The sequence below is a fragment of the Clostridium sp. FP2 genome (assembly GCF_011065955.2).
GTDB lineage: Bacteria > Bacillota > Clostridia > Clostridiales > Clostridiaceae > Clostridium_AD > Clostridium_AD tagluense.
On the sequence record NZ_JAAMNI020000001.1, the window covers coordinates 1,730,146 to 2,652,891 of the forward strand.

Annotated in this window: 908 protein-coding genes, 1 tRNA gene, 1 rRNA gene, 19 pseudogenes, 12 riboswitches and 4 other annotated features (1 of these 945 only partly in view); of the genes and pseudogenes, 679 read left to right on the plus strand and 250 right to left on the minus strand. The window is 31.1% G+C overall.

Going from position 1 to position 922,746, the window contains the following annotated elements; translation table 11 throughout:
• On the plus strand, positions 1–4,635 hold the 3' portion of the coding sequence (locus G9F71_RS08015) for a diguanylate cyclase (RefSeq protein ID WP_164948734.1). Its footprint begins 807 nt before the window's first position; only the last 4,635 of its 5,442 coding nucleotides appear in the window; the start codon falls outside the window, past its left edge; its stop codon occupies positions 4,633–4,635.
• A gap of 67 nt (positions 4,636–4,702) precedes the next feature.
• On the opposite strand, the gene G9F71_RS08020 is transcribed toward G9F71_RS08015, so the two are convergent.
• From G9F71_RS08020 to G9F71_RS08035, 4 genes are read right to left on the minus strand one after another with little or no spacing between them, the layout of a single operon-like run.
• Positions 4,703–5,866: a DHHW family protein gene (locus tag G9F71_RS08020; RefSeq protein WP_164948735.1), complete on the minus strand. Its 1,164-nt coding sequence runs from the start codon at positions 5,864–5,866 to the stop codon at positions 4,703–4,705.
• A gap of 22 nt (positions 5,867–5,888) precedes the next feature.
• A complete protein-coding gene (locus G9F71_RS08025; RefSeq protein ID WP_164948736.1) occupies positions 5,889–7,295 on the minus strand; it encodes an MBOAT family O-acyltransferase in 1,407 nt (468 codons plus the stop codon).
• Positions 7,296–7,324: 29 nt separating this feature from the next.
• The gene (locus tag G9F71_RS08030; RefSeq protein WP_164948737.1) at positions 7,325–7,810 is read right to left on the minus strand and encodes a DUF4358 domain-containing protein; all 486 of its coding nucleotides are present in this window, start codon (positions 7,808–7,810) and stop codon (positions 7,325–7,327) included.
• 25 nt (positions 7,811–7,835) lie between these two features.
• A complete protein-coding gene (locus G9F71_RS08035; protein WP_164948738.1) occupies positions 7,836–8,612 on the minus strand; it encodes a GDSL-type esterase/lipase family protein in 777 nt (258 codons plus the stop codon).
• Between the two features lie 202 nt (positions 8,613–8,814).
• Between G9F71_RS08035 and G9F71_RS08040 the strand changes: the two genes are divergently transcribed.
• Positions 8,815–12,066, plus strand: a complete 3,252-nt coding sequence (locus G9F71_RS08040; protein WP_164948739.1) for a DEAD/DEAH box helicase — start codon at positions 8,815–8,817, stop codon at positions 12,064–12,066.
• A gap of 53 nt (positions 12,067–12,119) precedes the next feature.
• Here G9F71_RS08040 and G9F71_RS08045 read toward each other — a convergent pair whose 3' ends face one another.
• Complete coding sequence (locus G9F71_RS08045; RefSeq protein ID WP_164948740.1) at positions 12,120–12,827, minus strand: tetratricopeptide repeat protein; 708 nt, start codon at positions 12,825–12,827, stop codon at positions 12,120–12,122.
• Positions 12,828–13,043: 216 nt separating this feature from the next.
• On the opposite strand from G9F71_RS08045, the gene G9F71_RS08050 reads away from it, so the two are divergent.
• Complete coding sequence (locus tag G9F71_RS08050) at positions 13,044–13,448, plus strand: hypothetical protein (RefSeq protein ID WP_164944871.1); 405 nt, start codon at positions 13,044–13,046, stop codon at positions 13,446–13,448.
• A gap of 118 nt (positions 13,449–13,566) precedes the next feature.
• Here the strand turns inward: G9F71_RS08050 and namA are convergent, their stop codons facing one another.
• A complete protein-coding gene (gene namA, locus G9F71_RS08055) occupies positions 13,567–14,610 on the minus strand; it encodes an NADPH dehydrogenase NamA (RefSeq protein WP_164948741.1) in 1,044 nt (347 codons plus the stop codon).
• Between the two features lie 346 nt (positions 14,611–14,956).
• Between namA and G9F71_RS08060 the strand changes: the two genes are divergently transcribed.
• The gene (locus G9F71_RS08060; protein WP_164948742.1) at positions 14,957–15,529 is read left to right on the plus strand and encodes a hypothetical protein; all 573 of its coding nucleotides are present in this window, start codon (positions 14,957–14,959) and stop codon (positions 15,527–15,529) included.
• Between the two features lie 134 nt (positions 15,530–15,663).
• Entirely contained in the window at positions 15,664–16,770 is a 1,107-nt protein-coding gene (locus G9F71_RS08065; RefSeq protein ID WP_164948743.1) for a DEAD/DEAH box helicase, read from the plus strand.
• Positions 16,771–16,879: 109 nt separating this feature from the next.
• On the opposite strand, the gene G9F71_RS08070 is transcribed toward G9F71_RS08065, so the two are convergent.
• From G9F71_RS08070 to G9F71_RS08080, 3 genes are all read right to left on the minus strand, one after another.
• Positions 16,880–17,071, minus strand: coding sequence for a hypothetical protein (locus G9F71_RS08070; protein ID WP_164948744.1), 192 nt, complete (start codon positions 17,069–17,071; stop codon positions 16,880–16,882).
• A gap of 231 nt (positions 17,072–17,302) precedes the next feature.
• On the minus strand, positions 17,303–18,559 hold the full coding sequence (locus tag G9F71_RS08075) for a hemolysin family protein (RefSeq protein ID WP_124999716.1): 1,257 nt from the start codon (positions 18,557–18,559) through the stop codon (positions 17,303–17,305).
• Positions 18,560–19,241: 682 nt separating this feature from the next.
• Positions 19,242–20,627, minus strand: coding sequence for a sulfurtransferase (locus tag G9F71_RS08080; RefSeq protein ID WP_164948745.1), 1,386 nt, complete (start codon positions 20,625–20,627; stop codon positions 19,242–19,244).
• A gap of 286 nt (positions 20,628–20,913) precedes the next feature.
• Between G9F71_RS08080 and G9F71_RS08085 the strand changes: the two genes are divergently transcribed.
• A complete protein-coding gene (locus G9F71_RS08085) occupies positions 20,914–24,309 on the plus strand; it encodes an ATP-binding protein (RefSeq protein WP_164948746.1) in 3,396 nt (1,131 codons plus the stop codon).
• Positions 24,310–24,403: 94 nt separating this feature from the next.
• Here the strand turns inward: G9F71_RS08085 and G9F71_RS08090 are convergent, their stop codons facing one another.
• Both G9F71_RS08090 and G9F71_RS08095 read right to left on the minus strand, forming a co-directional pair.
• Entirely contained in the window at positions 24,404–25,012 is a 609-nt protein-coding gene (locus tag G9F71_RS08090) for a TlpA family protein disulfide reductase (RefSeq protein ID WP_224626260.1), read from the minus strand.
• 30 nt (positions 25,013–25,042) lie between these two features.
• Positions 25,043–25,747, minus strand: a complete 705-nt coding sequence (locus tag G9F71_RS08095; protein ID WP_164948747.1) for a cytochrome c biogenesis CcdA family protein — start codon at positions 25,745–25,747, stop codon at positions 25,043–25,045.
• Between the two features lie 310 nt (positions 25,748–26,057).
• Here G9F71_RS08095 and G9F71_RS08100 point away from each other — a divergent pair, with 310 nt between their 5' ends.
• Positions 26,058–26,981 (plus strand): DUF2156 domain-containing protein, encoded by a 924-nt coding sequence (locus tag G9F71_RS08100; protein ID WP_164946352.1) that lies wholly within the window; start codon positions 26,058–26,060, stop codon positions 26,979–26,981.
• A gap of 112 nt (positions 26,982–27,093) precedes the next feature.
• Entirely contained in the window at positions 27,094–27,642 is a 549-nt protein-coding gene (locus G9F71_RS08105; RefSeq protein ID WP_164948748.1) for a GNAT family N-acetyltransferase, read from the plus strand.
• Positions 27,643–27,745: 103 nt separating this feature from the next.
• Here G9F71_RS08105 and G9F71_RS08110 read toward each other — a convergent pair whose 3' ends face one another.
• Together G9F71_RS08110 and G9F71_RS08115 are read right to left on the minus strand one after the other, a co-directional pair.
• Entirely contained in the window at positions 27,746–27,889 is a 144-nt protein-coding gene (locus tag G9F71_RS08110) for a hypothetical protein (RefSeq protein ID WP_164948749.1), read from the minus strand.
• A gap of 489 nt (positions 27,890–28,378) precedes the next feature.
• On the minus strand, positions 28,379–28,741 hold the full coding sequence (locus tag G9F71_RS08115) for a YmaF family protein (protein WP_164946347.1): 363 nt from the start codon (positions 28,739–28,741) through the stop codon (positions 28,379–28,381).
• A 296-nt stretch (positions 28,742–29,037) separates the two neighbouring features.
• Between G9F71_RS08115 and G9F71_RS27570 the strand changes: the two genes are divergently transcribed.
• Positions 29,038–29,439 carry an SH3 domain-containing protein gene (locus G9F71_RS27570; RefSeq protein WP_164948750.1) on the plus strand — a complete coding sequence of 134 codons (402 nt, stop codon included), beginning with the start codon at positions 29,038–29,040 and terminating at the stop codon, positions 29,437–29,439.
• Here the strand turns inward: G9F71_RS27570 and G9F71_RS08125 are convergent.
• Both G9F71_RS08125 and G9F71_RS08130 read right to left on the minus strand, forming a co-directional pair.
• Positions 29,432–29,839 (minus strand): DUF1287 domain-containing protein, encoded by a 408-nt coding sequence (locus G9F71_RS08125; RefSeq protein WP_164949018.1) that lies wholly within the window; start codon positions 29,837–29,839, stop codon positions 29,432–29,434. The two genes, G9F71_RS27570 and G9F71_RS08125, sit on opposite strands and share 8 nt — an antisense overlap.
• Positions 29,811–31,472, minus strand: a complete 1,662-nt coding sequence (locus G9F71_RS08130; protein ID WP_164948751.1) for a recombinase family protein — start codon at positions 31,470–31,472, stop codon at positions 29,811–29,813. Before G9F71_RS08130 ends, G9F71_RS08125 begins: the two co-directional genes overlap by 29 nt.
• Positions 31,473–31,615: 143 nt before the next feature.
• Between G9F71_RS08130 and G9F71_RS08135 the strand changes: the two genes are divergently transcribed.
• Complete coding sequence (locus tag G9F71_RS08135) at positions 31,616–31,936, plus strand: zinc ribbon domain-containing protein (RefSeq protein WP_164948752.1); 321 nt, start codon at positions 31,616–31,618, stop codon at positions 31,934–31,936.
• A 231-nt stretch (positions 31,937–32,167) separates the two neighbouring features.
• On the opposite strand, the gene G9F71_RS08140 is transcribed toward G9F71_RS08135, so the two are convergent.
• The 5 genes from G9F71_RS08140 to G9F71_RS08160 form a co-directional block, all read right to left on the minus strand.
• Complete coding sequence (locus G9F71_RS08140) at positions 32,168–33,493, minus strand: ComEC/Rec2 family competence protein (RefSeq protein ID WP_164948753.1); 1,326 nt, start codon at positions 33,491–33,493, stop codon at positions 32,168–32,170.
• 53 nt (positions 33,494–33,546) lie between these two features.
• Positions 33,547–33,990 carry a TM2 domain-containing protein gene (locus G9F71_RS08145; RefSeq protein ID WP_202017915.1) on the minus strand — a complete coding sequence of 148 codons (444 nt, stop codon included), beginning with the start codon at positions 33,988–33,990 and terminating at the stop codon, positions 33,547–33,549.
• Positions 33,991–34,562: 572 nt separating this feature from the next.
• Complete coding sequence (locus G9F71_RS08150; protein ID WP_164948754.1) at positions 34,563–34,724, minus strand: hypothetical protein; 162 nt, start codon at positions 34,722–34,724, stop codon at positions 34,563–34,565.
• Positions 34,725–34,767: 43 nt separating this feature from the next.
• Entirely contained in the window at positions 34,768–35,031 is a 264-nt protein-coding gene (locus G9F71_RS08155; protein WP_164948755.1) for a hypothetical protein, read from the minus strand.
• Positions 35,032–35,041: 10 nt separating this feature from the next.
• Positions 35,042–36,292, minus strand: coding sequence for a DNA polymerase IV (locus tag G9F71_RS08160; RefSeq protein ID WP_164948756.1), 1,251 nt, complete (start codon positions 36,290–36,292; stop codon positions 35,042–35,044).
• Between the two features lie 212 nt (positions 36,293–36,504).
• Here G9F71_RS08160 and G9F71_RS08165 point away from each other — a divergent pair, with 212 nt between their 5' ends.
• The 3 genes from G9F71_RS08165 to G9F71_RS08175 are packed head-to-tail and all read left to right on the plus strand — an operon-like array spanning position 36,505 to position 38,654.
• Complete coding sequence (locus tag G9F71_RS08165) at positions 36,505–37,317, plus strand: Ku protein (protein WP_164948757.1); 813 nt, start codon at positions 36,505–36,507, stop codon at positions 37,315–37,317.
• Positions 37,317–38,252, plus strand: a complete 936-nt coding sequence (locus G9F71_RS08170) for an RNA ligase family protein (protein ID WP_164948758.1) — start codon at positions 37,317–37,319, stop codon at positions 38,250–38,252. Before G9F71_RS08165 ends, G9F71_RS08170 begins: the two co-directional genes overlap by 1 nt.
• Positions 38,253–38,282: 30 nt before the next feature.
• Entirely contained in the window at positions 38,283–38,654 is a 372-nt protein-coding gene (locus G9F71_RS08175; protein ID WP_164948759.1) for a hypothetical protein, read from the plus strand.
• Positions 38,655–38,982: 328 nt separating this feature from the next.
• Here G9F71_RS08175 and G9F71_RS08180 read toward each other — a convergent pair whose 3' ends face one another.
• The 42 genes from G9F71_RS08180 to G9F71_RS08385 form a co-directional block, all read right to left on the minus strand.
• Positions 38,983–39,603: a hypothetical protein gene (locus tag G9F71_RS08180; protein WP_164948760.1), complete on the minus strand. Its 621-nt coding sequence runs from the start codon at positions 39,601–39,603 to the stop codon at positions 38,983–38,985.
• Positions 39,604–39,623: 20 nt separating this feature from the next.
• Positions 39,624–40,139 carry a phage holin family protein gene (locus G9F71_RS08185; RefSeq protein ID WP_164948761.1) on the minus strand — a complete coding sequence of 172 codons (516 nt, stop codon included), beginning with the start codon at positions 40,137–40,139 and terminating at the stop codon, positions 39,624–39,626.
• A gap of 53 nt (positions 40,140–40,192) precedes the next feature.
• The gene (locus tag G9F71_RS08190; protein WP_164948762.1) at positions 40,193–41,203 is read right to left on the minus strand and encodes a tyrosine-type recombinase/integrase; all 1,011 of its coding nucleotides are present in this window, start codon (positions 41,201–41,203) and stop codon (positions 40,193–40,195) included.
• Between the two features lie 73 nt (positions 41,204–41,276).
• On the minus strand, positions 41,277–42,029 hold the full coding sequence (locus G9F71_RS08195; protein ID WP_164948763.1) for a peptidoglycan recognition family protein: 753 nt from the start codon (positions 42,027–42,029) through the stop codon (positions 41,277–41,279).
• Between the two features lie 32 nt (positions 42,030–42,061).
• A complete protein-coding gene (locus tag G9F71_RS08200; protein WP_164948764.1) occupies positions 42,062–42,334 on the minus strand; it encodes a hypothetical protein in 273 nt (90 codons plus the stop codon).
• Positions 42,335–42,470: 136 nt separating this feature from the next.
• A complete protein-coding gene (locus tag G9F71_RS08205; RefSeq protein ID WP_164948765.1) occupies positions 42,471–42,635 on the minus strand; it encodes a hypothetical protein in 165 nt (54 codons plus the stop codon).
• Positions 42,635–42,937, minus strand: a complete 303-nt coding sequence (locus G9F71_RS08210; RefSeq protein WP_164948766.1) for a hypothetical protein — start codon at positions 42,935–42,937, stop codon at positions 42,635–42,637. The genes G9F71_RS08205 and G9F71_RS08210 overlap by 1 nt, the downstream gene beginning before the upstream one ends.
• 25 nt (positions 42,938–42,962) lie before the next feature.
• The gene (locus G9F71_RS08215; protein ID WP_164948767.1) at positions 42,963–43,718 is read right to left on the minus strand and encodes a hypothetical protein; all 756 of its coding nucleotides are present in this window, start codon (positions 43,716–43,718) and stop codon (positions 42,963–42,965) included.
• Between the two features lie 34 nt (positions 43,719–43,752).
• On the minus strand, positions 43,753–44,688 hold the full coding sequence (locus G9F71_RS08220; RefSeq protein ID WP_164948768.1) for a hypothetical protein: 936 nt from the start codon (positions 44,686–44,688) through the stop codon (positions 43,753–43,755).
• A 16-nt stretch (positions 44,689–44,704) separates the two neighbouring features.
• Positions 44,705–45,655, minus strand: a complete 951-nt coding sequence (locus tag G9F71_RS08225; protein WP_164948769.1) for a hypothetical protein — start codon at positions 45,653–45,655, stop codon at positions 44,705–44,707.
• Positions 45,656–45,689: 34 nt separating this feature from the next.
• On the minus strand, positions 45,690–46,808 hold the full coding sequence (locus G9F71_RS08230; protein ID WP_164948770.1) for a hypothetical protein: 1,119 nt from the start codon (positions 46,806–46,808) through the stop codon (positions 45,690–45,692).
• Between the two features lie 20 nt (positions 46,809–46,828).
• Positions 46,829–47,725 (minus strand): hypothetical protein, encoded by an 897-nt coding sequence (locus G9F71_RS08235; RefSeq protein WP_164948771.1) that lies wholly within the window; start codon positions 47,723–47,725, stop codon positions 46,829–46,831.
• Positions 47,726–47,749: 24 nt separating this feature from the next.
• The gene (locus G9F71_RS08240; protein WP_207712050.1) at positions 47,750–48,775 is read right to left on the minus strand and encodes a hypothetical protein; all 1,026 of its coding nucleotides are present in this window, start codon (positions 48,773–48,775) and stop codon (positions 47,750–47,752) included.
• A 32-nt stretch (positions 48,776–48,807) separates the two neighbouring features.
• Positions 48,808–49,020 carry a hypothetical protein gene (locus tag G9F71_RS08245; RefSeq protein WP_164948773.1) on the minus strand — a complete coding sequence of 71 codons (213 nt, stop codon included), beginning with the start codon at positions 49,018–49,020 and terminating at the stop codon, positions 48,808–48,810.
• A gap of 103 nt (positions 49,021–49,123) precedes the next feature.
• Complete coding sequence (locus tag G9F71_RS08250; protein ID WP_164948774.1) at positions 49,124–60,196, minus strand: phage tail tape measure protein; 11,073 nt, start codon at positions 60,194–60,196, stop codon at positions 49,124–49,126.
• 142 nt (positions 60,197–60,338) lie between these two features.
• On the minus strand, positions 60,339–60,749 hold the full coding sequence (locus G9F71_RS08255) for a hypothetical protein (protein ID WP_164948775.1): 411 nt from the start codon (positions 60,747–60,749) through the stop codon (positions 60,339–60,341).
• 140 nt (positions 60,750–60,889) lie between these two features.
• On the minus strand, positions 60,890–61,144 hold the full coding sequence (locus G9F71_RS08260) for a hypothetical protein (protein ID WP_164948776.1): 255 nt from the start codon (positions 61,142–61,144) through the stop codon (positions 60,890–60,892).
• A gap of 41 nt (positions 61,145–61,185) precedes the next feature.
• Positions 61,186–61,491, minus strand: a complete 306-nt coding sequence (locus G9F71_RS08265) for a hypothetical protein (RefSeq protein WP_164948777.1) — start codon at positions 61,489–61,491, stop codon at positions 61,186–61,188.
• Between the two features lie 69 nt (positions 61,492–61,560).
• Positions 61,561–62,331: a hypothetical protein gene (locus tag G9F71_RS08270; RefSeq protein WP_164948778.1), complete on the minus strand. Its 771-nt coding sequence runs from the start codon at positions 62,329–62,331 to the stop codon at positions 61,561–61,563.
• A gap of 75 nt (positions 62,332–62,406) precedes the next feature.
• Positions 62,407–62,877 carry a hypothetical protein gene (locus tag G9F71_RS08275; RefSeq protein ID WP_164948779.1) on the minus strand — a complete coding sequence of 157 codons (471 nt, stop codon included), beginning with the start codon at positions 62,875–62,877 and terminating at the stop codon, positions 62,407–62,409.
• 13 nt (positions 62,878–62,890) lie between these two features.
• Complete coding sequence (locus G9F71_RS08280; RefSeq protein ID WP_164948780.1) at positions 62,891–63,481, minus strand: hypothetical protein; 591 nt, start codon at positions 63,479–63,481, stop codon at positions 62,891–62,893.
• Complete coding sequence (locus tag G9F71_RS08285) at positions 63,481–64,119, minus strand: hypothetical protein (protein ID WP_164948781.1); 639 nt, start codon at positions 64,117–64,119, stop codon at positions 63,481–63,483. The genes G9F71_RS08280 and G9F71_RS08285 overlap by 1 nt, the downstream gene beginning before the upstream one ends.
• A gap of 2 nt (positions 64,120–64,121) precedes the next feature.
• Positions 64,122–64,361: a hypothetical protein gene (locus G9F71_RS08290; RefSeq protein WP_164948782.1), complete on the minus strand. Its 240-nt coding sequence runs from the start codon at positions 64,359–64,361 to the stop codon at positions 64,122–64,124.
• A gap of 2 nt (positions 64,362–64,363) precedes the next feature.
• The gene (locus tag G9F71_RS08295) at positions 64,364–64,771 is read right to left on the minus strand and encodes a hypothetical protein (protein ID WP_164948783.1); all 408 of its coding nucleotides are present in this window, start codon (positions 64,769–64,771) and stop codon (positions 64,364–64,366) included.
• A 14-nt stretch (positions 64,772–64,785) separates the two neighbouring features.
• Positions 64,786–65,295, minus strand: coding sequence for a hypothetical protein (locus G9F71_RS08300; protein WP_164948784.1), 510 nt, complete (start codon positions 65,293–65,295; stop codon positions 64,786–64,788).
• Positions 65,296–65,350: 55 nt separating this feature from the next.
• Positions 65,351–66,328: a hypothetical protein gene (locus G9F71_RS08305; protein ID WP_164948785.1), complete on the minus strand. Its 978-nt coding sequence runs from the start codon at positions 66,326–66,328 to the stop codon at positions 65,351–65,353.
• Between the two features lie 52 nt (positions 66,329–66,380).
• Positions 66,381–66,821: a hypothetical protein gene (locus G9F71_RS08310; protein ID WP_164948786.1), complete on the minus strand. Its 441-nt coding sequence runs from the start codon at positions 66,819–66,821 to the stop codon at positions 66,381–66,383.
• A 45-nt stretch (positions 66,822–66,866) separates the two neighbouring features.
• The gene (locus tag G9F71_RS08315; protein WP_164948787.1) at positions 66,867–68,339 is read right to left on the minus strand and encodes a hypothetical protein; all 1,473 of its coding nucleotides are present in this window, start codon (positions 68,337–68,339) and stop codon (positions 66,867–66,869) included.
• 14 nt (positions 68,340–68,353) lie between these two features.
• Positions 68,354–69,850, minus strand: coding sequence for a hypothetical protein (locus G9F71_RS08320; RefSeq protein WP_164948788.1), 1,497 nt, complete (start codon positions 69,848–69,850; stop codon positions 68,354–68,356).
• A gap of 33 nt (positions 69,851–69,883) precedes the next feature.
• Entirely contained in the window at positions 69,884–70,768 is an 885-nt protein-coding gene (locus G9F71_RS08325) for a zinc-ribbon domain-containing protein (RefSeq protein WP_164948789.1), read from the minus strand.
• Positions 70,769–70,815: 47 nt separating this feature from the next.
• Positions 70,816–70,995 (minus strand): hypothetical protein, encoded by a 180-nt coding sequence (locus G9F71_RS08330; RefSeq protein WP_164948790.1) that lies wholly within the window; start codon positions 70,993–70,995, stop codon positions 70,816–70,818.
• Between the two features lie 29 nt (positions 70,996–71,024).
• Positions 71,025–72,827, minus strand: coding sequence for a terminase large subunit domain-containing protein (locus G9F71_RS08335; RefSeq protein ID WP_164948791.1), 1,803 nt, complete (start codon positions 72,825–72,827; stop codon positions 71,025–71,027).
• Positions 72,827–73,693 carry a hypothetical protein gene (locus G9F71_RS08340; RefSeq protein WP_164948792.1) on the minus strand — a complete coding sequence of 289 codons (867 nt, stop codon included), beginning with the start codon at positions 73,691–73,693 and terminating at the stop codon, positions 72,827–72,829. Before G9F71_RS08340 ends, G9F71_RS08335 begins: the two co-directional genes overlap by 1 nt.
• Positions 73,694–73,763: 70 nt before the next feature.
• On the minus strand, positions 73,764–75,272 hold the full coding sequence (locus G9F71_RS08345; protein ID WP_164948793.1) for a hypothetical protein: 1,509 nt from the start codon (positions 75,270–75,272) through the stop codon (positions 73,764–73,766).
• Positions 75,273–75,351: 79 nt separating this feature from the next.
• Positions 75,352–75,546: a hypothetical protein gene (locus tag G9F71_RS08350; protein WP_164948794.1), complete on the minus strand. Its 195-nt coding sequence runs from the start codon at positions 75,544–75,546 to the stop codon at positions 75,352–75,354.
• A gap of 275 nt (positions 75,547–75,821) precedes the next feature.
• Complete coding sequence (locus G9F71_RS08355) at positions 75,822–78,509, minus strand: RNA dependent RNA polymerase (RefSeq protein WP_164948795.1); 2,688 nt, start codon at positions 78,507–78,509, stop codon at positions 75,822–75,824.
• A gap of 23 nt (positions 78,510–78,532) precedes the next feature.
• Entirely contained in the window at positions 78,533–78,769 is a 237-nt protein-coding gene (locus tag G9F71_RS08360) for a hypothetical protein (protein ID WP_164948796.1), read from the minus strand.
• 34 nt (positions 78,770–78,803) lie between these two features.
• Entirely contained in the window at positions 78,804–79,052 is a 249-nt protein-coding gene (locus tag G9F71_RS08365) for a hypothetical protein (RefSeq protein ID WP_164948797.1), read from the minus strand.
• Positions 79,039–79,353: a hypothetical protein gene (locus G9F71_RS08370; RefSeq protein WP_164948798.1), complete on the minus strand. Its 315-nt coding sequence runs from the start codon at positions 79,351–79,353 to the stop codon at positions 79,039–79,041. The genes G9F71_RS08365 and G9F71_RS08370 overlap by 14 nt, the downstream gene beginning before the upstream one ends.
• Before the next feature lie 178 nt (positions 79,354–79,531).
• Positions 79,532–81,298: an ATP-dependent helicase gene (locus tag G9F71_RS08375; RefSeq protein WP_164948799.1), complete on the minus strand. Its 1,767-nt coding sequence runs from the start codon at positions 81,296–81,298 to the stop codon at positions 79,532–79,534.
• An 80-nt stretch (positions 81,299–81,378) separates the two neighbouring features.
• Entirely contained in the window at positions 81,379–82,968 is a 1,590-nt protein-coding gene (locus G9F71_RS08380; RefSeq protein ID WP_164948800.1) for a DEAD/DEAH box helicase, read from the minus strand.
• 282 nt (positions 82,969–83,250) lie between these two features.
• Positions 83,251–83,934, minus strand: coding sequence for a hypothetical protein (locus G9F71_RS08385; RefSeq protein ID WP_164948801.1), 684 nt, complete (start codon positions 83,932–83,934; stop codon positions 83,251–83,253).
• A gap of 3,001 nt (positions 83,935–86,935) precedes the next feature.
• On the opposite strand from G9F71_RS08385, the gene G9F71_RS08390 reads away from it, so the two are divergent.
• The 36 genes from G9F71_RS08390 (at position 86,936) to G9F71_RS08565 (ending at position 104,231) form a co-directional block, all read left to right on the plus strand.
• Positions 86,936–87,115, plus strand: a complete 180-nt coding sequence (locus tag G9F71_RS08390) for a hypothetical protein (protein WP_164948802.1) — start codon at positions 86,936–86,938, stop codon at positions 87,113–87,115.
• 130 nt (positions 87,116–87,245) lie between these two features.
• Complete coding sequence (locus tag G9F71_RS08395; protein WP_164948803.1) at positions 87,246–87,662, plus strand: hypothetical protein; 417 nt, start codon at positions 87,246–87,248, stop codon at positions 87,660–87,662.
• A 108-nt stretch (positions 87,663–87,770) separates the two neighbouring features.
• Positions 87,771–88,001: a hypothetical protein gene (locus G9F71_RS08400; RefSeq protein WP_164948804.1), complete on the plus strand. Its 231-nt coding sequence runs from the start codon at positions 87,771–87,773 to the stop codon at positions 87,999–88,001.
• 108 nt (positions 88,002–88,109) lie between these two features.
• Positions 88,110–88,307, plus strand: coding sequence for a hypothetical protein (locus G9F71_RS08405; protein ID WP_164948805.1), 198 nt, complete (start codon positions 88,110–88,112; stop codon positions 88,305–88,307).
• A gap of 21 nt (positions 88,308–88,328) precedes the next feature.
• Complete coding sequence (locus tag G9F71_RS08410; protein ID WP_164948806.1) at positions 88,329–88,592, plus strand: hypothetical protein; 264 nt, start codon at positions 88,329–88,331, stop codon at positions 88,590–88,592.
• A 37-nt stretch (positions 88,593–88,629) separates the two neighbouring features.
• Positions 88,630–88,803, plus strand: a complete 174-nt coding sequence (locus G9F71_RS08415) for a hypothetical protein (protein ID WP_164948807.1) — start codon at positions 88,630–88,632, stop codon at positions 88,801–88,803.
• A 94-nt stretch (positions 88,804–88,897) separates the two neighbouring features.
• Positions 88,898–89,599: a hypothetical protein gene (locus tag G9F71_RS08420; RefSeq protein WP_164948808.1), complete on the plus strand. Its 702-nt coding sequence runs from the start codon at positions 88,898–88,900 to the stop codon at positions 89,597–89,599.
• 107 nt (positions 89,600–89,706) lie between these two features.
• Entirely contained in the window at positions 89,707–90,084 is a 378-nt protein-coding gene (locus G9F71_RS08425; protein ID WP_164948809.1) for a hypothetical protein, read from the plus strand.
• Entirely contained in the window at positions 90,084–90,311 is a 228-nt protein-coding gene (locus G9F71_RS08430) for a hypothetical protein (RefSeq protein WP_164948810.1), read from the plus strand. The genes G9F71_RS08425 and G9F71_RS08430 overlap by 1 nt, the downstream gene beginning before the upstream one ends.
• A gap of 139 nt (positions 90,312–90,450) precedes the next feature.
• Positions 90,451–91,020 carry a hypothetical protein gene (locus G9F71_RS08435; RefSeq protein WP_164948811.1) on the plus strand — a complete coding sequence of 190 codons (570 nt, stop codon included), beginning with the start codon at positions 90,451–90,453 and terminating at the stop codon, positions 91,018–91,020.
• 53 nt (positions 91,021–91,073) lie between these two features.
• Entirely contained in the window at positions 91,074–91,310 is a 237-nt protein-coding gene (locus G9F71_RS08440; RefSeq protein ID WP_164948812.1) for a hypothetical protein, read from the plus strand.
• A gap of 40 nt (positions 91,311–91,350) precedes the next feature.
• A complete protein-coding gene (locus G9F71_RS08445; protein ID WP_164948813.1) occupies positions 91,351–91,599 on the plus strand; it encodes a hypothetical protein in 249 nt (82 codons plus the stop codon).
• Positions 91,600–91,621: 22 nt separating this feature from the next.
• The gene (locus tag G9F71_RS08450) at positions 91,622–91,879 is read left to right on the plus strand and encodes a hypothetical protein (protein ID WP_164948814.1); all 258 of its coding nucleotides are present in this window, start codon (positions 91,622–91,624) and stop codon (positions 91,877–91,879) included.
• A 34-nt stretch (positions 91,880–91,913) separates the two neighbouring features.
• The gene (locus G9F71_RS08455; protein ID WP_164948815.1) at positions 91,914–92,078 is read left to right on the plus strand and encodes a hypothetical protein; all 165 of its coding nucleotides are present in this window, start codon (positions 91,914–91,916) and stop codon (positions 92,076–92,078) included.
• Between the two features lie 36 nt (positions 92,079–92,114).
• Complete coding sequence (locus G9F71_RS08460) at positions 92,115–92,372, plus strand: hypothetical protein (protein WP_164948816.1); 258 nt, start codon at positions 92,115–92,117, stop codon at positions 92,370–92,372.
• Positions 92,373–92,401: 29 nt separating this feature from the next.
• Positions 92,402–92,623, plus strand: a complete 222-nt coding sequence (locus G9F71_RS08465; RefSeq protein WP_164948817.1) for a hypothetical protein — start codon at positions 92,402–92,404, stop codon at positions 92,621–92,623.
• Positions 92,624–92,758: 135 nt separating this feature from the next.
• Positions 92,759–93,172 carry a hypothetical protein gene (locus G9F71_RS08470; RefSeq protein ID WP_164948818.1) on the plus strand — a complete coding sequence of 138 codons (414 nt, stop codon included), beginning with the start codon at positions 92,759–92,761 and terminating at the stop codon, positions 93,170–93,172.
• A gap of 437 nt (positions 93,173–93,609) precedes the next feature.
• On the plus strand, positions 93,610–93,801 hold the full coding sequence (locus G9F71_RS08475) for a hypothetical protein (RefSeq protein ID WP_164948819.1): 192 nt from the start codon (positions 93,610–93,612) through the stop codon (positions 93,799–93,801).
• Positions 93,802–93,845: 44 nt separating this feature from the next.
• A complete protein-coding gene (locus G9F71_RS08480) occupies positions 93,846–94,337 on the plus strand; it encodes a hypothetical protein (RefSeq protein WP_164948820.1) in 492 nt (163 codons plus the stop codon).
• Between the two features lie 119 nt (positions 94,338–94,456).
• Entirely contained in the window at positions 94,457–94,669 is a 213-nt protein-coding gene (locus G9F71_RS08485; RefSeq protein WP_164948821.1) for a hypothetical protein, read from the plus strand.
• A 242-nt stretch (positions 94,670–94,911) separates the two neighbouring features.
• Positions 94,912–95,091 (plus strand): hypothetical protein, encoded by a 180-nt coding sequence (locus tag G9F71_RS08490; protein WP_164948822.1) that lies wholly within the window; start codon positions 94,912–94,914, stop codon positions 95,089–95,091.
• A gap of 85 nt (positions 95,092–95,176) precedes the next feature.
• Entirely contained in the window at positions 95,177–96,115 is a 939-nt protein-coding gene (locus tag G9F71_RS08495; protein ID WP_164948823.1) for a type II toxin-antitoxin system PemK/MazF family toxin, read from the plus strand.
• Between the two features lie 8 nt (positions 96,116–96,123).
• The gene (locus G9F71_RS08500; protein WP_164948824.1) at positions 96,124–96,318 is read left to right on the plus strand and encodes a hypothetical protein; all 195 of its coding nucleotides are present in this window, start codon (positions 96,124–96,126) and stop codon (positions 96,316–96,318) included.
• Positions 96,319–96,450: 132 nt separating this feature from the next.
• Complete coding sequence (locus G9F71_RS08505) at positions 96,451–96,672, plus strand: hypothetical protein (RefSeq protein WP_164948825.1); 222 nt, start codon at positions 96,451–96,453, stop codon at positions 96,670–96,672.
• An 18-nt stretch (positions 96,673–96,690) separates the two neighbouring features.
• Complete coding sequence (locus G9F71_RS08510; protein ID WP_224626262.1) at positions 96,691–97,023, plus strand: hypothetical protein; 333 nt, start codon at positions 96,691–96,693, stop codon at positions 97,021–97,023.
• Positions 97,024–97,115: 92 nt separating this feature from the next.
• Entirely contained in the window at positions 97,116–97,280 is a 165-nt protein-coding gene (locus G9F71_RS08515) for a hypothetical protein (protein ID WP_164948826.1), read from the plus strand.
• Positions 97,264–98,160, plus strand: coding sequence for a tyrosine-type recombinase/integrase (locus G9F71_RS08520; protein ID WP_164948827.1), 897 nt, complete (start codon positions 97,264–97,266; stop codon positions 98,158–98,160). Before G9F71_RS08515 ends, G9F71_RS08520 begins: the two co-directional genes overlap by 17 nt.
• An 87-nt stretch (positions 98,161–98,247) precedes the next feature.
• A complete protein-coding gene (locus G9F71_RS08525) occupies positions 98,248–98,814 on the plus strand; it encodes a hypothetical protein (RefSeq protein WP_164948828.1) in 567 nt (188 codons plus the stop codon).
• Between the two features lie 18 nt (positions 98,815–98,832).
• Complete coding sequence (locus G9F71_RS08530; RefSeq protein WP_164948829.1) at positions 98,833–99,762, plus strand: hypothetical protein; 930 nt, start codon at positions 98,833–98,835, stop codon at positions 99,760–99,762.
• Positions 99,763–99,885: 123 nt separating this feature from the next.
• Positions 99,886–100,494, plus strand: coding sequence for a spore protease YyaC (gene yyaC / locus G9F71_RS08535; RefSeq protein WP_164948830.1), 609 nt, complete (start codon positions 99,886–99,888; stop codon positions 100,492–100,494).
• Between the two features lie 43 nt (positions 100,495–100,537).
• Positions 100,538–100,756, plus strand: a complete 219-nt coding sequence (locus tag G9F71_RS08540; RefSeq protein WP_164948831.1) for a hypothetical protein — start codon at positions 100,538–100,540, stop codon at positions 100,754–100,756.
• Positions 100,757–100,842: 86 nt separating this feature from the next.
• Positions 100,843–101,511 (plus strand): helix-turn-helix domain-containing protein, encoded by a 669-nt coding sequence (locus G9F71_RS08545; protein WP_164948832.1) that lies wholly within the window; start codon positions 100,843–100,845, stop codon positions 101,509–101,511.
• A gap of 106 nt (positions 101,512–101,617) precedes the next feature.
• A complete protein-coding gene (locus G9F71_RS08550; RefSeq protein WP_164948833.1) occupies positions 101,618–102,304 on the plus strand; it encodes a DNA-directed RNA polymerase subunit alpha C-terminal domain-containing protein in 687 nt (228 codons plus the stop codon).
• Between the two features lie 79 nt (positions 102,305–102,383).
• The gene (locus G9F71_RS08555; protein WP_164948834.1) at positions 102,384–102,614 is read left to right on the plus strand and encodes a hypothetical protein; all 231 of its coding nucleotides are present in this window, start codon (positions 102,384–102,386) and stop codon (positions 102,612–102,614) included.
• 70 nt (positions 102,615–102,684) lie between these two features.
• Positions 102,685–102,837, plus strand: coding sequence for a hypothetical protein (locus G9F71_RS08560; protein WP_164948835.1), 153 nt, complete (start codon positions 102,685–102,687; stop codon positions 102,835–102,837).
• A 632-nt stretch (positions 102,838–103,469) separates the two neighbouring features.
• Complete coding sequence (locus tag G9F71_RS08565; RefSeq protein WP_164948836.1) at positions 103,470–104,231, plus strand: MBL fold metallo-hydrolase; 762 nt, start codon at positions 103,470–103,472, stop codon at positions 104,229–104,231.
• A 337-nt stretch (positions 104,232–104,568) separates the two neighbouring features.
• Here the strand turns inward: G9F71_RS08565 and G9F71_RS08570 are convergent, their stop codons facing one another.
• Positions 104,569–104,754, minus strand: a complete 186-nt coding sequence (locus tag G9F71_RS08570) for a hypothetical protein (RefSeq protein ID WP_164948837.1) — start codon at positions 104,752–104,754, stop codon at positions 104,569–104,571.
• Between the two features lie 326 nt (positions 104,755–105,080).
• Complete coding sequence (locus G9F71_RS08575; protein ID WP_164948838.1) at positions 105,081–106,310, minus strand: hypothetical protein; 1,230 nt, start codon at positions 106,308–106,310, stop codon at positions 105,081–105,083.
• 342 nt (positions 106,311–106,652) lie between these two features.
• Between G9F71_RS08575 and G9F71_RS08580 the strand changes: the two genes are divergently transcribed.
• From G9F71_RS08580 to G9F71_RS08705, 26 genes are all read left to right on the plus strand, one after another.
• The gene (locus G9F71_RS08580; RefSeq protein ID WP_164948839.1) at positions 106,653–107,273 is read left to right on the plus strand and encodes a hypothetical protein; all 621 of its coding nucleotides are present in this window, start codon (positions 106,653–106,655) and stop codon (positions 107,271–107,273) included.
• 27 nt (positions 107,274–107,300) lie between these two features.
• Complete coding sequence (locus G9F71_RS08585; RefSeq protein WP_164948840.1) at positions 107,301–107,750, plus strand: hypothetical protein; 450 nt, start codon at positions 107,301–107,303, stop codon at positions 107,748–107,750.
• 2 nt (positions 107,751–107,752) lie between these two features.
• Positions 107,753–107,941 (plus strand): hypothetical protein, encoded by a 189-nt coding sequence (locus G9F71_RS08590; protein ID WP_164948841.1) that lies wholly within the window; start codon positions 107,753–107,755, stop codon positions 107,939–107,941.
• Positions 107,942–107,982: 41 nt separating this feature from the next.
• Complete coding sequence (locus G9F71_RS08595; RefSeq protein WP_164948842.1) at positions 107,983–108,264, plus strand: hypothetical protein; 282 nt, start codon at positions 107,983–107,985, stop codon at positions 108,262–108,264.
• A 37-nt stretch (positions 108,265–108,301) separates the two neighbouring features.
• Positions 108,302–108,619: a hypothetical protein gene (locus G9F71_RS08600; RefSeq protein WP_164948843.1), complete on the plus strand. Its 318-nt coding sequence runs from the start codon at positions 108,302–108,304 to the stop codon at positions 108,617–108,619.
• A 31-nt stretch (positions 108,620–108,650) separates the two neighbouring features.
• On the plus strand, positions 108,651–109,109 hold the full coding sequence (locus tag G9F71_RS08605; RefSeq protein WP_164948844.1) for a macro domain-containing protein: 459 nt from the start codon (positions 108,651–108,653) through the stop codon (positions 109,107–109,109).
• A 57-nt stretch (positions 109,110–109,166) separates the two neighbouring features.
• Entirely contained in the window at positions 109,167–109,442 is a 276-nt protein-coding gene (locus tag G9F71_RS08610; protein WP_164948845.1) for a hypothetical protein, read from the plus strand.
• A gap of 2 nt (positions 109,443–109,444) precedes the next feature.
• Positions 109,445–109,591: a hypothetical protein gene (locus G9F71_RS08615; RefSeq protein ID WP_164948846.1), complete on the plus strand. Its 147-nt coding sequence runs from the start codon at positions 109,445–109,447 to the stop codon at positions 109,589–109,591.
• Between the two features lie 280 nt (positions 109,592–109,871).
• Complete coding sequence (locus G9F71_RS08620) at positions 109,872–110,180, plus strand: hypothetical protein (RefSeq protein WP_164948847.1); 309 nt, start codon at positions 109,872–109,874, stop codon at positions 110,178–110,180.
• 3 nt (positions 110,181–110,183) lie between these two features.
• Positions 110,184–110,405 carry a hypothetical protein gene (locus G9F71_RS08625; protein ID WP_164948848.1) on the plus strand — a complete coding sequence of 74 codons (222 nt, stop codon included), beginning with the start codon at positions 110,184–110,186 and terminating at the stop codon, positions 110,403–110,405.
• 118 nt (positions 110,406–110,523) lie between these two features.
• Positions 110,524–111,147 (plus strand): hypothetical protein, encoded by a 624-nt coding sequence (locus G9F71_RS08630; protein WP_224626264.1) that lies wholly within the window; start codon positions 110,524–110,526, stop codon positions 111,145–111,147.
• A 51-nt stretch (positions 111,148–111,198) separates the two neighbouring features.
• Positions 111,199–111,447: a hypothetical protein gene (locus G9F71_RS08635; protein WP_164948850.1), complete on the plus strand. Its 249-nt coding sequence runs from the start codon at positions 111,199–111,201 to the stop codon at positions 111,445–111,447.
• Between the two features lie 147 nt (positions 111,448–111,594).
• On the plus strand, positions 111,595–112,938 hold the full coding sequence (locus G9F71_RS08640; protein ID WP_164948851.1) for a hypothetical protein: 1,344 nt from the start codon (positions 111,595–111,597) through the stop codon (positions 112,936–112,938).
• Positions 112,939–113,143: 205 nt separating this feature from the next.
• On the plus strand, positions 113,144–113,308 hold the full coding sequence (locus tag G9F71_RS08645) for a hypothetical protein (protein ID WP_164948852.1): 165 nt from the start codon (positions 113,144–113,146) through the stop codon (positions 113,306–113,308).
• A gap of 13 nt (positions 113,309–113,321) precedes the next feature.
• A complete protein-coding gene (gene def, locus G9F71_RS08650) occupies positions 113,322–113,789 on the plus strand; it encodes a peptide deformylase (protein ID WP_164948853.1) in 468 nt (155 codons plus the stop codon).
• Positions 113,776–114,090, plus strand: a complete 315-nt coding sequence (locus tag G9F71_RS08655; protein WP_164948854.1) for a hypothetical protein — start codon at positions 113,776–113,778, stop codon at positions 114,088–114,090. Before def ends, G9F71_RS08655 begins: the two co-directional genes overlap by 14 nt.
• Positions 114,091–114,122: 32 nt before the next feature.
• The gene (locus G9F71_RS08660; RefSeq protein ID WP_164948855.1) at positions 114,123–114,311 is read left to right on the plus strand and encodes a hypothetical protein; all 189 of its coding nucleotides are present in this window, start codon (positions 114,123–114,125) and stop codon (positions 114,309–114,311) included.
• Between the two features lie 4 nt (positions 114,312–114,315).
• The gene (locus G9F71_RS08665; protein WP_164948856.1) at positions 114,316–114,624 is read left to right on the plus strand and encodes a hypothetical protein; all 309 of its coding nucleotides are present in this window, start codon (positions 114,316–114,318) and stop codon (positions 114,622–114,624) included.
• A gap of 81 nt (positions 114,625–114,705) precedes the next feature.
• Positions 114,706–114,924 (plus strand): hypothetical protein, encoded by a 219-nt coding sequence (locus tag G9F71_RS08670; protein ID WP_164948857.1) that lies wholly within the window; start codon positions 114,706–114,708, stop codon positions 114,922–114,924.
• A 26-nt stretch (positions 114,925–114,950) separates the two neighbouring features.
• Positions 114,951–116,402 carry a hypothetical protein gene (locus tag G9F71_RS08675; RefSeq protein WP_164948858.1) on the plus strand — a complete coding sequence of 484 codons (1,452 nt, stop codon included), beginning with the start codon at positions 114,951–114,953 and terminating at the stop codon, positions 116,400–116,402.
• A gap of 71 nt (positions 116,403–116,473) precedes the next feature.
• Complete coding sequence (locus G9F71_RS08680) at positions 116,474–116,638, plus strand: hypothetical protein (protein ID WP_164948859.1); 165 nt, start codon at positions 116,474–116,476, stop codon at positions 116,636–116,638.
• 46 nt (positions 116,639–116,684) lie between these two features.
• Positions 116,685–116,903 carry a hypothetical protein gene (locus tag G9F71_RS08685; RefSeq protein WP_164948860.1) on the plus strand — a complete coding sequence of 73 codons (219 nt, stop codon included), beginning with the start codon at positions 116,685–116,687 and terminating at the stop codon, positions 116,901–116,903.
• A gap of 220 nt (positions 116,904–117,123) precedes the next feature.
• The gene (locus tag G9F71_RS08690; RefSeq protein ID WP_164948861.1) at positions 117,124–117,348 is read left to right on the plus strand and encodes a hypothetical protein; all 225 of its coding nucleotides are present in this window, start codon (positions 117,124–117,126) and stop codon (positions 117,346–117,348) included.
• A gap of 35 nt (positions 117,349–117,383) precedes the next feature.
• Positions 117,384–117,527, plus strand: a complete 144-nt coding sequence (locus tag G9F71_RS08695) for a hypothetical protein (RefSeq protein WP_164948862.1) — start codon at positions 117,384–117,386, stop codon at positions 117,525–117,527.
• Positions 117,528–117,554: 27 nt separating this feature from the next.
• The gene (locus tag G9F71_RS08700; RefSeq protein ID WP_164948863.1) at positions 117,555–117,701 is read left to right on the plus strand and encodes a hypothetical protein; all 147 of its coding nucleotides are present in this window, start codon (positions 117,555–117,557) and stop codon (positions 117,699–117,701) included.
• A 90-nt stretch (positions 117,702–117,791) separates the two neighbouring features.
• Positions 117,792–120,533, plus strand: a complete 2,742-nt coding sequence (locus tag G9F71_RS08705; protein WP_164948864.1) for a hypothetical protein — start codon at positions 117,792–117,794, stop codon at positions 120,531–120,533.
• Between the two features lie 176 nt (positions 120,534–120,709).
• Here the strand turns inward: G9F71_RS08705 and G9F71_RS08710 are convergent, their stop codons facing one another.
• Complete coding sequence (locus G9F71_RS08710) at positions 120,710–120,913, minus strand: helix-turn-helix transcriptional regulator (protein ID WP_164948865.1); 204 nt, start codon at positions 120,911–120,913, stop codon at positions 120,710–120,712.
• A 243-nt stretch (positions 120,914–121,156) separates the two neighbouring features.
• Between G9F71_RS08710 and G9F71_RS08715 the strand changes: the two genes are divergently transcribed.
• The 6 genes from G9F71_RS08715 to G9F71_RS08740 all read left to right on the plus strand — a co-directional run bounded on the left by G9F71_RS08715 (position 121,157) and on the right by G9F71_RS08740 (position 126,239).
• Positions 121,157–121,399, plus strand: coding sequence for a hypothetical protein (locus G9F71_RS08715; RefSeq protein WP_164948866.1), 243 nt, complete (start codon positions 121,157–121,159; stop codon positions 121,397–121,399).
• A 176-nt stretch (positions 121,400–121,575) separates the two neighbouring features.
• Positions 121,576–121,833 carry a hypothetical protein gene (locus G9F71_RS08720; RefSeq protein ID WP_164948867.1) on the plus strand — a complete coding sequence of 86 codons (258 nt, stop codon included), beginning with the start codon at positions 121,576–121,578 and terminating at the stop codon, positions 121,831–121,833.
• A 184-nt stretch (positions 121,834–122,017) separates the two neighbouring features.
• Positions 122,018–123,190, plus strand: coding sequence for a DUF2726 domain-containing protein (locus tag G9F71_RS08725; protein WP_164948868.1), 1,173 nt, complete (start codon positions 122,018–122,020; stop codon positions 123,188–123,190).
• A 67-nt stretch (positions 123,191–123,257) separates the two neighbouring features.
• Positions 123,258–124,238, plus strand: coding sequence for a hypothetical protein (locus G9F71_RS08730; protein WP_224626266.1), 981 nt, complete (start codon positions 123,258–123,260; stop codon positions 124,236–124,238).
• Positions 124,239–124,309: 71 nt separating this feature from the next.
• Positions 124,310–125,551, plus strand: a complete 1,242-nt coding sequence (locus G9F71_RS08735; RefSeq protein WP_164948870.1) for an AAA family ATPase — start codon at positions 124,310–124,312, stop codon at positions 125,549–125,551.
• Between the two features lie 58 nt (positions 125,552–125,609).
• Complete coding sequence (locus G9F71_RS08740; protein WP_164948871.1) at positions 125,610–126,239, plus strand: hypothetical protein; 630 nt, start codon at positions 125,610–125,612, stop codon at positions 126,237–126,239.
• A gap of 25 nt (positions 126,240–126,264) precedes the next feature.
• On the opposite strand, the gene G9F71_RS08745 is transcribed toward G9F71_RS08740, so the two are convergent.
• Positions 126,265–126,546, minus strand: coding sequence for a hypothetical protein (locus G9F71_RS08745; RefSeq protein WP_164948872.1), 282 nt, complete (start codon positions 126,544–126,546; stop codon positions 126,265–126,267).
• On the minus strand, positions 126,536–127,507 hold the full coding sequence (locus G9F71_RS08750) for a ParM/StbA family protein (RefSeq protein WP_164948873.1): 972 nt from the start codon (positions 127,505–127,507) through the stop codon (positions 126,536–126,538). Before G9F71_RS08750 ends, G9F71_RS08745 begins: the two co-directional genes overlap by 11 nt.
• 296 nt (positions 127,508–127,803) lie before the next feature.
• Here G9F71_RS08750 and G9F71_RS08755 point away from each other — a divergent pair, with 296 nt between their 5' ends.
• The 22 genes from G9F71_RS08755 (at position 127,804) to G9F71_RS08860 (ending at position 146,216) form a co-directional block, all read left to right on the plus strand.
• Positions 127,804–128,571 (plus strand): HNH endonuclease, encoded by a 768-nt coding sequence (locus tag G9F71_RS08755; protein WP_164948874.1) that lies wholly within the window; start codon positions 127,804–127,806, stop codon positions 128,569–128,571.
• Between the two features lie 243 nt (positions 128,572–128,814).
• A complete protein-coding gene (locus G9F71_RS08760; RefSeq protein WP_164948875.1) occupies positions 128,815–129,753 on the plus strand; it encodes a hypothetical protein in 939 nt (312 codons plus the stop codon).
• 176 nt (positions 129,754–129,929) lie between these two features.
• Positions 129,930–130,139 (plus strand): hypothetical protein, encoded by a 210-nt coding sequence (locus G9F71_RS08765; RefSeq protein ID WP_164948876.1) that lies wholly within the window; start codon positions 129,930–129,932, stop codon positions 130,137–130,139.
• Positions 130,140–130,203: 64 nt separating this feature from the next.
• On the plus strand, positions 130,204–130,785 hold the full coding sequence (locus G9F71_RS08770; RefSeq protein ID WP_164948877.1) for a hypothetical protein: 582 nt from the start codon (positions 130,204–130,206) through the stop codon (positions 130,783–130,785).
• Between the two features lie 70 nt (positions 130,786–130,855).
• A complete protein-coding gene (locus tag G9F71_RS08775; protein ID WP_164948878.1) occupies positions 130,856–131,446 on the plus strand; it encodes a hypothetical protein in 591 nt (196 codons plus the stop codon).
• 51 nt (positions 131,447–131,497) lie between these two features.
• A complete protein-coding gene (locus G9F71_RS08780; protein ID WP_164948879.1) occupies positions 131,498–131,767 on the plus strand; it encodes a hypothetical protein in 270 nt (89 codons plus the stop codon).
• Between the two features lie 87 nt (positions 131,768–131,854).
• On the plus strand, positions 131,855–132,652 hold the full coding sequence (locus G9F71_RS08785) for an RNA ligase family protein (RefSeq protein WP_224626653.1): 798 nt from the start codon (positions 131,855–131,857) through the stop codon (positions 132,650–132,652).
• Positions 132,653–132,694: 42 nt separating this feature from the next.
• Positions 132,695–132,997 carry a hypothetical protein gene (locus tag G9F71_RS08790; RefSeq protein WP_164948880.1) on the plus strand — a complete coding sequence of 101 codons (303 nt, stop codon included), beginning with the start codon at positions 132,695–132,697 and terminating at the stop codon, positions 132,995–132,997.
• Positions 132,987–133,625, plus strand: coding sequence for a hypothetical protein (locus tag G9F71_RS08795; protein ID WP_164948881.1), 639 nt, complete (start codon positions 132,987–132,989; stop codon positions 133,623–133,625). Before G9F71_RS08790 ends, G9F71_RS08795 begins: the two co-directional genes overlap by 11 nt.
• Before the next feature lie 10 nt (positions 133,626–133,635).
• Complete coding sequence (locus tag G9F71_RS08800) at positions 133,636–135,096, plus strand: DnaB-like helicase C-terminal domain-containing protein (RefSeq protein ID WP_164948882.1); 1,461 nt, start codon at positions 133,636–133,638, stop codon at positions 135,094–135,096.
• Positions 135,097–135,102: 6 nt separating this feature from the next.
• Positions 135,103–135,903 (plus strand): hypothetical protein, encoded by an 801-nt coding sequence (locus G9F71_RS08805; RefSeq protein ID WP_164948883.1) that lies wholly within the window; start codon positions 135,103–135,105, stop codon positions 135,901–135,903.
• A gap of 124 nt (positions 135,904–136,027) precedes the next feature.
• The gene (gene dcm, locus G9F71_RS08810) at positions 136,028–136,993 is read left to right on the plus strand and encodes a DNA (cytosine-5-)-methyltransferase (RefSeq protein ID WP_164948884.1); all 966 of its coding nucleotides are present in this window, start codon (positions 136,028–136,030) and stop codon (positions 136,991–136,993) included.
• A complete protein-coding gene (gene dcm, locus G9F71_RS08815) occupies positions 136,993–137,886 on the plus strand; it encodes a DNA (cytosine-5-)-methyltransferase (RefSeq protein ID WP_164948885.1) in 894 nt (297 codons plus the stop codon). The genes dcm (G9F71_RS08810) and dcm (G9F71_RS08815) overlap by 1 nt, the downstream gene beginning before the upstream one ends.
• Before the next feature lie 354 nt (positions 137,887–138,240).
• The gene (locus G9F71_RS08820) at positions 138,241–138,987 is read left to right on the plus strand and encodes a hypothetical protein (RefSeq protein ID WP_164948886.1); all 747 of its coding nucleotides are present in this window, start codon (positions 138,241–138,243) and stop codon (positions 138,985–138,987) included.
• A complete protein-coding gene (locus G9F71_RS08825) occupies positions 138,988–139,890 on the plus strand; it encodes a hypothetical protein (protein ID WP_164948887.1) in 903 nt (300 codons plus the stop codon).
• A 21-nt stretch (positions 139,891–139,911) separates the two neighbouring features.
• Complete coding sequence (locus tag G9F71_RS08830; RefSeq protein WP_164948888.1) at positions 139,912–140,070, plus strand: hypothetical protein; 159 nt, start codon at positions 139,912–139,914, stop codon at positions 140,068–140,070.
• Complete coding sequence (locus G9F71_RS08835) at positions 140,063–141,709, plus strand: DHH family phosphoesterase (RefSeq protein ID WP_164948889.1); 1,647 nt, start codon at positions 140,063–140,065, stop codon at positions 141,707–141,709. The genes G9F71_RS08830 and G9F71_RS08835 overlap by 8 nt, the downstream gene beginning before the upstream one ends.
• A 139-nt stretch (positions 141,710–141,848) precedes the next feature.
• Positions 141,849–142,124, plus strand: a complete 276-nt coding sequence (locus G9F71_RS08840) for a hypothetical protein (RefSeq protein ID WP_164948890.1) — start codon at positions 141,849–141,851, stop codon at positions 142,122–142,124.
• Positions 142,125–142,177: 53 nt separating this feature from the next.
• Positions 142,178–142,555: a hypothetical protein gene (locus G9F71_RS08845; RefSeq protein ID WP_164948891.1), complete on the plus strand. Its 378-nt coding sequence runs from the start codon at positions 142,178–142,180 to the stop codon at positions 142,553–142,555.
• A gap of 22 nt (positions 142,556–142,577) precedes the next feature.
• Complete coding sequence (locus tag G9F71_RS08850; protein ID WP_164948892.1) at positions 142,578–144,857, plus strand: ribonucleoside-diphosphate reductase, adenosylcobalamin-dependent; 2,280 nt, start codon at positions 142,578–142,580, stop codon at positions 144,855–144,857.
• A 75-nt stretch (positions 144,858–144,932) separates the two neighbouring features.
• Positions 144,933–145,616, plus strand: a complete 684-nt coding sequence (locus tag G9F71_RS08855; RefSeq protein ID WP_224626268.1) for a deoxyuridine 5'-triphosphate nucleotidohydrolase — start codon at positions 144,933–144,935, stop codon at positions 145,614–145,616.
• A 252-nt stretch (positions 145,617–145,868) separates the two neighbouring features.
• Positions 145,869–146,216: a hypothetical protein gene (locus G9F71_RS08860; RefSeq protein WP_224626270.1), complete on the plus strand. Its 348-nt coding sequence runs from the start codon at positions 145,869–145,871 to the stop codon at positions 146,214–146,216.
• Positions 146,217–146,549: 333 nt separating this feature from the next.
• On the opposite strand, the gene G9F71_RS08865 is transcribed toward G9F71_RS08860, so the two are convergent.
• Entirely contained in the window at positions 146,550–146,795 is a 246-nt protein-coding gene (locus tag G9F71_RS08865; protein ID WP_164948893.1) for a hypothetical protein, read from the minus strand.
• Positions 146,796–147,100: 305 nt separating this feature from the next.
• Between G9F71_RS08865 and G9F71_RS08870 the strand changes: the two genes are divergently transcribed.
• From G9F71_RS08870 to G9F71_RS27245, 27 genes are all read left to right on the plus strand, one after another.
• On the plus strand, positions 147,101–147,334 hold the full coding sequence (locus G9F71_RS08870) for a hypothetical protein (RefSeq protein WP_164948894.1): 234 nt from the start codon (positions 147,101–147,103) through the stop codon (positions 147,332–147,334).
• A complete protein-coding gene (locus G9F71_RS08875; RefSeq protein WP_164948895.1) occupies positions 147,334–147,897 on the plus strand; it encodes a hypothetical protein in 564 nt (187 codons plus the stop codon). The genes G9F71_RS08870 and G9F71_RS08875 overlap by 1 nt, the downstream gene beginning before the upstream one ends.
• 47 nt (positions 147,898–147,944) lie before the next feature.
• Entirely contained in the window at positions 147,945–148,181 is a 237-nt protein-coding gene (locus tag G9F71_RS08880) for a hypothetical protein (RefSeq protein WP_164948896.1), read from the plus strand.
• Positions 148,182–148,215: 34 nt separating this feature from the next.
• Positions 148,216–148,740: a hypothetical protein gene (locus tag G9F71_RS08885; RefSeq protein ID WP_164948897.1), complete on the plus strand. Its 525-nt coding sequence runs from the start codon at positions 148,216–148,218 to the stop codon at positions 148,738–148,740.
• Entirely contained in the window at positions 148,737–148,916 is a 180-nt protein-coding gene (locus G9F71_RS08890; protein ID WP_164948898.1) for a hypothetical protein, read from the plus strand. The genes G9F71_RS08885 and G9F71_RS08890 overlap by 4 nt, the downstream gene beginning before the upstream one ends.
• 272 nt (positions 148,917–149,188) lie before the next feature.
• Positions 149,189–149,632: a TFIIB-type zinc ribbon-containing protein gene (locus tag G9F71_RS08895; protein WP_164948899.1), complete on the plus strand. Its 444-nt coding sequence runs from the start codon at positions 149,189–149,191 to the stop codon at positions 149,630–149,632.
• 1 nt (position 149,633) lies between these two features.
• Positions 149,634–150,431: a hypothetical protein gene (locus G9F71_RS08900; protein WP_164948900.1), complete on the plus strand. Its 798-nt coding sequence runs from the start codon at positions 149,634–149,636 to the stop codon at positions 150,429–150,431.
• Positions 150,432–150,584: 153 nt separating this feature from the next.
• Positions 150,585–150,842 carry a hypothetical protein gene (locus tag G9F71_RS08905; RefSeq protein WP_164948901.1) on the plus strand — a complete coding sequence of 86 codons (258 nt, stop codon included), beginning with the start codon at positions 150,585–150,587 and terminating at the stop codon, positions 150,840–150,842.
• 95 nt (positions 150,843–150,937) lie between these two features.
• The gene (locus tag G9F71_RS08910; RefSeq protein ID WP_164948902.1) at positions 150,938–151,273 is read left to right on the plus strand and encodes a hypothetical protein; all 336 of its coding nucleotides are present in this window, start codon (positions 150,938–150,940) and stop codon (positions 151,271–151,273) included.
• A gap of 118 nt (positions 151,274–151,391) precedes the next feature.
• The gene (locus G9F71_RS08915) at positions 151,392–151,544 is read left to right on the plus strand and encodes a hypothetical protein (RefSeq protein WP_164948903.1); all 153 of its coding nucleotides are present in this window, start codon (positions 151,392–151,394) and stop codon (positions 151,542–151,544) included.
• A gap of 187 nt (positions 151,545–151,731) precedes the next feature.
• On the plus strand, positions 151,732–151,899 hold the full coding sequence (locus G9F71_RS08920; protein ID WP_164948904.1) for a hypothetical protein: 168 nt from the start codon (positions 151,732–151,734) through the stop codon (positions 151,897–151,899).
• A 34-nt stretch (positions 151,900–151,933) separates the two neighbouring features.
• On the plus strand, positions 151,934–152,350 hold the full coding sequence (locus tag G9F71_RS08925; RefSeq protein WP_164948905.1) for a hypothetical protein: 417 nt from the start codon (positions 151,934–151,936) through the stop codon (positions 152,348–152,350).
• Positions 152,351–152,353: 3 nt separating this feature from the next.
• A complete protein-coding gene (dnaE, locus tag G9F71_RS08930; RefSeq protein WP_164948906.1) occupies positions 152,354–154,075 on the plus strand; it encodes a DNA polymerase III subunit alpha in 1,722 nt (573 codons plus the stop codon).
• Positions 154,072–155,628, plus strand: a complete 1,557-nt coding sequence (locus G9F71_RS08935) for an OB-fold nucleic acid binding domain-containing protein (protein WP_164948907.1) — start codon at positions 154,072–154,074, stop codon at positions 155,626–155,628. Before dnaE ends, G9F71_RS08935 begins: the two co-directional genes overlap by 4 nt.
• Positions 155,629–155,841: 213 nt before the next feature.
• Complete coding sequence (locus G9F71_RS08940) at positions 155,842–156,525, plus strand: hypothetical protein (protein WP_164948908.1); 684 nt, start codon at positions 155,842–155,844, stop codon at positions 156,523–156,525.
• Positions 156,526–156,561: 36 nt separating this feature from the next.
• On the plus strand, positions 156,562–156,756 hold the full coding sequence (locus tag G9F71_RS08945; protein ID WP_164948909.1) for a hypothetical protein: 195 nt from the start codon (positions 156,562–156,564) through the stop codon (positions 156,754–156,756).
• A gap of 68 nt (positions 156,757–156,824) precedes the next feature.
• Entirely contained in the window at positions 156,825–157,091 is a 267-nt protein-coding gene (locus G9F71_RS08950; protein ID WP_164948910.1) for a hypothetical protein, read from the plus strand.
• 46 nt (positions 157,092–157,137) lie between these two features.
• The gene (locus G9F71_RS08955) at positions 157,138–157,608 is read left to right on the plus strand and encodes a hypothetical protein (protein ID WP_164948911.1); all 471 of its coding nucleotides are present in this window, start codon (positions 157,138–157,140) and stop codon (positions 157,606–157,608) included.
• The gene (locus G9F71_RS08960) at positions 157,609–157,812 is read left to right on the plus strand and encodes a hypothetical protein (protein WP_164948912.1); all 204 of its coding nucleotides are present in this window, start codon (positions 157,609–157,611) and stop codon (positions 157,810–157,812) included.
• Positions 157,813–157,850: 38 nt separating this feature from the next.
• Complete coding sequence (locus G9F71_RS08965; protein WP_164948913.1) at positions 157,851–158,024, plus strand: hypothetical protein; 174 nt, start codon at positions 157,851–157,853, stop codon at positions 158,022–158,024.
• 3 nt (positions 158,025–158,027) lie between these two features.
• Complete coding sequence (locus G9F71_RS08970) at positions 158,028–158,198, plus strand: hypothetical protein (RefSeq protein WP_164948914.1); 171 nt, start codon at positions 158,028–158,030, stop codon at positions 158,196–158,198.
• A gap of 19 nt (positions 158,199–158,217) precedes the next feature.
• Positions 158,218–158,844 carry an FAD-dependent thymidylate synthase gene (gene thyX / locus G9F71_RS08975; protein WP_164948915.1) on the plus strand — a complete coding sequence of 209 codons (627 nt, stop codon included), beginning with the start codon at positions 158,218–158,220 and terminating at the stop codon, positions 158,842–158,844.
• Positions 158,845–158,930: 86 nt separating this feature from the next.
• Complete coding sequence (locus G9F71_RS08980; RefSeq protein ID WP_164948916.1) at positions 158,931–159,209, plus strand: hypothetical protein; 279 nt, start codon at positions 158,931–158,933, stop codon at positions 159,207–159,209.
• Between the two features lie 40 nt (positions 159,210–159,249).
• Complete coding sequence (locus G9F71_RS08985) at positions 159,250–159,510, plus strand: hypothetical protein (protein ID WP_164948917.1); 261 nt, start codon at positions 159,250–159,252, stop codon at positions 159,508–159,510.
• 2 nt (positions 159,511–159,512) lie between these two features.
• Positions 159,513–159,908, plus strand: a complete 396-nt coding sequence (locus G9F71_RS08990; protein WP_164948918.1) for a hypothetical protein — start codon at positions 159,513–159,515, stop codon at positions 159,906–159,908.
• Positions 159,909–159,980: 72 nt separating this feature from the next.
• Positions 159,981–160,439 carry a hypothetical protein gene (locus tag G9F71_RS08995; protein WP_164948919.1) on the plus strand — a complete coding sequence of 153 codons (459 nt, stop codon included), beginning with the start codon at positions 159,981–159,983 and terminating at the stop codon, positions 160,437–160,439.
• Between the two features lie 16 nt (positions 160,440–160,455).
• A complete protein-coding gene (locus G9F71_RS27245; protein ID WP_263488198.1) occupies positions 160,456–160,584 on the plus strand; it encodes a hypothetical protein in 129 nt (42 codons plus the stop codon).
• A 254-nt stretch (positions 160,585–160,838) separates the two neighbouring features.
• On the opposite strand, the gene G9F71_RS09000 is transcribed toward G9F71_RS27245, so the two are convergent.
• The gene (locus G9F71_RS09000) at positions 160,839–161,153 is read right to left on the minus strand and encodes a DUF1287 domain-containing protein (RefSeq protein ID WP_164948920.1); all 315 of its coding nucleotides are present in this window, start codon (positions 161,151–161,153) and stop codon (positions 160,839–160,841) included.
• Between the two features lie 313 nt (positions 161,154–161,466).
• Between G9F71_RS09000 and G9F71_RS09005 the strand changes: the two genes are divergently transcribed.
• The 3 genes from G9F71_RS09005 to G9F71_RS09015 all read left to right on the plus strand — a co-directional run bounded on the left by G9F71_RS09005 (position 161,467) and on the right by G9F71_RS09015 (position 165,017).
• Positions 161,467–162,165 (plus strand): LiaF transmembrane domain-containing protein, encoded by a 699-nt coding sequence (locus G9F71_RS09005; protein ID WP_164948921.1) that lies wholly within the window; start codon positions 161,467–161,469, stop codon positions 162,163–162,165.
• 963 nt (positions 162,166–163,128) lie between these two features.
• On the plus strand, positions 163,129–164,520 hold the full coding sequence (locus tag G9F71_RS09010; protein WP_164948922.1) for an amino acid permease: 1,392 nt from the start codon (positions 163,129–163,131) through the stop codon (positions 164,518–164,520).
• 209 nt (positions 164,521–164,729) lie between these two features.
• Positions 164,730–165,017 (plus strand): hypothetical protein, encoded by a 288-nt coding sequence (locus G9F71_RS09015; RefSeq protein WP_124999728.1) that lies wholly within the window; start codon positions 164,730–164,732, stop codon positions 165,015–165,017.
• A gap of 54 nt (positions 165,018–165,071) precedes the next feature.
• Here G9F71_RS09015 and G9F71_RS09020 read toward each other — a convergent pair whose 3' ends face one another.
• A complete protein-coding gene (locus tag G9F71_RS09020) occupies positions 165,072–166,175 on the minus strand; it encodes an AI-2E family transporter (RefSeq protein ID WP_164948923.1) in 1,104 nt (367 codons plus the stop codon).
• 328 nt (positions 166,176–166,503) lie between these two features.
• On the opposite strand from G9F71_RS09020, the gene G9F71_RS09025 reads away from it, so the two are divergent.
• From G9F71_RS09025 to G9F71_RS09035, 3 genes are all read left to right on the plus strand, one after another.
• Positions 166,504–167,109, plus strand: a complete 606-nt coding sequence (locus G9F71_RS09025) for a 50S ribosomal protein L25 (protein WP_164948924.1) — start codon at positions 166,504–166,506, stop codon at positions 167,107–167,109.
• Between the two features lie 278 nt (positions 167,110–167,387).
• Positions 167,388–169,457, plus strand: coding sequence for a methyl-accepting chemotaxis protein (locus G9F71_RS09030; protein ID WP_164948925.1), 2,070 nt, complete (start codon positions 167,388–167,390; stop codon positions 169,455–169,457).
• Positions 169,458–169,625: 168 nt separating this feature from the next.
• The gene (locus G9F71_RS09035; protein ID WP_164948926.1) at positions 169,626–171,065 is read left to right on the plus strand and encodes an MDR family MFS transporter; all 1,440 of its coding nucleotides are present in this window, start codon (positions 169,626–169,628) and stop codon (positions 171,063–171,065) included.
• Between the two features lie 82 nt (positions 171,066–171,147).
• Here G9F71_RS09035 and G9F71_RS09040 read toward each other — a convergent pair whose 3' ends face one another.
• Complete coding sequence (locus tag G9F71_RS09040) at positions 171,148–171,423, minus strand: hypothetical protein (protein ID WP_164948927.1); 276 nt, start codon at positions 171,421–171,423, stop codon at positions 171,148–171,150.
• Positions 171,424–172,396: 973 nt separating this feature from the next.
• Here G9F71_RS09040 and glpK (G9F71_RS09045) point away from each other — a divergent pair.
• Positions 172,397–173,887 (plus strand): glycerol kinase GlpK, encoded by a 1,491-nt coding sequence (gene glpK, locus G9F71_RS09045; RefSeq protein ID WP_164948928.1) that lies wholly within the window; start codon positions 172,397–172,399, stop codon positions 173,885–173,887.
• On the opposite strand, the gene G9F71_RS09050 is transcribed toward glpK (G9F71_RS09045), so the two are convergent.
• The gene (locus tag G9F71_RS09050; RefSeq protein WP_164948929.1) at positions 173,859–174,089 is read right to left on the minus strand and encodes a hypothetical protein; all 231 of its coding nucleotides are present in this window, start codon (positions 174,087–174,089) and stop codon (positions 173,859–173,861) included. The two genes, glpK (G9F71_RS09045) and G9F71_RS09050, sit on opposite strands and share 29 nt — an antisense overlap.
• Positions 174,090–174,265: 176 nt before the next feature.
• Positions 174,266–174,676, minus strand: a complete 411-nt coding sequence (locus tag G9F71_RS09055) for a hypothetical protein (RefSeq protein WP_164948930.1) — start codon at positions 174,674–174,676, stop codon at positions 174,266–174,268.
• Between the two features lie 248 nt (positions 174,677–174,924).
• Positions 174,925–175,036: riboswitch (TPP riboswitch) on the plus strand.
• Positions 175,037–175,170: 134 nt separating this feature from the next.
• On the opposite strand from G9F71_RS09055, the gene thiD reads away from it, so the two are divergent.
• The 5 genes from thiD (at position 175,171) to G9F71_RS09080 (ending at position 180,081) form a co-directional block, all read left to right on the plus strand.
• Positions 175,171–175,995: a bifunctional hydroxymethylpyrimidine kinase/phosphomethylpyrimidine kinase gene (gene thiD, locus G9F71_RS09060; RefSeq protein WP_164948931.1), complete on the plus strand. Its 825-nt coding sequence runs from the start codon at positions 175,171–175,173 to the stop codon at positions 175,993–175,995.
• Positions 175,988–177,205 carry a putative hydroxymethylpyrimidine transporter CytX gene (gene cytX, locus G9F71_RS09065; RefSeq protein WP_164948932.1) on the plus strand — a complete coding sequence of 406 codons (1,218 nt, stop codon included), beginning with the start codon at positions 175,988–175,990 and terminating at the stop codon, positions 177,203–177,205. Before thiD ends, cytX begins: the two co-directional genes overlap by 8 nt.
• Positions 177,181–178,017, plus strand: coding sequence for a hydroxyethylthiazole kinase (thiM, locus tag G9F71_RS09070; RefSeq protein WP_164948933.1), 837 nt, complete (start codon positions 177,181–177,183; stop codon positions 178,015–178,017). Before cytX ends, thiM begins: the two co-directional genes overlap by 25 nt.
• On the plus strand, positions 178,007–178,633 hold the full coding sequence (thiE, locus tag G9F71_RS09075; RefSeq protein ID WP_164948934.1) for a thiamine phosphate synthase: 627 nt from the start codon (positions 178,007–178,009) through the stop codon (positions 178,631–178,633). The genes thiM and thiE overlap by 11 nt, the downstream gene beginning before the upstream one ends.
• 230 nt (positions 178,634–178,863) lie before the next feature.
• The gene (locus G9F71_RS09080) at positions 178,864–180,081 is read left to right on the plus strand and encodes a 6-phosphofructokinase (RefSeq protein WP_164948935.1); all 1,218 of its coding nucleotides are present in this window, start codon (positions 178,864–178,866) and stop codon (positions 180,079–180,081) included.
• Between the two features lie 84 nt (positions 180,082–180,165).
• On the opposite strand, the gene G9F71_RS09085 is transcribed toward G9F71_RS09080, so the two are convergent.
• The gene (locus G9F71_RS09085; RefSeq protein ID WP_164948936.1) at positions 180,166–181,383 is read right to left on the minus strand and encodes an alanyl-tRNA editing protein; all 1,218 of its coding nucleotides are present in this window, start codon (positions 181,381–181,383) and stop codon (positions 180,166–180,168) included.
• Between the two features lie 399 nt (positions 181,384–181,782).
• Between G9F71_RS09085 and G9F71_RS09090 the strand changes: the two genes are divergently transcribed.
• The gene (locus G9F71_RS09090; RefSeq protein ID WP_164948937.1) at positions 181,783–182,217 is read left to right on the plus strand and encodes a bis(5'-nucleosyl)-tetraphosphatase; all 435 of its coding nucleotides are present in this window, start codon (positions 181,783–181,785) and stop codon (positions 182,215–182,217) included.
• A gap of 78 nt (positions 182,218–182,295) precedes the next feature.
• Here the strand turns inward: G9F71_RS09090 and G9F71_RS09095 are convergent, their stop codons facing one another.
• The gene (locus G9F71_RS09095) at positions 182,296–184,011 is read right to left on the minus strand and encodes a methyl-accepting chemotaxis protein (protein ID WP_164948938.1); all 1,716 of its coding nucleotides are present in this window, start codon (positions 184,009–184,011) and stop codon (positions 182,296–182,298) included.
• Between the two features lie 313 nt (positions 184,012–184,324).
• Between G9F71_RS09095 and G9F71_RS09100 the strand changes: the two genes are divergently transcribed.
• From G9F71_RS09100 to G9F71_RS09170, 15 genes are all read left to right on the plus strand, one after another.
• Complete coding sequence (locus tag G9F71_RS09100) at positions 184,325–186,091, plus strand: peptidoglycan D,D-transpeptidase FtsI family protein (protein ID WP_164948939.1); 1,767 nt, start codon at positions 184,325–184,327, stop codon at positions 186,089–186,091.
• Positions 186,092–186,314: 223 nt separating this feature from the next.
• Positions 186,315–187,991, plus strand: a complete 1,677-nt coding sequence (locus G9F71_RS09105; RefSeq protein ID WP_164948940.1) for a PAS domain-containing sensor histidine kinase — start codon at positions 186,315–186,317, stop codon at positions 187,989–187,991.
• Between the two features lie 261 nt (positions 187,992–188,252).
• Positions 188,253–189,278: a CPBP family intramembrane glutamic endopeptidase gene (locus tag G9F71_RS09110; RefSeq protein ID WP_164948941.1), complete on the plus strand. Its 1,026-nt coding sequence runs from the start codon at positions 188,253–188,255 to the stop codon at positions 189,276–189,278.
• A gap of 180 nt (positions 189,279–189,458) precedes the next feature.
• A riboswitch (purine riboswitch) is annotated at positions 189,459–189,558 on the plus strand.
• A 76-nt stretch (positions 189,559–189,634) separates the two neighbouring features.
• Complete coding sequence (gene add, locus G9F71_RS09115) at positions 189,635–190,627, plus strand: adenosine deaminase (RefSeq protein WP_164948942.1); 993 nt, start codon at positions 189,635–189,637, stop codon at positions 190,625–190,627.
• A 255-nt stretch (positions 190,628–190,882) separates the two neighbouring features.
• The gene (locus tag G9F71_RS09120; RefSeq protein WP_164948943.1) at positions 190,883–191,851 is read left to right on the plus strand and encodes a sulfurtransferase; all 969 of its coding nucleotides are present in this window, start codon (positions 190,883–190,885) and stop codon (positions 191,849–191,851) included.
• Between the two features lie 30 nt (positions 191,852–191,881).
• Positions 191,882–192,550, plus strand: a complete 669-nt coding sequence (locus G9F71_RS09125) for a TVP38/TMEM64 family protein (protein WP_374197423.1) — start codon at positions 191,882–191,884, stop codon at positions 192,548–192,550.
• Positions 192,551–192,571: 21 nt separating this feature from the next.
• Positions 192,572–193,708 carry a (Fe-S)-binding protein gene (locus G9F71_RS09130; RefSeq protein ID WP_164948944.1) on the plus strand — a complete coding sequence of 379 codons (1,137 nt, stop codon included), beginning with the start codon at positions 192,572–192,574 and terminating at the stop codon, positions 193,706–193,708.
• Between the two features lie 160 nt (positions 193,709–193,868).
• Entirely contained in the window at positions 193,869–194,453 is a 585-nt protein-coding gene (locus G9F71_RS09135) for a CDP-alcohol phosphatidyltransferase family protein (RefSeq protein ID WP_164949023.1), read from the plus strand.
• Positions 194,454–194,568: 115 nt separating this feature from the next.
• Positions 194,569–194,736 carry a hypothetical protein gene (locus G9F71_RS09140; protein WP_164948945.1) on the plus strand — a complete coding sequence of 56 codons (168 nt, stop codon included), beginning with the start codon at positions 194,569–194,571 and terminating at the stop codon, positions 194,734–194,736.
• 225 nt (positions 194,737–194,961) lie between these two features.
• Positions 194,962–195,525: a rhomboid family intramembrane serine protease gene (locus G9F71_RS09145; protein WP_164948946.1), complete on the plus strand. Its 564-nt coding sequence runs from the start codon at positions 194,962–194,964 to the stop codon at positions 195,523–195,525.
• A gap of 315 nt (positions 195,526–195,840) precedes the next feature.
• Positions 195,841–197,331 (plus strand): glycerol kinase GlpK, encoded by a 1,491-nt coding sequence (gene glpK, locus G9F71_RS09150; protein ID WP_164948947.1) that lies wholly within the window; start codon positions 195,841–195,843, stop codon positions 197,329–197,331.
• A 45-nt stretch (positions 197,332–197,376) separates the two neighbouring features.
• Positions 197,377–198,081, plus strand: coding sequence for an MIP/aquaporin family protein (locus G9F71_RS09155; protein WP_164948948.1), 705 nt, complete (start codon positions 197,377–197,379; stop codon positions 198,079–198,081).
• Positions 198,082–198,426: 345 nt separating this feature from the next.
• Positions 198,427–198,993: an HD domain-containing protein gene (locus tag G9F71_RS09160; protein ID WP_164948949.1), complete on the plus strand. Its 567-nt coding sequence runs from the start codon at positions 198,427–198,429 to the stop codon at positions 198,991–198,993.
• A gap of 275 nt (positions 198,994–199,268) precedes the next feature.
• The gene (locus tag G9F71_RS09165) at positions 199,269–200,669 is read left to right on the plus strand and encodes a diguanylate cyclase domain-containing protein (RefSeq protein WP_224626273.1); all 1,401 of its coding nucleotides are present in this window, start codon (positions 199,269–199,271) and stop codon (positions 200,667–200,669) included.
• 27 nt (positions 200,670–200,696) lie between these two features.
• Complete coding sequence (locus G9F71_RS09170; protein ID WP_164948951.1) at positions 200,697–201,719, plus strand: aldose 1-epimerase; 1,023 nt, start codon at positions 200,697–200,699, stop codon at positions 201,717–201,719.
• Positions 201,720–201,815: 96 nt separating this feature from the next.
• Here G9F71_RS09170 and G9F71_RS09175 read toward each other — a convergent pair whose 3' ends face one another.
• The gene (locus G9F71_RS09175) at positions 201,816–203,327 is read right to left on the minus strand and encodes a DUF1538 domain-containing protein (protein WP_411956130.1); all 1,512 of its coding nucleotides are present in this window, start codon (positions 203,325–203,327) and stop codon (positions 201,816–201,818) included.
• 31 nt (positions 203,328–203,358) lie between these two features.
• A complete protein-coding gene (locus G9F71_RS09180; RefSeq protein WP_309559715.1) occupies positions 203,359–203,691 on the minus strand; it encodes a helix-turn-helix transcriptional regulator in 333 nt (110 codons plus the stop codon).
• A 251-nt stretch (positions 203,692–203,942) separates the two neighbouring features.
• Here G9F71_RS09180 and G9F71_RS09185 point away from each other — a divergent pair, with 251 nt between their 5' ends.
• The 18 genes from G9F71_RS09185 to G9F71_RS09270 all read left to right on the plus strand — a co-directional run bounded on the left by G9F71_RS09185 (position 203,943) and on the right by G9F71_RS09270 (position 222,574).
• Positions 203,943–204,419, plus strand: a complete 477-nt coding sequence (locus G9F71_RS09185) for a YbaK/EbsC family protein (RefSeq protein WP_164948953.1) — start codon at positions 203,943–203,945, stop codon at positions 204,417–204,419.
• Positions 204,420–204,680: 261 nt separating this feature from the next.
• Complete coding sequence (locus tag G9F71_RS09190) at positions 204,681–204,983, plus strand: hypothetical protein (protein ID WP_164948954.1); 303 nt, start codon at positions 204,681–204,683, stop codon at positions 204,981–204,983.
• A 171-nt stretch (positions 204,984–205,154) separates the two neighbouring features.
• Positions 205,155–207,755 carry an ATP-dependent chaperone ClpB gene (clpB, locus tag G9F71_RS09195; RefSeq protein WP_164948955.1) on the plus strand — a complete coding sequence of 867 codons (2,601 nt, stop codon included), beginning with the start codon at positions 205,155–205,157 and terminating at the stop codon, positions 207,753–207,755.
• Positions 207,756–207,954: 199 nt separating this feature from the next.
• Positions 207,955–208,575 (plus strand): nitroreductase family protein, encoded by a 621-nt coding sequence (locus tag G9F71_RS09200; RefSeq protein WP_164948956.1) that lies wholly within the window; start codon positions 207,955–207,957, stop codon positions 208,573–208,575.
• A gap of 40 nt (positions 208,576–208,615) precedes the next feature.
• Positions 208,616–208,789: a hypothetical protein gene (locus tag G9F71_RS09205; RefSeq protein WP_164948957.1), complete on the plus strand. Its 174-nt coding sequence runs from the start codon at positions 208,616–208,618 to the stop codon at positions 208,787–208,789.
• Positions 208,790–208,805: 16 nt separating this feature from the next.
• Positions 208,806–209,294, plus strand: coding sequence for a methylated-DNA--[protein]-cysteine S-methyltransferase (locus G9F71_RS09210; protein ID WP_164948958.1), 489 nt, complete (start codon positions 208,806–208,808; stop codon positions 209,292–209,294).
• Positions 209,295–209,409: 115 nt separating this feature from the next.
• Positions 209,410–210,402, plus strand: coding sequence for an NADH:flavin oxidoreductase (locus G9F71_RS09215; RefSeq protein WP_164948959.1), 993 nt, complete (start codon positions 209,410–209,412; stop codon positions 210,400–210,402).
• 151 nt (positions 210,403–210,553) lie between these two features.
• Positions 210,554–211,354, plus strand: a complete 801-nt coding sequence (locus G9F71_RS09220) for a metalloprotease family protein (RefSeq protein WP_164948960.1) — start codon at positions 210,554–210,556, stop codon at positions 211,352–211,354.
• A gap of 164 nt (positions 211,355–211,518) precedes the next feature.
• A complete protein-coding gene (locus G9F71_RS09225) occupies positions 211,519–212,073 on the plus strand; it encodes a biotin transporter BioY (protein WP_164948961.1) in 555 nt (184 codons plus the stop codon).
• A 23-nt stretch (positions 212,074–212,096) separates the two neighbouring features.
• Positions 212,097–213,080 carry a biotin synthase BioB gene (gene bioB, locus G9F71_RS09230; RefSeq protein ID WP_164948962.1) on the plus strand — a complete coding sequence of 328 codons (984 nt, stop codon included), beginning with the start codon at positions 212,097–212,099 and terminating at the stop codon, positions 213,078–213,080.
• Positions 213,073–213,798, plus strand: a complete 726-nt coding sequence (bioD, locus tag G9F71_RS09235; RefSeq protein ID WP_164948963.1) for a dethiobiotin synthase — start codon at positions 213,073–213,075, stop codon at positions 213,796–213,798. The genes bioB and bioD overlap by 8 nt, the downstream gene beginning before the upstream one ends.
• 21 nt (positions 213,799–213,819) lie before the next feature.
• A complete protein-coding gene (gene bioA, locus G9F71_RS09240) occupies positions 213,820–215,190 on the plus strand; it encodes an adenosylmethionine--8-amino-7-oxononanoate transaminase (protein ID WP_164948964.1) in 1,371 nt (456 codons plus the stop codon).
• Positions 215,191–215,758: 568 nt separating this feature from the next.
• The gene (locus tag G9F71_RS09245; protein WP_164948965.1) at positions 215,759–216,967 is read left to right on the plus strand and encodes a DUF3798 domain-containing protein; all 1,209 of its coding nucleotides are present in this window, start codon (positions 215,759–215,761) and stop codon (positions 216,965–216,967) included.
• Positions 216,968–217,107: 140 nt separating this feature from the next.
• Positions 217,108–218,733: a sugar ABC transporter ATP-binding protein gene (locus G9F71_RS09250; protein WP_164948966.1), complete on the plus strand. Its 1,626-nt coding sequence runs from the start codon at positions 217,108–217,110 to the stop codon at positions 218,731–218,733.
• A complete protein-coding gene (locus G9F71_RS09255) occupies positions 218,721–219,755 on the plus strand; it encodes an ABC transporter permease subunit (RefSeq protein WP_164948967.1) in 1,035 nt (344 codons plus the stop codon). Before G9F71_RS09250 ends, G9F71_RS09255 begins: the two co-directional genes overlap by 13 nt.
• Positions 219,756–219,758: 3 nt before the next feature.
• The gene (locus G9F71_RS09260) at positions 219,759–220,856 is read left to right on the plus strand and encodes an ABC transporter permease subunit (RefSeq protein WP_164948968.1); all 1,098 of its coding nucleotides are present in this window, start codon (positions 219,759–219,761) and stop codon (positions 220,854–220,856) included.
• 278 nt (positions 220,857–221,134) lie between these two features.
• Entirely contained in the window at positions 221,135–221,770 is a 636-nt protein-coding gene (locus G9F71_RS09265) for a phosphoribosyltransferase (protein ID WP_224626276.1), read from the plus strand.
• A 3-nt stretch (positions 221,771–221,773) separates the two neighbouring features.
• On the plus strand, positions 221,774–222,574 hold the full coding sequence (locus G9F71_RS09270) for a Cof-type HAD-IIB family hydrolase (RefSeq protein WP_164948969.1): 801 nt from the start codon (positions 221,774–221,776) through the stop codon (positions 222,572–222,574).
• 430 nt (positions 222,575–223,004) lie between these two features.
• On the opposite strand, the gene G9F71_RS09275 is transcribed toward G9F71_RS09270, so the two are convergent.
• Both G9F71_RS09275 and G9F71_RS09280 read right to left on the minus strand, forming a co-directional pair.
• Entirely contained in the window at positions 223,005–223,655 is a 651-nt protein-coding gene (locus tag G9F71_RS09275; RefSeq protein ID WP_164948970.1) for a cupin domain-containing protein, read from the minus strand.
• A gap of 304 nt (positions 223,656–223,959) precedes the next feature.
• Positions 223,960–224,241, minus strand: a complete 282-nt coding sequence (locus tag G9F71_RS09280; RefSeq protein WP_164947886.1) for a hypothetical protein — start codon at positions 224,239–224,241, stop codon at positions 223,960–223,962.
• Between the two features lie 211 nt (positions 224,242–224,452).
• Between G9F71_RS09280 and hypF the strand changes: the two genes are divergently transcribed.
• From hypF to G9F71_RS09330, 10 genes are all read left to right on the plus strand, one after another.
• Positions 224,453–226,735: a carbamoyltransferase HypF gene (gene hypF, locus G9F71_RS09285; protein ID WP_164948971.1), complete on the plus strand. Its 2,283-nt coding sequence runs from the start codon at positions 224,453–224,455 to the stop codon at positions 226,733–226,735.
• Between the two features lie 93 nt (positions 226,736–226,828).
• Positions 226,829–227,170 (plus strand): hydrogenase maturation nickel metallochaperone HypA, encoded by a 342-nt coding sequence (gene hypA / locus G9F71_RS09290; RefSeq protein ID WP_164947888.1) that lies wholly within the window; start codon positions 226,829–226,831, stop codon positions 227,168–227,170.
• Between the two features lie 3 nt (positions 227,171–227,173).
• A complete protein-coding gene (gene hypB, locus G9F71_RS09295; protein WP_164948972.1) occupies positions 227,174–227,839 on the plus strand; it encodes a hydrogenase nickel incorporation protein HypB in 666 nt (221 codons plus the stop codon).
• Between the two features lie 42 nt (positions 227,840–227,881).
• A complete protein-coding gene (locus G9F71_RS09300; RefSeq protein ID WP_164947890.1) occupies positions 227,882–228,106 on the plus strand; it encodes a HypC/HybG/HupF family hydrogenase formation chaperone in 225 nt (74 codons plus the stop codon).
• Positions 228,093–229,184 carry a hydrogenase formation protein HypD gene (gene hypD / locus G9F71_RS09305; RefSeq protein ID WP_164948973.1) on the plus strand — a complete coding sequence of 364 codons (1,092 nt, stop codon included), beginning with the start codon at positions 228,093–228,095 and terminating at the stop codon, positions 229,182–229,184. Before G9F71_RS09300 ends, hypD begins: the two co-directional genes overlap by 14 nt.
• A 58-nt stretch (positions 229,185–229,242) precedes the next feature.
• Positions 229,243–230,250 (plus strand): hydrogenase expression/formation protein HypE, encoded by a 1,008-nt coding sequence (gene hypE / locus G9F71_RS09310; protein WP_164948974.1) that lies wholly within the window; start codon positions 229,243–229,245, stop codon positions 230,248–230,250.
• 136 nt (positions 230,251–230,386) lie between these two features.
• Positions 230,387–231,220 carry a hydrogenase small subunit gene (locus G9F71_RS09315; RefSeq protein ID WP_164948975.1) on the plus strand — a complete coding sequence of 278 codons (834 nt, stop codon included), beginning with the start codon at positions 230,387–230,389 and terminating at the stop codon, positions 231,218–231,220.
• A 68-nt stretch (positions 231,221–231,288) separates the two neighbouring features.
• The gene (locus G9F71_RS09320; RefSeq protein WP_164948976.1) at positions 231,289–232,689 is read left to right on the plus strand and encodes a nickel-dependent hydrogenase large subunit; all 1,401 of its coding nucleotides are present in this window, start codon (positions 231,289–231,291) and stop codon (positions 232,687–232,689) included.
• 100 nt (positions 232,690–232,789) lie between these two features.
• Positions 232,790–233,455 carry a hydrogenase nickel incorporation protein HypB gene (gene hypB / locus G9F71_RS09325; RefSeq protein ID WP_164948977.1) on the plus strand — a complete coding sequence of 222 codons (666 nt, stop codon included), beginning with the start codon at positions 232,790–232,792 and terminating at the stop codon, positions 233,453–233,455.
• A 49-nt stretch (positions 233,456–233,504) separates the two neighbouring features.
• Complete coding sequence (locus G9F71_RS09330) at positions 233,505–233,759, plus strand: hypothetical protein (protein ID WP_164948978.1); 255 nt, start codon at positions 233,505–233,507, stop codon at positions 233,757–233,759.
• A gap of 69 nt (positions 233,760–233,828) precedes the next feature.
• Here G9F71_RS09330 and G9F71_RS09335 read toward each other — a convergent pair.
• A pseudogene (locus G9F71_RS09335) lies at positions 233,829–234,130 on the minus strand (amidase domain-containing protein); the annotation flags it as partial.
• Positions 234,131–234,393: 263 nt separating this feature from the next.
• Here G9F71_RS09335 and G9F71_RS09340 point away from each other — a divergent pair.
• From G9F71_RS09340 to G9F71_RS09380, 10 genes are all read left to right on the plus strand, one after another.
• The gene (locus G9F71_RS09340; protein ID WP_164948979.1) at positions 234,394–235,242 is read left to right on the plus strand and encodes a MurR/RpiR family transcriptional regulator; all 849 of its coding nucleotides are present in this window, start codon (positions 234,394–234,396) and stop codon (positions 235,240–235,242) included.
• Between the two features lie 185 nt (positions 235,243–235,427).
• Entirely contained in the window at positions 235,428–236,618 is a 1,191-nt protein-coding gene (locus G9F71_RS09345; protein WP_263488200.1) for a gluconokinase, read from the plus strand.
• Positions 236,603–236,950: an FGGY-family carbohydrate kinase gene (locus G9F71_RS27250; RefSeq protein ID WP_318011060.1), complete on the plus strand. Its 348-nt coding sequence runs from the start codon at positions 236,603–236,605 to the stop codon at positions 236,948–236,950. Before G9F71_RS09345 ends, G9F71_RS27250 begins: the two co-directional genes overlap by 16 nt.
• 15 nt (positions 236,951–236,965) lie before the next feature.
• Entirely contained in the window at positions 236,966–238,285 is a 1,320-nt protein-coding gene (locus G9F71_RS09350) for a gluconate:H+ symporter (RefSeq protein ID WP_164945723.1), read from the plus strand.
• Between the two features lie 63 nt (positions 238,286–238,348).
• Positions 238,349–239,749: an NADP-dependent phosphogluconate dehydrogenase gene (gene gndA / locus G9F71_RS09355; protein WP_164948980.1), complete on the plus strand. Its 1,401-nt coding sequence runs from the start codon at positions 238,349–238,351 to the stop codon at positions 239,747–239,749.
• Between the two features lie 184 nt (positions 239,750–239,933).
• Positions 239,934–241,349, plus strand: a complete 1,416-nt coding sequence (gene gndA, locus G9F71_RS09360; RefSeq protein WP_164948981.1) for an NADP-dependent phosphogluconate dehydrogenase — start codon at positions 239,934–239,936, stop codon at positions 241,347–241,349.
• A 330-nt stretch (positions 241,350–241,679) separates the two neighbouring features.
• Positions 241,680–244,643, plus strand: coding sequence for an EAL domain-containing protein (locus G9F71_RS09365; protein ID WP_164948982.1), 2,964 nt, complete (start codon positions 241,680–241,682; stop codon positions 244,641–244,643).
• A gap of 357 nt (positions 244,644–245,000) precedes the next feature.
• Positions 245,001–246,107 carry an alanine racemase gene (locus tag G9F71_RS09370; protein WP_164948983.1) on the plus strand — a complete coding sequence of 369 codons (1,107 nt, stop codon included), beginning with the start codon at positions 245,001–245,003 and terminating at the stop codon, positions 246,105–246,107.
• Between the two features lie 109 nt (positions 246,108–246,216).
• A riboswitch (NiCo riboswitch) is annotated at positions 246,217–246,311 on the plus strand.
• 101 nt (positions 246,312–246,412) lie between these two features.
• On the plus strand, positions 246,413–246,823 hold the full coding sequence (locus G9F71_RS09375) for a hypothetical protein (protein ID WP_164948984.1): 411 nt from the start codon (positions 246,413–246,415) through the stop codon (positions 246,821–246,823).
• A 310-nt stretch (positions 246,824–247,133) separates the two neighbouring features.
• On the plus strand, positions 247,134–247,886 hold the full coding sequence (locus G9F71_RS09380) for an NYN domain-containing protein (protein WP_124999828.1): 753 nt from the start codon (positions 247,134–247,136) through the stop codon (positions 247,884–247,886).
• Between the two features lie 62 nt (positions 247,887–247,948).
• Here the strand turns inward: G9F71_RS09380 and G9F71_RS27755 are convergent, their stop codons facing one another.
• The 4 genes from G9F71_RS27755 to G9F71_RS09400 all read right to left on the minus strand — a co-directional run bounded on the left by G9F71_RS27755 (position 247,949) and on the right by G9F71_RS09400 (position 251,149).
• Complete coding sequence (locus G9F71_RS27755) at positions 247,949–248,089, minus strand: FeoB-associated Cys-rich membrane protein (RefSeq protein WP_124999830.1); 141 nt, start codon at positions 248,087–248,089, stop codon at positions 247,949–247,951.
• A complete protein-coding gene (gene feoB / locus G9F71_RS09390; protein WP_164948985.1) occupies positions 248,089–250,035 on the minus strand; it encodes a ferrous iron transport protein B in 1,947 nt (648 codons plus the stop codon). The genes G9F71_RS27755 and feoB (G9F71_RS09390) overlap by 1 nt, the downstream gene beginning before the upstream one ends.
• A gap of 129 nt (positions 250,036–250,164) precedes the next feature.
• Positions 250,165–250,380, minus strand: a complete 216-nt coding sequence (locus G9F71_RS09395; protein ID WP_124999834.1) for a ferrous iron transport protein A — start codon at positions 250,378–250,380, stop codon at positions 250,165–250,167.
• 127 nt (positions 250,381–250,507) lie between these two features.
• The gene (locus G9F71_RS09400; RefSeq protein ID WP_164948986.1) at positions 250,508–251,149 is read right to left on the minus strand and encodes a helix-turn-helix transcriptional regulator; all 642 of its coding nucleotides are present in this window, start codon (positions 251,147–251,149) and stop codon (positions 250,508–250,510) included.
• A 118-nt stretch (positions 251,150–251,267) separates the two neighbouring features.
• Between G9F71_RS09400 and G9F71_RS09405 the strand changes: the two genes are divergently transcribed.
• The 13 genes from G9F71_RS09405 (at position 251,268) to G9F71_RS09465 (ending at position 264,354) form a co-directional block, all read left to right on the plus strand.
• Positions 251,268–251,495, plus strand: coding sequence for a ferrous iron transport protein A (locus G9F71_RS09405; protein ID WP_124999838.1), 228 nt, complete (start codon positions 251,268–251,270; stop codon positions 251,493–251,495).
• 26 nt (positions 251,496–251,521) lie between these two features.
• Positions 251,522–251,746, plus strand: coding sequence for a ferrous iron transport protein A (locus tag G9F71_RS09410; RefSeq protein WP_125000053.1), 225 nt, complete (start codon positions 251,522–251,524; stop codon positions 251,744–251,746).
• 20 nt (positions 251,747–251,766) lie between these two features.
• Positions 251,767–253,830, plus strand: coding sequence for a ferrous iron transport protein B (feoB, locus tag G9F71_RS09415; protein WP_224626281.1), 2,064 nt, complete (start codon positions 251,767–251,769; stop codon positions 253,828–253,830).
• A 95-nt stretch (positions 253,831–253,925) separates the two neighbouring features.
• The gene (locus tag G9F71_RS09420; protein WP_124999840.1) at positions 253,926–254,552 is read left to right on the plus strand and encodes an HD-GYP domain-containing protein; all 627 of its coding nucleotides are present in this window, start codon (positions 253,926–253,928) and stop codon (positions 254,550–254,552) included.
• 114 nt (positions 254,553–254,666) lie between these two features.
• On the plus strand, positions 254,667–254,936 hold the full coding sequence (locus tag G9F71_RS09425) for a FeoC-like transcriptional regulator (protein WP_164948988.1): 270 nt from the start codon (positions 254,667–254,669) through the stop codon (positions 254,934–254,936).
• Positions 254,937–254,999: 63 nt separating this feature from the next.
• On the plus strand, positions 255,000–255,623 hold the full coding sequence (locus G9F71_RS09430) for a DUF3793 family protein (RefSeq protein WP_124999844.1): 624 nt from the start codon (positions 255,000–255,002) through the stop codon (positions 255,621–255,623).
• Positions 255,624–255,904: 281 nt separating this feature from the next.
• The gene (gene ygiD, locus G9F71_RS09435) at positions 255,905–256,681 is read left to right on the plus strand and encodes a 4,5-DOPA dioxygenase extradiol (protein WP_164948989.1); all 777 of its coding nucleotides are present in this window, start codon (positions 255,905–255,907) and stop codon (positions 256,679–256,681) included.
• 597 nt (positions 256,682–257,278) lie between these two features.
• Complete coding sequence (locus G9F71_RS09440) at positions 257,279–258,496, plus strand: cofactor-independent phosphoglycerate mutase (protein ID WP_164948990.1); 1,218 nt, start codon at positions 257,279–257,281, stop codon at positions 258,494–258,496.
• A 15-nt stretch (positions 258,497–258,511) separates the two neighbouring features.
• Entirely contained in the window at positions 258,512–260,002 is a 1,491-nt protein-coding gene (gene thrC, locus G9F71_RS09445; RefSeq protein WP_164948991.1) for a threonine synthase, read from the plus strand.
• 28 nt (positions 260,003–260,030) lie between these two features.
• Positions 260,031–261,344, plus strand: a complete 1,314-nt coding sequence (locus G9F71_RS09450; protein WP_253199356.1) for an aspartate kinase — start codon at positions 260,031–260,033, stop codon at positions 261,342–261,344.
• 49 nt (positions 261,345–261,393) lie between these two features.
• On the plus strand, positions 261,394–262,683 hold the full coding sequence (locus G9F71_RS09455; RefSeq protein ID WP_164948992.1) for a homoserine dehydrogenase: 1,290 nt from the start codon (positions 261,394–261,396) through the stop codon (positions 262,681–262,683).
• A gap of 144 nt (positions 262,684–262,827) precedes the next feature.
• Positions 262,828–264,120: a helix-turn-helix transcriptional regulator gene (locus G9F71_RS09460; protein WP_164948993.1), complete on the plus strand. Its 1,293-nt coding sequence runs from the start codon at positions 262,828–262,830 to the stop codon at positions 264,118–264,120.
• Between the two features lie 93 nt (positions 264,121–264,213).
• On the plus strand, positions 264,214–264,354 hold the full coding sequence (locus tag G9F71_RS09465) for a hypothetical protein (RefSeq protein ID WP_164948994.1): 141 nt from the start codon (positions 264,214–264,216) through the stop codon (positions 264,352–264,354).
• 87 nt (positions 264,355–264,441) lie between these two features.
• Here the strand turns inward: G9F71_RS09465 and G9F71_RS09470 are convergent, their stop codons facing one another.
• Together G9F71_RS09470 and G9F71_RS09475 are read right to left on the minus strand one after the other, a co-directional pair.
• Complete coding sequence (locus tag G9F71_RS09470) at positions 264,442–266,004, minus strand: M4 family metallopeptidase (RefSeq protein ID WP_164948995.1); 1,563 nt, start codon at positions 266,002–266,004, stop codon at positions 264,442–264,444.
• A 457-nt stretch (positions 266,005–266,461) separates the two neighbouring features.
• The gene (locus G9F71_RS09475) at positions 266,462–268,102 is read right to left on the minus strand and encodes a sigma-54 interaction domain-containing protein (protein WP_164948996.1); all 1,641 of its coding nucleotides are present in this window, start codon (positions 268,100–268,102) and stop codon (positions 266,462–266,464) included.
• A gap of 326 nt (positions 268,103–268,428) precedes the next feature.
• Here G9F71_RS09475 and G9F71_RS09480 point away from each other — a divergent pair, with 326 nt between their 5' ends.
• The 9 genes from G9F71_RS09480 to G9F71_RS09520 all read left to right on the plus strand — a co-directional run bounded on the left by G9F71_RS09480 (position 268,429) and on the right by G9F71_RS09520 (position 278,332).
• Entirely contained in the window at positions 268,429–269,640 is a 1,212-nt protein-coding gene (locus tag G9F71_RS09480; protein WP_164948997.1) for a CaiB/BaiF CoA transferase family protein, read from the plus strand.
• Positions 269,641–269,728: 88 nt separating this feature from the next.
• Entirely contained in the window at positions 269,729–270,535 is an 807-nt protein-coding gene (locus tag G9F71_RS09485) for an acyl-CoA dehydratase activase (protein ID WP_164948998.1), read from the plus strand.
• Between the two features lie 23 nt (positions 270,536–270,558).
• On the plus strand, positions 270,559–271,779 hold the full coding sequence (locus G9F71_RS09490; protein ID WP_164948999.1) for a 2-hydroxyacyl-CoA dehydratase subunit D: 1,221 nt from the start codon (positions 270,559–270,561) through the stop codon (positions 271,777–271,779).
• A complete protein-coding gene (locus G9F71_RS09495) occupies positions 271,779–272,909 on the plus strand; it encodes a 2-hydroxyacyl-CoA dehydratase subunit D (RefSeq protein WP_164949000.1) in 1,131 nt (376 codons plus the stop codon). The genes G9F71_RS09490 and G9F71_RS09495 overlap by 1 nt, the downstream gene beginning before the upstream one ends.
• A gap of 58 nt (positions 272,910–272,967) precedes the next feature.
• Positions 272,968–274,101: a putative isocaproyl-CoA dehydrogenase AcdB gene (acdB, locus tag G9F71_RS09500; protein WP_164945693.1), complete on the plus strand. Its 1,134-nt coding sequence runs from the start codon at positions 272,968–272,970 to the stop codon at positions 274,099–274,101.
• 38 nt (positions 274,102–274,139) lie between these two features.
• Positions 274,140–274,925: an electron transfer flavoprotein subunit beta gene (gene etfB, locus G9F71_RS09505; RefSeq protein WP_164949001.1), complete on the plus strand. Its 786-nt coding sequence runs from the start codon at positions 274,140–274,142 to the stop codon at positions 274,923–274,925.
• Positions 274,926–275,001: 76 nt separating this feature from the next.
• Positions 275,002–276,033 (plus strand): electron transfer flavoprotein subunit alpha/FixB family protein, encoded by a 1,032-nt coding sequence (locus G9F71_RS09510; RefSeq protein ID WP_164949002.1) that lies wholly within the window; start codon positions 275,002–275,004, stop codon positions 276,031–276,033.
• 54 nt (positions 276,034–276,087) lie between these two features.
• Positions 276,088–277,248, plus strand: a complete 1,161-nt coding sequence (locus G9F71_RS09515; RefSeq protein ID WP_164949003.1) for a hypothetical protein — start codon at positions 276,088–276,090, stop codon at positions 277,246–277,248.
• A gap of 91 nt (positions 277,249–277,339) precedes the next feature.
• Complete coding sequence (locus G9F71_RS09520; RefSeq protein WP_124999876.1) at positions 277,340–278,332, plus strand: D-2-hydroxyacid dehydrogenase; 993 nt, start codon at positions 277,340–277,342, stop codon at positions 278,330–278,332.
• A gap of 98 nt (positions 278,333–278,430) precedes the next feature.
• Here the strand turns inward: G9F71_RS09520 and G9F71_RS09525 are convergent, their stop codons facing one another.
• Genes G9F71_RS09525 through G9F71_RS09535 form a run of 3 tightly spaced genes read right to left on the minus strand, consistent with a single transcriptional unit; the run spans position 278,431 to position 280,756 of the window.
• Positions 278,431–279,468, minus strand: a complete 1,038-nt coding sequence (locus G9F71_RS09525) for an ABC transporter permease subunit (RefSeq protein ID WP_164949004.1) — start codon at positions 279,466–279,468, stop codon at positions 278,431–278,433.
• Positions 279,461–280,351 (minus strand): ABC transporter ATP-binding protein, encoded by an 891-nt coding sequence (locus G9F71_RS09530; RefSeq protein WP_164949005.1) that lies wholly within the window; start codon positions 280,349–280,351, stop codon positions 279,461–279,463. The genes G9F71_RS09525 and G9F71_RS09530 overlap by 8 nt, the downstream gene beginning before the upstream one ends.
• 33 nt (positions 280,352–280,384) lie before the next feature.
• Positions 280,385–280,756 carry a GntR family transcriptional regulator gene (locus tag G9F71_RS09535; protein WP_164949006.1) on the minus strand — a complete coding sequence of 124 codons (372 nt, stop codon included), beginning with the start codon at positions 280,754–280,756 and terminating at the stop codon, positions 280,385–280,387.
• A 240-nt stretch (positions 280,757–280,996) separates the two neighbouring features.
• On the opposite strand from G9F71_RS09535, the gene G9F71_RS09540 reads away from it, so the two are divergent.
• The 3 genes from G9F71_RS09540 to G9F71_RS09550 all read left to right on the plus strand — a co-directional run bounded on the left by G9F71_RS09540 (position 280,997) and on the right by G9F71_RS09550 (position 283,725).
• Entirely contained in the window at positions 280,997–281,380 is a 384-nt protein-coding gene (locus G9F71_RS09540; RefSeq protein ID WP_164945732.1) for a BlaI/MecI/CopY family transcriptional regulator, read from the plus strand.
• A 5-nt stretch (positions 281,381–281,385) separates the two neighbouring features.
• The gene (locus G9F71_RS09545; protein ID WP_164949007.1) at positions 281,386–283,149 is read left to right on the plus strand and encodes a M56 family metallopeptidase; all 1,764 of its coding nucleotides are present in this window, start codon (positions 281,386–281,388) and stop codon (positions 283,147–283,149) included.
• A gap of 120 nt (positions 283,150–283,269) precedes the next feature.
• Positions 283,270–283,725 (plus strand): DUF441 domain-containing protein, encoded by a 456-nt coding sequence (locus tag G9F71_RS09550; protein ID WP_164949008.1) that lies wholly within the window; start codon positions 283,270–283,272, stop codon positions 283,723–283,725.
• Positions 283,726–283,788: 63 nt separating this feature from the next.
• On the opposite strand, the gene G9F71_RS09555 is transcribed toward G9F71_RS09550, so the two are convergent.
• The 3 genes from G9F71_RS09555 to G9F71_RS09565 form a co-directional block, all read right to left on the minus strand.
• The gene (locus G9F71_RS09555) at positions 283,789–284,112 is read right to left on the minus strand and encodes a FlxA-like family protein (protein WP_164949009.1); all 324 of its coding nucleotides are present in this window, start codon (positions 284,110–284,112) and stop codon (positions 283,789–283,791) included.
• Between the two features lie 246 nt (positions 284,113–284,358).
• Complete coding sequence (locus tag G9F71_RS09560; protein WP_164949010.1) at positions 284,359–285,312, minus strand: hypothetical protein; 954 nt, start codon at positions 285,310–285,312, stop codon at positions 284,359–284,361.
• Positions 285,313–285,322: 10 nt separating this feature from the next.
• A complete protein-coding gene (locus G9F71_RS09565; protein WP_164949011.1) occupies positions 285,323–285,841 on the minus strand; it encodes a hypothetical protein in 519 nt (172 codons plus the stop codon).
• A gap of 184 nt (positions 285,842–286,025) precedes the next feature.
• Here G9F71_RS09565 and G9F71_RS09570 point away from each other — a divergent pair, with 184 nt between their 5' ends.
• A complete protein-coding gene (locus G9F71_RS09570; RefSeq protein WP_164952553.1) occupies positions 286,026–287,519 on the plus strand; it encodes a hypothetical protein in 1,494 nt (497 codons plus the stop codon).
• A 465-nt stretch (positions 287,520–287,984) separates the two neighbouring features.
• Here G9F71_RS09570 and G9F71_RS09575 read toward each other — a convergent pair whose 3' ends face one another.
• The 6 genes from G9F71_RS09575 to G9F71_RS09600 form a co-directional block, all read right to left on the minus strand.
• Positions 287,985–288,689: a hypothetical protein gene (locus tag G9F71_RS09575; RefSeq protein WP_164952243.1), complete on the minus strand. Its 705-nt coding sequence runs from the start codon at positions 288,687–288,689 to the stop codon at positions 287,985–287,987.
• Positions 288,690–288,898: 209 nt separating this feature from the next.
• The gene (locus tag G9F71_RS09580; protein WP_164952244.1) at positions 288,899–289,054 is read right to left on the minus strand and encodes a hypothetical protein; all 156 of its coding nucleotides are present in this window, start codon (positions 289,052–289,054) and stop codon (positions 288,899–288,901) included.
• Between the two features lie 456 nt (positions 289,055–289,510).
• Positions 289,511–290,893 carry a sensor histidine kinase gene (locus tag G9F71_RS09585; RefSeq protein ID WP_164952245.1) on the minus strand — a complete coding sequence of 461 codons (1,383 nt, stop codon included), beginning with the start codon at positions 290,891–290,893 and terminating at the stop codon, positions 289,511–289,513.
• Complete coding sequence (locus tag G9F71_RS09590; protein WP_164952246.1) at positions 290,890–291,576, minus strand: response regulator transcription factor; 687 nt, start codon at positions 291,574–291,576, stop codon at positions 290,890–290,892. Before G9F71_RS09590 ends, G9F71_RS09585 begins: the two co-directional genes overlap by 4 nt.
• 238 nt (positions 291,577–291,814) lie before the next feature.
• Positions 291,815–293,146 carry a TldD/PmbA family protein gene (locus G9F71_RS09595; protein WP_164952247.1) on the minus strand — a complete coding sequence of 444 codons (1,332 nt, stop codon included), beginning with the start codon at positions 293,144–293,146 and terminating at the stop codon, positions 291,815–291,817.
• The gene (locus tag G9F71_RS09600; protein ID WP_202018013.1) at positions 293,136–294,584 is read right to left on the minus strand and encodes a TldD/PmbA family protein; all 1,449 of its coding nucleotides are present in this window, start codon (positions 294,582–294,584) and stop codon (positions 293,136–293,138) included. Before G9F71_RS09600 ends, G9F71_RS09595 begins: the two co-directional genes overlap by 11 nt.
• A 269-nt stretch (positions 294,585–294,853) precedes the next feature.
• Here G9F71_RS09600 and G9F71_RS09605 point away from each other — a divergent pair, with 269 nt between their 5' ends.
• Together G9F71_RS09605 and G9F71_RS09610 are read left to right on the plus strand one after the other, a co-directional pair.
• Positions 294,854–296,569: a methyl-accepting chemotaxis protein gene (locus G9F71_RS09605; protein WP_164952248.1), complete on the plus strand. Its 1,716-nt coding sequence runs from the start codon at positions 294,854–294,856 to the stop codon at positions 296,567–296,569.
• 31 nt (positions 296,570–296,600) lie between these two features.
• A complete protein-coding gene (locus G9F71_RS09610; protein ID WP_164952249.1) occupies positions 296,601–297,866 on the plus strand; it encodes a multidrug effflux MFS transporter in 1,266 nt (421 codons plus the stop codon).
• Positions 297,867–298,173: 307 nt separating this feature from the next.
• Here G9F71_RS09610 and G9F71_RS09615 read toward each other — a convergent pair whose 3' ends face one another.
• On the minus strand, positions 298,174–298,689 hold the full coding sequence (locus tag G9F71_RS09615) for a hypothetical protein (RefSeq protein ID WP_164952250.1): 516 nt from the start codon (positions 298,687–298,689) through the stop codon (positions 298,174–298,176).
• A 184-nt stretch (positions 298,690–298,873) separates the two neighbouring features.
• Here G9F71_RS09615 and G9F71_RS09620 point away from each other — a divergent pair, with 184 nt between their 5' ends.
• From G9F71_RS09620 to G9F71_RS09635, 4 genes are all read left to right on the plus strand, one after another.
• Positions 298,874–299,716, plus strand: coding sequence for a 4Fe-4S binding protein (locus tag G9F71_RS09620; RefSeq protein WP_164952251.1), 843 nt, complete (start codon positions 298,874–298,876; stop codon positions 299,714–299,716).
• A gap of 232 nt (positions 299,717–299,948) precedes the next feature.
• A complete protein-coding gene (locus G9F71_RS09625) occupies positions 299,949–300,146 on the plus strand; it encodes a hypothetical protein (protein ID WP_164952252.1) in 198 nt (65 codons plus the stop codon).
• A 63-nt stretch (positions 300,147–300,209) separates the two neighbouring features.
• Complete coding sequence (locus G9F71_RS09630) at positions 300,210–301,253, plus strand: alpha/beta hydrolase (protein WP_164952253.1); 1,044 nt, start codon at positions 300,210–300,212, stop codon at positions 301,251–301,253.
• A 226-nt stretch (positions 301,254–301,479) separates the two neighbouring features.
• Complete coding sequence (locus tag G9F71_RS09635) at positions 301,480–302,787, plus strand: UDP-glucose dehydrogenase family protein (RefSeq protein WP_164952254.1); 1,308 nt, start codon at positions 301,480–301,482, stop codon at positions 302,785–302,787.
• 66 nt (positions 302,788–302,853) lie between these two features.
• On the opposite strand, the gene G9F71_RS09640 is transcribed toward G9F71_RS09635, so the two are convergent.
• The 8 genes from G9F71_RS09640 to G9F71_RS09675 form a co-directional block, all read right to left on the minus strand.
• Positions 302,854–303,852, minus strand: coding sequence for a GDP-mannose 4,6-dehydratase (locus G9F71_RS09640; protein WP_164952255.1), 999 nt, complete (start codon positions 303,850–303,852; stop codon positions 302,854–302,856).
• Positions 303,853–303,878: 26 nt separating this feature from the next.
• Complete coding sequence (locus G9F71_RS09645; protein WP_164952256.1) at positions 303,879–305,015, minus strand: glycosyltransferase family 4 protein; 1,137 nt, start codon at positions 305,013–305,015, stop codon at positions 303,879–303,881.
• A gap of 13 nt (positions 305,016–305,028) precedes the next feature.
• Positions 305,029–306,033, minus strand: a complete 1,005-nt coding sequence (locus tag G9F71_RS09650) for a CotS family spore coat protein (RefSeq protein ID WP_164952257.1) — start codon at positions 306,031–306,033, stop codon at positions 305,029–305,031.
• Between the two features lie 22 nt (positions 306,034–306,055).
• Entirely contained in the window at positions 306,056–307,078 is a 1,023-nt protein-coding gene (locus tag G9F71_RS09655; protein ID WP_164952258.1) for a CotS family spore coat protein, read from the minus strand.
• Between the two features lie 307 nt (positions 307,079–307,385).
• Positions 307,386–307,658, minus strand: a complete 273-nt coding sequence (locus tag G9F71_RS09660) for a hypothetical protein (RefSeq protein ID WP_124999923.1) — start codon at positions 307,656–307,658, stop codon at positions 307,386–307,388.
• A gap of 185 nt (positions 307,659–307,843) precedes the next feature.
• The gene (locus G9F71_RS09665; protein ID WP_164952259.1) at positions 307,844–308,308 is read right to left on the minus strand and encodes a hypothetical protein; all 465 of its coding nucleotides are present in this window, start codon (positions 308,306–308,308) and stop codon (positions 307,844–307,846) included.
• A gap of 164 nt (positions 308,309–308,472) precedes the next feature.
• Positions 308,473–308,772: a spore coat protein gene (locus tag G9F71_RS09670; RefSeq protein WP_164952260.1), complete on the minus strand. Its 300-nt coding sequence runs from the start codon at positions 308,770–308,772 to the stop codon at positions 308,473–308,475.
• Position 308,773: 1 nt separating this feature from the next.
• Positions 308,774–308,989, minus strand: a complete 216-nt coding sequence (locus tag G9F71_RS09675; RefSeq protein WP_164952261.1) for a hypothetical protein — start codon at positions 308,987–308,989, stop codon at positions 308,774–308,776.
• 281 nt (positions 308,990–309,270) lie between these two features.
• Between G9F71_RS09675 and G9F71_RS09680 the strand changes: the two genes are divergently transcribed.
• From G9F71_RS09680 to G9F71_RS09700, 5 genes are all read left to right on the plus strand, one after another.
• Positions 309,271–310,356 carry a glycosyltransferase gene (locus G9F71_RS09680; RefSeq protein ID WP_164952262.1) on the plus strand — a complete coding sequence of 362 codons (1,086 nt, stop codon included), beginning with the start codon at positions 309,271–309,273 and terminating at the stop codon, positions 310,354–310,356.
• Positions 310,357–310,626: 270 nt separating this feature from the next.
• A complete protein-coding gene (locus G9F71_RS09685) occupies positions 310,627–312,021 on the plus strand; it encodes a hypothetical protein (RefSeq protein WP_224626284.1) in 1,395 nt (464 codons plus the stop codon).
• 225 nt (positions 312,022–312,246) lie between these two features.
• Positions 312,247–312,501, plus strand: coding sequence for a spore coat associated protein CotJA (locus G9F71_RS09690; RefSeq protein WP_224626286.1), 255 nt, complete (start codon positions 312,247–312,249; stop codon positions 312,499–312,501).
• Positions 312,501–312,788 carry a spore coat protein CotJB gene (locus G9F71_RS09695; protein WP_124999927.1) on the plus strand — a complete coding sequence of 96 codons (288 nt, stop codon included), beginning with the start codon at positions 312,501–312,503 and terminating at the stop codon, positions 312,786–312,788. The genes G9F71_RS09690 and G9F71_RS09695 overlap by 1 nt, the downstream gene beginning before the upstream one ends.
• 3 nt (positions 312,789–312,791) lie before the next feature.
• Positions 312,792–313,382, plus strand: coding sequence for a manganese catalase family protein (locus G9F71_RS09700; RefSeq protein ID WP_164952263.1), 591 nt, complete (start codon positions 312,792–312,794; stop codon positions 313,380–313,382).
• A gap of 61 nt (positions 313,383–313,443) precedes the next feature.
• Here the strand turns inward: G9F71_RS09700 and G9F71_RS09705 are convergent, their stop codons facing one another.
• Entirely contained in the window at positions 313,444–313,584 is a 141-nt protein-coding gene (locus G9F71_RS09705) for a hypothetical protein (protein ID WP_164952264.1), read from the minus strand.
• Between the two features lie 240 nt (positions 313,585–313,824).
• Here G9F71_RS09705 and G9F71_RS09710 point away from each other — a divergent pair, with 240 nt between their 5' ends.
• From G9F71_RS09710 to G9F71_RS09770, 13 genes are all read left to right on the plus strand, one after another.
• Entirely contained in the window at positions 313,825–314,025 is a 201-nt protein-coding gene (locus tag G9F71_RS09710; protein ID WP_124999932.1) for a hypothetical protein, read from the plus strand.
• Positions 314,026–314,309: 284 nt separating this feature from the next.
• Positions 314,310–314,516: a DUF1657 domain-containing protein gene (locus G9F71_RS09715; RefSeq protein ID WP_164952265.1), complete on the plus strand. Its 207-nt coding sequence runs from the start codon at positions 314,310–314,312 to the stop codon at positions 314,514–314,516.
• A gap of 13 nt (positions 314,517–314,529) precedes the next feature.
• On the plus strand, positions 314,530–315,390 hold the full coding sequence (locus G9F71_RS09720; protein WP_164952266.1) for a DUF421 domain-containing protein: 861 nt from the start codon (positions 314,530–314,532) through the stop codon (positions 315,388–315,390).
• An 11-nt stretch (positions 315,391–315,401) separates the two neighbouring features.
• Entirely contained in the window at positions 315,402–315,881 is a 480-nt protein-coding gene (spoVAC, locus tag G9F71_RS09725) for a stage V sporulation protein AC (RefSeq protein WP_164952267.1), read from the plus strand.
• Entirely contained in the window at positions 315,882–316,883 is a 1,002-nt protein-coding gene (gene spoVAD, locus G9F71_RS09730; RefSeq protein WP_164952268.1) for a stage V sporulation protein AD, read from the plus strand. It abuts the gene before it with no gap.
• A 21-nt stretch (positions 316,884–316,904) separates the two neighbouring features.
• On the plus strand, positions 316,905–317,258 hold the full coding sequence (spoVAE, locus tag G9F71_RS09735; protein ID WP_124999941.1) for a stage V sporulation protein AE: 354 nt from the start codon (positions 316,905–316,907) through the stop codon (positions 317,256–317,258).
• A 44-nt stretch (positions 317,259–317,302) separates the two neighbouring features.
• Positions 317,303–317,503, plus strand: coding sequence for a DUF1657 domain-containing protein (locus G9F71_RS09740; RefSeq protein ID WP_124999943.1), 201 nt, complete (start codon positions 317,303–317,305; stop codon positions 317,501–317,503).
• An 86-nt stretch (positions 317,504–317,589) separates the two neighbouring features.
• Complete coding sequence (locus tag G9F71_RS09745) at positions 317,590–317,778, plus strand: hypothetical protein (protein WP_164952269.1); 189 nt, start codon at positions 317,590–317,592, stop codon at positions 317,776–317,778.
• A 110-nt stretch (positions 317,779–317,888) separates the two neighbouring features.
• Complete coding sequence (locus tag G9F71_RS09750) at positions 317,889–318,500, plus strand: DNA-3-methyladenine glycosylase (protein ID WP_164952270.1); 612 nt, start codon at positions 317,889–317,891, stop codon at positions 318,498–318,500.
• Positions 318,501–318,601: 101 nt separating this feature from the next.
• Complete coding sequence (locus G9F71_RS09755) at positions 318,602–318,787, plus strand: cysteine-rich CWC family protein (RefSeq protein WP_164952271.1); 186 nt, start codon at positions 318,602–318,604, stop codon at positions 318,785–318,787.
• A gap of 233 nt (positions 318,788–319,020) precedes the next feature.
• Entirely contained in the window at positions 319,021–320,490 is a 1,470-nt protein-coding gene (locus G9F71_RS09760; protein WP_164952272.1) for an NAD(P)/FAD-dependent oxidoreductase, read from the plus strand.
• Entirely contained in the window at positions 320,481–321,722 is a 1,242-nt protein-coding gene (locus G9F71_RS09765) for an NAD(P)/FAD-dependent oxidoreductase (RefSeq protein WP_263488203.1), read from the plus strand. The genes G9F71_RS09760 and G9F71_RS09765 overlap by 10 nt, the downstream gene beginning before the upstream one ends.
• Complete coding sequence (locus G9F71_RS09770) at positions 321,719–322,081, plus strand: DUF1667 domain-containing protein (protein ID WP_164952273.1); 363 nt, start codon at positions 321,719–321,721, stop codon at positions 322,079–322,081. Before G9F71_RS09765 ends, G9F71_RS09770 begins: the two co-directional genes overlap by 4 nt.
• A gap of 24 nt (positions 322,082–322,105) precedes the next feature.
• On the opposite strand, the gene G9F71_RS09775 is transcribed toward G9F71_RS09770, so the two are convergent.
• From G9F71_RS09775 to G9F71_RS09785, 3 genes and pseudogenes are all read right to left on the minus strand, one after another.
• Complete coding sequence (locus G9F71_RS09775) at positions 322,106–322,768, minus strand: FadR/GntR family transcriptional regulator (protein ID WP_224626659.1); 663 nt, start codon at positions 322,766–322,768, stop codon at positions 322,106–322,108.
• A 188-nt stretch (positions 322,769–322,956) separates the two neighbouring features.
• A complete protein-coding gene (locus G9F71_RS09780) occupies positions 322,957–323,997 on the minus strand; it encodes a transposase (RefSeq protein WP_224626290.1) in 1,041 nt (346 codons plus the stop codon).
• Between the two features lie 66 nt (positions 323,998–324,063).
• Positions 324,064–324,153, minus strand: a pseudogene (locus G9F71_RS09785) (IS200/IS605 family transposase); the annotation flags it as partial.
• A gap of 362 nt (positions 324,154–324,515) precedes the next feature.
• On the opposite strand from G9F71_RS09785, the gene G9F71_RS09790 reads away from it, so the two are divergent.
• Positions 324,516–324,728: a DUF3955 domain-containing protein gene (locus tag G9F71_RS09790; RefSeq protein ID WP_164952512.1), complete on the plus strand. Its 213-nt coding sequence runs from the start codon at positions 324,516–324,518 to the stop codon at positions 324,726–324,728.
• A 270-nt stretch (positions 324,729–324,998) separates the two neighbouring features.
• Positions 324,999–325,757, plus strand: a complete 759-nt coding sequence (locus G9F71_RS09795; RefSeq protein WP_164952511.1) for an N-acetyltransferase — start codon at positions 324,999–325,001, stop codon at positions 325,755–325,757.
• A 21-nt stretch (positions 325,758–325,778) separates the two neighbouring features.
• Here the strand turns inward: G9F71_RS09795 and G9F71_RS09800 are convergent, their stop codons facing one another.
• A complete protein-coding gene (locus G9F71_RS09800; protein ID WP_164952510.1) occupies positions 325,779–326,357 on the minus strand; it encodes a C40 family peptidase in 579 nt (192 codons plus the stop codon).
• Positions 326,358–326,695: 338 nt separating this feature from the next.
• Here G9F71_RS09800 and G9F71_RS27575 point away from each other — a divergent pair, with 338 nt between their 5' ends.
• Complete coding sequence (locus tag G9F71_RS27575; protein ID WP_164952509.1) at positions 326,696–327,226, plus strand: DUF2500 family protein; 531 nt, start codon at positions 326,696–326,698, stop codon at positions 327,224–327,226.
• A 160-nt stretch (positions 327,227–327,386) separates the two neighbouring features.
• Positions 327,387–327,707, plus strand: a complete 321-nt coding sequence (locus G9F71_RS09810) for a hypothetical protein (protein WP_164952508.1) — start codon at positions 327,387–327,389, stop codon at positions 327,705–327,707.
• A 134-nt stretch (positions 327,708–327,841) separates the two neighbouring features.
• Here the strand turns inward: G9F71_RS09810 and G9F71_RS09815 are convergent, their stop codons facing one another.
• Genes G9F71_RS09815 through G9F71_RS09825 form a run of 3 tightly spaced genes read right to left on the minus strand, consistent with a single transcriptional unit; the run spans position 327,842 to position 330,113 of the window.
• Entirely contained in the window at positions 327,842–328,606 is a 765-nt protein-coding gene (locus G9F71_RS09815; RefSeq protein WP_164952507.1) for an ABC transporter permease, read from the minus strand.
• 14 nt (positions 328,607–328,620) lie between these two features.
• The gene (locus G9F71_RS09820; protein ID WP_164952506.1) at positions 328,621–329,355 is read right to left on the minus strand and encodes an ABC transporter permease; all 735 of its coding nucleotides are present in this window, start codon (positions 329,353–329,355) and stop codon (positions 328,621–328,623) included.
• Complete coding sequence (locus G9F71_RS09825; RefSeq protein WP_164952513.1) at positions 329,352–330,113, minus strand: ABC transporter ATP-binding protein; 762 nt, start codon at positions 330,111–330,113, stop codon at positions 329,352–329,354. Before G9F71_RS09825 ends, G9F71_RS09820 begins: the two co-directional genes overlap by 4 nt.
• A 167-nt stretch (positions 330,114–330,280) precedes the next feature.
• On the opposite strand from G9F71_RS09825, the gene G9F71_RS09830 reads away from it, so the two are divergent.
• The 6 genes from G9F71_RS09830 (at position 330,281) to G9F71_RS09855 (ending at position 336,045) form a co-directional block, all read left to right on the plus strand.
• Entirely contained in the window at positions 330,281–330,991 is a 711-nt protein-coding gene (locus tag G9F71_RS09830) for a response regulator transcription factor (protein WP_164952505.1), read from the plus strand.
• 1 nt (position 330,992) lies between these two features.
• Positions 330,993–332,372, plus strand: a complete 1,380-nt coding sequence (locus G9F71_RS09835) for a sensor histidine kinase (protein WP_164952504.1) — start codon at positions 330,993–330,995, stop codon at positions 332,370–332,372.
• A gap of 213 nt (positions 332,373–332,585) precedes the next feature.
• Positions 332,586–333,488: a Druantia anti-phage system protein DruA gene (locus tag G9F71_RS09840; RefSeq protein WP_164952548.1), complete on the plus strand. Its 903-nt coding sequence runs from the start codon at positions 332,586–332,588 to the stop codon at positions 333,486–333,488.
• Entirely contained in the window at positions 333,481–334,470 is a 990-nt protein-coding gene (locus tag G9F71_RS09845) for a transposase family protein (protein ID WP_224626293.1), read from the plus strand. The genes G9F71_RS09840 and G9F71_RS09845 overlap by 8 nt, the downstream gene beginning before the upstream one ends.
• A gap of 201 nt (positions 334,471–334,671) precedes the next feature.
• Entirely contained in the window at positions 334,672–335,001 is a 330-nt protein-coding gene (locus tag G9F71_RS09850; RefSeq protein WP_224626295.1) for a hypothetical protein, read from the plus strand.
• Between the two features lie 450 nt (positions 335,002–335,451).
• Positions 335,452–336,045 carry a manganese efflux pump MntP family protein gene (locus G9F71_RS09855; RefSeq protein ID WP_164948438.1) on the plus strand — a complete coding sequence of 198 codons (594 nt, stop codon included), beginning with the start codon at positions 335,452–335,454 and terminating at the stop codon, positions 336,043–336,045.
• Between the two features lie 19 nt (positions 336,046–336,064).
• Here the strand turns inward: G9F71_RS09855 and G9F71_RS09860 are convergent, their stop codons facing one another.
• Positions 336,065–336,610: a hypothetical protein gene (locus G9F71_RS09860; RefSeq protein WP_164948437.1), complete on the minus strand. Its 546-nt coding sequence runs from the start codon at positions 336,608–336,610 to the stop codon at positions 336,065–336,067.
• A gap of 286 nt (positions 336,611–336,896) precedes the next feature.
• Between G9F71_RS09860 and G9F71_RS09865 the strand changes: the two genes are divergently transcribed.
• The 3 genes from G9F71_RS09865 to cloSI all read left to right on the plus strand — a co-directional run bounded on the left by G9F71_RS09865 (position 336,897) and on the right by cloSI (position 341,536).
• Positions 336,897–337,436, plus strand: a complete 540-nt coding sequence (locus G9F71_RS09865; protein ID WP_224626297.1) for an acetylglutamate kinase — start codon at positions 336,897–336,899, stop codon at positions 337,434–337,436.
• Between the two features lie 360 nt (positions 337,437–337,796).
• Positions 337,797–339,785: a methyl-accepting chemotaxis protein gene (locus G9F71_RS09870; protein WP_164948436.1), complete on the plus strand. Its 1,989-nt coding sequence runs from the start codon at positions 337,797–337,799 to the stop codon at positions 339,783–339,785.
• 164 nt (positions 339,786–339,949) lie between these two features.
• Positions 339,950–341,536 carry a clostripain gene (cloSI, locus tag G9F71_RS09875; protein ID WP_164948435.1) on the plus strand — a complete coding sequence of 529 codons (1,587 nt, stop codon included), beginning with the start codon at positions 339,950–339,952 and terminating at the stop codon, positions 341,534–341,536.
• Between the two features lie 73 nt (positions 341,537–341,609).
• Here cloSI and G9F71_RS09880 read toward each other — a convergent pair whose 3' ends face one another.
• From G9F71_RS09880 to G9F71_RS09895, 4 genes and pseudogenes are all read right to left on the minus strand, one after another.
• Complete coding sequence (locus tag G9F71_RS09880; RefSeq protein ID WP_224626299.1) at positions 341,610–343,193, minus strand: leucine-rich repeat domain-containing protein; 1,584 nt, start codon at positions 343,191–343,193, stop codon at positions 341,610–341,612.
• 64 nt (positions 343,194–343,257) lie between these two features.
• Complete coding sequence (locus tag G9F71_RS09885; protein WP_224626301.1) at positions 343,258–344,715, minus strand: ATP-binding protein; 1,458 nt, start codon at positions 344,713–344,715, stop codon at positions 343,258–343,260.
• A gap of 547 nt (positions 344,716–345,262) precedes the next feature.
• A pseudogene (locus G9F71_RS09890) lies at positions 345,263–345,613 on the minus strand (alkaline phosphatase); the annotation flags it as partial.
• 40 nt (positions 345,614–345,653) lie between these two features.
• Entirely contained in the window at positions 345,654–345,806 is a 153-nt protein-coding gene (locus G9F71_RS09895; RefSeq protein ID WP_164948433.1) for a hypothetical protein, read from the minus strand.
• Between the two features lie 101 nt (positions 345,807–345,907).
• Between G9F71_RS09895 and G9F71_RS09900 the strand changes: the two genes are divergently transcribed.
• From G9F71_RS09900 to G9F71_RS09920, 5 genes are all read left to right on the plus strand, one after another.
• Positions 345,908–346,354, plus strand: coding sequence for a MarR family winged helix-turn-helix transcriptional regulator (locus tag G9F71_RS09900; protein ID WP_224626303.1), 447 nt, complete (start codon positions 345,908–345,910; stop codon positions 346,352–346,354).
• Between the two features lie 52 nt (positions 346,355–346,406).
• Entirely contained in the window at positions 346,407–347,252 is an 846-nt protein-coding gene (locus tag G9F71_RS09905; RefSeq protein WP_164948432.1) for an alpha/beta hydrolase, read from the plus strand.
• A gap of 177 nt (positions 347,253–347,429) precedes the next feature.
• Entirely contained in the window at positions 347,430–347,738 is a 309-nt protein-coding gene (locus G9F71_RS09910; protein WP_164948431.1) for a DUF6442 family protein, read from the plus strand.
• 14 nt (positions 347,739–347,752) lie between these two features.
• Complete coding sequence (locus G9F71_RS09915; protein WP_164945648.1) at positions 347,753–347,962, plus strand: helix-turn-helix transcriptional regulator; 210 nt, start codon at positions 347,753–347,755, stop codon at positions 347,960–347,962.
• A gap of 33 nt (positions 347,963–347,995) precedes the next feature.
• Positions 347,996–348,316: a DUF6442 family protein gene (locus tag G9F71_RS09920; RefSeq protein WP_164948430.1), complete on the plus strand. Its 321-nt coding sequence runs from the start codon at positions 347,996–347,998 to the stop codon at positions 348,314–348,316.
• 142 nt (positions 348,317–348,458) lie between these two features.
• Here the strand turns inward: G9F71_RS09920 and G9F71_RS09925 are convergent, their stop codons facing one another.
• Positions 348,459–348,623: a hypothetical protein gene (locus G9F71_RS09925; RefSeq protein ID WP_164945646.1), complete on the minus strand. Its 165-nt coding sequence runs from the start codon at positions 348,621–348,623 to the stop codon at positions 348,459–348,461.
• Positions 348,624–349,225: 602 nt separating this feature from the next.
• Here G9F71_RS09925 and G9F71_RS09930 point away from each other — a divergent pair.
• The 19 genes from G9F71_RS09930 to G9F71_RS10020 all read left to right on the plus strand — a co-directional run bounded on the left by G9F71_RS09930 (position 349,226) and on the right by G9F71_RS10020 (position 375,187).
• Positions 349,226–349,546: a hypothetical protein gene (locus G9F71_RS09930; RefSeq protein ID WP_164948429.1), complete on the plus strand. Its 321-nt coding sequence runs from the start codon at positions 349,226–349,228 to the stop codon at positions 349,544–349,546.
• A 382-nt stretch (positions 349,547–349,928) separates the two neighbouring features.
• Positions 349,929–351,047: an ATP-binding protein gene (locus G9F71_RS09935; protein ID WP_164948428.1), complete on the plus strand. Its 1,119-nt coding sequence runs from the start codon at positions 349,929–349,931 to the stop codon at positions 351,045–351,047.
• Positions 351,035–353,425, plus strand: coding sequence for a DUF5682 family protein (locus G9F71_RS09940; RefSeq protein WP_164948427.1), 2,391 nt, complete (start codon positions 351,035–351,037; stop codon positions 353,423–353,425). Before G9F71_RS09935 ends, G9F71_RS09940 begins: the two co-directional genes overlap by 13 nt.
• Positions 353,418–354,548 (plus strand): VWA domain-containing protein, encoded by a 1,131-nt coding sequence (locus tag G9F71_RS09945; RefSeq protein ID WP_164948426.1) that lies wholly within the window; start codon positions 353,418–353,420, stop codon positions 354,546–354,548. Before G9F71_RS09940 ends, G9F71_RS09945 begins: the two co-directional genes overlap by 8 nt.
• Positions 354,524–356,224, plus strand: coding sequence for a hypothetical protein (locus G9F71_RS09950; protein WP_164948425.1), 1,701 nt, complete (start codon positions 354,524–354,526; stop codon positions 356,222–356,224). The genes G9F71_RS09945 and G9F71_RS09950 overlap by 25 nt, the downstream gene beginning before the upstream one ends.
• Positions 356,225–356,246: 22 nt before the next feature.
• Positions 356,247–356,582, plus strand: coding sequence for a hypothetical protein (locus tag G9F71_RS09955; protein ID WP_164948424.1), 336 nt, complete (start codon positions 356,247–356,249; stop codon positions 356,580–356,582).
• A 27-nt stretch (positions 356,583–356,609) separates the two neighbouring features.
• Positions 356,610–357,794, plus strand: coding sequence for a hypothetical protein (locus G9F71_RS09960; protein WP_164948423.1), 1,185 nt, complete (start codon positions 356,610–356,612; stop codon positions 357,792–357,794).
• Positions 357,795–357,858: 64 nt separating this feature from the next.
• Positions 357,859–361,347 (plus strand): DUF4132 domain-containing protein, encoded by a 3,489-nt coding sequence (locus G9F71_RS09965; RefSeq protein ID WP_164948422.1) that lies wholly within the window; start codon positions 357,859–357,861, stop codon positions 361,345–361,347.
• Positions 361,348–361,376: 29 nt separating this feature from the next.
• Positions 361,377–361,964 (plus strand): hypothetical protein, encoded by a 588-nt coding sequence (locus G9F71_RS09970; protein WP_164948421.1) that lies wholly within the window; start codon positions 361,377–361,379, stop codon positions 361,962–361,964.
• A gap of 331 nt (positions 361,965–362,295) precedes the next feature.
• The gene (locus tag G9F71_RS09975) at positions 362,296–362,625 is read left to right on the plus strand and encodes a hypothetical protein (RefSeq protein ID WP_125000005.1); all 330 of its coding nucleotides are present in this window, start codon (positions 362,296–362,298) and stop codon (positions 362,623–362,625) included.
• A gap of 11 nt (positions 362,626–362,636) precedes the next feature.
• Positions 362,637–363,296: a DUF1963 domain-containing protein gene (locus tag G9F71_RS09980; RefSeq protein WP_164948420.1), complete on the plus strand. Its 660-nt coding sequence runs from the start codon at positions 362,637–362,639 to the stop codon at positions 363,294–363,296.
• A gap of 113 nt (positions 363,297–363,409) precedes the next feature.
• A complete protein-coding gene (locus tag G9F71_RS09985) occupies positions 363,410–364,516 on the plus strand; it encodes an ankyrin repeat domain-containing protein (protein ID WP_224626305.1) in 1,107 nt (368 codons plus the stop codon).
• A gap of 125 nt (positions 364,517–364,641) precedes the next feature.
• Positions 364,642–365,424 (plus strand): YwqG family protein, encoded by a 783-nt coding sequence (locus G9F71_RS09990; protein WP_164948419.1) that lies wholly within the window; start codon positions 364,642–364,644, stop codon positions 365,422–365,424.
• A gap of 42 nt (positions 365,425–365,466) precedes the next feature.
• Positions 365,467–366,171, plus strand: a complete 705-nt coding sequence (locus G9F71_RS09995; protein ID WP_164948418.1) for an endonuclease V — start codon at positions 365,467–365,469, stop codon at positions 366,169–366,171.
• Between the two features lie 37 nt (positions 366,172–366,208).
• Positions 366,209–369,724, plus strand: coding sequence for a DUF4132 domain-containing protein (locus G9F71_RS10000; protein WP_164948417.1), 3,516 nt, complete (start codon positions 366,209–366,211; stop codon positions 369,722–369,724).
• A 16-nt stretch (positions 369,725–369,740) separates the two neighbouring features.
• The gene (locus G9F71_RS10005) at positions 369,741–370,247 is read left to right on the plus strand and encodes a DUF2262 domain-containing protein (protein WP_164948416.1); all 507 of its coding nucleotides are present in this window, start codon (positions 369,741–369,743) and stop codon (positions 370,245–370,247) included.
• Between the two features lie 137 nt (positions 370,248–370,384).
• Positions 370,385–371,050, plus strand: coding sequence for a hypothetical protein (locus tag G9F71_RS10010; RefSeq protein WP_164948415.1), 666 nt, complete (start codon positions 370,385–370,387; stop codon positions 371,048–371,050).
• A 72-nt stretch (positions 371,051–371,122) separates the two neighbouring features.
• The gene (locus G9F71_RS10015) at positions 371,123–371,677 is read left to right on the plus strand and encodes an SMI1/KNR4 family protein (protein ID WP_164948414.1); all 555 of its coding nucleotides are present in this window, start codon (positions 371,123–371,125) and stop codon (positions 371,675–371,677) included.
• A gap of 102 nt (positions 371,678–371,779) precedes the next feature.
• Positions 371,780–375,187, plus strand: a complete 3,408-nt coding sequence (locus G9F71_RS10020) for a DUF4132 domain-containing protein (protein WP_164948413.1) — start codon at positions 371,780–371,782, stop codon at positions 375,185–375,187.
• A gap of 142 nt (positions 375,188–375,329) precedes the next feature.
• On the opposite strand, the gene G9F71_RS10025 is transcribed toward G9F71_RS10020, so the two are convergent.
• Positions 375,330–376,718 (minus strand): DUF4317 domain-containing protein, encoded by a 1,389-nt coding sequence (locus G9F71_RS10025; protein WP_164948412.1) that lies wholly within the window; start codon positions 376,716–376,718, stop codon positions 375,330–375,332.
• Positions 376,719–377,023: 305 nt separating this feature from the next.
• On the opposite strand from G9F71_RS10025, the gene hpdB reads away from it, so the two are divergent.
• The 4 genes from hpdB (at position 377,024) to G9F71_RS10045 (ending at position 382,086) form a co-directional block, all read left to right on the plus strand.
• On the plus strand, positions 377,024–379,741 hold the full coding sequence (gene hpdB, locus G9F71_RS10030; RefSeq protein ID WP_164948411.1) for a 4-hydroxyphenylacetate decarboxylase large subunit: 2,718 nt from the start codon (positions 377,024–377,026) through the stop codon (positions 379,739–379,741).
• A 5-nt stretch (positions 379,742–379,746) separates the two neighbouring features.
• Complete coding sequence (gene hpdC / locus G9F71_RS10035; protein ID WP_164948410.1) at positions 379,747–380,016, plus strand: 4-hydroxyphenylacetate decarboxylase small subunit; 270 nt, start codon at positions 379,747–379,749, stop codon at positions 380,014–380,016.
• Between the two features lie 36 nt (positions 380,017–380,052).
• Positions 380,053–380,994, plus strand: a complete 942-nt coding sequence (gene hpdA, locus G9F71_RS10040; protein WP_164948409.1) for a 4-hydroxyphenylacetate decarboxylase activase — start codon at positions 380,053–380,055, stop codon at positions 380,992–380,994.
• Positions 380,995–381,201: 207 nt separating this feature from the next.
• Positions 381,202–382,086: a DUF4351 domain-containing protein gene (locus G9F71_RS10045; protein WP_164948408.1), complete on the plus strand. Its 885-nt coding sequence runs from the start codon at positions 381,202–381,204 to the stop codon at positions 382,084–382,086.
• Between the two features lie 123 nt (positions 382,087–382,209).
• Here G9F71_RS10045 and G9F71_RS10050 read toward each other — a convergent pair whose 3' ends face one another.
• On the minus strand, positions 382,210–382,686 hold the full coding sequence (locus G9F71_RS10050; protein ID WP_164945623.1) for a DsrE/DsrF/DrsH-like family protein: 477 nt from the start codon (positions 382,684–382,686) through the stop codon (positions 382,210–382,212).
• Between the two features lie 222 nt (positions 382,687–382,908).
• Between G9F71_RS10050 and G9F71_RS10055 the strand changes: the two genes are divergently transcribed.
• The gene (locus G9F71_RS10055) at positions 382,909–383,490 is read left to right on the plus strand and encodes a DUF5105 domain-containing protein (protein WP_164948407.1); all 582 of its coding nucleotides are present in this window, start codon (positions 382,909–382,911) and stop codon (positions 383,488–383,490) included.
• Positions 383,491–383,599: 109 nt separating this feature from the next.
• Here G9F71_RS10055 and G9F71_RS10060 read toward each other — a convergent pair whose 3' ends face one another.
• Entirely contained in the window at positions 383,600–384,271 is a 672-nt protein-coding gene (locus G9F71_RS10060; RefSeq protein ID WP_164948406.1) for a hypothetical protein, read from the minus strand.
• Between the two features lie 256 nt (positions 384,272–384,527).
• On the opposite strand from G9F71_RS10060, the pseudogene G9F71_RS10065 reads away from it, so the two are divergent.
• Positions 384,528–384,857 (plus strand): annotated as a pseudogene (locus G9F71_RS10065) (YmaF family protein); the annotation flags it as partial.
• Positions 384,858–384,983: 126 nt separating this feature from the next.
• Here G9F71_RS10065 and G9F71_RS10070 read toward each other — a convergent pair.
• Positions 384,984–385,760: a protein-glutamine gamma-glutamyltransferase gene (locus tag G9F71_RS10070; RefSeq protein WP_164948404.1), complete on the minus strand. Its 777-nt coding sequence runs from the start codon at positions 385,758–385,760 to the stop codon at positions 384,984–384,986.
• Between the two features lie 34 nt (positions 385,761–385,794).
• On the minus strand, positions 385,795–386,553 hold the full coding sequence (locus G9F71_RS10075) for a hypothetical protein (RefSeq protein WP_164948403.1): 759 nt from the start codon (positions 386,551–386,553) through the stop codon (positions 385,795–385,797).
• 253 nt (positions 386,554–386,806) lie between these two features.
• Here G9F71_RS10075 and G9F71_RS10080 point away from each other — a divergent pair, with 253 nt between their 5' ends.
• Positions 386,807–387,253 (plus strand): MarR family winged helix-turn-helix transcriptional regulator, encoded by a 447-nt coding sequence (locus G9F71_RS10080; RefSeq protein WP_125005344.1) that lies wholly within the window; start codon positions 386,807–386,809, stop codon positions 387,251–387,253.
• Positions 387,254–387,374: 121 nt separating this feature from the next.
• Entirely contained in the window at positions 387,375–388,172 is a 798-nt protein-coding gene (locus G9F71_RS10085) for a nitroreductase family protein (protein ID WP_164948402.1), read from the plus strand.
• Positions 388,173–388,236: 64 nt separating this feature from the next.
• Here the strand turns inward: G9F71_RS10085 and G9F71_RS10090 are convergent, their stop codons facing one another.
• Positions 388,237–389,259: an Rpn family recombination-promoting nuclease/putative transposase gene (locus G9F71_RS10090; RefSeq protein WP_164948401.1), complete on the minus strand. Its 1,023-nt coding sequence runs from the start codon at positions 389,257–389,259 to the stop codon at positions 388,237–388,239.
• 551 nt (positions 389,260–389,810) lie between these two features.
• On the opposite strand from G9F71_RS10090, the gene G9F71_RS10095 reads away from it, so the two are divergent.
• The 3 genes from G9F71_RS10095 to G9F71_RS10105 are packed head-to-tail and all read left to right on the plus strand — an operon-like array spanning position 389,811 to position 391,831.
• A complete protein-coding gene (locus tag G9F71_RS10095) occupies positions 389,811–390,179 on the plus strand; it encodes an HIT family protein (RefSeq protein WP_164945616.1) in 369 nt (122 codons plus the stop codon).
• Positions 390,180–390,189: 10 nt separating this feature from the next.
• Positions 390,190–390,393 carry a hypothetical protein gene (locus G9F71_RS10100; protein WP_164948400.1) on the plus strand — a complete coding sequence of 68 codons (204 nt, stop codon included), beginning with the start codon at positions 390,190–390,192 and terminating at the stop codon, positions 390,391–390,393.
• Positions 390,394–390,442: 49 nt separating this feature from the next.
• Positions 390,443–391,831, plus strand: coding sequence for an MATE family efflux transporter (locus tag G9F71_RS10105; protein ID WP_164948399.1), 1,389 nt, complete (start codon positions 390,443–390,445; stop codon positions 391,829–391,831).
• A gap of 76 nt (positions 391,832–391,907) precedes the next feature.
• On the opposite strand, the gene G9F71_RS10110 is transcribed toward G9F71_RS10105, so the two are convergent.
• Both G9F71_RS10110 and G9F71_RS10115 read right to left on the minus strand, forming a co-directional pair.
• Positions 391,908–392,318, minus strand: a complete 411-nt coding sequence (locus G9F71_RS10110; RefSeq protein WP_164948398.1) for a hypothetical protein — start codon at positions 392,316–392,318, stop codon at positions 391,908–391,910.
• Between the two features lie 856 nt (positions 392,319–393,174).
• The gene (locus G9F71_RS10115; RefSeq protein ID WP_164948397.1) at positions 393,175–393,684 is read right to left on the minus strand and encodes a 2'-5' RNA ligase family protein; all 510 of its coding nucleotides are present in this window, start codon (positions 393,682–393,684) and stop codon (positions 393,175–393,177) included.
• Between the two features lie 776 nt (positions 393,685–394,460).
• On the opposite strand from G9F71_RS10115, the gene G9F71_RS10120 reads away from it, so the two are divergent.
• From G9F71_RS10120 to G9F71_RS10145, 6 genes are all read left to right on the plus strand, one after another.
• Complete coding sequence (locus G9F71_RS10120; protein ID WP_164948396.1) at positions 394,461–394,721, plus strand: CD3324 family protein; 261 nt, start codon at positions 394,461–394,463, stop codon at positions 394,719–394,721.
• 172 nt (positions 394,722–394,893) lie between these two features.
• Complete coding sequence (locus tag G9F71_RS10125) at positions 394,894–395,433, plus strand: GNAT family N-acetyltransferase (protein WP_164948395.1); 540 nt, start codon at positions 394,894–394,896, stop codon at positions 395,431–395,433.
• 328 nt (positions 395,434–395,761) lie between these two features.
• Complete coding sequence (locus G9F71_RS10130) at positions 395,762–396,646, plus strand: VOC family protein (protein ID WP_164948394.1); 885 nt, start codon at positions 395,762–395,764, stop codon at positions 396,644–396,646.
• A 216-nt stretch (positions 396,647–396,862) separates the two neighbouring features.
• Positions 396,863–397,165: an autorepressor SdpR family transcription factor gene (locus G9F71_RS10135; RefSeq protein ID WP_164948393.1), complete on the plus strand. Its 303-nt coding sequence runs from the start codon at positions 396,863–396,865 to the stop codon at positions 397,163–397,165.
• Complete coding sequence (locus tag G9F71_RS10140) at positions 397,149–397,802, plus strand: SdpI family protein (RefSeq protein WP_164948392.1); 654 nt, start codon at positions 397,149–397,151, stop codon at positions 397,800–397,802. The genes G9F71_RS10135 and G9F71_RS10140 overlap by 17 nt, the downstream gene beginning before the upstream one ends.
• 335 nt (positions 397,803–398,137) lie before the next feature.
• Positions 398,138–399,322, plus strand: coding sequence for a VCBS repeat-containing protein (locus tag G9F71_RS10145; RefSeq protein ID WP_164948391.1), 1,185 nt, complete (start codon positions 398,138–398,140; stop codon positions 399,320–399,322).
• Between the two features lie 156 nt (positions 399,323–399,478).
• On the opposite strand, the gene G9F71_RS27580 is transcribed toward G9F71_RS10145, so the two are convergent.
• From G9F71_RS27580 to G9F71_RS10160, 3 genes and pseudogenes are all read right to left on the minus strand, one after another.
• Positions 399,479–399,682, minus strand: a complete 204-nt coding sequence (locus tag G9F71_RS27580) for a DUF4351 domain-containing protein (protein WP_164948459.1) — start codon at positions 399,680–399,682, stop codon at positions 399,479–399,481.
• On the minus strand, positions 399,619–399,948 hold the full coding sequence (locus G9F71_RS10155; protein ID WP_164948390.1) for an Rpn family recombination-promoting nuclease/putative transposase: 330 nt from the start codon (positions 399,946–399,948) through the stop codon (positions 399,619–399,621). The genes G9F71_RS27580 and G9F71_RS10155 overlap by 64 nt, the downstream gene beginning before the upstream one ends.
• 19 nt (positions 399,949–399,967) lie before the next feature.
• Positions 399,968–400,349, minus strand: a pseudogene (locus tag G9F71_RS10160) (glutathione peroxidase); the annotation flags it as partial.
• Between the two features lie 324 nt (positions 400,350–400,673).
• On the opposite strand from G9F71_RS10160, the gene G9F71_RS10165 reads away from it, so the two are divergent.
• Together G9F71_RS10165 and G9F71_RS10170 are read left to right on the plus strand one after the other, a co-directional pair.
• Complete coding sequence (locus G9F71_RS10165) at positions 400,674–401,951, plus strand: FAD-dependent oxidoreductase (protein WP_164948388.1); 1,278 nt, start codon at positions 400,674–400,676, stop codon at positions 401,949–401,951.
• A 170-nt stretch (positions 401,952–402,121) separates the two neighbouring features.
• On the plus strand, positions 402,122–402,277 hold the full coding sequence (locus G9F71_RS10170; protein ID WP_202017899.1) for a hypothetical protein: 156 nt from the start codon (positions 402,122–402,124) through the stop codon (positions 402,275–402,277).
• Between the two features lie 71 nt (positions 402,278–402,348).
• Here G9F71_RS10170 and G9F71_RS10175 read toward each other — a convergent pair whose 3' ends face one another.
• Positions 402,349–402,612, minus strand: a complete 264-nt coding sequence (locus tag G9F71_RS10175) for a hypothetical protein (protein WP_164948387.1) — start codon at positions 402,610–402,612, stop codon at positions 402,349–402,351.
• Between the two features lie 382 nt (positions 402,613–402,994).
• A complete protein-coding gene (locus G9F71_RS27270; protein ID WP_258881144.1) occupies positions 402,995–403,117 on the minus strand; it encodes a hypothetical protein in 123 nt (40 codons plus the stop codon).
• On the opposite strand from G9F71_RS27270, the gene G9F71_RS10180 reads away from it, so the two are divergent.
• Positions 403,116–403,508: a hypothetical protein gene (locus G9F71_RS10180; protein WP_187353441.1), complete on the plus strand. Its 393-nt coding sequence runs from the start codon at positions 403,116–403,118 to the stop codon at positions 403,506–403,508. The two genes, G9F71_RS27270 and G9F71_RS10180, sit on opposite strands and share 2 nt — an antisense overlap.
• A gap of 518 nt (positions 403,509–404,026) precedes the next feature.
• Entirely contained in the window at positions 404,027–404,653 is a 627-nt protein-coding gene (locus G9F71_RS10185) for an MATE family efflux transporter (RefSeq protein WP_224626307.1), read from the plus strand.
• Between the two features lie 390 nt (positions 404,654–405,043).
• On the opposite strand, the gene G9F71_RS10190 is transcribed toward G9F71_RS10185, so the two are convergent.
• Positions 405,044–405,172, minus strand: coding sequence for an Hsp70 family protein (locus G9F71_RS10190; protein ID WP_164948385.1), 129 nt, complete (start codon positions 405,170–405,172; stop codon positions 405,044–405,046).
• 200 nt (positions 405,173–405,372) lie between these two features.
• Between G9F71_RS10190 and G9F71_RS10195 the strand changes: the two genes are divergently transcribed.
• The 6 genes from G9F71_RS10195 to G9F71_RS10220 all read left to right on the plus strand — a co-directional run bounded on the left by G9F71_RS10195 (position 405,373) and on the right by G9F71_RS10220 (position 407,707).
• Positions 405,373–405,477 (plus strand): SEC-C metal-binding domain-containing protein, encoded by a 105-nt coding sequence (locus tag G9F71_RS10195; protein ID WP_268036263.1) that lies wholly within the window; start codon positions 405,373–405,375, stop codon positions 405,475–405,477.
• A 30-nt stretch (positions 405,478–405,507) separates the two neighbouring features.
• Complete coding sequence (locus tag G9F71_RS10200) at positions 405,508–405,663, plus strand: hypothetical protein (RefSeq protein WP_164948384.1); 156 nt, start codon at positions 405,508–405,510, stop codon at positions 405,661–405,663.
• A 63-nt stretch (positions 405,664–405,726) separates the two neighbouring features.
• The gene (locus G9F71_RS10205; RefSeq protein ID WP_164948383.1) at positions 405,727–406,089 is read left to right on the plus strand and encodes a hypothetical protein; all 363 of its coding nucleotides are present in this window, start codon (positions 405,727–405,729) and stop codon (positions 406,087–406,089) included.
• A gap of 62 nt (positions 406,090–406,151) precedes the next feature.
• A complete protein-coding gene (locus tag G9F71_RS10210; protein ID WP_164948382.1) occupies positions 406,152–406,742 on the plus strand; it encodes an RQC-minor-1 family DNA-binding protein in 591 nt (196 codons plus the stop codon).
• 83 nt (positions 406,743–406,825) lie between these two features.
• Entirely contained in the window at positions 406,826–406,999 is a 174-nt protein-coding gene (locus tag G9F71_RS10215; RefSeq protein ID WP_164948381.1) for a hypothetical protein, read from the plus strand.
• A 129-nt stretch (positions 407,000–407,128) separates the two neighbouring features.
• Positions 407,129–407,707 (plus strand): Uma2 family endonuclease, encoded by a 579-nt coding sequence (locus tag G9F71_RS10220; RefSeq protein ID WP_164948380.1) that lies wholly within the window; start codon positions 407,129–407,131, stop codon positions 407,705–407,707.
• A gap of 555 nt (positions 407,708–408,262) precedes the next feature.
• Here the strand turns inward: G9F71_RS10220 and G9F71_RS10225 are convergent.
• The 3 genes from G9F71_RS10225 to G9F71_RS10235 form a co-directional block, all read right to left on the minus strand.
• Positions 408,263–408,457: a helix-turn-helix transcriptional regulator gene (locus tag G9F71_RS10225; protein ID WP_125005378.1), complete on the minus strand. Its 195-nt coding sequence runs from the start codon at positions 408,455–408,457 to the stop codon at positions 408,263–408,265.
• Entirely contained in the window at positions 408,447–408,662 is a 216-nt protein-coding gene (locus G9F71_RS10230) for a hypothetical protein (RefSeq protein ID WP_164948379.1), read from the minus strand. The genes G9F71_RS10225 and G9F71_RS10230 overlap by 11 nt, the downstream gene beginning before the upstream one ends.
• Before the next feature lie 179 nt (positions 408,663–408,841).
• Positions 408,842–409,393 carry a helix-turn-helix domain-containing protein gene (locus G9F71_RS10235; protein ID WP_164948378.1) on the minus strand — a complete coding sequence of 184 codons (552 nt, stop codon included), beginning with the start codon at positions 409,391–409,393 and terminating at the stop codon, positions 408,842–408,844.
• A 313-nt stretch (positions 409,394–409,706) separates the two neighbouring features.
• On the opposite strand from G9F71_RS10235, the gene G9F71_RS10240 reads away from it, so the two are divergent.
• From G9F71_RS10240 to G9F71_RS27585, 8 genes are all read left to right on the plus strand, one after another.
• Positions 409,707–410,588, plus strand: coding sequence for a hypothetical protein (locus tag G9F71_RS10240; RefSeq protein ID WP_164948377.1), 882 nt, complete (start codon positions 409,707–409,709; stop codon positions 410,586–410,588).
• A gap of 145 nt (positions 410,589–410,733) precedes the next feature.
• A complete protein-coding gene (locus G9F71_RS10245; protein WP_164948376.1) occupies positions 410,734–411,396 on the plus strand; it encodes a hypothetical protein in 663 nt (220 codons plus the stop codon).
• A gap of 78 nt (positions 411,397–411,474) precedes the next feature.
• On the plus strand, positions 411,475–411,954 hold the full coding sequence (locus G9F71_RS10250) for a flavodoxin family protein (protein ID WP_164948375.1): 480 nt from the start codon (positions 411,475–411,477) through the stop codon (positions 411,952–411,954).
• Between the two features lie 102 nt (positions 411,955–412,056).
• Entirely contained in the window at positions 412,057–412,329 is a 273-nt protein-coding gene (locus G9F71_RS10255; protein ID WP_164948374.1) for a hypothetical protein, read from the plus strand.
• Positions 412,330–412,375: 46 nt separating this feature from the next.
• Entirely contained in the window at positions 412,376–413,377 is a 1,002-nt protein-coding gene (locus G9F71_RS10260) for a hypothetical protein (RefSeq protein WP_164948373.1), read from the plus strand.
• Positions 413,378–413,390: 13 nt separating this feature from the next.
• Positions 413,391–413,768 (plus strand): HIT family protein, encoded by a 378-nt coding sequence (locus tag G9F71_RS10265; RefSeq protein ID WP_164948372.1) that lies wholly within the window; start codon positions 413,391–413,393, stop codon positions 413,766–413,768.
• On the plus strand, positions 413,758–415,554 hold the full coding sequence (locus G9F71_RS10270; RefSeq protein ID WP_318011062.1) for a DEAD/DEAH box helicase family protein: 1,797 nt from the start codon (positions 413,758–413,760) through the stop codon (positions 415,552–415,554). Before G9F71_RS10265 ends, G9F71_RS10270 begins: the two co-directional genes overlap by 11 nt.
• Positions 415,555–415,602: 48 nt before the next feature.
• Complete coding sequence (locus tag G9F71_RS27585; RefSeq protein ID WP_318011063.1) at positions 415,603–416,256, plus strand: hypothetical protein; 654 nt, start codon at positions 415,603–415,605, stop codon at positions 416,254–416,256.
• A gap of 48 nt (positions 416,257–416,304) precedes the next feature.
• Here G9F71_RS27585 and G9F71_RS10275 read toward each other — a convergent pair whose 3' ends face one another.
• The gene (locus G9F71_RS10275) at positions 416,305–416,616 is read right to left on the minus strand and encodes a nucleoside triphosphate pyrophosphohydrolase (protein ID WP_164948371.1); all 312 of its coding nucleotides are present in this window, start codon (positions 416,614–416,616) and stop codon (positions 416,305–416,307) included.
• Between the two features lie 340 nt (positions 416,617–416,956).
• On the opposite strand from G9F71_RS10275, the gene G9F71_RS10280 reads away from it, so the two are divergent.
• From G9F71_RS10280 to G9F71_RS10395, 25 genes are all read left to right on the plus strand, one after another.
• Positions 416,957–418,147, plus strand: a complete 1,191-nt coding sequence (locus G9F71_RS10280; protein WP_164948370.1) for a DUF932 domain-containing protein — start codon at positions 416,957–416,959, stop codon at positions 418,145–418,147.
• 244 nt (positions 418,148–418,391) lie between these two features.
• Positions 418,392–419,633 (plus strand): IS701 family transposase, encoded by a 1,242-nt coding sequence (locus tag G9F71_RS10285; protein WP_164948369.1) that lies wholly within the window; start codon positions 418,392–418,394, stop codon positions 419,631–419,633.
• 132 nt (positions 419,634–419,765) lie between these two features.
• Entirely contained in the window at positions 419,766–420,245 is a 480-nt protein-coding gene (locus G9F71_RS10290; protein ID WP_164948368.1) for a GreA/GreB family elongation factor, read from the plus strand.
• 191 nt (positions 420,246–420,436) lie between these two features.
• Positions 420,437–422,341 (plus strand): N-6 DNA methylase, encoded by a 1,905-nt coding sequence (locus tag G9F71_RS10295; protein ID WP_164948367.1) that lies wholly within the window; start codon positions 420,437–420,439, stop codon positions 422,339–422,341.
• Between the two features lies 1 nt (position 422,342).
• Positions 422,343–422,465 carry a hypothetical protein gene (locus tag G9F71_RS27275; RefSeq protein WP_263488211.1) on the plus strand — a complete coding sequence of 41 codons (123 nt, stop codon included), beginning with the start codon at positions 422,343–422,345 and terminating at the stop codon, positions 422,463–422,465.
• Between the two features lie 73 nt (positions 422,466–422,538).
• Positions 422,539–424,422: a hypothetical protein gene (locus G9F71_RS10300; RefSeq protein ID WP_164948366.1), complete on the plus strand. Its 1,884-nt coding sequence runs from the start codon at positions 422,539–422,541 to the stop codon at positions 424,420–424,422.
• Positions 424,406–425,272 carry a hypothetical protein gene (locus G9F71_RS10305; RefSeq protein WP_164948365.1) on the plus strand — a complete coding sequence of 289 codons (867 nt, stop codon included), beginning with the start codon at positions 424,406–424,408 and terminating at the stop codon, positions 425,270–425,272. The genes G9F71_RS10300 and G9F71_RS10305 overlap by 17 nt, the downstream gene beginning before the upstream one ends.
• A gap of 1 nt (position 425,273) precedes the next feature.
• Positions 425,274–426,029 carry a DUF6339 family protein gene (locus G9F71_RS10310; protein WP_164948364.1) on the plus strand — a complete coding sequence of 252 codons (756 nt, stop codon included), beginning with the start codon at positions 425,274–425,276 and terminating at the stop codon, positions 426,027–426,029.
• 218 nt (positions 426,030–426,247) lie between these two features.
• Complete coding sequence (locus G9F71_RS10315) at positions 426,248–426,439, plus strand: hypothetical protein (RefSeq protein WP_164948363.1); 192 nt, start codon at positions 426,248–426,250, stop codon at positions 426,437–426,439.
• Between the two features lie 228 nt (positions 426,440–426,667).
• Positions 426,668–426,988 (plus strand): hypothetical protein, encoded by a 321-nt coding sequence (locus G9F71_RS10320; RefSeq protein ID WP_164948362.1) that lies wholly within the window; start codon positions 426,668–426,670, stop codon positions 426,986–426,988.
• 42 nt (positions 426,989–427,030) lie between these two features.
• On the plus strand, positions 427,031–427,480 hold the full coding sequence (locus G9F71_RS10325) for a DUF6444 domain-containing protein (protein WP_164948361.1): 450 nt from the start codon (positions 427,031–427,033) through the stop codon (positions 427,478–427,480).
• Entirely contained in the window at positions 427,417–428,529 is a 1,113-nt protein-coding gene (gene tnpC / locus G9F71_RS10330; protein ID WP_164948360.1) for an IS66 family transposase, read from the plus strand. The genes G9F71_RS10325 and tnpC (G9F71_RS10330) overlap by 64 nt, the downstream gene beginning before the upstream one ends.
• A 1,008-nt stretch (positions 428,530–429,537) precedes the next feature.
• Positions 429,538–432,633: a DUF499 domain-containing protein gene (locus G9F71_RS10335; protein ID WP_164948359.1), complete on the plus strand. Its 3,096-nt coding sequence runs from the start codon at positions 429,538–429,540 to the stop codon at positions 432,631–432,633.
• Positions 432,633–433,202 (plus strand): DUF3780 domain-containing protein, encoded by a 570-nt coding sequence (locus tag G9F71_RS10340; protein WP_164948358.1) that lies wholly within the window; start codon positions 432,633–432,635, stop codon positions 433,200–433,202. The genes G9F71_RS10335 and G9F71_RS10340 overlap by 1 nt, the downstream gene beginning before the upstream one ends.
• 11 nt (positions 433,203–433,213) lie before the next feature.
• Positions 433,214–436,129 (plus strand): anti-phage-associated DUF1156 domain-containing protein, encoded by a 2,916-nt coding sequence (locus tag G9F71_RS10345; protein WP_164948357.1) that lies wholly within the window; start codon positions 433,214–433,216, stop codon positions 436,127–436,129.
• 26 nt (positions 436,130–436,155) lie between these two features.
• A complete protein-coding gene (locus G9F71_RS10350; RefSeq protein ID WP_224626308.1) occupies positions 436,156–437,172 on the plus strand; it encodes an AAA family ATPase in 1,017 nt (338 codons plus the stop codon).
• Positions 437,173–437,176: 4 nt separating this feature from the next.
• The gene (locus G9F71_RS10355) at positions 437,177–437,686 is read left to right on the plus strand and encodes a hypothetical protein (protein WP_224626312.1); all 510 of its coding nucleotides are present in this window, start codon (positions 437,177–437,179) and stop codon (positions 437,684–437,686) included.
• A gap of 57 nt (positions 437,687–437,743) precedes the next feature.
• The gene (locus G9F71_RS10360) at positions 437,744–440,461 is read left to right on the plus strand and encodes a phospholipase D-like domain-containing anti-phage protein (protein ID WP_164948355.1); all 2,718 of its coding nucleotides are present in this window, start codon (positions 437,744–437,746) and stop codon (positions 440,459–440,461) included.
• Positions 440,462–440,719: 258 nt separating this feature from the next.
• Positions 440,720–441,007, plus strand: a complete 288-nt coding sequence (locus G9F71_RS10365) for an AAA family ATPase (RefSeq protein ID WP_202017908.1) — start codon at positions 440,720–440,722, stop codon at positions 441,005–441,007.
• A gap of 3 nt (positions 441,008–441,010) precedes the next feature.
• A complete protein-coding gene (locus G9F71_RS10370; protein WP_202017897.1) occupies positions 441,011–441,322 on the plus strand; it encodes a hypothetical protein in 312 nt (103 codons plus the stop codon).
• Positions 441,323–441,328: 6 nt separating this feature from the next.
• A complete protein-coding gene (locus tag G9F71_RS10375; RefSeq protein ID WP_164948457.1) occupies positions 441,329–441,937 on the plus strand; it encodes a nuclease domain-containing protein in 609 nt (202 codons plus the stop codon).
• A 74-nt stretch (positions 441,938–442,011) separates the two neighbouring features.
• Positions 442,012–442,152 (plus strand): hypothetical protein, encoded by a 141-nt coding sequence (locus tag G9F71_RS10380; protein ID WP_164948354.1) that lies wholly within the window; start codon positions 442,012–442,014, stop codon positions 442,150–442,152.
• Positions 442,153–442,279: 127 nt separating this feature from the next.
• Complete coding sequence (locus G9F71_RS10385) at positions 442,280–442,687, plus strand: hypothetical protein (RefSeq protein ID WP_187353440.1); 408 nt, start codon at positions 442,280–442,282, stop codon at positions 442,685–442,687.
• Positions 442,688–443,096: 409 nt separating this feature from the next.
• Positions 443,097–443,255, plus strand: coding sequence for a hypothetical protein (locus G9F71_RS10390; protein WP_164948353.1), 159 nt, complete (start codon positions 443,097–443,099; stop codon positions 443,253–443,255).
• Between the two features lie 374 nt (positions 443,256–443,629).
• A complete protein-coding gene (locus tag G9F71_RS10395) occupies positions 443,630–444,871 on the plus strand; it encodes an AAA family ATPase (RefSeq protein ID WP_164948352.1) in 1,242 nt (413 codons plus the stop codon).
• Between the two features lie 154 nt (positions 444,872–445,025).
• Here G9F71_RS10395 and G9F71_RS10400 read toward each other — a convergent pair whose 3' ends face one another.
• Together G9F71_RS10400 and G9F71_RS10405 are read right to left on the minus strand one after the other, a co-directional pair.
• Entirely contained in the window at positions 445,026–445,538 is a 513-nt protein-coding gene (locus G9F71_RS10400) for an ImmA/IrrE family metallo-endopeptidase (protein ID WP_164948351.1), read from the minus strand.
• A gap of 34 nt (positions 445,539–445,572) precedes the next feature.
• Entirely contained in the window at positions 445,573–445,980 is a 408-nt protein-coding gene (locus G9F71_RS10405) for a helix-turn-helix domain-containing protein (RefSeq protein WP_164948350.1), read from the minus strand.
• A 176-nt stretch (positions 445,981–446,156) separates the two neighbouring features.
• Here G9F71_RS10405 and G9F71_RS10410 point away from each other — a divergent pair, with 176 nt between their 5' ends.
• The 17 genes and pseudogenes from G9F71_RS10410 (at position 446,157) to G9F71_RS10490 (ending at position 460,006) form a co-directional block, all read left to right on the plus strand.
• Positions 446,157–446,372, plus strand: a complete 216-nt coding sequence (locus G9F71_RS10410) for a helix-turn-helix transcriptional regulator (RefSeq protein WP_164947136.1) — start codon at positions 446,157–446,159, stop codon at positions 446,370–446,372.
• A gap of 12 nt (positions 446,373–446,384) precedes the next feature.
• On the plus strand, positions 446,385–446,753 hold the full coding sequence (locus tag G9F71_RS10415; RefSeq protein ID WP_164948349.1) for an rRNA biogenesis protein rrp5: 369 nt from the start codon (positions 446,385–446,387) through the stop codon (positions 446,751–446,753).
• 14 nt (positions 446,754–446,767) lie between these two features.
• Complete coding sequence (locus G9F71_RS10420; RefSeq protein ID WP_164948348.1) at positions 446,768–447,289, plus strand: DUF2815 family protein; 522 nt, start codon at positions 446,768–446,770, stop codon at positions 447,287–447,289.
• Positions 447,290–447,301: 12 nt separating this feature from the next.
• Positions 447,302–449,254 (plus strand): DNA polymerase, encoded by a 1,953-nt coding sequence (locus tag G9F71_RS10425; protein WP_164948347.1) that lies wholly within the window; start codon positions 447,302–447,304, stop codon positions 449,252–449,254.
• Positions 449,255–449,369: 115 nt separating this feature from the next.
• Positions 449,370–451,679, plus strand: coding sequence for a virulence-associated E family protein (locus G9F71_RS10430; protein ID WP_164948456.1), 2,310 nt, complete (start codon positions 449,370–449,372; stop codon positions 451,677–451,679).
• Positions 451,680–451,922: 243 nt separating this feature from the next.
• Positions 451,923–452,093: a hypothetical protein gene (locus tag G9F71_RS10435; RefSeq protein ID WP_164948346.1), complete on the plus strand. Its 171-nt coding sequence runs from the start codon at positions 451,923–451,925 to the stop codon at positions 452,091–452,093.
• A gap of 32 nt (positions 452,094–452,125) precedes the next feature.
• Complete coding sequence (locus tag G9F71_RS10440; protein ID WP_164948345.1) at positions 452,126–452,659, plus strand: sigma-70 family RNA polymerase sigma factor; 534 nt, start codon at positions 452,126–452,128, stop codon at positions 452,657–452,659.
• A 260-nt stretch (positions 452,660–452,919) separates the two neighbouring features.
• Complete coding sequence (locus G9F71_RS10445; protein ID WP_164948344.1) at positions 452,920–453,156, plus strand: DUF2922 domain-containing protein; 237 nt, start codon at positions 452,920–452,922, stop codon at positions 453,154–453,156.
• 83 nt (positions 453,157–453,239) lie between these two features.
• A complete protein-coding gene (locus G9F71_RS27280; RefSeq protein WP_164948343.1) occupies positions 453,240–453,386 on the plus strand; it encodes an N-acetylmuramoyl-L-alanine amidase in 147 nt (48 codons plus the stop codon).
• Positions 453,387–453,995: 609 nt separating this feature from the next.
• Positions 453,996–454,697, plus strand: coding sequence for a recombinase family protein (locus tag G9F71_RS27590; protein WP_304519621.1), 702 nt, complete (start codon positions 453,996–453,998; stop codon positions 454,695–454,697).
• A gap of 369 nt (positions 454,698–455,066) precedes the next feature.
• Positions 455,067–455,696, plus strand: coding sequence for a hypothetical protein (locus G9F71_RS10460; RefSeq protein WP_164948342.1), 630 nt, complete (start codon positions 455,067–455,069; stop codon positions 455,694–455,696).
• 177 nt (positions 455,697–455,873) lie between these two features.
• Entirely contained in the window at positions 455,874–456,653 is a 780-nt protein-coding gene (locus G9F71_RS10465) for a hypothetical protein (protein ID WP_164948341.1), read from the plus strand.
• Positions 456,654–456,925: 272 nt separating this feature from the next.
• On the plus strand, positions 456,926–457,234 hold the full coding sequence (locus G9F71_RS10470) for a sigma-70 family RNA polymerase sigma factor (RefSeq protein ID WP_164948340.1): 309 nt from the start codon (positions 456,926–456,928) through the stop codon (positions 457,232–457,234).
• Between the two features lie 24 nt (positions 457,235–457,258).
• Entirely contained in the window at positions 457,259–457,480 is a 222-nt protein-coding gene (locus G9F71_RS10475; RefSeq protein ID WP_224617396.1) for an RNA polymerase sigma factor, read from the plus strand.
• A gap of 22 nt (positions 457,481–457,502) precedes the next feature.
• The gene (locus G9F71_RS10480; protein WP_164948339.1) at positions 457,503–458,609 is read left to right on the plus strand and encodes a hypothetical protein; all 1,107 of its coding nucleotides are present in this window, start codon (positions 457,503–457,505) and stop codon (positions 458,607–458,609) included.
• Between the two features lie 192 nt (positions 458,610–458,801).
• A pseudogene (locus G9F71_RS10485) lies at positions 458,802–459,296 on the plus strand (KilA-N domain-containing protein); the annotation flags it as partial.
• 530 nt (positions 459,297–459,826) lie between these two features.
• Positions 459,827–460,006 (plus strand): DUF1659 domain-containing protein, encoded by a 180-nt coding sequence (locus tag G9F71_RS10490; protein ID WP_164948338.1) that lies wholly within the window; start codon positions 459,827–459,829, stop codon positions 460,004–460,006.
• A gap of 172 nt (positions 460,007–460,178) precedes the next feature.
• On the opposite strand, the gene gltS is transcribed toward G9F71_RS10490, so the two are convergent.
• The 3 genes from gltS to G9F71_RS10505 all read right to left on the minus strand — a co-directional run bounded on the left by gltS (position 460,179) and on the right by G9F71_RS10505 (position 464,948).
• Positions 460,179–461,411, minus strand: a complete 1,233-nt coding sequence (gene gltS, locus G9F71_RS10495) for a sodium/glutamate symporter (protein ID WP_164948337.1) — start codon at positions 461,409–461,411, stop codon at positions 460,179–460,181.
• A gap of 214 nt (positions 461,412–461,625) precedes the next feature.
• Complete coding sequence (locus tag G9F71_RS10500; protein WP_164948336.1) at positions 461,626–462,975, minus strand: sigma-54-dependent transcriptional regulator; 1,350 nt, start codon at positions 462,973–462,975, stop codon at positions 461,626–461,628.
• Positions 462,975–464,948: a transporter substrate-binding domain-containing protein gene (locus G9F71_RS10505; protein WP_164948335.1), complete on the minus strand. Its 1,974-nt coding sequence runs from the start codon at positions 464,946–464,948 to the stop codon at positions 462,975–462,977. The genes G9F71_RS10500 and G9F71_RS10505 overlap by 1 nt, the downstream gene beginning before the upstream one ends.
• Positions 464,949–465,290: 342 nt before the next feature.
• On the opposite strand from G9F71_RS10505, the gene G9F71_RS10510 reads away from it, so the two are divergent.
• From G9F71_RS10510 to G9F71_RS10520, 3 genes are all read left to right on the plus strand, one after another.
• Positions 465,291–467,273: an FAD-dependent oxidoreductase gene (locus tag G9F71_RS10510; RefSeq protein WP_318011064.1), complete on the plus strand. Its 1,983-nt coding sequence runs from the start codon at positions 465,291–465,293 to the stop codon at positions 467,271–467,273.
• Between the two features lie 113 nt (positions 467,274–467,386).
• Complete coding sequence (locus G9F71_RS10515; RefSeq protein ID WP_263488213.1) at positions 467,387–467,542, plus strand: hypothetical protein; 156 nt, start codon at positions 467,387–467,389, stop codon at positions 467,540–467,542.
• Between the two features lie 125 nt (positions 467,543–467,667).
• Complete coding sequence (locus tag G9F71_RS10520; protein ID WP_164948334.1) at positions 467,668–467,931, plus strand: hypothetical protein; 264 nt, start codon at positions 467,668–467,670, stop codon at positions 467,929–467,931.
• Between the two features lie 421 nt (positions 467,932–468,352).
• Here G9F71_RS10520 and G9F71_RS10525 read toward each other — a convergent pair whose 3' ends face one another.
• A complete protein-coding gene (locus tag G9F71_RS10525; protein WP_164948333.1) occupies positions 468,353–468,598 on the minus strand; it encodes a hypothetical protein in 246 nt (81 codons plus the stop codon).
• A gap of 210 nt (positions 468,599–468,808) precedes the next feature.
• Between G9F71_RS10525 and G9F71_RS10530 the strand changes: the two genes are divergently transcribed.
• Both G9F71_RS10530 and G9F71_RS10540 read left to right on the plus strand, forming a co-directional pair.
• The gene (locus tag G9F71_RS10530; RefSeq protein ID WP_164948332.1) at positions 468,809–468,991 is read left to right on the plus strand and encodes a hypothetical protein; all 183 of its coding nucleotides are present in this window, start codon (positions 468,809–468,811) and stop codon (positions 468,989–468,991) included.
• A 344-nt stretch (positions 468,992–469,335) separates the two neighbouring features.
• Positions 469,336–469,839, plus strand: a complete 504-nt coding sequence (locus tag G9F71_RS10540; protein ID WP_164948331.1) for a nitroreductase family protein — start codon at positions 469,336–469,338, stop codon at positions 469,837–469,839.
• A 232-nt stretch (positions 469,840–470,071) separates the two neighbouring features.
• Here G9F71_RS10540 and G9F71_RS10545 read toward each other — a convergent pair whose 3' ends face one another.
• Entirely contained in the window at positions 470,072–470,638 is a 567-nt protein-coding gene (locus G9F71_RS10545) for a DUF4256 domain-containing protein (RefSeq protein ID WP_125003572.1), read from the minus strand.
• 239 nt (positions 470,639–470,877) lie between these two features.
• Here G9F71_RS10545 and G9F71_RS10550 point away from each other — a divergent pair, with 239 nt between their 5' ends.
• Together G9F71_RS10550 and ppsA are read left to right on the plus strand one after the other, a co-directional pair.
• Complete coding sequence (locus tag G9F71_RS10550; RefSeq protein ID WP_164948330.1) at positions 470,878–471,492, plus strand: TetR/AcrR family transcriptional regulator; 615 nt, start codon at positions 470,878–470,880, stop codon at positions 471,490–471,492.
• Positions 471,493–471,554: 62 nt separating this feature from the next.
• The gene (ppsA, locus tag G9F71_RS10555) at positions 471,555–474,179 is read left to right on the plus strand and encodes a phosphoenolpyruvate synthase (protein WP_164948329.1); all 2,625 of its coding nucleotides are present in this window, start codon (positions 471,555–471,557) and stop codon (positions 474,177–474,179) included.
• A 192-nt stretch (positions 474,180–474,371) separates the two neighbouring features.
• Here the strand turns inward: ppsA and G9F71_RS10560 are convergent, their stop codons facing one another.
• The gene (locus G9F71_RS10560) at positions 474,372–474,557 is read right to left on the minus strand and encodes an FmdB family zinc ribbon protein (protein WP_125003568.1); all 186 of its coding nucleotides are present in this window, start codon (positions 474,555–474,557) and stop codon (positions 474,372–474,374) included.
• A 176-nt stretch (positions 474,558–474,733) separates the two neighbouring features.
• Between G9F71_RS10560 and G9F71_RS10565 the strand changes: the two genes are divergently transcribed.
• Complete coding sequence (locus tag G9F71_RS10565; protein WP_164948328.1) at positions 474,734–474,871, plus strand: hypothetical protein; 138 nt, start codon at positions 474,734–474,736, stop codon at positions 474,869–474,871.
• A 442-nt stretch (positions 474,872–475,313) separates the two neighbouring features.
• Here G9F71_RS10565 and G9F71_RS10570 read toward each other — a convergent pair whose 3' ends face one another.
• Positions 475,314–476,057 (minus strand): NADPH-dependent oxidoreductase, encoded by a 744-nt coding sequence (locus G9F71_RS10570; protein ID WP_164948327.1) that lies wholly within the window; start codon positions 476,055–476,057, stop codon positions 475,314–475,316.
• Positions 476,058–476,640: 583 nt separating this feature from the next.
• Between G9F71_RS10570 and G9F71_RS10575 the strand changes: the two genes are divergently transcribed.
• Both G9F71_RS10575 and G9F71_RS10580 read left to right on the plus strand, forming a co-directional pair.
• Complete coding sequence (locus G9F71_RS10575) at positions 476,641–476,874, plus strand: hypothetical protein (protein WP_164948326.1); 234 nt, start codon at positions 476,641–476,643, stop codon at positions 476,872–476,874.
• Positions 476,875–476,884: 10 nt separating this feature from the next.
• Positions 476,885–477,067: a hypothetical protein gene (locus G9F71_RS10580; RefSeq protein ID WP_224626318.1), complete on the plus strand. Its 183-nt coding sequence runs from the start codon at positions 476,885–476,887 to the stop codon at positions 477,065–477,067.
• A 391-nt stretch (positions 477,068–477,458) separates the two neighbouring features.
• Here the strand turns inward: G9F71_RS10580 and G9F71_RS10585 are convergent, their stop codons facing one another.
• The gene (locus G9F71_RS10585; protein WP_164948325.1) at positions 477,459–477,713 is read right to left on the minus strand and encodes a hypothetical protein; all 255 of its coding nucleotides are present in this window, start codon (positions 477,711–477,713) and stop codon (positions 477,459–477,461) included.
• Here G9F71_RS10585 and G9F71_RS10590 point away from each other — a divergent pair.
• Positions 477,634–477,896: pseudogene (locus tag G9F71_RS10590) on the plus strand (ABC transporter ATP-binding protein); the annotation flags it as partial. The gene G9F71_RS10585 and the pseudogene G9F71_RS10590 sit on opposite strands and share 80 nt — an antisense overlap.
• A gap of 174 nt (positions 477,897–478,070) precedes the next feature.
• Here G9F71_RS10590 and eis read toward each other — a convergent pair.
• On the minus strand, positions 478,071–479,282 hold the full coding sequence (eis, locus tag G9F71_RS10595; RefSeq protein ID WP_164948324.1) for an enhanced intracellular survival protein Eis: 1,212 nt from the start codon (positions 479,280–479,282) through the stop codon (positions 478,071–478,073).
• A 276-nt stretch (positions 479,283–479,558) separates the two neighbouring features.
• Here eis and G9F71_RS10600 point away from each other — a divergent pair, with 276 nt between their 5' ends.
• From G9F71_RS10600 to G9F71_RS10620, 5 genes are all read left to right on the plus strand, one after another.
• Entirely contained in the window at positions 479,559–479,780 is a 222-nt protein-coding gene (locus G9F71_RS10600; protein WP_224626321.1) for a nucleotidyltransferase substrate binding protein, read from the plus strand.
• A 228-nt stretch (positions 479,781–480,008) separates the two neighbouring features.
• A complete protein-coding gene (locus tag G9F71_RS10605) occupies positions 480,009–481,748 on the plus strand; it encodes an ABC-F family ATP-binding cassette domain-containing protein (protein WP_164948323.1) in 1,740 nt (579 codons plus the stop codon).
• A gap of 394 nt (positions 481,749–482,142) precedes the next feature.
• Positions 482,143–483,558 (plus strand): alanine/glycine:cation symporter family protein, encoded by a 1,416-nt coding sequence (locus G9F71_RS10610; RefSeq protein WP_374197434.1) that lies wholly within the window; start codon positions 482,143–482,145, stop codon positions 483,556–483,558.
• Between the two features lie 349 nt (positions 483,559–483,907).
• Positions 483,908–484,033, plus strand: coding sequence for a DUF3990 domain-containing protein (locus G9F71_RS27760; RefSeq protein WP_224626671.1), 126 nt, complete (start codon positions 483,908–483,910; stop codon positions 484,031–484,033).
• Between the two features lie 109 nt (positions 484,034–484,142).
• Positions 484,143–486,098 carry an SEC-C metal-binding domain-containing protein gene (locus tag G9F71_RS10620; RefSeq protein WP_164948321.1) on the plus strand — a complete coding sequence of 652 codons (1,956 nt, stop codon included), beginning with the start codon at positions 484,143–484,145 and terminating at the stop codon, positions 486,096–486,098.
• Positions 486,099–486,270: 172 nt separating this feature from the next.
• On the opposite strand, the gene G9F71_RS10625 is transcribed toward G9F71_RS10620, so the two are convergent.
• The gene (locus G9F71_RS10625; protein WP_164948320.1) at positions 486,271–486,447 is read right to left on the minus strand and encodes a hypothetical protein; all 177 of its coding nucleotides are present in this window, start codon (positions 486,445–486,447) and stop codon (positions 486,271–486,273) included.
• A 191-nt stretch (positions 486,448–486,638) separates the two neighbouring features.
• On the opposite strand from G9F71_RS10625, the gene G9F71_RS10630 reads away from it, so the two are divergent.
• The 6 genes from G9F71_RS10630 to G9F71_RS10655 all read left to right on the plus strand — a co-directional run bounded on the left by G9F71_RS10630 (position 486,639) and on the right by G9F71_RS10655 (position 490,978).
• The gene (locus G9F71_RS10630) at positions 486,639–487,220 is read left to right on the plus strand and encodes a hypothetical protein (protein WP_187353438.1); all 582 of its coding nucleotides are present in this window, start codon (positions 486,639–486,641) and stop codon (positions 487,218–487,220) included.
• Entirely contained in the window at positions 487,205–487,429 is a 225-nt protein-coding gene (locus G9F71_RS10635) for a DUF6718 family protein (protein ID WP_164948319.1), read from the plus strand. Before G9F71_RS10630 ends, G9F71_RS10635 begins: the two co-directional genes overlap by 16 nt.
• 425 nt (positions 487,430–487,854) lie before the next feature.
• On the plus strand, positions 487,855–488,448 hold the full coding sequence (gene rpsD / locus G9F71_RS10640; protein WP_164948318.1) for a 30S ribosomal protein S4: 594 nt from the start codon (positions 487,855–487,857) through the stop codon (positions 488,446–488,448).
• 91 nt (positions 488,449–488,539) lie between these two features.
• Positions 488,540–489,115, plus strand: coding sequence for a hypothetical protein (locus tag G9F71_RS10645; RefSeq protein ID WP_164948317.1), 576 nt, complete (start codon positions 488,540–488,542; stop codon positions 489,113–489,115).
• 229 nt (positions 489,116–489,344) lie between these two features.
• Positions 489,345–490,685 carry a hypothetical protein gene (locus G9F71_RS10650; protein ID WP_164948316.1) on the plus strand — a complete coding sequence of 447 codons (1,341 nt, stop codon included), beginning with the start codon at positions 489,345–489,347 and terminating at the stop codon, positions 490,683–490,685.
• Positions 490,686–490,717: 32 nt separating this feature from the next.
• On the plus strand, positions 490,718–490,978 hold the full coding sequence (locus G9F71_RS10655) for a hypothetical protein (RefSeq protein ID WP_164948315.1): 261 nt from the start codon (positions 490,718–490,720) through the stop codon (positions 490,976–490,978).
• A 421-nt stretch (positions 490,979–491,399) separates the two neighbouring features.
• Here G9F71_RS10655 and G9F71_RS10660 read toward each other — a convergent pair whose 3' ends face one another.
• From G9F71_RS10660 to G9F71_RS10670, 3 genes are read right to left on the minus strand one after another with little or no spacing between them, the layout of a single operon-like run.
• On the minus strand, positions 491,400–492,059 hold the full coding sequence (locus tag G9F71_RS10660) for an ABC-2 transporter permease (RefSeq protein WP_164948314.1): 660 nt from the start codon (positions 492,057–492,059) through the stop codon (positions 491,400–491,402).
• Positions 492,059–492,919 (minus strand): ABC transporter ATP-binding protein, encoded by an 861-nt coding sequence (locus G9F71_RS10665; protein ID WP_164948313.1) that lies wholly within the window; start codon positions 492,917–492,919, stop codon positions 492,059–492,061. Before G9F71_RS10665 ends, G9F71_RS10660 begins: the two co-directional genes overlap by 1 nt.
• Positions 492,916–493,296, minus strand: coding sequence for a GntR family transcriptional regulator (locus G9F71_RS10670; RefSeq protein ID WP_164948312.1), 381 nt, complete (start codon positions 493,294–493,296; stop codon positions 492,916–492,918). The genes G9F71_RS10665 and G9F71_RS10670 overlap by 4 nt, the downstream gene beginning before the upstream one ends.
• A 243-nt stretch (positions 493,297–493,539) precedes the next feature.
• Here G9F71_RS10670 and G9F71_RS10675 point away from each other — a divergent pair, with 243 nt between their 5' ends.
• The 4 genes from G9F71_RS10675 to G9F71_RS10690 all read left to right on the plus strand — a co-directional run bounded on the left by G9F71_RS10675 (position 493,540) and on the right by G9F71_RS10690 (position 494,800).
• Positions 493,540–493,773 carry a hypothetical protein gene (locus G9F71_RS10675; RefSeq protein WP_164948311.1) on the plus strand — a complete coding sequence of 78 codons (234 nt, stop codon included), beginning with the start codon at positions 493,540–493,542 and terminating at the stop codon, positions 493,771–493,773.
• An 82-nt stretch (positions 493,774–493,855) separates the two neighbouring features.
• Positions 493,856–494,362, plus strand: a complete 507-nt coding sequence (locus tag G9F71_RS10680; RefSeq protein ID WP_164948310.1) for a DUF3990 domain-containing protein — start codon at positions 493,856–493,858, stop codon at positions 494,360–494,362.
• The gene (locus G9F71_RS10685) at positions 494,349–494,585 is read left to right on the plus strand and encodes a hypothetical protein (protein WP_125003538.1); all 237 of its coding nucleotides are present in this window, start codon (positions 494,349–494,351) and stop codon (positions 494,583–494,585) included. The genes G9F71_RS10680 and G9F71_RS10685 overlap by 14 nt, the downstream gene beginning before the upstream one ends.
• 11 nt (positions 494,586–494,596) lie before the next feature.
• Positions 494,597–494,800 (plus strand): DUF3791 domain-containing protein, encoded by a 204-nt coding sequence (locus G9F71_RS10690; protein WP_125003536.1) that lies wholly within the window; start codon positions 494,597–494,599, stop codon positions 494,798–494,800.
• Between the two features lie 101 nt (positions 494,801–494,901).
• On the opposite strand, the gene G9F71_RS10695 is transcribed toward G9F71_RS10690, so the two are convergent.
• The 3 genes from G9F71_RS10695 to G9F71_RS10705 form a co-directional block, all read right to left on the minus strand.
• Complete coding sequence (locus tag G9F71_RS10695; protein ID WP_164948309.1) at positions 494,902–495,330, minus strand: Rrf2 family transcriptional regulator; 429 nt, start codon at positions 495,328–495,330, stop codon at positions 494,902–494,904.
• A 104-nt stretch (positions 495,331–495,434) separates the two neighbouring features.
• Entirely contained in the window at positions 495,435–496,061 is a 627-nt protein-coding gene (locus tag G9F71_RS10700; protein ID WP_164948308.1) for a DsbA family protein, read from the minus strand.
• A gap of 21 nt (positions 496,062–496,082) precedes the next feature.
• Entirely contained in the window at positions 496,083–496,718 is a 636-nt protein-coding gene (locus tag G9F71_RS10705) for an NAD(P)-dependent oxidoreductase (RefSeq protein ID WP_164948307.1), read from the minus strand.
• A gap of 445 nt (positions 496,719–497,163) precedes the next feature.
• Between G9F71_RS10705 and G9F71_RS10710 the strand changes: the two genes are divergently transcribed.
• From G9F71_RS10710 to pyk, 14 genes are all read left to right on the plus strand, one after another.
• The gene (locus tag G9F71_RS10710) at positions 497,164–497,736 is read left to right on the plus strand and encodes a TetR/AcrR family transcriptional regulator C-terminal domain-containing protein (RefSeq protein WP_164948306.1); all 573 of its coding nucleotides are present in this window, start codon (positions 497,164–497,166) and stop codon (positions 497,734–497,736) included.
• A 140-nt stretch (positions 497,737–497,876) separates the two neighbouring features.
• Positions 497,877–498,857 (plus strand): DUF5692 family protein, encoded by a 981-nt coding sequence (locus tag G9F71_RS10715; protein WP_164948305.1) that lies wholly within the window; start codon positions 497,877–497,879, stop codon positions 498,855–498,857.
• Between the two features lie 120 nt (positions 498,858–498,977).
• Positions 498,978–500,747, plus strand: coding sequence for an oleate hydratase (locus tag G9F71_RS10720; RefSeq protein WP_164948304.1), 1,770 nt, complete (start codon positions 498,978–498,980; stop codon positions 500,745–500,747).
• Positions 500,748–500,928: 181 nt separating this feature from the next.
• Positions 500,929–501,600 (plus strand): hydrogenase nickel incorporation protein HypB, encoded by a 672-nt coding sequence (gene hypB, locus G9F71_RS10725; protein ID WP_164946253.1) that lies wholly within the window; start codon positions 500,929–500,931, stop codon positions 501,598–501,600.
• Positions 501,601–501,646: 46 nt separating this feature from the next.
• Complete coding sequence (locus tag G9F71_RS10730) at positions 501,647–504,316, plus strand: FAD-dependent oxidoreductase (RefSeq protein WP_164948303.1); 2,670 nt, start codon at positions 501,647–501,649, stop codon at positions 504,314–504,316.
• Between the two features lie 95 nt (positions 504,317–504,411).
• A complete protein-coding gene (locus tag G9F71_RS10735) occupies positions 504,412–504,753 on the plus strand; it encodes a hydrogenase maturation nickel metallochaperone HypA (RefSeq protein ID WP_125002162.1) in 342 nt (113 codons plus the stop codon).
• Between the two features lie 108 nt (positions 504,754–504,861).
• Entirely contained in the window at positions 504,862–505,182 is a 321-nt protein-coding gene (locus G9F71_RS10740; RefSeq protein WP_164948302.1) for a hypothetical protein, read from the plus strand.
• A 189-nt stretch (positions 505,183–505,371) separates the two neighbouring features.
• Positions 505,372–505,557: an alpha/beta-type small acid-soluble spore protein gene (locus G9F71_RS10745; protein WP_258881098.1), complete on the plus strand. Its 186-nt coding sequence runs from the start codon at positions 505,372–505,374 to the stop codon at positions 505,555–505,557.
• A gap of 176 nt (positions 505,558–505,733) precedes the next feature.
• Positions 505,734–506,381, plus strand: coding sequence for a hypothetical protein (locus G9F71_RS10750; RefSeq protein ID WP_164948301.1), 648 nt, complete (start codon positions 505,734–505,736; stop codon positions 506,379–506,381).
• Between the two features lie 208 nt (positions 506,382–506,589).
• Complete coding sequence (locus tag G9F71_RS10755; protein ID WP_164948300.1) at positions 506,590–507,708, plus strand: hypothetical protein; 1,119 nt, start codon at positions 506,590–506,592, stop codon at positions 507,706–507,708.
• Between the two features lie 117 nt (positions 507,709–507,825).
• Positions 507,826–508,263, plus strand: coding sequence for an HI0074 family nucleotidyltransferase substrate-binding subunit (locus G9F71_RS10760; protein ID WP_164948449.1), 438 nt, complete (start codon positions 507,826–507,828; stop codon positions 508,261–508,263).
• Position 508,264: 1 nt separating this feature from the next.
• Complete coding sequence (locus G9F71_RS10765; protein ID WP_164948299.1) at positions 508,265–508,555, plus strand: nucleotidyltransferase family protein; 291 nt, start codon at positions 508,265–508,267, stop codon at positions 508,553–508,555.
• Positions 508,556–508,861: 306 nt separating this feature from the next.
• Positions 508,862–510,886 carry a urocanate hydratase gene (locus G9F71_RS10770; RefSeq protein WP_164948298.1) on the plus strand — a complete coding sequence of 675 codons (2,025 nt, stop codon included), beginning with the start codon at positions 508,862–508,864 and terminating at the stop codon, positions 510,884–510,886.
• Between the two features lie 242 nt (positions 510,887–511,128).
• Positions 511,129–512,562: a pyruvate kinase gene (gene pyk / locus G9F71_RS10775; RefSeq protein WP_164948297.1), complete on the plus strand. Its 1,434-nt coding sequence runs from the start codon at positions 511,129–511,131 to the stop codon at positions 512,560–512,562.
• 135 nt (positions 512,563–512,697) lie between these two features.
• Here the strand turns inward: pyk and G9F71_RS10780 are convergent, their stop codons facing one another.
• The 6 genes from G9F71_RS10780 to G9F71_RS10805 form a co-directional block, all read right to left on the minus strand.
• Complete coding sequence (locus G9F71_RS10780) at positions 512,698–514,764, minus strand: methyl-accepting chemotaxis protein (protein WP_164948296.1); 2,067 nt, start codon at positions 514,762–514,764, stop codon at positions 512,698–512,700.
• Positions 514,765–514,796: 32 nt separating this feature from the next.
• Positions 514,797–515,753: an SGNH/GDSL hydrolase family protein gene (locus G9F71_RS10785; protein ID WP_164948295.1), complete on the minus strand. Its 957-nt coding sequence runs from the start codon at positions 515,751–515,753 to the stop codon at positions 514,797–514,799.
• Positions 515,754–516,043: 290 nt separating this feature from the next.
• Positions 516,044–516,313 carry a [Fe-Fe] hydrogenase large subunit C-terminal domain-containing protein gene (locus G9F71_RS10790; RefSeq protein WP_224626328.1) on the minus strand — a complete coding sequence of 90 codons (270 nt, stop codon included), beginning with the start codon at positions 516,311–516,313 and terminating at the stop codon, positions 516,044–516,046.
• Positions 516,314–516,324: 11 nt separating this feature from the next.
• Positions 516,325–517,497, minus strand: coding sequence for a SpoIIE family protein phosphatase (locus G9F71_RS10795; protein ID WP_164948293.1), 1,173 nt, complete (start codon positions 517,495–517,497; stop codon positions 516,325–516,327).
• Entirely contained in the window at positions 517,497–519,185 is a 1,689-nt protein-coding gene (locus G9F71_RS10800; RefSeq protein WP_164948292.1) for a [Fe-Fe] hydrogenase large subunit C-terminal domain-containing protein, read from the minus strand. Before G9F71_RS10800 ends, G9F71_RS10795 begins: the two co-directional genes overlap by 1 nt.
• A 3-nt stretch (positions 519,186–519,188) precedes the next feature.
• A complete protein-coding gene (locus G9F71_RS10805; RefSeq protein ID WP_164946242.1) occupies positions 519,189–519,434 on the minus strand; it encodes a (2Fe-2S) ferredoxin domain-containing protein in 246 nt (81 codons plus the stop codon).
• Between the two features lie 134 nt (positions 519,435–519,568).
• Between G9F71_RS10805 and G9F71_RS10810 the strand changes: the two genes are divergently transcribed.
• The gene (locus G9F71_RS10810) at positions 519,569–520,513 is read left to right on the plus strand and encodes a LysR family transcriptional regulator (protein WP_224626330.1); all 945 of its coding nucleotides are present in this window, start codon (positions 519,569–519,571) and stop codon (positions 520,511–520,513) included.
• A 38-nt stretch (positions 520,514–520,551) separates the two neighbouring features.
• Here the strand turns inward: G9F71_RS10810 and G9F71_RS10815 are convergent, their stop codons facing one another.
• On the minus strand, positions 520,552–521,178 hold the full coding sequence (locus G9F71_RS10815) for an ankyrin repeat domain-containing protein (RefSeq protein WP_164948291.1): 627 nt from the start codon (positions 521,176–521,178) through the stop codon (positions 520,552–520,554).
• A 292-nt stretch (positions 521,179–521,470) separates the two neighbouring features.
• Here G9F71_RS10815 and G9F71_RS10820 point away from each other — a divergent pair, with 292 nt between their 5' ends.
• From G9F71_RS10820 to G9F71_RS10875, 12 genes are all read left to right on the plus strand, one after another.
• Complete coding sequence (locus G9F71_RS10820; protein ID WP_164948290.1) at positions 521,471–522,196, plus strand: MurR/RpiR family transcriptional regulator; 726 nt, start codon at positions 521,471–521,473, stop codon at positions 522,194–522,196.
• A gap of 193 nt (positions 522,197–522,389) precedes the next feature.
• Entirely contained in the window at positions 522,390–523,982 is a 1,593-nt protein-coding gene (locus tag G9F71_RS10825) for a PTS transporter subunit EIIC (RefSeq protein WP_164948289.1), read from the plus strand.
• A gap of 16 nt (positions 523,983–523,998) precedes the next feature.
• Positions 523,999–525,327, plus strand: a complete 1,329-nt coding sequence (locus tag G9F71_RS10830) for a 6-phospho-alpha-glucosidase (RefSeq protein WP_164948288.1) — start codon at positions 523,999–524,001, stop codon at positions 525,325–525,327.
• An 83-nt stretch (positions 525,328–525,410) separates the two neighbouring features.
• Positions 525,411–526,031 (plus strand): bifunctional 2-keto-4-hydroxyglutarate aldolase/2-keto-3-deoxy-6-phosphogluconate aldolase, encoded by a 621-nt coding sequence (locus G9F71_RS10835; protein WP_164948287.1) that lies wholly within the window; start codon positions 525,411–525,413, stop codon positions 526,029–526,031.
• A complete protein-coding gene (locus G9F71_RS10840) occupies positions 526,031–527,032 on the plus strand; it encodes a sugar kinase (protein ID WP_164948286.1) in 1,002 nt (333 codons plus the stop codon). The genes G9F71_RS10835 and G9F71_RS10840 overlap by 1 nt, the downstream gene beginning before the upstream one ends.
• Positions 527,033–527,042: 10 nt before the next feature.
• The gene (gene ilvD, locus G9F71_RS10845; protein WP_164948285.1) at positions 527,043–528,761 is read left to right on the plus strand and encodes a dihydroxy-acid dehydratase; all 1,719 of its coding nucleotides are present in this window, start codon (positions 527,043–527,045) and stop codon (positions 528,759–528,761) included.
• 425 nt (positions 528,762–529,186) lie between these two features.
• A complete protein-coding gene (locus G9F71_RS10850; RefSeq protein ID WP_164948284.1) occupies positions 529,187–529,588 on the plus strand; it encodes a DUF4418 family protein in 402 nt (133 codons plus the stop codon).
• 6 nt (positions 529,589–529,594) lie between these two features.
• A complete protein-coding gene (locus G9F71_RS10855; protein ID WP_164948283.1) occupies positions 529,595–530,809 on the plus strand; it encodes an ABC transporter permease in 1,215 nt (404 codons plus the stop codon).
• Positions 530,809–531,468 (plus strand): ABC transporter ATP-binding protein, encoded by a 660-nt coding sequence (locus G9F71_RS10860; protein WP_164948282.1) that lies wholly within the window; start codon positions 530,809–530,811, stop codon positions 531,466–531,468. Before G9F71_RS10855 ends, G9F71_RS10860 begins: the two co-directional genes overlap by 1 nt.
• 32 nt (positions 531,469–531,500) lie before the next feature.
• The gene (locus tag G9F71_RS10865) at positions 531,501–532,223 is read left to right on the plus strand and encodes a TVP38/TMEM64 family protein (RefSeq protein ID WP_164948281.1); all 723 of its coding nucleotides are present in this window, start codon (positions 531,501–531,503) and stop codon (positions 532,221–532,223) included.
• 56 nt (positions 532,224–532,279) lie between these two features.
• Entirely contained in the window at positions 532,280–532,948 is a 669-nt protein-coding gene (locus G9F71_RS10870; RefSeq protein ID WP_164948280.1) for a YdjY domain-containing protein, read from the plus strand.
• Between the two features lie 19 nt (positions 532,949–532,967).
• Positions 532,968–533,369, plus strand: coding sequence for a hypothetical protein (locus G9F71_RS10875; protein WP_164948279.1), 402 nt, complete (start codon positions 532,968–532,970; stop codon positions 533,367–533,369).
• A gap of 55 nt (positions 533,370–533,424) precedes the next feature.
• Here the strand turns inward: G9F71_RS10875 and G9F71_RS10880 are convergent, their stop codons facing one another.
• Positions 533,425–533,712, minus strand: coding sequence for an RNA polymerase sigma factor (locus G9F71_RS10880; RefSeq protein ID WP_164948278.1), 288 nt, complete (start codon positions 533,710–533,712; stop codon positions 533,425–533,427).
• 543 nt (positions 533,713–534,255) lie between these two features.
• Here G9F71_RS10880 and G9F71_RS10885 point away from each other — a divergent pair.
• Positions 534,256–535,587: an FAD-dependent oxidoreductase gene (locus tag G9F71_RS10885; RefSeq protein ID WP_164946217.1), complete on the plus strand. Its 1,332-nt coding sequence runs from the start codon at positions 534,256–534,258 to the stop codon at positions 535,585–535,587.
• A 405-nt stretch (positions 535,588–535,992) separates the two neighbouring features.
• Positions 535,993–537,297, plus strand: coding sequence for a 4Fe-4S binding protein (locus tag G9F71_RS10890; RefSeq protein WP_164948277.1), 1,305 nt, complete (start codon positions 535,993–535,995; stop codon positions 537,295–537,297).
• Positions 537,298–537,428: 131 nt separating this feature from the next.
• Here G9F71_RS10890 and G9F71_RS10895 read toward each other — a convergent pair whose 3' ends face one another.
• The gene (locus G9F71_RS10895) at positions 537,429–538,043 is read right to left on the minus strand and encodes a superoxide dismutase (RefSeq protein ID WP_164948276.1); all 615 of its coding nucleotides are present in this window, start codon (positions 538,041–538,043) and stop codon (positions 537,429–537,431) included.
• Positions 538,044–538,246: 203 nt separating this feature from the next.
• Positions 538,247–538,576, minus strand: a complete 330-nt coding sequence (locus G9F71_RS10900; protein WP_164948275.1) for a PHP domain-containing protein — start codon at positions 538,574–538,576, stop codon at positions 538,247–538,249.
• 788 nt (positions 538,577–539,364) lie between these two features.
• On the opposite strand from G9F71_RS10900, the gene G9F71_RS10905 reads away from it, so the two are divergent.
• Both G9F71_RS10905 and dapB read left to right on the plus strand, forming a co-directional pair.
• Positions 539,365–539,886 carry a GNAT family N-acetyltransferase gene (locus tag G9F71_RS10905; RefSeq protein WP_258881102.1) on the plus strand — a complete coding sequence of 174 codons (522 nt, stop codon included), beginning with the start codon at positions 539,365–539,367 and terminating at the stop codon, positions 539,884–539,886.
• A gap of 75 nt (positions 539,887–539,961) precedes the next feature.
• Positions 539,962–540,759: a 4-hydroxy-tetrahydrodipicolinate reductase gene (gene dapB / locus G9F71_RS10910; RefSeq protein ID WP_164948274.1), complete on the plus strand. Its 798-nt coding sequence runs from the start codon at positions 539,962–539,964 to the stop codon at positions 540,757–540,759.
• Positions 540,760–540,908: 149 nt separating this feature from the next.
• On the opposite strand, the gene G9F71_RS10915 is transcribed toward dapB, so the two are convergent.
• Both G9F71_RS10915 and G9F71_RS10920 read right to left on the minus strand, forming a co-directional pair.
• A complete protein-coding gene (locus G9F71_RS10915; protein ID WP_164948273.1) occupies positions 540,909–541,811 on the minus strand; it encodes an NAD(P)-dependent oxidoreductase in 903 nt (300 codons plus the stop codon).
• 25 nt (positions 541,812–541,836) lie between these two features.
• Positions 541,837–542,283, minus strand: a complete 447-nt coding sequence (locus tag G9F71_RS10920) for an Lrp/AsnC family transcriptional regulator (protein ID WP_164948272.1) — start codon at positions 542,281–542,283, stop codon at positions 541,837–541,839.
• Positions 542,284–542,583: 300 nt separating this feature from the next.
• Here G9F71_RS10920 and G9F71_RS10925 point away from each other — a divergent pair, with 300 nt between their 5' ends.
• The 6 genes from G9F71_RS10925 (at position 542,584) to G9F71_RS10950 (ending at position 548,004) form a co-directional block, all read left to right on the plus strand.
• The gene (locus G9F71_RS10925; protein ID WP_164948271.1) at positions 542,584–542,901 is read left to right on the plus strand and encodes a TetR/AcrR family transcriptional regulator; all 318 of its coding nucleotides are present in this window, start codon (positions 542,584–542,586) and stop codon (positions 542,899–542,901) included.
• A 42-nt stretch (positions 542,902–542,943) separates the two neighbouring features.
• Complete coding sequence (locus G9F71_RS10930; protein WP_187353437.1) at positions 542,944–543,498, plus strand: hypothetical protein; 555 nt, start codon at positions 542,944–542,946, stop codon at positions 543,496–543,498.
• Between the two features lie 487 nt (positions 543,499–543,985).
• Entirely contained in the window at positions 543,986–544,723 is a 738-nt protein-coding gene (locus G9F71_RS10935) for an alpha/beta fold hydrolase (RefSeq protein ID WP_164948270.1), read from the plus strand.
• A gap of 144 nt (positions 544,724–544,867) precedes the next feature.
• Positions 544,868–545,521 carry an HAD family hydrolase gene (locus G9F71_RS10940; protein ID WP_164948269.1) on the plus strand — a complete coding sequence of 218 codons (654 nt, stop codon included), beginning with the start codon at positions 544,868–544,870 and terminating at the stop codon, positions 545,519–545,521.
• 291 nt (positions 545,522–545,812) lie between these two features.
• On the plus strand, positions 545,813–546,055 hold the full coding sequence (locus tag G9F71_RS10945) for a hypothetical protein (RefSeq protein ID WP_164948268.1): 243 nt from the start codon (positions 545,813–545,815) through the stop codon (positions 546,053–546,055).
• Positions 546,056–546,087: 32 nt separating this feature from the next.
• The gene (locus tag G9F71_RS10950) at positions 546,088–548,004 is read left to right on the plus strand and encodes a DUF2339 domain-containing protein (protein ID WP_164948267.1); all 1,917 of its coding nucleotides are present in this window, start codon (positions 546,088–546,090) and stop codon (positions 548,002–548,004) included.
• A 62-nt stretch (positions 548,005–548,066) separates the two neighbouring features.
• On the opposite strand, the gene G9F71_RS10955 is transcribed toward G9F71_RS10950, so the two are convergent.
• Positions 548,067–549,296, minus strand: coding sequence for a VanW family protein (locus G9F71_RS10955; protein ID WP_164948266.1), 1,230 nt, complete (start codon positions 549,294–549,296; stop codon positions 548,067–548,069).
• 456 nt (positions 549,297–549,752) lie between these two features.
• On the opposite strand from G9F71_RS10955, the gene G9F71_RS10960 reads away from it, so the two are divergent.
• The 5 genes from G9F71_RS10960 to G9F71_RS10980 all read left to right on the plus strand — a co-directional run bounded on the left by G9F71_RS10960 (position 549,753) and on the right by G9F71_RS10980 (position 555,917).
• Positions 549,753–550,286 (plus strand): GNAT family N-acetyltransferase, encoded by a 534-nt coding sequence (locus G9F71_RS10960; RefSeq protein WP_164946212.1) that lies wholly within the window; start codon positions 549,753–549,755, stop codon positions 550,284–550,286.
• A gap of 394 nt (positions 550,287–550,680) precedes the next feature.
• Positions 550,681–551,574, plus strand: a complete 894-nt coding sequence (locus G9F71_RS10965; RefSeq protein ID WP_164948265.1) for an ABC transporter permease — start codon at positions 550,681–550,683, stop codon at positions 551,572–551,574.
• Positions 551,537–552,292 (plus strand): ABC transporter ATP-binding protein, encoded by a 756-nt coding sequence (locus G9F71_RS10970; protein WP_164948264.1) that lies wholly within the window; start codon positions 551,537–551,539, stop codon positions 552,290–552,292. The genes G9F71_RS10965 and G9F71_RS10970 overlap by 38 nt, the downstream gene beginning before the upstream one ends.
• 13 nt (positions 552,293–552,305) lie before the next feature.
• Complete coding sequence (locus tag G9F71_RS10975; protein ID WP_187353436.1) at positions 552,306–553,265, plus strand: ABC transporter substrate-binding protein; 960 nt, start codon at positions 552,306–552,308, stop codon at positions 553,263–553,265.
• Between the two features lie 363 nt (positions 553,266–553,628).
• Entirely contained in the window at positions 553,629–555,917 is a 2,289-nt protein-coding gene (locus G9F71_RS10980) for an HD domain-containing phosphohydrolase (protein WP_224626333.1), read from the plus strand.
• A 33-nt stretch (positions 555,918–555,950) separates the two neighbouring features.
• Here the strand turns inward: G9F71_RS10980 and G9F71_RS10985 are convergent, their stop codons facing one another.
• Positions 555,951–556,886 (minus strand): gamma-glutamylcyclotransferase, encoded by a 936-nt coding sequence (locus G9F71_RS10985; RefSeq protein WP_164948263.1) that lies wholly within the window; start codon positions 556,884–556,886, stop codon positions 555,951–555,953.
• A gap of 237 nt (positions 556,887–557,123) precedes the next feature.
• On the opposite strand from G9F71_RS10985, the gene G9F71_RS10990 reads away from it, so the two are divergent.
• Entirely contained in the window at positions 557,124–558,131 is a 1,008-nt protein-coding gene (locus G9F71_RS10990) for a hypothetical protein (protein WP_164948262.1), read from the plus strand.
• 693 nt (positions 558,132–558,824) lie between these two features.
• Here G9F71_RS10990 and G9F71_RS10995 read toward each other — a convergent pair.
• Positions 558,825–560,195 (minus strand): ISNCY family transposase, encoded by a 1,371-nt coding sequence (locus G9F71_RS10995; protein WP_164948261.1) that lies wholly within the window; start codon positions 560,193–560,195, stop codon positions 558,825–558,827.
• A gap of 198 nt (positions 560,196–560,393) precedes the next feature.
• Positions 560,394–560,699, plus strand: a binding site (T-box leader).
• A 136-nt stretch (positions 560,700–560,835) separates the two neighbouring features.
• Between G9F71_RS10995 and lysS the strand changes: the two genes are divergently transcribed.
• Positions 560,836–562,356 (plus strand): lysine--tRNA ligase, encoded by a 1,521-nt coding sequence (lysS, locus tag G9F71_RS11000; protein ID WP_164948260.1) that lies wholly within the window; start codon positions 560,836–560,838, stop codon positions 562,354–562,356.
• Positions 562,357–562,433: 77 nt separating this feature from the next.
• Here the strand turns inward: lysS and tlp are convergent, their stop codons facing one another.
• A complete protein-coding gene (gene tlp / locus G9F71_RS11005; protein WP_164948443.1) occupies positions 562,434–562,661 on the minus strand; it encodes a small acid-soluble spore protein Tlp in 228 nt (75 codons plus the stop codon).
• A 285-nt stretch (positions 562,662–562,946) separates the two neighbouring features.
• On the opposite strand from tlp, the gene G9F71_RS11010 reads away from it, so the two are divergent.
• On the plus strand, positions 562,947–563,885 hold the full coding sequence (locus tag G9F71_RS11010) for a sugar-binding transcriptional regulator (protein ID WP_164948259.1): 939 nt from the start codon (positions 562,947–562,949) through the stop codon (positions 563,883–563,885).
• A gap of 146 nt (positions 563,886–564,031) precedes the next feature.
• Entirely contained in the window at positions 564,032–564,670 is a 639-nt protein-coding gene (gene deoC / locus G9F71_RS11015) for a deoxyribose-phosphate aldolase (RefSeq protein WP_164948258.1), read from the plus strand.
• Positions 564,671–564,731: 61 nt separating this feature from the next.
• Here deoC and brnQ read toward each other — a convergent pair whose 3' ends face one another.
• The 5 genes from brnQ to G9F71_RS11040 form a co-directional block, all read right to left on the minus strand.
• Complete coding sequence (gene brnQ / locus G9F71_RS11020; RefSeq protein WP_164948257.1) at positions 564,732–566,033, minus strand: branched-chain amino acid transport system II carrier protein; 1,302 nt, start codon at positions 566,031–566,033, stop codon at positions 564,732–564,734.
• 283 nt (positions 566,034–566,316) lie between these two features.
• Positions 566,317–567,660, minus strand: a complete 1,344-nt coding sequence (locus tag G9F71_RS11025; protein ID WP_164948256.1) for a sigma-54-dependent transcriptional regulator — start codon at positions 567,658–567,660, stop codon at positions 566,317–566,319.
• 10 nt (positions 567,661–567,670) lie between these two features.
• On the minus strand, positions 567,671–569,698 hold the full coding sequence (locus G9F71_RS11030; protein ID WP_164948255.1) for a transporter substrate-binding domain-containing protein: 2,028 nt from the start codon (positions 569,696–569,698) through the stop codon (positions 567,671–567,673).
• Between the two features lie 129 nt (positions 569,699–569,827).
• Entirely contained in the window at positions 569,828–570,925 is a 1,098-nt protein-coding gene (locus G9F71_RS11035; RefSeq protein ID WP_164948254.1) for a WG repeat-containing protein, read from the minus strand.
• 196 nt (positions 570,926–571,121) lie between these two features.
• Positions 571,122–572,726 carry an N-acyl-D-amino-acid deacylase family protein gene (locus G9F71_RS11040; RefSeq protein ID WP_164948253.1) on the minus strand — a complete coding sequence of 535 codons (1,605 nt, stop codon included), beginning with the start codon at positions 572,724–572,726 and terminating at the stop codon, positions 571,122–571,124.
• Positions 572,727–573,122: 396 nt separating this feature from the next.
• Between G9F71_RS11040 and G9F71_RS11045 the strand changes: the two genes are divergently transcribed.
• From G9F71_RS11045 to G9F71_RS11065, 5 genes are all read left to right on the plus strand, one after another.
• Positions 573,123–573,503 carry a response regulator gene (locus G9F71_RS11045; protein WP_125002239.1) on the plus strand — a complete coding sequence of 127 codons (381 nt, stop codon included), beginning with the start codon at positions 573,123–573,125 and terminating at the stop codon, positions 573,501–573,503.
• 182 nt (positions 573,504–573,685) lie between these two features.
• On the plus strand, positions 573,686–574,990 hold the full coding sequence (locus G9F71_RS11050; protein WP_125002241.1) for an MATE family efflux transporter: 1,305 nt from the start codon (positions 573,686–573,688) through the stop codon (positions 574,988–574,990).
• A 203-nt stretch (positions 574,991–575,193) separates the two neighbouring features.
• On the plus strand, positions 575,194–576,015 hold the full coding sequence (locus G9F71_RS11055) for a MerR family transcriptional regulator (protein WP_164948252.1): 822 nt from the start codon (positions 575,194–575,196) through the stop codon (positions 576,013–576,015).
• 241 nt (positions 576,016–576,256) lie between these two features.
• Entirely contained in the window at positions 576,257–578,056 is a 1,800-nt protein-coding gene (locus G9F71_RS11060; RefSeq protein ID WP_164948251.1) for an N-acetylmuramoyl-L-alanine amidase, read from the plus strand.
• 33 nt (positions 578,057–578,089) lie between these two features.
• Complete coding sequence (locus G9F71_RS11065) at positions 578,090–579,718, plus strand: tetratricopeptide repeat protein (protein WP_164948250.1); 1,629 nt, start codon at positions 578,090–578,092, stop codon at positions 579,716–579,718.
• A 25-nt stretch (positions 579,719–579,743) separates the two neighbouring features.
• Here the strand turns inward: G9F71_RS11065 and G9F71_RS11070 are convergent, their stop codons facing one another.
• The 3 genes from G9F71_RS11070 to G9F71_RS11080 form a co-directional block, all read right to left on the minus strand.
• Positions 579,744–580,388 (minus strand): adenylate kinase, encoded by a 645-nt coding sequence (locus tag G9F71_RS11070; protein ID WP_164948249.1) that lies wholly within the window; start codon positions 580,386–580,388, stop codon positions 579,744–579,746.
• Positions 580,389–580,552: 164 nt separating this feature from the next.
• On the minus strand, positions 580,553–581,332 hold the full coding sequence (locus G9F71_RS11075; protein ID WP_164948248.1) for a TrmB family transcriptional regulator: 780 nt from the start codon (positions 581,330–581,332) through the stop codon (positions 580,553–580,555).
• Positions 581,333–581,352: 20 nt separating this feature from the next.
• A complete protein-coding gene (locus G9F71_RS11080) occupies positions 581,353–582,741 on the minus strand; it encodes an MATE family efflux transporter (RefSeq protein WP_164948247.1) in 1,389 nt (462 codons plus the stop codon).
• Positions 582,742–583,063: 322 nt separating this feature from the next.
• On the opposite strand from G9F71_RS11080, the gene G9F71_RS11085 reads away from it, so the two are divergent.
• Positions 583,064–583,924: a YitT family protein gene (locus G9F71_RS11085; RefSeq protein WP_164948246.1), complete on the plus strand. Its 861-nt coding sequence runs from the start codon at positions 583,064–583,066 to the stop codon at positions 583,922–583,924.
• Positions 583,925–584,096: 172 nt separating this feature from the next.
• On the opposite strand, the gene G9F71_RS11090 is transcribed toward G9F71_RS11085, so the two are convergent.
• Positions 584,097–584,630: a GNAT family N-acetyltransferase gene (locus tag G9F71_RS11090; protein ID WP_164948245.1), complete on the minus strand. Its 534-nt coding sequence runs from the start codon at positions 584,628–584,630 to the stop codon at positions 584,097–584,099.
• A 317-nt stretch (positions 584,631–584,947) separates the two neighbouring features.
• On the opposite strand from G9F71_RS11090, the gene G9F71_RS11095 reads away from it, so the two are divergent.
• From G9F71_RS11095 to G9F71_RS11145, 11 genes are all read left to right on the plus strand, one after another.
• Positions 584,948–585,331, plus strand: a complete 384-nt coding sequence (locus tag G9F71_RS11095; protein ID WP_164948244.1) for a BlaI/MecI/CopY family transcriptional regulator — start codon at positions 584,948–584,950, stop codon at positions 585,329–585,331.
• Positions 585,332–585,343: 12 nt separating this feature from the next.
• Positions 585,344–587,218, plus strand: a complete 1,875-nt coding sequence (locus G9F71_RS11100; protein WP_164948243.1) for a M56 and phosphodiester glycosidase domain-containing protein — start codon at positions 585,344–585,346, stop codon at positions 587,216–587,218.
• Between the two features lie 245 nt (positions 587,219–587,463).
• Positions 587,464–588,537, plus strand: coding sequence for a phosphodiester glycosidase family protein (locus G9F71_RS11105; protein WP_224626336.1), 1,074 nt, complete (start codon positions 587,464–587,466; stop codon positions 588,535–588,537).
• Between the two features lie 12 nt (positions 588,538–588,549).
• A complete protein-coding gene (locus tag G9F71_RS11110; RefSeq protein WP_164948242.1) occupies positions 588,550–589,602 on the plus strand; it encodes a hypothetical protein in 1,053 nt (350 codons plus the stop codon).
• Positions 589,603–589,802: 200 nt separating this feature from the next.
• A complete protein-coding gene (locus G9F71_RS11115) occupies positions 589,803–590,690 on the plus strand; it encodes a sulfite exporter TauE/SafE family protein (RefSeq protein ID WP_164948241.1) in 888 nt (295 codons plus the stop codon).
• Between the two features lie 249 nt (positions 590,691–590,939).
• Complete coding sequence (locus tag G9F71_RS11120) at positions 590,940–591,725, plus strand: ABC transporter ATP-binding protein (protein WP_164948240.1); 786 nt, start codon at positions 590,940–590,942, stop codon at positions 591,723–591,725.
• A gap of 2 nt (positions 591,726–591,727) precedes the next feature.
• A complete protein-coding gene (locus tag G9F71_RS11125; RefSeq protein WP_164948239.1) occupies positions 591,728–593,392 on the plus strand; it encodes a hypothetical protein in 1,665 nt (554 codons plus the stop codon).
• A gap of 261 nt (positions 593,393–593,653) precedes the next feature.
• Complete coding sequence (locus tag G9F71_RS11130; RefSeq protein ID WP_164948238.1) at positions 593,654–594,751, plus strand: endospore germination permease; 1,098 nt, start codon at positions 593,654–593,656, stop codon at positions 594,749–594,751.
• Positions 594,735–595,865 carry a Ger(x)C family spore germination protein gene (locus G9F71_RS11135; protein ID WP_164948237.1) on the plus strand — a complete coding sequence of 377 codons (1,131 nt, stop codon included), beginning with the start codon at positions 594,735–594,737 and terminating at the stop codon, positions 595,863–595,865. The genes G9F71_RS11130 and G9F71_RS11135 overlap by 17 nt, the downstream gene beginning before the upstream one ends.
• A 15-nt stretch (positions 595,866–595,880) precedes the next feature.
• A complete protein-coding gene (locus G9F71_RS11140; protein ID WP_164948236.1) occupies positions 595,881–597,311 on the plus strand; it encodes a spore germination protein in 1,431 nt (476 codons plus the stop codon).
• A 609-nt stretch (positions 597,312–597,920) separates the two neighbouring features.
• Positions 597,921–598,742: a metallophosphoesterase gene (locus tag G9F71_RS11145; protein WP_164948235.1), complete on the plus strand. Its 822-nt coding sequence runs from the start codon at positions 597,921–597,923 to the stop codon at positions 598,740–598,742.
• Between the two features lie 11 nt (positions 598,743–598,753).
• Here the strand turns inward: G9F71_RS11145 and corA are convergent, their stop codons facing one another.
• Both corA and G9F71_RS11155 read right to left on the minus strand, forming a co-directional pair.
• Positions 598,754–599,707 carry a magnesium/cobalt transporter CorA gene (gene corA / locus G9F71_RS11150; protein ID WP_164948234.1) on the minus strand — a complete coding sequence of 318 codons (954 nt, stop codon included), beginning with the start codon at positions 599,705–599,707 and terminating at the stop codon, positions 598,754–598,756.
• A gap of 36 nt (positions 599,708–599,743) precedes the next feature.
• Positions 599,744–601,087: an MATE family efflux transporter gene (locus G9F71_RS11155; protein WP_164948233.1), complete on the minus strand. Its 1,344-nt coding sequence runs from the start codon at positions 601,085–601,087 to the stop codon at positions 599,744–599,746.
• 193 nt (positions 601,088–601,280) lie between these two features.
• On the opposite strand from G9F71_RS11155, the gene G9F71_RS11160 reads away from it, so the two are divergent.
• The 5 genes from G9F71_RS11160 to G9F71_RS11180 all read left to right on the plus strand — a co-directional run bounded on the left by G9F71_RS11160 (position 601,281) and on the right by G9F71_RS11180 (position 605,161).
• Positions 601,281–601,721 carry a GatB/YqeY domain-containing protein gene (locus G9F71_RS11160; RefSeq protein WP_164948232.1) on the plus strand — a complete coding sequence of 147 codons (441 nt, stop codon included), beginning with the start codon at positions 601,281–601,283 and terminating at the stop codon, positions 601,719–601,721.
• Positions 601,722–601,871: 150 nt separating this feature from the next.
• Positions 601,872–602,744: a polyamine aminopropyltransferase gene (gene speE / locus G9F71_RS11165; protein ID WP_164948231.1), complete on the plus strand. Its 873-nt coding sequence runs from the start codon at positions 601,872–601,874 to the stop codon at positions 602,742–602,744.
• Positions 602,745–602,856: 112 nt separating this feature from the next.
• Positions 602,857–603,054, plus strand: a complete 198-nt coding sequence (locus tag G9F71_RS11170; RefSeq protein WP_125002280.1) for a cold-shock protein — start codon at positions 602,857–602,859, stop codon at positions 603,052–603,054.
• Positions 603,055–603,212: 158 nt separating this feature from the next.
• On the plus strand, positions 603,213–604,850 hold the full coding sequence (gene aspD / locus G9F71_RS11175) for an aspartate 4-decarboxylase (protein ID WP_164948230.1): 1,638 nt from the start codon (positions 603,213–603,215) through the stop codon (positions 604,848–604,850).
• An 83-nt stretch (positions 604,851–604,933) separates the two neighbouring features.
• Entirely contained in the window at positions 604,934–605,161 is a 228-nt protein-coding gene (locus G9F71_RS11180; RefSeq protein ID WP_164947467.1) for an alpha/beta-type small acid-soluble spore protein, read from the plus strand.
• A gap of 68 nt (positions 605,162–605,229) precedes the next feature.
• Here G9F71_RS11180 and greA read toward each other — a convergent pair whose 3' ends face one another.
• Positions 605,230–605,694, minus strand: coding sequence for a transcription elongation factor GreA (gene greA, locus G9F71_RS11185; protein ID WP_125002286.1), 465 nt, complete (start codon positions 605,692–605,694; stop codon positions 605,230–605,232).
• A 255-nt stretch (positions 605,695–605,949) separates the two neighbouring features.
• On the opposite strand from greA, the gene G9F71_RS11190 reads away from it, so the two are divergent.
• Positions 605,950–607,296, plus strand: a complete 1,347-nt coding sequence (locus G9F71_RS11190; RefSeq protein ID WP_164948229.1) for an MATE family efflux transporter — start codon at positions 605,950–605,952, stop codon at positions 607,294–607,296.
• Between the two features lie 57 nt (positions 607,297–607,353).
• On the opposite strand, the gene G9F71_RS11195 is transcribed toward G9F71_RS11190, so the two are convergent.
• The 3 genes from G9F71_RS11195 to G9F71_RS11205 form a co-directional block, all read right to left on the minus strand.
• A complete protein-coding gene (locus G9F71_RS11195; RefSeq protein WP_164948228.1) occupies positions 607,354–607,863 on the minus strand; it encodes a DUF2179 domain-containing protein in 510 nt (169 codons plus the stop codon).
• A gap of 178 nt (positions 607,864–608,041) precedes the next feature.
• Positions 608,042–608,407: a YopX family protein gene (locus G9F71_RS11200; protein WP_164948227.1), complete on the minus strand. Its 366-nt coding sequence runs from the start codon at positions 608,405–608,407 to the stop codon at positions 608,042–608,044.
• A gap of 100 nt (positions 608,408–608,507) precedes the next feature.
• Positions 608,508–608,654 (minus strand): aspartyl-phosphate phosphatase Spo0E family protein, encoded by a 147-nt coding sequence (locus G9F71_RS11205; RefSeq protein WP_164947472.1) that lies wholly within the window; start codon positions 608,652–608,654, stop codon positions 608,508–608,510.
• A 544-nt stretch (positions 608,655–609,198) separates the two neighbouring features.
• Here G9F71_RS11205 and G9F71_RS11210 point away from each other — a divergent pair.
• Complete coding sequence (locus G9F71_RS11210) at positions 609,199–609,747, plus strand: hypothetical protein (protein ID WP_125002296.1); 549 nt, start codon at positions 609,199–609,201, stop codon at positions 609,745–609,747.
• Between the two features lie 184 nt (positions 609,748–609,931).
• Here the strand turns inward: G9F71_RS11210 and G9F71_RS11215 are convergent, their stop codons facing one another.
• Entirely contained in the window at positions 609,932–611,050 is a 1,119-nt protein-coding gene (locus tag G9F71_RS11215) for an NADH-dependent flavin oxidoreductase (protein ID WP_164948226.1), read from the minus strand.
• Positions 611,051–611,174: 124 nt separating this feature from the next.
• Positions 611,175–612,155 carry a tocopherol cyclase family protein gene (locus tag G9F71_RS11220; RefSeq protein WP_164948225.1) on the minus strand — a complete coding sequence of 327 codons (981 nt, stop codon included), beginning with the start codon at positions 612,153–612,155 and terminating at the stop codon, positions 611,175–611,177.
• 189 nt (positions 612,156–612,344) lie between these two features.
• Between G9F71_RS11220 and G9F71_RS11225 the strand changes: the two genes are divergently transcribed.
• The 4 genes from G9F71_RS11225 to G9F71_RS11240 are packed head-to-tail and all read left to right on the plus strand — an operon-like array spanning position 612,345 to position 614,115.
• Positions 612,345–612,857: an RNA polymerase sigma factor gene (locus tag G9F71_RS11225; protein WP_187353020.1), complete on the plus strand. Its 513-nt coding sequence runs from the start codon at positions 612,345–612,347 to the stop codon at positions 612,855–612,857.
• Entirely contained in the window at positions 612,854–613,312 is a 459-nt protein-coding gene (locus G9F71_RS11230) for a hypothetical protein (protein ID WP_164948224.1), read from the plus strand. Before G9F71_RS11225 ends, G9F71_RS11230 begins: the two co-directional genes overlap by 4 nt.
• Positions 613,293–613,817 (plus strand): hypothetical protein, encoded by a 525-nt coding sequence (locus G9F71_RS11235; protein ID WP_164948223.1) that lies wholly within the window; start codon positions 613,293–613,295, stop codon positions 613,815–613,817. The genes G9F71_RS11230 and G9F71_RS11235 overlap by 20 nt, the downstream gene beginning before the upstream one ends.
• On the plus strand, positions 613,810–614,115 hold the full coding sequence (locus tag G9F71_RS11240; protein WP_164948222.1) for a LiaI-LiaF-like domain-containing protein: 306 nt from the start codon (positions 613,810–613,812) through the stop codon (positions 614,113–614,115). Before G9F71_RS11235 ends, G9F71_RS11240 begins: the two co-directional genes overlap by 8 nt.
• 127 nt (positions 614,116–614,242) lie before the next feature.
• On the opposite strand, the gene G9F71_RS11245 is transcribed toward G9F71_RS11240, so the two are convergent.
• Positions 614,243–615,064, minus strand: a complete 822-nt coding sequence (locus G9F71_RS11245) for an EFR1 family ferrodoxin (RefSeq protein ID WP_224626673.1) — start codon at positions 615,062–615,064, stop codon at positions 614,243–614,245.
• Positions 615,065–615,466: 402 nt separating this feature from the next.
• On the opposite strand from G9F71_RS11245, the gene G9F71_RS11250 reads away from it, so the two are divergent.
• A complete protein-coding gene (locus G9F71_RS11250; RefSeq protein WP_164948220.1) occupies positions 615,467–617,158 on the plus strand; it encodes a hypothetical protein in 1,692 nt (563 codons plus the stop codon).
• A 64-nt stretch (positions 617,159–617,222) separates the two neighbouring features.
• Here G9F71_RS11250 and G9F71_RS11255 read toward each other — a convergent pair whose 3' ends face one another.
• Entirely contained in the window at positions 617,223–617,627 is a 405-nt protein-coding gene (locus tag G9F71_RS11255; RefSeq protein ID WP_164948441.1) for a YbaN family protein, read from the minus strand.
• 516 nt (positions 617,628–618,143) lie between these two features.
• Here G9F71_RS11255 and G9F71_RS11260 point away from each other — a divergent pair.
• Both G9F71_RS11260 and G9F71_RS11265 read left to right on the plus strand, forming a co-directional pair.
• On the plus strand, positions 618,144–619,874 hold the full coding sequence (locus G9F71_RS11260) for a sensor histidine kinase (protein ID WP_164948219.1): 1,731 nt from the start codon (positions 618,144–618,146) through the stop codon (positions 619,872–619,874).
• Between the two features lie 173 nt (positions 619,875–620,047).
• Positions 620,048–621,436 (plus strand): glutamate decarboxylase, encoded by a 1,389-nt coding sequence (locus G9F71_RS11265; RefSeq protein ID WP_164948218.1) that lies wholly within the window; start codon positions 620,048–620,050, stop codon positions 621,434–621,436.
• 140 nt (positions 621,437–621,576) lie between these two features.
• Here G9F71_RS11265 and G9F71_RS11270 read toward each other — a convergent pair whose 3' ends face one another.
• Together G9F71_RS11270 and G9F71_RS11275 are read right to left on the minus strand one after the other, a co-directional pair.
• Positions 621,577–622,884, minus strand: a complete 1,308-nt coding sequence (locus tag G9F71_RS11270) for a GNAT family N-acetyltransferase (protein ID WP_164948217.1) — start codon at positions 622,882–622,884, stop codon at positions 621,577–621,579.
• Positions 622,881–624,242, minus strand: a complete 1,362-nt coding sequence (locus G9F71_RS11275) for an MATE family efflux transporter (RefSeq protein ID WP_164948216.1) — start codon at positions 624,240–624,242, stop codon at positions 622,881–622,883. The genes G9F71_RS11270 and G9F71_RS11275 overlap by 4 nt, the downstream gene beginning before the upstream one ends.
• Positions 624,243–624,537: 295 nt before the next feature.
• Positions 624,538–624,712, plus strand: a riboswitch (cobalamin riboswitch).
• A 167-nt stretch (positions 624,713–624,879) separates the two neighbouring features.
• Between G9F71_RS11275 and G9F71_RS11280 the strand changes: the two genes are divergently transcribed.
• The 18 genes from G9F71_RS11280 to G9F71_RS11365 all read left to right on the plus strand — a co-directional run bounded on the left by G9F71_RS11280 (position 624,880) and on the right by G9F71_RS11365 (position 640,854).
• Positions 624,880–625,419, plus strand: a complete 540-nt coding sequence (locus tag G9F71_RS11280) for a cob(I)yrinic acid a,c-diamide adenosyltransferase (protein ID WP_164948215.1) — start codon at positions 624,880–624,882, stop codon at positions 625,417–625,419.
• Between the two features lie 45 nt (positions 625,420–625,464).
• A riboswitch (cobalamin riboswitch) is annotated at positions 625,465–625,638 on the plus strand.
• Positions 625,639–625,886: 248 nt separating this feature from the next.
• Positions 625,887–626,066: riboswitch (cobalamin riboswitch) on the plus strand.
• Between the two features lie 222 nt (positions 626,067–626,288).
• A complete protein-coding gene (gene cbiQ, locus G9F71_RS11285; RefSeq protein WP_164948214.1) occupies positions 626,289–627,191 on the plus strand; it encodes a cobalt ECF transporter T component CbiQ in 903 nt (300 codons plus the stop codon).
• A 12-nt stretch (positions 627,192–627,203) separates the two neighbouring features.
• The gene (locus G9F71_RS11290) at positions 627,204–628,031 is read left to right on the plus strand and encodes an energy-coupling factor ABC transporter ATP-binding protein (protein ID WP_164948213.1); all 828 of its coding nucleotides are present in this window, start codon (positions 627,204–627,206) and stop codon (positions 628,029–628,031) included.
• A gap of 64 nt (positions 628,032–628,095) precedes the next feature.
• On the plus strand, positions 628,096–628,848 hold the full coding sequence (locus G9F71_RS11295) for an energy-coupling factor ABC transporter permease (RefSeq protein WP_164946983.1): 753 nt from the start codon (positions 628,096–628,098) through the stop codon (positions 628,846–628,848).
• Entirely contained in the window at positions 628,848–629,171 is a 324-nt protein-coding gene (locus tag G9F71_RS11300; RefSeq protein ID WP_164948212.1) for an energy-coupling factor ABC transporter substrate-binding protein, read from the plus strand. The genes G9F71_RS11295 and G9F71_RS11300 overlap by 1 nt, the downstream gene beginning before the upstream one ends.
• 64 nt (positions 629,172–629,235) lie before the next feature.
• Positions 629,236–629,416: riboswitch (cobalamin riboswitch) on the plus strand.
• A 213-nt stretch (positions 629,417–629,629) separates the two neighbouring features.
• Positions 629,630–629,812, plus strand: a complete 183-nt coding sequence (locus G9F71_RS11305; protein ID WP_164948211.1) for a helix-turn-helix domain-containing protein — start codon at positions 629,630–629,632, stop codon at positions 629,810–629,812.
• 97 nt (positions 629,813–629,909) lie between these two features.
• The gene (locus G9F71_RS11310) at positions 629,910–630,050 is read left to right on the plus strand and encodes a hypothetical protein (protein ID WP_164946980.1); all 141 of its coding nucleotides are present in this window, start codon (positions 629,910–629,912) and stop codon (positions 630,048–630,050) included.
• 20 nt (positions 630,051–630,070) lie between these two features.
• Positions 630,071–630,250 carry a hypothetical protein gene (locus tag G9F71_RS11315; RefSeq protein ID WP_164948210.1) on the plus strand — a complete coding sequence of 60 codons (180 nt, stop codon included), beginning with the start codon at positions 630,071–630,073 and terminating at the stop codon, positions 630,248–630,250.
• Positions 630,221–630,409: riboswitch (cobalamin riboswitch) on the plus strand. (Overlaps the previous gene by 30 nt.)
• Positions 630,410–630,570: 161 nt before the next feature.
• Entirely contained in the window at positions 630,571–631,422 is an 852-nt protein-coding gene (locus G9F71_RS11320; protein WP_164948209.1) for a YitT family protein, read from the plus strand.
• 54 nt (positions 631,423–631,476) lie between these two features.
• Positions 631,477–632,502 carry a sigma-54 interaction domain-containing protein gene (locus G9F71_RS11325; protein WP_164948208.1) on the plus strand — a complete coding sequence of 342 codons (1,026 nt, stop codon included), beginning with the start codon at positions 631,477–631,479 and terminating at the stop codon, positions 632,500–632,502.
• 302 nt (positions 632,503–632,804) lie between these two features.
• On the plus strand, positions 632,805–634,259 hold the full coding sequence (locus G9F71_RS11330) for a 4-hydroxyphenylacetate 3-hydroxylase family protein (RefSeq protein ID WP_164948207.1): 1,455 nt from the start codon (positions 632,805–632,807) through the stop codon (positions 634,257–634,259).
• Between the two features lie 7 nt (positions 634,260–634,266).
• On the plus strand, positions 634,267–635,598 hold the full coding sequence (locus G9F71_RS11335; RefSeq protein WP_164948206.1) for an acetyl-CoA hydrolase/transferase family protein: 1,332 nt from the start codon (positions 634,267–634,269) through the stop codon (positions 635,596–635,598).
• Positions 635,599–635,612: 14 nt separating this feature from the next.
• A complete protein-coding gene (locus tag G9F71_RS11340) occupies positions 635,613–635,801 on the plus strand; it encodes a ferredoxin family protein (RefSeq protein WP_125005648.1) in 189 nt (62 codons plus the stop codon).
• Positions 635,794–636,927, plus strand: a complete 1,134-nt coding sequence (locus G9F71_RS11345; RefSeq protein WP_164948205.1) for a 2-oxoacid:acceptor oxidoreductase subunit alpha — start codon at positions 635,794–635,796, stop codon at positions 636,925–636,927. Before G9F71_RS11340 ends, G9F71_RS11345 begins: the two co-directional genes overlap by 8 nt.
• Entirely contained in the window at positions 636,924–637,706 is a 783-nt protein-coding gene (locus G9F71_RS11350) for a 2-oxoacid:ferredoxin oxidoreductase subunit beta (RefSeq protein WP_164948204.1), read from the plus strand. Before G9F71_RS11345 ends, G9F71_RS11350 begins: the two co-directional genes overlap by 4 nt.
• A 15-nt stretch (positions 637,707–637,721) precedes the next feature.
• Complete coding sequence (locus G9F71_RS11355) at positions 637,722–638,252, plus strand: 2-oxoacid:acceptor oxidoreductase family protein (protein ID WP_164948203.1); 531 nt, start codon at positions 637,722–637,724, stop codon at positions 638,250–638,252.
• 41 nt (positions 638,253–638,293) lie between these two features.
• On the plus strand, positions 638,294–639,658 hold the full coding sequence (locus G9F71_RS11360; RefSeq protein ID WP_164948202.1) for an aldehyde dehydrogenase family protein: 1,365 nt from the start codon (positions 638,294–638,296) through the stop codon (positions 639,656–639,658).
• A gap of 77 nt (positions 639,659–639,735) precedes the next feature.
• The gene (locus G9F71_RS11365) at positions 639,736–640,854 is read left to right on the plus strand and encodes a 4-hydroxybutyrate dehydrogenase (RefSeq protein WP_164948201.1); all 1,119 of its coding nucleotides are present in this window, start codon (positions 639,736–639,738) and stop codon (positions 640,852–640,854) included.
• A gap of 357 nt (positions 640,855–641,211) precedes the next feature.
• Here G9F71_RS11365 and G9F71_RS11370 read toward each other — a convergent pair.
• A pseudogene (locus G9F71_RS11370) lies at positions 641,212–641,331 on the minus strand (recombinase XerC); the annotation flags it as partial.
• A 125-nt stretch (positions 641,332–641,456) separates the two neighbouring features.
• Here G9F71_RS11370 and G9F71_RS11375 point away from each other — a divergent pair.
• From G9F71_RS11375 to G9F71_RS11420, 10 genes are all read left to right on the plus strand, one after another.
• Complete coding sequence (locus tag G9F71_RS11375) at positions 641,457–642,305, plus strand: MBL fold metallo-hydrolase (RefSeq protein ID WP_164948200.1); 849 nt, start codon at positions 641,457–641,459, stop codon at positions 642,303–642,305.
• A 165-nt stretch (positions 642,306–642,470) separates the two neighbouring features.
• Positions 642,471–643,133 carry a Type 1 glutamine amidotransferase-like domain-containing protein gene (locus G9F71_RS11380; RefSeq protein ID WP_164948199.1) on the plus strand — a complete coding sequence of 221 codons (663 nt, stop codon included), beginning with the start codon at positions 642,471–642,473 and terminating at the stop codon, positions 643,131–643,133.
• Positions 643,134–643,344: 211 nt separating this feature from the next.
• On the plus strand, positions 643,345–643,491 hold the full coding sequence (locus G9F71_RS11385; RefSeq protein ID WP_164948198.1) for a hypothetical protein: 147 nt from the start codon (positions 643,345–643,347) through the stop codon (positions 643,489–643,491).
• A gap of 41 nt (positions 643,492–643,532) precedes the next feature.
• Complete coding sequence (locus G9F71_RS11390) at positions 643,533–644,375, plus strand: hypothetical protein (protein WP_164948197.1); 843 nt, start codon at positions 643,533–643,535, stop codon at positions 644,373–644,375.
• A 395-nt stretch (positions 644,376–644,770) separates the two neighbouring features.
• The gene (locus G9F71_RS11395; protein WP_164948196.1) at positions 644,771–646,975 is read left to right on the plus strand and encodes a P-loop NTPase fold protein; all 2,205 of its coding nucleotides are present in this window, start codon (positions 644,771–644,773) and stop codon (positions 646,973–646,975) included.
• 193 nt (positions 646,976–647,168) lie between these two features.
• Entirely contained in the window at positions 647,169–648,248 is a 1,080-nt protein-coding gene (locus tag G9F71_RS11400) for a hypothetical protein (RefSeq protein WP_164948195.1), read from the plus strand.
• 357 nt (positions 648,249–648,605) lie between these two features.
• Positions 648,606–649,559, plus strand: a complete 954-nt coding sequence (gene fmt / locus G9F71_RS11405) for a methionyl-tRNA formyltransferase (RefSeq protein WP_224626338.1) — start codon at positions 648,606–648,608, stop codon at positions 649,557–649,559.
• Positions 649,560–649,908: 349 nt separating this feature from the next.
• Complete coding sequence (locus G9F71_RS11410) at positions 649,909–650,304, plus strand: VanZ family protein (protein WP_164948193.1); 396 nt, start codon at positions 649,909–649,911, stop codon at positions 650,302–650,304.
• 258 nt (positions 650,305–650,562) lie between these two features.
• Complete coding sequence (locus tag G9F71_RS11415; protein ID WP_164948192.1) at positions 650,563–650,808, plus strand: hypothetical protein; 246 nt, start codon at positions 650,563–650,565, stop codon at positions 650,806–650,808.
• A 68-nt stretch (positions 650,809–650,876) separates the two neighbouring features.
• Positions 650,877–651,101, plus strand: coding sequence for a hypothetical protein (locus tag G9F71_RS11420; RefSeq protein ID WP_164948191.1), 225 nt, complete (start codon positions 650,877–650,879; stop codon positions 651,099–651,101).
• 387 nt (positions 651,102–651,488) lie between these two features.
• On the opposite strand, the gene G9F71_RS11425 is transcribed toward G9F71_RS11420, so the two are convergent.
• On the minus strand, positions 651,489–652,016 hold the full coding sequence (locus tag G9F71_RS11425) for a GNAT family N-acetyltransferase (protein WP_164948190.1): 528 nt from the start codon (positions 652,014–652,016) through the stop codon (positions 651,489–651,491).
• A gap of 172 nt (positions 652,017–652,188) precedes the next feature.
• Positions 652,189–652,548: a hypothetical protein gene (locus G9F71_RS11430; protein ID WP_164948189.1), complete on the minus strand. Its 360-nt coding sequence runs from the start codon at positions 652,546–652,548 to the stop codon at positions 652,189–652,191.
• A gap of 401 nt (positions 652,549–652,949) precedes the next feature.
• Here G9F71_RS11430 and G9F71_RS27765 point away from each other — a divergent pair.
• The 16 genes and pseudogenes from G9F71_RS27765 to G9F71_RS11505 all read left to right on the plus strand — a co-directional run.
• Positions 652,950–653,069: pseudogene (locus G9F71_RS27765) on the plus strand (4-hydroxybutyrate dehydrogenase); the annotation flags it as partial.
• 195 nt (positions 653,070–653,264) lie between these two features.
• Entirely contained in the window at positions 653,265–654,557 is a 1,293-nt protein-coding gene (locus G9F71_RS11435; RefSeq protein ID WP_164948188.1) for an NCS2 family permease, read from the plus strand.
• A 124-nt stretch (positions 654,558–654,681) separates the two neighbouring features.
• Positions 654,682–654,856: riboswitch (cobalamin riboswitch) on the plus strand.
• A gap of 179 nt (positions 654,857–655,035) precedes the next feature.
• Complete coding sequence (locus tag G9F71_RS11440) at positions 655,036–655,404, plus strand: sirohydrochlorin chelatase (RefSeq protein WP_164946900.1); 369 nt, start codon at positions 655,036–655,038, stop codon at positions 655,402–655,404.
• Positions 655,389–656,027: a precorrin-8X methylmutase gene (locus tag G9F71_RS11445; RefSeq protein ID WP_224626675.1), complete on the plus strand. Its 639-nt coding sequence runs from the start codon at positions 655,389–655,391 to the stop codon at positions 656,025–656,027. The genes G9F71_RS11440 and G9F71_RS11445 overlap by 16 nt, the downstream gene beginning before the upstream one ends.
• Entirely contained in the window at positions 656,020–657,096 is a 1,077-nt protein-coding gene (cbiD, locus tag G9F71_RS11450; RefSeq protein WP_164948186.1) for a cobalt-precorrin-5B (C(1))-methyltransferase CbiD, read from the plus strand. Before G9F71_RS11445 ends, cbiD begins: the two co-directional genes overlap by 8 nt.
• The gene (gene cbiE / locus G9F71_RS11455; RefSeq protein WP_224626340.1) at positions 657,093–657,689 is read left to right on the plus strand and encodes a precorrin-6y C5,15-methyltransferase (decarboxylating) subunit CbiE; all 597 of its coding nucleotides are present in this window, start codon (positions 657,093–657,095) and stop codon (positions 657,687–657,689) included. The genes cbiD and cbiE overlap by 4 nt, the downstream gene beginning before the upstream one ends.
• Positions 657,676–658,227 carry a precorrin-6Y C5,15-methyltransferase (decarboxylating) subunit CbiT gene (gene cbiT / locus G9F71_RS11460; RefSeq protein WP_164948185.1) on the plus strand — a complete coding sequence of 184 codons (552 nt, stop codon included), beginning with the start codon at positions 657,676–657,678 and terminating at the stop codon, positions 658,225–658,227. The genes cbiE and cbiT overlap by 14 nt, the downstream gene beginning before the upstream one ends.
• Positions 658,224–658,880 (plus strand): precorrin-2 C(20)-methyltransferase, encoded by a 657-nt coding sequence (cobI, locus tag G9F71_RS11465; RefSeq protein ID WP_164948184.1) that lies wholly within the window; start codon positions 658,224–658,226, stop codon positions 658,878–658,880. Before cbiT ends, cobI begins: the two co-directional genes overlap by 4 nt.
• Positions 658,881–658,882: 2 nt before the next feature.
• A complete protein-coding gene (cobM, locus tag G9F71_RS11470) occupies positions 658,883–659,638 on the plus strand; it encodes a precorrin-4 C(11)-methyltransferase (protein ID WP_164948183.1) in 756 nt (251 codons plus the stop codon).
• Positions 659,635–660,600 (plus strand): cobalt-precorrin 5A hydrolase, encoded by a 966-nt coding sequence (cbiG, locus tag G9F71_RS11475; RefSeq protein WP_164948182.1) that lies wholly within the window; start codon positions 659,635–659,637, stop codon positions 660,598–660,600. Before cobM ends, cbiG begins: the two co-directional genes overlap by 4 nt.
• Positions 660,600–661,319, plus strand: coding sequence for a precorrin-3B C(17)-methyltransferase (cobJ, locus tag G9F71_RS11480; protein WP_164948181.1), 720 nt, complete (start codon positions 660,600–660,602; stop codon positions 661,317–661,319). The genes cbiG and cobJ overlap by 1 nt, the downstream gene beginning before the upstream one ends.
• Positions 661,316–662,041, plus strand: a complete 726-nt coding sequence (cobK, locus tag G9F71_RS11485) for a precorrin-6A reductase (RefSeq protein WP_164948180.1) — start codon at positions 661,316–661,318, stop codon at positions 662,039–662,041. Before cobJ ends, cobK begins: the two co-directional genes overlap by 4 nt.
• Before the next feature lie 44 nt (positions 662,042–662,085).
• Complete coding sequence (gene hemC, locus G9F71_RS11490) at positions 662,086–662,958, plus strand: hydroxymethylbilane synthase (protein WP_164948179.1); 873 nt, start codon at positions 662,086–662,088, stop codon at positions 662,956–662,958.
• An 18-nt stretch (positions 662,959–662,976) separates the two neighbouring features.
• The gene (gene cobA, locus G9F71_RS11495) at positions 662,977–664,452 is read left to right on the plus strand and encodes a uroporphyrinogen-III C-methyltransferase (protein WP_164948178.1); all 1,476 of its coding nucleotides are present in this window, start codon (positions 662,977–662,979) and stop codon (positions 664,450–664,452) included.
• Entirely contained in the window at positions 664,445–665,413 is a 969-nt protein-coding gene (gene hemB / locus G9F71_RS11500) for a porphobilinogen synthase (RefSeq protein WP_164948177.1), read from the plus strand. The genes cobA and hemB overlap by 8 nt, the downstream gene beginning before the upstream one ends.
• 118 nt (positions 665,414–665,531) lie before the next feature.
• Positions 665,532–666,167: a bifunctional precorrin-2 dehydrogenase/sirohydrochlorin ferrochelatase gene (locus G9F71_RS11505; RefSeq protein WP_164948176.1), complete on the plus strand. Its 636-nt coding sequence runs from the start codon at positions 665,532–665,534 to the stop codon at positions 666,165–666,167.
• Positions 666,168–666,313: 146 nt separating this feature from the next.
• Here G9F71_RS11505 and msrB read toward each other — a convergent pair whose 3' ends face one another.
• Entirely contained in the window at positions 666,314–666,769 is a 456-nt protein-coding gene (gene msrB, locus G9F71_RS11510; protein WP_164948175.1) for a peptide-methionine (R)-S-oxide reductase MsrB, read from the minus strand.
• A 217-nt stretch (positions 666,770–666,986) separates the two neighbouring features.
• Between msrB and G9F71_RS11515 the strand changes: the two genes are divergently transcribed.
• From G9F71_RS11515 to G9F71_RS11530, 4 genes are all read left to right on the plus strand, one after another.
• The gene (locus G9F71_RS11515; RefSeq protein WP_164948174.1) at positions 666,987–667,361 is read left to right on the plus strand and encodes a hypothetical protein; all 375 of its coding nucleotides are present in this window, start codon (positions 666,987–666,989) and stop codon (positions 667,359–667,361) included.
• 175 nt (positions 667,362–667,536) lie between these two features.
• On the plus strand, positions 667,537–667,983 hold the full coding sequence (locus tag G9F71_RS11520; protein WP_125005699.1) for a MarR family winged helix-turn-helix transcriptional regulator: 447 nt from the start codon (positions 667,537–667,539) through the stop codon (positions 667,981–667,983).
• A 22-nt stretch (positions 667,984–668,005) separates the two neighbouring features.
• The gene (locus G9F71_RS11525) at positions 668,006–669,781 is read left to right on the plus strand and encodes an ABC transporter ATP-binding protein (RefSeq protein ID WP_164948173.1); all 1,776 of its coding nucleotides are present in this window, start codon (positions 668,006–668,008) and stop codon (positions 669,779–669,781) included.
• Positions 669,778–671,781, plus strand: a complete 2,004-nt coding sequence (locus G9F71_RS11530; protein ID WP_164948172.1) for an ABC transporter ATP-binding protein — start codon at positions 669,778–669,780, stop codon at positions 671,779–671,781. The genes G9F71_RS11525 and G9F71_RS11530 overlap by 4 nt, the downstream gene beginning before the upstream one ends.
• Before the next feature lie 65 nt (positions 671,782–671,846).
• Here the strand turns inward: G9F71_RS11530 and G9F71_RS11535 are convergent, their stop codons facing one another.
• From G9F71_RS11535 to G9F71_RS11545, 3 genes are all read right to left on the minus strand, one after another.
• Positions 671,847–672,563 (minus strand): SGNH/GDSL hydrolase family protein, encoded by a 717-nt coding sequence (locus G9F71_RS11535; protein ID WP_164948171.1) that lies wholly within the window; start codon positions 672,561–672,563, stop codon positions 671,847–671,849.
• 324 nt (positions 672,564–672,887) lie between these two features.
• On the minus strand, positions 672,888–673,028 hold the full coding sequence (locus G9F71_RS11540; protein ID WP_164948170.1) for an LDCC motif putative metal-binding protein: 141 nt from the start codon (positions 673,026–673,028) through the stop codon (positions 672,888–672,890).
• 219 nt (positions 673,029–673,247) lie between these two features.
• Positions 673,248–673,640, minus strand: a complete 393-nt coding sequence (locus G9F71_RS11545; RefSeq protein ID WP_125005707.1) for a DUF1413 domain-containing protein — start codon at positions 673,638–673,640, stop codon at positions 673,248–673,250.
• A gap of 276 nt (positions 673,641–673,916) precedes the next feature.
• On the opposite strand from G9F71_RS11545, the gene G9F71_RS11550 reads away from it, so the two are divergent.
• The 7 genes from G9F71_RS11550 (at position 673,917) to G9F71_RS11580 (ending at position 682,284) form a co-directional block, all read left to right on the plus strand.
• Positions 673,917–675,116, plus strand: a complete 1,200-nt coding sequence (locus G9F71_RS11550; RefSeq protein ID WP_164948169.1) for a dicarboxylate/amino acid:cation symporter — start codon at positions 673,917–673,919, stop codon at positions 675,114–675,116.
• Between the two features lie 243 nt (positions 675,117–675,359).
• Positions 675,360–675,863 (plus strand): flavodoxin domain-containing protein, encoded by a 504-nt coding sequence (locus tag G9F71_RS11555; protein WP_164948168.1) that lies wholly within the window; start codon positions 675,360–675,362, stop codon positions 675,861–675,863.
• Between the two features lie 45 nt (positions 675,864–675,908).
• Positions 675,909–676,952: a threonine aldolase family protein gene (locus G9F71_RS11560; protein ID WP_164948167.1), complete on the plus strand. Its 1,044-nt coding sequence runs from the start codon at positions 675,909–675,911 to the stop codon at positions 676,950–676,952.
• Positions 676,953–676,985: 33 nt separating this feature from the next.
• On the plus strand, positions 676,986–678,149 hold the full coding sequence (locus tag G9F71_RS11565) for a DUF4041 domain-containing protein (RefSeq protein WP_164948166.1): 1,164 nt from the start codon (positions 676,986–676,988) through the stop codon (positions 678,147–678,149).
• Between the two features lie 320 nt (positions 678,150–678,469).
• Positions 678,470–679,111: a pyroglutamyl-peptidase I gene (gene pcp, locus G9F71_RS11570; protein ID WP_164948165.1), complete on the plus strand. Its 642-nt coding sequence runs from the start codon at positions 678,470–678,472 to the stop codon at positions 679,109–679,111.
• Between the two features lie 256 nt (positions 679,112–679,367).
• Positions 679,368–680,051 (plus strand): Crp/Fnr family transcriptional regulator, encoded by a 684-nt coding sequence (locus G9F71_RS11575; RefSeq protein ID WP_164948164.1) that lies wholly within the window; start codon positions 679,368–679,370, stop codon positions 680,049–680,051.
• Positions 680,052–680,184: 133 nt separating this feature from the next.
• Positions 680,185–682,284 carry a sodium-translocating pyrophosphatase gene (locus G9F71_RS11580; protein ID WP_164948163.1) on the plus strand — a complete coding sequence of 700 codons (2,100 nt, stop codon included), beginning with the start codon at positions 680,185–680,187 and terminating at the stop codon, positions 682,282–682,284.
• Positions 682,285–682,341: 57 nt separating this feature from the next.
• On the opposite strand, the gene G9F71_RS11585 is transcribed toward G9F71_RS11580, so the two are convergent.
• A complete protein-coding gene (locus tag G9F71_RS11585) occupies positions 682,342–682,959 on the minus strand; it encodes a nitroreductase family protein (RefSeq protein ID WP_164946872.1) in 618 nt (205 codons plus the stop codon).
• 244 nt (positions 682,960–683,203) lie between these two features.
• Between G9F71_RS11585 and G9F71_RS11590 the strand changes: the two genes are divergently transcribed.
• Complete coding sequence (locus G9F71_RS11590; protein ID WP_164948162.1) at positions 683,204–685,225, plus strand: alpha-amylase family glycosyl hydrolase; 2,022 nt, start codon at positions 683,204–683,206, stop codon at positions 685,223–685,225.
• Between the two features lie 48 nt (positions 685,226–685,273).
• Positions 685,274–686,878 (plus strand): serine/threonine-protein kinase, encoded by a 1,605-nt coding sequence (locus G9F71_RS11595; RefSeq protein WP_164948161.1) that lies wholly within the window; start codon positions 685,274–685,276, stop codon positions 686,876–686,878.
• Positions 686,879–686,976: 98 nt separating this feature from the next.
• Here G9F71_RS11595 and G9F71_RS11600 read toward each other — a convergent pair whose 3' ends face one another.
• The 4 genes from G9F71_RS11600 to G9F71_RS11615 all read right to left on the minus strand — a co-directional run bounded on the left by G9F71_RS11600 (position 686,977) and on the right by G9F71_RS11615 (position 690,627).
• Positions 686,977–687,900, minus strand: coding sequence for a polysaccharide deacetylase family protein (locus G9F71_RS11600; protein ID WP_164948160.1), 924 nt, complete (start codon positions 687,898–687,900; stop codon positions 686,977–686,979).
• Positions 687,901–688,110: 210 nt separating this feature from the next.
• Positions 688,111–688,833, minus strand: a complete 723-nt coding sequence (locus G9F71_RS11605; protein ID WP_164948159.1) for a phosphatase — start codon at positions 688,831–688,833, stop codon at positions 688,111–688,113.
• A 76-nt stretch (positions 688,834–688,909) separates the two neighbouring features.
• Positions 688,910–689,932 (minus strand): metal-dependent hydrolase, encoded by a 1,023-nt coding sequence (locus G9F71_RS11610; RefSeq protein WP_164948158.1) that lies wholly within the window; start codon positions 689,930–689,932, stop codon positions 688,910–688,912.
• 53 nt (positions 689,933–689,985) lie between these two features.
• On the minus strand, positions 689,986–690,627 hold the full coding sequence (locus tag G9F71_RS11615) for a pentapeptide repeat-containing protein (RefSeq protein ID WP_164948157.1): 642 nt from the start codon (positions 690,625–690,627) through the stop codon (positions 689,986–689,988).
• Positions 690,628–690,974: 347 nt separating this feature from the next.
• Between G9F71_RS11615 and aroB the strand changes: the two genes are divergently transcribed.
• The 6 genes from aroB (at position 690,975) to G9F71_RS11650 (ending at position 696,619) form a co-directional block, all read left to right on the plus strand.
• Positions 690,975–692,051, plus strand: a complete 1,077-nt coding sequence (gene aroB / locus G9F71_RS11620; protein ID WP_164948156.1) for a 3-dehydroquinate synthase — start codon at positions 690,975–690,977, stop codon at positions 692,049–692,051.
• Between the two features lie 29 nt (positions 692,052–692,080).
• A complete protein-coding gene (aroA, locus tag G9F71_RS11625; protein ID WP_164948155.1) occupies positions 692,081–693,367 on the plus strand; it encodes a 3-phosphoshikimate 1-carboxyvinyltransferase in 1,287 nt (428 codons plus the stop codon).
• The gene (aroC, locus tag G9F71_RS11630; RefSeq protein ID WP_164948154.1) at positions 693,348–694,418 is read left to right on the plus strand and encodes a chorismate synthase; all 1,071 of its coding nucleotides are present in this window, start codon (positions 693,348–693,350) and stop codon (positions 694,416–694,418) included. The genes aroA and aroC overlap by 20 nt, the downstream gene beginning before the upstream one ends.
• A 58-nt stretch (positions 694,419–694,476) precedes the next feature.
• The gene (locus G9F71_RS11640) at positions 694,477–695,259 is read left to right on the plus strand and encodes a chorismate mutase (protein WP_164948153.1); all 783 of its coding nucleotides are present in this window, start codon (positions 694,477–694,479) and stop codon (positions 695,257–695,259) included.
• Positions 695,260–695,270: 11 nt separating this feature from the next.
• Positions 695,271–695,696 (plus strand): type II 3-dehydroquinate dehydratase, encoded by a 426-nt coding sequence (aroQ, locus tag G9F71_RS11645; protein WP_125004275.1) that lies wholly within the window; start codon positions 695,271–695,273, stop codon positions 695,694–695,696.
• 62 nt (positions 695,697–695,758) lie between these two features.
• On the plus strand, positions 695,759–696,619 hold the full coding sequence (locus G9F71_RS11650; protein WP_164948152.1) for a mechanosensitive ion channel domain-containing protein: 861 nt from the start codon (positions 695,759–695,761) through the stop codon (positions 696,617–696,619).
• A 90-nt stretch (positions 696,620–696,709) separates the two neighbouring features.
• Here the strand turns inward: G9F71_RS11650 and G9F71_RS11655 are convergent, their stop codons facing one another.
• From G9F71_RS11655 to G9F71_RS11665, 3 genes are read right to left on the minus strand one after another with little or no spacing between them, the layout of a single operon-like run.
• Complete coding sequence (locus G9F71_RS11655) at positions 696,710–697,834, minus strand: Ger(x)C family spore germination protein (RefSeq protein WP_164948151.1); 1,125 nt, start codon at positions 697,832–697,834, stop codon at positions 696,710–696,712.
• Positions 697,835–697,892: 58 nt separating this feature from the next.
• The gene (locus G9F71_RS11660; protein WP_164948150.1) at positions 697,893–698,993 is read right to left on the minus strand and encodes an endospore germination permease; all 1,101 of its coding nucleotides are present in this window, start codon (positions 698,991–698,993) and stop codon (positions 697,893–697,895) included.
• Positions 698,986–700,473 carry a spore germination protein gene (locus G9F71_RS11665; RefSeq protein WP_224626343.1) on the minus strand — a complete coding sequence of 496 codons (1,488 nt, stop codon included), beginning with the start codon at positions 700,471–700,473 and terminating at the stop codon, positions 698,986–698,988. The genes G9F71_RS11660 and G9F71_RS11665 overlap by 8 nt, the downstream gene beginning before the upstream one ends.
• Positions 700,474–701,054: 581 nt before the next feature.
• Here G9F71_RS11665 and arcA point away from each other — a divergent pair.
• The 11 genes and pseudogenes from arcA (at position 701,055) to G9F71_RS11720 (ending at position 712,510) form a co-directional block, all read left to right on the plus strand.
• A complete protein-coding gene (arcA, locus tag G9F71_RS11670; protein WP_164948149.1) occupies positions 701,055–702,278 on the plus strand; it encodes an arginine deiminase in 1,224 nt (407 codons plus the stop codon).
• 37 nt (positions 702,279–702,315) lie between these two features.
• Entirely contained in the window at positions 702,316–703,317 is a 1,002-nt protein-coding gene (argF, locus tag G9F71_RS11675) for an ornithine carbamoyltransferase (RefSeq protein ID WP_202017904.1), read from the plus strand.
• A 102-nt stretch (positions 703,318–703,419) separates the two neighbouring features.
• Positions 703,420–704,832, plus strand: a complete 1,413-nt coding sequence (locus tag G9F71_RS11680) for a basic amino acid/polyamine antiporter (protein ID WP_164948147.1) — start codon at positions 703,420–703,422, stop codon at positions 704,830–704,832.
• A 74-nt stretch (positions 704,833–704,906) separates the two neighbouring features.
• Positions 704,907–705,857: a carbamate kinase gene (arcC, locus tag G9F71_RS11685; protein ID WP_125004261.1), complete on the plus strand. Its 951-nt coding sequence runs from the start codon at positions 704,907–704,909 to the stop codon at positions 705,855–705,857.
• A gap of 154 nt (positions 705,858–706,011) precedes the next feature.
• A riboswitch (cobalamin riboswitch) is annotated at positions 706,012–706,192 on the plus strand.
• Positions 706,193–706,353: 161 nt separating this feature from the next.
• Positions 706,354–706,914, plus strand: a complete 561-nt coding sequence (gene cobU / locus G9F71_RS11690; protein WP_164952168.1) for a bifunctional adenosylcobinamide kinase/adenosylcobinamide-phosphate guanylyltransferase — start codon at positions 706,354–706,356, stop codon at positions 706,912–706,914.
• A gap of 34 nt (positions 706,915–706,948) precedes the next feature.
• Positions 706,949–707,896 (plus strand): ABC transporter substrate-binding protein, encoded by a 948-nt coding sequence (locus tag G9F71_RS11695; RefSeq protein ID WP_164952167.1) that lies wholly within the window; start codon positions 706,949–706,951, stop codon positions 707,894–707,896.
• Between the two features lie 16 nt (positions 707,897–707,912).
• Complete coding sequence (locus G9F71_RS11700; RefSeq protein WP_125004255.1) at positions 707,913–708,965, plus strand: FecCD family ABC transporter permease; 1,053 nt, start codon at positions 707,913–707,915, stop codon at positions 708,963–708,965.
• Position 708,966: 1 nt separating this feature from the next.
• Complete coding sequence (locus G9F71_RS11705) at positions 708,967–709,731, plus strand: heme ABC transporter ATP-binding protein (protein WP_164952166.1); 765 nt, start codon at positions 708,967–708,969, stop codon at positions 709,729–709,731.
• 211 nt (positions 709,732–709,942) lie between these two features.
• Positions 709,943–711,373: a DAK2 domain-containing protein gene (locus G9F71_RS11710; protein WP_164952165.1), complete on the plus strand. Its 1,431-nt coding sequence runs from the start codon at positions 709,943–709,945 to the stop codon at positions 711,371–711,373.
• Positions 711,374–711,481: 108 nt separating this feature from the next.
• A pseudogene (locus G9F71_RS11715) lies at positions 711,482–712,164 on the plus strand (DUF1295 domain-containing protein).
• A 19-nt stretch (positions 712,165–712,183) separates the two neighbouring features.
• A complete protein-coding gene (locus tag G9F71_RS11720) occupies positions 712,184–712,510 on the plus strand; it encodes a DUF1475 family protein (protein ID WP_164952164.1) in 327 nt (108 codons plus the stop codon).
• A gap of 10 nt (positions 712,511–712,520) precedes the next feature.
• Here G9F71_RS11720 and G9F71_RS11725 read toward each other — a convergent pair whose 3' ends face one another.
• Positions 712,521–712,823, minus strand: a complete 303-nt coding sequence (locus G9F71_RS11725) for a Rieske 2Fe-2S domain-containing protein (RefSeq protein WP_164952163.1) — start codon at positions 712,821–712,823, stop codon at positions 712,521–712,523.
• Between the two features lie 37 nt (positions 712,824–712,860).
• On the opposite strand from G9F71_RS11725, the gene G9F71_RS11730 reads away from it, so the two are divergent.
• The 14 genes and pseudogenes from G9F71_RS11730 to hisE all read left to right on the plus strand — a co-directional run bounded on the left by G9F71_RS11730 (position 712,861) and on the right by hisE (position 724,214).
• On the plus strand, positions 712,861–713,538 hold the full coding sequence (locus G9F71_RS11730) for a hypothetical protein (protein WP_187353509.1): 678 nt from the start codon (positions 712,861–712,863) through the stop codon (positions 713,536–713,538).
• 150 nt (positions 713,539–713,688) lie between these two features.
• Positions 713,689–714,081, plus strand: a complete 393-nt coding sequence (locus G9F71_RS11735) for a bacteriohemerythrin (RefSeq protein ID WP_164952162.1) — start codon at positions 713,689–713,691, stop codon at positions 714,079–714,081.
• Between the two features lie 652 nt (positions 714,082–714,733).
• Positions 714,734–715,603 carry a pyridoxal 5'-phosphate synthase lyase subunit PdxS gene (gene pdxS / locus G9F71_RS11740; RefSeq protein ID WP_164947773.1) on the plus strand — a complete coding sequence of 290 codons (870 nt, stop codon included), beginning with the start codon at positions 714,734–714,736 and terminating at the stop codon, positions 715,601–715,603.
• 2 nt (positions 715,604–715,605) lie between these two features.
• Positions 715,606–716,172 (plus strand): pyridoxal 5'-phosphate synthase glutaminase subunit PdxT, encoded by a 567-nt coding sequence (gene pdxT / locus G9F71_RS11745; RefSeq protein WP_164952161.1) that lies wholly within the window; start codon positions 715,606–715,608, stop codon positions 716,170–716,172.
• 234 nt (positions 716,173–716,406) lie between these two features.
• On the plus strand, positions 716,407–717,675 hold the full coding sequence (locus tag G9F71_RS11750; RefSeq protein WP_164952160.1) for an ATP phosphoribosyltransferase regulatory subunit: 1,269 nt from the start codon (positions 716,407–716,409) through the stop codon (positions 717,673–717,675).
• 2 nt (positions 717,676–717,677) lie between these two features.
• Positions 717,678–718,325: an ATP phosphoribosyltransferase gene (gene hisG, locus G9F71_RS11755; protein ID WP_164952159.1), complete on the plus strand. Its 648-nt coding sequence runs from the start codon at positions 717,678–717,680 to the stop codon at positions 718,323–718,325.
• A complete protein-coding gene (gene hisD, locus G9F71_RS11760) occupies positions 718,325–719,620 on the plus strand; it encodes a histidinol dehydrogenase (protein ID WP_164952158.1) in 1,296 nt (431 codons plus the stop codon). Before hisG ends, hisD begins: the two co-directional genes overlap by 1 nt.
• The gene (hisC, locus tag G9F71_RS11765; protein WP_164952157.1) at positions 719,617–720,678 is read left to right on the plus strand and encodes a histidinol-phosphate transaminase; all 1,062 of its coding nucleotides are present in this window, start codon (positions 719,617–719,619) and stop codon (positions 720,676–720,678) included. Before hisD ends, hisC begins: the two co-directional genes overlap by 4 nt.
• Positions 720,679–720,717: 39 nt before the next feature.
• A complete protein-coding gene (gene hisB / locus G9F71_RS11770) occupies positions 720,718–721,314 on the plus strand; it encodes an imidazoleglycerol-phosphate dehydratase HisB (protein ID WP_164952156.1) in 597 nt (198 codons plus the stop codon).
• Between the two features lie 11 nt (positions 721,315–721,325).
• Positions 721,326–721,928, plus strand: coding sequence for an imidazole glycerol phosphate synthase subunit HisH (gene hisH / locus G9F71_RS11775; protein WP_164952155.1), 603 nt, complete (start codon positions 721,326–721,328; stop codon positions 721,926–721,928).
• Positions 721,928–722,659: a 1-(5-phosphoribosyl)-5-[(5-phosphoribosylamino)methylideneamino]imidazole-4-carboxamide isomerase gene (gene hisA, locus G9F71_RS11780; protein ID WP_164952154.1), complete on the plus strand. Its 732-nt coding sequence runs from the start codon at positions 721,928–721,930 to the stop codon at positions 722,657–722,659. Before hisH ends, hisA begins: the two co-directional genes overlap by 1 nt.
• Positions 722,649–723,410, plus strand: a complete 762-nt coding sequence (gene hisF / locus G9F71_RS11785; protein ID WP_164952153.1) for an imidazole glycerol phosphate synthase subunit HisF — start codon at positions 722,649–722,651, stop codon at positions 723,408–723,410. The genes hisA and hisF overlap by 11 nt, the downstream gene beginning before the upstream one ends.
• A 43-nt stretch (positions 723,411–723,453) precedes the next feature.
• Positions 723,454–723,801, plus strand: a pseudogene (gene hisI / locus G9F71_RS11790) (phosphoribosyl-AMP cyclohydrolase); the annotation flags it as partial.
• A gap of 77 nt (positions 723,802–723,878) precedes the next feature.
• On the plus strand, positions 723,879–724,214 hold the full coding sequence (hisE, locus tag G9F71_RS11795; RefSeq protein WP_164952151.1) for a phosphoribosyl-ATP diphosphatase: 336 nt from the start codon (positions 723,879–723,881) through the stop codon (positions 724,212–724,214).
• Between the two features lie 145 nt (positions 724,215–724,359).
• Here hisE and G9F71_RS11800 read toward each other — a convergent pair whose 3' ends face one another.
• Complete coding sequence (locus tag G9F71_RS11800; RefSeq protein WP_164952150.1) at positions 724,360–726,387, minus strand: methyl-accepting chemotaxis protein; 2,028 nt, start codon at positions 726,385–726,387, stop codon at positions 724,360–724,362.
• Positions 726,388–726,595: 208 nt separating this feature from the next.
• Entirely contained in the window at positions 726,596–728,308 is a 1,713-nt protein-coding gene (locus G9F71_RS11805; RefSeq protein ID WP_164952149.1) for a methyl-accepting chemotaxis protein, read from the minus strand.
• Positions 728,309–728,710: 402 nt separating this feature from the next.
• Between G9F71_RS11805 and htpG the strand changes: the two genes are divergently transcribed.
• The 6 genes and pseudogenes from htpG to G9F71_RS27770 form a co-directional block, all read left to right on the plus strand.
• Complete coding sequence (gene htpG / locus G9F71_RS11810; protein WP_164952148.1) at positions 728,711–730,591, plus strand: molecular chaperone HtpG; 1,881 nt, start codon at positions 728,711–728,713, stop codon at positions 730,589–730,591.
• 156 nt (positions 730,592–730,747) lie between these two features.
• A complete protein-coding gene (locus G9F71_RS11815) occupies positions 730,748–731,497 on the plus strand; it encodes a GGDEF domain-containing protein (RefSeq protein WP_164952147.1) in 750 nt (249 codons plus the stop codon).
• A 2-nt stretch (positions 731,498–731,499) separates the two neighbouring features.
• The gene (locus G9F71_RS11820) at positions 731,500–732,300 is read left to right on the plus strand and encodes a Cof-type HAD-IIB family hydrolase (protein WP_164952146.1); all 801 of its coding nucleotides are present in this window, start codon (positions 731,500–731,502) and stop codon (positions 732,298–732,300) included.
• A gap of 719 nt (positions 732,301–733,019) precedes the next feature.
• A complete protein-coding gene (gene abc-f, locus G9F71_RS11825; protein ID WP_164952145.1) occupies positions 733,020–734,912 on the plus strand; it encodes a ribosomal protection-like ABC-F family protein in 1,893 nt (630 codons plus the stop codon).
• Positions 734,913–735,011: 99 nt separating this feature from the next.
• A complete protein-coding gene (locus tag G9F71_RS11830; protein WP_164952144.1) occupies positions 735,012–735,194 on the plus strand; it encodes a hypothetical protein in 183 nt (60 codons plus the stop codon).
• Between the two features lie 12 nt (positions 735,195–735,206).
• Positions 735,207–735,311, plus strand: a pseudogene (locus tag G9F71_RS27770) (hypothetical protein); the annotation flags it as partial.
• A gap of 59 nt (positions 735,312–735,370) precedes the next feature.
• On the opposite strand, the gene G9F71_RS11840 reads toward G9F71_RS27770, so the two are convergent.
• Positions 735,371–735,700: a winged helix-turn-helix transcriptional regulator gene (locus G9F71_RS11840; protein ID WP_164952143.1), complete on the minus strand. Its 330-nt coding sequence runs from the start codon at positions 735,698–735,700 to the stop codon at positions 735,371–735,373.
• Positions 735,701–735,950: 250 nt separating this feature from the next.
• Between G9F71_RS11840 and G9F71_RS11845 the strand changes: the two genes are divergently transcribed.
• Together G9F71_RS11845 and G9F71_RS11850 are read left to right on the plus strand one after the other, a co-directional pair.
• Positions 735,951–736,235: a putative quinol monooxygenase gene (locus tag G9F71_RS11845; protein WP_164947932.1), complete on the plus strand. Its 285-nt coding sequence runs from the start codon at positions 735,951–735,953 to the stop codon at positions 736,233–736,235.
• A 16-nt stretch (positions 736,236–736,251) separates the two neighbouring features.
• On the plus strand, positions 736,252–736,887 hold the full coding sequence (locus G9F71_RS11850; protein WP_164952142.1) for a flavodoxin family protein: 636 nt from the start codon (positions 736,252–736,254) through the stop codon (positions 736,885–736,887).
• A 111-nt stretch (positions 736,888–736,998) separates the two neighbouring features.
• On the opposite strand, the gene G9F71_RS11855 is transcribed toward G9F71_RS11850, so the two are convergent.
• Positions 736,999–738,147 (minus strand): double-cubane-cluster-containing anaerobic reductase, encoded by a 1,149-nt coding sequence (locus G9F71_RS11855; protein ID WP_164952141.1) that lies wholly within the window; start codon positions 738,145–738,147, stop codon positions 736,999–737,001.
• Between the two features lie 453 nt (positions 738,148–738,600).
• Here G9F71_RS11855 and G9F71_RS11860 point away from each other — a divergent pair, with 453 nt between their 5' ends.
• From G9F71_RS11860 to G9F71_RS27295, 4 genes are all read left to right on the plus strand, one after another.
• Positions 738,601–739,464, plus strand: coding sequence for a response regulator (locus G9F71_RS11860; protein WP_164952140.1), 864 nt, complete (start codon positions 738,601–738,603; stop codon positions 739,462–739,464).
• Positions 739,455–739,913: a chemotaxis protein CheX gene (locus G9F71_RS11865; RefSeq protein ID WP_164952139.1), complete on the plus strand. Its 459-nt coding sequence runs from the start codon at positions 739,455–739,457 to the stop codon at positions 739,911–739,913. The genes G9F71_RS11860 and G9F71_RS11865 overlap by 10 nt, the downstream gene beginning before the upstream one ends.
• Before the next feature lie 369 nt (positions 739,914–740,282).
• The gene (locus G9F71_RS11870; protein ID WP_164952138.1) at positions 740,283–742,058 is read left to right on the plus strand and encodes a methyl-accepting chemotaxis protein; all 1,776 of its coding nucleotides are present in this window, start codon (positions 740,283–740,285) and stop codon (positions 742,056–742,058) included.
• An 82-nt stretch (positions 742,059–742,140) separates the two neighbouring features.
• Positions 742,141–742,275 carry a hypothetical protein gene (locus G9F71_RS27295; protein WP_263488221.1) on the plus strand — a complete coding sequence of 45 codons (135 nt, stop codon included), beginning with the start codon at positions 742,141–742,143 and terminating at the stop codon, positions 742,273–742,275.
• A gap of 34 nt (positions 742,276–742,309) precedes the next feature.
• On the opposite strand, the gene hydE is transcribed toward G9F71_RS27295, so the two are convergent.
• Positions 742,310–743,365: a [FeFe] hydrogenase H-cluster radical SAM maturase HydE gene (gene hydE / locus G9F71_RS11875; RefSeq protein ID WP_164952137.1), complete on the minus strand. Its 1,056-nt coding sequence runs from the start codon at positions 743,363–743,365 to the stop codon at positions 742,310–742,312.
• 319 nt (positions 743,366–743,684) lie between these two features.
• Here hydE and G9F71_RS11880 point away from each other — a divergent pair, with 319 nt between their 5' ends.
• From G9F71_RS11880 to G9F71_RS11890, 3 genes are all read left to right on the plus strand, one after another.
• On the plus strand, positions 743,685–743,915 hold the full coding sequence (locus G9F71_RS11880; protein WP_125004189.1) for a glutaredoxin family protein: 231 nt from the start codon (positions 743,685–743,687) through the stop codon (positions 743,913–743,915).
• Between the two features lie 332 nt (positions 743,916–744,247).
• Positions 744,248–745,766, plus strand: a 16S ribosomal RNA gene (locus G9F71_RS11885).
• 291 nt (positions 745,767–746,057) lie between these two features.
• Entirely contained in the window at positions 746,058–746,549 is a 492-nt protein-coding gene (locus G9F71_RS11890) for a dihydrofolate reductase (protein ID WP_164951176.1), read from the plus strand.
• 76 nt (positions 746,550–746,625) lie between these two features.
• On the opposite strand, the gene G9F71_RS11895 is transcribed toward G9F71_RS11890, so the two are convergent.
• A complete protein-coding gene (locus G9F71_RS11895; RefSeq protein WP_224626346.1) occupies positions 746,626–747,378 on the minus strand; it encodes a cell wall hydrolase in 753 nt (250 codons plus the stop codon).
• Positions 747,379–747,396: 18 nt separating this feature from the next.
• A riboswitch (cyclic di-AMP (ydaO/yuaA leader) is annotated at positions 747,397–747,525 on the minus strand.
• 220 nt (positions 747,526–747,745) lie between these two features.
• Between G9F71_RS11895 and G9F71_RS11900 the strand changes: the two genes are divergently transcribed.
• The 5 genes from G9F71_RS11900 to G9F71_RS11920 all read left to right on the plus strand — a co-directional run bounded on the left by G9F71_RS11900 (position 747,746) and on the right by G9F71_RS11920 (position 752,692).
• On the plus strand, positions 747,746–749,134 hold the full coding sequence (locus tag G9F71_RS11900; protein ID WP_164951175.1) for a dihydrolipoyl dehydrogenase family protein: 1,389 nt from the start codon (positions 747,746–747,748) through the stop codon (positions 749,132–749,134).
• Positions 749,135–749,187: 53 nt separating this feature from the next.
• Positions 749,188–749,637: a MarR family winged helix-turn-helix transcriptional regulator gene (locus G9F71_RS11905; RefSeq protein WP_164951174.1), complete on the plus strand. Its 450-nt coding sequence runs from the start codon at positions 749,188–749,190 to the stop codon at positions 749,635–749,637.
• 60 nt (positions 749,638–749,697) lie between these two features.
• Positions 749,698–750,144, plus strand: coding sequence for a DUF1499 domain-containing protein (locus G9F71_RS11910; protein WP_164951173.1), 447 nt, complete (start codon positions 749,698–749,700; stop codon positions 750,142–750,144).
• Positions 750,145–750,302: 158 nt separating this feature from the next.
• A complete protein-coding gene (locus G9F71_RS11915; RefSeq protein WP_164951172.1) occupies positions 750,303–750,443 on the plus strand; it encodes a hypothetical protein in 141 nt (46 codons plus the stop codon).
• Positions 750,444–750,694: 251 nt separating this feature from the next.
• Complete coding sequence (locus G9F71_RS11920) at positions 750,695–752,692, plus strand: methyl-accepting chemotaxis protein (RefSeq protein WP_164951171.1); 1,998 nt, start codon at positions 750,695–750,697, stop codon at positions 752,690–752,692.
• Positions 752,693–752,760: 68 nt separating this feature from the next.
• On the opposite strand, the gene G9F71_RS11925 is transcribed toward G9F71_RS11920, so the two are convergent.
• The 3 genes from G9F71_RS11925 to G9F71_RS11935 all read right to left on the minus strand — a co-directional run bounded on the left by G9F71_RS11925 (position 752,761) and on the right by G9F71_RS11935 (position 756,670).
• The gene (locus G9F71_RS11925; RefSeq protein ID WP_164951170.1) at positions 752,761–754,782 is read right to left on the minus strand and encodes a peptide ABC transporter substrate-binding protein; all 2,022 of its coding nucleotides are present in this window, start codon (positions 754,780–754,782) and stop codon (positions 752,761–752,763) included.
• Between the two features lie 129 nt (positions 754,783–754,911).
• The gene (locus tag G9F71_RS11930; RefSeq protein WP_164951169.1) at positions 754,912–755,424 is read right to left on the minus strand and encodes a tryptophan transporter; all 513 of its coding nucleotides are present in this window, start codon (positions 755,422–755,424) and stop codon (positions 754,912–754,914) included.
• 134 nt (positions 755,425–755,558) lie between these two features.
• Positions 755,559–755,808: a binding site (T-box leader), on the minus strand.
• Between the two features lie 91 nt (positions 755,809–755,899).
• Positions 755,900–756,670 carry a hypothetical protein gene (locus G9F71_RS11935; protein ID WP_164951168.1) on the minus strand — a complete coding sequence of 257 codons (771 nt, stop codon included), beginning with the start codon at positions 756,668–756,670 and terminating at the stop codon, positions 755,900–755,902.
• 303 nt (positions 756,671–756,973) lie between these two features.
• On the opposite strand from G9F71_RS11935, the gene G9F71_RS11940 reads away from it, so the two are divergent.
• Entirely contained in the window at positions 756,974–758,125 is a 1,152-nt protein-coding gene (locus tag G9F71_RS11940; protein ID WP_164951167.1) for an alanine dehydrogenase, read from the plus strand.
• Positions 758,126–758,205: 80 nt separating this feature from the next.
• On the plus strand, positions 758,206–758,625 hold the full coding sequence (locus G9F71_RS11945) for a hypothetical protein (protein ID WP_164951166.1): 420 nt from the start codon (positions 758,206–758,208) through the stop codon (positions 758,623–758,625).
• Between the two features lie 117 nt (positions 758,626–758,742).
• On the opposite strand, the gene G9F71_RS11950 is transcribed toward G9F71_RS11945, so the two are convergent.
• Positions 758,743–759,999, minus strand: a complete 1,257-nt coding sequence (locus G9F71_RS11950; RefSeq protein WP_164951165.1) for an ammonium transporter — start codon at positions 759,997–759,999, stop codon at positions 758,743–758,745.
• A gap of 403 nt (positions 760,000–760,402) precedes the next feature.
• Positions 760,403–760,681: a binding site (T-box leader), on the plus strand.
• A gap of 61 nt (positions 760,682–760,742) precedes the next feature.
• On the opposite strand from G9F71_RS11950, the gene tyrS reads away from it, so the two are divergent.
• On the plus strand, positions 760,743–761,966 hold the full coding sequence (tyrS, locus tag G9F71_RS11955) for a tyrosine--tRNA ligase (RefSeq protein ID WP_164946376.1): 1,224 nt from the start codon (positions 760,743–760,745) through the stop codon (positions 761,964–761,966).
• A 164-nt stretch (positions 761,967–762,130) separates the two neighbouring features.
• Positions 762,131–764,149, plus strand: coding sequence for a methyl-accepting chemotaxis protein (locus G9F71_RS11960; RefSeq protein ID WP_164946377.1), 2,019 nt, complete (start codon positions 762,131–762,133; stop codon positions 764,147–764,149).
• 156 nt (positions 764,150–764,305) lie between these two features.
• Here the strand turns inward: G9F71_RS11960 and uvsE are convergent, their stop codons facing one another.
• Complete coding sequence (uvsE, locus tag G9F71_RS11965) at positions 764,306–765,268, minus strand: UV DNA damage repair endonuclease UvsE (protein ID WP_164946378.1); 963 nt, start codon at positions 765,266–765,268, stop codon at positions 764,306–764,308.
• A gap of 679 nt (positions 765,269–765,947) precedes the next feature.
• Here uvsE and G9F71_RS11970 point away from each other — a divergent pair.
• Positions 765,948–766,169, plus strand: a complete 222-nt coding sequence (locus G9F71_RS11970; protein ID WP_164946379.1) for a YdbC family protein — start codon at positions 765,948–765,950, stop codon at positions 766,167–766,169.
• Positions 766,170–766,614: 445 nt separating this feature from the next.
• Positions 766,615–769,197, plus strand: a complete 2,583-nt coding sequence (gene adhE, locus G9F71_RS11975; RefSeq protein WP_164946380.1) for a bifunctional acetaldehyde-CoA/alcohol dehydrogenase — start codon at positions 766,615–766,617, stop codon at positions 769,195–769,197.
• Positions 769,198–769,372: 175 nt separating this feature from the next.
• Here adhE and G9F71_RS11980 read toward each other — a convergent pair whose 3' ends face one another.
• From G9F71_RS11980 to G9F71_RS11990, 3 genes are all read right to left on the minus strand, one after another.
• Positions 769,373–770,701, minus strand: coding sequence for a sensor histidine kinase (locus tag G9F71_RS11980; RefSeq protein ID WP_202017972.1), 1,329 nt, complete (start codon positions 770,699–770,701; stop codon positions 769,373–769,375).
• A gap of 166 nt (positions 770,702–770,867) precedes the next feature.
• Positions 770,868–771,551 carry a response regulator transcription factor gene (locus G9F71_RS11985; RefSeq protein WP_164946381.1) on the minus strand — a complete coding sequence of 228 codons (684 nt, stop codon included), beginning with the start codon at positions 771,549–771,551 and terminating at the stop codon, positions 770,868–770,870.
• A gap of 200 nt (positions 771,552–771,751) precedes the next feature.
• Positions 771,752–772,213 (minus strand): DUF4342 domain-containing protein, encoded by a 462-nt coding sequence (locus G9F71_RS11990; protein ID WP_164946382.1) that lies wholly within the window; start codon positions 772,211–772,213, stop codon positions 771,752–771,754.
• A 175-nt stretch (positions 772,214–772,388) separates the two neighbouring features.
• Between G9F71_RS11990 and G9F71_RS11995 the strand changes: the two genes are divergently transcribed.
• The 3 genes and pseudogenes from G9F71_RS11995 to G9F71_RS12005 all read left to right on the plus strand — a co-directional run bounded on the left by G9F71_RS11995 (position 772,389) and on the right by G9F71_RS12005 (position 775,675).
• A complete protein-coding gene (locus G9F71_RS11995) occupies positions 772,389–773,450 on the plus strand; it encodes a CdaR family transcriptional regulator (RefSeq protein WP_164951164.1) in 1,062 nt (353 codons plus the stop codon).
• Positions 773,451–773,606: 156 nt separating this feature from the next.
• A pseudogene (locus G9F71_RS12000) lies at positions 773,607–774,462 on the plus strand (hypothetical protein).
• 79 nt (positions 774,463–774,541) lie between these two features.
• The gene (locus tag G9F71_RS12005) at positions 774,542–775,675 is read left to right on the plus strand and encodes a glycerate kinase (protein ID WP_164951163.1); all 1,134 of its coding nucleotides are present in this window, start codon (positions 774,542–774,544) and stop codon (positions 775,673–775,675) included.
• Between the two features lie 106 nt (positions 775,676–775,781).
• Here the strand turns inward: G9F71_RS12005 and G9F71_RS12010 are convergent, their stop codons facing one another.
• Positions 775,782–776,348: a DNA-3-methyladenine glycosylase I gene (locus G9F71_RS12010; RefSeq protein WP_164951162.1), complete on the minus strand. Its 567-nt coding sequence runs from the start codon at positions 776,346–776,348 to the stop codon at positions 775,782–775,784.
• A gap of 540 nt (positions 776,349–776,888) precedes the next feature.
• Between G9F71_RS12010 and G9F71_RS12015 the strand changes: the two genes are divergently transcribed.
• Both G9F71_RS12015 and G9F71_RS12020 read left to right on the plus strand, forming a co-directional pair.
• Entirely contained in the window at positions 776,889–778,334 is a 1,446-nt protein-coding gene (locus G9F71_RS12015; RefSeq protein ID WP_164951161.1) for a DEAD/DEAH box helicase, read from the plus strand.
• A gap of 468 nt (positions 778,335–778,802) precedes the next feature.
• On the plus strand, positions 778,803–779,129 hold the full coding sequence (locus G9F71_RS12020) for a hypothetical protein (protein ID WP_125000585.1): 327 nt from the start codon (positions 778,803–778,805) through the stop codon (positions 779,127–779,129).
• Between the two features lie 74 nt (positions 779,130–779,203).
• Here the strand turns inward: G9F71_RS12020 and G9F71_RS12025 are convergent, their stop codons facing one another.
• Positions 779,204–779,902 carry a cyclic nucleotide-binding domain-containing protein gene (locus tag G9F71_RS12025; protein WP_164951160.1) on the minus strand — a complete coding sequence of 233 codons (699 nt, stop codon included), beginning with the start codon at positions 779,900–779,902 and terminating at the stop codon, positions 779,204–779,206.
• A 191-nt stretch (positions 779,903–780,093) separates the two neighbouring features.
• On the opposite strand from G9F71_RS12025, the gene G9F71_RS12030 reads away from it, so the two are divergent.
• The 8 genes from G9F71_RS12030 (at position 780,094) to G9F71_RS12065 (ending at position 786,824) form a co-directional block, all read left to right on the plus strand.
• Positions 780,094–780,516: a DMT family transporter gene (locus G9F71_RS12030; protein WP_164951159.1), complete on the plus strand. Its 423-nt coding sequence runs from the start codon at positions 780,094–780,096 to the stop codon at positions 780,514–780,516.
• A 16-nt stretch (positions 780,517–780,532) separates the two neighbouring features.
• A complete protein-coding gene (locus G9F71_RS12035; protein ID WP_164951158.1) occupies positions 780,533–780,985 on the plus strand; it encodes a DMT family transporter in 453 nt (150 codons plus the stop codon).
• A gap of 148 nt (positions 780,986–781,133) precedes the next feature.
• Positions 781,134–782,336: a MerR family transcriptional regulator gene (locus G9F71_RS12040; protein WP_164946392.1), complete on the plus strand. Its 1,203-nt coding sequence runs from the start codon at positions 781,134–781,136 to the stop codon at positions 782,334–782,336.
• Between the two features lie 128 nt (positions 782,337–782,464).
• Positions 782,465–783,643 carry a DegT/DnrJ/EryC1/StrS family aminotransferase gene (locus G9F71_RS12045; protein ID WP_187353495.1) on the plus strand — a complete coding sequence of 393 codons (1,179 nt, stop codon included), beginning with the start codon at positions 782,465–782,467 and terminating at the stop codon, positions 783,641–783,643.
• 33 nt (positions 783,644–783,676) lie between these two features.
• Positions 783,677–784,798, plus strand: a complete 1,122-nt coding sequence (locus tag G9F71_RS12050) for a DegT/DnrJ/EryC1/StrS family aminotransferase (protein WP_164951156.1) — start codon at positions 783,677–783,679, stop codon at positions 784,796–784,798.
• Between the two features lie 379 nt (positions 784,799–785,177).
• Positions 785,178–785,882, plus strand: coding sequence for an epoxyqueuosine reductase (locus G9F71_RS12055; RefSeq protein WP_164951155.1), 705 nt, complete (start codon positions 785,178–785,180; stop codon positions 785,880–785,882).
• Between the two features lie 110 nt (positions 785,883–785,992).
• The gene (locus G9F71_RS12060; protein WP_164951154.1) at positions 785,993–786,199 is read left to right on the plus strand and encodes a hypothetical protein; all 207 of its coding nucleotides are present in this window, start codon (positions 785,993–785,995) and stop codon (positions 786,197–786,199) included.
• A gap of 346 nt (positions 786,200–786,545) precedes the next feature.
• A complete protein-coding gene (locus G9F71_RS12065) occupies positions 786,546–786,824 on the plus strand; it encodes a CD3324 family protein (protein WP_164951153.1) in 279 nt (92 codons plus the stop codon).
• Positions 786,825–787,018: 194 nt separating this feature from the next.
• Here G9F71_RS12065 and G9F71_RS12070 read toward each other — a convergent pair whose 3' ends face one another.
• Positions 787,019–787,201, minus strand: a complete 183-nt coding sequence (locus tag G9F71_RS12070; protein WP_164946398.1) for a hypothetical protein — start codon at positions 787,199–787,201, stop codon at positions 787,019–787,021.
• 343 nt (positions 787,202–787,544) lie between these two features.
• Here G9F71_RS12070 and G9F71_RS12075 point away from each other — a divergent pair, with 343 nt between their 5' ends.
• The 14 genes from G9F71_RS12075 to G9F71_RS12140 all read left to right on the plus strand — a co-directional run bounded on the left by G9F71_RS12075 (position 787,545) and on the right by G9F71_RS12140 (position 805,422).
• Positions 787,545–787,856 (plus strand): PadR family transcriptional regulator, encoded by a 312-nt coding sequence (locus G9F71_RS12075; protein WP_164951152.1) that lies wholly within the window; start codon positions 787,545–787,547, stop codon positions 787,854–787,856.
• A 16-nt stretch (positions 787,857–787,872) separates the two neighbouring features.
• The gene (locus G9F71_RS12080) at positions 787,873–788,466 is read left to right on the plus strand and encodes an HAAS signaling domain-containing protein (RefSeq protein ID WP_164946400.1); all 594 of its coding nucleotides are present in this window, start codon (positions 787,873–787,875) and stop codon (positions 788,464–788,466) included.
• Entirely contained in the window at positions 788,453–789,433 is a 981-nt protein-coding gene (locus tag G9F71_RS12085) for a DUF4097 family beta strand repeat-containing protein (RefSeq protein ID WP_164951151.1), read from the plus strand. The genes G9F71_RS12080 and G9F71_RS12085 overlap by 14 nt, the downstream gene beginning before the upstream one ends.
• Before the next feature lie 153 nt (positions 789,434–789,586).
• Complete coding sequence (locus tag G9F71_RS12090; protein WP_164951150.1) at positions 789,587–791,107, plus strand: hypothetical protein; 1,521 nt, start codon at positions 789,587–789,589, stop codon at positions 791,105–791,107.
• A 202-nt stretch (positions 791,108–791,309) separates the two neighbouring features.
• On the plus strand, positions 791,310–793,043 hold the full coding sequence (locus G9F71_RS12095) for a S8 family peptidase (protein ID WP_164951149.1): 1,734 nt from the start codon (positions 791,310–791,312) through the stop codon (positions 793,041–793,043).
• Positions 793,044–793,164: 121 nt separating this feature from the next.
• Positions 793,165–794,337 carry a MalY/PatB family protein gene (locus G9F71_RS12100; protein ID WP_164951148.1) on the plus strand — a complete coding sequence of 391 codons (1,173 nt, stop codon included), beginning with the start codon at positions 793,165–793,167 and terminating at the stop codon, positions 794,335–794,337.
• Positions 794,338–794,380: 43 nt separating this feature from the next.
• Complete coding sequence (locus tag G9F71_RS12105) at positions 794,381–795,388, plus strand: Wadjet anti-phage system protein JetD domain-containing protein (protein WP_164946405.1); 1,008 nt, start codon at positions 794,381–794,383, stop codon at positions 795,386–795,388.
• 26 nt (positions 795,389–795,414) lie between these two features.
• Positions 795,415–797,031: a hypothetical protein gene (locus tag G9F71_RS12110; protein ID WP_164951147.1), complete on the plus strand. Its 1,617-nt coding sequence runs from the start codon at positions 795,415–795,417 to the stop codon at positions 797,029–797,031.
• 12 nt (positions 797,032–797,043) lie between these two features.
• A complete protein-coding gene (locus G9F71_RS12115) occupies positions 797,044–797,760 on the plus strand; it encodes a DUF6063 family protein (RefSeq protein WP_164951146.1) in 717 nt (238 codons plus the stop codon).
• A complete protein-coding gene (locus tag G9F71_RS12120; protein WP_164951145.1) occupies positions 797,753–802,153 on the plus strand; it encodes a hypothetical protein in 4,401 nt (1,466 codons plus the stop codon). Before G9F71_RS12115 ends, G9F71_RS12120 begins: the two co-directional genes overlap by 8 nt.
• A 69-nt stretch (positions 802,154–802,222) precedes the next feature.
• Positions 802,223–802,482, plus strand: a binding site (T-box leader).
• A gap of 52 nt (positions 802,483–802,534) precedes the next feature.
• Positions 802,535–803,524: a S66 peptidase family protein gene (locus G9F71_RS12125; RefSeq protein WP_164951144.1), complete on the plus strand. Its 990-nt coding sequence runs from the start codon at positions 802,535–802,537 to the stop codon at positions 803,522–803,524.
• Positions 803,525–803,576: 52 nt separating this feature from the next.
• Positions 803,577–804,392: a class I SAM-dependent methyltransferase gene (locus G9F71_RS12130; RefSeq protein ID WP_164951143.1), complete on the plus strand. Its 816-nt coding sequence runs from the start codon at positions 803,577–803,579 to the stop codon at positions 804,390–804,392.
• Between the two features lie 91 nt (positions 804,393–804,483).
• The gene (gene sigY, locus G9F71_RS12135; RefSeq protein WP_164951142.1) at positions 804,484–805,014 is read left to right on the plus strand and encodes an RNA polymerase sigma factor SigY; all 531 of its coding nucleotides are present in this window, start codon (positions 804,484–804,486) and stop codon (positions 805,012–805,014) included.
• Positions 805,015–805,422, plus strand: coding sequence for a hypothetical protein (locus G9F71_RS12140; RefSeq protein WP_164951141.1), 408 nt, complete (start codon positions 805,015–805,017; stop codon positions 805,420–805,422).
• Positions 805,423–806,112: 690 nt separating this feature from the next.
• Here the strand turns inward: G9F71_RS12140 and G9F71_RS12145 are convergent.
• Positions 806,113–807,159: a BtrH N-terminal domain-containing protein gene (locus G9F71_RS12145; RefSeq protein ID WP_164951140.1), complete on the minus strand. Its 1,047-nt coding sequence runs from the start codon at positions 807,157–807,159 to the stop codon at positions 806,113–806,115.
• 79 nt (positions 807,160–807,238) lie between these two features.
• Positions 807,239–808,138: a MerR family transcriptional regulator gene (locus G9F71_RS12150; protein ID WP_164951139.1), complete on the minus strand. Its 900-nt coding sequence runs from the start codon at positions 808,136–808,138 to the stop codon at positions 807,239–807,241.
• Between the two features lie 244 nt (positions 808,139–808,382).
• On the opposite strand from G9F71_RS12150, the gene G9F71_RS12155 reads away from it, so the two are divergent.
• The 14 genes from G9F71_RS12155 (at position 808,383) to G9F71_RS12220 (ending at position 829,479) form a co-directional block, all read left to right on the plus strand.
• Positions 808,383–808,589: a PLDc N-terminal domain-containing protein gene (locus tag G9F71_RS12155; RefSeq protein WP_164951138.1), complete on the plus strand. Its 207-nt coding sequence runs from the start codon at positions 808,383–808,385 to the stop codon at positions 808,587–808,589.
• A 1-nt stretch (position 808,590) separates the two neighbouring features.
• On the plus strand, positions 808,591–809,517 hold the full coding sequence (locus G9F71_RS12160) for an ATP-binding cassette domain-containing protein (RefSeq protein WP_164951183.1): 927 nt from the start codon (positions 808,591–808,593) through the stop codon (positions 809,515–809,517).
• The gene (locus G9F71_RS12165) at positions 809,504–810,259 is read left to right on the plus strand and encodes an ABC transporter permease (protein ID WP_164951137.1); all 756 of its coding nucleotides are present in this window, start codon (positions 809,504–809,506) and stop codon (positions 810,257–810,259) included. Before G9F71_RS12160 ends, G9F71_RS12165 begins: the two co-directional genes overlap by 14 nt.
• A 495-nt stretch (positions 810,260–810,754) precedes the next feature.
• Complete coding sequence (locus G9F71_RS12170; protein WP_164951136.1) at positions 810,755–811,789, plus strand: hypothetical protein; 1,035 nt, start codon at positions 810,755–810,757, stop codon at positions 811,787–811,789.
• 39 nt (positions 811,790–811,828) lie between these two features.
• Positions 811,829–813,001 carry a hypothetical protein gene (locus G9F71_RS12175; RefSeq protein WP_164951135.1) on the plus strand — a complete coding sequence of 391 codons (1,173 nt, stop codon included), beginning with the start codon at positions 811,829–811,831 and terminating at the stop codon, positions 812,999–813,001.
• A 12-nt stretch (positions 813,002–813,013) separates the two neighbouring features.
• Positions 813,014–815,701: a hypothetical protein gene (locus G9F71_RS12180; protein ID WP_164951134.1), complete on the plus strand. Its 2,688-nt coding sequence runs from the start codon at positions 813,014–813,016 to the stop codon at positions 815,699–815,701.
• Positions 815,702–815,732: 31 nt separating this feature from the next.
• On the plus strand, positions 815,733–816,698 hold the full coding sequence (locus tag G9F71_RS12185; protein ID WP_164951133.1) for a hypothetical protein: 966 nt from the start codon (positions 815,733–815,735) through the stop codon (positions 816,696–816,698).
• 44 nt (positions 816,699–816,742) lie between these two features.
• Positions 816,743–818,512, plus strand: coding sequence for a vWA domain-containing protein (locus G9F71_RS12190; RefSeq protein WP_164951132.1), 1,770 nt, complete (start codon positions 816,743–816,745; stop codon positions 818,510–818,512).
• Positions 818,513–818,556: 44 nt separating this feature from the next.
• The gene (locus G9F71_RS12195) at positions 818,557–821,961 is read left to right on the plus strand and encodes a tubulin-like doman-containing protein (protein ID WP_164951131.1); all 3,405 of its coding nucleotides are present in this window, start codon (positions 818,557–818,559) and stop codon (positions 821,959–821,961) included.
• Positions 821,962–822,003: 42 nt separating this feature from the next.
• On the plus strand, positions 822,004–824,349 hold the full coding sequence (locus tag G9F71_RS12200) for a hypothetical protein (protein ID WP_164951130.1): 2,346 nt from the start codon (positions 822,004–822,006) through the stop codon (positions 824,347–824,349).
• A 21-nt stretch (positions 824,350–824,370) separates the two neighbouring features.
• Positions 824,371–825,645, plus strand: a complete 1,275-nt coding sequence (locus tag G9F71_RS12205; protein ID WP_164946421.1) for a vWA domain-containing protein — start codon at positions 824,371–824,373, stop codon at positions 825,643–825,645.
• Positions 825,646–825,727: 82 nt separating this feature from the next.
• Entirely contained in the window at positions 825,728–826,366 is a 639-nt protein-coding gene (locus G9F71_RS12210) for a hypothetical protein (protein WP_164951129.1), read from the plus strand.
• Between the two features lie 67 nt (positions 826,367–826,433).
• Complete coding sequence (locus G9F71_RS12215; protein ID WP_164951128.1) at positions 826,434–827,714, plus strand: TRAFAC clade GTPase domain-containing protein; 1,281 nt, start codon at positions 826,434–826,436, stop codon at positions 827,712–827,714.
• Between the two features lie 4 nt (positions 827,715–827,718).
• The gene (locus G9F71_RS12220) at positions 827,719–829,479 is read left to right on the plus strand and encodes a hypothetical protein (protein WP_164951127.1); all 1,761 of its coding nucleotides are present in this window, start codon (positions 827,719–827,721) and stop codon (positions 829,477–829,479) included.
• A 34-nt stretch (positions 829,480–829,513) separates the two neighbouring features.
• Here the strand turns inward: G9F71_RS12220 and G9F71_RS12225 are convergent, their stop codons facing one another.
• Entirely contained in the window at positions 829,514–833,074 is a 3,561-nt protein-coding gene (locus G9F71_RS12225; protein WP_164951126.1) for a S8 family serine peptidase, read from the minus strand.
• Positions 833,075–833,298: 224 nt separating this feature from the next.
• On the opposite strand from G9F71_RS12225, the gene G9F71_RS12230 reads away from it, so the two are divergent.
• Positions 833,299–833,745, plus strand: coding sequence for a GNAT family N-acetyltransferase (locus G9F71_RS12230; protein WP_164951125.1), 447 nt, complete (start codon positions 833,299–833,301; stop codon positions 833,743–833,745).
• A gap of 188 nt (positions 833,746–833,933) precedes the next feature.
• Here G9F71_RS12230 and pdaA read toward each other — a convergent pair whose 3' ends face one another.
• Positions 833,934–834,848, minus strand: a complete 915-nt coding sequence (pdaA, locus tag G9F71_RS12235; protein ID WP_411956131.1) for a delta-lactam-biosynthetic de-N-acetylase — start codon at positions 834,846–834,848, stop codon at positions 833,934–833,936.
• A gap of 208 nt (positions 834,849–835,056) precedes the next feature.
• Between pdaA and G9F71_RS12240 the strand changes: the two genes are divergently transcribed.
• Together G9F71_RS12240 and yfcE are read left to right on the plus strand one after the other, a co-directional pair.
• Complete coding sequence (locus G9F71_RS12240; RefSeq protein WP_164951124.1) at positions 835,057–836,559, plus strand: LexA family protein; 1,503 nt, start codon at positions 835,057–835,059, stop codon at positions 836,557–836,559.
• Positions 836,560–836,583: 24 nt separating this feature from the next.
• Positions 836,584–837,126 carry a phosphodiesterase gene (gene yfcE / locus G9F71_RS12245; RefSeq protein ID WP_164947085.1) on the plus strand — a complete coding sequence of 181 codons (543 nt, stop codon included), beginning with the start codon at positions 836,584–836,586 and terminating at the stop codon, positions 837,124–837,126.
• A 58-nt stretch (positions 837,127–837,184) separates the two neighbouring features.
• Here the strand turns inward: yfcE and G9F71_RS12250 are convergent, their stop codons facing one another.
• Both G9F71_RS12250 and G9F71_RS12255 read right to left on the minus strand, forming a co-directional pair.
• Positions 837,185–838,423, minus strand: coding sequence for an MDR family MFS transporter (locus tag G9F71_RS12250; protein WP_164951123.1), 1,239 nt, complete (start codon positions 838,421–838,423; stop codon positions 837,185–837,187).
• Between the two features lie 171 nt (positions 838,424–838,594).
• Positions 838,595–839,413 carry a hypothetical protein gene (locus G9F71_RS12255; protein ID WP_164951122.1) on the minus strand — a complete coding sequence of 273 codons (819 nt, stop codon included), beginning with the start codon at positions 839,411–839,413 and terminating at the stop codon, positions 838,595–838,597.
• Between the two features lie 333 nt (positions 839,414–839,746).
• On the opposite strand from G9F71_RS12255, the gene G9F71_RS12260 reads away from it, so the two are divergent.
• The gene (locus G9F71_RS12260; protein ID WP_164947082.1) at positions 839,747–840,604 is read left to right on the plus strand and encodes a DegV family protein; all 858 of its coding nucleotides are present in this window, start codon (positions 839,747–839,749) and stop codon (positions 840,602–840,604) included.
• Between the two features lie 56 nt (positions 840,605–840,660).
• On the opposite strand, the gene G9F71_RS12265 is transcribed toward G9F71_RS12260, so the two are convergent.
• The gene (locus G9F71_RS12265; RefSeq protein WP_164951121.1) at positions 840,661–841,554 is read right to left on the minus strand and encodes an FUSC family protein; all 894 of its coding nucleotides are present in this window, start codon (positions 841,552–841,554) and stop codon (positions 840,661–840,663) included.
• A 676-nt stretch (positions 841,555–842,230) separates the two neighbouring features.
• Between G9F71_RS12265 and G9F71_RS12270 the strand changes: the two genes are divergently transcribed.
• Together G9F71_RS12270 and carB are read left to right on the plus strand one after the other, a co-directional pair.
• Complete coding sequence (locus G9F71_RS12270) at positions 842,231–843,277, plus strand: carbamoyl phosphate synthase small subunit (RefSeq protein WP_164951120.1); 1,047 nt, start codon at positions 842,231–842,233, stop codon at positions 843,275–843,277.
• Positions 843,278–843,379: 102 nt separating this feature from the next.
• The gene (carB, locus tag G9F71_RS12275) at positions 843,380–846,586 is read left to right on the plus strand and encodes a carbamoyl-phosphate synthase large subunit (RefSeq protein WP_164951119.1); all 3,207 of its coding nucleotides are present in this window, start codon (positions 843,380–843,382) and stop codon (positions 846,584–846,586) included.
• A gap of 93 nt (positions 846,587–846,679) precedes the next feature.
• Here carB and G9F71_RS12280 read toward each other — a convergent pair whose 3' ends face one another.
• On the minus strand, positions 846,680–847,390 hold the full coding sequence (locus G9F71_RS12280; RefSeq protein ID WP_164947078.1) for a 4'-phosphopantetheinyl transferase family protein: 711 nt from the start codon (positions 847,388–847,390) through the stop codon (positions 846,680–846,682).
• A gap of 314 nt (positions 847,391–847,704) precedes the next feature.
• Here G9F71_RS12280 and G9F71_RS12285 point away from each other — a divergent pair, with 314 nt between their 5' ends.
• The 8 genes from G9F71_RS12285 to G9F71_RS12320 all read left to right on the plus strand — a co-directional run bounded on the left by G9F71_RS12285 (position 847,705) and on the right by G9F71_RS12320 (position 861,736).
• A complete protein-coding gene (locus G9F71_RS12285; protein ID WP_164951118.1) occupies positions 847,705–855,216 on the plus strand; it encodes a non-ribosomal peptide synthetase in 7,512 nt (2,503 codons plus the stop codon).
• A 558-nt stretch (positions 855,217–855,774) separates the two neighbouring features.
• Complete coding sequence (locus G9F71_RS12290; protein ID WP_164951117.1) at positions 855,775–856,566, plus strand: ABC transporter substrate-binding protein; 792 nt, start codon at positions 855,775–855,777, stop codon at positions 856,564–856,566.
• Positions 856,567–856,580: 14 nt separating this feature from the next.
• Positions 856,581–857,228, plus strand: a complete 648-nt coding sequence (locus G9F71_RS12295) for an amino acid ABC transporter permease (RefSeq protein WP_164951116.1) — start codon at positions 856,581–856,583, stop codon at positions 857,226–857,228.
• 15 nt (positions 857,229–857,243) lie between these two features.
• Positions 857,244–857,975: an amino acid ABC transporter ATP-binding protein gene (locus G9F71_RS12300; protein WP_318011068.1), complete on the plus strand. Its 732-nt coding sequence runs from the start codon at positions 857,244–857,246 to the stop codon at positions 857,973–857,975.
• Positions 857,976–858,039: 64 nt separating this feature from the next.
• Positions 858,040–859,242: an argininosuccinate synthase gene (locus G9F71_RS12305; RefSeq protein WP_164951181.1), complete on the plus strand. Its 1,203-nt coding sequence runs from the start codon at positions 858,040–858,042 to the stop codon at positions 859,240–859,242.
• 42 nt (positions 859,243–859,284) lie between these two features.
• A complete protein-coding gene (argH, locus tag G9F71_RS12310) occupies positions 859,285–860,601 on the plus strand; it encodes an argininosuccinate lyase (RefSeq protein WP_164951180.1) in 1,317 nt (438 codons plus the stop codon).
• A gap of 369 nt (positions 860,602–860,970) precedes the next feature.
• Positions 860,971–861,324 carry a response regulator gene (locus G9F71_RS12315; RefSeq protein WP_164947073.1) on the plus strand — a complete coding sequence of 118 codons (354 nt, stop codon included), beginning with the start codon at positions 860,971–860,973 and terminating at the stop codon, positions 861,322–861,324.
• A 16-nt stretch (positions 861,325–861,340) separates the two neighbouring features.
• The gene (locus tag G9F71_RS12320) at positions 861,341–861,736 is read left to right on the plus strand and encodes a response regulator (protein ID WP_164947072.1); all 396 of its coding nucleotides are present in this window, start codon (positions 861,341–861,343) and stop codon (positions 861,734–861,736) included.
• Positions 861,737–861,926: 190 nt separating this feature from the next.
• Here G9F71_RS12320 and G9F71_RS12325 read toward each other — a convergent pair whose 3' ends face one another.
• The 4 genes from G9F71_RS12325 to G9F71_RS12340 all read right to left on the minus strand — a co-directional run bounded on the left by G9F71_RS12325 (position 861,927) and on the right by G9F71_RS12340 (position 865,358).
• Positions 861,927–862,481, minus strand: a complete 555-nt coding sequence (locus G9F71_RS12325; protein WP_164951114.1) for a sensor histidine kinase — start codon at positions 862,479–862,481, stop codon at positions 861,927–861,929.
• Positions 862,482–862,576: 95 nt separating this feature from the next.
• On the minus strand, positions 862,577–863,050 hold the full coding sequence (locus G9F71_RS12330) for a PleD family two-component system response regulator (RefSeq protein ID WP_164951113.1): 474 nt from the start codon (positions 863,048–863,050) through the stop codon (positions 862,577–862,579).
• A gap of 243 nt (positions 863,051–863,293) precedes the next feature.
• Complete coding sequence (locus G9F71_RS12335; protein WP_164951112.1) at positions 863,294–864,154, minus strand: SDR family oxidoreductase; 861 nt, start codon at positions 864,152–864,154, stop codon at positions 863,294–863,296.
• A gap of 193 nt (positions 864,155–864,347) precedes the next feature.
• Positions 864,348–865,358, minus strand: a complete 1,011-nt coding sequence (locus G9F71_RS12340) for a patatin-like phospholipase family protein (protein WP_164951111.1) — start codon at positions 865,356–865,358, stop codon at positions 864,348–864,350.
• A 136-nt stretch (positions 865,359–865,494) separates the two neighbouring features.
• Between G9F71_RS12340 and G9F71_RS12345 the strand changes: the two genes are divergently transcribed.
• From G9F71_RS12345 to G9F71_RS12530, 39 genes and pseudogenes are all read left to right on the plus strand, one after another.
• A complete protein-coding gene (locus G9F71_RS12345) occupies positions 865,495–865,794 on the plus strand; it encodes a hypothetical protein (protein WP_164951110.1) in 300 nt (99 codons plus the stop codon).
• 105 nt (positions 865,795–865,899) lie between these two features.
• A riboswitch (TPP riboswitch) is annotated at positions 865,900–866,007 on the plus strand.
• Positions 866,008–866,135: 128 nt separating this feature from the next.
• On the plus strand, positions 866,136–866,426 hold the full coding sequence (locus tag G9F71_RS12350) for an MTH1187 family thiamine-binding protein (RefSeq protein WP_125000761.1): 291 nt from the start codon (positions 866,136–866,138) through the stop codon (positions 866,424–866,426).
• On the plus strand, positions 866,398–867,174 hold the full coding sequence (locus tag G9F71_RS12355) for an ABC transporter permease (RefSeq protein WP_164951109.1): 777 nt from the start codon (positions 866,398–866,400) through the stop codon (positions 867,172–867,174). Before G9F71_RS12350 ends, G9F71_RS12355 begins: the two co-directional genes overlap by 29 nt.
• A 37-nt stretch (positions 867,175–867,211) precedes the next feature.
• The gene (locus G9F71_RS12360; RefSeq protein ID WP_164951108.1) at positions 867,212–868,216 is read left to right on the plus strand and encodes an ABC transporter substrate-binding protein; all 1,005 of its coding nucleotides are present in this window, start codon (positions 867,212–867,214) and stop codon (positions 868,214–868,216) included.
• Positions 868,197–868,952 (plus strand): ABC transporter ATP-binding protein, encoded by a 756-nt coding sequence (locus G9F71_RS12365; protein ID WP_164951107.1) that lies wholly within the window; start codon positions 868,197–868,199, stop codon positions 868,950–868,952. Before G9F71_RS12360 ends, G9F71_RS12365 begins: the two co-directional genes overlap by 20 nt.
• A 213-nt stretch (positions 868,953–869,165) precedes the next feature.
• Positions 869,166–870,923, plus strand: coding sequence for a helicase-related protein (locus G9F71_RS12370; RefSeq protein WP_164951106.1), 1,758 nt, complete (start codon positions 869,166–869,168; stop codon positions 870,921–870,923).
• A 167-nt stretch (positions 870,924–871,090) separates the two neighbouring features.
• Positions 871,091–871,273: an alpha/beta-type small acid-soluble spore protein gene (locus G9F71_RS12375; RefSeq protein ID WP_164947062.1), complete on the plus strand. Its 183-nt coding sequence runs from the start codon at positions 871,091–871,093 to the stop codon at positions 871,271–871,273.
• 164 nt (positions 871,274–871,437) lie between these two features.
• Positions 871,438–871,512, plus strand: a tRNA-Glu gene (locus G9F71_RS12380).
• Positions 871,513–872,239: 727 nt separating this feature from the next.
• Positions 872,240–873,052, plus strand: coding sequence for a DUF4037 domain-containing protein (locus G9F71_RS12385; protein ID WP_164951105.1), 813 nt, complete (start codon positions 872,240–872,242; stop codon positions 873,050–873,052).
• An 89-nt stretch (positions 873,053–873,141) separates the two neighbouring features.
• Positions 873,142–873,456 carry a hypothetical protein gene (locus G9F71_RS12390; protein ID WP_164951104.1) on the plus strand — a complete coding sequence of 105 codons (315 nt, stop codon included), beginning with the start codon at positions 873,142–873,144 and terminating at the stop codon, positions 873,454–873,456.
• 56 nt (positions 873,457–873,512) lie between these two features.
• Complete coding sequence (locus G9F71_RS12395) at positions 873,513–874,124, plus strand: HNH endonuclease (protein ID WP_164951103.1); 612 nt, start codon at positions 873,513–873,515, stop codon at positions 874,122–874,124.
• Positions 874,125–874,570: 446 nt separating this feature from the next.
• Complete coding sequence (locus tag G9F71_RS12400; protein WP_224626351.1) at positions 874,571–876,493, plus strand: P-loop NTPase fold protein; 1,923 nt, start codon at positions 874,571–874,573, stop codon at positions 876,491–876,493.
• Between the two features lie 365 nt (positions 876,494–876,858).
• Positions 876,859–877,476 (plus strand): hypothetical protein, encoded by a 618-nt coding sequence (locus G9F71_RS12405; protein ID WP_164951101.1) that lies wholly within the window; start codon positions 876,859–876,861, stop codon positions 877,474–877,476.
• A 119-nt stretch (positions 877,477–877,595) separates the two neighbouring features.
• The gene (locus tag G9F71_RS12410) at positions 877,596–877,775 is read left to right on the plus strand and encodes a hypothetical protein (protein ID WP_164951100.1); all 180 of its coding nucleotides are present in this window, start codon (positions 877,596–877,598) and stop codon (positions 877,773–877,775) included.
• A 384-nt stretch (positions 877,776–878,159) separates the two neighbouring features.
• The gene (locus G9F71_RS12415) at positions 878,160–879,005 is read left to right on the plus strand and encodes a hypothetical protein (protein ID WP_164951099.1); all 846 of its coding nucleotides are present in this window, start codon (positions 878,160–878,162) and stop codon (positions 879,003–879,005) included.
• Between the two features lie 675 nt (positions 879,006–879,680).
• Positions 879,681–880,313 (plus strand): reverse transcriptase N-terminal domain-containing protein, encoded by a 633-nt coding sequence (locus G9F71_RS12420; RefSeq protein ID WP_224626352.1) that lies wholly within the window; start codon positions 879,681–879,683, stop codon positions 880,311–880,313.
• A gap of 550 nt (positions 880,314–880,863) precedes the next feature.
• Positions 880,864–882,639, plus strand: coding sequence for a group II intron reverse transcriptase/maturase (gene ltrA / locus G9F71_RS12425; RefSeq protein ID WP_164951098.1), 1,776 nt, complete (start codon positions 880,864–880,866; stop codon positions 882,637–882,639).
• Between the two features lie 113 nt (positions 882,640–882,752).
• Positions 882,753–883,454: pseudogene (locus G9F71_RS27300) on the plus strand (reverse transcriptase domain-containing protein); the annotation flags it as partial.
• A gap of 222 nt (positions 883,455–883,676) precedes the next feature.
• Complete coding sequence (locus tag G9F71_RS27305; RefSeq protein ID WP_263488265.1) at positions 883,677–883,934, plus strand: HNH endonuclease; 258 nt, start codon at positions 883,677–883,679, stop codon at positions 883,932–883,934.
• A gap of 265 nt (positions 883,935–884,199) precedes the next feature.
• Positions 884,200–884,709 (plus strand): GNAT family N-acetyltransferase, encoded by a 510-nt coding sequence (locus G9F71_RS12435; RefSeq protein ID WP_164951096.1) that lies wholly within the window; start codon positions 884,200–884,202, stop codon positions 884,707–884,709.
• Between the two features lie 119 nt (positions 884,710–884,828).
• Positions 884,829–885,329, plus strand: a complete 501-nt coding sequence (locus G9F71_RS12440; RefSeq protein ID WP_164951095.1) for a GNAT family N-acetyltransferase — start codon at positions 884,829–884,831, stop codon at positions 885,327–885,329.
• 85 nt (positions 885,330–885,414) lie between these two features.
• Positions 885,415–885,858: a stage III sporulation protein AH gene (locus G9F71_RS12445; RefSeq protein ID WP_164951094.1), complete on the plus strand. Its 444-nt coding sequence runs from the start codon at positions 885,415–885,417 to the stop codon at positions 885,856–885,858.
• 240 nt (positions 885,859–886,098) lie between these two features.
• On the plus strand, positions 886,099–886,887 hold the full coding sequence (locus tag G9F71_RS12450; RefSeq protein ID WP_164951093.1) for a sugar phosphate isomerase/epimerase family protein: 789 nt from the start codon (positions 886,099–886,101) through the stop codon (positions 886,885–886,887).
• A 215-nt stretch (positions 886,888–887,102) separates the two neighbouring features.
• Positions 887,103–887,657, plus strand: coding sequence for a DUF402 domain-containing protein (locus tag G9F71_RS12455; protein ID WP_164951092.1), 555 nt, complete (start codon positions 887,103–887,105; stop codon positions 887,655–887,657).
• Between the two features lie 120 nt (positions 887,658–887,777).
• Complete coding sequence (locus tag G9F71_RS12460) at positions 887,778–888,146, plus strand: GNAT family N-acetyltransferase (RefSeq protein WP_164951091.1); 369 nt, start codon at positions 887,778–887,780, stop codon at positions 888,144–888,146.
• A gap of 78 nt (positions 888,147–888,224) precedes the next feature.
• The gene (gene tnpA / locus G9F71_RS12465) at positions 888,225–888,533 is read left to right on the plus strand and encodes an IS66 family insertion sequence element accessory protein TnpA (RefSeq protein WP_164951090.1); all 309 of its coding nucleotides are present in this window, start codon (positions 888,225–888,227) and stop codon (positions 888,531–888,533) included.
• Positions 888,527–888,880: an IS66 family insertion sequence element accessory protein TnpB gene (gene tnpB, locus G9F71_RS12470; protein WP_164951089.1), complete on the plus strand. Its 354-nt coding sequence runs from the start codon at positions 888,527–888,529 to the stop codon at positions 888,878–888,880. Before tnpA ends, tnpB begins: the two co-directional genes overlap by 7 nt.
• Positions 888,881–888,974: 94 nt before the next feature.
• Positions 888,975–890,556 (plus strand): annotated as a pseudogene (tnpC, locus tag G9F71_RS12475) (IS66 family transposase).
• Positions 890,532–890,753, plus strand: a complete 222-nt coding sequence (locus G9F71_RS12480) for a GNAT family N-acetyltransferase (protein WP_164951088.1) — start codon at positions 890,532–890,534, stop codon at positions 890,751–890,753. The pseudogene tnpC (G9F71_RS12475) and the gene G9F71_RS12480 overlap by 25 nt, the downstream one beginning before the upstream one ends.
• A 91-nt stretch (positions 890,754–890,844) precedes the next feature.
• Positions 890,845–891,420 (plus strand): GNAT family N-acetyltransferase, encoded by a 576-nt coding sequence (locus G9F71_RS12485; RefSeq protein ID WP_164951087.1) that lies wholly within the window; start codon positions 890,845–890,847, stop codon positions 891,418–891,420.
• 128 nt (positions 891,421–891,548) lie between these two features.
• Positions 891,549–891,986 (plus strand): NUDIX hydrolase, encoded by a 438-nt coding sequence (locus tag G9F71_RS12490; RefSeq protein WP_164951086.1) that lies wholly within the window; start codon positions 891,549–891,551, stop codon positions 891,984–891,986.
• Between the two features lie 771 nt (positions 891,987–892,757).
• Positions 892,758–893,726, plus strand: a complete 969-nt coding sequence (locus tag G9F71_RS12495; protein ID WP_164951085.1) for a hypothetical protein — start codon at positions 892,758–892,760, stop codon at positions 893,724–893,726.
• A 1,296-nt stretch (positions 893,727–895,022) separates the two neighbouring features.
• The gene (locus tag G9F71_RS12500) at positions 895,023–895,520 is read left to right on the plus strand and encodes a site-2 protease family protein (RefSeq protein WP_164951084.1); all 498 of its coding nucleotides are present in this window, start codon (positions 895,023–895,025) and stop codon (positions 895,518–895,520) included.
• Positions 895,521–895,815: 295 nt separating this feature from the next.
• Positions 895,816–897,237 (plus strand): annotated as a pseudogene (gene istA / locus G9F71_RS12505) (IS21 family transposase).
• On the plus strand, positions 897,234–897,965 hold the full coding sequence (gene istB / locus G9F71_RS12510) for an IS21-like element helper ATPase IstB (protein WP_164951083.1): 732 nt from the start codon (positions 897,234–897,236) through the stop codon (positions 897,963–897,965). Before istA ends, istB begins: the two are co-directional and overlap by 4 nt.
• Before the next feature lie 130 nt (positions 897,966–898,095).
• Positions 898,096–898,941, plus strand: a complete 846-nt coding sequence (locus tag G9F71_RS12515) for a GNAT family N-acetyltransferase (protein WP_164951082.1) — start codon at positions 898,096–898,098, stop codon at positions 898,939–898,941.
• Between the two features lie 69 nt (positions 898,942–899,010).
• A complete protein-coding gene (locus G9F71_RS12520) occupies positions 899,011–900,945 on the plus strand; it encodes an SEC-C metal-binding domain-containing protein (RefSeq protein WP_224626354.1) in 1,935 nt (644 codons plus the stop codon).
• Between the two features lie 162 nt (positions 900,946–901,107).
• Positions 901,108–901,584 (plus strand): HIT family protein, encoded by a 477-nt coding sequence (locus tag G9F71_RS12525; RefSeq protein WP_224626356.1) that lies wholly within the window; start codon positions 901,108–901,110, stop codon positions 901,582–901,584.
• A gap of 207 nt (positions 901,585–901,791) precedes the next feature.
• Positions 901,792–902,709, plus strand: coding sequence for an alpha/beta hydrolase family protein (locus G9F71_RS12530; RefSeq protein WP_164951081.1), 918 nt, complete (start codon positions 901,792–901,794; stop codon positions 902,707–902,709).
• Between the two features lie 146 nt (positions 902,710–902,855).
• Here the strand turns inward: G9F71_RS12530 and G9F71_RS12535 are convergent, their stop codons facing one another.
• A complete protein-coding gene (locus G9F71_RS12535; protein WP_164951080.1) occupies positions 902,856–903,284 on the minus strand; it encodes a hypothetical protein in 429 nt (142 codons plus the stop codon).
• Positions 903,285–903,946: 662 nt separating this feature from the next.
• Positions 903,947–904,690, minus strand: a pseudogene (locus G9F71_RS12540) (transposase); the annotation flags it as partial.
• Positions 904,691–904,901: 211 nt separating this feature from the next.
• On the opposite strand from G9F71_RS12540, the gene G9F71_RS12545 reads away from it, so the two are divergent.
• Genes G9F71_RS12545 through G9F71_RS12555 form a run of 3 tightly spaced genes read left to right on the plus strand, consistent with a single transcriptional unit; the run spans position 904,902 to position 908,157 of the window.
• Entirely contained in the window at positions 904,902–906,143 is a 1,242-nt protein-coding gene (locus tag G9F71_RS12545; RefSeq protein WP_224626360.1) for a site-specific integrase, read from the plus strand.
• Entirely contained in the window at positions 906,140–907,105 is a 966-nt protein-coding gene (locus G9F71_RS12550) for a tyrosine-type recombinase/integrase (protein ID WP_224626362.1), read from the plus strand. Before G9F71_RS12545 ends, G9F71_RS12550 begins: the two co-directional genes overlap by 4 nt.
• Entirely contained in the window at positions 907,105–908,157 is a 1,053-nt protein-coding gene (locus G9F71_RS12555) for a tyrosine-type recombinase/integrase (RefSeq protein WP_224626679.1), read from the plus strand. Before G9F71_RS12550 ends, G9F71_RS12555 begins: the two co-directional genes overlap by 1 nt.
• Before the next feature lie 48 nt (positions 908,158–908,205).
• Here the strand turns inward: G9F71_RS12555 and G9F71_RS12560 are convergent, their stop codons facing one another.
• Together G9F71_RS12560 and G9F71_RS12565 are read right to left on the minus strand one after the other, a co-directional pair.
• The gene (locus G9F71_RS12560) at positions 908,206–908,697 is read right to left on the minus strand and encodes a transposase zinc-binding domain-containing protein (RefSeq protein ID WP_164952519.1); all 492 of its coding nucleotides are present in this window, start codon (positions 908,695–908,697) and stop codon (positions 908,206–908,208) included.
• A complete protein-coding gene (locus G9F71_RS12565) occupies positions 908,690–909,538 on the minus strand; it encodes a site-specific integrase (protein ID WP_164952518.1) in 849 nt (282 codons plus the stop codon). The genes G9F71_RS12560 and G9F71_RS12565 overlap by 8 nt, the downstream gene beginning before the upstream one ends.
• Positions 909,539–910,563: 1,025 nt before the next feature.
• On the opposite strand from G9F71_RS12565, the gene G9F71_RS12570 reads away from it, so the two are divergent.
• The 4 genes from G9F71_RS12570 to G9F71_RS12585 all read left to right on the plus strand — a co-directional run bounded on the left by G9F71_RS12570 (position 910,564) and on the right by G9F71_RS12585 (position 914,655).
• Entirely contained in the window at positions 910,564–912,090 is a 1,527-nt protein-coding gene (locus G9F71_RS12570) for a HEPN domain-containing protein (RefSeq protein WP_164952517.1), read from the plus strand.
• A gap of 439 nt (positions 912,091–912,529) precedes the next feature.
• Entirely contained in the window at positions 912,530–912,967 is a 438-nt protein-coding gene (locus tag G9F71_RS12575; RefSeq protein ID WP_164952516.1) for a LytTR family DNA-binding domain-containing protein, read from the plus strand.
• Between the two features lie 21 nt (positions 912,968–912,988).
• Entirely contained in the window at positions 912,989–913,390 is a 402-nt protein-coding gene (locus tag G9F71_RS12580) for a hypothetical protein (protein ID WP_164952515.1), read from the plus strand.
• Between the two features lie 89 nt (positions 913,391–913,479).
• Positions 913,480–914,655, plus strand: a complete 1,176-nt coding sequence (locus tag G9F71_RS12585; protein WP_164952514.1) for an MFS transporter — start codon at positions 913,480–913,482, stop codon at positions 914,653–914,655.
• Between the two features lie 443 nt (positions 914,656–915,098).
• On the opposite strand, the pseudogene G9F71_RS12590 reads toward G9F71_RS12585, so the two are convergent.
• The 6 genes and pseudogenes from G9F71_RS12590 to G9F71_RS12615 form a co-directional block, all read right to left on the minus strand.
• Positions 915,099–915,830, minus strand: a pseudogene (locus G9F71_RS12590) (transposase); the annotation flags it as partial.
• A gap of 127 nt (positions 915,831–915,957) precedes the next feature.
• A complete protein-coding gene (locus tag G9F71_RS12595) occupies positions 915,958–917,010 on the minus strand; it encodes a tyrosine-type recombinase/integrase (protein WP_224626679.1) in 1,053 nt (350 codons plus the stop codon).
• Complete coding sequence (locus G9F71_RS12600) at positions 917,010–917,975, minus strand: tyrosine-type recombinase/integrase (protein WP_224626362.1); 966 nt, start codon at positions 917,973–917,975, stop codon at positions 917,010–917,012. Before G9F71_RS12600 ends, G9F71_RS12595 begins: the two co-directional genes overlap by 1 nt.
• Positions 917,972–919,213 carry a site-specific integrase gene (locus G9F71_RS12605; protein WP_224626360.1) on the minus strand — a complete coding sequence of 414 codons (1,242 nt, stop codon included), beginning with the start codon at positions 919,211–919,213 and terminating at the stop codon, positions 917,972–917,974. The genes G9F71_RS12600 and G9F71_RS12605 overlap by 4 nt, the downstream gene beginning before the upstream one ends.
• Before the next feature lie 174 nt (positions 919,214–919,387).
• A pseudogene (locus G9F71_RS12610) lies at positions 919,388–919,822 on the minus strand (transposase zinc-binding domain-containing protein); the annotation flags it as partial.
• Positions 919,819–920,691 (minus strand): tyrosine-type recombinase/integrase, encoded by an 873-nt coding sequence (locus G9F71_RS12615; RefSeq protein ID WP_224626364.1) that lies wholly within the window; start codon positions 920,689–920,691, stop codon positions 919,819–919,821. The pseudogene G9F71_RS12610 and the gene G9F71_RS12615, both read right to left, overlap by 4 nt.
• A 297-nt stretch (positions 920,692–920,988) precedes the next feature.
• Between G9F71_RS12615 and G9F71_RS12620 the strand changes: the two genes are divergently transcribed.
• A complete protein-coding gene (locus tag G9F71_RS12620; RefSeq protein WP_164947543.1) occupies positions 920,989–921,801 on the plus strand; it encodes a creatininase family protein in 813 nt (270 codons plus the stop codon).
• Positions 921,802–921,882: 81 nt separating this feature from the next.
• Here G9F71_RS12620 and G9F71_RS12625 read toward each other — a convergent pair whose 3' ends face one another.
• On the minus strand, positions 921,883–922,461 hold the full coding sequence (locus G9F71_RS12625) for an L-2-amino-thiazoline-4-carboxylic acid hydrolase (RefSeq protein WP_164947542.1): 579 nt from the start codon (positions 922,459–922,461) through the stop codon (positions 921,883–921,885).
• Between the last annotated feature and the right edge of the window lie 285 nt (positions 922,462–922,746).

Here is a 922,746-nt window from a genome sequence, read left to right on the forward strand (position 1 = left end):
CAAGATGTTAATGAGATTTTTAATAAAAAATATGTGGCTTATATAATTGGTGAAATAGAAAAACTGAATTTTAAAACTAAAATAGTAGGTAGAAATGCTGAAATTAAAGAAATAATAAGTGCTTATTACAATTTAATTGTGCCTAATGCATTAAATAAAATTATTTTTGTTCATGGTGAACAAGGAATTGGTAAAACGAGACTATTAAAAGAAATCCAGCATTTGCTTTATTTGAAAAAAGCTAATGTATATGCTAGTTTTGCCATAGAAAATCCACATAGTAAAAGTAATAAAGCACTTGTAGATATATTAAAGAAAATAATATCATTGTGTGATGAGGAAATAGTAAAAAGGTATCAAAGTGAATTAATAAAATTCATTCCGGGACTTGGTGCGGAAAATAATATTGTGGCTTCAGAAAATTTAGTAGGGGAAAAAGAAAAATATAGGTTAATTAGTAGGGTATATAGCTTTATTAAAGATTCTACTAATAATAAACCTACCGTATTTATCATTGATAATGCTCATTGTTTAGATAAATTTTCATTAGAACTTTTAGAGTATATAAATTTACAAAATAACAATGAGCAAAATATAATGATTATTTTATCATATAACAATGCTGAATTTATTATAAATAATAAACTCCAGCAATTATCAAATAAAAAGTCTAGGAACTTGAATCTTGATTTAAAGAATCTAAACAATGAAGAAACGGCTATTATGATTCAACAAATACTTAGTATGCCTAAAGCGCCTATTGACTTTGGAGAAAAAGTTTATGATAAAACCTATGGAAATCCGCTATTTGTAGAAGAAACATTAAAAGATTTTATGGCTAAAAAAATCCTTTGTATAAATAAGAATAATGCTAAATGGCGTGTTCCTTTTGAAACTGTTGATGAATTACCCATTGCATCAACAATGGAGCAAGCATTGTTGAATCAAATTAAGCAAATTAACAAAGATAGCTATGAAATTTTAAATACTATAGCTATTTTTAATACCGCTATTTCAATCGGAGTAATTGAAAAGGTTTTCAACACTTCTAAAAAAAGAATAGAGGGTTATATTGATAGATTATGCTCTAAAGGTATTTTAATTAAAAAAATTGAGGATATGGGCTTTGTATTTGATTTTTATAATAAAGTGCTTAAAAATCTAATATATAATAGATTAAGTGAAGAGCAGAGAAAAGTGAGACATCAGTTTGCAGCTTCTGTATTAGAAAATTTATATCAAACTCAAGGGCGAGAATATAAAGAGGAACTTATATATCATTTAGAAAAGGCTAATGATAAGGAAAGGCTTGTGAAGTATTGCCTTGAATTTGCAGAAAAAATGAAATCACTTAGAATAATGGATGAAGCAATTTCTAAGTATGAAAAAGTATTATCCCTCTTATCTGATGAAGATAGTCAAAACAAAAAAGCGGAAATTATTCTTAAAATAGGGGATATTCATTTAGAAATGGGAAATTTATCAACTGCGCTAGAAACTTATAAAAAAACCTATAGATGTTCAATGAATTTAGTGGAAGTAAAAATCCAAGTTGATTGTGCAAATAAAATTGCATATACATGTATAAGAAGAAATGAAGTAGAAAAGGCAATGCAGTATATAAAAAAATGTGAATCACTATTGCTAAATGTTGAGTACATGGAAGGCTATCTTGAAAATAAAAAAAATCTTGTTAATGTATATACTGCAAAACAGGATTACCAAAAGGTCTATGAAATATGTACTGGTTGTATAGTAAAATGTGGAAATCATTATATAAAATACAAAGGGCTTATGTACAATAATCTTGGGATAATGTACTCAGAAACTTCTAGAGTAATTGAGGCCTTAGAGTGCTATAGAAAGGGGCTTTCGTACTTTGAAGAAATAAATTACCCGGAAGGCATGTGTCGTTGCTTAAATAATCTAGGCGTGATTTATGGAGACCATTATGGAGATAGTGAAACAGCCATTAGCTATTATAATAAGATCATAGTAATTTCGCAGGAAAATAGTATTATAGAATCAGAGTTAATTGCTTTAGTTAATTTAGCAACTAGTTACTGCGATAAATTTGATTATGATGCTGCATTAAAATACTTTAAAGATATACTGGTAAAATCGAAAAACATTGAATTAGAAGGTAACATATTTTATACCTACAACTATCTTTCCTACGTTTCTTTAAAAATGGGCAATAATAAGGAAGCATATGAATATCATTTACTAGCACAAAAGGAGCTAGAACAATATCCTATACAAGGTAAGGATATCTCGCTGTATTATCAGATGGGAGCAGAAATTTATTTTGGAATAGGGGATATTAAAGCAGCTTATGATTTAATAAAAAAGGCCTTGGAAATATATAATAATGATGGTACAACTCAAGATGGTAATAGTAAATTATTATTATTTGTTTTAGAAATATATAAAACTGAAGGAATAGAAGACTTAAAGAAAAGAATTGAATATGTAAAGGCAATAATCCAGGGATATAAGAATAATACGAATAAAATTAATGGACTATATGAGGTTTGTATAGTTTTGTTTGAAAAAGGATATGAGGAAGAAGCCACTAATTTATTTGAAATCCATTCTGCTAGTGAACTTGATAGTTTAGTTGATATAGTTAATATTAAAAAATTATATTTAGAAGGGTTAATATGTAAAGACAAAGATAAGATAGATAGTTTAATATTAGCCTTAGATTTATCTAAAAAAATTAAAAATAAATTTTTTCAATGGAAAATCTGTAGTGCTATTGGAGACTACTATTTTTCGCAGGTGGATTATTTTTATGCAGTAAACTATTACTTTGAAGCCTGCGAGATAATTAAAGATTGTACGCTACAACTACCAGAGCAGTTAAGAACTAATTATATTAATTCTTTTAATATGATGAAGCCTTTTAATATGATTAAAGGGGTAAGTAACACCTATGCATATAACAAGTTGTGCAATTGGGAAGAGAGTAGAATCAATATTTCAAACAATATGGATTTAACAGCTCTTTTCGATTACAGTGCTTTTAGCCAAATTTTAAGTAATAAAAGTTTTATTGAATCAGCTCAAAAAATATATAGTTCCATTCTACCAGAGGGGATTCATAATATAAATGACATAATTACCAATATGTGTGAGGAGCCATTGAAAATATTAGATGTGATTACAAAACTTATTTCAAGTATTGTACTATCTACTAGGAGTTTAATTATTTCTGAGGGGAATAACAATGAATACTCAGTTGTTGCTTCTAGTGATGGGAATCATGATATTACAGATATAAAACTAATTTTACAAAGAGTACGGGAAAGTAAAAATTTTATATTAATTAGTGATGGCTTTAATAGCACAAAAAATATAGAATTCAGAATTATTCCTAGTGGTATGAAAGCAATAATGTGTATACCAATTTTAAGAAAGAATCATTGTTATGCAGAAAACTCAAAGATTGCGACTGAAAGAGGTAATGAACCATTTAAATTGGAAAATATAAAGGGGTATTTATATATGGAGTCTGACAGAGTGCTGAATAATTTTAATAAGGAAAGCTTGAATAAATGTTCCGACTTAACCTCATTTATAAGTTTCATAATGGAAAATTATTTACTCCAAATCAGTTCTTCCATTGATAAGCTAACAGGAACACTTACAAGGCGATTTCTCGAGGAAGCACTATCTGAAAATGTTGAAAAGGGTAATGGATCTTTAGAAGTGTTCTCAATTATAATGTTTGATTTGGATGATTTTAAAGGTGTCAACGATAGGTTTGGTCATCAAACTGGAGATCAAGTACTGAGAGATGTTAGTAAAATCGTTATGGATTCAATTAGAAAGATAGACGTATGTGGACGATATGGTGGAGAAGAATTTATTGTTATTTTACCTGGTACAGATACCACTGATGCAAATGTCGTTGCTGAAAGAATAAGGCAAAACATTGATAATAAGAAAATACTAGGTTCTAAAAGAGAGTTAACTGTGAGTGTGGGTATTGCTACTTACCCAAAACATGGAAAGTGGAAAAAGGAATTGGTAGAAAAAGCTGATCAATCACTATATGTGGCTAAGGCGAAGGGTAAAAACAGATGCCAAATCTGGGAAGATAAGTTTCACGGCATCGTAAAGGGTAGTGATAAACTATCAGGAATAGTGTCAGGAAATGTAGTTCAAGATTCAAGAAATGTACTAGCCATGGTAGAGTTAATCCAAATGATTAAGGAGGATTGTGATTTTGAAACCAAAATATTCAATGCACTTGGAAGGATAATTGAAACTACTGAGGCACAAAATGGTATGTTGTTTATAGTGAATAAAAATGAAATTACTGAAAAATTTGGGAGAAAAATTTTTAAGGAAAATTGGATTGAAGTTAAAGGCTATAGTGGAGATATAATCGATTCTGTAATTAAAGATAAGCAAGGTAAATGCATAATAGATTGGGACTCTATAATAGATTACGATTTAGTAACTGGAATGCCAAATTGGAAGTCTGTCTTAGCTGTCCCTATAATTAAATCAGGAATTGTCCGTGGGATACTTTATCTAACTGTTCCTATTAAAGTTAAGGAGTTTAAATTTGAAGATTTAAATTTTGTAAATACTTTGGGTCAGTTGTTAGTGGGTATGTTGTAAGATGTTTAAAAGCAGTAGAAATCTACTGTTTTTAAACATCTTATCTATAATATTTAAGAAGATTCTATTATTCATAGTTACTAATATTAAGTATTGATTCATCTTCAAAAAATGTATTTGTATTATAAAGCATTAAAACATCTGTGATATTATAGTCTTTTATTAAAGTGTTTACATCATCTGAATAATATCTTAAATCAACAACTATTATTTCACTAAAATGAGAAGTTAAAAAGGGTATAAAACAGTTGGCATAAGAATCCTTTATGACTAAAAGATTCTTATTATTAAGGTTCATAGTACTTGTCTTTATAATAGGATGATTTCCCCCTAGAAATACAGAGTACTTATCTTTGGTATTTAAACTGCTTGAATTAAATAAACTGGTACTCTTTTTTTTCTCATCAATGTAATTTACTAATATATCTTCGTGAGTTTTTGGTAAATATACATTAATTATGTCACTATCTACATTTTTGACTCCAGCTCTTGAGTAAAGTGTTCCGTAAAATTTGTTATTAACCTCATTAATATCATAATCACTTATATCTTTTGGTGTTATTCCTGAACTTTTACAAAATTCTAAGTATGCATAATAGGCTCCGTCTGTTGTCCAATGGTGGTCAGTTTTATAATATATGTATTTGTCCTTATTTTTATTTAATGTATCAAAAACATTTATTGATTTTATATCTTTATCTAAGCCAGAATAAAATTTATTTATATACTGTAGTTGATTCTCTACTGGAGCAAAGGCAGGTAATTTATCTTTTAAAACCTCTACTTTGTTCGGAACTAACATAATATACTTAGATAATTCTTTGTTGTCATGACTGAAAGTATTTATAGCTTTTAGTTTTTCAGCAAAATCCTCTTGGGATGGCTTATTGAACTTATCTATTAAATAGCTATCATCGCCTAAATATACATCATTATTTTCTTTTTTTCCAGTAAGTATCTCTGTTCTTGATTTTACATTTATCCAAAAGTTTCTAAGTATAAATTGATCTGAGATGTACTTTTCATACTTTGAAGTAAACCTGTTATGTAACAAATTATTTATCGTAAATTTAGGCTTATTCTTAAGCTTTCTATTCTCCTCCTCGGAAAAATCTTTGCTGGGAACTATAATATTTAATATCATTACACTAAATATAAATGATAAAAATATTAAAGTAAGGGATTTTATATATATCCTATTATATTTTTTTCTATTAGAATTAAATTCCATATTTATTATCACCTTTTCTTATCTAAAATCTAAAGTATAAGAATGGATTAAAGCTTTGGTTTACAAGGTATGCCGTAGATAAAAATAGTATGAAAATACGATTGAAAGCCATTACTATGGCACCTCTTGCATTAAAGCGACTTTTAATCTTTCTATCAAAATTGTACATAACTGGGGTTGCGCAAAGTACTGCTACTGCAAATATAATGAAGTTTGTATAAAAATAATATATAGCTGTATTATCGCTAAAGGCATTTCCGCTAAGTCCAAACATTACTTTTATATAACTTAGTGCATCACTTAATTTATTCATATCGAAAAATACCCATCCTACTATAACAATTATCATGGTATATAAATTTGAAATGCACCTTGGAAGTTTTTCTAAAAGCTTTCCTAGAAGGATTTTTTCGGAAAATATAAAAAATCCGAAATATAGTCCCCAGAATATAAAATTCCAACTTGCTCCATGCCATAATCCTGTTGCAAACCATACTATAAATAAGTTTCGTAGCTGCTTTATTAATGGAACCCTGTTACCACCTAAAGGAATATAAAGGTATTCTCTAAACCAACTTCCCAGAGATATGTGCCATCTTCTCCAAAATTCAGTCACACTTCTTGATATGTAGGGATAGTTAAAGTTTTCAATAAATTCAAAACCAAACATTTTTCCAAGTCCTATTGCCATATCAGAATATCCACTAAAATCAAAATAGATTTGAAGTGTAAAGGCTATGATTCCAAGCCAAGAGGATATAACTGATACACTTGAAACTTCCATGGATTTTATAATTGTCCAAACCATTCCTATGTTGTTAGCAATCAATACCTTTTTTCCAAGACCTAGTATAAATCTCTCTATACCTTCTGAAAATTGATTGATATTTTCTTTCCTATTTTTTAATTGGCTGAATATATCGCTGTATTGCACTATTGGACCTGCAACTAGCTGTGGAAACATAGTTACATATGCCCCGAAATCTATAATGTTCTTTTGAACCTTTACTTTATTTAAGTACACATCTACTACATAGGATATAATCTGGAATGTATAAAATGATATCCCAACTGGTAAAGGAAGCTTTTGGACAATTATATCTAATCCAAATAATGCATTCATATTATCTACTAGGAAACTAAAATATTTAAAAAAAGCTAATATTCCTAAATTAACAGCCAGGGTATTTATAAATATTAGCTTTGAAAGCTTCTTACGTTTTCTATGTTTATTTATAAGCAAAGTACTTATATAATCAAATATTATACTAAAAACCATAAGGCTTATGTACAGGGGCTCTCCCCAGCCATAAAATATAAGGCTTACAACTAAAAGAGTAAAATTTCTTATTTTCTTTGGGGAAAAATAATATACTGTAAGGGTAAGTGGTAAAAATATAAAAATAAATATTAAACTACTAAAAACCAATTATAGCCACTCCGATTCATGTCGCCATTTTATTTGAAACTTTCATTAACGGCGGTTGTTATTTTATCTACATCCTTTGATACATTTAATATTATATATTTTCCTTTAACCTCTAGATTATGATTTTCCAAAAGTTCGTATTGATCTGGACTATAATCTTTAAAGCTGCTGGATTGTTTCTCAATTCTGCTTTCAATACTTTCTAGTAAATCATCTATATCATCTTGATTTTTAACCTTTAATATAAGTATTTCGTTTGCTTCCATATTGCTCTTTGGCGCATACAATGCAAAATCCTCTAATCCTGTAGTGCTTATGGAATAAAGCTTTCTAAGCTTAGTTTTATTACCTTTTTCCATTGGTGATAAATCTGAAACCTTTTGAATACAAGCTATTATCTCAGGTATTTCAGGATTTTTGGTTTGGATGAGAGCGCAGCCTTGAAAAATTGCGCCTATAAAAGGAACTAAACATAAAATGTATATTTTATTTGGTATTCTTATTTGTATCTTCATATTTATCATCCTTATATAATTAATATTAATTCTCTAATTGACTTCTTAAATAATCTAACCATAATCCATAAAATTTCATAGTGAAATGCATACCATCTGGTTCGTATATATCTTTTATATCACGAGCAACAGAGCGTATATCTATGTAGTGCACATTTTCTTGCTTAGAAACTTCAATTACTTTTTCCACAAATTTATCTATTCTATTTTGTGAAAAATTTTTATCTTTATTCTGAACTTTAGCTTGTACAGGCGTTAAAGATTGAAGGTATATTTCAGCACTAGGAAATGTTTGTTTTATATCTTGTATAAGTTTAATATAGTTATTTTTAAAATCATCGGGGTTTTCAAACAAACTTAAGTCGTTCATACCATAAAGTATAAATACTCTTTTGGGGTTAATGCTAGATAATTTACTTACTTCCTCCTTTGCGGTTACAACATTTAGTCCTTTTTTAGCTAAAACAGAAGATTTATTTACTATATTATAAAAGTCTAAGCCTTCAGTTATAGAATCTCCCATAAAAACAGATTTTTCAAAGTAAATTTTATTGCTTGTTTTTGTTAAATTAACATCACTTTTTTCATGGTTTAATTTATGATTTTGGGTTATTTTGTTCTCAACATCAGCGGTATTTACCTGCTCTAACTTTTGCAAAATAATACAATTTTTTTCTAGTAGTTCCTTTCCCTTCGTATACTTTAAAAAAGATTTTACTGAAAAATAACATAATATTAATACAGTTAAAAGAATTAATTTAGGCAGGATTTTTAATCTTTTTTTCTTTTTATTATTTGTCATATTATTACCTCGTATAACATAATTCTACAAAATATTTATAATGTTTTTTTAGCCTATTCATAGAATATACTATTTTCGAAACATAATGATTACAAAATAGTTAATTTTCTAAGAGTTAATAAATTTTATATGCAAGTTTTTAATATTTCTTATTTGTGATATAATAAAAGGATTAGAAATTCTAAAGAACTAGGGAGAAAATATGTTAAAAGAAGATATGGTATTGCAAATATTTAATGAAGGAACTAGTGGTAAAAATCATGCAGGCGGGCAAAGGGTTCTTAATAATGATTTGGTTTCTTCTGTTGATATTACAAATGAAGATAAATTAATATGCATAGAAGGAAATGTGATTTCGGAGAAGCTTTTTAATGAATATCACACGAAGATTGAGATGGATACAGAGAGAAAAAGTATTTTTACTACCTCCTGTAGTTGCTCTGATTTTGAAAATAATGAGTTTAAAAAAGAAAATTATTGTTGTAAGCATTTAGTGGCTACCTTTTATAGTGCAGTTGAGGATTTAGCCAGTCATCCGCTTTTAAAAGAAGAGGATGTGGTGGGCCTTCCTATATTTAAAAATAATAGTAATGTATTAGCTATGCTTTTAGGGGATGAAAAACATAAGGATGAAACTAAAATAGAGGTTTACATAAATAAAAATCAGTGGACTAGTAGCCTTAAAGCAGAGTTTAAAATAGGATTAAACTCTATGACATCTAATAATCTTTACATTTTAAAGGATATTAATCACTTTTTATTAGCCTATGATAATAATATTCCTATCTACTATAGTAAAAATTTCACTTTTAATAGGTCAGATCAAAGATTGAGCACAAAAGATAAAAGGCTTGTGGATTTTATTGAAATGTTAAAGAGTATGGAGGCCTCCCAAAGGTACATTAAAAGAAGTGAAGATCGTTATATAGATGGGAAAAACATAAATATTCCTAAATTTTTAACACGGGAATTTTTTGAAATTATAACTAAGCATAGGGTTTATTTAAATGAAGGCTTTTTTTCAAGGCCTGTAGACACCGAGATTTTATATGAAGTGCCAGCCCTAGATTTTGATTTGAAACTAATAAAAAACAATTATGTGCTTAAATCTTTGAACGGAATGCCTGTGGCTTTAGGTTCTAAAAACGATGTTTTTTTGTATGGAAGCAATATATATCTTCCGGATTATGAGTTTTGTTATAAGATAAACCCTTATCTCCAAGTTTTTAATGAGGCCAGGGTGGTAACTATGACAAGCCTTGAGGAGGAGAATATATTAAGACGGCTTGTTCCAGATCTTAATTTTTTATCACCTCATGTTACACTATCAAAGTCCATCAAAGACAAGATAGTGATGAGTAAGTGTGGGTTTAATTTCTACTTTAATCAAGAAGGAAAAGATGTTACCCTTACATTAAAGGTGAAATACGAAACTTTTGAGTTTAATATTTTTGAGGATTGCAGTGAGAAAATAATATATAGAGATTCAAAAAAAGAAGCTCAGACGACTTCAATTTTAAAAGCCTTTGGATTTCAAGAAATAAAGGATAAGTTTTATTTCACAAAAGGCGAGGACTATATATTCAAATTCTTTAAAAGTGATGTGGAAAAACTTCAAGAAATAGGAGACGTTTATTACTCTGAAAACTTTAAAGGGATAAAATCTTTAGGGAAGTCCGGGATTAGTGGGGATATTAAAAGTGGAAAATATAATTATTTTGAAATGGATTTCAAAATAGGAGATATTAAGCCAGAAGAAAGTACAAATATATTAAGGGCCTTTAGAAATAACCTTAAATACTACAAGCTAAAAAGTGGTGAGTACCTTGACCTGGAAGAACTGGAGCTTAATAAATTCTTAAAGCTTTTAGATGTTATGACCCCGGCTCATATTGAAAATAATCATATTGAAATATCAAAAAGTAAGGGTGTTTTTCTAGATAGTTATTTAGAGGAAAATAAAATTAGATATATAAAAGGAAAAAAAGAGTTAAAAGAAATAAAGGATAAGCTTAAAAATGTAGAAAAATTGAATTTTAAAGAGCCCATGGATTTAAAGGGTAAATTGCGAGAGTATCAAAAAGTAGGATACAATTGGTTTAAAACTTTAGATTATTTAGGGTTTGGTGGAATTTTAGGGGATGAAATGGGTCTTGGTAAAACCATTCAAGCTATTACTTTTATATTAGCCAGTGAGGGAAGTAAGACTTTAATTGTAGCACCTACTTCCTTAATATATAACTGGATAAGTGAGTTTGAAAAGTTTGCACCTAGGTTAAGGGTAACTGCTGCTAATGGTATAAAAGAAGAAAGAGATGAAATAATAAATAATATAGAAAAGTATGATGTTATTATAACTACTTATAATCTATTGAAGAGAGACTCCGAAAATTATAAGCTATTAGAGTTTGACTATTGTATATTAGATGAAGCACAAAACATAAAAAATCCAAACTCTCAAAACGCAATAGCCGTGAAAGAGATAGTGGCAAAGGCGAGATTTGCTCTGTCTGGTACACCAATAGAAAATTCTCTTATGGATTTATGGTCTATATTCGATTTTATAATGCCAGGATACCTATATGATGAAAAGAGATTTAGTGTAAGATATCATAAAAAACTTAAGGAAAGTCCTGAAATATTAGAGGATTTAAATAGGCTTATAAAACCTTTTATTCTAAGGCGGAGAAAAAAAGATGTTTTAAAGGAATTACCTGATAAAATAGAAAAAGCACTAATAGTGAGCTTTGAGGAGGAGCAAAAGAAAGTTTATAAAACCTATGCAAACCATGCTATGGAGATTATTGAAAATAAAGTAAAGAGTGACGAGTTTAAAAGCAGTAAAATAGAGATACTTTCTTATATAACAAAGCTAAGACAATTATGCCTAGATCCTACAGTGCTCATGAATGATTATAATGGTGGTAGCGCAAAGATAGAAGCACTAGTTGAACTTCTTCATAAGAGCATAGAGGAGGGGCACAGGGTCCTTGTTTTTTCTCAATTTACTTCTGTCCTTAAAAATATACAAAAGAGACTTACATCTGAAAAAATATCCTTTAGTTACTTGGATGGATCAGTTCCTTCAGAGAAAAGAATGAATTTGGTGAAATCTTTTAATGCTGGCGTAAACTCTGTATTTTTAATAAGCTTAAAGGCTGGTGGCACAGGTCTGAATTTAACTTCAGCAGATGTAGTAGTTCACTTTGACCCTTGGTGGAACCCAGCAGTGGAAGAGCAGGCAACAGATAGAGCTCATAGAATAGGTCAAAAGCATGTGGTGGAAGTTGTGAAGATTATAGCTAAGGGCACCATAGAGGAAAAGATTTTGTCACTTCAAGAGGAGAAGAAAAAGCTTATATCCTCTCTTATGGGAGATGAAATGGGAAGCGGTGAAGGCTTTTCAGCCTTAAGCGAGGAAGAGATATTTGGATTGTTTGAAATGAAGGAGTAATCATGCATAATGCATTTATAAAATGCTCCCATTTCACAAATGGGAGCATTTGGTTATTTAACATCTATAGTCATGTTTTTTAATACAGTATAATGACATTTATACCATTCATTATCAGGTTCTATTTCATAGGCTATTTCTGCAAATCGTAAGGCCATTATGTTATTTCCCATAGCCATATATACTTCAGACTTTCCAAAGTAGGCAGCACTTTTACTTATATCAATTTCAATTGCCTCATTATATATTTCAAGAGCTTCTTTTTTATTGCGAAGTGCTAGTAGCATACTAGCTTTACCACATAGTGCCTCATAAAAATCAGGACACAGGTTTAAGCAAGTTTCAAAGCATTCTAAAGCCTCTCTAAAATCATTAAGAAGAGCTAAGAACTCTGCTTTTTTAAAATATATGTTTATATTTGAAGCATCCATTTCAAGAAGCTTTTCGCAATAGTAAACGCATTTATCAAAGTCACCAGTTAAATCATGTATGTCAATTAACTTCCAATAGCCTTTTGCATCACCAGGAACTAGTTTTAGATACTTTTTTATGCATTTTTCCGCTTCGCAGGCTTCATACATATCAATATGAGCTTGACCTTTCACAAGATAGGCCTGTGCATATTCATTATTTAAAAAAATGGCTTTATCAAAGTCTTTAAAGGCTTTCTCAATTTCTCCATCATTAAAAAGCCCTTTGCCTCTTTCTATATATTCGCGAGCTAGAGTATCATTATTGTTTAAATTAATATTATTTTTCATTAACCTATTCCTTTCATGTATCTTCATATATTACAATTATTGACACAAAATAAAACAGTATACATGAAATCCATATGGAATAAAAGTTTTTTTGATTTTATATATATAAGGTTCAGACTTGTTATTTATATGAATGTGTTTTATAATATTTCTAACAATTACATAGCTTTGGACAAAATAAGAAAAGGAATAAGTTTATATTAAGGGGGAACTAACATGGGGAAAATTGTTAAATGTTCAATAATAATTTGTGATGATTTTAATGGTGTGCTCATTGCAGCTAGGGGTAAAAAGAAATTACAAAAGATATGGAGTATTTTTGGTAAAGATATAAAAGGCAAGGAAACTTCGGAACAATGTGTTACTAAAACAATAGATAAAGATTTAAATTGTACTATATTTGATCTTGCGCCATTTAAAGAATATGTTTTAGATAAAGACAGTGGAGATACTTTATTGGTTTATACTGGCAAGGTTAAACACTATATAAATAAGCACAAGGACATAAATCAAATTAAGTGGATTACTGAAAGAGAATTGGATATGTATGATTTTGCTAGTGGTGAAAAAGAAATACTAATAGATTTATTTAACGATATTTCAGAAGGAAAGACTTTTTAGTAATAGTATTTAATATTTTTTGAATTATGGAATCATAAAAACAATAGTCTTTAGGTTAACATAGAAAACTACCAAAGTGTATAATCACACTTTGGTAGTTTTTAAAATATATCTTAGTCTAAAATCCATTTTTACTTACTATATTACTTCTCTCATACTGAATAGGCCATTTTATACTTTCTCCTAATTGACTAGCGGCAATAAATGCCCAATAAGGATTTCTTAAAAGTTCTCTACCTAAATATACCAGATCAGCTCTTTTATTGTTTAAGATTTCTTCTGCCATTAAGGGGGAAGTTATAAGGCCACCAGCTATAGTTGGAATATTACATTGGTTTTTAATTATTTCGGAATAACAAATTTGATATCCTGGATAGGTAGATATTCTTGCAGGTACTGTTCCACCAGAACTAACATTCACTATATCTATGCCCATATCTTTTATTAGATTTATAAGTGTTGCTGTATCCTTTGCAGTGTTTCCACCCTCAGCGTAGTCTTCAGCAGAGACTCTTAATTGTAATGGTTTAGTTTGAGGCCAAACAGTTTTTACAGCATCTATAGTTTCTCTTAAGAATCGTACCCTATTCTCATTTGAACCTCCATATTCATCTTTTCTTTTATTGGTTAAAGGGGATAAAAATTGTCCTATCAAGTACCCGTGGGCACCATGTAATTCCAATAAATCAAAACCAGCAGCTAATGATCTTTTAGCAGCAGATTTAAATAAAATTATAGTATTTTTAATATCGTCTTTTGTCATTTCATTAGGTAGCCTATAATGTTCATTAAAGGCTATAGGGCTTGGAGCTACAATTGGATAGGAAAGAGTTTCAGATTTTCTTCCAGCATGATTAATTTGAATGCCTATTTTTGCACCATATTTATGACACTCATTTACTATATTTGATAAATTTTTAACATGTTCCTCAGACCATATACCTAAATCATTATCAGTTATACGTCCACCAGGCTCAATTCCTGTGGATTCCACGATGATAAGCCCCACACCACCAATAGCCCTAGTTGAATAATGTACAAAATGCCAGTTGTTTGCGAGTCCATCCTCATCATTACAAGAATCCATGCACATTGGTGCCATGACTATTCTATTTTTTAAATCCATATCTTTTATTTTAAAATTGCTAAATAACTTTGACATTGCTAATCGCCTCTTTCTTATATAGTCTAATAATAAATTATTTGAAAAATATGAAATTATAGTCTTATCTAACTATTGACTTATTATATATAAGTATATCATTGTTGAAAAGATAGTAAAGTATGCAATTTATAAATACAAGATATCATAAATAATATTGCATAAAAACGTATTTATATAAAATAGTTAGTATTAAAATAGAATTTAATATTTTTGTTCATTTTGTACTTACATATACTTACATAAAATTCATATTTTATCTTGTTATATTTTTATCACATATGATATACTGAATTCGTTGAATAATATGACATATTAAAAAAATAATATTAATGGAGGTATTCACATGAAAATTAAAGCAATAATATTATCATTAGCTGTAGGTGCTACTTTACTAGTAGGATGTGGTGCTAAAAAAGAAGCAACACCAGCACCAGCAAAAACAGAAACAGTAGCACCCGCAACAACCAAAACTGATGTAGTAACAACAGCATCATTAGTAAATACTGAAGCAGCTTTTGAAAATGGAATAAGCAGTAAGGGTACATGGATTATTGCAACTTTAAAGGATTTAGCTATTAATAAGGACCTTGTAGTTGAGGGGGAGTTTAAAAATGGCAAAAAAGATGCTAGTGGGAAAGAACTTATACAACGTAAGATAGCTCTATATACACAAGATGATAAGCATGTCGTAACTGCTAGATTTACTTTGACTGCGCCAAAATTAACTTTTAAAAGTCCTATGGGCAGCATAGAGCATGGAACTTTTAAGGGTGACCTTTATGTTTCAGCAAGCAACTTTCAGTTAAAAGATACTACGGTAGAAGGAAATATATATTTTACTACAGCTGAAGCTAAATCTACATTTAAAATGGATGATAAAAGTAAAGTCACTGGAGTTCAAGAATTAAAAAAATAAATTATACAGCTTACTTTTAAAAAAACAGTCAATCTAAATGGATTGGCTGTTTTTTTGTGCCACTTGCAACGTGGGTGGCACCAATGGTATAATAAAATAACAAAAATATGTTTAAAATAGAAAGGTAAATAAGAATGATAAAATTTAAAAAATTAGGGCTTAATGAAGATATTCTAAGCGTGCTCAAAATTCAAGGAATAACTGAGCCAACTCCAATTCAAGAGCAAAGTATCCAATTAATAAAGGATGGTAGTGATGTTATAGCGGAGGCTCAAACGGGTACAGGTAAGACGCTTGCGTTTCTACTTCCGATGTTTGACAATATGTCCGCTGATATAAATACAATTCAAGGATTAATAGTTACACCTACAAGAGAACTTGCAATACAGATAACTAGCGAAGCTAAGAAACTTGCAGAAGGTAAAAATTTAAATATCTTGGCTGCTTATGGTGGTAAGGATATAGGAGTGCAATTAAAAAAACTAAAGGGAAATATTCACTTAGTCATTGCAACACCAGGAAGATTAATAGACCATCTAAGGCGAGGTACAGTGCAACTTGATAAGCTGAGGACCTTAGTATTAGACGAGGCAGACCAAATGCTCCTTATGGGATTTAAAAATGATATTGAAGATATCATAGAAAAAACACCCAAAAACAGACAGACATTATGCTTTTCGGCAACTATGGGTTCAGATGTGAAAAAGATGGCATATAAGTATATGAATGACCCTAAAGAAGTAATTATTAAAAAGGAACAAACAACTCTTAAAAATATAAAACAATTTTTAATAGAAACCACAGATAGAAGAAAGCAAGAAGATTTATGCAAGGTTTTAGATGAAGATAATCCATTTATGGCTATTATTTTTTGTAGAACTAAAAGAAGAGTGGATGATCTTGAAATGGCTCTTTATAAAAAAGGTTATAATTGTAAAAAACTACATTCAGATATAACTCAATCAAAAAGAGAAAAAATAATGAAAGAATTTAAAAATTGTGATATACAATATTTAATTGCTACGGATGTTGCAGCTAGAGGTCTTGATATAAATGGAGTTAGTCATGTTTATAACTACGATATACCTGAAACTGCCGAGGGCTATATACATCGTATAGGAAGAACTGGAAGAGCTGGAGAAGAAGGATATACATATTTATTTGCAGCTCCAAAGGATAAATTTATTTTAGATTCTATAGAAAAGAAAATAAAAGGTGAAATTCCTAGAAAGATATTATAGTAGTTTTTTAAATTGAAATGATAAAGCACTTAAAATTGGTTTAATAGCCAACTTTAAGTGCTTTTAAAAAGTTAGTGATTTTTCTATGCTTTCATCAATAAAAATGTCGTTAAATAAATTTTTTAGCACTCTTCCAATGTTTAGAAGCTAAATCATATTTTTTAAAATCTGGTATGTCTCCCTTGGTTTCAACTAGTGCTTTTGCTACTTTTTTTAAATCATTTCGTGTTTTACATTTAAAAGAATTTGACTCATCTATTGATCGCATTGCATCTTCCACCATTCCTTGGAACTTATTCATTATAAACCCTCCTTCAATTATTGTTTTTTATAAATAGATAGTAATTAAGTAAACTTTAATTGCTCCATGGTACATATAGTTTTAACTAATTAAAATGCTAATATACTTATTAATCCTCTGAAAAAATAGACTGGAATACTGACTAGCCGTTATTAGAAAATATTTTATATTTTCTAAAAAAAAGTATGTAGCACATAATAACATTATGTGCTACATACTTTTTTCAATATATTAAGTTATGATTTTTAGTTTTACTATACGATTTTTACTGGTGTTTTGTATAATGAATTTTGTATCATTATAAAGTATTGTCTCACCTGTATTTGGAAGACGTCCGTGTATTCCAGTAACAAAACCACCTATGGTATCAAAATCTTCAGACTCTATATTTAGGCCTATCATTTCATTAACCATGTTTATCCTAGTATTACCAGCAACAATAAATTCGTCTTCTTTGACAACTTCAATTTGATCAGTATCATCGTCATATTCATCGTCGATATCTCCAACAATTTCTTCTACTAAATCTTCAATTGTTACAAGACCGGCAGTACCACCATATTCATCTAATAAAATAGCTATAGGCACTCTTTTTAACCGCATATCAGCAAATAAATCCACAGTGCTTTTAAACTCGTATGTAAAATAAGGTACACGCATATGTTTCTCTATAGTAAATTCTTCTATTTCATTTTCGAAGAAAATTAAATCTTTAAGATATAGAACTCCAATAATATTATCAATAGTTTCTTGGTATATAGGAACCCTAGAAAATTGTTCTTGTTTAAAGATTCTTATGAGTTCTTCATAAGTGGAGGTTACATTTGCCACAATCATATCAGTTCTTGGAGTCATAACATCTTTTGCTTGTGAATCTCCAAATTCAAATACATTATAAATCATTTGCTTCTCTTCGCCTTCTAAAACCCCTTCTTCATGGCTTACACTGACCATAGTTTTTAATTCTTCTTCAGTAATAAAGGGTCTCTGCTTACCAATTTCTCCACCTAGTATTTTTATAATTGCATTTGTAATATAAATTAATACTGTAATAAGTGGATTTAAAATGAAGGTAATTAGACTTATTGGACGAGCAACTTTTAAAGCAACTTTTTCGGAATTTTGTGCAGCTAATGACTTCGGTGTTATTTCACCAAAAATCAATACAAAAATTGTCATTATAGCGGTTGCAATACCTACTGCAGAATCCCCTAAAGAGGGTCCTAAATATTTAATGGCCAAGGAAGTTGCTAGTGCAGAAGCACCGATATTGGCCACTGTATTTCCTACCAAAATACCGCCTAAGAGTTTACTTGGATTTTTAAGTAGTTTATTTATTAGTGCAGCACCTTTAATTTCTGATTCTACCATGTGCCTTAATCTGATTTTGCTTAAAGTCATAAGTGCAGTTTCAGAGGAAGAGAAAAAGGCTGAAAATCCTAATAAAATCACTAAAGATAAAATTTGCCACGTACCATCGGGGTCCATAATATGTTCACACTCCTTAAGATATAACCTAAAAAAATTATATCATAAAATGAGGGATATTCAAATAAATTTATCATTAATATTTTTAAATATTGTATTATATTGTATACATGTACATTTATTTAAAGCCCAGTACAAATTAGAAAAGTGTTTTTTTTGCCGATTTATTATATGGTGACATGAAAATTAATTTTACACACTGCAAAGTTATAATTATAAAAAAAGCTATTAAAAAAAAGTGATAAGTTAGAAGTAGTTGAGATTTATAAAAAAATACATAAAATAGACAGATTAAATCCCATAGAAGAAGAGTACTTATAGGTCTTATAAGTGAATTTTTTGTTTTTTTAGTATAACAATATATTAAAAAAATAATACAAAAAATTATTCCTGAAAGTAATAAACTTCGATAAGCAAATGTGAAACTAGAAGTGAAAATTTCTTTTGAGAACACATCTTTTTTAAAAACTAAATATCTCATGACTCCCATTTTTCTATCCGACAAGTATTGTAGCATCAAAGGTGGAACTAATATAAGTAATTGTAATAGAGTAATTATTCGATTAAGTATTGTGTTTGTAGAAAATTTCATATATTGCACCTTTCTCATTACATTATGTTTGCTATTAAATCATAACACAAAAGGGCAATATTTTAAATATGCCCTTTTGTGTTATATTTATTATTTAGTTTTTGGCTCACCTTTTTCTACAGGGTTTTTAGGGCTCGAGCTCCATTCATACCATCCATTACTGTATAATGAAATGTTTTTTAGTCCAATTATATCAGCATAGGTTAGAACTTCAGCGGCTCTCCAACCAGAACCACAGAAGAAGGAAAGTCTTTGGTCTGGAGTAATTCCTTGCTCTTTCCACATAGCTAGTATTTCGTCTTTATTACGCATAGTGTTATCTATGTTTCTATAATCTTGCAGATGATTTGCATCGCTACCAGCATGACCCCAAGTAGATCCAGCTGGTCTTCCCATGAATTTCAAATCACTATAACCAGATATCTTGCCAGTATATTCATCCCAGCTTCTTATATCTACAAGCTTACTACCAGCTTTATCCGCTAATATTTCTTTTGCACTGTTTATATCTATTATATATCCCTTATTTACTGGTACACTAGCGCCAAAAGAACTTACCGGTTTTTTTGCATTTGAAATTGTTTCTGTTTCATAACCAGCATTTCTAAAGGCAGCGGTTCCACCATTTAAAACTCGAACATCTTTAACACCGATATACTTTGCTATTGCAGCAATTCTAAAAGATGCCATTGGGTCAGGTCCGTATAGAACAATTGTTGTGTCTGGAGTTAATCCGTTTTTTTCTGCAAATGTTTGAAGAGCAGCATCAGAGTTAATACTCCAAAGTGGAGCTGATTCTATTTCGTCTGTATTTATGTGCACTGCACCTTTTATATGTCCTTTTACGTAATCCTTATCTTTAGATGCTTCGCCCCAAGCAACTTCGAAAATTTTATATTTATCATTAGTATAAGTTTCTGGTTTTTTACCATTAACTAAGTCATTTACAAATGAAGGTGGAACTAACATTTGATAGTTTGCATAGCTTTCCATTGGAAGACTATTATCAGCAGCCCATTGTTTAACATCATATGTATAAATATTTATTATTCCTTTTTGTTTTAAGTATGCTGCAACGGCCTGTGTATCTTTTCCGTTTGCATCGCAAAGTACAACATTCTTATCTCCTAAAATATTCTTTGTTTTTAAAGCTTTTTCTAAAATTTTATCCTTTTCCTTATCTTCTACCTTTAACCAATTAGCAGAAAAATCCGTAGCACCTTTTATGTGTCCACCACGTACCACAGCATCTAGTTTCCAACCATTAAAGGCGTCATTTGATCTTGTATCCACTATTACCCAGTCCTTGTTTCCTAGTTTGTCTTTTAAATCTTTAGTGCTTATAGATTTAATCCCTGATGCACTATTAGTTGTCGTGTCTTTTTTTACCTCTTTATTATTTGAACACCCAATAAAAGACATTGCAGTAGTTACAGTAATAAGAGTAGCTAACGTAAGTTTTGTAAATTTTTTCATAATAATCCCTCCTAAGCAGAAAAATTCTATCATATTACGACAAAATATACTAATTCATTTTTCTGATAAGTAACATATTAACTATTTGAATTTCCTATAGTTATGATATGTTATTCTCTAAAAAACCAAAATTAATGCAATTAAGTATGTTTTTTTGTTGATATTTATCAAATGAAGGGAATATATAGTATATACAGTATATGAAATATCACTTTATATGTTATTATATATGTGAATATATAGTTGTAAACCTTACTATAAAGCACAATTAAAAAGGAGCTAATTCATGCCGAAGACTAAGTCGCATAAAATTAAGTTATTTATTTTACTAGCAATAACTTTAATTATTATTATTACAATGATTAAAGGGAGTAGTGAAATTAGTCATACAGAAAAGAATGTGCCCTTGGCAGTGAATGGGGTACTAGACCTGAGAAATTGGGATTTTAAAGAGGATGGTATGATAAAACTTAATGGAGGATGGGAGTTTTATGATAATCAATTACTTTTGCCTAAGGATTTTCAAAGAGGTGCTAAAAAAAATCCTAGTTACGAACATTTACCAGGCATTTTCGGTAATCAGGGATATTGTACATATAGATTAAAGCTACTTATGAATAATAAAGATGAGCTTTATTCAATAAAGATAGATTTTATACAAAATGCATATGAACTTTGGGCTGGCAATAAATTAATAACCTCTGTTGGACAGGTGGGGAAAGCTAAAAATGAAATGGTTCCACGATTAGCTCCAGCTATAGGCTCTTTTTATGTAGAAAAAGGAGAAACATATTTAGTACTTAGGGTTAGTAATTTTTATAATGTATATGGATATGTAGATACAATAGTATTGGGGAAATCAGAAGAAATTACAGTTATGAGAGAGAAAAAGATAGCCTTAAGTCTATTTCTTTTTGGCTGTTGCATAATGGCTGCTATATATAGTTTTGGAGTTTTTATTAATAGAAGAAAAGACAAGGCTCAATTATATTTTGCAATGATTTGCGTAATAATTGCCATTAGAACGTTATTTATTGGTGAAGGATTCTTAATTTCACTATTACCCAATTTTAATTATATCTTTTCTACAAAAATAAAGATATGGACCTTTTACTCATATATTCCTTTTATTATTTTGTGTATAGATAAATCATACGAAAAAATAATATCACCTAAATTAGTTAAAACATCTAATTATATAGCTTTAATTTATACATTAATTGTAATTTTCATTCCCGTTCAATATTACTTATACTATATAGCGCCTTTTGAAGCATTTGCACTGCTATCTATATTTTATATGATGTGCAAAATTTCTAAAATATACATAGAGCGGGGACAAACTGACTATATAGTTGTGGTAGGCTTGTTTGCACTTTTTATTACAAGAATTAACGATATATTGTATGAATACAGTATTATATTTACTGATTCATTTGCATCCCTTGGCATATTAATATTCATCATAGTAAATTACTATGTTTTAGCAAAGCACCAAGCTAATGAGCTTTCAAGTGTTGAGAATATTAGTGCTAAACTTAAATCTTTAAACGATCTAAAAGATGATTTTCTTGCGGTAACTTCTCATGAGCTAAAAACTCCATTGAATGGAATTATTGGTTTAACAGAAGGAATAGTTACTAATAAAGGCGGCAATTTAGATGGTGAGCTTAGAGAGGATTTATTTTTGGTAAACTCTAGTGCTAAAAGATTATCTAACTTGGTCAATGATATGATGACATTTTCTAACCTTAAAAATAATGAAATTGTATTACATAGGAAACCAGTTAACATAAGTAATGTGGTTGAGATGGTAATAAAATTTAGCCGAATGGCTCTAAATAATAAAAATGTTATTTTTTCCAATATGATTGACAAAGATGCACCTTATGTATTTGGGGATGAAGATAGAATACAGCAAATTCTATATAATTTACTGGGCAATGCTATAAAATTTACACATGCAGGAAAGATAACATTGTCTTATGCTAAAGTGAATTCTTTTATTGAGATTTGTATAACAGACACAGGAATAGGAATTCCAGAGCAGAAGCTTCATAAGATTTTTAATAGGTATGAGCAGGTGGATGGAATTTCAGAAAAATATGGTGGTACTGGAGTAGGACTTTATGTAACTAAACAACTTATTCAAATACAAGGTGGTACTATATCAGTTTCCTCAACTATAGGAAAAGGAAGTAAATTTATCTTTACTATTCCATTATGTACGGAAGAGGACCTAAGGGCTAATACAAAGGAAAGTCACCAAAATAAAAATAATTTAGAAATAGTAGCCGAATATTCAAAGCACTTAGAGTTAAAACCTAATTTAGTAAGTATATCCTTGGAGCATGAGAGAAAAATTATTAATGAAAATATAAAATTAACAAGCAGTGATAAATATAGAATTTTAGTAGTCGATGATGAGTATGTCAATCGTAAGGTATTAAAAAATTATTTATCAAAGGACACATTTGAAGTTTTAGAAGCGTCTTCCGGCATAGAAGCATTGAGGATAGTAGGGGAGGATGCAGATTTGGATTTGGTAATTCTTGATATGATGATGCCAGATATTTTAGGTTATAAAGTATGTGAGATTATTAGGGAAAAACATTCCATTTTTGAATTGCCAGTGTTAATTATGACTGCGGATAGTAGCCTAGAGCACTTGGTTATATCTTTTGAATGTGGTGCAAATGATTATTTAAGGAAACCTTTTAATATGAATGAGCTAATGTGTAGAATAAATACTTTGATAACTTTAAAGCATTCAGTAAGGCAAGAATTATCCTTAGTACATGAGCTTGGAATAGCTAATAACCAAGTTAAGCAGCTTAGTATTCAAAGTGCAAAAACTAGTAAACGGGTTGAAGAACTTATGGCATATGATAAGGTCAAAACAGAATTTTTTGCTAATTTGTCACATGAACTTAGAACGCCTCTAAATGTAATTTGTAGCACAATACAATTAATAAGATCACTTGATGGATCAAAAAAACTAGGGGATGAAAAGATAAAGTATTATATTAATATCATGAATCAAAACTCCTTAAGGTTACTTAGACTTATAAATAATATAATAGATACAACTAAAATAGAGGCAGATTACATAAGCCTTCAATTAAAAAATGGAGACATAGTCTATGTTGTAGAGGAAATATCGCAGTCTGTAGCTGAGTATATAAAAAACAATGGAATAACCCTTATATTTGATACTGATGTAGAAGAAAAGACCATTGCATTTGATGAAGAAAAAATAGAAAGAATTATGTTAAATTTACTATCTAATGCAGTTAAATTTACAGAGGAAAATGGAAGTATTCTAGTTAATATATATGATAAAGGTGATTTTATTGAAATATCTATAAAGGATACAGGAATTGGAATCCCAAAAGATAAGTTAGAATTTATTTTTGAACGTTTTGCTCAAATTGATAAGTCCACATCAAGACAGAATGAAGGTAGCGGAATAGGACTAGCCTTAGTAAAGTCTCTTGTAGAAATGCACCATGGGGAAATCCATGCAAAGAGTATTGAGGGATTAGGAAGCGAATTTATAATAATGCTACCAGTTAGAACAATTGATATGAATCAAGAAGAAGATAATCTTAAAAATAAAAAGGTATTTGAAACAAACCATAAAGAAAATTTAAACATAGAGTTCTCTGATATTTATAAATAGATTTATTGCATAGAAAATCATAATATAAGTTTATAACCCCGCTGAAAATTATTTTAAATTTTCAGCAGGGTTAATTATTTTTGTAAAAATAAGTTTATAATTTACTAATATTGTTTTTCATTTCTTCCAGGGTCAGGCCACCTTTTATAGTGGAGACAATATTGCCTTCCTTATCTATAAAGAAAGAAGTGGGAAGTGCGGAAATATTATATTGTGCGGCTACATTTTGATTTGAATCTACTAAAACAGTGAAATTATATTTATTGTTATCTATAAAAGATTTTGCTGTGGATTTGTCCTCACCAATATTTATAGTCAGAATAACTAAATCAGAATCCTTTGTTTGTTGATACAATTTTTCAATAGTAGGCATTTCGGCTTTGCAAGGACCACACCAACTTGCCCAAAAGTTCAGAAATACTTTTTTACCTTTAAAATCACTAAGGGACACATCTTTACCGTTTAAATCTTTAAGTTTAAAATTTAAAGCAGCGATATTACTCGCATCAGAGCTTTTCACCGTGGAAGAATCCTTACTAGAAGAAGAATCTTTGCCCAAAGAAGAATCCTTGCTAGAAACAGAATCCTTTTCTGTAGTAGTTATTCCTAAATCCTTAGATTTGTTTTTATTGTAATCTACTACAGTATAAATACTTATTCCAAATACTAAAACAACTACTAGTGGTAAAATTATTTTTTTCAATATTAATCCTCCAATCAGTTAAATTATAAGTTAAAAATTAAAGAAATCTAAATAGCGGCTTAAAATGTTAACTTTATTTGTGAAAATCAATATACCCATTAAAAGTAATAGTATTCCACTTATAGCCGATATTACAGGTAAATATTTAAAAATAGCATTTTTATGCTTTGTAAAGCTACCTATAGCAAGTGCTGTTAATATAAAAGGAACAGCAAGACCTAGGGAATAGACTGAAAGCAGAAGGATTCCTTTTCCTATGGTTTCAGAACTACTAGCATACATAAGAATGGAAGATAAAATAGGTCCTATGCAAGGAGTCCAACCAGCAGCAAAGGCCATACCCATGAGTATAGAACCAAACTTGCCACTAGCTTTGTTAAAGGAGAAAAATCTTTTTTCTCTATAAAGTAGTTTAATCTTTAATAGGCCAATGGTATGAAGACCGAATACTATCATTAGTAAACCACTGATTTTTCTAAAAATGGTTTGATTTGAAATGAAAATTTTGCCAAGGGTTGTTATAGAAGCTCCCATTAAAATAAAAATAATAGAAAAACCAATGACAAATCCAAAAGATTTATATAATATGTTTAATTTAGCTTTTTTATCATCTAATTCATTAACAGCTGTTCCCGTTAAATAACTGATATAGGCTGGCACTAGTGGTAAAACGCAGGGAGATAAAAAAGAAAGTAGTCCCGCTGAAAAAGCTAATATGAGAGAAATATTGTTCAACTATGCATCACCTCCTAAGATCTTAACAAGTTAAAACAATTTAAGTTAAAAACCACATGTTTTTCATATAACAGTATGATATCATATTTTTATACTATATCATATTATATTATTATGTAGCATTTTTATTTAAAAATGTGGTTAATATAACTATAGAAAAGAATTCTACTATGATATCATTATAAGTATACCTTTAGTAACTATGGTTCATATAAGTATCTACTTGCAAAAAATGAACAAACAGTATAAAATTATAAATAAGATTAAAATATAATGATATTTATGGTATATCCTAAGGGGAAAGGTTGATATGATGATTTTTAAAAGACTTACAATAGAAGATAAAGGTACTTTAGAGAAATTTATATATCCATATAAATTTCTAAGTTGTGAATATTCTTTTACAACTTTATATATATGGAGAGAGGCTTGTGATATTTGTTTTACTATTCATAAAGGGGCTCTAATAATAAAGAAAAAGGATTTTGAAGGAAGATACTATTTTATGCAGCCTTTGGGCTATAGCAAGGAAAATCTTAAAGAGATAATAGATGCACTAATGGATTATAAGACAGAAAATAATATGCACTACTTATTTAAAGATCTTGATGAAGGCTTTATGGAAGAGATAAGTAACATATATGATGATGTTAGGGATATTTGTATAAAAGAAGATAGAGATAACTTTGACTATTTATATGAAGCTGAAAAACTTATAAAGCTTTCAGGCAAGAAGCTCCATGGTAAAAAGAATCACTACAATTCTTTTATAAAGAGTTATAAATATGAAGTTAAAGACATTAAAGGGGAACAAGTTATAAGTGATGTAATAGTGGCTGCAGAAAAATGGTATGCTATTAATGAAGAAGATGATGATATGCTTTATTACGAATTACAGGGAATAAAAGATCTTCTCAAAAATATTGAAATTGTAAACATTAAAGGAATTGCTGTTTACGTAGATGAAAAAATAGTTGCTTTTAGTTTAGGAGAAAAACTAAATGATAATTTGGCAGTAATTCATATAGAAAAGGCAGATATGGATTATAGCGGCGTCTACAGCTTTATTAACAAAACTTTTGTTGATAGATGTTTTAGTGATGTTAAGATAATTAATAGGGAACAAGACTTAGGAATTGCAGGTCTACGAAAATCCAAACTATCTTATCACCCCTTCAAACTAGAGAAAAAATATATTTTTAGTTTTTCTAAATGTTTAGTAAGTGATGTTTAAAAAAATAGACTAGCATATAGCTAGTCTATTTTTTTAAGGATAAAGTTAACCATATTTCAGCACTCAAGGTTAGGAGATATGGAATTAAAGCTAGAGGGAGGGTAATAATAAAATGAAAAATCTTTTGATTGGTGAAAAAGTAAAACTTACGTCTATAAATGAGGAAGATGTTTTAAAATTTCAAAAGTGGTATAATGATGCGTCCTTTATGCGTCATTATGATATAGTAAGTGCAATTCCTAAAACCATAGAAGAGGTAAAAGAATTAGTTAGTGAAGCACAAAAATCTAATAGAGCTTATATTTTTGCTATTAAAAATCTTCATCAAGAAGAATTTATTGGAGTTACAGGATTTGAAGATATATCTTGGAATAATGGAACCGCTTTAATATATATAGGAATAGGTGGAGAAAAACATAGGGGTAAAGGTTATGGAATGGAAGCCCTTAAATTAACTATGGAGTTTGGATTTGAGGAACTAAACTTTCATAAAATACAGCTTACTGTGCTTGAGTACAATGAACCTGCTATAAAGCTATATGAAAAATTAGGCTTTAAAAGAGAAGGGGTCTATAGGGAATTTATTCATAGAGATGGCAGAAGGTATGATATGTATTTATATGGAATATTGAGGTCGGAGTGGGAAGCTTTAATAATCTAAAAAAATATTAAGTCAGGTGGATTTTTACAAACAAAAAACACAGTAGAGCAAGTATAAAATCTACTGTGTTTTTGTTTGTTGATTTTTAATAATTTAATATTCCCTAGTATTTGTTTTTAGTTCCTTGCTGTGCAGCTGTTTTGCTAGCATTTCCGTTGCTCATATATCCGTTTTTGGCATTTTTACTATCTTCGCTGTTAGCAATAGTGTTTTGGTTTTTCTCTTTAATATTTTTGTTTTGGCTCATAAAAGACATCTCCTTTAATAAATATTCTTTAGTATGGTGACCATAAAACAAATTATTTATACTTGAAATTAAGCTATACTTGTATTAATTCCTTTTTTGTTTTTAATAAAACCTATTTTTAAACCTAGGGATATATTTTTACTGCAATATCTCACACATTATTTATTAATGGTTAAGAGAAATTTTAGGAACTGCCTTTTATTCAACTATAAAATCACAATAATTTACATGTTATTGTAATGAAGGAATTATAGTATTTACATACTAATTAAATTTTCATCTATAATGAGCATTAAAAACTGGGAAACATAGAGTAGTACCAATCTCTTCAAGTTTAAAACCTTTACAAAATGTAAAATTCCAAATCAAATTAAAGGTTTATTATTCATTTAAAGCTTATTTTTATAGAGCTTTAATTTTAATTTATTTTAAAGGGAAAAAGAAGGCATTGCGTTTTAAAGCAATGCCTTAACCCAACTACATTTTATACTAGCATTCTTCTTCAAATATTGGAGCATTTATAAGTGTAGCAAATATTAACTCATGGAAATGATCATCAACGACATTAGTTTCAGCCTCTACAAAATGGACATGCTTGCCATCATTACCAACAGGTATCGGTAGACCCGTAACTGCTTCAATTATATGAAAGTGATCAAAAAAGTCTGTTCTTGTTTTAACTTTATGAACATGTCCACCTTCAACTGGTATTGCAGGACTGGATACTCCAGCAAATCTATGATTATGAGCATCAGCTGTACCTAATTCAGCTACTCTAACGCTTCCTTCAAATTCATGGTCGTGAAATTGTGGTTCTTTTTTACAACAATCTTTATCATCATGTTTTGACATTAACATCACTCCTTGTCCTTCGACAGTATATAATATGTAGCTTAATCGAAAATGACACTAAAAACAAAGAAATATACAAGTTGAAACGTATGCTATTAGCAAGCCGCCAAATTGCTCATTTGTATAAATACATTAATGCTTTTTTCATGGACAATATACTGCATCAACAGGTATAAAAGACGAGTATGTTCTAATAAGAGAATATGCACCATTAGTAATTATCTCAAGGATATGAAGTATTACATAGCAACGGAAATACACAAGATGGGGTTATAGCTACTAACATATGTAATAAGTTGGAAACATTAGGATTGAAGAATAGAGGCGCTAAAATAGATGAACGCGGATTGAATGAAATTAGAAAAACATCTATGACCTCATGTATCGTAGAACCCATACTTTGTGATTATAATATTGATATGAAACTATATTCTGCTGATAAAATAGCGAGAAGTATTGTAAAAGGTATAACAGGGAAATCAGTCAATCATAATGAGCCAGTTACAAATACAATAGAAGTGTGGAAAAATGTTACTGCTATGACTTTGAATGTACGTAGTGGACAAGGCACTGGATTTTCTCAAATAGGAGAACTTCACAAAGGAGATAACGTCAAAATTGATAAGAGTTATTCCAATGGTTGGACAAGTGTTTTCTTTGGAAATAATGGTGGGTATGTTTCGACTTCAACTAATTAAATTTCCATCTATAATGAGCATGTATAGGAGATGTAAAGTAAGAAAGGTTCTTTGTACTAGCATGGGGCTTGGTATTATGAATAACATAGGGAATCCCGTTTTTATCTCTTTTATCAGAAATAATACCAACGTGTTCGTACCCTTTTGTAAATACCACAATATCACCAGGTTGCCACTCTTTTAGATTTTCATCATTTCTAGATTTAATTTCAGTGGTTAAACTTATACAGTATCTACTAAAAAATACATCTTGATTAGGTACTCTTCTAAAATCAATATTAGGATCAGGTTTTTCCTGTACTCTAGGATAAAGTTTAGTATTAATTTTTATATCCTTATCAATAAGCTCTTTTAAATTAATGTTAGCGGCTTTAAATCCTCTCCAGGGGACTTGATATATTTAAATGCGTGCCAGTGTTACTACAAATATATGATATGTCATTGGTTATATAGACTTTAAAATTATTTTTATCCTTTATAGTAATATTTTCAACAATCTGCTCAATACAATCTTCAATTGAGTATGTAGTCATTTCATCATCAAGTTTTTTCTTTAAAATTCCTCTAAAGGTTTCTAAACCTTTTATTTTAGTGCCAAAATTATTTTGGGTTTCTTGTAATTCGCTTAATGCTGCATTAAGTTTAATAATTTGGTTTTTTATTTCTTCTCTGTCTTCTTCAAATTCGTCTTCGGTAATCTGCTTTTTCATCAACATTTTTCGTAATTCTTTTGATTCAGCATTTAAATTGTTTATTTGAGATTGGATAGAAGCTATCTCTGGTTCATGGCTTGTATTTTTTAACATTTTATTTAAAGCATTGATTACTCTATTTAAAGATTCTTCAAACGTTTGGTCATCTTGCATATCTTTAACAATCAATTTCATAGCTTCATAAATAATTTTTTGGGGAATTGCACCAGTACTACAATAGTCTTTTCCTTTTAAAGAATAACCAATACATTGCCAAACCACATTTTCATAAGTCTTTCCTTTATGCCAAATGGTTCTACGGAATCCCTCTCCGCAATTTTGGCATTTTAGTTTACCGCTTAAAGGATATTTGTTGCTGTGTTTTGTCCTTCTACCATTTTCAGATTGTTGCATTTTAGCTCTTTTTTCTAATTCTAACTGGACGTTACTAAAAACTTCTTTCGAAATTATAGCTTCGTGATTATCTTCAAAAAGATATTGTTTAACTTCTCCATTGTTTGATAATTTTCTATGGCTCAAATAATCAGTTGTAAAGTATTTCTGAGTTAATAAAGTTCCCGCATATTTCTCATTTTTTAAAATATTTAATATACTTGTTGGATGCCATTTTTCTTTATTTAAAGCTGTTTTATGTTCATTTGCTTCTAAATATTTTGCAATTCTAACAACTCCATATCCTTCAAGGTATAGCCCGAATATTTTTTTTACAGTCTTCGCTTGCTCTTCATCTATTATCAAGCTGCCTTTAATAATATTATACCCTAAAATATTTTGATTTCCGTATACTTTTGCTTTTTTAAAAGCTTTATCATTTCCCCATTGAACACTCTCACTTATTTGACGGCTTCCATCTTGTGCAAGACTTGCAAATATAGTAAGAAATATTTCTCCGGCAGACTCCAAAGTGTTGATATTTTCATTTTCGAAATAGACTGCAATATCTAAATCTTTTAGTTGCCTAACACTTGATAGGATGTCTGTTGTATTCCTTCCAAATCTGGAAATGCTCTTACATATAATCATATCAAATTTTTTGTTGCTAGCATCAAATAGCATTTGTCTAAATCCGACTCTTTTGGATGTGCTTGTACCTGAAATGCCTTCGTCTGAATATATACCTAAGAATTCCCATTCACTCTTACTTTGAATATATTCGTTATAATGTGTTACCTGGGCATCGAAACTATTCTCTTGTTCTTCTGACTGAGAGCTTACTCTACAATATGCACAAACTCTTTTTTTATTTTGATTTGAAGGTTCACCTGTAGTTTTTTCTCTTTTAGCCTCTATGACAATAGGGTTTTTAGTTGTTTTGCTCATTTGTATTCTCCTTATTAAAGTAGCATTTATTTATATAACTATATCATCATTATAAATAAATGCGAATGAAAAGTATATAGTTTTTAAAATTTATTTAAAAATATTACATAACATGTTATTATTTATAATAAGGAGGAGAGCGTATGAGTTTATTTAAAGGTTTAATAAAATGTAAAAAATGTGGAAAGAACTTTAATTTCAAGAATGATCATTCTCAATATATTTATCTCTGCTCAGGATATAAGAATTATGGCTCAAATTATTGCCAGAGAAATATTATATACGAAAGTGATCTTATAAATATAATTTCTTTACATCAAGAATTATCTTATAAAAGACGACTTTTAAATGAGGACGATATTAAAGAGGATATAAGTAAAATAGAAGTTGATATGGATAATATAATTATAAGCTATAAAGATGGGACTCAATCTGAATGGAATAAGTCAATATTATCAGTTTAATAATTTTAGGTCGAAAGAAAACAGTAAAACAATAAGAAGGGGAGAGTAAAATATAAAAAATAAGGCATATAAGTTACATTAATTTGTAATCTATATACCTTATTTTTTATATCGCTAAAACAACCTCAACGGTTACACGTAGATTTATTCTATTCCCCGAAAATTTCAGTTAATTTTTCAGTTTCTTCTGTATCAATAGTAATCATCCCATTATAAATATTAAGTGCATCATTATTGTGGTGGGGCACATTTACTGCATGGGCTGTAACTACTTTTAGCTTCGTCTAAAGTAACTTGCCTAGCTTTATCAGGGTTCATCCTACCACAGTTGTTTATCGAGTGATACTTATTCCCTGTCGCTGACAACCAAACCATTGTGCCACTATTTGTTTGTTTTGGAACCTCTTGAATTACTTTAGGTGCAGCTACTTTAGTTGAAGCTGATTTAACACTATTCATATTTGCGCTCTTGGTAGTAGTTTTAACCGCTACCTTTTCAGTAACACCAGTGTAACTTGCAGGTTTTACATTAAAATTAATATCTTTACCATTCGACGTAGCAATTATAGTACCATTTTCATCTGTTCTGTATACTACTATATTTTTATTTTTCAACTTGTCCATTGTTAATTGTGTAGGATGGCCGTAATCATTTCCCTTACCAACACTTATTACAGCATATTTAGGATTAACAGTATCTAAAAATTTTTGTCCTGTAGACGATTTACTACCATGATGACCTATTTTAATTACATCTGCACTTATATCCAATTGCTTTTGAAGTATTTGACCTTCTGAAATTGATTCAGCATCACCCATAAATATAAAGCTTGTATTACCAAATTTAAGCTTAGTGACTATTGAATAATTATTAGAGCCCTCATATGTTTCTGCATTTGGTGCTATAATGGTACATTCTGAATTTCCTATCTTAAATGTTTCTCCTACCTTCGGTACAGATACTTTCATATTCTTAGCTTTAATTGCGGTAACTACATCTTTAAATGTATCAGTTGTTTTAGTAACTTTAGGCATATATACCTTACCTATGTCAAAAGTCTTAATTACTGTGTCTAATCCTCCGATATGGTCTTCATCTGTGTGAGTACCTATTAGCACATCAATCTTCTCAACACCTTGTTTTTTTAAATAGTCTACTACTAATTTATCATCGCTATTATTCCCTGCATCAATAAGCATAGAATTGGATCCCTGTTGAATAAGGATAGAATCAGCTTGGCCAACATCAATGTAATGTACTTTTAACTCTCCTGCAACTAATTCATTATCCTTTTTAATAGTTTTAGTTTTAGAAACTACTGGAATTATGTCAGCTTTCTTTTCTTCGACTTTTGAAGCTAATTGTTTATTTGAAGCATTTACTTTCTCATCATTATTACTGTCTAAAACAGCAAAAGTACAAAACATTATAAATGTTAATGGTAAAGCAATATAGAATTTTTTATTTCTCAATTTTGGTTTAAATATAGACATAATGCTTATTCCCATAAATATTAAAAATGTCATTATAGATATAATTCCTAAAAACATATACATTTTAAAACACGTCCCTTCCATAACTGTATAAGATTATTTGTTTATTAATTTTACTATATGTAATATGTACTTGGTTTTGCTAGCAATGCTAAAAAATCTAAAACTATTCCTATACCACATAGTCCAAATGTAAATAGATAAATAATGCCCATTAATGATTTACCTTCATAGAATTTATGACCACCAACCCAACCCAAACATATGCATAAAACTAAAGCCATAATCTTGGATTTTGGATTACCCACAGGTGTTCCACTGACGTTATTTGTACTAACATTGCTATTTGCACTAGTGTTAGCGTTATTAATAATTATTTGTTGAGGTTGAACTGGTGCTTGTTGTGTTCCCATTTTAAATTCTTCAATCTGTCTACCACATTTAATGCATATCACTGCATCCATAGCTACTTTCTCTCCACAAAATTTACAAAACTTAGTTTCCATTCTATTTGATTCTAGCTTAGTCTCTGTTTTATTCAGGTCTAACTTAGTTTCCATTTTTATTCCGCCCCCCATTTAAAAATAAATTATAAGATTATCTTACTATATTATTAAAAATTTAACAATACAATCAATATATTACTTTGACACTGTGTATATTTATTTTATTGTTAACTTGAAATTCTCTTGCTATTAGCACCCTCTCAAGTGACATTCCTTAATCGATCATTTGGCTCTGTGGTGAATATATAGCGATCTGTGATAAGATATCAGTTATATGATTTCTTAACGTTTAAAATGTGTTTAATGAGTTCTCCCTAATTTTAAAGATAACCGCTATGCAATTGTTAAATAATTCCTTTAATTTGTTCGATACAGTGTATAATATTGTTTAAATAGTCTATAATTTAAATACCAATCCTTTTATTTGATAGCTAACGAAAACAATACTGCACTAGGTTACCCCCTAGGTGCAGTATTATTATTTATATCCGTAATTTAAGATCTATATTTTAAATGTTATAAAACGTTTTATTGATAGAAGGGTAAAGTTTCTCATAATATTGAAGATAATTCCACTTTTAACTGAATTCTAAATGAACAAAAATAAAAAAGCCCTAAGGATTCCCTCAGAACTTCGAACTATTTTTTAAATTGATAAATACAACCTCATTACATTTCTTACAAACTAATACCAATATACCATCTTCACAACTTCTAAACTCAAACTTTTCAATATTTACATCAGTTTTTATATCTTCTATGTTTCCACATTTACACATTAATTTCATTATATGTCCTCCATTTTGTCAAATATCATTAAACTATTATACATCAAATTTTAAATAATATCCATCTACAACTATTGAACTCGTATTTTATCTCATATAGCTTTTCGACTCCATCGATTGCGCTTTGGCACTTATATACTAGCATATTATTTCCTGCCAGTTTTTCTTTATCTACGCAAATAACTTTATCTATTTTTATAACAGAATAACTTTCATCTTCATTCGTAATCCGAAATCTTACAGGATTTATGTTGCCATTTACGTCAGTCCACGAGACCACTCCTATTGGTTTTGCTACAATTTTCATGTTATCACTCCTATAAAATAGATGACATTAATGGATAACCCTCTTCTCCTATACCTCCACACATAGCACTTAATCCAGAATTGAGAAAACAAGACTTACTAATAGCTTTACATCCATATTTTAATCTAATTCCATCGATTACTTTATTTAGTTTACTGTCTTTTTCATAGTCAAAAGTGTCTAATAGAGAACTTTGGTAAAAATCGTTATTACAAAAATCTGATATGTTCAGTCCTAAATGCCTTATTGGATTTCCTTTCCACACACTATCAAATAAAAAACAAACTATTTCATAAATCTTCATAGTTGAATCAGTTGCTACAACTAGTTTTTTTTGACGAGAATAAGATATCATGTCGCTTCCTCTAATGCTAACGGAGACTACAGTGCAGCAATTCTGAGAATCCCTTAAACGCATAGCTACAGTTTCACATAGAGATAATATAACTTTATGTGCCGTATCTGAATCTACTACATCAAACGGTATAGTCGTAGAATTTCCTATCCCTTTTGCTTCAATGTGATTGCTTTTTCTAACGTCTGACGTTTCAATTCCATTTGCATAGTTCCAAATTACTTGCCCATGACTTTTTAGTTTATTCTTTAATATTCGTATATCATATTGTGCCAAATCGCCAATAGTATTAATGTTTAGATTGTGCAATTTAGGGGATGTCGCTCGACCTATCATAAACATATCTTCAACAGGTAGTGGCCACATTTTCTTTTTAATTTCATGAGGAAACAATGTGTGTATTCTATCGGGTTTGGTGAAATCGGATGCAACTTTTGCAAGCAACTTATTATTAGATATCCCTATATTTACAGTAAACCCAAGTTCCTTCTTTATCCTCTCTTTTATAGTTTCAGCTAGTTCCATATAGTTTGGATATAAATGCTCCATGTTAGAAAAATCTAGGAAGCTTTCGTCTACACTAAATCTTTGAATTTGTGGCGTATATTCTTGAAATATTTGATGCATTGCTGAACTACACTGCATATATAATGAATATCTCGGAGGTACTATTACTAACTCTGGACACTTAGCTCTGGCATTATATAAGGTTTCTCCAGTCTGTATATTAAACTTTTTAGCTGGGATAGATTTTGTCAAAACTATTCCATGTCTGCTTTCTTCATCTCCACCTATCACCGATGGAATTGTTCTAAGATCTAATTGCTCTCCCTGTTGAAGCCTGTAGGTAGCTTCCCAGGATAAATAGGCACTATTTGCATCTATATGAAATATGAGTCTGCTCATAAATATTTTCCTTTCTGCTAAGTATTATATTTTAATATTAGAACATAAGTTCGTAATTATTATATCCTACTTTAATGATTTTTAGAAGTAATTTATTTTTCCAAATTAAGACATTATTTTTAACTTGCATAGAAATAACAAGATTGAAATGATTAATAGTAAATAAATTAAGTTTTGGTTATACTAATAAAAAAGTAAGAGAGGTGTTAATAATGGCGGTAGCTCATAAAACAGTTATTTCCTTTGGCCTTGTTGCCATTCCGATATCTATGTATACTGCTACTCAAGATAATGATATACACTTTAACCAGCTCCACAAAGAAGATAATTCAAGGATAAAATATAAGAAGACTTGCGCTCACTGTGGAAAAGAGATTATTACGAAAGATATTATCAAAGGATATGAATATGATAAAGAGCATTACGTGGTTGTAACAGATGACGATTTAGAAAAAATTAAAACTGAGAAAGAAAAATCAATACAAATAATGCATTTTGCACAGCTTAATCAAATATCACCAATTTATTATGATAAAACATATCAAGCTACTCCTCTAGCAGGTGGGGACAAAGCTTTTGAATTACTACGGGCTGCGCTTATGAGCGAGCAAAAGATTGCAATAGGTAAGACGGTAATGGGAACAAAAGAAACTTTACTTGCTATAATTCCTCGTGAGGATGGAATATTAATTTCTACAATGTATTATGAGGACGAAATTAAAGACCTTGCTAAATCCTACAATAAGCCAGAATTAGTAGAGGCTGAGGTTACGATGGCAAAGGCATTAATCAACTCAATGATAACTCCTTTCGAGCCTGCTGAATATAAGGATGAATACCAAATAAAGCTACGTGAGTTACTTGAAACAAAAATAGCTGGTAAAGATATCGTTGCCTCTAAGTCTGAAGCTCCAAATAATATTATTAATCTTATGGATGCATTAAAGGCTAGTATTGAGCAAAATAAAGTTAACGAAACTCCAAAGCCTAAAGAAAAACGTAAAAAAACTTCTAAAGGTGCATAATGGATTTGTTTGAGAGCAAAGGAATAAAACCTATGTTGATAGGTGAGGCTCAAGAGGCTTTTGACAGCTTGGATTATATTTACGAGTTAAAGCTCGATGGTCATCGGTGTATAGCTTATCTTGATAAGGATTCCTCAGATTTACGAAATAAGCGAGATATTAAAATGCTTTCAAAATTTCCAGAACTTTTAAATATAAACAAGCAAGTCAAGTATCGTTGTATTTTAGATGGCGAATTGATTGTTATCAAGGATGGCAAGCCAGACTTTCCGGAGATTCAGAGGCGCTCTCTATTGTCGAACACCTTTAAGATTCAACTTGCATCCGCTAAACTGTCGGCCAGCTTTACAGCATTTGATATCCTTTATTATAAGGATCATTCAGTTATAGACTTACCATTGATGGAGCGTAAAATGCTACTAGAAAAAAACATAAAGGAAAATGAGCGCATTGCTGTTTCTCGCTACATCGAGGAACGTGGGATTCAGTTTTATCAACTTGCCAAACAAAATGAACTTGAAGGAATAGTTGCTAAGATGAAAGATAGCAAATATTATTTTGATAAGAAGACTAAGGATTGGATTAAAATTAAATACCTACTTGATGATGACTTTGTAGTATGTGGATATATTCTTAAGGAGAACGGTGCAATCAGCATTGTTCTTGGTCAATATTCAGGCAAAGAACTGGTATGTAAGGGTCATGTTACGTTGGGAATATCAACAGAGGATTTTAAATCAATAGAATCAATGCCTAGAATAAATTCTCACCCTTTTTATGAATTGCCTTCTGGGAACGATAATGCTATATGGATAAAACCTGGCCTTGTATGTATTGTAAAATATATGACAAAAACAGCAAATGGTTCATTGCGACAACCTGTATTTAAAGGTCTTAGGGTAGACAAAGACCCCAAAGATTGTATCGTAGAATAACTCCATTCAATTTAGCAGGGAGAGATAATTATGTATAATGAAGGCCAAATTAAATACAAAAATAACAATATTACACTAATTGAGGACAATGAAGATATTGCAAAAATTGATATTACAACATCTAAAGGTCACATGTTTAGAGATAAAGCATTAATGATTGCAGACGATCAGCGTGGAGGAGATTTTACTGCATTAGTTTCAAATCTTACAGAGATAGAAAAAGAAAATCTATTTAATGCACTAGATGCAAGCTTACATAATTATACCGATACCAGTGCATATATGACAGATAAGATTGCGGATTTAGAAGGCCAGATAGATAATTTAACTGAGTCAACTTGTGATACTGAAGAAGAAAGTGCATTTGACGGTGAGTATGATTTTTATGAAAGCGAACTCTAAAATCGTACTAAAATTTAAATTGTCAACCTCATACACAAGAAAAAAATAACCCATATAAATTACAAATTAATGTAACTTATATGGGTTATTTATAGTAATACTGGGACTGCCAATGCAGCTAAAATAAATATAACTGCTACAAATGTTACTAAGTTTAATTTTATAAAACTTCTTTTTGATTTATACATGCAATTACCTCTTTTGTTTTTCTTTAAATTGTTGACATTAATTATAACTTTTAATCAAAAAAATAAGGTAATACATAAAATCTCAGTTAAGAGAAAAAATGTACTACCTTATTTTTGTAACTTGAAATTCATATTTTATATTATTGAACTGGTGCGATAGTTGCTAAAATATCTTGAATTTTAGAAATAGCACTAGCTACATCTACAACCGGTAATATTGGAGCCACTGGTGTCTCAGGAACCATTCCCGATTCTACAGTTGTTGCCGAAACTGGTTCTGAAACTGTCTCAACTGGAATAGCTATAGTTTCCTCTATGGGTGCTGTAACCTCATTAGTTTCTACAGGTGTAATTACTTCCGTTTCTGTTTTAATCTCTGCTGCTATTTCATTAGGAGCTTGTACGGTATCAGGTTTAACTTCCACAGGGGACACTATAACACTAGTACCTGGAACCATTTGAACAGAAGCGTATTCTTTAAATTTAGAAAGTGAGAAGGTAATAGCTCTCTTAACATTATCTTCTGATACAAATAATTTAATTACTCTTGGGAGTTCTCCATAAGCCGTATCTAATACATAAGTAAACTTTTCTGGATTAGTTGCATCCAATGATTGAGCCTCAGATACAAGAGAATAAATCCCTGTATATACTCTTTGTCTGTCCTTGGCAATTAAAGCAGAGATTATCCCCACTATAATTATTCCTAAAGTTGTTAATACACTTGAATTGTTTGATATAAAATTTGTGATTGTGTTCATTTTACATTCCTCCTAATTATTTATTTATTTTTGTTTGTTTCGATTACTTCATTCTTTTTATTCTTTATATACTTTAAAAATGGTTTAAAAAATGCAAAACCCGAGGCAATAAAATTCTCAAAAATACTTGAGGTCTCAACTAATATTAAAAGTGTATAAAAAGTATTTGAAATTATACTCCCACCAATCATTTGTGGTATAACTATAAATTGATGAGCCATATATAAAACTGGTGAGTATAATATTGTCTTTACACAAACCCCATTTTTTAATGCCCTTGAAGTTAATATAGCAGGCTTTTCAGTCCAACCTTTTAAGTAATTGTGAATACTAAATTCTCCATATTTCATTACTACCAATGAAGCTTGTTTTGTTATTAAATCTATTACGATGAGGACTAGTATAAAGACTAGAACCTGCTTTGGATAACCTATAGCTCCAAGAAAGATCGAGATTATGACAGATAGACATAATAGTGTCTTGTTAAGCATTGACTGTAAAATTATCAATGCTTGATTGAATATTTCTGCAAACATTTTGATGCTCTCCTTTCAAATTTGAATTTGTCACCTTCTTTCCTTTTGTAGATTTAGTCAGTGAATGCATCATCTGCATCGTCCGTGTCTTCTCTAATAACATAAATTTTTGTGGTTTCTACACTCTTATGTCCTAATAATTTCTGAGCGGTTTCTAAATCTTTACCTGAATGCAATACAAGATTTGTAGCCCGACTTTCTCTGAACAAATGTGGATGTACTCGTCTTCCTACAATTGAAGCAAATAATTTCTTGCACCAATAATTAAAATTCTCAGGAGGTCTGCCATGAGCCCCATTTTTGTCTTTAATAACAAACATATATGGGCAATCATCTTCTCCACGAAACTCTAGCCAGTTCTTTAAGGCTTCCATAGCTTCCTCTGAGAATTGTAATTTTCTAACCTTCCCTACAACTCCCTTACCCTTACAACGTATGTCGTGGGTTCTGTATGAGGTAACTTCTATCTCTGTTTCGTTTCCTTGATCATCTTTTACTTTTGATTTTCCTATTTTGGGTTTATAATTGACAACCTCTTTTAAGAGCAAGGAACTTTCAGTACGCCTACAACCTGTAGAGTATGTAAACTTTAGATATGCTAATTTCTCCCATTCTCCAAGTTTTTCTAACTCATCACATAAGTGAAGATATTCAGTAGGAGTTAATGGTTTCTTTTCATTTACTTCTCCAAGGCTTGGAACCTTAATTCCTTTATTGACAAAGTTTCTAAATGTAGGATACTGCTTCTGATAATAAAGCATGATGTAATTATTTAATGTACTTACAGAAGCTCTTTTAAATCTAATAGCACTTTCTCCTAACCCATTGTTGTACAACCAACTTTGAAATTTTTTATAATCTATACTTTCAACCTCATACAAAGGCTTATTTTTACAAAATTCTCTAATATAATTTATCCAAATTCTTAATGATGATCTGTACTGTGGTTTAGTTTGAGGAGAAAGCTCGTCACTATTATCTATAAACTCTTCGATTATCTGTTTATTGTAATCATTACATAGTTGATACATTTCTTCCGTTAAGTTCGCTAATTTTTTAGCCATATATTTCGTCACTCCTTATTTTTACGCATAATAAAAAGCAAGAAATTAATTCTTGCTTTACTTCTATTCTTATTTAACCTTTACACAATTTATTTATCTTCTGATAAGCTGCCTCTGTATTTGTACCCCAATATCCATCCTCGTCAATTGGTAATCTTGTGTCTGTGATTTTATTGAACCAGATTTGGAAAGACTTGCAATACTTGTATTTTTTACCTTTGTTAATATAACTTAAAAGAAAATCAAGAGAATTTTGTGTCAATATACCATAAAATCCATCCTCATCAAGTCTCGTCCCCGTTCCTGTTTCTTTGTTATAGAAAATTTGCCAAGCTTTGCAATATCTTTCACTTGATTTATTTGGAACAGAAGGGGATGTAGACGAGTTTACTAATCGCTTAATCTCAGTTAATGGATAATTAGTACCTGGACAGTCGGTTGAATAGGGCACTTCTTTATGTCCTTTAATGTCATTTACTCCATGTCTGCCACATATATCTTTGCACAAACCAACTATTGTTTGTTTCTGTATTTCATTCATTGTTTCTGTCATAAAATCACCTTCAGCACAAATTGAGATACTACATCTATTTACTCCAGTACAATGTGAACCTTGTGCTTTTTCTGGTCTACCTCGATATATATTACCTTTCTTATTTACAAAGTAGTGATAACCACACATTGTCCATCCATTATTTAAGTGCCAAGTATTTATATCTTGAATTGTACAGTTTTTAGCCTCTGCATGATGTAGTACTATCATTTTTGGTATATTATTATAATTTAAATCTCCATTTCTTCTAAGATTTGTTTCTATGACATTCATTTTTCTATATTCCTTCTTCCATATTTTATATATTATTTTCTTTGTATTCCTAATATTTTCATTGACTCTTTTATGGTCTTAGCAATTTCTTTTTTAGCTACGTCTATTTCATCCATTTTTAATATTTGCATACATAATGCTAATAAATTAGCTTGTACCTCTTTTGATGTATCTCTATCTTCTTCTGTTACTTTTAATTGTCTTTCTAAGTGTTTTATTTCATTTAATAATGCTTGAGTATATGCACTTTTTTCTTCCTCATATGTCATTTTTGTATTTACCTTTACGTTATTTTTACATTCCATTGTGTTTACTCCTTTTATTTCCTTATTTTAAAACAATCATTTTAATAGTGTATTTGACATATTTTTCTAATAATTAAAAGGCAAAATAAAAAAGATATATTCCTATATCTCAACTTCGCCTTTTAAAATCTTGAATTTATATTATTACTTTACTGTGTAAAATTATCCAATCTTCAATAGCTTTTTTATATTCTGCATTAATTATGTCAGACAAAAGAAAAATTTGATGTGTCTTTGGATTTTCACCTTTATCCATGATTCTATTTGCAATTATTTCAACTACTATCATACTAACTTCCATTAAAATATACCTCCTTCAATATTTTTATTTGTGTTTAATAACATTTCATTTTCTAATCTTTTAAGTTTTTCTTCTGTTGTTTCTGCATACTCAATTTTATTATCAATTATAATTTTTTTTGTAACAACGTCTATATGATATTTAATTACTTCCTTCAATGTTGTGTCTCCGAAAGGTAAATCTATATAATCAATTTCTAAAGGTCTTAGTCCTTCTTGTAAACTACCTTGCATTTCATCAAAACAATCATTTAAAACTTTACCTGTTAATTTATCATATATTATTCTTTTTCCTATTTGCATTTATAATCACGTCCTTTTCTTTTTATTATTCGAATGCTATCCAATCCCATGTTCCTACGAATTCATTAGCACTACTAAGGGCAAACTTAAATCCACCATCTGCTATATATGACCATGGAGGAGAATTTATTTCCTGATGTCCTAATGTCATTCCAGAACTCCATAAATCATGGTAATACGGGTAATACATTCCCATTTTGGAAGTATACATAACACCGCAACCATAACCTGTTTGTTTGCTACACATAATTGTACTAGGTTTAAAACTTAATCCATTAACTGTTATAGCATATCCATTAGTATACATAGCATTGTAAGTGCCACTTGCAAATTTTTTACCGCCTAAACTTGTTAATGTTGCTATTCCCGTTCGTAAAATTCCGTCAGCATTTGTAAAAGTTTTACCACTTATTACATCTAATTCAACTGCGTTTCCTCCTCCTGTTTTAATTGCATTTATTCCTGCTATAAGGTCGATAAAATCCTTACTTATAGGTATTACTTTTTTGCCGATAGTTGCGGAATAAATACCATCTTTCCAACTAACGACAGAGGTTTTTAAATCTGTAATTTGTTTCGTTGTATCCGTAAATTGTGACGTAACGCTTCCATTTAGAGTTACTATCTTATCTACTATTTCCTCCAATGCCCCTTCAACATTCGTTGCACCTATTTTATTGTTTTTATCGGTTATATCTACTATATCTGCATCAGTTTTGAAATGATAAGACTTTAAACCATTTCCATCTATGTCATAATTATATTCTGCTTTTATTGTCATAAAATTTAATCCCCTTTCTTTTATATTATTTCTATTATAATGTTTTTAAGAATACTAGATTCTTTGTATTCGTCGTAGGTAATATTACTCCTGTTTGAATAGTAACAAAATCACCAGCATGTTTTCCGTCAACAGTATCTGCATTCTTAGCACTATTAACATTAAAATTACTAGGATTATATACATACATATTTATAGAGTCACTTCCTCCCCATAACCAAGGAGGTTGTCCATCTTTCCCATTCCAATTAAATGTTTTTCCTCCTACTGTATCAGCATTAGCAACGCTTCCACCGATTGCCACCGAAGCTTTAACTTCATTTATAGCACCTTTCAAGGTTTTATTTGTAGTTGCTAAATCTTCTAAACCTACTAGATTGTTAACTTCTGTTTCAGTACAATAAATATCGTGCGTATGGTTTGTATTGCTTTTGCCTCCTAATAAAGTATTTGTTTCTGTTTTATTAAATACATCAGGTCTTCCCGAAATATTATTATAGTCTAAATAATAACTTCCTTCTTTTCCTTCTAACATATCAGCATCCAACCCACTATTTACACCATCTATAGCTTTTATCATGATTAGGATTTCTTGTGCAGTAGGGTTCGCTTGAGCACTTTCTTGTATATTATTTAATTTATTTTTTAGTATTGTAGTAAAATCTTCGGTGCTTAATTGTTTCCCGGATACTATGTCCACCTTTTTAGATAATTCTGCAATTACCGTTTGGGCATAATGTGGGTCATCGTTTAAGGATTTTGCCAATTCCATAATAGTATCTACCATTTCTGGAGGAGTACCACCTAGAATTTTTGTAAATTTATCTTCAATTTCTTGTTTGTTAAAGACTTGTGTCTTATCATATTTTTTAGATAGTTCTGTGACTACATAATCTTTATCTGTTTTCCTATCAATTTCATCTTTAAATTCTTGACTTAAAACGACTCGGTTGATTTTATCAATCCCCATTAAATTTCACCTGCCTTCATTCAATAACTCTCAGCCAAGTCATTCCTTTTTTTGGAACTGGTTTAGTAGCACTTTGTATTACATTATTTCCTATTTTATCTTTTAAATTGGTATCTAACATATTTTCTGTAATAATTATAGGGTCGTATCCGCCTTCTTGATGTGTAGATGCATGTTTAAAATATAGTTTTCCTACATTTTTATAATACTTTATAATTACCTCTGTTCCTGTTACTATTAAATTCTTAGCATTGCCTTTTATAATTATTTTCTTATATTGACCATCAGCTTTTATTTCATAATCCTCGTAGGGTATTTGTTGGCTACCATTTATACTCAAGTCTATATTTTCTGGGTCAATATTTAAAATTGCCTCTGGTGGTAGACTTAGATTAAATCCATTTGTAAAAATATCATATTCTACTTGTCCATCTATTGTAGAATTCCACTTTTGCCAATATCGTTTTGTTCTAGTATCCATTTCAGATAACTGAATTTCCTTTTGATTAACAAGATTTATAAAATAATCTTTCTTATCTTTTATCTCGGCTTGTTTTATATTTACAAAATCCGTTGTTTCTTGTTGTTTGTTATTGGTATATGTTAATATCCCATCCATTTTTGCAGTAGTAAAATTATTAACTTCTGTTTTTTTATCAGTAATAAAAGTAGTCATTTCTGTTTGCTTTAATTGGATAAAACCATTCACATTAGAGTTGAAAAATCTTTCTAATGATTTTACAGCATCACCGATATTATTAACGTTAAAAGCATTGAATAATACTACTTTTAATCCTGGATTATTTTCAATTAAATTTTGTGCCGAAGTTATATCTTTAGCCTTTATAAGTGCTTGATACTGCTCCATGAGCACGACTTCCGAAGCACTCAAGTCTCTCATCCTCGAGAAATCATCAACTTGGTCTGGAAATTTTGTATTTGGCAGATCCGAGTATGTGTTCGACATATCGTTTATCCTCCTTAATATTATTGTTTAATTGTTAAACTGTTTCATAATATAATTTTTCAACTTCGACATTGCTTAATGAGTTATCGAAGGGGATATTGAATCGACAAACTCTATGCCTTCCAATAACTCCGCTACTCTCATTCTTCAAAAGTACAATCATATTAGGCTCTAAATCGTATATTGGGACTATGGGTATTGAGACTTTCTCATTAAGACTGCTATGCAAAAGCATATTATATTCAGCCCTCATTTTAGCTTGCTCTGGTGTCTGTATTTTACTATCGCTGATTGGTAGTTTTCTACTTCCTATCTTGGCAATACTGAATGGACTGTTTTCATCATTATTCTGTAACGTATATTTGATTTGATTCCCATTGCTTAACAATAACCCCCATATAGCAATATCGTTTCTAATATTCTCCCAGTCGGGGCTGTTAGAATACTCCATTATTAATCTCCCATCAGAAAAATCATAATTGACTGCATCATTTTTTCTATCTTTTATTTTTCTATATACGAAGAATCCATTTTTATCATAGAAATATTCATATCCCATATATAGATTTTTAATTTCATCCAATATACTTGTTATTGTATCTGTTTCAGATTTTTTAATTTCAGACGACAAGGTCATCCCTTCTACATCAGAAATCATTATTTTAGTTTCTCCACTTAACATTACTAAATTTCTTATACATTCGCTTAAAGGCTCACCTTCTTTTAACAAAGTAGCGATATTAAAACTTCCACTTATTTGCCCATTTAGCCAGCACATTTTATCTAAACCTTTTAGACTCAATTCTAATTTTCCATTTGCAGAAGTTATCTGAGGATTACTCATAAAAAATATTCCCTGTTTGTACCACACTTTTTCTTTTGTTCTTGTATCTCTCACTCCATTGTAGGGAACAAATTTTTTATCTAGCCATATCTTAGAACCGGGAGCTGGTAACAAAGTCTTATCCCTAATAACTATGGTCAAATCGGAATTTCTTCTGATAGTGCTGCCGGCATCAACATTTACCCCTCCAGATATGCAAACTCCTTCTAAGGTGGATTCTATGTTTTCATTGAAATCCAGTATATCTATTTTTGTAAATATCTCTCTTTGACGCTGATTTAAAACATTATATTCTAACTGTGTAGCCAACTCACACATCTCCTTCCTGACTAAATCAATATATCTACTAACCCTAAATCATACAAATCTTCTTGGTTATTAGCGTCGCCCATCTCAGTCCAGTTGAATGAACATCTTGCTAACGCTTGCTTTGTTTCATTTAAATATGTTGTGCTAGGACTTTCTGCAATTCCTATAATCCACATGTTTCCATTTGAATCCTTGAGTATTTTAGAAGTACCACTAGACAAAAAATCTTCGAGTTGATTTCTTAACTTGATTTCGACTTTTCTGTCTGTTATAACACTCTCATCGATGGTTTGTTGAGAAACTACTAATGCAGTCACACTACCTGTGTCATAATACATATCTCCATTTTTAACTATGATAGGGAACCTCGAACCTAACGGCTTATAAACGCTAGAACTTATATTTCTTGTTTTTGTACCATATTCTAAATCACAAGATAGTTTATAAGAACTATTTATATCTAATATAAAAGCACTATCGAACTCAGAGAGTATTTTATTGTTGTTATAATCGCCCTCATTACCGTTATCCATAACTGGAACTATTGCGTATTCATATTCTTGACTCGATTCATTTAAACTATCATATATTTCAACCTGGTCTTCTGTATAAGGAATGTCTCTTATAGTCATCCAATTGCTTATTTCTTCTATTTTTCTTCTTTTTACTCTCAGCACAGATATTAACAATCCTGCAAAATCTATGTTTCCAGCAGAGGTGTTACCTTTGAACTTAGCTAAAAATAATGTTAGAAAAGTCCAATCTTCTCTGCTTTTATTAAATGGTTTTACTACATTGTTTATTAATAACTCGTCTAAAATAATTTTGCTTGCTTCTATTTTATTTATTTTACCAACTGTATTATAGCTTGGAGTCAAGCTATCTTGGTCGGATAAAAAATTATATCCTAAGAACATTCTGTATTATCACCTCTATTTTTCTTATTCTTCCACAGCATATAAATTTAACAAATCATCTATTTGTTGCAAGCCTATAACTATTTTTTTATTCGGATCACTCATATCAAAATCCGTATATATCGAATAATTGATTGCTCCAACTATTTTGTTACAATATATTTTGCTCCCGATTCTCTTTAAAATTATTCTGTGTTTTGCTGAATCTGTATCATTTTCTCCACACATAATATAAAATTCACTATTATCTACAAGGTTATATCCATACATTTTTGCATCAAAATCATTGCTTATAGAAATTCCTTTATTATAAGTAATTATATTATTTCTTAAATCAATTTTCTCATTTTCAATATAAATATATGGATTTGTCGGCGTTTTTGCTTCAATTCTTATTATATTTGTTGTTATTTTTATTTGACCTTTATCAAACAAATTCTCAAGTATAAGGCTACTGGCTATTTGAGGGGTAATGTAATTAACAGAAAAATTTAGCAACCCAGTTGTATTTGTCATTCCACTTTTCATTACAACTGCCATCTCGATTTTATACTGCTCATTATCAGATAACCCTACGAAAGAATGTTGTAATAATCCATCTGTTTTAGTCACAGAAGCACCTATAAGTAACCCATTCCTATCATATAATATAAACTTATAGCTGCTCAATATATCCCCTTCTGATTGGGTTAAGGAGCCTTGAAACGAATAATTAGATAAGTTCACACTAAACAAATTAACAATGCCTAATGCGGGCATAGATAACACTATAATCAATATCTCATCAGAGAAGTCTGACCAATTGTTATCCTTGTCTGCGACTCTAATTTTTATCTTATATATACTTCCGTTTGTCAATAAATTTGGCAGCAAAGTATGATTGAAGTTAAAAGTGGTTTGTTCTTGATTGTATTCAACTACTCCAGTAGAATTATTTACTGCGACTAAATTGTTTTTTACTGCTTGTTCTCCATTTGAATATAAGAATTTAAGTAGTTTCTGTGTATTACTTGGAAACGGAGAAGTGCTTAATAGTTGAGGTCTTCCCATTGTCATTTTTACTTAATCACCAACTTTCTTATTTAATTTGGTTTCTTAGCGAGGATATATTTATCTGTATTAAAACTATTATTTCCTATGATTATTATTACGACATCTCTGATTGCAAAAATTTTATTATCTAATGCATAAATTTCACTCTCAATATCGTTAATAGTTACTCCATATTTCCCGTTGCCAAATACACTTGTTACTAAGCCATAGTCCATTGTCTTTATTGGGGAGTCATTTATCATAGGTTTAGCTGTAGCTGCTACTGATTTTAATATATTGTCTTGAATTTTTCTTATATTGATACCAATTTTAAATCACCGCCTTATTAGAAAAGCGTTCAAAAGGCTATAAAGCCTCTCGAACGCTCATATTGTTGATATTTTGAACTGTAACCTCTGGTAATGTATCAAACATAGTAATTAAATCAGCTATGTCTGTTAATGCGTTTGGAACTGACAATTCTTTTATTGTGTAATGGTTTATAACTTGTGGAGGTTGATTGTTACTATTGTTATTCACCCCATTAGTATTTATCTTATCCACAACTTCTTTGATTGAGTTAGATAAATTGTTCGGTAGGTGGATAGGTGGTAGTACATAGTTTGGTAAGACATCTTTTGTACTAAGTCTAGGGGTATCAATAGTTTTTAAGGCACTTGGCATATAATTTTTTAAAGCTAATAAATTAGAGCTAGTATTCAGTAATTCTTTGGTTTGTAGTGGATTATTAATTATTTCATCGCTATGTAAAACAGCCATAGCTCCATCATCAATATTACTTGGTGTCATTCCTCCTGTGATTAGACTAGCTGTATTAGCATCTACGTAAGCTTGATCTATTAATGTATAACTTGGGTCAATGTTAGCATTATCTGACCTAAGATGATACATTATACTTCCATCTGTAGTCATAAATGCAGAGGACAGACTATTAACATTGTTATTGATAGCTAATGCACTTTCTAATTGTTCTTTGGTAGCTTTCTTCCTAAAGTTTATAGAATTTATATAATCTTGAGTTACTAATACATAGTTAGGATTTACATCTGTATCCGTTTTAAGATGATACATCAGGCCACCATCTGTACTGTCTACATATGCAGTAGAATTATTACTGCTATTGTTATTCCAAGCTAAAGCTCCTTCTAATTGAGACTGTGACAATGAGTGACTTCCAGTATTTTCTGCTGGATTATTATTGTTAGGTTTTTCTTCAACTTCACTTATCTTCTTAGCTGAATCTGTATTTAACTTGTCAACAGCACTTTGTAGAGTAGTAACGGCATCTTGAATTGCTTTTGCAGAATTAGTTATAGCTTCTGACAATTTACTACTTAAACTCACCATATTTGTAGTAAAGACGGTATAAGAGTTTACTATATCATTCATATTATTGTCAAAATCTGTTCCACTCATTTTGAATTTGGCATTCAAAGCATCCAGCGCTCTTTGAAAATCAGTTTGACTCTTATATTGTCCATTCTGTGCTTTGTCAAGAATCTTTTGTAATTCAGTTAAATAATCATTCTTGGTTGATAAATCATCTTGCTGTTTCTTTAACTCTTGGTCTCTTTCCCAAGTTATCATATCGACTTGTTTTTGTTTTAAATCTTCATTTAAACTATCAATCTTGTCTTGGTCAGCAACATACTCCCAGTCATAAGAACCATCTGATTTTTGAGTTAATTGTTGGATAATCTTTTGGCTCTTAGCATTTTCAATTTGCTGTTCAATTTTGATGATTTCTAGTTTTTTCTGAAATCTTTCATAATCAACACGAGTTAATTTATCTTGCTTCTCCAATAAGTTTAGCTGAATCAATTGTGCATTTAATTGAACTTTTGCTGTTTCAGATACAGAATTACGAATATCGGAATTTAATGAAGTTCTAAGTTTATCAATAGCTAATGCTTTTTCTTCACCTTCAATATACATCCCTTGATATTTTGCTTTAGCGTCTAATTTTTCTTTCTCAGTTTCAGAAGTAGAACCGTCGAATATTTTACTTTCAATATTTTTATAAGCTTTATAAAAATTAGTTTTTAATAATTCTTTCTGTTGGTTCTGCATTTGCATTATAGAATCTTCTGTAGTATTATTTACTTCTTTTAATTTATCATTGTAAACATTCCATTGCTCGGAACCAACTTTAACATTATCTCTTAATTTCATAATTTGTTGTGACTCTTTAATAGATAAGTCGTGTTTTTTAAGGGAATTATCATATAGCGATTGTTGTAAAGATGTAATACTACTATAATCAGTTTGATTCCAGTCTTTAATAAATGTCAGTTTCTTTTGTAAATCTTCTGATGTCTCATCAACAAGTTTTAAAGCTTTGTCCATCTCTGATATTCTTCTATTAATTTTATCTAAAGCTTGTTGATGCTGGTCATCTGCATTTTTTACAATATCAATTTCATTTTGCATTTGATTAGTCACAAGTAATTCTTTTGCTTTTCGTGCTGTATCTTTTTCGCTTAATGTTGAGGTGGAAGAATTTAAAATATCCTCTTGTGCTTTTACTTTCGCATATAAAATTAATCTTTGAAATTCCAATGCGTCTGAAATTTCTTTTGTATATTTCATTAATTTGTCTTTGTCGGCTTCTGTATCAATACTCCCTACTAAACTTATTTTATCTTGCACATTTTTATTCATTTCACTAAAATAATCATTGTAAGATTGGATTTGTGCTTCGATATTAGAATTGATTTCTACAGTTACATCAACTTTCTTACTCTTAATTTCATCCATTTCTGCATGTAATTCAATTAATCTAAGTTTTTGTTCATCTGTTAATGTTCCTGCTATTTTAATATTCTCTAGGTTTAGTAATTCAGGGTTTATTTTAGTTTCTTCATCTACCAATGTTTTAATTTGACTATTAAGATTAGTAAAAATATTTGATAATCCTTGGTAATTAGTTTCCATTTCGTTTTCCGTGTCAATTTTACCCATTACTTTAATGCTATCGGTAATATCTTTAATTTTTAAATCCGCATTTGTTAACATTGAATCAATTCTATTTTTACCTAAATCTTTGAGAGCTTTCTCAGTTCTTTCTATAATTTTATACTGTGCATCAATTTCTTTAGTAATTTTATCATAGATTTCCTTGTTATTGGAATTTTCATCTCTTTGAGTTTTTAAGGATTCAATGTTTTTTAGGGCAATTAATGCTTGTGTTGATTGTAAATCTATTGATTGCTTATATAATTCATTGGAATCTTTTGCTAGTGATACTTTTTCTTTTAGAACATCTCTTTGCTTAGTTAAGGTATTTAAAACTGTTGTTTCTTGAGATATTGAATTTGAATTTGATGAATTAGAGGCTACATCGTCATTAAATACATGACGAATTGGAGAATTAGACGATTCTTCTCTATCTCGTTGACTCTTTTGATAATCTGAATTTGTTCCTTTTCCTGAATTATAAGCATCACTCATTCCATTGCTTGAACTATGATCTAAATCGCCTAAAGATATTTTACCATTGGAATTTGCAACTGTTTCATTATAATTCTTACTGTCTTTGTCAAATACTGAATCTTTTAATATTGTTCCCTTTTGATTATTTTCTTTGACTTCAATTACATCATAACCTTCTTTAGTTCTATAACTGTTTCCATACTCCATGCCAGTTCCATTTGCATAGTGACGTATATCTCCAATTCCTTTTGCAAAATGATTAGTAATCCCACCTTGACGTAATATTTTTTCAGTTTCCTCATGCGGAATTACTTTAGTGCCTTTTGGTAAATGTTGTAATGTCCATCCTTTTTCACCTATAATCTTAGTTTCGCCACTCGGTAATACTGCTAATTCTCTACTACTACCATTACTGTCTTTTTTACCATCTCCTACTACAGCAGGTTCATCTTCCGTAGTACCATTAGTTCCATTTTCAAAGTGCTCAACAATTTTACCACCCTTGACTATTTCTCCAGTAATTTCAGTCAACATTTTTGGGTCTGATAGTTGAGATTGAGTATAATATTTATCTCCTATTTGAGCACCTTTAAATATTCCATTTACGGAAGTTGGGTCAGAGGATGAGCCTGCTAGTGCTGTTCCTGTATGTCCAGTTTGTGTCATACTACTACCTATAGTGCTTTTAAGTCCATCAATGCTACTATTTATAGAATTTAACAAATTACTTATAGCGTTTGTGCTTTCATTAATCTGAGAAGTAACATCTTGAACACTCATGTCAATTGTATCCATACTATTTATGCTAGTTTTTAAAGTGTCATCAATAATTCCCACAGTTTCGTTAGTTTGTGATATTGTTGAATCAATTGATTCTTCAACAGTTTGAGTATTGTCGAAAGCAGTATTAATTAAATTACCCATATTTTTATCACCCATAGATAATTTCATGTCTATTTGAGATACCACATTATCAATTTGTTGCTCAGGTTTATTCAGTTTTGTAATAAGGGTATCTACTTTCATATTGGCAATTTGCTTATTTAGATCAATTTGTGCTTGTGCAGTAGATATTAATTTGCCTTTTACAGATTCAAGGTTAGTCTTCCATTTATCATAAGCTTCTTGTTTTGGCATCTCCATTGTAGTTAATTTCTTAGCTTCTACCATTAATGAAGTCATCTGTTGTTTATTATTCATTAATGCCTGAGTAGATAAATTAACTCTAGTAGCCATATTAGAATTTTCAGTTGCTTTAATTAGGAAATTATATCTCTCTAAATCTAAATTAAGTTTATAAAGTTGATTCTCAAATGGTTTTAGAATTATGTCCATTTTCAAAGACTCTAAACTAGCAATACTTTCTTTTAAAGTCTGAATCATATCTACAATTTTTGATTTAGCAGTGTCTAATTTGTTTTGGTCTTCTTCAGAACCAGTATTATGAGATTTGATTTCGTCTGATAATTTTCTGTAAGAATCTGTTAATATGTCAAGCTGAGAACTAAGTGCAGTCATTTTCTGTACTTTTAAGCCTGTCTTAGCTGCCATATCGTTGTTATTTAACATCTTCTCAGCGTTGTCAATGTCTTTAATTTTTATCTCTATTGGCTTCAAAGATCTTTCTTCTTCTTTCCCAATAGAGTCTATTCTAATAGCTTTCATACTTTCTTCGTCTGCAATTAATTTAACTTCTACATCAATTTGCTTATTCCCTAATTCTTTTAATCTATCTGTTATTGATTTAACCCTGATTTGACCTTCTGTAGTTGTCTTATTTATAGTTTTTAACTCTTCGTTATATTTGTTAGTTTCAGCAGTTATGTCGCGTAGTTCACTAAGATTTATTACTTTTTTAGTTTGCATGAAATCTAATTGTTTTTGTCTTTCTTCTGGGTTATCAATTATTCCAAGGAGTGAGATAGAATCATCAACTTTTTTAGCATCGTCTTGAAATTTAACTAATAGCTTGTCATTTTCTTCAAATGCTGTAGTATAAGTTTCTTTAATTTTATCTCTTATTTCATTGTAGATTCCTAGGTATTGTACATTCAAATCAGCTAATTGACTTTTCATGCCTGTTGTGGTTCGTTCGTCGAAACCGCCTTTTTTTATAGAAGTATTTAACAATTCTTGTTTTTGGGTAATTACGATATACTTATTTCTCATTGCGTCTAACTCATCTTTTTTTGCAGTTATATACTCTTTACTTCCTATTTCAAACTGCTTAGATTTAGCTTCGTTGAGGGTAGTATATTGCTCGTAATTCTTAATTGCGTCGTCTTTTTCTCCAAGTTCATTATTAATTTTTTCTATTTTTAATTTGTCGATTTCTTGTTTTATATCTATTAGTCTATCTTTAAATCCTTCAACTTTAGATAGTAACGAATCTGCTCCTGAGTCTAAATTAGATTCGCCTGTGGCTGACATTATTTGAGACTTACCTCCAGTAAAACCTCCACCTCCAAATTCTTTCCAAAAATCTGTTACGCCACCTAACCAATCTTTATTAAAGCCTGCATCATTGTCTGCTCCTACTTCACAATATATATTTTGTATTGCAGACGGTGTAACAGCACCTCCTTTAATATATGTGCTTCCTGCTAGTAGTTTAGCCATAGCATTTATTCCTGCTTCTATAGAAGAGAATGACATTTGTACATTGGAAGTTTTCATCATTCCACCGACATTATTTTTTTCACGTGAACCGGCATTAGTCCCTCTACCGGTTTCATGCATGGTGATTGCAGATAGGAAAGCTGGATCTATTCCATATTGTTTACCTGCACTAATATAGTCAGCACCATGTCCGGCAAGTGTGCCTTGTAGCTTAGCGTTAAGTTGTGATGCGGTTACTCCTGAATTTACTCTAACATCTGAGTTTGAACCACTAATAGAGCCCGAGGAACCACTTGCTTTAGCATTATTTGCTTTTACATTTGCTCTATTTGCTACATTTGCAAGGTTTTCTAAGGATTTGGCATTTGCAGTATTAGTGACAATATACTTTCCAGTTACTGACTCTTCTTGTTTTAGTAATGCTATTTTTGCTTCTATCCCTTTTCGATATTTTGCAGAATGTTCTTCCATTTTGCCCATGCTAATATCTTGTTGTTTTAGTTGATTGTTAAGGGATTTGAGAACTATCTCCTGGTCTTTAATTGCGTTATTCGCTTCTTTTGTGGCTTGAGTTAATCGCTTCTGTTCGGCAATTGCTTGTTTTTCTGCTTCTGTTAACTCTTTTGTAGCAGATGTATCTTTCTTAACACCCAATGTGTTGTCATTCAATACACTTGTTAATCCCTTAATTTTATCTTGAATTAATCCATATGCATTTATGGCATCTATATCTGATTGCTTTTTCTTTGTACTTTCCGCATTATCAACCGGGCCTTGTACACCTTCAGGTAATGAATAAATCTCAATCTTACTAGCTTCTAATTTAGCACTTGCTACGTCTTTAATTGCTGTTATTAAGACACCATAAGATTTTAGTTGACTTGCTACCCCATTAAGGGTATTCAATGCGTTCGTTTTCTCTGATTCCATTGTGGTCTTCATTGCGTCAATACTAGCTTGACGTACATCTTTTAATGCGGATACCTGTATAGTATAAGCCCCTGCACTTCCTTCTACTTTATCTGTAAGCTGTGGATATTTTAGTATCAAATCTGACATTTCTTCTGTACTCAAGGTATTTCCTTTAGACATTTCTGATATTACTGAATTTAGATTCCCAACAGAGGTTTGAGTTTCTTTAAATGCATCATCTAAGTCTTTCATTTTTATTTTAAATGCTTCTGAACTGAAACTAGCTGTAGATGCTATTTCACCAGCTTTAGCCATATTATTTATTACTTCTGTCAATATTTTATTGAACAACTCATATTCTGCCGTTGGCATTGAGGACTTTTGCCCTTTAAATAAAGACTCTATAGCAGATTTTTGTTTGGCTATTTCTTCAGGAGTATGACTTGCTTTCTTATTGAATTCTTCTACTGATGCAGAGAATTTCTTAAACACATCTTCTTTCCCTAACTCTACTAGAGAGTTTGAATAGTTTATGATTTTATCTTTGTTAACGTCCTTCGATTCTCCCATTTTGTCAAAAGCGTTAATTACTTCTGTTGCAACTTTACCTGTGATTCCAGCAGCAAGAACTCCATCCTCAGCTAGTTTTTTAAACCATGCAGAATAGACAGAGACAATTTCTTTTGATTTAGTCATGCTATTATAAGCTTCATCCCTTGTTTTATTAGCTTCTTCTAGTACAAAAGTATTTATGTTTGTAAGATCTTGTTTTAAAAGTTCACCTTTAGCTCCCATTTGAGCAATATACTCTGCTTTCTTAATAGCATATGCTTTGTCGTAAGCTTCTCCTACTCCTTTAGCTACTTGTGAGGCATTATCGTAGATGCTCTTTTGACTTAAGGCATTGTTCTTTGACTTATCATAGTTTCCAACTGCGTCTTTAATAGATTTTTTTGTAGATGCTTTATCTAATTCTGCGTTATTTTTCTTCATAGCTTCTGTCTGAGCATCTATAGATAATGTTTGGTCTTTTATTATTGAAGAAGAGTCTGGCAATAACTTGTTTAACTCTTTTACGACTTCACCATATCGTTTTGTTTCTTCAGCAGTAAGACTAGTCTTTTTAGCTAACTCTGCGTGCTCATTTATTAAACCATCTATCGAACTAGTTTTATTATTTATAGAATCTAATGCCGATTGCATGTCTTGAACTGCATTTTTTTGAGCTTGAACATGTTTAACTATTGCAGTAATTGCAAATGTTATAACAAGAACTCCTGCTAACATTGCTGCTTTCATAGCCCAAGCGCCAATTGTTACAGCCTTCTGAGAAGCATTAAGAGCTTCGTTTGAAGCAGTTTGACCTGCTGTACTTGCAGTAGATACATTTAAACTCGAGCTCGTTTGAGCTATCACTAGATTGTATTGTTCTTGTGTAATAATTTTTTCTTTTAATAAAATATCTGCTTGTGCTTGTGTCATAGTTCCGGCATTAACTTGACTTTGCAATCCTGCTTCGTAAACTGAACGTCGTCTTAAGGCTAAATTATATTCTTCTGATGTTATTATGCCTGACGCTTGTTGCGCTTGTAATTCTTTTTCTGTAAACATGCGTTGTAATAGTTCAGCTTTTCTCCCTTGTTCAGATAAAGTTCCTGCTGTAACTTGTGAAGTAAGACTAGCTTCTAATGCTATTCCACTTGTAAGACTAGCTTGGAGCCCAGTTTGAGCAGCACTAAGGACATTTGTGCTCGTAGAAGCTAATCCTAGTTTTGTTCCGACCACTTGTAATATTCCAGCAGATTCTGTTGCTGTTATGCTTCCAGAAGCAACCTGAGCAGCTAAACTTGCAGACGCTGCTTGATAAGCTTTTGCCGCAGTTGTAGATTTACTATATCCTCCTACAAGAGCAGAAAAACTGTTAATCCCTGTTTTATCTAATATCTGAGTAAAATTTAACCCGGTAACTATTTTATTTAAAGAAGAAAGTGATTTAACTGCAACTCCAACTTCAAGTAATGTAAATAAGAATTTTTTCATTCCTGGATCTGCTTTAGCAAGAGCTTGAGTAATTGAGGTAGTTCCATCAACTATACCCTTTAATGATGTCATGAGACCTGCTTCGCCAATACTTAGGTAAAGTTCTTTAATAGAAGATTTGAAAACTTCTAATTGCTTTGCGTAAGTGTTCATAGCTTTTTCGTTTTCTTTTGCACTATATCCTACGGAGTCAGCACTTTCTTTAGCTATTGCGTCTATTTGATCCCAACCTTTTGCTAATACCGAGATGTCATTTTTTCTCCAGGCGCCGCCAATCGAGTCAAGTATATCATTTGAAGACTTTGTACCTTCTCCAAAATTATCTAATGCTGAATTTACACCTGTCATTATCTCTTTAAAGCTATTAAAATGCTCGGCATCTTTCATTATTGAAATACCATAACTCTCCAATACCTTTATTGTCTCAGGTCTTAAAAGTCTTGTTTCCATTGTCTTGATAGCATTACCTACCTCAGAACCACTTTTTTGCGTAGCTTCACCGATGACAACAGTTATAGCGTTCAAGTTATTGAGGTCGATTCCTAGTGCTTTTGAGCTACTTCCAGCCCTCTGCATTGCCTCAGCCATGTCATTTGACTTTACAGCATATTTATCACCTAGTTTATTCCAACCATCGATAATCTTTTCTGAATCTTGAAAGCTCATCCCTAATTGCTTGACAGCACTTACCAAGTACCCAGTCATTTCTGTCGCAGATGTTATCTCCGTAGTATTTAATCCTAGCATTACGCTCTTAGACATACCTGTTAAATCTGATTTATTGTTTACTCCGGCACGAGCCAGTTCAGTCATCGCATTTTGTACCTCTTTGAGAGGTTGACCAAACTCCTTAGAATACGCTACTGCTTGTTTCCCATATGCTTTTAGGTCGTTATTCGTAACATTATCTAGGGTTCTTGATAAGTCCATTAACGATTGTTCGTAATTCGTATTAGTAGTGATTAGCTCTTTTATGCTATTTCTGAGAATATAAATATTCGCAGCGGCAAAACTATATGCGGCAGAAATTTTTACACGATCCATAAGCCCGTTAGAATAGTCCCCTGACCCCATAGCTAATTGCTTCTCTCCGCTAATCTTTGAAAGTTGAGTACTCATTTTTGAATATTCTTGGCTATTTGCTTTCTCTTGAGTATATAGTTTTAATGCCGACAATGATTGTCTCTCATTTGCAGCTATAATTTTAGCAGTGGCGTCTTGTCTAGCTTTAACTTCTTGGTCAATAGCAGTTTGAACTCTTTTAGCTTCATCGGTGTATTTTTTAGCTTGAGTGGTTGCTTGGTTACGTGCATTTCCCTCTAATCCAAGTCCTGAAACTAAAGCAGTTGTTCTACTTGCAAGAGCATTCAAATCGGATATTCTAGCTTTCTCTGATGAGTTTAAAGTTAAGTATGACTGATTAATGCCATCCAATTGAGATTTATATCCTGCATTATATTGAGTAGTGTTTTTACCACTATTCTTATTTTGAGCTTCATTTTTTCTATTTTCTGCTGCAACCTGTGTATTTATCTCTGCTGTGTATCTTGCTTGCATCCCAGTTAATTTATTTACATCTGTAGTATTGAGTGCGTATTTTTTTCTAACATCTTCTAGCATGGTGCTTAATATTTTTAAGTTAGAAACAGAAGTGGCATTCTCTCTTTTCATTTCATTGTACATAGTCTGAACAGTAGCTATCTCATTTTTAGGAACAATATCTTGAGTAGTTGTCGATTTAGGATTACTCAAAGTATTTATTTTATTTGTAAATTTAGCTTGTTCAGTCCACAAAGCCTTAGCTTCGGCAGCAGTAAGTTTGTAGGATTGTTGTATTTTCGTTAATTCTGATTTTAATGTTTTTATTCCATTTATACTTAAAGTGTTAGTTGCTTCCATTTTTTTATATTCTGTGCTAACTTTTGCAATAGAATCAGCATAGGCAAGTGTTCTTTCTTTTGCTGAGTTATCAATCACGGTAGCAGAACTATGTTTTTCTGTCCCATCTGCTAATATCTTTTTAACCTTTTCTATTGCTTTTCCATTTTCATTTATTGCATTTGTTTTTTCTTTCCAAACCCTTAATTCACTAGTGCCGTCTTCATTCTTAAACTCTTTCTTGTATTCTGTGACCTTCTGAATAACAGTACCATAGGATACTCCTAAGTCCTTTAAGGCCTTCTCCATCTGTTTAAAAATAGCTGTGTCGAATGACTTACCAGAGGCATCTTTTAATTTTTTAAATTCACCCTCAAGTTGGCGCAGAATTGCAATAGACTCTTTCCCACTGTTTACATCTACAGCATTTACCTTTATTTCAGTTAGCCCCTTAAGTATTGTATTGGCTTGGGTTACATCTTTACGTAAAGTATCTAAGTTTAAGGACAATTGTCCTATTAATTTTTTGTTATCCATTATTATCTACTCCTTTCGATTTTAAAATAAAAAAGAGTAGATAAATTCTACTCTTAGACTGTAACATTATTGTTTAATTGTTAAATTTATTTTTGAACATAGAAAAAGAACGAATTATAAAAATCCGTTCTATCAAATAACTTTATTTATATAAATCTAAGAGCACCTGAATGTCTTCTTTTAACTTAGATTTAGTTTTTTCAGTAGGCTCATCATATTCAAGTATAAAATCCCCAAAAACCTTAGATGACTTACTTAATAGTAGCCTCTCTGTCTCATTTAAATTTGTTGAAGTTTTGTTATTTTCTAAACTTGACTTGAGAAATACATTCAAATCAGACTCTTCTAATTTATCTTTTTTATTAAACAACTCAACATATTTTATAATTGTTTCATTAAAATTTTCAGCATATTTTTCACTAACTTTACTCTTGTACTCATCCTTTAACTCTGCATTCTTAGATATTTTTAAAGTCTTACTATTGTTGCCACAACCAAACATCATAACTGATAACAACATAACCCCTATAATAATTATTATTTTCTTTCTCATGTATTGTAGCCTCCTAAATGTTAACATTACATTTATTATACAATACATGAGAAAAATAACAATAAACAATATATAAAATAAATATTTTATGAGATACGGTTAAAAAAAATAGGAAGAAACGAAGGTTTAAATCGTACTCCCTATTTTTGACCCATAAATTGCAATGCCATTTCCTTCGTCATTCTCTGTTTTTTATTTTGTTGCTTTTCAGAATGATTAAATGGATTCGCCGAATTCACTATTTCTCCAGCATCTTGGGCATAACTATTCCCCAACACATTAACAATTCCATCAAAATTTAATTTTATTGCTAATTCTTTTATACATTTTTTATATTCTGGATATTCAAATTCATTTAAATTCCAAGGAAGAATTCCGCAATGGACTGTAAGCATAGAACACCCTCTATCGAGAGTAATGCCTTCCTCTCCATTGCTTACTCGTTTTTTACTTCTACTTCATCCTCAATTTCATTTAATCTTTTTGTAATTTCTATGATTTTTTTCATCGTTGGAGCATCTAAATTATCATATATTTCTTCATCAATTTCTTCCTTGTCGAGCACTGCTTTAAGCAACCCTAAGATTAATTCCTCGGCATCCATAAATGTTAATAATTTTGCAAAACCATATTTTTTAACAGTCATATAATTTGCGTAAAAGCCCTGTTTCATGTATTTTATTTTTACTGGCTTTAGTAAAAAAGGTTTTTCATTAATCAATATTTCATTTTCATTTTCCAATTCCTTCACTCCTCGTATTTAAAATTTATTAGGAGAGATATGTTCTCTCCTAATATTATTGTTAAATTGTTACGCTACAACTATTGGGATTATATTAAAATCCCATGCCTTTTTATCCGATCTTTTTGGATCTAAAGTTGAGAAATTTATATCAAATGCAGATGCTGATTTATAAGAACCACCAATCTTTGAACTTTGATTAATCTTAGCTTTGAATAAGGTTAATTGCCCACTAGCCCAAATCGCTGATTCCACTTCCTCAGATTCATATATAGGCCACGTTAGTATAACTTCTCCACTTCCTGGAACGTCGGTTGTTTTTACTGACAATCCAGCAACAGTAGCTGCTGTCAATATTTTATAAGAAGGTTTCATTTCTGTACCTGTAGTAACATCTGTGAAGAATTGTACAGTTGATGTGTTAGAAGCAATTGTAACCTTAAATTGACCTGTAGCAACCACAGTGGTAACTTCTGTAAAACCGTTAATTCTTACACTACCTACGATAACTGCTTCTGGAATTGTTATTGAATTTGTAGCATCAACAGCAAATACATCTCCATATTTACTAAATTCCTTAGCACCAATAGTAACAGTTCCACCGCTGGTCATTTCCATTTGATTTAATGAAAATTCAGCATTTGTAATTTTTACATCAATCTTAGTCGACTTTGGTATTTCTGCAAGAGCAAGAAAGCCTTGGCCACCAGTAATTGATATGTTGTCTCCTGAAAATGATACTTCCCCTGATGTAGATTTGTCAATTATTAGGTCTTTTTTCTTTGTTTTGATTAATGCATTAGGTGTATCAATTATAAATCCTAGTTGATCTTTTGCCATAATATATAATTCCTTCTTTCATTTATATGTACAAAGTACAATGCCCTTTGTCATGGCAATATTATTGTTTAATTGTTAACTATAAACTCTTTTGTAAGAAAACTGAATTATATGCCGACAGAACCCAACGGTACTACATGTTAATTCATGCCTTGCTTCTAACATCATTTTTCTATCATTTATTTTTTTGTTATGGAAAAGCTTAATAATCCTATCTACAATTTGATTCGATCTACGTTCAAATCCCGATATATTTTTTCTATCTAAATTACTTGTACCAATTGCATTAGGAACAAAAACTTCAATTGCTAACATATCTTCTTTTACATATGGATTATTAGTGGGCGATTGAGGATTACTTGAGATTACTACACGACAAATTGGTGCTGTGGTAATAATTCCTTGTGTAACTCCTTCACAAAAATATTTATCAATCATCAATGTGTTTTTTTGTTCTGCAATTGGTATTAGCATTAAATCTCTTAGTTCTTTAGAATTCATTAAAACCTTCATAAAACTTCCATAATCGGTAGCAACTCCACCCATTTCAATCACCTCCTTAACTTACGATTAAATAGTTACTAAAATCTATCCTAGCAATTGCTCTTTCTATACCTTTATCGAAATATGTCTGTGCCATAATAGCAGAATTTCCAAATATGTTTGTCCAATATAAAGAACCTCGTTCTTCTAAGAATGGCAATGGCTCTCTATTTTCTGCATTACTTTGCTTCCAACTGTTTGAGTCAGGATCATAAATTTCTTCTCCTGGTAATGAATATATACTCATTCCATTTCTGCTGGAGTGATACCATTCAGATGATAGATACTCTTGTATCCAAGGGTTGTCAGTTGTATCAGCTTTTGATCCTGTCCCAAATTCCACAGCCATAGCTTTATATAAACTTGGGTCTGATTGGTCAAGTACGCCGATTTCTCTCATTAGTTGGCCACTTACGGCAACTGCTCTCCATCTCAAAGCATCTATGACATCCAACTTCCATTGTTCAAAAGATGGATTACTTGATGAAGACTGAGAGATTTCACCAATCATAAATTCAACTAGTACCTTGGCCACTAAGTCCATTTCAACATTAAGCTGTTTAATTACATCATTAATTAGTCTTTTTTCGTCAAATTGGATTTTCATTACGCGGAAATCACCTTCTCAGCATTAAAAGTCAACATTCCGTATAGCTCCGATATATCGATTTGAGAATTGTCTAAGCTAATAATTTGATAAGTTTGTTTTAACCAAGTAAATTTATCACCTATTGCAATATTCTTTGTCGAATCATTATATTGACAAGAAATTACCAACTGGTCGCTTGGCACAATTCCAACGTTCCCCGTACTACTCTTAAACTGAAAACTATTAAATAAAGTAGAGCAATATAAATCCTCAGCAATATTTACATCACCTTCAGGAGTTATAATATTTCCATTATCATCTTGAACCATCATTTGGTATCTAGTAACGGTTAACTTTGTATTACAAGTAGTTGTAGTAAACTCATAACATTTAGGAAATTCATTCTCTTTCAACTGAGTTATTAGCATTGTTTCGTTTTTGTATTGTAAATAATCTCCCATTTTTAAATTGGAAGTTAACTCTGCAAAGACCACTTCATCAGAAGATGTTGAATTATTTTTTGTTCTATAATTAACTTTGTCCAGTCTGACTTTGACTTTGTTAAGTGGATCAAAATTAATAATAGAATCAGTTCCTAAAGCTAAAAGTGAATCACTAAAATCCCTTTGCATATTAGGTGGAATATAAAATCTCACTTTTATATCACATCCTCTTCTGCGAAAGTCATATTCTGAGGTAATCTCTTCAAATGACCTGCTAAACTTAAAACATCTTTTCTTAAAACTTCATGGCCAATCAAATCTAATTTATAATCTTCCATTGAATATAGAAGGCTCATTGTTCTACTTGCTAAATAATCAAAGTAGTTTTGAAAATCATAAGATTCTTCTTTTACAATGTCCATATCTCTATCTCTCGTTGTAATATTTACTTTCATAGCTACACCGCCTTATGAGTGAATTTAAAGGCTAGTTTTGCAAGTCTTAGTTCAAGAGAAGCTATAGTTCCTTGTAAATTCTTAAAAGGAGTATTAGCACCAGTTATAGAAAGTGCATTCGTACTATATCCAATTATTGCGTTTACATCATCTTTTATTTGCTCTCTAAAAGCAATTTCTGCACAAGTGCATGCATATTCCTGTTCTGTTAAAGTTAATGTTCTCACCAGAGTATTATTAACTTTATCATAATCAATTAGAAAGTTATCTTCTATTCCTTCATCAATATAAAGTCGTTTAACTCCTTGTAATGTAAATGATGCATAATCAGAATCCACCATTGGAATAGGTGTTACTTGAAACTTAATGTTACCTGTTAATTCCTCTTGAATATCAATTAAGGAGGTCATAGGATCACTCTCCCTTATTCTGCTGATTTTTCGTCTGATTTTGCTTCTGCTGTTTTCTTAGGTTTAGTAACTTTCACTTTCACTTCTTCGATTTCTTCAACTGGAGTAATGTCCTCTAAATCAATTTTCTTTCCAACTATTTCTTCGATAACTTTTAATCTTAAAACACTTAAATCACTTCTTTTAGCTACAGCTATAATCTTAGCAATAGCGAATAGTTCTGTAACACCTGATAATTTTTCTTTTATTTGTGCAGCAGACAATTTAAATATTTCTTCAATCTCTAAATCTGTCAATATGTTAGGGTTCTTTTCAGCATAATTCAACGATATATTTATTTCTGAATCATCAATTACAAGTTCCCCGGAACTGAATAAATCATAGTTAGAATCTAATTCCTTAATTTCTTCCTCATTTAAATAAATAAAAGAGTTGGGTTTAACTTGTCTATGCTTATTCCATTTTTGACATAATAAACCTACATTGTACTGATTGTTATTTAATACTTTTATACTTTCTTTCATAAATATCCTTATCTCCTTCTTAATTAAAATAAAGAGGGATTTCTCCCTCTAGTTATTATTGTGCTCTGTAAACTCCCATGTAGTGTTCTGCTCCTACAACCTTGAAACCTGCTATCATTCCCATCATTAGGTCGTAATCTCCAGTATAAAAGTCTTCTTGCTCTCTCATATAAACTTGACCTTCAAATTGAGCTTTAAGACTTCTTTGAGAAGCGTCTCCACCAGAAAGAATATACATAAGATCTTTTCTTAATTGGGTATTGGTTAAACTGCCTCTTAGTAAAGGATTTACTAGTCTAACAACATTTGCAGTATTGAATGTCCCAATAAAACCATTAGCATTATGTTCAAGAGCTAGTGCTTCTGGTAATTTACCATTCCAACCAGCAATATTATCAAGTAAGGTTAATTTTGAAATATCTCCAAGTAAATAAGGCTGTCCAAAAGTTCCGAAAGTGTTGATCTGATTCTTTAAAAGAGTTTGGTCGATGCCTACAGCAGTTTCGTAATTAGGACTTGCCATTACTGAGAAAGCACTAAATAAAACTGTTTCCATTTCCTTTGTAAGTGCTTGATCTATTTTTTCTGCTGACAGTAAAGCAATTCTGTCGAAGTTTATTCTTCCTGAAGCCATGTCCATAAAGGAAATTGAAGGTCTAGTAGTTATGTGTTTAGTGTCCATACCAACATATTTCTTAGTTAGTGTTCCTCTGTCTCCAGCTACACCCTTAGCAGTCCACTCAGCTGAAGTTAAGTCAACTTCAATCTCAAACTGTTGTTTAACGTTTATCCCGGTTCTTGCAACATCAGCAAAAGTTTCAAGATAATTAGTTTTACCTCTTACTATTTGGTTTGTTACAGTAGTTGTTATCTCTGCAAGTTCTGTTCTGATTCCTTTATCTTTTGTTTCGATGAATTTTGCAGACAGGTCTTTCATCACACCACGAGCTTCTGCTAATTCTGGGGATTTAGAATCTACCTCTCCTTTAGCTTGTGCAATAAATACGTCTACTTCTTTATAGATATTTGCCATTTTTATATTCCTCCTGTTTTATAATATTATTGTTTAATTGTTATTTTTTTGATTAGACTGCTGTTACTATACAAAGTAATGCTTCTTCTCCATCATAACTTGTAATTTTCTCTGTGATAGTTGCTTGAAATAATCCAGCTGCATTTGCTTTTAACTTTCCTGCTGCTGAAACCATTACTACTCCGCCAACTACATATGTACTAAGAGCAGCTTCTAATGAAGTTGTTACAAACTTAGCACCTAACTGTAATTTACTCATTTTAACGGCAGTACCGATTGCAAGAGTAAAGTCTTTGTCAGCCTTACCAAATTCTATTGGAGTGTCTATGTCACATTGCACGAAATATACATCTCTTAATGCGTCTGTACCTGGAACTGATACTGTTTTGTCTGTGTAGTTTGGGGCTACGAATATACCTCTGCCTAATCCTGCTGCTTTTGCAGTAAAACCACCTTGCGTTGAATATAAACCATTTTTAACTAATCCGTTCATTTAATATGCCTCCTGTTTTATAATATTATTGTTTAATTGTTGTGACTATATTGAGTATTTTTCTCTTAGAGAGCCTGGTTCTGTTCCTGCCAATTTAAGGTTATCAACAATTCTTGATGCCATTTCTACTTTTGATTTAGCTCCTGGTGCTGTAGATGCCATTGCAATTTCTACGATTCTTGAATTAAGTTTTGCTTCATCCAATTTGTCGAGTGCTTCTGCAATTTCAACTTCTGCCATAACTTTATCATTTAGTAACTTAGAATATTTAGCCTTTAATATTAATTTCTTCTCAGCTAATTCTAACTCAGTTTTTGTTGCTATCATTGCCTCATGAGCTACCTTAATGGGCTCAAGTGAAGCAATCAAGGTGTCTTTTTCAATAATAGATGCTGACAGAACAGTAAGCTTTTCTGTTATTGTTACGATCTCTGCACATTTAGCTTTAGTTTCGTCTTTAGCTGCTACGACCTCTTTGTCTTTTTCATCCTCTTTTGCTTTCGCATCTTTCTTTGTTTTGTCAATTTCAACATCTTTCTCTTTAAGTTTTGCGTCCTTTGCTGCAATTTCAACCTCTAATTCTGCTATTGTTGCCATTTCTAATTCCTCCTTATTATTTTTCTTGATATACGTTCTATCAACATCATACGTATCTAAAATCGTAACCTCATTATTTGTTACACTGAATTCAACTTTTATTAAATCTGCTGTACTATAATTTTTAAGAATAACATAATCTACTCCAATATCTTGAGAATCGTACATCCAATAATCGTTATCCATTTTTTCTCTAAGCTGATTAAATAGCTTAGTTTTAACTTGGTTTATGTCTAACTCTGCTAGATTTATTTTAGAGTTTTCAAACATATTCTCAACTGTAAAATTTTCTTTACTTCTTTGCAAGTTTTCACCTCCTCCAATGTTTCCTTCCATAATTTGGGCAACTAATGTTAACGAATGAGCCGATAAGACAGCTGGATTAGTTACACAGGCCATTGCAAAGAGATAGTTAAATTCAGAAACATCTACAAAGGTAGTAGTTCCTTCTTTAGAACATTCTCCTGCTATAATTTCATATGACAATGTAAGATTCCCCGAGTCAAATAAATCTTGTAATACCTCGCAAATATCTGCGAATCTTTTAGGCACGCGTGCCTCCCCAACTAACTCTAGTATTGTTTCATCATCAGCATTCGCTTGAGTTTCAAATGAAATAAAAGATCCTATCATCTGACTTGAGAATACTCCAGTTTTCTGATTATAGGCATGAGTTAGATTGTTTACTTTGCCTTTGGCTAATTTATTAAATTCAGCCATTAGTGGTAAACTAATATACTTCTGTTGATTGTCAGCAACTTCCTGAAGAAATTCTGGTGAATATTGTATATTATTAAGATTCTTAAGAGTGTCTAATAAAATAAATCTTATACTCATAAATATTTCAGAGGAAATTTCTTCTTCGCCGATAGATATTATTCGTTTTGAGTTACATTTAAAAATTTGTGGTTTCTTTGCCATATATTCACCTCCTTTTACTGGGTGCTAGGCTTAGGCTGTTTTCCAGTGGCTGATTTTGATTTGTCTGCCCCTGGCTTATCTGGTGCTCCACCTTTGTCATCTTTGCCAGATTGATTGTTAAATGAAGGCGGAACCACAAATATCTCTTTATCTCCATCAGCCTTTTCTTTAGTCTTACGTTCTTTCTCTTGGTCGTAATCTTGTCCCATACTCTCAATAGCTGTTTTATATGAAACTAAACCTAAAGTAAATAAAGCACTTATTTCTTCTCTCATGGCCTTGTCATCCTGTATTGATACTTTATCAAAGACAAATGAAGGAACCTTTGCTTCTGCTATTCTCCATTCAATAGCTCTTTTCTTCATAATTTTCTTTAAAAACTCTGCAACATTCTTTTGATTAGCAGAAATTTTCTTCTCAGCAACGGATACATTTACTGTTGCACTAGCAAAGTTAGAACTGCTGGAATCCCCAGTTACGATAATTGCAGACAATCCACAACTAGATAGAATTGATGTATTTACTTCATCATATTTTGCTTTATCAAACATGTTTTTAGTATCTACTGTTATCCAATTCGCGTTAACCACATATGAAGTTATAGCTAAGGGGAATCCATTTATCGCATTTTTGAATATTCCTCCAATCTCCTTCATAATATCTGGAGAAGGGGATGGCATAAACTTTTCTGAACCAACTTTTACATGTAAAAATGATTTCATTCCTACAGATAATTGACTATTCTCAAACTCTCCAATAAGATTTTTCTTGGAAAAGGAACGAAGACATGAGGAAATAAATGGAATACAATATTTCTCCCAGCGTGATTTCACCCCTTGAAGAGTAAATGTATTTTCTGGATTTAACTGAATCCACAAGTTTCCATCTTTTATGCCTTGTATAATTTCTTCGGGATAACCCTCGTAAGATTTTAGCAAAGTATCTATAAACCCTTCTTTTGCAATAGTATAATTCCTATTTCCAAACTCTGAAATCTTGTACTCCAGTACGGGTTCACCGCCTAATCCTATGGAGCTAATTCTAATTCTATGTGGTGGAAATACATCAAAATAATTGCCCCTGTCATAAATGTAGCAATTCTCATATAAATTCAGATCATAAAAAATGTCTCTAAGTAAATCGAAAAGCCCGATTGATTCAAAATAATCTTTATATTTCTGTTTTATTTTTTCTGATGCTCCCATAAGCTTCCAACCGGATAATGAGAATGGAGTTAATATCTTTTTTATTGCATTACCATAAATTGGGTCTGCATCAACATAGTAATTACAAAGTTCAAATATTTTATAGATGTTATCTTGCTTATTTTTGAGAATCGCATCAATATTGTAACCTTTAACATCACCATTTGAAGTAAATCTATTTTCATATACAGAAACTGGTTTTCCTACATCTCCTCCTTGATAAGATTTCATATCAAATCCAAGGGAAATATCTTTTGGAGTTTTAGGGGCAGATTGAGAAGCTATTTGCTTTTTCTTTTTCGACATATATTCACCTCCTTATACAGTATTGTTTAGTTGTTAATCAAAGGTCATTGCCATTAAGCTTGTATTTAAAATTTCTTCAATATTCTCAAATTCAAAATATGGAATCCTAACTAATTTAATATCATTCTTCATACAGTAACTGTTTTTTATAGTGTCCCCACGTTTTGTTTTTTTGAATGACTCGACTCCTCCAAAATGCTTTACTGGCTTGTAGTGATGTTCTCCATCATATTCAATCAAACACATTAATTTTAATTTGTTAAATACTGCAAAATCAAAAGGAAGGGGTTTAATATTTCTACAGTCGTCAAGTCTATATTGCTCTAAAAAGATTAAACCATGTTTCTTTAAAATATCACTGATTTTACGCTCCCCTTTGGAACTATTACATATAGGACATCTGCTACCAGTCATAAAATGGTCTACTCTGATGCAATAATCCTCATGTCCGCTTTGACATTTGACCCAAACGTACTTATCAGAATTATTACAAAACAAGAAAGGGTCTAAAGTATTTTTATTAGACCAGTATTTCTTTAAAAAATCATCTCCAAGCAGTTTAATATTCGTATCCGCAAACGATTTTCCACTTTTTAGTTTTGTTAATATAGAATTGGCATGTCCATATAATTTACTTGCACATGGTTTGCAATAATATTTTCCATCTTCATTTATACATCTAGTGTACACTCCCCATTCTAAAGGTTTTGATGTATTGCACTCATCACATTGAACATCTACAACTCCTCTTGATCTCCCCTGTAAATCTTCTACTTTTACTTTGATTTTTGTAGAGCCTCTTTGTATCCTCATAATCCCTCGTCCATCTTTAACCTTTGGAATAATGTAACCCTTCTCCTCATAATATTTCATATTTTTCATACCAATTGAAACTTCCATTTCTTTTGTCAACAACATAATTCATTTCTCCTTTAGATATTAATTTTTGAAATATAAAAAAGCAGCTACTTTATTTGTAACTGCTTGTACTCATTTAAATCTTTAAGAAACTCGTCCGTTTCATTAAAAACATAAACATTGAAATCTTTATTATTTTTTAATTGCTTTGCTAATGCTTGAAGAATATGTCCTTTAGTCATTAAATGACCAGCACAATGATTTCCGAATATTACTTTTTTCTTCATTTAGAAACCTCCTTTAGATATTATGGAACTCAATTCCAAGTCATTGCTATCCCCATACACATACCTTCTGTATTATTATTATATCTCTCTCTATTTTCGTCTTCCAATTCAGATATATATTCCATCGCCATAATAAGAGAAGAATATCTATCTTTGTGTTGAGTAGTTAAAGCTGTGTCGTATATCGTATTTCCACTTGCACTTATCTTAGGAACTATCGTACTACATTCGCTCTGTAGAGCATCAGTCTCTCTATAAATAGAAACTTCCTCTATCAGAATATCTCGAGAAACTTTTGACTTGGATTTTTTACCACTATCCTCATCAAACTCAACAATTTCCTCCTGTTCTCTACTTACACTTGCAGATTGAATAGGCAAATGTAGCGACCTATTCTCGCAATATAGCCTAGTCTTCGTAACTGCCCTATTGTTTAATTTATTATTACCTATAAAACTTCTAACTATTGGGATAGCTGTATTACCAGTATATCCAATATCATCACGTACAAAAGGCTTGTATTCCTCTCCCTCGCTTACATAGGGGAAATTAAGCATACCAACAACGCCTTCTCCAATGGCATTTCCGTCAACAATTACTCTCTCTATATTTGGGAATCTTATACACATTTTTCTAATCTCAATAGCAAGAGCCTCTTGCCCATAGCCATGAAATGTTCTTATGTAGACCAAATACTTATTGAAAGTACCATCTAATTTACCAGAAGAATCGGTTCTTTCAGAAATTTTCGTTATAGTTAAAGCGGCATTATCAGCAGTTTTCGCAGCACTTGTAGCTACGTCTAGTGATAAAATATATCTTGATTTAGAACCTTTTGGTTGAAATAATTCAACTCCATCAAAATCCCTACAGGGTTCAGTTAAGTCATATGGTAAAAAACTTCCATTTTCTGAACCTATAAATTTTGACCCCCATTCCATTTCGAATGATGACAGAACCATGCCATTTTTATAAGTCTCAATCTCTTCTTCAGTTTTTACCCCATTCCTTACGGCTACTTTGTAACTTAGAGCACTAGCAAATTGAGTCGTGTCTCCTTTTTTCATAGCAGTTAACGTGTCCTTAAACCTTAGAAAAAAATCACAAGACTTTAGATAGGCTGAACTCGTTTCAAATAATTTAGATTCAAAATCCTCAAATCCTTCGTCTCTTTTAGCCCACCATATATCTCTTTTAAAACTAAGAATGGGTACTAGAACGTCTTTTATAACCTCTGATTTAACCCATGCTGATTCATCAATCAAAATTACTTTTTTTCTAAGTCCTCTTAGGTTACTGCCATCTGTATTCATAGCCAAAGCTTCTATTGTAGAACCATTTTTAAACTCTACAAATCCACCATCTTTAGTTATACGAACAGGAGATTTTAGTTCTCTTTGAAAATTAGGATACAGAGCTGCTAAAGTCTTTATGTACTTGAGAGTAAGACAGGCTTGCTTGACAGTTTTCGAAACAACAAGAATAGGTGTTTCTGAATAAAGTATTGCAATAGAAGGAAGTATCAGTCCCATCTTCCAAGTCTTTCCTAATGACCTTGCCTCGATGTCTTTTACATTTGTTGAATTGCCACAATTCCTCGCAATTATCTGTTGATAGTCAAAAAGTTCAAGTTTTCTTTCCTCATATGGGAAATAGTCATGGATAAAAATATCTAAATGACTTCTCCAAAATAAAATCTGTTTTTCCCATTCTTCTGCATTGTCTATTCCATTTTTTCTTACAACTTTATGACTGTCTGGATTACCAAGGTCTAATTGAGTACCTGATTGGCTTGCTTGTTTTTTATGAGAATAATTGGGATTGGTAGCCATTAAAATTCACCACCAACACTCGTTATAGTCCATCTAAAATCTTCACTAATTTTGTCAACATCGTCTTTTTCAAAATTGATTTTCTTCTGAAGAAATCCCGTTTGTTCGAGTTGCGCAACTATTTCGCTTAGTGATCCAAGACCAGCAACATCATTAGTCGAACGTGTCTTTTCGCTCAGCTTCGCACTCTGAGATAGTTTATCAAACGTTGCAGTAGCCTTATCGTACTTTTTCTCCGCTCCAGGTACATCGTTAAGCATTTCATTGCTTGCTTCATCAACAGACAGACTAGCCTTTGCTATTTTTCGACAATAGTCCTTATGGTTTCGAGTTTTTACAACAAAATCACCAATAGTATCTTCATAATAAGCATCTAACCAATCTATTTGGCTTTTTGTATATGAACCTCGCCAATCTTGTGAATATATTTTCTTTTCGTTAATTTCTTTGGAGTCGATATTTTCTTCATTTTCATTATCTTCTGCTTCTTCCTCTACAAAAGTTAAATATCCTTCCTCAGGAACATATTGATAATATTGCGAATTTCCCATCCTTGAGAAATACATATTAATTATCTTTCTATTTAAGAAAACTTCTCTTTTTTCTTCAGAAAGAGAGTTGTATTCAATATCATGTTCATATTTTGTTTGTATAGATTTAGAAACTTCTTCATAAAGATCTTGACTAAACAGACGATTATTTATACTACAAAACAGCTTCAATCCAGTAATATCAACCGCGGTCTTTTTATCACATTCTTTACATGCCATATTTAATCCGTATCCTGGTTTATTATCTCTATGAGTATAAAAATTACTTGCTTTTTTAGTTTTGTGGCAAATAATACATTCCTTCGATGTAATCAAATTTCCTCACTTCCTTTCTTAGAACAAAGAGAAGCCATATTTAAATAGCTTCTTCTTATAATATTATTGTTTAATTGAAGACCACATCATGAATAAATATTCTTTTACCATCTTCATATACAAATAACTTCTGACCTGCTTTCGATGTAGCATATAAATTCTTAGCGTAAGAATCTACACCTGAGAAACTGCGACCTACAAACACTTCTACAGAATGAATTTCATCTGCCGTAGAATGATGAATATGACCACTATGAATTTCCATAGGCTTATCTATCATCATCGTTAAATCTTGAGCTATCTTAGATAATTTTCCTTTGTCGCCATGTGTCTCAAATATTTTAACTCCTGCAATATTTTTAACAATAATTCCTTCATCATAAGTATTATCTTCAAAAATAACATTAGGTATATTTTTAAGCATAAGTTTTAAAGCAAAGTTAATTAGATATTCAAAATTCTCAGAGTCAATAGATTCAGAGCGTTGTGGTATCATACGTCCATGATTTCCAACTACATCAGTATAAATAACTTTATCAAATACCAATGAAAATTCAGTTAGCATCTTCCCCATTAATCTAGTGGCCAATTTAACCTGCTCTACTACGTCTATTTCGGATTCTAACCTTAAAGAAACGTGGATGAGACCATTAATCATATCCCCAAGAGAACTTACATGAAGTATGTTTACTCCAGTTTCAGCACAAAATTCAATAGTCTCTTTAGTTAATGCATCAAATCTTCTTTCAGCTTCTTGAACTGAATACTGATTGAAATAATTATCTGTTTTAATACCCAAATGAGCATCCATAACATCTAATAATCCTTCTCTAATTTTCGGTCTTCTAATTATATCTATAGAATATTTAACAGGCTCAATTCTAATATCATTTATTGATTTAGAGATCTTCTCAAATAAATAATCTTGTTTTCTATACTTACTTAGCTCAACTTCCATTTGTTTAATTTCTTCTTGCTGCAGTTTTAGGAAATACTTTTCTTTCCTGCGTTCCAAAGTTTCTGCTACTAAATCCCCTAATTTCTCCTCTTGAATATCTTCATCAAGATAGGGGACATCTGAGTGACAAATTGATAGACCTTGTTTAAGCAGCATAAAATCTCTTCTAGCAATATCCAATTTCCTACATAATTCATTAACTGTTAAAGGAGTTTTATCACAATATACCTCTTTTATTTTCTTAACCTTTTCCTTGTCAATTACGATACTTCGCTTTCTATTGTATATGTGAAATTTATCGCCCATATCTACTACTTGAGTTCTATCTTCTTCATCAGTAAGATAAACTATGTTCTCCTGTTGAGGATTTGAAATACAAGATATTGCTTCAACTATATCTTGAGCACTCTGGCCTTCTTCTTGACCTTTAGCTAGAATATCTCTCCAGTTGTAGAGTCTTTTACGAGCCTCTGAGGAACTTAACTTTTCTCCAAAGACCAATTCATAAATTTCAATTTTATCTATGTCAATCTGCTTACTTTCTTTTAATTCCAATAACCTATTTAAATAAATTAGGAAATGTTCACCTTCTAACCTATCTACTAAATTTATCTCTCCCATTATTTTCTCCTCCACTCCTTATAGTAAATAAGAAGATAGAGGAGGAGGTCTTCACGACAGGCTCAGTATCTTCTAATGATTAAACTAATTCTTTATCTGAAATTTTAAAACTAAACGTTACTTCTTTCCCAATTAGCTCTGTTATTTCTTGAAGAGTTATTTTTGAATCTCCAGCTTTAGGGTCTCTAAATAAAAAACCATCAGACGTAACCTCGATTAGCTTACCTACACCTTTGATGTCATAACCATTTGATTTTGTTCTTGAAACTGCCATTAATAATTCCTCCTTCAATCCTTTATTTATAATATTATTGTTCTATTGTTATTAAAAAAATATATGTGGTATGAGACAGGACTAAGCCTGTCCACATTAACCACCTCTGTATTATCTAAGCCCATTTAAAAGTCGGAGCTCTAAGACTTATAACATTATTGTTTAATTGTATTATAAAAAATAAATTTTATAATACTACCATATACAAGGTTTTAGCTCAACCGACGGGGCATTGGTATCACTGGCTTTAACCGGTGTTTGAAAATAAAAAGCCACTAATTCATGTCTTTTCTTATAATTTTTTGGTAATTACCTCCAAATATTTCATAGTCACACTCATCATTAATTTTTATTAAAACTTCATCCATGTCCATATTATCCTTTTTAAAACATTTTAGAAGTTGAAGCTTTTTAGAAGAATATAGTAGATTTAGTGTAAGCATTCCGTATTTTTTGAAGTCTAAACCGCTTTTGTCTCCAAAACATTGTTTTAATATATATAACATCGTATAGTCATTAGGCTTTAAATCTTTTAATAATTTAATAGCTTCATGTTTTGATTTTTTTTCAACAGTTTTTTTAGCCTTATCGTTTAGTTTACATGTCTTTATTCTGAGTCCATTGATCTTTTTACCACAACATTCTATTATTTTATAAATAGCATCAACACTTGAATAGCTACATTTACCTTCTACCTCTTTGAGTTTCACTAATAAATCAATAAACTCTAGGTGTTTTTCTCCTTTAACTCTCTTAGCTCCTTTAAATACTATAACATCCTGGAGTATATCTAAGGGCGTATTGAACTTCTCAAATATTCTATAATCATTGCATTCTGAAACCATACTAAAGAAATTTGGTACTATCATTTTGCTAGCAGTCTCATCATATTTATCTTTCTCTTCCTTATATCTTATATATGGTATCTGCCTTATCCTATTGAGTTCTTTGCTCATACTTATATTGTCAAATACTTTTTTACTCTTATCTATCTCTATTTGACTCATACTAGATAATCTACTACTTGCTTGGTATAACTCGTTTATTGTATCTTCGGATTCCCCTTTTGAAATAGCATCATTTAGATAAGAATTGATTATCTGGGACGTGTTTACTATTCTACCTATATAATTATTACTTAATATAACATCTAGTTTCTGTAGCTCTATCATATTATTTTTTCTTGGCTTGGAACTACCTTTAACTTTATTAATTGGCGTTGCAAAATTCTTTTCACAATACTTGGCCTTTTCAACTAAGATAGGGTGGGGGATAACTAAATTTGTATCACTATCAGTATCTTCTCCCTGGAGACGATCGGGCATATCGTTGTCAAAAAAATTCACGGCCATGATATTATCAGTAAAGTTAAACCACTTATATTCATCGTGATTTACATTTTTAGAACACATAACATTACCAGCATTTATATGGGGGTTACGTGACACGCAAAATTCTTGTCCTTCATTATAATACTGACACCAGACTTCTCTGCCGTTCATTATAGATTTATCTTTATACTGCCCTATACAAGCCAGTAGCATCTCATATGGATTAGATACTATAGTCACGTACTTTGTATCCTTGAGCCTTATCTTACCCTCTTTTAAATGACTAATATAGTTAGATATCAAGTCACTCTTAAGCTTTTTGAAGGTCTTAGTATACTGGATATCAGAGTTTACTAATAATAAGGCATTCATAAGCTCTGTATTTTCGTATAAACTAACATCATCTTTGTCCATATTTTTTTCGAGTTTTAAACTTAATTTTGCATCGCAGCCTAAGTAATTCCTGAACACGGCAAAATCATTTTTTAATAGCATAACGTAATCTCTTTCCAATTTTGTTATAACTACTAGTTCATCATAAGTTAAATTAGGAATACTATTTAAAAGCTGATAAGTAGTCCTATTATAGTTTCCATAGTTGCCTTCCTTGTCGCATTTTACTACTCCGAAGATATTGTCTATATTCTCTTTCCAATATTCAAAACACTCTTTGTCAGTGCTTTTGCCAATTTTATAAGCAAATTTTAGTATTTTCAGAGAGTTAGGAGTTGTTATTAGCTTAATCTTACTTGAATCATAATCATTCCCATACATATCTTTTATAGTCGTTATTCCATTTTCAATAAACCATTCCTGTAATTTAGTATTAAAACCGCAACATTTTAGAAAATCAGTCCTTAATAGCATAAATCCTTTATCGGCCTTATCATATTTTTTAAAGAGTGATTCATCGAGTAATCCTTGGCCATCTGTTAAACAGTTCTGAATATCTACTATCTCATTATTAGTAGTTATTACTTTCTCTTCTTCTTTTGTCACACTTGCCAAACTTTTAAATTTCTCTCCATATATATCTTCTATTATTAATATTTCAGTTTTAGGATCTAATTCAATTGTAAAATCTATTCCAGAAGATATTAGTGATTCATAGGCAAGCAGAGAAGTTAAGTCTAGCAGTTCATCAATCTCAAATTTTAAACCTAGTCTGCTCCTATTTATTAATGTCTCTTTCATATCTTCCTGTATATATAAGGCAAACCCATTTTTAGCTTTTCCGGCTCCTCTCTTATAAAATATATAGCGAAAGCCGTCCATTATAAATCCTTTCTCATAGATATATTTCCTTATTTTCTTTTTGCTTGCCGCTATCCTTCTTTTTCCTTTTCTCTTATTGCCATTTTTATCTTCCCATTCTTCATTTTCGTCCCATGTGGTATAGTTTTTATCAAAAGTTAAATTTATTATTTTCTTAGTATATTGCTTATTATTTACAGTATAAAAACTATCTGGGAATATATTACTTATCCTTATTGATTCTAAGCTGTAGGGAATAGTGGCTGAAAATAATTTAGCCAAATCCCTATTCTTAGAAGTTGTTTCTTTGTCTTCCATTATATCTTTATAGATATAACAAGATTCTAAGTTCATAATATAAGCATTTTCCTTTTTCATAGTTATTCCTCCTATCCCTTGATTTAATCAGCTAAGTCTGGGTCACATTCTATCATGGCTTCCAAGATACAATCATCTATTCCGCAAATTGTATCTTCTATGTGGATTAATAATTCGTCATGCTCCGTATATGTTAATTCTCCATTAATTTTCAATGATTCAAGCTCCAATAAAAAAGTTTGCTTATCTCCTTCAAAATATAGATGTAACTCTTCATTTTCAATTCGATTATATAATTCTTCAACTAATTTGCTGCTCAATAAAATCACTCCTTATAACATTATTGTTATATTGTTAACCAAATAACTTTTTCTCCAGCTCCATCAATCTTTCTTTACTTATATGAAAACTACCATTATCAATATAATTACCTTCTCTTTTCAGCCTATCAATCTCACTATGACAAGGGCACCCTAGCTCTACGTTCCCCAAATTAGTGGCTTCTCTACCTTCTGCTTTTGAAGGTCTGTTGCATGTCATAATATCGCTCTTAAAACTTCCTCTTCTGTAATTGCAATTTCCACAATTTTTAACGTTCTTCATTTTCGTTAACCTCGATTTCGCTTATCTCTAAGAGATTCGTCATTTTAGATATCTCAGTCTTGAGTTCTGCTAATTTTTCGATTATTACTTTTAAGTCATCATTATCTAAAACAATCTGATCACATATAGCATTTAAGGCATTTTTAAGCTTTGTATAATAGCCAATGTCTTCAAATGACTCTTTGCCTATATTCTCAGGCTTTGTCATCCTACCCGCCTGTACTATCTTTTTCTTCTGAACGATAAACTGTCTATCGTCTGTTTCTATTTGAAAGTTACCATTTCCTAGTTGAATTTTCATATTAATAATTCCTCCTCTTGATTTTTGGTATCCTGTACCTTTGATACAGTGATTTTAACTTGTCCAATACAATTACACCTAAAAACTCTTTACGTTGCTCTGAGGGGTTCATATGGCTCTCGAAACAACATCATATACATAACGGTATTGTTTAATTGACAAGGACTACAGAAAATATTTATTTATTGAAGTATTGATCTACAAAGACATTTCCAGTTGATATTTGTGAAATGTAAAGCTTTTGGATACTTCTTGTTACGGCTACATAAAATAATCTGGCCTCTTCTTCTACAGAACTTGCTCGTTCATGTGGGAAATCTCCCGTTTTTACACCCACAAGAAATACTGTATGAAATTCTAGTCCCTTCACTCGATGGATGCTCATTAACCTAACTCCCTCAGCTTTCTTTTTCTTTGGAGCATTATCAGCATTGGCATATTCTAAAAATCCTTTTAAAGTATTTCCTTTTACAAAAGACTTAAGAACCTCTATTGAAGCAATTCTTTCCTTTTGCTCGTCATAGTTAGGGTACTTTTCTTTAATAAATTTTTCCATGCCAAATATTTTAACAACATTATCTATTAATTTTTCAACTGCAATTCCTTTATCTTTCTGCATAACTAGTCTTGTGATATTGTTATGAAATTCAGTTATACCTCTTTGCTGCCAAACATTAGGTAGTTTTAAGTCAATAAATGTTTCATACATAGATTTATCATTTTTACCGGCCTGTTTCCTTACATCTTCTAATACAGAACCTGCCATGAATTTCAACGGTTCATTCCGAAGTGAGAATACATCTATAAAGGCTCCATCGGTGTGAACGTTATCTACAAGCTGTAAATACCCAAGCAGTCCTTTAATCTCTTTTCGTTTAAAAAACGACGAATCATTAGAAATATCATAAGGAATTTTTCGCTTACGTAATTCTGCTTCGAGAAACTCACTATTTTTGTTGAGCCTATAAATTATACTAATGTCGTTAGGGTCTCTACCGTCAGCAATCATCTTCTCAATTTTATCAGCCACTTTTAAAGATTCTTCCTGTGAGTTCTGATTAGATATTAACCCTATGATTCCATTCTCTTGATTGTTTGCTATACTGTCAGCATAATGAGAATAGTTTTTAAAGTAGGGCTTAATGAAATTGTTACTTTTCTCTACAATATTCTTGCAAGACCTATAATTTGTATCAAGATTTAGTACCTTTGCCCCTGAGAACTCTTTATCAAAATTCAGAAAAAAACTAGGATTAGATCCTCTGAACCCATAAATCGACTGTCTAGCATCTCCAATTACCATTAAGTTCTTATCAGATATTAACTTTAGCATCTGAATATTTAAGTCGTTAGAATCTTGTACCTCATCAGCAATAACAAATTTATACTTTATAGGATGCTTCCTTAATTCTTTTAAAGCTAGTAATATCCAGTCTTCAAAGTCATAAGCACATTCCTTGTTTTTTTCTTTTTCATATTCTTTAAAAAACACTCTTAGTTGTTGATCTTCATAGTCGGAGTCTTTATATACAAACTCATCCTCGAATGTTCTACCGTGGTTCTTTTGGAAACCTATCCATGACAAAATTGATTCTGTATCAGCATCTTTAGCTATTTTCTTAAAGCAATTGTCAACTTTCCATAAAGGTAAAGTTTTAGATACACTAATCCCTGAATTACTCAAAATCATTGCCGAAAGTGAGTGAAAAGTGTGGACTGGAATAAAAGATAAACCCAATCCACTTAGTTTTTTCTTTAAACTATCCACCGCTGCTCTAGTAAAACTAATAACTATAATGTCTCTTTCACTTTCACCTAGATTCCTTACTAGATAATTAATATGTTCTACTAGTGAACTAGTTTTGCCAGACCCGGCCGCTGCAGATGCACAAATATACCCTTCATTTGATTTTATAATTGATTTTTGTTGCTCATTAAATTCCATTAATAAATTCCTCCTTTATAATGTTATTATTCTATTGTTGTTAATATGTCTATATTACAATAGTATTGTTCTATTGTCAATTAAAAGTTTCTTAATTGTGATTTAATTGAATTAGCTGTAAAATATTTATGACAATCAAATTTGTTCTTTGCCCAAGGTACGTATTTTTTCTGATTCTCCGTAGCGTTGTCAAATTTCCATCCAGCATCCTTATAAGCAAAGCTCTTGGGATTTTTTATACTCTCTTCTGTGGCTTTTATGGCATCTATAATATTTTCAAAAGCATCTACAAACTCTACACTTTTATTACCTTTTTCTGTGACAACCTTATAGATTAAAAATTCACCGTCTCCAGATTCAATCGCTAGGTGATGATCTGATGATTCTGATACCGCGTAAATACTGGGTGTACACCTAAACCAATCATAAGAAACCTCAGCAAAGGCCAACTTCATTTCCTTGTTAAATAATTTAATTTGTTTTGCAATTATTTCTAAATTTTCTATTCTCTCTAATTCTACCTTTTCTCTTTCTACTCTAACTGCCTCAGCCTCATTCTTTTTATCCTCTAATGCTTCAGATAATTTCTGACCATTCTTGAAGTTAACATCAAACATATTATCCATGTCCATAATGTCATGCGATGAACTTGCATCTTTGAAATCTATAAGCAGACCATCTTCTTTTCCTTCTGATAATCTCAACATTCTTCCTAATATTTGACAAAATAGAATTTTACTCTTAGTTGGCCTCGCTAGAATAATTGCATCCAATGGAGGAAAGTCATATCCTGTAGTGAGAATAGCAACATTGCATAATACTTTTATAACTCCAGTCTCAAACTTATTTATAATATTTGTTCTTTCTTCCCTAGATAGTGTGGAATCTATACTACCACAACTTATTCCATTTCTTTGAAACTCTGCAGCTAAATTGACACTATGCTCAATACCTGCACAGTAAACAACTGTATATTTTCTATCAATTGCAATTTTCTTATAGGCCTTTACAATTAAATCATTTCTTTCTGAGTTATCTACACATAATTCTAGCTGACGCTGATTAAATTCACCAGCAACAGTTTTAACTCCAGCAAGACTTGTTTTAGTAGAAACTTGGATAACCTTTGGTTCACACAAATATTTTTCTTCAATCATTGTTAGAATATCTCTAGTATAAATTCTATTGCTAAAAACAGAGGACAAATCTTTACTCCAGGGTGTTGCTGTGAATGCAATTACTTTTGCCTTAGAACAATCCATCTGAGAGAGTATCTTATCAATTTGACCAGTTGCATTATGAACCTCATCTATAATAATCTTAGTGAAATTCCCATGTTCTAGCATTCTTTCTATCCTCGTAGACTTCTTATGTGAAAGGGATTGTCTAGTAGCAATGCAAATTTTATTGGATACTTCATTTACATTTGCTTGAATCAATCCTATATCTAACGTAGGATCTAAATTTAGCAGTTTATCTCGAGCCTGGCATTTTAATTCATCACTAGGAACTATTATTAATGAACGACCTTCATTATTTGCTACTACATTAGAAAAAATTTGAGTTTTGCCTGAAGCAGTAGGGAGTACAACTAATCCTCTTTCTCCTAATGGGAGTTTATTAATTGCATCTACACATTCTAATTGATATGGTCTGAGTGTAATTTTCATATTTTTATATACCTTCTTTCCTATAATATTATTGTTTAATTGTTACTGTAACATACCCCTCTTGGGTATGTCTGCAAACCGTTGATTCATGCCCCACACTATTTTTATGCAAAAACTGAATAAAAATCGTGAGTGGTCGATAAGAAATTTGTTCAAAAACTGAATAAAAATAGTGTACCTTTTAGATAGATATACTTATAATAATTAGATATACTTAATATTTAGGTTCCTCCGAACCTGCATATGGAATTAAATGGAAATAGTATAATCAATATAATATACTTAATTTTTAAATATGACACTATACTGATTAGGAACATAAGTCTTCTGAGGATTACCATAGTCATCATATCCAGTGATGATATTTTTGCTATTTATAACCTTGATAAGTTTGAGCTTCTTAATCTCTATAACATATAAACTAACAGTGTTCTTATGAATACCTAAAAACTGAGATATTCTATCTTCAGATATTGAAGTAAATCCCAGTGACCCAGTACCACCAAAATCTCTATTGTGCATTTTTGTAAGTAGACATAGAATAATCCATCCAGTAGGGGAGAGGTGTCTATAATAATCTAAGTATATTGATTGAGGTATTTTTTCAAATCCTCCCTTGAGATTATAGTACAGAGTTAAGTCAATTGTTAATCTATCTTTTTTAACAATAGTAGATAAATCTTTGCTGCATGTTAGTAAGTTGCTCTGTTGAAGTTTTGGTAGATATTTTTTTACTGTAAGTTTACTTATTGAAAGTGTAGATATAATATCTTGAAGATCTATTGTAGTTTTGTGTTCTCCTCTTGATTTATAAACTAAGTAGGTGAGAATTGAATATCCAATAGTTCCTATAGAATGTATTAGTGAAGTTGTTGGGTCTTTGTTATTTCCAAACAGACCATTTTTCATTTGGATAAAATTCTTACTAATTATTGGAATGGATGAAGCAGGTGAATCATTAAACATTACTTTCTCCTTTCTGAAAATAAAAATAATTTAAAGTTGATTTTTACAAAAACATCTCCTTGCGTAATGTTATTGTTTAATTGTTATATTTATAGTATATATAATTCTTACTCAAATGACAACCTTTTTATTCAATTTCTAAATAAATTTATTGATAATAGGAATTGCTTAATTTTTAGAGGTACTGTTATAGGCAGTAGATATTAATAATTTTCAATGTTTAATAACCCCTCCCATGTGGACATTGTTTTGATTGTCTGTAGTAACCAGAGAGGGCGTTTAGGGCTAAGGATTAATATTTGCTAGTGTGAAAATTACAGTTGCTTGTAGGAACTATTAGACAAGGAGAAATATAATATAGTGTTTTAGGTGTTTTTGAGATTGTATGAGTATTGCAGAGTATTAGGTTAGATTGGATGAAAAGTGATAATAAGTGTATGAGAATGATTGAATATAGATAAGATCAGTTGATAGTTATTTGTTAAGCTTATAGAAATAGTGTAGCTTAATTTTATAGCTGAGTAGGGGATAGTATAGAGGAAAAGTTTTCAGATAGATTAGTACCCCGGGGAGTATGTTTTTGATAGTGTAATAGAGTCATAGAGATGTTGTTTGGTGTTTTATGTGTAATTAGTGAGGAATAGAGTAAAGTGGTTCACGACCGTTACGGGACGATGTGAAAATATTACGGGAAGTGAAACCGGCTAAAGTGAGTTTTTAGGTAAAATATGAGGTAAAATAGAAATGTCCCGTGTGAAGTGTTGATTTGTGTAGGGTTGCCCGTGATTATTTTTAAGGAGGAAAGTCGATTTTTTGACTGAGTGCTGGAGTGAAACAGGGGGCCAAATTCCGAGGAGGCTATGAAAAGGTTGAAACGTAATATACGCCCCATGCTGCAATCCTTGTAATTTAATCAGCCAATAGTCTCATTTGTCAGGTTTTTGTGTGTTTTAGTGATATTTTGAAGGTACTGCAAGTCGTTGATACGTCTATATTTGAAGGTTATTGAATAAAAACATGCTATTAAATGTATATTTAGTTGTATGTTTACAGGAAATAGGGTATATTTGTATCATATAGTTATCATAACTAGGTGTAGATTTATTTTTGATGTTTTGAAGTGGATATATTCAGTTTACTAGTGTATTAGTTTAATAGTACACTAGCGAACTATAAAAGACTGTTTTTACAGATTTGAACTACCTAAATAAACACGAACAATAAACTAATTTAAATAAATAACGTTCGTGTTTTACATTTTCCATAAATTACACTCCTTTGTAAACAAAATAATACTACACAGGTTTACAATATAATAATCAGGAACACCATGTTACTAATAATAAAACACGAACAATGACAAGTAATACACTATTAATGTTCGTGTTATCAAATGCAGTAACAACTATATAATCATTCGACAAACAAATAATCTCAATATCTCACATAACCATTATAAACATACATAATCAAATCTATTACACTCTCAAAACTCATTTAAACGCTCTATAAACCACTTTACAATTAAACAGTACTGTTATACCTAATTTCTCCTAACGTTCCATTCTACTTTATTCGACAAAACATACTAACTATAATACACCCAACATGTATTTTATATCCTTAGTATCTTTTATATACTATGAAATTGATCCTACATACCTATAACAACTATAAATATAACAAACACCCAACAATAACTAATAACCCAATATAATATATTAACCTGTTATTTACCTTGATTCTATTCCTATTAATGGACTATATTTATAGCTATTACTTAGCTAACACTATTATATAATGTAACAAAATAGCATAACCATATCTATTAGCATACTGGAGTAAACAGGACTACACACAATGACTAATATATAACTACTATTATAATATCTACACTAATAAATCCTAATATCTAAAATATCACACCATCTCACGTTCATTCTAACGCATTGTAACCATGTAACCCTAATACTATTACCTAACAAACATAACATGGCTCTCTATTGCTTCATTTTAGCCATAATAACCCTTAACCCTGTTACGCTAACTAACTAATAAACAATAACATTAACAATGAAACAATAATGAAATACATAGGAAATAGTAGCAAATCAAAGTATTAACACTTTAATCTATTCTAACAACCTTATACAACCTTAAATAACATATTGACAATAAAACAATACTGTAGTATTATTAATTTATCGGCAAGGGACACACACTTGATACACTACATTAAATACTTGCTTAACCTAGTAGTTAGGGACTAACTACACAAATTGTACATTGACAATTGAATAAATCTTTTTAATGATAGGCGATATAGTAGGTTGGAGCACTGAAAACAAATACTATATGTCGCATACCTTGAAGCCATTATGTGCAAAATAGGGAACAAATTAAAAAGTATAATGAGCAACAAATAACATTATAAATGGACGATACCATTTAAAAAACAGTAATAGTTACTGTCCAATTTAATATAACAGGTAACTAAAAACAGTTTAAAAATCTGTAGTAATTCAATTATCATAATTGGATGTATTAAAATACTCTTGACTTACCTTTATTGATAGCTAGAGATATTTTAGTATTAGACTAAAATTTAAAACTAAACAAATAAATGCTTTAAAACATAAATGACAAACATAAAAAAATCACACTCCATACTATCATAAAGTGGAGATGTATTACAACGACTTAAACAATTAAACAGTACCATAACAATAAAAACTAATAGCATTAAAAAAATAATAACTGTATTCGTACACTTATTAAAAACAATGCAATAGCAATATAAAACCATTGCAAATAGATAAAGAAACACTAGAATCTTATATTTGTGAAATGCTCGCAGAATAGCAAATTAAGTATAAAATTTACTGTTATTTTTATAAAATATTTGTAACTGGTTTTATATAATTGTTTAATAACTTATGTAAATTAGTTAACATAATAGTTTGCATACGTTATTAAATAATTTAAAAAGGTGGTTATAAAAATGAAGAGTTTTGATGAATTAGTGAAAAAAGGGTTTAAAAATGGTTTTTTAACAAGTAAAGAAGTTAGCGAAATTGATTTTAATAACGATAAAAACGTAAATGATTATTTTGAGGCATTGGACGAATTAATAAATAAAGGCATACAAATTAATTTTTCTAATGGCGAAATAATGCGATAGGAGGTACTAAAAATGATTAGACATAATACAAGTTGAGCATATCTTGCAAATAGATGTGCTTATATAATCTTAAAATGAGGCTATATATAATGTAGCTTGATTTTAAAATTATAAAAAGGATGTGTTAATAATGAAAAAAAGAAGTATATTTATATGCCAGTTAACAACTTATGAGCAACAACAAATAAAAGAATCTATAGAGAATTTTTTAATAAATAATGGTTATGAAAACAGACTTGAAGAGATTACACAGAATGCAATGGATGGCAGACTATGCGACTTAGAGGACGATTTAAGCATTGAAAATATTATACCTAGTATATTAAAAGATATTTGTAATTCATGGGAATTAGACTTTAAAGGTGACTTATTAGAAAATATTGACGATATACTTGAGCAACATGGAACTATTAAAAACTATATAGAATATCTAATAAATGAATGCTTCCCAGTTTGGATTGAAGAGTCAAAAACAGAATGTAAAGAGAATACAGAATTATATATTAACTATCAATTAAGACTTAAAAATATAGTAAATGAACTATAAAAACAATGTTTTATTAAATGTTTTAACTTGCATATAACAAATACATAATAATATTATATGCAATGTAAAGCAATTAATTGCTAAAATTTAAAAGGTTGGTGCTTTACCATGATTAACATTTACTCAAAAACTATTACAATTGCAAGAATTAAAGACGTTGACTATATACACTATAATAATGAACTTGTTTCATTCAATGACAATGAAAAAAAATGCTTTTATATTGAAACTAAAGACATGAAAAAAAACTCAGTTATAGATTATATCAAAGACACTTACAACTATAAATATAATAACTACACTATTGAAGAATGTTATTGCATAACAAACTTGTTATAATTCACACGTCATAGCGTGTATAAATAGTGCTTTAGGCTATGAGCGTTAAGAGGTTAAAATATAACCTCTTAGGTAGTAATTTAATTACTAATAAAAGGATGTAAAGCAATGTTCAGAACTAAGAAAATAAGTATCAAGGGTATAAAATCAATAGAATTTAAAGATATTTCAATGGATAATGAATTGATAACAATGGAGGCATGGGAAATAAAAGAAATTATATACAGTAAAGACGGTCAAGAGTATTATATCGAAAATTGTGACGGATTATACTTTTCTGCTAAAGAAATTAAGTTCACAAAATAAAAGTGAAGAGGTGTATTAAATATGGTAGAGAATGGTTTTGTGTTTGCAGTAAATAAAAGCTATGCAAAGAAATTAAAACAAGATGTAAAAAACTCTATAAAACACGAAAAATTCTTAGAAGTTATTTTAAAACATAATGTAAATTGTAGTGAACGTTTTAGCATTAAAGAATGGAATAAAAGCGACATAATGAAACTTTATAAAAATTCAGTTTATACCATGAGACTATTAACCTTTAATGATAATGATAAAATACAATTTAGTTTTAATAATGAAATAATTTAAAAGTATTCTTTTAAAAGATTGAGAAAGAGGTGTATTTATGTATTATAAATCAGTAATAATCACTAACCAGTTAGGAATTTATTATAACAACACTGAAGAAATGTTAATACCTAAAGTTATAGGATGTATTAAAAGAGGTTTTAATCAAGCTTTGCTCCATATTAAATTACTACCTTTGGGTGGACGTTACCGTGGAGATGTTAGGGTTTAAATGTTTTAGTTTGCATACTACAAATACATAATAATAGTATGCAATGTAAAGTATTTAATATAAATACTAAAATTAAAAAGGTAGGTTTTTAATAATGAATAAAGAATTAAAAGTATTATATTTTGAAGGTGCAGGATGTGAAAATACATGGAGAGGTGAAATATCGAATTGTAGAATTAGAACGGCTTTCACAAATAATGAGGGTAAAAAGATTTACCTTGAAATTTGTGGAATGGGTAAAACACAGGATGACCTTAAAAAATATCATAGATATGGAGGTTATGAAGTAGGTGAAGCAATCGGATTTATTGATTCTTGTCATTATATAACAAATGATAATAAAATTGATGACTGCAACAAATCACGTTTAGAATGTGAAAGAAACAAAAATATTTCATATTCATACAATGGTATTTTAAAGTTTGTAAATGAAAATTGTAATTGTTCTTTTGATAATATAGAAGTTTTAGGATGGTTAGCTGGGTATAGAGTATTTGCAGACGAAACAAAAGAAACTTCTAACACTTATAAAGCTTATAATTACGGGGATGAATTTCAATATAATATTACATTAGAAAACACTAGAAAAGAAATTCAAAAACATTTTTATGACTTAGAAAAATCAGAAGGAAAACAATATCCAAACTTTTCTTTATGGGTAGACGATAATAACATTAACTTATTACATTTATTAAGACATTTTAATGGATATAATAAACATTGGTCAATAAAAACAGATATAGAAAATTGGAAAGACAGTATACAAGAAACTAAATTAAATGAATATGGATGTTAGTTTAATTTAAATGTTTTAACTAGCACATTAACAATTAAACAATAATATTAGTGTGCTATGTAAAGCAATATTAAATTGCTAATTATAAAAAGGGATGTGCTGTAATAATGACAAATTTAAAAGCAATGTTTACAAACTTAAAAGAGATAGAAAAACCAGAATTTAAAACAGAATGGAATGATACTGATTTTAAAAATGTTAACAAAGCATTAAAGAAGTTATTTATTAACAAGACTTTAATAGACCATAGAGGACTAGCACAAAAAATGTATTCATTAAATGATATAGAAATGTTTTTCGGACTTCCTTACACTTCATCAAGTAGCTATGCAATGATAGGAAATACAAACACACAGTATTATATTGATGTTGAGGAGCAATTCAACATTGAACTATTTGCAGTTACTACAGATAATAAGATAATTCTTGAAGCGTGGGACAACGAAGAGACCTCAAAATATTTTGTTATAGGAGGTTCAAACTAATGCAAAGAGATGTTGTATTTTTAAAAGATGATGGATTATTAAAAGCTTTATTAAACACTAAATTATGTCAAGACACTGGAAAATATATTATAAAGTGCAAAGATGATATAAAGGTTATGGAGAAGCTCCAGGAGGCATGTAATGAGCATATGAAAGCAATTGGATATGGTAGGTATAAGTTATTATTCGCAAATGAAAATAACTATATGGACAGTTTAGAGGTATAAAAACATTTCAAGAGTATTAAAACAACTAAATAATACTCTTGAAGCTTGTAAAATGTATTTTATATAAGAGGCTGCAATTGCCATAAAATGCATTTTAGAGGCTAAGAAGCTTCATAATTTTAAAGAGGATGTGTTAATAATGAAAAAAGAATATACCATTGAACAAATGGCGGAGTCAAGATGGTTTTATACATTTACAGATACAAACGAAAAAGGCGAAAAGATAATAATTGAACTAGACAAATGTGAAGATAGTTCTTTAAAAAATTCTTTACCTAAACTTTGGAAACAAAATGGTTATGTAGATAGAGTATTAGAAACTTACTGGAGTATTCAAACTTATGTTAAAGATACAGAAGGTAATAGTTTTGGCAGATACAACCCACAACATAAGCTACGTGAAGACGGAAAAGGCGAAGTAATAGATTTTGAATGGATGTTTGAAGCTACAGAGGAGAATAAAGAAAAATTAAATGATGAGGTTCATAGATTAGCTTCAGAAGCTAAGGGAGAAACAGCAACAGAATCAAAGAATAGGAGAATAAAAGAATATGCAATAAAAAATAATATTGATATATATAAAACAATACCTCAAGGATGGAATATATTAAATGGTGGTTTAACTGCTCCAATAGGCACTGTTTGGATAAGTAACATGGCATCATTCAAAAGTGGAAATTTAAAACAAGGCATATTATTTACAGATTAATTTTAGCTAGTAATTTAAAACAATTATTTTATTAAAAATTGGAGGGTATAAAAATGACAAATATTGAAAAGAAAAAATGTGAAAATTTGTGTATTGAAGCAATAAAAAATATTGAAGAATCAAATTCTTTATATGAGGAAGCTGAAAAGATAGATAGAGAATTTCATCAAGCAACTACACAATTAAGAAGGGCTGATAATAAAAGAGGTTACGCAGAAGGCATTAATCAAGCATTAGCAGTTATTGGATATACGTCTGAAAATATGAAAAAATTAAGTAAATTAATTTAATTATCGTAATTTCAAATAATGGTTTAAAAGGAGAATAAACATGGGTTATTATAATTTAAAAGTAACAAATTACAATAAGATAATTTTTGAAGTTCAAAAACAGTTATTAAAAGAGGATAAAGTTGTAATACATCAATCAATTATTAAGGCAATATTCAACTCTATGATAGATGCTAATAATCCTAGTTTAGATACTGATAATCTATATTTTAATTGTTACGTTGATGGAATTAAAAACCTTATTCAATTGGATAGGGATATACAAAATAAGATAAATGTTAAAATTTAAATATGAGGGAGATTGAAAGATTATGAAAAGAGAGAACTTTGAACTAATTATAAAAATTGCTAAAAGGGCAGAAGAAAATGGATTACTTATGTTTGATAGAATGTCACTTATTATGGATTTAGAATGTGCAAAAGAAGAATTTAATTTAAGACTTGACGATTTTCTAAATGCTGACAATTTTAATTTTTCTCATGATATTTATGGAATACAAAGTAATCTTAACAGACAAACAAAGAAAATGGAAAACTTCTTTTTACCACGTTTCACTAGTAGAGATTAAAATAATGATTTTAATATGAAAGGATGTTTTATAAATGATTAATATTACTATTGAAATTGAATTGGATGGAGTAATTACAGTAAAACAGTTAAAAATGCCTTTAGAATTAAAACATGATTTTGTAAAAGCAAATCAGTATGTTAGAAATTACTACCAAGAATTAAGTTATAATGTCGGCAAATATATTAGAATATGCTAATAAAAAACAGATTTTAAAAGGGAAGAGGTTTTATAAATGGATAGATATAAAAAAGGGTTTAGAAAAGATTTAAGAATTAGCTATGAAAATGAAAATGGTAATATTATCAAAAGAAATTACACATATATTACTGATTTCTTAAATGAAATGGAGTCGGATAATATTGACATACCAATGTTAGACTATACAAACGTTATAGCGATTTTAGGGGAAAACATTTTTAATCAGAAGCAATTTAATACAATAAGTGATTTATTAAAATATATAAAAAACAATATTATAATAAAAATCTAATTTTAATATAGTTCCAGGAGGCGGAAAGAATGAATAAAATAATTAATAATGAAGAGGAAAAGAATTTAAAATATGTTGAATTGACATTTTCACATGGTAAAGTTGTATATTTTAGACTAAATAAAGAGGAACTAGAAAAGGCTTTAATATCGTATGAAAATGGAAATATACATGAGTTTATAACTAGTAAAGGAAATATTTATAATATCAGAATGAGTTATATCGTAGACCTTAAAATAAACAATGATTAACGATTAAACAATAATATTACAAGCTTTACGGCTTGTATATAGCACTTAAAAGTTGAATAGGTGTAATTACTCAAGAAGATTTTAAGTGCTATATAGAGGGCGTAAACCTTCAATAAAAAGGATGGTGTAACAATAATGAATGAAATAAAATGTAATGAATATGGATGTATAGAAAATGAAAAATTTAAACTTGAAATATCAATAAATGGGGATGTTCTAGTGTATAAAAATATTGCTGCATTCCAGTCAAAACATGGTGTGTGTTACGCAGTAGCAGAACTAAACGAACCAAATGAAATAAGCAAATACACATATAATAATTTTTTAGAAGAAGCAGAAGGGAATGAAATACTAGCAAGGAATTGTTTTGAAATGACTGGTGAAATGAACACATACCCAGATTATTATTTTGAAATGGGACTTGAAGAAGGATGGTTTGTCCAATGTAAATGTATGCATGTATTTGACCACCATACGAATGATAAGTGTCCTAGGTGCGGAAGTCGTGAGTTAGTCGTTGGAGATTGGGACTATCTAGGGGAGGAATAAACTTTCTATTAAAACTATCCTTTGATAACAATTAAACAATGATAGTACACTCATATAAGGCTTGTTAACTGTTGGAGGATATAAAGCTAGGACAATGTTATAAACACGTGCTAGAGAGGTATATCCTGCTTAGAATTAATAACGTCAAGTCGATAATATTAGAAAGAGGGTGAATAATAATGGCCATAAAATTTAAGGGATCTATGATAGACTTTAAAAAGTATGTTGAAGCTATGAGTCTTGTTTTTGGTCAAAGTGCTAAGGTCAAAGATGTTTTAAGAAAGATATATAGTTGAGGGTATTATCAAATAGGTATTTTAAAAGAAAGGTGTATATTAAGATTATTTTATAAAACTGTTTTAATAATGTATAATAAAGGTATAGAATGTATATAAATCACTCACCGTAAGGGAGTTAAGAGTAAAGGAGAAAATAATATGTTGAACCTACATATTTTTAAAATGAAAGATGGAGTAGAAAAAAATTGGGATGATGTAGATTTTACTACAGAATGTGAAATAGTAAAAATAATTAAAGGTGAAACCAATGAAGAATGTGAAACAAAAGCAGTAGAAAATGGATTTGGTGACACAGATATATACGGATGGAGTTATAACGAAACTCTTTAATTTTAAAATTATTTAACAGAAGAAACGAGAGGACTTAGAAGAAAATGGGGAAAACACGTAAAGGCAAAGATATAACAGATAAAGTTTTTGAAAGACTTACAGCAATAGAGCCTACAGAAATTCGGAAGGATGCAAATATTGTATGGAAATGCAAGTGCAAATGTGGAAATGAGACTTTCGCCACTATGCGTGATTTGAAAGATGGAAGGGTTAGAAGTTGTGGCTGTATAGCCACGGAACTTGCAAAAGAGAATGCTATAAAAAACATGGCAAAATTTAAAAAGAATAATTGTATAGCAGGGACAAGGCTTGATATTGTTAAGGGGAGTATGCCGAGAAGGAAAAATGCTACTGGCTACAAAGGCGTTTATCGCAAATACGATAGATATGTTGCTAGCATTATGTTCCAGGGCATACGATACTCTTTAGGTCATTATGATAAAGTTGAGGATGCTGCTAAGGCACGAAAAATAGCTGAAGAAAAATTATATGGGGATTTTCTTGAATGGTATGAGTCAGAATATAAAAATAAATAGTTATTTAAATACCGCATTATTCAACTTGGATAGGCGGTATTTTCGTTATCACTATATCATATAAAAGATTAGTTTTAGTTTAACAACTCAATAGTAATGATGAAGGGAGGTGAGATTTTATGAATATTGAGCAGCAGAAAGAAAAAATAGAAAGCTTATGTGACACGTTAAAGACTTCAATGCTGAATAACTTGGAACAGTTTCCTGAGAGCTGGCAAGACTTAGAGTTTAGGCAGTATATGAATGACAAGGCGCAACAATTTAACCCTGTTAGGATGACTAGGACTAGAATGAGAGTCTATAAAGACTATGTAGAGATACATAAATTATAGTATCTCTTAGAAGAATAAAACATTGACAATAGAATAATAATGATATAGAATAAATTCGACAAGTAAACAATAATCATGCAGAAAATAATGGTAGCTGATATGAAGCTGCAGAGTAGTTTATAATCTTTACTACTAATTAAAGAAAGATGCTCAAATTTTCCCCACCTTGAGCTAAATACATTTTTGATGTGTTTAGCTGAGGGGTAATTGACCTCAAAATAAAAACTTAGGGGGATAAAGAAATGAGCACAAAAGGAGCTAGAACACCAGGGGTAAAGGATTGCACACTAAACATTATTATAAGTGGACTTATGTTTCATAAGGAGGCAATAAAGAGAGAACAGGATGCAGAGAAAAGAGAATTTCATAAAAAAAGACTTAACGAGTTAAAGCTTGAATTAGAAAATCATAAAGCAGCCTAGAAAATCAAAGTAATTTAGAAAAAATATAAACAGAGTGGCAATGCTTGCTACTCTAACAAAACAATTTTAAGGTGGGGTAAATAAAGTGGAAAAAGTTATAGTTAGAAGGTCTGATATTTTTGAGGTTCAATTAAAAGGTGAAGGGAATCTCCTTCATGGAAAACATCCGGTTCTAGTTTTAAGTTGCCAAGTGTCAAATAAATTTAGTGACTTGATAAATGTAGTTCCATTAACTTCCACCACTAATAAAGACAACCCATCAAACGTATTAATAGGAACAGAATGTGGATTAAAATGGGAATCCGCGATACTTACTAACCAAGTACAAACAATTTCAAAAAGTAATATTTTATTCAAAATAGGATTTGTAAACCTACAAAAAATGCAGGAGGTTGAAAGAGTGTTAATGAATCAACTAGGAATTAAGAATAATTGGGGAGACTTGAAACTATATCAGATTTACGAGAAGAATAGAATGGAAATCAGAATGGCCAAGTGTCAAGAAGATTACGAATTGTTGAGACAGTTATCAGAAAAATATTTAAAAAACTTATATGAAATGGGCCGCGTAATACAGGGTACAGAAATACATGCAGAACTAGAGTGGGCAAATTTTCATCTAGCACTAGCATTAAAGAAAAATGGTCAAATTTATGAAGCTTATGATGTAGCTAAAAAATCGTTAACTTTTAGTACAACAATAAATAGTGAGTATATTTATACCTGCTGGATGGTTGGAAGCTTGTGCATAGAGTTGGGTGATGATTTTGTGTTAGAAGGATGCGAGATGTTTGAAAAGTGCATTACATTTTATGATCAGATTAAAGAGGAAAGATATAAAATATTATCTCAGTTCAATAAAGCAAAAATACTAAAGAGGGTTCCTGAGATGCAAGCATGTATTAAAAGTTATAAAGATACTAGATTTAAACCGATGCTTTGTAGTTTTTCAGATATGGAAAAAAGTGAAGTCATCTTAGAACTTCAAAAAGAATTAGACGACATCAAAAAATTAGTAGCCTAATAAATAGCATGGGAGCGTTAAACTCTCCCATAGAATATTTATTAGGAGGTCTTCAAAAGATGAAGATTACAAAAAGAATTGCAGCAGTAGGGTTAGGCATAGTTATAATGGGAGGTTTATTTGCTAGTAGCACTAAACTAATAACACAAAAAATAAACGTGCCGACAATAAATGTCGCTACAATCGACCCACCAACTCATTAAAGAAGGGGATAATCCCCTTCTTTTCTAAAAAAGAATCATAACTATAAAATAAATTTGACAAATAAATACTTCCAGTAGTATAATAATTTTAGAACATATGTTCGTAAAATATATGGAAGAGGTGTTAAGTTTATGACAAAAGTTTACATGTTAAGCTACGAAACAATGTGCTTAGATTTATTAAATAATAATGTTAAAGAAGAAGATATTGAAGAATTTGTAGAAGAAATTTTAGGAGAACTAAGATTAATCAACATAATTGAGAATGATGATAGTTATGTTGTTGGAAATTTAACAGCATTTTTATTAAAAGAAAAATTCGGAATAGAATGTACTGAGATACAATTAATATAAAAGGAAGGAATGGTAATAATGATATTAATAGAAGAAATGAATAAAATAGAAATAGAGAATTTATGTTTCAAACATGGCTTCTCTTGGGATAAGATTGGAGAATATATTAGAATACAAAGTAAGAGAGACACATGGTATATAAAGGATATAAACCACGATGGAAGACTAATAGAGCTAGAGCATCAAAACAAATATAGAGATGCAAGGTTTCATTCACAAGGCAAGCATGAGAATTTAAAGAATATCTTTAAATCTATAGAAAGCCATGACCATAGAGAGGAATTAGGGCACAGAAATAATAAACTGACTAGAATAACTAATACATTCAAACTACTTGGCTTATACAATTAAAGGATAATATGTCGAAAGAATAATTAAACAATAATGTATAAGAAAATTAAAAGAAGTATATAATAATAATATAATCTTAGGAGGAAGTATCTATGGAGAACCATCCAATAATGTTTTTTTTCTTGATAGTAATTTGGGGTCTATATGCTGTATATTACGCAATAAAGACAGTAGTTGTATTGTTAATAGGACTTTACAAATGGTCAGTTAAAAAGATAAAAGAAAGGAAGGTAAATAGTAATGTTGTTGATAGATGAATATAAGGACTATTTACATGGAGTAGAAGGAAAGTCTGCTGGGACAGTCGAACAGTATTACAGTAGTGTGCATTTGTTTATGCAGTATATGAAAAAGAGTGAATTCTCTATAACTAGGCAAAGTATAATTAAAGTTAAATTATCTAACATATATGGCTTCATAAATAGTCTAACTGAAAGCAACTCAAATGGGACTCGAAGAAACAAAATATCAGCATTGAAATCATTCTTTGAATACTGCAAGGAGATTGAATTGTTAAAGCATAACATTATTGTTGACTTAAAAAAACAACCTAAGAAAAACAAAAGGATTGCAAAATACTTTACATTAGAAGAATGCAAGAGACTAGTTAACTCAGTAGGTGGAAGGAACAAAGAAAGAGATAAGATGATGATAATATTATTTCTTAATACTGGAATAAGATTAGCTGAATTAGTCAGCCTGAACATTTCATGTATCGATAATGAAAACTTGAATATTGTAGGGAAAGGAAATAAAGAACGTGTAATACATTTAGATTCATCAATTATAGACTTATTGAAAGAATATATTAAGACGACAAGAGCTGATTCAGGAATAGAAGTAGATGCATTGTTCTTATCTGAACGTTTGACTAGGGTATCAAGCGATTCAGTACAATCGGCGGTTAATAAAGCAATAGCCAATGCAGGATTGAATACAGAAGGCAAGAACGACGTGTCCGTTCATGTACTTAGACATACTTTTGCTACACTTCAATTTCAGAATGGTGTCAGTATAAGAACTCTTCAAAAAATACTTGGGCATGAAGATATTTCAACGACTCAAATCTATGTTCAAGTTGCAGATAATCAGATGATTGAAGCAGCAAAAACCAATCCGCTAAAATCTATATATTAAATAATAACGTCGAACGAATTATATTCGATTCAGTTGACAATAAGATAATAATAATATAAAATTAAATAAACGAGGGGTGGATATATAATGGAAACAAACATAGAATTATTAAAAGATTTAATCGAGATAAGCGATCTTGTTCCACAAGAAAAATTGAACACGATAGTCCAAACATTATTGAAGACAGACGATATTATAAAAGCTAGAATGTTAAGTGAGAAGATTATATCTGGAGACTTTAGTAGTTTGAAGGAAAGTGCAATCGAAAATCTTGTTGACGCATTCTCAAAATTGAACGCAAAAGGAACAGATAAGATAGAGATAACAGAAGATGAAGATGAAGATGAAGGAAAAGATAATAAGACTCAAAATTTAGAATATGAATTGAGATCGTTGAAACTAAAGATGGAATCTATAGAACATAATTCTGAAAAGCGATTGAAAGAATTAGAGAAAAAAAACAAAGAGTTAGAAGAAAAGAATAGTAAATTAATATCTATACTTGAACTAACGAAGAATTCGGAATTGATTGAAGTTTCTGATGAAGATATAAACGAATTATATATAAAGCATTTAGAAAGCGGAGAGACTACACACAACAATGCATTTATTTTGAATGATACAATTCCAAAAGCATATTATAAAGTAAAATAGTATTGGAGGATGTAAATAATGTTAACACAAGAATACTCAGAGAAATTTTTAGATGAACATGATAAAGAAGGCAATAAAGGTCAGATAATAAAAAATATAATTGAAACAGAAATAGAAACAAAAATAGAATTATTAGATTGGGAAGATGCTGAGATTGCTACATTCCTAAAAAAAGCAGGTTCTGTATCTCCACAAGGTTTAAATAAGAGCATGGTTATATTAAGAAAATTCGCTGACTTCATATGTAAAAAGAAAAAACTTGCGATACGTGAGTATATAATGGAAGATGGAGTTCTTCTTTCTTTAATAGACAAAGAGCAACTACTAACAACAACTATTAATTACGACCAATATCTGACGATAAGATCTCAACTAGATATGACAGAAGGTGGAATGAAAGTTAATCTTAGGGATAAAGTAATCTTTGAATTAGCCTGGGAAGGGCTACTGAACGACGAAATAAGAGCAATTAAGGAAGGAAATATAGAATTTGTTCAATCAGAAAATGGATGGGAGATTGCAATAATAAATTTAGAAAATAAAGTTTTTAGAATCGAAGATCCGTCAGTTGCAGAAGATATTAAATTGTGTTTAAAAGAACTATCTTGTATCAGAACAACAAAGGATGGAAGGACTAAAAAAACTCTTTATAAAGATTCAGAATATCTAATCAAACCAGTTAATGTTGGAAGAGTGTCCGACAAAACTTATTTAAATAATCCTCATTTAGCTTTGCAACGTGCTCTAAGAGCTAGCGATATTCTTTGTAAGGGGATAAATGTAAAAGACTTAACTTTAGCAGACATCAGAAGGAGTAGATTGATATACTTACTAGCTCCAGAGAATGAAGAGTTCTTTAATTTTGAAACTGTAGCAGCAATATACAATTTGAAGAGACCAGAGGCTCTGAGATGGTATAAGAAAATCGCAGAAGAGAAATACGAATAGATTATGGAGCCAAGTTACGTGCTTAAAACTTGGCTTGACAGTTAACAATTAAACAGTACTATTATAAATCATAAGTTTTAAGAGAAAAAAAATACTAAAATATAAAGAAAGAAGGAATGTAGAATGTCAACAATACAAGATGAACTTTATGGAGTAAAAAAAGGATATATTGATACAAAGGTAGACGGAGCTCAAGAAAAAATATCACAACAACTATATAAATTAATTACAGAATCAAAGAAAGATTATAATGAAATAGTTTTAATATGTATAGGAACTGACAGAAGTGCAGGAGATTGTTTTGCTCCAATGCTAGGTACATTTTTATCTGAGAGAGAGGAATTAAAAGGAAAATGTAAAATATATGGGAGTCTCCAAAACCCAGTTCATGCTAAAAATTTAGAAGATACTTTAAATACAATTGATGCTAAAAATTCATTGATAATAGCGATTGATGCATGTTTAGGTAGTACTGGTAATTTGCAAAAGATATGTATAGCAAACGGAACACTTACTCCAGGGGCAGCTTTTAATAAAGAATTACCTTCCATTGGGGATATTTCAATTGCAGGTATAGTTAATATATCTGGCGCATTTGAGTTTATGGTTCTACAAAACACAAGAATCGGAATAGTTTATGAAATGGTTAGAAATTTAGAAGTTGGAATAATATCTGCAATAAATAAGCTAAGCGTAAGAAAAATGATCATTAACGACAAGGTTGCAGTATAGCCCAATAAAAAGTGGATTTCAAGAGAAGGGAGATGTATTAATAATGATATTGTTTGACTGGTTAAAAAGAAATAAGAAAGTTGCAGCAGAATGTTACTCAGCTCCAGGGGAATCAAGGTTAGCAAAACTCTTTTGGAACGAGAAACTTGGGTTATACGAAGATGACTTTGGAAACCTATTTGAAAAAGAGAATAGTGGGAATGGATTGTGCACATTGAAAAAAATATCTATTTTTGATGAGAGGTTCCTAAAACACATTTAAAATCTAAATTTGATGAGGGTGTAGCAATTAAACAATAAGATATGTTAAAATATTCTTACATATTAAAATGTAAGGAGAAGGTAAAAATGAACGGACTTAAATATGTATTATTGATACACGTTATGGAGCATGAAGAGTTAGCTGAGAAGCTTGGTGTTAAAAAATCATATATTGATAACCGAGTGGCAGGGAGAAGCGACATTCCTCAAGAATATAGCAAAACCCTTATGGATATCTTCAACATACCTATTCGATACTTTAACGAAGAATTAACTGAAGAAAACATAAAATATATCTTGGAACATAGTAAAAGTTGTGGTGTTATAACGGGGCTTGAGTATGTGCTAAATATATATGAGATACAGAATAAGGATTTCGCAGAGATACTTGGTATTAATAAACAAATCATCAATCTATGGAAAAAGAAAAAGCAAGGTATACCTAGTAAATACATCCCTGGAATTCTAGAAATATTAGGTGGAACTCCTTCAAAGTACCTACAGAAAGAATTAACAATAGAAGACATGAAAGATCTTTCAACATATATAGATATGAAAAAAAATATTCTACAAAACAAAGAGTTTAGCGAAAGAATTATTAAACTAAATAGAGAAGTTATGAAAAAAATAATTAACAATGTTCCGTTAAAAATATCTAGTGACTTATTGGATAAGATAGAAGAATTGTCTCAACGTCAGCAGTTAACTGTAGATCAACAAATTATAAAAATACTGTCTGATTATTTCAAAGAATAATATAAAAAGAATATTTTAATAGGAAGAAGACAATTATAAAATATAAAAGTGAGGAAGTATAATTAAACTTTAAATCAATAAATAAATTACAAAAGAGGAATTTGAAATGACATCAAAAATTGAGATAAGAAATAGTGAAATTATTAGAAAAAGTGTTGCAGGGAAAACACATGAAGAATTAGCCATAGAATATAGTACATCTTTATCTAATATTAATAATATAGTTGGACAATATATTGAATTCAAAAATTATTGTAACGAAATGGAGAATTATATATCTAAGAATGAAATTAATAAAGACGTAAAAATGTATAATTTGCTTAAACTATTAAAATTTCATACACGTAGCATCAATGCATTGATAGATAAAAATATTATGAGCATTGAAGACCTTATCTCATTGGAAAGGGATGAAATTTGTTGTATAAGACGTATTGGAAAAACAACCGTACAACATATTAATGAATGTATCAATAACTATAATAATAATGGTAATAATTCGTTAAAACCATTCACAAATGATGAAATAATTTTGAATAATTTCAATAAAAATGTGAATCTTTTTATATTAAGAGGAAAATTAACTGAAAATAATAGAATCACTTGCCCTTGTGCTAATAATCAAATACTAATACAAGCTATAAAAGGTGATAGAGAGTATATTCGGAAATTAATTGATTTAGTGGATAATAACCAGTTCACATTTAGTTTTCTGAAAAAGGAAGTAAATAAAGAATTCGATAGATTGGAAAAAAGAAATGAACAGTTAGTAGAAATGTTAAATAAAATGTGAAGAGCTATAAAAGTAGTTTTTTATATTAAGGAAATGTATAATTAAATAAAATAATAAAAGTGAAAGAAGGAATAATATTATGAAAAACATTAACAATTTAAAACCAAAAACAGCAATTATACTTGAAGGGGAAAGCAATGAGGTTATGACCTTAATTCTAAATGAAACAGTTGTTGAAGTAACCACTGATGGCACTGAACATGTTAAAAAGCAAGAGGGACTAATTACATTTATAAATGAAGATGGACTTAAGCTCGAAGCTGGAGACCTAATATTTTGGGAATATGTAAAAGAGATAAATGTCTTATAAAAATAGTTTCTATTACAAAGATACTAAAAGAGATATAACTTAAAAGACAACTTATAAAGGAGAAATATTGATGAATGAGAAAAATTGTACTGATTGTGGATATTGTAAAGAGTTTCCAGAGCATAGTTTTTGTCAGTGTTCCGACAAAGGAAGTCATGAATTAACGACTTATAATGAAGCAAAGAATTGTGAATATTATGATGATGATAGCTGGATGAAATAATAAAATGAGTATTTGATAAGACGAAATTTGAAAAAAATACGTAGTGAAGAGATTAAGTAAAAAATGATTAGTTGGTTTAGAAATATAATAAAAGCCTACTAAATTACATTAGTAAGCTTTTTTCGTTTAAATATCTTAAAATTGTACAATTTATTGCCTTCATTATAAATTCCATTACTTATTATCACGGATTTTTTTACTGGAAAAGTGGGTGATTGTTACTGGGGGATCTACGCTTTCGTCTTTTACACATTTACACACGCCTGAACTACAATCTTGTACATAACCCTCTGCGCATGGCGGGTCAGTACGTAAAATTTTAGAGTCAACAGATTGATTAGTGTGTTTTTTTTCTTTTGGCGAATTATTCATCTTATTCACATCTCTTTCCTTTAATATTAGCTTTATTACTTCTAGTATGTCTAAACCTAAAATATTTTATACATTGATTACCTGGATGATAACAAAGTAACTTATAATAGTGAAAATGAAGAATGTCCGCCAATGTATTTTAGCGAAAGTCTTTAAAAATTGAATAGTGTGATATATGTATGTTATAATTTAACAATAAATAAATTTGAATTTTGTTGTGATTTATTTACAAATCCAATAAAATGGAAAGGACAAATTAAATGGACAATTGGTTTACAATAGATCATATAGATAAGGATACACATATCATCAGTGAATACCGACATTGGGAGGAAACACATGCCTATCTTTTAAATGGTACTGAAAGGAGCCTATTGATTGATACTGGTCTTGGTATTTGCAATATTTATGATGAAGTGATAAAACTGACTGACAAACCAATAACTGCTGTGGCAACTCATATTCATTGGGATCATATCGGTGGGCATAAGTTTTTTCCTGACTTTTATGCTCATGAGAATGAATTAAACTGGCTGAATGGAGAATTTCCACTGACTTTGGAACAAATCAAGGACATGGTAGTAGATCGTTGCGATTTGCCAGAAGGTTATAATGTGGACAATTACAAATTCTTTCAGGGTACACCTACAATGGTTCTAAAAGATAATGACATCATTGATATAGGAGGACGTTCTATTCAAGTGCTACATACGCCCGGCCATTCACCAGGACACATATGTTTTTTTGAAAAGGAACGTGGTTATCTTTTCACAGGTGATTTAGTTTATAAAGATACTTTATTTGCTTATTATCCTTCTACTGATCCGAAAGCTTATTTGAAATCAATTGAGAGAATTGTAACACTTCCAGTAAAAAAGGTTTTTCCAGCGCATCACAGTTTGGATATACATCCAGAAATACTCATTAGGATGCGTGATGCTTTTAGACAGTTGGAATCGAAAGGTAAATTGCATCACGGTAGTGGTACTTTTGAATACAAAGATTTTGCTATCTGGATATAATTACAAACTATAAAAGACAGAATGAGTATAGCAAAAAAAATTACAAATTACAATTTATAGTTTAATAATACAAGTTTATTAAAAAATGAATAACATTTTTAAATATCACATTATTCAAAAGTAAATGAATGTTGTGATATTTTTTTGTGCGTAATACAAATAAAATGGTAAATTTAAAATAGAAGAGACATATTAAGATGAATAATTTATTTTAAAATAGGTATTGTTTATATTTTAAAAAGTGTGATATACTATAGTTATAGAAAGTCGTTGGACTTTTGTTATATTATATGTTGGATACTAAAAGCACTTTGTCTGCGAAAACAATGGGTGCTTTTTAGTTTTTTGTGGATTTATCTGAATTTTCAGTTGTAATTGCAATTTCACTATTAACCACATCCTTAATTGAAGTCTTACTTTTAACAGTAAGTCTATCTTTTAAGTAAGTAGAAATAAACACTATTGTTGCCATTCCTAAACTTGTTGCACATATCATAGCTACAATTGTAATTTTATCGCTCACACTCATCACTCCTTTGATGATAGATTGTCCAACGACTTCCAATGGTTTGAGAAAAATACAAGGAGTGATGTAACCAACATATTATTTTCTCATAAAATTATTATATCATAACTAATGAGGTGTTGGAATATAATTGAAAAATTAATTACTTAATACAATGAATCGATTAGTCATAATAATTACTTATAAAAATATTAGTTTAAACTAAAGACTCAATCATAGTGATATTTATTCCACCCCATCATTTTATTATAGGGCTTTTTATAAAATTATGGTTAGTTGATCTCTTATAATTTATAAAATTTATTTGTAGAATGACCTTTTAATCAACTAAATGGAGGTACCGATATACTGCATCGAGGTTGCTCTGACCATATTTCAGTATTGAGATAAAATCGTAATGTAGATGCAAGTCTTGCAAAATACTCATCCGCGGTATGAGACTCTAGAGTGCAAAAGGTGACGTCCTGGTTAAATACCTCATATCTAGCGGGAAAAACTGAACCTCTTTGTCCCATAGCCTCATGTTTTGTTGCATAGACGTAAAAGAAAAGCAGTGCAAAATCGACATAAGAAAACCATACCTTAGTTCCATATAGGGGATCGCTATCGTATACGCCAGTCACTGCTGGAGCATTTTTATAATCTCCAGTATTTGCGAAGGCATTCAAAGGCAGTGCTGCAGCTAAAACGAGCCATGAATTTAGAGGCTTTTCCGAATCTGGAAATTGTTTTTTTAATTCTTCTGCTGCATGAGCCATCACCAGGCAACCTAGCGAATGTGAAATGACTTTCCCTCTCTTTGTTCTGTCGATATTTGAATCAGCCATCTTTTTAAGAAAAGGGAGCAAAACTTCTTCACCAGTATATATGGCTCTTTTTTGCCATTCTCTCCACATAACCGCCGCAAAGAATTCAGGTGCATCCCCGGTGACAGTTCCACCCAAGACAGTTTCAAAACCAGCTCGTATGATTACTTCTTCATCATTGCTTAAGGTACTATCGTAACTGACAATAAAAACATCTGTATCTTTGCTATAGTCAGTGATGTCATTATTATACATCCTGGCGGCATTCTCAAATTTTTCGTAGAATTCATAGGCAGCTTCCTTTGTGGGCTCATTTTCTATCCCATGAATAAACACAAAAGGAGTACGATCGGCAGGAAATGTGATAGTATTAATGTCGATTTCTTGCATATTCTCAGAACCTCTTCCTTCCCAGACGGCCTCCTTGGGATTAATCAATTGAAAGATCCTTGGATAAATTTTACGATGCAACTTACCGCCAACACGTTCCCATACCATGTCGAATACTTCAATATAGGAATCAATCACTTCATTTGTAATGACTGCTTGATATTCACTGGTTCTATTAGCAATCCGGTTCCTGATACTGTCGAAATCCGAAACACATCCTTCTGCTCTATCAAGGATAAACTTAATGTCTTCGCACGTATTATTAATAACATTGATTGCAGTATCGTTGACCGACTTTAAATTTGCCTTTACCTTCTTTTCTGCAGCACCTAAGTCAATAATCTTTGATTTATTCATTATAATATCGCCTTTCCTCTCTTATAACGTATTTGTAAAGTTTTTCCATGCGCCATCTGAATTATTACATCTAAAACACTATTAGCATTGATAATAATAACTATTCCCATGAATTATAATTATTATTCAAAGAAGAGTGTCTTATAGCTGCAGTAGTTTAGCTGAGGGGTTATATACTTTAAAGAATAGACTGATATTTGCACTTAAGGATAATCGGGACTTTGACTTTGATGATGAGGTTGTAGATAACTACGGGCATAAAAGTTTATATTAACGCTTGACAATTAAACAATAATATTATAATATGTAAATAACAAATAAATAAAAAGAGGAGCGGTCAATATGAAAAATCAAATTGCACAGTTAAACCAGGCAAAATTCAAAAGCTGGACCGAAGGAAAAACAGTAGAGGTTATTGATCAGAAGTACATTGAGCTAACAGAGCAGATTCATATTTGTTCAAAGCCTATCAATATTAAGAAGTTGTTATTCATGTTCCAAAACAAGGAGTTTGTAAACAGGACAATCATAGTCAAGAAGTATAAGGATAGATATAGCCTGGTTGTGGGTTTGAAGTGGTTAAAGGTAGCTAAAGCATTGAATATTCCTATCTCTTGTATTGTTATTAATGAGAAGTATAATCATCAAAGGTTTGTTAAAAAAGTTGGATTGATAGAAAATTCAGCAGAGGATATTAAGGTTCCAAAGGGAACAGAGTTCTTATATCCGGTTGGAAGAGTTAAAATAGCTGCATACCTAAAGAAGCATTCTCCCAATGGAGCAAAGTATAAAAAGAAAGAAGCTTTTTACTTGAAGAATCAAGTAATAGATAAGCCTATCACAGTAATTAAAAATAGTCAGGATAAGAATGGTGTAGTTGTAGTGGATGAATATATAAGATTCTTAGTTCTTGTTAAACATGGTGTTAAGAGTATTCCAGTTAAGTTTGCTGTAAACAACTAAACAATAATATTATGGGAGGAATGTAAAATGGATTGTATCGATATAGGAATAATAGGAGTTGTAGTGGTGGGAGTCACTTACCTAGTTCTTGAAAGTAGATACTCAAGGAATAAGAGAAAAACTTTAGATGAAAAATATAATGTAAATAAATTCCCGGTAACTTCGATAATGGGAAATCAGTATTATGCTGAGATAATTTATAACCATAGAGAATATTGTAATAAAAGATTTAGTTGTAAAATTTATAAGAGATTATTAAAGAAGAATGGAAAATTCAAAGATGAATTATTGTTGAATCGAGATGTGGGATTTGAAAGTTTTGATTATGATTATGTTGAAGTAGTAAAAATAACTATAGGAGAATATGAAGCTGAGCATAAAGCAGAGATACTAAAGAAGAAACACAAGGATGAATCAATTACAATGAACAAGAAGCTATTCAATGAATGGGATGGAGTAATTCGAGAGGAGAGTTAATCATGACAATAATGCAGAAAGCGAATTATCTAATAGACGAACTAGGAGTTCGGCAGCAATTTATATGCGACAAGATAGGCATGGGCAAAAGTTCTTTCAGTGAGTTTGTAAATGGTAAGAGAGGAATAAAGGCTGTTAATAAGGCTAAATTAGAGGTGCTGGTGAGTAATTATAATATAGTTGAAATATAACTTGAACAACGGAACAATAATATTACGTGAGGGGAATAACTATGAGAATATATGAAATAAATAGATACCAGTTTGAGGACAAAGAATATAGCAAGTGGTTAGGAGACTTAAATAAAGGCCTAAGAAAAGCAGGATTAAAGAACGAGTCATTATCAGCATACAAATCCATATGTAGTCAAATGAGAGAACAAATATGTACTGAAAATATATTATTACTTTGTACAGAAAACAATGGAGAAATTACGATTATAGAGTTTGACCATAAGGCTGATGGATTAATACACTCACATTATTTCGAGGAAGGAAAAGGTTATTATATATAAGAAATAACTTAAAAAGCTTATTTTAAGAGGAGGAATTATGGAAGAATCAGCATGTGCTATCAATTTAAAAAAACTCAAAGAAGAAGAGTTAAAACGCAAAGGATATAACGCTCAAGATATAGGACTATTGAACTCATTAAAAGAGATGGAAAAGTTTCCAGAAATATTAGAGCACTATCTTGAAATATATATTCACAATAAAGTAATGTATGAAAATCAGAATAAGAAATTAAAAGAATCTGTTTTAGTATGGTGGAAGGAACATAAAGACGATATAGATACTGGAAGGCATTCAGAATACAATGTTTACGATGAAGTGCCTGATTTTGTTAAGATAGCAATGGGAAGAAGATAATAAATTTATTTTAAAGAGGAGGGAATTATTAATGATTAAAATAGTTGAAGGTAATATATTAAATGCAACTGAAGATGTAATATGTCAACAAGTAAACTGTCAAGGAGTTATGGGAGCCGGACTAGCTAAACAAATTAGAAATAAATATCCAGAAGTCTACCCATTATATAAAAGGTTCTGTGAAGGCTGTGAAAATAACGATAGGAGAACTTTACTAGGAGAGATTCAAACTATTCCCGTATCTGATGGCAAAGTAATAGCAAACCTATTTGGTCAATATAATTATGGAAGAGATAAACAATATACTGATTATAAAGCCTTGAGAGAATGCTTAGAGGGTATGTTGAGAATGGTGAGCATGTTCGATGACTCAATAGCAATACCATATGAGATAGGCTGCGGACTAGCCGGTGGAGACTGGAATATAGTTTATAAAATAATTGAAGATGTTTTTAAAGATTATGAGGTTACACTTTATAAATTCAAATAATATTTAAAATGTCACCAGTAGAAAAGCTGGTGTAAGATAAAGAGGAGGGAATTATTAATGAAAGAATGTAAGTTTTATTTTGACGAGATAGTCTACGTAGATTTTGAAGACCACAAAATAATTGGTAAAGTTCAAAGCCATAGAATTACAGATACAGGAATGATATTATACAATGTTTCTTTAGCTGGTTTATATGTTCCACCCACAATGGTTCACAAATTGACAGAAGCCCAAGAAACTGCTTATTTTGAACTATTGAAGAAGTATGATGGTATAAATAAGACAGAGGTATTTACTGAAGAAATGCAAGAAATATTCAAGAGGGAAGAGTAGATATGGATTTATCAAAATATACATTCTGGCAATTGATTAAATTGTATAATCAAATAGGAATAGAATTCTTAAAGAGGACATGGTGGATTTGGATTATTATATTAGCTACTGCGATAATTGTAATAATATATAAAAATAGACAAAAGTAGCAGTTTATAAAAGATCTCTTTTAAAAGGGATATTGGTGACTAAAGTCACCAGCTAAAATAAAAATATTGAAAAAAGCAAAAATATAATTGAGCATTATATCTAAATTATATAATTGAAAATGTTGATTTCAGAGGGTCGAAGCATAGTCCAATATGTAGTATAAAAGTATTTTTAATTGTTAGAGATGCTGGATTTAAACGGTCACAGATTAAAAATAAAATAATTAAATCGTACCTCTAAAAAAATGGGCTTATAATTATAAGAGAAAGGAGAACTACTATGAAGGAAGTTAACGCAGACTTATATGAGTTTTTAAATAATCACGAAGTCCACATATATATAGTTGATAAGAAAATAGAATCTCAGGTATTCATACCATTTTATGATTTAGAAGATTTTGTAAAGATAGCTGGTTCTGGATGGCTAGATGAAGGTGGAGCAGATTGTAAACTTCAAGATGGAAACATTTGTATTGATATAGTAGACCTTATAGAGAGCGATGGACACCTAATATCTTCCTATAGTAATTGTTTTGAGAAAGATGAATGGAACCAGTATAGAGAACAAATTTTAAAGATGGAGGAATAGATAATGAGTAAACGAGATAACCCAAATTTAATATTGATGACATATTGTAATGTGAATTTACAGTGTGATGATGAGAAACTACAAATGAGATATAGAAGAACAGAGGAAAAGGCTTATGGAGTGTGGTTCTGTAATGGAAATAACACTGGGCTGCAAGTAATTGAATTAATTAAAATGCTACGAGAAAAATACAGCAGTATAAAAGTTATCTGGAAAAAGCAATAGTGATTCCATATCTTAAAATGCTGATTTTAGAATAATGGAAAATTAACGTAATTTTAAGTTGACTTCATGAAGTCATGAGGTTATAATAAAGTCATAAAATTAATAAATACGAAGTGAGGTGAGGAATATTAGCGATTATTCTTACAAATACATACTTGAACTTAGTCTTGCTTTCCCTAATACAATGGCTCCATTAGATTTTGAATCAGAAGATGTTGAAAGGGACATATACAAAGCACAAACTCTTTTTAATTCTAGGTTTGAAGGAAGAAAGGAAATAAATGTTGATAAGATTATTGGTCAAAATTTATACTTAGAACTGCTAATTTCATTTATTCCTAAGAATGCTACTCGAGAAATTAGTGTGTTCAGTCAGATATTAGTACAAGATTTTGATTTTGATAAGTATAGTTCAAAACCAGGTAGGTTGTTTAAATCAGAAGTAATAGAGTATCCGGAAGGCGTAGACAAAAAGAATGATTATTCTATCTCTGTGCCAGAAGGTATTGTTTCCCAGGTTGCTGAAAAAATAATGAGAGATTATGATCACGAGTACCCAATTAACAAAATACCACTAAGAAATTCACAGTTAAATACAAAATCGAGTGTGTTTATTGAGATGAGCAATGAGATACTTGCTACTGACAATATAGATGAATTGGACAACCATATTAAACAGCTTGAGAATTTACTTCTGCTAGCAAAAACAAAGAAAAATCTTATAATTATAAATAATTTATAGTTTAAAATAAACAACATTTAAATAAAAGAGTGAGGGGGGGCATTAATAATTATGGAAAAGGAAATTTATATGTTAGATATCGAAGGAACTAACGAGGATATAGTATTAAACAGCAATACAGAATCTGAAAAAGAAAAATCTGCTGAAACACTAAATAATGTATTATGGCATGTAGATGCTGGTGATGAGCCTACAATAGTAAATATAGGTGGATACTACATAACATCTAGGCGCAATGCGGCAGATTACACAGAAATGTATGGTTGGATTTTCTCAAAAATTTTAGTTGCTGAAATGTGATTATTAGATTCATGTACAGGCTATGTTTTAAAGAGTAGCTTATATATAGAACTAAGTTTATAGTGACAGTATTGTGTATGTAGATATATTTTTTTAATTACCATTGCCATATATCTTATAGGTTATAAATTAGAAGGAGGGGTACAAATGAAAGCTTTAGCAATAGGTTCATTCTATGAACATGATTCTGTAGAAACTGATTATTTTAGATCATCAAAGTCTTTTCTGGACTATGATATTATATTAATTAATTTTGATAGCATATTAAATGAATATAAAACAACGTCCAGTAAAACATACCGCGGTAAAAAATGCTTAAATGATGACGACTCGGTTAAAATTAAAGAGGATATTAAAAGACGAAAGGTTGAAATACTTGAATTGTTAAAAATGGGGAGAAATGTAATCGTATATTTACCCGAACCACAAATATGTTTTGCAGATACTGGGAACAGAGAATACTCTGGTACAGGTAGAAATAGGCAAACAACAAGGATAATAGATGCTGTAGACTTATTGTCAGTATTACCAATAAAAGTAAATGCGATTGAAGCTCAAGGTGAAAGCATAGACTTTAAAGGTGATGCCCAATTTGCTGAATTTTGGAAGCAAAATAAAAAACATTTATGTTATAACGCTTATTTTAATGAACCAATTGGCAAACCAATATTTTATATAAAAGGAACAAATAAAGTTGTAGGCTCTTATCTCAAAGTTGAGAACGGAAACTTAATCTTTATTCCGTCATATTACGATGACAAAGAAGATGAAAAGACTGAAAAGATATTCTTTCAATCATTATTTAAATTAGTTGAAGAACTAAAAAAAGAAACAGGTGATTTTGAACTGCCAAGTTGGAGTAAGGACTATATGCTACCCGAAGAATTGACAATAATAAATAATATTAATAAATTTAAAAATGATATTAATAAGATTGAAACTAAAATAAGTAAGCAAAAAGAAATTATTGCAGCATTAGAAGAGCACAAGGTATTGTTTACAGGTACAGGAAGAGCGCTTGAGGTAGCTACTGCAAATATTTTTCAAGAGTTAGGATTTGAAGTAACTGAAGGATTGCCAGGAAGAGATGACCTGATTCTAAAGTATAATTCAAAAGTAGCTGTTGTGGAAGTAAAAGGAGTCACTAAAAGCGCTGCAGAAAAGCATGCTGCTCAATTAGAAAAATGGGTAAGCGAGTATTATGCTAATTTTGAAATAAGACCTAAAGGGATTCTAATAGTTAATACTTTTAAGGACGTTCAATTAAAAGATCGCACAGAAGATGATTTCCCTTCTCAGATGATAGGTTATTGCAAAAACAGAGAGCATTGCCTAATAACTGGAATGCAATTGTTATGTATTTATTTTATGTTAAAAAGCTACCCAGAAAAAAAAGAAGAAGTTATAGAAGAGATGTTTAATACTTGTGGAGTTTACGAGAAATACCTTGATTGGTCTAATATTATAAGCAATACCCAAGAGAAATTATAGTAAATAAGATAAAATAAGTTTATGTAAAAATTCATTATGCTATTTTTAAAGTAAATATTCCCAAACCTTTTAAAAAACTAATATGGGGTTGGGAATATAAAATTTAGCTATTTACAATTAAACAATAATAATATATTATAGTAACCAAGAACAAATATTTTTTAAAGTTAACAACGGAACAATAATGTTATAAGGCGGTGATAAGTTGCAGCTTACTAAGATTAGATCATTAAAAGTTTGGCTATACGAATATGAGAGTATTCAAGAAAAAGAGGAACATAAAAATAATATGCTTCTTGCCAAGTTTTTAATTGAGAAGGAATCAGAGCTATCAGTTGAATATAGCCAGGTAGTAAAAGAAAGCGAATAGGAGTGATGTTAAAATGAAAATAGTTATAGATGAGTTAGAGTTAAGAAAGCCATGCGAGAAAGTTAAACTATTTGAGATGAAGGGTATTGTAGAATCATTTCCTAACTTAGTTAAAACTATGAAAATAAATAATGGTGTTGGATTATCAAGTTGTCAAGTAGGGATACATAAAACCTTCTTCATAGCACAGATAAGCAGCATTACGAAATTGTTTATTAATCCTAAAATTATAAAGTATAGCGAAGAAAAGTATGTTGAGGAAGAAGGATGTTTAAGTTTTCCAGGGGTCTATAAAAATATAAAAAGAAGCAATCATATTACAATTCAATACTTTGATTATAAAACTAAGAAAATAATCAAAGAGGATTACTCAAATTTTTCAGCAAGGGTAATACAACATGAGTACGACCATTTGCAAGGTATTTGCTGCATACTGGACAAAGCAATAGAAGAGGAGGGAACTATTAATGAAAAAATTTAATTGTACAGTAACCAGGATAGACGAATATGAGATCGAAATAGATGAAAATATTATGACAGAGGAGTGGATGGCTGATTACAGGAAAACGTTTAGTAATGTTAAAACTCTAAGGGAACATGCAAAGCTTATAGCTCAAGAAAAAGCTAGAGGAACGGTGTTTATTGAAGGTTACGGAGTTCCAATGGTGGACAACGAATTTCAATATTACATGAATAAAAAATCTACTGAGAATATAGGAATTAACATTGTATCTCTTTCAGAAGATGAGGATTGTGAAGTTGACTGTATAGAAATAGTCTAACGAATTTATAAATTAATGAGGAGGGTATATAGATGGATACAACAAATAAACATATAGGGAATGTTCTTTCAAAAATGTCAGATGAGGATATAAAAGAAGTTCTTGAGCAATATATTCAAAAATGTGGACTCAGCATAGAATTAATGAGCGCATACTTCCAAAAGGTATTAATATGTGACGGGTTTGACTATGAAGGAAATATGAAGAAAGTGGAGGACTAATAAGATGGAAACAAATTATAAAATAAGTGATAATGGTAAACCAAAAGTTAGTTTCAGTAAGGAGTTCAAAAGTTTAGCCCAATTTGATAGGGTAACTGGTGCCACATTTAAAATTGGAAAGGAAACATTATTTATTTCAGAGTCGAAAGTAAACAGTCATAGAGAATCAGTAGAGAGAAGTTTTCATATCTCGTTAAGGCAAGATGGAGTAGGCAGGAATATAGGAGAATACAGCCTATCACAAATGCAATTTAACAAAGAAGAACTGTTAATTGTAAGAGATAATATTAATAAGTTAATAGAACAGGACTAAAGAATAGTATATTAAAACACGGATTTTAAATGACAAATTAAATATTATGGGCAGTGACCTAACCACTAAAGGAGATTAATTATGGAAGAGTTATCAACAATATTAAACCAAGTAGTAGAACAAACAAAGACATCAGGAAATGCAATAGGTGAGGCTATGAAGATTCCTTGGAATGAAGCTAAGAAACACATGACTTGGTATCAAATTAAAAGAGTAGAAACAAAATGTTTCTTTAGCCGTATTTGGTTTAAAGTATTAAAGAAAACAAAGTATAGGAAATTATTCGCAGCAATTAATTAGTACTGATTGTAAATAAAGGAGGGAATATGAGTAAAATTGAATTTCAAAATGGAAGTATAATAGAGACGGTAGAATCTTCAGGTGAAAGTGTAAGAGGTAAAGTAAGAGGCTATGCTTGGACTGATGAGAAAGAAACAAGATTTGAGGGAGGAATTATTATGAATTCAGTAATACAAATAGTAAAAGAATTAGAGGAAACTTCATCAACAAATAGCAAACAAGATATATTAAAAAGAGAAGCTGGTAACGAATTGTTTACAAAGGTTTTATATTGTACATTTTCAGACCATTTGATGTATGGGTTTAGCGAAAAGAAATTGAGAGAATTGTTGTCACAAGGCAATATAGTCAAAGAGCTCAGAGGGCTAATAGGAGATGACATGAACGAAAGCAAAACTTGGAGTGATGTATTTGAGATGTTAGAGGAATTATCTGTATCAAATATAAATAGTGACCTTAGAGACAGGACTATATTGTTCTTGTTAAGTCAAACAGAAGAAATCAGAGAATTATATATTAAAATGCTTACTAAGGATCTAAGATGCAGTATATCTGCAAAGGGTATAAACAAGGCAATTAAAGGTTTGATTAAAGTATGGGATATACAGCAAGCCTATTCCATTGATAAGGTAAAACTAAAGAAAAGTGAATGGATTGCATTATCTTTAAAGTTAAATGGTATTCGCAGTACATTAATGAATGAAGAGTTTAAGTCAAGGCAGAATAAGCCCATGAATGGATTAGACCATGTTTTGGAAGATTTAAAGCAGTTAAATGTTATTGATAATTTTGTTATAGATGGTGAAATGGTAAGAAAAAATATTGATAATGTTCCCGACAATGAAAACTTTAGACTTACTGCAAGTATATTGAACTCAGATAGTGGTGACAAATCACAAATAGAATATGTAGTATTTGATATTGTACCTAAAGAGGAATTTGTAAAAGGAGAAAGCAAGTTAGGATTTAAGGATAGATTAGATCAGTTAAATCGTCTAAAAGAACTAATTGCTACACTAGGGTTGAAAAATATAAGAATAGCTCCAACATATTATACTGGCACAGACCATTCAATGATAGAAACTTTATTGACTAAGGTTGATTCAGAAGGGTATGAAGGTCTGATGTGCATTAGGGATATGCCTTATAAAGCAAAACGTAATAATGGGATTCTAAAATGCAAAGTTTTTAAAACCTGTGATATTAAAATAGTAGGTTTTGAAGAGGGAGATGGTAGGTTAAAAGGAACGTTGGGAGCTGTGGTAGTACAATATAAGGATAACGTTGTAAATGTAGGGTCAGGATATACAGATGCAGAGAGGAAGGACATTTGGGAGAACAAAGACACTCTGTTAGGAAGGATTGTAGAGGTAAAATTCAAAGAGGAATCTATGGATAAAGGTACAGGGTTAGTTAGTTTACAATTTCCCACATTCGTATGTTTGAGAGAGACAGGTAAGGAGGTTAGTTACAATTAAATAATAATATCTTAAATGTCATATTTTATATTACAGAATTGAATAAAAAGCGAAGGAGGTAAAGTATATATATGAAAAATAAAATAAACATTACTCAAATGGCTAATATAGTTGCAAATGAAGCTGGATTATTACATTGCACAATAGAAAATGCGTGGAATGGTATAAATAAAAATATAACTGAACATTTTGATTTTGAAGAAGTAAAATCTTTAATTGAAAATTTTAATTCGTAATTCAAAAGAAGATGATTTAAAATGAGAGATTTAAGAGGAGGTAATTATGTTAGAAATATGTGTTTATATTGGAGAAGATTATGTTGGCAGTATTGAAAGTCCTGTAGTACCCCGTAAGTCTGAATCTATGCTATATAAAGGTAAATGCTATACTATCAAAGATGTAATTTATTCAACTAAAAAAACAGGCAATCTAATGCCCAGAGTATCTACGATAGGGATTGAATTAGGTGGAGTAATAGAGAGTAGGAGGAATGACTTATAGAGTATTTATATAATTGTCCCGAGCACGGAGAGTTCATTGTAGAGAGAAGAATAACAGATTTAACTGTAACCGTCTGTAAGGTTCCAGGATGCCAGTGTAAAGTAGAACAGGTATTTATTAAGGCGAATGTAGATCTGAGCTTTAATGGTAGCTATAACTCAACAAGGAAGTAAAAACGTATCGAGATATGAGAATATTATGAAGAAAGGAAGCGATTAAATTGATAATAAGAAATATAAAAACTGATATAAATTTAATAGAAATTGCAAAAGTAGATGCTACTGTACAAACAGAAGATATTGCAGAATATTACTTGCTAAAGTCAGAAGAGTTTAAAAATATGTTGAAAAAAGTAGTATCAGCTTTAGATGATATTACAGAAGAAGAAAATTGTGGAATTTATGACGATTTAATTAAAAATGCACGAGAACTAATTTATAAATAAATTCGCTATTCAAATATATGATAAAGGAGGCCTCTATGTTAGAATCAGATATTCAATCTTATATGGATCAGTTTAATGTAGATAGGAAAGCAGCTATAGAAGGAATCGAAGAATATTACGCTGCCGAGGACAGAAAAATGTATGAGACCCAGCAAGATTTAATAAGAAGCACACATTAAAATCTAAGTTTTAAAGGAGGGAATAGTATGGTAGTATTCTATACAAATATAATAAACAAGATTGCGTCCGGAACAAAGCACGGCTATTCAAGAAAGAGCCTTGTAAAATTAGATGAATGGCTTAAAAACGATATCCGGACTAACGCGCAAATAGATAAAGAAAAGAAATTCTAAATTCTTTAAAATACTTATTGACAATAAAACAGTAACGTAGTAATATATAAATATCGAAGCAATAAAACAGTAACGAGGAGGAATATATTAATGAAAATCGAAATGGGTACAAGTTACAGAGTAGTTAAGAACAGAGAAAGCAAGTTTGGTTGGTGCAAGGACATAATAGGCATCGAAGGTAAAATTGTTACAGTGATAAGAAATGCTTATTCTCCAGAAAGTTATAAGATTAAGGATGAATTTGGTAAAACTTATGTGTGTCAGCCTTGTAATTTGGAAGCGATTAAAGGATTAAAAAAAGTATTAAGAGATAGAGACACTGAGTATGGTACAGTTGGGGAAGAGTCTCCTTTTAAAGATGTAGATGGAACCAAATTGTATGTTGGTGATGTGGTAGAAAAAAATAAAAATGGTATGAGCGGAGGAAAGGGATTCATTGTAAAAACAGATGATTATGGATTCTTTGTAATGGGGATACAGTGTCGTTGTAAACCAATTACTGGAGAAATTGAAGCTTGGGAAGTTAAACTTGTTAAAGAATATGAGTCATTAAAGACTGGAGATAAATACGGTAGCATAACTGTTATTGAAGTTGAAGAAGAAATTGCATCTACAGATTCTAAGCCGTCAGAACAACTAAAGGATAATATTAAGGAGGATGGTATTGTGGTAAAAGATTTAAAAATTGGAGATAAAGTAAAGGTTGCTAACAAATCAAAAATTCTCGATATTGTTGGAAACGTGGATGTAGGAGATACTGCAATTATAGAAAATATAGAGAAGGCTAATTCATATAAAATTAGAATGGATAAAGATAATAATTACTGGTATGCAAAAGCTGAAGAGTTAGAATTAATTGCAGACAATCCTAAATTTGAAATTATTACTACCGGCACAACTACTACAGTAAAGATTGAAGATGGTAGACAAGGCGTAGCCAAGTTGTATTACAAGGATACGTATAGCAAAGGGTTTGGAATTGTAGCTGCTCTAGGTAAAGCAATGGATATAGATTTAGTAGGAGAAGTTCAGAAAGTTGTTGGGAGTTATGGGTTGACTAGTAAAAAAATATCTTCTGCTAAGGACATAGTTAACAAAACAGAAGTAGTCAGAGCCGCTGAAAATTTTAAAGTTGGTGATATTATTAAAGGTATTGATGATAAATATTATGTAACCAATAAGAAAATGACAAAGGGTGAAGTAGTAAAGTATTTGCCAGGAGGAAGTATAAAAGTCAAAGTGTTAGAGCATAAAGAGATTGACTGGGTAGGAGAAGAATATATTGTAGAACCAGAATACTTTGAATTGGTCGAAGCTTCTTCAGTTAAATTTGAAGTAGGCTGCAAGGTAAAGATTCCTACAACTAAGCAAGGTGAAATTGGTAGAACTTCAGCCGTTATGAATATAGCCAAAAGAAGGGATCAAGACCATCTGTTTTTAGTAAGAATAGATAAAGAATATTGTAGTGGAAAAGACATTTACGTACTCAGCGAAGATATTGATGGAATAGGAGATTTCTTTCACTTAGAGGATTTAGAACTATATACAGAAGCTCCTTCTCTTAAAAAGCCAATTTTAAAAGAGGGAAAGGCTTGTATTCTTACAATAGCTGATTTTAAAATCGGAGACAAAGTTGTCCCTCATGCAAAAACAGCAAGGGGTTACGAAGGACATTTTGAAAAAGAAAGCAATTGGAAAGAGGCTAAAAAACTAGGACAACCATACTTATATGTTACAACTAAATACAGAACTCCTGTAGGTGAACAAGTTTTAAAACTTAATTCTAGTAAGAATGGATATAGCGGAAATTACTACTTACCAACGGATGTTACACTTTATAATAAAGAAAAAAAAGAAGTCGTTAAGGCAGAAGAACCATTGATTCTCAAAGTAGGAGACTCAATAAAAATTAGAACAGATTTAGTTCCAGGTAATTCGTATGATGGCGGGTGTTATTTTGATGAAGAAATGAATGGCTTTGCAGGGAAAGAGGCTAAAATCGTTGCATTAAGAAGAGGTAATCCTAATAGATTTGAAATAGACGTAGATAATGATGAATGGTCATGGAGCCCTAGTATGTTAGAAAAAGTTAAAGAAAAGGCTGAGGATGAAGTCACAGTGACCGTAGCAGAAGTAGAATTTAAAAAAGGGGATTATATCTACTATAAAGAAACAAGCTCTGGAAAGTTTGGTATATGTAAAATTAATAAAATAAAAGATCAAGAATTATGGGGATGTTGGACAACAAATTATGTTGAAGAATTACCAAAAACAATAAAAGAATTTGAGTCACTTAAAGTAAACTCAAGAGAAACATATGTTAATGCAAGAAAAGGAAACGCTTATAAAAAACTTGTTTTAGTAGATGATAGTGAGCCTGAGTTTAAAATTGGAGATGAAGTTACTAGAGATGAGGCAATTAAAATACTTGAAGATGGTGGAGAAATCAAAGATTATGAGGGCTGGATTTACTTTATAGAAGATAGTATTTTAAAATATAAAATATTAACAGGAGAGATTAAGAAAAGTTCAGGGTATGGTGGTGGATCTAATTTACATGGAACATTAAAAATAGAATCTTTTTCAAAACTTGAACCATCTATAATTAAAGAAGATGTTATTCCAGCTCAATTTGTAACTGTACAAGCTATAGATAATTTCCAGGCAAAGAAAATGGTTAAAGAAGGAAAGGAAATCATAGTAAATAATATTTTCAAATATTTCTTAGAAGATGATGTATTAATGTTCAGAAGTATTAAAACGGGTATGCTGCACGAAAGTCTTGGATTCAAGGAAGCTTTTAAAGAAGGATTTGTTTATTCAGCGTTATAACAACTAAACAATAATATTACGGAGGGTAAATTATGAAAAGTTTGTTATGGTTTATCTTCCACACATTCACAGATTGCAAAGAGTCCAATCTTCTTGAATTAAATCACGGTTCAAGATGCAAATGTAAAAAGTGTGGAAGAATACATTTCAGATACTCTTAGATAAAGGAATTGACTTTATTGTTGAAGGTGGTCACATCTACAGCCTAAAAGGGTGCAAGGACAGGTACTAAGGATAACAGCTAAATGAAGTAGTATTCTAACACTAGGATTTCTTTTACCATTTTCGATATCGCATATATGGGTCTTTGAGACTCCAATCTTATCTGCCAGCTCTTGCTGAGTTAAATTTGCTATTAACCTACACTCAAGATATTTCATACAAACCACCCTTTTATTTGCATTATAACTCATATTTCTACAAAAAAACAAATGTAAATATTGGTAACCAGTTTAATCGACAAAAGATACGCAAAGTTAGCTATAAGCGAACAGGATAACTTAAATTAAATTAAAAAATATACCAGTTATGACAAAATATTAACAAAGAATAATGTATAATCAAAAATGGAGTAAAACATTAAGTATTATAAACAAAATAAATAGACAATGGGGGAATTAATTATGGAATTACGTATTTTAGACATTGAAGGGACTCATGAGAAAATAGTTTTAAATGGAGGAATAGATACTAGTGTAAAGAAAGCTTTAGGCAAACTAGAAGAAGTACTTGGACAAGTAGACTTAGGCATTGAGACGACGATTCAAAAAATAGGTAACGCTTATACGACAACAGTGGACAATGCTAACTGGTATAAAGAAATCTATGGTTGGATCTTTAGTGAAATAACAATTGCTAATTTATAGTTGCTTGACAGCGAGCCATATCGCTAGGTGTATGGCAGTAGAAAAAAAAGAAATTAAAATATAAGGAGCTGGTTATTTGTTTAAAGGGAGAGATTCACCGTTTAATTGAATCTAGAACAATTAAACAATAATGTTATAAAAGTTAAATTTTAAAAGGATTGAAGGAGGAATTATTAATGGTTAAATCATTTTTGAAAACAACAGGTTACAATGCTCAGGTGGAATTAAAGAAGCTTCAAACAATCTCAGATAATGCAGTTAGTGTTTTCGGAGGAATGGTAAAAGATTTAATTAGTGCCAATGAAAAGCTAGAGAGTCTAGCAGCTAACTCAGATGCGATAATTGATGAACATGCAGCAATGGCAGTAAGTGCTAGAGGTAAGATCAAAAGTAATGCAGATATAATAGAGAAAATTTCTAAGATAATGTCTTAGTTAAATATTAAGGGCAGAAAGGAGAATATTTACTATCGGAGTCTACTCAGTAAGAAAAACACAAGAAGAATTTTGCAAGGAAGTCGAAGAGAAATTCAATGGGAAGTTTACTGTACTTGGCCAGTATGAAAAAACTAATGTAAAGCTGCTTATTAGAGCAAATGACTGTGGCCATGAATTCGAGATGAGACCAGGTCATCTACTATCCGGACAAGGCTGTCCACTATGTAGAAAGAACAAAAAGAAAACTCATGACGAATTTGTCCTTGAAGTAGAAGAAAAATTTGGAAGTAAGATAACTGTCTTAGGTAAATATAAAACAAGTTCAGATAAAATTAGAATACATTGTAATGCCTGTGATAGAGATTGGAGTCCAGAAGCTAATGAAGTTGTCAGCAAACGGGAATTTCATATTTGCGAAGACAGAGGAGGTAAAAACAGAAAAACGACTGATGAATTTAAACAAGAAGTATATGAGCTAGTAGGAGAGGAATATCTTGTGATGAGCGAGTATACCGGTGTAAATAAAAAGATTTTAATAAAACATAATACTATTAATTGTAAGCATGAATTCAAAACAACGCCAGGTAGCTTTTTAAATAAAGAATCAAGATGCCCAAAATGTTTTGGTTACACTTGTAGTAGAACAACGGATGATTTAAAAAAAGAGATATTTGATATTGTGGGAAATGAATATGAAGTTTTAGGAGAATATACGAAAGCAGATAATCCTATCTTAATGAAGCATAGTCTTTGTGGAAACGAATATTCAGTAAGAACGATATCATTCCTGAGAGGCGACAGATGTCCTAAATGCCAGCACAGGAGCTATGCAAAGACGACAGAAGAGTTCAAAGAGGAAGTTTTTAAATTAGCAGGAAATGAATATAAGGTATTAGGAGAATACGTAAGAAATTCTGAGAAAATTAAGTTAAGACATAATTCTCCTAAATGCAAAAGTCCCGATTTTCTTATGACACCATCAAGTTTTATAGCTGGGCAGCGATGTCCAAAGTGTAAAGCTTCAAAAGGAGAAAAGAGAGTTAGAGAATTTCTTAAGGAGAGGCACTTTATTTTCAAAGAACAATATAGGATTAAAGATTGTAAAAATATTAGACCTTTACCATTTGATTTCGCAGTATTTGATAAAGATGAAAGTATTAATTGTCTAATTGAATATCAGGGGAAGCAGCATTACAAAGGCTGGGATAGTGGAAGAGAGAGTTTAGAAAATATTCAGTTTAGAGACAATATTAAAGCGAAGTATTGTGAGGACAATCATATAAAATTATTATTAATACCTTATTGGGAATTTGAAAATGTAGACAAAATATTAAATGCTATACTTAACAACTAAACAATACTATTGCCATGACAAAGGGCTTTGTACTTTGTACATATAAATGAAAGAAGGAATATTAAAAATGGCAAATACAACTTATACAGGAAATCTTACACAAAGCAAAGGATCAGAAAAATTCAGGGGAATTGTATGCGGCAAGGACGTCGCTAAGAAGGGTTTTGGATATGTAGATTCACCTGCAAAGGCTGCAAAAGACGGTAATCCTGCAAAGAACCCCTACAGATCACTAAAGTTCTTCTTATCTACAAGTAATGATAACAAACCAGTTATTGAGATTATAGGAAGTCCAAAAGAGTTTGCTTATGCTTATAGCAAGAAAGAAAAAAAATCTATGAAGATAGAATGGGCAAAGAGGAATAATAAGCTTCCTGGGGATTATGAGTTAATGATTCCTGAATATGATTTAGCAGAGAAGTTAAACAAAGAGCTTAAGGATGGTTCAGAAGTTGTTATTGTAGGAGAACCTAAATTCTCTGTTTATGATAATCCAAAGTCTGGAGTTTCAGAAGAACAAATCTCAAATACTATTAAATATGTATATCCAGTAACTGAACCAATAAATTTTAATGCAGAGGACTTTAAAGAAGAAAGTACTTTTGCACAAGATATTGTGGTTAGAGACTTCTCTGAGGACACTAAAATAGGTAAAGGATATTTATTCTGTTACATCGTAGGATATGCAGGCAAATTCAACACAGCTACTTTTGAAATAAATATAACAACTATGGATCAAAGCTTCTACAGAAACCTTAAATCGTTGAAGTTCGGAGACTCTATAAGAGTTAATGGAATAGTCCATAATAGACAATTAAAGAAAGAAGTTAGTACAGGCTGGGGTACAAGTGAAGATGTAAATGATGGTTTTAAAAAGTGCTTTGAAATCACTGGTGCAGATGGTTCTTCTTTAATCAAGAAAAGATATAAAGAAATTGATTTCGTAGAATCTCAAGTGGATGCTACATTCGCAGGAAAAATAAACGTTCCAGCAGATAAGCCCGAAGATAAAGTTGAAGAAGGAGTATTACCTTTCCCATTAGGCTAAAATACGAGGGCTTTAATTAGTCCTTGACAATTAAACAATAATGTTATAAAAATCGAGGAGGAATATTAAAAATGGCTATAAAGAAAAATGTAATATTAAGAAACCTATCAGATTACGTTCATTACGTTAGAGGGGTAAAAAAAGTTGGTAAGACTACACTGTTCAGAGATTTGGTACTACAGGAGTATGGAGATGAATCTAAAGGTCTACTGTGTTCATTCGGAGACGAAGATGGATTTAAGTCACTAGATAGACTTCAATATGAAGAGTTCACTTACTGGGATATCACAGAAGCAGATTATGTACAAAAGATAATGGATCAATTTGTAGAAAAGTTAGAGGAAACTCAAATGGATAGCATGACTACTGATGAAATTTATGTGAAGGCAGAAAAACAAACAAATCAATTCATAGAAAAATTCGGAAAACAAAGAGGATTTGTACAATTGGTTGATGATCTAGTATTGAATAATGACGAAATTGGGATTGAATTTATAGCTTATGATACAATCGACAAAATGATAGAAGTAGCAACAGTAGAAGTAATTAGATTGAGCATGATGGAAACAGGAAAGCCATGTAAGTCAATTAATGCAGCGTGGGGTGGCTACGGCGAAGGGAAAAAGAGACTTGCTAAACTTATACAAGACCAAACAACAAGACTTAAACAAATAGGGTTATGCCCAATGGTATTAGGCCATACAAAATACAAAGATAAAACTGATGAAATGTCAGGAGCTGAATATTCTCAATTAACAACTTCTTTAAATTCAGATCTTGATGCCATATTTGGAGACACCGCTCAGGTTGTGTGTACCATTTCAATAGATAAAATAATAGTAGAAGGTAAAATCACTGGAACTCAAAGAATGTTACATTTTAGAGATGACGGAATCGTTGATTGTGGTTCAAGATTTACAGGTATGCCGGACAGTATGGAATTAAGTTCAGCGAATTATATTGAGGCCTTTGATATAGGCGTAAAAAATTCATACTTGACTGCTCCACCAGTGACTCAACCAAAAGTAGAAGCTAAGACAGAGACAAAAGCTTCAAAAGTCAAAGCTGAAGTAAAAGAAGACGCTCCAGTCGATAATTCATCATGGGGAAGTACAGAAGCAGCTGAGCCTACTGAACCGGAATACGATTTAAAGACATTGATAAAGATGATATTGTCTACAATTAAACAAAAACAAGCACAAAAAGTTGCAGTTGTAGATATTATGAAAGTATTAACTAATAATGGAGTTACAGATCCTAACAAAATAACAGATGTTGAAGTAGCAAAGAAAATATTGCAAGAATATAAATAATATAAAATAAGTCCTCTAGTTAAATCTGGAGGACTTTTCTCAAAAGGAGATGTAAATTATGAATAGGAATAAGGAGATGATGGTTAAATTATGCCTCCTCTGTGGGATATGGAGTGCTGTAATAGGTATAAATTCTAATCTAAATAATAAAGATTTTAATGCAGATAAGTTAAGATATGAGGTCAAGGAAGTAAAGATAATCAAAATTGCTAACTTTGAGAAATTCATGAAGATTGTGGATATTAGTAAGAAGAAAATTGAAGCAGATAAGATTGTTAAGGCTAAGAAGTTAATTGAGGATAATAAAATCAAAATGATAAAGGCCAAGAAGTTAAAAGAAAATAAGGTTACTGCCAGTAGAGGTGGAGAAGTAGAATACAATATGGTTTTTACATTAACATTCTACACAAATCTAACAAGTGAGAATAGTAGTGCTGGAGGAATTAATTGTCGTGGAATTAAGCTTTATGACGGAATGGTAGCAAATAATAAATTGCCTTATGGAACTAAGATTAAGCTTGAAGGATGGGGTACTGTAGAGGTCTTAGATGTGGGTGGCAGTAACTTTGACGTATCTCATAGGCTAGATGTTTATGTGCCTAGAGAGGGTGGAGAGAGCGACAATGAATACTTCAAAAGAGTTCAGAGAATGGGTAAGGTTAAGGTTCAAGGAAAGATTGTAAAGTGAAAAAAACAGGAGGGAATCTCTCCTGTTAAATATTATCCATATTGAGAACTTTTAGAGCAGAAGCTTTGAGTTTATTATCATCTATAATCTCATTTGGCTTATCTAAAATAAGAACACCCCTTGTTTGAAGATACTCTTCAATAATTGCAAACATAACTTCCTTATCTATTTTAGAAGAATCATCATTAATGTCTTCTCTAATAAGATCCACTAGATATTTAGTCTTATTGGGTTGCTTATTCAAATATTCCCAGACATCAGGATATTGTTTAAAATCAAATGTTTCTCTTGTGGTGTTATTTCCCATTTACATCGTCCCCATATATTAAATTACCAACAACGAGTAAGCCTTTAGAACCATCATTTATGCAGTCATCAGAAATAGCAATCTGAGGGAATGTGGATTTTAATTGAGAAGAATAATCCAAACTGCTTCCTCCGGTTGCAAACAAATCAAGTGACTCAACATTCCAATTGTTTGACCTCATAGCCTTTTTAATCTTGTTCATATGCTCGTTAATGGTTGATTTAATTATATCACAGGAAGTAGTCATGAGAACACCATTAACTTTTATACCATTTTTAATAATACTAGGGAGTTCATAATCTTTGATATTTAGATTAAACTTTGTATCCAATTTCTTTTTAATCTCATTCTCAAGGATTATACTTCCTAAGTTTTCAGTAAACCCAGTTCCAGGAACGATGTTCATGTCAGACAAAACACAGCAATTAATTGTAAGTCCTCCGAAGTCTAATATTCCCCTCATTTGATTTTGGAACAACTTAGGTTGATTGTAAGCATGAGAAACACCTTGAGGAAATGTTATAGATTTGACTATATTAAACTTCTTAGGCTCTTCATTAAGCTTCGTCTCGAATACTCCAGTACCCTTTAAGTATGAAGCAAAATGATCTTTATTCTGGTTATAAATAGAAAGAGGATAGGAGCCTACAAGATAAAAGTCTGTACCTACAAAGTCAGAGAGGATAGATAGCCCTGCGTAAGTGATTATCTTATACATTTCATCCGCGGTCTTATCATAATCTATACTGGAAAGTTCTGCACCGGCGCCTACAATATAATCAGTATTATTGTAGTGCAATAAATAAGTATTATCTTTGTTCAAAATATCATTAGATTTTTCATACTTGCTACGTAAATATATAGACTTATCTTTTGTAGATATTTTAGTTCCGTAGTACCCATTATCTACACCTACTATTACTTTTGGTTTGTTAGCTTTAAATATTTCTTTGATTTGCATTAATACAACCCCCCCTATATTTTTCATATTGATATGAATTTTTTTGAAATGAAATTATGTGCTCAGTATGAAAGGATATGAAAATTTTCATATTGTAATTTGATTTTAGCATAATATTTGGGAGAAGTAAATATATTTAATATGAAATAGTATGAAAAAATATGAAATTGAAAATCAATAGAATTAATTAAATAAAAAATCATTCTTTGAAAACTGAATAACAGTATATTAACAATGTTATTTCTGATATGGTATAATGTCCTAGATTAATAATAAGTTTTTTAAAGGAGAAAATTATGCCAAAGGCGGATCAGAAGGTAGCAATACGTGGTGATAAAATAGAAATAATTAGGTCTAGTTATAAAAAAATTGCATTCGCGACATATGATAAAGAGCTATTTGACAAGATATCATCTGTTACATGGACTTTAACTAAAGATAGTGGCGGAAAAGAGTATATTGTTTCAAAAAAGTATGGGTCACTACATCGATTGGTTGTTGCTCATTTTTATGGAGAAGATTATGTTACGGAAGCGTACAAGCAAGGTTATGTTATTGACCACATGGACAATAATGGTTATGAATGTACGTATGAAAATTTAGTAACAATACCAAGAAAAGAAAATGTAGCAAAGGGACAAACATATGATATAGAAAGAAAAGAATCAATTAGAAAATTTGCTATTAACATAACACGTGACTTTAATACAAAAGAATTTCAAATATCAGTTATATTTAATAAACATATTGATATTGTAGAAAATGATATAGTGACACCTTTAAGTGTAATATATTTCAAATATGGCACAGATTATAAAACAACATTCATTGACGCAAGAAGCATAATTAATGACTTAAATTCAGGGGGGAAACTTAACTTAGGTCACTTAAGATGTGATAAATATAGCTATAAAAAAGCCGAAATAGTGTTTGCAAGCAAGGAAGATATCGAATCAGGAATGTACATAAAGGATGGTAAAATGTATATCATTCAAGGTTCTCCTAGCACAATAATGCTAAAGACTAATCATAATAAGGGATTACATGAAATTGAAGATATATAAGTATAATTATTTTAGATACCGTAATATTCGTCGGAATTTTACGGTGTTTTTACTTTTCATTTAAAAAAAAGGGTATATTGGCTATATCCTAAAATGACTATTTTAAAAGTTTATAGATGGAGCAAACAGTAATTATATATTTAGAAGAAAATAGTTAATTTATGGTACAATAAAATTGGCAAACTATACTAAGTCAATTTAGAGTTACATATTAAATAATAAACTATAAAAGGAGGAAGTAAAATGGCAAATTTTGAAGAAGGTAGGATATATGAGTTTATAGAAAATTTATACGAGGAATTAAGCAGAAAAGATGATGGATATCACCCTTCAACTCATGACGTAGAAGTATTTAAGAAAGCGTCAGTTGAGTTTAATAAGTCCGAAGAAGAACTCAAAGTAGTATATGATAGCTTTCAATCTATAGTTACTGGAAAAGTGACAGATAAAATAAATAAACTGCCTAAAGACAAAAGGGAAGAGAGAACAATGGAGTTATTAAAAAACATTATGAAAAATAATAGAGACTTACCTTATCATGAGCTTGAAGGCGCAGCAAGTGAGCCAATCAAGTCTGGTCTCGATACCATTAATGAAGAATACAAAAGCATAGCGGGAGACATTGGTAAGAATGGTTGGACAATACCGATGAACATGGGATTAGGAGAGTTGGACAAACTAAGAGGTGTTGATAAAAATATCAAGGTATATGATGACTTATTCTTAGATTACTATAACACCCCAAAAATTAAATTAATTACAAAACATGTTAACGCTAGTTCTATTGGAAAAAATCAAAAAGAATTGTTTAATAATGCGATAGATGCTTATGTGGAAGGAAAATACTTACTGTGTGTTACTGTACTAATTCCTGTTCTTGAAGGGGTTTTGTCAAGTTTTGGTGATGACAAAACAGATATTAGAATGATGAAAGTATGTAGGACAAACATGGATTTAACTGAGAAAGAGAATAAAATAATCACTCATTTAGTATGGATATCATTTTTTAATTTTATAAGTTCACTGTACGAGAAATCTCATTTTGATAAAGATGAACCTACTATTTTAAATAGGCATTGGATCTTGCATGGAAGAACAAATACAGAGTGGAAAGCAGAAGATTGCTTGAGATTATTCAATGCAGTTCATTCTTTAGTTACGATGATGGCCTTTGATAAATAGGCTGCTTCTTTAATATTTTTAGTAAGTTTATTATAGTAATTTGGGAAGGCTTAGTGTAGATTTTAGATTACTATAATAAATTTTTTTATTTTAACATTTAAGTTGACAATAGAACAATACTGTTATAATATATAAATATGGTAATTAAATAATAATATTGAGGAGGAAATCAAATTATGAGTAGTGACATTCGAGATATGGTTGAAGGGTACGAGTCAATTGGGAATGAACTAAATAATTTTCTTTATGAAGGCAGAGTAAAAAAAGGTATTAGAAAAGAGCATACAAAAGAAGAGTTAGAAATTATTTTGGAAAGCATTAGAAAAGAATGCTGGGAGAAATATAGTACGGGTGCATACTCCTTGGGATGGACTGATAAACATTAGCTGTTTATAATATAAAAATCTATCATAGAAGAGGGCTTTTAAAAGGTAGAAAGGAGAAAGAAATATGAATAAAATAGTAAAAGTTATAAGGAGCTTAATATTAAGCTATGACAAGAAACATGGTTTAACAGAAGATACTAAAGCAATCTATATATGCACCCATTTAGAGACCAGAAATAGGTATAAAAATGACAAGTATAAGATTCCATTTGATAAGCCACAATGTCCAACATTCAAAGATAATAGATGTTGTGGCGGATGTAGACTAGCTCCTGAATGTGATGACGTAGTAGATTGTAATTGTTTTGGTTTTTGCTATGCTGTTATGGGTGGAACTGACAAGAAAAGTATGCTTAAGAAAAGCAGCGAATATTATGGAATCGGAAGGATAGGCAAAGATGGAAAGTTCGACTGGGATTACTATTACTTTAATAGATTTAAATTAGAGTCAAAGACAAAGAAATTCATAGTTTTAAATATTGAAGGCAAGAAATATGCCGCAGAGATAAAATCAAGAGTTAAGAATGATGGGTCTTTCAAATGTTTTATAAAAGAGACTGGTTACTACAAAAATAGTAAATTTGAGGATTTGGATAAACGTCCCTCTTTATATGAGACATATGAAAGCGCAAATAGATGGATTTAGCTCTATTAAAAGAAGAATTTTATATTAAACAATTAAACAATAATATTATAAATTAAAGGAGGAACGTATTATGAAGGGTAAATTATTAAGTGTTAAAGAGGTATGCAGTTTAGGAGGAGTAGCAAAAGAATACTATATAGAATCTACTAATTCAGTTGTTAAGGATGGAATTTTTGAGTACGGAGGTGGTAACTACTTTCATTGTTACAATAACCACGGTTTTAGTAAAAGTTGTGCAAGTATTAGAGATGGTAAGATTAAAGTCTATGAGTGGACTAATAAGGATGAAAGAAGGAATAATATTATGAAAAACGCAGTAGTTAAATTTCCAAATACATCAAAGCAATATCACTTCATGACAGATTTAGATTTAGAAACAGGAGATATGGTTGTTTGTGATACCGCAGTAGGAGTAACAGTTGCTATAGTTACAAGATTAGAAGAAGAAGTCTCTTCGTTAGCGACAAAATGGATTATAGGTAAAGTTGATATGGCTGCTCACACTAAAAGAATGGAGCTTGAAGCTAAGAAAAAAGATATCAAAGCAAAAATGGAGAAGAGAAGGAAGAAACTTGAGGACATTGCAGTATTCTCTATATTGGCTAAGGAGGATCCAGATATGGCTGAGTTATTAAAAGAGTATCAAGAAATCAATAATTAGAGATATAAAAAGAAGGTTCTATATGACTTTAAATAGAGGGAGGAATATTAAATGCCAAGATTAGAAAACTGGTCAGTAACAACAGATTATCAAAATGAATTCATGGCTCCAGAATTAATGATTAAAAGACTTCATGGAAATGTTTATGGCCATCCAAGTTTTAATGATGGAGACCCGGTAAGTACATCTACTCTTGAGAAATTTGATTATAAGAATAGAGCAGCTAAGACGAGAAGTGGAACAGAGTATGAGTTAGGAGAAATAGACAAAGATTATGAGAAATATGTGGAAGAAAATAATATAGTATTGGAGGATTATTAAAATGGGAGAAATAAAGAAATATACTGATATCGTTAGGCTTGGTCATAAAATGACAGTTGGGTATTATCTCCAGGAGATCACATTACAATAACAGAGAAAATTGACGGAGCTAATTCAAGTTTTGTACCGATAGAGCTTGGAGTAGATTGTTTTTCAAGGAATATACAGGTTACTCCAGACAATACTCTAAGAGGATACTATGGTTGGATTCAAGAAAATATCGTTTCAATAAAAGAAAAACTTAATCCCAAGTATAGATACTTTGGAGAATGGTTAATTCCACACAAAATTGTGTATAAACCTGAGTACTATAATAATTTTTATCTATTTAATGTTTACGATGAAGATTTGGGAGAATATCTTTCAGATAACATCATGAGAAGTGAAGCAGCTAGATTAGAAATTAAAACAGTACCATTAATATACGAAGGAGAATATATATCTTTTGAACATTTAATGTCTTTTGTTGGTCAATCTGATATGGCTGTAACCTTTGGAGAAGGAATCGTAGTTAAGAATGTATCCTATAAGGACAGATATGGGCATCAAGTATTCGTTAAATTAGTTCATGAAGATTTTGCTGAAATTCAAAAGCAAAAGAAACCTAAAGATCCTTCTGTAATCACTCAAGAACAAGTCTTCGTAAATACTTATTTGGTTGAAGCCAGAGTAGATAAAATGTTGCACAAGTTAGTAGACGAAGGTATTCTTGATGAAAATTTTGGGATAGAAGATATGGGAATGATTTTAAAAAATCTTAATACAAGAATATACGATGATTTAATCAAAGAGGAGTCTGATTATCTTCCAGCAGAATATGAGGATAAATTATTAAGAAAAGCTATTGGAGGGAAGTTACCAAAAATAGTTAAACAAATACTATAACAATTAAACAATAATATTACAAATCGAGAGGAGATTTTATAAATGGTAATAGAGAGTAAAGTTTTAGTAGGTTCGTCAAGAGTTGAAGGAGTCGTTAAAGATATCGAGGAGACAACAGGATCGGTATTGGTTGAACATTTGATAATTGTAGACGGAAAGAATAAAAACGTAAAGCAATGGTACCACGAAAATACTGTAACAGAAGTAGCTAATGAAGAAGAGCTTAATAAGATAGTAGCGGAGATAAGTACTACTACAAAAAAATCTGCTAGAAGAATAGATGATGCCTTGAAAAAAATCGAACTAGGTGTTCTTCCTGAGAAGAGTGATTCTGATGGGGAGTAAAGTTAAAGAGACTAAGCCAAAGGTTAATAAATGCAAGTATTGTACTGGGATAATTGAGGATGCAGATTTAATTGTTTGCCCTCAGCTAGACATGAAGAGGGATTTTAAATATAAGAAAAACTCAAAGAAAGAGTTCGTAAAAGATGCTAATGGGGATTTAATACTTGTTACGTTCAAGGCTCATAAGCAATGTCATGAGAAAAAGGAAGCAGAGAGAATCGCTTGGACTAATTTATATGAGTATGTGAGAGAGGAGTATTTTGAGAAGATTGTTCCTACTCCCATAACGATTAGGATGCAAGACTTATTTAATGGTACTAACCGTCTAGGTGGGATAATCAATTCAAAAGAGGGTTATAAGTATGACACGATTTATCATTGTTTTGTAGAGAGTGAAAATGATATAAAAAAAGCTATTTCTAATAAAGTATTTAATAGTGAAGGACAAAAAGGAAATTATATAATGGCTATTGTTGAGAGCCGGATAGGAAATTTTGAAGATTATAAAGCAGTAGCAGCTGAGAAGGACAAGCAGAACGAGATGTCTATAGATTTCAGCAAGATATTTATTCCTGTTGAAGCCAATCAAGAAGTTAAAGAAGATTACGATATACTAGACGATTTATAGGAGGGATTGGATGTCAGAAGATATTAATATACAGGACATTAGTACAGAGTCTCTTGCAATCGGAATGATATTAAACGATCCCAATATACTGCTTGGATATTTAGATTTAATAAATCCAGTACATGACTTTTCAGATGAAAATTTAAGGTTTCTATATAATCAAGTAATTGGGACTTATTTAAACCATGATGTTATTAGTGAGACGTCTGTAAATATTGAAATTTCAAAGTTAGAAGATGATCAACAGACACTATATAAGAAATTGGGTGGATACAAAAGCCTTCAAAGATTAGCACAAGTTGCAACGATAAATCAAGACTTTAAGAAAATCTATGGAAAGTTAAAAACTTTTAATGTTTTGAGAGAACTTCAACTAAAAGGATTTAAAATGACAGAGGAAATCTATGAAAAACTTAAAGATAAATCCGTTGAGTTTATTCTTAGAGCATATGAACTTCAATTAACAAAAGTAGGAACCCATATTGGAGGAGTAAACGATTCTGTTCGATTAGGGGATGGAATAGTAGATTTCTATGAAAAACTGAAACTTGAGCCAGATATAGGAATAGAAATACCTTTCAGTGGTCTTAATTATCTAACAAGGGGTATTAGAAAACGTACAGTTAATTCTTATCTTATGCTTTCAGGTCAAGGCAAGAGTAGGTTGATGGTTAGGATACTTGTTCATACATCAATTATTGGAAACACAAAGTTTCTAGTCTTAGTAAATGAAGAAAATTTGTCAGATTGGCAATTAAAAATCCTTACCTGTGTAGCAAATGTAGTCTTCTCAGATAAATATGGAGGATTAATAGTTGAAGAAAACGAGATAGCAAGAGGATTAACTGGTATGAAAGATGCTATGGTCAAAGAGGCTGCCGAATATATTCAATTGAACTCAAAGATTAGATTCTTTGAAACTCAAATATATGACTATGAGACTATAAGAATGACCTTTAGACAGCATAGATTAAGGTATGGAATTGAGCATTACATTATAGATACTATGAAAGCCTATAGAGGGAAAGGAACAGAAGGTATGGCAGAGTATGCAATGTATGCTTACACCATAGAACGATTTAAGGCCTTAGCTAAGGAGCTAGATATAAGTATCACTCTAACTCAGCAGTTGTTGGATACAGTCCAGGAGACTAAGAAAATGGACTCGACTCAAATTTCAGGCAGCAAAAGTACGAAGCATTCGATGGACACTATGGTTATGTACAGAAAATTAGATTATGCTGACAAGAAAAAAATTAAGGTGAAGATACAAATGGACGGTAATCCGTTTAATGGACAAGTACAGGATTTAGAAAAAGATGGAGTATATTATTTATGTTTCCTCGAGAAAAATCGGGCGGGATTAGACAAAGTGAATCTGATACTCAAAGTGAATGTTGGAGCGATTTTGTTCCAAGAGATAGGAACAGCCGTTTTTTCAAGTGGTAAAAAGAAAGTAGAAGAGGAGTGATAATTTTTGAGTAGAGGTGGACATAATTTTAAAGATTTAACAGGAAACGTATATGGGAGACTTACTGTAATTAAAAGAGCTGAAAATGACAAATGGGGAAAGGCTCGTTGGTGGTGTAGTTGTAGTTGTAAAAACGAAAACTTAGTTAGGGTTACAGGTACAGATTTAACAAGGAAAGATAGGCCTACTACAAGTTGTGGATGTTTTCAAAAGGAAAGAGCAGTAGAAGCTAATACAAAGCATAATCTTAGAGGAGCAAAAATATACACTGTCTGGGCGAGTATGAATCAAAGATGTTCTGATAGTTCTCAAGAAAATTACAAGTTTTACGGAGAAAAAGGAATTACTGTGTGTGAAGGATGGAAATCAGACTTTATAACTTTTTATAATGATATGTACGAATCTTATACAAGACATATAGAAAAGTTCGGAGAAAAGGAAACTACAATTGATAGAATTGATTGTGGAGGTAATTACGAATTAGAGAATTGTAGATGGGCAACTTGGGATGCACAACATTTAAATACAGCAATGTATGAAACAAATACGAGTGGTTGTAGCGGCGCATACTGGAGAGAACATTTACAGAAGTATGAATTGAGAATACACTTTTTAGGTAAAACATTACCTTTAGGCTGCCATACCAATCTCGAAGATTGTATAAGGATCAGAAAAGAAGCAGAGATAAAGTATTACAAACCAATTATAAAAAGTGGTACAACTTATCCTGTTTTGGAGAAAGAACCTTTGGTAATACTAAATCCGTCGTTTACTAGAAGGCCTAACAACAAAACAGTACCATTATAAAACTAGAAATTTATGAGAAGAAATATGAAGACATATCGGCAGTTACAATTATTTAAAAATAAAATATTGAAGTATCTATAGATAAGAAAAGTGTGCACACCTTCAGGCATGGAGGAAATTATTAATGAATAAAAAATATTTAGAATTATTCGCAGGTACAGGAATTGGTGGAATAGCATTAGAGGAAGCTGGTTATGAGAATGTAGGTTATTCAGAATTTGATAAATACGCTATACAGAATTACGACGCTAACTTCCCGGAAAGGACAAACTTCGGAGATATAACTAAGATAGATGAAAAAGCATTGCCGGATTTCGATATGATTATTGGTGGTAGTCCTTGCACTCAGATTTCAATGATGAGCAAAACATGGTCAGAAGATAAGAAGGTCAAAGGCTTAAAGGGAGAAGAAAGCTGTCTGTTCCATGACTATATAAGGATATTGAATGAGAAGTTACCAAGTCAGTTTATATTTGAAAATGTAAAGAATCTGATAAGCTCCAACAATGGAGAAGACTTCGCAATAGTGAAAGCAGCCTTTGAAGAAAACTATAATATAAAGGTTCAAACTTTAAACACATCTGATTATGGTTTGCCACACACAAGAAGAAGGTTGTACATTGTAGGTCAGAGAAGAGATTTAGGAGAATTTAATTTTGAGTTCCCAACTAAAATAATATCTAAATTAACTATGCAAGATTTATTAGACTATATAGTGGATGACAAATATTATCTAACGCAGAAAATGTATGACTGTATCATGAGTCCAGGGACTAAAGGCTGGATAAGTGGAAAGATGGAGATTAACTTACCAATAGCAAGAACTCTAACCTCTACAATGCACAAAATGCACAGAGCTGATACAGACAATTACATCTCCACAGACTATAAACCGGAAGGTAAAACAAATCTAAGAAGGCTTATTCCAAGAGAATGTGCAAGACTCCAAGGACTTTCAGACGATTACAAGATAGTAGTAAGCGATACACAGGCATATAGATTAATGGGCAATGCTATGAGCCTTAATGTTGTGCGTGCAATAGTTAAACAATTAAACAATAATATTATAAAAAGTAGAGAATTATTATAATGAATATCCTAAGTTTATTTGATGGGATGAGCGGAGGACAGTTAGCACTGGAAAGGGCAGCTGTGGCCGTAGATAAATATTATGCTAGTGAAATAAAACCTCACAGTATTCAGACAACACAAAAGAATTATCCTAACACAATTCAGTTAGGTGACGTTACTTTATTAACAGATGATAAATTAAAAGAATTGGGTGAAATTGACTTACTAATAGGCGGTTCTCCCTGCACGAATTTAACGATTACAGTATGTAATAATTATGATCACAACCAGGGGTTAAAGGGTGATGAGTCAAAACTTTTCTTTGAATATATAAGGATAAAGGATTTCTTAAACCCAAGATATTTCTTATTAGAGAATGTTGCAAGTATGACTGATGAGAACAAAAATATAATTACAAAATATCTAGGGGTAGAACCTGTATTTATAGATAGCAATATATTTTCTGCTCAAGATAGAGGTCGTTATTATTGGACTAATATTCCATTAGATCCGTTGCCGGAGGATAAGGAAGTTGTGTTAAAAGACATAATGGAATCTAATGTCGATGAGAAATATTATTATCAGAAAAACTTTAAATTTAATGGGTGGGATAAAAAAATCATAGCGACATTAGATGTAAACAGCCACGATATAGGCAAAAGAGTTTATAATCCTAATATGAAATGTGGTACTTTAACTGCAATCAACGGAGGATACCATGAAAAGAAAGTCTATGATAATGAACGATGCAGAAAACTAACCCCAATTGAGTACGAAAGGCTACAGACAGTCCCCGATGGGTATACAGAAGGTGTCAGTGATACAAAGAGACGTTCTATGCTTGGAGATGGCTGGACAATTGATGTAATAGCTTATATTTTTAAAAACCTAAACAATAGAATAATAATATAGAATAGTCCTTTTAATGTATTGACAATAGAACAATAATGTTATAATATATAGGAGTAGACAAAATATTTTGCAAAGGAGGTGGTGATAATCAAAGCTAAGGAACTAAAAGAAGTTTTGGATGAAGACAGAATTATTTTCATTCTGGACAGCATTGGTTGCCATCACATCAAACCAAGTACAAAATGTGTGACAGCGGCACTCCCGGATGGAGATAACGAAAGCAGCGTCTGCTGTTATACAGATAATGAAAATTTTCATGTTGATGTTCACACAAGGTCAGCATTTCAGCTCATTAAGCATAGAGACATACTCACTCTAGTCGGCTTTATTAAAGGGATTTCTTTCCCTCAATCAATGAAGTACGTGTGTAGCCTCTTTGAATTAGATTTTTACGTTGACAAAGAATCAGAAGTACCAAAATTTCTTACATGGTTAGATTTTGTAGAGACAGGTGAAATGAAAGATTCAGATACTAAAATAACACCGTTGCCGGAAATCATTTTAGATCAATTCTTCATGGGAGCCTGTATGAAGTGGTATAACGAAGGAATAACAATCGAGGCCATGATTCACTTTGAATGTGGAGTAGACATTCAATCAGAAAGGCTTATCTTTGCAATCAGAGATAATGTCGGAGCACTCATAGGTGTAAAGGGTAGGCTACTAGATGATAGCAAAGCCGATGGAAATAAGTATATGTACCTTTATAGTTGTGGAAAATCTTTGTTGCTCTTTGGGCTGTATCAAAATTATGAGGATATTATCAAAGCAGGAGAAATAATTGTACTGGAGTCAGAGAAAAGTGTAATAAAGCTGTGGGGAATGGGTTATAAGAATTGCGTTGGAATCTCAGGTAAGTGTCTGAGTGATACACAAGTTGAACTGGTATTAAGATGCAATGTAGATATAGTTATAGCATTTGATAAGGATGTTTCAGAAGAAGACGTGCAAAGTAACCTAGATAAATTAAATTTCCCCGTGAAGACTCAGAAAGTATCAGTCATCAGAGATCCATTAAACCTATTAGCTGAAAAGGAATCGCCATGTGATTGTGCTGAAACTTGGAAAATATTATATGAGAATTTTAAGGAGGAGATATGAATGACAAAACATTCAGATATGATAGGTCAAGTTTTTAATAGACTTACAGTTATATCTTATTATGGAGTGGATAAAGGAAGACGTATTTTATGGTTATGTAGATGCAGTTGTGATAATGATAAAGATATTATAGTAAACGGAACTAGTTTAAGAAATGGACATACACAATCTTGTGGCTGTCTGAAGAAGGAAGCTGGATCAGCTAGAAGTATTGATATAACTGGACAAAAATTTGGGCGATTAACAGTGATATCTCACAATGGAAGTAATGAAGATCGTAGAAGTTTATGGCTTTGTAAATGTGATTGTGGTGAAGAAGTTACTGTTACAGGAAAAGAATTAAGAAATGGAAGTGTTCAATCATGTGGTTGTCTTAGTCGTGAGATTAGCTCAAAAAATGGAAAATTAAACAAAAAATATAGTACTTATGATTTAAGTGGTAGTTACGGAATTGGTTATACTAAAAAGAATGAACCATTTTATTTTGATTTGGAAGATTTTGATAAGATTAAAGATATCTGTTGGAGATATAATACAGATGATTATATAGCAAGTGATAAGGTATTAATGCATCGTCTAATTATGGATTGTCCAAAAGATATGGAAGTTGATCATATTTATCGTGTTCATCACGATAATAGAAAAAGTGAACTAAGGATAGTTACCAGTAGCCAAAATAATATGAATGCTAAAACTAGAAGTGACAACATATCTGGTGTGAAAGGTGTATATTTTCACAATGATAGTATGAAGTGGGCTTCAAATATAAAGGCAGGAGGAAAATGCTGGTGTAAAGAGTTTATTAAGAAAGAGGATGCAGTAGCTTATAGAAAATTATTAGAAATAAAATATCATGGTGAGTATGCATTAAAGAAGAATCCGGAGACAACAATTAAACAATAATATTATAAAGGAGAAATAGTTATGGCAAAATTAACAAAGAAGAGATGTAAAATGTGTGGTACTAAAATAGATCCAGAAAAGGTAGTAGTCCATGAAGGTGATAATTACTGTTCTCAAAGTTGCGTAGATTGGCATATTGAAACCTTTGAACAGGATGAGGAGGTAAAACCTATTGATTAAAAAGGAATGGAATATTCTAAATAAAAGTCCAGGTACAGATATAATCAAGTCTACGTTAGCGGCCAGAGGGATAAAAGATATGGTTCATTTCTTGCAACCGAGGGAATCAGATTTATTGCCATTAACTGACTTAGATGAGATAGAAGAAGCAGCTGAGATTATTATAAAGGCCATTAATGAAAAGAAAAGGATCCATGTGTTCCCGGATGTCGACGTGGATGGAGTAACGTCAGGTTGCATTATATATCAATATTTATCTTTCTTCACAGATAATATTACCTGGTCGATAAACAAAGGTAAGGTTCATGGGTTATCAGCACAAGACCTTGAGAGTTATATAGATAACATCGATTTAGTTATTGCAGTTGATTCTTCATCAGAAGATATAGAACAACAACAATTCCTTAAAGAGAATGGAATTAAGGTAGTTATACTGGATCATCATCCTGCAAAACATTCAAAGTACGCTACAATCGTCAATTGCCAAATGGGTGATTATAAGAACAGACATCTTTCAGGAAGTGCGGTTGTATTTAAGTTTGTGAAGTATCTCGATGAACTATTAGGAACAAATTATAGTGATGCATTATGGGACTTAGCTACTGTAGGTCTAATTGGAGATACAATGGAAGTTGGAGAAAATAACCTTGAAAATAGATATATTTGTTCGAAAGGATTCAACTCATTAACAAATATTGCTTTGAAACAGATTATAGGAAATTACACTTTTAATGGTACGTCAGTGAGCTATAGTATTGCACCTTTAATTAATGCCGCCCAACGTATGAATCGTAATCATTTAGCATTTGAGCTGATAATCGAAAATGATAAAAAGAAATGTAATAAGATTATTGATGAGATAAAAGAGTTAAAGATAATTCAAAATATCCAAAAGGATAAGTTAGTAGACGATTTGACGTTCACTATAAAAGCAAATGAGTTAGACAAGCAAAAAGCTATTTGTTTACTTATAGATGAAGTTAAGAATGATGATCAAGGTGATATCGTTGGATTAACTGGAAATATTCTTAGTGCTGACTATATGATGCCTGTTATAATAGTCCATCCTATAGGAGATGGAGAGAAATTAGGAGGATCTATTAGAGGGTATGGAATTAAGAGCTTTCAAGATGTAGTGAACAGCACTAAATTAGTTGTATTCTGTAAAGGTCATCCAAATGCAGCAGGTATTGAACTCTATGCAAAGGACTGGGATAAATTAATAGTTGCCATAAATAAAAAATTAGCTAAAGTGAAATTCAAAGTTGAAGAGACCGCAGATGTAGTTTTGAAACCTGAACAAATTACAGTAGACTTAATTAAAAAGATGGAATACATCAACACAATTTCAGGTAAAAACTTCCCTCCAATTAAAATAGTGGTTGAAGATATTGAAATCGATGATATCGTCACTATGCAAAAGAAGCATATTAAATTCAGCCAAGGTGGAATCGAGTTTGTAAAATGGAATAGCTACGGGGAGCTAGAGAATTTTAAGTCTAACACAATAGGAATTTACAAAACTTGTGATGTACTTGGTACTATGGTAATGAATAACTTTAGAGGAAAAGTAAAGAAGCAAATGGTTATTCAGGACACAAGGAACTTTCAAGACAATTTAGAGTTTATGAGAGAATAACAATTAAAGGATAATATTATAAATTCACAGATCTATGAGAATAATATTTATTTTCAAAAGTCCTTGTCTAATAGTAGTTAATTATATATACTATAAATATAACAACTAAACAATAATGTTATAAAAGGAGGAATGTAAAATGTCATTAACAAAGAGAAATTTAGAAATGACTTTCGAGAACGCAGTAAATACCAACGCTTTATATGTAGGTGTAAAAATCTCAACAGCAGGTAGCTTGGCTCCAGAGGTAATTATTAATCCAAAAGATAATTTCAATGATAAGTTAGAATATTACAGAGAAAAATATGATGAGGATTTAGTATTGAAAAGCTACAGTGGAATCAAGATTATTGGGCTGACTTTTGCTAATTCATATGAAGATATAGAATGTGATTTTGAAGATTCAGTGGAGTAAGTTAAAAGAATGATTTTATAAGACAAAATTAAATTATATGGAGGTATTATGTTATGGAAGAATGTGGCGGTATTAATCTATTAGTAGGTAAAACAATAAATAAAATAAAGGTTAGTGAAGGTAAAGATGAAATTATTTTTTATTGCAAAGACGATGAAGTTTTTGAAATGTGTCATAATCAAGATTGTTGTGAACATGTAGAAATAGAAGATATAGATGGAGACTTGGCTGATTTAATAGGAACTCCTATATTACAAGCAGAAGAATCTGAAAGTGGTGAAAATCCTAAAGAATGTAGTGATGAAAGCTTTACTTGGACTTTTTATAAATTAGCGACAATAAATGGATATGTGACTATAAGATGGTATGGAGAGTCGAATGGTTATTACTCTGAATCGGTAGACTTTTATTTAGTAAGAAATAACAAATAATAATAACAATATGGAGGTATTTATGCAAGTAAAAGAATGGTTAGATACACAATTAGGTCAAGATATTTGGAACAACAAATACAGATATGATAATGAAAGTTTTGAAGGATGGTTAGATAGAGTTTCTAATGGGAATCAAGAATTAAGACAACTAATTGTAGATAAGAAATTCCTCTTCGGTGGAAGAACGCTAACTAATTATAATACAAATAAACCAGGTGCTTCTACAAGTAATTGCTACTCAAGTGGATATGCTCCAGATAGCCTAGAGGGTCTGCTAGAGCTCAATAAAAATATAGGATTGACATATAAAGTACAAGGTGGTCAGGGATTATCATTATCTAAGATAAGGCCAAAAGGATCTAAATTATCAACTTCTTATGAGACTGATGGAATTGTACCATTTATGACAATCTTTAATACTACTACAGCAAGTGTATCCCAAGGTGGTTCAAGGAAAGGTGCATTGATGATGTCATTAGATGCATGGCATAAAGAAGCTCCTACATTTATAAGAATTAAAAGCCAAACAGGAGCTATCGAAAAAGCAAACTTATCATTAGAATTTGATGATGAATTCATGGAATATGTTAAAAAAGATTATGAAAGCGGCAAAGAAACTATTGTCAATAGAACATTCAAATATGAGACTGGCAGTATAGATTATGTAGTCGTGCCAATTAAATTATATAAGGAGTTTTGTGGAATAGCTCATGAATGGGCAGAACCTGGGGCTATCTATACAAAGAGATTCAGAAATTATAACCTAATGGAATTTGATAATGAGTACATGGTAATTACTGGTAACCCATGTGGAGAACAACCGTTGCCCAAAGATGGGGCATGTAACCTTGGGTCAATTAATTTATCTGAATTTGTTCTTAACCCATATACGGTAGATGCAGGATTTGATTGGTTAAACTTTAGTAAAGCGGTAAAAGCATCTATTAAATCACTTGATGATGTTATAGATTATGGATATCAATATCATGCATTGCAGTCTCAGAAAGATATGGCTTTTAATTATAGGAATATAGGGTTAGGTGTAATGGGATTAGGTTCAATGTTCTTTAAGTTAAGATTGGTCTATGGGAGTTTAGATTCTATAACATTAATTGATAAAATTATACAAGTTATGTTCAGAACATCAGTATTTACTTCAAATAAATTAGCAAGAGAGAAAGGAACCTTCCCTAAATATAAAGATGTAGTTTTTGATTCTGAAATTATTAAAAATCATTTTACAAAAGAAGAGATTGAGTATTTGAGAGTTGACGGATTAAGAAATTGCAGCCTACTAAGTGTAGCCCCATCAGGAAGTATAGCAACAATGTTGAATGTAACTACGGGAGTAGAACCAGCATTTAGAATTTCTTATAAAAGAAAAACTGAATCTCTCCATAAGAATACAGATGTATATTACGATGTCTGTATCAAAGAAGCAGATGAATATAAAAAGCTATTTAATACCGATGATTTGCCTTCTTATTTCGTATCATCAGAGAGTGTAAATTATGTAGATAGAATAGAAATACAATCAGTAATTCAAAATCATATAGACACAGCGATATCCTCAACAGTAAATGTTCCTAATGAATTTACAGTAGACGATGTAGAAAAATTATATATATTAGCATGGGAGAAAGGACTAAAGGGAGTTACTATTTATAGAGATGGCTGTTTAAGAGGTGGAATCCTTACTACTGGCGATACTACAGAAACTACTATTGAATTGCCAAGAGGAGCTTGGAAGCCGAAAGCAGCAGATACATTCTATTATGAAAGAAAACTGACTATCGGTTGTGGAAAGCTAAAATTATTTATAGGTTGGTCTGATACAGAGAAAGAGATACAAGATTTATATGTTATAAGAAGTGGACAAGGTGGTTGTGAAAAGAATATACAGACTTCTGTGATAGCTATGTCTGGCATGTTAAGACTTGGTGGGAAGTTATGTAATATTGATAAGGCCTTTGAGGGACTAGGCGGATGTAATAGTTTCGTAGCTCAGAGAGCAAAAGGAGAAAAACTTAGTAGAGGAGCCAGTTGCGGGACAGCTATATTAAATGAAATAAAATTATTCCAATCTGAAATAGAAAAGGTTGAAGTTGAAGTTTCTCTTCCAAAAACTACAATAGAGAGTATATCTTCAAAATCAGCAGAAGAAATATTATATTTGCAAAAGAATGGAGAAATTGCTTATGCCAAACATTTTAATAAATGTCCAGTATGTGATTCAGAATTAGAAAATAGTGGTGGATGTGTGATTTGTAAAGATTGCGGTTTTTCAAAATGCGACTAACAATAGAACAATAACATTACAGGGTGGCAACCAATAGCCGATAATGTGATGGACTCACATAAGGAGATAAGGATTATGGATATTAAAATAGTGTCAGATGCAGAAATGAGAGAAATGGAAAAGGATATGTTCTGTGGAGTATTTAAAAAGTCTTCAGTGAATGAAATTCCAATAAATAAACTTTATATGGCCAAAACAAAACCAAATGCAATTATACCTACTAAAAGGGAAGAGGATGCAGGGAGAGATATTTATACTTGTGAAACTGAAACAATAGTAATTGAGCCATGTTCAACTAGGTTAGTGGATACAGGAATAGCAATAGCTTGCAATAAAGCTTGGTTCCCTAAATTCTTTGACAAGGGTGGAATGGGAAGTAAAGGAATTATCGTAGGTGCGGGCGTGGGTGACAGTGGATATCGTGATGGTTATTTTATTCCTCTGATTAATACTAATAAAGATAAGTGGTTAGTTATAACTTCACAATCGAAAGAAGCTGTCGCAGAGAGTTCTGTATTTGATATGTTAGAGAGTAAATTCAATATAAATATGATCTTAGCTGGTGGAGTAGTAATAGCCGGGGAAGGTAGTAGGTACATTAATAAAAAGAATTGTATCATTAAATATTTAAATAAAGCAATAACTCAATTTGTAATGCTCCCAGTTCCGCCTTTGGAAGATGAAGAAATAAGCTGGGATAAATTGAAAGCAATAACATCCGAAAGAGGTATCGGGAAATTAGGATCAAGTAATAAATAGTATCTTAAAATCAGATATTTATGAGAGGAGCTATGATTAAAGGGTGACGTAACTATTGAAATTGAAAGTGCGAACGATGGTCTTTGAAAATTGAATAATACGGTATTAAAGAATAAGAATAATTGCTATATTTTACAAAAATAGTGATTATTCATATAAAAACATGCTATAATTACCATTAGTTAAGACAACATAGTAGAATATTGCGTCTTAGATAATAAAATAATAATTAATCGTATTGGAGGAGGTACAATGGAAAAAATGAGAAGTAGCTGGAGTAAAAAACAAACAGATGAAAAAGCACTGTCTGTACTTAGCAATGGTAGCTGGCGTAAAAAACAATGGAGTAAAAAACAAACAGATGAAAAAGTACTGTCTATACTTAGCAATATTTGTTCTATAAGCATAATAATATTTGTATGTACGCAGATTTTAGGTATTTGGAAAACTGAAGCAGATGTAATTGTTCCATTGATAGGTGTGTCAGCGTTAATTCAAGCCATTCAGAATTGGAAGAAGAATAAAGAAGTTGATAAAGTTAGTGTATGCGCTATGATACTTGCTTTGGTGTTTTCAATTTTTGAATTTATAATAAAATAAACTCAAATTTGTAAAATGGATTGGATTAGTGAAAGTAACACAATTCTAATTGTGTTACTTTCACATTGTGGCTATTACCTATTCCTTTAAAATTTCATTTTCAATGTAACTTATTGTATTGATTTGTTACATTGAATGTATTATAAATTGATAATTATAATAGTAATCTACAGTAAGTTTCTTGCACAATATTCTAATTAAACGTCACATCTATAAAAACCGAATGATTCCTTAAAATGCCGTATTATTCAGAATTGAATTTTACGGTGTTTTTACGTCGCACTCCAATTAATATCTGAAGTTATATGTCAAATAGCTTCAGATATTAAAAAGTTATTTTTCTTTACCAATATTAAAAAGATTTGTACATTGAACTGCTATAGCACTAATGAATTTATTCGCAACGTCTTCTGAATCACCAAAATTAATAGTTACAGAACCACCTCCAAGAAATGCTTGGCTAAGAGTCGCATGATTGCACCCGCCTCTATAACATGGTGGAAGTAGAGAGATTATAGCATTCCATGTACCTGCAACATTTTTATTTTTCCAGTCTTTTAGTGATAATGTGACCTTCATATTACCAACTCCTTACACTTATAGAATGGCTATATTATATCATCAATCAGTAAAAAATTACAATAAATTTAACAAAAATAAGAAAATTTGTAGGAAGATAGCTAGAAAAATAATCTTAGATCTATTAAAAACAGGAGACAGCTAAAACTAGGACTCGATAAAAGACTTATTTTATGAGAGGAGGATTAGCTTATGACTCAATGGTGCCTTGAACATCCCTGGATGACGTTCTTTATAGTACTAGCTTTACTAGAAATAGTTGGCAATGTTTTGGTAGCAATAATAAAATAAGAGGAGGATTAACTATGAAAAAAGTAAAAATTATAGGTGGAGATTTAAACGGTGAAGTATTTAAAGAAGATATAATTTATGAGGCTCTAAAGGTAGGAGAATTAACCATTGAGCAAATAGAAGAAAGTGTAGAGAACGTTCACGATTTTAGTGACCCACAGGATTATTTTATAATAAATCCAAACTATCCTAATGTAGCTATTTACTATTCAGAATATGAATTAGAATTTATGGAGGAGGAAATATAATGGAAAACAATATGAATTTAGAGGAATTTTTCGCATCAGTAGGTTTATCGGAGGAAGAACAACAAGAGGTATCTCAATATCAATTCGACTCAGAGTCTCAAATTGATGATGCTATAGAAAGCGTAAAGGTTCTTGATGTAGACGAAACAAGATTAAAAACTTTATATAAAGAAAAAGTTGATGAATTAAAATTTAAACTTGATTCTATGATCTTAAAGATTGATAAGAAACGTGAGTGGATATTGTTTAATTTGAAAAACTCGGTTAAGGCCGCAGGAGATGCTAAAGAAACTAAAACTATGTTTAAGAAAGCTTATCTTTCCGGGGAAATAATTATTAAGAAATCTGCTACTAAATTATTGAAACCTGAGCTCACAGAGGAAGAAATATTAAAGGACTTCAAAGATTATAAGAAGGAAAAAACAGAAGTTACTTTAGATTGGGCAGAGTTAAAGAAAGGTTTAAAAATCATAGATGGTAAAGTAATAATGGCCAGTACAGGGAAAGATATGTCTACTTTAATTTCCACAGAAGTAACAGCAGAATCAGTAAGTGTAAAATAAAAAACTTTACAATTAAACAATAATATTATAATAGAGGAGGAAATTATATGAAGTATTTAATCGGTATATTGTTCATGATAGCAGGAGTTGTTGGAGGTGTCTATTTAGGAGTTTGTGTAATGTTTATTGGAGGTATTCTTGGAATAGCCAGAGCAATTGACATGCATACAATAACTACAACTTTAGTGGCTATTAATTTAATTAAAATATTTTTAGCTTCATTCGTTGGTTGTGCGATTGCACTTGCAGGAATAACTATCGGTGCAGTAATCGCAGAAGCTTAACAATATAACAATAATATTATGAGGAGTGAAGGGTATGGTTGTATTAGTAGGAGAGAGTGGTTCAGGTAAAGATACTTTAATGAATAAAATAGTAGGATTAACTAATTTAAATCCAGTTGTCAGTTATACTACAAGACCAATAAGAATTAATGAAGTCGAAGGAGTGGCTTATAATTTTATATTAGAAGAAACTTTTCAAGAAATGCTCTTGAATAATTCTTTTGCTGAGACATCTAATTATAGAGGTTGGCACTATGGAATGGCAAAAGAAGATTGTGGAGATGACAGAATTGTAGTAGTTGATCCTTGTGGGCTAAGGTCTCTATTAAGAAGTGGTATCAATATAACATCTTTCTATATATCTGTAGAGGAACGTGAGAGACTGTCAAGACTAGCTAATAGAGGAGATGACATTGCTGAACTATGTAGAAGAATTATCTCTGACAGGGACACATTTAGAGGAATAGAACATGAGGTGGATTGTATTGTTAAAAATGATGATGCTAATATGGCTAAATTTGAAATTGTAGAAGAATTGAAAAGGAGAATGGTATTATGAAGATAGATTTAAGCACAGGAATATATTGTTTTAAACTTACTGAAGATGACTTAACATATAATCTTGGAGCTGATAATGTTATACAAGCAAAAGAGCTATACTTAAAACATATATCAGATATAATTGATGAGTCAATCGACGATGACCTTTGGAGGCTAAGTCAATTAGAGAAATAGCATTAAAAAGTATATTTTATTATAAAAAAAATGATGTAAATGTTTAAATTGAAAGTTTAAATAATGTTCTTTGAAAGCTGAATAGTACGGTAAAGAAATAAAAACTTATACAATTAGATAATTTAGCGATTGATAATATGAAGAATATGGTATAATCTTATATTAGTTAAGTCCAAGCTGTAAAATACTATACATTTATTTTTTATAGAATTAAAAATGATTGAAGATTTTTTTATAGAGAACAACAAATTCAAATTAGTGGAGGAATAAAGATGAGCGATGTAGAAATGAAAATAGCTATTCCTACTGATAACGACGGATTTAGTTTATTACAATGCCCACTTTGTGGTGAGTTTTTTAAACTGATACCTAGTGAAGCTAAAGCCGAAGACGTGATTGAAATCTGGTGTCCTGGCTGTGGATTAAAAAGTGAGAATTATTTGACAGAAAACGTGTTAGAACTTGCTATGAAGATGGCTGGAAATGTAGCAACGGACATGATCTTTAAAGAAATGAAGAAATTGGAGCGTCAGTTTAAATCTGGAGGATTAACTTTTAAGGCGGGTAAGAAACCAAAGCCAAAATCGGAAGATCCTATTATTTCAGGGATTGAAGCATTGGAGATACAAAAGTATGAATGTTGTAAAAGACAGGCCAAAATTATGCCAATAGTAAAATTAAGCGGAAGTTACTGTCCGTTTTGTGGGGTGAATTAGAATGGAAATAAATAAAAAAGATCTAAGAAAGAATAGCAGATCATTTAGAACAATTGCTAATAGAACAATCAACGCACACTTTGAAGAGGCCAATTCAATCCTTAAAATGTTTATTGAGTATATTGATAATAACAATCTTATTTCAAGTTATATTAATAGCATCATTGTTGACGATTTTGATGTGGCTAAAGAAGTGAGTGAAGTTTTATCAAGTTATGGTAGAGCAATTTTCAATACAGGATCATGTGCTGAGGAAGAAATTGTATATACATATAGAATTCTCAAATATATGGTAGAACAAAAGGTTCGTGTTACTTCTGTTGGGATGTCGTATTCACATTCGAATAAATATCAGGATATGGTCAAGGGTTTTGGAGAAAGAGTAATACTTGCATTTGTGAATCATATTGAATCTTATTTAACAGAAATTTCAATAGATATGGGTTATGACGAGGAGGAGAAGTATATGATTACGATAAACGGAGGACAAGTTAATATTGCTAAAGATCAGTCTACGATTAATGCCACACAGAATAATGGTGTAAATCCTGACGAATTAGATAAATTGGTGCAAATTATCAAGACAATGTTGGTAGATGGAATTGAACCTGAAGAACGAGAAATAATCAATGATAATATTGAAGTTATTCAAGAAGAATTAAAAAAAGATATTCCTAAAAAAGGATTTATAAAAACAGCAATTAGTGGTTTGCAAGGTGTATATCCTAAGATATCTGGAGCGGTTCAATTGACGGCAGCAATTACAAATATTATTAGGTTTGCTACAGCTGTATTATAACACTATATTCCAGAGGTGTTTAAAGAATGTTTAAACAGCCTTTGGTTATTATTTATAACAATCATTAGCCGAATAATCCCTTAAAACACCGTATTATTCACAACTGAATTTTACGGTGTTTTTACGTCGCACTTCAAATAAGGAGGACTAACTATGTCATCAGCAGTTGTATCTGATAAGAAATATGAAGAAACAAAATACCGTTACAAGAAAGAGATAGTAGACACATCTGATATTAATATTGTAGTAGGATCTAAAATATTTATAGGAGAAGAATTCTACGGAACTATAGTAAAGGAATCTGAGATATTCTATTATATCCAAACAAGATTTACAGAGGAGCCTGTAGAATTTCAGAAGACTAGTATAATGGATAAGATAGTCAACAAAGTTCTTATCTTAAAGGACTAGTAAGTACACGAAATCTACTCTAAAGTGTCTCTATCGACCTCTCAGAATGGCAAAACATATCTTAAAACTCGTATTTTAAAGGAGGATTATTATTAATGAGTATCAAACCAAATTATATATTCTTTTACACAAGTGAGGGCGCAGTTGACAAGTTGATGGATCAATCTGCATTTCGCTATAACAAACCAACATCTGTTAGAAGGTCAAAAGAAAGTGCTCTTATAAAATATGAGCATTTTGATATAAGATGTATGAGAGCATATTCTAATATAGGAGATAGATTTAGAGGTTATAGAACATGGCAAATATTAGTGGAGGATATATTGTATGATAACTTAACACAAGAAAGCATCGACCATGTTTTGTTGCCTATGATGTGTGTTTACGATATTCTTGGAGGAAGAATTGTAAAAATTGATTTTTTCGATTAAACAAATAAATAATAATATTTAAAAATACCGTTGACAATAAAACAATAATGTTATAGAATAAATGTAGAGGTAAGAAATTGCTTCTACATTTTATTTTATTTAGAGGGGGGAATTATTAATGAGTGAGAAGATCGGGTATGTTGGTAAATACAAAGGACACAAAGTATGGTTTAGCGGCGAGTTTTACTATGCAGAAATCAAAGGTAAAAATTATGTTATTGATGAGGCCAAAGCAGATGCAGATATTATAAGGTGGACACCAGGATGTTAGCGATAAAAATTTTATTCTGTGGTGGAGTCGCTCTCTTAATTGTAAGTTTTATATTATTAATAAAGTCAGGTATTAATAAAAATATGGACAAAATGTTTAAGTGGCTCATTATTCTAAACATAGGGAACATAGTCGTTCAAACATGTAATCTAATACTACAATTAAATAAATAGAGAGGAACGAAATTATGAGAAAAGCGAAGAATGCTAAGAACTCTGATTGCATAAAGAATATAGAAGTTGAGGTTGAGAAGTACAGGAAGAAGAGAGAAGAAAGAATTAAGTTGAGTAGGATTCAAACGGAGAGTGAAGGAACTGGACAGTGTTGGAATACAGAATTTTATAGTAGCAAATAACAATAGAACAATAATATTATAGGAGGGATTCGTATTGAAAGAATTATGGTTAAGAGATTTAAAAAACGTTTATTCAAAAGTAAATAAAAATACCAAGAGGGCAATTTATTATGACAGTAAGAATTGTAATACGATTTTATTTCAGCCTTTAGATGGTACAACCATTGAAAATATTCATAATGGAATAGCAGAGGAACCTTATCAATGGCTAATAAAAGAACTAAACAATAATAAAAATGTAATAGTAGTTTGGTCAGCAATACCTGGAACAACTTCAGATTATACTATTTATTATGATACTAAAATATGCAAATTGAGTATACCTTCGTATAAAGTAATAATGAAAGAATTATCAAAGAGTTGTCCAATACCAATCTGTGGATACAAGTATACAGATGTCAAAGATGGAGTAGCATACAAAATTACCCCGGAAATGATGGGTAGGTGTTAAGGCATGGAAGATATAATTTACTCACCATTGCACGTACATTGTGCCCAAGGTTCTTTCCTAGACTCAACTAACATGCCAGAAACTATTGTTCAAAGATGTATTGACTTAGGTTTAAAGGCTTGTGCTCTCACAGATCACGGTTATACCTGTTCTCTTGTTGACTTCTATGTAGCTTGTAAAGATAAAGATATCAAGCCAATTTTAGGATTAGAAGCTTACTTAACACCAGATGTTGCTATTAAAGATAACACTTCAAGATATGAACATTTAATCCTCTTAGCAAAGGATAATGAAGGCTACAAGAACATCTTAAAGCTCTCTAGCAGAGGTTTCTTGGAAGGAAAATACTATAAACCTAGAATTGACTATGCAATGCTTAAAGAACACTCAAAGGGCATCATAGCTAGTAGTGCCTGTCTTGGTGGAACTATTGCAAAAATGATAATGAGAGAAGAAAGCGATGAAGATATTAAAGAACAAATTAATGTATTCTGTGATATTTTTGAATATTTCTATCTTGAGATACAAGCTGCAGTTAATCCGGAACAAGAATTAGTTAACAAGAAATTAATAGGATTATCACAAGAAATGAATGTATCTTTAATTGTAACAACAGATTCTCATTTCATAACTAAGGATGATTTTGCATCACATGGTACTTTTATAAAAATTAATACTAATAGGGATAATGAATTTTATCAAGATTGTTGGTTAAAAAGTCCTTCTGAAATTATAGAAGTTTTACAATCTCAAGGTATTAGCGAAGAAATTATTAAAGTATCAATGGAGAATACAAATAAAATAGCAGAAATGTGTAATGTTGAAATTGAACAAGGTCATTCATACTTGCCGGATTTCCCAATACCAAAGGAATTTAAGGATGGAGATACTTATTTGAAAGATTTAATAAATCAAGGGTTTATCTCCAGAGGACTAACTAAAAAAACTAATATTAAAGAGTATATTGATAGGGCTTTGTTTGAATTCAATATTATTTCTAAAAAAGGTTATACAGGCTATTTCCTCATAACAGCAGATTTCTTGAAAGAGTGTAGAGATGCTGATATTCCAACTGGCGATGGTCGTGGGAGTGCAGGTGGAAGTCTTGTATGTTTCTGCTTAGGAATTACAAATGTAGATCCTATTGAAGCAGATTTAGATTTCTCCAGGTTTTTAACTATGGAAAGAGTGTCACTACCTGATATAGATAACGATATTGGTAGTTTAGAGAAACCAGCTTCTATAAATATATTAAGAGAAAAATATGGTTATGATAAAGTTGCTCAGATATGTACCTACTTAACAATGCAAGGTAAAAGTACAATCGGTAAAGTAGCTAAAATATATGGTATTCCTTATGTTGAAATTGAAAAAATGAAAAGTAAGATTAATGACAAGGAAACTATAAAAGAGTCATTAGAAAATGAAAGTGGATTAGTTGAATATCAGAAAAAATATCCTGAGATGTTTGAAATGTGTATAAAGTTAGAAGGTCTACCTACAGGAATATCAACTCATGCTGGTGGAGTTGTAATTTGTCCTTCCAATATGGAAATGTCTGATTTCACAGGATTATGCTTAAGCAAGAAAGATGAGATTATAACTCAAAATGAGATGCATAAGATTGAAGATGTAGGCATGGTAAAAATTGATGTTCTTGCAACAGTTGTACTTGATACAATAGATAATGCTTTAGATTTAATCTATGAAGGGAGGAAAATATGAGAGAGAGTTTAAAATTATTAGATGTTACCACATTAAACTTTAATGATAAAAAGACTTGGGACTTAATTAGTAGTGGTCAAACAGATTCAGTATTTCAATTAGAATCAGTAGGTATGAAAGATGTTTGTATGAGGATAAAGCCTGATAATATGGAATCTCTTTGTGCAATACTCGCTCTTTACCGCCCAGATTCAATGCAGGAGCTCGAGCATTATATTAAGAGAAAAAATGGAGAAGAAGAAATAACTTATCTTCATCCTGACTTAGTTCCTATTCTTGAAAAAACTTATGGTTGTATCATCTACCAGGAACAGACAATGCGTATTGCAAAAGTATTTGGTGGATTCTCTGATGGAGAAGCTGATGATCTTAGAAAAGGGTTAGGCAAAAAGGATAAAGCGAAAGTAAAGGCACAAGCAGATAAATTCTACCTCAGAGCTTTGGAAAATGGCTATGAAGAGGATATTTGTAGGAAACTTGCTGACGATATGGCAGACAAGGGCGGTTACTCATTCAATAAATCGCATAGTTACTCTTATGCGGTAACTGCTTATAAGACAGCATATTTAAAGGCCAATTATGATATATTTTATACTTGTTCTCTACTTAATTCTAGCAAAGGTAGTTATGATGATTTATCAAAGTATATAAACATGGGAAGACAGATAGGGTTGTCAATACTTGAACCGGATATAAACCTGTCATCAAATGATTTTTCAATAAGAGCTTGCAATATCTTATTTGGGACAGAGATGATTAAAAATGTAGGTGGAGCCAGCGTACCTATTATTGTAGAGAATAGACCATATACTTCTTTTGAAGAGTTCAACACAAAATGCAACTTAGATACTAGATCAACAACATCACTCATTAAGGGTGGCTGTTTTAACTCTTTCAACAAAGATAAAAAAGAACTGTTGCTCCAGTATTGTAATTTGCTTTATACTCCTAATCAATATAAGGATGCAGTAAGTTTAGCAACTAAGAAAGAATTATTAAAACTAGGTTTGATTGCAGATGACATAGATTTCAAAAATAAAACATTATGTTTACTTAGATATAATAATTATAGAAGGACTAAATATGTTGCTGCTGAAAAGATTAGATATCAAAAACATTTAGATGAGTTTACTGACAAATATATGATAGGCGATGAAGCAGATTTTCAATTTGAAGTATTATCAATGTATCTAACTTTGAATCCATATAAGGATCTTGAGGATATATTAATTCCTTATGATGAAACTGATTTTGGTGAAGCTTTAGTGGCCGGGACAATATCTGCTATACAAGTTAAGACTGATAGAAATGGGAAGAAATTTGGAAGTGTCAGTATCCTTAATCATGAAGGTAAAATAATAGAAGCAGTAGCATGGTCAAGTATATATGTTCAATACACAGAGCAGTTAAAAAAGGGAACCAAGGTTATTTGCAAAGGAAAGAAAAAGGAAAGTGGTTATTCTATTGATGAAGTTAAATTAATTTCACAATGGACAGCAGAAGTGAAAAATAGACAATTAAACAATAACACTATATACAGAGATTTTAAATAAGAGGAGGAAGCTATTATGAAATTATCAATCGGACTCGTTATTTCTTTATTGTTGTCATATATTTGCAACACTTTATACGATGCTTATCCATGTTATTCGATTGCTTTTGCAGGAGGAGCTATCACAGTATTTATGTGCATAGCTTGGTACGAGCTATATGACCGACTATTTAGATAACAATTTAAAACATCAATTTTAAGAGGAGGAAAGTTTATGGATAAGAAAACTGAAAATATTCTGACAAGAGATAGTGTAGCTGAATCAGAAAAAGGATTTGGTGGAAAACATTGGTCGCAATTTAATAATGCTGAAAATTTGATTTCGTTGTTTAATTCAAGAAAAGACAATGAAATCAAAGAAGAACATTTAAAAGTTATTAGAGACACATTCTTTGGAATGTCATGGGACTATTTCAAAAGCTTAATTAAAGAAAAAGGATTCGTTAATGGATATAGCTATGAACTCAATTATAATTCCTACGGCAAAACAACAAAAGAAGAAATCATGATATATTATCATCCGTCAAAAGGTTTAGTTGTCTATGCAGAATCCTATAACAATAAAACTACCGTAAATAGTGGAACTTTGTATGGTGAAATACAATCAAATGATAAAGAAGGCGAAAAAACAATTTGGAAATGGCTATCAACGGGAGGATGCATTAATCAAAATAAACTAATTTATGAAACATCACATGATATTAGGGAAGGATTATTTAGTAAATTAGATACATTGGAATCAGCAGGGAAATTTTTAAATAAATGGACTAATAAGAATAGATTTTTGTGGTTTGTTGATTATGTTGAAAATAAAGTAGAAAGTTATGATTACAAGCAAATAACCAGAGATAAAATAAAAAAATGTCCTAAAGAACTGCAACAGATAATCGGAATATAAGTATATTATGAAATATCAGATTTAAAGGAGGAATCTATGAAACTATTTAAAAAGATATTTGGATACTGTTATCACTGTGAACGGTGGTTCGTATATCCCAAAAGAAGAAGAATGAGCACAGCATATGAGCATGATGAAAGCAATTTCTGTACAGAATGTGAGGAATGCTTTGAGAGGACAGAAGAATATTGGGAAGATATGTGGGACGAGTATAACTCAGAGAGATATTAAAACACATGTTTTATATTAGATAACGATTGACAATTAAACAATACTGTTATAAAAAAGGAGGAACTACTGTGAATCAAGTAATAAAAAATAAGAAAAAGGAAAGATTATTCTGTAAGAAGTATCCAAGGTTATTTGCATTATATTCTTCAAAATTAATAACCAAAAGAAAAGTGGAAATAGCTTGTAAAAAATTAAAAGGAATCTTAACTGAGGATGAGATATCTTACTCAATTCACATGATGGTAGTGTTCAAGGTGAAAAACCATATTCCAAGAGTAGGGAGCAAAGGAGACCAAACAGTGAGATTGTTCAATAAATTAAACATTAAAATTTAGAATCTGTTAAAGACAAATTTTAAAATAAAGAAAGGATGGTATTAAAATGGAAACATTCAAATTATATCAAGAAATACTTAAATTTTTAGAGGTAGGAGACAAACTCTATTTTAGAGGCGAGAAAAGAGGATTTGAAATTAAGGCTCGGAATGAAAGATATCTAATTTGTACTAGGTCATTTAATCCTAAGAAAACTGTCACATATACAATATTGGACTCCGAGGAGTTAATAAATTCAACTAATAACTGTGTATTTAATCCCTATGATTATTCATTACAGAAGGATATAGATGAAAGTTTGATAGATTTAGTTGAGGAAAAATATGAATTGTCTCAAAGACATCAAGTTCACACTCTTGCAGCAATAGACAGATTTAAAAAGAAAGGTGACAAGAGAATAATTGGATTTACAGAGACTGGAGCTCAGGTCTTATGTATTAGTGATACCATAGTCCAAAGAACTTTAGATGAGGCTTATGACGAGTTTAAAAGTAAAATTGATGGAGGAGAGGTTTAAATGAAAGTAAAATGTGTAAATGATTGTTGTGGGGACTTTTGGGACATTACAGTAGGCAAAGAATATGAAGTAATAGAACATATCCCAGAGCATTTAATGTATGTTTCTAGGAATGCAAAAGTAACAGAAGAAAGATATAAAGTTAGAGGAGATAACGGGTGTGAACATTCTTATCCAGTAACTTGTTTTGAAATAGTATCTTAAAAAACGTTCTTTTAAATGAAGAGGAGGAGGATCATTCTATGGCTAAAATAAGTTTTCAGATAGAAGTTGATAGTTCAAAAATAGTTTCTTCAATGGAGCTAGAAGGTCAAGATTTATATTATTTCAACCAAAGAAAAGAAGTAGGTAAGGCTAATTGGATTAGAAGTTATCTGGAGGGAAAAATGAAGATTTCAAATATAGAGGAGGAATAAGCTATGGTGATAGTAGGAGAACAAATATTTATTAGAGTCAAAGGTGACAAAGATTATTATGATAAAGATATTAGAGATTCAAGTTACGAAGAAAGACTAGGTTATTATAATACGTTGAGTAAAGGCCAGGTAGTTAGTATGTTAGAATTATGTATTAAAAATAATATTAAATAAATATTAGGAGGAATTATTAATGAATAAAATTAAAGGATCTTATGTAATCGAAAGCGAAATAAATGGTATGGACTTATTAAAACAAATAGAAAAGGTAGGTAGAACTTGTTATAAATCAGAAGGTAACATAACAGAGGATTCAGCAGTTAAATTTGTTGCAGGACTAATTTCCAGAGGGCATGAAGCAATGATAGAGCACAATTGTATATCTGTAAGGTTCATCTGTGACAGGGGAGTGTCTCATGAGTTAGTAAGACATAGACTAGCTTCATTTGGACAGGAGAGTACAAGATATTGTAATTATTCTAAAGATAAATTTAGTAATCAGATAACAGTAATTGAACCTATATTTTGGGATAAAGAAACTTATGGTTATGAACTTTGGAATACAGCTTGTTTGTTCTCAGAAAAAGCATATTTTAATTTATTAGAGGGTGGAGCATCACCACAAGAAGCAAGAAGTGTTTTACCTAACTCATTAAAAACTGAAATAGTTGTAACTATGAATCTTAGGGAATGGCGTCATTTCTTCAAACTAAGAACTCCTCAAACAGCACACCCTCAAATGAGAGAATTGACAATACCATTACTCGCAGAATTCAAAACATTAATTCCAGTAATTTTTGATGATATTAAAGTAGACTAAGCCTAAACTTTAAAACAATGGATTTAAAGGATATTGGTGGACAATTAGAATAATAGGTTGTGTCTTACCACAGAAGGAGAAAGATTATGAAAATACAAATAAAGAATGAACTCAAAGTAATAGATTATAACTCAATTGAAATTAAGATAGATACATGGGAAGAAGATGAAACGTGGTACTGTATTAAAGGCACGACAAATAGCAAAACGAAGGATATTATAAGATTTAAAGATATAAAAATGTGTAAAAAAGAATATCAAAACATCGTAGAATGCAATGGTGTCTATATTCTAGACCCAAACAAAGAAGGAACAATTCCAACTACAAGAATGCACAATGCTAAATTTTCTAGTTTTATTTTTTAATCTAACAATAGAACAATAATATAAGAGGAGGAATTTTAGTATGAATGATATTAACAAAGAACAGATAGAAGCTCTTGAGGACAGTCTTAGAGGTCATGAACCAGTAGCTGTATCGATGCACATGTCCCAAAAATCGTTCGAGTTCATCACAAGTTCTTTAAGGATTTTAGATAAAGAGAGATATCGCATCGAGCAAGGGATTGAGATAGTAAGTAAAAATAGTTCTCTATTCGATTATCAAGCCAGGGTTATATATCACAATGGAAGTTCTAAAGTAATACCACTAAGAGAGGAGAGATAGCTATGGTTTTTATAGATAAAAAGAAATTCAATATTTACTATGATGTAAATGACATTAGAATCAAATCTCCATTGTTTGAGGTAGATGAATTCCTTGCTCCTATAATATCTACCCTTAATAAAAAGGGTTACAAAACAGAATATTGTTGTAGCGGTCACTTAAACGATATTGATTTTGGAGGGTTTAACACTCCTAATGCTGATTGCTATATTATATTTAAAAAGAATTATTCTATTTTAGATAATCTGCCAAGTGGTTTTTTAGTTGAAACCAATATTAACAGAGATAATAAAGCAATCACAATTAGAAAATATTACACTAAAGAAAATAGGTTCTATGAGATTATGGATACTATGAAGGAATTATATGAATGGGTAAATTCTATCAAGAACAATTAAACAATACTGTTATAAAAGGAGTGGTTTACTATCAACGATGGCAAAGCGTTTGAGCAACAATTCAAAGAAAGTGTGCCTAATGATATTTACTATCTTAGGCTCAAAGACCCAGCATCAAGTTTCGGAGCACAAGAAAATAAGACGTTAAGATTCTCGGTTTCTAACCCATTTGATGTGCTTCTTTTTAGTAATCCTAATCTGTTTACATTGGAGCTTAAAAGCACAAAAGGAACTGCATTTAGTTTCAAAGGTAAAACACCCATGATAAAAAAGAACCAGGTGGATGGATTGACTCATGCTGCAGAGTTTAAGAATGTAGTAGCTGGGTTGATATTTAATATGAGGGAGCCTACGAATAGGACATATTTTCTTAGTATTGAAAAATTTAATAAATTCGTAGAAAGTACAACAAAATCAAGTATTAATGAGAAGGATATTATAGCGGCGGGAGCTATGGAGATTGATTGCAGATTGAAGAAAGTTAAGTATTTATACTATATAAAGGAATTTATTGAAAATGCAAAATTTTGAGGAAGGAATTGTGTTTATGAATAATGGGTTGAATTTAGAAAAAATGATGTTAGATATATTACTAAAAGAAGATTTGATAAATGAATATGAGTATAAAAAGACGTTGGAGGAACTGATGAAAACAAGTAGTAAAAAAAGAAAGTAGTTAAGTATGAATTGGTGCAGGTTTATTGTTAGTGTAATTTTATTGCTTGGTAGTATAGACCAAATAAATATAATAGAACAAAGAGCCTTGATATCCTATTTAAATAATTAAGGCTCTTTGTTCTATTTGTCTTTTAAATTTATTTTATATATATACTTCAAATTTTACATTTGTAAATAGATTCTTGTGATTAGAACACTTAGCAAAGAGTTTTTCAAAATTTACTGTGTATGTCTTAAATTTTACAAACGCATTTATATCGAATAGCCTCTCCAAATAACGTCGGTGCATACCCCTTCATTTTCAGGTGGGTATCCACCACTATAATAATTACTAATATATTTTGTTTTACTCTGAACTTCATTATTAGCACCATTAACAATATCTAATACATCTGCAACTCCATTTTTGTTGTTATCAACTTTTGAAAAATTTTCAGATACCTGAAATTTGGGTTTGAAAATGTTGAAAATATATTCATTAACAAGTTGCTTATATGGAATAAATAAATACACGGAAGTTAGCACTAGAAATATCATTATTAAAATAAAAAGAGATTTTTTTTTCATATTATCACCTTTCTTAAATTTAATAAAATTTTTATGATATGAATAAAATGATTATATACATTTACACTATGTAAATTATATAGGATAAGTATAGCATAATAAGGTTGAATCACCAGTAATTATAAGCTAATTATAACCATTTTTGACTTAACTTCAAGTAGCAAAAAATAAAATTCGTAGCAATTAATTTTATAATAGTCAAAAAACCATATAATGGTATAATAAAGCGCATATAATTAAAATATATAAAATTTAAAGTGCATAGCAGTTAACAAGGGTTATGTGATTATAAAGAATACTGGAGGGGATTATTTTGAATGGTAAATTTTATTTGGGAATTATTTTTATACTAATTGGTATTGGAGCATTATGTAATCAGTTAGGATTTTTTGATTTAGGAAACCTAATATCAACGTGGTGGCCAATTATACTAATAGGCGCTGGAGCAAATCAGTTAAGTAAGAAACCTGTTTCCAAAACTTCAGGAGTTACATTGGTAGTGATTGGTACACTATTTCAAATGCGAGAGCTGCATATTATTACTGTTAGTTTGGTAAGATTTTTTTTGCCTGCCATAATTATAGCTATTGGTGTATCAATGTTAATGCCTAGAACTTTAAAAAAGAAAAATCATGAATTTAGTAAAAGTGAAATTGACCAAGATGTAGTGGATAACTTAGCACTTTTTTCAAGTGTGAAAAGCAGAAATATAGCAAAAAACTTTAGGGGAGGTAGCCTTGTTTCTCTTTTTGGTGGTATTGATATGGATCTTAGGGATGCTTATATTTTAAATGAAGGGGCAAGAATAGATGTTACAGCTGCCTTTGGTGGAGTAAACATAATAGTTCCTCCAGAATGGAAGGTTGAAGTAACTGGTATTCCTATTTTTGGAGGATGGTCTAATAAGACTAGATGTAAAAATTATGTTAATCCAGGGGCACCAGTTTTAAAGGTGCATTGTTTTGTGGCTTTCGGAGGAGTGGATATAAAAAATTTAGATAAGAATAATTAAGTGAATCAAGTCACTCGGTCGAAAATTTCATACTAAAAGTAACTGTGACTTGGGAAAAACAGTATATACTATTCCTCATGGTTGTATATTTATAGGTGGTACGAAGTTGAAATTCATATCTTTATTCTCGTTTTCAAAAAGTTTTATAATTTTATTTATACCAATGTTATACTGATAAACTGTTCTGCTTTTAGCTAGTAATATTAAAGGAATATCTAACTCAATGTTATATTCCGCTTAGGCAATTTAGAAATGGAGTAACTACCTTCTGAATCCGTCATTGTAGGATATCACTTGTAACTACTGCTAAAAGCATTTAACTGGGTAAATCTACTGTTTCTCAAATAAATCTGAGTAAATGCTAGGGGGTTAGCATTTATCATAACTTTGCCATGAATACCACTTTTGTCTTTGTACATATTATTCATTCTATTAAGACTATATAATTGACTCTGGCTATCAAAACTTTTGCTCTCCAGATTATAAACAGTAAATTCTCTAGGAGCTCTTTGCCTTTATCATGTCCTCCTAATGTAATATGAGCTATAAGTCTTTTATAAGATTTGATATAAGCTCCATTCTCAGCCCCATTTTTACTAGCTTTACAATTATATAGACAGTTATTTAAAGTGAAAAATTGCAATGAATTTTCCTCAGTGTTTTAATTTTGCAGAATTCAATGATTGGAATTTTCAGATAAATGCATAATAAAAACAATAATAGAATATTTATAAAAATATTTAGAAAATTGAAATAATTAACTCGTTTTTATTATAAAAATATGCTATATTAATATATAAATATATATAAATGTATATAAATATATATAAATGTATATAAATATATATATTTGCTTAATTTTATAATGGTATCAATGTTTATGGTTTGCAAGTTTTATGGATAATAATTTATTTGCAGTGTTATAGTAAAATGTTTTATGCACAATAATAAGGAGGGCATATTATGAGTAAAGTCGATGACATTAACGATTCAGGAAGCGTGACGTTAAAAAGGGAACTTGGTCTTGCCGCCGCAACTGCTATTGTTGTAGGTAACTGTATAGGGTCAGGAATTTTTACCTCCGCTGCATCTTTGGCTGTTGCAACAAATCCTAAAACCGCTATGATTGCATGGATAATTACAGCTATTGGATCACTTCTAATTGCGTTAAGTTTTGCAAGTTTAGGAACAGCTATGCCAAGAACGGGGGGGCCAATTGTATATACTAGAGCTGCATTTGGTGATTTTGCGGGGTTCTTAATTGCATGGACCTATTGGATAGGTGCTTGGGTTGGAAATGCTGCAATTATAACTGCATTTATGCTTTATTTTACATACTTTGTTCCTGGTGCAACCACTCCAATAATGGCATTTTTAATTACTTCAGCTGTGTTGTGGTTTTTCACCATTGTAAATATTCTTGGTGTAAAAGGAGCAGGTAGGGTCAGTATTATAACAACAGTACTAAAACTGAGTGCTTTAGTAGTATTCGTAGTCATTGCAGGTATGAATTTTAACCCTGCAATGCTTAGTACAGTATCAAGTGCTGAGGTTTCAGGAATGGGTACCTTACCAGCGGCAATTGCAATTGCGCTGTGGGCTTTCGTAGGAATTGAAAGTGCAACAGTTCCTGCAGGTGAGATTAAAGATCCAGAAAAAAATATTAGAAAAAGTACAATATATGGTACTTTAATTGCAGCAGCGGTATATATAATTGTTTCAATAGTTGCTATGGGTGTTTTAGATCAGGCTACATTAGCTAAATCAAAAGCGCCACTTGCGGATATAATTAACGCAGCAACTGGGGGAACTTGGGGTGGAAACTTTATAGCAGTAGGTGCTATAATATCAACACTCGGAGCTACTTCAGGATGGATATTAACCACTGCTAGAAGTGCATATGGTGCTTCTCAGGATAAATTGTTTCCGAAAGTATTTGGAGAAATACATCCCAAATATAAGACTCCTGTTGCTTCACTTGTAATAAGTGGTGTTGCGGCTAATATACTTCTTATATTAAATTATGTGGGGTCATTAAATGCAGCATTTAATTTTATGATATTACTTGCTACCTTGGCATTCTTGCCTGCTTATTCTTTTTGTGCAGCAGCAGATATAGTGCTTTTAAAGAAACATTCACCAGATTTTAATGTTTTTAATTTCTTAAAGAATTCATTTGTAGCATTGCTGGCTTTTGCATATTCTATATATGCAATTTACGGAACAGGTGCACAGGTTGTAATGTATGGGTTTATACTTATGTTAGTAGGTATACCAGTCTATTTATATATGATGCTCCAAAATAATAAAAAAGACAAAAACGTTGATGAACTAAGAAAGAAAATGCTAGGCTAGGTGATCGATAAGTGCTCAGTTATAAATAGTGGTTAAATGGGACCGCCAATTGTAATTGATGAAATTGCAAGGTTGTTTTATAATATATATAATTATTAGTATTTTATGGTGAATACATTATAATCCCTCTTTACTAGTAACTATAAACTTTGATATGAGTTCAAATTTTGTGGTATACTTTAATAAGGCTAGAATTAGGAGGCAAAACAATGGGAAATATATTGATGTATTCAAAAAAGCAATTAGACAAAACACTAAAAAATTTCGCAAAAAATCAAAAATTAGGGTCTAATGACACAGCTGAGTGGATAAGACTCATAAATGATTTTATATATGAATTTGGTTTAAAGTCTGAGGTTAATGAAGAGGATAAGCTTTCAATAACCACCAATAAAGAAGAGCAAGTTGTTATTGAAAAAATGATGTATGTACTAGAAGGTACAAAAACTTCTTTGACATATATTTTTGATGGTAATATTACTTATATAGAAGAGTAAGCAAAAAAAAGTACGAAATATTTTTATTCGTACTTTTTTTTATGGAATACATAGTTATAAAATTTGCTTGTTCTCAGTTCTTTTATTCATAAAATCTCCCAATAATATATTTATTAAAGCTATAGTTGGGACGCCAAGTAGCATTCCTGTAATTCCGAAAAGCCCTCCTCCGAGAACAATCCCTAGTATTATAAGTAGTGGACTAAGACCTACCTTATCTCCAATAATTTTTGGAGATATAAACCATCCATCGATATTACTTAAAGTTACAACAAATAATATTAGCTCTAAAGATTTTATTGGACTAAAGAATAGTGTTATTGTAACAGCAGGTATCATTCCTATGATATTTCCAAAATAAGGTATCATATTTGTTACTGCTATTACTAAACTAAAAGGCAACGCATAAGGTATTTTTAATATCATAAATCCTATAAAAGTAATAGCACCAAAAATAATAGAGTCAATTATTTTTCCGACAAAATATTTTTTGAAAATAGTATTAGCTATTTTCCCGAAATCAACTACTTTAAGAGCATGGGATTCATTTAAAAAAGAATAAATGAATTTTTTAATATTAAAAATAATGGATTCTTTATCAATTAAATAATAAACTGAAATTACTATGCCAGACATTAACTTCATAAAAAAAGAACTTAAACCTTTTAAGTTATCAATTAGAAGCTGTAAACCTGGGGTGAAATATGCTGATATATCTTTATTAAAAGTAGTAAGGTAATTTTTCAAGTAAGATGTAAGATTAAGTTTGTTTAATAGTTTATTTTCAACTATAAAATCAGTAGACCCTTTAATTGACTTATCTGCTAATTGAGGAATATTATTAAATAAATCAACAACACTTTTAATAACATTAGGAGCAAGCAATAATATTGTTAATAACATTATACCTATAAATATTGTATAAATTATACTTATGCTATAAAATCTTTTTATTTTAGTTTCTTTTTCAATGTATACCATAAGTGGATTAAGTAAATAAGCTATAACAAAACCCCAAATAAAATAACTAAGTAGTGAATTTATTTTTTGAAACATTGAACCTATATTTTCAATGTTACTTATTATTCTAAAAAGAAGAAAAGTGATTATAATAATAGGGATAAGCTGTATGTAGGGTATCTTTTTATACCGAATCAATATAATTCCTCCAATCAATATCTATAAATATAAGTATAGCAGTTTGTAAAAAATAATTGAAGAGTTTTATTAGCAAAAATTAAAAGTTTTTACCAAAATGATAAAATAATGAATAACTTCTCTTTGCTATTATGTGCTATAATGTAAATATGTTTTAATTACTAATGTTACCTTTTGAGTAATGACGCTGGTTTTTTTTATTTGATTATAAAAATAAAATAATATAATATAAAAATTATTATCGGTAACATATGTATGCAAAAGAATAAGCAAAAGGCTATATAAGCCAAAGAATGGCTTTATAAGCCAAGAGGAGTGTATTATTATTATGGAAAAAGTTATTTTAGATGCATTTGAAAGAATTCCAGGAAATAAAAAATTTAAAGAAGACGGTTTTATTGCAGGTGTAATTTATGGTGATAACATCGAAGAAGCAATATCTGTAAAAATTGAATTAATGCCATTAAAAAAGATTCTTGGAAAACACGGTTCTAATGCGAAAGTATGGGTTAAATACGGAGAGGATAAGAAATTTGGATTTATAAAAGAAATCCAAAGACATCCTGTAACAGCAATAATTAACCATGTAGATATTCAAGTTGTTTCTCTAGATCATGAAATAAAATTACAATTACCTTTATCTTTCAAGGGAGAAGCTAATCTTATAGACAATTTACTTGAGTTAAACATTCATAAATCTGAAATAGATGTTTTTGGAAACATGGCTTTAATGCCTGATGGAGTAAGCGTTGATGTATCAGGTAAAAAACTTGGAGATACAATTACAATAAAAGACTTTGATTTAGATGCGAAAATAAAAGTTACTGATGAAGAAGATCAAATTTACGCAGCTATAGTAGCAAGAAAAGAACAAGTTGAAGAAGAAACTACTGATGAAACAGTAGTTGCTGCTGAACCTGTAGTTGAAGCTTAAGAAAATAAGAATTATATAGTATAGGGTATATAAGAATGTTGATGAGAACTGAGTTTTCATCAACATTCTTATTTTTTTGTTGATTTATGATAGATTAATCAGGGAAAAGCTTATTTTATATACAATATTATTCAAATATACAGTGAAAATCCATTTTACCTATAAACAATTCACAAAAGCAGTCGATAATATAATTTGGGATTGTATTTTATTAAAATGTTTTGTAACAATAATGAAACAATTTATAATAATTTACAAATATACAAGGGGGGATTATTTTGAAAAATAAGATTAGCACTAAAATAATTATTGCTATAGTAAGTTGTTCAATTTTAGTATCAGCAATGGTGGGAATTACAAGTATTTTGAAATCCACAAGTATAATTAAGCAGGAAGCCACAGATAAATTATTAAATATAGCTTCTAGTAGAGGAAATGAATATACAATACAGACTACGAAGGTTGAAAACACAGTAAAGGAGTTATCTGGACTAGTTTTGGGGACAATAGAAGCTTCTAAGTTTAAAGACCCTAAATATATAAGTGTATACGAAAAACAGCTGGGTTCACTAATGAAGACTTTAGGGGATAGTAATAATGGTCTTATAGGGTTATATATGATTTTTAATCCTAAATTTACTGGTAGTAGTGAATCTTACTGTGTGAATTACTTATATGACGAAGGAAAAAAACAAAGCGCAGTGACTAATGACATGTTAAAAGTAGGCCGATTTGAAGAAGGTAATGCAGCTATAATTAGTAGTAAGATAGGGATGTGGTTAAATCCTTACATAGACAAAGATAGTAAAATAAATATGGTATCCTATACTATGCCAGTTTATGCTAATAATGAGTTAGTTGGAGTTGCAGGTATGGATATTTCCTTTGAAAGTCTAAAAAAGATGATTTTAAGCACAAAGATATATGATACTGGTTCTGCATTTTTGCTAGATAAGGATTATAGCTTTATAGTTGGTAGTAGCAAAAAAAATACTGATAAATTAGATACATTAGAAAATGGGAAATATAAATTTATAACTGATGAATTAAAAAATAAAAAAACAATGGTACTAGAGACAAAGTTCGAAGGACGCACCCAGATGATGGGTTATTACACTTTGAATAATGGTCAAATTATGGGTGTAAAAGTTCCTAGCTCAGAAGTCTTGAAAAATTTAAATAATTTAAGATATATTATTGTTTTAATTATAGCGCTAGGAATTATTGGTTCAATAATTATTGCATTATTTATTGGCAGAAGAATATCAAGACCTATAGAAGTTGCAACAGGGTTTATAGGTAAATTAGCTAAGCTAGACTTAACTTATAATGATAAGAACATTAACCAAATGCTCTTAAGCAAAGATGAAATAGGTGTTATGGGAAAGGGTTTAATAGAACTAAGGGAAGAATTAATAAAGGTTGTTTACGAATTAAAGAAGGATTCTGCTGGTTTATTACAATATTCAAATACTATTTCAGCTAATGCGGAGGAAACATCAGTTTCTATTACTGTTGTGGCGCAAACTGTTGAAGAATTAGCTAAAGGATCAGTTGAACAAGCAAAAGAGGCACAAGATGGTTCATATAAACTGAGCATACTTGCAGGTGAGATAGAAGAAGTTGTGGTAAGTAGTAATAGTCTTAAAGAATATTCAATAGAAATGGAAAAAATGCAAGATAAGGGAAGTAAAGCGATTAAGGAACTTAATGTAAAACTCGAACTAAATGTACATGCTACTGAAAAAGTTGCTGATAATATAGATGAATTATCAAATAAATCAAGCTTAATAGGGGAAATTATAAGTACTATTCAATCGATTGCAAGTCAGACAAATCTATTAGCTTTAAATGCTGCAATTGAAGCAGCAAGAGCAGGTGAGAGTGGGAAAGGGTTTGCAGTGGTAGCAGAGGAAATTAGAAAGCTTGCAGAAAAAACAGCTACATCTACACAAGAAATAGATGAAATAGTAAAGCAAATTCAAGGCGAAATAAGTTTAGGAAAAAACAATATGGATGAAGCTAAAAATACTGTTAAACAAGCAAGTAGTGTAATGATAACATCCATAGAAGCTTTTGATGTTATTGGAGAAGGAATATATAATATTAAATCAAAAATACAGTGCATTGCGTCTAGTATGAATACAGTAGATAGTGGAAAAGATGATATAGTCGACGCTATTCAAGGTATATCCGCAATAACGGAGCAAGCTGCAGCATCTACGGAGGAAGTGGCAGCAACCATGGAAGAGCAAGAAGCTGCAATTAAAAATGTATCGGAAACCGTAGAAGAATTAAAAGAATTAGCAGTTGTATTAGATAAAATAGTTGGTAAATTTACAATATGAAATAAAACAATTATTAATTTCAATAGATTAACGCACTTAAATTTATTTAAGTGCGTTTTTAATTTACTGTGCAAATTTTATGGATTAATGATAGAATAGTATTTGTCGTTTATTTTTTGTTTACATTGAATATAGGCATTAATCATAATAAGGGAAGTGACATAAAGGATGGAATCGAAAAAAACGAGTATAGTCATTGCATTAATGGTGTCAATGTTTCTCGCCGCTGTAGAGGGGACAGTAATAACTACTGCCATACCAACTATAGTTAAAGAATTAAATGGGTTTGAGCTTATAAGTTGGGTTTTTGCTGCTTATCTATTGACATCAGCTATTTCAACACCTATATATGGAAAATTATCTGATTTATATGGGAGGAAAAACATTCTTTCAATTGGAATAATAATTTTTTTACTGGGGAGTTGTCTTTGTGGAATATCACAAAGCATGTATCAGCTTATAGCATTTCGTGCAGTTCAAGGATTGGGCGCGGGAGCAATATTTACAGTTACTCATACCATAGCGGGTGATGTTTTTACTTCTGAAGAAAAACCAAAGGTTCAAGGCTGGTTAAGTACAGCATGGGGAATAGCTAGTTTAACTGGGCCCTTTTTAGGTGGTTTTTTAATAGAAAATCTTTCATGGAATTGGATTTTCTTTATAAACCTACCTTTTGGAATAATATCAATAGTACTTTTACAAAAAAACCTAATTGAAACTTTTGAGAGGAAGAAACATAAAATAGATTATGCAGGTACTTTATTATTCTCCCTTGCAATTCTAACGTTTTTATTGGGAAGTTTATCCGGTAGAAAAAATAATATTATAATATCTTTAATAGTTACAATTGCATTACTCATTATATTTTATTATGTGGAAAAAAGGGCGGAGGAGCCTATTATACCTTTTGAAATTTTCACAAAAACTAGTAGTATTGTGAATATAATATGCTTTTTAACCGCAGGAATTTTAATAGGAGTAGAGGTTTACTTACCTATATATATGCAGAATGTTTTAGGTTTTGGGGCTACAGCTTCTGGAGTTTCTATGGCACCTATGTCTATTTCATGGCTATTATCTTCATTTATTTTGTCTAAAGCTATCCCTAAATATGGTGAAAGAATGGTCATTGGTATATCCACTTTAATTTTGATTATTAGTTGTGGATTTTTAACTACTTTAAATACTAAGTCTCCATTAATATCAGTTATAGTTTATGGGTTTATCATGGGCTTTGGTTTTGGAGGAGCTTTTACAACATTAACAATAATGGCGCAAGAGTCTGTAGGATATAGCAAAAGAGGCGCTGCCACAGCAGTAAATGCACTAGTATGTACATTAGGTCAAACTATAGGCGTAAGTATTTTTGGAATCATATTAAATAATAACATAGTTAGATATTTTAATAATTTAGGAATAAGCGGGATTCAACCAAACAATTTATATTCTGAGTCAGCTTTGAACAGTGGAGTAAGTTTGAAGCAAATAAAATTATCTTTAAATTCAGGGCTTCATGTAGTATTTATAGCATTTATCATAATTGCTGTAGTTTCATTGATACTTTCTTTTAAATTTAACGCAAATTCAAAAGATGGTATTTTAGAATAAAAAATTTACTCCTGAATATAAGGGGGAATTCCTTTTTTTTATATTACTTTAAAAAATAAGGCAGGATAATCCTGCCTTAAAATTATTTTTTAGTAGTATCTTTATTTACTGCTGAAACTTGTGGCATAGCATCACCATTAGTGTTATTGATATTAGACATGCTTGACATATCATCATTTGAAATACCGGTATAGAAATCATTACCAGTTGATTGAATGTTTAATCTACTTGTATCTTTTGGAATAGCATCACTAGTGCTGCTATTTAAACCTGCATTTGAGTAGGATTTTGAATCTTTATTGTCACTCAATTGTTTGTTTGCTTTTTTTATTTGTTCTAAATTATCGTTCTTGTTCATAAGTATTCTCCCTTCGAATATATTAATTATACTGAATTTATATTCAATATATTTTATAGTTTATCCATTCTATTATAGAATATAGGTGGAAATTTATTTTGGGCTAACTTATTATATAATAATGTTACAGCCTATGTTAACATTATTAATGAAAAATAAAACCTAATAATTGTCAGAATAATTCACCAATTATTCATAATGTTACTTAGTAATAACTATTGACAAAGTTCTGCAAGGGAAGTATACTAAAGTTACACAAAGAAGAAAGCTTTCAATTCAGAGTGTAAGGCAAAATATTAAAAAACAATAAAAAAAATCTTAAAAAAGAAAGGGTGTGGCCCAAAAATTAATAATATTAAAAAACTATTTATTATAATTGAAAGTGGGGTGGTTACACCAAAAAAAACAATTTAAACTGGTTTGCATATTTAGAAAAATATTTTAAAACTTTTGAATCAGCATGGACAAGCAACTTAATTCATAGGTAGTGGAAAAAATATCGATTAGGCCTATAAAAGATACTTTAATCCATTGCTAAATATCAATAAAAAATAATTTAAAGTTACCCGTAACAAATTAAACCTTAAGAGTTTAATAGCAACAATATTAGAATCATTATTATTTATGAGCGGGAAATTAGTTAGGAGAGAATTATTGAAAGAACAATTTATTAGGAAATAGAAGCTAAGCCCATCGGGATTAATATATGGGAAATTAGCTTCTATTTTTTTGCCCATTTATAATGAAATTAAAATAAAGACTATAGTACTGTTGATAACAACAATAGCAAAGGAAACCATTTACATTGCAAAAAATCTAATAATCAGTTATACTTATTATATTAATAAATAATAAATGGCAAAGAATATGAGCCGCGTTATTATAAAGTGTTATGCTTTATTTTGATGCGGTTTTTTTATGTATTAAATTGTAAACGGTTAATATGACTATTTAAAAAAAGGAGTTTTTCACAATGGCTAAATATATAATGGCGTTAGATCAAGGGACAACAAGTTCAAGGTGTATTCTATTCGATAAGAAGGGACTTATTGTAACTTCCGCACAAAAAGAGTTTACTCAGATTTTTCCAAAAGAAGCCTGGGTAGAACATGATCCAATGGAAATTTGGGGGAGTCAAATTAGTGTTGCAACAGAAGCAATGGCTAAGGTTAATGCTACGGCGTCTGATATAGCAGCAATAGGTATTACAAATCAAAGAGAAACCACTGTGGTTTGGGACAGGCGAACTGGAGTTCCAGTATATAATGCAATTGTATGGCAATGTAGAAGGACGGCTGAAACTTGTGATGAACTAACAGAAAAAGGCTTTGATAAAGTAATTAGAGCTAAAACTGGATTGATTTTGGATGCTTATTTTTCTGGAACAAAAATAAAATGGATATTAGACAATGTAGAAGGAGCTAGGGAAAAAGCAGAACAAGGCAATTTATTATTTGGTAACATAGATACATGGTTAATTTGGAATTTAACAAAAGGAAAAACCTATGTAACAGACTATTCAAATGCTTCAAGAACATTACTATTCAATATTCATAAACTTGCATGGGATGAAGAAATTTTGGAAACATTGAATATACCAAAATCAATGCTACCAGAGGTTAAACCTTCAAGTTGTGTTTATGGATATACAGATGCTTCCTTGTTTGGAGGAGAAATCCCTATTGCAGGCGCTGCTGGAGATCAACAAGCAGCCTTGTTTGGACAAACTTGTTACGCACCAGGAACAGCTAAAAACACATATGGTACAGGATGCTTCATGCTTATGAATACAGGAGAAAAGGCAATTGAATCCACACAAGGATTACTTACTACCATTGCTTGGGGAATAGATGGCAAAGTTGAGTATGCACTTGAGGGTAGTGTATTTATAGCTGGAGCTGCTATACAATGGTTAAGAGACGAGCTTCGTATGATTGACAATGCTGCTGATTGTGAGGAATATGCAAATGCAGTAGAAGACACAAATGGAGTATATGTGGTTCCTGCTTTTGTGGGGCTGGGAGCACCTTATTGGGATCCGTATGCAAGGGGGACAATAGTAGGGCTTACAAGAGGAGCTAAGAAAGAACATTTGATAAGAGCGACTCTGGAAGCACTTGCTTACCAAACACATGATGTTTTAAAAGCAATGCAAGAAGATTCTGGAATTACACTTACAGAACTTAAAGTAGATGGAGGAGCTTGCTCAAATAATTTCTTAATGCAGTTTCAATCTGATATTTTAAACGTTCAAGTAGACAGACCAGTAGTTACTGAAACTACTGCGCTAGGTGCGGCTTATCTTGCAGGACTTGCAGTAGGATATTGGAAGAGTAAAGAAGAAGTAGCAAAGCATTGGGCAATTTCAAGAAGTTTTAAACCATCTATGACAGAGGAAAAAAGAAAAGAATTACTTCATGGATGGCATATAGCTGTTAAGAGATCAGGTATAAAACTTGAATAGGTTGGAATAAAAAATACCCACAAGAACTGTCATCGACTTTGACATTCTTGCGGGTATAAGAACCTTTTCCTTTTTTGATCTTTTGAATTCCTGTGCCTCTTCCAATTTCACTGGAATTAAATTTTCTTCTATTTAAATTCAGTTTGTTCATGTCAATTGTGAAGGACATACCTTGAATTAATTGCTTTTTAGATTTTTTCATTTAAATCATCCTTTCATCTTTTATTTATTATATAGTATGATAATTTTACATGAAATGCAATAGATTTTTGAAATTCAGCTGGATTTTTTTGTAGTAATAAGCTACTAGGCATATCATTCAATATGGTTTAAGATTTAAAAAGAATTAAGGCAGGATAATCCCACCTTAATTTTTTTTTATTTACTAGTACCTTTATTTGCTTCTGATTGATTATTTAATTTTTTTGTCTCTTCTAATGTAGTACTATTAGTGCTACTACTCATATTATCCATGTTAGCCATGCTATTCATACTAGCACTATTACCTGAATTAGAAGCTGATTGGTTATTTAATTGTTTTGTTTCTTCTAGAGTAGTAGCATTAGTGCTACTACTCATATTATCCATGTTAGACATACTACTCATAGCATTTGAAGCACCTGTAGTACCTGAACTAGAAGCTGATTGATTATTTAATTGTTTTGTTTCTTCTAAACTAGCAGGATCAGAGCTCATATTCATACTATTCATAGCAGAAGCACCGCTATTACCTTTATTTGCTACTGATTGGCTATTTAATTTTTTTGTTTCTTCTAAATTATTATTCATAAACATTCTCCTTCCAATATAAAAATTACACTGTACATATTCAGTGCTTATATAGTTTAACCATTTTCTTATAGAATATAGATGGAAAAATTACTATGTTTATGTAATTTTTTAATTTTCATATGAAATTATCAAAAATAATAATTTGTTTATAATAATTTGTTATGTTATTATTAGGCGATGAAAGAAAATCACTAGACTTATGATTAGTTATTTTATTTCAGATGTAACAGTTTATAAAAGTGAATAACCAAGCACAGGGGAGTTGGATAAGCCAACTGAGATCAAGAACTGTAATTCTTTGACCCTAATAACCTGAACTGGATAATGCCAGCGTAGGAAGTTGTTTAATGGTGTATTATATATGTATATATTTTTATATAGCATGGTAATTTAAACACAAATCCTATGGGTTTGTGTTTTTTTGTTGTGAGTAAAAATAATTAATTTAAATAAAAATGTTTAAAATGTATAACAAATAGGAGGAAATTGAAATGAAAAAAGTTTTGACTATAGCAGGTTCTGACAGTTGTGGAGGAGCAGGAGTGCAAGCGGATTTAAAGAGTTTTAGTGCAAATGGGGTGTATGGAATGAGCGTTATTACAGCCATAACAGCGCAGAATACCATGGGGGTTTTTGCCGTGCAAGATTTAGAAAAAGAAATTATTGTGGCACAAATTGACGCGATTTTTACAGATATAGTTGTAGATGCAGTTAAAATTGGTATGGTGTCTGTGATTTCAACTATTGATGCCATAAGTGAAAAATTACAACAGTACAAACCTAAAAACATAGTACTGGATCCTGTAATGATTTCAAAAAGTGGTTATTCACTATTAAAGCCAGAGTCAAAAACCGCACTTATTAAGAATTTAATTCCATTAGCATCACTTATAACCCCTAATGTTCCAGAGGTCGTGGAAATTCTTGGCGAAGTACATTCAGAGATTACAAGTATTGAAACAGTGGAAGATATGGAAAGGGCAGCAAAAGAAATATACAAGTTAGGCTGTAAAAGTGTGCTTTTAAAGGGAGGGCATATAGAGGGAGATGCCATAGATGTATTTTATGATGGGAAGGAAATTACACATTTTAAATCCGAAAGAATCCCTACAAAAAACACTCATGGAACGGGATGTACGCTGTCTTCTGCTATAGCTGCAAATTTAGCGTTGGGTTTTAGTATGAAAGACGCAATAAAAAATTCAAAAGAATACATAACTACTGCTATAAAGCATTCCTTAGATATTGGACATGGAGTTGGACCTACTAATCACTTTTATGAATTATATAAGAAAGCAGGTATAGCAAATGATTAAAGATAGTGAAAAACTAGGATTTTGGACCTTTTTATTTTTATGGTTTGGAGCTGCAGTTTCTGTTGCTGAAATTCTTACGGGAGGATTCATTGCACCCTTAGGATTTAAAATAGGAGTGGTAGTAATTTTACTAGGACACTTGATTGGCACAGGAATATTGATGCTAGGTGGTATAATCGGTACTAGAGAAAAAGTGCCAGCCATAACTTCTACCGGTATTTCTTTTGGAGTATATGGTACATATTTATTTTCTATTTTAAATATACTTCAGTTAATTGGTTGGACGGCAGTTATGATAAAGGTAGCAGCCAGTTCTGTAAACTTAATAACACAAAGTTTATGGAGCTTCAATAATGTTTTAGTATGCATAGTGCTTATTGGAATACTTACAATATTGTGGCTTAGTTTTGGTAATGCAGGTATGAAAAAATTAAATATTACAGCCGTATTTTTGCTTTTTATACTTACCTTGGTTCTAGGATCAATTATTTTAAGGGATAAAACGTTACTTGCAAAGGCGAGTAGTTCAGGGATATCCTTTGGTGGAGCATTGGAACTCAGTATAATTATGCCACTTTCTTGGTTACCTTTAATTGCAGACTACACTAGATTTGCAAAAAGTGAAAAGGGAGGAGCCTGTGGAAGTTTTATAGGCTATTTTTTAGGAAGTTCATGGATGTTTATTATAGGCCTAGGAGCTGCTATAGTTTCAAATAATTCAGACCCTTCAGCTATTATGCTTGCTGCAAATTTAGGAATTACTGCTTTAGGAATAGTGGTACTTTCCACAGTAACCACTACATTTTTAGATGTGTATTCAGCAGGAGTTTCTTTTTTAAATATTATGCCAAAGCTCAGTGAAAAAAAAGTTGGTATTGTTATGGCTATTATTGGTACCTTAGTGGCTGTAATACTTCCTATAGAAAATTATCAAAGCTTTTTATATGCTATAGGGTCAGTATTCGCACCCTTATTTGCGATTTTAATTACTGACTATTTTATAATAAAGAAAAATACAAAGCTACAAGATAGTGTCCTTATCAATTGGGGAGCTATCATTGTATGGATTATAGGAATAGTACTTTATTATAGATTTATAAAACTTGATTTGCTACTGGGAGCTACAGTACCAGTTATGATTATTACAGGATTTATATATGCAATAACTTGGAGGTGGACGTATAAATGGAAATTAATAAAAAAATCATAGAATTATTAAATAGTATAAAAGAAAAAAATCCCTTGGTACATCATATAACAAATTATGTTACGGTTAATGATTGTGCTAATATTACCCTAGCTATTGGTGGGTCACCAGTTATGGCGGAGGATATTAATGAGGTCTCTGATATGGTATCCCTTTCCTCTTCACTTGTTATAAATATAGGAACCTTAAACTCTACAAGTGTACAGTCTATGATTAAGGCCGGAAAAAGAGCAAATGAGTTAAATATTCCCGTTATCCTAGATCCTGTTGGAGCAGGGGCAACAGTTTATAGAACAGATACTGCTAAGAGAATCATTAGCGAAGTGAAATTAGCAGTTATTAGAGGAAATTTATCTGAAATAAAAACAATCTATGGTGTTAATTCTAAAACAAAAGGCGTAGACTCTTCAGAAAGTGTTTCTGGAAATGGCAATGAGCTTATAGAAGAAAAAGAAATGGCAAGAGCACTTGCGAGTGAATTAAATACAGTGGTAGCTATAACTGGAGTGATAGACATAATAACAGATGGTAAAACTCTTTACACCGCATCAAATGGACATAAGATAATGGCTAAGGTTACGGGAACGGGATGTATGTGTACTTCACTTATTGGTTGTTATTTAGGCGCAGGAGATAACAATCTTCTAGCAGCTTTATCAGGAATCGTTTCTATGGGTATTGCAGGAGAAATAGCTTATGAAGGTTTAGATAAAAACAATGGCGGCACAGGAACTTTAAAAGTAAAAATACTAGATGCTATTTATAACTTATCTCAAATTGAAATAATAGAAAGGAGCAAAATAAATGAGAAGTAATATAGATTATAGCCTTTATCTTGTTACAGATAGGGATGTGCTCGTAAATACAGATATATATACTGATGTTGAGGAGGCCATAAAAGGCGGAGTCACATTAGTCCAGATTAGAGAAAAGAAGGTGGGCACTTTAGAATTTTACAACATTGCAGTAAAAATAAAGTCTATTACAGATAAATACAAAGTTCCACTAATAATTAATGATAGAATTGATATTGCACGAGCTGTAGATGCTGCAGGAGTTCACTTGGGCCAAAGTGATATGCCAGCAGACATTGCAAGGAATATATTAGGCAATAATAAAATAATAGGTGTTTCTACCTCAACTCTTAAGCAAGCTAAAAAGGCCGAAAGAGAAGGTGCAGATTATGTAGGGGTGGGGGCTATGTTCCCTACAACTACTAAAGATGATGCAAGTGCAGTTTCTGTGGCCTGCTTAAAAGAAATAAAGGAAGGTATTTCTATTCCTGTAGTTGCTATAGGTGGAATTAGTGAAAAAAATGTATCATTATTAAAGCCAGCAAATATTGATGGTATAGCAGTAGTTTCAGCTATACTTTCCAAAAAATCTGTAAAGATAGCAGCGGAAAAATTAGGGGATTTATTTAGAGCATAAAAGCGAAGATTTTGAAAATTCAAAATAGTTGTTGTAATATATGTAAAAACAAATTATAATCTATTTAGAAATTAATTTGATTATTACTGCTTTATTTATAAGAAGTCTAAAAACACTAAAGTAAGTTAGCCCAGTATGATGAATAATCACATTGGGCTTTTTATAATGTTTTTATGATTTAGTAATGCATATAGCGTAAAGAAATGACAAAATTATAAGGAGTGTTCAATATGATATTTCCAGGTAAGGTTTTAATTGCACAGGGTGGAGGTCCAACCGCTGTTATTAATCAATCCCTAGTTGGTGCAGTGCTAGAGGCAAGAAAATTTGCGCAGGTAACAAAAGTCTATGGTGCTATAAGTGGAGTAAATGGAATAGTTAATGAGAATTTTTACGATTTAACTCGTGAAACAACTCATAATCTAGAGCAGGTTGCGATGACTCCCTCCTCCGCACTTTTATCTACAAGAGACAAGCCGGATGAAAAATATTGTAAGGAGATATTCACTGTGCTTAAAGCCCATGACATAAGATATTTCTTTTATATTGGGGGAAATGATTCAGCAGACACTGTTAGAATAGTAAATCAACAGGCTAAAATTTCAAATTATGAACTAAGAGCAATTCATATTCCAAAAACTATAGACAATGACCTTATGATTAACGATCATACTCCTGGATACGGATCTGCAGCTAAATATATAACCAATGCTTTTATTGGATCCAACCTTGATAATAGAGCATTGCCAGGCATCTATATAGGGGTAGTAATGGGGCGTCATGCAGGATTTTTAGCAGCTGCATCAGCCCTAGCTAAAAAGTACGAAGATGATGGTCCACATTTAGTATATTTGCCAGAAAGGGTCTTTAGCATTGAGCAATTTTTGGTTGATGTAAAAAATGTTTATGATAAACATGGAAGATGTGTAATAGCTGTATCAGAAGGTATTCAAGATGAAAAGGGAGTGCCAATCATTACAAGCCTCATGGAGAAAGTAGAAAAAGATGCTCATGGAAATGTACAACTATCAGGAACAGGAGCCTTAGGGGATCTTTTATGTAAATATATCAGAGATAATTTAAATATTAAAAGAGTTAGATCCGATACCTTGGGATATCCACAAAGATGCTTTATGGGGTGCGTGTCAGATGTAGATAGAAATGAAGCTCGCGAAGTAGGAGAAAAAGCTGCACAGTTTGCATTGTGGGATAATGTGGATGGATCTATTACTATACATAGGACGGGCCATTATTCTGTGGATTATAGACTTACGCAATTAGATGCAGTAGCAGGAAAAACGAAGGTAATGCCTGATGCTTTTATTAATAGTGCATGCAATAATGTAACTGAGGCATTTTTAAATTATGCAAGGCCATTATTAGGTTCAGACATGCATTATGCACACAGACTTAGAGCACCTAAAATACCGAAAATTTTATATAAATAGGTCTGGAAATTACATGGGTTAATAATAATAAGTCAAAATACATTAGCATTTTGACTTATTACTGAAATCCACGGAGTAAATGTTTTAAACTTTAGAACTCAAGGTTATATGATCTTTAACCTTACTTAAGGCATAATCTAGCGCAGAATCTAAATTATTATTATTTTTTCCTCCACCTTGCGCAGAAAGGTCACTTCCACCGCCTTTACCATCTATAAGGGTTATGGCATCCTTAAGAAGGGCGTTCATGCTAATCATATTTAAATCCTTTGAACACATAAATAAAAGATTTGCTTTATCAACAGATTTTACTCCAAATAAAACTACAACCTTTGGTGAGGATACTAATTTTGTTGCTAAGGTATTAGTGTATTTTAAATCACCATTATCATAAATGCATTTAAGCACCTTAATATCTTCTATTTTTGTAGCGGATTCTAACATATTTTGAACTTCATATTGTGCAACTATTGCTTTTAATGTACTTTTTTCACTAAGGGCCTTATTAAGTTCATAAGAGAGCCTATCTACTTCGGATAAGAGAGTAGAACTATTGCAGGATAAAAGTTTAGACATTTTATCTATGGCCTCATGTTTTGAAATATAATCAGAAACTGCTCTTGAACCACATAAAAATTCAATTCTCATACCATTCTTGTATTTTTCGAATTTTATAACCTTAATTAATTGTACCTCAATAGTTGAACTAGGATGTATTCCACAGCAAGGATTTACATCAATATCGCCTATCTTAACTATTCTAATTTTTTCGCCAGCTTTTACTGGGATTTTCTTTATTGTTAATTTTTTTAATTCAGAATTGCTTGGATACAGTACTTCTATGGAAATATTGTCTAAAACTATTTTATTAGCCTTTGCTTCGGAGGCTTTAATTTCATCACCTATAATGATTTTATCAATATCGATTGTTGTAGAATCCCTTCCAAGGTGAAAACCAATGGTAGAGGCATTAAATAAATCAGCAAGACAAGCAGAAAGGATATGCTGACCTAGGTGTTGTTGCATATAGTCGTATCTTCTATGGAAGTCTATACTACATTTAACCTTGTGAATTTTCAGTGGTTTAATTGCAACTACATGATATATTTTTTCATCTTTTTCATAAACATAGGTTACTGCAGTACCATTTATATTTCCAGTATCACAGGGCTGGCCACCGCTTTCAGGGTAAAAACAGGTTTTGTCTAGTTCAATATGATACTCTTTTTCTTTTTCTATTACATTTATTACTTCAGCTGTAAATTCTGTTTGATATGTATTTTCATAATATAACTTTTCCAAAGTTAAGCATCTCCTTTTAATATCTATGTTGAATAGTAACTATGCTGGCATAAAATACATGATATGTTTTTAATCTATGGGGAATTTTAAGACTTTATAAGAAATCAAGTCTGTAATATGTGCAAATGTTTTAATCCCCTTAGTGGGGAATGCAGAAGAAGCTCTCACTTTTAAAATGTGAGTGTGTTAGTATATTCTATATTGTACCATAAAAATATTAATGAGAAGATACTAAGATTTTAAAAGATATAGATGTGGATTATATATAAAGTATACAAATGATTATAAAAGTATTAATATATGTATATATATATTAATATGTTTTTGAAGATTATCATTAATGTAAGCTGACTATTAATAAAGAGATAAAAATCAAGAAAAAATGTGTGGAGGGGTATTATGGATTTTGAGAAGTCTTGTGGCGCTGTAATTTATAGAATCATAGATGAAAATTTAGAGTTTTTAACAATTAGTCATAGAAATGATGGACACTGGGGTTTTCCTAAGGGACATATGGAAGAAAATGAATGTGAAGAAGAAACGGCAGTAAGAGAGGTTTCTGAAGAGACTGGACTTTTGGTTACTATAATTAATGGATTTAGAGAATCTGTAGACTATTTAATAAAACAAGAGACTAGGAAAGAAGTTGTATATTTTTTAGCTCAGGTCCAAAGTCAGATTGTCCATATCCAAGTAGAAGAAGTAGCGGATTATAAGTGGTCAAGCTTTCAGCAAACAAAACAACTATTATCTTATAAAAGTAGTAAGGAAATTTTGGAAAAAGCCCGCCAATTTATTGTTGAAACAGTTAAATCATCCAATGAAAAAAAATAATATTTCATTGGATTTTTTTTATTAATTTTGTTATCAATTAGATTTTAGAGATCAACCTACTGTTGAGGTGATTTTTCATTAAATTTTAAACTTAGAGACTTCCTCAGTTAATTGTTCTACACTTTCCTTGGATTTTGTTACTTCTCTAATGATTTTATTTGATTTATCAGTAATATCTCCTACTTTTTGGGCGATATTTGTGGTTCCTTCTGCTCCTTCATTAGAGGCCATGGATACCTGCTCTATTGTCTTTATTACCTCTTGAAGTGAAGCTAAAAGTTCCTCAGAAGTGGAGCTGAATTCTAGTACAAGATTATTTACAAAATCTGCATCCTTACTATATTCACCTGCCACATTTAGCATTGTATTATAATCATTATGCACATCTTTCGATACAAAATTTAACAATTCATTGGAGCTAGATGATAAGTCATTTACTGAATCGGTAACTTTTTCAGTTATACTTTGTATTTCAATCACAGTATTCTGAGATTGTTCTGCAAGTTTCCTTATTTCATCTGCAACCACAGCAAATCCTTTTCCTGCCTCGCCAGCTCTTGCGGCTTCAATGGCAGCATTTAATGCCAAGAGATTGGTTTGTGATGATATCTGCATAATTGCATCAGATAATACATTAATTTGTCCTACTACTTTTGAATTTTCCATTGCAATTTGCAATTTATCTTTGGTCTTAGAGAATATTTCTGATGCCTTTTTTTGTGATTTTGTCACATTATCTTTGGTATTTAGTGCTCTTTTGTTTATTTCTTGAGCTTCGGTAGCGCCTTCTTGAGCTTTTGCTGCTATAGACTGAACTGCTCTTTCTATCTCATCTGCTGTTGCATTCATTTCCTGTGCTGATGCTGCAGTTTCTTCCATTCCAGCAGATAATTCCTCTGTAGTTGCGGATACCTCCTCTATATTTATGTTTAAATTATTCATATTTTCAGAAATAGTGGTTACCACTGTTTTAATAACATCAGATTCTTCTAGCACATTGCCAATTAAAAGTTTTAATGAATTTTGCATCACACCCATTGCATTTGAAATATCTCCTATTTCATCTTTTCTCTTTTTGAATTTTTCAGTGGAGTCCATTGTAAAATCGCCATTAGCTATAAGTTTTAAATGATTTACAGCTAAAACTAATGGAGTTGAAATGGATTTTGAAATAATAAAGGTTAAAGCAAAGCCAACAGCTAAGGCAATTAAAAATATTACAAAAAACACTTTTTGCGAAACCTTGAAATCTTTATCATTTTGAATTTTTAAATCTTCTGCTAATTTAGTATTATACACTGCGATTTCTTTTAAGCTATTTTGAAATTGCTCTTTATTTTTTTCAATAGAGTTTAATTGATTAATGGCTTCCTTCTGTTTCCCTTCAATGGATAGTTTGATCGCTTCATATGTTCCTTCTATAAATTTATCATTATTGATATCAATAATATCAATTCTATCTTTTTCATATTTATCAGTATTGGCTTGTTTGAAATTTTTCCAGTTTTCTGAAAATATGTTTTGCCTACTTTGAATATCTTTTAATTTTTCATTTTGTTTATCTTTATCTTCTGTATGAATTAGTATGTAATATGAATTTGCTTCTATAGCCCTAGCTTGGTTTCTGTTCTCATTTAACCATTCAATGCTTAATAATTTGTCTGTATACATTGTTGTCATATCTTTATTTGCCTTTGAAAGATAATAATATCCTACGCCACTCATCATGATTATAAGTAATAATGATACCATTGAAAAAATTATAAGTTTTGATTTAACCTTTAAGTTATTCATATTTATTGTTGCCCCCTATTATATTTTATACATAATCATACAATATAACTAAAATTTCGTCAATATTTTTATTATTTGCTTCGTAATAATTGTAATTTACACTAAATTTTAAAGCGATTATAGTATACACTTAAAATTATTCCATAAAAATCAATTTGCATCATAGGTATTTTAAAGACATGAGTGGCAACATTTATATATAAAATTTTCACAAATAAATGCTATAATAAACTCTGACATATAGGTACCTTATAGATATGAGAAAACACAGGGAAAAATAGAAGAAGTTAAATAAAAAAGGTTGGTGACGGGATTGAAAAGAAAAAAGGTGAGAAGAAAAAGGATTTTGGTTGTAGGTACAATATTTTCTATAGTATTTATGGCTCTTGTGAGTAGATTGGTTTATTTAATGATTATTAATGGGACAAGTTATAAACAGCTGGCATTAAAACAGTGGACAAAAACTATAAAAACAGCCCCCAAAAGGGGAGTTATTCTGAGCAAAAACGGTTCGAAATTGGCATCAAGTGCCGATATTTATAGGATTGATGTTGATTTAAATGTACTTAAAAAGTATTTAGGGGGTAAAAAAATTCCTGAAAAGCAAGCCGCGTACCAACTGTCACAGAAACTGAATATTAAAAGTGGCGATGTTGAAAAAATATTAAACAGCAAAGATAGTAAGGGAAAGCTACTTCAATTTGTATTGTTGAAAAGAAAAGTTGAAGAGGAAATGGTAGATACCATTAAAGCATTGAAATATAAGGGGATAATAATTTCAAGAGATGTAGAGAGGGTGTATCCAAATGGTAGCTTTTTATCCCATGTTATTGGACATACCAATTCGGATGGAGATGGGGTAGGTGGAGTAGAACAGAGTTATAACAAGGAACTTGCAGGTGTGCCCGGGGTAAAAGTGACTGAAGTGGATAGGGATAATAATGAATTGCCCTACAGAGAAGCAACCTTGGTTGAGCCTATAGACGGAAAGGATTTAACGTTGACTATAGATGAACGAATTCAAGAGTTAGCGCAAAAAGTGGCTAATGAAACATTGACTATAAATAGTGCTAAGTTTGTTAGTATAACAATTATGAACCCACAAAATGGGGAAGTTTTGGCTATGGCGAGTGCACCGACTTATAATCTAAATAAGCCTTATACAGAGGGGAAAACAGATACCGAAATACAAGAAACCTGGAAGAATAGAGCTATCAGTAATGTGTTTGAGCCAGGATCAATTTTCAAGGTTATAACAGCTGCGGCTGCACTTGAAAACAATTCGGTTAAAGGCGAGGACCGTTTTGTAAGTAATGGGAGTATTAAGGTTGGAAATACAACATTGTATAATGATAATAAAGAGGCTTATGGAGTTGAGACTTTTTCAGATATAATTAAAAATTCTGATAATGTTGGATTTATTAAGCTAGGACAAAAAATTGGAAAGGAAAATTTTTATAAATTTGTAAAGGAGGCTGGCTTTGGAGAGAAAACTGGTATAGATTTGCCAGGTGAAAGTACTGGACTAATAAAGGATTTTAAAAGTATTGAACCTATTGATCTTGCAACCATGTCCTATGGGCAAGGTGTTGCAGTTAGCCAAGTGCAGTATATTGCTGCTTTCAATGCAGTCGCAAATGGGGGTACTTGGATAAGACCACATATTATGAAGGAAATATCCCACATGGTAAATGGTAAAAAAATTCTGGATAAAAAGTATGATAATCTTGGTGAAAAGACTATAACAAGTAGTGAAAAAGCAGCACAACTAAGAATGTATTTGGAAAATGTTGTAAAGGAAGGAACCGCAACGGATACCTATATGAAAGGTTACCACATAGCTGGAAAGACAGGAACTGCAAATGTGGTAAACAGTACCACGGGAGGCTACGAGTCTGGTAAGTATATAGCATCCTTTGCAGGTATGGCTCCTGCTGATAATCCAAAGGTAACATTGATAGTTACTATAGAAGAACCAAACTCCAGTAAATATTATGCCGCTCAGACAGCAGTACCTGCAGCACGCAAGCTATTTTCAGGTATATTTACAATACTTAATATATCTCCAGATAATAAATAATAAAAAATTTACTATTAAAACATAAACATTATATCATTCATAAGTGCCTCAGTTATTCTAATTATTCCATTAACCACAAATATTTAAAAAAATATAAAAAAATACAAAAAAAGAGGAATATGACATATATTCTAGAATATAATATTTTGGAAAAAATTTTAAGAAAATCTAATTTAGTTATAAACTCAAGTAGGTTCAATGGATTTTTAGAGGGGAGATTAAGATGAGTGAATATATTAATGTTAATGTATTACAACAAATAGATATTGATGAAATTATTGAGGCTCAGGAAGTTAAAAGTGAATCCAGGGAAAGTGAAGAGGGATATAAAAGATTATTTGAATTATCGCCTGATGCTATATGTGTGCATAGTAATGGAAAAATAGTCTTAGTTAATCTTGCAGCTGAAAAATTATTTGACAAAAAAAAATCTAAGGACATGATTGGAAGAAGTATTCTGGATTTTGTTCATCCTGATTATATTGATATTGCTCAAGATAGAATAAAAATAATATATGAAGGTGGAATGATTACACCATTTATCGAAGAAAAATTCATTGCTAATGATGGGTCTATCATTGATGTTGAAATAGGTACATCTGCTTTTAAGTATAATCATAAGCCGGCGGTTTTAGTAGTAGCTCGTAATATTAGCCAAAGGAAAAAAATGGAGAGAAAAATAAGAGAAAGTGAAAAACTATTAAGAGAGATAACTGAAAATATCTCGGATATTATTGCAAAGACAGATGTAGATGGAACAATTAAATATGTTACACCTACTAAAAATGATATACTTGGGTACGAAATAGGTAATGTAATTGGAAAGAACCTTTTTGATTTTATTTACCTAGGTGATAAAAAAAATGTATTAAGCAAAATTAGAAAATCAATTAATACGACTATAAATCAAAAACTTGAATTTAGATGCATACACATAGATAAACATATTATTTGGGTAGATGGTTGGTTTAACACACTGTTAGATGAAAATAATAAAGTTATAGGATTGATTTTATCAGCAAGAGATATTACTAAGCAAATTGAAGCTGAAGAATTAATAAAAGAAAACAAGGAAAAAACGAGACTTCTAAACCAGGCAATAGAATATGATAAATTTAGGACGGATTTTTTTGCTAATATATCTCATGAACTAAGAACGCCAATAAATGTTATTTTAGGAACGTTGCAGCTTATGGAGCTAAAATTCAAGGAAATATTTAATGAAAATGACGAAAAAAATAAGGGATATTTAAAAACTATGAAACAGAATTGTTATAGATTAGTAAGATTGATTGATAACTTAATAGATGTAACAAAAATAGATGCAGGATATTTTGAAATTCATTTAAGTAATTGTAATATTGTTAGTGTTATAGAGGAAATAACTTTGTCTGTAGCCGAGTATGTTGAGAATAATGGGATATCACTTTTATTCGATACAGAAATGGAAGAAAAAATAATAGCTTGTGACAAAGAAAAAATAGAAAGAATAATATTAAATCTTATCTCAAATGCTATAAAATTTACAAATCCAGGGGGGAATATTTCAGTAAATATCTTTGAAAGAAAAGATAATATTGTTATCTCTGTTAAAGATACAGGAATTGGAATACCAAAAGAAAAGCAAGAATGCGTTTTTGATAGATTTATTCAAGTTGACAAGTCCTTGACCAGAAGTAGAGAAGGTAGCGGTATAGGATTATCTTTAGTTAAGGCTTTAGTAGAGATGCACGGTGGTAAAATATTTTTAGAAAGTGAAATTAATGTAGGAAGTGAATTTAGCTTTGAACTTCCTATAAAACAGTTATTAGATAGTGAAGCAGTGTACGTTAATAATAGTTTGAATGCTGATAATAATATTCAAAAGATTCACATTGAGTTCTCTGATATATATTTTTAGAATACATTTGTGTAACAGAGAAGGATCGAGGTACATTAGAAGCATTGATGCTAAGAATTTAAAAGAGGCACAAGCCTTTTAGTAATATTAAACATAAAGCATTTGATTATTGTAGGTGCTTGGCTTATTATATATATTGTAGCAATTGCATTTATGGCAGTTAAATTTGTATTTGTAGAGAGTGTGTTACTTAGAAGATAAGATATCTTTGATCTATTATTGTTTTTGTGATGTTAAATTTATATTTAAAGGAGAAAATTCATGAAAAATAAAAAAATACTATTAGCTAATAGTTTATTGCTACTAGCATTATTGTTATTTATTGAAATACCTATTAAAGCGATTAAGTTATTTAAATTACATGAGCCTATAAGCGGGGATATTTCACTTTTGCTTTCTGGAGCCATTAGTGTTATAACACTTGGAGGCATTGCACTATTATATTGCAGAATTACTAAAAGAAAATTTACCAAAGTAATGGTAATAAAGAAAATCTCTATAAAACAAGTTATGTTAACAATGGTTGTTTCTATTGGTACCTACATTTTTGCAGGAGGGATTAATTCTTTAAGCATGAAGTTATTCCCGGTTGTAATAAAAGATAATATGGTAATATCTAGTTTGCTAAATAGTAGTTCACTATTAGTAGGGTTACTTGTGGTAGTTTTGGTTCCAGCATTTTTTGAGGAAGTATTCTTTAGAGGGATTTTTTTAGACGCTTATGAAGGAATAAACAAAAAGATGAAGTATTTTATAATAACTGCAATTTTTGCTACTTTTCATGGAAATGTAATGCAAATTATATATGTTTTATTTTTGGGATTTATACTATTAAAGGTTAGAGAGTACACAGGATCATTATTAGGAAGTATGACACTTCATGCAGCCAATAATGCAATATCCTTTATTATAAGTAAAGTGGCAATGAGTTATATGAAGCTTGTGGACACTGGAATAGAAAATGGCGTCATTGATCCAGCAAAGGCAGCCACCACAGCGGATGCAATGAATGTTAGCTTTACCGTAGCACTACTTAGAGCTTCAATATTTTTTCTGATTGGTGGTGCAATACTATTTATAAACCTAAGAAAATTGAAAGAATATAAAGAAGAAAAAGAAGGATTAGAATACAGTCAAGAAGAGGAGTATTCTCAAAACTTAGAATACAATGAAGGCGAAAAATATATGCTAAGAGAAGAAAAAACTATTACTACAGATAAAAAGCAATATACTCCCTTAGCTATATATTTTGTTTGTATGGTTATATTGATTGTTAGAAGGTATTAAAGTAGCTTGGAACAATTAATTAATCAGGGAGCTAGTCTATTTTGTGCCATACTCAATAAATAGAACAGGTTTATAGTACAAATTCATAGCTTGACTATTTTTCTGTTTATGATAAAATATAAAAAACACGTGTTTTAGTTTCAAGAGGAATATATTAACAAATCATTTAATTAAATATAATCTAAAAAGTTAATTTAGATTCGTATAACCCCAATAATATGGTTTGGGGGTTTCTACCAGGAGCCTATAATTCCTGATTACGAAGAAGATACAAGTATATGTATTTTCTTTGTAGTCAGGATTTTTTGTTTTTTTGAAATAGAGTAAAAGCTAAAAGAGTTTAAAAGGAGGACAATATGAAATTTGAAAATTTACCAAAAATTGAATTGCATTGCCATTTAGATGGTAGTGTAAGACCTGAAACAATAATTGATATAGCAAAGAAGGAGGGTATAAGTATTCCCTACTATGATATTGAAAATATTAAAAAAGAAGTTACCGCACCATCAGAATGTAAGTCTCTTGACGAGTATTTAAAAAGGTTTGAAATTCCCAATTTAGTAATGCAATCAAAGGAGAGTTTAAGAAGAATCACATTTGAACTTCTTTGCGATTCTGCAAAAGAAAATGTAAAGTATATTGAAGTTAGATTTGCACCGCTACTTCATATAACAAAGGGATTAAACCTATGCGAAGTAATAGAGAGTGTAATATCTGGGATTAAAGATGCAGAAGATGAATATGATATAAAAGGAAATGTAATACTTTCATGTATGAGATTTATGTCTATTGATAGAGCCTTTGAGGTTGTGGAAGCTGGCAGAAAGTATATTTCAAAAGGGGTAGTTGCAATAGACTTATGTGGATCTGAAGGCGAAGGCTTTTGTGAAAAATTCATAGAACCTATAAAACTGGCTAGAGAATATGGATATAGAGTAACTATTCATGCAGGAGAAACAGGAATAGGTAAAAATGTCATGGAAGCAGTGGAACTTTTAGGGGCAGAAAGAATTGGGCATGGGGTATTTATTAAAGACTGCATTGAAGCCTATAACATCGTAAAAGATAAAGGAATTACTCTTGAAATGTGTCCAACAAGTAATATTCAAACTAAAGCAGTTGATTCATTTAAAGATCATCCCTTTTATGATTTTTATAATGATGGGGTAAAAGTGACAGTTAATACTGATAATAGAACTGTATCAGACACAAATATGACTGTGGAATGTAATGTATTGTTAAGGGAATTTAACATTACTTTTGAGGAGTATAAAAAAATTTATCTTAATAGTGTTGATGCGGCCTTTACCGATTTAGAAACAAAGGAATGGTTAAGAAAATATATTTAAGGGATAGACTTTATAGAAAAGAAGAATAGATGCTATCTATAGATAACAACCTATCTATAGATAGCATCTATTTTTAAAAAATATACATTTGTTATATAATTATCGGGGGAATTCCATAGTATTTTATAAATTATCAGTAGTTAATATAAGTTATGCAATTGATATTTTGTGCAAAATTGGATCCTATAGTACATAGGAGCAAAACAATATATAATTGTTTTGAACTCCAGACAACAAAAGAGGGGGAAATAAATTATGAACAAAAGATCAAAAAAATTCTTATCATTATTAGTATCAACAATCCTGGTAGGTTCATTATTGGTGGGTTGCACTACAAATAAAACTGCTGAGAAAAAAACTACAACAGCGGTTACTCAAACTGAAAAGACAAAAGCGACTTATGCTGATGGTAGCTATATAACTGATGCAAAATGGTTATCACAGAATTTGAAAAATAAAGATATTTTGATTTTAGATGCTAGATCAGATAAAGATTATGCAAAAGGACATATTCCTGGTGCAATAAATGTTGCTTGGCAAGGATTTTCTAACATGGAAGGAAAGCCCGGAGACAAGGGATGGGGAGTTGTTCTTTCTGATGATAAACTTTCAGAAAAACTATCAGCTATAGGCGTAGATAAAACCAAAACCATAGTTATTTATGCTGATAATAAAAGTGGTTGGGGTGAAGACGGAAGATTTGTATGGATGCTTAAAATGGCTGGTATTGAAAATGCAAAAATGCTGAATGGTGGATTTAATTTCTGGGAAAGTAGCAAATATGAGGTTTCAAAAGAGGTAACAGCTCCGGTGGCAAGCAAATTTAAAGTTGAAAATTCAAATAAGGCGGGTACTATTAACACTGAAGAATTAGCTGCTAAACTTGGCAAGGTTAAAATTCTGGATAGTAGAGAAAAAGATGAGTATAATGGAGCAGTTAAATTTGGTGAAGCAAGAGGTGGACATATTCCAGGAGCTATAAATCTAACTTTTAATTCACTTTTTAAGGAAGATAAAACATTTAAAAGTGCAGGGGAAATAGAGGCGATATTTAAAGCTGCTGGCTTAAATAAAGAAGACGAAATAGTAACATATTGTACAGCAGGAATAAGATCAGCACATTTAGCTTTAGCACTCAGAATGATGGGATATAATAATGTCAAAAATTATGATGAATCTTTTTATACTTGGGCTAAGGATGCAAGTTTAAAGGTAGAAAAATAATATATAGCATTAAAAGGGGGTAAAGAACTAGTGAAACAATTTAAAAAATCAACTTACATAAAAATTGCTATAATTATAGCAATTACAATTTTACTTTTTACGAAGCCTGTAAAAGAAATGATTTTTATGCTAAGTATGATAAATGTTGACGCTATTAAAGGATATATTTTATCCTTTGGCGTATGGGCTCCAGTTATATCCTTTATTTTAATGATACTTCAATCCGTTATTGCACCATTACCCGCTTTTATAATAACCTTTGCTAACGCAGGGTTATTCGGCTGGGTGAATGGAGCGTTATTATCTTGGAGTAGTGCAATGGTGGGTGCAATATTATGCTTTTTCATTGCAAGGCTACTCGGTAGAGACATCGTAGAAAAATTAACAAGCAAATTTGCCCTGAAAAGTATTGATAATTTTTTTGAAAGACATGGTAAATATGCAATATTAATTGCTAGATTACTTCCTTTCATATCCTTTGATATTGTAAGTTATGCAGCAGGACTTACATCCATGAGTTTTTGGTCTTTTTTTATAGCTACTGGTATTGGACAACTTCCTGCAACAATTATTTACTCTTATGTTGGTGGAATGCTAGCTGGTGGAACAAAAATGATGGTTTTTGGACTTTTAACTTTATTTGCTGTAAGCATATTAATGTTGCTAATTAAAAAGATATATAAGGAAAAAAACAAATAACAAGGCAAAGGATGATTATCTATGAGGAAAATTAGTTTAAGTGAGGATATCTTAAAGCGAGTAGATACCATGTCAAAGGAATGTATTGCTTGCAAGAAGTGTATGAAAAACTGTATAATGTTAGATGAATATTGCTCGTCTCCTAAAGAACTTTTCAGTGAAATAATAAGAGACCGTGAAATAGATATAAAAATACCCTATTCTTGCAACCTATGCAATTTATGCAGTGAGGTATGTCCCAGGGATATCAATCAAAAGGAGCTTTATTTAGAATTACGAAGATATGCTTTTAAAAACTATAAAAAAGCTATAATGCCATTAGGGTATAAGGTGGTAAAATTTCATCAGAAAAATAGTTTTTCAAGACTTTTTTCAGCCAGTTCAAAAGGAGTAGAAGATGTTAGTTCAACTGCATTTATTCCAGGATGTAGTCTTATGTCTTATAGTCCTGAAATGGTTATGAAAACTTATAAGTATCTTCAAGATATTATACCAGGAATAAAAATTATTTTGAAATGTTGCGGGAATCCAACTCATACTATGGGAGATGAGAAGGGGTTAAAACAATATTATTCTCAACTTGACCATGAGATTCAAAAATTAAAGGTAGCTGAAATAATTACAACTTGTCCCAATTGTTTTATAAGTATAAAAAAGAATAGCCCTAATTTGAAAATTACTACGGTTTGGGAGAAAATCAATGAAAGTATTATCCCAGACGGTTTGCTAAATAAATATGACAATGTAGATATTAAATTTAGTCTTCATGATCCGTGCCCAACAAGATATGAAGGCAATACGCAGGGCGCAGTTCGAGAAATTATAAAAAAAATGGGGATTAAAATGGAAGAATTTAAATTTTCCAAAGGGCAAACAGTATGTTGTGGAGCAGGTGCTATGGTAGGAGTAACTAATAACAAGCTTGCAACAGAGCATATGAGTAAAAGAGCAGCAGATGCCCCCTCAGACCATATATTAACTTACTGCCAAACTTGCGCGGAATCTTTGTCAATAGGAGAAAAAAATGCTGTGCATTTATTGGATTTGATGTTTAATGAAGAGATGTTTTCAAATCTTATTTTTCAGCAAAAAAAAAGTAATACTGCTGAAAAGTGGATGAATAGGTATAAAGGTAAAAGAAGAATTCAAAAACTTTAATGACATTTTAGAAGGAAAGTCTCCCATTTCTATAAGTGGGAGTCTAAATCTCCTTCTGAAGTCTTTAATTGTAGCATCGCAGATGATGATTTAATGTATAAAATAGATAAGAGGTTAACAACCTCTAATAGTATTTATAGAGTAGAAAGGGTTGATAAAAATGTTAGACACTCACGGTAGGAAATATATAAGTCCACTTTTTAAGGGTGTAGCTAATATTTTTTTAAACTTAAATATGACAGCGAATAGCATAACAATTATAGCCTTTATAATTGGCTTATTACCCTTTGCATTTATTTATGCAGATAAGCCTTTAATTGCAGTTACACTTTTATGGGTATCAGGTTTTCTTGATGCTGTAGATGGTGAAATGGCAAGAATTAGTAACACTTCAACTCCTTGGGGAACACTTATGGATATAACTTTTGATCGGTTAGTTGAACTGGGGATTATTTTAGCAATGGCCTTGAAAGAGCCACAGTCTAGGATGCAGTTATTATTTTTAATAGCTGCAATAGTATTATCTATGACTGTTTTTTTAACAGTAGGTGCACTTTCTCAAAATAAGGGAAGTAAATCTTTCTATTATCAAGCGGGAGTGGCAGAGCGTACAGAAGGGTTCATATTTTTTACCCTAATGATTTTGATACCTACGCATCTTCAATTAGTAACGAGTATATTCTCAATAGTAATTGTAATAACTGCACTTCAGAGATTGATAGAGGCTAGAAGAATTTTAAAGTAAAATATTTGTCGAAAAATAAAGGGATTGAGCATTTATTATAGAATATATTATTTAAGGTAATTGAATATTATTAATAATAAAAGAAATAAAATTATAAAAAGAGTAAATTGGAAGGATGGTGAATAAAATAGATTATAAAAAATTAAAAAAAGATTTATTGGATAAAGTAGGTATATTAGGAAATAAGTCACCAGTTGTGACTGTAGAAAGTACAAGTGAGACGGACCTTCTTAAATTGGCAAAGGAATATAATTTAAATATTTCAGATTATATAAATGATTAGTGATTAATTTATATTTTATAGATATAACAAAATAAATTTGCTTTATAAAATACCCTAGGAGATTTTAAGCTTCTAGGGTATTAATTGTCTTAAGAATACATGCAAAATTGGAAATATTAAGGTCGAATGACTTAGCTTACTTATTGACTTATTTAAATAGTATATTCATAATAAAAGAGTAATTTAAATTACTCTTTTATTATGAATTCAAATGGGGGGAATGTAATGATTACAAAATTAAAGAAAATACAATACAATTCACCAGTGATATTAACTTTTACTTTTTTAGCTCTTGCTAGCTATTTACTAGGTTATTTAACAAATGGTACTTTGACTTCCTTTCTTTTTTCAAATTATAGAACCTCTTTTTGGGATCCACTTCAATATGTAAGACTTTTTTCTTATATATTAGGTCATGCTAATTGGGCTCATTTTTCAGGCAACTTCATAATAATTTTAATAACAGGACCTATGTTAGAAGAAAAATATGGTTCAAAAGTTTTAGTGAGGTTAATATTAGTAACAGCTTTTGTTACTGGCATAATACACATAATTTTCTCTGGTAATGCTCTTTTGGGTGCCAGTGGTATTGTTTATATGTTTATTATTCTAAGCTCCTTTACAAATGCTGAAAAAGGGAAAATTCCACTAACTTTAATAATTGTGTTTTTTGTATTCGTTGGTAGGGAAATTTATGGAGGTGCTTTTAGTCAAGATAATATCTCTCAATTTGCACATATTATTGGTGGAAGCTTTGGCGCACTATTTGCCTTTAAGATTAAACATTAAGAAAATATATAGAAAGATGATAGCAAAAACTTGTAATAAGGTTTTGCTATTTTTTTTTAGGGCAATTATACCTAAAATAAATTTTAGTAAATAAGAATAATGGAATCACTTCATACATATAAATATTGTAAAGTGAAATGTAAGAACATGTGGAAAAAGATTACAATAATAATACAACTAAATACAATGATATATAATAAATGGCAGAGAAAATGAGCCGCATTATTATAAAGTGTTATGCTTTATTAGATGCGGTTTTTTATATATACAATGTAAACGTTTCGATAGAATTAATTTAAAAAAGGGGTGTTGTTAATGGCTAAGTATGTAATGGCTCTAGATCAGGGTACAACTAGTTCAAGATGTATATTATTTGATAAAAAAGGACTTATCGTAACATCTGCTCAAAAGGAATTTACTCAGATTTACCCAAAAGCAGGTTGGGTAGAACACGATCCAATGGAAATTTGGTCAAGTCAAATTAGTGTTGCAACAGAAGCAATGGCCAAAATCAACGCTACGGCGTCTGACATAGCAGCAATAGGTATTACAAATCAAAGAGAAACAACTGTGGTTTGGGACAGGCGAACAGGGGTTCCAATATATAACGCAATTGTATGGCAATGCAGAAGAACCGCTGGTACTTGTGATGAATTAAGAGAAAAAGGATTTGATAAAGTTGTTAGAGCTAAAACAGGATTAATTTTAGATGCTTACTTCTCTGGGACAAAAATAAAATGGATATTAGACAATGTAGAGGGAGCTAGAGCAGAGGCTCAGGCCGGTAATTTATTATTTGGTAACATAGATACATGGTTAATCTGGAATTTAACAAAAGGAAAAACTTATGTAACAGACTATTCTAATGCTTCAAGAACATTACTTTTTAACATTCATGAATTAAAATGGGATGAAGAGATTTTAGAAACATTAAACATACCAAAATCAATGCTTCCAGAAGTTAAACCTTCAAGTTGTGTTTATGGACATACAGATGTGACCTTGTTTGGAGGAGAAATACCTATTGCAGGCGCTGCAGGAGATCAACAAGCAGCATTGTTTGGACAAACTTGCTATGAACCAGGAACAGCTAAAAACACTTATGGTACAGGATGCTTTATGCTTATGAATACAGGAGAAAAAGCAATTGAATCCACAAAGGGATTACTTACTACTATTGCTTGGGGAATAGACGACAAAGTAGAGTATGCACTTGAAGGCAGTGTATTTATAGCAGGAGCTGCAATACAATGGTTAAGGGATGAGCTTAGAATGATTAATAATGCTGCTGATTCTGAAGAATATGCTAAAGCAGTAGAAGATACAAATGGAGTATATGTAGTTCCTGCTTTTGTTGGACTTGGAGCACCCTATTGGGATCCTTATGCAAGAGGAACAATAGTAGGTCTTACAAGAGGAGCAAAGAAGGAACATTTAATAAGAGCGACTCTCGAAGCCCTTGCATACCAAACAAATGATGTTTTAAAAGCAATGCAAGAAGATTCTGGAATTACACTTAAAGCCTTAAAAGTAGATGGAGGAGCTTGTGCAAACAATTTCTTAATGCAGTTCCAATCTGATATTTTAGGAGTTCAAGTAGATAGACCAGAAGTTATTGAAACTACTGCGCTAGGTGCAGCCTATCTTGCAGGACTTGCAGTAGGATATTGGAAAAGCAAAGGTGAAGTAGCAGAAAACTGGGCCATATCAAGAACATTTACACCAAATATGACAGTAGAAAAGAGGGAGGATTTATTAAAGGGCTGGCATACAGCTGTTAAGAGATCAGCTGGAAATTTCGAATAGTAAGAGCTAGTAAATAATAAAAAATATGAATAGGGGGTATATATAATGTCACATTTTATGGCGGAACTTTTAGGTACTGCACTTTTGATTCTTTTAGGAGATGGAGTCGTAGCAGGTGTTTTATTAAGCAAAAGTAAAGCTCAAAATTCAGGACACATCGTTATTACATGGGGATGGGCTTTAGCTGTTGGTATATCTGCTTATATTTTTGGACCAATAAGTGGAGGACATTTCAATCCGGCTGTTACTTTAGGATTTGCTGCAATTGGAAAATTTGCATGGGCAGATGTTCCAATCTATATTATTGCACAAATGATTGGAGCGATACTCGGAGCAACGCTAGTGTGGTTGCATTATTTACCACACTGGGCAGAAACGAAAGACAAGGGTCTAAAACTTGGAGTATTTTGTACAGCACCAGCAATTCGTAACACACCAGCAAATTTCATATCAGAATTTATTGGGACATTTGTATTAGTATTTGGTATTTTAGGAGTAGGTAATACGAAAATGGCAGATGGTTTTGGACCATTTGTAGTAGCTCTTATTATTTTAGTTATAGGTCTTTCACTAGGTGGAACCACTGGTTATGCAATTAATCCTGCAAGAGATTTAGGACCACGTATAGCTCATGCTATTTTACCTATAGCAGGTAAGGGAGATTCAGATTGGAAATATGCTTGGATACCAGTAATAGCTCCAATTTGTGGAGGAATAGTAGCAGCATTGACATTTGTAGCTGTATTTTAAATAATACAATTGTAAGAATAAAATAAGCAATGGAGAATTAGATAGAGAATAAGAGGTAGAGTTAGGAAAGTCTTAATTTAAGGTGTAAATGACCTTGAATTAAGGCTCTTTTTTTTAAAAAAGAGGAGGGTTTATTAATCTTTGATGTAATAATTATTGGAGTGGGCGTTATAAGATGCTCCATAGCAAGAGAATTAAATTTAGAAAAATTTTAGATCACTAAGTTTGGAGGGAATTCAAAATTTCTTCTAGGAAAAAATAAGCAGAATATAGAATAAACAATGAAAAAAGGCAAATTTAGTGATATAATGTATTAAAAAAATCATAGAAGAAAGGATGATAAACATGAGCGACAGAGATAAGGCAGAAGAACTTTTACTTAAACATTTGAAGAATGATAAATTAATCATTCATTGTTATGCTGTTGAAGCTGTAATGGGTGCTTTAGCTGAAAAATTAGAACCTGAAAACAAAGACGAGTGGGGAATAACAGGTCTATTGCATGACTTAGATGAAACAACCATAGATTGGCTTAAAAATCCAGAACTACATGGCCCCACTGCAGTAGAGATATTAAAAACAGAAGGCTTTGGTAATGAACGCATATACCATGCAATATGTGCACATAACCAGTTAAATGGAACGAAGATAGTAAGTAAAATGGATGCAGCAGCTTATGCTGGCGACCCTATAACTGGATTTATTACGGCTATTGCGCTTGCCTATCCAGATAAAAAACTCTCAAATGTAAAAGTAAAATCTATAGTAAAAAGAATGAAAGACACAAGATTTGCTGCTAGTGCCAATAGAGAAGCCATGTATTCCATTGTGAATTTAGGAATTCCCTTCGAAGAATTTGCAGAACTTTCTTTAAATGCCATGTTGAAAATTTCTGATAAGCTTGGTTTGTAAGGTCATAAAGGCAATTGAATAGTATAAAAAATCCGGTTAGGGTGTGAAAAGTACCACAACTGGTTTTTTTCATTTGTACTGAAAATAATTCAAAATTATATATTAGAAAAGTATATTTTGTAATATATAATGGTGGTAAATATTAAAAATAAGAACAAGGAGAGATTTCTATGCCTAAAATTGGGAATATTCTTCGGAAAAGGTACATCGTGGCTCTTTCTATCATTGCATTTTTGGTTTTGCTTAGCCAGTTTGTCATACAGGTTACCATACAGTTGAAATCAGGAGATTCTACGGTGATTAATATAGCTGGAAGGCAACGGATGCTTAGCCAACGTATTAGTAAGTGTGCATTCGGATTTAACCAGGCTAAAGATGAAGCCGAAAGAACTCATTATCTAGACGAACTCAAGAATTCCGTCGCTTTATGGGAACGTTCTCAAAATGGTCTCTTATATGGAGATAAGGAATTAGGTCTTCCAGGTCGCAACAGTACTGACATTATGTCACGTTTCTATAAGGTAGATTTCTTTTATCAGAAAATTTTAAAAGCTGCAAAAGACATAATGGTCCAAGGTGATAAAAACGAACTAGATATTACTTATAATTTGGGGGTAATAAAAGACAATGAGCAATCTTTTTTGCAGCTCATGGACTCCATTGTTTTTCAGTATAATGATGAAGCTAAAAACAAAATATCAGTTATACGAACTACTGAAATTTTTCTTATGATTTTTACTTTTATGGTGCTGGTACTAGAAGTCAAATTCATTTTCTTGCCAGCAGAACGAAGCATTGACAATACCTTTAAGGAAATAAGTGAAAAACAAGACAATATTCAAAGAATTTTTGAGATTGCACCTACAGCATTGTTTTTAATGAGGTTGCCTGACCTTAAAGTATTGCAAATGAATTCTCTGGCCAAGCGGTTTACTAATAATTCTAGTGTGCAGGACGACTCTGATTATCTCTTGAAATATTTTGAAAACAATCTAGAAAATCATGGTGACCTGGTGAGGAAAATAGTAGAGGGTGAAGCCTTTGCTCATGAGGAAGCTATGATTACTTCTGGGGACTCCGTAAAAGCAGTGCTGGTTTCTGCCAACAACATTTATTATCATAACACGCAAGCTATGATTCTCAGTATGATGGATATTTCAAAGCAAAAACACTCAGAAGCAATCCTTAAAAAATATGCCACTATGGACGAATTAACAGGACTTTTAAATCGACGTTCCGGTAGAATCATCATGGATAATGCAGTTGAAAGATCCAAGATGGAAATGCAGAGTATTGCTGTTTCCTTTTGTGATATTGATTCACTTAAGTATGTTAATGATACTTATGGGCATGAAGAAGGTGACTGGTACATTATTGCCATTGGGGAAGCCATTAAGGCAAACCTGAGACAAGATGATTTTGCATTTAGATATGGTGGAGATGAAATAGTCATCATTTTCAATAATTGTGATGAAGACAAGTCGACAATGATTATTGAAAGAATTAATAATTCCATAGAACGAAAGCAAAATGAATTTCAGAAGCCCTATAACATGGGTGTAAGCATTGGTACGGTAAATTTTTTCTCAAAGGAAAATACAACATCGGATGACTTGATTGCAAAAGCGGACAATATCATGTATGAAGAGAAGAAAAGAAAAAAGACACAAACATAGTGTTAAATAAAATTGGAGATGGTAAATATGGAAAATGAACTTGCAAGAATAAAAGAAGAAATATGGAAAGGTTATAAATCTATACGATTTTCAGCAGGGGGCTATGAAGCATTAATGATAATCGATGTTGGAGCTAATATCATAGAATTAAAGGACTCTATAAGAGGCTTAAACTTGCTTAGAACTCCTGTGAACAATTTGGATTTTGAAGTCTTTAAGGCAGCGCCTCAAGTTTATGGGTTGCCAGTATTATTTCCGCCAAATAGAATAGAAGATGGGACCTTTAAAATGGAAGATAGAATATATGAATTTCCAATAAATGAGCCTAAACTTAATAATTATATTCATGGTTTTATTAAAAATGAAAAATGGAAAATATCTAGAAGTGAAATTATTCAGGGAAAAAAAGTTGAAATAGAGGCTGTTTTTGATTTTAACAAAGAACATGAATTTTATAAGTACTTCCCTCATGAATTTCAGTTTAAATTAGTTTATAATCTTTCAAGTAGTGGGTTAAGGCAAACAATAAGTATTATTAATTTAAGCAATGAGAAAATGCCAATGGGAATAGGATTTCACACAGCTTTTAACATACCTTTTCACCCAGAAAGTGTGGAGAAAGATTATAGACTAATAGCATCAATAGATAAGAGGTGGGAACAAGACGCACGAAACTTACCTACAGGAAAAATTTTAGAGCTAACTGAAGATGAGAAGCAATATGTAAATAAGGGTATAAACCCGCTAGAGAAGGAACTAGAATCTCATTATATAATGAAAAATATAAATATAAATGGGAAGGAATTTCATGGAGCGATAATTGAGGATACTTCTAAAGGAATAAGACTAATTTATGAAATGGGTAATGATTACAAGCATATGGTTATCTGGAATGATTTGGGGGGCAGTAATTATGTTTGTGTAGAGCCGCAAACTTGTGCAATAAATGCTCCAAACATTAATTTAGAAGATAGCGTAACTGGATTTAAAACCTTACGACCTAATGAGACTTGGGGAGAGGAATGCAGGATATATATAGAAGACTTATAAGTTAAATTTAAAAATGCACAGATAATAACTGTGCATTTTTAAATTTAAGCAAAATCATAGCAAAAGCTAATTTATATGCTAATTTGTCTCAATTTTTTATTGTTTTGCATTTGTACTTACTTTTTTGCCTTTGTTTTTAGAGATTAAACCTAAAACTTGCAAAGCAATTAATGGAGTTAAAGCCACCATGGCAATTATACCAAATCCATCAATTAATACGTTGGCTCCTTCAATGGAGTCAGCAGCGCCTTGTGCAAAGGCTAAAATGAAAGTGGCTGTCATTGGTCCAGAAGCAACACCCCCAGAGTCAAATGCTATTCCTACGAATAGCTTCGGTACAAAGTATGACATAATAACTGAAATTGTGTATCCTGGTAAAAGGAAATGCCACAACTGAATCTCAGGTATAATTATTCTTAACATTGATAATGCTACTGCAAAAGCAACTCCTATAGAAAGAGTTAAAATTACTACATTCTTTTTTATATGTCCATGGGTTACAGCTTCTATCTGATTAGTGAGTACATGAACAGCTGGCTCGGCTAATATTACTACTAATCCAAGTATAAAACCGACAAGGATAAGAATCCAATTATTATTTAAGGAAGCAACACTGTATCCTACTACCCTTCCAATTTCTATAAAACCAGCATTTACTCCTGTTAAAAATAAGACTAATCCAATATAAGAATATAAAAGACCTTTTAATATATTTGAAAAAGATTTTTTTGAAAGCTTAAATGATATTTTATTGAATATAAGAAACAATAATAATAATGGAATCAAAGTGAAAAAAACTTCAGTTATCATAGTTGGCAATTTTTCAATAAACGGATTTATAATTGAGGTTGAGCCGACAGTACTATTTGTTAGGGAACCAGTAACTTTATCAGATGTTGATATAATGCTCATAATAATAACGGATAAAATAGCGCCTGTAGATGCTATGGCCACTAGTCCAAAACTATCTTCTTCAGAAGCTATACCATCTTTTTTTAATGAAGACACTCCTAAGGCAAGAGCTAATATAAATGGAACGGTCATTGCGCCCGTAGTAGCACCTGAAGCATCAAATGATATTGCTAAAAATTCGGAAGATGTGAATAAAGATAGAACAAAAATAACCAAATATATTATAGTTAACATTTTATGTAATGATTTATTATAAACTATTCTTAATAAACCTATAGATAGCATAATTGCAATACCAATGGAGACAATAACTAAAATCGAAAGTTTAGTGATTAATCCTGATGTTACATTACTAACTTGGCTAGCAAGAATATGCAAATCGGGTTCAGCGATTGTAATAAAAAAACCAAGTATTAATCCGGAAATACTTAAGAACAGTACTTTACCGTTTTTAGCAAGAGAACTTCCCATTAAAGTACCAATAGGGGTAACTCCAGTATCAACACCAAGTAAGAACATAGATAACCCAAATACTATAAAAATAGTACCTAATAGAAATCTAAGTATTAGATGTGTTTCAAGAGGAATGATTGTAAAATTTAATAGTAATACTATTAAAGTAATAGGGAGTACAGAAAATAAAACTTCTTTAAATTTTTTAATAAGGATATTCAAATATACATCACGTCCATTCATAAAGTTTAAAAACTAGAATTTAGGTTGTTAATTATTTACGTTTAATATGCAAAAATTCAATAAAATTATTTACTTCTTCTATCTCTTGGTCTGTTAAATCATCAATGCCAGAAAGACGTGTAGAAGTAGCGGGAGCAGGAGAGGCAATATCCATATAACCTGCAGCTCTCATAATATCTTCATAGGGTAAATCTAGAGCATTAGCTATGTATTTTAATACCAGTGGTGAGGGATTCTTTCTTTCTCCATTTTCAAGTCTATGTATCTCAGTATGACTTATGTTTGCCATTAGAGCTAGCTTACGACTAGATAAGTTTCTTGTAGTTCTATGCTCAAGAATAAATTTCCCAATATCGCTCAACATAATACCTCCGTTTATATAATATATATATAGTATAACATTTTTGTAACCTTAAGGCAACAATACTATTACAATTTGGTGCCAATAGGTTACAAATTATTCGGAAAAATTAGTAAAGCATATATTTAATAAAAAATGTAAAGAAGGCTTATAGTGAATTATTCAGTAATATTAATGAATATAGACTATAATGGGATTAAAGAATAACATAGGTTGAATTTAAATCACACAATAAAGTGAAAGGATGATGAATTATGGCTATAGATAGTGTTCAAGAGTATTTTAAAAAATGGGGCAAGGATAAAGATATTTTAGAATTTGTAACATCCAGTGCTACTGTTGAACTTGCAGCCCAATCAATAGGTGTAGAACCTGCAAGAATTGCTAAGACTATTTGTTTTAAAAATGGAGAAGGAGCTATGCTAATAGTTACAGCAGGTGATACAAAAACAGATAATAGAAAATTCAAGGATGAATTTGGTTTTAAAGCAAAGATGTTAACCCCGGATGAAACCCTCCAATATACGGGACATGCAGTAGGTGGAGTTTGCCCTTTTGGTTTAGAAAATGATATACCTGTATTTTTAGACAAATCTCTTAAGCGATTTGTTACTGTTTATCCAGCTTGTGGAAGTAGCAATTCAGCCATTAAGCTTACCTGCGAGGAACTTCATAAATATTCACAAAACAAGAAGTGGATAGATGTTGGTAAAGGTTGGGAAGATAAATAACATAAATTCAGTCCTCTTATATTTAAGTGAAATATATGCTATAATGTAAGCTGTAGACATGTGTAAATAAACAATAACAGCAATAAGAGATAAAACTCTTTTGGATTTTCGATTGGAAAAATAAGGTTTCAGATTTATGTTCTGGGCCTTTTTACTTTTGGAGGGAATTATTAATAAACTTAGAAATTCTGTATAGATGGATAATAAACAGGAAACCTTATTTTTATGGTTCCTTGCGGGTAAGGAAGAAGGGAAAGAAAAATGATTAAGCTGGAAGAAATATATAAGCTTTGTGAATGCTGTGAAAAACAAGATAGAAAAACAGGAATTATGAAACTAATGCAGAAAGGTTATAGTGAGATTATCGCAACAAAATATTATAACATTTGGAAAAGACATTATATGGATTGTAGTAGTCAAGATTCAACGCTTTCTGGTATTTATATAAAGACTAGTAAAGAAAAAAGACTTTTAGAAGAGTGCACATTTACGGAACGCCAAAGGTATCTCGAAGCATTAAGTAAAGAGCAACTTATACAAATAGCACAGGCAATGCTTAAATAATATACGAAAAAGCATTTACTTAGGTAAGTGCTTTTTATTGTTGTTTTTACATAGAATTACTAAATATTGGGTGTCCAGGCTAAGGAGTAGCGGTGATAGCATCTAGCATTAATAGATTAGTTAGTGATATAATAATAGTATAAATATTCTTACTAAAGGGAGGGTTATTTTATGGATGTAGAAAAGCTAACGGTAAAGGTTCAACAATCATTAAATGAGGCTCAATTAATAGCAGTAAAAAATAATCATCAGCAAATAGATACAATACATTTATTTGCAGCACTTATTGCTCAAGAGGATGGTCTCATTCCTAATATATTCAGTAAAATGGGAGTGAATATAAAGCAGCTTAATGAGGATATTAACAAAGAAGTAAACCGAATGCCTAGGGTTACAGGAAGTGGTGCAGATACTGCATCTGTTTATGCCACTAGAAGGTTTGAGGAAGTTTTTGTTCGTGCAGAAGATGAAGCTAAAAAATTCAAAGATTCGTTTATAAGTGTGGAACATGTAATGCTTGGGCTTATGGATGTTAAAACTAAAGAAATCGGAGATATTTTAAAGAAATTTAATATAACTAAAGAAGAATTTTTGAATGCACTTTCAACCGTTCGCGGAAATCAAAGAGTGGAGAATCCTGATCCAGAAGGTACTTATGAGGCTCTAGTAAAATATGGTTCAAACCTTGTGGAGCAAGCTAAAAAGCATAAATTAGATCCTGTCATAGGACGTGATGAAGAAATTAGGCGGGTTATAAGGATACTTTCTAGAAGGACCAAAAATAATCCTGTACTTATAGGAGAGCCTGGAGTAGGCAAAACTGCTATAGTGGAGGGACTTGCTCAAAGGATTGTAAAGGGAGATGTACCAGAAGGACTTAAAAACAAAATAGTATTTTCTTTAGACATGGGAGCTCTTATTGCAGGGGCAAAATTTAAAGGTGAGTTTGAAGAAAGACTTAAAGCAGTGCTTAAAGAGGTAGAAAATAGTGAAGGTAAAATAATTTTATTTATAGATGAAATTCATAATATAGTGGGAGCAGGAAAATCAGAGGGTTCCATGGATGCAGGAAACATGATAAAACCACTGCTTGCCAGAGGAAGTCTTCATTGTATTGGTGCAACTACTTTTGATGAATATAGAAAATACCTAGAAAAAGATAAGGCATTAGAACGAAGGTTTCAACCAGTAATTGTTGAGGAGCCAACTGTTGAGGATGCTGTGTCAATACTTAGAGGTCTCAAAGAAAAATTTGAAATATATCATGGGATACGAATTCATGATTCAGCCATAGTAGCCGCAGCAAAACTTTCGGATAGATATATAACCGCAAGATTTCTACCAGATAAGGCAATAGATCTTATAGATGAAGCTTGTGCTATGATCAGGACTGAAATAGATAGTATGCCTACTGAGATGGATATGACTAAACGTAAAATATTTCAACTAGAAATTGAAAAGAATGCACTATCAAAAGAAAAAGATGAGGCTTCAAAGAAAAGGCTGGAAGTCTTGGAGAAAGAATTAAGTAATTTAAAAGATAAAGATAATGAAATGACAGCAAAATATGAAAAAGAAAAATCTAAGATAGTTGAAATTAGAAATTTAAAAGCAGAGCTAGATGCCTACAGAGGGGATATAGAAAAATCAGAAAGAGAATATGATTTAAGCAGAGTGGCAGAACTTAAATATGGAGTAATTCCAAAACTAGAAGCTCAGATAAAAGAAAAAGAAGCAGTTATACATGAAAATAATGAAACAGCTATGCTTAAAGAAGAGGTAACAGAAAGTGAAATTTCACAGATAGTATCAAAATGGACTGGAATACCTGTAGCAAATCTAGTAGAAGGAGAAAGAAAAAAACTCCTAAGGCTTGAAGAAGTGTTATCAGAAAGAGTAATTGGGCAAAAAGAAGCGGTAACTGCGGTTTCAAATGCGGTTATCCGCGCAAGAGCAGGCATGAAGGACCCAAGAAGACCTATTGGTTCCTTCATATTCCTTGGACCAACCGGTGTTGGAAAAACTGAACTTGCAAAAACATTAGCTAAAACTCTATTTGATAGTAAAGAAAGTATAATAAGAATAGACATGTCAGAGTACATGGAAAAATATTCTGTATCAAGGCTTATAGGAGCTCCACCAGGTTATGTAGGTTATGAAGAGGGTGGTCAACTTACGGAAGCTGTTAGGAGGAAACCTTACAGTGTTATATTATTTGATGAAATAGAAAAGGCTCATGAAGATGTGTTTAATATATTTCTTCAGATACTAGATGATGGAAGGCTTACAGATAATCAAGGTAAAATTGTTAATTTTAAAAACTGCATAATAATTATGACTTCAAACATTGGAAGTAGTTATCTTTTGGAAAACAAAGAAAGTGGAGGTATAGAGCAATATATTCGTGATAGAGTTATGAGCGAGCTGAAGTCAAAATTTAAACCGGAATTTTTAAATAGATTGGATGATATTATACTATTTAAACCACTAGATACAAAAGAAATAAAAGGTATAGTAGATATATTCCTTGAAGAAATAAAAAACAGGCTTAAAGACAAAAATATATCAATGAAAGTGACTGATGGTGCTAAAGAGCTTATGGCAGAGGAAGGCTATGATCCAATTTATGGTGCACGTCCACTAAAGAGATATATTGAAAATGTCTTAGAAACATCTATCGCTAAGAAAATTATCAGGGGAGATATTAGTGAGGGCTCTATCATTGGGGTAGATGCTAAAGATCAGCAAATCATAATAGAAAAGATTCAATAATTGTGTTTAGTTTTAGTAAAAATTGAGAACTAGGTTGCAGAGATGCGATTTAGTCCTCGATTTTTTATATTAGGTTATGTTTTGTTTTATTCCTTTGCAGATATTAATAATAATTGACAATGAAACAGTTATTTAACATAATAGGGTTGGACATGCGTCTAGATAAAACAAAAATTATTTTGAAAGAGGAGATTATATAATGAATGAGTTTTTAAAAATTGTAAGAGAAAGAAGATCGGCTAACAAATTTATTGAAAATGTTGTAATACCAAAAGAAGATTTTAATGAAATATTTACAGAACTCTCATTGGCGCCTTCTGCATTTAATTTACAACATGCTAATTATTATGTTGTAGAAGATAAATCATTAACGGATAAAATTTATGATGCGGCTTTTAAACAGTATAAAATAAAAACTGCTTCAGCAACAATAATAGTTACTGGAGATAAAAATGCTTATTTATCAGCTGAAACCATATATGAAGGGTCAATGATGCTGGGAATGATAGATAAAACTGAATACCAAATTCTAATTGATAGCATTAATCATGTATATGAAGATGGTGGAAAAGGTTTTCAGCATGATGAAGCTATTAGGAATGCATCTATATCAGCAATGTTATTTATGCTTTTAGCTAAGAATAAAGACTGGGATACATGTCCAATGATATATTTTGATAAAGATAAAATCAGTAAGTTATTAAATATTCCAGAAAATGAAGTGCCAGTTATTATGATTACCATGGGTAAAATGGACAAAAGTAGTAGTAAAATAAGAGGTTATAGAAAGCCTACTGCTGAATTTGTAAAATTTTATTAATTATATAGAAAAAGCATTATTAAAGTTTAATAAATATGTTATGAGTAAAAATAAAAGCTCGAAAAAGTGCAAGATCGCCTTAATTTTGGGGGTCTTTTTCTTTGATTATAGTGCATTAAAAGGTATTTTAGGATTAGATAAAAAGCTTGCAATAAAGGACATAGAGAAATTATCAATGAGTTGGAAAGGATGGGAAGCCTATGCTACATTCTAGTTATGGAGGTATCTAAATGACTAAAAAATATCATGGATATTATAATTCACCTATTGGAGTATTAGAAATAATAACTTCAGACGATGCAGTAATTTCAGCTATGTTTGTAGAAGAGATGAAGCAAAGTACAGAAGAATCGGAAATTTTGAGGGACGTTATTCAACAATTTGATGAATACTTTAAAGGAACAAGAAAAAAATTTGATATAAAATGCGAAGTACAAGGCACTGAATTTCAAAAAAAGGTTTGGGATGCACTAACGGAAATACCTTATGGGGTAACCTTATCTTATAAGGAATTAGCTATTGCCATTGGAAATGAAAAGGCTGCAAGAGCCGTAGGTAAGGCTAATAGTGTAAATATTATTAGTATAATTATACCTTGTCATAGAGTGATTGGATCTGATAAGAGCTTAACAGGATATGCTGGTGGGATTAATAGAAAGCAGTGGCTTTTAGAACATGAGAGGGAAAATTCAAAAAGCCAGTTGGGTTGCAGATTATAGATATATTATTTTAAGACCTTATGAAGTTATAGTATATGTGATAAAATAATTAAATAAGGATTTATTGAACTAATGAAAATTAAGAATAAATCAATATTTACAAGGAGGCCTAAAAATGTCATATTTACTTAAACCACTAGAGCAATGTAAGTTAACTTTTAACAATAGATTGGTTATGCCACCCATGGCTACCTCTAAATCTGAACAGGATGGAAGGGTAAGTAAAGAGATATTAGATTATTATGATGAAAAATCCCAGGGTGGGTATATTTCATTAATTATTATAGAACATAGTTTTATTGCGCAAAAGGGAAAGGCTAGTGAAAGAATGCTTTCTATAGCAGAGGATAATGTTGTGGAGGATCTTAAAGAACTGGCAAATATTATTCATAAAAATGGCTCTAAAACAGTAATGCAAATTAATCATGCTGGAAGTGCCGCAAAAATAGATATCACAGGATATGAGCCTGTGGGACCTTCAGCTATAGCAAACCCTCGAACAGGTAGTGTTCCAAAGGAACTTACTAAAAGTGAAATTAAAATTATAATCAAAGAATTTGCGAAGGCGGCACTACGTACAAAAGCAGCTGGGTTTGATGGGGTAGAGATTCATTCTGCTCATGGATATCTTCTAAATCAATTTTTTTCTCCGCTTTCTAATAAACGAAATGACGAATATGGTGGAGAAATACTCGGAAGAATTAAAATTCATTTAGATATTATTAAAGCAGTAAAAGATGCTGTTGGTAATGATTTTCCAATTCTTCTTAGATTAGGAGCTTCTGATTATATGGAAGGTGGAAGTACAATTGAAGATAGTAAAGCTGCAGCCCTAGAATTTGAAAGGGCAGGAGTAGATGTTCTTGATATATCTGGAGGATTTTGTGGATATACTGTCACCGGCAATAATAGCCAAGGATACTTCTCGCCGTTAACTGAAGCTATAAAGGAAGTTGTGTCAATTCCAGTAATACTAACTGGTGGAATTACGCAGGCTCATGCAGCTGAAAAACTTCTTTCAGAAGGAAAAGCTGATCTTATTGGTGTAGCTAGAGCTATATATAAAGACTCTAAGTGGGCCCAAAATGCTATTGAAACGCTTAAATAAGTATCAAAAAGATAGAATTATTTAAAGTAGTAAGCCATCGATTTATAAGAGTCGGTGGCGTTCTTATTATGAATCTAAAATGATTTTATAACTTCATGTGAGTTATTGGAATTAGAAATAAATACGCAGCAAAATTTGAAAGGATGATTAGATGGACTTCTTAGTAAACACAATAATAAAGACAATAGTTGATACCTTATATTTGACAGGAATGATAATTCTAGTAGGATTTATTCTTGGATTTTTGAGGGACCATTCGATGGAAAATTTTCAAAGGAGTTTTGGCTGGAAGGCAGTTGCTATTACAGGCATTATAGGGGTTCCCATACACGAAATGTCCCATGCTATCTTTTGTGTTCTCTTTGGACACAAAATTAAAAAAGTGGTGCTTTTGCAGAGGAGAGATGAAAATGGGGTACTTGGGTATGTAAGTCATGCGTATAATCCTAATAGTGTATATCAACAAGCAGGTAATTTTTTTATAGGAATTGCTCCTATATTCGGAGGGATTTCCGTTATAATTGCATTAATGCACATAATGATTCCGAAGACATACAATGAATTTATAAATATATCTTTAAATAATATAAACATAACTAGTATAAGTCCGGAAACAATAAAGGTCATATTGAATTCTTATATTGATTTAATAAAAACAATTTTTTCAATGAATAACTTAGCAAATCCGTACTTTATACTATTCTTATTTTTGGCTATATGTATCTCATCCCATATATCTTTAAGTTCTGCGGATATTAAAGGTGCTTCTAAAGGATTAATTATAATATTTCTTTTAATATTAGTTGTCAATGTTTTTGGCTTTTCAAGATTTTTTGTGGCTGAAAGTATATTGAAGTATAATATTGTACTAATAGGATTTCTCATAGTATCCTTGATTTTTTCTAGTATAACGTACATTGTAAGTTTACTTCTATCAATAATAAAGAACTAATTTAATATTTGCTGAAATAATTGTTATTCTTACCAAAGTCTAATAAATAAGCAAAAAAAATAGTGAATAGCCCTCAATTGTAAACCGAAAAAATAATTATGGTTTACAATTGGGGGCTATTCCATTATTATTAGTATGTACCATGGTGTAAAGGAGGAATATTTATGAAAAATACAAGAAATTTAATTTTAGTAGCTATGTTTGCAGCTTTAACAGCAATTGGAGCTTTTATTAAGGTTCCAATACCATACGTGCCATTTACCCTTCAATATTTGTTTTGTGCGTTAGCTGGCATAATTTTAGGTTCGAGATTAGGCGCATTATCGCAAATAATTTATGTGGTCATTGGACTTTGCGGGCTGCCTGTATTTACAGAAGGGGGAGGTATTAGCTACATATTTAAACCTACTTTTGGATATCTTATTGGCTTTATAGTAGCGGCCTATGTTATAGGTAAAATAAGAGAGAATGTTGTGGAATTAACTTTTTTAAAGACTATATTTACGCTACTTTTTGGTCTGTTTTTTATATATTTATTTGGAGTTGCATATTTATATATTAGTTATAATTTATACCTAGGAAAAAATATTTCTTTCTATTTTGCATTTTTTTATGGTTTTGTGGTTTGTATAGCTGGGGATTTGATACTAACAATATTTGCAGCATATATTTCAATAAAATTAATACCCGTATTAAAAAAAAGTGGATATATAGAATAAAAACAATAAAAGAGGAGGAGAACATGAAAGAATTTATTAAGAGCATAGAGAAAAATGTTTTATCAGGTCAAGCTATAAGTTTTGAAGAGGCAATAGAATTAACTAGCATTGCTGAAAAAGAAGATATAGTACTATTATGCAATACTGCGAATAAAGTGCGAGGATATTTTTGTGGAAGGGAAGTAGATCTTTGTAGCATAATGAATGCAAAATCAGGACGCTGCACTGAGGACTGCAAATTCTGCGCGCAATCTGCTCATTATAATACGAATGTAGAAGAGTATGGATTAGTCTCAAAAGAAGATGCTTTAAAACTAGCAAAGGAAAATGAAAATGAGGGAGTAAATAGATTTTCATTAGTGACAAGTGGTAGAGGACCTACTGAAAGTGATTTTGAAAAGATTTTACATATATATGAAGAGCTAAATAAGGAAATAAAAATGGATTTATGTGCTTCGCTGGGTATACTTGGATATGAGCAATTGCTTAAGTTAAAAGAGAGTGGGATAACAATGTATCATCATAACCTAGAAACTAGCAGAGAGTACTATGAAAACATATGTACAACTCATAGTTATGATGAAAGACTAGATACTATAAATGCAGCATCAAGGGCTGGAATGCTTGTTTGCTCTGGGGGAATTATTGGCCTTGGAGAAAGCTTTGAAGATAGAATTAAGCTAGCTTTTTTGTTAAGGGATTTAGGTGTTAAATCTATTCCTATAAATGTATTGAATCCAATTGAGGGAACACCTCTAGAAAAGGCAGAAAGCTTAAACCAGGAGGAAATACTAAAAACTATTGCCATATTCAGATTGGTGAATCCAAAAGCACTTATAAGACTTGCTGGGGGAAGAAATCGCATAGATGAGTTTGGTAAAAATTGTTTTGATTCAGGAGCCAATGCTACAATCACTGGAAACTACCTAACAACATCAGGTAATAAAATATGTGATGATAAGAAAATGGTAAGTGAGTTAAATCTGGAGGTTAGAAAAAATGGCTAAGGGGATATTTATAGTTGGAACAGATACGGATGTGGGTAAAACTGTTGTAACTGCAGGGATTATTCATGTGCTTAGGAGTAATGGATATAATGCTACATATTTTAAGGCAGCGCTTAGTGGGGCTATCAAAGTAGGCAATGAGCTTATTCCAGGTGATGCTTTGGTTGCTTGTGATGTGAGTAATTTAGAAGAAGATTACGTTAATATAACACCCTATGTTTATAAGAACGCGGTATCTCCTCATCTTGCCGCAAAACTCGAGAACAAGTCTATTGAAATAGATGTAATAAGAGAAAAATACGATTATTTAAAGAAAAAATATGATTATATAATTGCGGAGGGTAGCGGTGGAATAATATGTCCATTGATAGATGATGAAAGAGGATTATATACCCTTGAAAATCTTATTGTGGATTTAAATATGAGCGTTATTATTGTGGCAAGAGCGGGGGTAGGAACAATTAATCATACAGTACTAACTGTTAAATATATAGAATCTCTTGGGATTAAGATAAAAGGAATTATAATAAACAATTATATAGAAAATGTGATTTGCAATGACAATATTAATATGATAGAAAAACTCACTAAAGTAACCATTATAGGTAAGTTTAAGAGGATTGAAAACCTAAAAGAAAATATGGTACAAGCTATAAGGATAAATGCAGAGGCTGCTTTTAGTGCTAAGACTATAGAGGAATGTATGGATAAATTATAAAATGAAAGTTGAGGTATTTATATGAATTATGTAGAAAAGGATTTAAAATATATATGGCATCCTTGCTCACAAATGAAGGACTATGAGGAGCTTAATCCAATAGTTATTGAAAAAGGGGAAGGGGTTTGGCTTTATGATATACATGGAAATGCATATTTAGATTGTATATCATCTTGGTGGACTAATACTCTAGGGCATAGTAATAAGAGAATCAATGATGCCATAAAAAAACAAATAGACAGTATTGAACATGTTATATTTGCAAATTTCTCAAATAAACCTGCTATAGAGCTGGCAGAAAAGCTAGTAAATATAACACCAGATAAGCTTAAAAAAGTATTTTTCTCTGATAATGGGTCCTCAGCGGTAGAAATAGCCTTAAAGATGAGCTTTCATTACAATATGCAAAAGGGAAATACTAAAAAGAAAAGGTTCGTAGCCCTAAGCGATGCATACCATGGAGAAACTTTGGGTGCCTTGTCTGTTTGCGATATAGATGAGTTTAATATGGTATACAAGCCCCTCCTTTTAGACACTTTAAGAGTAGAAGGACCAGATTGCTATAGGTGTAAATATGGTTTAAATAGAGAAAATTGTAACGCGGAGTGTTTTGAAAATATGAAAAAATGTTTAATGGAAAATCACGATGAGATAAGTGCAGTAATAGTTGAACCTATGGTTCAAGGCGCTGCAGGAATGAAGATATATTCTCCAATTTATCTAAAAAAACTTCGACAGCTTTGTGATAAATATGACACTCATCTTATTGCAGATGAGATTGCAATGGGCTTTGGCAGAACTGGAGAGATGTTTGCTTGTAATCATGCTGGAATAAGTCCAGATTTTATGTGCCTTTCAAAAGGAATTTCTGCTGGATATATGCCTATGTCCGTAGTTATGACTACAGATGAAGTGTATGATTGTTTCTATGGAGATTATAAAGAGCGAAAATCATTTATACATAGTCATACTTATGCAGGTAATGCTATGGGATGCGCCATAGCACTCGAAAACCTAAAGATATTTGAAGAAGATAATATTATAGAAAACAATATAGAAAAAGGCAAACTTATAAGAAAACTTACACTAAAAAAGGCAGAAGGTTTGAAGCATGTAGGTGAAGTAAGAAGTATAGGTATGATAACAGCTATAGAAATAGTAAAAGATAAAAAGACAAAGGAAAGTTATCCCTTTGACATGAGAGCAGGATACGCGATTTACAAAATTGCGCTTAAAAAAGGTTTATTGCTCAGACCTATAGGAAATGTACTTTATTTTATTCCGCCATACATTATACAGCAAGAGGAGATAGAGTTTATGGTAAATACTTGCTTTCAAAGTATAGAAGAATATTTCCAGCAAAACGCAGGTGGGGACTATACTGATATGTAGCAATTGAGGCACCAAAAAGCATTCAATCTTTTATGATTGAATGCTTTTTCTTTATATAGAGAAGATGAAAATGCATAAATAATTAATTTAATAGTCATTCTTGAATTAATTTGTGAGAGTTTTAATTTGTATAAAAAGGAATAAATCGCATAATATAACAAGCATTTTGCATATACTTTATAAAGAAGAACAAAAAAACTCCTGTGGGAGTGTAGATCTACGAGCTTATAAGTTATTTATATCTTGACAAAGAATAAAATATTGTAACAATACTGTTAATGCAGAACATTGAATAAATTACAATAATTGTAATGAAAACATGGCAATATTCTAATTGATTGAAGAACATGAACATATCCTTTATCAAAAAACCGTTTTTATAATGAATGAACAAATATTCACTATAAAAGTGCAGGATTTCTCTGAAATTATTCAAATTGCTTACATTCTATAACTTGAATGCCAAATTCTTTGTAAAATTAATTCCTTCTGTAGAGGGAGCTATTACACTTAGAATTTTTGTATTATATATGAGCTTTGCTCTGAAAAATAAAAAGGGGGATTCTAGATGTTAAAAAGGTCATTAGCTATTGGTTTAAGTTTAATTCTAACATTTGGTATGGTAGGGTGTGCAAAAAAACCTGCTGTAACTGAGACTAAAAAGATGCACATTGGTATTGTTACTGGTACTGTATCGCAGGGTGAGGATGATCTGCGTGGTGCTGAAGCAATGATTAAAAAGTATGGCGATGCAGCTTCTGGCGGAATGATAAAGCATGTTACTTATCCAGATAATTTTACGCAAGAACTAGAAACTACTATTAGTACAATTACTGGTCTTGCAGATGATGCAGACATGAAAGTAATTGTGGTAAATCAAGCAGTTCCAGGTACTGTTGCAGCATTTAAACAGATTCGTGAAAAAAGGCCTGATATATTACTGTTAGCTAACTCTTCTCAAGAAGATACTGCTATGATTGAAGAAGCTGCGGATTTAGTTGTGGATCCTGATAATGTAAACCGTGGATACCTTATGATACTGGCTGCGAAAAAGATGGGCGCAAAAACTTTCGTGCACATTTCTTTCCCTAGACATATGAGTATAGAACTTCTTTCACTCAGAAAAAACATTATGCAACAAGCTTGTAAAGACTTAGGAATTAAATTTGTATTTGAAACAGCTCCAGACCCAACAAGTGACGTTGGAATTCCAGGAGCACAACAGTTTATTCTTGAAAAAATGCCAGCATGGGTTGCAAAATATGGAAAAGATACAGCGTTTTTCTGCACAAATGATGCTCAGACAGAGCCATTATTAAAACGTGTTGCAGAACTGGGAGCGATATTTGTTGAACCAGATCTTCCTTCACCAGTAATGGGATATCCAGGAGCATTTGGTATTGATTTAAAAGCAGAAGCTGGAAACTGGCCTGAGATATTGAAAAAAGTTGAAGCAACTGTAGTAGCTAAAGGTGGTTCAGGAAGAATGGGTACATGGGCATATTCTTATGGATACACAGCTAGCGAAGGTTTGGTAGAATATGGTAAAGGTGTAGCAGAAGGCACAATGAAAAAGGGCAATCTTGCTGATGTAATAAAGGCATTTGGTCAATATACACCAGGAGCTGAGTGGAATGGTTCCTTGTATACAGATAGAGTTAGTGGAAAAGAAATTTCAAATCACGTAATGGTTTATCAAGACACTTATGTATTTGGAAAAGGATACCTAGGTAACAGTAAAGAAGTGGTTCCTCCAGTATATAAGACCATAAAATAAACAAAAAACATTGAACATTAGGAAGCAGTCTTTAGAGACTATTCTCAATGTATTATTATAACCAAATAAGTGTGAATTGCTTTGCCTGCATATGTGTGCAAAGTAATTTTCCTTATATTGGATGATAAGAGGTGAATTTATTGTCTACAGATAATGTACTACTTAAAGTAGAAGGTGTTGGCAAAGAATATGACGGAAACAGGGTGCTTAAAGATATAAGTTTCACACTTGAAAAAGGAAAGATATTGGGACTTGTTGGAGAGAATGGAGCAGGCAAATCTACACTGATGAATATCTTATTTGGTATGAAGGTGATTTCTGAAACTGGTGGTTACGAAGGGTCTGTTTATTTAAATGGAGAAAAAATTAAATTTAAAAGCCCTGTGGATGCATTAAAAGCAGGAATAGGAATGGTACACCAAGAATTTTCATTAATTCCTGGGTTTACGGTAGGAGAAAATGTACTTCTTAACATGGAAAAGACCAAGAAAAGTTTGCTTTCAAAGGTCCTAGGTAAACGGTTAGAAACTATAGATTTACCAGAAATTCGAAAGAGTGCTCAAAAAGCAATAGATACATTAGGAGTTCAGATAGATACAGAAACTTTGGTATCCGAGATGCCAGTTGGACATAAGCAATTTATAGAAATAGCACGTGAAATTGACAGAAGTCAGGTTAAGCTTATTGTTTTAGATGAGCCAACTGCAGTACTTACAGAATCTGAGGCTGAGATTTTACTTAGATCAATGAGACTGCTGGCTGATATAGGTATTTCTATTGTATTTATATCCCACAGACTTCATGAAATAACATCTATTTGCGATACTATTGTTGTACTTCGTGATGGGTTAGTTGTGGTGGAAACACCATCAGAGGGTGTGGATGTAAGACAGATTGCTGAATGGATGGTGGGTAGGGATGTTGATGAAGAAGCCAAATATATAAGGCCCCTAGTAAAAATTGATGAAAAAGATATTATTTTTGAAGCTCGAAATCTCTGGGTGGATATGCCTGGTGAAACAATTAAAAATGTGTCATTAAAGGTACGCACGGGTGAAATCTTAGGTATTGGTGGTCTTGCAGGTCAAGGTAAGCTTGGAATTCCTAATGGAATTATGGGACTTTTTGCCAGCGGTGGGGAGATTTTCTTTGAGGGTAAACCACTCAAGTTAAACAATACACTAAATGCACTACAAAGTGGCATAGTGTTTGTATCTGAGGATCGTAGAGGTGTTGGACTACTTTTAGATGAACCTATTGACTGGAATATTGCTTTTAATGCCATGCAAGTTCAAAATAAATTTCTTAAAAGTTATTTAGGGGGGGCGATTAAGTGGCGTGACGAGAAAGCTATGAAAGCATGTGCCCTGGAATATATAAAGTCACTAGAAATAAGGTGCACTAGTCAGCGTCAAAAGGCAAGAAATTTATCAGGGGGAAATCAACAAAAGGTTTGCCTTGCAAAGGCATTCGCTATGAATCCGAAGCTATTATTTGTCTCTGAACCTACCCGTGGTATTGATGTTGGAGCAAAAAAATTGGTTTTAGATGCATTAAGAAAATATAATGAAGAAAACAATACAACTATAGTTATAATATCATCAGAACTGGAAGAACTTAGATCTATTAGTGATAGGATAGCTATTGTTTGTGAAGGAAAAATATTTGGTATTCTGCCACCAGATGCAGAAGTAGTTGATTTTGGGTTATTAATGGCCGGAGAATTTAAGATAAACGAAGAGGGTGAAAAAATATGGCTCAGATAAATAAATTCATCAAGAATTTTGGATGGGCTCGCATCATCATTGCCATTTTCCTTTTAGCATTATTTATTGTGGCTCCTATTTTCGGGGTAAGAGTTGACACATCTTTAAATGATGTTATTGTGCGTTTTGGTATGAGTGGTATTATGGTACTTTCTATGGTGCCTATGATTCAATCAGGATGCGGGCTGAACTTTGGTGTTCCAGTAGGCCTTATATCAGGAATGATGGGAGCTGTGGTGAGCCTAGAGTTTAATCTTACAGGTATGGCAGGGATTGGAGTAGCCTTTTTAGTTGGCCTTGCTATGGCCGCAGTTTTGGGTTTTCTTTATGGACTACTACTTAACCGTGTTAAAGGAGATGAAATGATTATAGCCACATATGTGGGTTTCTCATTCGTCTTTTTAATGAACATATTGTGGCTCAAACTTCCCTTTAAAAATCCAGCAAGTGTTATGGGTTTCAAAGGAGAGGGGCTCAGAACCACAATTAGTATTGAAGACTACTGGATACATGTACTTAGTGATTTCTTCAAAATTCCTGTTTCAAAATATCTAATTATACCTATAGGAATGCTTTTATTTTTTAGTCTTATGTGTTTGATAGTTTGGGGCTTTTTTAAAACAAAGCTTGGCACTGCTATAACAGCAGTGGGCTCTAATCCAAATTATGCAAGGGCTTCAGGAATTAATATTAATAAAATGAGACTAGTATCAGTAATGCTGTCAACAATGATAGCAGCAGTTGGTATGATTGTTTTTGAGCAAGGATTTGGTTTTGTTCAAATGTACAATGGACCCACAGCGTTTGTCTTTCCATCGGTGGCAGCTGTTCTCCTTGGAGGTGCCTGCGTTAACAAAGCAACCATCACCAATGTAGTTATTGGAACATTTTTGTTTCAAGGTATTTTGACAATGACGCCGTCAGTCATAAACAGTGCGATCAATATTGACGTATCTGAAATCATCCGAATAATAGTTTCTAACGGATTGATTGTATATGCACTGACTCGGAAAGGGAGGTAGGTCATGAAATTTGATAAGAAAAAAATAGGTCCATTACTTACGGGTAGTGTTGTGCCATTAATGTTTTTAATCATCAGCATAATAGCAATACCGCTTTCGGGGTATTCTGGAGGTTTTTTGGTGGATCAGATTATAACCAGGCTGGCAAGAAACTCTTTCCTAGTATTAGCACTGCTGCTTCCTATTATGGCGGGAATGGGTATCAACTTTGGGATGGTTTTAGGTGCTATGGCAGGTCAAATTGGATTGATATTTATTACTGACTGGGGTATTACAGGAGCTCCAGGGCTACTCCTTGCGGCACTTGTTGCAGCTCCTATAGCAATAGGCCTTGGATATTTTTGTGGTGTGGTACTAAATAGGGCTAAAGGCCGTGAAATGGTTACTGGCATGATTCTAGGTTTTTTTATTCTTGGTGTTTATCAATTCTTTCTTTTATACATGTGCGGAAATGTAATTCCATTTAAGACTAGTTCACTGCTGCTTTCTAAAGGGTATGGTGTACGTAATGCCTTGAACTTGGGTGTAGCTAAAGGATTTGATAAACTAATTTTAATAAATATAAATGGTATAAATATTCCGGTTGGAACCTTTTTGATTATAGGTTTGATTTGTTTCTTCACTGTTTGGTTTAGAAAAACAAAACTGGGTCAGGATATGAGAGCTGTAGGACTTGACATGAATGTATCTGATACTGCAGGAATTGCTGTTAATAAGACACGTATTCAGTCCATCATAATTTCAACAGTCCTTGCTTGCTTTGGACAAATAATTTATCTGCAAAATATAGGAACTATGAACACCTATAATGGAGCAGATCAAGCAGGCCTTTTTGCAGCTGCATCACTTTTAGTTGGTGGTGCAACGGTTACTAAAGCTTCTATCCCAAATGCCATTATTGGTACTGCACTGTTTCATTTGATGTTTATAGTTATGCCTATGGCAGGCAAAAACATTACTGGGTCGGCTATGATTGGTGAATACTTGCGTATGTTTATATCCTATGGGGTTATTACCATAGCGCTAGTTCTACATGCTTGGAAACGACAAAAGGATAAAGATATGGAGCGGCACAGTTTTCAGCTAGATATGGAAAAATAGGTTAGTAAATGATAAATGTGTTAGAAATATATTAGTGTAAATTATATGGAAAAACTAAGCCCTAGCGTTAGAAGTATACTTTAAACTCTAGGGTTTAGTTTTTTTGGTGAAATTTTACTTTAAATAGAATATCCTGCAAAAGAGAACAGAGGTTTTCTAATGCAAATATAAAAATTTAGGGATAATTTTTCTCAACCTTTGGAAGTATAGATATAGAGGTATGATTATAAAATACGGGAGCCTTAATAAAAAATTAACTTAAAAAGTGGTGAGGTAAAATGATGTTTTTAGATAGAATGGATGCAGGAGAAAAATTAGCTGATAGTCTTTACAAATTTAAAGATGAAGATGTAATTATACTTGCGGTGCCAAGAGGAGGTATTGCAGTAGCCTATGACACAATAAAAAGGTATGGGCTTAAATGGGATTTGATTATTCCAAGGAAAATAGGTGCACCACATAACAAGGAGTTTGCAATAGGTGCAGTATCTGTGGATGGTAGTTATTTTTTAAACAATGATTATGTGAAAATGCTTGGTATATCACAAGACTATATTGAGAAGGAAGTTTTGGAGCAAACAAGGGAAATTAAGAGAAGAATGCAAGAGTACCGTGGAGTTGATACATTTCCTGAGGTTAAAGGTAAAACGGTTATAATTATTGATGATGGCATTGCTACTGGATTTACAATCCTTGCTGTAATTAAGGCTGTTAAAAAACAAGGAGCTAAGAAAATTATTCTAGCTATTCCTGTAGGTCCTAGGGAAACTATTGAAGAATTTAAAGAGCATGTTGATGAGGTGATATGCCTATATATACCAGAAAAGTTTTATGCAGTGGGTTCATACTATGAAAATTTTAAGCAAGTTACAGATGAGGAAGTATTTATAATTATGAATGAATTGAGGGGATAACTTATGGAGTATAAGCTTGTTGCGGTAGATATGGATGGGACCCTTCTTACTCCAAAACTGGAGATATCAAGAGAGACTGTGGAAACTATAAATAGGGTTATAGAAAAAGGTGTGATATTCACGCTTTCAACAGGAAGAATGTATCTTGCAGCTATGGCATTTGCAAATATGCTTAACCTAGATGTTCCTATAATAACTTGTAATGGAGCCCTTATTAAATGTTCTAAAACAGGAAAAGTATATGATATAAAGAAAATTGATAAAGAACTTTCGTCAAAAATTATAAGATACTGTGAGCAAGCTGGGTTATCAGTAAGTGTTTATAGGGAAGATGATATATATATTCTGGAAAATAGTGAAAATATAGATATACATATGCAACTAGATCATGCAAAACCTCAAATTGTAAATGATTTTGAGTCGATTTTAGATGGTTCAATTATTAAAATAATGTTTAATAGTAGTGATAAGTATAATCTTGAGCATCATACACGAAAATTATATGAATTATATAAGGAAGAACTAAATTTTTATTTTTCATTACCCCATTTTGTTGAGATTGTTCATAAAGAGGCAAATAAGAGAAATGCTCTAGAAAATTTAGCGCTTAAATTTAATGTAAAAAGAGCAGAAATCATTGCTATTGGAGATAATTTTAATGATATGGATATGATAGAGTATGCGGGTCTTGGAGTTGCAATGGGAAATGCCCCAGATTATTTAAAAAATGTTGCTGAATTTGTAACCAAATCTAATGATGAAGATGGAGTTAGGCATGTTCTAGAAAAATTTATACTAAAATAAACAATTAGCTGTAAACGTATTGTGATTTAAAAGGCACAATACGTTTTTTGCTGTGCGCCCAGCATGGGCACAATCTAAAGGGTGAAAGTCCCTAGCACGGGTTAATAGTGCCAAGTGCATAGCGTAAGACAAGGGTAAATGTTTAATATTACATTTATATATATATATATATATGTAATAATTAGTTAATACACATATTAACTAATTATATAATATTTAACACAGAAACAAAAAACAAAGAGTGGATTAAGCCCCCAAATTTGGTCTAATCCACTCTATTTTCGTAAATTATTTTTTAAATAATGTTATAATTAATAGGGTAATATTAAGGTATTTCCTTAACTTGATGGCTATGACCTCGGGGGACGTAACAATAACTGGAAGTTGTTGTTTGCTAATTGGCTTTTAATTTATACAAAACCCTTTAGTACTAACGCTCGCTATTCATTGAGCCAGCATGTGCTATTTCTTTAGTAGCATGAATAGTACCATGTGGATGTTGAGGCGGAGCATAGATAGAATATAATTTGAGAGGTTTATTACCGGTATTAACTACATTATGCCATGTGCCTGCAGGTACAAATATTGCAAAGCCATCATATACATTTCTTTGGAAATTCAAGTTATTTTTACTTGGTCCCATTTGAGCAATTCCTTGTCCTTCCTCAATGCGTATAAATTGATCAATTACTGGATGAACTTCCACACCTATATCTCCCCCAACCTTGATACTCATCAAAGTAAGCTGTAAATGGTTGCCTGTCCATAATGTGGTACGATAATTATTATTTTGCTTAGTAGCCTTATCAATATCAACTACATAAGGTGGTGGTCCATAATCCTTCAATATAATTGGATCATTATAACTTACTGATTGTGAAATATCAAGTCTTGAATCATAATCTAATTCACCATTATAAGTGAAATTTTCATCAGCAAATTGTCTTGTAAAATATGGAATATACATTGGTTGGTTATAGTAGTAAGGGTATGTTCCATAGGCGCTAATCATATCCTTTGAGCTACACCTCGCTACATATTGGCAGTAGGAACATGGATAAGGGTTATAAGGATTATCCATTTTTTTATTCCTTTCTAAGTACTTCCATATTATCTTATGTACTATGTATAGGAAGTGTGCATTTGTTTTAATAATTCATAGAATTTATTGAGACAGGCAACTATTATATTTTTAATATTAAAGACATTACTTTTTTATTATCAACAAAGATTGAAAGCTCCACTCCTAATCTTTGTAAGGAGTCATCCTATATGAATATATCCACAATTCATACATTGCCATTTTACTTCAGTATTTCTTTTAAACATCATTCCTGCTTATAGATTTTTATATATTGTCTTAAATCATGACCCTCTTCTACTTCCTATAATTCTTTATAGTAGTCTGCAATTTCTATAAAACTTTCTAATCTGGCCTCTTTTTCAAATTGTTTATATAATTTGCTACTCTCAAAAGCTTCTCCTTCTGCAGAAACTTTCAAATTATCTGCTGTAGTTTTATTCATTTTCAGAAACCTATTAAAAACTTCTCGTGCATGAGCCTTTTCGTTATTTGCAGTAGCGTCGAAGTTCTTGTTTCTTGCTCTTGACTCTCCAACAAAAGTACTAAGAAGATTTTTCTCAGTGTTACTACCTTTTAATTGCACTTCAATTCCTCCAATAAATAATTATCTTCTCTATTACTTTATTCATTATATTTTCAAAGGTTACTTAAAAAAGGGTGAAATCTACTAATCTCGAGGTCATATAATCGAAACTCCTGGTAATTATAGGAATATAATAAGAATATAATAAGAAATAAGATATAGTACACATTAAAACTTTAGAATTCAAAAAATATATGAAAGGCGTTGTATTATGGATAAAAAGAGAAGATTTATTGTGGTGGAAGGAATAGTTCAAGGAGTCGGTTTTCGTCCATTTGTATATAATCAAGCAAAAACTTTTGGGTTAAAAGGCTGGGTGAATAATAATTCTGAAGGAGTTTATATAGATGTTGAGGGATTTGAGAAAGATATAGATAAATTTATACAGGCTCTTGAGAATAATCCTCCGCCTCTTTCTCGGATAGTAAAGATGACTATAAAAGCTGATAAAGTATTAAATTATTCCAACTTCGAAATCAAAGAAAGTGAACAGAGTGTTGATAAAATCACTTTAATATCACCAGATATAGCTACTTGTAGTGATTGCGCAGAAGATATATTAAATTTATACAATAGGAGAAGGGGGTATGCATTTACAAATTGTACGAATTGTGGTCCCAGGTTTTCTATAATCAAAGAATTACCTTACGATAGAAACATGACTACAATGAGTGAATTTAAAATGTGCAAGAAGTGTAATAGTGAATATTTAGATTCTAAAGATAGAAGATTTCATGCACAACCCAATGCCTGCAGGTCTTGCGGTCCAGAACTTTGGATAGAGGATTTCAAAGGTAAAAGATTAGAAATAGAAGATCCTATAATCTTTGCTCAAAACATGCTTATGGAAGGAAAAATATTTGCCATAAAGGGGCTCGGAGGTTTTCACCTTGCCTGTGATGGATTGAATGAAATTTCCGTGAGTATCTTAAGGGATAGAAAAAAAAGACTTTATAAACCACTTGCAGTTATGATAAAGAATATAGAAACAGTAAAGAAATATTGCAGGGTTAACCTGTTAGAAGAGAAGATACTAACTGGAATAAAAAAGCCAATTGTTATTTTAAACCAAAAAGAAAGCTACGATTTACCACAATATATTGCACCTAATCAAAAAACAATAGGAGTAATGCTTCCATATACACCTATTCATATTTTATTGTTTTCAGAAAAACTTAAGGTGCTTATTATGACTAGTGCAAATGTAAATGGTTTACCTATAGAGTATAAAGACAGTTCTGCAAGAAAGTCACTTTCAGGTATTGTGGATTATTTCCTCATGCATAACCGTGAAATACACGTCCCAGTTGATGATTCTGTATTAAAGGTAGTAAATAAACAACAAACAATTATAAGGCGCGCGAGGGGATTTGTTCCTGAACCTTTTAAATGGACTAATACGAGGAATATCTTAGCTTGTGGTTCCAATATGAAAAATACTTTCTGTATTAGTAAAGAAGGATTTTTGTTTTTAAGCCAATTTAATGGTGATCTCAAAAATTTAGAAACATATGAACATTATAAGAAAAATATTGAACATTTCAAAAATATATTTTCTTTTTCTCCAAAATTTATTGCGTTTGATATGCATCCGGGGTATATGTCAACTAAATATGCTTTGGGATATGATTTGCCTAAGATCGCTGTGCAGCATCATCATGCTCATATAGTTAGTTGCATGTTTGAAAATAAATTAAAAGAAAAAGTGATTGGAGTTTGTTTTGATGGAACTGGTTATGGCAGCGACGGTAAAATATGGGGTGGTGAATTTTTAATTTGTGATTGCCTTGAATTTACAAGAGTAGCTCATCTTGATTATATAAAAATGCCTGGAGGTGAAAAAGCCATTAAAGAGCCCTTTCGAATGGCGGTTTCCTATCTTTATAAGTCCTTAAGTATAAATGAAAATAAAAAAGAAGTTTATGATTTGATTTTTGAATTATATGGTAATCAAGGTATTAATGTAATTAATATTTTAAACTCAAACATTAATTGCACAGATACCTCAAGTATGGGTAGACTTTTTGATGCGATGGCAAATATAATTGGAATTACAGATGTAGTTACTTATGAAGGACAGGCATCTATTGAGCTTGAAGCTATATCAGAAATGAATATTGAAGAATCCTATACTTATAAAGTAATAAAACAAGATATGTATATTATAGAGCCATCTGAAATAATTATTGAGGCTTTAAAAGATAAAATAAAAGGAGTACCCGCTAAAATTATTGCTTCTAAATTTCAAAATACTATAGTAAATATAACTGTGAGTATATGCATACGCATCAGGCAAGATTCAAATATAAATGAAGTAACGCTTAGTGGAGGGGTTTTTCAAAATTCTTTTTTACTTAGGAAAATAAATTGTAATCTCAAACAAAATAATTTTAAAGTATATACTCATAAGAACTTGCCTTCTAATGATGGAGGAGTAGCAATTGGGCAGATAATTATAGCCAATGCAATAATAGAAAATGATTTAATAAAATAAAAAATCAAAAAAATATAATCAAAAAACATTTTAGTTAATAATTGTACATATATTCTAATAAAGGAATAAGTGTAAATTAATTAGGAGATAAATATGCATGAAGTATCTATAATTGAAAATGTTATTAAAATAGTTTCAGAGAAAGCAATTGAAAATAAATTAACTAAAGTTACCAAGGTATCATTAAAAATAGGAGAGTTATCTGGTGTTATGGCAGAATGTTTAAAGTTTGCATTCAAAATTTGTATAATTGATACAATGCTTGAAGGTTCAACTTTAGAAATAGAAAAAGTTAATGCAGTAGCTGTGTGTAAAGATTGCATGCAACAATTTCCAATTGACCATTTGAATAAACTTTGTCCATGCTGTAATAAGTTTTGTTCTAGTATTATTCATGGATATGAGTTTTATGTAAATACTATAGAAGGAGATTAAAATATGAGTGTAATAAAGATAGTTAAGAATATACTTCAAACAAATGAGGAGATAACTTCTAAAAATAAAAAATTATTAGACGAAAAAGGCATCTATGTAATAAACCTAATGAGTTCACCTGGTTCAGGTAAGACCTCGCTGCTTGAGAGAATAATAGCAAAGCTTAAAAATGATATAAATATTGCTGTAATCGAAGGAGATATTTATACCACTAAAGATGCGCAGAGGATAGAGGCTCAGGGTGTTCCAGTGGTTCAAATTAACACTGGGGGAGCGTGTCACCTTGATGGGGAAATGATAAAAAATGCATTAAATGCATTAACCCTTGATAAGACTGATTTGCTTGTAATAGAAAATGTAGGTAATCTAGTTTGTCCTGCAGAATTTGAAATCGGTGAAGATATAAAAATTTGTATTTTGAGTACCCCGGAAGGAAATGACAAACCACTGAAATATCCTCTCATGTTTGAAAAAAGTGGTGCAATTGTTTTAAACAAACTAGATTTAATAGAATTTACTGATTTTAACAAAGAAGAGTTCTATAAAGATATAAAATCTTTGAATGCTAATGCGGATACATTTGAAACATCTTGTGTTAAAAACCAGGGTATAGATGAAATATGTTCATGGTTACTGAGTAAAATACAAAATAAAAAACTAATGATGTAATAAATAATATTTCTCAATTAGAGAGGAAAAGGAGGAACGAGAATGTGCTTAGCAGTTCCAGGAAAAATTTTAAGTTTAGAAGGAAATAAAGGTATTGTAGAGATTGGGAATATGAAAATAGAAGTATTTATGCATCTCGTGCCAGAAGTAGCTGTGAATGAATATGTACTTGTACATGCAGGTTGTGCAATACAAAAGGTAGATGAAGAAGAAGCAAAAATAACCTTGGATATTTTTAAGGAGCTTCTTGAAAATGAAGTTTGTTGATGAATTTAGAAGAAATGATTATTCCAAAAAACTCGTAGAAAAGTTAAATAATATTTCTAGTGAAAAGATAAACATTATGGAGGTATGTGGTACCCATACTATGGCTATATTCAGATATGGTATTCGGGACATACTTCCTTCAAATATAAATCTGATATCAGGTCCAGGCTGTCCTGTGTGCGTTACGCCCCAAAGTTACATTGATACCGCATTAAGGCTCTCACAGAAAAATAATGTAATTATTGCAACCTTTGGAGATATGATGAAAGTTCCCGGAAAAAAAGGTACATTAAGTAAGAAAAAAGCAGAAGGTGCAGATGTAAGAATAGTATACTCACCAATGGATTGTCTTATGATGGCTTCGCAAAATCCTTTTAAAAAAATAGTGTTTTTGTCAGTAGGATTCGAAACTACTGCTCCTATGACTGCGGTTACGGCTATAACGGCTAAGAAAGATAATATAAGCAATTTATTTTTCTTTACGGCTCACAAAATCGTTCCACCTGTTATGGAAGTTTTAGTTCAGGACAAAGAATTGAAAATAAATGGATTTTTATTGCCAGGGCATGTTAGTGCAATTATCGGTACAAAACCATATGAATTTCTAAGTGCAGCTTATAATATTCCTGGAGTTGTTACAGGGTTTGAACCTTTAGATTTACTTCAAGGGTTAAATACATTAGTGAAATTAATAAGCAAAAGGGATTATATGATTAAAAACGAGTATAAAAGAATAGTAAAGACTGAGGGTAACCCATATGCCATGGAATATTTAAATAAAGCTTATAATATTGTAGATAGTAGTTGGAGAGGGATTGGTAGAATACCCAAAAGTGGTCTTGAATTTAATGGTGAGTATGAAAATTTTGACGCACTTAAGCATTTTAAAATTAATTATAAAGATTATGATGGCAGTCCTGGCTGCAAATGTGGAGAAATTCTTAAAGGAAAAATTAAACCAATAGATTGTCCACTTTTCAAAAAACACTGTACGCCAGAAAACCCAGTTGGCTCCTGCATGGTTTCATCAGAAGGCACCTGTGCAGCATATTATAGATATCATAAAGACATTAAATAACAGGAGGCATAACAATTGATAGTTGTTTTGTGCCTATAAGGAAACAGGAGGGTTTTAGATGATTGGCACTATAACTCTAAGTCACGGAAGTGGCGGTTTGGAATCGAATAAATTGATTAATGAAGTGTTTTTCAAATATTTTGGTAATGATATTTTAAATCAAATGAATGATGCAGCTCAAGTAGACATAGATTTTGCGAGACTTGCTTTTACTACTGATTCTTTTGTAGTAAATCCAATATTTTTTAATGGCGGTAATATTGGTAAATTGGCAGTTTGTGGCACTGTAAATGACCTTGCTGTAAGTGGAGCAAAACCACTTTACATAACAACCGCTTTTATCATTGAAGAGGGCTTTTCTATCGAAAAATTAGAAGAAATTGTGAAGTCTATGGCAGAAGAAGCTAATGAAGCGGGTGTAAAAATTGTAGCTGGAGACACAAAGGTTGTGGAAAAAGGAAGTGTGGATGGAATTTTTATTAACACTTCTGGTATTGGAAGGATTTATGACAATGTTAATATTAATTGTGCCAATGCACAAGTGGGAGATGTCATCATAATAAATGGTACATTAGGAGACCATGGAATGACAATAATGTGTGAAAGAAATAAATTCAATTTTGAAGGGAATTTAAAAAGTGATTGTGCATGCCTTAATTCCTTAGTAAACACAATGATTGAAGCTTATGACGGGATCCATGTTATTCGTGATGCCACAAGAGGTGGGGTAGCAGCCGTGCTTAATGAAATAAGTGAGTTTAGCAATGTAACTATAGCTCTTGAAGAAACTAATTTACCTTTAAAAGAAGAAGTAAAAGGTGTTACTGAGATGCTGGGACTTGATCCATTATATATTGCTAATGAAGGAAAACTTTGTGCTTTTGTCCCGGGAGCCTACGCTGAAAAGGTACTGAGTGTAATGAGAAAACATCCACTAGGTACTGATGCTGTAATTATCGGAAAAGTTACGCAAGAGTTAGGTCAAAAGGTTTATTTAAACACAGTAGTAGGTGGAAAAAGACTGGTTGATATGCCATCTGGAATTCAGCTTCCAAGAATATGTTAAATTTTATAAAAGGTGAGCCAGGGATTATGTATCTCTGGTCTTATTTATTTTGATTATGATTATTTAGAGTTAAATACTGCATAATGAAAAGAATTTTTCAATATACATTAATGAAGGATAGATAGGAGGGAGTATTTTGCCTGAAAGAAGACTTATAAAAAATGCCATAGATGAAATTCATAAGGGTGAGGCAAAAAAAAATAATTTTATATGGATGGAGGCTAATGGTTGTACGGGAAATATAATTTCTTTTCTTAATGCAGAGCAACCAGATGTTGCTTATTTCATGGAGGAAATGGTTGATTTAAAATTTAGCCCAAGCTTAATGCAAGCAGAGGGCGAAGTTGCCTATGAAAAATTCTTAGAAGTTTTAAATACAGACTTTATATTAGGAGTAGAAGGTGCACTAACTAACATAGATGAGGGCTTCTATAATATATTTGCAACATATAAGGGGAGGAGGATACCTACAGCGGAAGCAATCAATTTAGCAGCACAGAAAGCAAAAGCAATAATAGCTATTGGAACTTGTGCTTCATTTGGAGGAATATCTGCGGCTAGTCCTAATCCAACAGGATGCATAAGTCTTGGAGATTTTCTTGGAAAGGAAGTAATAAATATTCCAGGCTGCCCAGCAAATCCTCTTTGGGTTATGGGAACTTTAGCTAGCATTATTCTTTATAATAAGATTGAAGTAGATGAGAAGGGTCGTCCAGTAATGTTTTTTAAAGAAACCAACCACAATAATTGTCCAAGACGTTCATATTTTGATAATAAAATATTTGCTGGAAAGCTAGGAGGAAAAGAGTGCATGATAAAGCTTGGATGCAAAGGTCCTATTACAAAAGCGTACTGTCCACTTGGATTATGGAATTCGAGAATTAATTGGCCAGTAGAAGCTAATACACCTTGCATTGGTTGTGCTAGTGAATTTTTTCCGGATGGTACAGAACCATTTGTTAAGTATTAAAGGTGATTAAGAACCATAGTTAAATAACAATTGATAGTTCAAATATATTCTAGAGTGAGGTGATTGTGGTGACTACTAAAATAACTATAGATCCTATAACTAGAATTATGGGGCCTTTAAGCATAGAAGTAGAAATCAAGAAAAATAAAATAGTTGATGCTAAAAGCAGTGGGATTCAGTTTAGAGGCTTTGAAAAGATGTTAATAGGACGTTTTCCATTAGATGCAGTATATTTTACTGAAAGAATATGTGGTATATGTTCTACGTCACATGGATTAGTAGCAAGCTTGGCATTAGAGGATGCCCTAAAGATAAAACCGAATGAGAATGGGGTAAAAATAAGAAATTTTGCGCATGGGGCTGAGTATCTTCAGAACATCATTAGGCAAATTTGTATTTTTGTGTTTCCCGATTATGTAAACATAACAATAGTTCCAGGAAATTCAGACTATGATTTAAGGCTTTCCAACAAGTACACAGAAAAAATAAATAAAGATTATGTAAAGGCACTAGAATGTAGTCGCCTTGCTCATGAAATTATAGCTCTTATAGGGGGGAAAGTACCACACAATCATGGTGTATTTGTGGGTGGAACCACTGCAAACATGGATGCTTCTAAAATTATAAGGATGAGATCTATACTACAATCTATCAGTGAATTTATGTGCGAAAATATGGTTGAGGATATAAATATTATAGCCCATAATTATCCGGAGTATTTTAAAATTGGTGGTGGAACAAAAAATCTTTTAACCTATGGATTATTTCATGATTTGAATAATAAAGAAATGGAGTATGTACAACCTTCAAATTATATTGATGGTGAGATAGCTACTTTAGATGCAAAATCAATAACAGAGAGTTCGGCATTTTCTTGGTATAAGGATTCGAAAGCTAGTGAAGTGCCATCAAATGCTCCCTCTGAAATGGATATTAAAAAGCCCGGGGCCTACACCTTTATTAAAGCTCCTAGGTATAGCGGTAAAGTCGTACAGGTTGGGCCACTTGCTCGTATGATTTTATCAGGTTCCTACAGAAATAGTATATCTACCATGGATAGGCTTTTGGCAAGGGTATTAGAGGGAAAAAAGCTTTGCGAAAAAATGCTTATAATAATTGATGAAATAGATCCTATACCAGCAGTACAGGAAAAATATATTATTCCAGAGAGTGCACAGGGAGTAGGACTTTGTGATGCTGTTAGGGGAGCTCTCGGGCATTGGACTACTATAGAAAAAGGGGTTATAAAGAATTGTGATATAGTAACTCCTACTGCTTGGAATCTTTCACCAATAGACGATATGATGCAGCATGGAGCTCTTGAGCGCGCGCTCATTGGTACTGAAATCCAAAATCTTAAGAATCCTATAGAGATAGGTCGTATAGTGCGCTCCTTTGATCCTTGTATATCTTGCGCTACCCATGTTAATACAGAATATGGTGAGCCTTTCTATATAAATATTACTTAATACATTTGAAATAAAATAACAATAATTCTGATTATTTAATTTTAAAGATTCTTAAGAATATATGAGCTATATTTATATACAATATAAGGAGAATAATGAAATGAGTGAAATAAAGATTAATATTAATATGCTAAATACTAATGAAGAGATCCATGCGGAAAATAAAAACCTTTTCGATGAAGAGGGCATATTTGTTATAAATCTAATGAGTGCTCCAGGGTCTGGTAAAACCTCTATACTTGAAAAGTTAATTCCAAGGCTTAAAGATAGATTAAATATAGCGGTAATTGAAGGAGATTTATATACCACTAAAGATGCAGAGAGAATTGAAGCTACGGGGGTGATTGTAGTACAAATTAATACTGCAGGACCTTGTTATTTAGATGGAGGAATGGTAAGAGAAGCATCATTAAACTTTGATTTACGAGCGATAAATCTTATTATCATAGAGAATGTGGGGAGCATATCATCACCGGCGGAGTTTGAAATTGGTGAGGATATCAAGATTTGTGTCCTCAGCGTGACAGAAGGTAATGACAAGCCTTTAAAATATCCACTGATGTTTGAAAAAAGTACAGCGATCGTTTTAAATAAAATTGATTTAATGAAATACACTGATTTTAATGAGGTAGAGTTTTATAAAGATATTAAACTAATAAATGATAAGGCAAAGATTTTTGAAACATCCTGCATCAAAAATCGTGGAATAGATGAACTAAGTGACTGGATTTTGCAAGAAGTAAATAAAAAATTAAGTATAATCTAATAAAATCCTGTTTATAGCAGGATTTTTCATACTAAGGTGTTGAGTTAATATGGGGAAAAAGGTTATTGCTATAGGTAATAGGTTAATGATGGATGATGCAATAGCTGTGTTAATATTAGAAAAAATTAAAAATATCCTAGAGAATGAAGGAATTGAGGCTATAATAGGAGAAACAGATGTAGAATTTTGTTTTTCTAAGTTAAATGAACAAGATTTATTTTATATTATTGATTCAACATATTATGAAAATTTACCAGGCACAGTAACTTTTAAAAATTTAAAACATATACCAATTAACAAATGAGTGTGCAGAAATGGCATTATAAAAGAATATTGAAAGTAAGTCATTTTTTTATTACTGAGCAATTTCAAACTATTTTACATGTATTAAGTAGAAATTAATATTCTTATCTCCCCAGCCTAAGTCCCAAGGTACATGATATCTGTCAATGGTATTAGTATTAACAAGAGGATAACCATGAGAATCAAAACCAGTAACTATAGCAAAATGATCTATAGCACGACCTTTGGCATAGCATATAACATCACCTAAATCCAATTTTGTATTGCGCCACATGGATAGCCAGGAAGGGGAGAAATTAATTCCTTAAATGTACCTTTTCCTAGTACTTTCCCTCTACCACTATAAATCAAATAATTTTTGAAAGCGTCTGCTATTTTTTAACTTAATTAAAAACCATTACTAACAATACATTTAGATTTGATTAAATTATTTTTTAAGGAGGATATTTTATGTATATAAAACCACCGCCGTGTACCGAACGGTACGCACGTTGGTGTTAGAGGTCGCTAAATAAATTAATTATTTAGCTCCTACTCGATTGCAATTAAATAATATATAGTATAATAGAAACTATGGAAGAGCTTGTATGAAGAAATCGTAAGTAAAGCCAAAAATACTGTTAGGTGGTAATATAATGAATGACATAGGCGGTATAGAAAGATTAAGAAATATATATTCAGAACTTAAAGGTGCGGAAAAAAGAGTTGGGGAATACATACTTAAAAATCCAAAAGATATTATCCATTCATCTATTACAGAACTTGCTGATAATTGTAAATGTGGTGAAGCCACGGTGTTTAGACTTAGTAAAAAGCTAGGGTTTAAAGGCTATCAAGATTTAAAGATAAGCATAGCTAGTGAAATTGTAAAGCCTCTTGTAAATATTCATGAAGAAATAAAAGAGAATGATGATACCTTGGTTATAATGCAAAAGATATTTAATTCTACAATAAGTTCTCTTAATGAGACTTTAAGAATAAATGACAGTGCGGAATTAGATAAGGCTATAGGCTATATTCATAGTGCTAAAAGAATAGCTTTTTTTGGTATGGGTGGATCGGCCGCAATAGCCCTTGATGCATATCATAAGTTTATGAGAACAGGAAAGTACTGCATATTTCATGAAGACTCTCATTTTCAAGCTATGATAAGCTCAATGTATGATGAAAATGATTGCATTCTAGCTATTTCAAATACTGGAAGTAATAAGGAATTAGTGGAGAGCCTGCGAATTGCCAAGGAAAAAGGAGTGAAAATAATATCAGTAACTTCAAATTACAAATCTCCTATATCAAAGGTATCAGATGTGGTTCTACTATCTTATGGTAAAGAAAATCTATCAAAAAGTGAGGCAATGGATGCAAGAATCAGTGCATTATCACTTATAGACTGTTTGTTTGTGGGTACTTGTTTAAAGGATAAAGATAATTATTATAAGGCTTTAGGACAAATAAGGGAAGCTATAGCAAATAAGAGATATTAAAATAATTTTCATACACTCGGTAAGAGTGTATTTTTTTATGCGAAAATGAAAACTATTTTCGGAAATCTCTTGATTAAACCTTTACACTATAATATAATAATAAAAAAGATAATAATTTTCATAAAATAGCAATTATACTAATATTAAAGAACAAAAAGAAAATTTATTTCAAATAGGAGGATGTCATGGAATATTTAATTGGACTAGATATTGGAACAAGTAGTACTAAAGCAATTGCCTTTGATTTATTGGGAAATGTAATTTCAAAGTGTAATATAGGATATCCTATATTAAATCCTAAATCTTCTTGGAGTGAGCAGGATCCAGGCGAGATGTTTGAGGCAGTTATTAATTCTATAAAAAGTGTAGCAAGTGAAAATACTAAAAAAGGAAATAAGCTTCTTGGTGTGAGTTTCAGTTCTGCTATGCACGGAATAATGGCTGTAAATGAAAATGGAGACAAATTAACTGATTGTATTATTTGGGCAGATACTAGAAGTGTGGAATATTCAGAAAGAATAAAAAATAGCAAAATAGGTCATGAGATTTATATGAGAACTGGCACACCAATACATCCAATGTCCCCGCTATGCAAGCTTGCATGGATGAAGGATAATATGGAGTTAATATTTAAAAAAACATATAAATTTATTTCAATTAAAGAATATGTTTTCTTTAAACTGTTCCGTAAATATGTTGTGGATTATTCAATTGCATCTGCTACAGGATTATTTGATATTTATGATCTTCAATGGAATAAAAATTCATTACAAGTTGCAGGAATAAGTGAGGACAAACTATCTACACCAGTATCCCCAACCCAGGTTTTTAAGGGCATGGATAAAAAATATGCAGATTTAATGGGAATTGACCTAGAAATTCCCTTTATAATTGGAGGAAGCGATGGCTGCCTTGCAAACCTTGGGGCTAATGCTATAAAGCCTGGAGATGCTGCAGTTACAATTGGAACTAGTGGAGCTATAAGAATAATAGCAGATAAACCCAAAAATGATGAGAGTGAAAGAATTTTTAGTTATATTCTTACAGAAGATCGTTTTGTTCTTGGAGGACCTGTTAATAATGGAGGAATAATTTTTAGATGGTTCAGGGATAATTTTTCGCAGTTAGAAGTTACGCGAGCTGAGACTTTAGGTATTGATACTTATGAATTATTGACAAAAGAAGCCTCAAAGGTACCCGCAGGATCAAATGGTTTGATATTCTTGCCATATCTACTGGGTGAGCGAGCTCCACATTGGGATGCAAATTCCAAAGGCGTTTTCTTTGGAATAAATATTACTCATAAGAGGGAACATTTTCTAAGAGCGCTGTTAGAGGGAGTGATATTTGGTGTTTTAGTGTGGGAAAAGCTTTAGAGGAGACAACTGGTAATATTGATACAATCTATGCTACTGGAGGTTTTGTTAGATCTGAGCTTTGGGTTCAAATGCTAGCCGATGTATTTAATAAAAAGGTAGTAATAGCAGAAAGCTACGAAAGTTCATGTTTAGGAGCGGTAGTGCTGGGTATGAAAGCAATAGGGCTTATAGATAACATTGAACAAGTAGAAAAATTAGTTCCTATTTCTAAAACCTTTAAGCCAGATATAAAAAACCATGAAGTTTATATGAAAACTTTCGAAATTTACGAAAGATTGTACATAAAATTAAAGGATGAGTTTGTAAGCATTAGTTTATTACAAAAATAAAGGGGGGATTATATTATGCCATTATTAATTGTTGCTTTAGGAGTTGTGTTATTATTAGTTCTTATGATAGCTTTTAAATTAAATGGTTTCTTATCATTAATTCTCGTGGCACTAACAGTTGGTATTTTGGAAGGTATGCCACTTCCTACCGTTGTAACTTCTATTACAAAAGGCGTTGGTGGTACATTAGGTACACTTGCATTGGTACTTGGGTTTGGAGCTATGCTTGGTAAGCTCATGGCAGATAGTGGTGGGGCACAAAGAATAGCTCTTACGTTAATTGATAAGTTTGGAAAAAAGAGAATACAATTGGCAGTGGTAATAACAGGTTTTATAGTTGGGATGGCACTATTTTATGAAATAGGTTTTGTACTTTTAATACCACTAGTGTTTACAATAGCAGCAGCTGCTGATATTCCGCTTTTATATATAGGGGTTCCAATGGCAGCAGCACTTTCAGCCACTCATGGATTCTTACCACCACATCCAGGTCCTACAGCTATAGCTGCTATTTATAAAGCAGATTTAGGTAAGACATTACTTTATGGTATTGTAGTTGCAATACCTGCAGTAATTCTTGCGGGTCCTGTACTTACAAAGTTCCTAAAGCATATGGAGCATGATATACCAAAAGACTTATTTAATCCTAAGATATTTACAGATAAAGAAATGCCTGGTTTTGGAATAAGTGTGTTTACGGCTTTAGTGCCAGTAATACTTATGGCAGTAAGGGCTATTGCTACTATTGTATTACCAAAAACTTCTCCCATATTAAATTATACTACTTTCTTAGGGGATCCAGTAATAGCATTACTTTTAGCTGTACTTTTAGCTATATTCACTTTTGGACTAAACAGGGGTAAAAAGATGCCTGAAGTTATGAAAACTGTAACTGAATCTATAGCAGCAATAGCTATGATACTATTAATAATAGGTGGAGGTGGAGCCTTCAAACAGGTTTTAGTAGATAGTGGAGTTGCAGATTATGTTGCATTAATTATGAGTGGATCAAGCATATCACCATTACTACTTGCATGGCTAATTGCTGCAATACTTAGAATAGCATTAGGATCTGCAACAGTGGCGGGACTTACAGCAGCAGGTATTGTAGGACCATTAATTGTAGCAACTGGTGCTAGCCCAGAACTTATGGTACTCGCAACAGGTGCAGGAAGCTTAATATTTTCACATGTTAATGATCCTGGTTTTTGGATGTTTAAAGAATATTTCAATCTATCAATACCAGAAACATTAAAATCCTGGACGGTACTCGAAACTATAATTTCTGTGGTTGGATTAGTTATGGTTCTATTATTAAATATGATTGTACATTAAAATTTTATACAGGCGAAGATTTGCCTGTCCTGTCTAAATTAAAAAAAAGGGGGAGTTTATATTATGGATAAACAACAATTTGGAGTTATAGGCATTGGTGTAATGGGTAAAAATCTTGCTTTAAACGTTGAAAGCAGAGGCTTATCTGTTTCAGTATATGATCGAGATGCAGCTACAACAGATGAATTATTGATAGAGGCTAAAGAAAAAAATATTGTGGGAACATATTCTATAAAAGAATTCGTAAATTCTCTCCAAATTCCAAGAAAAATATTGATTATGATAAAAGCAGGGAAACCTATTGATGATGCTATAGAAGAACTAATACCATATATATCTAAGGGTGACATATTAATTGATGGCGGAAATTCCTTTTTTATGGATACAATACGTAGAAGCAAAAAACTTGAAGATTTAGGTTTTAAATTCATAGGAACAGGTGTTTCTGGGGGAGAAGAGGGAGCTTTAAAAGGACCAGCAATTATGCCTGGAGGTCAAATTGATGCTTGTAAAATAGTTGAACCAATTTTTACAACTATAGCTGCAAAAGTAGATGGGCAGTCATGCTGCAGCTATATTGGCGAAAATGGAGCAGGACATTATGTAAAAATGGTTCACAATGGTATTGAGTATGCAGATATGCAACTTATTTGTGAAGCCTATGCACTTTTAAAAGAGGTTGCAGGGCTTTCAAATGAACAGCTTCATGATGTTTTTAAAGAGTGGAATAAAGGTGAGCTTGATAGTTACCTAATAGAAATAACTAGTGAAATATTTGCGCAAAAGGATGATGAGACAGGGAAGCATATGGTTGATATTATTTTAGATAGCGCAGGCCAAAAGGGTACCGGTAAATGGACTAGCCAAAGCGCTCTAGATTTAGGGGTACCAATACCTACAATAACAGAGGCTGTTTTTGCACGTTGCATATCTGCGTTAAAGGATGAACGCGTGATGGCAAGTAGCATATTAAAAGGACCAGATACATTATTTGAAGGAGATATAAATAAGTTTATAGAAGCTGTAAGAAGGGCTCTTTATGCAAGTAAAATATGTTCCTATGCCCAGGGATTTGCACTTATGAAAGCTGCAGCAGTGGAGTATAATTGGGACCTTAAATATGGGGAAATTGCCAAAATATTCAGAGGTGGGTGTATTATTCGCGCTCAATTCCTTAACAGGATTAGCATTGCTTATGAAAATGATGCTAATATTAAAAATCTAATGCTAGATTCATATTTTAAGGACATTCTTAATAATTATCAAAAGGACTTACGATATGTAATATCTACAGCTGTAAATTTAGGTGTGCCAATTCCCGGAATATCTAGTGCACTAATGTATTATGACAGCTATAGAAGTGCAAATCTCCCAGCAAACTTACTACAGGCACAAAGAGATTATTTTGGAGCTCATACCTTTGAAAGAACGGATAAAGAAGGAATATTTCATCATGAATGGTAAAGTAATACTAAATTAAATGTAAAAACCTGCAGTTTATATTTTAGACTGCAGGTTTGCTTTATAATCTTTATCAAGAAATAATAAATATTTGCACTTATTTCAGTGATTTAAGTGTATAATTAAGAAAATAAAAATATTATGTATGTGAAAATCAAATGGTGTTACAGTAAGGAGGATTTAAATTATGGATAAACAGCAAATTGGCGTTATAGGCTTAGGTGTCATGGGTAAAAATCTAGCTTTAAATATTGAAAGTAGAGGATTTTCTGTTTCCGTCTATAATAGAAATAGAATTAAGACAGATGCATTATTGATAGCGGAAAAACAAAAAAATATTTTGGGAACATATTCTATAGAAGAGTTTGTAAATTCTCTAGAGACGCCAAGAAAAATATTGATTATGATAAAAGCAGGAAAACCCGTTGATGACGCTATAGAAAAGATAATACCATATATTTCTAAGGGTGACATATTAATTGATGGCGGAAATTCCTTTTTTATGGATACAATACGTAGAAACAAGCAGCTTGAAGCTTTAGGCTTTAATTTCATAGGTGCAGGAGTTTCAGGAGGAGAAGAGGGAGCTTTAAAAGGGCCATCAATTATGCCGGGAGGTCAAATTGATGCTTATAAAATGGTAGAACCAATTTTTACGGCTATAGCTGCAAAAGTAGATGGGCAGCCTTGTTGCACTTATATTGGAGCAAACGGAGCAGGACATTATGTGAAGATGGTACATAATGGAATTGAATATGCAGACATGCAGCTTATTTGCGAAGCTTATGCACTTTTAAAAGGAGTTATAGGCCTATCAAATGAGCAGCTTCATGATATTTTTATGGAGTGGAACAGTGGTGAGCTTGATAGTTATCTAATGGAAATAACTAGTGAAATATTTGCGCAGAAAGATAATGATACTGGAGAGTACATGGTTGATATTATTTTAGATAGCGCAGGCCAAAAGGGAACAGGAAAATGGACTAGTCAAAGTGCTTTGGATCTGGCAGTACCAATCCCTACTATAACAGAGGCTGTTTTTTCACGTTGCATATCTGCATTAAAAGATGAACGAACTTTGGCGAGTAACATATTAAAAGGGCCAGATACAGTATTTGAGGGGGATATAAATGAGTTTATAGAATCCGTAAGAAGGGCCCTTTATGCTAGTAAAATATGTTCTTATGCCCAGGGATTTGCACTTATGAAGGCTGCAGCAGTAGAGTATAATTGGGAACTTGAATATGGAAAAATTGCTAAAATATTTAGAGGTGGGTGTATTATTCGCGCTCAATTCCTTAACAAGATAAATGATGCTTATGAAAATGATGCTAATATTAAAAATTTAATGTTAGATTCATATTTTGTGGATATCCTTAATAGTTATGGAAAGGACTTACGATATGTAGTATCCACAGCTGTAAATTTAGGAATACCAGTTCCGGGAATTTCAAGTGCGCTAATGTATTATGATAATTATAGGAGTGCAAATCTCCCAGCGAACTTACTTCAGGCACAGAGAGATTATTTTGGTGCTCATACATTTGAAAGAACTGACAAAGAAGGAATATTCCATCATGAATGGGTAACTGATAATAAATAAAAAGGATAAATTAAAAAGCCCTGCACATTAAAATTGCAGGGCTTTTATACTATTTTAAATTTGTAGCAATGCCTGGACTTAATCCTTTATTTCAGTTAAAAATTGCTTTTTATCATTATATAAAGACTTATAACCTAAGTTTAGTGATAAGAAAACAGTAATACAAACTATATTAACAACATATTCTCTTATTAAAATATTTTTATTGACACATTATTACAATATGCTACAATTATACCTATATAGGACATAAGGATTAGAAAAATACTTTTATAAGTTAATCACTTTAGTCTAAGACACATTAAACCTAAACACATAAGGAGTGGAGTTATGAAGCTTACTTTTAGGACCAAATTATTTTTATATTTTGTAACAATTATATTAGTTACATCTATTCCAATAGCTTTAATAACCCGCAATTATATTTACAATTTCCTAAAAGAAGATTTATCCTCAGATTCCAGAAAACAAATGGTACAAGTGGACAATACATTTTCTAATATGTTTAAACAAATAAAAGACAATAACAGATTTCTAGCATCTTCTGTGGATGTAAGAAAAGTCGATGATTCAATACTTCCTTTAGATAACAGCCCAAAAGACAAATCACATAAAAAAGATTCCAAACAAATACCAGGGATAGAAAGTACTGTTTATAATGATTTTGAAAACTATGGAACAACTCATCCAGATGCCTCCTGTGTATACATGGGAACTAAATGGGGGGGCTATATTAAATGGCCAAAGGGACCAAATGTTAATAATTATGACCCTAGGGTAAGGCCTTGGTATATGTCGGCTTTATCTAAACCCGATGAGGTAGTAATTTCAGATCCATATACTACTGCGGACGGAACTAGCTCATTAGTAATAAGTGCATCTTCAGCTATTAAGGATACATATGGAAATATTATAGGAGTAATGGGCATTGATATAAATTTAGACAAATTATTTAAGACAATAGATAGTGTTAAGGTTGGTGATACAGGATATACGTTTCTTTTTTCAAAAGATGGAACAATACTTGCTCATCCTAATAGCAACTTTAACTTTAAAAATATCCAGTTGCTAAATCAAAAGGGCTATAAAGATGCTAAAACTGGTGAATATTTAAAATATACTATTAAAGATTATAATAAGCTAATTATTGAAAATAACGCTGATTTTGAAACCATTATAGATGGGAAATCAGTATTAGTTAGTGTATATTCTTCTCCCTATACAGGATGGAAGATGGCCTCAGTTGTACCAAAAAGCGAGCTTACTGTATGGATAACTAAAACTGAACATTTCATATTTTTAGTAACCGTAAGTGTGTTCATATTAACTATATTTTTTACTCTTATTTTTACAAAGTATATAACCAAACCAATTACAGAGTTAACTTCATTAATGCATGAAGTTGAAAAAGGAAATCTAGCAGTTAGAGCTATAAATATGCAAACTAAAGATGAATTTGGAGAATTAGGAATTGGGTTTAATGTTATGATTAAAAAAATTAGTTCTACTTATGAGGAGTTATTATCAGTATATGAAGAGTTATCAGCAACAGAAGAAGAAATTCGTGAACAGTATTCGGTGCTTCAATACAAGGAAGAGTCATTAAGAATTAGTGATGAAAGGTATCAACTTGCTATAGAAGGATGTAATGATTCAATTTGGGAATTCGATTTAAAATCCGGTGATTTTTTTGCTTCTGAAAAATTATTCGAAAGTACAGGGTATACTTCAACTAATAATTTCAATATAAGTTCCTTTATTGATAAACTTGTTCATACTGAAGATCTACCTAGTGCGTTGCAGGATTATGAAAATTATATTAATAATAAAACTTCAATTTATGAATCTGAATTTAGAATGAAAATTAATGATGGTACTTATATATGGGTATATAATAGAGGCAAGGCTCTAAGAGACTCAGATGGCAAAGTCATAAAGATTGCTGGGTCTATTACAGATATTACAGATAGAAAAAAATCGGAAGAAAAAATAAAATTTATGGCTTATTATGATGCTCTTACTAAACTTCCTAATAGAACGCTTTTCATGAAGAAGCTAAAGGATCAATTAAAAATGGCCAAACTTAAAAAATCAGAAGGAGCTGTGTTTTTTATAGATTTAGATGATTTTAAAAATATAAACGACACTATGGGTCATAATTATGGGGATAAATTATTAACATACTTAGCAACACAATTGAACTCTATAATAAATCAAAATGATACACTATGCAGATTAGGTGGAGATGAATTTATACTAATTCATCCTTATTATGAAGAGTCTGAAGTAGAAGTTTATGCCAAAAGATTATTAGACCTATTTAATGATTTTTTCGAAATTGAAAACAAACAAATCTATATTACTGCAAGTGTAGGAATAGCAATATATCCAAAGGATGGAACTGATATAGATACTATTTTAAAAAAGGCTGATTCAGCTATGTACAAAGCAAAAGAATTAGGTAAGAATAGATTTGCTCGATTTGACGAAGAAATGTACTTGAAATTAGAAAGAAAGACCTGTATTGATAGAATATTAAGGAGCGCTATTGAAAATAATGAGTTAAGCATAAGCTACCAACCACAGTATAATGCACAAAAAAATGAGATGTTTGGTTTTGAAGCACTACTCAGGCTAAACAGTGCAGAGCTGGGATTTATATCTCCTGCTGAATTCATTCCCATAGCTGAAGAAACAGGCTATATAAGTAAGCTAGACAGATGGATACTTAAGGGCGCCTGCAAGCAAAGCGTAAAATGGCTTGAGGCAGGCTATAAGTTTAAGAGTATTAGTGTCAATGTTTCCTCAGTAGATATACATCAAATAGATTTTTTAGAAGCAGTTAAAAGTATTCTTCAAACTACAGGAATTAATCCTAACATCTTAGAACTTGAAATCACGGAAACTGTCCTTATGGAGTCCCTTGATTCTAATATAAAGATATTGGAAGAATTGATGAATATGGGTATTAGAATTGCACTAGATGATTTTGGCACGGGGTATTCCTCTCTTAACTATCTAATGAAGATTCCAATATCTACTTTAAAAATTGATAAATCCTTTATTGATAATATAACTTCAAATGAACAAAATAAATCAATTATTAATATTATAATTCAATTGGCTCATAGCATGGATTTAAAAGTTGTAGCCGAAGGGGTGGAAATCGAGGAGCAGCTCTCAATACTTAAAGAAAAACAATGTGACTATATACAAGGATATTACTTTAGCAGACCACTGTCAGCGATAGATGCTGAAAAATTATTAGCTTCAAACTTAAAAAAATTAATGTAATAATTGCTTAATAAAATTCATTATTAACTTTGTAAAAACGTTTTCATTTTAATTATTTTGTGCTATATTATTTATATGACTAAATCCCCTTAAATTTGATATTTTTTGTATTTGTCATCATTTACATTATATTGTTTTTAAGGGGATTTTTCTAGATGATAATGCTGAAAAGTGTTGATTTATCAATGAGTTAAGTAGCATTTTCATGTGAGAGTTTTGTAAATATAGTTATATAGGTTTCATTTGTAGAAAGAAAATAAGTAAAATTTCGGATATTTTTTTAAAATAAAGTGATTTTAATTGCATTATTTTATTTTAAAAGCTATAAATTTGCTGAGGAGATTGGGAGGAATTTGTATGAATGAAAAAACTTATTCAGAGTTTAAATATCCAATGCTTGAAATAAACTTGAAGCATGTATATGAAAATGTAAAATCTATGGTTGATTTATGTAAGTCTCATGGGATAAGCATTGCGGGAGTGATTAAGGGGTTTAATGCAATACCAGAGGTTGTGAAGCAGTTTGAACGTGCAGGATGTACTTATTTAGCAACTTCAAGAATGAACCAAATAATTAAACTAAAACAATGTGGTATAGAAAAACCTTTTATGATGATTAGAATTCCAATGTTTAGTGAAATAAAAGAATTGGTTCAGTTTGTGGCTGTTAGTCTAAACTCTGAACTAGAAACATTGAATATGATTCAAAAGGAATGTGAATTGCAAGATAAAAAACATAAGGTGATTCTAATGCTTGATCTTGGAGATTTAAGAGAAGGTGTATTTGATGAGGAAGAATTCATTAAATTAGCAGAATATGTAGAAAATTATCTTGAAAATGTTGAGTTATATGGAGTAGGGACTAATTTAGGGTGTTATGGGTCAATAAGGCCTACAGAAGAAAACTTAGGGAAACTTTGTAGAATTGCTGAAATAATTGAGAGCAAAATAAACAGGAGACTAGAGATGATTTCTGGAGGTGCTACAACTTCATTACCTTTAATATTAGATGGGGAAATGCCTAAAAGAGTAAATAATTTAAGAATTGGTGAAGGAATGCTATTAGCAGAGGATTTAGAGAAGTTTTGGGGGTATGATATGAAACATATGCATAAGGATACTTTTACACTTAAAGCTCAGGTGGTTGAAATAAAACGTAAACCTACACATCCTATTGGAGAAATATTTATTGATGCTTTTGGAAATAAACCAACCTATGAGGATAATGGAATAAGAAAAAGAGCGTTACTTGCAGTTGGAAAGCAGGATTTTGTTTTGCATGATAAGCTAATTCCACTAAAACAAGGTGTTAAAATTATTGGAAGTAGTTCTGATCACTTAATTATAGATATTGAAGATTGCGATATTGAAACTAAATTAGGTGATATACTGGATTTTATAATGTACTACCCACCAATGATGTATTTAAGTGGATATGCAGACATACCAAAGGTTTTCATATAAGGCTAGTAAATAGAATAAATAGGGTATTAAGGTATAAATGAAAAAATATTGACAAATAATAGTACATATGATACATTTAATTAAATTTCTTTGAATTGCACTTAATTCTATAGTAAAAACTGAGCAGGCGATGAACCTTAAAAAGGTTCGTGGGGCTGGGCCGAAATGGCAACAGGATTAAAATTACACACCTGTGGGACAGTTTGTTGTTCTACGGGTTTTTTGTACCCATTTCTAGAACATCTCTGAAGATTGAAATACCATGAGTTATTTTAAATATAAAATCACAAGGGGGAATTTATATTATGCGCAATGGAAATTTAATTAGTTTTTTAGGATGGATAACAGCTATAAGTTTTGGTTTGGCAATTTTGAATTTTTTTATCAAATATATTAATAAAAAATATATTAGTAAATTGGGAAAAGAAAAAAAGAAACTAGTTGATATGTATAGAAAAGTAATGAGGATAATTGTTAAAAATCATAAATTAGTGGGGACAATAGCTATAGTATCTGTATTGACTCATTTTTTCATTGCTTTTTCATCTAATCGTATTAGTATAACCGGGGTAATTGCAGCCTTAATTATGGCTACCATATTTTGTTTGGGATTTTATGGGGCATATATAAATAAAAATTATAAAGGAATGTGGCTTAAAGTACATCGTGCATTAGCTTTTTCATTGATAATCGCAATTGTCATTCATATTGTATAAGAATAAAAAAATATAACAAGTGTACCCTGTAGATAGATTTTCTTCATTTTTCTAATCTATGGGGTATATTTGATTTTATTTTAGGACATCTCCTGATTTTTATTATTTTATAACCTTATGTGAAGTGTGTAATTGCTTTAATTAATGATATAATGATGGGAATTATACATGATTACAATAATTATAGAAATTAAGAAGGAATATTTACGATTTTGTAGAATTGTATAGAATAGTATGTTATTTTAAAGTAATGGTGTAATAAATTTTCTGTAAAATACTTTAAAGACATTAAGGTGTAAAGGAGACAAAAATGGAAAAGGATAAAAAGATAGCAGTTTTGATTGATGCTGACAATGTATCTGATAAATATATAAAGTATATAATTGACGAAATTTCAAATCATGGAACACCTACATATAAAAGAATTTATGGGGATTGGACCAAACCTCAACTAGCATCTTGGAAGAATGTATTGCTTAATTATTCTATTAGCCCAATACAACAATATAGTTATACCACAGGGAAAAATTCAACAGATGCAGCCCTTATAATTGATGCCATGGATATACTCTATTCAAAGAATGTTGATGGGTTTTGTATTGTGTCTAGTGATAGTGATTTTACTAAACTCGCAGCGCGCCTTCGGGAAGCGGGTATGTATGTTATTGGCATGGGAGAGAAGAAAACTCCTACACCTTTCATCTCGGCTTGTGAGAAGTTTAAATATCTTGAGGTATTAGCTTCAATGTCGCCAAAAAACACTGAAACCACGACTATTAAAGGGGTACAAATACAAGAAGATTCAAAACTTGGTATGACAAGTACAGAAAAATTAATAGAGGCTATTAAAACTATTATAACTGAGATTTCAGATGAAGATGGTTGGGCATTTTTAGGAGAACTAGGTAGCACTCTCAACAAGAGGTATCCAGATTTTGATACAAGAAACTATGGTTATACAAAGCTTACACCTTTTGTAGCTTCTTTAAATCAATTTGAGATTAGATCAACCAAAACTAGCAATCCAAGTATAAGTCTTAAATATATTAGAAATAAGGAGTAAAATATAAAGAGGCTATACATCAAAATTTCTTTTGATGTATAGCCTCTTTATATTTATGGTAATTAGCGTTTGTGGCACTTACTTTTATCAGAACAGCTGCTACCACAACTGCATTTATTATTTTTGGTATCAGTATAAACTTTTTTAAAAGCAAGTATTATAATACACGCAAAAACCAAACCAACTATTATATTCACAAGCATTATGCTTCAACTCCTAATTCAGCGCGTTTAGAATCCGATTTTCTAATGGTTATAACAAGGAAAATAGCAGTAATAGCGGCTATCCCTATAGCTGGTATAAAACCTGCTGCCGGTTTGCCATATACAATAAGTGACCCAACTTGGTTTACTAGCATGGCTAAAGTGTACCCAACACCAAACTGGAAAGCCAGAGCTCTAAATAACCATTTTTTTGAACCCATTTCTGAATTCATAGCTCCAATTGCTGCAAAGCAAGGTGGAGTGAATAGATTAAATATAAGATATGCAAAAGCTGTCACCGGTGTAAAAAATTGCGTCAATACTCCTCCAGGCAAATGTAATGCTTCCTCTGAGGTAACAGCCAGTAGTACTGCAAATGTAGCAACAATATTTTCTTTGGCAATAAAACCAGTTATTGCTGCAGCTGCCAGCTGCCATCCAATAAAGCCAAGGGGAATAAAAATTGGAGAAATTACTGACCCAATAGAAGCAAGGATACTTAAACTTTGATCTTCAGCGGGGCTAAGATTCCAGCTATATGCCTGTGCAAACCATACCAAGGTGTTACACACAAGCACAATTGTTCCAGCTTTATAAATAAAAGCTTTTGCTTTGTCCATCATTTGATTAAAGGCATATTTTAAACTAGGCAATTTATAATCTGGGAGTTCCATAATAAATTGAGATGTGTTGTCCCATACAAAAATTTTCTTGAGTAGAAGTCCGCCAAGTACAATCACCGTAATTGCAATAATATACATGCTAGGTCCAACCCAAGAATTTTTAGGGAAAAATACAGCTACAAACAGTGCTATAATTGGGAGCTTAGCACCACAAGGTATAAAAGGAGTAAGAATTGTAGTCATTCTTCTTTCATTAATATCTTCTATTGTTCTTGTGGCCATAACACCAGGAATTGCACAACCAGAACCTACAATCATTGGTATAATAGATTTTCCGGATAGTCCGATTTTTTTGAAAAAACGATCCATTACTACGGCTACTCTAGCCATATACCCACAATCTTCAAGCAGTGATAAGCAAAAGAATAATACCATAACTAAAGGTAAAAATCCTACAACAGCGCCAACTCCACCAATGGCGCCATCTACAATAAGAGCTTGCAATAGGGAATTAACTCCGAGGCCACCTAAAAAAGCATTTGCTGCATTTGGAACAATTTCTCCAAATAATACGTCATTAAAATAGCCTGATAGGTATCCACCCAGCCCTTCTATAGAAAATGCGAATACGGCCCACATGATAACAAAAAATATAGGTAAGCCTAACCATTTATGTGCTACAATTCTATCTACTTTATCAGATAAGGTGACCTTACTGGCGTCTCTTTTTTTAACCTGACATTTTAGGGCGAGTCCATCTACAAACTTTTGTCTTGCAATATCAGAATCTTTATTTGCAAAAACTGGTGCAATTTGAGTTTTTTTCTCCTGGCCAAGATTAATAGCTTCATTAATTAAGGTTAGTAAACCATTTTCTGATGTGGCAATGGTATCAATAACTTTACAATTTAAGGCCTTACTTAAAATACTTTGGTCTATAGTATCTCCTCTTTTTGATAAAATATCACTTTTATTAAGAGCAATGACTACTGGAATACCCAGTTCTAGAAGCTGAGTTGTAAAAAATAGACTTCTGCTAACGTTGGCGCCATCAACAATATTAATGATTACATCCGGAGCTTCCTCTAAGATGAAATCTCTAGTAATCGCTTCTTCACCAGTAAAGGGTGAAATGGAGTATGTACCTGGAAGGTCAACGATTCTTGCATCAAGACCTTTAGGATTATACTTTTTTTTAAGATTTGCTTCCTTCTTTGCTACAGTAACACCAGACCAATTTCCTACATGTTCTGTTTTTCCAGTAATACCATTGTATAGTGTAGTTTTCCCTGAATTAGGATTACCCGCTAATGCTATTTTCATTGTAAATTCCCCCTTATTATATAAATTCATTTAATATTAATAATCATTATCAATAGCTTGGCAAAAATAATATGCTATAGTCTATAGCATATTAATGACATAATATTAAATAAAAAATTAACAACTATCTTATGTACATAACATAATAGATTTTGCCATGTTTTCGTCAAGTGCGTATCTACTATCTTTAATATTAACCACATAATTCCCTGCAAGTTTAGAAATAAGAGTAATCTCTTCTCCTTCAAAGCAACCTAAAGTAAAAAGAAATTTTTTCATTTTTTCTTTACCCTCAACTGCTTTAATATTAAAAGTTTGACCAATCTTTGCTTTTGATAATACCATAATATAATCACCTCACTGTGTTGTCTGAGTACTTATCCAACACTTACTGATAAAGAATATCATTTTCAAATGAAAATGTCAATAGATTGGGAATTTAAAATTGTAATTAAATAAAAATGAGTGAGTCCTATCTTGTTCTTTTCTTATATTCATTAGGAGAAACACCCTCATATTTCTTAAAAGTGGTAGAAAAATGGCTTTGGCTATTAAAACCACATTTAAAAGAAATTATGTCTAATGCATTAGAGGAGTTGTCTAAGAAATCTTTTGCTGTATTTATTCTACATATGTTTATATATTCACAAAATTTAAAACCGGTGTTCTCTTTAAAAAGACAACATAGATAATTGCTACTTATATGAATATGAGCAGCAACTTTTTCTAAGGTTATTTTTTTTTCGATATTTGAGTGTATATAAGTAAGCGCATGTTTTACAATTTCATTTTCAGATATTGATTTATTATTTATGACATCCATGTAACTTTTAATAATTTCCTTTCCTAAAGTAATTAAATCATCCTTTGAATGACAGTTGTCTATTGATTTTAGGTTCTTACTGCATAAATCTTCTAAGGGTATTGAACTGTTGATACAGAAATAAGTGTATATAAAGATGCTCATTGAATAGAGTAGTTTTTTTAATTCATTTGGGTTATTGGAAAAAGATAAAAGTACATTTGTCTTTTTTAGGTATAGAGAATTGGCATTTTCTAAGTTGTTATTTCTAATATTTAAGGCTAGTTCAGTGTGATTTAGTAAATTTCTCATAGCATCTCCTTAATATTTCTAATAAATATAGTAATAATTTTAAAAAAAACATAACTTATATGTATTATAATGCAAATAAGAATAATAATCAATATCAATTGATGCAAGGAGAGATAAAATGCAAGGATTAAATGAAATAGAGATTAAAAAAAAGGTTAAAGTAATGCAAATAGTAACAGGTAGTAAAGTAAGAAGAAGGATAATGGACATGGGAATAACAAATGGTGTGGAAATTATAGTGGAAGGCAAAGCACCTATGGGAGATCCTATAGAAATACAAGTTAGGGGATATAAATTAACTCTTAGAAAAAATGAGGCTAAAGATATTTTAGTGGAATTAGTATAAAAAAAGGGGGTTTTGAAGTGAATAGCATGTGTATTCCTTTAAATGCTATAGGTACTGGGAAAATTGCAGAAGTCGTGAATATTCATGGTGGAGAAATGATGTGCAAGAGGCTTATGGAAATGGGAGTAAATAAAGGCGCATTAATTCAAGTTCTAAAAAATGATGCAGGCCAATTGATAATAGGCCTGGGACAAACCCGCTTTGTTTTAGGAAGAGGAATGGCTCAAAAGGTTTTAGTTATGGAAGTTTAAAAATAACAGATTTGAAGGGAATGATAAGCAACATGAATAGTGAATTAGTAATAGCTTTGGTTGGAAATCCTAACTGTGGTAAAACGAGTACATTTAATGAATTAACTGGTTCTAAGCAGCATGTGGGTAATTGGCCTGGAGTTACTGTTGAAAAAAAGGTAGGTAAACTTAAATTTGAAGGTAGAAATGTAACGGTAGTGGATTTACCAGGAATTTATAGTTTGGGTGCCTATTCAGAGGATGAAGTGGTGGCTTGCAACTATATATTAAAGGATAAGCCAGATGTGGTAGTTAATATTATTGACGCTACTAATATTGAAAGAAATTTATATCTCACAATGCAACTCCTAGAGACAGGAGCAAAGGTTATTTTAGTTTTAAATATGATGGATGAAGCAAATAGCAAAAATATTCGTATTGATACAATGAATTTATCTAAATTATTAGATATACCTGTTATTGAAGCCATTGCCACAAAAGGCCGGGGAGTTAAAGATATCATAAAGGAAGCCTTGAAAATTAATGAATCAGGAAAAGCTAGTAGTTATAAAATTCAATATGGTAAGGATATTGAAAAGGAAGTTCACATTTTAAAAGAAGCTACTTATAAAGCGTCCACGGCCCTTGGGTATCCAACTGAATGGACAGCTATAAAACTTTTAGAGAATGATGCCTATGTTAATAAGGGTTTACAACAAAGAGATGATTATAAGACAATAAGTAGTTCATTAGAAAAAAGTATTGAAAGGTTAACAGCTGTTATAGGATATGAACCAGACGCTTTTTTAATAGATAAAAGATATGAGGCTATTAGCCGATTTATAAATAAATGTGTAAAAAGAGAAGAAGTTAGAAATGAAAGTACATCTGATAAAATAGATAAAATTATTACAAACAAGTGGCTAGGAATTCCTATTTTTGCAGCTATTATGTTTTTTATGTATCAAGTTTCTATAACCTTTGGAAATGAATTCTTAGGAGGAATACTAGATCAAGGCTTTGGAGCAGTAGGAGCGTGGCTTGCAACTACCTTAAGTAATATAGGGGCACCAGAATTATTAACTTCCTTTTTAACAGATGGAATTATAGGTGGAGTAGGTGCGGTACTTGTTTTCTTTCCAATGATTTTAACCATGTATTTTCTTATAGCTTTACTTGAAGATAGTGGATACATGGCAAGAGCAGCTTACGTAATGGACAGACTTATGAATGCTGTGGGTCTTCATGGAAAGACTGCAGTATCTCTAATAATTGGTGGAGGATGCAATGTAGCTGGAATAATGTCCACAAGAACATTAGAAAGTAAAAAAGATAGAATGATAGCAATTCTTATAAATCCGTTTGTGTCTTGCCCAGCAAGGCTTGCAGTATATGGGGTATTTGTAGGTGCATTCTTTGCAGATAAAAAATTAGGAGTTTTCAATTTAGGCGGTATTATTATTTTTCTACTATATGTATTGGGAATTGTAGTTGCAATATTATTAGGTAAATTTTTAAGTGATAAAGTATTCAAAGGCGAAGAATCATACTTTGTCATGGAATTGCCGCCTTATCGTATACCAACAGCTAAAGGACTTTTAATTCACATGTGGGAAAAATCAGAATCATTTCTAAAAAAAGCGGGTACAGTTATATTAACCGTGGTTATATTAGTTTGGGTTCTTTCAAACTTACCACTAGGAGTCCAAGCGGGAAGTGTGGATAGTATTTTAGGGATAATAGGCTCATTTATAGCACCGGTATTTACTTTAGCTGGTTTTGGTAATTGGCAATCAGCAGTAGCTCTTATTACTGGGTTTGCTGCGAAAGAAGCAGTCGTTGGAACTTTAGGCACAATATATGGAGTTAGTGGTGAAGGTGCATCTCTTACAGCAGCAATACAGCAAGCTTTCACACCTCTTTCGGCGCTTTCTTTCATGATAATGACTTTGTTATATGTACCTTGTGTAGCTACAATAGTTGCAGTAAGAAAAGAGACAAATTCAAAAAAATGGGCATGGATAGTTGTAGCCTATACTACTATAATTGGTTGGGTATTAGCAGTTTTAGTATATCAATTAGGGAAATTGTTAGGATTTAACTAAGTCTATAAAAAAATACGGTGTAAAAATAATTTTTTCTAAGCGTTCATAGGTACACATAGAAAATAATATTCATAATTGAATTAAGGAGATATGGAATGTTTAGAAAATTGTTACCTAGATTTAGAGACAAAGAAATATATCACGATATAATTGAAAGTTTAGTAACAGCTCTTGAAGCAAAGGATAATTATACAAGTGGTCATTCAGAAAGAGTTGCATCCATGAGTTATGAACTTTCAAAAGGCTTTGGAATTAAAGGAAGTGAACTTCAAAACATACATATAGCAGCGCATCTGCATGATATAGGTAAAATAGGAGTTCCGGATAAAGTCTTAAACAAAAATGGGAAGTTATTGCCTCATGAGTGGGAATATATAAAAATGCATCCTAAAATAGGTTTTAATATTTTAAGCAAATCAAAAAGATTAAAGTATATAAGTAAAATTGTTCTTTATCATCATGAAAGATGGGACGGTAAAGGGTATCCAGAAGGACTATCTGGAATTACTATACCACTTGGATCAAGGATAATTGCAGTATGTGATTCAATTGATGCTATGACATCTGAAAGGCCTTATAGAAAAGCTATGGGTTTTGAAGAATGCATTAATGAAATAACTATTAATACAGGATTAATGTTTGATCCTGTGGTAGTTCAATATATAGTAGACAACATGAATACTGTAAGAAAGTTTTTAGATTCTAAAAACGCTCAAGTATAAGATACGCTTATATTTATAAAGGTAATAGGATATGGAGCTAATAAAATGTTTTGTTTATTAGACAAGATTTAACGACATCGCAGATGATGATTTAAAGGAAAGGGAAGTGGTAAAATGTTGATTAAAATATTAAAGTCATTAGCTAAAGGTGGCAGATACTCAAATAAATTAATGGCTATAGAATTAGGAGTAGATGAAAGTTTAATTGAGCAGATGATAGATAAGCTTTTACATATGGGATATATTGAAAAAGAAAAAATTAATAGTTGTGGAGATGGGTGTGGTTGCTGTTCTAGTAAAAAGAGTTGTGGCTCAGGTAGTAAAAGCATAGATATTAACATATGGAAAGTTACAGGAAAAGGTAAGAAAGCAATATCCAACTAAATGTGTGGGTTGTTATCAAAAGCTTAAAAATATTTTGAATGCGAAATTAATGGAGGTTGTTTTATGAAAATAGAAGAGTTAAGTAAATTTTTAAAGATTGTAGATGATTATGATGACCTGGAATACCTATTTTCAGTAATAATACGTAATGCGGCACCAACTATAAGAAAACATAAGACGTCCTCTTTAATTAATTTCAGTAATAGTAATAGAAATTTAAATAATATATGGGAAAAATATAAAAATGAAGTGAAAGATAAACTAGATGTTGATTACTTTGAATTGAAAAAGGATACAACAAATACCTTTGTATTATTTTATAATAAAGAAAAGATTAATCTAAGTATAAGAGATAAGAAAAACATGGAATTTTTAAAGAGATTTGGATACAAGGAAAATATGGATATTAAGCAATGCTTGTCACTTTTAGGGGAAAGATTCCAATATATGTGCCCTCATGAAATTGGGGTTTTCCTAGGATATCCTATAGAAGATGTGACATCCTTTGTTGATTATCCCAATACTAAATGTAAAATGGTAGGCTATTGGAAAGTATATCATGATATTGAAAGTGCAGAAGTTATTTTTAGTAAGTATGATGAAATAAAGCATTCTATTATACAATTAATGATGAGAGGTATGAAACCCACAGAACTATTAAATCATCATCTGCGATGCTGCAATTAACGACTTCAGAGGGAGATTTAGACTCCCAGTGAAGTTTTCTATTTGGTATAGCTTCTAACTCCCACTTATAGAAGTGGGAGACTTTCCTTCTGAAATGTCGTTAAAGAAAAATACATTGAATTTAGTAACCATCTAAGCTCTTGATTTATCAAGAGCTTTTTGATTTAAATAAATAAGTTATTGAGATTAGGTAACCAACATTTTATGTATGTTAATCCATGTGAAAAAAATATATTTGTGATACACTAAGTATATGAAATTTTATGAGGAGGTAATTATAAATGAATAAAAAAATGCCTGTATTATTTATTGGACATGGTAGCCCCATGAATGCAATTTTAAACAATTCCTATACGGAAGCTATTTGTAAATCAATAGAAAATATACCAAAGCCAGAAGCAATTTTAGTTATTTCTGCTCATTGGGAGACCGATGGTACGTGCATTACAGCAAGTGATTCGCCTAAACAGATTTATGACTTTTATGGGTTTCCTGAGGAACTGTATAATATCAAATATAACCCAACGGGTGCTAAAAAATATGCTGAGATGGTTGCGACGGAACTTGCAGATTCTAATATTATGCTCACTGAAAAATGGGGGCTGGACCATGGGGCTTGGTCTGTATTAGCACATATGTATCCCAAAGCTGATATCCCTGTATTTCAAATGAGCTTAAACAGGTTAGGTGATGCGAACTACCATTATAACCTTGGAAAAAAACTATCTGTGCTTCGTGAAAAAGGAATTTTAATAATAGGAAGTGGAGACATAGTCCATAACTTAAGAATTATGAATTATGAAATGGATGCAAAACCCTTTGACTGGGCATCTGAATTTGATAATTACATTTCAGAGGCTATTGTAAGTAGAATGCATGATAATATTATCCACTATGAAAAATTTGCTAAAAGTGCTGAATTATCTGTACCTACTAAAGAACATTATTTGCCCTTACTTTATATAGCGGGATTGCAAGAAGAATCAGATGAAGTTAATTTTATATATAAAGGTATACAACATAGTTCAATGTCTATGACTAGTATACAAATTGGTTAACAAAAGAAAAGGCTGTAAAGTTATTATAACTTTACAGCCTTTATTATTAAAGTAAAGGGGGACTTCGCTTTAATTTTTAATCTAATAGGTTAAAAACTTATTAAGTTATTAACTTATAACTAAATGATAACATAGAATTATGTCGATACAATGAAGAATGTGTAAAGTATCTTTAAATATTAAGAAAATATAATATATCCTAGAGGTAATTTATTTATCATGTTTAAGGGGCAATATAGTTAAACAAAAGAAAAGGCTGTGAAGTGTTACTTCACAGCCTTTATTATTAAAGTAAAGGGGGACTTCGCTTTAATTTACTAACCTATAAATATATATTAACATAAAATTGTTACGGCATTATTAAGAATATGTGTAGTATTTGTTAAATGTATGATATTCATAAGAATATCATATTTGAACCCAATAATTTGTATAAGGAAGAACCTTTATAAAATTTTTTTATTTTCTTATTTTTCATGAAAATGACGGTTTCTAAAAAAAAATTATTCATTTTTAGCTTAAAATTTTGATTTATAGATAAATTTATACTATAATAGATAAAACTACTTAAAAAATCAAAAGAAGGAGGGTTAACATATGAAATATATTGTAGTATTAGGAGACGGAATGGCAGATTACCCTATGAAAGAATTAAATAACAAAACACCGATTCAATATGCGAGTACTCCTGCTATTGATTATATGGCAAAGCACGGTATTATAGGTATGGTTAAAACTGTGCCAGAAGGTATGCCTCCAGGCAGTGATACAGCTAATATGGCTGTCTTTGGCTATGATCCCTTTGTATATTATAGTGGACGTTCACCTTTTGAAGCAGCAAGCATGGGAGTCCCTATGCTAGATACAGACATTACCTTTAGATGTAATTTGGTAACTTTATCTGAAGGTGAGCCTTATGCGGAAAAGATTATGCTGGACCATAGTGCCGGTGAAATAACAACTGAGGAATCAGCGGAATTAATAAGTGCACTAAGTGAGTATTTAAGCACTGAGGCAATAAAATTCTATCCAGGTATTAGCTATAGACATCTTATGATATGGGATAATGGGCCGTACGAATGGAAGCTTACACCACCACATGATATTCTGGGTAAGAAAGTAAAGGATTATATGCCTAAGGGTCTAAATAGTGAAGTAATTGAAGAAATGACAAAGAAAAGTAGTCAATTTCTATCTCAGCATGATATAAATAAAAAAAGAGTGGCAAAGGGATTAAATCCAGCTAACTCCATATGGATTTGGGGTGAAGGTAAAAGACCTCTTTTATCCAATTTTAATGAAAAATATAATTTAAAAGGTTCAGTGATTTCTGCAGTCGATTTAATAAAAGGCATAGGACTTTGTGCAGGCTTAGATATTATTGATGTTGAGGGAGCCACTGGGAATATTAATACTAATTATACAGGCAAAGCAAAAGCCGCAATGGCTGAGCTTGCAAAGGGAAATGACTTTGTTTATATTCATGTTGAAGCTCCAGATGAATGTGGTCATAGATATGAAATAGAAAATAAATACAAAGCAATAGAATACATAGATAACAAAATAGTAAAGGTTATTAAAGAAGAAATGGATAGATTAGGTGAAGATTATAAAATGATAATACTTCCGGATCATCCAACGCCTCTATCTCTCAGAACACATACAAGTGATCCTGTTCCATTTTTAATATATCAAAGTAATGACGAGAAGGACAATCCTAATGGATGTTATGATGAATTTGCGGCAAAAGATACAGGTCTATATTTTCCAGAAGGATATAAGCTAATGGATTATTTTTTAAAAGGTATTAGGTAGGAGGAAGTTAATAATATGAAACAAATATATTATAAGAGTACTAGAGGAAATGAAAAGGCCGTAACCTCTGCAGAAGCTATTGCAAGAGGACTTAGCGAAGATGGTGGGCTTTTTGTACCCACATCAATACCTAAGTTAAACACCAAGCTTAAAGATCTTATGCATATGAATTATAAACAGTTAGCATTAACTATAATGAGAGAATTTTTAACGGATTATAAGGAAGATGAGTTAAAAATGTGTATAGATAAGGCTTATGATGAAAAATTTGATACTTCTATTATTGCACCCCTAGTAAAATATGGTGGAACATATTTTTTAGAGCTATACCATGGACCTACATTAGCATTTAAAGATATGGCATTATCAATACTGCCATACTTATTAAAAACCGCAGTAAAAAAGCTGAATAATGATAAAGAGATGGTTATTCTTACTGCTACCTCTGGGGATACTGGAAAGGCTGCCTTGGAAGGATTTGCAAATGTTGCGGGTACAAAGATAATAGTATTTTTCCCGGAGCAGGGTGTAAGTGAGATTCAAAAAAGGCAGATGGTAACACAAACTGGAGATAACACCTTTGTTATAGGCATTAATGGAAATTTTGATGATGCACAAAATGGAGTTAAACAGATGCTTACGGATGTTAATCTTCTAAAAAAATTAGAAGAGAAAAATAGTATGTTTTCATCAGCTAATTCAATAAATATAGGAAGGCTAATACCTCAGGTTGTATATTATTTTTATGCGTATACACAGCTTTGTAATAGAGGGGACATTGAAATAGGGGAGGAGATAAATTTCTCTGTTCCTACTGGTAATTTTGGCAATATATTAGCGGGATATTACGCAAAGAAAATGGGATTACCAATTAAAAAATTAATTTGTGCTTCAAATGAAAATAAGGTTTTATTTGAGTTTATAAATACCGGCATCTATGATAAAGTAAGGGATTTTGTAATTACTATGTCTCCTTCAATGGATATATTGATTTCAAGTAATCTTGAAAGGTTGCTATATTCTATTAGTGGACAAGATGCAACAGTGATAAAAAACCTTATGGAAGACCTTTCAGTAGATGGTAAATATGAAATTGATAGCATTATGAAAAAAGGGCTAGTAGACTTCTATGGAGGTTACGCAGATGAAGAAGAGACGGCGTATGCAATAACCGAAGTTTATAAAGCTAATAATTATGTAATTGATACACATACAGCAGTTTCCTATGCGGTTTATCAAAAGTATTTAAAAGAGACAAAGGACACTACAAAGACAGTTATTGTCTCTACTGCAAGCCCTTATAAATTCACACCAGATGTTATGAAATCAATAGATGCAAAATATGTAGGATTAAATGACTTTGAATTAATAAAGCAGCTGAGTAGAATGACGAACATTGATATTCCAGCAGGCATAGTGGATTTAGAAAAGAGACCTGTGCTTCACAAAACTAAATGCGCAAAAGATGAAATGCAAATGCAAATAGAAAAGATACTTAACATATAAAATTATAAAACAGTAAGGGGCATAAATTATGGAAGTTATAGTTGCAAAATTCGGTGGAAGTTCATTATGTGATAGTGAGCAATTCAAAAAAGTAAAAGATATTGTTTTGTCCGATAATAGACGGGCCTACGTTGTACCATCAGCTCCGGGTAAGCGAAACAGTGGTGATTATAAAATCACAGATCTTTTATATTTATGTCATGAACATGTGGAAAAATCACTACCCTTTGATGAATTATTTAAATTAATTGAAGGAAGATATACTATTTTATGTAGTGAATTAAATCTTTCCATAGATATTTTAAAATATTTAAGAGAACTTAAGGAAAAAATAATTAATGGAGCTTCAGAAGAGTATGTAGCAAGTAGGGGGGAGTATTTTAATGGTTTAATACTCGCTGAATATTTGGGGTATGAATTTATTGATGCTGCTGAAATTATTGTTTTTAAGAAAAGTGGACGTTTGGACGAGAAAGCAACCTATGATGCTGTAAATAAGCGATTATCAGTGGTAAAAAAAGCAGTAATACCGGGATTTTATGGTGCTTCCAGAGATGGTGAAATAAGGACCTTCTCAAGAGGTGGCTCAGACATTACAGGAGCAATAATTGCTAAGGGTGTATGGGCGCTAGTTTATGAAAACTGGACAGATGTATCAGGGTTTTTAATGGCAGATCCCAATATTGTGAGTAACCCCAAACATATTGAAGAGGTAACCTATAAAGAACTTAGGGAACTTTCATATATGGGTGCAAATGTTTTTCATGAAGAGGCAATTTTTCCTGTTAAGAATAATGGAATTCCAATAAACATAAGAAATACTAATAATCCCTTAGAGAAGGGAACTACTATTTTAAATGATAAATTAGAGGTTAAGGTTGGAAAGATTACAGGTATAGCAGGAAAAAAAGATTTTACAGTTATAGCAATTGAAAAAACCCTTATGAACAGGCATATAGGATATTTACGAAGGATTCTCTCAATTCTTGAAAATAATAATGTAGCTTTCGAGCATATACCATCGGGGATAGATTCAGTTTCATTGGTAATTGACGATGCTGAGCTCGACAATAAGCTGGATATAATATTAGAAGAAATTGAAAATCAATGTAAACCAGATTCATTAATAGCCTATCCTAATATGGCCTTAATAGCAGTAGTTGGAGAAGGCATGATAAAGACTAAGGGGATATCTTCTAGATTATTTAGTGCCTTATCAAAAAATGATATAAATATTAGAATGATAAATCAAGGATCTAGTGAGCTCAGCATCTTTGTTGGTGTAGAAAATGAGGATTTTGAAAATGCAATTAGGGCTGTGTATAAAGCCTTTGAGAATTAATAATCACTTGATTTTCTGTAATAAAGTTAACTACTAGGGGGAAAGCGATATGGAAAAGGTAAAGATAGCAATTTTAGGCTTTGGCAATGTTGGCACAGGCGTTTGGAAAATACTTAAGGAAAATAAAAAAGAAATAATGAAACGTTCCAATTACGAAATAGAGGTAGCTAAAATACTAGTAAAAGATATAAATAAAAAAAGAGATATTGCTATATCTAAGGAAATATTAACAGACAATATTGATGATATTATTAATGATGAAAGTATTAAAATCGTGGTTGAACTCATTGGAGGACGCGGTGAAGCAAAGCAATATATGATACGCGCTATGAAAGCTAAAAAGCATATTGTAACTGCTAATAAGCTAGTTATTGCAAACTGGAGTGAGGAGTTATTCAAAATAGCTGAGGAGGAAAAGGTTTTATTTTATTATGAAGCAAGTGTGGCTGGTGGAATTCCAATAATACGGGAAATTAATGAGAGTCTTACAGCCAATAGAATTCAGCAAATAATTGGAATTATAAATGGAACAACTAATTATATATTAAGTAAAATGACTAATGATGGAATCGGCTTTGAGGAAGCATTAAAAGAGGCACAGGAAAAAGGTTATGCTGAAGCAGATCCAACATCTGATGTAGATGGCTATGATGCGGTGTATAAGCTTGCTATAATGGCATCATTATCCTTTGGAACTAAAATTAATCATGATGCCATTTATAGAGAAGGAATAAGAAGTATTAGTTCACTGGATATAGAATATGCTAAAAAATTTGGCTATACAATAAAATTACTGGCAATAGCAAAGGAAGAAAATAATAAATTAGAGCTAAGAGTACATCCAACTCTAATACCCTCAAATCATCCTATGGCAAATGTAAATGATGTCTTTAATGCCATTATGATAAAAGGCAATGCAGTTGGAGAACTAATGTTATATGGAAGAGGAGCAGGAGATTTGCCAACTGGAAGTGCAGTTGTAGGTGATATAATATCCATATTAAGAAACAATGTAAAGCCAGCGGACATAAGTGAGGTAAGCGAGGAATCTAATTTTAAAGAAATAAAAAAACCAGAAGAAAATGAAGCGGAATTCTATATTAGACTTAATGTTAAAGATAGAGCAGGAGTTTTAGGAGATACAGCAAAAATTTTTGGTGAAAACAATGTTAGCATTATATCCATGACTCAAGATGTAAGCCGTGAAGATGATGTACCACTAGCATTTATTACTCATAAAAGTACAGAAAAGAATATAAGAAATTCCCTTGAAAAAATAAAATCACTAGAAAATGTAAACAGAGTTGAAAGTATAATAAGGATAGAGTCATTTAATTAAAGAAATTAAAAACAAAAGTTGGTAACTATATTACCAACTTTTGTTTGCTAATTTTCCAAAAGTAATTTTTTGACAAATGACTCTAGTATGTTATACTATTTATATTAAAAAAGGATCAAATTAATATATAAAGTAGGTGAAAGTATGGAATTTCTAACCAGTGGTGAAAAAATTAAAAACTTGAGAAAAATTCTTGGAATAAGACAAGAAGAATTAACGTCAATAGGTGTATCTAGAAACTTTATTAGCATGGTTGAAAATAACAAAAGAAAACTAAGTTTAAAAACTGCAGAATTGCTTATAGAAATATTTAAATCAAAATCAAAAGAAATTGGGACAGATTTAGATATAGATGAAAAGTATCTACTAAAAAGTCCACAGGAGGAAGCTATAGAATATTGCAATGAAAAAATAAATGATACCTTATACATGGATGAAATTGATAATTTAATTGATGTATGCAATCGGTATAGTTTGTTAGATATCTTATCAACATTGTATGTAAAGAAAGGGAATATGTTATATAGCGGTGGTAAATGTAGTGAAGCGTTTACTTATTATTATGATGCTTTAATCTTTTATAATAGTATTAATGGAATAGAAGAGAAAGCTTTTATTTACAATAAATTAGGCAGATGTAGATTGCAAATGTTGGAGTACTTTGAAAGCTTAAGTTTTTTTACAAAGGCATACAATTTATCAATTATAGGAAATTACAAACTAGTTGAAAGGAATTCGCTATATAATATAGCACTAGTATATAAAAAATTAAACAAAATAGATGATGCGCTTGAGCATATAAACAAGTACATAGATATATGTGATTATGATATAGATTTTTTCGATATAATCGATGCTAGAGTTTTGGAGGCAAACTGTTATTTTTCTAAAAATAAGTACAATAAATCTATACAAATCTATAAAGAAATGTTAAATAAAAAAGATCAATTAAAATATCCAATGTTAGGAAATATATATAATAATTTAGCTTTAGCATATTTAGAAGTAAATGATTGTGAAAATTCATTGTTTTATTTTGATAAATCACAAGAACTAAGAGAAGTAAGTGATAAATCCAAATTGCATCGTACTTTAATAGATAAGTCTAATGTGTTTATAAAAAATAAAATAGTGAATGAAGCTACAAATCTTTTAACAAAAGGATTTGATATGTCAGTTGCGTATAAGGATTTAGAGTATACAATATCGAGTTTTAATATGCTTGAAAAAATATATATAGATTTATGTGATGATAAGAGGTTAATTTACTTATACGAAGAAATGTTAGACATATTGAGTTCTAGAGAGAATATCCAATCAGTACTAATGATTTATATTAAAATATCAAATAAGCTAGCACTTGTAAATATTGAAAATAATGACATGGAAAAATGTAAAAATAGATTAAAAACTTTGAATAAATTAATAAATATGTAACTGATTTTACAGGGGATATGGTTTCATATTACAATTTATGTTATAATGTACTTAAATGTAATGTTTACATTATATTAAAAAGGGGGGCGTAATATGAATAAAAAATTTTTAAGAAATATGATTTGTTGTATTATTTTAGTTGCGGCAGTCTCGGCGTTTGGAAAAATAAAAACTATGACTACAGATGATCCAGATTCTAAAGGATTTAATATTACATCAGTACGTAACGTATAAACATAGGTATTTAAGGTAGAATTTAAAAATTTTCATGTTTAACAAAAAAACAAGTGACCCTATATTAATATAGGGTCACTTGTTTTTTTAATTTACGCCTACAGCATTCCAAGCTGCATTTATAGCAGCAACTTCTGGGCCACTTGCACCGTAAAGATCTGTTGCAGATTGAACAAGTGCAACTCTCGCATCGTGGAAGTTAGAAGTAGAAATTAAATAGTTAGTTAAAGCTCTGTAATAAATTTGTTCTGCTTTATTAATACCTACATTAGGATTAGAAGCTGTAAGGTAACAGGCTTTATTTGGAATTCCACTATTTGTATGAACTCCACCCCAATCTCCTTCTCGAGTATTAGGAGAAACTACAAATTTACTCATATGATCTGGATCTCCATATTTAGATGGATTGGAAATGTCTCTTAATGCATCGCCAGCTACATTAGGTGTCCAAACATCTTCACCCATTAGCCAATCAAATTTGTTAGCTTGGCCATAGTACTCGATGAATGCACCAAAAGCATCTGACATAGATTCATTTAACGCTCCAGATTGAAATTCATAAGTAAGATGTGCTTCCTTTTCATCTACGGCATGGGTCATTTCATGACCAACAACATCTAAAGCACCAGATAATGCAATAGCCTCAACTCCATCTCCATCTCCATAAACCATTTGAGTTCCATTCCAAAAAGCATTTACATAATCTTTAGAAAAGTGAACTGTAGATTTAATACCCATACCTAATCCATCAAGACTATTTCTATTGAATTTAGTTTTATAATAATCATATACAACGCCTGCATAGGCATGTGCATCTACAGCTGCTTTATCATTAATTGTGCTTGTAGTTGAAAAAACCGTAGTACCAGGTATATTAGTGCCGTTAGAGGCAGTAAGAGTAGTTATAAGAGCACCTTTGGTAGTGTCTTTTAATTGATATTGAGTTTTGCCACTTACAGTAACCTTGTCAAGGTTTAATGCTTTGGTATCGCCAAGTACACCCAGGCCTGTTCCTGTAGCCGCAATAGGTTCTATTTTATTGACTTGTTTTACTATAGTTCCATCTTCGGCATTTATAAAGAAGTCCCAATATCCTGGTGTTGGAGATAGGAAACTTAATGAAACTAAATAAACAGGAATATATTCATCATTTACATTGTAATAGAAAAGTTTGATGGTTGGATCTGTTTCAAGTTCATCAAATTTAACTTGTGCTTTTGCAATCTCAAGAGCTTTCTTTTGACCTATAAAAGGTGCTTTATTTATTTTAACATTTTTTGCATTAACATCATATTTACCATTTATAGCGTATACTTCACCATTTTGATTAAAGTGAACGATATATTCATTACCATAAATTGGAATGCCTTTTACCATTTGTTGAGTTTTGATATGTTTAAAACCCAATTTGTCATCACTTGATTTTAGTTCTTTCAATTCATTTACAGGGTCTTCAATTCCATAATTATTTTCTTTGAAGAATTGCTGTACACCTTTCATGTCCTTTGACAATTGTTTTGATAATTTTCCCGTTTCAAAACTTGGTGGATTGACCTGCGATACATTCCCTTTAGCTTGTACAGGAAGTGCGAAACCTGAGAATAATAATGATGAAATAATAACTAAAGAAACCAATTTTTTTGATAACAAAGTAAAAACCCCCTTAGATTTTAATATTTTTATATTTTTATTATAAATCAAATATTGCAAAAATGTAACTAAAATATTTCGACATTTAGTTACATTAGTAGTTTCAAATAAAAAAAACTGTTGAACAATCGACATTTTTTTTATTATAAATTAAATATCATAAGATGCAACTAAAAAAACTCGACATTTAGTTGCATTTATAGCTTAAAATAAAAAAAGTTGCTGATTATTCAACGGTTTTTTTAATCTATATAAAATATATAAGAGGTGCTTCTTTATTTTTTTGTAAAATAAAAAACATCCCATCTTACTAAAAGATGAAATGCAAATATTATAGTTATTGTATTTTTTTTATTTTCATACTTAATGGGTTAACAATGAAGTAACTTCAGAATATAAAGAAAGTGTTCATTAAAGCAATTTGCAGTAATGAACACTTGTAATCCTTAATATGTTTTTATAATTTTATACAACCGCTTTTGATTTTTCGGTGTATTGTGCAAGGATTAACTCCTAGTTCTTTAGAAGCGGTTACGACGGAGCCATATTTTTCTATGGCTTTTGGTATCATTATTTGGTCCACTATACCATATACCGTGTTTAGATTACTATGACCATTTATTGTAACACTAGGCATATCATTTAAAGGATTTTCAGGTTCGCTTAGGTTCATGAATATGCTAAGGTCATCCTCGCTGATAACATCATTAGCTGCAAGGACAATTAACCTTTCTATCATATTTTTAAGTTCCCTTATGTTTCCTGGCCAATCATATTTATAAAGTATTTTTATTGCTATTGGTGAAAATCTTAAACATCTATTATATTTTTTATTATAATAATCAAGGAAATATTTAATTAAAGGAAAAATATCTTCTTTTCTATCTTTGATAGGCGGAATTTTAATTGGTATAACATTAAGGCGATAATATAAATCTTGTCTGAATCTTTTACTGTTATGAAGTTCCGCATCAGATATATTTGTAGCACTAATATATCTGATATTTAATCTTATAGGTGTTGTTCCACCTATTCTTGTGAATTCATTTTCCTGTAATACCCTGAGGATTTTTGTTTGCATTGGCAATGGCAATTCGCCAATTTCATCAAGGAAAATGGTACCTCCATGGGCTTCTTCTAAAAGGCCTTTTCTACCACCTCTTTTAGCACCGGTAAAGGTACCCTCTTCATATCCAAAAAATTCAGATTCTAAAAGTTCAGAGGGAATTGCACCACAGTTTATTGTAATAAAAGGTTTTTCGCGCCGGGAACTATAGTTATAAATCATCCTAGCAATAATTTCTTTACCAACACCAGATTCTCCAGTAATAAATATGGATGAGTCATAAGCAGCTGCTCTTATGACCATCTTTTTGATATTATCAATAACCTTACTTTGACTAATATATTCTATGGTTTCAGGCTGTTTAATATCCAGATTTATGCTTGTTTGCAATTTTATCAATCGGGTAATATCGCGACCAGTAAGTACGCCACCCTTTAGATCTCCATTATTATGGAAAAAAGGTATAGCTGTGTAGGCAAGGGTTTTTCCACTTGGATATTTAACATTTCTATAAATCTTCTCTTTAATTTTTAGCATATCAATAATAATAGGATCCTTTACCAAACCTCTTTGTGATATCTCATAAATGCTTTGACCAAGCGCTTCGCAGCGATTAAAGGGCAAAAGTACATCACAAAGTTCATTCATTTTTTCGATTATACCCAGTTCATTGAAAATAACAATTACCTCATCAATATCATTTATAACATTCTCGACGGTTTTATTATTAATAAGAGAACTATCAAACATATACATAATATTAAGTGAATTACTTTGGGCAGTTAGTCTATGTATGCTAACAGGACAAAGGAGGCCATTTATTAAGATACTGCGGTGACTAGTTCCCTTTTCTAAAATATCTTCATAATTGAAATCTATATCAAGGTCTTGTATATTTTTTAGAATTTTGATTTTTGCATACTCAAAAAAACTATTCATTATGCTATTAGTATATAATACTTGTCCAGTACTATTGCATACAATTATAGGATTATATATTTTGTTTAACATATCTTCTGAAATAGTATTCATATAACACCATGCCTTTCAAGATAAAATAAAGCCTTTGAATTATAAAAAAATGTTAATTTAATAACATTATAATAACATAAATTTCTGAACAAAGCTAGAAAATCTTGCAAAATGCAATGAATAATTGCATTTTGCAAGATGTTTGAATAAATTATCTTTTAAAAGCTTGTTAAAAAATAGACTTAGTGTAGTTTTTTAAACAAGTAATAGTTGGCACAACTATTGCTAATGTATATAGTGTGTAAAAGTTTACAACACCTAAAAGTTTATAATGCATAAACATATATAATACTTAAATGCAAAAAAATATTGAAAGGATGATTAAAATGGATGATAACAAATGGTTATTAAAAGGAATTAAAGTTGTTGAATTTGCAACCTTCATCGCTGCACCATGTGCTGCTAGAATGCTTGCTGATTGGGGCGCTGATGTTATTAAGGTAGAGCCTATTTCTGGAGAAAACATGAGAGGTATTGGTTCAGTATATTCATCACCTTGCCAGGAAGATGAAAATCCTTGGTTTGAAAATGAAAACTTCAATAAAAAAAGTATTTGCGTTAATGTAAAATCTACAGAAGGTATGGAAGTATTTCATAAATTACTTGAAAAGGCTGATATTTTTGTCACAAATGTTCGCGTGCAAGCTCTTGCAAAACTTGGATTATCTTATGAACAACTTAAAGAAAAATATCCTGGTTTAATATTCGTACAAGCTTTAGGCTATGGAGAAGAAGGTCCACTAAAAGATAAACCTGGATTTGACTACACATCATATTTTGCAAGAGGTGGTGTTATGTCTTCACTTATGGAAAAAGGTACTACGCCAACAAATGTTGCTGCAGGCTTTGGTGATCACTATGTAGGTATTGCTCTTGCAGCAGGTGCATGCGCAGCTCTTGTGAAAAAAGCTAAAACAGGCACAGGAGAAAAGATAACAGTAAGTCTTTATCATATGGGTATTTATGGACTAGGATCTATGATTATGTCTGATCAATATGGAAATAAAATGCCAATGTCTAGACTTAGTCCAAACTCTCCTGTTTGTAATTCATACCAATGTAAAGATGAAAAATGGATTCAATTAGCATTAATACAATATGATCAATGGATTGAAAGATTCTTTAATGCTATTAATAGAGAAGATTTAATGAATGATGATAGATATAATACCCGTAATGGAATGGTGGAAAATGTTGAGTCAATGGTTACTATTGTTGCAGAGGCAATGCTTAAAAAAACTCTTGCGCAGTGGGAAAAAGTTCTTATGGAATGTGATATTCCTTTTGAAAGAGTTCAGTCTTGTGCAGATATTGCTGTAGATGAACAGGCTTGGGCAAATGACTATTTAGTAAAGAAAACCTATGATTCAGGTAATGAAGGTATTTTAGTTAATTCACCTGTTAAATTTGGAGAAATGGGTATTAGGGAAATGACTCCTGCTCCAAGACTTGAAGAAAATACAGATGAAATATTAAGTTCAATTGGATATAATATGGAAGAAATTCAGACTTTGAAATCAGGCAAACTAGTTAGATAGGTTTAGTGGAATTGTTAGTAAGGTATATTAGGAGAAATAGACTAGCAAATAAATTTGAATGTGCCTAAATAGGAAAGGACAGGATAGTATGTATACAATGGGACTCGACATAGGCTCTACGGCAACCAAAGGTGTAATTATTGAAAATGGTGTAAAAATCGTGGCTACTGCAACTATACCCTCAGGTACAGGCACTACAGGACCTGCAAGGGCGTTGAAAGAATTATTTGGGAAGCTGGATATTTCACGTGGGGATATTGAAAAACTAGTAGTAACTGGATATGGAAGAATGAAATATTCGGATGCTGATAAGCAAATTAGCGAGCTGAGTTGTCATACAAAGGGAGTTAACTTCTTAGTTCCTAGTGCTAAAACCATTATAGACATTGGTGGACAAGATGCAAAAGCATTAAAGCTTAATGAAAGTGGTAAGTTAGTTAATTTTGTTATGAACGATAAGTGCGCTGCTGGCACAGGAAGATTTTTAGATGTTATGGCAAGAGCACTTGAAGTTAATGTTTCAGATTTAGGTGACTTGTCTGCTAAATCTACAAAGGAAGTTCCTATAAGTAGTACATGTACTGTTTTTGCAGAATCAGAGGTAATCTCTCATTTATCCAATGAAGCAGCAATTGAAGATATCATTGCTGGTATTCATGCTTCAGTAGCTAAAAGGGTTTCTAGTCTTGCAAAAAGAGTAGGTATCCAGGAAAGTGTGGTAATGGTAGGTGGGGTGGCAAGAAATAGTGGGGTTGTTAGAGCTATGGAAGCAGCTCTTGAACTTGAAATAATTGTACCAGATTTAGCACAACTTACTGGAGCGTTAGGGGCAGCTTTGTATGCATTCGATGAACTTAAAAATAATGAAATTGAAAGCAATGAAATTGAAAACTAATCAAGGGTTTGAGGAGGAGAAAAATGAGCGATAAATTATCATCAAAAGAAGTAATAAGCAATTTATTAGCAAAGCAGTACGAAAATGCATTTGAGGCTAAAGCAAAGGGTGAACCTGTAGGTTGGTCCACATCTGTATTTCCTCAAGAGCTTGCGGAGTGTTTTGGGCTTAGTGTATGCTATCCTGAAAATCAAGCAGCAGGAATAGCTGCAAAAAGAGAATCTTTAAAATTATGTGGTATTGCAGAGGACAAAGGATATTCTAATGACATATGTGCTTACGCAAGAACTAATTTTGGATTTCTTGAAAATGGCGGTTGTGAAAGCTTAGATATGCCTCGTCCTGACTTTCTATTATGTTGTAACAATATTTGTAATCAAGTTGTTAAATGGTATGAAAATATCTCTAAGGAATTAAATATACCACTTATTTTGATTGACACTACATTTAACAATGAATATGAAGTTAGTCAGGAAAGAATAGATTATTTAAAAGGTCAATTTGATGAAGCTATTAAACAGTTAGAAGTGATTTCTGGAAAGAAATTTGACCCTAAAAAATTTGAAGAAGTCATGAAGATTTCTACTAAAAACGGTAAGCTTTGGAAGTATTCAATGAGTTTACCTTCAGCAAAACCATCTCCTATGAATGGGTTTGATTTATTCAACTATATGGCAGTTATTGTTTGTGCAAGAGGTAAACAGGAAACAACTGATGCTTTTGAACTATTAATTGCAGAATTAGAAGAGAGAATTAAAAATAAGGAAACAACGTTTAGGGGAGAAGAAAAATTTAGAATCATGATGGAAGGCATACCTTGCTGGCCATATATTGGATTTAAAATGAAAACATTATCAAAATATGGTGTTAATATGACTGGGAGTGTTTACCCTGATGCTTGGGCTTTAGAGTACGAAGTTAACGACCTAGATGGTATGGCTAGAGCTTATAGTAGTATGTTTAATAATGTGAATTTAGAAAGAATGACTAAATTCAGAATTGATTCTCTAAAATCAGGTGATTGCGATGGTGCTTTCTACCATATGAACAGAAGCTGTAAACTGATGAGTTTGATGCAATATGAAATGCAAAGAAAGGTGTATGAAGCTACCGGTTTACCTTATGCAGGTTTTGATGGAGATCAAGCAGATCCAAGGAATTTTACAGAGGCTCAATTTGAAACAAGGATTCAAGGGTTAGTTGAAGTAATGGAAGAAAGAAAAATAACTGGAGGTAATGACTAATGAGTAGCTTTGAAACTATTTTATCTCAGATGAAAGATGTTGTTAATAATCCAGGAGCAGTGGTGAAATCATATAGAGAAAAAGGTATCAAGGTAGTTGGATGTTTCCCTGTTTACTGTCCTGAAGAGCTTATTCATGCTGCTGGAATGTTTCCAATGGGTATTTGGGGAGGATCTACAGACATTGAATTAAGTAAACAATATCTCCCAGCATTTGCTTGTTCAATTATGCAGTCTTGCCTTGAATATGGATTAAAGGGAGTCTACGATGATTTATCAGCGGTTATTATACCTGGTATGTGTGATACGTTAATATGTATGGGCCAGAATTGGAAGGTAGCTGTTCCACAGGTTGAATATATTTCACTTGTTCATCCTCAAAACAGAAAAATTGAAGCTGGCATTGTGTATTTAAAAAGTGAATACAATAATATCAAAAAAAGATTAGAAGAAATTAGTGGTTGCATCATTACAGAAGAAAAATTAAATGAAAGTATTGAGATTTATAACGACTATAGAAAGACCATGAGAGAATTTGTAGAAGTAGCTGCAAAGTATCCAAATATTATTACTCCAATAATTAGAAATACAGTCATTAAGAGTGCTTTCTTCATGGAAAAATCGGAGCATACAAAATTAGTGAAAGTTCTTATTTCAGAAGTAGGGAAAATACCTGCTGAAAAATGGTTAGGAAAAACAGTATTATTATCAGGTATATTAGCAGACTCAGAAGAGTTACTGAGCATTCTCGCTGAAAATAATATTGCAGTAGCTGCAGATGATTTAGCACAGGAAACAAGACAATTTAGGTTTGACGTTCCAAAAGGATCGGATGCAGTAGATAGATTAGCAAGATTTTGGTCCATTTTTGAGGGCTGCTCCTTGGCATATGATCCTGAGAAAAAACGTGGAGCTATTATAACACAGCAAATAAAAGAAAAAAATATAGATGGTGTTATTTTCTGTATGATGAAATTCTGTGATCCTGAGGAATATGATTATCCACTAATTAAGAAAGAAGTGGAAGCAGCAGGAGTTCCTACTTTATATCTTGAGATAGATCAACAAATGAAAAATAATGAACAAGCTAGAACTCGTGTTCAAACTTTTGCTGAAATGCTAAGCTTATAATTTGAACATGATTATATAAAAATAATGCTATATAAAAGTTGAAATGGAGGATATTATTATGTTATTTAAAAAAGAACATATACTTTTACAAAAGGCAGTTAGAGATTTTGTAAAAAAAGAATTAGACACACTGCCAGCGGAGATGGATAAGACTGGTGTGATGCCAAGGGAATTAATGGATAAGTTGGCAAAGTATAAATTTATAAGCACAATAGTTCCAAAAGAATATGGTGGAGCTGGTGCAGATTATGTTTCATATGCAATAGTTATGGAAGAAATCAGTAGAAAGTGCTGCTCTACAGGTACATTTGTTACTGCTGGATCATCTCTTGTTGCATTACCTATTATGAATTTTGGTACAGATGCTCAAAAAGAAAAATACTTAAAACCTTTAGCTTTAGGCGAGCAAATTGGCGCCTTTGCTTTAACTGAACCTGGTGCAGGTTCAGATGCAGGTGCACAGCAAGCAGAGGCTGTGTTAGATGGAGATAACTATATTTTAAATGGTAGAAAGTGCTTTATTACTAATGCTCCTATTTGTGATTTTGCCATAGTAATTGCTATGACTGATAAATCTAAAGGTGTACGTGGTACTTCAGCATTTATAGTAGAAAGTAGTTGGGAAGGATTCTCTCATGGTGCTCATGAGGACAAGATGGGTATTAGAGGTACAGAAACTTCTGATTTAGTTTTCCAAAATGTTGTGGTTCCAAAGGAAAATTTAATAGGCAAAGAGGGTATGGGATTTAAAATTGCTATGAATACTCTTGAAGCTGGTAGAATCGGTGTTGCAGCGCAAGCTCTTGGAGTTGCTCAAGGTGCTTTAGATGAAGCTATAAAATATACTAAGCAAAGAATTCAATTTGGTAAAACATTGTCTAAATTCCAAAATACTCAGTTTACCATAGCTGATATGGAAACTAAAGTATGTGCAGCTAGATTATTAGTTTATGATACTGCAGAAAAGAAAGATGCCCATATGAAAATTGAAAAAGAAGGATCTATGGCAAAATACTATGCAGCGGAGGTGGCTAATGAGGTCGCTTATAAAGCACTACAACTTCATGGTGGATATGGTTATATAAAGGATTATCCAATTGAAAGAATGTACAGAGATGCTAGGATTTTATCTATTTATGAAGGTACATCACAAGTACAGCAAATGGTAATCGCAGCCAGTGTTTTAAGATAGAAATAAGATAAAAATTTTTATACTTGGAGGTATATATTTTGAAAATATTAGTTTGTGTAAAACAAGTGCCAGATACTACAGAAGTTAAAATTGATAAAGAGAAAGGAACCCTTATTCGCGAGGGTGTTCCAAGTATTTTAAATCCAGATGATGCGAATGCATTAGAGGAAGCTCTTAAAATAAAAGATAAATATAAAGATGTTACAGTAACTGTGGTTTCCATGGGACCACCTCAAGCAGATTATATGCTAAGAGAATGTTTAGCTATGGGTGCAGATGATGCGTTTCTTTTAAGTGATAGAGCATTTGGTGGTTCTGACACATGGTCAACATCTAATGCAATAGTAGCAGGTATCAATAAAATAGGACAATTTGATATAATTTTTGCAGGAAGACAAGCAATAGATGGAGATACAGCGCAGGTAGGACCTCAGATTGCTGAAAAACTACATATGTCACAAGTTACATATGTTCAGAACCTTGAAATTAAAGGTAATGAATTAGAAGTACAAAGGCAACTAGAAGATGGATATGAGATTATTAAAGTAGATATGCCTGTATTACTAACAGCAGTTAAGGAGTTAAACGAACCTAGATATATGTCAGTAGACAAAATATTTGATGCATATAAAAAAGAAATTGTGGTTTTAGGCTTTAAAGATATTGATATTGATTCAAGTCAAGTAGGATTAAAAGCTTCACCTACTAAAGTATTTAAATCATTTACACCACAACCTAAGGGAAAGGGCATAATGCTTGAGGGAACATCTAAGAAAAAGGTTGAAGAATTGGTAATGGCTTTAAAACAAAAACACATTATATAAGTGATTTGCAATAAATACGTTGCATAATACTGAATTTATGGAAAAACAAAATACATTATATTAGTTGGAGGTAAACATGGATATGGATTTAAGTTTATATAAAAATATATGGGTATTTGCTGAGCAAAGACAAGGTAAAATTTCTCCGGTTGTAGTTGAGCTTTTGGGAGAAGGTAAAAAGCTTGCTAATGAAGTTGGAGTTGAATTATGTGCTGTGTTACTAGGAAAAGATGTAAATGGACTTGCTAAAGAATTAATTTCTTATGGTGCACAAAAGGTATATGTAGCAGATAGTTCTCTTTTAGAAAACTATACAACAGATGCTTACACAAAAGTTATTTGCGATGCTGTAAATCAATTTAAACCAGAAATAATGCTACTTGGAGCAACTCATATTGGTAGAGATTTAGCTCCTAGGATGTCATCTAGATTAGACACTGGACTAACAGCAGATTGTACGAAACTTGAAATTGACCCAGAGGATAAAAAAATCATGCAGACTCGTCCTGCTTTCGGAGGTAACATTATGGCCACTATTATTTGCCCAAATAACAGGCCACAAATGTCTACTGTAAGACCAGGTGTTATGGATAAAGCTCTAAAGGATGAATCAAAAGTTGGGGAAATCATTAATTTAGACTTTAAATTGTCAGAGAAGGATATAAGAACAAAGGTAATTAAAACTGTAAAAACTAATAAGGATATGGTATCTTTAGTAGATGCTAATGTCATTGTTTCTGGAGGCCTTGGTCTTGGGGATGAAAAAGGCTTTGAAATGCTTAAAAAGCTTGCAGATAAATTTGGTGGAGTAGTTGGTGCTTCTCGTGCAGCTGTTGATGCAGGATGGATTGATCATTCTCATCAAGTAGGTCAAACTGGTACAACTGTGAAACCTACTGTTTATATTGCTTGTGGTATTTCTGGTGCTATTCAACATGTTGTTGGTATGCAGGAAGCAGATGTAGTAATTGCTATCAATAAAAATCCATCAGCTCTGATTTTTGGAGTAGCTGACTATGGTATTGTTGGAGATGTATATGATATAGTTCCAATGCTTACTGAGGAATTAGATAACGTTGATGAATTAGTAAAAAGGTTAAATGTATAAATAAAATGTAATAAGTGTTGTGAATGAGAGTTAAATAAAGTAGGGGGCTATTTTATGAATACTAAAAAAATGATGCCTGCGTATTTTGCAGTAGCATTTGTATGGTTTACAACTCACTTTGGGGGTGGGTTTGCATCAGGAGCACAAGTGGTACAGTATTTTGTAGCATATGGATGGTATGCTGCATTTTTACCAATAGTTTCGCAAGCATTGCTTGCAGTTATTTTTTATTACGCTTGGAAATTTGCATTGGATAAGAAAAAGTATGATTATAAAAGCTGGACATTAGAATTTTATAAACCTGTGGAAAAAGTAATGTCCCCAATATTTGAAATTATATATCAATTACTCTTGATAACTGGTACAGCTATTGCATTTGCAACTGGTGGAGCTACTATCACAGCTGTATTCGGAACAAGTTATATCATTAACACCATTGTTATCGCAGTAGGAATGTTGATTTTGACTATATTTGGGGCGAAATTAGTAAGGGATGCGGCTTCGGTTATGGCTATTGCTATTATTGTTGGTATGCTTGTTGTATACGTACCTAATGTAATTGCATCATGGGGTGACATCACCGCGAATATTGCAGCTCTAAAGTCAGGAGCAATAGTTAATGATGCTTCCTTTGGATCAGCTTTATGGAAAACATTGATGTATGCAGGTTTTCAGGCTGCTGCTCTTGGGGCTTATTTAGCCCACTCAAATGCTTTAAAAGATGTAAATGAGGCTAAAAAAGCAGCAATATGGGGATTTGTATTAAATGCATCCATACTTGGAATATCAACATTAGGTATAATGGGATTTTATAAGGACGGTATATTAAAAGAGACAGTACCTGCATTATTTGTTGTTATGCATGGTGTGGGGTCTTCATGGATGACTCCTTTGATATCAATATTAGTAATTTTAGGATCAATATCTACCGGTGTAAACTTAATATTCGGAATAACAAGTAGAGTAGTTACTTTCTTAGCTAGAAATGATACTGATGCTATAAAAATTGAAAAAGAAACTAAGAGAAGTGCGTTAGTTTCTCTTGGATATGTAGTATTTACATGGTGTGTAGCTCAGTTCGGACTTATACCACTTATCGCAAAAGGGTATGGAACAATAGGATATATTTCAATATTTGTTATCATATTACCACTGCTTATAAAAGGTATTATAGGATGGAAACCAGTGAATAAAGATAAAGATATTGCATTATAATAGATGGATTAGAAGTTAACATAAAAGCAGACATAATCATCTCCTAAGATACCTGTGTGTTTATTTTTAATATAAAAGGAGGAAAATTAAAATGAAATTAATTATGTTTAGTGCAAGAGAAGATGAAGCCAGTGCTGCTAGCACTTGGGGCAAAAAACGTGAAGTGGAAGTTCAAAATATTTCAGAACCTTTATCATTAGAAAATATTCATTTAGTAAAAGGATTTGATGGAGTCTGTCTTTGTCAAACAAAGAAGATGGAAGATGGAATTTACAAAGGATTAAAAGATGAAGGAATAAAACAAATTGCATCACGAACAGCTGGGGTTGACATGTTCGATATGGTGGAGGCAACAAAACATGGATTATTTATTACAAACGTGCCTGTATATTCACCTAATGCAATTGCTGAATATGCTATAACTGCTGCACTTAATATTGTTCGCCATGTGAATCATATTAAAGTAGCTATGAAAGAACAAGATTATCGTTGGAGAAAAGAAATTATATCTAAAGAAATAAGATCCATGACTGTTGCAATTATTGGAACGGGCAAAATTGGACGTATAACAGCTCAAATTTTCAAGGGGTTTGGTGCAAAAGTTATAGGATACGATTTATACCCTTGTGAAGAAGCTAAAGAGTGTATTGAATATGTAGATACTCTTGAAGAGGCTATTGCACAAGCAGATTTAATTTCATTACATATACCAGCTACAAATGATAATTTCCATTTATTTAACAAAGAAATTTTTGATAAGATGAAAGATGGTGTGTTTTTCGTTAATACAGCTAGAGGCACAATTGTTGATACAAAAGCGTTAATAGATGCTTTAAACAGTGGTAAAATTGCGGCTGCAGCTTTAGATACATATGAAAATGAATTTAATTATTTTACAAAAGATTTTTCAGGTAAGGTAGTTGAGGATGAGATGCTAAAAGAACTTACTCACCGTGATGATGTATTATTAACACCACACATAGCATTTTATACTGAAACAGCAGTTAAAAACTTAGTTGAAGGCGGATTAGATGGAGCTTACGATATTATTAAAAATGGTACAAGTAATTATATTGTAAACTAACTATAACAAATTTGATTAGACTTTAGATTGTTAATATTTGCTAGAATAAAGGTACTATTCAAATGAATAGTACCTTTATTGTTCTAATTTTTTAAAAATTACTTTGTTGATGAGAAAAACTTAAGTAATACCTTTGATATAAAATAGCCTATAATAGTGAAAGTAGCAGCCCAAATCGTAAATGAGCTTAACCTTTCGCTTCCCAAAGTATAACCAGCTAAAAGTCCAGAGCATACAGAAACACAACAGATAAATATAGGGTTTAAATTTTTAAAGACTATTAGTCTTAAATTATATTCTAAGTTTCTCTTTTTATAGGATACATAGGATAAGTACAGAAATAAACAAGTTAATATAAAAAGTATTAATAACTTTAATTTATAATTTGTATAAGAAAACCAACTAGTATTAGTTTCAGTTATAGACCAATTCTGATAAGTTAAATTATAACTATAAATATTTAACCAGTCTTCGATTTTATTACAAATCATAACTATGTATTGAATAAACCCATAGTGTGTTGTAATTAAAATTCGTACTAACCTTATTATAAAGTAGGGTAATATAGGTATTATTGCACCGACTATACCGGCCACTATACTATTTCCCATAACTGACTGTGCAAGTAGCATAAAAGTGAAAATGCAGATGTACTGAAACGTATCCATGAAAAGCCATTTAACTATATCAGAATATGGATTTAAGGTCGTATCAAGACCTTTAATATTTGTAAGATAAAACAAACTTAGAAATATATATGTTACTACAAAACTTATAAGTAAACTCAGCACACCAACAATCCATTTATTGAGTATTATCTCTTTCCTTGTAAAGGGCATAGAAGCTATAAAACCTTGAGTTTCACTGTTTTTTTCACCTATAAATAAAATTACAGCTAATAGCATTACAACAAAGATCATTATAAAAAAATAACTATCCTTACGCATATAAAGCCCATTATTGAACCAGCTAGTACATTCATACCCACTTCGTTTCATGGTAAATTTATTTTCATTCAATGCTGATATAACACCATGAACCTTATAAAATAAAAGTATGACAATAGTTAAAAGGGTTACCCACTTTACATTTATCCATTCCTTATAGAAAAGGGCCTTATTTATAATTTTACTCATTTTTATCCTCCTCTTCTACGAAATATATAAACATATCCTCAAGACTCATATCTATAATTTCTATAAAGTCAGCTCCCATGTCATAAAGCCTCTTTTCAAAATCTTTTGAGTAATTTTTAGTGATTATATAATTTACTCTACCAATAGTTTCAACTTTAATTACTCCATCAAGGGAAGATAGATTCTCATTTCCATCCACAGTGGACTTAAGGACCACTTGAAGTTTTTTTATGCTGTTTTTAGCATCATCAATAGAACTCATGTGTTTTATTTCACCATTTTTAATTATTGCAACATTATCACATATTCTCTCTATATGATCCAGGTGATGTGAGGAAATAAATACAGTTACACCCCTTGAAGCCACTTCATCTACTATAATGGACATTATTTCTTTTTTAATCACAGGATCAAGGCCAGATGTGGGCTCATCAAGTATTAGAATATCTGGTTTTATGCTTAGGTTTAAAAGAATAGCTACTCTCATCTTCATACCTTTGGAAAGTTCTCTTATTCTTCGTTCTACAGGAATTTTAAATTTTTTATTAAGTTCATCAAATCTTTCCTCGGAAAAATCATTATAGGTTTTCTTATAAAATTTTAAGAGCTCCTTTACTTTGAAAGATGAGAAATATTGATTTTCATCGGATACATAACCTATTCTCTGTTTTACTATATTATTATCAAAAATCTCTTCACCATCTATTAATATACTTCCTTTATTAACATTGTAAATACCTGTTAGGCATTTTATAAGTGTAGTTTTGCCTGCACCGTTTTCACCGATAATTCCAAATATGCTACCCTTATTTACATGTAAATTCACATTACTCAGAATATATTTATCATCTATGCATTTGCTCACATTTTTTATATCTATCAAATTAATCCCCCCATTCTACGAATATATAATAGTTTAAAACTCGCTATAAATTTCACTTAGTATATCAATTAGCTTATCTTTATCAACTCCTATATAATGTGCTTCTATAATTATTTTCTTCATATGGTCTTTAATTTCTTTCATTTTTTCTTCATCCATTACAGGTTCAAAACTTTCCACTACAAAGGTTCCTTTTCCTCGTATAACTTCAACTGCCTTCATTCGCTCTAGCTCATTATATGCTTTGCTTATAGTATTAGGGTTAATAGCTATAATTGAGGCAAGTTCTCGTACAGAAGGCAGTTTATCTCCAGGTTTCAATATTCCTTTTATTATATTTTCCTTTATTTTCTCAATAATCTGTTCATAAATAGGTTTGCTGCTTCTGCTGTCGACATTTATCAAGGGTTCACCTTCTTTTAAATAATATTTTATTAGCTTGAGTGCACTATGTGTATTACCTCATATAGTGCACTTATAAATATAGTACACTACATTTACATTGTCAAGTAACATTTGTGAAATATTACAATTTTTATAAAAAAATATTGTATAAATATTACAAATTTATGTTGACTATTCCTAATTACAGTTGTAAACTAAATTTAGAAATTACAATTGTAATCGAAATGGAGGCGAGAAATGATGTATGAAATTCCCAAAATATCAAATTCTGAATGGGAGGTTATGAAAATAATATGGAATCATTCAGAAATTACATCAATTAATATTATTCAGCAGCTAAAGGATAAAGCACAGTGGAAACCAGCTACAGTTAAAAGTCTAATAAACAGATTATTAAATAAAAATGCAATTGGATTTAATAAATTAGGCTATGAGTATTTATATTTTGCTTTGGTATCAGAAGATGAATGTATAAAATCAGAAAGTAAGTCTTTTATTGATAGGGTATTCAATGGCTCTATTAAATCAATGCTCTTAACCTTTGCAGAGTCAAAAGAAATATCTGAAACGGATATAGAGGAGCTGAAAAACATACTAAGCCAATCAATTAAAACGAAAGGTTGATGCGTATGGATTTATTAAATATTTTTGAGGTGATTGTACTTTCATCTTTGATAGGTAGCATAATTGTACTAATGATATTAATTGTTAAAGGTATATTTAGAAATAAATTAAATTCTACATTTAACTATTATATATGGTTGATATTGATCATAAAATTAACAATTCCTTTTGGTCCACAAACAACTTTTAATATTGTTAACCTATATGAAAACTTTCATAAGCAGGCAATTACAAGTGAGAACAAAGAAAAACCACAAATAAATTCTTCTATACAACTTGAAAATATAGACTTAGGAGGTTCAATATTAAAAAAATCATTTGATTCTTCAAATAAAAGTGTATTTAGTAAAGTTATGAATACACCTTTAAAAAATAAAATTAATATTGAAAAAGTGTTCTGTTCTATATGGATTTTTGGGATTGCATTATTAATAGGTATATTAGTTGAAGGACATAAAAAACTTAGAGAAATTGTTGGAAAATCTATAAAAAATATAGACAGCACGCATAAAGAAATTCTATGTAAATGCAGGAAAGCTATGAATATAAGAACTGATGTAGAGTTATCATATTCACATAAAATAAGTAGTCCTTCGCTATGTGGGTTAATTAAACCAAAGATATTAATTCCAATGAGGGTAGCAGCCAATATTTGTGATGAAGAATTTAAGTATATTATAATGCACGAATTAACCCATTTGAAAAGCAAGGATATATTTATAAATTGGGTTATAACTTTATTGTCGGTGATTTATTGGTTTAATCCAATCTTGCTCTATGGCTTTTATAAAATGAGACAAGATTGTGAATTTTCCTGTGATAGTCAAGTGATTTCACAGTTAGGTGAAGGGGTAAATCTTCAATATGGAAATGCAATAATAAGAGTATTGGAGCTTGGAGGTAGAGGCAATAGAATTATGGGAACCACTTCAATGGTTATGAATAGTTCGGAAATAAAAAGGAGGGTTATTATGATTTCAAAGTATAAAAAGATAAACATTAAAGGTATACTACTCGGAACTGTAGTTGTGATTATTATAGGAGGACTCGGGATTGCACTAAACACTTCAAACTTAAACTTAGATAAAAACATCCCCAGTGCTACAACAGTAAAAGTAGAAACACCAGTGACAACGTCTAAAAGCGTAGTTAACAATATATCAAATGAAGCAAAATCAACCACTATAAAAAAATCACCAAGTGATAGCACAAATCCTATAGTAGCATTTTCATCAAATATAGTAATTTATAATAGTCATCCTGATGAGGATTATCCCTCGGGAATAAAAGTAACTGATGTAGGTGCATTAATCAATGATAAATTCCTTAAAGAAGGGCTAAAAAGTAGTTTCATCAAGTGTAATGCTCCTATAGAATATAAGGAATCATTTAAAACTACACGTGATTTAATAATAAAAAATGTAAAAGAATATTCAAATACTATTTTATTAGACATACATCGGGATATAACAGAAAGCACCAACTCTGATACGAGAAAAATACTATTTGTACTTGCTAAAAGCAGCCCACATTATGAATCGAATAAAAAGTTTGTTGACAGGTCATTAGAAAATATTAAAAATTCAAAGGTCGTTAAATCAGAAATATTATTATATAACTTTGGAATATCTTATTTTAATCAAGATTTATCTGGTAATGCAGCACTTATTGAGATTGGAAATAATAGGTCTAGTGACAGTGATATTGAGACTTGTGTAAATGCGCTGGTTTCAGCAATAAAGAATATTCAAAAGGGCTCATCTAAATAAAATTTTACTATTATTTCATTGAATATAATCGAATTAAGATTGTATATTTTGAATAGAATATTTTAAGTGAATATTTTCATTTTAATATATTGAGTAATATATAGCAGGAGATGATTTGTTTTGGGTTCTAATATTATTTTATTGCTAATTCTTGCAGCTGCCATATTTGGAAAGGCTAATTCAGTTGCGATTGCTACATGTATCTTACTTATGTTGAAACTCTTAGGTTTGGACAGATATGCATATCCTTTTATAGAAAAAAGCGGAATTACAGGTGGACTTATATTTCTTATAGCCGCTATAATGATACCTATTGCAAACGGACGAATTACAGCAGAGAATATAAAAAACGTATTTACATCCTGGGTAGGCATAACAGCTCTAGTCCTCTCATTTTTAACAACATATTTGAGTGGACAAGGACTTAACTATCTTACGGTTCAGGGACATAGCGATATTATGCCTGCCATGATAATAGGTGCAGTTGCAGCTGCAGCCTTCTTAGGAGGGGTGCCTGTAGGACCACTTATTACATCGGGGATGGTAGCTTTATTTGCAAAGTTGATTCACAAATAATAGATTTATGGATAGCAGGAGAAGTCCTGCTATTCATACTAATGTTAGAACCCTTTTACATGCTTAAATAAATATGTTAATTATATTATTATTAAAATTTCTTAAATTTTCTTTACTTATATTTGAACTTTCAGCAATATCTTTTGATGGCTCTGCCTTTTCACTAGATGGTGGGACCGTTTTGATTATTTGTTGTTGCTGAATTTGTGCTTGAATTTGTTGTATTTTAGCCTCTATTACTTGAATTTTGACTTGTTTTGTTTTTTTATCATCCCAACTTGAATTAATTTGGCTCAATTGTAATTTGAGAGTTATTTCTTGCAATTTAAGCTGACTTACATCGCTACTAGTATTTGTTACCAAATCGAACATTGATAAAATACTCATATTATCCTCTCCTTTTAAATTATCTATAATGGATTTTAATCTTTTTATCTTTATCTATAATTATAATTATCAATTGTGGCATCAATGTGTAATAAATATGTGAAATTTATGTGAGCTGTATAGTCTATTATTTTGTAAAAAAATATTGGATAAATATTAATAAAACTAAAATTCTTTAACATAGTAGTTTAAAGAATTTTAGTTTTATATTGGTTACAGATATTATTGAGTGTGATTTTATGTATATTAACTTACATTTATCATTACGTATTTAGCAATCTCCTCACCAAGTTGTCCATTTCTATCTAAATTTTGAGAATACACCTTAATCAAAACTTGACCTGGGTTTAATGCCTTAAATATTCCATTAGTTGCTATTTGGACCGAGCCCATAGCCCCGCTTTCTTTTTTAAATGAAACTATTTTGCTTGTAGCAGTAAGTGGATATGCTTGAGTATTTAAAGATACATATCCTCCAACATTAACATTTATTGTTTCATAATTATTTTTATCTACGTAGGTTAAATTTTTACCATTGTATGATAGATTTATATCCACTTGTGGAATATACCTTCCTATTTTCCGAGGTAAATATGTATCGTCTTGTGGGGTTATTGTATATCGTCCTTGTTTTTGATACCAATAGTAAGCACCACCCATCATTGCACCTAGGGAAGAATTGTCTTCTGTAGACATAATCCCCGCAGTATTAGGATTTAATTTATATAAAGACTGCCAAAAATATGTATATATTGGTAAACAATGTTTTTCTCTTTGCTCCATAAGAAGGAAATAATTAGGATATAAATCTGCGTGATAACACATTTTTTCTAAGGGTCTATTGCTATCTCCAGATAAATCATTATTTGTTAATGCAGAAGACTTGTACATTTCAAACACGATTTTTTGTTTGTCAATTAGTCTTCGCACTATTTTATCAGCTTCGTCAGCAGTCGTGTTACCATTTAGATAAGATTTTGACCTTTCCGAGTAATAAGGGTCTAATAAGGCTACCCTATCTGGCATTAATTCTTTAGGGATATCTCCATTTTCAATATGCTTATCAACCAAATCTACCAATCGTATAGCCATTTGATTTCCTAAGGAGTGTCCGACAATTCTAATATCGTCTCCCTTATAGCCTTCCATGGCCTTTGAATAAGACTCGTAAAATAAGTCAGCGGAGGTTTTATTAGGCATATTTTTAGTTTCATAGCCAGTTATTTTTTTTCCATCTCATACTAATAGGAATTAGTCCAACCCAATGTTGAGAAGTCCATATTTTATCCTCTGCACATTCTACGATAGGTTCGTCAGCTAATTGTTTCCAGTTGAAAATTCCTACATTATAACCTTTATTTATCCAATCTTTAAGAACGTTAATATCTATAGTCGGGTCTGCATATGGTTGATATTGAAAATTAGGAAAAGAATCACTTAATCCCGCATTTTTCAATATGCTCTCTGCCCATCCATGTACGAATATAACTGTAGGTTTTGTTTTATCAAAATAAGGGGTAGGGCTATTGCTATTATGTACCCTATTGTATTGGTCAAACCAATATAGTCCTACCTCTAAATTATTTGTAGCAGGGAAATATTCTGGTTCCTTTGTAATTATGCTAAAATCCTTCAACGAGGAAATAGTAAATGCATTAATGCACGGAGTTGATATTACAGATGTTAGTAATGCAGCTATTAGAACGGCTAATATTTTTGCTTTTTTCATAACTATTAATGCCCCCTTTTCTATCTAGAGCTTTCACGGAAACTCCTTAGCTCCTGTGATTACTCATTTTTAGTATCATTAATTTTTGTTGATTCCCCCACTTTTTTTGCATAAAACACTTGACAAGTCTGTAAAATTTTGCGGTCCTCCTCTTAAAGACATGTTTTAATAGGAGGATTATTTTATGCTTAAAAATTGGAGCTCTCATGCTGATTATCAGCAATTTATTATTTCAAATCTCTCATGTTTCTACAAAGTTTTTCCTAAAAAAATTATACAACTTGAACCTTCTATATCTAAGTTGTATTGCTTAGACTTAGATATTCTTAGAGAGATATTAAAACCTTATTATTCTAATATTGGTAGACCCGCTTCTCTTCAACCTGAAATATTTCGTTCATTTTCTTTAATGCTTTTTCAAAAGGAAACAAGCATTACCAACTGGGTTAAAAAGCTTCATGCAAGTGAGTTACTTGCAACCTGTATTGGCTGCACTGAAAATAATGTCCCATCAATTGGTGCTCATTATGATTTTATCTCTAGATTATGGCTCTCAAGTCTGTCTATCGACAGAATAAAACTAAAAAATACATATCCGTATAAGAAGAAACCCGCTAAAACCAAAGAACCCGGTAAAAATAAAAAGCTTCCTAATAAAAAACCAGGTGTTGTTAAAAGAATTTCAGATTTTTTTGAAGCTGGTCGCTCATTTTCACTAAGAGCCGAAAGGCTGCTTCAAAAAATATTCTCATTAGTTGCTGTAGAGCCATCTTTTAATCTTAACCTAATAGAAAAAGATAAACTCACAGTTGCTGGTGATGGTACTTGCGTTCACTGTAAATCTTCTTACTATGGTTCTAAAGTTTGTGACTGCCGTCAAAATGGAATTTACGATTGCAAATGCCCTCGTAGACTTTCTGACATAAATGCTACCTGGGGTTGGGACAGTCATGAAAATCGTTGGTTTTACGGCTACACGCTCTATGCTTTATCTGCTTATAACAAGAAATACAAGATTGATCTACCTATTTATCTACGATTTGTAGAAGCAAGCAGACACGACAGTGTCACTGGAATAGTCGCATTAGCTGAATTTAGAGAACTGTTACCGCAGTTCTCTATATCAAATTATGTTCTTGACTCAGCTAACGATAACTATGCTACATATGAATTATGCTCTAAATGGAACATTAATCCTTTTATTGACATGAACTCCAAAAACAAAGGAAATTCTAAATATCCAGTTGCTCTAGATATTAATGAAAAAGGATTTCCTATCTGCATTGGTGTCCATGAAATGGTCTATAACGGTTATGAAAAAAGTCGTTCACGCCTTAAATGGCGTTGCCCTTTAGTTTTAAAAAAGGTTGCTAGTTGCTCTTGCCGTGAACAATGCTCACCTTCACCTTATGGGCGAGTAATCTACACTAAACCATCATGGGATTTGCGGTTGTTTACTCCTGTGCCTCGCGGCTCAAAACAATGGACAACTATTTATAAAACTAGAACCTGCTCAGAACGTATAAATAATCGTATTCTAAATGATTATAGGATTCATTCTTTACGAATATATGGTAAAAAACGTTATTCATTTATGACTATGATTGCTGGAATTAATATTCATCTAGATGCAAGACTTAAAATTTCAGGTTTTAGTATTTTAAATTTATTAGTGTAGCTGTTTAACAATCAAATGCTTTTTTCTGAAAATTCCTGCATCGTGCAGGCTTGTTTGCTATGACTATTTTTATCACTAACTGCTCTCTTAGCATAAAACTTATAGTCCTATATGGCTCTATACAAATTCAAGTTTTACATATTAGTTTCCGTGACTACTCATCTATACTGTTTTTAGTATAAAATATTATAGATAGAAAAGCAATATTTAATAACTTAGTTTGCCATTGGTCCAATACTAAGGTATATTTAGGAGCATTTTCTAAAAGAGGATTTAAAAGTGAATTTTTTGTCATTGAAATTATTTCACATAAAGCATGTGAAAAAGATTTTAATGTGTTTATTTATTGCTTTGAATATACTTAAGCATAGACATCAATTATATTATTAATAGAATCTGAACCCACTTTATTTATATTTGCACCACTAGCATCTTCTTGAGTCTTGGTTATTGTAACCGTTGATACTAAAGGGATAGAGGGGTTGTTACTGAATTATTTGGTTTGTCTGAATTTGTTATATTAGATTTTATAGATTCTTCTAAGGCCTTAAGTATAGAATCTGATTGAGTCTGAGTTATTGTGCCTTCTGATACTAAACTATCTAAAGGGTTTGGTATTGAAGCATTTGATTCCTTTGAATTTACTCTATTAGCTTTCATAGAAGCTTGTAATGCCTTTATTACCGCATCCTCTTGAGGCTGAGTAATTGTTCCAGAAGTTACTAGGTCCTTTAAAGCTTTTGCGGCTGGGCCTTTTCCATGATGTTTAGTTGTTTTCATTGAAGCTTCAAAGGCACTTTTAATTGCTGTTTGTTGGTCCTCTGTAATTGTACCTGCCGATACTAAGCTATCTAAGGGGTTTGCAGGTCTATTATTATAGATTCCTGTAGATTGAATAGCCTTACCTACTGATTGAAAAGCACTTTGAATTGCATTTGCTTGATCTTGAGTGATTGTTCCAGCACCTACCAGATCATCTAGTGGGTTAGTTCTATTTGTTATACCTGCGTTGCCAACGGATTGAAGTGCTTGTTGACTAATTTCAATTGAATCAGCCTGTATTTCTTTTTTTTCTTGTTCAGATTTAGTGGTTTCTAAAGCTTTAGCAATTTTTTCGTTTTTTTGAGTATATAGATCAATTGTGTTTTGAGAACTGCTTATTGTATTCATAGTATTCTCTCCTTTTAATAAATCTAATTTTTGTAACTTTTATTTTCCAATCTTTTCTTATAATTAAAATTATAAATGCCAATTGTAGCATCAATATCTAATAAATATGTGAACTTTATGTGATAGTATAAAAATCAGTTAGATAATTATTATTTTGTAGTATCAGCAGCTTTGAAATCATATAATGCTTCGGAACTTCTGCCGCCAAATTATGGAGTTTTTATGGTATCACCTGTTTTAGTTGTTGTATTAGCGGTAGGTGTAGCTGATTCCTTATTAGTTGTAGAATCTTTCCACTCACTTTCTGTAACAAGTTTACCAGCTGATTTAGCCCAGGTCATGATTTCGTCGTAGTAGCAGACCAAACTATAGGGGTTATTAAAAGTCCTATTAAAGCAGTAGCTACTAATACTTTCGAAAGCCCTGCATTTTTATTTTTTAACAGCTTAAGAATAATGATTATAATTGAAGCAATCCATCTACAACAAGTGCTATTGTTAAAATCTAAGGTTTTAATCCATCCTCTTTATGAAGTTCCAACATAGGCAAATTCCAATTCCAGTTAGGGCTGCAATTGGTGGAGCAAGCATAGTCAAATAATAAGGGTGAAATAAACCTGTGGTAAAGCTGAAATAAATAAATTCCGGTATTAACCTCATTTTTCTAAAATATATTATCTTATTTATTAACAGGCATATTACTTTTATCTCTATAGATTAGATTATAAACATCAATTGTAGTAGTATCAAAAAAATATGTGAGCTTTATGTGATATTATTAGCATAAAAAAGCAATCAACATTTCTGCTGATTGCTTTTTATTTATAACCTATATTTAATTAAGAAACTAACACCGGTATCCCGATTAATAGCATCTATTTCTCCATTATAAAATTTTATAATTTTTTTGCAAATAGCCAGACCAAGACCAAAATTGCCAGTCTTATCTTTGTAGAAATTATCAAATATATGACTTAGATGTTCCTTTGGTATATTAGGGCCATCATTGTATATCTCTATTACTGCAAAATCTCCTTCTTTTTTTAGGGTTACGGAAATTTTCTCTTTAGCATACCTAAGGCTATTATCTAAGATGTTTTCAATAGAAACCTGTATTTTATCTACGTTTCCAATTATAAGAGCTTCTTCAATGTTTAATTCCCATTTAATATTATTATTAATCACTTTAAATCTATTTATGATATGGAAGAGCAGGCGATGCAAGTTAATTTCAATATCGCAAATATTATTTTCTAAAACATAATCAAGGGTATTCAAATATAGCATTTGCTTAACTTTTTTTTCTAAGTTTAAAGCCTCATCCTTTATTATTTCAGCGTTTTTCTCCACTGACTCTACGTAAACACCATCAATAATAGCTGCAGCATGACTCATAATTACCATAATAGGTGTTTTTAAATCGTGGGATATACTTTGTAAAAACATTTTCTCTTCTTCATCAGCACGCTTTAATTCTTTTTGCATTATATTCATTGAGGTCGCTAGTCGTCCAATCTCATCTGCATTTCTAATATTGATAGGCTGTTTCCAATCTTTATGGGCTATCCTAACGGTATAATTTTCAAGTTCTTTAAGTGGTTTTGAAATATAGTTTGCAACTAATTTTGAAGTTAGAAAACCAATAGCTATAAATACTAGGCCTATAATAAGCATCATATAAAGCAAACTATTTTCTTTCATTTCCGGCATATAAGTAATTAAATAGGACTTTCCAGTATCTCCATATTGGACTGAACTTATTATAAAAATAAATTTTATATTTTTGTAGGACTTTTTAAATTGTTTTTCTGCAAGAGTACCTGGTGTAATAAAACTTGACATCCATAGTTTAACGTCACTATCATTTAAACTAAAAGGGTCATTAGGAACATTAGGTGGTAATCCACGCCTTTTATTTATATTTATAATTTCAGTTTTATTATTTTCATCCACATGTACAATATAATAATCGCTACCTCTTAGATTTTTTAGCTCGTCAAATCTATTAGGCTCTGTAAATTTTTTAGTGGTTATTAAGAAATCATGAGATACTTTTAAGTCTTGAATTTTAGCTTTCTCATCTATGGCTTTAAAAGCAACCAGATAGAAAAATGAAATGCTGAAAATTATTATAAGTATTATGATTGTAAAGGTAGCCCATATTCTCATGGTTAGTGATTTAAATTTGAAGTTTAATTTCTTCATGATTTATATACCAATTTATAGCCATAGCCATATATTGTCTCTATGGTGAATTTATCTACTTTTTTTCTTATTCTTCTTATGGTGTCATCAACTACTCTATCTGAACCGAAGTAATCATCTCCCCATACGGTATCCAATATTTGTTCTCTGGACACTAAATTATTTTTATTCTCAATAAAATAATAGAGTAATTCAAATTCTTTGTTAGTTAGTATAACTTCATCTTTACCTAAGAAAACAGTTCTTTGCTTCTTACTAATGCAATATCCACCCAAATTCAGGTCATTTATCGGTTGAGTGGCAATCTCTTTAGCTATTCCAGAAATTCTCTCTAAAAGTTTATTTGTTCTAATAATAAGCTCTCTAGGTAAAAAGGGTTTTGACAAATAATCATCACTGCCAAGCTCCAGTCCTACCACCCGATCAAGTTCTTCATTTCGTGCAGACATAAAAATAACAGGTGTATTTTTATTGTTAGTTTTAATAGCTTTTATAATTTGATAACCATCAATATCTGGAAGCATAATGTCTAATATCCAAAGATCAGGCATATCATGAATTCTTGCTATTGCTGAATTACCATCTGAAAAAGTAGTTACTTCATAACCTTCACGTTGTAGGTATTTTTCTAGCAAAAGATTTAAACTTATTTCATCTTCAACAAGATATATTCTCTTTGACAACTGTATCACCCCTATGTGTTAAGCACTAATTCTTATTGTTTATAAAATTTAAATTAATAAAAACCTATATTTATGTATTTATTATATTCTATCATACAATTTTAAAAACATTTCAGAAAATTTATGTGAAGATTATGTGTTATTAAACCTTTATGCACTGATGAAAATTTACCTCTGTATAAAGGGGAGATAATATAGAAGACTCAACAATTATTTATTGTTGAGTCTTCTATATCTTCTATTCAGTTTTCCCTGTAAAATGAAAATCTTCTATTTTTAATGTAGGCACATAATTAAAACCAAATTCTCCAGGAACCTTAGTTCTCTCAGTAGTTATGCCAGTAACATTATTGAAAGCATGTAACATACTTTCTGTAAATCTCATATTTTTTACTGCACCTTTGATTTCACCATTTTCAATTAAAAACAATCCATCCCTAGTAAGGGCAGTTAGTATAGATTGTCTTGGGTCTACTATATTCATGTAGTGAAATCTTGATACAAGAAGACCTTTCTTTGTAGACTTTATAAGTTCTTTTAAATTATGGGTTCCACCTTCCATAACAAGATTTACAGCTATGCCACCATCACCTGCGTAACCAAAGGAATGCCCTGTAGGTTCTACATTATCGGCTATGGCAGATTTTACATCGTAGGAAAGCTCTTTAGCTACGCCATTTTCCACTAAATTCAAACTAGTTCGCGCGTAGCCCTCAAAATCGAAATAAAGAGGCATAGTATTTTCATTTCTAACATCATCTCTTATAGTTATGTTTTCACCAAAAACTCTCTTCCCAAGTTTTCCAGTAAGGAAGCTTGTTCCTGTTCGTACATTTTTTGCACTAAAGCCTATGAAGCTCATATATGTTAAAAGATCTCCAACAGCTAGTGGCTCTAAAATTACATCATAGCTACCTGGCTCTATAGAAGCTGGGTTAATGCCCATTTTGCATTTATTCTGTGCAGATGCAAACATATCTACTACATCTAGTTCCTTAGCTTTATTTGTTACATATTCGGAATAACCTGACGCACCGTCTTTATGCATAACTACGGTGTTAAAGCTTACGGTGTCTATTCTTGAATATCTTCTAATATTTTTCTTATTACCCATACAAATAACAAGAGATGACAGTGATAATGCTCCTGCTGCAGTATAATCTTTATCTAATAAATCAATTCCACTCTTTATAAGACTCGCTCTATTTAGAATATTAAATTTATCAGCTAGAGTCCTATCATAATCCTCTGAAGCAATTTCTAAGGGACTAGTAAGTTCTGGAAGTTCTACATCTCCTTGTGGTAAAAATTTTAAGTTTTCTTCTGCATCGTGAACTGCTGAGTTTAACCCTTCTTCGGATAAAAGGTTCGTTGTAACTTCTGAAATCTTTTTATCATGAATTACAGTAATAGTCACACTATCCTCTGCAGTATATACATTTTGATGGATACCAGAATTCGCAAAACGAGTAAGTCCTTCTTCCTTGCACAGTATAGATACCATAGTATAATAATTACATTTGCTTAAAACCTTATCTATTATTTTATATGCTGCAACCTTATTTAACATCCTTAACACCTACCTTTACATTTCTGAATCTTGCAGGAGCTGTTCCATGACCTACGTGAGCTGTTTGTGGTGGTTGTCCTTTACCGCAGTTTGGTGTGCCGTAAAGAGTCCAATATTTTTCATTGCAAACTCCATCACAACTGCCCCAAAACTCTGGTGTTATTCCTGTATATATTGGATTTTTATAAATCTTTCCTGTAAGTTTTCCTTTGGATATTTCATAAGCTATTTCTGTACCAAATTGGAAGTTAACTCTCTTATCATCTATGCTCCAGCTTTTATTAGTACATAAATATAAGCCTTTTTCTATACCGGCAAAAAGTTCATCTAATTCAAAAGTTCCAGGCATTAAACTTATATTAGTCATTCTCACTATAGGAATATTTTGCCATCCGTCAGCTCTATTTGTGCCATTTGATTTTTGATTGATTTTTACTGCAGTATCTCTGGAGGTAATGAAGTTCTTAAATATACCCTTATCTATGATAACAGTCCTTTGAGCTTTAACTCCATCATCATCATATCCAAAAGAACCTAGGCCCTTAGGTGCAGTACCATCTGCCACTATTGTAACAAATTCTGAACCATATTTAAAATCTTCATTTAATTTATCAGCAGTTACAAAACTCATACCTGCATAAGCAGCTTCCGAGCCAAAAACTCTATCTAGTTCTACAGGATGGCCTACACTTTCATGTACTTGCAACGCTAACTGAGAACCATCGATAACTATATCAAAACGACCACTTGGACACTCCTGTGCATTTACAATCATTTCTGCTTCCTTGCCAATACGCTCAGCATGCCCTAGCAAATTTAATGATTTAACATATTCATAACCAGCGGTAGCATGGTTACCCCTGAAAGAATTAGGATAAGTTCTTCCTTGAACATCATCGTTAATTGAAGCTAGGGCTTCAATTCCTGCACCTGACTCATAAAGAGTTTGAGTTATATAACTTCCCTCTGTATCTGCATAAATTTTTTCTTCCTTTTGAAAATCCATAGAAGCTGAAGTAGTGGATAAGTTTGCACTTTTTCTCATAGTCTCTTCAGCTTTTAAGAGAAGCTCAATTTTCTCTGTTTTTGAAACTGTAAAAGGATCAACCTCTATAGGTGTTACATAATTGTCTACCACTACATCTTTTTGCGCCATTCTTATTTTTTCTGTCTGAATGGTTCTACTAGCCTTTGCTAAATCAAGAGCATACAATGCAGTAGATTCTAATTTACCTAAATCTTGAGTGCTGGCAAAACCCAAAGAGCCATCTAATATAACTCGAATGCCTACACCAATACTCCTTGAATTGGAAATGTTTTGAAGTGCTAGGTCCTCAGTAGAAATATTTTCACACATCCTATCCACCATTCTTATATCTGCATAATCAACGCCTTTTTCTTTTAACATATTTAATGTTTTTAGTATTTCGGTTTTCAAATTATAGCCTCCTCACACTTATCTAAATTATACATAAATTACAACATATTCTATATTCTATATTCAATTTCATAATCCTTCAATTTTATGAAATTTTAAATAAATATAATATATTGTATTATTGAGTCTTGGTAGTCGTTTAATGAGAATAATTTCAATGAAAAATATATGCAAAAATTAAGTAGTTTTGAATAAATATGAAAAAAATATTGTTGAATTTTATATCTTATTGTATAATTATAACAAAAACATAAAAGAAGGAGTTTAAAATGAATAATTTAAAGGTAAGATCAAAACTTATAGTTTTTTCAATTGCAGCGGTATTACTTATTACCATGATGAGTGGGGTAGGATATTTTTATCTTGCAAAGGCAAACCAAAACATGACAACAATGTATAAGGAAAACTTATTGAGCATTCAATATTTAAATGATAACAGAAACCAATCTAGGGCAATAGAGGGAGATACCTATTATATATTACTAAATACAAAGGATAAAGATAAGCAAAGTAAAAGATTAGCAGATATAGAGGTTAGGAAAAAGGTGCTTGAAACAAACTGGGCAAATTACAAACAAACCAATAATGATCAGTATGAAAAAGATAAAATTTCAATTGTTGAAAGCAATCAGGAAAAATTCATAAAAGGAAGAGATGCAGCTATTAGACTAGCTATGTATGGAAAACCTGAAGAAGCCATGGCAGAATTAAGTTCTGTTGAAAATTATGGAGGAGAATTTCAAAAGGGTTTAAAAGAAATTGCAGAATATAACGTAAAATTAGCTTCTGATTTAGATGTACAAAACCATAAAGAGTTTGATGCTTCAAAAAAGGTAACTCTGGCAATATTTTTACTTTCATTATGTATTGGTGCGGGATTAACTTTTATACTTAGAAAAGCTATTGCAAATCCATTAATGTTAGCTGTAAATCATTTAAGGCTCATAGCTACTGGTGATTTTACAAGGGAGGTTCCAGAAGAGACTAAAAAAAGAAAGGATGAAATGGGAGATATAGCAAAGGCAATTGATAGTATGCAAAGTTCATTAAAACTTTTAATTAATAATGTAAGTCAAGAATCTAATAGGATTAATATAGTAGTACATAATGTTTCTGAAAATGTGAGAATTCTAAATATGAATATAGAGGAGGTATCTGCAACTACGGAAGAATTGTCTGCAGGAATGGAAGAAACAGCAGCCTCAACTCAAGAAATGAATGCAACAGCGGATGAAATAGAAAGAGCAGTTCAATCTATAGCAAAAAAAGCACAAGAAGGTGCTATAGAAGCTCAAGAAATAAACAAAAGAGCTATGAATACTAAAAATAATGTTACAGAATCAAAAGACAAGGCATTACAAGTATTTTCAAAAACCAAAGATAAATTAGAAATAGCAATTGAAAATTCTAAAGTAGTGGCACAAATTAATGTATTATCGGAATCCATTATGCAAATATCAGACCAGACCAATCTTTTAGCATTAAATGCAGCTATTGAGGCAGCAAGAGCTGGAGAAGCAGGACGTGGGTTTGCAGTAGTTGCAGATGAAATAAGAAAACTTGCAGAAGAGTCAAGAAGCACAGTGACTGAAATACAAAGTATAACAGAAAAGGTAACTGGTTCAGTAACGGATTTATCCGCAAGCTCTAATGAATTATTAAAATTCGTGTCGGAGGATGTTCTAAATGACTATAATACGTTGTTAAATGTGGCAGCTGAATATAGCAATGATGCAAACTTTGTAAACAATCTTGTATTGGAGTTTAGTTCAACTTCAGAGGAGTTATTAGCGTCGCTTCACGATGTTATAAAAACCATAGAACAGATATCTCAGGCTTCAAATGAAGGAGCAGAAGGAACCACAAATATCGCTCAAAAGGTATCAGATATAACTGAAAGATCCAATGGAATTATTGAAGATGTGAAAAAATCTACAGAAAGTGTAGAAGGATTAAATAAAGAAATATCTGTATTTAAAATTTAATATCTTTTTTTATATAATTAGGAGGTAAAGAATGAAAAGTAGACCAATTATACATGTCAATAAGGAAAAGACACAAAAATACTTAGGGGATACAGGACTTATAATATTTATAACTTTTTTAAGTGCATTTATCCCATTATCTACAGATATTTATCTCCCAGCACTTCCTAGAATGGTTGAAAGTTTTAACACCACGGCAAGTTTAGTAAATTTAACACTAATATTTTTCTTTGTATTCTATGCCTTAGGAACCTTATTTTGGGGTCCACTTAGTGATAAGTATGGTAGGAAAAGAGTACTAATTATAGGGTTATCCATATACTCTATTGAAAGTGTTTTATGTATATTTTCTGTTAATGTGTATCAACTTATATTTTTTCGTATTCTACAATCTATTGGCTGTGGTGCTGCAACAGCGGTATCAACAGCTATAGTAAAAGATGTATACAATGGCAGGAGGAGGTTAACTATAATAGCCTTGGTTCAATCTATGGGAATGTTATCACCTATAATTTCGCCGGTTATAGGGGCAATGATACTAAGTGTTCTTTCTTGGCGTGGAGTATTTGTGGTGCTTTCTATAATAGGAGTCCTAGCTTTAGCTGGAAGTATAGCAATGGAAGAGACTATTGAAGTAAGATACACAGGAAGTATATTTAGTTCCTTAGGAAGGCTAAGGGTAGTTGCAAAAAATAAGAGCTTTATATCACTTCTTATTATATTTTCCATGATATCAATAGCTACAATGTCCTTTATATCGGCATCCTCTTATATTTATGTAGATGGCTTTGGAGTAAGTGAAAAGGTATATAGTTATTATTTCGCCTTAAACGCAGTATTTTTCTTATTAGGACCCTTATTATATATTAAATTATCAAAAATATATAATAGTAATTCAATTATAACTGTTGGATATATTGTGACTAGTATAAGCGGGTTATTAATTTGTACTATAGGTAATATAAGTCCACTATTCTTTGCATTAGCATTAATACCTGCCTCTTTTTTCGGTAGTATTATGGGACCGGCAAGAACTAATCTTATGCTTGAACAGTTACAAGGAGATACTGGTGCAGCATCATCTTTAATGAGTTGTGCATTCACCTTTTATGGTAGCATTGGTATGCTTATGATTTCTTTAAACTTTACAAATAAAATAGTGGTAATGGGGTTGATGTATTTGATAATTGGACTAATAAGTCTTACATTATGGCTTATTATCTCTAAAAAACCATATATAAAGCAGGTGAGTTATCAGACTGAGGTAGCAAAAGAAAGTGTTGAGCAATTATTTTAGCTAATTGTATTTTGATAGTTTTCTTAAAGGAAAGCTAGAATGAAATGGGTAGAAAGTTTTTATATCATTAAAAAACGAGAAAGCTGTGAATATTATTCACAGCTTTCTATATTAAAGAAAAGGGGGACTTTACTTTAATGTACTTTTTATTTATATTCAAATAATAACATAGAAATGTGACAATATAATGAATAAAGTGTGTAGTATATGTTAAATTATAAAAAAAAGTAAGTTTTTATGACAAAATTAGATAGAAGTAAGGTGAAATTGTATTGTGATTTAAAAATGAGCACTCATTAATGAGTGCTCATTTTTGTTTGTCAAATAATCTTTGAAAAATACTCTTTTTTCGATGAAGCTCTTCTTCAGCGGCTGCTTTAATTTTTTGTCTTTCAAGAGTTTGAGTTAGCTTATTAACTAATTGAATATCGTGTTCTTTAATTGTCTCAGGTAATGATAATATGGCTTTATTTTTCTCTTGATCTTGTCTAAATAGAATCTGTGTGTTTTCTAATAATTTATTAATATCGTAGAGTTGCCCGTCTTTCACAGTTAACTGCTCTTTAAGAAACTCAATATTATTTTTAAGTATCTCAATCATATCTTCTTTTAAGCTCGTTACGTCTGTAGCGGCAATTTCTTCTTCTGAAGTTTGATTATATTTCAGAGATTGTTTAATTGCTTCTAGGCCTTCTTCATCTACACATGTTTTCCCGTTATGGAATATTAAAAAAGCTTTTATTTCAGGTAATTTCATTTTAGCATAAACAGTTACTTTACTTATGTTTAAACGTTTGGAAACTTTTAATGCATCATATATCATAGTACTCGCCTCCTATATTATCTATAGAAGTATTCTCCAAATATTCCCAAATTCCTTTTTTTACAAATTAAATTTATTTAAATATTGTAAAATTTAACTAGTAACTGAGCATCAAATTAAGTTAAAAACCATCAAAACAATTATGTGTTATGATGGTATTATAAAATGACATGGAGGTAAGGACATGAACAAAGAGATTTTAATTAAAATGGCATCAGACTTTATTGAAAACTCAAAAGAAAATTATATAACAAATGAAATTGCTATTTCCGAAAATGTTGTGGGAATGAAAATTTTTGAAGCGCCAATTTTTGGAGTTGCTTCTTCAGAGGATAGGTATTTTACATCATTTAAAGAACCCTCTATAATTGGTAAACACTTTATGCTCCCTAAAGAATGGCTACCAGAGGCAAAGTCTGTTATCTCATTTTTTTTACCATTTAGCCAAGCGGTTAAAAAAGGAAATGGAAGGGAGAAATCATGGCCTTCTGAAGAATGGTTACATGGACGTATTGAAGGTCAAGCTTTTATAAATAAGTTATGTATATATCTTAAGACAGAATTGATACAGGCAGACTATAACAGTCTAGTGCCTGCTTTGGATAAAAGGTTCTGGGCACAAGCTGCTTTAAATCCTGATTCAGCACACCCAGAAGTATCATTTACAAGCACCTGGTCTGAAAGACATGCGGCTTTTGTATGTGGGCTTGGAACATTTGGGCTATCTAAAGGTATCATAACGTCAAAAGGTGTAGCTGGAAGATTTGGCAGTATTATTACAGAATTATATTTATCCCCTGACAAAAGAGAATACGAAAGCATATATGAATATTGTTCAATGTGTGGTGCATGTATAAAAAAATGCCCAGTTAATGCAATATCCATAGAAAAAGGTAAAGATCACATAATATGTTCTAAATATTTGGATAAAACAGCTGAAAAGTATAAGCCTAGGTACGGTTGTGGAAAATGTCAGATAGGTGTACCTTGTGAAAGCAGAATACCTAAACAACATAACCTAAAATGAATATTATAGAGTGGAATTGGTTATTTAACAAATATTGTACAAAGTGGCTATAAATATTGTAGCCACTTTTAATATTTCATTAGTGTTTTTTTAAATTATATTGTTACAATATGTAATATAACGAATAAAATCATTATATAGTTAAATAATTTGTCGTTTTGTGCAATTTAGTGTATAATCGGTGAGCAGGGATAAATTTTCTGCACCAACTAAATTTTTGGAGATGACATTTATGAATAACAGCCAAGATAAATTAAGTACATTTTTACATAGATATCTGAATCAGAATAAGATAATTAATAAAAATCACCAATGTAAAAAAGAAAAAACAATTAACATGGATAATAATTTCAAGGAAGAATTGAAACAACATTTTAGAGAATTAACTTTGAGGTATAAAAGTAAAAGTAATAGCAATTGCGAAATATAATTAAAGAAACTTTATAATATATATGGGCATACTACTAACAATAAATTGTGGAGGTAGTATCCTATGAAAAAGAAAATATTTTTGATTTTTTTGGTTGTTTTCTTAATTACTATAGTATACGGTTCTTTTATAATAAAAAATATAACTACAACAAGTTATGGTAAGCTTGATAAAAAATTTGGTGTAATGTCAAAAATAGAAAAATATTTTAATCCTAATTCACTAAAAGAAAAATCAATATATGAAATACGCGTAGCCTTACATAAGACTACAACAATATGGGGCCCTAAGCCTATATCTTTTTCAAATATTAAAAATATGGATATAAAAACAGATATAAACCAGGTACCAGTACGAATATATACTCCTGATAATGGCGATAATTTTCCTTTGATAATCTATTCTCATGGTGGTAGCTTTATAAGTGGTAATATTGATGAGTATGACAATGTTTGCAGGAAGCTTTCAAAAAATTCAAAGGCTATAGTGGTATCTGTAAATTATCGGCTTGCACCAGAAAATCCATTTCCAGCTGGACTTAATGACGTATACAATGTGCTCCAATGGGTTTATAAAAATGCTAAGAGTATTAAGGGGGACTCTAGTCGAATATGTGTTGTAGGGGACAGTGCTGGAGGAAACCTTTCTGCTGTGGTTTCTCAAATGGCACGTGATAAAGATGGTCCCCATATAATTTCTCAGGTACTAATATATCCAGCTACAAACATTTATGAGTTAAATACTAAATCTTGGTCCTATTTTGGTATGGATTATAATCTTACAAAGGAAAACTCTGAGAAATTTATATCCCTATATACTCCAAGATTAAAAGATAGGAAAAGTGAATATACTTCCCCTCTATTATCTGAAGATTTTAAGGGATTACCTGATACACTTATAATTACAGCTGAATTTGATCCGCTAAGGGACGAGGGTGAAGCTTATGGAAATAAATTAAAGCAGGCAGGTGTGAATGTGGTTTCTACCAGATATAAAGGCGTTACACATGGTTTTATTTCTATGGGAAAAATTACAAAAAAAGCAGATGAGGCTTTAAATGAAATTTCCACATATCTAATAACACAATTTAATAAAAAGCAGATCTAATATTTAAAATAGTATTTCTTCTACACTAATTTTAAAAAATAAATAAAAGCTATGAAATTAAGGTATTAAGCCTATATTTCATAGCTTTTTTATGCCTTAATTTCACCAAACTACGAGTTAGTTCATAATATATATATATACAATTCTAAGCATAATATTGAATAGCAAAAAGGCTTTAAACTTAATAGATAAAAATGTGATACTAAAAAGAGGAGAATGTGATTTTATGAATATATGCGTTATTGGAGCTGGTTATGTAGGACTTATAACTGCATTATGCTTTGGTAAAAAAGATAATAAAGTGATTTGTGTAGAAAAGGATTTAGAGAAATTAAGTATGCTGAAAAATGGGACACCAACTATCTTTGAAAAGGGATTAGATGAATTATTAAAGGAGTCAATAAGGGTAAATAGTGTTGAGTTTACGCAGGATATGGAACTAGGAATTAAATCTTCGGATATAATTTTTATTGCAGTTGGCACTCCCACAAAGAAAAATTGGGATGTAGATATCGATCAAGTTGAACAAGTAATAAAATTAATTTGTAAATACATTGATAAATATAAAATAGTGGTAACTAAAAGTACAGTACCAGTAGGTACTCAGAAATATATAAAAAACAAGTTACTAGAAAATAATATACCACAGGAATATTTTGATGTGGTATCTAATCCAGAATTTTTAAGAGAAGGTAATGCTATAAATGATTTTTTTTATGGAGATAAAATAGTTATAGGCTGTGAATCACAAAAGGCTGAGGACTTAATGAGAGAATTATATGAGCCATTTAAAATAAAGATGGTGGTTACCAGTCCTGAAACAGCAGAGCTAATTAAATATACCTCAAATGCTTTTTTGTCTGTGAAAATCTCCTTTATGAATGAAATAGCAAATCTTTGTAATAAAGTTGGAGCAGATATTGATGTAATAGCCTATGCTTTAGGTCTAGATAAGAGAATTTCCCCCTTGTTTTTAAAACCAGGTATCGGTTATGGAGGAGCTTGTTTCCCAAAGGATACAAAAGCTTTAGTCAAAATATCTGAAAACTATCACTGTGATCTTAAAATTGTAAATACTGCTGTTGGTGTAAATGAAAAACAGAGGGTCTTGCCAGTGAAAATATTAAGAGAACATTATAAAGATCTCCAGGGAAAAACTGTATCTATATTAGGGCTAACATTTAAACCGGATACAGATGATATTCGCGAAGCACCATCTATATATATAATTGAAAAATTATTAAAGAATAAGGTTAAAATAAAAGCATATGATCCAATGGTTACAGTGGAGATAAAAAAAATATTTCCAAATATAATTTATTGTAGCGATATGTATGAATGCTTAATAGATTCAGATGCATTAATAATATGTACAGAATGGAGCGAGTTTTATAATCTTGATTTAAACAAGGTAGCTTCCTTGATGAAGGAATCTGTAATAATTGATGGAAGAAATATATTGGATACGAATAATATTAAAGGAGCCAATATTAAAGCGTATTACTCTATAGGCAAAGGGAACATTAAAAACTAAGTTATATAAAAAGCGCTAGTACTTTTAAAATAAAAGTACTAGTGCTTTTCATTTACATGATTAATATTACAGCACCTCAGGTGATGATCTAAACCACTTTACAAATTTCGAAATTCCATCATCAAATTTTGTTGAGGGATTATAACCTAAAATTTCCTTGGATTTAGAAATGTCAGCATAAGTTATTTCCACATCACCAGGCTGCAGGGGTAAATATTTTATATTAGCTTTAACGCCAATCTCAAATTCTAATCTTTGTAGCATATATTTAAGCATAATGGTATCAGATCTGCCTAAATTGAAAATTTCATACTTATGAGTACCTGTACTTGACCAGGTAATGGCTTTATCTATTCCCGCAATAATATCATCAATGTAGGTGTAATCTCTTTTAGTAGTACCATCTCCGAAAATAGTAACTTCACTTTCTTTTAACATGAGATTTGTAAATTTATAAATAGCTAAATCAGGCCTTTGTCTTTTTCCATATACAGTGAAAAATCTTAAACAAGCTATATTAATTCCATATAGATGACTATAAACATGACACAGAAGTTCACCGGACTTTTTAGTAGCGGCATAAGGTGATATTGGAAAATCTACTGGGTCAGTTTCGGCAAAGGGAAGCTTTTTATTGTTTCCATATACAGAAGAAGAGGAAGCAAAGATAAATTTATTTATACCAAATTCATTACATAAATCTAATAAATTTAGAGTGCCGCGAATATTTACTTCGTTATATAAAAGTGGGTTTATAATTGATGGGCGCACACCAGCCATAGCAGCAAGATGAACTACCACATCTATTTTGTATGAAGTAAATACTCCTTTTAAAAAATTAGTATCTCTTATATCACCTTCTTGTAGTATTAAATTATCATCAGTAATATTATTTAATTTCATGGTGTTTTTCATTTCCGTAATGTTAAATCTTTTTATTTCAGGATTATAAAAATCATTAAAGTTATCAATAATGATTATTTTATGATTGTTTTTTAGTAAATAATCACAAAGGTTTGAACCAATAAAACCTGCTCCTCCAGTTACTAAAAGTGTATAACTCAACGTGGCACCCCCTAATCTCTAAAAAATCATTTAACACTATCAAAAAGTTTTAATAAATCCTTAGCTAATCTATTAAAATTATACTTTTCCTGTGCTAGTTTTCTGCCATTCACCCCTAGTTTAAGTGCTAAATCACTATTATCTAATAGATTAACAATATTACTTTCTAGCACCCTTGGATTGGTATAATCATTCATCACAAAGCCATTTACACCTTCAATCATTACTTCGGCATTACCCCCTCGATTAGTTGTAATAATCGGTAATCCAGCGGCCATAGCTTCATAGTGAACTCTTGCTAAAGGTTCTTTCCATTGAGACATGTTTACAAAAATATCTCCTATGCTATAATATTTTGGAATTTCAGTAGGACTTAAGTAACCTGTAAAAATAACTGGTCCTTTTAGTTCTTTAGATGCTCTCTTTAATAATTCTATATAATCATTAGATTCATTTCCACCATACCACTTACTCCCTATAATCATAAGTGCAGTATTGGGGTGGGATGCCATAACTGAATTCATGGCATCTATTACGATATGGGTGCCTTTTTTTGGAGTTAATCTACCTACATATAATATTGTTTTATGATTTTGAAGGCCATATTTTGCACGCAATTTATTTCTATAAGAATCCTTGTCATTATTCCAAATTGGGTTATATATATTACAATCTACTGCAGAATACACAGGGTGAAGTTTAATAGCAGCAGAGGGATATAAATCTTTTACACCACTGGCAATAAAATGGCTTACCGTTGTAATAAAACTTACTCTATCAATGCAGGCATTGGCTAAGTTTGAATTGATTTTTTTTTGTAAAAACATTTCATTATGCAAACTTAAACTAAATGCGCAGGTTAAATTTTTACTTAAAAAGTTAACCCACCGAGGCCTGTTAAAAACATGAACTAAATCAAAGTCATTTGTAAGATAGTTTTTTACACCACGAACATACTCTTCCATAGTGCTTGCGGGCAATCGTATATATTTTACGCCACTTTTAGAATCTCTGTTAGGTAGTTTAGGATCTTGTATACAAAATACAGTTATTTCATGAAATTTTGATATTATAGGCAAAGCACCTTCAAGATATACTTGAACTGCACCTCCATTAATAGGAGGAAAGGTAAGTTTTTCAGTGCAAATAAATGCTATTTTCATAAGAACACTCCTTTTAAAGCCATCTTCGTAAAATTGAAAATTTATTTTGTTCAAATTTTGAAGTTGCAGAGATTTTGTCACTACCTATTGGTTTAGGATTCTTATGCAATGTCTTTACTAAGCCAAAAAACCAGTGAGGGAACATTAAATCGATTTTTAAAACTTTTTTTTGCTCAGGTGTTAGGGTAGTATTTGTTTCATAGTATTTTAAAATATCTTCAATATTTTTTATACTATAATCATTAAATTTCATCATTTTTTTCCCAATAATCTTTCTTAAATCCTTAACTTTCAAATCATAAGTTACGCCATCTAAATCAATAACAGTAGCGCCTTCTTTTGATAACATAACATTGCCAGTTCCAAAATCCTGATGACATAAACAGGAATCCTTTTGATCAATACTACATAAAGATCTATAAGGAGAATTATTAATTAAATTAATAGTTTTGTTGCAAATTTCTATGATGGGATCTAGTTGATTTACATAACTAAAATAAGATGGGTTATTAGGAGTTTGACTACAGAGTTCTTTTAACTTCAACATTCTATTCTTCATGGATTCATATTGATTTGGCCAGTTTCCAAGTTTAGATGATATTTTAGCATCAATTGGTGGTTCATATCCAATAGAGTCAATATGAAACTTTGACAATGCCTGCAGTGCTAAAGCTAAATCTTTAGGATTTTCTAAATTCATATCTCTTCCGTGGATCCAACTATATAATACAAATAATTGTCCATTGTACTGCGTAATAGAATTTCCTTTAGAATTAGGATAGATTTTTGGTACATTACCACCATTATTCAATATATATATTTGGGCATTAACAGAGAAAAGAGCTTCTTCAAATGAATGCTTCAAGCGTTTAAGACATAATGTAGTACCTTTATACGTGAATTTCCACAATGTTTTAAGTCCCTTACTTTGTATTGTTTGTAAATTTTGTGGTGATATATTATACTCTAGAAGAACTTTTCTACCAAGTTCTAAATAGTTAGTTAAGTCGTTTTCCATTATAAATGCCTCCTATATTAACCTATGAAGGAATGATTTTTTCAAAGTTTTGTAAAATTGGATCTATAGATTTTTCTACTTTTATCATGGCTTTTAGTCTTTCAACATATCTATCTTCAGTCCAAGTAGCTTCTCGCTCTTCATAATATTTACTCATTATACCTACAAAAAGATGAGGGAATGTTATAGCTTCCTTTAGTACTTGCCATTTCCAAAATTCAAGAGGATTTACAGTGTTGTACCAATGTAGGATTTGTTTTGTTTGCTTTAAATCCCAGGTGCCATGTCTTTTCATTACTTTATTTAAAAATTTTCTGATATCCCGTGTAGGCAAGTCAATAGCTATAGAATCTATATCTAAAACAAATATTTCCTTGGATTTTGTAAGAATGAGATTTCCAGCGGTAAAATCTTGATGACAGAGGGAATTTAAATTTTTATCAGCTTCAACCCATTTGTTATAACCTGAATTTTTATTTTCAGTTATGGCTAGCCCCATCCTTTTATAAAAATAAGGAAATACATTTAGGATAATTGCGCCAAATTCCGAATGGTTAGATTTAGACTGTTCAATATCATAAAAACCCTTTAATTTATTCATTTGACTTTGAAATTCTTCGCCTTGAAGGCCTAAGTGAATTCTTACCTTACAATCGTTAGGTGGTACAAAATTTTTAGATGCAGAATGAAAATTAGCTAATTGCTCCACAACAAGTCTTAATTCTTGAGGGTTGTCCTCATTTGGAGTGACACCAGATATAGCCTCGCTTAAAACATAGCAGCAATCAATCCCTTTTATAAACTTAGCGCCTTGTTTTGTTTTAATAATTCTAGGAAGCTTAACTTTGTTATTCAATAAATGTTCCACAGCTGCAAGTATGAATTGGAGGGTTTTAGCAGAGCAGGAATGTTTTTTTAAAATTTTATCACCATGAGGTGTTTTTATCCACCACACTGCCTTTTTACCTTTATTACATTCATTTCTTATATTAGTTACAGTAATATCATATTGGGCTAATATTAAATTTATATTTTCTTCTCCCATGATATGGCCTCCTTGTAAATCGCTTAAGCAGATAATAATATTAATTGTTATCTTACTATAAATATAAAAAGTTATTTATTTTAAAATTGCTCTTTGTAATATATACCATTTTATAATTAAATATTTAAAATGGTAATCTATTTAAGAGAATTGAGTTTGCAATAACATAAATTTAGAACTATATATGAAACCCTGAGGAGCCTTATTAAGGAAAAGAAAACTATTGTAAGATTGTATTAGTTAATAGATAAAACTATTAATCTATATTTTTATAGTGCATCCTCAGGGAATGTTAATTTAAAGTTTGTTAAAACTCAAAGGTATTATCCTCATTATCATTTGTATTTTCTTCAAAGTCTTCAAGTTGTTCAGGTTTTTCGCCCCATTTAACTTTAATTGTAAAATCACCATAATTTTCATCTGAATCAAATTTAATTTGATAATCTAATTCCTCATTATCTGGTATTACAACACGAGTTCCTTCTATTTTTAGTTTGTCCTTGAATAATTTTATAACTTCATCTTTTAAGAAAAAATAAAATTCTTCTTTGCTACCAAGATATTTTTCTCTAGAATTCATGTATAAAGCCCCCTTTCACTATAATAATATTCCAATGTGACCTTAAGGGTGATAGTATTTGTGTATATTTTTTAAGGAATTGATAAAATAAACAAACCCTCCATAGAGTTTATCTATGGAGGGTTATTTAATCATATTTATTTATATCTGTAAACAATAGCTTTTCAGTTTTGCATTTGACTTTCTTAACTTTGTTGAGTTCCTGGAGCTGGTTGAGTTCCTGGATTTGGTTGAGCTACTTGTTGGCCTTGGTTCATAGTATTTAATTGTTGTTGAGCCTGATCTATAATTTGATTCATCTGGCTAAGAACCTGATGAGATACTATTTGTTGGTTAGCTTGATTTAATGCACCCATTGCATTCTGAACAGAAGTTTGTAATTGTTGTTGAGCTTGTTGTTGCTGTTGTTGTGCTTGTTGTCTAAAGCTTTGAATTTGACTCATTAATTGTGCAGCAGTTTGTTGACTTTGTTGGCTTTGTTGCATGCCTTGGTTTTCAGGGGTGTTTGGTGTATTGCTTGTTTTAAGTTGATTTAATGTAGACTCCATTGTATTAATTTGGTTTTTAAGATCGAATAATTCTTCACCAAGTTCTACATCAGTTTTCTTTTCCATTAAACTTTCTAGTACCTTTTTATTTTTTTCATCCATTAAATATCACTCCTCGTATAGCTTTTTTATTTTTAAACACGATAATATAATATCCTATTATAACTTTCTTTATACTAGAGCGTTTGTAATTTATATGGTGTTCATTTAGGAAGTTTATAGTTTCTGACAGCATTATGCTTAACTTTCTGTTATAGTCTGATTTATTATTTAGCCTGAACTGTAGTTTCAGATTTGTTAAAGGTATTAGCAAGCTGTTGTGAAGGTGCATCATAAGGTGATACCCACTTGCGGTTTACAGCTAGCTCTGTTAATGCTGAATGACCACCTATTATTTGATTTAAACTAGAGGAATATATTGCTTTTAATTCAGGGGTAGCGCTGGTCATAGTAGCGTTTAGATATGCATCTGCTGCATTTTTTGCAGACCCAATCATATTTCCGACTATTACTTCATCATTAATATCTGTGTTATTTTTTACGATATTGTCCATTATTATTCCCATATTATTTTGCACCTCCTATTGTCACTTGATTTTCATTGATGAATTGTTGTACTCCTTTTATTCTTCCCTCTGCTGCTAAAACACCAGTCTCGGCTTGTCTTTTTAACTCTTCATCACTGATTAGATTTTTCATAACTTTTGCCACTGCTAATCCATCTTTTTCCATGGTTAACAAAGCTGTTAAGGATAATAATTCACCTTCTGAAAGTTTTCTCATATTAATACCTCCAAATTTATAATGTTTTTTACATTTTATTATGTGCATTTATGAAACAATTAAACCTTGGAATAACTTGTAAATTTATTAGAATTTTGCCTTGAAAATAAACTTTCTATGAAAGGAAAGTAAAAAAAGCATGCTAAAAGTAGTGGTTTCAAAGTGAAACAGTAAGGATAGATAATAATACTAAAGTTTTACATGTTTACTATGTCACCTATAATTATGTGTAAGCATAGAATGGAATGAAATGTATTATTCATTTTATTGGAGGTTTTTACATGAGTAATAAATATAAAGTTTGCGTATATGCAATCTGTAAAAATGAAGAAAAATTTGTTGACCGCTTTATGGATCACTTTAGTGATGCTGATGTTGTTATAGTTGTAGATACAGGCTCTACTGATAATACAATTAATAAACTAAAAGAAAGAGGAGCCATTGTTTATTCTATGGATGCGAGTCCCTTTCGATTTGATTATTCAAGAAATGAATGCTTAAAATTTATTCCAGATGATATAGATATTTGTGTATCCGCAGATCTTGATGATGTTATTGAGAGTGGTTGGAGAAAGCATTTAGAAAATGCATGGACAAAAGAAACGACAAGAGGATTATACCTATATAATTGGAAGGTCAATGATGACGGCTCGCCTGCGGTACAATATACTTGGGACAGAATTCATGCAAGACATGGATATAGATGGATATACCCAACACATGAGATTTTAGAATATTTGGGAGAGGGGGAGCAAAAACAGGTTTATATTAAGGGTATGGTAGTTAATCATTATCCTGATAAAACAAAAAATAGGAGTTTAAATCTTCCATTATTGAAATTGGCTATTGAAGAAAATCCTAATAGTAGTAGAAACACATATTATCTTGGTAGAGAGTATATGTTTGAGAGGAACTGGGATGATTGCATTTTAACCTTAAAGAATTACTTATCACTGCCTACATCAAATTATGAAGAAGAAAGAGCATCATCTATGAGGTTTATTGCAAGAGCATATTGTGAAAAGGGAGAAATATTAAACGCTAAAAAATGGTATCATAAAGCCATAAGTGAATCTATTTCATTAAGAGAACCCTATATAGAGTTGTCTTTATTAGCTTATAGGGAAAAGGATTGGCTTGGTGTTTATTATTATGCAACTGAAGCTTTAAAAATCAATAAAAAAACATTCAACTTTGCGAACGATGAAAATGCTTGGGACTATACTCCTTATGATTTAGCAGCTTTAGGTTGTTATAATTTAAATCTGATGGTTGAAGCAATAGAATTTTCTGAGCAAGCTATTAAGCTTTCGCCTAATGATGAAAGGTTATTAAATAATCATAAATTTTATTTAGATAGTTTATAAATATAAATTTTACTTTATATAATGTAAAAAATATAATATAGAAATTAGTCAGCTAAAATTCTTGGCTGATTAATTTTTGTGCTATATTTTTTTTCAATTTAACTGCAAGTTTTTATTAAATCTGTTTAACGTAAATTAAAGTGCTTGCATACTATGTAAGGACAGTATTATAAATTATGCAAATAAAATAATAGCATTTTATATAAAGATAATGTCAACGTTTTATGATTTCATATAAAGAAAGTATTATATATAAGGATGGTGTATATTATGGGTAAATCCAATGATGGTTCATCGAAGAAGTATCAATGTACCGAGATAGATGGAGCTACTGGAAATCTTATTATAAATAGTCAGAATTGTTATGACAAAGATGACGATTATAAGCATGACAGGGATGAATGTCGCAAGCATGACAGAGATGATTGTTGCAAACACGATAGAGATGAATGTTGCAAACACGATAGAGATGAATGTTGCAAACACGATAGAGATGAATGTTGCAAACACGATAGAGATGAATGTTGCAAACATGACAGAGATGATTGTTGCAAACATGACAGAGATGATTGTTGTAAGCATGATAAAGATGATTGTTGCTGCAAGCATTGCTTCCCAGCATGTATAATTGGACCAACTGGACCGACTGGTCCAACTGGACCAACTGGTCCTACCGGACCTACAGGTGCTACTGGAGCAACTGGGCCAACGGGAAGAACTGGGCCAACCGGACCTACAGGTCCTACAGGTCCTACTGGTAATACAGGTGCAGATGGTCCTACTGGCCCAACAGGTCCAACAGGTCCAACAGGTCCAACAGGTCCAACAGGTCCAACAGGTGCAACAGGTCCAACAGGTCCAACAGGCCCAACAGGCCCAACAGGTCTAACAGGTGCAACGGGTGCAACGGGCCCAACAGGCCCAACAGGCCCAACAGGCCCAACAGGTCCAACAGGTCCAACAGGTGCAACAGGTGCAACAGGTGCAACAGGTGCAACAGGTGCAACAGGTGCAACAGGTGCAACAGGTGCAACGGGCCCAACAGGCCCAACAGGCCCAACAGGCCCAACAGGCCCAACAGGCCCAACAGGTGCAACAGGCCCAACAGGTGCAACAGGTCCAACAGGCCCAACAGGTCCAACAGGTCCAACAGGTGCAACAGGTGCAACAGGAGCAACGGGTGCAACAGGCCCAACAGGCCCAACAGGTCCAACAGGTGCAACGGGCCCAACAGGTCCGACAGGACCAAGTTTCAATTCATTTGCAAATGGTGTTATAACAACAAATGAATTATCAATTCCAGTTGGAGGCACTATTATTTATAATGCTGTAGATATTGTAGGACCAGATCTCAGTTATAATCCAGCAACAGGTGTTTTTACAGTTAATACAACAGGAGTTTATGTAATAGACTGGAAGATAGCCGTTACTCCAAATCCTGGAACCGTTTCTATACAGATTGATTTGGTATCATCCCTTCGTGGTGTTATTGCTGGTATATCTATTACAGCAACAAATCCAATTATAAGTGGCTCTAATAGAGTATATGCCGCAACAGCAGGAGAAACTTTCAGATTTGTTAATAATTCTAGTGGTCCTATTAGTATAGTATTAGTAGGTTTATCCGGACCTATTGGAACTGTATCTATTTTCAGAATTGTCTAGTAGGATTAAGTTAAATTATAAAAGTAACAGATTATAAGATAATTTCAAACTTTAAAAGGCTACTTATCTTAGGTAGCCTTTTTTTTAGATAATATCTAGATTGTTTTATTACCGGATGATGAAGTGCTAATTATACAATTTAATTTCATAGAGATGAAAAATGTACTCACTTTTTTCAATGTTTGCATATAATATTATGTAGTAAATACTTTCTGGAGGTTTAAATTGAAGCAGACTGATACAGGAAAAAAAATGTCCAAAGTCGAAGAAATGAGCAATTGCATACCACAAGAAACTATAATTGAAAATGTTAGGCTAGCTGCTGCATATGTTCCATTCCAATTCCTTTGTGCTGTGTTTACGCCAGTTGAAGCACTTAGAAGAGGAACTGCTTTTCCCGAACTTTACAGTCCTTATAAAGGTGAGGATAAAAAAAGTAGACCATGTAAATTGGAAGCAATTCAAAAGGAGCGAATCTAATGAGAAATGAAATGAATAAAATGGAAATGTTAAAACAGATTAGTGCAACACGGTTTATGATGATAGACTTAGCTTTGTTCCTTAATACTCATCCATTGGATAGAGAAGCTGTTGTAGAGTATAATAATTACATTATGCAATGGAGAGGACTAAAAGAAAACTATGAGATGAATTACGGCATGTTAACTCAACTTAACTCCTTAAGCCCATACCCATGGCAATGGATAAGCGAACCCTGGCCTTGGGAAAATGAAGCTAATTTTATGTTTGAAAAGGAGGAAGTGTAATTTATGTGGACATACGATAAATTCTTAGAATATCCAGTAAAAATTAAAACTCCTAATCCAGAAATGGCAAAAATTATTATTACTCAATATGGTGGTCCAGACGGTGAGCTAGGTGCATCATTAAGATACTTAAGTCAGAGATTTTCTATGATAACTCCCGAAGCTATAGCAACATGTAATGATATAGGCACTGAAGAACTAGCTCATTTAGAAATGGTTGGAAGCATGGTTCGTCAATTAATGAAATGCGCAACGCTAGAAGAAATTCAAAAAGGCGGCATGAGTGGCTACTATGCTGACCATGGTAGAGGAATATACCCTGTAAGCGCATCAGGCGTTCCTTTTAACGCATCATATATTCAATCAAAAGGGGATCCCATTGTAGATCTTACTGAAAATTTAGCTGCAGAACAGAAGGCAAGGGCTACCTACGAATATCTAATTAGTATGGCTGATGATCCAGATGTAATAGAGCCTTTAAAATTTTTAAGAGAAAGAGAAGTTGTTCATTATCAAAGATTTGGTGAAGCCCTAAGAATTGTTCAGGATAAACTACAAGAACCACATTTGTTTATAATGCATAAACCAGTTTAAAATTTAAAATATATATAGTTGTTGAATCTTTTTTAACAACTATATATATTTTTTTATCTCATTATTTTGTTTCCTTTCTAACTGACTTATATTTAGATTTAGTCTTATCTTCAGGATTAATATATTCGTAATCGTTTTGTTCATTTTTCTTGATACCTAATGTAGCCATCTTATTTTTGGTTACAGTTAACTTATTACTCATATTATCTCACCTTTCATGTTGTTATTTACTTTTAGGATACATAAACTAATTTAAAATTTACGCAAACATATATTTATCTTAATAATCTTTAAATATTATAATGACCCAAAATTCATTTTATATGCCTATTGATTTAATAATAGTTCTAAACTAAAGGCTTATTGATTTTTCAGATAGTATAACTTAAAATACATAAAAAGATAACTTTTGTGGAAATATACTGCAGAAGGAGTGATTAAAATGGAAATGAACACTAGAGATACTATTATGAAAAAATTATTAGACGCACAAGAAAATACTAGAGACTATCAATCATTTGCAAGAGAAGTATCAGAAGAAGAAGTAAGTAATACATTCAGGGAATTTGCAGAACAATCTGCAATGCAAGCTAAGAAATTACAAGAATTATTAAATACACATGACGGAAAGCAATATAGCTAGGTATCCTAATTCAATTATTAGAAGGTATATCATTTTTCAAGATAAAAGCGACCCGTCACATAATCTGTAACCTTTGTGGACAATTTCAAAAAAATCTATTATCTATTAAAAAGATGATTTCTGTTCATTGAACAAGAGTCATCTTTTTTAAAATAAAAAAATCAGAAATTAAAATTGTAGTATATAGTTTATCAAGAATTTTTATTTTAATATAAATGAATTATATTTATGTATATTAGTTACACTATATTAGAAAATAATTTAATTTAAAAGGAGGTTTCAATGTGACTGTTATCTCTAAGGTAAAACAAACATTAGCCACTCTAAATGGGTCAGAAGCGACTTTAAGATTATATTCATTGCAAGAACGGGATCAAGAAGCTAAGGCTATTTACACTGAGGCATTCCAAGAAATAAATAAAATTAAAATAGATTTAGAAAAAAGAGTGGGTTCTATAGAGTTTCAAGAGCCCCAGTACAAAGGCGACTAAGTGAGGTGAAATAATGAATACTTGGTTAATAATATTATTAAACTCAATAATTATATTTTTTTTAACATTAGTTTTAACAAGATTTATGAAGAAAAAAAATTTATCTAGAAGTACCCCCTTTGACTTTATTTCTTATGTAGTCATTGCGCTTATAGTTACTTTAATCTCATTGGGCATAATTACAAATATATATTTTGGATTAACTGCGTTAGCTGTTTGGGGTCTAATGCCTATTATTTTAGATTATGCTTCCATGAAAAGTAAATGGATTTATAACATATTGAATGGTAAGGAAAGAGTTCTAATTAAAAATGGTAAAGTTATGGAAGAAAATTTAGCTAAAGAAAGAATGACCGGGCAAGAGTTTATACAAGAATTACGTTGCCAAAAGGCATTTAATTTAGCAGATGTTGAATTTGGTATTATGGAAACAACAGGGGATATAAATATTAGTTTAAAAGCTGATAAAAAACCTGTTACTTCATATGATTTAGGAAAAAAAATTGCATCGAAGACTGAATCACAGACAGTTATCTTAGATGGAAATATGTTGAATGAAGGGCTTACCAATATTGGATTAAATCAAGGGTGGCTTAAAACAGAGCTTAAAAACAAAGGGGTAGCACTTGAAAATGTTTTTATAGGTCAAGTAGATTCTTCAGGAGATTTGTATTTGGATCTTTTTGATGATTTGATTCAAGTCCCAAAAACACAGATTAAAGAAATGCTATATGCCAGTATTCAAAAATGTCAGGCAGACCTTATGTCATTTGCTTTAGAAACAAAAAATGAAGCAGCAAAATCAATGTACTCAAAAAATACTGAAAATTTAAAAAGGGTCTTGGAAAAATTAGAACCCTATTTATTACGTTAGAAGGTGAAATAATGTCCAATATGAAAAAGAAAAAACTAACGCCAACGGAGCTACGATACGATAAATTGGTAAAAAAGATAGAACCTAAAAGACCTATTTTAAAAAATTGTATTAAAGCATTCCTTGTAGGTGGAGCTATATGCACCATTGGTCAATGCTTACAATTATTTTTTATAACCTACCTTAATTTTAATGAAAAAACAGCAGTTAGTCCAACTTCAATAGTTTTAATCTTTATGTCAGCTTTGCTTACTGGACTTGGAGTTTATGATCACCTCGGCCAATGGGCCGGAGCTGGATCGGCTGTTCCGGTTACAGGGTTTGCTAATTCTATAGCTTCTGCCGCAATTGAGCATAGAAGCGAAGGGTATGTACTTGGAGTGGCTGGAAATATGTTCAGACTTGCTGGAGCAATCATTGTCTATGGCGTATTTTCTGCTTTTGTAGTTGCTACCATAAAAATCACAATAATATGGTTGGGGAGGATGTAAATGCTTAAAGGACATCAATCATGGATTTTCAATTCTAAACCTACAATATTAGCATCAGCCGCAGTTGGTGGTCCTTTTGAAGCGGATGGTGCTTTAGCTGATGACTTTGATATACTTCATGAAGATTTGTGGCTTGGACAGGATAGCTATGAAAAAGCAGAAAAGGTTCTTCTGGAACATGCTTGCGAAAGAGCAATAAAAAAATCAAGTGTAAAAAAAGAAGATATCAATTTTTTCATAAGTGGAGACTTAATGGACCAGATTATTTCTAGTAGTTTTACTGCAAGAACTTTGGGGATACCTTTTTTAGGGGTCTTTGGTGCTTGTTCTAGTTCCATGGAAAGTTTAGCACTAGCAGCTCAATTGATAGAAAGTAAGGCGGCTAAATATGTTATAGCATCTGCAAGTAGCCATAATGCAGCTGCAGAAAAGCAATTTAGATATCCTACAGAGTACGGTGGACAAAAACCTCCTACTGCTCAATGGACAGTAACAGGAGCTGGAGCTGCGGTCCTTGGGGAAGATGGAATTGGACCTAAGATTACTTCAGCTACCATAGGCAGAGTAATAGATATGGGTATTTCAGATCCATTTAACATGGGAGCGGCTATGGCCCCAGCGGCTGTAGATACCATTGAAGCACATTTTAGAGATTTAAATGTTGATGCCTCCTATTATGATCTTATTGCTACTGGTGATTTAGGCAAGGTAGGACATGAACTTGCTATTAGTTTATTAAAAACCCATGGCACCGAAATGCCATCTAATATATTTACAGACTGTGGACTTTTAATATATAAAAAGGATCAACCAGTTTTTTCTGGCGGTAGTGGATGTGGATGTTCTGCTACTGTAACTTATGGGCATTTTCTTAACCGTATGCGTCGAGGGGAATTAAAGAGAATATTAATTGTTGCAACAGGTGCTTTAATGTCCCCAATATCCTACCAACAAAAGGAAAGCATACCTTGTATTGCTCATGCAGTTTCTATAGAAATGTAAAAAAGAGGTGTGAGTTTAATTATGGAAAAGTTTATTTTTGCATTTGTAATAGGTGGTCTAATTTGTGTTATTGGGCAACTTATAATGGATATATTAAAGATTACTCCTGCACATACTACCTGCACATTAGTTGTAATTGGAGCAATTTTGGGAGGGCTAGGTTTATATGAGCCTTTGATAAAAATAGCAGGTGCAGGTGCGTTTATACCTATAAGTAGTTTTGGAAATACTCTTGTAACAGGTGCCTTAATTGATGCTGAAAAAACAGGATTTATAGGCATATTTACTGGTATGTTAAAAACAGCAAGTTCTGGTATTTCTGCTGCAATAACTTTTGGGTTTATTGCTGCTATAATATTTAAACCCAAAGGATAAATATATTTAACGACCCAGGAGATGATTTAAGGGAGGTGAAAATTATGACTGTAGGAACTCAAATGCAACAAGCAATTGCAGGACTGCAAAGCGCTTCTGCTACAATGAAGACTTTTTCTCTAGAAACAGAAGATAAGCAAGCAAAAAATGATTTTAAACAAATAGCAGAACAACTTGATTGTACACTAGAGATTTTAAAAGGACGACAACAATATATTCAGGGACAAGAACCTCAATATAAGTAGATTTAAAGGACTAATGGAATGGCAGACATTTCATTAGTTCTTTAATTTTCTTGTTTCATAACAGGGTAAATATAAGGAGGTGTGAAATGTCAATTAAAATAACCTTTGAAAACATGTTAATATTTATTTTACCAGTTATGGAGGTAGTATTTTTAGCATCTGTGATAATAGGAACAAGAAGGAATAAGAAGGCATTTAAGATTATTTCTTTTGTTGCTATTACAGCTATCTGTCTTAGTATATGCATCTTGCTATGGGTAAATAAAACTGTTTAGTAATCTCAAAACTACTCCACTGAAGGGATATAAGATTTGTCTTATATATAAATTTGATATAAACTAAAATTTATAATATGCTAAAACATATTTATGAGGGGTGATTTGTGATGAAACTTACTAGAAAATTTTATGCTAAAGAAACTCTGCAGGTTGCGAAGGAACTTTTAGGTAAAGTAGTTGTACACCAAGTTAATGGAGTAAAGTTAAAAGGAAAGATAGTTGAAACAGAAGCATACATTGGTTCAATAGATAAGGCTTCTCATGCTTACGGAGGAAAAAAAACACCTAGATTAGAAGCCTTATATGGTAAACCTGGAATCGCATATGTATATTTTATTTATGGTATGTATCATTGTTTCAATGTAATAACAAAAAAAGAAGGATATCCAGAAGGAGTTTTAATTAGAGCAATAGAGCCAATAGACGGAATAGACGAAATGTCAAAGTTAAGATTTAATAAAGTTCATAATGAATTAACAAAAGCTCAATTTAAAAACTTGTCTTCGGGTCCATCTAAACTGTGTATAGCGATGAATATAAATAAAGAAAATAATAAACAAGATTTATGTGCAGGTAACCTTTATATAGAAGAATCAATGGATAAAGAAAAAATTGAAATTATAGAAGCTAAAAGAATTGGAATTGATTACGCAGAAGAAGCAAAGGACTTTAAATGGAGATTTTATATAAAAGATAATGTTTGGGTATCTGTAAAATAATATTAATACAAGTAAAACAAATATAATTTTATATTGATATTAAATGTGGAATAAATATATAATTAATAAAGGGAGTTAAAATGTCTGAAGGAGGAATAATAATGAGTAAAAGTGAAGTAGCGAAAATATGTCCACTTTGTGGACAAGATAATAATTGTAAACATGGTGAAGGTGGATGTTGGTGCGATACAGTTGAATTTCCAAAGTACATATTAGATTTGATTCCAAGTGATAAAAGGGGTAAAGCTTGCATATGTAAGTCTTGTTTAGAAAAGTATCAGAAGTAAGAGAAAATGTTTATTTCCACTGTAAACATAATGTATGTATAAATTTAATAATTTCATAAAAAAAGAATGCAAAAATCAATTAATTTTTGCATTCTTTTTTTATGAAATGGAAAAATATTCAATGAGTTCCTTGACAAAATATTTATATGTAGCTAATATTGTATTAAGTTTAATGAGTATACTAAATAAACTTAAATATAAATATTTTTGAAGAAAAGTAAGGGGTGATGTAATTGAAAAAACAACAATATGATGTAGTCGTTATTGGCTCAGGTGTAGTGGGTAGTGCAATTGCAAGGGAACTTTCAAGATATGATTTGAATGTAGGTGTGTTAGAGAAAGAGTTAGATGTAGTATGTGAAACAAGTGGCAGAAACAGTGGAGTACTTCATGCAGGATTTAACAGTCAGCCTGGAACACTTATGGCCCAATTTTGTGTTAAGGGATGCAGGGGCTTTGACAAAGTTGCAAAGGAGTTAGATATACCTTTTAAAAGAACGGGAAAGCTAGTAGTAGGCTTTAGTAAGGAAGATATGGAAGGACTAAAAGCATTAAAATCACAAGGAGATGCAAATGGAGTTCCAGGTCTCGAAATTGTATACCGTGAAAAAATCAAGGAATTAGCACCTAATGTAGAAGGAGTAGCAGCTTTATATTCACCCATGACAGGAATACTAGATCCATTTATATATACGATTGCATTAGCAGAAAATGCTTGCCAAAATGGTGTGGATTTTTATTTTGATAGAGAAGTAACTGATATTGAAAGAAAAGAAAATGGCTATGAGATTATTACAAAAAATAAAGAAATCTATTTTAGTAGATGGGTAATTAATAGTGCAGGGTTGAATTCTGATAAAATAGCAAGAATGGTTGGTGTTACAGATTATACAATATATCCATGTAGAGGAGAATATTTTATTATTGACCAAAGCCTAGGCAAATTTCTTGAAATTCCAGTCTATCCAGTTCCTAATAAGAAAGAAGGGGGTCTTGGCGTACATCTTACACCTTCAATTCATGGCAATATATTTATTGGGCCAAGTGCTTATTACATAGATGAAAATGATAATTATTCTTCAACTGAGGATATTATGAACATGCTTATAAAAGAGGGGACAAAGATATTGCCTCAAATCAAAAGGGAACATTTCATCAGAAATTTCTCAGGCATAAGACCAAAACTTGTAAGTAAGGAAAAAGGTGGATATGCAGACTTTGTAATAGAAGAAAGAAAAGAAATACCTAATGTAATTAATTTAATTGGAATTGAATCTCCAGGACTCACTTGCGCTGTTCCAATTGCAGAGTATGTAGTCGAAAAAATTAAAAATAGGGAAACCTTAAAAGAAAATATAAATTTCAATCCTATTAGAAAGGGAATAGTAAAACTTATAGAACAATCTGAAGAAAAACAGGACACACTGATAAAAGAAAATTCTGATTATGGGGAAATTATTTGCAGATGTGAAAATATTACAAAAGCAGAAATCTTGCAAGCAATAAATAATCCATTAGGGGTAGATACATTAACAGGCATTAAATATAGAACAAGATCCATGATGGGAAGATGTCAGGGTGGATATTGCCAAACTAGAATTGCAGAAATCATTATAAAAGAAAAAAATGTAAAAGTTGATGAAGTAACTTATTTAAGAAAATATGGAAAGATGTTTTTAGGGGAGGTAAGACAATGCAAGTAATTCAAAAGGAAGCAATTATAATTGGTGGCGGACCAGCTGGACTTGCAGTAGCTCTAAAATTAAAAGAAAAAGGTATAGAAGACGTTTTAATATTAGAAAGGGAAGAAAAACTTGGTGGAATATTAAAACAATGTATTCATGATGGATTTGGTTTAACAAGATTTAAGCAGGCTCTTAGTGGTCCTGAATATGCTAATAGATTTATAAAGCAGGTGAAAAAAGAAAATATTCAGTTACAAACAGGAGCAACTGTAATAAATCTTACAAATAATAAGGAGGTTACAGCAGTTACAAGAGGTGGGCTAAAAAAATATAAAGCTAAAGTAGTAGTGCTGGCCATGGGTTGTAGAGAAAGAACAAGAGGCGCGATAGGTATACCTGGCACAAGACCGGCGGGGGTATTTACTGCTGGAGTAGTCCAAAGCTATATGAACATAAAAAATATTATGGTTGGGAAAAGAATTGTTATATTAGGGTCTGGAGATATAGGACTTATAATGGCAAGGAGACTCACCCTAGAAGGGGCAAAAGTATTGGCCGTAATAGAGAAACTACCTTATCCTAGTGGACTTTCAAGAAATATAGAACAATGTTTAAATGACTATAATATTCCCTTATATTTAAATCATACAGTAACAAATATTAAAGGAAAAGAAAGATTAAAAGTAGTAACTGTAAGTGAATTAGATGACAATGGACAAGCTATTACAGGAGCAGAAAAAGAGTATCAATGTGATACATTAATACTATCTGTTGGACTTATTCCTGAAAATGAGTTATCTCTTAAAGCTGGAATAAAACTTGATGCAAAAACTAAAGGGCCCATTGTGGACGAAAATTTACAAACTAGCATAGAAGGAATTTATGCAGGGGGTAATGTGCTTCATGTGCATGATTTAGTAGATTTTGTATCTGCTGAAGGGGAAAATCTTGCAGAGGCAGCAGCAAAATATATAAGAAATGAAAAGCAAAATCAAAGCCATATTTTAATAACAACAGATGAAACTGTTAATAATGTAGTTCCACAAAAGATAAGTGGAAAGCAAGATGTAGAAATAACTTTAAGGGTGAGTAGACCTTCAAGAGATGGGGCTATAGAAATTAAGCAGGGTGAAAAAGTGATCAAATTAACAAACTTTAAAAAATTAAATCCTGCAGAGATGATACACTTAATATTAAAAAAAGAGGATATTATTAGTAGTGAAAATATTAGGGTGGTGGTAGCAAAATGAATAGAGAAATGACATGTATAATTTGTCCAAATGGCTGCGAATTAACTTTAGAATTAGAAGGAAAAGTTATCAAAAAAATTATTGGAGCTTGTTGTAAAAAAGGAATAGCATATGCCTCCCAAGAAATACAAAATCCTAAAAGAACTATTTCATCATTAGTTAAAGTAAATAATGGAGAAATGCCCCTTGTTAGTGTAAGAACCACAATAGGTGTGCCTAAAGATAAGATATTTGATGTTATGAAAGAGATTAAAAACATACAAATTGATGCACCTATAAAAATTGAACAAGTGCTTATCCACAATGTGTTGGGGCTTGGCGTAGATATTATTGCTACAAAGTCTATAGATAAGAAATAAATCATTAAGACTAATATATAAAAATTAATTTGTTTTAAAAGTATCTAAAAAGACGCTTGGAAGTTGTTTAGTAACACCATAGGCATGCTCTAGATGGTCTTTCATTGCCTGTCTTGCTGATTCTTCATTTCTAGCTACTAATGATTGATATATAAGATAGTGTTTTTGTATGGTATTTTTCCTATCATCATTTGTTAAGGCTTTATGTATTTGTTCTAATTGATTATAAATTAATGCATTAAGGGTATTCATTAATTTAGAACATAATTCATTTTTAGCACAATTTAATACTTGGATATGAAATAATTGATCCAATTTAGTAAAGTTTGTTATTTCTCCATCAGGAAGATTGGTCATTTCATCGAAAATTTGCTTTAACTTAGCAAAGTCTTCATCTGTTCCCCTAGAAGTTGCAAGGCTTATCATTTCTAGTTCTATAGCCATCCTAAGTTCAAAAAGATCTGTATTACTTGTTTTTTCGAAAGCTAAAATATAGGTAAGTGGCAAATAATAATTATTGTCTTTGGGATCACTAATGATAATTCCTTTTCTTGGTGTGACAGTGATGATTCCTAAAAACTCCATAACACGCAAGGCTTCACGTAGCGTTGGTCGACTAACATTTAAAATTTCCATTAATTCTGCTTCATTATATAGTCGTTCTCCATATTCAACTTGGTTACTGATACTCCCATGCCTAAAGGCAAGGGGTTCTTAGATAGCTTAACTTCTCCTATACTCTCATTTATTTAAAAATCAAATAAATTACAACATATAAGAACTAATTAACTTCTCTAAAACTTTCACTATCAATCATTCCAATGAATGAATTAACGATAGCATATGGCTCATATCAAAACCTCTTTAGCCTTAATTTATAATCCCATACTACTTATTGCTTTATTGTTGCTATTTTGTATTGTTACTATTTCCTTATCGTGTAGCACTTTAAAATTATCAAACTCCTTAAAACATAAATCTCTATCTATTTCTTCTAAATTATCCTTAATATTCATTATAAGAAATGCACTATAACAATCCCTTTGTATTTTAAATCCTTCGAAATTGTTCCACCTTTCCGATAATTCTTTTTTATTATACTTATCATCAAAATGGTTGTATTGTGAAGCTTTTATTTTAGTAGTGTTTATTTTTAAAAGCTCTTTACCATACCATTCTAATTTATTATCTAATATAGTTAAAAACATGCTAGGTGCTTTACTTGCGAGACTTTTACCAAATCTCTTTTTCTTATTTATTTTACCTGTCTTATCATTTATTGTTGTATTCTTAGCTCTCTTTTGTAGCCCACTATAGCTCATAGTTTCTACTAATATTCTATCGCCTAAACTGATAATTTGATTAGCTAATTTCTCATGACTTTGCTTTCTTATACAAGCTTGTTTTCTTTGTATTTCTCTTAATTCATTTTGAGTTTTAATATATTTATTAGACTTAATCCATATTAATTTATTATCTACAAATCTAAGTCCAGTTTTATTTGATTTACCCTCAACACTATTCATTTCACCATATTTTTTGAAATAAACTTTATTACATTTATGAAGCATTAATTGACCAAAAGCATTAAAACATCTTGTCGCTATTTTTTGTGTAGTAAAGCTATCTATATTATTTTTAAAATGTTTCTGTATAAGCTTAACGTATTTATGAAGTGAATATTCTGTCAAACCATTATTTTTATTTAATTTGTTAAATTCTTTATTACGTTCTTTGCCTTTTTTCATTTTAACTACTTTTCTATACTCTTTAGATTCTTTCATATTATTATATCTTTTATATAATTCGCCTAGACAACTATTATAAATATTTCTACCTATTTCTAATCTTTTATCTAATATATCTTCTTGATATACTTCTGTTTCTAATTTTAATGCCAAAATATAACTTGACACAGTATTCACCTCTCTTCACATACACATCTCGCCTAATGTTTAAATCTCCCTTCAACATTAGGTGTTAAATTTTTTTCTTTTATATCTTGGACAAAATATAAAATTATAATTAATCAAAGATACAGTTGTTTTAGTTGTTCTATATTTATTTTTCATGAATTTATAATAGCATAGTTTATGTATTTTACAAATATATTATACACAAGCTATGCTATCCATCCCACACCTGAAGGAGTGGGCTTTCCGCACAAATATTGTAAATTAAAAGTAAATATCATTTATAGCTATATTTAGTTGTTGTTATTAATTACATTTATACTAACCTCTATTGGCATAATTTTTGTGTATGTTTTTTAAATTACAATCAAGGCTTATGTTGATTAATAATAAATATATACCAATAAACATTAAAAATATATTGATAAACAATAAATAATGTGATATGATATGGTTAATACTTAATTAAAATGTAATGTATAAAAAAAAATTATAGCTGAAAAGCGGGAAAGGAGTTTGCAATGAAGAAAAAATATTTAACTTTAATACCATTTATTATAGGAGCTGCTTGTATGGTTGCCTATAACATAATCGGATCTGAAGTCGCTCCAGATGGTACTCTTTTAGAACCCTTTTATTTAATACCAATGAGTTATTTATTCTTGGCTATTGGTATAATTCTTGTACCAGCAGTAAGCATAGTGTCATTCTCTCGGAACTCTAAAAAAAATTAAAAATAAATATTTGGACTTAAATTGAAATTTTTGATTTAAATGATGGATAGGCATTTAGTGCTTATCCATTTTTTATTGAGACTTGCCAGTAGGGCGGTATCATTTTTAATTTCTAATGTGACAATATTATCTTAATTTAGCAAAGTTAATATGATAAAATGGAGTTAATGAAAATTTTAAAAATAGAATGTAAAATTTTGCAGTAAGTTTAGTTAAGAATAAGAACTTACCACCAAATGGTAATACTTTTAGAGAGAGAGGTAAATGAAAATGAATATTATAAACGTTGATAATAGAAATATTGATACTGAGCACATTTGTTGTGCAATCACTGATAAAAAAGGTGAATGTTGTATTTCATCTAAAAAAGCTTGGCTAAAAGGGTGCTACAATGATGGACTTATCTTTAAAAAGCTTGATGTACGGGGAAAGGTATTTGTTGAATATATACCTGCTGAAAATGCATGGTGCCCAATAATAGCTGAGGAATATATGTTTATAAACTGTTTTTGGGTTTCAGGGAAATTTAAAGGGCAAGGTTATGCAAATAAGCTGCTAGAAGAATGTATAAGTGATGCAAAGCTCAAGGGTAAAAAAGGTCTAGCCGTTCTTTCATCAAAAAAGAAAATGCCCTTTTTATCGGATCCTAAATACTTGAAATATAAAGGGTTTGAAGTATGTGACACAGCGAAGCCATACTTTGAACTATTGTATCTTCCTTTTGAAAAAAACACAGAAAAACCAAAATTTAAGGAGTGCTGTAAAGACGGGATAACTGATAAGAAGGGTATAGTTTTATATTATTCAAACCAATGTCCACACACTGAAAAATACGCACCTTTGATTGCTGAAATTGCTAAGGCAAAAGGTATTAACTTCGCTTTATTAAAGTATCAAACAAAAGATGAGGCACAGAATGCACCTTCACCATTTACAACATATAGTCTTTTTTACGAGGGTGAATTTGTAACCAATGAAATATTATCGGACAGTAAGTTCATAAAATTCCTTGAGGGAAAGGGTTTATAATTTTGAAATACAGGGGAATGATTACGTATATTTAATCATTCTTTTACCTATTATAAATTTATCTTTGTAATACCCAGTTAATTCAGATATTTTTATAACATCGCAGGCGTTAGGAGAATGTATGAATTTATTATTCCCAATATATATTCCAACATGAGAAACTTCATGGGGTAGAGCTGGATTTGTCATAAAAAAAACTAAATCCCCCTTTTCAAGATTATTTATAGTAACGGATGTTCCCTGGTTTATCTGGTCCATAGATGTTCTAGGCAAATCTATCCCAAAGTTTTTGTAGATATACTGAACAAACCCTGAACAATCGAATCCTCCACTTGTATACTTCCCAGTAGTGTCAGATATTGCTGGTGTTGTACCGCCCCATAAATACTGCATCCCTAAAAATCCATTTGAATAGGACACTAAATCATTTCCAGTTGCTAATGCATGGTATTGCTTTCCATTTGCAATATATAGGGGCTTGTTTAGTGGAGTTTCAAAATTTGAGAAAACAATAAAAATCATATATATTAGTGCTGTTAAAAGAATAAAGGTTACATGCCAAAGCGCAATTGGATTTCTTTTTTTTAGAGTTGTTCTCATAATTTCTCCCCATCTGGTGATTTAAAATACCTTATATTAAATTACTGTACCAATTCAAATAATATTCTAAAATGTTTAATGCTTATCTATTATTTTTTTGTTGCCTCCAGTAGGGTAGAGCAATTTTAATTTTAATGTGACATTATTCACCTAATTTAGCAATGTGAATGTGGTAGTATGAAATCAATACAATTTTAAAGACAAATAAATTATTATGATTCATAAGGAGAAAGGAGATGTTTAAGAAGTTTTATTATAAATTATATTTAACCATAATTTTAGTAAGAACTTGCCACTTGCCACGTGGGTGGCACCAAATAGTAGGGGAGAGGATTTAAGTGTCAAGAAGTCAAAGTGGTTTTTTTACGGTAAAGCGAGGAATAATAATATTAATTTTATACAGTATAACAATAATTGTATATTTCACGTGTTTTTATAAGCCGTTGGAGCTTCTAACTTCTAATCTGGACATGCCTGAAATTGTATCTGTGAATGAAACTTTAAAGTCTATTAATCGTGACGATATAATGTTCTTTTTTATAGGTTCCTTTTTAGGTGTTGTATTTACGCTTATGATTGTAACACTTATATACGAAGAGATAGTATTATGCACTAAACCTATTATTGCTGTTAATGCTAGATTAAAGTCAAAAGAATCAGTTATGCAGATGTCTGGAAGCTATATGGGATTTTCATCTGTTGGGTATAAGTATAATCTAATATTTGAAACGGATAATGAGGTTGAAATGATTTTTGTTGTTATTCCTAAATACTATGCCACAATCATTGAAGGGAATAAGGGGATTTTAAAATATAAACAGGGAAGATTAAATAGATTTATAGGGTTTGATCTTACATCAATAGATTAGGAGGTAATCAGCACTATTCCAGATTCATTTGAGGCAATAAAATGATTTTAACGACATTTAAAGGTAAATTGTAAAATTCTGAAGTTATGCAGATATGGTTTAGAATAAGAACTTGCCATTTGCAACGTGTGCAGCACTTTTTAGAAAGGGAGTAATAAAAATGAGTTTTTTATTTAAAGACAAAAAAAACAATGATGGAGTAGAAAAAGTTGGATCTGAAGAAATTTTAAGTGAGGATAGAATGATTAGAAGGGGAAAAAGATTTAGAATATTAAATACAGTAATTATATATAATTCAGAAGAAGATTATTATGAATCCTTGGCTACCTGTGTTAATGAAAATAATGTAATAGAAACTATAAGTATAGAAGCATTTGATATACAGGAAAATGTTATAGAGCTTAAAGGTGCATATATTGATTATGAAGAGTATGAAGAAGACTCAGAAGTAAAATGCAGTGGGAAAATATATTATTTGTAAATTTATTCTGATTATCAATTAAAAGGTGTGAGAATTATTTCTAATTGTTAATTAGTAGATAAGTATCAAGGATAGGGGGTTAGCTCCTATCCTTCATTTTTTAATCACATGTTTTTATACAACTTCTATTTTATTTAGGTCATCTCATTTTTGCCAAACCGCCATAAAGTAATCAATACTGAAGAAATAAGGATGGGAATAGCACACAAAAGCAGTTTGTAAATGTCAAAATCTAAAATTGTTAAACCCTGCGCAATCCGTTGCATCTCAATTGATACCATAACACCGCTATAGCAAAATGGATAGGCAGTCCATAAGGTGGTAATTCCAACTAATACGGCAGGTATTACGAAGAGTAGGTTAAGGCCCATAGATAAAATCGGTTTTTCAATAATTGTAGTTATCATCCACATAATAGTGACTTCCGGAATAGCAGAAAGCATTAAAATTGCACTCCATTTAAGAATATAGAGCACAGGTATCCCTTCGGAAACTTTTGTTACATGGGTGGTATAAAGCCCTGCCACTATAAAGAAAAGGAAGAATATAAAAAGTTGCACACCTAAATAACTGATTAAAACTACAAGCTTTGCCGATGCTAATTTAGCGCGGCTTACAGGAAGAGCTAGCATTTTTAAAATACCATTGTTTTTCAGTTCAAGTTGTGATAGTAGAACACATAGCACTATCATAGAAAGTGGAATAAGGAAATAAGCCATACCTAGGGCGCTCTGTACAAACATGGCAGACCATGCTCCAACATAATTTTCCGACAAATACATTTTCAAACTTGATACACCAGACACGGCCATTAGCAGTGGTGCAATTATCAGTAATAATATTATTTTTGAACCTTTGGTTTTTTTAAATTCGTTTGAAACTAGATGTAAAAAACTCATAATAACTTGTCCTCCTATTCATATTTTTTCCTCTTGGCCAAGATAATACCTATGGTTATTAGTAAGATTGTCATTGTAATGGAAATAATCAATACAGTCATATCAGGGCTTACGGAAGCTAGTTCTGCCGTTGCCATGGCGGGCTTCATAATTAGGGTAAAAGGATTTAATAGAAATAAAGGACTATTGCACATAGCGGTGGTCATTCCGCTTAAAAAGCCTAGAACGCCAATACCTAGTGTAATCCACATATTTGAAATTTGTGAAGATATGAGTAACATAAAGGTATGTACTGGCAAGGCAATTACAAAACTATACAATGCAAAAACTATCATAGCATTCATGTCAAAGCTATTTTTTGGAAGATAATTTATGCCAATATAAGCAATAGCAACATTTTGAATCAGTATTGAAAGAAACAATAAGACTAAAATAATTGCAAGTTTACAGAGATACATTTTCACAATACTGATAGGCAGTGTAGCCATTTTTTTTAATGCATCACCTTGATACTCAATATTGTAAATAATGCAGTTTGCCACAATGATACTAAATAGATTAAGCACCGTAATTATGCCGTAAAGTTGAGTTAGCAAGAGGACCATAGGAGGAAGTGGCAGTGAAAACAGTGAATCCTTTCGTATTACAAGATTTGCAAGGGCATAAAGTGCACCTAAAACACCAACAAGTAGCATAACTGGTACTAGTCCAGATCGTTTCAGCTTTTTAAGTTCAAGTGGGAGCATCATTTTAAGGCACTCCTTTTTCTTAAAAAATTATCCTCATCTATCATTGCAAGAAAGGTATCCTCAAGATGTTCTATGGAAAAACCACGTTTCACTGCATGGGTTTTTAAATTCTGAAAACTACCCTCAAATAGCAGTTTACCATGATTTAGAATGCCTATATCAGTTGCCAGTAGTTCGATTTCTGACAACATATGAGAAGAAATCAGTATAGTGCAATCGTAAATAGCAGGCAATGATTTAATTAGGTTTCTGATTTCATGAATTCCAGCAGGATCAAGTCCATTTGTAGGTTCATCTAAAATCAAAATTGGAGGTCTGCCTATTAACGCTGATGCGAGCCCCAGCCTCTGCTTCATGCCAAGTGAATATTTTTTAGTTAGTCTATCCTTAAACTCCGTAAGATCTACTAGTTCCAATGCTTCGCCAACGCTGCTTTTTTCTAGGCCAAGAATAGACTGGATGATTTCCAAATTTTCTTCACCAGTAAGATTTCCGTAAAAAGCAGGAGCTTCGATTAAGGAACCAACTCCTTTTAATATTTCCTCTCTGCTTGCGGGAAAGGTTTTTCTGTTAATGTGAAAATTTCCCTTGGTTGGTGCTGTTAATCCGAGAAGCATTTTCATTGTGGTGGATTTTCCTGCACCATTTGGACCCAAAAACCCGTATATGCTTCCTTTGGGTATATGAAGGGAGATGCTTTCAACTGCCGTGAATTTTTTGTACTGCTTTGTTAAATCATTGGTTTCAATAATATTCATATAAGATAAACTCCTTTCGTTTGACATCAGTATATCAAGCGAAGCTTACAGTAGAATTCTCGTTACCTTACATTTACCTTACTTTTAAGGACCACATTTAAAAAATTGGTAGATAAATGCTATAATAAACATAGCACAATGATGTATTAGATTGGAGAATTATGTCTATGAATGATGATTATATAAAAACAAAAAGACTTCTTCTAGTTGATGATGAACTGGAATTGTTAAATATGGAAAAATCAATTTTGACAGATGATGGGTATAAGAATATCGAAACCGCGGTATCAGTAACGGAGGCCCTAAGCAAGTTCGCATCCTATGAACCAGAACTTCTAATTTTGGATGTTATGCTACCGGACGGGGATGGGTTCTCATTTATGAAGCAAATAAGAAAAAAGTCAGATATTCCTGTTCTTTTTTTGACAGCCAGAGGCGAATCGGAAGATCGCTTTCGTGGCCTTGGTATAGGTGCGGATGACTATATTGTCAAACCGTTTTTGCCAAAAGAATTGACGCTACGGCTAAGTGCTATTCTTCGTCGTTGCTATAAAGCAGAAAGCAATATAGCTTATTTGGTGGGTAGTATTATTGATTTTGAAAAAGCCGAAGTCCAAAAGAAGGGTGAGGAAATTCCTTTAACGGCAAAAGAATATGCACTACTGTTTGCTTTATATCAAAATGCCAATCGTATCCTTACCATTGATGCCTTATGTACAGCGGCTTGGGGAGACAATTACTTTGGATATGAAAATTCACTGATGGCACACATCAGGAGAATTAGAGAAAAAATTGAAAATGATCCATCACACCCTGTTTCATTGATTACCACAAGGGGGCTTGGATATAAGCTGATAATAGAGGACGGAGGAAAGTAACATGAGAAGCTTTGCAATATTGCTTAAAAAATACTTTATCGCCTTTTCTGGTTTTATTTTGTTGCTTATCATTGTGAATATGGTTCTCCTAGTCCTTTTATTTCAGCGTAGTTTAAAAACATATTCGGAAAGTTTATCCCCAGCTAAAATGGCTGAAAAGACAGCATATTCACTATCTTATAAAAACAATAAATACATTATTGATAAGACTATTTTAAATAAGTTGGAAAGTAGGGGAATATGGTCTATGCTTATGGATAATAATGGTGAGGTAGTATGGGATTTTGACTTGCCAAAAGAGATAAAACGCCACTACTCAATAGCGGATGTAGCACAGTTTTCAAGATACTATCTTGAAGATTATCCAGTATTTGTATGGAAACATAGTGATGGGTTGTTAGTAATTGGATACCCTAAGGATAGTGTTATGAAAATTTCTTCTAACTATTTTCCAATTGATGTGATAAAAACACTTCCTATAGGTATTGCTGTTCTTGCTTTTTGTGATGTGTTAATGTTGTTTGGGATATATTCTTATTCCAAATTGAGACTAAACAAGGCAATAAGTCCCCTTGTTATATCCTTGCAATCACTTGCCAAAGGCGAACCAGTGAACCTGAAACAGGACGGCGAATTATCCGAAGTTATCTTAAGTATTAATCAGGCATCCTTAATGTTGAAAAAGAAGGACTCCTCGAGGGCTAATTGGATTGCAGGGGTTTCTCATGATATTCGTACTCCACTTACCATGTCCATGGGTTATGCAGACAAATTATGGAGCAATAAAAGTATTTCGCCTGAGTGCAGAGATCAAGCAAAAATTATTCTTAGGCAGAGCACAAAAATCAAAGAACTGGTGGATAATCTGAATCTTTTTTCTAATTTGGAGTATCTAGTGTCATCTACTCAATTTATAAAATTATATCCCATAAAAATCATACGGACTGTGATTGCTGATTTTCTGAATAATGGTCTGGAAGATATCTATTCTATTGATTTGTGGGTAGCAGATGTCAAGGCGGACAACTGTATGCATGGCGACGAAAGGCTAATTATACGGGCTATATCTAACCTGATACAAAACAGCATTACTCATAATCCAGAGGGGTGTAATATATCAGTTAAAATATCTCTGCAATTAAACAATCAGCTGAGCATTGAAATTGCTGATGATGGCGTGGGTTTATCTGCCCAGGAGCTTATAAAAATACAAGCAAAAAAACATTATATAATGGGGGACAATCCTCTAACCCAGCAACACGGTATGGGTCTCCTGATTGTACGACAAATTGTGGAATTACACGGAGGCAAGGTGATGATTAGCTCAAAGCCTAACAAGGGGTTTTGCACTAAGGTTGTATTTGGAATAGAGGTTGCATAATGGCCTAATTAGTAAAAATTGCGAAGTAACTGTTGAAATGACCAATATGGAGAATGAATTTTGAAAACCAAACATCAGAGCTGAAGCATAAAAATATAGCCCTTGTGTAGCAAGGGCTACAAAGTTTTTTTGAAAAACTTTTTCTTAAATGCCCCTGGACAACATCACAGCTCAAATGTTATGATAATATTGGAAAGGTAGGTGGGGCACAATATGGACAATATTATTATGGCATCCTCCGGACGAAATTTCACATCTGAAGATATAGATCTTATCAAATGGACACGAAAAAAATATTCGCATTTATCAAGAAAAGAATTAGCAGGTACTGTATGCGAGTTTTTAGACTGGACTACGCCAGCTGGAAGAGCCAAAACACCTCAATGCGTAGCATTTCTAGTGGAGTTAGAAAAAGCTGGAATTATTGAATTGCCACCTGTAATTATTAAGTCAAAAAAAGTATCAGTATCAATAATACCGAACTTTTATATAGATACATCCTCTATTGTAGGGGATTTAAAAGAGTTTGAACCAATAAAATTAGAGATTGCAAGAGCCGGAGCCCAATTGAAACTATGGAGAAAATATGTTAATGATTATCATATGTTGGGAGATAGGCAGGTATTTGGTTCTAGATTGTACTATTTTGTTAAAAGTGGAGACAAGAAGCTTGGGTGTCTTCAATTTTCCGCGTCAGCGTGGGCACTTAAACCACGTGATGAATGGATAGGATGGAATATTGAAGATAAAAATGTAAGGCTTCATTTTATACTGAATAACAGTAGATTTTTAATATTTCCTTGGGTTAATATCAAAAATTTAGCAAGCAAAGCATTAGCTTTATCTATAAAGCAAATTCAAAAAGATTGGCTAAGAGAATATTGTTATGCGCCAGTGTTATTAGAGACATTTGTAGATACTTCTCAATTTGCGGGTACATGCTATAAGGCCTCAAATTGGACTTATTTAGGTGAAACCAAAGGTCGTGGCAGAATGGACAGAAAAAAAGAAATGCAGCTACCACCAAAAGCTATCTATATGTATCCACTGCAAAAGGATTTTAAGGATTGTCTTAAAGGACTTAAACCATGCAAGGTGGTGAACCCTGATGAATAGAACAGAAGAACGACACAAAAAAAGAAAACAGGAACAAGACCTTAAAATTAAAGAATTAGAATCAAAAGGATTTACTATTTCAAGACAGGAGTATAGAAAAAAAAGAAATATAGCTAATAAAAAATGTAGCTACAACAAAGCTCAGGAAGAAATGGTAGATAGGCAAGAAACCACAGAAGCAGCTCTAAAGGTTTATAGAAGGTTGTTACCAACACTTCTTAAAAATTTAAGCAAAATTAAAGACCCAAGACAAACTAAGAAAACAAAACATAGTTTAACAGTACTTATGATATACGGAATATTGATGTTTGTATATAATATGTCTTCATTAAGAAATGCTAATAAAGAAATCAGTTCACCAATATTTTTTGATAACATGAAAGCTATGTTTCCAGAGTTTGAAACTATGCCACATTCAGATACATTAAGCAGACTTTTAGAGAAAATAAAGGTGGAAGAAATAGAAGAAAGTATGTTGGTGCTATTTGAAGAACTTATTAAAAAAAAGAAATTTAAAAATCATTTGATAAATAAGAGATATGTCATAGCTATAGATGGCACTCAGAAATTCATGAGAACTGAAAAATGGTCACAAGAATGTTTGGAGCGACATGTTGGTAAAGAAAAACAAGAACAATATTATGTATACGTGCTAGAGGCAGTGGTTATTTTTGATAATGGGATAACTTTACCATTAATGAGCGAATTTTTAAACAACGATGAATATAAAGATGTTAGCTCTGATAAACAAGACTGTGAGCGCAAAGCTTTTTATCGGTTTTCTAAAAAGATAAAGGCAAGATTTCCAAAACTTAAGATTGCAGTAACAATGGATGGTCTTTACGCTTGTGGACCTGTAATAAAAATCTGCCGTGATTATGGCTGGGATTTTATGCTTGTATTCAAGGAAGGATCAATGAAAGATACTTGGAAAGAAGCGATGGGGCTTATAAGACTTACTCCAGAGAATACAATTAAGTAGAATTGTGGAGCTAGAAATCAGGTTTATAGGTGGATTAATGATGTTGAATATACATATGGTGATAGCGGTAGAAAAAAAACAATACTAAACGTAGTAACCTGTGAAGAAACTTGGGAAGAAACAAGTAGAACTACTGGTAAAATTGAATCAAAATCGACTAGATATATCTGGATATCTGGGAAAGAGCTTACGAAAAGCAATGTGGAAAATCGTTGTATTAAAATTGGTCGGTATCGTTGGAAAATTGAAAATAATTTTCTTGTAGTGAAACATCAAGGATACCAATATGAACACTGCTTTTCCTACAATTGGAATGCTATGGTTGGATTTCATAATCTTATGAAAATAGGTAGATTCATAAATGTGTTACTTGTAAACAGTGAATTTTTAGCAGAAAAGGTTGATGGGCTAGGTATACGTGGTCTAATAACTTTTATTTTCAAAGCATGTACAGGATATATGCTTGATATGGTACGCCTGTCGGCAATATCAAAAGACGATAGTTATCAGTGGAGATTAGTTAGACAATAAAACTCGCATTGGTTCTTAAGGGCTACGCCCGTAGGGAGGTGGAGTGAAATGAATGCAAATGATTATAGCCACTCTTTTGAGGGCATTTTTGTCGTTCATTTTTTTACTAATGGCTAAAAATAATAATATAATGAAGGTTACTTTAGCAAGAATAATTACGCAAAATTAAAAACAATACCAGTAATTCATAATTTAACATGAAATTAGTGCTTTTAAAAAAAATCATGCTTCAGCTCTGACCAAACATTATATATATTGACAGTATATGTATTATATTATATACTTATTAATAAGATAGGGGAGTAGTTAACACAAAAAAAATTGTGCAATAAAGTCAACATACTGATAAGATTTATCTGGCTTTATTTTAAATAACGAGACTTATCTGCAGAGAAAGACTGCAGATAAGTCTTTTTTTGTAACTAAAATTTAGATAAAGGGGAATAAATCATGAGTTTACTTGAATTGTTTGTTATCGCAATTGGTTTATCAATGGATGCATTTTCAGTAGCTATTTGTAAAGGATTATCCATGAAGAGAATTAGTATTAGGAAAGCAGGAATTGTAAGTTTGTATTTTGGAACATTTCAATCAGGTATGCCCTTGATTGGCTATTATTTAGGAATACAGTTTCAAGATAAAATTACATTTATTGACCATTGGATAGCATTTGTACTGCTTGGATTTATCGGTATAAAAATGATTATAGATTCGAGAAAAAGTAAATGTAAGATTGCAGTTGAATCTTTGACTGATGAGGATAGGGATGATTCCCTTGATTTTAAAAATATGTCTGTTTTAGCAATTGCAACAAGTATTGATGCTTTAGCGGTAGGTATAACCTTTGCCTTTCTTAAAGTAAATATTGCTTTAGCAGTTTCCTTTATTGGAATTGTTACTTTTACATTGTCAATGATCGGTGTAAAGATAGGAAATGTATTTGGTGCAGTATATAAATCAAAAGCAGAATTTGGAGGTGGGCTCATTTTAATAATTATGGGAACTAAACTTTTGCTTAATCATTTAGGATTGATCAATTTTTAGGGATAAGAATCGTAAGAAATTATTTCTTTATTTCTTGCTTTCCAGTTACAGAAGATTTATCATCCATTTTAAATGATTTTTTATCATCTTCATTAGCAAAGTAGATATTACCATCAATTTTAGCAGCTTCTAGACTAAAGCCTGTAGATTCGACATAAACATCACCTTTGAAGGTTCCACCTTCAATTTTACCATTTTTACTTTTAACAGTTAATCTTTTTGCAGTTAAAGTGTAATTTGCAGTTGTCACTTTCTTATCATCTCGAGCCATTAGAACTAATTGATGTTTGCCAGCGAGAACTTTTTTTGTTGGATCCTTTTTATCAGCCTTCTTGAAATTGTCACCTTCTAATACTAATTCATCTTTTGTAGTCATATTATCAGTTATACCAATAATCCAATTCCCATCTTTGCCCATTCCCTTAACTAAAATCTCTGGATCCTTTGTAAAAGATGCCGATGTAACAACATCTGTTTTGGTTGCAATTGTTGGTTCTGCTTTCTTAGCACACCCCGTAAATACGGCGGCTACGGCTACTGCTACTATTATTGCTTTGATTTTCATAACAAGTTCCCCCTTATGTTTCTCTGGTATTTATTAGACCAACTTAATATAACACAGATGAAAATAAATATCAATTGATATTTATTTTCAATGACAAATCTACGTTTAACCTCATTATGGAAATGTTGGATAATGTCATAAATTTTATGAAATTAGCAATTCCCCATTTGACAGGAACGATTTTGCTTATATAACCATAAAATAATCTATAATGATTTTAGGAGTGGTAGTAAGTATGTATTTATATCCCTATGAATGTTTCCGTGGAGGGTTTTACTCTAATCCAATGAAAATTACTAAGGTAGAATTAGATTTAATGAATACCATGCGTATGCTTTGGGAACAGCACGGAGTCTGGACAAGAATGGCCATAACTAGCATGGTTTTTGGGTTGCCGGATGAAGAAATGGTTGTTAATCGGCTACTACAAAATCCAGTAGATTTTGCTAATACATTGAAGTTTTTCTATGGAGACGAAATTGCTTCAAAATTCAGTGATTTATTAAAAAGCCATCTTGTTATAGCATCACAACTTGTAAAAGCAGCTAAAGCAGGAGATAATAAATCAGCCACAGAAGCAGAAAAAAAGTGGTATGAAAATGCGGATGAAATAGCTGTTTTCCTAAGTTATATCAATCCTTATTGGTCAAGGGAAAGTTGGAAAGCAATGCTACATGAGCATTTAGCACTTGTTAAGGCAGAAGCAGTTGCAATGCTTACCAAAGATTATGCAGCTGGCATCAAAGTTTACGACAAAATTGAAAGTCAAGCTCTAGAAATGGCTGATATGATGGCAGAGGGTATTATTAAACAGTTTTCTTATTAATTTATAAAATAGTTTTTAAATAGCTGCAATTAGCACTCAGCTGCTACCATTTTTAATGGTTTAGTTCTATTCATATACGAAAAAACAAGCATTATAATTACAATGCTTGTTTTAATGACGTTACTTCTTAAAAAACATAAATAGGAATTATAATCATACCATATACTTAATATTTCTAAAAAATATAGTAATAATTCTAAAAAAAACATAACCTAAACATATTATAATATAAATAAGAATGATAATCAATATCAATTGATGCGACGAGAGATGAAATTAAATGAAAGGGTTAAATGAGATAAAAAGATTAAAGTTAATGTAAATATTGGTAAATAATAAAGAAAGTTTTGGAGGATACATATGAAAAAGAGTTTAAAAACTAAATTAGGTTTAATGTTTTTTATATTTATATCAATTCCCCTTATTGCTTCAGGTGTCTTTTCTTGTATTAAAACTTCAAATTCAATGCAAGAATTAACAGAAGGATCCTTAAAGCAGATTGCTGAAAGAACAGTGGAAAGCATCAGTTTGACTGTAGAATCAGTAAATGATTATATTAGAGCTTTAAGTTTAGATGAAGACTTTGCTAATATAGCCCTTGGAGATAATAAACTTCATTCTAGTGGCGTGGAATATTTAGCTAAACTTCAAAAGGAAAATAATGATACAATAGAAAATTTATTTATTACAGATATTAATGCTAAAGGTGTTATTAGCAATGATAATGAAGATTATGATTTTTCAAATCGTGATTATGTTAAGCAGGCTTTAAAAGGATCTATAGCTCAAAGTGGAGTTTTCAAGTCTAAAAAATCAGGTGGAACTATTATTGCAATTGCCTATCCTTTAATGCTTGATAATAAAGTAGTTGGAGCTATAGTTGCAACTATTAAATTTGAGAAATTTTATAAGCATGTTGCCGAGATAAAAATAGGTCAAAGTGGATATGCATATATGATTGAGAAAAGCGGATTATTTGTATATCATCCTGAAAATGAAAAAGTGCTTAAAGAAAATTTAGTAGATACAAATAATGCTGAGTTAAAAGCGCTAGTAAATAAAATGAAGGCTGGTGAAGCTGGAGAGGGTTATTATAAATATGAAGGAAAACGTAAATTTATAAGGTTTACTCCAGTGGGAAATTGGGTAGTGGTAGTAACGGCTAATTATGATGATTACATGGCGCCAGTTGTAGCTATAAAGAAAAATATAATAGCAATAGCGCTAATATCATTATTTATTGCAATGCTTTTATCATATTTTTTCACAACAAAAAAAATAATAGAGCCTATTAAGATTTTACAAAAATTAATGGTAAAAGCTGGTGAGGGGGATTTAACGGTTAGAGCTGAAATAACTACTAAGGATGAAATTCAAACCTTAGGGGAATGTTTTAATCTAATGATTAAAGACCAATCAGATATAATAAGTAGAGTTAGAAGTGGTGCGAAGGAACTGGCAGCAGCTTCTGAGGAAATATCTGCATCGACTGAAGAAATAACTTCATCAACTGAACAAATTGCTGAGAATATACAAAACGTTGCCTTTAATGCAGAGAATCAAAATAATTCAATAATGGAAACATCAGAAGTTTTAGTTCAACTTTCAAGCTTAGTTCAAATAGCTGAGAACAAAGCTCTTATTGCTAAAAACAATTCTCAGGATACTGTGAGTGCTGCAAAGCAAGGAAGAACTAAAGTTAAGGAAACTGTTGAAGCTATTGAAAATATTAATAAAACATCAATGGAAACAGAAGTTATATTAAAGGTGTTAAATGAATTATCAAAACAAGTTAGTGGAATTATAAACACAATTAACAATATTTCCTCTCAAACTAATTTGTTAGCTTTAAATGCGGCTATTGAAGCCGCAAGGGCTGGAGAGCATGGAAAAGGATTTACAGTAGTAGCAGATGAAGTTCGAAAACTATCAGAACAAACAAATACTAGAGCAAATGAAATATCTTCATTGATAAATGAAATGGTGGTTCAAATAGATAGAGCTGTAGATTCAATGCATTTTGGTAAAGAGGCAGTAGAACATGGAGCTTTTGTAGCTAAGGAAACAGATGAAACTTTTGTTAGTATTATAAATGCAATTGAGCAAATATCAAAAGATATTAATAAAATAGCAGATATTAAAAAGGATGAAGTTGCAAGTTCTGAGCAAATAGTAAAACTTATAGATTCCGTTGCAACTATTACTGAAATAACAGCTACAAGTAGTGAAGAAGTTGCGGCATCGGCGCAGGAGCAAATTTCAGTAATTGAAAACCTAGCTTCAAGTTCTGAACAGACTAGTGCTATGGCTAATAATTTAAACAGTCTTGTAGCAAAATTTATGATTTAATAAGGACGAATTTTGAATGATCATTAATTGAGTACCTTTTGAGGGTGTTTGTAGTTAATATTGTTTATATATAAATTGTTTTAAAATTCACAACATTCTTGACAATGAATATATATCATGCTAAAATTTCCACAAACAGTAAATGGAAAAGGGGGATTAATTTAATGATTAGTAAAAAAATCACAGCGATTACAATTTGTGCGTTTCTAACCACCACATTATTTGGCTATATTCCAGTAAAGGCATTGGATAAGGTATCGAAAAATAACATAAAAGGAAGCAATATACAAGGGACGCAGGTAGCTAAAGCAGAGGCAAAGGCTCCAAACAAGAAACTGACGGTGATGGTTTATAGCGACGCAGATAATAATCTAGAGCAAGGCTTACTTGAGGATATAGAGGAAATGAAGGTTGGATATGTAGATAATTCAGACTTAAACGTGATTGCTTTAGTGGATAGAACACCGGATTATTCAGATGATGAAACTGTACTTGGAGAAAATTTTTCGGATGCGAGGATGTATAAAATTGAAAATAATAAAGTGGTAAGAATTGAAGGCGGAAAAAATTTTCCTGAGATAACAAAAACTAGTCAGTATGAAGCAAATATGGGAGATGCACAAACCCTTAAGAAATTTATAGATTCCTGCAAAGCAAATTATCCAGCAGATAAATATGCACTTATTATGTCTAATCATGGTGGTGGAGTAAGAAAGGATAAGTCATTACAAGAGCCTAAAAATCCAAAAGCAGTATGTTGGGATGATACAAATGATGAGGACTGTTTATATACTGGAGAAATATCAGATGTACTGACCAATGATGAATCAGTGAATGTACTAGCATATGATGCTTGTTTAATGGGTGCTGCTGAAATAGCATATCAATATAGACCTGGCAATGGCGGGTTCCAAGCAAATGTTATGGTAGCATCTGCACCAATAGTTTGGGGCGAAGGATTTAAGTATGATAATATATTTAAACGTCTAAAAGCTGGTGGTGGAAAAACTTCAGAGACAGATTTAACGTTAAAAGGAAAAGAACAAAATTTTGATCCTTCTACAGTTACCGATTTGCAATTGGGCGCTCTAATGGTAGAAGAGCAAAGAGATGCTGCTGAGTCTGCAAAAGAAAATAATCAAGTTTTAAGCTGTTTTGACCTTTCAAAAATAGAAATTTTAAAGAATTCTGTTGATAAAATGGCTATAAGTTTATGGGAAGAAAATAAAAAAGCAGATATAGAAAGACTTAGGGGAACTGAAAAAAAGACAACGCTTCTTCATTATTTTGATGAAAATGATAAAAGAGAGTGGCTATCCTATCCTTACTTCGACTTATATGACTTGTGTAGAACAATAAGTACAGACAGTGCTTTTAGTACTCCTATTAAAAAATTAGCCACAACTGTGATGAAAAATGTGGATGACGTAGTAGTTTATTCTTATGGTGGTAAAAAATTTAAAGGATTTACAGAAGGGAAAACGGGGTTAAGTGTTTTCTTGCCAGACGGAAATAAAATGTACAGAGATGTAACTGCAAATACAAGCTATTCAGAGTGGAAGGGACAAAGATGGTACAATTCCATAGATACAACCATACTTCAACCAGATTATTTATATGGTAAATTAAATTGGTGCAAAGATGGACAAACTCCTAAAATAAATGATATTGGAAATTGGTTTGAACTGCTTGATTGTTGGTTCGATAGTAGCAACGGTGCCAATGGCGGAGATAACGGATATCAATGGTAAAAATTTAAATTATTTATTTTATGTAAGCTTTTGTACTAGCTTAAAAAGGATAATACAGAAGCTTACATTTTGTTTATGGGGTCTCATCATGATGTTGTATAGTGTCTCTTACTAATTTTTTTGAATTTTCATCAGGGTGTGTAACAACTGTACTTTCTGCAATCTTATCACGTGCATTAGTTGGTTCATGCTTAGGAGTAACAACGGCACTCACTGGAACCTGATCACATACATTAGTTGGTTCATGTTTAGGAGTAACAACGGTACTTACTGCAGCCGGATTACTTGTATTAGTTGGTTCATGTTTAGGAGTAACAACTGTACTCACTGGAACCTGATTACATACATTAGTTGATTCATGTTTAGGAGTAACAACTGCACTCACTGGAACCCGATCACATACATTAGTTGGTTCATGTTTAGGAGTAACAACGGTACTTACTGCATCCGGATCACTTGCATTAGTTGGTTCATGTTTAGGGGTAACAAATGTACTGACTGCAACCTGGTCACGTGCATTGGTTGGTTCATGTTTAGGAGTAGCAACTGTACTCACTGAAGCCCGATCGCGTGAATTCCTTGTTTTATGTTTAGGAATAACAGCAGTATTCACTGCAACCTGGTCACTTGCATTAGTTGGTTCATGTTTAGGAGTAACAACTGTACTCACTGGAACCTGGTAACTTGCATTGCTTGGTTCATGTTTAGGAGTAACAACTGTACTCACTGGAACTTGGTAACTTGCATTAGTTGGTTCATGTTTAGGAGTAACAAATGTACTGACTGCAACCTGGTCACGTGCATTGGTTGGTTCATGTTTAGGAGTAACAACTGTAATCACTGGAACTTGGTAACTTGCATTAGTTGGTACATGTTTAGGAATAACAATGGTACTCACTGCAATCTGATTACGTGCATTAATTGGTTCATATTTAGGAGTAGCAACAGTACTTATTGCAACCTGATCACTTATATTTGTTGGATTATGTTCATGCGTAATAATTGTATTCACTGCAACTTGAACATTTACAGCTTCTTGTTTAGGAGTAATAACTGTATTCACTGCAGATTGAGCGATTACATTTGTTATTTCTTGTTTAGGAGTAATAAGCGCACTGGCAATATCTGTACTTTTTAGATTTTTATAATAAGCGTAGACTGGAGAGTAATCTTTGATTTTATTAGCATATAAATTCAAACTAGTCAATTTAGTCAATCCTTCTAAAGAATCGATGTTGCTAATTTTATTAAAAGATAAGTCTAAATTCGTTAATTTAGTCAATCCTTTTAAAGGTTCTATGTTACTGATTTGGTTATTGGTTAAACTTAAAGAAGACAAATTAATAAAATTTTCTAGCCCTGAAAGATTCGTAATATGTTTGTCTTTAGTATTTTTCAAGCTTGTTATTTTATTAACATATCCCAGTAATATATCGCCAGTAGGGTATTGTAGCTCCTCTCTTATTGTCTTTTCTAAATTCTTATCTGGGAATGTAATAATTGTACTTTCTGTAATCTGTTCACTTACAGATTTTTGATGGGTGGCGTTATTTAAAAACGCACTTCCAAAAGAACTACAACCAACAATATTAATACTAAATAAAATAATAATTAAAATAGTTAACTTTTTAAATTTTATATAAGAAACGTTTCTCATGTTCTTAATCCCCCATTTGTAATAGTGTCTGCCATGGTTTTAGTGGTTTAGTTCTATAAGAATATTACAAATAAATATCGGAAAGTTCAACTTGTATACTTTCATCTCCACTTTTCATTTTGCTACCATATAACATATTTTCATGAAGTACCGTTCCTGAAGGAAGCATAACTGTAAACTTACTTCCTTTCCCAAATTCACTTTTAGCATATACACGACCACCATGTAATTCTACAATCGACTTAACTAAATTAAGGCCAATACCTGTACCTTCAGCATTTCTTGATAGTGATTTGTCTACCTGTTTAAATCTATCAAATATCGTAAGTAAGTTCTTTTCTTCAATGCCAATGCCGGTATCTTTGACTGATATTTCAACAAATTCATTCTTATCCTTAACATCTACAAATATTTTACCACCTGTATCTGAAAACTTTATCGCATTTGATATAAGATTTAATACTATTCGCTCTATCTTTTCTGGGTCACATGCAATAATTTTTTCTTCTATATCTGTATCAAAAATAATATCTAAGCCTTTGCTGTCAGTAAAATTACTTGTAGACAAAACTATCTCTTCTACAACTTGGACTATATTGTTATTAGATAAGTTCAATTTAAAGAATCCTGCCTGGATTTTTGATGAATCAACTATATTATTTATAAGTTTAGATAACCTATAGGAATTTAGTTTCATTGAGTCAAGGTATTTACTAATTGTTTCTCGTCTTTCGTCTAGTGAACCATTATAGCAATACATTTGAACTAATTGTACTGCTGAGGAAATTACATTTAATGGTGTTTTAAGTTCATGTGAAATATTTGCAGTAAACTCTTCCTGTGAAATAAGTAATTTTTGTAGCTCATTATTCATTTCATTTTTTTTCTTAACTTCTTCATAGGTATAATTCCATATATATCTAATAAACATAAGATTAACCAAAGTAAGCACACTGCCTAAAAAAATCAACAGGTATTTCTGAAATTTCTGAGCATTTGCAACTTTGTTAAGTGAACTATTTACTTCTAAATCAATTTTATTTATTAATACATTATCTGAATCCCTAAACTTATCAACTAAATTTTTACCTTGCTCTAGATTCAATTTAGCCTCATTTGATCTACCATTATCGACTAAAGCTATTTGCTCTTTAAAAAACATTTGAATAGAGTTCACCTGTTCATTAAGTTGATTAGTAATTTTAACGCCTAATGCCGTATTTTTTAAAGTATACAGGGAATTATAATATCCCCATAATTGTTTATTTCCTAAATAATAGGGTTCTAAAAATTTTTTGTCTTCTGAAATAATATAAGCCCTAATACTTGTTTCTTCATTAATTACTGCTGTTAAAATTTCTGTTGAAAATGTTTTTGCTGGGAGTATTTTTTTTATAATAAAATCACATTCTTTACTTACTTTATTCATACTATAAATACTAAATAATATTATAATTAATGATAAACAAGCAATTGTAAAATATCCTAATACCATAGTTCGTCTACTTCTACTCTTAACCATAATACATATCTCCGTTTCCCAAGAAAAATTTTATCTCCAAAAATCACATTTCCCACAATATTTATAAGTTGCTATTCTAGTAATATATTACCATAATATGTTGCATTTTACTATATCCTTATTCTACCATAATGTGACACTATTACTTGAAAATCTTATAAAGCAAGTAAATTTCGCTTGAAATATGCCATAAGTGCTATGCTAAAATCTTCAAATTTCGCATCGCAAGGGTAAGAACTAGTGGACCATGTTACTAATTAATGCTAGTCTCAGCACTGTAAAATTAATTAGAATCTTGTTAAAGTTAATTAGAATTTAATTAACACTTAACTGAAGTATCTAATAATATGTTGAAACCAGAGCCTTTTAGGAGTTAAACCTTAGTTAATAACCTTGTCAAATTTAGCTAGAACTATAAATAGATTGGAGAAAAAGAGATAGTAGTTGCTACTTATTCGTACCACTGTACTCAATATTAACATAAGAAAAAGCTATGAATTATTTCTTCATAGCTTCTTCTTATGTTAATATTGAGTGTCTATAATTATTATAAATATTTAGCAACATCTGTATTATCTACAAGCCCAGTTAATTTTTCAATTCCTGCAGGAGCATAACGGTATAAGGTAACATCACCAGCAGTATGATTATTGGTTGTCCAACCTATGCCAAATCTCTTGCTTACAACAGACTTTAGTTTTCCATCTTTTGTGCTTAAAACTCCAACATGATTGTCCTCAGATTTAAAACCAGTAGAATAAGCAGTTCCACCTGGAGAAGAATCTGTAATAGGACCATCTTGCCAATAAGTTTTTACAAGACCAGTTAATATGGAATCCATGGTTAAAGAGTCATTTCCTATGATAACATCTTTTTTAAGGTCATTATATAATCTTGCAAGGGTAACAGATTCTTGCTAGTACCCTCAGGAATCATCATTATTGCATTTTTAGCTTTTTAACTTGTTTTACATCTTGGGCATAGGTAATGTTTGAAAAACCTTGTATTGGTTCCAATAGACCTACTGAAAGTTGTCCAGCAATTAATGCAGTACATGTTAGTGTAGCAATTTTCTTTTTAGATTTAAGCATAAAGAATCCCTCCTAATAATTTTTAATGCTTATGCTCTAATTGTAAACAATAGTAGTTATGTATATGCTAGCTTATTGTTAAAAATAAGTTGACAATTAGTTTGACATCAAACTATAATATAGCCATGAATATAAAAAATGTAATATCATTAATATCAAAAATTAGAGAAAAGGTCAATCGGTTTATTGTATCAGAGATGTCGAAATGTGGGATAGAGGGCATTGTAACTTCACATGGGGATATTATCTATGCTCTTTTTAAGAAGCCAAGACTGACTATGGCAGAGATTGCCGACAAGATTGGTAGGGACAAATCTACAGTCACAGCACTTGTTGACAAATTGGTCAGACTCGGATATGTGGCAAAGGAAAGAGACACAGCGGATACAAGAGTTGTTTATGTAACCTTAACTCATAAGGGGAATGAATTGAAACCCATATTTGAAGCAATATCAAGCGAAATTTTAGATGTTTTTTACTTAGACATCTCAGAAAAAGAAAAGGAGGAATTAATAAGAATTTTAAATAAGATTTATAACAATTTTTAATTTTTTTAACAATATGGTTTGACATCAAACTATATCATGAGGAGGCATAATAATGAAAGATTATACTAAAACATTACCTAAGCATATTGAAAAGTATATTGGAGAAAATGATTTATTCTTAGAGATATTCGAGGGTGAAGTCCATTCAGCAGCAACTGAAAAAAGCCCCCCTCTACTTTTCGTACATGGTGCCTACACTGGAAGTTGGATGTGGAGCAAATACATTCCTCATTTTATAAGTAAAGGTTGGAAATGCTATGTAATGAACATGAGAAGTCACTACAAAAGTAGGGTGTTAGATTTGACGAAGGTATCATTCGAGGATTATTTGGAGGATATTAAGGAGGTTATTGTTGAGTGTGGTGAACCTCCCATCATCATGGGATTCAGTATGGGTGGAATCCTTTGCCAGAAGCTGGCTGAAACCATTACACTGGCTGGTTTAGTTCTGATAGATACAAGCATAAGCAAGGAAGTAAATGAGATAGCCCCATATAAAGAAATAGATGAAATTACACCGGAAATCATAGCGCCTGCCCCTACTCGTGAAGAGTGTTCAAGCATAGATGAATCGGAAGATGACATTGCCTTTCAAAAAAAATATCTGACAATGGAATCATCAAATGCAATGAGCGCTTTTGCTTTTTCTTTCGGAGTAAAAGAAGGAATTTCTGTAGACAGCGGTTTGATTACTTACCCATGTCTAGTTATAAAATCAGTAAACAGTGATGATGATGACAGAAGAGGAAGGGCGACAGCGGAACATCTCAATGCTGAATATACAGGACTTTGGAACACAACTCACACAGGTTTACTTGTAGGGCAAAGGTATATGGAGGTAGTAGATAGAATAATGGAATGGTTCAAAAAACACATAGAAGATGAGCAACTGCTATAACAGTTGCTCATTTTTTTTGTTGCTTTACTTATACCGTATTGGTAAACCTTTTTTTATTAATATGGTAAGTATTATTATATTAATGACAAGTTATATTATAATTATGTCAATATAACTTGACATAAAAAATAGGTGATGATATATTATATTTAAGAATAAATGGGGGGAGTAAGTATTATGAACAAAGAAGAAATCTTATCAAAAAGCAGAGAAGAAAAAAATGATGAAGGAATAAAATATCTAGAGGATAAAGGAAGAAAATTTGGGGAAATAGGGTTTTCTGCCATTATTATTTTTCTTGTAATTTATAATCTTATAAAAGGACTGAATAGTTATTCTGTATTCTCAATTTTTTGGGCATATCTTGCCCTGAAATATTACGGTAAATATAAGATATTAAAAGAAAAGGAATATTTAATAGGCATGATAGCAGGCACTATTGCTTCTCTTGGATCTTTATTTAACTATATTTGGACAACAATTTAAGGAAGTGTGATTTTATGAAGGAAGAATTAGTATTAAAAAACAAACTTAAAGTAGCTAGAGCAGAAAATAATTTATCTCAAGGAGATTTAGCGGAAATGGTTGGCGTTTCTAGACAAACAATTAGTTCAATAGAAACAGGACAATTTAATCCAACTGCAAAGTTAGCATTAATATTTTGCATTGCATTAGATAAAAAGTTTGAAGAGCTATTTTACTTTGAGTAGGATAATGAGCCATATAAAAGGAGATTGTTAATCATGAAAAAAGAAGAAATTTTAGAAAAAAGCAAACGGGAAAATTTATGGGAAGATGAAAGAAGTAAACAAGTTAAAATAAAATCAGAAGAATATGCATCACAAATAGAAAATTTAATATTAGCATTAGTTATGCTTTGGAAAATCTTTCATAAAATGCCCTATGGTGATTTATTCGGCATTTTTTTTATTCAAATTGCAATTTCTAGTCTTTATAAGTATAAAAATAAAACAGAAAGCAAGTTATATTTAGTTATTGGAGTTATGATGCTATTTGCATCTAGTGTATTTTTATTAGATTTTTTTATTAATGGAACTTCATAAGCAGGGAAGATTTATTTTAAAAAAATGGACTAAGAGATTGCAAAGCAATAATAAGGCTATATTCCTTTAAATTATACTAAAAGGATTGTAGCCTTATTATTTGGGATGTGTTTATAGCACTTATCTCTAGCATATTAAAAACCTATCCCGTATATTTATTTAATTTTTCTAAAATAATTGTATCATAAGTAAGTATTTTGCCGAGCAAAAGTTTGATAGATTCTAAATCATTTGGCATATTTTTCAATTCTTCATTAATTATAGTATTTTTTTCGATAATAAGGTTTTTCAATTCTTGGTCTTTCATATTGTCACCCCCATTTATATATAATAAATAATTCTTACCTAGTATTTTTATATAATTGTGTCCTTATTGAATTATATAAAAAATTGATACTGTTTGCAAGTATATAGGTAAAATACGCATATATTGATTAGTTGGTTTTAAAATCCATAGACGTTATAAATTAGTAACGCCTATAGGTTGACCATCTTCATTAATTAATGTTATATAATCATTATGCTTAACGAAGTCACTATAATAAATATGTAGTACGGCAATTGTATCTGTAATGATAAGACAATGCACTTGCAACTATAAACGACACAATTTAAGGAAAGAAAAATAAGCTGCTTTACACTTATTAAAATTAATTAGAATTTTGTGAAATTTAACAAGAATTCAATTAACACTTAACTACAATAACTAATAATAGGTTGAAATCATTGCCTTTGAGGAGTTAAACTTCAGTTAAGAAGGTTGTCAAATTTAATTAGATTTAACGACATTTAAGAATGTTATTGAAATTTGTATACTATACTAAATTATATATTAAAAAAATAGATAGTAAGTCAGAGAAAATATTTTAGTTAGAATTACTATTTTAATAGTGAAGGGATGGTATAGGGATGAGTTTTATATTTAAAGACATAAAAAGCAGTGGTGGAGTAGAAAAAATTGAATTTGCGGAAATTATTAATGTGGATAGACTTATTAGAAGAGAAGCAACCTTTAAAATACTAAATACAGCAATTATATATAACGCAGAAGAAGAGTACTATTATACACTGGCTACATGCATTAATGAAAAGAATGTAATAGAAACAATAAGTGTAGAAGGATTTGAAATACATGCAAATGTTACAGAGCTTAAAGGTGCTTATATTGACTATAAGGAATATGAAGAAGATTCTGAAGTAAACTGTATTGGAATTATATATTATCCATAAACCCTCATTAAGACAATACTGAAAGTAAGCAGTACTAGAACATAGTTGTATTTGATAAGATGAATTCGTGCCGAAGGATATAAGGACCTATAAAAATAAACTCTGTATTTTTTATATGCGGAGTTTATTTTTATTTATCTTCAAAGAAAATAAGGCATGCGATATCCAAGAACACTTGCAAGACTAAATAAAACTTCCTTTTAAATAGGTTGGCACTTTCAGTAGGATAACTGTGAACTTTTAAGAACTGGTAACGAAATAGGCGAATATTTTCATTATTGAAAAAAATATAAATATACTTAAGAAGTTACTTAAATGGTCGAAAATAGTAAATATGTGATTAGAATTAAATTAACTGATATTGTATATGGAGGAATAAAAAATGAAAAAATTAAATATATTAAAGCCACCAGTAGAAGTTTTTTATGAAGAAGAATTAAAAGCACTAGAGCAAAATGATAAAGATTTAAAACCGAAAAATTGGAGGTTGTCTCCAAAGGCTGTGAAAACTTTTATATTAGGAAGCAGTAGAAACATTGAATATGATGATGGAAAGAAAATCAAGATAAATAAAAAGTTTTATGGAGATGATAGTCTTATTGAAAGGTGCATAATAACCTTAGCAGGAAACAGAGGCCTTATGCTTGTAGGAGAGCCAGGAACTGCAAAGACTATGCTTAGTGAACTTTTAAGTGCAGCTATAAGTGGTACAAGCACTAATACTGTACAGGGAACAGCAGGAACTACTGAAGATATGATTAAGTACAGCTGGAATTATGCTATGCTTTTAGGCACGGGACCTACTAAAGAAGCTTTAGTGCCTTCACCTCTTTATGTAGGGATGAACAGGGGGATAATAACTAGATTTGAAGAACTAACAAGGTGTCCTGCAGAGGTACAGGACAGTTTAATAAGTATAGTTAGTGATAAGGTATTGAATATACCAGAATTAGGTGACGAAGGGCTTTTATTTGCAGAGCCAGGCTTTAATATTATCGCCACAGCTAATACAAGAGACAAGGGTGTAAATGAAATGAGTAGTGCACTTAAAAGAAGATTTAACTTTGAAACTATATTCCCTATAAGTGATGTTTCCTTAGAGGCTAAGATTATAGAGCAGGAAGTGCAAAAGCTGGTGAAAGAGTCAGGAATTAAAGTAAAGATAGATAGAGATGTGGTTAATATACTAGCAACTACCTTCCATGAATTAAGAGAAGGAGTTACAGCCCAGGGTAGCAGAATAGACAAACCTGCTGCTGTTATGAGTACTGCTGAAGCTGTATCTGTTTGTTATCAAACGGCTATGACTTCTTATTATTTTGAAAAGTCAGAAATGAGGGTAGATTCTATGGTTCAGAATATATTAGGAACTGTAGTTAAGGAAAGTAGAGATGATATAGATAAGTTAAAAAATTATTTTAACATTATTATAAAATCTAAAAGTTTAAAAGAAGGTGGATTATGGAAGGAATTTTACGAGGCTAGGAAATGGATAAAATAGACGAAATATATAGAAAAGCCTATGAGCTTTCAAATAAAATTTTATACTTCCCAGTAAGACATCATAGTCCAGCTTGCTGCTTTCACTTAAAGAGTGTAATAGATGCTTATAAGCCAGAAATTATTTTGATAGAAGGCCCTTCTGATGCTAATTCTGTAATACCTTATATTGGAGATGATAAAACCCAGGCACCTGTATGTATTTATTATAGTTACACAGATGAAAAAAAATTGGTTACAGAAGAAGGAGAAAAATATAAGTGTTATTATCCTTTTTTAGATTATTCACCAGAACTTATAGCTATAAGGGAGAGTAAAAAAAGAAATATTTTAGCCGAGTTTATAGACCTTCCTTATGCAGAAATATTAATAAACAGTGAAGCAGGAAAAGGGCTTAGAAAGAGTGAAGAGAAGAATTCTTATAATGATGATTATTTGTTTGAAAAGAGTAAATTTATAAATTCCCTTTGTGAAAAACAAGGTTGTAGAAGTTTTAATGAACTTTGGGAAATGTTATTTGAAATAGATGGTTTAAAAATAGAAACAGGAAGCTTTATAAAAAATATGATAGCTTTTTGTTATCTTTCAAGATGCTTTGAAAGTGAGGAAATTCTTAAGGAAGAGGGATGTATCGCTAGGGAAAAATACATGGCTTCTAAAATAAAAGAGTTTTCGTTGAAATATAATAAAGTATTAGTGGTAACAGGTGGGTTTCATACTTCAGGACTTATACAACTTTCAGATGAAAATATAGAGATTAACTTACATAATATTAATGAAAAAAACATAGGGGCTTATGCTATGGTATATTCTTTTGAAGAAAGTGATCAGTTAAATGGATATGCTAGTGGTATGCCTTATCCAGCATTTTATCAGAGAATATGGAATAATATATGCCAAGATATTGAAAATCCCTATGAAAAAGCTGTGCTAGATTTTATAGTAATGTGTGGAAGAAATATAAGAAATTCAGTAGGTGGAGTATCTATTGCTGATGAAATTGAAGCACTTAATATGGCAAAAGGACTTCAAAAACTTAGAAATAAGGCAGAATGTGGGGTTTATGAGTTAAAGGATGCAGTAAAATCTTCTTTTATTAAAGGAGAATTTAATAGGGCATCGGATGCGCCTTTAACAGATTTACTAAAGCTTTTAAGAGGGAACGGAATGGGGTGCCTTTGTAGTAATGCAGAAGTACCTCCTATTATTTTAGATTTTAGACAGCTTTCCAGTAAATATAAATTGAAAATACAGGGTACGTTGCAGCAGGAAGTGGTACTGGATCTTTATAAAAATAATAGGTATAGGGAAATAAGCGAATTTTTTCACAGGCTGAAGTTTTTAAATACAGGGTTTTGTTTAAATACTAAAGGACCAGATTTTATAAATAAAAAGAATGTAAATCTTATACGGGAAACTTGGAATTACAAATGGAACGTTAATGTAGAAAGTAGTTTGATTGAAAATTCAGTACAGGGTGGAACACTGAAAGAAGCAGTAGAATCTTTACTTTTAAAGAAACTGTCCAGTAATGCACGTGATAGTGGTGTTATGTCAGAAGGGCTTATAGAAGCTTTTATGATGGGCTATAAGCATATTCTTTTAAATGCTATATCTATTATAAAAGGTATACTTATAAATGATAATAATTTTTATTCTGTTGCTGAGTGTACCTATAATATTTATTATTTATACAGTGGAAATATGCTGTTTTCAGCCACACAGGATGAAAATTTAAAGCAGCTTTTAATACAATGTTATAACAAAGCGGTAACCTTGGTTCCAGAGCTTTATGCAGTACCAGAAGAAGAGGTAAATAAGGTTATAGTTAGATTGAAAGATTTATACTATATATGCTTAGAACCTGAGTTTGAAGATCATATGGATATATTTAAAGAAGCTTTATTTTCACTTACAAATAAAACTTCAAGCAATGCAGCAGTAGAAGGAGCAGCCTTAGGACTACTACTTGGACTTAATGAAGTAGATACTTCTTATATATTAAAAAAGGCAGAAGGGTATCTTTACGGTACCGGAGATAAATTTTTAAAATCAGCTACTTTCTTAAAAGGATTATTTTCTACTGCAAGAGATGTGGTTTTAAGTGAAGAAAAAATGATTATAGGAATAGACAATGTATTAAAGAATCTTAGTGAAGAGGATTTTTTAAGGCTTTTACCTGAACTTAGGCTTTCTTTTAGCTTCTTTGTTCCAAGTGAAATAGACCAAATAGGTGAAGGTATAAGTCAGCACTATGGCATAAGCGAAAGAAAGTTGTTTAATGTAGAGGCAGTAGATCCAGAGGAATTAAATTTAGCTTTAGAGCTTGACAGGTTTGGGAAGGAAGTTTTAAAGGAGTTGGGAGTGTTAAATGAGTAAGGATATAAGCACACTTAATAGATGGAGATTGATTTTAGGGAAATATTCAAGCAATAACTTAAGTTTTTCGGAAGATTATATAAACTATGCTGATATGGATACCTTATTAGAATTTTTATATGAAAGAGAGTATGGAGAGGAAAGAGGAATAAGAAATGATAAAAGAGGAGGCTCTTTAAACCCTTCAAATCTTACAGTACCTCAGTGGATTACAAAGATAAAGGAATTATTTCCTAAAGAAACGGTAGAAATATTAGAAAAGCATGCTTTAGAGAAATATAACTTAAAGGAATTGCTTACAGATAAAACTGTTCTTGAAAAGTTGGAGCCAAATCCAGAGCTTTTAAAGAGTATTCTTCAAATGAAGCATCTTATGAAGGGTGAGGTTTTAGAAACTGCAAAGAAAATAGTAAAGGTTACAGCGGAAGAAATAGCTAAAAAATTGGAGCAAGATATAAAGACGGCGATTAATGGTAGATTAGATAGAAATAAATATGGCGGAATAAAGTCTTCACGAAATATAGATTTTAAAAAAACCATAAAACAAAATTTAAAGAATTTTAATAGGGAATTAAATACTCTTGTGGTGGATAGAGTTTATTTTAATAAAAGAGTAAAATCTTCTAATCCGTGGAATGTAATAATTGCAGTAGATGAAAGTGGAAGTATGCTGGATTCCGTTATTCATAGTGCTATTATGGCAGGAATATTTTCTAAATTACCTATGTTAAAAACAAACTTAGTTATATTTGACACAGAAATAGTTGACCTTACAGAATATTTAGATGATGTGGTGCAAACCTTGATGAGTATTCAATTAGGAGGAGGAACCAACATATCTAGAGCTCTTCAATATTGTAATGGGTTAATGGAAAATCCACATAAAACTATAGTAATATTGGTAACAGATCTTTATGAAGGTGGAAGTTATGGAAATATGTATGCTAGAGCAAAGGATATTATTGAGTCTGGAGCAAAGCTTATAATACTTCCTGCTCTTGGTATAGATGCAGAGCCTGTATATGATAGAGGTGTTGCAAAGAAAATGGTGGCTTTAGGTGCAAATGTGGCGGCTATAACTCCAGGGGGGCTTGCAAAATGGATAGCGCAGATAATTTCTTAAAGAAAATAGGAGAGTTTTTATTAACTGTAGATGATGAATTCTTAATAGGAATAAGTAATAAAGGCACAGTTAATAGAGCTAAAAAGGATTTAGAAAAAGCGGAAGAAATAAAAGTAGAGCAGGAAGATGCAGCTTTAAAATGTATTTTAGAAGATGGAACAGAATGTGTTATAAATGAGGATATTAAAGCTTATAAATGTTCATGTCCTTCAAGAAGTATATGTAAGCATGTAATAATATGTTATTTGTATGTAAAGAGTAATTTTAATTTTTTGTTTGGTATAGAAAATAAGAGTTTAAATGAAAATGAAAAATTTGATTTTGGCCAGGTTTTAAATATAGATATGGAAAGTTTATCAAAACTACTAGGAGAAAATTCTTTTAATGAAATAGTAAAAAGGATAAATTTTGGTGTAGGGGTAGAAATAGAAGAAGCTTCACTACTTACTATAAAATTTAAAGATGAAGATTATGTGGTTAAATTGATTCCAAATATTAAAGAAAAAACATTAGCTAAAGAAATTTTGGAGGAGGCCATATGTTCTTGCAAGAGTAAAGAAGTTTGCAGACATAAGGTAGAAGCTGTAATTCATTATGAAATTTTTAAAGGCTTTATAAAAAAAGAAGATCTCACTATTTTAAATAAAAAATCTAAAGCTGAAAAAACACTTTTGACTCAGGGGGCACTTTTAGTTAAAAAGCTTATGGAAGATATTTTATCTGTAGGGATATCTAGGCTTCCAGAAAATATTACAGATAAAGTAGAGAGCACAGCGGTATTATGCCACAGTTACAATCTACCTAATTTAGAAAAGATGCTTAGAAGTGTTAAAAGTGAAATAGAACTTTATATAAATAAAAATGCTTCTTTTTCCATAGCTTCTTTTAGAAAAAAAATAAGTTATATATATATTAATGCTTTAGCCATAGAAAACTGCAAGGATGAAAATAAGCTTTACAAATTATGTGGAGAACATAAGTCTGCTTATTATGATATACCACCAATTATCTTATATGGGATAGGAGCAGAATCTTGGAGTTCTAAATCAGGCTATGAGGGAATTACATATTACTATTTTGCAGAAAACAAAGGAGATTTATTTACTTATACCAGCTCAAGACCAACTTATTATGATAATAAAAAAAGAAACTATGGACTAGCTTATAGTGAAGTTCCAAGCTTTGGTATGGAAGGCAGTTTAGAGGAAATATCACAGCATTCAATAAGACTTGTTAATGGGAAAATTAATGATGAGAGAAGAATTTCCGCAAGTCAGCAAAGTAAAGGAGAGCTTTTAGAAAAAACAGATGTATATAAGTTGAATTTTAAAGAGTTATTCATAGATAACTGGCAACAACTTTTACAGGGATATTCTAAAGAAAATACAAATCTATATATTATTAGGGCTGCAAGCTATGAAAAAAGTTCCTTTGATAAAATAAACCAAAGGTTTATTTTACCTATTTATGACGCAGAGAAAAATATGATTTATATAGAGATAGATTATTCTAAAGAGAAAAAAAGAATGATACAAAAATTTGAAAGAATGGAAAGATTAAAGAAATATCCGGGCAGAATGCTTGTACATACTTATTTAAAGGAAGGACAACTTAGGGTAATACCTATTGTAGCTTATTATGAAAATGGGGATATAGTGAACTTAACATTAAACTAAAATGTTGTAAGGAGTTTGTTTTATGGGAAAGTGCGATAACTTATACCTGCTTATTGAGGATATTGAAGGACTAATGGAGAGTATACTTATAAGCGGTTTTAATGTAGTAAATACAGGTGTATTAGAAAATATAAAGCAAGTTTATGAAAACTGTGAAAGAGTTGGATTAAGTTTTGCAGCAGAAAAACTTAAAGACATACATAAGGCTCAAGAGAAAAAAAGACATGATATTAACTATAACTGTGAAGAAATTATGGTTAAATATTTTTTGCTTAATAATTATATAGAGGCTATTAAAGATAAATTAAATGTAGAAAAAGCAAAAGAATATATGGAGATAAGTAAAGATTTGAAATAAAAATTATTTTGAAGTGGAGTAGAAGATATGGATAATGAATTAAAAATTATATTGGATGATTTTTCTGGTTTTATGAAAACACATTTTAAAAATGTTAGTGACATAAAGGATAAAAACAATTTTTTTTATAAGGATGAGATTGTAAATTTAATTAAGTATTGCAATGGAAACAAGCATACAATAGATCAGGTGTTATCAAAAATATCAAAGGAATTTAATGCGTATGATGCTTTTAAGGCAACGCTTCTTTGTTGTGTATGTGGTACTTTAGTAGAATTTGGTGGTAATCAGGATATAATAATTTCACATATAATTGAGAAGCTTAAAGAAGCACTAATATGTATAGTATCTGCTCAAACTAACCAAGAAAATGATGATCAGAGAAAGGGATACATTTATGTAAGCTTTCAAACTATAGACTATTTAATAATAGCAGCAATGACAATGCTTGTAAGAAATTCTTTAGAAAGAGAAAAATTTAAAAATGATAAGGATATTCAGCTTTTAATAAATACAATTAGTCCAGAGAGTACAAAAAACATATATTATCTTGAGAAAATAATGGAACTTACAGATGATTTAGAGATGTTTGTAATACATCCTCATAAAAAAAAGGGATATAAAGTAAGGATAGATGGAGTACAAAACTATTTTCACTTTTTTACATTACTACAGGGTGAACTTATAGAAAAAGTTAGTGATGAATTAGAACTAGATAAAACCTTACTAAATAGAAATGCTGTAGATGTTGCAAGGACGGAAAAAATGCCTGATAACCTTGGAAATGTAGATGATAAAGCTATATTTAGTTATTATATTTGGAATGCTCTTAGCTTAGATAAAACTTTAAGCAAGAATATACCACTTGATAATTGGATTTATGGTGAGTTAATGCCAAAGAATACACCAACTATTTTTGGTGAAATAGTAATATTAATTGGAGATACTGTATTAGGAGGACGTACTTGGGAGGGAAGCTTCTTTTATCCATTTCATGATGCATTAAAATCTCAAGTTTCAATTATAGCAATCTTAAGTGAAACTGAAGTTGAACAGTGGCTTAATAAAATAGTTCAAGAAAAAAATGAAATTAGCGAAAGTAATAAAAATATAGAAAAAGATGAAGTAATACACTCTGAGATTAAAGTTGAAAATACTGAAAAAGGATTTAAAAAATTTTTTAAAAGTTTATTTGGAAAAAAAGATAATTAAAATTAAGTTATTTATAACAATATTAATAGTTTTATTTGAAATTAAATAACGGAGGCCAAGCATAATGGGATTACAAGAACATTTAATAGAAAAGATAATTAATGTGTTATTAGAACTGGGAGTATCTGATGAGGTGATTGAGAGCTTTGAAGTATATATGGAAGGCGTTTTAGAAGAGCAGGAATTTTTTAATTGCTTACCTACTATAGATATGAATGGCTTACAGGATGTGGTAGTAGAACAATTAGTTAAGACCTATAAATCATTAGAAAAACGTAAGGCGGAAGAATATAGTTCAAGCTATGTGAGAATATTATTTGAAATAGGTGGAAAATCAACTTTTATAATTATGGATAGGTGTTATTCTGGTTATTATAAAGGAGATTTTTGTAGGAAGTTATTAAAATACAAAGTAAAACCTGCCTTTGTAATAGCATATTATGCGAAGCATATTGTACAAAGTGAAAATAACTTAAGTATTACCTTTATTAATTTTTTTGATGGAATTCATGAAAAATATGAAAGTGAATTTGAAGAAGCTTTTGATATTAGTAATGTAATGGAACAAGTTATTATAGCCTCCTATGAAGTTTATAAAAAACAAGATAAGAAAAAAGAGCTTTGTAATTGGCTTAATCAATTCTTGATATATCCAGAAATTATTTTTACTTTATTTGATGAAAAATTGATTGATTATGATAAAGAGGGAATTTGTAAATATATAAGGGAGGATAAGTTAGATTTAGATGAATTAGTAGAAGATTTAAGAAGTAGAAAAGTACACTTAAATATAGATAGTTGGCTTTTAAAGATTTTAATGGCTGTAAGTTACAATATAGTTAATCAATCAGAAATAGCAGGGAGATTTCTTAAATTTAGTATAACTATTGAACCGGAAAAAGCCTTTAATACTTTAAATAGTTATCTTACAGTTCAAAGATATAATAAAATAAACAAACTTATAGATAAGATTAATGTTAATAGAGTGTTATATATTGCTTGGATGGCGGGTAAAACTTCTAGCCATAGTCAGGGATATAGTAAGGATTTAAAACAAGGGTTAGATTCCAATAAGGAAGAGTTTATAAAAGCAATGAAGCTGTGCAACGGCATTAATAAAGCTTACATGATTTCCTTACTTTTGAAACAGGGTGAAGGAGCGGAATATATAAATGAAGTAGAGGATGCGTTTATTAATGAGTTTTCATTATTTATGGATAGGCTACATATAGAAAAAAATGTTTATGAGAAGTTTATTTACTATTTGAGAGGAAAATGTGATTTTGAAAGTGTAAAAGATATCTTAGAAGGGTTACTCGGCAAAACAGAACACTACATATATTATCATGATTATGCTGAGATTTTATTTTGGCTAAAAGATGCATCACCAATGTTTGAAAGAGGAATGAAAACTTTTATTGCAATAGGAAATCCAGATATATTAGGAAAAATACATGATAATTTTAAAGGAAAAGACAAAAACAACTTAGCTTCTTTTATTAAATTTTTAAAGAGTTATGGAGCTTCAATAAATAACTATATTTCATTATTAGGTAGTTATGTTGCTCGGCAAACTAAGTTTAGAATGGAAGCTCAAAATTTTATAACAAAGCTTATATCTGAAGATGAAGATAACTTTATAAAAGCTATAAAATTATGTAATGTTGATATAAGAACATATTTTTTAGAAAAAATATTTAAGTTTAATAAAGAAAAAAATGGGAAAGTACTTATAGAATATTTGGGAGATTCTTCAAAGGTTGTAAGAGAAAAAGTGATAGAGATATTAACTCCTTGCAAAGAATGTCATGAATATGTAATCCCCAGTTTAAAGGCTAAAAAACAAGTAGTTAGAGAATCAGCAGTAAGAATACTTTTGAAAAGCAGTAATAAAAAAGTAATTCAAGCATTAAATGTGGCATTAGAAGTAGAAAAAACTGAAAAAATAAAAGCACTTTTAAGAAAAATTTTAAATGTGGAAAGTGATTTAGAAGAAACAAATGAGAAGCTAGATATTTTAGAGTACTGCAAAAAAGCTTTAAAGGGCAACAACGCAGCGGGATTAAAATGGTTAGAGTGTGATAGCTTGCCAAAGGTAAGGTTTAAGGATAGTGACAAATTTGCAGAGGATGAGATTATAAAATATATGTTTTTATGTTATTCCCCTTATATAGAAATAGCCTTAAATAGTGAAGCAAAAAAGGTAAGTGAGCTTTTAGATACAAAAGATTTAGCAAAACTTGCTTTAGAAGTTCTTGAAAGATGGCTTAGCTGTGGTGCGGAAAGTAAGAAAAAATGGGTGCTTTCTTTTACAGCTATTTATGGAGAGTATGATGTAATTAGTATATTCAAAAAGAATATAGAAGAATGGTCGAAAAACTCAAGAGGTGCTATAGCTAGTGATGCAGTAAAGGCTCTTGCACTTAATGGAAGTAGTGAAGCACTTATAATAATAGATAATATATCAAGAAAGTTTAAATTTAAGCAGGTGAAAAATGCCGCAAGTGCAGCACTTAAATTTGCTGCGCAGCAAATGGGTATAGACATGGAGGAACTTTCAGATAGAGTAGTTCCAGACTTAAGTTTTGATGTAAAATGTGAAAGAGTTTTTGATTATGGTGATAGAAAGTTTATTGTAACACTTACTCCAGAGCTTATATTAGAAGTACAAGATGAAAGTGGCAAAAAGTTTAAAAGCCTTCCAGCTCCAGGTAAAAGGGATGATGAAGATAAGGCAACAGCAGCTTCATTAGAATTTAAGAACCTAAAGAAGAAGCTCAAAACAGTAGCGAATATACAAGCTATCCGTTTAGAAATGGCACTATCTAGTAATAGAAAATGGACAAAAGAAGCATGGGTAAAGCTCTTTGCTCGAAACCCTATTATGAATCAATTTGCTATAGGTCTTGTATGGGGAGTTTATAAAGAAAATGTATTGGTGGATAGTTTCAGATATATGGAAGATGGAACTTTTAATACGAAGGATGAAGATGAATATAACATAGAAGATGGAGCGTTAATAGGACTTATCCATCCAGTAGAATTAAGTAAAGAAGATATGGAATTATGGAAAGAGCAGCTTGAAAATTATGAAGTAAAGCAACCTTTTGAGCAACTTAGTAGAGAAGTGTTTGAGCTTAGTGAAAAAGAAAAAACAATGAATACTGTAGAACGCTTTGGTGGAACCATGTTAAATGGTTTATCTTTACTAGGAAAATTAACTGGTTTTGAATGGAGTAGAGGATCAATTCAAGATGGTGCTGGTTATTATAATTTTTATAAGGAAGATGATAAACTTCAAATTGGAGTTGAACTAAGTTTTAGTGGTTTAAGCATAGGGTTTGAAAATGATGAAGTAACAGTATATGACTTGATTTTTTATAAAAAAGGAACTGTAAAAAGAGGTAGTTATATATACGACACCATAAAGGAGCAGCACATTATAAAGCCATCAGAAATACCAAATAGATTTTTCAGTGAAATTCTCTATCAAATAAATAAAGCAATAGCATCAAAAATAGGGATTAATGACAAGTGGAAGGAAGAGAAATAAATATGATTTGTAATGAGAAATTTTATATTATGAGTAATACATATAATAATCAAGCAAAGCTATTCTGGAACGCTAACGTAAAGTATGAAAAATTTGTTTGTGAGCTTTGTGGAGGAATTCATTGTACATATGAATCTCCACATCCTGTTATTTTTTATGGGAAGAGAATTGTAGATATTTATTTCGATATAAGTGGATTTATAATAAGCCCAGCAGTTGTTGAACTTTTAAAAGAGAATAATATTACTGGATATATATTAGAAGATGTGGAACCCCTGGAGTGGAAAGATGGAAAAGGACATGATACTGGACATGATGGAAGTAGCTATAAGTTATTGAGAATCAAGGGAAGATGCGGGTTTTTATGTGATAGTGCTGGGAATATTATTGATAAATGTGAAAAATGTGATAGACACAATAGTGATGTTCTAGATTCCTTAAAAGATGGCTTAGCTTTTAAGGCTGATGATTATGATGGTTCTGATATTTTTCAATTTAACAATTGGACATGGTTACCTATTGTAAATGAAAAAGTGAAAAAACTAATTAAAAAGCATAAATTAAAAGGATTTAAATTTGAAGAATTAAAAGATTATGTTGGGTGTGATGCCTTTTAGAAATTATGTTTTTATGCAAGGTATCCATATGAGGAGCGAAGAAATAATAAAGAGTATTTAGAATATTTATTTGAAAAAGATTTTGAAGAAGATTAACATAAGCTAATTCAAACTTTACCGGATGGGACTGGTAATTTTTATATTGATATAATTATAAACTTACAGGAGAATTTAGGGACATGTTTTCAACATGAATTCGGATGATGGTATGCAAGTGGTATATGAATCTACATTTGAGGAGTGGTTTAAAAAATATTATGAGATATGAAAAAAAAGTAAAAAAAGTATTCAATTTATTAAAATAATATATAAATCTAAAGGAGGAAATTCCATGGCAAGTATTGGGATAAAATTAGATCCATCAAAAATGAATAATCCAGACTTAGATTTAAGATATATAATACCAAATAAAATTGAAGAGTTAACAAAAGGAGCTGTAGAAGATGATGGATATGACTATTCATCAGATGGAACAAATTCTATTATTATTTTTCTAAGTTGTGAAAATCCTAAAAAATATGTAAATGAGGTTTTAAATATTTTAAGAAATGAAGATTTTTTGAACAATAATATTTATGAAGTTGGTGTAGTAGCTATCGATAATGGAGATGGATTTAAAGTAATTCATCCTAGTAATTATGAGGGTGAGTTTGATTTATAGGAGGAAAATATATGATTAACAAATACACAATAGATTTTATTGAAGAAAAGAAAAAAGTAGAGGTTCCAATAACAAAATTTGGAGGACAACCAGTATGGATAGATAAAGTTCAATGGCCTATTGATGAGGAAAATGGTAAACCAATGAGATTCATCTGTCAAATAGAGCTTTACCCTGAAATTTTTGGTGAGAATAAACTTAAAATGGCTTATTTATTTGTTTCAAAAGAATGGAATAATTATGTTGTTATATATCAGCCATCAAATACAAAAATAGTTACAAAAGAGATAGCTAAAGGTCCAACAATTTATAGAATGGTAGAGAAGAAGAACAGGTCATTTTTAGTTGCAGAAGGTTGTGAATTTACAGTTAACCTTACTAAAGAAGAAGATTATAATTTTGTTCATCAAGGTCCTTATTTTAAAGATGATGAACTTGTTTTTGAAGAGAGTCCAGAAGATTATGATGAAATATTAGACGGAAATAAAATAGGGGGAACGCCTCTTTTCTTAAGTTGTGATGATCTTCCAGAAGAGGATGCATGGAAGTTATTATTACAATTAGATGCTACTACTCTTCCATTTGAACTTAACTTTGGTGATGCTGGAATTGGATTTTTCTTTATAAATATGAGAGATAATAGCTTGAAGTTTATTATAGAAAGTTGCTAATACACTAGATATTAAGGAGAGGAAACAACTTATGAAAGACATTATTGAAGATTTAAAGCTTCCACAAGAAACAAAGAATTTTTTATGTAATACAAAAATTAAAAAGAATGAATTTGAAGTTTAGAGATTATTATGTTGTTGCACAAAATTGTGACACAGGTAATTTAATAGCTATACATAAATCAACAGGAGAAGTATATGAACTTGAACATGAGGTTACTGAAGTAGTTGTAAGATATTTTGTGAATTCTTCCTTTGCTCAAATGTATGAAAGTATGAAATGTTTTAAAAAAATAAAAAGTGAAATTATTAAGCTTAAAGAACAGGAAAAAATAGAAGAAATTGAAGTATTATTTGAAAAAGCTAAGAAAGATTTTAGTTTAATAGATAGTAAAGTGGTTATTAATGATGATGAGTATAATAGAAAAGGAGTTCTGAAAATGGAAAAATATAAGGAAGAAATAGAAAAATGTAATGATCCTAGTGAACTTGGAAATATGCTGAGCCAAGCAGCAAAAGAAGGGGATATAGATTTAGTTCAATTGATTATAGATAAAGGTGTAGCAGATATAAATTACAATGGTAAGGATAAGGTATTTGTAGGCAATCCTACTCCACTGCAGTGGGCTGTAATAGGGGGAGATATAAATATTGTTAAGCTTTTATTAGAGAATGGTGCAGATGTATCAATAACTGATGAATGGGGATATAGACCTTTTAATGAAGCAGCAGAAGCCAGAAATAATAGGTGGGGGCATAGGGCTCTTGATGAATCAATAGGAAAGAATGATAAGGAAATATTAGAGATTATTAAAAGTTATGAACCAAAAGAATGGCACCAGCATGAATGGTGTGAACAGAGGTTGAAAAACTATGAATTACCTAATGAAGTTATTGAATTTTTAAGCTCTGAAAATAGGAAAATAGATTTAGAAGAATCTGAGTGGACAGAGTATATTGAATTTTATAATCTTGATGAGGTAAGAGTATTTAAATGGAATAATATGACCTTTGTTGATCTATTACACAATGTAGATGGTTATGACAATATAGGAGCAATGTCCTGGATACCAGAACATAAAAGTTTTGCCTGCTTAGATATGGAACATGAAAAGTTTGGTTTTATTCCAGGGATTACATGGAGCGAATTTATGGCGAGTCCTGCTAGGTATATTGATGGATCATTGTCATGGGAATTTTGTGAAAATGATGATGAATAGTCTAAGAAAAAATTATTTAACAACATTTTGGAAGCTTCAAGTCTGCCATCTTCTATAAGTGGCAGTTGCTCAGCCTAGAAAGGTTGTTTTGGTGGCATTAATTTAATAAGAATGGAGAGATACTAATGAAAAAATCAATAATAGAATTACCTAAAAGCTTAGAAAAATTTAGAGGTGAAATAGAAAAAACTATAAAACCATATATAAAAATTAAATTACAAGAGCAAAAAACTATGCCTTGGGAAAGTAAATTAGGAGGAAATCCTTATTTAGAGATTGGCATAGAATATCCTAAAACATCAAAGGGAGAATATTTAAGATTGTTAGCTCAGATAAATTTTGAGGAAACTCCACATTTAGATCCTTTTCCATCAAGAGGTATATTACAATTTTTTATATTGGCTAATGATGTATATGGTCTTGATTTTGATGATCCGTGCATACAAGATACATTTAGAGTAATTTATATACCAGATGTTGTAAAAAACGAAGAAAATCTAATAAAAGACTTTTCATTTTTAGGAGAATTAGAAGATGATTGGTACATGCCTTTTAGTGAAGAAGGTAAAATGAATTTTTCATTAGAATATATGCCTGTATCTTGGAGTGATTATAGATTCGATAATATGTATAATAATATTAGTTTAACAGAAGAAGAAATTGATGATTACATTGAGAAACTAGATGCTGATGGATGCAAAATAGGAGCATATCCTACCTTTACTCAAGGTGATCCTAGAGAGGATGAAAATATAAGAACATTTGATACATTATTGCTTCAACTTGACTGTGAAAAGGAATGTGGTTTAATGTTTGGAGATAGTGGAGTTGGAAACTTTTTTATAAATGAAGAAGATCTGAAAAAATTAGATTTTACTAAAATTTTATATAATTGGGATTGTTGCTAATACAATAGATATTAAGGAGAATGAAAAAGGGTGGTGTTTAGATTGAAAGTAAATTATGTTCATGATTTTAATCAAAAGACAGAAGAAGAATTTTTAAATATACAAAACAATTTAAAAGAAAAAATTAATATTACAAATAAAATAGATTTAGAAAATATAAAAGTTTGTGCAGGGATAGATATTGCTTATTGGGAAAAAAACAATGAAACCATTGGTGCTTGTAGTATAGTAATTATTGATTTTCAAACTAAGAAGGTATTAGAAAAGGTTCAAAGCGTTGGAAAGATAGAAGTACCATATATTGCTGGATTTTTAGCTTTTAGAGAATTACCCTTAATACTAGAGGCAGTAGAAAAAATTACAGTTGAGCCAGATATTTTTATATTTGATGGTAATGGATATCTTCACCATAACAATATGGGAATAGCAGCACATGCAGGCTTATTTTTAAGCAGGCCTACTATTGGAGTAGGAAAAACTTACTTTAAAATAGATAAAGTAGATTTCATTATGCCGGAAAATGAAGTAGGGGCATATACGGATATAGTTGTAAAGAATAAGGTTTATGGAAGAGCTGTAAGAACTAGCAAAAGTGTAAAGCCTATATTTATTTCTTGTGGTAATAATATAGATTTAAATAGTTGTTATGAAATAATTATGAATTTATTATCTCAAGATAGTAGAATACCTATTCCAACAAGGCTTGCTGATTTGGAAACACACGTTTTGAGACAAGAATATAGATAGAAATATTATTAGAAAAACAAATGAAGGAGATAGCGAAATGGGATTACAAAATCACTTAATAGAGAGAATAAGCAATGTGTTAGTAGAACTTGGACTAGCTGCTGAAGTTATTGTTAGTTTTGAAGCATATATAGAAGGAAGCTTAGGAGAACAGGAGTTTTTTGAAAATCTCCCTAATATGGATATGGACAATTTAAAAGCTGATTTAGTAGAACAAATGGTGAGTACATATAGATCCTTAGATAAACATAAAGCCTATGATTATTGGTCTAAATATATTAAGATATTATTTCAAATGGGAAAAACATCTGTATTTTCAATAATAGATAAGACAACCTATTATTATGGAGATGAATATTTTAGAAAATTTTTAAAATATAATTTAAGTCCTTCCTTTGTCATAGCATATTATGCAAGCTGCAGTACCCGGCAAGAAAATGATTTAGACCGTGGATTTATTAAGTTTTATGATAGTATTTATGAGGAACATAAAGATGCATTTAAAGAAGCTTTTGATATTAGCAAAATAAATGAACAAACAATTATAGCAACTTATTTGGTTCAAAAGGGAAAAGATAAGGATCAAAAACTCTGTAGCTTTCTAGAAGAAGATATGATTGATTCAATAGAAGTTTTGTTTAGCAAGAAGATATCTTGCGAGGATGTAGAAGCTTTGGCCAAATATTTAAAAGGTGAAACTTCAAATTTAGAAGAAATAATAGAACTATTAAAAAATAATAACAGTTTAGTTTTAAATATTGATACATATGTTTTAAAATTCCTTATAGGGACTACCTCTACCATATCTAATGAATCAGATATGGCAAATAGATTTATTAAATTTGCTATATTATTGGATTATGAAAAATCCTTTAATGGCGTGCATTCCTATCTTAAATATAATAGATATAATAAGATTATAAAACTTATGGAAAAACTTGAAATAAAAAAAGAATTATATATTGCATGGATGGGTAATAGAAATGTTCGATACAATGCTTATAGGTTTGAAAAAGAGTTAAAAGAAGAGCTGAAGGAAAACAAAGAAGAGTTTAAAAAAGCAATTACAATGTGTAGTGGTATTGATAAAGCTTATATGGTTTCACTTCTCTTTCAAAAAGGAGAAGGTTTAGAATTTGCATGTGAAGTGGAAGATGTGTTTATTCATGAATTTTCTATAGCTATGGATGAATTAAATGTTAAAAGAGATATTTATGAAAATTTTATTGAATATTTAAGAGGTAATACTTCTCTTGATAATATAAGTCAAACTTTGCAAGGATTATTAGGAAAAAAAGAAATATATCTATATAACAGTAAGCGTAATTTTTGTAAAGTTATGTTCTGGCTAAAAGATATGTCTCCCATGTTTGAAAAAGCTATGAAAATATTCATTGCTATAGGAAATCCAGATATATTAACATACGTATATGATGATTATAAAAAATTCAAGGGCATAAAAATTGGAGATGAAGACTTAGATTCTTTTATAGAATTAATGGATAGTTATGGAGCTTCAATAATGAATTATACATCTTTCCTAGGCACATATGCTTTTGGCAATTATGTTAGACAAACAGTACGTGATCAATCAACAAATATTATTGAAAAACTAATTGAAAAGGATGAAGAGCAGCTGATAAAAAATATACCTTATTGCCTGGCTGAAACTAGAGCAGGTCTTTTAGAAATATTGTATAAGAATTGTGATGAGTCTAAAGTTGCAAAAGTTATTATTGAGTATTTGGCGGATTCTTCAAAGAGTGTACGAGAAAAGGCTATAGAACTTTTAACTTTAAGTGAAAAAAATCATGAAATGGTCATAGAAAGTTTGAAGGCTAAAAAACAAGTAGTTAGAGAATCAGCAGTAAAAATACTTTCCAAAAGCAGTAATGAAAAAGTCATTGAAGCCTTAAATAAAGCTTTAGAAGTAGAAAAAACTGAAAAAATAAAAGCACTTTTAAGAGAAGCTTTAAATGTGGAAAGTGATTTGGAAGAAAATAATGAGAAACTAGATATTCTAGAGTACTGCAGAAAAGCTTTAAAGGGTAATAAAGCAGCAGGGTTGAAGTGGTTAGATTGCGATACGCTATCAAAGGTAAGACGTAGGGATAGTGAAAAAATTGCAGAGAATGAAATTATAAAATATATGCTTATATGTTATTCTTCCTGTATTGAAATAGGATTAAGTAGCGAAGCAAAAATGGTAAGTGAACTTTTAGATAGAAGAGATTTATCAAAACTTGCTTTAGAAGTTCTTGAAAGATGGCTTGACTGTGGTGCGGAGAGCAAGAAAAAATGGGTACTTCCTTTTGCATCTGTTTATGGAGATTATGATGTAATTAGCACACTAAAAAAGAATATAGAAGAGTGGCCACAAAACTCAAGAGGGGCTATAGCTAGTGAGGCAGTAAAGGCTCTTGCTCTTAATGGAAGTAATGAAGCCTTAATAATAGTGGACAATATATCAAGAAAGTTTAAATTTAAGCAGGTGAAAAATGCTGCAAGTGCAGCACTTGAATTTGCTGCAAAGCAAATGGGTATAGATATGGAGGACCTTTCAGATAGAATAGTTCCAGACCTAGGTTTTGACATAAAAGGGGAACGGGTTTTTGATTATGGTGATAGAAAGTTTATTGTAACACTTACACTAGAACTTATATTAGAAGTACAAGATGAAAGCGGTAAAAAGTTTAAAAGCCTTCCAGCTCCAGGTAAAAAGGATGATGAAGATAAGGCTACAGAAGCTTTTTTAGAATTTAAGAATCTAAAGAAGAAGCTCAAAACAGTAGTAAATATACAAGCTATCCGTTTAGAAATGGCACTATCTAGTAATAGAAAATGGACAAAAGAAGCATGGGTGAAGTTGTTTGCTCAAAACCCTATTATGAATCAATTTGCTATAGGTCTTGTATGGGGTGGGTATGAAGATAATATTTTAACTGATAGCTTTAGATATATGGAGGATGGCAGTTTTAGTACTAAAGATGAAGATGAATATGAGTTAAAGGATGGAATGATAATAGGAATTGTTCATCCAATAGAGTTAGGTAGTGATGATATATGCCTATGGAAAGAACAGTTTGAAAGCTATGAAATTAAACAACCGCTTGAACAGTTAAATAGGGAAATATTTACTGTTACTGAGGAAGAAAAAACTAATAAAAAGGTAGAACGTTTTGGAGGAATCATGTTAAATGGTTTATCTTTATTAGGTAAGTTAACTGGTTTTGGATGGAGTCGAGGATCAATTGAAGATGGCGGTTGTTATTATACTTTTTGCAGGGAAGATAGTACTTTTAAAATAGATGTGGAGTTAAACTTTAGTGGTGTAGGTGTAGGCTATGAAAATGAAGAAGTAACAGTATATGATTTGATTTTTTATAAAGAAGGAACTGTCTCAAAATACGATTATACAAATAAAATATATGAGCAGAATGGTGTATCACCAGATGCACTTCCTAAAAGATTCTTTAGTGAAATTCTTTATCAAATAAATAAATTAGCATCATCAAAAATAGGAACTAATGAAAAGTGGAAGGAAGAAAAATAATATGGAGAGTATGGTAATGAATATTAGAGATTTTAAGAAAAGTGATGTATTTACTTTTGAAGCAAAATGTAATCTTTGGAATAAAGAGAATGTTAATTTTTCTGTGGATTTTTTTGATGAAGCAAAGGGAAAGGAACTAGAAATCCTATCTGAACATTTAGTAGACATTGAAAAGCAGTTACAATGGATTGGAGAAAATCGTACTAGTATTGAAAAGGCTTTGATTGATGATGACATGGTTTCTCTTGCTGATGACTGGGCATCTAGTGCCGCGCAAGCAGAAGACGAAGAACAGGAATGTTATATCATGGAGGACGGTCAAAAGGTTTTTATGCCAATTTCAGAAGAAGATTTTTGTAAGAGTCTTTATATAGATGGACTTAATATTAATTTTGAAAATAGCTGGGATAAACCAACTATTGATATGTATTTGTGTTGTTCACCTGATTATTTTGCATATCATTGTATTAGCATATTTATTGATGAGAATAAAAATATTGAGGCTGGCAGCCTTGCAGGGTAGATTAAGGAAATAAAAGTTAGATTTTATGAAAGAAAGTGAGAAGATTATGGACAAGAAGTTAGAAGTTACACATAATTGTTAGGTATCAGGAATGTCGTTAAAATTAATTTGTTAGATTAAAGAGGTTAGGAGTTAAAATGAATGAATTAGAAGTAATAGAATATTGGAAATCTCTTATTAAAGATGAAGAATTTATAAATATTTGGGAAGAAATTTTAGAAGAAAATGATTCATTAAGAAAAGTTCCAGAAGGTTTTTTCAGTATGTTTAGACCAAATGGAACTGGACTTAACAAGGTTTTTAAGGGGATAAATAAAGGTGATGAAATTTTAAAAAGAGTTTTAGAAATATATGAAGCAACTTCTGAGGATTATGATGGTAGTGATTGGTATTTTGTTGTTAGAAAACCTAAAATAACTTCAAAAGATAATATTGAAAGTATTGCTAAAGAGTTTCTTTATAACGTAATAGAGATGGCAAAATCTTTAGATGATGAATATTTTTATAAATTTATAAATAATCCACCTAAAATTCAAGTTATAGAAGGTACTTGTCCAAAGAAGGTAACAGATGAATATAGTGAATTTGATCTTGATATTGGAGTGTATGAGTTAATGCATAATTATATGGATGAGATTGTAGGGGCAGAAAGTAATGCTGTATTATTTAGAGAACCATTATATCAAATGGCATGCAGATATGAAATTGTATATTATGTTTTATGGCCCTTATACAAAAATGAAAGTGAAATTGAAGACCCCTTTAAGCCATTTATGGAGCTATGGAAGGACGAGATAGATTAGTAAATGTTTGAATTGGCAGAGGGATATTAATATATTTTTTACAATTAACTAAAAAAGAGGAGTTGAAGCAATATGGAGAAGATATTAGAGACATTAGATTCTAATTTAATAAAGGTAAGAGCTGGTTTTTACTCGAATCTTAATAATCCGTTGAAAGAAAGTGAAATTAGGAGTTTAGAAGAAAAGTTTAATTTTACTATACCTGATGACTTAAAGAAACTTTATCAATGGAAAAATGGACAAAGTGATGATTGCTATGATTCCTTTGTGAATAATTCCATGTTTATGTCATTAGAAGATGCATTGGATTCAGCCAAAGAGTTAACCTCAATGATTGGGTTGGATTTTGATGTTGATAATTGGTGGAATGAAAATTGGATACCAATATTCAACAATGGTGGTGGAGACCATATTTGTTATGATATAAGTGGAATTTTTACAGGGCAAAAGGGCCAATTAATTGAGTTTTGGCATGCAGATAATGATAGAAATGTTATTGCTCCAAATCTTAAAGCTTTTATTGAAGCTATAAATGAACTTTATAAAACAAAAGAAATAAAAGACTTTGATGAATATTTTGAAATTGAGAAAATAAAAGATTTCCATAAAAATTTTTATGTTGAATAAAATAAAATAATTATTCAATTGAGGGGAGTTTTAATTTGAACAACTTTAGGTATGTGAATATTGAAGCGGATAATGATCGGATAAAAATAAGGAGGGAAATATATGGATGAACTATTAAATATACTGCAAGTTAATCTTTGCAATTGTACATTAAAAGATGAAGAGGTAAGGGAAATTAAAGACTATATTGAAAATGGTGGTTTATTAGATTTCAGTAAAACTCATAAGTATAATATAGAAAAATCCCTTAGAAGTCATTACAATATCAGAGAAAAATTATGGGAATTATTAGATGAATTTATGGATAAAGAAGATGTTTTTAAAAGGATTTTGAATATATTTTTTGCTATAGGTCAGGAAGGTTTTTTCAAAATGTTATATAATAGATTTTATTCTGTTGGTAAAATTTTAGATTATTTAAAATACATGGATAACAAAGAAAGATTTTTAGTTTGGATTATAAAAGATTATTCAAGTCATTCATTTTGTTTAGATTATGTGAGTCAAATAATTACAGCTTCTGAAGAATTAATAAATGAAGATAAGTTAATACTCTCAAAAGCTTTTACAATATCAGAGGATACTTTTGTAAAATTAGTGGTAGCTATTATAGCGGTTAAAAATTCTTGTGATCTACCTGAAGATGGAGAAAAATTTATAAAAGTGTATCTTAACAATATTGAAAATGTAAATAAACAATTAAAAAATAAACAGATAGCCTTAGTTCAATTTTTATACTATGCTAACAGTAAAAATGAAGAATTTGCAGATGTTATTACAAATATAGTCAATAACAGTAGTAACAGGAGAATTATATTTGATGAATGGGTAAGATTTATTGGTACACATGATGCTGAGGTTAATATTTATGATATGGTAGAGGCCTTTAACATTGATAAGAGACTATATGTGATTAGATTGATAAACTTATATATTAGAGATGAAAATAAGAAAGTACTTAAAGAGATAAATGAAAGGATAAGAGAAATACCATTAGTTTTCAGAGAAAGTCTAGAGGTTATTAATAAAAGTAATATTGAAGACGTGGAAAGGCTTACACTTGCTTCTTTTATTTATAATTATTCAAAAGAAGATGTGGATTTAAAAAGAACCAAGCAATATATTGGAAAATTTTTAAGAGGTTATATAGATGTTTCTAGAGATTCTGATATGGTATCACAATTAGAAAAATCTAAGGTTTTACAATATGTGTTAGAAGGAAAAAATGAAGATTGTATAAATGAATATGCTGCCAAAGCTTTAGGCGTAGCAGATGGAGGACATTTAGGGGCTTATAATGGTTTTTGTTTTAAATTAATTTATTTTACATATGAAACTAGGGACATTATATATAGATTTTTAGAGTTTGTACTTAAAGCTGAAAAATATTCTTTATCAGCTTCTATTATAGATAAAATAATAGAAAGTCAGTCTATGAGTTATATAAGTTTTGCTAAAGAACTTACAACTAAAGATATAAGTGAAAAACATTTGATTTTAACAGCAGATAGGGCGCTAAATGCATATAATTTTAGAAGTCAATCAAAGGTTATAGAATACTTAAGTAAGTTGTGTTTAGAGGAAAATACAGAGCTTATAAATAATATAGACACATTAAATATCAATGTTAAAGAAATAGTGTTTGAAAAACTATTTAATGTAAATAATGAAAAGTATGCTTCTATTCTTATTAAATGTTTATCAGATAGTTCCAAAGTTATACGAGACAAGATGGTAATTCTTCTTAGTTCTTATCAGGGCTGTAAAAAAGAAGTATTAAGTGAGTTAAAGAGTAAAAAGTTAGCAGTTAGAGAAGCTGTTGCTAGGATACTTATAAACTTTGACATGAGAGATTCGGCTAAAGAACTTCAAAAGTTTGCAGACTTAGAAAAGAAAGAAAATGTTAAAGTGTTACTATTAAATATTATAAATGCAGATTATTTAGATAATGAAACACTTGAAACTGCGGAAAGTATAAGTAAGTATTGTACTGAAAGGTTGAAAAAAACCACCTATACTGCTCCAAACTGGATTCCAGTAAGTATGCTTCAAGATATAAGGTATGAGGATGGAAACTTAATATCAAAAGATGTAATAATTTATTTGATAAGTAAATACTCTTTAGAAAATATTGTGGAAAGAAATAAAGTAGCAGAAAAGGTCATTGAAAAATGTAATGTGCATGATTTAGATCAACTTGGAAATGAATTTTTAAACCTTTGGATCAATAACGATGCAGATACAAAGCAGAAGTGGATATTATCTTTAATTTCAGCAGTAGGGGGCTTTAATGTTGTTAATGCATTGAAGACTCAAATAGATATATGGTCTAAGAATTCAAGAGGAGCTATTGCATGCGATGCCATAAAAGCTTTGTCATTAAATGGAAGTGATGAGTGCTTAATAATAATAGATACAATAGCAAGGAAATTTAAGCATAAACAGATTAAAAAAGCGGCAGAGGAAGCGTTTATTTTTGGGGCTCAAATGCTTAATTTAACAGAGGAAGAACTGGAAGATAAAATAGTACCAGATTTAGATTTTAATAAAAGGGGAGAAAGGATATTTGACTTTGGAAGTAGAAGTTTTACAGCAATTTTAGATTTGGATTTCTCTTTAAAAATCATAGATAATAATGGAAAGATAATTAAAACTTTACCAAAACCAAATAAATCTGATGATGAGTTAAAAGCTAAAGAAGCATCAAAAGAATTTAAAAATCTTAAAAAGCAAATTAAAACTGTAGTTTCTACTCAAACTTTAAGATTGGAAATGGCACTTTCCGTAAGTAGAATCTGGAAGAAAAAAGATTGGGAAAACTTATTTGTAAAAAATCCTATTATGCATAAGTTTTCTCTTGGATTAGTGTGGGGAGTATATGGTAAAGGAGAATTAAAGGACACTTTTAGATACATGGAAGATGGCAGCTTTAATAGGAAGGATGAAGAAGAATATGAACTTCTGGAAGATTATCTTATAGGACTTGTACATCCTTTGGAAATGGACAAAGACACATTAAATACTTGGATTCAGCAATTTGAAGATTATGAAATAGTACAACCTTTCCTTCAGCTACGCAGAGAGGTTTATAAGGTAAATGAAAAAGAGAAAGAAATGAAGCATATAGAACGTTTTGCAGGTGTAAAAATTAATGGACTTTCATTGGTAGGTAAGCTTAGTAAAATGGGATGGTATAGAGGTTCCGTGCAAGATGGTGGGGGATACTATCAGTTCTATAAAGAAGATGAAAAAATAGGTATTGCTGCAGAACTTTCTTTTGAGTGGCTTTCTATTGGTTGTGAAAATGAAGAAACCACTATTTATGAGTTAACTTTCTATAGGGCGAGCACAGTTGAACGGGGAAGTTATGTTTATGATGAAATAAGTGAGGAAAATATTATTGTTCCATCAAAAGTGCCAGAAAGATTTTTTAGTGAAATACTTTATGATGTAGATAGAGCTTTAGAAGCTAAAACTGGGTTTAGTGCTAATTGGAAGCTGGGTCGATAGAAATTAAGATAGAATAAAGCATTATCAAAAATAAAACATGGAGGAATATTTGATGTTCTAATTCATAAAAAAAAGATTGGAAAGAGCCTGCCATTTATAGAAGATGGCAGGCTCTTTCCAAAATGTTGTTAAATTATATAAGTTAAATCAAATTATCTAAGCCATTAACCGTAGTTTGTTCATTGTCATTAATAGGAATAATTATGCACTTTTGGCCATCAATTATTTGAGATTTTATGTGAGGTATTTTTTCGGGTTTTACTTGAAGTATAATATCATAATGAGGGGTAACCTTATTATCTTCTGAAAATGCATCTGGAACTTTCTCCAAATTAATTTTTAAAATTTCTTCTAGATTAGTTTCTTCTAAATCAGTTGCTGAAGTTTCTTCCAAAAGCACATTATCATCATTAACTTCTGTAGACAGGTGAGTTTCAATATCTATAGCATTATCTTGGTTAACTTGATCAAGTCTAGCTTGAAGCATTTCTACTTGTTTGTAAAGTCGTTCTTCCTTTTTTCTTTGCGAATTTTCCTTAAGAGTTTTTGTGTCAATTAAATTTTTTGCTAAGGGAATATCATCACCAAAGCTTTCTACATAGGATTTTTCAATCTTAGCAGTAATTTCCTCGGGAACTTCACTTTCTATTAAAAGATTTTGTATATCCTTTTTTGTTAAGCTTATAGGATCACAATCTGTATCCTCATATAGAGTGTTGTATTCTTCTATCATATTGTTTAGGTTATCTTGTATGTCATTAAAAATTTTATCAGCCTTCTTTTCATCAGAGCTAAAAGAATCTTTAATAATTGATTGGAAGGTTTCTTTTTGCACCGTAGCAGTTTGTTTTGAGGGGCACCCTAAAGCATTTTCCATTAATTCAGTATGTGTATCCTTTGCATTTTTTGTGTAATACATAATAGAGTTAACGTCTGAGCTACGATCAATAAAAGCAGGAAACACAAATCCATTAGTTGGGGACTCAACTACCCAATCTCTAATACGTGCTTTTATTTCATTTTGTTTCTCAAAGTATCTAAGACCAGGATCAGAAAGTGAAACTGGACATATTGCACATAACACATATTCATATACTTCTTCAGATTCATCTATCTTTATATTATCTTTGGTTTTGGCAATAACATCATAAACATCATGAAAAAAGAGTATTAAAAAATTGCCAGTGTAATCATAATTATCTATAATCAATTCATAAAAAGTATCAAGAAGAGCATCATCTTTTAATTGACTGGTTTTAAGCTGCATAAGAGAAATTTGCCTTTCATTTATAAAATCTTCATTAGCTTCAAAGTTAAGTTCTAAAATATTATTCCCTATAGTTCCAGACAGTACTTTTTTAGCAATTTCTAAGTATTTAAAGTATTCTTCATCATCTAAATTTAGAAAGCTTTCTCTAAATTTTAAAATAGTATGCTTTTCTCCATTAACATAGCAGCCACAGATTTTAGTAAAGGTGCATTCTTCTTTTTTTAAACGTCTTTTTAACTCAAGTATATCTTTTTTTCTCATACATAAACTCCTCAAATTATAGACAAACCTTGCGTAAATTTATAGTTGAAATGGTTTGTCTTTAGTATTTTTTATTTGTAGTTATGATTAATATATTATCATTATTAATTATAGTATCTTTTTTACATTAAATAAATCTTTTATTTTGGCTACATAGAAGATTTTTTGAATATTACATTTATCGATAAATTGTGTTATAACATATATAGACATATATTTAACTTTGGAATATTAAAAGGAAATTTATAGTTTATTTTTATAATTACATTAGTTTACAACAAGCACGTTAAAAGGGGGAGAATTTAATGGCAATAAAAACAAAATTAGCTGATATTTTGGCTGAAAAAGGAATACCTATCAATAATCAATTTGGTGGAAAAGCACCAGAAGGTCTGATGGGTCGTGAAATAAAAATGGAACCAAGTCCTAGAGCTAAGAGACTTAGGGATATTTATTATGACACACTATCATCTGCTAATACAGAATTTCCTTATTGGTATAGTAGAAGATGGAATGGACTAGAGGGAGAGGTAGATGTTGTTAGAAGAGCAGAATCCCTTAAATGTGCATTTTCACATTTAACACCAAATATAATACCAGGTGAAAAGTTAGTTATGCAAAAAACTAATAATTATAGGGGCTCTTTTCCCATGCCTTGGCTTTCAGAAGGTTTCTTTGTTGCAAAAGAAGACGAGCTTTATAAGGCAGCATTAGAAAGCGGAAGTGGTAGTGCAGGAGAACTTAGTAAATTTGGCACAGGCGGTGGAAACGTTACCAATAACTTTGGTAAGGTAGTATCAATAGCTGGTAAGTTTGGAATGAGACAGGAAGAAATACCTGCATTAATTACACTTGCTAAAGAATGGGTTGGACGTTCTGTTGATGACTTAGGTCACAAATATGAACAAATGGTACCAGGTTATCATATAAAAGAAAACATTATGAAGTCATTAATCTGCATGTTTGATTCAGGATTTACATTACCACAAGGTAGAGAAGTTATAAATTATTATTATCCTCTTGAGTATGGGTTTGATAATTTAATTGATATGGCCAAGGAATTAAAGGCAAATGTAGCTGGAAATGCTGATGGTGATGGGATTATAGGTATGGATCGTCTATATTTTTATGAATCTGTTAAACTAATTATAGAAGGAATTCAAAACTGGATATTAAATTATGCAAAGCATGCAAGAGCTTTAGTGGAAAGTTGCGGTGATGAAAAACAAAAGCAAGAATATATTGAAATAGCTGAATGTTTGGAATGGATTGCACATAAACAGCCGCGTACATTCAGAGAAGCAATTCAATTAACGTATATAATTCATATAGCAGTAGTTAATGAGGATGCTATTTCAGGAATGTCACTTGGACGACTTGGTCAAATATTATATCCATGGTTCCAGCAAGACATTGAGCAAGGAAGAACAACTGAAAGTGAAGTGTTAGAGCTTCTTGAACTTCACAGAGTTAAGTTCACAACTATAGATTGTTTTGCGTCCACTGGAGTTGTAGGAGGGGTTCTTTCAGGCAATACCTTTAACAATTTAACCTTAGGTGGGCTTAAGAAAGATGGTAGCTCAGCCGTAAATAGATTGGAATATTTAATTGTTCAAGCTGGCATAACTTGTGCCACACCACAGCCAACCTTGTCTTGTTTATATGATGAAAAGTTGCCAGAAGAATTCTTATTAAAATGTATTGAATGTGATAAAACAGGTACAGGCTATCCTGCTTGGGTGAATAATCGTGGTGCAGTAGAATTCATGATGAATCAGTATGGAGAAGAAGGAATGACTATTAAGGAGGCAAGGTCTGTTGCAATAGGAGGATGTCTTGAAACATCACCTTGCAGTTGGAAAGATCTTACTTTAAACGGTAAAACTTATAGTGTTTCCGGGGGCGCAGGACAACCTACTTCAGTTGGTGTTCATTTTATTGCTAATCCAAAGATCTTAGAACTTGTGCTTACAAATGGAAGAGATAATAGAATAGGCTTGCAAGTATATCCTGCACATAATAAGAAACTTGAAACTTATGAAGAACTTTTACAACAATTTAAAGATTATTATGCATTAACTTGTGATGTACTTGCTAAAACTAATAATATTCAGCATGATATTTGGCGTAAGAAGAACATGGCTGTATTTAATTCTATGTTAAAACCTAACTGTTTGGATAAGGGACAGCATATTGGTAATTTAGGTTATAAATACAATGCAACATACAATATTGAAAGTTGTGGAACTATTAATTGTGTAAATAGTTTAGCAGCATTGAAAAAGCTTGTATATGAAGAGAAAAAATATACTATTGAAGAAATGACAGAAGCAATGATTGATAACTTTGGGTTTAAAACAGCTAGTGAGGTGGGTAGTTATTCACTTACAGATCAAGAGAAAAAAGATATAAATACTAAATATGATAATATGTATGGAGATTGTCTGCTTGCTCCTAAATATGGGAACGATGATGATTTTGTTGATAATATATTAAAAGATTATGAAGAATGGTTCTGTAATATGACCCATGATTATCAGTCCTTATATGCGAAAAAAATGTACGCTTGCCAAATTTCTGTTTCAACTCATGGTGCACAAGGAGCAGCGACCTTGGCCACTCCAGATGGTCGTTTAGCTGGTACAACCTATGCAGATGGTTCTATGTCCGCATACCCTGGAACAGATAAAAATGGTCCTTATGCATTATTTAAATCGGCTACAGTTTGGGATCATAGTATGTCCCAAAATTCCCAGATGAATCTTAAAGTTCATCCAAGTGCTATAAAAGGTATTGAAGGATCAAAGAAGCTTCTTGACCTAACTCGTTCTTATATGAGAGAAGGTGGATACCATATTCAGTATAACATTGTAGATTCTAAGGTCTTAAAAGATGCACAGGGAAACCCTGAAAATTATAGAGACTTAATGGTACGTGTTGCTGGATTTACACAATACTGGTGTGAAATAGGTAAGCCTATACAAGATGAAGTTATTGCAAGAACTGAATACGAGGGGGTTTAATTAAAATGGAAAATGAGAGTATGAAGCATAATGATTGTATAAATTTTTCGCCAATTGATGTAGCAAAGGGTATTTGTAGATTATCAAATCAAATGGTATTTATAGATGCGCAAGTTTGTGAAAATTTCAACGAGGTTAGTAAATGTAACAACTGCTTAAGCTTTAAAAATCCTAATAAAGATAATATTGGAACATGCACCGGATTAAAAAAACAATCTTGGACTTATGGAGAGTTAAATGCAGTAACTTGCGAAGGTTACAAAGTAAATAAATAGAATTCAAATTACGTATTGAAAGTCGGGGTAACTATTATGGAGGAGAATAAAGGAATTATTTTTGATATACAAAGTTACTGCGTACATGATGGTCCTGGGTGCAGAACAACTTGTTTTATGAGTGGGTGCACTTTAAAGTGTGAGTGGTGTGCTAATCCTGAAGGTTGGACTAATAAGGAAAAGATCATGTTTTCACAAACAAAATGCAAACATGAAAAGGGCTGCATTAGATGCGAAGAAGCTTGTAATAACAAGGCCATTAGTTTTGATGAGCAGCAGAAGTTAATATTAAACTGGGAAGTATGTAGAGAATGTACTACTTTTGAATGTGCTAAGGTATGCTATAACGAAGCATTAAGAGTTTGTGGCAAGCATTATACGGTAACAGATTTATTAAAAATTTTAAATAGAGATAGACAATTTTGGGGGAGTAATGGTGGGGTTACTTTTAGTGGAGGTGATCCCCTCTGCCAAAACGAATTTTTAATAGCAACTTTAAAAAAATGCAAAGAATCATATATTCACACGGCTATTGAAACATCAGCTTTCATAGATACTAATACATTTTTGGAAACTATGAAATATATAGATTTTGCTTTTATAGATGTAAAGCATATGAATAGAGATAAGCATAAAGAGAAAACAGGTGTTTATAATGATTTAATACTTAAGAATATAGAGGCCCTTGTTAATTCAGGTTGGGCAGGAAGATTAGTGCTTCGAATGCCTGTAATTCATGATTTTAATGATACGCAGGAGAATGCTATAGAGACAGTAAGTTTCATGAAAAAGCTAGGAATTTTCGAAATTAATCTTTTACCATTTCATAGAATGGGAGATTCAAAATGGAATCAGCTTGGTAAAAATTATGGTTACAGTAAAGAAGAAGCAACAGATGAGGAAAAAATGAGCAAGCTTCAAGATTTATATTTAGATAATGGAATAGCATGCTATGTTGGAAGTGATACAGCTTTTTAAAAAGATTTAAGTCATTATGAATGGATAGGCATTTAGTGCTTATCCATTATATTTTTGCCAGGCGGGTGGCACCTAAAAGATTATATAAAGAAGTAGTTGGCGTTTTTTTATTATTGTTAATTTCAAGAACAAATGTTCGCATAAAATCCAAAATTATATCAATACTATAAACAGGTAATATTATGATATAATTAAGGAGGAACAGATATGGATTATGAGAAGATTGAAGATTCAGTGCTTAAAAGTGCTATGGATTTTTTTCAACAAAATGCAGTTGATTTTTTTGGAATAAATACTAAGATAATAGCACCGGCACAAACGGAGCTAAAAGATATAAAAATAAATACAAACTTTATGGATTATACTTTCCATACAGAAGATGGTAATTATCTTCATTTCGAATTCCAAACAACAAGTAGGCAAGAGGATATAAGAAGATTTATGTTTTATGATGCATCTTTGCATTATAAAGGGAATAGAAAAATAAGAACAGTAGTAGTATATTCTTCAGATATTAAAAAGGCAGAAAACTATATAGATGCAGGAAGTATCAAATATAATATAGAAGCCTATTACATGAATAATATAGATGGTGATGAAAAATATAATTATTTAAAAAACAAAATTGATAATAATGAGGAACTTACAAATGAAGAGATATTAGGTTTAACTTTTATACCATTAATGAAGGGAAAACTAACCAGAAGAGAAAGAACTATAAGAAGTATAGAATTAGCAGATAAGATAAATATAAGTGATAGTAAATTAAAGTGCCTTACAATGTTGTATGCATTATTAGAAAAATTCGGAGATGCTGAAAGCAAGAAAAAATTTAAGGAGGTTTTTAATATGACAGAAATAGGAAAGATGATATTAGAAGATGGAATTGCTAAAGGAATGGAAAAAGGCATGGAAAAAGGTAGGAAAGAAGGAAAAACACAGCTTTTATTAAAACTGTTAACTAAGAGATTCAATAAAATACCTAATGAATATAAAAATAAGATAATGGAATTACCAGATGAAACTATAGAAATAATAGGGCTTGAACTATTTGAAATGAAAGATGTGGAGGAAATAGAGAAATATTTTTAGTATGTGGTCCGGATGGTGTACGTGATTTCAATATAAAAACTAGAATGTAGTTGTATTGGCTACTAAATTAAATAACAATAAATAAAAAACAAGCAGTATAATTATAATGCTTGTTTTTTCGTCTTATATAAATAATTGTATATCTGATTGAAGTGCATCCTTTAGATAATCAGTAGCTTCAATTACCTCTAGTTCAGGAATGAGTTCTTCTTTTTTAAAGCCCATAACTTCAATTGAAAGCTTGCAACCATAGAACTTAACACCTTTTTTTATAGCGCCTTCCAGGAATTTTGAAAGACTTGGTGTTCCATCTTCCTTCATCATAGCTTCAAGCATTTTTTTTCCCAAACCACTAAAATTCATATTGGAAAGGGGTAATTCATCTGGACCTTTTGGAGTCATTGTTCCCATAAGTTTCTCAAGTGAAGACTTGCCTTCGCTTATATTTATATTGGGGTCTCGCAATAGAAGTAAACCCCAAAAGGCAAAAAACATAGATACTTCCATTCCTAATTCTTTAGCTGAATTTGCCAGTATTAATCCGGCTAAAGCTTTGTCATACTCTCCACTAAACATTATAAGGCTTAGCTTTTTATCCATTATTTATAACACCTCATTTTAATTTAGTGTGTGTATATATTTATATTTTATTCTTATTCATTGTAATTTTAATAAATAGAAAGTTATAAGTGGAATTAAATGAATTAGAAAAAAATATCCCGTTAAAAATATTTTTTAATGTGACAGTATTCCCCTTATTTAGCTGAACTAATATGTTAGAATGGTTTTACTTATGGTCTAAAATATAAGGGGGAAATAATTTTGAAAAACAATAAAACTTTGAAAATCATGGCAGTTATACTATTTTCAGTCTCACTAGTAGCATGTGGCGCGAAACCTGATGCTACAGTGAAGAATTTCTTTACCAGTGCTCAAAAATCAGATATCGTTTCTATGGAAAGTTATATTAGCAAAGATAAAACTAAAGATAGTTTCAAGTATACAGATGCGAATCAGGAGAAAATAGTTAAATCGGTTCTTTCAAAAGTCAGCTATACTATTGTATCTTCCAGCGTTACTGGCAAGAATGCAGTGGTAAGAACTAAAGTAACATCCATTGATTTACCGAAAATATATAGTAAATTAATTGCTGACATGTTGCCTAAATTACTAACTCAAGCTATGTCAGGCCAGAAAAGTGATACACAGGCTCAAATAATGACATCTTTTAGCAACTCTATTAATGATCCTAATGCACCAAAAACTACTACTGATGTTGACATTAAGCTTGTAAAAGGAGATAAAGGATGGTTAATTGAAGGTAATGATGATTTGCAAAATGCACTTACTGGAAATATGAGTAAAGCTTTAGCTAGTAAGCCGATTACACCAGTAGCTCCCTAATATAAAAGCAGCCAATCTCCTCAGAAGATTGGCTGTTTTTATATTGCTTAATTCACTCGTACACCATAGGATGACTGGGGTTATTTCATCATATTATCAGCCGTTAATCCTAATATCCATGATGGAATCCATGATCGAATCCATGATCGAACATTCTTCTTCGTCTTCTTCTTCTTCCAAGTAAATCTCTAATAAACAGTACTCTAGTTAAATCCTCAATTGGACCTCTCCTGCCTAGTCCGAGTATTTGTCTCATATCATTATTATCATTTCGATCATCCTCATCTTTATGGTGTTCTTCGTACTTGTCACATATTTCTTTACACATATGATCCATTTCTTCCTTACTAGGGGAATACATTGTGCCATGTATGGACTCCAGCATATTACAATGATGCTTTACCATAGGATGTATCTTCATGTAAATCTTAGGATACATGCTTTTTAAATCTTTATCATCTTCATCATATTCATCATCTTCATCATACATAGGCATACACATCATAGGCATACACATCGCAGACATATTCATCATTGGCATACACATCATAGGCATATACATCATAGGCATATTCGTCATAGGCATATTCGTCATGGGCATATCCTTCATGGGCATATCTTTCATAGGCATATTCGTCATAGGCATATTCTTCATGGGCATATCTTTCATAGGCATATCCTTCATAGGCATATTCGTCATAGGCATATCCTTCATAGGCATATTCATCATGGGCATATTCTGTCCAAGATTTTCATAATCTTTACTACGGTAGTTGTACATAAGTACCTCCAAAATAATATTCACCATTCATACTATTCTGTTTTTATTGTTTTGTTACAAAAGTTCCGCATGCCCAGTTTTAAGAAAAGTTCAAAAAAAACGATCTGTGTCATTTTCAATTATGCTGCATATTATATATTGTCGAAGGACAAGGAGTGATATTATGTCAAAGTCTGAAAAAAGAGATTGTTGTGATGATTTTTGGGAAAATGATTGTCATCATAACAATTGTTGTAACAATGAGTGTGATCCTTGTTGTGACTGTGAAAAAAAACAACTTCACGACCACGAATTTGAGGGGAGCACTAGATTAGCTGAATTAGAGGATGATCCTCATAATCATAGATTTGCTGGAGTATCAAGTCCTGCAATACCAGTTAGAGGTGGACATGTTCATAAAGTTAAAGGAAGAACAGATTTTTTTGATCACTTTCATGAATTTGAAGCAACTTCTGGCCTACAGATACCTGTTGGCGATGGCAAGCATGTCCATTTTGTAGAAGCTAAAACTTCTGTTAATGATGACCATTTCCATGAATTAATATTTGCTACACTTATCGATGCTCCAATCTTTGAAGAAGCCTAGTATAAATGTAGAGTTGAGGCATTGCTGTAAAGGCAGTGCCTCTTATGCTTCCAAGTAAATCGCTGGTTTAAATATTTTCCTACTTAGAATATCTAGCTTTATTATCATTAATTTTAATAACGAAATTTAATTGGTGGATGATGAAAGAAATTTAAAATATATATCAGCTAAATTTTTAAAATCTAGGCGTGCAGCTGAATCTAGTAAATAAGCGGATAATTTTGCGTCCTTTATTCTAAATTTATTTAATTCAATAATTATTTCGTCAGCATTTCCTATGCCTATACCATGCCCAAAATAAAGTCCATTACCTAGGTCTATAACATTTTCTCCTTGCCATTCAGGCTTTAGTGGGTTTACATCAGGGTTAGCAAAGTATCTTCTATCTCCTGGGAAATAATCACTTCGTTTTTCTAAATAACCTGCATCCTCTAGCGCATCATCTATATAATGCCAATTCATTAATTGTATTTTAGGGAATAGCTCATTAAAATCTTTTTCTGCAAATGTATTAAGCAATGCTTGATAATAAATAATAATAATTGCCGTGGAACATTCAGTACCATATTTTGAACTATTTATAGAAATATCATTTATAGCTGAACTGGGAGTTATTCCTTTTTTTAATACAAATCCACCTTCATAAGTACGATCCCAATAATCAAGATTACAGATTGATTTACGAAAGGTTTTAAAGGACATATTGCCTTCATTGAGTTTTTTAGCAGCAATAACAATATTATTTCTTAATTTTAATTCAAACTGCAATTGATTTAATGAATCATACTCATATAAGTCTTTGCTTAAACTCATCCTAGTAATGATATCTATCTGAATATCATTTGGTTTATATTTATTTATAAAAGTATCGATGTTAAAAATATTGTTAGAAATTATGATCATTTAAAGCCTCCTTAATTAGTTATAATATCAATTGTTAGGTTTCTAGCCTAGCCTTAGCAATGCTTATTTGCTTAATTATGGAATGGTTAATCCATGATTTCCATAAATATATATTTTCATAATGGGTTGCACATGAGAAGCTTGATAGAAGTAGCTTGTCACTTTCATCTAAGTGGTTAAAATAATATAATAAGTTGTTTTCTTTTGCAGTGTATGGTATGAAGGTTTTTCCAGTATAAGGTGATACCTGTTTGCATAGATATTTGGCATCTAAAGTTACAATATAGGGTATAGGCTTACTGGTTCTCTGAAAACTTTCCCCCGTAAAATATAAAAATGGATAATTCTCTTCAAGCCAATAAAAAAAAGCTACATATTGTTTTTCACTATTTTTCCCCATGGTCATATCTATGGAAGGTACAAAATCTAGAAGTTTGCATGCTAGCTTAACATCATTTGCGTCTTCTGAAATTAAATAATTAGCAATTAACATTAAGCTATATGGATCTCTTGCTTGAAAAAAAGCCCAGATTAGATCATGAGTAAAAAGACCTTTTCTGTTTCTAAAAAAAATCATATCTACTATAATAGGTAAAATTGTTTTATCTTTGTGAATCTTTATTAAAAGCAGGGCAACAACATCTAAAAATTCATCATCTTCATTGCTTAACCCATGCTCAGCGATACCTCTTTCAAACATACCTTTTAAAACAGGATAGCCTAGTTCCATATGTTTAGAATATAAATATTGAATCTTTGAAAAACTTGAGGTGTCTATATTAGTTAAATACATATAATCCCTCCTTCATTTCTAGATTTTTAATATAAATAAAAAACCATATTATATAATATTATCAATGTAGACATAATGTTAAAGATATGAGGCAAAAAGTAAAAGTAATTTAGATGGAGGTTAGCTATACAAAGAATTCATGGATATAATGAAAATGGAAAATCTATAAATTTTTTGAATTAACACATACTTGACATAAATTTAACTTTATTATAGTATATGTATATACATATATTGTACTGGAGTTGAATTTATGTGCTGCTTAATTTCGTCTATTAATAAAAATACACAGAGTTGTGCTTGTGGTAACTTAAGAAAAACAACTCGTACAATTACTCAATTTTATGACAAAATGCTTAAACCAACTGGACTTAAGAGTACTCAATGCTTGTTATTGTTGGATATTTCTTTGAATGAAAATATTTCTGTTTCGAGTCTTGGTAACATCTTACTCATGGATCAAAGTACTGTAACAAGAAATGTTAAGTTACTTATAACGGGTGGGTATATTGATATTAAGAAAGAAGAACAGGACTCTAGAAAAAAGTGCATAACTATAACTAATAAAGGATTAAAGACTCTTGAAGTGGCTATACCTATATTAAAGAAAGCACAAAGTAAGATTGAGGATGGTATTGGAAAAGAAAGAATTGAGGAATTATTAAAAACATTAAAGGATATTGAAAAATTAGTGGAGTAAATTTTTTTAGCATAATGTATGTATATACATATAAAATATAAGGAACTGGATAACTAATAATTAGGAAAGTCTATTTTAGGGTATACAGCTAAAACTTAATTTTAACAAGGGGATGAATAGAATGGATCTTATAACTGTAAATGAAGAAAAATGTATTAAATGCCAACAATGTATTAAGGAATGTCCAGCATATGTTCTAAAGATGGGAGAAAAGGGACCAGAAGAAATAGCAAATACCAATTGTATTGCCTGTGGACATTGTGTTGCTATATGTCCTAGTAACGCTATAGATAATAAAAAAACACCATTAGATAAGCAAGTTGATGCAAAAGATTTTCCTAAACTAAATGCAGAGCAGGCGGAGCATTTTTTAAGGTCACGTCGTTCTATAAGAAATTATAAAGATAAATCTGTATCACGAGAAAAATTAACAAAATTAGTTGATATTGCAAGACTCGCGCCTACTGGAGGCAATGGTCAAGGTATATCATTTGTGGTAGTTGAGGACAAAGAATTAGTTGAAAAAGCTACTGAGCTTACTATTGCCATGATAGAAAATTCTCCACTGAAAAATTCATTAAAAGGATTAATCAATATCTACAGGGAAGGCGGAGTTGATTCAATTTTACGTGGTGCGCCAAACTTAATTATAACTACTGCGGACAAAGACTTTTCAAATGGGAGGGCTAACTCTATTTCTTGTTTGACTTATTTAGAATTATTTGCCCCATCACTAGGACTTGGAACTTGTTGGGCTGGATTTTTTGAGTATTGTGCATCCCTTAAGGATTCTCCACTGCTTAAATTATTTAATATTCCAGAAGGAAAAACCATAACAGCTGCTGTTATGGTTGGATATCCTAAATACAGCTACAAGAACTTAGTTGATAGAAATCCATTAGAGGTTACTTATATCTAATATAAAAATAAGAAGACAAAAGTCACTAATGAATGTGTTATTTCATTAGTGACTTTTTTTCTTTTTACAAGAATTTTTTTATATCCTCAATTTTTTCTAAATCAAAGATATTTGTTGCTATCAGCTCAATAGACTCCTCAGGTAATTTTTTAATATTTTCTATATAGAAATCAGAAAGTCCATTAAATCTTTTAATTAGCTGTTTTATAAGAAGTTCGGATTTGCCCTCTTTCATGCCTTCTTTCTTGCCTTCTTTCTTGCCCTCATCTAAACCTTCTTTTATTGCTTCTTTTTTAAATTTATCAAATATATTTGATGCATTAGAAACCATTGATTCAACCTCCATTTCATTATTAAATATATTTTCTACTAACTCATTCATGTTAACTATATCATTGTTATTAGTCGTGTTTTTAATCCATCCTTTTAATAATAGTTTTTCCTCATAAGTCAAACTATTAAAATTAATTACTATATTTTTTAATCTTTCCAAAAATTCTATAGCGTTTATATCTTGATCTAATAAAAATATGGCTGAGGCAATATTTTTAAACTCATACAAATACTCCTTAGAGTATCTGTTAATATCTACTAGAATATATTTAAAGTCCAAAATATTATCTCCAAACAATTGACTACCAGTTATAATATCCTTAAAATTTCTAGCAGATGTCCATTTGTTAGTACCATTATAAAGAACGATGGGAATGACTGCAGGAAGTCTAAAGCTCTTTCTTTTAATTTCTTTTTTTTCACTATTTCTTAATATATCTCTCCAGAGTTCTACCATATACATTAACAACCGTATGGGCATGCTATGATCTACACTGGATTGAAGTTCTAGAAGAACATAAAATATTATGTCATCTTTTCCAATAGTTGCGGTGTATACTATATCGGATTCTAATTCCTCATAATCAGACAAAATGTAAGACTTATCACTGAGTATTAATTTGTCCTTTTCTAATTGACCGGCCCACTCTCCTTGAACAAAGGTGTTAACAAAGGATAAAAAAGCATCCTTAGTAGAAAATAAATCTTTATAACTCTTATCATGAATATTGTTTAAATCTTTTTTAAAACTCATATTAACACTCCTAATTATATCAAATTTTATGCTTAAATAACATATGCTATAATAATATTATTACCAATATGCGAACATATATTCGCATTGCGGAGATTTTTTTAAAAAAACATCAGGGATATTATGGATAGAAAGATAGTTCCTATGCATTGTTTTTTTGCAACATCCCACCTGCTACGTGGGTGGCACCTAAAATTCGATTGATGAAGCTATACCTATTGCTCGTTTGTAGGTGAAAGTGGTAAAATAGTAAGAATACTTGTTAATTTATTTATGCAGAAAATTTTGAAATGCTTGGTGATAACATATACTGTAAATAGTGTAGAAGAGATTATTGTTGCAAAATTTATTCAATAACTTTTGAAGAAACTGAAATAGAGCCAATCCAAGACTATTTCAAGCAGGAGTTACTGCCTCGTAGCCAGATATATAGGTGATGTGACTGATAGACTAGAAGTATATACTGTGATACATTAGAGTCATAGCATAATATAAATAAAGAAATATAGTGTAAATTAATTTGCACGAAATATTAAAAGGAGACAAAAACAATGTCAGAATGTATATTTTGTAATTACAATAAATCAGAAATAATAGCAGAAAATAAATACACCTTTGCAATACTAGATCATTCTCCAGTAAATGAAGGTCATTCTTTAATTATACCTAAGAGACATTTTTCAAATTTTTTTGAAGCCACAGAAGAAGAAATTAAAGCAATATATAGCTTATTGCACGAGGTAAAAGAAATTTTTGATATTCAATACGAACCAGATGGCTATAACATAGGCGTAAATATAGGCGCTTATGCTGGGCAAACTATAGAGCATATGCATGTGCATTTGATTCCTAGATATGTGGGGGATGTGGGTAATCCTAGAGGTGGAGTTAGGGATTTGAAAGAGGCACTGGTGGAGTAGGTCTATAATATTGCTAATAAATCCTTTCATCCTAATAACTGTAGGAACTCATGCTAGGCAAACTATAGAGCATGTGTATTTTATTCCTGGGTATATAGGGTATGTGAGTAATCTAAGGGGTAAGGTGAGAAATTTAAAAGAAAATTTGATGGAGTACGATGAATCGGCATTAGGCAAATCTATAGGTTTTCAGTTATTGGAACAGGACCAATAGATTGTGAAGTTATAAATATTTTATGAGAATTAAGCGGGGGGATCACTTAATGAGAATTGATTTAACTAAGGGAAATATTTATAAGAAACTTATAATTCTAGCAATACCTATCATGGGAACATCGCTGATACAATCAGCCTATAGTATGACAGATATGATATGGGTTGGTAGATTAGGGTCTAGGGCTGTTACTGCAGTAGGCGCGGCGGGATTTTTTACTTGGTTTGCTTTCGCTTTTATTACAATCCCTCAAATAGGAGCAGCGGTTGGAGTATCCCAATCTGTAGGGAGAAAAGATATAAAAGAGACCAAAAGCTATATAAGGCATTCAGTGCAAATGAATATAGTTTTTGCTATTTTGTATGGGGCTACATTGATAATATTTAGAAAACAGCTTATAGGTTTTTTTAACATTAAGGGTGAGGATATTGTTAGTATGGCAATAAGTTATATTGTTATAGTTTCTGCTGGGATGATATTTTTCTTTTTACCACCTGTACTTACAGCAATATTCAATGGACATGGAGACAGTCGAACGCCTTTTAGAATAAACGTAGTAGGGCTTATTGTTAATATTATACTTGATCCTATTTTAATATTTGGACTAGGACCATTTCCGAGAATGGGAGTTCAAGGGGCAGCTATTGCAACAATATTTGCCCAGTTTGTTGTAACAGCAATATTTATTTATGTCATAACAAAGAAAACTGATTATTTTGACGGAGTGAATTTTCTACAAAAACCTGATTGGCTTCATATGAGAAAAATTGTTAAGTTTGGATTGCCTGTTGCGGTGCAAAGTGGAGTATTTACGGTTATAGGAATGATTATAGCTAGGATACTATCACGGTGGGGATCAACTCCTATTGCGGTGCAAAGCGTTGGGTCACAAATAGAATCAATAACATGGATGACAGCTGGAGGGTTTCAAACTGCATTAAGTGCCTTTGTAGGTCAAAATTTTGGAGCGAAAAAATGGGACAGAATTTATAAGGGGTATTTTACAGCTTTAGCTATTATTTCAATTATTGGAACAATTACATCCTGTCTTCTAATATTTTTTCCTAGTCCTATTTTTTCTATTTTTATTTCGGAAAAAGCGGTAATAAAGGATGGCATAGTGTATTTGAGAATACTTGGAATTTCACAGCTTTTCATGTGTATAGAAATGACAACAGCAGGAGCCTTTAACGGTCTTGGAAGGACAATGCCTCCTTCAATAGTAGGTATTGTGCTAAATATGCTTAGAATACCAGGAGCACTTCTATTGTCAATGTTTTTGGGACTTAGTGGGGTATGGTGGAGCATCAGCATTAGCAGTATTCTAAAAGGTTTAATATTAACAAGTTGGTTTATCATATTTCTAAAAAGACATCCGGAAATAAGAGGGATGAAGCTTATTGATTTTTCTAAATTAAAAGTGAAAATAGATAATTAGCAAGTGAAAAAGGGTAGGCAGTTAGTGCCTACCCTTTTTCAACATTTTCATTTAATACTAGGGTTTTTAAAGTTACTTACAGTAGAATTTGCAGTTCAAAGTCCTTATTGCAACAAGGACATTTAACTGTATGCTTTCCCCTCGTTCGTCGCAAACGAAGTACCTTCTTGCAATGTGGACATTTGCGAAAACGATGTGTTTTAATTTCTTTAATTCTGCGAATCATCAAAGAACCTGACACTTTAACAGGTTTCCAAATCTTCATAAACTTTTCATTTTCCATGCGTCTTTTGTAAACATTTCGAGATAAGGCCCTGAAAATAGTCCAAATCAGAACAGCGGACATCAAAATCCTAATAATAGCAGAACTGATAAAAGCATTAGCAACTATTAAAACAAAATATACCACAATCAAAGCATTATACAGTTGATCTGTACCATATCTGCCATACATAAACTGTGCTAATTTATTTTTTAAATTTCCCATTTTACTCACTCCTCATTAATACGGTAGTCATTAGCAACCACAGAATATTTTTGCAAAACAAAAGCCTAAACATAGTTTGATAAAACTGTTTATGGGCATGCCAAAGTTTTGGCTTTGCTACTGATACACACGACTGTTATTTTGTATTTGACTTAATATTCTTTGATATTCAAAACTATTTGGTTCCGTATGAACTGCTGTTTTGCGTGATTTAGGGATATGATTTTGTTACCCACACCGGAATTTGCAAGTGCACTGTAATAGTACCACTGTGCACTTCTGCTTGCAATACTTTCCAGCATATTGATTTAGATATTGTGCTGCAATGCGCTTATATTACCTTTCAAACAGTCTTGTAGAATTACAGAAGCTTATACTTATAAGAATGATGAAATCAGTAATGGTAAAATTTATAGTATAATGTAAGCAAGAGTATTTTTTTAGGTGATTATATTGATTATGGTGAATCTTCTAAATAGGTACTTGAGCTTTTTATGGAATTAAATGATGTATTTGAAGAGTTATCAATAAATATAAAAGAATTATTTAAATAAATGTAATTGATGATGAGACAATTTGAGTAGAAGGAATTATTAAGTGCTCAATGGGCCGTTGTTTAAAATATAAAGCTTGGTTATAATATAGATGTTCAAAAAGCTATCAAAATGTAATAAACATTTTGATAGCTTTTTTATTTTTTAGGTTATGTTTAATAACAGTGTTGATAATATGGCAATTTTTAAGGGAAGCCAAAAATGGCTTTCCTTAATTCACATTTTATAAACATTGTTCATCATTCGCTAAGTCCTAATAGAATAAATTCTATATTTTATCGAATTTATAAATATTATAAAATTTATTCTAAATCAAATGTAAACTCAATTATTGAATTTTCATCCGAATCAATATTTTCTACAAATACTTTATCAATTACTGTTTCATAAATTTCATTATGGCAATTTAATTCATCAACTGCACCATCAAATTCCTTCTGGTCAAACATCCTGCCAACAGTTAAATGAGGACAATATGTTACCTTTCTAAATATAAACTTTTCTAATAATCCACTATATAACTTATCATGTAATTCAATAATATTATCATTCCCTTTCTTTACATTAAGAAATAAATATCCATCTCTATAATCACCTGTAATGTTATTAAGCATGATGTTAAATTTTTTTATGCATTTCAATGACTTATTGAAATGCTCTTTTAATTCATTTATTGTCAAATCACTTTCAAATGGGAAAACGATTGAAATATGAGGTCCAATGTAATTTGCAAGTGGGTCGTACTTTCCTCTTATATTGTTAATAGTATCGATGTTATTAAACTTTGGAAATAAAATTACTGCCCTTTTCAATTAAATCACTCCTTTGTAATTCGTAGAATTCTGTAATCATTCATCTTTTATTTTTTCCTATGCAATAAAATAAATATTTCATTAATTTTACAAATTAAGTCAAAAATACTATTAAAGGTTCATAGGAATAAAAGGAATAATATATCCTAATGCATAATGAAATACTATTGTATCTGTATTTAATTATACAACATAGTAATGTGATTTTTCAAATATTTAACATAATTAAATATAAATTGCTTCCCTAATTTTAAAATCTTTTAACCTTGCATCAGAATTTTTAAATTTTAAAGGCAAATTTTTATCTTTGGCGAATGATACTATGCAAATGTGATTACAAAAAAAGCAAATAAGAAAATGAGGAGCATTCCTGTTATGAATTAAAATGAGGAGGTTGGATTTTAAAATGGATAAAGTGAGATTATAGTCAGTTGTGAATTTTGATAACTGATGTAGCTGAGACCTAATATTTGCAATCAATAGAAATATATTCTATAATAAAACAAATGGAGTATTATTGGATATTGAGAAGAAAAGAGTATTTATATAAGAGACAGATTAATATAAATTAGTAATGTGATATTCTCATACCCATAAAATCATATATTAAATCGAGGTGAGAATTGAATGACAAAGAAAATCATGCTGGAAGACAGTCTGGAATTATCCCATGCAGAGTAAGCAATAGTATAAATTACTTCTGTATGGGGGCAATAGAATAACTAGCTGCTTAACTCTGCACTTTATTTATAAAAGATAAATAAGGAGCGGATATTATGAAATATTTAAATGCGGCGGAAGTATTACCGGAATATTTGTTATTTGAAATTCAAAAGCATATAAAAGGTGAAATCTTATATATACCTAGTGGAGAAAAACAAATAGGATGGGGAGAAAAAAATGGTTCTAGAGGTTATTTTGAAAATAGAAATAAACAGATAAAACAACAATATAAAAATGGCTATGATCTAGAAAAAATATCACAAGAATATGGATTAGCATTTGAAACAATACGAAAAATTTTATATAAAAAGTGATATGACTGGGGTTTGGAAATATACCAACCCCAGTTTTTTTTAGGTGTAGAATGATTATAGATAAAGTCGGAATTTATTATTTATTGAGTTGCGTATATAATGATGACAAAGGAATAATCTGTAATTTAGTACACAGGTAAAATATTTAAAATCACTAGGAGGAAATAAAATAATGAAAATATGCTTTGAAGAATTTAAAGATGAAATTGATACTCTTGTAGAATTTTTAACATCAGATACTTGGGAATTTTATGGAACACCCAGCCCAAATCCAGAAAGGATTAGAGCGAGCTATGAAAACCAGTATTATACTGGGGATGACTGCAAAACATTTTGGGTTATTTTAGACCAGGATACAAAAGTGGGAATGATAAGGATTCATGATTTACAAGATGGTGACCCCATGTTTGATATAAAAATTTTGAGCAAGTACAAAGGTATGGGAATTGGGACAATTACTGTCAAGTGGCTTGTTGATTATATATTTAATAATTTTTCTGATAAAGAAAGGATAGAAGCTGATACAAGGCAAGATAATTATGCTATGAGATGTGTATTCCATAAGTGTGGTTTTGCTAAAGAAGCACACCATCGAAAAGCATGGGTAGGTAACGATGGAATACCATATGATGCAATTGGTTATGGCATTACAAAAGAAGATTGGCAAAATGGAGAAACCACCCCAGTAAATTGGAATGATTTTAAGTGTTAAGTATATAAATACACAATATTATTAAACAGTAGCAACCTCGGTCGCAAGCTCCTTCAGAAAATTTCCCGGGGGCACGTTAGTAGAAAGTTATCAAAATGTAAAACACATTTTGATAGCTTTTTTAATTGAAATATTTTACAAGGCAGATTTTTATCTTTGGAGAATGATGCCATGTAACCTCACAAAACATGAAAAAACTATAGCAATATAAGCAGAATGAATTATTTATGGTTATTAAATGAAATTAATTGGTACAATGTTATTATATAGTTTGTATTAAAAGACTATGAAAAATTTTGTAAAATTATGATTTAGGAAGGAGAAAAATATGCAAAAAATAGTTCCTCATTTATGGTATGACAAAGAAGCCAAAGAAGCGGCAACATTCTATACCAGTTTATTTGAAAACTCTAAGATTTTAAACGAGACAGTTATCGGAGATACCCCTTCAGGAAATGTGGAAAGTATAAGTTTTGAATTAGCAAGGCAAGAATTCGCTGCAATAAGTGCAGGTCCTTATTTCAAATTTAACCCATCGATTTCACTTATGGTAGCTTGTGACTCTATTGAGGAAGTGAATACTAAATGGAAAGCATTATCAGAAGGTGGGATCGAATTGATGCCACTCGCTGAATATCCATTTAGCAAGTGGTACGGCTGGATACAAGATCGTTATGGGCTGTCCTGGCAATTGATGCTTGTTGATAGTGGGCAAAGGGTTCAAAAGATTACACCAAATTTGCTTTTCTCAAATTCTTCATGTGGAAAAACCGAAGAAGCACTGAAGTATTATGCTGAGGTTTTCGAAAATTCAGAAATAGGCTTAATAAGTAGATATGGCAAGGATGAAGCGGAGTCATCAAAAGCTCAAGTAAATTATGCTGCTTTTAAGCTTTGCGGTCTTGATTTTTCGGCCATGGATAATGGATATGATGTAGATTTCAATTTCAATGAGGCATTTTCACTCATTATAAATTGCGAGGACCAAAAGGAAATTGATTATTATTGGGATAAACTTTCTGCTGTTCCTGAGGCAGAGCAATGTGGATGGGTAAAGGACCAATTTGGTGTATCATGGCAGATTGTGCCATCAAATATGGAGGAAATATTAATGCATGGTACAAATGATGAAATTAAAAGAGTAACAGAGGCTTTTCTAAAAATGAAAAAATTTGATTTAAATGCTTTGGAGAAAGCACGTTTAGGACGTTAACTTAAACAGTTATTATACATGAAATACGTAGATTACTACAGGTAATAGTGATACTACTAAACCGAAAAGTAAGTAAAACTATGTACAGTAAAAAACCATCTGAATTCCAGATGGTTTTTTTATATCCGTTGCTCTTTTTAAGTAAATATAATATACTGTTATTAGATAATTAGACAACTATCTAATTATCTAATAACTAAATAAAGGAGAGATTGTATGTCTGCTTTGAATTTGCCATTTAAAGCTTTAGCCGATCCAACTAGGCGGAAAATCATAATGCTTCTTAAGAAAGAATCCCTTACTCCTGGTGAAATAGCGGAGCATTTTGATATAACAAAACCGAGTATTTCTCATCATTTGAATATGTTAAAACAAGCTGACCTTGTAAGTGATGAAAGAAAAGGGCAGAACATTTATTATTCATTAAATACCACTGTATTCCAAGAAGTTATTGGCTGGTTTTTTGATGTAACTCATTATAACGAAGGAGATGATCTTAATAATGAAAAAGATTCTTAAGTTTATAAAAAAGGATTGGTTTATTATCGCTATAATTGCCTTAACTTTTATTGTTAGTTTATACTTTTATCCAAGCCTTCCAAACAAGATTCCAAGCCACTGGAATATTAAAGGACAAATTGATGGTTATTCGGGTAGATTTTTTGGAGCCTTTGGAATTCCTTTAATGAATTTAGCTTTTTATTTTCTATTTATATTTCTACCGTATGTAGACCCTAAAAAAGCAAATTATGCAAAATTTCCATCTGCATATAAATTAATAAGGTATTCTTTCCATATGCTCTTTGCAGGTATTCAGGCTACAGTGTTGCTAGTTGCACTTGGATATCATATAAATGTAGGTATGTTTGTAGGATTAGGTACATCTTTATTATTTGTTGCGATAGGAAATGTCATGGGAAAATTCAAGCATAATTATTTTGTTGGAATAAAAACTCCATGGACTCTTGCAAACGAAGAAGTGTGGGTTAAAACTCACCGAATGGCTGCACCATTATGGGTAGGTGGAGGTATTATATCTGCAACCTTTGCAATATTTGGAGGCGCAACTTCTTCTTTCATAGCTTTAATGGTAATAGTATCTGTAATTTCCATTGTTCCAATAATATATTCTTACGTTATATTTAAAAAGCTATAGGGAATATAAATAACCTCCAATATGTATTATAGTGGATAGAAATTTAGTGCCTATCCATTTTTTTTTGATTGCGAGCAATCCAACAGATGTAAAAGGCTTAAAATAATAACTCCACTTTTCACCTGTTGAACAGGTTATCAGTAAATAGGAGACTATAAATGATATAATGTTCCCAAATGCACCTACAGGAAAATCATGCGTTTTCTTACAAATAAAAATTAAAAAAATGTGAAATATACATATACCAAAACAAGAAATGACAATAAGAGATACTATGGTTAATAATTTTTAAAAAGGACAAAATACTATTAAAAATTATTATCGAGGTGATAAATTTGAAGAAATTCTTAGTCACTACACTTTTAGCGTTATTAATAATTTTTATCATACCATTAAATGTAATTGCTTTTTCGGCTACTAGTATTATGGATTCCGACATGAAAAATCATGATAAAGCTCATGGACATTCAAGAGAAGAATTGTACCATGCTGTCAAAAATCAATCTGAGAAATTTATTAAGGCAGTCTTTAGCCAGAACGGAGAAGTTAAAGCCATAGCATCATATATCGATCCATCTTCTATAAAATTTAATGAATACATCATTAAACGTTCAGTTATAGCCAATAATCCAAAACAAGCTTATGCAACATCATATCCTGAAAGCTACAAACTTATAGAAGTAATTGAAAAGGACACTACAGGAGACAAGATCAATGACAAAATTAAAATCCTTGCAGATGAAAAAAATCAAGGTTATGTGGTTGAAATAGTGCAACATAATGGAAATACATATAGACTCAAACCCAATGCAAAAAACTATGGGTTTATAGCTCCTTATACCCCATTCTGGAAGTTAAATATGATAGTTGCGGATGTGAACAATGATAATATACCAGAAATAATAACTTGGGGAAGTATGACACATGAAAATGATATATATTTTTATCAATGGAATGGCTCAGAATATAAAATAATATTTAGTGGGTTTTATACGGGATTTATGTTCGAGGATATAACAGGAGATAAGATAGCAGAAATAGTAATTAATAATAGTCTATATGGGTCGGGGTATGAACAAATATACTATCAATGGCAAAAAAATCAGTACAAAAAGATTTACTATGATTTAGATGCAGGTATGGGGTTTGATAAAATAAAAATTTTGTTGAGTATGCTAAATAGTGTACCTCCAGAGGACATTAGTTCAACTGAAATAAAATATTTAGATGATATTTTCACAAAAGAATGGATTGCTGATAAACGTAATATTGAATTCTTGAACCAGTTAAAATCAAATATATTATCAACTCAGCTAATAGAATACATTGATGATAAAGCAGAGTACAATAGTAAAATTACTGCTAATGATGCAATAGCGGTTAAGTGGAGAATTAAGGTGCTAATTTTTAAAATAAATGGTACGACAATATTTCCAGAAGAAAAAATAATTGAAGTAAAAACAAAACTTGTTAATATTGAGGGAAAAGATTATAAAATTGATGATATTAAAATTCAATAGCATTTACTAATTCTATGTAGAAACCTTATAATTGAAATATTTACTTTACCTCAAAGTAGAAATAATTATAGCAACCCAAAAGGTTGCTATAATTATTTTTCTCAAACTAAAAAATTAATTTGCAATATTTTTTATAACCATAGAGAGTATTAGTTCTTATAAGTATTTTTTTATATCCTCAATTTTTTCTAAATCAAAGATATTCGTTGCTATCAGATCAATAGACTCCTCAGGCAAATTTTCAATATTTTCTATATAATAATCAGAAAGTCCATTAAATTTTTCAATTAGCTGCTTTATAAGAAGTTCGGATTTGCCCTCTTTCTTGCCCTCTCTTTTATATCTTGGTCTAATAAAAATATGGCTGAGGCAATATTTTTAAACTCACACAAATACTCCTTAGAGTATCTGTTAATATCTACTAGTATATATTTAAAGTCCAAAATATTATCTCCAAACAATTGACTACCAGTTATAATATCCTTAAAATTTCTAGCAGAGGTCCATTTGTTAGTACCATTGTAAAGAACGATAGGAACGACTGCAGGAAGTCTAAAACTCTTTCTTTTAATTTCTTTTTTTTTATTATATAGGAAACAGCTTGCGGAAGTGGCTGTGGATAACATTTATACTCGACGGTAGGGAGATTTTGTTCTTAGGGTGACTCAGATCAAAACCTTTGAAAGTTGTTTTTTTTTGTGAGATATCTGAAAAGCGGATGAGCATTTTCTCCTCTTACATCACTCTTCTTGAACAATTGAAAACTCACTCCATAATTAAGTGTGCAGAAATTCTTTATTTCATGACTTTCACCCGGTTCCTGCTCGGAGAATTGATTACTAGGAAAGTCCAGTATTTCGAAGCCCTCATCTTTATACTGTTCATAAAGCTTCTCCAAGCCTTGGTACTGCGGTGTAAATCCACACTTGCTTGCCGTATTAACTATAACCAGTACCTTTCCCCTATACTGTTCCAAAGAAACTTCATCACCATCAATTGTTATTGCTTTTAAATCATAAATTGACATTTTTTCCTCCATTTTATATAAATTATCTATATTATAACGCGCGACTTAAACTTTCGTAAGAACTATAATCTTATTCTAGAAATTTGCATTCTAGACATCCCATAAAAAATAATATTATCATACCTTTTGAATTAAAAACTTTATAATTATTGTGTTAATAATCTCCAATTAGTTTCATATGATTATATAGTATTCATAAAATTTATTAATCTGAAATATAATTAGAATATATTAGAAAACTGTTGAAGTTAAATTGTCTGCCTTAAAAGCAGGCAGACAAGTATAAAAAAGCAAGAAATTTAAAATTGGAAGGAGGAGAATATTTTGAAGGTTATAGTAATCGGTGGTGGATGGTCTGGTTGTAGTGCAGCAATTACAGCAAAAAAAGCTGGTGCAGAAGTGGCATTATATGAAAAAACAGATATGCTTTTAGGGCTTGGTAATGTAGGTGGTATAATGAGAAATAATGGAAGATATACTGCTGCAGAAGAAATGATAGCATTAGGGGCTGGAGAGCTAATACATTTGACTGATGAAAATAGCAAACATAAAAATATCGATTTCCCGGGTCATAAAAATGCATGGCTTTGCGATGTAAACAAGATTGAACCAGCGGTGGGAAAATATTTAAAAGCTATGGATATAGAAGTAAACATGATAACAAGAGTAATAGATGTTAAAAAAGAAGGCAATAAAATAAAAGGGATATATTTATCAGATAAACAATATATTGAAGCAGATGTATTTATAGAAACTACCGGTTCAGCGGGCCCAATGAATAACTGCATAAAATATGGTAATGGCTGCGCAATGTGTATTTTAAGATGTCCAGCTTTTGGTGGAAGAGTAAGCATAAGCAATAAAGCGGGTATTGAAGACTTAAAAGGAGAAAGGGAAGAAGGCGTTTTTGGAGCTTTTAGCGGTTCTTGTAAACTAGCTAAGGGTTCATTAGCTGGTGATATTGTAGAGCAACTGGATAAAACAGGAGTGGCTATTGTAAAAGTTCCAGCAGAAGATATAAATTTAGATAAACTTAAACAAAAGGTATGTCAGCAGTATGCCCTAAAGGAGTTTGCAGAAAATTTGGTTCTAATAGATACAGGTGACGTTAAGCTCATGACTCCATTTTATCCATTAGCAAAATTAAGAAAAATTAAAGGATTTGAAAACGCAAAATATGTAGATCCATATGCAGGTGGAATTGGAAACTCAATAAGATATCTATCTATAGCTCCAAGAGAAGATAGTATGAAGGTTATAGACCTAGATAATTTATTCTGTGCAGGAGAGAAGGCAGGTTTATTTATAGGTCACACAGAAGCTATGATAACAGGGGCTTTAGCAGGACACAATGCAATAAAAGACTATCTAGGAATGCCTCTTTTGATATTACCACGATTACTAGCAGTTGGAGACATAATCGCTTATGTAAATGAAAAAATGAAATCTGAAGAAGGAAGAAGAAACAGATACACCTTTTCGGGAGCAGAGTATTTTAAGAGAATGCAGGAAATAGGACTTTATACTTTGGATATAGATACAATTAGTGAGAAAGTAGAAAATTTAAACTTAACTAATATATTTAATGAAAAACTTATATAGAGTAAGAAGTGGAAAGGTCAGCCTCAAAGGTTGACCTTTTCATATAAATTATGTTCTAATCATTTTGAAAAAAGTATACATATATTACAGTTATTTAAGAGGAGGAATTTACATTATGGATAAACAACAATTTGGAGTTATGGAAATTGGTATAATGTGATATTGTTATAATGACCGATGAACCATCAAAAATAGTTTCCGAGATTAAAATAGCAAAAGGAACAAGAAGAATTGCTTGGCAGAATATAATTTTTGCAATGGGAGTTAAACTTATATTCTTAGCACTTGCAGCCGTATATTATGTAGTCCTGTACCAATTGCCATGAAGAATGCTACTTTTAAATATCTCTGCTTTTTACTATTCAAGCCTTCAAAATTATGATGACTAATACCACTATCAAGTAATAGGGCTGTAATAAGCCCAATAAATATACCAAGGGTTTATATATACATTACTGTTTTCAAATGACTCTGGGATTAAATCAAAGCAAATTATAGCAAGCATAAGTCCACCAAGAAACCCTAATACAGTACCTTTAACTCTTCTGTCATTATCTGTAGTTATAAAACAAAGTAGCAGTCCTACCATTGTTCCAATCCATGCAGTAAAAAATCCTATACTACTTATGTGAATAAGCAAATTCAAATGAGTAAACATCAAAAAACTCTTCCAATATTTTAAATGATAATATAATTAAGTCTATGCAATGTAAAAGGTAGGATAGAATATATAACAATAGTTAACTGAAAAATATGGAATGAAAATTGACTTAATAAGTCTAAATCACTTATAGTTATAGGAATAATATTGTATGAAGAATAAAGAATATGTCCATAATAAAAGGTTTTACCTTGTCAGAGAAAATTATTATAAAAGCAAGCATATTCAAGTTTAATGTATATTTGAAAAATAATAAAGTATGAAAACTATGATATTAAAAAAAGCGCTAAATTAGAATAGAAATATTCAAAGAAATACATCAAAGCTAAGTATAGCTACAAGAACTTAGCTTTGATAGAAATCAATTAGAGGTTACTTATATTTAACATAGACTAAGACTATTGTATAAGTCATTGAAATCCGTAGCTTCCGTATAGTCTGTAGGTATCTCAAAGTACTTTATGTCAATAGCTTGCTCATTAAGCATAGTAAATATTTCTTCCATGAATATACCCATTTTACCACTAATGCTACAGGTGGGGCTCTCATTTATTCCTAAAATAAATGGAGGCTTAACAGGCACCGGTACAGACTTCTTATTTATATGGCTTCAAGAGGTTGGAAATAGCATATTTATATCTTCTTTTATAGCTAAAATCACAAGTAACTTTTTAGTGAAGGCTTATAATGATGGCAAAGCTGGCTATAACATAGGGATAACTGTAAAAATCCATGCTAGGCAAACTATAGAACATGTGCATTTTATTCCTCGGTATATAGGGTATGTGAGTAATCTAAGGGGTAAGGTGAGAAATTTAAAAGAAAATTTGATGGAAGACGATGAATCGGCATTAGTGCCATTCATTATTTTTTTGCCATTTATCAGTTATATGTAAGATACAATCACCACAACTGCTAATTGCTTAAGGTGGGTTTGCAGCAATTAAATTTAATTAAAATTTTGTGAAATTTAACAAGAATTTAATTAACACTTAACTGCAATATCTAACAATAGGCTGAATGCATGGTATTCCCTTTAGAATGTATCTAATATCATGTATTAAAGCAAAAATAACAAATTTAGAAATTATATGCTTATTATGGAGTTCAAAATAAACTAATTCATGGGAGATAACAAGTATGGAACCTAAAAATATTCTGGAATCACTAACTGAATCTACTATTAAAAAAATCAAAGAAAAAATAGTTAATCCTTTTAAAAAATAATTATTTATGGAACAATCTAATTTACCACTTAGACAAATCTATAGGTTTTCAATTATCGGAACAGGACCAATAGATTGTGAAGTTATAAATACTTTATGAGATTTAAGCGGGGGGGATTACTTAATGAGAATTGATTTAACTAAGGGAAATATTTATAAGAAACTTATAATTCTAGCAATACCTATCATTGCAAAGTGGAGTATTTACGGTTATAGGAATGATTATAGCCAGGATACTATCACAGTGGGGATCAACTCCTATTGCAGTGCAAAGCGTTGGGTCACAAATAGAATCAATAACATGGATGACAGATGGAGGGTTTCAAACTGCATTAAGTGCCTTTGTAGGGCAAAATTTTGGAGCGAAAAAGTGGAACAGAATTTATAAGGGGTATTTTATAGCTTTAGCTATTATTTCAATTATTGGAACAATTACCTACTGTCTTTTAATATTTTTTCCTAGTCCTATTTTTTCTATTTTTATTTCGGAAAAAGCGGTAATAAAGGATGGCATAGTGTATTTGAGAATACTTGGAATTTCACAGCTTTTCATGTGTGTAGAAATGACAACAGCAGGAGCCTTTAACGGTCTTGGAAGGACAATGCCTCCTTCAATAGTAGGTATTGTGCTAAATATGCTTAGAATACCAGGAGCACTTCTATTGTCAATGTTTTTGGGACTTAGTGGCGTATGGTGGAGCATCAGCATTAGCAGTATACTAAAAGGTTTAATATTAACAAGTTGGTTTATCATATTTCTAAAAAGACATCAAAAGCATTATACAGTTGATCTGTACCATATCTGCCATACATAAACTGTGCTAATTTATTTTTTAAATTTCCCATTTTACTCACTCCTCATTAATACGGTAGTCCTTAACAACCAGCAAAGGATGAATGATGCACCGCTCACTTTCCGCCAAATAGATTCTAACATTTTCGATAAACCATTGCAAGACTCAACCATTTGTGTGTTATCATTGATCTTCAATGATTTTTTGGTGCATTTAACAGCTTATTTCAGTACTGAAGTGTCATTTTTATCAAGCTTTTTCATAATTGCTGATGCCTGATAAATCAACTGTTCCCCATGATCCTTTATGGTAGATTCTTCTTTATTTTTTGCATCCTCGGCAGCGAACTGCTTTGCATTACGAATAGCTTAATCAATTTCTGGCTGACTGAGGTTTGAGGAAGCAGTAATATTAATGTTTTGTTCTTGGAAGCGTTGTGTTACGATCAATTTTTTTCAAAAAAACGCCGCCCAAAGTTTCGATGCTCAGGGAGCGCGGCGTTACATCTAAAAGCAACAAGCCTTTTACAATGGCGAACATACGGATTAAAATGATTTATATTTTGCAATATTAAAATGAATTGCTCATTTATCTAAGGATAAGTATTTATTGCTTATCCCTTATATTTTCTTGTAAGGCTTAAACAGGGTGTATCAGCTCTGACACATATCTTTTATTTCTTTGATGGTTGTAAGTAATTGAGGTATAATGATATTAAGTATATAAATTCATAAAAACAAGTGAGGATAAGTGACATTCAAACAATTTCACTTACAAAAGTAGGGAGAAATGATCCTTGTCCTTGCGAAAGTGGTAAGAAATATAAAAAATGTTGTGGAAAATAGTAATTAAATGAAATTGCTGAAATAACTAAAATGCCAATAGAATCACAGAAGCTTATACTTATAAGAATGATGAAATCAGTAGACAGCGTGACAGGTGGCATGTTCGGAAACAGAATGTATCTTGAATTATTAAGAAATAATTTTACTGGAACTGGTGTTGTTTCAGAAGTTATGGAGAAAATGTAATATTTTCAACATAGAACCGCTTAATTAAGTTATTTATATTATAATGTGTTTTTTCCTAAAAACATGAAAACTCAATTTAAAATAGGTGATGCAAAGAAAGCTGTTGTAGAGGACACTAATGGTATGGTATGGGGTTTTCATGATGAGCTTAGCAATATATATTGGCAGATAAAGGGGTTTAATTTAGATGAGATTGATATTGATGAGGAAGTTGATTTCATATCAAAAAGAACAGGATACTCTGAAAAACTTATAGAAATAATATTATGGCAAAAATGCTGTTATGAGATGGAAAATGACTATTGGGAATATGAAGGGAAATGCATTAAGTGCGGTAACAGTAAATTATATATAAAGGAAGTCCATAATGTGGATTTTAGTGATCAAGTTATCTGCAAAGAATGTGAAACTGAATTTATAAGATAATATTTTAGTAAACAAAAAGCTGATAAATGCTTTCTGGAGATAGGAGCGAATGATTAGTCGTTATGAGTAAAAAATCTAAAGTACCATATCAATTAAATAATATAAAAGGGCAAATGGAACCATCAGAAGAAGATATAACAAATATTCTTAGAGCGGCAGATGAGATTATATTTGTAGGTGGTAGAACAATGCTTGCAAAAATACTAAAAGGCTCAAAGGATAAGAAGCTATTAGAGAAGCAACTTGAACTATGTCCAAGTTATGGTTACTACCATCAGTTAACTGTTGAAGAAATAACAAAGATAATAGATTGGATGATTATTAATGATTATCTGGATATAGATTATAATGGTCGACTTCCTATGATAGTTTTTTCAGGTAAAGGGTGGGAAACATATAAGCCTGTGTATACGGATGAGTTATATAATAAGATTTTAAATGTGGGTGAAGATACAAGAGATACACTTATTGAAGAATTAACTAAAACAAATAGGGAAGTAATCATTATGTTATTGATCAAAATTGGAAGTAGCAAAAATATCGGATTTATAAGATTTTTAACAAAATGGGAGACAGTAGAAGTTAAAAAAGTATGTCAGAAAATAAATGGTGCCATTTTGAATTTGAAATTAATAGATAAGTCCGAGTTTTAAGACTAGACCCTAGGGAGATTTTGTTCAATTGATGAAAAAATATAAATTTGCATCGGAACATTTGTGGCACCTAAAGTTTATAGTTGTTTAAAACACAAGTGTTATTTGATGATAAATTTAAAGGAACTCAAAGTGTATTTAGCTGGGCATCTGACTTTGATATGGAATTGCATAATGCAGGCAGAGACGACAAAAGTTATTTGGAGAGAAGAATAAAATTTTGCAGTGAGTATGTAAAAAATATTTATAGATGTTAAATTAAAACTAAATTTACTGAAAAATAGTGGGAAATACGTAATGTTGTCATCTTAAAGATTCAGTTGATAATGTTCAAATTTTAAGGTAAAATCATAAGATACATTTGAAATAATAGGGAGGTGCGAAACATGGAAAATAATCTAGTAAAAGAAGAATGGATTGACGGAAATGTTATGATGTCCCCAAGGCCACAGTATAACCATATGGAAATTGAAAAAATGATAGGATTTAGACTAGAAAACTATTTTAATGGGAAGTGTAAAGTAGCATTAGAAAATGCTCTGTTTCTAACAAAAGAAGATCCTAGTGAACTTAAAAATGATATAGTTAAATTGAAAAAATTAGTAACTGGCAAAGGTGCGGAACTCGTTCCGGATGTAGCAGTATATTGCAATAAAGAACAGATATTTAAAAGAGGATTTTTAGGAGTACCACAATTAGTAGTAGAGGTTTTGAGTCCTGGCAATTCAGAGGATGATACAATAAAAAAGAAAGATATTTATGAGAAATTTCATGTTCCAGAATATTGGATAGCTTCACCTATGTCTAAGAAAGTATATGTATATAATTTAGAAAATGGTAGATATAAATTAGAAAGAGAATATAAGTTTTTAGAAGAAGACATAAAATCAAGTAGATTTGAAGACTTGAAGATAGATATAAAAAATATAGATTTGTTTGAGTATGGTGAAGACGAAGACATTTAAATTCCAAAGCAGTATTTTACTGCTTTTTTTTTGCAAAAAAATATAACAAAGTACAATAAAAATATGATAATTGGAAGAGAACCATGGCTGTAAGAAAAGGGCAGAACATTTATTATTGGTTGCGATAGGAAATGTCATGGGAAAATTCAATCTTATATTCCTTCAAATCTATTCCTCCTTATAGGGTAATAAATGCAAAACGCCACAATCTTTTATTGATTGTGACGTATAATAAGAAAGATGTATATTAACACAAGCTAAAGATTATGCCCATTTTCCATGTCGTTTAGCTTTCTACTTTTAATTATGCCTATAACCGCTAACTGTAGAATTATGATTGCTATACTAACGAATATCAGCAATCCAACAGATGTAAAAGGCTTAAAATAATAACTCCACTTTTCACCTGTTGAACAGGTTATCAGTAAATAGGAGGCTATAAATGATATAATGTTCCCCAATGCATTTTTTCACACCCGAATTCCTCCATTTAAAAGATATAAATAATCTTTGTTGCACATAATTCTTGTCTAGAGAATTACGTTTTTTTTCTTTTTAACTTTCAAGTATAAATAATTTTTCTACCGTAGTGTTTAATAGTTTAGCAAGGTTCATAGCTAAGTCCAGAGTAGGATTATACTTTTCATTTTCAATTGCATTTATGGTTTGCCTTGTAACGCCAAGCGTAGTCGCTATATCTTCCTGTCTATATCCAAGTTGTTTTCTTAATTCTTTTATATTATTTTTCATCTTTTCCAAGTTTCCATTTCAAAAAAGATTGAATTACCATAAGAACAAGATTTTGCGATATTAAAAGAATAAATCCTAATCCTAATATTCCTGTCTGAGTGTAATCGTAGATATCCCAAATCACTAAAAATATGGTTGTATAAACCAAAGTCCATTTCATTGCTTTTAAAGTAATACTTAGTTCCATTTCATCCATTTTTCTCATAATAATAGCCTCCATAATGTAAAAAGTATTTTACATTATCATTTTAACACTAACCCTAACAAAATGTAAAGATGTTTTTACTTTTTGTTAATTGTGCTATAAGAATAATTTATAGATTAAGTGACATGCTTCTTAAATTTCATCATAACTGAATTAGTATTGTGTTACTTTCACTTAAGTTACTCTTCATCTATTTTTACTCTTAACATTTTATTCTTAACTTTTACAGCATATTTTAATTCATATGTTGGTACACCATTATTAATTGCTTCTGCAATTTCATCCATTTCCTTTTTTATCTTTTCTTCATCAACATACCAACCAAGTACAATTGATTTTTCTCCCCAAAACGCTCCGCTATTAAGACCAATCAGCCAATATTTAGGCTCATCGTTTTTTGCTTTGTACATTACATGTGACGCTAAAACTTTATAGCAATTAACAATTGATTTTCCATCATATGATTTAATAGTAATTTTCCCTGTTGGTACAATTATAGTATTGGGTAAAATTTTGTTGTTTTCAGTGGACTTTATCTCCCCTAGCATCAAATAATCTAAAGATACATTAAGTTCTTTAGATAACACAAGCAATTTTTCCATTTCTGGATAGCCACTCCCCTGTTCCCATTTAGAAACTGCTTGACGACTTACTCCAATTATTTCTGCTAACCCTTCCTGTGAAATATGTCTTTCTTTCCTAATTGATTTTAAATTATCTGCAAAACCCATGACTTTCTACCTCTTTTCTTTGTTATTATGTGTAAATTACAATATGTTTTACACTAAAATAACACCAATCTACATTTGCAAATCCGCAACTTGTATTTGCAATTTTCATAAACTGTATGAAAAAAATCATTTATCACTTAATTTCTATCAAAATTATTACAAATGTTCATAAGAGCTACCAAAATGTAATAACCATTTTGATAGCTTTTTTATTTTAAAATTTTAAAGGCAAATTTTTATCTTTGGCGAATGATATTATGTAAATGTTATTACAAAAAAAGCAAATAAGAAAATAAGGAGGTCGAATTTTAAAATGGATAAAGAGTTATTACAATATTTAGGACCGAATGAAAAAGAGGTAGTAACAAATTATGGTGATATAGATTCAGAAAAGTTGCTGGATGATGAATATAAGATATTAAATGTAAAGGTGTTTTTAGTAGGATTACTTGATAATGAAACTATAAATAAATTAAATACTCAAAGCACAGAGTATAAAGAGTTTATTAATCTTAAGGAGGTAGAACTCGAAGCTTTAAAGAATAATGATGAATTATTAAGTGAAACAGATTTAGTATTATTAATTGGAGAATATGAGGATACGAAAGCCATGGCAAAGCTTGAATATATTATACAAAATGCTGGCTTAAGGGATATAAAAACTGTATTGCTACTAAGTGTTAATAACAATATAGATAATGATTTAATAAGGGAGATATCCACAAAAGTAGATGTGCTAGTTCCAATTATAGATAATAAGGTTCAGCATTACGCACAGAATGCATTTAGCTTTTTAGATAAAAATAATCTTAAGGCAGAGCTTGCACAGCAGTATATAAATACTATTTTAGAATTTGCCCCAGAACGTATAAGTGTCATTGCGCCAATTGATATTATAGATATATTTACACATAACAAGGGTATAGTTTATGTATCTTCAGCATCAGCTAATGGAGAAGGTAGAGCAGAGAGAGCAGCAGCTTTAGCCTTAAGTAATATATACAGCTTGAAAGATTATAAAGATTGTAAAATTCTTTTATTGACCTTTTCAGGTGGTGAGAGTTTAGGGCTCCTAGAAATAAATGATGCAGCACAAGTTATAGTAGATAAGTATAGTGATGAAGAAACAATACTATTTACTGTAGGGCTGGAAAGCATGGGGAGTGAGATGAGGGTGAGTGTTATGGGGATATAATTAGGCTTAGGGTAAGGGAAGTTTAGTATGATTTAAATGGAATGTGTTATGTGGTAAAATTAGTATGGAAAGCTTGATGGATTTTGGTAATGAGTATCTTAAGTATATGAAAGAAATATAATATATATAAATTGGGAGGATGTGCATGATACATATTACTAATGAACATTTTGAAATTATTAAAAATAAAGATTGTATGGTAAATCATGATACTTGTAAAAATGTGTATTATAAGCATGATTTGAATAAAGTATATGAAATAAGTGAAAATCAGTATTTAAAAATAAAGTATGGTGAAAATCATGATAAAGTTTTAAAATATTTTGAAAATGTTGAACTAGAATGCATTACTTTGTTAGATGGTTCGCAAATTTTAAGCTACTACCAAGAATCTATTATAAAAATATTTGATAATAATGGGGACTTGATAAAAATAGATAAGGGAAATACATTATCAAATTTTGATGTACTATATAGTATTGAATTAGATGGTAATTCAATATGGGGCGCTTTCCCGACAGCACATGTCATAAGGAAAAGCTGTATATTAACAGGAGAAGAAGAAATGTCTATAGGTTATTGTGATTATATGAATGATAAAAGCTATCCGTTATGTTATCCAGAACATATAATTAAATATGATAACTATTTGTATATCTCTGATATGGGTAGCAAAAGAATACTGAGATTGGATTTGAATAATTACGAGTTGGATGAATATAAAAAGTTAAATGAAAGTGTTTGGGCTTATGGGCGAATAGGTAAAAATGAAGTGGTGGAATTAGAATCAGGGATGTATATACTGTGATACATTAATATAGTTTGCTACACGAGGTAAAAGAAATGTATTTTTTCATAATAATCAAAATTATAAGGAGTGGAGAATATGAAAACATTGGTAGTGTTCTATTCATTAGAAGGTAATACAAAATTAGTAGCAAATATGATTGCTGAGGAATTAGGTGCTGAAATACTAGAATTGAAACCTAAAAAAGAAATACCTAAAGGCAAATTTTTAAAATTTGTATGGGGTGGAAAAAGTGTAATATTTGGTGAAAAACCAGAACTTCTAAACCAGATTCCAAACATGGAAGCCTATGATACAGTTTTTATAGGTACACCCATTTGGGCAGGAACTTTTGCACCACCTATAAATACATTCATTTCAAGTAATATAATAGCAGATAAAAAAGTAGCATTCTTTGCGTGCAATGCAGGCGGAGGAGCGAAGAAATGCTTTGGTAAGTTGAAAACATTATTTATAAATAACATTATTATTGGCAGTATTGATTTTGTAGACCCAGCAAAGCAGAATAAAGAAAGTGTGAAAGAAGAAGTTAAAGCGTGGATTAAGAAAATATCTTAAAAGAATATTTAAATAAATTGATCATTTATATAACTACGAGCTGGTTATAGTTCGGAAATTGCAAATAAAACTTCAGGATTATTTAGTCAAACAGAAAAAATATTGAAGAAATGCGATTGTGATTCATCTTGCTATGAGTGCCTAAATCACTTTTGGAATCAAAGGTTACAAAGCAAGTTGAATCGATATATAGCACTCCGACTTCTTGGGTGGGGTGAAAAAGGAGTTATAGAAAAAGAATTTAATAGTACTGAGCAATATGAGATATTTAAACCACTTAAAGAGCTTCTAGAGTTAGATGGAGAGTTTATTGTGTCTTTTGGAAAAGATGAGGGTATTAACATGCGTAGAATGTGGTCACCCAGTTTCATTTAAAGTGAAAAACCCTCATAAAAAGAGGCCCCATTTCTTTCATAAAGTAATGAAAGGTGTAATGCGGGAATGTAGCTACAATGAAGAATCAGAAGAACATATACGAGGAATAGGGATAATATTAGATTACATGAAAGAAGCATACAGGGATATTAAATATGAGTTTAGATATAAATTACCAAATAATAAATATGCAGATTTATATTTTAAATTTGAGGATGGAAATGACCTTGCCATAGAATTTGAAAGACAAGATTTAGATTTTGAATATTGGGAAGAAAAACATAATTCTTTTAAATCCTTGAATATAAAGGATTTATGGTTTATAAAGATGGATAATAGCTGGGATATAAACATATTATATGACTTATCTTTTTATAAAAGAGTAGTACTTAATAATACTAATGAACTTCTATTATTAAACATAGAAAATAGAGATTTAACTATAGCTAGAAAAATGGAGTATAGAAATGAACTTAACGTAGTGATAGATAATGATATATTTAAACATACATATAAGCTAGGCGATACTAAAATTCTGTCCAGTGGAGAAATTGTAACAACACCTGATTTTAATAATATGTTCAATGAGGCAAATGAAGTATTCAATGATAATTGTGACAAGGAATATAATATAAAAAAAGAGGTAGAAAAACAAAAAAAACTTAATAACATACAAAACTCATATGTGAATGCTGAACTCTTTGCAAATGAAAGCAATATAGAAATAAAAAAGCAAAATTACTACCATGGTGAAGATGAGAGAATGATATATGGAAAACCAATTTCAGAAGATGAATCAAAGGCTAAAGTACATGAAATCATATATAAAAAACAGGAAAAAAACAATATGGAGGAAAAGAGCGAAGAATATAGACAGATTTTGAATAAAGCGGTAAATAGTAATTATGACAAGTATTATATTGAAAAGTTATCTAGAGAAATGAATTATGAAGCTGATACATATGATGCAATTAAAAGAGGTTTATTAAAATTAATAGAAAAAGGAAATGAAAAAGCTAAGAATTTTTATGAGATACTTTATAAATAAAGGAGACAAAACCATGTCAGAATGTATATTTTGTAATTACAATAAATCAGAAATAGTAGCAGAAAATAAATACACCTTTGCTATACTAGATCATTTCCCCGTAAATGAAGGTCATTGTTTGATTATACCTAAGAGGCACTTTCCTAATTTCTTTGAGGCAACGGAGGAAGAAATTAAAGCAATATATAGTTTGCTGCACGAGGTAAAAGAAATCTTTGATATTCAATATGAACCAGCTGGCTATAATATAGGCATAAATATAGGAGCTGATGCTGGTCAAACCATAGAGCATTTGCATGTGCATTTAATTCCTAGGTATGTAGGGGATGTGAGTAATCCTAGGGGCGGGGTTAGGAATTTTAAAAAGGCGTTGGTGGAGTATGATGGTTGATGCAGATATAATTGATAAAGGGATAATCGTAACTGATTCTATTGTATTTAAAGAGGCAGTTATAGATTATGATTCGAATTGTTCTACGGGGGGCAAGGATTATTTACTTCCAAAATTAACAGCTTCATTGAAAAGGTCAAAGACTATAGATATTATAGTAGGATTTTTAATGGAATCGGGAGTGAAATTGCTTATTAAGGATTTAAAGGAGGTAGCAGATAAAGGGGTTAGGATTAGAGTTCTAACAGGAAACTATCTTAATATAACTCAGCCTCAAGCCTTATATTTATTAAAGGGTGCGCTAGGAGAAAAAGTAGATTTAAGGTTCTATAATGTCCCCAATAAATCCTTTCATCCTAAGTCGTATATATTTGAATATGAAGAGGATGGAGATATTTTTATAGGATCTTCTAATATATCGAATTCTGCATTAACTACTGGAATTGAGTGGAATTATAGATTAAATAAGGAAAAAAATTTAGAGGATTTCACACATTTTCAGAATATTTTCGAAGATCTATTTTTAAATCATTCTATAATTATTGATGATGATGAGATGCGGCGTTATTCATCAGTATGGAAAAGAGCCAAAATCTTTAATGATTTAGAGAAAGGTGAAGATAACAAAGAACAATTTGGCACAGTGATTCCACTATATGAACCTAGAGGTGCACAAATTGAGGCTTTATATGAACTTGAAAAATGTAGAGAAGAAGGCTTAGATAAAGGATTAGTTGTGGCAGCAACGGGCATAGGTAAAACTTATTTAGCAGCTTTTGATTCACTGGGTTTTCATAAAGTTTTATTCGTTGCCCATAGAGAAGAAATATTAAATCAAGCAGAAATATCCTTTAAAAATATTAGACCTAATATTAAAACTGGATTTTTCAGCGGTAAAAATAAAGAGAGTAATTGTGACGTGGTATTTGCTACAGTTCAAACAATAGGACAAAAACAGTATCTCTGCCAGGAATATTTTAAAAAGGATGAATTTGATTATATTATTATAGATGAATTTCATCATGCAGCTGCAGGTAATTATGCCAATATAATAGAATATTTTACTCCGAAATTTCTTTTAGGACTTACTGCAACCCCTGAGAGATTGGATAATAAAGATGTATTTGCCCTGTGTGATTACAACATTGTTTATGAAGTTAGACTAAAAGGCGCAATAGACAAAGGGTGGCTAGTTCCATTTAGATACTATGGAGTTTTTGATGATACAGATTATACAAAAATATCCTCTAGAAATGGTAAATATGATGGAGAAGAATTAGAAACTGCTTTAATGATTAATAAACGTGCAGATTTAATCCTAAAACATTATAAAAAATATAATAGTAAAAGAGCTTTAGGCTTCTGCAGTAGCAGAAAACATGCGGAATATATGAGTGAATATTTCAATGGAAATGGGATTAAAGCTTGCACTGTAGTGAGTGGTACACAAACTGAGTTTTCTATGCAGCGACGGGAAGCAGTGGATAAACTTAAAAAGGGAGAATTAAACATTATATTTTCTGTGGACATGTTTAATGAGGGACTAGATATTCCTGAAATTGATATGATATTATTCTTAAGACCCACAGAATCTCCTACTATTTTTCTTCAGCAGCTTGGACGCGGTTTAAGAAAATATAAGGACAAGAAATATGTAAACATTCTAGACTTTATAGGTAATTATAAAAAAGCTCACTTGATTCCATTCTTTTTAAGTGGAGATTTAAAGGATATTGAAAAGAAAGCTAAAGGTGGTAAATTACCTCAAGAAGAAGAATATCCATAGGATTGCATAGTAGATTTTGATGTTCAAATAATTGATATATTCAAGAAGATGGTAGAGCAGCAAAAGAACATATTTGATCTAGTAGTAGATGAGTTTAATAGAATAAAAGAAGACTTAAAAACTAGACCAAGCAGGCTTCAAATGTATACTTATATGGATGACGATTTTTACAATGTAATAAGATCCAGAGGAGAGTTAAATATTTTCAATGATTATTTAGGGTTTCTAAATAAAATAAATGAACTTTTAGAAGAAGAGAAGTCATTTTTAAACACGAAAGCTTATGGATTCTTAAATAATATTGAAAAAACTTCAATGACCAAGACTTATAAAATGCCATTACTTTTAGCTTTTTATAATAATGGTAAGATAAATTTAAAAATAGATGAAGAATGTATTTTCCAAAGCTTTAGGGACTTTTATAGTAAACCTTCTAATGCAGTGGATCTTTTGAGACATGATGCAACTAAAGACTATAAGAGCTTTGATAAAAAGGATTATCTAAAAATTGCAGAAAATCCAATAAAGGCATTTTTAAATTCTGCAGAAGCTTTCTTTTATAGAGATAAATCATATCTTTGTTTAAATGATGATTTAGGTGAACTTAGTGAAAGTGAAGTATTTGTAGCTCAGTTTAAAGATGTTATTGATTATAGGACTAGAAGATTCTATAAGGAAAGACTTGAGAAGTTAGAAAAATAAATATGATAAATTTAACCCTCCATAGAGAAATGATATGGAGGGTTTTGTCTATTCGTATACTTTTTCGAGGACTATGCCTTTTTCAAAGCCACCTCTTTCTTCTTTTTTTGTATTTCTCTTGTTAATTAAATCTTCCTCTGAATATCCAAGAGCATTTGCAAGGCCAAATAAAACTTCCATAACGTCAGCAAGTTCTTCTAGATTTTTATCTTCTAGGTATTCGGATACTTCTTCATTTAATTTGGTTTCTAGTAAGGGTAGTAGTTCTTCTCTTTTGGCATAGTGGGTATCAAAGGTTTTGCCGGTGGATTTGATTATTTCAGGGATTTTGTCGCGGACTAGTTTGTTGTAGATTTTCATAAGGGGGACCTCCTTGGGTTATAGTATGGGGTTATTATAGCATAGTGGAGGGGAGAATGTTAATTAACCGTACAAGAAACAATTTACTTGCGGAATTATAAAATACTGGGTACAAATGAATAAGACTGAGGTTATAAATTAAAAGAGTAAAGAATATAAAATATTGAAATGTAAAAATGTCTGTGTCTTAAGTATAAGGAATAAGAAGAAAAATCCATAAAAATGTTTTAAAGCCTGGATATGTTAGCGTATAAATTAATTATGGATATTGTTTAGAATCCAATAATATAGTATAAAGTGGATATAAGAGTTGTATATCAAGATGAAGAGGGGAGAAATTATGGGATTTAAAGCACATGAGGCAAATGAACAAGTTTTTAAATCACTTCAAGAATTAAAAGAGTACGTAATTATAGAAAAAGCAACCACTGAGTTTGTACCAATTATAAGTCTTATGAAGAAAAAGGCAAAATTTGTTGATGATGAGTACTTTGGGTACGATAAAAAATGGTTTACTTTTAATGAAGAAGGGTTCAAAGAATTATGCAATAAATTTAACATACCAATGAACCTTATTAAAGGGTTTTGTGAAGATAAATTAGCATCCAGTGTTCTTAATGATATTTTTTATAATAAAGATCAAAAAGAAGTTTTATATAATCATCAATTTGTAATAGATAATAAATCTAGAAGAGTTGTGGGGATTGTGAGCTGTAGTTATATTGACTACAGTAATAAGGATTTCTTAGAAGATTTAGAAAAAGCTAATAATAATTTATTCAAAGATTTTAAAATACAAGAATGTTTTATAGTTAACACAAAGTTATATTTAAGACTTTTATCACCTAAAATAATAAGTGGATATGCAAAAGGAAGTTATTATGAAGGCGATGATACGTCTCAAGTAGGATTGCAATTTAAAAATAGTATGATAGGTAATAGTGCAGTTAAGATTGATTATTATATATATAGAGCTATTTGTTCCAATGGTCTTATAGTTGAAACCTTTGAGAATAAAAATAAAATTTTCCACAGTGGTAAGAGAGAATCTTTTATTGAAAGATTAGCACAGAAGCTTACACCTATAATGAAAGATATTAAAAAATTACCTAAATGCCTAAGTGATTTAGTTGATATAGAATATAGCCCCAGTGCTTTAGCTAATTTAGGAGTAGCCGATTATATTTACAAAATTATACCTTTGGACGAGTATACTTATACTAAAAGGAATAAAGTTAAAAGTGACCAAAAAATAGAGTTTGATAAGGAGTTTATTTTAGATATACCAAGAATATATGCTGGCGTTCATTCGGGAAAAGTATTTAATTCATCTTACAGAAATAATCAAAGTATGTTTGATTTTATAAACATTTTTACTGAATATGCTCATTGTAATGAACTAACAAGAAAACAACAAATCAATATTGAAGAAAAAACTGGTGAATTTATGAAGTGGGTGCTTGATAACAAAGAGCAAATAAAAATTGAAAATAATAAACATATTGAGGTAAAACAGTTAAGTTATATTTAGAATATTAATATATCACAGAAACAGTCCCTAGGTATTATAAAAGGTAATGCCTAGGGACTGTTTTACAAAAAAAACATGTAATTTTATAAATGTTTTTATTGTATAAGAAAATTTTTTATAGCTATAAATGAGCAAATTCAATAACATATTTTGGGAATAAGAAAAAAGAGCACAAAAATAGACATTTTCGCCATCATAAGGTATTATATTACTGCTAAGGAATATAACTAAAGGATGGATAAAAATGCCTACAGAAAATAATATACCATATGATAAATCAATTAACAACTTTATTATAGAAATTAGAATGTTACTTTATTTAACACTGCCACAATTTAAACATATTTGTGCCTTCGTGTTTGGGACCGTAGGTCGTGGTTGCAATGGTAAAGTTAGCCGTATAACTGAAAACTGTTATAGCTCCAGGCATAGAACTTCCGTAGGAAATTTTTTATCCAACAGTCCATGGAATGAAGAGTATGTTTTACGGGCATTACAAAAATTTGCAATTAAAAAAATATGGCAGTTATCAAAAGATACAGGTAAACCTATTTATGTGATTATTGATGATACTATCTGTAAGAAAACAAAGCCTTCGTCACAGGCTAAAAATCCTATAGAGAAATGTCAATTTCATTTTTCTCACTTAGAAGGTAAACAAGTTTATGGACATCAAGTTGTAGGTATTTTACTACAGTGTGGTGATGTAACAATACCGTATCAGCTAACGCCTTATGATAAAACTAGAATGAATGACTCTAACAAAAAAGTTACTAAAATTGAAATTGCTATAACCGCAATTTCTTCATTGCCCATCCCACCTAATAAAGGATTTATTTTAGGTGATAGCTGGTACAGTGCTGAGAAGATTCTAAAAGCAGCTCAATTAAGAGGTTTTGATTATATAGGAGCATTAAAAACTAATAGAGTTATATATCCAAAATGCTGCCGCATGAACCAGAAAATAAGTGGTTTTTCTAAAATGATAAATAAAGAAGATTTTCACTTAGTTACAGTGAATAAAAACTCTTACTATGTTTACCGATATGAAGGCAAGATAAATGGATTTAAAAAAGTAGTTATATTAATAAGCTATCCGAAAAATGCTTTATATAATCAAAATGCATTAAGGTCTTTTATATCAACAGATACTAGCCTTACGGCAGAAGAACTACTTTTTCAGTATACTCAACGCTGGACAATTGAAGTATTTTTCCGCCAAAATAAAATGGAATTAGGATTAGATACTTATCAAGTACGCAGCGAAAAAGCAATAAAAAGATTTTGGATTTTGACCCAATTATCATATTTTTATTGTACTTTTGGTGTATCTGAAACTCACTGCAAATTTGGAGAAGGTTTAAAAATAGCTCGCAAAAATTCTGTGCAAAATTTAATTGATTGGGTATATATACAATCTCAAAATGGAGTAAGCAAAGAAGCCATTTTTGATCTTCTTAAACTATCACAGGGTAAGTGCGCCTAGTTACTGTTAAATATTGTAAGTGAATTTGCTCGTTTATAGTTTATAGATTAAATGTGGTAAAATAAAGGTAGACTAGTACTTAATATACAAAGATGTAAAAATAAAATTGAAATATTAATAGGGGTGATATGTATGGGAATAAAAAATATGCAGGGAACATCTGCTTTTATAGAATATTTAAGACTAAAAGAGGACCATAGAAGGAGCAAAAGGAATTGCAAATATTATAAAAATGGAATATGTGTAAGCAAAACAGCCCGTTTTATGACTAAGTGTACAAGTCCTACCTTTTGTAGCCAATACAAGGAGAAAAATGATATAGTTAGTGAAAAATTAAATACTAAAACTAATTTAAAAACAGTAAAGTTAAAAGAAAGTATGAAAATAAAACTTTATAGTAATGTAAAGATAATGGATTATTCAATGGATGAAATAATAAAAGTAATTCTAGTGCCTAGAAATGAAAGCGATGCTTTTAATAATAAAATATCTACTGACTCAGAATTAGGGGCAGCTTTGTTAGGCAAGTCAAAAGGGAATATAATAAAACTAAACTTTATAAGTAAAAAAGGCGTAGAGGGTTATAAATATAAAATATTAGAATTTGATTAGAATAAACATGTTAATAAGAGAAAAGATGAGATTATATGAAGGAGATTTGAGAAGTCGTATGTGTGCAATTATTAAAACTTAGTAATTAAATTACTAGAAATAATATTGACAAACTTTACTAAAAACTATATACTTACACCAAGACATTTAAATAGTAATAACATTACTAACTTATAGTAAGGAGGGAATGAATGAATAAAATACAGAACTTTAATACAAAAATATCAGAACTGTTGCGTGGGAACGCTCCAATAGATGAATGGTCTCAAATTATAACTAAATATTATTTGCTAGGATATATCAATCAATTAAGTGCTGCGGATAACTGCAAACTTGATTTTATACTAAAATGCAATGACATAAAAGACGCTTTAAACAGTGCTTTCGAAACAATAGAAGAAGATAATATACTTTTACAACAGACATTTAATCATTTGAATAGTGATGAAAAACTTTCACAGGAAATAATACATCAGCTTATATCAAATATGAATATTTCAAATCTAACCAAAACTGAATGGACTGTAGCTTATGAAAATATGATGAATAAAATAATAGAGGCTCAAGGTAAAGGTGGAGAAGGAGTAGATATTCCAGAATGTTTAAATGAACTGGCAATTAAATTATTGGATACTAAAGAAGGAAGTCTTTATGCTGGAATAGCAGGAATAAATGGAACATTGATAGAGGGTTATAAGTACTCAAGGGAATATGGAAAAGATTTAGAACTATACGCTCAGGAAAGTATGCCTAAATTCTATGCTATAGGTAAAATAAGATTATTTTTAAATGGAATAGAAAAAGCTGAATGTAAATGTGGAGATGTATTAAAGAATCCATTATTTAAAGAAAATGATAATGAATTAAAAAGATTTGATTATGTTATTATGAATTACCCCTTTAGCTTAAGACTAGATGATGCTGAGAAAATAGTAGAAGAAGATAAGTTTAATAGATTTGTTTATGGAAAACCACCAAGATCAAATGCAGATATGTTGTTTATATCACATGGCATTAAATCTTTAAAAGATAAGGGGAAAGCGGTTGCAATTACTACAGGAGGTACCTTGTTTAGAAGTGGCGCAGAAGCGCAAATCAGAGAGAATATACTTGCTTCAGATTTAATAGAAGCGGTAATATCGCTACCTTCTAATTTATATAGAACAACAGGTATACCAGTAAACATTATTATATTTAATAAAAACAAAGAACAAGGTTACAAAAACAAAATACTTTTTATAAATGCAGAAGCAATGTACGAAAGTATTAGAAGAGGCCAGCATACTTTAGCTAAGGAACATATAGAAAGAATCGTTGATGCATATAGAGGCAAAAAGGCGATTGAAGAATTTAGTGCTTTAGTAGACGTAAGTGAACTGAAAGAAACAAACCTAATGCCTAGTCGTTATGTTGTAAAAACAGAGTTAAATATTGAACCTTATGGAGAAGTAGTATTTAACAAGGAAAAGCTAAAAGAATTAGAAAAGTGTAAAACATTAGGTGATATAAGCGAATTCTACAGAGGTATCAATATTGTATCAGACGAGTCAGAGTATAAAGAAGGAAATTATAAGGTTATTAATTTGGCAAATGTTCAGGAGGGAAAAGTAAACATAGAAGCATTATCTAGATACAATATTAAGAATAATGCTAGAGTAGAGTCCTATCTAGTTCAAGAAGGCGATATTATAATTTCAAGTAGGGGTGTAAAAGGGGTAAGTACTAAGGTTTGTGTAATCCCAAAGCATGAGGGAAAGGTACTATTATCTCAAAATTTTATAGGAATTAGAGTAAAACAAGGTATTTCACCAGAATATATTAAAGAATTTTTAGCGTGCCCCTTGGGACAATTTCTAATAATGAACAGACAAATAGGAACCAGTATTATAACTATTAATCCTAAAGATTTAAAAGAAGTGCTAGTAGTACTTTTACCTTTAGAAGATCAAATTAAAATTATCAATGAACATAAAGTAGAGGAGTTTAGAATAAAAGAAGAAATTGAGACTTTACAGGAAAAACTTAAAAATAACAAGCAGGAAATGTATAATCAAATGGGCATAGGAGATAGTTTTATAATTAAAGGGTATATATAGCTTGAAAAATCATAAAGATTGTAAAATACTTTTACTGAATTTCACAGGTGGTGAGAGTTTAAGCCTCCTAGAAATAAATGATGCAGCACAACTTATTGCAGATAAATATGACAATGGAGGTTGAATAAAGATAAATTGGATGGCGGCCAATTTATGTTGAGTCATAATAATATACAATCCTTAAGGAGGTACTACATATGGAAATAGGATGGAAATTCCCACTTAATAATGATGGACCAATCACAGGTATCAGTGAAGCAGGCGTAGAAACATTTAATGGTACTCCATATAAATCCTTAGCAAGAGAAATTTGCCAAAATTCATTAGATGCAGTAAAAGATAAAACTAAGCCTATTAGAGTAGAATTTAGTTTGTTGGAACACAATAGCCAAAAATTAGATAAAAGAGAAGAGCTAAGTGATGCATTTAAAAAATGCAGTGAATTTTGGGAACAACAAAAAGATAAAAAGACAAAAAACTTTTTTGATAAAGCCTGTAGAGCAATTAAGAAAGATGCGATTAGGGTTTTAAGAATTAGTGATTTTAATACAACAGGGTTAGATGGAGCTGATGAACAAATAAATTCTAATTGGTGTAATCTTGTAAAAGGTAACGGGGTATCGGATAAAGGTGGAAGTGCAGGAGGAAGTTTTGGAATTGGAAAGTCAGCACCTTTTGCATGTTCAGACTTTAGAAGTGTAATTTATAGTACATTAGATTATAAAGGAGTAGAGGCAAGTCAAGGAGTAGCAAGGATAGTATCATTTGACACTATAGATGGAATTACTCAGGGTATAGGTTACTATGGAAATAAGGAAAAAAATCAACCAATTAAAAAGCAGTATGTATTAGATGAAGGATTTAGAAGACAAGAATCAGGAACTGATATATATATATTAGGTTTTAAAGAAGGAGAAACATGGAAGTCAGAAATTATAGCAGCTATATTAGAAGGATTTTTAGTTGCTATATGGAAGGATTTTTTAGAAGTTATAATTGATGATGTGATAATTTCAAAGGATACTATTGGTAATGTTATTAGTGAATATGGGGAAGAAATAGATAGTTTCACAAAAAACTATTACAAGGTTTTAACTAGTGAGGATACTCAAGTAATTGAATGGGATTTTGAAGAATTAGGAAACATGTTGTTGTATCTTAATATTCATGAAGATTTCCATAGGAAAATTTGTGTAACAAGAGCTAGTGGTATGAAGATTTTTGATAAAGATAGAATATCAGGATATATCCCTTTTGCAGGTATTCTCATACTAGAAGGGTATGAGGTAAATAAATTTTTCAGACCAATGGAAACACCTCAACATGATAAATGGGAACATGAGAGACATCAATATCCTAAACTAGCAAAAAAGAGAATATCAATGATTACAAAAGCTATAAAAGAACATGTATCAAATTTACAGGTGAACACACAACAAGATGAGATGGATGTAGAAGGTATTGGAGAGTATTTACCAGATGAGTATATGGATGAAAAACAAGACAAAGATAAAAAAGAAGAGTTGTCTAATAGAGTAAAAAGGATAGAGGTTAAACGAGTAGATTTAACAAAAAAAACTAAGATTATGGGTGAAGGTAATGATGCTGGAGAAGATGGGTTTATGGATGTATATGGCGAAGAACGGGAGGAGGGGACTAATGAAGGTGTAGTTAATAATTCGGGAAGTGGTAAATCATCTGGAGGAAAAGGTAATCAAGGGGGATTTAAAGAAGCACAAGATATAGGTATACCAATAGAAAAATGTGTGGAAATTAAGCCTATGGGAATTAGGATGTTTTGTTCTAACAAATCATTAGGAGAGTATACTTTGATGCTTAAAACATCTAAGAATTTTAAAAATGCTTATATAAAAGTTATGATTGCTGGCGAGCAAGGAGGCGTAGATGCTATTATAAAATCAGCGTATATGTTAGATAATGGTAAAAGCGATTTAGTAGCAAGAGAAGGTAAAATAATTGTTAATAAATTAATAAAAGACATTCCCAATAAGTTGAAGTTCATAATTGACTATGATAACTATTGTTCAATGGAGGTAAAAGTATATGGACTTGAGGCATAAATTATTTCCTTATCCAGTATTGGCAGAGTTTTTGGATGACTATATAGATAATAAATTTATAAGTGAAGCATCCATAGAAAAAATTAGAGACAATATTACATTTAAGCTAGAGAGTAAAATTGAAAATAAAACATTAAAGAACTTAATTGATAATGATAAGGCAAGGTATATGTTTCACATAGAATGCCCTCAAACATCTTATAGAACAGTAGTTAAAACAAAAGATGAATTAACTTACCATGAGGTAGAGGCAGGAAAAATGGTAGGCAAAGTTCAAATATGCGTATTTGTTGTTGCAATAGATGAAGTTTATAACTATGTTAATGAAACTTTTGTTAGCGACTATAAGGGTATAGATTTTAATCTGGAAAAGGGAAATATATTAGCTATAGGAGGCCAGTTTAATATTACTGTAGATAAAGAAAAAGAGGAACTTGGTAAAATACCTTCTATATTTAGTGTTTTAAGAAAAATTACTAAAGAAGAAAAAGATTTATCAGTAGATATTTATGATAATAAGGTTAAAATATGGTTGCCAGAAAAAGAATATTATAATTATCAAAAAATGGCCAGAGTTCCTACTCTACAACCTGCATTACACTCTATGATAGTTTTACCAGTATTAATATATATATTTGAAGAGATTAAAAAAGGTGGCATAGATGGATTTGAAGAATATAGGTGGTTTAAATCTATAAGAAAATCTTTAGCAATAGAAAAAATCAATCTAAATAGTGATACGTTAAATCAGCATACATCTATATCCTTAGCACAAAAAGTGCTGAATATGCCTTTAACAAGAGCGCTAGATAACTTAATTCGAGGTAACAATGAGGAAGGAGAAGAGTAAGATGAAAATTAATTTTTTACAAGAAGAATCCTTACTTACTCTAAAAGGAAATATTAAAGAGAATATATTGCAATATAGGCAAAAAGACATTGGATGGATAATAGACTTTTTTAATGGACAATCACCATTTGTAGAATTTAAATATGAGGTAAATGACTTCGAACTTCTAATGAACGAAGAAAGACCGGAAAAAACTGATTTAGAAAATATAAAAAGAATTTATTTGAACTTAAAGTTTTTAACAGAAACACAAGCAACCGATGAAAGATTATGGGCGGGTTTGGCTCATGATAAATTTTGGACATACATGCAATATCGTTGGCCATTGGAGAAAATGAAGGACCCACAAGTTAATCTTAACAGACAGTATTTTTTTGGAGAATCAAAAAGGCGTTCACTTACTTTTCATGGTCTTGCAAAGTTATGGTGGATTGGAAGGTATACATATGACGAGAGAAGGGACAATCCTTTTGAGTTAACAGAATATGTATGTAAAGACCTATCAACTACGGCGTTATATCTATTTTCAAGTAATTTTACTAGTAATGATAATATAAGGTTAGGTATGCTTAGAGCTATTGTAGATATGGAGAAACGAGAATACAGGGTTAAGAGACAAGAACAAAATGAATTGATTAAATATTTTAATATATTAGGTGGTACGTATATATTGGATTTATTTAGTGAAGATGAGATTTATGAAAAGGCTACTAAGAAGTTAAATAAAATGTTTTCCGTAAATGAGAAGTCAGCTTAAGAAATCAAGGCGTACTTAGGGTATGCTGTTTATACTAATTGATAACTCCTCCACTTTATAATTGAATTATTACACCACCAATTTGCAATTGAGAATTTTTAAGTGGTTTGGCGAAGCGTACCACTTACATTGAGAGTGCATGTGGTAGCCTATGTACATTGCTAAAACAGTATTTATAATGAGTTCTTTAATTTTTGTTGCTTAGTGATATATATAGCTTGAAAAATTATAAAGATTGTAAAATACTTTTACTCAATTTCACAGGTGGTGAGAGTTTAAGTCTCCTGGAAATAAATGGTGCAGCACAACTTATAGCAGATAATTATGGCACTGAAGAAACAATACTATTTACCACAGTGATTGATGAAAGCGTGGAAAATGAGATGAGAGTAAGTATTCTTGGAATATAATAATGAGTAAATTTTAATAGGGAGGAATATATATGAAGGATGAAAAGTATAGACATTTTTATTATTTGGAAAATACTGGACAGTCAAAAGTTCTTTTAAAAAAATAATAGCCCTAACACTAAAAATGTAGTATCCTTTTAGTTGCTTAGACAGAAAGGAGAATACCAATAGTGAGTACTATCACAAAATAAATTTTAGCATATTATTGCACTATTGGCTACAAAAATTATGTGGAAATTACTTAATGAAGTTTTTATAGATTTTAAAAAATGTTTTAAGAGGCAAGCAACCTTTCAATACATATTTATTACAACAGCTTTTGATGCTTATTTACTACCTGGGGAAGAGGAATTCAATATAATAAATGGAGGTGTTGATGATGTTCTAGATATGGCAGAGAGTAGAGAGAACAGCAGTAACAAAGAAGCAATTCCATTTGTGAAGCAGTTTGCTAAAGAAATAGATAATCTGTTACTACTCAGCCATTGTAAATATCAAAAACCCTTTTATTGGCAAAAAGGGTTTTTGATATACGACGTCGAATACTAATACCAGAGAGATTAATAATATAATTCTGGTGGTGAATATTAAATGGATGAGGTAATAGTGGATAATAATAACAGTGGAATATCTGAAATTATTTTTTTATTGAAAGAAATGAATAACGGACTAACAAATCAAATCGGCAATCTCAATGTAGAAATAATTAACTTAACCCATCTAGTAAGTTCACTTAGGGAAGAGAACGTCAGATTGATTGCACGAAATATTCAGTTAGAAACCATGCAAAACAAAAATAGTAATAACAGCAGCAAACCACCATCAACAGATAATAATAAAAAAACCTTAAACAGCCGGAAAAAGACCGGCAGGTCCTCGGGAGGGCAATCTGGTCATGGTGGTAGTACTCTTTTAAAAATCGAAAATCCTGATAATATTATAGATATAAAAAAGAAATTTGTAATTGCGGATGTAATTTGTCTGATATTGAGGGTAAAATTAAAACTAGGCAGGTATTTGATTTACCGCAGATATGTGTAAATGTTACTGAGTATAGAACCCACGAAGTGGTGTGCCCAGACTGTAAACAAGTTCATAAAACCGAATTCCCTGTAACAATAAATCAGCCTGTACAGTATGGTGACAATCTCCAGGCTTTAATGGTATATCTTTCAAACTATCAACTAGTGCCGCTTGCTAGAACAACTGAAATTATTAAAACCCTTACGGGTAAAAACATTAGCCAAGGTACTGTAGTAAATGCGAATAACCGTCTTTATGATAGTCTTGAAATATTTGAAGATGCTATTAAGGATAAACTTAAAAATGCCGAAGTCATTCATGTGGATGAATCAGGACTACGTCTAAAAGGTAAAATAAATTGGGTCCATGTCGCATCCACAAGTCGTGTTACGCATTATGCTATCCATAAAAAAAGAGGCGCAATTGCTACTAATGAGATAGGGATACTTCCAGATTTTGAAGGAACCATGGTTCATGATCATTGGAAACCGTATTATACATTCACAAACTGTACCCATGCTGAATGTAACGCTCATAATATGCGGATTTTAAAAGGCATAAGTGAAAACTTTGGACATATATGGGCAGTTGACATGGGAAGCCTTTTAATTGATATAAAAAGAGAAATTGATTCTCTTAAATCTAAAGGACTAACTTCTATGGCAGAAAGCAATATCAAAGCTTATGATGAAAAGTACAAAACTATCATAGCTCAAGGCAAAATAGAGGATGCAGAAAAAAGTTCTGTTATACTATCAACGAAAACAGGAAAGCCTGTAAAAAGCGATGCCTTGAAACTTTTACGAAAGCTAGAGGAGTATGATGTGGAAACACTTTCGTTTATGTATGACTTCAACATCCCCTTCGATAATAATCTTGCGGAGAGAGATATTAGAATGGTAAAGCTCAGACAAAAGATATCTGGCTGCTTTAGAAGTGATAATGGCGGTAGCCTGTTCTGTAGAATAAGAAGCTATATTTCTACCTGCAATAAGAATGGGCAAGATATAATGGAATCACTGAAGAGTGCTATAAAAGGTGTACCATTCATACCTGAAAAACTATAGCTCTATTAAATTTTATATTAGGGAACGCCTTTCGGCTTCCTTTAATTTATAATGCCCTTTTTTAGACATGAGGTGACTACGAATATGGTTTTATATTATCACAGGCATTCCATATTAGGAATGCCTGAGTAGTAACGATAATCTATGGTTATTTCCAGAGGAAAAATGCTTTGGTGAATTAAAAAACTATTCCTCAAAATTTAACAAGCAATGGGTAGCAAGAAGAAACTGTTTCCAGTTTCTTCTATGGGGCCTGGACAGTCACCTGAAAAAAGGTAATAAAGCAGGGGTATGGCTATAATGGACTATTTGATTAAGATTTAAATAAGAATAAGTTGAGTAGGAATGTTTATTGTGAAACTTATTTTTTACATTTATTAGGTTGAAGGTGCGACCGCGTTGTAAAATATGGAAGCGTATGCGGACAGATTTTACTTGCTAATAATAAATACAAATCTAAAAAGAATATAAATAAGCGTTTACAGTGTTGATACAATAAAGAAGGATTTTGCACAGTGCGTAAAGTGTGATGTCATACAATTTATGAATTATGTGATTTAACTAAAAAAGATTGGAATAGCCCAAATATATCAGCAAGAACTGAATTTATGCGAAGGGAAGTAAAACAAAGTGATAAGAAAAACTTTAGCAGTAAATACAATCCCTTTATTTAGAATTATATGGTAAAAGTAAATTATAGTCTTGAAATATTTACGTGCGAAATATGAGTTTTAATATGATATAATCAATATGGATTAAGCAATTTGCATTTATATATCCAAAGTCAATATAGAAATAGGAGGAAAGGAACTTCTTGTCAGCAAGCTCACAATTAATGTAGGGGGCATACACATTGCGAAAACTGGAACAGTTTGTTCTTACTAAATTAATAAGTAATATTTTACAATAGCACATATATAACCATAATTGAACGAATATATTACAAAATAAGATTATAAATTGTTGATAGTATATTTAAAACCAAAGATATTTAGGGGGATGGTACTTATGAAAACATTATTTGAATTATGCAAACCAAGGCCTAGTGTATTTAGTGAAACAAAAGGAGAGGATGTATTAAATCTTTCAGACTTAGTAGAAAGTAGGATAAACCCACATGATTTTTTTGATGAAAACTTTATAACACAAGGAATGAATATTCTTTTTGAAGCTGGATTTAAAAGATTTAAAAGACAGAGTTCAACGGCAGTAATTAAGTTAACGCAAGCTATGGGTGGGGGAAAAACTCATAACATGTTAGCACTTGGTTTGCTTGCAAAGCATCCTGATTTAAGAGAGAAGATAATAGGAAATGGTTATAAGAATGATTATTTAGGAAGTGTTAAGGTTGTTGTTTTTACTGGTAGAGAGAGTGATGCTCCTTACGGGATATGGGGATCTATTGCAGAGCAATTAGGTAAGAAAGATGTCTTTAGGGACTATTATTCGCCTTTAGCTGCACCAGGCGAAAATGCTTGGATTAGATTACTTCAAGGGGAACCATTATTGATACTTTTGGATGAGTTGCCTCCTTATTTGGAGAATGCTAAATCAAAGATGATCGGGAATTCCGATTTATCAGTTGTAACAACTACAGCATTATCTAATTTGTTTTCAGCCTTAGGCAAAGAGCAACTTTCTAATGTATGTCTTGTTATATCTGATCTTAAAGCAACTTATGAATCTGGAAGTGAGTTGTTACAATCAACGTTTAAAGAACTTGAAAATGAAGTTAATCGGTCAGCATTAAATATTGAACCTGTTGGTGGTTCTTCAGATGAAGTATATCACATATTAAAAAAGAGGTTGTTTGAAGTACTACCACCGGATAATGAAATAAACACTATAGCAATAGCATATAAAGATGCAGTTGATGAAGCAAAACAGATGGGACTTACTAATGTATCAGGTGATAAGTTATATACATTAACTAAGGATTCTTACCCATTTCATCCATCAATAAAGGACTTATATGCTAGATTTAAGGAAAATCAAGGGTTTCAACAAACACGCGGATTAATTAAATTAATGAGACAAATAGTTGCGCAACTATATTCAGGTGATAAGTGCAAAGCTAAGCAGAAATATATGATTAATGTATTTGACTTTGATTTAAATGATAGAAACATGTTAACTACTATAACTCAAATTAAACAGTCACTAACTAATGCTATAACTCATGATATAGCTTCTAATGGGAAGTCTGTAGCAGAGCAGATAGATAGTGTATATGGAAAGAATGTAGTTGAAGATGTTGCAAAATTAATTCTAGTTACATCATTAGCCGATGTACCGCATGCACTGCTCGGATTATCTATATCAGAGATAATTGAAGATTTATGTGAACCTAATAAAGATATTACAGGAATCAAGAAGGCATTAGAAGAATTTGAAATGAAATCTTGGTACTTAGATCATGATAAAGAGGGTAGGGTATTCTTCAAAAACACAAAGAATATGATTGCGGAAATGTATTCACTAGTTGATTCTTATAGTAATGAACAAGCAAAGAAAGAATTGAAAAAATTTTTAAGAGAAAGATTTGAACCTTCTATAAAGGATTGTTATCAAGAGTTACAAGTATTTCCTTCTATTGACGAAATAAATCTATCTGTGGATAAGGTAACTTTAATTGTTTTTGAACCTTATAGTGGTACAGGGCTTCACCCTGAGTTAAACAAGTTTTATGATTCAACTTCATATAAGAACAGGGTAATGTTTTTATCAGGTCAAAGAGATACTATGAATAGACTTTATACAGCGGCAAAAGAACTAAAGGCTATTGATAAGATAATAGCAGATATGAAGGATGAAAAAACATCAGAATCTAATCAACAATATCAAATAGCTCTGGATACTAAGACTAAAAAGACAATGTCTGCTTTAGAAAGTGCTAGACAAACATTTGTAACTTTATACTTCCCGAATAAGAAGGGAATTTCTAGCTCAGATTTTATAATGCAATTTAAAGAGAATAAATATAATGGCGAAGAACAAATAAGATTAGTCTTAAAGGAGAAACAAAAGTTTACTGATGATATTTCAGGAGATTCTCTTGTAGGAAAATGTGAAGATAGATTATTTACAAGAAAAGAAATGATGTGGAATGAGGTTAAAGAAAGAGCTGCCACCAACACCGTTTGGCAGTGGCATCATCCAAGAGCCTTGGAAGTAATAAAAGATGAATGTATTAAGAAAGATATATGGAGAGAGCATGGTGGATATATAGAAAAAGGGCCATTTGATAAAGAGTCTACAGCTGTTCGGGTACAAAAAATAAGAAGTAATGATGAAACAGGAGAAGCTACTCTTAAAATCATACCTGTTTTTGGTGATAAGGTATATTATGAAGTTGGTTGTAATGCCACAACTGCATCCTTAGAAGTAGAAGATTTCAATAATTTCAAGACAAGGGAAATAGAACTTTCATTCATTTGTGTAGATACTACTGATGATCATCCTACAGGAGAAGCTGTAAACTGGAAAGATGATGTGAAAGTAAGATATAAATTGAGAGATGTTGCTAATGGAAAGATGCTAAAACTTGAGTCTCACCCAAATGCTACCATTAAATATACAACTGATGGTTCAAATCCTAAAGAGGATGGTGGTATTTACTATGATGAAGTAGAAATTCCTGATGATGCTACATTTATACAAATAGTAGCAGAATACAATGGACAATACTTTGAGGTAGAAACAATAAAAGTTGATAAAAAGAAGAAAATTGGTATAAATATAGATAATACAAAGCCACTAAAGTTATATAGAGGCATTAACTGCAATGATACTAATGCTACTTATTCAGATATTAAGTTATTAAAGAAGTATAATGCAAACATTAAAGACATAGCTCTTCAAATTCTAAAAGATGGCGGAAATGGATGGATTGATTTATCTATAGATAGTAGTACTGTGGTTGATTTAGAAAAATTAGAACAAACTATAGATATATTAAAGCTATCATTTATGAGTGATAGTAGAACTAATATAACCTTAGAGTATAATACTATTGAGTTTAACAAAGGGGAAGAATTCTTAGATTGGGTTAATGAGAAAGGGTTAAGTTTATCAGAATTTAATGAAAGTGAGATAATACAATAATGGCAGAAAAAAAATCAGCAATTGGCTTTGGCTTTATTCCGGAAGAGACTAGCCACCATTTTTTGGTTTCTATACCAAAGACTAAGGAGGGAGATATCACTATATATGAAAGATTTAGTTGGCAAAATGATAGTGATTTGCAAAAGATAGATGAATCAAGAGATAGAGCTAAAGCGCAAATATCAAAATATAAATGGAAGCTTATTGAGGATACTTTAAGAACTGAATTTAATAATAGATTAAAAGAGTATAATACCGCAGTTGGTAGATGGAAGCAAGGTCAGGTTCCAATAGAGAGATTATTAGGAAAAGAGATGTTGCTTTTAGTATGGGCTATAGAAGATTCAGATCCTGCCGTAATTCCAACGGCAATTAGAAATTGGTTAGGATTAACACCAGAAGAACGTTGGTGGTTGTTTACAATGACCAATGCTAGTACAGGTGGATTATATGATAAAAGAGGGTGGAGAAAAGCCATTAGATATGCTTTATCAGAAAATCCTATAGACGAAAAGAGTAAACAAGCTTCATTATTTGAAACATTGTTTGAAAATAAACTAAAAGATTAAGGAGATAATATATGTCTTATGAGAAATCATTTATAGAGGTACAGTTTCCAGTATCTAAGATATCAAAGGAAAGTTATAAAGAAAGAAAAGCAGTGCAAAGTCAAACATTGACAGGGTTAGGTAAATGGTGGGGTAGAAAACCTTTAATTCTTGTAAGGGCTTCAATTATTGGATTACTTATGCCAGTAAGTACTAATGCTAAAAAAGATAGAGAAATTTTCTTGAAAATATTATCAATGGATGAAGAAGGACTGGAATTAAGAAAAACTAAATCAATATCAATTAAAGATTTATTAAGATATTCCAATAGTAGCGATAATCAAAAATACTTTCTTGGAGAAAATGACGGGAAATTACCTGAATATAGGAAAGGGATAACAAAAGAAGAAAAAGAAGATATACAATTGAAAATTTTCAGGTTAATGTCATATGATGAAAAACTAAAATATTGTGTAAGACCAGAAGAAATAGAAAAAAAATTGGAAACCACTTGGAGTAAAATTAATAATCATTTAGGAACAAATTCTAATAGTGTTAATGGGTTGATTAATGAGTTGGGAACTAGAAGGTTTGGTCATAAACCCATAGTGGGCGATGCATTTTCAGGTGGAGGTAGCATCCCTTTTGAAGCAGCAAGAATAGGCTGTAATATATATTCATCAGATTTGAACCCATTAGCTGGATTATTAACATGGGCTGATGTTAATATTTTAAGTAAAACTAAAGATGAAATTGATAAACTAAAAGAATTTCAAGAGAGGGTCTATTCGGAAGTTTCTAAAAAGGTTGATGAGCTAGGGATAGAAACTAATGATGAAGGTGATTTTGCTAATGCTTATTTATATTGTAGTGAAACAGTTTGCCCAGAATGTGGTTACAAGGTTCCTTTATCAACTTCCTGGTACGTTAGTAAAAGTGCAAATTGTGTAATTTTATTGGTAGATAATAAAAATGATGGATTTGATCTTCAAGTTATTGAAAACGCTACAAAGGAACAAGTAAAAAAGGCTGAAGACATGATAACCATTAGTCATGGGAATATTTATTGTCCACATTGTAATATACAAACACCTATAGCTGCAATAAGAAGAGATTTAAAAGAAAAAGGCAGTGAAGTAACATATGGTTTGCGAAAATGGAATAAAGAGGAATTTATACCTAGAAAAGATGATATTTTTCAAGATAGATTATACTGTATAAGATATTCTAGACAATATATAGATATCAATGGGAAAGTGAAGATAAAGAGGTACTACACAGCACCAACTAGTTCAGATTTAATAAGAGAGGAAACTGTTATACAATTATTAAAAGAAAGGATTGTTGAATGGCAAGAAAGGGGTTATATTCCTTCATCTTTAATAGAAAGTGGAGAAAAGACAGATGAACCAATAAGAACAAGAGGCTGGGCATATTGGCATCAGTTGTTTAACCCTAGACAATTGATTTTACATGGGTTATTTGTGGAGCAGGTAATGAAGTTAGCAAATAATACATCTGAAAAAGTAATTGGAATATTAGGTGTTAATAGGATTTGCGATTGGAACTCTAAGTTGTGTAGATGGGGTGTTGGAGAGGCGCGGGAATCTATGGCTCAAACTTTTTATAATCAAGCACTTAACACTATTTTTCAACATGGTACAAAGGCTCTAAGTTTGCTTAAGAGTAACTGGATTTTAGATATTCAGGATTATAACTTTGATGTAGAGGAAGTATGCATAGAGGTAAAAGATGCTAGAAGTACTAATTTTTTTGCGGATTTATGGATTACGGACCCACCCTATGCGGATGCTGTTAATTATCATGAATTAACAGAATTCTTCCTGGCTTGGGACAAAAAAATGATTAGTGACACCTTTGAAAATTGGCCCACTGATAGTAGAAGGGTTCTAGCTGTAAGAGGGGTAGGAAAAAGTTTTAATGATAGTATGATAGAAATTTACAAAAATTTAGCTAACAGAATGAATGATAATGGGATGCAGATAGTTATGTTTACCCATTCTGATGTTAAGGTTTGGGCAGAGTTAGCAATGATTTTATGGTCTTCTGGATTACAAGTTACAGCTGCATGGAATATTGCAACAGAAACAGATGCAAGTGGATTAAAGGATGGAAACTATATAAAAGGAACTGTGATTCTGATATTAAGGAAACAAAGTTCTGATGAAACTGCTTATTTAGATGAACTATATCCAGAGATAGAAGAAGAAGTCAAATATCAAATAAATTCTATGAGAGAATTAGATGATAAGGAAGATCCTAATTTTAGTGACACAGATTATTTATTAGCAGCTTATGCAGCCTCATTAAAGATATTAACATCCTATAAAAATATAGAAGATATTGATGTAAAATATGAAATTTCAAAGTCCAGAGGTACTAATGAAGTGTCACCAATAGAAAATATAATCAACCAAGCTGTTAAAATAGCACACGATTATTTAATACCAAGTGACTTTGATTCATTCATATGGAAATCTCTTATACCAGAAGAAAGATTATACCTAAAAGGTATAGAACTTGAGAAGCACAACTTATATCAATTATCATCTTATCAACAGTTAGCACGTGGTTTTAGTGTGGGAGAGTATACAACAATGTTAGCTAGTACAAAAGCAAATACTGCAAGACTAAAAACGCCTAAAGAATTTGCCGTGAAGAACTTAAACGATAATTCTAATTTTGGTAGCTCCTTGATTAGAAATATACTAGTAGCTATTTATTTAGGGTTAAAAGAGGAAGATACTTATAAGGGGAGGAATTGGCTAAAGACAGAAGTTACTGATTACCCTAATAAGAGAAACAGTATTATGGAAATATTAAATTATTTATCTAAAGCAGAGTATATAGATAACATGGGACATTGGAAAGAATGTGCACATGAAGCATTTATACTTAAAAATCTTGTAGAAAATGACACTATGTAGGTATAATAGTAAAAATTACTTTAAAAATGAGGGTGATAAATTTGGTGATTCAAAAAGTCAAATTAGAAAATTTTACAGTTTTCAAAGACCTAGAAATTAATTTTTGTAAAGGTATTAACGTTTTTATAGGTGAAAATAGCACGGGCAAGACCCATCTATTAAAAGTTTTGTATGGGTTGGCTTCTACAGCTAAAGCATATTCTGGAGATAATGTCTATCAAACTAATGATAAAAAGTTAGCTTTAGGACACATATTTATTGCCAATTACAATTATAACAATAATATTTATAGAACATATAACTCTAAAAAACCTGAAAATGCAACACTGTTTTTAAGTGGAGGTATTTCACACAGTTTATATGATTATGTAAAAATAGATAAAGAAATTACAACACAATTTGTTTTTATTCCTGCAAAAGATATGTTATCTCATTCAAAGGGATTACTCGCTATGTCTAAAAAGTATAGTAAAGACATGCCTTTTGATAAAACATTATTAGATATAATTGAAAAAGCACAGGCGTGGAAATTAGATGAAACGCCTAGTATTGCAAAAAATATAATACCTAGAATTGAAAGTATACTAGATGGAAAAGTTATAGTAGAAAATGATATTTTCTATATACTAAAAAGAAGTGGCTTAAAATTAGAATTTTCAATGGAAGCTGAAGGACTTAGAAAGTTTGCAATGTTATGGCAATTGTTAATGAATGAAAGTATTACTAAAGACACAGTATTAATATGGGATGAACCTGAAGCTAATTTAAATCCGGAACTTATTCCTGTACTTGTTGATATTTTGCTTCAATTACAAAAAAGTGGAGTTCAAATTTTCATTGCAACTCATAGTTATAATCTAGCAAAATATTTTGAAACTAGAAATACTACTGTTGATAATCTTCGATTTTATAGCCTTTATAGAACTGAAGATGGAGTTAAATGTGATTCTGAACAGTACTTTGGAAATTTAAAAAATAACCTTATTATAAATGCTGATGAAAATCTTCTAGATGAAGTTTTTTATAAAAACATAGGGGAGTAAGCTGATGAATATCAAAAAATACTATATTGATGAAAACGAAAAATATAGATTTGAGTTTGCAGATTTTAGTGTATATGAATACCATGAATTAGCACAGGAAACAACCATATTATCAGATGTTGATTTTGTTATTGATATGGAGGATAAGTTGCTTTTAGTTGAATACAAAAATGCAGATGTTGAGGGTGTTGTTAACACTAACAGATTCCTTGAAAAAATTAAAACCCAAGAATTTTATGCAATAATAGCTAAAAAATATTATAATACATTATTTTTACACTGGGCTTGTGAAAGAAATAAAAATGAAGTACCGATAGAATATGTATTGTTAATTGAACATCCAGCTATAGATGGCAAATTCAGAAAACAATTAAGGGGAAAAATTTATAAGCAATTGCCATTTAAACTAACAACAAAACCCGAAATAAAGAAGGCGATTTTTACAAAATTTGAAGTGCTGAATTTGGAAGAGTGGCGACAAAAATTTCCTATATTCAAAGCAATAAAGATCTAATGCAAGTTATAAAAATAATATTAAATGTAAAATAACATTTTAGGAGGAAAATTTGATTTGTTAACGAAATATTCTTCAAGAAGAAATAAATTAGACAAATCCTTCCTAAACAATAAATTAAGAGGAGCTAAAGCCTATGACAGAATAGCAGGGTACTTTAGCTCTTCTATTTTAGAAGTGGCAAGTGAAGAACTTGAAAATATGGAAGGCATAGTAAGGATTATTTGTAATTCTGATTTGAACAAGGAAGATGTAATGACAGCTACTCTAGCTAAAAATGCTATGAGAAAAGAATGGTGTGAATTCAAACCAGAGGAGATACAGTTTACCTCTTCAAAAAGGTTAGAGAAGTTATATAATTTATTGAAAAATGAAAAGTTACAAGTAAGGGTTTTACCTAATGACTATTTTGGATTAATCCATGGGAAAGCTGGAGTTATCACTTTAAAGGATGGTTCAAAAACTTCCTTTATGGGAAGTGTTAATGAGACATTTTCAGCTTGGAAATTAAACTATGAATTACTATGGGAAGATGATTCAGAAGATACAATTAAGTGGGTTCAAGAAGAATTTGATGGACTTTGGAATAGTCATTTTGCAGTGCCACTTTCGGATTTTGTTATAGAGGATATAGAAAGAATATCTAAGAGAACAAAAATATCAACTGTGGAAGAGTGGAAAGAAGAGTCAGATCCAGCTTCTGTAATAGTTGAATCACCTGTATATAGAAAAGAATGTGGGTTATGGGAGCATCAAAAATACTTTGTAAATCTTGTTTTTGATGCTCACAAGAAATCCTATGGAGCTAGATATATATTAGCTGACATGGTTGGATTAGGTAAGACAATACAGCTAGCAGCATCTGCACAATTAATGGCTTTGCATGGTGATAAACCAATATTAATAATTGTTCCTAAAACGCTTATGTGGCAATGGCAAGAAGAAATGAGTACCTTATTAGATATGCCATCGGCAGTTTGGAATGGTAAAGAATGGATTGATGAAAATGGATTAAAGTATCCATCAGATGGTTCTAAGTCCATAAAAAAGTGTCCTAGAAAAGTTGGTATTATGTCCCAGGGGTTAATAACAGCGAACTCAGAATGTATAGAACACCTATTAGGGATGGAATTTGAATGTATCATTGTAGATGAATGTCATAGGGCTAGAAGAAGGAATTTAGGAGAAGGAAAGGAAAATGAGAAACCTAAACCTAATAATGTATTAGATTTCCTACTTAAAATATCATACAATACTAAAAGTATGCTCTTAGCTACAGCCACACCAGTTCAAATGTACCCTATAGAGGGTTGGGATTTACTTAACATATTGTCACAGAAGACAGCAAATGTTTTAGGGGATAGGTTTAGTAAATGGAGAACTAATTCTAAAAAGGCATTAGACCTAGTTATGGGAAGATCTGAACTGGAAGGATTAAGCTTGGAAAATTGGGAGTGGCTCAGAAATCCATTTCCACCTAAGGAAGAGGATATGATGACTTTTGGAAGAATAAGAAGAAAATTAAATATGTGTGATGAAGATTTTGTTATTAATCCGGATTCATTGAAAATTTTAAGAGGAACTCCAGAAGAAAGAAAGATAGGTCGTATTATTGCAGGTGGATTTATAGAAAAACATAATCCTTTTATAAGACATATTGTTAGACGAACAAGAGAGTTCTTAGAGAATGAAATAGACCCAGAAACTAATGAGTCTTATTTAAAAAAAGTAGAAGTAAAATTATTTGGTGAAAAGGATAAAGAATCTATTTCATTACCTCTTTATCTTCAAGAAGCATATGGATATGCTGAAAAATTCTCTAAACTGCTATCTCAAAGAGTAAAAGGTGGTGGTTTTATAAAGACACTACTTCTAAAGCGAGTTGGAAGTACAATGATTGCGGGTGAATCTACCGCTAGGAAGATGTTGCAGTGGGGAGTCGTGGCGGATGATGAAGAGGATGATGATGATGATGACAGTGACAATTCAAATGATGCTATGGGAGATGGAATAAAAGATTTAACAGATGAAGAAAGAGAATGCCTTGAAAAGTTCATAATAACAATACAAATAAATAAAGAAAAAGATCCTAAATACCAGTTAGTGTACAACTTATTGGTTAACGAAAATTGGAAAGAAAAAGGTTGTATTGTATTTTCTCAATATTATGATTCGGCGTACTGGGTAGCAGAAAGTTTATCTAAAGATATTAAAGGTGAAACTATAGGAATATATGCTGGTGGAGAAAAATCAGGAATGCTTATTGATGGAGTATATACTAAGAAAACAAAAGAAGAAATTAAAGCAATGGTTAAAAGATATGAAATTAAAATATTATTAGGAACAGATGCAGCATCAGAAGGACTAAACCTACAAACACTGGGTACATTAATAAATCTCGATTTACCTTGGAATCCAACAAGATTAGAGCAAAGAAAAGGACGAATACAAAGAATAGGACAAATAAACGAGAAGGTGTTTATTTACAATATGAGGTATAAGGACTCCGTAGAGGATAAAGTTCATGCTATGTTATCTGAGAGATTAGAAAATATTCATGATATGTTTGGACAAATACCAGATGTACTAGAATCTGTATGGATTCAAGTAGCACTCGACGATATAGAAAAAGCAAATAGAATCATCGATGAGGTGCCAAAGAGTCATCCTTTTAAGCTCAGATATGAAAAGGGTGTAGGTAAAGTTGACTGGGAAAGCTGTACTAAGATATTGGATAATAAAGAAAAGAAAAAATATTTGATGCAGTCTTGGTAAATAAAGTAGTAGCAAGAAGAAACTGTTTCCAGTTTCTTCTATGGGGTCTGGATAGTCTCCTAAAAAAAGGGAATGTGCAGCTAGGCGAAGATGAGACATCTTATGAGGATTTAGTAGACGTGAAGTTGTGGACTAATAAAAAAACAAAAAAACGGCGACGCCAGTGAGGGATACTGCGGAAATATATAAATATATTTCGGTAGTTTTTCGCTGTAAAGATTTGTTAGAGAGCTTAAAAGAAAAACTAAACCCTTTGTTATTCTTTTAGGAATTTCAGGCACTGGAAAGAGTAAAATAGTAGAACTGTTTGCGCAGGCAGTTGCCACTAATAGGGATAATCAAAGATTTCAATTAGTACCTGTTAGACCAGATTGGTCAGATGCAAGGGAGCTATTAGGCTACAGAAATATTGAAAATAAGTTTGTGCCAGGTATTATTATTGATGCTGCCTATGAAGCCATGAAGAATATTGATAAGCCCTATTTTCTATGCCTTGATGAAATGAATTTAGCGAGCGTGGAGTATTATTTCAGTGATATTTTATAATCTATGGAAACAAGAAATATAAATGATGATGATGAAATTGTTACTCAAAAATTATTAAGTAAAGCTCAATTTGGAAAAGATGAAAGAGCCTATGGTGAGTCAAAATCACTTACTATTATTATAGAAGGTAAAGAATGTGTGGATGACATTTATCAATACCTTTGTTTTAAGGAATATACTAATTATGAAATAGCAATTGAAAGAAAAAATAAAAGCGCCATAGAGTTTTATCATGAAAATCCTAATATAAGAAATAAAGTAACACCCACAGGCAGAGGTGGCAATATCTTAAGTGGAATAATTAATTTCACTTAAAAAGGCATAACTTCAACATTAGTATATGAAAACCCAAGAAAAAGAGAAACCTTTAAGGTGTGCTATAACGCATTTAAATCAAGTAACTCAAATTCTAAAAATGAAGGTAGTAAAACAATAACGCAAAAGCCTGATAATATGTTATCTATAGATAAACTTGTTAGTGATAAGGCTTATGAGTTTGTATTTGATGCAAAGTATAAAATAGATACAACAACGCAGTATCAGAAAAGTTATGGCGGTATTGGAGCTAAGGAAGAGGGTATAAACACTATGCACAGGTATAGAGATGCCATAGTATATAAAAACAATAAAACAGGGGACTATGATAATTGTGTACAGTCAAAGAGACGGTTTGTAGGTGATGCTGGTATAACTTATTATGGTAAGGTAATAGATATCAAAATTGTGAAAAGAAATACTATAAAAGAAATACCTAGTGATTCGCAAGAGGACTATTATGTTTTTAAAATTGATGAATGGAGGAAGCTTCACAGGAAAATTGAAGTAAAAGGATATCAGGTGGTAAGGGTGATTTATACTACGGAATATTTACGGAATTTTGCATTAAAGCTAAAGAGGAATACAGATTATGGCAAGAGCTTAAGAGGATAAGTTCATTTACTGAAACAGAAATTGGGGGAACTATTGACAAGGATAGTAGAATTAAGGGGTTCTCTATAGGGGGAATGATGATATCTATAAAAGATGAGAAAATTAAAGTAGAGTATGATGGGAATTCCTATGATTTTAGGGTGGTGGAATTTAATAGAAGGCCTAGGGAGGTAATGGGGAGGATATTTAATATTGGGAGGGGTATACCCAATTAAGTAATATAAGGTTCGGAGTATCAACATAGAAATATAAGAACAAATACTAGTTTTTAAAATCAGTAGTTGATCCATATATACTTTTATGATAAGATCGGATTAATTATTTAAAGACAAGGAGAATAGTATGGATAACTATATATTTCTAACGGATGAAGGATACACATACCAACCTAATTCTGAAACAGATATGGCAGATGTAGAAAATTTACAGGTTATAGGGGTTTCTAATGGAGAAAATGAAAAAGAGGCGTTTTATAACTTAATGAGTCAAAACAGGGATTTAATGAAAACATCATTTGATAAGATTTTCTGTTATAAGCTATCTACAAATTATAAGGATTCCTATTCAAAATTTAGCATAAAAGATGATTATGATATTAAAATATATGAGCATAAAGAAACTAATAGATTAATAAATAAAATAAAAGAAGATATGGATTTAGATATAAATGAAATCCATAGGGTGTTAAATGCAATTTTCAATATGGTAAATAGTAAATTTTCTATAGCTGAAGACAGAGCTGAAGTATGAAAAATTCACTTAATTTTATAGAATTTTTTCGCAAAGCCTACTTTAACCAACACATGTAGCACTTGTTATGATATAATAAAGAATTGCACATAAATCCATAATACATATAGATACTATTTAAGTTAATAAATGCAATATATTTCATGATTATGGAATATTAATTTCCAACAACAAACCTTAAATGGAATTATATTAAAGGGAGTCAACGCGTAAAATTTGTATATTTTAGAGTGTTTGCGAAAAAGTTTTTATCTGAAAACCATATAGCCGTTGAATTTACTACATTTCAAAATTCATGCTTCAGCTCTGAGCTGAAGATATTATTATTAATGAGCGCCATTGTAATTATTATTTATATGTTAATAACTACTATGAGCTATCTTGTAGGTTAAGTGATGATGAAGGGTTATTGGAAAATAAAGGTTATTGCGACAATTTAAATAAGTTTTTATCAAAAGAACACAGTGAAATAGAACTAATGGAGAGGTTTAAAAAGGAAGGATGGTTTATTGAAAGTAGATTTGCTATATGTTTAGATGATGTAATCACTGTAGCAAGTGATATGTAGATATCAAATTAAGATTGGAACATAATAAAAAACAGAGTTGCTAGAAATAATGATATAGAGATATAGTGGGCTTCAAGTATACCGCTAGAGTAACTGTGACTTGGAGAATAACGGTAAATTATTTAGTGGGATTTTAGTTTTTATGTTAATAGAATGATTTAGAGGTATTAATGGATCTGGATTACTTATTGTTTTAATACTGTTTTAAATTCCATTAGATTTACTAATACGGAACTTACTGTGAGTTTTTTTATGGATTCCTTTGATGGGTGTAAGGAATTGAGGTATAATAATATTAGGTACATCAGTTTATGAAAATAGTATATAAGAAGGAAATTTTATACATTTTTGCAATTAATATTGGAGGTGAGGTCATGAAGATAAAATCACTATACGTGAATAAATATAAGGCATTGAAAGAATTTAGAATAAATTTCAATGAGGATGTAAGTGTCATTATTGGTGAAAATGGTACAGGTAAAACCTCAATACTTGAATTGATTTATAATACATTTATTGAAAATGAAACCTTTTTTAAGGATGAAGATGGGTTTTCTAAATCTATAATAAAAATGAGGCTTACAGATGATGAAATAAAAGAACTTAATGATTTGAAACAGGACAATAAACGGAATAAAATATTTAGTCTTGAGGTTAATAAAGGCTTGGATAACGAATTTAAGTTTATTGGTCTACCAAATTTTAAAACATTAAATAACAAAAGAATTCATTCTTCATTAGTATACTCAAAAGCAGAAGTAAATTACAAAAAACAAAAAATTGAGGCTCCAATAAAACCTAATGATCTTAAAGAGTTTGCTACAATAATTTCAGAAGATGAAAACAATAAATTGAATTTGAAGCAGTATATTATAAATGAGCATTATAAAGACTTAGAGGATTTGAGCATTGGAAATAAACCATTTAGAATTGATAGATTTAGAAAATTATATAACTCTTTCTTTAAAGAAAAAAAATTTATTGGAGTGAAAGATTTTGAACCTGTTTTTAGGGTTGAGGCTACTGGTGAAGTACATTCAGCGGATCAACTAAGTGCAGGTGAAAAACAAATATTTTTCAGGGGCGGAGCTTTATTACAATTAAATCTTCAGAACTCAATTATCTTAATTGATGAACCTGAGTTGAGCTTGCACCCAGAATGGCAACAAAATATACTAGACTTCTACAGAAATATTGGTAACAATAATCAAATAATAATTGCAACACATTCACCACATATTGTATCCTCTTGTAAAAAGGAAGAGATTAGAGTTTTAATTAAGGAAGAAGGAATAGTAAAGGTTGAAGAAAATATCGAAGAAACATATGGGTGGACAGTAGAGCAGCTATTATTATCGGTATTTCAACTAGATAGTGTTAGAAACCCTGAAGTACAGAATAGGTTAGATAGATTTAAAGAGTTATACATTAATAACTCTAACCTTAATGAAAAAGAGAAGACAGAAATGAATTCATTAAAAAGAGAATTAGAAAAGTATCTTGATCCTGAAGATCCATCTTTGTCTTTAGTAAATCTTGATAAAAATTCGAATAAATTAGAGGCCCTGATTAATCAACAAAAGTCTAATAAAAACAATAATGTTCTAGAAATGTAGAAGATTTTAGAATAATGATAAAAATAAAACAGTACTGCACTTGGGGGGAACCTAGTGTAGTACTGTTTTAATTTAATTTATTATTAAAGAGGATTGATATTTAAATTATTGACTATTTTAGAGAGTTTATTCAATGCAGTGTTTATATTTTTCTTTATATCTTCCCCAAAAAATTAGCCCCTGGTACATAAGGTACATTTAAATTATGACCTCTGCTATTTAGTAGTTGTGCTTTTATAATTGCAAGATCTGTATGCACACCTAGAGTACAAGCTATTTGAGAATAAGTAAAGTCCTGCGCAACTAGCTCTAAAAATTTATCATCGGGCATAAGAAACTCTGCAGCAAAGTAGTTTGCTTGTATTTCAATTGTAGATGGTTTTAAGGATATACAGGTTTCATCCTGATACATAGTAATGCCAAGGCCTCTATGAAAACGGTCATGACCAATCTCGTGAGCACAAATAATGCCAGCGCTTATTTCATCTATATTATTATTTATAACAATATATTTATTCCTTAGTACATAAGTATAAAACCCTTTTAAATGGTGGAGCTTTTCATATTTCAAATCAATTCCAAGATATTCGGCTATTTTAAAAGGGTTATTGGTTTCATAAGTTTTTACTAGATTATTAGCACATTTAGAAATCATTGAACAATTCATTCGCACACTCCCCACAGGTGTTTAGTAGAAAAAGTTATTTGTCTTTTTTCTTCCTACCGTATTTCTCCTTATTTTTCTTTTTTGCATCGAAATAAAGTTCTGAAATTATTCTGAAAACCTCATCTTTATCATCCTCTATGAGTTCTCCGCCAGCGAACAGCGTTTCTACACTCTTTAGTACTCCCTGTGCTTGCGTGTGGCCTATAGCACCATATTTTTCACCAGAATCTTGCAAAAACGAACCATCGCTGCCAAGAAGATAGTCAATAGAAACCTTGAATACTTCCGCAAATTTTGCAATGACTTCCTGTTTTCTAGGGAATCTTTCATTGGCTTCATAGTATCCTAAAACTCTATCGGAAACTCCAATTAACTTACCAAGTTCAGCTTGGGTCAAACCTGCACTGTATCTAAGTTGTTTAATTCTATCGCCAAATAACATAAGATTCGCCTCCATTTTCTAATTTTATCATAGCAAATTGTTCCATTTGTGTCAATATGTCGAAAATATTATTCAAAAAAACTTTTTGTTCGATTTACATTGAACAATTCATTCGATATAATTAACATATATAGTAAATATATACAATAAATCTATAGAGAGGGAGCGAGAAAATTATGAAAAATATGGTGTTTGTTAGGCAACGAGAACTTAAAGGTATGTCTCAAGTAAAGCTTGCAAGTCAGCTTGGTATTTGTAAGGACTATGTGAATATGATTGAAAATAACAGAAGAATGCCAGGATTTAGCCTTGCTAAAAGAATTGCAGATTTATTTGGAATTACAGTGGATCAGTTATTTTTTTGTTCTAATAGTGAACAAAATTTACAATAAAGGAGGAAGATCATGCATATTAACATTGATATTAATATAAAAGCTTCAGAGGACATAACAAACTCTCTGTTAACTCTTGCTGCAGTTCTTCATAATGCAGTTCCTATTTTTAATGTAAATCCAAAAGCAATAGAGCTTAAGGATGAGCGACCTATGAAAAATCAAGAAGTACTAGTACCAAATGAAAAGGTAGAAACATCACAACCAGAAGTTAAAGAAGTAACTCTACAGGAAGTTAGGGGAACCCTTGCAAGGCTTTCAAAAAATGGTAATCAGGAAGAAGTTAAAGCACTTATAAAAAGATTTGGTGCTACAAAGCTCACAGAGATTCCAAAAGAAAGGTATGGTGAACTTTTGAGTAAAGCAAATTCTATTAATTAGAGGAGGGTGTATTCATGAAAGTAATTACTGGAAAAGTGAGATTTAGTTATGCAAATGTGTGGGAACCAAAGAGTATTAATGGTAGTGAGCCTAAATATTCCGTTTGTATCATAATTTCCAAAACAGATGTGGAAACACTAAGAAAAGTAAATGCAGCAATTGCTCTTGCTAAAAAGGAGGGCCTATCAAAATTTGGGGCGGGCATACCTTATAACTTTAAAACTCCTCTTCATGATGGTGATGTGGATAGATTTGATGACAAGGCCTATGCAGGCAGCTATTTTATTAACGCAAATAGCAATATAAAGCCTGGAATAGTTAACAAAAGTCTGCGAGCTATAGTAGATCAAAGTGAATTTTATAGTGGGTGTTATGGAAGAGCCAGCATTGTATTTTATGTGTATAGTTCAGAGGAAAATAAAGGCATAGCCTGTGGACTACAAAACCTTCAAAAGCTAGAAGAAGGAGAAATGCTTAGTAGTCATAGTAGCGCAGAAGAAGATTTTGCTGGGCAGGACGAGGACTTTTTAAATTAAGGAGCTGATTATTTGCTTGCTATTGATATAGAGACCTATTCCAGTATTGATATTACAAAATGTGGAGTTTATGCATATACCCAGGCGAAGGATTTTGAAATATTATTATTTGCCTATGCTTATGATGATGAGGAAGTAAAGCTTATAGACCTAGCTTCTGGAGAAAAATTACCACAAAATATTATAGAGGATTTAACAAGTCCCCGAGTTATAAAAACAGCTTTTAATGCTTCCTTTGAGAGAACCTGCCTTGCTAAATACTTAAATAAACCTATGATTCCGACTCAGTGGAGATGTAGTGCTGCTTATTCCTTAAGTTTAGGGCTTCCGTTAACTCTAGAGGGAGTTTCAAAGTGCTTAAATTTGCAGCAGCAGAAAATGAGAGAGGGAAAGGCTCTTATTAGATATTTTTCTATGCCTTGCAAATCAAGTATTGATTATGGAAGAAGAAATTATAATTTAACAGAGTCAGATAAAGCTAAATGGGAGATATTTAAAACATATTGCAAGCAAGATGTGGAAGTTGAAAGAGCTATAAGGGGTCGACTTGAACAGTTTCCATTGACAGATAAAGAGTGGGAGCTTTGGGTACTAGACCAAAAAATAAATGATGGTGGAGTCCGGGTGGATAAAGTGTTAGTCCATAATGCTATAAATTGTGATGAAGCTTATGAAAAGAAGATTACAGTGGAGGCTGCAAATTTAACGGAGCTTCAAAATCCAAACAGTCCAGCTCAATTAAAAATTTGGCTTCAAGGTAAAGGGCTAAAGGTTGAAAGTTTATCTAAAGAAAAGGTGAAGGAATTACTAGAAGAAGTAGAAGATGCTACTGTCAAAAGAGTACTTGAGCTTAGGCAAGAATTATCTAAAACCTCTGTTAAGAAATATGAAGCTATGGAAAGAGCAATATGCGAGGATGATAGGTTGCGAGGACTTATGCAGTTTTACGGAGCAAACAGAACGGGGCGCTGGGCAGGAAGACTAGTTCAAATTCATAATCTTCCTAGAAATAGTTTGGATAACTTAAGTTTTGGAAGAGAACTTATTTTATCAGGAGATTATGAAATGCTAGAAATGCTTTTTGATAGCGTACCAGAGGTGTTATCACAGCTTATAAGGACAGCTTTTATTCCATCAGTGAATTCTAGATTTATTGTATCAGACTTTAGCGCTATTGAAGCTAGAGTTATAGCTTATCTTGCAGGTGAAAAATGGGTTATTGATACCTTTAAAAGTCATGGAAAGATATATGAAATGACTGCAAGTAAGATGTTTGGAGTGCCAATTCAAAAGATAGTAAAGGGCAATCCGCAGTATGAATTAAGGGAGAAAGGTAAAATAGCAACCCTAGCTTGTGGTTTCGGGGGCAGTGTTGGTGCCTTAACTAATATGGGAGCAATAAAGATGGGACTTAAGGAAGAAGAACTTCGAGGTATTGTTACAGCCTGGAGAAAAACTAATCCAAAGATTGTAGCGCTTTGGAGAGAAATTGAAAATGCAGCAATAATTGCAGTGGCTGAAAATAAGATAGTTAAAATGCGGTATGGACTTGAATTTAGTTGCACAAAACGTGTGCTATTTATTAAACTTCCCTCAGGTAGAAGTCTCGCTTATGTTAGCCCTAGAATTGAAACAGATGCTAGGTTTAACAAACCAAAGCTTACTTATGAGGGAATAGAGCAAGTAACAAAGCAGTGGGGAAGGATTAGTACCTTTGGTGGGAAACTTACTGAAAACATAGTACAAGCAATTGCAAGAGACTGCTTAGCAGAGGCAATGATTAGGATTGACAAGGCAGGCTATAAAATAGTATTCCATGTCCATGATGAGGTTATTTTAGATGTACCAAAGGGTTTCGGGTCTTTGCAGGAGGTGAATGAAATTATGGGACAAGCTATTGATTGGGCTCCTGACCTTCCACTAGAAGCAGCTGGTTTTGAAACTGATTATTATAAGAAAGATTAACTGCACCTAATAATTTTATGTGTAATGTCGGAGGGGAATATCTTTGAAAAACGATGGCCTTATTACTATTGCTATAGGAAGAAACCGTAAAGAGTTAAAGTGGAAAAATCAAATCATGAAGTGGTCTGAGTTTTTAAGTAGAGTGTGCAAAACTACAAGAACGCCTGAGACCTGCGAGGAATATAAAAAATTACCAAAGATTGAGCAAGATAACCTTAAGGATGTTGGTGGTTTTGTTGGTGGAGCTTTAAGAGAAGGAAAAAGAAAAAGTGATGCGGTACTGAGTAGATGCCTCATTACTTTAGATGCTGACTATGGACAGAAGGGTCTGTGGGATACTATAGAAATGTTATTTGATTTTGGCTGCGCAATGTATACAACCCATAAGCATAGTCCGGATTTACCAAGGCTTAGGCTAGTTATTCCCTTAAGTAGAGCAGTAAGTTCTGAAGAATATGGAGCGGTATCTAGAAAAATTGCAGGGGATATAGGAATAGATTATTTTGATGATACAACCTATGAACCTTCAAGGCTTATGTATTGGCCCTCAACGTCCCTGGATGGAGAATTTGTTTTTAAGTATCAAGATTCCCAGTGGTTAAATCCAGATGAAATCTTAAGTAGGTATGAAAATTGGCAGGATACAAGTTTTTGGCCGGAGTCCTCAAGAAATATAAAAAGGAGGGAAAAGCTAGCAGATAAGCAAGGAAATCCAAGTGAAAAGGGTGGAGTAGTAGGTGCATTTTGTAGAACTTATAACATCCTGGGTGTAATAGAAAAGTTTTTAAGTGAGGTATATGTGACCTGTGTTATGGAAAATAGATACACCTATACTAAGGGAACAACAGCAGGAGGACTTGTTATTTATGAAAAAGGTGACTTTGCATACTCGCACCACGGAACAGATCCCGCCTCAGGTAAACTTTGTAATGCCTTTGATTTAGTAAGACTTCATAAGTTTGGCGGTCTGGATGATGAAACTCGGGAAGGAACACCGATGAATAAAATGCCTTCCTTTAAGGCCATGCAAGAGCTTGCCATGAAAGATAGCTGCGTGAAAAGTCAAATAGCCCTTGAACATATTAATGAGGCTAGTGAAGATTTCAGCAGCGTGGATAATTGGGCAGAGCAGTTAGAGATTAATGCTAAAGGGGGCTTTAAGGAAACTTTGACTAATCTAGTATTAATAATCAAGCATGATCCTGCCTTAGTGGGAATTGCTTATAATGAGCATAGTGAGAGAATAGAAACACTAAGTGAGGTGCCTTGGAAAAGATTAAAGGCTGGTTGGTCCTTAGGGGATGATGCAGGCCTCTCTTGTTATCTTGAAAAAAAATATAAGCTTTGGTCCCCAAGTAAATGTCAGGAGGCTCTATTAAAGGTTGCTATAGAGAGATCCTTTCACCCAGTAAAAGAATTTTTAAAGTCTCTACCGACCTGGGATAACGTTCCGCGTGCTTCTACCTTACTAATTAAATATTTAGGGGCAGCTGATAGTGAATATGTTAGAGCGGTTACAAGGAAAACCTTATGTGGGGCAATAGCTAGAGTTATGAAGCCTGGGATTAAATTTGATACCACCCTTATTTTAAATGGTCCTCAGGGAATAGGTAAAAGTACTATATTCTCAAAGCTTGGTGGGAAATTTTTTAGTGATGCACTAAGTATAGCGGATATGCATGATAAGACAGCAGCAGAAAAATTGCAAGGGAGCTGGATTTTAGAAATTGGGGAACTGGCAGGTATTAAAAAGGTTGATGAGGATACCTTAAAATCCTTTTTAACAAGGCAGGATGATAAATTTAGAGCAAGCTATGGACGAGTAGTGGAGGAACATCCAAGGCAGTGCATTATTGTAGGCACTACTAATCAAGAAGCAGGTTTTTTAAGAGACACCACAGGAGGTAGAAGATTTTGGCCTGTAAAGGTTAAGGGCAGCTCTGAATTTAAACCTTGGGATATAAAAGACATAGATCAAATATGGGCGGAAGTCTTAATGATGTATAACAAGGGAGAATCTTTAATACTGGCAAGCTCTCTTACTGAAGCCGCAGAAACGGCACAAATTGAAGCTTTTGAAAGTGATGAAAGGGAAGGCATAGTTAGAGAGTATTTAGATAAACTTCTTCCAAGTAATTGGGAAGAGATGAGCTTGTATGAGCGGAGAGGGTTTTTAAGAGGTGAGGGAGAACTGGCAGTAAAAACTGTAGGAACAGTAATACGTGATCGTGTTTGTGTAATGGAGGTTTGGTGTGAACTCTTTGGGAAGGATGCAAGTATGTTAAAAAAAATAGATTCTTATGAGATAGGGGGGATAATGAGGAAAATGGAAGGGTGGGAGAAGATTAATGATAGAGTTCAATTACCTATTTACGGAAGGCAAAGAGTTTTTTTGAGGGAATCTGCGGGACAGTGTGGACAGTAGATTATAGGTTGTCCCAGAGCTTGTCCCACCACTTAAAGCCTTATGGAATAAAGGTTTAGAGCTACTTCGGGACAAGTGGGACAAGAATTGTCTATAGAAGTATGTAAATTAGGTAGAATAAAAGGGACAGGTGTGCCTAATAGGCATACCCGCGTAAGAGAATCTTGTCCACCTTGTCCCAAAGATGTATTGAAACCTAGTAAATAAGTCATTTATCGGCGGGACAAGTGGACAAGTGGACAAGTGGATGAAAAAAGCATTGCTCAGGTATCACAGTTAAATGCAGTGAATATAAGGATTAAAAAATCACTACGTCGGGAGAGGATTTTATGGGAACAAGAGAACTTAATTTTACTTAACTTAAGGCCTTTTGATGCTGGATTAACCATGGATAAATGCGAGGGATGCATATAGCTTTTATAAAATATAAAAAGGCGGTGTATATCATGGAAAAATTAGTTGAAAAGGCAAAAGCTAAAGAAGAAGGCGCTACAGAAGAAATAATGGGAAAATTCAAATATCTCATATTCAAGGAGGCTTCAAAATATCACATTCCAAGTTATGATTATGAAGACTTAGTTCAACATGGTTATCTTTCAGTTTTAAAAGCAATAGCCATGTACAAGCTAGGAAGTAACAGCTTTAATGGTTATTGTATAAATGCCATAAAAATGAACTTTAGAGCCCTTTTAAAAGGGAAAATAAAGCATTTTAGGGAGACGCCAAACAGTGAAATGTTAGATTTTGATACTAGTGGAGATTATGAATTCACCTTAGAAGATGAAGTAATAGCACATGATGAAGTTAAAAAACTATATGTAGCTCTTGATAAACTTGATCCCACTGAGCGGGATATTTTGAATAGATACTATTTTATGGAGCAACCACTAGGAGAAATAGCTTGTGATATGGATAAAGGCTACCATCAATTTGCACGAATGAAGAGAAAAGCCTTAGAGAAACTAAGAAGACTTATGTGAATTAGTATTTTTTAAAAGCTCCGCACAAAACTTTGCAGGGCATATATATTCAATGAAAACAAAATGAAAGGGGGAATTAGCATGGCAGTTAAATCAACAAAGGTAGCCAGCACTTTAAAGATTATCCATTATTCGGACTAGACAGAGAAGATCAGTACAGCTTAGTTAATGCTTAGTTGTTATCTGATAATTGAAAGCTGAGAATGAAAACCTAGAATTCAAAACCCTTGAGTCAAATAATTAAAAGGAGGTAATGTGATATGCATAAATTAGCTATGAGATTTTTAACATCTACAGAAGGTAAGTATTTTACTTTAACGGTAGATGATATTAAAACTGATGGAAATGGAGTTTCAACTGTGAAAGAAGCTGAGGTAAATGCTCTTATGGATTTAGTAATCGCAAAAAACATTTTTGCAGCAGCGAGTGGTAAGTTAATTGGCAAGAAAGATGCTAAGATAGTTACTACTGATACTAGTACAGTTGAAGTAGCTTAGGGAAATAGTGCCTGCGAGGGCACTGTTTTTTTGCTTAAACATTTAAATAAGGAGACAGAGGAGTAAAGGCGGCTAATTTTCATGTGCTAAGAGAAACCAAGGCCTCAGCTGTGCTAGTGGAGATTGGGTTTATTGATAGCACTAATGATAATAACGTTTTTGATAGTAAAAGAAGTGAGATTATTAAAGTATTCACTAAAGCTATTCTTACAGAAGTAGGTGTAAGCTAAAATGAACCTTCAGTACCGGAACAAGCAAGCGTACAAAATATTTATAGGGTTGTAGCAGGTTCATATGCTGTACGAGAAATGCTGAAAATCAAATTAGGAAGTTATGGGGGCGGCTTTTGGGGCAATAATTATGTAATGGGGTGTTCTAGGCACATGAAAAAAGGGAATGCATAGCTAGGTGAAGATGAGACAACTGATGGGGATTTAGGATAGAAGAAGTTGAGGGGCTGATAAATTAATAGAAACATAAGAATAGTAAAAGGGATTTCTGAATAGGGGACAGTATCTACACTAAGTAAAAATCAAAGTGTAACTGTATACACTACTAAGAATGGAAGTAAATAGCATGTAGAAGGATGTTCATATTTCAGTAAAAGTAAAAACTGTACTCGTGCATGACTAGGTGTTACGGCTTTCGGACAGGGCTTCGACACCCCTCGCATCCACCAAGATGAAAGTAGAAGCATTTCAGAAAATTCCACATGGGGAATAAGGAGGAAATTTGAGCAGGGAAAGGTAACAGTCAATTGCACAAAGTTTTTAGGCTACGATAAAGGGGAAGATGGCAACCTAGTTACTAATGCAAAACAAGCCAAGATAGTAAAAAGAATTTATACAGGTTACCTTGATGGCAAAGAGCCAAATAGAATAGCTAGAGAACTTGAAGAAGAAGGAGTTCCAAACTGGAATGGTAAGGCTAAATGGTATGAAAACAGTATTAGAAAAATGCTTAGCAATGAGAAATATAAAGGTGATGCTTTGCTTCAAAAGACGTACACGGTAGATTTCCTTACAAAGAAAAGAGTTGAAAACAATGGAGAAGTCCCTCAATATTATGTTGAAGAAAGCCATCCTGCAATTATTGATAAAGAAATGTGGGAGGCAGTGCAACTTGAAATGAAAAGAAGAAAAGCTTTTGCCCAACAATATAACATAAGCGAAGTTGATTATGCTACAGTAGGTAATCCTTTTGCAGGAAGAGTTATTTGTGGATGCTGCGGTAGTACATTTGGAAGGAAGGTATGGAACTCCATTGATGAAAGATTACGAAGGGTGATTTGGAGATGCAATAAAAAATACGCTATTAAAGGTGAAAAGGGCTGTAAAAATAAGCATATAGATGATAAGGGTTTATATCAAGCGTTTATAAATACCTTTAATGGCATGATTGAAAACAAGGATTACTTCATGGAGAAGTGGAAGAAAGGGTTGCAGAGTGAGAATGTTTTAGTAAGGTATAAGACTGGGGAGTTTATTGAGATTATTGTAAGTTTGATTGATGGTACAGAAGTAGAGGTTGTAATAGAATAATTTTTGCTAGAAATTCAATAAAATCATTGGTATTATAAATTTAAGGTGGTCTCCATGGAGATTGCCTGTTTTGACCTCATAAAACTTATTTAGAATACTTAATTGAATTACCTTAGTAGTATTATGTAGATTACTACGAAGATATATAAATTATGATATTCGTGCAGGAGTATTTAGGATGGAACGTTGTGGAAAATGCACATTTTTTTTCTTGAGTATATAAGTCGTGAAGTGACACTAGCATTAGTGAAAACTAATAAAATGTAGTACAATAATATACATATTATCAATAAAATTAAATTATTTACAAAATATATATAATGATGTATAATAATGTAAGTAAACTAAAATGATTCTAAGGAGGAAAAAATGAAAATTAAGAAAAAAGGAATAGTTATAGTTTTAACAAGTATCATGATGTGTGTGGCTTTATCAGTAAATGTTTTAGCAGCTGTTTCGGGAAAATCGGCATATGTAAATTATGACGGTCACTTTATACTCAATGGGAAATCTCAAGCTACTAAAGCAAAAGAATCTTTTGAAAAGTGGGGGTACGGATGTAATGATCCCAATATGGCATATACAAAGAGTAGTGTTTTATCAGCTGTTCCAACAATAACTTGTTTTTATGTAAGTGGTCATGGAAACGTGGGTTCTATCTCCACTGGAAAAAATGGGTCTGAGTCAATTTCAGCTTCGGAAATCGCTGCTAAGGCTGCTGGTTTTTATAAATTTGTGTATACTGATACTTGTCTTACAGGTAGTGATGAATCATTTGCTAGTGCTTTTAATATTAAAAGTTCAGACGGACTAAACCATGCATACTTAGGTTGGAAAGTAGAGACATATGATAACGCTAAATACGGTGTATTTACTGAGTTTGTGTTTGGCGAATTAACTCGAGGAGAGAGTTTAGATAATGCGATATGGCTTGCTTATTCTAGTACAGGTTTATCTGGGTATAAGGTTTATGGAAAGTCGAATATGACAGTAAAGTAGAATTTAATTATTGATAAAGGAAGGGATAATGTTATGAAAGTGAGAAGTAAAATAGTAGTTTTAGTACTTATGATTTGTGTTGTTACCGCTAGTGTTGGTTTAAGTAAAAATACAACACAGGCACAAGAGAAGAAATATACGTTTGATTAGAGTATAGCAGAGGAAAATGCTAAAGCTTTGGTTGAGGATATACAAGTAGTTCAAAGTTCTGGTAAAGTTAAGAATGGATTTAAGGCTGATGAACTTGGAAATGATAAGGTTAATACTAATTTCAAAAAAATAAAAAAGAACTTAATACCTATCTATGATATGAGCGTAGTAGATATGGAAAATGAAGAAATATTAGTAAAAGTGGATGAAAATAATGAACCTATTTCATATATAAATAAAAATATAACATCGAAAAAAACAATAGCGAATAAGGATAAATCACTTAATAAAGAAGAATTGAAAAAAATTGCTGAAAATGTAGCTGAGAGTCTTAAAAAAAGTAATAATACATCAGAAGAGAATAAGACTTTCATATCAGAATCAAATTTTAATAATGGTTTTATATCCTATGAGTGGAAACGCACTTATAAAGGTTATAAGTATGATTTTGATTTTGAAGTTGTTGCATTAGATCCATCAACAGGGGATGTAGCTGTAGCGAGCAAAATGTTTGTATCTAAGGTACCAGAAATAAATATAAAATTGAAGCAGGAAGAGGCTGAAAAAATTGCAGTTGAATCTGCAAAAGAATTTGATGGGTTTATAGTTGAAAAAATTAAAACAAAAGATATGGTTATTATAAATCCAAATTATAGATGGACAAGTAAAGTTACAGAAAAATTAATAAAAGACACTAGATTGGCATATACATTTACCTTTAAAATGGTTAAGCCATATGAAGGAGACCTGATTGTTTGGATAGATGCAAAAAATGGTTCATTGCTAGGTGGAACTATAACTAAATAATAAGCAGATGTAATGGATATAAAGGGAAAAGGCAAAGTAAATTCTGCATTTTGCCTTTTTTCTTTATTAGTATTTACAGGAATAAATTCATGTAAGTGTACTGTTAGTAATAACTATTTTTCAGTGAAATTACCAGAGCTAAAAAGCTTATATAAATAAATTTTACATCTTGAATAGGCAGTATTTTAACTAAAAAACTTATGCGATTTTTCAAAGATTTCTTAAGAACTAAAGCACTTCATAATGAAGTGCTTTATAGGAGGTGAATGTTGATGAGAAAGGAAGAGGGATTATCATCTGTCGATAAAGATAACATGTGTACCAATTTAGAGGAAATAATTTCGAAGTATGATAAGAAGATATACAGTTTCGTATATAATATAGTGAGAAATAGAGAAGAAGCTATGGATATTACTCAGGACTCTTTTGTTAAAGCAATTAAATATATTCATAGTTATAATTCAGGCAAGAACTTTGCTACATGGATGTGTACTATAGAAAAGAATACTAATTACGATTATCTAAAAAAAAAGAGTCATAACATTGCTGCTAGCAGTATTGAGAATGAGGAATCAATGTAATGATCACATATTAATAGTCCGGAAGTGCTCTATCAAAATAAAGAGACTCTATTAGAAATGGGTAATATTATTGATAATTTACCTATAAAATATAAAGAGTTGATTCATATGAAATACATGCTAGGATTAAGTTATGAAGAAATTAACAAAAAACTTATGATTTCAATCAGTAAAGTTGAATCACGGCTGTATATTGTTAGAAAAAGGTTTCAAAAAGAGAAAGGAAAACTGAAAGGAAAGGAGTAGTTAGATTATAAAGTGTTTGAGTGTGCAGAAAAGGTTACGTGAGATATTCGCAAAGAAAAAAAGATTGTTGATTGGATCAGGAGGACTTTTTATCTTAATATTCCTTGTATTGTTTAACAAGTATGATGCGTTTTTTAATATATCTAATGCATTGTCAAAAGGGCATCCAGCATACATTATAGAAGAAAAGCATTTCAAAAGCATAGAATCAGCCCAAATATATATAAAGGAGATTCCATTTGTTGTTCCCCAAAAGATTAAAACTAGCTATAAGGTTAAGGAAATAACTTATTCCAAGACTAAGGAAAATTCTTGTTCAGTAGTTTTTCGATATAAAGATGATAATAATAACGAGCTTAGGCTAGAATACCATTCAAAGGGAGATAATATTGAAAGTAATTCTGATTTCCGTATTGTAAATCCTGACATTGTTAGAATTGAGACTGAAAAGGGATATGGAATAGCACAAAAAGCAACAAATCCAGTAGGGAATACTATTTTGACTTCGAAATTCTTACATTTAGAACTACCTAAATATTCCATGACAGCTAATTTATTTTATAGTGAAGAAGTTAATACATTTGATAAGTCCGATGATGAAATGTTAGCCGGAATTATTGAAGGTTTTTTACACTCGGAAATATTTTACGCTAAAACTGAGAGTGATATTATATTTGATTCACTTACCCTTAGGTTCAATAGTTTTTCAGAGTTTAAGCAAAGTGTTCCACTTGATGTTTATATAAATGAACCTAAGTATATACCAAACGGTTTTAACTTTAAATACATCATATATAAAAGATATAAAGACAACCCGTCACATGTCTTTAATATTACAGCTATTTATGAAAATTCCGAGGGAATTCAATTATCAATTAACTATATGACGTTTGAAAAAAGTGGAATACATGTTAATAATAATAATACATTTGAACAAAGAAATATTTACAAGATTCAGTGTGATGGAAATGATAAGGGATACTTGATTCCCTATACAGAAAGACAGTTGCGTTATCAGTTCAGTAATTTTGATATGAATATATACTTGCAGTATAAATCAGGTGAAGTAGACTACGACAATACTTATGATAATGAATTGAGAAAGATAGTGGAAAGTATAGAAGGTTAGATATAAATAGCTTTAAATATAGTGGGAATAGGCTGGTAGTAAAGGGTTTAGAGGTTTTTGGGTAAAAATTGAAGTGTGTTTTATGTTCCCTCAGACGGGTGTTTGGGGGGGGATTTCAATTTAGGGGTGGGATAACAAATACGCAGAACTAAGAGAATTTGCGTATTTATATAGGGTGATTGAGTGAAGCGCCCTCCTGATGTTATACGTAATTGGCTTAGAAATAGAGATACTATAGAATTTTTAGGATTATAGGAAAAGATGAATAATTCAGATTTTAAACCCGTCGAATTCGACGGGTTTAGAAATGAAGCAAGTAAAAACACATTTGTATTATCTCCTCAAAAGTGGATAACAGCAACTAATGCAATTGGTATTATTTCAAAATCAGGTAGGTATTGTGGTACGTTTGCTCATAAAGATATTGCATTTGAATTTGCTTCCTGGGTTTCACCGGAATTTAAACTATATATTATAAAGGATTATCAACGGTTAAAAGGCGATGAAAACAGTAAATTATCTCTTGAATGGAATCTTAATCGGTTGCTTTCTAAATTAAACTATAAAATGCACACAGATGCAATAAGAGAAAATTTAATTTCTAATGATTTAACAAATAAGGGAATATCAATCATTTATGCTAATGAAGCAGATGTACTTAATATGGCACTGTTCGGTAAGACTGCAAATTGTGGGTGTATCATTGTTACTTTTAATTAAATTTGCTAATATATCATTATAACTATTAATACAAAATAGTTGGTACAGATTTAAATATTGTAATAGTAAATACATTCAAAAAATAAATTGAAGTATTAAAAAGTCCAACCTCCTTTAAAATAGCATTTTTAAAGGAGGTTGGACTTTTTATATCAAATGATTTTACCATTAAGGTTAGGATTTAATTAGAAAAATTATTTTTCTTCATATACAACTATGGATTTTTTAATATTAGTTCTATGACTTAAGGTTTTAAACATAAGTTCCATAGTTTCATCAGTCTCTTTAAACTTATAGGTCTTCTCTAAGCGTTTTACCCCATTATTGTCTATAAATTTTGAATATGCTTCAAGTTCTGGTATTTATACAAAAAAAGTGAAAGCTTCGTCTTGAAACGTGCGTTATACTACCTTTAATGTGGTTAATGAATTGCTTGGTAGTGAAATTCTTAGGTGGCATATATATTCAATGAAAACAAAATGAAAGGGGGAATTAGCATGGCAGTTAAATCAACAAAGGTAGCTAGTGCGTTAAAGCTTACTATGATAGTAGGGGTTGACACTAAAGGCAAAGACAAATTTGCAACAAAAAGGTTAAGCGATTTAAACGTTGCTGCAACAGCCTCACAATTATTACTTTTGATTTTGACAGCCTTAAAAGTTTTCATAATCTTGTGATGAGTCTTTGTATCATCTTAGCGCGGGGGACGTAACAATAACTGGAAGTTATTGTTTGCTATTAAAGAATGATAAGTAAAGTCATATTTGGTCCATAGAAAAATTTTCTATTTGTAAATAGTACTCAGCAGCTTGAACTAATCCTATAACTTTACTGCCTAATTATAGATTCTTATTTAAATAGATTCATAAAGAAAACAATAGTTGGTATACCTATAAGGTCAATTAGAAATGCTCCAACTAATGGAACTATTAGAAATGCCTTTGGCGATGGCCCATATTTTTCAGTAACAGCTCCCATATTAGCTATAGCATTTGGAGTAGCGCCAAGTCCATGTCCTGCCATACCAGCTGCCATAATAGCTGCATCAAAGTCTTTTCCAAGGAACTTGAATACAACAAATATTGTATATAATATCATAAATACTACCTGTGCTGAAACTATTATTAATAATGGTCCTGCAAGTCCTACCAGCTCCCACAACTTCAATGTCATTAATGCCATTGATAGGAAAATTCCAAGGGAAACGTTACCCATTAAATCTATTGTGTAATAATCGAGATTAGCAATATGTAGTTTATCATTTATATTTCTAAAAACTACTGCTACAAACATAGCACCTACATATCCTGGTAATGAAAGTCCTGTAAATGTTGAAAACCATCCGCTGGCAATAGATCCAATTGTCATACAAACTGTTATTATTGCCATGTGAATCATAACCATATTTGTTGTGATTTTTGTGTTTCCTGTATTGCTTACTATGTTTTCAAAGGATTTTACGTCATATTTATCTGATGTACTGGGTTTCAATTTGTACTTGTCTATTAAGTGCTTTGCAATAGGACCCCCGATAAGTCCACCAGATATAAGACCAAAAGTGGCAGCAGCTATAGCTACGGTGGTAGAACCAGCAATACCCATAGCTTCAGCAGTTTTTCCAAAAGCTGCAGCGGCACCATGTCCACCTTCCATTGAAACTGAACCTGCCATAATACCAAACATAGGGTGAATTCCAGTAATCTTTGCAAATACAACACCTATAACATTCTGTGAAATAGCAAGTACTCCACAAAGTAGCCAGTAGATGATTAACCATTTTCCACCCTTTTTAAGTAATTTTAAACTTGCGCCAAGTCCAATAGTTGTAAAGAAAGCTATCATGAAAGGCGATTGAAAAGTTGTATCCATACTAATTGTTATTATACCGCTCTGTTTTAGAATAAGGGCAAGTATTGAAAATAGTAAACCTCCAATTACAGGGGCAGGAATACAGAACTTCCTAAAAAAAGTTACCTTCTTTATAAGCCAATAACCTAATAGTAATAATAAGATTGCGGTTGCTAAGGTTGCTACCATATCAACCTTCAGAGTAAGTAAACCTTCTGCCAATTCCGTCTTCATAATTGATCCTCCTCTAATATTTAATGATATATCTAATTATTAGAGCAAGTTATATGCCACAAAAATTTATTTTCAGAATATCTACAATATTCTATATACTTAGCAGCGGTAAGGGCATAAAATTTATTTTAAAATTATGGTGCTACTGTGTAACAATGATATTTATAATAAAAAAACCTGCAAAAATTGCAGGGTGGCTAAATTTGCAGGTTTTTTAATTGTATTCTTTGATTTTATATCTTAAATTCCTTTCACTTATACCTAATGATTCTGATGTTTTTTTTCTGCTATTTTGGAATTTTTTGAGATTATATTCAATTACTCTTCTTTCTATGGACTTCATGTTTTCGCCAACATAAATAGGTATAATATCATCACAGATACTAACAATATTTTCTGGAAAAAACACATCCTCAGGTAAGTCCTCTAAGTTAATAAAATCATCTCTTGTTAAAGCAACTGCCCTCTCTATAATATTTTGCAATTCCCGTACATTTCCATCAAATTTATATTTTTCAATTGCTTGAAGAGCTTTAGCTGAAATACCTTTAATGTCTTTGCTTAATATTATATTATATTTCTTTAAGAAATGGTCAACTAGTCTTGGAATATCTTCTCTCCGCTCCCGAAGTGGAGGCATGCTTATATGTATTACATTTAATCTATAAAATAAATCTTTTCTAAAGTTATTTGTTTTTACCTCCTGTTTTAAATCCTTATTTGTAACTGCAATAAATCGTACATTTATTTTGGTACCTTTAATTGAGCCAATAGGAAATACAACTTTATCCTGAAGAACCCTGAGCAATTTAGTTTGAAGATTCATATCCATATCTCCTATTTCATCAAGAAAAAGTGTTCCTTCATTAGATAGTTCGATAATACCTTTTCTATCTTCAAATGCACCAGTAAAAGAACCCTTTTTAAATCCAAATAATTCACTTTCCAGTAAGTTTCCCGGTATTGCTGAACAATTTATAATATTAAAAGGATTTCCATTTCTACTACCTTCAAAATGTATTGCTTTAGCTACAAGTTCTTTTCCAGTCCCACTTTCACCTGTAATTAATACACTACTATCTATGTCCTTAACTCTATTAATTAAATCGAATATATCCACCATCTTTTTCGAATTGCCTATCATATTGTAATTAGAATTATTCATATTTATTTGATTGCTCAAGTATTTAATCTTACTATTTAATGAAATATATTCATGGGCTTTATTTACTAAAAGTATTAATTCATCAATTTTTATTGGCTTTGTAATGTAGTAAAAAGCTCCTGATTTAATAGCCTCAACTGTAGATTCAATTGTTCCATATGCTGTCATAATTAAGACTGCAATATCAGGTTTAATTATTTTAATTTGCTTTAAAACATCAATACCATTGCTTTTACCAAGATTAAGGTCCAGAAGAACTATTGATATATCAATATTAGTAATAATGTCTATAGTGGATAGTTCATCCAGGGCAGTATATATTTCATAATCATCTTCAAGAGCAAAACTTAGAGCTGTACAAATTGATGATTCGTCATCGACTATTAATAATTTATTCATTAATTATCAGCCTCCATGTGGCAAAATTCAATTATAAATGTAGTACCCTGGTCTATATCGCTTTGAACTTCAATTGTAGCATTGTTTTCTGATAACAATTGATAACTTATAAAAAGCCCAAGACCAGTTCCAGTGTCCTTGGTTGTAAAAAATGGATTGAATATTTTATTTATGGTTTCTTCTTGAATACCGCAACCATTATCCCTAATATATAATAACACTGAATTGCTTTTTACTTTTGACCAAATAATTATTCTTTTATCTTGTTTATCTAAACATTCAACAGCATTTAGAACTATATTTATAAGTACCTGTCTAAATTGGTTTTTATCAATAAACACAAAGATATTCTTATTTATATTATTCTCTATAATAATGTTTTCAGTTTGCAATTTGTTTTTTAATAAGAGAATAACTTTATTAACTATCTCACATAAATCTGTTTTTTCCTTGTATGGTTTTTGTGGCTTTGAATATTCCAGCAAATCATTAATCAAGGAATTTAGTCTATCTATTTCAGTAGGAATATCTTTGGACACCATTTCTCTGAATTTAGGATTATCAAACTTTTTGGGTATTAATTCAACGTATGCTCTTATTGAGGTTAATGGATTCCTAATTTCATGGGCAATACCTGAAATTAGGTTGCCCAAAGATTGCATTTTATCTTTTGTTCTAATATTTTCCTGCATTAATTTTTCTTCCGTTATATCTCTAAATATAACTATCATTTCATCCATATCTTCATCCACATTACTTAATATGTCTACTTTATAGTTTATATATAGTTTTTTGCTTGCTATTAAAAATTCTTTTTCACCAGAACTTTTAACAAATCCGGTGAAATTTATTATCTCGCTTATTGATGTATTTACATATTGTTTTCCTATAAGTTCACTCTTTAATATAATTTCAGCCAATTTGTTTGTAAAAGTTATTTCTCCTTGTTTATTGATTGTAACTATGCCACTAAAAATATTATTAAGTATTTGTTCTCTAAAGTCTCTTTCAAGTTTTATTTGTATATTCTTTTTTACAAGTATATCATTGGCATTGTTAATTTCACGTGTTTGTTTATTAACTTCTTTTTTTAAACGATTATTCCATTTATAAAACAGAAGCATTATAATGGCAAGAATAGGTATTACAATAGCTGAAAAAAATATAATCCGCTTAATATACCAGTTAGGTAAATTTACAGGCTGGCCAAACCATTTCCTATATATTTTATCGTATGTTCCATTTTTTTTAATTTCTTTAAGTCCACTATTAATTATGCGTAAAGTTTCTACATCTCCATATTTTACAGCCACAGAGTATTTAGTTGGATTGAGAACTTTACCAACAATTTTTATTTTATTTTTAATATCAAGTTTATTTATAAAAAATACTCCAGTTAAGGTATTACCTATATATGCATCTGCTTCTCCTGTAAGTAGCTTATTAATCGCTTGTTCTTGATCATTTGTATAAACGATATTTACATTATTCAAAGTATTAAGATTACCTACTGAAACATCACCTTGTTGTATAACTACTTTCTTGTTTTTCAAGTCTATGAATTGATTTATATCCTTATTACCTTCAACAACAAAAATAGATTGAGAATTTTCTAAATATTCTTTGGAAAATTCATAATATTTGTCTCTATCTGTTTCGATTTTCATCCCCTCAATCACATCAACTTCACCATTTTTAAGTTTTTCACAGGCTTCTTTCCAAGACATGGGATAAAACTTAATATCGATATCTGTAGATAGAGCTATGGCTCTCATTATATCAACGTTGAAACCAGTATATATACCATTTTCATCAGTATATTCATAGGGAGGAAAATTAATATCACCAGCTACCTTGAGAACAATGTGTTTATTTTCCATTGGGAGCAGATTGGCACTTTTAAAATGGTAGATTACAATTAATGAAATAATAGCTAATATTGAAATTGTAATAATAAGAAGTTTTTTTATCAAAATTATCACCTTACTTTTAAAGATTATTTCAAGTTGTATTTCTGAATAAGAAATTTTATATTAATTATATCATACCTGGGTAATCTCATATAACAAAGACCATTTGGTAATCCTCTTTCCATAGATAAAAAGAATTCATTACCATCTGTTATTTGTGCCTTATATAATTGTGTGGAACAATCATTTCCAATATAATGAGATATGGTGACCTCATTCAGTATTATGTGGTGGAAAAGGGATATATTGATATTATTAAGTTTGATTCTTATAAATTTAAGTGTTAAGATTTTAACATAATCAATTCACAGAACTGATTTTGTTAAATATGAAGGAGGAATTTTTGTGAACAAGTATCAAAAACTTTTTGAACCAATGATAATAGGTAAGCTGAAATTAAAAAATAGAATTTCCATGGCACCAATGGGATTAGTTTTTTATGCTGACCCAAATGGTGGGTTTAATGAAAATGCGCAAAACTATTATGTAGAACGTGCTAAAGGTGGCACTGGGTTAATTATTACTGGTATTTGTAACGTAGATTACAATGAAGTGGAAGATTTGATAATGCCATGTCCAACATATAGACCTGCATTATTTTGTAATTCTGTAGCATCTATGATTGAAAGAATTCATGCTTATGATTCTAAAATAATTTTACAGCTTACAGGTGGTTTAGGTCGTTCTGCAATTCCAGGACTTGTAAAAACACACATAGCCCCATCTATTAATGAAAATCGTTTTGAACCAAGTATAATTCATCGAGAAATGACAACTGAAGAAATTCAAGTTTTGATTAATAATTTTATAAAATCTGCTACAATTGCTAAAAAAGGCGGTTTTGATGGTGTTGAAATCCATGCAGTACATGAAGGCTACTTACTTGATCAATTTGCAATCAGTTTTTATAATAAACGTACTGATGAATACGGCGGAGATTTAAGGGCAAGATTAAAAATCGCAACTGATATTGTAAAAGGTGTGAAAAAAGTATGTGGTGAAGATTTTCCAGTATCTTTGCGCTATAGTGTTAAATCCTTTATAAAAGCTCTTCGCCTTGGTATATTACCAGGAGAAGAAGCCCATGAAAAAGGAAAAGATTTAGAAGAAGGTTTAGAAGCTGCAAAGATTTTAGTAGAAGCTGGGTATGATATGCTAAATGTTGATGCAGGGACTTATGATTCATGGTACTGGAATCACCCACCAATGTACTTTGAAAAGGGAATGTATCGCGAATTTGGAAGAGCTGTGAAAAAAGTGGTGGATGTTCCTGTTATACTTGCAGGCAGATTGGACAATCCTGATATTGCATTAGATGCACTTAATGGCTGTTGTGATATAGTATCATATGGACGACCACTTCTTGCAGATCCTTATCTTCCAGAGAAAATTCGTACAGGCAATTTTAAGGATATTCGTCCTTGTCTTTCTTGTCACGATGGATGTATGGGAAGAATTGCCACAGGTTCTCCATTGTCCTGCGCAGTTAATCCGGCTTGTGGAAGAGAAGAAAAATATGGTTTAAGCAATACTAATTCGCCAAAGAAAGTATTGGTAATTGGTGGTGGACTCGCAGGTATGGAATGTGCACGTGCAGCAACAATTCGTGGTCATAAAGTAACCATAGTTGAAAAATCAAGTAAATTAGGTGGAAATATTATTCCAGGTTCTGTTCCAGACTTCAAAACTGATGACAGAGAATTAATTAAATGGTACGAATACCAACTAGAAAAACTTAGTATAAATGTTATAAAGAATACACCAGTAGATAAAGCATATGTTGAAAAATTTGATGCAGATGTAATTGTAGTTGCAACAGGTTCATCTCCAATTAGCATTGATTTTGGAAGCGAAAATAACGTATATACTGCAAATGATGTGTTACTAGATGTATCCAAAGCAGGTAATGAAATAGTTGTTGTTGGTGGAGGCCTTGTAGGCTGTGAAGCTGCCTTATGGTTAGCACAGATGGGAAAAAAAGTAAGTGTTGTTGAAATGCAAAGTGATGTTTTAGGTGGACCTCATGGAATGCCTATGATGAATTATTCAATGTTAGTTGAGCTTTTAGCATTTAACAATGTAGATGTTTATAAAAATACAAAAGTTGAAAAAGTAAATAAACATTCAGTAGTTATAAATAACGCAGAAGGACTGGCCGAAATTTCAGCTGATACAGTTATTACCGCTGTGGGCTACCGTCAAAAGAATGATTTGTATAATAGTCTTAATGATGGTGAAAAGGTACTTTATAACATAGGAGATTCTAGAGAAGTTCGTAATATTATGAACGCAATTTGGAGTGGTTATGAATTGGGAAGAAGTATCTAGATATAAATTTAAAATTAATATATGAATACAAACACCACAGAATGTAATATGTCTGTGGTGTTTTAGCGCCTATCACTTGCTCCATCGGCGCTGCGACCATATTTGGTGTTTTAATGGACAAGGACAATCTTGTGCAAGTTGTTTTTGATAAGGATGTGCTTTTTGAAGAGTGGTATGGATGTAGCGATGGGACTATATTCATTGACGTCTATTATAATATTTTATTTAATATAATATTTAAAGTAATTATATTAAAAGGTAGGGAATAGATGAAGAGTATAAAGTTAAATAAGAATATAATTTTTCAAATTGTTATTGGATTATTTTACCCTTTCCATTTTTCATAAAGTGTTATACAATATACATATACACGAACATATGTTTGGAGGGTAATATGAAAATTATAGCAAAGCCTATAGAAGTAGTTTCTTGGACCGATGCATTGGGGAATATAAATCCTGTGAGATTTAAAATTACTAAAGAAGATGAAAGTAATTCTGTTGTTAAAATAGGTAAAGTTATTTGTGTTGATAAAGAAAAACTGGCGGGGAACAATATGCTAGTATTTAAATGTCAGAGTATAATAAACGGAACTGAGAAGCCCTATGAGATAAAATATGAATTAAGTACTTGTAGGTGGATATTATTTAAGATTTAGATTTTAGATTAATGATAAAAATAAAAAGTACTGCACTTGGGGGGAACCTAGTGTATAAAATTACATTCTATTAGCTATATTTGCAAGATTTATTAAACTAACCTAAGTATTAAATTTGCTTTTTAGATATATCTTTGCTTGAAGGTGCAGTGAATGAAAATTTCCGACGAGATTAAAAACAATATAATGGTGTTGAAACTATAAATTTAGAGAATTATGAAGTGGAGGCGCTGATTCAGTTATAGATTGTGCTGGTATGGATGTATGAATGGCAAGATGTTTAGTAATAGAGGAGCTTGCCTTATACCCCTCCATTTAAATTTTGTGATATAAACAAATAACAAATGTTTTTGCATTTGGAAGACTCTTTAGCTTTATTTATATCCATAATTTACATTTAAATCTTAATCTAATACTTAGCTTATTTTTTGCCTGCAGCTCTAATAGCTTCTGTACGTTCATTAAATTCTTTTACATCTTCTGGAGTGCTAGAATTAATTTTATTAGTTATAGTAGACATATCAGCGTGTGGATAGTCCTTGGATGCATAAGATTGTTCATTACTTAGCACTTCTACTGAACCAACCTTAAAACCAGTTGATTCTTTACTTGATTGTAAAGTAGCACCAGTAGTTCTACTGCTTACATTAGCGTTTTTATTATTCATAAGTATTCTCCCTCCAAATATATAATATACACTGTATTAATATTATAGCTTACCCATTTCTATAAAATATAGTTTTAAAATAGTTATTAATATATAATATAATTTGGAAAATTATATATCCAAATTTTAAGGGGTCGTAACATTAGTGATAGATTAAAGGTTATAGGGGTTTCTAATGGAGAAAATGAAAAAGAGGTGTTTTATAACTTAATGAGTCAAAATGGCGATTTAATGAAAACATCATTTGATAAGATTTTCTGTTATAAGCTATCTACAAATTATAAGGATTCCTATTCAGAATTTAGCATAAAAGATGAGTATGATATTAAAATATATGAGCATAATGAAATAGAATTAATGGAAAGGTTTAAAAAAAAAAGGATGGTTTATTGAAAATGGCTTTATAAAAACTTATACCCTAAAATACCAATCAATCCACCCAAACAATATAGAATTATATCATCAATGTCTAATGCTCACCAACCACATTACCAAAAGCAATGACGTTCAGTTATTAACTACCCAAGGGCAATTTAATTAAGAAATAAGAAGAATTAGACAAGTGAAATATATCGAACTTGTAAATAACATCACTATCAGCTGATATTATATTATTAGATATATAAGGCTGAATATAAATGAAATTTTTTGGTTACATTAAGTAACTTATTGAAGAAATAGTTGTGTATAAAACATTTTTGTGTTTTACTAAAAAATATCAAGGAGGATGGTTATAAATGGAATTTTTAGATTTAGTCCAAAAAAGATATAGCGTAAGAGCATACAAAGATGAGGTTGTAGAGGACGAAAAACTTAATAAAATACTTAAAGCGGCATTACTTGCGCCAACAGCACATAACAAACAAGCCTTTAAAATAGTTGTAATTAATACTAAAGAACACCAGGATGAATTAAAAAAGATATACCCTAGTCTCTTTTTTACTCAAGCTCCAATTGTACTTGGTATTTTCTCAATTCCTGGAGAAAGTTGGGTAAGAAAAGATGGTAAAAATTATGGTAATGTAGACGCAGCAATTGTAATGGATCATATTGTAATGGAAGCTACAGCTTTAGGACTTGGAACATGTTGGATTGCTAATTTTGATTCAATTGCAGCTAGTGAAATTATTGGTCTTGGAAAAGATTTTGAGCCTATTGCATTTACACCTATTGGTTATGCTGAGCCAAAAGATTTTAAAAAGGTTAGAAAGACTTTAGAAGAAATAGTCGTTTACTTATAAGACTAAAGCAAATATTCCCATTGGCCTGTGCTACTTTTTTCTTTAGTTATTAAACTATAAAATTAAAAGCCATAAGCTATATATGTCGTGAAACCATAATCTCACGACATTTGTTATTCCCTTATAACTACCTTATCCCATCATTGCAACTTTATTTTAAATTAAGGGTTTAGAAAAGATTTGTCTTTGTAACGTGCAACAGGAGCACTATACTTCGTTGTTTGTACAAAATTTAGACCCTGAGTGAGCCACGAACTCCCCTGGATCCATAGTAAGATTCCACACCATTATGATACACGAAGACATTGCCGTAGCGGAAATCAGCAAATATGGCACCACCGAGTTTTCTAATCTCAGAAGGTGTTTTTAACCAGCTCGATGTTTTCGTATCGAAATTTCCAAGTTTCTGCAGCTCTCGATATTGTTCTTCCGTTAAAAGCTCGATAGCCATAGCATCCGTCATATCAATAGCGCTATTTTTTGGTTTATTTTCTTTCCTTGACTCTAGCGCTTCGTGGTCGTAACAAACACTTCTGCGGCCTTTAGGACTTTCCGCTGAACAATCATAAAAAATGTATTCGCCCGTCTTATTATCATGACCAACAACATCTGGTTCGCCGTCAGTTCTTTCCATTTCATTGAGTGACCACAGCCTTTCGGTATTAGCTACCAACTTTGCTTCTACTTTAGCCCATTCAATACCCATATGGCGGTTCGTATTTTTTTCAAAACGGGATTTCAATGCTCTGAGTAGTTCTTCACGTTGTACTGGTGACAACTCCTTTTTTTCATTTTCCATAATGAACCTCCTCGGAATTAAGTCTTTATACTATATGTTGTCTCTCTACAATACTATTATACAACATAAAAAATGTTATAATGTATACCTTCATTTTATTTAAGGTTAATAAGTTTTCACAAGACAAAGAAAAAGTTGTTAACCTATCAAATTCATGACAAATACCTATTGACCGAATCGGTTTATGGAGCTATAATCATATTAACCGAATCGGTCGATAAATAAAAGAGGTGAGATTTTTGAAGAAGTTTTTAAGTTTACCTATAGAGAAACAAAACATGATTATAGATGCTGCTCTTAGAACTTTTGGCGCTAATGGCTATAAAAAGGCATCCATAAGCGATATTGCCGTTGCTGCGGGAATCTCAAAGGCTATGGTATTTCATTATTTTGGAACAAAAAAAGCATTATACCTCCATTTGATTAATTTATGTGGCGGTACCATGATGAAGGAAGTTAATGAAAATTTTGATAACAGTATTACTGACTTTTTTGACAGAATTAAAATGTCATCTAATATAGAAGTTTCCGTTATGAAAAAACATGCTGCAATACCAGCTTTCTTAACAAGTATGTACTTTGAAAATGATAAGGAAGTTAAAGCGGACATAAAGGAAATCATTGATAGTGGAGAAGAATTTAGAAATAAAATAGCTTTTGCTGGAATGGATACTTCCAAGTTTAAAGAGGGGGTAGACCTAAAGCTCCTTATGAAAATGCTTATGTGGATGGCGGAGGGGTATACAAAACAGATTTCAAATAAAGTAGAAGTTAATTTTGATAACATGCTTGAAGAATTTAATGAATGCTTGGATATGCTTAAAAGTAACTTTTACAGAGAAGAATGTTTGTAGGGCATGTAAGGTAATAAACTGTGGAGGATTATTTTGAATAAGTGATAATGGGGGGAATAAAGATGAGTTCATATTTATTAAGCTTTAAAGACATTGATAAGTCAAAGCTAGAAGAGGTAGGAGGCAAAGGCGCAAACCTGGGAGAACTTTCAAGGATTGAAGGGTTACAGGTTCCTGAGGGCTTTTGCGTTACTACGGTGGCCTATAAAAAAGTAATAGAGTATAATAAGGAGTTTAACAGACTTCTAGAGGAATTATCTCATCTTAAGGTGGATGATAGAAAAAAAATAGGTGTAATCTGTGGTAAAATACGTAGTTTAATCGAAGGAATCACTATTCCAAAGGATATAGATGAAGGGATAACAGCATTTATTAAAAAGTTTGGTGAAAAGAACGCCTATGCTGTTCGTTCAAGTGCTACTGCCGAAGATTTACCTCTGGCCTCCTTTGCAGGGCAGCAGGATACCTATTTAAATATTATAGGAAAAGATGATATTCTTCACCACGTGAGCAAGTGCTGGGCATCACTTTTTACAGATAGAGCAGTGATTTATCGTATTCAGAATAACTTTGACCATAGCAGGGTATATCTTTCAGTGGTTATCCAAAAGATGGTTTTCCCAGTGGCTTCAGGAATTATGTTTACTGCAGATCCTATAAGTGGCAACAGGAAGGTCACCTCTATAGATGCAAGTTTTGGCCTTGGGGAAGCACTAGTGTCCGGCCTTGTGAATGCGGATATCTATAAAGCGAAGGCAGGCAAGATTATAGATAAAAAGATATCTACTAAGAAGGTAGCCATTTATGGCCTTCCTAAGGGAGGGACTGAGCAGAGAGAGATTGATGCTGCTCATCAGAATGATCAAACACTGACAGACCAGCAGATTTTACAGCTTGAACAAATAGGCAGGAAAATAGAAGTGTATTTTGGCCGCCCACAGGATATAGAGTGGTGCTTGTATGAAAATAAGATCTACATTGTCCAAAGTCGTCCTATTACTACTTTATACCCTGCACCAATCGTAGCGGATGATAAAACTCATGTATTCTTTTCCTTTGGACACCGCCAGATGATGACAGAGGCAATGTCTCCATTAAGCATGACTTTCTTTGCGGTTTTATTTAAGATGATGGTAGATACACCAATGTACTATGCAGGTGGAAGAATATATGTGGATTCATCAAATGAATTACGATCACCTATTATGAGGAAGTCCTTTGTTAAAGGGCTGAAATCCGTAGATGTTCTTATGCAGAATGCATTTTACAATGTTTTAAAACGTGATGATATTATGAAAAATCTTTATAAATCAAAGAAGGCAATGGTTCCAGTAAAACTCATTTCCTACTGGCTTATTAAAACTATAGAATACTACAGGAAAAATGATCCATCTATTCCGGAATACTTTATGTCAAGAAGCAGAGCTATGATGTCGGATTTAGAGCAGCAGTCACAGAAGATTTCAGGTAATGAGCTTTTTGATTTTGTTGAGAAGAGCATGGCTCGAATAAAGGACAATATGATGGATACCTACGGAGTTGTTTTTTCGGGAGCTTATGCAACTAGCTGGATTAATAAGAAACTTGAAAAATGGCTAGGGGAAAAAAATCTAGCGGATACTCTTGCGCAGTCTGTATCTAATAATGTTACATCAGAAATGGGACTTGAGCTTTTGGATGTATCAGATGTAGTAAGAAAGTATCCAGAGGTAATTAAATATTTAGAGCATCCTAAGGAAGAAACCTTTTTTGAGGACCTTGTAAAACTTCCAGGAGGAATTGAAGCACGTGATGCAATAAGAGAATTCCTGAAGAAATACGGCATGCGCTGCTCTGCGGAAATAGATATAAGTAGGACTAGATGGAATGAAAGACCAACAATATTGGTTCCACTGATCCTTGGTAATATTAAGGTTTATCCTACTAATGCTCATGAAGCTAAATTTGAGCAGGGACTAAGGGAAGCTAAAGAGAAGGAGCAGGATATTTTAAGTAGGCTTCAAAAGCTTTCAGGTGGCAGAGTAAAAGCTAAAAAGGCGAAGAGAGCTATCAGTGTTCTTCGTAATTATGCAGGTTACCGTGAGTTCAACAAGTATACCTTAATCTGGTACGAGTGGGTTATTAAGCAGGTTATTATGAAAGAAGCTGAGAGGTTAGTATTGCAGGGGCTCATAAAGGAACCAGGTGATATATTTTATCTTGAATATGAAGAATTGAGAGAGGTTATTAAAACCAACAAATTGGATTATAGTATTATACAAAAAAGAAAAGAAGACTATGAGATTTACGAGAAGCTTACACCTCCTCGTGTAATTACATCCGATGGAGAAATTATATCCAGTCAATATGACATAAGCAAGATCCCAGAAGGTGCTTTGGCAGGGGTACCTGTATCAGCAGGCATAATTGAAGGCAAAGCAAGGATAATACTAAGAATCGAAGATGCAAATATCGAGGAAGGGGATATTCTGGTTACTACTTTTACTGACCCTAGCTGGACACCGGTATTTGTAAGTATCAAGGGACTTGTCACAGAAGTTGGGGGAATGATGACTCATGGGGCAGTTGTCGCAAGAGAATACGGACTTCCAGCGGTAGTAAGTGTGGAGAATGCTACAAAACTTATAAAGGACGGACAGAGAATTCGAGTAAATGGAACAGAAGGATATGTAGAAATACTCCATTGAAAACAATTAAGGTGCTGTTATGATGAATGGAAATAAAAAGGCTATGAGCAAGTAGGCTGCAAAGACTTGATTTCTGCTAACTATCCGACTGTACACTTTGTATAGTGGTACCAGCTAAGGCATCAAGTCCGTCCATTCTTTACTAATTTAGATATATCATTAGGCGTAGTATTTTGATAAACATGTCTTATACTATTTTCTTGTATTGTTATATGAACCTGGGAAATTTAAGCTAACTGCTACTGACTTAAAAACCCTACTAACCTTACTGCCGCATATTTTACACGTTTCTAATGGTTTATCATTTATAGATGCTTCAACATCGAATCCAACGATATTTTTGCAATCCTCATTTGTGCATTTATATGAATATGTCACATTATTCCTCCTCTACTATTCTTTTTATTGAAGATAGCATCCTCTTTTAATTTATTTAATTCAATCCTTATTCTTCATCAGCTTTTAGTGCTTTATAATTATATCACAATATTTTAGGTTATAAATATACAATTTGTGATAGTAGTGTAAATACTCAAACAGAGGAGGCATAAAACATGACACAATCCAGCCATAATAATGCTAATAATTTTAGTATGATAACTAAACTTGCTACTTTTTTGCCGATTATGAAAGGTTTTGATAGCATAGTCCATGTCGAAAAGGGAAGTTATTATACATTCTTTCAAGATTAAGCTTGGTTATATTTTTAAAATAATTATAGGGAACGTATAGAGATTAGAGAGATTAGGGATATGGATGACTTATTAAATACTGCTGTAAGTTGGACTATTCAACATAAAGATCGTTAAAAAAGAAGATACACTATTGCATCTTCTTTTTAACAAAAATTTTTCTTTATAGATACAGTGTTATTCATAATAATACACTAAAATAGAATCTTTAAATAATGTAGACCGTACAAAAATTTCGGGAAAATTCCCTGGGTAATGTTAAAATGCTTATAACAATCTAATTAGTCTTAACTATAAAAAACAGGCCTACTGCACCTATTAGTAAATAACTTAACTAAATTCTAGTTAAATTTAACAATATATTTATTAAATTTAACTAGAATTATAATTTTCTATTATTGATTCAATAGTATTATTAGGCACTGTTTTTGATCCTTACTTTTTATTTATCGTTTTTAAATCCTTGAGTCTTAATTGAACCATATACTTTTGGAAAGTAAACAGATTTATATATATTTGAAGTTAGTATGCTCCAATTTCCTTCTTGAGCTTCTCTACCAATTTCTTTTAAATAAGCTGCCATTTCTATGTCATATTTATCAATGGCAGGCTTTAATATTTCAGTATTATATTTTTCATTATGTTTGAAAGTTTCAAAAGGCATTCTTGGTTTTTGTTTTGAATTATCCGAAGGATAACCTAATGCAAGCCCTGCAACAGGGTAAGTGTATTTTGGTAATTCTAATAATTCAATTACTTCATCAGGACTCTGTCTAATTCCTCCAATGGGAACAATTCCTATGCCCAAAGATTCAGCAGCTATGATAGTACCTCCCATAGCGATTCCAGCATCAAAGCTACCAGCAAGAGTTCCTTCAATGCTTTCATGAATTACTTGTGGATTACCTGTTTTTTCACCAGCTAAATTTGTTTTGTAGAAATCCATAACGAAAATTAAAAATACTGAAGAGTCATCAATCCATTTTTGGTCTCCAGCTAAATGGGCCAATTTCTTTTTCTTCTCTTTATCTCTAACTACAATTATAGAAGTTTGTTGAGCATTTATAGAAGTTGGCATGGCTTGAGCAGATTTAAGAATTTGGTCTAAAACCTCTTCCGATATATCTTTATCTAAATAAGATCTTATAGATCTATGATCTTGAATTAATTTTATTGTTTCGTTCATTTTATACATCCCCTTACTTTAATTTGCTAACTATTAGTTATTAGTTTTCATTTTCAATTAATAAAAATTATCCATTGATAAGATTATATTCCTAATGTTTTTAAAAAGCAATCTTTTATTAATTTGATGAAATTTTAGTTTTATCTTTTACAAATGCATCAGCAAGTGAAAAGAAAAACTGGAAAATTATTAATTTTTTTTCTTTTTCATCAAGGGTTGCTAGTCATTGAATTTTTTAAGATGTAGCTATTACAGGAGCTTTGAAAAAATTTTCAATCTCCTCTGGCTTAACGGGTTTACTAAATATATATCCTTGAATTTCAATGTTACCATTGGCATACAATAATTTTTTTCGAATATTCTAGTTTGGTTTTCATAGTGTAGTCTCCTTTAATTTATGTCTATTCAAATACCTAGCTGTTACTGCAAATACTAACTTTATAAGGAGGTGTTGTCTCTATTAAAAACAAATCTGCAAGTTACATATATATTCGTAATTTTCAGTACTTTCTGAATACTTTTGTTAGATATTTAATTTTTTTTCGGAAATATAGATTTTTTTACATATTTCAGCAATTCTGAGGTGCTGAAAAAAGTTGGAAATGATGCTGAGCTGTTATTTGTAGGTCTGCATATTGAGGGGTTTTCTGTGGAGGGAATGAGGGTATTTATAAAAGATGATAAAATTAATGTAGAGTATAGTGGGAATTCATATGAGGTTACAAATTTTGTGCGGAAAGCACACTCCTTCAGGTTTGGGATGGATAGCAATTGCATATTATTAATACCTATTGTTATTAAAAGATATGTGAGATAGGTACAATGAAATGATTAAGAGTAGAAAATGTAGAAACAATCAATCTGAATTGTCAAATATTCGTAAAAGCAAATGCGATAAGAAAGAATTGAATAAGCTTTGCGCTCCATATTTTCATATTAAAAATGAAATGCTTAAAGAATTTAGGCTAACTAAATATTCACTCCATCATTTTAAATATCTTAGTTGGTGAATAAACTGTAAATAAATTGCTTTTATACTGTTGATTGTGTTCTAAGTTTTTGGGGAAATTCCCTGGGTAATGTTAAAATGTTTATAACAATCTAACTAGTCTTAACTATAAAAATCAGGCTTACTCAACCTATTAGTAGACAACTTAACTAAATTCTAGTTAAATTTAACAATATATTTATTAAATTTAACTAGAATTATAATTTTCTATTATTGATTCAATTTCTATTATCCCACCCATACTTTTGTAAAATTTTTAATCTGAGGAGTCTTAAGTAAAGGATAGATTGTGCCAACAGCCTTTAATTTTAATATGTATTTGACTTTTCTAATAGCCAGGGCAAATATGCCAAAATCTCCATTTGGATAGTTTTCGATATAATTTCCCAAGGTCACGCACCTTTAATAATCCTACCACATATATGATAAAATCCACCATAACATAAAATATCTTTATTTGAATAATTTACATACACCTCGGCTGGTTTTTTAATATCTACACCAAGTTGTTCGAACAGCTTACTAACTTCAAGAGAAACCTTTTCAACAGCCAGTTCATAGTTCTGTATTGATTCTTTACTAGAAAAGTACCAACAAAGTTTAGACGCATTTGATGCAATTAATGGAGATGATTTCGAAAACAACATTAATAAAAGCCTAAATTATTCAAGCTTATTCAAGTAATTAATTCGCGCATTGGAATAATGTTAATTATTACGCACAATAGATATCTATTGAATCATTGTTTTAACAAAAATCTGCACCTTGAAAACATGGAACTCCCAGAGTTTGATGGAAGATATATTGATTATAACTTCTCATTACTTGAAAATATCTGAAGGCAGTGATGAAAAAGAAGTGGCAAGTGTGGTTATAGATAAATTAATTGAACGCTGCTTTTTTTTGCCTTGTTGCCGTTTTCGTTACATAATAACAACCTGACAGATTTTTTTATTATACCTTGACGCTTCTCATATATTTTATATTGGAGATATCACAGACGGTTAAAAGTAATCTGAGAAATAAGGGGTTTGTTGTTCAATGGAGTCCTCAAGCATATCAACGATTTCCGGACTGCATGAAAGGCGTCCAATCTTATGAAGATAATCAGGGCGCTTATATCCAAGCAACATCGTTGTCATGGTTTGGATATCGATCCGTGAGCTACAGCGCTCTCCCGTGCGTATTACCTCGCCCTTTCCATTGGGATGGATACGTAGGGTGAAGGTGCCTTGGTTACATGAGAGAAGTGGATCGTCAAGCGTAAACATCCATACACGCTCTTGGTTGTCAGGCTTGAAGGGATAGAGTTTAATAAACTGCTCTAAATCCACAATGCGAGCCATGTAATAAGGGGAAATGGTTTCCTTAATGTCGGCATCCTCCAACAGAAAGGCCAACGGCTCATCCGTATGGATATTTCCTATAACCTTTGAAATCATGGAAAAATGTGCGCTGATAAAATTCCATAGTCCACTGCGAGCTTCTTCATTGATGAAAATCATATCTTTAATATGAAACACTTCATCTGCAATCCAGTAAAGGACATACCCATCCGGCTGTTTATTTTCATTATAATAAATTGCAGCAGTCAGGTCGTCATAATCCCAGCGCCAATATTCGTTCCAAGCTAAATCATTGCGCAGCATAGCACCATGGCTTTGATTGGCAAAACGCTCATAAGTCGCTTTCACATCATCGCTGTCTGTATCGATACGTTCAACCTCACCCGAAACCTGTTTGTTTTTGGGCAGCTGATAATCATTCACTTCAAATGTTATTTTATCTGAAATGATTTCCCATCCCTTCCTCCGATAATAAGGAATAGAATAAGGATAGAGATAGGAAATAGACTGTTTTCTTTCACGCATATTCGTAAGTGCCTGAAGCAACAGTTTATGCATCAATCCCTGACTAGAGTATTCGGGAAAAGTGCCTACCCCGGTAAGCCCACCCATATCATAAGTTCTATTGAATATTCTTACTTGAAAAGGATATACGGCCACTTGGGACACTAATTTTTCTCCATCAAACCACCCTAGAACATCGGCCTGTTCCAGCACCGGAGATTTGGCATGAACCATATCCTTTTCTTCCCAACCTATCTTGTATAATTCATCATTGGTCACTTGAAAAACATACCGAAGCAATTGATTGTATTGCTCCAGATGTTCTACAGTGACCTTTTTCATTTTTAGTCGTTTTTCCCGACTCATAAAAATCGCCTCCATAATATTTGGGTCTTCCATATCATATCTTTCAAATTAAACTGGCTATTCTTATTTTTTTGTTAAAGAATTATAAATATATTGTACCATTTAATACCATAAAATAACAATCAATATGTTATAAAATATGTTTGATTCAATTAGAATATTAAAGTTATCAAAATTACCAAAGGTTTCTATTTGTTGTAGTATGTAGCTCCCACTTATAGAAGTGGGAGACTTTCCTTCTGAAATGGCGTTAAAATTTTATTTTAAAATGAAATTGTGCATGGTAAAATAAATAATCCAAGAGAGTGTTATAAGCAAGCCTTCAAAGAAGGGTTAATCAATGATATAGAAATTTGGAATGATATTTTATTATCAAGAAACGCTACAGCACATATCTATGATGAGGAAGACTATGAAGAAATTAAAAATAAAATAATAAATGATTATACATGTGTCATAGAAGATTTATTAAGCAAGTTATCAAAAGTGTTATTGTGATTTCCTTTATATTTATTAGACCGTCGCTGCGACCCCGTTGTAAAATATGGAAGTACATGACATCAGAGCTTTAGTATGAAATGATTGAACTTAGTCGTAAAAAATGTTATGCTATCAAGGGTAAACTCAAAAACATAAAAATCAAGTGTAAAATTGCAATTGAGAAGAAAATATATTGAAGAGCTTATTTTTATAGGCTCTTTTTTAGTGATAAAGAGAGGTAATAATATGATAAAAGTTGATAATTTGTCCTACTCATTTCCGCAAAAGGATCTATATAATAATATTTCATTTACATTAGAAGATGGAGATCATTGTGCTTTTATAGGAACAAATGGCAGCGGAAAAAGTACACTGATAGATATAATTATGGATCCAGAAAAATATATGTTCGATGGTAAGCTCGAGATACAGCCAAATTGTAGAATTGGATATGTAAGTCAATTCTCACAACAGGGCGAAGCAAAAGAAACTACAGTTTTCGAATATATAGGGGAAGAATTTATTAAACTACAAAATGAAATAACAGCTATTTGCAGTGAAATGGAGACATCTTCTGATATTGATTCACTACTAGAAAAGTACCAAGAAACTTTAGACGCATTTGATGCAATTAATGGGGATGATTTCGAAAACAACATTAATAAAAGCCTAAATCTTGCAAACTTAATTAAGTATAAAGATTTAATGATATCTGAACTTAGTGGTGGGGAATTCAAGCTTATTCAAGTAATTAAGGAAATGCTAAATAGTCCAGACTTAATGATTATGGATGAGCCTGATGTATTTTTAGACTTTGAAAACCTTAATGCACTTAAAAATCTAATTATTTCACACAAAGCAGCAATGTTAATTATTACGCACAACAGATATATATTGAATCATTGTTTTAACAAAATTATACACCTTGAAAACATGGAGCTCCAAGAGTTTGCTGGAAGCTATATTGATTATAACTTCTCATTACTTCAAACTAAAATTGAAATGCAAGAACTAGCTATTGATGATAATGAAGAACTTGAGCGAAATGAAAAGTTAATAAAAAAACTAAGATTTGAAGCAACTGAGTATGATCAATCTTCTAAAGGGAAATCTCTAAATGCTAGAGTTAAAATTCAAGAAAGATTAGAAAAACGTAGAATTAAATCACCATTTGTAGATATTAAAGAGCCCAATATCAGTTTAGTTACAGATAATGAAATGGTCGAAACCATTGCTTTAAAAGTTAATGATTATAGTGTTAGCTTTGATGATATGCTTCTAGAAAATGTTAACTTTGAGATTAAATCTACTGATAAAGTAGCCATTGTGGGTCCAAATGGTACAGGAAAAACCACAATACTTCGAGAAATCTTTAAAAATAATCATGATTCTATTGAGATAAATCAGCAGGTTGAAGTAGCTTATTTATCTCAACTTCAAGGCAAAACAGTAAATGAGTCTAATACCATACTTGAAGAGTTCGAAGGTGCTGGTTTTAAAACTTGTGAAGAGATTAAATCATATATTTCAAACTATGGTTTTGAAGAAGAAGCCATTAATCAAAAGATAGGGTCTTTATCTGGTGGAGAAAAAAATATGCTTCAATTGGCTAAAGTTTCTGCTAGTCAAGCAAACATGTTGCTTCTTGATGAACCGACAAGTCATTTAGACACCTATTCACAAATAGCACTGGAAAAAGCCATAGAAAACTATAAAGGCGCGATTTTAATGATTTCTCATGATTTCTATTCTATAGTAAACTGTATGGATTTTGTTTTAATCATTGAAGATAAGACAATTAGAAAAATGAGTATGCGAAAATTCAGAAAGATGATTTATGCTAATCATTTTGGTGTAGACTATTTAGAAATTGAACAAAAGAAAAAATTAGTTGAAACAAAAATAGAATTAGCTTTAAAAGATACTGATTTTACGCTTGCAAAAGTTTTATCCCAGGAGTTGGAAGAGCTGATTAAGTTACTCTAAATCCTGTAAGGTGCCTGTCGCCTTGAAAAAATTGGAAATAAAAGTTGCTCAGAAACTGGGCGAAGATGAAACTACTGAAGCAATTCGGTAGTTTTTTTGCGAATACTATTAAGCTGTTATAAAGTTAAAGAGTTTTATTAATAAGCATTTTGAATTTTACATAAATAATATATTCATATTTTTGATAATAAGAAAAAAGTTTTAAAAACTTTTTTTAAAGATTATTCATTGTGTATAAATGATTTGAAGCTATATTGCTGAACACTATTTTAAAGGAAATACTTTTTGAATATTCTGATTGCTGGTTTTTTTATTTTTTTGTGATACAATAACTTTGAATTTAACTAATACATATGTATAAAATATTAAATGTACTAAAGAAGGTGAGGATAAAATGATGAACTATTTACAAGTAATTATCGGAAATATAAATTATATTCTATGGTCCTATGTACTTATTGCACTACTTATTTTCATGGGGTTATATTTTACATTTAAAACAAAATTTGTTCAATTTAGATATTTAAAAGAAATGATATCTCTTTTAACTGAAGGTGCGGGAAAGTCTATTTCTAAAACTGATAAAAAGAAAGGGGTTTCTTCATTTCAAGCATTTTGTATGAGTACTGCTTCTAGAGTTGGAACTGGAAATCTTGCTGGAGTTGCTATTGCTATAGCTATTGGCGGTCCGGGTGCAATATTTTGGATGTGGGTAATTGCTTTAATAGGTGGTGCTTCTAGTTTTGTTGAAAGCACTCTAGCTCAAATTTATAAAGTTAAAGATAAACATGGGTACAGAGGTGGACCGGCATATTATATGGAAAAAGCACTTAATAAAAGATGGATGGGGATTGTTTTTTCTATATTAATTACTGTATGTTTTGGTCTTGTATTTAACTCTGTTCAATCAAACACTATATCACTTGCTTTTCAAGAAGCTTTTGGAGTTAAAACTGTTATTACTGGTTTGATTTTATCAATATCTACAGCAATTATAATTTTTGGCGGAGTTAAAAGTATAGCTAAGTTTTCAGAAATTGTTGTTCCTATAATGGCGGTTGCATACCTTTTAGTAGCCATATTTGTTATTATTAAAAATGTATCTTCTTTACCAGCAGTGTTCTCACTTATATTTAGAAATGCTTTTGGTTTTGAACAAGCCTTAGGCGGCGGTCTAGGTGCTGCCATGATGATGGGAATTAAACGAGGACTTTTTTCAAACGAAGCTGGAATGGGAAGTGCTCCTAACGCTGCAGCAACAGCAGAAGTATCGCATCCTGTAAAACAAGGACTGATTCAAACTTTAGGAGTATTTACAGATACAATTTTAATATGTAGTGCAACTGCATTTATAATATTATTATCTGGAAATTATACAACTAAAGGATTAACTGGAATACAGCTTACACAAAGTGCTTTAAGCTCACAAGTTGGTGCTTGGGGAAATACTTTTATTGCTGTATGTATATTCTTATTCGCATTTAGTTCAATTGTAGGAAATTACTATTATGGCGAAACAAATATAGAATTTATTAACACAAACAAAATATATGTTTTTTTGTATAGAATTGCTGTTGTAAGTATGGTTTTCATTGGGTCTGTAGCAAAGATTCAAATAGTCTGGGATTTAGCAGATTTATTCATGGGATTAATGGCAATAATTAATTTGATTGCTATATTTAAGCTTGGTAAAATTGCTTTTGCAGCATTAAAAGATTACACTTTTCAAAAGAAACAAGGAAGGGATCCCGTATTCACAAAGAACTCTATTGAAGGATTAAAAAATGTAGAATGTTGGGATGAAGAATAATTTTCCGTTTTAAACATAAAAGGTAATAAAGTAAGGGCATGGCTAGAATGAACTGTTTGGTTTGTTCCAGATATTATTATTGATGCTACCTCTGAAGTCATGAAGAGGCGGTAATATAAAAATTATAGATAAAAAAAACACTACTGCACTTGGGGGGAGCCCAGTGCAGTAGTGTTTTTAATTCTTCGCCATTTAAAAAAAATGGTATTTAAATTATAGACTATTTTCGAGATTTCTATTCAATGTGGTATTTCATCATTAGTTCAAGTTAAAACAAAGGACAGTGTCCCATTTATGCAAGGAGTTTCTACAAAACTAAATGATTAAGGTGCCTGTCGCCTTTCAAAAAATGGAAATGAATAAATGTAGACCTTACAAAGATTTTGGGAAAGGATTCTACTGTACAACAATAAAGAGCCAATCTGAAATGTCATTAAAATTTTATTTTCAAATGAAATTGTGTATGGTAAAATAAATATATAATTTAGAAAGGGTGATTATAACAAGTTTATAAATTTAAAAAAGTTAGGGCATAATTCATAATAGCTATTAAATTTAAGAGAAAGAAATGGAGAAGATAAGATTTGAAAGGTAAATGTTATTATTGCAATGAGGAATTATCAGAAAGAACCGTTAAAAGGCATGTTAAAGGTTGTAAATGTAGAAAAGAAAAGATAGAAGAAGCTATGGCGAGTTCTAAAAAAACTAAGAGTCAATATATTCTATCTATAGTTCCACAGTATGGATCCAAAGAGTATTGTTTATATATAGCTATAGATATAGATTCAACTTTAAAGAATTTGGATAGTTTTTTAAGAGATATTTGGTTAGAATGTTGTGGACACTTAAGTAGTTTCATTATAGATGATGTAAATTATGATTCTTCAGCGGAGGTCGATTCTGAATTTTTTTTCAATGACGAAACAATGGATTTCAAATTGAGACAGGTAATTTCTGTAGGTGATAAATTTAGATATGACTATGATTTCGGTTCTACTACTAAATTAAAACTTGAAGTTATTGATGAGTATTTAACAGGGGAAAAACATAGTGAAATAGAAATATTAGCTAGAAATGAAGAAATACAAAATTTTTGTGCAAATTGCAATAAAAAGGCAGAGTATTTTGATTATGAAGAAGAAAAATTTTTTTGTGCAGATTGCATAGATGAAGATAATGATGTGGTAGATGTACCTGAATATACAAATTCACCTAGAGATGGAGTTTGTGGATATGAAGGATGCAGAGATACAGAAAAACAGTACTTGCCAGGAAATAATTTTAAGTTTAAAAAAGCTAAAACAAAAAGGCAGAAGAATATAGTTCCATTTATAGAGGATGACGACTTTGATGAATATAATGATGAAGAGGATTTTGATTCCATTTTACATAGCGTAATGAATAATATAGATTTAGAAATTGAAAATAAAGCAAATGCAATGTTTAGTAAAATAAAAAGAGGTAAGTTTACACAGGATTTAAGAGAATTATTAGAATGTAATACGAAAACTGAATTATTTAAAATAGCATCTATGCTAAATACTACGAAGGTATCTAAGCTTAATAAAGGGCAATTAGTAGAAAGACTTTTAGATGTATATGAAGAGAAAATAACGCAGGCGTTATATTTAATTGATAGTGAAAGGTTTGAATTTTTAAAAAATATAGCTGATAAACATGGATATATATCTTTTGAAGATCATAATTTCACATCAAACCCAGATTATTTTTTAGAATGCGGATTTGTATTTGTAGCTATGAGAGAAGATGGTGTATATTTAATCATGCCAAATGAAACAATAAATGCTATAAAATCCTTAGATAATGAGGAGTATAGAAAAAAACTCGCTAAAAATACAGAACTAGTAAAGCTATTCTGTGGAATGACATATAACTATGGCGTAATGCTTATAAATGATTTTAAAAGCATGCTTAATAATTATGTTGACTATTCTTTAGGTGAAACTGATTTTTACGGAATAATTGTAAGTGGTTCATATTATTATGGTGGGTATAAATTACAAGGTAATATAGCCTATAGTATAATGGTGCCACTAGAAGATGTTGTCAATATTATTAATACAAGAGAGAAGATCTCAAGTGATAGTGATTTTTGTATTATAAAAAAGGATGAACTACTTGAATCTGCAAATGAAGAATATTTAATTGAAAATAAAATAAGCATGAAATTCAAAAGGCATTTAAAGAATAATTGGAAAATAGAAGATTCACAGATTGAAATGATTATAGTTAATTTATATGCTGATATTCAAGAAAATGAAAAAGAAGAAGTAATAGAAAATATCCTATATGCATTAGGAGAAGCAAGTGAAAATGACCTTCAAAAATTATTAGTAGAAATAAACAGTTTTATAAATAATACTAGACTTTGGAGATTAAAAGGATATACTTTAAACGAATTAAATTCAGGACATAATAATACTTCTACTCCTAAGATAGGAAGAAATGACGCTTGTATATGTGGAAGTGGTAAAAAATATAAAAAGTGTTGTGGATCTAAGGTTATTCAGCTATTTTAGCAAATTGAAAATCTCCACTACGTTACTAACTTATAGCAAGAGGTATATTTCGTGCAACTTATAATATTGAAAGAGTTTTTTTGAATTTATAGACCAAGACAATTGTGATGAGATTTTCGTCACAATTGTCTTGGTCTTATTTCGCTTCTTGCAATCTAAATCTTATTTTTTTTTATATCTTCCCCAAAAAATCAGCCCCTGGTACATAAGGTATATTTAAATTATGACCTTTTCTATTTAGTAGCTGTGCTTTTATGAGTACAAGCTCTGTATGCACACCTAGAATACAAGCTATTTGAGAATAAGTATAGTCCTGGGCTACTAGCTCTAAAAATTTATCATCGGGCATAAGTAACTCTGCAGCAAATTAGTTCCCCTCTAACACCTCCCAGATGCCGGCTACATTGGAATACGACTATATAAATAATTTTAATTTGATGAAGGGATTTGTGCTATAATTATATAAAGATTAAAGAGAAAATCAAGTTTGTAAAGAAAAAAATTATTTGTACGTGTCTATGTAAAAAGAGGTGAGTAGGAGTGGAAAATAATAAGTTAATTAGAACATTGGATGCAATAAGCTATGAAACAAAACTTGGTAAAAACTTAAAGAATACACTTAGAAAAGTGGATAAAGAAGTTTTAATAGAGGAACTTATGAATTATAGATTATTTTTAAAGAAGAGAAGAAGATTATTAGATGAGTTCACTTATAGGATTAAAGCTATACACTCTATAAAACTTAAATATGATAGGTATTATCCAAGTAAAGAAATAGGCTCATGTTTTAATGACATATTAGGAATTAGAGTTATAGTTGAAAACTATAATATAGATTTAAGTGATGATAATATAAAGCATGTGGATATGACAAATGGCAAGAAAAATGATGATGGATATAGAGGGTACCATATTTATTACAAGAAAAGCAATTATCATTATCCAATAGAAGTGCAGTTTTTTACTGAAAAGGACTATGTATTTAATGTATGGCTTCATAAATATGTATATAAATATGAGAATAATAAAATAGGCATAAAATTAAAAGGATTATACGACAAAGCTATTATAAAGAATGAGGAAGAATTTAAGGAGGAATTACAAAAATGTATTATATACTAGTTAAAAACTTCAATTCAGTAGGATCGGTAGTTTATGGTTCAAATGATTCTAAAGAGGTAGATATGATAGATGATTTGTTGAATTATAAATTAGAAGGCAAGGATAAGCAGGTTGTATTATTATCTGATTTAGAGATGTGGAAGGAATATGAGCCATTTAATATAGTAAATAGTGTTGGAGCATTTATTGATAAAGCTATGTTGAATTAATTCAGAAGGTCCTATTAACGAAAGTGTAGGGAAGTTTTTCTCGATTTATTAAATTGGGCTTCCAGTTCATTTGTTTTTTAGCTGAACTATCCAAATCCTTTTGTATTTCCTGAATTGTTAAAGATATTTCTTTAGCAAGAGTGGATTTCTAACTGCTAAATATGCTTCACAATTGACTGAGAGAGCTGTTACTAGGTTTACGGTTCAGTAGAATGAAATATGATGAATTTAACCCTCCATAGATAAATGCTATGGAGGGTTTTGTCTAGTCATAAACTTTTTAAAGGATTATGTACTTTTTTGTAATGCAAAATATTTTTTTGGGAAGATAATGAAAATCATTTGCAATTGATAAAATATATGATATAATAAATTTAATATAAATGCATTATCGCGGCAAAATAATATATTTTATGGAGGAATTTATGGCAAAGATAAGAACACCAAGGTTTAAATTAAGCAGAAGATTAGGCGTAAATATTTACGGACATCCAAAAGCAATGAATAGAGCTACAAAAGAAAGCAGTAGAGGTGGTAAGCAGTTATCAAATTATGGTATTCAGCTTATAGAAAAACAAAAGTTGAAATCCTATTATGGTGTGCTTGAAAAGCAATTTTCAAGATATATAAATAGAGCAATGAAAAGCAAGGAAATAACAGGGGATGCTTTAGTTAAATATTTAGAGTGCAGACTAGATAATATAGTATATAGAATAGGATTTGCAAGCTCTATACGTCAGGCAAGGCAAATGGTTAATCATGGTCATATAACGGTAAATGGTAAAAAGGTAGATATTCCATCTTTTGAAGTTAAGATTTCCGACAATATTGTATTAAAAGAGAAATACAGAAAAAATGAAATATTTACAGAAAGTTTTTTAGAGCTTAAAACATTTACATTACCTTATATCGAAAAGGATTATGAAAATTTTGCTGGAAAACTTATAAGAATGCCTGAAAAAAATGAAATCCCAATAGATGTAAATGAAGTTTTAGTAATAGAGTTTTATTCAAGATAATATAATGTACAAATATAATAACTCATACTATTGGGAAGGTTTGATATTTGAAAAGCGTAACCTCTGGAAAAATTTATTCTTAGACTTGCCTATGAAAAAAAAATCTATATTTATAAATACCACACTTATTAATTATAGTAAAGATATATTAGATAGTAACTGGGCTTCTTACAATGACATAAAAGCCATTTTAGGTTTTTTGCAATATATTTATATTCCTACTGGGTTTTTCTTTGTATTAAATGATTTGCAAGAAATTTACGTGACCCTGGGAACTTCTGAGGTAATTCTTGAAGAATTTAATGAGCAATTTGATGAAAATATTCATATTAAGATTATGGATAAGTTTGTTACAGAACTAAATACATATTGGGAATTAAATGAAGAAGAGTGTAAAATCAAATTGAAAAATTTTTGCCGTGAATTCAATGCCTATTGGAAAATGTATGATGAAGAATTATGTATAAATTTGTTTTATAGTGTAAATGAAATAGAAAAATATATTTTTGAAGCAGATATTTCACAGTTTACAGAGGTTGTAGAAGAAGAAATTGGGATAAGTAGAAAAGAATTTCATGGAAAATTTAGTGATATTTATGAAAATCAGTTTATGGCCCATATTTTTCTAAACTTTTTAAATGATAGCGTTGGATATATTGAATATTAAAGATGCATAAACAAATAATCACTATAGTAACTTAGATTTTAAGCTGCTATAGTGATCATTTTATATCTCTAATCTTTATATTTATGATAAATTATGGTAGTATATAGTTATTACAATAGACACACGGTAAATTAACTGTGTGTCAATTCATATTTCCATAGATTTTATTGCGTTTTTATTTGAATGCATAAAATATATAAAAAATATAAAAAACAGGGGTGATCTGTTAATGAAAAATTTTAAAAGTATTATAATGATGGGGTTTATGTTATTGCTAGTTATGCTGTCAAAACCAGCGATGGCAAACGGATTAAGTAGTTTTACCGATATTCCAAATTTTTCTGTGGTAATAGGAGCTAATATGTATACTTTAGATTATGCAAATGATTTAAAAAATGAAAATCAAATTAGGGATGCAGTAGTTAAACATAAAGGTGATATTTTTATAAAAACAGAGGATAGCAAGTGGATAAAAAATGATGGTGGGATACAAGTGAATAAAGATTCTGTTGATATTTCAACTATTAAATATAGTAATGGTCAAGAGATTGGAGGTTCAATAGCTTCAAATGAAACAAATTCAACATCTGGGCCGATTAGTAGTAATATTTATTTACCAGCGGGTGAAGTTGATTTTCTTTCAACGAAATTAATAAAAACAGCAGCAAATAAAGCTACATTTAAGTATAAAATATTAGATAAAGCTGGTAAGGATATTACTAAGGCAATCCCAGCTTACGAGATGATGACGAATTTCTGGATAGATTCCAAAGGAGGTTCAATAAGTTTAGATCCACTAACAGGAACAGGTACAATACTATATGATTTCTCTGATACTGACCAATTTGTCATAGTACAATTAGTATGTTCTAATGGAGTATCAGGAAAATCAACCTTAGCTTTAGGTGATGCTAAAGCAGAAGATATTTTAGAAGTATCAGATATTAGCATTGTCTCAGCTAATTTAATGACAAGCCCTAACAAGATTCAAAATAATGCTAATTTAACAAAGACTGGGGCAAACACAACTACTTTCCAATATAAAGTTAAAAATAAATACGACATTAATATTACTAAAAAAATTCCAGCTAGCCAAATAGAAGCGGTTGCATCTGTAAGTTCAACAGTAACCTTAGATCCATCAACAGCAACTGGTACAATAACTTATAATTCTTCTACTGATGTTAATAAACCAATTAGTATTTCATTAAAAGACAAATTAACTGGCCAAAAGGTAGACTCAGCACTGTTTACATCCCAGGATGTAACTGAAAATCCCAGGGTCAGTAAGATTACTATAAATTCAGATAAAATAGGAATTGCTCCTTTAACAGGAATTGGTTATACAACATATATGGTATTTAATCAATATGGATTTGATATTACAAATTCAACCCTTAGTGATGGTGTAAAATTCAAAAGTGAAGCTGGTACAATTGTATCCAAGGGTGGTATAATTACAATGACAGCCAATACAGGTACTAATCTTAGTACGCTTAAATCAGTAGTAATAACCGGTAGTGATTCAATTACTGGAACTTCAACAAGTGCTACATTGGATGTAAGATAATGTAATATTATGAAATTAAATAATTATTCAAAATGCCGTATTATTCAGAAGTGAATTTTACGGCATTTTGCGTAGCTTATGGAAAATATGTTGAGTTAAAAATGGGTGGGATATATGGATATTCACTACCCATATTTATTGGTGTAACCATGCTTTTGTTTTGTATTGAATATGCGATAGTTTGTTTTTGTTGGGAAATAAGCAAAGTTATTAAGGAAGATGGACTAATAAAAGGACTAATACAAGCAATACTACTGCTTTTATTTTTAGCAAGTATTCCATATTTTAGTTAGAAATTATAATTCAAATTAATTGTTGAATTAATGGGTTGCGTAGTTTAAATTTACTTTAAAATTGATTTGAAATTATTATCACGGCGGTAATATTATTATATTAAATAGGTTGAATGTAACACAATATCAATTGAGTTACATTCATATTGAGGCTTGAGATATTCCAATGTTTTTTATATAGTAGATTGATAGCCATGGTGCCAGAGACTTTACAGGGATTAGAAGTTTACTGATAATCTCTGCTACTAATTTGGTAGGCTATATATAAATTTAAGTTGATTTTTACAGTAATGTTTTATTTTTTTTTGTTATCTTTAAAGTGCTTACAAGTCAAATACACAAAGGGAAACAGCACACATAATATTACTACTGGTGTTGGCAAAGCTTGCATAGATATCTCTCCTTTCTCAAAACAAATAAGTTATATCAATTCTTTTTTTGAGTAAATTTTTATAGATAGGTTCATAGAAATAAAGAAAATAGCAATTATAGCCACAATCGGTATCAGGTACTGGACAAACATAGGCATTGCAGAAAATCTCGTAAAATCGAGTTTGATATTGGCTTTTATTAATAAAGTCAATGAAAATGGCGATCCCATGATTAATATCATGAAGAAATACTTTGTTTTTTCAAAGCCCAATTTATATTGCAGCGGTGTATATACGCCAAATAAGATTACTGAAATCAGCAGAGCAATAAGGTAGCTGAATGGATTAAGATATTCAATTTTGGCAAATAGCAGTGCGAGTAAGTTGTATGCCACACAGCAATAAGCAAAAATCAATAGGAGAAAAACGTATCTTGCTTTTACAAGAGAACTGCGAGAATATGGCGTAGAACATAGCAGAGCTTCAGCTTTAGGGTATTTCATTTCTGCCATCAAAACATATTGATACAACATAAACACCGCAAAAATTACGGATAACACAAAAGCAATAAGCCCCAAAAATTGGGATACTTGTGTTAAGTGGGAGGCTTGTATCATTATAAGAATGGGTATAGCAAATGGTAAAATCACGAAAAGTGGTAAATATCTTTTTACAAGTAAGAAGTCTTTTTTAACAAGATGTAACAGCATTATTTTTCACCTCCTTCCACATAACCGAGCATAATATCTTCTATACTAGGTCTTTCAACCAAAATGTCTTTTATGCTTTCTTGAACTTGAGATAACTTATTTGTGATACCCATAAATCCAAATCCTGTTTCTTGAATATTTAAGAATAGTTTTCTGTTTTCAACAGTCAAGTCCTTGCTATCACCTTTTACTAATCGATGGGTATCCATCAATGTATCCTTTTCTTCCTCGAACAAGATTTTTCCATTGTTAATAAGAATTATCATATCTGCAATTTTATCAAGATCAGACGTGATGTGCGTTGAAAAGAAAACACTTTTGCCACCTTGTTTCATATAATCTGTCAAGATATTCATGAATTCACTTCGCATTAAGGGATCAAGTCCACTTGTAGGTTCGTCCATAATAAGCAAGTCTGCCTCATGGGACAGTGCCAAAGTTAATGCGAACTTCATACGCATACCTTTTGAAAGTGTTGAAATCTTCTGGCGTGGATTAAGTGAAAAACCTTCCATATAGGTTTTGTAATCTCGTTCATTCCACCTGGAATATGCCGGTGCAATAATGCTTTTCATTTCTTTCATGGTTAATTCATCATAAAAGCAGCCATCATCCAGCACAACTCCAATACGGTTTTTTAACTCAGACTCCTGCGTATCCATATCCTTTCCAAAGAATTTGATAGTACCAGCATTTCTCATTACAAGACCAAGAATGGTACGTATAGTGGTTGTTTTACCTGCCCCGTTAATACCTATAAAACCTGTAATACAATCTTCCTGTAAAGAAAAACTAAGATCAGAAAGAGCAAATTTCTCATAAGATTTATTTAATCCTGATACTTCTAATACATTGCTCATTGTTCATCCTCCTCATATAAAATATTCATCATTTCATTTAATTCCTCTTTTGAAATTTTTAACGTCTTTGCTGTTTGAATTAAGTCCTGCATTTTTTGTTCAACAATACGCCGTTTAGAGTCACGAAGTAGGTCTAAATTACTAGCAGAAATAAAAGTGCCAATGCCCACCTGACTTGTAATAAAGCCCTCTTGCTCTAATTCATTGTAGACACGGCGAATAGTAAGAACGCTTACTTTCAAATCAGTGGCAAAATTTCTGATAGATGGAAGTGGATCACCCTCAGACATCTCACCTTTAAAAATAATATCTTTTAGTTGGTCTTTTATTTGTTGGTATAGGGGTATATTAGATATATTTGAAATTAAAATCTTCATATTACATTATCACCTTCCTAAGTGCATGGTGTGCATTCTCTTAATACACACTATACACTTAGGCTCTATTTTTGTCAACAGGTTAAAGGACAAAGAAAAGTGTGTCATGTAACTAGCAGAGGAAATTTACTTTACTACAGGTTCTAGTCCAACAAAGGGAACTAATTAATTTCAGAGGAAATCGTTGCTTAAGGAAGAGTTTTTTTTACTGGATGTGTTATAATATTATAAGTCAGGCGACCCATGGTAAGGTATTATGAAATAATGGAGAGTGTTGTATACGAAGAACAAAAGAGAAATGCGGAAATGATTGAGACTTATACGAAAGAGTTAGAAGGTCTGACAAAAGGAAACTTAAGCATTAAAAAAATAGGCAATAATGAATATTATTATTTGAAATATCGAAATGATAAAAAGATTATAACCGATTATATAGGCAAAGACAAAGAAAAGATAACAAAAATGAAGAACAAGTAAAAAGGAGAAAGCATTATAAAAATATGCTATCTGCACTTATGAAAGAGAAGAAAATAATCTCAAAGATATTGGAGGGATTACAGTGAATATCTATCACGGCAGTGATGCTGTTGTGGAAAGACCAGAAATTTTACAAAGTAATCGTCTGCTTGATTTTGGCATAGGCTTTTATACTACAAGCAATAAAGAACAAGCGAATCGCTGGGCGGAAAAAGTCAGTTTAAGAAACAATACAGGTAAAAAATTTTTATCAGTATATAACCTTGATATAGAAAAAGCAAGAAAGCAACTTAATATAATAGAATTTATATCTGCTGATGAAAAATGGCTGGATTTTATCACTGTAAATCGCAGAGGAATAGAAATTCTAAAAGAATATGATGTTGTAATCGGCCCTGTTGCTGACGATAATGTATATTTGACTGTAAAACTTTTTGAAACTGGTGTATTGGATAAAGAAGAAGCCTTAAAACGATTGAAAGTAGAGAAACTTTTTAATCAGATACTATTTCATACGGAGAAATCATTGGGATTTTGCGTATTTGACCATTATGAAGATTTAGGAGGGAAAAGTAATGGAGAAAAGTAAATTTGACGTTGTGTTTCCCATCATATGTTCTGCTCTTGTAGAAAAAATTATGGCTGAATTAAATTTATCAGATAAGGATGGTGTTATAAATCTTTATTCTTCTCATCTGTATGAAACCTTGGAGCAAGAAGAAACAAAGGTTTGGCAGTACAGCACGGAAAAATTATTTGAACTTTTCTTAGAAGAAAGAAATAGCGGAAATATAACATTTCCGCAGGTGTGAGGTGATAAGTCATGGATAGAACTATTGATTTCACAGTATTTTGTCTTGAAAGCTATAAGCAGGCCCATTATATGACCGGTAAAGCTGCACTCAAAGTTTTTAATGACTACAATGTGTTCGGCTATATCAAATCATTTTATGATGTGCTTCACTCCACAGGACAGGACTATATTGTGGAAGATATTGATATATATATTAGCTCAAGAAGAAATTGATGCTATAATTACAGCGACCCAGGAGATGATTTAACACTATTATAAAGTTCTAAAAAATCTCAACTTTAAAAATTTATTTTAAAGTTGAGATTTTTATTTTTTTATTGAATTTTTTTGTTAATGTCGCCAACAACATCAAGCATAGTAACCTTTCTTAGAGCGTCTTCCATTGCTTCTTGTGCACTAAGCAAAGTGACCTCGATAACAGATTGAATGTTTGCACCTATTGGACAATCAGGATTTGGATTTGGATGAATTTGAAACAAACCACCATCTTCAACTACGTCTACCGCTTTGTATACTTCTAATAAACTTATATCTTCAATATGTTTAGTGAGATAGGAACCGCCAGTTCCGCGTTTCATATCAACAAGACCTGCATTCTTAAGCATTCCAAGTATTCTTCTAATTACCACTGCATTGGTATTCACACTTCCTGCAATCATATCTGAAGTGGGCAATGGATTTGCATAAATGGATAGAATAGATAGTATATGGACTGCTACCGGGAATCGACTACTTATTTTCATGACCAAAACCCCTTTTTATCTATTTATTGCTTATGAATCCTAATTTAAAATTATTTCAACTTTCTATTAGGAGTTATGCACAAACAATACTATCACATAGACGCTTATCCTTCCAATAGAATTTTATCAAGTCCCTTAAAATTGCTATAGCCTTGTGCTATTATTGTTTGTTTATTATCTTTTTCAAGAATAATCGTTGGAAAACTCTGTACTCCTAATTTTTCTCCTTTTTTAAAGTATTCAAAAGTTTCTTCCATCAATTCCTCTGAAAGAAATTTTTTCTCAAAGTCTTCTTTAGAAACACCAAAACTTTCGGCAATTTTGCTATAGATAGAAATATCATTCATGTCTTCTCCGTTTACAAAGAAAGCCTCCTGTATTTTTTTTACAAAATCAAAGGACATGTCTTTATTTAATTTTTGAAAGAGAACCACTGCTTTTGCACCTGGCAAGCTATCAAGAATTCTATCACTGCTATCTAATACATTTTTATTGAAGCCTTCACCAAAGTGTATACCAGTTAAGGCCTCTACTCTAACATTGCTAGTTTTTATAAATTCACCTAGACGAGTGTCCATGGTTTTAACTTCATCACCTATCCACATACCTCCAGGTATGATTTCAAAGTCATATTTATCTTTATGATTTTTATGGATTCTAGTAATAACATCGCTAAAACCATAGCACCATCCACACATTGTATCCATAACATAATATATTTTATTTTTCATATTTTTATACCTCCTAAAATATTAGTATCCAATAGTAAATCTTTGGCGAGAAAATTTTGGATTTGAAGCTTCGTCAAGAAGAGCTTGTGCATAGTCTTGAAAAGAAATTTTGCTTGCGCCTTTATCATCTACAATTAAATCATCTTTACCAAGCTTATATTTTCCAGTTCTGCTCCCAGATTCAAAGAGGGCTGCAGGACTTAAAACTGTCCAGTCCAGTTCATTTTCATTTTTATAAAGTTCTAAGGCACTAGTATGTGCTGAGCTAATTGGTTTCCAATCAGCAGGAAAGTTCTCTGAATCACCTAATTTAAGGCCAGGAGCCACATATAGACTTCCTGCTCCACCGATAGCGATAAGACGAGGTACCAAAGCTTTTTTTGTTGCATTTATTAAATTTTTTGTAACAGAAAGTAAACTATCTTCTGCTCCAAACTTTGGACCAAAAGCACTAATAACAAGATCATTTCCTTTTATTGCATTTACTAAGCTTGTTTCATCAAATGCATCTGCCTGAATTATTTTTAAATTATCCTGTTCATTTACATATTTAGCTTGATTATGAACAATGGCTGTAACCTCATAATTTCTTGTTAGGGCCTCTTCCAAAATCACCTTACCTACATTTCCATTTGCACCTATAATTGCTATTTTCATATTTATCATCCTCCAATTTTAATTTTAATCATTAAGTTATATTTATTAATGTAACTGACTTGATTACGACTGCCGTTGTACTTATTATAGTTACAACAAGAAATTTTGTCAACTGTTTTTTTTATTTTTTTAAAAACACCAGAGTAGGCTAGTGAGAGTGTTCCTTCGTCACCATTTAATGCCTCCGAGATCCAGAAAATTAACAGGTACAGTAAAATTGCTTTTGGATCAATTCAAAAATAGGTTTATGAAAAATACAAGGAAAAGTCATTTTGGTAGTATAGGAAAACGTGTTTGCAAAATATTAAACTGGAAAATGAGTAAAAAATAGTTAATTAATTATTTAATTAATATAGATTTGATGTTATAATCCTTTATAGGTAACCTTTTCCATTATTCAAATTGAAAAAAGATAAAACCTACTTTTGTATTAGAGGAGAAGACTATGAAAAAGAATGCTAAAACTGCAATAATTAACTCATTTAAACAATTATTAACCAGAAAATCTATAGATAAAATTACAGTAAAGGAAATTTGTGAACATTGCAATGTAAACAGGCAAACTTTTTATAATCACTTTACTGATATCATGGATGTTTTTAAATTTATATTTTTTGAGGAATTATCAACAGATATTGCTCAAAATAGAACCTTTGAAACCTGGGGAGGCGGTTTCCTGGCTACAATGAATTATCTGAAGAAAAACTCGAAAATGATTCTACATGTATATAACTCTTCTTATTGGTATGAGTTTAATACTTACTTTACAAATCTTTCTACCAGATTATTGGATGATGTGGTAGATGAGTGTGTTGAAAAAACCCCAGTAAAATTAAAGGATAAAGATCATGTTTTCATCGTTAATTTTTATAGACATGTGTTTAATGGACTGATTATAGACTGGGTAAGTGAAGGCATGGAAGAAGAACCCGAAATTCTCCTTAAAAAGCTATTGACCATGATAACCGGAAGTATTCCTCGTTCTGTTCTTGCATTTGAAGAAGAAATAAAAGAATAATTATTTTAGATAAATGAAAGTGTATAAAATAGACACTTTCATTTTTTTGTCTATTGAAATAGATTTGACAAAAATTATACAATAGATATATAAAATACTAGATATATAAAACACTAGATATTTATATTAGGGGGGATAATATGTTTAATTTCAACTATGCCAACGGGGCATCAGCATTAAGTGTATGGGGTGTTTGGATAATTGTTTTCGTAGCGCTCTTTGCCTTTAATGAAGTAGCTCGCAGATTTAAATATGTTGGCTTGTTCAGTTTTGTTGTTTTACCAATAGTACTTTCAATATTATGGTTTACGGTATTAAGTGACACAACTTATACAGACTGGTTCCATTTAGCAAAGGTGTATTCGTCTACAGCTGGATGTATAGGGTTTTGGTGCATCAGGCACTTTAAGGGGAAAAATAAATTAACAGGTAAAGAGTGGAGATTATCTGATAAAAAATGGATATTATGTTTTCCACCTCTTATTCTTGCAATTAACATTATGGAGGCAGTAATACGTGATTTCCAAGTTGGCATTCAGTATGCTGGTGGGGGGACTCTAGCAGATGAAGCCATGTATGTACTTGGTGGTAACTGGAATTTTATGAATGGTATAGCGGGTATTCTAAACATCATTGCTATAACCGGGTGGTTTGGAATTTGCATAAAGAAACAGACTTCAAAAGATGGTAGCAAGGATATGTTGTGGCCTGATATGCTATGGTTTTGGATTATAGCCTATGATTTATGGAATTTTGCTTATACTTATAATTGTCTTCCGGGACATGCTTGGTATTGCGGTCTTGCTTTGTTACTAGCGCCAACCCTCTGTGCATTTACAGTGGGAAAAGGAGCATGGTTACAGCATCGTGCACAAACACTGGCTATATGGTGTATGTTTGCACAGACATTCCCAGCCTTTATTGATAAGGGTGCTTTTGTCGTGTCGTCATCTTACAATAAAGGGGCACTATTTGCATTTAGCTTCATAGCACTAGCTGTAAATATAGCAGTATTTGTTTACATGATTTACAAAGTAGTTAAGACAAAGAGAAATCCTTATCTTGGTGAACTTTATACAGATTTGAAAGAATTTAAAGAAATCAAAACGCTTGCAGAGTAAATATAAGCACAAGCATTTTACTCATAATTAGACAAAATGCATTTATTGTCTATTGTGATGTCCCAAAATTTTTTTTATAATCAAGTTATTAAGAATATTAGTTTATAGGAGGTATTTGATATGTATTATAGCAATGGAAATTATGAAGCATTTGCACGTCCTTTAAAACCAGTTGATGTAGACAAAAAATCTGCTTACCTAGTTGGAGCTGGACTCGGGTCATTGGCAACTGCATGTTTTTTAGTACGTGATGGTCAAATGAAAGGTGATAATATTCATATTCTTGAAGAACTTAGTATCGCTGGCGGAGCTTGCGATGGTATTAATGATAGTCAAAAGGGATTTATTATTCGTGGTGGTCGTGAAATGGAAAACCACTTTGAATGCTTGTGGGATTTGTTCCGTTCTATTCCTTCTATTGAGACGGAAGATGTTTCTGTTTTAGATGAATTTTATTGGCTAAATAAAAAAGATCCAAATTATTCTTTGCAGAGAGTAACGATGAATAAAGGTGAGGATGCCCATACCGATGGAAAGTTTGGATTAAGTGAGAAAGCTTCTATGGAACTTGTTAAACTATTTATGAGTCGTGATGAAGATTTATATGATAAGAAGATTTCTGATGTGTTCTCAGAGGAACTTATTAATTCTAACTTCTGGCTTTATTGGAGAACCATGTTTGCTTTCAGAGATTGGCACAGTGCATTGGAAATGAAGCTTTACCTTCAGAGATTTATTCATCACATTGGTGGCCTTCCAGATTTATCTGCTTTGAAATTTACCAAGTACAATCAATATGAGTCATTAATTCTACCAATGGTAAAATATCTTGAAGCTCATGGCGTTAAGTTCCAATATGATACGGTGGTAACAAATGTTATTTTTGATATTAAAAATGGCAAAAAGCTTGCTAAGGAAATTGTTTATAAACATAAGGACAAGGAAGAAATTATAGAACTTACTAAAAATGATTTAGTATTTGTTACTAATGGAAGTTGCACAGAAAATTCTACCCTAGGTGATCAAAACCACGCACCAGAGTTTGATAAATCTATAGGTGGTTGTTGGCAGCTTTGGAGAAATATTGCGAAACAAGACCCAGCTTTCGGTCATCCCGATAAATTCTGTACTAGTACAGAAGAAACATTCTGGGAATCTTCTACAATTACCACACTTGATGACAGAATTCCTCCATATATTGAGAAAATTTGCAAACGTGACCCATTTAGCGGAAAGGTTGTTTCAGGTGGTATCATTACTGCAAAAGACTCAAATTGGCTTATGAGCTATACTGTAAATAGACAACCTCACTTTAAAGCTCAACCAAAAGATCAGTTAGTAGTTTGGGTATATGGTTTATTCTCCGAGATTCCAGGAAATTATATAAAGAAACCAATGAGAGAATGTACAGGCGTGGAAATTACCCAGGAATGGCTTTATCATATGGGTGTGCCTGAATCTGAGATTCATGATATGGCTACAAAATCTGCAATCTCTATCCCTTGCATGATGCCTTATGTTACTGCATTCTTTATGCCAAGAGCAAAAGGTGACAGACCTAAGGTTGTGCCTGAGGGCTGCGTAAACTTTGCTTTCATTGGTCAGTTTGCTGACACACCTCGTGACACAGTATTTACAACCGAGTATTCAGTTAGAACAGCTATGGAGGCAGTTTATACATTGCTAGACATAGATCGTGGTATTCCGGAGGTATTTGATTCATGCTATGATGTACGTCGACTCTTAGATTCTACAGTAAAAATGATGGATGGAAAAAAAATTACTGAAATGAACCTCCCATTTATGGAAAAATTTATGAACGAAAAAACAATGAAGATGGTTTCTGGAACAGTTATTGGAGATTTGTTGAAAAGGTATAAAATGATCTAAACCAATATAAATACAGAGGTAAGTTATCTCAGTCGGCTAATTTATTTTTAGTCGGCTGTTATGATTTACTTTTATATGTCTATTGAAAAATATTTAGAAGAAGTTGTACAATAAATACTTATCTTGACCAGAGTTATAAGCACTTGAGAAAAAAATTAATATAAAATGGAGGGGTACTGATTTGGATATATATAAAATTCTTGAAATCAAACAAAGTGTGTTTGAAGATAATGACAAGCAGGCGGATTTGCTTAGGGAACAATTGAAAAAAGACAAGACCTTTTTATTGAATTTAATGTCATCACCAGGCTCGGGTAAAACAACAACTATTTTAAGAACTATTGAAGCTTTAAAAGATGAAATGAGAATTGGCATTTTAGAAGCCGACATTGATTCAGATGTTGATGCTAATACTGTTTCTAAGACTGGTACAAAAGTAATCCAATTGCACACAGGTGGCATGTGTCATCTAGATGCAGATATGACTAAGCAAGGGTTAATAGGCCTTGGAACAGAAGACGTTGACTTCGCTATTTTAGAAAATGTAGGAAACTTGGTATGTCCAGCAGAATTTGACACTGGTGCATCAAAAAATGCCATGATTTTAAGTATACCAGAAGGCGATGATAAACCTCTAAAATATCCTTTAATGTTCTCCATTGTAGACGTTTTATTAATTAACAAGATGGATGCAATAGGTTATTTTGATTTTGATTTAGAAGCAGTGAAAGCACGTGTAAAAAAATTGAATCCGAATATTAAGGTTATCCCCATTTCTGCTAAAAAAGGTGAGGGAATGGATGAATGGACACAGTGGATACGTACAGAAGTAAAAAATTGGAATGAAAAGTAGCACCCATAATTATATGAAATAATGGATTAAATTGGGGGGGAATAATGTGGTAAAGAAAAAAGTACTTGAACTAGCCAATAAGATTGCTGCTGGGATTACTGGAGGGATAGTAAAAGTAAAACCAACAGACCCAGAATATAGAATTCTAGAGCCCGTTGTTACAGACGAAATGGCAGAGATAGCACTTAAGCTTGAGATTCGTAAACCAAAAAGTGTAAAGGAAATTGCGGGTCTTTGCGGTAAAGCTACTGATGAGGTAGAGAAAATACTATTTAAAATGGCAATTGATGGTGTTGTTAAAATAGATGAAGAAGAAGGAATTGATAAGTACTCCCTAGAGCTTTATGTTCCTGGTGTAATGGAATACATGGTTGCAAACAAAGGAAATGTTGCAAAATATCCAGTAATTGCTGAGTGTTTTGAAGAATATACAAGAAAATTAGGGGGATTAATGGCAGGAAATATTCCAGTAGGGCTTGGCGTAATGAGAGTTATCCCAATCGAAACTGCTATTGAGGGTGAGACAAGAAGAGCCTCTTATGAAGAAATCGCAAACCTTCTTAATAAGCATAAAGTTTTCTCTGTTGCGGATTGTTCATGTCGTACATCCATGAGAGTTATAGGTCAGGGTTGTGGGCATACTGTTGAAGAAATGTGTATTCAGCTTGGACCTGCTGCTGAGTACTATATTCGTACAGGAAGGGGCAGGAAAATTACGAGGGAAGAGGCTATTGTTATTTGCAAGCAAGCTGAAAAAGAGGGGTTGGTACATTCTATACCAAATTTATCAGGACCAGGAAATGCTCTTGCCATTTGTAATTGCTGTGGATGTTCTTGCTTCGGACTTCGAAATACAACCTTCTATAAAAATCCTGATTGGTCTAGGTCAAACTATGTAGCAGTAGTTGATAAAGATAAATGTGTTGCTTGTGGAGAGTGTGTAGAAAATTGCCAAGCAAGTGCAGCAACACTAGGACAAAATTTATGTACAAAGAAACCTGTTATAGAGCCTAAGGAAAAAGATACACCAAGGGATACAAAGTGGGGAAAAGATAAGTGGAATTTTAATTATCGTAATCGTAAATTTGTTGAGGATGGTGGAACAAGCCCCTGTAAATCTGAATGCCCAGCTCACATAGCAGTTCAAGGCTATATCAAGATGGCATCTCAAGGAAGGTATAGTGAAGCTCTAGAACTTATAAAGAAAGAAAATCCTTTCCCAGCAATCTGTGGACGTATTTGTCCAAGAAAATGTGAAGATGCTTGTACAAGAGCTGGTGTAGATGAAGCCCTTGCTGTTGATGAAATTAAAAAATTCATTGCAGACCAAGAACTAAAATCAGAGCATCGTTTTGTACCTGAAAAATGTGCACAAAGACCAGGGAAAATTGCTGTAATTGGTGCAGGCCCTGCAGGACTTTCTTGTGCTTATTTTCTAGCGGTTGAAGGATATAAGGTAACAGTGTTTGAAAAGCAAAACAAGCTTGGAGGTATGTTAACCCTAGGAATTCCTTCCTTCAGACTAGAAAAAGAAGTAGTAAATGCAGAAATAGACAGTTTGAAGGAATTAGGAGTAGAGTTTAAAGCAGGAGTTGAAGTTGGCAAGGATGTTACCCTATCTGAGCTTAGAGAAGATGGCTACAAAGCATTTTATGTAGCAATTGGTGCTCAAGCAGGTAGAAATCTAGGTCTTGAGGGTGAAAGTGCTTCCGGAGCAATAACAGGTGTAGATTTCTTACGCAAAGTAAGTCTTGGTGAAGATCTGAAAATGGAAGGTCCAGCAATTGTAATTGGTGGAGGAAATGTTGCTATTGACGTTGCCAGAACTGCAGAAAGAGTTGGTGCCACGCAAATAGATATGTATTGTTTAGAAAATAGACAAGAAATGCCTGCTCTTCCGGAAGAAATTGAAGAAGCGTTGTCAGAAGACATTGCTATCAACAACTCATGGGGTCCAACACGAATTCTTCATGAAGATGGCCATGTTGTGGGTGTAGAATTTAAAAAATGTATTTCTGTCTTCGATGAAAATAAAAGATTTAGTCCTAAATTCGATGAAAATACAACAAAGATTGTTAAAGCAAACAATGTATTGATTTCAGTTGGTCAAGGAATGGAGTGGGGCGGATTATTAGAGGATTCCAAAATAGAATTAAATCTAAATAAGACAATAAAAGCTGATCCAATCACTTTCCAAACAGGTGAGCCAGATGTATTTGCCGGCGGAGATGCATTAACAGGTCCTAAGTTTGCTATAGATGCTATTGCACTGGGAAAGCAAGGATCAATTTCAATCCATCGTTATGTTCATGGAGATAATTTAACTATATGTCGAGAGAGAGAATACCATGCTCTTGATAAAGAAAACTTAAACATGGATGGCTATGACCGCTTGCCAAGGCAAAGAGCACTTCACGTGGATGGAAGCAAGTCAAAAGAAACTTTTAAAGATTTGCGTGTTACATTTACACAGGAACAAATAAAGAAGGAAACGGAGCGTTGCCTTGGATGCGGGGCTACGGTTATAGATGAATACCAATGTGTAGGCTGTGGAGTTTGTACTACAAAATGTAAATTTGACGCAATTTCACTGGTAAGAAAATATGATAGTGCTGGTGTAGATTTTAAGGATATGAGACCTGCAGTTATAAAACATGTTATCAAGCGTCAAGGAAAAATTGCAATGAAAAATGTGAAAAAAATATTCTCAAAATAAAGACATAGCATAGAATAATTAATGTATTATAGGGTAAAAGACGGGAGAGCAAGCGTTCTTCCGTTCTTACTCTTTGACAAGGGAGGTGAGTTTATTTGCATGAAATTGGAGTTTTGATGGAAGTGGTTAAAACTGTTGAAAATTTCGCACAAAAAAATGGAGTAACAAAAATCCAGACATTGGTTCTTCAAATTGGTGAGCTATCATCAATGATCCCTAGATATATTGAAGCCTGTTATCCAGCTGCAATAGATGGTACCATGTTGCAAGAAACGGAATTGAAAATTGAGATATTACCGGGCAATGGTATTTGCAAAGAGTGCAATAAGGTTTTTAATCTCATTGAGAATAATAATGTATGTCCAAAGTGCACAAGTAAGCACTGGGAGATATTAAGTGGAAAAGAGTTTATGATTAAGGAAATCATTGCTTGTTAAAATGAAAACCCTTGAATTTAGGGGTTTTTATTGTTTTTTGGACAGTTTGGAGTGAGCATCGGTACTAAATCTCTGCTTTAATACATATAAGTAGTGAGGTGGTTATATATGAAGAGAACTATCGTGTGCAAGCAGTGCGATAACAATAAAGTAACCTTTGAAAAAATTCAGCAGCAATTATATATCAAGTGCTCAAAATGTGGGAATACAATAATGCAAACAGTACATCTGGAATCTTGGGATAAAAATGTAGCTAATACATATAAACTTAGAATCAGTATTGAAGATGACAGCTTAATGGAGGCAGATTTAATTGAAATACAAGGTAATAAGATAGCGTTTCAAACTTTAAGTAAAGAAGAAACAAAAATTAGATTAATGTATGTAAAGGAATACGAATACATAAGGCAACTTGGAGAAGACGAGTAAGGATGTAAATTGTTTGCTATTTAAAGAATAAGATATAGGCATATGAAACCTAAATATTTTTAACATAATTTATCATTTATATGTTATTTTAATAATATAGACTTAAATTACTATGGGTATTCTTTATAATAATGCACAAAATAATAACGCAAATGAAAATCATTATTAAATAAAGAGGAGGTAATTTATATGGCAAACAGAACATTAGTACCACAAGCTAGAGAAGGACTAAACAAGTTTAAAATGGAAGCTGCTAGTCAAGTTGGAGTTACTTTAAAAGATGGATACAATGGAGAATTAACTTCTAGGCAAGCAGGTTCAATTGGTGGACAAATGGTTAAGAAAATGGTAGAAACTTACGAAAATAATTTATAATTAAAAGGGAGCAATTAGCTCCCTTTTTCCATTTTATAAAAATAGCAACTATAAATCTCTAAAGTATTTTATAAAATTTAAAAAAATATATGTTATGTTAAACAAACAAAGAGGGCAAAATATGATAAACTAATAAGACTAACAAAACTGATAAGGAAAAAGAGAGGTGTATAAAAATGGAATTTATCAATGGTATATTTAATAAAAAAACTCAAAATGTAATAAATGATTATAAAAATAAACTTCCAGAAGATATACAATACATTGATTCATATATTGAGGTAATCAAACTAGCATTAGTGAAAAATAATATAACTAGTGTTGAATTATTTTATTCATTTGATGGCAGAGAATTATTCGATAAGATCAAGAATGAAAATTCATCCAAGAATATTTTAGTTTTATACAAAGGAAAAATTGACAATCTAATTGCAAAAAATGGATATATCAATATATATCACTCAAAACGGGGTAATTACTCTTTAGTTGTTTTTCAACATCAATTTATATATGAAGAATTATTTGGAGTTGAATTATGGAATGATGGAAGTTCAACACCTCAGAAAATACATACATTTAACTGTTACATAGCAGAAAAAATTAATTATTTTGCAGCTATGAATTGTAAAGTTATGGGCATAGGTATAGGAAATATCAACAAGAAACAGTATGAAAATTTGATGGAAGATTATCACAAGACAGTTAAACCTCCAAAAAATAAAACAACCAAAGGTAAAGTAGCCATATATACAGGCATTGCATCTACAATTGGGGCTGGATTGCTTATAGGTTTAAAAATATGGTCGAAAAAAGATAAAAGATAATACCGGGAATTATGTATTTAATAAAAAAATCACGCTTATCTTAGCGTGATTTTTTTACATGAAAATTAAGCTATTTTATTAAAATCTTCCTATTTTCATATAAGTGGGGTTGGATTAAGTGCTCGATTAGTCGTTGTTTAAAATGCAAAGCTTGGTTATAATATAATATAAGAGAATTATAATATCGATTAAATCATGGAGGAATTATATGAAAAAAGTAGATTTAATAAACATAGCAAATAAATATTCAAAAAATCAAGAATATAATTTTACTGGATATTTGATGTATAAGGACAAACAAATTGCTGAAATAAAAGACACAGAGTTCATAAAGTCTTTGGATGACAATTTATTACCAGTAATAATGATAAATAAGAATGCAGGGTCATTAGAAGCATGGCTACAAACTAGAGTTATAGACACTCATAGGACAAACTCAAGGCAAGTAAGGCGTAGATTAAGTGTTAGATCAGAGGTTCCTAAGGAAATAGTTATTAAAGCTAGAGCTATAAGTATTACGGATAGCTATTGGTTAAAATGGATGGATGAAGATATAACTTATAATGATGTGAGAAGTAGGTTATCTGATGGACTAAATACTATTGCTTTATACGGTAATGCTACAGAAATAAATTTTAAGGATGTAGATATAAGTCCTGAATTAACTAACATAGGAAGTTTTGAGAAGTGTTGGAAACTCATTGAGGGATGTTGGTATATGATAAAAAAGGGTACTTATAAGGAGAATTTTGCGGAAGTATTAATAGCAAATATTGCTATATATTTAGGATTCAATGCTGTTAAATATGAAGCTATAGAAGATGGAGCATTAGTTAAGAGTAAAGACTTTACTAATAATTGCGAAGTGGACTTCGAGCCAATGTTCAGCTTTGTTCGCGAGTATTGGGAAATAGATGATTCTATAAGTATTATAAAAGAACTTGGTTATATAGAAGATTTTTTGAATATTACTTTTATGGATGCATTATGCTATAACATAGATAGACATACATTTAATTTTGGAATATTAAGAAAAGATGGAGAACCAATAGGACTTGCACCAAATTTTGATAATAATTTAGGATTATCTGGAGTTCTTAATAATAGTGGCTTAGAAAATACATGGTATTCAACATCATTTACAAGAAATAATTATAAACCAATATTAGAGGAGCATAATTATGATATACCTAAGATTGATTTAGAAGTGATAAAGGAAATTATAAATGATACACTAAAAGGTTTTCCGTCGCTAAAGTTGGAATCTGGATTCAGTGAAACTGTATTTAAAATAATAAAAAATAATTATGAAGAACTTTTGAAGTAAGAAAAATACTTTGATTAATTAATGATAAAAAGGCTATCAAGATGTAATAATTTTTTAGCTTCAAATGGAATTATATATGGTAAAATAATATATATAATTTAGAAAGGGTGATTGAATATTATGGGAATATTAGATAAATACGATGAATCAATAAAATTAACATATAATTACACATATAGAATGCTAGTTCATCTAAAGAATATTATAGATAATTTTAATAGTATAAAAGATCCAGATGATATAACAACGGAAGTATATAGAGATTCTATTATTAAAAAATACGAAACATTAGAAGATTTAACTTGGAAGTTGCTATCAAAGATATTTAAGGCTTCAGGTTTGGAAATAAACAATCCAAGAGGGTGTTATAAGCAAGCATTCAAAGAAGGGTTAATCAATGATATAGAAATTTGGAATGACATTTTACTATCAAGAAACTCTACAGCGCATATCTATGATGAGCAAGATTATGAAGAAATTAAAAATAAGATAATAAGTGATTATACGGGTGTCATAGAAGATTTATTAAGTAATTTATCAAAAGTGGTAATGTGATATGTATGGAATAGATAAAAAAGTATATAAAAGCTTGATTTATTATTTCCAAAATAACATTAACATAGAAAAAGTCATAATATTTGGATCAAGAGCAAAAGCAGCAGAAAATATAAATTCAGATATAGATCTATGTATTGGCTTTATAGGGAAGAGTAAAGGAACTATTGTAGAAGAAATTAATGATGTAATAGGAGTATACTCTTGTGATATTGTTTTTTTAGACTCATTAAATGAGAATATTGAAAAACAGATAGCTAGAGATGGAATTGAAATTTATTGTAAAAAATAAAGTAGCTTAAAAGAAATCTCTATATACAACAATACTGCATTTGAGGGGAACCCAGTGCAGTATTGTTTTCAATTAATTCACTATTTAAAAGGAGTGGGATGAAGATTTTACAATTAATTTCAAATAAATAAAAAAAGTAATATTTGGATATATGCAGAATAATATGTATTGAGGTGATTAATATGAATAAGATACAGTCAATCATTACGTGTATTGTTTTGTAGCTAATTTTTTTTTGTTATTTTGTTTGGATGGTTCTGCAATAAACAGAGTAAATAAAACTATAAATTGAAGGGTGGATGTTTTATGTTAGATAATTTTGAAATTTCAGAAGCTATGACAGTAAAGTTAGATGACTACCTACCAGAGATGCCTACATTCGCAAAAGGAATAAGAAGGGCTCCGAGTAGAGGATTCCATTTAACAGAGGCTCAGACAGAAATTGCACTTAAGAATGCACTTCGTTATATTCCTGAAAAGTATCATGAACAACTTATACCTGAATTTTTAGAAGAATTGACAAAACTAGGGAGAATATATGGGTACAGATTTCGCCCAGAAGAAAGAATTTATGGTAAACCAATAGATGAGTATAAAGGGAAATGTATAGAGGGCAAGGCTTTTCAGGTAATGATAGAAAATAATCTGGATTTTGAAGTAGCATTATATCCATATGAACTTGTTACATACGGAGAGACAGGAAGTGTATTTCAAAATTGGATGCAGTATCAATTGATAAAAAAATACCTTGAAGTAATGACGCAGGATCAGACACTTGTATTGGAATCTGGACATCCACTTGGACTTTTTAAATCCAGGCCTGAATCACCAAGGTTAATAATAACTAATGCACTTATGGTAGGCATGTTTGATAATCAGAAGGATTGGGAAATAGCCGAAGAGATGGGTGTTGCAAATTATGGGCAAATGACAGCAGGGGGCCTAATGTATATTGGACCTCAAGGAATTGTACATGGAACATATAACACCCTTTTGAATGCAGGAAGATTAAAATTAGGTATTCCAAATGATGGAGATTTAAGAGGGCATTTATTTATAAGTTCAGGACTTGGGGGAATGAGTGGTGCTCAAGCAAAAGCAGTTGAGATAGCAAACGGTGTGGGAATAATAGCTGAAGTTGATAAATCAAGAATAGACACAAGAATTGAGCAAGGGTGGGTTAAGAAGTATTCAGAAGATTTGGATGAAGTGTTTAAAATTGCAAATGAGCACATAGCAAGGAAAGAGCCTATGTCCATAGGATATTGTGGTAATATAATAGATTTGCTTGAATATGCAGCTCAAAATAACATTAAAGTTGATTTATTAACTGATCAGACTTCATGCCATGCTCCATATGATGGAGGATACTGTCCACATGGTATAACTTTTGAGGAAAGAACAAGATTGCTTGCACGAGATAGAAAAACATTTAATCAATTAGTGGATAAAAGCTTAAGAAGACACTTTGAATTAATAAAAACACTTGTTGATAGAGGAACCTATTTTTTTGATTATGGGAACTCTTTCATGAAAGCTGTATATGATGCAGGAGTAAAAGAAATATCCAAGAATAAAAGAGATGATAAGGATGGATTTATCTTCCCATCTTATGTAGAAGATATAATGGGACCACAGTTATTTGACTATGGTTATGGACCTTTTAGGTGGGTTTGCTTAAGTGGAAAGAATGAAGATTTAATAAAAACTGATTATGCTGCAATGGAATGTATAGATCCAAACAGAAGGTATCAGGACAGGGATAACTATAATTGGATAAAGGATGCAGAGAAAAATAATCTTGTAGTAGGAACTCAGGCAAGGATATTATATCAGGATGCTACAGGAAGAATCACAATTGCATTAAGATTTAATGATATGGTTAGAAAAGGAGAAATAGGACCTGTTATGATGGGACGGGATCATCATGATGTGAGTGGTACAGATTCTCCATTGAGAGAGACATCTAATATTAAAGATGGAAGTAATGTTATGGCAGATATGTCTATTCAATGTTTTGCTGGTAATGCGGCAAGAGGAATGAGTTTTGTTGCACTTCATAATGGTGGTGGAGTGGGAATAGGAAAAGCAGTAAATGGCGGATTTGGATTAGTACTTGATGGAAGTTATAAAGCAGATGAGATAATTAAATCTGCACTATCCTGGGATGTTATGAGTGGAATTGCGAGACGTTCATGGGCAAGAAATGAACACTCAATTGAAACTGCTGCGGAATTTAACAAAACGCATAATGGAACTGACCATATAACCATTCCATACATTGTAAAAGAAGGATTGATTAAAGATTCAATAATAAAAATGTTTGAATAAGGCATATTAAAATATAATTTTTTTATTTGATTTACTCCATTCCTTATAATTGAAACTTATGATATATTTAGTTCATAAATAAATTATGATTTATAAACACTTCTAGAATAATACAAATTAATTTATTTTGGACTCCATATTAATTAGTAGCAGTTTTTATGTTTACCTTTAAATTTATCACTACAAACCCATGTAAACCAGCACTTTGCTGATTATACACCAATGAAAGGGGCTAATAAACAATGAGAATGACTAAAATAGTATGTACCTTAGGACCAGCGGTAGATGATGAGAATTTATTAGAACAATTAATACTGGGCGGGATGGATGTAGCAAGGTTAAATTTTTCTCATGGTACTCAGGAAGAACATAAGGCAAGAGTGGATAGGGTAAAAAAGGTTAGAGAAAAATTAAACATCCCACTTCCATTATTGCTTGATACAAAAGGGCCTGAAATTAGATTAGGTAAATTTGAAAATGGTGAAGTAATATTACAAGAGAACAATGAATTTGTACTTGTAAATGAAAATATTTTAGGGACAGAAGATAGGGCAACTATTTCACATAAGAAATTATATAAGGATGTTAAGGTTGGCACAAGAATATTAATAAATGATGGACTTGTAGCAATAGAAGTACAAGAGGTGGTGGGTAAGGACATCCATTGCAAAATATTAAATGGTGGAGTCATAAGTAATAACAAAGGAGTAAATATTCCTGAAATAGACACCCATTTACATTCAATAACGGAGAAAGACATCGAAGATATAAAATTTGCTATAGAAAATGAATTTGATTTTATAGCTTGCTCTTTTGTAAGAAAGGCTTCGAATGTAACCGAAGTGAGAGAAATATTAAAGAGATATGGTGGACAGGATATAATGATAATTTCAAAGATTCAAAATAGAGAAAGCGTAAGTAATTTTGATGAAATATTAGAGGTTTCAGATGGTATCATGGTAGCAAGAGGAGATTTAGGTGTAGAATTACCTACAGAGGAAGTTCCAATTGTTCAAAAAATGATAATCAAAAAATGCTATGAAAGTGGTAAATCAGTAATAACAGCAACTCAAATGTTAGATTCAATGATTAAAAATCCAAGACCTACTAGAGCCGAAGCTAGTGATGTAGCAAATGCTGTTTATGATGGAACTAGCGCAATTATGCTTTCAGGTGAAAGTGCTATTGGTAATTATCCTATTCAGAGTGTGAAAACTATGGTTAGAATCGCTGAAATGGCAGAAAAATCTATTGATTATGGCAGTAAATTAACTGCAATGCAATTTAACATGGTGGAAGATATTACAAATGCTATATGCTATGCAACTTGTGCAATTGCACTGCAGTTAAAGGCAACTGCAATACTTTCTCCAACTCAATCTGGACAAACTGCTAGAATGATTTCTAGATTTAGAGTAAATTGTCCCATAATAGCAACTACATCAAAGCCAAAGGTTCTACGACAATTATGTATTTCTTGGGGAGTAATTCCATTACTAGTTAGGGAAGCTTTAAACGTTGAAGAAATGTTTGAATTTGGAGTTCAACAAGCTTTGGCCATTAAATTAGTTGAAGAAGGAGATATTATTGTAATAACAGCTGGAGGGCCAGTTGGTATATCTGGAACAACTAATCTGTTAAAAGTCCAAACAGTAGGTAATCCTCTTGTAATATAATATTTTATTTCTTACGAAAGCTGTATTTCATTAATACAGCTTTCGTAAATTTTTAATTATTTTTGTGCTACTATTTAGTATTACACCTGATATGGGTGAAAGACTGCTTAAACTGCAATAAATTTAAAATATAGATTATATTTTAAATCTATTCACTTCTTGTTCTAATCTATCAGTACTTTCTTTTGATTTTAAAACTTCCGCCATAACATCTGTTGATTTATAATTTGCTGTAGTAACTCTATCTGCTATATTTGTAGTTCCACAAGCACCATCGTTAGCTGCTTGGGCCACGTTATTTATAGCGCCTAAAACTTCTTGAACTGAAGCTAAAAGTTCCTCAGAAGTAGCACTAAAATCTGTTACTAGTTCATCTACAAACTTAGCATCCTCGTTATATTTTTCTGAAACATCTAACATCACCTGATAATCATTAGCAACATCTGTAGATACAAAAGTTAATAAATTATTAGAATTAGTAGAAAGATTATTTACTGAAGATATAACGTTTGTTGTTACAGCTTGTATTTTTAGCACCGTATCTTTTGATTGTTCTGCAAGCTTTCTTATTTCATCAGCAACAACTGAGAATCCTCTTCCAGATTCACCAGCTCTTGCAGCTTCGATAGCAGCATTTAATGCAAGTAAATTAGTTTTTTCGCTTATCTGCATGATAGATTCAGATAAGATATTGATTTCACCAACTACCTTTGAATCTTCTATTGCTTGCTCAAGTTGCATTTGTGTATGAAGAAGAATGCTCGCAGCTCTCTTTTGAGCAATATTGGCATTTTCTTTAATGGAAGTTGCTCTTTTACTAATTTCATTAGCTGCAATAGCACCTTTTTCTGACCTTTGCGCTATAGAATGAATACTTATTTCCATTTCTTGTGAAGTTGCTGACATTTGTTCAGATGCTGCTGAGGTTTCTTCCATACTTGCAGCTAATTCTTCTGTGGTTGCAGATATTTCTTGTAAGTCACTATCTAATATCTGTACATTGTCTACAATACTATTCACTTTCTGTTCCATAGCGGAGGATTCTGTTTTAATGCTATTCACTAAATTTACTAATGAATTTTTCATATTATTAATACCATTGGTAATTGAGCCTATTTCATCTTTTCTTGACAATAATTCAGAGTCAAGCTCTTGGGAAAAATCACCCTTTGCGAGTATTCCTAAATATTGAGAAGATTTTATTATCGGATTGGTAATTCGCTTTGTGCTAATATTAATTAAAATAAATGTTAAAATTAGCATAAATATTGAAATAACCAAGACTATAATAGATATTCTTTTAGCGCTTGCTATTAATTCATTTTCTGACATAAAAGATGCTAAAATCCAGTCAGTATTATTTATTTTATATGTATTACCAATATATTTAATGTCACTAATAGTCACATTAAAAGAATTTAAATCTTTTGACAATACTTTTTCTACTCCTGGTATATTCACATCTTTTATATTTTTAAAATTATTAGTAGCATTATTTCCATCTGCCATAATCATTCCTGTATTATGTATAAGCATATAAAAACCTGTTTTCCCTATTTTCATTTTACTTAACATGTTACTAATTACCGATTGTTCAACATCAATTCCTATTGTACCTAATACCTTTCCGTTAGAATCAGTTAATGAACGTACATTACTTATAACCATTGAACCAGTATCAGCTTTATAAGGGGCTGTTCTTATTATATTTCCATTTCCTTTTAAACCCTTCTGATACCAATCCCTAGAAGTTGGATCGTATTTTTTTGATATAGTAGTTTCTGGCCAATTTACATAACCACCATCTTTAGTAGCCAAATAAACAAACATTGTACCAGGATGTGATTTTGCATATTGTTCAAATACATTATAAATTCCGCGTTCTATTGTTCCGTTTTTAGAGGGTGTCATTTTAGTAGGTTTTGTAGTATTAATATAATTTGTAATATTACTCTTGTTTGCCTTACCTATTAAGGGATGAGTGGCTATCATATTTATATTTTTATCTATTTGATCATAAAAAATTTGGATAGAATGCTCAGCCAATTTCATCTGTTCCTTAGAATTATTAAGATAATCTTTTCTAGCTTGAGTATTAACTTGATAGCTAATTATAATACCAACAGTTGCAAGTGCCAATATTATAATAAGTATGGTAATAACTAAAATTTGAGTTTGAATACTTTTAAATTTCTTAATCATAATAACTATCTCCTAACCTGAATTATATCCTTCTATTTAAACATTCTCACCTTATCATACATTTTTTCTCCAAATATCTTATGGACAACAGCTGTAAAATGCCATTCATCCCAAAAATAAAATTGCTCTGCATTATCATGTGCTGGTTTGATTTTTGGATAAGTACTTTGACACGCCTTATTTAGTTCAACTAACCCATATTGGCTTGGATTTTTCATTATAGTTTCACTGATTTTAGGTAAGTCAAACATCATGATTTTGATATTTGAGTTTTTTTGTAATTCTTTTATGGTTTCAGGAAGTTTTTTATTCATATGGTTTACAAAAACTTCAGCAGATTTTGTTCTATTATTAGTAATTTCATAAGGTACAAGTGATAAATCACTGCTATTTACTACAAGGAACTTTTTAGCTCCAAGCTTTTCTAATCTTTTAACTGCGGTATTTATATTAGCAACAGCTTTATCTGCCACGTTTTCAACTGTACCGGGTAAAGAATAATCCATGAATAAAAAATAATCATTGGCAGAAGCAAAAATAAAATACAATGCATCAGGATCAGCCTTACCTGATTTTAAATTTTTTTCGAATTTTTCAATTTGTCCGAGTACCCCTGTATTTCCCAAGTAATCCATCCACTTAGAATAGTTTTTTTCTCCAGTAGTTGCACCACCTGTAGCATAGTCAATTAATGGTACACCTAACTTTTCGGCTAACACTTCAACAGATGTAGGGCCATTTGAATATCTACCTTTCCAATATAATTTATCGGAAGGTTTTAAATATGCATCACTAGGTTTATTAGTGCTTGCCATGATTTGTGCAGAAACTTTTTTAGCTTGTCCATTGTCTGAATAACTATCTCCAAATGCAAATACCTGAGTAAATTTTTCACTAACTTTTTCTTTACTTAATAGATAAATAATTCCACTAAAAATAAAAATACATATTACTAAAACTGTAAATATAAATTTGGATTTTTTTTTCATTACTCTTCACTTCCTTTATTAAATAATTGTTAATCTCCCATAAGTCATATAACAAAATATTTTATCATTTATAAAATATATATACTTAAAGTGTCACCTCCTAAATTTTATAAATTTTGAGACTGAATTAGGTTATAACACACACACATTATGTCACTTTTAGGCGTATTTTGCAATACTTTTCTAAATTACCATATAAATATAAGCAAATAGGACTGCTTTAAAAGTATATTCTATTAGAAAATACTTTTAAAACAGTCCTATGTTTATGACTTTTAGCCATAAGGCACCTAAGTAAAGTTTAAAATGTCAATTGAATCCTTTATTGTTTTCTCCATAGCCTCTCTGCCATAGTCATCAACTAATTTCCTATCTTTAGCATCGTGGGTTAAGCAGGCAGCACCCCCTATGCAACCATCGTTGCAGGCCATGCCTTCAATAAAATTTTCTTTTAAAATACCTTTACTAGCTTTTAAAAGGGCAGTTCTACATTCTTCAATACCACTACAAGGAATAGGGGAGACTTTAAAATCTGTTACTCCTTGTTCTTTTAACCGCATGGTTTTACCTCCTAACATAAGCTTACTTTAACTTTCTTATCCATCTCAATTAAAATGACCTTAATTTCTTTTATAAAACTCATTTTAACTGATGCACTAATCTTCATACCATCTATTTCATTACCAGGGTTAATTGCTTTACCAATAAAGAAATTTACATCTGTAGCTTCCTCAAAGAGTAACTTTGCAAGTAGAGAAGCACCATCAGTTTTATTCTCTAAATCTAGGGATATTTTACTATTCTCTAAGTACTTTCTACCTAGTTCTACTACGCGGCCAAGGGTAATAACTCCTTCAGTAACTAAATCCACACCCTCTATACTAGCGATAGCAGGTATTTCTTCATCCTGAGAACTGGTAGCTGCCTTTATAGGTTTGTTTAAATAGTTACTAACCATTTTTGAAGTACTCCCACCGCAGACTATCTTTTTACCGGCCTTAGAAAAAAAGAGCTTTAGTATTATATTATCCTCCTCTTTTTTCTCGGGAGGGCCTATAATAAGGTTTACTACCTGTCTTTTTCTTATCTTAAATACTGCAACTGTTGAATCATCCTGAGGAGTACCAAGAGATAAATCCAGGCAGGCATCAGCGATGGCAGAGGCCATTCTCTGAGGTGACATATTAGGGGTATACCATAGCTCTATATATTTGATAATTTCATCTCGTGGCCAACCATTTGTAGTAACTCGCCCAAGTCCAGCACTGGTAATGCCATCTGTAAGTAAAATAATCATATCGTAAACTTGAAGTTGTATGTTGCTTTCATAGATTTCTTTTTCGCCAATAATCTTACAGGTGGAGCAGTAGGGAAAATTTTTACCTTCCCTTATTAAAATTACACTCGGATTATCAAATTGAGCTAAATAAGCATTATTATTATAGTGAACTAATTGAAATATTGTAAAAGTTGAGTAGGCAAGATTTCTAACCTTACATACAGGCAATGTCTTTGCTACGGTATACACACTATCTTCAATGGACATATTTCCAGCCATCATAGTGCTTAAAATTTTCGAAGTTAATGTAGCTAAAATGTTTGCTTTAATCCCACTGCCAAGACCATCAGAAAGCACAATAGTAGTGGTATCCTCTTTTTTTACCATGGTATAGTAATCTCCACAAATCTTCTCACCATGCTTACTGAGGCTTACAAATCCACACTCCATAAATATGTTCTTCACTAATATTCATCCTCCTCAAACATGGTGTTTTCCAGCTCTTTTAGGGCTACTTGTGTTTCGGCTGTAGTTTCGCCAAGTAGGGAAGCGATTTCGTGAACAATTCCTATTTGTTTTTCTAATATTTTGTCTGCAATATTTTTTGCGTTATTTCTTGAAGCTAACAGTTTTTCTCTCTTTAGGTGCTTGTTAGTTATATCTTTCATTATACAAATTACTACATGGCTATTCTTATCATATACTAGTAGCTCTTCGATGTATTTTTCATACTCTGCTAAATAAACCTTTTTATGTGTCCTACTTTCCTCTTTAGAAATTACATTGACAAAGTCAAACTCGTCCATAATTCTTGACACAGGTACACCTATAACATCTTCACACTTTAAAATCCCAAAAATATTACAGGCAGCTCTATTAATCTGTTGAATTCGGAGATCCATATCTACAGCTAAAATTGCATTGGGAGTTGCACTTATGATTTTATCTGAGAAGGACTCTGCTTTGCTCCTCATATAAGGAAGACACATGGTTATTTCAGCTTTACCAAAGTACACAGCAATAGCTTTTTCCTTACAGGTATTATAGCCGCAGGTACCACAATTAAGCTCATCACTGAGAGTATTTCTACCCATTTTTTTTAGTATAGCTGCAATATCACTTTTGCTAGGGGGGAGGCAAACAATCTCTTCACTTTTAATTTCTTTATAGAGATTTATATCTGTGTTTAAATCATAATCGCAGATAGTTTCCTTATTAAGGGCAAGTTTCTCCACCTTTATTTGTGCATTTATAAGCTTCAATTTATTTTTACCTCTTGCAGGACCATTAACGCAGCTGCCATTACAGGCACTCATTTCGATGAAGCAATTTTCAAAGTTACCTTCTTCTACTTCAATCAGTGCATCAATGCAGTTATCAATGCCATCTACAGAAATATATTTATAATCTGTATTTATGTTCATGGTTTTAATTATTCCACCAGCTACAGGAAACAATCTAGATAAGTATTTTAAGGATGGGGCATCCTCCATAGCAGTTATGTTAATCTGCGCATCTTCAAGCCACTGATTGAGTTCATCAAAGGTTAAAACCATATCTACTGCTCCTGGATAGTTTTCAATCTCATCTTTTTTAGAAATACAAGGGCCGATAAATACCACCTGTGCACTGGGATTTTTAGCTCTAATCAGATTCCCATGAGCTTGCATTGGAGATAAAATAGGAGCTAAATTTTCAAGAGTACTGGGATGATGCTTTTGAATTAATTTAACTACTGTGGGACAACAGGATGAGATTATTGTTTTTCCAGTGTTTTTAGCTATGAGTTTTTCATATTCACTCTTTACTAAAAATGCACCTTCTGCTGTCTCATAAGCGTCTGAAAAACCTAATTTTTTAAGTATATCTTTAAATGCTTCAAAGGTTGAAACATCATAATTTGCAATAAAGGAAGGGGCAACACTAGCAATGATATCTTTGTCTCCTCTAACTAAATTTTTAGCGATTTCTAAGTCGTTTCTAACTTCTTTAGCGTCCTGAGGACAGGTTAAAATACAATTGCCACAAAGTATACAGTCTCTTTCAAGAATTTGTGCCTGATGGTCCTTAACTTCAATAGATTTTACAGGACAATTCCTTATACACTTATAGCAATTTTTACAATTTGCTTTCTTTAATTTTAAAATGCTCATAGGTTAATCAACCTTCTTTAAAACATATTTATCAAAAACCTCTGTTAAATTCTCTTTTGTTACTCCAGTTACAAGCTGCTCATCCACTTTTATGGTTACCCCTAATTTACAATAACCAAGACAAAAGGCAGGCTTAACATAAACCTCACTATCTAAATGTTTTTCAGTTATCATTACCTTTAATCCATTCATTATTGAATAAGAACCTCTAACGTGGCAACTGCTTCCTATACATACTAAAATATCCATTTTACGCTCTCCTTTAAAAATGTTTATTTATGACTTAATTAAGAATTATTTGTGAGAATTGATAAAAAATTTACAATACTCTTATTGTAACATTGAACTTTAGGAGGGGGTAATGTATAATTTATATAGTACATATGTTTAATAATGAATGGGTGAGGGCTATGAACTTATTACACTTAAAATATATTGTTGAAGTTGAAAAAACTAATTCAATTACAAAGGCTGCACAAAATCTATTTATGGGACAACCTAATTTAAGTAGAGCTATTAAGGAGTTAGAAAAGAAGATTGGAATTACTATTTTCAAGCGTACGGCTAAAGGGGTTGAACCAACTAGAAAAGGTGCTGAATTTTTATCTTATACAAAGGCAATTCTATCTCAAGTTAATGAGTTGGAGTCTTTATACAAGCCTTGCGAATCGGATGTCATAAAATTTAATATATCTGTTCCTAGAGCAACTTATGTTTCTGTGGCATTTTCTGAGTTTGTTAACTCTCTAAATGAGGAAAGAGAAATAAATATATTTTTTAAAGAAACAAATTCCATGGAAGCAATAAATGATGTGCATAACGGAGATTCTAATTTAGGAATTATTCGTTATGAAAAACTATATGAAAACTACTTTTTATCCTTTTTAAAGGATTCGGATTTGGAATATGAACCACTTTGGGAATTTGACTTATGCCTGCTTATGTCAAAGGAGCATCCTCTTGCTAATATGGAGGATATTCCATATTATGACCTATGCAACTATACAGAGATTGTCCATGGGGATTTCCAGGTACCTTCTCTTTCACCTAGTGAAATTAAAAAGGATGCTGAAGCTAGGCTACATTTAAAGCGAATTTATGTATATGAGAGGGGAAGCCAATTTGACTTACTACAAAGGGTAAAGGGTTCCTTTATGTGGGTATCGCAAATTCCACAGGATGTTTTAGACCGTCAGAATATGATACTCAGAAAATCTTCTGCTAGTTCATTGGTTAATAAAGACATTATAATTTATAAGCAGAATCATGTCTTTACAACATATGAAAAGCTATTTGTTGATATGGTGAAGAATTTTACAAAGAAATAAAAGCATTTCATTAGAGTAAAATTTAATGAAATGCTTTTTTATTTATTCCCAATGTATTTTATTAAAATATCTTTAATTTTTTTATTTTCACAATAATCCAAGGGAGTCGATCCTGTAGAATTTGTTGAATTTATGTCAAAGCCTAGACTTATGAGAGATTTTAAAAATTCTTCAAAGTGTTCATCATAACAGTTAATATAATCATCGTGAAGAAGAGTATTTTTATATTTATCATGTACATTGATGTCTGCTCCATATTTTACAAGAAGATTAAGAAGCTCCACAGAATAATTAAAGCTGCAGTAAAACACTGGGGTCTTACCGGATATGTTGACTGCATTAACTTTAGCTCCTTTTTCCAATATCATAGTTATTACATCTATTTGAGGTTTTATTCTTGCACAAAGTTTATGAAGAGGAGTTTCCAAGAATTCACTGTGGTGACTGTTAATATCAGCACCGTTATTTATTAAAAGCTCAATTGTTTTAAAATAATTATTTTCGCTATTATTAATGGCATAATGAAGTATACTTTCCAGTGCAAAGTCGGAATTTAAATCCTTAGCCACCTTCAAATAATTCTTTATTTCATCTATGTTACCTTCTTCAATATATCTATAAATTGATTTAGGGTCTTTAGAGAATATATTACTGAATATTTTCATGTTGGGTACCTCCTGTTAATTAAATATTTTAGCATGCTTAAACATTAAAAAAACCAGCATCTGATGTGAGATTTTTAGCTTTAAAATCAGTTTATTGCTTTTATAATATTATTTTAACATATCAAGGTTAAAATGTAACCTTAGTGACAAGCTTTTTAGGAAAATTGTCCAAGGTATATTGACAAATTCGCAATACAATTTGTTTTGCCATTTCTTATAATTGAAACTTATGTTATATTTAGTGTGGGTAGAAAAGTAGCTATTGCTTTATATAGAGGAAGGAAGGCACAAGATGAAATTTGATATTTATAAAATTGCTGATAATTATAAATTGACGGAAATAGAGAGACAAGTGCTCCAATATATATTAAAAAATAGTGAGTATGTACTAAATAAAGGGGTAAGAGAAGTTGCTAATATTAATTATACTTCTGCAGCAACAGTAATTAAATTATCGAAAAAATTAGGATATACGGGTTATACTGACATGGTATATCGTTTGAATTTTATAATAAAAAATCATGAAAAAAATCAAGAGCATACTTCTGATATTACTAGTTTTATATCTTATATCGATAAAGAAAAAATAGAGGCTTTTGTTTCTATGCTTATCAAACATAGAAATAATATTATTTTTATAACAGCTACTGGCTTCTCTGATCCAGTTGCAGATTTTTTTTGGAGAAAGATGTTAGTATTAGGATTTAGATGTATTAAAACAAATTCCTATGCCGTATATGATAATAATCAGATAGGTGGTGGTTTAGTAATTGGAATATCTAAAAGTGGAGAGACTGAAAGTGTAACGAAAGTTATCGATTATGCAGTTGAAAATAAGTTAGATATTATTACTTTCACTGGAAAGCATATGGATCATATGTCTAAACAATCCAATATACATTTTTCTATATTGGATGATAAAGAATTAGATGACCGAAATATTACTGCTAATTATTTTTATGCTAGAGTGATGATTGTTATGGAATACCTATTAGATAAAGCAATGAATAATATATAAGTCGTTAAAAAGGCTTTCTCAAAACTAGTTTTTGGGATAGCCTTTTTTTTGTAAATGTAAACATATTCACTCTTTAGTAAACATGTTATTGAATTGGCCAAAACTATTAACAATATTTATTAATCATGCTATTCTATGTCTAAGTAATTACGAAAGAAAAATTTTATAAGATGGTGAAGGGAGATATAGTTAAATGAAAGACAAGATTTTAAATGGTATGCAAAAATTTGCTAAAGCTATGATTGGACCGGTCTTATTCTTGCCAATCATAGGTATGCTAATTGCTTTGACGGCTGTTCTTACTAATACAGCGTTTGTTACCCAGGGTGGATTAATCTGGTCAATAGGTAAATTCTTAAATGGTATGTTGTCACCAATCATGAACAATTTAAGTGTTGTGTTTTGTGTTGGAATTGCCATAGGTATGTCAAAAAATAAAAAATCAGATGCAGCGTTTGTATCTATAATGTCCTATATTTTGTTTTTAGGTGCTAACAGCAAGTGGTTAGAATTATCAGGTAAATTAATTAAGGGCAATACAGCAGGTGCTTTGTATGGTACAGGGCAGACAATTCAGCTAGGATTCCATGTAACAGACATGGGAGTTTTTCTAGGAATGATTTTAGGTGTTCTAGTAGCCATAACTCACAATAAGTTTATAAACAAAGAATTTAAAGGTGTTATGGCCCCTTATGGAAATAGCAAATACGTATTTATTAGAATGATTCCAATAATTGCAATATTCAGTAGCGGTGTGACTTATATTTGGCCAACTATAGCAAATGGAATAACGGCACTTACAGGGTTTATGAGTACAGCAGGAGCATTTGGAGTATTTGTTTATGGATTTTTAAATAGATTCCTAGTTCCAACTGGACTCCACCATTTAATTTGGTCACCATTTTTATATTCTGCAGTCGGTGATCAGATGATTATTAACGGTGAGAATGTAATCGGAGCAAAACCAATATTCTTAGCATTACTTAATGATCCAACAATTATTATGATGCCAGATTCAGCGAGATTTTTGACTTATGGTTTAGTTAAAACTTTTGGTGTGATAGGTGTATCCTTAGCATTTTATTTTACTGCTAAGAAAGTAAAACGCAATAATTTAAAAGCTCAGTTAATACCATCAACCTTGACTTCTGTAATTGCTGGTATTACAGAACCCTTAGAATTCACATTTATCTTTGCAGCTCCAATATTATGGGTTGTGTACTCAGCTATTGATGGATTCTTTCAAATGTTGGTGTATTTATTTAATGTAAGGGTTTGTGCAACAAATGGTATTTTAGATTTTCTTGTTATAAATATTCCAGCAGGGATTGGCAAAACTCATTGGCCTGTATATATATTAATAGGGTTAATTGAAATAGGTGTTATTTTCATAGTATTCAAATTTATGATTGAAAAAATGAATTTAAAAACCCCTGGAAGAGAAGACGATGACACAGATTTTGTAATTGATTTAAATGAAAATACAGCAAAAGTTAAACAAGATATGAAAATAGGTAAGGTATCTAAAAATGTCATTGAGGATAGAGATAAAGCCTTGATGATTATAAAAGCACTAGGTGGAAAGAGCAATATAGTAACCTTGGAAAATTGTTTTTCAAGACTTAGAGTAGAGGTTATTGATAATAGTGTAATTGATGAAATAGCTTTAAAGGCTACAGGAGCATCTGGAGTTGTAAAAAAAGGAAAAAATATACAGGTTGTGTATGGTCTTTCAATTAATAAAATTAGAACAATTGTAGACGAAGCATTAGAAATAACAGAATAAGGGAGGAATTATTAAAATGAAAACATTTAAACTAGTAATCGTAGGCGGTGGAAGCACTTATACACCAGGAATTGTTAAAAGTTTACTTTCAAGAAAAGAAGAATTCAAAATATCAGAGTTAAGACTATATGATACAAATGAAGAACGTCAAAACAAAGTAGGTGTAATAGTAAGAAAAGTTGTTGAGATGTTTGATCTAGACGTAAAGCTTATATTTACTACTAATCCTGAAGAAGCTTTTAAAGATGCTGATTTTGTTTTTGCTCAAATGCGTGTTGGATTATACAAAATGAGAGAATTGGATGAGAAAATTCCATTAAAATATAATGTGATTGGGCAAGAGACCTGTGGTCCAGGTGGATTAGCATACGGTCTAAGAACTATTTACCCTATGGCTCAAATGATTGATTATTGTGAAGAATATGCAAGTCCAAATTATTGGATTGTTAATTATTCTAATCCAGCAGCTATTGTAGCAAAAGCTATGTATAAGTTAAGACCAAATGCAAGGATTTTAAACATATGTGATATGCCAGTTGCAATTATGAGAAATATGGCAAATATTTTAGATTGTGATAGACATGAAATAGAAGCGGATTATTTTGGATTAAACCATTTTGGGTGGTATACAAAAATTCGAGTAAATGGTGAAGATAAAACAGAAGAATTAAAGGCTTATGTAGCAGAACATGGTTATATTCCTCCAGATTCAAGAAGTGAAGTAAGGCATAATGATGCATCATGGATTCATACATTTGAGAATGCTAAACATATAATGAATATGTTTCCCAAGTATCTTCCAAACACTTATATGCAGTATTATTTTTTAGGAGATAAAATTGTAGAAGAATCTGATAAAAACCATACAAGAGCTAATGAGGTAATGGAAGGAAGAGAAAAGAAGATATTTGCAGCAGTGGATAACTATAATATTACTGGTGAAATTGATCTGACACAATTCTTTACAGGAGTACATGGAGAATTTATTGTGGAAGTAGCCATGAGCTTAGCATATGACCTAAGAAAGAGACATTTGGTTATGGTTGAAAATAAGGGTGCAATTAAAAATCTACCAGATGATGCTATGGTAGAAATACCTGCTTATATTACTAAAGATGGCCCAGAGCCAGTACGTGTAGGAGAAATACCGACTTTCTATAAAGGATTAATTGAGCAACAGGAAGCTTCTGAAAAATTAGTTGTTGAAGCTGCAATCGAGGGATCTTATGAAAAAGCACTTATGGCATTTACTATGAACAAGACGATTCCATCTGCTTTTGTAGCAAAACAAATTTTAGATGATATGATTGAAGCTAATAAAGATTACTGGCCAAAGTTAAAGTAAGGGGATTATATATTTAAAAAAATAGTTAAGGAAGACAAGCTTCACCCCAAGGTGGGGCTTGTTCTATTAGGAGGAGTTTTAAGATGAATATAGTAGACAGTATAATGAAAAATAAAATAGTTGCAGTTATCAGAGGAAATAGTAAAGAGGAAGCAGAGAAAATAATAGAAGGAGCTATAGAAGGTGGAATAAAAGTTATAGAAGTAACTTATACAAATAAAGATGCTTCAGAAATCATTAGAAGTTTAGTAGGTAAATACAAGAATGTAATTATAGGAGCAGGAAGTGTCTTAACAGTAGATACAGCAAAAGAAGCAATTGTAGCAGGTTCACAGTTTATAGTAGGACCAAACTTTGATAGCACTATAAGTAAATACTGTTTAGAAAATAAAGTTGATTATATACCAGGATGTTTTACCCCCACCGAGATAGTTAATGCATTAAAAACAGGGGTTAAGCTTATAAAACTATTCCCAGGAGAGGCAGTGGATCCTAAGTATATAAAATCTATAAAAGCTCCTATTAAAGATCTTAAAATAATGGTAACGGGTGGAGTTAATCTAGAAAATATAGAGGAATGGTTATCAAATGGAGCTGATGCTTTAGGAATAGGAAGTATATTAACTTTAGGAACTAATAATAAACACGAGAAGATAGCAAGTAATGCTAAAAAATTTATGGAAAAAGTTAAAGGTGATAAATAGTGGGGAAATTTCTTTCAATAGGTGAAATACTCTTAAGATTTACTCCAAAGAATTTTGATGTTTATGAAAATAGTAATGAGTTAGAATATTTTTTTGGAGGGTCAGAAGCTAATATATCATCAATACTTTCAGCTTGGGATATAGAGAGCACTATATTATCTGCACTTCCAGATAATGATATAGCCAAAAATATAAAAAGATATTTTAGAGGAGTCGGTGTAGATGTAAGTAATATCATAACAAAGGGTGATAAGATAGGATGCTATTTCTTAGAAAGAAGCTTAGGGGTAAGAAGTAGTAGTGTTATATATGATAGAAAACACAGTAGTTTCTCTGAACTTAATATTAATGATATTGATATTTTTAAAGTTCTAGAAGGAGTAACTTGGCTACATTTTAGTGGAATTACCTTAGGTGTAGGTGAAAATTCTAGAGAGTTAGTTAGGGAAATACTTAAAGAAGCTAAGAAGAGAGATATTTTTATAAGCATGGATTTAAATTTTAGAAGTAAGATGTGCAATTTCATGGAAGCTAAAAAATATATGACAGAGCTGGCACCCTATGTAGATTTTTGCTTTGGAATTGAACCTATAATGGTTAATGAAAAAGATACAGAAATGTTTGATAGGGAAAATTCAACTAAAGAAGACATATTTAAAAGAATGAAGAAATTAAAGAGTAAATTTGCATTTAAATATATAGTTCATACAGAACGTATAAATGATAAAGAGGATAATAATACCTATTACGCTTATGGATTAGGTGAAGATATTCAAGAATCAGTAAGACTAACTACAAAAATGATTGAAAGAGTGGGGAGTGGAGATGCCTTTGCATCTGGGGTAATCTATTCTATTATTAAAGAAAAAACTCTTAAAGAAGCACTAGATTTTGGAGTAGCTTCAGCTACTTTAAAGTGTACAATTAAAGGAGATAGTATGATAGTAGCTCCAAAGGATATAGAAAAAATAATATCAGAAAAAAATATTATAGATAGGTAGGGTGAAAAATATGTTATTTTCTCAAAGGTTAAGAAAAATAGCTCCTGAAATGGATTCTTTAAAAATAGGAATGGGATGGGACAGAAAAGATTTAGAAAAGATGCAAATAATAGTAGAAAGTACCTATGGTAAAAGTCATCCAGGAAGTGCTCACCTAAATATAATAGTAAAGGAGTCTATGGATGAATTAACTAATTTAGGAGCAAAAGCTGCAGATTACTATGCTACAGATATTTGTGATGGTCAGGCCCAGGGACATGATGGAATGAATTATTCTCTCGTATCTAGAGAAATAATTGCAGATATTATAGAGATACATGTTAATGCAACAGGTTTTGATGGGGGTGTATTTATATCAAGCTGTGATAAAGGAATTCCAGGAAATCTAGTAGCTATGTGTAGAGTTAACATACCTTCTGTAATTGTTCCAGGTGGAGTTATGGATGCAGGACCAAATCTTTTAACCTTAAACCAGGTAGGAACCTATAGTGCTATGCATAAAAGAGAAGAAATAACTAATGAACAATATGAATTCTATAAAGAAAAAGCATGCCCTAGTTGTGGAGCTTGCTCTTTTATGGGAACAGCAGCTACTATGCAAGTACTTAGTGAAGCTTTAGGACTAGCTCTTCCAGGTTCAGCTCTTTTACCTTCTACTTCAGGAATACTAAAAGTTTATGCTAAGAAGTCATCAAAAGCACTTATAAACCTTGTAGATAAAGGAATAAAGGTATCAGATATAGTTAATAAAAAATCAATTGAAAATGCAATAATGATTCATGCAGCTATTGGAGGATCAACTAATGCGTTATTACACATACCTGCTATTGCAAAGGAACTAGGGATAGAAATTAATCCAGAAGATTTTGATAGAATCCACAGAGAAGTACCTTTTATACTAAATGTACGACCAAGTGGACACTGGCCAGCTAATTATGTGTTTTATGCAGGCGGAGTACCAGCTATTATGAATAAAATTAAAAGATATCTTCATCTAGATGTTCTTACAGTTACAGGAAGAACCCTAGGAGAAAATCTAGATAAATTTAATGCTGTAGAAGCTTATGGTGAATATTTGAAATCAGTTCCTTCAGTTAATGTTAGTGAAATTATATATGATGCTGAAAATCCAATAAATAAAAGTGGGTCAGTATCTGTTCTAAAAGGAAATATAGCACCAGAAGGATGTGTAGTTAAACACTCAAGTCTTCCAGCTGAAATGAAGGATATAAAATTAAGTGCAAAAGCCTTTGATTCAGAGGAAGAAGCCTTTGAAGCTGTAATTAATGGAAGCATTAAACCTGGAGATGCAATAATAATAAGGTATGAAGGGCCAAGAGGTTCTGGAATGCCTGAAATGTTCTACACTACAGAAGCTATAGCATCAGATGAAAAATTAAATTCTACAGTGGCATTAATAACTGATGGAAGATTTTCTGGTGCAACAAGAGGACCAGCTATCGGTCATGTTTCTCCAGAAGCTACTAATGGAGGACCAATAGCTCTTGTTAAAGATGGAGATATAATCCATATTAATATAGAGCATAGAAGTATAAACATTGTAGAAATCAATGGAGAAGAAAAATCATTAGAAGAAATTCAAGATATACTAAATGAAAGAAAAAAAGAATGGAAACCAAAACCGCCTAAATATACAAAAGGTGTACTTGGAATGTATACAAGCATGGCAAGTTCTGGTATGAAAGGTGGAGTTATTGAGATAAGATAATTGAAAAATATAGATAAATATTAAGAATATGATTGGAAATAGAAATTAAATTGTGAAATATTATTCATGTGGTTCATCTTAATAATATGTAAGGATTTAGAAATAAGGCTTAGTATATAAATATACTGAGTCTTATTTTTATTATTGAAAACAATAAATTAACCAATTTTTGTAAAGGATAAATTATCTGATTCCATCATTAATTTATCCTTTATATCGATATCTGTTCCATATTTCACAGGAAGATTAAGAAGCTCTACAGAATAAATAAAGCGACAGTAATGCCAGACTAGGAAAATGATTATTAGATTTATCTATAGATATAGCTATAAACATAGAAGATATCTATTGGACAACTATAAAGAACATTGATAGTATATTTATGCGTTAATCTTTAATAAATATGAAAGTATAAAGGAGTAAAAATGAAAAAGAGAGTAATATACGGTATTTATTTTATTATTATAGGGGTGCTACTTGCGATAGGACCCCATACATTATTTGCAGTTTGTCCTAAAGGGGAAACAGTTATGAAATGCTGGTGGTCAGCACAGGCAGAAATTTCAATTGGCATTATGCTTATAGTAGCAGGAATTGCTATACTAGTTTTTAAATCAGAGGAAATTCAGTTTGGTATTTGTATAATGACCAGTGCTTTAGGAGTTGTTGCTATTTTAATTCCAAGTGTTCTTATTGGTGGTTGTATGAAAAAAACAATGATGTGCCAAAGTATGAGTTTTCCATGTATTTATATTATTGGAGGACTTACCACAGTTGTTTCCATTTTTAATTGTATATCCTTATTTAAACGAATGAAGAGGAATTAAAATAAAATGAAAAAACACAAGGACTTAAATATTTTCTCCATCTCACTGCAGAATATAAAGCATAGAGCCTTTCGTAATGGATTTATGATATTCTTTGTTTTTTTGCAGACGTTTGCATTATTTTTTAGTACTATGTTAATGATGAATATGGAAAGAGGAATTATAAATACAACCGAAAGAATGGGCGCTGAGGTAATTGTTGTTCCGAATAGGAATTCGAAAGAGCTACAGGAGTCATTATTTATGGGAAAACCTTGCACAATTTATTTTGATCGTCAGTGGGTAAATAAATTACAAGGAGTAAAAGGGGTAAATAAGATTTCACCACAGCTGTATTTAGCTACTTTGGAAGCAGCTTGTTGTGAGGCAGCAGTACAATTAATTGCTATTGATCCAGAAACTGATTTTCTTATAGAGCCTTGGTTAAAAACCCAAGGAAACCTAGAATTAAAAAAAGGACAAGTTGTGGTTGGTCATGATGTTATTGCGAAAGTAGGGGAAAAAGTTACTTTTTATAATACAGAATTTCAGGTTGCTGCAAAGCTTTCAAAAACTTCAATGGGATATGATAATTCTGTATTTATGAGTTTCGATACTGTCTTTGAGCTTGCAAATTCTAAGAGTGCCAATAATAACTTAAAATTAGATAATAGCGAAAATTTAATATCCATGATAGCCATAGACGCAGAGGAAGGGTATTCTCCTGATAAATTAGCTGTTGAAATTCAACATGTATATAATGATGATGATATTGCAGTACATACAGCAAATAGTCTCTTTAGTGGAATAGCTGCAGAACTTAAAAAGTTTACATCTTATAGTAGCGTACTAATTGTAATATTATTTATAGCTACGGCTATGGCCTTAATCAGTATTTTTACTATTACTATTAATGAAAGAAAAAGAGAATTTGGAATTCTATATACCTTAGGTGCCAATGGCAGACAAATTTTTTCTATGATAATAATTGAAGCATTGATTATTAGTATCATTGGAGGAGTCCTTGGGGTTTTGGTATCAGAAGGATTACTATTGTTATTTAAAAATTTTATTGGTATGAGTTTTGGAATTCCATATTTCGAAATGACCTTTACAGAGGTATTATTGGTATCTAGTAAATGCATGCTGGTATCTGTGCTAACAGGTTTTATAGCTTCTTTTTATTCTGCCTATAAAATAAGTAAAGAAGAGCCTTATGCGCTCATAAGGGAGAATGAATAATGATTTTAGAAATAAAAAACCTAAGCAAAGAATATAAAAGAAAAGATGAAATATTCTTAGCAGTTAATGATGTGAATTTATCAATTTCAGAGGGGGAGTTTGCATGTATAGTGGGTCCCTCTGGTTGTGGAAAAAGCACTTTGCTTAATATGGTAGCAGGGTTACTTAAACCTACATCAGGGGAGGTTTTCATTGATGGAAGTGAAATTTTCGGAAAAAGTAAAAATGAATTAGCCCTTCTAAGAAATGAAAAAATAGGATATGTATTGCAGGGACAAAATTTATTATCGAACTTTACAATTCTAGATAATATATGTATGCCTGCATATTTATCAACTAGAAAAAAAACAGTGAAAGCTAGGGCAATGGAACTCTTAGAGGAGGTGGGACTGAAAGGAATGGAGGAGGAATATCCAGCCAGGCTTTCAGGCGGTGAATTAAGAAGAGTTTCTATTATACGAGGATTAATAAATAATCCCAAAATAATTATAGCAGACGAGCCTACAAGTAATTTAGATCCTGAAAACTCAAAAATGATTATGAAATTCTTTAAAGAAATTAGCTCTAAGGGAACAACAATTTTAATAAGTACACATAATATTGGTCTTTTAGATTACACACAAAAAACCTATGAAATGGAAAAAGGAATTTTAAAATAAAAGACTATAATATTAAATTAAGGAGCGAAAAAATGGAAAACACACCTAATAAGAAAAAGAGTAGTTTTAGTAAAATTATAATAATCCTACTACTTTTAATTTTAGTTTTAAGTTATTTACTTGTCCCAACTATAAAGGAATCATTTAATACCATCTTTAAAATGTTTGCAAGTGGAGATTTTACACTTGTTAGTGCATTTGTAGCATCCTATGGAGCTTATGCGGCAGTTATTTCTTTTTTATTAATGATATTCCAATCTATAGCTGCACCACTACCTGCCTTCTTAATTACTTTTGCTAATGCAAACCTATTTGGTTGGTGGCAAGGAGCACTTCTTTCATGGACTAGTGCCATGGCGGGAGCCGTAGTTTGTTTTTATATCGCTAGGGTTTTAGGACGAGATGTTGTAATCAAATTGACAAGTAAAACAGGACTAGAACAAATTGATAAATTTTTTATAAAGCATGGTAAAATAAGTATTTTGATAGCCAGATTATTACCCTTTATTTCTTTTGATATTGTAAGTTATGCAGCAGGTTTAACTTCTATGTCATTTGGTTCATTCTTTATTGCAACGGGTATAGGGCAATTACCTGCAACAATTATTTATTCCTATGTAGGAAGTATGTTAACTGGAGGAGCAAAATTGTTTGTAACAGGCTTGTTATGTTTATTTGCACTATCTGCATTAGTTATATTGTTTAGGCAAATTTATGTAGAAAAACAAAAGAAAAAATCAACTGTAAATAAATAATCTATTTTACAGATGTTTAATAAAAAAAATATAAATTAAGAGGAGATTGAATAATTATGACAATGAAAAAAATATTAACCGTTTTATTAGCAACAACACTTATATTCTCACTTGCAGCTTGTAGTAAAGCAGCGCCAAAAGTAGCACCAAAAGCATCAAAAACTGAGGCAAAAGTATTAGTAGTTAACAAAGAGGCAAAGGAAATTAAAATGCTTTGTGAAGTAAATGGTAAGTATTTTAAAGAAGCAACTCGTCATGGTATTGTTTTTGAAAAAGGGTCCAATGGCGAAAAATCAGTTCTTCGTGGTTTGGCGGATGAAAAAGAATTCCATCAAGCGTTACTTGATATCGGAGCTAAACCTGGAAATAACTTAAAAGCAGCAGATATGAAAGCAACCGCAGATAAAGGAGTAGCTGTTGATGGAGATAAGTTAAATGCCGTAGTAACTTGGGAAGGACAAGATAAAGAAATTCCCTTTGCGGATATTATCAAAGCAAGCGTAGAGAAACCAATGGATTTACGTTTTGGTGGAAACCTTGAAAGTGCTAAGAAAAACAATACTGGATGTGTACTTTGTTTAGATAGCTGTGCAACAGGTATTACAAGTGATGCAACATATCCAACTGGAACTACACAAAACAAAGTTGTTAAATTCTATGGAGATGAAGATGTGTTACCAGAAGATGGGAAAGTAGTAACAGTTACTTTTCGTCTTGCTAAATAATTGAAACTTACGGTGTTATATGAAATATTTAAATATTATTTATAATAGTTTTTTATGGGCACTGGTAATTGCAATTACCAGTTTTAAAAGTGAATGGCTTGAAATGCGGATAAATATAGGTTACATATTTTTTGTAACCTTCATCCTTTTATCTGTAATTTTAAGCTTAATTCCAAGAAGAAAACAACTCAAACTAAGTGGTGTATTTACCACTGCTAATTTGTTTATTTGTACAATTTATGCCATGGCACTTTATGGTTTCCAGAGACTAAAGACAGTACCTGCTTCAATTATTCGGGAAGGAATTCATATAAATAAAATTCAATTTTCAGTAATCAATTTGGTATTACTTATTATTATAATCTTAGGTCTTGTGCTAATAATTATTTTTGACAAATCAAAACAAAAAAAATATAAATAGAATTGACTGGCTTAAAATTAAGTGTATAAAACTAAATTTTGAGCCATTGTCATTGTTACACTATCTTGCTGAATGGTTGGAGGTAAACGTTATCTAAAAAGTTTTCACTGGGAAGTATTTTATTGTTTTTTCTATAAAAATCTATAATATTATTATGTGCTATACAAAAAATCCAATTTTTACTTGCTTTTACCTCAGTGATTTTATCCTTGTTTTCAAATATTTCAGTGAATACAGTAGCGGTTATATCTTCTGCATTCCATTTATTTTTTACAAAAACAAAAATATACGTGTACACACAATCATAGTACATATCATAAAGCTGTCCGAACTTGCTTTGCATTAAGCTGTACCTCCATTATAATTTATTGTTTTTAGTTAGCATTAGAAAATAAAAACCTCCAGTTCTAAACTACAATAACTGAGGTCGTGAAAAATTTGCAAATTAGTTCGCTATAAAGTTACTCATATTTAAGGGTGAATTAAAGTGGATAAAACTGTATCTTTATAATTAAAATTATAGATGAAAATTGTAGCACAAGTATCAAATTAATATGTGAACTTTATGTGAGATGACTATTTACAAGTGAATTTTTTGTTAAAAGCATTTTAATATTAGATATTTCCAAATAACACCGGATTGATAAGGGTGTTATTTTTTTATTATCATCGAATCTTTGCGAAATTTTGTTAGTATTAAAGCAAACATGGGTATAGTAAATCTTATTTGAGTATAGGGGCTAAAATCAATATTGAAAAAACAGGAAAATAGGGTTATATTATAAGTAATCAATATTAAGTGATAAATAATATCATTAAATAAAAATAATAATTTAATAAAAATTGTCTTTTGTGAAAAATTAAAAATTAAGGGAGGCCAATATATATGAAAATTGCAGTTGTAGGATGTACTCATGCAGGCACAGCAGTTGTAGTAAACGCAAGGGAGCTTTATCCAGATAGTGAAATCACTGTCTATGAAAGGAATGATAATGTATCCTTTCTTTCCTGTGGTATAGCTTTAAGCGTTTCAGGTATAGTTAATGAACCAGAAAAATTATTTTATAATTCTGTAGAAAACTTGAGAAAAAATGGAATAAATATGAGAATGAGTTATGATGTAACGGATATAGATATAGAAGGGAAAACTATTACAGCTAAGAACTTAAAAAATAATGAGATAGTAAAGGAAAAATATGATAAAATAGTTCTTACCTTAGGATCATGGCCAATAGTTCCTAATTTTGAAGGTAAGAACCTTGAAAATATATTACTTTGCAAGAACTATGATCATGCTAAGACAATTATAGAAAAATCTAATGAAGCTAAGAATGTAGTAATTATAGGCGCAGGATATATAGGAGTGGAACTAGCTGAAGCTTTTGAAATAAAGGGTAAGAATGTAACTTTAATTGATGCAGAAGATAGAATAATGAGTAAGTACCTTGATAAAGAGTTTACAGATATAGCAGAAGGAGAATTTAAGGGCCACGGAATAAACCTAATATTAGGGGAAAAGGTTCAAAAATTTGAAGGAGAAGATGGAAAAATAGCTAAAGTCGTTACTGATAAAAACACTATAGAAGCAGATTTAGTTGTACTTTGTATAGGATTTGTACCAAATACAATGATTGTTAAGGATAAATTAGACGCTCTTCCAAATGGAGCAATAATAATAGATGAGTATATGAGAACTAGTGCTGAGGGAGTATATGCAGCAGGGGATTGTTGTGTGGTAGAATATAACCCAGCAAGGGATAAGAGATATATACCACTAGCAACAAATGCAGTTAGAATGGGGACTCTTGTAGCTAAAAATTTAGTTGAGCCAACTCTTAAGTATATGGGTACCCAAGGAACCTCAGGAATAAAGATATATGACAAGTGCATTGCATCCACTGGTCTTACTGAGGAGGTAGCAAAACATACTACATCTATGGATATAGGCTGCGTAACTATAAATGAGAATAATAGACCAGAGTTTATGCCAACCTTTAGTGAAGCTATGTTAAAGCTCGTATATGAAAAAAATACAAGGAGAATACTTGGAGGACAAATAATATCTGAGGAGGACTTGACTCAGCATATGAATACTTTATCTGTGGTAATACAAAATAATATGACCATAGAAGAATTGGCAATGACAGATTTCTTCTTCCAGCCACACTTCAATAAACCATGGAGTTTATTAAACACAGTGGCACTTAAAGCATTATAGAACATGAAAATTTAACTAGCGAAAATCCTTCATTGAGGATATTAGAAAAGTTCAATTAATAAGATAAAACTTAGACCTAGGTTAATGTAAATTAATCTAGGTCTTTCTTGTGCGTCCAGCATGTCATTGCCATTTTCAATATAAGTAATGCCAGTTATAATTAAGCCAGCACCACTTTTGTTTTGATATTTTTTAGGCCCTAGTTGCTTTAGTGGTACTTTAAAAATTTATAAAAAACACACAAAATAAACATTAGGTTGACACTTCACTGACATTTACGGTAGATATAATTAAAACATAGAAACTAAATAAATTGATGTTTGTATATTACGGGAATAAGAGGAAAGTTTACACTTGCTAATGATGAATTTGCATGTAAAACAGGAGTTGGGAGGAGATGTAAAAATGAAAAAAAAGATAAAGAAAATACAAATATTCAGGCTAATAATACAATTGATTTTATTTGTTTTATCACCGGGATTATTTATATTAGCATTTTCAGGATTTAAAAGTATATATCAAATGATTATTAAAGGTAATTTTAATTTCCTTCAAGCTTTCCCTAGTTTAGTTGAGTTCACAACAGTTATAATTATAACCATTGTACTTGGTAGGTTTTTCTGTGGCTGGGTTTGTGCTTTTGGAACCTATAATGATTTGCTCCATTTATTGTCTAAAAATGTATTTAAGATTAATTTTAAAGTAAATGAGAAAGTGGATGCTGTATTAAAATACGCAAAATATTTGGTTCTAATATTACTTGTAGTTATTGTATGGAGTATGGGAAGTAAAGTTCTAGAAACGACTAGTCCTTGGGATGCTTTTGCGCAAATAACGAATTTCCCCCAGGTACTATCTGATTATACTATTGGATTTATACTATTAGTTCTAATAACAATAGGAGCTTTCTTTATAGAAAGATTTTTCTGTAGGTATTTATGCCCCTTAGGAGCTGTTTTTAATATATTTTCTAGCATAGGTATATTAAAAATTAAAAAGCCCACTGATAAATGCGGAAAGTGCAGATTATGTACAAATAATTGTTCAATGGGACTATCGCTTTATAAAGTTGAAAGTATACGTGGTGGAGATTGTATTAACTGTTTAAAGTGTATCGAGGCATGCCCTAGGAAAAATACTCAGTTAAATGTTTTTGGTGAAAATGTAAATCCTGAACTGGCTAGTTCTGTAGCAATAGCTGCTATGGTAGGACTTTATAACCTTAACAATTTAGGAGCAGCGGCATTAGCTCAAAGTAAATTAACAAAACAAACTAGTACTTCTGTAAGTTCTAGTATAAATAATACCTCTCAAAAATATGAGGATATAACAACTTCAGAGGTTAGTGATGCTTCAACAAGTACAACTGATAGTTCAAAGGAATCAAGTACTAATAATGCAAATGAAAGTGCTAGTTCAACTACAATAAATCAGAGCAATTATACCAATGGAACATATACAGGAGATGGTACTGGGTTTAAAGGCGGTACAACTGAAATTGCAGTTACAGTAAAAGATAATAAAATTACTAATGTTGAAACAGTATCAAATCAAGACACGCCAAAATTTTATAGCAGGGTTGAAGGTGAAATAGTAGCTGAAATAATTTCAGCTCAATCAGCTACTGTAGACACAATTTCTGGGGCGACATATAGCAGTGAAGGAATTATTAATGCAGTTAAGGATGCTTTAAGTCAAGCTAAAAAATAGACTAATTGGTAGAAATCTCAATTTAGACCATAAACGTATCTCCATTGGTTACAATGTTTAAAAGATTATAAAGACAAAATAAAAAGCAGGGTTGTGTGAGATTTAATCACTCACAACCTTGCTTTTTATTTTTATTTTATAGCATTTAGATATAGTTCTGATACATAGTCCCAATTAACTACGTTCCACCACTCAGAAATATAGTCAGGACGTCTGTTTTGGAATTTCAAATAATATGCATGTTCCCAAACATCTAATCCTAAGATAGGTATAAATCCTTCAGTAATTGGATTATCTTGGTTTGGTGTTGAAATAACTTCAAGTTCTTTGTTTTTATTTATTACAAGAAAGGCCCAACCACTTCCGAATCTAGTTGTTGCTGCTTTTGCAAAATCATCTTTAAATACTTGGAAACTTCCAAATTTTTCATCAATAGCTTTGCTTAGTTCTGATTTTGGTGTGCCCATTTTACCTGGTGACATAACATTCCAAAACATACTGTGATTAAGGTGCCCTCCTCCATTATTTCTAACAGCCATTCGTATATCAGATGGAATCTCCTCTAGATTTTTTAATAACCATTCTAAGCCTTTATCATAAAGCTCTGGATATTTATCTAAAGCTGCATTTAAGTTATTTACATAAGCCTGGTGATGTTTACTGTGATGTATTTCCATTGTTTGAGCATCTATATAAGGTTCAAGTGAACTGTATTCATAAGATAGTTTTGGTAATTCAAATTTCATAATTAATTCCTCCTAATAGTAAAGTTTATTATGGTATTATAATAACTCTAATGATATTAATTGTCAAGTGATAATAATTATTAATATTCTTTATATTATAAAAACAGAAAAAAATTATAATAAATTGTCTTACCTATTAAAAAATAATTAAGGATTATAGATACTCTTTAATTATTTTATGGTATATTGTTTACGCGAGTAATTTATCCTAAATATGATAATTTATGTATTTTAATATTATATTCTACGCCAAGAAGAAGCTTAAAGTCATTCTCCTTCAATAATGAACTCTTATTAAGATCATCAATTAATTTACGTAATTTTTCATATTGATTTAGTTTCATCCCGAAGGTAATATGGTTATAAGCATGGTCTGTTATGGCAATTTCTTTTAATCCTCTTTTTATTCCAACTTTAACATTTGATTCAATACTTCCTTTTGCATGTTCTCCGAAAATAATATTAAATAAGGGAATATGTCCCTTTGCGATATTAATATGAGTATGATAGTCTGCAATAATCTTAAAACTCATTTTATCCCCTCCATGGTTTAATATCTTTTAATTAGCTGCCTCCTTATCAAATTGAAAAGCTTCTTATATCCGCATATGTAAATTCCCTAGGGCATGTTTATCATCCAGTTTTATTTTGCCCATATTACTGGATAATACTTACAGCCTATTGTGGTGCTAAAAGACCACATCTGGTGGTTGCTCTCAAGCTTCAGGTGCAAACCCTATGAATAACTAATTTTAGAAAAAACAATTATAATTATTCCTTCAGTTGTGGTAATTTTAATCTATACTTATAATTTTATTGTGGGCTAAATTAGATTAGTAAGAAAATGTGAATTAAAAGGAGAGATGTAATGTTGTTTTTAGAAACAGATAGATTAGTTATAAGGAAATTTTGTTGTGATGATTGGAATATATAAAAACTACTGAAATATATGGCTACGTTAGCAATATTGAGGGTAAAAGAATATAAAATTGGCTTGTCGTAAATAGACAAGCCAATAAACTTTTCCCTAATTATTAAAGTATTACTGTAATTTCCACAAATGTATCTATAATCTTTTAAAACTCTGATTATTTACAATCCTATCATTAGGGGCTATAAGCGCTGGAGTTTTAAATTTCTTAGTACAAAAATAACAATTGGAATTTTAAAAAATCACTTACAACCTTTTAAGTATTTGCTTTATAGCAGTTATTCTAAAAAACTATTAGAAGTATTAAATAAGAATAATTAAAGTATAGATAGGTGAAGAAAGATGGTTTATAATATAATAAAAACAATAGACTAGAACATATAGAGCAAGTTGAAAAAATTAGGAGTGATTATTATAATAAGAAAAGCGATTTTAGAAGATTTAAAAGATATTATGGGAATTATAAAGCAAACTATTGTTGAGATGCGATCTTATAACAACAGCCAATGGGATGAAAATTACCCTCAAGAAAAAGATTTTATAAATGATATACAAAAAGAGCACTTATTTGTGATAGAAAGAGAAGGGAAAATAGCTGGTTTTACATGTATTAATAAGGTAGAGCCTGTTGAGTATAATGAATTAAATTGGACATTAAATGAAGTCGCTATGGTTGTCCATAGAATGTCAGTTTCTCCGGCGTACAGAAGAAATGGAATTGGTACGGAATTAATGAAGTTTACTGATGAATTAGCTTTAAAGAACAATTTAAGATATTTAAAAACAGATACTTATTCAAAAAATCCAAATATGAACGCGTTATTTATAAGATGTGGATATAAGCTTGTTGGAGAAATGAGTTACCTAGGGAAAGAAAAGCCGTTTTGCTGTTATGAAAAAGTATTAAAATAAATTTATTAAATATTAAAAACCAAGTTGGAATTTTAACTTTTAGTATTTATGTTAGAGAGAGGAGAGGTATGTACTATGAACCTTATCGTAGTTGGTCCTAAAGGTAAAATGGGTAAACTCATCGTAAAGGTAGCAAGTTCAAGAGCTGATATGAAACTTCTTTATGGAATTGGTCCAAAGGGAAGAGAATACATCAATAAAGATTTGGGGATTGTGTGTAACCTTGGAGAAACTACTTCTTCGAAAGTTGTGGAGGAACTTGAAAATGTAATTGATGAATGTGATGTAATTATTGACTATAGTAATCCAGCCACCTCTATGTCGGTATTTGAAAGTTCATTGATATCAAAAAAAGCTGTGGTCTGTGGAACTACTGGATTTTCTGTAGAACAGCTAGATAGAATAAAGGAAATTTCCAAAGAAATCCCAATAGTATATGCTGCTAATACGTCAAGGGTGGTAAATCTTATGTATTCCTTACTAGAAATTGCAGCAAATGCCATTGGTAATACAGCTGATATCGAAATTATAGAAATGCATGATAGAAATAAAAAAGATGCGCCTAGTGGAACCTCAAAAGAAATGGGTGAAGTTATTGCAAAAGCTCTTGATAAATCGCTAAAGGAAATTGCAGTTCATGGAAGACAGGGTGAAGGCGCCAGGGTCCCGGGGGCTATAGGCTATCATTCCATTCGTGCAGGAGATATCTCTAGCAGTCATACTGTGCTCTTTGGCCTTCAAGGTGAACGGTTGGAAATTACGCACCATGCTCACAATTGGGAATGCTTTGCTGAGGGGGCATGCGAAGCAGCTTCTTTTATTTATGGAAAAGAACCTGGTTTATATACAGTAAAGGATGTATTGAATTTATAATTTTCCAGATATATCAAAGTAAGAAGATCGAACAAAGCAGATATTATTGTATGCGGTAGAGTTTACGACCCAGCTCCTTTTGCTGCAGAGAAATTAGCTAATCCATTAGGAAAATTAATGGGTTAGCTGATTTCTCTGTATTTGAAAGACTACAGATACCCTAAAAACTCTTCAATGTTTTGTAGGACTTTACTAGATAATCTTTGCCTTGCTTCTTTTGTCCAACCTGCTACTTTTTTAGATAAAATTATATTAGGATATTTCTGAAACTCTTGTTGGTACCTTCCTACACCATCTTCATCGTATATAGCAAAATTCCCTTCGATTTGTATCCACTCCAAGAATGCTGGCACATCAAATGGAAGATCTAAGGAAGTGTTAACTAGTATTTTGCCTTTACCAAATAAAGAGAATTCATCTTTTCCTAGTATCATTGTATTTTTAGGCAAATGAATAGATATAATTTCTGTTGTACTCAATAACTCATTTAGTGAAAGATATTCTATTCCTTCCTTTTCAATATCTAATTTTCTATTTCTACTGAAGTAATAAACTTTCATTCCGAAGGCAGATGCTCTTTTGGCCAACATTCTCCCTGTTGTTCCCATCCCAATTATTCCAATTTTCTTTTGTGTTAACTCCATAGGCTCATCTTTCCACTGGCATTCTCCTAAACCCTTTATTAGCCTTATTAATTCACTAATAATGAATTCAACTAATCCCTCATCTCCATAGTCTCTAACTCCGCGAACATCAATATTGCTCTCTCTAGCAGTTTTAATATCAACATTAGCTGAAATTTCATCGTAAAGACTACAGCACATTCCAATATACTTGATATGATTACATTTTTCAATTACCTCTTTATCTATCTGTGTATTCCAAGATACAAGCACACAATCAGCATCTTTAATTCTTGATATAATTTCGTCATTATTTTGTGGATAATCATCAAATATCTCAACTGGATTTTTAGAATATTTCTTTAATTCTTCAATTGCCCAAGGGTCCAATCCGGCCTTATCAATACACACTATTTTATTAAATTTCATCCATTATCACCCCTTAATTTAATTATTATTTTATATTATCTTCTATTACTGTTGATAAAATAAATGTAGTAGCCGTATCTATAGTAGATTTTACTTTCCATAATTGGTCAATGAAATTTGTAATATCTGATGTAGACTTTGCTCGAACTTTAATTACAATACACCAATCCCCATGTATTCTTTGACATTCTTCTATAAATACATTAGGTATATTGATATTAATATATTCTTGTATATCCTCTTTGTAATTTGACATGTTTACTCTTACATATATATATGCTTTGGTATCTTCACCTAATTTAGCCCAATCAATAATACTTTTATAACCTTTTATTACTCCACTATCTTCTAGTTTTTTTATTCTTTGATGAATTGCTTGCCTTGAGATATGTAGAATTCTGCTTATTTCTTCATGTGATACTCTTGCATTATTACTAATAATATTTATTATCTTAATATCTAAATCATCCATCTATGATGCCTCCTTGCCATATGCATCTATTTTATCAATAAAAAAACATTATGTCATTATGCAATATAAACTAACTGCTAATAGTAATTTTAATTTCTGTACAAACAACTTTTTTCATGTTTTAGGTACATTTTTAAATGAAATTTATTAGAAGTAATTGCTATATGCAATTACTTTTATAATAATTTAAGCTCAATCAATTATATTAACATGAAGAATTTTTGAAAATGCGTCTTCTCCAAATCGGTCAATAGAGTTACAATTATATTAACCGATACGGTCAACGAGAGGAGGAGCCACTTGAATGATAAATTTTATAATTTGCCTAAGCAGAAACAGAATACAATTTTAAATGCTGGGTATAGGTTTTTTTCTGAAAATAGCTATAAAAAATCCCCTATGTCTGAAATAGCGAAAGAAGCAGGTATTTCTAAATCTCTATTATTTCATTATTTTAATAATAAAAAGGAGTTTTATTTATACCTATATAATTATGTATTTACTTTTATGAGGGAAATAGCAGAAATGGAAATTGCTGATATAGAAACAGATTTTTTTGAAATGTTTTTACACTCTTCAAAATTAAAATGCAAACTACTAGAGCGACATGAATATTGATACCGTTTTATTATTAAGACCTTTTATGAAGATGATGAAGAAGTGGCAGCAGAGCTAATTGGAAAAAATACCACTGAGTCCAATAATGGTATTAATAATTTACTTGGAAGAATAGAAAAGAATAAATTCAAGGATGGATTAGACATACTTCAACTAATTAATGTTATTACTTGGTGTTTGGAAGGGTTATATTTTCTTCACATAGCTATAAGCGGAATATGCTTTTTTGCTTCCTGTATCAGTAATGATACTAAGCGGTCCTTTACAATTGGCGCAGGGATTACAGATGAAACATTAAGAGTAAAATTTAACACCATAATAAACAAAAACTTAAGTACATCTATATTATTCTTTTGCGATATAACGGGTGGAACCCCTTTTAAAATGGCTGCTTTAATTGCTAATGATAAAGACAACATGGAAGTTATAGCAGGGTGTAATTTAGTTTCATTAATTGAAGCTAAATTCCAAGATGATACTACATCTATAAAAGAATTAGCTAAGGTGGTAGTAAATTCAAGTATAAATTCAACGTGTTTATTTAAAAAGATTAAAACAACTGGGGTAAAGTATATTAAAACTGAAGATGGAATTTAATTAATAAAAGCGGAGTTATTATATTAATAACGAGGTCCATTTTAAGGTTCTATTGAAAAAATATCATTCATTCTCACTCAAAATAACACTATGATTTTAACATAGCGTTATTTTTTTGGTACAACTATCTTCATATATATTTTTATTAATATGTATTTGAATTTAACAAGTGATTTTGTACGCGATTTCAAAGGATAATATTTATGCTAAAATAATATTAAAGAAGGTATACAATATGAGGAAAATATGTCTTAACTAATGAATTTCAAAATATGAATAATGTTCTTTAACAACTAAATAATACGGAATTTAAAACAAATATATACTATTTTATATAAAAATGGTAATATGGCAATGTGGCGATTTAATGAATAGTATATAAGTTTTAATTTTATATACTCTGATAAGAGGCATACCTATTATTAATAATACACATAAATTAATACTAACGCATCACATGGATAAAATATATCTAAAGGGGGATTCTATGTTTATAAAAATAAAAGAAACAAAATTGCCGAGGCTATATGTGAATTGTTATGGGAAAGGGGATCCAACTGTCGTATTTGAATCAGGGCTAGGGTGTACTCATTTTGACTGGGAGGTAGTTCAAAATCAAATATCAAAAAATACAAGAACATTTTCTTATGATAGAGCAGGTCTCGGAAATAGTGATACAGGTGATTTACCAAGAAGCAGCTTAGACCAAGTTCACGAGTTACATACTGTTTTAAATAAAGCAAAGGTTAAAGCCCCTTATATTATAGTTGCGCATTCAATTGGAGGCTATAATGCAAGATTATTCGCAGGTACATACCCTAAAGAAGTGTCTGGTATTGTATTTGTTGATTGTTCACATGAAAATCAATTTGAAGATAGGGTGAAACGTTCTTCTTCAAAAGAAATAGAAATTGTGAAAAGCCAATCGATTGGTACAGAACAAACTTTTGATGAATTACTAATTAGTGCTAAACAAGTAAGTGAAATAAGAGAAAAGGATGCATTAAGGAATATTCCAATAATTGTCCTTACCGCTGACCATAAAGGTGAAACCTCTGCTGCTCTTACAGAAGAGGCCTGGTTAAAATATCAAGGAGACTTAGTAACCTTATCAGATTATAGTAAACATATTATTGTTGAGGAGTGTGGTCATTTTATACAGAAGGATAAGCCCCAGGTAGTAATTGATGCAATAAAAGGGATAGTTAATGGAATGAGTAAATAGATTATTAACTGCTAATATAATGATATTTTAGTAAAAGTACTTCAAAACAGAACCCGTTAATTATATTAGCTTCTCACTTTTTATATTTGGAGTATTAGAAGCTATAGGATAAGGTATAATAGAAAATAACAGGATGGTGATTTTATGTTAAAAGCAGTTATCTTTGATATGGATGGAGTAATTATCGATAGTGAACCTATACATATGAAACTGGATGATGAGACTTTTAAAAAATTAGGTATAGAGGTTACAGGAGATGAGCATCACTCTTTTGTAGGAGCGACATCTCATTATATGTGGGAAGCTTTAAAAAATAAATATAAGCTTAATCAAACACTCGAGGAGTTAATTGAATATGATAGAAGTACATATTTTAAATACCTTAATTCAGATGAATGCGAGATAACCCTTATTGAGGGGGTGGAAGAGCTAATAGAAGACTTGCATGAGAATGGAATAAAGCTAGCAATTGCATCATCATCACCACTAAATGTAATTGAGGCTATAGCAAAGAAATTTCAAATAGAAGAATACTTTGAAGTTTTTGTTACCGGCGACTATGTAAAGAGAAGCAAGCCTGAACCAGATATATTTCTTTTTGCTTCAGAGAAACTGGGGGTAAGCCCTGAAAATTGTGTAGTTATTGAGGATTCCCATAATGGGGTTCTTGCAGCTAAAAAAGCAGGTATGAAGTGTGTAGGAATAGATAGCGATGCTACAGGAAGCCAAAATATTTCCATGGCGGATTTAGTGATAAATAGCTTTAAAGAAGTAAATTATAAAAAGTTAAATCAATAAGTTAAAAATATTGTAAAAGCAGAAGATAAAACGGAAATGCTAATTAAGCAATTAACCAAAAGGTTCGATAAAATTCCAAATGAGTATGTAGAGAAACTGCTGAAGTAATTCGGTAGTTTTTTGTTGTTGAAGTATATTGCAGGAATCTCCATAGTAACGGGCATATCGCACTTGGTAAATGTTGATAAATACCATGTGCTTTCACTAGTTCCGCAAAGGTGTTATAATTAAATAAGGATATAATGGTATTTTATTATATATTTTACAAATAACATGTCAGGGGGATTGTAAATGAAGAGTATTGATGAGTATCTAAGGTTACAGGATGAGATAAATAAAGAAATCCGTCTTATATTGTTAGACTTAGAAACAGTAGAAAGAAAAGAAAAAGAGGTAGTATACCTAGAAAATAAACAACTATTAGACAAACTTGCGGTTAGTAGTTGCAGTATAGTAGATAAAACTAGAAATGAATTTGCTCTGCTAAGAAATAGAATAAGCGAACTGGAAAGTACAAATGCGACTAAAAGTTAGGGTTAACTCCGAAAATATCTAATTTATTCCAATTGGCGAGTAATTTAGAAAGTAAACTAGTTCATCTGGAAACAAAAATTAGTAAGTCCACTGACGTGCAGGAATCTAGTAATAATCCTTTATCTGAGAGCCTGCCAATTGTAAACCATACTACAGTTAAGAAAATAGGATGGAATGGACTAAAACTAGGGGTAGGAGCTTTAAACTTAGTGGGTATAATTTTAATTTTGATATCTCTTTCTACATTTGGCAGATATGTTTATGTAAACTTTATGTCAAAAGAGATGAAGGGAGCAACCCTGTTTGTAATATCTACATTAATCCTATTAGTTGGGGAATTATATTTTAGTAAGAAAAATTACAAGTTCTCAAAAGGCATAACGGCACTGGGAATATCTGGTTTATATACAGCAGTAATAATAAACTACTTAGTATTAAACAATCTTACAGGTATATTTGCATTAGTTATCACCGCAATTATAACTGGTGGGGCAATATATTTAAGTTATAAAAAGGAATCAAATTTGCTTAGAATCGTAACTTTAATAGGAGCATATATATGCTTAGTTCCTGTAGGTAAGATATCGATGCAGCAGTCCTACATTATAGTTACAATACTCGTAATTATAAATATACTAAATATATATTTTCCACTGCAAGCAATAAAAAACAAAGATATAAACATATCATTTGAATTATACACATCAATGCTGGCTTTATTCTCTACTCTTATAATTGGTGTGAGTTTTGATGAGGATGTTCTAATATTGCTTTTAATAACAATCACGGTTATATATAGTGTGCAATTTATGCTGACTTGCAAAGAAAAAGAAAGCACACTTAACTCTGTAGGGCTACTACTGTATTTTATAATATATCCACTGGTAATATCAGGAAAATATTGGAACTCAGCCATCTGGTACACACCTCTAGTTGCCTACTGTATTATTGGAATTGTAATACTTTTAAGAGTAAAAAATACATCAAAATGGACAGGTTATGTAGGTTTTATGTTAACTTGTTTAGCCATACTTTTAAGAATAAACTTAATGTGGGGTGATAAATATACCACAGTTACAATAATTGCAATATCCATTCTAGTTTTAAGTACACTAATGGCATGGTTAAAAGATAAAAATATTTTTTTAAAATCTACTTTAATAGGATTAGTATTCATTAGTATATTAAGTTACTTGTTTAATATAGATAGGTCTATTAGTATAATATATATAGTATTATTTGCATCAATACTGTATTGTAGTAAAGAGTTTAAAAATAATCTAGTAATTATAGCATTTAAATATTTTTACCTGTTAACTATAGCAGGTTGGGTATTAAATCGGATAATAAATATAGACGTGCTGAATAATTTAGAGTCATTTATAGTCCTTAGCATATGTATTATATACACAGTTATAATGAACAAAGTTGCTATATTAAGGCATGATAACATAAAAATAATGAATTATATAAGCTTATGTATTGTAACTTTAGCCTGTATAATTTCAGGCTTATTTGGGAATACAGAGTTTTATTTAACCACTGCTCTTATAGTGTTCATTTTAGTATCTATGTTCACTGAAGATTATATAGATACTAAGAGATTAGGACACAATAAAGAACTAATCTATGCATTATTATCAACTTATATAGTAGTGAGATTAAGTTTTATGGTGGACGCAGTGTATGAATTTAAACAATTACTGATTAGTACATCACTGATGTTAGTTGCTTTAGGTAGTGTATTTTTAGGATTTAAGATAAATAATTCTAAACTTAGAAAATACGGTTTAATATTATCACTTATAACTTGTGCTAAATTGATGCTGGTAGATTTCTATTCATTCAACTTTATAATTAAGACACTAGTATTTATGATAGTAGGGGTAATTGCATTAATAATATCTTACACATTCTCTAAGTTAGAAAAGGAGCATAAAAACAAATAGCAAATATAACTTCTAAGAGACGTTCCTATATTCCCATGAGTTTTAAATAATATTAACCTTTCTTATGTAAGGCTATCTGTGTAAAGCAAATCTTTTGATAGTAACTTACTATTCTCATAGGTAGTCCTAAATACCTTTACATTCTTTCCTACAACTTCATTAACGATTTCATATTTTTTATTGTTAAGACTTGAATTTGAGTAAACATTAAATGTTACATTTTTGTTTTGTGTTATAGCTTCTATATATATAGGATAAGAATGCGTATTCTTAAATCTATAATCCAGAATGCCGTAAGCAATTGTAGCATCCATACCTACACCAATATAACTAGAATGTAAGGAATGCTTGTACCTTTCCACAGAAGAGATGTTAGCTCTTAATATAGCATTATAAAGAGTAGTTGAAACTTGGCATACTCCTCCACCAGAAGCTAATTCTAACTTTTTACCCACTATTACTGGAGCTAATTTATATCCTCTGTCAGTTGAACTATTTCCAACAGTTTTGTTAAAACTAAAGGTTTCTCCAGGCATTAGTAGTTTACTATTTATACTTTTGGCAGAAAGCTCAATATTGGTTGACCTAGCAGAATCGGAAGAGGTATAGCTTGTACTAAAAGAAGAAATCTTAGCATCAATATTTTCAAGTTTATCACTAGTAATATTAGCTAAAACTTTTTCCGTTGGTGCAGATTCAACTATATCCTTAGAATTAATATTTCCATTTACATTGCTCAGTATAATTTTTTCTAGTTTGTCGTCTAAAAGTTTTATTCCTTTTTTATCGGGAATAATTTGAAAATTATCATTTATTAGTGAAATACTTGCATCTTTTGATCCAATTTCTATCTCCTTCTTTATGGTAGAAATAAATTTCTTTATTGGCGCTGGATCATAAATAAATTTTAAATTATATTGATGGGCTGTAGGGTTCTTTATCACTTTATATTTATCAAATAAATTTAAATTTTTCCCATAATCGAAGGCTTGTTTTACTATATCTTCAATATTGTATCGTGCATTTAATTTTGAATAGTTCAATTTGTAGTCCTTATTAGATGTTTTTATAGTTATATTCTTTTTTAGTATTGCATCTCCATATTTTTGTGTAATTAACCTCTTTGATTCATCAAGGGTTCTTCCTGAAACATCTATATCCTCAATTTTAGTATTAGGGTATACTATGGCCTCCCATTCTTTAGTGTTGACATATATATATCCCCAAAAAACAGCCACTCCCAAAGCAATAATTGAAATTGACGAAATAATAGTAATCTTTATTTTTTTCATTTGTATAATCCTCACTTCCCATTATAAGTTTATTATAAAAAGCATATGTTACGCTATGTTACTAAATGCTTTTAATAGTTTATAACCTTAATATAAATACATTCTAACATTATATTTAAAATAGGAAGTTAAAATAAGATTAAGTTTTGGTTACAGAAGGGTTACGATAGACAGGATGTCCAATAAGTGCGTCTTCATATGAAGAAACAAAAGCTGTATTGAAAAATTATACCATTTTTCTAATGCGACTTTATCGTAACAATCATCTTTTAGTACAAATAAATTTGAAATATTGTCAACCCGTTATGGAGCTCTTACAAAAGACTTAACCACAGAAGAGGTTATAGATTTATAAAAAAAGTTTTAACATGTTCTTAACGAAAAATATGTTGTTTTTTGATTAAAAATTATATATAATTACTCACAGAAATAATGTGATATGGGGGAGGTAGATCCATGGAAAAAATGTCTTTTGAAGTTAGAAAAGCTTTTACTAGCGACATTGAAGAAATACGAATACTCGCAGGAGAATCTTTTAAGATGTATACTGCAAATGCATCAATTACAGAACTTATTGCACCTCTTAATGAAACTTATGAGGAAGTAAAAAAGGCTATAGAAACTACTGAAGTTTTTGTAGCTCTATATAACGAAGAGGTTATTGGCAGTGTGAGAATTGAAATCAAGCCTGATGGAACTGCTTATTTAAGTAGATTTGGCGTTTCAGCCTCACATCAAAATAACGGTATCGGGAAAATATTAATGAATGCAATTGACAACTCAATGAAAGAACTCGGGATTACATCTTTATATCTTCATACTGCATCCAGAATGTTTTCACTTATTAGATTTTATTATGGAAGAGGTTTTTATATAGAATCCACCACTAATGACAGGGGATACATTAGGGCCTTGCTATGCAAGGAATATATTACAGAAAAAAACGAAGACTTATTGGATAATGATTATGAAAATCGTTCAGTAGTATAATAAAAATATTTTAAAATCGTGTAGTATTTTTTCCTTAAGGAAAAATAAGCTTGATTATTTAGAAAAGTAGTGGTATTATAAATATAATATTTTTTTAAGGGGAGATTAATTATGAAAAACTTATTAAATCAAAAAACACAATTTGTCTTTACTAGCCAATTTAGATAGGATTTGTACCTGCAAATTAAGCATAGGTACAGGTCCATTGATGCTTGCATCAAATGATTTGTATCTATGTTGGCTATGATTGTAAGTTTTTCATTAGTAATATGAAAAAAGCCACATAGATTATCTATGTGGCTTTTTTGATTATTATCCTAAGTCACATGGATTTCCATGTGACTTTTTTGTATTTTAAATATCTTACCTAAATTTTAAAAAGGAGGTTTTTTTTATGGAAGTTGTAGCAGGAGTACTAGTACAAGGTTTAATTTTATCAATTATGGTATTGGGGGTGTATATAAGTTATAAAATTTTAGACTTCCCTGATTTATCAGTTGATGGAAGTTTTTCCTTGGGAGCAGCAATAATAGCTGTAACCTTAAAAAGTGGAATTTCTCCTATTTTAGGTTCAGTGCTTGCTCTAGTTGCAGGATGTATAGCGGGGTTACTCACAGGAATACTGCATGTTAAATTTAAAATATCAAATTTACTTTCAGGTATTTTAGTAATGGGAATTTTATATTCTGTAAATTTACGGATTATGGGGAAAGCAAATATTCCTATTTTTAGTGATACAAATATATTTTTCGATTTTAACCCTTTAATTGTAGCTTTAATTTTTGTTGTAATATTTAAAATTACCATTGATATGTTTTTAAAAACGGGATTGGGATATGCATTAAAAGGAGTGGGGGATAACCCACAAATGATTAAATCACTGGGAGTAGAAATAGGAAAAATAAAGATATTTGGGCTTATGATATCTAATGGCCTTGTAGCTTTTTCTGGAAGTATGATGGCTCAATATCAAGGATTTTCAGATATATCTATGGGTATAGGTACATTAGTTTTAGGTATTGCTTCTATAATCATTGGAGCATCTATTATTAAAAGTGGAAAGTTCATAAAACAGACAAGTAGTGTGATTATAGGAACTTTAATTTACCAAATCACCATATATTTAGCTATGAATATCGGACTTACGCCTATGGATTTAAAAATGGTCACATCTTTTGTAATAATTTTATTTATAACAATTGGTGCTAGAAAGAAAAGTGGAACAACTAAAACTGTAAGGAGGCTACTAAATGTTAAAAATACAAGATTTATCAAAAAGTTTTTATAATTCATATTTAGGTGAAAATGTGTTATTTAAGCACATTAATTTAGAGGTTAAACAAGGGGAATTTATAATAATAATTGGTAGCAATGGAACAGGTAAGTCCACATTATTAAATATAATTTCTGGATTAGTTAAAGAAACTTCAGGCAATATTTTTCTTGAAGGAAATGATTTAACTAAAATGCCTGAATATAAAAGAACAGAAAATATAAGTAGAGTTTTTCAAAATCCCTCCTTAGGAACATGTCCAACTATGACCGTTAGAGAAAATTTATCTCTGGCTTTGAATAAGGGGAAATTAATTAATTTGAAAAATTGCCTTAGATATAAAACTAAGGAATTGGAAGAGCTTTTAAATGGAGTATCACTAGATCTAAAAAAACTTTTGGATGTGGAGGTAAAGTATTTATCCGGGGGGCAACGGCAAGCATTATCACTAATAATGGCAGGTTTATCCACTCCTAAGTTATTGCTACTAGATGAACATACTGCAGCCTTAGATCCGAAGACATCTAAGGAGATAATGGGGTTAACTCAAAAGATTGTAAGAGAAAAAAATATTACTACAATAATGATAACTCATAATTTAAAGGATGCACTCCAGTATGGAACCCGACTAATAATGCTACACAAGGGTGAAGTTATTTTAGATTTAAACCAAGCTGAGAAGAAAAAATTAACAATAGAAAATATATTAAAAAAATTTGAATATGCAGTATAAAGGAGAGAGTATTATGAAAAAAATAGTAGCTATCGCAGTAATAATTACATGTATGTTAACAGGATGTGCAAAGGTGGATAAGAAGAAGAAAGTTATAAATATAGGTATAAGTCAAATAGTAGAATATACTGCACTAGATCAAAGCCGTGAGGGCTTTATAAAAGCATTAGAGGAGAAGGGTTATAAGGATGGGGACAATATAAAGATTGATTATCAAAATGCCCAAGGAGATATAACTACAGCTCAAATTATTGGCAAAAAGTTTGCAGCCCAAAAGAAGGATTTAATTTATGCTATCGCTACCCCTTCAGCACAGGGGGCATATAATGCTACAAAAAAAATTCCAATAATAATTACGGCTGTTACGGATCCGGTACAAGCTGGAATAGTAAAATCTTTAAATAAGCCAGGAACCAATGTTTCAGGTACTTCAGATTATTTGCCAGTGGAAAAACAATTGGCGTTAATAAAGCAATTGATGCCGAGTGTCAAAAGAATAGGAGTTTTATATAATACAAGTGAAGTGAATTCCGAAGTACAGGTAAACGAACTAAAAAAGGCAGCTAAAGGATATGAAGTTATTACCTCCGGAGTAACAAATACTAATGAGGTTAATAGTGCCATAAGTAGCTTGCTTACGAAAATAGATGTTTTATATGCACCAACTGATCAGTTAATAGTCTCATCCATGCCTATAATAGTAAAAAACACATTGGAGGCAAAAATACCTGTTATAGCGTCTGAAAAAGGCTCAGTGGAATCTGGAGCATTAGCTACTGTAGGAATTAATTATTATAAGCTAGGATATGAAGCAGGAAACATGGCAGTTGATGTACTAAAGGGTAAGGATATATCCAATATGCCACTTAAAATTTCAGCAGAAACAGAAGTGTACATAAATAAAAATACACTAAAAGTATTGAATATATCTATGCCAAAAAATCAAAATATTAAATATATAGATAATAAATAAAAACAAACTCTTCCTTAAGTCCTTGCAATGTATTTTTTATTAAGTTAAACAATATTAATATATAAAGTGATTAGTTGAAATTTAAAGGGAGCATCAGTGGCTGAAGTAGTGGCTATTGGTGCTTATTTTAGGGTGGATTCTAGCCCTGCAAAATATATCGGGAGCACTTTTTTTCAATATTTATTTTATTTTAATTAAATTAACCCCCCTATTGATTTTTAATAATAGTATAAAAAGTCGAAAATATTAAAAAAAATAGATTACTTGAAGGTAATTTGTATATTTTGTAGAATATAGTAATATTGAATTATTTCTGTAATAAAACAGGAAATGAGTGTAAATATGTATGTAGGGGGGCAAGGTATGATTAGGACAATATATAAAGGATTTGTTATAGTATTTACTGTAATGTTAATTTTTTTATTAGGTAATAATTACACAAAAACAGTATTTGCTAATAACAAAGAAAGTGTAAATTCAAAAAATGAAGTTAGCAATAAAGAGCCATACATTGATGAAAAAAAATTGAGTAGAACAATGATAATAGGTGATGATAAGAACTATGACACGTGGCTAGGTGTTTACGAAAAAAAAACACTCTATCAAACACTAACAGGTTATATTTGGTTAATAGTAGTTGTTATATCAGTTATAGTTATCTTAATGTTATGGAATTTAACTCTAAAAATAAAGGTTGCTGCCCGTACTAGAGAATTATCACAAGTAAATGATGCATTAAGTGAAAATAAAGAGGAGTTAATAGCATCAAATGAAGAAATAGAGGCTTCATTTGATGAACTATCTGCCATAGAAGAAGAACTTAGAAGTCAATATGAACAACTAATAGAAAGTGAAGAAAATCTTAAAAAAAGTGAAGAACGAAATAGCGCAATAGTAAGCGCTATTCCTGATATTATCTTTATTGTGGATGGAAATGGCGTTTTCAAAGATTGCCAAACAAAGGATGACTCCATGTTGAAAATTTCAAAGCATGAGTTCATAGGAAAAACTATTTGGGATGTGCTTCCTTCTAAAATAGCTGAAACTAGTTTTCAAAAAATCAAGAAAGTTCTTGAAAATAATTCTTTGGAAAATTTTGAATATGATATTGATACACCTGAGGGCAATAGATATTATGAACTTCGGGCAGTGAAATGCAGAGAAAATGAAGTTATTGCAATAATCAGGGATATAACTCTAAGGCATATTGCAGAAAAGACAATAGAGGAAGAGAAGGAATTGTTAAAAACAACACTATTATCTGTTGGAGAAGGAGTAATAGTTACAGATATTAATTGTAATATTATAATGTTCAATAAATCGGCGGAGAAAATAATAGGATGGAAAGAAGAAGAGACAAAAGTAGTGAAATTTGAAGAAGTATTTAATATTATAGATGAAGATACAAAACAAAAGTGTGATAATCCTGTCAAAAAAGTATTGGAAAGTATGATATCACTTGAGGAAGTTGAATACAAAATATTAATTACAAAGGAATGTAAGAGAAAAATGATTTCCTATAATGTCTCTTATATAAAAGACAATTATGGGTATGTTAAGGGGGCGGTTTTGGTATTCAGAGATGTTACAGCTGAAAGAAAAAACCAAAAGAAAATAGAATTTCTAAGCTACAAAGATCGGCTTACAGGACTATACAATAGAAGATTTTACGAGGAGGAGTTAAATAGACTTGATACAGCAAGAAACCTACCTCTGACCATTGTTATGGGTGATGTTAATGGTTTAAAGATTATTAATGATTCCTTTGGACATATTATGGGTGATGAGCTTCTTAAGAAAGTTGCAGAAGTAATAAAGCTTGGATGTCGAACTAATGATATTATTGCAAGACTTGGTGGTGATGAATTTGTTATTATATTACCTAAAACCGATGCTTTACAAGCAGAGCAAATAATTAATCGCATAAATGATCTGGCATTAAAAGAAAAAGTAGGATCTATTGATATTTCTATTTCATTTGGTCATGAAACTAAGAATACCGAGGAAGAAATAACCGAAGAAATATTAAAAAAAGCAGAAGATCATATGTATAAGAAAAAACTTTTTGAAAGTCCAAGCATGAGAGGGAAAGCAATAAGTGCTATTATTAAAACACTTCATGAAAAAAATAAAAGGGAAGAAGAACATTCTCATAGAGTTTCAGTATTATGTAAACGTATGGGAGAAGCTCTTAGAATGAATGAATCTGAGATTCAGGAACTTACAAGCATTGGATTACTTCATGATATAGGAAAAATAGCTATAGATGAAAATATACTTAATAAACCAGGAAAACTAACAGATACTGAATGGAATGAAATTAAGCGTCACCCTGAAATAGGTTATAGAATTCTTAATACAGTAAATGACATGTCTGATATGTCAAGGTGCGTATTGCATCACCATGAAAGATGGGATGGAAAAGGATATCCAAAAGGCTTGAAAGGGCAGGAGATACCTTTTGTAGCAAGAATAATAACCATAGTAGATACCTATGATGCAATGACTAGTGAGAGAAGTTATCGAAGTGCACTATCAGAAGAAATTGCAATTGCGGAATTACAAAAAAATGCAGGCATTCAATTTGATCCTAAACTGGTAAGGACATTTATTGAAAAAGTATTAGATAAGCCATTGGAATTGCCAGCCTGAAACCATATTCAAAGGAAAAGAGATAGCCAGAAGCTATCTCTTTTCGATTCCACATTCAACTAAATACTTCATTACCTCAAAGTCACTCATTTCAGGGTAGGTTTCCTTTATCCCCATTCTGACTACTTCAAGATAATTATCAGAAGGGTTGTGTGATGGTCTTGTATTTTTATTAGTAATAGTAACAATTTCAACACCATTGTAATCGCCTAAGGAAAGACTCTGATTATACCAATTTTCGTCACTTCCCTCTTGCTTTGAAATATCTTCAAACTGTTCTTCAGTAATAAGGTACATTCTACCTAAAGATTGACCCCTGCTCTGAGTATCTAAAAATGAAATTCCACCACTTCCCCAAGGAGAACTTTCATTACCATAATACATTTTATAAGGAATAGTTACTGGTCTAGTATCCTTTGGTAGTGATTTATTTCTACAACCCTCATAACTCACTCCATTAAATTTACACTTTCCACCTTTAATATAACTTATCAATCTTTCATAAATTAGGTTAGATCCATAGCTTGCATACCAAACAAAATCGTTTCTTTTTACCGCTTCCCTAGGTGGGTTGTCTGGACTAACTTTAACATTCTTTGAAACATCTTTATTATACACATAGACATAAGCTTCTTGAACCTCATCATTATCATTAATAACTCTAATTAACTTTCTTGAAAATAAATTACCTTTAACTTCAGATATATCTATTTTGTCTAATATATTACTATCGACAATATACATCTCTCCGCGGACTTTATCGATTTCATTTTGAATTATTAGCGGATAATTACCGAAATCATATAATTGAAAACCGTCAGCTATAAAATGCCCTGCAAATCTGGCGCCTGATAAGAATTCATCATGATGGCTATTTCCTTTCATAAGCGTACCATAAACAAAAAGCCTTATTATGTTATTACCTTCATATTGGATATTTTCTTCTGGGGTTTGTAATTTATCTACCATAATAGTATCCCTCCATAAATTAATATTTTCTAATGCTTTAATAGAATTATAACACGTTAAGCAACTAAATTGCGAGAAAAGTCTCAATATTATAATCATCAAAACATCTTATGCATATACATTCTTATGTTGTTTTTAAATGTTGGGTATTAAGTTTTATACATAAGTGTACGATTAATATAATATGAATAATTAATTTAAATATTAAAAGCTAAAGATTAGAGGCGGGGGTATAAATTGGAAAACATAGGTAAAAAAATTACTGATATAGACAGTTCAGTGGACTTACTTCATGCTTATAATAGGGTTAATATAAATAATTATGTAGAAGTAGAAGAGTATATTTATTATATAGATCCTTTGCGAAAATACAAATTATACAAAATATGCAAATACAGTGGTAAAGAAGATATGGTAATCAATTACAATGTGGAAAATATTTTTATAAAAGAAAATGAAATATTTTATACTATAAAGAAATATGGAAAAATTATGTTAAATAAATGTGACTTAGAAGGTAAAGGTACACATTTAATATGTAAAAATTTAACTTCATATACTGCTTATTGTGTTGAAAAGGGAATGATATATTATAGCGAGAAATCTAATTATAAAAATCATATAAAGTCTATGCCAATACAATGCGGAAAAATTTCGGTTGTATATGAATCTATGGGAAATATTTCAGATTTATATTATTTTAATGATTATATATATTATAAGAGAACGGGAAATGCTTGTTATGGAAACGATTTATTAAGAAAACTATATATTGGAGCTGGAAAAGTAGAGGATGTAGCAGAACTTTTTTATAAGGATGTATATTATTATTATAGTAAATATATTGTGTATATGGATAGTACTTCTGATTTGACAATAATTAAGGATTTGGAAACGGGAGAAAAACTTTATGAAATGAGTCAGTGTAATAAAATATTAGGAATCTTTAATAAGCATATGTTCTTTACTTACGAAGGTGTTACTGATATGGAACTTAAATACGTAGAAAACATGCTTTATGTCCTTGATGTAAATGAATTTTCTGTTACTAAGTTAACGAACTGTAATGTCTGTAAAGTTCAAATGATAGGTAAGTATATATATTATAAAATTAAAGAAAATGATTTAGTAGTATATAGGAAACATATTGATGGTGGGGACTTAGATAAAATTCAAAGTAGTTCTAATAAAAGAGGGAGACTTAGATTTTTTTTAAATGGGATGAGGAAAAGTAAAGGAATATAGTATCTGAAGCCATTAAATCATTTATCTCTTTAGGAGACTTTGGAGTACCATTTTTATTTAAAAGATCTGTCCATAATAGAGCAGGGGGTAGTCTAGATGATTTTTTTATAGGCATACTTACAATGTTGAAATTACTTTCTTTAGATAAATTTTTATACTCAGACTTAATGCATATAATCGGCTTAGTAATAATATTTGGTGGTACATATACAATTTCGCCAGTTTATTTATAAATTAAGGTTACAATAACTGGAAAATTAAGGTTACAATAACTGGAATAGTGTCAAGCATTTTTGAAAATGTCCTCAAATATTTAAAACATTAGCACCAGTTTTTCTGGTGCTTTTATTAATTTTGGTTACTTAATGAATGTTGCACAAAGTGGCTATAAGATTATTTAATTACTTTGAAATTTTCCTAAAATCTTTTCTAAATATCTTTTAGCCGTAGGCTTCTAAATTTTGATACATTAAAGCTTAAAGGTCATTTTTGAAAATGTGTATGAATCCTTCTATTTATATTAGCGTAGCTAATGGATGAGAATCCATTTCTTTTTATTAATTTGATTTTATTATTTATGACTTCCATTGGTCAGTTTCTTAATCTATTATCAAAGTATGTTTTGGGTTCACTTAATAAACCTTTGAAGATTGTCTTTTTCAAAGATCTAAAATGAACAGATTTTTAGTGTTTCTATGCTACATTATTGTTACGGTGAGCCTGTTTCTTTAAATACCGCTCAAATGAATCTTGTTTCCAAGGATGACTCATTGGTGGTATGTAGCGTTTGCTAGGTTGGGTATTTGGAACTGCTAAATCAAAGTTTTTGGAGGAGAGTTCATGTCCAGGTAATAAATCTAGCGCATAAACTTTCTCATCTACACACAAGAAAATCTCGCCATTAAATGATTGAATTACCGTTCCAACTGTTCCTTTGCGATAATGTACAGGATATCCATTGCAATCAACAGGCAAATAATAATTCTTTTTAAATTTGATACAACTTCCGTTATCTACCTTCCTACTGGTCAATACGGCAAGTGTTAAGTTGATTTTTTCAATATCAGGTTGCGTTTCAAAGACAGATTTGATATTATCAACAGGTAATGCAAACTGAGCATTGAATTCTTTTATGTAGGAGTTTAAGAATTCGTTTGCTTGCTCAATTGTGTTTATACCAGCTAGTCGCATTTCCAATGGGAGGCGTGATTGTAACGTCTGAAACATTCTTTCTACGCGTCCCTTGGCTTGCGGAACACTACTGGTTTTAATTTCTATACCCAATTGTTTACATGCGTAGCTAAACTGTGTAAATGTGTCCTCTTCAACTGAAGGGGAACTTTTTTGCTTATATCCAAAGACAGTACGTCTATCAGTGAATAGCATGTAGGGAATACCATAGTTAGTAAGTACTTGGTGTAGTACATGATAATATCCATTTAAAGTTTCTTGTGGATCAAAATAAGAACCCACAATAGCGCCAGTAGCATCATCTACTGCGATATGCAGCTGAGTTTTCTCGTTACCGAACCAAAGATGTACAGAAGCATCCATTTGAAGCATTTCGCCTGCATAAGCACACCTTGGACGTCTAGGATGTGCATCTTCGGCAGCAATTATGGAACTTTGGATTTTAGCAATTTCTTTTATAGAAGTAGTTGAATTTTGCAGTTCTTTTAATTCGGCCTTGATCCTTTTTCTTGTAGCACGATTCGCCTTAGGGGACAGGATGAAATCCTGCATAAGGATAGAATGAATGGTGCTAGCTGAAACCGTTATATTCTCGTGCTTTTTTAGCAATTCGGAAAAGTGGGTAATATTAGCTTCAAAGTATTTAGTACAGTATAAATCTAGGATTAACTGCTTTGTATTAGCATCAAGGGCATGCGCAGGCTTTCGCCCTCGATTACCATGAATAAAGAATCCTTTTCCACTTTCTTTATACCCCTTAATCATTCTGTTAATATGCCTAACTGAACAATTGAGAGCGATAGCTGCTCGCTTTTTATTGCCATCTGTTTCTATTAATTTTTTTATAGTAGAGTACTTATCCATTTCTTCCATAGTTAAATTCACCTTTCTTATTATCAGCACCTCATTTCTAGTCATGAGGTTTATTATACAATGTTTTCATATTTGGGACATAATCAAATGTGGTATAGTAAGACATTATCATAAACGGATCATAAAAATTAAGGTTACAATAACTGGAATAGTTGACATTGAAAAATATTTATGATAGAATACTGAAAATATACAAGTATAGAGACGATGATGAGAAGAGTAGATATAGTGATTTTTTTACAGAGAACTCCCGTTTGCTGAGAAGGAGGAAGAATTAATTATCGAAAAAGGCCTTTGAGTTTCACATTGAGCCTAATTTTTAGGGGTAGACTGTGCCGGGAGCTCCCGTTATAGAGCTATAGTATAAGCATTATTTAGCGATATTTTAAAGTCGTTGATGAAGCCACTTTAGTGGATTCTTTATGCCGTACTTTACAAGTTCAATATGGTGACATATTGATAAACTGGGGTGGTACCACGAAAATAGATACTCTCGTCCCCAAGACTATATTGTCTTGGGGGTGAGAGTTTTTTTATTTTAAAAAATTATAAAATCTGAAAGTACGTTAATTATTATGATTAATTTTATAATTTCAGGCTTGGAAAGCATTAAAATATTAATAAAAAAGGTGGTATTATTATGTTTAGAAATTATGTTAATATTGAAAATTTAAAAACTATTATGTCAGATGCAAATGAATTTGTTGTTGAGAGAGTTAAAAAATTAAATGAACTGATGCAGCAAGGTGTAAATCCATATCCATACAGTTTTAAAAATATGACACATTCTAAAATTATCATAGATAACTTTGAAAATATAAGTGAAGATCAATCCTTTGTTGTAGCTGGAAGAATAATGCTTATGAGAAAAATGGGAAAAGTAGTATTTTTAACATTAAGAGATCAAGAAGGGGACATTCAAGCGTATTTTAATAAAACAGTTTTGGGCGAGGAGAAATTCGAGTTTTTGAAACTTATTGATATCGGAGACATAATTGGAGTAGAGGGGACTGTTTTTAGAACAAAAACAGGAGAAATTACAATAAGATCAAATAATGTGACAATGTTATCAAAATCCATAAGACCACTTCCAGAAAAATTTCATGGTATTCAAGATGCTGACTTAAAACAAAGACACCGTTCACTGGATATGATTATGAATAATGAAGTAAAAGAAAGATTTATTAAACGCTCAAAGGCAATGGGTGCTATTCGTGAATTTTTAGATAAGCAAGAGTTTATTGAAGTAGAAACCCCAATTCTTGATACCAAATATGGCGGTGGAGAGGCAAAGCCTTTTGTTACATTTGTAAATGCAATAGATTCTGAAGTATATATGAATGTATCTCCAGAGCTTTATTTAAAAAGACTTATGGTTGGTGGAATTGAGAGAGTTTATACACTTGGAAGATCCTTTAGAAATGAAGGGATTGACAGAACACATTATCCAGAGTTTACTCTATTTGAATGTTATATGGCGTATGCAGATTATAAGGATATGATGCAACTTATGGAAAATCTTTATGAGTATGTTTTTAATAAAATAAATGGCTGCACAAAAGTTTCTTGTGATGGTGTAGAGATAGATTTTAAAGCACCCTGGAGAAGAGCTACTATGTGTGATTTAGTAAAAGAGGAAACCGGAATAGACGTAGAACACATGTCAAGAGAAAAAATTGCCAAAAGTATAAATGAAAAAGGTTTACTAGTGGAAAAACAGCAGGTAGGCCTAGTTATACAAGAAGCGTCAAAAGGGGAACTTATTATAGAGTTATTCGAAGGATACAGTGAGGGCAAGCTTATACAACCTACTTTTGTAATGGATTATCCGGCTGAATCTTCACCACTTTGCAAAGTGCATAGAATCAGTCCAGAACTTATAGAAAGATTTGAACCTTTTGCTTATGGAGTTGAGCTTGGGAATGCTTACTCGGAGCTTAATAATCCACTAAGGCAGAGAGTGCTTTTACATGAACAAGCAAATAAGCTAAGGGCTGGGCTTGAAACAGCGAGTCCAATGGATGAAGAATTTGCTGTGGCTATTGATACTGGTATGCCACCAGCAGGAGGACTAGGAATTGGTATTGATAGAATGATTATGTTCTTAACAGGAGCTTATTCAATTAAAGATGTTATAGCATTTCCTTTGGTAAAAAGATAATAAGATAGGGACAGTTAATAACTAATTGCCTTAAAGTGCAATTAGTTATTAACTATTCCATTTTCTTAAATTTGAATCTATCTATACCCGTTTCTTTTATCTATTGACTCGTCTCTCATTTCTGATTTCATACCATTAATAGCATCTTCTCTTCTATCATTTTTTTCTTCTAGTGTTTTTTTCATTTTTCCATCATCTGTTTTTTCAATAGCTTCCTGGGTAAGATGAAAATTTTCAATAGTATTACTAATATTATGTTGTATTTTATCTACATTATCGCGTCTATCATCTGGTTTGTTTTTTATCATAATTTCATATCTCCTTTGTGTGATTTAATAATTTATCCATTATTATTATATCTATAAAGATATTTATTATACGCAAAATAAAAATACTTAATTTCGCTTAATCGACTTCTACTTATAATAGTTATATCAACAATTGAGTATTATTTTAGGAAAGATATGGTATGATATTAATATAATGCTTAAGGAAGTGGGAGGGACGAGTGTATCATTTTGTTAAATGCATTTTTTGAAATCGGAGAAGAGATTACAAGTCCTATATTAATTATAACGGGAGATTAAAAAATGGAAAAAGATAAAGATAGACAAAGTATAAATGTTGCAAGATTGTATTATCAATCAGAATACAATCAAGATCAAATTGCAAAGCTACTCAATATTTCTAGGCCTACAGTATCAAAGTTATTGAATTATGCAAAGGAAAGAGGTTATGTTACTATTCAAATTAATGATCCATCAGATATATCGGATGATTTATCAATAGCCCTAAAAAATAAGTATAATTTGGATGATGCTATTGTTGCCTATTCTCCATTAAATAATGATGATGAAATAAAAAAACATATAGGGCGTGCTGCAGCTGAGTATTTACATAGTATTGTTAAAGATGACGATATTATTGGAATAAGCTGGGGAACAACTATGTATGCTATAGCCACGCATTTAGTTGAAAAAAAATTAAAGGGTGTTCAAGTTGTACAACTTAAAGGAGGATTAAGTCATACTGATATTAATACATATGCTCCAGAGGTGAATAAATTGTTTACAAATGCCTTTCATGCGAAGGGAAGATCGTTACCATTGCCGCTTATATTTGATACACCAGAATTAAAAACAATTACAGAAAAAGATAGTCATATAAATAAAATAATTGAAATGGGTAAGCAAGCAAATATTGCTGTTTTTTCCATAGGTACAGTTAAAGATGATGCATTATTATTTAAACTAGGTTATTTTAATAAAGAGGAGATAAAGCGCATTCAGGAGAATGCAGTTGGTGATGTATGCTCAAGGTTCTTCAACAAGAAGGGTGAAATATGTGATGAAAAAATAAATAGTAGAATAGTTGGAATAGAACTGGAAGAATTGAAAAACAAAGAACGAACTATTTTGGTGGCAGGTGGAGAAAGAAAAATTGAAGCTTTGCATGGTGCATTAAGTTCAAGAATAGCGAATACACTAGTAACAGACGAATTCACTGCTAAATTATTGCTTATAGAATAATAGAAAAGGGCTACTGAATATTCCTCAGTAGCCTTTTTCTGACAATAAAGCAAGGAACAATAGAACAAATGTAAAAATGTTATTTTACATTTGTTCTATTAAGTGCTATTATAAATGTATAGACAAAATACAAGGAGTTGTAAGAAATGAAAATATCTAAGTATATCGACCACACAATACTAAAACCAGAGGCAACGAAGAAGGATATTTTAAAAATTATTGAAGAGGCTAAAACTTATGATTTTGCTTCAGTTTGTATTAATACAAGTTGGGCTAAGCTTGCGCATGAACAATTGAAAGATTCAAATGTTAATGTTTGCGTTGTTGTAGGTTTCCCACTAGGAGCAGCTTCTGTAGCTTCTAAAGTATATGAAACAAAAGTTGCTATTGAAGATGGCGCTGATGAAGTGGATATGGTTATTGCTATTGGACAACTTAAATCAGGAAATGATGATTATGTAAGAGATGAAATTAAGAAAGTTGTGGAAGCTTCTGGAGATAAATTAGTTAAAGTAATTATAGAGACATGTTTATTAACAGATGAGGAAAAAGTTAGAGCATGCATTTTAGCTAAAGAAGCTGGTGCAGGTTATGTGAAAACTTCTACTGGATTTTCAAAGGGCGGAGCAACAGCACAGGATGTTAAGCTAATGAGAGAAACCGTTGGATTTGATATGGGAGTTAAAGCTTCTGGAGGCATTCATACTAAAGAGGAAATGCAAGATATGATAAAAAATGGAGCTTCAAGAATTGGTGCAAGCTGTGGAATAGAGCTTGTAAAATAATTGTTTATACAATAAAAAAACAACATTCTAGTAATAGAATGTTGTTTTTTTATTGATATATTTATGCTACTTCTGATTCTACTTTTACAGCATCGTCTTTTGATTTTATTGAAATGCTGGCAATTACAAAAACTATTAAAGTAGGTACAGCCCATGCGAATCCTGCACTGGCTAGAGGAATAGATTTAATGAATCCAATGCTATTTGGATATATACCATTTATAGTATCTAAAATACTTACAAATAGCGCTGTGTAGGTTGTTATAGCAACAACCTTATTGTTTTTAACTTTATCACCAAGCAATGTAATAAGTATAAGAACAATTACAATTGGGTATAAAATTTGTAGTACAGGACCTGCGAGTGAAATTATAGCATCAACATTCTTTGTAGCTATTCCACCACTTACAACAGCCATAACAACAGCAGCAGTTTTGTAAGATATTTTATTATTTGAAAGATTAGCAAAGAATTCTGCTCCACTTGCAAGTAATCCTATAGCAGTTGTTAAGCATGCAAGAGCAACACATAAACTAAGAACAACGGCACCAATACTTCCTAGGTCTAACTTAACAAGTTCTGTAACTAGTTTAGTTCTAGCTATATCTGCTGGAAACAAAGTACTTGTTTGTGTTCCAAGATACATAAGTCCACCATATACAAAGGCCAGTCCAGCTACAGCAACTAGTGCTGATTTTATAGTCATCTTCATTATATCAGTTGCATTTTCATAACCTTTTGATCTAACAGATGAAATGATTATTCCTGCAAATATAACAGAAGCCATAGCATCCATTGTTTGATAACCTTCTATTAAAGCTTTTGATAATCCACCTTTGTAAGATGTATTTACAATTGGTCCAATAGGATCTATTATTCCTTTAAATATAATTATAGCTAGCATTAATAAAAGTGCAGGTGTAAGTATTTTACCTATATTATCGATTATTGAAGAAGGTTTAAGCACAAATGCAAGTGTTATTGCAAAGTACAATACAACTATTATGTTTTGTGACACAGATGGAAATAGAGGATGTATTCCAAGTTCGAAAGTTGTTGCAGCAGTTCTTGGAATTGCAAATAACGGTCCTATAACAAGAATTAAGGCTACACCGGTTATTGCAGCAAATTTTTTACCTACTCTATTGGCCATTTTGTCATAAGTACCATTAATTTTGGCACAGGCAATTACTCCAGCTAGTGGAAGACCAACTCCTGTAATGAGAAAACCTATTATGGATGCAAGAAATGCGCTTCCAGCAGCTTTTCCGAGGAATGGTGGAAAAATCAGGTTCCCTGCACCGAAAAACATTGCAAATAGTGCAAAACCTATAACAACTGCATGTTTTGTTGAATTTTTCATATAAGAATACCTCCAGATGAATAAATTTTTGTAATACTTAGATCATTAATAAATGACTTGTGATTATTTCCTTTACTACTCTATGTAGCAATTACTATGCCGAAATCTTTTAATTTTCGAATTTTTCTGAAAAAAGTTTAAAACTCTAGTAAAAATTAGTACGTGTCTATATTTATTAGGATTATTTTTTAGAATGCAGTTGTAAATGTTTACTGTTAATTTCTATCTTCATAATAAAGCGGGAAATTTTTTTCCACCTAACCTGGAAAAAAATTTCCCGCTTTTACTTTTGTATCTCATATTCATTGACTTTATTTTGTAGCTGTCTTCGAGTGATACCTAATACTGTTGCTGTTTTTGTCATACTAAAGTTATTTTTGGCAAGGACTGTTTCTATGTATTTTTTTTCTATTGCAGACCTAAATGCTTTTAATGTTTGATCACCTTCACAGTCTGTAGCTGGAACTTCATGTATTAGCAAATCATCTTTTGATATTACACCATTTTCACTAAATACTACCAGCCTTTCGATTATGTTTTTAAATTCTCGTATATTGCCTGGATAGTCATACTGGTTTAAATATTCCCAAACTTCAGGCTCTATGGTGTGTATTTCCTTCTTCATTTGCATGGAGGCCTTAGTTATGAATTTACTAGCCAAATCATATATGTCTTCTTTATGTTCCCTTAAAGGTGGTATTTCAATGATGATGGTGTTGATTCTATAGTAAAAATCTTCTCTAAATAGTCCTTGGTCTATTAGTTTTACTATAGATTTATTGGTGGCTGTTATCAGTCTAAAGTCAACGGGTGTAGTTATGTTGCTACCTATTTTTTCTATTGCCCTCTCTTCAATAACTCTTAGTAATTTGATTTGTGTGGATAATGGCATGTCAGCTATTTCATCTAGAAATAAGGTTCCCATGTTAGCTGATTCAAATCTACCAATTCGATCTTCAGTGGCACCAGTGAAAGCTCCCTTGCTATGTCCAAATAGTTCGGATTCTAATACACTTTCAGATAGCGCATGACAGTTCACTGCTACAAAGGGTTTATTTTTGCGCTGGCTCTGAGTATGGATGTAGTTTGCAAATACCTCTTTTCCTACTCCAGATTCACCAAGCAAAATGACGTTAACGGTTGTTTCGGCTACTTTTCGAGCCATATCTATAATTTTTTTGAATTCTCTATTTTCTGACTCAAGAAGTGAGTTTTCTTTTTTATCATATGTTTTAGAGTGTAGTTCTGATTTTTTGTACTCTTCATATACTTTTTCTATTTCGTCTATTAGTTCAACAGGATCATTTCCTTTTACAAAATAAGATAATGCTCCTTTTTTCATGGCATCTACTGCGGTAGGTACAGTAGCATATGCAGTCATGACTATGACTTTGATATCTTTATTTAATTCTAATGTTTTTTCTAAAAGTTCTATGCCGTTCATTCCATCCATCATTAAATCCGTCACTACCATCTGATATTTTTTGTTCCTTATTTTTTCTAGAGCATCTTCTGCTGAGCGTACTGTTTCTATGAGATATCCCTCAATTTCAAGTATTTTAGCTAGTCCTTTTGAGTATGCGGCTTCATCATCTACTATTAATATTCCATAATTTTTATTCTTCATTTGTTATCTCCTATTTCAATATTAGTATGGGTCCCTGCATCTTTGTTGGAAGTGTGACTATAAACTTTGAGCCTTCCCCAATTTTACTTTCCACTCTAATAGTTCCCTCCATTTTTTGTACTTCGTTATAAACAATAAATAGCCCAAGTCCTGTGCCTTCGCTCACTTGCTTAGTGGTGTAGAATGGATCAAATAAGTACATTTGCGTATTTGAATTCATGCCTGTGCCTGTGTCAGATACTTCTATGATTATATTTCCAAGTTTTTTGAATGCTTGAACCTGAAGTATACCGCCTTGCTTCATGGCATCCCTGGCATTTGAAAAAAGATTTAGCAAGACATGTTTCAGTGATTCACTATATAGTTCTACTTCTAAATCTCTTTCCACCTCTAACTTGAATTCTATATGTTTTTCCTGCAAGGCTTTTTTATTAAGTTCATAAAGATTTGATATGAAATCTTTGACTTGTATGCTATGCACTTTGTTATCAGAAAGCCTTGAAAAATTTAAAAGATTATCTATGATTTTATTGGCTCTAGTCACTGAAGTTTCTATTATATCTATTGCCTCTTTTTTATCTTCTTCTTTTTCCATACGCTTAAGTAAATAGGTATAGTTCCTAATGATTCCAAGAGGCGTCCTGATTTCGTGTGCAATGCCTGCAGCAAGCTGCCCTACTGCAGCCATTTTACTTGATTGTAACATTCTTTGTTCTGAAAGTTTTAGATCAGTGATATCTTCCATCATGACAAGTACTCGCTCTCTAGTGTTTGGTACTTTATCTAACAGATAAGTTCTCACTTTGAATGTTCTATTTTGATATTCTACTGCTTTTTCTATTGAAGTTCTGGTTTCAAATATATCTTTAATGAGGCAGACCTCACAGTTACTTCCTAGTATTCCGTTAACATTTTTGCAGTGCATATGTTTCACTTCATCTACGGTGTACCCTATATACTTGCAAAATGCTGTATTAGATTCTGACACGCAGCAGTCCTCGTTTACAACTACCATTAAATGAGTGGTAAGTCCATTGAAAGTAGTTTCTAATTCATTTTTTGATATATTAAGTGCATTTGTTTGTTTTTTGACTTCCTTTTTTAATTCTCTGTTCCAGTAGTAAAAAAATAGTGCGACTAGCATTGCTAGGAGTACAGCATATTTAACTAAAAGCATATATTTTTCAGCATTTTTATTTTTCATGATTAGCGGTGATTTTCCAAACCACTTTTCATCTATTCTTTCCATAGTATTATCCTTTTGCAGCTGGTATATTGCTTTGTTAATTATTTTTACTAATATTTCATTGCCTATTTTTACTCCTATTACCGCGTCTCTTTCGTACAAGTATTCATTTAGTATTGAATATTCGCGGCTGAGACCTTCCCCAGTCAAATAATAGTTTATTACTGACTCATCTCCAAGGACCGCATCTACTTTACTCTTTTGAAGGAGGCTAATAGCATCTCTTAGATTGTCAGTTTTAACTCCACGTACATCAGTATAATTTTCAGCTAAATGATCAAATACATAGTCTCCTTTTATTGCCGCTATAGTTTTTCCTTTTAAATCTCGAGGTGTTTTTATACTAGTATTATCTTTTTTTGTTAATACAGCCCCTCTTTGATAGTATATGGGGCTCGTAAATATAAAGTTGTGTGCGCGCTCAGTGGAAGCGTGCATATCACAAAAATCTATATCTCCACTTTCAAGGGCCTTAAGGGCTTCATTCCAAATCATAGGTTTCATCTTTATTTTGACTCCTAGTTCTATAGAAAGAGCATTGATGTAATCTATTACAAGCCCTTCATATTGTCCGCTATCAGGATTTAAATATCTTAGCGGTGGAGTAGTTTGATCTGATCCATATATCAAGCCGCCATGTTCTTTCAAATATGCTATTTCGGAGGCATTTAGGCTATTGTCTGTTGTAAGATACTCGGCTATGCTCATGTTGTGCTCTATCTTGAAATAACTATTCGTAAATATAAGTACAGTCATTATAATTAAAAATCCTAATATATATTTTTTCTTCATTATTTTTTTCACCCTATATTATTATAACAGTGAATCTGTAAATTTGCTTAGCTTATTATTTAAAATATATAAAAAAATAGAAGTACCCATTTTGGATACCCCTATGCACAATTTGCTTTGAGTTTTAGATTATTTAGTAAGAGGATTCATAATAAATCCCCATTTACCGCCAAGGTAAACCATTGCTAAGCCTTCACTAAAACTACCTGCAACATTAAATTGAGGTTTAATAAGGATTTTGCCAGTTTTATCAACAAATCCGTATTTGCCATCAACGCTAACCGTTGCTACATCCTCACTGAAAACATCTGCAAAGTCAAATTGAGGTTTACAAATGATTTTACCAGTTTTATCAATAAACCCATATTTACCATTAAGTTTAACCTTTGCTATCCCTTCATTGAAAAGATTTACCTCATCAAATTGAGGTTCACAAACGATTTTACCGGTTTTATCAATAAAGCCCCATTTATCATTAACACAAAGCTTTGCCAAATCTTCTTTGAAGTAGTCGGATTTACCAGAAAAATCAATGTTCAAACCTTCATCGGAATTATACATATTACCAAATTCATTTTTAACAACTAGATCAGTAATTTTACCGGTTTTAGTAGTAAATTTATAATTACTACCAACTTTAACTATTGCGAGACCTTCACTGAAATTACCTGTCTTATTAAAATTAGTTTTAATATCTGTATTACTGGTTCTATCAACTAATATACCTTTATCACCAAATATTGATAAACCTTCACTTAAATCATATATCAAGTTAAATTCAGGTTCACAAACAATTTTACCGGTTTTGTCGATATATCCATATTTACCACTGATTTTAACTTTTGCTAAACCATCGCTGAAATCATATAACTTATCAAATTGAGGTTCACAAACAATTTTACCAGTTTTATCAATAAATCCATATTTACCATCCACAGAAACTATTGCGAGGCCTTCGCTAAACTTATCTATAGTATTAAATTTAGTCTCACAAACAATTTTACCAGTTTTATCAATAAGTCCATATTTACCATCGACTCTAACTTTTGCCAAACCTTCACTGAAATCATATACCTTATCAAATTGAGGTTTAATTGCATATTTAAACTCTGCTGGAGTTGTTATTTTAGTTGTTGTTTGAGCAAATACCTGAATTTTAAATGTATTTACTAATAATATACTTAGCAAAAGTATAAAAAAAGTACTTGTTAGCATTTTTTTTCTCATTTTATTTCCCCCTAAATACATTTTCTATTTGATAATAATACTAACATACCTATATTGTTAATTCAATCTTATTAATGCATCATTTTCCAAAAATTAAAATATAATTAGCATGATTTCGCCAGTTTTACCATTGCTCAATAAAACTTTAATACCTACATAACAAGTAGATATAGTAAATACTTATTTCTTTAAAATTCTACAAAAAATTATAAACTTTTCCATAGCCACATTTACATACTATACTGTTTTTTACTGCAATTTTACCATTTAATACAACAAATTTAATTCCCACAGGTGCTGTGGTTGGTTTAAAGTAATTCTCAAAACCTTTGATTTCATTTAAATCAAATAAAACTATATCAGCAGTTTTACCTACAGCTATTTCTCCTATATTTTTAAGTCCTAAGGTTTTTGCAGGCAGATATGATGTCTTATATATAGCGGTCTCAAGAGAAAGGGCCTTTTTATCTCGCACAAATTTACCTATAAAAAGTGGGTAGTTTCCATAAAGCCTCGGATGTGGATTTCCACCTGGTATACTGTCTGATCCTACCATTTGTAGTGGATGATTTATTAGTTTAATGGTATCCTCTTCTGAAAATACATTTAGAGTTACTACTGCTACCCCAAATTTTTCTTCCATAAGTAGCTGCAGCGCAAAATCTATGGGATCAATACCTAAATCTTTAGCAATGTTACCTACAGTCTTTCCAACGTATTTTAAATTTTCCTTTTCTTTTACTGAAGTTATAAGTATGCCATCCCAACCTGTAATTAAGCTATAATTGTCCCAGCCACTATAATGAGTTTTAGGGCTTTTAAGTTCTTCTTTAAGTTTTAGGACAACTTTTTTATCTTTAAGCCTTTTACCCATTTCTTCACTTCCACCAGTAGTAATCCAGGGTGGTAAAAGCTGAGTCATAAGAGTGCTTCCTGATAAATACAAATGCTCGTCAAAGGTTATTTTAATTCCATTAGCTACTGCACTATCTATATAACTTATAAGATTTTTAGCATCACAACCCAAATCCTTTGAGTTATAAGACCTCAAGTGTGAAATGTGAAGACGTGCCTTAGACTGCTTTGCTATATAAATTATTTCCTCTAGAGCATTTGTTATAGTATCATCATGATTTCTAAGATGAACCATAACAATTCCATCATACTTAGCTATAATACTACATATAGCTATTAATTCATCTTTTGTGCTGAAAATTCCAGGTAGGTATTGAAGTCCTATAGACATGCCAAAAGCACCAGCTTTCATAGCATCCTCTGCTATATTACACATGGTGTTAATCTCCTCTTTAGTTGCTATTCTACTATCAAAGTTCATAACACTTGATTTAATTGCTCCATGGGAAATTAGAATTGCAAAATTATTTTTTAGCTCTATTGAAGATATTTGACGTATATAGTCATAAAGATTAGAGAAGCTCCAATTAAGTGAGGGGTCTCCAACTACTCCTCTTATATAGTTTTTCCATATGTTATTTTCTTTTTCAATACAAGGAACAACCCCTAAGCCACATTGTCCTACAAGCTCGGTGGTTACACCTTGCATTAGTTTTAAATTTTGTATTTTTTCATCCATAAAAGGTACTAAATCATTATGACTGTGCACATCAATAAACCCTGGGCAAACTACAAGTCCATTAGCATCAATGATTTCTAAGGCTTGTTCATCAATATTACTTTTGATTTTTATTACTTTTCCATCTTTTATCCCTAAACTTCCTTTATAAGAAGCATTACCTGTACCGTCTACTATACAACCGTTTTTTATTATTATATCTAACATCTCGATTCATCCCCTTATTTAAAATATAATACTTTACATATTTTTATGCAATAAAAACCGTAGCTACCTTAGAAATTTCTATGAAGCTATATAATTTTTTTAGTAAAATGCATAATAGAATAGTTCAAGAATATAACCAGGTTTATGCTACTTAAATTACTGTAAATTTGTCATTTTTTATACTTTTATGTATTGGTATGATATAATAAGTATAACTTTTTTATTGTTTTTGAAATTTTATATTAATATTTTATTATAATATACGATAAATATATTATAAGTAAGGGTTTTCTACTTTAGCAAAGAAAAGCTTCAGCGCAAGTCTAAATCGCCTTCTGAAGCTTTTAATATTACATATCAAAGGTAATGATAATATAACAAGGGGGGAATTAAAAAATGAACAAAGAATCAAAGAATATTTTAATTATTGATGATTCTATAAGTATTAGAAACTTTATAAGGGGTATTTTAGAACAATCAGGTTATAGAATATATGAGGCATGTGATGGAGAAGAAGGTATAGAATTATTTAAAAGCATGGGAAATATTGATTTAGTAATTACTGATGTATATATGCCTAAAAAAACAGGAATAGAAGTGGTAATTGAGCTAGGCAAGGAGTATAAGAATACAAAAATGATTGTACTTTCAGATGGTGGAAAATATAATTTTATTGATGAGTTAGGTTTGTGTGAGGCATTTGGAGCTATTTGTTTTATGAAGAAGGAGTTCGTGAAGGATTCTTTGGTTGAATTGGTAAATAGAGTGCTAAGATAAGTCAAATAAAAACATCCAATTTTGCAAAGCGAACTGGATGTCTTTATTATGTTAATATACTTTTATCTGCTACTTCCATGTTTAGTAACACTTTTTCTTATTGAAAAAATAAGTTGACTCTATAGTAACAATATAGTTTATACTAGGAAAAGTGTGAAAATAATGAGAAAAGGTGGATATTTATGACGAAAAAATTTTTCAAATACGCTGTTCCATCAGCAATCGCTATGTTTATTTCTTCAATGTATACAGTTATCGATGGAATATTCGTAGGTCAAGGTGTTGGAGATTCAGCATTAGCAGCAGTTAACATAGTGTTACCATTTACAGTTTTGTTATTTGGACTCGCTTCTATGTTTGCAATAGGTGGAGGAGCTCTAGTCTCTAAAAATTTCGGAGCAAACAATACTGAAAAGGCAGTAAATATATTTAGACAAGTGTTTAAGTTCTTACTAATACTTAGTATTGGAATAAGTATAATAGGTGCCTTCTTTACAGAAGGAATAGTGAATTTGCTAGGAGCAACACAGAAATTGCAAACTATGTCCGTAGAGTATTTAAGGTTTTATGCACTATTTTGTATTCCTAATTTAGCAGGAATAGTTCTTAGTAGTTTTGTTAGAAATGATGGTAGACCGAAACTTGCAATGGTATCTACAATATGCGGTGCGGTAACCAATATAATATTAGATTATGTATTTATATTTCAACTTGGTTTTGGAATAAAGGGAGCAGCTATTGCTACTGGACTTGGTCAAATAGTTACAGTATGTATGTTATTACCTCATTTCTTAAAAGGAAAAGGTCAATTAACTTTTGGGAAGGTAAGACTTAATAAAGAAATTATTAAAGAGTTTTCACTAATAGGTTTCCCATCATTCTTTGCGCAAGCAAGTTATTCAATAATTGTGTTATTGCATAATATAGCTTTAGCAAAATATGTTGGGGACGTGGGGATTTCTGCATATAGTATAATAAATTATTTAACTACAAATATATATATGGTTCTTTACGGAATAACACTAGGAGTACAACCACTTTTAAGTTATAACTATGGAAGAAAAGATGCTGAGAAACTTATAGGATTCTTTAAAATAACCTGTATATCATCACTTTTGATAAGTGGAGCTTTTGTTATAACAAGTTTTGTTTTTGGACAGAACCTTATAGGAATATTTACATCAGATCCATATATAGCTAAACTCGCTTATAGGGCACTTAGAGTAGCAAGTTTTAGTTATTTTGTAGTAGGATTAAATCTAAATACTCTTGTATACTATCAAGCTATAGAAAAACCAATGTATTCAAATATAAGCTGCATATGTAGATCGGTTATTTTCTTGCCAATATGTTTATTTATATTTGGAAGTATGTTTGGAATAAATGGGATATGGATAAGCGCAACAGTATCTGAAAGTTTAACATTTATAACTATAAAATTAATTGCTAATGTAAAAACTTCCACACAAGCAGTTTTTGCTGAATAGACTTTCGGTGCTTAAATGAAAATAATAGTTTGAAAATTTCTTATAAAAAGGAAAAATAGTAGTATAATAATACTATGCCTAAAGTAATTTAGGCGTAGTTTTTTATTTGCAAAAATCAAGTGTGAATAAAGTATCTTAAAAAATAGATTAGCATATGTACTAGTTATTTTATGAAAATTATTAAACACAAGTGAGGTGAGAATATGGGGACAAATTTTTCAATAGGAGAAATGTCAAAGTTACAAAATCTATCAATTCAAACATTGCGATATTATGATAAAGTTGGACTACTAAAACCTTCATATATAAATGAAAAAAGCAGATACAGATATTATTCTGCTAAACACTTAGTAATACTTGATTTAATAAAACAGTGTAAGGCTATGGGTTTATCCTTAGAGGAGATAAAGCAGTTAATAGAAAATTATACTTCATTTGATTCTATACTTAATATAATAAGTAAGCAAAAGGAAATGATAGATGCTAAAATAAAAGAATTAACCATAGTGAAAAATAATATTAATTTTTTGGAGCAGCGTATAAAAAATTCTTTAGAAGAAGGCATTGACCATGTTTTTATTAAATATAATCAAGAAAGAAAATTTATTAAATATAATAATACAAAAAGGTATACAGAAGAGTTTGAAATAAATTTAAGTGAAATATTAGTATCTATGGAACAGAAGTATAGCAGTTCAAATAAAGAACTTGCTTTTGCTGTATCCTATGAAGACATAAAAAAATATGATGAACTAATATATAATAATATGTTAATTAGTGTTTCTGAATCTATTGCAAATGATGATAATAATTTAATAACTTTGCCAAAGGGCGAATATATAACATTAAATTTTGATGATGATTATAAGGATACAAGTAAGTATTATAAAACTCTTATTGAGTATATGGATAAAAATAATGTTGAAGTAAGTGGAGATTTTTATGAAGTATATATAATGACTAGAGTTGGGAATGATGGTAAGGAAAGATCTTTAGGACAAATTCAAATATTAAAGAAAAAATAAGGGCACTGACGGAAACTTGTAATTGGGACAAGTATATAGTTAGAAAAATATAATGGTAAGAATTGTTTATCCCAAATTGAAACGAATAGTTAAAACAAACGTATTATAAAGTGGAAGAATATTTTATAAGACTACTGATTATCAAGCAATTTCACATTTTAATTTACATTTATATTTAAGATTATTCAAATAATGATATAATAATTAAATATGAAAACTATAAAGATTTAGGAGGAGTTATATGAAAAACATTTTTAAAACATTTATAATTATGATCGTAACTTTTGCATTGTGTATACCTATGCAAATAATAGTAAAGGCTAGTACATTTACAGATATGGGTTCTAAAAAGGATGTGGTAGTTAGTAAACCTTGGACAGTGAGTTTTAATAAACCTCTGAGTGCTACTACTGTGAATACTACAAACATTAAGATGGTTGGAGAAAATAATGAATACATAGATATTAAAGTTAGTTTAGCTAATAGTAATAAAAATGTGGTAGTTGAACCAGTGAAAAATTATGAATATAATAAGACATATACTTTGATAGTGACAAACCAGGTTAATTCTGCTGACGGAAAATCTCTTCCAAGTGAAGTTAGAATGAATTTTACTACTAAAAGTGCCCCTACAAAACCAAGTGAGTTCACTGTATGTATAGACCCAGGTCAGTACTATAAAGCAATTACTGGCATAAATGGTGTTAAGGCTAAGGATATAAATTTAAGTACAGCGTTAAAACTAGGTAACATACTAAAAACAAGAGGGTTTAACGTAGTATACACAAGAAACAGTGATTCAGTATCTTGGAATCAGAGTGATGAGGATGAGGCAAAAGCTAAAATTGCTACCACTGCAAAAGCGGATCTATTTTTAAGTATAAACACTAATTCCTATACTTCAAATACTCCGAAAGGAATTGAAACATATTATAAAGCGGGTGCTAGTAGTAATAAGATGCTTGCGACTTCAATTCAAGATGAATTAATAAAAGCAACACAAGCTACTAATAGGGGGATAAAAGAAGCAAGTAACGAAGCAAACTTAGGAATATTAAATAAGATAAGTTGCCCCGCAGTAGTTTTGGAATTAGGGTTCCTGACCAATCCAGATGAAGAGATATTATTAAGTAGTGCAGAATATCAAAATAATGAGGCAAAAGCTATAGCTAATGGATCAATGAAATATGCTGGATTTGCGAATTCCGATACTAATTACGATTCTATTTTTAAAGTATCTTCAGTTGGAGATATAAAGACCAACATAGAACAAGGTGGTAAATATATCTTCCCTAAAACTGTACAAGCTACTATGAGTAATAACTCCAAAAAAGATGTAGATGTAGTTTGGAATAGTAATTCACTAGATACAAGCAAGGCTGGAGTATATACATTTCAAGGAACTATTAAAGACAGTACTATAAAAGTTAATTTGGTAGTAAATGTAATAGCAACTACCCAAAAGAAATACAAAGTAGTTTTAGATGCAGGACATGGAGGATATGATCCCGGAGCAACAGGACCAACGGGAATTAATGAGAAGGACATAACACTTGCAATTACTTTAAAGGTTGGAAGTATATTAGTTAAGAATGGTGTTGACACAGTATACACAAGAACTAGTGATAATATAGCTTGGTCCACAAATGAAGCTCAAAATCTTCAAGCAAGATGTGATATATCTAATGCAGCTAAACCAGATTATTTTGTAAGTATTCATGAGAATAGCTTTTCAGCTCTAACAGCTAGTGGCATTGAGACTTATTATTTCAGTGGTAGTGTAGCTGGACAAAAGCTGGCTCAAGCTGTACAAACCGAACTAATCAAAGAAACTGGAAGAGTAGATAGGGGTCTTAAAACTACTACTGGTTTATATGTTATAAAAAATGTAGATGCTACTTCTATACTGGTGGAGACATCATTCATTTCTAATCCAGAAGAAGAAAAACTATTAACTACAGATGCATATCAATATAAATTAGCTAAGGCGATTGCAACAGGTATTCTTAAGAGTTTAGGAATAAGTAATATAGTATTTTAAACCATTTTATTTTTCTATTTAGGGGGAATTGTTTTGTCAAACAAAATTAAACAGTACAATATTCATAGAGACCTTGAGACAACAAGTGAGGAGCATACCGATATTATAATCGAAGCTGAAAAACAATTATCACAATCCATGCTATGGAAGCTGCAGAAAGATTTTTTCTCAAATCAGGGTCCAGAAGCCTGGACCCTGGGAATTGTGCCTCAATATATAACGACTAATCCTTATATAGCGAACTTATATGCTAAAACTATATTTGGATATTGCAGAGATTATGTTACAAGAACTGATATAGATAAAAACTCTACTATATACATAATGGAGCTTGCGTCAGGAGTGGGTCGATTTACCTATACTTTCCTTAAAAGATTCTTGCATATAATAGAAAATTCTTCTCTAAAAGGGTTGAAATTTAAATATATAGTAACTGATTTTTCTGAAAAAAACATTGAATATTGGCAAAACCATAGCTTTTTAAAACCCTATTTTGATTGTGGAATACTTGACTGTGCAACCTTCGATATAGCTAAAGATGATCAGCTTAAATTAAGAAACAGTGGTGAAATTTTAGCCCGCGGAAAGCTTAAAAATCCTTTGATCTTAATCGCTAATTATACCTTTGACAGTCTTCCACAAGATACCTTTTATGTAAACAAGGGAGAAATTTTTGAAGGTTTGATTACAGTAACTTCTCCAAAAGTAAAGGCTGATGCTGAAGATAAATCCATACTGGCCGGCTTAGATTATTACTATACAGACAACCAAATCCAAGGTGGAAATTACTATGAAGATGATAATTTTAATGATATCCTTGTATATTATAAAAATCACTTGGAAGATACATCCTTTTCACTTCCAATAATGGCTATGAGATGTATTTCTAGATTAAAAAGATTATTTAATGATGACATAATTTTAATTTCTGCGGATAAAGGTTATAAAGATGAAAAGGCTATGTTGAAAAATTCTCATCCATTTTTATCAAAACACGGATGTATTTCTATGACTGTTAACTTTCATTCATTGGAACAGTATTTCAAAAATATTGGTGGGAAAGCCATTCATAGCATATATGAACATGAAAATATAAACATGTCTTTGTTTGTATTAACAAACAGTTCTCATAATTTCGTAGAAACCACAATGGCATATAATGAGATTATCGAAAGTATAGGACCAGATGATTTTTATATTTTAAAAAAAGCAGTAGTGCCTCTAAGTGAATCTCTAGAGACTAAAGAGATACTAACCTTTCTTCGATTTACTGTATGGGATGCAAGAACATTTCAAGAAGTTTATAACATACTACTTGAAAGAATAGATACGGAGGAAAACTTTCCTACTGAAGAATTGATTATGGTAATGAATAAAGTTTGGGAGCACTATTTTCCTATTGGTGAAGAGGGGGATTTAGCATACTATATAGGCTTATTGTTTAGTTATATTGGTAATGATAATGATGCTTTAAGATTTTTTCAATATTCATATGAATTATATGGTGCTACGTCTGAAATCTATTATAGGATTGGAGTTTGCTTTTATAATCTAAGAAAAATTGAAAAAGCGCTAGAGTACACAGAAAAATCATTGGCCTTAGACCCAATTTTCAAAGAGAGCATAACACTTAAAAGTTTAGTCCAAGACCAAATAAGCTAAAACATTGAAGCTTTATTAAAATATATTAATTATCTAGTATTAAAAAGATATTTTTTGAAACGGTAAGTATATCATCTCTACCATCAACTGTAGATAAAGAATGATTAGTTTTATAGTAATCTATTAGAGGATGGGTCTGAGTAGTATAAACATTAAGTCTTTCTTTAACCGTCTCTTCATTATCATCATTTCTTTGAATTAATTTTCCGCTACAAAAGTCACAGATACCTAATTCTTCCGGTGGATTAAATTTTATATGATAACTTGATCCACAGGAAGAACATATCCTTCGTCCAATGTTTCTTTCAAGTATAAACGCTGTAGGAACATCGATTAGAAGTACAACATCCAAGGTATTATTAATACTTTGTAGAAATTTAGCAAGTTCCTCTGCTTGAAAAACTGTCCTTGGAAATCCATCTAATAGAAAGCCATCTTTGCAATCCTCTCTTACTAGTCTATCTTCTACTACTTGAATAGTTAAATCATCAGGCACTAACTGTCCCTTATCAATATATTTTTTTGCTTGTACACCAAGTGGAGTACAGGTTGAAATGTTCATTCTAAAAATATCTCCAGTTGATAGATGGGGTATGTTGTATTTCTCACATATTAGATTTGCTTGAGTACCTTTTCCAGCTCCAGGGGCACCTAATAAAATCATTCTCAAAATAACACCTACCTTTATTTTTGTATTTTTTTTAAAATAGCATATACTAATTATATAATATATTTAATAAATTACCAAATGAAATTTTACTACATAACAGCTAATGGCTTGAAATTATCCCTAGCATATATATATGTCTGATGGTGGTGAAAAAATGTTAAATTTTATCTATTTTCAAGTATAGTATTTAACTTAATACCCTCGTTAATTAAATTATCTCCATATTTATTTTTTAATTTTAAAAGATATATATCATTATGAATATGTTCCGATACAACTGAAGCTAAAAGAACATTATCTGTAAAAGTACCTAAAAACTCTTCTCTATGTGGACCTTTATCTGCAATTAATGTTTTCTTGCAATCTATAACTAACATTATTCTTGTTTGTTTATCTAAACAACTGGCATCATTATGGGTATATATTTCTACTGGTAGCTTTTCACCATTAACCTTAGCAAAGGAAAATATAATTATTCTAACTTGCCTTTTTTCAAGTTCAATAAATTCTTCAGAGAATGTTTGTAAATTAAAGTCTGTATTTATATAAACTTCTTTTTCTGCGGTTAATAGCAATTCCTTTGTTTTTGAAATTATATTATCATAACCTGATATATTTAAATATCTTTCTTCTGAATGGGAGGTTTCTAATTGTTGTAATTTTACTTCTAATAAATCCGCACTCTTAACAAATTCATTTTTCATTTTATTTGTTAGGGTTGAGGGATTTTCCGCTTTATATAGCTTAGAATTACCTGGAAGGGAAAACACAATGCCCTTTTGATATAAATTATCTAAAGCAGAATAAACGGAGGAACGAGACATATTTAGGTTTTTAGCAATTTGATATCCATTTGAGCTTGAATTTTTCAACAAATCAACATAAACTGCCGCTTCTGTTTTTGAGAAATTTAGCTTTTCTAATAAAATTAATATTTCATCCATACTTGATCTTTCCTCTCTTTTTAAAGTATTTCTTCTATCTCAACTTCTGGATTTACTCCAGTTAAATTGGCCATCCATTTCCTTGAATGCATTATTTTAAGACCAATAATAAATCTTACAAATTCTTCACCTGAAACTATTAAATAAACCCAGTGGACTTCTAGTTTTAAAACAAAGGCTGAAACAAAACCCAGAGGAACCCCAATTCCCCATGTTCCAATCATATCTAAGTAAAGTGTATATTTAGTTTTTCCACCACTTCTTAAGATTCCGCCACCTATAATCATATTTGATACTTTAATCCATAAAACTATACTAAACATAACTAATAATTTAAATGTACAATCTTGTAGATCACTAGATACATTAAATACGGAAATATATAAGTTTGAACAAGTTACTAATAGGATACCAAAAATAGCTGAACCCATAATACCCATTTTTATGAATTTTTTTGAATATTTAAAAGCAAGCTCGTGCTCGCCTAGTCCTAATTTATTTCCTACCATAATCCCAGCGGCACTACTCACACCTGCAAATAAACCTATGCTTAAGCTTTGAATAGGATAAGTAAGGGTCATTGAGGCAATCTCAGAGGTACCCATTCTTCCATAGATAATTGAATACATAGTCTCTCCTAAAGCCCATAAAAATTCATTTATTAATAAAGGGCGAGCTATAATAAGGATTTTTTTCATAAATACAGATGAAATATGGCACAGATCCACTATTTTATATGCACCAGGATACTTATTAGCATAAGTAAAGACTATAAGTAACGCTGCTTCTAGAAATCTAGTAATAGTTGTAGCATAGGCTGTGCCTAAAAATCCTATTTGGGGAAATCCGAATTTTCCGAATATAAGTAAGTAATTTAATAGTGTATTTAAAACTACTGCAAATACCCCTGCATACATTGGAGATTTAACATGACCTGTACTTCTTAAAACTGATGCATAAATCGTAATTAAAAGCATTGGTATATAGGAAACAGCATTAATTATAAGATACTTACTTCCTAGTGTAACTATTTTAATATCATTAGTATATAGACTTAATACTTGTTTTGAAAATATTAAGGAAATCAAAGAAAATATTAGGGTTATAATCATTCCTAATAGTAAATTTCCGCAAACTACATTTGCTATGTTTTTATTATCTTTTTTACCCCAGTATTGAGATATCATAATAGATGTGGTACAGCCTACAGCAGATAAAGTTATTAGAAAAAGAAAGGGAAATCTTGATCCAAGTCCAACAGTTGCAATTGCTTCTTCACCCAATTGCCCTACCATTAATTGATCAATAACGCTTAAAGAAGCTTGAAATAAACTTTGAATAGAAACCGGTATGGCTATTGTAAGCATTGTATTGTAATATGATTTTTTATTAGTAGATTGCGTGTTCATGCTACACCTCTCACTTTAGATTAATTTTTACTGCGTTTTTACACTCAATATATAATTATTTTATTTGCTGTTTAGAATAGTAGTACATGATGTACTACTAATTAAAATTTATAATAATACAATTTTATCCTATTGTCAATAGACTATTTTATATATTTGTAAAAAGAGTCTAGATATTTCATAGCAGTAACCCCTTCACAATATGCTATTGTTATGGCACAATATAAGAACTGGTTAATATTCATTGTGTTTTCACAAATATCTATAAAAATAATATTATAAAAGTCTGAAAAGCAGATTTTATTCGAAGGGTGGAAACGAAATGATTAAATATTTAAACAAAAGTATAGTTAAGAATGTTTTTTTTATACTACTCGGAAGTTTGATATCTTCACTTGCAATTAATTTGTTTATATCCAAAGCAAAGCTTTTAAGTGGTGGTGCTTCCGGGATATCCTTAATTATTCAATATTTGTTCAAATTTCCTGCTGGATATTCGATTTTGCTATTAAATATTCCACTATTAATATTAAGCTATAAATTCCTTAACAAAAGATTTACTATTCTTACGTTTATAGGTACAATATCATTTTCAATGTTTTTAATCTTAACAGCTCCATTAAAAGGAGTTATTGATACAACGGATACATTGTTATTATGCTTATATGGGGGAGCACTAAATGGAATTGGCATAGGAATAGTATTCAGCAATCACGGTTCCGCAGGAGGACTTAATATTATTTCAGCTCTTATAAAGGTGAAACATGATAATTATAAAATAGGACAAATATCATTTTATATTAATATTATAATTGTTGTCATCGCTACATTCTTTTTTGGAGTAACCAGTGCATTATATACTATAGTGGCTATGTTTATAACGGCTGAAGTTACTGATAGAATAATAATTGGAATAGGTAAACAAAAATTAGTGCTTATTATTACTGTAAAAGAAAAAGAAATTTGTAGTGGAATCCTATATAAAATGCATAGAGGAGTTACTTTTTTATATGGGCAAGGTGGGTATACTGGTAAGAGGGAAAAAATATTATTTTGCACAGTACCACTTCATCAGATCCCAGAATTGAAATTAATTATTAAAGAAATAGACAATGATGCATTTATGATAACAGTTGATGCCTCTGAAGTAAGGGGAAAGGGTTTTAAAAGCGATTTAATATAAAATATTATTAATAGTGATTATAATTATGGTACCAGCCCTGCATGTACAAAAAAAGAGAGGTTATATCTTTATTAGATATAATCTCTCTAATCTATTTTTTAGGTGGAAATATTGTGTTAAAGAATGACAAGCAGGCTTTGTAGGATTTATCTTTAATATTGGGTAGAATAGCCTAAAGAATCATTCCCATTACAATTGTATTACCATAAACGCCATTTACATAAGTATCATTTTTTAGTGTACCTTCTACTTGAAATCCAACTTTCTTATATAATTCCATGGCTCTATAATTATTTTCACTAGTTACAAGGCTTATCTTTTTAGTGATGCCATTTGCATTTGCCCATATTATAAGATTATCCATAATTTTTCTGCCAAGCCCCAGTTCACAATATTGCGCTGCTATAACTATTCCAAATTCGCCAACATGCTTAAATCTAGACTTGGGACTAGAATTAATTGTGGCTATACCCATTATTTTATTATCGATTTCTGCAAGTAATATTATTGAATTATCTTCCTTTCTGGTAGTTTCTAAAAAATTCTCGTAATCAGTTAAATCCTTTATAAATTCATTTTTCCCAAAGGAAAGAAAGTCAGTTTCTCCACCTACTAGATTATAAAAAGCTATCATAAGCTTTGCATCTTCTTTTGAAGCCTCTCTAATAGTAACTTCTTTTCCATTCTTTAAATATATTTTTTTCATATAAATCAGCTCCTTTTAGTTTTAAACTGTTGTTGCAATATTTTTATGCCCTGTGCTGCTTTTTATATTCAAACAAATTAGACATCTCAAATTTATTTAAATATAGAGAAGCCAATTAAGAATTATTATATCATATTTTTGATGAACAGCAAAAAAGACCTTTAGTCATTGAAAAACTTTTGTTTACCATTAAGAATATATAGCCTTGTTATAAAAATTGTAAAATAATTATAAATTATATTGACAATTACATATTACACATGTAATATATGATGAGTCCAAGATAATATATATCTGAAATAAAAGGAGATGAGAAAATGGCAGATGTATCTAAAATATCAAATTCAGAATGGGAAATAATGAAGTATGCTTGGGGTAATGTTCCTTGTACTGCTAACGAGATTGTTGATGCTTTAAGTAAAATTACTGATTGGAAGTCAAATACTATTAGAACTTTAATAAATCGTTTAATTAAAAAGGAAGTTTTAGGTTATAAAATAGATGAAAAGGATAAAAAAACATATTATTATTTTCCAATATTATCAGAAAATGAGTGTATAAAAGCTGAAAGTGACTCTTTTATAAAGCGTGTGTTTAATGGTTCTTTAAATGGGATGATTGCTAATTTCTTAAATGAATCAGAATTATCTGATGAGGATATTGAGGAATTGAAAAATATTCTTGATAAAAAGAAAGGGTAAATTGGTGTGTTTATGTTGTGGCTTATATCTATTTTTAAGTGGGTATTATATTCAACAGCTTTGGCAAGTGTTTTAAGTTTAATAATTCTTCTTTTTAAGATATTGTTTAAAGAGAAGCTAGGGGTGAGGTGGCACTATGCTATTTGGCTTATTCTTATAATTAGATTATTAATACCTTATGGACCACAAAGCTCATTAAGTGTTTTTAATATTTTTAAATTTAGCGATAAAAATCCTACACAAATGCAGTATACATTAAAAAATGAAACAACTGGGAAGATGCAAAATTACAATGAGGAGAAACTAGCTGAAAATAATAAAAACCTAATAGGGAAGGAAAATGTAACAACAAGTAAAGACAAAACTACACTACGCAGTAGCCTAGCAATTTTATGGGAAAATATAATTAAAATTAAAGATAGTCCCGTGAATTTGCAGCTAATAAGTTGCATCTGGTTACTGGGAGTAATAATAATTGGTGCTTATACAATTATAATGACAGTAAAATTAAGGGATAAGCTTAAGAATCAACATATATGTATAAATCAAGAATTTATAAGCCTTTTATTACAATGTAAAAATAAGCTTAATTTGAAATCTAATATAAAAATTATTAATACTAATTTAGTTAAAACACCCTGTGTTTTTGGGTTTGTAAAACCAAAATTATTATTGCCTATTGACATAGAGAATTGTCTAAATCGAGATGAATTAGAGTTTGTAATTTTACATGAATTAGCTCATATAAAACGAAGAGACATACTAGTAAGTATTATATCTTGCGCACTTCAAATAATACATTGGTTTAATCCTATTATATGGTATTCGTTTTACAGAATGCGTAATGATAAGGAACTCGCTTGTGATGCATTAGCTTTATCTTATGTTAATTCAAATGATTATATAAATTATGGGAAAACCATTATAAAATTATTAGAAAGTTATAAAAAGACAACCCACACATATGGAATGGCTTGCATTATAAATAATAAATCTCAAATTAAAAGGAGAGTTACTATGATATCTAAGTTTAAGAAAAATTCATATAAATGGTCAATAATCCCTGTACTAGCATTAGCGCTAATGGGAGGAATAATGCTTACTAATGCAAAAAATAATCCGGTTTTGGCGGATAATAAAAAAAATCCAACCCTAGTAACCAACAAAATTTCAAGTGATGAAAGTAAAACAAAAGAAAACATTATTACTGAACATGAGATTACTGGTAAGCATTTTAAAGGTAAAATATTAATGGTACCTGGCGGTAAGAAGATTGTGGTTGGAGTTAATAATGATATTTCAAAAAATGTTAAAACTACAAGTCAAATAGCTAAAGAAAATAAAGCAATATGTGCTATTAATGCAGGGGCCTTTATAGATGATTTAGGTAATGGGATATCTCCAGCAGGACTTATAATGCATAATGGGAAGGTTATTTTTAACGATATAAAAGACAATACCAAGAAAACAGAAATTGTTGCTTTTACAGATAAAGGCATTCTTATGGTTGGTACTTATTCATTAAATGAATTAAAAAATCTTAATACAACAGAAGCTGTTAGCTTTGGACCTGCACTTATAGTTAATGGAAAACCTACAATTAAAGATGGCAGTGAAGGTGGATGGGGAATTGCTCCAAGAACAGCAATAGGACAAAAAGCAGATGGCACAGTTATTATGCTCACAATTGATGGTAGAAGTGCAAAATCACTAGGAGCGACATTACTAGATGTGCAAAATATACTTTTAGAGTATGGAGCTTACAATGCATCAAATCTTGATGGGGGAAGCTCTTCATCTATGTATTATAATGGGAAAGTAATTAATAATCCATGTGATAGTAAAGGTGAAAGAGTGGTAGTATCCACTTTTATGGTATTACCTTAATCAAGGACAAAACGATTTTACCTTATTTTATCCTAAACCTAATACTTATCTTTAGGGTTAATTTCTGGCATTCTCTTGTTTTTGTCTACAACTTGCCAAGGAATGAGTAGCCCCATGTGGAGAGATTACTGATGAAATATTTGGTGGATTCCAAAGGCAATATGATATTATTTATGATAAATACAATAAAAAAATTATATTAATATCTTATAGAAATATAAACTGTAACTGAGAGGAGAAAAGCTATGTTCAAGGGAAACAATAATAGCATAATGGATAAGAGGAAAAACAAAAAAAGTAGAAGGTTTAAGCTATTTGTATATTTTATAATGTTTGAACTTTTTTTCTCCGTAGCCACTTCGCCATTTATAGTGTATTATGGACCTTTTAATACACTTAAAAAGATGGTGGTTGGTGCAGCTATGTCTAGTTTTAAGCATCAATATTTAGCTACATTATTTTTGTCAAATTCACAAATAGAAAAAATAAGAAATGGTGATATTTCAACTGTACCTGCATATGTAAATTCGAGTGATAATTCCACACAACAACAAGATTTAAATAATATAAACACAAATTTAAATGATAATAGTATAGAATTAAAAAAAATTCAAGGAAAAAAATTTAGTGGATTAATGATGGTTGTACATAATCCAAGAATGTTGAAGGTAGGGTACTCTAAATTATTAGGAGAACAAGGAGAAAAAACTAGTACCATTGCCAAAGAATTTAATTCAATAGCGGCTATAAATGGCGGTGGATTCACAGACAAAGCACAAAACTCCACAGCTACATGGACTGGAACAGGGGCATTACCAATTGGTATAGTTATGGCAGCTGGTAATGTTATTTATCCTAAAGAGATAGCAGATCCAAATAAGAAAATAGCTGGAGATCTAGTAGGTATAACCAAAAATGGTGTATTAATTGTTGGAAAGTATAGCTTAAATGAGCTAAGGAAAAATCAAGTAACAGATGCAATGACATTTGGACCAATTTTAATATTAGATGGTATTACTAAAAATAGAGAAGATGGTGTAAATATAGATAATCAAGGCCCTGCACCAAGAACTGCCATTGGTCAAAGGAAAGAAGATGGGGCGATTTTGTTACTTGTAATAGACGGAAGACAAGGACTTCAAATTGGAGCTACAATAAAAGATGTACAAGATATAATGAAACAAGAAAATGCCTTTAATGCGATTAATTTGGATGGAGGTGCTTCAACAACTATGTATTATGATGGAAAAGTTTTAAACAATCCAAGTGGTAAGTTTGGTGAACGCCCTATTCCAACAATATTCTATGTTAAAAAATAGGAGGTTAAATGAATGAAAGCTTCAAAAGTATTTATCCGATGGATAGTAATATCACTGATTCTTCAATGTTCATTATACCTATTTTTGGATAAAATATATTTTTCAGATGAACATAACATTAAAATAACTAAAATTCAAGATATAATAAAGAAAAAAACATTAAAACCTAATGTTACCTTTCCACAGGGTTATTCAGATGTCTCTCTTTCATATGATGGTTCATATACTACATATTTTGATAACAGCGGAGATCTAAAAGTCTTAGATACAGGCACTGGCAATTTTAAAAGTATTAAATTTAGAGGGGCTAAGTGTATATCCTATAAATGGTTACCAGATGCTAATAAGATAATGTTAGCAGAGAAGCTTACCGTTGGTAATTCAAGATATATAAAATTTTTCACCTATGATGCTGGAAAGGAAACAAAAGAAGAAATAAGAGATTATAGCTTAGATATTGCAAATGCTATAAAACTAGTGGATGAAAAAACAAAAGTTGATATTCAAGTATCTACTTTAACTGGATTAATGTATTTAAAAACATACAGTAATAAAATAACAAGTTCTGTATATAGAATTGATATAAATGAAGAAATGACTAAAATACAAACACATGGTAGAAGTATTAGTAGAATGGCTGTTGCATCCCACGATGATCATTTGGCTTATGAAGATTTAACTAACAATTTTATAAGAACAAATACAAAAGAAAGAATAATAAAAATAAATGGTTCTACTAACTTACTTTTATTAGGTGCGGATGGAAAAGATAATATTTATGTTGGGAAAAATGAAAATGGAAACGTTAGTAACTTACATTACGGAAAACTTTCGGATAACAAATCTAGTTGGAAACAGTTAAACTTAAAAGAAAATGTTTCACCTAACAAATTAATAATTCTTAAAAGTGGAGATGTATATACTATTTCTGATAATAGTATAATTAGGGTAAGTGATAATAAAAAAATAGATTTCAAGGGTGAATTTATTGGCATATACACGAATTATTTGGCATCAATTTCAAACGGGAAATTAGTTTTTGTGGAAATTAAACCATCACCATAAAATAAATTGGCGCATATGGAAATAGAACATTATTGATTCAATTGGTAATAAAAAAGTTAAACCACTTCATAAAGGAGTGGTTTAACTTTTTTTATTTAGTTATAGTCACAAACATTTTCGTATAGAAGACATTTGCATAGAATATACTATTCTTAATGGTATATAATGTATTGTTATAAATTCAAGAATGGGGATGTTGTATGGTTAAAATACTATTAGGGTTACTAATTTTGTTAACATTATACTTTGCCTTTATATATACTTATGACCTATTCAAAGCAGCAGAGGCAGAAAAAATCCGCAATGTAAATTTTATTACTTTTGGTATAATAGGGTTTATAGCTAATTTTTTTGATACTTTAGGAGTAGGAAGTTTTGCTATTATAACATCCATAGTAAGGTTCTTAGAATTGACTGAGGATAGAACTCTTCCCGGTACTTTAAATGTATCTTGTACAATTCCTACAGTTTTGGAGGCAATTATTTTTTTTACTGTAATAAAAGTTGATAAAATAACATTGATTTCAATGATTATTGCTGCGGTTTTAGGTGCAATAATGGGAGCAGATATTGTTGCAAGATTTAACGTAAGAAAAGTAAGAATTGGAATGGGACTCGCACTAATTACGGTTGCTATTATTATGCTTTCAGATTTGTTGCATTTTATGCCAATAGCTGGGACAGCTAATGGGCTTACAGGAACGAGGCTTATGATAGCCATTGGTTGTAATTTTATACTTGGAGCTCTAATGCAACTAGGTGTTGGTCTTTATGCTCCTTGTATGGGATTAATTTATGCACTTGGAATGAATCCTCTTGCTGCTTTTCCAATAATGATGGGCTCCTGTGCTTTCCTTATGCCGGCGGGATCTATTGAATTTGTGAAAAAGGGGGCATATGATAGAAAAGCATCCATAGCTATTACGTTGTTTGGAAGTGCTGGAGTATTAATTGCTGCATATATTGTTAAATGCCTACCACTAGGTATTGTTAAATGGTTAGTGGTAATAGTTGCAATCTACACATCAATTATGCTATTAAAATCTGCGCATAAAGCGCGCATACAAATTATAAAAAGGGGAAAGTGATACACTATTTACTATTAAATCATCACTTCCCTTATGAAATGTCGTTAAAGAAATTATCTTTTTACAGAGAAAACTTTATTAATTATTACCTATTAGTTATAATAATGATATAATTTATATATAAATGTAAATTTTACCGAATAGCTAAAGTCGTAAATATGCAATTGATAAACTTAAGGGCTTACATCTATTGGTATTTTTTATATAACAGTTTCAATGAATAGGAAGAACTAAGGAGTGGGAGGTATCATGGAAAATTCAGAAATTATAATATCAATTAAAGATTTACAAATGAGCTATGGCAGTAAAAAGGTGCTTAATGGGATAAATTTAGAAATTCCTAGAGGGAAGATAATAGGTTATATAGGGACTAATGGCGCCGGTAAAAGTACAACTATAAAAATAATGCTGGGTATATTAGAAGGATACACAGGAACAGTTGAAATATTAGGACAAGATATAAGTGATGGAAGCATAGAATATAAAAAGAGAATAGGGTATGTACCAGAGATTGCAGACATATATGAAAACTTAACTGCTTATGAGTATCTAAGCTTTATAGGTGAAATATATGGATTAGAGGAGAAAAACCTTATTGAGAGAGCAAAAAAAATGATGGGCTTATTTGGAATGGAAGACGTTATAAGTTCAAGAATATCTTCATATTCAAAAGGTATGAAGCAAAAGCTACTTATAATATGTAGTTTGATTCATAATCCAGATATATTATTTTTTGATGAGCCTTTAAGTGGACTAGATGCTAATAGTGTAATGGTCTTTAAAGAAGTTATGAACACTCTTGCAAAGGGAGGGAAAACCATATTTTATTCTTCACATATAATGGATGTGGTAGAGAAGGTAAGCGATAGAATAATACTATTAAACCAAGGTCGAATAGTTGCAGATGGAAGTTTTGAGCAGCTTAAGAATAATCAAAAGGAAGGTTCACTTGAAGAAATATTCAATCAATTAACAGGCTTTAATGAGCATGCAGAGATTGCAAAAGAATTTGTTTCTTTGGTTTGTGAGGTGTAAATATGAAAGATTTTATCGTGCTTAAAATATTAGATAAATTTCAATTATTATATAAAAAATCAGGCATTAACTATAAGACTATGAGAATGATTCTGCAGATAAAACTAACCATGGATGGTCGTAGAGTAAGTACTGCTATGGGAAATAGTAAAAAGACAGATGAGGATAAGGATAAGAATAATTATTTATCCTTATTGATGGTCAATGTATTTATGAGTATTTTTATTGGATTAGTAATGATGGGTGATATGCCAGCTATGAAAGCTACAAATATTGTAATAGGTATAAATCTATTTATGATGATATCACTTATGATATCTGACTTTTCAGCAGTTTTACTAGATGTAAAAGAAAAAAATATATTGTTACCGAGACCTATAGATAGTAGGACCTTTAATGCAGCTAAGACTACTCATATATGTATATATTTAATGGGTTTATCACTGTCATTAAATTTGATTCCACTAGTTCTTGGTACAGTAAAATATGGAGCTTTATTTTTTGTTATATTTAGTGTAGAAAATATACTGGCAGTACTAATAGTTATAGCTTTAACAGCGCTATTATATACTTTAGTCTTAAAGTTTTTTGATGGAGAAAAACTAAAGGATATAATAAACTATTTTCAAATATTATTAGCATTTGTATTTGCCTTCGGATATCAGTTAGTTTCAAGAGTTTTTGATATGAAAAGTATGAATAGTGAATATGTGCCTAAAATTTGGCATGCACTACTTCCATCTATGTGGTTTGCATCTCCCTTTGGAATATTGATAGATGGGAATAAACAATCTTTCTTAAAAATTTTACTTTCACTTGCAATAGTAGGTCCCATTATCTTAATTACGCTTTATATTAAAAGAGTAGTACCTTATTTTGAAAAGAACCTTCAAAAATTAAATGAAAATGGAGGGGCTGTAAGTAAGCGAAGCGCAACTAGACAAGAATTTATAGCAGGGCTTGTTTGCAAGGATAAGATTGAAAAAAGTATGTTTAAATTTACTCAAAACATGATATCTACAGAAAGAAACTTGAAGCTTAAGGTGTATCCATCACTTGCAATGGCGTTTTTTATACCAATCCTATTTATGTTTATGGATAGGGGAAGTGGTAAATCCCTCATGGCTAATATTCAAACAGGCTATGGCGGGAAAATTCATTTATTAATGTATATGAGTATATTCTTACTATGCTTTTGTACAGCGTTTATAAATAATAGTGATAATTATAAGGGGGCTTTTATATACAAGGTATTGCCTATAGAAAAACCAGGAGTGCTATTAAAAGGAGCAATAAAAGGAACTATATTCAAGCTAATAATACCAGTCTATATATTAGAGTCTATAGTGTTTATAATATTTAAAGGACCATCAATAATTATAGACTTAATAGTAATGTTTTTAGTTCTTATAATATCATCATTAGTGTATTTTAAAGTATCCAATAAGGCAATGCCCTTTAGCGTAAAATTTGGTACAGCAGATAGTGGGAAGCTTATAATGCCATCCGTAATCACAATTTTTTTGCTTGGAGGCTTTGCTGGAATACATATAATTATTAGAAATAATATGATATTTGTTGCTGTTTATGCGGTGCTGCTTTTAATAGTTAATGTAATTTTTTGGAGAATTAGCTTTAAGGAGTGCTGGAAGGATATAGAAATGTAAAGAGTTTTCTAATTGCAAACAGACAGCAAATATAGAAGGAAAAGGAGATGCTTTTTAAGTATTTCCTTTTTTATAAACTAAAATTAATAGAATCTAAGACATTCATCATGCTTTCCTAAAATGCATCCAAAAATGCATCCAAAAATGCATCCAAAAATGCAAGGTATAATACCAAGCCCAATACAATTAATTAAGCATTTCTCCATATAGTATAGTATTTTTTTTTATGATTATACTAATAATAACTAAGGGAGTGAGAATATGAATGAACATCTTACTAATAGACAAATTGCTCTTTTAGTATTTGGAGGGATAGTAGGATACGGTATTATTGGTCTTCCTAAGGGGGTTGCGGAAGCTGCTGGTACTGGTGGATGGATTCCTTTACTTATTACAACGGTTATAGTAATTATCGCTGGATATATGTTTACATTTCTTGGATACGTTCACAAGGAAAAAACAATATATGATTATAGTATCCTTCTAACTGGAAAATATATAGGAAATATATTGATATTTCTATACATAGTATACTTTTTTTCTATATTTGCAATGACAAGCAGAATTTCAAGTGAATTAATTAAAATAACTCTACTTTCAAAAACCCCAATCAATGCTTTGACGTTATTATTAATATTAGTTTGTTATTATAGCATTTCTAAAAAACTAAAGGGTATTGGAAGAATTTGTGAATTGTATGGAATGATAACTATTATTTTTTATTTAATTATAAACACTTTTATTTCTACTCAGGGTAAACTTATTAATATAATGCCCATTATACCAACCTTAGGAGTAATAGAATATTTAAAAGCAATACCTTCAACACTATATGCTTTTGTGGTAGGTGTAGAAGTAATTTGTCTTGTTCCATTCCATAAGCAAATTAACGATAAAAGTATATTTAAGTATATTACTTTTACAATAATTTTTATAGGTCTTCTTTATATATTTACTGTAGAATCTTGCATATCAGTTTTAGGACCAGATAATATTATATATTATGATGATGCACTAAGGGCCACAATACGAAGAATTGACGTAGAATATTTAGATTTTCTCGGTAGACTTGATGGTGTTTTTTCAGTTACATGGATACTATCTATTTTCACTACAGTATTACTCCACGGCTATGCTACTATTTTTCTCCTTAGTAAATGGTTTGATAAAGTGTCCTTTAATAAAATAGGATTAATAGTTATAGTCATAGGATTTTGTACATCAATGCTTCCAAAAACTCTAGAAGATGTTAAGAAAATGATAAGCTATATTGGATATTATAGTATATTTACTGTATTAGTTGTGCCATTAATACTTGTAATAATAACGAAGGTGAAAAAGTATGATAAAAAAAATTAATTTATTATTAATGATAATAATAGTTACTGCTACATTTACAGGTTGTTGGGATGCTGAGGATGTTAATAAAAAAAGTTTTATACTTTCAGCTGGAGTGGATAAAGTAGACAACAATGTTGAAATTACAGGTGAATCTACAGATTTTGTAGCTATTACTGGAGAAAAAGGAACACAATCCCAACAACAAAGTCTATTTCAATATTCAGGTATAGGTAAAGACGCAGAAAGTGCTAGATCAAATATAGAGCAAGAAGTTACTCGCAGTTTCTTTTTAGGGGAAGTAAGAGTGACAGTCTTCGGAACAGCGTTTGCTAAGGAGGGGATACTTAGTTATTTAAACAGAATTGATAATACATATGATTATAGAAAAACTCTTATAATTGTTGTAAGTAGGGAACCAGCAAAAGAAATACTAAACTATCCAGCAAAGAGAAATCTTAGTACAGGTTTTTTTATTGAGGATAGTATAAAAATTTTAACTAAAAATAGTACTGCCATATATACAAATACTAGGGATATGCTTTTTTTTAGAAATAATGAAGGCGTAGGATTTTTTATACCATATGTAGGAATAGAGAAAGGAAGTATAAGGTACTTAGGTCTTGGAGTTATAAAGGACTTTAAATTAATTGATATTGTAAAATTTGAAGATACAAATGGAATATTATATTTATTAAATGAGAAACCTGTATTAACACAGGCCATTTATTTAAAGGATGATAAAAAGAAGTATATTTTTAAAGTAGCTGTTAAAAAAAGAAATATAATCACAGATTATAGAGATGAAAAGGTTATTATTAATATTAATTTGGATATAAACGCATCACTTCAATATCAATACAAAATAGACCCTATTAGTAAGCAAATTAACAAAGAACTAGAGAATAAAATATCTGAAAAGGTAAAAAAGGATATTGTGGATATTATAAATAAGTCTCAATATGATTATGGCTGTGACACATTTGGATTTATAAAACTTTTTAGGGCTCAAAATCCTAAGATTTATAAAAAAATAAACTGGAAAGATAAATATAATAGTGCAGAAGTAAATATTAATGTTAAAACAAAAATTATTGATACCAATTTGAAAGATACCAATGCTAATAGTAAATGATAAAGGTTGGATAGTATGAAAAGTACCAAGGGATTTTTCGATAAATTAAATGAAATAAAGAAAAATGACATAGGTATATCAGTTAGAAAACTAAGTATTTTAGAAACAGAAGTATACGCATTGTATTTAAAGAATATTACAGATAGAGAAGGTATCGCAAATAGCATTATTAAACCGATTTTACAGAATAAAATTGACGGAAAGCTAACAATAGATTTAATATTTGATTCAATTATCTTTATAGATGAAATTAGTCTGGATTATGATGAAAACAAGATAGTTGATTATATTTTAAAGGGTAATACAGTTATACTAATGCCTTATGATGAAAAATATATAGTAGCTAATACAAAGAAAATTGAAAAAAGAAGTATACCATCACCGGAATTGGAAAGTGGACTTAGGACACCCAAGGATTCCTTTAATGAAAATTTTGATTCTAATTTATCTTTAATACGTTATAGAATAAAAGATGAGTCCCTTAAGGTGGATTATTTTTACCTGGGAAGAAGAACTAAAACTGCAGTAGCAGTTGTCTATATCAATGATATTGCAAACCCTAAATATGTTAATGAGGTAGAAAATAAATTAAGGAATATTGATATAGATGGAGTGATTGAATCAGGGTATGTTCAAAAATTCCTAAGAAATGAGACTTATAATTTATTTCCCCAAATTGGAATTGCTGAAAGGTCCGATAAGGCATGTGCCTCTATTCTAGATGGAAAAATATGTATTATTGTTGAAGGGAGTAATTTAGCATTAATTATTCCTATGGGTTTTTTGGAATTTTTAGATTCAGGAGATGATCATTATGACAATATGTATTTAGGAATATTGTCAAAAATCATAAGAATAACAGCATTGTTTTTGTTTTTAACTTTATCTTCATTATATGTTATCTTAGTTAGTTTTCATTCAGATATTCTTCCAGCAGCATATGTTTTAATTTTAGCTCAATCAAGGACTTTAGTTCCTTTTAACTCCCTGGTAGAAGTCATGTTAATGGAATTCGTATCTGAAATACTTAGAGAATCAAGCATAAGACTTCCTAAACAAATAGGTCCTGCCATTGGTATTGTTGGAACAATTGTTATCGGGCAAGCAGCTGTTTCAGCAGGACTTGTTAGTTCTCTACTGGTTATTATAGTATCTTTAACTACAATGTGCTCTTTTATTGCTCCGGACTATACTATAATAACTCCTCTAAGAATATTAAAATTCATGCTTATAATATTATCAGGAGTTTTCGGCTTATATGGATTTGTAATGGGGTTTTCTATTATCTTTACTAACATGCTTTCAGTTAATAGCTATGGCCAACCATATTTTACACCTATTTCTCCATTTAACTTTAGTGATCTTAAAAATTATATTCTAAGCGATGCAAAGCTTGCAAAAAAAAGATCTAAATATTCAGATGATAAAGATAAAAATAGACAGTAGAGAGGGGCAACTAATAAATAACTCCTATAGAAAATTTATAGAAATAAGTTGTTAATATTCAAAATATTCATATAATTATACTTAGAGTAAGAGGTTCGGACGTCCTAATGATAAGGAGTAATTATTTTGAGTAATAGTTTGCATCGACTTGAAAATGAGATAAGACAAAAAATATGTCAAAATCAAAAACTCAGACACAGGCTGGAAATAGTCGACAAAATACTCAACGGAATACTCAACAAAGTGGACAACAAGGGAGCTCACAGAATAATGTTAGAAAGAATCCATTAAGTGAATTAGTAACTAGCAAAGTAATAACTCAAGCTCAATCTGACGCAATTATGCAAAAAAACAAGAGGGAATTTTAAGCGTCCACAAAGTTAACATCCAAAAACTCTGAAAAAACTGTCTTAAGAAAATTGAGATAGTGATTTAAACACTTGATAAGTAGACATATCAGGTGTTTTTTCGGCTTATTTTTGTGGCTAGAAGTAGAGCAGTGTGCTGGAATAATATTTTTTTGTAGAAAAGTACAAACTAAAAGAATATTGTTTTATAATAGTAATATCAAATAAGAAAATTAAAGTAGGATCGAAAAGAGGCAAAATTATGACCAATATATTTCATGTTTTAATATACCTATTTCTTTTTTTTACATTCTGGATTCTAATTGAAGCTCAGGTTTATAGAGTTCGAAGAATTAAAGTTGTGAATAGCAAGATACCAAAAGGTTTTAATAAATTTAAAATTATTTTTATATCAGATATTCACTATGGAAAATTCTTTAGGGCTAAAAGGTTGATAAGTGTAGTCAATAGAATTAATAAACTAGAGGCAGATATTATAATAATAGGTGGAGATTATTTAGATATTTCAGTGAAAAGCAAAAGAGACGTAAGTGTGTATTTAGATAAAGAGTTTGAAATTTTAAGAAACTTAAAAGCTAAGTTAGGAATTTATACTGTTTTAGGAAATCATGATTATTATAATAGGAAGGATGCCCTATTAAATGAAATTAGCTCAAGTTCTTTTAAGTTACTTAAAAATTCAACAGAATTCATTAATTTTGGGGAAGATAGTATAAAGTTAGTGGGAGTAGATGATTTATTTGAAGGAAATCCCCAAATTAGCATGCTTAAAGAAAATAGTAATAAGTTCACTATTGCTATATGCCACAATCCAGATTTTTTCAGTGATTATAAAAATCTGATTAATTATGACTTAGCACTATCAGGGCATACTCATGGAGGCCAAATAAATTTTTTTGGATTATATGCACCTTACACATCTTCTAAATATGGTCAAAAGTATATAAAGAAGATAGTTCATGAGGAAAATAGAGACATAGTATTAACCCGTGGAATAGGTAATGGAATGCTACCTATAAGATTTTTTGCCATGCCAGAAATTTTAGAAATTAATTTAGAATAATGATGAGATTATTACAACCATTTTTTCTTTTTAAAATATATGATTTCGCATAAAGAACTAAAAATCATTATAAATATAACAATAAAATAACTGTATTTAGCATGTAGTTCGGGCATATTTTCAAAATTCATACCATAAATTCCTGTTATAATTGTAAGTGGCATCATAATTGTAGTGATTATAGTTAAAACCTTCATAACTTTATTCATGGAATTAGATAATTGCGAAGAATAAAGCTCTAAACAAGATGTAACCATTTCATGGTCAGATTCAATTAAATCATATATACGAAGTATATGATCATATATATCAGAGAAATATAATCTGTATTTTTCAGTTATAATATCATCATGCCTCAAAAGAGTATTTAATACTTCTCGTAGCGGAGAAACAACTCGTCGTAGCTTAATAACGCTTTTTTTTACTCTCATAATATTGTTAAGTGTACTTTGAACAGGGTTGTTCATGGATTCTTCTTCTAAGATATTGATTTTTTCTTCAAGTTTATCAGTTATAACAAATAATTGGTCTATTGCTTCATCAAGAATATGATATAAAACAAAATCACTTCCATTAGAAACAACGGCTAAACCTTTGTCTATGCCATTTATAATCTTTTTTATTGATTTACTTTCGCCATAATGTATTGTTATAATATAATTCGAGCTAATATATACATATATGTTATTATAAGAAAATGTATTATTTGGATGACTATCTGATGTGGCAATAATTAAAAAATGATAATCATTGTAGTCGTTTATTTTACTCCTCCTACTCTTATGAATGCAGTCATCAATAGTGAGAGGATGAAAATTAAATTTACCTTTCAAAAATTCAAAATCACTATCAGTTGGATTATTAATATTAAGCCAAAACACTTCTTTTGTATTTGATGTGTTATTAGCAAAGGCTTTATCTAGGGTTTCAAATTCATGCACTTTATTATTAATATAACTAATCAAGATAACACTTCCTTTACGTCTTTGTAGAAAATAGGGTTAAGAGTTTGCCGTCATTTTTATTACAGTATTACGTTTCCATTTTCCTTTTTTAAACCTTATACAATATAAGCTGCCACGAATAACCCAATCAATAACCATACCTAACCATATTCCCACAAGTCCCAAATTTAATACAACTCCTAATAAATAACCTAAAGTAATTCTAAAAAGCCACATCCCTATAATTGTAGTTATCAGAGTATATTTAACATCTCCTGCACCTTTTAGTCCTGAGGGTAGCACAAAGGATATTGACCATAAGGGAATGCATATTGAATTTACTATAAGTACAGTGGATGCTAAGTGGATTATTTCCTTATTATTAGTAAAGAGTGATACCACATTTCCTGCAAAGGGTATAAACAATAAGGCAATCACTGTTAGAAAAACGGTTGAAAGCACTGTAATATAGGATAGTGAATTCTCAGCCTCTTTAGTTTCGCCTCTTCCCATATATTTTCCAACAAGAGCAGTGGCTGCAATAGATAGTGAATTTCCTGGCACATTAAGCATAGTTGCAACGGAGCCAGCAATAGCGTTTGAAGCAATGGCTATGGTTCCCATATTTACTATAAAAATTTGTGTAATTAACTTTCCACCATTAAAAATCAAAGACTCTACACTTGCAGGTACTCCAATCCCAAATATAAGCTTTAATAATGATTTATCAAATTTAAATTCCCTTATATTGGTAAGTTTTAATATTTTTGAACCGCGTAGAAGCACTATTAATATAATTATACCTCCACTAACCCTGGCAATAGCTATTCCAAGTGCTGCACCTACTATTCCCATGCTGAAAATATTTATAAACGTATAGGTTAAGCAGACATTTATAATATTCATAAATATACTAACTTTCATAGGAGTTTTTGTATCTCCAGCGCCACGGAGTAGTCCATTAGCTACTAAATCAATAGTTATTAATGGATAAGTAAGTAAAGTTATACCTAGATATGTATGTGCGTTACTTATTACTTCAGGTTCCGCTGTTCCAAAAAGTGACGCAATTATAGGACCTTGGAACAAAAACATTAGCATAGTTACGAGCAAAGTAATTATAAGTCCAGAAAAAAGTGCCTGTTTCATAGTAGCATTAGCTTTTTTTATGTTCCCCTGCCCAACGAATTGAGCCACAACAACCATACCCCCAATTGCAAGAGCAGAAAAAAATGCTATAAATATATTATTTATGGAATCTACCATTCCAATTGCAGAAACTGCTTCTTTTCCTATATGGCCAGCCATCATAGTATTTATCATACCTAAAGATATTACAAATAACTGTTCTGTTAATATTGGTATTGCTAAATTAAATACATCTTTCCGTATCCATTTCATGTATGTCGCCTCTTAACTAATTTTAATATATATATTATAACATTATAATGCTTTGAATTCAGATGTTTATGGGTTTTTTAGAAATATAATGTCAGTTTGTCTTTTATAGCAAATTAAGGGTATAATGTATATAGAACAATATAATATAAGATAATTTATTGAAAAACACTAAATCAATTGGAGGTACGTACATATGTTAAAACAAACATTAAAAGATGATATTATTAAGTATATGAAGAGTAAGGATAAGATAAGACTAACTGCTTTAAGGACTTTAATGGCTGAGGTTAAATATAAGGAAATGGACTTAAAGAAAGAACTTGAAGACAATGAGTTAATAGGTATTATTGAGAAAACAATTAAACAATTAAATGAAACTCTTAGCTATGCAAAGCAAGCTAGTAAAGAAGAAATTATAGCTGAGACAGAGATTGCCATTGAAATGTTCACAGTTTATATGCCAAAGCAATTTACAGACGAGGAAGCAAAGGCAATTGTCATTGAAGTTATTGCAGAAAATGGCTTTAAGGGAAATGGTGACATGGGTAAGGTTATGAAGGCTGTTATGCCACACTTAAAAGGAAAGTATGATAGCAAGAAGATAAATCCTCTTGTAAAGGAATTACTGGCGTAAGAGAAAAATTTTGGAATAGAATGTAATAGAAAAGTAAGCTAACAATCATAAATTTATGATTGTTAGCTTATTTAAATTTATGGTATACTAGGTGTGCTAACTTTTTGAGATACAAAAGGTAGATATATTTATTACAATGGAGGAATTATTATGAAAATGAATGAGTTACCAACGTATTTTAAAGAAATTGATAATGAACTATGGTTTGAAGAAGTTGAAGTTGAGAAGAAAAATTTGAAAATTACTTACAAAATCAATAAATGTTTTTCCTATTCTAAGTCTCCATATCAAGAGGTAGCACTTATTGATTCTGCGGCATTTGGTCCGTGTCTTGTTCTTGATGGCGTAATGCAGACCACTTCGGCAGATGGCTTTATATATAATGAAATGATTACTCATATTCCAGTACTTACTCATAAAAATCCACGAAAAGTATTGGTAATTGGTGGAGGAGACTGTGGAGCGGTAAGAGAGCTATCAAAGTATGAGGACCTTGAGATAATTGATATGGTGGAGCTTGACGAATTAGTAACAAAAGAATGTATAAAATTTCTTCCGGAAATAAGTGGAGGTTCTGATTTTGATAAAAGAATCAATTTTAAATTCGGCGATGGAGTTGAATATGTAAAGAGCACTGATATTAAGTATGATATAATCATGGTGGATTCACCAGATCCTGAGGGACCTGCTAAGGATTTATTTGGAGAAGAATTTTATAAAAATGTAAAGAAAACATTGAATTCTGACGGAGTAATGGTATGTCAAAGTGAATCGCCAATGATACATCGTAACATAATTGAGAATACAAGAAGCATATTAAAGAAGAACTTTAAAATTGTAAAAACTTATATAGCGTTTGTTCCAACTTATCCAGGTGGATTATGGAGTTTTACAATGGCGTCAGATGTTTATGACCCTAGCAATATGGACGTAAGTAAACTGCCTTTTGAAACTCGCTATTTAACAAAGAACATTGCAAAATCTTGCTTTGATCTTCCAAATTTCATAAGTGATCTAAAATAGGAACATAGAAAATTGATATTTTTTGAATGTTGTGTTATATTGTTAAGGAAGCACTGTTGATGCAAAATTAATGTATCTCACAAAATAGTGTTTTGTATTTGGAGGATAATTAATGAAAATCGGGACAGTAAAATGGTTTAACTCAGAAAAAGGATTTGGATTTATTGAAGTTGAAGGTGAAAAAGATATTTTCGTTCATACATCTGCAATTCAAAATTCAAGAAAAAGTCTTGAAGATGGCGAAAAAGTTCAATTTGAAACAGAAGAAGGACCTAAGGGACTTCAAGCAATTGAGGTTTCAGCAATATAAATAGTATTTATAGTAAGAAAGACCACCTTTTATAAGGTGGTCTTTCTATGATATGGTAGCTTATTTTTTGATAGAATCAGGCTATTAGGTTAAAATGAAATTATTTAGGCATAATAATAATAAATAGTAAATTAATTATAAATAGGGGGTATCAGATATTGGATAAGTTAAGTCTTCAGCGTAAAGAAATAGAAGAGGTTTATGGTAAAATAAGCCCTTTTGAACTTAAAGATAAATTAATCAATCTTGCGGAAGAATCAAAGAAAAGTGGTACACATACACTTTTGGATGCAGGTAGAGGAAATCCTAATTGGATTGCAGCATCTCCAAGAGAAGCATTTTTCACTTTTGGTCAATTTGCTATTGAAGAAAGTCGCAAGGTGTGGAGTGAGCATGACTTAGCTGGAATGCCGAGGAAAGAAGGGATTACAGAACATTTTATAGATTTTGCAAAAAAACATCAAGATGCTCCAGGAATTGAACTTCTTTGTAAAATGATTGATTACGGTATAATAGTCAAAAAATTTAATTCAGATGATTGGATTTACGAATTAGTAGATGGAATTATTGGCGATAATTATCCGAAACCAGATAGAATGTTAGTACATGTTGAAAGTGTAGTAAACGACTATCTTGTTCAGGAGTTATGTTACAATGAGTTACTTCCAGGGAAGTTTAAAACATTTGCAGTTGAAGGTGCTACGGCCGCGATGTGCTACATTTTTGATACATTGATTGCAAACAATATATTGTCAAAGGGAGATAAGATCGCACTTATGGCACCAATTTTCACACCTTATCTTGAGATACCTCATTTACCACGCTACAATTTTGAAGTTGTTGAAGTTTTGGCTGATGAAATAACTGAAGATGGTAGACATACATGGCAATATTCTTCTAAAGAAATTGATAAAATAAATGATTCAAGCATAAAGGCATTATTTATAGTTAATCCAAGTAATCCAGGTTCTGTTGCAATGAAACCCCAAACTGTTAATCAGTTAAAAAACATTGTAGAGAATGTTAATCCAGATTTAATGATTATTTCAGATGATGTATATGGTACTTTTGTAGACGAATTCCGTTCATTAATGGCAGATTTGCCATACAATACAATTGGAGTGTATTCTTATTCAAAATATTTTGGAGTAACGGGATGGCGTCTTGGAACCATTTCACTTTATGAAGACAATGTATTTGATAAACTATTAAGGCAGCAAGATGAAGACAAGAAGGGGAGAGCAAGAATACGCTACGGCGGAATTTCTACTGAGCCTGATAATATTGCTTTTATAGATAGAATAGTAGCAGATAGCCGTCAGGTAGCACTTAATCATACTGCAGGATTATCAACACCACAACAAGTGCAAATGGCGTTTTTTTCGGTATTTGCTATAATTGATAAAGAAAATAAATATAAGCAATTAACAAAAGATATTTGTCGTAACCGTAAAAAACTTTTGTCCGATGGATTGGGACTGGATTTACAGGAAGATCCTTTCGATGCGTCTTATTATACTCAATTTGATTTACTAGAGTGGGCAGGGCAAAAATATAATGCAGAATTTATGAAATATTTACAAGCAAATTATAAACCAGTAGACATTCTTATACGTCTAGCAGAGCAATCTTCTATAGTTTTGTTAGGCAGTAGTGGATTCCATGGCCCAGAGTGGGCTATCAGAATATCACTTGCAAATCTTAATGATGAATCTTATTCTGAAATCGGAAAAGTTTTACATAAAGTATTGGAAGATTATGCAAAAGAATGGAATGAATCTAAACAAGCTAAGTAAAGCTAATGAATAAAAAATCCCTTTTTTAAAATACTAATTGTATATATGCAAAGTAGAGATAAAAATTATAGGGAGGGATTAAGATGACTAAAAGAACATTAGTACCAGAAGCAATGGGAAAACTTGAAAAATTCAAAATGGAAGTAGCGGAAGACATGGGACTAGGCGACATTGAAAGCAAAAGTGTATATATGGGAGATGTTCCTAGTGGGATTGTAAATAAGATAAAGAATTCAGGTAATGTTGGTGGAGAGATGGTAAGGAGAATGGTAGAGGCAGCAGAAAAAAATATGGTGGATAATAACAAGTAGAAAACATAATGAAACTAAAAAATATAAGCAGAGAATTATCTCTGCTTATATTTTTTAGTTTTATTTTATTAGTAAATTTTTTCTATAGTTACTTCGTAATTACCCTCTGGAGCTAAAACAATGCACTTATCTCCAAGGGATTTTTTGTATATTGCCATGCCCAGTGGAGATTCAATACTTATATTCATTAACTCGGGGTCAGTCTCTACTGTAGATACAAGGCATACTTTCTCAATATCATCCGTATCAAGGAATTTAATATCAGCCTCACCACCAAGACCTAAATGCTCATCATTACTGTAGTCTTCTACTACAGTACAACTTCTAAGCAATTCTTGAATCTTAATTACTCTATCATTATTGGTGGCTTCATCATCTTTAGCTGCATCATATTCTGCATTCTCACTTAAATCACCGTGACCCTTTGCTTCTTTAATTGCTGCTGTTATTTCTTTTCTTTTTTCCCCAGTACGAAGTTCTAATTCTTCTTCTAATTTCGCTACTCCACTAGGTGTTAATATTGTATTTTTCATAATTTGTCACTCCTAACAATTTTATCCTCTATAATTTATTCTCTATAATTTATTCTCTATATTTAAATTAAATGTAGAGAAGACAATAAAGAATTATTATATCATATTTTTGGTTAAAATATTTAATGAAATCTTAAAATTCAATGATTTAATAATAATAAAAACATATGTTATACTATAAAGTAGATATAGTAATGGTGAAATTTTCATACTCAGACATTTTATATTTATATTTTGATATGGAGGATAATTTTTATGAATCAAACAAAAGCACTAGGAACAGAAAGTATAGGAAAACTACTTTTTAAGTTTTCTATACCTGCAATAACCGGAATGATTGTCAATGCACTATATAACATTGTAGATAGAATTTATATAGGTCATATTAAGGGTGTAGGATCAAATGCACTATCAGGACTTGCTATAACTTTTCCAATATCAGTTATTATAATGGCCTTTGGCATGCTTGTTGGAATAGGTGCTAGTGCAGTTATATCAATAAGACTAGGAGAAAAAAACAAAGAGGCCGCAGATGATATTTTGGGAAATGCAGTTATACTCATAACAATAATATCATTAGTACTTAGCTTGATTGGAGTTTTGTTTTTAAACAAGCTTTTAATCTTATTCGGAGCAAGTGGAGAGAGTATCCCTTATGCAAAAGCATATATACAAATCATACTTATGGGAGCGGTTTTTCAAAATATAGGATTTGGTATAAATAATATAATTAGAGCTGAAGGCAATCCAAAAATGGCAATGCTAACAATGGTATTTGGTGCAATTATTAATATTATATTAGATCCAATATTAATATTCGGTTTTAATATGGGAGTTGAGGGTGCTGCAATAGCAACCATAATTTCTCAAGCTTTTAATACTCTATGGGTACTTAAATATTTTACTTCTAAAAACAGTGGAAGTGTACTTAAAATAAAGAAAGTAAATTTAAAGCTTCATACACACATTGTAAAGGATATTTTTGCTATTGGTATGGCGCCTTTTTCTATGCAAATTGCATCAAGCCTTGTAATTATTTTATATAATAAAGGTCTTTATGCTTACGGAGGGGATACTGCAATAGCTGCAATGGGAATATTAAATAGTATATCAATGCTTATTTTTATGCCTATATTTGGTATAAGTCAAGGAATTCAGCCTATAATAGGATATAATTATGGGGCTAAATCCTATTCAAGAGTTTTAAAGGTTTTAAAGTATGCAATAATCGCAGGGACTTGCATTGCTACAATTGGATTTATAAGCGTACAACTGTTTGCCAGGCCTCTTATTGGTGTGTTTGTAGGTAATAATCCTGAACTAATAAATATGGGGGCACGTGGACTTAGAATTGACTTGATACTTTTACCTATTTTAGGTTTTCAAATTTTAGGAGCAAGCTATTTTCAAGCAATAAATGAGGCGAAAACCTCAATGATTCTAAGTATTTTGAGACAAGTCATAGTACTAATTCCTCTTATTCTTATACTTCCATTATATTTCGAATTGGATGGACTATGGCTTTCACAACCTTGTGCAGATTTGATTGCTACAGCATTAACAGCATTTTTCTTATACAGAAGTATTAATAAACTTAAATAGAGCTTGTGCCACCCAAGTGGCAAGTGGCATTAATGCCATTTGCCACTTGGGTGGCACTTATTTTCTAATACCATAACCCCCATATATAGTTTTAGTATCCACTAGGGAAATTACAGCGTTAATATTGGAATTTGTTATTAGTTGTAATATTTTAGACTTTCTTTTTCTTTTAACATGTAATACAAGTATTTTTTTAGATTCTTTTAGACCTTCTGCATCCATAATAGTAACTCCTATATTTTCTGATCTCAATATTTTAGCGAGTGTCGGTCCATCTTTTTCAGATACTATTGCATTTATGGTTACTAGTCCTAGTGCTAGTTTTTCTTCTAAAATGCAACCAATATAATTTCCACAAGCAAATCCTAATGCATATGCTACCATTTTGAATGGTTCCTCATTTATTCCAATAAGTACTGTGGTAATTAAATACAACCATATAATTACTTCGAAAAAGCCGATAATAGAACCATAAAATTTTTCACCCCTAGTTATAAGGACTGTTCTAACTGTTGCTAAGGAAACCTCAATTATTTTAGCGAGAAAAATGAGGATGTAAATAAACATATGCAGCACTCCTCCATTAAAAAATTTATAGATTGTAACTCTTCTATTATATTCTATAATTTAATTGATTAAAAGGGTTTTACTAATACATATGGTAAAAAGTTAATATATATTTATGTTAATAAAAATAATTTTAAAAATCACAGCTAGCGCGTGACATGTAATCCTAAGTAATAAATTATTTGTTATATAAATCTGGATTTTCAAATTTATTTCCCAGGATATCTCCCAAAGAGACGTCAATAATACTCCGACTTGAAGGGTCTTCCAGCCCTTCAAGCTGAAAATTCCTTATAGTATCATTCCAAACCACATTGTAAACAGTAGATGAAATCTTAATATAATCCCCTTCATATACATTGATTCCATTTTTATCAGATAAGTATACCCATTGAAGTAATTCGTATTCTTCAACAGGCCTCCAAGGCACACCAGGGAGTTTAAGAGCAGAAGGAAGGAAGCTTTTTGCATCAAAAGTCATGCCTTGTAGTTTATGCATTTTCTGTCTATAATTATCCCAAGCTTTAAATTTTAATTGTTTCAATTTAAGTTACCACCTTTTCTATTTATAATTATATTTATTATCTTATCCAATTTGCGATGTGACTCATAAATTAACTGTTCAATAGCACAATAAAAAATAACTAATATTTTTCTGAATAATACATTAATATACATTTATCTAATCTTTGACTTAATTTTAATACATCTTTATGATTTAAGCCTTTTAGTGAAATAAGTCTTTCTAATTCTTCTCTAAGTTTTTCTGTATCAAGTATAAGATTACCCATTAATTATTATTCCTTTCTGAATTATTATAATTTCCATAAATACAAATTATACTATAAGCACAATAAAATACTGTTATAGTAGAGTATATTGATTTTTATGTAACCACTAGATCCATAAAGTTTACATGAAAACAGGAAAATTAATCTCCATTTATAAATACGTTAATATATTTAGATTTAAGGGGGGAAAAGAAAAATATATTAAATAATATAAGAAAAGAAGGACAATGGGATTAAAATTGTAATTTTATGCGTGAAATGGTACAATGAATGTATCAGTAAAGATATTGAAAGATAAGATTTGTTGGTCACAAATAAAAAAAATTAGAATGGGGTGAAGTCTTTGTTAGCTTATAATAATTATACATTTGAAAAATATTTAAAAATATCTAACATAGGACTAAGTAAATTCACTTTAGTAAAAGTTAATATGGAGTTAAATTACAATTCAGTTTAAAACACCTAGAAAGTCACATGTGATTTCTAGGTGTTTTATTTTTAGAATTTGAGAGTTTAAAAATATAAAATTAAAAGGAGAATAATTATGAATAAAAGTGAAATTATTATTAAGGGATTACCTGTAAAAACAACTAGGCTAGAGAATGGAGACGTTAATTTACTTTTTAAAATAGCTAATTATGATAAGACGCAATCAATTTATAGAGTAATTGTAAAAAAGGATTACTGGAGAGATGCAGTAATAGGTATGAAGGATGTAAATTACTTTGTTATTAAAGGTGAACTGAAGGCCTGCGTAAATAGCAAAGGTACACCGTTTATTTCAGTAGAGGCAACCTCAATTAAAATATTCCATTTGTTAAAAGATGAGAATGGACAAATAGATTTAAATTATGAAATGCCAGCTGGAACTGATGAAATAATGGATATTTCAAAGCTAGTAAATGAAAATGAAGATCTGTCAATAAAACGTTCAAAGAACAAAGCAATAAATTATATGAAGAATAATAATAAATTTAACAAACCTATTGTTGTGAAAAAAGGAAGCCTTGTAATAGTATCAGGATATGATGAATATGCTGCAGCACTAGAACTTGGAATAAATAATGTACCAGTTTCATATGCAGATAATTAACAAGTGGGAACAATATTCCCACTGTTTTTTTTCAAATTGTAACTGCATGATGCCGTGCCAGCAATTAATAATAAAATGCTTAAAAAACATCCAGAACTTAAACCTTTAATTAATAAATGATTTAATTTCATATCTGGCACTTTTCTTATATAAATGCATTATGCAGTTTAGATCTATAAAAGAATTATTCTGTAATTGGGAACCAACCAGGTGTGTTTATAATTGCATTCCAAAGTGGTGCTGGTATATCTAGCTCTTTTTCTTGAGTTTTACTCAAGGTAGTACGTATTTCTGATATTTTCCCACTTTTAACTTTTAAAACCCACTCTGGGTCCATGATTATCTCTCTGCCAAGAGATATAAAATCTACACCACTATCCAATGCCTTAATGGCATCCTCTGGTGTATGGATGGAACCCACGCCAATGAATGGTACTCTACCATGTATCTTGTCCAATATTTTGCAAATAATAGGACTTGTAGTTTTTGTATCCCTCATTGAGCTCTGCCAAAAATCCATTATTGAACTATGCAAGTAACTTAGTCCTTGATTTGCTAATATATCTATAAATAAAAGGGTATCTTCTAGAGCTATACCTGGGTTCTCCATTTCCTCTGGTGAAAAACGGTATCCTACTATAAAACTATCACTAGCGTTTTCTTTTACTACTTTTTTAACTTCTGCTATAATAGCCAATGGGAAATTCATTCGTTTTTCTACATTTCCGCCCCAATGATCTTTTCTGCGGTTAGAGTGTGGAGAGAAAAATTGTTGTAATAAATATGTGTTAGCCCCATGAATTTCTACACCATCAAAACCGGCTTCTATAGCTAATTTTGCTGTTTCACCAAAGGCTTTAATAGTATCTCGAATCTCTGCCTGCGTCATTTCTCTAGGTGTCATTGCGCCTGGTCTTTCTGGTGCTACTGCGCTGGCACTAATAGTTTGTCCATCCGGTATATCAGCAGGGATTGCCATTCTACCTCCGTGAAATATTTGTAGAATTGCCAATGCGCCTTCTCCTTTTATGGTTCCAGCTAATTTTTTTAGTCCTGGTAAAAAGCTGTTATCATAGGCAGCAAATTGTCCTGGAAAACCTTTGCCAGATAGGCTTACATAGGTTGCAGCAGTAATTACAATTCCTACACCTTTTGACCTGGCCTTATAATAACTGAGTTCAGCCTCAGATACAGTTCCGTCAGGGTTTCCTGAAAAAGTGGTCATAGGTGCCATAACTATGGGGTTTTTTACATTTATTGATGAACCTAAAATTCTAGGTTGGAGTAGTCTTTCAATTTTCAATTTAATCTCTTCCTTTCAAAATAAATTTTAGTATGTTTTTCTATTATTTTAATATTACTACAGTTTAATATTTTTGTAAACAATAATAATTATCCATAAACATTTATTAATATTTATGGATTATTCACTTTAATATCATTCTCTGATCTCCACCATATTCAATGCCACAACATAGACCATTCTCACAAAATATAGTTTTAGAAATTAATTTATCTATAAGAGTAACTTTTACTGATGCTTTTAAATTTTCCTCAACTAGTGGAATCATTTTGTCATCTCTAGGCCCCATACAGAGCATAAAATCTTTTTTATTTGTTTTTGTCTCAATTATTAGCTTGTATTTTTTATTTTCAGTGGTTATTATAACATCTAATGCGTTTTGAACAATGTTTAAAGTACTTTTATTTATGGTGGTAAATTTATAAAATCTATCATCTATGAATAAACCAATTAAAAAACCTCTGAAGCTTGTAATCATAAAGGGGATGTGGCCTATAGAACAACTAATAGAAGCTTTTCTATTTTTGAAACTATTGCATTGCACCCAAGTCCAAGAATAAGGAAAAGCAGAACCCCAATTTTTTTCTACATACCCTTTTCCACCACTAAAATCTATTTCAGAGCCATTAATGCATAAAAATCCTTCAAGATCCATATCCATAACCGAAACTTGGCTATAGCATTGCATAAAAGGTATGAAATTATAATATCCCATGCTTCCAGGATTTATTGCTGAGTCTGGCCATTTCAATAAGTTTTTAAAACGAACACTGCCTGTTATATTATAAGTGTCATCATTTATATTTAAAGAAATTTCCTTTAGAGAAAAATTGTTATTTGAAATATTTATATCAAACTCAGTATTATTTTTAGAGATAAATTCATCTTTTGTAAACTTTTTATAGCTATAACTGGCTTTATTACCTTGTAATATCTGAATAAAAGAATGTGAGTTTTCCTGGGATTTACCAAGGTAAATTCCAGGTATTAAAGCTAATACATTATTCATATTTTTATCAATTAATTTAAAATACCAACCTTCAAAAAAGTTGTTTTTCCTATTGTTTCCATGGTAAAGATCTGGGTTTATTTTATTTTTAAACATCAGTTGCTCCTTACAAAACATAATTAATTATATTTTAGCCTTATTTTTAATTACAATACAAAAGACCTCAATAAAGTCATTTTATTGTAAGTTATATTGGATGTTATCTAATAATAAATTAATTTTTTTATAGAATTGAAGTGTTTTTATATTTTCAATCGTTATATTAAGTGTAAGGACAAAAAAGGGGTGATGGTTATTCAAAAGGAGCAGTTTGCAAACTATATAAAACAATATGAACGCTTAATCATTACTATTTGCCTATCCTTTACAAAAAATTACTTTGATGCAGAAGATTTGGCTCAACAAACTTTTTTGTCTGCCTACACAAACTTAAGTAAATTTGATGGGGTGAATTTTAAGGCTTGGCTTACAACAATTGCCACAAATAAATGTAAAGATTTTCTTAAAAGTCCTGCAAGAGCAATTAATAGCTTATCTAATGAAGATTTTGATGGGTTAGTGGACACGGGAGATTTGCCTGAGGATAAACTTTTAAAGAAACATAGTAGAGAAAGGATATATAGTTTATGTAAGAAATTAAAAGAGCCCTATAGGGCGGTGGCCGTAAACTATTTTTGTGAAGATATTAAACTTTCCGATATGGCAAAGGATACAGGTCAGAGTTTGAAGACATTGCAAACCCATCTTTATAGATCTAAAAAACTGTTAAAAGTTTTATGGAAGGAGGAGTTAATGTGAGTAGTACACTATTTGAAGAAAAGGTCCATTTAACTAAAATATCGCTAAAAGCACTTAAAGAGGGGTCTCTAAGTGATAATGAACTAGTTTTATTATCTGAACACATTTGCAATTGTGAAGGTTGTGCGGATATGCTCGCCAATAGTTTTAATGATAGTGAACTTGCAAACGCTCCTTTGGGATTTGAGCAGGAAATAATGTGCAAAATTAAAAATAAAAAAGAAAACAATACTCAGTTTATGTTTTATTCTCTTAGGGTGGCAATGGCAGCAAGTATAGCATTGATGTTTGTTTTTTCAAATGGATTAAATTTTCTGGCAAATACTAAAACCAAAACATTGAATGTAAACCCAATGAGTTTAAGTACTATTAACACAGTTAATCAAAGTCTTAATAATTTCTCTCAAAAAATAATTAATTTGGAGGTTTTTAATAATGAAAAAGGAAAAAAGTAAATTTTTAACCTTTTGTTTTTCAATGTTACCTGGAGCAGGGCACATGTATATGGGCTTTATGAAGATGGGACTATCACTTATGGCAGCATTCTTCTTTTTAATATTTCTTTCTAGCTTTCTTGCTATAGGTCCACTGCTCTTTGTATTGCCATTAATCTGGTTTTATTCATTTTTCGATTGTATGAATAAACGTTATTCTACAGATGAAGAATTTTTACTTTTAGAGGATAATTATTTATTTTCTCTTGATGAATTTGCAAAAATAGATAAAGGTATATTTAAAAAACACACATTGTGGTCAGGAGTACTACTATTACTGCTTGGTGCCTACTTAATATGGAATAACGTTATAAATAGCTTAGCTAGATATATGCCAGATGGAGTATATAGAGTTATCAATAATATAACAAATGTGGCTCCTCAAATAATCATAGGTGTTGTAATAATTGTTGTAGGTGCAAAACTTATTATTGGTAAGAAAAAAGAGTGTGATATGAATGATTAAGGGACGTAGAGTGGGGACCTTTACAACCGGAATAGTTTTAGTTATGTTTGGAATAATGTTTTTATTACGATTAATAAATCCAAGTACTAATTATTTACAAATAGCATCGCTGTGGCCCCTAGTTCTAGTGCTACTGGGAATTGAAATTATTGTAGCATATTTAATAAACAAGGAAGAGATAATGAAATACGATTTCCACGCAATAATTTTGATAATAATGGTATCCGTATTTGCAATGGGTATGGGATGTATGGAGTATATAATTACTCATATGTCACAGTTTAGAACTGTATTATAAATAAAGAGGGGGCTATCTCGCTATAGAAAGTAATTTCTATAGCGAGATAGCTCTTTTTTCTTTTATAAATACAAAAGTGGAACAGTAAGATTTAGTTTTAGTGTAGTGGTAGTGCATGCCTACTATTCTATAGAAATAATTCTGGTTGTTTTCGATAAGTAAAATTAACTTCTAATTCATGCTTATGTCGCAAATAATCTTCATCATCATAATATTTTGCATTCATTGGGCATTTTTTAATACAAGCTCCACATTTAATACAAATTCCATTTAATTTAGATACATCTTGAAAATCAATGGAACCCATAGGACATATAGTTGCACAAAGTTTACAATCATTACAATTGCTAGTTGTTTTTGGACAAACCTTTCTAATATCAACATCAATACCATCTTTATTTGTAGGAATATAGTGTTTTCTATAAGGCTTATTTCCATTTATAATTACAGTTTGATATTTATCTTGAGTTATTATTTTTGTATATAATTGATTTGCAAAGTCGCGTGCAATGGCCATATCTTCTTCATCGGGCCTATTTTCAGCAAGAGTTTTAGAAAATGCATGTTCTCCTATAAATGCACCCCCGCCAATAACTTTAAAACCATTTAGTTCAAGTATATCTTTCAGTTCTATTAATGCATCATCATAATTTCTGTTTCCATATACAACTACGGGAATTGCTAATGCACCATTACCGGTAATAGAGTTTAAATATTTTAATAATATATTAGGAACTCTTCCTGCATAAACAGGAATTCCTATAATAAGGATATCCTGCTTCGTAAACGACACTATCTTTTTTCGAGCTTCAGGTAATGTAAAATCAATATTATTTATAGATATTCCTTTATCAATATTTTGGGAAAATGTCTTTCCTATATTGCATACCACTTTTTTTGTCGTATCTGTAGCACTAAAATACATTGTATTAATTTTTTTAATCACAATAAATCCCCCTTAATCAGTAGCTTGTCTCTTTATGACAAGTCATAAATTCTTCCTGATAATTATGAAATGCAGTATAAGAATAGTAGGAACTATTATTTTATATCTTCTTTTTATTTAATTGTAATATTTTACAAATTAGCACTATATCATAGTTTATTTATATACAATTATAACATGAATTTTAAGCAAGGCTTCAAGAAAAAATAATGTGAAAACTGAATTTACGCTCTTAGGTGTTGGATATAACAAATTCACCCACAATATAATAAAATTTTATTCCTTATAATTTCAAGGGGTAGTGATGGTGAATATGTTTGAATATAGTGTGCAAACAGGATATAATATATTGAATACAAAATATTGGTTATTTTATATATTTACATAAATGTTTGGAGGGAATAAATGATTTGCAACAATTGTAATAATGAATTTACTAATATTAGTGGATTGAAATTTTGCCCATATTGTGGAGAGGAAATAGAAGAGGACATTGATTCGAAAGTTAAGCAAAATGCCCCGAAAATTAATAACATAGAAAATGAGAATATAACTACTGGGAACATAAATAAGAAAAACCATGAGGATACACAACCTATGCCTGTAATAACAGAAAAAAATATAAAGAAGTATAACAGAGAAAATGGAGAGAAGTTTTTTGATTCATTAAAAAAAACCTTTGTGAACATGAAAGTAATCAGAGAAAAAAAATTTGCTTCATTAAAAAAAACCTTTATGAATATGAAAGTAACCAGAGAAAAAAAAATTACTCCATTAAAGAAAACCTTTATGAATATGAAAGTAGTTATACCTATAATAGCCCTATTAGTTGTTATTGGAGGAGGGGTGTTTGCATACACATTTTTTATTGCAAGGCCCGTAGATGAAGTTAGAATAAAGGAAGACTTGATGGGAAAAATAATAACTCTGCCTAAAGGTACAAGCATAAAAATGAGCAAGGATAACATGAAAAGCTTCAGTATAAATACTAGAAATACAGATAAGAGTAAGGATGAGATAAAAATAGCGTTAACTTTGAACAACGGCGCTATTGAGGCAAAGACTTTGGCATCAGTAGTATATACTTACCAAGGTAAAAATCAATGGAAAATAAGTGACGGAGTTACATTGGACACACTTACTGCAATAAAACCGGTTGTAGGTATGGATGAAAAGAAGTTCTTGGAAGCCGTGAAAAAATTAAGTATAACCATTGCAGATACAAAAGTAGTATTAGGTGGACAAGATGTTAAAAGTCTTGCTATAAGTTTAAAAACACCAGATTTAGAAAAGGGGAAAGAAGAAATTCTAATGCAAACATCTATAGACAGCGGACTTCTGGCTACTACAGGAAAAATAAAGTGCAAGCTTGTTTTTGAAAATGAAGCATGGAGAATTGCTACTACCGAGAAAAATAGCACTGAGGATTTTGCATTAGTAATATCGCCAACTTTTTCTAATGAAAAGGTTATTGAAGCTGTAAGGGAAAATGGATTGGAAGAAACAGTAACTTATTCGAATTTCTTTGGAGGAAAAGGGTTTACTGTAAAGGATAGTTTTACTAAGAGCATTAATGTAGCTGGTAAAAGGTATGATGCAGAAAAAGGAGTACTATATGTTAATGCTAAGAGGGAAAATACGGCGGGGGAAATAAAATCAGTATTAACAACTGGTTATACTTTCTCAATATCTTTAAGTAAAATAGCGTTAACAGATAAAGCAAAAACTACTGTTAATAGTGGTACAATAAATAATGTAGCGACTCCACGAATAATATCAACTATTACTAATGTTGAAGTTGAAGGAAGTAATTTGTTTTTCTGGTGGTCTAATAATCATAAAATAACACCTGAAGAAGCGAAGACATTTAAAACTAGTAAAATATTATCCAAAAAAGGTTTTGAAAATATAAAATATGTTTATGGAAGCATTACTTATAAGGATGATAAAAAGAATAAAAGCGCTTCTGGTTCCTTTGTAGCATTATATTTCCTTGTTTATGATGGAACTAACGGATACAACTGGAAATTAGATAAAATAATTGGTGCTGATTCACCTAATTACAATGCGCTTACTAAGGAAGCGAAAAATCAATAAAACATATAAAGAAAAGCCAGTTAAGGTAAATATTAAGAATCTTAGCTGGCTTTTTTACATCTTATCAGATTTCTTCTGTCTGATAATCTACTTTTAATATCTTTTTAGTTTTAATTTTGAAAATAAAATAATAATATTTACATAATATAATAAATATTAAAACAATTTTCATGAATATGTTATTTGTAATTATTAGTGGGAAAGCTATCATAAAATCGGCGAATAATAATATTATTACCTTTTGCTTTAAAGTTAAGGTTCTATCTTTAATAAAGCTTTCTAGATGCTTCTTATAAATTTTAGTACTCTTAAACCAGGTATTCAATCTTTCAGATCCTCTCATAAAGCATACGGAGGCTAAAAGTAAGAAAGGGGTTGTAGGTAGTACTGGTAAAATTATTCCTATAATACCTAATCCCATTGCTATAAAACCAACTAATACATAAATGATTTTGATTATTTTATTAATATTACATACCCCCCTATATTAGAAAAAACAAGTTTGAATTTATATATTATAATATTTAAATTACACAAACATTGTACCAAATATCCAGGGTTTTGTAATGTTTTAGTTAATATTGCAGCACCGCAGGTGATAATTTAATGATTTTCACTTTATCCACCCTTATCATGTCCAGGATTTTCTGGAAGGGGTTGAGAGCTTTTCATCCAGTTTAACCCTAGCAATATAGATACAAGTTATGTAACTGTTCCGAGGTTTAAGATTTACCTGGGGCATATAAAAGGCGATTTCAAACAAATACAATGACAAATTTATATGGTATTCTTGGAATATGGTGAATTTATGATAAAATATATTAAAAATCTTAAAATTTATGTTGAATAAATATAGGATATTAATATAATTGAAATATATGTATAAAATTAGAATTAAAGTGGGACTTGTTAGTGTGTAACTGATTAATAATAAATACAAACAGTTTGAAATAGTGTTATTGGATTATAGGGTGGGGGTAAAATTATGAATAGAGAGAAGTCTATAGAAATAGAAAAACTAAAAGCTAATATGAAAAAATTAGAACAAGCTAATTCTATTCTTCAAAAAGAGATAGCTGAGGATAAGAGAACTATGGAGGAGCTAAAAGCAAACGAGGAACGGCTAAACTTTGCTCTTGAGGGTAGCGGAGATGGTGTTTGGGATTGGAATGCAATAACAAATGAGATGATTTATTCAAAAGGATGGAAGGGCATGCTTGGTTATGAAGAGAATGAGATTCAAAATTTATTTAGCGAATGGGACAAGCTCCTTCACCCTGAGGATAAGGAGTCTGCTTATTTAAAGTTAAACAGGTATTTAGAAGGATTAGTTCCGGCCTACGACAGTGAATATAGACTCCGTGCAAAAGATGGATTTTATAAATGGATACTTAGCAAGGGTAAAATTATAAGCTGGACTACAGATGGAAAGCCTTTAAGAGTAACAGGTACACATTCCGATATTAATTCTCGCAAGCTAATGGAACAGGAATTAAGAGAAGCCAAGGAACGGTTTTCTAATGTTCTTGAGTATTCCCAGGATGCATCTTATAGAAGAAATGTTGTAACTGATAAATATGATTATATGAGTCCAGTTTTTGAAAGATTAACAGGTTATACTCTTGAGGAAATTCTAGTAATGAATGAGAATACTGTTTTTAAAAAGATTCATCCGGATGATTCGGATGATGTAATTCAGCGTATAAAAGAAGCATCCACAAAGAATGGTGCATCAGAGACAATAGCAATAGAGTACCGGTTTTTATGCAAAAATGGTGAGTACCGATGGTTTCTTGACAGGTTTACATCAGTAAAAGGAAAATTGCTACAACCGTCTTTTAGGTACGGAGTTTTTCAAGATATTACTTTCCAAAAAAATGTTAAAGAAGAGCTAAAAAAAGCAAAGGAAATTGCGGAAAAAGCTAGTATTAACAAAAGTGAATTTATTGCTAATATGTCGCATGAACTCAGAACTCCTATCAACGTTACCCTGGCAGGGGTTCAGCTCTTTGAGCTATATCTGAAAAATGGCTCTTATTTAAACAAAGAAAAAACTTCAAAACACTTAAAAGCTATGAAACGAAATTGCATGCGTCTATTAAGGTTGGTTAACAACCTAATTGATTCAACTAAAATTGATGCGGGATTTTATGAACCGCATTTTAGTAATCAAGATATTGTAAGTCTTATTAACAGAATTGCATTGTCGGTATCAGATTATGCAAAACAAAAGGATATCAACTTGCTATTCCATACAGATGTTGAAAAAATGTTAATAATATGTGATGTGGATATGATTGAGAGGATAATGCTAAATATCATCTCAAATGCTATAAAATTTACTGCGGATTCTGCTCTTATAAATATTTACAAGGGAGTGGACACGATTGTTATTTCAGTTAAAGATAATGGGATTGGAATTGAAAAAGAAAATCAAAATATAATATTTGAAAGATACAAACAAGTTTCAAAACTATTTACAAGAGAGAATGAAGGTAGTGGTATTGGGTTATCTTTAACGAAATCTCTTGTTGAAATGCATGGTGGAAATATTAGCGTAAAAAGTGAATATGGAAAAGGCTGCGAATTTATTATTGAACTTCCAGTTAAATATGATACAAATGAGGAGTGCATAATACATAATTTTAACGAAGCTGAGGATAAAGACAAATTTATTGAAAAGATGAATGTAGAATTTTCAGATATTTATGAATAAGAAAATATTCATAATTTTAGCTTAATGTATTCATGGACAAGCACCAGCAATTTATATAAAAGTGATATTAAGTATGTTTTTTCAATGAGATAGTATAATGCGTATAATACAGGTGTAAAATATTAAATAATATAATGGTTTAATTGTTGTGGATAAGAGAGGCGGAATAAAATATGACATTGTTTAATAATAAAAACAGAGATGATGAAGGGTTTAAATCTCTTTATACTAATTCAATAGCTCAGACACAGCTTCCGAAAGATGAGTTGCCTGATAAAATTTCCGATCCCCAAGTGATTCGGCAATTGATCTACGACGAGCTGTTTATGGATGGAAACGCTCGTCAAAACCTAGCAACCTTTTGTACTACATACATTGAAGACGAAGTGCGTGATCTAATGGATTTATCAATTAATAAAAATATGATAGATAAGGATGAGTACCCGCAAACTGCTGAAATTGAACATCGATGTGTTAACATATTGGCAAATCTTTGGCATTCACCTGGAGAATTAGACACCATTGGGTGTTCCACAATTGGATCAAGTGAAGCGGCAATACTTGGTGGCTTGGCATTTAAATGGAAATGGCGCAAACGTCGCGAAGCTGAGGGCAAATCTTCGAGTAATCCTAACATTGTATGCGGACCTGTTCAAATATGTTGGCATAAATTTGCAAGATACTTTGATGTAGAAATAAGAGAAATTCCTCTACTACCAGATGAGCTATGCTTGAAGCCTTCTCAACTAGTGGATTATTGTGATGAGAATACAATTGGAGTAGTGGCAACTTTGGGTAGCACATTTACCTGCGTTTATGAGCCAGTGGAGGAGATTGCTAAAGCCCTAGATGTGATTGAGAAAGAAGCAGGCTATGATATCCCCATTCATGTGGATGGAGCTAGCGGAGCATTTATTGCACCATTTATACAGAAAAATATTAAGTGGGATTTTTGCATTCCTAGGGTTAAATCTATTAATGCATCAGGTCATAAATTTGGTATGGCACCGCTTGGTGTTGGTTGGGTAGTTTGGAGGGCTTTGGAGGATTTGCCTGAGGAATTAATCTTTAATGTGGATTATTTAGGAGGACAAATGCCAACCTTTGCACTGAATTTTTCAAGGCCAGCTGGTCAAATTATTGCCCAATATTACAAGCTTTTGCAATTGGGTCATGAGGGCTACACTGCAATTCAGAATGGCTGTGCCAATACTGCCCAGTATTTAGGTGAGGAGCTTTACAAAATAGATTTATTTGAAATACTATATGATGGTCATGGTGCAATACCTGCAGTTTGTTATAAACTAAAGGATGAAATTGCAAGTGGATTCACACTTTATGATCTTTCTGACCGTTTAAGAATGCATGGTTGGCAAATAGCCTCCTATCCACTCCCAAGCAATCGACAAGATATAACCGTACAACGTATTTTAATTCGTCACGGTGTTAGTCGTGATATGATATTTTTACTTCTTCGTGATTTAAAAAAAGAATTGGAGATTTTAAAGGATAAATCAGCATTAAATACTTGTATTTGTAACAAAGTTAGTTTCCATCATTAATTAATAGAGATATAGCAAAAGAGCAGCACTATCAAAATAATTTGATTAGTGATGCTTTTTTATATTTAATAGTGATAGTATTTTCCTTAGGCCTTGTTAAACTTATATAAAGTACAACCGTTTAAATTTATAAATTATTGCTACATGTCCATATTATTATTTATATAATGACTGTGAACAAATCCTATTTTTTCTAACATATCAACATATTTATCAGGACTTTGAAGTAATATAAATTCTATATCATCATTTTTTGTTACATCTTTTATTGTTTTAATTACTGTAGCTCGTCCAATTCCTCTTCCCCTTAATGAAGGTTTAACGGCCCAAAAATATAATCCTAAGACATCGGTATCTAATTTACTAAATGCAGTTGTAGAAACTACTTCACCATTTAAAATCCCATTATAAAGAGTATAGCCATTTTCAATGTTTGTAACAGCATTATAAACTATATTTTTAAAAGTGTTCTTTTTAATTTCTTTAATTTCAAGAGCAGCTATAAAAGTTCCACACCATGTGTCTATCATTTCACTATTTGTAGCTTTTTCAATAGTAAATCCTTCTATTTTTTCATATTCACTATTTAAAATGTAGGGTGGAAGGTACATACAATTAAGCTCTTTATCATCTATATACCTAAAACCTTCAATGGCTTTAATATGATTATTTCTGCTTTGATTGTTTGAATCTATGAGATCCTTCGGAGTTCCTTCAATTATTCCAAACCAATCTGAATAACCATATTTTATAAAGCCACATTTCGCTGCAAGACCTGGTGACATATTATTTGCTTCATTTATTTGAAGAAAAGGTGTTTTTCCTAGCTTCATAATCTTTGATGAAAGGTCTATTGAAGTATCAACTGCATAATTATTTTTTCTATACTCATCCTTTGTGAACATTATACCCATGGAATTGTCATTGTGAACAAGCACCCATGAGGCAATATCTCCATTAGAATATATAGCTGAAGATGGTCGATGAGATATATCTTTTTCAATGGTTTTAAGGCTATCAGGATTTCTATAGGTGTAAAAATTATCAACTGTTTCTGCATCTTTTATATTAATAGATTCTACCGTGTTTTTTACAAGACTTAAATCTAAGTTTTCATTTGGAAGGTAGTGCAATGCACATCTGCTTTCCCAGGTGACTAAATATCTTTCTCTTATTTTCTGCGCAAGTGGTCTGTATACACCTGAAAATCCATAAAAATTATCTTTAAATAGTGTTTTAAGCACTTCATCTAAAAACACATCATCCTCAGTATATATGTAGTTAAAGTATTCGTATCTTACAAGAGCACCCCTAGATAATTGTTCCTTATCTACATATATTTCTGCTAGAGGTTCATTTTCTATTATGCCTATTATATTTAAATTTACAATTTGATTTTGATTTAAGTATTCCATAATTGCTTGTGATGCTTTAGTTTTTACTATCATATAATTTTCTCCTTCCATCTATTGGTTTTAAAATATACTATTATAATAACTGCCTCAATTACAACTGATAAAGATACTGCAGCCCACACACCATTTGTCCCCATATTTAATGTGCTTGCCAGGATATATGCAATGGGAAGCTTTAAAACTACGTTTGCAACTATTGAGGAAATCATAGGTGGGAATGTATCTCCTGACCCTTGAAAAGCTCCTCCATAAATTGTTGTGTATACTACAAAAATAAGACCAACATATACTATTCGGAGGTACTCCGCTCCAGTTCTTATTACTAATGGGTCATTAATAAAAAAACTCATTATATTTGCTGGAAAAATCAAATAGGGTATTGAAAATAAAATCATGTTGTAGCCTGCCAGTTTTAATCCTTCTTTTATAATTTTATCACATCCATTTATATCACCTCGCCCAAGGCTTTGACCCACCATTATTGAAATGGCAGTTGAAAGACCAACAAGGAATATAAAGGTATAGTTAAAAAGCTGTCCACCTATTCCGAAGGCTGCGGTACCCTCTCTACCTCCAACTGTATACACAAGGCTGAACATAAACATTCCGGTAATAGGTCTTGCAACCTGCTGCAAACATGCCCAGCCTCCTATCTTTAATATTCTAATACTGTTATTTAGTTGCAGCTTCATACTCCGTATAAATTTATTTAGACTAGAATCGTATATTTTCCTAATAAGAACAATAGTAATTGCAATGCAAGAAAAAACCATAGATATAACTGTTGCAATAGCAGCACCTGCAATTCCTAAATGAAATGTGAACATAAAAAGGGGATCAAGTATTGCATTTATTAGATTAGATATTCCAAAAATTATAAGTGGAGTTAATGTATCTCCTAGTGATTGCAGTATTGTCCTTAATACTGAATTTAAAAATACAAATATTGTTCCAATAAAGACAACGGATAAATACTTTTCTGTCAGAGCTGCTACATTGGGTTCCGGATTAAAAATTAATTTGATTATGTTTCCTGTATTTAAAAAACATATTATACTCAATATTATTCCGAAAATAAGTGATAGAGTAAATGATTGTCCACTAAAAGATCTAACTGCCTCCATGTCACCCTCACCATAGCTTCTTGAAACAAGAGCTATAGTTCCAGCTGAAACGAGAGTTGATATCACAAAGATTACACTCGAAGCTGAATTAGATAGTGCAGCAGCTGCGGCTTCATTCGTACCAAGCTTTGCTATGAAATATGTATCAACTGTTCCCAAAAAACTTTGAAGTATCATGCCGATCATAATAGGCCATGAAAGCATGAAAATTTTCTTGATATCGTTATTTAATTTTTTATCTGTTGTTTTTAATATATTTTTACCCATTGACACTCTCCCTTCTCAATTATTTAACACCGCAATTGCGATAAGTGCATAAAAATATTCTGTTTATAATAAAATATAGTTATTATCTAAATTAATCATATTTATATTTTTGCAAATTGTCAATATATCTTATACATTCTATATAAAGGATAAACAGATAATAATAGAAATTAAATGAATAAAAGCTGGTGGTGATAAAATAAGAGCAAGTAGCCAAGGACTGGAAAGCTATGGATGAAAACTTACTTTTAGCATTGCAAAAAAAGAGAAAATATTCTATACTATTGTTACAACTTAATAAAAAATTATTTAAGGTGCCTTTTAAAGGTTTAATAGGGAAAGTGGTCTAAATCCACTGCAGCCCCCGCTACTGTACACGGAGACAAATCCATACCACTGGCAAAGCGCTGGGAAGGTTGGAGGAGAGTGACCCGCAAGCCAGGAGACCTGCCTAGATGATATACAGCTTTATCCTACGGAGGGACGGGATGGCAATTATATATGCTTTTTTGCATTGTATTGCTTTCACATGGGATGTGAAGGCATTTTATTTTATATAAAGTCTTTTACTCGACCTTAAGAGGAAATTACCGTAGTACCACAATTAGATATTTTTAAACAAGGAGAGATGAATATAATGGGAAAATTAAAAAATGGATATGTGCAAATTTATACAGGAAATGGTAAAGGGAAAACAACCGCAGCTGTAGGACTAGCTGTGAGAGCTGCTGGAAACGGATACAATGTATTTATGGTACAGTTTTTAAAAGGAAGTAAAACTGGGGAAATTGAAAGTTCCAAAAAATTGGCTCCTTTTTTTAATATATTTAGGTTTGAGAAAAAGAGAGGATTTTTTTGGACATTAAATGCTGAGGAAAAAATTGAATTAAAAGAAGAAGTGCAAAAAGGATATGAATTTTGCAAAGAAGCATTAAAAGAAGAAAAATGCGATATACTTATTATGGATGAGGTAATGGGAGCATTGAACAATGGACTAATAAGTGAAGAACAAGTACTAGAATTAATAGAAAATAAACCTTACAATATAGAGTTAATTTTAACAGGAAGAAACGTACCTAAAGCTATAATAGATAAAGCAAATCTGGTAACTGAGATGAAGGACATAAAGCATTATTTTAATGAGGGAGTGCCATCTAGAGAGGGTATAGAATTTTAGATATTGCAATAAAGGTAAATATAGGCTATAATAACAGTAATAACTTAACAAATAGTCATCTAAGGTACCTTTTAAAGGATTAATAGGGAAAGTGGTCGAAATCCACTGCAGCCCCCGCTACTGTACACGGAGACAAATCCATACCACTGGCAAGCGCTGGGAAGGTTGGAGGAGAGTGACCCGTAAGCCAGGAGACCTGCCTAGATGATATACAGCTTTATCCTACGGAGGGACGGGATTGCAATTATATTGCTTTCACATGAGATGTGAAGACATTTTATTTTTATAAAATATTTTGCTCGACCTTTTGTAGGTTGGGTATTTTTTTTTGGAATATAGTGTTTTAAAAGGTTGTTAATATACATAATAGAAAAAGATGCTATGTTTGGAGGGACAAAATATGTTACATCTATACAACTAAATTCATTGACTTATTGTATAGTAAGGGCATTTGCAAAGAACTAAAAACTAAATAATAGAATATAGGTTTAATTAAAATTAATTAAAAGGGAATTGGGTTAAAATCCTGAACTATCTCGTAGCTGTAATAGATGAATTTAGGTATATTATGCCACTTGGAAACGGGGAAGGCGTACTTAAATAATGATTCTTTAGTCAGAAGACCTGCTTATATTTCTGCACCATAAACTCTACGAGTGATAGAGAGGGCACTGTAATGAAAATTTGTTTATTTATTTTATATGAATAAGCATATTTTTCAAGCGTTTCCTTTTAACACTTTAGTTAAAAGGAATTTTGTTTTTTAAACCCAATTGTCGGTTCCATTGTTCACAATGTTTCCTCCATTTTTGTGGTTCTAAATTATTCAAGAATGCTAACATGAGATAAAAATTCAAAGGAGGTGTGACATGGGAAAAATTATTATTATTTTATGTGCCATATTTCTGATAGTTGTGATTTTCTTCAAATGGAAACATGGAGATGGGCACACCAATGGTGATGGGAAACATCATCACCATAAAAGCGGACATAAACATGGCGAAGGGTTTTCAATTGATTTTTATGCTTACACTTCTAAAATCAGACACTGGAATGCTACTTTTAAAGTATCTCTTTCTGCTGCTATACTGATTCTTTGTATTGCATTGGAAAACCCTTATGTATCTGTTGTTGTTATTATTGCAATGGCCTATTTGACCATTGTAAAAGGAGAGCTTCCAGTAAATGAATATTTGTCAATACTGGCGATTCCAATCGTCTTTATTCTCCTTGGCACGTTTACAATTGCCATTGATTTTTCAAAGCAGCCTATGGGACAGTATAACCTGAATCTTGGTTTCTGCTATGTGTTTACCTCTCAGGCAAAGATTAAGGAAGTGGTCTTTTTGATTCTGAAGGTTTTTGCAGCTATAAGTGCCCTACAGATGATGACACTGTCAACTCCATCTTCTGAGATTATCTATGTACTCCGAGCTGCACATGTGCCAAAGCTTATTGTAGAGCTGATGAACCTGATTTATCGTTACATTTTCATTTTAATGGATGTCTATTCTAAAATGAAAAACTCTGCAGAAGCCCGACAGGGCTACTGTGATTTTAAAACTTCCTGTTATACATTTGGAAGCATTGCAAGCAATATGCTAGTTATTTCCCTTAAAAAGGCAAACACTTATTATGATGCCATGGAGGCCAGATGCTATGATGGAGATCTTATTTTTTTGGAGGAAGATAAAAAGGTAGAGACAATACAGATTGCCTATGCAGTAGCATTTATAATTTTTTTGATTCTAATCTGGGGATTTACAAGATAGAAAGGGGATACTATGGAAAAACCAATATTAAATGTAGAAGATTTATACTACGTCTATGGAAATGGAAAGTCTGCATTGGACGGCGTAAGCGTTGATATCTATGAAGGTGATAAAATCGCTGTCATTGGGTCCAATGGATCCGGAAAATCCACGTTTTTCTTGAACATAAACGGTGTATTTACACCAGAACAGGGGAAAATCATTTATCGGGGTACTGTCGTCAATAAAAAGAATTTAAAAGAGCTTCGAAAAAAAATCGGAATCGTATTTCAGGATGCGGACAATCAAATAATTGCATCTACAGTTAGGGCAGAAGTTGGATTCGGACCGATGAATCTAAAGCTTCCCAAAGAGGAAGTACTAAAGCGGGTTGATGAAGCATTGGCATATATGAACATCTCAGATTTTAAAGATCGTCCGCCACACTATTTGAGTGGGGGTGAAAAGAAGCGTGTAACCATTGCGGGTATCATTGCTATGAAATCGGAAATTATTATCTTTGATGAACCTACTGCATCACTGGACCCTTTAAATGCAATGATGTTAGAAGAAGTTTTGGACAAGCTTGGTTTGGAGGGTAAGACAATGCTGATTTCCACCCATGATGTAGATTTTGCATATAGATGGGCTAAGCGAGTCCTTGTATTCTGCCAGGGAAAAATTATTGCAGATGGAACACCGCTAGAAATTTTCCAAAACACTGAAATTTTAAAACAGGCAAATCTAAAACAGCCAACTATGATGGAGGTTTATGAATTGCTTGTAGAAAAACATCTGCTGGAAGATACTAAAGCCTATCCGAGAAATACACAAGAGTTCAAGAAAATACTTGAAAAATAGTTAGTTTTTCTAGGCTTTTTAGCTTAGATTAATATAAATTAAAAACAATAAAGGAGGAAAAAAAATGAATCAAAAAGAAAGAAGAATAGTCTCTATTGCAATTGCTTTTGCATTAATTTTCGGAGTAAATACCGTAGCAAACGCAATGCACATTATGGAAGGATATCTTCCACTAAAATTTTGTATAATATGGGGTGTTATATGTGTCCCATTCTTAGTAGCAGGCTACTTATCAATTAAGAAAACATTGTCAGATAATCGTAAATCCATCACTATTCTTGCTATGGCAGGAGCATTCGTTTTTGTGCTATCATCTTTAAAAATTCCGTCAGTAACAGGAAGTTGCTCACATATGACTGGTACTGGACTTGGTGCAATCTTATTCGGACCAATGGCAGTGAGTATTCTTGGAATCATTGTACTGATTTTTCAGGCAACCCTGCTTGCTCATGGGGGACTGACAACGCTTGGTGCTAATACGTTTTCCATGGCTATTGCAGGGCCGCTTATTTCTTATGCAATCTATAAATTATGTCAGAAGTTGAAAGTCAATAAATATGTAGGCATTTTTCTGGCAGCATCAATTGGTGACCTATTCACCTATTGTGTAACAAGTTTTGAGCTTGCATTTGCATATCCTTCTGCAAGCGGTGGTATCGTAGCGTCTGCTGGTAAATTCCTTGCAGTATTTGCACCGACACAGCTTCCACTGGCAATTATCGAAGGTATTCTGACTGTTGTCATCATTATGGGTCTTGAAACATATGCAAAATCTGAACTTACAGATCTTGGATTTTTAAATGGAGGTGAAAATTAATGGCAAAGACGAAAAAGAAAGTTATCATTTTATTAATTATTGCTGCATTGATTGCCATTATACCATTATTTGCGTTAAAGGGTGCTGAATTTGGTGGCTCCGATGATGCAGGAAGCAAAGTAGTTTCCGAGATTACAGGTACCGAGTATAAGCCTTGGGCTACACCTGTTATGGAAACTTTGATTGGTGGAGAATTACCAGGTGAAATTGAGAGTTTACTCTTTTGTCTACAGACAGGTATTGGAGTCGGTGTTCTTTTCTTTTTCCTCGGAAGATTTGTAGAGAGAACTAAAAAAGAAAATCAGGATAAGAAAATTAAATAATGGGACTCATATTTAAATCATATTGGCAGTATCTAATATTGCTAATATGATTTATATATCACAAAATTGAATATCAGCTTTAGGTGCCCTGAACTAAGGGTTAAAAGGGAAAGTGGTTAAAAACCACTGCAGCCCACCGCTACTGTATTAGAGGATGAAATCCAGAAAACCATTGGGAAACTGAGAAGGTTGGAGAGTAAGATGATGCTAAAGCCAGTAAACCTGCCTAATGTGTAGAATTTTAGTCTTCGGAGGGAGGATGAAAATACGTAATTTAACAATTATATTGGGTTTTTCAATACGTGAAAAAGTTAATTACATTATTCTACATCTTTGGGGTGTGGTTTTTTTTTGCCACTTTTTTACACCGTGATTTACCATTTAAAAATAAGAAGTCAGAATAATTTTATACAATTATATAAGTAACTCTATGTGAGGCAGGGAGGTGTTTATAATATATGGTGACAAGTTCAGAGGGAAAATTCGAGCTGGCCACTTATATGGCTAATATTGAAAAGGAAATTATTGAAAAAACACTGAAAAAAAACAATAATAATGTTAGCAAAACTTCAAGAGAGCTTAGTATTTCAAGACAAAATCTGCAATATAAAATAAAAAAATATAACCTAGACTTGAGATAATAAAATATGTATGGCATATGAAGTTTTAATTTATAATATATTTATTATAGTAAAGTAATACTAGTTACTCATGTGGATACTGGGAGGTGTTATAAGTATGAGCAAAATAAATAAGTTAATAAAATTTTCATTAAATGATTTATTTAATGCTACGTATTTAAATTTAAAAAGAGCAAGTGCATATGGATGTTTTCCAGAACCACCTCAAATTCTAAAATTAGGGTTAAATAATGTTTAGAATTTGAAGGAGGAACTATTATGAATATGTATCAAGACTTAGCTAAGGAATATCAAATCAATATAACAGGAAATAGAGAAGCAGATAGGGTTATTGTGGAAGAATTTAACAAGAACTCTGTTATGAATAAGGTTCAATTAAAAAAGGTTTTATGGAAGAATTTCAAAGAAACTTTTAAAAAAAGTAAAGGTATGAGATAGTTTGTATCTCATTTAAAAGGGAATTAGGTGAAACTCCTGAACGGTCCCGCCGCTGTAATGGTGAGAAGCTTTAAATTATACCACTGACAATTTTGTTGGGAAGGATTAAAGCGACTATGATCCAGAGTCAGAAGACCTGCCTTTATTAATGCACCAAGAACGCTACGAGAGATAGGGGGTGACGCATATTTGTACAAAAATGCATTTTATTTTTTGTGATGCTGTCACGCCCTTTAGTAGAAATACTAAAGGGTTTAATTTTTTGCAGGGAAAAAATATTATTCTAATGGGCAAAATAATTGATAATTAGGGGGAGTATTATGAAAACAAAGATAAAGGAATTTGTGCTTATAAATATAGGAATGATTATGGTATCAGCAGGTATGTACTTCTTTTTAATGCCAAACAATTTGGCAACAGGTGGAGCTAATGGACTAGCAATAGTTATAAATAAATTCATAGGGGGATTATCCGTAGGTTGGATTATGATAATAATAAATCTTTTTTTGTTTGTAATAGCATTTATTATTATAGGAAAGAGTTTTGGTGGGAAAAGTGTATATGCAAGCTTTGGCGTATCAGGTATTATAATCGTATTTCAAAAATTTATACCTATTAAAAATCCACTTACAGGAGATATTTTCCTAGAACTTGTATTTGGAATATTAATATCAGGTATAGGTATGGCCATAGTATTTAATCAAAATGCTTCAACTGGCGGTACAGATATATTAGCTAAAATATTAAATAAATATTTTCACATAAATTTAGGAAAAGGAGTTTTAATGTGCGATTTAATTATAACTATAATGGCAGCTTTTGCCTTTGGAATTAAGCTATCATTGTATGCGATGCTTGGAGTTATAATTAATGGTTATGTTATAGATAATATTATAGATGGGATAAACGTATGCAAAGAAGTTACAATAATAAGTAAGAACAGCTATAAAATAAGAAAATATATAAGAGAAGATTTAGAGAAAACATGTACTATATATAATGGAGTAGGGGGTTTTTCAAATGAGAATAAAGAGGTTCTTGTGGTCATTTTAGGAAGAAGGGAGTTTATAACACTTAAAAAATTTATAAACTCTGTTGATAAGGATGCTTTTATAACAGTAAATAATATATATGAAGCCTTTGGAGATGGATTTAAATCGTTAACACATTAAACAAGAAATTCAGGTAACTAATAGAGGAAATTTCTTTAAAGGGGATTATATATTATGAGTGAGGTTTTAGAGAATATAGAAGAAAGTAATGAAGAAAAAATAAAAAGTGATATTTTTAATATAAGTAAAATGATAATAGAAGATGATAATATGATACAAGTACTAAAGATGGCAAGCAAGGTTTCTAGGGTAAATACCACAGTCCTTGTGCAAGGAGAAACAGGTGTTGGAAAAGAAGGGATTGCGAAGTATATACATTACAATAGCTTAAGAAAAGAGGAATCTTTCGTTGCTATAAATTGTGGAGCTATACCTAAAAACTTAATAGAATCGGTACTTTTTGGCTATGAAGCAGGATCTTTTACAGGAGCAAATAAGCAGGGTAAAATAGGGGTATTTGAGCTTGCGGATAAAGGAACTATATTTTTAGATGAAGTTGGGGAATTATCACAAGAGGTTCAAGTTGAGCTTTTAAGGGTACTGCAAGAACATGAGATAGAAAGAGTAGGTGGATTAAAGCCAGTAAAGGTGGATGTTAGAATAATAGCAGCAACAAACAGAAATTTAAAGGAAATGATAGCGGAAAATTTATTTAGAGAGGATTTATACTATAGACTTAGCGTTTTTCCTATAAACATACCACCTCTAAGAGAAAGAAAGGGAGATATTGTACCACTTATCAAGTTCTTTACGGAAGAAATTAATGAAATGTATGGACTAAAAAGTTATTTTAGTGATGAGGCATTAGATTGCTTAAAGTATTACTCCTGGCCAGGAAATATAAGAGAACTTAAAAATATAGTAGAAAGATCTGTGGTTATGAGTGATAACAAAATTATATATGGAAAAAATTTGCCGGAATATATAAGTGATAGCTACAAAGGAAATGAAATGGAATTTAGTATAAGCAATTTAAGTATAAAAGGATGTAATTTGAAGGATATAATTCAGACTATAGAAGAAGAAATAATCGAGGATGCCATGAGACGTTATGGAAATATAAGAATGACAGCAAAAGCTTTAGGGGTTAATCCCTCTACATTAGTTAGAAAAAGGAAGAAATACAATAAAGAAAACTAAAAGAAAACTCTCTAAACTTCAATAAAAGTTTAGAGAGTTTTCTTTTTTATGACTTAAAGTATGCAAATTTGCACTGTATGCATTTTTGGATATGGCTAATTTGAAGGATTTGATTCAATAATTTAAGAAGAAGTTGCAATTAAGTAAAATGATTATAAGGTAAGTAAAACTATGAAAACCTTGTAAATAAGATTTTAACATAGACTTTTCAAGGGTCAAGCTATTAAAGAATAATAAATCCCATAGTTGGCACGGCTATTGCTTAGTATATATACATCAAGAGAAATTGGGGGGAATATATTATGCCATTAATGACAAGGAAAGAATATATTGATAGTTTAAGAAAATTAAAACAAAAAGTTTATTTATTTGGAGAGCTTATAGAAAATCCCGTGGATCATCCAATGATAAGACCATCATTAAATTCAGTAGCTATGACTTATGAACTTGCGCAGAAAAATGAATATGAAGGTTTAATGACAACTACATCAAGTTTAACAGGGAAAGTGGTAAATAGATTTTGTCATATTCATAAAAGTAATGATGATTTAATAAACAAAGTTAAAATGCAAAGATTATGCGGTCAAAATACAGGAGCATGTTTTCAAAGATGTGTTGGTATGGATGCTTTTAATGCTGTATATAGTACTACTTTTGAGATTGATGAAGCTCATGGAACTGATTATCATAAAAAATTCAAGAAATACATGGAGTACGTTCAAGAAAAGGATTTAGTTGTGGATGGAGCAATGACAGATCCTAAGGGAGACAGATCACTGGCTCCAAGTAAACAAAAGGATTTAGATTTATTTTTAAGAGTTGTAGAGAGAAGAGAAGATGGAATTGTTGTTAGAGGAGCAAAGGCTCACCAAACAGGAATGGTTAATTCTCATGAAATATTAGTTATGCCAACAATAGCAATGGGGCCAGATGATAAGGACTTTGCCATTGCATTTGCTGTGCCAGTTGATGCAGAAGGTATCTTTAGTATATATGGAAGACAATCTTGTGATACAAGAAAGTTAGAAGAGGGAGCAGAGATAGATTTAGGAAACAGTACTTTTGGAGGACATGAAACCTTAACTATATTTGAAGATGTATTTGTTCCAAATGAAAGAATATTTTTAAACGGAGAAGTAGAGTTTTCAGGAATGCTTGTAGAAAGATTTGCAGGATATCATAGACAAAGCTATGGTGGATGTAAAGTTGGAGTTGGAGATGTACTTATAGGAGCATCTGCTGTGGCTGCTGATTATAATGGAGCAAATAAGGCATCTCACATAAAAGATAAGCTTATAGAGATGATTCACTTAAATGAAACCCTATACAGCTGTGGTATTGCCTGTTCCTGCGAAGGCTCTGCTACAAAGTCTGGAAACTATCAAATAGATTTGTTATTAGCAAATGTTTGTAAACAAAATATAACAAGATTACCTTATGAGATAGCAAGACTTGCAGAGGATATAGCAGGAGGGTTAATGGTGACAATGCCATCAGAGAAAGACCTTAAGGACCCTAAAATAGGACCATATATAGAAAAATATTTAAAGGGCGTAGCTAGTGTCCCAACTGAAAATAGATTAAGAATACTAAGACTTATAGAAAATTTAACGCTAGGAAGTGCTGCCGTAGGTTATAGAACTGAGTCAATGCATGGTGCTGGTTCACCACAAGCTCAAAGAATAATGATATGGAGACAAGGTAATTTAGACAAAAAGAAAAAATTAGCTAAAGCTATAGCAAAAATTAAGGAGTGAAATTCTTATGGAGTGGAAAGAGGTATATAAAGAAAAAATAGTTACAGCTAGTGAAGCTTCGCAAAAAATAAACTCTGGAGATCGGGTAGTTATTGGTCATGCAGTTGGAGAACCTAAACTAGTTATAGATGCAATGATTGAAAATAAGGAAAGTTACGGAGATGTAGAAATAGTTCACATGGTGGGGATGGGAAAAGGAACATATGCAAGAGAAGAAATGGCTCATCACTTTAAGCATAATTCCTTATTTGCTGGAGCATCTACAAGAGAAGCTATAAATAGTGCTAGAGGAGAATTCACACCTTGTTTTTTTTCAGAAATCCCAAGATTATTTAGAGAAGAGTATTTAAAGGTAAATGTGGCTATAATTCAAGTTTCAGAGCCTGATGAACATAGTTTTTGTAGCTTTGGAGTTTCAAATGATTACACTAAAGTAGCTGCAGAGTGTGCAGACATAGTTATAGCCGAAGTTAATAAGAAGATGCCAAGAGTACTGGGCGATAATTTTATACATGTTAAAGATATAGATTACATAGTAGAGGCCGACTATGAAATTATGGAACTTAAAAAAGGCGAAATAGGAGAAGTGGAAAATGAAATAGGAAGAAACTGCTCCTTTATTATAGAGGATGGATCCACATTACAACTGGGAATAGGTGCCGTGCCAGACGCTGTACTTTTAAATTTGAAAGATAAAAAGGATTTAGGTATACATTCAGAGATGATATCAGATGGAGTAGTAGACCTTGTAGAAGCTGGAGTTATAAATAACAGGAAAAAGACAATTCATAAAAATAAGATAGTAGCTACGTTTTTAATGGGAACAAAGAAACTATATAATTTTGCAGATAATAACCCAATGATAGATATGTTCTCTGTTGATTATGTAAATGATCCATATGTTATAAGTCAAAATGATAACATGGTATCAATAAATTCATGCATACAAATAGATTTGATGGGACAAATAGCATCAGAGTCTATAGGACTTAAGCAATTTAGTGGAGTAGGAGGACAGGTAGATTTTATTAGAGGTGCAAATAGATCTAAAGGTGGTAAAGCAATAATAGCAGTTCCATCAACAGCTTCTAAAGGCAGTGTTTCTAGAATAGTTCCATTTTTAGATAATGGAGCTACAGTAACAACATCAAGAGCAGATGTTCATTATGTAGTTACGGAGTATGGTATAGCAGAACTAAGGGGAAAGACATTAAAAGAAAGAGGCAGAGCTTTAATAAATATAGCTCATCCTAAATTTAGGGGAGAGTTAATTAAAGAGTGGGAAAGAAGATTTAATAGTAAATTTGATTATTTTATATATTATAAGATTCATAAGTAAAGGATGATAAAAAGATGGTTTATATAAAAGAAGAGTATTGTAAAGGATGTCAGCTTTGCATAGATTTTTGTCCTAAAAAGGTTTTAGTTATGAGCCTTGGAAAAGCAACAGTTGAAAAGGGAGACTTATGCATAAGCTGTGGTATATGTGAGAGAATTTGTCCTGATTTTGCTATAACAATAGGAGGGGACAAAAATGAGTAATATGGTATTAATGCAAGGAAATGAAGCCTGCGTTGCGGGTGCAATAAAAGCTGGAATGAAGTTCTATGCAGGTTATCCAATAAGTCCTGCTAGTGAAATTGCTGAAATAGCATCGGTAGAATTGCCTAAGGTAGGTGGCAAGTTTATCCAGATGGAGGATGAGATAGCAGGTATGGCAGCAGTAGTTGGAGCTTCACTAGCAGGCTTAAAATCAATGACAGCTACAAGTGGACCGGGATTTTCATTAAAGCAAGAGGTTATAGGATACGCTTCAATGGCTGAGATACCCTGCGTAATAGTAGATGTTATGAGAGGAGGTCCAAGTACAGGACTTCCAACATCAGTATCACAAGGTGATGTAATGCAAAGCATGTGGGGAACTCATGGAGATCACCCAGTTATTGTAATAACACCTATAAGTGTATCAAGTATTTATAAATTAACTATAGAAGCATTTAACTATGCAGAACAGTATAGAGTCCCAGTAATACTGCTATTAGATGAAGTTATTGCCCATATGAGAGAAAGTATATCTTTAGAGGATTATGAGGCTGAAATAGTTGATAGGAAAAAGCCAGATTATTGTAATAAAAATGGATTCAAAGCCTATGAGATTACAAAAGATATGGTACCGGCCATGGCAAATATAGGTGAGGGTTTCAATTTTCACGTTACAGGACTTAGCCATGATGAATATGGATATCCATCAAATTTAAATGAGGTAGCTGGAGATCTTATAACTAGACTTTTATGTAAAATCAAAAATAATAGGGGTAGCATAGTTAGATATGAAGATATTAAAACAAAGGGTTGCAAAAATCTAATAGTTTCATTTGGTTCTGTAGCAAGAGTATGCAAGGAATTAGTAGAAGGCGAAAAGCTTGAAGATACAGGATTATTTATACCTTATACTATATGCCCATTTCCAGACAAGGAATTAGAAAAAATCATAGAGGACAATAATATAGAGAATATATTTGTACCGGAACTAAATGCAGGACAGCTTATAAATGAAATAGATAGAATATCAAAAGGCAGGTGCAAAGTAGTTGGAATAAATAAGTATTGTGGTGAAATATTTGAGCCAAGTGAAATTGTAAATGCCATAAGGGGAGAGCACAGATGAATCAAGGGCTAATAGATAAATATTTAAGGAAAGATAAATTGCCACATATATGGTGTAGTGGATGTGGTAATGGAATAATATTAAAAGCATTAGTTGAGGCTATTGATGCTTCAAATATAAATAAAGAGGATATATGCATTGTAGGGGGCATAGGCTGCTCATCGAGAGCAGCTCAATATATGAATTTTGATACAATACACACATTACATGGGAGAGCTATACCTTATGCTACAGGAATAAAACTAGCAAATCCTAAAATGAAGGTTATAGTAATATCTGGTGATGGTGATGCAACCGCTATAGGTGGAAATCATTTAATACATGCTTGTAGAAGAAATATAGATTTGACTGTAATTGTTTTCAATAACAATATATATGGAATGACAGGAGGACAATGTTCACCTACAACGCCAAAGGATGCAAGAACAACTACTTCCGAAGGTGGAAATCTTTGTAGAGATTTTGACATATGTAAGTTGTGTGATGCAGCAGGAGCAACTTATATAGCTAGAAGTACAGTAGCGCATTACAATCACTTAGTAAAAGCTATAGAAGGTGCTATTTTAAGAAAAGGATTTTCGGTGGTGGAAGCACTAACTACTTGTCCAGTTCAATATGGGAGAAGAAATAAATTAAAGAAGCCTTCAGATATGATAAAGGTACTTAAAAATGGTGGAGCAGAAAATGAAAAACTTAAAATAGGAGTTTTCAAGGATGAAAATGAAGATGAATATGTAGAGCAGTACTTAAAATATATTAGCACTCAGGTGATAATTTAAGGAGGAAGCTTAATCATGGATAAAAGAGAAATAATTTTCACGGGACTTGGAGGACAAGGAATAGTTAAAGCAGGAATAATACTGGCAGAAGCTGCGGTACTGGAAGGAATGCACGTTGTTCAAACTCAAAACTATGGACCAGAATCTAGAGGTGGATGTTGCAGGGCAGACGTAATAATTTGGGATAAAGATATATCTTATCCAAGGGTAGACAATGCGGATATAATTTTAGCCTTAAGTCAAAGTGGGTATGACAAGTTTAAAAACAATTCAGCAGAAGGTGCTGTTGTAATTGTAGATGAAACTGTAGATATTGAAGGAGATAGTAATTGCATTAAACTACCTTTAATAGAGGCATCAGAAGTGCAGCTTAAGAATCCTCAAAGCATAAATATGTTATGTTTAGGAGCCTTGGCAGCAGTAACAAAATTAGTTGATTATGAAAGCTTAAAGAAAGCTATAAGTGAAAACGTGCCAAGAGCCACTTTGGATAAAAATATGCTAGCTTTTAATAAAGGGATATCTATGGTTGAAGCTTTAGCATAACAATAAATTTAAATTACAAAGATTGATAGGGGGAACTAAACATGGAAACAAAAAATTATGTAGATTTATTAATGGAAAAGGGAAGAAGAGCTCAAAAGGAATTCGAAAAATTTTCTCAAGGTCAAGTAGATGAAGTAGTAAAGGCCATTGGAAAAGTAGTATATGATAGAGCAGAAGAATTAGCAAAAATGGCTGTAGATGAAACTAGAATGGGCGTTTACAATGATAAAGTAGCAAAAAATAAAGGAAAGTCAAAAATGATATGGAAAAGTTTAAAGGATAAGAAGTCAGTTGGAATAATAGAAGAAGATATTGAAAATGCAATTATAAAAGTGGCTAAGCCTATGGGCATAATTGGAGCTGTAACTCCATGTACTAATCCAATAGTAACACCTATGTGTAATTCAATGTTTGCATTAAAAGGGAGAAATGCAATAGTAATAGCTCCTCATCCAAGAGCAAAGAAATGTGCCAAATATGTAGTAGACTTATTCAATGAGGAACTTAAGAAGTTAGGTGCTCCAGAGCACTTAATTCAGGTTATAGAAGAACCATCTATAGAGCTTACAAATGATCTTATGAAGAAGGTAGATGCAGTTGTTGCAACTGGTGGAATGGGAATGGTTAAGGCTGCATATAGTAGTGGAAAGCCAGCTTATGGCGTTGGTGCTGGAAACGTTCAATGTATAATTGATAGAGATGTAGATATAGAGGAGGCTGTGCTTAAGATTATAGAAGGAAGAACTTTTGACAATGGAATAATATGCTCAGGGGAGCAATCTATAATAGCACCAAAAGAAAAATTTAGTGAAATTATGAAGGCCTTTAAGAAAAATGGAGCTTATTACGTAGAAGATGAAGAAATAATCGAAAAATTTGCAAAGGTAATATTTCCTGAAGGGATTATAAATGGAAAAATAGTTGGTCAAAGTGTTGAATTTATAGCTAATATGGCTGGAGTTAATATTCCAAAGGGAACTAGGGTTATAGTTTTAAAGGCTAGAGGATATGGGGACAAGGATCTATTATGTAAAGAAAAAATGTGCCCTGTTATGGTTGCCTTTGAATATGACAAATTTGAAGATGCAATCCATATAGCTCAAAGTAATTTAGAAGTGGAAGGAAAGGGTCACTCTTGCGCTATACATTCAAATAGTATGGAAAATATTAAATTAGCTGGTGATAAATTAACAGTAAGTAGACTGGTAGTTAATCAACCATCAGCAACTTGCGCAGGTGGTGGAGCGAAAAATGGATTTGCTCCAACAACTACACTTGGATGTGGTTCCTGGGGAAATAACAGTATTTCAGAAAACTTAGATTATAAGCATCTTATAAACATTTCAAGAATAGGTTTATATAATGAAAATGCAAAAGTATTAAGAGACGAGGAAATTTGGAATTAGGTTACGGAGAACAGAGGAAAATTGAGAGTTGAGAGTTTATGGGTGATTTGCTATATTAGGAATGCAGGAGGGGAATAATGAAACTTTTAGAGGTTAGACCACAAATATGTAAATTTAATAATTGTTTAGAGTTCGCTAATGAATTTAAACTAGGGGAAAAGGATTTAATATTCACTAACAAATTTTTATATGAAAGATTCCTTAAAACTTTAAATACAAATTGTAACTATATATTTCAAGAAGACTACAATTTAAAAGAGCCTTCAGATGATATAATAGATAAGATAATAGGGGAAATAAAGCATAAGAAAATAGATAGAGTTGTTGCAATAGGCGGAGGTTCTATAATAGATATTGCTAAAATATTAATATTAAAGGATGTAACAACAACTAAAGAGCTTTTTGAAAAAAAGATACCTATAGTAAAGGAAAAGACGCTTATAATAGTTCCTACAACCTGTGGAACAGGAAGTGAAGTTACAAATATATCAATTACAGAAATAAAATCAAAAGGTACAAAAATGGGTCTTGCCGCAGAGGAGCTATATGCTGATTATGCAGTTTTAATACCAGAACTTGTGCGCGAACTTCCTTATGAATTCTTTGTATATAGTTCAATAGATGCGCTTATACATGCTATAGAGTCATTAGTATCCCCAAAAGCAAATGCTTACACCGAAATGTTTAGCTTTGAGGCTATTAAGATAATAATAAATGGTTATAAGGCTATAATAGAAAAAGGTGTGGATTATAGAAAAGAGATAATAGAAGACTTTCTTATAGGGAGTAACTATGCTGGCATAGCCTTTGGAAATGCAGGAGTTGGAGCTGTACATGCACTATCCTATCCCTTAGGAGGAAAGTATCATGTGCCTCATGGTGAAGCAAATTATGCATTCTTTATAGAAGTATTCAAATTCTATAATAGAAGTAATGCAAATGGAAAGATCAAGAGGGTTAATCAATTTATAGCTGATATTCTTAATGTGCCAGAAGAAAAAGCATATGAAGCATTGGAAGAGCTACTAAAGAACTTAATAGTAAGGAAGAATCTAAATGAGTATGGCATGAAGGAAGAGGAAATAGAAATATTTAGCCAAGGTGTTATAGAAACGCAGGGGAGATTGCTTCAGAATAATTATGTGGAAATGAGCTTGGAGGATATTAGGGGTGTATATAGGTGGTTGTATAAATAGTAGGGTTGATGGGGGACATTATTTAAAGGGAATATGCTCCCATATACAGAATATGTGGAATACTGCTGGCTACTAAAAAGAAAAGTATAGAGTTGTGATAATTTAAAAAGATAGTAAAACTTTGTAATTAAGTTTTGCTGTCTTTTTTTTGTTAAGGTAGTGATTGAGAGCGAAGGGTTTAAGTTTAAATAATGGATAAAAATAAAGAGATATTATAGGTAAAATAAACATATAGTGTTAAAAATTGTAGTATAATGAAAGTGAACGAGATTAGAATAAAGGTGGAGACTACAATTATTATTCTTGAGGAAAAAATATGAAACTAATGGTTTTTGTTTTTTAGTATGCTGGGTATGTCTATAATAATGGATTAGAGTTTACAGCAGATTGTAATTGATGCTCATCAATATGTGTATATATTTCAGTCGTAACAACGCTTTCATGACCAAGTATTTGCTGTAGGGAGCGTATATCTACGCTTGAAGATATACCAATACCTATAAAAAGTATTTTAGTAATGTAACGAGAGCAGTTAAAAAGATTGAGAACATAAAGAAAAAGCTTATGCTTGATGAAAAAAGAAATTATTGGAGGGAAGTTACATGAAATTTAAAGTATTAGGTTCTGGAGGATGTACGTCAATACCTAGAGCAACATGTAGTTGTAGAGTATGTAAAGAAGCGAGGGAGAAGGGAACACCATACTCGCGTTTTGGTTGTTCATTATTTATAGAGGATATCAATTTGTTAATTGATACTCCAGAGGATATTAATATTGCACTAAATAAATTTGATATAAAGAGTATTGATAATGTGCTTTATAGCCATTGGCATCCCGACCATACTCTAGGGATGAGAGTTTTTGAACAGATAAAAATAAATTGGTGTGAATTATCGGTTGGAATTAAAAATAAAAAACCTATAAATGTGTTTGGATTGGATTATGTAATTGAAGATATACGTTCAATAAAAAATAAATTCGGACCGTATGTTGAAAATTACGAAAAAAACTATAATTTAATAAAAATAAATGTTGTTGATAGAGAACTAAATATAAATGATATAAAAATTACAATCATACCTGTTAGTAATAAGATTAGCTCAGTATTTGTATTTGATCAAAAGGATAAAAAAGTTATTTATGCACCATGTAATGTAAAACCTTTTCCAGATGAAGATTTATTTAATAATGCTAATTTATTGATAATTGGAAATACAATAACTTCAGAAGTAGCAAAAGATAATTTTATTATTGATAACGATAATGAAATGAGAAAACATTTGTTTGTTATGAATGAAATTGTTGAACTAAAAAAACAGTATAATGTTAATAAGGTTATTATCACTCATTTAGATGAGGACTGGGGATTATCATATGATGATTATTTGAAAAAAGCAAAGAATTATGACAATATAGAATTTGCGTATGATGGATTGAATATAGAAATATGATATGGTAAAAAAGAAATGCTTATAAAAACTTCTATTTGAGGAATCTTTGACACTTGAGATTAATTTTCTGAATAGTAGCCCACCTCAGAAATTTAATGCGTCTCAGTAAAATAAGGCGAACTACAGATTATTTTATATTATATAAACTTTACTACGGAGGTGCTTATGAAAACACACTATTATTTAGGTTGGTTTAACGATGTTTTTCTTGAGAAGCTGGTCAGGTTGTTGCATGAGGATATTACTGATAGAAAATCACTTGTTATGATTAGCGCGAATCCATTTCTTCATGAAGATGAGGAAGTTGGTGCTACTGAACGCTCGTGGCTTGACCAGGCCAACATTATGTTTGATGAATATCATTTAATTGATTATGGAGTACAGAAGGAAGATGCCCAAAAATTAATCCAAAATGCTTCGGTAATTTTCTTGTTGGGTGGAAATACTGTTGAACAGAACGGTATTTTGATTAAATATGAATTGTCGGATTTGATTAAAAAAAGCAGAGCCGTTGTGATGGGAACAAGCGCTGGTGCGATAAACATGTCCGCTAAATGGTTATGCTCGAAATACACTGGCTATAAATGTGAAATAAGCTCTATTTACGACGGTATCGGCCTTGACGATTTTTCTGTCCTGTCTCATTTTAATCTTGAAAATAACATTGCGCAGATTCAAGGCGAACTATCGCCCTTATCAGAAGAAATGAACGTTTATGCGTCGAACAAAGATTGCGCTATACGTGTAAAGGGAGACAAAATCGATATTTTAGGCAATGTATATTTAATTTCCCACTCAAAGATTCAGAAGTTGGATGAGACGCTTTAGTTGTGGTGAGTGGCTATGGCTTAACTGAATTAATTTCTTTATGCAAAACTTCTGCAACAGGCAAGGTCATGGTCGCAGTATTAAGCATAATGTAACTATAAAATACAGATTATGTCTAATAATCGGCAGTTAAAAAAGTGATTTTTTTAAGAGTGTAAGAAATATTAGTAGATGATTTTATAATGGAGATAAATAAAATTGGAGGTTTAATATGGATAATATTAACAAAAATGCTTTGTCCAGAATTGCGGATATAATCACAAGAGGAAATCTAATAATACCTGAATTAGATGGGTTTAAACGAGTTTTTTACAATGTGGGACTAAGTGAGTATTATGAGGGCACATCCATGAACTAAAAGAAACAAGAAAGGAAGAAAATTGGGATATTTATTACTATATGAATGATAGGTCATATTCAGGGCTATTAAATATTTTTTATGTAATTACAGATGATTCTACCTTATTTATTAAACTTCTTAATAGCATTTTGAAAAAAGTTTCTATTTACAAAATATTTAATGATAAAATAGATAAGGTTGTTTCAAGAAGCACATATAGTCAGTATGCTGATGTTAAAGAATATTTAAACAAAAAAGGAAGTGCTAAGGCTAATGAACTTTTGAAAGATTTTGAATCTAAAGAGTTCAAAGAGTTAAGAACTAATTTGAATCTACTAACTTTGGATATTTCATTTACTGATGAGTTAAATTTATCAATATCTTCACTAACACTTAGGGAAGAAGAGGAGACTGCTTATAAAAGTGGAATGCTTAGTTGGCTAGAGAAGAATTATAAGAATGTTCTTAGTTCTTATGAGAATGCAGTGAAGATGTGTAGCCAAGGGAATAGTGTAGAATGTCTTAGTGACTGTAGAAACGTTTTAACTGGAATTTTTACATATCATAAAGAAGAAGGGACTAAATGGTATAATGGGCTTAAATCAGCTTGTAAAGATGATAAAAATATTAATAATGTAAATATTCCAAGTAATATTTCTTTATGGAAGAATGGAGCAGCAAATGATGTTGATCCTAATAAGAGGTACAGTTATCCAAGGTTTAAGACAATTAGTCAAATTTATTCTTTTCTTTCAGATTTAGGACCACACAAAGATGAAGCTAATATTGTTGATGGTATTGTAGATTTTGAGAATCCTACACTTGAAGATGCTTTTGGGGGACTAAGGCTAACAGAGAGCATATTAATATGGTTATATCAAAATCAATCTAACGATTTATAATTTGGTTATTTCTGTAGAAAATATCGCCTAAGAATGCATTCAAGTTTGATTTGGCTGTTTAGGGCAAAAACTAGAACATAGTGATTAGTATTTACTTAGTAAGGATAGCTATATAAATTTGGTTGAAATTTTATTTTTAAACTACCTATTTGGCTAATAATAGGTAGTTCAAATATCTGAAAAAAAATAATACAAGAAACAGTGCGCAGATGTCACGGATAGAGAATAACAACTGCGCCAAATCGTTTAATGAGTTTTTAGGAGGCCAATACTATGGCCATTCCGGTTGCAAAGCCTTTTGACTGTATGTAAAATGGATTGATAATTTAGGAACGTTAAATGTAGACTAGCGAACTAATAGTTTTGCTATAACTATGTAAATAGGAGATGATAGTATGTTTAATACAGATAAGCCAATAAATAAAATAAGTGAAGACAAGCTTGGACGGAGTTCATTTGCCAAACAACTCGCAAATGCAATAATGCAATTTAAAACAAAAGATAATTATGCAATCTCACTACAAGGAAAATGGGGCTGTGGAAAGACCTCCGTCCTAAATATGGCGGTTGAAGAAATCAGACAATTATCTGAAGTAGTAGATAATAGCGAAAAAATAGTTATTATACAATTTAATCCTTGGAACTTTACTGATACCAATCAACTTATAAATCAATTTTTCCTGACTCTCTCAAATTCTTTGAAATTTAATAATAAGGAGCAGAAAATGCAAAATGTAGGGTCTGCAATTGAAAAGTATTCATCCGCTTTAGAGTATTCAGAGTATATACCTGTAGTAGGACCATACTTAAAACTATTGCCTAAGCTATCCGAAATGCTAGGTAAGTCAATGAAGGATAAGGGGGAGTCGAAACAAAATGATGTTTCTTATAGAAAAAACGAAGTAGAACAAGCATTAAGAGAGTTAGATACCAGAATTTTAGTAGTGATTGATGATATTGACAGACTTTCGAATGAACAAATTCAACTTATTTTTCAATTGGTAAATGCTGTTGCTGGTTTTCCAAACATAACATATTTGCTTTCATTTGATAAAGATGTTGTGGTGCGCGCATTAAGTAATGTCCAACATTGTGATGGAGAGGAATATCTGGAAAAAATAATTCAGGTTCCGTTTGATGTGCCGCCATTAAGTATTAAAAGGCTTCATAATATTCTATTTGAAAAGCTCGATGATTTAGTTGAAGTTCACGGTGGCATGGAATTTGATTCAGCACGCTGGTTAAAAGTTTTTAATTCTTGCATCAGCCCTTTTATAAACACATTGCGTGATATTAATAGATTTTGTAATACTTTAACGTTTATGTATTCGACAGTAAAGGAAGAAGTAGATTTTATTGATATGGCGGGGATATGTTCCTTACGGGTATTTGCTTCTTCGATTCTTAAGTGGATTAGGGAGAATAAATTTTCTATTGTTGGAGGTTATAATGGTGGAGGTATTTCTCTAAATGATGTAAAGAAACAAGAGGAAGAAACGTTACAACGTTTTCAAGAAATTTACCCCGAAAATCCCCAAGTCATGCTAAAGGCTGTTGCTAGTTTATTTCCTATGTTTTCTAATAGAATTTCACTTTCAAGTGCTTTTCAAACACCCTCAGAAATTCATCAGGCAATGAGAATAGCTTCTGAGAGTAAATTCGATTTGTATTTTTCACTTTCTTTAGACGATATAAAAATCAGCAGAAATGAGATTGATGATTCTTTATCGCGCATGAAAGAAGATGAGTTGCGGTCATATATTGATACGCTTAATCAACGCGACCTTTTTGATGTTTATTTAAAGGAAATCAAGTATCATTTATCTAGGATTCCAGAAAAAAGAATAGATCTTATTTTGAGTGTGTTAGTATTTCAAAGTGGAAGAATTGCAGAGAAAGAAATGCAGTTGATAGGTGCCGATTCAACAACAATTAGTGTTTATACGATTTCGGATTTACTCTTTAGAATTAGTGATGAAAACATACGTTTTAATATTATAGCAAATATGCTTTCCAACTCAGACTTCTTATCATTTCAGTTTTTATTGCATCTTATACATATAATTGAACTGTCTTATGGGAGAATTGCCGAAACATCTAGTGCGCAAAAACCAAAACTTATTAGTCTAGATAATTTGTACAAAATTGAAGCAATATTTTTAGAAAGGACAAAAAGTTTTGTAGCGAGTACAAATTTATTTAATTGGAAAGAACTACGAAGAGTTTTGGTTCTTTGGAAGTTTATAGAGAAAGAAACATATTCAGAGTATATAAAAACTGCGATAACCAATGAACTCAATGCTATTAAATTTTTGGCATTGCATGTAACTACTTGGTCATCTGCGGGGGAAGTATGTGAATATGAGCTTCAAGATGATTCTTACACGAAAATTATCAGTACTGCGGAGTTTATAAAAGTAATTCATAGCATGCGAATAACCAAAGATTTTTGGATGTTAGATGAAAAGATTATTGAATCAACCGTTGCTTTTGCCTTAGCGACAGAGCTTTCTAATGTAAAAAAACTAATTGAAATTAAAGATGTCAAGAAAAGAATTGGCGAATGGAAAAACGAGTTGCCAGAGCAAGCTAATTGTTGAGTATAGAATTATTTGCTGATGAAAAATGAAGACATCAAAAACAAAATTAAATAGATAATTTAGAATTGTCCATTATGTCTATAATGGGCAGTTCCTCAAATTAGCACTTAGTTTATAAATGTCGGAAATACCGTAGTTAGGTGAAATTATTTATTTATACAAGATAGTCTGTAATTATAGAGAGGTGGATAATATGGATAATTGCATTTACTTAGGTGGATTATCAGAAGAATTGACTTATAACAGTCAAGAGCATTTGATTCCAGCAGGACTTGGTGGGAGATTAAAACTACCTAAGGGATTTGTATCAGACCAAGCAAATGAAAAATTCTCAAAATATGAGCTTTTTGGTTTAAGAAAATCGCTTCTGACAGGGAACAGAATGAGACATGGTCCTGGTAAGAGAGGTAATCAGAACATAAGGAAAGAAAAAGCACCAGTGATTCGTATGCTAAAAGAGAATAGAGATAACGGAGAAAATCTTTTGGGATATATATTTGCAGGTGAAGCATATGTCCTTCCTCAAATAAGATATTCGTTTAATTATCTTTCTGGGAAGATAGACGTAAAATATGTATGTGATAATTTCAATATTGAAAACTTAGAGAGTTATCAGTTAGATTTTAGAAGAAAAATAATGGATTTTCTATTTAACGAAATTAAGTCTTATAACCATATTGATAATGATATAGACAAAAATATTAGTACGGTAAATATTGGGTTACATAAAGGCAAATGGTATTTAGCAACCAATATATCAAATTTTGATATGGATAAATTCTCAAATGAAGTCATTGAATATACTATCAACCAAACCTTTAGCCTAAAAATGACTGCAGTAGAAGAAGTAATTCAAGAAGCAGCGAAGATTGAATTTAAATATAGCCATCCTATAGATATTACAAGTGAATCATTTGGATTCATATTCGTAAAAACTGCATTTAATGCTTTAGCATATCTTGTAGGGCAAGAGATTGCTTCATCAAATATATTTGATGAATTGCGGAATGACATCATAAACTGCAGAAATTTAATTAAGTATATACAGCCAAGTGAAATGCATGGTAGGGTGTTTTCTGAACATATCCAAGAAATGCCTCAAAATGCTCATTGTGTTTATTTAGTGTCAAAAGATAATATGGTTTATTCATATGTATCGTTTTATAACGAGTGGCATGCACATATGGTTTTATCAGATAGATATAATGGTGAAGATTTTGTAGAAGGATTTGTATGTGATTGGAAAGCAAAAAAGGAGTATAGGTGCAAATAAACAACTTCACCTAACAATGTACTCAAGTTCGTTTTGGACAATTTGGGTCAAGTCTTCGAAGAAGCCAAAACACATTCCTTCACCGGTGCAAGCACGCTAACGGGTATTCCTTTTGGCTTCGGTTCAGGAACGTCTTGAGTGTGATAACGTTAGTATGATTTCAACTTCTCATTATCCATATAATTGGACATGCTGTAGAACTTCTAATTAGGCTAATAATGCGCTGTCGAAAAAATGAATACTTAATTGATGAGTGTAGTGAAAATCAAAACTTTGATATGGCGAACTAGTAGAATATTGTGTAACTAATGAATAACTACAAAATATATTTTGTAGTATCAAAGGGAGGTATCAATAATGAAAATAGTTTTTATGGGAACTCCTGATTTTGCAGTTCCCTCATTGAAGAAAATGATAGAGAAATATAATGTAAGTGCGATTGTAACACAACCTGATAAACCAAGTGGAAGAGGGAAAAAGGTAGCAATTTCACCAATCAAAGAGGTCGGACTATCGAATCAAATTCCAATTTTTCAGCCCGAAAAAATAAAAACAGACTCTGTAATTATTGATAAATTAAAAGAAATAAAACCTGATTTTATTATTGTTGTAGCATATGGTCAAATCATAACTAAGCATATACTTGACATACCAAGACTCGGATGTATTAATCTACATGCGTCTCTCCTCCCAATGTATAGGGGGTCATCACCAATAAATTGGAGTTTAATAAATGGGGAAATAACAACTGGAAATACAACTATACTAATGGATACTGGTATAGATACGGGTGATATGCTTATGAGAAGTGAGTTTGACATATCTGAATCTATGACAGCAGGAGAATTGTACAAATTATTAAAAATAAACGGTGCTGAACTGTTAGAGGAAACAATAAATGGAATTATCACAGGTAAAATTTGTGGGGTAAAACAACAGAGTGATGGAATTTCTTATGTACAGATGTTAAACAAGCAAATGGCAAAGATTAATTGGAATGACAGTAGTATTAACATACATAATTTAATAAGAGGATTGAGTTCTTGGCCATATAAAAATATAAACTCATGGCCAACTGCTCATACTTATTATAAAGATATTCCAATTAAAATATTCAAATCCAAGTCATTAGAGGCAAATATTATTAAACCACCTGGTTATATCATAGATGCAAATAATGAAGGAATTACAGTAGCCACCAATAACGGTATTCTGATTATAGAAATATTACAGTTTCCAGGGGGGAAACCTCTTGAGGTAAAAGAATTTTTAAAAGGAAATAAAATAGAAAAAGGCATTGTATTAGCATAATCAATTATGATTATTGGTTCGTAATATTCTAAACGTACGACACAACCAACTGTTAGAATTACTAAATTAATTGAGTAATTCTGCATTTTTTATATATTCTTCAGCTTCCCATTATTCTTAGCATGGGAAGCTGTATATCTAAAGAAGAAACTCGTAAAATAAATTGAACAAAAGATTATTTAGATAATCTAATCTGTAATCAAGAAGGTGAAAATAAAGATGTTAAGTAGTTATTTACAAAATGGGATGTTTTATTTTTATGGTTACATACATAAAGTATTAATTATTTTTTGTGTATACTGTTATAAAATTTTTAGTTAAAAGAAAATTTGAAATTAAACCGCTAATCATGTTATGTGAATTTGCATGGATTTTTATAGTTTTTCTGATTTTGCAAATCACGGGTATTATCGGTGATTATTTTGGTACAACTTCATTTTTTGATGGAATTGCAAATTTTAGCTTTGACTTTTTTAAAGAAGGGTTATCTATAGCAACCTTATTAAATATAATACTATTTATTCCTTTTGGGTTCTTCTCGGCAATAGTTTTCAAAAAACTTATGGATAAATGGATTTATGGAGTTTTGATAGGTCTCATTTTTTCAATAATAATTGAATTTCTACAAACATTTAATGGTCGTTATGGAAGTTTACAAGATGTAATAATGAACACAATTGGAACATTTATAGGGTATGAAATATGGTTTTGGTTGTCAAGACTCATACAAAGACAAAAGAAATAAAAATGATTATCATTGTGTAGGCTAGGCTATGAGGATACCCTTTAGTACTTAGTTTTCATAAAGTTCGTCATAAACAATTGTAAGATTACTAAAGAAATTATATAAACTGGACAGAATGTGGACATACCCAGTAGGTTAATAATGGGCGTGCGAAAAAAATGAATACTTAATTGATGAGTGTAGTGAAAATGAATAACTTGGATATGGCGAACTAGTAATTTATTACGTATCATTCAATGATTAAAGGAGGGTTAATTAATGGATAGAAAAACATATTATATTTTAGGTACAATATTCTTAATTTCAAGTGCCTTTTTATATGAAATAGAAAGAGGAATTGCTTATTATTCTTGGATAGGTCAAATGAGTGCTCATACAGGAAGTTATTCCACGAATCCTCAACTACCAAGTTTATTCACAAATATTTATATACCTATATTTTTAATAATAGGTGTAGTTTTTTATGTGTTGGCATATAGAAAAAGAAATAGAAACAATTCGTAAAGGTAATCTATTGCGTAATAATCAAATGAAATATCTATATTTGATTGTTATTTTTGGAGGGAAGTATTATGAGGAAGATTAAAAAAAATAAATTTTGGGTTAATTTTATAAGTTGGTTCGTTGCATTTATTATAGGTAGTGCTGTGAGTGATTATTTTGGACTTAAAGGAGGAGTATTTTCATTAGATTTTGTTTTACGTTTTGGAATATTAATGCTTAACTTTTCAATTATGGAATTTCTTGTTTCAAAGATTATATATGTATGGAACAAAAACAAAAATTATAATAAATAGCGAGATATTGTTAACTAAAAACCATCAGGGTCAGACCCCATTCCAGAGATTGGAAGCGAAACGGATAATCCCTGGTTATCTTGAGCAGTATAATTGTGAAAAAAATCTTATCATAATAATAGTTTTATAAGAATTTTTAAATCTTATTTTAAATGGAGAACGTTGCTTTGGTCGGCTTGGTTTCTACCTTTTTCTTTCTCTAGTTTTAATAATAAGCATAAAATAAACTCCTGAATAAATAATAAGCCAAATATACTATCCTTAATTTTAAATTTTAAATTTTGGCTCTGTTTAAGAATAATGTTGAAATTGAAAGGCAACCTCTCAAGGCTGCCTTTATTGCGTCATAGTAGAATGTTTCGACTTAACTCGCACTAAAAAATATGCTCATTTGGTGAGATAAAGCGAGTATCTATTATGCAAGTATTTCTTATCTCTAAACAATTCATAACTTGAACCTGATAAAACAAAACCAAGGTTTTCTGCAAGACGGATTGACCTTGGATTGTCAATAGAAATACATGCACTTATCTCTTTTATGTGCATCTCATTCATGGCGAATGCAATTATTTCTTTCATGGCTTCTTGCATATAACCATTTCCCCAGAACTGTTCTTTGATGTCATAGCCCACTTCAACTGCGTACTCTTTCTGATTCCAGCAATGAAACCCACATGTACCCATTTTCATACCATCTGATTTTCGCACTATAACCCAGCGGTGTTGCAATCGTGGTTCAGGCTGTATATAAAATGTAATGATTTCATCTGCACCTTCCATATCAGTTACTGGCTCTCTATCAAATAAGTATCTAGTAACTATATCATTTGAAAATTGGCTAAATATAAAATCTCTGTCATCAATGGATATGTTTTTAAGAAATAATCTTTCTGTTTCTATATCGTTAAATAACATATTTACCCTCCTGTTATATAAATAAATTTTGTCTTATTATACCAATCAAATTTAAATAAATACAATGGAAAGATTGTTTATAACTATTCTTTTCATTGTGTTTATTCATTTTTGTTACGTTATACTATACTAATTTGTCTAAACTTTATAATTAATTTGCCAAGAGCACTCCTCATTTTGCTGTATAATAGTAACTCAAAATTGCAAATGCAAATGATGAACCTAAAACTATTAAAATATCTACATCGTTTTTTAAAAATGCTGCTACATACAGAACAACAAAAAAGAATAGCCACTTTTTAATAATTTTTTTACAAAAACTCTTTTTACCGTCTTTGCTAATAATTTCAAGTATCCCTGATATTGAAACTATTAGCATACATGATGCAGTTAATATAAAAATTATAAGAAAGAAAGGTACAACAGCAGAATCAACTGACCAATCAAATTTTTGAGCCATTAATATAAAAACAACTACTACTAAAAATAACATTATAAACATGCAACTAATTTTTTTTATTGTCTTAACCATAAATATCCCCCCAAGTTAATATGAATTTTTATATTTCTACTACTGTAAAGTAAAAAACCTCAGAAGCCACACGTCTCGTGACTCAGAGTGCTACAGGACGTCGCACCCTTAAACATCCTTGAGTTGTGTTGCATAAAATAAGATCATAAATCATATAGAATTATTTCCATATAGTTTTATATTAATAAAAGTATAAGAACTAAAACTCCCCATATTGGTTTAATAATTTACTTCTTTTTTGTTTCATAATATTTTACAAGTCCAAATTAACTCCATTATACAACAAAAGGATAATATTGCCTATAATTGTGTATATGATTTTCAACACTACTCTTTAACATAGCCTAAATTTTAAATTAAAGTTGACTTGTTATTTATTTGAATGTCCCTAAGGCTATGGTGAAAATGGTAAGAAGTATAGAAAAGAGATAATAGAAGACTTTCTAATAGGGAGTAATTATGTTGGCATAGCCTTTGGAAATGCAGGATCTGTACATACACTATCCTATCATTTAATAGGATAGTACCAGGTACCTCATGTGAAGCAAATTATGAATTCTTTAATAGGAACGAGAGGTTTATCACTAATTTTATCTGCGTAAAATTTTATGATGCAACTAAATATTGCCTTTACTAATTTATATTATGTGATATAATCCTATTGCATCAATTTGATGTGGGTGGGAGAGGGATACATTAAAAGAAGGATTGACAAAATGGAAAAAATATTTAAACTAAAGAAAAATAACACTAACTTTAAAACCGAACTTACAGCAGCACTAACCTCATTTTTCGCATCAGTTTATATAGTAGTTGTAAATGCTAGTATATTAAGTGATACAGGAATGCCTATGGATGCTCAAATAATTGCAACTGTATTAGCCTCACTTGTGGGTTGCTTACTAGTAGCTTTTATTAGCAATGCCCCTCTGATAATAATGCCTGGTATGGGTGTAAATGCTCTTTTCACTTATACTATTGTAAGAGCTATGGGACTTAACTATCATGAAGCACTAGCCTCCGTACTTATAGCTGGATTTTTATTTTCTGTGGTAGCGCTTACACAATTATCTGAAATTTTATCAACATCTATTCCAAACAGTTTAAAAGAAGCTATCACCGTTGGTATTGGGCTATTTATAACATTTATAGGATTACAAAAGGGTGGTCTAATAGTTTCCAGTTCAACTACATTAGTCCAACTCGGAAAATTAACAGATCCTCACGTTTTAGCATTCTTAATTACTATGATAATTACTTTATGCTTATTTTTAAAAGATATACCTGGTGCATTTTTAATAAGCATTTTTCTAGGCACTATAACATCAATAGCATTTGGTATCGTAGATTTAGGTGCAATAAAATTTGGGCTTCCAAATTTTTCAGCATATAATGATTTGTTTTTCACAATGAATTTTGGCAAAATTGGTACTATACCATTTTGGGTAGCAACATTTTCTCTTACCTTAGTATTAGTTTTTGAAAATATAGGACTTCTACATGGACAAGTTGGAGGTATGTTAAAGCAGCCTGAAAAAATAAACAAGGCATTGCGTGCTACAGCTTTTTCTACCGTATTTTGTGGATTACTTGGCACAAGTCCTTCAGTATCTACTGTTGAAGGCGCAGCTGGAATCGCTGCGGGTGGAAAGACTGGACTAACATCATTTTTAACAGGGTTATTATTTTTAATTTCATTGTTTTTCATCCCAATAATAACCATAATTCCAAGTGCAGCAATTTCTCCAATATTAATAATTATTGGTGGTTTAATGATTAAAAACATTATAAATATTGATTTCGAAGATTTCTCAGAAAGCTTTCCAGCTTTTTTAATAATAATATTAATTCCTTTGACTTATAGCATAGTTGATGGTATAGCTTTTGGATTTATAGTTTATCCATTAGCAAAAATATTTGCTAAAAAACATAAGGAAGTCTCATTAACTATGTATTTAGTTTCTTTAATATTTTTAATTTATTTTGTATTACGTGGATTAAACTTATAATTTTATATCCTAGCCCTACAATTGTACATGTAGGGCTAGGATTTTATATAGAAACTTATATAAATATTAAAATATTGCACAGGTGTTGCAATAAAGGAAAATATACTTTATAATAAGTTTAACTTAATAAATAGTTATTTAAGGTACCTTTTAAAGGTTTAATAGGGAAAGTGGTCTAAATCCACTGCAGCCCCCGCTACTGTACACGGAGACAAATTCATACCACTGGCAAAGCGCTGGGAAGGTTGGAGGAGAGTGACCCGCAAGCCAGGAGACCTGCCTAGATGATATACAGCTTTATCCTACGGAGGGAAGGGATGGCAATTATACATGCTTTTTTCTTGCATTATATTGCTTTCACATGGGATGTGAAGGCATTTTATTTTATAAAATCTTTTACTCGACCTTTTGCAGGTCGAGTATTTTTTTGATTATAGTAATTTAAAAGGTTGAAAATTCAGTTGAGAGGAGTAAATAGATGAAGAGTATATTAGTTGTTGGACATGGAAGTAGATCAAAAGATGCACTAGAGGTTTTTAATAAGGTGCTAGATAATTTTAAGTTAAAGGTAGAAGATAATGTAGAGGGGTGTTTTATGGAGTTATGTGCGCCAAACATACCGGATACAATTGATATTATGTATAAAAATGGGGCTCGAAATATAGTAGTTGTTCCATATTTTCTTTTTTGCGGAATTCATATTAAAGATGATATTCCTGGAATTTTGAAAGAAGTTAAAGCTAAGTATGTAGACCTTAAAATATCATTGGCAAGACCAATCGGATACAATAAGATAATTGCTGATATCCTTAAGGAAAATTCAGAGGGAGAATTAACATGTATTTAAAAAAACCTATGGAAATAGAGTATAAAAGCATGGATATAATTGAGGCTGAGCTTGGGGATCATGGACTTACTCCAATGGAACTTAAGGTTGTGGAAAGAACAATACATACCACAGGAGATTTTGATTATAAAAACATAGTGAGTATAAAATCAGGAGCAATAGAGGAAGGTATTAAGGCAATAAAGGGTGGATGCAGAATTGTAACTGATACAACTATGGGACTTTCTGGAATAAATAAAAGAGCACTTGAAAAGCTAAACTGCACCGTGGAATGTTTTATTGGACACGAGGAAATATTTAAGAATGCAAAATTAAAGGGAATAACGAGATCCATGGCATCTATGGATTATGCGGCAAGAAGCCAAGTTGATATTTTTGTAATAGGTAATGCTCCCACTGCCTTATATAGAATTGGTGAGCTTATAAATGAAAATAAGGTGGCACCAAAGCTTATTATTGGGGTTCCCGTTGGATTTGTTGGGGCCGCAGAATCTAAAGAATATATTAGGGGATTTGATGTTCCTTCAATAACAACAATAGGTACAAAAGGCGGAAGCAACGTGGCAGCATCTATAGTAAATGCATTAATATATATGGCTAGTGACGGCAATCGCGATGAATGATCACTACGTAATAAAATATGGAAAAAGTCTTAGATGTGGATATACAACTGGAAGCTGCGCAGCTGGGGCAGCAAAGGCTGCAGCTAAAATGTTACTAAGTGGAGAAAAATTAGAAAATATAAGTATAGATACCCCAGCTGGAATCATTCTTACATTGAAGCTCTTGGACATTCATATAGAAAAAGATCATGCATATTGCTGCATTGTTAAAGATGCAGGAGATGATCCTGATTCTACGGACAAAATAGAGATATACGCAAGAGTGTCTAAACGAGAGGATTCTAAAATCGTCATTGATGGAGGAGAGGGCATAGGCCGAATTACAAGAAGTGGTTTTTGGGGAAAGAGTGGCACAGCGGCAATAAATCCTGTTCCAAGGAAAATGATTGCAGATGAATTATTAAAGGTGTCAAATTGTGGGTTTAATGTATTGATTTACGCACCAAAGGGAAGAGAAATAGCTAAAAAAACCTTTAATTCAAATCTTGGAATAATTGATGGTATATCCATAATTGGAACAAAAGGAATAGTTGAGCCCATGTCTGAAGATGCGCTTAAAAAAAGTATTTATATAGAAATTGATGATGCCTATGACAAGGGAACAAGAGAAATAGTGCTGTTTCTTGGAAATTATGGTGAAAAAGTTGTTGAAGATTTAAATCTTCAGGGAGCTAAAATAAAAATATCAAACTTTATAGGTGATATGTTGCTTTACTCTAAAAATAAGGGCTTTAATAAAATAACCCTTGTGGGTCATATTGGAAAGTTATGCAAGCTATCCATTGGAGCCTTTAATACACATAGTAAGATTTGTGATGTTAGGATTGAAGCTTTTGTTTATTATCTTGCATTAAACAGCGCACCCCGTGCATTAATAAATTCTGTTAATGAATGTAAAACCTCAGAAGAGGCACTTAAGCTTATAATAGATAGCAATTATCCTGTTGTGATAAATAATATGATAGCTGGCTGCAGTGATAGAATCAAAAGATATCTTAAGGATGATGAATTTAGCATCCATGTAATTATGTATTCAATGGATTATGGAATACTTGGGAGGAAGCTATGATTAAAGTTGTTGGAATGGGGCCAGGAAATATAAATTATCTTACAATGGAAGCAATAAATGCAATAAAATCTGCAGATAGGGTTATTGCATTTGGAAGAATAGCTAGCACCGCAAAAATTTTAGTAAATGATGTTATTGAAGTAAATAGGGTTGATAGTATAATAGAAAACTTAGATGCTAATGTAAATACAGCGATACTTGCCTCAGGGGATCCTTGTTTTTTCGGTATTATAGATTACCTAATAAAGAAGGGGATTGTAGTTGGAGAGGTAATACCAGGAATTTCTTCCTTCCAATATATGATGTCAAAACTAAAAAAGAGCTGGCAGGATGCCTTACTTATAAGTCTTCATGGAAGGGAAGAAAGTCTCTCAAAAGTTATTAAAAGTAGGCTATCAGTGATACTTACGGATAGCAAAAACAACCCTAATTTTATATCAAAAAGATTATATGAACTCGGGGTAGTTGGAAAAATATATACTGGGTATAACCTTTCTTATGATGAGGAAGTTATACTAATTAATGATATAGGTGGCGAAATAGAAATAGCAGGGAATATATCAGTGGTGGTGATAGAAAATGAAATGGCTTAGAGATGAGGATTTTATACGTGGAAAGATTCCTATGACTAAATTTGAGGTTAGGGCCCTCACCCTTGCAATGCTTGATATATCATCTGAAGATGTATTTTTAGATATTGGTGCAGGAAGTGGTTCAATATCTATTCAGGCAGCGGTACTTGGCGCAAAAGTATTTGCAGTTGAGAAAGAGACTGAAGGACTAGAGCTTATTTTAAAAAATGCTGAAAAGTTTAATACAAGCGTAAATATTATAGGCGGAAATGCTCCAGAGGTACTTTCCAGTACTTACGGTTTTAATAAATGTTTTATCGGTGGAAGTGGTGGAAAACTTCACGATATTGTTTGCGCTGTAAGTGAAAAGCAACAAAGTGGTGGACTTATTTGCGGGAATTTTATTATCCCTGATAACATGATCCAATTTAAAAATTTGTTAAAGCAGTTAAACTATGAGGATATTGAGGTTAGACTTATTCAATGTGCAGTTATGGATAGACTCGGACTTATGAAGGGTCAAAACCCTGTATATATAGTTAAGGGGAGAAAAATATGAGGAAGATTTATGGGATAGGAGTAGGGCCAGGGGACGCAGAGCTAATTACACTTAAGGGTTATAATCTAATTCGTAGTTGTGATTATGTGTTTTTGCCAAGTAGCAAGGGAAATAGTCTTGCAGGGAAAATAGTTAGTGATTATATTGTGGACAAGAAGGTTATTGAAATTGAGTTTCCTATGGGTGAAGACAATGAGGAAAGATATATAAATGCAGCTATTAAAATAGATGAAATACTGGGTGAGGGCCAAGTTGGAGTATTCCTAACCCTTGGTGATCCAATGACCTACAGTACTTATTTATATTTGATGTTTGAGCTTAAAAAAATGGATCTTAATGTGGAAACTATTCCAGGGATAACTTCATTTAATGCAGCAGCATCAAGACTTTCATTGCCCCTAACGCTAAGGGATGAAAGCTTTTACCTTGCAGATGGGACTCTAGACGAGGAAATACTTAAGAGGGTTGATACAGTTTGTGTACTTAAGATAATAAAAAACAAATTAGATATAATGGATAAACTAACAAAACATGGGTTTGAATATGTTTGTGTGAAAAGGTGTACACAGGAAAATGAAACATTAATATATGAAAAATCAGAAATACTAGGCGACAACGATTATATGTCTTTGATATATGCAAGGAGGAAATAATAGTGATCTATTTTGTAGGTGCAGGACCAGGGGATGTTGATTTAATAACAGTTAAAGGAAGAAGAATTTTAGAAGCAGCAGACGTAGTTATATATGCCGGCTCTCTTGTATGGGAAGAACATTTGAAATTTTGCAAAAGTGGTTTTGAAAAATATAATAGTGCCTCAATGACTCTTGAAGAAGTTATTTCAGTAATGGTAAGTGAGCAAAACAGTGATAAAATAGTTGTAAGACTTCATACTGGAGATCCATCAATTTATGGAGCAATCAGGGAGCAAATGGATGAACTTGATAAACACCATATGGAATATAGTGTTATTCCAGGAGTGAGTTCATTTACGGCAAGTGCTGCAGCCATTAAAAAAGAATTTACTCTTCCAAATGTAAGCCAAACTGTAATAATTACTAGAATGGAAGGAAGAACACCAGTGCCACCTGAGGAGGATTTAGAAAAGCTTGCTGCGCATAAATGCTCTATGGCTATATTCCTATCAGTTCAAGATATTGAAAATGTAGTTGCAAAACTTATTAAGGGTTATGGAAGTTCCGATGTTCCAGTAGCAGTTGTTTATAAAGCCACCTGGCCAGAGCAAAAAATTGTAATGGGGAGGCTTTGCAATATAGCTGAAAAAGTAAAAGCTGAGGGGATAGGGAATTTTTCTCAAATTTTAGTGGGATACTTTATAGAGGGAGAATATGAACGCTCATTATTATACCATCCTGGATTTACCCATGCCTTCCGAAAGGGAGTAAAATGAAAATTGCCTGTCTTTACTTTACAAGGAGTGGAGAAGCTATTGCAGAGAGAATAAAGTATTCCTCAGATTATGAAGTACATATATACTCTAAGGAAAATTACAAAATTAATCTAAATAGTATTTTTAAGGATTATGATGGAATTGTTTTTATTTCTTCAACAGGAATTGCAATTAGAATATCAGCGCCCTTTATAAAAAATAAGACTGTTGATACTGCGATAGTTGTGGTGGATGACCTGGGAAGGTACTCAATAAGTCTTTTGTCAGGGCATATTGGTGGGGCAAATGAGCTTGCAGAAAGCATAGCAGAGTGTCTTAAATGCCAAGCCATAATTACAACAGCCTCAGATGGCAGAGGAATAGAAGCAGTTGACATGTTTGCAAAAAGAAATAATCTTTTTATTGAGAGTTTTTGCGATGCAAAAAAAATAACATCTATGATGCTTTCTGGAGAAGATATAAAGATCCAATCTGAAATTGAAGCTAAAATAGGATATGGAAGTATTGTAGAGCATCATGAAGCAGGAGCAATATTTGTTTGTTCAAAACTCCATATTAATTATGATAAACCTAGTTGCATTTTAAGACCTAAAAATATCACAGTAGGACTAGGTTGCAGACGTGGAAAAACCATGGACGAGATAATTCATGCGCTAATGACAGTATTTATTGATAATGATTTAAGTATAAATAGTATAAAACAAATTGCAACCGTTGATGTAAAGCAGGATGAAAAAGGCATAATAGATGCCTGTCAGTATTTAAAATGTGAAATGCTGGTAATTTCAAGGGAAGCTATTAAGGTAGTTCAGGGTAGATTTAATAAAAGCGCATTTGTTGAGCAGACAATTGGAGTATCTTCAGTATGTGAGCCCTGCGCATTTATTGCTGGTGGAGAAATAATAGTTGGTAGAACTGCAATAAATGGGATAACTATTGCTATTTCTAAAGGAGGAAAATAATGGCTAAACTTTACGTAGTTGGTATTGGCCCTGGTGGTCTTGATAATCTTACATATAAGGCGGCAAATGTAATAAAAAAATGTGAAGTAGTGGTTGGATACAAGTTTTACATAGAATTGGTAAAAGATATAATAGTAGGTAAAAAAATTATTTCAACTGGTATGAAGGGTGAAATTGAAAGATGCAAATTGGCCTTGCAGGAAGTTGAAAATGGAATTGATACCTGTATTATAAGCACTGGAGACCCAGGTCTTTATGGTATGGCTGGGTTAATACTTGAACTAGCTGGCGATATAGAAGTTGAGGTAATTCCAGGAGTTAGTGCTGCTTTTTGCGCTGCATCAGAGCTGGGAGCACCTATTATGCATGATTTTTGCACAATAAGCCTTAGTGATTTACTTACACCTTGGGAGGTTATTGAAAAAAGGCTTGAAGCGGCAGCGAGTGCTGATTTTGTAATAGCTATATATAACCCAAAGAGCAGGGGCCGAAAAATTCAAATAAAAAGAGCAATTGAAATAATAAGAAAATATCAGAACGGAGAAGTTCCAGTAGGGCTTGTAAAAAATGCAGGTAGAGAAGGTAATGATAGGAAAATGGTAACTCTTGACACTGTGGATTTTGAATTTATAGATATGATGACAGTTGTACTTATTGGTAATAGCAAAACCTATATAAAAGATGGTAAAATGATAACTCCAAGGGGTTACAACCTTTGATATGGATTATTGGAGGAACCACAGAAAGCACTATTTTAATATCTAAAATAAAGGGGTTACTTAAGTATATTATATCTGTTGCAACCTATAGTGGCAGTGAGGTAATAGACGATGAACATGAAAATGTTGTGGTTTCGAGAATGAATTATGAAGAAATGCTAGAATTTATCAAAATAAAACACGTTGAGACTGTAATAGACATGTCCCACCCTTACGCAATTGAAGTCAGTGAAAATGCACGACTTGCCTGCGAGAGGGTTAAAATTAAATACTTGAGATTTGTACGTAAAAAAACTGAATTTGAAAATGTTGTTTATGTTAACACCATATCAGAATGTATTGAATTTTTAAAAGGAGTTCAGGGACATATTCTATTTACAACTGGGATTAAGAATATAAAAGATTTTGAGGCGATAAAAGATAAGCAGAGATTTATATATAGGGTACTTCCCACAATATTTAGTATTCAGGAGTGTGTTAATAACAATATTAAAATGAAGGACATTATTGGGATGCTAGGACCATTTTCTGAAGATCTTAATATTAGTTTATTTAAGGAATATAATGCGGATTATGTTGTTATGAAGGATAGTGGAAGCGTTGGAGGAACACCAGAGAAAATAGAGGCTTGTTTTAAATGTGGGATTACCCCTATAGTAATTGGACGTGGATTTGAGGATGGAATAGATGATATGGATAAATTACTAGCCATGATTTTATGATTGGACTAATATAAAATATGTATTTAGAGAGGTTGGGTCATGATTTGGGAATAATAATAGCTTCAAGAAAAAGTAAGCTGGCACAGGTTCAAACTGATCTTGTTATGAACATGATATATCAGAAGCATAAATTAAGTTGCGAGAAGATATTAATGGATACAAAGGGAGATAGAATACTTGATGTAAGCCTTGACAAGATAGGTGGTAAAGGTGCTTTTGTTAAAGAAATTGAAATGGCAATACTGGATGGGCGTGCAGAAGCTGCAGTTCATAGCATGAAGGATGTTCCTTATGCATTGCCAAAGGGCTTTGAAATAATATCAATGCCAATGCGTGAAGATGTTCGGGACGTTTATGTATCCATGAACGGTATACCTCTTGAGGATTTACCAAGGGGTGCTAGAATTGGGACCGGTAGTAAAAGACGTTCTACTCAGATTATGAATTTAAGACCAGATGCTGTGATGGTACCTATAAGGGGAAATGTTCAAACTAGGGTGGATAAAATAGAAAAGGAAAATCTGGATGGAATTATACTGGCAGCTGCTGGACTGAAAAGGTTAGGTATGGAGTGCATTATAACCCAGTATCTTGATGTGGATGAGTTTGTACCTGCTATTGGTCAAGGGGCTCTTGGGATTGAAGCATTAAAGACTAATGTAAATATTGATATTTTTAAAAGTATAGAGCACCATGAAACTAGGATATGCGTGGATGCAGAAAGAAGTTTTATGAGACGATTAAATGGAGGCTGTCATTCTCCAATTGGAGCATATGCTAGGGTGCAAAATGAGGATATGTATATAGTAGGAGTATTTGAGATAAATGGAAAATATATTAAAAAAGATATATTGGGAAGCAAATATGATTATATAATGCTTGGAGAATTACTTGGTGAAAAGATAATAAATGATTAAGGGAAGGCGGTGCTTTTTATGTCAAAAGTATATTTGATTGGAGCAGGCCCTGGAGATGAAGAACTTTTAACACTTAAGGGTAAGAGAATTCTTGAAAAGTGTGATGCGGTTTTATATGATAGGCTTGCAAATGATAGTCTTTTAAAATATTTAAATGAAGAATGTATAATATATTACTGCGGTAAGGAGCCAGGATGTCATTACAAAACCCAAGAAGAAATAAATGATATGCTTGTAAACCTAGCACGAGAAGGAAAAACCGTCGGAAGAATAAAGGGAGGTGACCCATATATATTCGGTAGGGGTGGTGAGGAAGCCCTAAGACTCCAAGATGAGAAAATTGAATTTGAAGTAATTCCAGGAATTACCTCAGCTATAGCTGTTTTAAATTACGCAGGAATTCCTGTAACTCAAAGGGGAATATCTCAGAGTTTTCATGTATTTACTGGACAAAGTGCAGAGAAATTAGATATAAACTGGAAAAGTGTAGCTGGTTTAACTGGAACATTGATATTTTTAATGGGACTTAAAAATATAGAGATTATAACAAATTCACTAATAGATAATAATAAGGATGCGCAGTGCCCTTGTGCTGTTATTATGAGAGGAACTACTTCAAAGCAGAAAAAAGTTGTGGGAACTCTTAGTAATATATGTAGTAAGGTAGCAGTATCGGGCCTTGCATCTCCCTGTATAATTGTAGTTGGAGAAGTTGTTGGTTTAAGTGAGAAACTTAATTGGTATGAAAGAAAACCTCTATTTGGAAAAAACATATGTATAACACGATCCAAGCAGCAAAGCGAAGAAATTAGTGAAAAACTGCTTGATTTAGGTGCCCAGGTAACTGCCATAAATTCAATTAAGATAGTGGATACCTCAGAAAATTTAGTGAATTATATTAAAAAACTAAATTTGTATGATTATCTAGTTTTTACAAGTGTAAATGCTGTTAATTTATTTTTTAAATATTTAAAGGCTAGTGCATTTGATATTAGAAAAGTAGGTGGGGAATTTTGTGCAATAGGTCCTGCTACAGCCCAGGCAATAAGAAACATGGGAATAAACCCCTTAATTATTGCAGAGCAATTTGTTTCTGAGTCTCTTCTATTAGAGATTAAAAAACATGCAAAACCTGGTGATAAAATATTAATTCCTGGGTCCAAAAATTCCAGAGCATATCTAGGAGATGAACTTAGAAAACTTAATTGCGATGTGGATGAGGTTCCTATTTATGAAACTGTGGAGGGCACACTTCAAAATGAGGCTGCATTTGATAATGTGGATATTGTTATTTTCACAAGTCCTTCAACGGTTAAAAATATGATATCAATGCTAGGAATAAATAGAATAAGAGAAAAAGAATGTATAGCCATTGGTCCCATAACGGGCAGTGAACTTAGTAAAAACAATATTAAATATAGTGTATGCGATGAATATTCTAGTGATGGAATAATCAAAAATTTGTTGCAATTAAAAGGAGAAAAAAATGATTAATAGAAGAAGAAGACTAAGAGCAAGCACAGCAATAAGAGATTTAGTAAGAGAGACAATATTAACACCTAAGGACTTTATATTACCAATATTCGTTGTAGAGGGTGAAAATATAAAAGAAGAAATTTCATCAATGCCAGGAAATTATCATTATTCAGTGGACAGGCTTTATGAAATAATAGATGAGATACAAGAGGCTGGAATCAGGGGTATTATTTTGTTTGGACTTCCAGATACAAAGGATGAGGTTGGAACTTCCGCTTGGACAGATGATGGAATAGTTCAAAGGGGTGTAAGAAAAATAAAGGAGCTTAATAAAGAGCTTTTAGTAATTACAGATATATGCATGTGTCAGTTTACAAGCCATGGACATTGTGGAATAATGGACGGGTGTGTAATTGATAATGATGCAACACTTCATTATTTAGAAAAAATAGCGCTGTCCCATGCAAAAGCTGGAGCGGATATGGTAGCTCCATCTGATATGATGGACGGAAGAGTTGGGGCTATTAGAAATATCTTGGATGAAAATAATTTTAAAAATGTATCAATAATGTCTTATAGTGCAAAGTATTCATCTGCATTTTATGGCCCTTTTAGGGAAGCTGCTCACTCTGCACCACAATCTGGAGATAGAAAAACATACCAAATGGATCCAGCAAATATACGTGAAGCAATGTGCGAGATTGAGGATGATATAAAAGAAGGTGCTGATATTGTTATGGTTAAGCCAGCAATTTCATATCTTGATGTAATAAGATGGGCAAGAGATAGATTTGATGTGCCAATAGCAGCTTATAGTGTAAGTGGTGAATTTGCAATGGTTAAGGCTGCAGCTGAAAAGGGACTTATTAATGAGAAAAATATTGCAATGGAAATGTTAACATCAATAAAAAGAGCGGGTGCGCATATTATAATTACTTATTATGCAATAGATGCTTGCAGATGGCTTAAGGAAGATTAATTTTAAGATGGAAATGTAGTCATAATGCTCACTGGTCAATATAAAAATACTGACTAGTGAGCATTAAAATTTTAAATAGTATTAATTGAAACACATAAATTTTTGGGGGAATGCTGCTATGACTAAATACTATCCGATGATGATTAATATTAAAAATAAAAAATGTTTAGTTGTTGGAGGCGGAAATGTTGCCTTTAGGAAAGTTAATGAGCTTATTGAATATGGAGCTAAAGTAACGCTAGTTTCCAAGGAAATTAATGAAAACATAAATTCATTAGTTGAAAATGTGGACAAAAGCATTATATATATTGAGGATACTTATAAAAGAGAATATATTAAAGGTGCTTTTATAGTTATTGCAGCCACTAATGATAGGGGCATTAATTTTGAAATAGCTAGTGACTGCGAGCAAAAAGATATTCTTGTAAATGTAGTAGATGATTTAGAAAGTAGTAGATTTATAGTTCCTGCAAAAGTTAAAAGAGGGGACTTAACAATAACAGTATCTACTAATGGTAAATGTCCCTTTTATAGCAAATTACTAAGAAAGAAATTAGATCTTCAATTTGATGATAACTATAGTATATTTGTAAATATATTAGGCGATTTTAGAAAAGAGCTTTTAAAGAATATAGAGTCATGTTCAAAAAGAAAAGATATAATGGCTTCTTTAGATATGGAGTATTATATTAAAAAGCTCAGGGAAATGGGAGAAGAGGAAGTTCGAAAAGAAATTATGGCACATGCTCTATAGAATTAAAAAATCAGTAAAATAGAAACAGAGATTTTTAGCAAGCTGACAAGCTCTATATGTTGGTGTAGCTATATTATAGCAAAGAAAAAAACTTCAGTAGAAGGGTAAATCTCCTTCTGAAGTTATTAATGTTTCTTAGAACTACCTTATTTTTTAAATAGTTCTAGATACTCCTCGTACCCTTCTTCTTTAAGTTTATTAGTAGGTATAAACTTCAATGCAGCACTATTTATACAATATCGTAATCCACCTTTTTCACTTGGACCATCGTTGAATAAATGTCCTAAATGGCTGTCACCATATTTGCTTCTTACTTCTGTTCTTATCATTCCATGGGTTACATCCTTATTTTCCTTTACATGTTCTTCCACTAGTGGCTTCGTAAAACTAGGCCACCCACAGCCTGAATCAAATTTATCTAGAGAGGTAAATAATGGCTCTCCACTATTAATATCTACATAAATTCCTTCTTCACTATTATTCCAATACTCATTATCAAAAGATCTTTCTGTGCTATTTTCTTGACTTACCTCGAATTGAGTAGGAGTCAGTGTCTTTTTTAGTTCTTCTTTACCTTTTTTGTTATAAATTTTTTTATCCATAAGATTATCTCCTTTCGTTGTTAGAGTGCTTATTTTATTTTTAAGTTACCCATTAAAAAATATTCATATAAACATGGTACCAAATGTTTATATAATACTCTAGTTAAATTTTATTAAATGTTTAACTTAATATATAGTGAGCTCAAGCAGAATTTTTTATAATAATAAGGAAACAATATAATATAGTAAGCAAAAAAATTATATAAGGAGATAGATTATGAACTATTTAGACAAATTAGCAAAAAACATTGAATTTAATGGAAAAAAACAAAAGGTTAGCAATCATAAAAGTTTTTTGGCTTTAGCAGTAGTGGGTGTTGCAATTGGAGGTGCTGCTGTAGCTTTATTCACTAAAAATTGCTCTAGAGAAACAAAAAAAAATGTTACTAACAATCTAGAAGATAATAATAGAAATATAAAAAAGGATATTGATGAAGATGCAAGTATAGTTGAAGATATAAATCTTAATAGAGATGAAATTGAGGATACTTTGAAAAATGTGGGTGAAGAATCCATAGGTGATGTTGGTATTGCAATGGAGCATGCACTAGAGGATGATTACGATGAGAAGCCAAATGAGGATAAAAATTAATTGAAATTGCAAGATAATTATTATACTCTCACAGGGACAGACATTTTAGTCTGTTCTTTTGTTTTTTTGAATAGGTATTGACATAATTTTTTTTTGGGAATATAATATACTTCGTAAGCGAAATATACGTATACGAAATGTACTGGAACGAAATATATTTTAAGGTGGTGTTGTAGTGGAAATATTAAATGATAGCATAGAGGTTGCAAAGCTGTTTCAAGAGGTTATGCAGTTGTTTAAACATAATACAAGTAAGGTGCTTTGTGAAACAGGTATTTCTGCACCTCAAGGCATGGTACTCGGACTTTTAAGCAAAAAAAAGAAGATGAAGATAACAGAACTTAGCCAGCAGCTTTGTTTATCCAATAGTACTGTATCGGGAATCGTCGATAGGCTTGAGAAACAGGAAATGGTAGTACGAGAAAGAAGTGAAAGTGATAAGAGGGTAGTTTATGTAAGTATATCACCCAAATTTAATGACATGCATGAAATTTTTAAAAAGCAGTTTGAAAAAAACATACAAAGCACAATGAGTAGAGGAAGTGAAGATGAACTTCATAAAATTTTTGAAGGTCTAAGTACACTTAAGAAACTTTTAGGCGACCAACAAAATAAACAATAACAGTGAATGGAGATGATATTAAATGATTAAATTATTTAGATTTTTAAAACAATACACATTGCAAATAGTTGCAATAGTTGTATTGATTTTTATTCAAGTACTTGCAAATCTATATTTGCCAACACTTACGGCAGATATAGTTGACAAGGGGATAGTACAAAAGGATGTAGTTCAAACTATTTCATTTTTGGGATTTAGTGGCTCGTATAAAGGTGTAGATTATATTCTTAGACTAGGTGGGATTATGCTAATTATATCACTGGGTGGCGTAATATGCTCAGTTATGGCTTCATTTCTATCTTCAAAAACTGCTGTAGGCTTTGGTAGGATTATTCGTAATAAATTGTTTGCTAAAGTTGAAGGGTTTTCGCTACATGAGTTTGATAAGGTGGGGACTGCCACTCTTATAACAAGAACTACAAATGACGTTACTCAGGTTCAAACAGTAACCGTAATGATTTTTTCTATTATGCTTTTTGCACCTTTAACTGCCCTAGGTGGTATTGTTATGGCTTTAAGAGAGGATGCATCACTAACTTGGATTTTTGCAGTTGTAGTTCCGCTTCTTGGAATTATTATTGGAGCAACTCTTGCATACGCTATGCCGTTATTTAAGGCAATGCAGGTAAAAATAGATAAATTGAATCTTGTATTACGTGAATCACTTACTGGTATTAGAGTTGTACGCGCATTTAATCGTATAGAGACTGAAAAGGTTAGATTCGATGATGCTAATGCTGACCTTATGGACAATGCTGTAAAAGTAAATAAAATTATGGCGTTTTTAATGCCAATAATGATGTTAATTATGAATGTTACAACAATTGCTATTATTTGGTTTGGTGGCAAAAGAATAGACGCTGGAACTATGCAAGTAGGTTCATTGCTTGCATTTATTCAATACGGAATGCAAATTTTATTCGGATTCTTAATGCTTGCTATGGTATTTATAATGATACCAAGAGCTCAAGCTTCAGCAATAAGAATAAATGAAGTATTAGATATGGAACCGGGAATAATAGATCCCAAGAAGGAAATACTTGCTGATAAAAAAAGTGGATATGTTGAATTTGTTGATGTCAGCTTTAGCTACCCAGGTGCAGAGCAACCAGCCATTAGCAATATAACCTTTAGTGCAAGGCCCGGCGAGACAACAGCTATTATTGGTGGTACAGGTTCCGGTAAATCTACCCTAGTAAACTTAATACCACGTTTTTATAATGCGGATGGTGGCACAGTATTGGTTGATGGTGTGGATGTACGTGAAATGAGTCAGGAGGGTCTAAGGTCAAAGATAGGCTTTGTTCCCCAAAACACTGTACTCTTTTCTGGAACTATTGCTGAAAATATTAAGTATGGTAAGAATGATGCGACCTTTGAAGAAATTCAGCATGCAGCAACTGTAGCACAAGCTACAGACTTTGTTAATGGAATGGAAGAAGGTTATGAGCATTTCATTGCTCAAGGAGGTACAAATGTTTCTGGTGGACAAAAGCAACGTCTATCTATAGCGCGTGCTCTAGTTAGAAAGCCTGAAATATATATTTTTGACGATAGTTTTTCAGCCCTTGATTTTAAAACTGATGCAAAACTTCGAGCAGCACTTAAAAAGGAAACAGCAAAAGCTACGGTACTTATTATTGCTCAAAGAGTTGCAACAGTTATGGACGCTGATAGAATCATAGTTTTAGATGAAGGTAAAATTGTAGGTATGGGAAATCACAATGAACTTTTAACCAGTTGTGAGGTATACCATGAAATTGTATCTTCACAGCTTTCAGAGGAGGAATTATCATGAGTGAAAATAAAAAAGGAAATAGATCAGGTGGGGGTATGGGTGGTGGACCAATGGCATCCTTTGCCGGTCCTATAGTAAAAGCTAAGGACTTTAAAGGAACCTTAAAAAGGCTTTTAAGTTACTTAAAGCCACAAAGAGTTAAATTTATACTAGTATTTATATTTGCAATCATTAGCACTGTTTTTTCAATAGTAGGACCTAAGATTTCTGGAAAAGCTATAACTAAACTATTCGAAGGAATAATGAGTAAAATTGGGTTACTTCAGTTGAATATGCAGCAAGATAAAATAGCAGCTGTAATAAATGCTAATCCTGAAGCTTCAAAGAGTCCCAAGATAGTTGAGGGACTTGCTCAAGTTAAAGCTGGCATTGCTAAGATAATGGATTTAAATGGTGGTAAAATAGATTTTCATTATATAGAACGTATTATTTTAATACTACTGGCACTATATTTAATAAGCACACTTTTTGGTTTTCTTCAACAATATATTATGGCTGGAGTTGCTCAGAAAACTGTTTATAGTTTACGCAAAGATGTTGATGAGAAGCTTTCACGGTTACCTCTTAAGTTCTTTGATGCAAGAACTCATGGTGAGATATTAAGTCGTGTAACAAATGATATTGATAATATCTCAACTACGCTTCAACAAAGTCTTACTCAGCTTATTACGTCTATTGTTACCATCATTGGTGTTATTATTATGATGCTCACAATAAGCCCACTACTTACACTTGTGGTTATTTTAACATTGCCACTATATATTGTGGTAACAGCCTTTGTTGCAAAACGATCTCAAAAATATTTTGCAGCTCAACAAAAAGAAATTGGAGCACTTAATGGTCATGTTGAAGAAATGTATACAGGTCATAAAATTATTAAGGCCTTTGGACATGAGAAGGATTCCATAGAAAAGTTTAAAGATATTAATGATAGACTATACAATTCAGGTTGGAAAGCACAATTCATATCTGGAATAATAATGCCTATGATGAGATTTGTTAGTAATATAGGATATGTAATAGTTTGTGTTGTAGGTGGTTATTTAGCAACACAAGGAAGAATCACTATTGGGGATATTCAAGCCTTTATTCAATATTCAAGTCAATTTACTCAGCCAATAGTTCAAACTGCAAATATTGCTAATATAATTCAATCAACAGTTGCATCTGCTGAACGTGTTTTTGAGCTTTTAGATGAAGTTGAAGAAATACCAGATGCTACATCTGCCAAACTCATAGAATTCCCTAAGGGAGAAGTTGTGTTTGAAAATGTTGACTTCAGCTATAAAGCAGGAGAACCACTTATTGTGAACATGAATATTGATGTAAAACATGGTCATACAATTGCAATTGTTGGGCCAACAGGGGCTGGTAAAACTACACTTGTTAATCTGCTTATGCGTTTTTATGAAATAGATGCGGGTAAGATTACAATTGATGGAGTGGATATTAGAGACATAAAACGTGGTGAACTACGTAATATGTTTGGTATGGTACTTCAAGATACTTGGCTCTTTAATGGTACTATAATGGAGAACATCGCTTATGGTAGGGAGGGCGCAACAGAAGATGAAGTTATGCAGGCAGCAAGAGCGGCCCATGCACATCACTTTATTAAGACTCTTCCTGATGGATATAATACAATACTAAATGAAGAAGCTTCAAATATATCACAGGGGCAAAAACAACTTCTTACTATAGCTAGAGCAATACTTGCAAATCCAACTATTATGATACTTGATGAAGCTACAAGTAGCGTTGACTCAAGAACAGAAGTTTATATACAAAGGGCAATGACCGCGCTTATGGAAAACAGAACAAGTTTTGTAATTGCTCATAGACTTTCTACAATTAGAGATGCAGAGTTAATACTAGTTATGAATAAAGGAAGTATTATTGAGATGGGGAGTCATAATGAACTTCTTGCTCAAAAGGGCTTTTATGAAGATCTTTATAATAGCCAGTTTACTGGTGCAAACTTAGATAATGAAGTGGTATAAATAAAAAATAATTTTAAATAAGGCCATGTTACCATTATTTTAATGGTAACATAGCCTTATTTTAATTATGCTTGTAATAAAAAATTATAATTATCACCTATAAATTTTAATATAACAGTTGCTATTAATGATTGACCATCAATATTGGGATGTATACCATCTTTACATAAAAACTGACTGTAATTGCTGTGTTTTAAAAATTCTGTTCTTATGTCTATTAGCACAGTATTAGTTTCATTAGCTACTTCTGTAATGATTTTATTATATGAACTATGCCAGTTGAAAAGTCTATCCTTTGTACCTAGCCATTGTAAGATATTTTGCTCTGCAAAAGAATCTTCTTTTGTAATCCATTTGAAGTATTTTAGAGGATCCAGTGGTGGTAGTGTCATAAGTACAGGTAATATGTGATTAACCTTCAATGTATCTATCATTGCACATAGTGTTTCCCGATAAGTTGAAATATCAGTATTTGGTTTGTATTGCTCTGCAGGGTTTTTAGCAATGTCAGCCCAATTATAGTCACAGTCATTACCACCAAACTCTATTAAAACTATATCAGGTGATTTTTTTATGACATCATTATACATCTTACTAACACCCCTCATAATGGTGCTTCCAAATTTACCTGCATTGTATACTTGCCCTTTTATTTTATTTGAAATGATATTTGTAAAGTTTTCTTTTAAAGCTGAATATTTTGATTTTTCTTCGTCATAAATAATTCCCTTGGTAATAGAATCACCAAATGCTATAAGAACGTAACTATCTTTTATTTTCATAATTTGCCTCCATAAAATTAAATATTAAGCCATTAATTTTTTTTGTATAATTTATTTAATGTATATTAACAATATACCACATAATTATTGAAGACGCAATACGTAGTTATTAAAACTAGGTAATAAATAAGTAATATTTACAGCAGGATTTCATAGAAATATTATCATTAATATTATTTTGCAAAAATGCGGATAATATACACATAGATTCTAGGTAAATGTTGTCTTACACTTACACAAGAAGGCATTATTGATTCTAGTACACTGAGTGAATTAAAGACAGATTGGCGTGTGATTAAAAAAATAAAACCCTGCAATGGGGTTTTATTTTTTTTGTTTATTAGAATTTTTTTGCTTACTAGAGTTTAATCCACAACAATCTAATTTTTTATCACCAAAGCTTTCTTCGTTGGCTTTTCCCATGTCTTTTATAAATTTATCGAACCATTGCTTTAAAGATTTCATTAATAGCCCTCCATTGAATTTAATTTATATAATTATTATATATAAATTTAGTTTAACACTATTATATGAAGAAAATATAAAGATTAGCAATAACCTAGTTATTTAAGGGTAATGAAATAAAAGTTGAATACTTTTGAAAAGGAAGTGTTTACATTATCAAACTTGCTTTTTAATATTGTATACCAGTCGGCATCCTGCAATTTACTACGTGGGTAGCACTTACTTTTTGTATATTGCAATACCAGAAGAATTCGCACCTAAAAAGGTGACACCTAGGAACTCATTATCTTCTACCATACGTCTAAAAAGCTTGCCAATCTTTTTCCTTTGAGATAAGGAGACATTATTCCAAAAGTCCGTTAAGAGGTCTGCAAATTGGAACTTACCACTAATGGTATTTATGTTCACTCTAATTAAATTCAATATATCATCTTCAGTAAGGTTGTCTTTTAATATTATGATTTTTTCATCATCATCAATATTTTTAATTTCACTTCTAATGATTTCCGTTAAATATTGACCTATGCCCATATAGCCTTTTGTTTTTGTAATATGTTCTAGCAGCTTTAAGTCATCCTCGGCTAGGCGTATACGTACATTAAACTCTTGCATTTTAAATCACCCCTTCTAGTTATTATAATATATTGCAAAAGGCTACGCAACCATGAAATATATGGAGAATACTAAAGGTATCCTAACATAATAAGCGAGTATTGTGTTTGCAAACATTGATAAAATCTTCTCGTGGTTATATAATGTTATTACAGGTTACACAACCTGTAATAACATTATGATGCAAATTGCATGCATCATAGAAAACGTATTCATACAAACTAAAAGTCATTTGTTTTTTGTATTTAAAACTAAATTTTATAAGGAGGAGTAAAAATGAAAAAAATAGGATTACTTCCTAGACTTATTATAGCTATTATTTTAGGTATCATGTTAGGAGGCATACTTCCAGAAACCGGGATTAAAATTTTTGCAACATTCAATGGATTATTTGGTCAATTTTTAGGATTTGCTATACCTCTTATAATTATAGGATTTGTAGCACCGGGTATAGGTGATCTTGGCACTGGAGCTGGTAAGATTCTAGCTATAACAGCAGGAATAGCTTATGCTTCTACTGTACTTGCCGGAACTTTGGCATATTTTGCAAATGCTACTATTCTTCCAATGTTTTTAAAACCCGGATCTTTAGGAGACTTTGCTAAGGGTGGGTTAGCTACATCATTTATTAATATTAAAATACCACCTCTAATGGATGTAATGACAGCGTTAGTTCTTGCATTTACATTGGGTATAGGAATTGCTGTAATAAAATCTACTGCCATAAAGAGCGTTATGAAGGAATTTCAAGATATTATTACTAAACTGATTACGGGTATAGTAATCCCATTACTTCCTATATACATTATGGGTACTTTTGCAAATATGACTTATGCTGGTCAAGTTGCTTCTATATTAAAAGTATTCTCAAAGGTATTTATTTTAGTACTTATACTTCACTTTACAGTAATTGTCCTTCAATATGTAATTGCTGGAATAATAGCTGGTGCTAATCCAGTTAGCTTAATTAGAACAATGATTCCTGCATATTTAACAGCCATAGGAACTCAATCATCTGCAGCAACTATTCCAGTTACTCTTGCTCAAACTAAGAAAAATGGAGTAAATGATGGAGTAGCAGACTTTGTAGTACCGCTTTGTGCAACTATACATCTTTCTGGTAGTACAATAACACTAGTTAGTTGCTCCCTTGCAATAATGATGTTAAATGGCATGAATTATAGTTTCGGAACTTTCTTTGGATTTATCTTAGCCTTGGGGGTTACAATGGTAGCTGCTCCTGGGGTTCCCGGTGGAGCTGTAATGGCATCACTTGGGCTACTTCAAAGCATGCTTGGATTCAGCGAACCATTAACATCCCTTATGATTGCTCTATACTTAGCTCAAGATAGTTTTGGTACTGCTTGCAACATAACTGGTGATGGAGCAATTGCAATATTAATAAATAAAATTTCAGGACATAAACTTTTTGACCAAAAACACGAAAATGCAAAAGAAGAAAATATTGTTGCTTAAAAGTAATATACAGATTTGCGTATATTAAGCAAAATAAAACCATCCTGCTAAAAAAGCAAGGTGGTTTTATTTGAGTAATATCAATATTATAGTGTAAGCGACTAAAATTCATTCTGCAATTTAGCAGGGATTTTTGCTAAGAATAAAGAATATATTACATAATAGTATTTGGAAATATAAGCATGATAAAAAATGTTATTGTACATGATTTGTGTAATACTATATAAAAGGAGTGAGAAATTTATGAGAACACTTATTGTTTATGGTTCTAAGCATGGTGCTACAGAAAAATGTAGTAAAGCTTTAAAAGATAAGCTTTACGGGGAAGTCACCATTGTAAATATAAAAAAGGACGTAATGCCTGATATGGGTTCATTTGATAATATTGTTATCGGCGGGTCAATTTATGCAGGGAGAATTCAAAAGGAAATAAGAGAATTTTGTTTCAAAAATGCTAATACTTTAAAAAATAAAAAAATAGGTATTTTTGTATGTTGTATGAGTGAAGGGGAAAAAGCAATATCACAGTTGAATGATAGTTTGCCACACGAATTAATGTCTATGGCCACAGCTAAAGAACATTTTGGGGGAGGTTTTGCATTTAGTAAAATGAATTTTTTTGAGAAATTTATAATTAAAATGGTATCTAAAAAAGAGAAAAATGCTATTAAAGTAAATATTAATAAAGATGTTTTAAATATACATGAAGATAACATTAATAGATTTGTACAATTAATGAATAACTAATAGTCTTTAATTAGTCCTGTATCGTAATGAAAGGGGAATTAACCAATGTATAGTTTTAAGAATGATTATAGTGAAGGTGCTCATCCAAATATATTGAAAGCATTAATGGAATCAAATATGGAGCAGTCAGAAGGGTATGGGGAAGATAAATATTCTTTAGCTGCTATTACATTGTTAAAGGATAAAATGAAGTGTGATGAGGTTGATATACATATGTTTTGTGGTGGAACTCAAACAAATCTTACCGCAATATCTGCGTTTTTAAGACCACATGAGGCTGTTATTTCAGCAAGTACAGGACATGTATTAGTTCACGAGACTGGAGCTATTGAAGCAACTGGTCATAAAGTTATTTCTATGAAAGTAGATGATGGAAAACTTAAGCCTATTCATATAAAAATGACACTCGAAGAGCATACCGATGAGCATATGGTAAAGCCTAAGATGGTTTATATTTCAAATCCCACCGAAATAGGGTCTATATACAAGAAGCAAGAATTAAAAGATTTAAGTGAGTGTTGCAGACTTAACAATTTGATTTTATACCTTGATGGAGCAAGACTAGGATCTGCACTATGCTCAAAAGGGAATGATATTGAGTTTTCAGATTTGCCAAAGCTAACTGATGCTTTTTATATAGGCGGGACTAAAAATGGTGCATTAATGGGAGAAGCTCTTGTTATTTGCAGAGAGTCGCTTAAAGAAGATTTTAGATTTCATATTAAGCAAAAGGGAGGATTACTTGCAAAGGGAAGGCTTATTGGTATACAGTTTTTGGAGTTATTTAAAGAGAATATTTTTTTTGACTTAGCGAAACATGCAAATGATATGGCTCAGCTATTAAAAATGGGAATTAGTAATTGTGGATATGAATTTTTAATAGATTCGCCAACAAATCAAATATTTCCAATATTGCCTAATAAAATAATTGAAAAGCTTAAGGAAAAGTATTCCTTTTATATATGGCAAAAAATTGATGAGGATAATTCTGCTATTAGGTTAGTAACATCCTGGGCTACAGCGGAAGAGGCTGTTAAGTCATTTATAGATGATATTACCATATTTATGAATGAATTTTATGTGGTATAATGTAAGTTGTTAATGAAATAAGGAGGTTTTTCAATGGCAATACTTACATCTATTAAGGATGCATTAAACGCGCAACAATATAAATCCGAGATTGAGAAATTAATCGAGGAAAATAAAAATTTGAGATATATAAAACTAACTCCAACTCAACTGGGAATGAGCCAAGTTTTAGCTAAAACTAAAGAACTTGAATTGGAGATTGAAGAATATGATAAGCTAATTGAAACAAAAACAAAAGCTATAGAAGAACTAAATAGGGAATATAAGAGCCAAGCTGGATATCAAACCAAAGAATTTGAAGAAAAATCAAATGAATATGATAATTTGATCCGTCTAAAGGCTAAGGATTTTGAAGACAAGAGTGCGGAATATGATGATTTAATCAGAACCAAAAGTGAAGAATATAATAGTTTAATGGAAGTAAAGAGTAAAGAACTGGAAGATAAAAAAGCGCAATACGATGACTTAATTGGAACCAAAAGTCAAGAATATGATAATTTAATTGAATTAAAAGGCAAAGAAATGCAAGATAAAAGTACAGAATACAATGAATTTATTGAAAGAAAAAACAGTGAATATGAAGAGTTAACTAAACAAAAGGCAGAGGAACACAAGCTAAAATTGAATGAATATGAAGTTTTAATGGTCAGTAAAATAAAATCTATTGACGAAATTAATTTGGAATATAATAATCTTAAAACATCTGTAGATAGCTTAAAGTCTGAAATTATAACTTTAGATGATGATATTCTAATGCAAAGTTATGGGGTTTATAAGCCTGAATATAATTTAATGAATTCAATAAAAGGTGCTACAATGCTTCAGGATCTTAGAGAAAAGCAAAGATCTATGGTTAAATCTAAAGAAGCTATAGAATTTAAGCAATGGATTGTAAATGGGAACATAAAAGAAGGTAATGAAGTAGTTGATGATATGACAGAGGATATGATTAAACTAGTCCTTAGGATTTTTAATGACGAGTGCGATTCTATTATTGATAAGGTGAAATTTAGTAATATAGAAGTAATAGAAAATAGAATTAAAACGTTCTTCGAGGATTTAAATAAGTTTTCTAATTTAACACAAGTTAAAATAGTCCCTAAATATCTTAATACCAAACTAGAAGAACTTTACGTTACTTATGAATACAAACTAAAGCAGCAGGAAGAAAAGGAAGAACAAAATAGAACAATATAATATACAGAAAAATTTATTAGTTAAACAAAAATGCCCTTGTAATGTAAAATTACAAGGGCATTTTTATATTATGTCAGGAAAAATGATTACAATCACTTGAATAAAAAATAAATGATTTTTGTAGCTTGTGCTACATCAAATAATAAAAAATTCTGATATATTATAAATATACAATTTACAGTTCAATTGGGATCTCAAGTAGCACAAGTAGCACCAGTTGCATTAACTATGCTTGTTATTCATATAGGACTAATGTATTTCTGGGCATTTTGATAAAGGTGTCTAAAGCAAATAAAAAAAATAACTAATGAGGTGATAACATGAAAGTATTAATAACAGGATTTGATCCCTTTGGAGGGGAAAAGATTAATCCATCCTTCGAAGCAGTAAGAAGATTAGAGAATGTAATTGCTGGTGCTGAAATTGTGAAGCTTGAAATACCAACGGTGTTTAATAAATCTATTATGGAACTAGAAAAGGCAATAATTAAAGAAAATCCAGACATAGTGATTTGTGTTGGTCAAGCTGGTGGTAGATTTGATTTAACTATAGAAAGAGTTTCAATTAACGTAGATGATGCAAGGATTCCAGATAATGAGGGAAATCAATTTATTGATAAAGCAATTTTTGAAGGAGGAGAGAATGCTTATTTTTCAAATCTTCCTATTAAAGTAATGGTAGAAGAAATTCGAAAAGGTGGTATTCCAGCCTCTCTTTCTAATAGTGCAGGTACATTTGTGTGTAATCATATAATGTATGGATTACTTCATTTAATTCATACAAAATACCCAGCAGTAAGAGGCACTTTTATTCATGTTCCATTTATTCCAGCACAAGTAATGAGTAAAGCCAATACTCCATATATGGAGCTTGAGAAAATTACACAAGGATTAACATTAGCAATAAAAGCAGCTGTTGAAAATAAAGAAGATATAAAAGCTGTGCTTGGTACTATATGCTAATAAATATTCAATTTGAATAAAAAAAAATTGTTTATAAAAGTTTATTAGAAAACTTTTATAATTATTTGGTTGGAAAAGTCTAAAAAATGAACTATTTCTATATATTTATATAGAGATGGTTCATTTTTTATATATTAACTATTTGTAAAATATAAAAAAAATTAATGATATAATAAAAATATATTAAAAATTTATATGTTTTCAAAAGAATAGAAATAGTAAAATATTATTGTAGTATATGCTTAGGAGGAAATCTATGTATGAGAAGTTTTTTGAGCCTGATCGACAAGCGATAATGCGAGATTATTTTTTAAATACACTCAGTAAGCTTGGACAAATAAGCAAATATAATAAAAATGAACTGTTAGATTTTGATTCTGGACTTCATGTAGGAATTGTGTTAAAAGGTGTGGTGACACAAAGCGTTATTAGTTTAAATGGGCATGAAAAAATCTTATATTTTATTCGAAGTGGAGAGATAGTAGGTGAAATGATTTATTTTTGTGGGGGCATGGATTCCATTGTTTCAACGGCAAAAGAATATGTAGAAATCTCAATTATAAGTCAAGAGGTCTTAGAAAGAGAACTTAGCTTGAAACCACAAATATATAGATATTTTATGCATAGTACGACAAGGAAATTTAGAATCGTTATGCTTCAGCTTACTAATAAAATTTTTAATGATGCAAGAGGGCAACTTGCAGATGCTTTATTAAGGTTATCTTCTACAGCGGAGTTAGATAGTGCAGGATTTGTTACATTGAATCGCATGTTTACTCATGAGGAACTATCAAATATCATAGGCTGTTCAAGAATAACAGTTACTAGATGTTTAAATGATTTTTTGAAAGATGGAATTATACTTTATGATGCTAAAAAAATTATAATCAATAAACCAGAGGTGTTAAAAACATATATTGAACTTGTTGTTGAAGAGTAAAGAAAGTAAAGGAACAATTTTAAAAACAAACTTTTTAAAGTTTCTTTTTTTTATTTAAAAAGAAAGGAATTGTTAATGCTTAGTCGAAATAGATAGATATATAAATAATAAAAATATTTAGGAGGCAGTTATTATGAATTTATTGATTTTGGCCCCAATTTGTTCTATATTAGCACTTGCTTTTGCTGGATATCTTGCATATAAAGTATTGAAAGAAGATGAAGGAACGGAGCAAATGAAAAAAATTGCTATGGCTATTAGACAAGGTGCAGATGCTTATTTAAAAAGGCAGTATACAGGAGTAGCTCTTTTCTTTGCAGTTATGTTTGTAATCCTAGGAATACTTGCAGGATTTGGATTCCTTACCCCCTTTGTACCTTTTGCATTTATAAGTGGAGGATTTTTTTCAGGTCTTTCAGGCTTTATAGGAATGAAAATCGCCACCCGTGCAAATGTTAGAACTACACACGCAGCTGGGAAAAGTCTTAATAGTGCTCTAAAGGTTGCGTTTTCAAGCGGTGCAGTAATGGGACTTACTGTTGTAGGTCTTGGACTTCTTGATATTAGCATATGGTATTATTTGCTCGATTTTTTCTATAGGAATTTAGATGAAGCAATGAGAATTCAAAATATAACTAGTGCAATGATTACCTTTGGAATGGGAGCTAGCTCCATGGCATTATTTGCACGCGTCGGTGGAGGTATATTTACTAAGGCAGCGGATGTAGGTGCGGATCTTGTTGGTAAAATTGAAGTAGGAATTCCTGAAGATGATCCAAGAAACCCTGCAGTTATAGCTGATAACGTTGGGGACAATGTTGGTGACGTAGCTGGTATGGGCGCAGATCTTTACGAATCCTATGTTGGGTCAATAGTATCCACTGCGGCACTTGCAGTAGCTGCTGGACTTGGAGTTAAAGGTGTAACAATTCCTATGACTATAGCTTCAATTGGTGTAGTTGCATCTATTATTGGAACCTTCTTTGTTAAATCAGGGGAGAAAACTGAGCAAAAGGGTCTTTTAGCGGCTCTTAGACGAGGGGTATATGTAAGTTCTGGAATAATTGCAATACTATCCTTTTTCTTAGTTTGGAATGTACTTGGATGGGAGCACATAGGAGTTTACTTTGCAATATTAAGTGGGCTTATAGCAGGTAATTTAATTGGTTTTTGTACAGAGTACTTTACCTCAGATACGTATAAGCCTACTAAAAAACTGGCACAAACAACAACAACTGGTGCAGCCACCGTTATAATAGGTGGTATTTCCCTTGGAATGATGTCTACTTTTCTTCCTGTTATAATAGTAGCTATGGCAATAGCCGCTAGTTTTTATTTTGCTGGAGGGTCAGGAGATTATAATATGGGATTATATGGTGTAGGAATAGCTGCAGTAGGTATGCTTAGTACGCTAGGTATAACCTTAGCTACAGATGCTTATGGTCCTGTAGCAGACAATGCTGGTGGTATTGCAGAAATGACTCATCAAGATTCTATAGTACGCGAAAGGACAGATGCTCTTGATTCTTTAGGGAATACTACAGCAGCTACAGGCAAAGGTTTTGCTATAGGCTCCGCAGCCTTAACAGCGCTTGCACTTATTGCAGCTTATAGAGATCAAGTAGAAATTATTGTGAAAAAAGAAAATTTGGATTTTGTTTTTAACTTGTCAATATTAAATCCTCAGGTTCTTATAGGGTTATTTATAGGTGGAATGGTGCCTTTTGTATTTGCAGCATTAACAATGGATGCAGTAGGTAAAACAGCACAACTTATTGTTGTAGAAGTTAGAAGACAATTTAAAGAAATATTGGGCCTTATGGAAGGTAGCGCAGAAGCCGATTATGCAACCTGCGTTGATATTTGTACAAAAGCAGCTCAAAAGGAAATGATTATGCCTGCACTACTGGCTATTATTATTCCAATAACAGTTGGAATGCTTTTAGGTGTAAATGGTGTGGCAGGACTTCTCGCAGGAGCAACTGTAACGGGTTTTGTACTTGCAGTTATGATGGCAAATTCAGGTGGAGCTTGGGATAATGCCAAAAAGCATATTGAAGCTGGAAACCTTGGTGGAAAAGGGTCGGATTGTCATAAAGCAGCCGTTGTTGGTGACACTGTAGGAGATCCATTTAAGGATACTTCAGGTCCAGCCATAAATATATTGATTAAGTTACTTTCAATGGTATCAATAGTGTTTGCAGCATTTATTTTGAAATTTTCAATATTTTAAGAAAACTAAAAGCGGCTCCACATTAATTTAGGGAGCCGCTTTTAAAATTTAAAATTATTAAACTTCTTTAACTATCTCATCGTAGCCTCTTCTATATGCTCTTGGATAAAGAGACTTATTTTCATCTAAGTGTCCAAGTGCAATTAGCATTACTACTGTCTTATTTTCTTCAAGTCCAAATTCACGACGTACACCTTCAAAATCCATGCCACTCATTGGATGAGAATCTACTCCAAAGCTCTTTGCTGAATACATTATAGACATGGCTAGAAGCCCTGCATTACTTTCTGCAAACTTTAATTTATTTTCTTCTGTGGTACCATATAAACTATTTGCAAAACCTTGTGTACCTGCTAATTTTGCTTGATCATTACCAAGCATCTTTAACATATCCTTCCATGTAGGATTAGATGCATCATATCCAGTTTTATTACCTACAATTATTAAAGTTACTGGAGCTTCTAATATTTTAGGTTGACTATTTGAAAGTTTATGTAATCTTTCTTTAGCTTCTTTGGATTTTACCGCTATAATTTCCCAAGGTTGAAGATTAAATGCTGATGGAGCGAGTACTGCAAGGTTAATTATATCCTTGAGTAATCCATCATCCACTCCCTTATTTGTATCAAAAAAATTGATGGACCTTCTATCTTCGTAAGCCTGTTTTAAATTCATTTTAATACACTCCTTTATCCCTTTTGATTATCTATTACTAATGGCTATAAATTACTAATAACTATTAATTACTTTATAGTAGTATAATAACAATAATCCACTGCCTATGTCAAGTAGTTATTAAAATTGTTTTTATGAATTTAATAAAACAACAAAGGTATTGAAATTATTTAGTCGAATTATATATAATGAGTTATAAAATATTTTGGCTTTCAATAATTACAAATATGAAAGGATTTTTTTTATGAATGAAAATAAAAATAAATACATGAAAATAATGGATATTGATCCATACCTCAAACCCTTTAAAAAGGATATTGAACTTAGAGGGTCCAATTATACTTGTTACAAAAAAAAATTGCTTTCTAATAATCAAAGCTTTCAGTCTTTTGCCAGTGGAGACTTGTTTTATGGGTTTCATCTAGTACAAGATGGATGGATTTATAGAGAATGGGCTCCGGGAGCTGATGCTCTTTATCTAATTGGAGACTTTAATTATTGGAATCCCAAAACACATCCATTGCAAAAAAAAGAAAATGGGAATTGGGAGATTTTTTTGCCAGGGTTACACGCATTAAAGCATATGTCCTATGTTAAAGTAAGGGTAGTTGCAAAAAATGTATCAAGAGATAGAATTCCACTTTATATTAAGCGTACTGTGCAAAATCCTGTTACTCACGATTTTGTAGGACAAATTTGGCAACCAGATTATAGCTTTAATTGGCAGGACAGTGAATTTCATGTTGATAATAAGAAACCATTGTTTATATATGAATCTCATGTAGGTATGGCACAGGAAAAAGAAGGTATGGGTACTTTTAAAGAATTTACAGAAATTACTCTTCCAAGGATAAAAGCTGCTGGTTACAATACTGTGCAACTTATGGCAGTAATGCAGCATCCTTATTATGCCTCCTTTGGTTATCAAGTATCTAATTTTTTTGCTGTTTCTTCCTGGTTTGGAACCCCAGAAGATCTTAAAATATTAATTAATACTGCCCACTTAATGGGTATTTCCGTATTGCTTGATTTAGTTCATTCCCATTCAATTAAAAATATAGCAGAGGGTATTAATGAGTTTGACGGAACAGATTATCAATTCTTTAATACTGGAACTCTCGGAAATCATTCTGCTTGGGGTACAAAGCTTTTTAATTATGGAAAACCAGAGGTTATTCATTTTCTTTTGTCAAATATTAAGTTTTGGCTGGAGGAGTATCATTTTGATGGTTATAGATTTGATGGTGTTTCATCCATGCTATACCACCACCATGGACTGGGTGTAGCATTTACAAATTACAGTAAATACTTTAGTATGGATACGGATATAGAAGCAATTACTTATCTTCAATTTGCTAATGATTTAATAAGACAAGTGAAACCTAATGCGATAACTATTGCAGAGGATATGAGTGGAATGCCTGGAATGTGTTTACCAGTAGAGGTTGGTGGTCTGGGTTTTGACTATCGGTTGTCTATGGGAGTACCTGATCTTTGGGTGAAAATACTTAAAGAATTGCCTGATGAAAAATGGAGTATGAGTAAGTTGTGGTATGAATTAACTAGTAGACGACCTCATGAGAAGAATATAGGTTATTCTGAATCACATGATCAAGCACTTGTAGGTGATAAGACCTTAATGTTCCGTTTAGGTGATAAGGAAATGTATACTCATATGTCAAAAAATGATGATAATTTAATAATAAGTAGAGCAGTAGAACTTCATAAATTAATTAGATTTATTACCATGATTTTAGCTGGTGAAGGCTATTTGAATTTTATGGGTAATGAGTTTGGTCATCCGGAATGGATTGATTTTCCAAGACAAGGTAACAATTGGAGTTACCATTATGCAAGAAGACAATGGAGTTTAATGGAAGATAAAAAGCTTAAATATGAGTATTTATCAAATTTTGATAAAGAAATGCTGAATTTAGTAAAAACCTATAATGTTTTAAGCGCTTGTGATTTACAAAATCTTTGGACTGATGAGAAGTACAAACTGCTTGCTTTCAGAAAAGGTGGGCTGATATTTTTATTTAATTTTAATCATTGCGAATCTTTCGCTGAATATGAATTACCTACTGGCGAAATGGGTGAATATAAAATTGTGTTTAATAGTGATGAAAAAATATTTGGTGGGCAAGGTAGAATTGCAAGGGATTATATTTACAGTGCAGAAACCTTGAAGCATAAGGAAAATAAAACTGGGGTTATAATATACTCACCTAGTAGAACGGTGCTAGTGTTAAAGAAAGTGAGGTAATATTACAATATACTTTACAGATAAGTTTTTCATATTGGAGGAGAGAACATGTTAAATCCGGGACGAATACTAGATGAAAAATACGAAATAATAAAAGTCTTAGGACGAGGCGGTATGGGGACAGTATATCTCTGCAAGAATAACAGGTTAGGAAACTTTTGGGCGATTAAGGAAGTAAATGGCCAGTGGAAAGACAAAATAGATTTTCTTGCTGAGCCTAATTTACTAAAGAACTTAAGTCACATAGGAATTGTACGAATTATTGATATCTTTTATGAAGATGATAATTTATACATTGTGGAAGACTATATTGAAGGGACGACCTTAAAGGAATATGTGGAGGCAAATGGGTCTCTATCTGCAGAACTTGTAACAGATATATCACTGCAACTCTGCAGCATATTAGGTTACCTTCATAGCTTTAATCCACCAATTATATATAGAGATTTAAAGCCTGCTAACATAATGATAAAATCTAACAACAAGGTGGTACTTATCGACTTTGGAATAGCGCGGACATATAAGGAAAATCAAGAAGGCGACACTATGATTTTAGGTTCAATGGGATACATAGCACCAGAACAACTTATAAATGCCCAATCCAATGCTCAAACAGACATTTATTCTCTTGGTGCCACTATGTTTTTTATGCTTACAAGTAAATCCATAAACCTACCTTCAGAGCTTATGTTTGAGAAAAATTATAGGTCGGATGATGCTAAGAGTTTAGTTAGTGTTATTAAAAAGGCTTCAGCTATAGATCCTAAAAGCCGCTATAGTGATGTATCAGCGATGCGCTCTGCACTTAATGCTAATATAGATGAGGTCGAAAATGAAAAAACAATGTTTATGAATTCCAGTGAATCTGCTAGGGATACTTCCAAAACAGTTTTGGTAGAGGATAAGAAACTTAAGAATAGAACTAAGCTAATTATAATATCAGCGCTTGCTTGTATAATAGCTTTGGTTGTTATTTTAGCCTGGGTAATGAATAATAAAGCAGTAGATAAAAATGGTCCTGAACATTCAATTGCGCCTAAATCAACCGAAGCAACGGTGGCTAAAACAACCGAAGTAACTAAGCCAAAGGTAGAACCGGCAGCTGAAGTTGTGGAAAAAGATACTATTGTTAAGGGAATATTAGATATAAAAAATCCTGTGATATTAAGTTCTGGCACAAGCAATGGAAAAGGTAAGGACAAGGTAAGGGGCAAGGACAAGGAGAAAGAGAAAGACAAAGACAAAGACAAAGACAAAGAGAAAGATAATAATGAGGATAAAAATCAGCTTGTGCAGTACAATTTAAAGCCTGCAGCATCTATTGCTAACTCAAAACTATCTATTTCACTAACTAGCATTCTGATTATAAAGCATGATGTTATAGTTACATTAAATTTTGAAAATATAGCCGCTGCTACACAAAGATTAGATATAAGCAAAACTTATTTAGTAAATGATAAAAATGAAGCTACAAAAAGCTATAATCAGAGCTCAACTACTATGATGCTAATTCCACAAAGCTCGGGTAAACAGGAAGTTAAGCTGTACTTTAAAGATTTGGATATTGAGCAAGGTTCTTATATATTGAAAACAGTTTTAAGCTCTACTGTAAATAAAGATATAAATTTATCTGTAGATGTTAAAAAACCATGATAAATTGTGCCATATACATTGTGTATATGGCATAAATATTTTTAAAAATAATATACTAAGCAAATGCGCCTTTCAAATGTTTTATAGTGTTTTCAATATTACCTTTTCTTATTATAGGGATTCAATCTTAATTTGAACTTATCAAAACTGAAGTTTGCATTAACAAAGATTCTGGCCAAGGAATAAATATTAGTATTTTTATCTATAAAGCCAGAGTCAGTTGAAAAAGCTAATTTATAGCCTGATTCTTTTGCTGCTTTTATTGTGTCGGCAGAATATTCTCCAAAGGGATATGCTATGTAATTTATTTTTCTGCCTAATATTTTTTCTAATTTATCTTTTGAAGATTTCATTGTTTTTATATTAGCACTATAAGATATTTTAGTTAAATGTTCATGTGCAGTTGTGTGGCTTTCTATTCTCATATTGTTTGAATCCATGGATTTTATCTCATTAGAGGTTAAAAAATCTTTCTCAGTATCTATGGCACCAGCAATTACAAAGACAGTTGCTTTTAATCCTAATTCCTTTAAAATAGGATAAGCATTAGTGTAGTTATCTTTATAGCCATCATCAAAAGTTATAATTATGGGTTTCTTAGGTACTATTTTACCTATTTTCATATAACTATAAAGTTCATCTATAGTTAAGGTTGTATAATTATTATCTTTAAGATATTTCATTTGCATTCTAAAGTTTTCTTTGGAAACTCTTAAGGAATTTCCTTTTTCATAACTAATAGAATGATACATAAGTATTGGTATCTTACTATTTTTTACCTGAAAAACAGATGCTGATTTATAAGTTTTTTCTTCGATTTTTAAGCTATCATACACAGGCAAATTATCTGAGTGTTCCGTTGGTGATTTTATTTCTTCACTAATAATTTCTGGTATTTTTGCTCGGTTTAGTGTGTTTTTTCCTTTAGAAGTTCCTAACCTATTTATTCCATAAGCTAGGCCTATACACAATATAAAAATTGCTATTGTAATTATTATAAGTGGTTTTTTACTTGATTTCATAATACGCCCCATTTTGTTATTTATTTTTACAATTGATTTTTAGATATAATTACATAATATCAATATATTCACATTTAATAAAGCAAAATATATTTAAATGAATTAGAATTGAGAGTAGCAGTGATTTCGTCAAAAAGAAAAATAGTAATAAAAATAAGGGGTACATAGCTTAAATTGCTATGTACCCCTTATTTTTGTCTTTAAAGTGACTTATACATTTTTTCCTTTTTCGCGAAGAAATTCAATTAACATTGATCTATTTGTATTAACAATAAGTTCTTCAGGCATATCTATGTCTTTAAGTAGTTTTTCTACAGAACTAAAATTTCCTATAGAAAAACAGAAATGAGCATCACTATTCACAATAATCTTTCCACCGAATTCTATGCAAAGTTTTGCTATTTTAGTGCAATTTTTGTCACTGCCTATTCTCGAAGTTATAAAAGAACTATTATTTAATTCTATTAGTATATTTTTTTCTTTTGCTTTTTTTACTATTTCTTCTTCGTGTATAGGAAATTTTGGATTTCCAAGATGTCCTAAAATATTAACATTTGGATTGTCCATAGCTTTTAAAATAGCGGCTGTATTTAAATCCGCACTCTTTCCACCTTCCATAAGTGGTTCATGCATGCTTACTATCATTATGTCAAGACCCTTTTGCAAGTCTAATGGCAGATCAAGATTACCTTCATAATCAATTATATTAGCTTCACAACCGTAAAGCATTTTAACGCCGTACAATTCTCTTGGCAGTACTTTAAAATTTCCAAAATACCAAAGATCAGGAGAACCGGGCATATTAGGACCATGATCTGTAACCCCTAATATCTCAAGACCTATCTCATTAGCATATTTTGCATTTTCCATTAGTGTACTATATGCATGACCACTAACTATAGTATGGGTATGTAAATCCGCAACAAACTTCATAAAATCTCTCCTCTCACTTTTTCATTTGTTTATCTTTAATTGTATACCAAAATTCAGGCTTATGGTTATAATTTATTTAAATAACCCTAAATTCTCCACCATAAACAGTGAAACCTATTACAACCACTACAAATAAAAGTAAGATATATATTACTTCAAATAAATTGCCTGCATCGGAGCCAGTGGTAATATGTGGTGGTAATTTAAGCTTGAACTTACCTATTTTTTCTAAAAACTGAACAAATTTATTACGGAAGCCTAATTTTTTTAATAATACTGCAATAAATCTTGGAATTGAAAGTAATGGTACCCCTTCTTTTGTAAATATATCAGCCCAATAAATATGACTTATATATCCAACAAAAAAACACCCTGTTAAATATTCGTAGCCTAATTTTTTAAATACATAGGAAGCTGAAATGTTGAAAATAGCAACTCCTTCTAGTGAATGTAAAAATGACCTATGAGGGAAGGTTGCTATACCAATTAATAAAATACAAATAAGATAGATATTTGCGTCATTTAAGTTAGTAAAGTTATAAATGGATAAAATCAAGCTTGAACCAGCATAAGTTAAAAATATAGAAATTCTTATAAAATCATTTGATCCTACACTTATTATAGCTGATAATTTTTTATAAACCGTCCCAATTACGGGGATTTTTTTAAAAATTCGCTCATTAGTTACTCCTAAAACCATTAAAACAAAAGACGTAAAATATGTAAATATATAAGCGTATTCCCCTATAAATTTAATTTTTTCTAACTCCCATATAATATCTTTTGAATACCATAAAATTAATGCCCCAAGTCCAACCCCTAAGAATAATCTAAGCAGTAATTTTAATATTTTTTCTAAAGTATTTATCACCTTATTACTTGCATTTGTAAGTGGGTTCATGTGATTTATCTTACTATGTTGACTATCCGCATCAACAACTAACCCTGCAAGTCCTGCTGTTGCAAGGCCTACAAGGCTTATTCCTATGGGGACATGTATATATTCATTGTTGAATATTGGCATAGAATTAACAATAGGTATTGTTGCTACTATTGCATAGGATAGCATTGCTATCTTTTGATGTGATTTTCCATTCATATTATGTCTCCTTACATTTTTAATGTCATAGCAAAAATCACAAGGGGCATTAATTACATATTATTCTTCAAAAACTTAACGATATAACTTAATGTGTAAAAATCACAATCTAATTCAGCTTTCATTATATTTAATCCCTTAATTAACGTTTCTTCATCAAAATTTTCTAATAATATCATTAGACTTATTATATTAATGCCACCATCTTTTGTATCAAGAACTCTAGCAGCTTTAACATATTTATTTTTCATTGCATTTACAATAGCAATTTGAAGGTCTTCACTAATTTCCATTTCAGGCATTTCACTAAATACTTTAGTATCTGAATTCTTAATGCTAAGATTTTTAGCTTTTGTAAGATCCGAATTTAAAAATATAGTGTTTTTAAATTCTGCATCTTTGAAATCAGCCCCATCTAAATTCACAGAGTCAAATATAGCATTTTCAAATATTGTATCTTTAAAATCACTGTTCTTAAGATTTGTTCCAATGAATTCAGCCCATTTAAAGGTACAGTCAGAAAATACACAAGATTTAAAATGTGCACCTCTAAAAGTTACATAATCAAAATTTGACCTGGAAAAATTACAATTATAGCAATTACTTCTCTCAAGATTTTTATACATAAAGTTCTTATCTTTTTTCTCTATATTGTTGTAAACAAAATTATTCCTAACACTATGATTCTTACCCATTTTTACCTCCATGGCAAATACATTTATTTGCCTTCCTTTTATTAGTCTAATTAAAAAGACTCCTAACCAATTTTGAGAAGTGGCTAGAAGTCTCCATATTCATTATAAATATTATACACAAATTTAATAAAAGTCAATGATTTATTGAAATCTTATATTTTTTTATAGCAGATTGTAAATTAAAGGGCGAATTATGGCCTGATTTGCTTTTATATAACAAAGAAAATATAATTAATAAAATAGAGGACTTCGAAAATAATATATAACAGATAAAAGATGCAATAATAAATGGCGATAAAGTAGAATGTTTGTGAGTTCAACGAATAGAAGAAAGGAGAGAGGCTAAAATGTATAGTATTGAAGTTAAAGGCTCTAGTGGCAGCTATCCAATATACATTAAGAATGGATTGCTTGGCGAAATTGGTAGTGAAGTTAAGAAGATATATAAAGGAAGAAAAATAGCTATAGTAACGGATTCTAATGTTAATAAATTTTACGGTGAAAAGGTGGTTAGCTCATTAAAAGCAGAAGGGTTTGAGACTTTTAAAATTGTGGTGAAAGTGGGGGAAGAAAGCAAGTCCTTTGACACTCTTTTAGGAGTATACGACAAACTTTTAGATTTCAAGATAAACAGGGGAGATATTATAATTGCTTTAGGTGGTGGAGTTGTGGGAGATATGACTGGTTTTGCAGCCGCAACTTTTTTAAGAGGAATTCCATTAATACAAATTCCAACTACGCTACTTTCGCAAGTGGATAGTAGCGTAGGTGGTAAGGTGGCAGTAGACCTACCTCGTGGGAAGAATCTGGTAGGAAGTTTTTATAATCCAAGGGCAGTTTTTATTGATCCACTGCTCCTTAGAACACTTAATGATAAATTTTTTAATGACGGTATGGGTGAAGTAATAAAATATGGAGCAATTAAAGATAGAGAGTTGTTTTATAAATTAATGAATTATGAAAACAAAGAAGCTGTTTTAAAAGACATAGATAAAATTATTTATACTTGTTGCTGCATTAAGGCAGGCATTGTTGAAAGAGATGAGAGGGACACTGGGGAGAGGATGTTACTAAACTTTGGTCATACCATAGGGCACGCAATTGAGCAATTCTTTAATTTTAAGGAGTACTCCCATGGAGAAGCGGTGGCAATGGGAATGCATGCTATAACAAAATTAGGGGAAGAACTAGGAGTTACTAAAATTGGGACAGCAAATATTATAAAAGACATCTTAATTAAGTATAATTTACCTTGGAACTTGCCTGAAATAAAAACTAAAGCTATAATTGAAACTATTAGTCATGATAAGAAAAATATTGGTGATTCTATGAAATTTATATTAATAGAGTCCATTGGTAATAGCTTTATTGAAAAAATCAAGTCCGCTAAAATTGAAGATTATTTACAAAGAAATCACAAATAAATTATTATATTGAATTGAGGTAATAAGTTATGAAATCGGTTATGATAAAGCCTTTTTCTTTAAAGGGAAAAGTGAAAATTCCACCATCAAAATCCTTATGTCATAGAGCAATTATAGCTGCAGCACTGAGCTATGGGGAATGCATGGTCCATAATGTTAATATGTCTGAGGATATAATAGCTACTTGTGAAATTATAGAAAAACTTGGAGCGAAAATAAAAGAAAGTAAAGGAAGTCTTAAAATAACTTCTAATAATAAAATTGAAAACAATGAAACAGCTTGTAATGAGTTAGAATGCAATGAAAGTGGATCAACATTACGTTTTTTAATCCCTATAGCAATGCACAGTATGGGGAAAATAGTCTTTAAAGGTAAAGGGAAACTAGTAGAAAGAACACTTAAACCTTATTATGAAATCTTTGATAAGCAGAATATAAAGTATACAACAGATAGAGGGTACCTTCCACTAACAATAGATGGGAGACTTAATCCTGGAATTTTTGAACTTAGAGGAGATGTAAGCTCCCAGTTTATTACCGGTCTTCTTTATGCACTACCTTTATTAAATGGAGATTCAATAATTGTGGTTACTACCAAAATGGAATCTATTGGTTACATAGATTTAACTTTAGATATACTTTCTAAATTTGGAGTAATCATAGAAAATAATAATTATAGAGAATTCGTGGTAAAAGGAAATCAACACTATGAAAAAAGAGACTACAGAGTTGAAGGTGATTTTTCACAAGCAGCATTTTACCTTGCAGCAGGTGTTTTAGGTGGAGAGGTTTCCTGTGTTGATTTAAATATGGAATCACTCCAAGGAGACAGGGTAATAGTGGACATAATAAAAAATATGGGTGGAAAAATCTCACTTACAGATGGAATTTTAAAGGCTTCAAAATCAGATTTACGAGGCACTATTGTTGATGTATCGCAATGTCCTGACCTTTTACCAATAGTTGCAGTGCTTGGTGCATTAAGCTTTGGTACCACAGAAATTATTAATGCAAGGAGAGCTAGAATTAAAGAATCTGACAGATTAAAAGCTATAGCAACAGAGCTAAATAAAATTGGGGCTGAGGTTATAGAAAGAGAGGATTCGCTGATAATTCATGGTAAACCATGGCTTAAGGGTGGAGTGGTAAACAGTTGGAATGATCATAGAATAGCTATGGCCATGGCTATTGCATCAATTAAATGTACGCAGAAGCTTATAATACAGGATAGTGGGGCAGTAAAAAAATCCTATCCCAATTTTTATGAGGATTTTAAGAGCCTAGGAGGGGAAATTAATGAGTGGACAATGGGGTAAAAAAATAAAGTATTCTATATTTGGAGAATCTCATGGAAGAGGCATAGGAATAACTATTGATGGATTACCCGCCGGTATAAAACTTGATATGGATTTTATAAATAATGAAATGCAAAGACGTGCGCCAGGTAAAAGTGAATTTTCAACTACAAGAAGGGAAGGAGACAAAGTTGAAATTCTAAGTGGATATTTTAATGGATATACAACTGGTACACCTCTTTGCGCGGTTATATTTAATGAAAATCAAAATTCTGTGGATTATGACAAGTTAAAGGATTTAGCAAGACCAGGCCATGCAGATTTTACAGGAAAAGTTAAATATTCAGGCTTTAATGATTATAGAGGTGGCGGTCATTTCTCAGGAAGAATTACTGCGCCACTTGTTTTTGCAGGTGCTGTTGCAAGGCAAATCCTTTTCCATAAGGGAATCCAAATAGGAAGTCATGTTTTGAGTATTGAGAATGTATTTGACAACTACTTTGATGCTGTTAATTTAAAAAATCAATTTCTAATAGATATTTTAAACAAAGATTTTCCCGTAATTGATGATGTTAAAGGGAAAGAAATGAAAAGTATTATTTTAAAAGCTAAGGAAGAATCTGATTCTGTTGGAGGCATAATTGAGGCTGCTATATTAAACTTACCTTGTGGACTTGGCGAACCATTTTTTGATTCTATAGAGAGTAATTTAGCTCAATTACTATTTTCTGTTCCAGCAGTAAAGGGTGTAGAATTTGGTAGTGGCTTTGATATAACGAAGCTTCGAGGAAGTAAGGCTAATGATCTGCCTTACATGAATAAAGGCAGTGTTGCAACGAAAACTAACAATAATGGTGGAATAAATGGAGGCATTTCTAATGGGATGCCCATAGTATTTAGAGTTGCAATGAAACCAACTCCTTCCATAGCTAAGCTTCAAAGTACTATTGATATGGACACCTTCGAGGATTCAGAAGTATCGATTACAGGTAGGCATGACCCTTGTATAGTTTTAAGAGCACTACCAGTAATTGAAGCCTGCGCTGCAATGAGCATTTTAGATTTTATATAATATTACAGCTTCGTCGAGGATAAGTAGTGCGAAGGTGATGATTTAAGGATGTGGTTTAATGAGTAATGTAGATAATTTTGATATAAATGATTTGAGAGATCAAATTGATAAAATCGATGCGAGCCTTCTCTCCCTATTTGAAAATCGTATGGAGTTAGTTCTAAAGATAGGTGAATATAAAAAGAAAAACAATATGGAAATTTTAAATGGAGCTAGAGAAGAAGCGGTTATAAAGAAGAACTTAGATCTAGTTAAAAATAGTAATTTACATTTAGAAGTAGAGGAATTCTTTAAAGCTGTTATGGAAATAAGCAGAGGCCTTCAAAACAAAAATCACAGGAGGAAAAATATAGTTTTAATTGGGATGCCTGGATCAGGTAAAAGTACAATTGGGGAAATACTTGCAGAAAAATTAGGCATGAGTTTCCTAGACATAGACACATACATTGAAAAGAGTACAAATCTTAAGATTACTGAAATATTTAAAAATGGGGAGGATTTGTTTAGAGACATAGAAGCTAAGGCAGTTTTGGAAGTATCAGAAAGAGTCCCAGCAGTTATTTCAACTGGTGGTGGGGTAATTAAGAGATATGATAATATTAAAAGTCTTAAGAAAAATGGAATTATAATTTACATCAATCGACCTATTAAAAACATAGTAGGGGATATAGAGGTTAAGACTCGCCCTTTACTTTCAAAGGATCCATCTCAGCTTTACTTAATCTTTGAGGAGAGAGGGCCCTTGTATAAAAAATATTGTGATTATGAAATTATGAATATTAGTAACACTTATGATGTAGTTAATAATATTATAGAGATATATGCAGAAAATAATAAATAAGAGGTGCGGTTATGAAGGTATTAATAATTAATGGTCCGAACTTAAATTTTCTTGGAATAAGGGAGAAGAACGTCTACGGAAACACAACTTACGAAGAAATGTGTAGTTATCTCTATAAAGAGGCTAAAAAACTTCAGGTTCCTATTGATATTGTTCAAAGCAATATCGAAGGTGAAATAATAAACTTCATACAGGATGCTTACGATAAGTACGATGGAATAATCATTAATGCTGGAGCATACACCCATTATAGCATTGCAATATTTGATGCTATAAAATCAGTTTCTATAAATACTATAGAGGTTCATCTTAGTAATATCTATGCAAGAGAAGAATTTAGACAAAAATCAGTAACTGCGCCAGCCTGCATAGGCCAAATTTGTGGATTTGGTAAATATGGTTACGTTATGGCTTTAAACGCTTTATTACAAAAATAGTGACAATGGACTAACTTGAATTCTGTGTATAGTTAAAATTATTATAAAGGAGGGGAAAGCCTATGGCTGCATTTTTATTGGAGATTGGTTTGAAGTTTCAAACTGTTAGTGTTTTGATAAGGCTAATAATAACTTTGGCATTAATAATTATATTTCATTTAGTTAAAAAAGGTATCTGCTCATTTGTTGATAAATCCAAGTTTTACTCTAAGGATATAATAAAATATAAAAAGACAACTTCATTATTTATAAATATTTTATCAGTTATGGTCATTATACCAATATGGATGTATGAGTCTAAAGATATACTGACTTTTTTGGGGATTTTCTCAGCTGGGCTAGCCTTTGCCTTTCGTGATGTTGTAGCTAGTTTTCTAGGGTGGGTAATAATTAACACCCAAAAGCCCTTTGCAATTGGTGATAGAATAAAAATTGGGAAAAGTCTTGGTGACGTATTAGCAGTGGACTGGTTTTATACCACTATAATTGAAGTTATTGAAAATGACAACAAAACTTATGGACAAAGTACGGGAAGAATTACTCATATACCAAATATAATACTGCTCACTGAAGAACTTATAAATGAGACTAACTCCTTCCCGTTTACTTGGAATGAGATTGAAATAAACCTTAGCCTGAGCAGCAATTGGAAAAAAGCTAAAGAGATATTAGTAACTATTGCTAATGATAAAGTGGGAGATATAGAACAAGAAGCAAAGGAGGCACTAAGTATAGCATCAAAAACTCTTCCAATTTATTATGAAAACCTTTCTCACACAATATACACTTCTATAGAAGAGGGAAGAGTGTGTTTAAGTTTAAGGTTTATTTGCAAGGCGCGAAATTTTAGAAATTTAGAACATGCCATAGTAGAGGATATTTTAGATGAGTTTTCTAAAAATGAAGATATAGAATTATTATAATTAAAGGTCAGTTGCGCTATCTGGCTACGGACCTTTAATCCTGCTTGTATATTATTGTTAATAATACATATTCAAATAAAAAATTATCTTTTATTTACTTTTAAATAAAAACTGACCTCTTCCAAGATTATTAACCTTCACCTTTACATTAACAATAATGTCTGCATTGCAAACAATGTTATCCCAATTTGTTTCGGGGCTTCGGCCAAAAGTAGCTGCAGCATCACGACCAAGTTCTAGGCAATCTACTTTATACTGGTTTTGCATTTTATTTATAAATTCATTGCACCTTTTCTCTGTTTCTTCCTCTAATTCATGAGTGTATTTTTCTACTGTTTTGGGGTTTATCATAAAGTCAGAATACATAGTATTATTTATTACTTGACCTTTAAATTCTAAGTCAATAATAAATTTATATTTACCATTGATTTGTTTACAATGTACCTTCCTTTTGGATTCTCCATAATTTGATATCAATTTTAGTGAATCCTTTTGAAGTGTTAGTATTCCTTTAACCTTATCTTCCCTTAAAATATTCATATACCTGGCGTCTTTAATCGGTATTGTTGCAACCATCTTGTCTTTTTTAAAAACAGCCATGCCGTTCAAAGTAATTTTATTGTTTAATATTTCAAGGTATGGAAGAACTAGATTTCTTCCCTCTGAGTCTACCCTTACATATGTATCTACCACTTTATAGTCGTCAGACATGAAATTCTGTTCCATAGAGCTTTCAATCATACCATCAATATGATCTGCCGAAGACACAGCATCCTCAACTTTAAATTTTAGCATATCAAGAGCTTTGTCTTTACAAACAACAATCCACGTAGCATCATTCATTTGTTGATTAGAAAACATTATGTCAATAATAGGATTAATACCATAAGTAGCCACAGCTTCACTAAAAATGAATACTTTCTGTAATCCAAGCAAGAATTCTTTGCTGCTGGTAGTTTGTCTGGTTGACCTGCTTTCAGCAATGTTTTTACTAATGCCTTCCAGTATAACAGTTGAAATTTCATTTTTTTTAGTGAAAGTATACGCACTTGCAGCAACATCATATTCAGTCAATGGTTTACTTGTAATGAGGTCAAAGGATAGTCCAGAGCAAACATCAATTTTTTCTATGGCAAGATTACCTTCGCTTGAATTAAATATTAGATATATAAATAGACATGAAACAGATAATATAATTAAACTATATCTTTTCATTCATAAATTTCTCCTTTTTTTAATAAGGAATATGATACAAAATAGACTAAGTTACTTTCTAGTTGTTTTTTTGAATATGCCTAAGATTATTCTTATCTATTAAAAGAGTTAATAATGCAATTATGGTTACATAAGAAATATTAAATAAGATTATCCAAGGCATAAGCTTGCCTGAAATTTCTCTTCTCGTTACTTCATTTCCCATAAATAGAGGGAATATAAAAATAACTGGTATTAATAGAAAGCAAATTGTTTTTCTTTCTATTTTAGTAATATTATTTAATATTTTAGTTGCAGCATAAAATTCAATAGACATGGTTTTATAAGCAATTGTAATCCATATGACCATCTCTACATATCTAAAATTATTTACCACAGGTATTTTAAATGATTCAGCCACGAAAGAAAATGGCCATAATTGTTTTACTACTAAATCTGGACCAGAAAAATAGATAGATGTAAAAACTATCCATGTATGAAAAAAAATTATGACGAGAGCACTAATGTAGGCGGCTTTTAATATATATTTTTTATCTTCCACATATGGATATATTATTAAAAGTAATTCCATATTCGAATAGGCGAAGGCGGTTTTTAGACTTCCTTCTAAAATTTTCGAGACACCTGCGCCAAAAAAAGGTTTTACATTTAAAATACTTGCGGACTTAAAGGTTACTGTGGATGCCACCACAATAAAACATAATAGAAAAAATGTTATAGTGGTAAATCTGGCGAGTACCTTTAAGCCTTTAATTGAAGCATAACAAGCAACAACAGCAAAAATCATAACCATTTTAAAATGTGGGATAAAATATATACTATATGCTCTTAATTGATTGCTTGAACCAGAAATAACTAGTACAATGTAGAATAAAAATGTAAACATAAACAATAAATTTAAAACATTTCCTATTATTTTTCCAAAGTATACTCTACTTAAATTCATTATATTACTATTAGGATGTCTTTTGATTATTATTCCTGAAGCGAGAACAATATATAGTGGATATATTCCACCTATAATGGTAGAAATCCATCCATCCTGTTTTGCTATCCTTACTACATCTGCAGGAAGACTAGTTACCCCCATACCTATGATACAGCCAACCAAGATAAAAAAGAGTTCAATAGAGGTTATTAGATTGTTTTTTTCATTCATCTTTTTTTCTCCTAAATTTATGCCTAAAATTAGTTTGTCTTTTAATATTTCGTTCTGAGATTATGGAGGGCCTGGTATTCATTTTCCATAATGGTGATCGAATAAAAGTATCTTTTAAATCATCCTTGTTAAAGGCCATATATGGAACACCGAAATTCTCCAAGGAAGATAAATGAAGGATAAGTAGGGTGTAGCCTGTAGCAACCCCCATTATACCCATGGCATTTGCTAGAAACAGCATTGGGAATCTTAACATTCTTATAGAAATAGACATATCAACTGTTGGCACCGCAAAAGAAGCAATGATAGTGATTCCAATCACAAGAAGCGTAGTAGGACTTACCATATTTGATTGTACTGCAGCATTTCCTATAATAATGCCTCCCACTATACTTAAAGTCTGTGCTATTTTTGAGGGAAGCCTCAATCCGCCTTCTCTTAGAATTTCCATTAGTATTTCTAGTATAAGTATTTCCATAAAGGGCGAAAGTGATATCCCTATTCGTGATTGGACTACTGGAACAACAAATTCAACAGGTATTAGCTCCCCGTTATATTTAATTAGGGTTAAATAAATTGAGGGAAGCGTAATTACTAATAAAACTGATAAAAATCTAAGAAGCCTTATTATATTTGCAGATATTGTTTTTTCATTATAATCTTCAACGGTGTGAAAAAATTCAACAAATACAGAAGGGATTGTTAATACAAAGGGAGATCCATTTAAAATTACAGCTATTCTACCTTCCATAATACTTGGGGTTACTCTGTCTGGCCTCTCTGTGGACATACACATAGGAAAAATACTGTAGGGATTTTCATCTATAAATTCTTGGAGTGCTCCCATGCCAGTAACGGAATCTACTTCTATTGTATTTATTCTTTCTCTTAGATCATCTAGAGCCTGGATATTAACTAAATCTTTAATATAAACTAAGGCTAAATCTGTTTGTGTTCGTCTCCCAACCACAAGGTTTTCAATGGAGAGGTTTGAATCTTTTATGTACCTCCTAAGCAGACTTATATTTACTTCTAAGTTTTCCACAAATCCATCCCTGGATCCACGAAGTGAGGTTTCGTTCATTGGATCGGATACTGCTCTCATGCTACCACCAGTAGTATCTATTACTATATAATCTTCTATATTTTCAATTAAGAGTAGTGTATTTCCGTTTTTAATATTTTTAGAAACTTCCACCGTATTACCCTTAATAAAAGAACAATCTGCAGTTATATAAGTGCTGCACAAAAAACTGGGGGTTTCACTATTTAGTTCTATGGGGCTACGTGTTTCAATCATTAGTGGATTAAGAATATCCCTATTAATAATATTTTTATCTACTAGACCATCAATGTATACAATTGCACCCTGTATAGGTGGATTTTTACCAATTGATATTCTTTTGACTTTAATGGGAGATGAAGGGCCTAATATATTTATAATGGTATTTATTTTAGAGTCAATTGTTTCAATTTTCATATATATCACCTTTATGGTATATTTTTAATAAGCATAATAACAATAATAATAGTGTACCCCTTGAAAAAAAATGTATGTAAATGATCAAAAATAATAAAAACAAATTTTTATTACAACTTTTTTTAAGAATTTTCAGATAAAAGATTATGTACAATTTGTTAATAAAAAATATTATCAATGATTTTAATTCAATATAATGGAATAAAATGAGTTAAAATACAGACGCATACATAACAACATAACCCTATGCAAGTTTTAGCAAGATAATATTATACATTTAGAGGTATAAACATTCAAAAAAAAAATTTGTGAATATTTATACTCTATTTTTTCTTTTATACATTATAAGTTAGGACATCGTGAATATATATACAAACATTGCTAAATTCTTAGTTTGCAAACGTTAGCATAGAGAGTATTACAGAGGAAAGCAGAGCTTAGCGTAAAAATCAAGTGATAAATTAATAACTATGCTGATAAGGAAGAGATATATGCATTTATGGCAAAATACTCTATTTTACTAATAAAATCCTACCCATTATAATGATGGCATCAACAAAAACAACGGGGAGGCAGTTTAAATGAAATCATTTATAAATGTAACTTCTGAAATAGGAAAACTTAATAAAGTAATGCTACATAGACCTGGGAGAGAAATAGAAAACTTAGTACCAGAGCTTCTTGAAAGATTACTTTTTGATGATATTCCTTATTTAGAAGTAGCAAGAAAAGAGCATGATATATTTGCAAAAATATTAAAAGAAAATGATGTGGAGGTTCTTTATTTAGAAGAACTTGCTACTGAAGCCTTAAATGACGATAAAGTAAAAAAAATATTTTTACAACAGTTTTTAAAAGAAAGTCACATTAGTAATAAAGAGATATACGAATCTCTTTATACATATTTAATATCAAAGCCTACAAGTGAGATGATTGATATACTTATGGCTGGAGTTAGAAAAAATGAGATAGATATTAAGGGAATGCATTCGCTTAGAGGATTAATATCAAATCAATATCCTTTCTACTTAGACCCTATGCCTAATCTTTACTTTACAAGAGATCCAGGTGCTTCAATTGGAAATGGTATTACAATAAATACTATGCAAACTGAAGCTAGAAGGCGCGAGACATTGTTCCTTAAATTTATTCATGAATATCATAAATCTTTTAAACAATATGAAGTACCACTTTGGTACGACAGAAACCTTCCTAATAATATTGAAGGTGGGGACGAGCTTGTATTATCTGCCACAACTCTTGCGGTAGGATGTAGTCAAAGAACTTCACCTGAGGCTATAGAAGTGGTAGCAAAGAATTTGTTTGCAAAACATGCTTCTTTCGAAAAAGTATTAGTATTGGAGATTCCAGCTTGTAGAGCATTTATGCATCTTGATACTGTATTCACTATGGTTGACTATGATAAATTTACAATACATCCAGCTATAGAAGGACCCCTTAATGTTTTTGAAATTACAAAAGGTGTTAATGGAGAATTGCATATTAAACAATCTAAAGATGTATTGGAAAATATATTAAAATCTGCATTAAAAGTACCTTCAGTTGAATTAATAAGATGCGGTGGTGGTGACTCTATTATAGCAGCAAGAGAACAATGGAATGATGGATCAAACACTCTCGCTATTGCACCAGGCAAGGTTATAACTTATGAACGAAATTATGTTACAAATGAAATTTTATCAAAACGTGGTATAACAGTGTTAACAATGCCAAGTGCTGAACTTTCGAGAGGAAGAGGCGGTCCAAGATGTATGAGTATGCCTCTAAATAGAGATAACTTATAAAAACAACAAAAAAATAACAAAATATTAGGAGGAATTTATTATGTTTAACTTAAGAAACAGAAACTTTTTAACTTTGATGGACTTTACTCCAAAGGAAATAAACTACTTTTTAGATTTAGCTAGAGATTTAAAAAGGGCTAAGTATGCAGGTACAGAACAGCAAACATTAAAAGGTAAAAACATTGCGTTAATATTTGAAAAAAGTTCTACAAGAACAAGATGTGCTTTTGAAGTAGGTGCACTAGACCAAGGAGCACATGTAACTTATCTTGGACCTACAGGAACTCAAATTGGTAAAAAGGAATCTGTAGCAGATACAGCAAGAGTTCTTGGAAGAATGTATGATGGAATAGAATATAGAGGATATGGACAAGAAGTAGTAGAAGAATTAGCTAAATATGCAGGAGTGCCAGTTTGGAATGGCTTGACTACTGAAGATCACCCTACTCAAATTCTTGCTGACTTTTTAACTATTAAAGAACATTTTTCTAAACCATTAAATGAAATCAAATTTGTTTATGCTGGTGATGGAAGAAATAATATGGCAAATGCCCTTATGATAGGAGCTGCCAAGATGGGTATGGACTTTAGAATAGTTGCTCCAAATTCATTATTTCCTGAAGATGCACTAGTTAATAAATGTAGAGAAGTAGCCAGTGCTACAGGAGCAAAAATCACTATTACGGATGATGTAGCGCAGGGAGTAAAAGGAGCAGATGTTATATACACTGACGTTTGGGTATCCATGGGAGAAGCAGATGAAGTTTGGCAGCAAAGGATTAGTGTATTAAAACCATATCAAGTTAATAAAGAAATGATGAAGTTAACAGGCAATAAAGATACTAAATTTATGCACTGTCTGCCAGCATATCATGATTTAAAAACTGGAGTTGGTAGAGAAGTATTTGAAAAATTTGGAATGAATGGTGTTGAAGTTACAGATGAAGTATTTGAAAGTGAGGCTTCAATAGTATTTGATGAAGCAGAAAACAGAATGCATACAATCAAAGCAGTTATGGTTGCTACACTTGGAAACTAGCCTAAAATAATTTATAAATATAAAGTTAATTGGTGAGGGTAATATTATTGCCCTCACCAATTTAAAATATAGCTACTTTAGCAAGCGAAAGGAGATTACAAAATGGAAAAGGATAATGATAAAAAATTAGGCTTGTCTCTACTAGTCGCTCTTGGAGTTGGATCCATGATTGGTGGAGGAATATTTAATAGTCCAACTGATCTTATAGGTAAGGCAAACCCTCAAGCAACAATTATTGCTTGGATAATTGGTGGACTTGGTGTAGCATTTTTAGCACTAGTATTTCAATTGCTTGCAAATAAAAGACCAGAGCTTACAGGTGGAATATTTACTTATGCTAAAGAAGGCTTTGGAGAATTTGTTGGGTTCAATTCAGCCTGGGGATATTGGTTAAGTGCTTGGCTTGGAAATGTTGCATTCTTTATTCTTATATTTAAAACTTTTAATAGTTTAGTCGGTGACGTTAAACCTATAGTATCATTTATATTAGCATCAGCACTATTATGGATAATTCATTATGTACAAATGCGTGGAGTAAAAAGCGCTGGAATAATAAATGCAATTGCCACAGTTGCAAAACTCATTCCATTATTAATGGTAATTGTATTTGGACTAGCAATATTCAAATCTGGAACTTTCAATGTAGAAAATTGGAAAACAGCGTTAGCGGCTACTGGAAATTCTACTACATTGTTCTTGCAAGTTAAAGGCGCAATGGGTACAATTTTGTGGTGTTTTATTGGTATTGAAGCTGCAACAGTACTATCTGAGAGGGCAAAATCTCAAAAGATTGTTGGAACGGCTACAATAATAAGTTTAATTATAACTTTAGTTCTTTACATACTGGTTTCAACAACAGCTATGGGAGTAATTCCAGCTGAAACTCTTATTAATTCAGCAACACCTTTAGCAGATATGCTATCTCTTACTGTACTTGGCAGTGTTGGAGCTATAATTGTTAAAGTTGGTTTAATAATTTCACTTGTAGGTTGCTTAATTAGTTGGGTTATGCTTGCAGCGGAAATTCCTTATGTTGCAGCAAAAGGTGGCACAATGCCGAAATGGTTTATGAAACAAAATGACAATGGTGCTGCAATAAATTCATTACTATTAACTGATGCATTAACTCAAATATTTTTACTTTCGCTACTTTTACCAGCACTTCAGTCTGCCTATGGTAATGTATTTTTAATTTCTACAACCTGTATTTTAATTCCATATTTACTTTCATCATTATATGCAGTTAAGGTTGCATTAGCAGATGGTCTAGGAGCTAAAGATAAGATAGTTTCTATACTAGCTTGTGTCTATTCGATATATGTAATTTATGCAGTAGGAATAAATTATCTAGGAGCAGCAGTAATACTGTATGCAGTTGGCATATTTGTATTTATAAAGGCTAAGAAAGAAAAGAATGAATCTATTACTTCAAATGAGAAAATAGCAATGGCTGCGATTATTGTAGTGGCAATCTTAATGATTATACTGCTCTCAATTGGTAAAATTAAACTTTAGATGTAATTTCAATAAAATATAAAAGCTGTTAAATAAAATATATTTACTAGCTTAACGTAAAAGGAGAGATAAATATGGCAAGAATAGTAATAGCACTTGGTGGAAATGCCCTTCAAGCAAATCCTAAGGATACTACAGCTGAAGCGCAGTTAGTAACTGCAAGAGAAACTTCTGGAGCTATTGTAGATTTAATTGAAGAGGGGCATGAGGTAATTGTTGCTCATGGTAATGGACCTCAAGTAGGTCAACTTATAGCTACTTATGAAGCAGCCGCTTCAATAAATGAAAATAGCCCAATAATGCCTTTTCCTGAATGTGGAGCTATGAGTCAAGGTTATATAGGTTATCATCTACAACAAAGCATTAGGGCGGAGATGAGAAAAAGAGGGATAAATAAGGAAGTCGCAACAGTAGTTACTCAGGTAATAGTAGACCCTAATGATGAAGGATTTAAGAATCCAACTAAACCAGTTGGTTCTTTCTTTACAGAGCAGCAAGCGAAGAAATTAATGACTGAAAAAGGATATATAATGAAGGAAGATTCAAATAGAGGCTGGAGACGTGTAGTAGCTTCACCACTTCCAATGGCTATAGTTGAAGAACCTATTATAAAAACATTAGTTGAAGCTGGACATGTTGTTATAACTGTTGGTGGAGGCGGTATACCTGTAATTGACACAGGAAATGGAACACTTGAAGGAGTACCAGCAGTAATAGATAAGGATTTTGCTTCTTGTAAAATAGCAGAATTATTAAATGCTGATGCATTGGTTGTACTTACAGCAGTTGAACAGGTTGCTATTAACTTTGGAAGGCCTGATCAAAAGAATCTTTCAAGTATAACAGTAAAAGAAGCTAAAACTTATATCGAAGAAGGACATTTTGCTCCTGGTTCAATGCTTCCTAAAATAAAAGCAGCTCTTAGCTTTGTTGAAGCAAAAGAAGGCAGAAAAGCAATTATAACATCCCTTGAGAAAGCTAGGGAAGCTATAGGTGGAACAGCTGGAACAGTAATAATAAATTAATAGTGTTTAATATAAGTCATAAGCTGAAAATGCTTATGACTTATATTTAACTTTTTTGATGGTTTTATAACCAGTTTAAGTTGATGCAAAGGTATAATGAGTTTCTATTGCTTTAATATTTTTTTGATGTTACAATTATTATTGTAAATTTATAAATTAAATATTAGCTATAGGTGCTCTGTAACAAGGGGTAAAAGGAAAAGTGGTTAAAGACCACTGCAGCCCGCCGCTACTGTATTAGAGGATGAAATCCAAAAAACCATTGGGAAACTGAGAAGGTTGGAGAGTAAGATGACGCTAAAGCCAGTAAACCTGCCTAAATGCTCAAGATTTTAGTCTTCGGGGGGAGGATGAAAAATGCATAATTTAACAATAATATTGGGTAATCCAATAGGTGAAAAAAATTAATTGCATTATTCCACATCCATGAGGTGTGGTTTTTTTATTTGCTATTTTTTTACTTATGGATTTATCACTAAATTAATAAGGAGATAATATGAAGAACATTGTACTTGTAACAGGTGGTGCAAGGAGCGGGAAAAGTACCTATGCAGAGAAGCTAGCTAAAGAAGAAAAGGCGGGTGTACTTTATATCGCAACTTCAATTCCATTTGATGATGAAATGAAGGATAGAGTGAAAAAGCATAAAGAAAGAAGACCATCTAATTGGCATACTTTTGAAGGCTATAAAAATTTAAAGCAGGTATTTTATAATGAAGAAATACACTTTGATACGATTTTATTAGATTGTATAACAATAATGGTTACAAATCTTATGTTTGATATTTCAGGGGATAACTTTGATGATCTTAATGCTGAGGCTATAGATACTATGGAAAAAGAAATTCTACAAGAAGTAGCTGATTTTCTTTGCGAAGCTGAAAAAAGCACAAAAACAGTAATTATTGTAACTAATGAAATTGGAGCAGGAATTGTACCAGAATATAAAATGGCAAGGGTCTTTCGCGATATTGCAGGTAGAGTAAATCAGTATATAGCATCCAGGGCGCAGAGCGTTCACTTGGTGGTTTGTGGAATTCCAATTAAAATTAAATAAATAATTATAAAATCAAAATTTATGGAGGAAATTTATGTTTAAGAAAAAAAGTATAATAAATATAGTTTTAGCTATTTTTGTTTGTTTTGTGTTTACTGCATGTGGTAACAAGGCTATAAGTAGCAAGGAGCCGAATATTACTAAAAAGGAAGCTGTGGGTGTTCTATATCCTATAAAAGTGGTAGATTCATATAAGAGAACAGTTACCATTGAAAAAGAACCTAAGAGGATTATTACAATTGCGCCAAATATAACAGAGGGAGTATATGCCCTTGGTAAAGGTGGAAATCTAGTTGGTAGAAGTGATTACGATGATTATCCAACTGAGACCCTTAAGGTAGCCTCTGTTGGTAGTCTATTAAAACCAAATATAGAGAAAATTGTTGAATTAAAACCTGATGTAGTTATTGCATCAACTCATTTTGATAAGGCTGTTGTTAAAAAATTAGAAGCTCTTAATATAAAAATTATAGTACTTTATGGGGAAGAAAATTTTGCTGGTGTATATGACACAATGTCAAAGCTTGGACAGGTTGTAAATGCCAGTGAAAAAGCACAGTCAATAATATCAGATATGAAAAAGAAGGTTGCAGATATAACTAGTAAGGTAGCAAATGCTAAGAAGCCAACAGTTTATTATGTAGCAGGTTTTGGTAAAAGTGGAGATTTCACTGCAGGAAAAGATACATTTATAGGTAATATGATAGAAATAGCCGGTGGTAAAAACGCTGCAGATGATGCAATTGGTTGGAAATACAGTGTAGAAAAGCTTGTAGAAAAGAATCCTGATATTCTAATATGTTCTAAGTTCTTTGATACAAAAAAAGGAATAGAAGCTACTAATGGTTACAAAGATCTGAAAGCAGTTAAAAATGGGAAATTATTGGGGATTGATGATAATACTATTGTTAGGCAGGGACCAAGACTTGCAGAGGGTCTAGAAGCAATGGCTAAACTAATTCATCCTGAACTTTTCAAATAAAAGGGGTTGCACTACCATGACGTTTATAGAAAATAAGAGTTATTATAAAAGAGTTTTTGGAGTAGGGGTATTTTTACTTATAATTGTGATGATTGCTGCGGCAAATTTCGGAGTGGCAGATATTTCTTTTAAACAGACGGCTTTAATCATAACAAGTAAAATTCCAATAGTAAATAACTTTGTATCCATAGATGGAATTAAGTCCACATCAATAACCATATTATTGAATTTAAGACTCCCTAGGATACTTTTAGCTTGTTTAGTAGGAGCAGCACTTTCAGTGGTTGGTACTTCTTTTCAAGGAATTTTTAAGAATCCAATGGCAGACCCATTTGTTTTAGGAGTTTCGTCAGGAGCAGCACTTGGAGCCACTATAACCATGGTTTTTCTTAAAGAAACTCATTTTTTAGGAATGAGCATGGTAGCATTAACTGCGTTTATAGGGGCTATAATAACTACTTTTTTAGTTTATAATATTGCGAGAGTTGGTACAAAAGTTCCAGTGGCAACACTTCTCCTCGCAGGTATTGCTATAAATTATTTATTATCTTCTATAATTTCATTAATGATGACCTTTAATAGCGATAATATTGAAAAAATAGTTATGTGGACCATGGGTAGTTTTTCCACAGCAGGTTGGAATGAAGTGATTCTACTATCTATAATAGTAGTTCCCTCAATATTGTTTATATCTACATTTTCAAGAGATCTTAATATCATGCTCCTTGGTGAAGATAGTGCAAGAAGTCTTGGTATAGATGTAAATGGATTTAAAAAGTACATATTTGTAATAAGTACACTAATGGTTGCAGCAGTTGTATCTGTAAGTGGAATAATTGGATTTGTAGGGCTTATAGTGCCTCATGCTATTAGAATGATTTTTGGATCTGATAATAGGGTGGTTATACCATTTTCTGCACTGGGGGGAGCTATATTTTTAGTAATTTGTGATACGCTTGCAAGGGTAGTAGTGCCTCCATCTGAAATACCAGTGGGAATTATAACCTCAATTTTTGGAGTTCCATTTTTTATATATCTATTATATAGAACAAAGAAGAAGGCGATATAAATTGATAGAGATAAATAACGTATGCTTTTCCTTTGAAAAAGAAGTATTAAAGAATATTAATATAAATATTGAAAGAGGAAAATTTTATACCATCCTAGGACCAAATGGATCAGGTAAAACTACTCTTTTAAGGATACTATCAAAATCTCTCCCTATGGAAAAAGGTGAGATTTATATTGATGAAGTGGATTTAACCCAAATAAAACCAAAGGTGCTAGCAAAGGAAATGGCTGTAGTGCCACAAAGCACAGAAATTGAATTTGATTTTTCAGTACAGGATATAGTTCTTATGGGAAGAACTCCTCATATTTCTAGATTTTGCTCAGAAAGTGAAAAAGACATTAATATAGCTATGAATGCTATGAAAATAACCAACACTTGGGAGCTTAGAAATAAAAGCATAAATGCACTTAGTGGTGGAGAAAAACAACGAGTTGTGGTGGCAAGAGCAATTGCTCAAGAAACAGGAATAATTCTTCTAGATGAGCCTATTTCTCACCTAGACATTCATCACCAAATTGAGATAATGAATCAATTAAAAGAACTAAATCAAAATAAAAACATAACGATTATTGCAGTGCTTCATGATTTGAATTTAGCAGCTGCATATTGTGATCATATGATACTAATGCATAATTGCGGAGTCTACAAAGATGGAATCCCAGAGGAAGTATTAACTGAAGATATAATTAAAAAAGTTTATGGATTAGATGTCTATATAACCAAAAATCCTAAAACAAAAAAAACTTTTATTATGCCTTTTTAGTACAAAAACAGTATGTAAAATGTATGTAAATAATAAAAAGCATCTGCCTAGCAGATGCTTTTTACTATTTATATACAAAAAAACTAAAATTTAAACAAAATGTACTATAGTTAAGGTTAATTTAAGAATATATATATATATTTGGGCAGATATGGTATGATTCAATAAATATTATTTGAAAATAAAAAATATTATTAAGGAGAGATTACATATGCAAGTGAATAATATAAATGGTGAAGTATTATATAACGCATTTTTATCAGGCGTTATACATGTAAGAAAACAAAAAAATGCACTAAATAAAATGAATGTCTTTCCTATTCCAGATGGGGATACGGGTAGTAATCTTATATCTACCATGAATGCCATAATTGAAGAAACAAAATTTGAAAATTCGATTAAAGCTACAATTAATTCTATGGCGGATGCAGCACTAATTGGAGCAAGAGGAAATTCAGGAATAATTTTTGCGCAATTTATAAATGGAATTAATGAAGAAATAAATGATACAGAAGTTCTAACTATATCAACATTTGCGGAAGCATTAAAGAGAGCTGTTCCATATGCGTATAAAGCTATCTTAAATCCTGTTGAAGGAACTATGATAACAGTTATAAGAGAGTGGTCAGAAGCAGTTTATAAATTGAAGGATGCAACTAAAAATTTTGAGGAAATAATAATTAGTACTTTAGAAGATGCAAAAATATCACTTGCAAGCACACCAAATCTTCTTGGAATTTTAAAAAAACATTCTGTAGTGGATTCTGGTGCAAGTGGCTTTGTAAGTTTTCTTCAGGGAATTGTGAACTTTCTTAAGGATAAAAACATTATAAAACTAAAATTACATATGGAAGAAATAGTGTTGGAAGAAGAGACCTATAATTTTAATGCAGATATAACTTACAGGTATTGCACAGAAGCTCTAATTTCAAATGAAAATTTAAATAGTGATGAGATAAAGAATGAAATAAAACATTTAGGAGATTCGTTAATTGTTGCAGGAAATTCTAAAAAAATTAGAATACACATACACACCAATAAACCAGATGAATTATTTTATATTTTAAGAGAAAAAGGTAAAATAGTTCAGCAAAAGGTTGATGACATGAAAAAGCAGTATGAAGTGGTGAATAATAGGAAAAGTAAAACGGCTATCCTAACTGATTCCATTGCTGATTTACCAGAGTCGTTAATTGAAAAGTATCAAATTCATGTTATACCATTGAATTTAATTATTGAAGATAGTCCATATTTAGATAAGCTGACTATAAAACCTGATAAATTTTATTCCATGATTGACAATTTAAAAGAGTATCCTACAAGTTCACAACCAACAATAAAAAGTGTGGAGAATATATTTTCTTTTTTAGCTAGCCACTATGAATCAATAATAACAATCATAGTGTCAAAAGAGATGAGTGGAACTTTTAATGCAGTACAAAAGGCCTCAGAAAAATTTATAGAAGAAGGAAAGAAAATAACTGTAATTAATTCTAAATTAAACTCTGGAGCGGAAGGATTATTAGTTTTAGAAGCAGCAAAGTTATTAGAGAGTGGAAAAAATTATGAGCAAGTTGTGGAGATAATAGAAGAAACTATTAATAGAGCAAAAATATATGTTAGTGTCCAAAATACAAAATAGAGGAGTTTTATTATGGATTTATATTTGAAAAGTATAGGAGTTATTTTCGTTTATATGACTGTTTTTTTTATTGTTGCACAGATTGTGAAAAACAATTCTATAGTTGATATGGGATGGGGTCTTGGATTTGTAGTGATAGCAGTTTATACATTGCTCACTTCTGGAAATTACAATTTTCGATCTGTTATAGTTACAGTCCTAGTTTTTGTATGGGGAATGAGACTGTTTTATCATATATTAAAAAGAAACTTAGGGAAACCGGAAGATTTTAGATATGTTGCCATGAGAAAAAAATGGGAAAATTGATAATAGTAAGGGGTTTTTTACAAGTGTTTATGTTACAAGGAGCTCTCATTCTAGTAATAGCATATCCCATTATAATGAATAATGCTACGGACACCGGAAGTTTAGGGTTATTAGAAATTATAGGTGTCGTAATTTGGATAGTTGGTTTTGCTTTTGAAGCGTTAGGAGACAAACAGTTAAAAGATTTTATTTCAGATAAAAAAAACAAGGGTCATATAATGAAAGGGGGACTTTGGAAATATACAAGGCATCCAAATTATTTTGGAGAAGCTACAATGTGGTGGGGAATATTTATAATCAGCTTATCATCAAGAAGTGGCATAGCTGGAATTATTAGCCCTATACTTATAACCCTGCTACTGTTATTCGTTTCTGGAGTGCCGATGCTTGAAAAACATTACAAAGACAACAAAGAATTTCAGGATTATTCAAAGTATACCAACATATTTGTACCTTGGGTTCCTAAAAAAATTAAAAAAAATTAGATGGTGGTGAGTTGATTTTATGAAAATCGGGAAAATAATTTCATTTATTGGTTTTTTATTAATGCTTGGAATGCTTATATATGGATTTGCTATTGGAAATTTTACAGGTGAAGGTAAAATATTATTAGGAATGCCTTGGGGACAAATATCCTTGGTAGATATTTATATTGAATTTATTATAGTATGTTTCTGGATAGTTCATAGAGAGAATAATATTATTAAAGCTATAATTTGGGTTTTACTAGTTTTAATTTTAGGAAGTATGATGAGTTGTTTATATATTTTCATAGCATTTAAGAATAGTAATGGGGACTGGGAAAGATTCTGGCATAAAAATAGAATTTGATATTTACGCTTTATAAAATAAAAACCGTAAACCTTTCTGGTATAGGAATATTTTTGCCATTGGCTGGTATTAATGTTACTTTTCCAGAAGCATCATATTGAAATCCATGAAATGGACAAGTAATTTTGTCATGAATTACTTGTCCAGCACTTAAAGATGCCCCTCTATGACAGCATTTATCAAAAATACAATTTACTTTACCATTTTCACTTCTCCAAAAAACAAGTTTTTCACCCAGCCTTGTGACACCAATTGGCTTTTTATTTTTTATCTCTTTTGAGTCCAATATACCATACCATTGATTTCTAATCATATTATTGCATCCTTTCATCTTAAGAATTGCTTATCAAGTGGAAGAAAAATATGGTTTAATTTGGTTATGGTATGGAGACTTCACTGATGAGTTACCAGAAATTCCTTTTTTTAAAGACTTACGTGAAGGGTTCTCATATGGCGGATTTTCGGAGATGTGGCCAGTTCATTACACAAGGGCCGTTGAAAATCAATTAGACGTTGTTCATTTGCCTTTTGTCCATGCATCATCCATAGGTAGGGGCAATAAGACACTAGTAAATGGACCTGTTGTTAAGTGGGAAGAGAATTTAATGACCTTTTATGTAGATAACCAAGTGGATGATGGAAAAATGCGACCATTGAAACCAGATGAAATTGAAAACTATAAAAACTTATTTAGTCTTCAGTTTCAAATGCCAAATACGTGGCAAAATATTATTAGCAAGGATCTTAGAATATTAGCAATTTTTGTGCCTATTGATGATGAACACACTCAGATTTATCTTAGATTTTACCAGAAATTTATGAAAATTCCTGTATTAAAACAATTAGTTAATAAAATGAGTAATATTAGTAATAAATATATTCTTCATCAAGATAGAAGGATTGTTTTAACACAAACTCCTAAAAAAACTGAATTTAAAATGGGTGAGAATCTTATTCAAGGAGATGCCCCTATTATTGAATACCGTAAGAGGAGAGCTTTCTTGAAAGATGAAATAGAAAACAAGTAGATGGATAACATATGTTATTTTAATAAAAATGAAATGGATTATGTGGAAATATAAATCAATATGGAAATTATTGTTGTAAAACGAATTTAAATAAAGTAATATAAGTTATGAGAGTAAATTACAATCAATTTAATTGGAGGAGATTAATAAATGTTTGAAATGAAAGAAAAATATAAAACCGGTATTCTACTTATTGATACCGAGCATGAAAAACTTTTTGAAATAGGTGAAAGAGCTTATCAATTATTAAAAAGTCCATATGATATGGATAAATATGATAAAATAGTTTCAGTAATTGAAGAACTAAGAGCGTATACAGTTTATCATTTTGAAGATGAAGAAAAGTATATGGAGAGTATAAATTATAAAAGATTATTCACTCAAAAAATGGACCATGCAGGTTTTATTAAAAAAATAGATGAAGTGGATTTACGTAAAATTGATGCAAATCAGGATGAGGCTATAATGACAATATTAACTTATTTAAATGATTGGCTGGTTAATCATATATTGGAGAAAGATTTACTTATACCAGTAAAATAAATTTTTAAAAAAAAATTTACAAGGTTATAATAAATTTTAAAAAGAGAATCAGTAATTGATTCTCTTTTTTGTACATCGATATATATAGACGGACTTGAATTAGAAAAGGCAGACTAATGTCTCAAATATATATGCCATTGGAGATCTGAAACTCCCACACATAAATGAATGGGGTTCTTGAATACTAAATAACTTCTTTTATACTCTCATTTATAATAAAAACTATAAATTACAACATATAAAAACTAATTATTTTCTTCGAGAATTTCACTATCAAGCATCACAATTGACACATTAACGATAGTATATGGCTCGTTTCAAAACCTAAGTATATTATATCGTACTAAAATAACGATGTCTAATGGTATATTTTAGTAGTGATATCCATCCCACACCTAAAGAGAGTGGGCTTTCCGCACAAATTCTTTGTAATTCACGAAGCTGCCCTGTCTTTAGAAGGTAGCGCCATACATTTTGCATAATAATACCATTAATTTTTGTCAATTGGTACAATCTGATTGCTTGTATTTAAGCCTTTAGGCCTTTAGAGAGGGATTGATAATCCCTCTCTAAAGTGTATGGGTACATTTTGAATATATCATAGACATATGTTATACTTTGCCTTATAAATAATATTTAGGGAGGTTTTATTATGGAAAGATATGAACTTAATAAAAATTTGGCTCAAATGTTAAAAGGCGGAGTAATTATGGACGTGGTGAATGTGGAGCAGGCAATAATTGCAGAAAGGGCTGGCGCTTGCGCTGTAATGGCACTAGAACGAGTTCCTTCAGATATTAGAAAGCAAGGTGGCGTGGCTAGAATGTCTGACCCTAAAATGATTAAAGAAATAAAGGCAGCGGTAACTATTCCAGTAATGGCTAAAGGTAGGATAGGCCATTTTGTTGAAGCGCAAATTCTGCAGGAAATAGGAGTAGATTTTATAGATGAAAGTGAAGTTTTGACTCCAGCAGATGAACAATATCATATAAATAAGAGTGATTTTAAGGTTCCTTATGTTTGTGGAGCGAGAAATTTAGGAGAGGCACTAAGGAGAATTTCTGAAGGTGCTGCAATGATAAGAACAAAAGGTGAAGCCGGCACAGGAAATGTAGTAGAAGCTGTTAGGCACATGAGATGTATTATGGATGATATTAGAAAAGTGAAAAATGCTCCAAAAGAAGAGTTAATGACTCTAGCTAAAGACATGGGAGCACCAATTCATTTAATCCAATATGTATGGGAAAATGGTAAACTTCCTGTAGTAAATTTTGCAGCAGGTGGAATAGCAACGCCAGCGGATGCAGCACTCATGATGCAACTTGGCGCAGAAGGAGTTTTTGTAGGTTCAGGAATTTTTAAAGCAGAGAATCCTGAAGCGGTAGCAAAAGCTATAGTACTCGCAACAACCTATTACAATGATCCTAAGGTTATAGCAGAAGTTTCAGAAAATCTAGGACAAGCAATGGATGGACTAGAATTAAGTGAAATTAAAGAGAGATATTCGGAAAGAGGCTGGTAAGATTGAAAATTGGAGTTTTAGCACTTCAAGGTGGTGTAATAGAGCATATAAACCACATAAACCACCTTGGACATGAAGGCGTAGAGATTAAGAAACTTGAAGATTTTAAAGATTTACGAGGAATAATTTTGCCCGGTGGCGAGAGCACAACCATTGGAAAACTTTTAAGGGAAAGAAATATGTTTATATTTTTAAGAGAAAAAATCATTTCAGGATTTCCAGTGTGGGGAACCTGTGCGGGAATGATACTACTTGCTAAACATATTGAGGAATCTTCCAGTGGTCATCTTAAAGTTATGGATATAAAGGTAAAAAGAAATGCTTACGGTAGCCAACTTGCTAGTTTTAAAAAGAATGTTATAATCAATGAGATTTCAAGTGAGCCAATACCATTAATTTTTATTAGAGCGCCATTAATTACAGAAGTTTTTGAGGATGCTAAAACAATATGTACTGTTGATGATAAAATTGTAGCAGCAAAACAAAATAATATGTTTGCTACAGCTTTCCACCCAGAACTTACGGATAACTTAGAAGTTCATAGATATTTCGTAAATATGTGCAAATAAAACTTAATAGAAGTCCATAAAAACATAAGTTAATCTGTAGTTTCTACTATATTATTAACTAAATTGTTTAAAAAAATTATCACCCTAAGAGCAAAGTCTCAGGGTGATAGTTTTTTTTATAAGATATTATAGGTAAAATAAGTGGTTGACTTGCAGCATGAAAGATGATATTATCCTATTAGTTTAGTGAGGTAACGTGATGCAGTGATGAATTAAAGCGGGAGGAGCAAGATTTTGAATAATTGGAAAAGAAATATACCTGAAGGTTCAAGAGATATACTTTTTGAGGATTGCAATAATAAAATTAAGATTATAAATGTACTTAGAAAATTATATATAAATTCTGGTTTCTTAGAAGTGATATCCCCTACATTAGAATTTTATGACGTTTTTCAGGGGGATAATATATCCATTGAACAGGAAAAAATGTATAAGCTTTTTGATAATGCAGGAAGGATATTGGTGTTAAGACCAGATATGACAATGCCAATAGCAAGAATTGTTGCAACAAAGCTGAAAGATTCATTGTATCCACTAAGAATATGCTACAGCGGAAATATATTTAGAATGAATGAAAATTGGGAGGGGAAAATCAGTGAAACCACTCAATCTGGAATTGAAATAATAGGAAGTGAAAGCCAAAAGGCAGATGCAGAAGTAATTATAACCGCCATTAAGGCGCTTCTTGCTATAGGAGTAAAAAAATTCGAACTTGAAATAGGACAGGCTGAGTTTTTCAAAGGTCTTATTGAAGACATGGAGCTTGAGTACGATGAGATTGAAAGATTAAGAGGGTTTGTTGAAAATAAAAACTTTGGGTCACTGCGAGAGTTTATAGAAGAAAAAGAAGAGGTACTTGGTAGAAAAAATGTAGAGGCTTTAAAAAAATTGCCGGAGCTATTTGGAGGCATTGAAATACTTGCCAAGGCTAGAATGCTAACCCAAAACAAAAGGGCACAAGCAGCATTAGATACTATAGAAAAAATATATGAACGATTAGAAAATGTAGGCCTGGGTAATTATATTTCCATAGACTTAGGAATGGTACAGCATATTGATTATTACACTGGTATTACTTTCAGAGGATATAGTAGTGAAGTTGGGACTACAATTATTAGTGGAGGCAGATATGACAATTTAACCGTAAAGTTTGGAGAAGCTATGCCAGCAGTTGGATTTGCCATAGATGTGGATAATATTTTATCTGTTCTTGAAAAACAAGGAAATAATAATGAAAAAGGTAGAACAAAATTTCTTATTCATTATGAAAATTCACTAATAGGAGATGCCTGGAGATTGGCAGCACAAATTAGAGAAAGAGACCTTGTTTGTGAACTAAGCTTATTTGAAGAAAAAGAAAAAACTTTAAGTTATGGTGAGCAAAAAAAAATAGATAAAATGATTTGCATAGTTGAACATGACAAATATGAAATAACAGATATCAAAAGTAAAAAGGGTTGGAATGTAGATACGCAGGAACTTATTGATAGTTTGGAGGAGTAATTATGAAAGCAATAAGAATAGCATTAACAAAAGGAAGACTGGAAAAGTATGCTATTAAAATGTTTGAAGACCTGGGAATAGATTGTACAGAGCTAAAAAATAAAGGAAGAAAATTAATCCTTAAAGATAAGAAAAACAATATAGAGTTTGTCCTTGTAAAATCTACAGATGTTTTAACCTATGTAGAGTATGGAGCAGCAGATATTGGAATTGTAGGTAAAGATACTTTGATGGAGCAGAATAAAGATTTTTATGAAGTAGTTGATTTAAAGGTTGGAAAATGTATGTTTGCTGTAGCTGCATTACCAAGTTTTCAAACTTATGATGGATACAATCGTAAAAAGATAGCTACAAAATACCCTACAGTGGCAAAAGAGTATTTCAAAAGAAATGATGAAGATGTTGAAATTATTAAACTTGATGGGTCAGTGGAAATTGCTCCTATATTAGAATTATCTGATGCAATTGTAGATTTGGTAGAAACAGGAGACACTTTAAAAGAAAATGGATTGATTATTATAGAAAAAATTTGTGATATTAGTGCAAGAATGATAGTAAACAGAGCCAGTATGAAAATGAAAAAAGAAAAAATTAGCAATTTGATAGATAAGGTTCAACAATACGTAGATAGGAATGAGGTGACGGCATAATGATGAAAATTACAGAAGCAAATAGCAATGATGGAAAAGAATACATAGAATTTCTAAAAAAAAGAGCAGAAGATGTTCAAAATGACGTAAATATTGTAGTGGATAAAATTTTACAGGATGTAAAAACTAGAGGCGATGATGCCATAATAGAGTACACACAAAAATTTGATAGTAAATTTGTTACTTTAGAGAATATTATTGTAACAGCTACAGAAATTAAAAATGCATATAAAATGGTAGATGAAGATTTTTTAGAGGCAATAACCCTAGCAAAGCAAAATGTGAGAGAGTTCCATGAAAAACAAGTGAAAAACCCTTGGATGATGAAAAAAGAAAAAGGCGTTATTTTAGGTCAAACTGTAAGAGGTCTTGAAAGCGTAGGAATATATGTACCTGGTGGTACAGCCGCTTATCCATCTACCGTTATTATGAATGCAATTCCAGCAAAGGTGGCAGGTGTTAAAAATCTAGTGATGGTAACACCACCTACGTCGGATGGAAGTGTGAATCCACATATATTAGTGGCTGCAGATATAGTGGGAGTGGGTCAAATTTATAAAGTAGGCGGTGCACAGGCAATCGCAGCACTTGCATTTGGAACGGAAACTATTTCTAAGGTGGATAAAATAGTGGGACCAGGAAATATATATGTGGCCATGGCGAAAAAAAACGTATTTGGATACGTAGATATAGACATGATTGCAGGTCCCAGTGAAATACTAATTATCGCAGATGCAAATTCCAATGAAAAGTATATTGCAGCTGATTTAATGTCTCAAGCAGAACATGATGTGCTTGCCTCTGCAATGCTTATAACCACCTCAAGAGAACTTGCAGACAAGGTCGTATGGGAGCTCGGAGTTCAGATAAAAGCTATGAGCCGGAAAGATATTATAAGTGAATCCTTGGAAAGATATGGAGTTATCTTAATTGTCCAAAATATAAAAGAGGCCATAGATTTAGCCAATAAAATTGCACCAGAACATCTTGAAGTCTTGCTAGACAATCCATTTGATTTTTTAGGGGATATAAAAAATGCAGGATCCATATTCTTAGGTAGGTATTCGCCAGAACCACTTGGGGACTATATTGCGGGCCCCAATCATGTTCTGCCAACCAGTGGTAGCGCAAGATTCTTTTCTCCCTTATCTGTAGATGATTTTATCAAGAAATCAAGTTATATATATTATACCAAGGAGGCATTAAGTGAGGTTGCGGATAAGGTAATAAAACTTACAGAGGTTGAAGGTTTAACAGCTCATGGAAATTCTATAAAAGTGAGGTTAGAATCATGATACAGGATTATTTTAGAAGTGATTTAAGTGATTTTAAATCATATAAAGTCAGTAAGAATGATTATAAAGTTAGGATGGATGCCAATGAGTGTTTTAGTAACCTTCCTCACGAGATAAGGATGAAAATAGCTTGGGCAATAGAGGAATGTATTTTTAATAGATATCCAGATGCAGGTGCATCTATGGTATGTGACCTCTATGCACAATATGCAAATGTGAAAAGTATTAATGTTATGGCTGGAAATGGTTCAGACGAGTGCATACAAATCATTGCAAATACTTTTCTAAATACTGGGGATAAGGTAGCAGTCCAAAGTCCTGATTTTTCAATGTATGGCTTATATACTAGAGTTGCAGGAGGAATTCCAATTGAAGTTCCACTTGGCGATGAATTTCAATTGGATGTAGATGGTTTTATTTCAATTGTTAATAAAGAAAAGGTTAAAATCGTATTTTTATCTAACCCCAATAATCCTACAGGGGGCATTATTAAAAGAGATGATATTATTAAAATAATAGAAGGCTGCAGCTGTATTGTAGTAATAGATGAGGCTTACTTTGAATTTTACGGTGAAACTATAGTAGATAAAATCTGCGCCTATGAAAATTTAATTGTACTTAGAACCTGTTCTAAAATTGGACTTGCTGCAATAAGACTGGGGTTTTTGATTACAAGTCCTATTCTAATGGGGGAACTTAAAAAAGTAAAACCACCCTATAATGTGAATGCAATTTCGCAGTGTATTGCTTGTGTTATTTTAAAAGATTCGGAAATAATATATAAGAATGTGGAACGTATACTTGTAGAAAGAAAGTACTTATGGCAAAAATTGAGCAATATTAATGGGATTAAACTCTATAATGCACAAGCTAATTTTATATTAATTGGAGTTGAAAATGCACAAATAATGAAACAAAGACTTTTAGATGCTGGAATAAATATAAGAAGTTTTACAGCTATTACACTGCAAAATTGCTTAAGAATAACAATAGGAAGCAGAGAAGAAAACGAATGCTTTTTAAACAATATTTCCCAGGAAAATATAGGTAATATATAAACTTTAAATGGATTTCTATTTGTAATAATTGAAGGAGCGATGTATGTGATTTCAAGACAAGCAAAAATTGAGAGAGAAAGTAGTGAAACAAAAATTGATATAAGTATAAACCTAGATGGATCTGGGAAGTATGAATGTAACACAGGCATAGGTTTCTTTGATCATATGTTATGTCTTTTTGCAAAACATGGACTTTTGGATTTATATGTGACGGTAGTAGGGGATTTAAATGTGGATTCTCATCATACAATTGAAGATGTAGGCATTGTACTTGGTAGTGTTATAAAAGAGGCAATGAATGGCAAAGAGGGAATAAAAAGATATGGAACAAGTTTTGTGCCTATGGATGAAACACTGGCTACAGTGTCGCTGGATTTGAGTGGCAGAGCATACCTTGTATTTGAAGGGGATTTTACTGTTGACCTAATTGGGAGTTTTGATACAGAGATGGTTGAGGAGTTTTTTAGGGCCATTGCAGTAAATGCTGGAATTACACTTCATGCAAGAGTACTTTATGGTGAAAATAATCATCATATGGTGGAAGCACTATTCAAAGCTTTTGGAAAAGCGCTAAGTGAAGCCTTAACCTATGACGATCGAATAAAAGGCGTACTTTCTACAAAAGGATGTCTATAAGGAGGAATACTATGATAGCCATAGTGGATTACGGTGTGGGAAATTTGAAAAGTGTTCAAAATGCGCTTAAAGCAATAAATATTCCTTCAATAATATCTTCAGATAAGGAGGAAATCGCAAAGAGTAGAAGCATTATTGTTCCAGGTGTAGGTGCCTTTCCAGATGCAATGAAAAATCTAAGGGATAAGGGACTAGATGTAGTAATAAAAAGAGCGGCAGAAACAGGAAAACCAATACTTGGCATATGCCTTGGTATGCAACTTTTCTTTGAGGAAAGTGAAGAAATTGAAAGGTGCACGGGATTGGGACTTTTAAAAGGGAAAATCAAGAAATTAAAAGGTTCTATAAAAATACCTCATATGGGTTGGAATAATCTATCTTTTGAAACGTATATACCACTTCTGGAAGGGGTTGTGGAAAATAGTTATGTATATTTTGTTCATTCTTATTATGCACAAGTCGGAGAAGATAATATAGTAAACGCATATACTATGTATGAAAAAAAGATACCTGCAATTGTAAGTAAGGGAAATATATTTGGACTGCAGTTCCATCCAGAGAAAAGCGGAGAGGCTGGAATGAAATTACTTAAAAACTTTGGAGGGATAGTGTAATGAAGATATTTCCTGCTATAGACGTGAAAAATGGAAAGTGTGTTAGGCTTTATCAGGGTGAATTTTCTTCATCGGAGGTAGTGGGGGAAGATCCACTGCAAACAGCCTTAAGCTTTGTAGAACAGGGAGCAGAATATATACATATGGTAGATTTGGATGGAGCTCTAAGTGGAACTATTGGAAATGCAAATAGTATAAATAGAGTTATAAAAAATATAAATATCCCTATACAGTTAGGTGGGGGGATAAGAAGTTTGGATGCCATTGAAATACTTTTAGAAAAGGGTTTAAACAGAGTAATATTGGGTACAGCAGCTTTGAACAATCCGTCACTAGTAAAAGAAGCAGTAAAAAAATTTGGAGATAAAATTGCCATTGGCATTGATGCAAGGGATGGGTATGTAGCAGTGGAGGGTTGGAAAACCAGTAGCAAAATAGAATATATAGATTTTGCAAAACAAATGGAAAATATAGGAGTAAAAACTATTATTTTTACAGATATAAGTAGGGATGGCACTTTGACTGGACCTAATTTAGAAGCAACAGGGAAGATAAATGAAGAGGTGTCTTGTAATATTATTGCCTCTGGTGGTATGAAAGGCATTGAAGATATAAAAAAACTTGCGAAGATGAATATGTATGGAGCAATTATAGGAAAAGCACTTTACAGTGGGAATATATATCTAGCAGAAGCAATCACTGAGGGAAGGGGGATTCCCCATGCTTACTAAGAGAATCATTCCTTGCCTAGATGTAACTATGGGAAGGGTAATGAAGGGAATCAATTTTATAAATTTAACAGATGTAGGAGACCCTGTAGAAATTGCAGAATTTTATAACAGTGAAGGGGCAGATGAAATTGTATTTCTAGATATAACAGCCACTCATGAGGGAAGAGAAACTATGCTTGATGTAGTGAGACGAACTGCTGAAAAGGTACTTATTCCCCTGACAGTAGGTGGAGGAATTAAGAGTATAGAGGATTTTAAAGAAACCCTTAGAGCTGGAGCAGATAAAATATCTATAAACTCCGCTGCGATTCGAAATCCGAAGCTTATTTACGATGCAGCAGCTAAATTTGGAAGTCAATGTGTTGTGGTTGCTATAGATGGGAAAAAGAATGAAGACAGTTTAGGATGGCATGTAGTCATAAATGGTGGGCGAATAAATACGGGCCTGGATGCAGTAAACTGGGCCAAAAAGGTAGAAGAGCTAGGGGCAGGAGAAATACTCTTAACCAGTATGGATTGCGATGGAACAAAAAAAGGCTATGATATAGAGTTCATAAATGCAATTACGAGCAGTGTAAATATTCCTGTGATCGCTTCAGGTGGATGTGGAAAAATAGAGGACTTTTATGAGGTTTTTGAAAAAAGTGGAGCAGATGCAGCCCTTGCAGCTTCACTGTTTCATTACAAAGAACTATCTATAAAACAAGTAAAAAAATATCTTAAAAATAGTGGTGTACAAATTAGGGTCTAGACACATGAAAGTAAATTAGTATACAGATTTGTTATTTATTTTAATGATACTTAAAAAAATAAAGAAATGTGGTGAACTTGTGAATGACATACTTGAAATTCAATTTAATAATGGACTAGTACCTGCAATAGTGCAGGAGTATATCACCGGAAAAGTTTTAATGCTTGCCTACATGAATGAGGAATCCTTCAAAAAAACTATTGAAACTGGAACAACTTGGTTCTTTAGTAGATCTAGAAATAAGTTGTGGAACAAAGGAGAAACATCAGGACATTTTCAATATGTAAAAAATATTAGCATTGATTGTGATGGAGATACAATTCTTATAATAGTAGAGCAAATTGGAGTAGCTTGCCATACTGGAAGTAAAACTTGTTTTTACAGGGAAATTTGGAATAGTAAGGTATATATAGGCAGAAACAATATCAAAAATAAAGATGTTAAAATAAGCAGAGAAGGAGAATAAAAATGAATGAAATAAACGTAGTACAGGAACTTTATAAAATCATTGAAGAAAGAAAAGAAAATCCTATAGAAGGCTCTTACACAAGTTATCTTTTCGAGGAAGGTTTGGATAAAATCCTTAAAAAAATAGGAGAGGAAAGTGCAGAAGTTTTAATTAGTAGCAAGAACAATGACCATAAAGAAATAGTTTCAGAAATATCAGATTTATTATATCATACCCTAGTACTTATGGTGCTACAGGGTGTAAAAGTAGAGGATGTAGCTACCGAACTTGAAAAAAGACGGGAAAAGATATGCAATAAAAAGCAAAATAAGAAAGATATTGCAGGTATACACTAAGATAAAAGTTAAATTATCTAGCATTTAAATAATTTAATCTAAGAGTATTGTTAAAAAACACCCCAATAACTCAAAAGATATCTTTTGAATTATTGGGGTGTTTTTAAAAAGCAAAGTTTTTTAAAACTCCAAATGTTCGACTATGCTAAGCATCTCCTGAAGTAAACTGATTTACAACATCATTTAATTCATAAATCATTTTCATTAATTTTTGAGATGTATCCGAAATTTGTTCAATAGATGCTGATTCTTTTTGAATAGATTCTGCTATTTCAAAGATATTAGTGGAGGATTGATCTGCAATCTCTTGAATTTGATCTATATTATGATAAATTTTATTAGTATTTCCTTGTATTTTGGTTAATTTATCATTTGCACTGTCTAACTTATTTTTACTAATAATAGAAGCTTCTAATACATTTTGCATAAAGGCCTCTACCTCTTTTACAGCAGTTTCTCCTGTTTCCACATCTTCATTTCCATTTTGAATAGATGTAAGTGCTTTTTTTGTATTCTCTTGGGTTTTTCCTACCAAGTTCTTAATTCCATCTGCTGATTTTATAGATTCTTCCGCTAATTTTCTAACTTCATCTGCAACTACAGCAAAACCTTTTCCAGACTCTCCTGCTCGAGCTGCTTCAATAGAAGCATTTAGTGCTAATAAATTAGTTTGTCTTGCAATTCCATTTATAATTTCAACTATACTTCCGATTTCATTAGAAATAGATTCCAATGCATATATGGCATCAGAGCTTAAATTAACACTATGTCTAATTTTATTCATTTGCTTTGACATATATTGTATTTTTATATTACCACCAGTAACTAGTTTGCTAGTTTCATCTGAATTGATAACAGCATACATAACCTCATCTTTTACTGTATTTATGTTTTCTATTACGTCTTTAATATGCTTTGTAATGTCACCAGTTTCTCTAACTTGAACTTTAGCACCTTCACTCATATTTTGAGCGGTTGCAGAGATTTCTTCAGAAAATGCTGTTGCACTTTCGAAAGCTACTATAATTTCGTTGGAATACTCTGATACAGAGGAGGTAGCTGTTTGTATTCTGTTAATCATTTTCTTTAAATTTAATATCATGTTATTAAAACTTGTAGCCAAAACTCCAACTTCATCATTATTTTGCACCATAATAACTTGTTCCAAATTACCCTCGGAAATTTTTTTCGCTGTCTTTACTAAAGTTTGAATAGGGCGAACCATATTGCGTATTAAAAATGAAAGACACAATGTCCCAATTATAAAGAATAATGCAGCAAGAGCTACTGCTTGCAAAATCATTTTTTTCTTTGCAATATTCAAATTTTCCATTGACAATCCAACATCCACGGCACCAATATGTGTACCATTTTGGTACAGAGGAATGGCTATATCATATGCAAGTATATTCGTACCAGGATATAAAAAAGTGTTTGTAAAGGTCTTCTCATCTACTGCCGCAGTTTTACTTCCAATGTCATCCAATACAATCCCAATTCTTTTAGGGTTACTATGGGCAAGTGATTTCAAATCTTTCCCAATGACGCAAGCATATACAACATTGGAATCCTTTGCAATTTCATTAACAATTGCTTGAATATGAATTTCGGCTTTTGCTTTTTCTATTGCATCGGCGGATATTCCAACTTGTATTATACCGCCATTTTTCAAGCTAATTTCTCCATATTTATAGTATTTTTTGTCTGTTTTACTTTGCCTAACAGCTTCAATAATTTCTTTTTTTGTACCTTTGAATAATGGATCGGTGGGATGATCTTCTGGATAAGCCCAACCTAAATTTTCTGCTAAATTAGAATATATTATTTTTCGATTTGGTCCAGTAACATCTATTTCTGCTACTCCTATTTTTTCCACCAGTTCGGTTAGATATGCATTAGATATATTATTGTTTCCAGCCAAAGAATAGGCTACCGACTTTAATTTTTCGTCTAATTGTTGATCTAGAGCTACCACAGTTTTATTGCTCATTTCTATCTGGCGTTCAAACTGTTTTACCAAAGATAATCCATCTGCTTGCATGTTTCTTAGTAATTCTTTATTTATTGTGTAAACAGAAAGCGCAGTTAACAATGAAAGTGAAATTAAAAGAATACCCGAAGTTATGATGTTCGCCTTAAGTCCAATAGAAAAATTTTTCTTATCCTTTTTCATAAAGATTCCCCCTTCTAATTTATCAGCATTTTTAGAATATTCTTTATTCTATCATTTTTTCCATAAAACATCAATAATCTTTATATTCTCTTAAAGTTCACTTAAGTGTGAATCCATTTTAACTGTATTTTTACAAAAAACTCTAATTTTCTTCAAAAAAACATTCATTGCCTCTGTAAGTTCTCCTAGATGCTAGCAAAGTTCACACCTAAACTTTAAATTTGGATAAAATACTTAAAAGTTTATCTGAATTTTCTTTAGCAAATTTTGTTTCATCTATTACTTCATTTGATTTTTTAACAACATCTGTAAGCTTTTCTGTTATATTTACGGTACCTTGAGCACCTTCAGTTGCTGCACCGGTTATTCCATCAATTGTACTAACTATAACATCAATTGACTCTGCGAGTTCCAGTGTACTTGAGTTAAAATCACGGACTAAAGAATTTACAAAATTAGCATCAGTGCTATATTTATCTCCTGTGTCTACTAAAGATTCATAGTCCTTTAAAACCTTTGTATCCATAAAGTTTAATATTTCTATAGAACCATTTGAAAGATTAGAAACTGTTGATGTTACCGTACCTGTAACCTTTTGTATTTTTACTACTGTATTATTTGATTGTTCTGCTAATTGTCTTATTTCATCAGCAACTACTGAGAAACCTTTACCTGCTTCCCCTGCACGAGCTGCTTCAATAGCTGCGTTAAGTGCTAATAAATTAGTTTGAGCAGATATTTGAAGTATTATATCTGAAAGTACATTTATTTCCGCTACTATCTTTGACTCTTCAATTGCTTTTTCTAATTTAGTTTTTGTATTAAGATACATTTTGTGAGTTTCTTGTTGTGAAGTTAGTGCATTATTTTTTAAGGCTACGGCTCTACCGTTTATTTCTTTAGAAGATACTTCCCCATCTCTAGCTTTATTTGATAAAGAACCAACAACTAAATTAACTTCATTAACTGTTGCACTTATTTCTTCTGTAGATGCAGCGGTTTCTTCCATACCCGCAGCTAGTTCCTCAGTAGTAGCGAATACATCCTCTATTTGTACATTTAAATCAACCATGTTCTTGCTAATCATATCTACGGTTTCAACTGTATATACTGTAGTTTCATTTACTTCAATCATTATAGTTCTTAAATTCGCTAAAAACTTATTTATGGAAGCTGCAAGTACACCTAATTCATCTTTAGATGAAATTTTGATTTCTTGAGTTAAATCTCCACCTTTACTTGCCAATGTTTCCATTTCATTTTTCAAAATGTTTATAGGTTTAATAATGCTTCTTATTATTAAAGTCGCTCCAACTGCAGCCAGTAAAATTGATATTAAATTAATTACTATAAGGGTATTTCTAGAATTTGCATATGCAATATCACATTTAGCAGATACATCTTTTGCATCTTTATTATTATAGTCCACTAATTTTATAAGTGAATTACTTGCTGTATCAAAAGCTTGCTCACCTTCAATGTGCATTATTTTTACTGCTTCTTGTGTTTTTAATTGGGTACTTAATGCTATTACTTTTTTATGAATTTCTAAATATTTAGGCCATTCATTTTTTACCGTGTTATACATTTCCCTATCATCATTAGTTACAATAGTTTTTTCATATTCAATTAAGTTCTTATTTATTTGATTATTTTTTTCATCCATTGATTTTTCTATTTCCTTCATTTCTTCATTAGATGTAGCTATAATATGCTCAAACTCTAAAATTCTATAATTAGATGTCAAGGTATTAGCAGCACTTGAATACTGAATTCCTGGAATACTACTTGTTGCTATTAACGTTGACATATCATTCACATCTTTAAGGGTTTGCATTGAGTATATACCCGTGCCTAATACTACCATTAATAAAAATGTAAATGCTGAAATTAATTTGTGTTTAACTGTTAATTTTTTCATTTGTTCCCCCTATATTTATATAATTTAGACAAAAACAGACTTTGGTTATGCCATTATATAATATTTCGTTGTAAATTAATGAAACTTTATAATTTGATTAATAATAAAATCATAAAATAATCGTTTATTCTACATATTATGCATAAATTATAAATTTCATAATTTGAATTTTAATAATAAGTATATTGATGATGTATATATGCACTTATAAAGTAAGCACCTGAAGATACAAAATGGGTCAAGGTAGGGAAGCTTAAAAATTGAAAAAGAGATATAAATGGTAAATAGTATATTGACAAATCATAAGAAATGGTGTATTTTATAAGTATAATTAGCACTCAATCATACTGAGTGCTAACAAATAAAAAACAAGAGGATTTGTTATGAAAGGGGATATTTTAATTGGAAAAGAAACAGTTTAAAACAGAGTCTAAAAGAATTCTGGATATGATGGTAAATTCAATATATACTCATAGGGATATTTTTTTGAGAGAACTTATTTCTAATTCAAGTGATGCTATTGATAAAATTTATTATAAGACATTAACAGATGAAACGCTAACTTTCGATAAAGAAAACTACTATATTACAATAGCAAGTGATAAGGAAAATAGGATATTAAAAATTTCTGATACAGGTATTGGAATGTCAGAAGATGAACTTAGTGATAACCTTGGAGTTATAGCTAAGAGTGGATCTTTGGCATTTAAAAAAGAAAATGAAATAAAAGATGGGTATGATATAATTGGACAGTTTGGAGTAGGATTCTATTCTGCGTTTATGGTAGCTGATAATATTACTGTTATAAGTAAAGTTTTAGGTAGTGATGAGGCGCACAAGTGGGAATCTAATGGTGCAGATGGTTATACAATAGAACCTTGCACAAAAGACTCTGTTGGTACAGAAATTACACTTAAGATAAAAGAAAATACAGAAGATGAAAACTTTGATGAATACCTTGAGGAACACGGAATAAAATCCATTATAAAGAAATATTCTGATTTTATTAGATATCCAATTAAAATGGAGGTAAGTGAATCAAGACTTAAAGAAGGTAGTGAAACAGAACATGAGGACTTTATGGTGGAAAAAACTGTAAACAGTATGGTTCCTATATGGAGAAAAAACAAAAGTGAACTTACAGATGAGGATTATAACAACTTTTATGCCGAAAAGCATTATGGTTTTGATAAACCAACAAAGCATATTCACATAAGTGTTGATGGAGCTATAAGTTATAACGCAATTTTGTATATCCCAGAAAAAACACCTTATGATTTCTATACAAAAGAATATGAAAAGGGCCTAGAGTTATATTCAAGCGGCGTCCTAATTATGAATAAGTGTGCAGATTTATTGCCTGATTATTTTAGTTTTGTAAAAGGAATAGTGGATTCAGAGGACTTGTCACTTAATATATCAAGAGAGGTATTACAACATGATAGACAGCTGAAACTTATTGCTAAAAACATAAAAACTAAAATTAAGGGTGAGTTAGACAATTTATTGAAAAATGAAAGAGAAAAATATGATGAATTCTATAAATCTTTCGGAAGACAATTAAAGTATGGTATTTATAGCGATTTTGGAAGTAATAAAGAAGTTTTACAAGACTTATTACTATTCTATTCATCAAAAGAGAAGAAAATGGTTACTTTAGATGAATATGTTTCTAGAATGCCAGAAGATCAGAAATACATTTATTATGCTGCGGGAGAATCAAACGAGCGAATAGAAAAATTACCACAAATTGAAATGGTATCAGATAAAGGATTTGAAATTCTATACTTTACGGATGATGTAGATGAATTTGCAATAAGAATGATAATGGCATATAAAGAAAAAGAGTTTAAATCTGTATCGAGTGGTGACTTAGGTATAGAAGCAGAAGAAAAAGAAGATGCTACTAAAACTGATGACAAAGAAAGTAAAGAATTATTTGAAAATATGAAAAAACTTTTATCAGATAAGGTTAAAGATGTTAGGGCATCAAAGAGACTTAAGAACTATCCAGTATGTTTATCAAATGATGGTGACCTTACAATAGAAATGGAAAAAGTATTAAATGCTATGCCTAACAGCGAAAATATAAAAGCAGACAAGGTTTTAGAAATAAATATAAACCATGATATGTTTAAAGCTCTTAAAGAGTCTTTTGAAAATGATAAAGATAAGTTTGGTTTGTATACAAATATATTATACAATCAAGCATTGCTTATCGAGGGACTTCCAATTAATGACCCAGTAGAATTTACAAACAATGTATGTAAGATAATGATATAATCAAGATACCTTTTTCATGAAAATCAAAAGGGTGTAATGAGCTATAAATGGACATTAGTTCGTTTATAGCTCATTTTTATTATTTTACAATTGTCAACTAACATATTTTTAATATTACAATTATTGACAATGAAATTTTCATGAAGGAGGTAATTTATGTTAGATGTTCAAAAAGTAGTTGTTTTTTTAGTGGCTCTAATTCTTCTATTTTATATGATAAGATTGTCGGTTTTTACAAAACAAAATTGGAAAATTAGAACATATGCATTTGTTGTATTAATTGGAGGACTTAGCTTACTTATTATTGCTACTTTTTTCGATATTGTTGGTTTAATCAAAAACTATAAATTTATTCACATATTAGTGAGAATATGTTTTACATTGGGATCGGTTATTTACGTAGCAGGTGTAATATTATGGAGTAATTACACCAAGAAAATGATTAATCAATTTAAAAAAATTGCATTAACTGACTCCATGACAGGAGTACTAAACAGAAATGGAATGGAAAAAGAATATAGTATGCTTATTAAAGCAAAAAATCCTTTTGCTGTTATTGTTTGTGATCTTAATGGAATGAAGAAAATAAATGATAGCTTGGGACATTTAGCTGGAGACAAGTATATTAATAGTACTACTAAAATAATGACAGATGCAATAGGTTTAAAAGGTCATATAGCTAGAATGGGTGGGGATGAATTTGTTATATTTTTAGAATATATAGATATTTCAGAGTTAGAACTAATCATTCTAAAAATAAAACAAGCAGTCTCTGGAATATTACCTGAGAAAAATAGTGGAATAAGCATTGGTTATTCATTATTTCCTAGTGATGGAGTTATTTTTGAAGAATTAATAAAAATTGCAGATGAAAAAATGTATGAGGATAAACAAAGGAGAAAATAATTATGATAAAACTCATTGCAACTGATATGGATGGTACATTATTAAATGATAATGGAAATATAAACGAAAAAATATTTGATTTAATTAATAGGCTGAATGAAAAGGATATAAAATTTGTAGCAGCCAGTGGTAGGTTTTACTCTCAACTGCAAAAAAACTTCGAAAAGGTAAATACGGATATGATATTCATTGCTCATAATGGAGCTATTGTTAAGAACAACAAGGGGAAGGCGCTATATGAAAACAGTATTAATAAAGAAGAAATAAACCATGTAATAAATTTAAACCCCAAGCTAGGTGAGGAACTATTCTTAGCTGGAGAAAACGAGGCATATATAGTAAATCCATCAGAAGATATGTTGAATACATTTATATCTTTTAAAGTGACTGCAGTAATAGTAAAATCTTTTAGTGAAATAAAAACTCCCATATACAAGATTACTTATTATATGGCTCATGGTGTAAATTCATCTATAATTGATTACCTAAAGGAAAATTTGAATGATAAGCTTGAATTTGTTGTATCCGGGGACAAGTGGATAGATATAATGAATAAGGGCATAAGTAAGGGAAAAGCTATAAAAATACTTCAAGAAAGATTCAACATAAGTAAAAAAAATACTATGGTTTTTGGAGATTATTATAACGATTTGACTATGTTTAAAGCAGCGCACCATAGCTATGCTATGCAGAATGCTCCAGAAGATGTAAAGAAACATGCTAACTTTGTTGCAGAAAGCAATAATGATGATGGAGTCTATAATGTAATAGCTTCATCACTAATGAAGTTAGAGTGTAGTTAGATTAAATTCTATTATGTAAAATAATGAAAAACTATTTACAAAATGTAAAATATGATATAAAATAATATTATAACAAAAAATTGTATAAAATAGCCAGTGCAGGAGGTACTATTATGAATATATGTTTACCTATCGTGCCGGCATTAGTTAGTGGTACTTGCTCCGTACAAGGATAGCTTAAGTAAAAAAAATCTTAAGTTAATATCGGTTATACTTTGTCCGGAGCTGATTACCAGAAATAGCCGATGCTGGAATATAATAAATTAAAGTGAATTTTTAAATCAATATATATTTTCACTGGATAGTTATGTCCATTTTTAGAAATCTGGATGTATATCTTTATTTTGTTATGTTTAATTTAAGGCATCTTTATCTGGTAATTAAGTACGCTTTTGTGTTTGATGTTTTTTGTCATACTCAATTTTATTAGCGTGTAAATTTAGCTGCGGATGGCATAGCCATACCGCGGCTTTTTAATTTTATTTTATACAATTTTATGTTGTTAAAATTTAATTGATATTGGGCTATAGTTTTGTATTTCTAAATTAAGATTACAAAGCTATAAAGGGGAATGAATTTTCTAGAATTTGTTCCTTTCCAATAGATATGTAAGTTGGAATTTTATTTTCAGCTTGTATACCTATAAAAGACCGCAGGTGTATTTTACTTTGCGGTCTTTTGTTTTACAAAAAAATATTATAAAAATGGAGGAGAAAAATATGAGTTTATTAGTATTTGAAAACATTAGGAAAGAGTATAAAAATCAAGGGGTGTTAAAGGATGTTAATCTAAGAATTGAAAGAGGCGAAAAAGTGGCACTTATTGGAGCAAATGGATCAGGAAAAACAACGCTACTTCGGATAGCGACTGGGCAAGAAAACTGTGATAGTGGAAAGGTAATTGTAGCGAAAAATATAAGAATGGCATATCTGTCACAAGACATGTTTGAAATAAGAGATGAAGAGCAAAGAAACACAGCATTGTATTATGAGAAAGTAATACAACTTGAAAATAAAATGCGGACAATTGAAAAAGATATGGGGTCAGTAATTTATAACAGCGAAAAATATCACCGGCTAATGAATAGTTATTCTATTGCTTTATCAGAATATGAGGCTATAGATGGATATATCATTGAGAAGAAAATTACTAAGATTTTAATGGGGCTTGGATTAAGAAAAGAGGTCTTATCAATTCCTTTAATTAATTTAAGCGGAGGAGAAAAGATGAGAGTGCTTATTGCAAGAATGATATTAACGGAACCAGATTTAATTATATTAGATGAGCCAACTAATCATCTTGATATTAATGCACTGGAGTGGTTAGAAGAATTTCTTAAAAAGTTCGAAGGTGGAGTACTTTTTGTGTCCCATGACAGATATTTTTTAGAGGGTGTTTCAACAAGAATTGCTGAACTTCAGGAAGGAACTATAATAGAAAAAAGTTGCAGTTACTCGAATTTTATTCAGCAAAAAGACATTCTTAGAGCCTATGCGTTAAAGGAACAAAAAACTTTAAATTGGAAAATGAAAAATATAAATAGAGTAAATGATGAACTTAAAAACAAGGGGAAAATCAGAGCTGCTAAAAGTAGGAATAAGACAGTTGTTCGTATAAATGAAGAACTTAAGAAAGATATACAAATTTTAAAAGAAAGGGAACATCTTAAGAGAGATGATGGAATAAAACTAAAGTTTAAGGAATTAAAGAAGGTTAGCAAAGATATAGTATGGGCAGAAGGATTAGAAAAATCATTTGGAGCTGTTTCTTTATTTAATGGAGCTAATTTTCATATAAGAGGGGGAGAACGTATAGGAATAATTGGTGCCAATGGATGTGGTAAAACTACCTTGATTAGAATTATTTTAGGGGAGGATAGTGATTATAAGGGTTTTGTGAGAATTGGAGAATGGGTTAAGTATTCATATTTAAGTCAGGATATTAATTTTCAAGATGAAGAGAGAACTATACTGGAGGAAATATTGTCTAGGAAAGAAATGAATCTGAATTTAGTAAGAGAACATCTAAGCCCTTTTAAATTTTATGGAGAGGACTTATATAAGAAAATAAAAGTTTTAAGTGGTGGAGAAAAGCTAAGGCTATATTTATCTTGCATAATATTAGAAAATTCTGACTGTCTGATATTAGATGAACCAACTAATCATTTAGATATTCAGGCAAGAGAAGCCGTAGAAAAGGCTATTGTGGAATTTAAGGGGACTGTTATTGCTATATCTCATGATAGGTATTATCTAAATAACTGTGTTAACAGAATACTAGAAGTTACATCAGAAGGTAAGATTATTTCTTATAATGGAAATTATGACTTTTATAAAAATAGTAAAAAATTAAAGTTAGGGGCTGAATCAAGAGATATTAAATCAGTGGGACCAAATAGTAAAAAACAAGGGAATATCAAAGCTCCCCCAAATTGTGAGGTAAAAAATAAAGATGATACTACAAATACAGGGAATGTAGAAAATGAAATTATACAACTAGAAGAAAAAATCATTGAATTTGAGGAATCTATTGATAAATATACTCCTAGTGAAAAGTATAGTGAATATTCTATAATGCTTGAAAAGGTTAGTAAGTTATACAGTATTTTATAAAATGGAAAAGAACTGCTTAAGCTGAGCAGTTCTTTTCCATTTTTAAACTTTGTTCTTACCCGTGGACTTAAATCGGGAGTAAACCTAGTTATTAATGATGTGAATTTGTTATCATTAAGTGATGGAATATACAATGGAAAATGTAATGCTGGAAGATGGACAAATGAGATGAATATAACAATTAAAGGTCATAAAATAATTAAATTATATGTGACTAAGGATGTTTCCATCCCAAAACCTGAGGTTACTAATGCTATGCTAAGTAAAGTTATAGAAAAATAAAATACTAATGTAGATGTTATTTCGTGGGCAACAGTAACTTTCAAAGCATATTTAAAGGCCATTGAAAATGCATTAAATAAATTAACACTTTTTATGCAATTAGTTAATACATTTTAAAATTATAGCCTTCCTAAATAGGAGAGGCTATAATTTGTTTAACTAGTGTCCATTTGCAATTAATTTTCATTAGGAAAATATTTAATTGACCAATCTTGAATCATTTCTAAGGCTGGAAAAAGGTATTCACCTATTTCAGTTAGTAGAAACTCAACTCTAGGTGGAACTTCAGCATAGATTATTTTCCTAATTAATCCATCTCGTTCTAATTCTCGTAATTTTTCATTAAGAACTTTCTGACTAACACCGCAAGTTATTCTTTGAAGTTCTAAAAATCGCTTTGGACCATCATTTAGATGACATAAGATAACCGCTTTCCATTTACCACGAATTAATTCCATTCCAAGATCTATATTACAAACGTATTTTTTACCATTATGTATGATCATATATACACCTACCTATGAAAGATTTATGATTTAAAAACATCATAAATAAATACTATTATATACTATGGTGGTTATAGTATCAATTTGATTGGGGAAAAATGTTGAAAATCTTTGTAAATGCAACAATTCATACCTTTTGGTAAGTTACCTTACAAATAAGTGCGTACTTGTTACATATATTTTCATAGCGTATACTATTTAGTGTAAGTGTGATTAATTTAGCAAAAAACAAAGGAGTGTGGGAATTAAAATGATAACTATAGTTGCAAAAAATTCAATAAAACAAGGCAAAACAGAAGAATTCAAACTTTTAGCAGAAAAACTTATAAATGAAAGTAGAAAAGAAAGTGGGTGTATATCTTACAACTTATATGAGGATTCTAATAATTGTAATATATTAACCTTCATAGAAGAATGGGAAAATAGTGAAGCAATTAATCTTCACAATAATTCAGAACATTTTACTAGTATTGTACCAAAATTTGGAGAGTTAAAGCAAAGCCAGTCAGAGGTCAATTTATATAAAAGGGTATAATTAGGAGGTATAATAAATGAAAGTTGTAGCATTTAACGGAAGTCCAAATAAAGAGGGAAATACTTATTTTGCAATAAAAATGGTTTTAAGTGAACTTGAAAAAGAAGGAATAGAAACAGAAATCATTCATGTAGGTAACAAGTCAATTAGAGGATGTATTGCTTGTAATAAATGTGCAAAAAATAAAAATGAGAAATGTGTGCTTCCAGATGATGATGTTAATGATTGGATTCAAAAAATGAAGGGATCAAATGGAATAATTTTAGGGTCCCCTGTGCATTATTCGTCCATGGGAGGAACTATGAAATCATTTTTAGATAGAGCCTTTTATGTTGCAGGTAATAATAATGGAATGTTAAGACATAAGGTTGGTGCATCTGTTGTTGCTGTAAGGCGTGCAGGCGGGATTCCAACTTTTAATCAGCTAAATAATTTTATTAATTATTCGGAAATGTTAATGCCAACTTCAAATTATTGGAATGTAATTAATGGCACAAGACCAGGAGATGCATTGCAAGATGAAGAAGGTGTTCAAATTATGAGAGTGCTAGGGAAAAATATGGCATGGCTTATAAAATTGGTTGAAAATGGAAAAGAAAACATTAAAGCACCTGAGAGAGAAGATAAAATATTCATGAATTTCATTCGTTAATATTCTATAATGATTGATGAGATTAGTAAGTTATATAGTATTTTATACAACTAAAAAGAACTGCTTTAGATATGAGCAGTTCTTTTTAATTTGTTTATATAAGTTTATAAATTATAGCATCTCAATAAATGCAGCAATTCTTGTTTTAAGTTGTCCTACATCATTTTGAGAATAATCTGTTTCTAAACTCATATATGGAGTATGTTTTTCTTCTTTCATAAATTTATTGATTGAATAACTTTCCACACTATAAGTATGACAGGCCTGTAGAATTACATCTATTACACCATCTACTTTGTATTCATCTACTAAAGTTGAAAGAGACCTTATTCTGCCATCATTAGGACTCATACATGAACAAGGTATATTTAAATATTTTTTAGTAAGTGCATCTATTGGATCTATACTTTCATCTACTAATTCTTGATTTGCTTTTATTCCTGTACAGTTTTCATAACAAACAACTACACCGTCATTCTCCTCTATGAGTTTAATGATTTTCTCAGTAGCCCCACCTAAAGGACAACCAGTAATTAATATCCTTTTTCTGCTTTCACTTACTTTTTTATTTCCATTTTCATAATCTTCTTTTATATCTTGGGTGAACTTTGTAAGCGTTTTTATGTGGGCTTCTTTATCTGTTTTAAATGTAGCCCCATATAATACTTGAAGCATTTCGGTTCCAGTAATAGGAGGTGGGCACATTTTCCCTAGTTCATAAAAATCTATTAGTGCTTTTCTTTCTCTATTTCTAAGATTAATGGCTTCCTTGAGCTTTTCCTGCGTGATGTCTACTCCAAATTCACTTTCTAATCTCTCTTTAAATAAAATCATTTCATGTTTCCAAGCATTAAAGGCAGCCTCGCCCTTGTTAGTTTGAGGTAATTGCATTACGTGCATTGGTTTAATTTTTCCTAGATACTCATACATTTTTTTCTTTCCATCACAAGTAGTTTCTCCAACTATCATATCTGAAAAATAAAAATATGGACATTTATCTGTTAAACCAAAACCGTAGCTTGATTTAATAAGTGGACATAAATTTTTCGGAAGATGCTTTTCAGCTTCGGCAATAGGTTCGTCACTCATGCTACAAAGTGAAATAGGAATAGCACCGGCAGCCATAATAAGTTCCCAGGGACTGTATGTGCAATAAGTTCCTACTATTTTTTTTCCATCATCTTTTAAATTTTTTACATCAACAAACCCCTTTTGTCTTGCTTCATTGAATTCATTGAATATTTTAGGTAAGTCATTCATAGTGCGTAATCCTCCTTAAATCATCATCTGCGATGCTGTAATATTAACGACTTCAGAAGGAGACTTTCCTTCTGAAGTCGTTAATAGTCTTTAAAAGTTATTCTATAACACTTTAATTATAGAATTTCTATATTGTGAAGTCTAATAGGATTTTTATATTGATTAGCTGTTATCTATTTAAAATAACTATACAGAAAAACTATTTTTGAGAAAACCACATACTATAGTAGGAATTTTTCGAAAATACTACTAAATGTGACTGTAAAAAAAAAATCTAGATTAATTTAGAATATTAGGTAAATTGGTGGTGAATATTTGTGGTTTTTCGTGTATAATGTAATTAAAATAGATTTATATTACAAAAAAATACATATTTAGTTAATTAAAAGTTAAATAGTATTTATATTCATTTTTTTTTTAAAAATATATAATAAAACAAAGGTTGGTGTAAAAATGGGAAAAATTAAAATTGTGGTTGTAGATGATTCACCTTTTTCAATAAGTATCATTACTGAAATTTTAACGGAAAAGGGTTTTGAGGTAATTGGAAATGCTAGTTCACTACAAGAAACAATAGAAGTGGTTGAATCTAAAAGACCAGATTTGGTAACTATGGATATGACCATGCCAGGAACTGACGGATTAGAATGTACTAGAGCGATTCATAAAATAGACCCTAATATAAAAGTGATTATTGTTAGCTCAATGATGGATGATGAAATTGTAACGGAAGCTAGAGAAAATAAGGTGTCAGGATATGTTCAAAAACCTGTACAGCCTGATGAAATTGCAACAGCCATACAAAGGGCCATGGTGGATGAAAAATTATTTGATGATTTAGAAGAAATATATTTTAATGTGTTTAAAGAAGTATTTTCTGACAATATGAATAGAATAGTAAAAGAAGCTCCAGCTTTTGAAAAAGAAGTTACAGCAAATGGAACACAAGCATCAAGAGGTATCTCTATTGTTGTGGGAATCATAGGAAAATATTGTGGTAGTATGATTCTCGATTTATCTTATGAAACTGCTGAGGCTATGACTAAGTGTGCCTTGAAAAGAGAAATGAAGAACACGGAAGAATCCTTAGCGATGATGGGTGAATTCGCTAATATTATTTCAGGAAATGCTTGCTCCTTATTAAATCGTAAAAATAGTGTTTTTGGGTTTAGGGTAGCTCCACCAACTATATTCCACGGAACTTCTCTGAATGTATCTAGAACAATACTTGATGCTAAATCCATAATTGCACAAACGATTTTTGGAGAGATAAGTTTAAATGTAGGATTTAAAAGGGGGGCTAATGAATGGATGTAAATCTTGTAAATCCATTTATAGATTCATTTTTGAATGTAATGCCTCAGCTTGGGTTTAAAGAGGTTAAAAAGCAGGGGGTTAGTGTTAAAGGAAAAAGTATTAAAAGTTTAGGGGTAATGATTATCTTAGGTATAGTGGGGGATATTAAAGGAAATATTATTTATTCACTAACGGATGAAAGTGCAAAACAAATTGCATCAGTAATGATGATGGGTATGCCTGTTCCTGAACTAGATGATATGGCACAAAGTGCTTTATCGGAGCTTTCAAATATGCTCACTGCAAATGCTAGTACCAATTTTGCTGAAAATGGAACAACTATTAACATTTCAACCCCAACATTAATGCATGGAAGTGATTTTGAAGCAAAGATGAATACTGATACAGTTTTATGTGTTAGCCTTATTGTTGACAATATCCCAATTGAAATTAATATTGCCTTTGATTAATGTTCAATAATAATAATAACAGATAAAATTCATTAAAATATAGATAAAAGCATAGATATGCTTTTAATATAATATAAAACTGCGAATAATATTTGTTAGTAGAGAAGGGGCTTTTAAAAAGTAGAAATTATTCCTATTTTTAAAAAGCCCCTTATTTAGTTGGAATAGTTGACTAAATAAGTAGATTAGAGAGAGGGAGTGTTAAGTATGTAATATCTAGTATATAAAAATTATAAGCTAATAGCTAACGAATAAGGAATTATTTTACATATGTAATTATGCGAGGAATAAACAAATACACAAAGAAAAAAATGTAAAAATATTAATATAAATGAAAAAAACATACTAAAGAAATGGGAGTGATTTTAGATGAAAAAAATAGGTACTAAAATAATAGCTTTAAATATTTTAGTTGTACTATTAACAGCACTATTAATCGGAGGAATGGCAACCTATAGAATGTCCCTGCTTAGCAAGAATACGGTTACAACAATTGATGTAACTGTTAGGAAAGATTATGATGAAAAAATTAAAAACGGAGTAGAAAATGTTATAACTATGTTAGAGGTGATTAATAAGAAATATGAGGGTGGAGAAATCACATTAGAAGCAGCTAAAAAACTTGGTGCTGATTTAACACGTGAAATGAAATATGGTGAAGGTGGATATTTTTGGATAGATACCGTTGAAGGAGTAAATGTGGTACTTCTTGGTGGGGAAGCTGAAGGTAAAAATAGATATGAGTTAAAGGACGTAAAAGGGAAATATATAATCAAAGAAATTATAGGAAATGGATTAAAAGACGGAGGCGGCTATACAGATTATTGGTTTCCTAAAAAAGGGGAAGAAGTAGCATCTCCAAAGAGAGCATACAGTAAGGAGTTTAAAGCTTTTAATTGGGTTATAGGTACAGGAAATTACGTTGATGATATGGACAAATTTATTGCAGGAGAAAAAGCGGGTTTGCAAAAAGCTTTTTATGAAAGTGTAATTAATTTTATGGTTTTAGTTATAGTTGTTGTTGGATTATCTGTAATTATTTCATTTTATTTCAGTAAAAAAATATCTAATCCTATATTGCTTATAAGTAAGCTAGTGGACAAGACAGCAAAACTTGATTTAGCTTATGACAAAAGTTATGAAGGAATTTTAAAATATAAGGATGAAACAGGAATTATTGCACAAGCAGTTGCTGATTTAAGGAGTGCACTCAGAGCAATCACTATTAATTTACGAGATAATTCTCAGGAGGTTCTTCAATATTCAAAAGGTATGGCTGTTGCTACGGATGAAACTGTCCAATCTATAGAAGCAGTATCCGTGGCAATTGAGGAACTAGCAAAGGGAGCAACAAATCAAGTACAAGATGCGCAAAGTGGTGCTAAGGATTTGTCAAATCTTGCAGAAGAAATTAATACTGCAGTGAAGAGTTCAGAGATTTTAAAGGATTATTCTAATGAGACTAAACTAGTAAATGCAGAGGGATTAAAATCTATGAAGGTGCTTACTGAAAGATTTAGGGAAAGTAACAAGTCTAATGAAGAAGTAGTAGAAAATATATCTGTGCTCCAAAATAAATCAAATTCCATCGGAGAAATTATAAGCACTATACAAGCTGTAGCAGAACAAACAAATCTTTTAGCATTAAATGCTGCTATAGAAGCAGCTAGAGCTGGAGAAGCTGGGAAGGGATTTGCAGTAGTTGCTGATGAGGTAAGAAAACTTGCAGAAAAAACCGCAGAAGCTACTAATGAAATTACAACTATGATTGGTGAAATCCAAAGGGAAATTAGCAAAGTAACAACAAATATAAATAAGGGGACGAATATTAATAAAGAAGCGAATTCATCCATGGAGTTGTCACAAAAATCTTTTGATAGTATTGAAAAATCTATTATTAATATGATTACTCAAATTGATACATTGGGTCTTAATATCAATAATGTAGATAAAAACAAAGATAAGGTATTACAATCTATAGAAGGAATGTCGGCAATATCAGAACAAACGGCAGCTTCAACGCAGGAAATAGCTGCATCTATGGAAGAACAAACTAGTGCTATGGAAGAAATATCAAATACTGCTGAAAATCTTGAGAAGATTGTAATTAAATTAGATGAAATAGTACAGAAGTTCAAACTATAATATGGAAAAATTTCAAATATAAAAAGTATAGAATAAAAACTAGCCTTCTAGGATAATATAATTCTAGAAAGGGGAGTTTTTAATGCCAAATAAACCTACGAAAATGAATATACAGCATGATTTAAATAAGAGACATAATAAACCTGGAATTGTGGATGCAGAAAATGAATCAGTTAATAATAAGCCAATAAAAGATGCTAAAAAGACATTTAGCTAAAAAAAGAGCCCTAGGGCTCTTTTTTATTGTAAAATCATTTATGTTCATGTATATTAGTTGGTTTATTTCCTCTAAATCCATAATTAGTTGAAACTTTTCTTCCAATACTGGTAATTTTACCTGTTATACATCCGCGACAATGAGCAGGAGTGTCTCCAGTACATATTTTACCTGGATATAGAGCATATTGTTTTCTATATTCGCCTTCTGTAACATTAGGCATAACAACATTGGCACCACTTTGTAGGGCCATTAGTCTTCCGTTTTTATTTAGGGACTCCATAGCCGTTGTTGCAGGTATATTAATGTCTGGTAGTAGCAAACGTGTTATAGACATAACTTTAAGTGCCATAGTTAACTCCTTACCCTTAGCCTTTGCAAGGGGGGTGTCTTCATTTGGAATAAAAGGCCCTATGCCTAACATGTCAGCATCAATTTCTTTGAAAAATAATATATCATCTGCATAGGATTCTATAGTTTGGTTTGGAAGCCCAACCATAACACCTGTTCCAACTTCAAAGCCTAATTCTTTTAATATTTTTAAGCAATTCAGTCTGCTTTCATGACTCATACCTGGATCTAGCTTTTCATATAGTTCTTTGTCTGTTGTTTCAATCCTTAGAAGATATCTATCAGCACCAGCAGCTCTAAAAGCCTTATATTCATCAAAAGTTTTTTCACCTATACTCAAAGTTAGGGCTAAACCTAAATCTTTTATTCCTTTTATTATTCTTACAATTTTATCACTGGTGTAATAATTATCTTCACCACCTTGAAGGACTATGGTTTTATAGCCAAAGGACTTAGCTTTAGTGGCAAAGTCTAAAATTTGTTCTTCTGTTAATCTATACCTAATTATTTTTTTATTATCGTGGCGAAGTCCGCAGTAAAAACAATTGCGCTTACATATATTAGTGAATTCAATAAGACCTCTAAGGTGAACGTCATCACCTAAGTATTTTTTTCTAACTTCATCAGCCGCGTTAAATAGTTCTTGGTCTGCATCATTGCTCTTTAAAAGAGAGATGATTTCCTGTTTGTTTAATATATGCTGCGTTTTTGCTTTATTTATGATTTCTAATAATTTCATTATTATCTGGCACCCCCTAGTATTCATCTGAGGAGAATAACAGTTATAAACTCTTATTTCCTTTTAGTTATCTGGAGTATAAAACAATTGTTTTCCCTCCTAAAACATAGTGTTAGAACTATCATAGTATTATTGAAAATATATGTAAAGATAAAACAGAAAAAAATTATAATATATTATTAAATTTAGAAGCATACTAATAAAACAAATTAATAAATAATTATTATTGACTTAGTAAAAGAAAGATGTTATTATAACATCATAGTTTAATTGCATACGATTTAAGTTATAGCAATTGAAAGTAAAGGAGAGATTATTTATGAATAAAGTTGAGATTTATACAAGTAGTAGTTGTGGATTTTGTCATATGGCTATGGAGTTTTTTAAAGAAAACAATATTGATTATATAGAGCATAATATCTCTGAAGATTTAGAAGCAAAAAAGGCACTTATAAAAAAAGGATATAGATCAGTTCCGGTAATAAATATAAATGGAGAAGAAATGATGGGTTTTGATAAAGAAAAAGTGGCTGCTATGCTAAGTTTATAAAAGCAAAGGGCTGTAAATTATAAAAAGAAGCTAAGACATTAGCTTCTTTTTACTTATAAAAATCTAAAAGCTAATAAAAACGTTGACATATACAATATTAACTGATAGAATATAAAGAGTAGTCACTCAGTGGCGAATAAATATTTTAAATTGGTCTTTGAAAATTAAACAGAGAAATAGGTAAAATAGCGAAATAATATTTCGTTAGACCAGTTAATTACTTTAGATAAAAAAGTAATTTTAGTCGTAAGACTAAAAAGTATGTAATGAGCTTGCTAACCAGCTTAACAGTTGGCGCAGATTATTCATTTCAAATAAAAAGTGTAAACTTTTAAATTGAGAGTTTGATCCTGGCTCAGGACGAACGCTGGCGGCGTGCCTAACACATGCAAGTCGAGCGATGAAACCCTTCGGGGTGGATTAGCGGCGGACGGGTGAGTAACACGTGGGTAACCTGCCTCAAAGAGGGGAATAGCCTCCCGAAAGGGAGATTAATACCGCATAATATGTTTTGATCGCATGATTGAAACATCAAAGGATTTTTCTTTTAGAGAATTCCACTTTGAGATGGACCCGCGGCGCATTAGCTAGTTGGTGAGGTAACGGCCCACCAAGGCAACGATGCGTAGCCGACCTGAGAGGGTGATCGGCCACATTGGAACTGAGACACGGTCCAGACTCCTACGGGAGGCAGCAGTGGGGAATATTGCGCAATGGGGGAAACCCTGACGCAGCAACGCCGCGTGAATGATGAAGGCCTTCGGGTTGTAAAGTTCTGTCTTCTGGGACGATAATGACGGTACCAGAGGAGGAAGCCACGGCTAACTACGTGCCAGCAGCCGCGGTAATACGTAGGTGGCAAGCGTTGTCCGGATTTACTGGGCGTAAAGGATGCGTAGGCGGACATTTAAGTCAGATGTGAAATACCCGAGCTTAACTTGGGTGCTGCATTTGAAACTGGGTGTCTAGAGTGCAGGAGAGGTAAGTGGAATTCCTAGTGTAGCGGTGAAATGCGTAGAGATTAGGAAGAACACCAGTGGCGAAGGCGACTTACTGGACTGTAACTGACGCTGAGGCATGAAAGCGTGGGGAGCAAACAGGATTAGATACCCTGGTAGTCCACGCCGTAAACGATGAATACTAGGTGTCGGGGGTCGAACCTCGGTGCCGCAGTTAACACAATAAGTATTCCGCCTGGGGAGTACGATCGCAAGATTAAAACTCAAAGGAATTGACGGGGGCCCGCACAAGCAGCGGAGCATGTGGTTTAATTCGAAGCAACGCGAAGAACCTTACCTAGACTTGACATCCCCTGCATAACCCAGAGATGGGCGAAGTCCTTCGGGACAGGGTGACAGGTGGTGCATGGTTGTCGTCAGCTCGTGTCGTGAGATGTTGGGTTAAGTCCCGCAACGAGCGCAACCCTTATCATTAGTTGCTACCATTTAGTTGAGCACTCTAGTGAGACTGCCCGGGTTAACCGGGAGGAAGGTGGGGATGACGTCAAATCATCATGCCCCTTATGTCTAGGGCTACACACGTGCTACAATGGTGAGTACAAAGAGATGCAAGACCGCAAGGTGGAGCCAAACTCAAAAACTCATCCCAGTTCGGATTGTAGGCTGCAACTCGCCTACATGAAGCCGGAGTTGCTAGTAATCGCGAATCAGCATGTCGCGGTGAATACGTTCCCGGGCCTTGTACACACCGCCCGTCACACCATGAGAGTTGGTAACACCCGAAGTCCGTGAGGTAACCGTAAGGAGCCAGCGGCCGAAGGTGGGATTGATGATTGGGGTGAAGTCGTAACAAGGTAGCCGTAGGAGAACCTGCGGCTGGATCACCTCCTTTCTAGGGAGTAGATGCAAAGACTTCGGTCGATGCAACAAGAAGAATTTATTCTTCAAAATGTCTACTGTAATTACTCGTAACCTATTCTCTGTTTAATTTTGAGAGACTAATAGTCAGAAAAAAATAAGTATTTTAATCACTACATAGTGTTTAGAATGCTTATTATTTTTTTGATTATCTTATTAATATTTTGTTATAATGATTATAGATAAAACTTTAGTGGAAGTCCAAATTTCCTTCTGAGGTGGTTAATATTTCAGCACAGAAGCTGATGATTTAAAGGAGGTACAAATGAATTTAATAGCAGCAGTTGATTTAAATTGGGGAATAGGATACAACACTAAATTGTTGGTGAAAATACCTGAAGATATGAAGTACTTCAAAGAAAAAACCATTGGAAAAGTTATTGTAATGGGTAGGAATACACTTGAATCACTACCAGATAAAAAGCCATTAGAACAAAGAGTTAATATAGTGCTTACCAAAAACAGAAGTTATAACTGTGAAGGTGTTATTTTATGTTATTCCTTAGAGGAACTTTTTAAAGAATTGAAAAAGTATAATGAGGAAGATATATTCATTATAGGAGGTCAATCGATTTATGCTCAATTAATGCCACATTGTGATAAGGCATACATAACTAAAATATATAAGGAGTATGTACATAATAAAGTATTAGCAAATTTAGATAATGATAATCAATGGCAAAAAAATTCAACAAGTGAAAAACAACAATTTAAAGAGGATATATATTATACCTTTAATACATATATTAAAAAATGATTATAAAGGTATAAAAAACAAACTTCCACAAAATAGTAGAAGTTTGTTTTTTTAGTTTAAAAATACTCAAGATAAATTAATAAGCAAAGGTTAAGTTGCCTTTAACAGCGGCTACGGTTTTTGAAGTTAACCACTTATTCGTTACAGTATTTTCAAAAAAATACAAGGCTCCATTAGTTGGATCTGAACCTTTTAGTGATTCATAGGCTGCCTTAGTTGCTATATCAGTTGGAGCTTTATTAATCATTCCATTCATTACTGGAGTAAATTGATAGTAGCCATTGCTTTTTTCGTTAATTACTCCACTAATATTACTTGGAAACTGGGAACTTTGAACTCTATTTACAACTACAGCTCCTACAGAAAGCATGGTATCATAACTCTCACCACCAGCTTCAGCATTGATTAGTCTAGCTAATAGATTTACATCGCTATTTGAATAGGGGATAACTTTAGAGCTATTAAGGGGTGTAGCTTTTACATTTGTTGAAGCAGTTGGAATTTTAAAGACATCCCCAGGATAAATATTATCATCCCACTTATCATTTGCAATTCTTAATTTATCTAAAGTTATATTATATTTTTTTGCTATGAAATATAAAGTGTCACCGCGAGCTACATTATGAGTATTAGTTGGAACAGTGAGTACTTGTCCAGAATATATGTTGTAGTTTGATAATTTATTATTTTTCATTAAATAATTAGTAGTTGTGTTATAAGCTTTGCTTATACCACCTAATGTATCACCTGATTTAACTGTATATGTAGCAGCATATACGGAGCTACTACTAACTAGAGCTAAGGTTAAAGCAAGCAGAGTAGTTTTCAAATTTAATTTAATAATAACAAGTCCTCCTTTATAAGCCTGCGAGGTTAGTTGACGGATTCGGGTTAAAGGCACCCTACTCTAAAATAAGAGATTCACCCCATGAGAAATCCCCCGTTCTCCATTTAGGAGATTCGGCAATGCAACTCCCATATTGTAACATAAAACGACAAATTAATCGATGTTAAAAAATGGTTAAATTACGATATATAAGTATTTAATATTTTTAGTAAAACTAAAATTAGGGGGCTAAGGTATCTTCAACAATATAAATATGGTTGACAAATTTATTCTATAATATATAATAATCTTATAAGATTAATCGAATGCGATTTAGTTTACGAATAGTTTATTTACTGGAGGGGTTAGAATGAAAGAATATGATATTGCCATAATAGGAGCAGGTTCGGGGGGCTTAACTGCTGCATACACTGCAAAAGGATTTTCGAAAAAAGTTATTTTAATTGACAAAAATAAGCCTGGCGGAGAGTGTACTTGGTCTGGTTGCATTCCAAGTAAGGCTTTAATAAATATTGCAAAAGAAATACATGTAGCAAAGAAGTATTCAGATTTATTGGTTGATACTTCTGAGGTTTTAGAAAAAGTCAGAAAAGTAATTCATAATGTTTATGAAGAAGAAAGCCTTGAAGTTTTGAAAAGAGATGGCATTGATTATATTAATGGATTTGCAAAATTTATTGATAAAAATACTTTGAGTGTTAATGGAGAAAAAATCAAGGCTAAGAAGATAATTATTTCCACTGGGTCATCACCAATGGTGCCACCCATTGAGGGTTTAAAAGATATAAATTATCTTACAAATGAAAATATTTTCATAGAAAAAAGACTTCCGGAGAGTATAATTGTTTTAGGAGGAGGAGCTATAGGGGTAGAATTATCACAGGCTATGAATAGATTAGGCGTTAAAGTATCATTAGTAGAAATGATGGATACTATTTTAAATAGAGAAGAACCAAAACTTGTAACTATCCTAGAGAGAAAGCTTATATTGGAAGGCGTTAAGATATATACTTCATATAAAGCAGAAAAGGTTTCAGAAAAAGATGGTAAGATTTCCTTGTCTGTAATTAAAGATGGAATCGTTGAAATTATAAATGCGGACAAAATCTTGGTATCCCTTGGTAGAGTTCCTAATATAAAGGGGTTAGATTTAGAAAAAGTTAGTATTGGATATAACCAAAAGGCTATAGAGGTTAACAAGTTTTTAGAAACAAGCACAAAAGGTATATTTGCAATAGGAGATGTTGCTGGTCCATATCTTTTCTCACATATGGCAAATGTGCAAGGAATTACAGCTGTGAAAAATGCATTGTTGCCTATAAAGAAGAAGATTGATTACGCACATGTAGCTTGGTGTACATTTTCAGAACCGGAACTTGCAAGGGCAGGATTAACAGAGCAGGAAGCTAGAGAAAAGTATGGTGATTCAATTAGGGTATATGAGCAAGATTATAAAAATTTAGATAGGGCAAAAACAAAAGAAGATGATGAAGGTCTTGTTAAAATAATATGTGATAAAAAGGGAAAAGTACTTGGAGCTAGCATTTTGGGAGAGAGAGCTGGAGAGATGATTTCTGAGGTACAGGTAGTAAAGACGTTGGGAATAAATTTCGGAAAATTAACAAAGGTTATACATCCATATCCTACTTATGGAGAGATATTACTTAAGATAAGCAAGAAGGTTTATTTAGATAACATATTAAATAATCCTTTTGTAAAACTATTTAGGAGAAAATAGTTTTAAATATAAATTTAATACCAAAATATTAAGACATGAAGGAGGTTAAGGTTATGGAGATAGATAATTTAAAACTAAGTAATCAACTTTGTTTTAAAATATACTCTGTGTCTAAGGCTATGACTAGGTTATATAAACCAATACTGGATAGTTTAAATTTGACTTATCCACAATATTTGGTTATGTTAATTCTATGGGAACATGAAAAGATATCATTTAAAGATATGAGCAATAATTTAAAGATGAAAACAGGAACTTTGACTCCTATATTAAACAAATTAGAAAGCCAGGGACAGTTATGTAGAGTTAAGGATGAAGATGATGAAAGAAAGGTTTATATTCATATTACTTCAAAGGGTGAAAAGCTTAAGTATGAAGCTTCCAATGTTCCTGGAGAAATTAGTTGTAGAGCGCAAATTAAAATGGATGAATATGTGAAGTATATGAGGGAATTTGATGAACTATTGAAAAAATTAGATGAAATTGAAAATTATAGGTATTAGTAAAGAACTCATAGAATTATAACTAGTTAAATTTTGAATATGATGTAGGAGAGGTGTAACGTGAAAATTTTAAGTGCAGTAATAAGCGTCATGTCAATAATTGTAATTTACATGTTGGTAAAAAACAATTTAACTCCAAAGAATTTAGGGGTTAATAATGGTAAATTAGCACAAATGCCAAACAAACCTAATGCGGTCTCATCTGAAACAGAAGAAAAAGATAAGAAAGTTGAAGCACTACATTTTAAAGGGAATTTAAAGGATTCAAAGGATAAAATTATAAAAGCAATTGAAAATTACGGTAATGTTAAAATAATTAAAAATGAGACAAATTATGTATATGTGGTCTTTGCAACTGGAATAATGAAATATCATGATGATGTAGAATTTTACTTTGATGAAAGTAAAAAACTTATTCAAATTAGATCAGCTTCGAGGATTGGATATTCTGATATGGGATTAAATAGAGAAAGATATAACAAGTTAAGCGAAGTTTATTATAAATAAAATTTTATGTTGGAAAGTGAAGAAAGACGACAAAGAGAACCATCTAGGGTATCCTTTTGATTTTTCATGCATGCTTTTTCTAATGTTGGAAATGCTATTAGTTAAACAAGTTATGGGCTACCATTTTTCAAAGAGAAAATGAGACAGGAGGTTTTATTTTGAATAATGAAAAGAACAAAGAAGTAAGAAAAGAAAAACATAAGGAAGGTGAAAAAACTTTTATAAGTGAAGTTCAAGAATTTCAAAGGCCTGAAGGGTATGAAGATGCTTTTAAAAAATATTATCCGCAGCAGAAATAAAGTCTTTAAATTTATATATATGTATTCTTTAATTTGCCCTCACGTAAAAAGTGAGGGCTTTGATTTTTATATAAAAATTAGTTAAATTAAACTAAAATAACAAAATATAAAGAATTGTTTGACAATAATATCTAATATATGATATAAATATATAGATATAGAGTAAAAGAATGTAATTTTTTTATAAAATAATAAGGATGTTAAAATGTATTTTAAATAAAAATAATACTTATGAAAAGGGGGACTCATCAATGAAATTAAGAGGTAAGTTTATTTCAATGTTCATAGCATTTGCATTGATTCCTGTATTAACTGCAGGAGCAACAATAATGGTAATAATGCAAAACTCAAGCAGAAAAGAAGCAAGGTCTAGTTTACAGCAACAGGAACGATCTGCAATGACCTCAATTAATGAATCTATATCATTAATAATTAAAAGTGGACAAGATATGTCTAATAACCCATCAATAAATAGTTATTTAAATATCTTACAAACTGGAAAAACAGACTTACAAATGAAAAATCAAATTGCAAATGGATTTAAATCAAGCATGAAAACATATGAAATTTATGATAATATTCTACTCTTAGATAAGAATGGAACAATTATGATTAGTGGACTTGGAACCACAGATGGAAAGAGCTTAAGTAGTAGGGAATATTATGTGCGAATGAAAGAAGCAAAAAAAACGCAAATTTCTAAAGTTTTAAAAAGTTCTTCTAGTGGAAATAATATAGTTGTAGTAGCTGTCCCTATTTTAGATGCTAATAATGAAGTAAGGGGATCTATATTAACTTCAGTAGCATTAAGTGGCGTATCAAAAATAATAAATGGTATTAAGATAGGAGACACAGGAAACATATACATAATCGAAAGTGACGGAACGGCTGTAGCACATATAAATGAAAAGGAAATTCTGCAGAAGAATATACTGAAACTAGATATAGGTAAAGAAATCCTTAAAAATAAGCAAGGTATAGGACAATACACCTATGAGGGAATTGATAAACTGCTAGCTTATGATACTAACAAGGAACTTGGTTGGACTTTTGTGGCAAATATACCAGTGAAGGAGCTTACTAAAACAGCTAGTCTTGTTATTATAGTGCTGGCGTGTATAATTTTGTTAACTATTATTATAGCTGCAGGTATAGCTATAATAATAGCAAAAGGTATTTCAAAACCTATTGAAAAAGTTTCAGGAGCTATGAGTAAGATTGCTGAAGGGGACTTTACAATCACAGTAAATGAAAAAGGAAAAGATGAGATAGCCCAAATGTCGGGTAAACTAAATAAAACTTTAGTAAGCTTGAAAGAATCTATAAAGGGTGTAAAAGATACATCCAATGAAGTGGGGACATCGGCAGTGACACTTTCATCCACATCTAGGCAAATGACTAATGTAGCAAATGAAGTTGCAACTGCAATTCAAGAGGTGGCAAAAGGTGCTTCAGAGCAAGCTAGTGAAATTTCAGATGTAGTTAGTTTGCTTAATGATTTTACAAGACAACTAACATTAGTAGAGGATAAACTTATTAATGTAAACAATAAAGCTAATGACACACAAGTAAGGGCAATTAATGGCAAAGGTCAAATAGACAGTCTTGTAAATTCTATAAAAGAGATAAAAGCGTCTTTCGAAGTAGTGGTGAATAAGGTTACAGGACTTTCAGGTACAGTTTCAAAAATCGGTAACATAACTGATGTAATAAATGAAGTTTCAGAACAAACTAATCTTTTGGCTTTGAATGCAGCTATTGAGGCTGCTAGAGCAGGAGAACAAGGAAGAGGATTTGCAGTGGTTGCAGATGAAATCAGAAAGCTTGCAGAAGAATCTAAAAACTCTTCAGAAGAAATTTTAAATCTTGTTAAGTCAATATCAAAAGAAACAGATGACGTTATTGATACTACTGCTAGTGTTAATGAGCTTATAACAAAGCAAGAAGGTCTTGCTAGCGAAACTATAATATCTTTTGAGAATATTATAAATTCAGTAGTTGAAATAGCACCACTTATGGAAGAAACCAATGTATCCTTAAAAAGGGTAGATGATTCTAAAACAGTTGTAATAAATAAAATTGAAAATATATCAGCAGTAGCGCAAGAAGTTTCAGCATCCTCAGAACAAATTGCAGCCTCCTCAGAAGAAATGTTATCTTCCTGTGAAGAAGTAGCAGAGTTTGCAACAAAGGTTGATGAGGCATCACAAAATTTGAAAAATAAAGTAGGTATGTTTAAAATAGAATAAAGAAATAACAATTAAATGTTTCAAAACAAAGAACCAAGCTCTGCATTAGAGCTTGGTTCTTTGGATTTTTATAAAGCCGGGCTGATCTCCACATATTTAAATTCAAATTCAGTAAAAGGATTATATATTAAATTTTTAACTTCTTTTCTGTAGAAAAAACTGTGCTTTGTAAGTACACTTGGTGAAATTACACCTTCTTCATATATTAGGATATCTTCTGCCTTTTTTAAATATTTAAAACTCTCAGCAGGATTCATAGTTACCCTTGCTTTTGAAATAAGTTCATCATATTCTTTGTTAATAAAACCTGTATTAAAAGTTCCAGCAGAACTGGTCCACATTTCTAAATAAGATAGAGGGGAGTTGTAATCACCAACCCAGGCAGCTTGAGTTATTTGGTATTTTCCATCATCCATGTTCTTCATACATACAGCCCATTCTTCATATTGAATTTTAAGCTCCACACCTAATATATCTTTATAACTTTTTTTCATGAACTCTGCAGATTCAATATCCATTGGAGAAGTTCCACTTTGTAATAAGGTTATATTCATCTTTGATGAATTAACATCTTCGCCAATTTCTTTTAGTCCCTCCATAAGCAATGCTTTAGGGTCTTTATTCTCTTCCATAAGTTTTATAACAGGAGATTTAATTGCTTTTTTTACGGGAGTAGCTTGATATATTGGTATTGAAGTAGGGCAGAAGCTATAAGCAGGCTCACCTACCCCTTTATATATATCTTTAATTTTTTCAGTTCTATTTTCAGCTAGTATAAATGCTTTTCTTATTTTTGAATTTTTTAAATATTTATCATTCTGATTAAACATAGTATAGTAGGTTGTTGCCTTATCAGCAGTCATTAAATTAAATTTATTAGTATTTTGGAGTTTTTCGCTCCATTCAGGTTTTAGGCTGGCAGCAAAATCTATATTTCCAAGGTAAAGTTCATTCATTCTTGTATCAATATTTCGCAGAATATTAAAATTTATTTGCTGTAATTTAACTTTATCTTTATCCCAATAATAAGGATTTTTTTCTAATGTAATCTTGTTTTGAGTAAGCCAATCTTTTAATAAGAAAGGTCCATTTGAAACAATAGATTTAATATCTGTACCATAGGTATCCTTATATTTTTCTATAAGGTCTAATCTTTGAGGCTTCATAACATTCATATAAGTTAGTTCCAAAAAATAAGGACATGGTTTTTCTAGTGTTATTTGAAGTGTACTAGCATCAATAGCATGTATACCCACTTGGTTTTTATCTTTTATTTTGCTAGTATTGAATTCAGTAGCATTTTTTATTGGTAATAATAGGAATGAATAAACAGGACCAGTTATAGGGTCAAGACTTCTAAGTATACTATCCACATAATGCTGTGCTGTAACCTTTACACCATCTGACCAATAGTTGTCTCTTAGGAAAAAGGTCCATACGTCACCCTTTTGGTTACATTCCCATTTAGAAGCACCAGCAGGAGCAATATAATTTGTTCCATCAGCTGTGTGATCTATTCTAGTAAGTCCCTCATAAATTTCATTTAATATTTGCTTACTGTAAGTATCAGTAGAAAATGAAACATCTAGAGTTCTTGGCTCAGAGTTTAGACTAGCATTTAATATTTGAGGTGTTTTTGAAGCGGCTTCTTCTAGTTTAGCATTTAATGAATAGGCATCATCATATTCTCCATATTTGTTAGAATACTTTCCTTTTTCACCTGAACGTTTTACTCGTATGGCAAAACGGTATTGTGAAGATTCTAGTTTTAGATGAGATAAGTCAATTTTAGTTAAATTTACTCCACCTATAGGGAGCGTCCACCCATCTACCATATCTGGCGTTGTTACTAAATTCCAATTTATATTGGAGGAGTTTTGCTGACTATAAAAAATTTGATACTGAATCATACCTTCATAGTCTTTGGTAGTAATAAGTAATTGTCTGCTATCTGTAATTTCACAACGGGATATTTTAGGGAGTGATTTTTCAACTAGTGCATTTGCTTTTGTGTTAAGTTCAAGATTAATAGTTAATGTCAGGATAAAACATAATAAAATGCTCACTGATTTTTTTAGCTTAAATTTCATATTTTCAGCTCCTTTATATATATAACTATATTGTAACACTATTGAATAAATGGAACAATATATAAAAACTTCAGTGGGAGTTTTTATATCCTTCTGAAGTCCTTAATATTGCACCTTCCAGGTGATGATTTAATAGTTTATGAATTTACTCTTGATTGCTGGGTTAGTTATAATAAGCTTATGCAGGAAAAATCCCATAAGTGAATTAAGCACTGAAGTAGGAAGTACTATGGATACAAAGAGTATTAAAAAAGGTGCTGGTAAACCAAACAGAATAAGAGCTGAACCTAGAAAAATGCTTCCACTTATTACAGTTCCTAGAAAATAAATACATGTTAATTTTAGTGGAGAATTAGCATTGGAGTTTTTATATATAGCATATACAATTATTGAAGTTATAATTTTGTCTATAATATTAGGCAATTGACCACCAGGAAATGTGGTTGATAAGGCACATAAAACACCTGCCACTATTCCTGTAATAAAGGCAATTTTAAAATCTTTGGTTAAGATTACGGACAAAATCATAAATACCAATAAGAAATCTGGTTTTATTCCAAAGAATATACCTGGTGTAATTTGATGCAATATAAGACCTATTGCAAGGAAGAGTGAAGTTATTATTATTTTATTTGTTTTCATAAAAATTAGCTCCTTTTCAAAATAATTTAGATTTATTGGTTTTGTTATTTTTTTAAAAGCAATTATCTTTCAGTGCATCAAATTAGACACCACCTTTCAATTAATTATTTAAACGAAAAAAAACCCCCGCCCTGTATTAGGGCGAAGGATATTCGCTGTACCACCTAAATTATGCTACAAAAAAACTGTGCATATTTAATCTTCAAGCACTAAAATGCTCTAGCCCTTTTAACAGTGGGCATCCGGTAACTACTACTATCAAAATTTGATTTCGGGTTACTTCTAGCAGGTCCATTCACTAAAGTTATCAATACTGAGATCGCACTATCCTCAGCTCTCTGGAATTGCATGGCTTTAACTACTCTTCCTGTTCTACGAATTTATAATATAAGAATGATTGTAGCATTAAAATAATTAAATGTAAATAGTAATTTAAAAAAACTATTTATTTTAAAGTAATAATTTTGTACTAATATTATCTGTATTTATTAATAATGCTTATTAAAAGATCCATTCTTTCATGAATATCCAGCTCTATTTTATCGCGTTTATAATGGAAATCATTTGGATCTAATAAGTAACTATGAGTTATTCCAAAAAGCTTTTTATTTTCCAAGATTCCTTTATTTAGAATTTTTGAAAGCTTTTCAATATTAAAGTATTCCAATCTTAACTCTTCATTTTCATTTTCTGCGTAAACAGGTAAAGAAGTTAATATATTTTTGGTTACGTTGTACTGAGGTCTGTAAATATTGTGAGATTCATACTTTATGGGAGTTAACTCTGCTAATATTTTTTCTGTATTATCGTCTATTGAAAAATATCCTCCCCGGAAAGCTTCAATTGGCTCAATTCCTAATTTCGAAATATATTCGTAGCAGTGCTTTATAATAATTTTTTGTTCATCATAAGAGTAATTAGCTATTAAATCTTCATTTTTTTCTATGAATGGGCATAGCTTTTCTATAGATTCTGGTAAATTATTTGGATGAATATGAAGGCCAAATATAACTTTGTAATTTTTCTTTATATTCTCTATCAGATTTAGCTCATTCATCATTTCTGCAAAAAATGGAGTTATAAATAAAAGGGTATATATATTGTTTTCAGAATTTAATTTTAAGAGCCTTTCTAAGTTTAGTACATTATTTTTTAAGTTTTTATCAAAATTATATCCTTCGCAATCAATAGTTAAAATAAAATCAAAATTTGGTTTTTTAATATAATTATCAAGAAAATATTCCATAAATCCACACAACCTCCTAATATAGCATTGCTAATTTACAATTTGCATTGTATAATCAATTGTAGCAAGTAACAACTTATTATACAATTCAAATTGCTACTTGTCAAAAGTTACTAATAATCAACGTTTCACTGCTCTGCAATACAATTTAAAGATAAATACACTCAAGTTTTTAAGCATTTCAAAAAATCTTTTTCGTTATATCTAATTTTCAAATGAAAAGAATTTAAAATTAAATAGCTTAATGAAGTTATCAATTGATAACTATTTTGTAAACTAAACAAATATGGGGAGGATGATATAATGAAAACTATAGGTTTTCCAAGAATGCATAAAGAAATAAACGAGAGAAGAGATTTTTTGCCATCTTTTTTTGACATGATTAAAATGGATAGAGTACATATATTTCTTGAAGAAGGATATGGCTCGGCTTTAGGTTATACAAAAGAAGATTATTTAAAAAATAATAAAAAAATACAATTTGTAAGTAATAGAGAATGCTATGAAAAAGATATAGTTGTGGTTTTAAGGTCACCGGAGTTTGAACAAATTGAATATATGAAACGAGGCAGTACACTACTTAGTATGCTTCATTATGCAACTAGAGCTACTAGAGTTGAGAAGCTTAAAGAAAAAGGTATATTTGCTGTTTCTATGGATTCTATTAGAAATGATTTTTTTGAAAGAATGGTTGTAAATTATGAGGGAACTTCAGAAAATGGGATTAATGTAGCATTTACTGAGCTGGCTAAAAATTATGAAAATATCTGTATTGAAGAAAGAAAACCTATAATTGTGAGTATAATGGGTATGGGACGAGTTGGTTTAACAGCAGCAAGAATGGCTGGTAAATATGGAAATAACAAAGTGAACGAAGCTATACTTCAAGAGAAAACTAGTGGAGTAATTGTTAAGATGTTACCTAGAAATATAACCCATGATAAAAAGCAGATGATAAAAATCCTTAAAAAGACAGATATTTTAGTAGATGCAACCACTAGAGGTGATGCAACAAAATATGTTGTCAGTAATGAACTAATAGGGTATTTAAAAGAGCATTCTATAATTTTAGATTTAACAGCAGATCCATATTTAACTAGTGCAAGTTCTCTTCAGATAAAGGCAGTAGAAGGTATGCCACATGGTACATTGGACAAAAATGTTATTTACCCTGGTGATGATGAGTATAACACTGTGCCAAAGTGTTTACAATCACACAATCAAAGAACAGTAGTAAGCTGTAATGCCTGGCCGGGAGTTAAACCAGAGGCTTGCATGGATTTATACGGAAAACAACTTGTATATATTGTACAAAATCTTATAGGATATTCTACTGAGGATTTTGATTTATATAATAGTGATTATTTTAATAGAGCAATATATAGAGCAACTATTGAATGTTTTGAAAAACCATTGGATATCTATGGTAATGAAATGGAAAATGTAGTAATATAAGATGTAATAGTGATTATATGTTTTTAGTGTATGAGAAAAACTGTGTGCATATAATTCTAACTTTTAAAAGAGGTGTTTCTATGTTGAAATTTACTATTATAATCATTTTAGGAATAATTTTAGCAGTAATTAGTGCTATATTTGTTATTAAAAACTTCTTAGTAGATTATAAGGGAAGTCAAAGTGGATTTAAAAATGTATGTAATATACTTTTAATGGTTGTCTCCTTAGTTTGCGCTTTAATAAGTGTATGGGAAAGCTTTGGTGTAAAAGAAATATTGCTTACATTAAAAAATCAATCTGGTATGTCAGAAGAAATGATACAAATGTTAAAAAAAGCAGCAATAGAACAAACAAGTGGAGTTATCAAAGCACTTATACTGGGATATGTTTGTTTTATATTGGCCTATTTAGTATTTAAGACTATTCAGAAGGAAACGCAACTAGAATTTGATAAACCTAAGAGGAAATGGGACTGGAATAAAATTGACAAAAGTTAGAATCTGAAAATAACACGTAACAAATATTTAACTATATATGAATTTTAATGCTAAATTTTACTCGCATCCTCTATATGCTATAGAGGAGGCGAGTTTTTGTTTTATTTAAAACTAATTCTATCCCTCAACGAAAAATTCATCTTCGTCACTATATAGAATTTCTTTTTTGCCAAGCAAGCTTATAATAGTACCAGTAATTTTTCCGAATATGAAAGCTACACATACAGTAACAATTATTCCAAGTAATTGAGTACCAGCTTTTCCAGTTATAAATATTGCCACCACGCCTCCAAGGATTCCAGGCATTCCATGTAAATTATTAATTCCACAGGTATCAGTTCCTTTTATAAGTCTTTGTAACTTAGGAGCAATAATACTGTAGCCAATTACACTAAGCGCTCCTGCAGCAATTCCTATAAGCATAGCATATCCTGGTGTTGTCTTATCACAAGTAGAACCAATTGCCACTCCACCAGCAAGAGCAGCATTTGCTATGTCTTCTATCTCAAGTTTACCTCTGATTATTTTTGAGAATATGTATGTTGCCAGTGTTGCACCGCATAAGGCAAAAATTGTGTTTATTGCAGTTAATACAACTCTTTCTGGAGCTACTATAGCACTTGTAAATGAGGGCCAGAAAAGCCATAATACCATACTTCCAAGTAGACAAAGTTGGTTAGAGCTTGGATTATTTTCACAAGCAGCATCATCTTTAAATTTAGAAAAGGTATTTGATACAACTCCCAGTCCAAAATACGCACCAAAAGCATGTATAACAATTGAACCACCAGTATCAAGGAAACCCTTAAACATACCACTTTCAAGTATAAGCCATTCATTAAATATGTAAGCTGGTACGAACAATAATCCCATTATAATATATTGATCCATTTTTAAACGTCCAAGAGGAGCCCCAATTGCTATAAGCAAACTTGCAGCAGCAAATTCTGCAAATAAAAGTGTATCAATGCTTATGGTTGACATAGTGAAACCTTCTCCACCGAAACTTTTTATAATCATATACATTGGGATAGCTATACTTACTGCAAGAAATGTTGCAGTAATTGAAGTATAACCATGATTTCTTATGAAAACCATAAGAAAACCAAAACCAACAAGTAGCATTGCTAAAATATGAATAGAACGCTCATATTTTAACGTGTCAAAAATTGTACTGTTTTCTAGAGTAGTTTGGTGCATGGTACTACTCTCAGCATTAATTGCTGAGATACTGGTTGATACGTTATGATTTATGCTAGGTATCAAAATAAGAGCAGCTACTATAAAAAACAACAATAAAAATATTAGTAAACTCTTGTTTACAGTAGTTTTAGGCGCATTCTTAACCTTTTTTCTTGTGGATAATTCAATCATTAATTTTCCTCCATTAAATGTATTTTTTATTAAGCTACAAGTATATTTTGCAAAATGATTTATAGGATTCTAACTTGTAAAAATCAAGACAAAAATGTTGCAATTAGGACATTTTTGTCTTACTGAGGTATAATAACATTTTTCCACTTATAAGAAAAGTATGATTTGAGGCCTTAAGCCAATGATAACGTTTAAATATAGCCAATTCAGGAGATAAGCCTTTGTTTTCATATAATTGTTAAAAATATATTTTTTGCTATATTTTATAAAATTCATATAAAGTAAACTTACATTTATAGTAACAAAACAATGTAAAAATAGTTGCTTTTTCTGAAAACAAGTATTATAATTCTTATTAACATTTAAAATGTTATTTCATATTCTATATTAAGTAAATTAAAGAATAAAAGCTGTGATGAGAACCAGTAGTAAAACAGTTTCTTTTACAGAGAGCTCCCAAAGCTGAGAAGGAGCAAAGAATAGTATTATGAATACATCTCTGAGCTGCACACCAAATCCACTTAAGATTCACCTTTATGTGGTAGTAGGCTGTTGCCGGAACCCTTGCATCCGTTAAAGTGCTATAGTATAAGTGCTTATTTGCGCCGTACTTTAAGAGGTTAATGTGGCAACATATTAATAAATTGGGGTGGTAACACGGGATTTTACTCTCGTCCTCTAGATTTTCTAGAGGACGGGAGTTTTTTGTTTTTTTGAAATTTTTTAAAATAGGAGGAATTAAAATGATTAATATTGATGAACAAATTAAAATTATATCCAAAGGTACAACTGAAATAATTGATAAGGAGGAGCTAAGGCAAAAACTTATTAAAGCTGGGGAAAGTAACAGTCAGCTTATAGTTAAGCTTGGACTAGACCCTACCGCACCAGATATTCATTTAGGACATACAGTGGTTTTAAGAAAAGCGAGACAAATACAGGATTTAGGACATAGGGTAATTATAATTATTGGAGATTTTACTGGGATGATAGGAGATCCTTCAGGAAGATCAAAAACAAGAAAAGAGTTAACTCGGGAAGAAGTATTGATAAATGCTGAAACTTATAAAAAACAAATATTTAAAATACTTGATCCAGATAAAACGGAGGTTAAATTTAATAGTGAGTGGCTATCAAAATTGAATTTTAAAGATGTTATAGAATTAGCATCAAAATACACAGTAACTAGGATGCTAGAAAGGGAAGATTTTAAAAATAGATTTAAAGCACAGCAGTCAATTGCAATTCATGAGTTTATGTACCCCTTAATGCAAGGATATGATTCCATAGCAATAAAAGCAGATATTGAACTTGGTGGAACAGATCAACGGTTTAATATTTTAATGGGAAGAACCCTTCAAAAGGAATATGGTGAAGACAAGCAAGTTTCAATATTCATGCCTCTTTTAGAAGGAACAGATGGAACCTTAAAGATGAGTAAAAGTCTTGGAAATTACATTGGAATAAATGAAAACTGTAATAATATGTATAGTAAAGTTATGTCCATTCCAGATGAACTAATTATAAAATACTACGATTTGGTAACAGATACTCATCCAGATGAAGTACAAGAGATTGTGAGACAATTAGAAAGTGAAAAAATTAATCCAAGGGATATAAAGATGAAACTTTCTAAGGAGATTGTTGAATTATATCATGGAAAAGTAGCGTCTGATGAAGCCCAGGAGTATTTTAAAAAAGTATTTCAAAAGAAGGAGATTCCACAGAGCATTAAAGAAATAGAGGTTATAAAGAATTCTACTATGAATAAACAAAGTGCTATTTTAAAAATAATAACTGATATGGACTTTGCTAAAAGCAATAGGGAAGCAAGCCGTCTAATTCAGCAAGGAGCAGTGAAAATAAATGGAGAAAAAATATCCATAGATAATGTATTTGATTTAAGTGATGGAGATGTAATTCAATGTGGTAAAAGAAATTTTGTAAAAATTATTATAGTGAAATAAGGGCCACCACCTATGGTGGTTTTTATCTTTTTCAAGAAGTTACAAGGAGATTTTTTATTTTTGAGCAATTAAATTTAAATTCATTTATCTGAAAATAACTAAAGTTTTATCAATAAAGAACGAAATATAAGGTAAATTATATAAATTGAGGGGGAAATGTAAAAATGTTTAAAAATATTGTAAAAGAAAAAAGAAATCGCTCGAAATTGAGTTTTCAGATAACAATATTGCTTATATTGGTATCTTTTTTGCCAATTATGCTTATTTCTATAAGCACATATTATAGTTTATCTAACAATTTAAGCAGAGAGTTTGAAGGTGCCACCGTTAAAAGTGTAGAGAGAGTTAATGATGCAATCAATGCATTATACAATGAGAATTATGCATCTGTAGAAATGATTTCCAATGAAGTTAATACAAAAATGCTTAAAAGCAAAGGGGCTTATCCTGTAAATTTAATGAAGAATTTTGAGGTTTTTAAAAATTCTCATCCACAGGTGCTAAGTATATATGTAGGAACAACAGATAAAAAGACCTATCTTATTCCTAGAGTTGTGCTTAAAGATAATTATGATCCAACTAATAGAGAGTGGTACAAGGCTGCAGAGAGTAATGATGGTAAAATAATTGTTACTAATCCATATGTAGATTCTTTTACTGATAAGTATATAATGACTTTTACGAAGACTGTTAAGGATGATAAGAGTAGCTTAGTAGGAGTAGTAGCATTAGATGTAGCATTAGCTTCAATTTCTCAAACAGTTGCAAAAATCAAATTAGGGGATGATGGCTATGCTACTGTCATAGATAGTAAAGGAACAATTGTTGTACATAAAAACAATGAACTTATTGGGAAGAATTCCAAACAACAACAATGGGTAAAAACTATTATGGATTCAAAACAAAACTACTTTAACATAAAGGTTGATGGTATAGATTATATGGCATATAAAATTACTGATACTAATACAGGATTAATATCAGTAGGATTTATTCCCGTGGCAGAAAGAAGTAAAAAAATATTAGATGGTTTAACTGTGCCTGTAATTGTTTTATTAGTTTCCCTTGTGTTTGTGATTATTGTAGGAAAAAGGTTTGCAGGAAAAATCACAAAACCTATGAGTATTTTAATTGAAATATTAGGCAAGGTTAAAGAGGGTGATTTTACCAATAAAGTTCCTGAAATTATGAATACAAGTTTAGAGGTCGACGAAATTATACGCTCTGTAAATAATATGATGGAAGATATGATATTTGTTTTAGGAAATGTAGTAGATAGCACAAATAAAGTAAAGGATTCAGCAGAATCTCTTGCAGCAACCACTGAGCAATCCAATGCTGTTGGAGATGAAGTAGCAAGGGCTGTGCAGCAAATTGCAGAAGGGACTAATGAACAGGCTCAAATATTAGAAGAAAGCATTACCTATGCAAATACTTTAGGTGAAGAAGTGGATAAATCAACTATAAATGCTGAAAATATGATTAGTGCTTCTTTAGAAGTTAAACAATCAACAAAAGAGGGCCTTATAATTGTAAATAACCTAAAGATAGCATTTACAGAAAACATAAAGGCAAATAAATCAGTAGCGAGTAAAGTGGAAATATTAGTAGAAAACTCTAATAAAATTAGTGATATAACAGATAAGATAAAAGTTATAACAGAGCAAACAAATCTATTAGCATTAAACGCAAGCATTGAAGCTGCAAGAGCAGGAGAAGCAGGAAGAGGTTTTGCTGTGGTTGCAGATGAAGTAAGAAAACTTGCAGAACAATCTGCTGTTTCAGCTTTAGAAATTGATAAAGTTATTGTTGATATTAGTACAAGTGTACATGAATTACTCCAGGGAATTATGTATTCTACAGAATTAAATGATAAAACTAATAAAAGCGTAGAAGTAACAAATGAAACATTTATCAAAATTAAAAAATCCATAGAATTACTAGAGTGCAATATGGTGGATGTAAATAGTTCATTGCAAAACATTAACCAATATAAGGATATTTTAAGAGATAAACTTGGAAATGTAGCTTCAGTAGTAGAGGAAGCAGCTGCCACTACGCAAGAAGTAAGTGCATCTTCACATGAGCAATTAGCAGGAATTCAAGAAGTAGTTAAAGCAGCAGAAAACCTGAATTGTTTAGCAGATGATTTAAGAGAGAGTACTAACAAATTTAAAATTTAGAAATAGTATTGTTACAGTTTCAGATTTAAAACAAGTAAATTTAAATTCAATTATGGGAAAAATATTGAATTACTTAAACAAGTAGAATAAATTAATATAAATAAAAGGCTCAAAGAATATAAAAATTCTTTGAGCCTTTTATTTATATAATAAAGTTTAATTAAATTCTAAAGTACTAGTATCAAGCCAAGTCCATTCAGGCTTTAAAGTTTTAACATCATCTACAAGTTTGAATAATGCCAAATCAGCTAGTTTTGCCTCTAGCATTATATCTAAGTCAATTCCTAGTGGAATACACTTTTCAATAAACTCGATGAAAGCTTCTGGATCAATGTTATCAGCATGCTTTTTATCTTTTTCTCCAGTTTTTGGGCTCGAAAAATGTACTTTTACTGGTAGAAGTTCGTTTTCCCAAGTGGAGAATATATCTTTTAACATAGGTTCTAGGTCATCGCCACCGTTGTTGCAGTTATGATGATGTACATCTAGCACCATAGGTACATTTATTTCCTTGCATATGTTTAATACTTCTTTTGTAGTAAAGCTTTTGTCATCATTTTCAAACACTACTGATTTTGTTATTTCTTTTGGCAGATTATTATAATTCTTAAAGAATCTTTCCGTAGCAGCAAGTTTGCCACCTTCTTTACCTCCAATGTGTAATATCATTTTTCCTAAAGGATAATTAATATCTTGGAAAAGATTTGCATGGAACATAAGATTCTTTTCAGTAGATTTTATTACTTCTTCCTTAGAACTATTTATAACATTAGATTCATCAGGATGAGTATCAACTCTTAAATTATTATTGTTTATATAATTTCCAAGCCAATCAAAATCCATTTTTAAAATTCTTCTGAACTCCCAATCTGTAACTTCAGGATGAGTTGCTAGAGGTATTAAAGCGGAAGTTATCCTATAAAAGTGAACATCGTTTTTTACAGTGTATTCTAGAATTTTATACAAATCATTGACGTTTGATACCGCTACCTTTTGTAGTTTTTCAAGTTTATCTCTGTCCGTCGATTGTTTCGTATATGTAGAAAAAGTTACTGTGCTAGCAGAAGTTATTTTTGCTGCTTTTAAAGCAGTAGCCACGTAGCCTAATCTTATTTGCATAATATCACTCCTCATATAATATAGTTATACCAATAAATTAAATCATCATTTGCGCAAGCTTTTTTATTTTCAAAGCTGCAACATTAACGACTTCAGAATGAATGATATATTCCACCTAAAGTTTTATCCTTTTTAGAGTAATAGGCTCACTCATGGAAGATAGGGGGAACTCCTTCTGAAATGACGTTAAAACATTTCTACTAACTGATATTCTTTAATATATTCTAATTATTGCTCAATCATATTGAAATTTTAATATCCTTTAATAAGTATATTTTTATAATACTCCCCATAATGAAGTTAACTTATAAACATTGTAGGAAATATTTTAAGTCATGGCATAAAAATTACTAATAAAAGAGTTACTTATAAATCGCTATATAATAAAAGCTATAACAATATTTAAAATGTTTGTTAAAAACATCTTACTAAATAAATATAATACTTGAATAGATGTTAGAATAAACCCTTGTTTAATCATATCACATAACTATAGTGTGTGTAAAATAATATACAAATAATCAAATAAATATTTCTATAATTTCAATAGAATCATTGCAAAATATGAAATATAGAATGTAAAAAGGCTTTATTGCTATAAAATATCTAAATTATAGCTTTTTATGTGAAAATCATATAATATTAATGTAGTAGTTAAAATTATTAGTGGAGGTATAACATGGCAGATATAAAATACGAAATAAAAGAAACATTAGGAGAATTATCAGAATCTGGTAAAACATGGAGAAAAGAATTAAATCTTATAAGCTGGAATGATAAAGAGGCAAAATACGATATTAGAGATTGGTCTCCAGAACATGAAAAAATGGGAAAAGGGGTTACCTTATCTAAAGAAGAGCTTATAAAACTTAAAGCATTGCTTAATAAGATAAATTTGTAACAAGTATTAAGTTACATGGAAACAAGGTATGGTAATTTTGCCATCCCTTGTTTTTTTATATGGAAAATTGCAACGTCCTATCTGAAAGTAAACATAAAAGCTATATCGTTTAAAAAATAACATACTTTCATCCTTGTTTTGTATTAATAATGATAAAAGGCAGATAAAAAAAATGATGCAAACAAGCTTGTATTTGCCTATATGTAAAGGTTTGCAACCATCTAATGATTGCTAATGAATAATGAAATATGATAAAAATAATAAAATAAATGTTTACAATTATAAAAACATTGTGATATAATTAACACATAAACAAGGAGCAAACATTCAAAATAAAAAAATGTTTTAAATATTAAATAAAAAATTACTTCAAATCAATAAATAAAATATTATTATGCAAAGTTGACCATTAATGTAATCTATTATTATGAAAGAGGTGTAGCATATGAAAGTAACAAACGTAGAAGAATTAATGATTAGAATAAAAGAGGTTAGAAATGCTCAAAAGGAGTTTTCTACTTATACTCAAGAACAGGTAGATGAAATATTTAGACAAGCAGCAATGGCTGCAAATAATTCAAGAATTGATTTAGCAAAGATGGCAGTGGAAGAAACAGGTATGGGAATTGTAGAAGACAAGGTTATAAAAAACCATTTTGCTTCAGAATATATATATAATCAATATAAAGATGAAAAAACTTGTGGAATTATCGATACAGATAAATCCTTTGGTATTACAAAAATTGCAGAACCAATAGGAGTTGTAGCAGCTATTGTGCCAACTACAAATCCAACATCTACAGCAATATTTAAAGCTCTTATATCATTAAAAACTAGAAATGGTATCATTTTTTCTCCACATCCAAGAGGGAAAAAGTCTACTATTGCAGCAGCTAAAATAATACTAGATGCTGCAGTTAAAGCTGGCGCACCAAAAGGTATAATAGCCTGGATAGATGAACCTTCGGTAGAACTTTCGCAGATTGTTATGAGAGAAGCAGATATAATACTTGCAACAGGTGGACCAGGAATGGTTAAAGCTGCTTATTCATCAGGAAAACCAGCTATTGGAGTTGGTGCAGGAAATACACCTGCAATTATTGATGAAACAGCAGAAATTAAAATGGCTGTAAATTCAATTTTACTTTCTAAGAGCTTTGACAACGGAGTAATATGTGCTTCAGAGCAATCAGTATTAGTTATGGAAGAAATATATGATGAAGTTAGGAAAGAATTTTCTGAAAGAGGAGCTTATATTCTTAAAAAAGCAGAAGTAGATAAAGTAAGGAAAATAATTTTAACTAATGGATCATTAAATGCAAATATAGTAGGTCAATCTGCCTTTAAGATAGCAGAAATGGCAGGAGTTAAAGTTCCAGAAGAAACAAAGGTTATTATAGGAGAAGTTGAATCTGTAGAACTTGAAGAAGCATTTTCACACGAAAAATTATCTCCAGTACTTGCTATGTATAAGGTTAAAACTTTCGATGAAGCACTAGAAAAGGCAGAAAGACTTGTTGAACTTGGTGGCTTTGGTCATACATCATCATTGTACACTCACAGAACTAAGTCTACAGATAGAATAGCTAAGTTTGGTGCAACCATGAAAACAGGGAGAGTTATAGTAAATATGCCAGCAGCTCAAGGAGCTATAGGAGATTTATACAACTTTAAGCTAGCTCCTTCATTAACACTAGGGTGCGGTTCATGGGGTGGAAACTCCGTATCAGAAAACGTTGGAGTTAAGCATTTATTAAATGTGAAGAGTGTAGCTGAGAGGAGAGAAAATATGCTTTGGTTTAGAGTTCCAGAAAAAATTTATTTTAAATATGGTAGCCTAGGAGTAGCTTTAAAAGAATTAAAGGATATGAACAAGAAGAAAGCATTTATAGTAACTGATAAGATTCTTTATGACCTAGGATATGTAGATAAAGTTACTCATGTTTTGGAAGAAATTGGAGTAGAGTATAAGATATTCTATGACGTAGAACCAGATCCAACCATTGCTATAGCAAAAAAAGGTGCTGAAGAAATGGCAATATTTAAGCCAGATACAATTATAGCACTTGGTGGTGGATCGCCAATGGATGCAGCAAAAATCATGTGGGTAATGTATGAGCATCCAGAAGTAAGATTTGAAGATTTAGCTATGAGATTTATGGATATTAGAAAGAGAGTATATCCATTCCCTAAGATGGGTGAAAAAGCTATGATGATTTCTGTGCCAACTTCAGCAGGTACAGGTTCAGAAGTTACTCCATTTGCAGTAATTACTGATGAAAAAACAGGAGTTAAATATCCATTAGCTGATTATGAGTTAACTCCAGATATGGCTATAGTAGATGCAGAGCTTATGATGAATATGCCAAAGGGACTTACAGCAGCTTCCGGTATAGATGCTTTAACTCATGCTATAGAAGCTTATGTATCAGTACTTGCTTCAGAATATACTAATGGACTTGCTTTAGAATCAATGAGATTAATATTTAAGTATTTACCACAAGCTTACAATGAGGGTACCACTAATATAAAAGCAAGAGAAAAAATGGCTCATGCTTCAACAATGGCTGGTATGGCATTTGCTAATTCTTTCCTAGGAGTATGTCACTCAATGGCACACAAATTAGGAGCAGAGCATCATGTACCACACGGCATTGCTAATGCATTATTAATCAATGAGGTTATAAGATTCAACGCTGTAAATAACCCAACAAAACAAGCAGCATTCCCACAATATAAATATCCAAATGCTAAGTGGAGATATACAAGAATTGCTGACTATTTACAATTAGGTGGAAACACAGAAGATGAAAAAATAGAATTATTAATTAAAGCTATTGATGAACTAAAAGCTAAGATTAACATTCCTATGACAATAAGTGAAGCAGGAGTGTCTAAAGTGAAATTCTATGCTACATTAGACCATATGAGTGAGCAAGCTTTTGATGACCAATGTACAGGTGCGAATCCAAGATATCCATTAATCAGTGAACTTAAGCAAATGTATATAAATGTTTTTGAAAAATAAATCAGTTAATTTGATAAACTTTAAAATTTATCCTTGAGAAGTTTATTCAACTTATATACAAAAAAGCATCATTGCATGAAAATGCAATGATGCTTTTGAATTATTCAGCGTTTTTCTTATATTATGCTATAACGAAAAGTATATATAAGAAAAGATCCTAATTTCAAAAATATGATTATAGTTTATTTTCCATAGGAAGTCCAATCCTTATGGTTGTTCCAATTTCAGGTCTGCTTTCAACTATAATGGAGCCGTTATGCCTGCCAATAATCCATTTTGCTATAGATAAACCAAGTCCGGTTCCACCACTTTCTTTTGTTCTTGACTTATCACATCTATAAAATCTATTGAAAATATGGGGAAGATCTTCTTTAGAAATACCTATTCCTGTATCTATAATTTCAAGAATTAGATTCTTCTTTTTAATATAACTATTTAACACAATACGTCCACCGCTAGGGGTGTACTTTATGCTATTATCTATAAAAACTCTTAATGCTTGCTTAAGTAATTTTTTATCTGCATAAACAGAAACTTGCTGATTTACATCAGTTTTAATTTCATGTAAAGCATCAATTAGTTTTGTTTCCTTTATAATTTCATCTACTAATTCATTAATATAAAAACTAGTTTTTTCGATTTTTTGAGTGTTCTTATCACTTCTTGCAAGAAATAAAAGTTTTTCTACTAACTGCTGCATATCGCAGGCTTCACTCCTTATAGCAGTTATAGATTCCTCTAATACTTCTTTATCATCTTTTCCCCAGCGGTACAGCATATTTGCATAGCCTTGAATTACAGCTATTGGTGTTCGAAGCTCATGAGAAGCATCTGATACAAATTGGTTTTGCTGTTCATAGGAAGTTTGAATACCATCTAACATTTTATTAATAGTTTCAGCTAAATCTTTTAGCTCATCCTGGGAAACACTAACATTCAATCTGGTTTCTAAAGCATTAATTGAAATAGCTTTTGTGGTTTTTGTCATGTCTTTTATAGGTAGAAGCATTTTCTTACTGGCTTTAGAACCCACACCTAAGGTAAACATTAAAGAGAATATATTTACGAAAAAAATAATTAAAGAAAAAATGCCCCAATATTCATTTTCCTTTTTAAGGTCTTTAGAAAGCTGAAGATAAAAGATTTTATTATTTTGATCGAGTTTAGTAGTAATAAAAACAAGTTGTTGGTTTATTTCATTAATAACAGGGTAAGTTGAGGCATCTTTATGGAAATATATCTCGTTTTTATTCTTTTGGGTAGAATAAACAAGATTTTCACTTTTATCAAAAACATTAAAGGTTATGTACTCTATATTAGAAAAAATATTAATATTAAAGCTTTGAAGATCTTTGTCTAATTTAGCATAATTAACAGCTACTGAACTGTATCTAGTAAGTTCACCCTGAACTTCATGTAGTAGAAAAAATCTAAAGCCTATAATTAAAGCAACGCTTAATAGAAGCAGTGTAGTAGAAAAAATAAGTGTGTATACTGCAGTCATTTTAAAACTAATGGAAAATCTTAATCTTTTATGAATTTTGTAAATTAATTGCTTTAATAACTTTGGTATAAAACTCAATATGATTGATATTGCCTTGTAGAGAAATCGCAAGCATTGCGAAAGAAAACGAAAGTATTGTAACATAAACTTAGAGAAAAATTTTAAATTATTCATCTTTTAAAAGGTATCCCACCCCCCGAATAGTATAAATAAATTTCTTGTTGAATCTATCATCTATTTTACTTCTTAAATATCTAATGTAAACATCAACTACATTAGTATCACCCATATATTCATAGCCCCATACTATATCAATAATTTTATTTCTTGTAAGTACAATATTTTTATTTTCAATTAGGTATTTAAGTAAATCGAATTCCGTTTTAGTTAGTTCAATAGAACTATTTTTAAAGCTAACCATATGGGCATCTAAGTCTATAGACAATTCGCTAGCAGATAATATATTAGTGCTTTCTTTAAATACAGGCACTTTTTTTAATGCTGTTCTTATTCTTGCTAGTAATTCTTCAATAGCAAAAGGCTTAGTCATATAGTCATCAGCGCCTATGTCAAGACCCATAACTTTATCCATTATCTCATCTTTAGCAGTAAGCATTATAATGGGAACTGCAGACACTTGTCTTAGGCGTCTTAATACTTCTAGCCCGTTTAAAGATGGTAGCATAACATCAAGAATTATTATATCAAAAGTTTCGTTAAGGGCTTTATCTAAACCCTCACGTCCGTCATGGCATTGATAAACGCTATACCCCTCATAAGTTAATTCTAATTCAAGAAATCGTGCTATTTTTATTTCATCCTCAATTATTAAAATTTTTTGTCCACTCATATATAATTTAACCCCCAAAATATATTATATTAGTCACCAAATTTTCGCACATAATAACATAGAGAAGTTATGTGCGAAAGTTGAGTTAATAACCATACTTTTATTATATATTACTTTATATATAATTGCAGACAATCAGATTTATATTTTTTTTATTATAAAAAAACAACCTACATAGATTAAATGTAGGTTATGAGGGGTTATTCACTTTTCATTTCTTCTGTGATTTTTGTAGTTACTTTATTAACAGCAATGGACATCTTATCAAAAATATTATTTACTTCTAAATCTTCATTGTTTTTCTTTTGAATTCTTATTTTATGGTTAGTTGCGAGGGCTAATATTAATGCTGTGATTACAATAGGTGTAGCTACTATAGTTATTATAACTCCTAGAGTTACACAGATATTTAATACTACAGCATCATCTTTTTTAACTATTATTTTTGTTTCGTTCCCTTTTTTAATAAGTTTTTTTACTTTCTTAAAGAATTTACTTTCGCTAGAAGGGATCTCGTCGGGTTTAATCTTATTTTGTTTTTCAAGATATACTAGTGCACAAAGAAGGTCTCCGTCATTTTGCTCTAAGGCGGCTTTAGCATCCTCATAACTTACATTAGCTCTTTTTCTTAACTCATCAATTTGTTCTAAATTTATTGACATTTAAACTCCTCCTAATTTTTATTTGGGTTGTGTAAGAATTATTTGTTTTCTATGTTTTTATTATATAATGTAAGTATTAAGGCATTATTAGTAGGAGATTAGAATTGCATTAGAAATTTCTTTCCATGAGATTAATAAGAGTGATATATTTAAAGTGAGAAATGGAGTGATATATATGATCACATTAACAGAACAGCAAGCACAAAGCATAGTAGATAGAATGATGAATGTAATACCATATAATGTTAATATTATGAATGAAAAGGGAATTATTATTGGAAGTGGAGACAAAAATAGATTATATAAGCTACATGAAGGAGCTATGGAAGCTATAGCTAAGAAAAATATGATTGAAATTTTGCAAGGTGGGTTAGACACAAAGCCAGGGGTAAATACGCCTATACTTTTTCAAAATAAAGTTGTTGGGGTTATAGGAATTACAGGTAAACCAGAAGAGGTTAAACCTTTTGTTGAACTAGTTAGAATAACTGCTGAACTTTTAGTGAATCAGGAGTATGTTCTATTTCAAAGAAAAATTAGTGAACAGTTAAAAGATGAGTTTTTATATGAATTAACCTATCGAAAAATCAACTATAATCAAGATTTTAAAGAACGAGGAGATGCTTTGGGAATCGATGTATCTATTCCTAGGATGGCTGTTGTATTAACTTTTAATGAGAGCTGTATTGAAAAAGTAAAGGGTAACTTGTTGAATTTTATAAGGAGCGATGAGTTCTTTTTAAAACTTAACCCTTCAACTATTGTTATTTATATGTATTATGACAGTCTTGTTACTAAAAGATTAGAAAGGTTTTTATGCAAAAAAGAAGAGCATTGCCTTGAGGTAGGGGTAGGGTTAAATGAAAGTGTTTTTGGCGTATCATTTAAACAAGCAAACACGGCCCTTGAAATTGGTAAAAAGCTTCAAGTAGAAAGAAAAATCCATCTATATAAAGATGTAGAATTTATTTCACTTATAGCAAGTTTTAAAGGAAATAGTGAGATGGAAAATATAATTGTAAAGTTAGAAGCTGAGAATAAATTAGACTTATTAACAACACTGATTACATATATAAATATGAATGGGCAAGCAAACAAGACTGCTGAGGCACTTTATATTCATAGAAATACATTGAATTATAGGTTAGAAAAGGTTGAAGAGGTTACTGGGAAAAATCCCAAGAACTTAATTGATCTGTTTCAATTATATACTGCATATATTTTATCCCAGATTTAACCACATTTCAGAGGGATAGTCCCACACTTATATAAAATGGTTATGATTTAATTGTTCAAATGCACAAAAAATGTGGAGTAAATCTTAAACAATTGCCTAATGTTTATATATTTGAATTCGTTTACAATATAGAAAAGGAACAAAGGAGGAACAAATATGCAAATAACAGCATTAGGCGCAATTATCGCACTTATATTAGCAATTATTTTAATAATTAAAAAGGTTCATCCAGCATATGCACTTATATTAGGTGCATTAATTGGCGGGTTAGTAGGTGGAGCAGGACTAACAGACACTGTTAAAATTATGATTGAGGGTGCAAAAGGCATTATGCCAGCCATCTTAAGAATACTTACTGCTGGAGTTTTAGCAGGTGTGCTTATAGAATCAGGCGCTGCTGCAAAGATTGCAGAAACTATTGTAGATAAAATAGGAGAAAATAATTCTCTAGTAGCACTGGCACTAGCAACGTTAGTACTGACATCTGTAGGTGTCTTCGTAGATGTAGCAGTTATTACAGTGGCACCAATAGCAATGTCTATTGCTAGTCGTGCCAAATTGTCGAAAACATCCATACTTATTGCTATGATAGGAGGCGGCTATTTTACTTATTGGTACAGGAACTCTTGCAGGAATTATAGCGAATTCTGGGTTAAAAGACGTAATTATTCAAGGACTTGTTGCTTCAGGACTTCCTGTATATGCATTAGCGCCAATAGCAGGAATATTAATGTCGGCGGCTACAGCCTCCACTACATCGGGTACTGCAGTAGCAAGTACAGTATTTGGTGGAACCATATTGGACCTTGGAGTTTCACCTCTTTCCGCAGCAGCAATGATTCATAGTGGAGCAACAGTTTTAGATCATCTCCCACATGGAAGTTTTTTTCATGCTACAGGTGGAAGTATGTTTATGGATATGAAAGAAAGATTAAAACTTATACCCTATGAATCATTAGTTGGTTTAACTATGACTTTAGTGTCAACTGTGATATTTGGGATAATGCGTTAGAAAAATAAGTATTTATATTAATAATAAAATATATATCAAGGCACAAATTATAGACTTACTTTGGAAAGGATAGATAAATATGAAATTTTTGTTAGCAACAGATTCCTTTAAGGAAAGTATGACAGCAAAAGAGGCAGCGGATGCTATGGAAAGAGGGATTAGAAAGGTTATTCCCTATGCAGAATGCATTAAGGTTCCAATGGCTGATGGTGGAGAAGGAACAGTACAGTCTCTTGTAGATGCAACAGAAGGTGAACTATATAAAGTGCTAGTTAAAGGGCCTCTTGGTGATGAAGTCGAGGCTACATTTGGAGTACTTGGAGATAAAAAAACAGCAGTAATTGAGATGGCTAGCGCTAGTGGTTTACACCTTGTGCCTAGGGGGAAAAGAAATCCTCTTTTAACTACCACTTATGGTACAGGACAATTAATTAAAGCTGCCCTAGATAAGGGCGTTAATCATTTGATCATAGGAATAGGTGGTAGTGCTACAAATGATGGCGGAGCAGGAATGATACAAGCACTTGGTGGAAAGCTGTTAACATTGGATAATGAAGAAATCAATTTAGGTGGCGGATATTTAAATCTTCTTCATAAGATAGACTTAGATGGACTAGATAAAAGACTTAAAGGTACTAAGATTGAAGTAGCTTGTGATGTTACGAGCCCCTTAACAGGAAAAAATGGTGCGTCTTATGTTTTTGGGCCGCAAAAGGGAGCCACTCTCGAAATGGTGAAAATTTTAGATGATAATTTAAGTCACTATGCAAAAATTATAAAACAGCAGTTAGGTATGGATATTGAAAGTATTCCTGGAGCGGGAGCTGCAGGTGGGCTAGGTGCAGGACTTCTTGCTTTCTTTCGTGCAGAACTTAAAAGGGGAATAGAATTGGTTACAGAACATACTAAACTTAAAGAAAAAATGCAATATGCGGATTATGTGTTTACTGGAGAAGGAAGTATAGATGCACAAACACTTTATGGTAAAACACCCCTTGGAGTGGCTTTAATAGCAAAAGAATATAATATACCTGTTATAGCCTTTGCAGGACGTATAGGTGATGGAGTAGAGGCATTATATGAGCATGGAATAAATTCTATAATAGGCATATTATCAGAAGCTGACACAATTGAAAAAGCACTTAAAAAAGGGCCGGAAAATATTGAAAGAACTTGTGAAAATATAGCTAGAATTATCTTGCTTAATAAATAAGTTTTGTAATAACAAAATAGTTCTTAATAAGACACTAAGGTCTTATTAAGAACTATTTTACTGTTTTTATGTTAAGGAAAATCCCCTTCACTCTCAACTTTCAATTCTAAACTGTAGCCCCTTCAGTGTATCTAAAGCAGCTTTTGATATGGTCATTTATTATGCCTGTAGCTTGAAGATGAGCATAAGTTATAGTGGAACCTAAGAACTTAAAACCACGTTTTTTTAAATCCTTGCTAACCTTATCTGATAATTCAGAGGTTGCGGGCACATTTGCAATACTGTCCCAATGGTTAATTATAGGGCTATTATCCACGAAAGCCCATATGTAAGCGTCAAAGCTACCAAACTCCTCTTGGATTTTAATAAACATCACAGCATTATTTATGGAAGCTGCTATTTTAAGTTTATTCCTAATAATGCCTTTATTTTGAATAAGCTCAATAACTTTTTCATCATCGTATTGTGCTATTTTATTAAAATCAAAATCATCGTAGGCTTTTCTATAGTTTTCTCTTTTTCTAAGTATGGTAATCCAGCTGAGCCCTGCTTGAGCAGATTCAAGAATAAGAAATTCAAAATGCTTTCTATCTTCGTGGACTGGTACTCCCCATTCTTCATCATGGTATTTCATATACAGTGGATCATTTCCACACCAATCGCATCTATCCAATTTACTACACCTCTTTCAAAGGTTATTAATTTTACTATATATTTTAATTATAGCATTCATAAATTTATTTTAAAAGCTATGATTTATACATAGTTTTATGTTGAGGCTCCTGCTAAAAGAACAAGAATTAATAATCTAGTAAAATTCAATAATAATTGCCACAAAATACTCGCTTTTAGAGGTTTTTGTACAACGTTATGTAAAGATGATGGATGCAATGCATGTGGTACTATTCGCCGTAAACTAGTATTTGTACTTCCAGCCGATATTGAAGACCCTGAAGAATTAGACGTTCGTTGTGCAGCCAATTATATATATCCATGTGAGTAAAGCAATTATGTACCTATATAAAGGGATAGTGAGGACATTCATTATCCCTTTTTTATTGAAACTAGGGATATGTAAATAAATAAATTTATCATATATTAAAATTTGTAATAGGAATTATGTGTCTAAACATGGTATAATATAAACTTATGAGTTAAAAATATATTTAAGTTATGCTTAAAAATTATATATGAAACAAGAGAGGAAGTTAAAATGAGTAACATAAAATTTGAGGAATTTAGTATTAGTGAAGAAATATTAAAAGCAATTGTTAATTTAGGATATAAAAACCCTTCAGAGGTTCAAGCTGCAGTAATACCTATAGCTCTAAAAGGTAGGGATATAATAGTAAAATCACAAACAGGTAGCGGAAAAACAGCAGCTTTTGCTATTCCACTTTGTGAAAGTGCAGATATAGAGGAAACAGAGCCTCAAGCACTAGTATTAACACCTACTAGAGAACTAGCACTTCAAGTAAGCCAAGACATAACACAAATAGGTAGGTATAAAAAAATTAGAGCTATAGCTGTTTTTGGTAAGCAACCTATAGCAATGCAAGTAAAACAGTTAAAACAAAGGGTGCACGTAGTGGTTGGTACTCCTGGAAGAACCCTAGATCATATTGAAAGAGGCACTATTAATCTAGCCAAAGTAAAATATTTAATATTAGACGAAGCAGATGAAATGCTTAGTATGGGATTTATAGAACAAGTAGAAGAGGTTATTAAGGCTGTACCTAAAAATAGAGTTACTATGTTGTTTTCAGCTACAATACCAGAATCTATTGAAGCAATTTGTGTTAAATACATGGTAAATCCCGTTAAAATAGAAATAAACCCTGAAAATTTAACCGTTGATAAAATAGATCAAGTTTGCTATGAAGTAGAAGAAGATAAGAAATTCAGTGCGCTTAAGAGAATACTTTATATTGAGAGTCCAGATTCTTGCATAGTATTTTGCAGAACAAAAGAAAACGTTGATTCAATAACGGATCAAATGAAAAATCGTTATTATTCATGTATTAAGATACATGGAGGCATGCTTCAAAATGATAGATTAGATGCCATGGAAAGATTTAAAAAAGGTGAGTTTAGATTTTTAGTGGCAACAGACGTTGCTGCAAGAGGTATTGATGTGGAAAGCATAACTCATATTATAAATTATGATTTACCACTAGAAAAAGGTAACTATGTACATAGAATAGGTAGAACAGGACGTGCAGGAAAAAAAGGAAAAGCTATAACCTTTGCAACTCACTATGAAAATAAATTTTTACAAGCAATAGAACAGTATATTGGTATGGAGATACCTAAAGCAGAAGTTCCAACAAAAGAAGAATCAGAACCGTTCAGACAAGCATTTTACGAAAAACATGATGCTAAGCCTATTCTTAAAAAGACTAAAGCATCTAATTTTAGTAGTGATATAATGAAATTATATCTCAGTGCAGGTAAAAAGAAAAAAATAAGGACTGTAGATATTGTAGGAACTATTTGCAATATAGAAGGGGTTAGTTCTGAGGATATAGGCATTATAGATATTCAAGATAATTTTTCTCATGTAGATATTATGGGCGGAAAGGGCAAGTTAGTGTTAGAAGCCCTTAAAAATGGAACAATAAAGGGAAAAGCTATTAGAGTAGAGAAAGCAAATAAATAGTAATTGTTAGGTAGCTTTAGTGGATACTATAAACTAAAGTTTGTTTGATTAAATTAGAAGGACTAAGTGGGATACTTTTATTGGTTGGTTGTAAAATTTTTACAGTTAATATAGAAAAGAGACTTACTGCAACTTAGTATAAAATATTAATCTGCAGTAAGTCTCTTTTATTAGTGCTAGTAGCATGAGTAATACCAATAGGCAAGCCACATATTATAAAGAATATTAGGCATAATAAAATAAAAAAGTATAAAATAATGGCACACTGGAATATATTTTATTAACTAGGGAATTATAAATTTGTTTATAAACATAATTTAAATATTCTTTAATATGTGTTAAAATATAAAAGTTGTGGGAAAGATTTAGTAAAGAGTGACTTTCTTAAAACAAACAAGTAGGTGATATTAAGTATATCAATGATAATATAATAAATCATAATATTACCTGTTAAAAAGGAGAGCTAAAATGAAAACATTTCAGGAATTAGTTAATGAGACTTTAGAAGTTGAGGATTTAGAGGAATTAGAATCAGCAGCAGACTTATTTCAGTTTGGCATTGAAAAAGGGCATTATAATAAACGTCAAGCAGATCAATTTAACATTACATATTGGAAGATGAAAAATAAGTACTTAGCTTATGAAGTTGCAAAAGAAATAAAAGGTAATAAATTAGATATAATTAGTATGGTTACTAGCGCTCCAAACGAGATAAAAGAGAACAAAAGAGAACTTATCAATTATGTGAATGGGCGAGTTAAGGCACTAAAGGGTAAAATGAATGGTATGAAATAGCATTGCTATTTTGGAATAATAAAAAAGGGGTATCTATTGTTATAGGCGGATGAGCTTATAACAATAGATACCCTTTACTCATACAAATCACCTGCAAGCTTTTCCAATGCAGTTATATTTAAAATGACAATAGAATTTTTTTCTTTTTTTATTATGTTTTCATGGCATAATTTATTTATGGTTCTAATTAAATGTCTATAACTTGTACCAAGTAAATCAGCCATTTCTGTGAACTTATCTGTTATAATTCCACCATCTAAATTTGAATTCTGAGTATTTTCTGGTGTAATAGCAAGTAGATAGCTTGCTAATCTATTTTCTAGGGGATAAAGTATATTGATTGATGAGGCGATGGAGGAGCTAATAAACTTCTTGCCAAGGCTTGTACACATACATTTTAGAAAAGTAGAATCGTTAACAGCGTATTTTCTTATATTACTCATTGATATTCCAATGCACAAGCATTCATTTATTGCTTCAATATTTGAATTAGCTGTATCACAATCAATAAATTCTACATCTCCAATTATAATCATAGGTTTATATAATCTGAAAAGTAGAGATTTGCCATTTTTAAGTACAGTGTATACCTTTACTTTTCCTTCCACAAAAAAATAAAAATAGTCTATAGGTTCATTTGTTTTTACAAGGTGACTTCCTTTATCAAAGGCATGTAACTCCATATATTTTTTCATATCTACGCCAAAGAAACCTTCAATATTATATTTTTCTATGTAATTATCTAATTTAGTTTGATTATATATACGTTTCACTTAATTGGCCTCCTTGTAGTAATCTAGAAAGAAAAAAATTCATAATGTATCTAAGCCTTATTATAATTGTTTATTTTAGTTTTGTATAATAAATTTAATAAAAATATGACATGTGTCCTATAGAACTAGAAATTTATATGTTAGTCTTATCAAAGAAGTATAATGAACAATTAAAGAATGGAGGAAATTAAATGTATAAAGTATCTGCAGTATTAATAGGAATATTAATTGCTATAATGGTAACGTTTAATGGAGTTTTGGCAAACTATACAGATCAATATAGAGCAATATTAATAATTCATATAGTGGGGCTTATTGCTGTAATTATTATTTTATTATTAAAAAAAGAGAAACTTAACCTTAAAAAAAATATTCCATTTTACTTATTTAGTGGGGGTTTAATAGGAGTTTTTGTGGTTTTTTTAAATAATTTATGTTTCAATTCCCTTGGAGCTTCTTTAACACTATCCTTAGGGATTTTTGGGCAACTAGTATTAGCCTGCTTTATAGATCATTATGGCCTATTTGGCCTCAATATTTATAAGTTTAATAAGAAAAAAATTATTGGTTTTCTTATAATATTATCTGGGTTAGTAACAATGATAAAATATTAGATAGGGGAGGAAAAATATGTTATATATAATGTTAGCTGTTTTATGTGGTTGTATTACTATAATATCTATGATTATAAATTCACATCTAGCTAAAAAGATAGGGACGCTTCAAGGAACACTTATAAACTATATTGTAGGATTAACTACCACTATATTACTTATGATTATAGTGAAAAGCTCTGTAAGCCTCTCTTATAGTAGTTTTACTAAAATACCATGGTGGGCTCTTTTAGGTGGTTTACTTGGAGTAATAGTGGTTGCAAGTTCTAATATTGTGCTCCCTAAGATTCCCACAATATATACCACTTTGCTTATATTTATAGGTCAACTATTTACAGGGATACTCATTGATTATTTCAGAGTGGGTTTCATTTCAAAAGGTAAAATTATTGGTGGATTATTAATTCTCTTAGGATTATTATATAATTCTAATGTTGAAAAGAAAGAGCCGGATATAATAAAAAATTAAGGACAACTATTTTTACAGTTGTCCTTAATTTTTTTTTTATTTTTTTCAAAAAAAACTATTGCGCATGACGTAACGTAATGTGTTAATATACAATAGAAGGATAAATTCAAACATATTTAAGGTCTATGTTCCATAAGGGGTGATAACATTGAAAAATAATGAATCGCATTTTTTTACAATTGGTGAATTTGCAGAAAAAGCGGGTGTTACCTTAAGAACACTTAGATATTATGATAAAATTAGTTTAATGAAGCCTAGTTCTTACAGCGCAGTAGGGCATAGATTGTATAGTAATCAAGACTTTGCAAGGCTTCAACAAATTTTAACATTGAAATTTATTGGATTCTCTTTAGACGAAATTAAGAAAATAACTGAAAATGATGTTACTGATGAAAATTTTGTAAAATCCTTAGAAATACAAAAGAAAATTATGAAACAAAGAGCTGCACATACTTTCCTGGTAATAAAGGCTATTGATGAAGCCATTGACATGGAGAATAAGCAGAATGTAAGTTGGGATAAATTCACCAATATTATAAATGTAATTAATTCGGACAAAAGGTTAATTGAGCAATATGAAAATGCATCAAATTTAAGGGCCAGGATAAACATTCATGAGATGTTTAGTGTAAACAAATATGGATGGATGAGATGGTATTTTGATGAACTAAATCTACCTAAACAATGCACCATTCTTGAGCTTGGATGTGGTGATGCCAATTTGTGGGATAAAAATAAAGATAGAATTCCGAATGACCTAGATATTACGTTAAGTGATTTTTCAAGAGGAATGCTAAGTGATGCTAAGGCAAATTTAGGAAAAAAATCAGAGAATTTTAAGTTTCAAATTATAGACGCAGAGAATATACCTTATGATGATTGTAGCTTTGACGTTGTAATAGCAAACCATATGCTTTATCATGTAAACAACATTCAAAAGGCACTGTCAGAAATATGTAGGGTATTAAAGCCTGGTGGATATCTTTACTGTTCAACTGTTGGACAAAGTCATATGATGGAAATTAGAGATATTATGTCTAAGTTTAAATCAGAAACAATGGATATTAAAAGCTCAGATATTACTTCTAGATTTAGGCTAGAAAACGGTGCTGAAAAATTAAAAAAATGGTTTAATAATATAGAAATGAAAAGATATGAGGATAATTTAATTGTAACAGAGAAAGCACCTATTATTGATTATATGTTCTCAATGCCAGGGAATGTACGTGAAAGTTTTAATAATGAAAGACTTCAAGAGCTCAATAAATATTTGAAAGATAAAATTACTACAGAAGGTGGAATTTACATAACTAAGGATACAGGCTTCTTTAAGGCACAAAAGAGTCTATAACCCCAATTTTCATTTATGCTATAATTTTTAACTATTGTTGGTTAATTATAAGATTTAAGTAAAAAATAAATTATAAATAGTTTAATTTAAAAATAAAATTTAATTTGAAGGGTAGGATATATATGAAAATCAAAAATATTCCTTTTTCACCACCAGACATAACAGAAGCAGAGAAAAAACTTGTAATGGAGGTTTTAGATTCAGGTTGGATTACAACAGGACCGAAGACCATGGAGTTTGAAGATAAAATCGCGAAATATTGTGATGCTAATAATGCAGTAGCGCTATCAAGTGCAACTGCGGGTTTAGAACTTATATTAAAGGTTTATGACATTTCGGAGGGTGATGAAGTTATTACAACACCTTATACTTACACAGCTACAGCAAGTGTAATAGTCCATAGAGGAATTAAACCAACTTTTGTAGATGTTAAAGAAGGTAGTTTTTTAATAGATGAGCAAAAAATGGCTATGGCAATTACGCCTAAAACAAAAGCAATAATCACTGTAGATTTTGCAGGAGTTCCTGTAGATTATGATGCTATAAAAGCAGTGCTAAAGGAAAAAAATAGAGAAGATATTATATTTATATCAGATTCAGCTCATTCCTTTGGAGCAACATATAAAGGCAGCAAAGTTGGAACGCAGGCTGATTTTCATGTTTACTCCTTCCATGCGGTGAAAAATTTAATAACAGCTGAAGGTGGAGCTATTACCTTCAATGATAATAATTTTAAGGGCAAGGAAGATTTAAAGAAAGAGCTTAAAATTAATTCTCTTCATGGTCAGTCAAAGGATGCTTTGTCTAAGATGAAAGCAGGAGCTTGGAAATATGATATTATTACAGATGGCTTTAAATGTAATATGACAGATATTAATGCAGCTATAGGGCTTGCACAACTTGCAAGATATGAAGGAATGCTCACAAAAAGAAGAGCTATTTTTGATATATATACCACAGCGCTTAGGACTAAACCTTGGGCCATAATTCCTTTTACAAAAGATGAAAATAGCGAAACTTCTTATCATCTATATGCACTAAGATTAAAAGGATTTACTGAGATGCAGCGGGATGAATTAATACAAAAAGTTGCGGAATTAGGTATAGCTACTAATGTTCATTTTACGCCTTTACCAATGTTTACACTTTATAAAAACCTTGGATATTCTATAGAGGATTATCCAAATGCATATAATCAGTATGCAAATGAAATAACACTTCCAGTATATTCAACACTTAAATTAGAAGATGCAGAGTACGTAATTAATGAAGTAATAAGATGTGCTGATGAGATAAAGGCTAAATAATAAAAATTTTTATATTAAAACGGAGGTTAAATAATGGAAGTTAAATTTTATACACCTACAAGAGAATATCATGAGAAAAAATCAGAATTCGACAATGCTGTTCTAGGACTTATGGAAAGAGGAGTATCAATGCTTGGCAAAGAGGTAACTGACTTTGAAGAGGCAGTTAAAGAATTTACTGGAGCTAAATATGCAATTGGTGTTGCATCAGGAACAGATGGATTAGTAATGGCTGCTGATATATTAGGTTTTAAAGATGGAAAAGAAGTAATAACATCACCCTTTACTTTCCTCGCTTCTACATCTTGCATTGCAAAGCATAGAGCAAAACCTGTATTTGTAGATATTGATGAAGAAACCTTTAGCATAGATGCCAATAAAATAGAAGAAAAAATAACAAAGAATACAGCAGGAATTATTCCAATTCATTTATTTTCACAAATGGGTGATATGGATAAAATCATGGATATATCTAGTAGGAATAATCTAAGGGTTTTAGAAGACTCTGCAGAATCTTTCGGTATGAGATATAAAGGTAATAGATCAGAATACAAACATGCAGGTACTATAGGAGACTTTGGTGTGTTCTCATTCTTCCCTACTAAGACTCTAGGAGCTTATGGCGACGCAGGCATGATTGTAACTAATGATGAAAACTTAGCACGTATTACTAAGATGTACAGAGTTCATGGGGCATCTAGGAAGTATCATTATGATTTTATTGGGTATAATTCAAGATTGGATTCAATGCAAGCTGCTATATTACAAGTAAAAATAAAATATATAAATGAAGCAATTCAAAAAAGAGCTCAGATTGCAAAATTATATATAGATAGATTACAAGATTGTGAGTTTATTAAAATACCTAAAATTGAAGCAAATCAAAAACCAGTTTATTATGTATTTAACATATTGGCTGAAAAAAGAGATGAACTTTCAGAATACTTAAAAGCAAATGAAATAGGAACTAGCATTTATTATCCAATACCACTTCATCTTCAAAAATGCTTTGAATATTTAGGATACAAAAAAGGTGATTTCCCAGTAGCCGAAAGAACAGCAGATAATATCATTGCACTTCCTATATATCCAGAGATAACTGTGGAAGAAGTAGAATTTGTTTGCGAAACTATAAGGAAATTTTATAAAAAATAGTGGAATTCCATGAATATAGTTTATGTTTTAAGGGTTTTCTATCCCATTAGCAGGTCTCATGGGGACATAACAATTATTAATGGTATCAGTCCTGGGTTGCTTAGGATATTTTTATTACATAAATAAAAAGAACATTCCATAATTAGTCTGACTAATTATGGAATGTTCTTTTGTTTTGAAAGGTATAAAATTAAATATATCTAAGTTATTAGAACTATAATTAGGTTGATATTAGAATTTGATGTAAGTATAATGAAACTAAGGTATAAATACCCTTGTAGTGTTTGTTGAGGTAGGATTGCAATCATTTAAGAAAACTTCACATTGGCCAGAAGAAATTAACCGTTGTGTGTAAATAATATGGGAGGAATGAAAATATATGGAGGATATAAGTTTTAGAATCAAAAATGAATTATTGAATAAAGGTGCTTCACTTGTTGGATTTGGGGATCTAAAGGATATACCATCCCATAAGCGGAGTGATATGAGATATGGGATATCCATAGCAGTAGCATTGAATCCTTCTATAATTAATAAAATTAAAAATGGTCCTACCCAAGAATATTATGAAGAATATAAAAGAGTTAATACTCATTTAGATGGTTTAGTTGAATATGCGGGAAAACTATTAAGGGATTTTGGATATGATGCAATTTTGAAAACAACATCTGAAGTAGTGCTAGAATCTAATTCGTACAGTACAATTCTACCACATAAAACAGTTGCTACGAGAGCAGGTCTAGGGTGGATTGGCAAAAGTGCGTTGCTAGTTACAGAAGAATTCGGCTCGGCCATTAGAATTTCATCTTTGTTAACAAATGCACCTTTAAATGTAGGTATACCAATAAATGAATCAAGATGTGGTGAATGTTGTATTTGCAAATTAGCATGTCCTGCAAAAGCGCCACTAGGTGAGAATTGGAACGTAAACAAGCAGAGAGGTTCATTTTTCAACGCTTTTGAATGCCACAGCCTAGCAAAAGAGAGAGCTGCCATGGTAGGAATAGATGCTACAATATGTGGGAAATGTATTGAAGTGTGTCCTTGGACTAGGAGATATTTAAAGAAAGAGGGATTTATGTAAGGGTATATTGTGACAAAATTATTTCAAGAATTATAGGACACTATTATGCCATTTGTATAAAAGTAATGTATAATGGATTTACTATAAATAAAGCTCAAAAGGAGATAATCATGGATAATGAAATAAAAGAAATGTTAATACAAATGCAAAAGGATATCAAGGATATTAGTTTAAGACTGGAGAACGTTGAAAAGAATCAAAGCAATGTGGCAAATGCTGAACATAAAAATTGGCATATGTTAGCAGATAAATTAGGGCAATATGATTCTATACTACATAAACTTTATGGAAAAAAGGCTTCTGACAAAGAAAAGTAGTAAGTCGAAAAAATACTATGTGCTTTTGCAATAATTTACAATCAAAGCTAAATATATTAAAATGTGAAAAAGAATATAAAATATAAGTTTATTATAATGGGAGGTGTTATCATGAGTCTCTATATGTTTCATACATTTTTTAACTCTAGTGCAAATGCTCCAAGCAAAGACTACTAAAATTAAGTTATGTTTTGCTTGGAGCTTAATTTAAAAAACAATATGAATTAAGCTAAATAAAATTTATTAAACTAAAAAAAATAGACATAACTAACACATTGTGGCATTTTAAAGTGCCTAGGTAGTCTTTGCTTTTTTCCAAGTATTATAATATGAGGAGGAGCAAGGAATGAGATATTCTAAAGCACAAAATGTGTTGCCAGAGGAGATAATAAAAATAATTCAAGAATATGTAGATGGGGAATACTTATATATCCCTATAAAAAATGGAAATGAAAAAGCTTGGGGCGAGAAAAATGGAACAAGAAAGAGCCTTAAACATAGAAATGTTGAAATTTTTAATAAACACATTGAGGGAGCTAGTATTATAGAACTAGCTAATCAATATTATCTTTCAGAAAAAAGTATAAGAAGAATAATAAGTCAAGAAAAAATATTATGTGCATAACAATACTGTTATGTAATAAAATAAATGTAATTACGAGAAAGGACTTTATCATTTAGATGAAGTTCTTTTTTTTATATGCTTAAGTTTAATACAAAACTGTTTATGGCTTTGGATAAAATGATTGATTTCTCTTATCGGAATAAAATAGTACAATAAGAGAATAAATATAGAGAAAGAAAAAGCGACAAGTTTCATTACTTGTCGTTTTTTCTTGTAATTAATTTTAAATTCTTCATGTAGATTTTTATAGAAGACCTTACCTTGTAGACTTCTGCTGCTGTAAGTAATATCGGTGCTCCTAGTATAGATAAAAAATTAATAACGTCTGTACCTTCATGTGTAACTCCCTTAGCATATACGTAATTCTGGTTTAACAATATGCCGCCCACTATACAACCTATTATGGTTGAGGTTTTGTTAAATTTAATATCTTTTACTTTTGATTTAAAGATAGAATTATTAATAATATTTATTACGGCTTTTCTGGGGTGACTTAAATTTATTGTTTTTAATATAATAAAGACCCCCTAAAAATCTATACTAATTATATTATATGAAATTCAGTGTTAAGTGACATAGATATAATAAAAAAATAAAAGGAATATAATAAAAAGATGTACTAAGTATAAAAGGCTAATAAACTTTAATCAGTACCTTGCAATGAACAATAGCTTGTGTTATTATTTATTTAAGGAAAATAATTCAAAAGAAGGTGAATTAATGAATGTACAATTTAAAAAGGGCGTTCTTGAATTATGTGTATTATCCGTACTTGAAGGTAGAGATTGCTACGGATATGAGCTTGTAAATGAAATTTCACAAGATATAGATATATCAGAAGGAACCATATATCCTTTGCTTAGGCGATTAAAAAGTGATGGGTTTGTAACTACTTATCTTAAGGAATCACAAGAAGGACCACCAAGGAAGTATTACAGCATTACGCAGCTGGGTAAAAATACAAAAGAAGCGTTAAAAGGTGAGTGGTTAGATTTTGTAATCACAGTTAGTAAAGTTTTAAAAATAGAATAATAATGGGGGCGAGAATATGAATAAAAATGAATTTATGAAAGAACTTTCAAGAAACTTAAATAATATTCCAGAAGAGGAAAAACAAGATATTTCAACGGATTATGATGAATATTTTGCAATAGGTATAGAACAAGGGAGAAGTGAAGAAAACATAGCATTATCGCTTGGAGAACCTAAGACTATTGCAAAACAGTTAAGAGCAAACTATATGATTGAGAAAGCACAAAACACAAAATCTTCAAGGAATATTGGTAGAGCTGTTATTGCAGCAGTTGGCTTAGGCTTTTTTAATATAATATTATTAGGACCCTTTATAGGTATTGTTGGAATACTTATAGGATTGTATGCAACAGCTTTTGGATTCACAATAGGGGGAATAGGGGTAGTTTTAGGGACATTTCTTAAACCCATATTTCCACAGTATATATCCATGGGTGTAAATTGGATAATAAGTATTGCAATTGGTATAGGTCTTAGTGCTGCAGGTTCTTTAATGTTTATAGGCTGTAAGCATCTAAGTAAATGCCTATATAAAGAGACTATTAAATATCTAAAGACAAATATCAAAATAATTAATGGTAAAGAGGAGCAAAACCATGAAAGAATTTAATGAGAAAAAGATTGTAAAGGGATTTAATGAAAAAAAGATTATAAAGGGATTAGTAATTATAGTAATATGTTCAATACTACTAGGGGTATTAGGGTATGTACTTGAGTATAAATTTGGAATTATAAAATCTGGCGATGAAATAGAACAAAGTAATAATTCATCTAATGATAAATTTAATATTAATACTACAAAGGAATTTAGTAAAGAAAATATTAAAACTATAAATGTAGAAACAGTAAGCACAGATGTGAATATTATCACTACCAAAGGAGATAAAATAAAAATTAATTTTTATGGTAATACAAATTCAAAAAAAACAGCACCATATTTAAAAGCCAATATAAATGGAGGAAATTTAGATGTATTAATAAAATATCCTGTTGTTATTTCAATTGTAAATGGAAATGTAAAAGCAAAGTTAGATATATATATTCCGGAAAGCTATAAAAACAATTTAGAAATAGATACAACCTCAGGGGATGCTATTATAGGAAACCTGCAGTTAGATAAATTTAAATTTGATACAACATCAGGAGATGCTAAGATAAACGTATTAACAACTAATGAAACAATATTTGACAGCACCTCTGGTGAAGTAAATGTAAAATCTCTATTAAGTAAGAAGAATGAATTTGATACAACTTCAGGAGATATAAAAATAGAAAATATTACAGGAGATATATTAGGCGGATCAGTTTCAGGCTCATTTAAGTTTAATTATAAAGACTTTGGAAATGATATTAATATAGACACTACTTCTGGAGATGTGGAATTAAAACTTCCTAAAAAATCAGAGTTTAAATTAGATTTTGATAGTACATCAGGTGATCTTAAAAATGATTTTCCTATAAAAATAACAGAAGAAACGGATAAGCATGAAATTAAAGGAACTGTTGGTAATGGAAATAAAACAATAAAAATAGATACAACCTCAGGTAATGCTATTCTTAATGCTTTTGGTGAGTAAAGGAACGGTGTAACAAAGTTAATATTATTACAATATACATGATAAAAACTGTTGCTATTTTGTAACTGAATTATACCTAATTTGTAAACATTCATAAAAACACATGAGATATAATTAATTTATAAACTAATTTATCTTAATGGAGGAATAAGTATGAAAAATAAGAAATTAACCCTATCAACCATAATATTAGGTTCACTTATTATTGCAGGATCTACAATAAGCGCTCAAGGTATTACATCGCCGAAACAACCAAATTATAAAATAGGTTCACCTATATCAATACCCGAACTAAAATTAAATAAAAATACTTATATTGCAGATTATAAGTATTTTGATATAACTTCCGATAATATAAAAGACAATGTAATTTTAATAGGAACAAAAACAAATAAGGATGATATATATTTCGAGAAATTAAATGTAATAGTTCAAAATGGAAAGACTAAAAAATTTATAAAATCATCCTTAGGAAAAGACAGCGGTGGATATGAGCCTACAATATTTTTAGGCGATTTTAATGGTGATAAAATGCCAGATATATTTGTAAAAATGCCAACCGGTGGAAGTGGCGGAATAATCGAATATTCTATTATTAATCTTAAGGGAAATAACACAAGCGTACTTTGGGATAGCGAAAAAAACAGCAGTGAAATAGATTTAACAGGTAAGTTTGAAGATAACTTTATGGCAAGTCTAAGTAGTAAAAGATTAAATAAAACCATTCAAATTGATTTATCGCCTAATAAAGACCAGTATATAGAATTAAATATATATGATAAAGATGGGAAATTGAAAGAAAATATTGAACCATGGATGAATGGATTTGGTGAACTAACCCCAGTAGACACGGATAAAGATGGGATATATGAACTAATTGGTTCTCAACGCATAGTGGGAACATGTAACGCAGATACACTTGGGTATCTACAATCAGAGTGGAAATGGGATGGCAAAAATATAAAATTAGAGGCTGATAAAGTGAAGTTCCAACGTATTTTCACTCAAACTGAGGGCGATGTTAATGGTGATGGGATAAAAGAGTTTATTAGCTTAACAGGCATTTCAGATCTTAATTTATCAGGTCTGTATGTAGATAATATATGTCTTGAGGTTTATGATTCTAAAACTAACAAAGCTACGCAAATTCCTGTTAGCAAAGACAATTCTGGATATACTCCAACAATGGTTGTAGCTGATTTAAATAATGATAAAGCTGAAGAAGTACTTATTAGTATACCAAGTGGCGGAAGTGGTGGTATGAAATCATTTAGTTTAATATCACTAAAAGATAATAAGGTTACTAATTTATTTGATCAAGAGAAGTTTAGCTGTGGTTTAGAATATGATGTTCAATTCAAAGATGACTTCAAAGTTGATGTTAATGTTAAAGAAAGTAATAAAACCTATTCATTAGATATAAGTAGTATGAAAGATGTATATATAGATTTAAATGTATACAGCAAAAATGGAAAGCTTATGCAGAGCACTTCTGGTATGAGAAATCCAATAAGTAATGTTGAGGTTAAAGCTACTCCTGGTAAATTTCAATTAATAAGTTCTCAAAGGGTAATTGGAACAAGTAATGCTGAAACACTTGGATATGTTAAGGGAACATGGGATATACAAAAGGATGGAGTTAAGCTTGTTAATGTTGAAGTTGTAAATCCTTAAGCATATAATATCTTAAAAAGGTTATTTGAAAAATTGAATATTTAAGAATATTCTAGAAGAAAATACTCTCCATATATAAGTGGGAGTATTTTTTTCTAAAGTCGCTAATGTTACAGCATGGAAGATGATGATTTATTAAATGCTATGTAAAGTGGCTAGGAAATACACACTAAATAGTGTATCGCAAAGGAGAGACCTATCAATGAAAAAGAAATACTTAATGGCAACAGTTATTTTCATAGCAATACCTCTATTTAGTTATAACAAGGTTAATGTAGTTAATGCGCAAGAATCAACAACAGCAATTACATTACAAGAGGGAAAGCTAGAGTTTCCATTTAACACAGTAAGTACTACAAAATATACAGGAAAGGGAGTTAAAATAGCCATACTAGATTCAGGTATAGATATAAATCATGCTGATTTAAAAGGCAAAATAATAGGTGGTTATGATTTTGTAGAAAATAAACCTATATATATGGATGGCGATGATAGAAGAGGACACGGTACTCATGTAGCTGGAATTGCAGCAGCAAATGGGGAGATGAAGGGTATAGCATCGGAAGCTTCATTACTAATTTATCGTGTAGTTACAAAAGATAAAGAACAACACTACAAAAATATAGTAGAAGCTATGAAAAAAGCAGTACAGGATGGAGCACAAGTAATAAACATTTCATCTAGGGTAGATAGCTATACTCCTGGTGATGCTTTAGATATTGAAATAAAAAAAGCAAAGGAACAAGGTATTATTGTTGTAAAATCTAATGGAAATACTGGGCCTGAAATTTGGACAACATCTGATTTAGCATGCTCACCAGATGTTATATCTGTAGGAAATGCTACGCTACCGTCTAAACAACCTATATTTAAAGATGGAAATCAAGAAGTTTCATTAAAGATTGGAAATGGCACAATAATTTTTCCGGAAAAAGGTAAAATAAATTATGCGGGAAAATTCCCAGAACAAGGTAAGGTTACTTATTCAGGGAAAATATCTAAAGAAAATATAGAGAAAACTGACTTAAAAAAGAAGATAGTGATAATGAATACCACTAAGCAATATTTAAATGAAAAAGATGTGGAAATGACGGAACTAGTAACAAAACTTAAAGCTTCTGGAGCTTCAGGTCTAATTATAACTGGGATTGATAGTGATGATAATATTTGGTCCTTTTTATTTGAAGGACTACCTATTGCTTTTGTAAAGTCAAAAGACGTAGAAAGTTTTAATAATATAGTACATTCAAAAAATCCTGAATTAACTAATAAATTATATCAGGAAATATTTTTTGAAAGTTCAAGAGGACCTAGTAAAAATAATATGCTACTAAAACCAGATATTTCAGCACCAGGTACAAAAATATTAAGCACTACGCCATATTTAATAAATGATATTGGTTATATAAATAACACAGGTACAAGTATGGCAGCACCCTATATAACAGGAACAATAGCACTTATAAAGCAAGCGCACAGTAATTGGGGATTTGATGAGATCAAAGCAGCTATAACAAATAATGCAAATATATTAAAGGATGAAAAAAATAAGTATATTTCACTTTTAAGTCAAGGGGCAGGGGTTGTAAATATAGAAAAAGCAATAAACTCAGATACCTTTATAATTTCTGATAATTTAAGTTTTCCTCTATTAACTAAAGGTGTAAAAGAAAAAACTTATGAGATAAAATTAAAAAATTCATCAAATGAAACTAAAGAATATAATATATCTGTAGAAAAGTTTAGCAAGTTCAAAGGAATAGATATAAATATCCCTTCAACTATTAATGCTAAATCAGATTCTTTGGAAAAAATTTTAATGAATGTAAAAATAAATGAAACAACTCCAAAGGGAATTTATGAAGGTATATTATGGTTTAAAAATAATGAAGATGAAAAGCATGTACCTTTTATAATATTAGTAAACCAAAAATAATCTATTCACACGAAAATATTTTACAAGGAAGTTAAAATAGCATTATAATTATAAGTGGACTAGTATTGTGAAACTACAAGTTAGAAAGTTGCTAAAATTATATATAAGAAAGAGGGATATTATGAAATACGATTTTGATAAAGTAATAGATAGACGAAATACCGAGTCTGTAAAGTGGGACAAATTAGAAGAAATATTTGAGGACAAAGATGTGATACCTATGTGGGTAGCAGACATGGATTTTGAGGTAGCCAAACCTATATCTGATGCTATAAAAAAGAGAGTGGAGCATGCTATATATGGATACTCTACAAAAGGTAGTGGATATTATGATGCAGTTATAAATTGGATGAAAAAACGCCATAATTGGGATATAAAAAAGGAGTGGATAAGTTATACTCCAGGTATAGTTCCAGCACTAGGTCACATAGTAAGAACTTTTGCACAGCCAGGGGATGAAATTATTATTCAAACACCTGTATACCATCCTTTTTATAGTACAATAAAAAATAATGGATGCACCATAGTTAAAAATCCATTACAATATGAAAATGGTAGCTATAAAATGGATTTAGAGAATCTTAAAAAGAAAATTACTCCTAGAACGAGAATGCTTATTTTATGTAATCCGCATAATCCAGTAGGAAGAGTATGGTATAAAGAGGAGCTCATTGAGCTAGGACAAATATGTATAAAGAATAATATATTAATAGTTTCTGACGAAATACACTTTGATCTTATTTACAAAGGCAACTCTCATACAGTATTTGCATCTATTTCAGAAGAATTTTCACAAAATTCTATTATATGCACAGCACCAAGTAAAACTTTTAACTTGGCAGGACTCCAAGTGTCTAATGTGATTATTCCTAATGATAGATTAAGAAGCTTGTTTAAGATAACTTTAGAAAATAACGCTGTAAGTGAAGTAAACACCTTTGCATCTACAGCATTAGTAGCAGCGTATAATGAAGGTGAAGAATGGCTTACGCAGCTTCTTGAATATTTAGAAGGAAACTTAAATTTCCTAATTGATTTTTTTGAGGAACATATACCTAAAATAAAAGTAATAAAACCACAAGGTACATACCTTGTTTGGCTGGATTGCTCAGCATTAAATATGACATCACAAGGACTTAAAGAGTTTTTTGTTAAGAAAGCTAAAGTTGGGTTTAATGACGGAATTATGTTTGGAGAAGAAGGAGAACAGTTTCAAAGAGTTAATATAGCTTGTCAAAGAAGCATATTGAAGGAAGCTCTGGAAAGAATAGATAGGGTTTATTTAGAGTGCTAGGCACATGTAAATGCTAGGTATCGGATTATATAAGGAGAAAACCATGAAGGATTTAAAAAACCTCAACAAAAAAAGAATAGATATTGATGAGTTGCAACAATATCTTAATATAAGCAATTATATGGAACTTGTAAGTATAGTAATAAACTTAATTAACGAGGAAGTAATATTACCTGTAAAAAGCAGCAAGTTAAATGGTAAAAAACCAGCTTTATATAATAGATATACGGTTGTAGAAGAGAAGGAAGATAATACCAAGTATACACAGGAATTATCATATAGTATTAATATTAAGCTGGACAAAACTTATTATATGAAAAACATTGATAAATATAAAGAAGACAGGAAATTTATTCTTTCTTTGAGTAAATTTCTTGATGAAAGGTTAAATTTACTTAAGACACAAGTAGCGGCTAATGAAAGAAGTTTTCAAATTTGGGAAAGAGAAAAGTTCCTTAACAGAGAAGGTGGAAAAAGGATACTGAAAAATCTTAATTTATCCGAAGAGTTTTTAAATATTTACGACACTACACAGCCCCTTTCATATTATTCTTATAGCAAAAGCTCACCACAAAAGATTTTAATAATTGAAAACAAAGATACATTTTATAGCATGAGAAAACACCTCATAAAAGGTAGTAGCACAATATTTAGTGAAGAAATATCTACATTAATATATGGTGGAGGGAAAAATATATATAAGAGCTTTAGAGACTTTGAGCTTTGCGCTGAGCCCTACCTTTTACATAGGGATAATGAAATTTTATATCTTGGAGATTTGGATTATGAAGGAATCATAATCTATGAGGGAGTATATGAAATTTTCAAAGGGAATTTTAATATAAAATCCTTTGTTAAAGGATATGAATTTATGCTAGATAAATTTATTGAAGAAAACATAAGCTTACCAAATACAAAAGCAGGTCAAAATAGAAATATAAGTGGAGTATTTTTAAGGGAATTTACGCAGGAGTATAGAGATGTTATAATGAATATACTTAGCTCAAATAAGTATATCCCTCAGGAAATATTGAATATTGGGGATTTTTAGAAGGCTGAATAGGGGGAATTAAAAAAATGCGAGTAGATTTTCTTAAAGACTTTGATGTAAGAATGAAGAAAGTTGGAGCCTATGTTCTGCTTTGTAAAAATAGTATGTTTAAGAATGTATGGAAGAATTATGGCTTTGAGCAAACTCATGAATACATAAATTTAATTTTTGCAGTTATGCTTTACATAATGGAGGAGTCCTTAAAGGATGAATACTGCACTATGGATAGCATAGGTAGCTTTATTGATGATGTTAATATGAAGTACTTTAAAAAGTCTCTAAGTTATGAAGAATGCAAGGAACTAGGGGAATTCATAGTAAACGTAGTGCTATGTGATGAAGGAAAGGCAATGTATTTTAAGGGCTTTGATTTTAAAGAAGGGAAATACACGGATATATATATAAGTTTTGTTTCGAATAAGATAGTTTATGTTGACGATGTAGTAAAGAGAACATCTTATTATTTAACGGATGATGGTTATTCACTGCTTTTGTCTACTTTAGAGATTGAAAGCAATATGAAGCTCACCATACATGAAATGATATTTAAGCTTCATCTTGAAAAAGCTAGTTATGATAAGGCTGTAGATGATGTTAAGAATATATTTAATCTTCTTAGAATACAGCTTCAAAAAATGCATGATGCTATAAGAAGAATTAGGCAAAATGCTCTTAACTATTCTGTAGAAGAATATAGACAATTATTAGAAGGTAATATGGATTCTTTAAATACAACAAGAAAGAAATTCAATGAATATAGAAATATGGTTAACCTTAAAATACAAGAGATTAGAGAGCAGGATATTAACGTTAAAAAGCTTAGTGGCAAGGAACTAGAAAATCTAAAATTCTTAGGAATAATTGAGCAGTATCTTGGTCGCGCAATTGAAGAGCAGCAAAAGATATTAAATACTCACTTTGATTTTAAAAGTGTTTACTCAAAAGAATTAGAGGAAATGGCTTCAATGTCGCTTATAAAGAGATTTAATATAGGAACGGATATATATGACAAGATTATGGAGGACAGCTCAAAGCTGGATACTATAGATTGCATTTTAAGGCCTTTATATAGAGCACCTATTACTAAAATATATAACCTTAATAAGTGCCTTCAGTATCAGAAAACCATAAAGGCAAAGGAACTTGAAGAAGATGAGGTTGTATCCTTTGAAGAAGGTCACTTTATCCAGGAAAAAAGAGAAAAAGCAAGAGCAAAGCTAGAGAAATACAGAAGCTCCTTAAAAGTAATTTTAGAATTTGCTAGCGGAAAAGGAGAAATATCTCTTAAAGAAATATCAGAAAAAATTAAAATGGATTGTAACAGTAAAGAAGTATTAATACCAACTGTTGAGATATTTAGAGAAATAATAATTGAACTTTTAAAGTATAAACATATTGATATAGCAGAGATAAAAAAAGAAAAAGAAGAAACCATATCAGAAAAAGAAAAATTCGAATTTGAGTTAAATGAAACTATATTAGACTTGGTATGTGGTCAAATTGAACTTAGTGATATTAAAAATATTTATATTTCTAAAATAGTAGATAGTAAGGAAAAGATTAAGTTTTATGGACTTCCAAGTGACAAAGGTATAGTTAAAACTGTTATATGCTCAGATGTATGTTTTAAAGTAGAAAGGTAGTGAGGACAAGTTATGTACAATATAGATGATATAAATACTAGCAACAAAATATTTTATTACTTAATTCAAAGTGGAGAACTTTCAGAGGAAAAGGAAAAAGATCTTTTTAGAATGTATTCTGAAAGTGAGCAGGTAATGAATTTAGTGAAAATACAAGGAGAAAACTCTGGCTGCAAGGTGGAAAAGTACAGTGGGGTTATATATATTATACCCAGCGAGGAAAACGATTTTTTAGGATACTCTAAAGGCGCGCTTAAAAAAGAACTTTGTAAGTCTAATTGCAATGATAAGGACTATTATCTATCACAGTTTGTAATACTTACTATGCTAGTTGAGTTTTATGGCTCACAAGGTAGGACAAGTAAATCTAGAGACTTTTTAAAGGGTGGCGAGCTTTTAAACATAATAAGTAATAGATTAAAAGAGAGCGTGGAAAAAGAAAACCTAGAAGAGGAGCAAATCAAAACTGGTATTGCCTATACCAATATTTTAGAGCGTTTTGAAGCACTTAAAAGTTCGGACAAGCAAACTACTTCTAGAACCACTAAGGAAGGGTTTATATATACTATACTTAACTTTTTAGAAAACCAAGGACTTATAAATTATGTGCAGGCGGATGATATGATAATTACCACCTCAAAGCTAGATAACTTTATGGATTGGAACATACTAAACAAAAACAACTACCAGAGGGTAGTTAAAGCTTTTGGAGGTGAAATTAATGAGTAAAATAAATGCTCTTAGAATTGTAAACTTTAGTTATAATAACAATTCTATGAAGATAGATGATGAGATATTTGAGTTAGGTGGCGAGAGCACTCTTTTGAGCCTTAGAAATGGTGGGGGAAAGTCTGTAATGGTTCAGCTCATGATGGCTCCTTTTGTGAATAAGAGGTATAGGGATTTAAAAGATAGAACCTTTAAAAGTTATTTTACCTCATCATCACCAAGCTACATTTTAACAGAATGGGTGCTAGATGGTGGCACTTCGCATGTGCTTGTTGGTATGATGGTTAAAAAAAGGCTCATTTCCTCAGATGATGATTCCGGGGAGGATTTGGATATAGTAACTTTTATACATGAGTATAGAGGAAATAGTAAATATGATATTTATAATTTTCCAGCAGTTGAAGTTGAAAAGAATATTAAGAAAATCAAAAGTTTTACTAACACTAAAGGGTTACTTGAAGAGCTGAAAAAAGATAAGAACATAGATTTTAATTATTTTGATATGACTATGCCAGCGCAGACTAAGAATTATTTTGAAAATTTAAGGCAGTATAAGATAAATAATAAAGAATGGGAAAGCATAATAAAGAAAATTAACATGAAAGAATCAGGGTTATCCGAGCTTTTTCAAGAAGCAAAAAATGTATCAGGGCTTGTGGAGAAATGGTTTATTAAAGCTGTAGAAGATAAGATTAATAAAGATGAAGACAAAATAAAGAATTTCAGTGAAATAGTTAAAAAGTACATATATCAGTATAGATACAATCAGTCTAAAATAGAGAAAAAACAAGCTATAGAAGAGTTTAGAATCTGCGCAAAGGAAATATTAGCTGTGGCAGAAATTTTTATGGAGCATAAAACCCATAGTGAAGGTTTAAAAAATAAAATAGCTAATCTTATAAAATATTTAGAAGATAGTTTAAGTCTGGCGCAGCAAAACAAAGAGGAACTAGAGTTTAAAATCTCTGAAATAGAATCATATATTAGGGATATTAAATATGAAAAGATATCATCAGAGGTATACGTACTCTGTGATAAGGCTAAAGATATAAGTGCAGATAAAGAAATAGCTATAGAAGAAGCTTCAAATATTAATGAGAAAATAAGTAATCTTGAAAAAGCGCAGCAGGTGCTAGAGTGCTCAAAGATATATGAGGAGTATGTTAAAACCTCAAGAGATGTTCAAAAATATGAAAATAGAATAGATATTGCAAAGGAAAAGAATAAGGATTTACAACCAGAAAGAGAGAATACAGGCTTTACTTTAAAGAAACATTATGAGAGCAAAGAAAAGGAAACCTCGAAGTTTTTACAAGAAAATCATGAAAATATAAGGACCACAAAGACAAATATAGATGGAGTTAAAAAGGAAATAGATGAAATAAATAAGGAGCTTCAACAAAAAAGCATGGTTAAGGGTGGACTTCTTAGTAATATAAATTCCTTTTCAAAGGAGGAGGAAAATTTCAATAATAGATATAAAAAAGCTTTTATAAGAAACTTAATGGGATATTGTAATGAAGATTTTATAAATAAGGAAACCCTATCATATAGTGAAAGTTCAACTATAAAAGAAGAAATAATTACTAAGAGCAAAAAATTATATGAAGATAAATCTATTGAAGTTAAGGCCAGGGAAAGAGAAAAAGATGATATTACAAAAGAAATAAGTAATATAAATAATGAAATATCCAATATGAAAAATGAGAAAAACAAGCTACTTAAAGAAATAGAAAATAGAAAGAATATTATAAGATACATAGATGTAGATGAGAGTAGGCTCTTTGATAAAGAATATATAATAAATGAGTTTAATAGTAAAATTAGAAATTTAAAGCAGGAAGAAAATAAATTCATTATTAAACTAAATAAGTTGCAACAAGAGGAGAAAAAACTTCAAACGGGAAGAACACTAGAAATTCCAAAGGACATGGAAGAAAAGCTCCGCCTAAGAGATATAAATATAATCTATGGTATGGACTGGCTTAAGAAAAATAATTACAGTGAAGCGGAAAATATAAAATTCATAGAGGATAATCCATTTCTACCCTACTCCCTAATTATGGATCCAGAGGATTTGATAAAGCTTCAAAAAGAAGAGATAGGAGTGTTTACCTCCTATCCTATTCCTATAGTGAAAAGAGAGAGCTTAACTAATAAATCTAGTGGAAAAGTTAATAGTTTATGCAACTTAGAGGATATCACATTTTATGTATCCTTTAACAATGGGCTTATAAATGAAGAAGAACTAAAGAAATTATTGTATGAAAAACAAGGTGAAATAACTTCATTAAAGGAAGCTTTAGCTCTAAAAGTAAGTGATACTCAGTTTTATGAAAGAAATAGAAGTGAAGTTGAATTTTCTATATTGGATAAAGAAACTTACGAAAACTTAGAAAAACACTTAGAGTTAAAGGACGAAGAATTAATATCCAAGGAAAGCACATTTAATATTCTTCGAGGTACCATAACAGATATAAATAAAATTTTAGAAAAAACAAACAAGACAATAAGAACAGAAGAAAGTGAATTACAAAAACTAAAAAGGGAAATAGAAGATTTTAATTCACTTTTAAAAAGTTACGAAAGATATACTTTTGATAAGAAAAAGCTAGATGACCTTTCTGAAAATATAACTGAGATTACTAATGACAAAAATATTAAAGAAAAAAATAAAATAGGCCTTGAAATTTCATTATCAAATATCCAAGATGGACTTAGAGATTTAAATGGAAAACTTAAGAAAATTCAGGATAATTTCAACAAGTACAATCAATATAATCAAGGTGAAATTTTGCAAAAGGATATAGAAGACTTAGAAGCTAGATATGACAGCTTAACTAAGGAAATTTCCACAGATATTCAGCTTTTAGAAGATAGCCTCAAAGATGCAAATGAAAGATTTAGGCTAAAAGAAGAAGATTTAATAGCTAAAGGTAGTGAATATTCTTTAAATGAAATTCAATATAGGGAAGTAACCTATGATAGATTTAAAGAAGAAGAAATAAAAGGCCAGTTAAAGAATCTTAAAGGTGCTATAGCTAAAATCAATAATAACATAAATGAGTTACAAATAGCTTTTGCAAAAGTTGATACCAATATAGAAAACCTTTATAAAAGAATAAGAGATGATTTTAATAAAGAAACTCCAAAAGCAAGAGAAGAAATATTGGATAGAGATTTTAATAAAAGAACCTTTGAGAAAAGTCATAAGTTAGAAGAAGTTAAAAAGGAAAAATTATTATCAGTAAACACTATAGAAAAACTTGAAAACAATTTATCTAATTTAGAAGAGTTTAAGGATTTCGTTATAACTCAGGAGCTCGTAATAGAGGTTGGAATTCAAGGGCTTAACAAATATAGCGGAGAGCTTAGGCGTGATTATAGACAGTCATTAGAGGAAGAAGCAAAGAAAAGTCTTGCCTTAAGTAATGAAATAAATAGAGTATCAAGAAAACCATTATTTTTAAATGATGATTTCTTTAAAAAGTCCTTAGAAACTATTGAAAGAAGTATAGATAAGCCAGATATTGTAATAGAAAACTTGAACATAACACTAGATGCTCACAAGGCATTAATGGAAAAGCTTCAAGCAGATATTGATTTAATAACTAGAGAAAAAGATAATGTAGCTCAAAGTATTTACGAATATGTACTAGAGGTGCATGCAAATATTGGGAAAATTGATAATAACTCCTCAATAAAAATAAAAGATAAATATGTAAAGATGCTAAGTATAAAGCTTCCGGAGTGGGAGCCTAATAGTGAACTTTATAGATTAAGAGTTAATGATTTTTTAGAAGCTCTTACTATAAAAGCCCTTGAAAGACTTCAAAGCAATGAAAATATAGAAGACTTAATATCTAAGAGTATTAATACCCGTGATCTTTACAATGAAGTTGTCTCCATAAGCAATATAGAGGTTAAACTGTACAAAATAGAAGAGGATAGACAAATTCAATTAGGTTGGAACGAAATTGCACTAAATTCAGGGGGAGAAGGATTCCTTTCAGCCTTTGTAATATTGTCAAGCCTGCTATCATACATGAGACGCGACGAAACAGATATATTTGCAAGCAATGAAGATGGAAAAGTTCTCATAATGGATAATCCCTTTGCACAAACTAATGCAGAGCACTTATTAAAACCTCTTATGGATATAGCTAAGAAAAGTAATACGCAGCTTATTTGTTTGTCTGGACTCGGAGGAGAATCTGTATTAAATAGATTTGACAATATATATGTGCTGGATTTAATACCATCAAAGCTTAAAAGTGGGTTAAAATATTTAAAATCAGAGCATATAAAAGGAGAAGAATATATAGAAACTATTGTTGCTTCAAGATTTAAATTAGAAGAAGAAGTAGCCGTTGATCAAATGGAACTTTTTTAAAGGAACTGATTGAAATTAATTATTGACAATAGTAATAGCAACCAATATAATGTAACAAATGGAAAATTTATAAATACTATGAAGAGAAGAGTAAGTTTTGGAACAAGTTATAGCGAGCCAATGATGGTGTGAGATTGGTATGGAAACCTTAACCGAAAAACATCTCGGAGTATCCAGCTGAAAGCAATGCTCTAAAAAGCAAGTAGGTGGGGACGGTATCACACCGTTATAAGTGAGCAGTATCGAATGTTGTTCCGTACTGCAGCGTGAGTGATTATTTTTATAATAATTTAGGTGGTACCACGGGAGTTAAACCTTTCGTCCTATAGTAGGATGAAAGGTTTTTTTGTATTGAATGAAATTAAAAGAGGAGGAATTGTAATGGATAGCAGAATGAAATTAAAAAAAGGAGATTTGATTGGTATATTTTCACCATCATCACCTATAACATGCACTTGTCCTAAAAGATTTGAAAGATCAAAGAAGTATTTAGAAAACAAGGGGTTTAAAGTAGTTGAAGGAAAATTAACGGGAAAATGTGATTTTTATAGATCAGGAAGTATCAAAGAAAGGGCAGATGAATTAAACAGTCTAATTAGAAATGCTGATATAAAATGCATTATGGCTACTATAGGAGGTATGAATTCAAATTCAATTCTTCCATATATAGATTATGAAGCATTTAAAAGAAATCCTAAAATAATAATAGGATATTCAGATGTTACTGCAATTTTACTTGGCATATATGCAAAAACAGGAATAAATACTTATTACGGACCTGCACTGGTAGCATCCTTTGGAGAACTGTCTCCTTTTGTTGATTGGACTTATAACTATTTTAAAGAAATTACTGTAGATGAAATAAAATTTCCTTATGAATTAGAAGTTCCGGAATATTGGACAGATGAATGTATTAATTGGGAAACACAAGATAGAAGTAAAGAAAAAAGAGAAAACCAATGGATTACGGTTTATGAGGGTACTGTCAAGGGGAGAGTAATTGGTGGTAATTTAAATACAATACAAGGTATATGGGGTAGTGAATATATGCCAGAAATAGAAGAGGGGGATATACTTTTTATAGAGGATTCATTAAAAGATGCAGCAACAATAGAAAGAAGTTTTTCCTTTTTAGAAGTAAACGGTATTTTTGATAAAATATCTGGAATAATTCTTGGTAAGCATGAATTATTTGATGATTTGAAAACGGGTAGAAAACCATATGAAATTCTTTTAGAAGTATTAGGTGATAGAAAAATACCATTTATTGCAGAGTTTGATTGTTGCCACACACACCCTATGATAACTTTACCCATAGGCTGTGAAATAGAGCTTGATGCCACAAATAAAAAAGTAACTATTATTGGTTAATGGTAAAAATGATATTTAACGACTTAGAAAAATATAAGAGGGGGAATTTAGAATGAGTGACATAGTAAAAGGATATTATGATGAAAATGCACAATGTGAATGGGAGAGATTAGACAATCCATATAGAAAGGTAGAGTTTCTAAGTACACTTTATCTTATAGATAAGTACTTTCCTAAAGAGGGAAAGCTTTGTGATATAGGCTGTGGACCAGGAAGATATTCTATTGAAATGCTAAAAAAAGGATACGATGTAACTTTATTTGAACTATCAAGTGAAGAGCTTAAACTTGCTAAGGAAAAGATTAAATCAGAAGGACTAAAAGCAGAGGAGTTTATTTGTGACACAGCATTAAATATTAATAGATTAGAAGATAAGAAGTTTAATGGAATACTAATAATGGGACCAATGTATCATCTTTATAAAAAAGAAGATAGATTAAAGGTTTTAAAGGAAGCTAAAAATAAATTAACTGATGATGGAGTAGCATTGATTTCCTACATTAACTCAATAGGAACTTTAAAAGCGGGACTTACCGAATTTTATGAGACTTTTGAGGAAATTGAAAATGTATATAACTATTTAGGAGAACAAGTATTTGATGAAACTAAAAGTTTTACGGAGGTATATTTTACAACTCCAGATGCTGCGTTAAGAGAAATAGAGGAAGCTGGTTTTCAAATTGTAAGCTATGGTGGGGCAGAAAGCTTCTTAAGTGGGTTACATCTTCCACTTAAAAAGGTTTATGAAGAAAACAGAGCAGTATATGATAACTTTGTTAAGGTTGCTGTAGAGAAATGTGAACTTCCACAATATAGAGATGCTACGGAGCATTTGAATATAGTTGTTGGGATTAAAAAAGAAAAATAGCAAAATAAATTAATGTTTATAGACTATAATATAAAAATAGTGAACTTTTTACTGAATATTTGCGTTAAAGGATTACTGGGAGTGATTATTATTGGATGAACTAGATCTTATTAGTAAGGCTAAGGAGGGAAATAAAAGCGCATTAAATACCCTTCTGAAAGATAATCTTAATATTTTAAAAGGTTACGTCGTTAAAATGGTAGGAGACCCACACTTAGCACAGGATATTATTCAGGATGCCTTGCTTAAAGCAGTACTAAATATAAATAAATTTGAGCCTAGAGCAAAATTTTCTACCTGGTTAATAAAAATAGCTACTAATGTTTACCGGGATTATTTAAGAAAGAATAAATCCTATGAGTTAATAGAGGAAGGTTTAGCTGATAAGGGCAAACGAGTAGAGGATATTGTAATATCAAATTATGAATATGGTGAAATAATGAAAATAATTTTAAAGTTACCTTATGAGAAAAGGGCTGTATTTATTTTAAAGCACTATTATGGTTATAAATATGAAGAAATATCTGGAATTATAGGATGTCCTATTGGAACAGTTCGGTCAAGGCTTCATAATGCAGTAAAATATATAATAAGTGAAATTGAGAGAAAGGAGATTTTATAAATGGTGGATTCTGATAAAATTAAAAACTCTTTGATTGATGAATTTTACAATGAAGAACAGGGAAAAGTTGATAAAAATGCAGAGTATAGTGACGAATATAGAGATTTTAAAAGTGTGCTAAATTCTGCCGGTGAGAAAATGGATGTGCTAAATGATGATATATTCGATTTTGATATAGATACCTTAAGCATAATAGAGCAAGGAGAGTTTATAAGAGAAAATAGGAAGGTTAAAAAAGAATTTATCTTCTTTGTATTATTATCAACTATAATTCTTTCTTTATATGCTATAGCCATCATTACATTAGGTTCTAAGATACTAATTATTTCACAGATGATTATTGTTAGCATTGCTCCTTGGATAATAATACCTGTACTAGTAATCAAAAGAAAGAGAAGTGAATCTTAATGGTGCCTTCAAATAATTTGTTAATTATACTATTAGCAATAGCTATCCCTATCTTATTAATACAGGGAGCTTGGGTCTTTTATGATGCAAGAAGACGTAAAGAAAAATATTATTGGCTTTGGGGGATTTTTGCACTGATGAATACACCAGGTAATCTTCTTATTTATCTATTAGTAACACGAGTAATATTAAATAATAAAAAGAAAAGTTAGTTGCTAAGAAATTAGCAGCTAACTTTTCTTTTTATCTATATGGAAAATCCATTTTTTCCTTATTTTTTGCCACAAGTATATAAGAAATTTTCCAAACCCTAATTGTTCCCCTACATAGTTTGCCACCCACATAAAAATTTTCACAATTAATATATATATAAATAAAAAAATTGAGAAGTATAAGGCATTAATAATATAATCCATAAATCCTCCTTATCAATAATCAACGGTTATTACTGTACATAATTTTACGATGTAAATGAATGGTATATATTTAATTATACTATAATTACCGCAAAATGAATATATATACAATGTGTTTTAAATTACAATCTTTAGCTGAATTTAACTTAATAATTAACAGACTATATAAATCAACGCTTGAAAGGAAAAAATGAATGTGCGCTTTTATCCAAAATCATACATTCATTTAAGATGTGACTTAAACACAACACTTATTATCTACTACTAAAGAATTTTATGACAAAAAATTGTTAAATGCTTCTGTTTCGTAATTTTGCATTATGCCAAACAGTTCCACATACTTAGCTGTATTAGTAAAAGAACTGTTAAGAATATCTTTTACCATGTGATTTGATATCTGATCTATAATATTACCGCTCTTTTCAAACAGTACTGAGGCCCTTTTCCAATTGTCATTTCCATATTGGGTGGCATATGTTCTGAGTGCCTTTGCCATTAAATCCCGTGACCCTCTGTGGGGATTATTAATACCTGAATTCATTTCATCAAGTTCTTTTGGAAGTTCTGGGAGAACACTGCCTGTGAATGTGATAAAGTGCTTATAGATGGCTGTTAGCATGTCGCTATTGTATGTGTTTGACCATATAGAAAGTTCTTTTATTAAACTTGTTATCCCTTTTGTACCCATAAAGCCTACGGGTGGATCTAGAAATCGCTTTGCCATACCTTTTAGCCCTGCTTCAATCACCGTTTTGTTATTAAGGATAGTGCCCTCAAATTCAATTCCAAAATAAGTGTTTTTTCTACTGAAACCTTCATAACCTTCTGCCCAAGCTAACCTTAAATCATTATTTAAAATAGTTTGAATACCAGTTTTTGAGTTATCGTGGACATAGACCTCGTTATCATCATATCCTACTAGTAACACAATATGTCCTGGAATATGTATATTTTGATAAAACTTTTCTTGATAAGCCAGGTGATACATATCCAGACCAAATAAAATGACAGGTATATCATTGTCGATTAGTTTTTTGATTTTAGTCATGACTGAGGTGAATGCCTTACCCTCCGATTGATAAATTTTATAACCCATAATATCCTGCCAAAATTCATATTGATTTTTAAGTGTTCCGGAGCCTAAAAATATCATTTTAGGTGGAATTAAATTTTTATTTGTTATCACTTGAAAACCCATCTGACAGTAAAAAATAAGCTCATCGGGAATACGGCGTTGTGTTTTCCACTCATAGATGTCACACAGACCATTTACTGGGCACAAATAATCTGCTGTTCTATGGGGCAATTTTAAAATTCTCATAATAAATCCTCCTGCTAATATGTTTCTAAAATTGATTATATAGTTTCACCTAACAGGAAGGTCAAGCATTATGTTGAATCTATTTCTTTACTATTGGTATTTGAATTTCCGTAATCCATTCATCTGCATATGAAGTGTCAAAGGAGCCTTTAATATGGCATTCTCTTGGATTCTCTATCATAGAATAACCATTTTTCTCTATCCAGTCCATGATATATCCATATGCTTTTGGAAGTCTCTCATAAGAGCCTTTATGAAAAGCGCAAGCAAACAAAGTAGAGTCGTATGTTTTGAACTGTTGTTTTTTATCATCAGCAAGCGCAGTAGGCGGTTCTACTGCTTGTGCATATTCTATTCTTATATCACTTTCTTTGTATTCGCTGTCAAGATAAGCAATATAAGAGTAGGGAGGACTTAAGAATTTTATATTGAGTTCACTTTGTTTAAGTTTATTTATAGTGTCTAAAATAAATTTTGAAATTCCTTGAAATCCGGATACAATCCCTTGTTCATAGTAAACTTTGTGCTGAGGCATATTTTTTAATGTAACTTGATAATCAGTTTGCTTTGTATTGTTAACATCATCTAGTAAGTAGTTAATACGAGAAAGTTTGTCTTGAAATAATTTAATCTCATTTTCGATATTTATCTTATTAGCTTGGTAGATTTCAGCTATCTCAATTTTGTTATTACTAATAATAACTTTTTTGATTTCGTCAATAGGAAGTCCGATTTGTCGTAGGGCTATAATTCTATTTAAATCAAAAAATTGTTTTGGCTCGTAATAACGGTATCCGTTATTGTCATCTACAAAAGACGGTTTCAGCAACCCCACTTCATCATAAAATCTTAGAGTTTTTGTAGTTGTTTTTGCAAGCTTTGAGAAATCTCCTATACGAAACACCAATATCACCTCTATGTTGGTACTTTTTTCTACAATATTACTATTCATATTATATAAACAATCTTTGCAATGCACTTAAATAGAACTTCCCCCTAATTCTATAAAAATTATAGCATATTATACATATTCTCACATCACTATATTTCTATAATAGTAAATACTTTTATTTTGAAAATCTGCTACTTTACATGAAAATTTATTGTTCTACACTTATTATCGGAATCCACTTCTCATAAGATTTATATTTTTCTAAAATAAAATGAACTTTTTGGTGGTGATTACGTTAAAGTTATGAAAATATAAAAAGGAGGTACAGTATATGTTTGAAGGAATGGCTTTAATAGAGATAATAAAATTACTTGCACCTATAATTATACTAGAGGTAGTTCTTGTAGGTTTCTGCTTGTATAGATTAACACGAGATAGAGTGAAGCTTTTACCTAAGTGGGCGTGGGCTTTAATAATACTTTTTATTCAATTAATAGGGGGAATAGCTTTTTTATTAATAGGAAGAGAGCGTGATTAAGATGCTTAAGGTAGTAAATATCAAGAAAAAATATGGAGATTTTGAAGTTTTAAAGGACATATCCTTTGAAATAAAAAAGGGAACCATATATGGATTTCTAGGTCCTAATGGAGCAGGGAAATCTACAACCATGAATATACTTTCAGGTTTAATTGATTTCAATGGTGGAGAAATATATTTGGATGGAGAAGATTTCAAAAAAAACAAGAGGAGATTATTAAAAAAGGTGGGATATCTTCCTCAAAATCCAGTGTTTTATAATTACCTGAATGCTAATGAATATCTGCACTTTATTGGAGAGATATCTAATATGACAGAGAAAGATATAAGGGAGAGAACTATAGAGATTTTAGATATTGTAAAACTTACAGAACCTGCAAAGCGAAAAATAGGACAATATTCAGGTGGAATGAAACAGCGGCTTGGAATTGCGGTGGCATTATTTAATAAACCAGAAGTGGTTTTTTTGGATGAGCCAACCGCTGCACTAGATCCTGAGGGAAGAATGGAAATATTAGAGTTTATTAAAGAGTTGAAGTCAGAAGGAACCACTGTTTTTATATCCACTCATATTTTGAGTGATATAGAAAGAATTTGTGACGAGGTAAGTATTTTGGATAAAGGGAGAATACTAGTATCTGATAATTTAGTGAATCTAAAGAATAAGTATATTCAACCTATATTTGATATTGAGTTTGAAAGGCAATGTATAAATTTGGACAAAGTTATTTTAAACTTTAAATGGGTAGAAAGTGTTTCAATATTGGGAAATAAGGCTTCTATCTATGTTAATAATTTAGATATTGCTAAATCTGAACTTTTAAAAGTTCTTGTGCAGGGAGAAAATACTATTTTATCTTATAAGCTCAGAGAAAGTAATCTTGAAGATATTTTTATAAGGCTGGTGAATGAAAATGACAACCTTTAAGGCTTATTTTAAAAAAGAAATAATGGAATCTAAAAGACAATATAAATACATAATACTTGCTGTAGGAATAATTGTATTTGCTATAATAAATCCAGTTATGTTAAAGCTACTTCCTAAAATATTGGAACAGCAATTAAAAGGAGATTTAAGTTCGCTTATTGTTGCTACTCCTAAGGCTGCAATTAATGATTACATTAAGAGCCTTTTTCAAATTGGAACCTTATTCATTATATTTACCTTGGGAAGTATTTTAAATGAGGAAATAAATGAAGAAAAATTTGTTTTTCCATATTCTAAAGGAAGTGTGCCAGCGGGCATAGTGCTAGCTAAAATAATTCATTATACTATGGTGGTAACAGTATTAACCTTCCTAGGATTTTTAACCTGTGCTTATTATGGGAGTATTTTGTTTAAGGGAGAAAAGGTTGATTTACCAGGTATTATGAGTTCAGCTTTTTTAATGTCCATATATTATTTTTTCAATATTGCATTGGTTACACTTTTTAGCAGTTTTGTGAAAAAAGGTGTAACAGCTGGGGTTATAACTATTATGATAACTTTCACAAGTGCTACACTTGTAAATTTAAATACAATTGGAAAGTTTATGCCATACAAGTTAGTGGAGGGGGCAAATTTATTTACACTAGAAAATTATTCTTATACAATAGCATTTTTAATTATCTGTAGCATACTATTTATAATAGCTACTATTTTTAACATGAACAAAGTTGAGGTAATATAATTAAAAGCAGAACAAAGAGAATACCTATTAATAATTGTTATTTTACCTAAAACAAAAAAGATATCAAAATAAGGGGGGTATATATTATGCCAGATAAGGGTAAAAGCAAAGGTACTTCAACTAAGAATAAGGGCAAGAAAAGTGACAAAAAGGAACAAAAAAACAAAGGACCTAAAAAGTAAAAAAAATTCCTGAGCTCAAAGAGTTCAGGAGTTTTTTTCTTAGTGGTGAAACATAGGTAGAATTATATAAGAAATCTTTAGTAAAATACTAAAATTATCAGTAAATTTACAAAATATAAGAGAAAAATGGTTGTAATAAATCAATTTTAAAATCATAATTAATAAGAGGCTTAGTAAATAATATAATAACCACTAATTTATGGGTAATTGCATAAAAGCAGAATAAATCAGAGGAAATTGTAATCTACTGTAGAATATAGTTAAGTGGTAATATGTTTTAGTAAAAGCATATGAAGGAGTTGAATCTAATAGCATGGAAATTAAGTATAAAGAAATTAATGATCTAAAAGAGGAGATAGAGATAATTCTTTCTATAAAAGATGAACTATCAAATGAAGAAATAAATAACTTTGTCGACTCCTTTCCTTCATTAACAGAAAAAGAAATAAGAGAAAAAATTGCTGAAATAACTAATAATAATGAATATTTAATAGAGGAAGTAAATATAGAAGAGCAGTTTGAAGAAAAACCAATTAATATACAAAAAAAGGACTTTGAAAAATGCGAGATAACAGAGATTGAAGAAATAAAAGAATACAGTGAAATAAAAGAAGAACAAGTCCAGCAAATCATAATAAATAAAATTCAAGAGAGTGAAGCAGAAAATGAAAGACAAATAGAAACTGTAGAAGAATTAAATTCTACGTTAATAGATATAGCAGCCATAGTGGGGGAAGTTAAGCATAATCAATTGTGCTTGCAATGGCAATGGCCAGAAAAAGCAAATAAGATTAAAGTAGTTTATAGAGGAGATAGCTTTCCTAAAAGTGCTGAGGATCCATCGGCAGCTACTAGTATAATAAAAAGAGAAAAAGATGAAAACACAGGAACATTTGTTATTGACAGGATATCAGAAGGGAATTATTATTTCACTATTTATGTTATGGCGGAAATGAATGATAAGGTTTTTTATTCACAAGGTAAACGTCGTCTTATTGTTAACAAAAAACCTATTGAAATATATTATAATTTGAAGATTAAAAGAAGTTTACTCGGCAAGATTAAGTCAGCAGAAATTATGTTTAGTATGGAAGAGGAGGGAGAAATCAAATTACCAGCTATTACGGTGATAGGTAAAAGAGGGAATATGCCGATTCAAAAATTAGATGGTGATGATATATATACTTTTAATGAGGTGGTAATAACTAAAAATAAGCCATCTGTTTTTGAATTTCCTGTAGAGTCTATAAAAAACAATATGTACATAAAGCTATTTGTAGTGAATGACAAAGAGAGTGTAAGATATAGGATAATATCTCCCGCTAGAGAAAAACTTTATTTTAAATAATTGTTATCTATTAGAGAGAATTGCTAGGAGGCATGAAATATGAGCTTATTAAAAAAATCTACTTATATATGTCCATTTTGTTTTACAGAACATAAATTAAGCGAAGTGAATTTTATATGTAAAAATGAACCAAATAAATGTGAAAATGCGAAAAGAGAAATTGTAATGGTTCCAGCCTCTAATGAGGGGAAAAATATTATGCCCAAGGATGTGTTCTGTGATTCATGCGGGGAGAGCACAAATGTGAAGGTTTGTCCTACATGCAATGCAGAGCTTCCCTACACTATAGGTGAATATAAAGACTTGATTTTTGCAGTAATAGGTGCTAAGGAAGCAGGGAAGAGCCATTATATTGCAGTACTTATAGATAAAATAATGAACGAAATTGGTGCTGCATTTAATTGCAGTCTGCAAGCCATTAACGATGCTACAATAACAAGGTATCGCAATGATTTTTATTATCCGGTATTTAGAAGTAAAGAAATAATCAGGGTTACACATTCAGCTAAGACAGATGCAACAGTTAGTCAGCCGCTTATATATACTTTAGCCTTTAGAGAGACAAGTATCTTTGGTGGTCTTTTAAAAAGCAAGAGAATTAGTAATGTGGTTACAATAGCGTTTTTTGATACTGCAGGTGAGGATTTGAATGAAGAAGACACCATGAAGTCGGTAAATAAATATATATATAATTCTTCTGGTATTATTTTTTTATTAGATCCACTACAGCTTACTAATGTACGAGATTCTCTTCCAGAGGGAACCCAATTGCCAGAGCAGAATACTGAAATTGAAGATTTGCTTTCAAGAACAGCTAATCTTATAAGACGTGCAAAAGATAAGAAAATGACTCAACTTATAGATATACCAGTGGCAGTGGCATTTTCAAAAATGGATGCAGTAGAGTCCTTACTAGATTCATCTAGTTGTATTAATTACCCAAGTAAACATATAGGTTCAGGAAAATTCAATATTGCAGATTTTGAGGATGTAAATGGTTCAATGGAATCACTTGTAAGAAGTTGGGGTGGAGAAAATTTTGCAAATCAGCTTAGTTCAAATTTTAAGGAATTTGCTTATTTTGGGTTAACTGCTTTAGGATGTAGCCCTGATAGTAATAGTATTAAGAATTTAAGACCTAACAGAGTTGAAGATCCATTTTTATGGTTACTTTGGAAACATAAGCTTATAAAATCAGAAAAGAGAAAGTGAGGCTAATATTCTATGAAAATACAGCAATTGTATTATACCTCATGTAGAAAAGGGATTTCCTCTGGAATGGGTTTTCAAACCTATTCCGTATCTGAGGGGATTACAGAGGCTGAAAGAAAAGAAATAGAGAGTTACTGTATGTATATTCCACCGAGTAATCTTCCTAGTCAACCTACTAAAGACGAAATAGATATATTGTTTCCAACGGCCTTTTCCTATTTTATTCTTGAAAATGGGAAACAAGCAGTATGCCAAGCTAAATATACAGGAAAAGACTATAGTGGACGCTTTGGAAACTACTTTTGTCATGTTTTATTGTTTGAAAAGGGAGAGATGACCTTTCATCCTATACAGATATATGGCTCAGAGGTTTTTAAAAAGCAGCTAACCCAAGGTGAAGAAAATGCTCAGCAAATAGAATCTTTGCAAGTATTGCAGCAACTACCTTTAGGAAAATTTATCACATTAGAGAGCGTTTCGGAATTTCTAAAAGGAGCTTCTACTACAAAAAGGAGCAAAAGTTTTAAAAATATGATGAATGCAGTTATTGAGTATCATAAAGAACATAAGAAAATTATTTTTTGTGATACTAATGAAAATAATGTTTACTGGATAGCCGCGGCTCAAATGTGTCTTCCTTTAAAACTGTCTAAATTATTAACTTTTACTACTTATAGCAATGATTGCGAAAATACAAATTACACTATTTGTGGTACATCAGGAGAAGGAACTAAAATTAATTTTAAGGATTGTAATAATATTTATAAGTATAATGCATTTGATTTTATAAATGGATATAGTAGTGATTTTAATCATGACTTCAAATTTTCCAAATTAGCACAGGTAGGGCTTTCAATATCAAAAGACAGTCTGCTACCATTTATAGATTTTATAGATAAATTTGACTATGATGTATTAGATGATGAAATTGATAATTGTCTATATCTTTACAATATGATAAAAAAAGGTATTGCAAAAATGGATACAGATAGCATAATAAAGGGAATAGACTTTGTTAATAAGTATGCTTCTATAGAGACATTTAAGCAACTTTTTATACAGATAGAACCTATGCTTAAAAAAATAAGTGGAGAAGTAGATTTACATAGTGCAGAGGTTATTTCAAAATTTTTATTTAATATAGCACTTAAAACAAAAAATGAAATTTATATAAAAAATGCTTTTGAATTCTTTTTTAACGCTCTTTATTTTATGGTGGTAGATAGAGAAAATATTAAATTAGAAGAAATTATAGAATTACACGATAAAATAAGAGCAATAAATAGTAATAAGATAGATGAGTTTATAACTTATTCCTTTGATTCTTATAGATTAGATGAACTTTATACCTATATGGAAGGTGCAAAGGCAAGGCATGCTCAGTTTTATTTATATACACTTTTTGGAAACTTCAAATTTTACAGCTATAGGACCTGTAATATTATAAGCTGGGAAAGCATAGTTAAAAATACTGCACTAGTGAAATTTATTGATAGATGTGTTGATATTTTAACTTTTAATAAAGATGAAATGAAATATATAACTAAGTCTATTTACAAGAATGAGGAGTATTTTGCAAATTTTATGGTTATATGCCATAAAAATGTTTTAGTCAGTGGAGCTAGTAAAAAAGAAAAAATAGTATTGCAACTTTTAAAGGAAGCAAAACAAGAGAATGATGAAGCTTGGGAGTTGAAAATTAGAAATATTTTGAGTGAAATAGATGGTGGTGAAGAACTATTATTTAGATATTTTGTGTATGAACTTAATTATGTGCAAGACAAGAGTGAATATTTTTGGGATTATTGCGATTCCATTTTTAATAAAACACCTAGATATAAAAGAAAATATTTTTCCAAAGCTGCTATGGAATTCTTGAATAATTTAGAAAATAGTGTGGAAATTTCAAAGGAATCCTTTGAAATTCTTAAATTTATATTAAATAACTGCTTAAAAACTACTATAGATGAATCTTTATTATATAATTTAATAAGTAACTTTGAAAAGCAATTAGAAGCAGTATATCCAGAAGAAGAAATTGCAATAATTATTCCAGATATAAAGAACCTTAAAAGAATGGGAGATATTGTAACAAAGCCAGGTATTACGGAGCTTGTCCATTTTGGGATGAATCTTCAGCAGGGAACAAATGTAATAAAAACAGTATGTGGAAAAGTTAAATTAGACTTTGATTATATGGACAGACATACATACAGAAAATATTTATCTTGGTATTTATCTAATATATACATAAATGGAGTAAATGAAGATATAAAAGTTGATTACCAAAGGATAACTGATGCTATTTGCCTAGGATTGTATGAAGAAATATATTATGAAGCACTTTTGAAAACCTTAGAAGACATATTAAATGAGGAGAAAGTTTATAAAAAGTTTTTAAATGAAAACAAACTAGAAGGATATGAAGTGTTTTTTAATTTTATAATTTATGTTTTCAGAAATATAGATGAGTTTTCAAAGTCTACAATTAATTATATTACTAATAAAACAATTAATATTTTAAGTAATAAGTCTACGCGAGAAATGAAGAAATATGAAGGCTATATGAGTTATCTGATGAGCTTAGCGAGAAATAAATCAATGATACGTACTCCATGGGATAGTATATGTAAGAAAATTCATGGCAACAGAGAAATTTCTATAGTTCAAAGAGGAATAAATAAGTTAATCCGTAAATAGAAAAACATAGTTACACTAAGGGGGACTGGGATTGGAGTTTTTTAATGATATAATGAGATTTGTTTACAAAGCAATAGTCTACCCTCTTAAGTTTATTTTCTTCAAAATTATATATTTTATAGAAAAAAATTTAATCAATGCCAATTTGTCAGATATATGTGAAGAATGCTATGAAAAAGTAACAATGCCCTATTATGTCTGTCCAAGTTGCAACAACAGGTATGCAGCTCTTATGCCTACCTTTAAGCATATTTTTTATTTTAAGTGCAGCTGTGGTAATAACTTGCCACTAACTGCAATAAACGGAAAAAATAAGTTGAAAACACTTTGTGGAAATTGTAAAAATGGAGTAAAAATGAATAAAGTGAAGAAAATATGCATACCGATTATTGGAACAAACTCATCCATAAAAGCAAATTTCACATACAATATGCTTGATACTATAGAATGGAAATTTGATAAATCACCTTTTAAAGCATATGTATCAACGCCAAAAACTCAAAAGTTCTTCTTGGGGAAAAACAAAACAAAACCTTTAAGACAAATTTATATTTTTAATACTAATGAGAGCGATTTGGCATTAAGTGATAATTTGAAAAAGTATAGATACTTTAATTATTATGACGGAATAGTATTTATATTTAATGGTGAAGAGCTTGTAAATTTAGAGGGCCAAAATAATTTAACTTTAGATGGCATATTAGATATATTTATTTTAAATCTTCAAAAAAATTTTGGTCTAAAGCCTGGAGAAATAATTAATAAGCCAATAGCATTTATAACTAATAACCAGATTAAGAGCAAGTTTAATGGGTATATTGAAGAAAATTTTAAAACTAAAATAGAAAATAATTTCAGTGATTATAGATTTTTTCTCCTAGATGATTTTAATTCCATAAAACAAAGTGAAAATAAATCAAACTACCATGAAGCAGAAGTATTTCAATGGATTTTAGGCCAGGTGGATGCTAAAATACATAAGAATATTTGTAAATAGATTTTTTATTACATTGGACTTTGATTAAGAGGGAGTTGAGCAAAATGAATCATAATAAAAAAGTTAATAGATTAATAGCATTTATGATAGTGTTAACACTTCAAATATCCTGCACCTTAAGTGTTTTGGCTAAGCCTAGTGCTGGAGTTTCAAATTTAGATGTGATTTTTGTTTTAGATGTTAGTGGATCAATGAAAACCAGTGATCCAGAGGAAATAAGAACAGAAGCTATTAAAATGTTTCTAGATATGTGTGGAACTTCGGGAAACAAAGTAGGTCTTGTGGCTTATTCAGATAATATTATTAGATTGCATAATTTAGCCGAAATGAACTCAGCGGATGACAAAGATAGTGTAAAGAGAATGACCACCAGCATACCCTTTGGACAAAAAACAGATACAGGGATGGGTATAAAAGAAGCTGTAAAACTTATGGAGAGCGGTCATGAAGACACTCACAAACCAATTATTATTCTTTTATCAGATGGTAAAAACGATCCACAGAGGAGTATGAGTGAGTCATTAAAGGATTTAAATGATGCTACAAATACTGCGAAAAGTAAGGAGTACCCTATATATACTATAGGCTTAAATTATGATGGTACTGTAGATAAGGCACAATTACAAAGTATATCAAGTAAAACTAAGGGCAAAACTTATATAACTAATAAGGCAGAAGAACTTACACAGATATTAACAGATATTTATGCGGATAATTCAAAAATAAATATTCAAAGTGGTGGAAGTATCATAGCAAATGGTGGATTTCAAGAGGTAAAGTTAAATATACCTAATGATAATGTACTAGAAGCTAATGTATCTATGCTATCGGATAAGCCTGTTTCCGTAAAATTAGTAAATCCAAAGGGCGTTGAGATATCTATTCCTTCTAAGGATATAATTTTCACTTCTTCGAGTAAGTATTCTATGTTAAAAATAGTAAAGCCGGTGCAAGGAGACTGGATAATCAAAGTTAAGGGAGTTAGTGGTGATAAAATAAATATTAGCTATATTTTTAATTATGATATTGAGCTAGAGGCTAAATTTAATCCAGTGGCACCTAAAATAGGCCAGGTTATGAATATAGAAGCTTATTTTCTAGGCAATGGAAAAGTTATTGATGACAATGAGCTTTATAAAGATATGAAAGCAAAAATTATAGTTAAAAATTTAAAAAATGGAGATATTAAAGATTTTCAGCTTCAAAATAGTAATCATTTATTTAGTGGAAAATATACTCTGCAAGATAATGAAAAATATGAAGTTAAGATAAGGGTGGATGGAAAGAGTTTTTATAGAGAAACTTCTCCTATGACAATTGGAGGAGGAACTACAGTAAAACCTTCTAATAATACGGCAGTTAAAAAACCCGCGGAAAGCGATAATAAAAAAAATACACTGGGTATTGTTTTTGTAGTACTCGCTATCATTGCCTTAATTATAATAGTAATAGCGATAGTTCTGAAAAAGAAAAATAAAGCAGCTGGCTTTGGTCGTGTGATGTTTCAAATTAGAGATGAAAACACTAGTGAAGTATCAGCGCCTCAACATAGAAGTTTGCATACTTACAATGGAAAATTTAGCCTTTATGATGTACTGGGACTTAAAGAGGAATTTTCAGAGGTACAGGACTTGAAATTTCACTTTAAGAATGATGACAGCATTGAGATAGCAAATAATTCACAGTGCAGTATTCAAAAATCTGGTAGAGTTTTATCAAAGGATATTAAGACAAAGTTGTATAATGGTGAAAGAATAGTAGTAATTTTAAATAAATCATCTAAAAGTATAATTCTAGAGTTCTATAGTAACTAGTTTTTTAAGTTTAGAACTCAAAATTGAAAGCGAGGGAAATTAATATGAATGCAAATATAAGAGAGCATATACAGGAACTAAACGTAATGACTGGTGGGGGAATCATTAGTGATAAAATACGTGTAGATACCATTGAAAATCCTATGCTTATCATAGGACTTGGTGGTACGGGTATAGATGCAATGTTAAGATTAAAATATCAAATAAATAGAAGGTTTAAATTACCTGAAGATTCCTTAACAAAGGTAAGAAAAGAGAAGCCTGATAAAATAGAATTTTTAGGCTTTGAAACTAATATGCAGGAAAAAAATAAGAAGTACAAAGGCATTGGACTAGACCCTCAAAGTGAATTGGTTATGTTATCTAATGCAGAAATTGGAGCTATTTTAAGCGATAGAAAAGTTATGGACCCATGTATCTCAGAGTGGTTATCGCCGGAGCTTAATATATCAGATGGAATGAAAGGCGCTTGTGGGGTTAGGCAGGCTGGAAGGTTATTACTTTTCACAAAGATAAATGAAGTTGTTGAAAGTATAGAGAAAAAAATAAATACTATTATGAAGGATAGTAAGGAAAAGCTATATGTATTTATGCTTACAGGTATTTCAGGTGGAACAGGAAGTGGATGTTTTCTTGATATTGCATATATAGTTCGAGGAATAATGGAAAGAAAATTTGGTGGCTATGGCATAGATAGGGTAAATATTTTAGGATACTTGTTTACCCCGGATGTTAATATATCTAAGGGTCTTGGAATGCACGAGAGAAACTATATTATGAAAAATGGATATGCTGCATTAAAAGAATTAGATTATTTAATGAATATTTCAGAAAGGGGAGATAGATTTAAGCAGAAGTATAAAAGTGCTTTAGAAGTTGATTCTCAGGCTCCACCTTTTGATTTATGCCACTTGATTTCTGCTACAAATAAAGAGGGTAAACTATTAAGTAATGCTTATGACTACTGCATGAATGTCACGGCAGAAAACATAACGAATTTTATGGCTAGTGAGGAAAGACAAGCAGGACAGGAGTTTGCTATTCATGATTACATAAGCAACATTGAGCAAAACATTAAGAATATGGAAAAGCCTTATTCTGCAAATTATAAATATAACATTATAGGAGCATCCTCAGCAGTTTTACCTATTGAAGAAATAACTACTTATCTCGCATATAAAGTTTTTGAAAAGATGGATGTAATGTTTGAAAAATCACCAACAGAGCAGGATGTAGATCAATTTATTAGAATGGTAAAACTAGACAAAGATGCCGTAGAAGCAAGGTTTGAACGTGAAAATTTAGGTAGACAACCTATTTCAGGTTATAAAAACAGAGATAAGTATGAGTTTGCAAATGTTATAAAAAAAGAAGCAGTAAATATGGATGAAGAGCTTAGTGAATACTTAAGGGATATTTGTGATGAGTATTTGAAGGTGAAAAGACAATACCCTGGTGAAATATCTGTAGTATTAAATGAACAGATAGATAGAATGTTTAAAGATGCATCTAAGGGCCCCTTCTATGCTTCAAAGATGTTATTTTCAAATGAAGGATTTAATATGGTGAAAACGCTAGAGATTATAAAAGAATCATTAATAGAAAAGCATAGAAGATTACCAGATAACATTAAAAACCTTAGAGAGGATGCACAAGATAAGTTTGATGCAGCGAAGAAGACTATTTTATTTACAAAAGAATCAAAGAAAAATGATTATATTGAAGCTAAAATAGAAGAGTACTATGCAAGGACAGAAGAAGAAAGAACTTTGAAGATGATAGAATTCTATCAGAATGCTATTGAAATTATAAGCAATTTAAACAATAAAATATATAAAGTTTACACTGAAATTTTAAATGAATTAAATAAGGTGCTTAAGGATGATGGTAATATTCTTGTTAAAGGTGAAGAAGTACAAGTTAATAGCGGGAAAACCTATTATTGGAATCTTATTAATGTACCAGATGTGGTAAAAACTATAGATAAGATGGTTTGTGATGAAGATACAAATGATTTAATAAGAAGATTTACAGATAAGCTTTTAGGGGAATCTCAAAAATGGATTGATGAGCAACATATGGATATAGTAGGTTCTATATCAAACTTTGTATCAGAAGAATTTGGAGATATAATAACAAAATCTATGGAAGATTTTTTAATCATGAAGTATGGAGAAGAAAAATCTATTGAAAGATTAATTCAAACGGAAATTGCACCAAGACTAGATGAGGATGCAATACCAATATTTCAGCTTCAAGATGCAGGTGGCTCGCTAATTTTCCCATCTTGGAATATGGTGTCAGTTCCAGCTAAAACTCCAAGAATATATAAAGGAATTAAGGAATATAAAGAAAGCAGTACCTTAGGTCATTCTGTAAATATTAAGAGAAGTAAGGTATCAAATAAAATATTTTGGTTAAATACAGAAAATGGAGTGCCATTATATGCTTATACCTCAATAAGACAATATGAAAAAATTTATGAGGAATCCATTTTTACTAAAGAGGGAATAGGAAGACATCTTATTCAAACAAGAGAAACTAACTGGACATATTTACCATCACCTATTCCAGAAAAGTCGTGGGGAACTAGTTATCATAATGAAAGAGTAAAGAAATATAATAGTGAAATAAGACAGGTTTTTGATAAAGCTGTAAGTTATGGCTGTATAGAGCGAGTATCTGCGATAACAAATTCACAGTATAAAGTTGTTGTCACTAAGGAATTTAATATAGAGAAATTCTTATTAAACTATGATTTAGCTATTGAAGAGGGAAAAACCCCCAATATGGCTGAAATAAGGAAATGTATTGGAGAACTTAGAAAATTAATGCAGAATAAATTAGAAAATATTGAGGACTATGATTTGCAAATGTATTATATTTTTGATAGTAGAGATGAAGAAGTTGCAAAGGAAAATTTAATAAGAAGTCCAAGATTAATTCAGCTTTTAAATTCTGAGATAGAAAAATATGAAGCTATAGAGCAGCAGATAAATAAGCTTGGAAGCAATATTTACGATAACGATAAAAAAACCAAATTATTAGATAACTTTATTCAAGCTATGTATACAGAAACTATTTGTAAAAAAGGTATTGTGTATATGTATGATAAGGATGCAGATGAAAGGACAGAAATAGAGCCTTTTGTTAATCTAATGAAGCAAAAGCAATACGCTGAATTCTCGATTTATAATAAGTATTGTGAAATCGATGAAAAGCATAGGAATGTTATTGAAGCTAAATCAGATAAAAGATTAGCGGATTTATCTATGGAAGAGGGAACAACTACATTGTACAGTAGAATAAAATGCATGATAGAAAATTATAGTAAGGCTATTGAAGAGTTAGATTACAGAAGGTATGAAATAGAGAATGGACAGGATATGTATAGTTTCTATGTTAATACTTATGATAAACTTAAAGAGATTAGGGTGAATTTAGAATAGCTTAAAATTCAACTCTTAATGCCAAAAGGTGGTGAGTTTAAAATGGAAAATATCTTGAAAGAATATGCACAGGGATATTGTTTAAGCACTGATAATACTGTATACAGAGAAGATGAACAGAAAATTGCCAGCAGTCCAGTGGTTTTTGTTTTTATTGGAGATAAGAGTAATGAAGGATTAAAGTCTGTATATGAGGATGTAAATAAAAAATGGGATAACAGTAAAGGCATAATGTTTTTTAATGTATACCATAAAGAAAGATTTGAAGCTGAAAATGTTTTTAATTTTAAGGCTACAGCTTCTGGTATAGATATAGAAGATAAAAAAAACCTTAGATATGATATAAGTGATAATTTTTATAAAGGTGAGAATGGACTTATAGTTTTAAATGAAGAAATAATGAAGATGAAAAACAAGCTTTTAGATTGTGGTAAACTTTTTAGCTCTTTCGAGAGAGTAACCATTTCTGTGGTAAGTAGAGCTGATGATGCTATGAATATTTTAGTGGCTGAAATAAGTTTATTAATAAAAAGTAAGCTTTCACAGCATTTTAGAATTGTTTTAGCAGATTTCTATGGTTTACTCCTAGAAAAAAACCAGAAGGACGCATTTTTTGATGCTGCTTTAGCCTTTAGCTTTTTTAAGGAGCTTTCATATATGCAAAAAAGTGATTTCACTTTTAAAGAAGATATAGAGGTTTTTGGAAGTGACAGAAAGCTACCAGTTATTAGTGAAAATAAACCTATATTTGATTTAGTATATTTGCTTAGCGATACTAATGAAAAAGGTATAGTTACTAGTGGAAGCCTGCAAGATAATTACGAAATTATCTCCTATATAAATCTTATAAAAAACAGAAATGTGAATATAGATACTTATTATGATATGGAAAATCAATATTATGATAATGCTAGGTTTAAAAAGAATATTTCGAAGGAGAATGGCAGTTTTACTTTAGTTACTGCAGGACTTGCAAAAATCAAAAGGCCTAATAATACAGTTGCTCTTATGGCTATAAACCAATTTTATGATGAGCTAACAAATAAAATAAAGCAGTATTCAAATAAAAACAAAGATAATTTGCTAAGAGTTTTTATGTTAGATGATGAAAATTTAGCTTTAAAAGCTAGTGGTATGCTACCCCAGGGAAAAGGGGTAGAGGACATGAGAGGACTTATGACTATAAGTTCCAATATTTCTATTTCAAAACTTGCAAAACTCACATTAAGGGAAGCTGAGGAAATGCTTTATGGGAATAGTTGTGAGCATTTCTTCAATGACAATTTTGAAAAAGCTATTGATGAAAAATTAAAAAACATAAGTCTTAACAAGGAAATACGGGGCATTGTCAAACTTTTAATGGAAGATAAAAGATATGGGTTATATGGAACATATAGTTTAACGAACCCAGTAGAAGCTTTGCAAGACATAAGGCTTAAATGTGTGGATATAGATAAAAGTATTGAAGCTATAAATCAGGAAATCAATGAAATCTATAGTAAAAGGGTCCAGGTGCCTTCGCTTTTCAAAAGCTTATTTTCTTCAAATGTTGTTTTAGATGATATTAAGAAAGACTTATTTAAAGGAGTCTATGGAAATAAGCTGTACATACTAAAACTTAAGATAGCTCAAAGTATCCTGAGATTAAGCGAAAATATTATTATTAGTGTTCATGAAGAACTTGAGGAAAAAATTGATTATATTGAAAGTATAAGGGCGTGTATTGAGGATTATACAAATAATGATATTAAAGAGCAGAATGAATATATAGCACAAAACATAAAAGAATATTACACGCTTATAATTAAGAAAATAGTAAATAAATTATCAGAGAGCTATGGCGAAGATTTTTATTTTAAGGAAAATTTTTTAGGGGATATAAATCAGTCTATAAATGATAAAGAAAAATTCATTAAAAAACTATGTGAGGTTTGCACTAAATACATTTTATGCGAAGCTGAGTTCTCAAAATCCTTTGAGGATGAGTTAAATGAAAGAGCTAATGTATCTATAGAACTTATAGATAATAGTGTATTATCCAAAGATGAATTGTATAAAAGGCTCTACGGTATATTAGAGGAAAACTCCACTGTAAAAGCTTATATTATGAATTATAATGTAAATAAATATGAGGAAAAATATTTTTTTGGTGATTATAGTAGCGATTTTATTAAATATGCATTCAATGTAGATAGAGAGGGTAGAAGTTACAATATAGGTTATGTTCATGAAAAAAGAGCTAGTGGTATAGAAAAGCTTAATTTAATGGGGGGATTTACTTTAGGAGATGTAATGTATATTAAAAACGCTGCAAGATATTATTATTCTTGCATAGATAATGAGTATAAGCTTCATAGAATAGATGCGTCATTACTTCCAGATATTTAGCTTCAAAAAGGGGGATTTTTTGTGAAGGATAAGAGAATTAACGGACTGATGATTTTCATGAGTGGAGCAGGTGGTATTTTAGGATTTATATTTAGTGAACTATTACTAAATGCTTATAAATATACCCTTCCTCAAAGTATACTCATGGGATTATATTTTGGAATTATAGCTTTCTTTGCAGGGCTTATGTGTATTATTGCAGAGGTTATCCATCCAAGACTCAATGGTTATAATTGGAAAAATAATTATTCTAAAACTTCTTTAAAGTTCTTAGTACCTTGCACATTTGTGCTTTTATTTATAGTTGGTGCATTATTTCAATTTATTTATGGGTTTGATGTTAACAATAAAAAAGTTAATGATATATTGCTTTTAATCGATACTTCGGAAAGTATGAAAAGTACAGATCCCAATAATGATAGATTTGAGGCAACAAAAAATCTTATTAAAAATATGAATGAAGAAAAAAGATTCTCTATTTACACCTTTGATAATAAAGTTTTAGAAATATTTCCAATGACTAAAGCTACAGAAAAAACTAAACAAGCGGCTTTAGAAAAGCTAGAATCTCTAAAAGCGCCTAGGGGTCAAACAAATATGAAGGCTGCATTAGATACTGCTTTAAAAGAAATACAAAGCACAAAGCAAGTTGATAGGAATGCTATTGTATTATTGTTATCTGATGGAGAGGATAGTTTTGATTTAAATGAAAAATTTGATGAAGTTATAAAACCTTTTCAGGATAATAAAATTTCCGTTTATACGGTAGGAATGGCTAAGGATAATAATTTAAAAATGCTAAAAAAAATATCGAGTGTAACTAACGGAAATTATTACAGTGTTTCTGAAAGTAAAAATTTAAAGGACATTTTCAGCAAAATCTATAAATATAGAGATCAAAGGTTACTCGTAGATAAAAGAAACGGCTTATTTGATAGTATTAAATTTTATGCAATAATGAGAATAATATTTATAACCCTTATAGGAGCTGTTATTTCAACAGCAATAAGTTTTATGTTTGATAATAAATATCTTCTAAAGGGATTTATTATAGGTGGACTAGTAGGAGGGGTAACCGCAGGAATTATTTTAGAATTAGGGTTTAAATTTATACCTTGGGCTGGAACTTTTTATAGGTTAATTGCAGCTGTAATGCTAACAACTATATTTACTTTATTTTCAGTACCTGTAGATGTAAAAGACAAAAAAAATGGATTTTTTAAAGCTGTGAATTCAAAAATAAATTATGATTCATATTCAAAGAATGCAAAAGGCAGTAATACATTTGGTGAATAGAAGTTTATAATAGCTTTGTGTGTAGAAAATTTTGCTTAGGCATTTGAAAATGAATGTACCTTATATAGATAGGAGTTTTGCTATGAATATGAGAGATTTAGAAAGCTTAGAACAAGGCATAAAATCAGTAAAATGTGAAATAGAAAAAGAAAAGTTTGTTATAAAATGGCAGTGGGCCTGCGGCTATGATATAGTCTATATTTTTAAGTCTAAAGCCTTAGATGAGATAGGTATAGAGGCTATAACTAAGGAAAATGTAAAGATATTTACTAGAGAAGAGTATAGAGAGTTTAATGGTTATGTTGAGAGTATAAGGGAGATTGACCAATACAAATTTATGATTTTTAAAGCGGAGGAAATTAATGAGAAGCTTATCCTTGTAAAACAACAGGATGGAGAAAATGAAGTAATTGTTTGTACAGGAAAGCCTGATATTTTTTATAAGATTATAGAGTATAAGCCTTTATTTAGTAAAAATAAAAAAGTGAAGATGAAAATAATTTGTGATGCACCTTTTAAAAAAGATGTACTATGTTATGTGAAAAAACAGGGGAACTATCCCGAAAGTCAGGATGATGGAATTAAATTTGATTTTATAGGAGACTTTCATCCAGGGGTAAATGAAATGCCGAGTATAGAAATTAGCAGGGATGAATTTGTTAAGATTTTCATAAAGGATGTTAATAGGTATGGAAGCGCATATAATCTGAGAGAAAAGTAAGAAAGAGTTCATTGATAGCTATAAAAGGGAGGTGAGTACCTGATGGTTTTTATAAATCAGGTATTGTATGGGTATTTTTGATATTTTAGCACTAGGTAAAAAAAATAAAGCAGATAAAAATTATAATTTAAAGAGATCTAAAGAAAAACGTAATACAGATGATATTAAATGTCCATTTTGTTTTAAAACTTTTAATAATGAGGATGTTCATTTTAGGGTAAGTCATGATCAGGATGGAGATCCAGAGTATGAAAAACAGATTGATGAGATTTTAAATGAATATAATAGAAGGATTGGTAAAGCTACCTTAGGAGAGATAAATGCTATTATTAGAGCAGTAGATTTGCCAGAAAAAAACAAGACCAAGGTTGATAATGCGATTATTGAAGTAAGAGATAATTATGATAAGGTTACACAGGAGAGATTGTGTCCATATTGTCATAATGTGCTCCCTATAACTTCAGGTAGAGGGGATACAAAAATAATTTCAGTGGTAGGAGCTTCTCAAGCGGGGAAGTCTGTTTATATGTCTTGTCTTTTATATTATCTTGAACGCCAAATTGCGGAAAAGTTTAAATCAGCAGTTATTCCTGGAAGCTCAGAGTATAATGAAGATATAAAGCAGAACCAGAGGATAATATTTGAATTTAATAAAATGTTAGAACCTACCCCAAAGCAACATATAGATCCATTAATTGAAACTTTTAAGTTTAAGGATGAATCTAAAAAGCCAATAACTTTTGTGTTTTATGATGTGCCAGGAGAAGGTATGACGGATAAGGATTATATAGACAAGCACGGAGAACATATTCAAAATTCTGACGGTATTATATTTCTTATAGACCCATTACAAATGAGGGCATTAAGGAAAAAAATAAATTTAGCAAATGGATCAAAAGGAGATTTTACAGATAAATATCAAGAACCTAAAGAAATTCTTGTGTATTTATTCGAAAATTTTATATCTAAGCAGGAAAAAACTATAACAGATATACCTACAGCAGTAGTGGTTACTAAAAGTGATATGCTAGTTAGTTTAAATGATGAAGAATATATAAGTGCCAGTAGTAACGTATTTAGAAATTGTAATCATGAGGGCAGCTTTAATCTAAATGAATTTGAAAATATTGATGGAGAAATAAGAAGGTTTTTAACTAAAGTAGACACACCTTTTAAAGGTGCTATGGATGCATATTTTAAAAATGTAGGCTATTTTGCAGTGTCTTCTTTAGGGTGTAACCCAGAAAACTCTAAAATCAATGACAATTTTACTATATCCCCTTTAAGAATAGAAGAGCCTTTTTTATGGCTTTTATATAAGATGGGTTATATTAAAGAAGGAAGGTAATAGTATGATTCAGCAACATTATTATACAAGGGAGAAAAAAGGATTATTCAGTGATACCCCAGGATATGATACTATTTCCAAAAGCAAGGGTTTAAAAGATAAGTTAATAAAAGAGGTGCTTCATAACTATTGTTTTTATGAAGCACCTTTTGAACTAATAGAGGAAGAAGATTTAAATAAATATCCCCAGGCACTTATGTGTTTTAATATACCATCTAGAGAAATGGTAATTGGATGTTCAAGTTTTGCTGGCAAAGATTATACAGGTCAAAGAAATAGATATTTCACTCATAATTATGTAGTAAGTCAGGTGGAGAAGGAGTTTTATATCAGAGATCCTGAAAGAATTTTTCATGCGGAATTTAAAATGCCGATTTTTGAATTACATGGGGGTGATAATAAGCGAGGTGAAACTTTTTTAGATGAATTAACTGACATACCTATGGATAAGCAGAGTCATGAATTTTTCAAAAGGGATAAGTTTTTCAAGGAATTAGGTATACAAGAGATTATGTATAAGAAGCTTTTAAGTGCGTGTTTTGATTCTGTTTTAAATAATAGAAAAATATATATAGTGCTAAAAGTGCCAGCGCAGCAGTTATCAAAATACTCAAAACAGCTAATGGAGTATATATATATAGGTCTTCCATACCTAGTTAGAAGAAATTTTGGGTTTATAACTTATGCGAAAGATTCAAAAATCAAGGAGTTTATAAATCTTCAGTTTGTGGCTAAGGGTGGGGTAAGGAAAGCTGATGTAGCGCAATCTCTTGCATATGTTTTTGATTTTCAAGAGGAAAAACATTTAAATGTAATGAAACTTAAAAATGAAAATGATTATTTGAATTTTATTTGGAATAACCTAAATAAGCCGCAAGTATTAAATGAGTTTTTAAAAAAAGTTGATAAATATATTAAAGAAAATCAACAGGGTCAAGGACTTAGTTTAGAAGAATATAATGGAATGTTCGCAGCGAGTGTTCAAGAAAACTTAAAATATAAGGTAATAAAATCTGAAGAAAGCAATATAGTTCAAATTGAAAAAATAAAAATCCAAGAGCTTAAAGGTAAAGAAATTGAGATGAATATCTTAGAAGATATAGACATATCGAAAATATCTAAGAGGCAAATAAAGAGCTTTATTATGGAAGAAAAGTATAAAAATAATGGTACATATATGATTGTATATTATCTTCAGAGAATACTTGCGAGTAAGGTAGATAGGGAAATAAGTTTTAATGAAAGAAAGATTTGTGAGTTGTCCCTTGAAAAGCTTACAGAGGGCTATGAAGTGTCTCCCATACTTTTGAAAGTAAAAGAGAGAATACAATATTTTTATGAAAAGGAAATTTCAAGAGAAACTTTTAGAAAAATTATGGTTGGTTTTATAGAATGTAATTTTCATAATACATTAGACTACATTTCTGAAAAAGAAGATGATTTCTCTAAAGGGGTTTATATAAATTATAACTTTAAGCAACTCTTTAATTATTTACTCAGCCATGGTGGGACAGCGATGGCTCGAGATTATATATTATGGGCGGTTAATGATTTTTCAAAATTAAAGGAAAAAGAATTGAATTTTAGCTTTTTTGAAGCTTTGAAAAGTTATATAGAAAATAAGGATAATGATTTCTTTAAAGATAAAAATTTTAGAAGGCAAATATTGAAAAGTGATAATGAGGATATAATAGGTAGGATTAAGGACTTAGAGTTAGATATGTGTTGGGGAATAAAAAAAATTATACTAAGACTAAAAAGATAGTCTTCATAAGATGAAGACTATCTTTTTATTGCTTTTAGCGGAATACGGATAGTATATTACTTGTAACGTTGCCTGCTCTATCTACAGCTTTAACTTCAATATAATTCATTCCTGCATGAAGTTTTACTTCTGTTTCAAAGTGAGCTGTTTTAGCGTAAATATCTGCAGTTGTAGATATTTCATTTCCATTAACAAACAATTCAAATCCAAAGTTATTGTCAGAAACTTCACAGTTGATTTTAAAAGTGTCAACATTTTTTGCTACGTTTATTTGTTTATCTTTGCCAGATATATCAATGCCTTTAATAGTTAACTTAGGAGCAAGTAAATCACAATAAAGATTCAATGAATAGTCGAACTTGTTACCTTTTTCATCTGCAGCTGTTACTGAAACTTTATTTTGGCCATCCTGTAGGTTTAGTTCTTTCTTGAAAGTTAAGTCTGAATTTATAGTAACGTCAGTGCCTTGTATTTTAAAGAATTTAACTCCAGTTGATAAATCTCCACTTAAAGTAGGAGTCGCAGAATTATAGAAACTACCTTCTCTTTTAACTCCGGTAAAGTTAACGTATAATTTATCATTTTTAACAATTACATTTGTACTCGCTTCTTCAAGTTTAGTATCTTTTATATCATAAGCTTGTACAGTTATTTGATGCTTGCCAGGAGATAAGTTTTCAAATTTATAAGATAATGTTTCAATATTTTTTGCGGAAACTTCACCATCAACTAAAATATTGAAATATCTCATGTCGGAAACAAGTTTAGAATCTCCTGAATATGATAATTCAAAATTACCTGAAGGGAATACTGTGCTCGCTTTAGGCGAAGTTATTGTAAGGGGTTGTACTTCTACCTTTGTTGAATATTCATAGGTGTTTTTAGCATAATCAGTACTATAAATTATGAGATTGTTATTACCACTTTGTAGATCTAAATTTACGTAGTAGTTTCCATCGGCATCTTGTGCTAATTTCATAGAGGTACTTCCATTTTTATCTGTGATATATGTTCCATTTTTCATAATTTTAAAATCTTTTATTCCAGATAATTTATCTGTTGCCTTGAATTTTAAAACATATTTTCTTGAATTTACTTTACTTTGCGAAGTCAATGCTGCAGTAGGAAGAGTTGAATCAACTTTAATTGGTAATTTCATAGTTTGATAATTTGTAGTAGTAGAATCAATTGATGCTTTAACTTCAAAATAATATTGCCCATCTTTAACTATTTCATATTTTCCACTAACTGGATTATAACTAGTTAAATCCCATATCCATGGCGATTCTTCTTTGTAGTTATCATCTTGTAATTTATTAGCAGGGTCTGCTTTCCATAAATCTTTAGCTAAATCTTTTTCAACACCTAGACTCCTGACTAAATTTCCTTTTTCATCTACTACATTAACAAGCATAGTTTTAGCATTCCTGAGTAATTTTATTTTTGGTGTTACACTTACTTTTCCATTTGCTGCAGTTACAGCAATTAATTTTTCATCAACTATTGGTAATTTGCTTTTTTCATCTTCACCAACTACTCCTAAAAGATTTTCATCCTCATTTTCAGTTAAGCTATATACTCCAGTTCCTTTTAGATGAGAGCCTTCATCCCAAAGTGGCTTGTCCATAATTAAAGATTCATTCCATTCACCATAGAATCCCATATATGGAACGCCAAGTGTCGCTGAATCTTTAGAACTAGGTTCAAAGGTTAAAAATCCTTCTACAAATGCTCCTTTAGTTGTGCTTTCAGGTATATTTAGTGTAACCTTAAGCTCCACTACTGCTCCTGCAGGTATAACGACTTTATCCTTATCAAAAGAAACTGTAGCTCCTTTTAGAATTATGTCTTTTGCTTCATCACTCTTATCTGATAGTACTAGATTTGGAGTCTTAACAGTATAGGTTTCTTCCTTATTTCCATAATTCTTAAATTTCAAAGTGAATTGTTTTGTAAGTCCATTAATTTGCTTTAATGCAGCAGTAGATTCATCAGATTCATTTACAATAATTACATTGGTTTTAACAGCAGCAGCTACATCTACAAGACCGGCACCTTGTCTTCTTGGAGAAAATGGAATTGAATCTTTGCCAGAAGAGGGATCAATTTGAGGTTTTGCTGTATTTATAACAAGTTGCTTTGCAAGTTCAGCTTTTTCTTTTGGAGATAACTTGTCTAATTTTAATTCTTTCATATGTTGTAGAATTAATGCCATAATACCAGCGGTATGTGGGGATGCCATAGAGGTCCCTGACATATATTTATACTCATTATTATTAGCTGTTGAACGAATATCTCCACCAGGAGCAGTAACTTGAGGTTTAAATTCCAAATTTGGAGTAGGACCCCAAGATGTAAAATCAGACATTTCTCCAGCAGTAGGATTTTTTATGCTTACTTTTTTATCTTGGAATTTAATTTTAGTGCTAGTTTTTATTGAAGCTAGTAGTTTAGACCCATCTTCATTAGTTACAAATATTGAAGGAATTTTTACATTAGGGTCAGTAGACATGCTAATATATCCTTTTTCACCATCTTTATTGTATATAATTGTTGCTATAGCACCTGCAGTTTGAGCATTTACCTTCTTTTCTATAAAAGTATTAGAGCCCCTTTTGACAAGTGCAATTTTACCTTTTAAATCTTTGCCCTTAAAATCCTCAGGAGTTCCAAGACTACAATCAACTAGTTCGTATTCACCTTTTAAGATTCCGATGGGACTAACCTCTGATGTTGAATATGCTATATCCTTATATTCACTACCAACTTTATATGATAGGGCAGGGTTTACAAGCATACTATTATTAATAGATGCTACACTTAGTGCTTCTTTTGCAGTAGATGGAGCGCCAACTACTGCTGTATCAACTATATCAGAAACTTTATCAGGAGATGTTGAGTATGCAGAGTTTCCAGCTGAAACTACTACAACTACACCTTTTTCTTCAGCTTCTTTTATAGCCTTTTGTATAGGTGCGCTATTTTCTACAAAACCTGAATCGGAACCAAGACTCATATTTATTACATCTGCGCCAAGTTTTACAGAATCCTCTATAGCTTCAACTACATCCTCATCATTACAGCTTGGATAATCTGGATCGTTTGAGAAGACTTTCATTGCAAGTAATTGCGCTTCAGGTGCAACTCCTTGAATTGCTTCAAATTTTGAAACCTCAGTAGAATTTCCGTTTGCAGCTACTATACCAGCTACGTGCATTCCATGCATACTTCCTTCATCAATTATGTTTTGATTTTTATCAGCATAATTATATCCATAAGGAACTTTATCAGTAAAATACTTTCCCTTTCCCTGTGGACTTTTATTTTTAATCTTAGCTTTTGATGGATCAGTAATTTTCATATCTTTATGTCTATAATCAATACCACTATCAATTATAGAGATTACCATGCCTTCTCCTTTATACTTAGAAACTTGCCATTCATTTAATACATTGGTTAAATCTTTTGATGATGTCATAGTTGGGTTATACCCAGCTCCATTATTGACACCTTTTGCATTAACGTTAAATACATAAATGTTTGAAGATAAAATGCTCAATGTAAGAACAAGACTTAAAAGTTTTTTTCTGTTCATTATGTAGTTCCCCCCTTATTTATACAATATTTATTATATATTATCATAATAATGCAAAAAAGGAAATATAAATAATAATTTTGGAAAAAAACTGCAATTAACAGATTTTTCATTATACTTAATATTAAGTCGAAAGGGTTGAAATCTTAACTAAATTGCATTAAGATTTAGATATAATAAATCTCAACTAGATTATATAAATGAAGCAAAGGAGAAGGAGAGCTATGAATTGGGAAATGAAAAAGTTTGCTGAACTAAGCGGTGAAGAAGTATATGAAATTTTAAAACTTAGAAATGAAGTGTTTGTTATAGAGCAGCAATGTATTTATGAGGAGTGTGATGGTAAAGATAAAAAATCTTATCATTTATTTGCAAAAGAAAATGGAGAAATTCTTGCGTACTTAAGAATTTTAGAAAAGGGTATTTCTTATAACGAGATATCTATAGGAAGGGTCTTAACTGATAAAAAATATCGTGGTAAAGGATTAGCAAGGCAAATGATGCTAAGAGCAATGGAATTTATCGAAAATCATTTAAAGGAAAAAACAATTAGAATTTCTGCACAAGAGTATTTATTAAATTTTTATTCAAGCCTGGGGTTTGTAAAGGCTAGTGATGTGTATTTAGAAGATGATATTCCACATGTAGAAATGTTATATAAAAACAATTAATTATAGATTTCAAGAGATTAGCTTTTGGAGTTTATGGAAAGGTAAAGAAAGTGAATAAAAATCCACCAATTATTTTAAAAAAACAAAACTTCAGTGGGATTATAAATCTCTTTCTGAAGTTTTTAATATTAAAGCTCCTGGGATAACGCTTCATCAGCGAAGGTAATTTGTAACACCTTCAGTGATGATTAATGTTTTGAAGGCAATTCATCTAGTGTTTTAAGCTCATATCCTTGACTTTTCCACTCTGTAATTACATCATCTAATATTTCAGCATTGGTTTTTGATACTGCGTGCAGTAACATAATTCCACCATTGTGAGTTCTTTGCATAATACGTTTTTTTGCAGTTTCATGGGAGGGTTGTTTATCAGTAAGCCAATCCATATAAGCAAAACTCCAAAATATAGTTTTATAGCCATAGTTTTGAGTATATTGTAAGGATAGCTCACTATATTTTCCCATAGGAGGTCTAAAATATTTAGATATTTTTTTTCCTGTAACATTCTCAAATTCAGCTTCTACATCAGATAACTCTCTATTGAATTTTTCCACGTCTACTATTGAAGCCATTGAAGGATGGTGATTACTATGGTTGCATACTAAGTGCCCTTCATCTACCATTCTTTTAATTAATTCTGGGTTAGAAGTAATATAGGGTTTTACAACAAAAAAAGCTGCTTTCACATTGTGTTTTTTTAAAACATCTAGAATAGGAGCAGTATAACCAGCTTCATATCCCTCATCAAAAGTTAAATACAGTGTCTTTTTTGATGTGTCTCCTAAATAATAACACTCATAGTTTGATATAATTTTAATAGTTTCTTTAGGTCCTTCAGGTGGCGTATTGTCATTGCGGGGCTGGAAATACCAATTATATTCTTTAGTACTTAAACCATTGACAGCTATATCATTACTAAAGACGTTTTTGAAAAAATTTATTAGGTCAGCTGTTTTTGATTTATCATTGTTATGATAGTTAATATATTCATTTTTAGAGTCTATAATTGAGCTACATCTTAAATCTTTGCTATAAACAACAGTTGATAAACAGGTAACTATAAACATTGAAGAAATAATAATACTCAATATCCTTGATTTCACACTAATCACCCCTAGTTCTCATCCTATTTAGAAAAGTTTTTAAATTGTTCTACAACTTAGTATGCTCAGTAGATGCTTGTATATATTCAAAATTTATAAAAAATTTAATAAAATCATTATTATAGTATAAGCAATTATAGAAAAATCATACTTTTAAGCTCTAACTAAGGTATAATATTACTATGTTTACAACAGTGGAGGTGACGAAATGGAATTAACTTTAGGGCAACAAAGGATGATTCGTAGCAAACCCTCAAGATATAGCACAATTAGAGGGATTCAAGGTTCAGGTAAGACAACTGCATCTATCTATAGAAGTCTTTATTTAAAAAACAATTATTGTTTATATGAAGAGGATAAAATATTAATGTTAGCTTCTAAGGATGAAGATATAAATTATATTGAAGACATATATAACAAAGTAGAAAAAGAAACTAGATTAGATTATTTAACTCTATTTTCTAATAATGAAAGAAAATTTCATGTTGTTACATTAGAAAGCATTTTACATAGATATTTTTTAGAATATAAAAGCAAATATAAATTAAAAAATGAGCAAATAATAGGTAATGATAAAAAAAATAGCATTATGAAAAACTGCATATTGGACATTAAAAATATTTATCCAAGTCTAAGGATATTACATGCGAGTTATGTTAAATTTTTTATTGAAGAAGTAAAGTGGATGAAAAGTTGCAATTACTTAAAAATTGATGCCTATTTGCAATGCAATAGAACAGGAAGAAAATGTGAAAAAGGACAAGGACCACAAAAAATTCCTAAAAATTCTACTGCTAGAAAAGCAATATTTCAGCTTATGCTTACATATAATGAGAAGCTTAGGTCAGAGAATTTAGTTGATAATGAAGATATTAATATATATGCTCTACTAATGGCGGAGACTGTTACTAACGGTAAATATTGTCATATTATAGTTGATAAAAGTAATGATTTAACTAAGGTGCAGTTAGATTTTATTAATGCATTATTTAAAGAAAAATCTTATTCTAACATGATGTTTCTTGTTGATATAGATATGATTAACAATACTAATTCTTGGATGGTAAAAGGCAAAAGAGTTAATTCTAAACCTCTAGGAGAAAAGGCAAAAATACATTTATTTAAAAATAATTATAAAACACAAGAAATCCTTCAAAGAAAACAGTTGGAGATAAAGGACAAAAATTTAGACATCAAATCATTGGAGAATTTTCAATTTTGTGATTTAAGGCATAGCAGATCCTATAAATTTATGAGGGATTATAGTAGAATATCAGATATTCTATTAAATGATGAAAACGGTGATTATGAGTATATAAATGAAGAATTATTGGAACTACCAGTATATAGTGATATAGCAGCAGGTGAACCTATACTTATTAATTCTGAAATAGAAGGTAAATTTTATCTTCCAAAGTATTGGTTAAAGGGAGTGAAAAATGCCTTTATTTTAAAGGTTAAAGGTGACAGTATGATTGGGGCAAACATTAATCATGGAGATTATGTAATAATAAGACAAGAACATGCTGCAAATAATAAAGATATTGTAGCTGTTGACATAGGTGGTAACGCTACTTTAAAGAGGCTTTCTATAAACAAAGATAGAGTATTACTTATGCCAGAAAATGAAAAATATAAGCCTATTGTAATAGATAGCGAAGATACATACATTATAGGCACAGCTATAGGTATTATAAAGCACAAAAATTAATTTTATGGAAGGAGTCAAGTAGAAATGAAAATATTTTTTATTTCTGACATACATGGTTCGCTTTTCTTTTTAAAAAAGGCATTAAAACGTTATAGAGAAGAAGGCGCCAGCTATATAGTAATGCTAGGAGATGCATTATATCATGGACCAAGAAATCCATTGCCCGAGGAGTACAAACCTCAGGAAGTAGCAAATCTCTTAAATGAATATAAAGATAAGATAATAGCTGTTAGAGGAAACTGTGATAGTGAAGTAGATCAAATGCTCATAGAGTATCCTATGATGGCTGATTATTCTATAATATTGTACAATAATAGAAGATTATTTTTGACACATGGACACATATATAATGAAGATAATATGCCAAATTTAAGTGAAAATGATGTTTTAGTACACGGTCACACACATCTCCCAGTAGCTAAAAAACATAATAGAATATATGTATTAAATCCAGGATCACTATCATTACCTAAGGAAAACAACCCTAATTCTTATGCAATACTTCAAGATGATTTATTCCAAATAAAAGATTTAGAGGGAACTGTTATAAAAGAAATAAAATTATAAAAAATAATGCCCAAGGATATATTGGGCATTAATGTTATTGTATAAGTCTAGGGTAAAACTATGCTTCTTTTTTCTTTTCGTTTAAATATAGTAAATACATACAAGTAGAAGCCAAGATGCCAAAGAAAAACACAAGAAGCCATGCGGAGTTTACTTCCCTATTTTTAATAAATAAGCTCATCATAAAGGGACCAATCGCAAAGCCTGCACCAGTAATTAGTGGTATAACTGAATTAAATCTACCTCTGTGTGACATTGGTGTATGATTTGCAATATACACTCCAGAATTAGTGGCAGATAGTATTTCACCAATTGTCCATACAATTGTAGAGATTACAAATACCGTAAATGTTTTTGCTAAAAATAGCATTCCAAAACCTATAGAGAAAAATAAACCAGCTAGGGCTATATTAAATATAGGTCTAAGTTTTTTTGTTACAGCAGCTATAATTGTGGTCATAGTAACTACTACTACTCCATTAATAGCCATTATAGAGCCATAAAGTTTTGGACCCTCAGCACTAAAAAGTTTGTCCATTTGCATTGGGGTAATGAAGCCAAATTGAGAATACATGAATGAATAAATCATTGAAATTGTAGCAAAAGCTATAAGATAAGGTCTTTTTAATAGCACACTTAGTAAGCTACCTTCTTCGGCCTTTTCATTTTCGTTATAAAAATCATTAATTACTTTATCTTCTGTGATTGTCCTAGCGGGAAGGGTCTCTTCTACAAATACAGCAACTAGTATTAATGACAGTATAGTTGTAGCTGCATCTCCTAAAAATAAAATTTTCAAATAATGATTGTATAAAAAACCTGCAATCAGTGGTCCAAGGGAAAAGCCTATATTAATTCCTAAATATAAAAGAGAGTATGCGGATTTTCTATTTTCTGTATTTGTTAAATCTGCCATCATAGCACTATTTGCTGGTTGGACAGCTCCTCCAAAAAAGGATGAAAGAATTAGTAGATATGGTATTATTATAGATTTACCCAGAAAGGCACAAGGGATAAGGCATAGTGCTGCCAAACCTTGAAAAATAATAATGATTTTTTTTCTGCCAATATGATCTGATAATTTTCCACCTATTAGTGAGCCAGGTATTGAAGATAAGGCTGACATCATTAAAAATAAACCTACAGTTTTAAGTCCAAGACCCATGCTTTTAGTAAGAAATAGTGTTAGAAATGGATGAACAAAACTACCCATACTGTTAATAATTCTAGCGAAAAATACAATATAAATACTCCTAGGTAAGCCAGAATAAGTTTTTAAAATATTCGAATTTCTCATTAGTTCCCCCTTGCTTTTTACATTTTACAATTTGTAGTAATTTTAAAATACAGTCAATTACATTTTACTAAAATTTTATAAAGATTTCCAGTAAAAATATTTTTAAAAAAAATAAAAGGATAGCCCTTAGGCTATCCTTAGTTTGTTATTATAAAAATTTACATTTTTCGTTTATTTCCTAAGAAAAAAGCTGAATTTATCTGTTTCATCAACTGAAATAGATAAATTTCGTTTATGAAGTATATTATTATATTCTTGGATTTGACCATCACATACATTAGCATATTCAGTCTTACCATCTTCTAACCAACCCATAAACACATAAGCGTGGGAAGGTACACCAGGTTTTCCGGACACATCTGTGGTGAAACATATATCTCCTTTTTTTAATTTAGTAAGATCAGTATTTTTTTTCCAATCCATTGAAGTTAAATCTGTTACCAACTGTTTAACAGTAGACGTGTCTACAGGGATAGCAATGTCGTTGGATCTTAAAATTTCTGACAAGAGATATACAGTAACGCCTGTTTTAGTTCCTTTGTTTAAGGCGATGGCTTTTTTTAGTGTGGAGGTTCTATTTGCTTCTACATCTAAATATCCATAAATCTTATCTTGGGATGTAATAGATTTAGCGTCATTATCAGCAGTACTTTCTGTAGTTGTTTTCTTGGTAGCGACGTCTGTTTTTGACTTCATGAAAGAGGTGTTCATTAATATAGAAAACACAACTATAGCAGCTATAACCATAAAAAGTCCTAAAACAATTATATTGTTTTTAAATTCATTTTTATCTGCTAGTTCATGCATTTCTTTTATGTATTTTTGGCCTTCCGCATGATCCTTTAATTGATTCATTTCACTAGATTTAGTTTTATGCTTTTCTAAATTGTTGTTTGAATACAAACTATTTATACTTTCATTAGTTTCTTTTTCTGTTTGTTTATTTTTATCTTTATCCATATTTTCCTGCTTGCAAATATAGGTAGCCATACGATTTAACCTATATTTTTGCAGCACCTCCCCTTGATCTTTATATTAGTTATATTAAAGATTTTATTTTAATAGTTGTTTATTTCAAAAGAAACAGTTAATAAAGTTATTCATATCACCTACTTTTTCACTTTATAATTATACCATATGAGGAGGCATTTTAGTGCTATTTGCAAGAGTTTAAAATAATTTAATATTTTGTGAAATATATTACAGTTATTGTGGGTATAAATTTAATATAATTATGATTTATATTATTCATAGCTTCTAGGGTATTGTTTAGCATAAGAATATAGTATAATATATTTAATAATGAACAAGTGGGGGTGGACAATGACCGTAAAAATAATAACGGATAGTACCTCGTATATAAGCGAGGAGTTAATAAAAAAATATGATATTTCTATAACTTCACTAACTGTTATTTTTGAAAATGAGGAGTTTAAAGAAATCAATATTAAAAACGAAACTTTTTATGAAAAACTGCATGAGAGCACAAGTATTCCCACTTCATCACAACCATCATTAGAGGAAATGTACAGCATCCTAGAAAAAAATGTAAAAAATAATAATGAAGTTGTTGGTGTTTTTCTATCTTCAGAAATGAGTGGAACCTATTCGAATGCATGCCTTGCAAAAAATATGATACTTGAGAGTTATCCAAATGCATTAATACAGATTATAGATTCAAGATCTAATTGTATGCAACTTGGATTTGCAGCATTAACGGGGGCGATTGCAGCACAAAATGGAAAATCAATAGCTGAAGTAGCTTGCAACGTAAAAGACAATATAAAAAGAAGTAGATTTCTGTTTATACCTGATACTTTAGAGTATCTAAAAAAGGGTGGCAGAATAGGTGGTGCAAGTGCATTGCTAGGTACTATTTTTCAAATTAAACCCATTCTCACTGTAGTAGATGGGAAAACAGAATTGTTTAATAAAGTACGGACTAAAAAACGTGCCATACAAACTATGATTGATAAATTTATTGAAGATATAAGCGCTCATGGACTTGGCGAAGTTATGATACATCACATAAATGATGTAGAAGGGGCACAAGCTTTTGCAAAAACAATTGAAGAATGTATAGGTAAAAAAGTAGATATAGCTCCAATTGGGCCTGTAATAGGAACTCATGTTGGACCTGGTGCATTAGGTATTGTTTATTATACAAAGACAGATTTATAAAATGATAAGCAAAGCCATACTGTGAATTCGCAGTATGGCTTTGCTTATTAAATAACTCAATATTCTTCTGAGTACATTTCGCTTAAAATAGTTAGTGTTTCAAGTAAATGTTGAACATGAAAGTTAAATACTATGTTTATATCGTTATTTATGTAAGATGTACTAAGTATATCTTCATGGAACAATTCATTTATGTTAAAGCGGTTACTTTCATTAAAATAACAATTACAAGGCGAATTTGTGAATGTTATAGAATTTAATATAACTAGATGATTATAAGCAGTTTTTGAAGTATCTATAACTTTATTAATTTTGTTAACATGTTGTTTTTCAGCACCTTCACTTTGTATTTCACTTAAGTAGGAGTCTAATGATTTTTCCAATTTGGATATTTGAAGGTTTAAGCCAGAAATATTAATATCTCCATTAAAATTAAATACATCTTTAGATGTTATAAAAATATTATGAATTAAAAATTTTCCGTCTTTATGCAAGTTATCTAAAAATTTAGGATGGAATATAAGATAGTTTACTAAAACTGATACAAATATACCAACAAAAGTTTCTATAACTCTATTGGAACTATAAACTAGCGGAGTGCCTTGTTTAAGATTCGTCATTATTGCTAAAAAAACTACACATGCAATGATAATAGAATTTTTTCTATTAAGAAGGTTCAAAAAATAAATTACAAATATTATGCCTATACCGATAAGAAATACGTTATTAGGACTTATAAGTGCGAATATTAATCCCCAAATCGCACCTATGATAGTACCAATCATCCTATTTTTACCTGTAGTAAAAGAATTGTGTACAGTGCTTTGCATTGTTATTACTGCAGCTATACATGCATAAAAGGGATTTTGGTTATGAAAAAACCTTAATATAATTATGCATAAAAAAACTGAAATTGCAGTTTTAATATTTCTCATTCCTATTTTTTGCATATTCTTGCCTCCTAGTCAAACCACACCTTTAGTTTTGAAATATGGTTAAATTCTTGTAAATAATTTTAAACACATCTTACATTTTACCAAATTTCAACTAATTTGCAACTAAAAATTATATTTATGCATTGACAAATTGCAAAATCTAAATTAAACTAAGAAGAAATTATAAATTATATATAAAAAAAGAAGTACACTTTTAAGTTAGTCCTGTGAGGCTAGGAAGGAGTATAGATGATTATGACATGTTTTTTTTGCGTAGAAAATTTTAAATTTAGTACTATTAAATATAACACAGTTGGTAATATTTTCAATAAAGCTGTAAGTATATTTTCTATTTCGTTAATAAATATAATCAATATATTAATAAGGATAACAAAAAGATTATTTAAATAGTCTCTTTGTTATCCTTTATTTTGTTTAAAAAAATGGTTTTAGTTGATAAGTATATTTTAAGGTGAATAAATATTACGATAAATGAATAAAAAAAACAAGAAAAAAATTGCTTTATTATGATAATTAACATATAATTAATAAAAATAAACTAGCAATACCAATAAAAATAATTAAAAACACGGCATATAAGAAGAAAAAATATTATACATAAAAATTGTATAAATATTCATTAGTGAGTTTTGACGTTTTAAAAAATGATTTTTATGTAGGAGGATTTAAGATGAAAGGTAAATTGATTTTAGAGAATGGAATAATATTTGAGGGTAATATATTTGGGTATTTAGAGGAAAGTGTGGGGGAAGTAGTTTTTAATACAGGTATGACTGGATATGAAGAAATCTTAACGGATCCATCTTATTATGGTCAGATAGTAACTATGACATATCCGCTCATTGGAAATTACGGAATTAATTTAGAAGATGTAGAGTCGAAGTCACCCAAGGTCAAGGGCTTTATTGTTAGAGAAAAATGTGATAACCCTAATAACTTTAGATGTGAAATGGATTTAGAGGGATATTTTAAGCAAAATAAAATAATAGGCCTAGAAGGTATTGATACAAGAGCATTAACAAAAATACTTAGAAATAAGGGAACTATGAAAGGTATTATTACTACGAAGGAATTATCGCAAAGTGAAATAAAGCAAAAGCTTGTGGCATTTAATAACACTGATGCAGTAATGAAGGTTACTACAAAAGAACCTTATGTTATTTACGGCACAGGGCCTCATGTGGCTGTTTTGGACTTTGGAATAAAAGAAAATATTCTGAGATCATTTATGCAAAGAAATTGCAAATTAACAGTATTTCCTGCGGATACATCTGCGAAAGAAATATTAAAGGTTAATCCGGATTTGATATTTTTATCAAATGGCCCTGGAGACCCAGAAGATTTAAAGGGTGTAATTAAGGTGCTAAAAGAAATTATAGGTAAAAAACCTATAGTTGGAATTTGCCTAGGACATCAACTTTTAGCTTTAGCCCTTGGTGGTAAAACCGAAAAACTTAAATTTGGTCATAGAGGATGTAATCATCCTGTTAAAGATATACAAGAAAATAAGGTGTATATTACATCACAAAACCACGGATATTATGTAAGCGTACTCCCAGAAGAAATGGAAGTTACGCATGTAAGCGTAAATGATGGAACTATAGAAGGTATGAAACATAAGAATATGCCAATATCCTCTGTGCAGTTCCATCCGGAAGCTTGTCCTGGACCTAAGGATATAGATGCAATTTTCGATAAATTCCTTTCGATAATCTAAGTTAGTATTGAGAATTGCAAGTATAAGAGTAAAATACAAAGTAGATGAAATTTGGGATATACAAATAGAATTAAACAAAAGATAATATAGAGGAGGATTTATATGCCATTAGATAAAAGCATAAAAAAAGTATTAGTAGTTGGGTCGGGGCCCATAATAATAGGGCAAGCTGCCGAATTTGATTATTCTGGAACGCAAGCTTGTCAAGCATTAAAAGAGGAAGGCATAGAAGTTGTGCTTGTAAATAGTAATCCGGCAACAATAATGACAGATAAAGAGGTTGCGGACATTGTTTATATAGAGCCGCTGACTATAGAGTTTTTAGAGAAGATTATTGAAAAGGAAAGACCGGATAGCATGCTTTCTGGTATGGGTGGGCAAACAGCCTTGAATTTAGCTGTAGAACTATCTGATAATGGTATTTTAGATAAATATAATGTGAGAGTAATCGGCACATCTATAGAAGCTATAAAAAAAGGTGAGGATAGAGAAATATTTAGAAATCTTATGCAGGAAATTAACCAGCCGGTTGTAGAAAGTGAAATTGTTACAGAAATAGAAGACGGAGTGCGCTTTGCTAGCGAAATAGGCTATCCTGTAATTGTAAGACCGGCTTATACGTTAGGTGGAAGTGGTGGTGGAATTGCCGAAAGTGAGGAAGAACTGATTGAAATATTAGAACTTGGATTACAATTAAGTTCTATAAGACAGGTGCTTCTAGAAAAGAGTATTAAAGGCTGGAAAGAGATAGAATATGAAGTGATGAGAGACAATCGTGGTAATTGTATCTGTGTATGTAATATGGAAAATATAGATCCTGTAGGGATACATACCGGAGATAGTATTGTTGTAGCACCAAGTCAAACTCTTTCTGATAAAGAATACCAAATGCTTAGAAGTGCATCCATAGACATTATAAACAATGTAGGAATAGAAGGTGGATGCAATGTTCAACTTGCTCTACATCCCAAAAGCTTTGAGTATGCAGTTATAGAGATTAATCCAAGGGTAAGTAGATCCTCTGCTCTAGCCTCTAAGGCTACGGGATATCCCATTGCAAAAGTAGCAGCGAAAATAGCTCTAGGATATGCACTAGATGAGATAGAAAATGCAGTTACACAAAAAACCTATGCTTGTTTTGAACCTTCTCTAGACTATGTGGTAGTTAAAATTCCTAAGTGGCCTTTTGACAAGTTTCAAGATGCAAATAGAGTTTTAGGCACAAAGATGATGGCTACAGGGGAAATAATGGCAATTGGAAGTAATTTTGAAGCAGCTTTATTAAAAGGAATTCGCTCTTTAGAAATCGGAAAATATTCATTGCAAGATGACTCCTTAGCACAAAAAAGTTTGCAAGAATTGAAGGATAATGTAATGGCCCCTGATGATGAGAGAATATTTCATTTAGCTGAAATGCTTAGACGCGATTATATGGTGGAAAAGGTTGCGGAAATTACAGGTATGGATAAATTCTTTGTAAATAAAATTAAGTGGATAGTAGATGAAGAGGAAAAGATAAAAAAATCTGACCTAGGAGATATTAATAAAGAGTGGTTGCAATTATTAAAGAAAAAGGGATTTTCAGATAAGGGAATTTCAGATTTATTAGGGGTTAAACCAAACGTGATCTATGAACTGAGAAATATATGGAACATTAAGCCTGTTTATAAGATGGTAGATACCTGCGGAGGGGAATTTGAAGCTTTGTCCCCGTATTACTATTCAACTTATGATGAATATGATGAGGTTGAGGTAAGTGATAAAAGGAAAGTTATGGTAATAGGTTCAGGTCCTATAAGAATAGGACAAGGTATTGAGTTTGATTACGCATCTGTTCATAGTGTAATTGCTCTTAGAAAGCTAGGAATCGAGACTATAATAGTAAATAACAATCCAGAAACTGTAAGTACAGACTTTAATATTTCAGATAAATTATATTTTGAACCATTAACAGAAGAAGAAGTATTGAATATTGTAGAAAAAGAAAAACCAGATGGAGTTATTCTTCAATTTGGGGGTCAAACCGCTATTAATCTTGCTGAATTCTTAAAAGGGAAAAATATACCTATATATGGAACTAAGCCTGAACAAATAGATGCGGCGGAAGATAGAGAAAAATTCGATGCATTACTAGAAAAATTGGATATAAATAGACCGAAGGGAAAAGCGGTTTGGAATTTAGAAGAGGGGTTAAAAGAGACTAAAATCATAGGCTATCCGGTTTTGGTTAGACCATCCTATGTATTGGGTGGTCAGGGAATGGAAATAACTTATGGAGAAGAGGAACTGGAGCATTATTTAGTGAATGCCTTTGAGAAGGATAAGAAAAATCCAGTTTTAATAGATAGATATTTATTAGGTAGAGAAATAGAAGTTGATGCTATTTGTGATGGGGAAGAAATATTAATACCAGGTATTATGGAACATTTGGAGAGGGCGGGAGTTCACTCCGGGGATAGTATAACAATATATCCAAGCCAAAACATATCGGAGACTATAAAAGAAAAAATATTAGAATATACGAGGAAAATAGCAATAGGTCTTAAAGTAATGGGTATGATCAATATTCAGTTTATAGAATTTAAAAATGAATTATATATAATAGAAGTTAATCCAAGAGCTAGTCGTACAGTTCCATATATTAGTAAGGTTAGCAAAGTACCCATAGTAGAATTGGCAACAAGAGTTATGCTAGGAGAAAAACTAGCGGATTTAGGGTACGGTACCGGAGTTTACAAAGAGCCGAAATTAGTGTCAGTTAAGGTTCCAGTATTCTCAACTCAGAAACTTCCAGAGGTTGAGGTGTGCGTAGGACCGGAAATGAGGTCCACAGGAGAGGTGCTAGGAATAGGAAGAAATTTTGAAGAGGCTTTGTATAAAGGCTTTGTAGCTTCTGGAATGAAATTTAAAAAAGAAGGTGGGGTTATCTTGGCCACAATAAACCCGCAGGACTATAAAGAGTTTATATATATAGCTAAAGGTTTTAGCGAATTAAATTATAAATTTATAGCAACCAAGGGCACTGCTAAGCTATTAAAAGATAATGGTATTGAAGCCTTAGAGGTTAAAAAAATCACAGAAGGAAAGCCTGATATAATTGATGTAATAAAGAGTAGACAGGTTGATTTAGTAATAAATACTCCTACTAAAGGAAATGATTCCAAAACAGACGGCTTTAGGATTAGAAGGACGGCTATTGAGAATAACGTTTTAGTTGTTACTTCATTAGATACTGCAAAAGCAATAGTAGAACTTATGAAGAAAAAGATTGTGAGTGCAAATCTAGAAGTGTTTAATATTGTAGATTAGTGAAAAAGTAGTTGTTAATAAAATGCGTAACAGGTAAAGCAATGCCTGTTACGTGTTTTTTTTATTGTGAATATTAAGTTGTTAATTAAAGAATTATAATGTAATTCCGGCAAACAAGAGCTTTTTATATAACATCTCATAATTCATAAAATTAATTTTGGAGGTAAAGTCATTATTTTCAGAACATACAGCTAACTTATAGTTTTTATCAATTGTATATGTTTTAAAATATACTTCGCTTGCAGAATTGCTTTCATTTTTTATAGAAATATTATATTCCGTATCAAATAATATAGAAAATGAATCTAAAGGCGTTGCTAGACCTGTTCCCGTCATTTTTATATAGCTTTCTTTTAATGTCCATAATTTATAAAAGCATTCAAGTCTTTTTTGTTTTTTTTGAGATAATAACCAATTATATTCATCATAGTTAAACGATATTTTAGCTATATCAATGTAATTAATTGGACATATTTGCTCAATATCAATGCCTATAGGTTTATTATCTATAATAGCAATAACCCAATTACCAGAATGAGATACACTAAAATGAAAATCCTTATTGTCTTTCAATTTAGGTTTACCATAAATATTATATTCGTATTTTATTTCTTTGTTGAAAATTTGTAATTTGTTACATATAATACTTCTAATTAATATATCGGCAATTAGCGTTCTTATTTTATCATCACTATTTTTAAATTTATTTATTTTTGTCTTTTTAGCATCATCAATAAGCGATAAAAAATTATCGTATAATCCCACATTTAATTTATTAATAATATTAACGGAATATATATCCATGCATATCTGACCTCCATATGTTTTTCAGCCTTTAAAGAAATAAAAACAACTAATGCTATTTTTGAATGGATGCTTAATAATATACTTGGGAAATTAACAGTATACACCAATATACCAATAATATCCACGAGCGCATTATTTCTATTTCTAAAAGCAGAGAATTAAAAAGAGAGAGTGTTGACATAATAGGTACAATAATGTAAAATATCTAATTGTATCTTAAAATATTACAAATTTTCATATTACAGTATATATGTTTGGCAACAAATATACAAATAACGAATGTTATTTGTATACAATTTTGGAGGCGCTTTATGATTAATATTAATAAAAAGCATGAGATAACTCATCCACAAAAAAGAATATGGTACAATGAACTATTATTTCCTCACACATCAATGCATAATATTGTACGTAAAATTAATATAGACAAAAAATTTAATATTCTCCTACTTGAGAAAGCAATAAATTTAATTATTGAAAAAAATGATTCATTAAGATTAAATTTTTGTGAAAATAATGGACAACCATATCAATATGTAAAGCCTTATGAATTTGTTGATATTCCATTTCTAGATTTTAGTCATTATGATGATAAAGACATTGAAAAAAAATTTAAGGAATTTTGTGAAATAGAATCTAAAAAAAATTTATATGAAGAAAATAAATTATTATTTAAATTCTTTATATATAAAATCAACGATGAAAAAATGGGATTATTTTTCGTTATACATCATATCATCTTAGATGGTATGTCTGTAAATCTAATACTTAGGCAAATTAATGATATCTGCGAAAAATTAAATAAAGGAGACCTTATAACAAATGATGTTGAAAATTCTTATATAGACTTTGTAAATTATGAAAAAAAATATTTGGCTTCAAATGAATTTGTAAAAAACAAACATTTTTGGAATGAAAAATTCTCAAGTTTAAACGAGAATTCTTTATATGTAAATTCAAAAAACATTCAAGGGAAAATCAAAAGATTTATATTAAAGAATGACACTTCAAAAAAACTTAAAATCTTTTTAAATGAACATAAAATATCTTTGAATAGATTTTTAATTTCTGTTTCTGCTATATATATTAATAAAATACTTGAGGAAAAAGATATAACATTGGCTGTGGCAACTTTTAATAGAAGTAATGAAGGACAAAAAAACACAATGGGGATGTTTACTGGAACAATGCCTTTAAGAATAAACATAGCTAATAATATTAGCTATGATGAATTTTTGAATAGTATCAACACTGAGCTTAATAGTTGTTACAGCAATCAAAAATATCCTTATGATTTATTGGTTCAAGATTTGAAACTAAAGAAAAAAGGATTTGATTCCCTATTTAAACTTTGTGTAAATTATTATGTATTTGACAGCGGGAGTACTTCTAAAATAAGTATTGAAAATGAAGTATTTCCTCAAGATTCTTTAAATGTTCCTCTTCACATACTTGCTAAGGAATTTGTGAAAAATGAGGACATCGAGTTTGAAATTAATTATAGAATAAAGGATTATACTGAAAAAGAAATTATGACAATGTTTCAATGTATGGAAATAATTATTAATCAAATAATCATTAATTCAAATATAAAACTTTCTGAAATACAAATAATTTCAAAAGAAGATAAAATTAAAATATTAAAGGAATTTAATAATACAGAAATGGATTATCCCAAACACAAAACGGTAAAAGAATTATTTGAAGAAACCAGTATAACATTAGAAGAGAAAATTGCAATTGTATCAAATGGTAACCATCTAACTTACAAAGAATTAAACGAAAGAGCAAATCAAATTGCTAATTTATTAAGAAAAAAAGGAATAATAAGAAACACTATAGTTCCCATACTATGTGATAGAAGTGCAGAGACGATAATTGGAATATTGGGCATTATAAAAAGTGGGGGTGCATACCTTCCAATAGATGAAGATTATCCAGAGGCAAGAATACAATATATGATTGAAGATAGTAGCAGTAAAATACTATTAATTAAAAAACATCACTTAGGTAAAGCGATTTTCGCAAAAACAAATATAGAATTATTAGATTTAAATAGCGAAAAAACATTTAAAGAAAGCAAACAAAATCTTGAAAATATAAACTCACCTGAGGATTTAGCATATCTGATATATACATCAGGGTCCACAGGAAACCCTAAAGGAGTGTGTATAGAAAATAGAGGGTTGGTAAATCTTGCTTATAACCCAAGTTATATTGAACTCCAAAAGCATGATAAAATTCTTCAATCAGGTTCACTATCTTTTGATGCTTCAGTGTTTCAAGTTTGGATTGCTTTATTAAATGGTGTGACCTTACATTTAGAAGATGAAAATTTAATGATTGATGATGATGCTCTAGAAAATTATATTAGCAAAAATGAAATAACAATGATGCTTATGCCAACACCGCTATTTAATCAATATAGTCGAAATAATATAGAATTATTTAAAAATTTGAAGGGCTTAATAGTAGGCGGAGATGTTTTGTCAAGCAAACAAGTAAGTAAGATAACAAGGACATATAAAAATTTAAAAATTTTTAATGCCTATGGTCCAACAGAAAACTCAGTAATTTCTACAATATATGAAGTGGTAGGTGAATGGGATGAAAACAAGGTTGTACCAATAGGTAAATCAATATCCAATTCAACCGCCTACATAATGAATAAAAATAACAACTTGCTTCCCATAGGAGTATCAGGAGAATTGTGTCTAGGTGGGGATGGAATAGCAAAAGAATATTTAAATAGAGAAAAACTTACAAAAGAAAAATTCATAGAAAACCCTTATGTAAAGGGCAAAATAATATATAAGACGGGTGACATTGCAAGAAGGTTACCAGATGGAAATATAGATTTTATAGGAAGAATGGATCACCAAGTGAAAATTAGGGGTTTTAGAATAGAACTTGAAGAAATAGAAGCACAATTGTTAAAACATTCAAAATTAAAAGAAGCTACAGTAGTAGATAAAGATGATGAAAATGGAAATAAATATTTGTGCGGATATTTTGTTAGTGAAGAAACAATTTCTTCTAAGGAATTAAAGGAATTTTTAAAAAAAGAACTCCCCTTATATATGATTCCATCATATATAACGCAACTTGAAAAAATGCCTATTAATTGCAATGGAAAAGTTGATAGAAAAGCACTTCCTCTTCCTATCTTATCACAGAGTGATGTAGAATTTATTAAACCTAGAAATGAAATGGAAGAAAAACTTGCAAATATTTGGTGCAAAATATTCAATACTAAAAAAATCAGCATAAAAGATAATTTTTTTGAATTAGGAGGACATTCTTTAATTGCTGTAAATTTAGTTTCGAAAATTAATAAAGAGATTAAGCTGAAAATTAGTGCATCAGATATATTTGCTATGCCTTGCATAGAAGAATTAGCAGAATATTTAAATGAAATGGCAGTAAAACCTAAAGACTTTTTTGAAAATAGTAACAATTCAAACTTTAAAGGAATAGAAAAAGCTGATGAAACCGATTATTATGAAGCATCAGCAGTTCAAAAAAGAATGTATGCAGTAAACCAAATGGATATAGGCAGTACAAACTATAATATGACTTTTGCATATTTAATTAAAGGTCAATTTGATAAATGTCGCTTTGAAAAAGCTCTTTGTGAATTAATAAATAGACATGAAGCATTAAGAACAAGCTTTCATATAATTAAGGGTGATGTATTCCAAAAGATAGATGATACAGTAGATTTAAAAGTTGAATGTACAAAAACCAATGAAAACTTTGATATAAATGAATGTGACACTTATAAATTTTTAAAACCATTTGATTTAAGCAAAAGCCCTCTTATTAGAGCTACAATTGTTGAGTTTTGTGATGTAGTTATGCTAACCATTGATATGCATCATATTATTTCTGACGGCGTTTCAATAGGCATAATAATAAAAGAATTATCTGCCTTATATAACGGAGAAAAACTTGAAAATACAAAAGTTCAATATAAAGATTTTTCAAATTGGCAAAACAAATCCTATGAAAATGGATTATTAGGAACTCAAGAAAAATACTGGACTGACAAGTTCAGAGGGGAACTGCCTGTGGTTAACATATCTTCGAATTATAAAAAACGTTCCACTGGAAATTTTGAAGGAACTTCTTTAAAATTTGGAATAGACAAGACTATATCCAGTGGAATAAATAAGATTATAAACAGTTTAGGCGTAACAAAGTTTATGTTCTATACAGCAGCATATAATGTGCTTCTATATAAATATAGTGGACAAGAAGATTTAATCATAGGAACTCCAGTTGCTGGAAGAACACACGAAGATTTAAAAAATACAGTAGGTATGTTTGTAAATACACTGCCCTTAAGAAATAAATTAAATGCTAATATGAATTTCAGAAATTTCTTAAGCGAAGTAAAGTTAAATTCTATAAAGGCATTCGAAAATCAAGATTATGACCTTAAAAATATTATTGAAAAATTAGAAATAAATAAATCATCTATTTTTGATGTGATTTTTTCATTTCAAAATTTAGCCATTGACGCTTTAAATTTTGAAAATACAGAAATAGCAAGTTATGAAGTAAAGAATAAAACATCAAAATTTGATATTTCCATGATACTTAAAGAAAATAATGAAAAAGTATCAGGTGTAATAGAATATCAAACATCGTTATACAACAAAAAAACAATGGAGAACTTTTCAAAACATTATCAAAATATTTTAAGAGAAGTGCTTAATGCATTAGATACCCCTATTGGTAAAATTGATATTTTATCTAAAAATGAGAAAGATTTAATAATTAATAAGTTCAATGATACAAAACGTCAATATCTAAATAACATTACTATTAAAGAGTTATTTGAACAAATTGTAGCAAAATCACAAGAAAAAGTGGCACTTGTATCTAATGGAAAAGAGCTTACCTATAGAGAATTAAATGAAAAGGCAAATCAGTTAGCACATTTGTTGAGAAATAAAGGTGTAACTACGGATAGCATAGTACCGGTAATATGTGACCGAAGTATAGTCGCTATAATATCAATGATAGCTGTAATAAAGGCTGGTGGAGCATATCTTCCAGTTGACGAAGAGTATCCAGAATCTAGAATAAAATATATGCTTTGTGATTGTAATTGTAGTATAGTAATTGGTAAAGAAGAACATTTTGAAAATTTTAATTTATATGAACTTAATTTAGAGCTAATTAAGTTTCAAAGTGAAGAAATTCAAAAGGAAAGTTTAATGAATTTAAAAACAATAAATACTTATAAAGATTTAGCATATGTAATCTATACATCAGGTTCAACAGGAAAACCTAAAGGAGTATGTATAGAAAATAGAAGTTTGATAAAGGTTGTTAATAATCCAAATTATATTGAAATTCAAGAGTGTGATAAAATTTTACAATCAGGTTCACTATCTTTTGATGCTTCAGTATTTCAAATATGGATTGCATTATTAAATGGTGCATCATTACATGTTGAAAATAAAACTTTAATAATTGATGAGGCCGCATTAGAAACTTATATTAATGAAAATAAAATAACAATAATGCTTATGCCAACACCACTATTTAATCAATATAGTCAAAATAACATAGAACTATTTAAAAACTTAAGATATTTACTAGTTGGTGGAGATGTTCTGTCAAGTAAGCAAGTAAGTAAAATAACCAAAGTATATAAAAGCTTGAAGCTTTTATATGCATATGGCCCAACAGAAAACTCAGTAATTTCTACAGTGTATGAAGTTGTGGGCGAATGGGATGAAAATAAGGCTGTACCAATAGGTAAACCGGTATCAAATTCAACAGCATATATAATTGATAAGAATAATAAATTACTTCCAATGGGAGTACCAGGTGAGCTGTGTGTAGGTGGAGATGGAGTAGCAAGAGAATATTTAAATAGAAAAGAACTTACAAAAGATAAATTCATAGAAAATCCTTATGTAAAAGGAGAAAAAATATATAAAACAGGTGATTTTGCAAAGTGGTTACCAGATGGAAATATAGATTTTATGGGAAGAATTGATTATCAAGTAAAAATCAGAGGTTTCAGAGTAGAACTTGGAGAAATAGAAGCGCAATTATTAAAACATTCAAAAATAAAAGAAGTAGCAGTAATAGATAAAATAGATGAGAACGGAAACAAATATTTATGCGGATATATTGTTAGTGAAGAGAAAATTTCTTCGAAAGAATTGAAGGCATTTTTGAAAAAGGAACTTCCAACATATATGATTCCGACATATATAATGCAACTTGAAAATATGCCTATTAATTTAAATGGAAAAGTTGATAAAAAAGCCCTACCTATTCCTGATTTATCTAATATAGATGCAGAATATATAGCACCAAGAAATGATATTGATGAAAAAATTTCAATAGTATGGAGTGAAATATTAGGGATAAAAAAAATAAGTATTAATTCAAATTTTTTTGATGTTGGGGGTAATTCTCTAAAAGCTATTTCAGTAGTTTCGAAATTATCAAAAGAGTTTATTATCGCGATAAATGATATATTTAAATATCCGACTATACAAGAATTAGCTTCGAACATTAAAAATAAAAAAGAGAAGTTACTTTTGAAAAACAAAGAGGTTCAAGATATGATTGCCGTTATGAAACTTGATGATAATGTAATGCCTCAATCTATAAAACTTATATACGATTCATATATAGAAGACATACAAAAATATGAAAAATTAAATCTAAATTCTGAAATATCCTACAAAAATATTTTGCTTACAGGTGCCACGGGATATGTAGGTATAAATATTTTAAAGGAACTTATATTTAGTACAAATAGTACAATACATTTATTGTTAAGAGGAATAAATACTATGGAAGCTGAAAAAAGAATTACACTGAAAACTGATTTCTATTTTGGAAAAGAATTCTATCTAAGGTATAAGCATAGAATAAATATCTTAACAGGCAATATATCCGATGAATATTTAGGAATGGATAATTATACTTATGATAAGCTTTGTATGGAAATAGATTGTATAATTAATTCTGCTGCTAATGTAAAGCACTATGGAAAATATGAGGATTCTTATGATGTAAATGTTCTAGGTACAAAACGACTTCTTGAGTTTGCTAAAAAAGGCGTAAGAAAAGATTTTAACCAAATATCTACTATGAGTGTTGCATATGGAAGCATTCCTAATACAAATTTAGTTATGTTTTCTGAATCAAATATTGACATAGGTCAAGAGTGTGACAATGTATATGTCCGCACAAAATTAGAGGCTGAAAAATTAGTAGAACAAGCGGGGAAAAACTTGTTAAATACTAAAATATTTAGAGTTGGAAATGTTACATTCAATTATGAAACTGGATTATTCCAAGAAAATATAAATGAAAATGCTTTTTATCAAAATATAAAATCTTTTATTAAACTTAATTGTGTGCCTAATATAAAAGGCAATACACTTGATTTTTGTTTTGTAGATCAGCTCTCTAAAGCAATTGTTCTTCTTTTTAATAAGAACAACTTAAATAATGAAGCTTTTCATTTAGAAAATCCTAATAAAGTTAGTACTAGTTACTTAGCGCAAGTATTAAAAATGAAATATGAAAATATCAAACTTAAAGATATAGAAGAATTTTTAGCCTACATTTCTTCAAAAGGTGAAGATGAAGAGTTAAGAGAATATGTTGATAATATTATGGTTCATTTTGGGTTACTTGATGATGATCAATTAACATCATTTATAACTGTTAGCGAAAGAACAGATTTTATTTTGAAAAAATTAGCCTTTGAATGGGGTAAACTAGATGAACTTGCTATAAAAAAAATGCTAGAGCATTGTGAAAAAGTTAAATTTTTATAAGTTGTAAGTTTTTTTAAAGTTGAGTTTTAAGGATGCTTTAATATTGAAGAGTAGTCAAAAAGCAATTATAAATAAAACACGTCACAGATAATTGAACCTGTGACGTGTTTTTTAATACGCATATTTAGCAGTGAAAGGTGTATTCTCCCAATACGCATTGCATCTGTAATATGCTTACACATTACAGGCGTAATACGTATTTGGAAATAGAAAAATTAGTAAGATGTTATTAAAATAACTTTAAAACATTTAAGTTCTTAAGTGATTAAAAACAACATTAATAATGGTGATCTATCATAACTAAAACTCAGTAAAATCAGTTGGTTTGGCAAGTTTTTATTAATTTCTATGCATAATTATTATATAAAATGAATAAATATAAAGAAAAAGTATTGCATTATTATAAAAACCAGTATATAATAAATAAAAACAAGGCAGACAAATCAATGATATTGGTTGTAAAACGACTAAAATACAGATATAAGATAAGAATATGCACTATACATAAAAATGTATAAATATCCACAAATGAATTATATAAATGGAGGAGTGGTACAAATGAAAAAAATCATGTCAATTGTATTAATGGTTACTATGGCAGGTTCATTACTTGTAGGATGCGGCCAAAAACAGGAAAAATTGAATTCTCTACAAGCAGTTCAAAAAGCGGGCACACTAACTATAGGAACAGATGATTCATATCCTCCAATGGAATTTAGAGATTCTAAAAACACCTTAGTAGGGTTTGATGTAGATTTGGCAAATGAAATAGGAAAAAAATTAGGAGTGAAAATAGAGTACACTACTACAGATTTTAATGGAATACTTTTAGCTCTTAACTCATCGAGATTTAATATTATACTTGCAGCTCTCAGTATTACGGATAAGAGAAAAGAAAGTATAGATTTCTCAGACAATTATTTAATGGGTGGCCAGGTTATTGCTATAAAACAAGGGAATACATCAATAAAAAGTTTGGAAGACTTAAAGGGTAAAATAGTAGCGTGTCAGCTAGGGTCTACAGGAGATGCTGCAGCCACCGGAATAAAGGGATTAAAAGAAATTAAAAAGTATGACAAAATTACAGAAGCCTTTCAAGAGTTATCATCTAAAAGAGTAGATGCAGTAGTTATGGATGCTCAAGTTGGAGGATATTATGTATCAAAGAAACCAGGTGAATTTGTGGTTTTACAGGACAGAATTAGCGAAGAACCTATAGGAATTGGATTTAAGAAGGAAGATAAGGAATTAAAAGCAGCTGTGCAAAAGGCCCTTAATGAACTTAAATCAGATGGAACGCTCTCTAAGCTTTCACAAAAGTGGTTTGGATTTGATGCATATAAGAAATAGTTAGGAGGACAACAATGGATATAAATATTTTAAAGGATATGTTTCCTGTGTTATTAAAAGGAAGTTTAATAACACTAGAACTCACTCTTATATCAGTAGTAGTTGGAAGTTTAATAGGCATGGTTACAGCCATATTAAAGCTTTCTAAAAATAAGTTAATGGGTACGGCAGCAGGGTTTTATACCTGGCTCTTTAGAGGAACACCTATGCTACTTCAATTATGGTTTTTCTATTTTGGATTGCCTTTTGTAGGTATTAAGTTTACAGCCTTTCAAGCAGCAATAATAGGACTTAGTTTAAATTCAGGTGCTTACATGGCAGAAATAATAAGAGGTGGAATACTTTCAGTAGATAAAGGGCAGTTTGAAGCTTGCAAGTCCCTGGGGTTCACTTACTTTGATACTATGAAAAGAGTAGTATTACCTCAAACCTTTAAAATAATAATTCCATCTGTAGGTAATGAGTTTATAACAATGCTTAAGGATACATCACTAGTTGCTACTATAACTATGGTGGAAGTTATGAGGTCGGCGCAGCTTTTATACGCATCAAGCTTTAGGCCGCTAGAAGCTTTCTTTATAGCAGGATGTTTATATCTTTTAATGACAACAATTTTTACTACAGCATTTTCATACTATGAAAAAAGACTGTCAGTATATTAATAGAGGTGATATGGAGTGTATATGATAGAAACTAAGAATTTAACTAAAAAATTCGGAAGCTTAACAGTATTTGAAAATTTAAATGTACAGGTTGAAAAAGGAGAAGTACTAGTTATAATAGGACCTTCTGGTTCGGGAAAAAGCACGTTTTTAAGATGCTTAAATCACCTTGAAAACCCTGACGGGGGAGAGGTTTTTATTGAAGGAGAAAAACTGGATGTAAAAAATAAAAAACATATGAGAAATACTATTGAAAAAGTAGGAATGGTATTCCAAAACTTTAATTTGTTTCATCATATGACTGTACTCCAAAATGTAATTGAGGCTCCAATTACTGTTAAGCGAGAAGCCCGCGAAGAAGTATTAAAAAGAGCCGCGGGAATTATTGAAAAAGTGGGTCTTAGTGAAAAATTAGAGAATTATCCATCAAAATTATCAGGAGGACAAAAGCAAAGAGTAGCTATAGCAAGAGCCCTAGCTATGAGACCTGACATAATGCTCTTTGATGAACCTACTTCATCCTTAGACCCAGAGCTGGTTGGAGAGGTTTTAGGAGTAATGAAAGATCTTGCAAAAGAAGGCATGACAATGGTGGTTGTAACCCATGAAATGGGGTTTGCAAAGGAAGTGGCAGATAGAGTCATTTTCATGGATGGAGGAAAAATAGTAGAAGAGGGAACTCCAGAAGAATTTTTTACTGCTCCTAAAGAGCAGCGAACTAAAGAGTTCCTAAATAAAATACTTTAGATTAAACCTAAGATATTAAAATATAAAAGCAAAATCGAAAGGGGATATAAAAATGGAAAAAATAATTAAAGATAAAGTGGTTTTAGCATATTCAGGAGGCCTGGATACCTCAATAATAATAGCTTGGCTTAAGGAAAATTATGATATGGATGTTATAGCAGCTTGCATTAATGTTGGCCAAGAGGACGATATGAAGGCAATTGAGAAAAAGGCGTTAAGCTCAGGGGCTAAAAAAATATATATTGAAAACGTAACAGCTGAATTTATAAAAGATTACGTATTTAAAGGGGTTAAGGCAAATGCTACATATGAAGGAAAATATTTGTTAGGTACAGCTTTTGCAAGACCATTAATAGCTAAAAAGCTTGTAGAAATTGCTCATAAAGAAGGGGCAAAATATATATGCCACGGATGTACTGGTAAGGGAAACGATCAAGTTAGATTTGAGGTAGGCATAGCAGCCATAGATCCTACAATAAAGATTATTGCTCCTTGGAGAATCTGGGATATAAAATCAAGAGAAGATGCTATAGATTACGCCAATGCTCGCGGTATAGAAATAGCAGTAACCAAAGAAAAAATATATTCAGTGGACCAAAACTTATGGCATGCAAGTCATGAAGGTGGAGATATTGAAGATTTTAAAAATGACCATAAAAGAGATATGTATCTTATGGTTACACCTCCAGAAAAAGCTAAAGATGAGGCTACATATGTAGATATATATTTTGAAAAGGGAATTGCGATAAAAGTAGACGGAATTGAATTAGAGCCAATAGATATCGTTTCAATATTAAACAAAATCGGTGGAGAAAATGGAATAGGTATTGTAGATTTAGTAGAAAATAGACTTGTAGGAATGAAGTCAAGAGGAATATATGAAACACCAGGTGGTACTGTTCTTTATGCAGCTCATAAAGAACTTGAGGAAATAACTATAGATAAAGATACATTGCACTTTAAATATCAAGTATCACAGAAATATGGAGAATTAGTTTATGATGGACTTTGGTTTAGCACTATGAGAGAAGCCCTTGATGCCTTTGTAGATAAGACTCAAGAAACCGTAACAGGTTCTGTTAAATTAAAGTTGTATAAAGGAAATATTATGGTAGCAAGTAAAGAATCGCCTAATGCACTATACGATGCAAGTATATCTTCTTTTGGTTCAAGTGTACTATATGATCATAAGGATGCAGAAGGATTTATAAACTTATTTTCATTGCCAAGTAAAATTAAGGCATACAAACATTTAAATAATATTTAAGCAAAATTACAAAATCTATAGAAGGCTTAGCGGGTGATATATATGAAACTTTGGGGTGGAAGATTTATTGAAAAAGAAAGCAGTCTTATGGAGGACTTTAATAGTTCTCTAAGCTTTGATAAAAGATTGTATTATGAAGATATTATGGGCAGTATAGCTCATGTTAAAATGCTTGCAAAATGTAGCATTTTAACTAATAAAGAGTGCGATACTATTGTTAATGGTTTAAATTCTATTCTATCAGATATTCAAGATGGTAAATTAAAAATTGAAGGTGATTATGAAGATATTCACAGTTTTATGGAAATACAACTTACAAAGCTTGTAGGTGATGTTGGCAAAAAGCTTCATACAGCAAGAAGTCGAAATGATCAGGTTGCTGTGGATATGAGATTATATTCAAAACATAAAGCAAAGGAAGTTATTGAAAATCTAGGTGCTATTTTATGTACTATTAAAAAATTAGGAAATGATAATGCTGTTATAATGCCTGGTTATACACATCTGCAAAGAGCACAACCTGTAACCTTTAAACAGCATATTATGGCATACTATAATATGCTATCTAGGGATGTGAAAAGACTTATAAGCGCTATTGACATTATGGATGAAAATCCTCTTGGATGCTGCGCACTAGCAGGCACAACCTATGATACAGATAGAGATTTTACAACGGGAGAACTAGGTTTTAAAAAACCAGTAGATAATTTTATGGATGGGGTAAGTGATAGAGATTATCTATTAGAACTTTTATCATGTTTTTCTATAATAATGATGCACCTTAGTAGATTAAGTGAGGAGCTTATTTTATGGAGTAGTAAGGAATTTAATTTTATTGAAATTAGTGACGAATACTCTACTGGTAGCAGTATAATGCCACAAAAAAGAAATCCAGATGCAGCAGAACTTATAAGAGGGAAAACCGGGAGAGTATATGGAGATTTAATGAGCTTACTTACCACTATGAAAGGAATTCCACTGGCTTACAATAAGGATATGCAAGAAGATAAGGAGCCTTTCTTTGATGGAGCTTTCACAGTTTTAAAATCAATAAAGATTATGAATGGAATGCTAAGTAGTCTTAAAATTAAAAAGGATAATATGTATAACGCAGTTAAAACAGGTTTTTTAAATGCTACGGAAGCTGCAGATTACCTTGTAAATAAGGGATTAGCATTTAGAGATGCTCATGGAGTTATAGGCGCTATTGTGTTACATTGTGAAAAGCAACATAAGGCTATAGAAGGTTTAACATTAGAGGAACTGAAGAGCTTTAGCGATTTATTTGCTCAAGATGTATATGAATTTATAGATTATGAGAATACTTTAAGTCGAGGCATAAAAAAAGAGATGAAATAAATGCTCTAAGGTTGTAATATAAGCTTTTTAAATAAAAACACGCAACAGGTTCCCACAAACCTGTTGCGTGTTTTTTTGCTGAGGTTTTGGAAAGTAAAATAGCTACAATAACATAAAATCTGGATTGCCACTAAATTTTATGTTGTTGTAATTTAATATGATTCAATGAATAAACTGAATATTTTAAAAATTCGATAGATATATGTTTAACTATGTAGTATAATATGTTATAGTGTAAAATAGTGTAAAATAGTGTAATAAAGTGTAATACAGTACTAATTCCCAATAACTAAATTGTAGCTTTGATGTAAATGAATGAATTTTTTTACCGGTTGATATTATAATAAAGTTTTAGAGGAGATGAGTTTGGTGAAAAGAGTTTTGATTACAGACGATGCGATGTTTATGAGATTGGCATTGAAAACTATGCTTGAAAGAAACGGATTTGAAATAGTTGGAGAGGCTGAAAATGGAGAAATAGCTATTGAAAAATATAAACTTCTTAAACCGGATATTGTAACTCTTGATATTACAATGCCAGTTATGGATGGACTTGAGGCATTAAAACAGATAAAGGCCTTTGATAAGAGTGCAAAGGTTATGATGATTTCTGCAATGGGACAAGAAACAATTGTGAGAGATTCTGTGATTGCAGGTGCATTAGGCTTTGTAATAAAACCATTTATTGAAGAAACAATAGTAAAAGCTTTTAATAAATTTTAATAAAGAGGTGTTATCAATGAGAATATTAATAGCAGAGGATGACTTTACAAGTAGATTATTTATGAAAAAATTTCTTTCTAAATATGGAGAATGTGAAGTTGTTGTAGATGGCATAGAAGCCATTGATGCCTACTTAAATTCAATAAAAGATGAAAATATATATGACTTAATATGTCTTGACATTATGATGCCAAGACTTGATGGAATGAGGGCGCTTAAATCCATTAGAGATATTGAAAAACAAAAGGGCGTTGAAGAAGACAAAAAAGTAAAGATAATTATGACCACAGCATTAAATGATAAAGAAACCGTATTAAATGCTTATGATTCAGGCTGTGAAGCCTACGCATCAAAACCAATTGAAACAGATAAATTTATTGTTGTTATGAGAAACTTAGGCCTTATAGTATAGAGAAAAACTGTTGGAGGCGTTAGTAGTGAAGATTCTAACAAAAAATAGACCTAAAATTTTAGATAAGGATATCACTATGCAAAATGAATTAGAAACTCTATATTATAGGAAGGAGATAACGCAAGTTATCTCCTTCCTATAATTTAAATTTAAAATCTCAATTCCTGATTGGATATATTTTTTTCTATTCTTATATAAAAATATTTTCGCTAGGTATTGTGAATTTAAAGCAACTCCCTTGCCCCAGGGTGCTTATGGCCCATATTTTGCCACTGTTTTTTTCTACTAACTCTTTACATAAAATTAATCCTAAACTTGTACCTGATTCTCCCTCAGTTCCAACTGTGCCGTGCTTTATGTCAATTCGGAACAATTTGGAGAGAATACCGGGGTCCATTCCTACTCCAGTATCTGCAACTGAAACTTCTATAAAGCCTGAATCTAAATAATTAGATGAAATTGTTATACATCCGCCTACATTTGTAAATTTTATTGCATTGGAAATTAAATTTCTCATTATAGTATGTATCATATCATAATCACAATTTATATTTTGTTTTGCTACGTCTATTTTCATAATGATTTTCTTTTGTGTAAAATTATATTTTAGTACTTCAACACAGTCTTTAACTAAATTTTGTAGTTCAAATTTTACAGGTGTAAAGGTCATAGTGCCTCTTTGTAAACTAGCCCAATCTAGTAAGTTTTCACATAATCTATATAAATTTATTGCTGTCTTATTCATATCTAATGCAAGCAGGGCTAACTCTTCTTTATCAAATTCTTCAATGGATTTGGAAAAAAAATCAGTTATTCCAATTAATCCATTAAAGGGTGATTTTAAATCATGTGCAATAATGGAAAAAAATGATTCTTAGATATAATTGACTCCTCTAATTGTTTTTTTTGCTCCTTGATAATTTCCATAGATTCTTTTAATGCAAGGTGAATTTGAACTCTGGCTAATACTTCTTCCTTTTGAAAAGGTTTTGTAATAAAGTCTACTCCACCTGCCTTAAACCCACTTACCTTACTAGATATATCTGTAAGAGCACTAATGAATATAATTGGTATATTTTTTATTTTTATACTTTTTTTTATTTCATAGCATAATTCTATTCCATTTAAACCAGGCATTATAATATCTAATAAAATAATATCTGGGGTATTTTCTAATAAGAAATTTAATGCTTCATATCCATTTCTAGCAATTGCAACTTTGTATCCTTTGCTATTTAAAATATCACTAATAATTTGTAAATTTAAAGAACTATCCTCCACAACTAAAATTAAAAATTGTTTTTGATTATTCATATTTACCCCCATTATAAATTCCACATTTATCTTACAATTAATTTTTATATCTAGATTATCAATATTTTTGATAGGTCATTAAATCAAATTTTCAAGTGTAGTACAATATGTTTAAAAATATAGATTAATAACATAAATAACGCAACCACTTTCAGTTGAATGTGCAATAAATTTGCAAAAATAAAATGCTAAAAGAAAGAGGAGCAAATTAGAATAACAAATAGATAGTTATAACTAGTTTTTTTAGTAGTTAAAATCTCTAAGACAATTTTTAATGCCATCTACAGTTTCGGGCAAATCAATACCATATTTTTTTAATTTATCATTACTTATTCGAAGGTCCCTTGGATGGTCATTATATCTATCAGTATCTTTTTCTAAATAATTATCTGCTTTATGACCTAATCCAATTTCTTTTAATATGAGCAATGCTATATCATAAGTGCTTAAATCATTCTCACTTCCTGTGTGATAAATTCCATAGGGGAAATCTAAAATTTTATGGAAATTTTCTATTAAATCATAAACATAAGTCATCCCTCTAAATTCATTTACGGGTAATTTTATTTTCTTATCTTTTAAAACAGAAGATACGACATTCCATAGAATATTAGAACTTACCCTGCAATTTTTTTCTGGAAATCCAAATAACCAACTAAATCTTAAAATCCATAGTTCATCAATAATTCCTTTTAATTCATCTTCAGCTTGGAGTTTATGTTTTCCGTAAACTGTATTAGGCATTGGAATATGATTTTCATTATAGGGGCCTGATTCTAAATTGCCATTAAAAATTTGTTCAGAACTTAAATATACTAATTTAGATTTTGTTAAACTACAAGCTTTAGCAATGTTAATTGAACCTTTAACATTTATTTCATATGATAGTTCTGGATTTCTTTCACACAAACCTGTGTCAGCAATGGCGGCAGTATGTATTACATAGTCAGGTTTAAAAATTCGAATTATTTCTAAACACTTGCTTTCATCTGTTATATCTAAGTCACTATGGGTTAATGGAAGTATATCGTATTTATTTTTATAATATGTATAGAACCTTGATGCAAAGAAACCATTAGCACCTGTTAATAATATCTTTTTCATTTAAATCACCTCATTTTTTCTTTATAACCATAATATCATAAATTTTGAATTGTGACTAAGTTTAGTTACTAATTCTAACACAAGAAAGCACCTTTAATTTATTTGTAAGCTAAAGGTGCTTTTCAGTTTTTATTATTATTGGATAAATAAAATATTGAATATGGATAATTTTTTTGTGTTTTAATAATAATTATTATTTATAAGAATTACTTCTAAGGAGTGAATGCTTTTTATAATTAACTTCCCAATTTTTAAGAAATTCACAGGCACAAGCTTCACCAGAATTATATAAATCCATAATTTTTTTATTAGAAATATTAAAGTCTGTGGTTTTAATATCAAGAGTATTGATTTTTACAGTTCGTAGATAATCCATTTCTCTTATATGAATATCATCCTGTGCTTCTAACATAGTCTCAATAATTGAACTAGTGAAATTCAAAATATTTGTGATTTTATGTTCTCGGATTTCTTTGTTTCCTCCTAGCTTAAAACCAATGGTTGGACACCTGGGGATGCCATTTACATCAAAAATCCAAACTGGGTAATTACTTAGAACCCCGCCATCAACAATGAAAGACTTTTTATTAGAATTTGCATCATTCAAATTTACAGGTTGAAAAAAATAGGGAATAGATATACTCATTCTAATTGCCAAACTTACTTCCAAATCATCAGGATTTATACCGTATTCAGCAATGTCTTCTGGCAATATTAGCATCTTCCCACGGCTAATATCCGTTGCTATAATATGAAGCTTGTATTTTCTTTTATACTTCTTATTATTTAAAAGAATCCCTTTTTCTTCTGGGATAACCAAGTCTCCAAAGGTTACTTTTTTTCCCTTTTTAAGCTGAACTTTATTTAAAAGAGCTTCATCAATCCAGTTTTTCAAATAATCACCTTTAAAAATGCCTTTTTTAAATAGTAGATTGCAAGTATTAGATAATATAGGAATATTAAAATGACTTTTATCAGCAATTCTCTTGTAGTCAATTTGTATCATTAATTTTTTTATTTCTTCAGCGCAGTAACCTGCTGCAACTAGTGCAGCAACAATAGAACCAGCAGAGTTTCCTGAAATATTCTTCCAAGCATACCCGTTATCCTCAAATGTTTTTAAGGCACCTACAAGACCAATGCCTTTAACCCCACCACCTTCAAACACTACATCTGCAAATTTTCTCTTATTATAAATGTCCATATATAACACCCCTTTATGAGTAATATATGAACAAGTAGATTTCCATGACCTATATTATCGAAAATAAATTATATTTACACCCTTGTTTATGAAAAGAATATCATATATTATAATGATTTTATAAAAGAGGCAATCAATGAAAAATATAGAAGAATACACACCTTGTGAATTGGCTACATTAGCAACAGTAGTAGGGATTTTAATTGCTGAAAAGCTTAATGTTAATCAACAAAATGTAGTAGGAAATTTTTTAGTAGGTGTAGCACAGATCATTTTGATAATTGCAGCTCAAGCTCAAAATCTCCAAGCGCAGCAAGATACCCAATGTGGAGATAATGGAAAAAATGATACTAAGGGTAGCAATAAGGATTTGCAAAAACAAATAGACGAACTTAAAGAACATATCAAAAATTTTGAAAACAATATGAGCCATTAAGAAAAATCAATAATATCTTAAAATCATAGAAAAATCAATAATATCTTAAAATTCTTTGACATTAAAAGAAACTTAAGGTAATATGAATTTGTAAAGTAACTAAACATTAAAAATTAGGGGAGTCAATATTTTGTCTGAGAGGAAACATTTATGTTTCGACCCTTATAACCTGAATTGGGTAATGCCGGCGGAGGGAAAATATGATTTGCACTTAGTTTTAAATAAGACTTTATAACGGTGCAAAGTTATAGAATTAAAAAACCCTTCGTTCAATTAAGAGCTAAGGGTTTATTTTATTTTAATAATGCATCACCCTAGGTGATGACTAAGGAGGAATTTAAATGTCAGTTGTAAATGTAAGTCTTCAAGTTATACCAGTGGTGGCAGAGGAAAGAATCTACCCTGTGGTAGACAAGGTTATAGAGTATATTCAAGCTAGTGGAGTAAAATATGAGGTAGGGCCAATGGAAACTACTATGGAGGGTGAACTAGATAAGCTTTTGGATATAGTAAAAATGGCTCAAGAAATTTGTGTAGAGCAAGGAGCGGCTAGAGTTGTTTCTATAGTGAAAATAGATTATAAAGCTGAAGGCGTGACTATGAATGAAAAAACATATAAATATAGAAAATAAGCTCATTCCTATATTTTTTCAATTAGTAATTCTTTTTATATGGCAGATAGCTATAGATAAGTGGAAGGTTCCACAGTACATATTGCCTTCACCAAAAGACATTATTATTACCTTAGTTAATATATTGCCTAGTATTACTAAACATATTTATGCAACATTATGTGAAGCCTTGATTGGATTCACAATATCAATTTTGCTCGCATTAATTTTAGCTATATTAATGGACAATGTAAAGCTTATCAAAAAATGCATATATCCAATTTTAGTAGTATCTCAAACCATTCCTATTATTGCTTTAGCACCACTTTTTGTAATATGGTTTGGTTTTGGAACATTGCCTAAGATTATTGTGGTAGTACTAGTATGTTTTTTTCCTATAGTTATTAGTTTGATGGATGGTTTAGAATCAGTGGACATGGATATGATAAACCTTTTAAAGACCATGGGAGCTAGTAAGTTTAAAATTTTTACAATGGTAAAGCTACCAGCCTCTACTGTGAACTTTTTTTCAGGACTTAGAATAGCCGCGACCTATAGCATTATGGGGGCAGTTATTGGAGAATGGCTAGGAGGAGATAAGGGCCTTGGGGTATATATGATTAGAGCTAAAAATTCATATGCCCTTGATAAAGTTTTTGCAGTAATTATAATTATTGTATTATTAAGCATGGGACTATTTGGGCTCTTGTATTTATTACAATATTTTTTTACTCCTTGGAGTAGAAATAAAGCAGATAAGAAAAACTAAACTTATATAATATTTTATTCTACTTGGAGGTAATAAAATGCTAAAGAAATCAATTTCATTATTATTAATAGCTTCAATGACTGCAGTTTTATTTGTAGGTTGTGGTACAAAAAAAGAAAGTGTAACTAAGGAAGAAACCTTAAAAAAGGTTACAGTTATTTTAGATTGGGTACCAAATACTAATCATACTGGATTATATGTAGCAAAAGACAATGGATATTTTAAAGAACAAGGACTTGATGTGCAGATTATCCAGCCTGCACAGGGGAGTACTTCAACTTTAATTGCTGCAGGTAAAGGAGATTTTGGTATAAGCTATCAAGAAGATGTAACTTATGCTAGAAGTGCTAAAGATCCACTTCCAATAAAGGCTATAGCTACAATAATTCAACACAACACTTCAGGATTTGCAGCACCTGTGAGTAAAAACATTAAGTCGCCCAAGGATTTTGAAGGTAAAACCTATGGTGGATGGGGATCTCCTTCCGAAACTGCAATATTAAAAGCCCTTATGAAAAAGGATAATGCTGATTTTTCAAAATTAAAGACAGTGGATGCAGGAGCAGAGGATTTCTTTGCTGTAACTAAGAAAAATATTGATTTTGAATGGATATTTTATGGATGGACAGGAATAGAAGCTAAGCTTAAAAATATTCCTATTGACTATATTGATATTGGAAAATTAAATAATGATTTAGACTATTATACTCCAGTAATTATAGCTAATGAAAATAAATTAAAAGAAAATCCAGAAATAGCAAAGAAATTTTTAAAAGCTGTTACAAAAGGATATGAATATTGTATGGAAAAACCTGAGGAAAGTGCTAAAATTTTATTGAAAAATGCACCAGAGACAGATAAAGCTCTTGCTGTGGAGAGTCAAAAATATTTAAAAGGACAGTATAAAGCTGAAGCTAAAAGATGGGGTGAAATGAAAGAATCAGTTTGGAATAATTACACCAAATTTCTTTTAGACAGAAAGCTTATACAAAAAGATATGAAGGCAAGTGAGGCATTTACTAATGAGTACTTACCAAACTAGTAATGAAAAATTAAGGGTATCAAATATTAAAAAAACCTTTGGAAGTATGGATATAATAAATGATGTTTCCTTTTATGCCAGTGAAAATGAATTTATAAGTCTACTAGGACCAAGTGGCAGTGGTAAAAGTACTATTTTCAATATTATATCAGGTCTTTTACTTCAAGATTCAGGTGAAATTATAATTGACGGACGAGAATGCCATGGTAATATTGAAAAGGTAAGTTATATGCATCAAAAGGACTTGCTATTACCTTGGAAAAATATTGTGGACAATACTACACTTTCTCTTATAATAAAAGGGAAATCTAAAAAAGATGCAAGGGCCGAGGTGCTTACTCATTTTAAAACTTTTGGACTCCAGGGCTTTGAATATAAATATCCATTTCAGCTTTCTGGAGGTATGAGGCAGAGAGCCGCATTGCTTAGAACATATATGTCATCCTCGGATATTATGCTGCTAGATGAGCCTTTTGGTGCACTTGATGCAATTACTAGATCAAAGATGCACTATTGGCTAATAGACGTGATTAAAGAACTAAAAGCTACCATAATATTTATAACTCATGATATTGAGGAAGCAATATTTTTATCTGATAGAATATATGTATTATCAGATAAACCAGCAACTATAAAAAAAGAAATAATTGTTGATTTACCTAAAAATAGAACTGCGGATATAGTTACATCAGAAAAATTCAATGAAATAAAGAGAATTATCTTACAAACATTATAAGGAATCTTAAAAAACAACCCAATAAAACATCCACCTTAAAATAATTAAGTTGGGTGTTTTATCTTTATGTGCATAAAAAAGGTATGAAAAATTAGTATTGTGATAAAATATAATATTAAGTCACATGAAGATAAATACTAAGTCAATATAAATCGTATTTTTGACTTGGTATTTATCTTCATGTTCCTAGCTACTGAATATTGGAGGAAAGAAATGAAAAAAGGAGCGCTAGAAAGAATTTTCATAAAAGTAAAAAGTCAGTTTTCACAGATTAAAGAAATAGCAGTACACACTAAGTCAAATGCCTTGTGGGAACATGAAGCAGCGGTAAGAAAGAAATTAAAGGAACTAAAGGCGTTTAAGAGTGAAAATTTCAAAGACTATAAAAGGGTTTATGAAAATTATTCACAGTTACTGGAATATATATCAATAAGGCTTGTGGAGGATTACAATAAGAAAAATAATACAAATTTTAATTTTGATATAATCTCAAAGAATAAAGGTGAAAGCTATTTAAAATCTGGAATTATAAGTGTATTAATAACTGAGCATATTCCTGAAATTATATCTAGTGAATTTGAACGTGTGTTTCCAACTAACCCAAAAGATGAATATGAGGGAACAAGGAAATTCAAGAGAAAATTTTATCTCCATTTAGGTGAAACTAATACGGGAAAAACCTATAATGCCATGATGCGGCTTAAAGAGTCAACAAGTGGAATTTATCTTTCTCCACTAAGAATATTAGCACTTGAGAACTTCGAAAGATTAAATAGCCAAGGCGTAAAATGTAACCTTGCAACTGGAGAAGAAGAAATAAATATTGAAGATGCGACGCACATTTGCTGTACTATAGAAAAATTAGATATAAGGGAGGAGTATGAAGTTGGTATTATAGATGAAATTCAAATGATTGATAATGACCAAAGGGGAGCTGCTTGGACTAGAGCTGTTTTAGCATTGAAAAGTAAAGAGATACACATTTGCGGAGCAATAAATGCAAAGGATTTGCTTATAGAAATAATAGAGGATTGCGGAGAGGAGTACGAGATTATTGAGTACAAAAGAGATGTCCCTCTTGTAATGGAAGATAACTCTTTTGTATATAAGAGTATTCAAGAAGGAGATGCACTGGTTACATTTTCAAAGAAGAAAGTGTTAGAACTAGCTTATCATTACTCGAATTTAGGTATAAAAGTAAGTTTAATCTATGGAGATTTGCCACCAGAGGTAAGGAAAAAACAGTACAATCAGTTTATTAACAAGGAAAGCACAATTTTAGTATCCACTGATGCCATAGGTATGGGGGTAAATCTTCCTATAAAAAGGATAGTATTTATGGATATTAAAAAGTTTGATGGTAATGAGATAAGATATTTAAATTCTCAAGAAGTTAAACAAATAGCGGGAAGAGCAGGTAGAAAAGGAATATATGAAGTTGGATATGTAGCATCTTATGGTAACACTCAAGATTTTATAAGAGAAAGCTTAGATGCAAAGGATAAAACTATTGAAGAAGCAGTAATAGGGCCAAGTGAGGCTATATTAAAGATCAGTTCTCTTTCCCTTAGAGAAAAATTAGCTTTATGGAGTACAAAAGAAGAAAAAACGCCTTTTTATAGAAAAATGGATATAAGCGAGTATTTGGTAGTATTAGATAATTTAAGGCATTATAAATTGGAGGAAAGAATTCAGTGGAGACTACTAAAAATTCCTTTTGATGTATCTAATGATAAAATGATGAATGCATTTTTAAGCTATGTGGATGAATTGTTCATAGCTAAAAAAGAGATTATCTCAAAACCACAGTGTCATTTAGAAGACCTTTATGAATTAGAACTTTACTACCAAAAAATAAATCTTTATTATTCATTTTCAAAAGTATGTAAATTGAATTTTGATGAACAATGGGTATATGCGAATAGGATAAAAGTTAGCGATGATATTAACAGCATATTAAAGAGCATATAAAATAAATATTAAAGTCACTGATTTTTCTAGGCAATAGCATTTAGAGGTAGATTGGTTTTGATATTCTCTTTTTGCCATTAATACCATTAAAACAAGGTTATAAAATTTATTAAATGTGTACATTATATTAGTACAACAAACAAAATGTTTAAAGGAGGTTACATAATATGCCATACAGAAGTTTAGTACCAGAATCAAAAGCAGGACTAAATAAATTCAAAATGGAAACTGCAAATCAGTTAGGCGTAAGCTTTACAGACTATAATGGTGACTTAACATCAAGACAATGTGGCTCAGTTGGTGGAGAAACGGTTAAAAAAATGGTAGAGCAATACGAAAGAAATTTATAAATTTAATCAGATAGGGTGTGCAGCAAAGTTGCATACCTTGTTTTTTTGTAGTAAATACAAACAAATGCAATTTGAATTTATAATAATTAATTGATTATCTATTCAGTTTATCTATTTGACTTATGGTATATAAAAGGATATAATAAATCTCGTAGTGTTAATACGGCTCCTTGGTCAAGAGGTTAAGACGCCACCCTCTCACGGTGGATTCAGGGGTTCAATTCCCCTAGGAGTCACCAAAACGTAAACGTTGATATAGCAGGCTTTACAGCAATGTAAAGCTTGTTATTTTTTTATTTTCCCACACCTTTCCCACACAAGTGTTAGAAAGCTTTAGAATGTTATAAAAAGATATACGCTTAAAAGGGTTGATATACATAAGATATAGCATAATAAAGAAGGTTATAGAAAGCAATTGATCGAACTTGCTAAGGATTTGTGAAATTAGTATTATGGAGCAAAAGTGCCCTTTATTTTTGTGAATATTTTAAAACATCACTTAAACAAGAATATCAGCTATTATCTCAAATGACATTGGGTAAATATATAGCCATGAATAGACACCTACATAAATGGTAAGCTTTTTAACTTTTTGTCATTAAAATTTTGCATTAAATAATTTAAATAGATTTGCTTGGACAAAAAACATCGGTTAGATATCGGTGTTTTTTTGTTGTTTCATAATATTAAAGAAAAGTTAAGAGGGATTGTTTAGTAAATAACGAGTTATTTTGATTTATTATACAAATTTAGAAGGAATATGATAGAAGGATGCAGAAAGATTGTTAGTAGAATGTTTTAGAAGTATTTATGAGTATTATGTCTATAATGGGAAGTCAAAAAAATGTAAAACTTGATAGGTGTAGGGCATATCAGAGATATGCGAAGACATATCTCAGTTAAGGAGTTATGTCAAACTTGTAATCTATGGTGAATTAAAATAAGTATTTTAAAGGTGGAGATATAATGGTTTTTGATACAAAGAAAACTATAGATACATTAATAAATAATATTTCAGAAATGAGTGAAGTACAATCAATTGGAATAAGTGGTAGTAAGACCTCTCTTCCAAGAGCAGGAGAAGGCGATATTGATATTTTTATATATTGTGATATGATACCTAATTTTGAAAAGAGGCAAGCCATAATAAATCAGTTGGGTAACCAGATACAAGAAGGTAAAGTAAACATCTTTGAAGGGGGACATTGGGGAATAGGGGATTTTGTGCTTATAAACGGTATTGAAACTTGGTTAATGTATTTTACAGTAAGTGAAACCTTAACTAATGTAGAATCTATACTCAATGGTAAATACCCAGATAAATTGGATAATTACTACTATCCAATAGGGCGATGTTCCATGCTGAAAAACATCAATGTTTTATGCGATAAAAGCAATTTTTTAAATAACTTGAAAAAAAGATTATCCGAGTACCCATATAAATTAGGAAAGATACTTATACAATATCATTTGGATGAACTTGATGATACAGAAGATTTGGAACGTGCTGTAGTCAGAAAAGATGTACTGTTTTATCACTTCGCAATGGATATTGCAATTGACCATTTCCTTCAAGCGTTGTTTTCTATTAATAAAATCTATTTTTCAAGCAGAAAAAGAACACTTGATTTTATTGAAAGTTTTAATATTAAACCTGAAGGATGTAATGAAAAATTATTAGAAGTTATTAAGTTAGGTGGTTTTTCGGAAGGAATTAATCAATCTTTTACACTATGGAGAAATATGGTTAATGAACTAAAGAAATTGGGTAATATTTAGTGTGATTAATTCACCATCTTCTTATAGTGGGAAATACAATATAAGATATCTTTTTATTAAAGAATAATGTATTTAGGGGGATTCTTATTATGATAAGAATGTTACATCAAATAAATGTCGATGGCGATAGATATGATGACGCCTATGATATACATGCTGCATATAAAGAACATATCGAACTTTCATTTAGCAAATATAAATCTGGTGGACTTGGTAAAGTAAATGCAACAAAAGGCGATATTGTGTATTTATATATTGGGGAACCAATTAGAAAGGTAATGTATAAATGTAGAATTACTGACGCTAATAAGAATAATGATGAAACAATAAATGATGAAAAGTATTTTATTTCAAATAATCATAAAGGAGATAAAAAAAATCTGATGAAACCTGTTATATATTAGAAAAATTACAGTTTGTTGATACAGAAAAATTAAATTTTTACAATTTAACAAAAGTTATGGGAATCAAAGGAGCAAAACTAACAAGTTTTAGAAGTGATTATACGGACAAACATGAAGATTATTTAAAAAATATGTTTAATTATATAGATGATATATTTAGCGAAGATGTTAGTGATAAGTTGAAAGATGTAGAAGATGAATTTAATACTATAGATGCTGAATTTAATAGTCCAGATAAGAAATTATGTGATATATTACCTAAATATAAAGAAGCATTAGTGAAACAAAGAATAGGACAAGGAAAATGGAGAGATTATATTATCAAAGACAATCATTGTAAATGTGCATTATGTGAAATAAGTATGAAAGAATTATTAATCGCAAGCCATATAAAAGAATATAGTAAATGTGAAAAAAATACTATGGAACATTTAGATATAAAAAATGGATTATTATTATGTGCCAATCATGATAAGTTATTTGATAAACATCTGATTTCATTTAATATAGATGGAACAATTATAATATCTGATAAAGTATCTAAATCAGACTACAAAATACTTGAAATAAACATATTTACAAAAATACAAAACAAATTCTTTGATGAGAAATATATGTTATATCATAGAAATATATTTAAAAAAATTAATAAAGGTAGTATTAGATAATAAAAAAGTTTGATAGTTATTGTTTTGTTATACTAATACTCTTAACTGTCGTATTATAAAAAATCATGTACGTGAAAACCTAATTTAATATCACATTATATCTTCGTTATCTTTAATTCGTCACATTTATAAAGTCCGTTATAAACAAATCAGATAAACCGTACAGGTTGTGTCTATAATGAGAAGTTGGGAGTAACATATATTTTAAAATAATGTTAATAAAGTTATCTTTTCTCTAAATAATAATGAATATATATGTCGGACTTGCTAAATTAGACGACATAACTATTAAAATTGAAGTTACGAATAATGCTCTTTGAAAATTGAATAATACGGTATTTAAAAATGAGAAAAGTTAGTATTATGAAAAATTGACATTTGGTCATGTTTGATAGAAAATGAAATAAAATAAGATAAATAAATTTTCAAGGAGGTAAAAAATGCATATGACTGATGAACAAATAACAGAGATGTTAATTGAATATCTACGAGATAGCCGTTATAAGCAAGCAATCTTAATTGATGGAGAATGGGGATCAGGTAAAACTTTTTTTGTTGAAGAAAAATTGTTGCCTGAATTAAAGATTAACCTTCCTTGGAGTTCAGTGTTCTATATTTCTCTGTATGGGTTAAATAATTTTGATCAAATTATGAATGAACTTTATACTGCAGCGTTTGAAGAGTTTTTTGATAAAAAACTGGGAGAGGGAAAAGGAGAAAAGATAGGTAAAGGACTGAACTTTGCATCTAAACTCTTATCGGTTGGTTTAAAACAATTTAATATTGATGCTAAGGATTTACCGTCATTATCTGATATCAAGAAAATCAAAGATGCAGTAATTATTTTTGATGACCTTGAAAGATGTAACATTAACATCAATCAATTACTCGGATTTATCAATAATTTAGTTGAACATAATAATATCAAAGTTATTATTGTCGCTAATCAAGCCGAAGTAGGAAAAACAGAAATTTCGAAGGATTTACCACAAAAATATTTAATTGCGTTGGATGCACGAATTAATTTTGAAGAAGTAAATGATGGCAATAAAGATGAAAAAAAGAATAATCTTATCAATAAAGAAAAGTTGATTTCTCGAAGTGATAAACTATTTTCGGAGGATATTCTTTATAACAAGGTAAAAGAAAAGTTAATTGGCATTACTATATATTATCAAGCTGATTTTAGCTCTATATATGAATCCATTATAGAAAAATATATGGTCGACAAAACAAAAACACAATTGCTTATCAGTAAGCAAGATATATTAGATATTTTTAAAAATCAACAACATTATAATATTCGAACTTTAATATTTGGCATGATGGCTTATGAAAAGTTTTATAATATTCTAGATACGATTAATTTTGATTCCCCCCAATATTTGCAAGAACAAAAAGAACGTATCCTAAAATATACAATGGAATTGTCTATTCAGATTAAATCAGGAAAGGCACCTTATTCATGGAATAACACCACTGCACAGACAGGATTAGTTTATTGGGGAAAATCAGCATTACATGGAAAAAGTGTCTTTGGATATAAATTTGTAGACACGTATCTAATACATCGTTATTTGAATTCTGATGAAATTAAAAATATAATAACATTAAATATGGTTGAAAAGAAAGAGAATGATGATTCACATAAAGCCAAAAATGTATTAGTATTAAATGAATTATATCGTTGGTGGGAATTAGAGGATGAAGAAATACCTGTTCTCCTTTCAAAAATGAAAAGTGAACTTGTGGAACAAAAGTATAGCCCTAGGGATTTTAAAGAGATGATACTTATGTTGATGCAAATGAGTAAACACAACTTGGCTGGAATTGAATATGAGGATTACATTCCTTTGATGAAAATCAAATTGGAAACCCATAATGAGCCTTTTGAAAGGCGAAATTTTGAGGTTTTAAGTGATGAACCGAGTTTTGTACAGCAGTACAATACTTTGGCACAACCGCTTTTCGATGTTATTGATAAAAAAGAAAAAGAGAGCAAAAAAGAACACCACTATTTTCTTGATTATAGACAATCTTGGAATGAAAATTTTGCTTCAAGATGTGGAGAAAACAGTTCATATTTTTTACAGGAAAAAAAGTTTTTCTTTTATATGGTTCCTGATAAAATTATAGATAAATTGAAGGTTTCAAGTGTGAAAGAAATATATTCTTTTATAGAAGGAATAAAAATGGTTTACAGTTTTTCTAACTTAAATGAATTTTTCATGGCAGATGCTCCCAATATACATAGCCTGCTAGATAATATGGATCTTGCGGAACTAAGTCAAGGTAAGCATACTCGAGAAATAGTACTTAATAAATTGCATAAAGTATTAAATGCTTCATTGGAACTTATTGAAGACTGAATACGCATATCTTTCCTAACATTTTTCTTAAGCGTAGCGAATATTAAAACCAAATAATTTATTAAAAAACCGTATTATTCATAATTGGATTTTACGGTTTTTTACGTCGCATTTCAAAAATAGTTCTTCATAACAAACTGCAAGAATTATTAGATTATTTGGTCAGGTTGTGTCTATAATGGGAAGTTCATAGATTTGATATTATGTGCTGATGGAGATGAATTAAATTTTTGGAATAAAGTTGGATTCATAATGGTAAATGAGTTAACATCAACTATAAAATCAGCACTACGAGTACTAATTTGTCATGCTAAAAAATTAATGAGCCACATAATTTGTTTGAGAAAGTTTGTATGGAGGTGTTTATGATTAATGAGAATATTGCGGATATTCTTTCTGGGACAAATGTATCAGAGATAAAGAGAGTACTTAGCGAAAACGAAGAGGATAGTTATAACTTCCTTATAAGGCACTTCTGTTTTCTGCCAAGTAAATATTGTTCAGAAGAAATAAATTCTGATGAAAATCCAGTTGATGCAATTATGAGGATATCAGGTGATGTTGATGGATCTAGAGGTATGAAAACATCAGTCACACCAGAAGCTGTAATAACCTTATACCAGTTACTGTGGAGCAACGTATTGGATACAAAAGAACCCATTAAATTAAAAGGAAGAAAGCCATCTAATGGAGTTGAAAATTTCTATTATGAAATGAAATGGAAGAATGGCATTAATGGTAAAGTTTCAGGAGATATATTGAATAGTTTTCCGAAACAAGTTACGAGAAACTGTTTATGTCTAAATCTACACGATGGCAATTTTCAATTGAAGTTATTCGCTAGGTTGTGTTACACACTAGGGAATTTTATGCCTGTTCCTTGTATGGGAAGAGGCAAAAATTCAATGAATATTATTCATTCATATTTTAAGTTAGGAGCTGGTCGTTATGAAAGAATGGATTTTTTTTATATGACATTTTAAATTATAAAAATGAAAGTAAATATGAAAAAAATTATGAAGAATTTGGTGATTATATAGATACAAATTATATAGAAATAAATTATTTAAATGATTATGTTGAGAATAATTCGATATTTGATTTGGCAACAAAGCAAGAAAAAATTGAGAACCGACAGAATCTTACAATATTATCTAAAGAAAACAAAAATATATATATCGAGAATGTAAATGCTAGAATTATAGCACGTGGTAATAGGATGTTAGAAAAGCTAAAAAATAAATATACAGGTAATTTAGAAATATTTACAAATGATAACTAATATTGGCAACGATAGGCCTTATTTTAAAATGATTAATTTAATTTCATCACGTAGTATTTCAGTTTTTCAATAGAACTAATCTGTAATAATAGAAATTTAAATATATCATTGCGAATGGAATCGCAAAGAAAATGCAAGAAAAAGTGTAACAAATTCCAATTTGTAGAGTTGAGTTAACATAATTTTAGAACCAGTTATTTCGTATCTTTCTTAAATTATGAAATATCTATCAAAGGAAATTAAGTTAACTGCCAATTATCCATAAAATGGGCATATTATATCTATGATTAGAAACTGAGAACTAACTAAGAAATGCTTGGGATATTTACAATTAAGCAGAATAAAAATCAAATATATTATAGTAAAAAGTAGGAGTTGATTTTAATGGACATGCAGTCTTTTTTTCAGAATCCAATTGTAAACGCAATTAGTTTTGGGATTGGAATTCTTGGTACAATTATCGGTTTAATATCTGGATTTATTACATATAAAGGTTTCAGAGGTCAAAAAAATATGGAATATGGTTATATGAGCATTTTGGAGCAAGCAAAAAGAGATTGGAAAGGTAGATATACTGAAAACCAGATAAATGATCTCACAGTTCAGTTCAGGAATCTTGAAGAACAGATTCGAAATGAAATACCTCAACAAGTAAGGAAGACGTTATTAGAAAATCAATTAAACACTATTTGTATATCAATTGGAGATTTATATAACCAATATAAAACAATAAAAAATGAGATTTATCTGGCCTCAACATCAGAGGTATTGGATGAATCGATAAAAGGAATTATTGATTCTGACATCATGCCCATTTATAAAAATAAGCAAAAACAAAACCGAAATTTATATAATCTTGTTTTATTTATTCTTATTTTCACAGTTGCACCTTTTATTTTACGGTTATTCGATTTTTCACTAGATAATTTAATTTTAAACTTCTCTTTATATATATTTGGCTTGATTTTACTAATAAATGTTATTAAACCTTTAAAATTAAAAAGGGTCGATAATTTTTTATTAAAAGGGAAAAAAATAAGTTGGTTTCTGCTAATTTTGTTAGTATTATTATGGATTGGCAGTATTTATATTGTTATTATTGAACCAAACCATTTAAATTTAACTGGTGAAGTTTTTGTTTCAGCATTATCATATATTCCGTATTCAATTAGTTTATATATTTATTTAAATTTTCGAATAAAATACAAATCAAAATATCCATCAATATAAATTTTTAAATAACTTAATCTGAATTAAACCTTGTTAATAGGATATTACAATATATGATAAACAATAAATTATGAACTTCCAATTAGGCTAATAATCGGAGTGCGACAAGAAGCGGCTTCTTCTTGAAATGTTAGTACAGACTGTAGTCTGATGTCCCAGTAGTAGGGATATTCCCATCCGAAACTGCGTTGGAGGTAACTCTGAGGTGGGTTGCATGAGGAAAAGCCTAAATGGTTGCCTAGTATCCACGGCAAGCATGGGCAAGGGAAAGGTTGGTATGGTTTACGATTAAGCATCGTCATTAGCAGCAATGGTTGGGATATGTTCGCCATTGTATTACAGATTAGAAAATGTAGATTCTGATGTACATAAGTTACTACCTATATATCTGTCGGTGTATTGAATAAAGCTAACCCATCCGTTTCTAACAGAAGCTGAACTTGGTAAGTCCTATGGAGTCCAATTTAATGTTGGTAGGTCGACCGTAAGGAAGATACAATGTCCAGAGGATAAAGGAACGTTGGAAAAAGCAAATGTCGCGATGGTGCAAACCAACAGGAATAAGAAATAACTGGGCGAATAATGTTAGTATACAAACCCGAAAGGGTGCTGACTTCCAACTGGTAATCAACACAGAATAAAACGAAAAGCAAGATTTCAAAAGTGAGGTAACAGATGCGAAAAACTTCAATTTATAGGAAGTCCACATTATCTCCCAATGCCCAATGGAAACTAATTGACTGGTTTCATATTAATAAGTATGTAGAAAGATTGCAACAGCGGATATACTGTGCCGAATGTCTTGGTAATAAACGTAAAGTAAGAAATCTGCAAAGAATCTTAGTAAGAAGTAAGGCTATGATGTTGATATCCATAAAAAGGGTTACTCAAATTAACAAAGGGAAAAAGACCGCTGGTGTGGACGGAGAAATAGCGCTAACTAACAAGGAACGATTAAAGCTATTCAATGATTTATCAGAAGGAGATATAGCGAAACATAAGGCTAAACCGTCACATAGAACTTATATTAAAAAGAAGAATGGAAAGTTAAGACCACTAAGTATTCCGACTATACGAGATAGAATATATCAAAATATTATCAAAGGAGCACTTGAACCACAATGGGAGGCAAGGTTTGAACCAATATCATATGGATTTAGACCCAAAAGAGGATGCTATGACGCTATTACAAGGATTTTTCTGTCTTGCCATAGTGGCAGTAGAAAAAGGTGGATTTTTGAAGGGGATTTTAAAGGTTGTTTTGGTGCGACAAGAAGTGACTTCTTCCGCAATTGTCAGTGGATATAGTCAATCCTATATTCTATCCTAGTTGAAAGGATATCCCTATCCGAAACTGCAAAGGAAGTAATTCCTTTGTGGGTTGCATGAGGAAATACCTAATCAATGTCTAGTATCCGAGACAAAGTTGGTTAAGGGAAGAATGGTATGGTTAATGCAAATGAATTCTGTATAAAGTGTCGAAACCTTTGACAATAGTTGGGATATATTTGCTATTGATGTAGATGGGAAAATATGTATCGAAGTGCATATAGGCATCAACCCATATATCTACCGGCATATAAGGAAGACCTAACCCATACGTAACTGACAGAAGTCAAACTTGGTAAGCCCAATGTGGTCCATAAAGATGGTAAGCTTTCCGCGAGGAAAGCCTAATTCCACAGTGGGTAAAGGATGTTGAAATAAGCAAATGCCCTTAAGTCGAAAGACAACAGGAAAGGAAATAACTGGAGGGATAGTGATTTTTTTTTCACACTCGAAAGAGGGCCGAATTTCTAAACAGGTGTGCAACATGATATAAAGCGTAAAGCAATGTCCAAAAGGGAGGTAACAGTCGATGAATGCTTCTAAACAGAAGTCCGCATTATCTAACACTAATAATCAATGGCAACAGTTTGACTGGAAATCCATTGAAAAATATGTAGGGAAATTACAACAACGAATATATCATGCCGAAAAACTTGGACAAAAAAGAAAAGTAAGAGACTTACAAAGGTTACTTATTCACAGTCAAGGTGCTTTGTTACTATCAATTAAACGAGTTACTCAATCTAATAAAGGAAAAAAAACAGCTGGTGTGGATGGATTTGTAGCATTGAATTCAAAAGCAAGATATAACCTCTATGTAAAAATGCAAAAAATGAGTATATATTTACACAAACCTAAACCAGCATATCGAGTTTACATAAAGAAAAAAAATGGTAAGTTACGCCCTTTGGGAATTCCCACAATCATTGATAGAGTATATCAAAATATTGTTAAAATATCATTAGAACCTCAATGGGAAGTTCGCTTTGAACCAAATATGTATGGATTTAGACCTCAAAGAAGTTGTCAAGACGCCATCCTGAGAATTTATCTTTCCTTGGCGAGGAAAAAGAGACAATGGATATTTGAGGGTGATTTTAAGAATTGTTTTGGAACGTTAAATCATGACTACATTATTGAGCAAATAGGAATATTTCCAGCTAATGAAATCATTCATAACTGGCTCAAAGCAGGCTATGTTGACAACGATATTTTCAATGAAACAGATAATGGAACACCTCAAGGCTCGATTGCGTCACCGTTACTTGCTAATATTGCACTTAATGGAATGGGAAAGGCTCTTGGCGTCAAGTACAAAACAACAAAGACTGCTAACGGTGTTATTAAGTATGAAAATAGAGGAAAATATACACTATCTGTTTATGCTGATGATTTTGTAATTATGTGCTTTACAAAAGAAGATGCAGAAAATGTATACAATTCATTATCCGGTTACTTAAATGTAAGAGGTTTAGAACTTGCAGAAGAAAAAACTAAAATAACAAATATAGCAGAGGGATTTGACTTTTTAGGCTTTAATATTAGAACATATAAAAACGGAAATAAAACCAAACTCCTAATTAAACCATCCAAAAAGAGTATTAAAACTCTAAAAAGTAAAATATCAGATAAATTTAAAGAGTGTACTGGAAATAATGTAGGATATTTAATTAGAAAGCTTAATCCCGTTGTTATAGGAACAGCCAATTATTGGAATACACAAGTGGCTAAAGAAATTTTTGGCGATATAGATAATTATCTATGGATAAAAACCAGACGATTCCTTAATAGGTTGCATCCAAAGAAAAGCAATAAATGGAAGAAGAGTCAATACTTCAAACCGGATATAGCTGGACAAAGTAAGGATAAATGGATACTTACAGACCCGATTACAGGCAGACAGTTAACTAAAATGAAGTGGACGCCGATTGTCCGACATGTACTTATAAAGCATGACTTTACTCCTTTTGATGAAAGACTTGATGATTATTTTCAAAAGAGAAAGACCAAAGAATTCGATAAAAATAATATTAAATCAAGACAAAAATTAGCTAAAAAACAGAAATACTTATGCCCTTTATGTAAAAAAGATATTACAAATGGAAAAGAAATCCTGGTAACTCACTATAAAATTCCTAAAATATTTGGTGGTACTAATGAATATAAAAATATACAATTGGTACATAAAAGCTGTGATGAAGAGTATAGTAATTACTTTTCTAGCATATCAACAGAACCAAATAAAAAGCAAATATTTGACTGTCACAAAAGTATACTGAATAAGAAACTTGCAGGAATAATTTGAACAGGAGTCTCGGATGAAAGCATGCTCGAGCCGTATATATGGAAACATATAAGTACGGTTCCAAGGGGAGTAGGGAGCAGTAATGTTCCACTCTTACCCGACACAATTTAAACCATGATTATATTATGGAACAGATAAAAGAATTTCCATACAGTAACATGATAGGCAAATGGCTAAAAGCAGGATATGTTGATAATGGTGTATTCAATGAAACAGAATTCGGTTCTGGACAAGGAAGTATTGTATCGCCGTTGCTTGCTAATATTGCATTAATGGGTATGGAGGATATACTTGGAATAAAGTACAAGCCTGTAAAAAACAATGGCAAAATTGTAAGTTATACAAACGTAGCCAAATATACATTAGTGTTTTATGCAGATGATTTTGTGGTAATGTGCAATACACAAAAAGATGCAGAGGATGTCTATGAGCTATTAAAACCATATTTAGATAAAATAGGTTTGGAGTTATCTAAAGAAAAAACAAGAGTGGTAACGATAGATGAAGGTTTTAATTTTCTGGGCCTTAATGTTAGAATGTATCAAACGTGTCAAGGTGAAAAACTGCTGATAAAACCATCAAAGGAGTCTATCAAGAAAAGTAAAGAAACTATTTCAACTGAAATACAAAAGTTGAAGGGTAAAAATGTTGGTGCCGTAATAAACAAACTTAATCCAATAATTAAAGGCATAGGTAATTACTGGTCGGCGTGGGTCGCAAAGCATACATATTCATATATGGACCACCATATATGGTGGTGTACATTTAGGTTTTTAAAATATTTGCATCCAAAGAAGAGTAAGACTTGGATAATAAATAGATACTACAAACCAGATATAGCGAGACAAAGCAAAAACAAATGGATACTGACTGACCCTAAAAAGAATAAGCAACTCACAAAAATGTCATGGATACCAATAGTCAGGCATAGGCTCATTAAATTTAGAGCAACTCCATATGATAGTAGCCTTAAAGGATATTTCAATAGTAGGGATGAAAAGGAATTTAACAGAAACTGTGTTAAAAGCAAACAGAAAATGGCTAAAATACAGAATTATAAATGCCCTATATGCAACAAGAGTATTACAGATTTTACAGAAAAGTTGGAAGTACAAGAAAAGGTACCGATGATACACGGCGGAACAAGAAAATATAACAATTTACAATTGGTACATAGATATTGTAACAAACAATATTATAAAATATTTCCGCTAGAAGGTGAACTTCCAACAAAACAGCAAAAACAAAAAGGCTACAAAGTCATAAGACAACTAAGGCTTGCAGAATTATTATAAAGACAATAGGATAAATGAGAGCTTGAGCTGTATGTCGCGAAAGTGACACGTACAGTTCTTAGGCGAGAAGGAGGGAGTAATTCCTCTGACTTAGCCGACAGTTGAAAAATGTATACGTAATTGATTGTAGCGATGTAGTTGGACAGGCTATGCCAACACTTTTTATATATAACAATTTATAGTTAAACAAACTTTTTGTTGCGTAAGGGTTAGAAATAGTGAACTATAAACCATTGATTATTACAAACAATATGGGAGGAATGTTATGAGATTATTAAGACCATCAATTGAATATAAACAACAGGTTTTAGAATACAAAAACGAATTTATGGTAAAGGGTGATAATTTGGCGGGTACATCATATTTGCAAAAATATGATGTTTATGAAGAATGGATGAAATTTGTATCTGATAATGAAAAAGAGAGTACAAAACATACAGAAGTAACTGCAAGTGTATTCTTAGCAATTAGGGAGGAAGATAATAAATTAATTGGTATGATAAATATAAGGCATACATTAAATGACTATTTATTTAATTATGGAGGACATATTGGATATAGCGTAAGAAAAATTGAACGAAAAAAGGGCTATGCAAAGGAAATGCTAAAAATTGCATTGGAGGAATGTAGAAAATTAGGAATGAAAAAAGTCTTACTTACATGTGATGCTGATAATATTGCGTCTGTAAGGACTATTAAATCTTGTGGTGGAATATTCGAAAATGAAGTTTCCGATAATGAGTTATTAACACAGCGGTATTGGACTGAATTATGAACATGATTTGATTCGCAATCTTCGTATAAATAATGCATCAATCATAACTATACTATTGATGCACTACAGTAAAAAAGTTCGAATTAAAGGTTAGTTATATTAGCATTGGAGGAAAAATAATGGATATACAGGTTGTAAAAGTTAATAACGATGAGAAAGAGATACTTCAAAATTTGCTTGAATTATATTGTTATGAGTGGTCTCAGTATAACAAGCTTGATGTTAATCAATTTGGGTCATATGAATTCGCAGTATTAGATTGTTGGACAGAAGAAAATCACTATCCTTTTTTCATAAAAGTTGATGGTAAATTGGCAGGCTTTGTATTAGTTGATAAAGATTTTGCTGTACGCAAGGATTGCGACTTTGCAATGTCAGAGTTTTTTGTCATGCATAAATACCGCACAGCCGGTGTTGGGAAATATGCGGCAAAAACAATATTTGATATGTTGCATGGAAAGTGGGAAATAATGTGTCATCCTAAAAATATCACTTCTATATATTTTTGGAATAAAATAATAGATGAATACACAAACGGCAAATTTGAACTTATAAAATCATGTCAAGAAGTCGTTTATCAAGAAGGAACATTTGCGGATTTCTTTTTCTTTGAAAACTAAAGGATCTATATAAGATTGAGAGAATAATATTAAGTTAATTAATTCGATATCTTCTAATATGTCGAAGTTACAAGGAGGGAAATTTATGTTTATAGAAACTAATCCAAGAGAAAAGATTTATAGAGATTTAATAGATTTAGCTTTTGAAGTTTGTAATGAATTTGTATTAGTGGTAAGAAGTGATATGGATATAAATACTAATATTAATTACGTTTTAGAAAAATTACAACCATCTCTAAAAGAAGTAAAAGAGCAATTTGAATGGCCAGGTACAATATATGGTGGTGAGCAACCTGTATTGGTATATTATTACAATACTGATAATCATGCTAAAGAAATATTAAAGCAAGTATCAAACTCACTACATGATTGGGTTCAACCAAACTTACCAGAGGACTTGTCTTTTATAAAAAATCATAAGCCTTGGTTAATTAACACTTCACATGAATACGAAAGTTATATTGAAACTAAAGATGAAGAAGAAATCAATAAAATCATAAAAATTAAAGGGTTAAAAGTAAGGTTATAGTATTTGCAGTTACTTCGGAACTTCAAAAATAGTGAATCAATCGAAAAATATGATAGATAAACAATAGTTAGAAAAGGTGAAGTTGTTTATAAAGTAAAATAAATTTGAAAATTACCAATCGACTTATCCGCAATATCCTGCTACATATAAGTATATTATATTATTTATAGAATTTTGTTGGGATGAAGTCTATGAATTATATAAAATCTATGATGGAGAAAGCAAGAAAGGAAGAGGCTTATGATTACTATTTATGATTGGTTCGGCTATGAATTGTCGATTAAGGAACGTTATCGGTTAATAAAAGAAGCTGGATTTGATGGTGTTTTATTATGGTGGAGTGATGGCTTTGGTCGTGACTGCTTTGGTCGGAACGATTACCGCAACGGGCCACAAATTGCGCGAGAAGCGGGTCTTTTTATAGAAAATATCCACACACCAGTCCAAAACGAAAACAGCCTCTGGCTTGACAATCTGGACGGTGAAGCCTTAACCGATTGTTATTTGCAATGTGTTGCAGATTGCGCCGAATTTGAGATTCCAACAATGGTGGTGCACCTGCCCAACGAAGACAATCCATATAACGCATTGGGACTGGATAGAATCAAGAGAATCACTGAAAAAGCTGAACAGCTTGGTGTCAATGTTGCACTGGAGAATTTACGGAATCTTGCCAATTTGGCATATGTGCTGGAACAAGTGGATTCCCTGCGTATCGGATTCTGTTATGACTGCGGACATCACTACCGCTACTATCCAGGCGATGATTTATTATCTATGTACGGTTCCCGGGTGATGGCACTACATTTACATGATAATAACGGAAGTTATGCCCAACACGGGTTACCCTTTGACGGCACGATTGATTGGTCTATAACCATGAAAAAAATTGCGGAAACGGATTATTCAGGCGCGACAGCAATAGAGGCCATGAATTGGGATTATGAGGATTTATCGGCTAAAGAGTTTTTACATAAATCGTTTGAGCGAGCAAAAAGGCTGGAAGCATTAAAACTCTATAATCCATGAAACCGGAAATAATCTGCAACAAACTTTAATATATGTATGATACCGTAATTAGCAGCATCTTCGCCTTATTCTTATAATGTCTATAATAGGAAGTCCTAAAAATGCAAAACACTTTATAGGTGTAGGGCATATTAGCGATATCTGAAGACATTTCTCAGTTAAAGAGTTAGGTCAAACTTATAAAAAAATGCGGTGCTTAAGATTAGGGGGAGAGTATGAAAAGAAAATATATTGATCACAGTAAGTGGGAAAGAATAGAAAAAAACAAGAGCATATTATTTAATACGTATCAAGAACGATTTAACGGATATGCTTCAGCTATTTTTATAGAAAAAGTACACGAGAAACTTGTATGTAATTTTGATAAGCGGCAGGTTTGCGTTTTAAATGATGGATATATATTAATACAACGGTTGCCTATTGAAAAGAATTGGTCTGTAACTACTATATTTGATGAAAACAATAATATTATTGATTGGTATTTTGACATAACAAAGCAAAATGATATTGATATACACAGTCAACCCTTTTATGATGACTTATATCTTGATGTTGTTGTATTTCCTTCAGGTGAAATAGTTTTATTAGATGAAGATGAACTTAATAAAGCATTAGAAAATGGAGATATTACACAATTGGACTTTGACCTTGCCTATAATGTAGCAAACCAAATTATAAATGGCATGGCAAAAGATGTTTTATCCTTATCGAATATGAGTTATGATGATTTGGAATTTTTTAATAAACAATTAGGTACAAACTATGACTAATTAGTATATTATGAAATTCTGCTAGTTCATAATATTCATGTTAAGCGTCACAACTATTATTTTTTTACTGAATGATATTGTATTCTATGACGTCATATTTTAACTGGAGAGGATGTAATTATGTTAAAACTTAACACAGATAGGCTAAGTATCTTACCCTTAGATAAATATAATCTTGAACTTTGCATAAATGATTATAATAATATGGAGAGAAATTTAGGTTTAATTATTACTGATAAAAACATTGGAATTAGGGACAAAAATGTTTATAAAATAAGGTTAAATGATGTAGAAAATAATCCTACAAATTTTATGTGGTATACAACTTGGCTTATAATTTTGAATGAAGAAAATCGAAGTGTTGGGTCTATAATGGTAAAGGGATACCCAAACGAAGATGGACAAGTAGTAGTTGGATATGCTATGCAGAGTGACTATAGACGTAAAGGATATATGCTCGAGGCATTAAACTGCATTATACAATGGTAAGCGCCAAATAACTCGTCACCTACCATTATTAGAAAAATGATGTGATAATACTCCTATGATGACGAGGAGGCTAGATAGATGAATAAAAGAAAATCTAAAGCACAATGGATAACATTAGTAAAAGAATATAACTCAAGTGGACTAAATTTAGCAGCTTGGTGCAGAGAAAAAGGAATTAGTAAAAGCTCCATTTATCCATATCTAAAAAAAATTAAAGCGCTAGCTGCTGATCCTTCTGAACAAAAGTGGGGCACAGTAACAATACCAAAAAACGTTGGAACATCTTCAATCTCATTAAAAGTTGGCACTATCACTTTAGATATACGGGATGGCTTTAACAAAGGAACATTGATAGATGTTTTAGAGGTGGTAATGGAGCTATGCTAAATCTAACTAATTCTGGACGTGCATATCTTGCTTGCGGAGCAACTGACTTAAGAAAATCTATTGATGGATTAGCTGCCATTATTCAAATGATATTCAAGCTAGATCCATTTTCAAATTGTCTATTTATATTTTGCAATAAAAATAAAGATAAAATTAAAATACTAGAATGGGAATATTCAGGTTTTTGGTTATATTATAAACGCTTAGAAAAAGGTAGATTCAAATGGCCTTCAAATGAAAATGAAGTAAAAAGTGTTACACAAAGAGAAGTGAGATGGCTTCTTGATGGATTATCAATAGAACAACCTAAAGCTCATAAAGAAGTAACGGAACGATCAGTAATTTAGCTACAATTCTTGAAATGAAAGCAGGCATAAAAACAGGCGTAAGCCTTGTATTTCCCTAGCTTTTTAGCTTGAAATATGGTATAATTTACACATGATGAATATAGAGAATAAAAGCAAAATCCAAACTGAATATATTAAAAACTTAGAGGAAACTTGCAAATCACAAGAAGCTCAAATCAAATTATTAGAAAATAAGATAGTCTGGATGATGGAGCAGATAACCCTATTGAAGCATGTGCGTTTTGGAGCTTCAAGTGAAAAAAGCGAGTATGATCAACTAAGTTTATTTGACGAGGCTGAAAAGGAAGCTGATGAACGTGTTGCTGAGCTTGAATTTGAGGAAATCAAGATTAAGAGAAAAAAGCGCATAGGTAAAAAGGATGAAATGCTATCTGATTTACCTGTAGAAGTGGTGGAATATTATCTTCCTACGGAGGAACAATTCTGCCCTGAATGCGGTGAGGCTATGCACATTATGGGCAAAACTGTGAGAAGAGAATTAATAATAATTCCAGCCCAAGCAAAGGTGCGAGAGCATGTACAATATATATATATATTCATGCCGAGATTGTGAAAAATATAGTGATGGAACTCCTATTGTTAAATCAGTAGTATCGGAGCCTGTTATTAAAGGAAGTATGGCTTCGCCATCAACAGTAGCGTACATTATGTCTCAAAAATATGTTAATGCGATGCCTTTATATCGCCAAGAAAAAGAGTTTGAAAGACTAGGAATAGAAATTTCAAGGCAGACTATGGCTAATTGGGTTATAAGATGTGCCAATGATTGGCTTGAACCTCTATATTCTGCAATGAGAGAAATCTTAGTAAATAGAGAAGTTATTCATGCAGATGAAACTGTGCTCCAAGTTCTAAAAGAACCTGGTAAGAAGCCGCAGTCTAACTCATATATGTGGCTTTATAGAACTAGTGGAGATACTAATAGTCAAATAGTTTTATATGAATATCAGCCGGATAGGTGTGCTAAGAGACCTAAAGACTTTTTAAAAGGTTTTAAGGGGTACTTGCATACTGATGGCTATGCAGGATATCATAATCTTTCAAAGGATATCATAGTTTGTGGGTGCTGGAGCCATGCAAGACGTAAGTTTGATGAGGCTCTTAAATCCATATCTCCTTCGGAGAGTCTTGGCTCAAAGGCATTAGAAGGCAAAAATTACTGTGATAAGCTTTTTACAATAGAAAGGAATCTTGCCAACTATACAACAGAAGAAAGGCATAAAAGACGTCAAGAACTCACAAAGCCCGTTCTAGATGCCTTTTTGTCATGGTTAAAAAATTGTAATGCACTTCCAAAGACAGCTTTAGGAAAGGCAGTCCACTATACATTGGATCAGTGGAAGTACTTGGAGAATTATCTTCTTGATGGACGGTGCGAGATAAGTAATAATCGTGCTGAAAGAAGTATTAAACCTTTTGTTATCGGAAGAAAAAATTTCTTATTTTCCGACACAGTCCGTGGCGCTAAATCAAGTGCAATAATATATAGCATTATTGAAACTGCAAAAGAAAATGGGTTAATTCCAATGAATTATCTTACGTATTTGTTTGAAACAATGCCTAATATTGATTTTAAAAATAACCTAGATTTATTTGAATCCCTATTTCCATGGGGAAATCTTCCAGAAGAATGCTATTTAAAGAAAAAAGATTAAAAATAGCGGCTAATAGCTGTCAAGGTGACAAGTTATTAACCGCTTACATACAATGGATATTTTTGAACCCAGATGTTAAATGTGTCATTGCAGATACAATAAAAAATAATATACCTTCACATAGGGTTCTACAGAAAATTGGCATGGTAGTTTATAAGGAAGATGATGAATGTATTTGGTGGAAATTAAAAAAGTAGTTACTTCGGAGTAGTATTCTATTGTGACGTAAAGTCATTGATAAGAGCAATTGAATGCATTTGTGCAATAACTATATTTAGGGGGAAACTTATGATTGAGGGGAAATATGTTTTTATAAGACAACTTGAATTAGGGGATGAAGAGTATTTATATAAGTGGTGGAATAATGGAGATATGATGGGCCATTCTACTCATGCCTTTGGAACATTACAAAGCAAAGAAGCAATACGTATTAATATCCTAAAGGAAATTGAAAATTCTAATATGTTTCCAGAAAGAAAAAGATTTATAATATGTAAAAGAGAAGGTAATAAACCGATTGGAGAGATGAATTATTGTGACTGGGACGCACGAAATCAGAAGTGCGAATTTGGAATAAAGATTTGTGAAATTAATGAACAAGGAAAAGGGTATGGTAAGGATGCACTATATCATTTTATAGACTTTATATTTAGATTTTTAAATTTGAATAAAATTGAACTCACAACAATGTTAGACAATAAGAAAGCTCAAAGCCTATATAAAAAATTAGGATTTGAAGAAATAGGTGTAATTAGACAAGGATATTTTGATAGTAGGACAGGTGACTTTCAAGATGTGGTTTATATGGATTTATTAAAAAATGATTGGGTTAAAACTAAGGGAATTATATACATTCAACATTAAGTCATCTACATCTACAATTGATGAACAATCGTAATTCATTGCGAATTTAGGAGGTAGTATATGGAATACTGTGATTTATTTGATATAAATAAACAACCTCTTGGAAAAATAATGAGAGAGGAAAGCCGTTGTGTGATGGAGAGTATAATACTGGTGTAGAAATATGGATTATTAATGATAATGGTGAAATGTTATTGACACAAAGACACCCATCTAAAAGTCATCCTTATCAGTGGGAATGTATAGGAGGAATGGTTTTAGCAGGAGAAACAAGTCTTGAAGGAATAAGAAGAGAGGTCTTTGAAGAAATTGGAATAAATATAGATAAAACAGTGCCAAAGTTGATTGGAACACAAATAATGTCAAATCAATTTGTAGACACTTATCTTCTTAATCTTAATATTAACATAAGCCATTTATCGCTGCAATCTGATGAAGTTATTAATGCAAAATGGGTTACAATATCAGAATTAAATATAATGCGAGAGCAAAGAGAATTTGTTAACTCTGTACTAATACGTTTTGACGCTGTAAAAAATAAAATTATTTCGCATTTGGCAAAATAAACAAAATTTTAAAATATGTTAGTGAAAGATATAAATGATGTAGTGCATAGACATATTGTAGCTAATTTAATTGAAAAAAAGTAGGATGGTTTATTAAGAGATTTCATTCGGAATCTTCATAACGGACGACACAAACAACTGTTAGAAGTACTAAAGTAATGGAGTAATTCTGCGTTTTTTATATATTCTTCAGCTTCACATTATTCTTATAACCGTAAGTATTTAGACCGGTGGAAGGACTAGACAAAATTAACTATAAGGCAGTTAGCAATACCAACATATATAATTGATTATGGAAGAATGTTCTTTGGTACAGATTATCCTTTCCGATGGTTATGCCAGTACGAAGGAATAGTTCAAATTTTAATGGTTGCTCATAAATTTATAAAATTTAGAAAATTACGAAGTTGGAAGGAAATTAGGGTAGATATAAATTGATACTCAATATAGAGTACCTTCAATAGCTATAATAATGTTTATGTGATGAATTTTATATTAACGACTACATAGATAATAAAGGTATTTTAAGAATATATATAATTGAAAAGGGTTCTACAATTCTCAAAATTTATATGAGAAGATAACTTTATAAAGTTGTAAGCTTTAAGTTGATTTAAAACTGGATACAAAAATCTTTACACATATACATAAATACGTTCAATTAAATTTAATATACTCATATGGGATAATCACAATATAATTATGTAAATTATGGGAATGTAATGTATAGTTGTTTAAAAGGTTTGTATTTATAATATAAGGAGTTTGATTATGAAATATTTTGATTACAAAAGATGGATTAAGTATAAGGATTATGTAAAAGATGAAAGTACTAAAATTAATCTTATAAAAAATGATAAAGAAAGAAATAGTAGAAAAATTCAATTATATAATAATATCCACTATGAAATATTTATAGCTGATGTTTTTATAACAATTATTATATTTTCCATATTTATTATTTTTAAACTATATAAAAATAGAGAATACAATATGTTAATGATAGATATAACAACATTTACAATCACTACTTTAATTCTAATTGGTTCAATTTTGAAAAATCAATTATTTAACTATGAATATAAAAATGATTATGGTGTAGATGTAAAAAATGAAGATGTTAATGAAATGGAAAAACTAGACAGTATGTTAAAAAGTAAAAAAACATCCCCTAAATTAATTAGGAAAGAATTAGATGTTATTTTTAATAAAGAAAGAAAAAGACAATATAAGAAATTTAAAACTAGATTAAGAAAATTGACGTTATTATCTTTTATAGTATATTCTTATACATTTTTCATTATTACAGGCATGACAATATTAGCAGTAGAAGACTATTTTGGTTATAAACTTAGAATATATTTTTTTATTCTTGGCTTTATTATAACAATGATTGCGATAATACGAATTCTTAAAAGTAACATATGGAGCTTCTGGGTATGCATAGCTTCTATGATTGGAGTATATATCATCTTGCTTATATATGGTAGTTTTATTTTTGGATCATATTACTACACAAAGGAGATTAGTGTAATAGAAGCAGGCAATTTAGAAGTACTTTTAAAGCAATCAATTAAAATAGGAATGAATAGCTTTTTTAATTATACACAAGGTGTAACATACGATCAAACGGTTGTTAAATTTGTACAATTTGTATCAGGTAAAATAATGGAATGGACTTTATTGGGAAGTTTTAGTGCGCTATTTTTATCAGTAATGACACCCAAGTATAAGGAATAAGTATTAGAAAAATACAATGATGGCAGCAGAACTGGTACTTAGTTTAGCTGGAATTATATTGTTTTTAAAGTATCTTTCTATAAATTCAAGATACATTGATTGTCAGCCTAACCACCTACTACGGATAGTCCATAAAACTAAATTTTTTTATTTAATCTAGGTGAATATCTGAAGTCATTAAGATAAATAGTGTTAATGAATATGTATATTCTATTATGGCGTGGGTGTATTTCATCTAATCAACTACCCATTATTCTTATAATGCAAAGAGAAGTTATTACGATTTTTTCATTTATTTTCCCACACTTTTCCCACATAAGTGTTAGAAAGCTTTAGAATGTTATAAAATATTATACCCTTGGAAGGGTTGATATACATAAGTTATAGCAGATTGCAGAAAGTTATAAAAGGCAATTTAACGACTCAGGGGTTCAATTCCACTAGGAGTCACCAAAACATAAACGTTGATATAGCAGGCTTTACAGCAATGTAAAACCTGTTATTTTTTTATTTTCCCACAACTTTCCCACACAAGTGTTAGAAAGCTTTAGAATGTTATAAAAAGATATACGCTTAAAAGGGTCGATATGCATAAGATACAGCACAATAAAGAAAGTTATAGAAAGCAATTGATCGAACTTACTAAGGATTTGTGAAATTAGTTTTATGGATCAGAAGTGCTCTTTATTTTTGTGAATATTTTAAAACAAGAATAGCAGCTATTATCTCAAATGACATTGGGTAAATATATGGAGGCGGCCTAGTCATAACGATGGCTTATGGATTGCTGTGTTTGAAATTGCTAAAAGATTGAATTTATCTATGAATATTCAAGAACTAAAAGCAAGATATGTAAATGAGTCATATAGCCATGAATAGACACCTACGTAAATGGTAAGCTTTTTAAACTCTTGTTATTAAAATCTTGCATTAAATAATTTAAATAGATTTGCTTGGACAAAAAACATCGGTTAGATATCGGTGTTTTTTTGTTGTTTCATAATATTAAAGAAAAGTTAAGATGGATTGTTTAGTAAATAACGAGTTATTTTGATTTATTATACAAATTTAGAAGGAATATGATAGAAGGATGTAGAAAGATTGTTAGTAGAATGTTTTAGAAGTATTTATGAGTATTATGGCTATAATGGACAGTTCCCCAAATTAGCACTTAGTTTATAAATGTCGGGAATACCGTAGTTAAGCAACATTAAAATAAGAGATTTATATCTGTATGACATTATGAAAATTAGTATAAGTTAATTCAAATTTATACTTAATGGGGGAATAGTTAAAATGAATAATAGTATTATTTTATTTATTGTGTATGGAGTATTAATAAGTTTAATTTCACCAATTCTAACATTTTTACATGAGTTAGGGCATGCCATCAGTGCTTTAAGTCTCACAAATGGACAAGTAGATATAACGATAGGAAATTTTGAAAAAAAGCATGTTAGTTTCAAAATTGGTAGGTTGAAAGTTTATTTAAATAAATTCTCGCCATGGGTTGGATATACGTATTTGAGTGAAATACCACAAGAGAATTATAAAAAAATATTATTTTATTTAGGTGGTCCAATTGCTTCAGTATTAGTTGGATTTATATTTACTATTTTAGGCGCTATAACAGAAAATATATTTTTAAAAATACTTTTATGCTCATTTATATTTGGTAGTTATAGTCAATTTTTAACGACCATTATACCGATGACATATAAACATGGAGCATACAAAGGTAGAACAAGTGATGGATATAAAGTAATCAATGTAATTAAAGAAAAGATTGCTTGAAAAACGTCGCTTAACAAAAGCTTGCAATTCGTTGTGGCAGCTTAGGGGTCTTTCTTTAGGGTCGCCACAACACATCCCTTCGCCTCATAAATGGGCTCAGGGACGTCTGCAAGCAGGAACGTTATGCGCAATCATTAACTATTTTTTGAGTTAGAGCGTAAGTTGTTTCTGGTATACTAAAATCAATGCAGACCGGCCTTTAAAAAACCAAGCATAAAATGGAAAAAATCCATTGCCAGCACCCTCAAAATAAATTATCCTTTTTAGTGACGAAACTGAAAAGGAGACCGAGGAGATGCTAACAATGGAACATATATATCGTATCAGACATTTGAGGAAATTTGAAGGGAAAAGTTTAAGAAAAATTGCGGAAATTACTGGTCATGATTTTTCTACAGTAAAAAGATATGTTGATAAAGAAGATTTTAATCTCCCAATGCCCATAAAACAAAAGCGTGAGAGCAAATTGTCACCCTACAGAGATATTGTCTTGAAATGGCTCACTGATGATAAGAAAGCTCCACACAAACAACAGCATACAGCAAAAAGAATACATGATCGGTTAGAAGAACTTTACCCAAATGAGTTTGATGCTCATGAAAGATCCGTAAGAAAATTCGTTGCAAAGCTACGAAAAGAATTGGTCATGGTCACCGATGGATTTCTACCACTAGAGCATCCACCAGGTGAAGCTCAGGTTGATTTTGGAGAAGCTCGTTTTATTGAAAATGGAATTACATATGACGGTAATTATCTTAATATATCTTATCCACATAGCAATGGTGGCTATATGCAACTCTTTAAAAGTCAAAATCAAGAATGCCTATTAGAAGGTATGAAAGCAATATTTGAACATGTTGGGGGAGTTCCAATAGCTATATGGTTTGACAATATGTCTACGGCAGTTAAGAAAGTTAAAGAATATGGGAAACGTGATTTAACAGATGGATTTATAAGATTTATGATGCACTATGGCTTTCAAAGTAATTTTTGCAATCCAAATAGTGGTAATGAGAAATGGTCCGTCGAAGCAAAGGTGGGATACCACCGCTGAAATCTCTTAGTGCCAGTTCCGGAATTTAAGAGTCTAAAAGAATTCAACAAGGAACTTCTTGAAAAATGTGATAAGGATATGAATAGAATGCATTATAAGGGCCATGGCCTTATCAAAGATTTATTTGAAGAAGATATCATAGAGTTCTTTAAACTTCCGGATGCTCCATTTGAGGTCTATTTGCATCAATTTGCAAAGGCAGACAATTATGGTAAAGCGAAGTTTGATGGAAGACTTTATTCAACCTCTCCCAATATGGAAGGACAACAAGTTATGTTTAAAGTTGGAGCCTATGATATTGATGTGTTAGATTATAACAGTAACCTTATAGTTACTCATAGTAGGCTATATGGAGAGGAAAAAGAATCGATGATTTGGGTTCCTTATTTAGAACTTATGTCTAAGCGGCCTACGGCCCTTAAATTATTTACCAAAATGACAGCAACTACAAATATAGATTCTGCAATAGCAGCATTTGAAGAAAGCATTAAATGTGGGACAAGTGATGTAGATAGTATTTGGGCTACCTATTGCCGATTAACGACCGGCCCTTTACCGGAACTAGAAATTTGTCTTTCTGAAACAGTACCAAAACTTGAGAAGTACACCCCTGACATAACTGTTTATGATAAATTAATGGTTGCAGGAGGACTAAATCAATGAGCTCAGATGTATTAATAAAACATTATTGCAAAGAACTTAGACTAGGAACTAGTTTTTATGAAAACTATGCAGAAATTCAAGCAACGGATTTTGGGGACTTCTTAGCACAAATATTAAAACGTGAAGCTGAAAATAGAGAAGTAGTTAGAAGAAATAGAAACCTTAAATCAGCTGGATTTGATGTTATTAAAACCTTTGAAGATTATATTTTTAAAGATATTCAAGTCCCTCAAGCAATTGATATTGATGATTTAAAAACCGGAGGTTTTATTGATAAGCTAGAAAATCTAGTATTATATGGACCGGTTGGAACTGGTAAAAGTCACATGGCCACTGCCATAGGCGTAGCTGCTTGTTCTAGAGGAAAAAGAGTAAAATTCTTTCGGACAGCAGCACTAGTTAATCAATTGAGCGAAGCAAAAGCTAAAGGAGAATTGAAACGATTTATGCGTCAGATAGAGAAAATTGACCTGTTGATTTGTGATGAGTGGGGGTACGTCCCTTTTGAAAAAGAGGGAGCTCAGTTACTATTTCAAGTAATCTCGGAATGTTATGAAAAACGAAGTGTAATTATCACCACTAACTTAGAGTTCAGCAAATGGAATGGTATTTTTTACGATGAAAAGCTTACCAGCGCTATCATTGACCGACTAGTTCATCACAGCCATTTATTAGTTTTTAGTGGCCCAAGCTACCGCTTAACACACTTAACCATGAATACCCAATAATTGGAATAGGGTGCTGGGAAAATTAAGTTCCGCAATGCATGGTTTTTAGCTTGCCAAAAACACGTAAGTATTTGGTAGCTTTCGGTATGCATTAAAAAAATGTAAAAAACATTTTATAGGGGGAAACAGAATGAGGTACATTGAAGACAGAGATTTTAAGTATAATGATATCCTTGTTAAGCATTTAAGAGCTTACAATTATAAGCATACTGGTGATAGAGAGGTCTCAACAGAGTATTATTATGCAATTGAAGGTGATAAGCTTGTTGGGGCTATATATATTAATCTATTTTGGGATTGGGTAAGTATAGGTAATATATTCTATGAAGATGTTGAAGTTTTAAAGAAACTTATTTCGGAAATATGGCTTCACTATAGTAATCGAGCTGTTGGAATAAATTTAATTACAGAAATTGAATCTTGTGCAAAGGAATTTCAGATGTTAGGATTTGAGCTGATAGGAGTGATGGAAGGTACTCCTAAGACTAAAAGAAGTTTTCATCTACAGAATATCGATTTTAATGTAGAAAGTAATACTAAATTAGAAGTTGTTATAACCACTGAGAAAATTGTTGAATATGATTTAATTCTCCATAATCAGATGGAGAGAATTAATAAAGAAAATGACATTCAGGATGTAGAAGAAAAGAATATTATGTTTGTGGCATTAGATAATAATAATAATAATAATAATTTTGCCGGAGGAATTCAGGTAAGCATCACTGAAGATTCTATGTACATTAATCGACTTGTTGTTAGTGAAGAGTATAGAGGGAATCAAATCGGTACAAATCTTATGAATATCATCGAGGATAAAGCAAGAACGCTTGGTATTTATAGCATTAGTACAGGCACTGTAGAATTTCAGGCAAGAGGATTTTATGAGAAACAAGGTTTCAGAGTAGTGATGATTAAAGAAAACGGTCCAAGGGGCTTCGATTCATTTAAAATGACAAAAAGAATAAAGACATTTTAATGTAGTGTATCGGCTACCGCCGTTAATGACTGCGTATAACAAGAATTAATGCAAGGGGATGATTACTAAATGAAACCGGGCAGAAACGAACCATGCCTTTGTGGTAGTGGTAAAAAATATAAAAAATGTTGCATTGACAAAGTGATTATTAATGATAAAGAAATGGAGCAATTGTATTTAAAACAGTATTCATTGATGAAAAATTTAACCATTCAAAATTGTCATCAAATAATTGTTGATGGAAATAAAATCATAAGTGCAAATAAACCGTATAAATTTATTAGTGGAACTTTTACCAATATGGCTCGTGCATATTGGTGCTTATGGAAAGAAATAAATAGTAATGACGATTTAAAAAACGCAAGGGAACTGTGCGACAAGGCGTTAGACTTAAAACCTGAAAATCAACAGGCTTTAATTATTTCTTATGATATCTATATTGAAATACTAGAATTTTCACAAGCAGCACAAGCATTAAGGTCAGTTAAAGACATGTCAATTTTAAAAAAAGCTGAGCAACAAATTGTAATGAGTTATCAACATGCTATTGATTGTGCTAATTCAACAGATTTTAACGAAGAAAGCCAAAAGGGTCTATCAGAAATTACAGATTATCTATTTGAGAAATATGGGAAAAATGCAGGGTTGTGTGGTGTTGCAACATCGTTCTATATAGGAATTGGGAATGATACTCTTCGTGCGTATGAATTAGCGAAATGTTGCGTTGAACAATGGCCGAATCCTGAAGTATATTGTACATTGGGGCTAATATCGCTATATCCGGAAATAAATAGAATAACAGAATCTATCGATTATTTAACTAAGGCATTGGAACTGTCTAAAGATGACATTCTTACATTTGGTATAAAGAGCAATCTAGTAATTTCATTAATGCAAAACAAACAATATGATAAAGCTTATGATTTAGTAAATCAACTAATTAAGTTGAACCCTAATAATCAAAATTATTCTAATTATGCACAATTATTGAAGCGAAAAGGAAACTATAAGGAAGCTATTCAATGGTGTAAAAAGGCATTATTCTTGGTGGAGGATGATACTACATTGCTAGTTTTGGCAGACATTTATAAGAAAAATAAAGGATTCGAGTTAGCAGTAGAAACTTACATAGCCTGTTTGAATTCTATACAGTTCAATGAAAATACTTACGCTTTTTTAGATGAGAATGGTTCGTTGATGCATTCTTTAGCTTCCAATAGTGCGATGGGATCGATTGAATATGAGGCTTATAAAGGTCTGATTTCTGTATACAATGAATTGGGAGATTATAATAATGCGCAAGCATTTTTAAAAATAGCTAAAGAAAAGTTGCCAGAAAAAAGCGAATGGGAAATATGGGATCAGATTTTACCTAAACTAGACGACATTAGTGGGGCCTACCAAAAGGCAAAAGAAGCGTTGCAAAATGAATTAGAGAAGAATAAATATCAGCGTGGCTATTTTAGAAAATGGGCTGCTGATCTAATTACGCTTCAAAACAATTCTTTAAATATTGATTTAGAGGAATTAGACAATTGGGAGCATTATGAAGCTAAGATGGATGGAATCTTAGCAAATATGAAAAAAAACACAGTTAACGAAACTGAGTTACAGACTAAAATCCAGGGAGAAGTTAATGCTAATTATCCACATTTAGATAGTACAGCAAAAGAATTTTTGGTTACAGCTAATTTATTATTTGAACTCCATCAAAATAGCGTAATAGATTTTGCACCAATTATTGTCGAATATTCTAAAGTGGTTGAAAAGCAACTAAGATACTTATTGGGATCATTGTTAACAGCAGAAGAAAAAATGCTTGGTCAAGTAATATGGAAAATAAAAGAAGACTCTATTCCCCCATATTGTGGTTATATTAGTGATTTATGGGCAGTTAACCGACTGCGTAAAAATAGTGCACATACAGGACTACTTTCAAAAGCAGATGCAGATATTATACGAACCATATTGTTTACTAATAATTTACTATGCAATTTACGATAATGCGGTTAGTTTTTTGTAAACAGTATAGATATAAAACTTCCCATTATGTCTATAATGGGCAGTTCAAAAAAATAAAATATAATTGAAGAATAAGGGCATAGTGATATGTCAAACTCGTAAGATAAGACGTAAGGGGAAAATATAATGAAGGAGTGAATCATAATGAAAGATTTTATGAATAATGAGTGGAAGTCTGAATGTATAGCTTGTGAGATAGGTAAAGGTAATGTTATACCTCCAGGTGGAATTATAAAAGAAACAGAGAATTTTTTTATCCAGCAAGATTTAGAAACTCCTCTAAAAGGCTTTCTCGTTATAGTATCAAAAAAACATTTAAAATCAATTGCTCAGTTATCTTTAGATGAAGTAACAGAACTTACTAACCTAATATATAAATCTAGATTAGCTTTAAATGAAATTAATGATATCATAGAAGTAGTTATTATTCAAGAAGAACGTTCAAACCACTTTCATGTATGGCTTTTTCCAAAATATAATTGGATGAATGACTTATTTGAAAATTCATTAACTGATATTAGAAAAATTATGCAATATGTAAAATTAAATATGAATAATGAAAAAAATATTAAAGAAGTCTTAGCTACAGCTAATTTTCTTAGAAATTTATTACAATCTTAAAGTTCCAATTAGAATGTAAATTCTAAACTATCATTTAAGTTTAAATGTGTGCAATGGTATTTCAAATATACTGCTCAAATCAATATAATTCGAGGTTAAGTTGATTCACAACTTTCATAACTTGCGACACAACTGTAGGATAAGGCGAAGTAAATAAAATTCGTATATCGCAAAAGTATAAATTTGCATTTATTAGAAGGAGGGAGTATGAGTACAAATAGTAAAGAGATGGTAAAACTTATTGACTTGAAGCCTGTGAGTAGCAGAATAGATTATGGGGTTTTAGAAACATTCCAATGTAATGGATACAGAAGGGAACTTATTGAATATTTCATACATGGACGTAAAAACACTGCCCTTTTGCTTTTGCCAGATGGAGAAGGAAAACACCCAGCAGTTTTAATTAATCATCAACATAACAGAGAAAGAAATCTTGGCAAGAGTGAAGTTTGCGGTCTTGCTGGGAATCCTCTTCAAGCGTTTGGTCCTGCACTTGCAGAGAGGGGATTTGTTGTCATCGCACCAGATTCATTGTGTTTTGAGGATAGAAGAGTTAATGCTTCAGGAATCAATAAAAATGATGAAGATGATGACTGCCAGCATTTTCTTACAATGTGCTACGGAATACTCACAGGTCAGACTCTGGCAAAAATAGTAATTGAAGATGCAATAGGAGCAATCAGTGTGTTAAATGGGTTGGATTGCGTTGATTATAATAAAATAGGTTGTTTAGGACATTCATATGGAGGTAATACAACGATTTATCTTACTGCATTTGATAAAAGAATACATTATGCTTGTGCTAGCGGTAGTGCCGCAACATTTAGAAACAGAATTAAGAATAATGTTGGTATTGAAATGGCAAGCGTTATACCAAATTTTATGAGATATTATGATATTGACGATGTAGTATGTGAGATTTGCCCAACTAAATTTCTAATTGTATCAGCAACAGAAGATAAATACTCCAAAGATGCAATGGATATCTATAAAAAGGCACAAAAGGAATATAAAAAATGTAATGCAGGGCAACAAATTAGTATTAAACAATATGAAGGTGGACATGCACTTACATCAGAAAGATTTAATTATATAGTTGACTGGATTATTGAGGCTGCAAAATAAATATAGAAGTTTAATTAATTCGTAATCTAATTGAAGTACGACGTAAAAATGCCGTAAAATTCAATTGTAATAATACGGCATTTTTAAGGGATTATTCAGTTTTATTAGTTGTGACGCGTAATAAGAAAGATACGACAGAGTTGAATCTAAATTTTTTTAGATATTATTTCAATTTGATATATATTTTCCTCTGTTTTTTTATAGATGCCGCTTGTTGAAAAATACTCTGAACCTGATACAGCAGGTATTCTTGCTCGTTCTGATAATCCTCCATCAATAGGAGTGTATCCATATTGTGCCATAATAAATTTAATCATTCTACCTACGTTCTGTCTGCCAAGTGCATTTTTGTTCAAATCAGTAACTACAACTGGAAAATTGGAGTTTTTATCAAACTTATTTTCCAAATCCTTTGCTATTAATGTTAAAACTGGCAAGTCCATTTCTGATGCGATTATCATTTTGTCTATGATTGTTGGATTAACCAAATAATCCATAACCTCTTCAACTCCGTTTTTTCCATTATGGACATCAACCATCTTTGTCCTTTTTAGAAAATCTTCTTTAATTCCCATAACAATGCTCCTTTCGCGTTTAATGTCACATATATGTTACATTAAAATGTATTTGATAAATCTAATGTAACATATGTGTTGCATTATGTCAATCTCATTTTAAAAAAATCTGACAAGGTGTTATATGTTACTATCTGTATTAGGTATTATAGTTTCTAGTAGTGGTCATGTACTCCTGTTTTTTATACTGTTCCAGTAATAATAATAACAAGTAAAAAAGACAAACTGCTTAATTATGAGCTAGTCTGTCTTTTATTTATAATTTTATAATGAAAAATCTACTTTTCCTTAAACCCGCTGGTACTACTTGTCTTCTTTGAATGCACCAATTTAGTCAAATTACTATTTATCTGTAAGATTATATAAAAAATCATTAGTTCGTAGTTTGAATAGGTTTGGATTCAGATGTTGAGCCGATAAAAACTATCACCATAAGTATATACTTATGGTGATAGCCACTAAATTTGCTCAATTTCTGAAACAAGCTAAAGAACGATGCCGCGTTTCCACTACTATGGAGATTCAATCTTTTCCCTCTTTCTGAAATTTGCTTTAACACTAAGAGTATTAACTTTAATTTCCACAAATGCATCTTAAATCCTTCTAAGTCTTGATTATTTTCTAAAAATAGACGTAATTTCCCCCTCCCCTAAATAAAGACGTTATGCTATTTTATTTATTCCTCCTGGTGGCGAATAATTTTGACGATTTAATTTCTCTTTTGTAATCATTTTACCTTTACCACAGCAAGAACAGATATTTATATCTATCCCTGTCAGCTTTAAAAGAAGCTCCGCCGCACTTAACTTAACTTCTAAATTTTGATTTTTATTTTCTACTGCTCCTGTAAGTTCTTTGCATTTTTGAAGCTTAGTTGACCTATTTCTGTTGCTTAATATTCCATAATGTCTAATTTTAACAAACTTTCTTGGTAAAACATGCATGAGAAATCTTCTAATAAATTCATCTACTGTAAGTGTCATAAACTTTTCTTTATTATGGTCTTTATAATCTCTCCATTTAAATGTTAGATATCCATTTTCTAAATTTACAATTCGATGATTAGATATCGCTACTCTATGAGTGTATCTACCAAGGTATTCAAGTACGTACTCCGCACTCCCAAAAGGAGGTCTACAATATACAATCCATTCTTTTTTATATAACTTATCTATGAAGCTCTGAAATACATGTTTTTCTGTTAGTTCCTCAATTCCTGTAGTATATTTAAGAGCATTACTATAATAAGCTTTTTTAAGGTAAAATAAGAATTTACCTCTAAACTTTCTTGAAAGCACTTTCACCGGGATAAAAAAATCTTTTTTCGAATTTATCCATCTGTTACCATCTAACGTTAGTCCACCACTTGGAACTATACAATGTATGTGTGGATGATTCATAAGATTCTGACCCCAAGTATTATCCCGACATCGGGATAATACTTGTTATTCCTACTTTTTTATTATTCCGATGTTATCATTATTTTCTTAAACCCATTGTTTTTAAACGATTAGAACAGGACTTTATAAAAAAAATCGGAATAATATATTAACATCATTTGACGATTAACTATTTTAATATATGGTTAAAATAACCATTAAAATAGGAGGTATTATTATGAAACAAGTAACATTGGATCAAACAATCCAAAGGGCTTTAATTTTAATGGAATCGTTAGGTATAGGTAAATCTAATTTAACGACATTCAACAATCGTCACTTTAGTAATATTCAAAAATATTTTGCTGAGCATGGTGAAACTTTGTTTAATATTGATTTATTGGAATGCTATCAAAAGTATCAGGAGACGCGGTTAAGGTGCAAATTAATAGGGAATTGTTACTATACGGTACTGATTAGATCTGTGAAAATACTTATTGAAGTCTATCAGACGGGCACATTTCAGTGGAGGTTCTATGGGTCAGGACCTGAGTTTAAGGTCAATTCATATTTTGAAAAGTGTATAGATAAATTCTTAAGTACTTTGTACCGAAGCACTGAAACCAAGAGACATATAAATTCAAAAATCAGAAGATTTATGAGCTTTCTTGAGAGCCGTGGTCAGGAAGATTTTTTGTTGTTAACTTCAAGCGATTTGACAGAATATCTATCATTTATCTATCCATTTAATAAGGGTGACATGGGACATACTGTTCATGCATTGCACGTTTTTGTTGATTTTCTTGTTAACAGTAGCATTGTAACAAATAAAAATTTAACAGCTCCATTACAGAAACCAGTGACAGCTAGAAAAAGTGTGTCACCTTGTTTTACTCATGATGAAGTAATGTTGATGATGAATCAAACAGACAGAAAATCACCAGATGGCAAACGTGATTACGCAATAATATATCTCGCTTCACATACTGGGCTACGCGCTATAGATATTGCAAATCTGAAGTTTAAAGATATTGATTGGATTAATGACAAAATCAATATCATCCAGAAGAAGACAGGTGGTTATTTATCTCTTCCACTGGAATCTGATACAGGCAACGCAATAGCAGATTATATATTGCATGGGAGACCTGAATCTAAATCGGAACATATCTTTTTAAGAAGCCTTTCTCCATATACAAAACTAGGTAATAACCATTCTGTAGGCATTATTATTGTAAAATATATGAGGATGGCAAACATTGACCATAAAGCATATGATGGAAAAAGTTTTCATGCTTTACGCAGATCAATGGCAACATGGATGCTAGAATCTGATATTCCACTTTCGACTATTTCACAGGTACTGGGGCATAAATCTATGAATTCAGCCAAACCGTATCTTTCGATGAACGAGCGAAAACTTTCTGAATGCGCACTTGGTTTTGAATTCATCCCTATTGAGATGGGGATATATTCATGAATACATTATTTGAAAGCGAATTAGCAACATCAATGGAAGCCATGATAAAATACAAGGAATCTTTAGGATACTCCAGAGTTACCTATGAACCATACTTAAGAATGATTGACAAGTTTTGCTTCGAACATTATCCTCAAGAAACTCGTCTGACAAAGGAACTAGTTTTGAAATGGTCGCAGTTACATCCTCGGGAACAGGCCAATGGATTCAGAAGAAGAATGATTGCTATTCGGGAATTGGGAAAATATCTAAATACTATTGGAATTGAGGCGTATATCTATCCTTCTGAATTCCTAAGTAAAACCCAAAGGTTTGAGCCATATATCTTTACAGATTGTGAATTAAAAGCATTCTTCAATGCCGCTGACATCTTTTCTCGGAGTAAAAATGCACAATACAATCACTATGTTGTACCTGTTATTTATCGATTAATCTACACCTGCGGTTTAAGACCGGGTGAAGTAAGAAATATTAAATGCACAGATGTAAATCTGGTAACTGGGAGAATTTATATACGTGAAAGCAAAGCATATAAAGATCGTATTGTAATAATGTCGAAAGACATGCTACTACTGTGTAATAAATACGAAGAAATAATTAAATCAGTATTGATAAATCGGGAGTACTTCTTTACTAATTCAAAAGGTACAATTATTAGCAAGCAGTCATTAATAGATCATTTTAAGAAATGCTGCGCAAATACAGGCATAATTGGTTTCTGTGGGAGCAGAAAACCACGTGTGTATGATCTACGTCATAATTATGCTACAAGAAAGTTTATGAAATGGCTTGATGAAGGAAGGGATCTATGTGCCGTTCTACCTTACTTGAGTAAATATATGGGACACTATGACTTTTCACAAACATCTTATTATATTCACCTACTTCCTGAAAGACTTATACATTCAAAAGCAATAGATTGGAAACGTTTCTCGGATTTAATACCGGAGGTACAGATGTGATGAAAAAACTCAATGATGAAGGATTATTCCGGTTAATTCATGATTTTCTAAAAATATATATGCCAATTCAGAAACATTTAAGTAGCAACACGGTTAAATCATACAAAGAAACTTTAAATCTTTTTTTTGATTACATCACAAAAGTTAAAGGAATTCGCATGGCGGACATATCGTTTTCAAAAATAAATAGCCAAATTCTTTTCTGTTTTCTTGACTGGATTGAAACTGAACGTCATTGCAGCGTATCCACAAGAAACTTAAGATTGGCCTGTATACGTTCGTTTTATAAGTATGCAAGTACAATGGATTTTACCCTTATGGCTTATAGAAATGAAATATTAAAAGTTCCGCTCAAGAACGATACCTATAAGAATACAGTAGTGAAATACATGTCTGAAGAAGCCGTAAAGGCGATTATGAAACAACCGGATATTACGACGGATAAAGGAATTCGGGATCAGTTCTTCATGATTCTCATGTATGATACAGGTATAAGAGACCGTGAGATATTGGATCTACACCTTAGAAATTTTGATGCTGATTCCAAAACTCCATGTGTTCACGTAACAGGTAAAGGCAACAAACAGAGAGTCTTACCGATCATGCCAAAAACCGTTGAGCATTTTAAGAAATATGTGAAAACTTATCATCTAGATAATAATCCTGACAAATATTTGTTTTATACAGTAAGGCATGAAATGATTCAACAGATGTCTGACGACAATGTAGCTAGATTTATGGACATCTATAGCCGTAGAGCAAAGATTGAATGCAGTGAAGTCCCAGATAATGTACATCCACATATGTGGCGACACTCGCGAGCAATTCATCTTTACAGGGCAGGAATGCCGCTACCTTTGTTGTCAGAATGGCTGGGTCATGCACAACTGGAAACCACTCAAATTTATGCATATGCCGATACAGAAATGAAACGTGATGCCATAAAAAAAGCAACTAATAAAATGAATCCACTTATGGGCATAGAAGAAAAACCCTGTTGGAAAAGCGAAAACAGCGAAGCACTCATCCGAAAGCTCTATGGATTAAGATAATATTATTCCGATTTTATAAAGAAAATAACAGCATAGATAACCATATCTTCATATTTTCAACTTTGTATACATTAAAATCGGAATAATAAAAAAGTAGGAATAACAAGTATGCAAAATTGCCATAAATCCAATTTCTGCTCCTAAATATTTTTTATCACTTGAAAGTTCAAGTAGTGTTTCAGAAACAGATTTAAATAGAATAGAATACATTTCCTTTTGGTTTGTTAATGTTATATAGTTAAGCTCTTCAGGAATAGTGAAAACTACATGAAAATACCCTACGGATAATAAATCCTCCTTTCTTTTTTGAAGCCATCTTTCCTTGGCTAAAGTTTGGCATTTAGGACAATGCCTGTTTCGGCAGGAATTATAAGAAACCCTAACGTGCCCACATTCATCACATTCGTCTACATGACCACCAAGCTCTGCTGTTCTACAAGCTTCAATATCTATCATAGTTTTTAAAATATTCAGCGGAAGCTGATGATTCCTCCTATATTCATCACCATATTGATTGAATATATCTTGAATCTCAATCATCGTTCTCTCCTAAAAGAATATCCAACGGACTCTTTATATTAAGTAAATCCATCCTTCTAAGATGTAAATAGATAGTGGTAGTAGTAATTCGTGTATGTCCTAAAAGTCTTTGAATGTAGCAGATATCCGTACCAGCATCCAATAAGTGAGTTGCAAAGCTATGGCGAAGCGTATGGACAGTTGCATGCTTAGTGATTTTAGTTTTTTTTATAGATTTCTCGAGCATTTTCTGAACACTACGTGGCCTTATAGAATCTGTACGACCCTTTCCAGAAAATAAATATTCCGTAGGATGATATCTGCTCCAATACTCTCTGAGGATTTCTAAATTTGATTTAGACAACAATGAATATCTATCTTTTTTACCTTTGCCCTCCCTAATTAATATTTGCATGTTTTTACTATCAATATCTGTTATTTTTAGGTTACAAACTTCACTAACTCTTAATCCTGCGGAGTAGACCGTCATGAGAATTGCCTTATGCTTAAGATTTTCAGTAACATCAAAGATAGATTTAACCTCATCTGGAGATAATACAGCAGGTAATTTTGATGGTTCTTTCATCCTTGCAATTTTGTCCGAATTCCAATATCTATTTAGAGTTTTAGTATAAAAAAATTTAAGACTTGAATTAATATAATTAACTGTTCCTTCACTTAATTTTTTTTTAATGATACAATAATGTAGATAGTCACAAATTTCTTTTTCACCTAAATACTTTGGTGATTTGTTGTAAAATTTAGCAAAGTTACTAACGTGATTGATGTAGCTTTTTATAGTCATTGGACTATAACCCCTTAGTTCCATATCCATTTTCATTTTTTCTCTTAATTCTGACATAAATAATAACACTTCCTTATTTTTTATTTCGACAATAAAAGTTTATAGGAAGTGTGTATTATAATAAAGAAGTATCTTAGTCAAATAAGATACTTCTTTATATTTTATTTAAGTAAAAATTAAATTAATATGATTAGCACTCGTCTGCCACCGTTTTTAGCGGTTTAATTCTTTTTTACAACTTCGACCTAACTCTACAGAAATTATAGCATAATACATATTTCTACATCACTATATTTCTATAATAGTAAATATTTTAATTTTAAAATACCGTATTATACAATTTTCAAAGTCCATTGTTCGTACTTTCAATTTCATTAGTTATGACGCATTTTTTTCAAAATGCGTCTTGATTTTTCAACTATAATTATTTGATTACATAATTTCCATATGGTATAATTTTGTAGATATGTATTGTACTCGATTCCTGACTGCGAATGCTGGTGCACTGGATCTCTGTGATAAAATAATAGCCTTTGACAAATTGAGTATATTAATTTCATCATACGCACTGTTATTTATCGCTGCTTGTATCATGGGAGGAGTTGGTAATATGGTAGCTTGTTTATTAGTTAATTTAGTAACTACTTTTATTACCGAGGTCAGAGGTCGGGTAGAGTACATATCTTTTTCTCAATACTTTAACTCTTCTTTATTCTCATAAAATACATTTAATGTCTTGAAATATTCGTTTCGTGACATTATAAAAATACACCCTTTCAAGTGCCTTAGTTACTCATATTCATAAAGTTCGTCATAAGCAATTGTAAAAATTACTAAAGAATTTAGATGAACTGTGCAGATTGTGCATATACCCATTAGGCTAATAAGGTGAAGTTCAATGTCATCAAGGGCTCATTTAATATAATTTAGAAATTGGCACAATAGTAAGAAACTATGGACTTAATATATTTATATATACACATATAAATAGTAATTTGAAGGGATGTTATTATGGGAGAATTATTAAAACTACCTAATAGCGGAAAGTAACTATAATCAATTAATTTAAAAGGAGGGATTCGATGAAAATAGCAGATGATAAAATAGATAAATTATGTGATGTAAGCGAACAAGTAGTGTGCAGTGGCATTAATGAAATTTATAAATATCAAAAGAGTAATTCCTATATACCATCTTATTATAATTATCCAGAGGAATTCTTCAAAGGAATCGAGAAAGCAGATGTATATAAAGAAATGATAGAAAAAGTACCTGCAATGAAGAGCAGTATTTCATTTTTCCATAGAAGTAATTACAATACGCCAAAAAAATATGGTGATGTATTAAAATCAAGTGATGGACAATTTAGTATAAATTGTAACAAATTAGAGCAATATGACGTGTTGTTAAAAGCATTTAATGATGATGAAGCTTTAAATAAAATGATTGCATCAGAGCCCAAGTATATAGAGAACTCTGTAGTACGTTTTATTTCAAACATTGTAAATCGTTATTTATATGTTACGAAGAGATTTGAAGAAGAGGAAATAGATGTTCATGTAGTTAAAGAGTTAATTTCAGAACAATTACTACGTTATACTTCTGAAACACTAAATGTAAATATCTGCATTCCTATATGCTTTTTAGATTTTGATTCCGATGAAATTGAAATCACTGATAAGATTACTATTAGTAAAATGACTAAAGATTTTCAATTAAGTCGATTTAATGTATCAAACTATGAATCTACTCAAGAATCTCATGTGGTTCAATGCGCTGCATTTATGATTAGAATGACTGACTATCAAATAAAAAATGAGGAGAAAGACTCAGCACGAAATGCTAGTACAAATTATTGGGCTTACCCTAGAGAAATTATTGATGATATATTTGCCGCAATTCGAATTTCAACTGGCTGCAATACAGGATATGGACAATTTCTTATTGAACCAATTGGATGGGCCGATGAATGGATAGCCAATTTAATACCGCTATACGGAGCGCAGATAAGAGCTTTCAACAGAAATGATGTGGATACAAAATTTCTACAACATAAAATATATAGAGTTACAACCCAAGAAATTGTATTGACAAGAGAACTGTTTGATGTTATTCGTAAGAAAAGGGAGCCGAAAAAGAATAGTAAAGAATTGAAAAGAGTTTTTATAGCAATTGACAGATTGAATAGATGTATGTTACGAGAATCTGATGACGATACTGCTTTAGATGCAATTATTGGAATAGAGACATTGTTATCTGGAGACGCGCATGGTGAAATTACATATACAATTTCAAACAGAATAGCTGTGGTTATCGCAAAGTTAGATGATTGTCCATATTCGGCTAACGAGGCAAGAAAAGCTATGAAAATTATTTATGGATTTAGATCTGATATTGTCCATGGAAGAGATGCTAAGAAGAATAAAATAATAGTAATAAATGGACAAGAAAGATACACAAAAGAACTTGCTGTTGAATTTTTAAGATATTCATTATTGTTTATTATGAAAAATAATGAATATTTGGATGTAAAACGATTCGAAGATGCTTTAGATGAAGCGATAGAAAACAGAAATGCTAAAAACTCAGAATCGGAAAGTAATTTATAGAAGCAAATAATATTGACTTTTATACATAATCAGAGAGCAACAGAGCTTGCAAGCAAACTTCCAATTTCAGTAAGAGGGCAGATAAGTGTAATATAATGCAATTAATCAAAACAGTTACTTAAATGCCCATTAGGCTAATAATCGGCAGTTGGATAGAATATAATGTAGGGAAAATTACATATACAATTTTATTAGGGTTGGTTGATCATATTTTTATATCATAGGAAGTGTCGTCAATGTAAGAAATGATGACACTTTTATTTATTCTTAGATTAATACGGATACTGGAAACATTATGTACTCATGCCCACACATTTTTGTTTCTATACTTAAAATTGTTCAAACAATGTAACTCACATTATGCTATATGCAACATAAGTGTGTGATGATTGTTATCATCTGATACCTATGATATGCTTTATTTGAAAGGAGGAAAATTATGAGAATAATAATAATTGAAAATCCCTTACTGGAAGATATTGAGGTGAAAATCCTATGTAAAAAAAGAACTACCTATGTGGATCATATAGTGGCTATTCTATCTGAAGATCAAATAACCATAAGTGGCAGAATAGAAAATGAGTATACACAGATTTCTTCCCATGATGTCTATTATTTTGAGGCTGTTGATAATAAAATCTATATTTATTGCGAAAAAAACGTATATCAAAGTGATATGAAATTATATGAGTTAGAAAGAGATTTGCCAAATACAGGATTTACCCGAATAAATAAGTCTTGTATTATGAGCATTTCAAAATTACAAAAAGTAAAAGGGCAAATTAATGGTAGACTGCTTGCAACTTTATCAAATGGAGAGAAACTTATTATTAATCGAAGTTATGTACAGGAAATTAAACGAAAGTTAAACATATAATTTATAACATTGGAGGAAGCTATGAAAAGAATAAATCAATATTTCTGTAGTGGATGTGTTGCCTTTACTGTAATAATAATTATAACAATTATTATACATTTTATAAACCATCAAGTAACCTTTGATGTAAAATCAGAGGCTAGTTTGTTATTTTTAATTTTATTAATACAGACAGTTCTGTATTTTATGGAAAACATTCATATTAAGTTCCCAATTACACATATGGCTTTTGAATTATTCATAATTATCATTATCACTTTTTCTATTGGAATACCAATGAAAGTCATTGAAATTATTTCTTTAACTGCAGTAATAGAAACAATCCTAATAATTGCTACAGCCTATGCAATAGCTTGTTTAAGCTTATATAAAGATAGTAAAAATGATGCAGAAGATATAAATAAAAAATTACAAGAGAAATAAGAAGTAAATAATATATTCCATTTATTTGGTGACTAACATTTGTTTGACAGTAAATTAGTTAGTCTTTAATTATATTTTTGGAGGTAATTATGGGCAATAAGGTTAAAATTAAGAATAATTTAGTAACATCTATCATGTTGGGTTCCTTTGCTTTTGGGCTAATGTCATTTATATTACCTATTTATAGTAAAAGGATTGGTGGAAGTGCATTAGCTATTGGAGGATTATTTTCAATATTTAGCATTGTAACTTTAGTATTGAGACCACTTATAGGAAAAGGAATAGACAAATATGGAAGGAAAGTTTTTTTTGTTTCTGCTTTCTTGTTCTATGCAATTGCTATGTTATTGTTTTCTTATTCAACTAATATTGAACTTTTGTATATTAGCAGAATTATTCAGGCAATAGGTTCTTCATTTATGTGGATTTCTGCATACTCTATAGCAATAGATATTGCTGATAATGAAAAAAGAGGGAAATTAATTGGACAAGTAGATGGAGCAAGTAGCAAAGGTGCATTATATGGTGCTATTATAGGTTTTGTTATACTGGGTAATTTTACTCTTATAATTGGATGGAGCCTTTTGTTTAAAGGGTATGCAATATTATCATTGATAGCAGGGTATATTGCATATAAATATATACCTGAAACAATGGCAGTTAATATTGAAAAGAGTGTACAACCTAATAAAGAATTTAATATTAATTTATTAAAATTATTGTGTATAGTTTTTATAAGTTCAATTTCAACCTCTATGATAAGTCCTCTTCTAATGATTTATCTTCAGGATAAATTCACTACAGATATTGGAACGTTAGCAACTGCATTTATTCCAGCAGCCCTTGTATATGCTTTTTTACCATCAATATTGGGTGAAATTAGTGATAAAATTGGGAGAATAGTACCTATGGTAATAGGGTTAATTGTTTCAGGTATAGTTTCTCTAGGCTTTTCACATTCTTTCAATATTAAAATATTAATTGCACTTTGGATTGTAGAATCTATAGGTATAGTAATGGCTTCACCAGCAGAAGAAGCCTTAGTGGCAGACATAGTAGGAAAAGAAACTCGAGGTTCGGCATATGGGCTATACTTAATGGTAGTTAGCTTAGGTGCATCAATTGGACCTTTGCTAGGGGGATTTCTATATGATACTTTTGGACATGCAATTCCATTTTATCTAAATGGAATTATATTATTAATGGATGCCTTATTAGTAATAATATTATTTAGAAATTATAAAAAAAAGCAAAGTAATATTTAATATTTATTCATTTTATAATTATCGTATTATTAATAAATATTATTCTTTTAAAGTGTACTAATTATGGTAATAAAAGTGTCATCAATTTTATAAATTGTGACAATACTTATGGATGAGAAAGCGGACTATTAAAGCCTAATTATCAACTTCTAATTATTCTTAGCGAATTATACGAAGTTAGGCGCGAAAAAAAAGCTCAAACCCTAGATAAGAGTCTGAGTGTAAAAAAATATAGAAGTACGCCTAACTTTGGATAATTAAAATAGCACGAAACCGCGGTAGTATAATTAGAACTTATGGGGATTGAATAAACCTACCCTTACTTAACTTAATGGATTAATTGAGGATATAGTTAAAATTAAAGTGATAAACATATAAAAACACCATTACAGCTAGATATATAGACATAGTTTCCCCCTCCCCATAATAGCAAACTCTTAATATTATGCAGTTTGTAAGGAGGTAGGAGGAGATTTGGAAAATAAAGTATGACGGCTAAGTTTGTCCGAACCACATCGTGGGCACTTGGATATATCTCTTCCAGTGATCTTTTGGATTAATTGGAGTGTTGATATTTTTTCTTTAAGTAAAATAGGTGTATTAGTAAGGTGTTTGCAAAGCTTAAGTTTGGTAGTTTTGTTTCGATTTCCTAGTAAACCATAGTGTCTTATTTTCATAAATCCACTTGGAAGTATATGAATTAGAAACCTACGGATAAACTCATCAGCAGAAACAGTCATTAACTTACATTTGCTACTATCTTTGTAATCGCGCCATTTGAATGTAACATTGCCATTTTCAATATTAACGATACGATTATTTGATATAGCAACTCTGTGAGTATATCTACCTAAATATTCGACTACACATGCAGCTTCTTTAAAAGGTGGTTTGCAGTAAACAATCCACTCTTTAGAATATACAGAGGAAAGTAGGTTTTTAAATTCATTATCATTACAAAGATATTGTTGACTACCATGAAATTCAAGCTTATTTTGGGAGTATAATTGTTTGAGATAATATAAAAATTTGCCTCTGAATTTGCGAGATAGCACTTTAACAGGGATGAAAAACTTCTTTCTGCTATTTATCCATTTTCCTATTGAAGATAATCCTCCACCGGGTACAATACAATGAATATGAGGATGGTGCATAAGGTTTTGTCCCCAAGTATTATCCCGATGTCGGGATAATACTTGTTATTCCTACTTTTTTATTATTCCGATTTTAATGTATACAAAGTTGAAAATATGAAGATATGGTTATCTATGCTGTTATTTTCTTTATAAAATCGGAATAATATTATCTTAATCCATAGAGCTTTCGGATGAGTGCTTCGCTGTTTTCGCTTTTCCAACAGGGTTTTTCTTCTATGCCCATAAGTGGATTCATTTTATTAGTTGCTTTTTTTATGGCATCACGTTTCATTTCTGTATCGGCATATGCATAAATTTGAGTGGTTTCCAGTTGTGCATGACCCAGCCATTCTGACAACAAAGGTAGCGGCATTCCTGCCCTGTAAAGATGAATTGCTCGCGAGTGTCGCCACATATGTGGATGTACATTATCTGGGACTTCACTGCATTCAATCTTTGCTCTACGGCTATAGATGTCCATAAATCTAGCTACATTGTCGTCAGACATCTGTTGAATCATTTCATGCCTTACTGTATAAAACAAATATTTGTCAGGATTATTATCTAGATGATAAGTTTTCACATATTTCTTAAAATGCTCAACGGTTTTTGGCATGATCGGTAAGACTCTCTGTTTGTTGCCTTTACCTGTTACGTGAACACATGGAGTTTTGGAATCAGCATCAAAATTTCTAAGGTGTAGATCCAATATCTCACGGTCTCTTATACCTGTATCATACATGAGAATCATGAAGAACTGATCCCGAATTCCTTTATCCGTCGTAATATCCGGTTGTTTCATAATCGCCTTTACGGCTTCTTCAGACATGTATTTCACTACTGTATTCTTATAGGTATCGTTCTTGAGCGGAACTTTTAATATTTCATTTCTATAAGCCATAAGGGTAAAATCCATTGTACTTGCATACTTATAAAACGAACGTATACAGGCCAATCTTAAGTTTCTTGTGGATACGCTGCAATGACGTTCAGTTTCAATCCAGTCAAGAAAACAGAAAAGAATTTGGCTATTTATTTTTGAAAACGATATGTCCGCCATGCGAATTCCTTTAACTTTTGTGATGTAATCAAAAAAAAGATTTAAAGTTTCTTTGTATGATTTAACCGTGTTGCTACTTAAATGTTTCTGAATTGGCATATATATTTTTAGAAAATCATGAATTAACCGGAATAATCCTTCATCATTGAGTTTTTTCATCACATCTGTACCTCCGGTATTAAATCCGAGAAACGTTTCCAATCTATTGCTTTTGAATGTATAAGTCTTTCAGGAAGTAGGTGAATATAATAAGATGTTTGTGAAAAGTCATAGTGTCCCATATATTTACTCAAGTAAGGTAGAACGGCACATAGATCCCTTCCTTCATCAAGCCATTTCATAAACTTTCTTGTAGCATAATTATGACGTAGATCATACACACGTGGTTTTCTGCTCCCACAGAAACCAATTATGCCTGTATTTGCGCAGCATTTCTTAAAATGATCTATTAATGACTGCTTGCTAATAATTGTACCTTTTGAATTAGTAAAGAAGTACTCCCGATTTATCAATACTGATTTAATTATTTCTTCGTATTTATTACACAGTAGTAGCATGTCTTTCGACATTATTACAATACGATCTTTATATGCTTTGCTTTCACGTATATAAATTCTCCCAGTTACCAGATTTACATCTGTGCATTTAATATTTCTTACTTCACCCGGTCTTAAACCGCAGGTGTAGATTAATCGATAAATAACAGGTACAACATAGTGATTGTATTGTGCATTTTTACTCCGAGAAAAGATGTCAGCGGCATTGAAGAATGCTTTTAATTCACAATCTGTAAAGATATATGGCTCAAACCTTTGGGTTTTACTTAGGAATTCAGAAGGATAGATATACGCCTCAATTCCAATAGTATTTAGATATTTTCCCAATTCCCGAATAGCAATCATTCTTCTTCTGAATCCATTGGCCTGTTCCCGAGGATGTAACTGCGACCATTTCAAAACTAGTTCCTTTGTCAGACGAGTTTCTTGAGGATAATGTTCGAAGCAAAACTTGTCAATCATTCTTAAGTATGGTTCATAGGTAACTCTGGAGTATCCTAAAGATTCCTTGTATTTTATCATGGCTTCCATTGATGTTGCTAATTCGCTTTCAAATAATGTATTCATGAATATATCCCCATCTCAATAGGGATGAATTCAAAACCAAGTGCGCATTCAGAAAGTTTTCGCTCGTTCATCGAAAGATACGGTTTGGCTGAATTCATAGATTTATGCCCCAGTACCTGTGAAATAGTCGAAAGTGGAATATCAGATTCTAGCATCCATGTTGCCATTGATCTGCGTAAAGCATGAAAACTTTTTCCATCATATGCTTTATGGTCAATGTTTGCCATCCTCATATATTTTACAATAATAATGCCTACAGAATGGTTATTACCTAGTTTTGTATATGGAGAAAGGCTTCTTAAAAAGATATGTTCCGATTTAGATTCAGGTCTCCCATGCAATATATAATCTGCTATTGCGTTGCCTGTATCAGATTCCAGTGGAAGAGATAAATAACCACCTGTCTTCTTCTGGATGATATTGATTTTGTCATTAATCCAATCAATATCTTTAAACTTCAGATTTGCAATATCTATAGCGCGTAGCCCAGTATGTGAAGCGAGATATATTATTGCGTAATCACGTTTGCCATCTGGTGATTTTCTGTCTGTTTGATTCATCATCAACATTACTTCATCATGAGTAAAACAAGGTGACACACTTTTTCTAGCTGTCACTGGTTTCTGTAATGGAGCTGTTAAATTTTTATTTGTTACAATGCTACTGTTAACAAGAAAATCAACAAAAACGTGCAATGCATGAACAGTATGTCCCATGTCACCCTTATTAAATGGATAGATAAATGATAGATATTCTGTCAAATCGCTTGAAGTTAACAACAAAAAATCTTCCTGACCACGGCTCTCAAGAAAGCTCATAAATCTTCTGATTTTTGAATTTATATGTCTCTTGGTTTCAGTGCTTCGGTACAAAGTACTTAAGAATTTATCTATACACTTTTCAAAATATGAATTGACCTTAAACTCAGGTCCTGACCCATAGAACCTCCACTGAAATGTGCCCGTCTGATAGACTTCAATAAGTATTTTCACAGATCTAATCAGTACCGTATAGTAACAATTCCCTATTAATTTGCACCTTAACCGCGTCTCCTGATACTTTTGATAGCATTCCAATAAATCAATATTAAACAAAGTTTCACCATGCTCAGCAAAATATTTTTGAATATTACTAAAGTGACGATTGTTGAATGTCGTTAAATTAGATTTACCTATACCTAACGATTCCATTAAAATTAAAGCCCTTTGGATTGTTTGATCCAATGTTACTTGTTTCATAATAATACCTCCTATTTTAATGGTTATTTTAACCATATATTAAAATAGTTAATCGTCAAATGATGTTAATATATTATTCCGATTTTTTTTATAAAGTCCTGTTCTAATCGTTTAAAAACAATGGGTTTAAGAAAATAATGATAACATCGGAATAATAAAAAAGTAGGAATAACAAGTATGTAAAATAGATGTGAATCCAAGCGTTGCACCCAGATATTTTTTGTCAGATGCTAATTCTGTAAGAGTTTCAGCGACAGCTTTAAATAAAATAGTATAAAGCTCCTTTTGATTTTGATATACTATCAAATTTATGGTATCTGGAATGCTAAATACCACATGAAAGTATCCAACGTCAAGTAAATTACTTTTTTGATTATCAATCCAACGTTCCTTAGCAAGACTTTGACATTTAGGACAGTGTCTATTGCGACAAGAGTTATAAGAAATTTGAGTATTGCCACAGCTTTCACAATTATCTATGTGACCGCCTAACTGGGCAGTCCTACACTTTTCAATTGCAGACATAGCTTTGAGTTGGGCAAGCGTAAGCTTATGTTTTTCACGATATTCTGTGCCATATTGTTGAAAAATATCTTGGACCTCAATCATTGTTCTTCTCCATTTTTTTTGTTTGATTTTTTCAACATGTCGAGGGGACTTTTTACATTTAAGGATTCAATCTTTACCATATGTAAATAAAAACAGGTTGTACTAATATCGGAATGACCAAGAAGCTGTTTAATATGAAATATGCTTGTTCCAGACTCAAGTAGGTGGGTAGCAAAACTGTGCCTCATAGAATGGACCGTAACTGATTTAGTTATATTTGCTTTATTAATGTATTTGTGAAATATATTCTGTACTGATCTAGGATTAATATGCGTGCCGGTATTTATTCTGCTATAAAAAAGCCATTCTTTAGGATGGTATGATTTCCAGTAATCTCTTAGTATTTCTAGATTATCTTGTGAAAGTAATGCATATCTATCTTTGGAGCCTTTACCATTGCGTATAAATAGTTGCATTTTATTACTATCAATATCTGAAACTTTTAGACAAGAGACTTCGCTAAGTCTTAATCCGGCGCCGTAAATAGTCATTAAGATGCATTTATCTCTTAAATTATCACAGGCATTAAAGAGGCTTTGAATTTCTTCTTGAGTAAGAATATTGGGGAATTTACGATGTCTACGGTGACGAGGTATTTGTTTGCAGTTTAAATTAGTATTTAAGGTTACACCATACAAAAAACGAAGCCCACTATTATAGGAATTAACACTTCCAGAGGCAAGTTTTTTTTCAGTTGTAAGGAAGTGAAGAAATTCTCTAATGTCTTTTTCATTAAGTTCAGTTGCGGGTTTATCAAAGTGATTTTGAAATATTTTGCATTTGGTATAGTACTCATCCTGAGTATGTTTGCTTAAACCTCGGAGTTCTACATCAAACATTAACTTTTCTAAAACTTGTTCTTTTGTCATAAATAAAACATCTCCTTTAAAACTATAATTCTTTCCATTTTAAAGGGTATATATACCAAAAACTGATATACTTAGATTATCAGCTCTGGAGAAATTAAAGAAACTATGTTTTGAATACCACCGCGCTAGCGGTTTAGTGCTATTCTTATAATGGGAAGTCCAAAAGATATGAAGGCCTTGATAGGGTTAGGGCATATTACCAATATCTGAAGACATTTCTCAGTTAAAGAGTTGTGTCAAACTTGTATAAAAGTGTGAACTTAATAATATTTATAAACTGTAAAGGAGAGATTTTTTATGATTAATGAAATTTTTAAAGACACAATGGCAAATATGAAGTGGACTGAAATACAAAATTACGTTGATAAAAATGCACTTGTCTTATTGCCCATAGGAGTAATTGAAGAGCATGGCCCGCAATTATGTTTAGGAACAGATATTTACACTGCTCATATATACTGCCTCACCATAAAAGAAAAACTTGAAGCAAAGGGACATATAGTTGTTATTGCCCCACCCTTTTATTGGGGTGTTTGCAAATCAACAGGTGGCTTTATAGGTTCTTTCCATGTACGAAAAGAGACTGCGAAAGCATTAATTTCAGATATTTTATTATCACTGTCAGAGTTTGGTTTCAACAATGTTTTTGGTGTTAATACACATGGAGATATTGAGCATAACATTGCGATAATAGAAGCATTTAGGGAAGCCCATGAGCAACTTCATATCAATGCTTGTTATGCTTTTGATGAGGGTAGGTTTCCGCACTTTGGACTAAAGTTGGACGAACCCTATTTATGCCCGATAAAACCACAAACAATTAATGTAAGTAAGGCAGAAGTCTCTGATGTGCATGGTGGAGATATTGAAACAGCCATGATATATGAGTTCTATCCAACTCTGGTTGATGTTGAAAAAGCAAAGTCTTTACCTCCGATTACCTTAGATGACAGCAGTGGTGAAGCGTGGTTGTTCGGCGGTCACATAAAAGAACTTTCATCCCAAGGCTATTTAGGTTCTCCTGCTGATTTTGAATATGTTGAAGTTCAAAAAAATGTTGATGATTATGCTTATAGAATATCTGAAGCAATACTAAGACGAATAGTATAGGCATAATACGAAGTGCATACATTAAGGGTTATGCTACCCTAACCCTTAAAAATGTTCATACTTTAATAGTATTAGAGAGTATTAGTCCTTATTGACCTTCATAGTTATTAGGTATTCACAACAATCATCACCTTGCATGAATGTTTTATTATGTTTACATGATATATTTGGGTTAATACCTTTTGCATAATAAGGGTCTCCATAACAGTGAAGGTAGTACATAATGTTTTCAACACCAAGTTCTCTTGCGACCTTTGATACTAAACACCCTTCACACCTTAAAACTGCTTCAGATTGACTTTTACAAACAAGTTTTCCTTTACCAAAGATTTTTAAAAAATCATCAAGAGTATCGCCTGTATTTGCAGACATATCCTGACCACGCTTTAATGCATCATTTGCGGTGTGTTCTTTAAGAATTTCTATCACTTTATCCCCATACAGTTCTTTAAGTTTTTCAATAATCATAACTGTATTTTCCATATACATTTTAAGTGGTTCTTTCCAATCGACATTGATTTCCTGAATTGATTTAACAACATCATCGCCCAAAGCAGTTGTCAAATGTTCAACTATTTTTGTTGCTCGTTCCACCTGAAAATTGTACAGTTCATGACAAAAAAGACTTTTAACTTCATTCTCAATAATATGATTCTCCATAACTAATCCTCCTATAATCTGTATTTATTAGATTGTAACATATTAAAAAGTCAAATCACAGACTGGTAATACATGGATTTTTATGGTATAATGTATATATAGAAAATAAGTTTGCTACTCTAATTTTTTCAAACAAAGAGTGGTTCATTTTATGGGAAATAAGGTAAAACTCTCGCTACTTATTTAACTGCCCATTATTATTATAATGCAAAGAGAAGTTATTACGGTTTTTCCATTTATTTTCCCACATAAGTGTTAGAAAGCTTTAGAATGTTATAAACTGTT

Excerpts from the sequence above, each read along its gene's own strand:
- G9F71_RS11350 (WP_164948204.1), top strand. The coding sequence starts at position 636,924 with ATGAATCAAGGGCTAATAGATAAATATTTAAGGAAAGATAAATTGCCA.
- aroA (WP_164948155.1), top strand. The coding sequence starts at position 692,081 with ATGAAATCGGTTATGATAAAGCCTTTTTCTTTAAAGGGAAAAGTGAAA.
- G9F71_RS11340 (WP_125005648.1), top strand. The coding sequence starts at position 635,613 with ATGGTTTATATAAAAGAAGAGTATTGTAAAGGATGTCAGCTTTGCATA.
- G9F71_RS12345 (WP_164951110.1), top strand. The coding sequence starts at position 865,495 with ATGAAAAATATAGAAGAATACACACCTTGTGAATTGGCTACATTAGCA.
- G9F71_RS09555 (WP_164949009.1), bottom strand. The coding sequence starts at position 284,112 with ATGAGTATTTTATCAATGTTCGATTTGGTAACAAATACTAGTAGCGAT.
- G9F71_RS09225 (WP_164948961.1), top strand. The coding sequence starts at position 211,519 with ATGAAAAATACAAGAAATTTAATTTTAGTAGCTATGTTTGCAGCTTTA.
- G9F71_RS12080 (WP_164946400.1), top strand. The coding sequence starts at position 787,873 with ATGAATAAAAATGAATTTATGAAAGAACTTTCAAGAAACTTAAATAAT.
- G9F71_RS09190 (WP_164948954.1), top strand. The coding sequence starts at position 204,681 with ATGATTAAGCTGGAAGAAATATATAAGCTTTGTGAATGCTGTGAAAAA.
- G9F71_RS08940 (WP_164948908.1), top strand. The coding sequence starts at position 155,842 with ATGGATAAGAAAACTGAAAATATTCTGACAAGAGATAGTGTAGCTGAA.
- G9F71_RS11820 (WP_164952146.1), top strand. The coding sequence starts at position 731,500 with ATGATAAAACTCATTGCAACTGATATGGATGGTACATTATTAAATGAT.
- feoB (WP_224626281.1), top strand. The coding sequence starts at position 251,767 with ATGATAAGCAACATGAATAGTGAATTAGTAATAGCTTTGGTTGGAAAT.
- G9F71_RS12155 (WP_164951138.1), top strand. The coding sequence starts at position 808,383 with ATGTTTGAAGGAATGGCTTTAATAGAGATAATAAAATTACTTGCACCT.
- hpdB (WP_164948411.1), top strand. The coding sequence starts at position 377,024 with ATGGCAATAAAAACAAAATTAGCTGATATTTTGGCTGAAAAAGGAATA.
- G9F71_RS10585 (WP_164948325.1), bottom strand. The coding sequence starts at position 477,713 with ATGTTGTTTTCGAAATCATCTCCATTAATTGCATCAAATGCGTCTAAA.
- G9F71_RS09510 (WP_164949002.1), top strand. The coding sequence starts at position 275,002 with ATGGATATGGATTTAAGTTTATATAAAAATATATGGGTATTTGCTGAG.
- G9F71_RS09810 (WP_164952508.1), top strand. The coding sequence starts at position 327,387 with ATGAGTTTTTTATTTAAAGACAAAAAAAACAATGATGGAGTAGAAAAA.
- G9F71_RS10805 (WP_164946242.1), bottom strand. The coding sequence starts at position 519,434 with ATGGATATTTTAGTATGTATAGGAAGCAGTTGCCACGTTAGAGGTTCT.
- G9F71_RS11870 (WP_164952138.1), top strand. The coding sequence starts at position 740,283 with ATGAAAAAAATAGGTACTAAAATAATAGCTTTAAATATTTTAGTTGTA.
- hisF (WP_164952153.1), top strand. The coding sequence starts at position 722,649 with ATGCTTACTAAGAGAATCATTCCTTGCCTAGATGTAACTATGGGAAGG.
- G9F71_RS09465 (WP_164948994.1), top strand. The coding sequence starts at position 264,214 with ATGAATAAAAAATTTTTAAGAAATATGATTTGTTGTATTATTTTAGTT.
- G9F71_RS11395 (WP_164948196.1), top strand. The coding sequence starts at position 644,771 with ATGTTTAATACAGATAAGCCAATAAATAAAATAAGTGAAGACAAGCTT.
- G9F71_RS09130 (WP_164948944.1), top strand. The coding sequence starts at position 192,572 with ATGAGGAAAATTAGTTTAAGTGAGGATATCTTAAAGCGAGTAGATACC.
- G9F71_RS11970 (WP_164946379.1), top strand. The coding sequence starts at position 765,948 with ATGGCAGATATAAAATACGAAATAAAAGAAACATTAGGAGAATTATCA.
- G9F71_RS12365 (WP_164951107.1), top strand. The coding sequence starts at position 868,197 with ATGAGTACTTACCAAACTAGTAATGAAAAATTAAGGGTATCAAATATT.
- G9F71_RS08985 (WP_164948917.1), top strand. The coding sequence starts at position 159,250 with ATGAATGATATTAACAAAGAACAGATAGAAGCTCTTGAGGACAGTCTT.
- G9F71_RS11250 (WP_164948220.1), top strand. The coding sequence starts at position 615,467 with ATGATTTGCAACAATTGTAATAATGAATTTACTAATATTAGTGGATTG.
- G9F71_RS11335 (WP_164948206.1), top strand. The coding sequence starts at position 634,267 with ATGGAGTGGAAAGAGGTATATAAAGAAAAAATAGTTACAGCTAGTGAA.
- G9F71_RS10970 (WP_164948264.1), top strand. The coding sequence starts at position 551,537 with ATGTTAAAAATACAAGATTTATCAAAAAGTTTTTATAATTCATATTTA.
- G9F71_RS10750 (WP_164948301.1), top strand. The coding sequence starts at position 505,734 with ATGGAATTTATCAATGGTATATTTAATAAAAAAACTCAAAATGTAATA.
- G9F71_RS08480 (WP_164948820.1), top strand. The coding sequence starts at position 93,846 with ATGGGGAAAACACGTAAAGGCAAAGATATAACAGATAAAGTTTTTGAA.
- thyX (WP_164948915.1), top strand. The coding sequence starts at position 158,218 with ATGAATAAAATTAAAGGATCTTATGTAATCGAAAGCGAAATAAATGGT.
- G9F71_RS10260 (WP_164948373.1), top strand. The coding sequence starts at position 412,376 with ATGAAAGGTGTAATGCGGGAATGTAGCTACAATGAAGAATCAGAAGAA.
- G9F71_RS08155 (WP_164948755.1), bottom strand. The coding sequence starts at position 35,031 with ATGAAAATTGTAGCAAAACCAATAGGAGTGGTCTCGTGGACTGACGTA.
- G9F71_RS12585 (WP_164952514.1), top strand. The coding sequence starts at position 913,480 with ATGGGCAATAAGGTTAAAATTAAGAATAATTTAGTAACATCTATCATG.
- G9F71_RS12550 (WP_224626362.1), top strand. The coding sequence starts at position 906,140 with ATGAATACATTATTTGAAAGCGAATTAGCAACATCAATGGAAGCCATG.
- G9F71_RS11355 (WP_164948203.1), top strand. The coding sequence starts at position 637,722 with ATGGATAAAAGAGAAATAATTTTCACGGGACTTGGAGGACAAGGAATA.
- G9F71_RS12445 (WP_164951094.1), top strand. The coding sequence starts at position 885,415 with ATGTTTATAGAAACTAATCCAAGAGAAAAGATTTATAGAGATTTAATA.
- aroC (WP_164948154.1), top strand. The coding sequence starts at position 693,348 with ATGAGTGGACAATGGGGTAAAAAAATAAAGTATTCTATATTTGGAGAA.
- G9F71_RS09705 (WP_164952264.1), bottom strand. The coding sequence starts at position 313,584 with ATGAGTAATAAGTTAACTGTAACCAAAAATAAGATGGCTACATTAGGT.
- G9F71_RS08520 (WP_164948827.1), top strand. The coding sequence starts at position 97,264 with ATGTTGTTGATAGATGAATATAAGGACTATTTACATGGAGTAGAAGGA.
- G9F71_RS11380 (WP_164948199.1), top strand. The coding sequence starts at position 642,471 with ATGAAAACACACTATTATTTAGGTTGGTTTAACGATGTTTTTCTTGAG.
- G9F71_RS11155 (WP_164948233.1), bottom strand. The coding sequence starts at position 601,087 with ATGAAATGGATACGGAAAGATGTATTTAATTTAGCAATACCAATATTA.
- G9F71_RS08865 (WP_164948893.1), bottom strand. The coding sequence starts at position 146,795 with ATGAAGGTCACATTATCACTAAAAGACTGGAAAAATAAAAATGTTGCA.
- G9F71_RS10645 (WP_164948317.1), top strand. The coding sequence starts at position 488,540 with ATGAAAAAAAAATCTATATTTATAAATACCACACTTATTAATTATAGT.
- add (WP_164948942.1), top strand. The coding sequence starts at position 189,635 with ATGAAATTTGAAAATTTACCAAAAATTGAATTGCATTGCCATTTAGAT.
- G9F71_RS11880 (WP_125004189.1), top strand. The coding sequence starts at position 743,685 with ATGAATAAAGTTGAGATTTATACAAGTAGTAGTTGTGGATTTTGTCAT.
- acdB (WP_164945693.1), top strand. The coding sequence starts at position 272,968 with ATGTTATTTAAAAAAGAACATATACTTTTACAAAAGGCAGTTAGAGAT.
- pyk (WP_164948297.1), top strand. The coding sequence starts at position 511,129 with ATGAGAATGACTAAAATAGTATGTACCTTAGGACCAGCGGTAGATGAT.
- G9F71_RS08905 (WP_164948901.1), top strand. The coding sequence starts at position 150,585 with ATGTCATCAGCAGTTGTATCTGATAAGAAATATGAAGAAACAAAATAC.
- G9F71_RS08920 (WP_164948904.1), top strand. The coding sequence starts at position 151,732 with ATGAGAAAAGCGAAGAATGCTAAGAACTCTGATTGCATAAAGAATATA.
- G9F71_RS09425 (WP_164948988.1), top strand. The coding sequence starts at position 254,667 with ATGTTGATTAAAATATTAAAGTCATTAGCTAAAGGTGGCAGATACTCA.
- G9F71_RS09990 (WP_164948419.1), top strand. The coding sequence starts at position 364,642 with ATGAAAAAATCAATAATAGAATTACCTAAAAGCTTAGAAAAATTTAGA.
- G9F71_RS08825 (WP_164948887.1), top strand. The coding sequence starts at position 138,988 with ATGACAAAACATTCAGATATGATAGGTCAAGTTTTTAATAGACTTACA.
- G9F71_RS11565 (WP_164948166.1), top strand. The coding sequence starts at position 676,986 with ATGGCAATACTTACATCTATTAAGGATGCATTAAACGCGCAACAATAT.
- G9F71_RS12525 (WP_224626356.1), top strand. The coding sequence starts at position 901,108 with ATGAAAGATTTTATGAATAATGAGTGGAAGTCTGAATGTATAGCTTGT.
- G9F71_RS11305 (WP_164948211.1), top strand. The coding sequence starts at position 629,630 with ATGGTGACAAGTTCAGAGGGAAAATTCGAGCTGGCCACTTATATGGCT.
- G9F71_RS11555 (WP_164948168.1), top strand. The coding sequence starts at position 675,360 with ATGAGAACACTTATTGTTTATGGTTCTAAGCATGGTGCTACAGAAAAA.
- G9F71_RS08540 (WP_164948831.1), top strand. The coding sequence starts at position 100,538 with ATGATATTGTTTGACTGGTTAAAAAGAAATAAGAAAGTTGCAGCAGAA.
- G9F71_RS09925 (WP_164945646.1), bottom strand. The coding sequence starts at position 348,623 with ATGAAAGACCAAGAATTGAAAAACCTTATTATCGAAAAAAATACTATA.
- G9F71_RS10895 (WP_164948276.1), bottom strand. The coding sequence starts at position 538,043 with ATGAAATTTGAATTACCAAAACTATCTTATGAATACAGTTCACTTGAA.
- cobU (WP_164952168.1), top strand. The coding sequence starts at position 706,354 with ATGAAGAACATTGTACTTGTAACAGGTGGTGCAAGGAGCGGGAAAAGT.
- G9F71_RS08405 (WP_164948805.1), top strand. The coding sequence starts at position 88,110 with ATGTTCAGAACTAAGAAAATAAGTATCAAGGGTATAAAATCAATAGAA.
- G9F71_RS08065 (WP_164948743.1), top strand. The coding sequence starts at position 15,664 with ATGATAAAATTTAAAAAATTAGGGCTTAATGAAGATATTCTAAGCGTG.
- G9F71_RS10400 (WP_164948351.1), bottom strand. The coding sequence starts at position 445,538 with ATGAATTGTTCAATGATTTCTAAATGTGCTAATAATCTAGTAAAAACT.
- G9F71_RS09945 (WP_164948426.1), top strand. The coding sequence starts at position 353,418 with ATGAGTAAGGATATAAGCACACTTAATAGATGGAGATTGATTTTAGGG.
- G9F71_RS08355 (WP_164948795.1), bottom strand. The coding sequence starts at position 78,509 with ATGAAAAAGGAAAATGCTTATATTATGAACTTAGAATCTTGTTATATC.
- G9F71_RS11385 (WP_164948198.1), top strand. The coding sequence starts at position 643,345 with ATGGATAATATTAACAAAAATGCTTTGTCCAGAATTGCGGATATAATC.
- G9F71_RS08395 (WP_164948803.1), top strand. The coding sequence starts at position 87,246 with ATGAAAAAAAGAAGTATATTTATATGCCAGTTAACAACTTATGAGCAA.
- G9F71_RS09025 (WP_164948924.1), top strand. The coding sequence starts at position 166,504 with ATGGAAAAAGTTATTTTAGATGCATTTGAAAGAATTCCAGGAAATAAA.
- G9F71_RS09140 (WP_164948945.1), top strand. The coding sequence starts at position 194,569 with ATGGTGAATAAAATAGATTATAAAAAATTAAAAAAAGATTTATTGGAT.
- G9F71_RS09960 (WP_164948423.1), top strand. The coding sequence starts at position 356,610 with ATGGATAATGAATTAAAAATTATATTGGATGATTTTTCTGGTTTTATG.
- G9F71_RS08605 (WP_164948844.1), top strand. The coding sequence starts at position 108,651 with ATGATTAAAATAGTTGAAGGTAATATATTAAATGCAACTGAAGATGTA.
- G9F71_RS11055 (WP_164948252.1), top strand. The coding sequence starts at position 575,194 with ATGGGGACAAATTTTTCAATAGGAGAAATGTCAAAGTTACAAAATCTA.
- G9F71_RS10430 (WP_164948456.1), top strand. The coding sequence starts at position 449,370 with ATGAAGTGGTCTGAGTTTTTAAGTAGAGTGTGCAAAACTACAAGAACG.
- G9F71_RS08900 (WP_164948900.1), top strand. The coding sequence starts at position 149,634 with ATGGAAATAAATAAAAAAGATCTAAGAAAGAATAGCAGATCATTTAGA.
- G9F71_RS11535 (WP_164948171.1), bottom strand. The coding sequence starts at position 672,563 with ATGAAAATAAAAGATAGTTACGTTCTTATAGCATTTGGTGATTCTATT.
- G9F71_RS11890 (WP_164951176.1), top strand. The coding sequence starts at position 746,058 with ATGAATTTAATAGCAGCAGTTGATTTAAATTGGGGAATAGGATACAAC.
- G9F71_RS11130 (WP_164948238.1), top strand. The coding sequence starts at position 593,654 with ATGAATGAACATCTTACTAATAGACAAATTGCTCTTTTAGTATTTGGA.
- G9F71_RS09645 (WP_164952256.1), bottom strand. The coding sequence starts at position 305,015 with ATGAAAATAGCATTTATTTGCACTGAAAAACTTACCTTTCCTCCTATT.
- G9F71_RS09860 (WP_164948437.1), bottom strand. The coding sequence starts at position 336,610 with ATGAAAATCAAAGCAATAATAGTAGCAGTAGCCGTAGCCGCCGTATTT.
- G9F71_RS10130 (WP_164948394.1), top strand. The coding sequence starts at position 395,762 with ATGCAAAAAATAGTTCCTCATTTATGGTATGACAAAGAAGCCAAAGAA.
- G9F71_RS09000 (WP_164948920.1), bottom strand. The coding sequence starts at position 161,153 with ATGAAAAAAAAATCTCTTTTTATTTTAATAATGATATTTCTAGTGCTA.
- G9F71_RS09585 (WP_164952245.1), bottom strand. The coding sequence starts at position 290,893 with ATGAAGAAATTAAACTTCAAATTTAAATCACTAACCATGAGAATATGG.
- G9F71_RS10355 (WP_224626312.1), top strand. The coding sequence starts at position 437,177 with ATGAATATCAAAAAATACTATATTGATGAAAACGAAAAATATAGATTT.
- G9F71_RS08300 (WP_164948784.1), bottom strand. The coding sequence starts at position 65,295 with ATGAAAGAAAGTATAAAAGTATTAAATAACAATCAGTACAATGTAGGT.
- G9F71_RS12270 (WP_164951120.1), top strand. The coding sequence starts at position 842,231 with ATGAAAGGTAAATTGATTTTAGAGAATGGAATAATATTTGAGGGTAAT.
- G9F71_RS09920 (WP_164948430.1), top strand. The coding sequence starts at position 347,996 with ATGAAAAAAGAAGAAATTTTAGAAAAAAGCAAACGGGAAAATTTATGG.
- G9F71_RS12570 (WP_164952517.1), top strand. The coding sequence starts at position 910,564 with ATGAAAATAGCAGATGATAAAATAGATAAATTATGTGATGTAAGCGAA.
- hypB (WP_164948972.1), top strand. The coding sequence starts at position 227,174 with ATGAGTGTAATAAAGATAGTTAAGAATATACTTCAAACAAATGAGGAG.
- G9F71_RS12175 (WP_164951135.1), top strand. The coding sequence starts at position 811,829 with ATGAGCTTATTAAAAAAATCTACTTATATATGTCCATTTTGTTTTACA.
- hpdC (WP_164948410.1), top strand. The coding sequence starts at position 379,747 with ATGGAAAATGAGAGTATGAAGCATAATGATTGTATAAATTTTTCGCCA.
- G9F71_RS11930 (WP_164951169.1), bottom strand. The coding sequence starts at position 755,424 with ATGAAAACAAATAAAATAATAATAACTTCACTCTTCCTTGCAATAGGT.
- G9F71_RS08080 (WP_164948745.1), bottom strand. The coding sequence starts at position 20,627 with ATGAAAAAATTTACAAAACTTACGTTAGCTACTCTTATTACTGTAACT.
- G9F71_RS08910 (WP_164948902.1), top strand. The coding sequence starts at position 150,938 with ATGAGTATCAAACCAAATTATATATTCTTTTACACAAGTGAGGGCGCA.
- G9F71_RS08345 (WP_164948793.1), bottom strand. The coding sequence starts at position 75,272 with ATGGGAGAGATAAATTTAGTAGATAGGTTAGAAGGTGAACATTTCCTA.
- thrC (WP_164948991.1), top strand. The coding sequence starts at position 258,512 with ATGAAACAAATATATTATAAGAGTACTAGAGGAAATGAAAAGGCCGTA.
- G9F71_RS09095 (WP_164948938.1), bottom strand. The coding sequence starts at position 184,011 with ATGAATAACTTAAAGGTTAAATCAAAACTTATAATTTTTTCAATGGTA.
- G9F71_RS10790 (WP_224626328.1), bottom strand. The coding sequence starts at position 516,313 with ATGCGGTTAAAAGAACAAGGAGTAACAGATTTTAAAGTCTCCCCTATT.
- G9F71_RS10205 (WP_164948383.1), top strand. The coding sequence starts at position 405,727 with ATGAAAACTCAATTTAAAATAGGTGATGCAAAGAAAGCTGTTGTAGAG.
- G9F71_RS10140 (WP_164948392.1), top strand. The coding sequence starts at position 397,149 with ATGAAAAAGATTCTTAAGTTTATAAAAAAGGATTGGTTTATTATCGCT.
- G9F71_RS10025 (WP_164948412.1), bottom strand. The coding sequence starts at position 376,718 with ATGAGAAAAAAAGATATACTTGAGTTAAAAAGACGTTTAAAAAAAGAA.
- G9F71_RS12030 (WP_164951159.1), top strand. The coding sequence starts at position 780,094 with ATGTATAAAGTATCTGCAGTATTAATAGGAATATTAATTGCTATAATG.
- G9F71_RS11945 (WP_164951166.1), top strand. The coding sequence starts at position 758,206 with ATGTTGAAATTTACTATTATAATCATTTTAGGAATAATTTTAGCAGTA.
- G9F71_RS12605 (WP_224626360.1), bottom strand. The coding sequence starts at position 919,213 with ATGAAACAAGTAACATTGGATCAAACAATCCAAAGGGCTTTAATTTTA.
- G9F71_RS10520 (WP_164948334.1), top strand. The coding sequence starts at position 467,668 with ATGAAAATTATAGCAAAGCCTATAGAAGTAGTTTCTTGGACCGATGCA.
- G9F71_RS10875 (WP_164948279.1), top strand. The coding sequence starts at position 532,968 with ATGAAATATTTAAATATTATTTATAATAGTTTTTTATGGGCACTGGTA.
- G9F71_RS09565 (WP_164949011.1), bottom strand. The coding sequence starts at position 285,841 with ATGAAAAAAGCAAAAATATTAGCCGTTCTAATAGCTGCATTACTAACA.
- hemB (WP_164948177.1), top strand. The coding sequence starts at position 664,445 with ATGATTAATAGAAGAAGAAGACTAAGAGCAAGCACAGCAATAAGAGAT.
- G9F71_RS08190 (WP_164948762.1), bottom strand. The coding sequence starts at position 41,203 with ATGGCTAAAAAATTAGCGAACTTAACGGAAGAAATGTATCAACTATGT.
- G9F71_RS27585 (WP_318011063.1), top strand. The coding sequence starts at position 415,603 with ATGGTAGAGCAGCAAAAGAACATATTTGATCTAGTAGTAGATGAGTTT.
- G9F71_RS08425 (WP_164948809.1), top strand. The coding sequence starts at position 89,707 with ATGACAAATTTAAAAGCAATGTTTACAAACTTAAAAGAGATAGAAAAA.
- G9F71_RS12180 (WP_164951134.1), top strand. The coding sequence starts at position 813,014 with ATGAAAATACAGCAATTGTATTATACCTCATGTAGAAAAGGGATTTCC.
- G9F71_RS10655 (WP_164948315.1), top strand. The coding sequence starts at position 490,718 with ATGCCGTATTATTCAGAAGTGAATTTTACGGCATTTTGCGTAGCTTAT.
- G9F71_RS12615 (WP_224626364.1), bottom strand. The coding sequence starts at position 920,691 with ATGACAAAAGAACAAGTTTTAGAAAAGTTAATGTTTGATGTAGAACTC.
- brnQ (WP_164948257.1), bottom strand. The coding sequence starts at position 566,033 with ATGAAAAATTCAACAAAACATGCAGTTGTTATAGGTTTTGCACTATTT.
- thiD (WP_164948931.1), top strand. The coding sequence starts at position 175,171 with ATGAAAAAAGTTTTGACTATAGCAGGTTCTGACAGTTGTGGAGGAGCA.
- G9F71_RS08075 (WP_124999716.1), bottom strand. The coding sequence starts at position 18,559 with ATGGACCCCGATGGTACGTGGCAAATTTTATCTTTAGTGATTTTATTA.
- G9F71_RS09885 (WP_224626301.1), bottom strand. The coding sequence starts at position 344,715 with ATGGTTAAGAGTAGAAGTAGACGAACTATGGTATTAGGATATTTTACA.
- G9F71_RS11260 (WP_164948219.1), top strand. The coding sequence starts at position 618,144 with ATGAATAGAGAGAAGTCTATAGAAATAGAAAAACTAAAAGCTAATATG.
- G9F71_RS09970 (WP_164948421.1), top strand. The coding sequence starts at position 361,377 with ATGAGTAATACATATAATAATCAAGCAAAGCTATTCTGGAACGCTAAC.
- G9F71_RS09350 (WP_164945723.1), top strand. The coding sequence starts at position 236,966 with ATGCCATTATTAATTGTTGCTTTAGGAGTTGTGTTATTATTAGTTCTT.
- G9F71_RS09965 (WP_164948422.1), top strand. The coding sequence starts at position 357,859 with ATGGGATTACAAGAACATTTAATAGAAAAGATAATTAATGTGTTATTA.
- G9F71_RS10230 (WP_164948379.1), bottom strand. The coding sequence starts at position 408,662 with ATGAGAAAAATGGATGAAATGGAACTAAGTATTACTTTAAAAGCAATG.
- G9F71_RS09345 (WP_263488200.1), top strand. The coding sequence starts at position 235,428 with ATGGAATATTTAATTGGACTAGATATTGGAACAAGTAGTACTAAAGCA.
- G9F71_RS08670 (WP_164948857.1), top strand. The coding sequence starts at position 114,706 with ATGGAAGAGTTATCAACAATATTAAACCAAGTAGTAGAACAAACAAAG.
- G9F71_RS08695 (WP_164948862.1), top strand. The coding sequence starts at position 117,384 with ATGTTAGAATCAGATATTCAATCTTATATGGATCAGTTTAATGTAGAT.
- G9F71_RS08945 (WP_164948909.1), top strand. The coding sequence starts at position 156,562 with ATGAAACTATTTAAAAAGATATTTGGATACTGTTATCACTGTGAACGG.
- G9F71_RS08170 (WP_164948758.1), top strand. The coding sequence starts at position 37,317 with ATGGATTTGTTTGAGAGCAAAGGAATAAAACCTATGTTGATAGGTGAG.
- G9F71_RS09740 (WP_124999943.1), top strand. The coding sequence starts at position 317,303 with ATGACTGTAGGAACTCAAATGCAACAAGCAATTGCAGGACTGCAAAGC.
- G9F71_RS12035 (WP_164951158.1), top strand. The coding sequence starts at position 780,533 with ATGTTATATATAATGTTAGCTGTTTTATGTGGTTGTATTACTATAATA.
- G9F71_RS10955 (WP_164948266.1), bottom strand. The coding sequence starts at position 549,296 with ATGAAAAAAATAAAGATTACTATTATTTCGTCAATTTCAATTATTGCT.
- spoVAC (WP_164952267.1), top strand. The coding sequence starts at position 315,402 with ATGTCCAATATGAAAAAGAAAAAACTAACGCCAACGGAGCTACGATAC.
- def (WP_164948853.1), top strand. The coding sequence starts at position 113,322 with ATGAAAATAGTTATAGATGAGTTAGAGTTAAGAAAGCCATGCGAGAAA.
- yyaC (WP_164948830.1), top strand. The coding sequence starts at position 99,886 with ATGTCAACAATACAAGATGAACTTTATGGAGTAAAAAAAGGATATATT.
- G9F71_RS08435 (WP_164948811.1), top strand. The coding sequence starts at position 90,451 with ATGAAAAAAGAATATACCATTGAACAAATGGCGGAGTCAAGATGGTTT.
- G9F71_RS10880 (WP_164948278.1), bottom strand. The coding sequence starts at position 533,712 with ATGCAAAGCAAGTTCGGACAGCTTTATGATATGTACTATGATTGTGTG.
- G9F71_RS12440 (WP_164951095.1), top strand. The coding sequence starts at position 884,829 with ATGGATATACAGGTTGTAAAAGTTAATAACGATGAGAAAGAGATACTT.
- G9F71_RS08980 (WP_164948916.1), top strand. The coding sequence starts at position 158,931 with ATGAAAATACAAATAAAGAATGAACTCAAAGTAATAGATTATAACTCA.
- G9F71_RS11105 (WP_224626336.1), top strand. The coding sequence starts at position 587,464 with ATGTTCAAGGGAAACAATAATAGCATAATGGATAAGAGGAAAAACAAA.
- cbiE (WP_224626340.1), top strand. The coding sequence starts at position 657,093 with ATGATTAAAGTTGTTGGAATGGGGCCAGGAAATATAAATTATCTTACA.
- hisE (WP_164952151.1), top strand. The coding sequence starts at position 723,879 with ATGAATGAAATAAACGTAGTACAGGAACTTTATAAAATCATTGAAGAA.
- G9F71_RS10105 (WP_164948399.1), top strand. The coding sequence starts at position 390,443 with ATGAGAATTGATTTAACTAAGGGAAATATTTATAAGAAACTTATAATT.
- G9F71_RS09770 (WP_164952273.1), top strand. The coding sequence starts at position 321,719 with ATGAATAGAGAAATGACATGTATAATTTGTCCAAATGGCTGCGAATTA.
- G9F71_RS12290 (WP_164951117.1), top strand. The coding sequence starts at position 855,775 with ATGAAAAAAATCATGTCAATTGTATTAATGGTTACTATGGCAGGTTCA.
- G9F71_RS09935 (WP_164948428.1), top strand. The coding sequence starts at position 349,929 with ATGAAAAAATTAAATATATTAAAGCCACCAGTAGAAGTTTTTTATGAA.
- G9F71_RS10850 (WP_164948284.1), top strand. The coding sequence starts at position 529,187 with ATGAAAAAGAGAGTAATATACGGTATTTATTTTATTATTATAGGGGTG.
- cytX (WP_164948932.1), top strand. The coding sequence starts at position 175,988 with ATGATTAAAGATAGTGAAAAACTAGGATTTTGGACCTTTTTATTTTTA.
- G9F71_RS08565 (WP_164948836.1), top strand. The coding sequence starts at position 103,470 with ATGGACAATTGGTTTACAATAGATCATATAGATAAGGATACACATATC.
- G9F71_RS09495 (WP_164949000.1), top strand. The coding sequence starts at position 271,779 with ATGAGTAGCTTTGAAACTATTTTATCTCAGATGAAAGATGTTGTTAAT.
- G9F71_RS10885 (WP_164946217.1), top strand. The coding sequence starts at position 534,256 with ATGAAAATTGCAGTTGTAGGATGTACTCATGCAGGCACAGCAGTTGTA.
- hypA (WP_164947888.1), top strand. The coding sequence starts at position 226,829 with ATGCATGAAGTATCTATAATTGAAAATGTTATTAAAATAGTTTCAGAG.
- G9F71_RS09370 (WP_164948983.1), top strand. The coding sequence starts at position 245,001 with ATGAATGAAAAAACTTATTCAGAGTTTAAATATCCAATGCTTGAAATA.
- G9F71_RS11110 (WP_164948242.1), top strand. The coding sequence starts at position 588,550 with ATGAAAGCTTCAAAAGTATTTATCCGATGGATAGTAATATCACTGATT.
- G9F71_RS09090 (WP_164948937.1), top strand. The coding sequence starts at position 181,783 with ATGGATTTTGAGAAGTCTTGTGGCGCTGTAATTTATAGAATCATAGAT.
- G9F71_RS11410 (WP_164948193.1), top strand. The coding sequence starts at position 649,909 with ATGTTATGTGAATTTGCATGGATTTTTATAGTTTTTCTGATTTTGCAA.
- greA (WP_125002286.1), bottom strand. The coding sequence starts at position 605,694 with ATGAAAAATACAATATTAACACCTAGTGGAGTAGCGAAATTAGAAGAA.
- arcC (WP_125004261.1), top strand. The coding sequence starts at position 704,907 with ATGGCAAGAATAGTAATAGCACTTGGTGGAAATGCCCTTCAAGCAAAT.
- hisG (WP_164952159.1), top strand. The coding sequence starts at position 717,678 with ATGAAAGCAATAAGAATAGCATTAACAAAAGGAAGACTGGAAAAGTAT.
- G9F71_RS10245 (WP_164948376.1), top strand. The coding sequence starts at position 410,734 with ATGATACATATTACTAATGAACATTTTGAAATTATTAAAAATAAAGAT.
- G9F71_RS08040 (WP_164948739.1), top strand. The coding sequence starts at position 8,815 with ATGTTAAAAGAAGATATGGTATTGCAAATATTTAATGAAGGAACTAGT.
- deoC (WP_164948258.1), top strand. The coding sequence starts at position 564,032 with ATGAAAATATCTAAGTATATCGACCACACAATACTAAAACCAGAGGCA.
- G9F71_RS09660 (WP_124999923.1), bottom strand. The coding sequence starts at position 307,658 with ATGAATTCTAGAGAAAAATATCTTGGTAGCAAAGAAGAATTTTATTTT.
- G9F71_RS10650 (WP_164948316.1), top strand. The coding sequence starts at position 489,345 with ATGAAAAATTTTAAAAGTATTATAATGATGGGGTTTATGTTATTGCTA.
- G9F71_RS11280 (WP_164948215.1), top strand. The coding sequence starts at position 624,880 with ATGGGAAAATTAAAAAATGGATATGTGCAAATTTATACAGGAAATGGT.
- G9F71_RS12460 (WP_164951091.1), top strand. The coding sequence starts at position 887,778 with ATGTTAAAACTTAACACAGATAGGCTAAGTATCTTACCCTTAGATAAA.
- G9F71_RS08460 (WP_164948816.1), top strand. The coding sequence starts at position 92,115 with ATGGATAGATATAAAAAAGGGTTTAGAAAAGATTTAAGAATTAGCTAT.
- G9F71_RS08915 (WP_164948903.1), top strand. The coding sequence starts at position 151,392 with ATGAGTGAGAAGATCGGGTATGTTGGTAAATACAAAGGACACAAAGTA.
- G9F71_RS10900 (WP_164948275.1), bottom strand. The coding sequence starts at position 538,576 with ATGAGTTTTAAGATTATTGCAGACTATCATACTCATATTAATATCGCA.
- G9F71_RS12220 (WP_164951127.1), top strand. The coding sequence starts at position 827,719 with ATGATTCAGCAACATTATTATACAAGGGAGAAAAAAGGATTATTCAGT.
- G9F71_RS10855 (WP_164948283.1), top strand. The coding sequence starts at position 529,595 with ATGAAAAAACACAAGGACTTAAATATTTTCTCCATCTCACTGCAGAAT.
- G9F71_RS10240 (WP_164948377.1), top strand. The coding sequence starts at position 409,707 with ATGGATAAAGAGTTATTACAATATTTAGGACCGAATGAAAAAGAGGTA.
- G9F71_RS10710 (WP_164948306.1), top strand. The coding sequence starts at position 497,164 with ATGAAAAAGAATGCTAAAACTGCAATAATTAACTCATTTAAACAATTA.
- G9F71_RS10250 (WP_164948375.1), top strand. The coding sequence starts at position 411,475 with ATGAAAACATTGGTAGTGTTCTATTCATTAGAAGGTAATACAAAATTA.
- G9F71_RS08240 (WP_207712050.1), bottom strand. The coding sequence starts at position 48,775 with ATGGGAAGACCTCAACTATTAAGCACTTCTCCGTTTCCAAGTAATACA.
- G9F71_RS10015 (WP_164948414.1), top strand. The coding sequence starts at position 371,123 with ATGGAGAAGATATTAGAGACATTAGATTCTAATTTAATAAAGGTAAGA.
- G9F71_RS08205 (WP_164948765.1), bottom strand. The coding sequence starts at position 42,635 with ATGGAAGTTAGTATGATAGTAGTTGAAATAATTGCAAATAGAATCATG.
- G9F71_RS08390 (WP_164948802.1), top strand. The coding sequence starts at position 86,936 with ATGAAGAGTTTTGATGAATTAGTGAAAAAAGGGTTTAAAAATGGTTTT.
- G9F71_RS10310 (WP_164948364.1), top strand. The coding sequence starts at position 425,274 with ATGAAAATTAATTTTTTACAAGAAGAATCCTTACTTACTCTAAAAGGA.
- G9F71_RS08020 (WP_164948735.1), bottom strand. The coding sequence starts at position 5,866 with ATGGAATTTAATTCTAATAGAAAAAAATATAATAGGATATATATAAAA.
- G9F71_RS08030 (WP_164948737.1), bottom strand. The coding sequence starts at position 7,810 with ATGAAGATACAAATAAGAATACCAAATAAAATATACATTTTATGTTTA.
- G9F71_RS08370 (WP_164948798.1), bottom strand. The coding sequence starts at position 79,353 with ATGAAAATTCAACTAGGAAATGGTAACTTTCAAATAGAAACAGACGAT.
- G9F71_RS11725 (WP_164952163.1), bottom strand. The coding sequence starts at position 712,823 with ATGATTAGAAATCAATGGTATGGTATATTGGACTCAAAAGAGATAAAA.
- G9F71_RS08895 (WP_164948899.1), top strand. The coding sequence starts at position 149,189 with ATGAGCGATGTAGAAATGAAAATAGCTATTCCTACTGATAACGACGGA.
- G9F71_RS12420 (WP_224626352.1), top strand. The coding sequence starts at position 879,681 with ATGCGAAAAACTTCAATTTATAGGAAGTCCACATTATCTCCCAATGCC.
- G9F71_RS12515 (WP_164951082.1), top strand. The coding sequence starts at position 898,096 with ATGAGGTACATTGAAGACAGAGATTTTAAGTATAATGATATCCTTGTT.
- G9F71_RS10525 (WP_164948333.1), bottom strand. The coding sequence starts at position 468,598 with ATGAATAATAAAAACGCTAATGTAAGCAGTAGAACTACTGGTGCTACT.
- G9F71_RS10305 (WP_164948365.1), top strand. The coding sequence starts at position 424,406 with ATGGACTTGAGGCATAAATTATTTCCTTATCCAGTATTGGCAGAGTTT.
- G9F71_RS11900 (WP_164951175.1), top strand. The coding sequence starts at position 747,746 with ATGAAAGAATATGATATTGCCATAATAGGAGCAGGTTCGGGGGGCTTA.
- G9F71_RS09340 (WP_164948979.1), top strand. The coding sequence starts at position 234,394 with ATGAATGACATAGGCGGTATAGAAAGATTAAGAAATATATATTCAGAA.
- G9F71_RS08515 (WP_164948826.1), top strand. The coding sequence starts at position 97,116 with ATGGAGAACCATCCAATAATGTTTTTTTTCTTGATAGTAATTTGGGGT.
- G9F71_RS12350 (WP_125000761.1), top strand. The coding sequence starts at position 866,136 with ATGTCAGTTGTAAATGTAAGTCTTCAAGTTATACCAGTGGTGGCAGAG.
- G9F71_RS09625 (WP_164952252.1), top strand. The coding sequence starts at position 299,949 with ATGAATAACAGCCAAGATAAATTAAGTACATTTTTACATAGATATCTG.
- G9F71_RS12435 (WP_164951096.1), top strand. The coding sequence starts at position 884,200 with ATGAGATTATTAAGACCATCAATTGAATATAAACAACAGGTTTTAGAA.
- dcm (WP_164948884.1), top strand. The coding sequence starts at position 136,028 with ATGAATAAAAAATATTTAGAATTATTCGCAGGTACAGGAATTGGTGGA.
- G9F71_RS12480 (WP_164951088.1), top strand. The coding sequence starts at position 890,532 with ATGCTATTTAAAGAAAAAAGATTAAAAATAGCGGCTAATAGCTGTCAA.
- cbiD (WP_164948186.1), top strand. The coding sequence starts at position 656,020 with ATGAATGATCACTACGTAATAAAATATGGAAAAAGTCTTAGATGTGGA.
- arcA (WP_164948149.1), top strand. The coding sequence starts at position 701,055 with ATGAAATCATTTATAAATGTAACTTCTGAAATAGGAAAACTTAATAAA.
- rpsD (WP_164948318.1), top strand. The coding sequence starts at position 487,855 with ATGGCAAAGATAAGAACACCAAGGTTTAAATTAAGCAGAAGATTAGGC.
- G9F71_RS10380 (WP_164948354.1), top strand. The coding sequence starts at position 442,012 with ATGATGATATCTATAAAAGATGAGAAAATTAAAGTAGAGTATGATGGG.
- G9F71_RS10120 (WP_164948396.1), top strand. The coding sequence starts at position 394,461 with ATGAAATATTTAAATGCGGCGGAAGTATTACCGGAATATTTGTTATTT.
- namA (WP_164948741.1), bottom strand. The coding sequence starts at position 14,610 with ATGTCAAAGTTATTTAGCAATTTTAAAATAAAAGATATGGATTTAAAA.
- G9F71_RS11325 (WP_164948208.1), top strand. The coding sequence starts at position 631,477 with ATGAGTGAGGTTTTAGAGAATATAGAAGAAAGTAATGAAGAAAAAATA.
- hypD (WP_164948973.1), top strand. The coding sequence starts at position 228,093 with ATGAAGTTTGTTGATGAATTTAGAAGAAATGATTATTCCAAAAAACTC.
- G9F71_RS09035 (WP_164948926.1), top strand. The coding sequence starts at position 169,626 with ATGGAATCGAAAAAAACGAGTATAGTCATTGCATTAATGGTGTCAATG.
- G9F71_RS08640 (WP_164948851.1), top strand. The coding sequence starts at position 111,595 with ATGAAAGCTTTAGCAATAGGTTCATTCTATGAACATGATTCTGTAGAA.
- G9F71_RS10625 (WP_164948320.1), bottom strand. The coding sequence starts at position 486,447 with ATGCCCGATGATAAATTTTTAGAGCTAGTAGCCCAGGACTATACTTAT.
- G9F71_RS10200 (WP_164948384.1), top strand. The coding sequence starts at position 405,508 with ATGCCAATAGAATCACAGAAGCTTATACTTATAAGAATGATGAAATCA.
- G9F71_RS10780 (WP_164948296.1), bottom strand. The coding sequence starts at position 514,764 with ATGATTAAGAAATTTAAAAGTATTCAAACTCAAATTTTAGTTATTACC.
- G9F71_RS12210 (WP_164951129.1), top strand. The coding sequence starts at position 825,728 with ATGAATATGAGAGATTTAGAAAGCTTAGAACAAGGCATAAAATCAGTA.
- G9F71_RS10540 (WP_164948331.1), top strand. The coding sequence starts at position 469,336 with ATGGAATTTTTAGATTTAGTCCAAAAAAGATATAGCGTAAGAGCATAC.
- G9F71_RS12100 (WP_164951148.1), top strand. The coding sequence starts at position 793,165 with ATGAAATACGATTTTGATAAAGTAATAGATAGACGAAATACCGAGTCT.
- G9F71_RS08845 (WP_164948891.1), top strand. The coding sequence starts at position 142,178 with ATGGAAGAATGTGGCGGTATTAATCTATTAGTAGGTAAAACAATAAAT.
- G9F71_RS10515 (WP_263488213.1), top strand. The coding sequence starts at position 467,387 with ATGGACAAGGACAATCTTGTGCAAGTTGTTTTTGATAAGGATGTGCTT.
- G9F71_RS08555 (WP_164948834.1), top strand. The coding sequence starts at position 102,384 with ATGAAAAACATTAACAATTTAAAACCAAAAACAGCAATTATACTTGAA.
- G9F71_RS11360 (WP_164948202.1), top strand. The coding sequence starts at position 638,294 with ATGGAAACAAAAAATTATGTAGATTTATTAATGGAAAAGGGAAGAAGA.
- G9F71_RS11995 (WP_164951164.1), top strand. The coding sequence starts at position 772,389 with ATGATCACATTAACAGAACAGCAAGCACAAAGCATAGTAGATAGAATG.
- G9F71_RS08185 (WP_164948761.1), bottom strand. The coding sequence starts at position 40,139 with ATGTTTGCAGAAATATTCAATCAAGCATTGATAATTTTACAGTCAATG.
- G9F71_RS10545 (WP_125003572.1), bottom strand. The coding sequence starts at position 470,638 with ATGGAAAATGAAAAAAAGGAGTTGTCACCAGTACAACGTGAAGAACTA.
- G9F71_RS10770 (WP_164948298.1), top strand. The coding sequence starts at position 508,862 with ATGTTAGATAATTTTGAAATTTCAGAAGCTATGACAGTAAAGTTAGAT.
- G9F71_RS11855 (WP_164952141.1), bottom strand. The coding sequence starts at position 738,147 with ATGAATGACTTACCTAAAATATTCAATGAATTCAATGAAGCAAGACAA.
- gndA (WP_164948980.1), top strand. The coding sequence starts at position 238,349 with ATGGATAAACAACAATTTGGAGTTATAGGCATTGGTGTAATGGGTAAA.
- G9F71_RS09460 (WP_164948993.1), top strand. The coding sequence starts at position 262,828 with ATGGAATTTCTAACCAGTGGTGAAAAAATTAAAAACTTGAGAAAAATT.
- G9F71_RS10695 (WP_164948309.1), bottom strand. The coding sequence starts at position 495,330 with ATGAAAATAAGTAGTCGATTCCCGGTAGCAGTCCATATACTATCTATT.
- G9F71_RS08680 (WP_164948859.1), top strand. The coding sequence starts at position 116,474 with ATGAAAAATAAAATAAACATTACTCAAATGGCTAATATAGTTGCAAAT.
- G9F71_RS11025 (WP_164948256.1), bottom strand. The coding sequence starts at position 567,660 with ATGAAGAATAAAAATTATGGAATATTAATAGTAGATGATGAAGCCGCA.
- G9F71_RS08745 (WP_164948872.1), bottom strand. The coding sequence starts at position 126,546 with ATGGGAAATAACACCACAAGAGAAACATTTGATTTTAAACAATATCCT.
- G9F71_RS08500 (WP_164948824.1), top strand. The coding sequence starts at position 96,124 with ATGGGAGCGTTAAACTCTCCCATAGAATATTTATTAGGAGGTCTTCAA.
- G9F71_RS11920 (WP_164951171.1), top strand. The coding sequence starts at position 750,695 with ATGAAATTAAGAGGTAAGTTTATTTCAATGTTCATAGCATTTGCATTG.
- G9F71_RS10385 (WP_187353440.1), top strand. The coding sequence starts at position 442,280 with ATGGATAACTATATATTTCTAACGGATGAAGGATACACATACCAACCT.
- G9F71_RS12285 (WP_164951118.1), top strand. The coding sequence starts at position 847,705 with ATGATTAATATTAATAAAAAGCATGAGATAACTCATCCACAAAAAAGA.
- G9F71_RS09215 (WP_164948959.1), top strand. The coding sequence starts at position 209,410 with ATGTCATATTTACTTAAACCACTAGAGCAATGTAAGTTAACTTTTAAC.
- G9F71_RS09365 (WP_164948982.1), top strand. The coding sequence starts at position 241,680 with ATGAAGCTTACTTTTAGGACCAAATTATTTTTATATTTTGTAACAATT.
- tnpB (WP_164951089.1), top strand. The coding sequence starts at position 888,527 with ATGCTAAATCTAACTAATTCTGGACGTGCATATCTTGCTTGCGGAGCA.
- G9F71_RS10530 (WP_164948332.1), top strand. The coding sequence starts at position 468,809 with ATGAGTCAAAATGGCGATTTAATGAAAACATCATTTGATAAGATTTTC.
- G9F71_RS12230 (WP_164951125.1), top strand. The coding sequence starts at position 833,299 with ATGAATTGGGAAATGAAAAAGTTTGCTGAACTAAGCGGTGAAGAAGTA.
- G9F71_RS10395 (WP_164948352.1), top strand. The coding sequence starts at position 443,630 with ATGAAGATAAAATCACTATACGTGAATAAATATAAGGCATTGAAAGAA.
- G9F71_RS08660 (WP_164948855.1), top strand. The coding sequence starts at position 114,123 with ATGGATACAACAAATAAACATATAGGGAATGTTCTTTCAAAAATGTCA.
- G9F71_RS09840 (WP_164952548.1), top strand. The coding sequence starts at position 332,586 with ATGGACAATATTATTATGGCATCCTCCGGACGAAATTTCACATCTGAA.
- G9F71_RS08250 (WP_164948774.1), bottom strand. The coding sequence starts at position 60,196 with ATGGATAACAAAAAATTAATAGGACAATTGTCCTTAAACTTAGATACT.
- G9F71_RS08620 (WP_164948847.1), top strand. The coding sequence starts at position 109,872 with ATGAAGGAAGTTAACGCAGACTTATATGAGTTTTTAAATAATCACGAA.
- G9F71_RS08320 (WP_164948788.1), bottom strand. The coding sequence starts at position 69,850 with ATGTCGAAAAAGAAAAAGCAAATAGCTTCTCAATCTGCCCCTAAAACT.
- G9F71_RS10220 (WP_164948380.1), top strand. The coding sequence starts at position 407,129 with ATGGAAAATAATCTAGTAAAAGAAGAATGGATTGACGGAAATGTTATG.
- G9F71_RS08260 (WP_164948776.1), bottom strand. The coding sequence starts at position 61,144 with ATGCTTACAGTCCATTGCGGAATTCTTCCTTGGAATTTAAATGAATTT.
- G9F71_RS09120 (WP_164948943.1), top strand. The coding sequence starts at position 190,883 with ATGAACAAAAGATCAAAAAAATTCTTATCATTATTAGTATCAACAATC.
- G9F71_RS08855 (WP_224626268.1), top strand. The coding sequence starts at position 144,933 with ATGGATATTAAAATAGTGTCAGATGCAGAAATGAGAGAAATGGAAAAG.
- G9F71_RS09050 (WP_164948929.1), bottom strand. The coding sequence starts at position 174,089 with ATGAAAAAATCTAAAAAGCAATTAATTCAAGGTATGTCCTTCACAATT.
- G9F71_RS11540 (WP_164948170.1), bottom strand. The coding sequence starts at position 673,028 with ATGAAATCTTTAAAGCAATGGTTCGATAAATTTATAAAAGACATGGGA.
- G9F71_RS11720 (WP_164952164.1), top strand. The coding sequence starts at position 712,184 with ATGAAAATCGGGAAAATAATTTCATTTATTGGTTTTTTATTAATGCTT.
- G9F71_RS10690 (WP_125003536.1), top strand. The coding sequence starts at position 494,597 with ATGGATAGAACTATTGATTTCACAGTATTTTGTCTTGAAAGCTATAAG.
- G9F71_RS09380 (WP_124999828.1), top strand. The coding sequence starts at position 247,134 with ATGGAAAAGGATAAAAAGATAGCAGTTTTGATTGATGCTGACAATGTA.
- G9F71_RS11815 (WP_164952147.1), top strand. The coding sequence starts at position 730,748 with ATGTTAGATGTTCAAAAAGTAGTTGTTTTTTTAGTGGCTCTAATTCTT.
- feoB (WP_164948985.1), bottom strand. The coding sequence starts at position 250,035 with ATGAAAATAGCATTAGCGGGTAATCCTAATTCAGGGAAAACTACACTA.
- abc-f (WP_164952145.1), top strand. The coding sequence starts at position 733,020 with ATGAGTTTATTAGTATTTGAAAACATTAGGAAAGAGTATAAAAATCAA.
- tyrS (WP_164946376.1), top strand. The coding sequence starts at position 760,743 with ATGATTAATATTGATGAACAAATTAAAATTATATCCAAAGGTACAACT.
- G9F71_RS11980 (WP_202017972.1), bottom strand. The coding sequence starts at position 770,701 with ATGACTGCAGTATACACACTTATTTTTTCTACTACACTGCTTCTATTA.
- G9F71_RS12485 (WP_164951087.1), top strand. The coding sequence starts at position 890,845 with ATGATTGAGGGGAAATATGTTTTTATAAGACAACTTGAATTAGGGGAT.
- G9F71_RS10570 (WP_164948327.1), bottom strand. The coding sequence starts at position 476,057 with ATGAACGAAACAATAAAATTAATTCAAGATCATAGATCTATAAGATCT.
- G9F71_RS09930 (WP_164948429.1), top strand. The coding sequence starts at position 349,226 with ATGAGTTTTATATTTAAAGACATAAAAAGCAGTGGTGGAGTAGAAAAA.
- G9F71_RS11440 (WP_164946900.1), top strand. The coding sequence starts at position 655,036 with ATGAAGAGTATATTAGTTGTTGGACATGGAAGTAGATCAAAAGATGCA.
- G9F71_RS08325 (WP_164948789.1), bottom strand. The coding sequence starts at position 70,768 with ATGTTGTTGACAAAAGAAATGGAAGTTTCAATTGGTATGAAAAATATG.
- G9F71_RS09595 (WP_164952247.1), bottom strand. The coding sequence starts at position 293,146 with ATGTTAAATAAGGTTGCAGCATATAAAATAATAGATAAGGTTTTAAGC.
- G9F71_RS08235 (WP_164948771.1), bottom strand. The coding sequence starts at position 47,725 with ATGTTCTTAGGATATAATTTTTTATCCGACCAAGATAGCTTGACTCCA.
- G9F71_RS12215 (WP_164951128.1), top strand. The coding sequence starts at position 826,434 with ATGGGTATTTTTGATATTTTAGCACTAGGTAAAAAAAATAAAGCAGAT.
- aroB (WP_164948156.1), top strand. The coding sequence starts at position 690,975 with ATGTATAGTATTGAAGTTAAAGGCTCTAGTGGCAGCTATCCAATATAC.
- G9F71_RS12295 (WP_164951116.1), top strand. The coding sequence starts at position 856,581 with ATGGATATAAATATTTTAAAGGATATGTTTCCTGTGTTATTAAAAGGA.
- G9F71_RS08400 (WP_164948804.1), top strand. The coding sequence starts at position 87,771 with ATGATTAACATTTACTCAAAAACTATTACAATTGCAAGAATTAAAGAC.
- G9F71_RS08595 (WP_164948842.1), top strand. The coding sequence starts at position 107,983 with ATGAGAATATATGAAATAAATAGATACCAGTTTGAGGACAAAGAATAT.
- cloSI (WP_164948435.1), top strand. The coding sequence starts at position 339,950 with ATGATTAGTAAAAAAATCACAGCGATTACAATTTGTGCGTTTCTAACC.
- G9F71_RS10755 (WP_164948300.1), top strand. The coding sequence starts at position 506,590 with ATGAAAAAAGTAGATTTAATAAACATAGCAAATAAATATTCAAAAAAT.
- G9F71_RS10870 (WP_164948280.1), top strand. The coding sequence starts at position 532,280 with ATGACAATGAAAAAAATATTAACCGTTTTATTAGCAACAACACTTATA.
- G9F71_RS10070 (WP_164948404.1), bottom strand. The coding sequence starts at position 385,760 with ATGATCATAATTTCTAACAATATTTTTAACATCGATACTTTTATAAAT.
- gltS (WP_164948337.1), bottom strand. The coding sequence starts at position 461,411 with ATGAAGACGGAATTGGCAGAAGGTTTACTTACTCTGAAGGTTGATATG.
- G9F71_RS09855 (WP_164948438.1), top strand. The coding sequence starts at position 335,452 with ATGAGTTTACTTGAATTGTTTGTTATCGCAATTGGTTTATCAATGGAT.
- G9F71_RS08800 (WP_164948882.1), top strand. The coding sequence starts at position 133,636 with ATGTCAGAAGATATTAATATACAGGACATTAGTACAGAGTCTCTTGCA.
- G9F71_RS10420 (WP_164948348.1), top strand. The coding sequence starts at position 446,768 with ATGAAAGTAATTACTGGAAAAGTGAGATTTAGTTATGCAAATGTGTGG.
- G9F71_RS08160 (WP_164948756.1), bottom strand. The coding sequence starts at position 36,292 with ATGAGCAGACTCATATTTCATATAGATGCAAATAGTGCCTATTTATCC.
- G9F71_RS10060 (WP_164948406.1), bottom strand. The coding sequence starts at position 384,271 with ATGTACAACTACCGTAGTAAAGATTATGAAAATCTTGGACAGAATATG.
- G9F71_RS10265 (WP_164948372.1), top strand. The coding sequence starts at position 413,391 with ATGTCAGAATGTATATTTTGTAATTACAATAAATCAGAAATAGTAGCA.
- G9F71_RS12495 (WP_164951085.1), top strand. The coding sequence starts at position 892,758 with ATGAAATATTTTGATTACAAAAGATGGATTAAGTATAAGGATTATGTA.
- G9F71_RS09845 (WP_224626293.1), top strand. The coding sequence starts at position 333,481 with ATGAATAGAACAGAAGAACGACACAAAAAAAGAAAACAGGAACAAGAC.
- cbiT (WP_164948185.1), top strand. The coding sequence starts at position 657,676 with ATGAAATGGCTTAGAGATGAGGATTTTATACGTGGAAAGATTCCTATG.
- G9F71_RS11120 (WP_164948240.1), top strand. The coding sequence starts at position 590,940 with ATGGAAAATTCAGAAATTATAATATCAATTAAAGATTTACAAATGAGC.
- G9F71_RS09790 (WP_164952512.1), top strand. The coding sequence starts at position 324,516 with ATGAAGAAAAAATATTTAACTTTAATACCATTTATTATAGGAGCTGCT.
- G9F71_RS10415 (WP_164948349.1), top strand. The coding sequence starts at position 446,385 with ATGCATATTAACATTGATATTAATATAAAAGCTTCAGAGGACATAACA.
- G9F71_RS10110 (WP_164948398.1), bottom strand. The coding sequence starts at position 392,318 with ATGGGAAATTTAAAAAATAAATTAGCACAGTTTATGTATGGCAGATAT.
- G9F71_RS10320 (WP_164948362.1), top strand. The coding sequence starts at position 426,668 with ATGTGGAAATTACTTAATGAAGTTTTTATAGATTTTAAAAAATGTTTT.
- G9F71_RS11345 (WP_164948205.1), top strand. The coding sequence starts at position 635,794 with ATGAGTAATATGGTATTAATGCAAGGAAATGAAGCCTGCGTTGCGGGT.
- G9F71_RS10765 (WP_164948299.1), top strand. The coding sequence starts at position 508,265 with ATGTATGGAATAGATAAAAAAGTATATAAAAGCTTGATTTATTATTTC.
- G9F71_RS12565 (WP_164952518.1), bottom strand. The coding sequence starts at position 909,538 with ATGTCAGAATTAAGAGAAAAAATGAAAATGGATATGGAACTAAGGGGT.
- G9F71_RS10670 (WP_164948312.1), bottom strand. The coding sequence starts at position 493,296 with ATGAAGATTTTAATTTCAAATATATCTAATATACCCCTATACCAACAA.
- G9F71_RS11170 (WP_125002280.1), top strand. The coding sequence starts at position 602,857 with ATGAAAATCGGGACAGTAAAATGGTTTAACTCAGAAAAAGGATTTGGA.
- hypE (WP_164948974.1), top strand. The coding sequence starts at position 229,243 with ATGATTGGCACTATAACTCTAAGTCACGGAAGTGGCGGTTTGGAATCG.
- G9F71_RS11145 (WP_164948235.1), top strand. The coding sequence starts at position 597,921 with ATGACCAATATATTTCATGTTTTAATATACCTATTTCTTTTTTTTACA.
- G9F71_RS11860 (WP_164952140.1), top strand. The coding sequence starts at position 738,601 with ATGGGAAAAATTAAAATTGTGGTTGTAGATGATTCACCTTTTTCAATA.
- G9F71_RS10665 (WP_164948313.1), bottom strand. The coding sequence starts at position 492,919 with ATGAGCAATGTATTAGAAGTATCAGGATTAAATAAATCTTATGAGAAA.
- G9F71_RS10350 (WP_224626308.1), top strand. The coding sequence starts at position 436,156 with ATGAGGGTGATAAATTTGGTGATTCAAAAAGTCAAATTAGAAAATTTT.
- ilvD (WP_164948285.1), top strand. The coding sequence starts at position 527,043 with ATGTTATTTTCTCAAAGGTTAAGAAAAATAGCTCCTGAAATGGATTCT.
- G9F71_RS08955 (WP_164948911.1), top strand. The coding sequence starts at position 157,138 with ATGGAAACATTCAAATTATATCAAGAAATACTTAAATTTTTAGAGGTA.
- G9F71_RS09700 (WP_164952263.1), top strand. The coding sequence starts at position 312,792 with ATGTGGACATACGATAAATTCTTAGAATATCCAGTAAAAATTAAAACT.
- G9F71_RS11010 (WP_164948259.1), top strand. The coding sequence starts at position 562,947 with ATGGAAAAAGATAAAGATAGACAAAGTATAAATGTTGCAAGATTGTAT.
- G9F71_RS09210 (WP_164948958.1), top strand. The coding sequence starts at position 208,806 with ATGACTAAAAAATATCATGGATATTATAATTCACCTATTGGAGTATTA.
- G9F71_RS09455 (WP_164948992.1), top strand. The coding sequence starts at position 261,394 with ATGGAAAAGGTAAAGATAGCAATTTTAGGCTTTGGCAATGTTGGCACA.
- G9F71_RS12335 (WP_164951112.1), bottom strand. The coding sequence starts at position 864,154 with ATGAAAAAGATATTATTAACAGGTGCTAATGGTTTCTTTGCATCAAGG.
- G9F71_RS12095 (WP_164951149.1), top strand. The coding sequence starts at position 791,310 with ATGAAAAAGAAATACTTAATGGCAACAGTTATTTTCATAGCAATACCT.
- G9F71_RS10860 (WP_164948282.1), top strand. The coding sequence starts at position 530,809 with ATGATTTTAGAAATAAAAAACCTAAGCAAAGAATATAAAAGAAAAGAT.
- G9F71_RS10335 (WP_164948359.1), top strand. The coding sequence starts at position 429,538 with ATGAAAACATTATTTGAATTATGCAAACCAAGGCCTAGTGTATTTAGT.
- G9F71_RS09680 (WP_164952262.1), top strand. The coding sequence starts at position 309,271 with ATGAGTAATAAATATAAAGTTTGCGTATATGCAATCTGTAAAAATGAA.
- G9F71_RS12405 (WP_164951101.1), top strand. The coding sequence starts at position 876,859 with ATGATTAATGAGAATATTGCGGATATTCTTTCTGGGACAAATGTATCA.
- G9F71_RS08225 (WP_164948769.1), bottom strand. The coding sequence starts at position 45,655 with ATGTCGAACACATACTCGGATCTGCCAAATACAAAATTTCCAGACCAA.
- G9F71_RS10180 (WP_187353441.1), top strand. The coding sequence starts at position 403,116 with ATGAATATACCCATTTTACCACTAATGCTACAGGTGGGGCTCTCATTT.
- G9F71_RS08310 (WP_164948786.1), bottom strand. The coding sequence starts at position 66,821 with ATGAACGGATTAGTTAAAAATGGTTTATATTCAACGCAAGGTGGTTTT.
- G9F71_RS08795 (WP_164948881.1), top strand. The coding sequence starts at position 132,987 with ATGGGGAGTAAAGTTAAAGAGACTAAGCCAAAGGTTAATAAATGCAAG.
- G9F71_RS11275 (WP_164948216.1), bottom strand. The coding sequence starts at position 624,242 with ATGGGTAAAAATATATTAAAAACAACAGATAAAAAATTAAATAACGAT.
- G9F71_RS11290 (WP_164948213.1), top strand. The coding sequence starts at position 627,204 with ATGGAAAAACCAATATTAAATGTAGAAGATTTATACTACGTCTATGGA.
- G9F71_RS12060 (WP_164951154.1), top strand. The coding sequence starts at position 785,993 with ATGGATAATGAAATAAAAGAAATGTTAATACAAATGCAAAAGGATATC.
- cbiG (WP_164948182.1), top strand. The coding sequence starts at position 659,635 with ATGAAAATTGCCTGTCTTTACTTTACAAGGAGTGGAGAAGCTATTGCA.
- G9F71_RS10225 (WP_125005378.1), bottom strand. The coding sequence starts at position 408,457 with ATGAAAAATAATATAAAAGAATTAAGAAAACAACTTGGATATAGACAG.
- G9F71_RS12260 (WP_164947082.1), top strand. The coding sequence starts at position 839,747 with ATGACCGTAAAAATAATAACGGATAGTACCTCGTATATAAGCGAGGAG.
- G9F71_RS11090 (WP_164948245.1), bottom strand. The coding sequence starts at position 584,630 with ATGAAAAAAATATATTTAAAGAATGGAAAAGAAGTTACTATTAGAGAG.
- cbiQ (WP_164948214.1), top strand. The coding sequence starts at position 626,289 with ATGGGAAAAATTATTATTATTTTATGTGCCATATTTCTGATAGTTGTG.
- argH (WP_164951180.1), top strand. The coding sequence starts at position 859,285 with ATGAAACTTTGGGGTGGAAGATTTATTGAAAAAGAAAGCAGTCTTATG.
- G9F71_RS10135 (WP_164948393.1), top strand. The coding sequence starts at position 396,863 with ATGTCTGCTTTGAATTTGCCATTTAAAGCTTTAGCCGATCCAACTAGG.
- G9F71_RS12050 (WP_164951156.1), top strand. The coding sequence starts at position 783,677 with ATGGAAGTTAAATTTTATACACCTACAAGAGAATATCATGAGAAAAAA.
- G9F71_RS11210 (WP_125002296.1), top strand. The coding sequence starts at position 609,199 with ATGAATAAAAGTGAAATTATTATTAAGGGATTACCTGTAAAAACAACT.
- G9F71_RS11530 (WP_164948172.1), top strand. The coding sequence starts at position 669,778 with ATGAGTGAAAATAAAAAAGGAAATAGATCAGGTGGGGGTATGGGTGGT.
- G9F71_RS10715 (WP_164948305.1), top strand. The coding sequence starts at position 497,877 with ATGTTTAATTTCAACTATGCCAACGGGGCATCAGCATTAAGTGTATGG.
- G9F71_RS09830 (WP_164952505.1), top strand. The coding sequence starts at position 330,281 with ATGAATGATGATTATATAAAAACAAAAAGACTTCTTCTAGTTGATGAT.
- G9F71_RS11040 (WP_164948253.1), bottom strand. The coding sequence starts at position 572,726 with ATGTTAGATATAATAATAAAAAACGGTTGTATAGTAGACGGTACAGGT.
- G9F71_RS12555 (WP_224626679.1), top strand. The coding sequence starts at position 907,105 with ATGAAAAAACTCAATGATGAAGGATTATTCCGGTTAATTCATGATTTT.
- G9F71_RS08775 (WP_164948878.1), top strand. The coding sequence starts at position 130,856 with ATGAAGGGTAAATTATTAAGTGTTAAAGAGGTATGCAGTTTAGGAGGA.
- G9F71_RS12105 (WP_164946405.1), top strand. The coding sequence starts at position 794,381 with ATGAAGGATTTAAAAAACCTCAACAAAAAAAGAATAGATATTGATGAG.
- G9F71_RS10815 (WP_164948291.1), bottom strand. The coding sequence starts at position 521,178 with ATGAAAATATTCAGTAATATATTCTCTAAAGACCCTAAATCAATTTAT.
- G9F71_RS12130 (WP_164951143.1), top strand. The coding sequence starts at position 803,577 with ATGAGTGACATAGTAAAAGGATATTATGATGAAAATGCACAATGTGAA.
- G9F71_RS12280 (WP_164947078.1), bottom strand. The coding sequence starts at position 847,390 with ATGGATATATATTCCGTTAATATTATTAATAAATTAAATGTGGGATTA.
- G9F71_RS11600 (WP_164948160.1), bottom strand. The coding sequence starts at position 687,900 with ATGAAATCAAGTAAAAAACCACTTATAATAATTACAATAGCAATTTTT.
- G9F71_RS11140 (WP_164948236.1), top strand. The coding sequence starts at position 595,881 with ATGAAAAGTACCAAGGGATTTTTCGATAAATTAAATGAAATAAAGAAA.
- G9F71_RS10090 (WP_164948401.1), bottom strand. The coding sequence starts at position 389,259 with ATGAGTTTTAAAAAAGATTTAAACAATATTCATGATAAGAGTTATAAA.
- G9F71_RS09440 (WP_164948990.1), top strand. The coding sequence starts at position 257,279 with ATGAAATATATTGTAGTATTAGGAGACGGAATGGCAGATTACCCTATG.
- G9F71_RS09080 (WP_164948935.1), top strand. The coding sequence starts at position 178,864 with ATGATATTTCCAGGTAAGGTTTTAATTGCACAGGGTGGAGGTCCAACC.
- G9F71_RS11575 (WP_164948164.1), top strand. The coding sequence starts at position 679,368 with ATGTATGAGAAGTTTTTTGAGCCTGATCGACAAGCGATAATGCGAGAT.
- G9F71_RS09220 (WP_164948960.1), top strand. The coding sequence starts at position 210,554 with ATGGACTTCTTAGTAAACACAATAATAAAGACAATAGTTGATACCTTA.
- G9F71_RS11805 (WP_164952149.1), bottom strand. The coding sequence starts at position 728,308 with ATGAAAAAATTAACAGTTAAACACAAATTAATTTCAGCATTTACATTT.
- G9F71_RS08850 (WP_164948892.1), top strand. The coding sequence starts at position 142,578 with ATGCAAGTAAAAGAATGGTTAGATACACAATTAGGTCAAGATATTTGG.
- G9F71_RS09870 (WP_164948436.1), top strand. The coding sequence starts at position 337,797 with ATGAAAAAGAGTTTAAAAACTAAATTAGGTTTAATGTTTTTTATATTT.
- G9F71_RS12195 (WP_164951131.1), top strand. The coding sequence starts at position 818,557 with ATGAATGCAAATATAAGAGAGCATATACAGGAACTAAACGTAATGACT.
- G9F71_RS10410 (WP_164947136.1), top strand. The coding sequence starts at position 446,157 with ATGAAAAATATGGTGTTTGTTAGGCAACGAGAACTTAAAGGTATGTCT.
- G9F71_RS09180 (WP_309559715.1), bottom strand. The coding sequence starts at position 203,691 with ATGTTGAGCGATATTGGGAAATTTATTCTTGAGCATAGAACTACAAGA.
- G9F71_RS09615 (WP_164952250.1), bottom strand. The coding sequence starts at position 298,689 with ATGATATATGATGCATTAAAAGTTTCCAAACGTTTAAACATAAGTAAA.
- G9F71_RS09815 (WP_164952507.1), bottom strand. The coding sequence starts at position 328,606 with ATGAGTTTTTTACATCTAGTTTCAAACGAATTTAAAAAAACCAAAGGT.
- G9F71_RS10825 (WP_164948289.1), top strand. The coding sequence starts at position 522,390 with ATGAAAGACAAGATTTTAAATGGTATGCAAAAATTTGCTAAAGCTATG.
- G9F71_RS08990 (WP_164948918.1), top strand. The coding sequence starts at position 159,513 with ATGGTTTTTATAGATAAAAAGAAATTCAATATTTACTATGATGTAAAT.
- G9F71_RS11060 (WP_164948251.1), top strand. The coding sequence starts at position 576,257 with ATGAAAAACATTTTTAAAACATTTATAATTATGATCGTAACTTTTGCA.
- G9F71_RS11680 (WP_164948147.1), top strand. The coding sequence starts at position 703,420 with ATGGAAAAGGATAATGATAAAAAATTAGGCTTGTCTCTACTAGTCGCT.
- G9F71_RS12390 (WP_164951104.1), top strand. The coding sequence starts at position 873,142 with ATGATAAGAATGTTACATCAAATAAATGTCGATGGCGATAGATATGAT.
- G9F71_RS09765 (WP_263488203.1), top strand. The coding sequence starts at position 320,481 with ATGCAAGTAATTCAAAAGGAAGCAATTATAATTGGTGGCGGACCAGCT.
- G9F71_RS11985 (WP_164946381.1), bottom strand. The coding sequence starts at position 771,551 with ATGAGTGGACAAAAAATTTTAATAATTGAGGATGAAATAAAAATAGCA.
- G9F71_RS11935 (WP_164951168.1), bottom strand. The coding sequence starts at position 756,670 with ATGGAATATTTTCTTGATAATTATATTAAAAAACCAAATTTTGATTTT.
- G9F71_RS09395 (WP_124999834.1), bottom strand. The coding sequence starts at position 250,380 with ATGGTATTATCAAAAGCAAAGATTGGTCAAACTTTTAATATTAAAGCA.
- G9F71_RS12255 (WP_164951122.1), bottom strand. The coding sequence starts at position 839,413 with ATGGCTACCTATATTTGCAAGCAGGAAAATATGGATAAAGATAAAAAT.
- G9F71_RS08755 (WP_164948874.1), top strand. The coding sequence starts at position 127,804 with ATGCCAAAGGCGGATCAGAAGGTAGCAATACGTGGTGATAAAATAGAA.
- G9F71_RS09170 (WP_164948951.1), top strand. The coding sequence starts at position 200,697 with ATGGAAAATGAACTTGCAAGAATAAAAGAAGAAATATGGAAAGGTTAT.
- G9F71_RS12015 (WP_164951161.1), top strand. The coding sequence starts at position 776,889 with ATGAGTAACATAAAATTTGAGGAATTTAGTATTAGTGAAGAAATATTA.
- G9F71_RS11430 (WP_164948189.1), bottom strand. The coding sequence starts at position 652,548 with ATGGTTAAGACAATAAAAAAAATTAGTTGCATGTTTATAATGTTATTT.
- G9F71_RS10820 (WP_164948290.1), top strand. The coding sequence starts at position 521,471 with ATGAAATTTGATATTTATAAAATTGCTGATAATTATAAATTGACGGAA.
- G9F71_RS11650 (WP_164948152.1), top strand. The coding sequence starts at position 695,759 with ATGGCTGCATTTTTATTGGAGATTGGTTTGAAGTTTCAAACTGTTAGT.
- G9F71_RS08490 (WP_164948822.1), top strand. The coding sequence starts at position 94,912 with ATGAGCACAAAAGGAGCTAGAACACCAGGGGTAAAGGATTGCACACTA.
- G9F71_RS10915 (WP_164948273.1), bottom strand. The coding sequence starts at position 541,811 with ATGAAATTTAATAAAATAGTGTGTATTGATAAGGCCGGATTGGACCCT.
- G9F71_RS08525 (WP_164948828.1), top strand. The coding sequence starts at position 98,248 with ATGGAAACAAACATAGAATTATTAAAAGATTTAATCGAGATAAGCGAT.
- hisH (WP_164952155.1), top strand. The coding sequence starts at position 721,326 with ATGATAGCCATAGTGGATTACGGTGTGGGAAATTTGAAAAGTGTTCAA.
- G9F71_RS08315 (WP_164948787.1), bottom strand. The coding sequence starts at position 68,339 with ATGGCAAAGAAACCACAAATTTTTAAATGTAACTCAAAACGAATAATA.
- G9F71_RS10610 (WP_374197434.1), top strand. The coding sequence starts at position 482,143 with ATGATGAACTATTTACAAGTAATTATCGGAAATATAAATTATATTCTA.
- G9F71_RS08175 (WP_164948759.1), top strand. The coding sequence starts at position 38,283 with ATGTATAATGAAGGCCAAATTAAATACAAAAATAACAATATTACACTA.
- G9F71_RS11560 (WP_164948167.1), top strand. The coding sequence starts at position 675,909 with ATGTATAGTTTTAAGAATGATTATAGTGAAGGTGCTCATCCAAATATA.
- G9F71_RS08880 (WP_164948896.1), top strand. The coding sequence starts at position 147,945 with ATGAAGTATTTAATCGGTATATTGTTCATGATAGCAGGAGTTGTTGGA.
- G9F71_RS08270 (WP_164948778.1), bottom strand. The coding sequence starts at position 62,331 with ATGGCAAAAGATCAACTAGGATTTATAATTGATACACCTAATGCATTA.
- G9F71_RS10340 (WP_164948358.1), top strand. The coding sequence starts at position 432,633 with ATGGCAGAAAAAAAATCAGCAATTGGCTTTGGCTTTATTCCGGAAGAG.
- G9F71_RS11590 (WP_164948162.1), top strand. The coding sequence starts at position 683,204 with ATGAATGAAAATAAAAATAAATACATGAAAATAATGGATATTGATCCA.
- G9F71_RS12530 (WP_164951081.1), top strand. The coding sequence starts at position 901,792 with ATGAGTACAAATAGTAAAGAGATGGTAAAACTTATTGACTTGAAGCCT.
- G9F71_RS12090 (WP_164951150.1), top strand. The coding sequence starts at position 789,587 with ATGAAAAATAAGAAATTAACCCTATCAACCATAATATTAGGTTCACTT.
- G9F71_RS11180 (WP_164947467.1), top strand. The coding sequence starts at position 604,934 with ATGACTAAAAGAACATTAGTACCAGAAGCAATGGGAAAACTTGAAAAA.
- hypB (WP_164948977.1), top strand. The coding sequence starts at position 232,790 with ATGAGTGAAATAAAGATTAATATTAATATGCTAAATACTAATGAAGAG.
- G9F71_RS10835 (WP_164948287.1), top strand. The coding sequence starts at position 525,411 with ATGAATATAGTAGACAGTATAATGAAAAATAAAATAGTTGCAGTTATC.
- G9F71_RS12455 (WP_164951092.1), top strand. The coding sequence starts at position 887,103 with ATGAAAAGAAAATATATTGATCACAGTAAGTGGGAAAGAATAGAAAAA.
- G9F71_RS08365 (WP_164948797.1), bottom strand. The coding sequence starts at position 79,052 with ATGAAGAACGTTAAAAATTGTGGAAATTGCAATTACAGAAGAGGAAGT.
- G9F71_RS11135 (WP_164948237.1), top strand. The coding sequence starts at position 594,735 with ATGATAAAAAAAATTAATTTATTATTAATGATAATAATAGTTACTGCT.
- uvsE (WP_164946378.1), bottom strand. The coding sequence starts at position 765,268 with ATGCAAATAAGATTAGGCTACGTGGCTACTGCTTTAAAAGCAGCAAAA.
- G9F71_RS10345 (WP_164948357.1), top strand. The coding sequence starts at position 433,214 with ATGTCTTATGAGAAATCATTTATAGAGGTACAGTTTCCAGTATCTAAG.
- G9F71_RS12400 (WP_224626351.1), top strand. The coding sequence starts at position 874,571 with ATGACTGATGAACAAATAACAGAGATGTTAATTGAATATCTACGAGAT.
- G9F71_RS09820 (WP_164952506.1), bottom strand. The coding sequence starts at position 329,355 with ATGATGCTCCCACTTGAACTTAAAAAGCTGAAACGATCTGGACTAGTA.
- G9F71_RS08750 (WP_164948873.1), bottom strand. The coding sequence starts at position 127,507 with ATGCAAATCAAAGAAATATTTAAAGCTAACAAACCAAAAGTAATAGTA.
- G9F71_RS08700 (WP_164948863.1), top strand. The coding sequence starts at position 117,555 with ATGGTAGTATTCTATACAAATATAATAAACAAGATTGCGTCCGGAACA.
- G9F71_RS12450 (WP_164951093.1), top strand. The coding sequence starts at position 886,099 with ATGATTACTATTTATGATTGGTTCGGCTATGAATTGTCGATTAAGGAA.
- G9F71_RS12355 (WP_164951109.1), top strand. The coding sequence starts at position 866,398 with ATGAAAAAACATATAAATATAGAAAATAAGCTCATTCCTATATTTTTT.
- G9F71_RS11235 (WP_164948223.1), top strand. The coding sequence starts at position 613,293 with ATGAAAAAGGAAAAAAGTAAATTTTTAACCTTTTGTTTTTCAATGTTA.
- G9F71_RS08470 (WP_164948818.1), top strand. The coding sequence starts at position 92,759 with ATGAATGAAATAAAATGTAATGAATATGGATGTATAGAAAATGAAAAA.
- G9F71_RS09375 (WP_164948984.1), top strand. The coding sequence starts at position 246,413 with ATGCGCAATGGAAATTTAATTAGTTTTTTAGGATGGATAACAGCTATA.
- G9F71_RS10275 (WP_164948371.1), bottom strand. The coding sequence starts at position 416,616 with ATGAAAATCTACAACAAACTAGTCCGCGACAAAATCCCTGAAATAATC.
- G9F71_RS12385 (WP_164951105.1), top strand. The coding sequence starts at position 872,240 with ATGGTTTTTGATACAAAGAAAACTATAGATACATTAATAAATAATATT.
- G9F71_RS09655 (WP_164952258.1), bottom strand. The coding sequence starts at position 307,078 with ATGGGAGAAGAAAATATAAATTTAATATTAGCCCAATATGATATTACT.
- G9F71_RS27295 (WP_263488221.1), top strand. The coding sequence starts at position 742,141 with ATGCCAAATAAACCTACGAAAATGAATATACAGCATGATTTAAATAAG.
- G9F71_RS09245 (WP_164948965.1), top strand. The coding sequence starts at position 215,759 with ATGTTAAAAAGGTCATTAGCTATTGGTTTAAGTTTAATTCTAACATTT.
- G9F71_RS08430 (WP_164948810.1), top strand. The coding sequence starts at position 90,084 with ATGCAAAGAGATGTTGTATTTTTAAAAGATGATGGATTATTAAAAGCT.
- G9F71_RS08410 (WP_164948806.1), top strand. The coding sequence starts at position 88,329 with ATGGTAGAGAATGGTTTTGTGTTTGCAGTAAATAAAAGCTATGCAAAG.
- G9F71_RS08220 (WP_164948768.1), bottom strand. The coding sequence starts at position 44,688 with ATGGGGATTGATAAAATCAACCGAGTCGTTTTAAGTCAAGAATTTAAA.
- bioD (WP_164948963.1), top strand. The coding sequence starts at position 213,073 with ATGGCTAAGGGGATATTTATAGTTGGAACAGATACGGATGTGGGTAAA.
- G9F71_RS09880 (WP_224626299.1), bottom strand. The coding sequence starts at position 343,193 with ATGAGAAACGTTTCTTATATAAAATTTAAAAAGTTAACTATTTTAATT.
- G9F71_RS08675 (WP_164948858.1), top strand. The coding sequence starts at position 114,951 with ATGAGTAAAATTGAATTTCAAAATGGAAGTATAATAGAGACGGTAGAA.
- G9F71_RS08385 (WP_164948801.1), bottom strand. The coding sequence starts at position 83,934 with ATGTTTAATGATTCACCTGCTTCATCCATTCCAATAATTAGTAAGAAT.
- G9F71_RS11865 (WP_164952139.1), top strand. The coding sequence starts at position 739,455 with ATGGATGTAAATCTTGTAAATCCATTTATAGATTCATTTTTGAATGTA.
- G9F71_RS10020 (WP_164948413.1), top strand. The coding sequence starts at position 371,780 with ATGGATGAACTATTAAATATACTGCAAGTTAATCTTTGCAATTGTACA.
- G9F71_RS08875 (WP_164948895.1), top strand. The coding sequence starts at position 147,334 with ATGGAAAACAATATGAATTTAGAGGAATTTTTCGCATCAGTAGGTTTA.
- G9F71_RS08580 (WP_164948839.1), top strand. The coding sequence starts at position 106,653 with ATGAAAAATCAAATTGCACAGTTAAACCAGGCAAAATTCAAAAGCTGG.
- msrB (WP_164948175.1), bottom strand. The coding sequence starts at position 666,769 with ATGGATAAAAAAATTTATAACAAAAAAGGTAAAGAAGAACTAAAAAAG.
- G9F71_RS11080 (WP_164948247.1), bottom strand. The coding sequence starts at position 582,741 with ATGAACACGCAATCTACTAATAAAAAATCATATTACAATACAATGCTT.
- G9F71_RS10940 (WP_164948269.1), top strand. The coding sequence starts at position 544,868 with ATGTTAAAAGCAGTTATCTTTGATATGGATGGAGTAATTATCGATAGT.
- G9F71_RS08655 (WP_164948854.1), top strand. The coding sequence starts at position 113,776 with ATGAAAAAATTTAATTGTACAGTAACCAGGATAGACGAATATGAGATC.
- G9F71_RS12395 (WP_164951103.1), top strand. The coding sequence starts at position 873,513 with ATGGGAATCAAAGGAGCAAAACTAACAAGTTTTAGAAGTGATTATACG.
- G9F71_RS08885 (WP_164948897.1), top strand. The coding sequence starts at position 148,216 with ATGGTTGTATTAGTAGGAGAGAGTGGTTCAGGTAAAGATACTTTAATG.
- G9F71_RS10010 (WP_164948415.1), top strand. The coding sequence starts at position 370,385 with ATGAATGAATTAGAAGTAATAGAATATTGGAAATCTCTTATTAAAGAT.
- G9F71_RS10810 (WP_224626330.1), top strand. The coding sequence starts at position 519,569 with ATGTTTAATAATGAATGGGTGAGGGCTATGAACTTATTACACTTAAAA.
- G9F71_RS09420 (WP_124999840.1), top strand. The coding sequence starts at position 253,926 with ATGTTTAGAAAATTGTTACCTAGATTTAGAGACAAAGAAATATATCAC.
- G9F71_RS08550 (WP_164948833.1), top strand. The coding sequence starts at position 101,618 with ATGACATCAAAAATTGAGATAAGAAATAGTGAAATTATTAGAAAAAGT.
- G9F71_RS09260 (WP_164948968.1), top strand. The coding sequence starts at position 219,759 with ATGAAATTTGATAAGAAAAAAATAGGTCCATTACTTACGGGTAGTGTT.
- G9F71_RS09905 (WP_164948432.1), top strand. The coding sequence starts at position 346,407 with ATGAAAGATTATACTAAAACATTACCTAAGCATATTGAAAAGTATATT.
- G9F71_RS08890 (WP_164948898.1), top strand. The coding sequence starts at position 148,737 with ATGAAGATAGATTTAAGCACAGGAATATATTGTTTTAAACTTACTGAA.
- G9F71_RS08375 (WP_164948799.1), bottom strand. The coding sequence starts at position 81,298 with ATGGAATTTAATGAGCAACAAAAATCAATTATAAAATCAAATGAAGGG.
- G9F71_RS11585 (WP_164946872.1), bottom strand. The coding sequence starts at position 682,959 with ATGAATTTAAAACAGGCTTACGAAGATAGAAGGTCCATCAATTTTTTT.
- G9F71_RS11615 (WP_164948157.1), bottom strand. The coding sequence starts at position 690,627 with ATGGGTAAGAATCATAGTGTTAGGAATAATTTTGTTTACAACAATATA.
- G9F71_RS11205 (WP_164947472.1), bottom strand. The coding sequence starts at position 608,654 with ATGGGTAATCTTATACTTGATACAGAAAAACTTAGAGAAGAATTAGAA.
- G9F71_RS11420 (WP_164948191.1), top strand. The coding sequence starts at position 650,877 with ATGAGGAAGATTAAAAAAAATAAATTTTGGGTTAATTTTATAAGTTGG.
- hpdA (WP_164948409.1), top strand. The coding sequence starts at position 380,053 with ATGGAGGAGAATAAAGGAATTATTTTTGATATACAAAGTTACTGCGTA.
- G9F71_RS09630 (WP_164952253.1), top strand. The coding sequence starts at position 300,210 with ATGAAAAAGAAAATATTTTTGATTTTTTTGGTTGTTTTCTTAATTACT.
- G9F71_RS08530 (WP_164948829.1), top strand. The coding sequence starts at position 98,833 with ATGTTAACACAAGAATACTCAGAGAAATTTTTAGATGAACATGATAAA.
- G9F71_RS08085 (WP_164948746.1), top strand. The coding sequence starts at position 20,914 with ATGCCGAAGACTAAGTCGCATAAAATTAAGTTATTTATTTTACTAGCA.
- G9F71_RS11085 (WP_164948246.1), top strand. The coding sequence starts at position 583,064 with ATGATTAAATATTTAAACAAAAGTATAGTTAAGAATGTTTTTTTTATA.
- ygiD (WP_164948989.1), top strand. The coding sequence starts at position 255,905 with ATGAATAAAAAAATGCCTGTATTATTTATTGGACATGGTAGCCCCATG.
- G9F71_RS11660 (WP_164948150.1), bottom strand. The coding sequence starts at position 698,993 with ATGAATGAAAAAAACAATCTAATAACCTCTATTGAACTCTTTTTTATC.
- dcm (WP_164948885.1), top strand. The coding sequence starts at position 136,993 with ATGAATATCCTAAGTTTATTTGATGGGATGAGCGGAGGACAGTTAGCA.
- G9F71_RS08770 (WP_164948877.1), top strand. The coding sequence starts at position 130,204 with ATGAATAAAATAGTAAAAGTTATAAGGAGCTTAATATTAAGCTATGAC.
- G9F71_RS08715 (WP_164948866.1), top strand. The coding sequence starts at position 121,157 with ATGGAATTACGTATTTTAGACATTGAAGGGACTCATGAGAAAATAGTT.
- G9F71_RS08935 (WP_164948907.1), top strand. The coding sequence starts at position 154,072 with ATGAGAGAGAGTTTAAAATTATTAGATGTTACCACATTAAACTTTAAT.
- G9F71_RS10865 (WP_164948281.1), top strand. The coding sequence starts at position 531,501 with ATGGAAAACACACCTAATAAGAAAAAGAGTAGTTTTAGTAAAATTATA.
- G9F71_RS08215 (WP_164948767.1), bottom strand. The coding sequence starts at position 43,718 with ATGACAATAAAAGCAGAATATAATTATGACATAGATGGAAATGGTTTA.
- G9F71_RS09865 (WP_224626297.1), top strand. The coding sequence starts at position 336,897 with ATGAAAATTACTAAGGTAGAATTAGATTTAATGAATACCATGCGTATG.
- G9F71_RS12055 (WP_164951155.1), top strand. The coding sequence starts at position 785,178 with ATGGAGGATATAAGTTTTAGAATCAAAAATGAATTATTGAATAAAGGT.
- G9F71_RS11375 (WP_164948200.1), top strand. The coding sequence starts at position 641,457 with ATGAAATTTAAAGTATTAGGTTCTGGAGGATGTACGTCAATACCTAGA.
- G9F71_RS08615 (WP_164948846.1), top strand. The coding sequence starts at position 109,445 with ATGGATTTATCAAAATATACATTCTGGCAATTGATTAAATTGTATAAT.
- G9F71_RS10045 (WP_164948408.1), top strand. The coding sequence starts at position 381,202 with ATGGATTATGAGAAGATTGAAGATTCAGTGCTTAAAAGTGCTATGGAT.
- G9F71_RS10235 (WP_164948378.1), bottom strand. The coding sequence starts at position 409,393 with ATGGGTTTTGCAGATAATTTAAAATCAATTAGGAAAGAAAGACATATT.
- G9F71_RS08455 (WP_164948815.1), top strand. The coding sequence starts at position 91,914 with ATGATTAATATTACTATTGAAATTGAATTGGATGGAGTAATTACAGTA.
- G9F71_RS11310 (WP_164946980.1), top strand. The coding sequence starts at position 629,910 with ATGAGCAAAATAAATAAGTTAATAAAATTTTCATTAAATGATTTATTT.
- G9F71_RS10605 (WP_164948323.1), top strand. The coding sequence starts at position 480,009 with ATGATAAAAGTTGATAATTTGTCCTACTCATTTCCGCAAAAGGATCTA.
- G9F71_RS09575 (WP_164952243.1), bottom strand. The coding sequence starts at position 288,689 with ATGAATACAATAAGCAGTTCTCAAAACACAATTGATCTATATACTCAA.
- G9F71_RS12340 (WP_164951111.1), bottom strand. The coding sequence starts at position 865,358 with ATGGACATTTATAATAAGAGAAAATTTGCAGATGTAGTGTTTGAAGGT.
- G9F71_RS11610 (WP_164948158.1), bottom strand. The coding sequence starts at position 689,932 with ATGAATGGAAAATCACATCAAAAGATAGCAATGCTATCCTATGCAATA.
- G9F71_RS10685 (WP_125003538.1), top strand. The coding sequence starts at position 494,349 with ATGGAGAAAAGTAAATTTGACGTTGTGTTTCCCATCATATGTTCTGCT.
- speE (WP_164948231.1), top strand. The coding sequence starts at position 601,872 with ATGAAAATGAATGAGTTACCAACGTATTTTAAAGAAATTGATAATGAA.
- G9F71_RS10745 (WP_258881098.1), top strand. The coding sequence starts at position 505,372 with ATGGCAAACAGAACATTAGTACCACAAGCTAGAGAAGGACTAAACAAG.
- G9F71_RS09750 (WP_164952270.1), top strand. The coding sequence starts at position 317,889 with ATGAAACTTACTAGAAAATTTTATGCTAAAGAAACTCTGCAGGTTGCG.
- G9F71_RS09910 (WP_164948431.1), top strand. The coding sequence starts at position 347,430 with ATGAACAAAGAAGAAATCTTATCAAAAAGCAGAGAAGAAAAAAATGAT.
- G9F71_RS11190 (WP_164948229.1), top strand. The coding sequence starts at position 605,950 with ATGAATCAAACAAAAGCACTAGGAACAGAAAGTATAGGAAAACTACTT.
- G9F71_RS08585 (WP_164948840.1), top strand. The coding sequence starts at position 107,301 with ATGGATTGTATCGATATAGGAATAATAGGAGTTGTAGTGGTGGGAGTC.
- G9F71_RS11330 (WP_164948207.1), top strand. The coding sequence starts at position 632,805 with ATGCCATTAATGACAAGGAAAGAATATATTGATAGTTTAAGAAAATTA.
- G9F71_RS08115 (WP_164946347.1), bottom strand. The coding sequence starts at position 28,741 with ATGTCAAAACATGATGATAAAGATTGTTGTAAAAAAGAACCACAATTT.
- G9F71_RS08600 (WP_164948843.1), top strand. The coding sequence starts at position 108,302 with ATGGAAGAATCAGCATGTGCTATCAATTTAAAAAAACTCAAAGAAGAA.
- G9F71_RS12265 (WP_164951121.1), bottom strand. The coding sequence starts at position 841,554 with ATGCAAAAAATAGGAATGAGAAATATTAAAACTGCAATTTCAGTTTTT.
- G9F71_RS10890 (WP_164948277.1), top strand. The coding sequence starts at position 535,993 with ATGAAAAAAAAGATAAAGAAAATACAAATATTCAGGCTAATAATACAA.
- G9F71_RS09145 (WP_164948946.1), top strand. The coding sequence starts at position 194,962 with ATGATTACAAAATTAAAGAAAATACAATACAATTCACCAGTGATATTA.
- G9F71_RS09450 (WP_253199356.1), top strand. The coding sequence starts at position 260,031 with ATGGAAGTTATAGTTGCAAAATTCGGTGGAAGTTCATTATGTGATAGT.
- G9F71_RS08830 (WP_164948888.1), top strand. The coding sequence starts at position 139,912 with ATGGCAAAATTAACAAAGAAGAGATGTAAAATGTGTGGTACTAAAATA.
- G9F71_RS12065 (WP_164951153.1), top strand. The coding sequence starts at position 786,546 with ATGAGATATTCTAAAGCACAAAATGTGTTGCCAGAGGAGATAATAAAA.
- G9F71_RS09300 (WP_164947890.1), top strand. The coding sequence starts at position 227,882 with ATGTGCTTAGCAGTTCCAGGAAAAATTTTAAGTTTAGAAGGAAATAAA.
- hisA (WP_164952154.1), top strand. The coding sequence starts at position 721,928 with ATGAAGATATTTCCTGCTATAGACGTGAAAAATGGAAAGTGTGTTAGG.
- dapB (WP_164948274.1), top strand. The coding sequence starts at position 539,962 with ATGAACCTTATCGTAGTTGGTCCTAAAGGTAAAATGGGTAAACTCATC.
- G9F71_RS12320 (WP_164947072.1), top strand. The coding sequence starts at position 861,341 with ATGAGAATATTAATAGCAGAGGATGACTTTACAAGTAGATTATTTATG.
- clpB (WP_164948955.1), top strand. The coding sequence starts at position 205,155 with ATGGATGTAGAAAAGCTAACGGTAAAGGTTCAACAATCATTAAATGAG.
- G9F71_RS08610 (WP_164948845.1), top strand. The coding sequence starts at position 109,167 with ATGAAAGAATGTAAGTTTTATTTTGACGAGATAGTCTACGTAGATTTT.
- G9F71_RS10720 (WP_164948304.1), top strand. The coding sequence starts at position 498,978 with ATGTATTATAGCAATGGAAATTATGAAGCATTTGCACGTCCTTTAAAA.
- G9F71_RS08045 (WP_164948740.1), bottom strand. The coding sequence starts at position 12,827 with ATGAAAAATAATATTAATTTAAACAATAATGATACTCTAGCTCGCGAA.
- G9F71_RS11125 (WP_164948239.1), top strand. The coding sequence starts at position 591,728 with ATGAAAGATTTTATCGTGCTTAAAATATTAGATAAATTTCAATTATTA.
- G9F71_RS11550 (WP_164948169.1), top strand. The coding sequence starts at position 673,917 with ATGAAAAAAATAGGATTACTTCCTAGACTTATTATAGCTATTATTTTA.
- G9F71_RS12360 (WP_164951108.1), top strand. The coding sequence starts at position 867,212 with ATGCTAAAGAAATCAATTTCATTATTATTAATAGCTTCAATGACTGCA.
- G9F71_RS10280 (WP_164948370.1), top strand. The coding sequence starts at position 416,957 with ATGGGATTTAAAGCACATGAGGCAAATGAACAAGTTTTTAAATCACTT.
- G9F71_RS08510 (WP_224626262.1), top strand. The coding sequence starts at position 96,691 with ATGATATTAATAGAAGAAATGAATAAAATAGAAATAGAGAATTTATGT.
- G9F71_RS11665 (WP_224626343.1), bottom strand. The coding sequence starts at position 700,473 with ATGAAAATTGAAACAATTGACTCTAAAATAAATACCATTATAAATATA.
- G9F71_RS09275 (WP_164948970.1), bottom strand. The coding sequence starts at position 223,655 with ATGGATAATCCTTATAACCCTTATCCATGTTCCTACTGCCAATATGTA.
- G9F71_RS11030 (WP_164948255.1), bottom strand. The coding sequence starts at position 569,698 with ATGAAGAAAAAATATATATTAGGATTTTTAATTATAATGACTGTACTT.
- G9F71_RS08290 (WP_164948782.1), bottom strand. The coding sequence starts at position 64,361 with ATGAAAGTAAATATTACAACGAGAGATAGAGATATGGACATTGTAAAA.
- G9F71_RS11160 (WP_164948232.1), top strand. The coding sequence starts at position 601,281 with ATGTTAAAACAAACATTAAAAGATGATATTATTAAGTATATGAAGAGT.
- G9F71_RS08180 (WP_164948760.1), bottom strand. The coding sequence starts at position 39,603 with ATGAACACAATCACAAATTTTATATCAAACAATTCAAGTGTATTAACA.
- G9F71_RS08280 (WP_164948780.1), bottom strand. The coding sequence starts at position 63,481 with ATGAAAATCCAATTTGACGAAAAAAGACTAATTAATGATGTAATTAAA.
- G9F71_RS08245 (WP_164948773.1), bottom strand. The coding sequence starts at position 49,020 with ATGATAAATGACTCCCCAATAAAGACAATGGACTATGGCTTAGTAACA.
- G9F71_RS10285 (WP_164948369.1), top strand. The coding sequence starts at position 418,392 with ATGCCTACAGAAAATAATATACCATATGATAAATCAATTAACAACTTT.
- G9F71_RS09540 (WP_164945732.1), top strand. The coding sequence starts at position 280,997 with ATGTATGAAATTCCCAAAATATCAAATTCTGAATGGGAGGTTATGAAA.
- bioB (WP_164948962.1), top strand. The coding sequence starts at position 212,097 with ATGAAAGAATTTATTAAGAGCATAGAGAAAAATGTTTTATCAGGTCAA.
- G9F71_RS10785 (WP_164948295.1), bottom strand. The coding sequence starts at position 515,753 with ATGAAAAAAAAATCCAAATTTATATTTACAGTTTTAGTAATATGTATT.
- G9F71_RS12415 (WP_164951099.1), top strand. The coding sequence starts at position 878,160 with ATGGACATGCAGTCTTTTTTTCAGAATCCAATTGTAAACGCAATTAGT.
- G9F71_RS12075 (WP_164951152.1), top strand. The coding sequence starts at position 787,545 with ATGAATGTACAATTTAAAAAGGGCGTTCTTGAATTATGTGTATTATCC.
- G9F71_RS08335 (WP_164948791.1), bottom strand. The coding sequence starts at position 72,827 with ATGGCTACCAATCCCAATTATTCTCATAAAAAACAAGCAAGCCAATCA.
- G9F71_RS10935 (WP_164948270.1), top strand. The coding sequence starts at position 543,986 with ATGTTTATAAAAATAAAAGAAACAAAATTGCCGAGGCTATATGTGAAT.
- G9F71_RS09105 (WP_164948940.1), top strand. The coding sequence starts at position 186,315 with ATGAGTGAATATATTAATGTTAATGTATTACAACAAATAGATATTGAT.
- G9F71_RS11545 (WP_125005707.1), bottom strand. The coding sequence starts at position 673,640 with ATGCAAGAGTTTAATGTACGTATACGCCTAGCCGAGGATGACTTAAAG.
- G9F71_RS08790 (WP_164948880.1), top strand. The coding sequence starts at position 132,695 with ATGGTAATAGAGAGTAAAGTTTTAGTAGGTTCGTCAAGAGTTGAAGGA.
- G9F71_RS09895 (WP_164948433.1), bottom strand. The coding sequence starts at position 345,806 with ATGCTTAAATCTAAAAAGAAAATTGCTACACTAACATGTACTGCATTA.
- G9F71_RS11320 (WP_164948209.1), top strand. The coding sequence starts at position 630,571 with ATGAAAACAAAGATAAAGGAATTTGTGCTTATAAATATAGGAATGATT.
- G9F71_RS10580 (WP_224626318.1), top strand. The coding sequence starts at position 476,885 with ATGATTAAGAGTAGAAAATGTAGAAACAATCAATCTGAATTGTCAAAT.
- G9F71_RS10125 (WP_164948395.1), top strand. The coding sequence starts at position 394,894 with ATGAAAATATGCTTTGAAGAATTTAAAGATGAAATTGATACTCTTGTA.
- istB (WP_164951083.1), top strand. The coding sequence starts at position 897,234 with ATGAGCTCAGATGTATTAATAAAACATTATTGCAAAGAACTTAGACTA.
- G9F71_RS10975 (WP_187353436.1), top strand. The coding sequence starts at position 552,306 with ATGAAAAAAATAGTAGCTATCGCAGTAATAATTACATGTATGTTAACA.
- G9F71_RS09160 (WP_164948949.1), top strand. The coding sequence starts at position 198,427 with ATGAGCGACAGAGATAAGGCAGAAGAACTTTTACTTAAACATTTGAAG.
- G9F71_RS08685 (WP_164948860.1), top strand. The coding sequence starts at position 116,685 with ATGTTAGAAATATGTGTTTATATTGGAGAAGATTATGTTGGCAGTATT.
- G9F71_RS09955 (WP_164948424.1), top strand. The coding sequence starts at position 356,247 with ATGGGAAAGTGCGATAACTTATACCTGCTTATTGAGGATATTGAAGGA.
- G9F71_RS08505 (WP_164948825.1), top strand. The coding sequence starts at position 96,451 with ATGACAAAAGTTTACATGTTAAGCTACGAAACAATGTGCTTAGATTTA.
- G9F71_RS09430 (WP_124999844.1), top strand. The coding sequence starts at position 255,000 with ATGAAAATAGAAGAGTTAAGTAAATTTTTAAAGATTGTAGATGATTAT.
- pcp (WP_164948165.1), top strand. The coding sequence starts at position 678,470 with ATGAAAGTATTAATAACAGGATTTGATCCCTTTGGAGGGGAAAAGATT.
- G9F71_RS09670 (WP_164952260.1), bottom strand. The coding sequence starts at position 308,772 with ATGGGAATAATAATGGACAATATCGTAAAAAATAACACAGATATTAAT.
- G9F71_RS11365 (WP_164948201.1), top strand. The coding sequence starts at position 639,736 with ATGAAACTTTTAGAGGTTAGACCACAAATATGTAAATTTAATAATTGT.
- G9F71_RS10700 (WP_164948308.1), bottom strand. The coding sequence starts at position 496,061 with ATGAAAAATAAAATATATTATGTTATGGATACAATGTGTGGATGGTGC.
- G9F71_RS11435 (WP_164948188.1), top strand. The coding sequence starts at position 653,265 with ATGGAAAAAATATTTAAACTAAAGAAAAATAACACTAACTTTAAAACC.
- hypF (WP_164948971.1), top strand. The coding sequence starts at position 224,453 with ATGGATAAAAAGAGAAGATTTATTGTGGTGGAAGGAATAGTTCAAGGA.
- G9F71_RS11595 (WP_164948161.1), top strand. The coding sequence starts at position 685,274 with ATGTTAAATCCGGGACGAATACTAGATGAAAAATACGAAATAATAAAA.
- G9F71_RS08035 (WP_164948738.1), bottom strand. The coding sequence starts at position 8,612 with ATGACAAATAATAAAAAGAAAAAAAGATTAAAAATCCTGCCTAAATTA.
- adhE (WP_164946380.1), top strand. The coding sequence starts at position 766,615 with ATGAAAGTAACAAACGTAGAAGAATTAATGATTAGAATAAAAGAGGTT.
- G9F71_RS11850 (WP_164952142.1), top strand. The coding sequence starts at position 736,252 with ATGAAAGTTGTAGCATTTAACGGAAGTCCAAATAAAGAGGGAAATACT.
- G9F71_RS27245 (WP_263488198.1), top strand. The coding sequence starts at position 160,456 with ATGAATAATGGGTTGAATTTAGAAAAAATGATGTTAGATATATTACTA.
- G9F71_RS09475 (WP_164948996.1), bottom strand. The coding sequence starts at position 268,102 with ATGAATACTATTTCAGAAGATATGTTAAACAAAATATATAATCCTATA.
- G9F71_RS09330 (WP_164948978.1), top strand. The coding sequence starts at position 233,505 with ATGGGGAAAAAGGTTATTGCTATAGGTAATAGGTTAATGATGGATGAT.
- G9F71_RS10080 (WP_125005344.1), top strand. The coding sequence starts at position 386,807 with ATGTGCTGCTTAATTTCGTCTATTAATAAAAATACACAGAGTTGTGCT.
- G9F71_RS09480 (WP_164948997.1), top strand. The coding sequence starts at position 268,429 with ATGGATGATAACAAATGGTTATTAAAAGGAATTAAAGTTGTTGAATTT.
- G9F71_RS10995 (WP_164948261.1), bottom strand. The coding sequence starts at position 560,195 with ATGGAAGAAATGGATAAGTACTCTACTATAAAAAAATTAATAGAAACA.
- G9F71_RS09795 (WP_164952511.1), top strand. The coding sequence starts at position 324,999 with ATGAATATTATAAACGTTGATAATAGAAATATTGATACTGAGCACATT.
- G9F71_RS10920 (WP_164948272.1), bottom strand. The coding sequence starts at position 542,283 with ATGGATGATTTAGATATTAAGATAATAAATATTATTAGTAATAATGCA.
- eis (WP_164948324.1), bottom strand. The coding sequence starts at position 479,282 with ATGAGTCGGGAAAAACGACTAAAAATGAAAAAGGTCACTGTAGAACAT.
- G9F71_RS27270 (WP_258881144.1), bottom strand. The coding sequence starts at position 403,117 with ATGGAAGAAATATTTACTATGCTTAATGAGCAAGCTATTGACATAAAG.
- G9F71_RS10675 (WP_164948311.1), top strand. The coding sequence starts at position 493,540 with ATGGTAAGGTATTATGAAATAATGGAGAGTGTTGTATACGAAGAACAA.
- G9F71_RS08210 (WP_164948766.1), bottom strand. The coding sequence starts at position 42,937 with ATGCAAATAGGAAAAAGAATAATATATGATAAATTAACAGGTAAAGTT.
- G9F71_RS08780 (WP_164948879.1), top strand. The coding sequence starts at position 131,498 with ATGCCAAGATTAGAAAACTGGTCAGTAACAACAGATTATCAAAATGAA.
- G9F71_RS08330 (WP_164948790.1), bottom strand. The coding sequence starts at position 70,995 with ATGAAGAAAAAAGTAATATTCGGAAATCATTGTGCTGGTCATTTAATG.
- G9F71_RS08820 (WP_164948886.1), top strand. The coding sequence starts at position 138,241 with ATGAAGTACGTGTGTAGCCTCTTTGAATTAGATTTTTACGTTGACAAA.
- G9F71_RS08725 (WP_164948868.1), top strand. The coding sequence starts at position 122,018 with ATGAGACCAGGTCATCTACTATCCGGACAAGGCTGTCCACTATGTAGA.
- G9F71_RS08450 (WP_164948814.1), top strand. The coding sequence starts at position 91,622 with ATGAAAAGAGAGAACTTTGAACTAATTATAAAAATTGCTAAAAGGGCA.
- G9F71_RS12140 (WP_164951141.1), top strand. The coding sequence starts at position 805,015 with ATGGTGGATTCTGATAAAATTAAAAACTCTTTGATTGATGAATTTTAC.
- G9F71_RS11925 (WP_164951170.1), bottom strand. The coding sequence starts at position 754,782 with ATGAAATTTAAGCTAAAAAAATCAGTGAGCATTTTATTATGTTTTATC.
- G9F71_RS12085 (WP_164951151.1), top strand. The coding sequence starts at position 788,453 with ATGAAAGAATTTAATGAGAAAAAGATTGTAAAGGGATTTAATGAAAAA.
- G9F71_RS10170 (WP_202017899.1), top strand. The coding sequence starts at position 402,122 with ATGACCGATGAACCATCAAAAATAGTTTCCGAGATTAAAATAGCAAAA.
- G9F71_RS12370 (WP_164951106.1), top strand. The coding sequence starts at position 869,166 with ATGAAAAAAGGAGCGCTAGAAAGAATTTTCATAAAAGTAAAAAGTCAG.
- G9F71_RS10565 (WP_164948328.1), top strand. The coding sequence starts at position 474,734 with ATGACACAATCCAGCCATAATAATGCTAATAATTTTAGTATGATAACT.
- glpK (WP_164948928.1), top strand. The coding sequence starts at position 172,397 with ATGGCTAAATATATAATGGCGTTAGATCAAGGGACAACAAGTTCAAGG.
- G9F71_RS11315 (WP_164948210.1), top strand. The coding sequence starts at position 630,071 with ATGAATATGTATCAAGACTTAGCTAAGGAATATCAAATCAATATAACA.
- G9F71_RS09695 (WP_124999927.1), top strand. The coding sequence starts at position 312,501 with ATGAGAAATGAAATGAATAAAATGGAAATGTTAAAACAGATTAGTGCA.
- G9F71_RS12625 (WP_164947542.1), bottom strand. The coding sequence starts at position 922,461 with ATGGAGAATCATATTATTGAGAATGAAGTTAAAAGTCTTTTTTGTCAT.
- spoVAE (WP_124999941.1), top strand. The coding sequence starts at position 316,905 with ATGGAAAAGTTTATTTTTGCATTTGTAATAGGTGGTCTAATTTGTGTT.
- G9F71_RS11515 (WP_164948174.1), top strand. The coding sequence starts at position 666,987 with ATGAACTATTTAGACAAATTAGCAAAAAACATTGAATTTAATGGAAAA.
- G9F71_RS10270 (WP_318011062.1), top strand. The coding sequence starts at position 413,758 with ATGATGGTTGATGCAGATATAATTGATAAAGGGATAATCGTAACTGAT.
- G9F71_RS10085 (WP_164948402.1), top strand. The coding sequence starts at position 387,375 with ATGGATCTTATAACTGTAAATGAAGAAAAATGTATTAAATGCCAACAA.
- G9F71_RS11240 (WP_164948222.1), top strand. The coding sequence starts at position 613,810 with ATGATTAAGGGACGTAGAGTGGGGACCTTTACAACCGGAATAGTTTTA.
- G9F71_RS08100 (WP_164946352.1), top strand. The coding sequence starts at position 26,058 with ATGATGATTTTTAAAAGACTTACAATAGAAGATAAAGGTACTTTAGAG.
- G9F71_RS12020 (WP_125000585.1), top strand. The coding sequence starts at position 778,803 with ATGAAAACATTTCAGGAATTAGTTAATGAGACTTTAGAAGTTGAGGAT.
- G9F71_RS11115 (WP_164948241.1), top strand. The coding sequence starts at position 589,803 with ATGGTTAAAATACTATTAGGGTTACTAATTTTGTTAACATTATACTTT.
- G9F71_RS11100 (WP_164948243.1), top strand. The coding sequence starts at position 585,344 with ATGTTGTGGCTTATATCTATTTTTAAGTGGGTATTATATTCAACAGCT.
- G9F71_RS09200 (WP_164948956.1), top strand. The coding sequence starts at position 207,955 with ATGAATGAGTTTTTAAAAATTGTAAGAGAAAGAAGATCGGCTAACAAA.
- G9F71_RS11655 (WP_164948151.1), bottom strand. The coding sequence starts at position 697,834 with ATGAAAAGATATAGTTTAATTATATTATCTGTTTCATGTCTATTTATA.
- G9F71_RS12165 (WP_164951137.1), top strand. The coding sequence starts at position 809,504 with ATGACAACCTTTAAGGCTTATTTTAAAAAAGAAATAATGGAATCTAAA.
- ppsA (WP_164948329.1), top strand. The coding sequence starts at position 471,555 with ATGAGTTCATATTTATTAAGCTTTAAAGACATTGATAAGTCAAAGCTA.
- G9F71_RS10500 (WP_164948336.1), bottom strand. The coding sequence starts at position 462,975 with ATGAATAAATTATTAATAGTCGATGACGAATCATCAATTTGTACAGCT.
- G9F71_RS08705 (WP_164948864.1), top strand. The coding sequence starts at position 117,792 with ATGAAAATCGAAATGGGTACAAGTTACAGAGTAGTTAAGAACAGAGAA.
- G9F71_RS08050 (WP_164944871.1), top strand. The coding sequence starts at position 13,044 with ATGGGGAAAATTGTTAAATGTTCAATAATAATTTGTGATGATTTTAAT.
- G9F71_RS08200 (WP_164948764.1), bottom strand. The coding sequence starts at position 42,334 with ATGGAATGTAAAAATAACGTAAAGGTAAATACAAAAATGACATATGAG.
- G9F71_RS08860 (WP_224626270.1), top strand. The coding sequence starts at position 145,869 with ATGGAAAAAATGAGAAGTAGCTGGAGTAAAAAACAAACAGATGAAAAA.
- G9F71_RS12120 (WP_164951145.1), top strand. The coding sequence starts at position 797,753 with ATGAGTAAAATAAATGCTCTTAGAATTGTAAACTTTAGTTATAATAAC.
- thiM (WP_164948933.1), top strand. The coding sequence starts at position 177,181 with ATGGAAATTAATAAAAAAATCATAGAATTATTAAATAGTATAAAAGAA.
- G9F71_RS09950 (WP_164948425.1), top strand. The coding sequence starts at position 354,524 with ATGGATAGCGCAGATAATTTCTTAAAGAAAATAGGAGAGTTTTTATTA.
- G9F71_RS10405 (WP_164948350.1), bottom strand. The coding sequence starts at position 445,980 with ATGTTATTTGGCGATAGAATTAAACAACTTAGATACAGTGCAGGTTTG.
- G9F71_RS12575 (WP_164952516.1), top strand. The coding sequence starts at position 912,530 with ATGAGAATAATAATAATTGAAAATCCCTTACTGGAAGATATTGAGGTG.
- G9F71_RS12115 (WP_164951146.1), top strand. The coding sequence starts at position 797,044 with ATGTACAATATAGATGATATAAATACTAGCAACAAAATATTTTATTAC.
- aroQ (WP_125004275.1), top strand. The coding sequence starts at position 695,271 with ATGAAGGTATTAATAATTAATGGTCCGAACTTAAATTTTCTTGGAATA.
- G9F71_RS12500 (WP_164951084.1), top strand. The coding sequence starts at position 895,023 with ATGAATAATAGTATTATTTTATTTATTGTGTATGGAGTATTAATAAGT.
- G9F71_RS08275 (WP_164948779.1), bottom strand. The coding sequence starts at position 62,877 with ATGGGTGGAGTTGCTACCGATTATGGAAGTTTTATGAAGGTTTTAATG.
- G9F71_RS08060 (WP_164948742.1), top strand. The coding sequence starts at position 14,957 with ATGAAAATTAAAGCAATAATATTATCATTAGCTGTAGGTGCTACTTTA.
- gndA (WP_164948981.1), top strand. The coding sequence starts at position 239,934 with ATGGATAAACAGCAAATTGGCGTTATAGGCTTAGGTGTCATGGGTAAA.
- cobJ (WP_164948181.1), top strand. The coding sequence starts at position 660,600 with ATGGCTAAACTTTACGTAGTTGGTATTGGCCCTGGTGGTCTTGATAAT.
- G9F71_RS08145 (WP_202017915.1), bottom strand. The coding sequence starts at position 33,990 with ATGGAAACTAAGTTAGACCTGAATAAAACAGAGACTAAGCTAGAATCA.
- G9F71_RS11400 (WP_164948195.1), top strand. The coding sequence starts at position 647,169 with ATGGATAATTGCATTTACTTAGGTGGATTATCAGAAGAATTGACTTAT.
- G9F71_RS08150 (WP_164948754.1), bottom strand. The coding sequence starts at position 34,724 with ATGAAATTAATGTGTAAATGTGGAAACATAGAAGATATAAAAACTGAT.
- G9F71_RS27760 (WP_224626671.1), top strand. The coding sequence starts at position 483,908 with ATGGAAATGAATAAATGTAGACCTTACAAAGATTTTGGGAAAGGATTC.
- G9F71_RS27305 (WP_263488265.1), top strand. The coding sequence starts at position 883,677 with ATGGCTAAAATACAGAATTATAAATGCCCTATATGCAACAAGAGTATT.
- thiE (WP_164948934.1), top strand. The coding sequence starts at position 178,007 with ATGAGAAGTAATATAGATTATAGCCTTTATCTTGTTACAGATAGGGAT.
- G9F71_RS09610 (WP_164952249.1), top strand. The coding sequence starts at position 296,601 with ATGAAAAGTAGACCAATTATACATGTCAATAAGGAAAAGACACAAAAA.
- G9F71_RS09675 (WP_164952261.1), bottom strand. The coding sequence starts at position 308,989 with ATGAGAAAACTTTCAGAAGGTGAATTATTATCCTTAACAGCTTTGTTA.
- G9F71_RS09485 (WP_164948998.1), top strand. The coding sequence starts at position 269,729 with ATGTATACAATGGGACTCGACATAGGCTCTACGGCAACCAAAGGTGTA.
- G9F71_RS08475 (WP_164948819.1), top strand. The coding sequence starts at position 93,610 with ATGTTGAACCTACATATTTTTAAAATGAAAGATGGAGTAGAAAAAAAT.
- G9F71_RS09800 (WP_164952510.1), bottom strand. The coding sequence starts at position 326,357 with ATGAGAACAACTCTAAAAAAAAGAAATCCAATTGCGCTTTGGCATGTA.
- G9F71_RS12580 (WP_164952515.1), top strand. The coding sequence starts at position 912,989 with ATGAAAAGAATAAATCAATATTTCTGTAGTGGATGTGTTGCCTTTACT.
- G9F71_RS09010 (WP_164948922.1), top strand. The coding sequence starts at position 163,129 with ATGAGTAAAGTCGATGACATTAACGATTCAGGAAGCGTGACGTTAAAA.
- G9F71_RS10050 (WP_164945623.1), bottom strand. The coding sequence starts at position 382,686 with ATGGATAAAAAGCTAAGCCTTATAATGTTTAGTGGAGAGTATGACAAA.
- G9F71_RS08560 (WP_164948835.1), top strand. The coding sequence starts at position 102,685 with ATGAATGAGAAAAATTGTACTGATTGTGGATATTGTAAAGAGTTTCCA.
- tnpA (WP_164951090.1), top strand. The coding sequence starts at position 888,225 with ATGAATAAAAGAAAATCTAAAGCACAATGGATAACATTAGTAAAAGAA.
- G9F71_RS11270 (WP_164948217.1), bottom strand. The coding sequence starts at position 622,884 with ATGATAGTAAAAACTAAAGCATCACAAGCAATTATGGAATACTTAAAT.
- G9F71_RS11695 (WP_164952167.1), top strand. The coding sequence starts at position 706,949 with ATGTTTAAGAAAAAAAGTATAATAAATATAGTTTTAGCTATTTTTGTT.
- G9F71_RS12240 (WP_164951124.1), top strand. The coding sequence starts at position 835,057 with ATGGAATTAACTTTAGGGCAACAAAGGATGATTCGTAGCAAACCCTCA.
- bioA (WP_164948964.1), top strand. The coding sequence starts at position 213,820 with ATGAATTATGTAGAAAAGGATTTAAAATATATATGGCATCCTTGCTCA.
- G9F71_RS11700 (WP_125004255.1), top strand. The coding sequence starts at position 707,913 with ATGACGTTTATAGAAAATAAGAGTTATTATAAAAGAGTTTTTGGAGTA.
- G9F71_RS09975 (WP_125000005.1), top strand. The coding sequence starts at position 362,296 with ATGGCAAGTATTGGGATAAAATTAGATCCATCAAAAATGAATAATCCA.
- lysS (WP_164948260.1), top strand. The coding sequence starts at position 560,836 with ATGTTTAGAAATTATGTTAATATTGAAAATTTAAAAACTATTATGTCA.
- hisC (WP_164952157.1), top strand. The coding sequence starts at position 719,617 with ATGATACAGGATTATTTTAGAAGTGATTTAAGTGATTTTAAATCATAT.
- G9F71_RS10965 (WP_164948265.1), top strand. The coding sequence starts at position 550,681 with ATGGAAGTTGTAGCAGGAGTACTAGTACAAGGTTTAATTTTATCAATT.
- G9F71_RS08380 (WP_164948800.1), bottom strand. The coding sequence starts at position 82,968 with ATGAAAATTACACTCAGACCATATCAATTAGAATGTGTAGATGCAATT.
- G9F71_RS10155 (WP_164948390.1), bottom strand. The coding sequence starts at position 399,948 with ATGTTATCCACAGCCACTTCCGCAAGCTGTTTCCTATATAATAAAAAA.
- G9F71_RS12125 (WP_164951144.1), top strand. The coding sequence starts at position 802,535 with ATGGATAGCAGAATGAAATTAAAAAAAGGAGATTTGATTGGTATATTT.
- G9F71_RS09940 (WP_164948427.1), top strand. The coding sequence starts at position 351,035 with ATGGATAAAATAGACGAAATATATAGAAAAGCCTATGAGCTTTCAAAT.
- G9F71_RS09620 (WP_164952251.1), top strand. The coding sequence starts at position 298,874 with ATGAACAAAGAGATTTTAATTAAAATGGCATCAGACTTTATTGAAAAC.
- G9F71_RS12560 (WP_164952519.1), bottom strand. The coding sequence starts at position 908,697 with ATGATTGAGATTCAAGATATATTCAATCAATATGGTGATGAATATAGG.
- G9F71_RS10985 (WP_164948263.1), bottom strand. The coding sequence starts at position 556,886 with ATGGTAGATAAATTACAAACCCCAGAAGAAAATATCCAATATGAAGGT.
- G9F71_RS09650 (WP_164952257.1), bottom strand. The coding sequence starts at position 306,033 with ATGGAAAACGACTTAACTAACTATTTAGAACTTGGTAGAAAAGTTCTT.
- G9F71_RS08350 (WP_164948794.1), bottom strand. The coding sequence starts at position 75,546 with ATGGCAGTTTCAAGAACAAAATCAAATGGTTATGACATCAAAGGTGTA.
- G9F71_RS08960 (WP_164948912.1), top strand. The coding sequence starts at position 157,609 with ATGAAAGTAAAATGTGTAAATGATTGTTGTGGGGACTTTTGGGACATT.
- G9F71_RS09665 (WP_164952259.1), bottom strand. The coding sequence starts at position 308,308 with ATGGATGAAAAAAATAAAAAGGTACTAGAAAGTTTAATGGAAAAGAAA.
- G9F71_RS09915 (WP_164945648.1), top strand. The coding sequence starts at position 347,753 with ATGAAGGAAGAATTAGTATTAAAAAACAAACTTAAAGTAGCTAGAGCA.
- G9F71_RS10005 (WP_164948416.1), top strand. The coding sequence starts at position 369,741 with ATGAATATTAGAGATTTTAAGAAAAGTGATGTATTTACTTTTGAAGCA.
- G9F71_RS08195 (WP_164948763.1), bottom strand. The coding sequence starts at position 42,029 with ATGAATGTCATAGAAACAAATCTTAGAAGAAATGGAGATTTAAATTAT.
- cobI (WP_164948184.1), top strand. The coding sequence starts at position 658,224 with ATGAGGAAGATTTATGGGATAGGAGTAGGGCCAGGGGACGCAGAGCTA.
- G9F71_RS10075 (WP_164948403.1), bottom strand. The coding sequence starts at position 386,553 with ATGTATTTAACTAATATAGACACCTCAAGTTTTTCAAAGATTCAATAT.
- hisB (WP_164952156.1), top strand. The coding sequence starts at position 720,718 with ATGTATGTGATTTCAAGACAAGCAAAAATTGAGAGAGAAAGTAGTGAA.
- G9F71_RS09515 (WP_164949003.1), top strand. The coding sequence starts at position 276,088 with ATGAATACTAAAAAAATGATGCCTGCGTATTTTGCAGTAGCATTTGTA.
- G9F71_RS08105 (WP_164948748.1), top strand. The coding sequence starts at position 27,094 with ATGAAAAATCTTTTGATTGGTGAAAAAGTAAAACTTACGTCTATAAAT.
- glpK (WP_164948947.1), top strand. The coding sequence starts at position 195,841 with ATGGCTAAGTATGTAATGGCTCTAGATCAGGGTACAACTAGTTCAAGA.
- G9F71_RS09205 (WP_164948957.1), top strand. The coding sequence starts at position 208,616 with ATGAGTAAAAATAAAAGCTCGAAAAAGTGCAAGATCGCCTTAATTTTG.
- G9F71_RS11840 (WP_164952143.1), bottom strand. The coding sequence starts at position 735,700 with ATGATCATACATAATGGTAAAAAATACGTTTGTAATATAGATCTTGGA.
- G9F71_RS10445 (WP_164948344.1), top strand. The coding sequence starts at position 452,920 with ATGCATAAATTAGCTATGAGATTTTTAACATCTACAGAAGGTAAGTAT.
- G9F71_RS08420 (WP_164948808.1), top strand. The coding sequence starts at position 88,898 with ATGAATAAAGAATTAAAAGTATTATATTTTGAAGGTGCAGGATGTGAA.
- G9F71_RS12225 (WP_164951126.1), bottom strand. The coding sequence starts at position 833,074 with ATGAACAGAAAAAAACTTTTAAGTCTTGTTCTTACATTGAGCATTTTA.
- G9F71_RS08970 (WP_164948914.1), top strand. The coding sequence starts at position 158,028 with ATGGTGATAGTAGGAGAACAAATATTTATTAGAGTCAAAGGTGACAAA.
- G9F71_RS08130 (WP_164948751.1), bottom strand. The coding sequence starts at position 31,472 with ATGAGCAAAACAACTAAAAACCCTATTGTCATAGAGGCTAAAAGAGAA.
- G9F71_RS09135 (WP_164949023.1), top strand. The coding sequence starts at position 193,869 with ATGTTAGACACTCACGGTAGGAAATATATAAGTCCACTTTTTAAGGGT.
- G9F71_RS12005 (WP_164951163.1), top strand. The coding sequence starts at position 774,542 with ATGAAATTTTTGTTAGCAACAGATTCCTTTAAGGAAAGTATGACAGCA.
- G9F71_RS11505 (WP_164948176.1), top strand. The coding sequence starts at position 665,532 with ATGACTAAATACTATCCGATGATGATTAATATTAAAAATAAAAAATGT.
- G9F71_RS11960 (WP_164946377.1), top strand. The coding sequence starts at position 762,131 with ATGTTTAAAAATATTGTAAAAGAAAAAAGAAATCGCTCGAAATTGAGT.
- G9F71_RS09490 (WP_164948999.1), top strand. The coding sequence starts at position 270,559 with ATGAGCGATAAATTATCATCAAAAGAAGTAATAAGCAATTTATTAGCA.
- G9F71_RS12170 (WP_164951136.1), top strand. The coding sequence starts at position 810,755 with ATGGAAATTAAGTATAAAGAAATTAATGATCTAAAAGAGGAGATAGAG.
- G9F71_RS11905 (WP_164951174.1), top strand. The coding sequence starts at position 749,188 with ATGGAGATAGATAATTTAAAACTAAGTAATCAACTTTGTTTTAAAATA.
- G9F71_RS12160 (WP_164951183.1), top strand. The coding sequence starts at position 808,591 with ATGCTTAAGGTAGTAAATATCAAGAAAAAATATGGAGATTTTGAAGTT.
- G9F71_RS10095 (WP_164945616.1), top strand. The coding sequence starts at position 389,811 with ATGTCAGAATGTATATTTTGTAATTACAATAAATCAGAAATAATAGCA.
- G9F71_RS10490 (WP_164948338.1), top strand. The coding sequence starts at position 459,827 with ATGGCAGTTAAATCAACAAAGGTAGCTAGTGCGTTAAAGCTTACTATG.
- G9F71_RS10440 (WP_164948345.1), top strand. The coding sequence starts at position 452,126 with ATGGAAAAATTAGTTGAAAAGGCAAAAGCTAAAGAAGAAGGCGCTACA.
- G9F71_RS09525 (WP_164949004.1), bottom strand. The coding sequence starts at position 279,468 with ATGAGTAAAATTATAAATAAGGCCCTTTTCTATAAGGAATGGATAAAT.
- G9F71_RS11390 (WP_164948197.1), top strand. The coding sequence starts at position 643,533 with ATGAATGATAGGTCATATTCAGGGCTATTAAATATTTTTTATGTAATT.
- G9F71_RS11220 (WP_164948225.1), bottom strand. The coding sequence starts at position 612,155 with ATGTTTAAAAATAAAATAAACCCAGATCTTTACCATGGAAACAATAGG.
- G9F71_RS11940 (WP_164951167.1), top strand. The coding sequence starts at position 756,974 with ATGAAAACTATAGGTTTTCCAAGAATGCATAAAGAAATAAACGAGAGA.
- G9F71_RS09255 (WP_164948967.1), top strand. The coding sequence starts at position 218,721 with ATGGCTCAGATAAATAAATTCATCAAGAATTTTGGATGGGCTCGCATC.
- G9F71_RS08760 (WP_164948875.1), top strand. The coding sequence starts at position 128,815 with ATGGCAAATTTTGAAGAAGGTAGGATATATGAGTTTATAGAAAATTTA.
- G9F71_RS10740 (WP_164948302.1), top strand. The coding sequence starts at position 504,862 with ATGAAGAGAACTATCGTGTGCAAGCAGTGCGATAACAATAAAGTAACC.
- G9F71_RS11990 (WP_164946382.1), bottom strand. The coding sequence starts at position 772,213 with ATGTCAATAAATTTAGAACAAATTGATGAGTTAAGAAAAAGAGCTAAT.
- G9F71_RS08590 (WP_164948841.1), top strand. The coding sequence starts at position 107,753 with ATGACAATAATGCAGAAAGCGAATTATCTAATAGACGAACTAGGAGTT.
- cobA (WP_164948178.1), top strand. The coding sequence starts at position 662,977 with ATGTCAAAAGTATATTTGATTGGAGCAGGCCCTGGAGATGAAGAACTT.
- G9F71_RS11265 (WP_164948218.1), top strand. The coding sequence starts at position 620,048 with ATGACATTGTTTAATAATAAAAACAGAGATGATGAAGGGTTTAAATCT.
- G9F71_RS09110 (WP_164948941.1), top strand. The coding sequence starts at position 188,253 with ATGAAAAATAAAAAAATACTATTAGCTAATAGTTTATTGCTACTAGCA.
- G9F71_RS10830 (WP_164948288.1), top strand. The coding sequence starts at position 523,999 with ATGAAAACATTTAAACTAGTAATCGTAGGCGGTGGAAGCACTTATACA.
- hisD (WP_164952158.1), top strand. The coding sequence starts at position 718,325 with ATGATGAAAATTACAGAAGCAAATAGCAATGATGGAAAAGAATACATA.
- G9F71_RS10945 (WP_164948268.1), top strand. The coding sequence starts at position 545,813 with ATGAAGAGTATTGATGAGTATCTAAGGTTACAGGATGAGATAAATAAA.
- G9F71_RS09825 (WP_164952513.1), bottom strand. The coding sequence starts at position 330,113 with ATGAATATTATTGAAACCAATGATTTAACAAAGCAGTACAAAAAATTC.
- dnaE (WP_164948906.1), top strand. The coding sequence starts at position 152,354 with ATGGAAGATATAATTTACTCACCATTGCACGTACATTGTGCCCAAGGT.
- G9F71_RS08765 (WP_164948876.1), top strand. The coding sequence starts at position 129,930 with ATGAGTAGTGACATTCGAGATATGGTTGAAGGGTACGAGTCAATTGGG.
- G9F71_RS12520 (WP_224626354.1), top strand. The coding sequence starts at position 899,011 with ATGAAACCGGGCAGAAACGAACCATGCCTTTGTGGTAGTGGTAAAAAA.
- G9F71_RS08735 (WP_164948870.1), top strand. The coding sequence starts at position 124,310 with ATGGCTATAAAGAAAAATGTAATATTAAGAAACCTATCAGATTACGTT.
- G9F71_RS11525 (WP_164948173.1), top strand. The coding sequence starts at position 668,006 with ATGATTAAATTATTTAGATTTTTAAAACAATACACATTGCAAATAGTT.
- G9F71_RS09175 (WP_411956130.1), bottom strand. The coding sequence starts at position 203,327 with ATGAATGGACGTGATGTATATTTGAATATCCTTATTAAAAAATTTAAA.
- G9F71_RS12200 (WP_164951130.1), top strand. The coding sequence starts at position 822,004 with ATGGAAAATATCTTGAAAGAATATGCACAGGGATATTGTTTAAGCACT.
- G9F71_RS11035 (WP_164948254.1), bottom strand. The coding sequence starts at position 570,925 with ATGAGAAAAAAAATGCTAACAAGTACTTTTTTTATACTTTTGCTAAGT.
- G9F71_RS08135 (WP_164948752.1), top strand. The coding sequence starts at position 31,616 with ATGAGTTTATTTAAAGGTTTAATAAAATGTAAAAAATGTGGAAAGAAC.
- G9F71_RS08070 (WP_164948744.1), bottom strand. The coding sequence starts at position 17,071 with ATGAATAAGTTCCAAGGAATGGTGGAAGATGCAATGCGATCAATAGAT.
- G9F71_RS12110 (WP_164951147.1), top strand. The coding sequence starts at position 795,415 with ATGCGAGTAGATTTTCTTAAAGACTTTGATGTAAGAATGAAGAAAGTT.
- G9F71_RS10000 (WP_164948417.1), top strand. The coding sequence starts at position 366,209 with ATGGGATTACAAAATCACTTAATAGAGAGAATAAGCAATGTGTTAGTA.
- fmt (WP_224626338.1), top strand. The coding sequence starts at position 648,606 with ATGAAAATAGTTTTTATGGGAACTCCTGATTTTGCAGTTCCCTCATTG.
- G9F71_RS09710 (WP_124999932.1), top strand. The coding sequence starts at position 313,825 with ATGGAAATGAACACTAGAGATACTATTATGAAAAAATTATTAGACGCA.
- G9F71_RS09835 (WP_164952504.1), top strand. The coding sequence starts at position 330,993 with ATGAGAAGCTTTGCAATATTGCTTAAAAAATACTTTATCGCCTTTTCT.
- G9F71_RS11710 (WP_164952165.1), top strand. The coding sequence starts at position 709,943 with ATGCAAGTGAATAATATAAATGGTGAAGTATTATATAACGCATTTTTA.
- G9F71_RS09155 (WP_164948948.1), top strand. The coding sequence starts at position 197,377 with ATGTCACATTTTATGGCGGAACTTTTAGGTACTGCACTTTTGATTCTT.
- G9F71_RS11640 (WP_164948153.1), top strand. The coding sequence starts at position 694,477 with ATGAGTAATGTAGATAATTTTGATATAAATGATTTGAGAGATCAAATT.
- G9F71_RS12620 (WP_164947543.1), top strand. The coding sequence starts at position 920,989 with ATGATTAATGAAATTTTTAAAGACACAATGGCAAATATGAAGTGGACT.
- G9F71_RS08730 (WP_224626266.1), top strand. The coding sequence starts at position 123,258 with ATGGCAAATACAACTTATACAGGAAATCTTACACAAAGCAAAGGATCA.
- G9F71_RS12595 (WP_224626679.1), bottom strand. The coding sequence starts at position 917,010 with ATGAAAAAACTCAATGATGAAGGATTATTCCGGTTAATTCATGATTTT.
- G9F71_RS11075 (WP_164948248.1), bottom strand. The coding sequence starts at position 581,332 with ATGGATGAAATATTAATTTTATTAGAAAAGCTAAATTTCTCAAAAACA.
- G9F71_RS09980 (WP_164948420.1), top strand. The coding sequence starts at position 362,637 with ATGATTAACAAATACACAATAGATTTTATTGAAGAAAAGAAAAAAGTA.
- G9F71_RS08140 (WP_164948753.1), bottom strand. The coding sequence starts at position 33,493 with ATGTATATGTTTTTAGGAATTATATCTATAATGACATTTTTAATATTT.
- G9F71_RS12600 (WP_224626362.1), bottom strand. The coding sequence starts at position 917,975 with ATGAATACATTATTTGAAAGCGAATTAGCAACATCAATGGAAGCCATG.
- G9F71_RS11415 (WP_164948192.1), top strand. The coding sequence starts at position 650,563 with ATGGATAGAAAAACATATTATATTTTAGGTACAATATTCTTAATTTCA.
- G9F71_RS12250 (WP_164951123.1), bottom strand. The coding sequence starts at position 838,423 with ATGAGAAATTCGAATATTTTAAAAACTTATTCTGGCTTACCTAGGAGT.
- G9F71_RS08635 (WP_164948850.1), top strand. The coding sequence starts at position 111,199 with ATGGAAAAGGAAATTTATATGTTAGATATCGAAGGAACTAACGAGGAT.
- G9F71_RS09685 (WP_224626284.1), top strand. The coding sequence starts at position 310,627 with ATGGGTAAATCCAATGATGGTTCATCGAAGAAGTATCAATGTACCGAG.
- yfcE (WP_164947085.1), top strand. The coding sequence starts at position 836,584 with ATGAAAATATTTTTTATTTCTGACATACATGGTTCGCTTTTCTTTTTA.
- G9F71_RS10660 (WP_164948314.1), bottom strand. The coding sequence starts at position 492,059 with ATGCTGTTACATCTTGTTAAAAAAGACTTCTTACTTGTAAAAAGATAT.
- G9F71_RS09400 (WP_164948986.1), bottom strand. The coding sequence starts at position 251,149 with ATGAGAAATTTACTAAATCACACTGAACTAGCCTTAAATATTAGAAAT.
- G9F71_RS11045 (WP_125002239.1), top strand. The coding sequence starts at position 573,123 with ATGAACAAAGAATCAAAGAATATTTTAATTATTGATGATTCTATAAGT.
- G9F71_RS08870 (WP_164948894.1), top strand. The coding sequence starts at position 147,101 with ATGAAAAAAGTAAAAATTATAGGTGGAGATTTAAACGGTGAAGTATTT.
- G9F71_RS09720 (WP_164952266.1), top strand. The coding sequence starts at position 314,530 with ATGAATACTTGGTTAATAATATTATTAAACTCAATAATTATATTTTTT.
- hydE (WP_164952137.1), bottom strand. The coding sequence starts at position 743,365 with ATGAAATTATTAGAAATCATAAATAAAGCAAAAACGCAGCATATATTA.
- G9F71_RS09055 (WP_164948930.1), bottom strand. The coding sequence starts at position 174,676 with ATGAATAATAATTTAGAAGAAACAAAAAAATTAAATAGCCAATCAGTA.
- G9F71_RS09040 (WP_164948927.1), bottom strand. The coding sequence starts at position 171,423 with ATGAACAAGAACGATAATTTAGAACAAATAAAAAAAGCAAACAAACAA.
- G9F71_RS08575 (WP_164948838.1), bottom strand. The coding sequence starts at position 106,310 with ATGAATAAATCAAAGATTATTGACTTAGGTGCTGCAGAAAAGAAGGTA.
- G9F71_RS09405 (WP_124999838.1), top strand. The coding sequence starts at position 251,268 with ATGCAAGGATTAAATGAAATAGAGATTAAAAAAAAGGTTAAAGTAATG.
- G9F71_RS08740 (WP_164948871.1), top strand. The coding sequence starts at position 125,610 with ATGAATAGGAATAAGGAGATGATGGTTAAATTATGCCTCCTCTGTGGG.
- G9F71_RS08440 (WP_164948812.1), top strand. The coding sequence starts at position 91,074 with ATGACAAATATTGAAAAGAAAAAATGTGAAAATTTGTGTATTGAAGCA.
- G9F71_RS09605 (WP_164952248.1), top strand. The coding sequence starts at position 294,854 with ATGAATAATTTAAAGGTAAGATCAAAACTTATAGTTTTTTCAATTGCA.
- G9F71_RS11605 (WP_164948159.1), bottom strand. The coding sequence starts at position 688,833 with ATGAAGTTTGTTGCGGATTTACATACCCATACTATAGTTAGTGGTCAT.
- G9F71_RS11580 (WP_164948163.1), top strand. The coding sequence starts at position 680,185 with ATGAATTTATTGATTTTGGCCCCAATTTGTTCTATATTAGCACTTGCT.
- G9F71_RS09560 (WP_164949010.1), bottom strand. The coding sequence starts at position 285,312 with ATGCCTAATAAAACCTCCGCTGACTTATTTTACGAGTCTTATTCAAAG.
- G9F71_RS08165 (WP_164948757.1), top strand. The coding sequence starts at position 36,505 with ATGGCGGTAGCTCATAAAACAGTTATTTCCTTTGGCCTTGTTGCCATT.
- spoVAD (WP_164952268.1), top strand. The coding sequence starts at position 315,882 with ATGCTTAAAGGACATCAATCATGGATTTTCAATTCTAAACCTACAATA.
- G9F71_RS09520 (WP_124999876.1), top strand. The coding sequence starts at position 277,340 with ATGAAATTAATTATGTTTAGTGCAAGAGAAGATGAAGCCAGTGCTGCT.
- G9F71_RS10210 (WP_164948382.1), top strand. The coding sequence starts at position 406,152 with ATGAGTAAAAAATCTAAAGTACCATATCAATTAAATAATATAAAAGGG.
- G9F71_RS08965 (WP_164948913.1), top strand. The coding sequence starts at position 157,851 with ATGGCTAAAATAAGTTTTCAGATAGAAGTTGATAGTTCAAAAATAGTT.
- G9F71_RS08255 (WP_164948775.1), bottom strand. The coding sequence starts at position 60,749 with ATGAGAAAGAAAATAATAATTATTATAGGGGTTATGTTGTTATCAGTT.
- G9F71_RS11950 (WP_164951165.1), bottom strand. The coding sequence starts at position 759,999 with ATGATTGAATTATCCACAAGAAAAAAGGTTAAGAATGCGCCTAAAACT.
- G9F71_RS10705 (WP_164948307.1), bottom strand. The coding sequence starts at position 496,718 with ATGAAAATAGCAATTATAGGTGCAAATGGAAATGTAGGTAAGGTGATT.
- G9F71_RS10960 (WP_164946212.1), top strand. The coding sequence starts at position 549,753 with ATGGAAAAAATGTCTTTTGAAGTTAGAAAAGCTTTTACTAGCGACATT.
- G9F71_RS12145 (WP_164951140.1), bottom strand. The coding sequence starts at position 807,159 with ATGAGAATTTTAAAATTGCCCCATAGAACAGCAGATTATTTGTGCCCA.
- G9F71_RS10635 (WP_164948319.1), top strand. The coding sequence starts at position 487,205 with ATGTATTATATACTAGTTAAAAACTTCAATTCAGTAGGATCGGTAGTT.
- G9F71_RS08295 (WP_164948783.1), bottom strand. The coding sequence starts at position 64,771 with ATGACCTCCTTAATTGATATTCAAGAGGAATTAACAGGTAACATTAAG.
- G9F71_RS08305 (WP_164948785.1), bottom strand. The coding sequence starts at position 66,328 with ATGGCAAATATCTATAAAGAAGTAGACGTATTTATTGCACAAGCTAAA.
- G9F71_RS11300 (WP_164948212.1), top strand. The coding sequence starts at position 628,848 with ATGGCAAAGACGAAAAAGAAAGTTATCATTTTATTAATTATTGCTGCA.
- G9F71_RS08465 (WP_164948817.1), top strand. The coding sequence starts at position 92,402 with ATGAATAAAATAATTAATAATGAAGAGGAAAAGAATTTAAAATATGTT.
- G9F71_RS09265 (WP_224626276.1), top strand. The coding sequence starts at position 221,135 with ATGATGTTTTTAGATAGAATGGATGCAGGAGAAAAATTAGCTGATAGT.
- G9F71_RS09635 (WP_164952254.1), top strand. The coding sequence starts at position 301,480 with ATGAATATATGCGTTATTGGAGCTGGTTATGTAGGACTTATAACTGCA.
- G9F71_RS08545 (WP_164948832.1), top strand. The coding sequence starts at position 100,843 with ATGAACGGACTTAAATATGTATTATTGATACACGTTATGGAGCATGAA.
- G9F71_RS10325 (WP_164948361.1), top strand. The coding sequence starts at position 427,031 with ATGGATGAGGTAATAGTGGATAATAATAACAGTGGAATATCTGAAATT.
- G9F71_RS10470 (WP_164948340.1), top strand. The coding sequence starts at position 456,926 with ATGAGAAAGGAAGAGGGATTATCATCTGTCGATAAAGATAACATGTGT.
- pdxS (WP_164947773.1), top strand. The coding sequence starts at position 714,734 with ATGGAAAGATATGAACTTAATAAAAATTTGGCTCAAATGTTAAAAGGC.
- G9F71_RS09015 (WP_124999728.1), top strand. The coding sequence starts at position 164,730 with ATGGGAAATATATTGATGTATTCAAAAAAGCAATTAGACAAAACACTA.
- G9F71_RS08720 (WP_164948867.1), top strand. The coding sequence starts at position 121,576 with ATGGTTAAATCATTTTTGAAAACAACAGGTTACAATGCTCAGGTGGAA.
- G9F71_RS12545 (WP_224626360.1), top strand. The coding sequence starts at position 904,902 with ATGAAACAAGTAACATTGGATCAAACAATCCAAAGGGCTTTAATTTTA.
- G9F71_RS11425 (WP_164948190.1), bottom strand. The coding sequence starts at position 652,016 with ATGTTATTTAACGATATAGAAACAGAAAGATTATTTCTTAAAAACATA.
- G9F71_RS11050 (WP_125002241.1), top strand. The coding sequence starts at position 573,686 with ATGACGAAAAAATTTTTCAAATACGCTGTTCCATCAGCAATCGCTATG.
- G9F71_RS08625 (WP_164948848.1), top strand. The coding sequence starts at position 110,184 with ATGAGTAAACGAGATAACCCAAATTTAATATTGATGACATATTGTAAT.
- G9F71_RS11800 (WP_164952150.1), bottom strand. The coding sequence starts at position 726,387 with ATGAAAAAGGATAAGAAAAATTTTTCTATTGGACTTAAGGCGAACATC.
- G9F71_RS10800 (WP_164948292.1), bottom strand. The coding sequence starts at position 519,185 with ATGAGCATTTTAAAATTAAAGAAAGCAAATTGTAAAAATTGCTATAAG.
- ltrA (WP_164951098.1), top strand. The coding sequence starts at position 880,864 with ATGAATGCTTCTAAACAGAAGTCCGCATTATCTAACACTAATAATCAA.
- G9F71_RS09185 (WP_164948953.1), top strand. The coding sequence starts at position 203,943 with ATGGCTATAGATAGTGTTCAAGAGTATTTTAAAAAATGGGGCAAGGAT.
- G9F71_RS09755 (WP_164952271.1), top strand. The coding sequence starts at position 318,602 with ATGAGTAAAAGTGAAGTAGCGAAAATATGTCCACTTTGTGGACAAGAT.
- G9F71_RS10190 (WP_164948385.1), bottom strand. The coding sequence starts at position 405,172 with ATGTTCGCCATTGTAAAAGGCTTGTTGCTTTTAGATGTAACGCCGCGC.
- G9F71_RS10300 (WP_164948366.1), top strand. The coding sequence starts at position 422,539 with ATGGAAATAGGATGGAAATTCCCACTTAATAATGATGGACCAATCACA.
- G9F71_RS12535 (WP_164951080.1), bottom strand. The coding sequence starts at position 903,284 with ATGGGAATTAAAGAAGATTTTCTAAAAAGGACAAAGATGGTTGATGTC.
- G9F71_RS08665 (WP_164948856.1), top strand. The coding sequence starts at position 114,316 with ATGGAAACAAATTATAAAATAAGTGATAATGGTAAACCAAAAGTTAGT.
- G9F71_RS08110 (WP_164948749.1), bottom strand. The coding sequence starts at position 27,889 with ATGAGCCAAAACAAAAATATTAAAGAGAAAAACCAAAACACTATTGCT.
- G9F71_RS11845 (WP_164947932.1), top strand. The coding sequence starts at position 735,951 with ATGATAACTATAGTTGCAAAAAATTCAATAAAACAAGGCAAAACAGAA.
- G9F71_RS08485 (WP_164948821.1), top strand. The coding sequence starts at position 94,457 with ATGAATATTGAGCAGCAGAAAGAAAAAATAGAAAGCTTATGTGACACG.
- G9F71_RS11195 (WP_164948228.1), bottom strand. The coding sequence starts at position 607,863 with ATGTTTATTTACATCCTCATTTTTCTCGCTAAAATAATTGAGGTTTCC.
- G9F71_RS11295 (WP_164946983.1), top strand. The coding sequence starts at position 628,096 with ATGAATCAAAAAGAAAGAAGAATAGTCTCTATTGCAATTGCTTTTGCA.
- G9F71_RS09745 (WP_164952269.1), top strand. The coding sequence starts at position 317,590 with ATGTCAATTAAAATAACCTTTGAAAACATGTTAATATTTATTTTACCA.
- G9F71_RS10295 (WP_164948367.1), top strand. The coding sequence starts at position 420,437 with ATGAATAAAATACAGAACTTTAATACAAAAATATCAGAACTGTTGCGT.
- G9F71_RS11095 (WP_164948244.1), top strand. The coding sequence starts at position 584,948 with ATGGCAGATGTATCTAAAATATCAAATTCAGAATGGGAAATAATGAAG.
- G9F71_RS08710 (WP_164948865.1), bottom strand. The coding sequence starts at position 120,913 with ATGAAATATCTTGAGTGTAGGTTAATAGCAAATTTAACTCAGCAAGAG.
- G9F71_RS10290 (WP_164948368.1), top strand. The coding sequence starts at position 419,766 with ATGGGAATAAAAAATATGCAGGGAACATCTGCTTTTATAGAATATTTA.
- G9F71_RS08445 (WP_164948813.1), top strand. The coding sequence starts at position 91,351 with ATGGGTTATTATAATTTAAAAGTAACAAATTACAATAAGATAATTTTT.
- G9F71_RS10460 (WP_164948342.1), top strand. The coding sequence starts at position 455,067 with ATGAAAATTAAGAAAAAAGGAATAGTTATAGTTTTAACAAGTATCATG.
- G9F71_RS09570 (WP_164952553.1), top strand. The coding sequence starts at position 286,026 with ATGCTTAAAAATTGGAGCTCTCATGCTGATTATCAGCAATTTATTATT.
- G9F71_RS10370 (WP_202017897.1), top strand. The coding sequence starts at position 441,011 with ATGGAAACAAGAAATATAAATGATGATGATGAAATTGTTACTCAAAAA.
- G9F71_RS12330 (WP_164951113.1), bottom strand. The coding sequence starts at position 863,050 with ATGAATAATCAAAAACAATTTTTAATTTTAGTTGTGGAGGATAGTTCT.
- G9F71_RS12190 (WP_164951132.1), top strand. The coding sequence starts at position 816,743 with ATGAATCATAATAAAAAAGTTAATAGATTAATAGCATTTATGATAGTG.
- G9F71_RS09270 (WP_164948969.1), top strand. The coding sequence starts at position 221,774 with ATGGAGTATAAGCTTGTTGCGGTAGATATGGATGGGACCCTTCTTACT.
- carB (WP_164951119.1), top strand. The coding sequence starts at position 843,380 with ATGCCATTAGATAAAAGCATAAAAAAAGTATTAGTAGTTGGGTCGGGG.
- G9F71_RS11735 (WP_164952162.1), top strand. The coding sequence starts at position 713,689 with ATGTTTGAAATGAAAGAAAAATATAAAACCGGTATTCTACTTATTGAT.
- G9F71_RS12325 (WP_164951114.1), bottom strand. The coding sequence starts at position 862,481 with ATGAATAAGACAGCAATAAATTTATATAGATTATGTGAAAACTTACTA.
- G9F71_RS27755 (WP_124999830.1), bottom strand. The coding sequence starts at position 248,089 with ATGCTTGTGAATATAATAGTTGGTTTGGTTTTTGCGTGTATTATAATA.
- G9F71_RS08415 (WP_164948807.1), top strand. The coding sequence starts at position 88,630 with ATGTATTATAAATCAGTAATAATCACTAACCAGTTAGGAATTTATTAT.
- G9F71_RS12375 (WP_164947062.1), top strand. The coding sequence starts at position 871,091 with ATGCCATACAGAAGTTTAGTACCAGAATCAAAAGCAGGACTAAATAAA.
- G9F71_RS09545 (WP_164949007.1), top strand. The coding sequence starts at position 281,386 with ATGGATTTATTAAATATTTTTGAGGTGATTGTACTTTCATCTTTGATA.
- G9F71_RS10980 (WP_224626333.1), top strand. The coding sequence starts at position 553,629 with ATGATTAGGACAATATATAAAGGATTTGTTATAGTATTTACTGTAATG.
- G9F71_RS08840 (WP_164948890.1), top strand. The coding sequence starts at position 141,849 with ATGTCATTAACAAAGAGAAATTTAGAAATGACTTTCGAGAACGCAGTA.
- G9F71_RS09410 (WP_125000053.1), top strand. The coding sequence starts at position 251,522 with ATGTGTATTCCTTTAAATGCTATAGGTACTGGGAAAATTGCAGAAGTC.